This is a genomic window from Amycolatopsis sp. NBC_00348, from assembly GCF_036114655.1.
Classification (GTDB): domain Bacteria; phylum Actinomycetota; class Actinomycetes; order Mycobacteriales; family Pseudonocardiaceae; genus Amycolatopsis.
Genome location: NZ_CP107994.1, coordinates 932,501 through 1,855,246, shown reverse-complemented (window position 1 = coordinate 1,855,246; position 922,746 = coordinate 932,501). Strand labels below are relative to the sequence as shown.

Genomic DNA, 922,746 nt, shown 5'->3' with positions numbered 1-922,746 from the left:
GCTTTCCCGGTCCTTGCGGCGGTCCTTCGTGCCGTACTCGATGAACGTGCCGATCGCGGCGTCGACCACGGCGTGGTTGTTCCACCACGCGTACCGCAGGTCGCGCTCGAGCAGCTGGTGGTTGTTCTCGTCCGACAACGCCATCAGCAGCGTCGCGTACCCGTTGCTGATGTGCCGGGACTCGTCCGACTGCACCGAGTGGAACACCGTCGGCAGCAGGTAGTCCCCGTTGGCGGCGGCCTCGGCCGGCATCGCGACGAACAGCGTGTTGGTGAACGCCGTCTCCGCCACGATGGTGAGGTAGATGCTGGCCGCGGTGATCGCGTCACCGGTGATGAAGCCTTCGGCGAACTGACGGCCGATGGTGCCGCAGTAGTCGTTCTGGAAGTTGCGCAGGCTCGAGTTGAAGCCCGCCGGGTCGATGTAGTTCTGCATGTACAGGCGCTTGAGGTTCTGCTGGATCGTCGAGTGCCGGACCTCGTCGATCATCTGGATCGCCTGGCCGTTGTGCAGTTCCGGGTTCGGAACCGTGCGGAACAGCAGCGGCATCGCCCGCGCCGCGGAGATCTCCGGCAGCGGGATGATGCTCAGGAACAGCTTCTGCCATTCCAGCCAGCGTTCCTGCACCTGGCGGAACATGTTGCCGCGGATCGCGCCGTCTTCGGCACCGTAGACCCGGTGGTCCTTTTCTTCCTGCATCGGGAAGTACGAACGGAGGACCTGCTTCAGCGGGTCCTTCTTCTTGGCCTTCTGGAAGGTGTAGTCGGTCCCGTAGTGCGAAACCGGGGTGTGGTACGCCGGTTCCCACGACAGTTCCTGGATCTTTTGGTGGGCTTTCGCCACACTCTGGCGGCTCATAGATCACTCCTTATCCGTGGCTCCTGCCTACGGCGGCCGAGCGGCTCCCTTCCCGGCCGGGTGTCGGGGCGCACGTCCTGCGTTCACCATTCAAGGGGCGCCCCGTCGTGACGCGGGTCTCAATCTGAGACAGAACCGCTGCTCAGGGCGCTTCACGCTCGCTGAACATCCGGGCGCGCAGTTCGGCGAGCTCGGTCTGGACACCGTTCCGCACGCGCGCGTCTCCCTCGACGGTCGGCGTGATGCCGAGCGCGCGCAGCAGGGCCGCCGCCGGATCGCCGGGGTGGCCCTCACCGCCGAACACGGGGTGCAGGCCCTGTTCGGCCAGATGCGTGAAAACCAGGTTCACGATCGTCCACGGGTTGTAGGTCTCCCCGGAATCGGCGGCCACTGGCACACCTCCTGGTGGATGGGCGGACACGAAGTCCCCGGCCCCCTCATCGCACCGCCGCCGGGGAGACCGGAGCGTCTCAATTTGAGACACCGTGAAAGGCCTAACGCGCTTAGGCTGGACGGGCGGCACATGGGTGTGCCCGCACCCACGGGGCCGCGGGATTCAGGAGGTCACGTGGACGACAAGGTGCCCGGCATGCTGCTCGCCGACGACGAGCTCGCCCGGACGCGGGTGCGGTTCCTCACCGCCGAACAGGTCCCGGCCGGCACCGTCCGGCAGACGATCCTCGCGTCCTGGCGCCGGTCACGGGAGTTCCAGGTCGAAGCCGACCGGATCGACCCCCTCTACCTCGGGGACCAGAACCTCGACATCCCCCTGATGCGCGGCGCCGAGCCCGTCCTGGGCAAGCTCACCGAGCAGTTCGACGGGCAGCCCATCAGCCTGATCCTCACCGACGCCAGCGGCGTCGTCCTCACGCAGCGGACCGGCGACGCCGACCTGCGCCGGCACCTGGAGCGCGTCGAGCTGGTGCCCGGGTTCAGCTACGGCGAGCAGTCCGTCGGCACCAACGGCATCGGCACCGCCTTGGAGGACGGCCGCGCGACCACCGTGTTCGGCCACGAGCACTACGCCGAGCACCTCGAGAACCTCGCCTGCGCCGGCGTCCCGATCCACCACCCGATCTCCGGCAAGAAGATCGGCGCCGTCGACCTGACCTGCTGGTACAAGGACGCGGGCGGCCTGCTCATCGCGCTGGCCCGCTCGACCGCCGAGCAGATCCGCCAGGCCCTGCTGCGCCACAGCGACCTGCGCGAGATGATCCTCTTCCAGGCCTACCTGCAGACGTGCCGCCGCTGGACCGGCATCGTGCTGGCGTTCAACGAGGACATCGTGATGATGAACGACCGGGCGCGCCAGCTGCTCGACCCGGCCGACCAGTCGCTGCTGCTGGGCTACGCCACCGAGGCGCTCGCCGACGGCCAGCGGACGTCGGCGATGCTCGCGCTGTCGAGCGGCCTGCGCGTGCGCGTGTACTGCCGCCGCGTGCCGGGCCAGCGCGAGACCGACACCGCGGGCGGCGTGCTGTCGGTGAAGCTGATCGAGGCCGAGGAGACGCTCGCCGCGTCGATCCCGATGCTGCCGATGTACCTGCCGGGCGTCGTCGGCTCGGCGCCGTTGTGGCTGCGCTGCGGCCACGAACTCGACGCGGGCCACGAGCGCGGCGAGTGGGTCGCCCTGGAGGGCGAGCCCGGCACGGGCAAGCTGACGCTGGCCAAGGGCCTGCACCAGCGCCACCACCCGGCGGCCCGGCTGCTCACGGTGGACGCGGCGGTCGCGACCGGCCCGGACTGGACGGCCGCGTTGCTGAGCGAGCACGCCCAGACGCCGATCCGCACGCTGGTGATCTGCCACGCCGACCGCCTGTCGGTCTCCGCCGCGACGGCGTTGGCGGGCACCCTGCGCGAACTGCGCGAACGCGACGACGCCCCGTGGGTGGTGGCGACGCTCGCACCGGGTGCCGAGACCAAGCCGGCGCTCGCGGAGCTGCTGAAGTTCTTCCCGCGCACGGTGCGCGTGCCCCCGCTGCGCCACCACGTCGAGGACCTGGCGGAGCTGGTCCCGCTGGTCCTGAGCAAACTGGGTTACGGCGGCCGCCTCACCTGCTCAGCGGCGGCACTCCATCTGCTGATGCGGGCGGAGTGGCCGGGCAACACGGGCCAGCTGTACCAGGTGCTGCGCACGGTGGCCCAGCGCCGCCGAGCGGGCACCATCCGCCCGGGCGACCTCCCGGCCGAGTTCCACGCGGTGACGCGCAGGCCGTTGAACCGCTTCGAGTCGATAGAGCGCGACGCGATCGTCCGCTGCCTGGAGGACGCGGACGGCAACAAGGTCCGCGCGGCCAAGCTCCTCGGAATTTCGAGGGCGACGATTTACCGGAAGATCCACGAGTACGGGATCGTTCCCCCGACCCGCTGAGCCGGATCGCGCGTGACTCGGGACGAACCTCGCGAGACTGAAGCCGACACTCGCGTGATTCCCGGCGGATCCCACGTGACCGGCGGGGCATCGCGTGACTTGGGACGGGTCTCGCGTGATTGAAGCCGGAACTCGCGTGACTCCCGGCGGAACTCGCGTGTCTGGCGAAGCATCTCGCGTGATTGCCTGGGCATCGGGGGCCGGGAAGGTCAGCGGGCGGCCAGCTCTGCCAGCTGGTACGCCATCTTCGTGCGGACCGGTGGGAGGCCGAAGGCCAGCTTGAGCACCGTGTTGCGCAGCAGGCGCGCCGGGCGGGGGCGGAGCGTGGCCATGCGGGTCATGCGGTCCGTGAACGCGACCACTCCGGTGGCGACCGGGCGGCGGGTCCGCTCGTAGGTGTCCAGGAGCGCGTCCGGCTCGCCGGCGAGCACCCGGGCCAGCAGACCGCCCAGCGCCACGGCGTCCTGGATGCCCGTGTTCATGCCCTGGCCGCCGGCGGGGCTGTGCACGTGGGCCGCGTCGCCGGCCAGCAGGATGCGGCCCGCGCGGTAGTGGTCGGCCACCCGGTGGTGCACCCGGAACCGCGAGCTCCACAGCACCTCGGTCACCCGCGACCGCGCCCCCTCCGGGCCGCGCTTGTCCACAATGGACTGGATGTCCTCGATGCCCGGCTTCTCGACAGCGGAGGCGACGGTCGCGACCACCCGGTAGTGGTCGGCGGCGCCGGGCAGCGGGGCGACCACCGTCACCCCTTCCGGTGACAGGTGCAGGCTGACCTCCTCACGGGCCAGGGGCCAGCTCATCCGGACGTCGGCGAGCACGAACGACTCGGGGTAGCTGGCGCCGCTGAACCCGATCCCGGCCTGCTCGCGCACCACGCTGTGCATGCCGTCGGCGCCGATGACGTACCGCGCCCGGATCGTGTGGGTCCCGGCCGTGACCGCGACGCCGGTGTCGTCGCCCGCGACCGCGGTGACCTCGTACGGCCGATGGACGTCGCCGCCGGCCTCGCGCAGCCGCGCCAGCAGCACCGCTTCGGTCACGTCCTGCGGCACCATCAGCGTGTACGGGTACGCCGTCGGCAGCCCGCCGAACGGCACCCGCGCGAGCACCGCGGCGCCGTCGCGGACCGTGAACGTCGGGACCACGACGCCCAGCTCCTTCAGCCGTTCGGTGACACCCAGTTCGGCGAGCACTTCCAGCGTCCGCGCGTGGATCACGCAGGCCCGGGACGTGTTCGCGCCCTCGGCCTGGCGATCCAGCAGCACGTGGTCGACGCCGGCCTCGGCCAGCGCGATCGCGGCGGCGAGGCCGGCGGGGCCGGCTCCGGCGATGACCACATCGGTACGGCTCGGCAGGTTCACGGCGATCTCCTCAAAGTTTGCCAACAACTGTTGGCATCCACGTAAGCACCGCCGGGCTAGCTTGTCAACAAGTGTTGGCCTACACTTGTTGGCATGGTTGACGAGCCCTCTCCCCGCCGGTCGGACGCCACCCGCGCGGCCATCCTCGACGCCGCGCGCCGCCGGTTCGCCGCCGACGGCTTCCGCCGCGCGACCATCCGCTCGATCGCCGCCGACGCGGACATCGACCCGTCGATGGTGATGCGCTACTACGGCAGCAAGGACGGCCTGTTCGCGGCGGCGGTGGACGTCGAGCTGGACCTGCCGGACCTCGCCGAAGCCGACCCGGACACCGTCGGCGAGCTGCTGACGCGGCAGTTCCTCGCACTCTGGGAGCAGCCGCCGACCGACGAGATCCTGCTGACGCTGCTGCGGTCGGCGGTGGCCGACGACGCCGTGGTCGAGAAGATCCGGGAGGTGTTCGCCGGCCAGGTGACCCCGGCGGTGCTGCGCTTCGGCGACCCGGCCGACGCGCCCCGCCGCGCCGGTCTGGTCGTCACCCAGCTGTTCGGCCTGGCGCTGACCCGGTACGTCCTGCGCCTGCCGCCGGTGGTCGCGCTGACCCAGGAAGACCTCGTCGAAGAGATCGCGCCGACGGTCCAGCGGTACCTGGCCGGCGGGTCAGCGCACCAGCGCAACGCGTCATGAACTCGTCCCGGCGCGCGGTGAGTGCCATCCTGGACGGCGTGCCGACCCGCTGGACGTGCCCGCAGTGCGACCGCGAGTTCGCGCGCGCCGGTCAGGGGCACACGTGCGTGCCGGGCTGCACGGTCGACGAGACGTTCGCCGCGCGTTCCCCGGCGCAGCGCGCGGTGTACGACGCGATCGCCGCCCACCTGCGCACCCTCGGCGGCTTCCACGAGGACGCCGTCAAGATCGGTGTGTTCCTCAAGCGGGAGCGCAAGCTCGCCGAGGTGCGGCCGCGCTCGCGCGACGTCCTGCTGTACCTGTTCCTGCCGAGCCCGGTCGAGACGGCCCGGATCCGCCCGGCTTGGGGCACCGCCGGGCCGCGGGTCGGGCACCGGGTGAGCCTGCGAGAAGTGTCCGATGTGGACGACGAGGTCCGCGGCTGGCTGACCGCGGCCTACGACTTCTCATGACGGGCTGATCCCCCGCACCGCCAACCCCAGCAACCGCACCGCTTCCCCCGCCGGGTCACGGCCGTGCTCGGTCGCCAGCACGATGCCCGTGACCACCGCGACCAGGTCCGCCGACGTCACCCCGGCCGGCACCGCACCCGCCTCGATCGCGCGGCGCAGCACCGGTTCGCCGGCGTCGGTGAGGCGGCCGCAGACGTGGTCGCCGCCGGAATCCTCGTCCGGGATCAGCGCCGCGGCCATGCCCCGCGCGGAGGCGGCGTACTCCGTCAACGCCGTGAGCCAGTCGAGCAGCGCGGCCCGCGGGTCCGCGGCGTCGGCGAGGGCGCGGGCCCGGCCGTCCAGCGCGTCGACGCGTTCGCGGAACACGGCGTCCAGCAGGGCGCGCCGGCTCGGGAAGTGCCGGCGCACGGTGGCCGAGCCGACGCCGGCCGTGCGGGCGATCTGCTCGAGGGACGCCTCCGCGCCGTGCTCGGCGACCTCTCGCTCGGCGACGGCGAGGATCAGCGCGTAGTTGCGCTGAGCGTCGGACCGCCGCACGAAGACCTCCGGAAGTTTAAGTGGCGGGGGCCGCCACTTGATGGCTATCGTAGCGGAGACGAAGTGGCGGGCCCCGCCACTTAGCCGTCCGAAGGAGCTCCCATGTCCCCCGTCCTCGTCACCGGCGCCACCGGCAAGCAGGGTGGCGCCACCGCCCGCGCGCTGCTCGCCGCGGGCACCGACGTCCGCGCGCTCGTCCGCGATCCCGGTACCGAACGGGCCGGAGCGATCCAGGCGCTCGGCGCCGAGCTCGTCACCGGCGACCTCTACGACCCCGCTTCACTCGGCCCGGCGCTCAAGGGCGTGCGGGGCGTGTTCTCCGTGCAGCTGCCCGACCTGACCGACCTCGACGGCGACTCCGAGTGGGTCCAGGCCCGCAACCTGATCGACGCCGCCCGGGACGCGGGCGTGGCGCAGTTCGTGCACGCGTCGGTCTCCGGGGCCGGGCAGCACCGCTCGGCGCCGGGCTGGGCCGAGGGCCGCTGGAAGTCGATGGAGCACTACCTGGAGACGAAGACCGCGATCCAGGACCGCGTCCGCGAAGCCGGTTTCGCGCACTGGACGTTGCTCAAGCCCGGGTTCTTCATGGAGAACTTCCTGCCGCCGTCGTTCCTGCTCCCCCACGGCGTCGGCGGCGGGCTGGTGACGACCATCAAGCCGGACACCGAACTTTCGCTCGTCGCCGTCGCCGACATCGGTGCCGCGGCCGCGGCGGCGTTCGCCGACCCGCCGCGCTTCGACGGCGTCGAGCTGGAACTCGCCAGTGAGCGCCGGACGATGGCGGGCGTCGCGGAGGTGCTTTCCCGCGTCCACGGCGTGGAGATCACGGCGCCCGACATGACCTCGGCGGAAGCCGTGGCGGCCGGCGCGCCCGCGTTCACCGTGCGGCACGAGTGGACGAACGAGATCGGCCACCCCGCGCGCCCGGAGTTCGCGCGGGCCCTCGGCATCCCGCTGACGTCCTTCGCGGACTGGGCGGACGCGCACCTGACAGCGGGCTGATCTTCCCGCTACGGTCGGCGGCATGGCCAAGCCTCCCCACCTCCCCGCGACCACGCCCGGCGGCAAGTGCATCTTCTGCGCGATCGCCACCGGGCAAGCCCCGGCGACCCTCGTGCACGAGGACGACGAGTTCATCGCCGTCGTCGACCTGCGCCCGGTGTCGACGGGCCACCTGCTGGTGCTCCCCCGGGCCCACCACGAAGGCCTGGCCGACCTCCCCGCGGCGGCGGGGGCCCGGATGTTCACGATCGCGCAGACGCTCGCGGCCGCGTTGCGCCGCACGGAGATCCGGACCGAGGGGATCAACCTGTTCCTGGCCGACGGCACCGCCGCGGGCCAGGAGATCCCCCACGTCCACCTGCACGTCATCCCCCGCCACGCGGACGACGGCTTCGTGCTGAGCGCGGACTGGCGGGTGCGGGAACGGGCGGAGCTGGAGGAGGTCGGCGAGCAGGTCCGCGCGGCACTCTGAAGTCAGGCCGCGACCGCGTAGTCCTTCAGCGCCAGAGTGTTCGCGGCGACCCCACACCAGGTACTGCGGTTGCTCGGGCGAAGCCCTCGCGTCTCGCTTGCCAGCGTAAGTATCGTCGGTGATCTTCACCCGACGGAACTCTCGTTGCTCGCGTCCCAGCACACCCGGTCGCCTTTGCCGAACTCCATGGCGGCCGGGTACCGGTCCCATCGTGGTCTTCGCGTGTGCGCACCGCAGATGCGGCCCGGCACTCATCCGGCCGCACGGCCGGCTGTCTCGTAGTCCTTCAGCACAAGTGCGTTCGCGGCCTGGCGGATGGGGCCGGCGATCTGCTCCAGGATGCGGTTGCGGCCCGGCATGTAGGGCATCAGCTTGATCATCCGGGTGTTGAACCACGCGAACGCGCGGGACTGCGGGATGATGCCGCGCAGCGCGGACTTCGCCAGGGCCTGGTTCTTCTCGATGTACGGCCGCATCTGCGTTTCGTACCGCTCGAACGCCACCTCGTGGTCGCCCGCGGCCGCCGCCAGTTCGCCCGCCAGGACGTACGCGCCCGCCAGGGCCAGGCTCGTTCCCTGGCCCGAAGCCGGGGACGGGCAGTAGCCCGCGTCGCCGACGAGGGTCACGCGCCCGGCCGACACCCGGTCCATCAGGATCTGGCACACCGGGTCGAAGTAGAAGTCGTCGGCCGCGCGCATCGACTCCAGCAGCTCCGGGACCTGCCAGCCGAGGCCGGCGAACTGGTCCGCGACGAGGTTCTTCTGGCCGCCGACGTCGCGCCGGTCGTAGGGCAGGTCCGTGCCGCTGAACCAGAACGCGGCCTTCGCGTCGGCGGCGCGGGCCGTGCTGTAGACGTTGACCATTTTGCCCGGCGCCGCCGAGTGCAGCAGTTCCCAGCGGTCCAGGTCGAAGCTGTTGGGCACGGTCGAGATCGAGATGTAGGCGTCGAACCGCTTCAGGAACCGCTCCTCCGGGCCGAACGCCAGCGCGCGGACGCCGGAGTGCAGGCCGTCGGCGCCGACGACCAGGTCGAAGCGGCGGGGCGCGCCGTGGGCGAAGGTGACGTGGACGCCGTCCGCGCGCTCGTCGAGCCCGGTGACCCAGTCGCCGAAGACGTACTCGACGTCGTCGCGGGTGTGCTCGTAGAGGATCTTCGCCAGGTCGCCGCGCAGGATCTCGGTGTCGTCGCCGTCGCGGAAGCCGAACGTGTCGGCGTCCAGCTTCGCGACCTGCTTGCCGCGCTTGTTCACGAACCCCGCGCCCCGCATGTCGGTGGCGACCGCGTGCACCTGCTCCAGCAGGCCCATCCGGCGGACGACGTCGACGGCGGTGCCGCGGATGTCGACCTTGTAGCCGCCTTCACGCAGGCTCGGGGCGCGCTCGACGATCGTCGGGCGGAAGCCGTGGTGGTGCAGCCACCAGGCGAGGGCGGGGCCGGCGACGCTGGCGCCGGAGATCAGGATTTCTCGGTTGTCCGTCATGCTCAGCAGCGTGGGCGCGGCCGCTGACCGCTCACGAACCGAGCGCGAACCGCGGCTGACCGAAGTCCTGAAGTGCCTGGTCAGGCGGCATTTCCCGGCCTTGCTCGAAGGCCTTGACGTAGGCGTCGCCGCCGATGCGGGTCCGCACAGCCCCGGCCACTGCGGCGACGTCGGCGTCTCCGGTCACCTCCGTGCCGCGCAGCCCGACGGCGACGCCGAGCAGGAACGCCGCCCGCTCGTCCTCGGCCCGCGCGGCGAGCACGCCGGCCAGGCCTTCGACGGCCTGCGCCGCGCCCGGCAGGTTCGCGTGCTCCAACGCCGTCGCCAAGGCTTCCTGGTGCAGCTCGGTCGCCTCGTCGAGGTGCCCTTCGGCCGCGGCGGTCCAGCCGAAGCCGGTGTACAGCCCGATCCGCGTCTCGCCGCCGGTCACCGGGTCGACGGCCAGGCCGACGGCCGAGGCGTACCAGCGCCGGGCCGCGGCGAGGTCGCCCGCGTGCCGCGCGATCTCGCCGAGCCCGCCGCGGGCCCGGGCGAGCGTCAACGTCGTGCCGACCGCCCGCGCCTGCTCGGCGGCGGCTTCGTAGTCGGCCCGCGCGGCCGCGGTGTCCCCGGCCCGCAGCATCCCGTCCGCGCGGCGGCACAGCAGGTCGGCGGCGTCCTCGCCCGCCCCCAGTTCGCCGGCCAGCCGGACGGACTCGTCCATCAGCTCGCGGAACCGCGCGTGGTCGCCGCGCCAGTCGGCGAACTCCGCGAGCTTCTCCAGCGCGCTCGCCTGCCCCCAGCGGTCGCCGAGGTCGCGGAACCCTTGCAGGGACGCCGAAAAGTGCGCTTCGGCCTCGTCGATCCGGCCGCGGTACTGCGCGCCGAGGCCGTCGCCGATCCGCGCGAACGCCCGTGACCAGGTGTCCGGGCCGATCAGCGCGGCGAGGCGTTCGCCGTCGGATGCCTTGGTGCGCGGGGAAAACGCCCACAGCAGGAACAGGTACGGGTACCGCAGCGATCCCGTGAGCCGGCGCAGGATCGGCTCGATCCCGACGTCGGTGGCCGACGCGTGGATCAGGCAGACGACGTACTCCTCGTCGAGCCCGGGCGGCGGTTCGGGGCCGACGGCGGCGAGCACGGCGTCCGCGAACGGCCGGGCCTCACCGCGCAGCCCGCGCAGCCACCAGTACCACGTCAGGGCCGCGACCAGCCGCAACGCGACGTCCGGCGCCTCGGCGACGCTCCAGCGCAGCGCCGCGTGCAGGTCGGCGTGCTCGGCGGTCAGCTCCGCCAGGACCGTGAGCTGGTCCGCGCCGCGCAGTTTCGGCTCGGCCGCGCAGGCGAGGTCGAGGAAGTACTTCGCGTGCGCCGCGTGGTCGCCGGTGCCCTGCTCCGCGCAGAACGCCCGGATCGTCTCCAGCATCCGGTAGCGGCCGTCGCTGTACTCGACGAGGGACTTCTCGACGAGCCCGGTGAGCAGGCCGTCGGCGTCCGGGACGGCGCAGACGCGCTCGACGGCGTCGAGGCGCGCGCCGCCGGCGAACACCGCGAACCGCCCGGCGAGCCGCTGCTCGTCGGGTTTCAGGAGGTCCCAGCTCCACTCGACGACGCCGCGCAGCGTGCGGTGCCGCGGTTCGGCGGTGCGCTCGCCGCGGGACAGCAGCCGGAAGCGGTCGTCGAGGCGGGCGGCGACGTCTTCGGCGGTCAGCGACCGCAGCCGCGCGGCGGCGAGTTCGATCGCCAGGGGCAGACCGTCGAGCGCGGCACAGATCCGGGCCACGGTGGCGGGATCGAGGACCACGCCGGGGACCACGGCCGCCGCCCGGTCACCGAAGAGCCGCTCGGCGGCGCCGGCGGCCAGCGCCCCGACCGGCACCAGCGTCTCGCCGGTCAGGCCGAGGGCCTCCCGGCTGGTGGCCAGCACCCGCAGGCCGGGGCACGCGCCGAGCAGCCGCCGGACCAGCCGCGCGGCCTCGGCGACGACGTGCTCGCAGTTGTCGAGGACCAGCAGCAGCGGCCGGTCGGCGAGGCCGGCGGCCAGCCGGTCCGCCGGGCCGGCCGCCGCGGCCGAGGACAGCACGCCCTGTTCGCGCAGGCCCAACGCGGCGAGCACGGCCTGCGGGACTTCGGTCGTCGTCGCCAGTTCGACGAAACACACCTCGCCGGGTTCGCGTGACGCGGCTTCGACGGCGAGCCGGGTCTTGCCCGCGCCGCCCGGCCCGGTGAGCGTGACGAGCCGGGCGGAACGCAGGGTCGTGCGCAGCCGGTCGAGTTCGGCGCGCTCGACGAACCCGCTGAGCGGCACCGGAACCCGGCGCGCCGGGGCGGGCGCGGCGGCCCGCAGGACCGCGACGTGCGCGTCCGCCAGCTCCGGCGACGGGTCCGCGCCCAGCTCGTCGGCCAGCCGGTCCCGGGTCTCGGCGAACACGGCGAGGGCCTCGGCCGACCGCCCGCCGCCGTGCAGCGCGCGCATCAGCTGGGCCGCGAGCCGTTCCCGCAGCGGGTGTTCGCGGGTGAGCTCCCGCAGCTCCGCGACGAGCCGTTCGTGGTGGCCGAGGGCCAGCCCGGCCTCGATCCGGTCCTCGGTCGCGGCCGCGCGCAGCTCCGCCAGCCGGGCCGCGCGCGGCGGGTCCGCGAGCCCGTCGAACGCCGGGCCACGCCACAGCGCGAGCGCGTCGCCGAACAGCGCCAGCTTGGCCGCCGGATCCGCCGTCTCCCGGGCCTGCGCGGTGAGCCGTTCGAAGCGGTGGACGTCGACGTCCTGCGGGTCGACGGCCAGCCGGTAGCCGGCGGGGGTGAACTCGACCAGGCCGTCGGGCGCACCGCCGTCCCGCAACCGCCGTCGCAGCCGGGAGACCTGGGATTGCAGGGCTTCGGCGGCGCCCTCCGGCGGGTGCTCGCCGTGCAGGCCGTCGATGAGCCGCTCGGCGCTGATGACGCGCCCGGCGTCGAGGGCCAGCAACGCGAGCAGCCCGCGCAGCTGCGGACCGCCGAGGGCGACCGGCGTCCCGTCGGGACCGTGGGCTTCGACCGGCCCGAGGATGGCGAACTGCACGCCGCCGAGTATGGCCACTCACGGGCGCAGCTCGCGGAAGAACGCGCGGATGTCGGCCACGAGCAGCTCACCCGCCTCCATCGCCGCGAAGTGGCCGCCCTCGGCGAAGTCCGACCAGTGCTCGATCTTCCCCTCGGGGTCCATGATCCGCCGGACCACGGGTGAGCTGTCGAACACGGCCCAGCCCGCCGGGACGTCGGCCGGCGCCAGCCAGCCGTGGCCGGAGTGGGCGGCCTCGTAGAGGAACCGGGCCGCCGTCGCGCCGCTGCGGGTGAACCAGTACAGGCCGACCGTCGTCAGCAGCCGGTCGCGGCCGATCCCGCCGGCGGAGTTCGTCCACGCCTCGAACTTCTCGGCGATCCACGCCAGCTGCCCGACCGGCGAGTCGGTGAGCCCGGCGGCGATCGTCTCGGGCGTGTGGGACTGCAGGTCCAGGTAGCCCCGCCGGGCCTTCCAGGCTTCCCGGGCCGCGTCCAGCTCGGCCTGCTCGGCCTCGGTCAGGTTCTCGGGCATCGGGAGCTGCTCGCCGGCGAGGGCGATGGTCCCGCGGTCGCTGTTCACGTGGGTACCGAGGACGCGCTCCGGGTAGAGCGACGCGAGCCGGCCGGTGACGCCCGCGCCGATGTCACCACCCTGCGCGGCGAAGCGGTCGTACCCGAGGCGTGTCATCAGCACGGCGAAGGCGTCGGTCGTGCGCGCCAGCTCCCACCCGGGTCCGCTCAACGGCGTCGAGAACCCGAAACCCGGCAGCGACGGGACGACGACGTGGAAGGCGTCCGGGCCGGGCTCGGTCAGCGGGCCGAGCACGTCGAGGAACTCGGCGAAGGAACTGGGATAACCGTGGGTGAGCAGCAGCGGCATCGCGTCGGCGCGGGGCGAGCGGAGGTGCAGGAAGTGGATGGTCTGGCCGTCGATCTCGGTCGTGAACTGCGGGAAGGCGTTGAGCGCGGCCTCCTGTGCCCGCCAGTCGTAGCCGGTCCGCCAGTACTCGGCCAGCTCGCGGACGCGCTCGGGCGGGATGCCGCGGGACCAGTCCGGCTCGTCGCCGGGGACCGGCTCGGGGTACCGGGCGGCGTCCAGGCGCCGGTGCAGCTCGTCCAGCTCGGCCTGCGGGATCTCGACGCGGAAGGGGCGGATGTCGTTCGTCATGAGCCGGACGCTAGGGACGATTGCGGAAGGGTTCCTTCCGCGATTCCTGGCATCCTCGAAGGATGTTGCAGACCTCCGCACGGCTCCTGCGGTTGCTGTCGCTGCTCGAAACGCGACGCGACTGGACCGGCGCCGACCTGGCCGGCCGGCTCGGTGTCACCACGCGCACCGTCCGCGCCGACGTCGGCAAGCTGCGCGACCTCGGCTACCCGGTGGAGGCCTCCCCCGGTGTCCAGGGCGGCTACCGGCTCGGCGCGGGCGCACAGCTGCCGCCGTTGCTGCTGGACGACGACGAGGCCGTGGCGGTCGCGGTCGGCCTGCGGACCGCCGCAGGGGTCGCCGGGATCGAGGAGACGTCGGTGCGCGCGCTCGCGAAGCTCGAGCAGGTGCTGCCGTCCCGGCTGCGGCACCGGGTGCACGCCCTGCAGGCCGCGACGGTCGCGGTGCCCGGCACCGGCCCGGCCGTCGACGCCGACGTGCTGAGCGTGATCGCGTCGGCGATCCGGGCCGGCGAGCGGCTGCGGTTCGGCTACACCAGCCACGAGGGCACGGACAGCCGCCGCGACGTCGAGCCGCACCGCCTGGTCAGCTGGGGCCGGCGCTGGTACCTGGTCGCGTGGGACACCGGCCGCGGCGACTGGCGCACGTTCCGCGTCGACCGGCTGACCCCGCGGACGCCGAACGGGCCGCGGTTCGCCCCGCGCGAGCCGCCGGAAGGTGACGTCGTGCGGTTCGTGCAGCGCAGCGCGGGCGCGGCGACCTGGCGCTACCACGCGAAAGTCCGGCTGCACGCTTCGGCCGAGCACGTTCGAGCCCGGCTGCCGCTGGCCGTCGACGTCACGGCCGAAGGGCCGGACCGGTGCGTCGCGGAGGTCGGGTCCGACCACGCACCGATGCTCGCGCTGTACCTGGGCCTGCTCGAGGTGGACTTCGAGGTGCTGGACGCGCCGGAGCTCGCCCGGGAGCTGGCGAAGGCGGGTGAGCGGTTCCTACGGGCTAGCGCAGCGAGTTCGCCAGCTCCTCGATGAGGTTCATCTGCTCCTGCATGCCGGCTTCCATGCCGGACTCGAGGATCATGTCCCGCAACGCCTTGCTCGTCGTCTGGGTCAGCAGGTGCACCACCGTGCGGTCGTCTTCGAGGGCGGAGAAGGTGACGGTGTCGACGGGCACGTCGGCGTCCGGCAGCGGATCCGCGCCCTCGAACATCTCGGTGAAGACGAGCTTCTCGTCCGGCACGATTTCGCGGTACTCGCCGTGGAAGGCGACCTCGAAGCCCGCGTTCGCCTTGATCACGTACCGCCAGCGGCCGCCGGGGCGCAGGTCCATCTCGACCTCGGTGGTCGTCCCGCGGTGCCCGGCCCACCAGCGGCTCACCAGCTCGGGCGTGGTCCACGCGCGGTAGACGAGGTGCTTCGGCGCGTTGAACTCCCGCGTAATGAGGATCTGTTCGTCGCTCGGCAGGGTGATCTTCGCGCTCCTCGCCGTTTCCACCATGTCACCGCTCCTGTTCCTTGAGTTCTTCCAGGACGTCGTCCAGCAGCTCGAAGCGTTCCGACCACGTCCGTTCGTAGCGCTTGACCCAGTCGTGGATGGGTTTGAGCGCGGCGCCGTTGAGCCGGTAGACGCGCTGCCGGCCCTCTTCGCGGACGTCCACCGCCCCGACCTCGCGCAGGACCCGCAGGTGCTTGGACACCTGCGGCTGGGCCAGGCCGAGCGCGCCGACGAGGTCGCCGACCGACCGTTCACCGGCCATGAGCTCGTCGAGGATCTGCCGCCGCCGGGGTTCGGCGACCGCGTTGAAGGTGTCCGCCGTCGTCGCTGCTCGTGCCACGCGGCCATCATATTCCCATATGGGCATGTGTCAAGTCCTGCATCCTGGGCACGCTGGGCGCGCGCCGCGGCGTCTGCCACGATCAGGCCATGACGGCGGGGGCCGACGGTCCACAGAGGACGGACGCGCGCGGCGCCCGGCGCAGTGCCAGCGCGAGCGCGGTCCTGCGGGCGGTCCTCGACGACGGGCCGATCGCGCGCAGCACCATCGCGCGGCGGACGGGGCTGTCCGCGGCCGCCGTCACCGGGCACACGGCCGACCTCACCCGGCTCGGGCTGCTGCGTGAGCTGCCCGAGGCCGAACTACGCCGGTCCGTCGGCCGGCCGCACGTGCCGGTCGGGCTCGACACCGGGCGCCACGTCGTCGGCGCGCTGCACCTGGCCGTGCACCACGCGACCGTCGCGCTGCTCGACGTCCGCGGGAATGTCCTGGTACAGCACGAAGAACCGCACGACGGCCTGCCCGCCAAAGACCTGCTCGCGCGGGCCGCGGAGATCCTCGACGACCTGCTGCTCGGCCACGCGCCGGACCGCGAACCGCTCGGCCTGGGGTTCGCCACCGGCGGCTGGGTCGACCGCGACTCGGGCACCGTCGTCGACCACCCGCTGCTGGGCTGGCGCGACGTCCCGGTGCGCGACCTGCTGACGGCGTCGACCGGGCTCACCGTGGCGATCGACGGCCACGCGCGCTCTCTCGTGCACGCCGAACAGCTCTTCGGGCACCCGCGGGCGCGGGACAGCGTCGTGCAGTTGTTCACCGGCAACGTCGTCGACGCGGCGTTCGCCACCGGCACCGTCGTGCACCACGGCCCGCGGTCGGCGGCGGGCGCGGTCGCGCACCTGCCGGTCGACGACAGCAGCGAACCGTGCCGCTGCGGGCGCACGGGTTGTCTGGAGGCGACCGTTTCGGAAGCGACACTGGCGCGCAAAGCCGGCGTTTCCTTTCCGGAACTGCTCGCGCTCGCGACGGCCGGGGAAACCGCGGCGGTGCGGTTGTTCCAGGACCGCGCGCGGCTGATCGGCCAAGCCGTGGCGCTGTTGCTCGACGTGCTGAACCCGGCCGTGCTCGTGCTGGTCGACCGGAGTGTAGCCCAGGTACCCGGCTGCCTTCCCGCCATCCGGGACGAGGTCCGCACGCGCTCCCGGACCTGCGCCGATCCGGCGGAAACCGTTGTGGCGACGAGCTTCCCGGGCGCGGAACTGGCCACGGCCGGCGGCGCGGTGCTGCTCGACATCCTCTACGACGACCCGCTCGGTCCGCTCCTCACGCACCTTTCGCATGCCTCGTGAACCGCGGTAGTTAATTCAGAAACTCGCAAAGTTGACCGTGCTCGCGGCGGCTGCGAACAATTGGGGCATCCCCACCGGCGAACCCGCCGGCCGCATCGGCCGGTGGTCGCGTCGTGCCGACTCCCGAGCCGAAAGAGCCCACCGTGAAGAAAACTCTGCCCGCCCTCCTCGCCGCCGGCCTGGTCGCGGCGCTGCTGTCCGGGTGCGCGTCGGCGACGGCCACCGGCGCGCCCGGGCAACCCGAAAAGCTCGAACTCCGCTACCAGGGCAGCGCGAACTCCGTGACCCTGCCCGAACTCGCCGAGGACCTGGGCTACCTCGGCCCGGTCAAGCTCAAGTGGGTCGGCAACACCATCAGCGGCCCGCAGGACATCCAGTCCGCGGCCACCGACCAGACCGACTTCGGCGGCGCCTTCACCGGCGCGGTCGTCAAGCTCGTCGAGGCCGGGGCGCCGGTCAAGGCGGTCGTCAACTACTACGGCTCCGACGAAAAGTCCTTCCTCGGCTTCTACGCCAAGGCCGGCAGTCCGATCCGGACCGCTCGCGACCTGATCGGCAAGAAGGTCGGCGTCAACACCGCGGGCGCCAACCTCGAAGCCGTCCTCGACCTCTGGCTGCAGCGCCAAGGCCTCTCCGACGACGAGGTCAAGCAGGTGCAGCTGGTCGTCATCCCGCCGGTCAACGCCGAGCAGGCACTGCGCAACGGCCAGCTCGACGTCGCCGCGCTGCAGGGCATCCTGCAGGACCACGCCGTCGCGGCCGGCGGGGTGCGCCCGCTGTTCAGCGACGTCCAGGCGTTCGGGGCCTACAACGGCGGCCCGTACGTGCTGCGCACCGACTTCATCAAGAAGTACCCGGAGACGACGAAGGTCTTCGTCTCCGCCGTGGCCCGCGCGATCGAGTGGGAACGGACCACACCGCGGGACCAGGTGATCGCCCGGTTCACCAAGATCATCCAGGGGCGCGGCCGCAACGAGAACACGAACACGTTGCGGTACTGGAAGAGCGTCGGCGTCACCCGCGGCGGCCTGATCTCCGACCAGGACTACACGCTCTGGTCGCCGTGGCTGAAGCAGCAGGGCCTCATCAAGGGCGACGCGCTGGACACCGGGAAGCTCTACACCAACGAGTTCAACCCCTACCGCGACGGCGCCCCGGCGGTGTCCAAGTGATCGCGATCCGCGCGGTGACCAAGACGTTCGACGCGCTGACCGCGCTCGACGACGTCTCCCTCGACATCGCCGACGGCACGTTCCTGTCCCTGGTCGGGCCGAGCGGCTCGGGCAAGTCGACGCTGCTCGACCTGCTCGGCGGCCTCACCACGCCGACGTCCGGCGAGATCCGCATCGACGGCGAGCCGGTGCGCGGGCCCGGCCTCGACCGCGGTGTCGTCTTCCAGCAGTACGCGCTGTTCCCGTGGCGCACCGCCCGCGCCAACGTCGAGTTCGGCCTCGAAGGCGGCGCGCTCGGCAAGCGGCAGCGGGCCGAACGGGCGCGCGAATACCTCGCCCTGGTCGGGCTTTCCGGCTTCGAGGACCGCTACCCGCACGAGCTGTCCGGCGGGATGAAGCAGCGTGTCGCGATCGCGCGCAGCCTGGCCTACGACCCGGCGGTGCTGCTGATGGACGAGCCGTTCGCGGCCCTCGACGCCCAGACGCGCGAGCAGCTGCAGGACGAGCTGCTGCGGATCTGGCGCCGCACCGGCAAGACGATCGTGTTCATCACCCACGGCATCGACGAGGCCGTCTACCTCGGCCAGCGGGTCGCGGTGCTGACTTCCCGGCCCGGGCGGCTCAAGGCCGTCGTCGACGTCGACCTCGGGGACCGCGGCGGCGACGTCCGGTCGTCGCCCGAGTTCGGGCGGCAGCGCCACCGGCTGTGGGAGCTGCTGCACGACGAGGTCCGCAAGGCCGCCGAGACCGAACGGAGTGCCGTCGGATGACGACCACCCTCGACGCGCCCACTGTCCACACCGGACCGCTGGCCGCACCGGCCCGGCCGCGGCGGTTCACGAAGAGGCTGACCCGGGCGGTGCACGGCTCGGCGGCCGTGGTCCTGTTCGTGGCGCTCTGGGAGCTGCTGCCCCGGTTCGTCCTCGACGAGAGCACCCGGACGTTCCTGCCGCCGCTGTCGGAGGACCTGCGGGCGCTGTGGGAACTGACCCTCGACGGCCAGCTCGCCGACCACCTGGTGGCCAGCATCGGCCGGTCCGCCGCCGGGTTCGCGATCGCCGTCGCCGTCGCGGTCCCGCTCGGGCTGCTGATCGGCTGGTACCGGCCGGTGGCGCGGTTCCTGCAGCCGTTGCTGGAGCTGGCCCGCAACACCGCCGCGCTCGCGCTGCTGCCGGTGTTCACGCTGCTGCTCGGCATCGGCGAGCTGTCGAAGGTCACGCTCGTGGTCTACGCCTGCGTCTGGCCGGTGCTGCTCAACACGATCGCCGGCGTCAACACCGTGGACCCGTTGCTGGTCAAGGCGGCCCGGTCGCTCGGGCTGTCCAGCCCGCGGCTGTTCCGGAAGGTGATCCTGCCCTCGGCGGTGCCGACGGTGTTCACCGGCATCCGGATGGCGGCGTCGTACTCGATCCTGGTGCTGGTGGCCGCGGAGATGGTCGGCGCGAAGGCCGGGCTCGGCTACCTGATCAACACCAGCCAGGTCAACTTCCAGATTCCCCAGATGTACGCCGGGATCATCGCGGTCTCGGTGCTCGGAGTGCTCGTGAACCAGGGTTTCGTCGTCCTCGAACGGCGGTTCTCGACCTGGCGTCCCAAGGAGAAACCATGACCGGGCAACTGCACCTGAACGCTTTCGTGATGCCCAACGGCCACCACGAAGCCGCCTGGCGGCACCCCACGACCGACCCGCGCCGGGCCCGGACGCTGCAGCACTACGTCGACATCGCCCGGACGGCCGAGCGCGGCAAGCTCGACTCGCTGTTCCTCGCCGACGGCGTCGCGTTGTGGGGCAACGTGAAGCACAACTCGCACAGCCACTTCGAGCCGCTCACGCTGCTGTCGGCGCTCGCCGCGTCCACGGTCCACATCGGACTGATCGCGACGGCGTCGACCACCTACAACGAGCCCTACCACCTGGCCCGGAAGTTCGCCTCGCTCGACCACCTCTCCGGCGGCCGCGCGGGCTGGAACATCGTGACGTCGGCGGGTATCGACGAGGCCCGCAACTTCAACCTGGCCAAGCGACCGTCGCACGCCTCCCGCTACGAGCGTGCGGAGGAGTTCATCGAGGTCGTCAAGAAGCTGTGGGACAGCTGGGAGGACGACGCCGCGCTGGTCGACCGCGAGACCGGCGTCTACGCCGACACCGACCGGATCCGGCCGATCGCGCACGACGGCCCGCACTTCCAGGTCCGCGGGCCGCTGAACATCGAACGGCCGCCGCAGGGCCACCCGCTGCTCGTGCAGGCCGGGTCGTCCGAGACGGGCAAGGAGTACGCGGCGCGGCACGCCGAGGCCGTGTTCACCGCGCAACAGACGTTCGCCGAAGGGAAGGCGTTCTACGACGACGTCAAGGGCCGGCTGGCCAAGTACGGCCGGACGCCGGACGAGATCAAGATCCTGCCGGGCATCTCGCCGATCCTCGGCCGCACCGAAGCCGAGGCGCGCCGGCGCGAAGCCGAGCTGAACGCGCTGATCACGCCGGAGTACGGGCTGCGGCAGCTGTCGAAGATGCTCGACCACGACCTCACCGGCTACCCGCTCGACGGCCCGCTGCCCGAGGTCGGCAGCTTCACCGAAGGCGGCCAGAGCCGGTTCGAGCTGGTCGTCGGCCTGGCCCGGCGCGAGGACCTGACCATCCGGCAGCTGCTGGAACGGCTGGCGGGCGGGCGCGGGCACCGCGTCTTCGCCGGGACGCCGGTCCAGGTCGCCGACGAGCTGGAGGCCTGGTTCACCGGCGGCGCGGCCGACGGCTTCAACATCATGCCGCCGACCCTGCCCGGCGGGCTCGACGACTTCGTCGACCTCGTCGTCCCGGAACTGCAGCGGCGCGGGCTGTTCCGCACCGCCTACACCGGATCCACCCTGCGCGAGCACTACGGCCTCGCGCGACCCGTCAACCGCAACCGAGTGAAGGAGCCCGCATGACCACCATCGGCACCGACGTCCGCAAGCTCACCGGGAGGATCGGCGCCGAGATCATCGGCTTCGACATCGCCGGCGAACTCGACGCGTCCCAGATCGCGTTCCTGACCGACGCCCTGCACGAGCACAAGGCGCTGGTGTTCCGCAACGTCGAGCTCGACGACGAGGGCCAGCAGCGCTTCGCCGCCCGCTTCGGCGAGCTGACCAAGGCCCACCCGACCGTGCCCGCCGTCGACGGCGCCCCGACGATCCTGCCGGTCGACAGCGAGCAGGGCCGCGCCAACCACTGGCACACCGACGTCACCTTCGTGCTCAACCCGCCGAAGGCCAGCACCCTGCGCAGTCTCGTGGTGCCGCCCTACGGCGGGGAGACGCTGATCGCGAACGCCGGCGCGGCCTACCGCGACCTGCCGGAACCGCTGCGAGCGTTCGCGGACACGCTGCGCGCGGAGCACACCAACGACTACGACTACGTCCGGCCGCCGGAGACGCTCGACGAGAAGGAGCAGGCCCGGCGCGCGCAGTTCGTCTCGCGCAAGTACCGGACCCTGCACCCGGTGGTGCGGGTCCACCCGGCGACCGGCGAGCGCGGCCTGTTCATCGGCGGGTTCGCGCAACGGATCGCGGGCCTGTCGATCGGCGAGTCCCGGGATCTGCTGCGGCTGCTGCAGTCCTACGTCACGCGGCCGGAGAACATCGTGCGCGTGGCGTGGGAACCCAACCAGCTGGTGCTGTTCGACAACCGGATCACGCAGCACTACGCGATCGACAACTACGACGGCCTCCCCCGCCGCCTCAACCGCGTCACCGTGGCGGGCGACATCCCGGCGGGCATCGACGGCACGCCGAGCGAGTCCCTCGAAGGCGACGCTTCGCACTACACGTCGGTGGCGTAGGTCCGTGAAGGACTCCTTCCCGGCCATAAGAGCCGGGAAGGAGTCCTTCACGGCTTTCAGGACCCGTTCCGCTCCTGGGCCCGGAAGTAGTCCCACGCCCGGCTGACGAGCGACGGGTGCGTCCGCAGGTCGATCGCCGTGCGGGCCAGCGCGGCCGCCGACGCCAGCATCGCCGAACGGCCGCGCGGGCTCGCCGCCGCTTCCGCGAACTCGCGGGTGTGGTCCGGGTACTCCGCGGCCGCGATCGCCACGAACGGGTGGATCGCCGGGACGCGGAGGCTGACGTCGCCGATGTCCGACGACCCGAGGTACACCCCCGGTTCGGGCGGCCCGGCGTGGATGCCGCACGCGGCGAGGTGCTCGGTGAACCGCTCGGACAGCACCGGGTTGTCGCGGAAGTGGGCGTAGCCGCGGCCGAGGCGTTCGACGTCCACCTTCGCCCCGGTCGCCAGGGCCGCGCCCTGCGCGCACGTCGAGACGTCCTCGGCCAGCTGGTCGAGGGCCGCCGCGGTGAGCGCGCGGAGGCCGAAGCGGCCTTCGGCGCGGTCGGGCACGACGGTGGTCGCTTCGCCGCCGTCGGTGATGATGCCCTGGACGTGCGAGCCCGCGGGCAGCCGCTGGCGCAGGGCCGCCAGCGCGCCGAACGCCTGGATCAGCGCGGCCAGCGCGTCGACGCCGTGTTCCGGGTCGGCGGTCGGGTGCGCGGCGCGGCCGTGGAAGGTCAGCTTCAGCTCGACCCGCGCGGTCAGCGGCGCCCACGACCACGAGTGCACTCCGGGGTGGACCATCAGGACGGCGTCGACGTCGTCGAAGATCCCGGCCTCGGCGAGCGCCTGCTTGCCGCCGCCGCTCTCCTCGGCCGGCGCGCCGACCGCGAGCAGTGAGCCGCGGCTGTCGCCGAGCACGTCCTTCGCGGCCAGCGCGGCGCCGAGCCCGGCCGCGGCGACCAGGTTGTGCCCGGAGGCGTGCCCGAGGCCGGGCACCGCGTCGTACTCCAGCAGCAGCGCCACACACGGGCGCCCGGTGCCGGCGCGCGCGACGAACGCCGTGGGCATCCCGGCGGTGCCGGTCTCGACCTCGAAGCCGTCCGCGGCCAGCTCGCCGGTCAGCAGCTCGGCCGCGGCATGCTCCTCGAAGGACGGTTCGGGTCGTGCGTGCAGCGCGGTCGCCACCCGCCACAACCGTTCGTCCAGACGCTCGACCCGTTCGTCCGCCTGCTCGTGAAGCTCTTCGTGCCACTCCATGCCACCGGAATACCCCGAGTGCGCGCGGTCACACAAGCGTAGTCGCGCCGTCACCCGGTTTGCCGCATACCGCGTCCGGGTATCCCGCTGGTTCCCCAACCCCCCAGGAGAACCCCGGTGACAGACCAGGTACTGACCTTCGGCGTCGAAGAGGAGTTCTTCGTCGTCGACCGCCGAGGAATGCTTTCGCACGCCGGCGACGACGTCGTCGACGCGGCGGAAGCGGCCGGCGGCGACCAGGGCGAGCTGCAGCACGAGCTCACCCGGACCCAGGCCGAGGCCGCCACCGACATCTGCCGCACGCATTCCGGTGCCCTGAGCCAGCTGCGCGGGCTGCGGGCCGATCTCGCCGGCGCGGCGGCCAAGCGCGGGCTGCGGGTGCTGCCCAGCGGCTGCGCGCCACTGTCCGAAGTGGAAGCACCGATCATCACGCCCACCCCGCGCTACGAGCAGATGGCCGAACACTTCGGCGCCACCGCGCGGACCGCGCTCACCTGCGGCTGCCACGTGCACGTCGCGATCCCGGACAAGGAGACCGGGATCCAGGTGCTGAACCGGGTGCGGCCGTGGCTGCCGGCGCTGCTCACCCTGACCGCCAACTCGCCGATCACCGACGGCTACGACACCGGTTACCACAGCTGGCGCTACCAGCAGTGGAGCCGCTGGCCCTCGGCCGGCCCGCCGCCGAAGTTCGCCTCGCTCGACGAGTACGAGAGCGTCGTCGACGCGTGGCTGCGCGCGGGCTCGATCCTCGACCGCGGGATGGTCTACTGGGACGTCCGACTCTCGGAAAACCAGCCGACGCTGGAGTTCCGCATCGCCGACGTCGCCGCGACGCCCGAAGAGGCAGTGCTGCTGGCCGTGCTGGCGCGCGGCCTGGTCGCCACCGCGCTGGACGACAGCGCGCCCCCGCCGGACCTGCCCAACGAGGTGCTGCGCGGCCAGCTCTGGCGGGCCTCGCGCGACGGCGTCACCGGCCGCTGCCCGCACCCGCGCACCGGCGACCTCGTGCCCGCCTCGGTGGTGCTCGACGACCTGATCACGCTGACGGGTCCCGCGCTCGAAGCGGCGGGCGACCGCGAGTTCGCCTGGGAGGGAACGGCACGCCTGATCGCCGGCGAAGGCGGCGCCGATCGGCAGCGCGAGTCCTTCGCGAAGCGGCAACGCGCCGCGGACGTCGTCGACCTCATGTCGGTGACGCCGTAGGGCCGACCCGAAAACCGGGTGCGGACCGCCGCGTGCTGGTGTGTGATCACGGGTATGGCGATCGTCGTGGAGACCCCGGGAACCGAAGGCCTGACCGAGGCCGTGGCGGCGCTGCGGCAGTGGCAGAGCGACGACGCGCCGCTGCAGCTGCACCCGGGAGACCTGGGCTGGAACTACCGGTTCGGTGCGGCGGCGACGGCCGCGGTGGTCCGGACCTGGACCCGCGACGGCCGGATCGTCGCCGTCGGGCTGCTCGACGGCCCCGGGCTCGTGCGGCTGACGATCGCGCCGGACGTGCGGCAGGACGCGGAACTGGCGCGGCAGCTGGCCGAAGACGTGTCCACCCCGGAACGCGGTGTCCTGCCCGCGGGGCCGGTGTCGGTCGAGGCACCGGACGGCGTGCTGCTCCGGGACGTGCTGGCCGGGGACGGCTGGCGGGCCGACGAGCCGTGGACGCCGCTGCACCGCGATCTCGCGGAGCCGGTGCCGGAGGTGGACCTGCGGATCGAGGTGGCCGGGCCGGCGCAGGCGGCGGTCTGGACCGAGGTCCTGCGGGCGTCGTTCGACCGGTCGACGGCCACCGAGGACCGCTGGCACACGATGGCGGCCGGGTCGCCGTACGCCGACGCCCGGAGCCTGATCGGGTACGACGGCGAAGACAACGCCGTGGCGATCGTGACGGTGTGGTCGGCGGGTCCCGGCCGGCCCGGGCTGATCGAGCCGATGGGCGTGCACCGCGACCACCGGGGTCACGGCCACGGCCGGGCGATCACCGTCGCCGCGGCGGCCGCGCTCCGGGAGCTGGGTTCGTCGAGCGCGATCGTCTGCACCGCGAGCGCCAACGCCGCCGCCGTCGCCACCTACGCCTCGGCCGGCTTCCGGCCGCACCCCGAGCGGCTGGACCTGCGCCGGGACAACTAGGAACCAAATGGCCGAACCGGACGTCTGACCGCGGCGTGGGTGTTACGTTTTCCGCGCGAAACGTCACGCGGGAGGATGTTCGGTGGGGTTCGAGGTCGATGTCGCGGACATCAGCAAGGCGGCGGCCAAGCTCGGCGCGGGGACGCCGCCGTCGCTCGCCGCCGGGGGCTCGCCGAACGTCGGCGGCACGGACCGGGCCGCCGGCTACGCGGGTGACTACGACGTCTGGCTGCTGACCCGGCAGGAAGACCTGCAGGCCGCGCAGCAGCAGGTCGAGAGCCTCGTCGAAAGCATCAAGAGCGCCGCGAAGAGCTACGACAGCACCGACGCCGACGCCCGTGACGCCTTCCTGAAGACCCTCGACAGCGGCTTCGAACGGATCGACCGATGACGTCGGTGTTCGACCGGATCCGCGGGCTCGCCGACCAGGTCGAGAAGGGCAGCACGACCGAACTGGACGACCGGGCCCGCGCCTGCCGGACCACCAAGGAAGCCGTCAAGGACGCCAAGGCCCTGGTCGAGAGCGTCCGCGTGGAGCTGAGCCAGGGCTGGCACGGCGGCGCCGGCGAGGCGGCGCTCTCCTCGCTCGAAGACTTCAAGAAGAACCGCGACGAACAGGCCGAAGATCTCGAGGAGTCGGCGAAGTCGTTCGAGGTGGTCCGCGACGCGCTGGCGAAGGCGCAGCTGGAAGCGCGGAGCAAACGCGCGGACGCCGACGCGTTGCAGACGAAGCTCGACAACGTGTGGCACGGCCTCGGCAGCGGCACGGGCACCGTCGTGCTCGCCTGGGCGGAGGACAAGATCATCAAGGGGCGGGCCCTCGTCCTGCTGGCCGACATGCAGCGGGTGGTGACCACCTACGACGCGGTGCTGCTCGTCGAAGGCCTGAAGATCCGCAACAAAACGGGCCGGGTGTGGGAACTCGCGGGCTCGGAGAAGCGGAACCCGGCCGAGATCGCCGCGATCATCCTCGCCGAGATCCCCGGCCTCGCCGCACTGGTGGCGAAGAACCCGAAGCTCGACCTCGCCCTGCTGAGGGGCGACTGGGACACGATCATGCAGGACCCCGCGGTCGCCCGGAAGATCTACGACTACTTCGGCTTCGAGTACGTCGAGGACGGCGACTTCTACACCACCGGCGAGCATTCCGTGCAGAGCTACCTGGGCTGGCACGACATCTACGACAAGATGGAACAACTCATCGGCGCGGACCTCGACCGCACCAGCGCCCAGGGCGACAACATGGAGTTCACCGATCCCGAGACCGGGAAGCAGTACCGCCTGGAACTGTGGAAGGGCGGCTACGGCTTCGGCAGCGCGTTCGGCGGCGAAGTCGGCTTCTACACCAGCGACGCCGGGGACGACTCCGGCTACTTCTCCGCCGCGCAGGGCGACGACCAGATCAAGGTGACCCAGCAGATCTACGACAAGGAAAGCGGCGAGGTCTACTTCACCAACGACGGCCAGGGCGCCGACGGCACCGACAAACGGCACTTCTGGAACCTGGCGATCCGCACCGACCCGGACGTGGACCCCGGCCGGCTGGGCCAGCGCGCCACGATCGAGGTGCAGGACGTCGGGATGCGCGACCGGATGTACGACGAGATGACGCGGTACGCCACCGCGCACCCCGAAGAGCACCTGACCGTCACGAAGGGGTCCGACGACCCGCCGGTCCTCAGCTACGACTGGCGGAAGTGACCCGCGCCGCTCACACCGCGGAGACCGGCTTGAACTCCCAGGGCCCGTCATCCCGGTTGTCCCGGTCGCGCCGGTCGGCCCGGCCGCGCGGCCGGACGTCGTGGTCGGCGAGCCCGGCGTACACCTCGGCGACGTCGATCAGGCCGGCGACCTCGTCGGCGACGTGCTGCCCGTGCCGCTCCTCGATGTCTTCGAGCCCCGCCCGCACCGCCGCGGTCGCGGCGCTGCGGGCCGTGGCCAGCAGCGTGCGGGCCAGCTCTTCCGAACCACCGGCGCGTCGCGACTCGTTCATGGCCCCAGCCTAGGCGGAGCCGCCGGCGCCCGTGCGGGTTTCCTCCATCATCAGCAACGCGCCGTGGCTGCGCCCGTCGGCCCCGCGCAGGGAGCTGCACATCAGCCGGACGACGACCGCGCGACCGCGGCGGTTGATCGCGTCCAGGGTCAGCTCGGCCTGCGATTCGGCGTCGGCCAGCGCGTCGCGGACCACCGGGCGCAGCTCGGCGAGCGGCAGGCCGATGTCGAGGTTGAGCAGGTGCGTGCCCTCGGCTTCTTCCCGGCGGACGCCCCAGAGCTCCTCGGCGCCGCGGTTCCAGGCCTTGATCCGCATCTCGGTGTCGATCACGACGATGCCGGCCTGGATCGAGGTCAGCACCGACTCCAGGAAGTCGTTGAGGTCGTCGAGCTCGACGCCGCGGTCACGCAGGGCGTCGTTGATCGTCTGCAGCTCGTCGTTGGTGGAGTGCAGTTCCTCGTTCATGGTTTCGAGCTCTTCGTTGGTGGACTGGAGCTCCTCGTTGGTCGTCTCCAGTTCCTCCACTGTGGACTGGAGCTCCTCGTTCGTGGTCTCCAGCTCCTCGTTGGTCGACTGCAGCTCCTCGTAGGCCGACTCGAGCTGCCGGTTCGAGTGCTCGAGCTCGGTGAGCAGCAACCGCGCCCAGCTGACGTCGTGGAACACCACCGACACGCCGAGCAGGCTCTTCTCCTTGCCCAGCAACGGGTTGACGTGCACCTCGTACCACACGACGTCGCCGGCGCGGCGCCATTCGACGTCCTTGATGCGCAGCGACCGGCGCTCCAGGCGGGCCTGCTCGACGTACGGGCGCAGCGCGACCGGGCGGTAGGAGACGTCGAGGTCCCACAGCTTGCGGCCGATGTCGCGTTCGGACAGTCCGAACGCCAGCTCCGCCTGCTGGTTGATCAGCGCCGTCACCTCGTCGCCGGTCACCACGATCTGGGCGACGGGGCTGGCCGAGAAAGCGTGTTCGCGCAGCTGGTCCAGGCCCGAGACGTCGGCCGGGCGCCGCGCCGGGTAGCCGTAGGTGACGAAGCGGTTGTAGCCGACGGGTGAGTTGGCCACCTTGCGGAACACCCGCCGCTTGAGGTCGAGCGGCTCGAAGATGCGGCCGTGGCTGAGCAGCATCTCGGCCTTGCCCAGGAACATCATGCCGCGCGGGGCGAGTGCGAAGTGGAACCGCTCGAGGATCTTCGTCTGGGTGTCCGCGTTGAAGTACATCAGGGTGTTGCGGCACACGAGCAGGTCGATCCGCGAGATCGGGGCGTCCTGCACGAGGTCGTTGCGGCCGAAGATGACCGAGCGGCGCAGGTCCTTGCGGAAGCTGTACCGGCTGCCGTACTGCTCGAAGTACTCCTCGACCTTGTCCTCGGGCACCCCGTCGAGCTCGGCCGGGGTGTAGGTCGCCTGCCGCGCCTGGGCGAGCGCCTCTTCGTCGACGTCGGTGGCGTAGATCTTGACGCGTTGGCGGAAGGCGTCGACCCCGATCGCCTCGGCGAACGCGATCGCCAGGCTGTAGGCCTCCTGACCGGCCGCGCAGCCGGCGCTCCAGACGCGGATCGGCTCTTCCGGGGTGCGTTCGGCCAGCAGCGCGGGGATCACCTGCTCGCGCAGGTAGTCCCAGGCGTCCGGGTCGCGGAAGAACCCGGTGACGTTGATGAGGATCGTGTTGAACAGCGCGACGAACTCGTCCGCGTTCACCTGCAGCTGGTCGATGTAGTCGGCGAAGCTCCCGGCCCCGACCTGGCTCATCCGCCGCTGGACGCGCCGCATCAGGCTGGTGCGCTTGTAGCCGGTGAAGTCGAACCCGCGGGACTCCTTCAGGTAGGTGAGCACCGACTCGAATTGGCGGTCGGCCTCCGGCCCGGGATCCGTCACCGGGGATACGCTACCCGGCCCGGTTTCCCGGGCGGCCGCGCCTGGTCAGCACCGCCCAGACCACCTTGCCGCCCGACCAGGACCGGCTGCAGCCCCACACCCGGGCGACCTGCGCCACCAGCTGCAGCCCGAGGCCGGCTTCCCCGGGACCGAGCCGCTCGTGGCGCACGGCCGGGCGCGGGTCGTCGTCGCCGACCGCGACGGTGAAGATGCCGCGCCGCAGCTCCAGGCGCAGCCGCGGCGCGTAGATCGTGTGCCGGATCGTGTTCTCGACGAACTCGGTCGCGATGAGCTGCGCGTCCTCCTCGTGCTCCGGCACGCCCCACTCCGCGCAGACGCGGGCGACGAACTGCCTGGCCAGCGCCGACGCGCCGGTCATGGGCGCGAGCAGCTGCACCGCGCGGCGGCGCGGCGGGTTGTCCCGTTCCCGCTCGGCCGTGCCGACGTCGGCGTGGACCGCGACGAACCGGTCGATCGACCGGTTCGCCAGCAGGGCCAGGTGCTCCGGCCGCGTGGAGACGAGCGCGAACGGGACGCCGGGCCAGTCGCCGATCCGCATGGCGACGACGGAGAAGACGCTCGCCAGGCTGTCGTCGTCGACGCGAAGGCCCTGGATGTCGGCGACGACGCTGTCGGGGGCGTCCGTGGCGATCTTGAGCAGACCGTCGCGCAGGTCGGGATAGGTGTCGAGGCTGAGCACCCCGGTCACCGTCACGACGGTCGAGCCCGCGCGGACGTCCGGCACCAGGGTCACGGCCGCGCGGTCGGCGGTCACGGCGTGGGCCCGGTCTCCGGGTGACGGGCGATGAGGAACCTCCGCAGGGTTTCGGCGGCCGTCGTGCACTCGTGCACGGTGGTGTCGTAGCGGCCGGTCAGGCCGGCGAGGCCGCGGTGGCTGGTGTCGCGCTGCATGCGCCGGGCCAGCGCGGCCTTTTCGTCGAGGGAACGCAACGCCGTCCACAACGCCCGCTCGAACTCGGCGTCGTGGGCGCTGAGCAGGGCTTCGGCCGACCACGCGTGCCCGATGCGGCAGCGGTACTGCCCGTGCGGCTGGCTGATTTCCAGCAACGTGCCCTGGCAGTCCGGGCAACTGTAGCCCGAGGCCGGGGTCCCTTCGCCGGGCTCGACCGCGTCCAGCCGGACGCCGTCGCGCGCGATCCGGTCCTCCAGCAGCAGCGCCGGCGACGGCGGGTCCACCGTGACCGCGTCCACCGGGACGCGCACCAGCTTGTCCAGCACCTTGCCGAGCACGCCGGCCGGGTAGACGTGCTCGGTCGGCGTCCGGGCCAGCGCGTTCGTGGGCATGTCCGGGTAGAGCGCCTCTTCGGGGTCCTGGACCATCGCCAGGCCGCCGCGCTCCACCACCGAACAGAGCCCGACGGAGCCGTCGTCGAGCGCGCCGGAGAGCACGACGCCGATCGCCGCGGGGCCGGCGGCGACCGCCGCGGACCGGAGCGTGGCGTTGATGGCGGGCCGGTGGCCGTTCTCGGTCGGGCCGCGGCTGAGCATCAGGGCGTCGTCGGCGATGAGCAGGTGCCGGTCGGGCGGGGCGACGTGGATGACACCCTTGGTCAGCGGCCCGCCGTGCCGCGCGGGCACGGCGGACAGGGCGCCGGCGCGGCTCAGGATCTGGGGCAGGGCACTCGACGCGCCGGGCGACAGGTGCATGACGGCCAGGATCGCCGCGGGGAAGTCCGCCGGCAGGGCCTGGACCAGGGTTCGGAGGGCCTCGACGCCGCCCGCGGAGGCGCCGATCACCACGACGTCACGCTGGAAGGGCACGGCGACCACCTCCTCACCCCCGTCACGGTAGCCGTATCGTCCGCTTCGGGTAACCGAGACCGGCTGGTTGGTGACCGGGCCCCGAGCCGAGGCCCGGCCGTTCGCGTCCACTGTGGACGGCGCCGCACGGTCGCTCGCGATGGTCGGCCCCGGAGGTTCCCCGGCGCGGGCCGTGATTAAACATCACTCGGGCGGGGAAGATCTTGAGGGACCGAGGTCCCGGAAACGCCAGGGGGCACCGTGAGTGAACGCCGATCCATCCGAAAGTGTAGTGGTCCCCGTACCCGTTCTTCCGGGAGCCTGGATGGGATGTCAGACGGATCAGGACCCGACCGGCGGAGCACCGCCCCCACCGTGCGCTGGCGCGCGTCGATAGGCTTGGCCGTCGGCGCCGACGGCCCGGTGTCGAGCATCGTCGAGTCCGACCACGGCAGCGAAGGCTCCGCCCGCGAGTGGATCGAACGAAAGCTCCCCCGCACCCGCTTCCCCGCGTGGATCCCGGCAGCCCGCCGAGCGGACGGCGTAGAGCTGTTCGGCCGGGTGGCCCGCGGCCAGGTGGTGACGGGCCGCCTGCTGCCGACGTGGGAATCGGACACGGCCACCGAAATCTGGCACGCAGACCGCACGGGCGACCAGGTCCAGTGGCGCCGCTGCGCGATCCCGGCGGCGGAGGAGAACTAGCGCTTCGCGGTGCCGTGTCGGGCACTCGGGTCGCCGTGGTGGCCGCTCCGGTCACCGCGGCTAACCGCTCCCGACACCGCGTTGGCCTGCTTCAAGCGCCATGTTGGCCACTCGGGTCACCGTGTTGGCCACTCCGGGTGCCATGTCGGCCGTTCCCGTTAGCGGGTTGGCCGTTGGTGGGCAGCTGGCCGCCCGCCAAAGGCCACCACGATCTCCCGAGTGGCCAACACGGCGGCCGGAAGGGCCAACAAGCCGCCCAGCCCGCCGACCAGTGCTGGCCTCAGCCGTAGATTGCTCGGTGGGCCGCTCGGATCAGCGCCGCGTAGCCGCCGCCCAGCTTGCCCGCTCGGGTCAGGGCCGCGCGGGCCGCGTTGGCTCCCGGGCCGCCGTGGACTGCTCCGCCCGGGTGGGCCGATGCGCCCGCCAGGTACAGGTGGTCCACCGGGGTGTCCGCGCGGCCCGTGCCCGGGACCGGGCGGAAGAACAGCTGCTGGTGGATCGCCGTCGTGCCGCCGTTGATCGCTCCGCCCACCAGGCCCGGGTTGTGCTCCGCCAGCTCTGCCGGGCCCTGGACGTAGCGGTTCTTGATCAGGCCCGCGAACCCCGGCGCGTGGGCCTCGACCGTCTCCTCGATCCGCTTGACCCGTCGTTCCAGCGCGCCTCGACCGGCCATCGAGCCGCGCGGGACGTGCGTGTACGCCCACGCCGCCTCGGTGCCCGCCGGCGAGCGGTCCGGGTCGGTCGTCGTCATCTGGCCGAACAGCAGGAACGGCCGGCGCGGCGTCCGGCCGCGCGCCAGCTCGTTGCCGAACGCCGAGAGGCCGTCGAGGTCCGTGCCGAGGTGGACGGTGCCCGCGCCGCGCGCGCCCTCGGCCGTCCACGGCACCGGGCCCGACAACGCCCAGTTCACCTTCACCGTCGCGCTGTCCCACTCGAACCGGCGCAGGTCGTCGACCAGCCGCGACGGCAGCCACTCCGCGCCGACCAGCTCGCCGTACAAGATCGGTGCCGGGACGTCGGCGAGCACCGCGCGGTGCGCCCGGACCGGGTCGCCCGCGGCGTCGCGGACGCCCAGCGCCCGCCCGCCGGCGACGATGACCTCGCGCACCGGACGTCCACAGTGGACTTTCCCACCTCGGGACTCCAGGCGGCGCACCAAAGCCGCCGTCAGCTCCCCCGCGCCGCCCGCGGGGGCCGGGAACCCGGTGTCCTGCCCGATCATCGCCAGCAGCCAGCCGAACACGGCGCTGCCCGCGTTGTCCACGGAAACGTCGCTGTGCGCGGCGTTTCCGGCCAGCAGCAGCCGCGCGCCCTCCCCCGCGAACACCTCCTCGCCGAACCGGCGCGCCGGCAGCGTCAGCATCCGCGCCAGGCGCAGCGCGTCGGCGGTTCCAGTGCGCCGCAACAGCTTCAGCGCCGGACGGACCGGCGGGAACGGCGCGAACAGCGCCGCCAGCAACGGTTCCTGAAGTTCTTGCCACTGCGCGGCCAACGCCCGCCACGCGTCACCGTCGCCCGGCGCGAACTCGTCGGCCGACGCCGCGGTGCGGTCGAGGTCGCGCGAGAGCACCGCGCACCGGTCGTCCGGCAGCACGTGCGCGAGCACGTCCGGGGCGTGCCGCCACCGCAGGCCGTGCTCTTCGAGCCCGAGGCCCCGGATCGCCGGCGACACCGCGCCCAGCGGGTAGAACGAGCTGAACAGGTCGACGTGGAAGCCGGGTTCGGTGACCTCGGCGGTCTGGACCGCGCCGCCCGGCCGGTCCGTCGCCTCCAGGACCAGCACCGACCAGCCGGCGTCGGCCAGCATGTTGGCCGCGACCAGGCCGTTGTGCCCGGCGCCGATCACCACCGCGTCGGCGGCTTCCGTGCTCACTGGGCCTCCCGCTGGTCACTCCTGGTCGTCCCAGGGTAGTGCGATCAGGTCCGGCCGTCACCCGGCGGGGCGCACTGTGTCCGATGTGGACGGACGAACGGGTGGCCCTCAGGCCTGGCCTTCCGGCAGGCAGACGCTCTTCCCGGCGTAGGCGGCGAGACGCTCGTCGAAGCCGTCCGCCGCACCGGGTCTGCGGAAGTCCGGCGGGTCCGGCCGGCCCGGGTAGCCGTCCCCGTAGAGGTCGCGGACGAACTCCTCGACGGCGCACGGCGCGGGCAGCAGGTCCTCGCCGAGGTAGGCCAGCACGACCACGTCCTCGCCGGTCGCCGACTCGACGGCCGCGGCCCAGCCGTCCTGCTCGTCCCACAGCAGCGCCGTCTCGTGGTCCGGGAACCGCTCGAGACGCAGTTCGAGCGCCAGGTAGGCGGTGGCGGGCACCTCGACCTCGCAGAACCACGCGGGCGCGTCGAGCTTGCTCGCGACGGCCAGCAGGTACTGCCGCAGTCCGAGCGCCGGCGCGCCGAGTCCGTCCCGTTCCGCCATGACACCTGCCCCATCAGTCGGTACCCCCGCCCGGTGATACCCCGCCACCCAGCCGCTCAATCGGGTGTTCCCCGGGTGGAGCAGCACGTCACGGTGCGTCCTCTGTGGAACCGCCGACGGTCACCGGGCGAGCAGCGCGAGCACCTCTTCGTCACGCGTCTGGCGGAAATCGGCGTACCACTGGCCGACGGCGCGAAACTCCGGCGGCTCGACGACGCTGACGACGTCGTCGGCCTCGGGCAGCAGCGTGACGGCGTCCGGAGCGCACACGGGAGCGGCGAAGACCAAGGTCAGCGGCTCGCCGGCGCGCAGGTCACGCAGCACCGCCCGGGCGGTGACGCCGGTGGCGAGCCCGTCGTCGACGAGGATGACGTCCCGGCCGGCGCAACCCACCGGCGGCCGATCCCCGCGGTAGCGCGCGAGCCGGCGGCGCGCTTCGGCCCGTTCGCGGTGTTCCGTCCGCGCCAGCTCACCGGCGGTGAGGTGCAGCGCCCGGAGGCTCGTGTCGGAGTAGAGGGCCGGGCCGTGGGGCGTGACCGCGCCGACGCCGTACTCCCGCCGCCCGGGCGCGCCGATCTTCCGCGCGACCGCGACGTCCAGTTCGGCACCGAGCCACCGCGCGACGACGGCCGCCACGGGCATCCCACCCCGCGCGAGCCCGAGCACGAGCGGATCGGCCCAGGTCCGCCGCGCAAGCACCCGCGCCAGCCGGCGGCCGCCGTCCTCGCGGTTGGCGAAAACCTGCGACGAGGACACGAGAGCTCCTCTCACCCGACGAGAGCCTCCCGGGTGAGTGTCCTCCTCGGGCGGGTCTGGGGAGGAGTCCCGGCCCACGCGGGTAACGCCGGGACGTGGAGCCACCGGCAGGCCGGACGGGTCTACGCCGACGCCGGCCCGGCCAGGACCCGCCAGCGGGCCCGGACGGGGAAAGTTCCAGCCAGGTGCCGACGGATCGCGTCGCCGCGGGCGGGTCCGGCGGACAGGACACGTGCATGCCGCCGCGGGTAAGAGCCGCTGCCCGCAGGTCCAGGCGCGAGTGCCGCTGAACCAGCGAGCAGGACATGCGTATGCCCGCCGCGGGTGAGAGCCACTGCCCACGGGCCCGGACGGGAGTGCCGCTGAGCTGCCGGACCGAGCACGCAAGTGCCGCCCCGGGCGAAGAGCGGGCCCGGGCGGGAAGTCCCGCCCGGGCCGCTGTCTCAGAGCGTCTTCTCCAGGCGGTTCGCCAGCAGCTTGATGAAGCGGGCCGGGTCGCCCAGTTCGCCGCCTTCGGCCAAGAGCGCCATTCCGTAGAGCAGCTCCGCCGTCTCGGCCAGGCCGGCGTCTTCCGGGCGTGCGGCGTGCGCCTCGCGCAGGCCGGTGACCAGGGCGTGTTCCGGGTTGAGCTCCAGGATCCGCTTGATCGGCGGCAGCTCCTGCCCCATCGCGCGGTACATCTTCTCGAGCGTCGGGGTCAGGTCGTGGGTGTCGCCGACGATGCAGGCGGGTGACGTCGTCAGCCGCGACGAGAGCCGGACCTCCTTGACGTCCTCGCCCAGCGATGTCCCCATCCACGACAGCAGGCCCTCGAAGTCCTTCTGCTGCTGTTCGCGCGCGACCTCGGTGGCCTTCTTGTCCTCGTCCGAGTCCAGGTCGACCTGGCCCTTGGCGATGGACTGGAACTGCTTGCCGTCGAAGCCCGGCACCGCGTCGACCCACATCTCGTCGATCGGGTCGGTGAGCACGAGCACCTCGTAGCCCTTGGCCGCGAACGCCTCCATGTGCGGCGAGTTCTCGACGGCCGACCGGGAGTCGCCGGTCATGTAGTAGACGTGCTCCTGGCCCTCCTTCATCCGCTCGACGTACTCGCGCAGCGAGGTCGGCTTCTCGGCGTCGTGCGTCGAGGGGAACGACGAGATCTCGAGGATCGCCTCGCGGTTCTCGAAGTCGTCGAGCAGGCCTTCCTTGACCGCGCGGCCGAACTCGCGCCAGAACGTGGCGTACTTCTCGGCGTCGGAAGACATCATCGACTTGACCGTCGAGAGGACCTTCTTGACCAGGCGACGGCGGATCAGCTGGATCTGGCGGTCCTGCTGCAGGATCTCCCGCGACACGTTGAGCGAGAGGTCCTGCGCGTCGACGACGCCCTTGACGAACCGCAGGTACTCGGGGACGAGCGACTCGCAGTCGTCCATGATGAACACGCGCTTGACGTAGAGCTGCACGCCGCGCTTGCGCTCCCGCAGGAACAGGTCCATCGGCGCGTGCGAGGGCAGGAACAGCAGCGCCTGGTACTCGAACGTGCCCTCGGCCTGCAGCCGGATCGTTTCGAGCGGGTCCTGCCAGTCGTGGCTGACGTGCTTGTAGAACTCGCCGTACTCGGTCTCGGAGACCTCGCTCGACGACCGCGCCCACAGCGCCTTCATCGAGTTGACCGTCTCGACCGCCGGCTCGGCGGGCTCTTCGCCCTCGGCGGCCGGCGCGGCGTCGGCGGTCATCCGGATCGGCCAGGTGATGAAGTCGGAGTACTTCTTCACGATCTCCCGGATCTTCGCCGGGGACGTGTAGTCGTACAGCGCGTCTTCGGCGTCCTCCGGCTTGAGGTGCAGGGTGACCGCGGTGCCCTGCGGCGCGTCCTCGACCGGCTCGATCGTGTAGGTGCCTTCGCCCTCGGACTCCCAGCGGACGCCCTCGGCGCTGCCCGCGTGGCGCGTCACGAGAGTGACCTTGTCGGCGACCATGAAGCTCGCGTAGAAGCCGACGCCGAACTGGCCGATCAGGTCCTGCGACGCCGCCGCGTCCTGCGCTTCCTTGAGCTTGGCGAGGAAGTCGGCGGTGCCGGACTTCGCGATCGTGCCGATGAGGCCGACGACGTCGTCACGGGTCATGCCGATGCCGTTGTCCCGCACCGTCAGCGTGCGCTCGGCCGGGTCCGACTCGATCGTGATGTGCAGGTCGGCGGTGTCGGCGACGAGGTCCTTGTCGCGGTACGACTCCAGCCGCAGCTTGTCGAGGGCGTCCGAAGCGTTCGACACCAGTTCCCGCAGGAACGTGTCCTTGTTCGAATAGATCGAATGGATCATCAGCTGGAGCAGCTGACGCGCCTCGGACTGGAACTCGAGCGTCTCGATCGGGGTGGTCACGGGCTTCCTTCCGGGTGTCACGGCGAACGGGTGCGATCGTACCGAGGGGGTCCGACAGTCCGGGCCGTCACCCGGCCGCGCACTTTATGAACGCAATGTAGGCGGGCCGCGACAGCCGGTGTGATGCTGGCCACGCCCTGCTGCCGATCAAGGAGGATCGAGTGCCCGGACGCTTCCCCCGGCCCCGGTGGGCGGCCGCGTTCGCCGCGGCCTGCGCGCTGACCACCGGCTTCGCCGCACCCGCCGCGGCTGTGACACCGTCGCACGTCGTCGACCACCCCGTCCGCACCACCGGCTGCGGCCGCCCGGCGCCCGTCCCGGCCGGCGTGACGACGACGCAGCACCTCACCTCGGGCGGCCTCGACCGCACCTACACCGTGCACCTGCCCGCGCACTACGACCCGCGCCGGTCCTACCCGGTGCTCCTGTCGTTCCACGGGCACAAGCGCACGTCCCAGTACCAGGAGGAGCTGTCCGGCTTCTCCGCGCTGGACGCGATCTCGGTCTACCCGCAGGGCCTCGTCGGGACCGACGGCGAGACCGCCTGGACCGGCGCGCCCTACTCGGCCGCCGCGGACGACGTCCTGCTCACCAGCGACCTGATCACGAAGCTGCAGCGGACGCTGTGCGTCGACGCGAACCGCGTCTTCGCCGCCGGGAAGTCCAACGGCGGCGGGTTCGTCGGCGTGCTGGCCTGCCGCCTGGCGAGCCGGATCGCGGCGTTCGCCCCGGTGTCCGGCGCCTTCTACCCGCAGGGCGGCGCCTGCCACCCGAGCCGGCCGGTGCCGATCCTCGACTTCCACGGCACCGCCGACACGACCATCCCCTACACCGGCGTTCCGGAGAAGGGCCTGCCGCCGATCCCCGATTGGCTCGCCGCGTGGTCCACAAGGGACGGTTGCCGGTTCGGGCCGCTGTCGTGGACGCCGGTGAAGGGCGTCGTCGCGCAGAAGTGGCTCGCCTGCGACCGGCGCGGCACGGTCGAGCACTACCGCGTCGAAGGCGCGGGGCACGTCTGGCCGAGCACAAAACCGAACCTCGACTCGGCCACGCCGACCGTCATCGACGCGACCCCGGTGATCTGGCGGTTCTTCCGGAATCACCCGTTGCACTGACCGGCGCTGAAACACGATTGACGCCTCTCGCGAAGCTCGGCGACCATGAACGGGTCGCTTCGCGGAAAGCCGCCCGGATCACCGCGATCCGGGCGGCTTTCGTATCCATCCAACATAAAGAGGTTGCGCCATGGGGGTTCTCGTCCTCAACGCCGGCTACGAGCCGCTGCACACCGTGTCCGTCCCGCACGCCATCCGGATGCTCGTGCGCGACGTCGCCGTGGTCCACGAGGCCGAAGACGGTCTCGCCTACGGGCTGTTCCCGCGCCCGAAGATCGTGCGGTTGCTGCGGTACGTCGTCATGAAGTGGCGATATACGCAGCCGCCACGCTGGTCCCGGCGTGGTGTGCTGGCACGTGACGGGCACCGCTGCGCCTACTGCGGGCAGCGCGCGACGACGATCGACCACGTGGTGCCGCTGAGCCGCGGCGGCGCGCGGACCGACTGGCTCAACACGGTCGCCGCGTGCGGCGGGACGGCGCGCAGCTGCAACGCCCGCAAGGCGGACAAGCTGCCCGCCGAGGCCGGGATGAGGCTGCGGATCACCCCGCGCGTCCCGTCGTGGGACCAGCTGCACCCGTTCGGCGCGTGAGCGTGGGGGCGGCCTGCTCGTCGGCGGGGCGACGAGCAGGCCGTTAAGCTCGAACCGTTCGGTCCCCGGATCCGTGTCACCGGGGAAGGCCTGGGCGAGCACCGGTACCGGAGGGTCGTCGTGACCGAGGCAGGACAGCTGATCGCCGAGCGCTACCGGTTGGTCGACCGGATCGGCCAGGGAGCGATGGGCGTCGTCTGGCGTGCCCGCGACGAGCGGCTCGACCGGGTCGTCGCGGTGAAGCAGCTGGGCTTCGACCCGTCCGGCGGCGGCCAGGGCGGCCCGCGGGCGCTGCGCGAGGCGCGGCTCACCGCGCGGCTGCGGCACCCGCACGCCATCACCGTGCACGACGTCGTCGAGCACGCCGGCGACCCGTACCTGGTGATGGAGTACCTGCCGTCGCAGAGCCTGGCCGAAGTCCTGCTGGAGCGGGAAACCCTGCCGGCCGACCAGGTCGCGCGCGTCGGCGAGCAGGTCGCGTCGGCGCTCGCCGCCGCGCACGCCGAAGGCATCGTGCACCGGGACGTCACGCCCGGCAACGTCCTGATGGCGCCCGACGGCGTCACGAAGATCGCCGACTTCGGCATCTCCCGCGCGACCGGCGAAGGGACCGTGACCGGCGGCGGGTTCATCGCCGGCACACCCGCCTACCTGGCGCCGGAAGTCGCCGGGGGCGCCGAAGCCGGGTTCCCGGCGGACGTCTTCTCCCTCGGCGCGACGCTCTACCGCGCGCTGGAGGGCATGCCGCCGTTCGGCAACGAGGACAACACCATCGTCCTGCTGCGGCGGATCGCCCAGGACGACGTCATCCCGCCGCAGCACAGCGGCCCGCTGGCCGAGGTGCTCGGGCGGCTCCTGCAGCGCGATCCCGCGCAGCGGCCGGCCATGGCCGAGGTGCAGGAGCTGTTCGAGGCGGTCACCGGCGGCCGTCCGCTGCCGCCGCCGCGGGTGGTCCCCCAGGTCGGGACGCGCCTGCTGCAGGTCCGCCGGCCCCGCCGGAAGCTCGTCCTCGCCTGTGCGGGCGGCGCGTTGCTGCTGGCCCTGGGCGTGCTCATCGGCACGGCGCTGGTGCCCGACAGCGGCACGACGGTGGCCGCGCCCGCACCCGTGCCGTTCTCCACCACTCCCCCGCCGTCGACGCCCGTCACCAGCTCCCCGGCCCCCGCGGACCTGGGCTGCGCGGCCGACTACCGGGTGACGAACTCGTGGCCCGGCGGCTACCAGGTGGAGGTGACCGTGCACAACGACCGCGCCGTCAAGCTGCTCGGCTGGCGCGTCTACTGGACCCTGCCCGACGGCCACCACATCACCGGCCTGTGGAACGGCACCTTCACCGTCGACGGCTCGACCGTCACGGTCGACAACGCGGACTGGAACGCGAAGCTCGACGCGAACGGCTCGACGTCGTTCGGCCTGACCGCGTTGACGGGTCAGGGCAACGGCACCGCGCGCCCGGCCTTGACCTGCAAAACGCTCTGAGCACCCGGAAGCACCTGTCCCGAGGGGCGCGCGCTCTGCCATAGTCGGACGCGTGCATCTGAGGGCCAGGCGCAGGTCGATCCGTTTCGACGGGCACACCGTCACGCTCAGCATCGCGACGAAGAGCTGGTTCATCCTCCCGGGCGACACCAAGAACACGTTCCCGGTCGAGAAGATCAGCAAGATCCAGCACACGCCGCCGACGGCCTGGAAACCGGGCAAGATCGTCTTCGTGGTCCCGGATGCGGCGGCGGACGTCGTCGCGAACGTACCCCTGTTCGCCGACAAGCTGGCCGGGAACACGTTCCTGTACCCGTACGGGATGCGGGCGAAGGTCGCGAAGTTCCTGGAGGCCGTCGAAAAGGCGCGGCCTCAGCAGTAGCGGTCCGCCCAGTCGCGAGCCGACCGCTCCAGTCCGTCGAGCACGACCCGGATGTCCGGGCGCCGCGCGGTGCCCGTCCGGGTCAGCGCGAACACCTTGCGCGTCAACGGTTCTTCGAGCGGGTGGAGGCTGACCCCTGGCGGCCCGGCCGGCAACGCCATGGCGGGCACCAACGCCACGCCCGCGCCGGACGCGGCCAGCGCGACGAGGACCGCGAAGTCGCTCGCCTCCGCCACCACCGGCGGCACGAACCCCGCCGCGCCGCACGCCCGGTGGATCATCTCGCGGCACGAGAGGTCGGCGGCGGGGACGAGCCACGGGTGGCCGGCGAACCGTTCCAGCCGCACGGGTTCGCCCGGCGCCAGGCCGGCCGACGCGGCCAGCGCCGGGGCGAGCGCGAGCAGCACCGGGTCCGCCAGCAGCCGCCGGTCCTCGCAGCGCGGCGGGATGCTGCGCGGCAGCAGCGAATAGCTGTGCACCAGCGCGATGTCGACGTCCTGGCGGCGCAACGACTCCAGCGCGTCGTCCGGCTCCTCCTGGACCAGGCGCAGCGAGACCGTGCCGGCCTCCCGGAGCCCGGCCCACGCCGCCGGCAGCAGCTGCCGCGCCGCCGAGGCGAACGCGGCCAGCCGGACCGTGCCGGTGCCGCCGTTCTCGGACACGGCCGCCATCGCCGACTCCGCGGCGGCGAGGTCGTCGAGGATCACCTCGGCGTGCGAGACCAGCAGCCGCCCGGCGGAGGTGAAGGCCAGGGTGCGGCCCTGCTTCTCGAGCAGCGGCGTGCCCGCTTCGCGTTCGAGGGCGGCCAGGTGCTGCGAGACGGCCGGGCCGGTCAGGTGCAACGCCGCCGCGGTCGCGGCCACGGTCCGGTGCTGGGCGAGACCGTGCAGGATGCGCAGGCGGCGCAGCTCCAACATGAAGTCAGACTTTCTCTTCAGCGAAGAAACCGTAACTGGTACTTCTGCATCTTCCGGCCGACGATAGCCGTCGTGAAGCCCACTCTCAAGGCAACCCTCGCCCTGGCCGTCACCGTCGTCCTGTGGGCGTCGGCGTTCCCGGCGATCAAGGTGGGGCTCGGCGGCTACGGCGTCGCCGGGTTGTCGTTCGCCCGGCTCGCGGTGGCGTCGGCCGGGTTGCTGCTGGTGGCGCCGGTGCTGGGGGTGCGGCGGCCGCGCGCGGCCGACCTGCCGCTGATCGCGGGGTGCGGGCTGGCCGGGATGAGCGCGTACCAGCTGCTGCTCAACTGGGGTGAGGTGCGCGTGCCGGCGGGCACGGCGAGCCTGCTCGTCTCGGTGGCGCCGGTGTTCAGCGTGCTGCTCGCGACGGCGTTCCTGGGCGAGCGCCTGACGACGGCGAAGGTGCTGGGCAGCGCGGTGGCGTTCGGCGGCAGCGCGCTCATCGCGCTCGGCGGCGGCCTGGGCTACTCGGGGGCCGCGTGGGTCGTGCTGGCCGCCGCCGCGGTCCAGGCCGTCTACCACTTCGGCAGCAAGCCCCTGCTGAAGCGCTACACCGGGCTCGAGGTCGCCTGCTACGCGATGTGGGCCGGGACGCTGTTCCTGCTGCCGCTCGCGCCCGCGGCCCTTCGCGGCGTCGAAACGGCGCCGCTGAGCGCGACGCTGTCCGTGGTGTTCCTGGGCGTGCTGCCTTCGGCGGCCGGGTTCGTCGCCTGGGGGTACGCGGTGGCCCGCCACACGATCGCCGTCGCGACCGGCGCGCTCTACCTCGTCCCGGCCGTCGCGCTGGCGGTGGCGTTCGTCTGGCTGGGCGAGACGCCGACCTGGGTGGACGTCGCCGGCGGCGCGCTCAGCATCGCCGGCGTCGTCCTCATCTCCCTCGGCCGGGTGGGCGGGACCGTCAGAGCAAGCCCGCTTCGACGAGTTTCTCCTTGATGCGCAGCAGTTCCTCGTCGTCCAGGGGCAGCTGCGGCGGGGCCATGACGGCGTTGTCGATGAAACCGCGCATCTTCATCGCGGCCTTGAACGCGCCGAGGCCGGCCGAGCCGCGGCCCATCCGGCTCGGCGGGGCCACCGAGGTGATCGAGAACAGCTTCAGCAGACGCTCTTGTTCACGCCGGGCCGCGGCGAGGTTGCCGGCCTTGAAGTGGTCGTGGATGAGGACGTAACCGACCGGGTCGACGTTGCCGAGGCCCGGGACGGCGCCGTCCGCGCCCATCGCCAGCGCCGCGTCGACGACGAGTTCGGAGCCGGTGAACACGGCGAAGGCGTCGAGGCCGCGTTCGCGTTTGCCCAGCAGCACCGCGCGGAACGCCGCTTCGTCGCCGCTGGAGTCCTTCAGGCCGGCGAGGACGCCGTCGGCGGCGAGGTCGAGCACCAGGGCGCCGTCCAGCTTCGTGTGGACCGCCACCGGGATGTCGTAGGCGACGATCGGCAGCGACGTGCGCTCGTGCAGCAGCCGGAAGTGCCGGTCGATCTCGGCGACGTGCGTGCGCGTGTAGTACGGCGCGGTGACGACGACGGCGTCGGCCCCGGCGGCTTCGGCGGCCCGGATGTGCTCGGCGACCCGCAACGTCGTCATGTCGATACAGCCGGCCAGCACCGGGACGCGCCCGGCGACCTGCTCGACCGTCGTCTCGACGACGACCCGGCGCTGGGCGTCGGGGAGGAAGGCGACCTCGCTCGACGAGCCGAGGACGAAGATGCCGTGCACGCCGGCGTCGAGCTGGAACTCGACGTGGCGCCGCAGCGAGTCGGTGTCCACGCCGAAGTCGTCGGTCAACGGCGTGCACAGCGGGGGGACGATTCCGGCGAACTTCGGCATCAGGCGCTCACTCCGGCAGGGGTCTCGGGATGGATACAGCGGTAGGTGTGGCCTCCGTCGGCCGCGGCGAGCGGCGGCAGCTCGGCCGCGCACCCGCCGGTGGCCTTCGGACAGCGGGTGCGGAACGGGCAGCCGCTCGGCGGGTGCGTCGCCGACGGCACCGGGCCGGTGAGCACGATCGGCTCGACCTGGTGCAGCAGGCTGGGCGTCGCCGAGAACAGGGCCCGCGTGTACGGGTGCCGGGCGGCCTCGGGCAGGTCCGCAGCCGGGGCTTCTTCGACGACGCGGCCGAGGTACATCGTGACGATCCGGTCGCTCATCTTCTTGACCGTCTGGATGTCGTGGGAGACGAACACCATCGCCAGCCCGAGCTGTTCGCGCAGGTCGAGCAGCAGGTTCAGGATCTGCGCGCGCACCGAGACGTCGAGGGCGGACGTCGGCTCGTCGGCGACCAGCAGCGCCGGTCCCAACGCCAGGGCCCGGGCGATGGCGACGCGCTGGCGCTGCCCGCCCGACAGCTGGCCCGGCACCGCGTCGGCGACGCTGTCGGGCAGGCCGACCAGCGTCATCAGCTCGCGGACGCGGTCGTCCCGCTCGTCCGGCGTGCCCACGCGGTGGACGTCGAGGGGGTCACGGATGATCTTGGCGACGGCCAGCCGGCGGTTGAGCGCGGTCGACGGGTCCTGGAAGACCATGCCGACCGCGCGGCCGAAGCCGCGGTCCAGGGGCTTGCCGCGGAACCGCACGGTGCCCGCGGTGGGGCGCTGCAGGCCGACGATCGCCTTGGCCAGCGTCGACTTGCCGCAGCCGGACTCGCCGACGACGCCGACGGTCTCGCCCGGGTTCACGACGAGGTGGGCGTCCGTCAGCGCGTAGACGCTGTCGTGGCCGAACAGGTTCGCACCGCGGATCCGGTGGACGACGTGGACGCCGTCGAGCTCCAGCAGGTTCACGCCGTCGCCTCCTTCTCCCGAGCGAGGTCGACCGCCGGGAAGTGGCAGGCGACCAGGTGGTCGACCGGCTCGCCGAAGCGGACCGGCGGTTCGTCGTGGCACTTGTCGCGGGCCGCCGGGCAGCGGCCGGCGAACCGGCAGCCCGCCGGGAACTCGGCCGGGGCCGGGACGACGCCCTTGATCTGGGTCAGCCGGGCCTCGTTCTCCTCCAGCGACAGCACCGCGCTGAGCAGGCCGCGTGTGTAGTGGTGCCGCGGCGAGCCGATGACCTGCGCGGTGGCACCCAGCTCGGCGACCTGGCCGCCGTACATGACGACGACGCGGTCGGCGATCTCGGAGACCAGCGCGAGGTCGTGCGACACCAGGATCAGCGCGAAGCCGAGTTCTTCCTGCAGCCGCAGCAGCAGCGCCATGATCTGGGCCTGCACGGTGACGTCGAGCGCGGTGGTCGGCTCGTCGGCGACGATCAGTTTCGGGTCGCGGGAGAGCGCCATCGCGATCAGCACGCGTTGCCGCTGCCCGCCGGACAGCTCGTGCGGGTAGGCGCGCAGCGTCCGCCCCGGGTCCAGGTTGACCAGGTCGAGCAGCTCGGCCGGCGTGCGGGTACCGCCGCGGCGGGTGAACTGCTTGAGCTGGGCGCGGATGGTCATCGCCGGGTTGAGCGAGCTGAGCGCGTCCTGGTAGATCATCGCGATGTCGTGGCCCAGGTGCCGGCGGCGCTCGCCGGGGCGCAGCGCGAGCAGGTCACGCTGGGCGAACCGGATCTGCCCGGTCACCGTCGCCGTCGGCGGCTGGAGGCCGAGGATCGACAGCGACGTCAGCGACTTGCCGCAGCCGGACTCGCCGATCAGGCCGAGCACCTCGCCCGCGCGGACGCCGAACGAGACGCCGTCGACGACGTTGACGCCGTCGTGGCGGCCGGGGAACGCGATCGCCAGCCGGTCCACCTCGAGGACCGTCTCGCGGTGGTCCAGCGAGCGGGCGGTGCGGGCGAGCCGCTCCCCCGCTTCCCGCAGCCCGGCGATCGGCAGGACGGGCGCGGTGCCGGCGTCTTCGCGGGCGGCAACGGCCTTGGCCACGGCACCGGCCCGGGCCGCGCGGGCCGACGGCGCGGCCCACGCGTCCGAGACGCGCTCGGACAGGACGTTCAGCGCCAGCACGGTGATCAGGATCAGCAGACCGGGGAACAACGTCGCCCACCAGCCGCCGGTCAGCACCAGGTCCTTGCCGTCGGCGAGGACCGAGCCCCACGACGGGTCCGGCGGCTGGATGCCGGCGCCGATGAACGACAGGGACGCCTCGAAGACGATCGCGTCGGCCACCGTCACCGTGCAGAACACCAGGACCGGCGCCGCGCAGTTTACCGCGACGTGCCGGGTCAGCACGTAGAACCGGCGCGCCCCGATGACGCTTTCCGCCGCGACGTAGTCCTCGCCGTACTGCGCGAGCACATTCGCCCGGACGACCCGCGCCACTGGTGGCATGTTGAGGAACCCGATGGCCAGGATCAGCACCAGGATCCCGTGGCCGAACACGGCCACCAGGACCGCGGCCAAGGCGATGCCGGGGAACGCCATGATGATGTCGAGCACGCGCATCACCACGGCGTCCACCCGGGCGCCCGACGTCGCGGCGAACGCCCCGATCGTCGCGCCGGACACGAGTGCGAGCGCCACAGCCCCCAGGCCGATGGCGAGCGACCAGCGTGTCCCCGCGACCAGCCGGGAGAAGATGTCCCGGCCCGACTGGTCGGTCCCGAACCAGTGCGCGGCGCTCGGGCCGCCGGTGTCGGTGCTCAGCGCGTCCGGGTTGTGCGTCGCGACGAGCGTGCCGACGACCGCGACGAGCAGCAGGACGCCGAGCACCGCGAGCGCGGGCCAGGACCGGCGCGTCACGAGTTGCTCCGCAGCCGCGGGTTCGCCATCAGGTAGAGGACGTCGACGATCAGGTTGACCAGCACGAACCCGATCGCGATGGTGATCACGAAGCCCTGCACCTTGGCGGTGTCGCCGTCCTTGACGGCCTGGATCATGTTCTGCCCCATTCCCGGCAGCGCGAACATCGTCTCGATGACGACCGCGCCGCCCAGCAGGTAGCCGACCCGCAGGCCGAGCACGGTCAGCGGGGTGACCAGCGCGTTGCGCAGCACGTTGCGGCCGACCACGACGACCGGTGGCAGCCCGCCGCCGCGCGCGGTGCGGACGTAGTCCTTGTCCAGCTCCTCGACCATCGACGTCCGGATCACGCGCGTGAGCTGCGCCGCGACCGGCAGCGCGAGGGAGACCGCGGGCAGCGTCAGCGAGGTCAGCCAGCCGCCGAGGGAGTCGGCCGGGCTGACGTACCCGCTGGTCGGGAAGAGGCCGCGGTCGACGGCCAGCCACTGCACCAGCAGCAGCGCCACCCAGAACGCCGGCGCCGCGACGCCGGCCAGCGTGACCACCCGGATCACCTTGTCCGGCCAGCGGTCGCGGTACAGCGCCGACGTCACCCCGAGCACGAGCGAGATGACCAGGGCGATGACCAGGCCGAGCAGGGTCAGCTGCACGGTCAGCGGCAGCGCGGTGGCGATGGTCTCGCCGACCGGCTGCTTGGTGATCACGCTGGTGCCGAAGTCACCCTGGATCAGGTGCCAGACGAAGTGCGCGTACTGCAGCGGCAGCGGGTCGAGCAGGCCGTTGTCCAGCCGGAACCGCTGCAGCTGCTCGGCGGTGGCGTTCGCGCCGTCGAAGGCGGCGAGCGCCGGGTCGGTCGGCGCGAACCGCATCACGACGAAGACGAACAGGATCACGCCCAGCAGCAGCGGGATCAGGGCGAGGACGCGGCTCAGCAGCATCCGCACGACGACGACCACGGGGGCTCTCCTCGCTCAGGCCGGCTTGGCCTGGTTCAGGTAGATGCCCGGGTAGCCCTGGGCGTGCACGCCGGTGATCGCCTTCGGGTCCCACGCGGTCCCGAGCTGGGTGAACACCACCGGGTAGATGACGGCCTGCTCCGAGATCTCGTCGAGCAGCTGCTTGTTCAGGCTCGTGCGTTTCGCCTCGTCCGGCTCCGCCGCGGCCTGGTCCTGCAGGCCCAGCAGCGCCTGGGCGTCGGCGCCGGTCCAGCGCGCGTACTTCGACGTCAGGATGGACTTCGCGTCGTAGTAGTAGCGGATCATCAGGTCGGGGTCGTTGCCGAACTGCATCGGGTTGTTGGTCGAGGCGACGACCTGGAAGTCGGTGCCCGCGTCCAGTTTCGAGAAGAGTGCCTTGGTGTCCTGGGCGTCCAAAGTGGTCTGGACGCCGATCGCGTCCCAGCCCTCCTTGATCACCTTGACGCAGTCGGCGACCAGCGAGGTGTTCGTCGTGGACAGCGTGATCTTCAGCCCGGTCGCGCCCGCCTGCTGCAGCAGCGACTTCGCCTTGCCGGGGTTGTAGGCGAAGTCCTGCGCCGCGGGCTGCGAGGACGGGAGCTTCGGGTTGATGAACGACGTCCCGGGCGAGCCGGCGCCCTTCAGGCCGATCTCGACCATCTTCTTCTTGTCGATCGCGTAGTGCAGCGCCTGCCGCACGAGCTTGTCGTCGAACGGCGCGTGCGCGGTGTTGAACAGCAGGAAGAGGTTGTTGCCGCCGTCGGCGAACTCGACGGTCCGGCCGGCCTTGCGCAGCTGGTCGGCGTTGGCGGGCGGGATGTTCTCGGCGATCTGCGCGTCCGGCGCCGCCCCGGAGATCGCGGCGACGCGCGGCGCGGAGTCCACGATGGACTTCCACAGCATCTTGTCGTAGGCGCCCGGGCGCGGGCCGTTGTAGCCGGCGAACTTCTCGAAGCTCGTGTGCGACAGCGGGGCCTGCTCGACGATCTTGTAGGGCCCGGAGCCGACGACCTTGCCCGCCGCGGCGTCGGCCCACTTGCCGTCGTAGACGTGCTTGGGGACGATCTTGCAGCACTGGATCCGCTGCAGCGCGTACGGGAACGGGAACTTGAGGACGAACTCGACCGCGTGGTCACCGGTCTTGCGCACTTCCTGCAGCCAGGTGGCGAAGAAGCTGTGGATCAGCACGTTCTCCTGGTCGTCGAGCGCCCGCGCGTAGGTGAAGACGACGTCGTCAGCGGTCACGGGCTGCCCGTCGTGCCACTTCGCGCCGTCACGGAGCTCGAACTTCAGGCTCGTGCCGCTCGCGTCGGCGGGCAGGGCCTTCGCCAGGCCGGGGAACGGCGCGCGGGTGATCGGGTCACCCTCCACCAGGGACTCGTAGCAGTGCAGGATCGCGGCCATCGAGAAGGCGGACGCCGTCTGCAGCGGGTCCCACGTCTGGTTGTTGCCGTAGCCGATCACGGCGGTCAGCGACCCGGTCGAGCTGCCGGTCTTGTTGGTGGACGCCGGACCGCCGCACGCGGCGAGCACGGTGGGGAACGCCAGGGCCGCGCCGGCGAAGGTGGTGTAGCGCAGCACCTGGCGGCGGCTGAGCGACGGGCTCTGGGACATCGCTGTCTCCTGCGGGCCTCGAACGGTAGGACATGGGACGTCCTATGACCGGCGTGAGCCTAGGACTGAGGCGCGTGGCGGTCAAGAGTCTTGGACGTATGACGTAGGATGTCCTCTCACGACGCATCCGGGGAGGACAAGCAGTGGCCCGTCCGCAGCGCAGCGAAGAGATCACCAAGCGCATCATCGACCTGATCGTCGAACGGGAGCTCCCGCCGGGCGCGCCGATGCCGACCGAACTGAGCCTCATGGAGGACATCGGCGTCAGCCGCAACTCGATCCGCGAGGCGATCAAGGCCCTGCAGGCCCTGGGCATCGTCGAGATCCGCCACGGCTACGGCACGTTCGTCGGGTCGGCGGGCTCGGAGTCGCTGCAGACGTGGCTGCTGTTCCGCACGCGCGCCCGCGGCGCCACCGACGTCGGCCGCCTGCGGGACCTGCTCGAGGTGCGCGAGATGCTGGAGACGGAGCTGACCCGCCGCGTCGCCGTCGAGCACCGGCCGGAGCTGATCGACGACCTGCAGGCGTGCGTGGCCCGGATGCGCCGCAAGGGCCCGGACGCGGCGGAGGCCGACCGCGAGTTCCACGACCTGATCTGCGCGGAAGCCGGCTTCGACCTGGCGCGCGAGCTGACGGGGTTGTTCTGGGACGTCTACCGGATCGCGGAGGGCGAGCTGGGCGGCCCGGCCGCCTCGCCGACGGCCACCGCGAAACGGCACCAGGTGATCGTCGACGCCCTCCTGCTGCGCGACCCGGACGCTGCGGCGGAGGCGGTGCACCGGCACTTCGACGAGGTCCGCAAGCGCGCGAAAGCCGGACCGTACGGCGGTTTCGGCGTCGCCCGGCCGGTGCCGGCGGTCCACTCTTCCTGACTCTGGGTGGTTGAGCCGTTCGAGGTAACTTCCGGCAGGTTCGGCAACGGGGCTCAACGGTCCCGGCGACTGGCTCGTCGTAGTGGTGATCAACCACCACACGGAGGCGCCAGTGCGAAGAACTCTTTCGGTGTTCGCGGTCCTGCTCGCCGGCCAGGCGGGGCTGACCGGGCTCGCCCCGCCACCCGCGAGCGCGACGACCGCGGCGGCCACCGCCACGCTCATCACCGGTGACCGGGTCACCGTCCGGACCGCTCCGGACGGCCGGGACACCTTCGACGTCCAGCCCGCCGCGGCCAAGGGGATGGCCCGCGCGCTCGTCCACCTGCGCCTCGGCGGGCGGGACTACGAGGTTCCCGGCACCGCGCTCCCCTACCTCGGGCGCGGGCTCGACCTGAGCCTGTTCGACGTCAAGGCGCTGCTGGCCGGCGGCCAGGTCGCCGAGAACGTGCCCGATTTCGGTGCTGCGCTGACGAAGCAGTTCAAGGAGGACAACGCCCGCGGCCACTTCGGCGGGCAAGGGCTCTTCGCCGGCGGCGCGAGCTTCGCGCTCAAGGGCGCGAAGCAGCCGAAAGCGCAGCCACGGTCGGTGATGCGTACGGTTTCGGTGGACGCCAAGGACATCGGCGGGAAGCCCGCCGACACCGGGATCGCGTTCCTCTACAACACCGACGACGGCAACACCCTGGATCCGAACGAGAACTACAACTACTTCGCCGGGGGAACCGCGAAGTTCAGCGCGCCCGACGGGAACTACAGCGCGCTCGGCGTCTTCTGGACCGCCGACGCCGACGGCAACCCGACCGAACTGCGTTTCAGCGCGCAGCCCGAGTTCGCGGTGAAGTCCGACACCACCGTCCGGGTCGACGCGAAACGCGCCACCAGCAAGCTGACCTGGGTGACCCCGCGGCCCGCGCTGCTCGACGACACCGGGTTCCTGTTCCGCCGGGCCGCGAAGACCGGGCCCGCGCTGCTCGTCGACTTCGACGCCGGTCCCGGTGTGCCGATCTCGGTGTCGCCGACGGCGAAACCCGTCACCACCGGGGCGCTGCAGACGTACCCGTACAGCCGGCTCGTGTCCCCGCCCGGACCCGGCACGCCGTACGAATATGTGCTGCAGAAGGCGAGTGCCGGCACGATCCCGCAGCAGCGGTACGTGATCACGGCGAAGGACGTCGCCACGGTCGACGCCACCTACTACAGCGAGTACGCCTCGGCCGGCCTGCGGCAGCGCAGCGGCATGTTCGCCTTCGAGGACACCAGCGGGCGCCCGTCGCACCCGATCGACCTGCCGCGGCGGCAGACCGAGTACGTCTCGGCCGCGCCGGACCTCGTCTGGTTCGGCGGGTTCTCGAAGTACGTCCTGCCCGGGCCGTTCCCCGGCTGGGCCGGCGGCCAGTACGAGGCGTTCCACGGCTACCGGGGCGGCACCGCCGTCACCGAAGGCTGGAACCGGTTCCCGTTGCACCCGGCCGGTGCCGTCGCCCTCGAGCCGCTGGACGACGCCACCGTCTACACCCAGCCGGCCGCGACGCGGACCGGTGACCTGCTGCGGTTCGCCATCACGCCGTTCAGCGACAACGAGCCCGGCCACACCGGCTTCGGCTACTACGGCGAGTCCCGCGACACGATCACGGGGCACTACACGCTGACCCAGGACGGCACGGCGGTCGCCGAGGGCGACCCGGTCGGCGGCTTCGCGCTCAACCTGGAACAGGAGGTCGGCGCCGAGCCGTCGACACTGGGGCTGACGCTCGACGCGGGCCGCACCGGCCCGATGTACCACCAGAGCACGGCCACCCGCACCGAGTGGACGTGGAAGTCGCAGCACGTCGACGGCGTCACCCTGCCGCAGGCGCTGTACTGCGCGCGCGGAGCCGACGGGCCGGACCGGTCCTGCGCGGTCGAGCCGTTGCTGACGCTGGGGTACGCAGTCGGCGGGCTCCGGCCGGACGGCTCCACCGCGTCCGGGCCGCAGGGTCTCGACCTCACCGCCGGGCACCTGCAGTCGGCCGCCGCGAGCGCGATCACCGGGGCGACCGTGCAGTACTCGACCGACGGCACCACCTGGCAGGACGCGGCCGTCACGGCCCGCGGGAACGGCGTCTACCACGCGGATTTCGCCGCGACGACGGACACCTTCCGCGGCACGGACGTCTCGCTGCGGGTCACCGCGTCCGACGCCACCGGGGCGACCATCGCGGAGACGATCACCGCCGCCTACCACGTCTACGCGTCCTGAAGGGAGTGTCCACTGTGTCCATTCGAAAGCTGGGCGTACTGACCGCCGTGTGCGCGGCGGCGATCGCGCTGGCTCCGGCCGCGGCCGCCGCACCCGGGCCGCGCGCGGCCTGTCCCGAGGCGGGGCCGGACGTCCTGCGCTGCCTCACCACGTTCACGCCGGGGGCCACGCGCGCCCTGGCCGACGGCCCGATCGGCTGGGGTGCCGACGACCTGGCCTCGGCCTACCGACTGCCTGCGAGCACCGGGCCCGACACCGTCGTCGGCATCTCGATCGCCTACGACGCGCCCAACCTGGAGGCCGACCTGGCCACCTACCGGGCGCAGTACGGCCTGCCGCCGTGCACCACGGCGAACGGCTGCTTCCGGAAGGTGAACCAGCAGGGCGTCGCGACGCCGTTGCCGGCGGCCGACTTCGGCTGGGCCATCGAGTCCACTTTGGACGTCTCGATGGTGTCCGCGGCGTGCCCGTCGTGCCGGATCGTCGTCGTGGAAGGCACCACCCCCGGGTTCGCCGACCTCGCCGAGACCGAGGACACCGCCGTCCGGCTGGGCGCGAAGGTGGTGTCGAACAGCTACGGCTCGCGGGAAGGCGGCGCGCAGCTGGCGTTCGCGAGCCACTACCGGCACCCGGGCGTGACGGTGGTGGCCTCCTCGGGCGACTCCGGCTTCACCGCGGCGAGCTATCCCGCGGCGCTGGCGACGACGGTCGCGGTCGGCGGGACGTCGCTGGCGAGGGACCCGGACTCCGCGCGCGGCTGGGCGGAGCAGGCGTGGGCCTACGGCGGCAGCGGCTGCTCGGCCTACATCGCGAAACCGAAGTGGCAGAAGGACACCCACTGCGGCAAGCGGACGGTCGCGGACGTCGCGGCGGTCGCCGACGACCTGGCGATCTACAACACCGACGTGGGGGGCTGGCTCCCGGTGAACGGCACCAGCGCGTCGGCGCCGTTCGTCGCCGGGCTGTACGGCCGGTCCGGCCGCGCGGGGGTCGCGCAGCCGGCCGACCTCTACGCGCGGGCGTCGCGGTTCGTCGACATCACGGCCGGGAACAACGATCCCGTCGGCGGCGGCACGAAGTGCGGCGGCGACTACCTGTGCGTGGCCGCCCCGGGTTACGACGCTCCCACGGGCGTCGGCGTCCCTAACGGCCTCGGCGGGTTCTGACGAAGGTCGTGAGGGGCACCCTCAGGGCGTTTGTGTCCCTGAGGGTGCCCCTCACGGCAGGGCCGTCAGCGGCAGAGGCCGCGTTCGATGGCCAGCAGCCCGGCTTCCGTCCGGTGCGCGCACCCGAGCTTCTTCACGACCTGCGTGACGAGGGTCCGCACCACCGGCTCCGGCAGGTAGAGCCGCGTCGCGATCTCGGCGTTCGTCAGGGCCGAGCCGATGCCGACCAGCACCTCCCGCTCGCGCTCCGACAGCAGGTCCACCCGCGCCAGCCGCTCGTCGCGGGGGCCGGACAGCCGCGTCGCCGCGGAGACCAGGCGGCGGGAGGCGTCCGGCGAGAGGACCACGTGCCCGTCGGCCGCCAGCCGGACCACCTTGATCAGCTCGTTGCGCCGGGCGGACCGCAGCAGAAACCCCGCCGCGCCGTCCCGCAGCGCGCGCAGGATCCCCGCCTCGGAGTCGAACGTGGCCAGCACGACCACCGCGGGACGCCGGGAAACCGGACCCAGCGGCGCCAGGCGCGGGTCCAGCAGCACCACGTCGGGCAGCCGCCGCCTGAGGGTGGCCCGGGCCGTCGTCGCGTCGCCGACCGAGCCGACGACCTCGATGCCGTCCGCCTCGCCGAGGATCCCGCTCAGGCGGTCCCGCACGCCGGTGTCGCGCTCGGCCACCATGACCCGGACCGGTGGCGGTGGGAGCACCGCTCAGTCCTCGGGCTTGTCTTTGGCCCGCAGGCGGATCAGCGGCAGGTCGGTCCGCGACGCGCCGACCAGGTCACGCCCGCCCGGACCGCGCAGCCGCAGCTCCCGGAACCGCACCGACGACAGCTGCGCGGCTTCGATCGGGTAGACGTCGCCGTAGCGCTTGATCTTGTCGACCAGCTCCTTGCCGAGCAGCTCGACGAGCCCGGCGTGCCGGCTCGCGCCACCGCCGAACGGCACGTCCAGCTGCCGGCGCACCTCGGGAAACCGCTGGTCGAGCTCGACGGCCAGCTGGTGGATCGTGACGAAGGCGGGGCCGAAGTCCTCGGCCTCCGGGCCCGGTGGGATCTCCTTCAGCACCTTGACGAGCTTGTCGTCCATTCCGAGCTTGTCCCACAGGGCCATGCTGTCCTGACTTTCCGGTGATAACGGCGTCGAAGCCGCTTCGGTCTACCAGAGGACCGGCACGCGGTCCACTCCCCCGGTGACACGATTCGTCCGGACCTCCAGTTCATCCACGCCAACGGCCAGCCGCAGCCCCGGGAACCGGCGGAACAGCGAGCCGAACACCACCCGCAGCTCGGTGCGGGCGAGGCTGGCGCCGATGCAGAACCAGCCGCCGTGGGCGAAGGCGACGTGCCCGTTCGGCTTGCGCTCCGGGTCGAACGTCGCGGCGCCGGGGAACACGGACTCGTCGCGGTTGGCGGCACTGATCGACAGGACCACGGCGTCGCCGCGGGCGATCGCGACGCCGCCGAGGTCGACGTCGTCGTGCGCGTACCGCAGGAGGCCGAGGCCACCCGGTGCCGACATCCGGAGGATCTCTTCGACGACGCCGTGGACGCGGCCCTCGGGGTCGGCGACGAGCGCGTCACGCTGGGCGAGGTCGGTGAGCAGGAACAACACGCCGAGGTCGATCCGGTTGGACGTCGTCTCGTGGCCGGCGAACAGCAGGCCGGCGGCGAGCCGGGCGAGGTCGTCGTCGCTGAAGGTGGGGTCGTCGGCCTGGGCGCGGACCATGTCGGAGACGACGTCCTGGGTGGGGTGGCGCCGCTTCGCCGCGGCGAGGCGGCCCATGTACTCGGCGAACTCGTCGAGCGCGGCGTCGGCGCCGGTCCCGATGTCGGTGCGGCCCATCCGCTCCGAGAGCACCCGGAACGTGTCGCGGTCCTCGTACGGGACGCCGAGCAGCTCGCAGATCACCAGCACGGGCAGCGGGAACGACAACAGCTCGTGCAGGTCGACCGGCTCCCCGGGGTGCTCGGCGCGGGCCCGGTCCATCGCGTCGAAGCAGCCGTCGGCCAGCTCCTGGACGTGGCCGGCCAGCCGCCGCATCCGGTTGGCGGAGAACGACGGGACCAGCATCTTCCGCATCCGCGCGTGCTCGGCGTGCTCGGTGTCGTGGTCACCCTGCGGCCGGCTGAGGATCGCCGCGTCCGACAGCGACGACGCCTCTTCCGGCGCGGGGTGCGAGCGGCCGAACCGCGGGTCCGACAGCACGGTCCGCACCTGGTCGAAGCCGGTGACGAGCCACGCCGGGTCACCCACCGGCGTCGTCACGCGCACCACCGGCCCCTCGCGCCGCAGCACGTCGTAGAGCGGAGCGATCTCCAGGACGTTCGGCCGCGCGAACGGCAGGCGCGGGGTGTCCGTGGTCGCGGTCATCGAGAGTCCTCCCGGGTGCGCGGCCGATGGCAACGACAGTCAGGCCGGCGACGGCCGCTCCCCCGGTCCCAAGATCCACGGTACCCAGCCGGGCGGGCGCCCCGCAGATTCGTTGCCCGTCCGGGCTAACCGACCCGCACGAACACGACTTTCCCGGCAGGCGCCCGGCTACTGGACCCACGTGGCGGCCGGAGTCGCGCGTCGAGAGTTGTTCGACGTTGGAACGGGCCCACCAGTCGAAGCCGCTGTCAACGAACTTCGGCCCACGAGGTCAGAGCAGCTTCCAGGCCTGGGTCAGGGTGTCGCGCAGGATCTGCTCCATCTCGTCGAACTGGTGCTGGTCGCAGATCAGCGGGGGCGACAGCTGCACGACCGGCTCGGCGCGGTCGTCGGCGCGGCAGTACAACCCGGCCTCGAACAGCGCGTCCGACAGGAAACCGCGCAGCACGCGCTCGGATTCCGCCGCGCTGAAGGTCTCCTTGGTCGCCTTGTCCTTGACCAGCTCGATGCCGTAGAAGAACCCCGCGCCGCGGACGTCGCCGACGATCGGCAGGTCGGTCAGCTTGTCCAAAGTGGACCGGAACGCGGACTCGTTGGCCAGCACGTGGCCGTAGAGGTCCTCGCGCTCCATCAGGTCGAGGTTGGCCAGCGCCACCGCGCAGGACACCGGGTGCCCGCCGTAGGTCGAGCCGTGCATGAACGTCGTGGCCCCGCGGGTGAACGGGTCCATCAGCCGCTCGCTCGCGAGCACCGCGCCCAGCGGCGCGTACCCGGACGTCAGGCCCTTCGCCGTCGTGATGATGTCCGGCTGGTAGCCGTAGCGCTTGGCGGCGAAGTCGTACCCGACCCGGCCGAACGCGCAGATCACCTCGTCCGACACCAGCAGGACGTCGTGCTTGTCGCAGATTTCGCGGACGCGCTCGAAGTAGCCGGGCGGCGGGACGAAGCAGCCGCCGGTGTTCTGCACCGGCTCGAGGAAGACGGCGGCGACGGTGTCCGCGCCCTCGAACTCGATGGCCTGCTCGATCTGGTCGGCGGCCCAGCGGCCGTAGGCGGCGTAGTCGTCGGCGTGCTCGGTGGCGCGGTAGAAGTTCGTGTTGGGCACGCGCATCGTGCTCGGCACCAGCGGCTCGAAGTCGGCCTTGGCGCCGGGGATGCCGGTGATCGACAGCGCGCCCTGCGAGGTGCCGTGGTAGGCCAGCGCGCGGCTGATCACCTTGTGCTTGGTGGGTTTCCCGACGAGCTTGAAGTACTGCTTGGCCAGCTTCCACGCCGTCTCGACCGACTCGCCGCCGCTCACGGTGAAGAACACGCGGTTGAGATCGCCGGGCGACGCGGCGGCCAGCCGCTCGGCCAGCTCGATCGCCGACGGGTGCGCGTGACCCCAGAGCGGGAAGTACGCGAGCTGCTTCGTCTGACGCGCGGCGGCTTCGGCGAGTTCCTCGCGGCCGTGGCCGACCTGGACCGCGAACAGCCCGGCGAGCCCGTCCAGGTACCGCTTCCCGCGGGCGTCCCAGATGTAGGCGCCTTCGCCGCGCACGATCACCGGGACGTCGGTGGTGTCGTAGGCGGAGTGGCGGGTGAAGTGCATCCAGAGGTTGCTGCGGGCGGACTGGGCGAGGGCCGCGGCGTCGACGGTGGCGGCCGGGTCGGCGGTTATGGTCATGGCTCGGTTATCGCACGCGCCATCGACGTTATGCAAGCGATCCGGTCGTGGTCACCATCATCAACAACTAATTATCGACCGAAGGAGCGATCTTGCCTTCGGATTCAGTCGTCACGGTCAGCGAGTGCCCCACTGGTAGGTCTGTTTCCGCAGCTTGAGGTAGACCATCGCCTCCGCGTGCCGGACGCCCGGCAGTGCGCGGATGCGCGTCGAGATCAGCTTGAGCAGGGCTTCGTCGTCGGCGCAGACGGCCTCGCAGAGCACGTCGTAGCGCCCGGCGCAGAGGATCACGTACGCGATTTCGTCCATCTCGGCCAGCGCGTCGCCGACCGGTTCGAGCGGACCGTCGACGGTGATCGCGATCATCGCCTGCCGGAACAGCCCGACCTGCAACGGATCCGAGACGGCGACGATCTGGATGACGCCGGAGTCCGACAGCCGCTGCACCCGCTGGCGCACCGCGGCCTCGGACAGGCCGACGGCCTTGCCGATGGTCGCGTACGCGCGCCGGCCGTCCTCCTGCAGTTGCGCGATGATCTGCCGCGAGATGTCGTCGAGCACCGGCGGCGCCGGCCGGCTGGGGGTGTCCTGGCTGCTCACGCCCGGGATCATCCCTGACGCGGGCGACGCGAGGCAAACCCGGCGATTCGATCACGGATGGTCACTAAATGCGAAGGCCGCCGACCGCCTGAACGACGAAATCAGTCGAATTCATGGCGTTGACAACACCGAATCAGTGCTGTTCCATCCGTCGCACCTTGCCCCGGCCGGAGGGAACGCCGATGCCCCGCACCCCTGTCCCGCCCAGCACCGCGACGGCCACCACCCCCGCCGGACCCCGCACGCTCACCCGCTCCATCGGCGTCGGCGGCGGCACGCTGCTCACGCTCAGCTGCGTGACGCCGGCGTCGTCCCTGTTCGTCCTGGTGCCCCCGCTGTTCGGCGACCTCGGCACCGGCACCGCGCTCACCATCACCCTCGCCGTGCTGCTCTGCGTCGGCGTCGCCTTTTGCTACTCCGAGCTGGGCACCCTGGTCCCGAGCGCGGGCGGTGAATACGCCATGGTGACCACCGTCGCGAACCGGTTCGCCGGCTGGCTGACGTTCATGCTGTCGGTGATCGTCATCCTCGTCGTGCCGCCGATCATCGCCATCGGCGTCGCGGACTACCTCGCCGCGGCCGTCGCCATCGACCCGTCGGTGGCCGGCGCGATCGTGATGCTGGCGGCGACCGTGATGGGTCTGCTCAACCTGCGTTCCAACGCCTGGATCACCGGGATCTTCCTGGTCATCGAACTGGTCGCCATCTTCGTCGTAGCGCTGCTCGGCTTCACGCACACCTCACAGAGCCCGGCCGTACTGGTCAAGCCGAGCCTCGGCACCGGCGGGATCGGGCCGATCGCGGTGATCGCCGGGCTCGCCGTCGCGTTGTTCGTCGTGCAGGGTTTCAGCACGGCCGTCTACCTCGCCGAGGAGATGCGGGAGCCGCGCCGGACCGTCGTCCGGACGGTGTTCTGGACGCTCGGCGTCAGCGCGCTGGTCATCCTGGTGCCGGTCGTCGCGATCACCCTCGCCGTGCCGGACGCCGCGTCGCTCGCCGGGCTCGACCTGACCGCGCTCGTCACGAGCTGGAGCAACTCGGGCGTCGGCGTCGCGATCAGCCTGTGCATCGCGGCGGCGATCGTGAACGCCGTGATCGTCATGGTCATCCAGAACTCGCGGGTGCTGTTCGCCTCGGCCCGCGACCGGGCGTGGCCGGAGCCGGTGAACCGCGTGATGAGCGTGGTCGGGCGCCGGTACGGCTCGCCGTGGGTGGCGACGCTGGTGACCGGGCTGTCCGAGGCCGTCCTGTGCTTCGTGCCGGTGGACACGCTCAACGGCGTCACCGGGGTCGCCGTCGTGGCGCTCTACCTCAGTGTCGCGGCCGCCGCGCTCGGCGCCCGCCGGGCGGCGCACCGGAAACCGCACGTCTGGCGGATGCCGGCGTGGCCGGTCGTGCCGGTGCTCGCCGCCGCCGCGCTGGTCTACATCCTGGTCGAGCAGAGCGCCCTCGACCTGGGCATCACGGCCGGGGTGCTGCTGGTGGCGGCGCTGTACTGGTGGGGTTACCTGCGCCGGCGTCCGGAACGGTGGGTCGTGACGGTGCCGCAGGACTAGGCCTTCGGGCCGCCGCCGCGCAGGAAGCGCAGCCCGACGACGATCACGGCGAGCAGGCCGACGACGGCGACCACGATCCAGACCCAGCCGGGGAAGCTGCTGGTGTCCACACCGACGACGGGGGCCTGCGAGGTGGGCGCGGCCTCGGTGATCGCCGCGCGTGTCGCCGGCGCCGCGGTAGCCGCGGCCGTGAGGGTGAAGTGGAGAGTGCCGGTGACGTTGTCGCCGTCCTTCGCGATGACCTTCCAGGTCAGCGTGTAGGCCTGGGCGGGCCCTGCGGGCGTCACCGGCGCGGTCACGACGTTCCCGGCCGCCACCGGGGTGCTGACCGGCCAGGCGGTGCCGTCGCGGCCGGTGATCTTCACGGCGTCCGGCGGCAGCGTGACCGGCTCCTCGAACGTGAGCTGGACCTGCGACGGCGCCTCGGCCAGCGACGCGCCTTCCGCGGGCGAGCTCGACGTCAGCTCGGTGTGGGCCGACGCCGGCGGCGTGCACAGCAGGAGTACGGCGGCGGAGGCGAACACAGCGGTCAGGGCGCGGCGGATCATTCGGACATCCTGCCCTATCCGGTTCGTGCACTGTTCGTGTCCACCTGTGCAGCGGTGGGGGTGTCGCTGGTCTCCGGGCCGCCCATTGGTCAAAATGGACGCCTGGGTGGCGTAGGGAAGGACCTCCATGGCGACAGTGCGCGACGAGGCCGACGCGCGGCGGCAGCTGCGCGCGCAGCAGCGGCAGGAGAAGCAGGACCAGCACGAACCGCGGGAGAAGGCCTCGACCGTCGCGAAGCCGGAAGGCGTCGGCTCGGCCACGCTCGTCGCCGACGGCGGTGACGTGCTCGCGCTGGACTACGCCGAGATCGCCGCCGCGCAGAAGGCCCTCGACGAGCGGTACCAGGAGGTCGCCCGCTACCTCGGCAACGCCCAGGACCTGGGCACCCCGCTCGCCGACGGCAAGGGGCCGGTCTCGCACTGGATGCGCGCGTCGTTCGGGCTGCGCGGAGGCGCCGAGGCCGGTGGCGTGCAGACGGCGTTGCTGTCCTACCTGACCGAACTGGCTTCGCTGCGGCAGGCGCTCGACACCGTCGCCGCTTCGCACCGCCGCAACGACGAAGAAGCCGCAGCCACGCTGGCGGCGAGCGCGGGGGCGCAGGATGCCTGACTACCACTCCACGAACCACGAGCCGACGAAGCGCGAAAAGGCGAAGGCGCGGCGCGTCCGCCGGGAGAAGATCGCGAACCGGCAAGAGGGCACCTTCGGGCGGATCAACTGGGACAGCTACGACCACCGCGAGATGTGGGACATGGTCCAGTCGGCCGACCCGCCGAAGCTCGGTGAGCAGGCGCACCGGTGGGCCGAGCTCGCCAAGGGCGTCGACACCGCCACCGGCGACGTCCACGCGACGGTGCAGAAGCTGCTGTTGTCGTGGCGGGGACCGTCGGCGGCGCAGGCCGCGGACTCGATCCAGAAGCTGACCGGCTGGGCCGCGACGGCGGGCGAGAACGCCCGGAGCATCGGCGACGGCCTCGACACCTACACCTCGGCGATCGGCGAGGCCCGGCGGAAGATGCCGGAGCCGGTGCACTACTGGGCCGAGCGGTGGTTCCAGGAGGGCTACGCGGTCAAGCGGCTGGACGGCCCCGAGGGCACGTACATGCTGAACGACCTGCTGGACGACAAGCTCCCCACGAAGAAGCAGGCCGACGACGCGAAGGCCGAAGCCGTCCGCGTGATGGAGCAGTACGAAGGGGCGAGCCACGAGGTCCGGCACCGCCTGCCGCCGGCGTTCGACGCGGCACCGCAGGTGAGCGCGAACGGTGAGAACCCGGTGGTGCCCCGCGTGCCTCCCGCGCCCACGCCTTCGCCTTTGCCTTCACCCACGCCGTCGCCGTCGCCGTCTCCTACGCCTTCGCCCGGCCCGGACCGCGGCTCCGGCGGCCTGCCGGACGACTCGACGACGACCGCGGGCGTGCTGCCGGGCACGCTCACCGGATCCGTGCCCGGCGGGATCGGCGGGCTGCCCGGGCTTTCCGGTCTCGACGGCGTGATCGGCGCGGGTGGCTCCGGTTCCGGCTCGGTCCCCGGCTTCGCGGGCATGCCGGGCATGACGGGCAGCGGCGCCGGTGCCGGTGCGGGCGCCGGTGGGCTCGGCGAGGGTGAACGGGCGGGAACGGGCCGGTTCGGCGCCGGAACGTCCGGCTTCGGCCCCGGCACGACCGGCGGCCGCGGCTCGGCGGGCGGCTACGGCATGTACCCGCCCGGCCAGAGCGGCGCGCGGGGCGAGGACGATACGGAACACCGCGACAAGTACGCCGACGGCTACGACCTGCTGGACGACCTGCCCCCGGCCTATCCCCCGGTGTTCGGCGAATGACCGGGTTCCACGCCGACCCGGCCGCCCTGGACGCCTTGGCGGTGCGCTTGGAGGACACGGCCGACGAGTTCGCGGCAGCCGCGGCCGACGTCGAGGCGACGGCAAGCGGCGACCTCGGCCCGCAGGCGGTCGCGGCCGCACTCACCGCGCTGACCGGCGAGTGGTCCGGAAGGATACGAGCCGTGCGAACGGACTACGCGACAGCGGCGGACAGCGTCCACGCGGCGGCGAAGGCCTTCCGCGGCGCGGACGCGAGCGCGGCGGAAGCACTGGGCCGCATCGCCGCACAGCCGGGCTCGGACGACCCCGGCCAGACCACAGCGCACCCCCTCCGGCCCACCGACGCCGATCAGGCCACCGCCACCGCCTCAGGCCAGACCACGGCGCAACCTCTCCGGCCCGCTGAACCCGACCAGGCCCTCTCCGCCGACACCGGCCAGACCACAACGCAGCCCCACCAGTCCACCGACGCCGGCCAGCCCCTCGGCATCGCCCCCGGCCAGACCGCGGCGCAACCCCTCCGGCCCGCCGACGCCGACCAGACCCCCGCCACCGCCCCAGGCCAAGCCACCACACAACCCCACTGGCCCGCTCAACTCGACCAGGCGCCCGCCACCGACCCAGGCCAGACCACGACACAACCCCACCAGCCGGCCGAAGCCGGCCAGACCCTCGGCGACAACCTCGGCCAAACCCCCACCCGGCGCACCGACCCCGGCAGCGCCCACCGGTTCGGCCCGGCCGTTTTCGGCGACTCCGGCCGTGCCGATGGCTGAGTTCCGGGGTCTCGGCTTCGACCCCGTCCCCGGCAGCGCGGACGCCGTCGCCGAAGCGGCCCGCCGCTGCGTCGCGGCCGCCGCGAAGCTCGGCGACGCTCCCACCCCCGGCGAGATCCCCGAGTGGGCCGGCCGGTCCGCGCAGGCCCTCGCCGACCGCGCCGGGCGCACCCGCGCCGGCCTCGACGCCGTGCCCGAAGCACTCCGCAAGGCCGCCGCCGTCCTCGACGACTGGGCCGGCGTCCTCGCGGCCCACCGACGTCAGGCCGAAGACCTCGACCACCGGGCCGGCACCGCCCGGCGGGCGGTCGTCGACGCCCAGGACAACGTCGAACGCGCCGAGACGACCGTCCAGTTCTCCCCCGGCGCCGAAGGCGAGCTGACCGCGGCGCGCAGCCGGCTCACGGCCGCGCAACGGGACCTCGACCGCCTGCTGGACCAGGCCCGCGACCTCGAACGCGTCCACAGCACCGAAGCGGCCCGCGTCGCCGAACGGCTGCGGTCCCTCGGCGACGGCGCCCCGCTGCCCAGCGCACCGGATTTCCGTGGCCTGGCAACACAACTCGACACGTTCTCCCAAGCCGGCCGCGATCTGGGCGTCACCGTCGCGCGGACGCCCGTCGCGCCGGTCACGCCGCCCGCCGGCGCCGTCGGCGCGTTCACCGCGGCACTGGGTGGCCGGTGAAACTGCCCGCCGTGCCGGGGATCAGCCCGGTGAGCCTGGCCTCGGTCGAGCGCACGACCGCCGAGCTGCACGCGCTGATGGTGCGGCTGCGCGGCCCCGACGCCGCCCGCGACCTGGGCCTGGAAGCCGCGGCCGTGCAGTCCGCCGAGATCGCCCACGAACAGCGGGCGGGCCTGCTGGCGCTGGTCGAGCACCGCGACGCCGACCCCGCGTTGCTCATCGCCGGCGTCGTCTCGGTCGACGGTCCGCTCGACGAGACCGCCGCCGCGGACCTCGGCCACTTCGTCGCCGACAGGACGCCGGGCATCCGCGAGGTCAGCAGCGCCCGCACCGGCCGCGGCTACCCGGTGGTGATCGTCGAGCGGATCGGCCTGGCGGGTGCGCAGCTGCAGGCCGTCGTGCTCGACCCGGACCGCCCGCGCGCGGCCGTGTTCACCCTGCACTCCCCCGGCGGCCGCGGCTGGCTGGAGGTCGCGGGCCTGGCCGGGACGCTGGTCGCGGGCGTCGACCTGACCCCGGCCGAACCCCGCGCGGGTGCCGCCAGAAGTGCGAGACGCTGATGCGTCAGCCCCGCAGCGCCTGCTCCCGGAACTCGCGCGGCGTCCGCCCGGTGGCGCGGCGGAACGTCCGCGAGAAGTGCGGGGCGCTGATGAATCCGCAGTCCCGCGCGATCTCCGCGATTCCGCGGCCCGCCTTCGCCGGGTCGGCCAGCAGCACCTTGGCCCGCTCGATCCGCAGCCCCTTCAACCGTTCCGAGACGCCTTGGCCGTCGTCGAACAGCTGGTACAGCCGCCGTCGCGAGATGTACAGCGCTTCGGCGATCCGGTCCGCGCTCAGCGACTGTTCGCCCAGGTGGGCGCGCATGTACTCCACCGCTTCGCGCCTTCGCGCCGCGAGCGCGTCGACGCGGTCCAGCTCGACGCGAAGCGCGCTTCGCAGCACCAGCTCGGCGAGGCCGAGCAGGTGGTGGGCCAGGCCGTGCGGGTCCAGCCGCGGGCCCGCCGCCAGGACGTGCGCGACCGCGCCGGCGAACAGCGACCGCAGCGGCGCGGCCACCTCGACGGGCCGGAACATCAGCGGCCGCAGCTCGGCGAACGAGATGGACAGCTTCGCCGCCGCGACCGTCAGCATCACGACGCCGGACGGCTGCAGGTGCAGCGTCGCGTCGGCGAACGTCAGCTTCGCGCCGGACTCGGCGACGGCGCGCGGGACCGGGCAGCGCAGCAGCAGCTGGACGCTCTCGGGCGCGGCCGGGCCGCCGAGGATGGCCGCGCGGGCGGCCGCGGCGCCCGAAGCGCGGACGACGAGGTACCCGGTCGCGGGTACGTCGACTGAGTGCGGCTCGGCCATCGGCACCATCGTGCCCGACGGCGGCCGCATCCCACGGGAAGGGGGACCATGGCGCGGCGCACCGCGACGGCGGCGGGAGTGATCCTGTCGCATCTGGAGTTCGATCTCCTCTGGGAGGACCTGGGGCCGGGCGGGCCGCCGCCGTACCCGTTCGACGTGCCGGCGCACGGCGCCACCCACGCCGAGCGCGACGACCTGGGTGTGCGTGTCTTCGCCGGGCTCACCGAGGCCGGTCTCACCGACGGTGACGCCGTCGACCCGGGGCTGGCGGACCTGTTCGTGCTGCTCGGGGCGCCCGCGCTGAGCGTGGACGCGCTGGTGCTCGGTGAGGCGCCGTGGCGGCTGCTGGCCGCCGTCCGGGGCCCGGCCGGGGTGCTGGCCGTGCTGGACGAGCGGGACCTGGTGCTGGAGCCGATGCGCGCCGCCGACCTGGTGCCGGCGGTGACGCGCATGCTCGGTGCGCTGCCCCCGGGCCCCGGCGAGCAGCTCCGGTTGCCGCGCGCGGCGTACGCGGCGGCGATGGACGCGTACGCGCAGGCCGGGTACGACGCGTTCGAGCGGGCCTTGGGCGCGGCCGGGATCACCGGCCGGGCGATCCGTCCACTCGCGACACTCGTGACGGCGGAGCGCTACGCCGCGGGCCAGCTCGCCGCGACCGGCCCGGCCGGCCGCACCCCGGTGCTGGCCTGGTTCGACACGGCGGCGGGCCGCTACGCCGTGACGCCGGAGAGCGTCGGCGGCGAGCCGTGGGTGATGGTGACCCCCGCGGACGACGCCTGGTTCGCCGACCGCGTCACCCGCCTGACCGACGACGCCCGCTAGCGTCCTGCCGCGGCTCGTCGTGAGTGGTAATGAGGGTTCTAACCCGAATTACCACTCACGACCGTCAGGTGGCCCAGGTCGCCGGGGCGAACGCGTCGTCCTCCCGGTCCAGCCGCGCCAGCCGGACGGGATGCGTTTCCGGCCCCCACACGCGCTCGGCAGGCGAGGACTCCGGCAGCAGCTCGCCCAGCACCTCGCGCCCCTGCCGCAGCGCGTCGGCGGCGGCCTCGGCCGCCAGGCGCTTCACCACGGCCGCCAGCTCCCCCGGCGAGCGGTTCAGCGCCCACCGGTCGAACCGCAGGTCCACCAGGGATCCGTGCAGGTCCACCGCCAGCGAGACGCCGTCGGCGGCCGCGGCGGCGCGGATCAGGGCCAGCCGGGCGCCGTAGCCCGGGTCGGGCGTCGCGAAGGCGTCGTCGGCCAGTTCCACGGCCGTGCGCTCGGCGCTCACTGGGCTCGCCAGCTCTCGGGCGTCGTCTCTTCCGCCTGCTCCCCGGGCACGCTCAGGCCGAGCGCGTCCAGGTCGCCTTCCGGCAGGGTGTGCCACAGCGACGCCGTCGCGCGGGCCGACGCCGCCGCGGTGAGCAGCAGGATGCGGCGGGCCAGTTCGTCCGGCTCGAGGCGGAGCGCCGACGCCTCCAGCGTCAGCTCCTGCAGCGCGCCGCCGGGCGCGACCTCGACGGCGACCGTCCGATCGGCGGCTTTTCCGGTGATCACGGGTGGACCCCTCCGTAGAACGTCGACGACGAGAGCGTGTGCGTGTTGCGGCGGACCGCGTCCCCGGAGTTGCCTTCGATCATCGTGACCTTGTCGCCCTCGACCTTCTCGACGATGCCGATGTGCGTGCTCGTCGACGTGTTCTGCGGGCCGGTGCCGAAGATCAGCACGTCACCAGGACGCGCGTCGTGCAGCGAGTTCTTGCCGTACGCGTGCCCGTTCTCCTGGCCCCAGTGGTAGACGTCGCCGCTGAAGGGCAGGATCGGGATCTTCACCCCGGCCTTGCGCCACATCGCCGTCGCGAACGACGAGCACCACGCGGCGGTCGGCCCGTACGGGTTCTTGTTGCTGCCCGGCGGGTTCTCGCGGACGCCCATCTGCATGCGCGCCGCGTGCACGACGTCCTTGCCCTTGGCGGACGCCTTGCTCGTGCCGCTACCGTGGGGCTTCTTGGCGTGCGTGGCCTCGGTTTTCGCCACGGCTTTGTCCATGACGCCGTCGTGCGTCAGGTCCTTCTGCAACGCGCGCAGCTTCTTCGCCGCTGCCTTGAGTTCGGCGTCGACGTGCCGCAGGGTCGACGCCGACTGCCGCGTGTAGTGCGGCGCGAGGTCGGCGGCGTGCCCGACGGCCCGCATCAGCGCGGCCTGCGTCCCGGCGGTGGTGCCGGCGTCGAGGACCTGCTTGGCCTTGGTGGTGTACTCGTCGACGAGCCGTTGCACGGCCGTGTGCCCGCTGTCCACTGTGGACGCGATGTGCGCGACGATCTTCTCGGCCGCCGCCCCCGCGGTGCCGGTCACCTTCAGCTCCTTCGTCAGCTTCGCGCTGTTGTGCTTGAAGCCGTCGGAGCCGTGGCCGTCCCAGTGGCCCAGGACGGTGGTGCTTTCCTTGTGGTAGGCGGCGTGCTGGTCGTCCAGCGACGAGGCCACCCGGTTGAGCGCGTACTCGGCGCGGACGGCGTCCTCCGCCTTCCCGGCGAGCTTGTTGCGGTGCGCGATGAGGTCTTTCGCGAACGAGTGCGCGAGCGCGGTCGTGTCCATGTCAGCTCCGTCGGGCGTGTTCGTCGAGGGCGGCGGCGGTGGCCGTCTCGTGGTCGCGGTAGGACTTGGCGGCCTTCTGCGCGGCGGTCGCCAGCCCAGTGGCGTGCGTGCCGACGCCCTTGACCTGCTTCTGCAGCGCCAGCCCGAAGCCGGCGAGCGCGTCGGCGAACCCGGACTCCTTGCCGATCTTGCCGAAGCTGTCCCCGGCGATGTCCCGGACGTCGCCCAGGTGCCCCGCCGCGCCGCCGAGGGCGTCGGAGACGCCGTGGGTGCGCTTGACGTAGGCGTGCAGCACGGTGTCGTCGACCCGGAGCGCACCGCCCGGCGTGCTCCCGGACTGCGCGTGGGACGGCTTGCCGTGGTGCTTCGTGACGTCCTGGGCGGCCTTGCGCGCCGCGGTCAGGTGGTCCTTGTAGGCGCCGTTCGTGTACGTCGACCAGGGCGTGAAGTCCTTGCCGTCGCTGGAGATGTCCTTCGCGACCCGCGCGTTGGTGTCCGGGTCGAACAGCGCGTCGTTCGACTTCAGGTGGTACTGGTGGCGCCGGTCCGGGCCGAGCGCGCCCAGCATGTTGATCTGCCAGAGGCCGTAGGAGTTGTCCGGCGGGGTCCCGTTGTGCGCGGTCGTGCGGCCGCCGGACTCGGCCAGCGCGACGGCGACCGCGGTGGTCAGGCCCTGGCCGCGGAACCCGGCGTCGTAGGCGTGCCGGGCGATCTGCTCGGCGCTCAGCTTCGTCATGGTTCGACCTTGACCGTCCGGGTACCCGCCGCGGTAGCCGCGCTGCACGCAGGGACACGCCCGTTGCACGCCCGGCTCAACCTTTCGGCCCGCTCGGACGTACTGAACTGCGGACGCACGACACGAGGAGACGACGGATGCGCAGCACGCGGGCGGTGGCCCTCTTGGGGTTCCTGCTGGTCACGGCGGCTTGTGCCGCGCCGCGGGAGACGACGCCCAGCCTGATCGCGGAGCCGTCGACGCTCCCGCCGACCACGTCGGCGACGCCGACCCCCACACCCACCCCGGCACCGCCGCCCGTGCCGCCGTGCGATGTCAAGACCGGCGCGTGCGTGAGCCTGTCGCAGCACCTGGCGTGGCTGCTGCACGACGGTCAGGTGGTGCGCGGCCCGGTCCCGGCCGGGTTCGGGCCGCCGGACCAGGCGACGCCGGCCGGGTCGTTCCACGTCGTCTGGAAGGATCGGGACCACCACAGCAGCATCTACGGGACGAACATGCCCAACTCGGTGTTCTTCGCCGCCGGCGGCATCGCGTTCCACGCCGGGCCGCTGGACGCGCCGTCGCACGGCTGCGTGCACCTGTCCGACGCCGACTCGGCGGAGTTCTTCGACGGCCTCGGCGTCGGCGACGCGGTGCAGGTCCGGGCCTGATCCCCGGGTACGGTGATCCGTGCCCGACACCTCCCACGCTTCCCACGCCGACGTCGTCTCGAAGCTGCGCGCCGCCGGGTGCGTGTTCGCCGAGGACGAAGCGGACCTGCTCCTGGCCGCCGCGAAGACGTCTGCCGAGCTCGAGTCGCTGGTCGAGCGCCGGGTCGCCGGCCTCCCGCTGGAACACCTGCTCGGCTGGGCGGAGTTCCACGGCCTGCGGATCACGGTGGCGCCCGGGGTGTTCGTGCCGCGACACCGCACGGAGTTCCTGGTCGACGTCGCCGTCTCGCTGGCCCCGCCGGACCCGGTCGTGCTCGACCTGTGCTGCGGGTCCGGCGCGCTCGGGACCGCGTTCGCCTCGCTGGTCACCCCCGGCGAGCTGCACGCGGCCGACGTCGAACCGGCGGCCGTCGAGTGCGCCCGCGTCAACGTGCCCGGCGCGGTCTACCTGGGCGATCTCTACGACGCCCTGCCGGATTCCCTGCGCGGCCGCGTCGACGTGCTCCTGGCGAACGTGCCGTACGTACCGTCGGACGCCGTCGCGACCATGCCGCCGGAGGCGCGGCTGCACGAACCGCTCACCGCGCTCGACGGCGGCGCGGACGGGCTCGACCTCGCCCGCCGGGTCGCCGCGGGGGCTCCGGGCTGGCTCGCTCCGGGCGGCCTGCTGCTGATCGAATCGAGCGAGCGGCAGGCTCCGGTCGCCGGGGAAATCTTCGCCGCGGCCGGGCTGTCACCGCGGGTACACAATTCCGCGGAACTCGGTGCCACCGTCGTGAGCGGAACCGCCTCGATCGTGTGAGTGGTTGATGAGGCAACACTTTCCGTTCACTCCTTCGTCGGAGTGACCCCGCTGATCGGGCCGCGCTAGCGTGACAGCCCGGATCCGCGGAATGGGGAGTAATGCCTTTCAGAACACGGCTCTTCGGTTCATTGGGAATTGCCACCATCCTTTTCTCGAGCATTTCGGCGACCGCCGCCGCGGCACCCGATCGGGCGGTCGGCGTCTTCCGCGCGATCCCGGTGGCCGCCGCGGAAGCACCCCGGCAGCTGTCCGGTCTCGACCAGAACACCCCGGCGCCCGTGACGTTCGACGAGTGCCGCAAGGACGTCAAGAACGGCTACTGGACGAAGAACCGGTTCGCCAGCTGCACCATCACGGACATGGCCTACCAGCGTTACGCCTGCCCGGAAGCGGGCTGCGCGGTCATCGGCGCGGCATGGGCCCGGGTCATCTCGACCAGCAACCTGCTGCACGCGCAACGGCGTCTCGAAGTCGCGACGCGGATGGTCGGCTGGTCGCTGTCCGGCGTGGTCACCGACGCGATGAAGTTCGGCGTCTCGATGAGCTGCGGCCCGCGCTACACCACCGGCACCGCGCACTGCGACACCGCGAGCACGCAGGTGCTCAAGAGCGTCGCCGACTGGCGCGCGCAGTCCGACGAGACGCGTGTGTTCACCATGGAGGGCACCGATCCCGCGTCCCCCGCCGACTCGCCTTCCGTGCGGGCGGAGCAGCGCACCTGGTACGTCGGCGAGCGGCACCTGGTCGCCGAGGACACCGGCGGCCGCACCACGCTGGTGACCGGCGCGCACAGCGCGTACCTGCGCTGCGACGTCGCCCGTCTGCTGGACCCGGCGTACGCGGCCGGCAGCGACTGCGCGTTCGGCTTCCAGCCGCTCTACGTCCTGGACAACGCGGCGACGTCCGGCTTCCCGGCGTCGGCCGCGCTGGTCCGGACCGCGATGACCGGCTTCCCGACCACCTACCCCGGCCTCCGGCAGGGCCACTTCGTCCCGGGCAACCCCGGCTACCAGGGCACCGGCGCGAGCCGGACGTACCCGATCACGCGGCTGCACCACGACACCGCGGCGCAGGCCGCCCACCGCGCGATCGCCGAGCTGGCCTGCGCCCGGCGCTGGGGCCCGGGTTACGCGAACCGGCCGGACGGGCTGGTCAACACGTGTGCCGTCTACCCGTTCGACACCACCTACGACGGCGCGACGCTGCCGGCGCCGGGCGTCGAGCGGGGCGCGTCCTACGCGGTCCAGCCGGTGCTGGACACGGACTACCAGGCGCTGCTGGCGAGCGTCCGGCAGTTCGTCGTCGCGAACCACCTCCTCGACGGGGACGGGTACTGGGTGTACCCGTACGCGTGACAAGATCGGGGCTCACGTTTCCCGCGTCCGGCGCGTCTACTAGGTGTGATCGTGAAACCGTTCGAGCAAGTCGTGGCCGAGCACGGGCCGATGGTCCTCCGGGTCTGCCGGGCCGTGCTCGGGCCGGCGGACGCCGAAGACGCCTGGTCGGAAACCTTCCTCTCGGCGCTCAAGGCGTACCCGGACCTGCCGCCTGACGCCAACGTCCAGGCGTGGCTCGTCACGATCGCGCACCGCAAGGCCGTCGACGTCACCCGCGCCCAGGCGCGCAGCCCGGTCCCGGTCGGCGACGTCCCGGATCGGCCCGGCCGGGCCGCGGAGTGGGACGGCGACCTGTGGAACGCGCTGGCGAAGCTGCCGGACAAGCAGCGTGCCGCCGTCGCCTACCACTACCTGGCCGGGCTGCCCTACCGCGACATCGCGGAGATCATCGGGGGCAGCACGGACGCCGCCCGGCGGGCGGCCGCCGACGGCGTCAAGGCCCTGCGGGTCACCTATCCGGCGAGCTTGGAAGGAGCGCACTCATGAGTGACATCTTCATGACGTACCCCGGGACGGGCTACGAAGTCGTGCCACACCACATGCACGAGCGGCTGTCCGCCGCCGCCGAGCGCGAGGGCCTGCTGGACCTCGCCTACCGCACCCTCGACTCCCCGGTCGGCCCGCTGCTGCTGGCCGCGACCGAGCGGGGTCTGGTCAAGGTGGCCTTCGACCGCCAGGACCACGACGCCGTGCTGGCCGAGCTGGCCGACATCATCAGCCCCCGGATCCTCCGCGCCCCCGCCCGCCTCGACGCCGTCACCCGCCAGCTCGACGAGTACTTCACCGGTGGCCGGCAAACCTTCGACGTGGCCCTGGACTTCCGGCTGGCCCACGGGTTCCGGCTCTCGGTCCTGGAGCACCTGCCCGAGATCGGCTACGGCCACACCGAGAGCTACGCCCAGGTCGCCACGGCCGCGGGCAGCCCGAAGGCGGTCCGCGCGGTGGGCACGGCGTGCGCCCGCAACCCGCTGCCGGTGGTGGTCCCCTGCCACCGCGTCGTCCGCTCCGACGGCTCGTACGGCCAGTACGCCGGCGGCGAAGAGGCCAAGCGGGTCCTGCTCGACCTGGAAGCCGCGGCCTGAGCTGCCGATTCCGATCTCACGTTTCACCCGGCCCGCGCGTCTACAGGGTATGAGCACATTCGAGAAGCGCGTCGCCTCGGCCGACTGGGCCTCGGTGGCCACCGAGGTCGACGACTACGGCTGTGCGTTGCTGCCGCAGCTGCTCACGCCCGCGGAATGCGCGAAGCTCGTCGCGCTCTGGGGCGAGCCGGAGCACTTCCGGGCGACGGTGAACCTGCGGCGGTACCGCTTCGGGGACCACGGCGACTACCACTACTTCGCCGAGCCGTTCCCGGAACCGATCCGGGCGCTGCGTCAGGCGTTGTACCCGCGGCTGCTGCCGATCGCGCGTGACTGGGCCGCCCGGCTCGGCCGGGAAGCCGAGTGGCCGGACACCCTCGAGGAGTGGCTGGCGATCTGCCACGACGCGGGCCAGGCCCGGCCGACGCCGATCCTGTTGCGCTACCAGGAGGGCGGCTGGAACGCGTTGCACCGGGACCTCTACGGGGACAAGGTGTTCCCGCTGCAGGTCGTGATCAACCTGAACGATCCGGGCACCGACCACACCGGCGGCGAGTTCCTGCTGGTCGAGCAACGTCCGCGAGCGCAGTCCCGCGGCACGGCGACACTCATCCCGCAGGGCCACGGCCTGGTGTTCACCACGCGCGACCGGCCGGTCCGCTCGGCCCGCGGCTGGTCGGCGGCACCGGTGCGCCACGGCGTGTCGGCGGTCCGTTCGGGGCAGCGGCACACGCTCGGTCTCGTGTTCCACGACGCGACATGACCGACGCGGAACTCGACGCCGTGCTGCGTCTCGTGGGGCAGGCGCGGCACATCGTGCTCGGCACAGCGGCCGACGCGGGGTCACGGGCCGACGGCGCACGAATCGCCGCGGCGTGGGGCGGCCTGGTCCTGGCGACGGTGACCTGGCCGGAGACAGCGGCATCGTGGCTGCGGCAAGCCCGGCGGTTCGCGGCCCCCGATCCGGACGTCTGGGTCGTCAGCGCGACCCCGGCCGGCTGGGCCGGAATGGCCCGGCGGCTCGCGGCGTCGACATCGTGGAGTCCACATCGGACGGTGGTCACGGCCGCCGTCGGAGAGAGTCCGCTGCCCGGCCTGCGTGGCGCGCGGGCGGACGGCAGCAGTTGGGAGAACTGATGAAACACACGATCATCGACTCGCCGATCGGCGAGCTGACCCTGGTCGGCGACGACGACGGCACCGTCGTCACCGGCCTGTACTTCCCGCACCACTGGACCCGCCCGGACCGCACGGCGTTCGGCGAGCGCGACGACACGGCGTTCCCGGAGGCCGCCCGGCAGCTGAAGGAGTACTTCGCCGGGCAGCGCACGGAGTTCGACGTCCCGACGCGCGCCGAGGGCGACCAGTTCCAGCGGAACGTCTGGGCCGCGATCGACCAGATCCCGTACGGCGGGACAGCCACCTACGGCGACCTCGCGAAGGCCGTCGGCGGACTGCCGCACGAGGTCGGCGCGGCGGTCGGACGCAACCCGCTGAGCATCCTGGTGGCGTGCCACCGCGTCGTCGGCAAGAACGGCAAGCTCACCGGGTACGCGGGCGGCCTGAAGCGCAAGGCGTTCCTGCTGGAGCTGGAACGCCCACCGGCCGAAGACCGCGGCCAGCTGTGGTGATCGGACGCGGGTGATCACACGCGGCTCAGCACCATCGACACACCGAGGCCGGCCATCGTCACCGCGATGAGCACGTCCATCACCCGCCACGCCGCCGGCCGGGCGAACACCCCGGCCAGGCGGCGGGCGCCGAACCCCAGCGCGCTGAACCAGACGGCGCTCGCGACGCAGGCGCCGAGGCCGAACAGCCAGCGGCCGTCGCCGTGGGCGACCGCGACCGAGCCGAGCAGCAGCACGGTGTCGAGGTACACGTGCGGGTTGAGCCAGGTGAAGCCGAGGCACGCGAGGACCGCCTTGCGCAGCGGCGTGCGTCCGTCACCGACACTGAGCACCGACGGCCGGAACGCCCGCCGCGCGGCGAGGGCGCCGTACCCGAGCAGGAACAGACCGCCGCCGACGGCGATCACGCCGATCGCCGTCGGCCACCGGCCGAGGACGACGCCGATCCCGCTGACACCGAGGGCGATCAGGACCAGGTCGGACACCGCGCAGATGGCGACCAGCGGCGCGACGGTGCCGCCGCGCAGCCCTTGCTGCAGCAGGAAGGCGTTCTGGGAGCCGATCGCGACGATGAGGGACAGGCCGGTGCCGAACCCGGCCAGGAGGAGAGCGAGCACGTCACCGACGTTAAGGTCGAGGGCCGCATTACTCCAGCTAAAGATTCTTACGTAACATTAGCGCTCGTGATGTCGGATCTGCCGCTCGACCAGGTCAGGACACTGCTCGCCGTCGTCGACGAGCAGAGTTTCGACGCCGCCGCGGCGGTGCTGCACGTGACGCCGTCCGCGGTGAGCCAGCGGGTGAAGGCCCTGGAGCAGCGCACCGGCCGCGTCCTGCTGCTGCGGACGAAACCGGTGCGGCTCACCGAGTCGGGCCAGGTGGTGGTCCGGTTCGCGCGGTCGCTGGCCCAGCTGGAGCAGGACGCGCTCGGCGAGCTGGGATTCGGCGAGGAGGGCACGCGGACGCTGACGATCGCGGTGAACGCCGACTCCCTCGCGACGTGGTTCCTGCCCGCGCTCGCCGCCGTGCCCGAGGACCTCGGGATCTGCTTCGACCTCCAGCGCGAGGACCAGGACCACACGGCGGCGCTGCTGCGCGAGGGCTTGGTGATGGCCGCGGTCACGGCGGCGCCACAGCCGGTGCAGGGCTGCACATCCCGCCGGCTGGGCCGGATGCGCTACCGCGCGATGGCATCCCCGGAGTTCATCGACCGCCGCCTGACCGGCGGCCCGCTCCCCCAGCTCCTCCCGACGGCCCCGGTGATCGTGTTCGACCGCAAGGACGACCTGCAGGACCGCTTCCTCCGCGGGTTGACCCGCCGCCGGAACTTCACGCTGGTACGCCACCACATCCCGGCATCGGAGTCCTTTGTGGACGCGGTAGCGGCGGGCCTGGGCTGGGGCATGGTGCCGGAGATCCAGGCGGCCCCACGCGGCGAGGCCCTGGTGGACCTGGCACCGGACCGTCCACTCGACGTCCCGCTGCACTGGCAGCAGTGGAAGCTCGACTCACCCGGCCTGGCCACGGTGGCGGACGCGGTCGCGAAGGGCGCGAAGGGCGCGAAGGCCGCATTGCGCTGAATTCCGGTTGCCACGTTGGCCCTACCGGTCGCCGTGTCGGCAACTCCCGTCGCCGTGTTGGCCCTTCCGGTCGCCATGTTGGCCACTCCCGGCGCCGTGTCGGCCGCCCCGGTCACCTCACCGTGCCCGCCCTTCCGGTCGCCACGTCGACCACTCCCGTCGCCACGTCGACCACTCCCGGCGCCGTGTCGGCGGCCCCGGTCACCTCACCGTGCCTGCCCTTCCGGTCGCCGTGTCGACCACTCCCGTCGCCACGTTGGCACTTCGGTCGCCGTGTTGGCTGTTCGCGAATGGCCGAGTTGCCCGCTGACGGCCCCACGCCGACCGCAACTGCCACCATGCTGACCGGAGCAGCCGACACGATTGCCGGGAGAGCCGCTACAGCAACCGGAGGGCGGCAACCGGGGTCAGGGCCCGGTCGGCCGCCGATCGCACCCACCGCCATCGAACCCGCGGCTCGATCGCTTGGTCCGGGCAGCCGGGTGAACCGCGCCGCCGCAGCTTGAGTGCTCGATCCCGTGCGCTCGCCAACCGTCGCCTGCTCGGTGGCGGCGGCGCGGGCCGCGGGGCGCGGGGCGCGGGGCGCGGGCCGCGGGTCGCGGGCCGCATGGCGGGCGAAGGCTCCAGCGCGGCAGAGAAACTCAGCCCGGGTAGTCGCCCACTCCGTGTTCCACCAGGTCGAAAGCCTGGTCGATCACCGTCACCTGGTCGCGGCGGACCTGGGCTTCCTTGTCGCCCGCTACCAGGCGGCTTACCGCGTTGGCGAAGATCGTGCTGATCGCCGTTGTCAGCAGCGCTGCCACCGTACGGGCTCGCAGGGGCTCGCCCGTCTCCTCCGACAGCACCTCCGCCAGCGCCTCCGCGATCTCGCGCTCCTGCTCGTGGAACCTCGTCATCAGTGCCGGGCTCGAGCGCAGGACCCACCAGAAGCCCGAGGCGCCCTGGATCGCGCCCGACAGAGGGTGGCCGGCCGCGAGCAGTTCGTGCTGGTGACTTCTCAAAGCGGCAGCCGCCGATGTGCCCGACGGCCGGGCGCGCACCGCTGCGACCAGGTCGGCCATGCGGTCGGCGTGGCGGTCGAGGAACAGGTCCTCCTTGCGCGGGAAGTAGTTGAAGACCGTCATCTTCGAGACGCCCGCCGCCTCGGCGATCTCGGCGACCGTCACCTCTTCGAAGCCGCGCTGGATGAACAGGCCGCTCGCGATGTCCGCGATGAGCTGCCGGGTCGCCCGCTTCTTGCGCTCGCGCAGTCCGTGATCCGCCATGGACCGAGAGTATAGACCGAGCACAAAGTTTGACTCAGTACAAGTTTGTCGGCATCATCGAAAGCATGAACAGGGATGTGGTGATCTCCGGGGGCGGACCGGTGGGCTTGATGCTCGCCTGCGAACTGCGGTTGGCGGGCGTCGACGTGCTCGTCGCCGAACGGCTGCCCGAACCGGACCAGACGATCAAGGCGGGGTCGATCAACCTGCCGACGGCCGAGGCGTTCTACCGCCGCGGCATGCTGCCCGCGCTCCAGGCGCTGGTGCAGGAGGACATCGCGCGGATGCAGGAGTTCCTGAAGAGCCGCGGCGCCGGCGGCGCGAGGCCGGTGCCGCCCGTCGGGCACTTCGCCGGGGTCATGGTGAGCTCGGCGGGCGTCCACTTCGACGATCCGGCGTTCCGCGACGTCGGCCCGGCGGCCGGGGTGGTCGTCGTGCGGCAGCAGGCGGTCGAGGCGCTGCTCGCCGAGCGCGCCGCCGACCTGGGCGTCGAGGTGCGCCGCGGGGTCGCGGTGACCGGGTTCGAGGCGGACGACGACGGCGTGACCGTCCACCTCGGGGACGACGAGATCCGCGCGGGCTGGCTGGTCGGCTGCGACGGCGGCCGCAGCCTGGTGCGCAAGGGGGCCGGGTTCGACTTCCCCGGCACCGACCCCGCCGTCACCGGGCGGCAGGCGCTGGTCGAGCTGACCGGCGCCGACGCGCTCCGCACCGGCTGGAACCACACCGACCACGGCGTCTACGTCCACGGGCCGGTGCCGGGCCGGATCCTGACCGTCGAGTTCGACGGGCCGCCCGAGGACCGCGACGCGCCGATCACCGCGCAGGAGCTGGAAGACAGCCTGCGGCGGGTGTCCGGTGTGGACGTTCGCGTCACGAAGGTGCACACGGCGACGCGCTTCACCGACAACGCGCGCCAGGCGAGCACCTACCGCCGCGGCCGGGTCCTGCTGGCCGGCGACGCGGCCCACGTGCACTCGCCGTTCGGCGGGCAGGGGCTCAACCTCGGCGTCGGCGACGCGGTCAATCTCGGCTGGAAGCTGGCCGCGACGATCCGCGGGTCGGCACCCGACGGGCTGCTCGACAGCTACACCACCGAGCGACACCCGATCGGTGAGTGGGTGCTCGAGTGGACGCGGGCGCAGATCGCGCTGATGCGCACCGACCCGCGGGCGCAGGCGCTGCGCCACGTCGTCACCGACCTGCTGAACACCGGCGACGGCGCGACCTACCTGGCCAAGAAGCTCTCCGGCGTGCTGCACCGCTACCCGATCGAGGGCGAGCACGACCTCACCGGCCGCGCCGCCCCCGACTTCGCGTTCGCCGACGGCACCCGTCTCGGCGAGCACCTCCAGGACGGCCGGGGGCTGCTGCTGGACCTCGCCGAGTCCGCCGAACTGCGCGCGACGGCGAGCGGCTGGGCCGATCGGGTCGGGGTGCTCACCGCGAAGACCGAACCCGCACTGACCGGCGTCCTGATCCGGCCGGACGGGCACATCGCCTGGGCCCGGGAAGACGGCGGCACCACGGGCCTGGACGCCGCGCTGCGCCGGTGGTTCGGCGAACCCGCCTGACCTCGCACGGGGCGCGCCGGGAAGCCGGCGCGCCCCGCCGCATCGGTAAGCGAAGCGTGGCTCATCGCGGCGAGGTGCTCGACCGGAGAGGTGCAGCAGACCCGATGCCCGCTGCACCTCTCCGGTCGCGCCCGGACGAGCCGCAGGCCGGGAAATCCCCTCGTGTGGACGGCGACGATCCGGAATGATCACGGGTCGGATCCGGACAGTGACCGCAAGAGGACACGGGGCGCGTTGATGACCGAGCTGTACCCGCCGATCGAGCCGTACGACCACGGGCTGCTCGACGTCGGCAACGGGCACCAGGTGTACTGGGAGACCTGCGGCAACCCCGACGGCAAACCGGCGGTCATGCTGCACGGCGGGCCCGGCCAGGGGTGCGCGCCGGGGATGCGGCGGGTGTTCGACCCGGCCCGCTACCGCGCGGTGCTGGTCGATCAGCGCGGCTGCGGCCGCAGCCTGCCCCACGCCGCCGATCCGGCGACGTCGCTGGCGCACAACACGACCGAGCACCTGGTCGCCGACCTGGAACGGCTGCGCGAGCACCTCGGCATCGAGCGTTGGCTGCTGACGGGCGGGTCGTGGGGCACGACGCTCGCGCTGGTGTACGCGCAGCGGTACCCGCACCGGGTGTCGGAGATCGTGCTCAGCGCGATCAGCACGACGCGGCGGTCGGAGATCGACTGGCTCTACCGCGGCGTCGGCCGGTTCTTCCCGGAAGCGTGGCAGCGGTTCAGCGGCGGGTCCGCCGACGTCGTCGCCGACTACGTCCGGCTGCTGGAAGACCCCGCCCAGCGGGATCGCGCAGCCCTCGCCTGGCGGGAGTGGGAGGACACGGTGCTGTCCCTCGAACCGGGCGCGACGCCGCGTGTCCACAGTGGACCGCCGGACGCCGCGATGATGGCGTTCGTCCGGCTGACGGCCCACTACTACGCGAACGCGGGCTGGCTCGAGGAGGGCGCGGTGATCCGCGACGCCGGGCGGCTGGCGGGCATCCCCGGCGTGCTGGTCCACGGCCGCCTCGACCTGAGCTGCCCGGTGACGACGGCGTGGGAGCTGGCGCGGGCGTGGCCGGGCGCGGAACTGCTGATCGACGACCACTCCGGGCACCGCGGCAGCCCGGTGAAACGCGCCTGGACGCTCGGCGCCCTGGACCGGTTCGCTAGCCCCCGGTGAGCACCGTCAGGAGCGAGAACAACGACGCGAACAACCACAGCACGGCGAGCTGCAGCAGGGTCGGCGTCCGGCCGGTCTCGGTTTCGACCCAGCGGACCCGGGCAATGCCTCCGCCGATGGTGACGCCCCACCACCGGCGCAGCAGGACCCGGTGCACGAACGACGCCACGACGTAAGCCGTCACCAGAGTGACGAAGAACGACCAGGATTCTGCGCCCGTCAAACCCGCCACGATCAGCCCGGCCAGCAAGTGCAGCAGCATGTCGATCACCACCGCGGGGGCCTGCCGCCAACCCGAAGCTTCCTTGTACGGCGGGCCTTCCCGCAGGGCACGGAAGGTCACGATCTCCAGTTCGGCCGACTTGCGGTCCTGAGTCGTCGCGGTGTCCATGCCTCCACCACGCGCGAACCCCGGATCCGGTTGCTACCCCTCCGCGGCCAATTGCACCGCGACGTCGATGATCATGTCCTCCTGGCCGCCCACCAGCGTGAGTTCCCCGCACCGCCGCAGGATCGCCTGGGCCGGCACCCCGTACCGCTCCGCCGCGCGCTCGGCGTGCAGCAGGAAGCTCGAGTACACCCCGGCCCAGCCCTGGACGATCGCGTTGCGGTCCATCTTCGGCCAGCGCTGCAGGTACGGCCGGACGACCTCCTCGGCCGCGTCCAGCAGGCCGCCGACGTCCAGGCCGGTGTCGACCTCCAGGCGGTCGAACACCGCCGCGAGGACCTCCGTCGGCGAGTTGCCCGCCCCGGCGCCGAGGGCGCAGAGCGACCCGTCGATGTAGCGGACCCCGGCTTCGTAGGCCAGCACGGAGTTCGCGACGCCGAGCGAGATGTTCTGGTGGCCGTGGTAGCCGACCCAGGCCTCGTCGCCCACCTCGGCGACCAGGGCCTCGAAGCGGGCGCGGGCTTCGTGCATCAGCAGCGCGCCGGCCGAGTCGGTGACGTAGGCCGCCTGGCAGCCCGCGTCCACCATGATCCGGGCCTGCTTCGCCAGGTCCTCGGGCGGCGTGCGGTGCGCCATCATCAGGAACCCCGCCGTCTCCATGCCCAGTTCGCGCGCCAGGCCGAAGTGCTGCGGCGAGACGTCCGCCTCGGTGCAGTGCGTCGCGACGCGGACCATCTCGGCACCCGCGTCGAACGCCTGCTGCAGGTCTTCGGCCGTGCCGATGCCGGGCACCAGCAGCACCGCGATCTTCGCCTGCTTCGCCTCTTCCCGCGCCGCGGCGATCAGCTTCAGTTCGTCGACGGCGGAGAACCCGTACGTGAACGACGATCCGCCGAGGCCGTCGCCGTGGGTCACCTCGATCACCTCGACGCCGGCGCGGTCCAGCGCGCGCACCGTCTCACGCACCTGCTGCTCGGTGAAGCGGTGTGCCATGGCGTGACTGCCGTCGCGCAGCGTGGTGTCGACGATCCGGACGTCGTGCTTCAACTCGGGCCTGCTCACGCGGGCACCTCCTGCTTCGCGCGGGCCATCAGCTCGCCCACCCGGGCGGCCGCGGCGGTCATGATGTCGAGGTTGCCGGCGTACTCCGGCAGGTAGTCGCCGTTGCCGCGGACCTCCAGGAAGATCCCGACGCGCGCGTTGCCGTCCCACTCCTCACGCGCGTCGTCGAACTGCGGGTCGGCGCGCAGCGCGTAACCCGGGACGTACTTGCGGACCTCGTCGGCCATCTCGTGGATCGACGCGGTGATCGCGTCGCGGTCGGCGTCGATCCCGATCGCGCAGAACACCGTGTCCCGCATGATCATCGGCGGTTCGACCGGGTTGAGGATGATGATGGCCTTGCCGCGCCCGGCGCCGCCGATCTCGGCCACCGCGCCGGACGTCGTGCGGGTGAATTCGTCGATGTTGGCCCGTGTCCCCGGCCCCGCGCCGCGCGAGGCGACCGACGCGACGATCTCCGCGTACGGCACCGGCGTCACCCGGGAAACCGCGTGCACCATGGGGATCGTGGCCTGACCGCCGCAGGTGATCATCGAGACGTTCGGGGCGTCGAGGTGCGCGCCGAGGTTCACCGGCGGGCACACCATCGGGCCGAGGTGCGCCGGGGTCAGGTCGATCGCCTGGATGCCGGCGGCCTCGTAGCGCGGCGCGTTGGCGGCGTGCGCCTTCGCCGACGTCGCCTCGAACACCAGCTGCGGCAACGGGTCCTGGCGCAACAGCCAGTCGACGCCCTCGGCGGACGCCGCGATCCCTTGCGCGCGAGCGCGTTCGAGCCCGTCGGACTCGACCACGCCGACGACGTAACCGACTTCGATCACTTCACTGCGTCGCAGCTTCGCCAGCAAATCGGTGCCGATGTTGCCGGGGCCGACGATCGCCGCCATCACGGGAGCCATGCCCCGACCGTCGCACCGGGCCCGGCCCGCGCGACAGCCCGGTGTTCCGACCAGTGGAACGCCGTCAGCTCCAGATCGTCACGTAGACCGGCGGCCGGAAGCGGGACGGCGGCACCCCGCTGCCCGGCGCCCGCATCACGTGCATCGCGCCCGGCGTGCCCAGGAAGTGCCGCAGCGAGTTGGCCGCACCCGTGCGGCGGTCCGTCGGCAACGTCGTCACGAACCAGCAGGCCGACACCGGAGTCGCGCGGGTCGGGACCACCGTCAGCTCCTTGCGCCGCAGCTGCGGCGCAACCAGGTGTTCCAGCGCCACCGACACGCCCCCGCCGCTCGCCGCGGCCGACCAGGCCGCCGTCTGGTTGGGGAACACCTGGATCGCGTCGTCCGCGACACCGAGCGCGCGCAGCAGGCGGCCGGTGTCGCTGCCCGGGTCGGCGCCCGCCGGGTCGAGCAGCCACCGCCAGTGCGCCGGGCCGCCCTGGTGCCGCCCGTGCGGCGACCCCACCACCACCAGCGAGCCGCGGAAGATCGGCACGCTGTCGAGGCCCTGCCCGCCTTCGGCGCCCGGCTGCGGGCCGAGCGCGACGTCGGCGAGCCGGTTGGCGACCAGGACCGGCAGCTCGGCCGTGCGCGCCACGCCGGCGTTCGCGTCGATCGTGTTGCCCGCCCGTCTGCGGAACGCCTCCAGCAGCGGGTTCGCGACGAACTCGGCGATCTCGCTGGTCACCGCGAGCCGCAGCCGCGCGGCGACGCCGTTGGCCTGCCGGACGGCGGCGTCGGCCTCCGCGCCGAGCGCGACCATCTGCGACGCGATCGGCAGCAGCCTGCTGCCGCCCGCGGTCAGCGTCATCCCGCCGGAGCGCTTGATCAGCAGCTTGTCGCCGTGGTGCTGGCGCAGCGCGGCCAGCGCCTGGGACACCGCGGGCTCGCTCACCCCGAGCGCCTTCGCCGCGTCGGTGACCGACCCCAGCCTGGCCACCAGCACGAACGCGTTCAGCTGGCCCAACGTCATGCGCAGATGCTCTCCGTGACCCCGGTTCCGCCACAACCGCGGATAAGCGAACCATTAATCCGCGCCCCGGCCCAGCGTCCGACCGAGTTATCGTCCGCCCATGGACGAGCCCGGCGACGCGCTGAAGGTGTTCCGCGCGGTCTGGCGTGCCACCGGCCAGGCCGGCGACGACCTCGACCGCGGGCCCCAGAAATCCTGCAAGAGCATGGCGAACGTCGGTTTCGACCGGTTCGCCGAAGACGACGACCCGGCCGCCGCGTGGCGCGCCCGGCTCGCCCGCGAGGGCAAGCTCGGCGGCTCGACGGTCCGCGACCTCGTGCTCGGCCCGGACCGGTAGATGGACTACCCGGACACCGTCGCGGAGCTCACCGGGGCGTTGCGCGGCGGCGGTTACCTCGCCGACCGCGGCCTCGCCACCGCGCTGCTGGTGGCGGTGTCGCTGCACCGGCCGCTGCTGCTGGAGGGTGAGGTCGGCGTCGGCAAGACCGAGCTGGCGCGCACCCTCGCCGCGGTCTTCGGAAAGCGCCTGATCCGGTTGCAGTGCTACGAAGGCATCGACACCGCGCAGGCGCTCTACGAATGGGACTACGCGCGCCAGCTCCTGCAGATCCGGGCCCTGCCGGAGCGCGAGGCCGCCGGCGAGACGGCCGTCGACCAGCTCTTCGGGCCGAAGTTCCTGGTGGAGCGCCCGCTGCTGGCCGCCGTCCGCGCCGGTGCTGGGGCGGTGCTGCTGATCGACGAAATCGATCGCGCCGACGACGAGTTCGAGGCGTTCCTGCTGGAGCTGCTGGCCGACTTCCAGGTGACGATCCCGGAGATCGGCACGATCACCGCGGCCACGCCCCCGGTCGTGCTGCTGACGTCCAACCGCACCCGCGAGCTGCACGACGCGCTGAAACGGCGCTGCCTGTACCACTGGATCGGCTACCCGGACGCCGAGCGCGAGGCCGAGATCGTGCGGATCCGCGAGCCCGGCGTCGGGGAAGCGTTGACGCGCAAGGTGGTCACGGCCGTGCACCGGCTCCGGAAGCTCGACCTGGCGAAGCCGCCGGGTGTCGCGGAGACCGTCGACTGGGCGCGGATGCTCACCTTCCTCGGCGCGGCGGACCTCGACCACGCGTCGGCCACCGACACCCTCGGCGCCGTCGTCAAGGACCGCGACGACCTCGACGTCGTGCGCGAGCACCTGGCGGAACTCACCTCCGGTGCCTGACCTGGCGCGGGTCCTCGTGGGGTTCGGGCGCGCGCTGCGGGCCGAGGGCCTCGCGGTCGGCACCGGCGACATGCTCACCTTCTGCCGGGCGGCGGCCCGGCTCGACCCGGCCGACCTGGTCGACGTCTACTGGGCGGGCCGGCTGACGCTGGTGCGCCGCCGCGAGGACATCGCGCGCTACGACGTCGTCTTCCGCCGCTGCTTCCTCGACGCCGACGACGCGCCGCCCGAGTTCGCCACCCTCACCGCCACCCTGGAGTCCGGCGCCGTGCTCTCCCTGCCGGAGTCGGGGAACCCCGGGGAAGAACAGGAGACCCCGCATGCCGCCGGACTCGCCGCGTCCACTGTGGACAGCCTGCGGTACAAGGCGTTCGGCGCCTGCACACCCGACGAGCTGGCGGCGATCCGCCGCATGACCGTCCGCCTGGGCTTGACTCCCCCGCGCCGGCGGACCCGCCGGAGCCGCCCCGCCCGCACCGGGCCGATCGCCGACCTGCGCGCCACCGTGCGCGAATCGCTGCGGCTGTCCGGCGAACCGGCCCGGCTGCACCGGCGCCGCCGCCGCGTCCGGCCCCGGCCGCTGACGCTCGTCCTCGACGTCTCCGGGTCGATGGCCGACTACTCGCGCGCCCTGCTGCAGTTCGCGTACTCGGCGGGCCGGGCCACCACGCACGTCGAGGTGTTCTGCTTCGGCACCCGGCTCTCGCGGATCACCGACGAGCTGCGCACCCGTGACGTCGACGAGGCCCTCGACCGCGCCGCGAAAGCCGTCTTCGACTGGGACGGCGGCACGCGGATCGGCGCGTCGCTGGCCGAGTTCGTCCGCACCTGGGGCCGGCGGGGCCGGTGCCGCGGCGGCATCGTCGTCGTCTGCTCCGACGGCCTCGACCGCGGCGACCCCGACGTCCTGGCCCGCGCGGTGGAGCGGCTGGCCCGGCTGTGCCACCGTCTCGTGTGGACGAACCCGCACCCCGGCGGCGACTCGCTCGGCCTGAGCGTGGTGCGCCCGCACGTCGACGTCCTCGTGTCCGGCCAGGACCTGCGCGGCCTCGAGGAGCTGGCCGCGCTGCTGCCGGCGCTGGAGCGCTCGTGATCCGCCTCGGGACCGCGGCGGGCTACCCGTTCGACGGCCCCCGGCTGCTCGGCGGCTGGACCCCGCCCGTGGCCCCGGCCGTCTACGCGATCCTCTGCCGCCCCGACGCCGAGGCGCGCCCCGGCCGCTACGCCGTGATCTACGCCGGGCAGGCCGACGACCTCGCCGCCGCGGGCCTGCCGTTCCGGCACCCGCGGGCGCCGTGCTGGATCGCCCGGGCGGGTTCGCGGTGGAAAGTGCACATCTGCACGTACGATCCGCCGGGCGGGCTGCGGTCGCACCGCGAGCAGATCGTGCGCGAGCTGGCGGCGGTGTACCGGCCGCGCTGCAACCGCGAACGGTACGAACACGCCTGGGAGGACGAATGGATCGGGCACAGCCGGTGACACCGGCGTTCGAGGTCGTGGCCGGGGCGGGTTCGCTGCGCAGCGTCAGCGGGGTGACGTTCCCGCACCGGTGGACGCCCGCGGGGGTGAGCGTCGAGACGGACTTCACCGGCGGTCACCTGCTCAACCTCGCCGCCGCGGGGTGCGTCCTCAACGATCTGTACCGCGAGGCGGAACCCCTGGGCGTCGAGCTGACCGGCGTCCGCGTGACGGCCGGCGGCGGCTTCGACACCGAGACCTGGGCGTCCACCGGGATCAGCTACCGGGTCGAGCTGGACTCCCCCGCGTCGGCCGAGGAGCTGGACCGGCTGCTGGCGGCGGTCGACGCCGTCGCCGAGATCCCCCGCGCGCTGCGGGCCGGGGCGACGGTGCGCCGCGTGCCCTGAACCGTCACGGCCGCGACCACCGCGACCAAGGCGCCGCCCACCATCACGGCCGGGACCGACAGCGCGTCCACCACGAACCCGCCGGCCAGCGCGCCCGCCGAGAGCGTCGCCTGGAAGGACGCCGTGAACACCACGGTCGCCGCCTCCGGGGCGTCCGGCGCCGCGCGGGCGAACCACGTCTGCGAGCAGACCGGCACCGCGCCGTAGCCGAGGCCCCACACGACGAGCAGCGGGAACGCGCCGATCGGGCCGGCGAACGGCAGCGCCGCGGCGGACACGGCGATGAGGAGCGCCGCCGCGGTGAAGGTGACCGGGAGGCGGCGGGTGCCGGCGAGGAACGTCCCGGCGATCCCGGCCGCGCCGTAGACCAGCAGGTACGCGCTGGTCAGGCCGGGACTGAGCAGGGCCGTCACGTAGGTGTAGGTGCCGAAGTGCGCCAGGACGACGAGGAACGTCACCGCGAGTCCACTTCGGACACCCGACCGGCGGAGCAGGTTCTTGAGGACGGCGGCCCGGGTCACCGTGCCGGGTGGCAGCGGCGGCACGAACGCCAGCAGCGCGGCGAAGGCGGCCAGGCTCAGCAGGGCGAGCAGGAGGAACGCTGTCCGCCAGCCGGCGAGCTGCCCCACGAGCGTGCCGAGCGGCACGCCGAGCACCGAGCCGAGCGGGACGGCGGCGAAGATCACGGACGTCGCGCGGGCGGCGTTCGCGGGGGCGAGCCGCGGCGCGAGGCCGGCGCCGATCGACCAGAACCCGCCGATGACCAGGCCGACGAGGAACCGCGCGAAGAGCAGCACCCAGAACGCGGGCGCGGCGGCGGTGAGGAAGCCGGAGAGGGCGAGCAGGAGCATCAGCGCGGCGAGCATCGGCCGCCGGTCGAGCCGTTTTGTCGCGACGGTGACGACGGGTGCCGCGACGGCCGCGACGAACCCGGGCATGGTCATCGTCCAGCCGGCGACCCCGGGTGAGACGCCGAAGCCGTCCGCGATCGGCGTCAGCAGCCCGATCGGGAGGATCTCGGTGGTGACGATGGCGAAGATCCCGAGCGTCACGGCGGCGACGGCGCGGGGCTGGCGTGCGGTCATGATCGCCAGTAGACGGGCCCGGGGTCCGCGGGCGCTGGCGGTTTCGCGACAACTCGGGTGACGTCGGATTCCCGCCGGTTTGATCACCGGGGGTTCGGGGCAGTTCAGCGGGCAGACCCGACCGAGGAGGTTCGATGGCCACACGCTGGCACGTCATCCCGCGGACCACGCCGCTCTGCTGGCTCAGCATGGCGGCCGGCGTCCTGTTGCTGGTGTCGAGCATCGTCACGCTGTCGACGTCCGCCGCGCGGATGCCGGCCCTGGAGATCATCGTGGCGGTGCTGGCGGTGGTCCTGATCGTCTGCGCCGCGCTGGGGCTGGCGAAACCGCAGCTCAGGGGCCGTTGAGTAGTGTTGTCGATCGAGGAGTCGCCGTGACCGATCAGCCCGCAGGCGAAGCACAGCTCGCCGAGGTCCGCGAAAGCATCAAGGAAGCCAAGGAGGCCGCCGAGCAGGCGGAACACACCGGCATCGCCGACGCCACGCCGGACAAGGTGGAAGCCGTCGAGGACGGCGGCGAAGGGGACGCCGAAGAGGCAGCGGACACGGACTGAGAACCGCCCCGAGTGTGCCCGGTCGCGACCGGGCACACTCGACGAGCGCTAGCCCGGCCGCCGGCGGGTGGTTGTTCGGCGGTGTGTGGTCGTCTTCCTCGGGGTCACCGTTGTCGTGTGGGCTCGGGTTGTCCGGTCGTCCGGGGCCGTCGTCGTGGTCACCGGAGGCGTTGTCGTCGAGACCGGCGCAGTCACCGTCGATTCCGTTGTGGACGGAACCGATGTTGTCGACTGTTGCACCACCTGACCGCTCCCGGACCGGCCCCCGCTGCACGCGGCGAGGACCACTCCCGCCGTCAGCACCAGGCCGCACCACCACACTCGCATCGCCGGGACGCTACCAGCGCGTCCCGCGCGAAAGGGGCGAAACGGCTCAACGCGGTGCGAAGCCGACGGCGTCGTGCAGGCGGGAGCGGCGGGTGCCCGATGCCGGGCGGGCCACAGTGGCGGCCGGTGCCGGGGCGGCCCGGACGATGTCCTCCGCCATTCCGTACAGCAGCGGCAGCGCGCCCGCCACCACGGCCCCGGTCCGGTTGATGTGCGTGACGCCCGGGACGATCAGTGCCGCGTGGCCGTTGATCGTGCGCACCGTCTCCGCGCACTCCTCCAGGTTCGTCGCGATCCGGGCCAGCAAGGACCCCACCCAGAACAGGTAGCACGCCAGGCCCGCGATCAGCAGCACGATGTCCAGCACCGTCAAGACGACCAGCAGCGTCATGTCCGGGCCCTCCCCAGGAACAGGTGGTGCTCCAGGCCCTCCGCGAGCACCGCGTCCACTCGCGACGCCGTCTCCGGGATCAGCGACGTCGACGCCGTGTTCGCCGCGGCCGCGGCCAGGGTGTCCCGCACCGCCACCACCCGGCGGTCGATCACCCGGACCAGCACGATCAGCACGCTCAGTAGCGCCGCCACCGCGAGCACCACCACGAACCCGGCGATCACCGCCACCCACCACGACGTCATGTCAGCCTCCCAGCCTGGTCCGGCCGCGCCGCAGCCCGGCGACGATCACTTCGGCGTGCTCGATGGTCGTGCTCAGCTCCGCGAGCGGCGCCGTGTGACGGACGGCGTCGCGCAGCGCGCCGTCGATCAGCGGGGCCTCGCGCCCGATCGACCTCGCCAGCAGCAGGATCGGCACCACCAGCGCGACGACGACCAGCACGACCACGATCCCGATCGCGAACCCCACCACCCAGCCGGTGCTCACACCGACTCGCAGAAGTCGCGGACGGGCTTGAGGTTCGCGTTGACCGAGGCGAGCGCGCCCGGCACCGGCGCGGTCCGGTCGGCGACCACCCGCACGCCGCCGGTGACGGCGCGGAGCGTGTCGCGGATGTGTCGCAAGTGGAGGATCACCCGCAGCAGCCCGACCGCGGCGAACAGGATGATCAGCGCGGCGATGGCCAACGTGCACCAGGCGACGACCGGCATCACGGAACTCCTAATCAGTCTGGGAGCGAGCCATACGGCAAACTCCTGGTCGGTAGCCGACCGGCAGGTGAGCACTCAGGATTCCTGGACGACCGAGTCCTGCTGAAAGATCGTGCCCCTGCCGGTTGGACGGGAGAATTGATCGCTGCTGGGATGTCGTGCCCCGCGCGCTGGTCGCGCGTGAGCACTGCTTGATTAGGTCGCTGATAGTTCTCCCGCCGGCTGCTCACGGTGACCGAGATCGGGAGGACAATTGAGGCTGTTCGCAGGAGACGACTGGGCTGAAGACCACCACGACGTGGAGGTGATGGACGGCTCCGGTCGCAGGCTGGCCAAGGCCCGGCTGCCCGAAGGCGTCGCCGGGATGGCCAGGCTGCACGCAATGATCGGCGAGCTGACCGGGGACGAGACCGACGAGGCCGAGGTGCTGGTCGGGATCGAGACCGACCGAGGCCCCTGGGTCGCGGCGCTGGTCGCGGCCGGATACACGGTGCTGGCGGTCAACCCGTTGCAGTCCGCGAGGTTCCGTGACCGGCTGGGGGTCTCGGGCGCCAAAAGCGACCCCGGCGACGCCCACGTGCTGGCTGACATGGTCCGCACCCACAGCCACGAGCTGCGGCCGGTCGCCGGGGATTCCGCGCGGGCCGAGGCGGTCAAGGTCGTGACCCGCACCCATAAAACCCTGATCTGGGAACGAACCCGTCACACCCAGCGGTTGCGGCACGCGCTGCGGGACTACTTCCCCGCCGCGCTGGTCGCGTTCGACGACCTCGACGCCGCCGACACCCTGGAGTTGCTGGCCAAGGCCCCCACCCCGGCCCAGGCCGCCCGGTTGACCCTCGCCCAGATCAACGGCGCGCTGAAGCGGGCGCGCCGCAAGAACATCGCCGGGAAGGCGACGGTGATCCAGGCCGCGCTGCGCGCCGAGCATCTCGGCCAACCGGATGTCGTGGCTGCCGCCTACGCCGCCTCGGTCCAGGCGCTGATCGCTGTCCTGACCGTCTTGGACGCGCAGGTCAAAACTTTGCAGGGGCAGGTGGAGGCCTATTTTGGCCAGCACCCGGCCGCTGAGATCGTCCTGTCCCAGCCTGGTCTGGGGCCGGTTCTCGGCGCCCGGGTGCTCGCAGAGTTCGGTGACGACCCCGACCGCTACGCCACCGCCAAGGCCCGCAAGAACTACGCCGGGACCTCGCCGATCACCCGAGCCTCCGGCCGGAAAAGGGTCGCCCTGGCCCGGTTCGTGCACAACGACCGGCTCATCGACGCGCTTCTGACCCAGGCGTTCAGCGCGCTCAGTCGCTCGCCTGGCACCCGCGCCTGCTACGACCGGCAACGCGCTCGCGGCGTCAGCCACAACGCCGCGCTTCGCCAGGTCGCCAACCGACTCGTCGGCATCCTCCACGGCTGCCTCAAAACCGGCACCCTCTACGACGAGACGACCGCCTGGTCGCATCACGCCGAGAACGTTGCTGCTTGACATCTACGCTCCTGGGATGTCTTTCAGCCCAGCAGTTTCGCGACGCTGCCCGCGTACCGGGTGGCGCCGACGGCGACTTCGCCGATGGTCCGGCCGGTCTGGGCGAGCGCCGCCGGCACCGGCTCCAGCTGCCCGGCCAGCTCGACGCCGCCCACGAGGATCGCGTCGGTGGCCGCGCGGATCCGTTCGCACGCGGCCAGGACGCGATTCAGCAGCGCGATCACCACCGGCAGCACGACGAGCAGCAGCACGGCGTTGCCGATCCACCACAGGACCATGTCTCCTCCTCAGACCGGCGAGCTCGGATAGGGCAGGAAGAACCGGCGGAACACGCGTCTCAACGCCATGAGCGTCGCCTGCAGGCCGATGCTGAACCCGCGCGCCGGGGCCGCGCCGGCGACCTCCTCGCCGCGTTCGGCGCGGTCGATGCCGCGCTGCAGGTTGGCCGCGAAGTCGCGCATCAGCACGGAGGTGACGTCGGCGATCATGCCGCGGCCGTACTGCGCCGCCGCGCCGGAGACCTGCAGGTCCTGGGTGACGTGCACGCGTGTCACGCCGCCGGCCGATGTCAGCCGGGCGGTGACGATCATGCTCGCCTGGCCGCGGCCCTTCTCGTCGGCGCCTGCCGCGTCGACGACGATGCGCTTCGCGGCGTCATCCCGGGAAGCGATCTTCGCCGTGCCGCCGAACTTCAGCGCCACCGGTCCCATGCGGACACTCACGCGGCCCTCGTACGCCTCGTCGCCCAGGTCCTCGGTCAGCTCGGCGCCGGGCAGGCACGCGGCCACCTTCGGGACGTCGTCGAAGAACCGCCAGACCTTGTCGATCGGCTGCCCGACCGCGAACTCGTTCTCGATCAGCATCGGCTCTCCTTCTTCGCGTACGCGGCCGGGTCCCGGCGGAACGCGTCGCGGCACCCGGCGCAGCAGAAGTAGTACGCGACACCGTCGCACTCGACCGGGTCGCGCCGGGCCACGGTCATCCCGCACACCGGATCCACGGCCTCCTCGGCTACGCGCTCGACGACCCGCACCGGACGTCCCGCCGCGCGCAGCCGGACCAGTTCGGCGAGCACGGCGACCGCGATCTCCCGGTGCTCGACCGCGCCGAGGTCGACGCCGGCGGGCACCTGGACGCGGGCGAGCCGGTCGGCGGGCACCCCGCGGTCGGCGAGGTAGCCGAGCACCGCCTCACCCCGCTTGCGCGAACCCACCAGCCCGACGTACGCCGGGTTCCGCGTCAGCGCGCGTTCCAGCGTCTCCTCGTCGTTGTGGCCCTGGGTCGCGACGACCACGTAGGACCGTTCGGTCACCGAAGCCAAGTCTTCGCTCAGCTCCGCCCGCCAGCCCAGCGCCGTCGCCAGCGCGACCAGCGTGTGCGCCAGCGGCGAGCGGCCGGCCACCACGAGGTGCGGGGCCGGGACGACGGGCTCGACGTAGATCTCCAGCGCGCCCTCGCTCTGGCACGAGATCGGCACGACGGTCATCCCGTCGGGTACCGACCCGAACCGGTCCGGCGTGCCGAGCAGCAGCAACCGCGGCGTGCCCTCGGCCAGCGCCTGCCGGGCTTCGCGCAGCACGACGGGTTCCGCGCAGGCGCCGCCGATCCAGCCGTGCAGCTCGCCGTCCTCGGTGACGATCGCGCGGCAGCCTTCCTTGCCCGACGACGGGCCTTCGCGCCACACGACCGTGGCGAGCGCGAACGCCTCGCCGCGGCGGGCCCGGTCGCCCGCTTCCGCCAGGACGTCCCAGCCGTCCATCAGTCGTCCGTCCGGACCGGCGGCACGCCCGAGACGTCCCGGCCGGTCCGCAGCGCCTGCCACACGCGGTCCGGCAGCAGGGGCATGTCGATGTTGCGGACGCCGGTGCCGTCGAGCGCGTCCATCACGGCGTTGACGAACGCCGCCGGCCCGCCGACCGCCGCGCACTCGCCGATGCCCTTGGCGCCGATCGGGTGGTGCGGTGACGGCGTGACGACCTCGCTGTGCAGCTCGAACCCCGGTGTCTCCCACGCGGTCGGGAGCAGGTAGTCCATGTAGTTCGAGCCGACGCAGTTGCCTTCCTCGTCGAAGGTGATGAACTGCATGTTCGACATCGCGTACGCCTCGGTGAGACCCCCCATGATCTGCCCCTCGACGATCATCGGGTTGATGCGGACCCCGCAGTCGTCGACCGCGACGAGGTTCAGCACGTCCCACACGCCGCTCTCCGGGTCGACCTCGACGGTCGCGATGTAGACGGCGAACGGCCAGGTCAGGTTGGGCGGGTCGTAGTAGGCGTGGTTCTCCAGCCCCGGTTCCATCCCGTCGGGCATGTTCGAGTACGCGGCCATCGCGCACTCCTGGATGGTGACGCCGCGGTCGGGCACGCCGCGGACGTAGAACCGGCCCAGCTCCCACTCGACGTCCTCTTCGGACACTTCGAGCAGGTGCGCCGCGAGTTTCCGCGCCTTGGCGCGGATCTTGCGCGACACCATCGAGATCGCCGCGCCGCCGACCGGCGTGCTGCGGGAGGCGTAGGTGCCCATCCCGAACGGCGCGGTGTCGGTGTCGCCCTCCTCCACCGTGACGTCCTCGGCCGGGATGCCCAGCTCGTGGCTGACGATCTGCGCCCACGTCGTCTCGTGGCCCTGGCCCTGGCTCTTCGTCCCGACGCGCAGCAGCGCCTTGCCGGTGAGGTGCACCCGCAGCTCGGCGGAGTCGAACATCTTGATGCCGAGGATGTCGTACTCGCGGCTGTTGCCGGCGCCGAGCGGCTCGGTCATCGTCGAGATGCCGATGCCCAGCAGGCGGCCGCGTTTGCGCGCTTCTTCCTTCCGCTTCAGGAAGTCCTCGTAGCCGATCGCCTTCAGGCCGACGTCGAGGCACTTCTCCGGCTGGCCGGAGTCGACGAGGAAGCCGAACGGCGTCCGGTACGGGAACTGGTCCGCGCGCACGAAGTTGCGGCGCCGGAACTCCGCCGGGTCGATGCCGAGGTCCTTCGCGGCCTGGTGCACCATGCGTTCCTGGAAGAACATCGCCTCCGTGACGCGGAACGAGCACCGGTAGGCGACGCCGCCGGGCGCCTTGTTCGTGTAGACACCGCGCGCGGTGAGGTGCGCGGCCGGGATGTCGTAACAGGCGAACGCCGAGTGCAGCAGGCCGATCTTGAACTTGCTCGGCTGGGCGTCGGCGAAGAACGCGCCGTGGTCGGCGTCGGCGTGGATGCGGACGCCGAGGATCTTGCCGTCCTCGCGCAGCGCCAGCTCGCTGTCGAGGTACATGTCGCGGGCGAACCCGGTGGAGATGAGGTTGCCGGACTTGTCCTCGATCCACTTGACGGGGCGTTCCAGCAGGATCGAGCACAGGATCGAGCAGACGTACCCGGGGTACACCGGCACCTTGTTGCCGAAGCCGCCGCCGATGTCCGGCGACACGATCCGGATCATGTGCTCGGGCAGCTCCGCGATCATCGCGACGGCGGCGCGGACGATGTGCGGCGCCTGCGTGGTCATGTAGACGGTCAGCTTCTGCGTCGCGCGGTCGTAGTCGGCGACCGACGCGCAGCACTCGATCGGCGACGGGTGCGAACGCGGGTAGTGCAGGCGCAGCTTGGAGATCCGGTCGGCGTTCGCGAACGCGCGGTCGGTGCCGGTCTTGTCGCCGACTTCCCAGTGGTAGACGACGTTGCCGTCCTGGCCGGCCTTGTCGTCGCGGATCACCGGCGCGTCCTCGGCGAGCGCCTGTTCCGGGTTGACGACCACCGGCAGCGGCTCGTACTCGACGTCGATCGCGTCGCAGGCGTCCTTGGCGATGTACGGGTCGTCGGCGACGACGCAGGCGACCTCCTGGCCCTGGAACCGGACCTTGTCGGTGGCCAGCACGGCCTGGGTGTCGTACGACAGCGTCGGCATCCACGCGAGGTTGCGCGTCGCGGCCATGTCGCCGGTGAGCACGAGGTGGACGCCGGGGATCTCCCACGCCTTGCCGGTGTCGATCGACTTGATCCGCGCGTGCGCCATCGGGCTGCGCAGGATCTCCATGTGCAGCATGCCGGGCAGCACGATGTCGTCGGTGTAGCGGCCTTGACCGCGGATGAACCGGCTGTCCTCGACGCGCTTGCGGCTCGCGCCGATGCCGCCGATCCCGACCTCGTCGAGTGCCTTCGTCACTGGTCTTCCTTCCGCAGTTTCGCGGCGGCCCAGAGCACCGACTTGACGATGTTCTGGTACCCGGTGCACCGGCAGAGGTTGCCCGACAGGGCCCAGCGGACGTCCTCTTCGGACGGATCGGGTTCGCGGTCCAGCAACGCTTTCGCGGCGAGCATCATGCCGGGCGTGCAGAACCCGCACTGCAGGCCGTGCTCCTCGCGGAAGCCCTCCTGCACCGGGTGCAGCTCGCTGGCCGACGCCAGGCCTTCGACGGTGGTCACCTCGTGACCGTCGGCCTGCACGGCGAGCATCGTGCAGGACTTCACCGGCGTGCCGTCGACGAGCACGGTGCAGGCGCCGCAGCTGGTCGTGTCGCAGCCCATGTGCGTGCCGGTGAGGCGCAGCCCCTGCCGCAGCAGGTGCGACAGCAGCAGCCGCGGCTCGCACTCGATGACCCTGCGGCGGCCGTTCACGGTCACCGTGATCCGGCGTTCGGGCACGCCCGCGGCCGGTTCGTCGCGAACTTCGTGCACGAGGCTCATCGGGTGGTCCCTTCCAGTGCGCGCACCACGAAGGTGTGCACCATGTGCCGCTTGTACGCGGCGCTGCCGCGGTGGTCGGACTTCGGCCGGGCGGCCGCCGCGGCGAGCGTCGCCGCCTCTTCGATCGTCTCGGCGGTCAGCGGTCCGCCGACGAGCGCCGCGGCCGCGTCGGCGCACTCGATGGTGGCGCCGCCGACGCCGGTGAGCGCGATCCCAGCCCGGCCGACCCGGCCGTCGGGGGTGGTGTCGACGGCGACCGCGACGCCGACCGTCGCGAAGTCGCCGACCCGGCGTTCCAGCTTGAGGTAGCCGCCTGACGGCGTCCCGCGTGGCGCGGGGATGACGGCCTCGACGGCGATCTCGTCCGGGGCGAGGGCGTTCTGGAACGGGCCGAGCACGAACTCGCGCGCCGGGATGCTCCGCCGTCCGCCCGGCCCGGCCGCGACGATCGAGCCGTCGAGAGCCAGCACCACCGACGCCCAGTCGCCCTGCGGGTCGGCGTGGCACAGCGACCCGACGAGCGTGCCGCGGTTGCGGACGATCGGGTCGGCGATGAGCGGCGCCGCGGCGGCCATGGTCGGCTGGGTGTCGCGCAGCAGGTCCGACCGTTCCAGCGTCACGTGCCGGCAGAGCGCGCCGACGTGCAGGTTCCCGGCGTCGTCGACCTCGTGGTGGTCGAGCCCCGGGAGGTTGTTGATGTCGACGAGCAGCGCGGGCGCGGCGAAGCGGAGCTTCATCAGCGGCACCAGGCTCTGCCCGCCGGCGAGGACCTTCGCCTCGTCGCCGTGGTCGCGCAGCAGGCCGAGCGCCTCGTCGAGCTCGCGCGGGGCCTCGTAGGAGAACCGGGTCGGGTACATGGGCGTCAGTCCTCCGTCCTCAGTCCTCGTCCGGGACGGCGACCGGCAGGGTGTCCTCCTCGGGCTCCGGCCGCGGCCGCTGGTGCGGCGGCCACGGCCCCGCGACGGGCTGCCCGGCCACCTTGAGGAACCCGATCAGCTGGGGCCACGCCCAGACGGTCGGGCCGGGGCCTTCCTTCGGCGCGTTCTCGACGAGTTCGTAGAGCCGCGGATTGCCGCGGCTGTGCCCGTCGGACTCGATCCGCATGACGCGTACCCGCTTCCGCCGTCGATCAGGTGATCGGATGGTCCCCCCGGAGGACACGCAGGGCAACGAGCGAATAACCCTTCGCTTAACCGTCGAGGCCGGCCGTGGCGTACCACACGTGGGTGATCTTCGCGGTGGCGTGGGTGATCAGCGCGGATACCGGGTAACCGCCGCTTGGTGGCCGGTTCGCGGCCCGAAAATCGAGGGGATGTGGTCCCGGTGTCCGAAGTGTCCCGGCTTCCGGTGGTCGTCAGCGAGAACTGGGATTGGCAGATGCGCGGGGCGTGCCGGGGGATGGACGCCGGTGTGTTCTTCCACAGCGACAACGAACGCGGGATGGCGCGCAAGCGCCGCGAAGACCTCGCCAAGCAGATCTGCGCGAGCTGCCCGGTGCGCCTGCAGTGCCTCGACCACGCCGTCGCGGTGCGGGAGACGCACGGCATCTGGGGCGGGCTCGGCGAGGGCGAGCTGCGTCAGCTGATCGCCACCCGCATCTAGCCCAGCTGCTGGAGACCGACCACCGCGAGCAGCCGCAGGGCGTCGTGAGCAGGGGTGCCGGCGTCGGCGGTGAACAGCACGACGTGCTGGTCGCGTTCCGGGACGACGAGGATGTCGCAGGTCAAGGTGATCGGCCCGATCTGCGGGTGGTCGACGGTCTTCGTCAGGTGCCGCTCGTCGGAGACCTCGGGGCTGGGCCACAGCGCGGCGAACTCGGGACTCTCGCGCAGCAGTTCGCGGATGAGCCCCTGGGTGGCGGGGTCGTTCGGGTAGCGCGCGGCGGCCGCGCGCAGGTGACCGGCCGCGAAGACGCCGAAGTCGCCGCCGCCGCTGAGGCCGTAGTGCCGGCGGCTCGCGTCCGGGTGCAGGAAGTAGCGGCGGATCATGTTCCGCTCGCGGCGCGGCCGGCCCGAGAAGTCCTCCAGGAGCGCCGCCGCGAGGGGGTTCCAGGCCAGGACGTCGTACTTCGCGTCGAGCACGATCGCCGCCGTGTCCGGCAGCCGCTCGATCAGGTCCATGATCCGGTCCGGGACGTCGGCCGACGGACCCGGCGGCTCCGCGAGCTGCCCGCCGAGCGTGTAGAGGTGGTCCCGTTCGGCGTCGTTGAGCCGCAACGCCCGGCCGAGCGCGGCGAGCACGTGCCGCGACGGGTGCGGGCCGCGGGCCTGCTCCAGCCGCGTGTAGTACTGCGTGGAGATGTGCGCCAGCTGCGCGACTTCCTCCCGGCGCAGGCCCGGCGTGCGACGCGGCCCGGCCGCGGGCAGGCCGGCGTCAGCCGCTCGCGGTGCAGCCGCAGGAACCGGCCGAGTGCGTGCTTGTCCATGCTTCGAGCATCTCCCGGACGCGCCGGCTCTGCCAGGTACAGCCAGGGCCTGCCAGAGCCGGCGACGGCGTCGCACGGTGGAGGCATGACCCAGAACGGAATGTTGTCCGGCAAGATCGCCCTCGTCACCGGAGCCAGCCGCGGCATCGGCGCGGCGGCCGCCCGCCTGTTCACCGCGGAGGGCGCGACCGTCGTCCTCGCCGCCCGCACCGAGAGCGACCTGAAGACCATCGCCGAAGACCTGCCCGGCGCGTCCTACGTCGTCGCCGACCTGGGCGACGTCGCGAGCATCGACCACGCCGTGGACACCGTCGTCGAGCGGCACGGACGGCTCGACATCGCCTTCAACAACGGCGCCGTCGGCGTCCCGCCGCACCCGATCGCCGACTTCCCCGAAGCCGACTTCGACCTCGTCGTGAACGTCAACCTCAAGGGCGTGTTCTACGCCGTGTCGGCCGAGGTCAAGGCCATGCAACGCACCGGCGGCGGAGCGATCGTCAACACCAGCAGCGTCGGCAGCCTGATCGGCAACCCGGCGCTGCCCGCCTACGGCGCGGCCAAGCGCGCGGTCAACAGCATCACCGAGTCGGCCGCCGTCACGTACGGCCCGGCCGGGATCCGCGTCAACGCGATCGCCCCGGGCCTGACGCTCACCGAGATGGTCGACGAGTGGAACCGCCACGACCCCGGCATCGTGGACCGGATCGTCGCGGGCACCCCGCTCGGGCGGGCGGCCACACCGGCGGAGATCGCGGAGGCCGCCGCCTGGCTGCTGAGCGACCGCGCGTCCTTCGTGACGGGCGTGGTGCTGCCGGTCACCGGAGGGACAGCGGTCTGACGACCGTGTCAGGACGGCGTCAGGGCCGTGTCAGGCGAGCCGCAGACAGTCGCCTCATGACAACGAACAGCACGACCTGGTCCGGCATGGTGGCGATCGACGACACGGCCCTGGCGGTCACCGACACCGGCGGTCCCGGCATCCCCGTGATCTACCTCAACGGCCAGTTCGCCACCCAGGGCTACTGGCGCCGGGTCGTCGCCGAGCTCGGTGCCGGCTTCCGGCACATCACCTACGACGAGCGGGCGCGCGGCAAGTCGAAGCGCTCGGGCGACTACTCCTTCGAGGTCGCCGTCCGGGACGTCGACGCCGTGCTCGCCGCCCGGGGCGTGGACCGGGCGCTGGTGGTCGGCTGGTCCTACGGCGCGCTCGTCGGCGCGCACTGGGCCGCCCGGAACCCGGCGCGGACGATCGGCGCGGTCCTGGTCGACGGCGCCTTCCCGTACGACTGGCTCGACGACGCCATGGAGCAGCGGATCCGCAAGCTGTTCAAGCGGATGAGCTGGTTCCTGCCGCTGCTGCGCCCCACCGGCCTGGCCCCGCGGATGAGCGCCGAGCAGCAGGCCGAGAGCAACATCGAGGTCGGCGTGCTCTCCCGCGAACGCGAGCTGGGCCCGGTGCTCGACGCGATCACGGTCCCGACGCGGTTCGTGGTCGCGTCGGGGACGTCGCTGGGCAGCCGCGGCGACGAGCAGGAGCGGATCCGGGCCGGCCTCGACGCCGCGGTCGCCCGCAACCCGCACATCGAGGTGAGCGCGAAGGTCGCGAGCAACCACGGCGCGATCCTGCGCAAGGACTTCGGCGCGGTCGCCGGGGCCGTCCGCGAGGTCGCGGGCACGCGGACCGGCCTTACGGCACCAGGTAGCGCGTCAGGAGACTCGACCCGTCGGTGAGCACGGTGCCGAGGTCCAGCTTCAGCGGGTCGAAGGCACCGCCGACGGCGGCCCGGTCCGCCGTTCCGGCCACCAGGAACGGCGCGACCGTCAGCCGGAACTCGTCGACCAGGCCCGCCTCGGCCAGCGACGCGAACAGCCGGGGCCCGCCTTCGCAGTCGATCCGGCGGAGACCACGCTCGGTCAGGGCGGCGACGGCGCGGTCGAGCGCGACGTGCTCCTCCCCCGCGACGATCACGTCGGCCCCCGCCGCGACCCAGGCGTCGCGCTGGTCCTCCGGCGTCCGCTCGCTGGTGATGACGATGGTCGGCACGGCGGCGCCGGTGATCACGGGCGCGTCGGGCGGCAGGCCGCGGCCGGTGGTGACGACGGCGATCGGCGGGACCGGCTCGAGGCCGTGGCGCCGGCGGCGGTCCGCGGTCTCCTCGTCCGGGTGGACGCCGTCGAACTCCTCGACCACCGCGGTCCCGGCGCCGAGCAGGACGACGTCGGCGAGGTCGCTGCCCAGCTTGAACACGACCCGGTCGGGCTCGGTCGACAGCGGGCGCGAGCGGCCGGCGACGGTGATCGCGCCGTCCGTGCTCGACACGAAGTTGACGACCAGCCACTTCGCGACGTCGGGGAAGCGGTAGAGGGCTTCGAGGTCGTCCCGCCCGATTTCGCGGACGCTCTCCGGCGGCCAGATCTGCTGGAGTTTCACAGCCACCGCACCGCGTTCTTCGGCGGCCGGGTGCCGACGATGCTCGCGATCATCTCGACCACGTGCCGCGTCTCGCGGACCTGGTGCGCCCGGAACATCGCGGCGCCGTGCGCGGCCGCGAGCGCGGTGGCGGCCAGCGTCCCGGTGACCCGGTCGTCCATGCCGACGTCGAGCGTCTCGCCGACGACGCCCTTGTTGGACAGCGCCATCAGCACCGGCCACCCGGTGGCCACGAGCTTGTCGACGTTGCGCAGCACGGCCAGCGACTGGTGGGTGTTCTTCGAGAAGTCGATGCAGGGGTCGATCATGATGCCCTCGCGCGGGACGCCGCGCTCGACCGCCCGCTCGGCGAGTGCGGTCGTGTCGGCGATCACCGACGCGACGACGTCGTCGTAGACCGGCTTCACCGGGTCGGTGCGCGGGTCGAGACCGTCGGTGTGGGCGCAGATGTAGCCCGCGCCGTGCTCCGCGGCGACGTCCAGGATCTCGGCGTCGTAGGCGGCCCAGTTGTCGTTGATCAGGTCCGCGCCGGCGCGGCAGACGGCGTCGGCGACCTCGGCGCGGTAGGTGTCGACGCTGATCACGACGTCCGGGAAGTGCTCGCGGGCCCACGCCACGGTCGGCACGACCCGGGCGATCTCCTCCTTGACGGTGACCTCGGGGCCCGGGCTGGCCGGCACGCCGCCGATGTCGATCACGGCGGCGCCGTCGTCGAGCACCCGGCCGATCGCCGCCTGCGCCCGCTCCTCCTCGAACGTCACCCCGTTGTCGTAGAACGAGTCCGGGGTCCGGTTGACGATCGCCATCACCAGCGCGTTGTCGCTGGTCAGGCGCCGTCCCCGGAAGACGAGGTCGTGGATCGGCATGCGGTTCTCTCCTGTGCGGGACCGGCAACGTGGTCGTCCCCGAGCATAGGCGATCATCGTTCTCCCGCCGTGCTCTCTCACGCTCAGCCGACGCTGGTGGAGAACTTCAGCGACCGGCCCGGCTCCGCGCGGAACGTCGCGCCGTGGTCGTTGCTGTAGGCCTCGCCGCCGCCCGGGTAGGGGCTGGAGTCGTTGTACTCCAGGCCGTAGCAGCCGGTGGTGGTCGCCGAGCGGACCAGCAGCCCGTAGCGTTTCCCGGCCGTCACGGCGATGCCCGGCGTCACCGTGACCGCGCGCGGGGACCACCCGATCGACGTCGCCGGCACGACGGTCGTGCTCAGCGCGGCGCCGGTCGGCTGGAACCCCTCGGTCGCGGCGTAGACGCCGATTTCGAGGCCCGCGCCGGGGTTTCCGGCCTGGAAGCTCGTGTACGAGACGGCGGACAGCGTGCCGCCGCGGCTCGGGACGAACGTCTGGAACCGGGCTACGCCGGCGCCGACGTCGCAGTAGGTCCGGAAGCCGGTGACGCCGTCGGCCTGGTCCACGCCGGGCGGCGGGTCCTGGTGCCCGGCCGAGCCGGTGGCGAGGTCCAGCGAGAAGGAGTTCCGGCAGGTCATCGGCGCGATCGCGCCCGTGGCCGTGAACTCGAGCGGCGCCCAGTAGTAGTTGGCGAGGGCTTCGTTGCGCTGCCCGTTGTTCCAGAGGTCACTGGCGTAGACGTAGGCGGTGCCCGACGTCGTCGGGAGCGCCGAGACGAACGCCGGCTGCCCGCCGCACGAGTCCTGGCTGATCTTCACCGGCGCCGACCACGGCCCCAGCGGGTTCGCCGCCGTCCGGTACGACGTGCCGGTGCCCGCGCAGTAGCCGCAGTTCGGGTCGGAGTAGGTCAGGTAGTAGACGCCGTTCCGCTTGAACAGGGCGGGTGCTTCGGTCTGGCTCTGGCCGAGCCGCGCGTAGGCGCCGGTGCCGGTCAGGTAGTTCGCGGCGAGGCGCTCCACGACGATGTCGCCGCCTGCCCGCCAGTCGGTGTAGGCGAGGTAGGCGGTGCCGTCGGTGTCGACGAAGACGTCGTGGTCGCCGTTGTTGACCCCGCCCGCCGGCGCGTTGTTGTTCACCGCGAGCGTCGGCACCGGGGCTTCGGTGAACGGGCCGGCCGGGTTCGCGCTGGTGAGGACCCGGAAGCCGACGCTGTTGTCGTAGACGTTGACCCAGAGCACGTACTTGCGGGTGGCCGCGTCGTAGCCGACGTGCGGCCGGAAGCAGCCGTAGGTGGCGCCGTTGCAGCGGGTCTGCCAGACGCCGGTGGCGTCGAAGAGCCGGCCCCGGTCGGTCCAGTGCACGAGGTCGGGCGAGGTGTAGACCTTGAACCCGCAGAACGGCGAACTCGTCGCCTGCCAGGCGAAACCGCAGTCGTAGCTGGTGCCGTAGAGGTAGTACGTGCCGCCGAAGAGGGCGATCTCGCCGTCGTGCGCGTCGACCGCGTCACCTCGCGTGTCGAACCGGACGACCTGGTTTCCCTGCGCGTCGAAGTTGGTGACGGTCGTGGTGAACGCGCGTGCTTCGGCGGGGGCGGACAGCGTCACCGCCAGTACCGCCGCCAGCACGAGGGTGATCGCGGACCGGAGCCTGCGGGTGCCTGTCATCGTGCCGGCCTCCTTGCCGAACATGAAACGTTTCAAGCTTCTCGCGCGTCCACGTTAACCCATAGATTGCGCCCATGGCCGACTTCACCGACTTCAACCTCAAGCTGATCGTCGTCGAGCAGCTGATGTACACGGACAAGACGCTGACGCCCGCGTTCCGCATCGCCGACGTCCTGGGCGTGACCGACACCTGGGAGCACACCTACCAGCGGGGCCTCGCCCACCAAGTGGTCCCGGAGGCGCGCGACTACTTCGAAGCGCTGGAGATCGGCGACGACCTCCTGGCCACCGTGGAAGAGCTGGTCATGGACGGCGGGCTGCGGGTGTACCAGGAGTGCGCGCCGATCTGGGACGGCGAGGACGAGCTGTTCGACGTCAGCTCGCTCGACGATCTCGCCCTGCTGCCGAACTTGCGGCGTGTCGTGGGCTCGGAGTTCCTCGGCCCGCGGTTGCGGGAGGTCCTTCGCTCCCGCGGTGTCGCGGCGGACTGACCGACCGGTCCGCGTCGCCGTAGTAGCCCGCGGGCAGCTGCCGGAAGCGGCGGCGGAAGCGCAGCCAGCCGACCAGCTGCGTGCCGCCCGCGAGCACGAGGTAGGACAAGGCGAACCACCCCTGCGCGCCGAGGTGGTCCAGGTCCATCCCGGCCGGCCACACCGCGACGAAGAACAGGGCGGACGGGGCGAAGCGGTGGGCGTCCTGGGCACGCAGCACGCCGTCGACGGCGCGGGACGCGGCGTCCTCGGCGATGATCGGCGCGCGCAGCACCCGGCCGAGGACCAGCGCGATCGCCCCGGCCCCGGCGGCGAGCCCGAGCGTGCGGGCCCCGGCGTCCAGGGGCGCGGCCGGTTCGGTGAGGAACTGCAGGGCGCACAGGACGGCTCCCCCACCGAACGTGATCGCCGTCGCGGCCAGGTGCCACCAGCCGACCTGCCGCGCCGCCGCACGCCACGGCGGCGGGGTGCCGGTGCCGGTCAGGCTCTCGGCGAGCTCTTCGCGCGTCTGCACCTGGCGCCACCGCATCACGAGCAACGCGGCCAGCACCACGCCGACCAGCAACGGCCGGAGCAGCTCCAGCTCCCGCGGCGCGCGGAAACCGGGCCAGAAGACGAGACAGACGACCAGCACGGCGAACACGGTCGGCCGCCGCAGCCATTCCCGGGTGCCGACACGCAACGCGAGCAGCCGGGTCGGCAACCCGACCTCGACCCCGTGCCGCGCAAGCCACATCCGCGTGGCGGTCACCTCGGCGAACGACGGTTCGCCGGGCAGCCTCGGATCGACCGGCAACGCCGGTTCACGCACGACCAACCGAAAGCCTCCCAGCCCTCACCACCCGCGGGAAGTCTACGACAGGGCCCGGGCCGGGTTCACCGCGCGGGTTTGCCGGTGCAGACCGGTGACGCCCGCCGGATCCACTCCAGCCGACCGGCGCACTTCGACCGGCCACGACCCGGACGACCTCGCCGTCGCCGGTGCACACCACTGCTTCTTCACCAAAGCACGGCCCCGGCTCACCACCGGTTCACCACGAGAACCTGTGGCGGCTCACCACCCCGACCGACCTACGAAAGCGCGGCGGCCTCGGCAGGCTCGAACCGGCCGCGGATCCAGACAATCGCCGCGCCGCCGCCCGAAAGACTCACCACACCAGCGCCCCGGCTCACCGCGGCGGTTTGGCCGCGAAGACCCAGCGGTTGCTCGCCAAGGCATCACGCCGTTCCGGCACCAGGCCCGCGCCGTGCTCCACCGCGAGGTCGAACGGGGTGCGGACCGATGTCTCCCAGGCGCCGGCCCGCAGTGCGGCCGCCGAGTCCGGGCGGGGTTCGGCGTCGAACAACGCCGTCAGGTCCACGCCGATCTGTTCCTTCGTGCTGCGGTAGATCGCGCTGGTGCGGTACTCCACGCCGAGCTTCACCTCGTACGCCAGGCAGCTTCCGGGCGCCGCCAGGCGGTCCACCGTCGTGATGAGCCTGCGCTCGGCGTCCGCGGGCAGGTAGAGCAGCAGGCCCTCGGCCAGCCACGCCGTCGGGACGCGTGGGTCGAACCCCGCCTCGCGCAACGGCCGGACCCAGTCCTCGCACAGGTCCACCGCGACCGTCGTGCGGGCCGCGCTCGCCGTCGCGCCCAGGTCGTCCAGGACTTCCTGCTTGAACGCCAGCACGTCCGGCCGGTCCAGCTCGAAGACCGGGCAGCCGGCCGGCCAAGCGAGCCGGAAGGCCCGCGAGTCCAGCCCGGCGCCCAGCAGCACGACCTGCCCGGCGCCGGCGCGCACCGCGCCGAGCAGGAAGTCGTCCAGGACCCGCGTGCGCAGGCCGAAGTAGCGCCCGAGCCGGCCCCACAGCGGGTTCGCCGCCCCGCCGGGGACGTCGTGCCAGTGCACCGGCCACTCCCCCGACGCCCGCGCCGCCCGGACGAAGTGCCGCGCGAACCCGTCGTGCGCCAGGGAATCCGGCCGGGTCGCCTCGATCGCCCTGGCCGCGGCGACCATCAGCGCGGTCCGGCCGACGCCGCCTTCGACGCCTCGGGTGGTGACCACTCGTCCTCCTCCGCGAATCGGGTCCATGACGCGGGCCGGTCGTGCGTGGTCGTCCGCGCCCCGTAGACGGTTTCCATGAACCGCAGGGTTTCCTCGTCGGACCGATGCAGGGCGGTCGTGCAGTCGGTCAGGACCGTGAGGTGGAATCCCTTCTGGAACGCCGTTCTCGCCGTCGAGTCCACGCAGACGTCGGCGTAGACCCCGGCGAGGACGAGGTGCCCGATCCGGCGCCGGCGCAGGTACTGCCCGAAGCCGTGCGCCAGGAACGCGTCGAAGCAGGCGTACTTGGTGAAGACGCGCTCGCCGGCCGCGGGCGCGACCTTGTGGAACTCCGCGCCCCACGAACCGGTCCGGCACTTCGGCTGCTTGCCCAGCACCCGGTCGCGCCGCCGCCAGCTCGGCCGCTGGTGCTCGACGTCGCCGAGGAACCGCACGAAGACGACCTCCGTGCCGGCCCGCCGGGCGAGGTCGACGGCGCGCGCGGCGTTCGTCGTGGCCCGCTGCAGCGTCCCCGGTGCGCCGCGGTACCGGGCCGCGACGACGGGCCCGGCGCAGAAGTCGTTCTGCAGGTCCACGACGACCAGGGCCGTCTTCACGCGCCCGCCACCGGCACCCGGCCGGCCGCCGGGTCGAGCGCGGCCAGGACTTCGGCCACGAATTCGGCGGTCGACTGCCGGCCGCCGACGTCCGGGGTGCCGACGCCCCGGTCGCGCGCGGCGTCCAGCGCTTGTTCGATCGCCGCGATGGCGCCCGGGCAGCCCGCGTGCCGCTCGGCGATGGCCGCGGCGGCCCGGATGGTGGCCGTCGGGTTGACCCGGCCGGTCCCCGCGAGGTCGTCGGCCGAGCCGTGCACGGTCTGGTACTCGACGAGCCCGGCGACGTCCGGGTGCAGGAGGACGTTCTCGGTGTAGCGGCGCTCCTGGCGTTCGCCGCCGAACGCGTCGAGCAGGACGACGTGCATGATGTCGGCCCATTCGTTGCCGGCGACGACCAGCGTGCGCGGGGTGAGGCCGTGCTCGATCAGGTTGCGGTTCACCGTGTCCGGCTGGCTGAGCTCGACGGTCACCCCGAGCCGGCCGGCGATCTCGGCGACCCACTCGCCGAGCGCGCCGTCGAGCAGGTGGAACTTGTACGCCAGGACGATCCGCGCGGGTCCGTCGTCGGGCCACTGCGCCCAGGCCCGGCGCAGCGCGAACACGATCACCTTCTCGGTGATCTCCTTGCTGAACACCGTCGTGCGGGTCAGCACGCCCGGCGTGTGCCGGTTTTCGCCGGTGTAGAAGCCCTGGGCCTGGTCCCGGACCAGCAGCAGGCCCGGCGTGATCGGGTCGACCTTGACCGCCTGCAGCCGCTCCCGGACCAGGTAGAGCGACTGCGCGTTGATCGCCGTGCGGAAGATCGCCGGGACGTCGGCCCGCGCCTGCTCCCGGCAGAACCGCTCGTAGTGCTCGGCGTCCTCCTGGGTCAGCCGGCGGATCCGCTCGGTTTCCCCTTCACCCTTCAGTGAGAAATAGGAATGGTACAACCGGGGCGAGCGCACGATTTCGATTTCGGTCGAGTGCCGGAGGCCGATTCGGGTCAGCACGTTTTCGAAGACGTCCGCCAGTTCCGGACCCGTACCCCGGCCGACCGCCAGCCCGACGACCGGCCGCGCGCGGTGCGCGCCCACTCAGCCGGCCACGTTCGCGACCAGGTGGTCGCCGGCGATGCCGACCTTGTCCGGGCTGTAGTAGTCCTTGATCGCCGCGGTCCAGACCGGCACGCGGACGCGGTCGCCCGCCGACGGCCCGAAGGCCTCGAAGAGGGCGTCGATGTTGTCGCGGTCGAACCCGATCGCCGTCATCAGGGCGACGAACAGCGGGCGTTCGATCATTCCGTCGCCGTCCGGATCCCCCAGTGCCGCAAGGGATTCCGCGAACTCGGTCACCGTGGCGTCGAACCGTTCCGGCGACAGCACGCAGGCCGCGTACTCGTCGTAGCTCACCTTGCCGTCGTGGTTCGCGTCGAGCTCCCGTTCCAGGGTGGTCCAGTACCGGTGGAAGGCCGCCTCCATCGCCTGCTTCGCGGCGGCGCCGGAGCCCTGGGCCGCCCGCAGCACGCGGTCCGCCATCGTCGAGAAGTCCCGTTCTTCGAGATAGCCGTTCCGGTCGACGTCGAAGAGGGTGAAAACGAGCTTGATCCGGTCGACCGCGGTGGCACCCATCGATTTTTGACCTTTCGCGTCGGGGTTGTTCCCCGAGCAGTTTGCGCCCGGCGGGCCGGGCCGTGAATCCGTTTCACCCCAAGGTGTGGAATCACCGTTTTGCCGCGTTTTCACCGGAGCGCACCACCGGTTCACCCCGGCCGGGGCACGCCCCGGCACACACGGTGATGCTCAGCGGCGGGCGGCCTCCAGCGCGGCGACCAGAGCGTCGACGCCGAACGCGAACTCGGCGTCGTGGTCGCAGACCGCCAGGTGCGGGGCGGCCGCCACGACGTGCGGCAGGCCGGACGCCGCCAGCTCGGTTTCGCGCCGCCCGGCGCCTTCGACGTCGGCGCCGCTGAACGCCGGCCCCGCGGACACCTCCCGCAGCAGCGAGCCGACCAGGAAGGCGAGCGACGTCCGCAGCGCGTGCACGGCGCGCTCCGGCGGGAACCCGGCCCGGTCGAGGACGGCCAGCACCGCCTCGGTCGGCCCGAGCGCGGCGGGCGCGTCGAGCTGGCGGGTCAGCACCAGCGGCACGCAGCGCGGGTGCCGGAGCGCGGAGCGCCGGAAGGCGTGGGCGACCGCGCGGACGTCGGCGGCGAGGTCGCCGCTCGGCGCCGGCAGGCGCAGGCCGGCCAGCACCGCCTCGGTGATCGCGTCGAGCAGCGCGTCCCGGCTCGCGACGTGGTTGTAGAGGCTCATCGCGTCGACGCCCAGCCGCTTGGCGACGCCGCGCATGGTCAGCCGTTCGACGCCCTCGGCTTCGGCGAGCGCCATCGCGGCGTCGACGATCCGCTTGCGCGACAAGGGTTCCTGCCCACGCCGGGGCCTGCCGCGCCGCGGCGGGTCAGTCTCGGTGTCCATCCCGTACCTCCTGGACAAAACCTACAGCGTAGGTCTACGGTCGGCCCATACCTACGGCGTAGGTTTTATCCCACCAAGACTGAGGACCCCGGATGACGACCGCCTACACCCTGCCGCCGGAAGACGTGCTGCGCGCTCGCGAGAAGCTCGTCCTCGACCACTTCCACGACGAGGTGCGCCAGGCCTGGGACGACGTGCTGGAGACGTTCCCGCACCCGCACTACGAGCTGATCGCGTCGATGACGGTCCACGACGGCACCAGCGAGGTCCGCGGTTACTACCACGACACCCGCGTCGCGTTCCCCGACCAGGACCACGAGATCATCGCCCTGCGCCACACGGCCGACGCCGTGGTCGTCGAGTTCTGGTTGAAGGGCACCCACCTCGGCCCGCTGGGCAAGATCCCGCCGACGGGCAGCACGCACCGCACCCGGATGACGGCGTACTTCGTCTTCGACGAGCAGGAGAACCTGGTCACCGAGCGCGTCTACTTCGACCAGCTGACCGTGCTGAAGCAGCTGCTGGGCGGGCTGGACAAGAAGAACCCGAAGGACCTGGCCACGTTGGTGCGCGCGGTCTTCGGCGCGTTGAGCGAGGCCGGCGGCGAACCGGATCCCCGGCTGCTCGGCTGAAAAGGCGGGGGCGGCCGGATGCACCGGCCGCCCCCGCTCACTTCACCTGGTCAGCGCCGGCAGGGGTTGCCGGCGGGGTGGGCGTTGGTTCCGTGCACGTCGGCCTGGGACTCCGCGAGCACGATCTTGGCGAGCGCCGTGTCCAGCGCGACCGCCTGCTGCTTCACGACGCCGTTCACCACGGTCTGGCCGTTCAGCTTCAGCGATCCGATGACCAGCGGGATGGTCAGCGGGGCCGAGCCGACCGTGACCGCGAGGCCGTTGATCTTCAGCGAGGCGATGTTCGAACTGCCCGCGAGCACCGGGGCGAGACCGCCCGTGGCCGGCTGGCAGGTCGCCGACGCCTGCGACTGGATCACGCCCAGCTCGATGGTCAGCCCGAGCGTGCTGATCACCGTCTTGTCGATCTTGGCGGTGGCCTGCGCGTGGTCACCGGCGGCCGGGGCCGCCGACTGGTTGTCCGGCGTGACGTCCGTCGACGCGGTCAGCGCCTTGGTCTCCACCTTGATCAGGCCGGCGTTGAGCGTCGCGCCCAGCACCGTCTGGCTGTCGTCGGCGCAGGGCAGGTTCGCCGGGTTGGCGACGCCGGCCGTGATGCCGATGACGTTGGCGGCCGTGCCGGTGCAGGAGAACGCGCCGTCCCGGTCGTCGTCGGTGATCGTGCCGATCCCGGTCGGGTCGACCAGGCCCGCGCCGACCGGCGCCGACAGCGTCACCGTGAACGTCTCGTCCGGCTCGTCGACCGTGTCCGGGTTGACCAGCACGGTCACCGGCTTGGTGGTCTCACCGGGCGCGAAGGTGACGTCGCCGCTCGCCGCCGCGTAGTCCGCCGGCGCGGTCGCCGTGCCGTTCGCGGTGGCGTAGTGGACCGTCACCGGGTTCGGGCTGGCCCCGCCGAGCAGCGACACCGTGAAGGTCGCCGGCACCGGGGCACCGCCGGATCCTTCGGCCACCGTGACGTCGTTGATGCTCAAGCCGAGCACCCGCACGGTCGTCGTCTCGACGTAGCCGCGCGAGACACCGTCGACCAGGTAGTCGACGGTGCAGTGGTACGTCCCCGGCGCGGCGTTCGCCGCGGCGGCCACCGTCTCGGTGAAGGTGGCGACGTCACCGCTGGGCACCTTCACGCTGGCCGGCGCGTTGGTGACCGTGAGCTGCGGGTCGCACGTCGTGACGTGCGGGGCCACCGTGACCTCGATGGACTGGATGCCGTCGAGGATGGCCTGCGAGACCGCGCTCGAGGGCACGTTGTTGAGCAGCACGCCGCCCGTGGCCGACGTGATCGCGCTGGCCTGCCCGTCGAGGTCGAGCGCGCCCACGTTGACCGCGACGACGCGGATGTTCGCCGCCTTCAGCGCGGCGATGGTCTGGGCCAGGTCGTGCCCGCCGCTCGGGTCGTGCGACGGCGCGTCGCCGAACCAGGCGACGATGCGCGTGCCGTCCGGGCGGAAGGTGACCGCGCCGGTGGCCAGCTCGTACAGGGCGTTGAGGTCGGCTTCCGGGCCGTCGCCGCCACCGGAGGCGACCCACTGGTTCGTGCCGGCCTGGACCGCCGCCTGGTCACCGGTGATGCCCGTGTTGACGCGGAACGCGAAGGGGTCGCCGAAGTCCTTGTACTCGGCCACCCCGAACTGCGCGGTCGGCTGCGCGGCGAGCACGTCACCGGTGATGGTGTCGGCGTTCGCGCGCACGTTGCCGATCGCGGCGCCCATGCTGCCCGTGGTGTCGGCGAGCAGCACGAGGTCGGGGTTCGGCGGCACGGCCGACGTCGTGACGTGCTTGGTCACGGTGGTGCTCTGGCCCGCGTTGAGGGTGAGGTCGACGGTGGCCGGATCGACCCCGGGCGTCGCCGCGGCGGCGACGGCCGTCGGTGCGAGCAACGCCGTGACGGCCGTCAAGGCGACGAACACTGATCTTCGGGACATGACTTCCCTTTCGAGAATTTCCGGTGGCTGGCCTGAGGAAGACGGAAAATGGCCTGCTTCGTTAGCACTTCGCCCGCGGTTCACCCGGAGTGCCCTGTGTCAAGGCGCTCAATGGGCGATCACCGGGAAATCGGGCTACTCAACCAGGTACTGACCGGGCCGAGCCGTCGAAAACCGATCGGGAAACGTCACGCTTCAGAGCGACGCCGGACCGGGGTATTTGCACAATGCGTGCTCGACGGGAAGCGGGAACCCTCGATCTTTCTCACCGGAAACGCAAAGAATGACCCGAATGCCGCAGTGCCCGGGCTACGAAAGGTCGGCCAGGTCGAGCACGAAGCGGTACCGGACGTCGTTGCGGCCGAGCCGCTCGAGGGCTTCGTTCACCTGCTTCGACGGGAGCACTTCGACGTCGGCGGTGACGTCGTGTTCGGCGCAGAACTCCAGCATCTCCGCCGTCGCCGGGCGGCCACCGCTGCCCGCGGAGCCCAGCTTCTTGCGGCCGACGAGCAAGTCCATCATCGACACCGTGACCGGACCCAGGTGGCCCACGACGCTGAGGGTGCCGTCCAGCGCGACCAGCTTCAGGTACGGGGCGAGGTCGTGGGGCACCGCGATGGTGTCGACGACGACGTCGAACCGGTCCCGCGCCGCGGCCAGCTGCCGCTCGTCGGTGGACACGACCAGGTCGTGGGCGCCGAGGCGGCGGGCGTCCTCGGCCTTGCCGGCGGTCCGGCTGAGGACCGTCGTCTCGGCCCCGAGTGCGACGGCGAGCTTGACCGCGAGGTGCCCGAGGCCGCCGAGCCCGGCCACGGCGACACGCGTGCCGGGGCCGACGTCCAGCGCCCGCAGCGGCTCCCAGACGGTGATCCCCGCGCACAGCAACGGCGCCGCGGCCGCCGGGTCGAGTCCCGCGGGCAGCGGGTAGGCGAAGGCCTCGCGGACGACGTACTCGCGGGAGTAGCCGCCCAGCGTGGGGGTGCCGTCGTGGCGGTCGGTGCCGCCGTAGGTCAGGGTCGGGAACGCGTAGCAGAAGTTCTCCTGCCCCCGCCGGCACATCGGGCACTCCCCGCACGAGTCCACGATGTTGCCCACGGCGACGGCGTCCCCGGCGGCGAACCGCGTGACACCGCTCCCCACCTCGGTCACCACGCCGGTGAACTCGTGGCCGGGCACCAGCGGCGTGTCCCGGCCGGGCCGGCCCAGCGCGTGGAGGTCGCTGTGGCAGACCCCGCAGTAGTCCACGCGCACGGCGACGTCGTCCGCCCGCAGGTCACGGCGTTCGAGCGGCACCTGCCGCAACGCGTCCCCGGTGTGGTCGGCCTGCCAGCCCACGGTCGTCCTCATGGCTCACTCCTCAAACAAACAGACTGTTCGGTCTATTTGACCGTAGCCGAGCATCGGCGATCCGGCAAACAGACTGGTCTGTTGTTATCGTGGGCCGCATGGCCGACAAGCCCCTGACCTCGCGGGGCGCCGCGACGAAGCAGCGCATCATCGACGTGGCGACCCAGGAGTTCGCGCGGTACGGCCTGGCCGGGGCACGCGTCGAGCGGATCGTGGCCGCGGCCCGCACCAACAAAGCGCAGCTCTACGGCTACTTCGGCAGCAAGGAAGAGCTGTTCGACACGATCTTCCTGGACTCGATGGGCTCGATCCGCGACGGCGTCCCGATCGACGCCGCCGACCTCGCGGACTGGGCCGTCCGCCTGTACGACGAGTACCTCCGCCGGCCCGACCTGATCCGGCTGGCCACCTGGGTTCGGCTGGAGCGGCGCCCCGCCGGGCACCTCGTCGCCGACGCCGACCGCCTCGACGCCGCCAAGCTCGGCGCCATCGCCGACGCGCAGGCCGCGGGGCTCGTCCGGGCCGAGGACCCGTTCGACCTGATGGCCATGGTGATCGCGATGTCGATGGCGTGGTCGCCGGTCAGCAACGTCTACGCCGCCACCGGCGAGGAGCCGCCGGAGCTGCACGAGCAACGCCGGACGCTCCTGCGGGAGAGCGTCCGGCGCGCTGTCGCACCCGGGTAGGACTCAGTAGCGGAAGGACCGGGTCCCGGTCAGCGACCAGGCGCGGGCGACCCGGCCGTCGCGCACGGACAGCAGGTCGGCGCCGCTCGCCGCGGGTCCGGTCCACAGGAACGCGACGGTGCCCCGGACCGGATCGACGATCGGCGCGCGATGCGGCGTCAGGACCGCGGGATCCGGGCGCGTGAGCGGGCCCGCCGCGCCGGAGAAGAACCCGAAGTCCCCGGTGATGACGTCCGCCGGCTCGCCGGCGCGCCACCGGAGCCAGCCGTCGAGGACTTTGTCCAGGTCGTCGCCGGCGGTGTACGCCGGGTCGGGCGTGGTGTCGCGCCGCTCCCCCACGAACGTCCAGTTCTCCGCGATCCCGCCGCCGTGCAGGATGTTGACGTCGAAGCCGGTCAGCTTCCGGCCGTCCGCCTTGTCGACGTCCCACAGGTAGGCGAAGTGGTCACCGCCGTCGGCGAGCACCCGCGGGCGGAAGATGTTGATGTGCTTGCCGCGGTACCCCTCGAGGAACCGCACCTGCTCCGCCGGCCCGACCACGCTGTCGAGCCCCGGGGTCTGCCCGGACCACTGCACGCAGGTCGGGCTCATCAGCTCGTGCGCCAGCGCGGGGTCCTCGTTCCACATGCGGCACCACTGCCGCATCCGTTCTTCGTTGTTTTCCATGTCCGCCACGGTTCCAGCGGTCCGCGACACCGTCCTGTCGGTGTTCGGCGTCACATTTCCCGGCATTTCACCGCAGGGCTTCGGCGTCCAGGCGGTCGAGTTCCGCGGCCCACTCGGCCTCGCGCGGGCGGAACCGCTCTCCGGTCGGCGCGGTGGCGGTGATGCGGTGCAGCTGGAACCCGCGGACGCCGTCGCGCAGGCGGCACCACGCGACGAGGTACCAGCCGTGCGGCCCCCAGAGCAGGCCCAGCGGCTCGACGTCGCGCTCGGAGGCCGCGCCCGCCCGGTCGGTGTAGGTCACGTGCAGCACCCGGCTCGACACGACGGCGTCCTCGACCGCATCGGCGACCGCACCGCGGATCACCGGCAGATCGGGATGCGGGCCGACGCGGTGCACGCGCGCGGCCAGCGCGTCCTCCCTTCGCCGCACGTCGGGCGGCAAAACGGCCAGCACCTTCTGCGCCGCCCGCCGCGCGGCGTCCGCGAAGGGCGTGGCCGACGCGGCCCGCAGCGCGACGCTGATCGCCAGTGCCTCGCGCGCGGTCAGCGTCACGGGCGGGAGGGTGCGCTCGCGGTCCAGGCTGTACCCGCCGTTGCGCCCGGTGTCGCTCCGGATGGCCACACCGGACTCCCGCAGCGCGTCGAGGTCCCGTTCGACGGTGCGGACGCTGACCTCGAACCGCCGCGCCAGCCACGTCGCACTGCGCGGCCGCGGCGAGACGGCGCGAAGTTCTTCCACGAGGGCGTACAGCCGTTCGGTGCGATTCACGAGAGCTAATTTATCTGCCGTCCACCGGCCGTTTCCGGCCGCTTACCGCAGTCCACCCGCCCAGGCTGTTACAGATCCGCACTCATTCGCGACAGCACTGTCGAGAATGAAGGGGAGGGTGGTCGGGTGACGGGCGAACGACAGGTGCGGCTGCGGCTGGGCACCCGAGAGGTCTCGGCCCCGGCCGAATTCGGCCGGGAGGTGGTGAAGTACACCGGAATCACGGTCCAGCGCGTCGAAGACGGCGACCTGGTAGGCCAGTCGTGGGTCCCGGTGGGAACGACACCGACGTTCGCGGACGACGAAGCCCTGATCGCGGAGTGGCACGAGGCACTCCAATGGACCCACGCCCCCGCCGACGTCTGACCCTCGCCTCGGGGCGCTGGTCGGCACGCCCGGATTCAGAGTTCCCTTAATCCACTGTTGCGGACCGCGGACCCGGCGGGGACGATCGGCGGTCATGCAGGTGCCGGCGCAGTTCGAGTACGAGCGGGCCACCAGTGTCGGGCACGCCCTCGAACTGCTGGCCAAGTACGGCCCCGAGGGCCGGGTGATCGCCGGCGGGCACAGTCTCATCCCGATGATGAAACTGCGGCTGGCGCGGCCCGAAGCGCTGGTCGACATCAACGAGCTCGGCGAGCTGTCCCGGATCGAGGTCGTCGGCGGGGAGCTGCGGATCGGGGCCCTCGTGCGGCACGCCGAACTGCTCGATTCGCCCGAGGCCGGGCGGTTGTTCCCGATCCTGCACGACGCCGAACGCGTGGTCGCGGACCCGATCGTGCGCAACCGCGGGACCGTCGGCGGCTCGCTGTGCCAGGCCGATCCGTCGGAGGACCTGGCGGCCGCGTTCACCGCCGTCCGGGCCGACGCCGTCGTCGAAAGCGGCACCGGGACGCGGGTCGTGCCCGTGCGGGAGTTCTTCACCGGGCCGTACGAGACCGCCGTCGGGCCGGGTGAGCTGCTGGTGCAGCTGCGGCTGCCGATCCGCGACGGCACCGGGAGCGCGTACGCCAAGGTCGGCCGGCGGGCCGGGGACTGGGCCATCGCCGCGGCGGGCGCGTCCCTGCGGCTGGACGGCGACGTCATCGTCGAAGCCGGGCTCGGCCTCACCGCCGTCGGCGCCCCGCACTTCGTCGCCGCCGAGGCGGAGGACTTCCTGCGCGGCGGCCCGGCGACGCCGGAGCGGTTCACCGAGGCCGGGATGATCGCCGCCGCGCGCTGCTCCCCCGCCGCCGACCAGCGCGGGCCCGCCGACTACAAGCGCCACCTCGTCGCGCAGCTGACCGCCAGGGCGCTGCACCAGGCGCACGCGCGGCGGGCGGGGTGACGTGGAGATCACCGTGACCGTCAACGACGAGGCGTACCGGCGCAGCGTCGAGCCCCGGCTCCTGCTGGTCCACTTCCTGCGCGACGACCTCGGCCTCACCGGCACGCACTGGGGCTGCGACACGTCCAACTGCGGCACCTGCGTGGTCTGGCTCGACGGCCTGCCGGTCAAGTCGTGCACGGTGCTCGCGGCGATGGCCGACGGCAAGCGCGTCCGGACCGTCGAGGACCTCGCCGACGGCCCGCGGCTCGACCCCGTGCAGCAGGGGTTCGTCGCCTGCCACGGCGTCCAGTGCGGGTTCTGCACCCCGGCGATGCTGATGACCGCGCGCTGGCTGCTCGACCGCGACCCCGACCCGGACGAGGACACCATCCGCGAGGCCATTTCCGGGCAGCTGTGCCGCTGCACCGGCTACGAGAACATCGTCCGCGCGGTCCGCTGGGCCGCCGAGCACCCGGACGGTGAAGCGTGACCGCGAACGGCCACGGTTCCGTGCCCCGCAAGGAAGACGGCCGGTTCGTCCGCGGCCGCGGCACGTTCCTCGACGACGTGACCCGGCCCGGCATGCTGCACGGCGCGATCCTGCGCAGCCCGCACGCGCACGCCCGCGTCGTCGCGACCGACACCAGCGCCGCCGAGGCGCACCCGAAGGTCCGGGCCGTCATCACCGGCGCGATGCTGGCCGAGCGCGGCATGGCGTGGATGCCGACGCTGTCCCACGACGTCCAGGCCGTGCTGGCCACCGACAAGGTCCGGTTCCAGGGCCAGGAGGTCGCGTTCGTCGTCGCCGAAGACCGCTACGCCGCGCGAGACGCGCTCGAGCTGATCGACGTCGAATACGAGCCGCTGCCGGTGATCGCCGACGCGCGGACCGCCCTCGACGCCGACGCCGCGTTGATCCGCGACGACGTCGAAGGCCGTACGGACAACCGGATCTTCGACTGGGAGTCCGGTGACGCCGAAGCGACCGCCGACGCCTTCGCGCGCGCGGACGTCGTCGCGACGCAGGACATGCTCTACCCGCGGGTGCACCCGGCGCCGATGGAGACCTGCGGCGCGGTCGCCGAGCTGGACCCGGTCACCGGCAAGCTGACCGTCTGGGCCACCGCGCAGGCACCGCACGCGCACCGGCTGCTCTACTCGATGATCACCGGGCTGCCCGAGCACAAGATCCGGATCGTCGCGCAGGACATCGGCGGCGGCTTCGGCAACAAGGTCGGGATGTACCCGGGTTACCTGTGCGCGGTCGCGGCCACGATGCTCACCGGGCGGCCGGTCAAGTGGGTCGAGGACCGCTCGGAAAACCTGATGAGCACGTCGTTCGCCCGCGATTACCACATGCACGGCGAGATCGCGGCGACGCGCGACGGGAAGCTGCTCGGCCTGCGCGTGCGGGTGCTGGCCGACCACGGCGCGTTCAACGGCACCGCGCAGCCCTCGAAGTTCCCGGCCGGGTTCTTCCAGGTCTTCACCGGTTCCTACGACCTGCCCGCGGCGCACTGCGCGGTCACCGGCGTCCACACGAACAAGGCGCCCGGCGGCGTGGCGTACGCGTGTTCCTTCCGCATCACCGAAGCCGTGTACCTGGTCGAGCGGATGATGGACGTGCTCGCCTACGACCTCGGCGTCGACCCGGCGGAGCTGCGGGAGCGGAACCTGTTGCGGCCCGGGCAGTTCCCGTACACCTGCGCGACCGGCTGGGAGTACGACTCCGGCGACTACCCCAGGGCGCTGGCGCTGGCCAAGGAGATGGCGGGCTACGACGACCTCCGCCGCGAGCAGAAGGACAAGCGCGAACGCGGGGAGCTGATGGGCATCGGCCTGAGCTTCTTCACCGAAGCCGTCGGCGCCGGCCCGCGCGAGCACATGGACATCATGGGCCTCGGCATGGCCGACGGCGCCGAGCTGCGCGTGCACCCGAGCGGTTCGGCCGTGCTGCGCCTGTCGTGCATGTCCCAGGGCCAGGGGCACGAGACGACGTTCGCCCAGATCGTCGCGCACGAGCTGGGCATCCCGACGGACGAGGTCGAGGTGGTGCAGGGCGACACCGACGCCACGCCGTTCGGCCTCGGCACCTACGGCTCGCGCTCGACGCCGGTGTCCGGCGCGGCGACCGTGCTGGTCGCGCGGAAGGTGCGCGCGCGGGCGCGGCTCGTCGCCTCGGCGATGCTCGAGGTCAGCCCGGACGACCTGGAGTGGGAGCCGGGCCGCTGGTTCGTCCGCGGGGTGCCGGACCAGGGCCGGTCGATGCGTGAGATCGCCCGCGCCGCGCACTCCGACCTGGCGCTGCCCGAAGGCGTCGAGGGTCACCTGGACGCGTCCTGCGTGTACAACCCGCCGAGCCTGACCTACCCGTTCGGCGCCTACATCTGTGTCGTGGACGTCGATCCCGGCACCGGTCAGGTGCGCGTGCGCCGGTTCGTCGCGGTCGACGACTGCGGCGTCCGGATCAACCCGGCGATCGTGGCCGGGCAGGTGCACCGCGGCCTCGCCGACGGGATCGGAATGGCGCTGATGGAGCTGATCGCGTTCGACGACGACGGCAACCACCTCGGCGGGTCCTTCATGGACTACCTGCTGCCGACGGCTTTGGAGTGCCCGTCGTGGGAGCTGGGCGAGACGTGCACGCCGTCCCCGCGCCACCCGATCGGCGCCAAGGGCATCGGCGAGTCCGCGACGGTCGGCTCCCCCGCCGCGGTGGTCAACGCCGTCGTCGACGCACTGCGCCCGTACGGCGTGCGGCACGCGGACATGCCGCTGACACCGGCGGCGGTCTGGTGCGCGATGCAGGGCCGTCCACTTCGGACGGACCTGGCGATCACCTGAGACCCGGCGAGCGCGGGCGCACCACGAGCGCGGCGACGTGGTACCCGCACGGCTCGGCACCGTGCTGATGCAACGAGAACTCAGCTGACGGCGGACGTAGCTTGGGTGACCCGGTGATGGTGGGCGAAACACCTCGGCCGTCTCGGCGAGCGGGTGGGTGTCTCCGGCAAGGTCCGCAAGCGGCCCCTTGCACCGCGTCCGCTGGACGTTCCCAGCGCGGAAGACCAGCTCAGAGCAGGATGACCCGGCGGCCTCGCGTGTGCCCGGCGTGGCTGTCGATGTGCGCGTCCGCGGCCTCCGCGAGGCTGTACGACTTCTCGACCGGGATGCGGAGCTTCCCGCGCGCGATGAGGCCGGCCGCCTCGACGAGTGCGTCCGGCACGCTCCCGGCCGTGTCCGAGAACCGGACCCCGAGCGCGGGCGCACCGAGATCGGCGATCGAGACCACCTTGCCCGGATCGCCGGTCAGCGCGACGAGCTCGCGGATCACGCCCGAGCCGGCCAGGTCGAGCGCGGCGTCGACCCGGCCGAGCTGCCGCACCCGCTCGACCCAGCCCTCGCCGTAGGTCGTGGCGACGGCGCCCAAGCCGCGCACGTAGTCCTGGCTCGCGGCCCCGGCCGTGCCGATCACCGTGATGCCGCGGTCACGGGCGATCTGCAGCACCGCGGACCCGACTCCGCCGGAGGCGCCGCTGACCAGCAGCGTCTGGCCGGGCCGCACGCCGACCTGGCGGATGACGCGCAACGCCGTCTCGACGACCGAGGGGTAACCGGCGGCCTCCGCGAACGTCAGGCCCTCGGGCATCCGGGCCCAGGCCGACAGCACCGCGAACTCGGCGTAGGTGTCCGAACCTTCCCCGAACACGCGGTCGCCCACCTCGACGCCGTCGACGCCGTCACCGACTTCGTCCACCACTCCCGAAGCGTCGATCCCGACTCCGGCGGGCAGCCGCAGCGGATGGGCCTTCAGGAACTGGCCTTCCCGGACCCGCCAGTCGACGGGGTTCACCCCCGCGGCCCGCACGGCGACGCGGACCTGACCGGCGCCCGCGTGGGGCTCCTCGGCGTCTTCGAGGCGCAGGACGTCCGGACCGCCGAACTCGGCGAAGCTGACTCTCTTCATGCCGCCGACGTTAGCACTAACGGTTAGCGTTTTGCACTGACTACGCTTTCGTAGCTGATAGCATCAGCACATGACCGAGCCGGGACGCCGTGAGCGCAAAAAGGCCGCGACCCGCCAGAAGATCGCCGACACCGCCCTGCGGCTCTTCCTGGAGCGCGGGTACGACGCGGTGGGCATCCGCGACGTCGCCGCCGAGGCCGACGTCGCCGTGACCACGCTCTTCTCCCACTTCGCCGCGAAAGAGGCCCTGGTGTTCGAGCGGGACGACGACTTCGAGCAACGTCTCACCCAGGCGGTCACCGGCCGGGCGCCGCACGAGCCGCTCGTGCCCGCGCTGCGCCGCGAGGTCCACGCCCTGGTGCGCCACTGCACGGCGGAGGGCGCCGCCCCGATCCGGCGCATGATCGACGGGTCACCCGCGCTGCGGGAGTACGAGGAGTCGATGCGGCTGCGCCACGCGGAATCCCTGGCCGCGGCCATCGCCGCCGACCCCGGCCTGGCACGGACCCCCACGGCCTGCCGCACGATCGCCAGGTTCGTGATCGACGCCTACTCCCTGTCCCGCGAGGCGGCCGATCCCCCGGCGGCCGTCGACGAGATCTTCGGGATGATCGAGGCCGCTTGGGAGGTCACCCGGCCTGTTGCCGCAAGTCGCTGACCCACCCGGCGCGGCATCGATCACGGCTGATCCGGCGCCACCTGGATGATCGTCTTGCCGGGGGTGCGCCGGTGGCGGGCGAACGCCTCGGCCGTTTCGGCCAGCGGGCGGACGTCGCCGACGCGGGGGCGCAGGCGGCCGTCGCGGACACGCTGCGCCAGGTCCGCCAGCCGGGCGCGGTCGGGCTCGACCACGAAGAAGACGGCTCGCCCGTCCTTCGGCCGCACCGTGGGTGGCGCCGCGATCGTCACGAGCGTGCCGCCCGGGCGGACCAGCGCGGCCGACCGCTCGAGGACGTCGCCGCCGATGACGTCGAAGACCACGTCGACGTCGCCGGGCAACGGATCCGCGGCCAGGTCCAGGAACGCGTGCGCGCCGAGGTCCCGGACGACGTCGCGGTCGGCGGCCCGGCCGGTGCCGATCACCCGGGCACCGACCTCGCGGGCGAGCTGGACGGCGATCGACCCGACGCCGCCCGCCGCGCCGTGGATCAGGACGGTCTGGCCGGTGGTGAGGCCGGCGTGGTCGAACAGTCCCTGCCACGCCGTCAGTCCGGAGACCGGCAGCGCCGCGGCGACCGCGTAGTCGATGTCGGCGGCGAGCGGCGCGAGGTTGCGCGCCTCCACCGCCGTGTACTCGGCGAGGGACCCGTCGCGCGTCCAGTCCGTGAGGCCGAAGACCCGCTGGCCGACGGTGAGGCCGGTGGTGCCGTAACCCAGCTCGGCGACGACCCCGGCCACCTCGTGCCCGGGGACGCTCGGCGTGCGGTCACCGCCGGCGCGGTCGGTCCAGGTGCCGGGCCAGTCCAGCTCGCCGGGGGTGAAGCCGGCGGCGTGGACGCGCACGATGACGTCGTTCTCCGCGGCGTGCGGGTGGGGCAGGTCGGTCAGGGTGAGTCCGCCGACGCCGGCGTCGCGGTCTCGTACGGTGATGGCTCGCATGGCGGTTCCTTTCGCGTCAGCTCGGCCAGCCCGAGCCCATGATCCGCTCGACGGTCGTCGTCCGCCGGAATCCGGGGACGAAGTGCGCCAGGACGTCGGAGTTCACGGTTCCGTTGGTCGTCTCCGGGCGGTTCTTCAGGCCGTCGAGGTAGGTGCTCAGGAACTCTTCCTTGAACTCGCCCCGCGGGTGCGCGGCGACGACTTCCGCCACCTGATCGGGGTTCAGCCCGGCCAGGCCGAACCCGACGACGTCGGTCAGCACGCCGAAGTGGGTGGCGGCGATCTCCGGGCCCATGCGGCCGGGAATCCCCGGCGTCGTGTGCAACGCGATCGCCGTCCACACGGTTTCCGCGGCCGCCGCGGAGAACCCGTGCGCCAGCAGGAACTCGCGCCCGTGGTCGGCCCCGTCGACCTCGAACCGCTGCTCGACGCCGGAGAAGGGCGTCAGGAGACCGGCGTCGTGGAACAGGGCGGCCAGGTAGAGCAGTTCGGGATCCGGTTCGACGCCGAGCCGGGCGGCGTGGATCCGGCCGAAGAAATAGACGCGGCGGGAGTGGTGGTAGAGGAGCGGGCTGGTCGTCTCCCGGGCGAGCCGGGTCGCTTCGGCGACCGCGGCCGTTTCGGGAACCGCCACCCCCGCGATGATCTCTGACATGGCTTCAGCGCTTTCGCTCGTGGTCGCCGGACGGGATGTCCGGCTTCCATGGTGCCGACTGAAGCCGACGTGGCACGGCCTTCGTCCGGCCAGGAACCCCTCGGATCAGGACACAGCCGGAGTCACGAACAACCGTCCGCGGTGTCGATGCGGTACGACCTCAGAACAGCGCGACGGGGTTGACCGGGATGCCGGTCAGGCCGTGGACACGTGGCGGGGCAACGGAAAGCAGGAAGCTGTAGCGCTCCAGCTCCGCGCACAGCGCCGCGAGGTCGTCGAGCGCGACCGCGTCGATCAGGGGCATCGCCAGCCGGCCCAGGCCGATGCCGTGCAGCGGGGACGGGCCGCCCGGGTCCAGTGGCGGGAAGGCGTCGCCCCGGTCGGGTGCGCAGAGTGCGACGCCGCGGCGGTCCATCCAGCGCACGGCGTCGACGCTGATGCCCGGGGTCGGCGTGCCGGGGACCGGGGTGGCCGGCCAGCCGAGCCGGACCACCAGTGCGTCACCCGGGCGCACCTCGACGCCGAGGCGCCGCTCGGCTTCCTCGAAGTCGTGTGACGTCACCGCGTATCCCGAGGGAAGCGGTCCGTCGACGGCCAGGTCGAGCAGGATCCCGCGCGTCACGATCCCGGCGGCGAAGGCCGACGTCGACGCGTGCGTGACCCCGCCGGCGGTCACGACCTCGGCCCGCGGGCGGCCCGGGTAGACCTGGTCGCCGGTCGACCAGTGCGCCAGCGCGTCGAGGTGCGTCGACTTCGCGTGGTGGTTGGTGACCAGCATCAAGTCGGCCGACACGCCCACCCCGGTGTACGACATCAGCTGCTGCACCGGCGAAACGTCCACCGTCGTGGGCGCGAACGGGCTGCTGATCATCGGGTTCGGCGTGATCGGCTGCGCCAGCGACACCCACCGGCCCGTGCGCACCTCGGCGGCGGCCTGCGCGCGCACGTCGTCGGTGATCAGGTTGAGCGTGCCCAGTTCGTCGTCGGCGCCCCAGCGGCCCCAGTTGTCCGGCAGGTCGGGGTCGGCCATGAGCGGGGCCCTTCTCGTCGCGATCGCCGGAAGGCGGTCGCCGACCGCCGCGTCGTGATCCACCGTACTCGATCGATCACGACCGGCGGCGGGTCGCGTCAGGCGTCCTTTGTGGACAGCCGGTCGGCTTCGTCCCGCGTCGCCGGGGTCTCCGGGGCGCGCCGGGTCAGCACCAGCGGGGCGTCGTCGGTGACGGCCACTGTGTGCTCGGAGTGGGCCGTGCGCGAGCCGTCCGCCGAGCGGATGGTCCAGCCGTCGGGGTCGTAGACGATCTTGTCGGTCGTCCGGGCGAACCACGGTTCGAGCGCGAGGGTCAGGCCCGGCCGGAGCTTCATCCCGCGGCCCGCCTGGCCCTTGTTGGAGACGTGCAGGTCCTCGTGCATGGTGCGGCCGATGCCGTGGCCGCCGAACTCGGTGTTGACCGGGTAGCCGTAGTCGCACGCCACCGCGTAGATCGCCGCCGAGATGTCGCCGAGGCGGTTGCCCGGGCGCGCCACCTCGATCGCCGCTTCCAGTGCTTCCTCGGTGGCGCGGATGATCCGCAGGTCCTCCTCGGCCGGGGTGCCGACGATGACCGTGCGCGCCGAGTCCGCCACCCAGCCGTCGATGCCGACCGCGATGTCGGCGCTGAGCACGTCGCCGTCCCGCAGGACGTAGTCGTGGGGCAGGCCGTGCAGGACGGCGTCGTTGACCGAGAGGCAGATGACGTTGCGGAACGGGCCCTTGCCGAAGGACGGCGCGTAGTCCCAGTAGCACGACTCCGCGCCGCGGCGCTCGATCATGCCGCGCACGTGGTGCTCCAGGTCCATGAGGTTGACGCCGACGTCGGCGAGCCGGCCCACCTCGGTCAGCACCTCGGCGACAAAACGCCCGGCCACGTGCATGCGCTCGATCTCGGCGGGCGTCTTCAGTTCGATCACGAAAACCTCACGTCACAGGGTTGGTATAGTTATACCGGGACCGTAGCACTTGCCGGTATAGTAATACCAGTCCTACCCTCGGAGCATGGTCCGTCAACCGCTCACGCCCGCCCAGGTCGAAGCCGGCCGGCGGCTCGGCGTCCTGCTGCGCCGCGCGCGGGCGGGCCGCGACCTCGCGGAAGTCGCACAGGCGGCCGGCATCTCGCCGGAGACCCTCCGCAAGATCGAGACCGGCCGCCTGCCCTCCCCCGGCTTCGGCACGGTCGTCCGCCTCGGCGAGGTGCTGGACACCCCGCTGCACGAGCTGGCCGCCACCTGGCGCGGCCCCGACGTCCCCCTGCACACCGCCCCGGCCTACGGACGGCTTTAGGCCGACGCCCGCCGCGGCGGCCTGGTTCGTCCGGATGCGCCGTGTCGTCCCGGCAATCACGAGTGTCGACCCTAGGATCACGGGAGTCGACCTCCCGATCACGCGAGCCGACCTCTCCGGCCCACGCGCCGGCGGTGCCGGCCCACGACTTCGCTCGCGGCCCGTGTGATCCGGAAGCCGACTCCCGTGATCAGAGGGTCGACACGTGTGTTCGGAGGGTCGACACGCGGGTGTCGGGGCTCAGGACTTCTGCTGGTCTCCGCTGAACATCTCCCGCAGGCTCTCCGGGAGTTCGCCGTCGAAGAGGCTTTCCATCAGGGCGGCGTCGTCGAGGGGGGTGGCGGTGCGGGTGAACATGGCCTCCTCGTAGTCGGCGAGCGCGGCTTCGACGTCGCCCGGGTGGGCCGCCAGGGCCTGGCCGAGTTCGGCGCCGTCCAGCATGGCCAGGTTGGCGCCCTCGCCGTTCGGAGCCGTCACGTGGGCGGCGTCGCCGACGAGGGTGACGCCCGGCAGGCGGTCCCAGCGGTGCCCGATCGGCAGGGCGTAGTGCGGGCGGAAGACTGGCGCGGTGTCGGCGTCGGTGATCAGCGCGGTGAGCTCCGGGGCCCAGCCGTCGAACTCCCGCGCGATCCGCGCCGTGACCGCGGCCGGATCGGCGAAGTCGAGGGCCTCGAACCAGTCCAGGGACTCCGTGAGCGCCACGTAGGCGTGCAGGGTGTCACCGCTTTCCCGGTGGGCGCTGATCGCCCGGTCCGGGGTGGGCCCGTTCGACGCCATCGAGCCACCGCCGACCGCTTTCGCCGTGGCGGGGTGCCGGGTGTCGGCGTCGTAGAGGTAGGTCTCGATGAACGCCGTGCCGTCGTACTCGGGGACAGCGCCGGTGACCAGCGACCGCACCCGCGACCAGGTGCCGTCCGCGCCGACCAGCAGGTTCGTGACGACGGTGGCGCCGTCGGCGAAGGTCACCTCGTAGCCGCCTTCGGCGCGGACGCGGGTGGCGCTGACCTTGTGGCCCCACCGGACGGTCCCGTCCGGGAGCCCGTCGAGCAGCAGCCGGCGCAGCTCGCCGCGCTGCACCTCGGGGCGGCCGCCGGTGCCGTCGTCGACCTTCTCGAACAGGAGTTTCCCCTGGTGGTCGAGGATCCGCATCGCCTGCCGGCCCTCCAGCACCAGGCCCTGGAACGCCTCGGTCAGGCCGGCCGCCTCGACGGCGAGCAGGCCGTTGTAGTCGTGGATGTCGAGCATCCCGCCCTGCATGCGGGCCATCGGGGACGGCTCGGCCTCGTACACCGCGGACGGGATGCCGTGGACGTGCAGGACGCGGGCGAGGGTGAGGCCGCCGAGTCCGGCACCGATGATCGTGACTGGGGTGTTCATGGTGGCTCCTTCGCCGATCGCGGCCGCCTGGTGAGCCCAGGCGCGGCCGCCGTTGGAATTACATTCCAAGATTGACGCGGGCCGCTGGCACGGGCCGCACACGGCGCTGGCAGCGACCTGACTCCCGGTATCGCGCGCTACCAGTACGGCTTTCACCTGCACAAACCCAGCGAAGCTAGGCCGAACGGGTTACGGTCGGAGCACCGAGCGGGAACGGAGGCCGGCATGGCAGCGCGTGACACCGCCCGCGTCCCCGCCTGGGTCGAGCCGATGCTGGCCAAGGCCGACGGCGGGCGCCTGCGCAGCGGCCCCGAGTGGGCCTACGAGTACAAGCTGGACGGCTACCGCGCCGCCATGCGCATCGCCCCCGACGGCACCACGGTGCTCACCAGCCGCAACAACATCGACTTCACCGCCGAGTTCCGCGGCGTCACCGGCGTCCTCGACCTCGACGGCCAAGCCGCGCTGCTCGACGGCGAAGTCGTCGTCTACAACGAGGACGGCCGGATCGACTTCGAGCTGATGCAGGAACGCCGCGGTCGCTACGTCAAGCACCAGAGCTCCCTGCGCCGCGACGAACCCTTCGACGACCTCCCCGTCCGGTTCCTCGCCTTCGACCTCCTGCAGCTGGGCGAGCGCAGCCTGCTCGCCTCGCCCTACGACGAACGTCGTCGCCTGCTCACCACGCTGCCGATGCCCGACCTCCACAAGGTTTCCGTCGTCCGCGCGGTCACCTTCGCCGAACTCGACGCCGACCACCGCTCCCCCGCCGACTTCCTGGCCCACGCCGCCGACGCCGGCTACGAGGGCGTCGTGGCCAAGCTCCGCAGCTCGACCTACCAGCCCGGCCACCGGCCCGACTCCTGGCTCAAGCACCCGTTCATCCAGACGGCGGAGGTCATCGTCTGCGGCTGGCGCCCCGGTCAGCGCAGCTTCACCGGCACCCTCGGCGGCCTGCTGCTCGGCGCCCACGACCCCGCCACCGGCGACCTCGTCTACATCGGCGACGTCGGCACCGGCTTCTCCCAGGCAGCCCGCGCGGACCTCGTCACCATGCTGACGCCGCTCGAGCGCCGGACCCACCCCTTCGCCACGACGCCGCCGCGCGAGGACACCACCCGCGCCCGCTGGGTCGAACCGCACCTCGTCGGCGAGGTCGTCTACCGGCAGTTCACCCGCGGCGGCCGCGTCCGCCACACCGCCTGGCGGGGCCTGCGGGCCGACAAGAGCCCCGACGACGTCCGCGCGCCCCGCTCGACCGGCCAGGCCGCGCCGGAGCCCGCGCCCTCGGAGCCGGCGCCGCCGCTGGGGCCGAAGATCACCGTGCAGGCCGGAAACCGGCGGCTGACACTGTCCAATCTGGACAAACCGCTGTTCCCCGACGGCTTCACCAAGGGCGAGGTCATCAACTACTACTCCCGCGTCGCGCCCGTGCTGCTGCCGCACCTCGCGGGCCGGCCGGTGACGTTCATCCGCTTCCCCGACGGCGTCGGCGGCCAGCAGTTCTTCGAGAAGAACGCCCCGCGCGGCGCCCCGGACTGGCTGCCGACCGTCACGCTGCCCAGCACCGGGTCCCGGTCCGGCCGCGGCGAAGGCACCATCGACTACGCCCTGCTCGACGAGCTGCCCGCGCTGGTGTGGGCCGCGAACCTGGCCGCGCTGGAGCTGCACGTTCCCCAGTGGACGGTCGGCCCCGGCGCGACCCGCCGACCGCCGGACCGGCTGGTGTTCGACCTCGACCCCGGCCCGGGCACGTCGATCGTCGACTGCTGCCGGGTCGCCGAACGCCTGCACGACGTCCTGCTCGCCGACGGGCTGACGCCGTTCGCGAAGACGTCCGGTTCGAAGGGAATGCAGCTCTACTGCGGCATCCGCACGGCCGACCCGGCCGCGCCGTCGGCCTACGCCAAGCGGCTGGCGCAACGGCTCGCGCGCGAGACCCCGGCGACGGTCACCGCCGTCATGGTCAAGGCCCAGCGCGCCGGCCGGGTGTTCGTCGACTGGAGCCAGAACAACCCGGCCAAGACGACGGTCGCGCCGTACAGCCTGCGCGGCCGCGAGCACCCCACGGTCTCGACGCCGCTCACGTGGGCCGAGGTCCGCGCGTGCCGGCACGTCAGCCACCTGACCTTCACCGCCGACGACGTCCTGGACCGCGTCGAGACGCACGGGGACCTGCTCGCGCCGCTCCTGGAGACTCAGGCCCCGCTGCCGGCCCGATGAGCCGTCAGCGGGACTTCGCGCGCAGGTGGAGCCGCTCCCCCTGCTTGCCGAACAGGCTCAGGATCTCCGCCGGCCGCCCGTCGACCGCGCCGAACCAGTGCGGCAGGCGCGTGTCGAACTCCGCCGCCTCGCCCGGACCCAGCGTCATGTCGCGGTCCGCCAGGACCAGCCGTAGCCGTCCCGACAGCACGTACAACCACTCGTAGCCCTCGTGGACCTGCGGGTCCGGCTCGCCCGTCTCCGGCTCGAGGATCATCTTGAACGCCTGGGGCGCGCCCGGCTGGCGGGTCAGCGGGAGCACCGTCATCGTCGCGCCGTTGTGGCGCGGGATGCGCCGCGCCGTCAGGCGGACGCGCGGGTCGCCGACCTCCGGCGCGCCGACCAGCTCGTCCAGCGGGACCTGGTGGGCCTGCGCGATCGGCAGCAGCAGCTCCAGGCTCGGCTTGCGCTGGCCGGCCTCCAGGCGCGACAGCGTGCTCTTCGAGATGCCCGTCGCCTCCGAGAGGTCGGCGAGGGTGACCCGCCGCTGCGTGCGGACCCGCTTGAGCCGCGGGCCCACCTCGGCCAGTGCCTGGTTGATCGCGTCCATCATGCCCCCAGGAAACTCCTTCGTCCCGGAAACGGCAACAGAAGTTGTCGGATTCGTGACGCCGGGGTCATGGTGGCCGCATGACCGAGAACAGCAGTTACGACGTAGTGGTGGTGGGTGGCGGGGCCGCGGGCCTCAACGCCGCCCTGATGCTCGGCCGGGCGCGGCGGCGCGTCGCGGTCGTCGACGGCGGCGCGCCGCGCAACGCCCCCGCCGCCCACATGCACGGCTTCCTCTCCCGCGACGGGCTGCCGCCGGACGAGCTCCTCAAGATCGGCCGCGAAGAGCTCGCGGGGTACGGCGTCGACCTCGTCGACGACGACGTCACCAGCCTCGAGCCCGGCTTCACGCTGCGCCTGGCCGGCGGCCGCGTGCTGACCGCGCGGCGCGTCCTGTACGCCACCGGCGTCCACGACGACCTCCCGGACCTCCCCGGCCTGCGCGAAAGCTGGGGCACCGACGCGGTGACCTGCCCCTACTGCCACGGCTACGAGGTCCGCGACCGGCCGCTCGGCGTGCTCGGCACCGAAGCCGCGAGCGTCGAGCACGCCCTGCTCGTGCGCCAGTGGTCACCGGACGTCGTCTACTTCGCCCACACCGCGCCGCCGTCCGAAGAGGACCGGACGCGGCTCGACGCGCGGGGCATCCGGGTCGTCGAGGGCACCGTGACCGCGGTGCGGCGCGAGGACGGCGAGCTCGCCGGCGTCGAGCTGGGCAGCCGGTTCGTGCCGCGGGCGGCGCTGTTCATCCGCACCCGGACCGTCCCGCACGACGCGCACCTGCGCGAGCTCGGCTGCGCGGTGGAGAACGACGTCGTCAAGGTCGACGCGAGCGGGCAGACCAGCGTGCCGGGTGTGTGGGCCGCCGGCAACGTCGTCGACGCGCGGGCCACCGTGATCATCGCCGCGGCCCAGGGCGCGGCCGCCGCCGGAGCGCTCAACCACGACCTCGTCGCCGAGGACGTCCGCATGGCAATCGACTCCTACCGCGGCTTCACGCCCGCGGCGGAACGTGCGGCGATGCGCTGACGCGCTGGTGTTGCCGGGCCGCGCGTGCCAGGCTCGGCCCGTGCGCCCGACGCTGTACGACTTCGCCGGCGGCGACCCCGCGTTCCTCGCGCTGGCCGCCGCCCACCACGAACGCTGCCTGGCCGATCCCGAGCTGAACCACCCGTTCTCCCACCCGGGTCAGCACCCGAAGCACGTGGAGCGGCTGGCCTGGTACTGGGCGGAGGTGATGGGCGGCCCGCCGCGGTTCTCCACCGGGTGCGCGGACCACTCGGCGATGCTCAGGATGCACGCGGGCAACGGCGACATGAGCGACCTCGGCCGCCGGTTCGTGGACTGCTTCGTGCTCGCCGCCGACGACGCGGGACTGCCCGCCGATCCCGGGTTCCGGGCCGCGCTGCGGTCCTACATGGAGTGGGCGGTGGCCGAGGTGCTCACCTACCCGGGGCCTGCCGAAGAAGTGCCCGCCGGCCTGGCCGTGCCGCACTGGTCGTGGAACGGGTTGCAGCCGGTGTAACGCCCGGGGCGGCCGCGACGTCTTGTGGGCAACGACTGGCTGTGGAGGTCCGTCGCAGAGCCGTCCCGGGCGCGTTTCCCCCCAACCCGCCCGGGCCGGTTCGTCCACCGGACGCCGTGACCGATTTCCGCCGGTCCGGGCTTCGCGCGGCGGGCAGACTCGGCGGCATGGCCGACACCTTCGACGACGTCCTCGACCGGTTCCGCCGCGCGACCAAGGGTTTCGAACACCACCTGCGCGCGGTGCCACCCGGCGGCTGGGGCGCGCCGACGCCGTGCCCCGAGTGGGACGTCCGGCAGCTGGCCAACCACATGACGCGTGGCAACCTCAACTACGTCGGCCTCGTCCGCGGTGCCACCGGTGCGGAGTTCCTGGCCCAGCGGGACGCCGACGCGCTCGGCGACGACCCGGTCACGGCGTTCACCGCGTCGGCCGAGGCCTGTGCGGACGCGTTCGCCGGGAGCGGCGCGCTCGACCGCGTCGTCGACTACCCGATGGGCAAACTGACCGGGCGGCGGGCCCTGGCCGTGCGGACCGCCGACAGCGTCGTGCACACCTGGGACCTGGCGCGCGCTCGGGGCCGGCGACACGCTCGACGCGGACCTCGTCGCCTGGGTCGACGACGGTTACGACGACATCTTCGCCGGGCTCGCGGTCGACCGGTTCTTCGCGGACCCGCCGGCCGGCGCGCCCCCGGCGTCACGCCAGGACCGGCTGCTCACGCGGTTCGGCCGCGACCCCCGCTGACCGGGCAGCCCAGCCGGTCGGCCAGCTCGGTCAGGGCCTGACCCAGCGGCCGGTCCACCCGGACCGTCGCGTAGCGGTCGCCGCGGGTCTCGCCCTGGTTGACGATCACCACCGGCTTGCCCGCGTTCGCCGCGTGCCGGACGAACCGCAGGCCGGACATCACCGTCAGGGACGAGCCGAGGACCACCAGCGCGTCGGCGTCGTCGACCAGCCGGAAGCACTGCTCGACACGCGGCCGGGGCACGTTCTCGCCGAAGAACACCACGTCGGGCTTGAGCACGCCGGACACGCAGTCCGCGCACGGCACCAGGCCGAACCGGCGCACGACGTCCTCGGGCAGCTCGGCGTCGCCGTCCGGGTTGATCCGGGTCGCCGTGCCCTCGAAGTCCGGGTTGGCCGCGCGCAGCCGCCGGTCCAGCTCGGCGCGCGGGCTGGTGCGCCGGCAGTCCAGGCAGATCACGCGGTCGAGGCTGCCGTGCAGCTCGACGGCGTCCGCGGTGCCCGCCGCCTGGTGCAGGCCGTCGACGTTCTGGGTGATCACGCCGGCGACGTACCCGCCGTCGCGCAGGGCGGTCACCGCGCGGTGACCGTCGTTGGGGTCGGCGCGGGCGATCGTGCGCCAGCCGAGGTGGCTGCGCGCCCAGTACCGCTGCCGGCCGGCGTCGCTGGTGACGAACTCGTCGTAGGTCATCGGCGTGTGCCGGCGCAGGCTGCCGCTCTCGCCGCGGTAGTCGGGGATCCCGGACTCCGTGGACAGGCCGGCGCCGCTCAGCACCGCGACCCGCCGACGCGCGACGACGGCGGTCAGCTCGTCGAGGCCGGCCGTCCGCGGCAGCGGCGCGTCCGTCGAGGTCCAGGTCAGGGTGGGCCGTGTCCGCACCGGACCAGCCTACGTGGACTTCCCGGACCGGCGCGCGCCGTCGGACGCCGGATTCCGCTCCGTTCGCCGACGGTGGTCAAGGATTCCGCCGCACGTGAGCCTGCACGTGCCGCGACTGTTCGTCGGGGAGGTCCTCCGGAGATCCACCCAGCCGGTGCCGCCGGTCTCCGGTCCGGTGAAAATCCGCCTTCCGCGGGCACGGCCCGTACCGGCGGGAACCGTCCCAACGGGCGGGTTTGGTCACCCGGTCCCCCGGCGCAGTCCTCTGGTGTCGGCAAAAACCGTCCATCGAGGAGGTTGTGATGTTCCGGAAAATGGTGGCCTGCGGCGCGACCGCGGTGGTGGCGGCGCTCGCCCCGGGGTGGTCCGCGCCCGCGTCCGCCGCGGACCTCTACCCCGCCCAGGTCCTCCAGCTGACCAACAGCAACCGGGTCCAGAACGGGTGCAAGCCGCTGACCAGCGACCCGCAGCTGGCCGTGGCCGCCCAGGCGCACAACGACGAAATGGCGAAGTACCGCTACTTCAGCCATACCGGCCGCAAGGGCGAGGGACCCGCGGTGCGGATCACCGACGCCGGGTACCGCTGGGCACAGTGGGCCGAGAACATCGCGGCCGGGCGGCGCACCCCCACCGCGGTCGTCGACGCGTGGATGCACAGCCCGGTGCACCGGGCCAACATCCTCGACTGCTCGCTGCGCGAGATCGGCATCGGCTACAGCGTCGACTCGGCGAAGAAGGCGTACTGGACGCAGGACTTCGGGACGCCCCGGACGTAGGCCGGCCGGACCGGGCGCCATGATCCACTGTGGACTCCGGCGCCCGGTCCCCCGGTCGCGCTCGGTCGCCGTCCGGATCGCGTAGTCTCCTCACGCCTGGCGAGTGGTGGAGGAAGACGCGTGAGCTGGCAGTTCGGGCCGTACCGGGTGGAGTCGCTGATCGCCCGCGGCGGGATGGGCGAGGTGCTGCGCGCCTACGACACGCGCCACGACCGCGTCGTGGCGCTGAAGCTGCTCGCCCCGGAGTTCGCCGCCGACCACGACTTCCAGGAGCGGTTCCGGCGCGAGGCGCACGCCGTCGCGCGGCTGCGGGAGCCGCACGTCATCCCGATCCACGCCTACGGCGAGATCGACGGGCGCCTCTACCTCGACATGCGCCTGGTCGAGGGCGACGACCTCGGCTCCCGGCTCACCGCCGGTGGGCCGCTCGCCCCCGCCGACGCCGTCGACGTCGTCGGCCAGGTCGCGCAGGCCCTGGCCGCCGCGCACGCCGAAGGCCTGGTGCACCGGGACGTCAAGCCGTCGAACGTGCTCGTCGGCCCGACCGGCTTCGCCTACCTCGTGGACTTCGGCATCGCCCGCGCGGCCGGGCCCGCGACCGGGCTCACCGCGACCGGCGGCGCGGTCGGCACGCTCGACTACATGGCGCCGGAGCGGTTCGCCGACGCGCCCGCCGACCACCGCGTCGACGTCTACGCCCTGGCCTGCGTGCTGCACCAGTGCCTGACCGGCAGCAAGCCCTTCGCGGCGACCACGGCCGCGGCGCTGATCGGCGCCCACCTGCACCAGCCGCCGCCCCGGCCCAGTTCGCTGCGGCCCGGCCTGCCCGCGGCGTTCGACGACGTCGTCGCGCGCGGCATGGCGAAGGACCCGGCCGAGCGCTTCGCGAGCGTCACGGAGCTGGCCGCCGCCGCGCGGGCCGCGCTCGGCGGCCCGCGCCCGGTCCCCGCTGCCGCGCCCCCGACCCGGCAGGCGACCCGGACGACGTCGCCCGCGGTCCCGCGGAGTTCGAAAGCGCCGTGGCTGGTCGCCGGGGTGGCGCTGGTGGCCCTGGTGGCCGTGGCCGCGTGGTTCCTGGTCGACCGGGCGTCGTCGCGGGCCGGGGCGGCACCCACCTCCTCGACGACGGCACCGCCGCCGACGACGTCCTCGCCGGCGAGCGTGCCACCGGTGACGACCACGCAGGTGACCGTGCAGACGTCGGTCGTCCCCGCCGCCGACCTCGGGCTGACGACGCCGCTGAGCACACCCGCGTGCGACGGCTCGTACGTCGTCGTGCTCGGCTCCGCCGTCACGCCGGCCCGCTACCGCACCGATGTCCAGCAGCTGCTGAACGCCCACCCGGGCGCGCGCTACCTGCACACGCCGAGCACCGGCTGCGGTTCGCTGCGGCAGCAGGTGGACGGCGCCGACGTGTACGCCGTCTTCGACGGTCCGTTCACCGGCAAGGAAAGCGCGTGCGCGCGGCGTACCGGAGCCGCCTACGTCAAGCGGCTCGACACGACGTCGTCGCCGGTCGCGGTCGTCACCTGCTGACGAACGGGCCGGCCCAGACCGAGTCCGCGTCCACAAAGGACTGGAGGAGCGCGGTCAAGGTGGCGTCACCGCGGGCGTTCAGCTCTTCGGAGGCGATCCGCCGGGCAACGCCTGCGAGGAAGTCGGCGATCTGGACACGGGCGTCGGACCGCGAGTCGACGAACCGCACGCCGGCCAGCCGGGACCCGAGCGTGGCCTTGAGCTGCAGCACGCGCTCGGCGGTCAGGGCGAGCTGCTCGTCGTGGACCAGGGCGACCGGGGTGCCGTCGGCGCTCCAGTGCCGGATGGTGTGGAGCACCGCGGGCACCAGCGGATCCAGCACCGGCACGACGCTCGCGTCGGTGGCCAGCCGGGCTCGGTAGGCGGCCACGCGGTCGCCGCCGCCCGCGAACCGGCCCATGATCTCGCCGGCTTCGCCCGGCGTCTCGGCGAGCTTCGTGACCAGCGCGAAGAACTCGGCGGGCGACGTCGGCACGCCCCGGCGTGGCCGGAGCCGCAGCACGCTGGTGAAGGCCGCGAGGAAGAAGTCCCAGTCGGCGCCGAAGGCGGCCGGGCCCTCGCGGTGGAGGGTGCGCGCCATGGCGGCGGTGCCGTGCTCGGCCAGCAGCGTGACCGCGGCCCGCACGGCGAAGAAGGTCTTGTCGGTCAGGTGCACGTGCCCGCGGCCGGCCAGCGGGCCCGCCGGGTCGAGCAGCCATTCGAGCACCGGCCGGTGCTTGGCGCGCAGCAGGTGGTTCGCCTTGTACTCCTCGGCGGGCGACCCGATGCGGCGGCGGATCTCCCGCACGCAGGCCTCGGCCGCCGCCGGGGACATCCGGATCCCGGCGTGCACGAAGACGTCCGTCTCGCCGCCGACGAGGTTCTCCCCCTCCGAACCCGACTCGTCGCAGGCGATCTCGACCGGGTTCACCCGCCCGATGGTGCCAGACGAACCGGGCGGCGGCGAGTTCTTACCTGCGGTGATCCCGGCCGAAGCCTCGCGTGCGCGCCACCCGGGGGCCCATAATGCGACGCGGTCACGGTTGGGCGACGACGGCTGACGACCGCGCCGTCCGGAGACTGGACGAGCAGGTGCTGGGAGGTGCGGATGAGCACGGACCACGGGCCGGCCCGGCTCGCCCTGGCGGCGGCCGTGGTCGTGCTGCTGCTGGGGGCCGCCGGGGTGCTGGTGCAGCAACGGCTGGCCGGCGCCGGGGACGCGGCCGCGGTGTCCGGAGCGGCCGGCGCGACGCTGACCGTCGGCGACGTCGAGGTCGTCGTGCCCCCGGACGCCGTCCTGGCCGGCACCCGGCTGGCCGCGCACGCCGCGCCGGAGCCGGGCGCCCTGACGCCGGTGGCCCGCCGGACCGGCGGGGGCGCCGAGCTGACCTTCGACGCCGGCGCGCCGCCGCGGCTCCCGGTCCAGGTGCGGATCGCGGTGCCCGCCGCGCCGCCGTCCGGGTTCGCGCCGGTCGTCGTCACCGCGAACGGGACGCGCCTCGCGCTCGCCTCCTACGACGCGTCGACCCGCCGGATCGTCGCCGACCTGGCCCCCGAGGGCGCGTTCTGGGGCGGCCTGCTCGACTTCGCCGCGCTGGGCCGCGACGTCGCCCAGGCGGCGGCCGATCCGCCGCCGACGTGCCTCGGGCGCGCGGCGAGCACGGCCGGCGTCACGGTGGAACTGGGCGGGCCGGCCGACGCGCGGGCACCGGTCGGGGCGTGCGTGACCGAGGACGGCAGCGGCGCGAGCGTCACCCTGACGTCGAACGCGCGGGTGCCCTACCGGATCGTCCTGCCGCCGGGCTGGCCGGCACCGAGCGCCCGCACCGCCGCGCCGAGCACCGCGACCGTCCAGCTGTTCCCGCAGCCCCGGCTGCGCGACCTGCTCTGGCCCGGCGCCGGCGTCACCTACGACGTCCCGGTCGAGCGGCTGCCCGCGAGCATCCGCGGCCAGGCCGACCCCGGCCCGTACCTCGGGCTTGCCCTGGCGTGGACGGCCCACCGCGCGGCGGCGCTGTTCGGCATGGCGCTCGCCCGGCCGGGCGAGCTCGAGCAGGACCCCGGCGTGCTGGCCTGCGCGGCGGACGCCGGCGCCGCGCACTACGCCGCCGACCGGCCGTTCGCCCAGGTCGCGGCCGAGGTCTGGGCCGCGTTGACGCCGTGCGGCACGGCGGACGCGGGCGCGTTGCACAGCTTCCTGGCCGCCGGGATCGGCCCGGTGACCGGCTGGCTCGCCGACGCCGCGAAAGGCCCCGCCTTCGCGGTGCCGCTGACCGTGGGCAGCGGCACCGAGCGGTTCACCCAGACCGTCGCGTACCGGCCGTGGACCGGCACGCGCGTCACCGCGGGCATCCGCACGACGGCCGCGACCGGCACCTGCTCGGCGGCGTCGACGGTGTCCGGCCGGCACGACGCCTACCGCTGCGCGGTCAAGGACAAGGTGTACGACCCGTGTTTCGCCGCCACGGCGCCGAACGCGCGACACCAGGTCGTCTGCCCGTCCACGGCGACGAAGGCCGTGCTGCTGACCTACACCGGGACCCTGCCGTCGCCGCCCCAGGGCGACGGCACGGCGAACCCGTTCCTCCTCGCCCTGGACGGCGGCCTGCAGTGCCTCGGCGTCACCGGCGGCGCGCCCCCGGTGGCCGGCCTGAACGCCCGGTTCGCCTGCAGCGCCAAGACGTTCCTCTACGGCGACCCGGACCCGGCGAATCCCTTGTGGACGGTCCAGGCCGCGGACCAGGCCCCGCCGCTGCGGCAGATGACGATCGCGAAGGCCTACGCCTAGGGTCCGCAGCAAGGCGGCGGCATGGACAACTCCAGTCCACGCAGGAGTAACACAGTGGACGCCGTTTTCGACCTTATCGACAACACCGTCGCCACCACCGCCGGTCGCTCCGGACCACCGCCAGATGGCCGGGCGGCGCCGTGAAGCATCGCTGATCTTCCGCCACCCGCTGCGCCTGCACCGCCCGGGGGACGACAACTCGGAAAGAGCGAACCACCATGAAGAAGATCGTTATCGGCGTCGGCATCGGCATCGCCCTGCTCGTCATCGCCACGGCGTGCAACAGCCCGACGACTCGCGCGTCCGCGCCGACCGAACAGCCCGCCGCGGCCACCGACCAGCCGACCACCAGCCAGCCTGCCACTACCCAGCCGGCCACCTACCCGCCCAGCACGCCGTCGCCGACCAGCGCGCCGTCGCCGACCAGCTCGAGCCGCAACGACGAAACGAGCACAGTGGAGGCGGCCGCACAGTTCTCGCCGCAGGTGGAGATGGCTCGCGACAAGGCGCAGAGTTACCTCGGTTTCAGCGCGTTCTCACGCAACGGCCTGATCCGGCAGCTGTCGTCGGACGCTGGTGAAGGGTTTCCGAAAGCCGTGGCCACCGAAGCCGTGGACAGCCTGTCGGTCGACTGGAACGCGCAGGCCGTCAAGTCGGCCGAGAGCTACCTGAGCTTCACGTCGTTCTCCTGCTCAGGCCTGAAGCAGCAGCTCTCGTCGTCTGCCGGTGAGGGCTACACCAAGGCGCAGGCCGCCTACGGAGCCGGCCGGACCGACGCGTGCAAGTGAAGCCGAGCGCCTGATCCCCATCGTGGCCGGTCCGCAGAAGCCTGCCTGGCGAGATCAGGCCAGCGTGATCTTGCCGCCGGTGACCGTCACCGTCTTCTTCTCCAGTGGCTGATTCGCCGGGCCCGCCGCCACCGAGCCGTCGGCGATCTTGAACTTGCTGCCGTGGCAGGGGCAGTTGATGGTGCCGTCCGCGACGGCGTCGACCGCGCAGCCCTGGTGGGTGCAGATCGCCGAGAACGCGGCGAACGTCCCCGCCGCGGGCTGCGTCACCACTACCTGCTTGTCCGCGAACACCTTTCCGCCGCCGACCGGGACGTCGGCCGCCGCGCCCAGCTCGGTGCCGCTGCCCGCGGCGGGTGGCGGTGCGGACGTCCCGTTCGTGCCGCCGCCGTAGGTGCTGCAGCCGGCCACCAAGCCGGCGCCCAGCACCGCGAGCGCCGTCCGGCGGGCCAGCGTTTCCTCTTCGCGCACGATCGTCCCCCTAGAAGGTCAAGCCGGATTGGGTGAAGAACCACAGCGACGCGCTCAGCCAGAGGCCGACCAGCGCGGTGAAGACCAGCCCGCCGACGACCGGGAGCGACCAGCCGGGCGCGCCGTCCTTGTGCAGCAGCAACATCTTCACGACGAAGATGCCGTAGAAGAAGCAGCCCAGCAGGGAGTGCAGCAGCACGCGGGTGTCGAACGACTGGAACCCGAGCGCGTACAGGCAGTGCAGCGCCACCGGGATCGACACGAGGAACGCCAGGCGCCCCGACCAGCGGTGCACCGGCCCAATCCACGCGGGCGCGCCGCTCCCGAGCTTGCCGTACAGCACCAGCGCCGTGACCAGCTGCACGATGGCCAGCACGACGACGACCGTGGCGAGCCACGCCTTCACCGCCTGCGGGCTCGAGAAGCCCGCGACGTTGATGGCCACGCCGGTGGGTGTGTGCAGGTTGCCATAGACGCCGAGCGCCACCGCGACGACGGCGCCGATCGCCAGCGGCACGAGGAGCGCGGCCCCGGCGCGGTTGTTCCTCGCGGGCGCGGTCATCAGAACCCACCCGCGATCCCGCTGATCGCCTCGGCGGTCACCGGCGCGCCGTCGACCGTCGCGGTCCCGGCCGCCGGGTCGAGGGCCGGTGCGGCGATCGACTGCTGGTCGTCGTCCGTGGTGAGGATGCCGACCTGGCTGCCGTCGGCCTGGACGATCCAGCCGACCTTCGCGCCCTTGCCCTTCACCTTCGGCGTCGCGCGGTAGAGCCCGGCGGGTTTCTTCGCCGGACCCGCGGTGAACTTCCACGTCTTGCCGCCCGCCGTGACCGAGCCGGTCACCGCCGCGGCGTCGTAGCTGCCGGCGAGGTTCGCGCCCTTGGTGCCCTTGAGGTCCAGCTTCCCGCCGACGGTCACGCCCTGCAGCCAGGCCTCGACCTTCTTGCCGTCGCAGACGTAGGCGATCGCGTGGCCGTCGCGGACCGACACCGCGACCGACGCGCCGCCGCCGTCGACGTGCCCGGCGTAGTCGGCCCGCGCGGGCGCGTCGACCGTCTTGGCCGGCTGGGTCGTTGATGTCGTTGGTGTCGGCTGTGCCGTGGGCGGCGCGCCCGCGGCGTTAGCGGCGCCGGCGACCGGCGGCGCGCCGGTCCCCGTCGCCAAGTTGGCTACCCCGATCCCGCCGGCGAGCGCGACGCCCGCGAGCAGGGTGAACAACGGTCCCGGATGTTTCATGATCGTCCCCGCATTCCCTCTCCACCACCGTGCCCTTGACACGGACGTCGGAGCCGAGCGGCTCAACGCTACGCGAGGAAAAGAGCTATCGCTTAGCCCCTGCAAGTGGTCGGCGCGCGTGGTTGACTGGCGCCATGCTGCCCTGGGACGGCGACCTCGCCGGCCGGCTCGACCGGCACACCGTGAACTCCGCGCTGCTGCGCGGCAATCCGCTCGGCGACCCGCACGAGCGGCCGCTGTGGGTGTACGTCCCACCGGGCTACGACGACTCCGCCGAACGCTATCCCGCGGTGTACGTGATCCAGGGCTACACCGGGCACCTGGCGATGTGGGCCAACCGCACAGCGTTCCGGCAGCCGTTCCCCGAGACGGCCGACGCGGTCTTCGCCGCCGGGGCGCCGGGCTGCGTCGTGGTGTACGTCGACGCGTGGACCGCTTACGGGGGCTCGCAGTTCGTCGACTCGCCCGGCACCGGGCGGTACCACTCGTACCTGTGCGACGAGATCGTGCCGTGGGTCGACGAGCACTACCGCACCATCCCGGACCGCGAATCCCGCGCGATCACGGGCAAGTCGTCGGGCGGCTTCGGCGCGATGATCACGCCGATGCTGCGCCCGGACCTGTTCGGCGCGCTGGCCACCCACGCGGGCGACACGCTGTACGAACTCTGCTACGTCCCCGACTTCGGCGACGCCGTCCGCGCCCTGCGCGGCTACGACCAGGACATCCAGCGGTGGTGGGCGGACTTCCGCGCCCGTCCGGCGTTCACCAAGCCGGAGGACGCGAACCTGCTGCAGCTGATCGGCGTCTCCGCCTGTTTCTCGCCGGGCGCGGACGGCCGCCCGGAGCTGCCGTTCGACCCCGCGACTGGCGTGCTGCGCCCGGAGACGTGGCAGCGCTGGCTGGACTGGGACCCGGTCCGGATGGCGCCCGGCCACGCCGAGGCACTCCGGTCCCTGCGCGCGGTCTGGATCGACGCGGGCACGCGCGACGAGTACTACCTCGATGTCGGCGCGCAGGCGTTCCGGGACCAGCTCGCGAAGGCGGGCGTCCCGGACGAGCGGGTGCACTTCGAGCTGTTCGACGCCGGCCACGCCGCGATCGACTACCGCTACCCGCTTTCGCTGGCCTGGCTGGCGGAACGGCTGGCCCGCTGACGGAGGTTCAGCCGCCCGCCTGCTCGATCACCTGGTCACGCAGAGGCAAGTCACGCGGGTGCAATGCGACTGCGTCTGGGGCGGGCTTGCCGTGCTCCCGCAGGTATCGAGCGAGGCGGTTGAACGTGGCCGGGTTGTAGTCAGCTGAACGCGGGTTGGCATTGAATTTCACCCGGAAACCCGGCCTAGCCCCGTCCTCGTCAGTCAGACCAGGGTCATTGCAGGTCAGATGCATGGTCTGCGAAGGTTCGTGGAACCAGATCTTGACGGGATACTGGGCGTCGCCCAGGATCGCGTAGTTCCCGTCGCTCATGTCGGCTCCTCTCGTGGTGGTGTCGTGGTCCTCCGACGGCCGGCGCCGGGGTTTCGTTACAGCGGGACGGCCGCCGCTAGGCTCGGGGGATGGTGACCGAGACCGATCTGGTGCTGCCCGATGGGCGGACCCTGCACGTCTACGACACCGGGACGCCCGCGCGGCTCACCGTGGTCTGGCACCACGGGACGCCCAACGTCGGTACGCCGCCCCCGCCGCTCGTCCGGGCGCGGCACGACGTCCGGTGGGTGTCCTACGACCGGCCCGGTTACGGCGGCTCCACGCCCCTTCCCGGGCGGGACGTCGCCAACGCCGCCGCGTGCACCGCCGCCGTCGTCGACGCGCTCGGTATCGACGAATTCGCCGTCGCAGGGCACTCCGGTGGCGGGGCGCACGCCCTCGCCTGCGGGGCCCTGCTGCCGGCGAGGGTCCTCGCCGTCGTGAGCATTTCCGCGATGGCGCCCTTCGACGCCGCGGGGCTCGACTGGTTCGGCGGCATGGCCTCGGCCAGCGCGGCTTCCCTGCGCGCCGCTGCCGAAGGTCGTGTGGCCAAGGAGAAGTACGAGGCCGCCGCCGAGTTCGATCCCGGCGTCTTCACCGACGCGGACTTGGCCGCGCTCAACGGTTCGCAGGCGTGGCTGAACGACGTCGTCGGGCCGGCGCTGGCGGCCGGGCCGGGCGCCCTGATCGACGACGATCTCGCCTACGTCACCCCGTGGGGCTGCGATCCGGCGCTGATCACCGCTCCCCTGCTGCTGGTGCACGGCGGCCGCGACCGGCTGATCCCCGCGTCGCACGGCAAGTGGCTCGCCGCGCACTGCCCCACCGCGCAGTTCCGGCCGCACCCGGCCGACGGGCACCTCTCGGTGCTCGACCACGCCGCCGACGCCCTCGCGTGGCTCGCGCGCCACTGATCAGGACGCCAGCGCCAGCGAAGCGACGACGGGCGCCACGTACACCAGCGGGAAAGCCAGGTGCGCGCACGACTTCGCCCGCGCGACCGTGATGAGGGCGCCGGTGAAGTAGAGCACCAGGCCGATCCCGGCGGCGACGCCGATCGCCGGGACGACCAGGCCCGCGATCAACCCGGCCGCGCCGGCGGCCTTGGCCGTGCCGAGCCACGGCCACCACGAGCGGGGCACGCCGTACTCGGCGAGCGGCTCCACGACCCACTTCGCGTGGGTGAAGACCGAGAAGGCCGAGAACCCGGCCATGGCGGCACCGGCGATGCTGACGATCAGGTGAGCGGTGGACATCGGGGCTCCTCAAGGGTTTCCGGCCCCGCGGTTCGGGTCCGTCACCTGCTCGACCCCCGCCGCCGCGTCCGTGTGACAGCGATCGACGTGACCGTAATCACCCCTTGAGGGCCGTTGTCCCCTCCCCCCGGACGCCGTGCGCGAGCACGCTTGGGCGATGCTCGTGCTGCGCCTGTTCGGCACCCTCTTCTGGTTCGGTCTCCCGGCCGGTTTCCTGACCTACGCCGTGCACGACCTCGACGTGCGAGACGCGCCGACCTACAGCATCGAGGGCACGGTCGTCGGGCACCGGGACGTGTACCACCAGTCGTCCCAGGACTCGACCGGGTACACGACCTACTTCATCACCGTCCGCAGCGCGACCGGGGACTTCGAGTTCGGCGACGAACAGCAGGCCCTCGACACCGAACCGGGCACGCTGGTCGTGGTGCAGGTGTCGCGGACGACGAACGACATCGTGTCCGTGCGCAAGAACGGCACCGTCGTGGACCTGCGCAACACCGTCGGCAACGACGTCGGCATCATCGTGTTCGCCTCGATCGGCCTCCTCGTCGCGCTCGTGCGCGAATTCCTGCTGGAGGACTACGACATCCCGCGGTGGGTGGGTTTCCTCATCGGCCTGGCCGCCGCCGGCGGCGGGGTGTACGTGGCCTTCCTGCTGATGTGATTCAGCTTTTGAGTGTCACAGTGCGAGCCGCAGGACCACCTCCCCGTCGTCGATCTCGCCGGTCGGCCGGAAGCCGAACTTCCGGTAGAACGGCCCGGGTCCGTCCTCGTCCGGCTGGTGACTGGTGAGCAGCTCGGTGCCGCCGTCCGCGCGCACGAGGCCGGCGACGAGCGTGAGCACCGCACGGCCGTAACCGTGCCCCTGGTGCCGCGCGTCGATCAGCAGCCGCCACAGGAAGTACGGCCCGAGGACACCCGGGCGCCCGGGCGGCACGTCCCAGCTGAGCATGACGAACCCGACCGGCTCATCGCCCGCGTAGACGGCCCGGTACCAGGGCTCGCCCTCCGGCGTCGTCGCCGCGTCCTCCAGGGACCGCGCCACCGACGCGACGAACCGCTGCTGACCGGGGTGCACGTGCAGCGCGCACACGGCATCCCGGTTGGCGTCGGTGATCTCGACCAGCCGCACCGGCGAGCTCATGCCGGGAACACCGGGACCCACAGCTCGATGGCGTCGTACCGGCGGTAGAACTCGACCAGCGGGCGGCTGTCGTCGATCGGCCCGGCGCCCTCGAGCTCCGCCATCCCGGCGCCGATCTTCTCGAAGATGCCCGGCGGCTCACCGGTCAGGTTCCCGCGCAGGTACCAGCCACCGGGCAGGATCCCGGTCGCCAGCCCGAGTTCCGCCGGCCGGTCTTCCTCCTTGATCGGCGTGCACGCCGTGTAGGTGCCCGCCTTGACGTCGGCCCGCCCGTACATCTTGCGGCCGCGCAGCCCGACGAGCCGCTCGAACACCGGCCAGAGTTCCTGGATGCTCGGCAGTTCGTCGGCGGTGGTCTGCTCCATGACCGGGACCTCCGGGCGGTGGATGCGCGTGGGTGGGGCGTGCAGGACCGAGGTCGTCATGGTGTCCATGCAACCACGCGGCACCGACAGTTTCCGCTACTTCACAACGGGGGCAGCCCGATCTCGGCCGGTGTGCGGTCCGGGCGCAGGCCGCGCCACGACGTGTGCCGCAGCCGCCGGTCCGGGGTGAACCGCCGGTAGACGACCTCGCCGACCAGCGACGGCTCGACCCACCGGGCGCCGCGGGCGCGGTCGCGCGGGACCTCGGTGTCGAACGGGCTCGCCGGGCGGGCCAGCGACGCGAGCACGCCGCTGAGGTGCTCGAGCGCGTCGTCGGAGAAGCCGGTGCCGACGTCGCCGAGGTAGACCAGCGCGCCTTCGTCGTCGTAGGCGCCCAGCAGGAGCGCGCCCAGGGTGCCCGCGCGGCGGCCGGCACCGGGCCGCCAGCCGCCGACGACCACCTCGGCCGTGTGGGTCAGCGCGCGCTTGGTCCACACCGGCGACCGCGCGCCGGGCAGGTACGGCGCGTCCAGGCGCTTCGCGACGACGCCCTCGATGCCGTGCTCGGCCGCGGTCGCCAGCAGCTGCGCCGGCGCGATGTCGGCGCGGGTGTACCAGGGCGGCACGACGATCCGGCCGTCCGCCGGCTGGAGCAGTCCGGCGAGCAGCTCGCGCCGCTGCGCGTACGGCAGGTTCAGCAGCGACTCGCCGTCGAGCCACAGCAGGTCGAAGGCGAAGTAGACGACCGGGACCTCCGCGCGCAGCTTCGGCGTCGGCTCGTACATGGCGCGCCGCTGCATCAGCTCGAACTCCGGCCGCCCGGCCGGGTTCAGCGCGACGACCTCGCCGTCCAGCACGGCGGCCCGGCCGCCGAGCGCGGGTCCGAAGACGTCGCCCAGCTCCGGGTACCGGGCCGTGTGGTCGCTGCCGCTGCGGCTGGTGATCCGGGTTTCGCCGGTGCCCGCGACGCGCACGCACCCGCGGAACCCGTCCCACTTCCACTCGTAGCCGTGCTGGTCGTCGTCCGGGAGCGGCCCGTCGACGGCCAGCATCGGCGCCACCGCGTCCGGCACCGTGCTCGTCCCCACCATGCCGTCCAGTGTGGAGGATGGGGGCCCGCGTGCCTAGGCGCTGTCCTGCGAGTCAAGCTCGCGGTCTTCGCGCCCAGGCGGCCCCTGACGGCACGGGCGGCTCACCCGAGTACAACCCCCGGTACGAGGGCGACCCGCCCGCACCGCCAGGAACCACCTGGATCACGAAGCCCATCGAGCAGACTCACAGGACAGCGCCTAGCCGGTCGGCAGCAGCGGCAGCAGGTCCTGGTGGCTCCCGGCGCGGCGCAACACCGGGGAACCCAGCCCGTCCGGGGCCAGGTCACCGGCGCGCAGCGCGGCCAGGAACCGGACGATCACCCGGGGGTCCGGCAGGATGTCGGCCCCGCCCAGGTAGGCCAGCACGATCATCTCCTCCCCGCACGCCGCCTCGACCGCGACCGCCCAGCCGTGCACCTCGTCCCACAGCAGGGCGACGTCGCGCTCGGGGAAGCGCCGCAGCCGCCAGTCGACGGCGAGGTAGGCCGACACCGGGACGTCGACGTCCACGGTGCACGACTCGAGGCCGAAGCCCAGTGCCCGGGCCACCTCGCCGAGGTAGGCGCGCAAGCCGCGCTGGAACCAGAACTCGAGATCGGCGTCGATCAGGCCGGACACCCGTTTCCTTTCCCTCCTCCGAAGCCGGCCGGGCGCCCTGCCCGGCCGGTCGTGCCGGGATCAGCCGACGGCGGCGAGCGCGTCGGCGCGGTCCCGGTAGCAGGAGAAGCCGGTGGCACCGGCTCCTCGCAGCAACCGCCACAGCCGCGGGGTCCGCACCACCCAGGCGACCGGGACGGCCGCTTCCTCGGCCGCGCCCTGCAGCCGGTGCAGCGCGCGGAGGCCGACCCCGGAGCAGAACCGCACCTGGCCGAGGTCGAGCACGAGCACGCCACCCGCGCGAATCGCGGTTTCCCCACATTCGACAAGAATTCCGACGGTGGCGAGATCAATGTCACCGGCCACGGTGACGACCGTGCTCCTGGCCCCTTCGAGCACCGTGGTGACCGCGAACGGCTCGCACAACGCGCCCGGCGAACTGCGGCCGAATGCCCGCGAAAGCCGCGGTGGTTTCTGGATTCTCATGACCGGCTCCGGCGGCTCATGCTGACGGTTTACGCGTAGACCGTACCGAGTCCGTCCACCTTGGCGCACAACGGGAACCGCCCGGCCGATGGGTCGTGCACCGACACGCCCGTCTGCACGTGCACGGGTCCGTTGTGGACGATCAAATAGCGCTGGTCAGGCTGGTGTCCGGCAATTCTTCGCGGCATCCCGGCGGCCACCGCGAGAACCGGAGGCGAATCGGCGGAGAATTGCGTTTTCCGAAATTCAGCCGAATGCCGGAATCGGCACGCGCGTCCGCTCGACGTCCGCGAAGAGGTCGCCGAGTTCGTCGACGCGCTCCAGGACCTCGTCCGCGGTGAACCGCAGGTGCGTGACGTGCCGGCAGGCGCGGACCTCGTCCCAAGTGACCGGAGTGGACACCGTCGGCTCGTCGCGCCCGCGCAGCGAGTACGGCGCCACCGTGGTCTTGAACGGGTTGTTCTGGCTCCAGTCGATGAAGATCTTGCCCGGGCGCAGGGTCTTCGTCATCCGCGCGACGACCAGATCCGGGGTCTCGCCGGCCAGCCGCTCGGCCAGCGCCTTCGCGTACTGCGACGTCTCCCCGGCGTCGGCGGTCACCACGCCCGCGTAGAGCTGCATGCCCTTGGAGCCACTGGTCTTCGCGACCGGGCTGAAGCCGTCGTCGGCCAGCACGTCGTAGAGCCGCTCGGCGACCCGGCAGCAGTCGACGACGGTCGCGCCGGGGCCCGGGTCGAGGTCGAACACCAGCCGGTCCGGCAGGCTCCGCTCGTCACCGTCCACGACGGTCCACTGGTGGACGTGCAGTTCGAGCGCGGCGAGGTTGGCCGCCCAGACGAGCTCGGGCAGGTCGTTGATCAGCGGGTAGTTGACGATCTCGGGTTCCTTGCCGCGGCCGGCGACGGTGAGGCTCGCGGTGCGGACCCACTCCGGGGCGTGCCGGGAGACGTCCTTCTCGAAGAACGAGCCGCCGGTGACGCCGTCGGGGAAGCGCACGAAGGTCATCGCCCGGTCGTGGATGTGCGGCAGCAGCACGGGAGCGATCCGCGTGTAGTAGTCGAGCACCTCGCCCTTGGTGAACCCGGTCTTCGGGTAGAGCACCTTTTCGAGGTTCGAGAGCGTCAGCTGCCGCTCGCCCACCCGCACCGTGATCCGGCTCCCCGCCACGCCGGACACGCTACCGCGCTCCCGGGGGTTGAGCGCGCTGGTCACTCCTGGTTATGATGCAGTCGTATCAACAACGGGAGGGGGACAGCATGAAGTTCGGGGTGCTGCAGGTGCTGGGGATGGTGCTGCTGGTGGCCGGCGCGCAGGGCGCGATCCGGCTGCTGATCGACCACGGGAACCTCGGCCTGCTCGCCTGGCTCGACGCGGGGTTCGCGGGGACGCTGGTCTGCTACCTGGTCGTGACGGCGATCGGCGTCGCCCTGACGGGCTGGGCCCACGACCGCGCCAAAGCGGCCGGCGACCGGGACTAGCGGCCGCGCGGACCGCCGCCCGATCGCGACGCCGGCCGGCTCGGCGACGCCCGGCGCGACCTGCCGCGGCCGGTCACGCCGGGCGATCACCGAAGACTCGGCCGGGTGTGGCGTCAGGCGGCCCGGAAGCGGGTGCGCAGCTCCCCGATCCCCTCGATCCGGCTGACGAGCACGTCGTCCGGCCCGAGGTAGCGCGGCGGGCTCATCCGGTTGCCCACGCCCGCCGGCGTGCCGGTGAAGACGAGGTCGCCCGGCAGCAGCGGGCAGATCGCCGACAGCCGCGCGATCAGCTCCGGCACGTCGAAGATCATCTCGCCGGTCCGCGCCTTCTGGACGACCGTGCCGTTCAGCTCGGTGACCAGCCGGAGGTCGCCGGGGTCGGCGAACTCGTCCGGCGTCACCAGGGCCGGGCCGGTCGGGCCGAAGCCCGGGAACGACTTGCCGAGCGAGAACTGCGGCGGCGTGCCGAGCAGCTGGATGCCGCGCTCGGACAGGTCCTGCCCGACGGTCAGCCCGGCGACGTGGTGCCACGCGTCCCCGGCGGGGATCCGGTGCCCGCCGACGCCGATCACCGCGACCAGCTCGACCTCCCAGTCGACGCGGTCGCCGGGCAGCTCCACCGTGGTGTCCGGGCCCGTGATGCAGCTCGGGAACTTGGTGAACACCAGCGGATCGGCGGGCGGCTGGTAGCCCGCTTCGGCGGCGTGCGGCGGGTAGTTGAGGGCGACCGCGAAGACCTGGCGCGGCCGCGGCACGGGCGCGTCGAGCGCGCGGCCGGCCAGGGGCTCCGCCGCGGGCAGCGCCGCGTTCGCCGCCCACACCCGGAACGCCGTCCACTCCTCGAGGACGGCCATCGGATCGGGGCCGAACCGGCCGTCGCTGGCGCCGGCGACGTCGATGACGCCGTCGCCGGCGACCAGGACCGCGCGGTCGTCCACTGTGGACAGGCGCATCAGACCCACTGGTCCGCGGCCGGCGGCGGCGTGCCGTGGGCGTCCTGCCAGGACACGACCGGGTTGCGCAGCACGCCGATGCCCTCGATCTCGGCCTCGACGACGTCGCCGGGCTTGAGGTAGTTCGCGAACGGGTCTTCGGTGCTGGCCGCGACGCCGGCGACCGTGCCGGTGGTGATGAGGTCGCCCGCGCTGTAGGTCTGCGGCGAGTGGTACGCGATGAGCTGCGGGATCGACACGGACATCCGCCCGGTGTTGGACTTCTGCCGGACCTGGCCGTTGACGCGCAGCTCCATGTCCAGGTTGTGCGGGTCCTCGATCTCGTCGGCCGTCACGATGTACGGGCCGATCGGGCAGAACGTCTCGATGGCCTTGGAGAAGGAGAAGACGCCCGACTCCATCTCGCGGCGCTGGATGTCGCGCGCGGTGATGTCGTTGAAGACCAGGTAGCCGCCGATGTGCTCGGCCGCCTGCTCGGCGGTGAAGAACTTGCCCGGCTTGCCGAGCACGATCGCCAGTTCCAGCTCGTAGTCCAGCTCGGACGTCAGGTGCGACGGGTAGACGATCGGCTCCTCCGGGCCGATGATCGCGTCGACGTTCTGGAAGAAGACGATGCCCTTGTTGACCGGGTGCGACCAGTTCACCCGGACGAGGTCCTCATGGTGCTCGCGGAAGTTCCCGGCGGTGTGGAAGAACTTCTTCGGCACGATCGGCGCGCACAGGCGCACGTCGGCCAGCGGGTAGCGGCGGCCGGTCTCGGGCACGTCCCGGTCGCGTTCGAAGAACTCGCGCGTCGAGGCGGTGTCGAGTTCCAGCACCTGGTCGTCGGCGATGCGCCCGACCTGGTTGTCGTTGAAGGTGACGAGCTTCATCGGAGTCCACTTCCTGCGGGGTCGGCCACGCGGAACACACGCAGCTGGAGGGCCAGCGTCGCGTAGTAGCCCACCAAAGTCGTCAGCTCGACGGCCATCCGGTTGCCAATGATTGGCACGACCTCGGCGTAGGTCACGTCGTCGACGTCCTCCTCGCGCAGGAGCGCGGACACGAACCGCAGCGCGGCCCGCTCGGTCTCATCGGCCAGGTCCGGGATCGCACCCGCGCGGACGGCCTCGACCTGCGCCCCGGTGAGCCCGGCGGCGAGCGCGTGCGGCTCGTGGGCGTGCTGCTCGAACGCGCTGGCCCAGCGGGCCGCGACGGCGAGGATCGCCAGCTCCCGGACGCGGTCGCTCAACGTCGTTTCGTACCGGATCGCGGCGCCGAGCGCCTGCAGCGCCTGCCCGGCCGGGGGCGCGACGAGCATCGCGTTGAACGGGCCGGCGAGCCGTCCTTCGTCGTCCTTCAGGGAGAACCGCTGCGGCCCGGCCGCGCGGGGTCCGCCGGTGATCTCGTCGTACAGCGCCCGCTGCTCGGGGTCCAGGTCGTCGGGGGTGAGGTGCGGCAGCCTGCTCATGCCGCCATCCCACCAGCGCCTCTGGCCCGCGCGCCCGGATCTGCCAACCAATGGCACGGCCGTTTCCCGGCCCGGGCTCCGGACCTAGCGTCGGGCGGACCACGAACGGTGAAGGAGCGTGCGGGTGGACTGGCTCGGGCTGGGCGGGCGGAAGGCCCTGGTGGCGGGCGCCGGCGGGATCGGGGGCGGGGTCGCCGCCGCGCTCGCCGAGGCGGGCGCCGACGTCGTGGTCGCCGACGTCGACGAGGAGCGGCTGGCCGCCGTCGGGACCAAGACGCTGCGGGCGGACCTGACCACGGCCGAGGGCAGCCGCGACTGCGTCGCCCGCGCCACCGAGCTGCTGGGCGGCCTCGACGTCTTCGTGCACGCCGTCGGCGTCAACGACCGGCGCCCGGTGCTCGAGACCCCGGACGAGGTCTGGGACGACATCGTCACGCTCAACCTGGGCAGCGCGTTCTGGACCGGCAAGGCCGCGGGCGAGGTGATGGTGGCGGCCGGGCACGGCCGGATCGTCTACCTCTCGTCGGTGTCCGGGCTGCTCGCGCACCCGCACCACGCGCCGTACGCCGCCACGAAGGGCGGCGTCAACCAGCTCGCCCGGGTGATGGCCCGGGAGTGGGCGGCCAGCGGCGTCACGGTGAACGCCGTCGCGCCCGGCTACACCGAGACCGGGCTGACCCGCCACCACCTCGAGAAGCCCGGCGTCCGCGACGGCCTGACGTCGCTGGTCCCGGCCGGGCGTCTCGGCACCGTCGACGACCTCGTCGGCCCCGTCCTGTTCCTCTGCTCCGACCGCTCGGCGTTCGTCACGGGACACATCCTGTACGCCGACGGCGGCCGCACCCTCGTCTAAGGAGACATTTCGTGACCTTCCCCCAGCGGTTCACCGGCAAGACCGTCCTGGTCACCGGCGCGGGCACCGGTTTCGGCGCGGAGATCGCCGTCCGCGCCGCGCAGGAGGGCGCCGACGTCGCCGTGCACTACCGCGGCTCCCGCGCCGGGGCCGAGCGCACCGCCCAGCGCGTCGAAGAGGCCGGGCGCAAGGCGTTCATCGTGCAGGCCGACATCGCCGAGCGCGCGCAGATCGTCCGGCTGGCCGACGAGGTCTGGAGCCACTTCGGCCGGCTCGACGTCGCGATCAACAACGTCGGCGACGTCGCGCGCGAGCAGATGTCGTGGCGGGACATCACCGAGGAGTCGATCGACCACGTCCTGGCCGTCGACATCAAGGGCACGCTGCTGTGCACCCACGAGTTCGGCGACCGGATGCTCACCCAGGGCGGCGGCGCGATCGTCAACATCGGCTCCACGGTCGTCGCGCGCGGCAGCGCCCGCGCCCCGCAGTACGCGGCGGCCAAGTACGGGATCATCGGCCTGACCAAGTCGTACGCGCGCGCCTTCGCGCCCACCGTGCGGGTGAACGTGTTCGCGCCGGGCTTCATCGAGACCGAGGCGACGCTGGGCCGCGAGGACTGGAAGTCCGGGCGCGGCGAGCAGCTGCGGGGCGACACCCCGCTCGGCCGCATCCCGCGGCCGGAAGAACTCGCGGGGACCGCGCTGTTCCTGGCCACCGCGGACGCGAGCCACATGACCGGCAGCTTCATGGTCGCCGACGGCGGTTACAACATGATCGGTGCATGACTTTCGTCAGTGAGGACGAGCAGATGAGCGAACCCAGAGTGGTGTTCACCGGTGGCCGGGTGTTCGACGGGACCGGCGCTCCGGCGGTACCGGGTGACGTCGTGGTGCGCGGCGACAAGATCGAGTCCGTGCGCGCCGGCGTCGAACCCGAGCCGGGTGACCGGGTCGTCGACTGCCGGGGCGCGACGGTCATGCCGGGCCTGGTGGAGTCGCACGCGCACCTGACGTTCCCGTCCGCCGTCGGGCACGTCGACCCGTCGTTCAACCCGCCGCTGGACGTGTCGTTCTTCCGCCACATGCCGACGCCCGACGAGCACCTCGCGCTCGCCGAGCGCAACGCGCGGATCCTCCTGGACCACGGCTTCACCAGCGCGTACTCCGCCGGCTCGCTGACGCCGGTGCCGACCGAGGTCCGGCTGCGTGACCGGATCGCCGCGGGCCTGACCCCCGGGCCCCGGATGCGGGCGGCGTCGTTCGAACGGGACAACAACCCCGTGCAGCTGGGGCCGAACGGCCCGACGCCCAAGGAGATCGGCCCCGAGGCGGTCCGCGCGTTCATCCGCGAGCAGGCCGCGCTCGGCTTCGACAGCGTCAAGCTGCTGATGAGCAACGACGACGTCTTCTTCGAAGGCGGCTCGATGGTCACCCAGTACAGCGAGGAAGAGGCCGCCGCGGCGGGCGAGCAGGCGCGCGAGTCCGGCGTCTGGCTCAACTGCCACGCGCAGTCACCGGAGTCGATCAAGCTGGCGGTGCGCAGCGGGTTCCGCTCGGTGTACCACTGCTCGTACGCCGACCAGGAGGCGATCGACCTCCTGGAGGAGCACAAGGACGAGATCTTCCTGTCCCCCGCCGTCGGCATCATGTGGGCGAACGTCCACGAGGGCGCCGAGTTCGGCATCGACGCAGGCCTGGCGGAGAAGATGGGCTCGGTGAAGTCGCTCGCCGCGATGGAGCAGCTCTACCCGGAGCTGCGCAAACGCGGCCTGCGCGTGCTGCCCGGCGGCGACTACGGCTTCCCGAACAACCCGATCGGGCGCAACGCGCGGGACCTGGAGCTGTTCGTGCGCCTGTTCGGCTACTCCCCCGCCGAGGCCCTGCGCGCCACGACTCAGTTCGGCGGCCAGGTGCTGGACATGCCGGTCGGCGTGTTGACGGAGGACTACTTCGCCGACATCCTGGTGGTGCGCGGCGACCCGACGTCGGACGTGACTGTGCTGCAGGACAAGGACAATCTCTTGGCGATCATGCAAGGCGGCCGGTTCCACAAGGCACCCGCCGCGTGACGGTCTACCGCGAAGTCCTCGGCTTCCGGCCGCTGGAGCTGGACCTGCACCTGCCTTCCGGCCCCGGCCCGCACCCGGCGATCGTGTACCTGCACGGCGGCGGCTGGCGGCGCGGCTCGCGGCGGACGACGATCCCCGCGTCGCTGTGCCCGACCTTGGCGGAGCGCGGTTTCGCGGTCGCCGCGGTGGACTACCGGCTCAGCGGGGAGGCGCGCTTTCCCGCGCAGCTGGAAGACGTCCGCGCGGCGATCACCTGGCTGCGGTCCGAAGTGGACTGTGCCGCGACGTTCCTGTGGGGCGAGTCGGCGGGCGCCCACCTCGCCCTGCTGGCCGCCCTGGACGGCGGTGATGTCGACGGCGTCGTCGCCTGGTACCCGCCGACCGACCTGCTGGGCCTGCCCGGCGACGTCGACGGCGCGGCCGACGTCTCCCGGGAGGCCGAACTGCTCGGTGTGGACCCGGCGGCGGATCCCGAGCGGGCGCGGGCGGCGAGCCCGCTCACCTTCGCACACCGGAACGCCCCGCCGATCCTGCTGATGCACGGCGACGCCGACGACCTCGTCCCGCCGGCCCAGAGCGAGCGGCTGGCGTCGGCGCTGCGGGCGGTGGGTGCCCCGGTGGAGCTGGACCTGGTCCCGGGCGCGCGGCACATGTGGACGGACGCCCGGGACGTCGGCGCGATCGTGGACCGCTCGGTGCAGTTCCTCCGCGCACTCGGCTGAGCGCCCGCCCGTGGTTCGTCCGTGAAGGCCTCCTTACCGGCTCTTATGGCCGGTAAGGAGGCCTTCACGGCTTTCGGGATGCGGGGGGGGGCGGCGCGCTCGCGGGTCGCGGATCGCGCAGCGGGTGGGCTATGCGAGCGTTCCCGCGATGAGCGTCAGCGCGCGGTCCACCGGCTCGATTGCCGAGGGCAGGCCCAGGAAGCCGTGCAGCATCGAGCGGATCTGGACGTGGTGCACGTCCACCCCGGCGGCCGCCAGCGCGCCCGCGAAGCGCTCCCCTGAAGGTCGCAGGTCGTCGTACTCCGCGGTCAGCAGCAGGGTCGGGCTGAGGTCCGCCAGCACCGCCAGGCCCGGCATCGCGTAGCCGTCCGCGCTGCTCACCGGGCCGCCGAGGTAGGCCTCCGTGATCGAGCGGACCTCGGCCGGCGGGAAGTGCAGGAGCGGCGGCACTTCGGTCATCAGCTGGGTGAGGGACGCCGCCGGCGGCGGGAGTTCCGGGTGCAGCACCGGGTACACCAGCGCGAGCGCCGCGGGCTGCCAGGCGTCGGCGTCGCGCAGGCGCAGGGCCGCGCCCGCCGCGAGGTTGCCGCCCGCGCTGGCGCCGCCCAGCACGATCCGCTCCGGCGCGAGCGTGTCGCGGGCCCAGCGGACCGCGGCCACGACGTCGTCGTGCGGGACGGGGTACGGGACGGCGAGCCGGTAGTCGACGCTGACCACCGTCGCGCCCGCGCGGGTGGCGATCTCGCGCGCCACCCAGTCGGCCTCCGGCATGTCGAGGTCGCCCATCTTGAACGCGCCGCCGTGCAGCCAGACCAGGCACGGCCGCCCCTCGCCGGGCGCGTAGACGCGGACCGGGATCGGCCCGTGCGGTCCGGGTACCTTCTCGTCGCGGGTCTCGACGACCGGCTGCGGGCCGCCTGCCGACGGTGTCATGAACTGGATCATCCGGTCGCGGAACGCGGGATCGGTCACCAGCGCCTCGAACGACGGGACACCGTCGAGCAGCGGGAGCTTCTCGGCGACGGCGGGGTGGATCGGCATGCGGCTCAGCCTTTCTGGGGGTGTCCGAGTGCGAAGAGCGGGTCGGCCGTCCCGCCCGGCAGGTCTTCGGGGTGAACCTCGACCGCGGCCATCGAGCGGGGCAGCTCGAACGGCAACCGGCCTTCGGCCCGCGCCCGGCCGAACACGACGTCCAGCACGGCCTCGTCGGAGGCACCGAAGTCGGCGAGCAGCGCGGCCGCGGCCGCCGCGACCTCCGGCAGGACGGCCGGGCGCTCGAGGAAGACGTCCACGACGGTCGGCACCGTCGCGGCGAGCGCGGTCAGCTGCTCACGCCGGTCGTCGGGCAGGTCGAGACGTCCCTGGTGGAAGAACGCCTCGGGCAGCCGCCGTGCGGGTTCGTACGGGGCGTCGATGCGGACCAGCGCCACCTCGGCGGCGGCCGGTGTGTCCACAAGGGACGCATAGCGCGCCGCGACCGCCGGGTCGACGCCTTCGACGTAAAGCCGGACGTCCTCGGTGAGCGGCAGGATTCCCTCGTCGAGCAGGACCATCGACCGCCGCTGGGCCGCCGCACCGGCCGCGGTGAAGTCCGCGCGGCCGACGGTTTCGACCGCGATTTCTTCGGACACATAAGGGTTCTCGAACAGTCCCAAGTGGACCATCAGCGTCAGCACCCGGGCCGCGGACTTGTCGAGCCGCGCTTCGCTCACCCGGCCCGTCGCGACCAGGCCGGTGATCACTTCGGGGCACCACTCGCCGCCGAACTGGTCGACACCGGCGTCGAGCAGCAGCAGGGCGCGCTCGGTCCGGTCGAGGTGCTCGACGCCCCAGGCGCGGGCCGGCCACACGGTCCCGTCGGCCAGGACGCTGTCGGTCAGCAGGCCGAAGTCCGTGCACACCAGGCCGTCGAAGCCCTCGTCGCGGCGCAGCTGGCCGGCCACCACCTCGGGGTCGAACGCGAACCCGACTTCACGCAGCCCCGGCACGCCGACCGGACGGCCGTAGTACGGCATCACCGCGGCGGCGCCGGCCCGCAGCGCCGGGCGGAACCGGTCGCGGTGCAGGTCGTACCGCCCGGCCGGGTAGACCTGGTCCGGCCCGGACGCGAAGTGCGCGTCGAGCCCGCCCGCCTGCGGTCCCGCGCCGGGCCAGTGCTTGACCATCGCGGCCACCGAGCCCGGGCCGAGCGCCGGGCCCTGCAGGCCTTCGACGTAGGCCGCGGCCAGGCGCGCGACCACGTCCGGGTCGGCGCCGAAGGTGCCGGAGGTCCGGGCCCAGCGCGGCTCGCTGGCCAGGTCGGCCATCGGGTGCAGGGCCAGCCGGATCCCGACCGCGGCGTACTCGGCCCGCACGATCCCGGCGAACTCGCGCACCAGGTCCTCGTCGTCCAGCGCGCCGAACCCGAGCGGCTCCGGCCAGCGCGAACAGCCACCGGAGGGCACCGACGTCAGCGGGTTCTCGTTCGCCGAATGCCGCGGGTCGGACGACAGCAGCACCGGGATCCCGAGCCTGCTGTGCGCCGCGAGGTCCTGGACGCGGTTGTGCCAGCGGGCGAGCGGCCCGGCGGCGACCGGGGCCATCAGGCTCAGGCAGCGCACGTGCCCGTCACGAAGCACCGACGTCGTGGGCGCGGTCGGCAACAGCCCGGCGGGCGCGTCGATCAGGCCCCCGTCCGGCGCCACGGACACCGGCGCGTGGCACAGCAGCCCGGCTTTCTCCGCGACCGTCATCCGGGACAGGAGGTCCCGCACGCGCTCCTCCGCCGGCCGGCGCGGGTCTTCGTACGGGGCCATCACCCCGTCGCCGTCGAGATCGCGGAAGGCGACACCGTTGCCGTCGTGGAGAAGGAGCATGGCGCCGAGGATGACCGCGCACGGTCCGGCCCACCTACGGCGCTGCCATTCAATGGCAGCCTTCAGAGGCGCAGCCGGGCCGCACCCAGTTCGCGGGAAATGCCTCGCGCCGTCGTCTGCACCGCGAGGCCCAGGCGCCGCGGCTGCGCGACGCGTTTCGGGACCAGCACGCCCACCACGCCCACCACGGCGTCTTCCCGGTCGAACACCGGCGCCGCCACCGAGACGATCGACTCGTGCTCGTCCTCCCGCCGGAAGATGGCCAGGCGCTCGCGGCGGACGTCGGCCAGGGTGCGGCGTAGGACGTCCGGGAGGATCAGGCGGTTGTCGGGCTCGCTGTAGACCGGCTTCGACAGCAGCTCCTCTTGGACCTCCTTCGGTGCGAACGCCAGCAGCGCTAGGCCAACACCGGTGGAGTGCAAGGGAAGCCGGCCGCCGATGCGGTAGTCCACCGGGGTCGCCTGGTGGGCCGACAGGCGTTCGACGAGCATCGCCTGCATTCCGTCGCGCACCGCCAGCTGGACGTGCTGGTGCGTCACCTCGGCGAGGTCGTTCATGAACGGCAGCGCCACCTGCCGCAGGCCATGGCCGCGCGGGGCGAGCGTCGCGACCTCCAGCAACCGCAGCCCGACGCAGAACCTCCCGGCGTCGTCCCGCTCCAGCGCGCCCCAGTCCACCAAGCGGTTCGCGAGCCGCAACGCCGAGCTCGGCGGGATCTCGGCCCGCCGGCTCAGCTCGGCGAGCGTGAGGGTGCGGTGCTCGGCGTCGAACGACGCGAGCAGGGAAAGCGCGCGGTCGACGACCGGTTCGCCGTGGGCCGGACGGCGGCCCCGCACCCGCGCGGACTCGGTCATGTCGACCTCGGCGTTCCATTGATTGGCATCCCCCTCACGGTACACCGCACCGGGCGCTCATCCTTCCCCGCAGGTCAGCCGACCGAGACGCGAAAGGTGCCCAACGATGAGTACTTCTTTCCGCCAAGAGTCCACCGCCGGCACGACGTTTCCCGGGCCACGGCGCGGGTTCCTCTTCTTCTTCGCCTTCGCCGCGGTCGGCGCGGGGATGGCGGTCCTGGTCCCGGCCGTGCTGACGCTGTCGGTCAAGGCGACGCTGCTCGACCCCGCGGGCGCCACGACGATGGTCTCCATCGTGACCAGCATCAGCGCGCTGTGCTCGCTCATCGCGTTCCCGGTCTTCGGCCGGCTCAGCGACCGGACGACGGGCCGGTTCGGCCGGCGCCGGCCGTTCCTCCTGCTCGGCGCCATTCTGTTCACGTTCGGCGCGATCGGCCTGCAGCTGGGCTCGACGACCTTCGCGCTGACGCTGGCGGCGAGCTGCACGACGGTCGGCGCGAGCGCGGCCACCGTCGCGTTCACCTCGGTCATCCCGGACCAGCTGCCCCCGGATCGCCGCGGCCCGGCGTCGGCCGTGGTCGGGCTGAGCCTCCCGGTCGGCGCGGTCATCGGCCTGTTCATCGCGCAGCTGGTCGCGCCGAACCTGCCCGCGATGATCCTGCTGCCGGCCGGGCTCGCGGTCCTCGGGACGCTGCTGCTCACCTTCACGATGCGCGACCGGCGGCTCTCCCCGGAGGAGCGGCCCGCGTTCGCGTGGCGCGACCTGCCCCGCACGTTCTGGGTGAACCCCGTGCGCCACCCCAACTTCGGCTTCACCTGGCTGAGCCGGCTGCTGATCTTCTTCGGCGTCGCCGCGATCCAGGCGTACCAGGCCTTCTACCTGATGAACGTCTTCCACATCCCGCCGGCCGGCATCGCGAACGCGGTCTTCCTGTCCACGCTCGTGCTCACCGGCGCGGCGCTGCTGTTCGCCCCCTTGGCCGGCAAGATCTCCGACCGCGTCGGGCGCCGCAAGCCGTTCGTCGTCACCGCGGCCGTGATCTTCGGGATCGGGCTGCTGCTCGCGACGTTCACCAGCACCTATCCCCTGTTCCTGGTCGCGATGGGCGTGATCGGCCTGGGCCAGGGCGTCTACTTCGCCGTCGACATCGCCCTCATCACGCAGGTGCTCCCCAACCCCGACGACACGGCCAAGGACCTCGGGCTGATGAACCTGGCCGGCAACCTGCCGACGTCGGTCGTGCCGGCGCTGGCGCCCGCTATCCTCGCCATCGGCGCGACAGCCGCCGTGCCGCAGAACTTCCCCGCCCTGTTCATCGCGGGCGCGATCGCCGGCCTCCTGGGTGCGGTGCTGATCCTGCCGATCCGGAAGGTGCGCTGAGTGCCGCTGTTCGAACCACCCGCTCTCGAGTACGTCAGCAGCGCGGTCGTCGAACTCGGCGAGGTCCTCGACGTCGGCGAGACCCTGGAAGGGCACCGCCGGGTCGTCCCGATCACGGGCGGGAGCTTCACCGGTCCCGGGCTCACCGGCCGCATCCAGGCGGTCGGCGCGGACTGGCAGCGGCTCCTGCCCGACGGCACCACGCTGGTCGAGGCGCGCTACCTCGTCGAGACCACCGACGGGCTCGTTTCGATCACTTCGACCGGGGTGCGGAGCGGGCCGCCCGAGGTGCTGGCCGCGCTCGCCCGCGGCGAGCACGTCGAGCGGTCCCGGTACGAATTCCGGCTCACCGTAACGCTTTCCGGCGCGGTCGAACGACGGCTGTCCGCCGGGATCCTGGTGGCGTCGGCGGAACGCACGCCCGGCACCGTCCGCTACGACCTCTACCGGCTGACGTGAGCACCGCCCCCACCCGGCTGCGGCTCGACCACCTCACGCCGGGCCGGCCGTCAGGACCGCGACCGCGGCTGTCGTGGTGGCTGCCCGCCGGCGCGGCCGTCCAGCACGCGTACGAGGTCCGGCTGACCGGCCCGGACTGGACGTCGGGCCGGTGCGAAGGCGACCGGTCGGTGCTCGTCGAGCTGCCGGAGCGTGAGGCGACGGCGTGGCAGGTCCGCGTCTGGACCGACCTCGGGGAGAGCGACTGGTCGGAGCCCGCGCCGTGGACCGCCGTCACGCTGCCCACGACGTCGGCGACGTGGGTCGAGCCGCACGAGCCGGTCGTCGCGCCACCCGGCCAGCGCCCGGCCTACCAGCTGCGTCACGAGTTCACGCTCGCCGGGCCGGTCGGCACCGCGACGGCCTGGGCGACCGCGCACGGGATCTACGAGCTGTTCGTCAACGGCACCCGCGTCGGCGACCTCGAACTGACACCGGGCTTCACCGCCTACCGCAAGCGGCTCCAGGTGGAGCCGTTCGACGTCGGCGCCCTGTTGCGGCCGGGGGTGAACTCCGTCGAACTCCTGGTGTCCGACGGCTGGTTCCGCGGCCGCCACGGCTTCGAGCGCGCGGCCGACGGCTTCGGTGACCGCGTCGCCGCGTGGCTGACCTTGGCGATCGACGGCACCACCGCGGTCACCACCGGCCCGGGCTGGTGGTCACGGCCGAGCCGGATCACCGCGGACCTGATGGACGGCCAGACGACCGACTTCCGTCTCCCCGCACCGGGTTCGGTGAGCTTGGACGCGCCCGGCTGGGACCCGGCGCGGGTGCGCGAGGGTGGCCTCGAACAGCTGGTGCTCACGGAAGCGCCGCCGGTCCGCCGGATCGAGGAGATCCCGCCGGTATCGGTCACCCGGTTCCCCGGCGGTGTGGTCGTGGACTTCGGGCAGAACCTCAACGGCCGGGTCCGGCTCGCCGACCTCGGCCCGGCGGGCACCCGGCTGCGGCTGACCCACGGCGAGCACCTGGGCCCGGACGGCCGCGTCACCACCGACCACCTGCGGGCGTTCGACTTCGCGAGCGGGGAACTCCTGCCCGCCGGGCAGGTCGACACGGTCGTGTCCGCGGGCCACGACGTCTTCGAGCCGCGGCACACCACCCACGGCTTCCGGTACGTCCAGGTCGACGGGCTCCCCGGCGGGCTCGCCGCGTCCGACGTGACCGCCGTGGTCGTCCACACGGACCTGCCCGTGGCCGGGACGTTCACCTGCGGCGACGCGCGGCTCGAAGCCCTGCACCGAGCGGCCGTGTGGAGCTTGCGCGGCAACGCCTGCGACGTCCCGACCGACTGCCCGCAGCGGGAACGCTCCGGCTTCACCGGCGACTGGCAGGTCTACGTCGCCACCGCCGCGCTCATCCACGACGTCGCCGGGTTCTCCCGGAAATGGCTGCGGGACCTGGCCGCCGACCAGTGGCCCGACGGCCGCGTCCCGACGATCACGCCCGACCCCGCGGGCGACGGCCCGTCCGGCAACGCCTTCCCGGACGCGATGGCCGGGTCCGCGGGCTGGGGCGACGCGGCCGTGCTCGTGCCGTGGGAGCTCTGGCGGGCGTACGGCGACCGCGAAGTCCTTGCCGGGCAATACGAATCGATGGTCCGCTGGGTCGAGTACGCGGCCACGGCCGCCCGCGAACGCCGTCACCCGGACCGTGTGCGCTCGGCCCCGCACGACGAGTTCCTGTGGGACACCGGCGGGCACTTCGGCGAATGGCTCGAGCCCGGCGTCCCGCCCCACCCCGACCCGACGGCCGACCACGGCATCGTCGCCACGGCCTACTTCGCGCGTTCCGCCCGGGTGCTCGCTCGCATCGCCGCGCTGCTCGAGCACGCGGCGGACGCCGTCCGGTTCGGGCGGCTCGCGGACGGCGCCCGGGACGCGTGGCAGCGCGAGTACCTCGGCACGCTCGGCGAGTCCACGCAAGGCAACCACGTCCGGGCGCTCGCGTTCGGCTTGGTGCCTTCGCGGCTGCGCGACGCCGTGGCCGGCCGGCTCGCCTCGCTGGTCGCCGAGGCCGGTGACCAAGTCGGCACAGGGTTCCTCACCACGGGCCTGCTGCTGCCCACCCTCGCCGACCACGGCTACCTCGACGTCGCGTACCGGGTGCTCCGGTCGACGGAAATCCCGTCGTGGCTGGAGATGCTCGACCGCGGCGCGACGACGTTCTGGGAGCGCTGGGACGCCGTCGACGGCGGTGAAGTGCGGGGTTCGCTGAACCACTACAGCAAGGGCGCGGCGATGTCGTTCCTCTACACCCACATCGCGGGCATCCGGCTCCCGGCGGACCCCGGCCCGGACGAGGCCGGGTACCGCCGGTTCGTCATCCAGCCGAGCCCGGGCGGCGGCCTGCGCCGGGCCGAGGCGGAGCACCTCAGCCCGTACGGCCCGATCCGCAGCTCGTGGCGCCTGGACGGCGACGAACTGCGGCTCACGGTCGACGTCCCACCCGGCACCCGCGCCGAGATCCGGCTCCCCGGCGGCACCACGACCGAAGGCCCGGGACGGCACACGTTCACCGCCCGGGTGTGTCCACAGTAGACGCCCGCCACGCCCACGCGGCGAGCACCGAAGAGAGCACGACCACGCCGACACCGAGCGGCACGTGCACCGCCCGGTTGCCCATCCCGCCGAGCATCGCCTGCACGAAGACCAGCACGACCAGGACCCCGCTCGCCCACACCGGCCACGCGGGACCCCGCCCCCGCCGCCACACCACCGCGGCGACGACCAGCTCGGCCACCGCGAACACGGCCACCGGGATCGCCCCGGCCCCGTGCAACGTCCGCGCCGACGCCACCCCTTCGAGCAGCTGCCCCGCGGTGGCCGCCTGCACCAGGAGGAGAAGCACCTCCGCCGTCGCGACGACCCGCATCGCCCGCGCCCAGCCCGCCGCCGTCCGCTGTTCGCCGAGCTGTGTTCCGGTCATGAGCGCCACCTCTGATCCACTGCGGATGTGTTGACCCGCACAGTGTCCCGGGGTGAGCGCACGGCCGTCGCCGGTCGAGAGGCGGCTTCGCGGCTACGTCCGCCGCCGTACGCGTAAAGCCGCCCTACGCACGCTGCGGTACGGATAGGCCGGCCCGGAACCGGGGAGGGCGGGTGCTTCGTGGTCCTCGCGCTGCTGGCACTGCTCGCCTTTTCCCAGATCCGCTCGCGACGGCTGACCGAGCAGATCCGGCGATCGCACCAGGCCGACCCGACGGCCCTGACATGCGCGCCATCCTCGAAAACGGTGGCCGCATCCGCGTGCTCGTCCTCGACCCGACCGACGACGTGCTCATCGAAACGGCCGACCGGCGCATCTCGCAAACCCTCGCGAACGGCAGGCTGCGGCAGCGGACCATGACCACGCTGGACGACCTGACGACCTTGCGGAGCAGGACGACCGGCCGGCTGGAGGTGCGCGTCTCCTCCCGGATCTCGTCCGCGGGCTTCAATTGCCTCGACGTGCCCGGCCCACGCGGGTTGATCAGCGTCCAGCAGCTCGCCCGCACCCGCCGGCCGGTCTTCAGCGACAGTTTCGGCCCCGAACTGGACTTGGCGATCGAGAACGCCGCCGACCTGTTCGTCACGGGCATGGCCGCAACGCCTTCGTCAACAACCATTACGCCAAGCTGGAAAGGCTGTTGAAGGCCGGGACCGTGATCAGGTTCGTGCTCATCGATCCCGAGTCGACCGCGATCGACGCGGCCGCGTCGCGCTACTACACGGAACGCTCGCCCGCCAGCGCCCGGGAACGAGTTCGCCACACGCTGAGGCTGCTGGCGGAGCTGAAGTCCGCGACCGAGGGCGACTTGACGGTCCGGCTCGTGGCGCACCCGATCGCGGTCGGCGTCATCGCCATCGACAGCCGCCCGGACCACGCCGGGCCGTTGTCCGCGGTCTTCGCGGAGTACTTCCCGGCGAGCCGAAGTTCGTCCTCCAGCCCGGCACTGCCCTCGGGTACCGGACGTTCGTCGACGAAGCCGAAGCGTTGTGGAACAACGCCACACCCCATGACCTGACCGGAAGCGCGCTCCCGGACCGCGACGTACAATCGCAGTGAGGGCGAAGCGCCAGGCCGAGATTCCGGCACCGGCGTGAGGGAGGGGTCAGGATGTTCGGTCGGAAGAAGAAGCGCAACGATCTGAACGATCTGATGGCGCAGCTCAGGCCCGACCTGAGCCGGGAAGCGCTCGGCGTCGGGCCCGGCTTCCCGGGCGTCGCCCCGAACCCGCTCCTGAGCGGTGATGCGGGCAAGCGCAATGCGGAACTGCGTACGGGGGCGCTTGCGCTCGGCGTTCTCATCGACTGGCGGGAGGTCAACAGCAATCCACGCGTGGTCCTGATGTTCGACGTGGAGACCGCCGGCGGCCTCTCGTTCCGCGGTATCGCGGACGAAGACCTCACGATCACCGAGCTCACCCGGCTCGCCCCGGGACAGACGTTGCCTGTGCGCTACCGGCCGGCCGTCATGGACCACTACGTCGCCCTGGCCCGGGACGCGGACCCCGCCCACGTGCGGCAGCTCTCCGACGAGATCGCGAGCCGCAAGCGGACCTGACCCGGAGCCGGGCCGGAAGTCCTCGGATGCCCAGTGGTCGTTGATCGAGGGGATCAGCCGCGCCGGGACCGGCGGACGCAAGCGATCGTCACCGCCACGATGAGCGCGAACACCGGGCCCGTCGCGATGTGGACCGCGCCCAGGACCAGGGGCTGGTTGCCCCGGTAGTAGATCACCTGCAGCGCGCCGTTGACGACGTTGACCGCCGCGCAGGTGAGCGTCGAGACCGTGTAGATGCGGCGTAGCCGGGGCACCGAGCACCAGTCCGCGGGGCCGCCGGCGACGCGGTTGAGGATGAGGCCGGTCAGCGGGCGTCCGATGAGGACGGTCGTCACGCAGACGGCGATGACCGCGAACGGGATCAGTGCGGGGATGAGGAAGAACCCGCGTGCCTCGCCGGTGACGGCGGCCACCGCCGCGCACGCCGCGACCAGCAGCAGGCCCAGTACGGCCTGGCGCAGCGGCTGACGTCGGTAGAGGCGCCAGGCGAACGCGGCGATCGCGGTGACCGCGGCGGTCACGAGGCCGGCGGTGAGGTCGCCGACGGCGTTGGCGGCCACGAAAGCCACCGTCGGCGCGGCGGTCACCACGATTCCTTCCCAGCGGTTCTTGCGCGGCGGGGCGGCGGGTTCGGACGGGACGCGGACTTCCTGGTTCGTGTTCACACCAGAGAACGTCTCACATGAAACCTTCTTGCACAAGGTCGTATCGACTGATACGTTCTCGGTCATGACGATGCAGCTGGACACGGCGTGGGCGACGGACGGACCGGGTGACGAGTCGCCGTTCGCCCTCGGCCTGCTGCTGCGGCGCGCCCACGACCGCGTCGCCGCGGAGCTGCTCGGTGTCCTGCGGCCGCTGGGGCTGGAGTTCCGGCACTTCATCGTGCTCGTCGCGCTCCACCACCGCGGGCCGATGAGCCAGCGGGCGCTCGTCGGCGCCGTCGGCAGCGACAAGGCCACGATGGTCCGTGTCGTCGACGACCTCGAACGCGCCGGGCTCGTCACCCGCGATCCGCGCCCCGGCGACCGCCGCGTGCACACGATCACCCCGACCCCCGCCGGGACGGCCGTGTTCGGCACCGCCCACCGCCACGCCGAGCCCGTCGCCGCGCACCTGCAGGGCGGCCTCGGCGACGTCCGGCTCCTGCTGGACCTGCTCACCCGGCTCGCCTTTCCCGGCGAAGCCTGACCCACCGACCCTGACCCACCGACCCTGACCCACCGATCCTGATCCACCGACGAGGGAGAACCTTCATGCGAGTCGTCATCGCCGGCGCCGGGCTCGGCGGCCTGTGCCTGGCCCACGGACTGCGCCGCGGCGGCATGGACGTCGTCGTGCTCGAACGCCACCCGACCCCGGACGCCCGGCCCGCCAGTTACGGCATCCACCTCAACGCCGACGGCCTGCGCGCCCTGCACGCGTGCCTGCCCGCGGAGAACTGGGCTCGATTGGTCACGACGTCGACCCCGGCGCCGGACGTCGTCCGCTTCCACGACCAGGACCTGCGGGTGCTCGCCGAACGCGACCACACCGGCACCCCGGCCAACGCCGATCCCGTCACGCGCCGGCGCGCGGTGAACCGCGATGCCCTGCGGGACGCCCTGCTCCTCGGCTGCAACGGCCTCATCCGCTGGGGCACCGCGTTCGACCGCTTCGAGTACACCGGCGACGGCGTCCGCGTGCACACCGCCGACGGCCAAGCGATCGACGCGGACCTGCTCGTCGGGGCCGACGGCGCGAACTCCCGCGTCCGCGAGCAGCGGCTGCCCGACCTGCGGCGCCAAGACCTCGGCATCGTCAACATCGCCGGCCGCGTCCGGCTCACGCCCGGCCTCGCGAGCGCCCTGCCGGCGACGCTCGTCGACGGCGCCGTCAACAACGTCGTGCCCGCGCGGCCCGGCTGGTTGTTCCTGTCCACTTGGGACGCCGGCGCCGACGCGCGGTACGTGGTGTGGGCGTGGGCCGCGGACCGCTCGACCTACCCGGGCGACCTCGGCACCGCCGAGCCCGCCCGCCTGCGCGAGCTGGTCCGGGACCGGACCACGACCTGGGCGCCCCCGCTCCGGCGGATGATCGCCGAGACCGATCCCGCGACCATCGCGGCGATCCCGCTCAAGACGATGCCGGAACTGCCGCACTGGGCGCCCACGGCCGTCACCCTGCTGGGCGACGCGATCCACAACATGACCCCGATGGCCGGGATCGGCGCCAACACGGCGTTGCGCGACGCCGACACGCTGCGCCGGCACCTGGCCGGCGACGGCGACGTCCGGGGTTACGAAGCCGACATGCGCGCCTACGCCAACGCGGCACTCGCGCTGTCCACCCGCAACGCCCGCGGCGCGGCGACGACGTCCCGGCTACCGCGGCACGCTTTCCGGACCGTGCTACGCCTCGCCGAAGCGCTGCCGCCGGTCAAGCAGCGTATGTTCCCGGTGCGCTGAGCCGTGCTCGTGGTGATCTCGACCTTTGCGGTCGCGCCCGAACGGCAGCGAGAGCTCCTGGACCTGTTGCGCGCCAACGCCGACGAGGTGCTGCGCCACCAGCCCGGCTTCGTGACGGCGGACCTGCTGGCCGCACCCGACGGCACCACGGTCGTCAACCACGCCCGCTGGACCGACGCGGCCGCGATCCGCGCGATGATGGACGACCCTGTCGTGCGGGCGCGGATGGCGCCCGCGTGGGCGATCGCCCGGCCGGTGGTGCGGCAGTTCACGGTGGCGTCGAGCCACGTAGCAGCGGAGTGAGCGGTGCCGGGGCGGGTTCCCCCGGCACCGCCCGCTCAGCGCGGCAGCACCGCGACCGCGTCCACCTCGAACAGCAGTCCTGGCATGGCAAAGGCCTTCACCGCGTGCAGGGTGCTCGCCGGGCGGTGGGCCAGGTACTTCGCCGCGATCGGGAGGTACTTGCGGACGTCGGCCGTCTCGGCGACCAGGACGGTCACCTTCACCACGTCGGCCAGCCCGGCGCCGCACGCGCCGAGCACCACCTCCAGGTTCTCGAACGCCTGCTTCGCCTGGCCCTCGAAGCCGTCCAGCAGCAAGCCGTCCGGGCTCACGCCGACCTGGCCCGAGGTGTGCACCAGGCCGCCGGCGACGACCGCGTGCGAAAACGCGTTGCCCGGCGGCGGGTGCACGCCGTCGGGGTGGGTGACGAACTTCGGTGCGCTCATGGTCACCTTTCCTGTCCGAGGAAGACGGCTCGGCCCAGCCACGCACGCGCCGTGCCACCGGCCGCCGGGTCGTAGGCCGGGTGGATCCGCCGCCCGTACTTCGCGGCGACGTCGGCGAGTTCGCCCACGTCCGGCTCCCAGCCGTGCCGGGTCAGCCACCGCGCCGGATCGACCGGCCCCGACCGCCACAACCGGGCCAGGTCGGGGCCGATCGCCGCGCGCAGGGCGGCACTGGTCTCGACGTGGTCGAACGCGAGGGTGCTGCCCGCCGCGCTGAGCCCGGTGATCGTCGCCAGCAGCCCGTCCGCGGCGGCTTCGTCCAGCGCGTAGAGCAGCCCTTCGGTCAGCCACGCCGTGGGCCGGTCGGGCCGGAAACCGGCCTCCCGCAACGGCACCGCCCAGTCGTCACGCAGGTCGGCGACAACAGGACGCCGGACGCACCGGGCCGCCAGGGACGCCGCGGCGGCGTCCTTGAACCGCAGCACGGGAGCTTGGTCGATCTCGAAGACCTCGGTGCCGGCGGGCCAGTCGAGGCGCCACGGGCGACCGTCCATTCCGGACGCGACGAGCACGACCTGCCGCCCCCCGGCGGCCAGCAGCGCGTCGTCCAGGAACCGCGTCCGCACGGCGACCTGCGGTCCCATCAGTGCGGCGAAGTCGGGCTTCTCCTCGGTGATCCCGGCGGCCTCCAGGAACAGCCGCGCGCACGGGTCGGCGGCCAGCCGGTCCGGGCGGCGGTCCTCGGCCGCGCGCAGCAGCGCCACCTCGAACGCGGTCCGCCCGATCGCGTCGATCCCGTCCAGGTCCATACGCCTCCTCTCGACGCAGTCATTTGGTTGCACTCGCGACGGTATCATGTGATACGTTCAGCCGTGAAGGATTCACCGAGTGATGAATCAACGAGGAGAGCGGTCATGTCCGAGCCGACCTGTCACGTCGCCGTCGTCTACTACTCCGCGACCGGCACGATCTTCACCCTCGCCGACGCCGTGCGCGCCGGCGCCGCCGACGCCGGGGCGGAGGTGCGGCTACGGCGCGTCGAGGAGATCGCGCCCGTCCAGGCGGTCGCCCGCAACGGCGCCTGGGTCGAGCACCTGGCCGCCACCGGGCACATCCCGGTGGCCACCCACGACGACCTGCTCTGGGCCGACGCGGTCGTGTTCGGCACCCCGGCGCGGTTCGGGAACGTCGCGAGCCAGCTCAAGCAGTTCCTGGACACCTTGTCCGGGCTGTGGATGCGCGATCTGCTCTCGGACAAGGTCTACAGTGGATTCACCTCGACGGCGTCCGCGCACGGCGGCCAGGAGTCGACGCTGCTGGCGCTCTACAACTCCGTCTACCACTTCGGCGGCGTCATCGTCCCGCCCGGGCACAAGGACCACCGGAACGACTCCGCCGGAAACCCTTACGGCGCCAGTCATGTCACCGGCGACGACGGCTCGATCGCCGTCGGCGAAACGGCGTTGACGGCGGCCCGCTCGCAAGGCCGCCGGGTCGCGACGATGGCCGCGGCCCTGCGGTACGGGCTCGCCGCGGTGTGAGGCCTACGCCTCGTCCCCGGGCGGATAGGTGAACCGGGTCAGCAGGTCCATCAGCTTCGCCGGCTCGCCGGGACGCAGGTGCGAGAGCAGCGCTTCGGCCGGGGCGAGCGCGTCCTCGTGCGCGGCGTCGAAGGCCTTGACGCCGTCCGGGGTGATCTCGACCTCGCGCACCCGCCGGTCCCCCGGCACGGCGTTGCGGACCGCGAACCCCTTCGCCTCCAGGTCGTCGACGACCCGCATGATCCCGGCCTTGTCCGACCCGGTCGCCTCGACCAGGTCCCGCTGCGTCGTCGGCCCGCGGTCCACCAGGATGATCAACACGGCGAAGTGCCGCAGCTCCAACCCGTGCGGGCGCATCGCGGTGGCCATCGCCCCCGCCGCGCGGGCGTGCGCCCGGCGCAGCAGCAACCCCAACGCGAACGGGGAGACGTCCCCCGGGCGGTCGGTGGCGCGGGTCCTGGGCTTGGCGGTCATGCGAGCACCCTACCCCAACGGGCGTCGGGTGATACGGTTTCATTCGATACGGAACGGCGGTGGTCAAGGTGATCGGCTTCGGAGTGGCACCCCGCGCGGACGAAGTCGCCGCGCCCGCACCCGGCGACGACCTCGTCCCCCACCCGGACGTCGTGATGGACCGCGGGTTCACCCTGGACGCGCCGCCCGAGCGGGTCTGGCCCTGGTTCGCCCAGCTCGGCAAGAACCGCGCCGGCTGGTACCTGCCCACCGGGATCGAGGCGCTCCTCCCCCGGCGCCGCCGCGCCCTGCGCCACCTCGACCCCGCGCTGCAGCACCTGCGCCCGGGTGACGTCATCGACGACTGGGGCGGCCGCGACGCGACCTTCGAGATCGTCACGCACGACCCGCCGCACACCCTGGTCCACCGCTCCACCCGCGGCCGCCTGGAGATCAGCTGGGCGATCCGCCTCACCGGCGACGGCCCCGGCACCACCCGAGTCCACCTCCGGTTCCGGCTCAGCGGCGCGCGCCGCCCGCGGCTGGTGGAGTACGGCGGCGGGCTCGTCGACCTGCTGACCGTCGCCGGTCTCGCCGCCGGACTGCGCGACCGGCTGCGCTGACCCGCGAGCCCGTCACGGACGTCCGGCGGCCACCTCAGTGTTCCGGGCCGGAGACGTCGCGCGACCGCGACGCACGAGCACCAGAGCCACGACGGCCAGGAGCACGACCGCCAGGCCCGCGAGGCCGACCCACCACCACCCCGACGTCGCGGGCGCGGCGGTTTCGGGGTGCTGGGCGAAGCCGAGCCCGCCGTCACGCTGGTACTGGGAGCCGGGCTGCTTGTCCGCGTACCGGTCGTGGACCTGGCGCTGGTAGTCGGCCAGCGGGACGAACGCGCCGACCGGCGTCTGCGGCAGGCTGGCCTGCAGCAGCCGGACGCCGCCGGCACCCAGCGCGTACCAGCCGTTGATCTGGGGCTCGTCGAGCAGGACGGCACCGGCCGGCAGCCGGGTGGCGAGGCGGGTCTCGTCGTCCCCGGACAAGACGCTGCCGACCCGCCAGCCCGCCGCGTCGGGGGCGGCCTGGATGGTGGCGGCGCGGCCGTCCTGGGCGTGCGCGACGACCGCGACGTACTCGAGGACCGCGACCCGGCCGGCGCCGTCACCCCGCACGAACGCCGGGTCGAGCGTGTAGGCCGGAACACCCGTGTCCGCCACGGTGATGACGCCCGGGTCGGGCTGACCAGGTCTGCGGAAGTTGGTCCTGGCGAAGCTGATCGCCTCGGCCGAGTGGGCCGCGGTCACCGCCGCGGCGACCTGCGCCGCCGGCAGCGGCGCCCACGCGGGTGGCGCGGCCGAGGCCGCCGCGCCGAACCCGGCCGTACTCGCGAGCGCCAGCAGCACCGCCGTCAGGACCTTCACCGCAGACCTGGTCATGGCCTAGCTCACCGCCCGCCCGTGATGCCGACGACGGTGTCGCCCCAGGTGAACTCGCTGTTGCGCAGGTAGTCGTTGTAGGACTGCGTGCGGTAGCGCTGGTAGGTCGGCCACGGGTCGCCGACGTTCATCGACTGGTTGCCCGCGTCGTAGCCGTAGATCACCTCGGCGTGGCCGCCGCCGGAGGTCCAGTAGATCCCGGTGAGGGCCGGGTTCCCGGCGTCGATCTGCTGGGTGATCGTCGAGAACGACACCGCGCCGCCGGCGCTGCTCGCGGAGAACCCGGTGCCGCGGAACCCGTTGACGATCTCGCCGATCTGCGCGGCCTGGTTCGGGCAGTTGCCCGCGCTGGTGCCCTTGCCGGCGGCGCAGAACTGGTTCTGCGACGTCGAAGCGCCGTGGAACTGCTCGATGCTCGCGCCGTCCGCGGCCCAGCACCATTCGTCGTTCTGCTGCACCTGCTGGCTGTAGTTCAGGCTGCGCGCGGCCTTGGCGTCCCGGGCCGCGTTCGCGGCGGCCGGGAGCCGCAGCGCACTGTTGTCGCCGAGCGGGTGGGTGAGCGTCACGCCGTTCGGCGCCGGCGGCGCGACCGGCTGGGCCCCGGCGGCCGGGGTGAGCGCGAGCGTGGCCGTGACCACGACCGCACCACACGTGAGAACCAGGCCCATCATTCGTTTGTCCAGCGCGATGACCACGAGCTTCTCCTTGTGCAAAAGGGAAAGGGGGACGACGGGGAACGGTTCCGGACCCATTCCGCGGTAACTTCGCCCCATCACTGTGCGGCAGGAGAAAATCTCCAACAACCGACGCAAGTCGGTAAACGATGAGTAAACGACCGGCTCGCCGCACGGTGGCCCGCGTCACATATCCGCTGGTCAGCACGCGGTGTTCGCGACGAGCGGCCGACGTCGCCGCCTCGGTGTTATCCCAGGTGTTATGGGTGCGGCCAGGCCTCGCCGCGGGCGGTTTTACCGGCCTTTCGGATCCCGGCGGCGGGCGGGCTGACAGACTCGACCGGTGATCCTCGGTTACGTCCTCGCCCTGCTGGCCGCCGTCGCGTCGGGCAGCGGCTCGATCCTGGAGTCCGCCGGCGTCCGGCGGGCCGGTGCCTACGGCGGCGCGCCCCAGGACCTCGTCGCCCTGCGCGGCCAGCCGCTGTACTTCCTCGGCGTGGGCGTGGACCTGCTGGGCTTCATCTTCGCCGCCGCCGCGCTGCACCGGCTGCCGCTGTTCCTCGTCCAGTCGGTGCTGGCGTTCAGCGTCGGCGTCACCGCGACGATCTCCGCGTTCCTCGGCATCCGGCTGGCCTCCGCCGGCTGGGCCGCCTTGGGCGTCGGCGCGACCGGCCTCGTCCTGCTGGGCCTGTCCGCGGACCCGGGTCCCGCGCACCTGCTGCCCACCGCCGCCAGGTACCTGCTGCTGGCCGCGGCGGTGCCGATCGCGGCGATCGGCTTCTACGTCCAGCGCCACGACCACCGCTGGTCAGCACCCGTGCTGGGCTTCTGCGGCGGCCTCGGCTTCAGCGTCGTCGGCATCTCGGCCCGCACGCTCGACACGTCGGGCCCGGCCTGGCGGGTGGCACTGGACCCGGCGATCTGGGCGATGATCGCCAACGGCCTGGTCGCCGCGGTGGTCTTCGCGATGGCCCTGCAACGCGGCCGCGCGACCGCCGTCACGGCGACGATGTTCACCACCAACACCGCCGTCTCGTCGCTGATCGGCGTGACCATCCTGGACGACCGCGTCCGCGACGGCTTCACGGTCGCGGCCATCGCGGGTTTCGTGCTCGCCGTCGCCGGCGCGATCGGCACCGCGCACTACGCCGCCGCCCACAAGGCGCCGGCCGAGGAGAGCGCGGAACCGGTCTAGCCGGACACCTCCGGGATCACGGGGTGAGGCGCTCGACCAGGGCGTCGACGAGGTCGCCGCGTTCCTGCGGCGTCAGCAGGTCCGGCAGGGTCAGGCGCTCGATGATCAGCCAGTTCAGCGCCAGCCACAGCAGCTTGACCGTCGTCGCGTCGCCGGGCAGGCCCGTCTTCAGGTGGTTCGCCACGTTGAAGTCGAGGTCCGCGCGGATCCGCTGGGTCAGCACCTCCCGCAGCTCCGGGCGGCGGGCCGCCTCCAGGCGCAGTTCCAGCAGGGCCAGGAAGCCCGTCGGGAAGGCCGCCACCCGCTCGACCAGGGCGTGCATCAGCTCGGCGAGGCGGGCGCGGTCGCGCGGGCCGTCGAACGGGGCGGCCAGGGTCGCCTCGTCCGGCACCAGCCGTTCGTAGACGCGCTCGCCCGCGCCGGTGAGGATCTCCTCGCGGCCGGCGAAGTAGTTGGAGGCGGTGCCGGTGGGCACCGCGGCCCGCTGGTCCACCGCGCGGAACGTCAGCCCGCGCGCGCCGTCCGCCGCCAGGACCTCGATCGCCGCGTCGAGCAGGGCCGCCCGTCGTTCCGGATTGCGTCGCGCCATCGCTTGTAACCACTCCGCTTGTAGTGTTATGGTCAAACCACTACAAGCAAAGTACTACACATCGAGTTGTTCCGGGGGTCGCATGCGCAAGCTCGTCTACTACGTCGCCGTCTCGATCGACGGGTTCATCGCCGGGCCGGGCGGCGAGTTCGACTTCTACCCGGAGGCGCCGGACATGGTCGAGTACCTCCGGGCGGAGTTCCCGGAGACCATGCCGAGCCACGTCCGGCCGCACATCGGGCTCGACGGCGTGCCGAACAAGCGGTTCGACACGGTGGTCATGGGCCGCGGCGCCTACCAGCCGGGGCTCGACGCCGGTGTCACCAGCCCGTACGCCCACCTCCGGCAGTACGTGGCTTCGACGACGCTCGGCGCGAGCGCCGACCCCGCCGTCGAGCTGACCGGCGACCCGGTGGCCACCGTCCGCCGGCTCAAGGACGAGCCCGGCGCGGACATCTGGCTCTGCGGCGGCGCGCGGCTGGCGGGCGAGCTGCTGCCGGAGATCGACGAGCTGGTGTTCAAGCGCTACCCGGTCGTCGCGGGCCACGGCCTCCCGGCGTTCACCGGCCCGTTCCGGCCGCGGCCGTTCACGCCGGTGGAGACCCGGACGTTCAGCCACGGCGGCACCATGACCACCTACCGCCCGGCTTAAGGCCGCTGGTTCTGGAACTGGAACTGGACCCGCACCGAGCCGTCCAGCGGGACGATGATCGTCGAGTCGCTCGCCGACCACCGGTCCGGCACGAGGAACATCCGGTCCTTGCCGTGGATCAGCAGGCGGAGGTGCCGGTAGCGGTAGTGGAACGTCTGGCCCTCGGACGGCGGCAGTTTCGTTTCCTCGAGGCCGGGACTGCGCAGGTACAGGCTCTCCTTGGTGTCGAGGATGACGCTGGGCAGCTTGTCGAGGCGGTTCGCGTCGGCCATCGCGAGCCCGCGGCCGGACCACTGCGCGGTCGTGGCCGTCATCCAGAACACGCTGACGGCGAGCACCAGGTACCCGAGGACGACCGAGCTCCGCCGGAACGGCGGCGCGCCGTCCGGTGGCCGCCGGACGGTCGCGCCGTACCGCACGAGCGTGGCGCCCACGGCGATCAGCAACGGGGTCACCAGGCCGAACAACCACCAGTCCCGCAGGAAGGTGTAGCCCGACACCAGCACGAGACCGGCGATCAGCGTGGTGAGCCCGATCCCCTGCGCGACCCGGCCCAGCCGGCGCACCGCCGTCGCCGTCCGGATCCGCTTCCGGACGGCGGCGCGCACCGCGACCGAGCCGAGCCCGGCCGCGGCGACCACGAGCAACGGCGTCAGCAAGGGCTGCGGGCTGCGCATGATGTACTCCTGCGTGCCGAGCCCGATCGTGTCGACGTCGACGCCGAAGTACTCGTACCGCGCCCGCGCGGAGACGTAGCCGAAGTAGAACAGCACCGCGGTCAGCAGCGTCAGCGGCGGGATCGCGGTCTTGCCCGCGTCGAGGAAACGCTCGAGCGCCCCGGCGGCCGCCGGGCTCACCCGGTGGGGGTCGCCGTGGTCTCGGTCGACGGCGAATCCGGCTGGGTCAGCGGGACCGTGCCGGGGTTCACCCGGGTCGGGAGATCCCGGCATGAGGCGTCCTTTCCGGCGGCGCACACCACCTGGCCCTTGAACGTCAGCGTTGCGTGGCCACCGTTCCCGCGCGCGGTCACCGCGACGGAACAGGTGTCGGCGCCCGACGTGAACCTGAACGAGGCGCACCCGGGCGACTCCCCGCACCGGCCGCCCAGGGTGAAGGCCCCCGGCCGGTCCAAGTCGACATCGGTGACTCTGACATCGTTGTCCCGCAACAGGTCCGGCTGCAGCCAGCTGACGTTCACGCATTGCTCCTCGACGCTCGTGTCTTCGGCACCCCCGCCCACCGGCAGCTGCGGGATCGTGATCGCGCCCCCGGTGTCGTCGGCGGTCCTCGGGCTCTCCGGACCGGACGCCTCGGTGCTCGGGGCGCCGGTGGGCAGGGGTGCCTCCGTGGTGGCGTCCTGCGCACCGGAGCCGGAGTCGGACCCGGAATCGGCGGAGTCGGAGCAGCCGGCCGCCGCGAAGACGAGCACCGCGGCCGCGGCCAGGGTGGTACGGAACAGGTTCATCGTGGTTCCTCCTCCGCTTGCGGAGCCGCGAGCATGGGCGGTGATACCGCCGATTCGGCGCATCACGCCGTCACCCGCGCGCTCTGAGGGGTGTGTCCAGGGACGTCGAGCGGATCGCCGCCGAGCAGCGCCGCCACCGCCGGTGCGCGCCGGGCCCGGGCGAGGCAGCGCGCCCGCGACGGGCCGATCGAGCCGACCGGGATGCCCAGCGTCGCGCTGATCTCCCGGTAGGACCGCGGCGGATCGCACATCAGCATCGAGAGCAACCGCCGGTCCCGCGGGGGCAGCGCGGCCAGTGCGTGGCGGGCCGCGGCCCGGCGTTCCTCGCCGATCAGCGCGGCGGCGAAGTCCGGCTCGGCCGGGTCGTCGATCAGCACGGCGTCGGTCGGGATCTGCCGGGTGCGGTGGCGCAGCACCCGCAGGCACTCGTGCCGGGTCGTGGTGCGCAGCCAGCCCGGCAGCGCCTCGGCGTCGCGGATCTGCGCCCGGTGCGTGACCAGGTTCAGCCACACCGCGCCGCGGACGTCCTCGGCGTCCGCGCCGCTGATCCGGTAGTGGCGGCACACGGCGGAAACCAGCGCGGAATAACGCTCGACGATATCCCGCCAAGCCCATTCCGCACCCCGGGCGGCGTTTTCCAGCAATGGTGCCGGCGAATCGTGGTACATGGCCCCTCCTCGAACTCTTCCGTTCCCGGGTTCACGATTCCGCCACGACCTGCTCGGCGACCTTGCGGGAATCTTGCGGACGGAGCAGTATCGGTTCCGCCATTCGCGACGCGTCGGAAACGGGAAGGCCGCCGCATGGAGTTCGTGCTGTTCGGGGAGGTGCAGCTCCGGGTGGCGGGGCGGTCCCTGGACATCGGAACGCCCCGGCAGCAGGCGGTGCTCGCGGCGCTGGCGGCCGACGCCGGGCGTCCCGTTTCGCTCGAAACGATCATCGGCCGGGTCTGGGGTGACGATCCACCGGCCGAAGCGCGCAATGTGTTGTATTCCCACCTGAGTCGAATTCGTCGACTGTTCAAAGATCTCGCCGATTCCACCGACGAGGCCGTGAGTGTCGCGCGCCGGACGGCCGGTTACGTGCTGGAAATCGACCCGGACGACGTCGATCTACTGCGTTTCGACCGCCTGGTCGAGCGCGGAAACGACCGGAGCCGCACCGACGCCGAGCGGGCGGCGGCGCTCGCCGAAGCGGTGTTCGGACCGCGCGGCACCCCGCTGGCCGCCATCCCGGGCGGCTGGGCCGAGCAGGTGCGCGCGACCTGGCAGCGGCACCGGTTCGACGCCGCCGTGCGCTGGGGCGAGCTGGAGCTGCGCCTCGGCCACCCGGACGCCGTGTTCGGCGCGCTGTCCGACCTGGCCGGGGACTACCCGCTCGCGGAACCGCTGGAAGCGCTCCTCATGCGCGCCCTGCACAACGCCGGGCGCCAGGCCGAGGCCCTCGACCGGTACGCCGCGGTCCGGCAGCGGCTCGCCGACGCGCTCGGTGCCGATCCCGGCCCCGAACTGCGCGCGCTGCACCGCGCGATCCTGCGGGACGAACTGCCGGCCGCGCCGCGGGCCACGCCGGCGACCACCCCGGCCCAGCTACCCCCGGACACCCCCGGGTTCGCGGGCCGCGAGAGCGCGCTGCGCCGGCTCGACGACGTGTGCGACGAGCAGGTGCCGGCCACCCGGATCGTCGTCCTGTCGGGCACCGCCGGGGTGGGCAAGACGGTGCTGGCCGTCCACTGGGCCCACACGGTCGCGCCGCGGTTCCCCGACGGCCAGCTGTACGTGAACCTGCGCGGCTTCGACCCGACCGGCGCACCGGTCGACCCGGCCGGTGCGCTGCGCGGGTTCCTCGAAGCGCTCGACGTGCCGGGCGGCCGGATCCCCACGACCGTCGAGGCCCAGGTCGGCCTGTACCGGAGCCTGCTGGCGAACCGGCGCGTCCTGGTCGTGCTGGACAACGCCCGCGACGCCGAGCAGGTCCGGCTGCTGCTGCCCGGCGCGCCGGGCTGCGTGGTGGTCGTGACCAGCCGGGACCGCCTCGCCGGCCTGGTCGTCGCGGGCGCGCACCCCGTCACCGTCGACCTGCTCGACGACACCGAGGCCCGGGCGCTGCTGAGCGGCCGGCTCGGCGCCGGCCGGATCACCGCCGAACCCGCGGCCGTCGAGGAGATCATCGGCCTGTGCGCACGGCTCCCGCTGGCCCTGGCGGTGGCCGCGGCCCGCGCAGCGACGCACCCCGGCTTCAGCCTGGCCGCGCTGGCCGGGCAGCTGCGGGACGCGCGCGGGTTCCTCGACGAGTTCTCCGGCACCGACCCGGCGACCGACGCCCGAGCCGTGTTCTCCTGGTCGTACCTGCGCCTCGATCCGGCCGCCGCCCGGCTGTTCCGGCTCTTCGGGCTGCACCCCGGGCCGGACGTCGGCCTCCGCGCGGCGGCGAGCCTGGCCGGTGTCCCGGCCGGCAAGGCGCGCCCGATCCTGTCCGAGCTCACGCACGCGCACCTGATCACCGAGCACGCCCCCGGCCGCTACACCGTGCACGACCTGCTGCGCGCCTACGCCACCGAGCTCGTGCACGAGGTGGAGTCCCCCGCCGAGCGCGAGACGGCCGTCCACCGCGTGCTGGGCCACTACGCCCACACGGCCTTCCACGCCGACGGTTTCCTCGACCCGCGGCTCGAAGTGCCGCCGGCCCTGACCCCGCTCCCGGCCGGGGCCGAGTCCGACCGGATCACCGACCACCGGCAGGCCCTCGCGTGGTTCGAGGCCGAGCACCGCGTGCTGCTGCTGGCCGTCCACGCGGGCGCCGCGTTCGACACCCGCGTCTGGGACCTCGCCCGGTCGCTGCAGCGTTTCCTTTCCATGCAAGGGCATTGGCACGACGAACGCGACGTGCTCACGGTGGCGGCGGCCGCCGCGCACCGGCTCGGCGACGAGCGCAAGCAGGCCTTCGGCCACCTGCACCTGGCGGGCACGCACGTCCGGTTCGGCCGGCACACCGAGGCCCACGACGATCTCGAAGCCGCGCTGACCTTGTCCCGCGCCGCCGGCGACGTCGTCGGGCAGGCGTACGCGCACCGCCAGTTCGCCTGGCTGCTCGACCGGCAGGGCGCCGTCGCCGACGCGCTCGCGCACGCCGAGCAGGCCCTGGACCTGTTCCGCGCGGCCGAGCACCGGGCCGGGCAGGCGACGGCGCTCAACGCGGTCGGCTGGTTCCACACCCTGCTCGGCGACCACGCAGTGGCCATCGACTACTGCCGCCAAGCGGTCGACCTGCAGACGCAACTCGCCGACCACATGGGCGCGGCGCAGAGCTGGCACAGCCTCGGTTACGCCCACAAGCAGCTCGGCGACCACGCCCGCGCGCTCACCTGCTACGAGACGGCCCTGGACCTCGTGCACCGCAACGGAAGCCTCATGGTCGAGGCGCGGTTGCACATCGACATCGCGAGCCTCCACCGCGAACTCGGCGACACCGAGTCCGCCCGAGCCGGTTGGCAGCGAGCCCACGACATCCTCACGCACCTCGCCCATCCCGACGCGGACGAAGTGCGCATACGACTGTCCGAAGTACACAGTGGATGATTCACTCAGGAGGAATTCATGTCCGAAACCAGCGCCGAGGACTCCAAAGAATTCGAAAATGAAGTGAAGGATCTCTTTGTCAGACTCGAAGTATTCAAGCAGGAACTGTCTGACCAGCAGCAGAAGTTGCTGGACAGCATCTTGTGGCTCGCCTGGAACTCGACCAAAGACGAGAAGCCGCTCATCTCCGGGTTCGCAGAGTCTTTCAGCGCGCACCAGGCCTCGGTGGTCATCGACTTCGCGTCCGGCGCCATTGCGCTCGGTGACATGCTCCCTCTGATGATCAGAAGCATCATCAGACCCTGAATTCATCGACCACAGCCATTCGCAGGGGGAGCCAGACCATGACCGCAGTGCCGGCCGTTCTCGTGTCTATGCCGTTCCTGGAGGTGGAGCGGCCGTCCATCCAGCTCGGGCTGCTCAAGGCGATCGCGGACCAGCACGGGCTCCCGGTGCGGACCCTGCACCTGAACCTCGACTTCGCCGTGCGGATCGGCCTGGACTACTACCGATCCCTGGCCGAGCACCGGGGCCGGCAGCTCGGCGACTGGCTGTTCTCGGTCGAGGCGTTCGGCGACGCCGCGCCGGATCCGGACGGGAAGCTGCTCGCCGAGCTCGGCACCGAACTGTCCTACTTGGACGGACCGGCGGAGTCCGCGGCGGCCCGGCTGCTGAGCACGCGCGAGCACGACGTGCCCGCGTACCTCGACGCCGTCGCCGGGGAGTTCGCCGGGGTCCGGGTGGTCTGCTTCAGCTCGACGTTCCAGCAGAACACGGCGTCGTTCGCGCTCGCACGGCGGCTGAAGGAGCGGCACCCCGGCATCGTCACCGTGTTCGGCGGCGCCAACTTCGAGGGCGACATGGGCCGGGAGCTGGTGCGGTCGGTGGACTGCGTCGACTTCGCCGTCCTCGGCGAGGGCGACGTCGCGTTCCCGCGGCTGCTGGCCGCGCTCGCGGACGGCACCGACCCCGGCGCGGTTCCCGGCGTCGCCCGGCGCGCCGGGAACGACGTCGTCGCGACCCCGCCCGAGGCGCCGCACAGCCGGCTCGACGACCTGCCGGTGCCGGACTACGGCGAGTACTTCGCCCGGGCGGCACGGCTCGGGTTGCCCACCGAGCACGTCACGATCCCGTTCGAATCCGCCCGGGGCTGCTGGTGGGGCGCCAAGCACCACTGCACGTTCTGCGGGCTCAACGGGACCACCATGCGGTTCCGCGCCAAGTCGCCGTCCCGGGTGCTCGCCGAGCTCGACCGGCAGGCCCGGCGGTACCGCACCTTCCGGTTCGACGCGGTCGACAACATCCTCGAGCCCGGCTACCTCAAGGAGCTGTTCCCGGCGATGACCGAGGGGGCCCGGGACTACGAGATCTTCTACGAGGTCAAGGCGAACCTGACCCGGGCGCAGCTGAAGGTCCTCGCCGCGGCGGGCGTCACCCGGCTGCAGCCGGGCCTGGAGTCGCTGAGCTCGGAAGTGCTGCGGCTGATGGACAAGGGCGTCCGGGCCGCGCAGAACGTCAACCTGCTGCGCTGGGCCGGCTACTACGGGATCACCGTCGGCTGGAACATCCTCTGGGGGTTCCCGGGCGAGACGGCCGAGGCGTACGCCGCACAGGCGGCGGTCGTCCCGGACCTGGTCCACCTCCAGCCGCCGGCCGGCGCGGACCGGGTCTGGCTGGAGCGGTTCAGCCCGCTGTTCACCCAGCCGGCCCGGTTCCCGCTGCGGCGGCGCGAGCCCGAGCCCAGCTACCGGCACGTCTACCCGGCCACAGTGGACCTCGACCGGGTCGCCTACTTCTTCGACTACGAAACGGAAGCCGCGCTCGACGCGGACGTCTACGCCCCGCTGGGGAACGCGGTGTCGGCGTGGACGGCGGCGTGGCAGGCGGACCGGCGGCCGGTCCTCGTCTACCGCACCTCCCCCGGCTTCCTGCAGATCTACGACGGCCGGCCGGACCGCGCCGGCACCCACACCTTCCACGACGCGCTCGCCGGCATCTACCTCGCCTGCGTCGACCGCCCGCGCACCGCCGCGGCCGTGCACCGCGAGCTCGGTCTCACCGCGCCGGTCGCCGAGGTCGAGGCCGTGTTCCGCGAGTTCGCGGCGCGCGGGCTGATGTTCCTCGACGAGAACCTGGCCCTGGCCCTGGCGGTGCCCGCCACGCGGGGCCGGTGACGCGTATCAAGGTCGTGTTCCGCGCCTCTGTCCAGCGGCAGCAGTGAATCGAGCGGAAGGCAGTGTCATGGATCCCTCGACCATCGTGGAGGCGGCGAACGCCGCCGCGGAACGGCTTACCGGCTGGACACCGTGGGAGTTCACCTGGGGGTTGATCAAGAAGGGCGACTGCACGATGTTCGACGGGGCCAAGTGGACCCTGTTCCCCAACGGCACCGCCACCTTCGACGGCACCGTCACGAGCGGGGACGACGACGACGCGTGGGTGATCTGGCACGTCGACCTGCTGGACGCCGACTGGGCCGTTCTGGGCTCGCTGGCCACCGAGCACCCGATCGGCGGCGACTGGCGCAAGTTCGTGCAGAACATGCCGAGCAGCGCGGAACGCTACCGGTTCCGCGCCTGGGCGAGCTTCGAAACCGAGCTGTGGAAAGACATCGCCCACCTGAAGATGTATTCGAGCTGTTGAAGCAGTGGCCGGTTCCCGGGTGCGGGAACCGGCCACTGTGGACTTCAGGCCTGCAGCGCGGTCCGCGGCAGCTCGGCCGGCACCGGCGTCACCGCGAACGCGTGCACCGCGAAGCGGGCCGCTGGTGCGACGGTCACGGGTAGCTCGTAGCCGTCGGCCGCGTCGACGTCGACCTGGTAGCCGAGGTCGCCGAGGGCGGCGACGGTGACCCGGCTCAGCGGGTTCGGCGCCGGGTTGACGAAGCCGGTCATCAGCTCGTCGCCGAAGGTCTCGTCCCGCCAGTGGACGTCCGCGGTGCCGGGCCCGCCGGTGTTCTCCACCGGCACCCGTACCGGGTCGCCCGAGCCGCCGCGCAGCTTGTGGTACTCGGCCATCGCACCGGGCCCGGAGAACGTGGGGTCGGTGGTGCCCTTGCCGACCAGCAGGCCCTTGGCCGCCCAGAGCGAGCCGACGCCGATGACGTGGCCCATCTCGTGGGTGATCACGTCGCCGAGGATGCCCTCGGCCTCCATCTTGGCCAGGTCGACCTTGTCGAAGGTCATCTCGCCGCGGGCCGGCAGCAACGCCGAGGGCTCCGGACCGGCCGGCCGCACGTGGGTGATGTGCGCCTGACCGAGGATGTGGCCGGCGCCGTCGATGTCGGCGCCCTTGGCGATGATCAGCACGTCGTCGATCGCCTCGCCGTCGACCACCACCGGCGGCAGGTCGCCGACGATCACCTTGGCCCACCGGTCCGCGGCCGCGGCGAAGGCGTCCACCTGCGACGGCGTCAGCCCACCGGCGAACCGGACGGTGACGGTGAACGGCGACGTGGTCCCGGCCAGCAGCAACGCGCGCTCGGCGTCGGCCCTGGCGTGGTAGATCCCGTGTTCCGGCATGATCGTTCCTTCCCCATCGGCTGTGGTACCGATCGGATGCCGGAAGGGCCGGGGAAAATACACCGCCCCGCGAACGGCGGGGCCGCGCCGTTACGGCATCCGGAGTAATTCCCGCGAAGTCGGTCACGTCGGACGGGGTGCCGTCGATACGTCCGGCAGGGGATCTTCGTCATGGGGGCGGGGGCGTTTCACGAGGGGGAGCACTTCGTGCTGTATTCATTGCGATCACGCGGCCGTGTCGCCGTGGTCGGGGTGCTGATCGCGGCGGTGGCCGTGGTGGCCCCGGGCGTCGCGCACGCGGCGGCACCGCCGGCCAACGACGACTTCGACGCCGCGGTGGCCGTCACCTCCCTGCCGTTCACCACGCAGGAGGACACCAGCGCGGCCACCAAGACGAGCGACGACCCGGGCTGGTGCTCGGGGTACGCCGCGGCCGGGTCGGTCTGGTTCAGCTACACCGCGACCCAGGACGGGCTGCTGCGCGCCACGACGGCCGGCAGCGACCACCGGACGATCCTGTCCGCGAACACCGGCCCGCGCGGCCGGCTGCAGAGCGTGGCCGACGCCTGCGACTACGGGACCGATCCGGCCATCACGCTCCAGGTGACGGCCGGGACGACCTACTCCTTCCTGGTCGGCGGCCTCGACGCGCCCGGTGGCGCGCTGTCGTTCGCGCTCGACGCGGTCGCGCCGGCGGCCAACGACGCGTTCGCGGCCGCCGAGCCGGTCACCGCCCTGCCGTTCACCCGGCAGGCGGACCTCTCGACCGCTACGGCCCAGGCCGGCGAGCCGGACTCGAGCTGCGTGGAGGACGAGGGCATCCCGTCGGTCTGGTACTCCTACCCGGCCTCGGACACGGCGCGCTCGGTCACCGCGCGGGTCGAAGGGTCCGAAGCCGCCGTCACCGTGTACGCCGGGAATTCGCTGCCGGACCTGACGCAGGTCACCTGCCGGCGGAGTGGCAGCGGCACGGCCGTGTTCCGCACGAGTCCCGGCACCGGCTACTTCCTGCGCGTCACCGGGGCGCACCGCGGCTACGGGCCGGTCCAGCTGGTCGTCGACGAGGCGCCGCCGCTCCAGCCGGACGTGTCCGTGTACCCGTCGACCCCGACGGTGTTCGACAACGCCGGCTTCTCCGCGTCGTCGTGGAACTCGATCGACCTGCCGCTGAGCGGGACGTGGGACTTCGGCGACGGCGCGACGGCCCCGCTCGGCACGGAGACGGTGTACCACCGCTATGCGGCCGACGGCGTCTACTCCGTCACGCTCCACGCGACGTCCCCGGACGGGCGCACCGCGACGGTGACCCAGCCGGTCACGGTGACCACGCACGACGTCGGGATCGCGAAGTTCACCACCCCGGCGTCGGCGCGGCAGGGCGTCAGCAAGCCGATCTCGGTGGACGTGAGCAACACGCGGTACGCCGAGTCGGTGACCGTCGTGCTGTCCAAGCGGACCACGGACTACTGGGCCGAGGTCGGCCGGCTGACGCTGCAGGTGCCCGCGCGGGCCACCGGCAAGGTCCGGTTCCCGTTCGCCTACACCTTCACCCCCGACGACACGCTCGCCGGGAAGGTCGCGTTCCGCGCCGAGGTCCAGCTGCAGTACCCGGTGACCGACGCCGTCCCGGCGGACAACGAGGCGATCTCCATCGCCACGACCGTCAAGCCGCCCGCCTCGCGCATCGTCGCCGTCTGACCACTTCCAGGGGGAACAAGATGAAGCTGTCCGCCCGTCCACTGCTCGCCGGTGTCGCGGCCCTCACGGCCGTGCTGCTGGCGCCCGGGGTCGCCCACGCGGCCCCGCCGTCCAACGACGACTTCGGCTCCGCCACCGCCGTCACCGCCCTGCCGTTCACGGCGAGCCAGGACGTCACCGAATCGACCAAGGCGGCCGACGACCCGACGCCGTGCGGCACCTACACGACGTGGACCGTCTGGTACGACTACACCGCGGCCGCGGACGCGTTGGTCCGCGTGACGCCGTCCAGCACCGGCTCCGCCCGGCCGTTCGTCGCGGTCTACACCGGTGACCGCGGCGCACTGACGCAGGTGCCGGGCGCCTGCGCGACGTGGAGCTACCCGGGGACCGCGACGTTCCACGCGACCGCCGGCACGACCTACCACGTCATGCTGGCCCAGCAGTACAACCAGAGCGACCTGACGGTGGGCTTCACCACCGTGCCGCCGGCGCAGAACGACGACTTCGCGGCGGCCGCGACGGCCGCCGTGCCCGGGGAGTACTCCGGCGACCTGACCGTGGCCTCGGCCGAGCCCGGCGAGGTCGCGCCGAGCTGCGACCCGGACGCGGACCGGTCCGTGTGGTTCCGGTTCACCCCGGACCGGACGCGGTCGGTCAGCGCGCTGGCGATGTTCGACTGGGGCCCGGGCATCACGGTGTACCGGGGCACGTCGGCGGACTCACTGTCCGAAGTGGACTGCGTGGCCTCCGGTGACCGCCGGGCCGCCGTGTTCACCGCGGTCGCCGGGGAGACGTACCAGATCCGCGTCGCCGACGACGTCGATGCCGCGTCCCTGTTCGACATCCGGCTCGAGACGGCGCCGCCGCTGGCGCCGTTCCTGAACTTCTACCCCAACAACCCGTCGGTGTACACGGATGTCACGCTGGCGCCGTACTCGGGTGACAGCCTCGGCCGGCCCTTCGTCAGCGGCGAGGTGCGCTTCGGCGACGGCGGCTCGGCCCCCATCACCGGCGCCGACATCCGGCACCGGTACGCCGCGGACGGCGACTACCGGGTCGAGGTGACCGGCACGACCGCCGACGGCCGGACCGGGACCGGCTTCGACACGCTGACGGTCGACACGCACGACGTGGCGCTGTCGGACTTCACCGTGCCGGCGACCGCGCGGGTGGACCAGACCAAGCCGATCAAGGTGTCGGTCGCGAACACCCGCCACGACGAGACGGTGACGGTCACCCTGTACCGGCTGGACGAGCAGGGCTACAACCAGGAGATCGGCCACCTCAAGCAGTGGGTACCGGCGGCCGCGGGCCGCAAGGTGGTCTTCCCCTTCGCCTACACGTACACGGCGGCGGACGTGGCGGCGGGCCGGACGTCGTTCAAGGTGGTGGCGACCATCGAGAACGTCTACTCCGGCGACGCCCGCCCGGAGGACAACCAGCTGCTGGCGTCGACGACGGTCCGCGCGAAGAACGCGGTCGCCATGAGCTGACGTGACCCGGGAGTGGTGTTCCCCGCACCGGTGGCGGGGAACACCACTCACGGCCGGCACCCCTGGTCCACGACGGCCAGCGGCGACGGCCCGCGTTTCCCGAGACCCGCACGCAGTTCACCGAACCCGGCACCGATGAGCGTCGTTTCGATGAAGGACTTGCCGCCCTTCTCTTCGACATCGACGCTCAGCAGCGAATCCACCTCGGGGTCGAACGCGATGAACCCGTCGGTCATCCACTCCCCCACGGCGCGCGCGAGGTCGCCCGCCACGAGGTCGGCCCGGACCCGGATCCAGCCCGCGTCCGGGGCATCCATGACGACCACGTGGACATCGACCGAGGGAAACGCCGCGGATCCGCATGCTTGCAGGGCGGCGACGAACTGCCGTTTCGCCGGCCACCGCTGGATGATCCGGCCGGGCGAGGGACCAAGCCGTTCCACTCCCTCGCCGAGCCTCGTCGACTCCTCGAACCCGCACCACTCGCCGGCCAGGTGCTGATCCCGGCTCTCGAAGGCGGCGGTGATGGCGGTCCGAGCCCTTTCGGCTTTCCGCTTCCAGCGGGCCGACGCCGCGCGACCCGCCACACCGCACACGGCTGTCACAACCCGGCCACAACCGGGGTGCGGTACGCCATATCCCGGCGGCGCGCTGCTCCCGTGCGCCCGGACCCAAGGGGTGGCTCGCATGAGATCAGCGGTGCTCGCGGCGGTCGTGCTCCTGCTCGGCCTGATGCCCGTGCCGGCCGTGGACGCCGCCCAGGGGTGTGGTCCCGCGGCGGTGTCGGTGGCCGACCGGACGCTCTACGAGGGCACTCCCGACCTGAATCCCGGCTACACCACCTTCAGCTTCACCGTGTCCGTCTCCTCGGCCGCGGGCTGCGCGCCCACCGGCACGGTCTCCTACAAGACCGAGGACGGCTCCCCCGGCGCGACCAGCCCCGCCGACTACGTCCCGGTGAACGGGCGGCTGACCTGGACCGGCGAGGCCAGCTCGCGGACCGTCTCCGTCCAGGTGGTCAAGGACGCCGTCCCGGAGCCGAACGAGCCCTTCCTGCTGCGCCTCTACGACCCCGTGGGCGTGACCCTGGCCGACGACCTCGCCGCGGGTGGGGTGCTCGACGACGACGGCGCCGGCGGGCCGCTCGTGGTCGTCTCGACCGACGGCGGGAAGATCTGCTGGAAGGTCTGCGCGATCGGCGTGCACGTCAGCACCCCGGTGCGGGCGCCGGTGACCGTGCACTACCGCACCCTGCCGGTCGGCGACGGCGTCCCGGCGTACGTGCCGGTGAAGGACGCGACCCTCACCATCCCGGTCGGTGCGAGCGGGGGCGACGCCGTCGTCAAGTTGCTGGACACCCAGAGCGAGTCCCGCTTCGTGCTGGAGCTGTTCTCCCCCTCGGCCGGCACGCTCGGCAACGCGCGGACGGAGGTGACGATCAAGCCCGGCGGTTAGCCACCTCACGGGCTTCGGCCGTCGCGTTGGCCTGGGTGTACAACGCGGCGGCCGTGGCCCACTGCCGGGCCGCGTCGGCCGGGCGGCCGAGCCGGGCCTCCAGTTCGCCGAGGTCGCGGTGCAGGTGCGCCTGTTCGTAACCGTCGGGCACCGTGGCCCGCAGCGCCAGCCCGCGTTCCAGGTGCTCCCGCGCGGCGGCCAGGTCGCCCGCGCCCAGCCGGGCACGGGCCAGGTGTTCGAGCGCCGACGCCTCCCCGTGGCGGTCGCCGACGTCGCGGCTGAGGTCCAGCGCCTGCCCGAAGTGCGCCAGCGCGACGGCGAAGTCGCCCTGGCCGAGGTGGGCGCGGCCGGCGTCGAGCAGCGACTCCCATTCGAGCCAGCGGTCGCCGATCGCCCGGCTCACCGCGATCGCCTCGCCGAGGTGGGCGAGCGCCGCCGCGTGGTCGCCACGCTGCAGGTGCGCCTCGCCCAGCGTGTCGAGCGTGGCGGCCTCCAGACGCGCGTTGCCGAGGTCGCGGAACGTCGCCAGCGCCTCCGTCAGCGGGTCGAGGCTCTCCCGCGCGCGGCCCATCCGGACGTAGGTGTGGCCGAGGTTGCGCTGGGACAGCGCGTGGCCGAGGTCGTTGCCCGCCTCGGCGTTGCGCGCGACCGCGAGCCGGTGCGAGGCGATGGCCTCCTCGAAGCGGCGCAGTTCCGCGTAGGCGTTGGCGGTGTTGTTGTGGATGTGCCCCTCACCCTGGACGTCGCCGGCGGCCCGGGCCGTCCGCAGCGCGGCCGCGTTGGTGTCGAGCGCCTCCTGCAGCCGCCGGGTCATGAAGTACGCGACGCCCAGTGCCCGCAGCATCTCGGCTTCGGCCAGCGGGTCGCCGATCTCGGTCGCGGCGGCCGCGCCCTGGCGGCACAGCTCGACGCGGGTGTGCCAGTGGCCGGCGGTGTCGTAGAAGCTGGTCAGCAGGTACGTGAGCTGCCAGGCGGCTTCCGGGCGGCCGTGCTCGCGGGCGAACCGCACCACGGGCAGCAGGTTGTCGCGCTCGGCGGTGAGGAAGGCCAGCGCGGCGTGCCGGTCGGCGCCGACGGCGGCCGCGGGCGCGGCGTAGCGCGGCACCGGCGTCACGAGGTCGCGGTTCGGGTCGAGCGCCCGGTTCGCGGCGGCCGCGGCCAGCAGGTACCAGTCGACGAGCCGGTCGCCGGTTTCCGCCCGGGCGGACGCGGGTTCGTCGGCCCGCGCGCACTGCCGGGCGAACTCGCGGATCAGGTCGTGGAAGCGGAAGCGGTCCTCCCCCGCGGCCGTGACGAGGTGCGCGGTCGCGAGCCCGGCGGTCGCGCGGTCGCCGTCGCCGGCCGTCATCCCGCACAACGCCGCCCCGAGCGCGGTGGTGAACGTGGCGCCCGGGCTCAGCGCGACCCGGCGGAACAGCCGGGCCTGCGCGTCGCCGAGCGGGAGGTACGCGGTGGCGAGCACGGCGCGGACCGTGCGTGAATCCCCTTCCACCGCAAGGGTGTCGAGGCGGCCGGCCCCGGCCAGCTCGGCGGCGAGCTCGGCCAGCGGCCGCTTCGGCGTGCCCACCAGCCGGGCGGCCGCGATGCGCAGCGCCAGCGGCATCCCGCCGCACAGCCGCGCGACCCGGGCGGCCGGCCCCGGCTCGCGCTTCACCCGGTCGGAACCGAGGACGCGGTTCAGCAACGCGAGGGATTCGGCGTGCGCGAAGGCGTCCAAGGCGACCGGGTGCACCGCGTGGCGGGTGCTCAGCGCGGCGAGGGTCTGCCGACTGGTGATCACCAGCAGGGCCGGGCCGGTGCCGGGGATCAGCGGGAGGACGTCGTCGAGGCCGCGGGCGTTGTCCACCACGACCAGGCACCGGCGCCCGTGCAGCAGCGAGCGGTACAGCGCGGCGCGCTCGGCCGGGTCGCCGGGGATGTTCTCCTCCGGCACGTCCAGGCCGCGCAGCAGGTGCGCGAGCGCCCGGGACCCCGGCATCGCCTCGGCCGCGTCCTGGCCGCGCAGGTCGAGGAACAGCTGCCCGTCCGGGAAGCGGGCCGCGACGCGGTGCGCCCAGTGCAGCGCCAGGGCGGTCTTCCCCATGCCCGCGGCGCCCGAGATCACCACGACCGGGCGATCGCCGTCCTCGATGGCCGCGTCCAGCGACGCGAGTTCGTCACCACGGCCGGTGAAGTGGCCGACGCCCGCGGGCAGCTGCGACGGCCCGGCCGCGGCGGCCCGCGGCTCCAGCTCGTGGTCCCGGCGCAGGATCGCCGTGTGCAGGGTGAGCAGCTCGGGACCGGGGTCGACGCCGAACTCGTCGGCGAGCCGCCGCCGCAGCCGCTGGAAGGCGTCGAGCGCGTCCGTGTGCCGCCCGCAGCGGTACAGCGCGAGCATGTGCAGCCCGGTCAGCCGTTCCCGCGTCGGGGCCGCGGCGAGCAGCCGCGGCAGCTCGCGGACCGCGTCCTCGTGGTGGCCCAGCCGCAGCTCGGCGTCCCAGAGGTCCTCCACCGCCGAGAGCCGCAGCTCGTGCAGGCGGTCCACTTCGCGCAGGCCCCAGCCGGACAGCGCCGCGTCGGCGAAGGCGTCCCCGCGCCAGAGCGTCACGGCGGCCCGCAGAGTCGTCGCCGCCCGCTCGACGGCGCCCGCCGCGAGGTCCGCCGCGGCCGCGCGCACCTGCTGCTCGAACCGGTGCGCGTCGACCGTCGCGGGCGGGACGGTGAGCAGGTAGCCCGGCCCGCGGGTGACCAGGACGGCCGGGAAGCCGCAGACGTCCAGGGCCTGGCGCAGGCGCGCGACGTGGCTGTGCAGCGTCTTGACGGCCGTGCGCGGCGGGTCCTCGCCCCACAGGACGTCGACGAGCCGCGGGATCGGCAGCACCGTGCCCGCGTGCAGCGCCAGCACCCCGAGCACGACCCGCTGCCGGGTTCCGTGCAGCGTCGCGAGCCCGGCCGGGCCCACGGCTTCGACCGGGCCCAGCACGCGCAGTTCCCCGGGTTGGGACACCCCCCAGCTCCTTCCCGCGCCGAAACGGCTCAGCGAGCGTAACCACGCGGATGCGGTGCGAAAACAGCCAACCAGCTGATCTGCGCGCGAGCGACAACCGGTTCACAACCACGCGGGGCGACGCTCGGTGGCAGTCCAGCCCCCACTCCCGTGAGGAAACCCCGATGAGCACCACTCTGCGCCACCGGCGCCGCAGACCGTTCGCCGCCGCGCTCGCGGTCGCCGTCGCGGCCACGTTCCTGCCCGTGTTCACCGCCGCCGCCACCCCGGCCGTGGCCCCGGCCCCCACTTCGCCGTGCGGGCCGCTCGACGTCACCTTCGTCATCGACGACACCGGCAGCATGGGCCCGGCCCTGACCAACATCAAGAACGAGCTGGGCAACATCGCCACCGCGGTGCAGACCAACTCCGGCAACGACTACAAGCTGGGCCTGGTGACGTTCAAGGACAACATCACCGTGCACAGCGACCTCACCGCGCTCAACCTGGCCACGGTCACCCCGCAGATCAACGCCCTGACCGCGACCGGCGGGAACAACGAACCCGAAGCCTCCGACGAGGCGGTCAACACGGCCGTCAACAACCTGCCCGCCACCGGGCGGCCGCAGGTCGGCAACTTCGCCGGCGTCTGGCGCAGCAACGCGACGAAGATGGTCATCCTGGTGACCGACGCCCGCCCCGGCGGCTTCGACGACGCCTTCGCGGCGGCCGACCAGGCGAACGCCCACCTCCGGGCGGTCCAGGCGGCGACCAAGGGCATCAAGATCTCGTCGGTCTACGTGCAGACGAGCACGGCCTACCCGGTCATCCCGACGATCATGCAGGACTACGCCACCACGACCGGCGGCACCTACGCCGCGACGCCCGCCAGCGGCGCGGGCGCGGGGACCGCGATCCTCGACGCGCTGAAGAACTGCCGCAAGACCGACGTGTTCATCAAGGACGCCGCCGCGGACACGGGCGTCGCGCCGCACGCGCTGAACCCGATCTGGACGAGCCCGGACATCAAGGTGTGCGCGTCGCTGCCGCCGTGCGCCTCGATCAACCCGGTCGTCGGCGCGACGAACTACGTCGTGGTCACGCTCAACAACCCGGGCCCGTACGGCTCCGGCGCGTCGACCGGCCACGTGGAGGTCTCCTACACCGCGCAGGGCGGCGCGGCCCTGTGGCCGACGGACTGGGTCCCGGTCGGCTCCTCGGCGACGGTGACCGTGGCCCCGGGGTCCGTGCAGGTCCCGGTCCTGTGGGCCGGCGTCCCCGGTCCCGGCCACTTCTGCCTGCTGGCCCGGTGGATCTCCGCGACCGACCCGATGACCTCCCCCGAGCTGCCCGGGTCGAACACGCTCACCAACACGCGGAACAACAACAACATCGCGTGGCACAACGTCGACACGATCAAGCTCAAGCCCGGCGTGGGCACCACCCACCCGTTCACCCTGGGCAACCCGGTCGCCGACCGGCTGACCACGGACCTGGTCTTCACCCAGCCCGGCAAGCCGTTCGCGGGCGGGCCCGGCACGGTCGTCGTCGACCTCGGCAAGGTGCTCGCCGAGCGCTGGCGCCAGAGCGGCCAGAAGGGCGTCGGTGTCCGGCCGGTCGGGGACACGCAGGTCGAGATCGTCGACCCGCGGCAGGCGACGCTGCAGGGCCTGGTGATCGAGCCGAAGGAACGCCTCGAAACCGCGGTGACGTTCACCGCGACCGACGCGGCGGCCGGCGGTGAGTTCGTGTTCCGGATGTCGCAGTCCGACGGCAAGGACGACCTCGGCGGCGTCGAGTTCCAGCTCTCCACCGAGCAGTAGGAGATGATTCAGAAGGCCACCTCGGGCGCGTCCCGAGGTGGCCTTCGTTTCCGTTGCCGGAAAGCACTTCACGGCCGGCGAGACCGAGGGCCGGCCGCCGGCCCTGCCCTGGAGTGAACCGGCAGAGCCGGCGACCGGCGGAACGCCGCCGCTTCGGCGTCCCCCGGCGGCGGATCTCCTGCAACCCGCCGCCAGGCCGGAGACCACGAGGGCGCGTCACCTCGTGGATGCGACGCGACCGCCGCGGCTCCGAGTTGGCGGAGCCGCGGCGGCCTGCTGTCACCGGACCACCCGCGCGGGAGGGGTGAGGTGGCCCGGGAGATCCGGTGTTACTTGTTGGTGCCCGGGGTCAGCACCTTGTCGATCACGAAGACGGTGGCGTTCTTGGTGGGGATGTTGCCGCACAGGATCTTCGCGCCGTTGACGGTCATGTTGTCCCCGGTGCCCTCGATCTTCAGCGGCCCACCCGCGGCGTTCAGCGAGTCGAGCGTGCCGGCGGACGCAAGGCCCTTGGCGTCGTAACGCTTGCCGACGACGTGGTACTGCAGGATCGGCGACAGCTCGGCCGGCTTCCCGGCGAGTTCGTTGAACTTCGCGTCACCCAACGCGGCGAAGGCCGGGTCGGCCGGCGCGAACACCGTGATGGCGGGGGCGCTGTTGAGGGTGTCGACCAGGTTGGTGGCCTTGACGGCCGCAACGAGCTTGGTCAGCAGCGGGTTCGTCGACGCGGCCGAGGCGACGGGCTGCGGGCCCATCGAGTCCAGCGAACCGGGCGAAGAGCCCTGGGGCAGCTGCGAGCAGGCGGGGCCGAAGACGTCGGCGTTGGTGGTCACGCCGTCGGTGGCACCACCGGCCGGCGCGGCGGCCGAGGAGGACATCGGGGCCGGCGCGGACGCGCTGCTGCTCGCCGAGCCCGAAGAGGCGGTGTCGTTGCTGCTGCACGCGGTCAGGGCCAGCGCGGCGACCGCGGTCAGGCCGATACCGGCGATACGAAGCTTGCTCATGCGAAATCACTCCACGGATTGCGGCGGCGGAGACAGTCCACTGTGGATCTGCCCAGGGTACTGGCGGTGGTTCGGCGCTCCCGCCGGATCGGATTGGCCGATCGGCGGAGAACTTCACCCGGCTCGTTCCCGGGTATGCCCCTTGTTCGCAGCCGTCGCGCCGCCGGACAGGTCGCTTTTGTCATCTCCCTCGATCGAGTGACGGAAGGCGTCGCCGCGCGGCCGTGCACTTGGGCGAGTACACGACGATGACCAGCGGTCGGTCACCACCGGGCGCAGCGGGAGCAGATCGTGCCGGCCACGATGGAGCTGATCGCCGAGCAGGGCGCCCGTGGTGGCTCCACGCTCGGCACCTACCGGCTGGATCGCCGCATTCGCGCCCGGCTCAGTGCGCGAGGTCCAGCGGCAGCCGTTCCAGCCCGCGGAAACTGACGTTGGGCCGCCAGCACAGCTCCTCGCCGGTCAGCTCGATCACGCGGTAGCGGTCCAGCAGCGCCCGGAACACGGTCGCGGCCTCCATCTTCCCGAGCGCCGCGCCGAGGCAGTAGTGCGGGCCGCCGCTGAACGCCAGGTTCTTGATCCCGGTCCGGGTGACGTCGAGGCGTTCCGGGTCCGCGTAGCGCTCCGGGTCACGGCAGGCCGCGCCGAACAGCAGCATGACCTTCGAGCCGACGGGCAGGGCGACGTCGTCGAGCACGACCTGGTCGTCGAGCAGCCGCGAGGCGATCTGCACGGGCGCGTCGAAGCGGGTGATCTCGTCGATGGCGCCGGGGATCAGCTCGGGGTGCTCGCGCAGCAGCTTCAGCTGCCCGGGGTGGCGCAGCAGCGCGAGCAGGCCGTTGCCGATCAGGTTCACCGTGGTCTCGTGGCCGGCGACGAACAGGAACAGCACGTTGGCGATGATCTCGTGGTCGGTCAGGCGGACGCCGTCCACCTCGGTGTGGGCGAGCAGCGACAGGATGTCGTCACGCGGGGTGGCGCGGCGGCGGTCGAGCTCTCCGGTGACGTACGCGCGGAACTCGGTTTCCGCCCGGTTCAGCTCGGCGACGTCCGCGGCCGTGATCGCCGGGTCGATCACCCGGCTGATCTGCTCGGTCCAGCGCCGGAACCGGTCGCGGTCGTCCGTCGGGAGGCCGAGCAGGTCGCAGGTCACGGTGACCGGCAGGGGCAGCGCGAGGCTCGCGATCAGGTCGGTGCGGCCCTCGCCGGCGGCGTCGAGCAGCCGGTTCGTCTCGGCGGCGACGCGCGGGCGCAGCCGGTCCACGGCGGCGCGGGTGAAGACCTTGCCGATGACGCCGCGGATCCGCCGGTGCGCGGGCCCGTCGAGCATCAGCAGCCAGCTCCGCACGCTGCGCACCAGCGGGCTGTCCAGGCCGCCGCGGCGCTGGGCCCAGCTCGGGTTCCGGTAGAACTCGCTGGACACCCCGGGCGCGCGCAGCACGGCGTCGACGTCGGCGTAGCGGGAGAGCACCCAGAAGCCGAAGTCCGACCGGTGGACCGGGTCCGTCTCGCGCAGGCGCCGGTACACCGGGTACGGGTCGGTGCGCACCGCGGGATCGCGGGGGTCGAACAGCGTGGTCATCTGGTTCCCGTCCCTCAGATCGCGCGGATGCGGTGCACGAACCCGGTCAGGTCCGCCGCCGACGCCCGGCCGCTCTCACCCGCGAAGCCGGTCACCAGCCGGACCAGCGCGTCGTAGGCCTCGGTGTGGTCGTACGACGTGGCGTCGGTGATCTTCACCGACCACCGCCAGTACCCCTTGAGCGTGTCGGCCAGCGGCATCCGGAACGTCGCGAGCACGTCCTTGAGGTCGGGCACCGTCGCGGCGAGGCCGTGCCGGCGGATGTAGGCGGTGACGAGCTCGCTGTAGAACGCGAAGTGCCGGGCCTCGTCGCGGGCCAGCCGGTGCAGCAGGGAGCGCAGCACGGGCTCGGTCGCGACCGCCTTGAACCGCTGGTAGAACAGCTGCGTCGCCTTTTCCTGCACCAGCGTGTAGGTGAAGGCCTGCACCGGGGTCTCGTAGGGCAGGGCGAACTTCTTGCTGCCTTCCCGCGCCAGCTCCCACATCAGGGTGTCGGGGTCGCTGATGCCCGCCTCGATCTGGTAGCGCGTCAGCACCGACGCGTGCCGCTCCTCGTCGTTGGCCCAGGAGATCAGGAACCGGAAGTACTCGCGGTTGAAGCAGAACTCCTCGATGGCCTGGTCGCCGCCGGACACCGGGAACGCCTGGAGGAAGTAGGTGAGGTAGCCGGGGATGTGGTCCTCGATGAAGGTGATGAACCGGACCACCGAGCAGTCGGTCTCGGTGAGTTCCTCCGGCCGCAGGGACTCCCAGGGCAGGTCGTCGACCGACCACTGGCGGGTGCCCGCGCGGCTGACGGCGGCCCCGGCCAGCCGGCGCATCTCGGCCGGGTCCAGGTCCGCCGGGCCGTCGGACGCGTCGGGCTGGTTCATGGCGCCTCCGTGGGGCCCATCCGGGACTTCACCGCGGTCAGGGCGTAGTGCTTGGTGGTGTACCCCCAGCCGGCGTTGGCCGTCTGCAGGTACCGGATCAGCGGTTCGCTCATGCCGGGCGCCACCTGCTCGACGCGGTCGCGCGCGGCGTGCACGCGCTCTTCCCACTGCTCGATGGTGCGGTGGTAGTGCGCCGTCAGGTCGGTGAGGCCGGTGAGGCTGAACCCCGCCGATTCGAGCGCTTCCAGCAGCACCGAGGCGGGCACCATGTCGGCGAACCCGAAGATGTCCTCGGTGACGTGCACGGTGCCCGGGCGCCGGGAGAACTCGCGGTACGTCTCGTGGTCGCGGAAGCAGCTCTCCGAGACGTACAGCGATCCGTTGCGCCGCAACAGGCCGCGGACCTTGCGCAGCACCTCGGTCCGGTCCGGCATGTGCACGATCGAGCCCAGCATGGTCACGGCGTCGAAGCGCCCGGCCGGCTCGACGTCGGTGAACGAGCCGGGCACCAGGGTGATCAGCTCGGCGACGCCGGCCTCGGCCGCGCGCGCCCGGATGTACTCGGCCTGCGGGCCGGACGGCGTCACGCCGGTGGTGCGGCAGCCGTACTCCTGGGCCATGAACAGGATCAGGCTGCCCCAGCCGCAGCCGACGTCGAGCAGCCGTTCCCCGCCCTTCAGGCCCAGCTGCCGCGCGACGAAGTGCAGCTTGTTCGTCTGCGCCGTGTCGAGGTCGGTGTGCTCGTCGGGGTACAGCCCGGCGCTGTACTTCAGGCGGCGGTCCAGGTAGAGCGCGAACAGCTCGGGCGGCAGCTCGTAGTGCTTGTTCGTCGCCTCACGGGCCTGCTGCGGGGTCGTCGCCGTCATGACTCCGCCAGGTCGCCGCCGATGCCCTTCCGCACCAGCGTGACGAGCTCGTCGACGGTCTTCACCGCGAAGATCTCCTCGTCCTCGAACTCGACGTCCCAGCGGCGCTCCAGCTTGGCCACCACGCGCAGCATCTTCATCGAGTCGGCGCCGGGGAGGTCCCGGAGCACGTCGGTGGCGGCGATCTCGCCCGTCGGGATCTTCAGCTCGCCGGCGAGGTACTCGGCGGTGACGGACGCGATGTCTTCGCGGGTGGCGGATTCGGCGGTCATGACTCTCCTGTTCCGTGGTCGAAGTAGTGCCGGACGCGGCCGAAGGCGGCCTCGTCCAGGTCCATCAGGGTCCGGGCCTGCTCGGAGCGGATCGGCTGGAAGGTGCCGCCCGCCATGACGTGCGTCTCGGCGTCCGGCCCGGTGATCTCGGCCTCGGTGTGCAGCACCCCGTGGCCGCGGCCGGTGATCCGCGCGGTCGTCGTGTACGGGACGCCGACGCGCAGCGGCAGCAGCATCCGGCTGCGCAGGGTCACCGAGAACGCGAGCATGCCGTGCACCAGCGCGAGGGTGTCGCCCATGACCTCGTCCAGCAGCACTTGGACGATGCCACCGTGCACGATCCCCGGGTAGGAGGCGTAGTCCTCGGAGAACACCGTCTCGGCGGCGTAGTCCCCATTGGACAGTCTGCGCATGCGCAGCTTGAGCCCGATCGGGTTGTGCGGTGAGCAGCCGAAGCAGTTGAAGGAAGGCTCGGTGTGCCAGGGGAATTCGATCTCCTCCCCCGGCTGGTGCGCGGCGACGGTCATCCGACCGCCGCCTCGGCCTTGAGCGACTCGTCGACGATCGCGCGGCGGACGTCCGCCATCTTCGTCAGCGGGTAGCCGGTGATCGTGGAGAAGTACTTGAACAGCTGCTCGCAGCACTTGGCCCACTCGGTGCCGTCCTCGTCGACCTCGGCGAAGTAGGCGAACATCTCGTCGATCGTCTCGTGGCCGGCCAGCTCGGGCAGGTCACCCTTGAAGCGGCTGACGGGGTGGCGGTAGAGGTCGCGGGTGGTGCCCATGTAGATGTAGAGGGTCTCGAAGACCGAGACGAGCTCCTCGGGCCGGTCGGCCAGCTGCTGCGCGGTGTAGTGCACGAACTCGCGGGCGTGGCGGGCTTCGTCGCCGCTCGCCTTGCGCAGGATCTCGGCCAGCACCGGTTCTTCCATGCTGCGGGCGACGCACTTGTAGGCGTGGGTGGCGAGCACCTCGCAGATGACGTTGGTGGCGAGCGTCGCCGCCCGGGTGACCCCCGGCGGGTAGGCCTCCCGCATCGACGCGATCGTGCGGTGCTCGATGCTGTGCCCGGCCAGCTGCAGCCAGGTCTGGAAGGCCAGGTGGTGCTGGATCTCCTGGTAGCCCCAGATGCAGGTGAACTGGGAGAAGTCGTAGTCCATGCCGAACTCGTTGAGCAGCCCGTGGGTCGCCGCGACCACGTTGGACTCGCCGATGATGGCGCCCTTGGCGAAGATGATGTGCTCGGGCTTCACCAGATCGGCTTGAAAGGAGTCCCACGGGATGTGGTGCAGCTCCCACGTCGCGTGCTGGTAGTCGGCGAAGATCCTGGCGCTGTGCATTTCCTCGTCGGCCAGCAGGGGTACGCCGGCCCGCGATGTCGTCCTGTTGTTCACACCCGTTCTCCTCGGCCGTCGTGTGCGCTTTCCGGGAACATGCCGTCGGCTTCGCCGGCGGTGACGCGGCGAGCGGCGAGCACCCGCTGCCACTTGCCGCTGGTGGTGCGCGGGATCCAGCGGGGTTTCACCGGGTAGATCGCCACCCGCGCGAGGTCGACTTCGGCGGCGACGCGGCGGCGCACTTCCTCGCACACGCCGGCCGGGTCCGACCCGGTCTCGACGATCACCCCGATCCGTTCGCCGCCTTCGTCGTCGGTGTCGGAGAAGGCGACGCACCGGCCGCGGTAGACCCCCGGCACGGTCCGGGCGACGCGCTCGACGTCGTCGGGGAAGAAGTTCTGGCCGTGCACGACGACCATCTCCTTGCGCCGCCCGGTCACGTACAGCTCGCCGTCGAGCCGGAAGCCGAGGTCCCCGGTGCGCAGCCAGCGGCCGTCGAACGCGGCGGCGGTCGCTCCGGGGTCGCGGAAGTAGCCGGTGGTCACCGGGTCCCCGGCGATCTGGATCTCGCCGAACTCGCCGTCGGTGGCGACCGCGCCGCTGTCGCGGACCACCCGCAGGTCGATGCCGTGCACCGCGCGGCCCACCGAGACGACCGGCTTGGCCGTCGGCGCCGTCTCGGCGACCGGCCGCGCGACACCGGTGGCGCCCAGCTCCTGGCGGTCCACGGCGCGGACGCGCGCGGTGCTGCCGGGGTCCGGGTAGCTGATCGACAGGGTGGCCTCGGCCATGCCGTACACCGGGTACATCACGGATTCGGCCACCCCGCTGGGTTTCAGGGCCTCGGTGAACCGGCGCACGGTCGCCGCGCTGACCGGTTCCGCGCCGTTGAACGCCAGCCGCCAGCGGGACAGGTCCAACGTGGCCAGTTCCTCCGCCGGGACGCGGTCGACGAGGTAGTCGTAGGAGAAGTTGGGGCCGGTCATCACGGTGCCGCCGTGCGCGGCGAAGTGCGCCAGCACCGCGCCCGGCCGCCGCAGGAAGGTCGTCGGGGCGAAGACGTGCACGTCGGCGCCGTTGAGCCAGTGCGACTGCAGCCCGATCAGGCCCATGTCGTGGAAGGTCGGCACCCACTGCAGGAACACGTCGCCGGCGGTGAACTCCCCCGCGATCACGCAGGACCGGAGCCCGGCCATGGTCGTCTCGTGCGGCAGCATCACGCCCTTGGGCCGGCTGGTGCTGCCCGAGGTGAACTGCACGATGGCCAGCGACGCGGGATCGACGGTGGGCAGGGCACGCGCGTCACCGGTGCCGCTGGGCGCGGACGGCGGCACCAGCGTGACGCCGGTGCCGAGGCCGCGGAGCGCGTCGCCGAGGTCGGCGTGGGCGGGGTCGAGCACGAGGTGGCGCATGCCCGCGGCGGTCACGATGCGGGCGAGCCGGCGCGCGGTGTTGGCGACGTCGGCGAAGCCGGCCTGGATCGGCAGCACGCTGACCGCGGCGCCGGCGCGCCAGAGCCCGTAGATCGTGGTGAGGAACCGGGCCGCGGTGGGCACCAGCACGCCGACGACGTCGCCGGGGCGGACGCCGGCGCGGAGGAACCCGTGGGCGGCCGCGGTGGCGGCCAGGTCCAGCTCAGTGGCGGTGATCTCGTCGCCGGCGGTGGGGAATCTCGCACGGGCGTCCGGGGTGGAGCCGGCCAGCAGGGCCAGGCTTTCGCCCAGGGTCCGCCCGGCCAGTCGGGCGTTGCGCTCGGGTCGCTGCACGCGGATTCCCCTCGAGTCGGCTGCGTTCTCGATTTTGGCTTTTCCCGGCGTTCAGGCAAAGCCGGCGATGGCGTTTCTGGTAGAACCACTCGTCTTCGAAAGCGCTTACCCGTGGTCATTCCAGGGATTTGCGCATCCAGCCGTCGATCAGTCCCGCGGTGTCCGCGGCGTGGGCTTCCAGCATGGTGAAATGGTTGCCGGGCGCCACGGCGAGGGTGTGCTCGAAGGGCCATTCGGGTTCCCAATCAGCGGGCCAGCCTTCCAGCGGTTCGGCCGCGCGCACGAACAGCACGGGAATCGGCAGTTCCTCCGGTGTCCAGTCGAATTCCTGGTAGTGCAGCATCGCGGTGATCCAGCCGTCGTCACCGGGCACCGCGTGGTTCGGGTTGTCCATCCGGGCCTGGGCTTCCTCGCCGAGCCCGGGCAGCAGGCGGACCAGCCGCTGGTGCTCGCTGGGGACGTAGCTGTCCAGCACCACCACCCCGGCGGGCGGGCTGCCCTGTTCCCGCAGCCGCCGGGCGATCTGGTAGGCGACCAGGCCGCCGGCGGACAGCCCGGCCAGCACGAACGGCTCGTCCCCCAGTTCGGCGCGCAGCCCAGCGGCGTGCAGGTCCAGCAGCAGGTCCCGGCTCTTCGGCAACGGCTCGGCGCGGCGGTAGCCGGGGTGGCGCACCGCCCAGACGTCCCGGTCGCCCTGGAAGGACTTGGCCAGCCGCGCGAACTGCACCGGGTCGGACATGCCGACGATGCCCGGCACACACACCAGCGCCGGGTGCCGGGAGCCGGTGGCCAGCCGGACCGGTTGGGGCGGTTGCGACACCTCCTGCAGTGACGTGACGAACCGGCGCGTCTCCTGCCAGTCGGTGTCGCGAGTGCTCAGCACCGACTCGCGCATCCGCGCGCCTTCCTCGTCGATGACGTCCTCCGCGCCGGTGGCCAGCAGCTCGGCCAGGTGCCGGGCCAGCACCACCGGGCTCGGGTGGTCGAAGGTCACCGTCGCGCGCAGCCGCAGCCGCAGCACCCCGGCCAGCCGGTTGCGGATCCGGACCGCCGCCAGCGAGTCGACGCCCACCTCGAGGAAACCGGCGTTCGGGCGGAGGTCGCCGGTGCCGTCGTGGCCGAGGGTGCCCGCGACCGTCGTCAGCACGAGGTCGACCAGCGCCCGCTCCCGGTCCGGCCCGCCGAGGCGGTCCAGCCGGTGGCGCAGGTCGTCGTCCGGGGTGTCGGGCCGCTCGACCAGCTCCCGCAGCAGCGGCCGGTCGACGGCGCCGTCCAGGGTGAACCGGGCGGGCACCAGCACCGGGTCGCCGAGCGACACGGCGGCGTCGAACAGGGCGAGCGCTTCCTTGGTGGACAAGGCATCCGGCGTCGGCGCGAGGTGGCGGGTCAGGTCGCTGCGCTCCGCCCACAGGCCCCACGCCAGGGAGATCGCGGGCAGGCCGAGCGCGCGGCGCCGATGGGCCAGCGCGTCGAGGACGGCGTTCGCGGCGGCGTAGTTCGCCTGGCCGGCGCTGCCCGCGGTCGCGGCGGCCGAGGAGAACAGCACGAACGCCTTGAGCGGCCGGTCTTTTGTCAGTTCGTGGAGCAGCAGGGCCGCGTCGGCCTTCGGCCGCAGGACCGCGTCGAGGCGCGCCGGGGTCATGGCCGGCAGCACGCCGTCGTCCAGCGTTCCGGCCGCGTGCACGATGATCGTCGGCCGGTGCTCGTCGAGCAGCCGTTGCAGCTGCCCGGGGTCGGCGACGTCGCAGGCGGCGACGGCGGCCGTCGCGCCCAGCTCGGCGAGGTCGTCGACCAATTCGGGCGCGCGGCCGCGCCGGCCGGCCAGCACCAGCCGCCGCACGCCGTGCCCGGTGACCAGGTGCCGGGCGAGGAGCCCGCCGAGGGTGCCGGTGCCGCCGGTGATCAGCACGACGTCGTCGGCGTCGGCGAACGGCGTGGGCGCGGGGGCGAAAGCGCGCACCAGCCGGCGCGCGAGCAGCACTCCCCCGCGCAACGCGAGTTCGGGCTCGCCGGTGCCCAGCGCGGCGGCCACCGTCAACGGCGTGACGTCGGCGGCGTCCAGCAGCACGAACCGGCCGGGTTCTTCCGTCTGGGCCGAGCGGACCAGGCCGGTCACGGCCGCGCCGGCCAGGTCCGCAACGTCGTCGCCGCTCCGGGCCGCGACCGCGCCCGAGGTCAGGAACACCAGTTTCGAGGCCGCGAACTCCGGGAAGACCTGCCACCACTGCACAAGAGCCAGCGCGCGGTGGGTGGCGTCCCGCACCGAGTCGCCGGACGCGCTGACGAGGACCGCGCTCGGTACGGGCTGCCCGGCCGTGACGGCGGCCCGCAGGGCGTTCAGGTCGGTGAACGCGGGGAACCGGCCGGTGTCCAGGCCGACGGCGACGATGCCACCCGGTGCGGTGTTGCCCGTGGCGGGCACCTCGACCCACTTGGTCCGGAACAGCGCGTCGCGGGGGACGTCGCCGCGCGCGGTGGCCGGGCGCAGCACCAGGGAGCCCACCGAGAGCACCGGCACGCCTTCGCCGTCGGCGACGTCGAGGCGCACCGAGCCGCCCACCGCGCCGCGCAGGCGGACCCGCAGCGCCGCCGGGCGCGTGGCGTGCGCGGTCACCTCGGTCCAGCTGAACGGCAGCATCGGCCCGTCGGCCACCGGGCCGCCGGCGCCGAACCCGAGCGCGTGCAGGGCGGCGTCGAGCAGGGCCGGGTGGACGGCGAACCCGCGCGTGTCGACCGGGCAGGCCACCTCGGCGAACACGTCGTCGCCGCACCGCCAGACCGCGCGCAGGCCTTGGAACGCGGGCCCGTACCGCAGGCCGCGCTCGACGAGCGTCGCGTAATGACCGCTGTGCGAAACGAGTTCCGCGCCTTCGGGCGGCCACGCGCCGATCGGCTCGGGGTCCGCCGGCTGCCGGCCGAGGAGCCCTTCGCCGTGGCGCTCCCACTTCGTGCCGTCGGCCTTCGCGTACAGGCGCAGGTCGCGGTGCCCGGCCGCGTCCGGCGCGCCGACGCGCAGCTGGACGGCGACGGTGGTGTCGTTCGGCAGCACCAGCGGCCGTTCGAGGGTGAGCTCCTTGACGACCGGGCACTGCGCGGCCGCCCCGGCGTGCAGGGCGAGTTCGAGCCAGGCGGTGCCGGGCAGGATGACCGCGTCCAGGACCTGGTGGTCGGCCAGCCACGGCGTCTCCGCCGACGACAGCCGGCCGGTCAGGACGAGTTCACCGGTGTCGGCCAGCTCGACCGGCGCGTCGAGGACCGGGTGCGCGCTGCTCCGGGTTTCCTTCGGCGCCAGCCAGAAGCGCTTGCGTTCGAACGGGTAGGTCGGCAGCTCGGCGAACGCGGGGCGGCCGGGCTCGGCCAGTTCCGTCCACTTCGGACGGAGGCCGCGCACGTACACCCGGGCGAGCGCGGCGAAGAACGCGTCCCGGCCGCTTTCGCCGCGGCGCAGCGTCCCGGTGACGACGGCGTCGTCGCCGACCGCCGCCAGTACCGCGGGGACGAGCACGGGGTGCGGGCTGATCTCGGCGAAGAACGTGTGCTCCGGCGCCGGGAGCCCGGCGAGGGCGTCGGCGAACCGCACCGGTTTGCGCAGGTTGTCGTACCAGTACTCGGCGTCGAGCTCCGTGCCGGTGAGCACGGTCGCGGTCACCGCGGAGTGGAACGGGATCTCCGCGGCCCGCGGCGAGATCGGGGCGAGGTCGGCGAGCACGCGGTCGCGGACGCGTTCGACCGCGGGCGAGTGGGAGGCGTAGTCGACGCCGAGCCGTCGCGCCTTGACCCCGGCCGCGGTCAGCTCGGCGACCAGGTCGTCGAGGGCGGCGGTGTCCCCGGCGACCACCACGGACTCCGGCCCGTTGACCGCGGCGATCGCCAGCCGGTCGTCCAGGCGCAGGCTTTCGGCGGGCCGCTCGACCGAGGCCATGCCGCCGAGGCCGGACAGTGCGGTCAGTGCTTTCGCGCGGCGGCTGACGACGAGCGCGGCGTCCTCCAGCGACAGCGCGCCCGCGACGTGGGCGGCGGCGATCTCGCCCTGGCTGTGCCCCACGACGGCGTCCGGTTCGATCCCCGAGGCGCGCCAGAGGGCGGCCAGGGAGACCATCACCGCGAACAACGCGGGCTGCACGACGTCGACGCGATCCAGCGACGGCGCGTCCGGGGCCTGGCGCAGGACGTCGAGCAGGGCCCAGTCCGTGTGCGGGGCGAGGGCGACGGCGCAGCGTTCGAGCTGCTCCCGGAACACCGGCGCACTCTCCAGGAGGTCCGCGGCCATGCCCGCCCACTGGCCGCCCTGGCCGGGGAAGACGAACACGACCTTGCCGGCCAGGTCCGCGGTGCCGCGGACGAGACCGGGCACGGTGGCGTCGTGGCTCACCGCGTCGAGCGCGGTCGCGGGGTCGTCGTCGAGCAGGACGGCGCGGTGCTCGAACGTGCTGCGCGTCGTGATCAGCGCGTGGGTCATGGCGACCGGATCCCGGCCGTCCACTTGGGACGCCAGCTGCCCGGCCCGGGCCCGCAGCGCGGACTCGGAGCGCGCGGAGAGCACCCACGGCAGCTGCGCCGCGTTCGCGGGGACAGTCTCGGTGCGAGCCGGTGCTTCTTCGACGACGACGTGCGCGTTGGTGCCGCTGATGCCGAACGCGGACACACCGGCCCGGCGCGGCCGCTCGCCGTCCGCCGGCCAGGGCCGGTTCTCGGTGAGCACCTCGACACCACCGCCGGTCCAGTCCACTTGGGACGACGGCGGGTCCGCGTGCAGCGTCGCGGGCAGGGTCCGGTGGCGCAGCGCGAGCACGACCTTGAGCAGCCCGGCGGCGCCGGCCGCGGCCTGGCTGTGCCCGATGTTGGACTTGATCGAGCCGATGGCCAGCGGCCGGTCTCGGTCGCGGCCGTAGACGGCCTGCAGGGCCGCGACCTCGACGGGGTCGCCGAGTTTCGTGCCCGTGCCGTGCGCCTCGACGACGTCCACATCGGACGGTCGCAGCCCCGCGTCGGCCAGCGCGGCGCGCAGGACCCGCTGCTGGGCCAGCCCGTTGGGCGCGGTCAGGCCGTTGGACGCGCCGTCGGAGTTGACCGCGGTGCCGCGGACGACGGCGAGGACCGGGTGGTCGTGCTCGAGAGCGTCGGAAAGCCGTTCCACCACGACGACGCCGGCGCCTTCACCCCAGCCGACGCCGTCCGCGGTGTCGGCGAACGCCTTGCAGCGGCCGTCGGCGGCGAGCGCGCTCTGGTGCTCGAAGGCGCGGTAGATGCCGGGGGTGGCCATCACCAGCGCGCCGCCGGCCAGCGCGAGATCGCACTCCCCCGCGCGCAGCGCGCGCACGGCCAGGTGCAGGGCCACCAGCGAAGACGAGCACGCGGTGTCGACCGAAACCGCGGGTCCCTCCAGCCCGAGCAGGTAGGCGATCCGCCCGGACAGCACGCTCGCCGAGGTGCCGGTCGCGAGGTGGTCGGGGTGGTCGTCGAGGTGGGCCATCAGCAGCTGGCGGTAGTCCTGGTCGCTGGTCCCGGCGAAGACGCCGGTGCGGGAGCCGCGCAGCGAGGCCGGGTCGATCCCGGCGCGCTCCAGCGCCTCCCAGGAGATCTCCAGGAGCAGCCGCTGCTGCGGGTCCATACCCTGGGCCTCGCGCGGGCCGATGCCGAAGAACGCGGCGTCGAACCACGCCGGGTCGGAGAGGAAACCGCCCGCGCCGGTGAGGTCGGCCGGCCAGCCGCGGTCGGCGGGGAACGCCGTGACGGCGTCGTGGCCGCCCTCGACCAGCCGCCACAGCGCCTCGGGGTCGGCGACCCCGCCCGGGAACCGGCAGCCCAGCCCGACGACGGCGATCGGTTCGCGTGCTCGCGCCTGCGTCACGCGCAGCCGTTCCCGGGTGTCCCGCAGGGCGGTGGTCACCCGGTTCAGCGTGGCGAGCACCGCGTTGTCGTCAGCCATCGATGAGATCCTCCTGTGCCAGCAAGACTTCCCGTTCGGCCCGGCTGAGCACGTCCGCTGCGGACTCGGCGGACTCGGTGGGCTCGGTGGGCTCGGTGGGCTCGGTGGGCTCGCCGGCCGCCGGTGCCGGATCGTCGGCGAGGCCCGCTTCCAGGTAGCCGGCCAGCGCGAGCGGCGTGGGGTGGTCGAAAAACGCGTTCGCGGGCACCCGCAGCCCGGTCCGCGCGCCGAGCTGGTTGCGCAGCTCCACGACGCCCAGGGAGCTGAGGCCCTGCTCGTGAAAGGGGCGCCCGGGCTGGATCCGCGCGGCGGAGTCGTGCCCGAGGATCAGCGCGGTGTGCCGGCAGACCAGGTCGCGCAGCTCGCGGCGCCGTTGCGCTGCCGAGAGCCCGGCCAGCCGCAGCGTGGGGGCCTCTTCCGGCGGTTCGGCGGCACTCCGGTGAGCTTCCGGCAGCTCCGCCAGCAGCGGACTGGGCCGGGTCGTGGCGAAGACCGTGCCGAAGCGCGCCCAGTCGACGTCGGCGAGCACCAGGCCGGACTCGTCGCGGGCGTAGGCCGTGGCCAGCGCGGCGACGGCCACACCCGGGTCGAGCACGGTCATGCCGCCGCGGCGCAACCGGCTGCCGACGGCCGCCGCGTCCGCCATGCCACCGTCGCCCCACGGGCCCCAGGCCAGCGCGGTGGCCGCGAGGCCGTCGGCACGGCGCTGCTCGGCCAGCGCGTCGAGGTAGGTGTTGGCCGCGGCGTAGTTGGCCTGCCCGGCGTTGCCGACGGCGCCGGTCGCGGAGGAGAACAGCAGGAAGGCGTCGAGGCCGTCGGTGAGTTCGTGCAGGTGACGCGCGCCGTCGGCCTTGGCGCGCAGGACCCGGGCGAGCCGGTCCGGGTCCAGGGCGTCGATGACGCCGTCGTCGAGCACGCCGGCCGCGTGGGCGACCGCCGTCAGCGGCCGGTCGGCCGGGATCGCGGCCAGCAAATCCGCGACGGCCTGGCGGTCGGCGACGTCGCAGGCGACCGCGTCGACCTCGGCGCCGAGCGCGGTCAGCTCCGCGACGAACTCGGGGTCGTCGGCGTGCCGTCCGGTCAGCAGCAGCCGCTGCACGCCTTCGGCGGCCAGCCGGCGGGCCAGGTGCCGGCCCAGTGCGCCGAACGCGCCGGTGATCAGGGTGGTGCCGTGCCGCGGCCAGGCGCGTCCTGGCGAGGCGCCGACGGCGGGGGCGCGCAGAAGCCGCCGCGCGAACACGCCGGAGGCACGCACGGCGACCTGGTCCTCGGTGCCGGACAGCACTCCGGCCAGCCGCTCGGCGGCGGCGTGGTCCACTGTGGACGGCAGGTCCACGAGACCGCCCCAGCGCCGCGGGTGTTCCAGGGCCGCGACCCGGCCGAGGCCCCACACCATGGCCTGCACGGGCGCGCCGAGCCGGTCGCCGGCGCCGGTGGACACCGCTGCCTGCGTCACGCACCACAACGGGACGTCGAGGTCGACGTCTCCGGCGGCTTGGACGAGCGCGGTGGTCAGCGCGAGCCCGGCGGGCACCCCGGCCGGGTGCGGCCGTTCGTCGAGCGCCAGCAGGGAAACCAGGCCGTCTCCGGGCTCGACGTCCCGGAGGAGCCCAGCGAGTTCCGCACGGCCGGCTCCGGCGTCGACGGCCAGCGCCGTGCCGCCGAGCGCCGCGAGGATCGGCTCGGGCACGGGCCGATCCGCGGGGTGGACGACGACCCAGTCGCGCTTCGCGGCGTCGTGGCCGGTGATCGGCTGCCAGCCGATCCGGTACCGCAGCCGGTCCGCTTCGGTGTCCTGGTCGTGCCCGCGCCGCCAGCGCGCCAGCGCGGGCAGCAGGCCGGCGACGTCCAGGTCGGTGCCCAGCAGGTCGCCGAACCGGCGCGGGTCTTCGCTCGCGACGGCGGCCCAGAACTCCGCGTCGGCCCGGTTCTGCTCCGGCGCCCATTCGGGCAGGAGCCAGAACCGTTTGCGCTGGAAGGCGTACGTGGGCAACGGCACCGGGCGCGCCCCGCTCCCGGCGTACCACTTTGCCCAGTCCGGCCCGTGGCCGCGCACGTGCAGCGCCGCGACCGCGGCGAGGACGTCGTCGTCGGCCAGCGCGGGCAGCACGGCCGTGTCCATGGCGTCGTCCAGGCACTCCGCGACCATTTCCGTCAGCGTCGTTGTCGGGCCGATCTCCAGGAACGTGGTGACGCCCTGGTCGGCGAGCGTGCGGACGCCGTCGGCGAAGCGGACCGTGCCGCGCACGTGGTCGACCCAGTAGTCCGGTGAGCAGAGCTGCTCGTCGGTGGCCACGCGGCCGGTCAGGTCCGACACGACCGGGATCCGGGGCGGCCGGTAGTCCAGGCTCTTCGCGACGGCCCGGAAGTCGTCGAGCATCGGCTCCATCAGCGCGGAGTGGAACGCGTGGCTGACGCGCAGCCGCTTGGTGCGGCGGCCCCGCGCGCGGAACCTCTCGGCCACCGCGGTGACGGCGTCGGTGCTGCCGGACAGCACCACCGAGCGGGGGCCGTTGACCGCGGCCAGCGACACTCCCGCGGGCAGCTCGGCGACCTCGTCCGCCGTGGCGGCCACCGCGTACATGGCGCCCTGCGCGGGCAACGCCTGCATCAGCGTCCCCCGCGCCGCGACCAGCCGGCCCGCGTCGGGCAGGGACAGCACGCCGGCGACGTGCGCGGCCGCCAGCTCGCCGACCGAGTGCCCGAGCAGCAGATCCGGCCGGATGCCCCAGTGCTCCAGCAGCCGGAACAACGCGACCTCGACCGCGAACAGCGCGGGCTGCGCGAACTCCGTCCGGTCCAGGGTGTCCTGGTCCACGCCGAACACGACGTCCCGCAGTGGGAGGTCCAGCTCGGCGCACACCTCATCGAAGGTTCGCGCGAAAGCCGGGTACCGCTCGTGCAGGTGACGGCCCATCCCGGCGCGCTGGCTGCCCTGTCCGGCGAACAGGAAGGCCAGGCCGCCCTCGCCGACGACGCCGGTGGTGAGCCCGGGATCGGTCTTCCCGGCCGCCAGCGCCGTCAGTGCTTCCCGGCAGGTCAGCACCGCCCGGTGGGTCAGCGCGGCGCGAGTCGTCGCGAGGGAGAACCCGAGGTCGTGGTCGGCCAGTTCGGGGTGGGCCGCGCAGTGCGCGGCCAGCCGGGCGGCCTGCGCGCGCAGGGCGTCCGGCGACCCGGCCGAGATCGTCCACAGTGGAGGTACGCCGGTGTCGGCCGGGCGCGGAACCTCTTGCTGCGACGGCGGTTGCTGCAGGATCACGTGGGCGTTGGTGCCGCCGATGCCGAACGACGAGACGCCCGCCCGCCGGATCGCTCCCTCGGGCCACGGGGTCGCCTCGGTGACCAGGTGCAGGCCGCCCGTCCAGTCGACGTGCTCGCTGGGCCGGTCGACGTTGAGCGTCGCCGGGACCGTGCCGTGGCGCATCGACTGCACCATCTTGATCACGCCGGCCGCCCCGGCCGCGGCCTGGGTGTGGCCCAGGTTGGACTTGAGCGAGCCGACCAGCAGCGGCCGGTCCGGGGCGCGGTGCGCGCCGTAGGCCGCCAGCAGCGCCCCGGCCTCGATCGGATCGCCGAGCTTCGTGCCCGTGCCGTGCGCCTCGACGACGTCCACATCGGACGGTCGCAGCCCGGCGTCGGCGAGCGCGGTGGCCAGCAGCCGCTCCTGGGCGGTGCCGCTCGGCGCGGTGAGGCCGTTGCTCGCGCCGTCGGAGTTGACGGCGGAGCCGGCGATCAGCGCGAGGACCGGATGACCGTGGCGGCGGGCGTCGGAATACCGCTCCAGCACGAACAAGCCGCCGCCTTCGGCCCACGCGGTGCCGTCGGCGCCGTCGGCGAACGGCTTCACCCGCGCGTCCGGCGCCAGCCCGCCCTGCCGGCTGAACTCGACGAAGACGGTGGGCGAGGACAGCACGGCCACACCGCCGGCCAGCGCGAGCGAACACTCGCCGCGGCGCAGCGCGGTGGCGGCCAGGTGCACGCCGACGAGCGAGGACGAACACGCCGTGTCGACGGAGAGGTTGGGGCCCTGCAGGCCGAAGGTGAACGAGATCCGGCCGGAGGCGACACTGCACACGGTCCCGATCGCCAGGTTCTCGCGCGTGCCGATACCGCCGTGCCCGGGGCCGGTGCCGTAGTCGTCGTGGGCCACGCCCGCGTAGACACCGGTGTCGCTGCCACGCAGCGTCGCCGGGTCGATGCCCGCCCGCTCGAACGCCTCCCAGGCCAGCTCGAGCAGCAGCCGTTGCTGCGGGTCCATTTCGAGGGCCTCGTGGCCGCCGATGCCGAAGAACGCGTTGTCGAACCCGGCGGCGTCGTGCAGGAAGCCGCCTTCGCGCACGTAACTGGTGCCCGGCCGCCGCCGCTCCGGGTCGTACAGCGCGGCGACGTCCCACCCGCGGTCCTCCGGCATCGGCCCGAGGACCGTCCGGCCGTCGGCGACCACCTGCCACAGGTCGTCCGGGTGCTGGATCCCGCCGGGGAACCGGCAGCTCATCCCGACGATGGCGATCGGCTCGTCGGAGGCGGTGCGCCGGGGCGCGACGACCGCTCGCCGGGGCCTGCCGCCGTCCAGGTGCGCGGCCAGCCGCTCCGGGGTCGGGTGGTCGAACAGCGCGGTCGTGGCGATCGGCAGCCCGGTGCGCCGGCGCAGCCTGCGGACCAGCTCCACGGCCGCGACGGAGTCCATGCCCAGCTCCAGAAAGGTCCGGTCCGCCCGGAAGTCCGCGCCGATCAGCGATTCCGCCTCGGCCCGGATCAGCCGGGGCAGGTCCGCGGTCCGGGTCGCCGCGGGTTCGGCGACGTCGGTGGGCAGGTGCACGCGCCGCCCGCCGAGCACCTCGCCCCACGTGATCGGCACGCCGTGGCTGTGCAGCTCCGCCGCGGTGCCCAGCACCGCGTGCAGCTCGGACCGGCCGTCGCGCAGGGCCGACGTCACGAGCACGTCGCCGCTCGCGGCCGCGGGCAGCGTCTCCTCGACCAGCGCGGCGAGCACGCCGTTGGCGCTCATGTCCAGGTAGGTGTCCACGCCCGCCGCGGCCAGCGTCCGCACGCAGCCGACGAAGTGCCCGGTGCCGCGCACCTGGGCGCCCCAGTATTCGGGGCGGCACACGACGTCGGGCTCGGTGCCGAGCCCGGGGTGCACCGGGACGATCGGGATGCGCGGCGGCCGCGTGGGCAGGCCGCGGAGGAACCGCTCGAAGTCGCCGGCCATCGGCGCCATGTGCGGGGAGTGGAAGGCCCGGTCGACGGCCAGCTGCTTGACCTTGCGGCCGCGGCGTTCCCAGTCGCCGGCGATCCGCAGCACGACGTCCCGGTCGCCGGAGATGACCACCGACCGCGGCGCGTTGACCGCCGAAATCGCGGCCTGGTCCGCCAGCCCGGCCAGGGATGCGCGGGCCTCGTCCTCAGTGACGCGCAGCGCGACCATCGCGCCGCCGACCGTGGTCTTCGCCCGGAAGAGGCGGATCCGCTCGGCGAGCACCGCGCAGACGTCCGGCAGCGCGAACACCCCGGCGGCCGTCGCCGCGGCCAGCTCCCCCACCGAGTGACCCACCACGAAGTCGGGGCGCACGCCCCAGTGCTCGAACTGCCGGAACAACGCCACCTGCAGCGCGAACAGGGCGTCCTGGCTGTACAGGGCCTCGTCTTCGGGCGCGACCGCGGTGCCGGCGTCGCCCAGCAGCAGGTCGCGCACCGACCAGGCCGACACGGCGTCCAGGTGCTCGCACACCTCGTCGAGGGCCGCGGCGAACACCGGGAGCCGCGGGTACAGCTCACGGCCCATGCCCGGGCGCTGCCCGCCTTCGCCGGGGAACAGCAATGCCACCTTGCGCCCGGTCCCGGCCCGCGTCACCGCGCTCCGGCCGGCGGCCAGGTCCGCCAGTCCGGTGGTCAGCTCCGCCCGGTCGGCGCCGAGGACGACCGCGCGGTGCGTCAGGTGCGGCCGTGCGAGGGCCAGCGTGTGCGCGACGTCGAGCGGGTCCGGCGCCTCCGGCCGGTCGAGGTGGGAACGCAGGGTTTCGGCTTGGCCGCGCAGGCTTTCCGGGCTGTCGGCCGACAGCAGCAACGGCACGACCGGGAACGGGTCGCGCACCGGCACGGGACGCACCGGCGGTTCGGCCAGCACCAAGACGGCGTGGTTCCCGGCGTGGTCGAGGGAACTCAGTACGGCGGTGGCCTCTCCCCCACTGAACCGGCCCGTCAGTTCCAGCAGGGCCGTCACCGCGTCGTCGGCGTCGACCGGCTCCTCGAGATCGGCCAGCGACGTCTGGCCGGAGCGGAATTCACCGTGCCACGCGAACCGGATGTCGTCGACGTCCACGCCGGCGCGTTCGCACGCGCGCTGCACGACCGCCACCCGGCCTAGCGCACTTCCGGCGAGAACACAATGGATCGGATCACTATCCACGACAGCCCGCGCCGTCGATTTCAGGACGATATACGCACTGCCCGCCGAAGAAATGGAACCGGCGATCGCCAATGCGGATTCACCCGAATGAATGCTCTGCGCGGCCAAGTGGACCACCGCGGCGAAGGGGACGTCCGCCGTCACGACGGGACCCGTGACGCCCAGTCCGGCCGCGACCGAATCCGCCTGTGCCGTCGCGAAAACCCCGGCAGACAAGCCTTCCCAGGCTCCGGGCACGATCGCGGCGTTCGCCAGCGCGCGCCGGGCGTCGTCCACCGGCGGCACCGGCCGGCTACCGCGCGAAATGCCGATCACGGCGATCGAGGACGGAGCAGCGCTGTCGCCGAACTGCATGGAACCACCTGTCCAGTGCTCGTCGATCGCCGGGTGAATTTCACCCTAACCACGCCGGGCAAGCGTTTTCAAGATCGTCTCAGGTCACCGGGACGAGACTAAGGGATTCATTAGTGTCCCCACCTCGTATTTGACTTCACGCGCACGCACGATAGGAAGGAAGGTATCCAGCAGGACTCGGTGCGCGCGATTTCCGGGGAAACGCGGTTTCGCCATCGTCCGAAGGAGAGCTTTTCGCATGCCGACACCTTCACCGCCGCTCCGCACGGTGCCCGGCACCGCGGACGACGTCGTCCTGCTCGACGAGCGGTTCGCCGCCGATCCGCACGCCGTCTACGCGCTCCTGCGCGAGCAGCGCCCGGTGACCCGGGCCCAGGCGCCGGGGGCACCGCCGTTCTGGCTGGTCACCCGGTACGAGGACGTGCGCGCCGCGCTCGCGGACCCGCGGCTGGTCAAGGACGCCGCCACGCTGTTCGGGGCGGCCGCCGCGGCCGGTCTCGGCGGCCTCGACGTCCACGACCACATGCTCAACTCCGACCCGCCCAAGCACACGAGGCTGCGGAAGCTGGTCACCAAGGCGTTCACCGCCAAGGCCATCGCGAGACTGCGCCCCCGGATCGAGGCGCTGGCCGTCGAGCTGGTCGACGCCGTCGCGGCCCGGCTGGCCGCCGGCGAGCCGTCCGTCGACCTGATCGACGCGCTGGCCTTTCCGCTGCCGATGACCGTGATCTGCGAGATCCTGGGGGTGCCGGACGACCGGCGCGGCGACTTCCGGACCTGGTCGCACGCGATCCTGTCGCCCGCCACGCCCCAGCAGTTCGTGACGGCGTCGGCCGAGATGCGCGAGTACCTCGTCCGGCTCGTGGCGGACAAGCGCGCCCACCCCGACGACGCCATGCTGTCGGCGATCATCGCCCCGGACGACCACGGCGACGAGCTGTCCGACGCGGAAGCCACCGGGATGGCCTCACTGCTGCTCGTGGCCGGCCACGAAACGACGGTGAACCTGATCGGCAACGGCGCACTGGCGTCCCTGCGCGGCCCGGGCCAGTGGGCGCGGCTGCGCGCCGACCCGGCGTCACTGCCCGGCGCGGTGGAGGAGTTCCTGAGGCTGGACAGCCCGGTCAACACGGCCACCGTCCGCTTCGCCGCCGAGCCGGTGACCATAGGCGGAACGACGATCCCCACCGGCCAGACGGTGCTGCTGGCGATCGGTTCCGCCAACCGCGACCCGGCGGCGTTCGACCACCCGGACGAGCTGGACCTGCACCGCCCCCGGGGCGGCAGCCTGGCCTTCGGCCACGGAATCCACTACTGCCTCGGTGCGGCACTGGCTCGGCTGGAGGGCGAAATCGCGTTCCGCGTCCTGCTGGACCGCCTGCCGGACTTGGAGCTGGCGACAGACCCCGCCGAGGTCGGCTGGCAGCCGAGCCTCCTGATCCGGGGCCTCACCCACCTCCCGGTCCGTCTGCATCAAGTGCCCGCTCCTGCACCGAAGCGTGGCTAGAGCGCCTGCACGTATGCATCGATGTCGCCGAGTTCCTCTTCGTTGCCGTTGTCGACGACGACGTACCAATAGCCCTCGTGCGGCGCTTGGAGGACTACAGGGGTCACGTCGTAGTAGCGGCCGAACGCGTAGCACTCGAGGCCGTCGCAGTAGGCGGTGAAGTTGGGACCGTCCATGAGCAGCACGTTCATCGGCCCGCTGCGAAGTTCGATCTCGAACCGAGTACCGGCCTCGCATTCGAATTCCCAGTGGCAGCAGGCCATCATCGCCTCCTCAAGATCCAGCCGGCGGAACTGTCCCTCGCTGCGTGCGCTACGTTACCGCGCTCGCCCGGCCCGCAGATCACTTCCGCGGTGGTCGCCGGCGCAGTGGCTCCGCCGACGACGGATGCCGAATGTGCGTTTGCAGTCGCGACTGAACCCTTCGAGGCGATTCCCGGTGCGTTACCCGGCGACCGGGGTGAGCAGCACGATCGGGATCACGCGCTCGGTCTTCTGCGCGTACTCGTCGTACAGCGGGAAGATGCGCGTCATCAGCGGCCAGAGGGACTCGCGCTCGGACGGCGTCGCGACGCGGGCGTGGGCGGTGAACCGGCGGGGGCCGACCTGGACGCCGACGCTCGGGTTCGCCTGGAGGTTCTTCAACCACGCCGGGTCCTCGTCGGCGCCGCCCTTCGAGGCGACGACGACGAAGTCGTCCCCCGCGGTGCCGTAGATCAGGCAGGTGCGGCGGGCCTCGCCCGTCCGGCGGCCGGTCGTGGCGAGCAGGAGCGTGAACACGCCGTCCGACTCGTGCCCCTCCGCTCCGTCCGAGGCGAGGTACGCCCGGGTCTGCTCGGCGACCCAGTCCCACGCCGAGTCGGTGGCGCGGTCGAGATCAGCGGCGACGGCCATGGCAAACGTCCTTTCCGGTCAGGGGATCTACGTCAGGCGAGTTCTTCGACCAGCCCGATGATGATGCCCTCGGGCCCGCGAACGTAGCAGTACCGGCAGTAGTCCTCGTACCGCACCACTTCGCCGATCAGCTCGGCGCCGTGGCCGCGCAGGCGGTCGACGACGTCGTCGACGGCGTCCACGACGAACGTGAGCCGGGGGATGCCCGGGACGTCCACCGACGGCCGCGGCGCGGTGGCCGTGGTCACCGGCGAGCGGAAAGTCGACAACTCGACCCGGCCGTGGCCGTCCGGCGTCCGCACGACGGCGATGTCCGTGCGGACACCGTCCAGCCCGATGAGCCGGTCCGCCCAGTCGCCCTCGACGGACGCCTCGCCCTCCAGCTCCAGGCCCAGTTCGACGAAGAACGCGATGGCGGCCGCGAGGTCCCCGACCACGACGCCGACGTGGTCCATCCGGTGGATCGTCATGCTGTCCTCCCGTGTCGCGCGGCCCTCGTGGCCGCTCTTGCCCCGGGGACGGAGCCGGCACGACGTTCTCGACACCCGCCCCGTGTGACCGCGGTCACCGTCACAGACGGATGATGCTCGACAACGCGGGGAGGTGCCCGTTGAGTTCGTAACCGCCGATGTAGACGTTCTTCGCGTCCGTGGGGTCGTGCGAGGCGAAGGTGCGGGCGTTGCGCCAGTAGCGGTCGTACCGGAAGGCGTTGGACGTGCTGCGCGCGCCGGTGATCTCGTGGATCCCGGCGGCGGCTTCGAGGGCCGCGTCGACGGCGGCGACCTTGGCCCGGAAGCAGTCGACGGTGCCGTCGTCTTCGCCGTCCCGGCCGGTTTCCAGCTGGTCGGCGGCGGTGTGGAGCAGGGCGCGGGACGCGGCGAGCCTGCTGGAGAGGGCGCCGAGACGGCGCAGGATCAGCGGATCCTCGGCCGGGGTGGCGAACTGGGGCAGCGAGCCGCGTTCCATGGTGCGCGTGTGCTGGACGAGGGCGTCCAGGGCGCCTTCGCCGATGCCCTGCAGCAGGCCGGCGTGCAGCAGCATCGCCGCGCCCAGGAAGACCGGGGAGAACGGCCCGGCGAGGGGCTGGTGCCGGCCGTCGGGGACGAAGACGTCCTGGTAGGTGACCGTCTGGCTGCGGGTGCCGCGCTGGCCCATGGTGTCCCAGTCGTCGTGCAGCCGCACCTGCGGGTGGGTCAGGTCCACCAGGACCTGGTGCGGCGTGGGCGGTTCACCCGCCAGCACGCAGCGGACGGCGGCCACGCCCAAGCCGCCGCTGTTGGTGTTGAACGACTTCGTGCCGCTCAGCACCACCCCGCCGGCCACCGGCCGCGCGGTCGTCCTGCCCGAGACGCCCGTTTCGGCGGCGGAAGAGACGAGCCGCAGGCCGTCGTCGAGCAGGCGGCGCGCCAGCTCGGCGCGGGTCGGTTCCGGCAGGCCGCTGTCCGGGCCGAACAGCTCGCGGGCCACCAGCGCGGTGGTGAGCCAGTTCTGCCCGGTGGGGCCGTCGCCCGCGCTGATCTCCCGCACCGCCCGGATGACCGCGCCCCACCCGCCGCGTTCCGTGCCGTCCCACAGCCCGCCGTACGCGGCGGGCACGGCCAGCCGGGCCACCCCGAGCCCCGCCAGCAAAGCCAGGTTCGCGGTGGGGTCCGCGTTGTCGCGATCGGCGGCGAAACCACCCTCGGCCAGTTCCCCACGGCGGTCCCGGACCGCGGCGATCAGGGCGCGGGCCTCCCCCTGCGTCGACATGACAGCTCCCTTACCCGGAGTGATACGAGAATGCGAACTCGCATTCGCTACTGTAGCGTCGGCCGCGTGCCGCTTGTCAAGATCGCCGACCGGAGCCGCCGTTACCATGCCCGATATGACCGAGCAGCCGAGCCGCGAACCGCACTACCGGGAACCCCGGCAGGCGCGCAGTGCCGCGACCCTGGCCCGGGTCCTGCAGGCGGCCGGGGAGCTCGCGGCCTCGCTCGGCCTCGAGGAGCTGACGATCAACGGCGTCGCCGAACGCGCCGGCGTCTCGGTCGGCTCGATCTACCGCCGCTTCGAGGGCAAGCAGCAGCTGATCACCGCGTTGACGGAACGGATGCTGGACGAGCGCGAGGAGTTCGTGGCCGAGCGGCTGCGCGCGGCCGGGCCGTCACTGGCCGGCGTCGTGACCGCCTACGCGCACGCGTTGCTGCAGTCGTTCACCGACAGCAGCAACCTCTTCCCCGAACTGCTGCGCGCGCGGGAAACCGACGCGCTGGCGCTGGGCGCCCGCACCATCACCGAGATCCACCGCCTCCTGCTCGACGCGGCCCTCCCCCACGCCGGGCAGATCCGGCGCGCCGACCCGGGGACGGCGCTGGACACCGTGGCCCGCGCCATCCTCGGCGCCTGCTTCCACAACTCCGTGCGGCCGGACAGTTTCACCGACGAGGCGGCCCAGCGCCGGTACGCGGACGAGCTGGCCGAGATGGCGATGGCCTACCTGCTCAGTCCCGGCCACCCAGGTTGACGTCGATCACCGGCGCGAGCTTCCGGAGCAGGGCGACGAGCTGTTCGCGCTCCGCGGGCGTGAAGACGGCGAACGCCTCCGCCTGACGTTCCCGGCGGCGGGCGACCAGCCGCGTCAGCCGTTCGCTGCCCTCCGCCGTCAACGCCACCAGCACCTTGCGCTCGTCCTCGGCCGAGCGCCGGCGCACCACCACCCCGGCGGCTTCCAGCTGCTGGAGCATCCGGGTGGCCGTCGGGATGGAGACGTCCGCGGCCGCGGCGAGCCGGCCGACCGGCAGCTCCGGCTCGGCGGCCAGGGGTTCGAGCATCGTGAGCTGCGGCAGCGACAGCCCGCCGTCCCGGTCCGCCCCCGCCGACCGGGCCTTCCGCATCGCGAAGAACACCGTGTCGGCCGCGTGCACGAGCTCGTCGACCTCCGCGACGGTGGGCGGGTGGTTGCCGGTCGTCGTCATGCGAGCTAGCCTAGCAAAGCAATAGTTAGCAACCTAGCTATTAGGAGGCTAGACATCATGACCGGCCGGATCGACGTACACCAGCACCTGCTCCCGCCCCGCTACCTGAAGGCCCTTGAGGACAACGGCGAGACCGCGGGCGGGTGGCCGATGCCCTCGTGGAGCCCCGGCGCCGCGACCGCGATGATGGACGGCGCGGGCATCGCCACCGGGCTGCTGTCGATCAGCGCACCGGGCGTCCACTTCGGCGACGACGCCGCGGCCCGCGACCTGGCCCGCGAGGTCAACGACTTCCAGGCGGAACTGGTCAAGGACGCCCCCGACCGCTTCGGGCACTTCGCCGTGCTGCCGCTGCCGGACTTCGACGGCGCCGTCGCCGAAGCCGTGCGCGCGCTGGACGAACTGCACGCCGACGGCGTCGTCCTGCTGTCCAACGCCCGCGGCCACTACCTGGGCGACCCGGCGTACGGTCCACTGTGGACAGAACTGGCCGCGCGCCGCGCCGTGGTGTTCGTGCACCCGGCCGAGCCGCCGATCGCGCGGCTCGACGGCCTGCCGAGCCCGCTGCTGGACTTCCCGTTCGACACCACGCGCGCCGCACTCGACCTGGTGGCCCACGGCGTGTTCGACCGGCACCCGGAACTGCGCGTCATCCTTTCGCACGCGGGCGGTTTCCTGCCGTTCGCCGCACACCGCTTCACCGGCGCGGCGATGTTCAACCCGGGCACCACCCCGGACGGCATCCTGGCCGGACTGCGAAAGTTCTACTTCGACACGGCGCTGTCGGCCACCCCGACGGCGTTGCCGTCCCTGTACGCCTTCGCCGAGCCGGGCCACGTCCTCTACGGCAGCGACTTCCCCTTCGCCCCCAAGGAATGGCGCGAAGGGTTCGACCGGAACCTGACCACGTATGAGGGCCCGGGCGCCGAGCATTTCCCGGACGTCGACCGCACGGCCGCGGAGGTTCTGTTCCCTCGGCTCGCCAACGGTTCCTGACGCACCAAGCTGCCTAGGCACGGCGAGCCCGGTCGCGGCCGACGACCAGGCGCTCGGCGAGCAGCGCTCTCTCCGCGCTCGCCGCGCACCAGCCGCGTCAAGCCGCCTGGGGCTCGGCCACCGCTCTGCGGGCTCGGTCGCGCTCCGCCCAGCGGACCACCGGCGGGACCGCGAGGCCTGTCACCACGAAGATGCCTCCCACCACCCACCAGCCCGGGGTGCCCCACGTGATGCACAGTGCGATCAGCACCGCCGGGCCGAGGGTCACGCCCAGGCCCAAGCCCATGCCGAACAGGCCCTGGTACTGGCCGACCGCGTGGGGTGGCGCCAGCGTGAACGACAGCTCGAACCCGCCCGCCGCTTGCCAGATCTCGCCGATCGTGTGCACCACCACCGCCGCCAGCAGGAACACCAGGGCCAGCCAGGTGGGCGCGCCCGCCATGGCGGCGATCGCGACGCAGGCGGCGAAGAACGCGAAACCGGCGCGGCGGAACGCCACCGCGCCCGCGTGGGTCGTGTCGATCCGGCGGCTGGCGCGGACCTGGAAGAACACGACTATCGCGGTGTTCACGATCATCACGCCGGAGATCGTCCAGTTCGGCGCCGTCGTCCGGCTGACCAGCCAGAGCGGGACCGCCGCCGTCAGCACTCGGTATTGAATCGCCATTACGCCGTCCAGCACCGTGAGCACGAGGTACGGCCGGTCGCGCAGGGCCACCCAGCGCGGGCCGGTGCCCGCCGGTTTCGGTGGCACGGACGGGAGGAACAGCACGACGACCACGCTGGCGGTGTAGGACACCGCGCTGGCCGCGATGAGCAGCAGGTAGGCGTTGCGGGTGTCCGCGGCGACGCCCCAGCCGGCCAGCAGCGCGCCGAACGCGATGCCCAGGTTGGTCACCGACCGCAGGTAACCGCGGAACTCGGCGGGCCGCTCGCCGCCGTACTCCTGGACGAGTGGGCTGCGGGCGGCCGGCCCGGCCGTCTGGGCCGCGGCGCCGAGGCTCGCGAACACGACGAACGACCAGAAGCCGCCGGCGAAGCACAACCCCGCCATCGAGATCGCGCCGAGCACCAGCGTCAGCGCGTAGACCGTGCGGGCGCCGTGGCGGTCGGCGAGGTGCCCGAACGGGATCCCGGCCGAGAGCGACACGGCGCCGGCGATCGTCAGCCCGGCCCCGACCTGACCGGCGGGCAGGTGGACGGCCCGGGTGAAGTACAGGACACCGGCGGTCAGGTAGACGCCGTAGCCGGTCATCGTGATCAGCGTCGCCACCGCGAGCAGCCGGGGCGGTCCGCTGCGGGGAAGGAGCGCGGGCATGACAGACCTTTCTCAGCCGTGGGACAGGGCGCTGGTGTGGTTCCGGACGGCGGTGTCGCGCCGCGGCGGCGTGGCCGTCCAGCGGCAGAGGCCGACGCCGAGGTTCATCCCGCCGCCGAACCCGGCCAGCAGCACGAGGTCGCCGACGTCGAGCGCGCCGGCGCGGTGGGCGGCGTCGAGCGTGATGGGCACCGACGCCGCGCCGGTGTTGGCGAACCGGTCGACGGTCAGGTGCAGGGTCGCGTTCGGCAGGTCGAGCGCCTCCCCCAGTTCGCGCAGCAGCACCCCGTTGGCCTGGTGCGGCACGAGGTGGTCGACGGCGGTGGCGGGCAGCCCGCTCTCCCGCAGGGTCCCGGCGATGGCCGCCGGGACGTGCCCGCTGACGAACTCGCGCACGCCACGCCCGTCCATCCGGAAGTAGTGCTCGCCGTCCAGCACCGAGCGGACCGACGCGGGCACGCGGCTGCCACCCGCGCGCACGCCGATGAGCCGGTGGTCGGCACCGTGTCCGCGCAGCCGCGTGCCGATGACGCCCCCTCCCGCCGGTACCGCTCCGAGCACGACCGCCCCCGCACCGTCACCGAACAGGATCGCGGTCTTGCGGTCACGCACGTCCAGGATGCGGGAGTAGACGTCGGCGCCGATCACCAGCGCGTGCCCGCCGTCGCGCACGAGCCCCCGGGCCATCGCCAGTGCGTAGACGAACCCGCTGCACACGGCGTTGACGTCGACGGCGCTCGCCGAGCGGGCGCCGATCAGGTGCTGGACGAGGCTGGCCGTCGCCGGCTGCGGGTGGTCCGGGGTGGAGGTGGCGACGACGACGTGGTCGACGTCGTCCGGGCTCAGCCCGGCCGCGAGCAGGGCCCGGTCGGCCGCGATCGCCGCGAGGTTCGACGTGGCCTGGCCTGGGGCGGCGTGCCGGCGTTCGCGGATGCCGGTCTTGCGTTCGATCCACGCGGCGTCGACGCCGGCCGCCGGGGCGATCTCGGCGTTGGTGACGACGCGGTCGGGCAGGTAGGAGCCGGTGGCGATGATGCCGATGTCGCTGGTCATGTCGTCCTTCGGTCGTCAGCGCAGGGCCCAGAGACCGGGCAGCCGGCCGGGCTCGGGTTCGGGGTCGATCTCGGGCTCGATCTCGGGTTCGAAGAGGAACTTCACGGAACCGGTGAGGTCGGCGGCCAGCGCGCTCGCCGCCTCCGGCGTGTCGGCGCCGACGACCACGAACCCGACGCGGTCGCCGGAGCGCTGCAGGGGCTTGACCTCGTCGCCGGGCCCGACGCCCAGCTCGGCGTGCAGCACGGCGGGGTGCGTGCGCACCTGCTCCCAGCCCTCGACGGCGGCGAGGCGTCCCGGCGGCGGCGTGAAGTACCGGACGGCCGCGCCGCGGCTCGGCTCCAGCGGGACGCCGGTGCCCGGCCGGCCGAGCATGTCGTCGAAGACCAGCCCGTAGAGCTCCAGGCCGGGGATGGCGTGGGCGAGCATGCGGTGGATCCAGTCGCCGCCGAAGCGGCCGTGCACCTCGCCGAGCACGACGCCGGCGGGGGTGAGCCAGAGTTCGACGTGGAAACCGCCGGTCCGCAGGCCGAGCGTGGTGAGCGCGGCCGCCACGGTGGCTTCGATCTCGCGGCGCCGCGCGTCAGGCAGCGGGGCCGGCAGCACGTGCCCGGTCTCGACGAAGAACGGCGGCGGGACCTTCTCCTTGGCGGTGACGGCGAGGATCTTCGGGACCCCGCCGAGGAAGACGCCTTCCACGCTGAACTCCGGCCCGTCGACGAACTGCTCGACGAGGAACGGCTTCGCGTCCGGCAGCAGGGCGAGCGCCGCGGGCAGCTCGGCGGCGTCGGTGACCAGGCTGACGCCCACGCTGCCCATGGCGTCGCGCGGCTTCACGATCCACGGCCCGTCGTGCTCCTTCAGGAACACCGCCGCCTCGGCTTCGCCGGTACAGAGCCCGACGACCGGCTGGGGGAACCCGGCCGCGGCGAGCGCCTCGCGGCAGGCGTCCTTGGTCCGGACGCGGTGCACCGCGGCCGGCGGGTTGCCGGGCGCGCCGACGGCTTCGGCCGTCTCGGCCACGGCGACCTGCGCCAGCTCCTGCAGCGCGTAGACGGCGTCGAATCGCTCGCCGGCCGCGACCCGGGCCGCGGCCCACGCGGCGGAGGCGCCGGGCGCCAGGACGTCCACAGTGGACTGGACGGTGGCCGCCGCGACGACCGGCGCGGTGGCGGCGAGGATCTCGGCGGTGTTGGTGACGTGCACGCGCAGGCCGCGCACGGCGGCCTGGGCGAGCGCCTCGGTCGCCATGTCGAGGCTGAAGCTCAGCGGGCGCGCGCCGCCGACGAACAGCAGGTTCGGTGCGTCAGGCATGGGTGTCTCCTTCGGGTGTGAGCGTGACCAGGACCTGGTCGGCGGTGACGGTTTCGTTCTGCGCGCAGGAAAGCCGCTCGATCGTCCCGGCGAACGGCGCGACGATGCGGTTCTCCATCTTCATCGCCTCGACGACCACCAGCAGCTCCCCCGCTTCGACCCGGGCACCGGGTGCGCAGGCCACCCCGACGACGACCCCCGGCATCGGCGTGCGCACGGCGCCGTCGGAGGTGTCACCGCCGCCTTCGTCGAAACTCCGGCGGCCCAGCGCGACGCGGTGGCCGCCGATGACGATCTCGTAGCCGGCCGCGGTGGCCAACCCGGTCCACTGGGTGGTCCCGACGGTGCCGCGGACCAGCCCGCCCGGCGCGGGTTCGGCGAGCACGGTGAAGCGGCCGCCGTCGGTGTCGACGCGCAGCCCGGCGCGGTCGCGCGACAGCAGCCGGGCCTCGTGGTCCCGGCCCTCGTGGCGGAGCCCGATCCGCCCGAGCGGCGCGTCGGGGTCGAGGGCGGCGCGGTCGAACGCCCCGACGGTGCCCGACCACGGCGAGGCCCCGGCGGTCCGGTCCGGCACCGCCATGGCCGCCGCGCAGGCGAGGGCCCGCGCCGCCCGGTCCGGCGGCGCGGACCGGGCGGTGAAGGCGTCGACCAGGTGGGTGTCGACGCGGCCGTCGAGCACACGGGGTTCGGCCAGCAGCTCGCCGAGGAAGCCGAGGTTGGTGGTCAGCCCGACGAGCGTGGTCTCCCCGATCGCGATGCGGAGGCGGGCGAGCGCCGTTTCCCGGTCCGGCCCGACGGCCACCAGCTTCGCGACCATCGGGTCGTAGAAGCCCGGCACCGCGCCGGGACCGTCGAAGGCGGCTTCGACGCGGACCTCGGGCGGCCACTCGACGACCTCGGCGCGGCCGGGCGCGGGCCGGAACCCGTGGGCCGGATCCTCGGCGTACACCCGGCACTCGATCGCGTGGCCGGTGGCCCGGATCCGGTGCTGCGGCAGCGGGAGCGGCTCGCCGTCGGCGACGCGCAGCTGCCACTCGACCAGGTCGAGCCCGGTGATCTCCTCGGTGACCGGGTGCTCCACCTGCAGCCGGGTGTTGACCTCGAGGAAGAAGAACCGGCCGTCGCCGTCGAGGATGAACTCGAACGTGCCGGCGCCGACGTAACCCAGCGCGGTGGCGCCCCGCACGGCCGCGTCGAGCAGGGCCTTGCGGGTGACCGGCGGCAGGTGCGGGGCCGGGGCCTCCTCGACGATCTTCTGGTGCCGGCGCTGCAGCGAGCACTCGCGTTCGAGCAGGTGCACCACGTTCCCGTGCCGGTCGCCGAACACCTGGACCTCGATGTGCCGGGGCGCGGCGACGTACCGCTCGGCCAGCAGCCGGCCGTCGCCGAAGCCGGCCCGGCCGAGGCGGACGGCCTCGGCCACCGCGTCGGGCAGCTCGGCGTCGCCGTGGACGACGCGCATGCCCTTGCCGCCGCCCCCGGCGACGGGCTTGAGGATCACCGGGTACCCGATCCGCGCGGCGTCGGCGCGCAACTGCTCCGCCGACTCCGTCGCGTGCTCCGAACCGGGCAGCACCGGCACGCCGGCGGCGGCCATCAGCTCCCGGGCCCGGGCCTTGTCCCCCATCGCCGCGATCGTGGCGGCGTCCGGTCCGATGTAGACCAGCCCGGCCTCGGTCACCCGCGCCGCGAACTCCGGGTTCTCCGACAGGAAGCCGTAACCGGGGTGGACGGCGTCGCAGTCGGTCCGCAGCGCCGCGCCGACGACCGCGTCGATGTCGAGGTAGCTCTCCCGGGCCGCCGACGGTCCGATGTGGACGGTCTCGAAGGCGCCGTCGAGGTGGGCGGCGCCCGCGTCGGCGTCGGAGTGCACGGCGACGTGGTCGACGCCGAGCCGGCGGCAGGTGCGCGCGATCCGGCGGGCGATCTCGCCGCGGTTGGCGATCAGCACACGTTTCGGCATCTTCCCTCACATCCTGAAGACCCCGAAGCGGGTCTCCCGCTTCGGCGCGTCGGCGGCCATGGCCAGGCACAGCGCCAGCCAGTCCCGGGTGTCGACCGGGTCGACGACGGCGTCGACCCACAGCCGGGCCGCGTAGTACAACGGCTGCGCCTGCCGCTCGTAGGAGGCGAGGATCGGCTCGCGGATGGCCGCTTCCTCCTCGGGCGTGAGCTCGCGGCCCTCCTTGGCGAGCTGGTCGCCGCGGATGAGGGTCATCACCTTCGCCGTCTGCTCCGCGCCGACGACCGTGGACCGCGCGCTCGGCCACATCGCCATCAGCTGCGAGCCCATCGACCGCCCGCACATCGCGAAGTTGCCGGCGCCGTAACTGCCGCCGATCACCAGGCTGAACTTCGGCACCTTGGCGCACGAGACGGCGTTGACCAGCTTCGCGCCGTGCTTGGTGATCCCGCCGGCCTCGTACTCGGCGCCGACCATGAACCCGTTGATGTTGTGCAGGAACAGCAGCGGGATGTCGCGCTGCGCGCACACCTCGATGAAGTTCGCGGCCTTCTGCGCGCTCTCGGAGAACAGGACGCCGTCGTTGATCAGCACCCCGACCGGGTAGCCGCCGACGTGCCCGGTCCCGCAGACGATCGTCGGGCCGAACCGGGCTCGGTACTCGGTCAGCTCGCTGTCGTCGAGCAGCCGCGCCAGGATCTCGCGCGCCGGGATGTGCTCCTTGAGCCCGGCGCTGACGACGCCCGGCAGCTCGGCCGGGTCGTACTTCGGCGGCCGCGGTGCCTGAGGTGGTTCCGCCAGCCGCGGCCGGGTGCTGCGCGCGGCGAGGTCACGCAGGATCGCGAGGGCGTGGTCGTCGTTCTCGGCGAGGTGGTCGGCCACGCCGGTGACGCGGGTGTGCAGATCGGCCCCGCCGAGCGTCTCGGCGTCGACGACCTCCCCGGTCGCCGCGCGCACCAGCTGCGGGCCGCCGAGGAACACGGTGCCGGTGCCGCGGACCATCACCGTCTCGTCGCACATCGCCGGGATGTAGGCGCCGCCGGCGGTGCACGACCCCATCACGGCCGCCAGCTGGGGCAGCCCCTCGGCCGACATCTCCGCGATGTTGCGGAAGATCCGGCCGAGGTGGTCCTCGTCGGGGAAGAGGTCCTCCTGCAGCGGCAGGAACACCCCACCGGAGTCGACCAGGTAGAGGCAGCCCAGGCCGTTCTCGCGGGCGATCTTCTGCCCGCGCAGGTGCTTGCGGACGCCGAGCGGGAAGTACGTGCCGCCCTTCACCGTGGCGTCGTTGGCGAAGATCATGAACGGCCGGCCGGCCACGATCCCGATCCCGGTGACGAGCGCGGCCGAGGGGACCGGCTCGTCGTAGACGTCGTGCGCGGCGAGCTGCCCGACCTCCAGCAGCGGCGTGCCGGGGTCGAGCAGCCGCGAGATCCGTTGCCGCGCGGTCAGTTTGCCGCGGCCGGCGTGCTTGCGGTGGGCCTTCTCGCTGCCGCCGGCGAGCGCCGCGGCCTTGGCCAGGGCGATCACCGCGCGGTTGACCTCGAAGTCCTCGGCGTTGCGGCGGAAGCCGGCCGAGGCGACGTCGACGTGCGAACGCAGGGCCGTCACGCCTCCCCCAACGTGCCCAGCAACGCGGCGAACCGCTCGATCTCCGCGGTGGTCATGCTGGCGCGCAGCATGATCCGCAGCCCCGCCTTGCCGCGGCCGATGATCGGGAAGAAGATCGGCGAGACGTAGAAGCCGTTGCGGAACAGGCCCTGCGCGAGCCGGACGGTCGCGTCCTCCGACCCCACCCGGACGAACCGGATCGGCAGGCCGTCGCCGCGTTCGCCGGTCTCCACCAGGCGGTCGAACAGGGCGATGTTGTCCTGCAGCCGCTGCTGCAACGCGGTCAGCTCGGGGGTGCGGTGCAGTTCCGCGGACGCGAGCAGCCCGCCCAGGCCCGCGGTGTTGATCCGCTGCGACCACATCAGCGGGCCGCCGTTGCGCTGCGCGGTGTCCAGCCGCCACTGGGACCCGCGGCGGCCGAGGAAGATCGCGCCGCCGGACGCGCCGAAGCCCTTGTTCAGCGAGGTGATGATGATCGTGCGGTCGTTGATCTGGCCGAGCTCTTCGAGCACGACGCCGCGGCCGCGGTGGCCGACCGTGGAGATGCCGTGGGCCTCGTCGAAGACCAGGAACAGGCCGTACTTCTCCTGCAGGCGCAGCAGTTCCTTCACCGGCGCCTGGCCCCCGGTGCTGTAGACGCCGTCGGCGACGTAGGCGACCCGCTTGTGCTGCTTGCACAGTTCTTCCAGCGCTTCGACGTCGTTGTGCGGCACCACGGCGACTTCGGTTTCGTCGGCGACGCTCGGCTTCATGGCGTTGAGGCAGAAGTGCGCGTTCTTGTCGAACACCATCAGCGGCGGCTCGCCCTCGGTGAAGATGCCGGACGCGACGAGCGGCAGGGCCGCCCACGCGGCGGCGGCGCACGAGTTGAGCGTGACGGCCTCGACGTCGAACAGCTCCGAGAGCGCCGCTTCGGCGTCCCTGAGCGCCCCGAAGCGCACGCGCATCCGGGACGTCGAGGTGTTCAGCGCGCCTTCGGCGAGCACGGCGTCGGCCGCGGCCCGCACCAGCTTCGGGTGCGTGTCGAGGCCGAGGTAGGAGTAGGAGGACATGTTCACGAACTCGTGGCCGTCGGCGAGCGCGCGGTGGCGGCCGTCGCCGAGCCCGGCCACGACGACGTCGAACAGCCCGGCCTTGTTGGTGACGTCCCAGAAGTCGTCGCTGATCCGGGCCGACTTCTTGATGTTCAGGAACGAGTGCATCGGTTTCTCCTCAGGGGTTTCAGTAGGTGTGGAAGCCGCGGCCGGTCTTGCGGCCGAGGTGCCCGGCTTCGACCAGCCGCGCGAGCGACGGCGGCGTGGCGTACAGCGGCTCCTTGAACTCCGCGTGCAGCGCGGCCGCGATGGCGACGACGACGTCCAGGCCGATCAGGTCGGCCAGCCGCAGCGGGCCCATCGGGTGCGCGCAGCCCAGTTCCATCGCGAGGTCGACCCGCTCGGCCGGGCAGTAGCCGGCCTCGACCATCCGGATCGCCGCGAGCAGGTACGGGATCAGCAGCGCGTTGACCACAAAGCCGCTGCGGTCGGCGACGGTGACCGCCCGCCGGTCCAGCGTGTCCTCGGCGAAGGCCGTCACCAGGTCGGTCACCGCGTCGGCCGTCGGCAGCGCCGGGACGACCTCGACGAGCCGCAGCGCCGTGACCGGGTTGAAGAAGTGCAGGCCGATCACCCGCTCCGGGCGGCTGGTCACCGCGGCGAGCCGGGTGATCGCGATCGCCGACGTCGTCGTGGCCAGCACCGCGTCGTCGGCGGCGACCTTGTCGAGCGTGGCGAACAGGCCGAGCTTGAGCTGCTCGTCCTCCGGGATCGCCTCGATCACCAGCTGCCGGTCGGCGAGGTCGGCGAGGTCCGTGCCGACCGAGAGGCGGGCCAGCGCGGCGTCGCGCTCGGCCGGGGCCAGCTTCCCCTTCTCGACGCGGCGGGCGAGCGACGCCGCGATCCGCCGTGGCGCCGAGACCAGCGACGACTCCCGCGACACCGCCAGCCGGACGTCGACGCCCTTCGTCACGCAGAGCTCGGCGATCCCCGCGCCCATCGTGCCCGAGCCGACCACGCCGACCCGGGTGATTCCGTTCGCAAGCACTTGTTTTCCCCGCATTCTGCCGGTCCGCGACTTCCGCGTCGCCGCGTCAAGGAGTTGTCCTGTTCGAGATGATTGCCCGGGAGCACGACGAAAGGCGCGCCGAATCCGGCGACCCTGCCGAATACGAGTTCGCGCCGATGTGCGGCGCGGATCGCTCCGCGTCGCATTCCCGCCGTGTCACCCCAGTGCCCCGGTCCACCGCACCCCAGCCGTGGCGATCGCCAGTCTGCCCATGCCGGGCGGCGCGGCGCCATGGGGGCCGCTCCCCCACCTTTCCCACGGAGTGCCCCCGCCGGCCCGCGGAATCGCCGTCAGCAGCGCGAATCCGGCCCGACCGGCGCGTCGGCGCCGCCGGCCCGGACCACCGGTGCGGCGTGGCTCACGGCGCCGGAGCGGGACGCGGACGCGCCCGGCGCGTGTCAACCTCCGATCGGGCGAGCCCCGGATTCCGGGGTCCCGCGATCCGGCCGGGAAAACCTGGGGGACTCGCCCGCCCCGTTACCAGAAGACCTCCGCGCAACGCTCCCGCTTATTCCAGTATTCGGTCCCGCTTGGCGTGATCACGCCCGTCGTGTATCCAAGAAGTGCCTATCCGGAGTGACCGGAGAGCTGGGGGAACAATTCGATGAGCGAATACGATTATTCCGATGATCATGTCCCGTTACCCGGTACCCACCGGGCATGCTGATCCGGTCGCCGGACCTGATCGGCCGGGACGGCGAGCTGCGGGAGCTCGCCACGGCCTTCGACGACGCGCTGGCCGGGCACGGCCGCGCCGTCGTCCTCGTCGGGGAAAGCGGGATCGGCAAGTCCCGGCTCGCGCGGGAGGTGGCCGCCCGGGCGGCCGGGCGCGGCGCCCGGGTGCTGCGCGGCCAGGGCAGCTCGATCGGCCCGCTGGTGCCGTTCCGCCCGCTGGCCGAGGCCCTGCTCTCGCTGACCCGGGACACCGAACCCCTCGACGTCGCCGAGCTCGGCCCGTACCTGCCGGCGCTCGGCGTCCTCGTCCCGGACTGGCGCACCGGCCCGGACGACGACCCGGCGCCGCCGCTGCTGGTCGTCGCCGAGGCGGTGCTGCGGCTGCTCGCGGTGGTGGGCCGGGCCGGCGGCTGCGTGCTGGTGCTCGACGACCTCCACGACACCGACGCGGAGACCCTGTTCGTGCTGGAGTACCTGGTCAACAACCTGGAATCGGCCCGGGTGCTGCTGATCGGCACGATCCGCGACCACACCTCCACCGCCCGCGACATCGCCCGCTCGGCGGCCCGGCACGGCGTCTGCGCGGTCCGGACCCTGCACCGGCTGGGCCGCGACGACGTGCACGGCGTGATCGCGGCGTGCCTCGGCACGGACCGCGAGCGGGTGCCGGGCGCGACGGCCGGGCACCTGTGGCAGCTCAGCACCGGGATCCCGTTCCTCGTCGAAGAACTCCTGCACGAGCTGATCCACGACGGGCTGCTGCTCGAACGGGCCGACGGCTGGCACCTCGCGGACAAACCGGCCGGGACCGTGCCCGTCGCGCTGGTCACCAGCATCGAGGCCCGGATGACCCAGCTGGGATCCGACGGCGCCGAGCTGCTGGCCGCCGCGGCCGTGATGGGTGCCCGGTTCGCCGCGCCGGTGGTCCAGCGGGCCGCCGGGGCCGACGACCGGACGGTGGCCGGCTTCCTCGACGCCGTGATCGACGCGCGGCTCGTCGAGCCGGACCCGGCGGCGCTCGGCTGGTACGCCTTCCGGCACCCGCTCACCGTCGAAGCCGTGCTCACCCGGCTGGGTCCCACCCGGCGGGCCGAGCTCGCCTGCCTCGCCGCGGACGCCGCCGAGCGGCTGCACCCCGGGCTCCCCGGCGACTGGTGCGCCCGGGTCGCGGAGCTGCGGCGGCTCGCGGGCGACCGGGCCGTCGCGGGACGGCTGTTCGCGGACGCCGGGCAGCGCGCGCTCGCCGTCGGGGCGGCCGGGGCCGCGGTCGGGCTGTTCGGCCGCGCCGACGCGCTGCTGACCGACAGCCCCGATCTCCCGCTGCGCGGCGGTGTCCTCGAATCGCTGGCCTACGTGCTCGGCGAGACCGGGCAGGTCGAGCGGGCCTTCGAGCTGTCGGGCCGGCTCGACGAGGTCGGCCTGTTCCACCGGGCCGCCGCGCTGCACGCGCGGCTGGCCTGGGCCGCCTGCCTGGCGGGCCGGTACGACGCCGGGCTCGCCCAGGTGGCCGCCGCCCGGGCGTGTCACGGGTCCGCCGGCCCGGACCGGCAGGGCGCGGCGATCGACGCCGTCCACGCGCTCCTGCTGCTGGAGGCCCCGGGCGGAGCCGACCCCGGCGAGGCCGGGCGGCTGGCCGCAGCCGCCTTGGCGCAGGCCGAGCGGCACGACGACGCGGTCGTCGCCTGCCAGGCGCTGCTCGCGCTCGGCGCCCTCACCTGGGAGCGGGATCCGGACGCGGCCCGGGACCACCTCGAGCGGGCCCGGCTGCTGACCGACACGCACCGGCTGCCGCTGTGGCGCACGCACGTCCTGCTCCGGCTGGGCGAGCACCTCGCGCAGGCGGACGGGGACGTCGGCGGCCTGGTGCTGGCCCGGGACCAGGCGGACCGCGGTGGCGCGGTGGCGGTGAGCCACGCGGCGGACGCCCGGATCGTCCGGTACGGCCAGGTGCTCGGGGGCGAGTACCGGCCCGGCGAGCCGGCCCGGCTGGCGGCGGCCGCCGAGCGTCACCACCTCGACGCCGTCGTCCGCCACGTCCGCGTCACCCGCGCCGTCTGCGCCGCCCACCAAGCGGACCGGGCGGGCATGACCGAGGCGCTGGCCGGAATCCGCGCCGCCGACGGTGACCCCGGCCTGGGGCTGGCCCAGGCGTTCTGCGCCCTGCTCGAGGAGGACCGGGACCGCGCCCGGCGCGACCTGGGGCTCGCCGGCGGCGCGCCCTTGTCCGGCCGGCACGGGCTCGGGCCGCTGCTGGACGTCCTGGCCGGCGACCTGGGCCCGGCCGAGCTGGCCGCCGCGGCCGCGGCCCCGGCGGGCCGGTTGCGCTGGAACCGGCAGTTCACCGCGCTGGCGGAGGCGGTCCTGCACGGCCGCCACGGCGACAGCGCCCGCGCGGAAGCCGCGGCGAAGGAGGCTCGGGACGCGGCCCGCCCGTACCGGATGGCGATCCACCTCGGGGCCCGGCTCGTGGCCGAGGCCGCCCTCGCCGACGGCTGGGGTGACCCGGTGCCGTGGCTGCGCGCCGCGGAGGAGTACTTCCACGACGCCGCGGTCCCGGCGGTCGCCGGCGCGTGCCGGGTCCTGCTGCGCCGCGCGGGCGAGCCGGTCCGCCAGCGACGCCCCGGCCTGCACCGGCTCCCCCGGGAGCTGCTCGACGCCGGCGTCACCGTCCGCGAGTACGACGTGTTCCGGCTCCTGGCGCACCGGCTCGGCAACACCGAGATCGCCCGGCGGCTGCTGATCTCCCCGAAGACGGTGGAAAAGCACGTGTCCAGCCTGATGACGAAGACGAAGCTGCCCGACCGCGTCACCCTCTTCGCCTACGCCTCGGACATCGGCCCGTGAGTCCTCGTGGACCGCACGAGGAACGGGGCAAGATCGACGGGGCGAAGAGGCATTCAGCCGGGGTTCACGTGGTTCACCCGGATGGTTCTTGTTAACTTCACTTGTTGCAGCTCGGCCGGTGGAGGGGAAGTCGCACGTGAGCAATCCGCTGGTCGCGGAGACCAAGGACTCGACGAAGGCGTATTCGGGCGTCTCGCTGCTGGAGTCGGCGGCCGACCTCAAGTCCGCGATCGAGTCGGGCGACTGGGCTTCGGTCGCGATGGGTGCCGTCGGCACGGCGCTGGACGCGTTGTCGATGGCGATGGACCCGTTCGGGGCGGTCCTCGCCGCGGGTGTCGGGTGGCTGATGGAGCACGTCGGCCCGTTGAAGGAAGCGCTCAACGGGCTCACGGGCAACGCGGATGAGATCGCGGCGCAGTCGGAGACGTGGAAGAACATCGCGACCGAGCTGGGCAGTATCGGTGAGGACTTGACCGGGATGGTCAAGGCGGACACGGCGTCGTGGACCGGGCCCGCGGGTGACAGCTACCGGCAGCGCGCTGATGACACGGTGACGTTGCTGAACACGGCGCAGAAGGGTTGTGAAGGCGCTTCCGGTGGTGTGAAGACCGCTGGTGAGGTCGTTGCCGCGGTGCGGGCGTTGGTGCGGGACATCATCGCGGAGCTGATCGGGCACTTGATCAGCTGGGCGTTGCAGGTCGTGTTCACGCTCGGTATCGGGCTTACCTGGGTGGTGCCGCAGGTGATCGGTGCGGTGGCGAAGACGGCGTCGAAGATCGCGGATCTGGTGAAGCGGCTCGTTACGGCGCTCAAGGCGCTGGTTCCGTTGCTGAAGCGGGCCGGGGATCTGTTCTCGGATGCGGCGAAGGCGTTGCGGAAGATCAAGCCGGGTAAGGCGTCTCCGCCGCCGAACAAGATCGACATCAAGGGGAACCCGAAGGATCTGGGTGGTCCGAAGGGCAAGGGTGGGCCGGATGCGCCGCCGGCGAAGACGGATCCGCCGCCGAAGGGTGATGGGAACACGTCGCCGTCCGGTGCGAAGGGTGACGGCGACGGTACGCATTCCTCGGGTGCGGACGCGCCGCCGGCCAAGACCGATCCGCCGCCCGCGTCCAAGGGCCCGGACGACACGCCCAAGAGCCCCGACCCCACGCCGCCCCCGGCGTCGAAAGGCCCCGACGGCGGCGACACGAAGCCGTCGTCGACGCCGAAGGGCAAGCCCGATGACGGGCCGCGGATCAAGGACAACAACGCCAAGCCGGACGAACACACCACGCCGACCAAGGACAAGACGGACTGCGGCGACCCGATCGACGTCGCGACCGGGGCGGTGATGCTGGAGCAGGAGGACGTATCGCTGCCCGGCGCGCTGCCGCTCGTGGTCGCGCGCACGCACCTGTCGACCTACCGCGCGGGCCGGCTGTTCGGCCCCACCTGGACCTCGACGCTGGACGAACGGCTCGAGGTCGAGCCGGACGGGCTGCACCTCGCCCTGGCCGACGGCACGCTGCTGCGCTACCCGGTCCCGCGCGGGGTGGAGGCCGTGGTCCCGGAGAGCGGCCCGTACCTGGCGCTGCGCCGGGTCCGGCACGGGTTCATCGTCGGCGACCCGCAGTCCGACCGGATGCGCTACTTCGCGGCCGGCCGCGGCGCCACCACCCTGCCGCTGCGCGCGGTCGTCGACGGCGCGGGCAACCGGATCGTGCTGCGCTACCGCGACGGCGTGCCGGTGGCCATCGAGCACTCCGGCGGCTACCGCGTCGAGATCGACAGCGCCGACGGCCTGGTCACGGCGTTGCGCACCGCGGGCTCCCCGATCCCGCTGGCGGAGTACGGCTACGACGCCGCGCGCCGGCTGGTCGAGGTCGTCGACGCGGTCGGCACCCCGCAGAAGTTCACCTACGACGCCGACGGCCGGCTGGTGCGCTGGGACGACGTCAACGGCCGCTGGTACCGCTACGGCTACGACGCCCAGGGGCGCTGCGTGCGCGCGCAGGGCACCGGCGGCTACCTGAACACCGAACTGGCCTACGAGCCCGGCGTCACGACCGTCACGAACTCGCTCGGCGCCGTCACCCGCTACCGGCTCGACGAGCGGCTGCGGGTGATCGGGCAGACCGACCCGCTGGGCCACACCACCAGCGCCGAGCGGGACCGCTTCGGGCGCGTGGTCGCCGAGACCGACGAGCTCGGCCACGTCACGCGCTGGGACTACGACGAGATCGGCAACCTCACGGCGGTGACGCGGCCCGACGGCGGCCGCATGGTCGTCGGCTACGACGAACGGCGCCGGCCCGCCGCGGTGACCGGACCGGACGGCGCCGTGTGGCGCTACGAGTACGACGCGCGCGGCAGCCTCGCCCGCACCGTCGACCCGACCGGCGCCGCGACCGCCTACACCTACGACCCCTTCACCGGCACCGTGGACTCCGCGACCGACGCCCTCGGCGGCGTCACCCGGATCCAGGCCAACGCCGCCGGGCTCCCCGTGCTCGTCACCGAGCCGGACGGCGCCGTGTGGCGCTACGGCTACGACGCGCTCGGCAACACCACCAGCACCACCGATCCGCTGGGCCACACCACCACCCTGGTCAGCGACGCCGCCGGCAACCTCGTGCAGGCGCGGGACGCCGACGGCGCGGTCGAGCGGTTCGCCTCGACGGCGCGGGGCAGCTTCGAGGAGCGGACGGACGCGCGCGGGGGCGTCAGCCGCATCGAGTACGCCCAGTTCGACGTGCCGGTCAGCGAGCGGAGCCCCGGCGGCGGCACGCTGAAGTACGGCTACGACACCGAACTGCGGCTCACCTCGGTCACCAACGAACGCGGCCTGGTGTGGCGCTACGAGTACGACGCCGCGGGCCGGAAGGTCGGCGAGACCGACTACAACGGGCGTGTCCTGCGCTACTGCTACGACGCCGCGGGCCGGCTCGTGCACCGCACCAACGGCGCCGGGCAGGTCATCACCCTCGAACGGGACAGCGTGGGCCGGGTCGTGCGGCGCAGCAGCGCCGACGAGGTCGCCGTGTTCACCTACGACGCGGCCGACCGGATGCTGTCGGCGGCCAACGCGCACAGCGAGGTCCGGTTCACCTACGACGCGCTCGGCCGCGTGCTGTCCGAGTCGATCAACGGCCGGGTCGTGTACTCCCGCTACGACCCGCTCGGCCGCCGCGTGGGCCGCCGGACGCCGTCGGGCGCGGAGTCGGTGATCGGCTACGACGCCGCCGACCGGCCGACCGCGCTGGCCACCGCCGGGCGCACCCTGCGGTTCGGCTACGACGCCGCGGGCCGCGAAACGGTGCGCCGGCTGCACAAGGGCGCCGGGCCGGTGGCGGAGCTGCGCCAGGACTGGACCCCCACCGGGCAGCTCTCGGCGCAGACGGTGCTCCGCGGCGCGGAAACCGTGCAGCGGCGGGAGTACGGCTACCTGATCGACGGCTACCTCACCGGCGTCGACGACCTGATCTCCGGGCCGCGCACGCTCGACGTCGACGCCGCCGGGCGGGTCCGCGCGGTGCGTGGCCCGCGCTGGCAGGAGAACTACGACTACGACGTGACCGGCGCCGTCACCGGAGCCGGCTGGTCCGGCGCGCCGGAGGCCACCGGTCCGCGCGCCTACACCGGCACCCTGCTCACCACCGCCGGCCCCACCGGCTACACCCACGACGGCGAAGGGCGCGTCACCGCCCGCGAGCGCGGCGGGAAGCGCTGGACCTACGAGTGGAGCACGGAGAACCGGCTGCTCGGCGTCCGCACGCCGGAGGGTGTCGGGTGGCGCTACCGCTACGACCCGCTCGGCCGGCGCGTCGCCAAGCAGCGCCTCGACGCCACCGGCGGCGTCGCCGAGCAGGTCGAATTCGCCTGGGACGGCCAGCTCCCCGCCGAACAGGTCCACAGTGGACCGGGACGGCCGCCGGTCGCCACGGTGTGGGAGTACGCGCCGGGCGCGCGGCTGCCGCTCACCCAGACCGAACGCGTCCTCGGCGCGGCCGGCGGCGACCGGTTCCACGCGATCGTCTCGGACCTGGTCGGGGCGCCCGCGGAGCTGGTCGACGACACCGGCGCGCTGGCCGGGCACGTGCACACCGCGCTGTGGGGCCCGGTCGTCTCGGCCGGCGGCACCGCCGGGACGCCGTTGCGGTTCCCGGGCCAGTACCACGACCCCGAGACCGGCCTGCACTACAACCGGCACCGCTACTACGACCCGGAGACCGGCCGGTACCTCTCCCACGACCCGCTGGGCCTGACCCCGGCGCCGGACTCCCTGGCCTACGTCGGCAACCCGACCGCGATGATCGACCCGCTCGGCCTGGCCCCGACGCGGACCACGCCCTGCGCGGCCGCGGCCGCCAAGGCCCAGGCGCACCCCTACGCCCGCGGGAACTCCGGGCCGTCGACGAGCAAGCGCAAGTACCCGGAAGGCACCTACGGCGACCGGAACGCCGAGCGCAAGCGCCTCGACGAGAAGCACGACTTCAAGATCGACGGGGACAAGACGCACCAGTCCGAGCACGCCGCCGGCTACGACATCCTGACCGACAACGGCGCCGCGAAGGGCTCCCGGGCGGACAAGAGCAGCAAGCCGCTGGAGAACAACGCCAACGCGTACTACGAGGACTACGCCAACCACCGGTACCACCCGGGCACGGGCAAGGGCGGCAGCAACCACGAGTCCGGGTTCACCAAGGGCGACGTCCGGGACTCGCCCAACACGACGAAGGACGACAAGCTCGGTTACGACGACCGCCTCGGGTCGTACCGCAACGCGCAGCGCAACGCCATCGAGGCCAACGACCCGAGCAGCGCGGTGCAGCTCAACCAGCTCGGTTACGGGCACCAGCAGGGCTTCCAGAACTCGCAGACCATCGGCGCGGGTTACGACAAGCCGCACAGCTTCTCGGATCAGGTCTACCACGGGGACGATCCCAACCACGTCCACAACAAGGACCACCCGCTCCACGACAAGGAAACGGCGGACGCGGCGAAGGCCGAGCAGGACCGCCGGGACGCCGTCAAGGCCGACCCGAACCACCCGGACCGGGCCTCCTACGACGCCGAGCAGAAGCGGATGGACATCGCCGACGACTCCTACCACAAGATGGTCGACGACATGCACTCCGGCGGCGAGGGCATGCGGTACAACCCGCAGGCCGGTCAGGCGACCCCGGCGGGCGGCCACACGGTGGACGGCACCGGCCACGTGACGACCAAGCCGATCGACAAGTGGGACGCGGCCGAGATGCACGGCGCCCGCGACGCGGCCCGCACCGGCGAATGGCCGGGCTACGGCGGCTTCTACAAGAACCCGACGGCCGACGACTGGGCCGCGCTGGAGCGCGGCGACCTCGACCCGAAGGAGCTCAAGTCGATCACGGACAAGGACATCGCGGACTTCAACGCGACCTACAAGCCGCCGAAGGACCCGAACGCGATGGACGTCGACGGCTGATCGCCGCCCGGCGGGCCTTCGCCGAGCTTGGTGCCCATGCGGTAGCCGCCGAAGATCATTCCCAGCACCAGGACGACGAGGAAGATCAGCAGGATCCACAGCCACAGGGACTTGCGCACGATGTTTCCCGTCGTCGGAGGGCCGGCCACGCGAGCGGGCAACACCGTACCGCCGCCGGCCGCTTGACCGGGCGGCGACGTGGGTATTCCTGCCGGTATGAGTAAATGGGGCAAGCGGCTCATCGCCATGGCCGTGGCCGTAGTGGTCGTCGTCGCGGCGGTGCTCGTCGGATCGGCCGTACACCTGTTACCCCAGTTGCGGAACCCGTTCGCCGAACACACCGAAGAGCACTCGGGTCCGGTGCTGCTGCAGTCGATCGTCGAGCTCTCCCGCTACGAGGCGGCCAGCGGCTCGTTCCAGGTGGTCGTCGACATCACGACCGGTTCGGTGCTGCCGAGTTTCCTCGTGGGCAGCGACACGCTGTTCATCGGCGTCGGCACGGACAACGCCTTCGTCGACTTCTCGCACTTGAAGGGCGACGCGATCAAGGTCTCCGACGACCGCCTGTCCGCCACGATCACCCTGGGCCACGCCCAGCTGGAGCCGGCGACCCTGGACGTGCACGAGTCCCACGTCTACGCGCAGCAGCAGGGCCTGTTCACCCGGATCAACGAGTTCCTCAGCGGCAACCCGAACTCGCAGCAGGCGCTGTACGAACTCGCGCAGAAGCAGATCCAGGCCGCGGCCGAGAAGAGCCCGCTGGTGGCCGACGCGGAGAAGAACACCCGGACGATGCTGGTCGGCCTGCTGCAGTCACTGGGCTTCAAGAACATCACGGTGAACTACGCCGACAACGCCGTCGGCTGACCGGGCCCGCCGTCGCCGGGAGTCCACTGAGGACAGTGGGCGACCGGAAAGAGATCAGCTCGTGCGGCGGCGGTAGGCGCGGGTCTTGGTGCGGTTGCCGCACGCCTCCATCGTGCACCAGCGGCCGCCGCCGTTGCGGGAGGTGTCGTGGAACGCCCAGCGGCAGTCCTCCGCCGCGCACAGCTTCAGGCGGTGCCAGCCACCGCTCGCCACGTTCACCGCCACCGTCTCGAGGATGGGGTCGAGGCCGGGTACGCCGCTGTCGGCGGTGACGCGCAGCCCGCCGGCCGGGTCCGGCGCCAGGCGCAGGGGAAATTCGGCGAGGGCCCGCGCGGCGCCGTCGGTGAGCGCTTCCCGCAGCGCGGTCCGCAAGGCGACGGCGGCGGCCAGGTCGGCCGGGCGCAGCCGCTGCCCCTCGGCGACCAGATCGTGCTCCTCGAGCCACTCGGAGAGCGCTTCGACCGAGGTCAGCCGGTCGGCGGCAACGCGCTTCTCGCCGTGCCAGCGGAAGGTCCGCTGGTCGAGCGTGTTGAGGAACTGCTCGACCAGGGTCAGATCCGCCACCGCGATGTTCACGACACCACTGTAACCCCATACCGGTGTTGACGGTCACCGACACCGGCTATAGCCTTTGCCGGTGTCGACAACCGAGAAGACCTCCACGGCGACCGCCGACCCATTCACCCCCCGGACGACGCCGGCGGCCATCGAGGACCTGCGTGCGCGGATCCGGGCGACCCGCTGGCCCGACGCCCCCGAAGACGCCGGGTGGGCACTCGGCACCAACGTCGCCTACCTTCGCGAGCTGGCCGCGTACTGGGCCGACGAGTTCGACTGGCCGGCGCAGGAGGCCGCACTCGGCGGGCTCCCCCGCTTCCACGCGCCGGTGGGCGACCTCGGGATCCACTACGTGCACGCGAAAGCCGCGGCCGGGACCGCGTTTCCGCTGGTCCTCAGCCACGGCTGGCCGGACTCGTTCTGGCGCTACTCGAAGGTCGTCCCGCTGCTGACCGATCCCGGCGCGCACGGCGCCGACCCCGCCGACGCGTTCGACGTCGTGGTGCCGGACATGCCGGGCTACGGCTATTCGGACCGGCCGGCCGCACCCCTCGACTCGGTCGCCGTCGCCGGGCTGTGGGCCGAGCTGATGGGCGATCTCGGGTACGCGCGGTTCGGCGCGGCGGGCGGCGACGTCGGCAGCCAGGTGAGCCGCTTCCTCGCGCTCGACCACCCCGAGCGGGTGGTGGCGGTCCACCGGACCGACCCGGGCCTGCCGGTCTTCACCGGCGACCCGGCGGACCTCACGCCGGCGGAACGGACCTGGCTGGCCGCCTGGCCGGCCTGGAGCGGCACCGAGGGCGCCTTCGCGGCGATGCACCGCACGAAGCCGCAGACCGCGGCCTTCGGGCTGACCGACTCGCCGGTCGGGCTGGCCGCGTGGATCGTCGAGAAGATGCGGGCGTGGAGCGACTGCGGCGGCGACGTCGAACGTAGCTTCACGAAGGACGAGATCCTCACCAACGTGACGCTCTACTGGTTCACCGCGACGATCGGCTCGTCGATGCGGATGTACCGCGCGAACTCCGCGATCCCACCCGAGCGGCTCGCCCGGCGCGTCGAGGTGCCGTCCGGCTTTTCCTTGTTCCCCGGGGATTTCCTGACACCGCCGCGGGCGTGGCTCGAGCGCACGGCGAACGTCACACGCGTCACCGAGCCCGCGCGCGGTGGCCACTTCGCGCCGTTCGAGGAACCCGAGCTGTACGCGGCGGAACTGCGCGAGTTCTTCCGGCCCTTCCGGGCGACGCCGGTGCGCTGAGCCGCGCGGTGGGACGCCGGTGCCCGTAGACTTCGGGACGACTCTGCGGGGAAGGGGTGGCCCGGACGGTGCCGAAATCACGCGTGCGGGCGGCCGATCTGCTGCAGTCGCCACTGATCCCGCCGGGCAGGCCCGTGCGGCGCGGGAGCCAGCTGCTCTTCGGGCTGGTGCTCTACGGGATCAGCGACGCGATGGTCGTGGCGGCCGGGCTCGGCGTCGAGCCGTGGGACGCGCTCGCCCAGGGGCTGACCCGCACGGTCGGGCTCAGCATCGGCGTCTGGACCAACCTGATCGGCGCCGCCGTGCTGCTGCTGTGGATCCCGCTGCGGCAGAAACCGGGGCTGGGCACGCTGTGCAACGTCCTGCTCGTCGGCACCTCGATGGACGTCACCCTCGCGCTGCTGCCGTCGTTCGACCACCTGTGGCTGCGCTGGGTCGTGCTGATCGCGGGCATCGCGCTCAACGGCTTCGCCACCGGCTGCTACATCGGCGCGCAGGCCGGCCCGGGGCCGCGCGACGGCCTGATGACCGGGCTCGCCCAGCGCGGGCACCCGATCTGGGCGGTGCGCTGGGGCATCGAGATCGCGGTGCTGGTGATCGGGTTCGCCCTCGGCGCCACCGTGGGCATCGGGACCGTGCTGTACGCCTGCACGATCGGGCCGCTGGCCCAGCTGTTCATGCCGCTGCTGGACATGGGGCGTGGCAAGGGAAAGCCGGGCTGAGCGGCTCAGCCGGCCGCGGCCAGGTGCGATCGGCGGTCGGCCGCCAGCCGGGCCGCGACGCCGAACTCGCGGAAGAGCGCGGCGGAGACCGGATCCGTGCCGGCGTACCACTCCGGGTGCCACTGCACGGCGAGGCAGAACGAGCCCGTCGTGGCCGAGACGGCCTCGATCACGCCGTCGGCCGACACCGCTTCCACCCGCAGGTCCGGGGCGACCCGGTCGATGGCCTGGTGGTGCAGCGAGTTGACCGAGACGGCCGACGTGCCCAGCAGCCGCCGCAGCACCCCGCCTTCGCGCAGGCGGACCTCGTGGGCGGGCAGGTACTGCCGGTCCCGGGGCTGCGAGAGGTCCTCGCGGTGCCCGTCGTGGGGCAGGTCGCGCAGGGTGCCGCCCAAGGCGACGTTGAGCTCCTGCAGCCCGCGGCAGACCCCCAGCACCGGCAGCCGCGCCCGCAACGCGGCGGGCAGCACCCGCAACGCGAGCTCGTCGCGGGCCGGGTCCGCCGGGGCGAGCCGGGGGGCGCCGCCGTAGCGGGCGGGCTGGACGTCGGTCTGGTGGCCGCCGAACACGACGCCGTCGAACCGGCCGAGCAGCTCCGCCAGGTACGGCGCGGGGCCGCCGACGACGGCCACCGCGCAGCCGGAAACCCGTTCCAGGGCCCGGACGTAGACCTCGCGCACCGCGATGTGCGACACGTCGTCGACCGGTTCGGCCGACGCGGCGAGCGCGATCAGCGGGCGGCTCACCGGGCCTGCTCCAGCGCCTGGGTGAGGTCTTCGAGCAGGTCGTCGGGGTGCTCCAGGCCCAGGGACAGCCGGACCGAGCCCGGGGTCACGCCCGCAGCGAGCTGGTCGGCCACCGGCAGCTGGGCGTGGGTGGTGGACGCCGGGTGTGTGGCCAGGGACCGGACGTCGCCGATGTTGGTCACGTGCGCGAAGAGGCGGAGGGCTTCGATGAACCGGCTGCCCGCCTCCTGCCCGCCGGTGAGCTCGAACTGCACCAGCGGGCCGCCGTTGCCGCCGAGGTACCGCTTGAGCAGGTCCGCCTGCTCGCCGCCGGCCAGGCTCGGGTGGCGGACCGAGGCCACCGCCGGGTGCGCGGCGAGGAACCGGGCCACCGCGGCCGCGTTGTCCCCGTGCGCCCGCATCCGCAGCGGCAGCGTCTCGATGCCCTGGATGAGCAGGAAAGCGTTGAACGGGCTCAGGCACGGCCCGAGGTCGCGCAGCAGCGTTTCCCGCGCCTTGAGCAGGTACGGGCTGCGGCCCAGCGCGCCTTCGAGCCCAGCGCCCGCCTCGGTCCACACCTCACCACCGTGGGCGGCGTCGGGCTCGGTGAGCAGCGGGTGCCGCGCGGCGTGGCGGGTCCAGTCGAAGGTGCCGCCGTCCACGATGAGCCCGCCCAGGGCGCTGCCGTGCCCGCCGATGTACTTCGTCGCCGAGTACACCAGGATGTTCGCGCCGAACTTCAGCGGGTTGCAGACCATCGGGAGCAGGGTGTTGTCCAGCATCAGCGGCACCCCGGCCTGGTCCGCGAGCCCGGCGACGTCCTCGATGGGGAAGATGCGCAGCTTGGGGTTGGGCAGGGTTTCGCCGAAGTAGCACCGGGTGCGCTCGTCGGTGGCGGCGGCGAAGTTCTTCGGGTCCTCCGGGCTGACGAACCGGGTCTCGATGCCGAACCGGGCGAAGGTGTTGGCCAGCAGGTTCCACGTGCCGCCGTAGAGCTCGTCGGAGCTGACGATGTTGTCGCCGGCCTGGCACAGATTGAGCAGCGCGACGGTGGTCGCGGCCTGGCCGGAGGAGACGGCCAGCGCCGCCGGGGCGCCGTCGACCGCGGCGATCCGCGCCTCGAGGACGTCGCAGGTGGGGTTGTTGAGGCGGGTGTAGGCGTGGCCGTCCTCGCTGAGGTCGAAGATGCCCGCGGCGGCCCCGGTGCCGGGCAGCTCGTAGGCCGCGGTCTGGAAGATGGGCGTGACCACCGGCGCGGTCGGGCCGGTGCGCAGCTCGGCGCCGGCGTGCAGCACCGCGGACTCGGGCCGCCGGTACTGCTTCGGCGTGCTGGCGGCTCTGTCACCGACCGGCATGGGCGTGCTCCCTCGGCTGCTCGGACATGGACGTGACGATCGCGGTGACGGCGCTGGGCTGGCCCTGCGGTCCACGGGTGAACAGACCGCCCAGCACGGCGTCGACCGCGGCGTACTCCGGATCGGCCAGCCGCACCCGCCGCGCCTTGCCGAGGTTCCAGAACGGCGTGCGCGGGTCGAGGTGGTGTTCCAGGTGGTAGTTGTCGTTGTGGATGCCGGTGAGGAACTTCTCCCAGCCGCGGCTCTTGCGGTTGCGGGTCATGTGCAGGTCGACCCGGCTGTCCCGGACGAGCGGGGTGTGCTCGGACAGCTCGATGTACCAGCCCAGGATCTGGAAGCTCGTCAGGTAGGGCACGAACCAGAACAGCAGCAGCTCCATCGTCCAGCCCTGTGACCAGCAGACGCCGGCGACGACGGCCCAGAACGCCCAGAACCCGACGCGGTCGAGCGCCCGCTTGCGGGGCTGGACCGGCGACGCCTCTTGGGAGCGGCCCGCCCGCAGCACCCGGTACCGGTTGCGCACCAGGTACCGCAGGTAGGCCCAGGTCTGCGTGCCGAACAACGGCATCAGCACCACCCGGCGGACGTAGGCCCGCGGCGACGCGGCCCGGTAGGCCCCCTGCTCGATGAAGAACCGCAGGTCCGGGTCCTGGTCCGGATCACCCAGCCGCGGGTGGTGGGTGAACACGTGCGAAACCTTGTAGGCGTAGTGCTGCTGGAAGATCGGGTACGCCGTGAGCACGGTGCCGAGCAGCATCCGCACCCGGTGGTCGGCCGCGCCGACGCCGTGGGCGCAGTCGTGCAGGATCGTGGACAGCCCCCGCTGGCGGGCGCCGATGACCAGCGCCGCCAGCGGGTAGCACCACCACGACACCGCGACGCACAGCCACACGCACGCCGCGATCCAGCAGGCGTCCTCCAGCCACGCCAGTCCGGCGTGCCAGTTGTCGCTGCGGTTGAGGGGTTTCAGCTCCGCCCGGACTTCACCGGGGAAGCGGTGCGACCGATAGCGCTTTCCGTCGTAGGCCCATTCGGTGTCCGACACGCGTTTCTCCCTGGAGTCGTGATCAGACGAGGGCCGTCAGCGGCACGCCGATGAACGTCGGGTCGAAGCGGCTGACGCCGTCGAGCACCTCGTCGATCTTGGCCATCACGGCGTCCTCGAGCACGACGTCGACGGCCTTGAGGTTGTCCGTGAGCTGCTCGGGGCGCGAGGCACCGGTGATCGCGGAGGTGACGTTGGGGTTCTGCAGCACCCAGGCGAGGGCCAGCTGGGCCATCGTCAGGCCGAGCTCCTCGGCGACCGGGCGCAGCTCCTGCACCTTGCGGAGCACGTCGTCCTGCAGCCAGCGGACCATGTAGCCGCTGCCCTCGCCGTCGGTGGCGCGGGAGCCCTCGGGCGGGCGCTGACCGGGCAGGTACTTGCCGGTGAGCACGCCCTGGGCCATCGGCGACCAGACGAGCTGGCCCATGCCTTCGCGCTCGCAGGCCGGGATGACCTGGGCCTCGATGACGCGCCACAGCATCGAGTACTGCGTCTGGCTGCCGATCAGCGGGACCCGCAGCTCGCGGGCCAGCGCGGCGGCGCGGGTGATCTGGTCGGCGGTCCACTCCGAGACCCCGACGTAGAGGACCTTGCCTTGGCGCACCAGGTCGGCGAAGGCCAGCATCGTCTCCTCCAGTTCGACCGTGGTGTCGAACTGGTGGGCCTGGTAGAGGTCGAGGTAGTCGGTCCCGAGCCGGCGCAGGGAGCCGGTCGCGGACTCCATGATGTGCTTGCGGCCCAGGCCCTGGTCGTTGGGGCCGCCGGGGCCGGTCGGCCAGTACACCTTGGTGCAGATCTCCAGGCTTTCCCGGCGACGGCCCGCCAGCGCGCGGCCCAGCACCTCTTCGGCGCGGGTGTTCGCGTACATGTCGGCGGTGTCGAAAGTGGTGATACCGGCGTCGAGCGCCGCTTCGACGCATTTCTTCGCTTGTTCTTCCGCCACCTGCGATCCGTGGGTGATCCAATTGCCGTAGGCGATCCTGCTCAGTGAGAGGCCGCTGCGGCCCAGTCGTCGATGTTCCATGCCTGAAGACACTCCAAGGAAATTTCCACGTAGTCAACGTTTAGAACCGCTGAACAGGGTGCGGTTGATGGGGTCATAGAAACTATTGATGAGCCCATCAGCGGGGCCATGATCACATTTGCCCCGACCATTTCCCGGTGGGAGCGTGAGTCATCTACCGGGGGAAATCATCGGAATCGCCGCGGAGTCGCCGCGGCTGGAATCCGGTTCGAGGTCGGGAGAACAATGGTAGACAAGATCGTGACCGCCGCACGTGCGGCGACCGTGGCGGCCCCGCCGCTGGGCACCGAAGCGTACGACCGTTTCTGCACCGGGCTGGCCGCCCGGCTCACCTCGGCGTGGCCGCAGATCCGCGCGGAGAACGACGCCGACGTCGGCCGGGCTCAAGAGCAGGGCCTACCCGACGTGCTCGTCGACCGGCTCCGGCTGACCGAGGAGCACCTGGCGGACCTGGTGACCCTGACGTCGACGGTCGCCGGCGAGATGCGCGAGCTGACCCACCGCCCGCCGGGCACCCCGATCGGCGACTGGGGCACACGTCGCCGCGTGCCGCGGCCGCTGGGCGTGGTGCTGATGATCTTCGAGGCCCGCCCGACCGTCACCGTCGAGGGCGCGCTGCTCAACGTCGCGGCCGGCAACGCGGTGATCCTGCGCGGTGGCAAGGAGATCACGCGGACCAACGCCGCGCTCGGCGCCGCCGTCACCGCCGCACTGGAAGACGCCGAGCTGCCGACGGGCCTGGTCACCGTGCTGGACGACCCCAGCCGCGCGCTGATGAAGGAACTGCTGCGCCGGCCCGACGAGATCGACGTGCTCATCCCCCGCGGCAGCCCCTCGCTCGTCGACTACTGCCACAACGCGGGCACCATCCCGGTGCTGGCCAGCGGCGGCGGGGTCAACCACCTCTACGTGCACTCGAGCGCCGAGCTGGACCAGGCGGTCGCGATCGCGCTGGACAGCAAGCTGCCCGCGCCGGCCGGGTGCACCTCCCTGGAGATCGCCCTGGTCGACCGGCCGGTGGCCGACGAGTTCGTGGCGGCGCTGCTCGACGGCGCCCGCCGCGACGGCCGGCCGCTGACCCTGCGGGTCGGCGAAGGGATCCGGCAGCCGGAGACGACCGGGCCGTGGCGGGCGGAAGCCCTCGGCGAGCACGACCTGGGCCGGGAGTTCCTCGACAGCACGATCGGCGTGGTGGCGGTGGACTCCCCGGACGAAGCCGTGGAGTTCATCCAGCGGTACGGCTCCGGGCACAGCGAGGCGATCGCCGCCACCGACCCGGAGGTCACCGGCGAGTTCACCGACCGGGTGGACGCGGCCACCATCGTCGTCAACGGGTCCCTGCGGCTCAACGACGGTCCCACGCTGGAACTGGGCTCGGAGATCGCGATCAGCACCAGCAGGCTGCACGCCCGCGGGCCGATCACCTTGGCCGCGCTGGTGAACTACAGCTGGGTGGTCGAGGCCAACGGCCGGCTGCGCGAGGCGAACTGATGACCGCCCCCGCGAAGCCGCCCCTGCTGCTCCCGCTGAGCCGGCGGCCGCAGGCCTCGCAGGCGGTGCTCGTGCACCCCGGCGGTGGCGGCCTGAGCCCGTACACCCCGCTGGCCGTGCGGCTGGCCCGCCGCGGCGGGGTGAGCGGGATCCGCGCCAGCGGCCTGTTCGAAGGCGAGCAGCCCGACGAGGACGTCGACGCGATGGCGCGGCGGTACCTGCGGCTGCTGGACACCCTGCCGCGGCGCCCGGAACTGCTGGTGGGCTGGTCCATGGGCGGCGTCCTCGCCTGGGAGCTGGGCGCACGGCTCGCCGAGACCGGCCCGGCCCCCGCCGTGGTGATGATCGACAGCTTCACCCGCCGGGACGAGTTCGGCACCGCGACCCAGCGCGACGACGTCGTCGAGCGGATCATGCGCTCGGTCCACGCCAAGGTCGCACCCCGCGACCAGCCGTCGGCCGAAACCACCGCCCACGCCCACGTCACCGCGTCGGGCCGGCACCGGGTGACCAGCGCCCACCCCGGCCCCGCGCTGCTGATGGCGTGCGACGGGCCGAACCGCCGCACCCAGATCGAGAACTGGACCCGGCTGTCCGGGCGGCTGCGCGTGCGCGAACTGCACTGCGGTCACTTCGACGTGTTCGGCCGGAAAGCCCTGCCCGCCGTGCTCGGCCACCTCGACGAGTTCCTCGCCCGGAACGACGCCGACCTGGCCCGCACGGCCTGAACTTCCCCGCGCAAGAAGAACGACGAACCGATCCCCGAATGCCTGGGAGGGCAAAGATGACAACCGGACCAGACCACACGACGGTCTCCGACTCCGTCAAGCGCGTGGTGATCGCCGAATCCCGGCTTTCACTGGCGCCGGAGGAGATCCAGGACAACGAGCCGCTCAGCGGCGACCTGCTGCGCATCAACTCGATGGGTTTCGTCGGCATGCTGGTGCAGCTGGAGGACACCCTCGACGTGACACTGCCCGACGACCTGTTCGTCGGCCGCACCTTCAAGACGGTCAACGACCTCGTCGAGGTCGTCGCCGAAGGCGCCCGCGAGACGGAGGTGCAGCGATGAGCACCGTCGCGATGCCGACCAGCTGGCGCAGCGTGCTGCCGCACCTGGACGAGCCGCTGCCGCCCGACCGCAGCCCGGAGGCGACCGCCGGCAGCTCGGACGCCGGGGTCTCGGTGAACCTGCCGTTCGCGCTGGTGCGCCAGTCCGCACCGGGCCGCGAGTTCTGGGACATCCCCGCCGAGGTGCTCGACGCCTACCGCACCTTCCGGCCCACCCAGCTGTGGCGGGCCCGCCGGTTCGAGGAGGCCGTCGGCGCGCGGGTGCCGATCTACGTCAAGTACGAGGGCGGCAACATCTCCGGCAGCCACAAGCTGAACACCGCGCTCGCGCAGGCCTACTACTACGCCAAGGCCGGCGTGAAGGAACTGGTCACCGGGACCGGGGCCGGGCAGTGGGGCACCGCGCTCGCCGCCGCCTGCTCGATCTTCGGGTTGCGCTGCCGGGTGTTCATGGTGGGCACGAGCCTGCAGAAGAAGCCGTACCGGGGCACGCTGATGCGGACCCTCGGCGCCACCGTGCACGCCAGCCCGAGCGACCTGACCGAGGTCGCCGCCCGCGCCGGCGGCGGGTTCAACAGCCTCGCGCTGGCCATCGGCGAAGCCGTCGAATACGCCGGGCGCACCGAAGGGGCCGCGTTCTGCATCGGCAGCGGCGAGACCTACAGCATCCTGCACCAGTCCGTGATCGGGCTGGAGGCCATCGAGCAGCTCGCCGAGCTGGAGGCCGAAGTGGACAGTGTCGTCGGCTGCGTCGGCGCCGGCTCGAACTTCGGCGGGCTCGCCCTGCCGTTCTTCGCCGAGGCCGCCGCGACCGGGGCGGAGTGCCCGCGGCTGGTCGCCGCGGAGTCCAGCACCACCCCGAAGCTCACCCGCGGCGTCTACGCCTACGACAAGACCGACGCCACCGGGGTCAGCCCGATGGAGGCGATGTACACGATCGGCAGCTCCTACCCGATCCCGGACTCGCACTCGGCCGGCCTGCGCTTCCACGGCGCGGCGAAGGTCCTGTCCGCCATGCGGCACCAGGACCAGATCACCGCCCGGGCCGTCGGCCAGGTCGAAGCGCTGGAGGCCGGTCAGGTCTTCACCCGCACGGAGATGGTGCTCCCCGCACCGGAGTCCGGACACGCGCTGGCCGTCGCCGCGCGCCTGGCCTCGGGCCGCGACGACGAGGACCGGCCCACCCGCGGCGTGGTCGCCTGCGTGAGCGGGCACGGCTACCTCGACCTGTCCGCCTACCAGCAGCTGATGGACGGCGAACTCAGCAACGAGCCGCCCGTGGAGCAGTCGCTCCTGGCGGCGATGGACCAGCTGCAGCCGGTCCAGGGACTCGCGATCGCCGGGAGTGGTCATGCCGTCTGAGCCGCTGGACCACCGCCTCTTCGACTGCGTCCAGGTGAACCTGGCCGAGCTCGCCGACCGCCTCCACGGCGACGGCACGCACCTCGCGCTGGGCCGGGTCCTGCGCTTCTGGCCCCGGCCGGGCGCGGACGGCCTGCCCACCGTCGAGCCGCGGGTCGACGCGCACGTGACCGAATCCGCCACCCTGCTGGGAATGCGCGTCACCCGGCGCGAGCGGGTCGACGGCGCGGACGGCCTCGCGCCGGGCCCCGGCTGTTACGTCGTGGCCGACGCCTACCACCTGCCCTGGGTGCCCTACTTCCACGAGCAGCACCTGGAGCACAGCTTCCTGGTCGAGCCGGCCGAGGACGGCGTCACCGTCGTGGACGGCTACCACAACGACACCCAGTGGGGCGCGGCCCGGCCGGGCCGCTGGACGCTCGGCCACGCGGAGTTCGCCGAAGCGCTCCCCGAGGGCGCGCTGACCTTCGACCTCGTCGCCGACGGCTCCGCCACCGAGCGCACGCCGCTGGTGGAACTGGCCGACGCCGGTTCGTTCGTGGCGACCTACGCCGATCACCCCGACCGGGTCCGGGCGCTGCGGGGCCTGACGTTGCAGACGTGGCTGCTCACCCGCAGCCGCCGCCTGCACGCCGCGGCCATGGAGCTGGACACCGACGCGGTGCGGGCGCACCTGGCGGAGTGGGACGCGCTGGCCAAGCAGGTCTACCTGGCGAGCCGCCGGGTGTCCGCGGGCCGGGAAGAGCCGCGTGCGCTGTTCCCCCGCCTCGCCGAGTGCCTCGCCGCGGACCACACCGCGTTCGGCGGCATCGTCGAGATCACCGCGACGTCCACAGTGGACACCGCCGAGGTCCCGGTGCAGGTCCGCGAGTCCGTCACCTCGGTGATCGGGACCGTGCTGGGCACCGAACCCCCCGCCGGCGCCGGCGCGCTCGGCGAGATCCCCGGCTTCAGCTCGTTCCGGATGATGGAGATCGTCGAGCGGATCGAAAGCGACCTCGGCGTCGAGTTCGCCGCCGAGGACCTGGTCCCGGAAAAGCTCACCCACGTCGACGGCCTCTGCCGCGCCGTCCTGGCCGCAGGAGGAACACGATGACCTACTCCCCGCGAGTGCTCCACGAACTGCTCGACCACGCCGCCCGGCAGTGGCCGAACCGGACCGCGCTGACCTGCCGGGGCGAGTCGACGACCTACGCCGAGCTCGCCGCCGCCGCACAGCGCGTCGCCGCGTCGCTGGCCGACCGGGGCGCCCGCCGCGGCGACCGGCTGCTGATCAACGCCCCGGCGAGCACCCTGCTGCCCGCTGTGGTCTTCGGCGCCGCCCGTGCCGGGGTCGCGTTTTCCCTGTTGCACGAACAGGTCCGCGGCAGCAGCCTCGACCACGTGCTCGCGGACTCCGAGCCGGTGCTGATGGTGACCGGCGACGACGAGGTGCGGCGCTCGGCCGACGCGGCCGGTGTCCCCGCCGTCTCGGTGGCGGACCTCGCCGCCGGCCCCGGTCACGACGTCGAGCTGCCCGTTCCCCCGCTGCCGGTGGACGTCGTGTGCCTGATCTACACCTCGGGCACGACCTCGCTGCCCAAGGCCGTCGTCAGCACCCACCAGCAGCTGCTCTTCGCCGTCGGGGCGATCACCTCGGTGCTGGAGTACCGCAGCGACGACGTCGTCTACAGCCCGCTGCCGCTGTCCTTCGACTACGGGCTGTACCAGGTGTTCCTGTCCGTCACGGCGGGCTCGAACCTGACGCTGGGCGCGCCCACCGAGGTGGGGCCGTCGCTGGTCGGGAACCTGGTGCGCGCCGGCGCGACCGTGCTGCCCGCCGTCCCGGCCGTCGCCGAGGCGCTCAGCGCGCTGCTGCGGCGCCGCCCGACGCCCGCCCCCGCCCTGCGGCTGCTCACCAACACCGGTGCGGCGATGCCCACCGGCACGCTGGAAGGCCTGCGCGAAGCCATTCCCGGCCTGCGCGTGCAGCTGATGTTCGGGCTGACCGAGTGCAAGCGCGCCACCATCATGCCGGTGGACGGCGACCTGGACCGGCCCGGTTCCAGCGGCCGGGCCCTGCCCGGCACGGAGGTCTTCGTCATCGACGACGCCGGCGAGCGGCTGCCCGCCGGCGAGGTCGGCGAGATCGTGGTGCGCGGCCCGAACGTGATGGCCGGGTACTGGCGCCGTCCGGAGCTCACCGAGCAGAAGTTCCCGCGCGTGGACGGGCTGTTCCCGGAACTGCGCACCGGCGACTACGGCCGGCTCGACGACGAGGGTTACCTCTACTTCGACGGCCGCCGCGACGACATCTACAAGGAGCGCGGGTTCCGCGTCAGCGCGACCGAGGTCGAGGCCGCCGCCCGCCGCGTGCCCGGCGTCCGCGAAGCCGCGGTGCTGGTCCCGAAGGACACCCGCCCGGCCTGGCTGTTCGTCACCGGCGACCTGGCCGCCGACGGCGTGCTCGACGCGATGCGCACCCGGATCGAGGAGTTCAAGATCCCGGCGACCTGCCGCCTGGTCGAGAAGCTTCCCTTGACCGGCAACGGAAAGGTCGACCGCAAGGCGCTGGCGTCGATCGCGGAGGAGGTGTCCGGTGGAGCTGCTCGCTGAGCACCCTTCCCCGCTCGCGGACCTGCCCGGCGAGCTCGCCGGGCTGCCGACCCCCGCCTACGTCTACGACCTGGCCGAGGTCCGCCGCAACCACCGGCGGCTCGACGAGGCCCTGCCCGAAGGCACCGGGCTGCTGTACTCGCTGAAGGCCAACCCGCACCCGGACGTCCTGGCCGAGCTGCGCGAGGCCGGCGCCCGCCCGGAGGTCTGCTCCTCCGGCGAGCTGCGGGCCGCGCTCGAGGCCGGCTGGGCGGGCGAGCAGGTGCTCTACACCGGCCCGGCCAAGCGGGACGCCGAGATCACGGCCGCGCTTCAGGCCGGGGTGCGGGAGTTCTCCGTGGACTCGCCGTACGCCATCACCCAGCTCGACCGGCTCGCCGGCGAGGCCGGCGTCCACGCCCGTTACCTGCTGCGCGTCAACGACGACCAGCCGGTGCCGGGCCAGGGCCTGGCGATGACCGGTGTGCCGTCGCAGTTCGGCGCCGACACCGGCTGGATCCTCGCCGAGCCCGCCCGCTTCGCCGGGGGCGCGCACGCCGAGGCGGCCGGGTTGCACCTCTACATGGGCACCAACCTCACCCAGGTCGACGACCTGCTCGGGCAGTTCGGCCGCGCGCTGGACACCGCCGTGCGGCTGCAGGAAGCCTTGGCATCACACGGGGTCCGCTTCCGGACCCTCGACCTCGGCGGCGGTTTCGGCGCCCCGTTCGCGAAAGAAGGCACCGCGGGTGAACTGCCCGGCCTGCGCGAAGGGCTCGAAGCGCTGCTCGGCGAGAAGGTGCCGGGCTGGCGCGAGCAGGGCCCGGAGGTCGTGTTCGAGTCCGGCCGGTACCTGGTCGGCACCGCGGGCACCCTCGTCACGGCCGTGCTGGACGTCAAACGCTCGCAGGGCAAGGACATCGTCGTGCTGGAGTCCGGCATCAACCACCTCGGCGGCATGTCGGGGATGCGGCGGCTGCCGCCGCTCAACCCCCACCTGCTCGGCCCGGCCGGCCCGCCCGCACTGGACGCGCTCGTCGCCGGCCCGCTGTGCACGCCGCTGGACACCTGGACCCGCAACGGGAAGCTGCCCGAACTGAGCCCCGGCGACCTGGTGGCGGTGCCGAACGTCGGCGCCTACGGGCTGTACGCCAGCCTGATCGCCTTCCTGGGCCACCCCCTGCCGGCGGAGGTCGTCGTCGACGGCGACCGCCCCGGAACCCCCGCGCGGACCTCGCGTGTGGAACTGGTCAGGACCACCACGGTCACTGACCCCGCTACGGCGGACCCGAAATGAGGAGCGAACCGATGGACCCCCGCATGACCGAACTGCTGACCCCGTTCCTGAAGTTCCTCAACGGCCGCGAGCTCGGCCCGGACGACTCGCTGCGCGAGTGCGGGCTGGACTCGATGCAGTCGATCAACGTGCTGTTCGAGATCGAGGACGTGTTCGGCATCTCGCTGCCGGACGAGGACATCACCGACGCCACCTTCGCCACCCCGGCCACGCTGTGGACCGCGGTCAGCGCTCAGCTGGAGCACCAGGGGGTCTCGTCATGACCACCGCTCCCCTCGCCGAGCTCGTGGGGCGCGTGACCAAGGTCGCCGCCGAACACGTCCGCGAGACCGACGACGACGCCGCGTTCCCGGTGCAGGCGCTCGACGAGCTGCGTGCCACCGGCCTGCTGGGCCTGCTCGTGCCCGCCGAGGAAGGCGGGCTCGGCGGATCGCTGGCCGACATGCTCGAGACCAGCGTCGAGCTGGGCCGGGTGGACATGTCCCTGGCGATGATCTTCGCCATGCACTGCCAGCAGGTCGCCGCCGTGCTCGCACACGCCGACGGCAAGCTGCGTGCGGAGCTGGTGCCCGAGATCGCCGCGGGCCGGCTCTACATCGCCTCGGTCACCACCGAGGCGGGCAAGGGCGGGCACCTGCTGACCGCCGAGTCCGCCGCGGCCTGGCGCGACGGCGAGCTGCTCGTCGACCGCTTCGCCCCGATCGTCACCGGGGGCCGGCACGCCGACGGGTTCCTGATCACCATGCGGTCGCCGGACTCCGAGGCGGACAACCAGGTTTCGCTGGTCTACGCCGCCCGCTCGCAGGTGGAGATCGAGCCGGCGGGCGGCTGGAACCCGCTGGGCATGCGGGCCAGCGACAGCGGCGCCCTGAAGCTGCGCGGGCGGCTGCCCGCCCACCAGGTCGTCGGCCGGCACGGCGACTTCCACACGATCGTCACCACCGTGTTCGGTCCGCTGGCCCACCTCGGCTGGGCGTCGTGCTGGCTGGGCACGGCGGCCGGGGCGCTGTCCCGGGTGATCGGCTCGCTGCGCGGCAGCCGCGGGAAGACCGACTTGAGCTCGGAGCTGCTGATGACGCGGCTGTCGCGGTCGCGCCAGCGGCTGGACACCGTGCACGCGCTGATCGACCACGCTCGCGAGGTCGTCGAGACCACCGCGGACCTCAGCGTGCCGAAGGTGCAGCTGCTGATCAACGCCGTGAAGATCACCGCCGCCGAGGAGTGCTACCGCGCCGTCGACGAGCTGGTCGACGCCGTCGGGATGCGCCACGGTTACCTGCGCGACTCCCCGACGCGGCTGGAGCAGTCGCTGCGGGACCTGCGCTCGGCGGTGCTGAACTACAGCAACGACCGGCTGCACCTCGCCGACGGCCGGCTCACCCTCCTCGACCAGGAGGTGCGTTTTGCCTGAGTCAGCGCTGCTGGACTCGCGCGTGCGCGCCGGTCCCGCCCCGGACGCGGCGGAATCACTGTCCACTGTGGAATCCGACGCCCCCGCCGCCGAGGTGTGGCGGGCGCTCGGGTCCGCCGGCGTGCTGCGGGCGCAGTACCGCCGGCGCACCCCGACCGGCCTGGTCGCCGACCCGGACCGGCTCGGCGCCACCCTGCGCGCGGTCGACGCCCGCGGGGACAACGGCATCACACTGAGCGTGCTGGTGCAGTCGGCGAGCGCGTTGCCGATCCTGGCCGCCGGGACCGGGCCGGCCGAGGCCGCGTTCGACCGGGTCGCCGACGGCGGCTGCGAGGTCGCGCTGGCCGCCACGGACGCCGCGGCGGCCGGGTCCGACCTCACCGGGCTGGGCACGGAGATCGAGGTCGACGGCGACACCGTCCGGCTCGAAGGCGCGAAGCGGTGGGTGACCACGGCGACGCGCGCCGCGTACTTCCTGGTACTGGCCCGGCACCGGCCCGGCCGGCACTTCACGTCCTTCACCTGGGTCCTGGTCCCGGCCGACACGGCCGGGGTGCGGGTCACGCCCGCGACGACGACCCTGCTCCCGGGCTCGGGCACCGGGCACGTCGAGTTCTCCGGGGTCCGCCTGCCCGCCTCGGCCGTGCTCGGCCGGACCGGCCGCGGGCTGGCCCTGTTCGCCCGGCACATGGGCACCGAGCGCCTCGCCGGCGCCCAGTGGGCCACCGCGCTCACCAGCCGCGTGCTGGCCGACACCCGGACCGCGCTGACCGAGCGGGAGATCGACGGCCGCGCGCTGTGGGACCACGACTCGGTCCGCCAGGAGTTCGCGCGCTGCCTGGTGCGGGTGCGCGAACTGCGCGCCCTGTACGAAGCCCTGGGCGAACGGGTCGTGGAGGAACACGACACGACGAGCGCGGCGATGCTGAAGGCCGCGATCGGGATCACCCCCGACGAGGTGCTCTCGCGCTGCGCGCGCTGGCGCGGCGCCGACGGGTTCGCCGACGACGGCCTGCAGCTCGTGCGGGCCGAGGCCGCGGTGTTCGGCATCGGCGGCGGGGTGACCGAGCTGATGCTCGGCGCGGTCGCCGACGGCGCCGGGACCCTGCTCGAGGAGCTGCGCGCGTGACCGCCGGAACGCGGGCCGACGCCGGCGATGGCCTGGACGTCACCGCCGACGGCGCCGAGATCTCGCCCGGGGTGTGGGTCGCCTCGGCCGCCCGTGCCGACCTCGGCGACGCGCTCGCCCACCCGGGCGACCTCGCCGACGCCGGCACCCGGCCGCGCTGGCGCCGCACGGAGTTCCTCGCCGGCCGGCACCTGCTGCGGCGCCTGCTGCGGCGGGTGCGGCCCGACCTGGCCGCGCTGCCGCTGCGCGCCGACCCGGCGGGCAAGCCCCGGCTGGACGCCGGCGGCGCGCCGGACCTCGCGCTGCCCGGCATCACGATCTCCCACGACGGGGACCGGATCGCGGCGGCGGTGTGCGCGCACGGAGACGTGGGCGTGGACGTCCAGCTGCCCCCGGACCGGCTGACCGACTCGACCGTGCGCCGGTGCCTCGGCTCGCACGCACCGAAGGTCACCGCCCTGCCCCGCGCGTGGCGGGCCCGGGAGTTCGCCTGGGTGTGGACCGTGCAGGAAGCGTGCGTCAAGGCCGCGGGCACCGGCATGGCCGGGCGGCCCTGGTCGATCGACGTCCCGCCCGGCGCGGTGTCCGGGCACTGGGGCGGGTTCGCCTGGCTGAGCCTGCGCACCCGATCGCCGGTGCCGCTCAGCTGCGCCTTCCACACCGCTCCGCACTGGTGATCCGGTGCGGAACCCGACCACGACGACGGAGGTCGACGTGCACCTCATCAACGCCCCGGACGTAGTGCCGGAACTCAGTTGCTACACCACCAACCTGGTCGCCTACCTCGAAGCCGACGACCCCGGCGTGAAGACCCGCCTGGCCCACGCCGTGCGGCTCGCGGTCCGGCTCGACGGCGGCAGCGGGGACCTCGTGTTCTCCCAGCACGCCCGCGTCGACGACAGCGCCACGCACGATCCGCTCGGTTACCGCGGGGCCCCGGACTGGGCGCTGGCCGCCGGCGACCTCGACGCGGAGCTCACCCGCTCGGGGCGGGTGCTGACCGTCGCCGACACCTTCCACCTGCCCTGGTCCCCCGCGCACGAGACCGCGCACTCGCCGCACTGGCTGCTGCTGCTCGGCCGGCGCGACGGGCACTGGCTGGTGGGTGACCACTTCTGCGCGTTGACCCCGCTCGGCGCCCAGGAACCGTTCCTCGGCTGGCTGGACGACGCCGCGCTGGAGCGCGCGTTGACGCCGCACGCCCCGTGGCCGGCGGAGATCGACAACCGCGACCGCCACGCGCTGGGCGCCGCCGTGGAGCCGGTGCTCGCGGACCGGTTCCGCTGGCTGGCCCGCTCCGCCGGCGAGGCGCCCGCCGCCCCGGCGGCGGCACCGGACGGCTGGACCTGCGTCCTGCCCGAGGTGCTCGGCCGCATCAGCGGGGTCCTCACCGAGGACGAGACCGCCGCCGCCCGCTACGGCGACGACCTGTGGGCGGCGAGCAGGCACTACACCTACCGGCTCGAAGTGCTCGCCGCGAACGGCGAGATCTGCGCGGAGGACGCCGCCGCGGCCGCGATGAGCTGGGGCGAGCTGCCCAAGGTCGTCCGGTTCGCCGCGGAGTCGGCCGCCAGGGGCCGGCCCCGCGCCGGTCTGCTGGAGCGGACGTTCGACGACCTGGTGCGCACCAATACGAAAACGACCGCCGGCCCGGCATCGGAGGCATGAGAACGATGAACACCCTTTACCACTGGTTCGAAAACTCGGCCGGGAAGCACGCCGACGCGCCCGCACTCGAAGTCGGTGCGCGCACCCTGACCTACAGCGAGCTGGAAGAGCTCGCCGGGCACGTCGCGGCCGAGGCCGTCGCCGCGCTGGGGTCGGTGCCCGCCCGGATCGGCGTGCTGGCCGAGCGCAGCGTGCTCACCTACGCCGGCTACCTCGCCGCGCACCGGCTCGGCAGCACCGTCGTGCCGCTCAACCCCGCCTTTCCCGCCCAGCGCAACCGGATGATCGCCGAGGCCGCCGGTCTCGACCTGGTCCTCACCGAGGACCCCGCCGACCTCGGCGTGCCGGAGCTGGCCATGGCCGAGCCCACCGGCGGCGCCGCGGGCACCCCGCCGGCGTCCGCCACCGGGGACCTGGCCTACATCCTGTTCACCTCGGGCTCGACCGGGCGGCCGAAAGGCGTCCCGATCCGGCACCGCAACGTCTGCGCCTACCTCGAGCACGTCGTGCCGCGCTACGGCATGGAGCCGGGCAGCCGCGTCTCGCAGACCTTCGACCTGACCTTCGACCTGTCGGTGTTCGACATGTTCACCGCGTGGGGCGGCGGTGCGACGCTCGTCGTCCCCAGCCGCGAGGACCTGCTGGCGCCGGTGCGGTTCGTCGCGGAGAAGCGGCTCACCCACTGGTTCTCGGTGCCCTCGATGGTGTCCTACGCCCAGCGGCTGCGCAGCCTGCGGCCCGGGAGCATGCCGACGTTGCGCTGGAGCCTGTTCTGCGGGGAACCGCTGACCACGCACCAGGCCACGGCCTGGCAGCGCGCCGCTCCCGACGGCGTCGTGGAGAACCTCTACGGCCCCACGGAACTGACCATCAGCTGCGCGGAGTACCGGCTGCCGGCCGATCCGGCGGACTGGCCGGAGACCGCCAACGGGACCGTGCCGATCGGGCGCCTCTACCCCAGCGTCAGCCACGTCGTGCTCGACGACCAGGGACGCCCGGCGGTGGAAGGGGAACTCTGCGCGCGCGGGCCCCAGCGGTTCCCCGGCTACCTCGACCCGGCCGCCAACGAAGGCCGTTTCTACCACTTCGGCCCGGGCGACGAGACCGCGCGGCCGCACGCCGCGGGTGACGAGCTCGACGACACCGCGTGGTACCGCACCGGTGACCGGGTGTCCTGGCAGGACGGTGCTCTCGTCCACTTGGGACGGTCGGACCAGCAGGTGAAGGTGCAGGGCTACCGGGTCGAGCTCGGCGAGATCGAGGCCGTGCTGCGGGACCAGGAGGCGGTGCGCGACGCGATCGTGCTCGCCCTGCCCGGCAGCGGCGGCACGACGGAGCTCGAAGCGGTGTGCACCGGCTCGGACCTGGACTCCGACCGGCTGCTCACCGCCGTCGCCGGCCGGCTGCCCGCGTACATGGTGCCCCGGCGGCTCACCGTGCTGGACACCCTGCCGCTCAACGTCAACGGCAAGATCGACCGCTCGGCCCTCACCAAGGAAGCGATCGGGCAGCGCGGATGACCACCACACCCCGGGAAGGGAAGACCATGCGCACCGCACACGTCACCCAGTCGCCGCTCCGCACCACCCGCCGGCCCACCGAAACCCGGCCGGTACCGGGCATGCCGGCCCAGGAGGCCGCGCCGCCTGGCGTTTCGGCTTCGGTGCCGGGAGTTTCGGCACACGAGGTTTCGGCGCCGGGAGTTTCGACGCCGGGGATTCCGGCGCCGGAGTCCGCGACGCACGGCCCGTCGGCGCAGGGCCCGCCCGCGCCGGACCTGGTGCCCGCGGAGGGATTCCGCCAGGCGATCGCGAAGCTGCCGACCGGGGTCACCGTGCTCACCACCGTCACCGGTGACTCTCCCGTCGGCTGCACGGCCAACGCCGTGATGTCGCTCTCGGCCGACACCCCGAGCGTCCTGGTGTCGCTGGGCAGCCACAGCCGGACCCTCGCGGCCATCCTCGACACGGGCTCGTTCGCCGTCAACACGCTGTCCTGGTCGCAACGGGCGCTGACCCGCAAGTTCGCCTCCGGCAGCCCGGCCGAGCGGTTCGACGGCGTGCCGTGGCAGCCCGAGCGCCGGATCCCCGTGCTGTCCGCGGCGGGGGTGGCGCTGGTCTGCGAGGTGGGCGACACCGCGGCGCTGCTGGACCACACCGTGGTCGTCGGCAAGGTCGTCTGGCTGCGGCACACGAACGAAGCCCCGACGGTCCTCTACGGCCGCGAGCAATACCCGCTGGGAGCCTGAGGAAAAGAACAATCGCCCGGCTCGGCGGGCCGCCCCGCTGGGGGCGGCCCGCCGAGCCGGGCGAACCCTTGCCCCGGTTCCCGACCCTGCCGCGGCTCATCGTGAGTGTTTAGTCGGGTTAGAACCCTACTTACCACTCACGACCCCACCCCGGCCCCGACCGCCGTGCTCTACAACCCAGCCTTGCCGTAAGCCGTGAATGCCACATTGAGGGACCTAGTGTCCCTCAATGTGGCATTCACGGACTTCGGTTGAGCGGGGCGGTCAGCGCACCGTCGCGGAGGAGCGGAAGGAACGCACCCGGGCACCTGGGCGGTAGGTGCGGTGCCGGGTCTGCCGTGGCTTGTCGTGAGTGGTAAGTCGGGTTCTAACCCTACTTATCACTCACGACCCCGGCCCCCGCCAGTCGCAGGGTGGCGAGACGAAGGCCCCGACGGGGCGCTGCGAAAGCGCCAACCGTTCGGGGCCTGAAGACGGAAGGACCGGCTCGCCGGTCCGCCCTCAGAGGGCGGACCGGTGGGCCGGACGCGTTCCCGCGTCCGCGACCTGCTCGGCGGTCGCACGGGCCGCCGCGTCGAGCAGGACCGAGAACCGGGGGTCGGTGCGGATTTCGCGGTGCCAGGCCACCTGCGTGAAGACCTGGAACGGCGCGGTCCACGGCACCTCGACCAGCCGGCCGTCGGCCAGCTCGGTGGCGACGCTGAGCCGGGGCAGCAGCGCGATGCCCAGCCCCGCGGTCAGCGCGTGCTTCACCGCGTCGATCGAGCCGAAGGACAGCGCCCGGATCCGGCTGTCGGCGGCACCGCTCAGCGTCCGCTCGAACAGGCGCTGGTAGCCACTGTCCCGGTGCGCGCACAACAGCGGGTACTTCGCCAGCCGCGAGGTCGGCACCGGCTCCCGGCCGAGCGGGCCGTCCGGGCCGGTGACCACCACGAGCGGCTCCGGGCACAGCAGGGTCGAATCGGCCTTCGGCGAGGACTTGCAGACGTCGATGAAGAACGCGCAGTCGACGTCGGAGTCGCCGATCCGGCTCCACGGGTCCTCCTCCATCGGCCGGATCTCCAGCGCCAGCTCGGGGTGCCGCCGGTACAGGTACTCGATGATCGGCACCAGCCGGTAGGAGGCGAGCCCGCTGTCGGCGCCGACGCTCAGCGCGTCCCCGGAAGCGGCGCCCTCGAGCACCGTCTCCTCCGCCATCTGGCTCAGCTTCACGATCTTGTGGGCGTAACGCCGGAACCGCTGGCCGGCGGTGGTGAGCCGGATGAGCGCGCCGGTGCGGTGGAACAGATCGCAGGCGAGGTCGCGCTCCAGCTTCTTGATCCGGGCGGTGACCGTCGGCTGCGCCAGGCTCAGATCGCTGGCGGCCTTGGTGAAGCTCGACTGCTCGGCCACGTTGAGGAAAGTGGTGAGGGACGCGGTGTCCACAGGTCACCACCGATCCTGGCGAGCGGCGCGGGGGTCGATGCCCACGCCGCGGCGGATGGTCCCTTCGTCGATCGAGGCGGATTTTCGCGGCACGGCCTCTTCCCGCTCGTCGTGGTTCTGGTGAGAAGTGCTCGCCGTCAGATGCCGACGGCCTCTCCGGCCGGCCGTGGTGGCCGCCCTCCCGCAGTGGTGGAACTCGGTCCCGAACACGAAACCTCCTAGGTGCCGCCTACTCGCTGCCGGCACGAAACCCTTCACGACGAACGTCCCCCGATCGACACCCTCGGCCCTTTCCGGCTCCGGGTGACCATTCGATTATTTCGTTCATGCCCTTGCCGAAAGTCCTTGCCAGGCGGCGGGGAACGGCCTTGGCCGACGCTCACCCGCTGGTTGACCCACTTCGGATACCACCCGTAAGTGGCTGGCAAACTGCCACTATCCGGCAAGGAAAACTGCTCGTTCTCACCCAACGTGGCCGGCTGAGAAATTGTCCTTCACCCCAAGAGAGCAACGTCGCTCCAGCTCCCGATTCGACCGCAGGCGGCCGGAGCAGTCCCTTTCCGACCAGCGGGTTTACGGACGCCCGGGTCGGGCTTGCACTTTTAGGAATTGTTCGCACGCACGCGCCCGGCGACGACGGATCAGCCGAGCACCAGGCGCAGCAGAGCGCTCACGACGGCAGCGCCGATCATCGCGGTCAGGATGGACCGCTTGGCGGCCAGCAGAGCCACTCCGACGCCGACGCCCGCCAGCGCGGTCAGCGTCCGCATCGAGGACACGTCACCCGAGGCCGGCCACAGCAAGGTGACCACCAGCCCGGCCATGAGAGCCGGAGTCGCGCAGGTCAGCGCGTTGCGCAGCCAGGCGGGCAGTTCCCGCCCACCGGCGGCCAGCGGCACCACGACCCGCAACGTCAGCGCGGTGACGCCGAGCGCCAGCACGATCACCCATTGGTACGTCATCGCCGCACCCCCAGAGCCGCCCCCGCCACGGCACCCGCCGCCCCGGCCACCAGCACCGGGATACCCGGCGGGGCCCAGGAGACCAGCGCGGCCGCGACGAGGACGCCGAGGACGGCCAGGACCCACGCGCGCGTGGTCTTCAGGTGCGAACGCAGCAGGCCGAGGAAGAACACCGGGTACGCGGCGTCCAGCCCCAGCCGTCCCGGATCGCCGATGGCGTCACCGAGGACGGCGCCCAGCGCGGTCCCGGCGGTCCAGCCGCACAGGCACAACGAGCCGGCCACCCGCAGCGTGCGCAGGTCGTAGCGCCCCTCACCGCGGTGGGCGATGGCCCAGGAGCCGTCGGTGATCAGCAGCGCCGTCCCGGCCCGCGACCACGCGGACCCGGTCAGCGCCGGGGCGATCGTGGTGCCCATCAGCAGGTAACGCGCGTTGAGCGCGGCCGCCGCGCCGACCACGGCCCAGACCGAGCCGTGCTGGCCGATGACGGCGACGGCGCCGTACTGGGCGCTGCCGGAGAACACGAGCAGCGACATGGCCACCGGGGCCAGCACGCCCATCCCGACCGAGGCCGCGAGCGCGCCGAACGCCATGCCGTCCGCCAGATCGGCCGCGGCCACCGGCAGCACCGGGCGCACGACCCGGGCCGGGGAGCGGGGTTCAGTGGTGGTTTCGGTCACGACAGCTCATCTCCTCGGACTCGTCACGAGTCGACGTTACCAGCAAAGCCGAGTGTTGGTAACCCGAGCGGGTGACCGTACCGCTCTGCAAGACATCTCCGCCCTCACCTGTAACTCACACGGCGAAAATGCTGGTAACGTGCCTGCCATGGTTCCCCGTCCCGCCGCACCACCTCCGCTCGGCGTCGTCCAGCGCCTGGTCAACACCCGCGAGCTGCTGGAGGACCGGGACGACCTGAGCACCCCGGCCGGCCTGGTGGCGTGGGCGGATTCCGAAGGCCTGCCGTGCCCCGCCCGGCCGACGGAGGCGGACCTGACCCGCGTGCGCCGCCTCCGGGAAGCCCTGCGGCAGCTGCTGGGCGCCCCTGAAGGCGCACCGGCCGCGGTGAGCGCGTTGAACGGCGAACTGGCCCGCACCGGCACCCGCCCCCTCCTGCGGGTTGACCCACCCGGTGCGGAGTTCGTCGGCGACGACGCCACCGCCCTGGACACGGCGATCACCCGGGTGCTCGCCACCGTGGTGACCACCCGCTTGGACGGTTCCCTGCACCGGCTGAAGACCTGCGCCGCGGAGGACTGCCTGTGGGCCTTCTACGACCGCTCCCCCAACGCGGTCAGCCGCTGGTGCGAGACGTCGGTCTGCGGCGCCCGGCACAAGATGCGCGCCTACCGGGCCCGCCAGGCCGCGAGCACCTCGGGCTGAGCCCGCCCGATGTCGTGAGGGCGGACAAGACGCTCCGCAGATACCGCTTACGCCACCGGCAAACCGCTCCGCGACCGGAGACCCGGCGTTCACCGCAACCGGGATCCGCGACGCGCTGACGGCCTTTCCCGGACCCGGTCCAGGAAAGGCCGTCAGCGGGGCCGGAAGTGCGACCGGCGAGAATTTTCGCGCATTGTTCCCCTCCATCGAGGGCCCCTCTTGCGGGCACCGGCCCGGCTCGTCCGTTTTCGGCGATTCCCCTGACACGCCCACGGCCGCAGAACACATATCGGCCCGTCAGAAAATTTCCGTCAGCCACTCGAAAGAGTTACCGTGGACGTCACCTGGAGGGAGCGGACCCATGACCCGTGTGACGCGCAGGAGGACTTTGCCGGCCCTGGTCGCCGTGGTGGCGCTGGCGGGCGCCATGGGCGCCGCTCCCGGGGCCACCGGCCTGACGCCCCGGCAGCTCGCCGGCCAGCGGGTGATCTACTCCTACCCCGGTCTCACGCCACCGGACGCGCTCCTGCAGCGCATCCGGGCCGGCGAAGCGGGCGGCGTCATCTTCTTCGGCGAGAACGTCCAGAGCAGCCAGCAGATCGCCGGGGTCGTGCGGCAGCTGCGCGCCGCGTCGGCGCAGAGCCCGGTGTCCTGGCCGCTGCTGCTGCTGACCGACCAGGAGGGCGGCCAGGTGCGCCGGCTGCCCGGCGAGCCCGCCCTGTCGGAGAAGCAGGTCGGGCAGGCGGCCGATCCGGTGGCCGCCGCGACCGCCGCCGGCACCGGCGCGGGCCGCACCCTGACCGCGGCCGGGATGAACGTCAACCTGGCCCCGGTGCTCGACGTCTACCGCCAGGCCGGCGACTTCATCGACCGCTACGGCCGCTCCTACAGCAACGACCCGGCGGTCGCCGGGCGCCTCGGCGCCGCGGCCGTCACCGCGCAGCAGGCCACCGGCGTCGCGGCGACGGCCAAGCACTTCCCCGGCCTGGGTTCGGCCCCGGCGAGCGCGAACACCGACGTGGCGCCGGTGACGTTGAACGTGCCGTTGCCCGAGCTGCGCGCGAAGGACGAAGCGCCGTACCCGACGGCGATCCGGGCCGCGGTCGACCTCGTGATGTTGTCCTGGGCCGTCTACCCGGCACTCGACGCCGGGCGCCCGGCCGGGCTCTCCCCGGTCGTCGTCCGGCAGGAACTGCGGCAGCGCACCGGTTTCTCCGGCGTCACCATCACCGACGCGCTGGAAGCCGGGGCCCTGAACGGTTACGGGACCACCGGCAACCGCGCGGTGCTGGCGGCCGGTGCGGGAACGGACCTGATCCTCGCCTCGGCCCGCGACGTCGCCCAGGGCGACAGCGCCGCCGACGCGCTGGCCGCCGCGCTGGGCAACGGCACCCTGCCGAGCGCGGACTTCACGGCCTCGGTCGACCGGATCTCCGCCCTGCGGAGCCGGTTGCCCTGACGCCGGCCATCACCGGACCGAGCGATCCCGGGCGGCCGGTCCGCGTGGCACCATGATCGTCATGGATGAGTTCGAGGTGGGCGAGACCGTCCGGATCACCGGCCGGACGATGACCGGGAACGTCGGCACGGTCGTCCACTTCGACGGCAAGCGCGACAAGTACCTGGTGCGTGTCGGCGCGATCACCCAGAACTACTTCCCGGCGGCGGAGCTGGAGCGATTCTCCGGCTAGCGTTTCCCGCTCGTCACACGCGGACAGCGCGTGACAACGGCCGATCTGCAATTTGCTGAATGCATATCGCCGCGATAAGCCTCGCCCGCACTCCGCTTCCGCGCGGAAAACGAATGCCGGACCAGGTCATCGGACAGGCGAACAAGTCACAAAGCCGCGCCGCCCTGACTCCCGGAAGAATTAATCAGATTGCTCCGAACGGGCGTACTCATCACCGCCGCGGACACATAACGTCACCTGCCTACGCAACGGACTGCCACTACGCGAAGCGAGCCTTCGCGCCCGGGCACGTCGATTGCCGCACTCGAACGTGATCGCCCGACAGGAGAACCCCTTTTCATGACGATCGACCTGGCGTTGAAAGAAGCGATGAGCATTCCCGGCGCCGTCGGCGCGACACTCGTCGACTACGAGAGCGGGATGTCGCTCGGTTCGGCGGGCGGTGGTGACTGGCTCGACCTGGACGTCGCCGCGGCCGGCAACACCGAGGTCGTCCGGGCGAAGCTGCGCGTGATGGCCTCCCTCGGGCTGGACGACGCCATCGAGGACATCCTCATCACGCTCCACCGCCAGTACCACGTGATCCGGCCGCTGTCGGCCCGCGGCAACTCGACGCTGTTCCTCTACCTCGTGCTGGACCGCGAACGCGCGAACCTCGCGCTCGCCCGGCACAGCCTCAAGCGCATCGAGATCAGCCTGTCCGTATGAGCGGTACCGACATCCACAGCCAGCACTTCAGAGCGCCGCTGCCGATCCGCAAACCGTCCACCGCGACCACGAGCCCGCCGGAACGGGCGGTCACGAGCCCACCGCCCGACTCGGGCCGCACCCTCGAGGTGCTGCGCACGATCCGGGGCCAGGTCGACCAGGTCGCCGGGCTGCTCATGGCCACCCACGACGGCCTGGTCCTCGCCGACGACACCGACAGCGTCGAGCCCGACAGCGTAGCCGCCATGTCGGCGGCGGCCATCGGGCTCGCCGCGCAGTTCACCGCCCAGGCCGGCATCGGCGAGTCACGCTCCGCGATGTTCGAAGGCAGCTCCGGCTACGTCTGCGTCTTCCCGGTCGAAACGTCGCTCCTGCTGGTCGTGTTCGGCCAGCCGGACATCACCATGGGGCTGTTCACCCTGGCCGCCAAGCAGGCGCTGACCCTGTTGCGGCACACCTCCCTGGCGCCGGCCGGGTCGCGCCCCGCCGGGCCGGCACCGGAGTAGGACCGGTTCAGGACCAGGCGATCTCGCCGCTCCGGGCGACGAACCGCCCGGAGCCGGCGCCGGGCTCCTCGGTGGCCAGGCCGACGATGGCGTCGGTGCCCTCGGTGACGGTCTGCGGGCCGCTGTGGCCGTTGAGGTCGGTCGCCGTGTAGCCGGGATCGGCGGCGTTGACGCGGATGCCGGGAAACGCTTTCGCGTACTGCGTGGTCAGCATCGTGAGCGCCGCCTTCGAGGCGGTGTAGAGCGGGGCGACGACGCGGGACTCGGCGCGGGCCGGGTCGTGGGTGAGCGCGAGGGAGCCCATCCCGCTGCTGACGTTGATGATCACCGGGTCCGCCGACCGGCGCAGCAGCGGCAGGAACGCGCTGGTCGTGCGGACCACGCCGGCAAGGTTGACGTCGAAGACGCCGAGGGCGTCGGCGCCGGTCAGGCCGGTGGGGTCGCCGGCCGGGCCGTGCACGCCGGCGTTGTTGATCAGCACGTCGATCGCGCCCTCGTGCGCGGCGACGTCGGCGGCCGCGGCGGCGACCGACGCGTCGTCGGTCACGTCGATGAGCACGAACCGGGCGCCGACCGCGGCGGCGGCGAGCGCGCCCGCCTCCGGGTCGCGGGCGCCGGCCAGCACGGTGTGGCCGGCCTCGACGAGGCGGCGGGCGGTCTCGCGGCCGAGACCCTTGTTCGCTCCGGTGATGAAGGTGATCGTCATGCGGTCGATCCTCGGCCCGCTGCGTGCGGCCGGCCAGGGACGCCTCGACGGTAGGAACAGCCGTACCACCCTCGACGCCGGGTCCGGCGGCCGTGCCCGGGGAAGATGGGGGCATGACCACGACACCCGGGACCGGGCTGGGCGCGATGATCCGCACCTGGCGGGATCGGCTGCCCCCGTCGGCCGCGGCGCTGCCGGTGGGCCGGGCCCGCCGCGCGGCCGGGCTGCGGCGCGAGGAGCTCGCCGACCTCGCCGGCCTGTCGGTCGACTACGTCGTGCGCCTGGAGCAGGGCCGGGCCACCACGCCGTCGGTGCAGGTGGTCGCCTCCCTCGCGCGGGCCCTGCAGCTCTCGACGCCCGAACGGGACCACCTGTACCGGCTCGCCGGTCTCACCCCGCCGGCCGGCGGCACGATCTCCGACCACATCCCGCCCGGCGTCCACCGCGTGCTCTCCCGGCTCGGCGACGTCGCGGTCGCGGTGTTCGCGGCCGACTGGCAGCTGGTCTGGTGGAACCGCGGCTGGGCCGCGCTGCTGGGCGACCCGTCCGCTGCGGAGCCCCGCCTGCGCAACTTCGCCCGCGACCGGTTCCCGCTCGGCGCGGGCCCCGCCTGCCTCGCCCAGTGGCCGGTGACCGAGCTCGACAGCGACACGACCGACCTCGCCGTCGTCGCCGACCTGCGGCGCGCCACCGGACGCTTCCCGCACGACGCCCGCCTCGCCGGCCTGATCCGCGAGCTGACCGCGGGCAACCGGCGGTTCGCGCGGCTGTGGGCCACCGGCGCCGTGGCCGCCCACCGCGAGGACGACAAGACGATCGACCACCCCTCGGTGGGACCGATCGAGGTGAACTGCGACGTGCTGGGCGACGGCGACACCGAGCTCAAGATCGTCATCATGACCGCCGTCCCCGGCAGCCCCGCCGAGACCAAGCTGCGCCTCGCCGCGGCCACCGGGCCACCGGTTCGGGAGCGGGCCGCACCGGCCGGGCGGTGAACCCGGCCGGTGCGCACCTCACCGGCGGGAGACGACCGCCGCGGACGTGCCGCCGTCACGGCGGGCCGGTTCGCCCGCCGCGAGGACCCGGCCGTGGGGCAGGAACTCCAGCCCGGCCGCGACGCCGATGTCGCCGACGTCGGTGAAGCTCTGGCCGAGTGCCTCGAGCCCCGCCGTGGTCGGCTGCGCGATGAACGCCGCCTCGGCGTCCGTCGTCGCCGCGTTGCGCTGGGACGCGCGGGGGGCGGCGATCGCCTGCGGCAGGCTCATGCCCAGGTCGATGCGGTTGACGAGGATCTGCAGGACGGTCGTGATGATCGTCGCGCCGCCCGGGGAGCCGACGGCGAGGAACGGCTTGCCGTCGCGCAGCACGATGCTCGGGGACATGCTCGAGCGCGGCCGCTTGCCGGCCGCCGGGAGGTTCGGGTCGGGGGCGGTGCCCTGGGTGGGCGCGAAGTTGAAGTCGGTCAGCTCGTTGTTGAGCACGAACCCGCGGCCGGGCACGGTGATGCCGCTGCCGGCCTGCTGCTCGATCGTGTTCGTGTAGGACACGACGTTGCCCTGCTTGTCGGTGACGACGAAGTGGTTGGTGTGGTTCTCGTTGCCGTCGGCGGACGCCGCCGGGACGGTCTTGCAGCCCTGCGGGTGGTACGGATCGCCCGGCGCGACGGGGCTCTGCCCGGCCCGGGCCGGATCGATCTTGCAGGCCCGGGTCGCCGCGAACGACCGCGACAGCAGCTGCTGCTGGGGAACGTCGACGTAACGCGCGTCGCCGATGTAGCGGTTGCGGTCGGCGAAAGCGAGCCGGCTGGCCTCCAGGTAGTGGTGCAGGGCCTGGACGGTGGACATCTTGCCGAGGTCGAAGTTCTGCAGGATGTTCAGCGATTCGCCGACGGTGATGCCGCCGCTGGAGGACGGGGCCATGCTGTAGACGTCGTAACCCCGGTAGTTCACGTGCGTCGGCGCGGCGTCGAGCGCCCGGTAGGCGCGCAGGTCCGACAGCTGCATCGGGCCGGGGATCGGCGTGATGGTGGCGTTCTTCGCCAGCGGCAGGTGCTGGACGGTGTTCACCAGGTCCCGGCCGACCGCACCGCCGTAGAACGCGCCGATGCCTTCGCGGCCGATCTGCCGGTAGGTGGCGGCGAGGTCGGGGTTGCGGAAGACCGAGCCGGCGGCCGGTGCCTTGCCGCCCGGGAGGAACAGCTTCGCGCTCGAGCTGAACTGGCCCAGCTTGGCCGCTTCCTCGGTGGTCTGGTTCGAGAAGGCCGGGTCGACGACGAACCCGCGGTCCGCCACCTGTTCCGCGGGGCGCAGGTTGTCCGCCAGGCTGAACCGGCCCCACTTGTCCAGCGCCCGCTGCCACGTCGCGAGCATGCCGGGCACCCCGACGGACCGGCCGCTCTCGACTGCGGTTTCGAACGGGTAGGGCTGGCCGGTGGCCGGGTCGATGAACATCTTCGGGCCGTCGGCCGCGGGGGTGGCCTCGCGGCCGTCGATCGTGGAGATCTTCTTCGTGTGGGCGTCGTAGTAGACGAAGTAGCCCCCGCCGCCGAGCCCGGCGACGTAGGGGTCGGTGACCCCGAGGGTGGCGGCCACGGCGACGGCGGCGTCGGCCGCGGTACCGCCCCGGCGCAGGACGTCGATCCCGGCCTGGGTGGACTCGGGGGTGTTGGAGACGACCGCCCCGCCGGACCCCACGGCCACGGCCTGTTTCGGTGGTTGGGGCTGGGCCTGACCGGGCGCCGCGGCCCCGGTCAGCACCAGGGTGGTGACGACGCCGACCGTGAGGACTGATCGGACTGTGCGCATGAGCGTCCCTTCTCCGGGACGAGTGACCACCGCCCTGGTGACCACGCTGTCCGGAAGCACCACCGCAGGTCTAACACCGGTGCGGGGGAAAGAAAATGGGCTTGAGGAAGACTTAGTGATTCCCGGAGTACCCGGCGGCGGTGGACCCCGCACCGGTCACCGTGGTAGAAGTAGAACCTGTTTCACTTTGATCACCGGTGCCTGGAGGTGCGCGGATGGGCGTCCCGACCGTGACCGAACTGCTGCTGGCCCGCGCCGACGACGAGCGTCCGGGCCTGCGGTTCGAGGACGAGACGTACACCTGGGCCGAGCACGTCCGGGCTTCCGCCTGCCGCGCCACCGACCTCCGGGCGACGCTGGACCGGGACAAACCGCCCCATATCGGCATTCTGGCCGACAACGTACCGGCGTTCTCCGTCCTCCTGGGCGCGTGCGCGTTCGCCGGGGCGGTGCTGGTCGGGCTCAACCCCACCCGCCGCGGCGAGGCCCTCGCGCGCGACATCCGGCTCGCCGACTGCCAGTTCGTGGTCACCGAGCGCAAGTACCGGCCCCTGCTGGCGGGCCTGGACCTCGGCGGGATCAGTGTGCGGGACCTGGAGTCGTGGCCGTCGGCGGACACGCCGCTCGATCCCGTCCCCGCGTCGGCGGACGACCTGCTCATGCTGATCTTCACCTCCGGCACCAGCGGCGACCCGAAAGCCGTGCGCTGCACCCACGGCAAGATCGCGTTTCCCGGCGCGATGCTCGCCCAGCGCTTCGGACTGTCCACAACGGACACGGTCTACGTCACGATGCCGATGTTCCACTCCAACGCCATCATGGCCGGCTGGGCGGTCGGGCTCGCGGCGGGCGCGGGCATCGCGCTGCGCCGCCGGTTCTCCGCGTCCGGCTTCCTGCCCGACGTGCGGAAGTTCGGCGCCACCTACGCCAGCTACGTGGGCAAGCCCCTGTCCTACGTGGTCGCCACCCCGCCACGGCCGGACGACGCGGACAACCCCCTGCGTCTCGTCTACGGCAACGAAGGCGCGAGCGCCGACCTGGCCGCGTTCGAGAACCGCTTCGGCTGCAAGGTCGTCGACGCGTTCGGCTCCACCGAGGGCGGCGTGGGCTTCGCCCGCACCGACGACACCCCGGCCGGCTCCCTCGGCCGGCCCGCCGAGGACGTCGCCATCGTGCACCTGCACACCGGCCGGCCGTGCCCACCGGCCGCGTTCGACGCCGACGGCCGGCTGACCAACGCCGGGGACGCCGTCGGCGAGCTGGTCAACACCACCGGTGCCGGCTGGTTCGCCGGGTACTACCGCGACCCCGGAGCCGACGCGGAGCGGCTGCGCGGCGGCCGGTTCCACACCGGCGACCTCGCCTACGCCGACGCCGCCGGGTTCTGCTTCTTCGCCGGGCGGCTCGGCGACTGGCTCCGCGTCGACGGGGAGAACCTCGGCACCGCGCCGATCGAGCGCATCCTGCTGCGGCACCCCGCGATCACCGACGCCGCCGTCTACGCGGTGCCCGACCCGGTGACCGGGGACCAGGTGATGGCCGCCATCGTCCTCGGCGACACGCCCCTGGACCCCGCCGGGTTCGGCCGTTTCCTCGCCGGCCAGCCCGATCTCGGGCCCAAGCAGGTGCCCCGGTACGTGCGCACGGTCCGGGAGCTGCCGCGGACGTCGACGTTCAAGGTCGTCAAGCGCCAGCTGTCCGCCGAGGGCCTGACCGGCCCCGACGTCATCTGGGAGCGCGCCGGGCGGGACATCGCCTACACCACGATGTCCACTGTGGACAATTCCGTGTGAGGTCAGCCGACGTGCAGGGTGGCCGGGTCACTTGTCGTGCTGCCGGCCAGGTTGGTGAACACGGCTCGATACCGCGTGCCGTCGGCCGCGCCGCTCACCGTGATTGTCGGTGACGTCGCCGCCGGGACGTCGGCCCACTCGCCGCCGGGCGGCCGCTGCTGCCAGCGCACCAGCGGGGCCGGGTCGCCGAGGGCGTAGGCCGTGAACGTGGCGTCCGGTGCGGCGGTCGCGTCCCGGGGCTGCTGGGACACCGCCGGAGCGGTCGGCTCTGCCGACGTCAGCTGGATCGGGACGACGTCGCCGCCGGTGACGGCCACCGCGATCCGGCCGATCGCCAAGCCGCCCGTCCCGATGTTCAGCCGCAGGTCCGAGTGGTTGTTCTCGCGGTTCGCGAACGCGGCGTCGGGCAGCGGGACCACCGCGGTCCGCCAGGTTCCGGTGTCCTCCCCGGTCACGGCCGCCGACTCGCGGTAGGCGTTGTTCGGCACGTCGGCGCCCGAGTCGTACTGGATGTTCCAGCTGCCGGTCCCGCGGTCGAAGTAGCTGACGTACGCGGTGGCCTGGTAGCTACCGCCCGGGACGACGCCGTCGTCGAGGTCCAGGTAGACGAACGGCGACGCGGCACCCGTCGTCGTGCGAGCGGGCAGCCCGCCCGCGGTCACCGGGATCGTCCGGCCGTCGTCGCCGTCCCGGACGCTCGCGCCGTGCGCGCTGTCCGGGTCGCCGAACGAGTCGCCGACGATCGCGGCCCCGCCGGCCGGCTGCCCGACGCCGACGGCGAAGACGTGCGTGGCCGGGCTGCCCGCCGCCTGGCCCGGCGCGCTGTCGGGCAGGACCACGTACCGGACCGTCTTCGCCGGGTCCAGCGTCGTCCAGGCCAGGTAGACGTGCACGTTCTGGTTCTGGCGCGCGCTGTCCGGCCCGACGTTGATGTACGGCGTCGTGGCCGCGATCGACGTCCCCGGCGACGCGCTGCCCGACCACCAGTCGGCGAAGGACAGCGTGTAGCTCTGCGTGCTGCCGTCGGTGTAGACGACGGTGCCCGGCGCGGACGTGCTGCCGAAGGCGCTGGCGCCGAGGAACCCGAGCAGCCGGCCCGAACCGCTGACCGGCAGCACCTGACCGGCCGCGATGACGTTGTCGGGGACGTTCGGCCGCGGCCACGCGAAGGTGATCCCGCCCGCGGTGACGGGCTGTCCCGGCGCGAAGCCGGCGGCGGCCAGCGCCTGGGCCGAGTAGTTCAGGCCGCTGCCGTCGAACGCGCCGGCGGCGGGCAGGCCGTCGTCGCTGATCCCGGAGTTGTTGTAAGCGGCCGCCACCGAGCCGTACGGCACCTTGACGTCGCCGCTGGAGGTGAACGTCCCGGCGCTGGACGTCGCGGTGAAGCCGATCGGGTAGGTGCCGGGCTGGGCGTCTGCCCCGGCCGTGACGGTCCACTTCACCGTGACCGACGCGCCCGCCGGGACGCGGCCGGAGCCGGCCGGGGTCGACGGCGTGGCCGTCCAGCCCGCCGGGAGAGCGATCGCCACGGCGAGCCCGCGGACGTCCTTGGTGCTGCCGTTGACGAACGTCGCCGTCGCCGTGCCCTGCTCCCCCGCCGCCAGGAACGCCGGCACCGTGCTCGTCAGCGTGCCGGTGACGACGATCGGCGCCGACCCGGAGACGCCGTTCACGGTCGCGGTGATCGTCGCGACGCCGTCCTTGATCGTGTGCACGATCCCCTTGCCGTCGACGCTCGCGACGTCCGGATTGCTGCTCTGGTACGCGACACGAGCACGGGTGAGGTCCACAAAGGACTGGTCGTCGTTCACCGCTTCGACGACGTCGTCCGCGACGATGCCCAGGTCGCGGTCCGGCTGCTCGGCCGGGTTCGTGTCGTCGGCCAGCCACCGGTTCGCGCCCGTCAGGTCGAGGCTCTGCCCGGGGTGGTACACGACGGCCTCGGGCTGCACGGTCACCGTCTTCACGCGCGGCTTCGGCGTCCCGGTCACCCGGACGTCCTTGCGGGCCAAGATCGTCGCCGCGTCGGTGCCCACCCGGAACTGGTAGGTGCCGTCCGCGACGGTCTCCCGCGAGTGGGCGGTGTCCCACAGCGCGAGGTCGCGGATCCGCACCGGCAGCACGAGGTGCTGCGTCTGGCCTGGAGCGAGCGACCCGGTCTTGCGGAACCCGGCGAGGCGCTGCAGCGGCTCGTCACCGGTGCCCGCGCCGGGCGTGGCCACGTACAGCTGCGCGACGGTGGTTCCCGGGCGCTGTCCCGTGTTCGTCACATCAAGACTGACGTTCACCGTGCCGTCGGCAGACACCGCTTGGTGGTCGAGCGCCACGTGCGAGTACCGGAAGGTGCTGTAGCTCAGCCCGTAGCCGAACGGGCGGGTCGGCGCGCCGGTGAAGTACTGGTAGGTCCGCCCCAGCCCGCCGGTCGCGGCGGCGCTCAGCCCGTAGTCGTGCACGTCCGGCAGCTGCGCGTCGCCTTGGTACCACGTGAAGTCCAGGTGCCCGTCCGGGTTCTGGGCGCCGAACAGGACGTCGGCGAGCGCGGTGCCCTGGCTCTGCCCGTTGTAACCGCTGAACAGGATCGCCGGCACCTTCGCCTCGACGTCGCCCAGCGCGACCGGCCCGAGGGTCTGCAGCGCGAGCGCGGTCCGCGGGTTGCCCAGCGCGCTGACCTGGTCGATCAGCGACGTGTAGTTGCCCGGCAGCGCGAGCGACGCGCGGTCGTGGCCCTCCCCCGCCGTTGCGCGGTCCGTGCCGGCGGCGATCACGACCAGGTCGGCCGCCCGGACGGCCGCCTTGGTCGCCTCGCTCAGCACCGCGGGCGTCGTCGCCGTGGTCGACGTCCCCGCCGCGTCGAAGACGACGGACGCGTTCGGCAGGGCGGCCCGGATGCCCTGCACGGCGTTGACGGTGTGGGTCGGCTGGCCGCTGTAACCGCCGAGCGTCACCGTGTTCGCCAGGTCGCCGAGGACGACGACCTTCGCGGTCTTCACCGGGTCGGCCGGCAGCAGCGGAGCACCACCCGGCAGCGGCGCGTTCTTCAGCAGCACCAGGGAGTTGTCGGCGACCTTCGTCGCGAGGGCCTGGTGCGCCGGGCTTTCGATGACGGACTTGCCGATCTTCGTGTAGCCGACCCGGTCGGCCGGGTCGAACTCGCCGGTGGCCATGCGCGTGGTGAACAGCCGGACGAGACCGGCGTCGAGCACGCCTTCGGACAGGATGCCCGCGTCGATGGCGGTCCGGATGTTCGTGAGCGTCGCCTGGTCGCCCGTGCAGTTGAGCTGCGTCCCGGCACGCAGGCCGTACGCCTCGGCGCCGGCGGCCGCCGGGATCGTCGCGCCGGTCGTGGTGTTCGTCCAGATCACCTGCGCGCCCGCGAGGGACGCGCGCCAGCCCGGCGCGGCCCACAGGTGCCCGCCCGGCGGCGGCTGCCACGCCGTGGCGATCGCGTCGCAGTCCGACGTCGTGTAGCCGTCGAAGCCGAAGGTGCGCTGGGCCAGCTGGTTCACCAGGTAGGTGTTGACCGCGCCGGGCGTGCCGTCGATGGCGTTGTACGACGTCATCAGCCCGCTGACGTGGTCGTCCTCGACGAGCTTCTGGAACTGCTTGAGGTAGTACTGGTGCAGGTCGGCCTCGGTGGTCGGCGAGTCGCCGGAGAGCCGGTCGTCCTCGACGTTGTTGAGCGCGTAGTGCTTGGCCGTGGCGGCCACCTTGAGGTACGGCGTCATCGGCGTGCCATCGAGCGTGTATCCCTGGTAGCCGTCGACGAACGCGCCGGCCATCTGCGCGACGAGGTACGGGTCCTCCCCGAACGCCTCGTCGGTGCGGCCCCAGCGCGGGTCGCGGTCGAGGTTGACCGTGGGCGCCCAATAGGTGAGGTCGCCGTACTCGCCGACGTCCGGGCCGATGTTGTTCTGCCCGGTCCCGAACAGCGACTTGTCCAGGAAGCCGCGGGCCTCGTCGGAGATCGCCGTCGTCTCGGCGTAGGTCAGCGCCGGGTCCCACGACATCGTCGCGGCGAAGTTCACCGGGAAACTCGTCGCGTGCACGTCGTCCACGTCGCCCTGGCCGCCCGCGCCGGCGTCGCCGCCGAGCCGGTTCAGGCCGTGCTGCCCTTCGCTCCAGTAGGTGTACTGCTGCACGCCGAGCCGCGGAATCGCGGGCGCGTTGTTCGTGTGCAGCTGCTGAACCTTTTCCGGCAGCGTCATGCGCGAAACCAGATCGGCGGCGCGTTCGGCGAAGCTGTAATGGGTGTCCCGGTAAATCGGCGTGCCGGGCGCGGGAGCCGCGACGGCCGCATCGGTGACCACGGCAGTGGTGACGGCGATTCCGCTCAGCGCGGCGACGGCGAAAGCCGTGTACCGGTGGGCGGGACGCGTGTGGGCCATGGGAAAACCTCCAGGGGCGGACCGACGCGAGAAGCCACACTTCCGCCGTTCAGCACGGAAAGTCAAGGGCGGAACGCGATCTTGTCCCCTTTGTTCGACGCAAAACCGGAACAGGACAAGACGTAAAATTTCAGCAAGCTCCCTACGGCGTGAGCGGTATTGACAGATATGGGAGAAATGCCGACACTTCGAGGCGCCGCCTGACCGCGATGCCGACGATTCCGGAGGCTTGCCGTGCGCCGATCCCCGTCCCGGAAAACGTCGTGGAAAGCGCTCCCCGCCGCGATCCTGCTCGCGCTCGGCGTCGCCACGCCGGCCACCGCGGCCCCCGTGGCGGTGCCGCTCGTGACGCATCCCGCGCAGTACGTCGACCCGATGATCGGGACGGGCACCGGCGGCGCGGAAGTCGGGCAGATCAACAACTTCCCCGGCCCGGCGGTGCCGTTCGGCATGCTCCAGTGGAGCCCGGACACCCCCGGCGCGTACGCCGGTTATTCCTACGACAGCACGCAGATCAGCGGCTTCAGCCTGACGCACGCCTCCGTCGGCTGCCGGCAGTTCGGCGACGTGCCGATCCTGCCGGTGGTGGGTGACGTCGGCGCCGCGCCGTGGAACCGCTCCGAGACGTTCTCCCACACCACCGAAACGGCCCGAGCCGGGGCCTACAGCGTGACGCTGGCCGACTCGGACGTGCGCGTCGACCTGAGCTCCGCGACCCGCACGGGCCTCGCCGCGTTCACCTTCCCGGCCAGTGACCGGGCGCAGGTGCTCGTCAAAGCGGGCGCCAGCCTCAACGGCAACCAGGCCGCCGGCCTGCGGACGGTCGGCGACCGCGAGGTGACCGGCTCGGCCACCACCGGGGACTTCTGCGGCAAGCAGAACAAGTACACGATCTTCTTCTCGGTGCGGTTCGACCGCCCGTTCACGACGGCGGGTGGCTGGGACGGCACGACGGTCGGCGCGCCCGGCTCGTCGATCGACGTCTCCGGCCCGCACTCCGGCGGCTACCTGACGTTCGACACGCGGACGAACCGGACGGTCCACGCGAAAGTCGCGATCTCCTTCGTCGACAACGCCGGCGCCCAGCGGAACATGGCCGAGATCCCCGGCTGGGACCCCGGCCCGGTCCAGGCCGCCGCGCGCACCCAGTGGGACGACGTCCTCGCGCGCATCCAGGTCGGCGGCGGCACGGACGCCCGGCTGCGGACGTTCTACACCGCGCTCTACCACTCGCTGCTGTACCCGACGACGTTCAGCGACGTCGACGGCCGCTACCTCGGCTTCGATGCGAAGGTCCACGCGGTGAGCGGCCACCAGCGCGTCCAGTACGCCAACTTCTCGCTGTGGGACACCTATCGCTGCCTCGCCGCGCTGCAGGCGTTGCTGCTGCCGGACGTCGGCAGCGACCTCGCCCAGTCGCTGGTGAACGACGCCGTGCAGTTCGGCTGGCTGCCGAAGTGGCCTGTCATGAACGGGGAGTCCGGGGTGATGAACGGCGACAACGTCGTCCCGTTCCTCGCGTCGCTGCACGCCTTCGGCGCCCGGGACTTCGACACCGGCACCGCGCTGACGTACCTGCTGAAGGGCGCGACGACACCCGCCCCGGCCGGGTTCCCCTACCTCGAACGCCAAGGCGTCGCCGACTACCAGGCCTACGGCTACGTGCCCAACGACCGGGCCGAACTGGGGCACGTACGCGAAGGCGCGTCGCAGACCCTCGAGTACGCGATCGACGACTTCGCGATCTCGCGGTTCGCCGGCGCGCTCGGCCGGGGCGACACGGCCGGCGCGTTCGCGGCGCGCGGGCAGAACTGGCAGAACGTCTTCGACGGCGGCACCGGCTACCTGCGGCCCAAGGACAGCACCGGCGCCTTCCCCGCCGGGCCCGGGTTCGTGGCGCCACCACCCGGCCAGTTCGGCCAGGACGGCTTCGACGAGGGCAACGCCGCGCAGTACAACTACCTCGTCCCGCAGAACATGGCCGGGCTGATCACGGCCATGGGCGGCCGCGACGCCGTCAACCAGCGGGCCGACGCGTTCTTCCGGCTGCTCAACACCGGGCCGAACCTGCCGAACCAGTGGTCCGGCAACGAGATCGACTTCGCCACGCCCTGGCTCTACGACTACACCGGGCAGCCCTGGAAGACCCAGGAAGTCGTCCGCCGCATCGAAACCCAGCTGTTCTCCGCGACCCCGGACGGCGAGCCCGGCAACGACGACCTGGGCGCGCAGTCGTCCTGGTACGTGTGGGCCGCGCTCGGGCTCTACCCGGTGACGCCGGGCACGACCGACCTCGCGTTCGCCAGCCCGCTGTTCCCGAAGGCCGTGATCCACCTGGCGAACGGCCGCGCGATCACGATCGACGCCCCCGCCGCGGCCGACGATCACCCCTACGTAACGGGTCTGACCCTCGACGGCAAGCGGTGGGACAAGACGGTCCTGCCGGACACGGCGCTGCGGTCCGGCGCGAAGCTGACCTTCGCGCTTTCGGCGCAGCCCAACACCTCCTGGGCGACGGCGGCCGGGGCCGCCCCACCGTCCTATCAGGACCGTCAGGCGCCCGCCATCGGCTACACCAGCCCGAGCGGCGGGGTGGTCACGGGCCAGGGCACGTCGTTCCCGGCGACCGTCGGCGTGGTCGACGCCGGTGGCCGCGCCGGTCCCGTGCGCTGGACGGCGAACCCCCCGGCGGGCATCACCGTGACGCCGTCGTCGGGCGTGCTGCGCCCCGGGACGAGCCAGACGGTCACCGTCGCGGTCACCGCCGACGCGGCGCAGGGCAGCCACCCCGTGCCGGTGAGCTTCGCCGATTCCACCGGAAAGGCGCTGCCGGGGAGCACGATCGGCGTGACGGTGCCCGCGGCCGACGGCGCGGCGACCGTGTGCGACACCCTCGGCGCCACCGACACCGAGTGCGGCCTGCAGCGGCTCGACAACGACGACGGCCGCTCCGAAGCGGGCACCGTCGCGGGCCGCCCGGCCCGCACCACGGTGAACGGCTACCTGTACTTCGGCGTCACCAACGACCTCGTGCCGGGCGGCTCCGCCTACACGGCCACGATCGACGTCGACTACTTCGACCAGGGCACCGGGACCTGGAACGTCCAGTACGACTCGACCGGGGAGCCGTACCAGGGCAGTGCCTCGGTGACGAACACGAACACCGGCACCTGGAAGACGGCGACCTTCACCCTCCCCGACGCGGGGTTCGGCAACCGGGAGAACGCCGGCGCCGACTTCCGCATCGCCACCGGTCCCGGGTTCGGCATCGCCCGGGTCCACGTCCGGGTGTCCGGCGGGAACGTCCTGGCGCTGCACCTCTGCCCTGGAGACTGAGCCCCGGGCGGTGACCACCACATGGCCGGACCGTGAGCCGCCGAGTGGCCCAATCCGTGAATTTCCGCCCGGCTTCCGGCGGGACGGTGCTAGCTTCCGTCCGTCATTCGCCCGAGCGAGGTGTACCAGTGACCGTGACCCTGCACGTGGACAAGTTCGCTGCCTACCTGCGCATGTTGAAGGACCGCAGCGGGCAGGGATACGAACGTCTCGGCCGGCGGGCCGGGGCCAGCGGCTCCAGCCTGCACCGGTACTGCTCGGGCCAGAGCGTGCCCGCCGACTACCGCGTGGTCCACTCGTTCGCCAAGGTCTGCGGCGCGTCCGCGGAGGAACTGCGCGAACTGCACCAGCTGTGGGCCCTGGCCGACGCCGGCCGGGTCGAGGAGGGGCACGCCGAGGCGCCGGTCGTCCCCGCGACCGCGCCGCCGGCCCCCGCTGCGGACGTCACACCGCGACGCAGACGCGGGTACGCGGCCCTGGCCATCGCGATCATGATCCTGCTGGCGGGCGGCCTGGTCTGGGTCACCGCCGACGGGTCCGAGCCGCCCCCCGGCCGGTACGCCGACCGGGTGCTCTTCTCCCCGGCCTGTCAGCCGCCGGTGAGCATGGGCCAGCACGACGAGTGCGTCACCGAGGTGCAGAGCCTGCTGGTCGCGGCCCAAGGGCGGCTCTCGGTCGACGGCTCGTTCGGCCCGGAGACGCTGCGCCGGGTCACCGCGTTCCAGGTCATGGCCGGCCTGCCCGCGCGCGGCGTCGTCGACGAGGCCACGAAGAACGCGCTGTACGACCGCCGGACCAGCCTGGCGGCCTGGCCGGGGCCGGTGGTGGAGCAGCGGATCCGGGCCGTGTTCACCGAGGCGCCGGACACCGCGGTCGCGATCGCCCGCTGCGCCTCGTTCCTCGATCCGCTGTGGGTGCTGCCGAACACGAACGGCAGCCGCAACTGGGGGATCTTCCAGATCTCCGACGCCCGCCTGCTGGACCTGGGCGGCACGCCGCGGCAGGCGTTCGACCCGGTCTGGAACATCGACGCGGCGCACCGCCTGTGGAGCGCCCACCACGACTTCCGCGACTGGCCCTCCTGCTCGGCGGCCCTCCAGGACCCCCGGTCGCACTGAGCGCGGGCGCCGGTGCTCGTTCTCGCCGAGCCGCCCGGGGCACGGCCCGGCCTCGATCTCCCCGAAGGGCGGCCGGACGAGGTCGACGCGCGGCACGCCGAAACTCCCGCCGAGCCGCCCGGGGCACGGCTCGGCGGGCTGCCCGAGCACAAGATCCTGACGCCGGAAACCCCCGGGGAGAGGGGTTTCCGGCGTCAGACCCCCAGCGCCGGTCAGACCGTCCCGTTCTCCCACCACCACGCGCGACCGAGGTCGGCCCGGCTGTCCACGTGCTGGTGGTCGGTGTTGTAGGTCTCCAGGCCGGAGAACCCGCTGGTCTCGGCCTTCTGGTAGACGGTCTTGTTGGCCACGCCCGGCACGTCCAGGTCGGCCGCGGTGCCGTACATGTGCATGCTGTCGCTGGCGCCGCCGATCTCGGCGTTGTGCGCGATGCTGCGGAAGCCGGAGTTCACCGTGATCGGCTTGTTCCCGAGCTTCTTGCGCACCGCCTCCAGCTTGTACATGCAGCGGCGGGCGTTCTCCTTGGCGGTGGCCGCGCTGACCTTGCCGCCGTTGAAGGTGCCGCTCACCCGGTCGGTGAACTCGCTGAAGTTGAAGTGCGCGGTGGACCCGTCGCTCTGCTCCAGCGCGTTGAGCGCGCTCTGGGTGGCCGGGCCGGCCTCGCCGTCCGCGCCCAGGCCGTAGGCCGCCTGGAACCGGCGGACCGCCGCGGCCGTGCCGGGGCCGAACTCGCCGTCGATCGAGACCCGGCTGTGGCTCGCCGAGTCGGCCGCCCAGCCCGCCACCCGGATCTGCAGTTCGGTGACGTCGGCGCCGGTGCTGCCCTCGGCCAGGGTGCGGGACCACGGGTACGCCTGGGCGATGCCCGGCAGCAGGAGCGGGCTGACCGCGACGGCGGTGCCGATCACCGCCGCGCTGCGCAGCAGCGTGCGACGGCTCATGGGGAGACTCATTCTCGTCCTTTCCTAGCGGGATTCTCGGGCGGGATTCAGCGGTTGGCGAGCTGGTCGAGATCGGCCTGGGTGCCGTTGAAGACGTCCCCGGTCGCCGGCGCGGGGATGCCGTCGGGGATGGCCGCGTCGGTGTACTGCCACATCAGCCAGGTGCTCGACCCGGCGGGCAGCGACGGCTGCGTGACCGACTGGCGGTAGTCGGCGAGCTGCATCGGATAGGCCGCGAACGCCGTGGTGCCGCCCAGGCAGGCGTCCAGGAACGACTTCTGGGTGTAGATGATCGGGGTCCGGCCGAACGCCGCCTGGACCTTGTCCAGCCACGCCTTGGCGTCGGCGACGGTGACGTACGGCGGGCAGCCGCCGGAGCCGTCGTCCTTCCACTCCAGGTCGAACACGGGCGGCAGGTCACCGGCGCGCTTGCCGGTGTACCCGGTGGCCCGCACCGCGGCGATGAACCGGTCCGCCTGCGCGCCGCCGGTGCCGGCCGTGGTGCCCGTGTAGAAGTGGTACGGCCCGACGGCCAGGCCGGCGGTGCGGGCGGCGGGCAGGTCCGTGGCCAGGTACTCGTCGGTGGTGTTCAGGCCGCGGGTCGCCTTGACGGTCGCGAACTCGACACCGGACGCCTTCACCGCGGCCCAGTTGATCGGCGCGCCGCCGGGGTGCTGGTACTTCGCCGTGTCGACGCCGTCGATCGGGCGCCCGGCGGGCTTCGGCGGCACGCAGTAGGCGTTGCGGCTGGACCAGTCGGCCACCTTCGCCCACGTGGTGGGCCCGGCGACGCCGTCGGCACTGGCGTTGACGCAGTGCTGGAACTGGATCACCCGGTTGCGGGTGCCGTCACCGAAGTTGCCGTCCACCGTCAGCGGCGGGTAGTGCCCCGGCTCCATGGCGAGGTTCAGCCGGCACTGGAGCTCCTTGACGTCCGTGCCGGTGGAACCGCTCTGCAGGGTCGGGCGGGCCGTGGAGAGGCCGCACACCACGCTCTGCGCGGCGTCCGCCGTGCCCTGGGTGGCGCACTTCTTCGGCCGCGCGGCCCACGAGTTCAGCGCGGTCCAGGTGTTCGGCCCGATCTGGCCGTCCACGCTCAGCGCGGCGCACCGCTGGAACACGCGCACCCGGGCGTCGGTGGCCGCGCCGAAGGAGCCGTCCGCGCCGATGGGCGTGTACTTGCTCGCCTTGGTCGCCAGGTTCAGTTCGCACTGCGCCTCGGCGACCTCGGTGCCGGTCGACCCTTGCTGCAGGGTCGGCTGGGCGGTGGTGTGCCCGCACACCGCAACGGGTTCGGCCGCGACTGTGGCAGCGGCCGCGGCGGGGAACACCAGCAGCACCGCGACGACCAGAGCGAGTCTTTGCATGGCGAGCAGGCTGGCAGTGCCCGCCCCCGCCGGTCGCGGTCAGCGACCGACTCGGGACGCCGGGACAGTCCCACCCCACCGGACCAGCGGGAACGCCACCCCCGTGGGACACCGCTGGGACGCCGTCCCGGCCCCGGCGACCCGGGTCGGTCCGGATCACGGTGCCGGGCGGGCAGCGGATCGGCGTCAGCGCGGCGGGCCGACGATGACGTTCCCGAACTTCTCGGCCGCCTCCGCCATCCGGTCCGAGGAGATCTCGAAACCGTCCGGCCGGGGCTCGGCCCGGTCGCGGCCGGCGTGGCGGAACATGCCCTCGATGCCCGCCGGGGTGTTGATCACCAGCAGGTCGGCCTTCGCGGACGTGATGCGGTAGGCGTGCGGGATGTTCTTGGGCAGGAAGACGATGCCGCCCTCCGCCAGCTCCATCTCCTCCTCCCCCACCCACACCAGCGCGGTGCCCTTGATGAGCATGAACACCTCGTCTTCCCGGGTATGCAGGTGGAACGGCGGCGCTTCGCCCTTCTCGACGTCGAACCGGCCGACCATCAGCTGGCCGTCGGTGGCCGCGCTGTCGAGCAGGATCGACAGCGTGCCGCCGTCGAGCCACTCCAGTTTCTGCTGCTGATCGGGCTGGGCGAGGTAGGCCATGCTCATCGGGTGGCTCCGTTCGAAGGGACGGTCAGAGGGAACCGAGGACACGCAGGCGATCGGCGACCGCGCGGCGGGCGACGTCGGCGTCCCAGGCGAAGGTCTCGAACTCGTGCGGCACCCCGGGGTGCAGGTGGAACTCCACGTCGACCCCGGCCGCGCCGAGCCGCCGGGCGTAGTCGAGGTCCTCGTCGCGGAAGATGTCGAGCTGGCCGACCTCGATGTACGTCGGCGGCAGGCCCGCGAGGTCGGCGGCCCGCGCCGCGGCGGCGTACGGCGAGACGTCGGGGCCGCCGGCCCGGGCACCGAGCAGCGCTGTCCACCCGGTGGCGTTGTCCTCGTAATTCCACGTCGCGAACGGGACCAGCTCCGGGTCCGGCGTCGTCGTGCGGTCGTCGAGCATCGGGAAGACGAGGATCTGGCGCGCCACCGCCGGTCCGCCGCGGTCGCGGGCCAGCAGCGTCACCCCGGCGGCCAGGCCGCCACCGGCGCTGTCGCCCATCACGGCGATCCGGGCCGGGTCGACGCCGAGCTCGGCGTCGTGCTCGTGCAGCCACCGCAGCCCGGCGTAAACGTCCTCGACCGGGGTGGGGTCGGGGTGTTCCGGGGCGAGCCGGTAGTCGACGGCCAGCATCGGCACCCCGCTCGCGGATACGTACCGGGCGATCGGCGCGTCGTAGAGCGCGACGCTGCCCAGGATCATCCCGCCGCCGTGCAGGTACAACGCGGCCGGGCCGGGGGCGGCGCCGTCCTTGGCGTACCAGCGCAGCAGCACCTTCGCGCCGTCCGCGGCGACCGCGTGGAAGTCGGTGGCCGTCACGTCGGCCGGAGTGGGTTGCAGCGCCGCGGTCTGCGCCATCATCGCTTCCAGCGCGACCCGCCGGGTGGCGACGTCACCCACGGCGGGGTGCGGTGCGTCGGCCATGGCTTCGGCCATCGGCGCCAGGATCGCGGCGACCTGAGGGTCGACGGTGAACGTCACGGAGGTCCTTCTTCCCGGCACTCGTGCGCCTTAAGCGGACGATATCGTCCGTCTAACGGCCTGTCAACGGCGCCCCCGGACCGTCGAGCTGCGATGATCGGTGCCGTGACCGAAGAACAGGACAAGGTCGTCCGGCGCCGGGGGCCACGACGGGACGCGGCCGACAACCGCGACCGGGTCCTGGCGGCCGCCGCCGTCGCGGTCCGCCGGGAAGGGACCGCGGTCCCGATGGCCACCATCGCGGCGGACGCCGGGGTCGGCGTCGGGACGGTGTACCGCCACTACCCCTCGCGGGAAGCGCTGCTCGGCGCGTTGACGCACCGGTCCTTCCAGCTCGTGCTGGACACCGCCCGCCGGGCCGCGGCCCTCGACGGACCGGCGCTCGAGGGGATCCGCTTCTTCCTGGAGCGGACCATCGAGCACGGGCGGGACCTCGTGCTGCCGATGCACGGCGGCCCGGCCCCCGGCGACCAGGCCACCGTCGCGCTCCGCAACGATGCCCACCGGACGCTGGGCTCGATCCTCGAACGAGGGCAGGACGACGGCACGATCCGGCCCGACGTGACCAGAGCCGACATCGTCGGTTTCGGCGCGCTGCTGGCGCAAGGCCTGCCCGACGTCCCGGACTGGAAACCCACGGCTCGCCGCCAAGCCGAAATCTACGTCGCCGGGCTCCGGAACCTCTGACCGTCGGAAGATCACGCCGTTGACGTCTTCGGCGACGGAAACTTACGATGCGTCCACAGCCGCATACACAGGGGGAACCGGTGACGGTCAAGCGCGGGTTGACAGTGGCGACGATCCTGAGTGCCGTGGCGGTGCTCGCCGGCGGCGGCGCCGCGATCGCGGCGCCGGGCGGCCCGGCCGCGGCGTCCTGCACCTATCCGGCCGACGTCCTGGACCTGCACAACTGGTACGAGGGCCTGCCGATCGGCGAGGCCGAGAACCCGAAGAACGTGAAGCAGCCCGAACTGGCGACCTACCGCGCCGACCCCTGGTTCACCACGACGGCCGACTGCACCGGCGTGCGGTTCCGGGCCGCGGTGAACGGCGTCACCACGAGCGGCTCGGGCTACCCGCGTTCGGAACTGCGCGAGACCGACGGGTCGAAGAACGCGAGCTGGTCCTCGACCTCGGGCACCCACACGATGGTGGTCAAGGAAGCGATCACCCACCTGCCCGAGGACAAGAACCAGGTGGTCGCCGGCCAGATCCACGGCTCCGACGACGACCTGACGGTGTTCCGCCTCGAAGGCGGCAACCTCTACGTCACCAAAGGCGACGACACCCACTACAAGCTCGTCACCAGCACCTACCAGCTCGGCACGGAGTTCGAGGCCAAGTACGTCGTCTCGGGCGGGAAGGTCAAGGCGTACTACAACGGCACGCTGCAGACCACGATCTCCCAGAAGTTCAGCGGCGCCTACTTCAAGGCCGGCGCGTACACGCAAGCCAACTGCGACAAGTCCGCGCCGTGTTCGGACGCCAACTACGGCGAAGTTGTCATCCACGCCTTGACCGTCACCCACACGAACTGACGGCGCACCACGGTCCGAAGTGGACACTCGTGGCCGGGCGGCGAGGTCGGTTCAGCGCTCCGGCAGCTGACGGCGTTCGCGCAGGCGGGCCAGGTCCTCGCGCATGTCCGTGGGCAGGAGCTCGGCCATCTGCTCGGGACGCAGCGGCAGGTCGAGAAGGCTGAGCTTGACCCGGCTGCGCCGGGCGTGGCGGCCGGGGTCCAGGCGCACGACCTGGGCCGCGTCCGGGCGCAGGGTCGCCGTCAGCGGGGTGGCGGGCTCGAGCGGCCGCCAGGCGTTCCCGTCGACGCGCAGCATCGGCGGCGCACTGCGGGTCGTGCCACGCAGCGTGACGACGTCGCGGGCGGGCAGCACGATCGAGCGGCTGACGCCCGACATCGACGCGACCGGGGTCACCGCGAGTACTTCCGCCGCCGGGGAGATCACCGGCCCGCCGGCGGCGTAGTTGTAGGCGGTGGAGCCGGTCGGGGTGCTCAGGATCAGGGCGTCACAGCGGTAGTACCCGAACTGCGCCCCGTCGACCAGCAGGTCGACCTCCACCGTCGCGCCGGGCTCGGCCCCGCCGACGACGACGTCGTTGAACGCGACCGCGGCCGCGTCGCCCTCTTCCAGCGCGATGCAGCTGTGCGGCTCGATTTCGAAGTCCCCGGCGTGCACCCGCTCGATCGCGCCGGCCAGCTCGGCCGGCGCGATCTCGACCAGGAACCCGACGTTGCCGTAGTTCACCCCGAGCACCGGCACCGGCCGCTCGACGGCCAGCCGCATCGCTCCTAGCATCGTCCCGTCCCCGCCGAGGCTGACGACGGCGTCCACCCCGGCCGCGAACCCGGCGTCGGACACCACCGCCACCCCGGCCCCGACCTGCGCGGCGTCGGTCTCCCGCACCACCAGTTCGACCCCGTGCCGCTCGGCGAACGAGACCAGCACGTCGACCGAGTCGCGCACCGGCTTCCGCGGGTGCGCCACCACGCCGACGCGGGTGATCCCGAAATCTGCCATGAGGATCATTCTGGCCGCTCGGTGCCGGGAACGCTCGGGCGACGGACGTCAGCGGGTAGGCGTCGCCGTCCCGATGATCAGCGGGTGCACCACCGAAGGCATCCCGCGCCAGCTCGCCGTGCTCAGGTCCTCGATGTCGAACCGCTGCTTGACGAGCGCGACGGTGTCGTGGTCGCACCGGCAGCCCTGCGCGAACGCCGCCCACGGCCCCGCCAGGCGCGTCTGCCGCCGCGCCAGCTTCGGGTCCTCCGCACGCACGTGCTCCAGGAACAGCAGTCGCCCACCCGGCCGCAGCACCCGCACGAGCTCGGCCAGCACCCGATCGACGTCGGGCACCGTGCAGAGGACCAGTGTCGACACGACCGTGTCGACACTGGCGTCCGCCATCGGCAGCGCGTCGGCACCGGCCCGCACCGGCCGCATCCCGGCGTGGCCCCGCACACGCTTCTCGAGCCGCCGGTACATCGCCGGGACGGGCTCGCTCAGCACGACCTCCGCCGTCGGCGGGTAGTGCCGGACGTTGAGCCCGGTCCCCGCCCCGATCTCGACCACCCGTCCGTGTACCTGTCGCAGCAGCTCCGCGCGCCGGCCGGCCAGGCCCAGCCGCTCCCCCCGGCGCAGGAACGGGTCGTACAGCGCCGCCCCGAACCGCTCCCCGAACCCGTCCCGTGCCCCCACGTCGTCCCCTCCGGCCATCGTTCCTCCTCCGCACCACTTGATACGACGCAGCACACCAGCCGACGCCCGCCCACCGCATCACCCGCTCGTGCCATTCCGGGTGCTGGCCGGAACGGGCCACGGCGGCGCGTGGACCGGCCTAAGCTGGGGAAATGCCGGAGCAAGACCAAGCCGTGCGATTCACCGCCACGGGCGATCGCCCGGTCGCCTGGGCCACCACCGGCACGGGCCCGCCCCTCGTCGTCGGCAGCTGGTGGTGCGGGCACCTCGAGCTGGACTGGCGGAACCCGCTGTTCCGGCGATTCAGCGGGCTGCTCGGCGACCAGTTCACGCTCGTGCGCTACGACCGGCCCGGCGTCGGCATGTCCGACCCCGCCGGACCGCTGGTCACCTCGCTCGCCGACGAGGTGGCCGCGCTGAGCGCCGTCGTCGACGCGGCCGGGGAGAAGGTGACCCTGTTCGGCGGTTCGTCCGGGGGCTGCGCCGCGATGGCGTACACGGCGGCCCACCCGGACCGCGTGGAGCGGCTCGTCCTGTACGGCAGCTACGCCCGCGGCACCGAGATCGCCGCGGCGGACGCGCGGGACTCCCTGGTGGCGCTCGTCGGGCGGCACTGGGGCGTGGGCTCCCGGGTGTTCGCCGACCTGTTCCTGCCGACCGCGACCCCGGCGGAACGCGACGAGTTCGTCCGTTTCCAGCGCGCCGGCCTGACGGCGGAGAAGGCGGAGCGCTCGCTCGCGGCGGTGTACGCGTTCGACGTCCGAGAGCAGCTGGCCACGATCACGGTGCCGACCCTCGTCCTGCACCGTCGCGACGACCGCGCGATCCCGTTCGCGCTGGGCCAGGACGTCGCCGCCCGCATCCCGGGCGCCACGTTCGTCCCGCTCGACGGCACCGACCACCTGCCCTGGCGCGGGGACGTGGAAGCGCTGGTCCGCCCCGTGCGGGAGTTCCTCGGCGCCGGCCGGCGCGCCCGCCGGGCCGGCTCGCCGCGCCACGAGCTCTCCGACCGCGAACTCGACGTGCTGCGCCTGGTCGCGCAGGGGTTGAGCGACCAGGAGATCGCCCGCCGGCTCGGGATCAGCGCCCACACGGCGCACCGCCACGTGTCGAACATCCGCGGCAAGCTGGGCGTGACGTCCCGGGCGGCGGCCGCCGCGCACGCCGCCACCGCCGGACTGCTCTGACCTGCACCGGACGTCACCGGGTTTGAGCAGGCCGTCCTCGTGGTACTGCCACGAGATCATCGATGTCCCGCTTTGGAGGGTGCTCGTGCAGATCCAGGTCAACACCGACCACAACGTCCACGGTGGCGAAGGACTGGCCACCTTCGTGACCACCGACCTGGAGACCAGCCTCTCCCGGTTCGACGGCTGGTTGACCCGGGTGGAGGTGCACCTCAGCGAGGACGGCGGCGGCAAGCCGGAAGACAAGAAGTGCGTGATCGAGGCCCGCCCCGGCGGCAAGCAGCCGGTCGCGGTCACCCACCACGCCACCACCGTGGACGACGCGTACGCCGGCGCGGCGCACAAGCTGGGCAAGGTGCTGGACTCCCGGTACACCAAGGCGCACGACCACAAGGGCGCCGAAAGCATCCGGCACATGCCCGCACCGGACGACCTCGAGCAGGTCGGCACGATCGAAGACGCGCCGCGGGACTGAACACCTTCTCAAGCAATAAGTGAAACGAGTCCGGATCGCCGTCGGCCACGCGCCGGCGGCGATCACGGTGTCACCCTTCGCGCCGCGCCGTGATTTCCACCGCGTCGGCGCCCCCTCGAGCTGAGCGCCCACGTCGAGCCGGCCCGGCTTCTCCCATGGCCCGGTCGCCGGTACCGGTACGCCCGGAGGGCCCAATCTCCGTGGCGTTTCTCCGGCAAATCCGGCGCCTCTCCCAGATGCTGAACGGCCGCTTCCCTCTCTTGGCAGCGGTGACAGCGCCGTGCGAGTATCGATCCGTCGCACCCGCCGGCCGCCCGGCCCAGACGCATTTGTTGCTGTCACACCCTTTCCCTGAATGATCGGTGACGTCCTCGTCGCCTTCGACAAGGACGTCCACCATGATCGAAAGCGCTTTCTCACGCCGGACGCTGCTGCGTGGCACCGGCGGGATCGGCCTCGCCGCCCTGCTCGCCGCGTGCGGCGTGGACGCCGAGAACACCGCCGGGCCCGCCGGCGGGCCGCCGAAATCCGGTGGCACGCTGCGGGTCGGCACTCCGGTGCCGCCGACCGCCGTCGATCCCGTGACGATGTACGACGGCTCGGCGATCGCGATCGTGCAGCTCGTCGCGGACTACCTGATCTGGCTGGAGAACGACTTCAGCCTGACGCCGCGGCTGGCCGAGAAGTGGGCCGCGGAGGACGGCAACAAGCGGTGGGTCTTCACCCTGCGCGCGGGCGTCACCTTCTCCGACGGCACGCCGCTGGACGCCACCGCGGTGAAGGCGTCGTTCGACCGGCTGCTCGACCCGGCCCAGGACTCCGCCGCACTGGCCGCGTTCAAGTCCGTGCTCAGCGCGGGCGGAGTGTCCACAAGGGACGCTTCGACGGTCGTGTTCACGCTGGACCGGGCGTTCTCCGACTTCCCGTTCCTGGTGTCGGCGGGCAACTACAACGCCGTCATCCTCAAGGCGGACTACGCGGGCGCGTTCACCGACCACGCGATCGGCACCGGCCCGTTCCTGCTCGGCGGCTACGACCCGTCCACCGGCGCCACCTTCACCCGGAACCCGAAGTACTGGCAGCCCGGGAAACCGTACCTCGACGGCGTCGAGATCAAGTTCTACGCCGACGCCCAGGCCGAGCAGCTCGCGCTGGGCAGCGGCGAGATCGACGCGCTGGTGATCACCGACCCGTCGATCATCCAGGAGACCGGCGACGTCGTGCTCGACAAGGTCCCCGGCACCGCGATGACCGCGCTGACCCTGCGGGTGGACCAAGCGCCGTTCGACCGCAAGGAAGTCCGCCAGGCGATCGCCTACGCCCTCGACCGGCCCGCGCTCAACGAGGTGGTCGACGCGGGCATCGCCCAGCTGGGCAACGACCACCTCTACGCCCCGCTGTTCGCGGCCGGCCCGAAGGACATCCCGCAGCGGGCCAAGGACCCCGCGAAGGTCAAGGAGCTGCTCGCCGCGGCCGGCGTCGGGAAGCTCAGCTTCCCGCTGTCGTTCGACCCGCCGAGCAAGAACTTCGCGCTGGCGGTGCAGGACCAGCTCCGCCAGGCCGGCATCGACGTCACCCTCGACCAGCAGACGTCGAAGGCGTTCTACGGCGGCGACCAGGCCAAGGACACGCCGTGGCTGTTCACGCCGGCCAACCTCGTCGGCTGGGCCGGGCGCCCGGCGCCGAGCCAGTTCGTGCGGCCCATGGTCACCTCCGACGGCGTGTGGAACGGCGCCAAGTACCGCAATCCCCGGCTCGACGCGGCGCTCGTCGCCTACGACGGTGCCACGTCCGACGACGAGCGCAAGCGGCAGGCGAAGATCATCGCCGACGTCCTGCACGAGGACGTCCCGGTGGTGCTCGCCCTGTGGAACGGCGCCGTCCGGGCCTACAACAAGACCCGCTTCACCGGGATCAAGGCGCACCCGTCGTCCTTTGTGGACTTCAGCGCGGTGTCCCGAGCGTGACGGGGCTGCTGCTGCGCCGCGCCGTCGCCATCCCGGTGACGCTGTTCGTGGTGTCCCTGCTGGTGTTCCTCGCCACCGAGATCCTGCCCGGCGACGTGGCGCGGACGGTGCTGGGCCGCGAGGCGAGCGAGGCTTCGGTGGCCCGGCTGCGCGGGTCGCTCGGGCTCGACCAGCCGTTGACCGACCGGTTCCTGCGGTGGGCGGGCAACTTCGTCCGCGGCGACTGGGGCACGTCGCTCACGCTGCACGTCCCGGTGCGCGAGCTGGTGTTCGACCGGCTCGGCAGCTCCCTGCTGCTGGCGGGGTTCGCGTTCGTGCTGCTCGTGCCGGTCGCGCTGGCCGCCGGGGTGCTCAGCGGCCTGCACCACGACCGGCCGCTGGACCGGGTGCTGAGCGGGCTGGGCCTGGTGTTCGGCGCGATCCCGGAGTTCGTCACCGGCGTGGTGCTGCTCGTCGTGTTCGCGGTGAACGTCCGCTGGTTCCCCGCGTCCGCGCAGACGCCGCCCGGCGCGAGCCTGGTGCTGCAGTTGGAGCACCTGGTGCTGCCCGCGCTGTCGCTGGTGCTGCTGTGCACCGGCTACGTCGCCCGGCACGTCCGCGCCGGCACCGTGTCCGTGGTGGACAGCACCTACGTGCGGGCCGCTGAGCTGCGCGGATCGACGCGGTGGCAGGTCGTCCGGCGGCACGTGCTGCGCAACGCGACCGTGCCCGCGGTCAGCGCGCTCGGCGTGCAGGCCCAGTTCCTGCTCGGTGGCCTCGTCGCGGTGGAACTGCTGTTCAACTACCCGGGGGCGGGCGCGCTGCTGCTGACGTCGGCGCTGGACAAGGACCTGCCCACCCTGCAGGCCACCGCGGTGGTGCTGGGCCTGTGCTACGTGCTCGTCATGACCGCGGTCGACCTCGCCTACCGGCTGCTCGACCCCCGGATCCGCCGCGGGGCGACCGCGTGAGCGCCCTCCGGCAGGCGACGGCCCCGGTCGCGCTCGTCACCGCCGTCGCGCTTCCGCCGGGCCGGCGTCGCAAGCGGGTCCCGATCGTGCTCGCGCTCGGGCTCCTGCTCGTGCTCGGCTGGGTCGTCGTCGCCGTGTTCTGGCCGCAGCTGGCGCCGCAGGACCCGCAGCTGCAGCACCCGGCGCACCGGCTGGCCGCCCCGGGCGGGGCGAACCTGCTCGGCACCGACCAGTTCGGCCGCGACACCTTCTCCCGGGTGCTGGCCGGCGCCCGGCCGGTGCTGCGGATCGCCCCGGTCGCGACGCTGCTCGCCGTCGTCGCCGGGACCGCGATCGGCCTGCTCGCCGGCACCTACGGCCGCTGGGTGGACGGCGTCATCATGCGCGTGCTGGACGCCGTGCTGGTGTTCCCGTCGATCATCGCGAGCGTCCTGTTCGTCGCCCTGCTCGGGCATTCCGCCGCGGTGCTGGTGCTCGTCATCGGCATCTCGTTCGTCCCGATCGTCGCCCGGAGCGTGCGCGCGGCCACGCTGGTGGAGCGGGCCAAGCCCTACGTCGACGCGGCCCGGCTGCGCGGTGAGCCGGGCTGGTCGCTGATGCTGCGCGAGATCCTGCCCAACGTCGCCCGGACCGTGCTGGTCGAGGCGACGTCCCGGCTCGGCGACGCGGTGTTCGCCGTGGCCACCCTCGCGTTCCTCGGCCTGGGCCAGGAACCCGGTTCGCCGGACTGGGGCACCTCGGTCTCCGACAACCGCGCGTGGCTGCCGACCGCCCCGTGGACCGTGCTGGCCCCGGCGCTGGCCATCGCCTCCCTCGTCGTCGGCGTGGCGCTCGTCGCCGACGACCTGCGCGCCCGGTTCGAGGCGGCATGAGCGCCGGCCTGGTCGTCGAGAACCTCGGGGTCGCCTACCGGACGGCGGCGGGCGAGGTCCGCGCGGTGGACGACGTGTCCCTGACCGTCGCGAAAGGACGGATGCTGGGCATCGTCGGGGAGTCCGGGTCCGGCAAGACCACCATCGCCCGCGCGCTCGGCGGGCACCTCCCGGCCGGCGGCCGGATCGTGTCGGGGCGGATCACGGCGGGCGGGGTCGACGTGCTCAGGCTGTCCCGCCGCGACCTGCGGACCTGGCGCCGCCGGGACCTGGCGTTCGTGCACCAGGAGGCCGGCGGCGCGCTGGACCCGACCATGCGGGTGGGTGCCCAGCTGGCCGAAGCGCTGGCGCTGCAGGACGTTCCCCGCCCCGGCCGGCGGGAGCGGGCAGCCGGGCTGCTGGAGCGCGTGCGGCTGCCCGCGTCGGTGGCGCGGCGCTACCCGCACGAGCTGTCCGGCGGGCAGCAGCAGCGGGTGGTCATCGCCGCCGCCCTCGCGAAACAACCGAAACTGCTGGTGCTGGACGAGCCGACGACGGGGCTGGACGCGTCCGTCGAATGGGAGATCCTCACCCTGCTCGACCGGCTGCGCCGCGAGCTGTCCGTGACGGTCGTCCTGATCAGCCACGACCTCGACCTGGTCGGCCGGCTCTGCGACGACATCGCCGTGCTCTACGCCGGCCGCGGCAGCGAGTTCGGCCCCGCCGACGCCGTCCTGCGCGGGCCTGCGCACCCGTACACCGCCGCGTTGCTGGCGTGCGCGCCCGAGGTGGGTGTCCCCCGCTCGGTCCGGCGGCTCGCCGCGATCCCCGGCGCGCCGGCCACGGCCGCCGACAGCTTCTCGGGCTGCCGCTTCGCCACGCGCTGCGCGTTCGCCGACGACCTGTGCCGCACCACCGAACCCGGCGTCACGGAGTTCGCGCCGGGCCGGACGGTGCGCTGCCACCACGCCGAGCGGCTCGCCCCGCTCCCGGTCCGCCCGGACGCGGCTTTCCCCGGGAACGTGCCGCCCCTGGACGCATCTTTCCCGGCGAAAGTGACGTCCTCGGGCGCGCCGGACGGCAGCCGGCTCGGCATGGACGGCCTCACCGCCGGCTACGGCGGCCGGCCCGTGGTCCGCGACGTGACGTTCGAGATCCGCCCGGCCGAGGTCTTCGGCCTGGTCGGCGAGTCCGGCAGCGGGAAGACCACGCTGGCTCGGACGATCGCCGGGCTGGGCCCGGGCGGGGGCGCCGGCACGATGACGTTGTCCGGCGCGGACCTGCCCGCGTCGCTCGGCCGGCGCCGCTCCGGGCTCCGGCGGCGGGTCCAGATGGTGTTCCAGCAGCCGGAAGCCACCCTGAACCCGGCCCAGCGCGTCGGCACCGTCCTGCGCCGCGCGATCCGGACGCTCGGGGGCACCGGCACCGCGCGGGAGCTCGCCGAGCGCGTCCAGCTCGGCCCGGACCTGCTCACCGCCCGGACGACCGCGCTGTCGGGCGGGCAGCAGCAGCGGGTGGCCATCGCCCGCGCCTTCGCCGGCCGGCCGGACCTGGTGATCTGCGACGAGCCGGTGTCCGCGCTCGACGTCAGCGTGCAGGCCGGGGTGCTGGAACTGCTGGCGCGGCAACGGGAAACCACCGACACGTCGGTCCTGTTCATCTCGCACGACCTCGCCGTGGTCGGCTACCTCGCCGACCGCGTCGGCGTGCTCTACCGCGGCCGCCTGGTGGAGACCGGCCGCACCGCCGACGTCCTCGCCGGGCCGCACCACCCCTACACGGACCTGCTCGTCACCGCCGCCCACCGCGCCGAGGTCACCGAAGCGCCGCGGCGCGCGGACACCGGCGCCGGGTGCGTCTTCGCCGCGGGCTGCCCGCACCACCTGGGGCCGCTCTGCGACGACGAGCCGCCGCCGGCCCGCGACCTCGGGGACGGCCACGACGTCCGCTGCCACCTGCCCGCCGACCGCCTGCCCCCGTCCCGTCCGCTCGCCGCCGAGAAGGAGCCTCGATGACCGACACCCGGATCCAGCCCGAAAACGAGTTCGCCGAGGTGACCGCCGAGGCACCCACGCAGGTGGTGCACCGGCGCTGGGTCACCGTGACGGCCGGGATCAACGTCAGCGGGGTGCTCTGGGGCGCCGGGCCGGCGGCGCTGGTGCTCCTGCCCGCCCCGGGCGCCGACGCCCGGTCCCTCGACCGCGTCGCCCTGGCGCTCGGCGAGCCGGTGGTGGTCATCGACCCGCCGGGCACCGGCCGCTCCGGCGGCAGCGCGGGCACCCCCAAACGGGCCGCCAGGGACATCGTCGAGGCCGTGGCGTCGTTCGCGCCCCGCGCCCGGGTGATCGCCGGCATCGGCGCCGGCGGCGTCATCGCGCTCGCGGTGGCGCTCCGGCGCGCGGAGCTGGGCACCGTCGTGCTCGCCGGCACCGAGCCCGGCGACGACGTCACCGCGCTGCGCGAGCAGCTGCCCGGCACCACGATCACCGAACTCGCCGCCCCCGGGGATCCCGGCGCCTTCGCCGCCGCCCTCACCACCGTCCGGAAGGGAAACTGAGATGAGCGCACCGGAAATCACCCTGATCGACGTCGCCGCGGCCGAAGCGGGCGACACCGCCGAACTGGCCCGGCTGCGCACCGCCGGGACCGAGCTGGGCATCATCCAGGTCGTCAACCACGGCGTCCCGCAGGACCTCGTGGACGACTTCCACAACCGGGTCGCCGCGCTGCTCGCGCTGCCCCGCGCCGAGAAGATCGGGCTGGCCAGCCCGACCGGGCACCCGTACCGCGGCTGGCGGCAGTGGCCGGACGACTTCGGCCGCCTCGAGCTCGAGCGCTTCAGCATCGGCCGGTACGACAGCCCCGCCGACGCCGAGGCGGCCGGGCTGCCCGCCGAGTACACCGGCGAGTTCGCCCACCCGAACGTGTGGCCCGAGCAGGACCCCGGCTTCCGCGACGTCACCCTCGCCTACCACGACGCCGCCACCGGCCTCGCCGGCCGCGTGCTCCGGCTCTACGCCCGCGCGCTCGAGGTCGACCCGGACGTCTTCCCGGTGGCCGCGACCCCGCACCACACCACCTTCACCGTCAACAACTACCCGACCTGGACCCACGACGATTCGTCCACAGAGGACGGTGAGAAGCTGCTGCTGCTGGAGCACGCGGACGGGTCCGCGCTGACCGTGCTGCACCAGCGCGGCGACTACGAAGGCCTGCAGGGCCAGCAGGTCGACGGGACCTGGCTGCCCGTCCCGATCGTGCCCGGCGCGCTGCAGGTGTTCACCGGGTCGCTGCTGTCGCGGTGGACCAACGGCGTGCTGCGCGCGGGCCGCCACCGCGTCGTCGCCGGCGGCACGGTGACCCGGCTGTCCAGCGGCGTGTTCTGGCACCCGCGGGTGGACACGGTCGTCGAGCCGCTGGCGCCGTTCGTCGTCGGCGACGAGGAGCCGGAGTACGACCCGTTCCTGCTCTGGGACTCGGTCAAGTCCGGCGTCGAGGAGTACCTCTCGGTGTTCGGGCGGCCCGAGCAGGTCGCCGCCTGGCGCGAAGGCCGGCCCTACGTGGCGGCCGTGACCGAATGAGCGACCTCGCGGCATCCCGGCGCCACCCGGTTCCGGCGGGCGAACTGACCTACGAACCGGGCGAGCGCCGGGTGCGCGGGGTGATCGGCGAGACCACGGTCGTCGACAGCACGCACCCGGTGCTGGTCTGGGAGCCGGGCCGGCCGGTACCGCTGTACGCGTTCCCGGCCGGCGACGTCCGGACCGACCTGCTCACCCCGGGTGCGGCCGGGCGCGACCGGCCGGGCGTGCGCACCTGGTACGACCTGACCCTCGACGGGCGGCGGTTCCCGGCGCTCGCCTGGGACTACGACGTTTCCGGGGAGGTGCCCGAGCTGGCCGGGCACCTCGCGCTCGACTGGTTCGGCCGCACCTCGCCGGGCGTCGAGCACTGGTACGAAGAAGAAGAGGAGATCTTCGTCCACCCCCGCGACCCGTACAAGCGCGTCGACGCCCTGCCCGGCTCGCGGTGGGTGCGCGTCTCGATCGGCGGCGTGCTCGTCGCCGAGACCCGGCGGCCGGTCCTGCTGTTCGAGACCCGCCTGCCGATCCGCTACTACATCCCGCCCGAGGACGTCCACTTCGACCGCTTGACGCCGGTTCCGCTGCAGACGTCGTGCCCGTACAAGGGAACCGCCCGCTATTGGTCCACTCCGGACGCGCCGAACGCGGCGTGGGCCTACCCGGCCCCGATCCCGGCCGCCGGGCCGATCAAGGACCACGTCGCGTTCTACAACGAGATCGTCGACATCGAGGTGGACGGCGAGCTGCTCGAACGGCCGGTGACGCCGTTCACCAGCCGCCTCGCAGCCGGGTGAGCCCGGGGGCGCTCAGCAGGTCTTCCGGACGTACCCGGACTCACCCGCCGGGACGACGTCCTCGTCCCGGCGGACGATGCTGATCTTGCCCTTCCACGACGCGCACGCCTTGCTCAGGCCCGAACTCGTGTACTCGACGTCGACCACGCGGTTCCCGAACGCGTTCGCGTAGACGTCGCACTCCGTGTACTGCCCGCACTCTTCGGCGACCGCGAAGTCCAGCCCGTTGGCGACCCGGTTCGCGGCCAGGTCCACCGTGTTCTTCTGCGCGATCGCCAGCCCCTTCGCGTGCGCGTGGCTCGACAGCAGCTTGATGTAGTCCTGCGCGTTCGCCGTCGAGATCAGGTTCTTCGACCGTTCGTAGCTGTCGTAGTTGTCCGGCTCGATCGCCTGGAAACCCTTGCCCGCGCAGGAGTCGACGATCCCGTTGATCTGCGCGGCCACCCGGGAGCGCTTGTCGGCCGTGCGGAGGTCGAGCAACGCCTCGTGCCAGTCCGGGTCGACGACCTTGTTGCCGTTCGCGTCCCGCAGCAGCAGGTCACTCGCCCACTCGCCGTCGTCACCCTCGTTGACCTGGAAAGCGTTGATGTAACAGATGTTGTACAGCCCGCTCGCCGCCGGGTCGGAATGGTCCCGGCTCACGATCTTGACCCCGGACGGCGGCGTGTAGGCCCCGCCGATCTGGTAGTCCCACGCCGACGGCGTCGGCGGCAGCGTCACCGCCGCCGCCGACGCACCCGCCGTCGCCAGCAGGCAGGCCGACGTCAGGGCCGGCACGGCGAGGGCGGCCAGGAACCAGGATTTCACCGCGGAAGGGTTGCGCGTCACATCGACTCCATTGGGATGCGGGGGATGGTCCAGCCCAATCATGAAAGCGCTTTCTCAGCGCTTCGTCAATCATTCACGGACGAATGAAGGAAATGATCGATTGACCGCATAGCACATCCGGTCCACCCGATATCGACGGCCCAGCCGGTGCCGCGATCGGCGGCCTCGGCCCACCCCCGAGGACGGCTTTGTAGCGGACAGCCCTCCTCCGGCGACTTGCTGTGCGTGACCCTGAACCCCGCGATCGAGAACCACGCCGCCGTCATCACCGTCCGCCCGGACCGGGAACCCGGCTCCCTCTGGCGCTGGCTGGGCGACGACCCGGACGCCCACGCGCTGCTGACCGGCTTCGGCGGCCCCGCCGACGACGAACAGCAGGGCACCTTCGAGGTGATCAACACGGTCGTCGCCAACGGGTTGGCGCTGTCCAGCCTCGTCGTCGCGGTCGCCGGCTGGCGGGACCGGCGCCGAGCGGTGCCGCCCACCGTGACGCTGGAACGAGACGGAGTCGTCGTCGACGTCACCGGCGCCTCGGCCGCGGAGATCGCCGCCATCGCCCGCGCGCTCGGGATTCCCGAGGACGACGAACCCGCCTGAGGCCATGGACTCCCTCGCCGACACCGGGCGCTCCCGGGCCGTCATCGTCGGCACCGGGCGCTACAGCGCCCTGCCGCACCTGCCGTCCGTCACCCGCGGCGCGGCCCAGCTCGCCACCGCCCTGACCGACCCGCGGTTGTGGGGGCTGCCGGCCGCGCACTGCCGCGTGCTGACCGATCCGCCCTCCGCCACGACCGTGCTCGACGCCGTCCGCGCGGCCGCCGCCGAAGCCACCGACCTGTTCGTCCTCCACCTCGCCGGCCACGGCTTCGTCGACCCCGACTCCGACGAGCTCCACCTCGCCCTGACCGGCACCGACCCCGACCGGCCCTGGACCGCGCTCCCCTACCGCTGGCTGCGCCACGCCATGCAGCACCCCACCATCCGTTCCCGCCGCAAGGTCGTCCTCCTCGACTGCTGCTACAGCGGCATCGCCCTCGGCGGCTCGCTCGCCGGCCCCGCGGCCCTGGGCGACCGGGTCGCCATCAGCGGCACCTGCGTGCTCACGGCCACGGCCGAAACCAGGACCGCCCTGGCGCCGCGCGGCGAGCCGTTCACCGCCTTCACCGGCGCCCTGCTCCGCACCTTGGGCACCGGCGTGCCGGACGGCCCCGCCCTGCTGGACGTCGAGACGATCTACCACCACCTGCGCGCGGAACTCGACGCCCGCAACCGGCCGATCCCCCAGCTGCGCAGCCGCAACGCCGGCCACCGCATCGTCCTCGTCCGCAACACGGCGACCACCGCGGCGCGGCCACCGGCCGGCACCCCGGCCGGGCCGCGGCGACGCTGGCCCGCCGCGGTGGCGGCCGCGGCGGTGCTGCTCACCGGCGCCGATACGCTGCCGCCGCCGACGCCGGATCTGCCGGTCAACGCCGTGCTGGCCTGCGCCAACCCCGCACCACCACCGTCACCGGCCGCCGTCGACGCCGAAACCACACCCGCCATCACCCAGGCGCGCGCGAACCGGAAGACCCACGATCGGATCGTCATCGGGATCGTGTCCGGCCGGCCGGGTCACACCGAGCGCTGCGCCGACGGGAGCCTGCGCGGCTTCGACGTCGCCGTCGGCGAAATCATCGCCGCCGACCTCGGTTACCCACCCGGCCGGATCTCCTGGACCGAACTCCCGGTCGCGGCCAGGGTCTCGGCCCTGCAACAACACCAGGTCGACTTCGTGGCCGGGAGCATGGCGATCTCCACCGAGCGGAAACGCCACATCGCCTTCGCGGGCCCCTACGAGATCAGCGCGCAGACCCTGCTCGTCCTCGCCGGGGACACGGCGATCAACGATCCCGAAGACCTCCGCACGGGCGGCAAAACCCTGTGCGGGGTGGCCGGCAGCACCGGGCCGGAGGGGGTGAAACCCTACCTCGGCGACGCCGGGCAGATCGTCACCCGGACCTCGGTCGACGAGTGCCTCAGGCTGCTGCTGCGCCACCAGGTCGAGGCCGTGACCGGCGACCGGTCACTGCTGGTTGCCTACGACAAGGCGCTGGCCGGGCGCACCCGTCTGCTCAACACCAGCTTCGGCGACACGGCCTACGGGATCGCCGTCGCCATCGGCGATCCGACGCTCAGGCAGGCGATCCACGACATCCTCGCGCACAGCTACCGCGACGGCCGCTACGCCCGAGCCTGGAAGGACTCCCTCGGCCGCCTGATCCCCGAAATCAACACCGGTCCGCAGCTCACGGAGTGACACCGGACGCGACAGTCCACATCGGACTCATGGGGGACGCCCGTGTCGTCAGCCGAGCATCTGCATCCCCGCGAAGAACACGACCAGCAGGGCGCCGACGCCGAAACCGACGAGCAGTGCGCCGCCGATGGCCGGGCGGAGCCGCACGCCCGCGTAGGCCAGTCCCAACGCGAGCATCAACCACGCGCCCACCAACGGGAGACCCGTCATCATGCCCGCGGTGAGCAGTGAAACGCCCTTGGCGCCGCTGGCGACCACCAGCGCGTAACCGGCGATCACCAGCCAGTGCAGCGAGCGGATTCCGGCCGGCTTGGCGACCATCGTGCGCCAGGAATGCTGGTGGGTCATGACATACCCTCCTGATTCGGTGATACGTCGAGTGTCCCACGTCACGTCGCCGATGATCCTTACCTGAACGTTACGGCCTCGCCGACTGTCCACTGTGCACAACGGTCAGCGCGGGTCGATCAGCTCGAGAACGCCGTCGGCCGTGCCGGTGACGAACAGCCGCCCCGTCGACGAATCCACGCCGACCGTGTTCGGCTGCCGGACCGTCGGCAGCCGCACGACCTCCGTCGGCGTACCGGAGGAGAGGTCGATGCCGACCACCTCGTTGCGCGCGGTCAGCGTCACCCACATCCGGTCGCGCACGGCGTCGTAGGCGATCCCGTACGGCGTTCCCGGCAGCGCCAGCTTCCCGATCTGCTCGAGCCGCGGGGTGAGCCGGTAGAGCAGGACGGCGTTGCCGCGGGTGTCGGCGACGGCGAGGTGGCCGCGCTTGTCGGCGAGGACGTGCGTGGGCCCCGCCCCGGCGGGCACGCGCCCGACCTGCCGCAACGCCCCCGCGTCGTAGACGGTGAGGTCGTTCTGCCGGACGTCGACCAGCCCGACGAGGTCGCCGACCGCGGCGAGCCCGGCGGGCTGGGTGACGTCGGAAAAGGTATGCACGACGTGCCCGTCGCGGACGACGACGACGCTCTTGCCCAGCTCATTGGCCACGAAGTACGAGCCGTTGGCGGCCCGGGTGGCGTCGTGCGGGACCACCCCGGTCACCACCGTCGTGGTCACCTCACCACCGGGCAGGGCGATGGTCAGCAGCGAGTTCGACGTCTCGTCGGGCACCAGCACCGGCCCACCGGGCGCGGCCAGCTGCAGGTGCCGCAGCCAGCCGGGCAGCGGCACCCGCTTCACCACCTGCCCGGTCCGCGCGTCGACGAGGGCGAGCGCGTTCGGCTCGCGGACGCCGACCGCGACCAGGTGGGTCAGCGCGTCGGCCACGACACCTTCGGGGGACGCGCCGATCGGCAGCACCTGGCCGGCCGGGGGCCGGGCCACCCCGGGAGCGGCGGCGGGCTCGGCGGCCGGCGGCAGCTCGGCGGGCTTGTCCGCGACCGGACTCGAGCAGCCGGCGAGGAGGACGGCGGCCAGGCACCACGGAGCGAAACGCACCGGTAACCCCTTTCGACGAAGGCCGCCCACGTTAGGCACCCCACGCAGGTCAGGTGGGCCGGCGACGCGTTCGGTAAGGAGGCCGTAAGGTCGCCGATCCGGCCCGCCGACTGTGGCTCGCCAGCAGTAGCTCGACGACCATGGCTCGCCGGCGGCAGCCCGACGACCGTGACTCACCGGCGGTGCGGGCGAGCTGGGCGAGGGCGGCCGTGGCTCGCCAGCGGTAGCCCGACGAGCCATGGCTCACCGGCGGTGCGGACGAGCCGCGCGAGGGCGGCCGTGATTCACCGGCCGTGGCTCACCCGGCCGAGCGAGAGCCGGCAGTGACCACGATGGACTCCCCGGCCCGGTACCGGCGGGAGCGGCCGGTGTCCGCAGCACCTCGAGGCCGGGCACGAACCCCGCCTCCGAGCGATCTGTCGCGATCGGACAACGCGCGCCCGGTCCGGTGACTGTCCGTTCCGGAACGTCCTGTTTCGACCGAGTCGTCCACGTGGGATCCGCCGCACAGTTGCGCACGCCGTCCACACCGGACGGGACCGTCCGGGCCACACCCGCCCTGGTCCAGGCCCACTCCGGCGCGCTCGGCCACCGGGAGTTCCTGACGTTTCAGATTCACGATCTTCGTCCTACACTGGGTGAACAGCTCCTACGAACGGACCAGTGAGTCTAGACCGAAGGCCAAAAAAGTGACGTGTGTCATCCTCCCGAGTATTGACCCCACCCGTTGTGAGCAAGCTGTCACCGCCTCTACAGTGGCCCGCGTGACTCCCCGAGAATGAGTCACGCACTCCCATCGGATTCGGTCCCCGAACCGTCATATTTCTTCAAGGAGCAAGCCTTGCTTGGAAACGCCATGAGCGGTGGCCGGGTTCGCACTCGCCGCGCCGCGCTCGGGCTCGCCCTCATCGCCGTCGCCGCCACCGCCCTCTCCGGGTGCAGCTCGCTCGGCTCGGACAGCTCGAACGCCTCGTCGACTGGGGGCGGCGGTCTGGAGAAGACCAAGATCAAGGTCGCGATCTTGCCCACCGTCGACACCGCTCCGCTGTGGCTCGCCCAGGACAACGGCTACTTCAAGGCCGAGGGCCTCGAGGTCGAAGCCGTTGTGGCCGCGAGTGGCCAGGCGGCCATGACGAAGGCGATTTCCGGCGAAACCGACATCGCGATCTCGAGCTACTTCCCGTTCTTCGTCGCGAAGAGCACGGGTGCGGCCGACCTGCAGTTCGTCTCGGACGCGACGTCGATCAGCCCGAAGTCCGTCTCGATCGTCACGGTCCCGAACTCGCCGGTGAAGTCGATCAACGACCTCGAGGGCAAGAAGATCGCGATGACCGCCAAGAACACGGCGAGCGACCTGCTGGCCAAGTCCCAGATGAAGGACCACGGCGTCGACATCACCAAGGTGAACTGGGTCCAGATGCCGTTCCCGAACGTCGCGGCGGCCCTGCAGCAGGGTCAGGTCGACGCGGCCTTGCTGCCCGAGCCGTTCCTCTCGCAGGCCGCCAAGTCCGCGGGCGCGATCCCGGTGGTCGACGTCAACACCGGTGCCACCCAGGACTTCCCGCTGTCGGGCTACGCCTCGACCAGGAAGTGGGTGCAGGCGAACCCGAAGACCCTGGCCGCCTTCCAGCGCGCGATGGCGAAGGCCACCAGTGACACGACCAACGACCGGTCCAAGGTCGAGCCGATCCTGGTCAAGTACGCCAAGATCGACGAAGGCACGGCGAAGCTGCTCAACCTGCCCGCCTTCGTCGCCAAGCTGGACGCCCGGCGCCTGCAGCGCGTGCCCGACCTGATGCTCCAGATGGGCGCGATCACGACCGCCGTGGACGCCGCCTCGATGATCGCCCCGCAGGTGACCAGCTGAGGTAGCAACCGCTTCCGCGGACTCACCGGCCTGGCCGGCTTCCCCCTGCTCCGGGAGGAAGCCGGCCAGGCCGCTTTGCGTAGCAGGAGCCACGCTCCACACAGGAACGCCCGCCTTCCGCAGCCGGTACGTGCTGCGGAAGACGGGCGTTCTGGCGGAACCGAGGGACTCAGCGGCGACGCCGGTGCGTCAGTACGGCGACTTCTCCGCCGAGGTGACGCGGATGTGCACCAGCGTCGGGCGCGAGTCGGCGAACGCCGCCGTCAGGCCGGGAACCAGGCCGGACGGCTCCGAGATCGTCACGCCCTGGCAGCCCATGCTCGACGCCAGTGCGGCGAAGTCGATGCCGCCCAGCACGGTGCCCGGCAGCTTCCCGCCACCGATCGAGTCGCCGAAGATGCGGACCGCCGCGTACTCGGTGTTGTCCAGGATCAGGATCGTCACCGGCAGCTCCTGACGCGCGGCCGTCCAGAGCGCCTGGATGCCGTACATGCTGGAGCCGTCACCGACCACACCGATCACCTTGCGGTCCGGCCGGGCGAGCGCCGCGCCGACCACACCCGGGACGCCGTAACCGAGCGTGCCGCTGGCGACCGTCAGGAAACCCGTGTCGGTCGCGGTGATCGGCAGGTGGTCGTGCATCACCCCGCGGTGGCTGGGTGCCTCCTCGACGACGATCGCGTTGTCCGGCAACAGGTCCGTGAGCGTCGAGTAGACGAACTCGCCGGTCAGCTTCTCGCTGCTCGGCTTCGCGGGCCGCGCCAGCGGCGCGGGCGCGGGCCGGCTCGTCTCACCGACGGCGTCGACGAGCGCGCGGATGCCGAGCTTCGGCGTGGCCCGGATGCCGGTGCCTTCGAAGGCCCGCGCCAGGATCTGCTCGTCGTCGCTGACGATGAACAGCGGCGGCAGCGGAGCCTCCCCGCGACCGCGGTCGACGTGGTAGGTGAACGCGGGTGCGCCGAGCACGACGACGAGGTCGTGCGCGGCCAGCTTGTCCGAGATCGCGCCGCGCTCGGGGTCCAGGAACCCTTGGAACAGCGGGTGGTTCTCGGGGAACGAGCACCGGGACGACATCGGCGCGACCCACACGCCGGCCCGGACGCGCTCGGCGAGGGCGACGGTCTCCTCGACGGCACCGTCCTGGTCGACGGCCCCGCCGACGACGATGGCGGGCCGTTCGGCGGCCTCCAGCGCGGCGGCGAGTTCGGCGACGGCTTCGGGATCCGGTGCGAAGCCGCGGATCCGCGGCCGGCTGATCATCGGGCGTTCGGTGGTGGCGGTCCAGTCGTCGGCCGGGACGGACACGAAGACCGGACCGGACGGCGCCTGCGTCGCGACGTGGTAGGCCCGTGCGAGCGCAGCCGGGACGTCCTCCGCGGTCGCGGGTTCGATGGACCACTTCACGTACGGCTTGGGGAATTCGGGGGCGTCCGTCGCGCCGAGGAAGGGATCGTGCGGCAGCAGCGAGCGGCTCTGCTGCCCCGCGACGATGATCAGCGGCGTCCGGTTCTTGTAGGCGGTGTAAAGGCTGCCGAGGCCGTGCCCGACGCCGCCGGCGGAGTGCAGGTTGACGAGCACGGCTTTGCGCGCCGCTTGGGAGTAGGCCTCGGCCATCGCCACGACGGCGGACTCCTGTAGCCCGAGGATGTAGTCGAAGTCGTCCGGCCAGTCGGTCAGGAACGGGACCTCGGTGGTGCCGGGGTTCCCGAACACCGTGGTGAGGCCGAGTTCGCGGAGGAGTTCACGGGTGGCGTCGAGGACCGTGCGCTTGATCATGCCCACAGACTAACGCTTAGCTTCGCGAAGGAAACCCCCAAAGGGCCGCCCGGTGCCGCGCTGGGCCGCGTGTTTGCGTTGTCACTGACGGCAATCGGAGACGTGCTCTTCGTGCACGCCGGTCGGGGCGGGGTCGTGGTCGAGACCACTCCCCCGCCACCGAGGGGTGGGCTCGCTCAGCCCCGGCGGCCGCGCGCGCCGACGGTCATCCAGCTGTAGTCCACAAAGGACGGATCCTCGTACACCGCGTACGCCTCGTCGAGCACCTCCCGGGTGACCAGGCCGGTGGCGAGCGCGTGCTCCTCGACGAGCTTCGTCGTGCCCTTGAGCCAGCCCGCCAGCGGCTGCCCGCCCCGCGCCGGCAGGACCACGCCCTCCGCGGCGCACTCGAGCAGGCCGGCCGCCTCCAGCGCGACCGGCAGGGTGCGGCCCCACTCCGGGGCGGTACCGACCCGGTCCGCCATGACCCGCGCGAGCGCCGCCATGGTCTGGCGTGTCGCCGGGTGCGAGGACAGCTCGGGCAGCGTGACACCGATCTCGATGAGCAGCCACCCGCCGGGCTTGAGCCACGACGACAACCGCTTGATCACGGCGTCGCGCGCGGGCAGGTGCTCCAGCACGAACCGGGTGTGGATGACGTCGAACTCCCCGGGCGCGTCGTCCGTGGTGACGTCGTGGTGCAGCACGGTCACCCCGAGGTCGGCGAGCGGGCCGAGGAACGCGAGGCTGAGGTCCGTCGCGACCACGTTCTCCGGGCCGGCCAGCTCGGCCATCCTGGCCGCCACCGAACCCGCTCCGGCGCCGACCTCCAGGCACCGCCACCCCGGCCGCACACCGAGGCTTTCGAGCTGCCGGAAGCTGAACGGGTCGAAGCTCTTCTCCAGCAGGCCGAGCCGGTGGCGCTCGGCCTCCGCCTGGGTGTCGACGAAGTTGTTCCAGCCGATGGTCTGTGACATCCGGTGTTTCCTCATTCGATCAGATCGGGCGACGCCGCATCGTACGGCTCGCCGCGTCGCGTCCGACAGGCCCGGACTCCCCTTTTTTCGCCGCCCTCGAACAAAGCCGGCCCGCCGAACGCGCCGTCGATCGCAAAAGCCGTCGTCGCGGTCCGCCGCCGACGCTCCGAATTGGACCGACTGGCGTAATCACCGCCGCCGGACGTGACGGGCATCACTGCCCGGGCGGCTACCGCACTATCCACGTCGGACCGGCGACCGGGAAAGCGCCGCGGCGATCCAAGGCGCGGGAGCCGGTTCCGGAACTTGGGACCAGCCGTCGCCGATCACTGTCACAGGCAGTCACAAACCCGCGCGGCGCGCGATGTGGATAGTCACTTTTCGCAATACTGTCAAATCATTGGTGAATCCGACCGGTCCTACGCTAATCGGGTTATCCACCCTGCCACGAACGGTCGCATACCATGGTCGGCGGCGCATTCGGAGCAGTTGCGCTGCGTACAGTCCGACTAGGCGAAGAGGGTCGAACACCTTCGAGTGGTATTGCTTCGGACGCGATCTCACCGTAACTTCTCCAGCGATCAGTCGCCCTTCCCCGGTCCTGACGATCACCCCCCGTCGACGAACGCGCCGGGTCACCCTTTGTCGGTTTCATTGTCGCGTCCGAAAGAATGGATTCCAGCACGATGACGGATCTCGCGTTGCCGGTGAACGCCGCCCGAAGCAGGAGCATCGGGTTGCTGGAGGCCGCGGTCGAGCGGTGGGCGGCCGAGCGGCCCACCGCCACGGCGTGCTCCGCGCCGGACGGCGTGCTCGACTTCGCCGGCCTGGCCGAGCGGACGACGGCGATCGCCGGGGCGCTGGCGGCCGCCGGTGCGGGACCGGGCACCACCGTCGCGCTGACCACCGGACGGTCCCGGCTGGCCGTGGCGAGCCTGCTCGCCGTGTGGCGCCTCGGCGCGACGGCGGTGCCGCTGGACGAGCGGCACCCGGCCGCCCGGACCGCCGAGGTGCTCGCCGACGCCGGCGTGTCGCTGATCCTCGGCCGGCGGCCGCCGGGCGCCCCGGCCGACCTGCTCGTGCTCGACCCGGAGAGCGCCCGGGGCGGCGCGTTCGCCGCGGCCGGGGGCGAGATCGCCTACCTCATCCACACTTCGGGCAGCGCGGGACGGCCGAAGGGCGTCGAGGTCACCTACGCGGGCCTGGAAACCGCGCTGGGCGCCATGAGCACCCTCCACATCGGACCGGGCGGCCTCGGGATCAACCCGCTTTCGCCCGCGTTCGACGGCTGGCTCTGGTGCGTGCTGCTGCACCTGCTGAACGGGATCGGCACGGCGATCCTCGACCTCGCCGACGACGGCGAGCACGTCGACCTCGCCGGCCGGATCGCCGCGATCGCGCCGCGCACGGCGAGCCTCACCCCGTCGCTGCTGGCCTCCTGCGCCGACGCGCTCGCCGGGGCCGAGGTCGTGGTGGTCGCCGGGGAACGCTGCCCGCGCGGGCTGCTCGAGGTGCTGCTGGCCCGGCACCGGGTGCTGAACGTCTACGGGCCCACCGAGGCCACGATCGCCGCGACCTGCGCCGACAGCGCCCGCGGCGACGACGTCACGACCATCGGGCGCCCGCTGCCCGGCTACCTGGCCCGGGTGCTCGACGACGACCTGCGGCCGGTGCCCGCGGGCACCCGCGGCGAGCTGTGCCTCGGCGGGCCCGCGCTCGCCCGGGGCTACCGCGGCGACCCGGACCTCACCGCGCGCCGGTTCGTCACCGTGGACGGCGAACGGCTGTTCCGCACCGGTGACGAGGTCCTCGCCCGCCCGGACGGCCAGCTCGAGTTCCTCGGCCGGCTCGACACCCAGGTCAAGGTGCGCGGGTTCCGGATCGAGCTCGGCGAGCTCGAGCAGGTCGTCGAGCAGCTGCCGGCCGTGCTCGCGGCCACGGCGTTCGTGCGGACCGACGGCGGCACCCTCGGCGTCGCCGCCGTGCTCGGCGAGGGGCACGACCCGGTCGCCGGCGCCCTGCTCGTGCGCGAGCACTGCCGCACGTTCCTGCCCGAGCACCTGCTGCCGTCCACAGTGGACTTCGTACCCGCACTGCCCTACACCGACCGCGGCAAGGTCGACCGGGACGCGCTCGCGGTGGCCGCCGACGCGGCGCGCCCCGCCGGCCGGGCGCCGGCCACCGCTCGCGAACACGAGGTCTGCGCCGTCTTCGCCGAGGTGCTCGACCAGCCGGTGGCCGACGTGGCCGCCGACTTCTTCGAGCTCGGCGGCCACTCGCTGCTCGCCGCCCGGATGGTGGCCACGCTGCGCAAGCGGACCGGGCTGCGGGCGTCGATCCCGTTGCTGCTGGGCAACCCCAACCCGGCCGCGCTGGCCCGGGAGCTGGACCTGCTCGCGGCGGTGTCCGCGTGAGCGCCTGGGTGGTGCCGTGGCACCCGTCCCCCGCCGGCCGCCCGACCCTGGTCTGCGCGCCGCCCGGCGGCTCCGGCTGCAACCGCTTCCGCGGCTGGCAGGCCCGGCTTGGGCTGGCCGTCTCGGTGGTCGGCGTGCAGCTTCCCGGGCGGGAGAACCGGTTCGCCGAGGAGCATCCGGCGACCTTCGCCGACGCCGTCGCCGCCGTCGCAGCGGACCTCGCCGAGCTCCGGGCGGGCGCGCCGCTCGTCATCGTCGGCGAGAGCTTCGGCGGCCTGCTCGCCTACGAGCTCGCGCGGGCGGTGGGGCCGGACGCGCTCGTGCTCGCCGCGACCGAGCCACCGGGCAACCGGTCGGCCGCCGAGCACCTGGTCATCGACGAGCAGATCCTGCGCGACCTGTTCGTCTCCGGCCCGCCGGAACTCCGCGACCTCGACGAGGACAGCCAGGAGTTCCTGCTCGACGTGCTGCGCCGGGACGACAAGCTCGCCGACACCCACGTGCTCGCCGAGAAGTTCCGGGTGGACTGCCCGATCCACGCCTGGTCCGGCGACCTGGACGAGGTCGTGCCGGGGCACCTGCTCGACGGCTGGGCCGGCTACAGCACCGCCGGCACCACCCGGCGCGCCTTCGCCGGGAGCCACACCTTCCTGACCGATCTCGCCGACGAAACCGTGCCCGCGCTGGGGAGCCTGCTGTGCTGATGGACCTGACCGACGACCTGAGCTTCGCCGGCACCGAATTCTGGCCGCACTTCGCGTGGCTGCGCGAGCACGACCCGGTGAGCCGCCACCCCGACGCCCACGGCGGGTTCTGGGTAGTCAGCCGGTACGCCGACGTGCTGTCGGTCTACCGCGACGCGGCCGGGTTCAGCTCCCGGCACGGGATGCGGCTGGGCACCAACCAGACCGCGGTGGACGCCGTGACCGGGCAGATGCTGATCGTCTCCGACCAGCCGGACCACGCGCAGCTGAAGACCGTGCTGGCCAAGGGTTTCTCGCCCGCCGCGATCCCGCACGCGGAGGACCTGGTGCGCACCGTCGTGCGCGGCCTGCTCGACGACGCCCTCGCCGCGGGCGAGGTGGACGTCGTGGAGACCGCGCGCCGGCTGCCGACCCGCGTGGTGTGCGCGCTGATGGGCGTGCCGCGCGAGGAGTGGGACTGGCTCGGCGGCACGATGAACGACGCCTTCGAGGGCGAGGACGAGCAGAGCAGGCTCGCCGCGCACGCCGAGATCTTCCTGTACTTCTCGGAACTGGTGCTCGACCGCCGGGAGCACCCGGGCGACGACTTCGTCAGCCGCATCGCCGCCGACCGGCGGTCCACGGCGGACGGCACGAAGCGGCCGCTGACCGACACCGAGATCGTGGTGAACTGCAACGGTGTCCTCGCGGGTGGCAACGAAACCACCCGCTACTCCGCGGCCGGCGCCGTCCTCGCCCTGATCGAGCACCCGGACCAGTGGGCGGCGCTGCGGGCCGACCCCGGGCTGCTGCCGAGCGCGGTCGAGGAGGTCCTGCGCTGGACCACCCCCGGCGTGCACGTGCTGCGCACTGCGACCGCGCCCACCACGATCGGCGGCGTCGACATCGCCGCGGGCGACCGGGTGACCCTGTGGAACGTCTCGGCCAACCGCGACGACGCCGAGTTCGGCGACGCCGGCCGCTTCCGGGTGGACCGCACACCCAACCGCCACCTCGCCTTCGGCGGCGGCCGCCACCAGTGCCTGGGGGCGCGCCTGGCCCGCCTGGAACTGACCGTGTTCCTGGAGGAGCTGCTGAACCGGGTGACGGCCGTGGACATCGTGGGCGAGCCGCGCTACACGGCGTCGAACTTCACCTGGGGCGTGCGCGAACTGCCGGTGCGGCTGCACTCGGCCTGATCGTCCAGGCGCTGTCCTGCGAGTCTGCTCGACGGGCTTCGTGATCCAGGTGGTTCCTGGCGGTGCGGGCGGATCGCTCTCGTACCGGGTCGTACGCGGGTGAGCCGCCCGTGCCGTCAGGGGCCGCCTGGGCGCGAAGACGACTCTGTCGGCGACCTCGAGTGGGTCGTCTCGGTGGATTCGAGTGTGGTTGCCCGCCGCGCAGCCAAAGGTTCCCGCGGCGGCCGGCCACCCGCCTTCGATGCCGAGACCTACAAGCAGCCCAACGTCGTGCAGCGGTGCTTCAACCGGCTCAAACAGATCCGTGACCTGGCCACCCGCTACGCCAAACACGCTGCCTGCTACCAGGCAGAACTCACCATCGCCGCGATCGTCCGCTGGCTCCGATGACTTGCAGGACAGCGCCTAGCCGGCGGCGCGGGCGGCTCGGCGGGACAGTTCCGCGAACGCCGCACGCAGCTGCGGCGGGGCGATCACCTCGATCTCGGTGTCGAAGCGGGCCAGCGCCCCGGCGAGGGCGGCCCAGGACCAGGAGCCCGACGTCAGCCTGGTCCGGGTCGCGCCGAGCGCCTCGACGACGCCGTCGCGGGCGAACGGGGCCACCTCCGCCACCGGCAGGTCGAGGATCACCTCGCCGCGGCAGGGCCAGGCGTCCGCGCTCTCGGATCCCTTGAACCGGGCCGACAGGAACGCGGCCACGTCGCCGCCCGGCACTTCGCGGGGCGCGAACCGCGGCCCGTTCGGGACCCGCGGTGTCATCCGGTCGGCGCGGTAGGTCCGCCAGTCGTCGCGGTCGGGATCCCAGCCGACGACGTACCAGCGCCCGGCCCGCACCACCAGGTGGTGGGGCTGCACCCGCCGTGGCGGGCCCGGCTCGGCGTCCGCGGGGCGCCCCGGCGAGCGGTAGTCGAACCGCAGCTCCTCCCCCGCGCGGACCGCGGCGCTCAGCGTGAGCAGCACCCCGGTGTCGACCTGGGGCCCGCCGGGGCCGGCCGCGCTGATCTCGAGGGCGTCGACACGCTGCCGCAGCCGCGACGGCAGCACCTGCCGCACCGTGGTCAGGGCCCGCGCGGCCGCCTCCTCGATGCCCGCGCCGGTGCCGACGGCGATCCGCAGCGCCACCGTGAGCGCGACCGCCTGCTCCTCGTCGAACAGCAAAGGCGGCAGCTGACTGCCGGCTTCGAGCCGGTAGCCGCCGTCGGGGCCCTTGACCGCGTGGACGGGATAACCCAGCTCGCGCAGCCGGTCGACGTCGCGGCGCACGGTCCGCTCGCTGACGCCCAGCCGCTCCGCGAGCAGGCCGCCGGGCCAGTCACGGCGGGCCTGCAGCATGGACAGCAGCGACAGCAGCCGGCTGGAGGTGGTCGTCGAGGAGGCGATCGGCATGGTCTCACCATGCCACAAGTAGCGGACGTTCCCTGTCCGCTACTGCTGACATCGTCGTTCCTGTCGCCGGAAACCTCCGGCGCCAGGAACCACTCGTGAAGGACCGGAACACCATGACGCTCAGCGCTGTCACCCACCTGAACTTCCACGGCCAGGCCCGCGAAGCCCTGGAGTTCTACCAGTCGGTGTTCGGCGGGCAGCTCACCGTCGCCACCTACGCCGACTTCGGGATGCCCGCCGAGGTGCCGGGCGCCGACCGCGTCGTGTTCGGCCAGGTCGTCGCCGAAAACGGCTTCCAGGTCATGGCCTACGACGTGCCCGGCTCGCAGACGCCGGCCGCCCCGGGCGCGCCCACCACGCGTCGCGAAAACGGCACCACGATCACCACGGAGCCGTTCTTCCTCTCCGTCCGCGGCGAGAGCGTCGACGAGGTCACCCCCGTCTGGGAGGGCCTCGCCAAGGGCGGGGCCGTGATCGAGGCGTTCGGCCCCGCCCCCTGGGCGCCCGGCTTCGGGATGCTCGCCGACCGCTTCGGCGTCACCTGGATCGTCGACGTCGCGGCCGAGTACGCCCAGGCCTGACCGACCCGCGGGGAGTGCGGCCGGTCCCGGCCGCACTTCCCGCACCCCCACAGGAGAAACCCATGCAGACCCGCCCGCTCGGCCGGACCGGCATCCAGGTCAGCGCCTACGCCCTGGGCACGATGATGTTCGGGCCCTACGGCAATCCCGACCCCGACGACTGCGTGCGCATCGTCCACCGCGCCCTCGACGGCGGCATCACCCTCATCGACACCGCCGACGTCTACGGCGGCGACGGCGAGTCCGAGAAGATCGTCGGGAAAGCCTTGCGTGGCCGCCGCGACGACGTCGTCCTGGCCACGAAGTTCAACGGCCCGATGGGGTCCGGCCCCAACGAACGCGGCAGCTCCCGCCGGTGGATCGTGTCCGCCGTCGAAGGATCGCTGCGGCGGCTGGGTGTCGACCACATCGACCTCTACCAAGCCCACCACCCCGAGCCCGGCACCGACGTCGAGGAAACCCTCGGCGCGCTGACCGACCTGCTGCGGGCGGGCAAGGTCCGCGCGATCGGTCACTCCAACCTGCCCGCGTCGGACATCGTCGAGGCCCAGTGGGTGGCGCAGCGCCGCGGGCTGGCCCGTTTCCGGTCCGAACAGCCGCACTACTCGATCCTCAACCGCGGGATCGAACGCGAGATCCTGCCGGTCTGCGAGCGCTACGGGCTGGGTGTCCTGGTGTGGAGCCCGCTGGCGATGGGCCTGCTCGCCGGGCGCCTTCGCAAGGGCAGCGCGGAAACGGCGTCGGCCGGCCGGCTGCACTGGGCGGGGCGGCACATGACCGACGAACGCAAGCTCGACGCCGTCGAAGCCCTCGCCGGCGTCGCCGATCAGGCCGGGCTGTCGCTGCCCCACCTCGCGCTGGCGTTCGCGACCGCCCACCCCGCGGTCACGTCGGCGATCATCGGCCCACGGACGCCCGAGCAGCTCGACGACCTGCTCGCGGGAGCGGGCACACTCCTCGACGACGACGTGCTCGACCGCATCGACGAGATCGTCGCGCCGGGAACGGACGTCGGACCGATCGACGTCGCCTACGTCCCACCGGCACTCGCACACCCGGAACTCCGCCGCCGCCCGGCGGCGCACCGATCTTGACGTCGGCTCGGCCGGTCAGCGCGCGCCATGGTGTTCCCCGCCGGTGTCGAAGTGCCGGTCCAGGTACGCCGCCGGCGGCAAGGAGCTGTTGCGCAGCAAGGAGAACACCTCGCTGCCCTCGGTGAGGTCCTTCTCCCCGGTTTCGTACCCCTGGGCGAGCCCGAGGTAGGTGACACCGGTGTTCCCGGCGTACTCCCGGGCTTCCGCCTCGGCGCGCGCGATGGCCGCGTCGAGGCCGGCCGCGCGCCACAGCGTGATCCGCTCTTCGTACGGCCGGTCGTCGGGCTCGGTCCACCGAAAGACGCAGCGCACCGCGTACCACTCGTCCGCTTCGTCGGTCATGCCCCCGTTTCCCCCTCTCGCCAAGGGAAACACCGTAGCGTCGCGCGGCCCGCTGCCGCCACGACGGCCAGCCCAGGGCCGCCGCCGATCCGGCCGGCGGCGGTCCTGGGCGTGGTCCGTTCCTTCGGCTTTCCTTACGGGGTCAGGGCTTCTCGAAGTGCTGGTAGTCGATCGGGGTGTCCCAGGAGCCGCCCCAGGTCCAGCCGCGGGTGCTGAACGCGCGCTCGGTGGTGTCGCCCGCGTGGATCATGCCCGGCGCGTTGAGCGTGCGGTCGGCGTAGGGCGCGCCGTTGGGCGGGTAGATCGCGCCGCTGCCGGAGATGTAGGGGTTCTGCACGGTGTTGACGTCGATGGCGCGCCCGTAGGAGTGGTTGGACCACGCGGTGCCGCCGGTGATCGCCCGGCAGTTGAACGCCGAGGTGTTGTTCGCCGCCATCGACGCGTCGTCGTCCGAGCCGTACTTCTCCACGGTCTCCATCCGCTCGATCGGGAACCGGGCGGCGTACAGGTCGCCGAAGGCGTAGGCGACTTCGACGGCGCGATCGGCGTTGACGACCAGTTCACCCTGGTGCACCGCACCGTCGAAGCCGAAGAACCGCAAGCTCATCAGCCGCAGCTGATCGGGACCGACGGGGCAGCCCTCGTGCCAGCTGGAAGCGAGCCGCTGCGCGGTGACGGGCCTGATGAAGGCGACGTAGGGCGGGAGGCCACTGGCCACCGGCGCGGCGACTTCGACGGTCTGCACCGTGGCGGCCGACGCCGGCGTGGCACCGGTGAAGACCACGGACAGTAGGAAGGTGATGACAGCGAAGACTTTTGTTCTCGGTTTCATGAAGCCACCACGCCCGGCCCCGCGGTTCGGCTTAGTCCGAGTCGGATTCGCCACAGCCGGGCCGGTTCTCCGGCCCTGGCCCGGGTTTCCCCCGCCGGGTCAGCGCGCCCGGACGTCGTGGCCACAAAGGCCGGTGCCCGACTCCGCCTTGGTGCCGAACCAGCGGTGCGCGGCCGCCGACAGGCCTTCGGTGTCGCGCACCCCGCTCGGCGCCGACCAGGCCAGGTAGCCGTCCGGGCGGATCAGCGCGGACGCCCAGGGCAGCGGATGGGTCGCCGTCGCGTGCACCACCTCGACGCCGGGCAGGTCCGGCGGGCGCGCGCCGTCGTCGAGGACGACGAGCAGCGGGCGGCCCGGCCACAGCAGCTCGGCGATCGTTGTGGTGCGCCCGTTCACCCGCAGCGAGGCGTTGGGGAGGAAGCCGTCGATCTCCTGGTCGCTGATCATGTCGCCGAGGTGGCGGCGGACCGGCTCCAGGCCGAGCAGTTCCGTCACCAGGTCGCGCAGCGGGTCCACCGCGGGGTCCGGGTTCATCAGCGCCAGCTGGGCGCGGGTGTTGTGGACGACCCGCGCGGCCACCGGGTGGCGCTCGGCGTGGTAGGTGTCGAGCAGGCTCTCGTCGGCGCCGCGCAGCACCGCCGCGAGCTTCCAGCCCAGGTTGACCGCGTCCTGCACGCCCAGGTTGAGCCCCTGCCCGCCGACCGGGAAGTGCACGTGGGCGGCGTCGCCCGCCAGCAGGACGCGGCCCCGGCGGTACTCGGTGACCAGCCGGCTGTAGTCGCTGAACCGCGACAGGAACACCGCGTCGGTCATCGGCACCGGCCGGCCGACGATCCGGTCGGCGGTCGCGGACAGCTCGTCCAGGGTCAGCGGCGCCCGCCGGTCCGGGTGCGGTCCGGTGAAGTCGAACGTGATGACGCGGGAGTGGCCGTACGGGTTCGGGTTGCCGACGAACCAGCCGCGTTCGGTGCGGTGCCAGCCCGCCGGCGCGTGGGCGGGATCGAGCAGCCGCACGGCCCCGAGCAGCGCGGCGATCGTGGGGCCCTGGGTCTCGGCGGTGAAGCCCGCGGCCTCCCGGGTGACGCCGCGGGCGCCGTCCGCGCCCACGAGGTAGCGGGCCGAGATCCGGTACTCGCCGCCGGGGCCGAGCACGGTCGCGTGCGCGCCGTCCGCGTCCTGGCCGGCGGCGGTGAGCCGGTGTCCTCTGTGGATGGTCGCACCCAGCCGCCGGGCGCGGGCCTCGGCGTGCCGTTCGAGGTCGGCCTGGCTCAGCCCGACGATCGGCGTCCCCTCGGTCGCCGGGCCGCTGATGTCCAGGCCGGACAGCCCGGCGAAGTGGAACCGGGAGGTGACGCGCGCGCCCGGCGGGTGACCGGCGTCCGCGCGCAGGTAGCCGCGGCGCGCCAGCGACTGCACCGTGCGCGCGTGCAGCGTGCCGGCCTTCGGTACGTCCACAGTGGACAAGTTCGGTTCCAGGACCGTCGTGCCGACGCCGAGCAGGGCGAGCTCGGCGGCCAGGACCATGCCGACCGGACCGCCGCCGGCGATCAGCACCTCGGTCACGCCACGACCTGGGCGGGCTTGCGCAGCAGGGCCACGATCACCAGCGACAGCACCAGGCAGATCCCGGTCAGCACCCACAGGATGGTGTGGAACGCGTCGTCGTAGCTGCGCACCAGGAAGTCCGTGACCCCGGCACCGCCACCCGCCGTACGGGCCGCGGCGGCGAGGTTGCCGGTGGCCAGGTCGCCCGCGACGCGGGCCGGGTCACCCGCGCCGGACGCGGGCAGGCCGGTCGTCAGCGTGCTCCGCAGGATCGCCGCCAGCAGCGCGCCGTAGACGGCGACCGCGATCGCCTCGCTGCCCAGCCGCATCGTGTTCACCACACCCGCGGCCATCCCGGCCTTCTCGGCGGGGACGGCGTCGAGCGCCTGCCCGTCGACCAGGCCGGTCGAGATGCCCATGCCCGCGCCGATCACCAGCAGCGGCAACGCCACGACGCCGACGGAGAACGACGGCCCGAACACCGTCGCCGCCGCGTCGCCGGCGACCAGGCAGGCGAGGCTCACGTAGATCAGCGTCAGCGGCGAAACCCCCCGGGAGACCAGCTTTCCCGCCGCCAGCGGGCAGACGAGCACGCCGGCGGTCAGCAGCACCATCAGCACCCCGGCGAGCGCGGTGGACGTGCCGCCGACCGTGGTGAGGTAGCTCGGCAGGTAAGTCAGCATCGTGACGAACCCGAACGACGCGACGACCGTGACCAGGCTGACGCCGACGAACCGGCGGTCGCGCAGCACCGACAGGTCCAGCATCGGGTGCGCCACGCGGCGCTGCACGGCCGTGAACACCGCCAGCAGCACCACGAACGCGGCGAACGAGCCGAGCACCGCCGTGCTCGTCCAGCCCCACTCCCCGCCCTGCACGATGCCGATCATCAGCGCGAGCATGGCCAGGATGAACAGGCCGGCGCCGGCGAAGTCGACACTCGCCTGCCGCCGCACGCCACCGACCGCGCGGAACACCGCGGGCGAACCGAGCAGCGCGACGGCCAGCACGATCACGTGCAGGCCGAAGATCCACCGCCAGCCCAGGCCCTCGACGATCACGCCGGACAGCGACGGGCCCAGCGCCACCCCGATCCCGGCGACCGCGCCGAACAACCCGAACGCCCGGGCGCGCTGCGTGCCGGTGAAGATCGTGGACAGGATCGCCCCGCCGGCGGCGAAGATCGCCGCCCCGCCGATGCCGGCGAGCGCGCGCCCGGCGTCGATCAGGTAGATGTTCCCGGCGACGGCGCTGATCACCGAGGCCACCAGGTACAGCGCGGCACCGGCGGCGAACGCCCGCGCCCGGCCGATGATGTCCGCGATCGAGCCCCATGCCAGCGTGAAGCAGGCGAAGGCCAGGTTGAAGGCGTTGACCACCCACTGCAGTCCGGCGACGCCGGAGTCGAGGTCGGCGCCGATCGCGGGCAGGGCGACGGCGGTACCGGAGATCGAGCTCGGTACGACGAACACGGCGAGCAGCACGACGGCGAGCGTGAGCCCGGAACCGCGCACCGCGGGTGGGGTCGCCACGCGGTCCGTGGCGGCGAGGTCGTCGGGTGCACTCATGGGAACGGTCTCCGCGAAGGTAGGATGAGGATGAAAGGTACGTCCGATGCCGTACCTATCGTGACACGTCTCGCTCGCACGGGGCAAGAGGGTAGGTACGATGGTCGTAGTACGACGGCACGAGGAGGTGCGATGCCCGACGCCGAAGGCCACCCCGAGCTCGCCGAGATGGAACTGCGGGCGGTGCTCACCGCGCTGGCCGACGACCACCGCCGCTCGGTGGTCGTCACCCTGCTGGGCCAGCCCGAGGACACCGAGCGGACCTGTCAGTCGTTCGGCCTGCCGGTCGGCAAGTCCACGCTGACCCACCACTTCCGCATCCTGCGGGAGGCCGGCCTGATCCGGCAGGTCGACCGCGGCAACAGCCGCAAGGTGCGGCTGCGCCGGGCCGACCTGAAGCACCGCTTCCCCGGCCTGCTGGACCTGCTCGCCACCGAAGGCGCCTGACCGCAGGTCACAACGGGATGTTGCCGTGCTCGCCGCGGCGCCCGTGCGCCCCGGCGAGCAGCCGGGCGACCCGGTGGCGGGTGTGGTCCGGATCGAGCACCTCGTCGACGACGCCGAGGTCCAGCGCCGCGGCCAGCCCGCCCGCGTCCGCCGCGTGCCGCCGGGCCAGGCCCGCCTCCACCGCGGCCCGCTCCGGCTCCGGCACCGCGGCCAGCTCACGGCGGTTGAGCAACCGGACCGCGGCCACCGGGGCCATCACCGCCACCTCCGCGGCCGGCCACGCGAGCACGTGGCTCGCCCCGAGACCGCGGCTGTTCATCGCGACGTACGCGCCGCCGTACGCCTTGCCGATGATGACCGTGATCCGCGGGACCGACGCCTCGGCGAAGGCGAACAGCAGCTTCGCCCCGCGCCGCACCGCGCCGTCGCGCTCCTGATCGGTTCCGGGCAGGTACCCGGGCACGTCGACGAGCACGACCAACGGCACTCCGGCGCCGTCGCACATCCGCACGAACCGCGCGGCCTTCTCGGCGGCGGCCGAGTCCAGGAACCCGCCCCCGGCCGCGGGATTGCTGGCCAGGACCCCGACCGTGCCGCCACCGAGCCGCCCGAGCGCCGTGACGACGTTGCCGGCGTACCCGCCGTGCAGCTCCAGCGGCGGGCCGTCCAGCAACCGCGCCACGACCGGGCGCACGTCGTACGCCGTGTCCGGCACCGGCAGGAGGTCCGCGAACCCGCGGTCAGCGGCGAGCGCGGGATCGACCGTGCGGCGATCGGCCAGCAGCCCGGCGAGCAGGCCGGCCTGCCGGTACGCGTCCGCCTCGGACCCGGCCGCGAGGTGGGCGACCCCGCTGCGGCCGGCGTGCTGCGCCGGGCCGCCGAGGCTTTCGGCGTCGATCACCTCACCGGTGACCGACCGGATGACGTCCGGCCCGGTGACGAACAGCCGCGCCCGCGGCGCCATGACGATCACGTCGGTCAGCGCGGGTCCGTACGCGGCGCCGCCGGCGGCGGGCCCCAGCACGACCGAGATCTGCGGCACCCGTCCCGACGCCCGCGTCATGATCGCGAACACCCGGGCCGCGGCGTGCAGGCTCACCACGCCGTCCTGCAGCTTCGCCCCGCTGGAGTGCCACAGCCCGACGATCGGCAGCCCGCGCTCCAGCGCGTGTTCGTAGGCCTCGACGATGATCTCGCAGTTCGCCGCGCCCATCGCCCCGCCCCGGTCGCGCGGGTCGAGGGCGAACACGACCGCCGTGACCTCGCACACCGGCGCGGTGCCCCACAGCCCGCCGCCGTCGGCGCGGCGCTCGGCGAACGCCCCGGCGAACCGCGTCACCCGGACCCGCGGATCGCGCTCGTCGGCCTCGGCCGGGGAAACGGTCGCCGTCATCGCAGTCCCCACCGGATCAGGCTGTGCCCCATGGACATGCCGCCGCCGAACGCGCTGAAGAGCACCAGCTCGCCGGGCCGGATCGCGCCGGCGCGGTACCCGGCGTCGAGCGCGACCGGGACGCACGCGCTGCCGACGTTGCCGTACCGCTCGAGGGTGCGGTGGGTGACCGCGTGCCCGAGCCCCGCGTGCTCGACCAGCTCGGCCAGCAGCACGCCGTTGGGCTGGTGCGGGACCACGTGGTCCACTTCGGACGGTCGGACGCCGGCCCGGGCGAGCAGTCCGGTGATCGCCGGGGGCACGTGCGCCAGCACGAAGTCACGCACCGCGCGGCCCTCCATCTTGAAGAAGTGCCCCGTCCCCGCCACGGTTTCGGTGCTGGCGGGCAGCCGCGTGCCGCCGGCCTCCACCCGGATCAGGTGCTGGTCCTCGCCCCGCGTGGCGAGGTCCGTGGCGAGCAGTCCGCCCTCGGCCGTCTCGCCGAGGACGACGGCACCCGCGCCGTCGCCCAGCAGGACCGCGGTGCGGCGGTCGCCGAAGTCGAGGCAGCGCGAATACAGGTCCGCGCCGATCACCAGCACGCGGCCGCCCGGGCGCCCCCGCAGCAGGCCGCGCGCGATCTCCAGGGCGTAGACGAACCCGGCGCACACGACGTTGAGGTCGAAGCACGCGGCGTTGCGGGCCCCGATGAGGTTCTGCACGACCGCCGACGTCGGCGGCTGGGGCGAGTCCGGAGTGGACGTCGAGACGATGAGGAAGTCGAGGTCCGCCGCCGCGACACCGGACTGCTCGAGGGCCGCGACCGCCGCGGCCGCGGCCAGGTCGGACGTCGCTTCGTGCGGTGCGGCGTAGCGCCGGTTGAGGATCCGGGTCTTGCGTTCGATCCACTCGGGGTCGACACCGACGCGTTCGGCGACCTCGGCGTTGGAGACCTCTTGCTTGGGCAGGTACGAGCCGGTGCCCAGGATACCGATGGACATCGCGTTCCTTTCGGGTCGGTTACCAGCGCACGGGCAGGGCGGCCGGGCGGCGCAGCACGGTGCCGGTGTCCCACGGCAGCGTGTGCGGGTCGGCGTCGAGCGTCATGCCGGGGAACTCGGCGACGAGCCGCCCGACCAGCGTCGTGATCTCCAGGCGGGCCAGCGCGGCACCCATGCAGTGGTGCATCCCGTAGCCGAACTGCAGGTGCCGCGGACCGCGGCGGCCCGGGTCGATCGTGAGCGGGTCGGGGAACGCCTCGGGGTCGCGGTTGGCGGCGAACGCGTCCGCGTAGACCACGCTCCCTTCCGGCACGATCCCTTCGCTCGTCTCGACGTCACGCGTGAGGACGCGGGGGAACGCCGAGATCGTGCCGAGCGGGATCAGCCGGATCAGCTCCTCGCAGACCGGGGTGACGAGCGTGGGCTCGTCGTGCAGCCGGCCCCACAGCCCCGGCGACACCAGCAGCACGTACACCGCCTTCGTCAGCACCGAAAGGATGTTCTGGTCGGCCCCGAGCACCGACCCCAGCAGCAGCGCGACCAGTTCCTCGTCGGTCAGCGGCGGGGTGCTCGCCGACCGCCCGGCCAGCAGGCGGGCGATCAGGCCGCCCTCACGCACCGGCCGGGCTCCACGCACGAGGTCGGTGACGTACTCGTACAGCCGCCAGAAGTCGGCCAGCAGGCCTTCGACGTCGTCGGCGGGCGCCCGCTGCACGGTGTGCCCGAGCGGGCGGTAGTACTCGCGGTCCGCCAGCGGCAGCCCCAGGAAGACGCTGTTGACGCGGATCGGCACCTCGTCGAGGACCGTCCGGAACAGGTCGGGCCGCTCCTCGGCGCGCAGCGCGGCGAACCGCTCGTCCACCACGGTGCCGAGCACGGGCGTCAGGGCCGCCACGGCCCGGGCGCTGTACTCGGCGTTGGCGACGGTCTTCATCCGCGCGTGGTCGGGCACGTCCAGGTTGAGCAGCATCTCCTTCGGCATGATCGTCGGCAGGAAACTGGGGCCGTCCTCGACGTTGGTGACGCTGCGGGAACAGGTCGGGTCCGCGAGGACGGCGAAGACGTCGCGGTACCGGGTCAGGTGCGCCGCCACGTGCCCGCTGGGCAGGACGATCCGCGGCACACCACCCGGTGACGGGTCCGTCTTCGTGTAGTGCGGGGGCGCGTCCAGGTGCGGTACCGCACCGACGGACGCGCGGAAAGCGCTGTCAACCGACATGGTTTTCCCCCAAGTGTGAGAAGAACGACGGGGTTCAGAGGATTCCGGGCACCCCGGTGTGCCGGAAGAGTTCCCGGCAGACCTGGACGTTGTCGCGGAAATGAATCGCGAGCCAGCCCGCGTTCCGCGCGGCCGCGCAGTTTTCCGCGACGTCGTCGACCAGCAGGAACGGGCCGGTGGCCGCCGACGTCTTTTCGGCGATCGCGAAGATCTCCGGCTGCGGTTTGCGCGCGCCGATCTCGCACGAATCGACGAGCGCGTCGACCTCGCCGGCGCACCCGACCATCCGTTTCCAGTGCGGTCCCCATTCGAGGACGTTGTTGGTGAGGATGCCCACGGGAACGCCGTTGTCCCGGAGGTGGCGCAGGGTGGCGATCATCAGGTGGTTGGGCTCGATCCCGGCGAACCACTGGGCCCCGAACTCCTCCAGCCGCGCGCGGGAGAGGTCGAGGCCGGGATCGGCCGCCGCGAGGTGGTGGCGCAGCCGCGCGCCCCACTCGGCTTCGGTCCGGACAGCGAGTTCGACGCTCGCCAGCGGCGGCAGGCCGAGCTCGGCGTCGGCCGCGGTCATCGCGGCCCACAGCCGCTCGCGGGAGACGCCGGTGCGGTCGCGGAAGGTGTCGAACAGGACCTGCAGGGGCGGCGAGAGCACGCCGCCGAAGTCGAACCAGACGAACATCGCCGCGCCTACCGTTCGCGCCAGGCGAGCGCAGCGAACTCGACCTCGCCGCGGGCGATGGTCGCGTCGTCCTGCCGGACGTCGAGCGCGAAGGCGGTCCGCCCCGGCCCCGGCGCGGGCAGCAGCGTGGTGTGCGCGGCGGTCGGCAGCTCGAACTCGCCGAACCGGGTGAACTCCGCGCGGCAGCCGACCAGGGTGAGCCGGGACGGCGCCGACCCGTTCAGCTCGTAGGCGGCCAGCGCACCGGCCTGGCGCAGGGCCTCGAACAGCAGCATCCCCGGAATGTGGTCCAGCGGGTGGTCGAACAGCGCCGGGTGCGAGCGGTCGACCAGCACGTTCGCCGTCAGCGTGTCGCCGGTCGCGGCGAACCGGCCGAGGACCACGTTGGGGTCGAGCAGCCGGCCGACCCGGTGCGCGCGCAGCCGGGTGTCCAGGGAGTGGGCGCGGTCGTGGGCCGGGTCCAGGCCGGCGCGGGCCCGATCACGCAGGCCGTCCCACACCGCGGGCGGCATCCATTGGATGGTGATGTCCATCGACCCCGCGACGACGCCGTCGACGCGCAGGGCCACCGCGAGCGCGAGCCCGACGACCACGTCACCGCGGCGCTTGGTGGCGGTCAGCGTGGCGTCCAGCAGCAGGTGCCCGGGCAGCTCGGTGACGGCCAGCGCGTCCGGGTCGCAGATGCGCAGGTCGCTCGTGTTGTAGACGAACTTGTCGGCCGGCGGTGCGCCCAGGTAGCGGTGCGCGACGAAGATGGCGGCCTGCCGGACGGCCTCGGTGAGCAGCAGCGGGTCGTAAACCGGCCGCGACGCGACCTGGTCACTGTAATAACTGTGCACCCGCGGCAACTGCGCGGCCAGCACGAAACGTTCGTCGGTTGTTTTCACGGAATCGGTCAGAAACACTTCACAAATTGCGGCACGATGCACCAGGTTCCGCGGAACCGTGGACACAAAAGACAGTTCGACATCCTGATCGACGACAGTCAAGACTCCCCCGGAGCGTTGAACGGGACTCATCCGATGTGGTTTCACGACGATGTGAAGAGAAGCGGCGGGCTCAGTTTCTGCACCCTGGCCTAGGTATGAAAGTTACCGTACCTCAAGCTAGATGGCGACCTCCTGACCTGTCAAGGTCCTTTCCCTGGTGTGGCCCAGGCCACGAAAGCCGTCCCAGTGATCGATCCCGCGTGCACCGGTCACCGATTCGGAGTAACCGATCACCGATACCGTTCCGGCCGGGCCGGAATCGGTGTCCACATCGGACAAATCAAGAACGGTGGCATTTCGTTTGGGACCAACGATTGCCGACGGCGGTGTCCACGATTCCACGCACTGCGCGCCACCACCAGCGACCACGCAGGGTCAGCTACGGGCCCGGCGTTTCACACGTCCGGTCGCCAAAGCCGCTCAAGCCGGCGGATCGTGGGCTACCGTGCGGCTCATGGGTACAGACGACTGGCTGGGCGACGTCCGGACCTCCTACGACACCATCGCCGTCAGCTACGCCGACCAGGTGCGCAATCTCTTGATCGAGCAGCCGTACCTGCGGACGGCTCTCGCGCTGTTCGCCGGCAACGTGCGCGCCGCCGGCGGCGGGCCGGTGGCGGATGTCGGCTGTGGGCCCGGGTATGTCACCGCGCACCTGCACGGACTCGGCGTCGACGCGTTCGGCATCGACCTCTCCCCCGGGATGATCGACGTGGCCCGGCGCGACCATCCCGGCCTGCGGTTCGAAGTGGGGTCGATGACGGACCTGGCCCTGCCCGACGCCTCGGTGGCCGGCCTGATCGCCTGGTGGTCGTTGATCCACATTCCCGACGACGAGGTGCCGGTCGTGTTCGGGCACTTCCACCGGGTGCTGCGGCCCGGCGGGCCGCTGCAACTCGGATTTCACGTCGGCGACGGGTCACCGTCGGAAACCGAGCACCTTCGGCGGCCGGAGCAGGTGGCGGCCTGGCTGCGTGAGGCCGGTTTCGGGATCGAGGCGCAGTTTCTGCTGCACCCGGACGAGAAGCCGGGCGCGGTTCTCTTCGCTCGCCGCGAGTCTTAGCATCCCCGCCGAAGCGAGACTTACAAGCCCAGGTCGCGGCCGACGATCTCCTTCATGATCTCCGTGGTGCCGCCGTAGATGGTGGAGACGCGTGAGTCGAGGTAGTCGTGCGCGATGCGGTATTCGAGCATGTAACCGTATCCGCCGTGCAGCTGCAGGCACCGCCCGACGATGTCGACGTACTGTTCCGTGGTCCAGAACTTCGCCGCCGCGGCGTCCACTGAGGACAGTTCGCCGCGGGAGTGCCTGGCGAGCAGGTCGTCGATGTAGCCGCGGCTCACCCGCACGGCGGTGACCATTTCCGCCAGCTCGAAGCGCGTGTTCTGGAACGAGCCGATCGGCTTGCCGAACGCCGTGCGCTGCTTGACGTAGTCCAGGGTGCGCTCCAGCACGCCCTCCGACGACGCCACGGCGTTGGCGGCGATCGAGATCCGCTCCTGGGGCAGGTTGCGCATCAGGCCGGCGAAGCCCGACCCCTCCGCGCCGAGCAGGTTGGCGGCCGGCACCCGGACGCCCTGGAAGAACAGCTCGCTGGTGTCCTGGGCGTGCAGGCCGATCTTCTCCAGGTTGCGGCCGCGGGAGAAGCCCGCCCGATCGGCCTCGACGACCAGCAGGCTGAGCCCGCCGTGGCGGTCCGGGCCGGTCCGGACGGCGGTGACGACGAGGTCGGCGTTCTGGCCGTTGGAGATGAAGACCTTGCTGCCGTCGACCACGTAGTCGTCGCCGTCACGAACGGCGGTGGTGCTGATCCCGGCCAGGTCGCTGCCGGTGCCGGGCTCGGTCATCGCGACCGCGACGACCAGCTCGCCGGCGGCGATGCCGGGCAGCCAGCGGGCTTTCTGCTCGTCGTTCGTCAGGTCGGTGAAGTAGGGCACGACGATGTCGTTGGACAGCGCCACGCAGGCGAGCCCGTCCGACACCGGGTTACGCGAGAACTCCTCGCCGATCACGGCGTTGAAGCGGTAGTCGGTGATCCCGCTCCCGCCGTACTCCTCGGGAATCGAGAAGCCGAGGATCCCGGCGCGGGCGGCCTCCCGGAAGAGCTCGCGGTCGACCTTGCCCGCCGCCCGCCACCGCTCGGCGTGGGGCGCGGCGTGCTTGTCGACGAACGCGCGGACCGTGTCCCGCAGGAGCTCGTGGTCCTGGTCGTAGAGCGACCGCTCGGCCGGGCTGACTGTGGTCACACGAACTCCTTCGACGCCTGCGAACCGGTTCCGGCCGGCGACGGCCTTGCTGACCGGCACCCCGCTTCGATATGTTAACGAGGAATCGCACCCGCACACAAGCTCGAACACGACGTCGTGGCACCAAGTCCAGGCCAGACAGCAGAGATGCACGTAACAGCCTCCAAGGAAGCAGGTATGTAAATGAGCAATCTCAGCAGAAGGAGTGTCTTGTCCCTCGGTGCGGCGCTCGGGCTCGCGGGTGTGGCGAGCACGGCCGCCCCCGCGTGGGCCTGGTCGTCGACGGGGTCGATGGCCGGCACCGGCTCGGGAGCCGACCCGTGGCAGGTCTGGGACGACCCGGTCGACGGTCTCGTGGCATCGCTGCTCGACAACGGCCAGGTCCCGGCGGTCAACGCCGCGCTGGCGTCGTGGGCGAACAACAACGACCCGGTGCCCAGCAGCCTGCCGACCGCCCTCGCCGCCCACCTCCAGCAGGCCGCGAACCTGCCCGCCTGGGCCGACCGCGCCAAGCTCCGGCTCGCCGCCGACTTCAACCGGCGCAAGGACACCTACCTGTTCATGCTGTACGGCCTCGGCAGCGGCATCATGAGCACGGTCATCCCGCGGGAGGCCGAGTCGGTCTACTGGTCAGCGGGCGGCGCCAACATGAAGGACCGCGCGGCCAAGACGTTCACGTTCGGCTACGACCTGAGCGAGCTGACCGCCTACGAGCCCACCGGCCAGTTCGTGGTCACCGCCAACAAGACGCGGCTGGTGCACGCCGCGGTGCGCCACCTACTGCCGCGGTCGGCGCACTGGCAGGCGGCCACGGACACGCCGATCCCGATCAGCAACGGCGACATCCTCGTCACCTTCCACAGCCTGGGCACCTTCGTGCACCGGAAGCTGGTCGAGTGGAAGGTACCGATGACGGCCGCGGAGGAGGACGCCTTCCTGCACATGTGGCAGGTCGCCATCCACCTGCTCGGCGTGCGCGACGAGTTCATCCCCAAGACGTGGGCCGACGCGAACGCGCAGTCGGCGTACGCGCTCACGCCGATCCTCGCCCCGACGACCGAGGGCAAGGAACTGGCCAAGGACCTCCTCGGCCTGACCGCCCAGGTCGATCTGGGTGTCACGCGCGGATTCCTGAACGAGTTCGTGCGCTACGTGCTCAACGACAAGATCGGCGACTGGCTCTCCCTGCCCCGCGACTACGCGGCGGCCACCCTGGTCCGCACCGGGTGGCCCACCTACATCGCGTTCCGGGAGGGGCTGTTGCCCGTGCTGCCCGTCGGCTTCTACATGTTCGACCAGTTCGTGCGGGCGCTGGCGATGTTGTTCCTCAACAACGGGACGTCACCGACGAGCACCACCATCGTGATCCCCACCGCGAACCGGCCCGGCGCCTGACCGGCGCGCCGGGAGTCCCAGCGCCCCGACGACCAACGCGGTGACGGCGGCGCGGTGGTCCGGGCTGTCCTGCCACCGCAGCCGCCGGCCGGCCTCGACCACCACGCCGAAGCCCGCGTGCACCAGGGCCCGGGCCTGGCGCGGATCGAGGTCCGGGCGGGCCAGCCGCAGTTGCTGCTCCCAGACGGCGATGTGCTCGCGCTGCGCGACGGCCAACGGGCGCTGCAGGGCGGCCGGCAGGCCGGCGACCTCGGCGTCGGCGACGCTGGTGAGGGCGGTGTGCTCGAAGCTGTAGGCCACGTACGTCGCCGCCAGTGCGACAACGGCGTCGTGCGGGCCGGCCACGCCGTGCAGGTTCTGTTCCACCGCTTGGGCCAGCAGCCCGGCGGCCTGCAGGCAGGCCGCGGCCAGGATGTCGGCCTTGGCGGGGAAGTGGCGGTAGATCGTCGACGGGACCAGGCCCGCGGCCTCGGCGATCCGGCCGTTCGTGACGGTGGCGAAGCCGTCCCGTTCGAACAGCGGGACGGCGGCGGCGAGGATCTCCGCACGCCGGGTGCGCGGCACGGGCAGGACGGGCAGCTCGACGGCGCGCGCGCTCCCGACGGCCGCCGCGGGGCTGGTCGCGGCGACGCGCAAAGCGGCCGCCAGCAGCAGGTCCTCGGCCCGGCGCGGGGCGATCGAGGTGCGGTGCATCGTGACCGACGCGATCGCGCCGAGGGCCGCCGCGGCCCGCAGGTGCTCGTCCGGCAGCGGGTGCTCACGCCGCACCACCCGGGTCACCCGCGCGACGACGTGCGCGAACTTCGCCCTCAGGACCCGGCGGTCGTCGCGGTCGAGGTAGCGCGCCTCCCACCGGTACAGCCCACCCGCCGCGCGATGGGCGACGGTGACCCGGGTGACGGCCGCGAGCACGTCCGCCAAGGCCGCGTCGGGCGGCACCTCGTCGACCGCGGCGACGAGCCGGTCCACCATGACGTTCGCGCACTCGGCGAACAACGCGTACTTGTTCGGGAAGTGCCGGTACAGCGCCGCCGCGGTGATGCCCACCGTGGTGGCGATCTCCTCCATGGACGCGGCGTGGTAGCCGCGCTCGCTGAACACCCGGCCCGCCGCTTCGACGATGAGCTGCTTGCGGTTGCGCGGCCGGGTGGCCGCGGGCGACTCGGCGGTCATCGGCGGACCCGGGCGAACGGACGCGGGAGCAGGGCCATGCGTGCCAGTCAATCACGAGCCGGACCGAGGGCCCGGGATCAGCACGGTCGCCCGGCCGCGGGACGGACTGTGGGTGCGCCACCGGCGAATCCGGCACCTCGGCGGGATCCGCCACTTCCCATTCGACGGTTTCCGCGGTCGTGACCGATGCGCCGGCCCTCGCCTCCGACCGATTTCGGGCTAGATTGGCGGTATGGGGAGATTCGGGGTCGCTCTCGCGGCCGTACTGGTCCTGGCCGGCCCGGCCGCGTGCTCGGCCCCGAAGACCGCCGCCGTGACGTCCGCGCCGGCGACGACCGCCACGACCGCGCGCCCGGCCACGACCCCGCCGGCCACCACGACCCCGGTGGCGCCGCCGTTCACGCCGCTGGTGTCGCCCGCGAAGGTGACCGCCGCGTGCCCGTTCCTCGGCCCCGGCGAAGTGCAGGAATTGATCGGCACCAGCGAGGACATCGTCGCGGCCGAGCAACCGCCGGACCCGACCTACGTACCCGGCACCGAGTTCCGGTGCCGCTACGAAGGCAAGTACCGGACGCCCTGGGTGCTCGACATGTGGGTCATCGCGTCGTCCCGGTCCTACACACCCGCCAGGGCGGTCGAAAACAGCAAGCGGGACTGCCGCGGCCCCGCGACCACCCTGCCCGGGATCGGCGAGGGCGCGATCCACTGCCCGCTGGCCGCCGCCGACGGCGTCGCCCTGGTCATGACCGGGAAGCGGAGCCACGGCCAGAACCGGACCGTGACCCTGTACCTGCGCGAGCACCGCACCGACGTCTACACCGCACTGGCGCGGAAGCTCGCCGACCGGCTCTAGAGCGCCGCGCCCAGCTCGGCGACGAGGTCGGCCGGCTCTTCGATGCCGACCGAGAGGCGGACCAGCCCGTCGGTGATCCCGAGAACCGCCAGGTCCTCCGGGGCCAGCGACCGGTGCGTGGTCGTGGCGGGGTGGACGAGTGTCGTCGCGACGTCGGCCAGGCTGGGCGACAGCGGGATCGCCGGCCCGAGGCGGCGGATGAGCTCGTCGACGGCGCGGCGGCCGCCGGCGAGCTCGAAGGACAGCATGCCGCCCGTTCCGCCCGGGTAGAGCCGGGCCGCGGTGGCGGCGTGCGGGTGGCCGGGGTGCGCCGGGTGGTGCACGCGCGTGACCGCCGGGTGCGTGGCGAGGAACTCCGCGACGGCCGTCGCGCCGCGGGTGTGCGCCCGCATCCGCAGCGGGAGGGTCTTCAGCCCGAGCAGGGCCAGCCACGCGTCGAACGGGCCCAGCGTGGCGCCGACGTGGACGATCGACCGGCGGATCCGCGCGACGAGGCCGGCGTCGCCGGCGACGATGCCGCCCATCGCGGCGGAGTGGCCGCCGAGGTACTTGGGGATGCTGTGCCACACCAGGTCGGCGCCGTGGTCGAGCGGCCGGATCAGGGCGGGCGTGGCGAACGTCGAGTCGACGACGAAGGTGGCACCGGCCGCGGCGGCGAGCGCGGCGAGGGCGGGCAGGTCGGGCACCCGCATGGTCGGGTTGGTCAGCGCCTCCACGAGCAGGAGCCCGGTCCGCGGGGTCAGCGCCCGTTCGACGTCGCCGGGGTCGGCGGCGTCGACGAGGGTCGTGGTGATGCCGAGCCGGGGCAGGTCGACCTCGAGCAGGCTGCGGGTGCCGCCGTAGGCGTTGCGGTCGGCGACGACGTGGCCGCCGGCCTCGACGAGGGCGAGCACCGTCCCGGTGAGCGCGGCCATGCCGGACGCGGCGGAGACCGCGTCGGCCGCGCCTTCGAGGTCCGCGACGGCCTCTTCGAGCACCTGGCCGTTGTAGTGCCCAAACCGGTAGTAGACCTGCCCGCGCTCCTCGTCGTCGAGGACCCGGTGCAGCGACGCGAGGTCCGGGTAGGCGTGCACGGTGCTCTGGTGCAGCGCCGGCACCAGGGGCGGGGCCGCGCCGGGCGGGGTGTGGGTGCCCGCTCGCGCGGCGCGGGTCGCCGGGTGCGCGCTGGGGTTCATCGTCACCGTCCACTTCGGATTGTCGCTGCGCCGGGCGGCCGCCCGGCGTCGGGAATCCCGCCGGACCTCGCCGCCGGCTCGCCGGGTGGACGGCGAGCCGGTCGATGAGGTCACGGCGTCAGAAGGTCAGGACCTGGTAGCCGGACTCGACCAGTTCCCGGATGCTCGCGACGCCGGGGGTGCCGGGGGCCTGGTTCTGGCCGATCTGCTTGATCTCCTCGGCCTCGATGCCCGCGGTCGCGCCGAAAACGGTCGTGCAGCCGGAGGAGGCCACCGTGGCCACCTGCTTCTTCACCGCCGTGTAGAGCTCGTGCGCGGGGTGGGCCGGGTCGGCCAGCACGGCCGGCCAGCGGGTGCCGGTGCCCTGGAACAGCACCAGGGCCTCCCCGCCCTGCGCGAACTCCCACGCCGTGGCGAGGGCGTCGAACACCCGGCCCAGTGCTTCGTCGGTGCCGGTCGACGGGTCGGACAGCACCACGACCGCGGTCTTACTGCTCATGGAACGTGCTCCTCGGGATCGGATGAGGTGAACTGCTTCATTTTTACCGTACGTTCGGTAATATTCAAAAGTGGCACTCGTCACGCTGCCCACAGGAGTTTTTTACCGTACGTTCGGTAACAAGTGTGCCATCATCCATGCTGGGGAGGACCATGACCGGACCACCGAACACCGGAACCGAAGCGTCCACCTCGGACTGCGCACAGTGGACACCGGCGTGTTACTCCTTGACGAGCGCGTCCAGGTAGGCGTCCATCGCCTGCAGGTTCTTCGACAGGATTGCGAGCCGTTCAGCCATGCGGCTGCGTTCCTGCCGGATCCGACTGACGAAGTCCGGTGCGGGATAACGGGAATCCGCCGCCTCGGCCAGGCAGGGCAGCACGGCCCTGATGATCTCGGTTGTCAGCCCGGCATCCAGCAGGCTACGAATCTGTCGGACCCGCTCGACCTGAGCCTCGTCGTAGTCGCGGTAACCGTTTTGCTGGCGCAGAGGATCGATAAGACCCTGCTCTTCGTAATAACGCAGCAACCGCGCGGAAACGCCGGTCCGCTCGGACAGCGCTTTGATCCTCATCACAACTCCCGGAAAGCCACTAGCCTTCACATCGATGTCAAGGTTGGAGTCTAGCCGAGTCTCCGAACACGGAGGCCCGATTCGAGCCCAGGGCAACACCTTCAACGGCTCTGACCACAAAGGACACTCGTGACCACCTCACCAACGCACGTTCCGACAACCGCGCCCGCGGAACGGCTGCCCCTGCTCCCCTTGATCGCGCTCTTCGTCGCCGGACTGATCACCACCCTCACCGAGGCGCTGCCGGCCGGCGTGTTGCCGCAGATGAGCCAGGCGCTGGAAGTCTCGGAATCCGTCGGCGGTCAGACGGTCACGATCTACGCGGTCGGCACCCTGCTGACGGCGATTCCCGTCACCCTGGCCACCGCCTCGTGGCCGAGACGTCATCTGCTCCTGGCGGCGCTGGCCGGATTCGTGGTCGCCAACCTCGTGACCGCGATTTCCCTCAGCTTCCCCGTCACCATGGGCGCGCGATTCATCGCGGGCGCTTCCTCCGGCATCGTCTGGAGCCTTCTCGGCGGGTACGCATCCCGGCTGGTCGGCCCCGGGCTCAAGGGGCGGGCGATGGCGTTCGCCATGGCCGGTACGCCCGTGGCCCTTTCCCTCGGCGTTCCCGTGGGGGCGTACCTCGGCAAGGCGGTCGGGTGGCAGCTCACGTTCGGCGTCGTCACGGCCCTGACCGGGCTGCTGATCATCTGGACCGTGTGGAGCCTTCCCAACTTCGCCGGGCAAAAGGCCGAGGATCGGGTTCCGCTGCGTCGCATCCTGCGGCTGCACGGCATTCGCACCGTCCTCGCCGTGACGGGCGCGTTCGTACTCGCGCACACCATCCTCTATACCTACATCGCGCCGATCCTCTCCGAAGCCGGACTGCAGGACCAGGTGCAGTGGGTCCTGCTCGACTTCGGCATCGCCTCGATCGTCAGCATCTGGCTCACCGGCGTGCTCATCGACCGGCACCACCGCCGGCTGGTCGTCGTCAGCACCGCACTCTTCGCCGTAGCCGCGGGCGTGCTCGCCGTGGCCGCCTCCAGCCCCGCCGTCGACTACGCCGCGGTCGCGGCGTGGGGACTCGCGTTCGGCGGAGCGGCCACCTTGCTGCAGTCGGCGCTGATGAGGGCCGCGGGCAAGCACGCCGACGCAGCCCAGTCGTCGATGGTGACCACCTGGAACCTGGGCATCGGACTGGGCGGCCTGGTCGGCGGCGCGCTGCTCGCCGGTTTCGGCCCCGAGTCGCTCATCATCGCGGCCGTCGTGCTCCTCGTACCGACCGCGCTCGCCGTGCTCCTCGCCCGGACCCACGCGTTCCCGGCGCGGAACCCCGTCTCCGGCCAGTAGCGCCGTCGCTCGCCCGAAATCATCGTCAGCAGGAGATCGTCATGTCAGTTTCGGATCTGTTCGAACCGCTCACCCTCGCCCACGGTCCGGCGATGCGCAATCGCTTCATGCTGGCACCGCTCACCAACCAGCAGAGCGAGCACGACGGTTCCGCGTCCCCCTTCGACCAGGAGTGGATCAGGCAGCTCGCCCGGAGCGACTACGCCTTGATCCAGACGTGCGCCGCCACCGTCGAGGCCGGCGGCATCGCGTTCGAGCGGCAGCTGGGTGTCCACAGCGACGCCCACCTGCCCGGCCTGACCGAGATGGCCACCTCGATCCGGCGGGGCGGTGGCCTGTCCGCGGTGCAGTTGCACCACGCCGGCCATCGCGCTCGCCCCGAGCTGGGCGGGCTCCCGGCTCCGGCCTCCGACTCCACGGTGCCGGGTGTCAAAGCGCTGACGACGGAAGAAGTCGAGCGCATCCGCGACAGCTTCGTCGCCGCCGCCGTGCGGGCGGAACGGGCCGGGTTCGACGGCGTCGCCGTCCACGGCGCGTTCGGGTGGATCCTGTCCGAGTTCATGTCCCCGCTGCTCAACGACCGCACCGACAAGTACGGCGGCAGCACCGAGAACCGGGCGCGCCTCACCATCGAGGTGATCGAGGGAATCCGCCGGGCGTGCGGCCCCGAGTTCCAGATCGGCTGGCGCTTGTCGGTCGAGCGGTACGGGCTGCGCCTGGAAGAACTGCGGGACATCACCGCCGAGGTGCTCGACCGCGAGCTGATCGACTACCTCGACCTGGCCCTGTGGGATTCCGCGCAGCTCGTCCAGGAGGGGGCGTTGCGCGGACAGTCCATGCTCGGTATCTTCACCGGTCTTCCCCGGAAGAGCGTGCGCGTGGGGACAGCGGGCAAGATCATGAGCGCCCAGCGCGCCGGGCAGCTGCTGGACGAAGGCTGCGACTTCGTGCTGATCGGCCGGGCCGGCATCCTCCAGCGGGACTTCCCCCGGCAGGTGAAAGCGAACCCGCGGTACGACAGCGCGCAGCTTCCCGTGACGGCACAGTATCTGCGCACCGGCGGGCTGAGCGAGCGCTTCATCAACTACGTCAGCGGCTGGCCGAGCTTCGTCTACTGAGCAGCCGTCCACCCGAAGACCGACCTTAGGATCGTGACCATGAATCCGGCGAAGAACGCTGACATCAACTTCTACTTCGACCCCATCTGCCCGTTCGCGTGGATGACGAGCAAGTGGATCCGGATCGTCCAGGCGCAGCGCGACTACACCGTCGACTGGCGGTTCATCTCCCTGCGCCTGATCAACTCGCACCTCGACTACGACACCCACTTCCCCCCGGAGTACGACGCCCAGCACACCGCGGGCCTGCGGCTGCTGCGCGTCGCGTCGGCGGCCCGCGAGAAGCACGGCCGTGAGGCGATCGGCCCGCTCTACGCGGCCTTCGGCGCGCGCATCCTCGAAGCCGGCCCCGACGAAGGCAAGACCCCCGGCTGGCAAGGCACCCCCGGCCTCGCCGCCGACGCGCTCGCCGAAGCCGGCCTGCCGACGTCGCTCGCCGACGCCCTCGACGACACGACCCGCGACGCCGAGATCCAAGCCGAGTCCGACGAGGCACTGTCCTTGACGGGCAAGGACGTCGGTACGCCGATCGTCCACTTCGAACCGCCCGGGGGTGTCGCCTTCTTCGGGCCGGTGATCAGCCGGCTGCCCGACGAGGACCAGGCCGCGGCGCTGTGGGACCACGTCGTCGGCCTCGCCCGGTTCCCCGGCTTCGCCGAGCTCAAGCGCAGCCTGCGCGAGCGCCCGCAGCTGCCGTCGTTCGGCGTCACGACGGAGGAGACGGGCAAGACCGAGGACTGGCACGCCGGGAGCCGCAGGCTCAAGAAGTAGCACCCTCCGGCTAGTTTACCGAAAGTTCGGTAAACTAGCCGGTATGGCCCGCCCCCCCTCCATCACCGAAGCCGACCTGATCGACCTGCTCGTCAAGGTGTTCCGCGAGAAGGGCGTCGAAGGCACGGCGATCGGCGACCTCTCGGCGGCCACCGGCCTCCAGCGGGCGAGCCTCTACCACCGCTTCCCCGACGGCAAGGAAGGGATGGCGGACGCCGTGCTCACCGAGGTGGGCAAACGGTTCCTCTGGATACTGGCGCCGATGCGCGAGGACCCGGACGTCACCGAGGGCATCACGGAGACCGCGCAACGGCTCGGCCAGTTCTACGGGGCGGGCGCGTTGTCGTGCGTCCTCGACACGATGACCTTGGCCGGCACCCCGGAGCGGCTGCGCGACCACGCCCGGGCGCTGGCCAAGACGTGGATCGACGCGATGGCCGAAGCCGCACAACGCGCGGGCCGCCGCCCGGACGACGCCATGCGTGCCGCCCGAGACGTCTTCCTGCGCATCGAAGGCTCGCTGGTGCTCGCCCGAGTCCTCGGCGACAACGACGCGTTCGCCGAGACGGTGGCCCTCATGCCTAGCCTCCTGGCACCGCCGAAGACACCGACGAAGACGACACCGCGGGACAAGCCGAAGCGGCGCAACGCCTAGGCCGAAGCGGAGCGTTCAGGCCAGCGGACGCCGACGTCGGCCAGTGCCGCGGCGATCCGCTCGTCGTCCACCTCGTCCGCGGCCCACCAGACGTGCCCGTCGGGACGCACGAGCACCGCCGCCGCAGTGGTCCACGGGAGTGGCGCCGCGACGACGTCGATTCCCCGCTTCACCGCGGCCGCGGTGGCCGCCGGGATCGGTGCGGCCGCGTCGACGAGGAACACCGGCCACGGCTGTGCGACCGGCACGCGTGTGCCGGTCAGCGGGTGGCCGCCGGCCGGGTAGGCGACGTCCAGGGCGGACAGTTTGCGGGCCAGCGCCAGCGAAAGCTCGGGCACCTCGGCGATGAGCCCGCTCAGCACCGCCCGCAGGGCCATCCCGTCCGGGGTGGTGGCGGTGATGAGCGCCGACTGGCCCTGGGTGTGCTGGACCAGCTGTTCCCCGACCGGGTGACGCTCGTCGTGGTAGGCGTCCAGCAGCGCCGGGTCCGCGTCGCCCCGGGCGACCGCCGCCAGGCGCCAGCCGAGGTTCATCGCGTCCTGGACGCCGACGTTGAGGCCCACTCCCCCGGCCGGCAGGTGCCGGTGCGCCGCGTCGCCGGCGAGCAGCACCCGGCCGTGGCGGTAGCGTTCCGCCAGCTTCGCGGCATCGCCGAACCGGGTGAGCCAGCTGGGGTCGTGCATCCCGAAATCGCTCCCGGCGACGCGGATCGTGGCCTCGCGCAGGGCTTCCAGGGTCAACGGGCCGGCTTCGTGGCCGGTCGCCTTGTCCACCCCGGAGATCCGGTAGCGGCCGTCGCGCAGGGGCACCGACAGCAGCGCGCCGTGCTCGTTGTGGGCGCTGCGCACCGGTTCCGACGTCACCCGGACCTCGCCGAGGTAGCTGTAGAACGTCGTTTCGGTCCCGGGGAAGGCGATCCCGGCCGCGGTGCGCACCACGCTGCCGACGCCGTCGGCTCCGACGACGTAGTGCGCGAGGCGCGTGTACGGACCGTCCGGTCCGGACACTTCCAGCCGGACGCCGTCCTCGTCCTGCGTCAGGTCCGTGACGCGGTGGCCGCGCAGGATCCGCGCCCCCGCCGCGAGCACGTGCTCTTCGAGCAGCTCCTCGGTGCGGCGCTGGGGCAGGGCGAGCATGAACGGGTAGGGCGTGTCGAGCACGGAGAGGTCGATCGGGGTGTCCAGCATGCCGAAGTGCCACCGCGGGATGGGTGTCCCCTCGGCCAGGAACCGCTCGGCCAGCCCGCGCGTCGCCAGCACCTCCAGGGTGCGCGGGTGCACGCCCAGCGCCTTGGAGTGCGGGCTGCGCCCGGCGGCCCGCTCCAGGACCACGGCCGGCACGCCGCCCAGGCCCAGCTCCGCCGCCGTCCACAGGCCCACCGGCCCCGCTCCGACGACCACGACGTCGTCACGCACCGGTTCAGTTGACTGGAGTCTCCCCATATTCATAGTAACGATCATACTCTCAATGTAGGGAGGTAGCATCGGCCCATGGCTGCACGTGACTACCGGTCGTCGGTGCGGGAGCGGCACGCCCAGGACACCCGCCGGACGATCCTCGACGCGGCCGCCGCGTTGTTCGCCGAGCGGGGGTACGCCCGCACGAGCGTCGCCGCCGTCGCGGAGGCCGCCGGGGTGGCGGTGAACACCGTCTACACCAGCGTGGGCGGCAAGCCGGCCCTGGTGACCGCGCTGACCGAGGACGGCGCCCGCGACGAGGAAGCCGTCGAAGCGGCGCGGGCGGTCACCGGGTGCGCCGACGTCCGCGCGGTGGTGCGGCTGGTGGCCGAGGGCACCGGCTCGGTGCAACGGCGCCGGCAGCGGATCCTCGCGATCCTGCTGGACAACCGCACGGCCGACCGGGACGTCGCCGCCGCGGCCGACCTGGCGGTGCGCGCCACCCGGGCGCGTCTCGACGTCGCCGCGGGACGTCTCGTCGAGATCGGCGGCCTGCGCGCGGGGCTGGACCGGACCCGCGTCGGGCAGATCCTGTGGTTCTACTTCGGGTTCGAGTCGTGGCGCACCATGTGGAGCTTCGGCTGGGGCCTCGAGCAGGCGGCCGGCTGGCTGGCCGGGCAAGCGGAGTCGGCGCTGCGGGACGACCGGCAAGATCACGAAGCGGTGTGACCCGTTCACCCGTTTGCGCCCGCGTTGTACGTTGTCGACAAGCCGTCAGCGCCGATGGGACACCCGCCGGCCACGTGGCCAGGAGGCATTGTGCTGGAAGCACTGGGCATGACCCCCGATGAAGAACGGGTCTACCGCGCGATCGTCGGCGGCTACCGGACCGCGCCCGACGAGATCGCGGACAAGGCCGGCGTGGGCCGCGACGACGTGGACCCGATCCTGGAGGTCCTGCTGGCGAAGGGGCTCGTCAACAGGACCGACGAGCACTACGTGTCCGCGCCGCCGGACGTCTCGCTCGGCCCGCTGCTGGTGCACGGCCAGGAGAAGCTGGAGGCCGCCAGGGCCGCGGTGTCCCAGCTCGCCGAGGAGTACCGCGGCAGCGCGCGGCGGCGTGACTCCGCGCAGCTCGTCGAGGTCGTCACCGGGGTGGACGCGATCCGGCGGCAGGCCCTCGCCATCCAGCGCGGGGCCCGCGAAGAGTCGCTGTGGTTCTGCCTGGAGGGCAACGTCGCGATGGCGGCGTCGGAGAACGTCGAGGAGGCGCTCGCGCAGGCCCGCGGCGTGCGCTACCGCGTGATCTACGAGACCGGCCTGCTCGAAGAACCCGGCCGGATCGTCAACGTCCTGGAGGGGATCGAAGGTGGCGAGATCGCCCGCTCGATCTCGAAACTCCCGGTGCGCCTGGCCATCTCCGACCGTTCGGTGGCGCTGTGCCCGCTGGTCAGCCACGACAGCACGGGCGAGCCGACCGCCGCGCTCGTCCGGGAGAGCAGCCTGCTGTCCGCGCTGGTCGCGTTGTTCGAGGTCTACTGGGAACGCGCGTCGCCGCTGCGGATCGGCGACACCGCGCCCACGAGCCACCTCGACCCCGACGAGCGGCGGCTGCTGTCCCTGCTCATCGGCGGCGTCAGCGACAAGTCGATCGCGACGCAGCTCGACGTCAGCTACCGGACCGTCCAGCGGCGCCTGCAGGACCTGATGCGCCGGGTCAACGCCCGCACCCGGATGCAGCTGGCCTGGCAGGCCAGCAAACTCGGCTGGCTGGACGAGCCGAGCCCCGGGCACCTCCTGCCGCGAACCGGCGGAAGGCACCCGGAGCCCTTGAGCGAAACCGGCTAGCGCAGCCCGTACGCCCGCGTCACCGTCTGGTCGACGGTGTCGCCCGCGGTGTCGGTGGCCTGCACCCGCAACGCGACGTACTTGTTCGTGGCCCCGAGCGACGGGTGGTCGATCGTGGCCTCGTAGGACTTCCCGGTGCGCTTGACGTCGACGGCGCGCCAGGTCCTGCCGTCGTCGTAGGACGCCCAGGCCTTCACCGCCCGCACGTCCGGCGCGGCCATCCCGTCCTGGAACCGCGCGCTCAGGCCGATCCTGGCCTTCCGACCGGCCAGGAGCCGGTTGCCGGAGTCGGCGTCCACCGCGTAGTCCAGCTGCAGCAACGGAAGCAGCGCCGGTGCCGCCGACCGGGCCGAGCGGAACGTCCACGACGTCTGGGTGCTGGTGCCGAACAGCCACTCCGGTGAGTCGCGCCGCACCGACAGGTCGAGCCGGTAGGTCGCCGGGTCCGCGCCGGCGGGGAAGGTACCGAACGCGTACGGCTGCTCCGACACGAGCTTGCCGTCACGGAACAGTTTCGCCGACGTGGTCGCCGGGGCGGCCTGGTCGTCGCCTTCGTTGAAACCGTAGTGCCCGGCCTGGCTGTCGACGAACTCCGGGATCCGGATCCGCAGGTTGTCGCCCTCGCGGGTCGAGTCCAAACCGGGCACGCCCCGCGGGATGGCGGGCCGCACGACCGGCGCGAACCAGTCCTCGGTCAGGTTCTCCTTGCCCGTGTAGGTGCGCGGCGCCGCGGTCATACCGCCGTCGAGCGGCGACATCTCGTCCCACACCAGGCCGTGCTTGACCCGGTGCTGCCACTGGACGTCCCCGGAGCTGACGTACTCCTCCCGCGTCGACGGCGTCGTCACGTACCGCTGGTACTCGTTGACGGCGAAGTCCTGCCACGGCTTCCACGCGAACCGCTGTTCCTTGGCCTCCCCGCCGCTGCCGGTCTGGCGGTAGTGGGTGGTGACGGTCGCGGTGTTCGCCGCGGTGACCCGGTGGACGAGCTTCTCCGGGATCCGGTCGCGCTCGGTCTGCACCACGTCGTAGAGGTACGGACTGACCGCGATCCCTTGCAGGCTCAGGAAAGCCGGGAGGCGTTTGATCTTGCCGAGCAGCGCCACGCCCTCGTCCCGGTCGAGTTGAACGGTCGGGATCCGCAGGAACGGCGCCGCGCTGATCGACGGCACCGCGGCGGTCCCCCAGCCGTCCGGCACGACGATGAAGACGATCGCCGCCCCGGCGTCCGCGGCAGCGCGGGAGACCTCGTCGCGGTTGTAGTCCGCCGGGTCCGGGTCGACGATCGCGGCCTTCCCGCGCACGTTCGCCTTCGTGAAGTCCGCCGGTTTGCCCGCCCCCGCGGAGACGGCCTGCAGCAGCCGCCAGCCGTCCAGCTTAGGCGATCCGGCGAGGTAGCGGGTCGTGAGCGGCGCACGGCCGCCCAGGACGTTCGCCGTCAACGGCGGCGCGATCCGCGACCAGCGGGAGCCGAACTCGAAGGCCCCGGTCGTCACCTTCGGCGTCGGCGTGACCCAGAGTTCGCGGGCGTAGTCGAACTGCATGGCGTAGTTCGCGATCTTGCGCGAGCCGAGTTCCCGGTAGGTGTAGTAGCTCCAGATCCCGGCCTGTTCCGACGGTTTCGGGGTCTCGATCTGCACCTTCACCGCCTTGCGGGCGTCCAGCACGATGGTCGTGTCGCCGGTGATCCGGATCTCCGGCTGGACGACCTGGTAGACGTAGTCACTGCTCGGAACGCCGTTGACCTGCGCGGTCAGGTAGTACACGCCGTCGCCGAGCTCGACCGTCAGGCCGTCGCCGGCCAGCCAGGTGTTCACGTCGAAGCGGTAGTCCTCGCCGTACATCAGCAGCCACGGCGCGACCGTCGGCTTGCCCTGCAGGTCGAGGGCGGTGAGCGTGACCTTGTGCTTCGGCGCGGTCTTGTCGGCGCCGAGCGAGGTGTGCACGACCACGCCGGACGCGGTCGCCGTGAGCCGCCCGCTGTAGGTGCCCGCCGCCAGTTTCGCCGGGTCGCCGGTGATCGTGACGCTCGCCTGACCACCGGCCGGAACGTCCACAGTGGACTTGCCGAGCCGGATCCCGTCGGCGGCGGGGACGCCGGCGAGGGACTTGGCGTCGAGGGCGAGCTTCAGGGACACCGGCGTGGTGCCGACGTTGGTGTAGGTGACCTGCTTGACCACCGGCGCCTGGCCGTCCTCTACGGCGCCGAGGTCGAGCGTGCCGGTGGCGAAGATCTGCTGCTTCACCGCACGGGCGACGTCGACCCGGCCACCGCCCTGCTCGAACACCGAAAGTCCGCCGGCGGTCAGGGAGGTGCTGGCCAGCGCGTCCTTGAGCTGCCGGCCCGTCCAGTCCGGGTGCTGCTGGGCGAGGATCGCCACCGCGCCCGCGACGTGCGGCGTGGCCATCGACGTGCCGGACGCGGCGGTGTAGTGGTCGTCGACGACGTCGCCCATGGCGGTCCCCGCAGCGCGCGCGGCGACGATGCCGACGCCGGGCGCGGTGATGTCGGGCTTGACGGCGTTGTCGCCCAGGCGCGGGCCGCGGCTGGAGAACGGCGCGAGGCTCTCGTCACGGCCGACCGCGCCGACGGTCAGCGCGGCCGCGGCGGTGCCCGGCGAGCCGATCGTGTACGCGCCCAGTTCGCCGTCGTTGCCGCCGGCCACCACGAAGAGCGTGCCGGTCTGCGCGCTGAGCGCCTCGAGACCGAGGCTGAGCTCGTCGGTGCCGTCGGTCGGACCGCCGCCGAGGCTCATGTTGACCGCCTTGGCCCCGGAGTGCGCCGCCCACTCCATCCCGGCGAGGACCCAGGACTCGTAGCCGAAGCCGTCGTCGTCGAGCACCTTGCCGACGAGCAGTTTCGCGCCCGGCGCGGCGCCCTTGAGCCGCCCGCCCGAGGCGGCGCCGGAGCCCGCGATCGTCGAGGCGACGTGCGTGCCGTGGCCGAAGTGGTCGGTGGTGTCGGGGCTGGTCGTGAAGTTGACCGCCTCCTTCACGCGCCCGGCCAGGTCGGGGTGGGTGGGGTCGTAGCCGGTGTCGAGCACCGCGACCGTGGTGCCGGTGCCGTCGTAGCCCGCGGCCCACGCCTCGGGGGCGCCGATCTGCGGGACGCTCCGGTCGAGGGAGGCACGGACCTTGCGGTCCAGGGAGATCCGTTCGATCGCGTTGCCCGCCGACGACGTCCAGAACGCGGTGGCGTCGGCCTTGCTGGCCCGCGCGGAACGGCCGTTGACGCTGGTCAGCGTCACGCCCAGCTCGGCGGCCGCCGGGGCCGCCTCGGCGGTGCGCAGGTCCGCGCCCTTGCGGTAGGTGAGGATCAGCGGGAGCGTCTTCGACTGCTCGTCGGCGTAACCCTCGGCGATCAGCTCGGTGACGTCGAACAGGGTCCGGTCGACCTGCTTCGAGCCGAGCCGGGGGGCGACGTCCTCGGGGAAGACGCTGAGGTGGCCGTCGACCTCCTGCTGGTGGAACCGGATCTTCTCCCGGCCCGGCGCGGGCTGGACGGTGGCGGCCTGCTTGCCGCCGGGCTGCCGTTCGACCTGGACGACGTCCCCGGTGAGCAGGGTGACCGAATGCCGTTCGACGGCCGCGGGCGCCGGCGCCGCTGTCGGGCCGGGGGCCGCGTCCGCGGCTCCGGCGGTGCCCACGGCCAGGGTGGCGACGCAGGTCAGGACCAGAACACGTGATCTCCAGTGCATCGCACCAGGCTCGCGCCGTGATCGTCATCCGTCACTAGGGCGGCCGCGTCCAAAACACGACACGTCGCATCTTCGTCAGCGGACCACGGGCCACCCGGACGCCGGCCACTGGCCCACGACAATCGCCTGGGTGATCGACCGGTTCTCGCCGAGCCGATCGGGCCGGCAGCCGGAAGAATTCGCAGACGCCTGATCCGCCTCGAACACCGACCGACGAAAGGGCATCCGCATGAGGCTTCGCCGTCTGCTCGTCCTGCTGGCGCTGGTCGCGCCGGCCACGCTGGCCACAGCCCCTGCCGCGTCGGCGGTGATCGGCGGCTCGGTCAGCACCAGCGGGCCGTGGGCGGTGCGGATGCTCGTCGACGGCAAGGGCGAGTGCACCGGAACCGCGATCACGCGCGAATGGATCATCAGCGCGTCGCACTGCTTCTTCGAACAGGCCGAGGCCATCGCGGACACCCGCATCGAGTTCCACGTCGGCCGCCTGGACCAGCGGAAAGGCACCGTGGTCCGGCCGGTGCCCGGCAGCAGGCAGGGCAGCGCGGACGCCGACATGATGCTGATCAAGGTGCCGCCGATGACCGTCACCCCGGCGAAACTGCCCATCACGGGCCCGGTGCGTCCCGGGCGGCACGTCCGGCAGTACGGCTGGGGCGCCACCTGCCAGGGCGACGAGAACTCCTGCCAGTCGGACGTGCTCAAGCAGTCGCTCCTGCGGGTCCTGGCCGCCGACGACCCGCGCTGCGACGGCTTCGCCGTCCCGGGCGGAACCGACTTCTGCACCACGAGCGTCACCGGTATCCCGGCCGGCGGCGACTCCGGCGGCCCGGTCATGGGCACCGGCGCCGCGGCGGGCACGCTCGTCGGGGTCTTCGACACCTCCGACCGCGACACCATGGCCGGTGCCGGCGACGTCTTCCGGCAGCTGAGCTGGATCCGCCGGGTCATCGGCTGACCGGCCACGCACCGTCCTAAGAGGACGCTGTCACTTCGGCGCGCGGTACGGGCGCTCGTAGTCGGTCCGGTCGTGGAACTTGGTGATGTCCCCCTTGCCGTCCTGCTTGAGCCGCGGGTACTCCGTCACGTCGAACACGTTGTCCGAGCGCCGGAACGGGTAGACGTCGTGGCCCTTGCCCGGGTAGCTGGGGAAGACGACGTGCGTCTTGCCGGCCTCGGAGTTCTTGGCGAAGGTCTCGGAGACGTAGTCCCACTTCTCCTGGACCAGCGGCCGCCGCGGGTCCTTGGGGTCCTTGATCCACCCGGGCATCTTCACGTTGTTGTCCTTGAGGGTGCCTTCGAGGGTGTTGCCGCCGTGCTGCTTCGCGATCTTGGTGGCCTTGTCCTCCATCGACCCGAGGTACTCGTCCGGCTTCTTCCGCCCGGGCACCCGCTCCAGGTGACCGCCGGACCAGAAGAAGTGCTTGTCGGCCTTCAGCATCTTGTCGAGCTCCGGCTTGAACTTCTCGAACTCCTCCTTGCTCATGTTGTCGACGCGGACGGGTGGCTTCCGCGGGCTCTTCCGCGTCGCCGGCTGGGCCGCCTGCTTCTTCTTGTTCCGGTCGCGCAGCCGCTTCGCGCGGTCCTTCACCCGCCCCTTGAAACACCGCTGGGGGGCGAGGCCGAGCGGGTCGCTGTCGAGCAGCGGCTGGTCGACGTAACCGACCGGGTTGGGCGCCGCGGCGAGGCCCAGCGGGTCCTGGCTGAGGTAGCGCGTGGTCCGCGGGTCGTAGTACCGGAAGACGTTGTAGTGCAGGCCGGTCTCCTCGTCACGGCACTGACCGGGGAACGCGAGCGGCATCGCCGCGGTGTCGGCGCCGGCCAGCGGCACACCCCAGAAGCTGCTGCGGTCCTGCCAGACCAGCGTCCCGCGCTCGTCGAGCAGTTCGGTCGGCGTCCCGGCGGGCGAGGTGATCACCACCCGGAACCGGGCCTGTTCGACGACGCCGGCGTGCTCGACCTGCACGACGGGGCGATCGTCGTCGAAGCGCTCCCACGTGAGGATCCGGTGGGACCCGTCCGCCGGGCGGTGCTCCACCTGCTCGACGAGGTTCAGCTCGCTCCACAGGAACCGGACGTCCAGGGCCAGCTCGGGCTCCCCGTCCGGGCCGCTCACCCAGCAGCGCTTGGCGAACCGCCGCCCGATCGGGTCGTAGTGGTAGGTCCAGAGCGCACCGTCGGGCGTGCGCGCGGCACGCAGCCGGTCGAGGTGGTCCCACGTGTAGCCGCACGCCCGGCCGGCGTGGCGCCAGCCGGTGACGCGGCCCTGCTCGTCACCGTCGAAGTGGATGTCCCCGATGCGGGCGAGCCGGTTGCGCTCGTAGCCGCGCGGGCCCGGCGGCGACGGCGTCGTCGCCGAGGTGATGTTGCCCGCGGCGTCGCGGGTGAACCGTTCCGCCACCACCGGCCCGTGCGCCTCGCTGACCCGGCCGGCCGCGTCGTAGGAGAACTGCCACGGCCGGATCGTGTCGTCGACGCCGGCGAGCCTGCCGTCCGGCCGGTAGCGGTAGGTGCGCCGGCCGACCCCGGCGACGTCCTCCTCGGCGAGCCGGTCCTGTTCGTCGAACCGCCGCCGGAGCACCACCGCGCCGTCGACGCTGCGGACGGCTTCCCGCCCGGCGTCGTCGTAGGCGAATTCGACGTCGTGGCCGGCGATCCGCAGCGATCGGGGCCGGCCGGACTCGGTGAAGCGCCACTCACTGTCCACACCGGACGAAGTCCGGCGGATGACGGCGTCGCCCTCGTCGCGCCAGCACACGCCGAGCCCGTTGATCGTGTCGGCGATGACCCGGTCACCGCCGTCGCGGCGGATCTCGACCCGCGACTCGGCGTTCTCGGCGACGACCAGCCGGCCGAGCGCGTCGTACACGTAGGTCGTGACGTCGTCGGGGGTCCGCCGCTCCACGACGTTGCCCTCGAGGTCGTAGTCGTACTCGACGACCTGGCCGGCGCCGGTGGTCATGCGCCGCAGCTGCCCGGCCGCGTCGTGGGCGTAGGTGGTCCGGCGGCCGTCGAAGTCGGTCTCCTCGACGAGCCTGCCGGCGGCGTCGCGGACGTAGCGCCAGATCAGGCCGGCCGGGTTGGTCACCGAGGTGAGCCGCAGCTCCCCGTCGTAGGTGAACAGCGTGCGCGCGCCCGCGGCGTCGGTCTCCTCCAGCACCAGGCCGAACGGGCCGTGCTTGCGGCGCCGAGGCGCACCCGCCGCGTCTCGGTATTCGACGACGTTGCCTTCCGCGTCGTGCACCCACGTCTCGCGGCCGCCGTGCGGGTCGAGCCGCCAGGCGCGCCGGCCGTCGGCGGTCCAGCCGAGCCGCGCGGCCCCGCCGGACGCCGTGTGCGCGAGGCGCGGTCGGCCGTACAGGTCGCGGTCGCCGGGCCGGGCCGCCGGGCCGGTCACGGGCGCGTCCTCGAACGGGTCGGGCGGCTCCAGGACGTCCACCGGTAGCCCGTTGCCGAGCAGCGTGGTGGCCGGGTCGAACTCGGCCACCAGCCGCTCGATCTCGTCGTCGCCTTCGCCGGCCTGCAGCCACACCGCGCCGTCTTCGGCCGGGGTCAGCCGCACGGCGGGCGCGCCGGGGCGGTGGAGGGACACCAGCCCGTCGTCGTCGTACTCGTAGCGGGTCTCGCGGCCCAGTTCGTCCACTTGGGACAGCAGCTCGTCCCGCCGGTTCCACTCGTAGCGCCGGGAGTTGCCCAGCGGGTCGATGCGCTCGATCAGCTGGTGGGCCGCGTTCAGGCGGTAGGTCCAGGTGTGGCCGAGGGCGTCGGTGTGCCGGCTCACGCCGGGTTCGTAGGCGAAAGCCGCGTTGTAGTAACCGTTCGCGCCCACCGCGCGGACGCAGCGCCCGACGTTGTCGTAGACGTAGCGGTACCAGGTGCCGACCCGGTCCTGCCAGCCGACGAGCCGGTGGTCGAAGTCGTGGTCGAGCGCCATCGAGCGGCCCGCGAAGTCCGTCACCGAGCTCAGCTGGGTGAGCCGGTTGTACGCGAACCGCACCACCGGCGGCTGCCCCGGCGCCCCCAGCGCGACGATCCGGCCCCGCGCGGTGCTGACCACGATCTCGACGCCGCCGGGCCGGCGCAGCCTCATGGGCGAACCGTCGGCGGCGTAGTCGATTTCGGTGCGCTCGCCGTCCTGCTCGATGGCCGTGACCGGGAGAACGCCGCCGGTACCGGAGAAATGCAGTTCGCGGCGGCCCACCGAAAGCCGGAAACCCTGTGGCACACGGCGCAGCCGGTGCCGCGGACCCTGCACCGGCAGCACGGGCTCGTCGCCCGGCACGGGGTACTCCAGCACCATGCCGTCTTCGGCGTAGAAGCGGCCCGGTTCGCGTCGAGCTCCAGCCGCTGGTCCCAAGTGGACGTCCACGATGGACCGAACCACCGGCCGGCCCGGTAGGACGACAGGTGCGTGCGGGAGAGCTCCAGGTCCGCGACCTCGCCGGGCAGGGTGGCGTCGACCTGGGTCATCACGACCTCGCCCGTCGCGACGTCGATCGGGTCACCGCAGTAGTTCTTCGACTTGTCGGCCGCCGAACGGTCGGGGTTGTCCTTCTTCCTGGTGTCGTTGCCCTTGCCACCTTTGCCGCCGCTGTTCCCGGCGCCGCTGGGGTTCGTCTGGTCGCTGTCGTTCTTGTGGCCGCCCTTGTCCGCGCCGCTGTCACCACCCTTGTGGCCGTCGCCGCCCTTGCCGTCGCCGTGGCCCGCGCTCGAGGTGGAGGTGCTGTCGTCGTCGTGCGGCTTGTCCTTCTTGGCGTCGGGGCCGCCGTCACCCTTCTTGCCGCCGGGCTTCTCCTTGATGGGCCGCGGGGCGTCCACCTTGCCGGGCTTGATCTTGCGCAGCGCCTTGGCGGCGTCGTCGAACAGCGTCCCGGCCTTCTTGAGCAGCGGCACGAGGGCCTTGAGCGCCTTGACGAGCTTCTTGACCAGGTCGGCGATCTTCGACGCGGTCTTGGCGACCGCGGCCACGACCTGCGGCACCACCCAGGTCAGGCCGATGCCGAGGGTGAACACCACCTGCAGCGCCCAGCTGATGAGGTGGCCGACGAGCTCGGCGATGATGTCGCGGACGAGCATCCGGACAGCGGCGACGACCTCACCGGCCGTCTTGACGCCGCTGGAGGCCCCTTCGCAGCCCTTCTGGGCGGCGGTGAGGATGTCGACCGTGTCGGCGGCCCGCTGGCGGTACTGGTCGGCGGCGTTCCCGCTCCAGGACTGCAGGTCGGCCTTGACCATGTCGGTCAGGTCCGTGCCGACGGCCCCGAGCTCCTCGGCGACGTTCGCCCACGTCTGGGACTGGGCCTTGATCTGGTCGGCGTCCCCGGTCAGGGCGTCGAGCGCCGCGGAGAGCGGGCCGACGTGTTCCAGCAGCCACCCGACCCCCGCGGCGAGGATCGACCCGAAGGGATCCATGGCCATGGACAACGCGTCGAGCGCGACCCCGACGGCCCCCATCGCGACCGAGGCCCAGTCGCCGCTCTCGATCCCCTGCTTGAGATCGTTCGCGGACTCCAGCAGCGGCACCCCGGAAATGGCCGTGGTGGAATCTTCGCGCTGAGCTACCAGCGGGTTCGCCATGGCGTCGGTTCCTTCTCGCGGTTCACTCGATGACCGCCGCAACCCCCGGCATCCACCGTGACGACGTCGCGCACACAGGTGCCGCTGACGACTCTCGTGACCGGGCAGCGTCGATCCCCCACCGGGTGATCGTAGCGAGTCTTCACGGCCAACCGGGGGTGAACAGCGCGGAAACTGCGCGGAAGTCCGACGGGAAGAGCCCGTTCGCACCAGCACGTTCCGTGACTTCGGATGTCGACGTCGATCGTGGCCGCACTGCTATTGCAGCGATTTCTTCTGCACGGAAATCTCGGCGCGAACACCCCCCTGCAGCGTGACCGTGAGTGATCGGGAGCGCACGGGCGAGGTAGCGGCCCGTAGCCGCAATGTGACACTTACCCTTTTCAGTGCACAGGCTGCGATGTACCATCGGATTTGATCAAGCCGACGGAATCGGGGCCCGGACGGCACAATCTCCTGGACGGTGCGCCCGTCCACTCCCATGCCGAGGTGTCGGACCCATGAGGTCGGTAGTCGGCCGCGCGCTGCGCGGATTCTTCGTCGCCGTTGTGCTGGTCGCCGGCAGTGTGAGCACGGCAGGAGCGGTGACCGCGCCCGCCGACAGCCAGAAAGAGGCGGCGCGCACCCCGCTCGCCGACGTCGCCAAGACGCCGGAACCGCAGGTCCCGGAGAAATCCTGGCAGGTCGACGGCAACGGCACGTTCACCGACGACATCGCGATCCGCGTCCCGGCCTTCCACAACATCACCCCGGAACTTTCGCTGGCCTACGATTCCTCCGCGCGCAACGGGCTGGCCGGGGTCGGCTGGACGCTCAACGGCCCGAGCGAGATCGAGCGGGCCGGCAGCGGCAAGGGCGCGCCCCGGTACGACGGCTCGGACGGCTACCTCCTAGACGGCGAGGAGCTCGTGCCCTGCGCCGCCGGCAGTGTGAGCCCGAGCTGCACCTCCGGTGGCACGCACTCGACCAAGAACGAGTCCTTCGGAAGGGTCGCGCTGACCGGCACCGGCGCCGCCAGCCGGTGGACCTTGACCGCGAAGGACGGCGTCAAGCGCGTCTACGCGCCGGTGCTGTCCGCCGCGACCGATCTCGTCTACCGGTGGGGCCTCAGCCAGGTCGTCGACACCAAGAACAACACGGTCTCCTACAACTGGGCGGTCAACCAGTTCGAGTGCTGCTGGGAGTACCTCGACTCGGTCACCTACAACCAGGCCACGATCAAGTTCCAGTACGAGAAGCGCACCGACACCGACCTCGAGGCGATGGGCAACGGCGGCCTCCGGACCGTCCAAGGGCGCATCAAAACCGTCGACGTGAGCGTGGCCGGCAGCCGGGTCCGCGCGTACAAACTGACCTACGCCACCAGTGACGCGACAGGACGGTCGCTCCTGTCGGCCGTGCAGCAGTTCGGCACCGACGCCGTGCTGGACGCCACCGGCACCGTCACCGGCGGCACCGCGATGCCGGCCGTCTCGGCGACCTACCAGGCCGGCGCGCCCGCGTTCGTCTCCGGCAACGACAACAAGGCGTTCACCGGGAACAACAACACCGCCAAGAACTTCCCGATGGACATCAACGGCGACGGCAAGACCGACATGCTCGAGCTGTGGCCGAACTTCGGTTCCTACCAACGCAAGACGTGGCTCTCCAACGGCACCGACTTCACGCTCGCGTCGACGGAGGGCGCGACGTCGCTCAACCAGAACGCGCGCTACCTGCCCGGCGACTTCACCGGTGACGGGAAGTCCGACCTGCTGGAGTTCTCCCCCTCCGGCCTCGGCATGGCGCGGCAGCTGTGGGTGTCCACCGGCACCGGCTTCACGGCGGGCTCGACCGGCGCGGCCCAGGGCCGCAACGACGCGAACTCGCGCTTCCTCCCGATGGACGTCAACGGCGACGGCAAGACCGACGTCCTCGAGCTGTACTCCTGCGGCATCTTCCCGGTGAACTTCTGCCGCGCGACCTGGCTCTCGGACGGCACCACCTTCACGCTCGCCTCCAACGACGCCGGCATCGGGATGAGCGCGGATCGGCAGTTCGAGGCCGCCGACGTGAACGGCGACGGCAAGTCCGACTTCATCGAGCTGCTGCCCGCGCTCTTCGGCGCCGGTACGCGGCACATCTGGCTGTCCACCGGCACGGGCTTCGTCTCCGGGGCGACCGACGGCGGCATCTCCTGGAGCCAGCCGGACGCCGAGGGCGCGGGCAGCCGGTTCCTGATCATGGACGTCAACGACGACGACAAGGCCGACATGGTCGAGCTCTACCCGGCGTTCGGCACGTACACCCGCCGGACCTGGCTCTCCACCGGCTACGGCTACAAGCTGGGCGCCACCGACACGAGCATGAGCTACAGCACGGCGTCCAAGCAGCTCGTGATGGACGTCAACGGCGACCACCGGATGGACATGGTCACCCTCTCCCCCGGATTCCTGGGGGCCTCGACGAAGCGCGACATCTGGCTGTCCACCGGCACCGGCTTCGCGCCCGGCGCGAGCGACCCGACGATGGGCACCTACACCTGCAGCAAAGGCAACTGCACCGCCGACTTCCTCGAGATGGACGTCAACGGCGACATGCGCACGGAGATGGTGGAGCTCTACAACACCAACTTCGGCCTCAACAAGGGGCGCCACATCTGGAACATGGGTGGTGCGGCGACCGACGTCCTGACGTCCCGCACCAACGAGTGGGGCGCCAAGACGACGGTGAGCTACAAGCCGTCCTCCGCGTGGGCGAACACGAACAACCCGCCGCTGACCCAGACGGTGGCCGCGGTGACCGACGACGCCGGCCCGGGCGGCGCCGCGACCACGAACTACAGCTACTCGGGCGGGACCTACTACCACCCGGAGCGCACGTTCCTCGGGTTCCGCACGCAGCGGGAGACCAAGCCCTGCAACGCGGGTGAGACGGCGTGCCCGTACACCGACACGACCCTTCCGCCAGGACCTCGCCGCGATCGGCCGGCCGGAGCGCGTCGAGAACCACGAAGGTGATGGCGCGCTGCTGAGCGCGACGGTCACCGAATACGCCACCAACGGCACGACCGTGCCGAGGACGGTGCTGCCGACCGGCACCTGGGAGTACGCGTACAGCGGCCGGAGCGCGGTCTGCCCCGGAGCGGACTGCAAGCGCACCCACACGAGCCTGGCGTACAACGCCTACGGCGAGGTGGTGACCCGGATCGAGCACGGCGACGAAGAGCAGCCGGGCGACGAGCGCACGACGGTGACCACGTTCGTGCCCAACACGGCCGCCTACATCGTGGACAAACCCGCCGCGGTGAAGGTCGTCGCCGGCGTCGGCGCCGGCGGGACCAGGCTCAGCGAGACCCGCACCGGCTACGACGGCGTGAAGGCCTGGGACCAGGCCCCGGCGGCCGGCTTCGAGACGACGTCCGCGCGGTGGCTCTCGACCACGGACGCGTTCGTCGAGACCGGCAAGGAGTACGACGCCTGGGGCAACCTCACCGCGGAGATCGACCCGGTCGGCGCGCGCACCACGCTCGGCTACGACCCGGCCTACCACGTGTTCCAGACCTCGGAGACCAACGCGCTGTCCCAGACGGTCGACGCGACGTGGGACGCCGGCTGCGGCACGCCGACCCGGGTGAACGACCTCAACAAGCAGCCGACCACGCTCACCTACGACCCACTGTGCCGGGTGGTCGAGACCACCCAGCCCGGCGGCAAGTTCGAACGCCACAAGTGGGTGAACGTCGGCGATCCGGCCGGGCAGTACGAGCAGGTCGAGAAGCCGGCCGCGGACGGCACGAGCGCTCCGCAGTGGAGCCGCCGCTACGTCGACGGTCTGCAGCGCCCGTACCGCACCGCGGCGAAGGGCCCGGACGCCGCGACCGGCGACATCTACGTCGACACGGCGTACAACGCCCGCGGCCAGGTCGCGTCGAAGACCGCGCCCTACTACCGCGTGGCGGGCCAGGCGCAGCCGGCGACCTACGCGACGACCACCGCCTACGACGGACTCGACCGGTCGACCAGGACCACACTGCCGGACGGCGCGACCCAGACCGAGAGCTACGGCCCGTGGTCGACCACCACCACCGACGAGAGCGGCCACACCACGACCGACCGCACGGACGCGTACGGCAAGCGCGTCGAGCGCCAGCAGGTGGTCGGCGGCCAGCCCAGTACCGCGCGGTACGTCTACGACCTGCGCGGCAACCTCGCGCAGTCGACCGACCCGGCCGGGTACGTCATCACCTACACCACCGACTCGTTCGGCCGGCAGACGAAGGTGGCGGATCCGGACAAGGGCGCCACCACCTACGAGTGGGACGCCGCCGGCCGGGCGACCGCGCAGACCGACGCGAACAACCACCGCACGACCTTCACCAACGACCTGCTGGGGCGCGAGACCGGCAAGACGTCCGACGCGGGCACCGCGGCCGCCGCGACGGTGTCCTGGACCTACGACCAGGTCCAGGACGGCTTCTACAACGTCGGCAAGGTCACCTCGAACGCCGACGCGGCCGGCACCAGGACGTTCGGCTACGACGCCCTCGGCCACGTCGTCAAGACGGTGCGCACCGTGGGCGGCACGGCCTACGAGTTCCGGTACGGCTTCGACACGGGCGACCGGAAGCTGTGGACCACCTACCCCGACGGTGACACGCAGGGCACCGCGGCGGCGCCGCTGCGCTACGACAGCGCGGGCCGGCTCGCGGCGATCCCCGGCTACGTCACCTCGGCGACCTACAACGCCGACGGCAAGGTGACCACGATCGCCAACGCCAACGGCACCGTGACCACCCGCCCGCACGACGGCGCCCGCGGCTGGCTCACCGGCATCAAGACGACGTCGGGCGCCGACGTCGTCCAGGACAACGCGTTCACCCGCGACGCGAGCGGCAAGATCACGAAGGTCACCAGCCCGTTCCCCGACGAGAGCTGGACCTACGCCTACGACGAGGCCGACCAGCTCACCAGCGCGACCGCGGACGCCGGCACGGCGAACAACCAGTCCGTGTCCTACGACGCGGCCGGCAACATCGCCGCGAACTCCCGGACCGGTGACTACACCTACGACCCGGCGCACCCGCACGCGGTGAGAACCGCCGGCTCGAACAGCTACACCTACGACGCGGCGGGCAACATGACCTCCGGGGCCGGCCGCACCCTGACCTGGAACGGTGACGGCCTGCTGGCCTCGGTCGTCAAGAACGGCGTCACCGCCACCTTCACCTACGACGCCGACGGCGCCCGCCTCCAGCAGGTCGAGGGCAGCTCCACGCGCCGCTACCTCGGTGCCGACTACGAGGTCGACGTCACCGCCGGCACGACCACCAAGTACATCTCGATCGACGGAACGCCCGTGGCCCGGGTCGACGGCGGGACGAAGTACTGGGTGCACACCGACGTCCAGGGCTCGATCCAGGCCGAGACCAACGCCGCCGGCGTCGAGGTCCACCGCAAGAAGTACCGGCCCTTCGGCGAGGTCCTGTCGACCGGCGGATCGCTGCCCTTCGAGTCGCGCGGCTTCACCGCCGAACGCCAGGACTCGACCGGGCTGGTGTACCTCAACGCCCGCTACTACGACCCGCAGCTGGGCCGGTTCATCTCGCCCGACCCCACCATCGACGGCGAGGACACCGTCGGCCTCAACCGGTACGCCTACGCCGCGAACGACCCGGTGAACCAGACCGACCACACCGGCCTCTCGTGCCAGACGTCCGCCGGCAAGAAGTGCGACGCCAAGGACGAGGTGAAGATCAGCCGGTCGGAGATCATCGACCGCGCGCAGAACTGGGTCGATCACAAGCCCGGGCCGTACTACGACCCGGAGAACCTCGCACCCGGTGACACCGGTTTCTCACCCGGACCGGGCGACGGGCGCTCGTACCGCCGCGACTGCTCCGGTTACGTCTCGATGGCGTGGCACCTCAGCTGGAGCGCGAGCACCTGGACCCTGCCGGACTACTCACACGAGATCAGCCGCGACGACCTCAGGCCCGGAGACATCCTCAACTCGGCCGAGCACCACGTGGTCCTCTTCCACCGGTGGATCGACAACAAGGGGAACTTCGAGTACTACTCGTTCGGCTCCACTCCGGTGAAGCACAGCACGGCCAACATCAACGATCGGACCCTGGACAGTCACCCGAACAGCGAGTACCGGGCGTGGCGCTACGACAACGTCATCGAGGACGACCCCACCGTCCAGGCTCCCGTCGCCCACTCGCCGTTCTCCTAGTACCGCGACGCGGTCCGGCGGCTAAGATCCGACACCACGGTCAGAGGAGACCCTTCCTGTCACTGGTCACCACCGGGAGGACGTCGTGCGGATCGGCGAACTGGCGGCACAAGCCGGGGTGAGTGTGCGGTCCCTGCGCTACTACGAACAGCAGGGGCTGCTCACCAGCACCCGCAGCAGCAGCGGGCAACGGCACTACACGGACGGCGAAATCGAGCGGGTCGCCTTCATCCAGCGCCTGTTCGACGCCGGCCTGTCCAGCCGCACGATCGCCGAGCTGCTGCCCTGCGTCGAGTCCCCCAGCGAGGGCAACTCGGACGCCGCGTTCGCGCGGATGCAGCAGGAACGCGACCGGCTGACCCAGCACATCGCCGACCTCGTCCACACCCGTGACTCGCTCGACGGGCTCCTCGCCGCGAACCGGGCCCACCGCGCGTCGTTCCGGGCGGCGGTCGGCGGCTGACGCGGTCCGCCGGCCGCGCTCAGTGCGATTCGACGAGCGCGGCCATCCGGTCGAGGGTACGGCGCATGGCCCCACGCGCCGCCCAGCGACCCAGCGTGACGACCACCCGCAGCGGCTCTTCGCTCAGGTCCCAGCTCTCCCGGACCAGCGTGCCGTCGCCGTCCGGCTCGAACTCGTAACGCCAGATCCGGCCGCCGAACACCAGGCGCCACTTGACGGAGTCCTCGTGCGGCCGGCTCTGCCAGGCGAATCGCCGGCCGGGCACGGCCTCGATCACCGTGCTCGTCATGACGTACTTGCCGCGGAGGTCCATCCTCATGCCGAAGTGGTCGCCGAGACGCAGCGGCCGCACGGGTGAGCTGATGTCGATCGGCTCGACCAAGGAGCCGGACCCGTCGATGTCCTTGTGCCGCAACGGATCCGCGACCACCGCGTACACCCGGTCCGCGGGGGCGGCGATGCGGCGTTCGACGGACACGACCCAGCGGCTCATGCCGCCACCCTATCCGCCGCCGGCACGGATCGGCGGGTGTGGAGCGCGAGGTTCGCGCCCAGCGCGGCACCGAGGATCCCGAGCGCCGGGACGACCAGCCCGGACCCGGCCAGTGACAGCAGCCACGCCCCCGCCAGCGCACTGGCGACCGCGGCCACGGCACCGGTGACCCGCCCGCGGGTTCCCGGGGTGGCGAGGTACGCGCCGAGCCCGATCAGCAGTCCGGCGCCGGGCACCACCACGAGCGGCCCGGCGATGAACCAGGAGGGCGCGAGGGTCCAGGCGAACAGGACCCCCAGGAACCAGCCACCGAGGCCCAGCGGCAGCACGATCAGCGCCCGGACCCACCGGCTCAGCGGCACCGCCGCGGCGTCGCCTGCGGGCGAGCAGGCCGAGCACGAGCAGCCCGAGCAGCACCCCGCCGGTCGTGACGCCGACCAGGAGCCCGGCGATCGTGGACATGCTCAGCGGCACCGCCGCGAAGTCGACCGGACGCCGGTCGAACTGCGAGCTGTCGACGCGGCCGGTGTCGAAGAACGTGGTCAGCAGTCAAAGCGCCGGGCGGACCAGGCTGCGGGCACGATCGCGATGAGGATCCCGGCGACGGCGATCGTCAGGGTCGCGCGCGTGCCCACCGACTCGGCGAAGATTCCCGCGGCCAGGGCGCCCAGTGGCATGGTTCCCCAGATGAGCACGCGCATGCTCGTGTGGACGCGGCCGCGCAGGGCGTCCGGGGTCAGGTGCTGGCGGCGGGTCATCACGATCACGTTGTAGGTCGTGCCGCCGGCGGCGTGGATGACGATTCCCGTTGCGGCCAAGGCCAAGCCGAGCGGGCCCGGCTGGGCGAGCGGGAGCAGCAGGTGGGGTGGCCACGTCAGCACCGGCACCAGCCAGTTGGCGCGAGCCGCCCCGAGGCGGCGGGTCCAGCGGCCGGTCGTCGCGGCGCCGATGACGCTGCCCACGCCCGACAGGGCCAGCAGCACGCCCGCGCCCGCCGCGTCCAGGTGCAGGTCGTGCGTGAAGAACAGGATCTCCATGGACATGATGCCGGCGGTGAAGAACGCGGCGACGGAACTCGCGATGGCCAGCGGGCGGAGCTGGCGGTGGCGCACGATGTAGCGGAGGCCCTCGGCGATCTCGGTGCGCAGCCGCACCTTCCGCGGCCGCCGCGGGATCGGCGGCACGGTGGCCCGGACGCGCGACAGGAGCGCGGCCGACGCCAGGTAGCCCGCCCCGGTGAGCACCAGACCGGACGCGGCCCCGATCACGCGCGTGATCAGGCCGCCGATGCCGGGCCCGGCGGCCGCGGCAACCGACAGGGTGATCTGCAGGCGCGCGTAGCCGGTTTCCAGGTTCTCCAGCCCGATCACCACCGGCAGGTACGCCTGGTAGGCGGCGTCGAAGAACACGGTCGCGACGCCGACGAGCACCGCCGTGACGAGCAGCTGCCCGAAGTCCAGCACCCCGGTCCAGCCCGCGACCGGCAGCCCGAAGAACAGCAGGGCCCGGACGACGTCGGCGCCGACGAGCACCGCGCGGCGGTGGCGGGTCCGGTCGATCCAGGCACCGGCGGGCAGGCCGATGACCAGGAACGCCACGGTCTCCGCCGCGGTGAGCAGGCCCATCTGCAGTGGCGTGGCGCCGAGGGTGGTCGCGGCGAGCAGGGGCACCAGCGCGGTCGCGGCGGCGGTACCCAGCTGGGAGGCGGCGTCCGCGGTCCACAGGAACCGGAACGCGCGGTGCCCGCGCAGCCCGGCCGTCGACGTGTCCGGCGAGGCGTCGGTCACGGGCCCGGCCGCACCGACGGGACCACCCGGCCGGGCGGCGGACGCCGATCCGCGTGGTAGGGCAGCACGACGGCGTACCCGTCGTCCAGCCGCAGGGCGAGCTGGTGCGCCGCCAGCTGGTCGACGAGGTCCGCCGCCGCCCCGCCGGCCGGCGGCCGGTCCGTGCCGGCCAGGGTCCGGAACGCGCCGACCCAGCCGGCTTCGACGTGGACGCGGTTGATCGGCCCGCCCGGGCGGGTGTCGTGGACGAGGACGAACCCCGGGCCGTACCGGTAGGTGCAGCTGCCGACGTCGTGGGCGGCCCGCCAGCGGCGCCCGGGCTCCCCACCGTCCCGTGGTGGCGGCAGGTGGCACAACGCGCGTTCGGGAACGGTGTCCGGCAACGGCTTCCGCAAGGTCCAGTCCACCGGGACGAACGCCGCCGCGGCGGTGGCGAGCAAGCGCACCATCGTCGCGTCGCGGTGCGCGGACTCGCCGAAGGCGAACGGCTCCGGCAGCCGCAGCCGTTGCGCACTCGCGGCCAGTCCGGCCACGACCCGCAGTGCGCCACCGGGATCGGCGTCGATCCGGTCGAAGCCGAGGTCGACCGCCTCGGGCCACGCCGGGTGCGGAGCGGACAGGGTACGCATGTGGCTCCTCCTCAGGCGGACGGCGTGAGCACCGACAACGGCAAGTGGGCCTTCCCCGCCACGGCGGGCGAAGTGGCCAGGGTGATCCACAAATCGCCGTCGGTGAAGACCAGGCCGGCCTCCCCGAGCCGGCGAAGCCAGTGGTCGAAGTCGTCCGGATCCCAGTCGTGGTGCTGTTCGTGGTTCAGTTCGGCGAGGACCCGGAGCGGGGCGCGGCCGGTTTCCAGCGCTCGCCAGGCCGCGATCTCCCGCGGGTGCTCGAGCACGTGGTCGACCGGCGCCCAGCCGTGGCGCCGGTCCCGGATCACCACGACGTCGCCGAGGGTGCGGGCGATCAGCGCACTCCCCGCGTAGCCCGCGGTCCACGCGGCCAGCGCGTCGACCAGCGGCCCGACCTCCGCGGCCGTGAGTCCCTGGTCCGGGGTGTCGAAGGAGTAGACGAGTTCCGCGAGCCGCGCCGGATCGTCGATGTCGTGGACGAAGCGCGCCCCCGCCGCCGGACGACGCTCGGTGAAGCCTTGGCGCGGGTCGTCGAAGTTCGGCGAAAACCGTTGCAGGGCAATCCGTGCCGCACCACTGGGCGGTTGCAGGTGTACCAGGGCGGGCAGCTGGGCCACGACCGCGGCGTAGTCCGCCGCGCGTTCGCCCGGAAAGCCGTACAACCAGTTCCAGGCGACGGTGAGCCCGGCGGAGGCGCCGTCACGCAGCATCCGCACGTTGTGTGCCCCGCGGACACCCTTGCGCATCCGGCGCAGCACGTCGTCGACCAGGCTCTCGACGCCGGGCTGGACGTCCCACACCCCGGCCGCCCGCAGCGCGGCCACGTCCTCGATCCGCGCGTTGGCCTTGATCTCGTAGTGGATGCGCAGGTCGTGGCCGGCGCCGGCCAGGTCCGGCAGCGCCGACCGGTAGAACTCGTTGGGCAGGATGTTGTCGATCGTGGTGACGTCGAGGATCCGGTGCCGGCGCACCAGCCCGAGCACTTCGTCCACAAAGGACTCGGCGGGCTTGGCCCGGTAGGTCATCGCGGTGCCGTTGAGGCCGCAGAAGACGCAGTGGTGTTTCGCGCCCCACCAGCAGCCGCGGGAGGACTCCACGACCAGCTCCGGTTCGACGCGGGCCGCGACGGAAGCGGGAACGGCGGCGAACCAGTCGTCGTAGTCCGGTGTCGTGATCGACGCCGGCGGGACCAGCCGGGACGGGGCCGGGCTGACCCGGGTGGCGCCGTCATCGGCCCGCCAGCACAGCTGGGGCACGTCGTCGAGGCCGTCACGGGTTCCGGTCGCGTCGCAGTCGGCGAGAGCCCGTAGCAGTTTCGGGAAGTTCACGTCGGCCTCGCCGCGCAGGACGTAGTCGACGAACGGGTACTCCCGGTGCAGCGCCACGCCCATCGGGCCGTCGGTCGAGTAGCCGCCGACCAGGATCCGCACGTCGGGTCGCCGGTCCTTGATCCGCCGGGCCACCGCGAGGCTGGCGATGGTCTGGCTGAAGGTCGCGCTGAAGCCGACCAGTTCCGGCTCGCACTCGAGAATGGCGTCGGTGGCCTGATCGGTGAATTCGTCCGCGAGGTCGCGAACCGCCGCGGCGACGCGGAAGGGCAGGCCGGCGCGGCGGGCCAGATCCCGCATGCCCGCATAACCGAAACCGGGTCCGTTGAGCGCGCCCGCGAAGATCCATTCGCCGAGCGAATGGTGGAACCCGGTGTCCGCCATTTCCGCGTAATCGCCCACGGTCAGACCGGCCCGCAGCATCATTTCGGCGAAGGCGAGACTGCCGTGGTAGGAAACCGGGACCGGAAGTCCCTCCCGCGCGCAGGCCGCGCGCAGTACGCCGAGTGCGAGGGAGGGACGGTGCAGCGAGTGCCACGGCATCGACACCAGGCAGGTGCGGGGCGTCGAACCGTTTGTTCGGCCGGTCAGCGCGGTTTCGCGGCGTCGGCTTTTCCGGCTTCGTTGTACATGGTCACGCCGCGGCCGGTGCCGGCGTGCTCGTCACGTTCGGCCAGGTGTGTCACGGTGAGCGCGGACGCCGGAGCGGCGGTAGGCCGAATGCCGCGGCCGGCATCGGAACGCTCATCGGTTTCCGCGAGATTCGTCATCGTGGGCGTGGATTTCATCTTTCCCCCTCGTTTCGACGCGTTTTCCGAAACTTGGTGACGCACCGGCGGGGTCGTCCGCCGGCCGCCTCGAAACTACAGGGTAAATCCCGCGAGCCTCGTCGGTAAAGCGTTTCCTCGGCTACGGATCGGGTCAGCCGCCGGAGACCAGTGCGGCGGCCTCGGGACTGTGGAGCCATTCGGTGTAGCTCGGCCCGAGGATGGTCGCGCCCGCCCGGGGCAGGAGGCCGTCCGCGGCAATGCCGGTCACGGTGTGCTCGTCGGTCCGCAGCTCCAGCCGCAGGTCGAAGTGGTCGACGAAGGCACGGGCGAGGTCGAGCACCTCGGCCGGGTCCGGGCCGGCGATGTCGGGGGTGCGGCCCCGCGCGGGCCGCTCGGCGACCTCGACGAGCGCCGCGGCCACCGCCGTCGCGGCCACGGTCTGCACGCGCAGGTCGAACACCGTGGCGTGGTCGCCGTCGCGGGTCCGGCCCACGAGCTGCCCGGGAAACTCGTGGAAGTGGGTCGCGCGCACGATCGTGGCGGGGACCGGCCCCGCACCGGCCGCGCGCTCGTGCGCCTCCTTCGCGCGGAAGTAGCCGAACCCGGTGTCGTCGATCCCCACGACCGACAGGGTCACGATGTGCCGCACCCCCCGCTCGGCGCCGACGCGCTGCAGGGTGGCCGCGGCAGTGGTGAAGAACCGCGTGGCCGGCTCTTCGTCCAGGGACGTGGCGTTGCTGACGTCGACCACGGCGTCGATGCCGTCCAGCGCGGCGCTCAGCCCGGCTCCGTCCAGGAGGTCGACGCCGGCCAGCGCCGTCACCGTGTGGCCGCGCCCGCGAGCCGCCTCGACGACGTGCGGGCCGACCAGCTCGTCCGCTCCGGCCACGGCGATGCGCACACTCTCCCCCGTCCTGTGCACGGTCCAAGGCGTGCCGGACCGACGGTAGACAGCGGCGCCGGACGGCGCAACGACGGCCGGCCGCCACGCTGCGAGCGGGCGGCCGGTCCCGCACGATGAGTGCAGGACCGTCTGGGGAGACACATGGAACGCTTGCTCGACCTCTTCGCGGCCAGGGTCGCCGAGAGCCCTGACGCGACCGCGCTCCTGTTCGCGGGCGAGCGGATGTCCTTCGCACAGCTCGACCGCGAGGCCAACCGCGTCGCCCACTACGTCGCCGGGCGGGGCCTGGGGCCCGAGGACCTGGTGGGGCTGCGGATGGACCGCGGGTTCGAGATGGCGGTCGGCGTGCTCGGCGTCCTCAAAGCCGGTGCGGCCTGCCTGCCGCTCGATCCCGTGTACCCGTCCGACCTCGTGGCCTGGATGGGCGCGGACGCGGGCGTCTCGCTCGTGCTCACCAACACCACCGAGGTCGCGGCCGACGTCCGGCTCGGCGACGCCGTGGCCGGACAGCACGACCACGCCCCCGGCGTCGAGCTCCGGCCCGAGAACCTCGCCTACGTCATGTACACCTCGGGCTCGTCGGGCAAGCCCAAGCCGGTGGGCGTCGAGCACCGCCACCTCGAGCACGTCTTCGCGGCGTGGGACGAGCTGTTCCGGCTGCGCGAGGAGCCGCTGACCTTCGTCTCCGTCATCGGGATCGGCGTCGACCTCTTCTTCGCCGACCTGCTGCGCTCGGTGTTCGCGGGCGGGACGATGGTCATCGCGACGCGCGAGGCGGTGGCCGACCCGGCCGAGCTGCTCGCCGAGTTCCGCCGCCACGGCGGCGACGCGACCGAACTGGTGCCCGCCCAGGCGAAGGCGCTCGGCCGCGCGGGTGAGCTGCCCGTCATGCGCCTGATGTCGGTCGGCTCGGAGGGGTGGCCCGCGGCCGACTTCCGCGAGCTCGCCGGGCGGCTGCACCCGGGCTCGGTGGTGCTCAACGCCTACGGCCTCACCGAGACCACCGTGGACTCCCTCCTGCTGCGCCCGGACCTCGACGTGCTCGGCGACACCGCGGTCGTGCCGCTCGGCACGCCGATCCCCCGCGTCCACACCCACGTCCTCGACGATCGGCTCGAGCCGGTCGAGCCGGGCGGGATCGGCGAGCTCTACATCGGCGGCGCGGGCGTGGCCCGCGGCTACCGCGACCGGCCCGCGCAGACCGCGTCCCTGTTCGTCGCCGACCCGTGCACCGCGGGGGCGCGGATGTACCGCACCGGCGACGTCGTGCGGACCCGCGCCGACGGCAACCTCGACTACCTCGGGCGGAGCACCGACCAGATCGCGCAGCCGGGTCCGCGGGTGGAGCTCGCCGCGATCGAGGACGCGCTGCTGCGGGAGCCGGGGGTCGTCCGCGCCGCCGCCGCCCTGCGTGACGGGCGGGTGATCGGCTACGTCGTGGGCCCCGCCGAGGCCGGGCACCTGCGGTCCGCGCTCGCCGGGCGGCTGCCCGCGCACCTGGTCCCGCACCGGGTGCTCGTCCTCGACCGGATGCCGCTGCTGCCCAACGGGAAGCTGAACCGCCGCGAGCTGCCCACGCCCGAAGGCTGACGTCGTCGTCCGTCCCGGCAGGCGACCCGTGCTCCCGGCATCGGCAGTCGGCCCTCAAGATACCGACATTCGGCGGTAGATAGACGTCCGACTTGTCTGCTTCGATTCTCCCAGATCGTTTTACAACGTTGTAAAAATGAAGGGGATCTCGCCGATGAGAAGAGCCGCTTCCGTCCTCCTCGCCTTGCTGGTGGCGCTGGGCGTGGCGTCGGGAACGCCGCCCGCAGGTGCCGCCGAGCCCGTGCACGGCCTGAAGGCCGAGTACTTCACGCCGTCGTCGCCGGACGCGCACGACTTCGCCGACCTGGCCGGCACCGCGCTCGACTCGGAGGTCGACCACCCGGACCTGACCTCGGTCTTCGGGTTGGTCACCGGGCGCACGGAGCACACGACCGCCCGGTGGACCGGGCAGATCGCCGTGCCGCAGACCGGTGATTACACCTTCTACGCCATCGGCGACAACGGGTTCCGGCTGTTCATCGACGGCGCCCCGGTGATCGACCACTGGGTCGGCGACTGGGACACCGAGCAGACCGGCGCGCCGGTCACGCTGACCGCCGGCAAGCAGTACGACTTCAAGCTGGAGATGTTCCAGGACACCGGCGGCGCCAACATGTTCCTGCGCTGGTCGAGCGCGGCCATCGCGAAGCAGATCGTGCCGCTGTCGGCGTTCACGCCGCCGGCCGGCTACCAGGTCGTGCCGCGCACGGCGGAGGTGTCCCAGGACGGCCGCACGCTCACGGCCGGCTTCGACGGCCGCGTCTCGGGCTCGAACGACTTGACGGACCACCTGCGGATCGACGTCGACGCGACGCCGATGCCGGTCTCGTCCATCACGGCGAACCGCGACCGGGTCACGATCCGGCTGGCCGAGAGGGTCCTGAAGGGCCAGCGCGTCAGCGTCTACTACGACGGCGCCGGCGCGCTCGCGGTGAACGGCACGAAGATCGGCAAGGTCATCCGCAGTGCCGCGAACACGTCGACGGAACGGCTCCGGACGACGTGGGGCGAGAACGTCGACACGCGCCACCCGCTGCCGGAGTACCCGCGGCCGCAGCTCGAGCGCGACAAGTGGGTCAACCTCAACGGCCCGTGGGAGTTCTCGGCCGCCAAGGAGGGCCAGCAGCCCACGTTCGGCAAGCGGCTGCCCGAGAAGGTCGTCGTGCCCTACCCGATCGAGTCGCAGCTCTCCGGGCTCGAACGGCACGAGGACCACATGTTCTACCGCCGCACGGTCACCGTCCCGCGCGACTGGAAGATCGGCGGCGGGCAGCGCCTCAAGCTCAACTTCGGCGCGGTCGACTACCAGGCCAAGGTCTGGGTGAACGGCAAGGTCGTCGCCGAGCACACCGGCGGTTACACGGCGTTCAGCGCCGACATCACCGACGCGCTCAAGCGCGGTGACGAGCAGGAGATCGTCGTCGCCGTCACCGACACGACCGGTCCGTACCAGCCCAAGGGCAAGCAGTCCCCCAACCCCGGCGGCATCTTCTACACCCCGTCTTCGGGCATCTGGCAGACCGTGTGGCTGGAGCCGGTGGCGGACAAGGGCATCGACGAGATCAAGACGACTCCCGACCTGACCACCAGCTCACTGGCGATCAACGTCAAGTCCGCGGGCAACGCCACCGTCACGGCGGTCGCCAAGGACGCGCGCGGCCGGCAGGTCGGCACGGTCAGCGGACCGGCGAACGCGAACCTGAAGCTGGCCGTGCCGAACCCGCACCTGTGGACGCCGGACGACCCGTACCTGTACCAGCTGGAGATCAAGCTGGGCGGCGACAAGGTCAAGAGCTACTTCGGCATGCGGTCCACCGGCGTCACGAACGTCGGCGGCGTCCCGAAGCTGACGCTCAACGGCAAGCCGTACTTCTCCCTGATGCAGCTGGACCAGGGCTTCTACCCGGACGGCCTGAACACCGCGCCGAGCGACGACGCCCTCGTCTTCGACCTGAAGGCGCAGAAGGACCTCGGCTTCAACGCCGTCCGCAAGCACATCAAGGTCGAGCCGGCCCGCTGGTACTACCACGCGGACCAGCTGGGACTGCTGGTCTGGCAGGACTTCGTGTCCCTCGACGACGGCAACAACCCCGCGGCGCAGCAGGCGTGGCTCAGCCAGGGCCTGGAAGAGATGCACCAGCTGCAGAACTACCCGTCGGTCTACGCCTGGGTCGTGTTCAACGAGGGCTGGGGCGAGTGGGACAAGACGGCCACCGGCCGGATCGCCGACCAGGTCAAGGCCGCCGACCCGAGCCGGATCGTCAACGCCCACAGCGGGGTGAACTGCTGCGCGTCCAAGGGCGACTCGGGCCGCGGTGACGTCATCGACCACCACGACTACAACAACACCGACCCGGCCGCCTCGGACGGCAGGCGCGTCGCGATGGACGGCGAGCACGGCGGCTTCACGCTGCGCACGCCGGGTCACCAGTGGCCGGGTGCGCCGATCGCGATCTACAGCGGCGTGGCGGACAAGGCGGCGCTGACGGCGAAGTACGTCGACAACACCCGCACGTTCTACCTCGGGCAGGCCAGGGCCGAGCTGTCGGCCTCGGTCTACACGCAGGTCACCGACCTGGAAGGCGAGCTCAACGGGCTCTGGACCTACGACCGCAAGCGCCTCAAGGTCGACCCCGGTCCCGTCCGCGAGATCAACCGGCGCGTGATCGAGGCGGGCGCCAACGCGGGCAAGCCGTACCCCTACGCGAGCAAGGGCGAGTGGAACCTCGACGAGCGCAAGGGAACGACCGCCAAGGACTCGAGCGGCGGCAACAACCCGCTGACGCTCACCCCGACCGGGGTGGCGTTCAAGGACGGCGCGCTGCAGTTCACCGGCGGCTCCGCCGACACCTACGGCCCGGTCGTCGACACGACCGGTGACTACACCGTGTCCGCGAAGGTACGGCTCGACGAGCTGCCCGGCAACTACGCGACCGCGGTGAGCCAGGACGGCCGGGAGCGGGAAAGCCCGTTCTACCTGCAGTACGGGCAGGGCGCGTTCGCGTTCAGCACGCCCGGCGGCAACCGGGCCCGGTACGACGTCGTGCCGGAGATCGGCCGCTGGTACGAGCTCACGGGAGTGCGGGCCGGCAACGAGATCCGGCTCTACGTGGACGGCGTGCAGGTCGCGACGGCCCCGGCCGGACCGGCCGTCGCCGGCACCGGCGCGTTCACGCTCGGACGGGCCAAGTACAACGGCGGCAACACCGACTTCTGGCGCGGCGCGGTCGACGACGTCCACGTGGTCGGCAAGGCGCTGACGGACGCGGAGGTGGGCCTGCTCTCTTGATGCCTCCGGTGTCTTGAACCGGTGACGCGGGTGCCGCGCTCTCCATCGCGGCACCCGCGTCCGCTCGACTCGCGTTGACCACCGCACTCCGCACTCCGTAGGTTCGACACCGAACGAGGAGGTCCGGAATGAGCCACCTGGTGCGATTCACCGACGGAACCGGCGACATCCGGGTCGGGCTGCTCGCCGACGAGCAACTGAGGCCGCTCGCGGTGGCGTCGATGAGCGACCTGTTGCGCCACACCGTGGCGGAGATCCGCGAACTCGCCGAGGCCGCCGGGGGGCCCGTGCCCACGGACGGGACGCGCCTGCTGCCACCACTCGACGGGCGCATGGAGGTGTGGGCCGCCGGGGTGACCTACCAGCGGTCCGAGGAGGCCCGCCGCGAGGAGAGCGCCGACGAGGACGTCTACGCGCGGGTGTACCGCGCGGAGCGGCCCGAGCTGTTCTTCAAGTCGGCCGCGTGGCGCGTGGTCACCGACGGCGAGCCGATCGCCGTCCGCGCCGATTCCGCCAACAACGTGCCGGAGCCGGAACTCGGGCTGCTGCTGACCGGTGCCGGGGAGGTCGCCGGGTACGTGGTGGTCGACGACGTCAGCTCCCGCAGCATCGAAGGCGAGAACCCGTTGTACCTCCCGCAGGCCAAGATCTACACCGGTTCGTGCGCGATATCGGCCCGGGTGCGACCGGCGTGGGAGGTGCCGGACCCGCTGTCGCTCAGCCTCCGCATGCGCATCCTGCGCGACGGCCAGGAGGTGTTCGACGGCGAGTCCAGCACCGCCCAGCTCAACCGCGCACCGGCCGGACTGGTCGAGTACCTGTGGCGGGACAACGACTTCCCCGACGGCGCCGTCCTTTCGACGGGCACGTCCGTGGTGCCGGGCCTCGATCAGGGGCTGCGGCCGGGAGACGTCGTCGAGATCGAGATCGGCGAAGTCGGATCTCTGCACTCCCCCGTGGTGCTCGGCGCGGACGAGGTGCGCCGGGCGCTCGCCGCGCGCTGAAACGCACCACTACAGCTAAAACCGGTTGGCGGTCAGTGGTGGACCTGCCACTGATCGTTGGCGTGCACCACGGTGCGAGACAGGTTCGGGCACAGGAAGTTCGCGGCCGAGGAGTTGGAGATCACCGACGTGTTGCCCGTGCCCGCGGCCTGCCAGGAGCCGTTCAGCTTGATCTTGTAGCTGCTGCTCTCGATGTTCCGGGTGCCCAGCGCGGTGCAGTAGGCCGCGGTGGTGCTGCCACTGGCGTAGACCTCGAAGATGTTCCAGCTGCGGTTGTCCCGGGACTGGTCGGTGCCCGACTGCGTGTAGAGCACGTCCCACCGGTTGGCGTGGTAGTTGAACAGCGACGAGGTCCAGGTGTTCTTGCCCGCGTCGGTCTGCTCGACCTTGCCGTGGTAGGAGTCGTGGCCGTTGACCGAAGTCACGTAGTTGGTGCGGAACGCGGCATCGATGTTCACCGACTTGGCCACGTGCACGCCGACGCACCAGTCCCAGGCCCAGACCTGCTTGGCCCCGCCGGAGTAGGCGGTCACCAGCTCCACACAGGACCCCGGGGCCTTCATCGTCGGGGCGTAGAGGGTGTCGCCGGAGACGCTGAGGTCGCTGTAGGCCGACTGGACGGCGTCCTGCCCGGTGACCGCGCTGCCACCGGTGTAGACGCCCCAGTCGTCGTGGATGCTGGTGGCCTCGGTGCGGTGGCCGGCCTGCCCGGTGCGGATCTCCCGGAACCGGTCGGCCGCGGCGACCTGGGTGGTGCCGTCGACCGCGCCGGCCACGGCGGTGCCCGGCGCCGCCATCGAGGCCGGCGCCGCGATCGCGGTGGCCGGCACGCAGAGGAAGACCGCGGCGGAGAGTGCGACGAGGGATTTTCGCATCAGAACTCCTAGTCTGAAAGCGCATCGCTCAGGCTCCGGTCCGGTGCGTGAGCGGAGGCCCGCTCACGCAGGCCGGGAACGCACCCGCCGTCGACGACGCGTGCGAAACAGGCGCACGGGGCCGTGGCCCCGCACGCGGATCAGGAGATGACCAGCTTCAGGCGGTGCTTCTGCGGAAACTCTTTCGACGCATTTCGGGGACCACCTCCGGGGACAGGGAGATATTCACCCACCAGTGTGAGAAGGGTCTTCCCCGTGGTCTAGACTTTCCCTTCAACTTGTCTGATTTCTGTCTCTGCCGCAGACCGTCCACATCGGACCGAAGCCGGCTAGCGGGTTCTGCGGGTGACGAGCCGTTGCAGGACGATGAAGACGAACAGGAGGGCGCCGGTGATGATCGAGGTCCACCACGAGTTGAGGGTGCCGTCGAAGGTGATCAGCGTCTGGATGATGCCCAGCACCATGATGCCGAGCACGGTGCCCAGCACGTAGCCGGAACCGCCGGTCAGGATGGTGCCGCCGATGACCACCGCCGCGATCGCCGTCAGCTCCAGGCCGACGCCGTTGAGCGGGTCGCCGGAAGACTTGTACAGCACCAGCAGCAGCCCGCCGAGCGCCGAGCAGAAGCCGCTGATCGTGTACACCGCGATCTTCGTGCGGCCGGTCTTGAGACCCATCAGCATCGCGGACTGCGCGTTGCCGCCGATCGAGTAGACGGTGCGCCCGAAGCGGGTGAACGCCAGCACGTACGCCGCGACGGCGACGACGACCAGGGCGGCGACCACGCTGATCGAGATGTGCAGCTCACCGCCGAGCGGGAGCTGCGTCTGGGCGAGGGTGGCGATCGTCGGGTTGTCGATCGAGTACGCCTCGGTGCTGATCGTGTAGCAGAGGCCCCGGGCGAAGAACATCCCGATCAGCGTCGCGATGAACGGCTGGATCTCGAAGAAGTGGACGAGCGCGCCCATCCCGGCGCCGAGCAGCGCCCCGATCACCAGCACCACCGCGATCGCCGCGTACGCGGGCCAGCCGTGCTTCTGCATCAGGTCGCCGGAGACCACTGTGGACAGTGCGACCACGGACCCGACGGACAGGTCGATGCCGCCGGTGAGGATCACGAACGTCATCCCGACCGCGACCACGAGCAGGAAGGCGTTGTTGATGAACAGGTCGAGCACGACCTGCCCGGAGCCGAACGCCTCGTAGCTCGACGCGCCGAAGACGTAGGCCCCGATGAGCAGCGCCATCGTGGCGAGGATCGGGAGGTGCCGTTGCTTCGGCCGGTAGCCGCGGACGCGGTCCAGGGTCGTCACGCCGTGACCTCCACCTTCTCCGGAGCGGGTGCGGGGGCCGGCTGTCCGGGCCGGGGTGTCCGGCGGCGCCGGAGCTTGCGGCGGAACGCGGGCGACTGCAGCAGGCACACCGCGAGCACGACCACGGCCTTGAACAGCATGATCGACTCGGGCGGGATGCCGAGGGCGTAGACGGTGGTGGTGAGCGTCTGGATGAGCAGGGCGCCGATCACCGCGCCACCCAGGGAGAACCGGCCACCGGTCAGCTGCGTGCCGCCGACGACGACGGCGAGGATCGCGTCGAGCTCGATGAACAGCCCGGCGTGGTTGGCGTCGGCGCTGTGCACGTTCGCACTGATCATCAGCCCGGCGATGCCCGCGCACAGCGCGCAGAAGACGTAGACGAGCCAGGTCAGCCGGGCCGAGCGGAGGCCGGCCAGCCGGCTGGCCTCGGGGTTGCCGCCGACGGCCTCGACGAGCAGGCCGAGCGCGGAGCGGCGGACCAGCAGCGAGGCGAGCACGAACACGGCCAGTGCGACGAGGATCGCGCTCGGCAGGGTCAGCACGAACCCGCTGCCGATCCATTCGTACGGGGCCGAGGTGATCGTGATGATCTGCCCGCCGGAGATCAGCTGCGCGATCCCGCGCCCGGCGACCATCAGGATGAGCGTGGCGATGATCGGCTGGATGCCCAGCACGGCGACGAGCCAGCCGTTCCACACCCCGAGCACCAGCGACAGCCCGAGCGCCAGTCCGACGGCGACGAGCGTGGCGCCCACGCCGCCGGGGTGGTCGGCGATCCACAGGCAGGCGAGCGAGCCGCTGATCGCGACGACCGCGCCCACCGAGAGGTCGATGCCGCGGGTGGCGATGACGAGCGTCATGCCGATCGCGATGAGGATCAGCGGGGCGCCGTTCTTCAGGATGTCGACGAGGTTCCCGTACAGGTGGCCGTCACGCAGTTCGATCGAGAAGAACGCCGGGCTCGCGATGAGGTCGCCGACCAGCAGCGCCAGCAACGCCACCACGGGCCAGAACAACCGGTGCTTGGTCATGAGACGGCTCCCTCGGCCATCGTGGCCATGATCTCGTCGGCGGTGAGCGCCCGGTTTTCCGGCTGTGCCACCACTTTCCGGTCGCGCAGCACCACGACGCGGTGGCTCAGCCGGAGCACCTCGTCCAGCTCGGCGGAGATGTACACGACGGCCATCCCGTCGGCCGAGAGCCGGGTGACCAGCCGCTGGATCTCGGTCTTGGCGCCGATGTCGATGCCGCGGGTCGGCTCGTCGAGGATGAGCAGCCGCGGCTCGGTGATGAGCCAGCGGGCCAGCAGCACCTTCTGCTGGTTGCCGCCGGACAGGGTGCCGACCAGGGCCTCGGGGTCGGCGGGGCGGATGTCGAGCGTCGCGATGTACTTGCGGGCGATCTCGTCCTGGCGGCGCCGGGACAGCGGCCGCGCCCAGCCGCGCGAGGCCTGGAGCGCGAGGACGATGTTCTCCCGGACGGTCAGTTCCTCGACCAGGCCTTCGGTCTTGCGGTTCTCCGAGCAGAACGCGATCCGGTGGTCGAGCCCGGCTCGCGGCGTCCGCAGCGGGGTGACGCGGCCGTCGATCTTCACGGAACCGCTGTCGGCGTGATCGGCGCCGAAGAGCAGCCGGGCGAGCTCGGTGCGCCCGGAGCCGAGCAGCCCGGCCAGCCCGACGACCTCGCCGGCGTGGATGTCCAGCGTGAACGGCTCGACGCCGCGTTTGCGGCCGAGGTCTTCGGCCGCCAGCAGCACCGGAGCGTCCGCGACCTCGGCCCGGGTCGGCCCGGAGTCCTCGAGCGTTTCGAGGACCCGCAGCTCCTTGCCGATCATCCTGGTGACCAGCTCGACCGGCGTGATGTCCGCGGTGCGGTACTCGCCGATCAGCTTTCCGTTGCGCAGCACCGTCATCCGGTCGGCGATCGCGAAGACCTGGTCGATGAAGTGCGAGACGAACAGGATCGCCAAGCCTTCGTCGCGCAGCGAGCGCACCACCGTCAGCAGCCGCTCGACCTCGCCGGCGTCCAGACTGGACGTCGGCTCGTCGAGCACCAGGATCCGCGCCTCGACGTCGAGCGCCCGGGCGATCGCGACGAGCTGCTGGACGGCGATCGAGCAGGTGCCCAGCTCGGCCGAGACGTCGACCCGGACGTCCAGCCGCGCCAGCAGTTCCTCGGCCCGCCGCCGCATCGGGCCCCACTGGATGCGGCCGAAGCGGCGGGGTTCCCGGCCGAGGCAGACGTTCTCCGCCACGGACAGGTTCGGGCAGAGGTTGACCTCCTGGTAGACCGTGCTGACGCCGGCCCGCTGGGCCTCGCCGGGGCCGCCGAAGGAGACGGCGGTCCCGGCGAGCGTGATCGAGCCCGCGTCCACCCCGTGCACGCCGGTGAGCACCTTGATCAGCGTCGACTTCCCGGCGCCGTTCTCCCCCATCAGCGCGTGGACCTCGCCCGGGAACAGGCGGAAGCCGACGTCGTCGAGGGCGACGACACCGGGGAACTCCTTGCGGATCCCGGTCATGACGAGGATTTCGGCGGGCATCGCGAACCCCTCAGTACTGGCGCTTCGGCAGGGCGGCCTTGGCCGACGCCTGGTCGAACTCGGTCTCCTGGGTCTCGATCCGCTCGGGCACCTGCTCCCCCGCGTTGACCTTCTTGACCAGGTCCATCAGCTGCGGGCCGAGCAGCGGGTTGCACTCGACGACGTGGTTGATCTTGCCGTCGGCCAGCGCCTGGAGGGCGTCCTTGACACCGTCGACCGAGACGATCTTGATGTCCTTGCCCGGCACCTTGCCTGCCGCCTGGATCGCCTCGATGGCACCGAGGGCCATGTCGTCGTTGTGCGCGTAGAGCACGTCGATCTTCGGCTGGGACTTGAGGAAGGCCTCCATGACCTCCTTGCCCTTCGCGCGGGTGAACTCCCCGGTCTGCGAGGCGACGATCTTGTACTTCGGGTCAGCCGCGATGACGTCCCCGAAGCCCTTCTTGCGGTCGTTGGCCGGGGCCGAGCCGGTGGTGCCCTGCAGCTCGACGATGTTCACCTGACCGGTGGCGCTGCCGAACTCCTTGGTCAGCCACTCCCCCGCTTTCTTGCCCTCGGCGATGAAGTCCGAGCCGAGGAAGGTCTTGTAGAGCGTCTTGTCCGGCGAGTCGATCGCCCGGTCGGTGAGGATGACCGGGATCTTCGCGGTCTTCGCCTCCTTGAGCACGGTCTCCCAGCCCGACTCGACGACCGGCGAGAAGGCGATGACCTTGACCTTCTGCTGGATGTACGAGCGGATCGCGGCGATCTGGTTCTCCTGCTTCTGCTGCGCGTCGGAGAACTTGAGCTCGATCCCGGCGGACTTGGCCGACTCCTGGATGGACTTGGTGTTCGCGGTCCGCCAGCCGCTCTCGGCGCCCACCTGGGCGAAGCCGAGCGTGACGGCCCCGCCGGTGGTTCCCGTGCCGCCGCTGCCGCCGCTACCACTGCAGGCGGTGAGCAGGACCAGTCCGGCCGCCGCGACCGCCGCGGCGGCCCATCGCTTCTTCAGCACGTTCACTCCTCGATCGACGGTGATCTTTGCTGTTAGCGTTAACAGTTCGCGAATGGGGACCGGTCGACGCGCCGGCCGCGCGTTGCCGACCGCCCTCGCGGGACCAGCCGACCCCTTCGCCACCGGGCAGTCCGACCCTGCATCAACGTGACCCCCATCACTCTTTCGGGTGGCGACGGGGAGTCAGTGTTAGCGATAACAACAATCCGGTCAAGTCCGAATGGGGTAACGGTCTCGTCACATACCACCGCGGTCGCCGCACACGGCCCGAACACGAGACGGACCGCCCGCTCGAACTGAGGTCAGCGGGGTACGCGACCGGGCCGGGCCGGCGGACACGCGGGGTGCGGCGGCCCAGGTCGGCGTGCAGGTCGAGGCCCCGCGCGCTCGTACAGCCGCCGCACCGCGTTCCGCTGGCTCGGTTCGGCCATCGTGAGCTGGAGCGCATGGTCCACTCCCGTGTTCCACGACAGGTTCTCGCCCGCCGGCTGCCCGCCCGCCCGCCCGCCCGCCCGAGGGATAGAGCAACGGACCACGCGCGAGCGCCAAGAGCATCCCTGCCCTACGCCGTAGCCGCCACGGTGACTCCGGCGCCCACGGACCGCTCCTGCCGGAGTTCGCGTTACTGCGGCGTGGCCGCGTTGAAGACCGGCTTCGGGACCGAGACCTGGTTGAGCCCCCAGCGGGACATGATCCCGACGTACGTGCCGTCGCGGAACAGCTCCTCGAACACCTGCTGCAGCACCGGGCCCAGCTTCGAGGACTTGGGGACGTACAACGCCAGGTCGTCCTTGGACGCCCCCTGCGCTTCGGTCTGGGTGACGTACTTGGTCCCGCCCTGTTTCTGCGTCACGTCGATCGCCGCGGCCTCCGTCATGCCCGCGGCGTCCGCGCGGCCCGAGAGGGTGGCCAGCAGCGTGGCGTTGGTGTCGTCGAGGCCGACCGTCTGCGTGGCCTGATGCTTGCCCTGCGTGCAGAAGTGGGACAGCTTGGTCAGCTGCTCCTCCACGACGCTCGCGGTCACCACCGCGATGCGCTTGCCGCAGAGGTCCTCGACCCGCGCGATCCCCGCCGCCGAGTCGGGGAACACGTAGGCCGTGCGGGTGGTCATCCAGGTGATCGTGTCGAACTGCTTCTCGCGCTCGGCGGTGGCCTTGACCGGGCCGTTGAACGCGTCGTACCGGTCGCTCAGCATGCCCTGCAGCGCGGCCGGCAACGCGTTGACGATCATGGTCTGCGTCCGGACGCCGAGCACCTGCCCGATCGCGGCCTGGAAGTCGGCGTCGATCCCGGTGACCGACCCGTCCGGCGCCACCGTGCGGTAGGGCGGGTGGGAGTCGCCGGCGAACCGGATCACCCCGGCGTCCTTGATCGCCTGCGGCAGCGCGTCGTGCAGGGACTGCACCACCGCGAGGTTCGTCGCGGTCGCGAGGGTCGGGGAACCGCTTCCCACCGTGCACCCGGTGGCGGCCAGCCCGAGGGCGGCGATCGCGAGGATCGTTCTTCGGCTTCGTCGGCGAAGCGGTGATCGCATTGGACGTCTTCCTGTGCTCGGCTGTCGGGCTCGAAACCGCGTCAGGCGGATGAGGCCCCAGACACAATAGGTTGCTAACGCGGCGGCGATCGTTGCATGATCTGTCGCCTTGTTCAACCCCCAGTCCCGTCCTGGCCGCACCACAGCCGGCGTGATCCGGGGCGCGGCGTCCCGCTTCGAGCGTGAAATGCCCACTACTCACCAGACGATCGTGTGGGGAACTGGATCAATCGGATCACGGACCGCGAAGCCGTCACCGAACGGCCGCTGCCCGCCCCTCGAGGTGCCTCGGCCGTCGGAAATGTAACTTTCACCGCCCGGCTGTCCTTTGTGGACCTACCGCGACCACCCTGAGGTGGCCGGTCGTCCGGCCCGGCGTCCGGGGCTTCGCGGACCCGCGTCCCCGGATTGACATCTTTTCTCCCGGCGGCCCAGGGTGAAGCAACGCTGTTAGCGATAACACTCGTCTCGCTCGCCGGGAGAAGGTCGTCATGAACAGAGGAAGTACCAGCCGCAGGATCCGCACCCTGATCGGTGTGCTCACCGCCGCGTCGACCGTGGCGCTGGCGGTGACGCTGGGGGCCGGCCCGGCCGCGGCCGACGTCACCGGCGCGCTGCGCGGTGCCGGTTCGGACCGGTGCCTCGACGTCTCGAACGCCAGTCAGGCCGACGGGGCCCTCCTGCAGATCTACGACTGCTCCGGCGGGGCGAACCAGCAGTGGACGTCGACGTCCGGCGGCCAGCTGACGGTGTACGGCGGCAAGTGCCTCGACGTGCCCGGCGGCGCGACCACCGGGACCCGGGTGCAGATCTGGACCTGCCACGGCGGGGCCAACCAGCAGTGGCGGGTGAACTCCGACGGCACGATCGCCGGGGTGCAGTCCGGGCTCTGCCTGGACGTCACCGGCGCCGCGACGGCCAACGGCACCGCGGTGGCGCTCTGGACGTGCAACGGCGGCAGCAACCAGAAGTGGACGGGCCTGTCGACGACGACCACCACGCCGACCACGACCACGACCGGCGGCGGCACCGGCTGCTCCCTGCCCTCGACCTACCGCTGGAGCTCGAGCGGGGTGCTGGCGACGCCGAAGAACGGGTGGGTCTCGCTGAAGGACTTCACCAACGTCGTCTACAACGGCAAGCACCTCGTCTACGCGTCGAACGTCTCGGGATCGTCGTACGGCTCGATGGCCTTCAGCCCCTTCACGAACTGGTCCGACATGGCCTCGGCCGGCCAGAACGGGATGAACCAGGGCACCGTGGCGCCCACGCTGTTCTACTTCGCGCCGAAGAACATCTGGGTGCTGGCCTACCAGTGGGGTGCCTGGCCCTTCATCTACCGCACGTCGAGCGACCCCACCAACCCCAACGGCTGGTCCTCGCCGCAGCCGTTGTTCACCGGCAGCATCTCCGGCTCCGGCACCGGCCCGATCGACCAGACGCTGATCGCCGACAGCTCGAACATGTACCTGTTCTTCGCCGGTGACAACGGCAAGATCTACCGGGCGAGCATGCCGATCGGGAACTTCCCGGGCAGCTTCGGCTCGACCTACACGACGATCATGAGCGACACGCAGGCCAACCTCTTCGAAGCCGTCGAGGTCTACAAGGTCCAGGGCCAGAACCAGTACCTGATGATCGTCGAGGCGATGGGCGCGAACGGACGCTACTTCCGTTCGTTCACCTCCACCAGCCTGAGCGGGTCGTGGACTCCTCAGGCCGCCAGCGAAAGCAACCCCTTCGCCGGCAAGGCCAACAGCGGCGCCTCCTGGACCAACGACATCAGCCACGGTGACCTGGTCCGCACCAACCCCGACCAGACCAAGACCATCGATCCGTGCTCCCTGCAGTTCCTCTACCAGGGCAAGAACCCCAGCGCGAGCGGCCCGTACGACCAGCTGCCGTGGCGGCCGGGAGTCCTGACGCTGCAGCGTTAGCCACGTCCGTCCCTTCCGGGGAACCCTCCCCGGAAGGGACGGCCTCAGCCCGAGGTGCGCGCGACCAGCTCGGTGTCCAGCACCGCGCGGCGCGGCCCGGCCGACCCGCCGAGCATCGCCGGCAGCTCGTCCGTCATCCGGGCGCCCATCGCTTCGATCGGCCGGCGCACGGTGGTGAGCGGCGGATCGGTGCGCCGGCCGATCGGCAGGTCGTCGAACCCGATGACGGCCACGTCACCGGGGACCCGGCGACCCGCGCGACGCAGGGCCCGCAGCGCGCCGATCGCCATCATGTCCGAGGCGGCGAAGATGGCGTCGACGTTCGGCCGGCGGTCCAGCAGGCGGGCGGTGGCGTGCTCGCCGGACGCCTGGCCGAAGTCCCCGAACACCACCAGCCCCCGGTCGCCGTGGCCGGCGCCCGACACCGCCTGCCGGTAGCCGAGCAGCCGGTCCACTCCCGCGGTCATGTCCTGGGGTCCGGCGATGGTCGCCACCGTGTGCCGGCCCGCGTCGAGGAACCGCTGGGTGGCCCGCCGGGAGCCACCGCGGTTGTCCACGTCGACGTAGGAGAAGCGCCCGGGTTCCCGCCCGCAGACCGGACGGCCGCCGAACACCACCGGGATGCCGAGCCGGCCCAGGTCGAGCGGCCGGCGGCCGTGCATCCCGATGACCAGGGCGCCGTCGACGTGCCCGCCGTCGAGGAAGCGCACCACCGGTCCCTGGTAGTCCGCGGTCGCGGGCACGGTGAGCAGCACGAGCTGCAGGCCGACGCCGGTCAGCGCCTTGCCCGCCCCGGCGGCCACGCGGGCGAAGCAGGGGTCGGCGAACAGCCGCGGGACTTCCTCGCACACCACGAGCGCGACCGAGCCCGTGGGCCCGGCCGCCGCTCGCGGGACGCGGTGGCGGTCGACACCCCCGCCGCACGCGCGATGTCGGCCAGGGTCGGCCGCGGTTCGGGTGACTCGGCGAAGGACACGTTCGCTCTCCCAAGACGTCGTTGTCTTCGTGAGCCCGGGCAGGCTGTCCACAAAGGACCGATCCCGCCGCGGCGTGGTCAGCTGCCGAAGAGGCGGCGCCGGATCTCGCGGCGGTAGTCCTCCAGGGTGTTGTCGAGGTGGACGGCGACCGCGTGGGCCGCCGCGTCCGGGTCGCCGTCGCGGATCGCCCCGAAGATGGCGGCGTGCTCGTCGACCGCGCCCGCCGCGTGCCCGCCGACCGCGCCGGACATGCCGATGACGTTCGATTGGCGTTGCAGGCGGCGGGCTTCGCGCACGGCCGCGACGAGGAACTGGTTGTGCGACGCGGTGGCGATGCCGAGGTGGAAGTCGTCGTCGCCGCGGTCGAACAGCGTGGACTGCCCGCTCAGGTGGCCCTGGCGGCAGGTCTCGGCGGCGGCCTCGATCGCGCGCAGCTCCGCCGGGGTGGCGTTGACGGCCGCGAGCCGGCCGGCGGCGGTCTCCTGGACCCGGCGGAACTCGAACAGCATGTAGACGTGGTCGAGGTCGGTGGGCAGGAAGAAGCCGCCCCAGCGGGAAGCGCCGAGCATGCCCTCGTCGTCGGACACGTACAGCCCGCGCCCCTTGTGCGCGCGCACCCGGCCGATCGCCGAGAGGATCTTGACGGCCTCCCGCACCACGGTCCGGCTGGTGCCCATCCGCGCCGCCAGCTCGGCCTCGGTCGGCATCCGGTCGCCGGGCCGAAGCTCCAGCTCGGCGATGAGCCGCAGGATCCGCTCGGCCACCACTTCGTAGCCGGGCCGGTACGGGGCCGGCGGCGCGGCTTCCTCATCACGGGTCACCCGATGAGTATGACTCAATCGACGCACGCCACCGCCCGCTCCGAAGACCGCCGCTCTTTCCCGGCCGCCCCGCGCCGGTTACAGTGAGCCGGTATGGGAGCGCTCCCAGTCGCCAACGCCGACGACGCTGTGAGGACTCATGAGAGCGACGAAACAGGTACGCGTTCCCCACGAACGCACCACCCATCCGGCCGCGCGAGACGACCGGCCGGACCGGATCCTCGAAGGACCCGGGAAGAGACGCGCCAAGTTCGCCGCCGCGGCCCTCGGCGCGACGCTCCTCGCCGGCGCGACCGCGCTGACGGTGGGTGGCAGCGCCCAGGCCGCCTCCTCGCCGTTCTACGTCGACCCGGGCACGAACGCGGCCCAGTGGGTCGCCGCCAACCCCGGCGACTCGCGGACCCCGATGATCCGCGACCGCGTCGCCGCCACGCCGCAGGCAAGGTGGTTCACCACCACCAACACCTCGACCGTGCGCGCCGACGTCGACGCCTACGTCGGCACCGCCGCGGCGGCGGGCAAGGTCCCGATCATGGTCGTCTACGACATCCCCAACCGCGACTGCGGTGGCGCCAGCGGCGGCGGGGCGCCGTCCCACGACGCCTACCGGGCGTGGATCGACCAGGTGGCCGCCGGCATCGCGGGCCGGCCCGCGGCGATCGTGCTGGAGCCCGACGTGCTCGCGCTGATGACGAACTGCCAGTCGGCCGACCAGCAGAACCAGACCAAGGCCTCGGTGGCCTACGCGGGCAAGAAGCTCAAGTCCGGTTCGACGCAGACGAAGGTGTACTACGACATCGGCCACTCCGCGTGGCTCTCGCCCGCCGAGGCCGCGTCGCGGGTGCGGGCCGCGGACATCTCGAACAGCGCGGACGGCATCGCCACCAACGTCTCCAACTACCGGTCGACCGGCGACGAGGCGGGCTTCGCCAAAGCGGTGCTGAACGCGGTGGGCGACACGCGGCTGCGCGCGGTGATCGACACGAGCCGCAACGGCAACGGGCCACAGGGCAGCGAGTGGTGCGACCCGGCGGGACGCGCCATCGGCACGCCCAGCACCGACGCCACGGGTGATACGCAGATCGCCGCGTACCTCTGGGTCAAGCCGCCGGGCGAAGCCGACGGCTGCCTCGCCGCGGCCGGGCAGTTCGTCCCGCAGCGGGCGTACGACCTGGCGGCCGCCGGGGCGCCGCCGGCCAGCACCACGCCGACGACCGCCACCACTCCCCCGACGACGACGTCGACCTCGACGACCCCGCCGGGCAACGGCTCGTGCACGGTGACGCACCGGGTCGTCAGCTCGTGGCAGAACGGGTACACCGGCGAGGTCGTCATCGAGAACCGGGGAGCACCCGTCGACGGCTGGACACTGACGTTCTCCGCGCCGGGGGTGACCGTCGGCCAGGGCTGGAACGCGACCTGGACCGACACCGGCGACACCGTGCGGGTCGTGAACGCCGCGTGGAACGGCAAACTCGGCACCGGCGGCACCGCGACCGTCGGCTACAACGCGGACTACAGCGGCGGCACCCCGCCGTTCCTGTCCCCCGCGCTGAACGGAGTCTCCTGCTCCTGAGTCCCCGGCCACCGGGCGATCACGGCCCACGCCGAGCCGTGATCGTCCGGCGGCGGACGAGGAATCATCGGTTGAGCTGAACGGAATCGAGCAAGGTCAACGCTTCCTTCGCGCGGGCGGGCGAGCTGTCGATTTCGATGGTGTAGGCCCCGAGCGTCCGGTGCTGGTGCACGGGCAGCGGGTCCTGCGGATAACTGCTGTCCGAGGCTCTGCTGGTCAGCGACACCGTCAGCGAGAAGCATCGGGGGTCGAGCGGGGTCTTCCCCACCTCGGCGGCCGGGCAGAGCACCAGGGTGTTGGTCTCGGGCTCGCTGGTGAACGTGCCGACCTGCTGCCCGTCGGGGACCTGTATCGACTTGAGCGGTGACGCGATCACCGGCGGTGTGGTGTGGATCTTCCCCAGCAGGGCCAGCATTTCCGCCGCTGTCACCGGTTTTGTGGTCGTCACCCGGATCCAGCGGTCCGGGCCGTCCTGCCACATGACCGACTGCGGGTGCGGGATCTGTTCTGCCGCCGAGGGTTTCGTGGCCAGGGCGCTGTGCGGCGCGGTGCCGCCACGGGACTCGATCGTGAACGCGTAGCCGTGGTTCTGCGCGTAGTGCAGGGTCTCGACGGGCGGCTGGACCGACCACATCGTCAAGTCCCAGGAACTGTCCTCGAGGCTGATCGCCGGCGCGGCCGGGGGCACCTTCCCGGCGGCCGCCGGCTGCGTCACCGTGGCGGACGGCGGGCTCGCGAGCGTGGCCGGCGGCACCACCGCGGTACCGCGATCCAGCAGGCCGACGGCCCCCGCGCCGAGGGCGGCCACCGTGAGCGTCACGGCGGCGACGCCGGTCGTGCGGCGCCGCCGGATCCGGCGGGTGGCGACGGCGAGCACGGCGTCGGGATCGGGCGCCAGGGACTCCTGGGCGCGCAGCGCGCGGCGCAGCTCGTCGAGGTCGGTCATCACACGGTCTCCTTGCCTTCGTTGAGCTGGACGCGCAGCGCGCTGAGGCCGCGCGAGACGTGGCTGCGCACCGTCGCGGGCGCGCAGCCGAGCACCGCGGCGATCTCGCCGTCGTCGCGGTCCTCGTAGAAGCGCAGCACGATCGCCGCCCGCTGGGCGCGGGTCAGCCGGGCGAGCGGCCCGGCGAGCTGGTCGGCGTCGGCGATCCGCCACGCCGGATCGGGCACGGCCGGCTCGCGGAAGCGAGTGGTGTCGGCGGTGGGGCGCACGGACCGCTGGTACCAGCGGCGCCGCCACGAGAGGTAGCCGTTGACGACGATCTTGCGCATGTACAGCTCGGGCCGGTCCGCCGCCGCGACCTGCCGCCAGCCCTGGTGCGCGCGCACGAGCGCGTCCTGCACCACGTCCTGGGCCAGATCACGGTCGCCGGTCAGCACGGCGGCGAACCGCACCAGGCCGGGCAGTTGCTCACGGGAGAACTCTTCGAACTGCACACCCTTCAAGACGCCGCCTCACGCGCGATCCGTTGCAGTCGCGGGCGGATCAGCCGAAGACCCGCCGCTGGATCTCGCGGCGGTAGTCCTCCAGGGTGTTGTCCAGGTGGACCGCGGCGGCGTGCGCGGCCGCTTCCGGGTCGCCGTCGCGGATCGCCTGGTAGATCGCCGCGTGCTCCTCGACCGCCTCCGCCGCGTGGCCGCCGACCGTGCCGTGCAGGCCGATCGTGCTGGACTGGTGTTGCAGCCGCCGCACCTCGCGCACGGCGGCCAGCAGGAACTGGTTGTGGGACGCGGCCGCGACACCGAGGTGGAACTCGTCGTCACCGCGGTCGAACAACGCCGCCTCGCCGGTCAGGTGGCCCTGCCGGCAGGTTTCCGCCGCCGCCTCGATCACCCGCAGCTCCCCCGGCGTGGCCCGGGTCGCCGCCAGCCGCCCGGCGGTCATCTCCTGGACCCGGCGGAACTCGAACAGCATGTAGATGTGCTCGAGATCCGTCGGCAGGAACAGGTTGCCCCAGTGCGCGGAGCCGAGCATCCCCGCGTCGTCGGCGACGTAGAGGCCCCGCCCCTTCTGCGCGCGCACCCGGCCGATCGCCGACAGGATCTTCACCGCCTCGCGCACCACGGTGCGCGAGCTGCCCAGCTGCGCCGCCAGCTCGTTCTCGGTGGGCATGCGATCGCCCGGCCGCAGCCGCAGCTCGGTGATGAGCCGGAGGATCCGCTCGGCGACGAGCTCGTAGCCGGGCCGGTACGACGTCGGCGACCGGTTCTCCGGCGGGTCGTCACGGGCCGGAGAAGGGTCGATCGATGCGGGCCCGCCGTCCACCACTCGCTCCTCCACCTCGTCGTGAGCATGAAGCATACATTCGGAGCGATGCTCCACAGATAAGTAGTACACATTTTTCCGTTCGTAACCTCTTGACTACGGACATCCGACGGACTCTCATGGACGCCACGCCCAGCAACGCGAGATGTGTCGGACACATAGCCGGACGTCGTTGCCTGATCAAGCAGACCTGCGGGCACCACGATGGAGTGGAGTAGCTCATGACAGCCCCAGCCTCCGGAGCCAGAAGACCAGCTCAGCGCCGCCGACGGTCCGCGGGACTGGTGCTCGGCGTCGCGGCCGTCCTCGCCGCGGTCACGGCGTGCGGGAACGGCGGCAGCGGCGCCGGCGCCCCGACCGAGTTCCGGCCCGCCGAGCAGACCGGCGGGCCGCTCACCGTGTGGGTCGACGCGACGCGCCTGCCCGCCGCGCAGCTGTACCAGAAGCAGCACCCGGCGGTGAAGCTGAACATCGTCACCTACGACGGCGACGCCAACGGCTCCAACTACCTGCAGACCAAGGTGAGCCTGTTCAACCGCACCCGCGGCGGCTGGCCGGACGTCGTATTCAGCACCCAGAACAACGAGACCTCCTGGGCGGTGCCGGCCGGCTTCACCGCGCCGTTGAACAAGGGGCAGATCCCCGACGCGACGCTGAGCGGCTGGGCCCCCGGCGCCAACGCCCCGTGCACCGTGGACGGCACGCTCTACTGCCTGCGCAACGACCTCGCCCAGACCGTGCTCTGGTACAACGCTTCGCTGATGCGGCAGTGGAACTACCAGGTGCCCCAGACCTGGGAGGAGTACCAGGCGCTGGGTCAGCGCGTCGCCACCGAGCACCCCGGCTACCTGGTCGGCACGGCCGGGGACAACTTCACCCCGGAGATCTACCTGTGGGCCGGCAAGTGCGGCGCCAACGAGATCACCGGCCCCAAGGCGGTGAAGGTCAACACCACCAGCCCGGCCTGCACCCGGATGGCGACGCTGCTCGACACCCTCGTCGCGAACCGCACGATGTCCACCAGCAGCGTGTTCAGCTCGGACTTCGACAAGAACTCCGGCGACAAGATCCTCATGCTGCCGGGGCCGTCCTGGTTCGGCGGATCGATCTTCCAGGAGTCGTTGAAGACGCCCAAGGGGCAGATCGGCGTCGCGCCGATGCCGCAGTGGGCCGGCGAAACCGCCCCGTCGGTCGGCAACGTCGGCGGGGGCACCTGGCTGCTGTCCGCCCACAGCGCCAACCTCAAGGACGCCACCGACTTCCTCACCTGGGTGACCACCGCCCCCGACTACCAGGGCCAGGTCGCGCCGGGCTACCCGGCGAACACGGGCGCGGCGAAGGCGTGGCTGGCGAAGCAGACGGCCAGCGGGTACTACGCCGGCGACATCACCGCGCCGCTGCAGGCGGCCGCCGCGCAGGTGTGGCCGGGCTGGGGCTACGGGCAGTTCAGCCAGGAGGCGATCTGGGCCGCGACCGTCACCACCGGCCAGACCGCCGGCAAGACGATCGTCTCCCTGCTGCCCGCCTGGCAGAAGGCGATCACCGACTACGCGAAGTCCAACGGGTACGAGGTCGCCCAGTGAGCACGGCCGCCCGGCCGGCCAGGCGGCGGACGCTCTGGCCGGGCCGGGCCGGCCACCTCTTCGTCGCCGCCTACGTCGTCCTGCTGGTCGCGTTCGGCGTCGTGCCCACGGTGTACGCGATCTACTTCGCGTTCACCGACGCGGGCGACCGCTTCGCCGGCCTGGCGAACTTCGTCGAGGCCGCCGCCGACTTCCGGTACCTCGACGCCGTCGGGCACGTGGCGCTCTACCTGCTGTTCTGGCTGGTTTCGCTGGTGGTGTTCGTCGTCGGGCTGGCCCTGCTGCTGCACCGCCTCACGTCCCGGGCGGCCGGCACCACCCTGCGTTTCCTCTACTACGTCCCCGGCGCGCTGGCCGGGGCGGCCGGGGTGCTGGTCTGGCTGTTCATGCTGGACCCGTCGGTGAGCCCGGTGAGCTTCCTGCTGCGGGCGTTCGGGTTCGGCACCTTCGGCGAGGTCGTCGCGCCCGGGCACCTGGCGGTCCTGTTCACCGTGATCGCCTTCTGGACCGGGGCGGGCGGCTGGATCGTCGTGATGCACGGCGCGCTGAACAACATCTCCGCCGACCTGCTGGAAGCGGCGCGGATCGACGGCGCGGGCGCGTGGCAGACCGCGTGGCGCATCCAGATCCCGTTGCTGCGCAAGTGGATCGTCTACATGGTGATCCTCGCCTTCGCCGGCGGGACGCAGCTGTTCGTCGAACCGCAGCTGCTCGCGCAGGCGAGCGTCGGGGTCGCCGGCCGCGACTACTCGCTCAACCAGCTCTCCTACGACTTCGCGTTCCAGAACAACAACGTGAACACGGCCGCGGCCATCTCGGTGGAGCTGCTGGTGATCGGGGTGGTCGTCGCCGGCGTGTTCGTCGCCCGATCGGGGTTCTTCGATGCCGACTAGCCCCCGCCGGAAGCTGCCCAACCCGCTTGCGGTGCTGGTGCTCGCGTTGTTCGTGGTCTTCTTCGTGCTTCCGGTGCTGTGGCTGCTGCTGGCCGCGACCAAGACCGACGACCAGCTCGTGCACGGCGGCCCGCTGTCGTTCGGCTCGTGGGGCGCGCTCGGGGACAACTGGACCGCGCTGACCACCTTCGGGGACAACGCGATCTTCCGGTGGCTGGGCAACTCCGCGCGCTACTCGTTCACCGCGCTCGCGATCACGCTGTGCGTGGCGATCCCGGCCGGCTACGCCCTCGCGATGACCGAGTTCCGCGGCCGGCGGACGCTGCTCGTCGCGACGCTGGTGGTGATGCTGATGCCGAACGCGACGCTGGTGGTCCCGTTGTTCCTCGAGGTCAACGCCGTCCACCTGATCGGGTCGATGTGGTCGATCATCCTGCCGTACTCGTTCTACCCGTTCGGCGTGTACCTGACCTACATCTACTTCTCCACCGCGCTCCCGCGCGACCTGATCGACGCCGCACGGCTCGACGGCTGCTCGCAGTTCGGCGTGTTCCGGCACATCGCCCTGCCCCTGGCCGCCCCGGTCGTCGCCCTCGTCGGGTTCTTCAGCTTCGTCGCCAACTGGACCAACTACTTCCTGCCCTACGTCCTGCTCCCGGAGAGCGACCAGTTCCCCGTCCAGGTCGGCCTGGGCACCCTGCTCGACGCCGTCCCGCAGTTCAACCCGACCGCCGGCACCGCGGCGGTCGAGCGCCCGGAACTCGCGCTGGCCACCCTGCTCGCGATCACCCCGGTGCTCGTCGTCTTCCTCTTCTCCCAACGTTTCCTGGTCGCCGGGATGCTCGCCGGCGCGACCAAGGAGTGACCACCATGGAGAACTCTGATGCCTCCCGTCATCACGGCCTCGGTACCCCTGCTCGAACCGCCGGGCTGGGCGATCGCGCAGCGCGAGCTGTTCGCCCTGCTCGACCGGGCCTGGCGGCGGTTCGCCCGTGACTTCACCGGCCCGGACGGCCGGCTGCGGTACGCGGGCGGGCTCACCACCCGCGACGGCGTGGACGACTTCTACGAGACGTTCTTCAACTGGCCCCAGCTCTACCTGCTCGGCGGCGCCGACGACCTGCTCGCCGAGTCCGAGCACCACTGGGAGGGCGTCACCCGGCAGCTGACCGAGCTGGGCATGCTGCACGACGAGTACGAACGCGGCTACGACTGGTTCCACCAAGGCGAAAGCCTGCTGCTGCTGTACTTCCTGTCCATGGCCGCGCCGGCGCGGTGGCGGGAGCGGGCGCTGCGGTTCGCGGAGCTCTACGTCGATCCCGCGCACGGCAACTACGATCCCGTTCACCGCGTCATCCGGCGTCCCCACAACGGGAGCGACCCGGCGCGCGAAGGGCTCTTCGACGGCAACGCCTACCCGTGGCTCCCGAGAGAGGCCATGACGTACGGCTTCCCGCTGGAGTGGCTGCCACCGGACGACGCCGCGCTGGGCGAGCAGATGCACCGGCGGATGGGCACGGGCGACACCGCCGTCAACCTGGCGGCGTCCGGGCTCGTCCTCAACGCCCTGCTGCTGTCAGGCGAGGAGCGCTACCGCGACTGGCTCGCCGAGTACGTCGGTGCCTGGCGGGAGCGCGCGGCCGCCAACGGTGGCATCCTGCCCGACAACGTCGCGCCCGACGGCACGGTGGGCGGGCTGCTGGACGGCCGCTGGTACGGCGGGCACTACGGCTGGTCGTGGCCGCACGGCTGGTACAGCGTCGGGCACGCCGCCGTCGTCGCCGCGCTGGCGGCCGCGCTCGCCACGGGCGACGAGACGTTCACCGACCTGGTCCGCCCGGCCCTGGACGAGATCATCGCCCACGGCAAGGTGATGGCCTTCACGGAAGCGGACTCCAGCCTCGGCTCCAAGTGGTCGGTCCAGCTGCGCGAGGACGTGCACACGCCCACGCTGCACGTTCCCTTCCGCCACGACGACCGGGGCTGGTTCGACTACAACCCGATGCTGCTGGGCGTCCCGATGGCGCTGTGGCACCACTCCGCCTCGGCGGCGGACCGGGACCGCCTCGACCGGCTGCGGGCCGCGAGCGGGTACGACTGGCGGACCGTGCGGCCCTTCCGCAGCAAGGAAGAGGCCGGTCACGAAGAGCCCTGGTTCGCCTACCTCGACGGCGACGACCCCGGCTACCCGGAGCGGATCCTGGCCGCGGCGCAGGCCCAGGTGCGCCACCGGCTGACCCGCATGGAGCGCCACCGCGACCGCGACGTCCCCGAAGCCGACATCCACCTGTGGCAGCAGTCCAACCCGGTGGTCACCGAGGCCCTGGTCCAGCTCACCTGGGGCGCCCCGCAGGTCGTCTACAACGGTGGCCTGCAGCAGGCCCGCGTGCGCTACTACGACGCGCGGGCGCGGCGCCCGGGCCTGCCGCCGTCGGTGTCGGCCCTGGTTTCGGGCATCGACCCGGACGCGACCGTGCTCGACCTGGTCAACCTCGACCCGGAAGAGCCGCGGTCGGTGATCGTGCAGGCCGGGGCGTTCGCCGAGCACCACATCGACGTCGCGCGCTACAGCGTCTGCGAGGACCCGTCGTGGATCGGCGATCTCTACGACTACGGCCACCGCGAGCCGGCGGTGACGTCCGCGTCGATCAACGTCGGCGGGCCTTGGCTGCGGGTGGAGCTGCCCCGGTCCACCCGCGTCCGGCTGACGCTGCGGCTCGCCCTGCGCGCCCGTCCGCCGTCCTACGCCACGCCGTTCGACGAGCCCGCCGCGTGACCGGGGTCCTCGACGCGCACGTGCACTTCTGGGATCCGGGACGGCTGCGCTACCCCTGGCTCGACGGCATCGCGGAGCTGGACCGGCCGTTCACCCCCGCCGACTTCCCGGGACGTCCGCGGAGCGACGTCATCGTCGTCGAGGCGGGAAGGGTGCCCGCGGACGCCGCCGGCGAGATCGTGTGGCTGCGGGAACAAGCGCGGCGGCAGCCCTGGATCCGCGGCATCGTCGCGCACGTCGACGTCGAAAGCCCGGCGGCGACGAGGCGGTTCGTCGCCGGGTACGGCGCTGACCCGTTCGTGGCCGGGGTCCGGCGCAACGTGCAGGACGAGGCGCCCGGTTTCCTTCTCTCCAGCGGGTTCCGGGCGGGCGTGCGGCTCCTCGGCGAGGCGGGGATGCCGTTCGACGCCTGCGTCCGCGCGCACCAGCTGCCGGAGCTGACCGAACTGGCGGCCGCCTGCCCCGGGACCACGATCGTCCTGGACCACCTCGGCAAGCCGTCGCCGGGCGGCCCCGGGTACGAACGGTGGCGCCGCGATCTGCGCCGGCTGGCCCGGCACGCCGGCGTCCGCTGCAAGCTGTCCGGCCTGGCCACCGAGACCACGCCGGGCACCGCGCGCCCGGTCGTGGTCGACGCGGTGCGCGAAGCCCTGGACACGTTCGGCCCCGGCCGGTGCCTCTACGGCAGCGACTGGCCCGTCATGACCCTGGCCACGGACCACGAGGCGTGGCTGGACGTGGTCCACGACGCGCTCGCCGCCCACCCCGCCACGGCCGTCGACGCCGTCTTCCACGACAACGCCGCGCGGACCTACCGGACGTCCTGACCGACCCGCCTTGTGTTTCCACATCGGAAACTCTACAGTTGCCACCATGGAAACCAACGGATCCATCAACGCGCCGGACGCGCCGGACGCGTCGGCCGCGCTGGCGGAGGTGCGGCGCAGCCGGGCGCGGGTGGCGTGGAGCGGGTATCCGGCGTGGTACTGGCTGGTGACCGGGGCCGGCCTGAGCGCGGTGACGGCGGCCGTTCTGCTGCCCGACTGGTGGGGGCTGGCGGTCGTGGCGGTGGTCGCGTCCGGGCTGGTCAAGGTGGCGCACCTCGCGGGGCGGCGACGCGGTGTCTGCGAGGGCTGGGTCCGCAGCGCGATGACCGCGCGTGAAGTGCTCGCGCTGTACGGGCCGGCGGCTGTGGTGATCCTCGCGGACGCGGTCGCGCAGCGGGCGGACTGGTGGTCACCCTGGTCGTCGATCGTGGCCGCGGTCCTGGTGTTCGGGCTGTTCGCCGGCGTCGGACTGACGTTCACCGCCCGGGCCGGTCGCCGGTGAGCTCGTCGCACCAGGACACCGAGCCGGTCACCGACGACGGGTTCGACCACCTGATCCACGCGCCGGTCCGGTTGCGGATCTGCGCGGCACTGGAGCCCGTCCGCGAGATCGAGTTCGGCGCTTTGCTGACCCTGCTGGACATCAGCAAGTCCGCCCTCAGCAAGCACATCGCGGTGCTCGCCGAAGCCGGCTACGTCACGCAGCGGCGCGCCGTGCGCGACACCCGGCAGCGGGTTTGGCTCCACCTCACCAAAACCGGGCGATCCGCCTACCGCGGGCACGTCGCCGCGTTGCACCGCATCGTCGGCGGCGACCCCCTCCCCTAGACGCCGGCTCGGATACCTCGTGTTGCACGGCTCCGGGAAAGCTCGAGCTTCCTTTCAAGGTTGCGGCGACCAGATCTCTTCGGCGCGGATGCTGGCCTCCGGCGTGAAGTAGTCACCGGTCTCGAGGTCCTCGATCAACGTCGCGTGTTTCGGCGTCCAGCCCAGGAGCGCCCGGGTGTGCTCGCTGGACACCGGCACGTCGAGGGAGAAGAACCGGGCCAGGAACGGGTTTCCCAGGTGCCCGGCAGCCTGCTCGAGGGTCAGCGACGCCGCGGGGACGTCGAGCTTCCGCGCGATCCGCTCGGCGACGCTCCTGATCGTGACAGCGCTTTCACCCGCGCCGTGCAGCACCGCGCCGGCCGGGGCTTTCTCCAGTGCCAGCCGGAACAGGACGGCCGCGTCGGCTCGGTGGATCGCCGGCCAGCGGTTGGCGCCGTCGCCGATGTAGGCCGAGAGGCCCGTCCGACGCGCGGCGGCGATGAGCGCCGGGATGAACCCGTGGTCACCCGGCCCGTGCACGGTCGGGGCGAGGCGCACGACACTGGCTCGCACCCCTCGATCCGCGAAGGCCAGGCAAGCCTGCTCGCCCGCGATGCGGAAGGCCGCGACGGACGCCGGATCCGGCGGGTCCTGCTCGGTACTGACCCGGCCCGCCACCGTCACCAGCGTGCCCGACGTGCTGACGAACGGCTTGCCGGACCCCGCCAGCGGCCGGCCGAGCGCCTCGATCGCGGCGCGGTCGCGGCGGATCAGGTCGGCCGGATCGGCGAAGTCGCCGCCGTAGCCCATGTGCAGGACGCCGTCGGCGTTCTCGGCGCCGCGACGCAGGCTGTCGAGGTCGTCCAGGTCGCCGCGATGCGGTGTGGCGCCCAGCGACGCCAGCCGGGCGGCGGCGCGGTCCGAACGGGCCAGGCCGAGCACGGTGTGACCGGCCGCGACCAGCTCGGCGACGACGGTGGGGCCGGTCTGGCCGGTACCACCGGTGACGAAGACACGCATGGAACACTCCTCGTAATGCCACTCACTGGCACTTCTTAGCGCCAGTGAGTGACTCTACGCGTAGCGCCAGCCGCTGGCGCAACGTGACGCCAGTCACTGACACAACTGCGGTAGTCTCGGGAGGTGCCACGTAGCGGAGCAGACGCGCGCCGCCGCCTTCAGCAGGCGGCTTTGGAGCTGTACCAGGAACGCGGGTTCGACGGGACCACGGCGGCGGAGATCGCCGCCAGGGCCGAAGTCAACGAGCGCACCTTCTTCCGGCACTTCCCGGACAAGCGCGAGGTGCTCTTCGACGGCGAGGCCGACCTGCGCGTGACGCTGATGCAGGCGATCGCCGACGCACCCGGGAACCTCGAACCGTTCGACGCCCTGTTGTGCGCCTTCCGGAAATCCGCGCGGAACCTGGAGAACAACCGCCCGTTCGCCGAACCGCGGTGGAAGATCATCGCGGTGACCCCGGCCCTCCGCGAGCGGGAGCTGGCCAAGCACGCGTGGCTCACGGACGCCGTCGCGGAGGCGCTGCGGCAGCGTGGTGTCGGCGACGGGCCGGCCGACCTGGCCGCGCGAACCGGCTGGGCCGCCTACCAGCACGCGGTCCAGTCCTGGGTCGACGACCCCGCGCAGAGCCTGGACAAGTGCCTCTCCCGAGCCTTCGACGACCTACGCGCCCTCTCCGCGCCCACCCCACCGGCCCGGCCCGCCTGAAGCCACCCCCTTCGCTCCAGTCACGGCCCAGCCGGTCAGGGACCTCGACCGACAGAGCCGACCAGTCCGACCGCAGCAGATCTCGGCGGACGGTGTCACCGGGTCAGGAGCCCGAGCACCAGCGCCAGCGGTGGCCACGCCTCCCGGCCGCGACGGATGCAGGCGAAGGCCCGCTGCCGCACCTCCGGCCCGGCCAGCGGGAGCAGCGCGACCCCCGGCCTCGCGGCGCGCGTCGCCGGCACCAGGCCGACCGCGGGCGCCGGGCCGGTCGCGATGAGGTCTTCGACGAGGTCCAGGTTGTCCGCCCGGTGCGTGACGTCCGGGGTGAACCGCGCGGTGGACGCCAGCCGGCGGATCACGTCTTCGTCGGCGAAGTTGCGGGAGTTGACGATCCAGCCGTGGTCGCGGAACGCCGTGAACACCGCGACCGTGCCGGCGCCGTGCACGCGGTGCGCGTCGGCCGCCGGGACGGCCAGGCTCCACCTCGTCGTCCACAGTGGACTCGCGGTGACCGCCGGGTCGGTGGCGGCCGGGGCGAGGTCGAAGTCGTAGGTGAGGGCGAGGTCGACTTCGTCGGCCAGCAGCGCGGCGACCGCCTCGTGCGGCTCGTACTCGCTGATCCGCAACCGCACCCGCGGGTGGTGCTCGGCGAGCGCGGCCGCCACCGGGAGCACCGACCGCCGGACGGCCGTGAGAAACCCGCCGACCCGCACGGTGCCGGCCGGTTCGGCCTGGGGGTCGAGGTCGGCGCGCGCGGCTTCGACCGCGGCGAGGATCGTCACCGCGTGCTCGGCCAGGCGCACCCCCGCCGGGGTGAGCCGCACGCGACGGCCGTCCGGTTCGAGCAGCGGCACGCCGGTTTCCCGCGCCAGCACGGCGATCTGCTGCGAAACCGTGGACGTCGTGGTGCCGAGCGCGTCCGCGACCGCGCGCATCGAGCCGCGGCGGGACAACTCGAAGAGGAACTGCAGCCTGCGGGTGTCCATCCCGCGATTGTCCATGATTCCCGAACGGTGAGTACGTGATCGACACGTGGACACGAACGGTGGCCGTGAGCTTTCCTGGGCGGGTGCTCTCCCCCACCCGTACCGGAGCGATCCTCGCGGTCCTCGCCATGCTGTGCGTCCAGACCGGCTTGGCCCTGTACGTCGGCCTCCTCGGCCGCATCGGCCCGGAGGCGGCCGCCTGGCTGCGCCTGGCCTGGGCCGGCGTGCTGTTCCTGGTCGTGATCCGGCCCAGGCCGTCGCGGTTCCGGCGGAGCGCCTTCGTGGCCTGCTGCGCGCTCGGCGTGGTCACCGCGGGGATGACCATGCTGTTCATGCAGGCCGTGGCCCGCCTGCCCCTCGGCACGGCGAGCGCGCTGGAGTTCCTCGGCCCGCTCGCCGTCGCGGTCGCGCGCGGCGGTGGCGGCAAGAAGCCGTGGCCCGTGCTCGCCGCGCTCGGTGTGGTGCTGCTGACCGAACCGTGGCACGGCGGCGCCGACCTCCTCGGCGTCGGCTACGCGCTCGCGGCCGCGCTGTGCTGGGCGGCGTACATCCTGCTGACGCAGCGGGTCGGCGACGAGGTGACCGGCGTGCGCGGGCTCGCCGTGTCGATGCCGGTCGCCGCGATCGTGGCGACGCTCGTCTCCGGGCCCCGGGTGGTCGAGCAGGTGACGTGGCCGTTGCTGTTCGCCGGGCTCGGGCTCGCGGTGCTGCTCCCGGTGATCCCGTTCAGCCTGGAGATGCTCGCCCTGCGGCGGCTGACCACCTCGGCGTTCGGCACGCTCATGAGCCTGGAACCGGCCATCGCCCTGGTGATCGGCCTCATCGTGCTGCACCAGGTGCCCGACGCGAGTGCCGGAGCGGGAGTGCTGTTCGTCGTCGCGGCCGGCATCGGCGCCGAGCGGACCGGGGCGCGGGAGCCGGTCGGACAGCGGGTCTAGGACGCACCGGGTCAGAGCCGCTTGGCCGCGCGGAACGCCTTCGCGTACGTCCCCGAGCCGTCGATCAGGGACACCCCGCCCGCGTCGCCGAAAGTCGGGCCGTTGGCGACCTTGCGGCTGGAGAGCACGCGGTGGTGGCCGTCGCTGTCGCGGCCCAGGTAGATGCCCGTGTGCGAGACCTGCGTGCCGAGCTGCGGCTCGAGGTTGAAGAACAGCAGGTCGCCCGGCTGCAGGGCGCTGAAGTCCGTCACCTGGCGCTTCTCGTCGCGGATGAGCGAGGTGCCCGGGCCCAGCTCGGACAGCGCCCACGCGCGCCGCGGCAGGCCTGGCCCCCGCACGTTGGTGCCGAGCAGCGGGTAGCCCGAGCGGTAGCCGTAGACCATCCGCACGAAGCCGGAACAGTCCAGCGAGCGGGCGCGGGCCGGTTCGGCTTTCTCGTGGGTGCCGTCCGGAAAGTCCCAGCCGATGCCGAGGTAGTCGTAGAAGTCCGACTTCTCCAGCCGGCCTTCGGCGCTGTCCGGGCCGAAGCCGGCGTCCCCGGCGATCCGCAGCTTCTTCGCCACCAGATCGGCCGCGCCGTCGGTGTACTGCAACGCGACGGCCAGCACGTCCGGCCCGGTGTCGCCGACGGCCTTCGGCAGCCAGTCGGTGAACCACCGCTCCTGTTCCGCCCCGGCCCGCCACGCTTGCGGGGCGAGCCGGACCCAGGCGGTCGTCGTGATGCCGGCCGTGGTGAACTTCGGCTCGGTGAAGGTCCGCAACCGGCCGGTCAGCATGACTGTGCGGGAGCCGTCGGTGAAGGACGCGAGCTGCGCGCCCGCCGCGTCGCGCACGATCGTGCGCGACGGGTGCTCTTGCCGCTCGTAGCGGTACCCGCCGGCGACCGCGGCGCCGGTCGGGGCGGCGGAGACGGCCGTGATCCCCCGCCCGTCCTGCGTCGCGACGTACACCGCGGCCGCGCCGGAGACGGCGATGACCGCAGCGAGGACACCGATCCGGACCGCCTTGCGCATGCTCACCTCACACCGTCGGGACCAGCCCGACCAGCACGCCGCTGATCAGGATCGCGTAACTGGCCAGGCTGACCCCGCCGGTGGCGAGCATCGTGGCCACCGGCTTCTGCCGCACCAGCTGGTAGGCGACCAGGCCGGGCACGACGAACCCGAGCGTCTGGTGCACGAACAGCAGCGGGAAGTCGGCCTGCAGGAAGAGCAGCAACGTCGTCTGCAGCACGACGCCGAGCAGCACGACCGCGGCGAACAGCCGCTTGCCGTAGAGGATCACCACGCGCTGCAACGCTTTCGTCCCGCCGAAGGTCAGCGCCGTCATGAGCACGATGATGGCCGCGCGCCGGTAGTCCTCGACCATGGTCAGCGCGATCCAGCCGGGCGTGATCATGCCGCCGGGCGACAGGTTGGTCGTCAGGTAGCAGACCAGCGACAGCAGCAGGCCGATGGCGAGCCCGATGGTGGCGATCTCGGGGGCGAGGGACGTGGTGAGCATCAGGCGACCGGTTCCAGTTTCGCGAGTTCTTCGATGAGCAGTTCCCCTTGGCCGTGGATGTTGCCGATGGCGATCAGCGACGCGCTCCGCTCGACGCCGGCCACGATCCCGCGCAGCAGCTCCCGCGGCGTGCGCGATCCCCCGAGGTCGACGACGCGGTCGTGCCACTCGGGCGGGATCGCGGCGCGGGCGCTGCGCGTCGGCTCGCCGATCAGCACCACGCGTTCCGGGGCGATCTTCGGGATGAGCGCGCCCATCTGGCCGTTGCGTTCGACGCGGTCCGGGCGGCAGTTGATGATCACGTGCAGCGGATCGTCGATCGCGCCCTGGCTGCGCAGCTGGGCGATGTTCATCAAGGTCGATTCGGGGTCGTTCGCGGCGAAGACGTTCGCGAAGCGCAGGTGGCGACGGCCGGCGCGGTACTGGTGGACCTGCAGCACACCCGGGTCCGGCGGCGCGTCCCACATGCCCTGCAGGGCCAGCTGCCGGTTGACCTTGAGCAGATCCGCGACGGCCAAGGCGATCGCGACGTTCTCCTTGAAGGTGATCCAGCTGAAGCCGCGCATCTCGGCGTCGGAGACGGTTTCGGGGTCGACGGCGATGAGTTCGCAGTCCCGCTTCGCGGCTTCCTCCTGGAGGATGTGCAGCCGGTCCTTCTCCGCGGTCAGGCAGATCCCGCCGACCGGCATCGACCGCGAGAGCGACCGCGCGACGTCGTCGAGGGTCGGTCCCATTTCGGCGAGATGGTCTTCGCGGACGTTGCACAGGACGCCGATGGTGGAGCGGATCAGCTTGCTCTGGTTGATCTCCTGCAGGTCCGGCATGACGGCCATGCACTCGATGACCAGCGCGTCCGGCCGGTAGGCGGCGGCGCGGCGCACGATGCCGATCTGCTCGACGACGTTGGCGATGCCGAACTTGCGGTAGACCGGCTCCTCGCTGCCGTCGGGGTGGATGAAGCGGGCCGCGGTGCCGGTGGTCTTCGCGGTCGTGACCAGGCCACCACCGCGCAGCGCGCCGGCGCAGAGCCGGGTGATGGACGACTTGCCGCGGATGCCGTTGACCAGCACCCGGGTCGGGATGCTGTGCAGGTGCCGGTAGTGCTGCCGCTGCTCGGCGATCCCGGCGGCCAGCATCGCCGCCGATGCCAGTACCAGCACGGCGTAGAGGAACGTCACGTCAGACCCCGGCCCCGTCCAGCCAGCTCAGGTAGTCGCTCTTGGCCTGCTCCTCGGCACTGCGGGCGGGCAGCCGCGGCGGAGTCTGCGGCCGGGGCCGCTCGCCGGGCTTCGGCTGCCCGGTGGGCCGTGGCGCCGGATTCCCTTGGCTTGCCGGGGGTTCCGACGGCTTCCGCTGGGCGACGGGCTGTTCCGCGGGCCGCTTCGCCGGTTCGCGGCGCTCGGCCGGGTTCTTCGGCGTCGTCGTGGACCGGTGCGCGGGCTTCTGCGCCGTGCGGCCCGCTCCGGCCGGTTCCCGGCGCTCGCCGTCGCGGTCCGCCTGCACCCGCCGCGCTGCGGGACGGTCGCGTGGTGCCTCGGGTTCCGGCTCGTCCTCGACGCGCTGGAGCAGCTCCGTCTCGTCGGTCGCCGCGCCCACCGGGCGGCGGACCTCGCCCAGGCGGTCGCGGCCGTCCGTCAAGGCCTGCCGGCAGATCTCGACGCACGAGGCGATCGTGCCGATCTCGTCCTGGCGCTGCGGGTAGACGACGGCGCCGGTGACGCCACCGGCGATCCGCTCGGCCTCCTCGCCGATCCGGCGCAGCGGGCGCAGGACGAGCAGGAAGTGCCAGGCGAACAGGATCAGCGCCACGACGGCGGTGAGCAGCGCGGCGACCCGGGCGCCCGAGCGGACGGTGTTGTCCGCGACGCCCAGCGACTCGATCGGCTGCTCGGCGACGACCACCCACTTCAGCGCGGCCGCCTGGCCCTTGTCCGCCAGCCGCTGCGCCGCGACCAGCGCCGCCGGAGTCGTCTCGCGGGCCTCCTTGCCCGCTTGGGCCGCGTCGACGTTCTCGATCAGCGCCGGGTCGGTGAGCGTGCTGAACGCGAGGTAGCCCTCGGTGTCGGCGATGGTGCGCTTGCCCTCGTCGACGACCCGGACGCGCCCGCCCGCGGTGCCGAGCAGCTCGGCCATCCGCGGCACGTCGTACTCGCCGACCAGGACGTTCTTCGAGCCCGGCAGCGGCGTGAAGGCGTAGACGACCGGGACGCGCCCGCTGGTGTTGCCCTGGCGCAGGCCCTCGCCGTCGGGCAGCTTCCCGGGGTCGCGCAGCGATTCCCGCCCGGTCTGCTGCACCGCCGCGCCCTGGGCGTCGGCGACGTAGACGCTGCGGAACCGGCTTCCGTCGCCGGTGAGCTGGTCGAGCATGCCGCGCAGCTGGTCCGGCTGCTTGCCCTGGCCGAGCCGCGCGACGGACTGCAGATCGGCCAGGCCTTCGGCGAGGCTGCGGCGCAGCGTGTCGGCCGAACGCGTGACGCGGAGACCGTGCTCGCTGAGCATCGTCGGCGAGACCTGGGCGGACTGGCGCCCGAGGGTGGCGGCGACCGCGCCCGACCAGCCGAGCAGCGCCAGGGTGACCAGCGCCAGGACGAGCTGGGCCGACAGGAACGCGCGGACCTTCGCGGCGGGCTTGCGGCGGCGCAGCTTCGCGCGGAACCGCTCGACGGCGCCGGTCACCCGGTTCACCTCGCGGATGCGCGACTGCCGGACCGGTTCGTCGAGCACGCCGGCCGCGACGGCGAGCGCGTCGGTGCGCAGCCGGCGGATCGGCGCGACGATCGTCCGCCGGAGCAGCACGAAACCCAGGACGGCCAGCGCGAACAACGCGGCCGCGGGGATCAGGCCGGGCCAGCGGGCCGGCACCGCCTCCACCGGGACCCGGCTGAACGAGACGACCGACAGGCCGAGGCTGCCGCCGATCCCGGACGGCGTGACCGGCGCGTACGAGACGACCGGCGCGACCCGCGGCCCCGGCTTGGCCGGGTCGGCCGCGGCGTCGCCGGTGAGGACACCGGTCTGCGCGGCGGCGGCCGCGGTCGCGGCACGGGCGAACAGGTCCTGGGCGGCGCGGTCGGTCGCGGGCACGTCGGTGCCGCGGGTGTAGAGGGCGGCGCCGTCGGCGGTGACCAGCCGGATCTGCTGCTGGGTGGCTTCGTTCAGCTCGCCGCGGATGCCGCGCAAGGCCGTCGAGACGACCAGGAGTTTCCCGGCACGGGCGCCGGTCAGCGGGAACGCGGTCAGCACCAGCGGTGTGTCGCCCACGCGGGCGACCGGGCGGACGGTGAGGTTCGCCACGGCGACACCGCTCAGGTTCTGCACCGGCACGGGTTCGCCGCGGGTGGCGACGACCTTCTGCGCGACCGGGTCGTAGACGGCGATGCCGCGCCAGTCCCCGTACGTCTCGCCGAGGCGGGTGAGCAGCGCGGTGTCGTCCGCGGTGTCGAACACCCCGGAGCCGTTGGCTACCTGGAGGTCGCCGGCGGCGCTCGTCACCGACGTCGCGATGCCCTGCGCGAGACCGGCGGTGGTGCGCTGCTGACCGGCGGCGACCTCGTCGGAAACGCGCCCGGAACTGTCGGTCGCGCGGATCAGGGAAAGCGGCCCGGCGGTCGAGAGGTAAAGCGCGGTGAAAGCGGTGATGAGCAGCAGAAGAACGAAAGTGGTCGCGGACGCGACACCGGCTCCGCGCGGGAAACCCGCTTCCGGAATCTGCTCGCGCAACCGCGCTGCTGGCACGTCGGACTGTTTCGGCCGGTTCAACCGCTCCCCCAAGGCCCTTTCGGATACGCGACCCGGCGGGTCGCCGGCCACTGGGGCCGGTAGCGGAACGTCAACCCGTTCGGGTTACGTGAAGGTATCAACGAAGCAGTCGGTCACGTTACAACTCCGCCCATCGGGTGACAAACGGTAGGTAAGCGGGGCCACAAAGTGGGATCAGTACACTCCGGGTGATGATCAGGCGACCGCGGATGTGGCTCAGCGTGATGGGCACGGCCCTTGCGCTGGCCTTGGTCTTGACGGTGGTGCTGATCCTCGGTGACGACGAGTCATCACCACCCGGATCACCCCCGCCCGAGCCGGCTCTCGATTCCCTGGTAACGAAGTTCACGTCCGGTCTGTCGGCGGACCAGGAGTACCGCTCACCGAAAACCGACGAACGTCGTACGGCCGCGAGCGGTTTCGCCGCGCTCGTCGACCGCCGGGGCACCGCCGATTTCGAAAAGCTGGGATTTTCCGTCCGGAACGGTGTCGATCCGGCCACCGGGCGGCCGTACACGATCGCGACGAACGAGCCCGGCACCGAACGGGCCTGGGGGATGTACGTGATCGACCGGTCCGCGCCGCCATCGCTGGTGGTCGAGGTGCCGCACCCGTCGTTCGACCTCCGGACCGAACTGTTCGGCGTCGACCTGTTCCGCCGGGTGCCCGGCGCGGTGCTGCTGATCGCGGGCGCGCACCGGAAGGCGGACGACGGCAAGGCCGACGTCGCCCACGAAGAGGACTCCGTGTTCCACGTCGTCGCGACGACGCTGGCCGCGCGCGGCCTCACGCAGGTCCAACTGCACGGCTTTCACGACCAGAACCAGCCCGGCACCGACATCGTGCTCTCCTCGGGCGCGACACCGGCAGGCGACGCGGCCCGCCGCGCGGCCGACCGCCTGACCGCGGCCGGGTTCGCCGTCTGCCGTGGCTGGGAGGACCGCTGCAAGGGCCTGGAGGGGACGACGAACGTCCAGGGCAAAGCGGCCGCCGTGGACGGCACGGTCTTCCTGCACGTCGAGATGAGCCGCACGGTCCGCGAATCACCCGAGCGCCGCGCGGACGTGGTCCGGGCCCTGGCGGAAGCCGACCTCAGCCGCCCCTGAGCGACGGCTCGGGATGCGACCGAGCGCAGGCGTGTAGGGCGTTATACGGTAGGCGGCGCCGGCCTGGGGATTTATCCGGCGCCACCTACCAGGTGCGTGCCCCGAGATCCGCTCGGGACAAAACAGACATACCCACCAGCTCGATGAGCTACACCACCGGTTGCGCGGGGACTGCAGTCACTGGCGTGAACCGGCTCTGGCGGCACCTCCCGCACCATCCCACCTCACCCTCACGGGTGGCTGCACAGGCGAGTGCGGTGACGTAGGGTGCCTTCACCATGATCGAATAACCACATCCCCAGCAGACTCCGAGCGCGGTGAGCCCTTATGCAGCAAGCCATTCTCATCGGCCCGGACACCATCAACCGCGCGGCGGTCGCCGCGCTGCTCGCCCGGGCCTACGACTTCGACCCGCACCGGGTGTTCGACTTCGAGCAGATCGATCTTGCGCGCGCCGCACTCGCCGACGAGGACTCTCTCGTCTTCGTCCTCTACCCCGCGGAAGACGATCTCCAGCACCGTTGCCGGCAGGAGGAGTCCAGGGCTTCCGAGGCGACCGAACACAACAATCTGATCTTCCTCGTGACGTCCTTGTCCAGTCACGACGCCCAGAGGATCCTCTCCCACAAACCACGGGGCGTCGTCTACCTGCACGAAGGCGTCGCTCATCTACACGATGTCATCTACACCGTCGAAGACGGCCGCCGAGCCGTCAGCAACAGCCTGACGCTGTCCGCCTGGGCGGCCAGAGAGAGTCCGCTGACCCCGCGGGAACGCGAGGTGCTGACCGCCGCCGCGGCCGGAAGCCCGCCCAAGGAGGTCGCCACCGCACTCGGGCTGGCGACCGGAACCGTCCGCAACCACCTGGCCGCGATCCAGAGCAAGCTGCGCACCCGATCCCTTGTGGACAGCATCCGCGTGGCGCAGGATTCGGGCTGGATCACCTGACCCGCTCACGAGGCCGCGATCTTCGCGGCTGGGGTCGACCCGGTTGACCCGGCCCACCACCACCGCCGACACCAGGGCGGCCAACGTCACGACTACCAGCAAAACCACCAAGGACCAGCGGTATTCGGTCGTCATCAGGTCTCACCCCCGGGACACCCGGAGTCTACGCCGTTCGCACTCGACACCACTTTCGTTCAGGTCCGCATCACCCTTCGAATGTCCAACCGCGCGATCCGGGAGTCCAGGATGCGGTGGCCGTGGCCGAATCGGCCGTCAGCCCATGGCGGTGAACGCCGGCGGCTCGTCGTGGGTGCGCGTGCGCGTCATTGGTCCAGCCAGAACGTGTTGAGATCTTCCTTGCCGTGCAACCGGTTCGTGCCATCCGGCCAGTCGACGTCGTCGCTCACGGCAGGCTCAGCAGCAGGTCACCGACCGCGGCGGGCCGGGACAGGAACGGGTGATGCCCCGCGTCGAGTTCGACGACGCGACCGGCTTTGCGGGCGAACTCCCGTTGCGACCGGGCCGGCGTGCCCGCGTCCTGGGCGCACACGAGATACGTCGTCGGCACGTCCCGCCAGGCGGCCGCCCCGACCGCTTCGCCGGTGACCCGCACACTCTGCCGGGCGAGGTGGTTCGCTGCTTCGGCCTGGACGTCGGCGTCGCAGTCCCGCAGGAACGTGTTCACCAGCAGTTCGGGGCGAACCCCGAACGTGCCCGCGTCGGGGTCGACGTCGAGGAACGGCGCGGGGGCGCCGTCACCGAAGTCCGCGAGACTCTGCCCGATTTCGGGCAGGTAGCTGGAGATCAGCACCAGGTGACGCACCGAAGCCACGCCTGCGGCCGCCTCGGCCGTCACGATCCCGCCGTAGCTGTGGGCGACGACGACGGTCGGTTCGTCGCTGTCCCGCAGCACCTGACGCACCGCGTCGACGTCCTCGGCCAACCCCGGACCACCAGTACCGCCGGGCGTACCGGTCTCCCCACAGCTCGGCAGGGCCGGGCTCACGCTCGACACGCCTCGCTCCCGCAGGAGCCCGGACATGCGGTGCCACCACCACGATCCGTCCCGGACGCACGCCCCGTGCACGAACACAACCCTCATCACTACCTCCACGTCGCTACGGAACACCGACGTTAGACGTAGCGGTTATTACGTGAAAAAGTAGCTTCGTGGGACGACGACCGGAGCCCGAGATCAAGCAGCGGCTGCTCGACGCGTGCACCGACCACGCGCTCGAACACGGCCTGCCCGACCGGCTCGACCCGCTGGTCCGTGCCACCGGCACGTCGGCGCGCATGCTGATCTACCACTTCGGCACGCGCGACGCCCTCCTCGGCGCGATCCTCGACAGTGCGCGGCAACGCCAGCTAGCCACATTCGGCGACTTGCTGCGCGTACATCCCGACCGGCCCTACACCGTCACCCTCGCGCAGGCCTGGGCGTTCATGACCGGCCCCGAGGGCCGGCCGTACCTGCGAATGTTCGGACTGTGGCGGGAAAGCGCGGCGCAGAAGCGCCAACCCGACTTCCGCCGAGCGGCGACAACGGACTGGCTCGGCCCGCTCGAAGAAGGCCTGCGCAGCATGGACCGGCCGGAACTGGCCACCCTGGTCCTGGCCGTAATCCGCGGCCTCCTCATGGATCTCGACGCAACCGAGGACCACGACCGCGCGAATGAAGCGTTCACACACTTCCTCAGCACGCTGGATGCCCGCGAGTGATTCCGGCGGCCGGCGGGTGACGGTGTGATCCCAGGCGGGGCAGCGCCTACCGGCACTACCGGGAGCTGCGCACCGGCGACGGGTACGTGCCGGGTCGCGCCGATCGTGTCGCCGCTGATCGAGCTGGACGACCGCACCGGCTACCTCGACAGCTTCACCTACGCCACCGGCAAGCAGGCCCGCAGCCCGGAGTCGAGCGGAACCTGATCTCCGGGCTGTTCAGCCACTCCACCAACCTCTGCCTGACCCGGGTGGCCGACGCCTGCGGCATCTCCACCGAGCGGGTCATCCCTCTCGAATCCAGTTCTCAGCACCGCACGATGGGCAGCGCATTCGGTACTCGCCACTCCTGCCACTGGGGCCCGGAAACCATTCCACTTCAAGAAGGTCATCGTTGTTTTCCGGGCAGCGCAATCCTTCTCGAATGCCCTCGGTAACACGTCTGGCCGTCTCGACCCACGCCGAGCGGGTCATCAGTGTCCTCCACTCGCTCCAGGTCAGCGACCTCCGCAACGAATTGGGCGACCGTCGCGCCGGTCAGAGGCTCAGCGGGGGTTCGTCTGCCAGGCCGTGATCCGGGTGCTGATCTTGATGATCAGCACCGCGGCCACGACCAGGGCCACCGCCGCGACGGTGTCGCTGTAGCGCGTGATCGTCGTGTTCTCGGTTAGGCGGGCGCCGCTCGTGGACAGCACCTGGTTCGTGAGGTAGGCGGCCCACCACCAGGTGACCAGCTCGGCGCCCGGCGTCCGGTACAGCTGCCACGTTCCGCGCGGCCGCTGGGGGTTGACGGCGTTCCAGACGTCTTGGACGACCATCTGCGGGAACCAGAAGCTGACGATCGGCACGATCCAGCCGAGCACGGCCCACATGGGCGAGTGCCGGTGCCGGGCGGGTTCGATCACCTCGGCGTTGGTGCGGGCGAGCCACAGCCACCGCATGAAGACGATCCCGGTGACGAACCGGCTCCCGAGGGAGGTCCAGACCACGACCGACCAGACGTCATCGGGGAAGGCGCCCCACTCGCCCGCGACGTCCGCGAGGCCGGCCGCGGTGGTCACGATGATCAGGATCGCGGACGCGCTTTGCCACCCGGCGAGCGGCCGAAGTGGCGCAATCGGTCTCTGCGGAACGGGCGCGTAGAAGTGCGGCTGCATGGCCCCCCCAGTCCAGTGCGTGGATCACGAGAAAAGCAAGCGCCGCGATGCGTGTCAAGTGACTTTCACCGGCGGCGTGCTCAGCGCAGGGTGGCGAAACTCGCCCGGACCTCGGCGACGAAGAGGTCCGGCTGTTCCAGCGCCAGGAAGTGCCCGCCCTGGTCGAGTTCGGCGAAGTGGACGAGATCGGTGTAGCGGCGTTCGATCCAGCGCCGGGACTTCCGGACGTGTTCGTGCGGCGCCATCGTGAAGCCCGTCGGGATCGTGATCGGGGCGGGCGGACCTGACGCCGCCGCGCGGGCGCGGGCCATCTCCCAGTACGTCTTGGCGGCGGACGACCCGGCGTTGGGGAGCCAGTAGAGCATGATGTCGTCGAGCAGTTCGTCGTGCGTGAACGACGCTTCCGCGTCACCCGGGGTGCCGCACGTGTCCTGGAACATCGCGTAGATCCACGCGGCCTGCCCGGCCGGCGAGTCGGCCAGGGAGTAGCCGATGGTCTGCGGCCGGGTGGACTGTTCCTTGGCGTAGCCGGACAACGTCTCCCAGAAGTAGTCGGCGCTGTCGAGCATGGCTTGTTCGTGCGGGGTGGCTTCGGCCCGCTCCTGCGGCGTCGGGAAGAACATGGCGAAGTTCAGGTGCAGGCCGACGCAGCCCGCGGGTGCTTTCCGGCCGATCTCGTCGGTGACGCCGGCGCCGAGGTCCCCGCCCTGGGCGCCCCAGCGGTCGTAGCCGAGCCGGTCCATCAGCGTGATCCAGGCGCCGGCGGTGCGCGCGAGCGTCCAGCCCGGTTCGGTGGTCTTGCCGGAGAAACCGAAGCCCGGCATCGTCGGGACGACGAGGTGGAACGCCGTGCGGGGATCCCCGCCGTGGGCCGCCGGGTCGGTGAGCGGGCCGATCACCTTGCGGAACTCCAGCACCGAACCGGGCCAGCCGTGGGTCATGATCAGCGGGAGCGCGTCCGGCTCGGGCGAGCGGACGTGCAGGAAGTGGATGTCGACGCCGTCGATTTCCGTGTGGAACTGGCCGAAGCCGTTGAGCAGGGCCTCGCACCGGCGCCAGTCGTAACCGCCGCTCCAGTGCTCGCACAAGGCGCGGATCTTGGCCAGCCGCGGGCCCTGGCTCGTGTCGGCCACGGTTTCGGGCTCCGGCCAGCGGGTCAGGCGCAGGCGTTCGCGCAGGTCGGCGAGCTGCGATTCGGGAACGTCGAGGGAGAAGGGCTTGATCCGCATCGCCGTACTGTACGATACCGTATCGTACAGAAGTCAAGGAGAATCGATGACGCCCGAAGCCGAGACACCCTCGCCTCGGCGAGGCAAAGCCCGTGAAGACGCGATCCTGGCCGCCGCGGTCGGCCTCATCGGCGAGATCGGCTACGACCGGCTCAGCATGGACGCCGTCGCCGCCCGCGCGAAGGCGTCCAAGATGACCATCTACCGCAGATGGCCCGGAAAAGCGGAACTGGTCGCGGAAGCACTGCGACGGCACGCCGAAGGCGAGACCCTGCACATCGCCGACACGGGCACCCTGCGCGGCGACCTGCTCGTCGCGGTCGAGGGCGTGGCACGCGCGCTCACCGGCGAGCACGGCCCATCACTGCTGGGACTCCTGGGCGCGGTGCGCGAGGATCCCGTGCTGCGCGGCCTCATCCGCGCCCAGATCGCCGGCACGAGCGACGCGGTCGCGACGGCCATCGCCCACCGGGCCGCCGCCCGCGGCGAGCCGGTGACGGCGGCGAACCCGGCCGCGGTGCTCGGCCTGGCCGTCGCTCAGCTGTTTCTGTCCACTTTGCTCGACGGCACTCCCCCGGACGCCGAAGCCCAGCACCGGCTCGTCGACGACGTCGTCCTGCCCTTGCTCACTCTCCCTGCGCCACCAACGGCTCCGCACCTCGGATCGCCCGACGGCGGTCTCGGCTGACCGGCACCATCGCCGCAGCGGGCCCAGCGGTCGACGCCCCGCTGGGCCCGTTCGCCGGTTTCAGCGGCTGCTGCGCGCGCTTTCCTGGAAGGTGACCTCGTCGGGGTTGGAACTGGGCTGTCCGGTGCCGGTGACCAGGAGGTCGCGGAGGCTGGCGCCGGCGTAGAGGTTCCACGCGCCGGAGCAGGCGTCGTAGCACTCGTCCGTGGGGCGCAGGCCTTCGTGGGTGAAGCGGACCGTGGTGCCGCTGTCGGTCGACGAGATCGCGAAGCGGATCCGGGTGCCGGTCCATTCGTCTTGATCGGCGACGAACTGGACCTTGCCGTCGACGACCTCCCAGACGACGAGCTCGCCGGGGATCAGGTCGGTGACCCGGAGCCGGGAGTAGTGGACGCCGGGGACCTCGAAGGAGAATTCGTCGCCGACCTGCCGGGTGTCACCGGCGATGTCGGTCATCCACCAGGCGCGCGGGTCGGTGATCGCGTCGGTGACCTCGGCGGCGGTGCTGGGGACGGTGAAGGTGGTGGTGTAGCTGTCGTTCACGGCTGTCTCCTCGGTGGTCGGTGCGGGTCCCGGAGGACCCTGTTGTTCCACCGACGAACGGCGAGAGCCGGCTTTGCCACCCGCCGCGAGAAATCTTCGATCAGTTTTCCGGCGCCAGTTCGTCGAGCCGTTTGGCCAGGTAGCGGCGCTCCGCATCGGAAGGAGCCAGCGCCAGTGCCTGCTCGTAGGACGCGCGGGCCTCGGCATCGCGGCCGGCACGGCGGAGCAGGTCCGCTCGGGTCGCCGGCAGCAGGTGGTAGCCCTCCAGGCTGCCCACCTCCGCCAGCGCGTCCACCAGCGCCAGGCCCGTCGTGATGCCGTCCGCCATGGCCACCGCCACCGCGCGGTTGAGTTCCACCACCGGCGACGCCGTCAGCTCGCTCAGATCGGCGTACAGGCCGGCGATCCGCACCCAGTCGGTCGCCGCCGCGCTGGGAGCCGTCGCGTGGCAGGCCGCGATCGCCGCCTGCAGCTGGTACGGGCCGGTCCGGCGCAGCGCCCGTGCCCCGGCCAGGACCCGGACGCCCTCGTCGATCAGCGCGCCGTCCCACCGCGACCGGTCCTGGTGCTCGAGGGTGACGAGCTCGCCGTCGCGCAGCCGGGTGGCGCGCCTCGACTCGTGCAGCAGCATCAACGCGAGCAGGCCGCGTGGTTCGGCCTCCGCGGGCATCAACGTCGTCAGGACCCGGGCCAGCCGGATGGCCTCGACGGTCAGCGCCCGCTGGTCCGCCTCGCCGTAGCCCTCGTTGAAGATCAGGTACAACACGGCCAGCACCGCCGCCAGGCGCTCCGGCAGCAGCTCCGCCGGCGGTACCCGGTACGGGATGCCGGCGTCCTGGATCTTGCGCTTCGCCCGGCTCAGCCGCTGGCCCGTGGTGGTTTCGGCGGACAGCAGGGCCCGGGCGATCTCGGCGGTCGTGAAGCCGGCGAGCGTGCGCAGCGTGAGCGCCACCCGCGCGGGCAGCGGCAGTGCGGGGTGGCAGCAGGTGAAGATCAGCCGCAGCCGCTCGTCCGGGATGTCGTCGGCGTCGGCGTCGGCGTCGTGAACGGGCTGCCGCACGGCCAGGTCCCGGAGCTTGGTGGCCCCGACCGCGTCACGCCGGATCCGGTCGGTCGCCCGGTTGCGGGCCGCGATGGTCAGCCACGCCCCCGGGTTGCGCGGGACGCCGTCGCGCGCCCACGTCGTGAGCGCGGACGCGAACGCCTCCTGCGCGCTGTCCTCGGCCAGGTCCCAGTCGCCGGTGAAGCCGATCAACGTCGCGACGACCTGACCCCACTCCTCCCGGTAGGCCGCCTCGACGGCCGCGCGGACCGCCGGGGACGGCGCGCTCATTCCCAGACGGGGCGGACCTCGACGCAGCCCCGGTGCGCGTACGGATGACCGGCGGCGATCGCCACCGCCTCGTCCAGGTTCGCGCAGTCGACGATGACGACGCCGCCGACGAAGTCCTTCGTCTCCGCGAACGGACCGTCCGAGATCAGGGTCTCGCCCTGCCGGACCCGGACGGTGGTCGCGCTCTCCACCGGGCGCAGGCGCGCCATGCCGCTGACCCGGCCGCGCCGGTCGAGGTCGGCCAGCCACGCCGTGTGGACGGGATCGGCCGCGAGCTGCTCGTTCGTCGGCGCGTCGACCTCGTCGTCGCAGATCAGCAAGACGTACTTCATGGCGCCATTCAAGCGCAGCCGATCCGCTCGCGCAGCGGTATCCGAAGCTCCGCTCCCGGTGGTGGATCCGCCATACTGGGTACCGAGAATCATCAGGGAGGGCGACGGTGACCGAAGCCGAAGGCGCGGACTGGGTTCCGGCGGGAGTCGACCGGGCCACGCCCAGCGTCGCGCGGATCTACGACTACCTGCTCGGCGGGGCCCACAACCTGGCCGCCGACCGTGCCGTGGCGCGGCGGCTGACGGACATCCAGCCGGAGGTCGCCCTCGTCGCCCGGCGCAACCGGGCCTTCCTCCGCCGGGCGGTGCGGTTCATGCTCGACGCGGGCATCCGCCAGTTCCTCGACCTCGGCTCCGGCATTCCGACGACCGGGAACGTCCACGAAGTGGCCCAAGCGGTCGACCCGGCCGCCCGGGTCGTCTACGTCGACTACGAGTCCGTCGCCGTCGCCCACAGCCGGCTGCTGCTCGCGGACAACCCCCACGCGGCCACAGTCCAGGCCGACATCACACGCCCCGCCGACGTGCTGAACTCCGGGCCCGTCCGGACCCTGCTCGATCTGACGCAGCCGGTCGGGCTGCTCGCGGTCGCCGTCGGGCACTACCTGCCACCGGAAGCCGACGTCCCCAGGGTGTTCGCCACCTACCGCGACGCGCTCGCCCCCGGCAGCCAGTTCGCGCTGACCCACCTGACCAACGACTTCGCCGTGCTGGCCGATCCCCGGGTCGCCGAGACGATGCGGTCCACACAGGACCACATCTTCCCCCGGCCGCGCGCGGAGGTACTGGCGTTGTTCCAGGGCTTCGAGCTGGTCGAGCCGGGGCTGACCACCAGCGGGAACTGGAATCCCGAGCGGCTGACCGCGGCCGTGCTCCCCCAGGACGACGGACTGTACGCCGGCCTGGGCGTCCGCCACCGGGACGCGCGATTCGAGACACCGGCTCGCTGAACGAGGGCTCGTTCGTCAGTCCACCCGGATCGAGACCTCCGTGCCTCCCTTGTACGGCACCCGGACCGAGACGAAGCCGTGGGCCGGGTCTCGCAACCAGGACACGTAGCCGGCGTAGTCGCCGCGCATCGCGCCGACGTTGTCGGTGATCACCACCGCTCCCGTGCGCAGCCGTGGCGCGACGAGGCGCAGCACGTCGAGCGCCGCGTCGGGAAAGCCGTCGTTGAGCATGAGGTCGACCGGGCCGTCGAGATCGCGCAAGGTCTCCAGGGCGTTGCCGGTGCGGATGTCGACGTGGTCCGCCAGACCGGCTTCCCGAACGTGGGCGCGGGCCCGTTCGGCCTTCTCCGGCACCATCTCGGTGCCGATCACCGTGCCGCCGCCGTTGTCCCGCACGGCCGCCGCCAGCCAGATCGTCGACACGCCGAACGACGTCCCGAACTCGACGACGCGGCGAGCGCGCACGGCGCGGGCCTGGGCGTAGCAGTAGGCGGCCTGCTTCCGCCCGAGCGCGAGGAACGCATCGTCGAAACGCCCGGCTGCCGCGGGCGGGCGACGCCGCGGCCGGCCGAGCACGAGCGCGGGGAGATCACCGGCGAGCCGCAGAAGGTTCCGTGGCAGCTGCCGGTCATTCGCCGAGTGCAGGCGCCGAAGCACCCCGGCGGCCCGGGTGTCAAGCAGGGCAAGAGGATCACGGCTGGTCATGTGATCATTGTGGGCGATTCTCCGCGCGTCCGAAACTCGCTTTCGCCGGCCTTGCCGGGAGGAGAAGCATTTCCGGTCATCGCCGCTTGAGCTGTGGAAACAGACCGCCGGACCTCGGCCGAGTTCGCCCGCGACCACGAACTCACCTCGGCTGCTCACTTTTCGGCTACGGTCGACCCTCCAAGCCGCCGACGGTGTCGAGCCAGTGCAGCACCACCTCTGCCGTTTCCGCGGCGTGCTCCGTGCTCATCGTGAAGTGGTCGCCCGGCACGCGGGCCGACTCGTGGGTCAATGGCCAGACCGACGTCCGCTCCGCCGAGGTCAAGGGCTCCTCCCCCGGCGGCATTGGCACGGCGTCCTCCGGCCGCAGCACCAGCGTCGGCGTCGCCAGTTCTTCCGGCCGCCACTCGCGCAGCAGTTCGGTGTACGCGGATGCCGCCGTGACCGCGTGGTCGTGGTAGGTCGCCGCGCCCGCTTGGGCCGCTCCGTGCACCAACGCTCGGGACAGCCTCGGAGCCAGGCCGCCCGGGAGGTAGCTGTCCAGCAGGACCACTCCGGACGGGGCCAGGCCTTGCCGCTCCAGCCGGACCGTGACCGCGTGCGCGAGCAAGCCGCCCGCCGAGATTCCCAGCAGTGCGAACGGTTTCCCGTCCGCGCACGCGGTGACCGCGGCCGTCAGGACGTCGGCCAGCGCGGCGAACGACGGTGCGAGCCGCTCGTCCGGCGCGTAGCCCGGCGGGAGGACGACCGACATCTGCCCGGGGAAGCACCGGGCGAGCTGCGCGAAGTTCAGCACGTGGTCGAACGCCGTCAGCGGCGGGAGACCGATCAGGTGCGGCCCGTCCGGCCCGCCGCCGAGCCGGACGACCTTGGCGGTCTCGCCGCCGGTGAACCGCTCCCGCAGTGCGGCCGCGCCGAGGCCGAACCGGTGCATCTCCTCGCCGAGGCCGCGTTCGGCCAAGTCCCGGTAGACGCCGCCGAGCGTGCCGTCCGGGGCCGCGTCTCCGTCGAGCAGCGGGGCCAGGTGCCGGGCGACGGCGGCGGGGGTGCCGTGGTCGTAGACCAGCGCCGCGGTGAGGCGCAGGCCGGTCGCCGACGCGAGGCGGTCGCGCAGGCCCACGGCGGTGAGCGAGTCGAGGCCGAGGTCGCGGAAGGGGCGGTCGGCGGCGATCGCGCCGGACCCCGCGTGACCCAGTTCGGCCGCGGCCTCGGTGCGGACCAGGTCGGTCAGCGCGTCGATCCGGGCCGCCGGGCCGAGGCTCCGCAAGCGCGGGAGGGCCGTGCCCGCCGGTTCCGGGACGACCAGGGCGTCGACCGCCGCGGGCACGCCGGCCAGCAGCGGGCTGGGCCGCGCCGCGGTGAAGATCGGCGCGAACCGGGTCCAGTCGACGTCCGCGACGACGGCGGTGACCCGCTGCTCGCGCAGCACCGCGCGCAGCCCGGACAGCGCCGGACCGGGGGCCATCGTCCGCACCGCCCGGCGGTGCAGGTGTTCGCGCGCGTCCTCCTCGGTGGTCATGCCGTCGGCCCAGGCGCCCCAGGCGACCGACACCGCGGCTGCGCCCCGGGCGCGCCGGATCTCGGCCAGCGCGTCGAGGTGGCTGTTGGCCGCCGCGTACGCCCCCTGCCCGGCGGCGCCCCAGATCGCGGCCGCCGACGAGAACAGCACGAACGCGTCCAGGTCACCCGTCAGCTCGTCCAGGTGACGAGCGCCGGAAACCTTGGCCGCCAACACGTTCTCGAGAGCCTCGGGCGTGCAGTCGGCCACGGTGACGGCGCCACCGGAGACGCCGGCGGCGTGCACGACGGCGTCCGGCGGGTACTCCGCCAGCACCCGCGCGACGGTGTCCCGGTCCGCGACGTCCCCGGCGACCAGGCTCACCCGGACACCGGCTTTCTCGACCTCCGTGGCCAGCTCCGCCGCCCCGGGCGCGGTGCCCCCACGACGGCTCAGCAGCACCAGGTGCGCCGCTCCCGCTTCGGCCAGCCAGCGGACGACGTGCCCGGCGACGCCGCCGGTGCCGCCCGTCACCAGGACCGTGCCCCGCGGTGTCCAGCCCGGTCCGGCCGGGACCGGGCGCGCCGGGACCAGCCGGCGGGCGAACACCCCCACCGCGCGGACGGCGACCTGGTCCTCCGATCCGCCGATGACCGCGAGCACCCGCTGAACGGCGGTCTCGTCGAGCGTTTCGGGCACGTCGACCAAGCCGCCCCAGCGGCCGGGGTGCTCCAGGGCGAGGGTCCGGCCGAGGCCCCACACCTGCGCGGCGGCGGCGTCGGACGGCACGTCGTCGCCCCCGGTCCCGACGGCCCCGGACGTCACCACCCAGACGCGCGGGCCGTCCTCCGCGAGCAGGGATTGCAGCACCGGCAACGCGCTCACGGCGGCTGTGGCCCGCACGAGGACGGCGTCCGGGGGTCCGTCGTCGCCCAGCGCCGTGGCGAGCGCAGGGTCACCGAGCACCCGCACTCGGGGTCGCGTCGGCGCGGGTTCCGGCAGCCGGGTCCACTCGACCTGGTAGCGCCACGGCCGGAGCACGGCCTCGCCGTGCCGCTCGCGGTGCCAGCGGGTCAGCTCGGGCAGGACGTCGCGCAGCCGCTCCGGATCGGGCAGGGCGAGGACCTCGCTCAGCGACTCGGCGTCCTCCGCCGCCACCGCCTCCCAGAACGACGTCTCGGCGTGGTCGCGGGCCGGCGCGGACTCCAGCCAGTAGTGCTGCCGCTGGAACGCCGTCGTCGGCAGCGGCACGACCGGGACGTCCGCCGGCACCACCGGTGCCCAGTCCACCGGGACGCCGTGGACGAACAGCTCGGCCAGCCCCGTCAGCAGGGTCTCGCGTTCGGGCCGGTCACGACGGGACAGGGCGACGGCGACCGCGTCACCGTCCGGCCCGCGGACCGCGGCCGCGAGACCGCCACCGGGCCCGGCCTCCACCACCGCCACGCCGCGGTCGAGCAGCACGCGGGTCACGTCGGCGAACCGGACCGGGCTGCGCACCTGACCCACCCAGTACTCCGCCGTGTCCACAGTGGACTCGACGCCGGTCACCGCGGAGATCAGCGGGATCGACGGCGGGGCGTACGTCACGGTCCCGGCGACCTCGGCGAACTCCGCGAGCACCGGCTCGACCAGCCCGGAGTGGAACGCCCGGTCGACGTCGAGGGTGGTGGTGCGGACGCCGAGTGACGCCGCGGCCGCGTGCACGGCCGCCGCTTCCCCGGAGAGCACGACGGCCTCGGGGCCGTTGACCGCGGCCAGCCAGACGCCGTCGCCGAGGACCGGCCGGACGGCCGTTTCGGAGGCCGCCACCGCGACCATCGCCCCGCCGGCGGGCAGGGCCTGCATGAGGCGGCCCCGCGTCGCGACCAGTTTCGCCGCGTCGGGCAACGAGAACACGCCCGCGACGTACGCCGCGGTCAGCTCGCCCAGCGAATGCCCGGCCACCACCGCCGGGCGGACACCGAACGACGCCAGCAGCCGCACCAGCGCGACCTCCATCGCGAACAGCGCGGCCTGGGTGTAAGCGGTCTCGTGCACCAGTTCCGACGCGATCGCCGCGCGCAGCGGCCGCTCGAGGTAGCCGTCGAACTCGGCGCAGACCTCGTCGAAGGCCTCGGCGTACACCGGGAACGCCTCGTACAGCTCGCGGCCCATGCCGGGCCGTTGCGCGCCCTGGCCGGTGAACACGAGCGCGACGTCGAGCGCGCGCGGCCCGGCGACCCCGTGCAGGCCCGCCCCGGCGGCGATCGCTTCCAGGCCGTCGGCCGCCTGCTGCGGGGTTTCGGCGAGGACGACGGCGCGGTGGTCCCACCGCGCCCGGCCGGTCAGCAGGGAGCGGGCCACGCTCGCCGCCGGCAGCCCGGCGACGGCGGCGGCGAGCTTCCCGGCCTGCTCGGCCAGCCCGGCGGCCGTGCGGGCCGACACCACCAGCGGCACCGCGCCCGCCGCGACGGGCGGCTCGGGCCGGGCGGCGGCCGGGGCCTGCTCCAGGACGACGTGGGCGTTGGTCCCGCTGACGCCGAAGGCGGACACCCCGGCGCGACGCGGCCGGCCGGCTTCCGGCCACGGCGCCGGTGCGGTGAGCAGCCGGATCGCACCGGACGTCCAGTCCACCTTCGCCGACGGCCGGTCCGCGTGCAGGGTCTTCGGCAGCACGCCGTGGCGCAGCGCCAGGACCATCTTGATCACCCCGGCGACCCCGGCCGCGGACTGCGTGTGCCCGACGTTCGACTTCAGCGACCCGAGCAGCAGCGGCCGCTCCCGGTCGCGGCCGTAGGTCGCCAGCAGCGCCTGCGCCTCGATCGGGTCACCCAGGGTCGTCCCGGTGCCGTGCGCCTCCACGGCGTCCACTTCGGACGGTGCCACCCGGGCGTCGGCGAGGGCCTGCCGGATCACCGCCTGCTGCGCCGGGCCGTTCGGCGCGGTCAGGCCGTTCGACGCGCCATCGGAGTTGACCGCCGACCCGCGCACCACGGCCAAGACCTCCCGGCCGTCGCGGACCGCGTCGGAAAGCCGTTGCAGCACCAGCACTCCGACGCCCTCACCCCAGCCCGTGCCGTCGGCATCGTCCGAAAAGGACTTGCAGCGGCCGTCGGCCGCGAGGCCGCGCTGGCGGGCGAACTCGACGAACGCGGCGGGCGTCGCCATCACCGTCGCACCGCCGGCCAGCGCCATCGAGCACTCCCCCGACCGCAGCGCCTGCGCGGCCAGGTGGATCGCCACCAGCGACGACGAGCACGCCGTGTCGAGCGTGACCGAGGGGCCGCGCAGGCCGAGCGTGTAGGACACCCGGCCGGACAGCACGCTCGCCGACGAGCCGGTCAGCGCGTAGCCGGCGAGGTCGTCCGACGCCGGGCCGGCGCCGTAGCCGAGGACCGCCGCGCCGAAGTACACGCCGACGTCCTGCCCGCGCAACGACGTCGGGGCGACCCCCGAGCGTTCCAGGGCCTCCCACGACGTCTGCAGCAGCAGCCGCTGCTGCGGGTCCATCGCCAGTGCTTCACGCGGCGAGATCCCGAAGAACTCCGGGTCGAACAGCCCGGCGTCGTGCAGGAACGCCCCGGCCAGGCTGTAGGTCTTCCCCGGGGTGCCGGGCGTGGGGTCGTAGACGGCGCCGGCGTCCCAGCCGCGGCCCGCGGGGAACTCGGTGACCGCGTCGGTGCCCGCGGACAGCAGGTCCCACAACGCTTCCGGGCCGTCGACGCCGCCGGGCAGGTGCACGCCCATGCCGACGATCACGATCGGGTCGTCGGCGGTCACCGCGGACGCCGGGGCCACCACGGTGGCGGCGCCGAACAGCTCGTCGTGCAGGTGCGCGGCGAGCGCGGCCGGATCCGGGTGGTCGAACACGACGGTAACCGGCAACGCGAGCCCGGTCGCGGTGGCCAGCCGGGTGCGCAGTTCCATCGCGGTGAGCGAGTCGAACCCGGCGTCGCGGAACGCGCGGGCCGCCGGGACCTCGTCCTGCTCGCCCAGCACCGCGGTGGCCTGGGCCTGGACCACGCCGGTGAGGTGGCCGAGCCGGGCCGGGCGATCGAGGTCGCGCAGGCGTGCCCGCAGGGTTTCGGCCGCGGTGACGTCGGGGACGTCCGGTGCGGCGGCAGCGTCGGCGGCTTCGGGGATGCCGTCGAGCAGCGGGCTCGGGCGGGCCGCGGTGAACAGCGGCGCGAACCGCGGCCAGTCCACCGCCGCGACGACGGCGGCCGGGCGGCCGTCACGCAGGGCGGCCCGCAGCGCCGAGAGGGCGAGGTCCGGGGCCATGGTGAGCACCGCGCGCCGGGCGAACCCGGCACCGGCCTCCTCGGCCATGCCGCCGGCCCAGGCCCCCCAGGCGACCGACAGCGCGGCCCGGCCCCGGGCGTGGCGGATCTCGGCCAGGGCGTCGAGGTGGCTGTTCGCGGCCGCGTAGGCGCCCTGCCCGGCGGCACCCCAGGTCGCGGCGGCCGAGGAGAACAGCACGAACGCGTCCAGGTCGCCCGTCAGCTCGTCCAGGTGACGCGCCCCGACGACCTTCGCGCGGACCTCGTCGAGGTCTTCCGGCGTGCAGTCGGCGACGGCCACCGCGCCGCCCGGGACACCGGCGGCGTGCACGACGGCGTCCGGCGGGTACTCCGCCAGCACCCGCGCCACGGTCTCGCGGTCCGCCACGTCGCCGGCCACCAGCGTCACGCGGACGTCGAGCGCGGCCAGGTCCGCCGCGCCGGGCGCGTCGGCGCCGCGGCGGCTCAGCAGCACCAGGTGCTCGGCCCCGGCTTCGGCGAGCCAGCGGACGACGTGCCGGCCGACGCCGCCGGTGCCGCCGGTCACCAGGACCGTCCCGCGCGGCGTCCAGCCCGGGCCTGCGACATTGCCGGCACGGACGAGCCGGCGGGCGTACAGGCCGGTCGCGCGCACGGCGACCTGGTCCTCGGGGCCCTGCAACGCGCTGAGCAGCCGCCGGGCCGTGGTCGCGTCGGCGTCGGCGGGCAGGTCGATCAGCCCGCCCCAGCGGCCGGGGTGCTCCAGCGCGGCGGTGCGGCCGAGGCCCCAGACCTCGGCGGCCGCGGCGTCGTCGGGGGCGCCATCAAGACCGCCGACGCCGACGGCGCCGCGGGTCACCACCCAGACGCGGCCGGTGTCCGCGGCGAGCGCGGCCTGGATGCGCGGCAACGCGGTCCGCGCGTCCGCGGCGAAGACGACGACGCCGTCGGCCGGGCCGGTCCCGGCGCCCGGCAGACCGGCGAGCACGGGGTCGTCGCCGTCCACGAGCCAGCGGCCGGTGCCGGCCGGTTCGGGGACGCGGACCCACTCGACGCGGTAGCACCACGAGGCGGCCGTGGCGGCGTCGCGGCGGGTAGCGCGCCAGCGTGTCAGGCCGGGCACCAGGGCGCGCAGGGCGTCCTGGTCGGTGCCGGAGAGGGTGTCGCCGAGGGTGGCGAGGTCGTCCTGCGCGACGGCGTCCCAGAAGTCGCCGTCGGAGCCCGCCGCGGTGGCCGGGCGCGGCGTGAGCCAGAAACGTTCCTCCTGGAAGACCGTGGTCGGCAGCGGGACGACGCCGGTGTGCCCGGCGGGGAAGGCGCCGGTCCAGTCGACGTCGACGCCGTGGACGAACAGCTCGGCCGCGGACTTGAGCAACCGCGGCCATTCGGGCCGGTCGCGGCGCAGGGTTCCGGCGACCAGCACGGTGTCGTCGTCGAGAGTCTCGCGTATAGCCGGGCCGAGCACCGGGTGCGAGCTGGTCTCGAGGAACACGCGGTGGCCTTCGCCGGCCAGTGCGCGGATCGCGTCGGCGAAGCGGACGGTGCCGCGCAGGTTGCGGAACCAGTAGTCCGGCGGCAGCGGCGCGGTGATCCACGCACTGTCCACAGTGGAGTACCACGGGACGGCCGGGACGTCGCCCGGCACGTTGCCGAGGGCGGCGCGCAGGTCGGCCTCGATGCCTTCGACCTGGGCGGTGTGCGAGGCGTAGTCCACCGGCACCCGCCGGACGCGGATGTCCTTGGCGCGGTACAGCTCTTCGAGGTCGTCGAGCGCCTCCGGGACGCCGGCGAGCACCACGGCGGACGGCGAGTTCACGGCCGCGATCTCGACGCCGTCGACGAGCGCGACCTCGTCGGTGCCGACCGCGACGGACAGCATCCCGCCGTGGCCGGCCAGCCGCCGGCCGATGATCCGGCTGCGGACGGCCACCACCCGGGCGGCGTCTTCGAGGGAGAGCGCCCCGGCGACACACGCCGCGGCGATCTCGCCCTGCGAGTGCCCGACGACGGCGTCCGGCCGCACGCCCAGCGACTCCCACACCGCGGCCAGCGACACCATGACCGCGAACGACACCGGCTGGACGACGTCCACGGCGTCGAGGGGCCGGCCTTCGCGCACCACGTCGGCCAGGGACCAGTCCACGTGCGGCGCCAGGGCGGCCGCGCACGCTTCCATCCGGGCCGCGAACACCGGGTTCGCCGCCCAGAGTTCCCGGCCCATCCCGGTCCACTGCGCGCCCTGGCCGGGGAACACCCAGGTGAGCGGGCCGCCCGGCCCGGCGACGCCGGTCACGACGTCGGCGCGGTCCTCGGTGATGCGGCGGAGGGCGTCGGCGGGCTCGTCGGAGAGGACGACGGCGCGGTGCTCCCAGGTGGCGCGGGAGCGGACCAGCGACCAGCCGATGGCAGCCGCTTCTCCGACGATCGGCGCCAGCCGTGCGGCCTGCTCGGCCAGCCCGGCCGCCGAACGGGCCGAGACCACGAGCGGCACCAGCCCGCCGGCCGGCTCCGGGCGCGCGGGCGCGGGTCCCTGCTCCAGGACGAGGTGGGCGTTGGTGCCGCTGACGCCGAACGACGAGACCCCGGCGCGGCGGGGCCGGTCGCCTTCCGGCCAGGGCCGGGCCTCGGTGAGCAGCCGGACCGCGCCGGTCGTCCAGTCCACTTCGGACGTCGGCGCGTCGGCGTGCAACGTCCGCGGCAGGACGCCGTGGCGCATGGCCAGGATCATCTTCAGCACGCCCGCGACCCCGGCCGCGGCCTGGGCGTGCCCGATGTTGGACTTCAACGAACCCAGCCACAGTGGCTCCGAGCGGTCCTGGCCGTACGTCGCGAGGAGCGCCTGCGCCTCGATCGGATCACCGAGGGACGTCCCGGTGCCGTGCGCCTCGACGGCGTCCACATCGGACGGTCGCAGGCCCGCGTTGGCCAGGGCCCGCCGGATCACGGCCTGCTGTGCGGGTCCGTTCGGTGCGGTGAGCCCGTTGGACGCGCCGTCCTGGTTGACGGCCGTCCCGCGTACGACGGCCAGGACCTCACGGCCTTCGCGCAGTGCGTCGGAAAGCCGTTGCAGCACCACGACTCCGACGCCTTCGGCCCAGCCGGTTCCGTCGGCTTCGTCCGAAAAGGACTTGCAGCGGCCGTCGGCGGCCAAGCCGCGCTGGCGCGAGAACTCGACGAAGACGCCCGGGGTCGCCATCACCGTGGCCCCGCCCGCCAGGGCCATCGAGCACTCCCCCGACCGCAGCGACTGCGCGGCCAGGTGGATGGTGACCAGCGACGACGAGCACGCGGTGTCGACCGTGACGGCGGGTCCGCGCAGGCCGAGGACGTACGAGACGCGCCCGGCCGCGACGCTGCCGGCGGCGCCGGTGCCCAGCATCCCTTCGAGGCCGCTGTCGTGCGCGCCGGTGCCGTAGTCGTGGTACATCAGGCCGGTGAACACGCCGATGTCCTGGCCCCGCACCGAATCCGGCGCGATCCCGGCGCGTTCGAGGGCCTCCCACGACGTCTGCAGCAGCAGCCGCTGCTGGGGGTCCATGGCGAGGGCCTCGCGGCGGGAGATCCCGAAGAAGCCCGGGTCGAACAGCGCCGCGTCGTGCAGGAAGCCGCCGTGGCGGGTGTAGGACTTGCCCGCGGCGTCCGGGTCGGGGTCGTAGAGCGCCTCGACGTCCCAGCCGCGGTCGGCGGGGAACGGCGTCACGGCGTCGACCCCGCCGTCGAGCAGCGCCCACAGCTCGTCCGGGGTGCGCACGCCGCCGGGCAGGCGCAGACCCATGCCGACGACGGCGATCGGGTCGTCGGTGGCCACCACGGTGGCCGGTGCCGCGGTCGTGGTCCCGCCCAGGAGGGTGTCGCGCAGGTGCCCGGCCAGTTCGGCCGGGCTCGGGAAGTCGAAGACGACGGTGGCGGGCAGCGTGACGCCGGTCGCGGCGGTGAGCCGGTTGCGCAGTTCGACGGCGGTCAGCGAGTCGAAGCCGGCGTCGCGGAAGGGCCGGGTGGCGCCGACGGTGGTGCCCGCGCCGAGCACGGCAGCGGCCTCGGTGCGGACGAGGGTGAGCAGCGCGGCCGCGTCGGCGTTCGTGACGCGCGGTGCCCGGCCGGCCCGGCGGCGCACCGGCCCGACCAGGTCGTTCAGCAGCGCCGGGACGTCGCCAGTGCGGGCGTGCTCGCGCAGTGCGGGGACATCGAACTCGGCCGGGACCAGCACGGTGGTGGCCGAGGCGAGCGCGGCGTCGAACAGCCGCATCCCGTGCCCGGGGTCGAGGGCCCGGATGCCGGCGCGGGCCAGCCGCGCGCCGTCGGCGGCCGCGCCCAAGCCGTCGCTCCACAGGCCCCACGCGAGTGACTGCGCGGGCCGCCCGGCCGCCCGGCGGCGGACGGCGAGGGCGTCGAGGAACGCGTTGGCCGCAGCGTAGTTGCCCTGGCCCGCGCCGCCGAGCACGCCGGACAGCGACGAGAAGAGCACGAACGCCCGGAGATCGGCGTCGCGGGTCAGCTCGTCGAGGTGCACAGCGGCGTCGGCCTTCGGACGGAAGACCGTCTCGACGCGGGTGGCGTCGAGGGCGGTGACGACGCCGTCGTCCAGCACGCCCGCGGCGTGGACCACGGCGGTCAGCGACGCGTCGGCGGGCACGCGGGCGAGCAGGGCGCGGACCTGCTCGCGGTCGCCGAGGTCGGCGGCGGCCACCTCGACCCGCGCGCCCAGGCCGCGCAGGTCGTCGCACAGTTCGGCGACGCCGGGCGCGGTCTCGCCGCGGCGGGAGGCGAGGAGCAGGCTGCGCACCCCGTGCTCGGCGACGACGTGCCGGGCGACGAGCGAGCCGAGGGTGCCGGTGCCGCCGGTGATCAGCACGGTGCCCGCCGGGTCGAGCGGGCTCGACCCGGTGTCGCGCCGGGCGCGGACCAGCCGGGGCACCCGGACCTGGCCGTCGCGGAGCGCGCACTGGTTCTCCGCCGGTCCGGCGGGATCGCGCCAGGACGTGCCGGGCGCGGGTGCGTCGCCGAGGTCGACGAGCGCGAACCGGCCCGGGTGCTCGGCCTGCGCCGCGCGGACCAGGCCCCAGACGGCGGCCGCGGCCGGGTCGGCGAGCGCGTCCCGGGTGAGGACGACGAGCCTTGTTTCCCTTCGACGCGGGTCGGCGAGGAAGGCCTGCAGCACGTCGAGCACGCCGGTGACGGCTTCCCGGGCACCGGTCGGCTCGACGAGCAGCAGCACCTGCGTATCGGCTGAGGCCGCGGCCAGTCCCGCCGGGTCGGTCACGACCACGGCCGGGACCGCCGGGGCGTCGGACGGGGTCACGGACCGCCAGTCCACTGTGTACAGAGCGTCGTCCTGGGCCTCGCCGAGCTGGGCGGGAGCGGGACGGGTGACCAGCGAGCCCACCGACAGCACGGGCGCGCCGGTCGGGTCGGTCAGGGCGAGCGTCAGCCCGCCGGTGCCGTCGGGCCGGAGGTGGACGCGAGCCGCCGACGCGCCGTCGGCGTGGACCACGACGTCGCGCCAGGCGAACGGCAGCGCCGCGGTGCCGGCGGCCGGCGCGGCCGGGTGCAGGGCGGCGTCGAACAACGCCGGGTGGATCGTGTACCCGGCGACGTCGGCGCCTTCGGGCAGCTCGATCTCGGCGTACAGGTCGTCGCCGCGGCGCCAGGCGGCGGTGAGGCAGCGGAAGAGCGGGCCGTACCCCAAGCCGCGATCGGCCAGGGTGTCGTAGCAGCCTTCGACGTCCACGGGTTCCGCGCCGGGCGGCGGCCACTCGGCCACATCGGCCGGCGGGGCCGGGGTGTCGGCGGCCAGCACGCCGCTCGCGTGCCGGGTCCACGGGCCGTCGCCCCGGCGGGAGTACACGCCGACGGTGCGGCGGCCGTCGTCGTCCGGTCCGGCGACCACCCGCAGCTGCGGGTCGGCGCCGTCGGTCACCGGCAGCGGCGCCTCGATGACGAGTTCCCGCAGCAGGGGCAGGCCGAGCCGGTCGCCGGCCTGGACGGCGAGTTCGACGAGCGCGGTGCCGGGGAGCAGCGCGACACCGCCGACGGTGTGGTCGGCCAGCCAGGGCAGCGCGGTGTGCGAGAGCCGGCCGGTCAGGACGAGGCCGCCGGACTCGGGGTCGTCGACGGCGGCGCGCAGCATCGGGTGCGCGAGCTTGTCCTGACCGAGCCCGGCCGGGTCGGCGGTCGCGGCGGGCCGGGCGAGCCAGAAGTGTTCGCGCCGGAACGCCGTGACCGGCAAGGGAACATTGGCCCGGTAGCCCGGCGGGAAGAGCTGCGTCCAGTCGACGTCGGCGCCGTGCGCGAAGGCCTCGGCGAGCCCGGTGAGGAACGTCGTGACCTCGCCCCGGCCACGACGGGAAAGGGCGGCCACCGCCGGTCCGGCCGCGTCGATCAGGGGCGTCAGCGCGGCGTCGGGGCCGACTTCCAGCACGGCCGCCACGGACCGGTCCAGCAGCGTCGTGACGGCGTCGGCGAAGCGCACCGGCCGTCGTACCTGGTCGACCCAGTAGCCCGCCGAGCACAGCTCCGCCCCGGCGACCGCACCGGACACAGTGGACACCAGCGGCACCACCGGCTCGTGGTACTCGACCCGGGTGGCCACCTCGGCGAACTCCGCCAGCATCGGCTCGACCAGTCCGGAGTGGAACGCCTGCGAGACGGTCAGCCGCTTCACCCGGTACGGCAGCCGCTCGGCCGCGGCCTCGATGGCTTCGGCGGTACCGGACAGCACCACGGACTGCGGGCCGTTCACCGCGGCGAGCCAGACGCCGTCGCCCAGTACGGAGCGGACGTCCACTTCGGACGCTTCGACGGCCACCATCGCGCCACCGGCGGGCAGCGCCTGCATCAGCCGTCCGCGAGCGGCGACGAGCATCGCCGCGTCCGGCAAGGAGAACACGCCCGCGACGTGGGCCGCGGTGATCTCGCCGAGCGAGTGCCCGGCGACCACCCGTGGCTTCAGCCCGAACGACGCCAGCAGTCGCACCATCGCGACCTCGACCGCGAACAACCCCGCCTGCGTGTAGCAGGTCTCGTGCACCAGGTCCGACGCGATCACTTCGCGCAGCGGCCGGTCCAAGTGCCGATCGAACTCCGCGCACACCTCGTCGAAGGCCGTCGCGAACACCGGGAACTCCGCCGCCAGCTCCGCACCCATCCCGATCCGCTGCGCACCCTGACCGGTGAACACCAGCGCGACGCCGTGACGCGCCGGGTCGGCTTCGCCGCGGACCACCGTCCCGCCGCGCAGGGCCGCGGCCACGTCGGTCCCGCGGTCGGCCAGCACGACCGCGCGGTGCTCCCACACCGCGCGCGACCGCAGCAGCGACCACGCCACCGCACCCAGGTCGGGCGCGTCTTCGAGGGTCGCGGCCAGGCGTTCGGCCTGCTCGGTGAGCCCGTCGGCCGACCGGGCCGACACGACGACCGGCACCACTCCCCCGGCCGCGGGCGGTGCGGCCGCCGCCGGGACGCCCTCTTCCAGGACGAGGTGCGCGTTGGTCCCGCTGACGCCGAACGACGACACCCCGGCCCGGCGCGGCCGGTCCCCGCGAGGCCAGTCAACAGCTTCGGTGAGCAGCCGGACGGCACCGGACGTCCAGTCCACCCGGGTCGAGGGCGTGCCCGCGTGCAGCGTCGGCGGCAGCACACCGTGCCGCATGGCGAGGACCATCTTCATCACCCCGGCCACGCCGGACGCGGCCTGGGCGTGACCGATGTTCGACTTCAGCGACCCCAGCCACAACGGCGTTCCGCGGTCCTGGCCGTACGTCGCCAGCAGCGCTTGAGCCTCGATCGGATCGCCGAGCCGCGTACCGGTGCCGTGCGCCTCGACGACGTCCACTTCGGACGGTGTCACCCCGGCGTTGGCCAGCGCCTGCCGGATCACCGCCTGCTGCGCCGGACCACTCGGCGCGGTGAGCCCGTTCGACGCACCGTCCTGGTTGACCGCCGTCCCCCGCACGACCGCCAGCACCTCACGGCCTTCGCGGACCGCGTCGGACAGCCGTTGCAGCACCACTACGCCGACGCCTTCACCCCAGCCCGTGCCGTCCGCATCGTCCGAAAAGGACTTGCAGCGGCCATCCGCGGCGAGGCCGCGCTGCCGGGAGAACTCGACGAACACACCGGGCGTCGCCATCACCGTCGCGCCGCCGGCCAGCGCCATCGTGCACTCGCCCGACCGCAGCGACTGCGCGGCCAGGTGGATCGCGACCAGCGACGACGAACACGCCGTGTCGACGGTGACGGCCGGGCCCTGCACACCGAGCACATAGGACACCCGGCCCGCGGCGACGCTACCCGCGGAGCCGGCGCCGAGCATGCCTTCCAGGCCTTCGTCGGCGGTCGCGTAGTCGTGGTACATCAGCCCGGTGAAGACGCCGACGCGTTGTCCGCGCAGGGAATCCGGGGCGACACCCGCGCGTTCCAGCGCCTCCCACGACGTCTGCAGCAGCAGCCGCTGCTGCGGGTCCATGGCCAGGGCCTCGCGGCGGGAGATCCCGAAGAAGTCGGGGTCGAACACACCCGCGTCGTGCAGGAACCCGCCCGAGCGCGTGTAGGACTTGCCCACCTTGTCCGGGTCCGGGTCGTACAGCCCGGCCACGTCCCAGCCGCGGCCGGCCGGGAACGGCGTCACGGCGTCGACCCCACCGGACACCAGGTCCCACAACGCTTCCGGGCTCTCGACGCCGCCGGGCAGGCGCACGCCCATGCCGACGATGACGACCGGGTCGTCGACGGCCGCCGCGGGCACGACCTCGGCGGGCGCGTCACCCGCCGCCTCGCCGTGCAGGTACCCGGCCAGCAGCGCCGGGGTCGGGTGGTCGAACACGACCGTCGGCGGCAGGTCCAGGCCGGTCGCGGCGGCCAGCCGGTTGCGCAGCTCGACCGCGGCCAGGGAGTCGACGCCGACGTCGCGGAACGCCCGCGCCGGGGCGACCGGGTCGCCGCCGAGGACGACCGAGGCCTCCGCGCACACCAGCTCGACCAGCTGGTCCCGCTCGAACCCGGACGCGGGTGTGACCGGGGCCGCGGCGGCCCGGGCCCGCCCGGCGAGCGACCGCAGCACCGGCGGGACCGTGCCCATTTCGCGGACGGCGGCGAGGTCGAGGGCCATCGGCACCAGCACCGGCCGGGGTGAGGCGAGCGCCGCGTCGAACAACGCCATCCCCGCCGCGGCGTCGAGCGCGCCGAACCCGAGGCGGGCCAGCCGGGCGGTGTCGGCTCCGGCGTTCAGCCCGCGTTCGCCCGCCCACAGGCCCCACGCCAGCGACACGGCCGGACGCCCCGCCACGCGGCGACGCTCGGCCAGGCCGTCGAGGAAGCCGTTAGCCGCGGCGTAGTTCGCCTGCCCGGCGCCGCCGAGCACACCGGCCACCGAGGAGAAGAGCACGAAGAAAGCCAGGTCGCCGGTCAGCTCGTCGAGGTGCGCGGCGGCGTCGGCCTTGGACCGGAACACGCGGTCTACCCGCGTCGCGTCGAGCGCCGTCACGACGCCGTCGTCGAGCACGCCGGCGGCGTGGACGACGCCGATCAGCGGGGCGTCGTCCGGCACACGGGTCAGGAGCGCGGCGACCTGGTCGCGGTCGGCGGTGTCGCAGGCGACGACGTCGACGCGCACCCCCCGGCCACGCAGCTCGCCGGCCAGCTCGCGGGCGCCGTCGGCGTCCGGGCCGCGACGGGACGCCAGCAGCAGGCTGCGGACGCCGTGCGTGCCGGTCAGGTGCCGGGCGACGAGGGCGCCGAGCATGCCCGTGCCGCCGGTGATCAGCACGGTCCCGGCGGGGTCGAAGGCGACGGCGTCGCGGACCGGTTCCCGGACGAGCCGCGGCACCTCGATCCGGCCGTCGCGCACCCGGAACTCGGACTCGCCGCGGGCGTCGGCCACCGCCAGATGTCCACTGTGGACGTCACCGGCGGCCAGCACGAACCGTCCGGGGTGCTCGGCCTGCGCGCTGCGCACGAGCCCGCCGACGGCCGACGCCACCGGCCCGTCGGCGCCGGTGACCACCACGAGGCGGCTCGGCGAGGAGACGAACCGCCGGATCGCCGCCAGCACGGTGCCCACGGCGGTCCGGGCATCGCCGGACACGACGTGCAGCGCGACCCACGGCGGCGGCTCCGCGGGCAGGTCGTCGTCCGCTCCGGTGATCGTCCACAACGGACTGCCGTCGGCGACGTCGGCCGGGAGGGTGGTCCAGTCGAGGGCGAAGAGACGGCCGTCGGCCGGGCCTCCTGGGGACACCGGACGGCTGAGCAGCGCGCCGACGGACAGCACCGGTGCTCCCGTCGCGTCGGCCAGTTCCAGGGAGATGCCGCCGGTCACCGGGCGGATCCACGCCCGGGCCGCGGTCGCGCCGGTGGCGTGGACGGCGACGTCCTGCCACGCGAACGGCAGCGCGACGCCGTCGCCGGCTTCGAGCGCCGTGACGTGCAGGGCGGCGTCGAACAGCGCGGGGTGCACGGCGAAGTCCCCTGCGCCCGCGCCCAGCGCGACCTCGGCGAACAGCTCGTCGTCCCGGCGCCACGCCGCGGTGACGCCCCGGAACGCCGGGCCGTAGGCGTAACCGCGCGCGGCCAGGACGTCGTAGAAGCCGTCGAGGTCGAGCTGGTCGGCGCCGGCCGGGGGCCAGTCCGCCAGGGCCTGCGGGGCCGGCTCACCCGTCGTGAGGAAGCCGGAGGCGTGCCGGGTCCAGGAGGTCTCGCCGGCCGGCCGGGAGTGGACGGCGACGGGCCGGCGGCCGTCCTGGCCGGGCCCGGCGACGACGTGGAGCTGGCGGACGCCGTCCAGGGGCAGCGGGGCCTCGATGACGAGTTCCCGCACCACCGGGGTCCCGGCCTGGCGGCCGGCCTGAACCGCCAGCTCGACCAGGGCGGTGCCGGGGACGACGGCGGTGCCCGCCACGGTGTGGTCGGCGAGCCACGGCTGCGCGTCGTGGGAGAGCCGCCCGGTCAGCACGACGGTGTCCGAGCCGGGGTCGTCGATCGCCGCGCCCAGCAGGGCATGTGTCAGGGGCCGCAGCCCGGCGGCCGAGACGTCGGCCGGCGCGGCCTGCTGCTCGAGCCAGAAGTGGCGGTCCTGGAAGGCCGTGGTCGGCAGCGGCACGATCCGCCGCGCGCCGGCCGGGAACAGCGGTGTCCAGTCGACGTCGACGCCGCGGGTGAACAGCTCGGCCAGCGCGGCGAGGGCGGTGCCCTTCTCGGACCGGTCCCGGCGGCTCAGCGCGACGGCGACCAGCGGCTCGCCGGCCATCGCGGTCAACGCGGCGTCCGGCCCGACCTCCAGCACTGCCGCCACGGCCTGCCCGGCGACGGTGCGCAGCGCGTCGCCGAACCGCACGGGCCGGCGCACCTGGTCCACCCAGTACCGCGGCGAGCACAGCTCCGCCCCGGCGAGTTGTCCGGACACAGTGGACACGACCGGTACGAGCGGTTCGTGGTACTCGACGCGGGCGGCGGCTTCGGCGAATTCGGCCAGCATGGGCTCGACGAGCCCGGAGTGGAACGCGTGGGCGACGGTCAGCTCGGTCGTCCGGAAACCCCGTCCGGACAACGATTCCGCCGCGGCCTGGATAGCGGCCGCCTCGCCCGAGAGCACCACGGACCGCGGGCCGTTGACGGCCGCGAGCCACACCCCGCCGCCCAGCAGCGGCTCGACGTCGGTCTCGGCCGCGGCGACGGCGACCATGCGCCCGCCGGCGGGGAGCGCCTGCATCAGGCGGCCGCGCGCGGTGACCAGCAGCGCGGCGTCGGCCAGGGAGAACACCCCGGCGACGTGGGCGGCGCTCAGCTCGCCCAGCGAGTGGCCCGCGAGCACCTTGGGCCGGACGCCGAACGACGCGAGCAGCCGCACCATCGCGACCTCGACCGCGAACAACCCCGCCTGGGTGTAGACGGTTTCGTGCACCAGTTCCGACGCGATCGCCTCGCGCAGCGGGCGGTCGAGGTGCCGGTCCAGCTCCGCGCAGACCTCGTCGAACGCCTCGGCGTACGCCGGGAAGGCGTCGTACAGCTCGTGTCCCATGCCGGCGCGCTGCGCGCCCTGCCCGGTGAACAGGAAGCCCACACCGCCGAGCGCCGGGTTCACTTCACCCCGGGTCACGCCTCGGCCGAGGTCTTCCAGAGCCGAAAGGGCTTGGTCACGGTCCTCGGCCAGGATCACGGCGCGGTGCTCCCAGACGGCCCGGGTGCCGAGCAGCGACCAGCCTGCCGCGCCGAGGTCGTCGTCGAGAGCGGCCGCCAGCCGGGCGGCCTGCGCGGTCAGGCCCGCTGCCGAACGGGCCGAGATCACCAGCGGCACCACCGGTCCGGTCTCCCCCGCGGCCGGGGCGGTCGCGCGTTCGGGGGCCTGTTCGAGGACGACGTGCGCGTTGGTGCCGGAGATGCCGAACGCCGACACCCCGGCCCGGCGCGGGTGGTCCGTCTCGGGCCACGGCCGGGCGTCGGCGAGCAGCCGGACCGCCCCGGACGTCCAGTCCACGCGCGACGACGGCGTGTCCGCGTGCAGCGTCTTCGGCAGCCGCGCGTGCCGCATGGCCAGGATCATCTTGATCACGCCGGTGACCCCGGCCGCGGCCTGGGTGTGCCCGAAGTTGGACTTGACCGAGCCGAGCCACAGCGGCCGGTCCGGTGCGCGGTCGCGACCGTAGGTGGCCAGCAAGGCCTGGGCTTCGATGGGGTCGCCCAGGACGGTGCCGGTGCCGTGTGCCTCCACGGCGTCCACTTCGGACGCTTCGAGGCCCGCCCCGGCGAGTGCCCGCCGGATCACCGCCTGCTGCGCCGGGCCGTTCGGCGCGGTGAGTCCGTTCGACGCGCCGTCGGAGTTGACGGCCGAACCGCGCACCACAGCCAAGACCTCCCGGCCGTCCCTGACGGCGTCGGAAAGCCGTTGCAATACAAGGACTCCGACGCCTTCACCCCAGCCTGTGCCGTCAGCTTCGTCCGAAAAGGACTTGCACCGGCCGTCCGCCGCGAGGCCGCGTTGCCGGGTGAACTCGACGAACGCCGCCGGGGTCGCCATGACCGTCGCGCCGCCCGCCAGGGCCATCGTGCACTCGCCCGCGCGCAGCGACTGCGCCGCGAGGTGCAGCGCGACCAGTGACGACGAGCACGCCGTGTCGACGGTGACCGAGGGGCCCTGGACGCCGAGCACGTAGGACACCCGGCCCGAGACGACGCTGGTCGACGACCCGGTCAGGCCGTAGCCGGTGACGTCGGCGGCCGCGTCCGGGCGGGTGCCGTACTCCTGGGTCATCGCGCCGAAGAACACGCCGACCTCCTGGCCGCGCACCGCGGTCGGCGCGACCCCGGCGCGTTCCAGGGCCTCCCACGACGTCTGCAGCACGAGCCGCTGCTGCGGGTCCATCGCGAGGGCTTCGCGGCTGGAGATCCCGAAGAACGCGGCGTCGAACCGGCCGGCGTCGTGCAGGAAACCGCCGACGCGGGCGGTGCCGTCGAGCCCGGTGGTGACCCAGCCGCGGTCGGCGGGGAACGCCGAGACCGCGTCGACGCCGTCGGACAGCGCCTCCCACAGCGCGTCCGGGTGGTCGATGCCGCCGGGGAGCCGGAGGCCGATGCCGACGACGGCGATCGGTTCGTCGGACGCCGCCGTGGCGGCGGGCGCGGCCTCGGCGCCGGTCCCGAGGAGCCGCGCGTGCAGGTGGGCGGCGAGCGCGGCCGGGCTGGGGTGGTCGAACACGGCCGTGGCGGGCAGGGCGAGGCCGGTGGCGGTCGCGAGCCGGTTGCGCAGCTCGACGGCGGTCAGCGAGTCGAAGCCGACGTCGCGGAACGCCCGCGTGCCGCCGATCCCGGCGCCGCCGCCGATGACCGCGGCGGCTTCGGCGCAGACCAGGTCGGTCAGGGTGGTGAGCTGCGCGGCGGCGTCCAGGCGCGCCAGCCGGGCACCGAGGGCGCCGGTGCCGGGCCGGTCGGTGCGGGCGGTCCGCCGGGCCGGGGCGGCGAGCTTCCGCAGGATCGGCGGGACGTCGCGCAGGGCGGTGAGGTCGAGGGCCATCGGGACCAGCGACGGCCGGGCCGCGTCGAGCGCGCGGTCGAACAGCGCGAGGCCGCGGGCGGGGTCGAGGGCGCCGAAGCCGGAGCGCGCGAGCCGGGTGGCGTCGGCGCTCGCGGTCATCCCGGTGTCGCCGGCCCACAGGCCCCAGGCGAGGGAGACGGCGCCCGGGCGGCGGGCGGCCAGCGCGTCGAGGAAGGCGTTGGCGGCGGCGTAGCCGGCCTGGCCCGCGGCGCCGAACACACCCGCGACGGAGGAGAACATCGCGAACAGCGCCAGGTCGGCGTCGCGGGTCAGCTCGTCCAGGTGCACGGCGGCGTCGATCTTCGGCGCGAAGACCGTGTCCAGGCGTTCGTCGTCCAAGGACGAGAACACGCCGTCGTCGAGGACCCCGGCCGCGTGCACGATGCCGGTCAGCGAGAGGCCGTCCAGGAGCGTCCGGACTTGGTCCCGGTCGCTCAGGTCACACGCCACGACGTCGACGCGCGCACCGCGTTCCCGCAGCTCACGCGCGGTCTCGGTGTCGCCGCCTCCACGCGACGCGAGCACGAGGTGACGTGCACCGTGCTCGGCGACGAGGTGCCGCGCCATGAGCGAGCCGAGCATGCCCGTGCCGCCGGTGATGAGGACCGTGCCCGCCGGGTCGAGGGTGCGCGGCAGGGTCAGGACGTTCTTGCCGATGTGCTTGCCCTGGGCCATGAACCGGAACGCGTCCGGTGCCCGCCGGATGTCCCACGGCTTCACCGGGATCGGCCGCAGTTCTCCGGCGTCGAACAGGTCCAGGACGTGCCGGAGCAGCTCGCCGATCCGTTCCGGACCGGCTTCCGGCAGGTCGAACGCCTGGTAGCGGTCGACGTCCGTGCGGATGTCGGTCTTCCCCATCTCCAGGAAGCGGCCGCCCTCGGCCAGCAGCCCCAGCGAGGCGTCAACGAACTCTCCCGCCAGCGAGTTCAGGACGACGTCGACTTCACCGAACTTCTCCGCGAACTCCAGGGTCCGCGAGTTCGCGATGTGGTCGTCCGGAATCCCCATCTCCCGCAACACATGCTGCTTGCCAGGGCTCGCCGTCGCGTAGACCTCGGCGCCCAGGTGCCACGCCAGCTGCACCGCCGCCATTCCGACGCCCCCGGCCGCGGCGTGCACCAGCACGCGCTCGCCCGGCCGCAGTCCGGCCAGGTCGACGAGGCCGTAGAACGCCGTCAGGTACACGACCGGCACCGACGCGGCGCGCTCGAACGACCAGCCTTCCGGCACCGGGGCGAGGGTGCGGGCGTCGGCGACCACGACGGGCCCGAAGCCCTGCGGCACCATGCCCATGACCCGGTCGCCGACGTCCACAGTGGACACTCCCGGGCCGGTCTCCAGCACGACACCGGCGCCTTCGCCGCCCATCCCGGCCGCGCCGACGTCGACGCCGAGGCCGGACAGGACGTCCCGGAAGTTGAGGCCCGCGGCACGCATGGCGAGGCGGACCTGGCCGGGTTCGAGGGGGGCCGCGGCGTGCGGCGCGGGGACGAACGCGAGGTCGTCGAAGGTGCCGCCGCCGGTGGCGGTGAGGACCCACGGCCCGTCGGGCGGGACGAGACCGGGGTCGGGGCGCGTCAGGCGCGGCACCCAGAAGTGCCCGTCGCGCACTGCGCACTGGTCCTCACCGGCGGCCGCGAGGGTCGCGAACATGCCGTCGGCGACGTCGCCGTCCACGAGCAGGAGCCGGCCCGGGTTCTCGGTCTGGGCGCTGCGGACCAGACCCCACACCGCCGCGCCGACCGGGTCGGGGGTGCCGCCGTCCGGGGCGACGGCGCCGGTGGTGACCACGGCGAGCCGGGTCCCGGCCTGGACCGGGTCGGCGAGGAACTCCTGGACGGACCGCAGCACGCTCCCGGCCACCTCGCGCACCCGCCGGGGCTCGTCGCCGGAGCCGTCGGTGTCGACCCGGAGCACGACGCAGTCCTGTGGGGCCGGATCTTCGTGGTGCGGGAGTTCGGTCCAGGTGAGGGTGAAGAGGGCGTCGTCGACCGGCGCGATCAGGTGGTCGCGCGGGATCGGGCGGGTGACGAGGGAGCCGACGGACGCGACCGGCGCACCCGCCGGGTCGGCGAGGTCGAGGGCCAAGCCGTCGCCGGCCGGGCGGATCCGGACGCGCAGCGACGTCGCGCCGGTGGCGTGCACGGCGACGTCGGTCCAGGCGAAGGGCAGCGTGACGCCGTCGGCGGCTTCGAGCGCCGTGACGTGCAGGGCGGCGTCGAACAACGCCGGGTGCAGTGCGAATCCGGCGACGTCCAGGCCGCCGGGCAGGGTGACCTCGGCGAACAGTTCGCCGCGCCGCCGCCAGGCCGTCGTGACGCCCTGGAACGCCGGCCCGTAGGCGTAGCCGCGTTCGGCGAGCTGCGCGTAGAAGCCGTCGATGGGCAGCACTTCGGCGCCGGGCGGTGGCCATTCGGTCAGCGCCTGGCCGGCCGGGCCGGCCGCGGCGAGGAAGCCGGCCGCGTGGCGCGTCCAGCCACCGGGTCCGGTGGCCGGGCGGGAGTGGACGGCCACCGCGCGGCGGCCGTCCGCGTCCGCACCCACCGTGACCTGCACGCGGGTGGCCGCGTCGAGCCGCAGCGGCGCCTCGATCACCAGCTCGCGCACCACGGGCGTGCCGACCCGGTCGCCGCCCTGGATCGCCAGCTCCAGCAGCGCGGTTCCGGGCAGCAGCACCGAACCCGCGACCGCGTGGTCCGCCAGCCACGCGGGCGCCTCGCGGGACACCCGGCCGGTCAGGACGACGCCGCCCGCCACCGGGTCCTCCACGACGGCGCTCAGCAGTGCGTGCCGCACCGGGAGCTGGCCCAGCCCGGCCGCGTCGGCGCGGTCCGTGCCCGGCTTGAGCCAGTAGTGCTCGTCCTGGAACGCCGTTGTCGGCACCGGCACGAGCCGCCGCGCGTCCTCGGGGAACAACGGCGTCCAGTCGACGTCGACGCCTCGCGTGTACAGCTGCGCCAGGGCGGCCAGGGCCGTCTCGGCCTCCGGCCGGTCGCGCCGGGTGAAGGCCACACCGCCTTCGGGCAGCATCGCCGTCAGGACGCCGTCCGGGCCCACCTCGAGCACGGCCGCCACGTTCTGGCCGGTCAGGGTGCGGGCCGCGTCGGCGAACCGCACCGGACGTCGCACCTGCTCGACCCAGTAGTCCGCCGCACTCAGCTCCGCCCCGGCGAGCTGACCGGACACAGTGGACACCAGCGGTACCACCGGCTCGTGGTACTCGACGCGGGCGGCCACTTCGGCGAACTCCGCCAGCATCGGCTCGACGAGTCCGGAGTGGAACGCGTGGCTCACCGGCAGGGCGGTGGTCTTGACCGGCAGCGCGGCCGCGGCCGCGTGCACCGCGTCGGCGTCGCCCGACAGCACGACCGCCTCGGGCCCGTTCACCGCGGCGAGCCAGACCCCGTTGCCCAGCAACGGTTCGACGTCCACTTCGGACGCCGCCACCGCCACCATCGCCCCACCGGGCGGCAGTTCCTGCATCAACCGGCCCCGGGCCGCGACCAGCATCGCCGCGTCCGCCAGTGAGAACACGCCCGCGACGTACGCCGCGGTGATCTCCCCCAGCGAGTGCCCCGCGACCACGCGCGGGTGCACGCCGAACGACTCCAGGAGCCGGACCATCGCGACCTCGACCGCGAACAACCCCGCCTGCGTGTAGACCGTCTCGTGCACCGCGTCCGACGCGATCGCCTCGCGCAGCGGCCGGTCCAGATGCCGATCCAGCTCCGCGCAGACCTCGTCGAACGCCGTCGCGAACACCGGGAACTCCGCCGCCAGCTCGAAGCCCATCCCGACCCGTTGCGCGCCCTGACCGGTGAACACCAGCGCGACGCCGCTGCCGGACGCGACCCGGGACGCCCGCGCCGCCCGCAGCCGCGTCGCCGCCTCGGTGACGTCCGACGCGAACACCACCGCGCGGTGCTCCCACGCGGCGCGCGCGTGCGCCTGGGTCCACGCGACGGTGCCGAGGTCCGGGCCACCGTCCAGGAAGGCCGCGAGCCGCGTCGCTTGGTCGAGAAGCGCGTCGGCGGTCCGCGCCGACACGACCACCGGCACCGGCCCGGTGAGCTGGACGTCAGCCTCGGCGACCGGCGGCCCCTGCTCCAGGACGACGTGCGCGTTGGTGCCACTGACCCCGAACGACGACACCGCCGCGCGCCGCGGCCGGTCCGCCTCGGGCCACGGCGCCGGCTCGGCGAGCAGCCGGATCCCGCCGGCCGACCAGTCCACCCGCGACGACGGTTCGCCGGCGTGCAGGGTCCGCGGCGCCGTCGCGTGCCGCATCGCGAGGATCATCTTGACGACCCCGGCGACCCCGGCCGCGGCCTGCGCGTGCCCGATGTTGGACTTCAGCGACCCCAGCAGCAACGGCCGCGCCGGATCGCGGTCCACGCCGTAGACCGCTTGCAGCGCCTGGACTTCGATGGGGTCACCGAGGGTCGTGCCGGTCCCGTGTCCTTCGAGGACGTCCACATCGGACGGTGCCAGCCCGGCGTTGGCCAACGCCTGCCGGATCACCTCCTGCTGGGCGGGCCCGTTCGGCGCGGTGAGGCCGTTGGACGCGCCGTCCTGGTTGACGGCGGTGCCCCGGACGACGGCCAGGACCTCACGACCCTCGCGCACCGCGTCGGAAAGCCGTTGCAGCACCAGCACTCCGACGCCTTCGCTCCAGCCGGTGCCGTCGGCGTGGTCGGAGAAGGACTTGCACCGGCCGTCCGCGGACAGGCCGCGCTGGCGCGAGAACTCGACGAACATCCCCGGCGTCGCCATCACGGACGCGCCGCCCGCCAGCGCGAGGGAGCACTCGCCGCTGCGCAGCGACTGCGCGGCCAGGTGCAGGGCCACGAGCGACGACGAACACGCCGTGTCCACCGTGACCGCCGGCCCGCGCACGCCGAGCACGTAGGACACCCGGCCGGACAGCACGCTCGACGACGAACCGGTGAGGACGTAGCCCTCGACGCCGGGGTTCTCCGCGCCGGCGCCGTAGTGCTGCGCCGAGGCGCCGAAGAACACCCCCGCGGCCTGCCCGCGCAGGGACGTCGGCGCGATGCCCGCGCGTTCCAGGGCCTCCCACGACGTCCGGAGCAGGAGCCGCTGCTGCGGGTCCATGGCGAGCGCCTCGCGCGGGGTGATGCCGAAGAACCCCGCGTCGAAGCGGCCGGCGTCGTGGAGGAACCCACCGGACCGCGTGGTGGACGTGCCCGACGAGTCCGGGTCGGGGTCGTACAGCGCGTCGAGGTCCCAGCCGCGGTCGGCCGGGAACCCGGTGATCGCGTCGACGCCGTCGCGCACCAGGTCCCACAGCGCGTCGGGGCTGTCGACGTCACCGGGGAGCCGCACGCCCATACCGACGACCACGACCGGGTCGTCGTCGAGCACCGCGCGCGTGGGTTCGGCGGCCGCGGGGTCGCGCTCGCCGAGCAGGTGCTCGGCCAGGGCGCGGGGGCTGGGGTGGTCGAACACGACGGTGGCGGACAGCGCGATCCCGGTCGCGGTGGTGAGCCGGTTGCGCAGCTCGACGGCGGTCAGGGAGTCGAAGCCGACGTCGCGGAACGCCTGGGCGGCCCCGATGGTCTGTTCGTCGCCGCCCAGGACGGCGGCGGCTTCGGCGCGCACCAGCTCCGTCAGCGCGGCCAGATCCCTCACCGCAGAACGGCTTTCGGCGGGCCGGGCGGTGCGGCGGGTGCGACCGGCGAGGTCCCGCAGGATCGGCGGGACGTCCCGCAGCGCGTGGACGTCGACGGCCATCGGCACCAGCGCGGGCCGCGCGGACGTCAGCGCGCGGTCGAACAAGGCCATGCCCCGGGCGGGGTCGAGGGCGCCGAACCCGGCTCGCGCCATGCGCCGGCGGTCCTGGTCGGCGAGCCCGGCGTTCATCCCGGTGTCGCCGGCCCACAGGCCCCAGGCCAGGGACACCGCGCCGGGACGGCGGACGGCCAGCGCGTCGAGGAACGCGTTGGCCGCGGCGTAGTTGGCCTGACCCGCGGCGCCGAGCACCCCCGCGACCGACGAGAACATCGCGAACAGCGCGAGGTCGGCGTCCCGGGTCAGCTCGTCCAGGTGCACGGCGGCGTCGATCTTGGGCGCGAAGACCCGGTCGAGCCGCTCGTCGTCCAGGGACGCGAGCACGCCGTCGTCGAGGACCCCGGCGGCGTGGACGACGCCGGTGAGCGGGAGGCCGTCCAGCAGGGCCCGGACCTGCTCGCGGTCACTGGTGTCGCACGCCACGACGTCGACGCGCGCACCGCGTTCCCGCAGCTCACGCGCGGTCTCGGTGTCACCGCCCCGCCGTGACGCGAGCACGAGGTGACGCACACCGTGCTCGGCCACCAGGTGCCGCGCGACGAGCGAGCCGAGCATGCCCGTCCCGCCGGTGATCAGGACGGTGCCCGCCGGATCGAGCGTGCGCGGCAGGGTCAGGACGTTCTTGCCGATGTGCTTGCCCTGCGCCATCGTCCGGAACACCTCGGGTGCGCGGCGGATGTCCCACGTCGTGAGCGGGATCGGTCGCAGGGCCCCGGTCCCGAACAGCTCCAGGACCTCGCGCAGCAGCTCGCCGATCCGCTCCGGACCCGCTTCCGGCAGGTCGAAGGCCTGGTAACGGTCGACGTCCGTGCGGATGTCCGTCTTCCCCATCTCCAGGAACCGGCCGCCCTCGGCCAGCAAGCCCAGCGACGCGTCGACGAACTCACCGGCCAGCGAATTCAGGACGACGTCGACCTGGCCGAACTTCTCCGCGAACTCCAGGGTCCGCGAATTCGCGATGTGGTCGTCCGGAATCCCCATCTCCCGCAAGACATGCTGCTTGCCGGGGCTTGCCGTCGCGTAGACCTCGGCGCCGAGGTGCCGGGCGACCTGGACAGCGGCCATCCCGACACCCCCGGCGGCGGCGTGCACCAGCACGCGCTCGCCGGGCCGGACCCCGGCGAGGTCGACGAGGCCGTACCAGGCGGTCATGAACACGACCGGGACCGACGCGGCCCGCTCGAACGACCAGCCCGCGGGCACCGGCGCCAGGGTGCGGGCGTCCGCCACGACCTGCGGGGCGAAGCTGCCCGGCACCATGCCCATGACGCGGTCGCCGACGGCCGGGCCGGTCACGTCCTGTCCGACCTCGGTGACCACGCCGGCGCACTCGCCGCCCATCCCGGCGGCGCCGACGTCGACACCGAGCCCGGACAGGACGTCGCGGAAGTTCACCCCGGCCGCGCGCACGTCGACCCGCACCTGCCCGGCGGCCAGGGGTTCCACTGTGGACGGTGCGAGCGTGAGCCCGTCGAAGGTGCCGCCCGCGGCCCGCAGCGCCCACGGGCCGTCCTCCGGCAGCACGAGGTCGTCGTCGGTGGCCCGGGCCAGCCGCGGCACCCAGCCCCGGCCGTCGCGGACCGCGCACTGGTCCTCACCCGACGCGGCCAAGGCCGTGAGCAGGCCGTCCGGGATGTCACCGTCGACCAGCAGCAGGCGGCCGGGGTTCTCGGTCTGGGCGCTGCGCACCAGTCCCCAGACGGCCGCCGCGACCGGGTCCGGCGGGCCGCCGAGGTCCACCGCGCCGGACGTCACGACGACGAGCCGCGAGCCGGTCCACTTCGGATCGCCGAGGAAGCTTTGCAGGGTGCGCAGAACCCGGCCGGTGACGTCGCGCACCCGCCGCGGTTCGTCGCTGCCCGCACCGGCGTCGGCACGCAGGACGAGCCACTCGGGACGCGTGGTCAGGTGGCCGAGATCGCCGGTCACCGTCCCCGGCGCGACGGGCGTGCCGGGTTCCGCGGTCAAGGGCGTCCACCGGAGCCGGAAGAGGGCGTCGTCGACCGGGCGGGCGAGCCGGTCGCGCGGCACCGGCCGGGTCGTCAGGGACCCGACGGACAGCACCGGATCGCCGGCCCCGTCGGCGAGGTCGACGGCCAGGCCGCCGTCGACGGGGCGCAGCCGGGCCCGGAGGCTGGTCGCGCCGGTGGCGTGCACCACGACGTCGGTCCAGGCGAACGGCAGCGACACCTCGTCGCCCGCGTCCAGGATGGTCGGGTGCAGGGCGGCGTCGAACAGCGCCGGGTGGATCGCGAACCCCGCGGTTTCCAGGCCCTCGGGCAGCGTCACCTCGGCGAAGAGTTCGTCACCGCGCCGCCAGGCCGCTGTCACCCCGCGGAACGCCGGGCCGTAGGTGTAGCCGCGGCCGGCGAGGACGTCGTAGAACCCGGACGTGCCGACGGGCTCGGCGCCGCTCGGCGGCCACTCCCCCAGGCCGGTCGCGGCCGGCTCCTCGGCGACCAGGAAGCCCGCGGCGTGCCGAGTCCATTGTGCACCGTCCACTTGGGAGTAGACGCCGACCGGGCGGCGGCCCGACTCGTCGGCGCCGACGACGACCTGCACGCGCACCGGCTCGTCGTCCAGGCGCAGCGGGGCCTCGACGACCAGCTCGCGCACCACCGGCGTGCCCACGCGGTCGCCGCCCTGCACGGCCAGCTCGACGAGCGCCGTGCCGGGGACCACGACCGTGCCGGCCACCTCGTGGTCGGTCAGCCACGGGTGCGTCTCGCGGGCGATCCGCCCGGTCAGGACGACCCCGCCGGATGCGGCGTCGGTCACCGCCGCGCCGAGCAGCGGGTGGGCGAGCGGCAGGACGCCGGTGTCGGCGGTGCCGGTCTTGAGCCAGTAGTGGCGGTTCTGGAACGCCGTGGTCGGCACCGGCACGACCGGGAGCCCGGCCGGGAACAGCGCGCTCCAGTCCACCGGGACGCCGTGGGCGAACAGCGTGGCCAACGCGGTCAGCGCCGCGCCGGCCTCGGGCCGGTCCCGCCGGGTCAGCGCGACGGCGACCGGCGCGTCGTCGATCTCACGCACGGCCGGGGTGAGGGCCGCGTCGGGCCCGACTTCCAGCACTGCCGCGACCGAGAGGTCCAGGACGGTCCGGACGGCGTCGGCGAACCGCACCGGGCGCCGCACCTGCTCGACCCAGTAGTCCGCCGAACCCAGCTCCGCCCCCGCGGTCCGTCCGGACACAGTGGACACGACGGGCAGCGTGGGCTCGCGGTAGCCGACGCGGCGCGCCACCTCGGCGTACCCGGCGAGCATCGGGTCCAGCAGTCCGGAGTGGAACGCGTGGCTGACCGTCAGCGGAGTGGTCTTGAACGCCAGGCCCGCCGCGGCCGCGTGCACGGCCTCGGCGGCGCCGGAGAGCACCACCGACCGCGGCCCGTTCACGGCCGCCAGCCACACGCCGTCGCCGAGCACCGGCTCGACGTCCACTTCGGACGCCGCCACCGCCACCATCGCCCCACCGGGCGGCAGTTCCTGCATCAACCGGCCCCGAGCGGCCACCAGCATCGCGGCATCCCGCAGCGAGAACACGCCCGCGACATACGCCGCGGTGATCTCCCCCAGTGAATGCCCCGCGACCACCCGCGGGCGCACGCCGAACGACTCCAGCAACCGGACCATCGCGACCTCGACCGCGAACAGCCCGGCCTGCGTGTAAGCGGTTTCGTGCACGAGATCCGACGCGATCGCTTCACGCAACGGCCGGTCCAGGTGCCCGTCGAACTCCGCGCACACCTCGTCGAACGCCGTCGCGAACACCGGGAACTCCGCCGCCAGCTCCGCACCCATCCCGACCCGCTGGGCGCCCTGTCCGGTGAACAGCAGAGCGACGCCGTCACGGGACGCGTCGACGACGCCCTGGACCGCGCCCTTCCGCAGCAGGTCGGCGGCCTCGTGGGCGGTCCCGGCCAGTGCCACGGTGCGGTGTTCCCACAACGCCCGTGAACGCAGGAGGGACCACGCAGGCGCGGCGAGGGCGTCCTGGCTCTCGAGGAAACCGGCCACCCGTTCGATCTGCTCGGCGAGGCCGCGGGCCGAACGCGCCGACACGACCACGGGCAGGACGCCCCGATCGGCGATCGGTACCAGCCGCGGTGCTGTCGGCGCTTCCTCCAGCACCAGGTGCGCGTTGGTCCCGCTCACCCCGAACGACGACACCCCGGCCCGGCGCGGCCGGTCCCCGCGGGGCCAGTCCTCGGCCGCGGTGAGCAGCCGGACCGCCCCGGCGCTCCAGTCGATCTGGGTGGACGGGTGCGTGGCGTGCAGTGTCGGCGGCAGGACGCCGTGGCGCAGGGCCAGCACCATCTTGACGACCCCGGCGACGCCGGCCGCGGCCTGCGCGTGCCCGATGTTGGACTTCAGCGAACCCAGCCACAGCGGCGTTTCGCGGTCCTGGCCGTAGGCCGCTTGGAGGGCGTGGACCTCGATCGGATCACCCAGTGTGGTGCCCGTGCCATGCGCCTCGACGACGTCCACTTCGGACGGTGCCACCCCGGCGTTGGCCAGCGCCTGCCGGATCACCGCCTGCTGCGCGGGTCCGTTCGGGGCGGTCAGGCCGTTCGACGCGCCGTCCTGGTTGACCGCGCTGCCCTTGACGACGGCCAGGATCTCCCGGCCGTCGCGCACGGCGTCCGAGAGGCGCTGGAGCACCAGGACCCCGACGCCCTCACCCCAGCCCGTGCCGTCGGCTCCGTCCGAAAAGGACTTGCACCGGCCGTCGGCCGCGAGCCCGCCCTGGCGGGCGAACTCGGTGAACGCCGCCGGGGTCGCCATCACCGTCGCGCCCCCGGCGAGCGCCATCGAGCACTCCCCGGACCGCAGCGACTGCGCCGCGAGGTGCATCGCGACCAGCGACGACGAACACGCGGTGTCCACGGTGACGGCCGGGCCGCGCACCCCGAGCACGTACGAGACGCGGCCGGAGATGATGCTCGCCGACGATCCGGTCATGGCAAACCCGGCGGCTTCGTCGACAAATCCCTGCCCCTGCATCCCGTAGCCGAGGGCGGAGGCGCCGAAGAACACCCCGACGTCCTGCCCGCGCAACGACGTCGGGGCGATCCCGCCGCGTTCCAGCGCTTCCCACGACGTCTGGAGCAGCAGCCGCTGCTGCGGGTCCATCGCCGCGGCTTCGCGGGGCGAGATGCCGAAGAACGCGGGATCGAAGCGGCCCGCGTCGTGCAGGAACCCGCCGAAGCGGGCGACACCGTCGAGGCCGCTCGTGTCCCAGCCCCGGTCGGCGGGGAACGGCGAGATCGTGTCGACCCCGCCGGAAACGACGTCCCACAGGGCTTCCGGACCGTCCACTCCGCCCGGCAGCCGCAGCCCGACGCCGACGATCACCACCGGGTCGTCGGTGACGACGGCGGCCACGAGAGCGACCGGCGCGAGGGTGCCGGCGAGGTACTCGGCGAGCGCTTGCGGGTCGGGGTGGTCGAAGACCACAGTGGACGGCAGGGCCGTCCCGGTGAGGTCCGCGAGCCTGTTGCGGAGCTCGAGCGCGGTGAGGGAGTCGAACCCCGCGTCGCGGAAGGCCTGGGTGGCGGTGACGCCGTCGCCACCGCCGAGGACGACGGCGGCTTCGGCGCGGACGAGGCTGGTGAGCTGCGCGATCCGGTCGGCGGGCCCGGCCGCGGCCAGGCGGCTCAGCAGGCCGCTCCCGGCGGTGGCGGCGGCCCGCCGGACCGGCCCGGTGAGTTCGCTGAGCAACGGCGGGACGCCGTGGTCGCGCGCCCGGTCCCGCAGGACCGCCACGTCGAGGACCATCGGCACGAGGGCCGGCCGGGCCGACGTCAGCGCGGTGCGGAGGAGGGCGAGACCCCGCGCGGGGTCGAGGGCGCCGAAGCCGGCGCGGGCCATCCGCTGGGCGTCGGCGGCGCTGGAGATCTGTCCGTCGCCGGCCCAGAGGCCCCAGGCCAGGGCGACGGCGGCTTGGCTGGCGGCGCGACGGCGCGCCGCGAGACCGTCGAGGAAAGCGTTTGCGGCGGCGTAGTTGCCCTGCCCGGCGCCGCCGAGCACCCCGGCGGCGGACGAGAAGAGCACGAACGCGGCGAGGCCGGCCTCGCGCGTGAGGTCGTCCAGGTGGACGGCGGAGTCGACCTTGGGGCGCAGGACGGTGTCGAGGCGCGCGGGGTCGAGCGTGCCGAGGAGGCCGTCGTCGATCACCCCGGCCGTGTGCACGACGGCGGTGAGCGGCGCCCCCGCCGGCACCCGGGCGAGCAGGTCGCGCACCTGGTCGCGGTCGGCGGTGTCGCAGGCGACGACGTCGACCCGCGCACCGGCGGCTTCGAGACGTCCGGCCAGGTCGGCCGCCCCGTCGGCGGCGGGCCCGCGGCGGGAGGCGAGCAGGAGGCTGCGCACGCCCAGCTCCCGCACGAGGAACTCCGCGACGGCGGAGCCGAGCATGCCGGTGCCGCCGGTGACGAGGACCGTGCCGGCCGGGTCGAGCTGGCGCGCGCCGGGGTCCGGGGCGCCGGTCTCACGGACGAGCCGGGGCACCCGGATCTCGCCGTCGGCGACCCGGCACTCGTCCTCGCCGGCGGACACCAGCGTCGCGGCCAGGGCGGCCAGGTCGGTGTCGCCGGGGACGTCCGCCAGCAGGACGCGGCCCGGGTGCTCGGTCCGGGCGGTGCGGACGAGACCCCCGACCGCCGTCGCGACGGGGTCGGCGGCATCGCGGGTCACGACCAGCAACCGGCTGTCCCGCCAGGCCGGGTCCGCGAGGAAGGCCTGCAGCGTCGCCAGCACTCCGGCGAGGACCTCGCGCACCCGGGCGGTCTCCTCGCCCGTCCCCGGGGCGACTCGCAGGACCACAGTGGACGGTGCCTCGACGGCCTGGGCGAGGCCGGCCGCACCGTCGATGACCAGGGCCTCGCCGGAACCACCGGAGACGACGTCGGGCAGGGGCCGCCACTCGACCGCGAACAGCGCGTCCCCGGCGCCGTCGTGTGCCAGGGGCACCGTCCCGGTCGTCACCGATTCCGCCGACAGGATCGGCGCCCCGGCCGTGTCCTGCAAGGTCAGGGCCCAGCCGCCGGGGACCGGGGTCAGCCGGGCCCGGACGGACCCGGCGTTGCCCGCGCTCAGCGTCACCCCGGCCCAGGCCGCGGGCTGCTCCCCCGTCACCGCCAGCGCCGCGGTGAGCAGCGCCGGGTGGATCGCGAACGTCGTGGGGTCCACTTCGGACGGTAGTTCGACTTCGGCGTAGATGTCCTCGCCGCGGCGCAGCAGGCCGTCGGCGGTTCGCGTCGCTCCCGGCGGCGGCCAAGCGAAAGACGGCGGCACCGGGGCCGCGGTCGTCAGGGTCCCGGTCGCGCAGCGCACCCACGCACCACCACCGGCAGGACGCGCGTGGACGTCGACCCGTCGCGCACCGGACTCCGCCGGGCCGGCCACGACCTGCACCCGCACCGGCGTCCCCGGGGAGAGCGCGAGCCGTCGTTCGGCCGTCAGTTCACGCACGACCGGTGAACCCACCCGGTCACCGGCCTGGATCGCCAGCTCCAGCCAGGCTTCGGCGCCCGCTTCCGGCAGCACGTCGGACGACAGCCGGCCGGTGAGGGTCACCGCGCCGGTCGCCGGGTCCTCCACCGCCGCGCCGAGCACCGGGTGCGCCACCGCGTCGAGGCCGAGGCCGCCCGCGTCGGCCGCCGCGCTGCCAGGCGTCAGCCAGAACCGGTCCTGGCGGAACACCGTCGTCGGCAGCGACACACGGGCGGGCGCCGCGGGCAGCAGCGGGTCCCACGCCACTTCGGCGCCGCAGGCGAACGCCGTCGCCAGCGCGGCGCGGAAGACGTCCGGCTCGGGACGTCCGCGGCGGCCCAGCGGCACCGTCGCGGGCGCGCCGTCGGGGACCATCGCCGTCAGCGCGGCGTCCGGGCCGACCTCGAGCAGCACGGCCGGCGTGGTCGCCAGCACCGTCGTCACGGCGTCCGCGAACCGCACCGGACGCCGGACCTGGTCGACCCAGTACTGCGCCGAGCGGATCTCGGCACCGGCCACCGCACCGGACACAGTGGACACCAGCGGGACGGACGGCTCGTGGTAGGTCACGCGCGCGGCCACCGCGGCGAAGGGCGCCAACACGGGCTCGACCAGTCCGGAGTGGAACGCCTGCGAGACGGTCAGCCGCTTCGTCCGGTACGGCAGCCGCTCCGCCGCGGCTTCGATCGCCTCGGCGGTCCCCGACAGCACCACGGACTCCGGCCCGTTGACCGCCGCCAGCCACACGCCGTCGCCGAGCACCGGCTCGACGTCCACTTCGGACGCCGCCACCGCCACCATCGCCCCACCCGGCGGCAGCTCCTGCATCAACCGACCGCGTGCCGCCACCAGCATCGCCGCGTCTTCGAGGGAGAACACGCCCGCCACGTACGCCGCGGTGATCTCACCGAGGGAGTGTCCCGCGACGACCTTCGACCGTACTCCGAACGACTCCAGCAGCTGGACCATCGCGACCTCGACCGCGAACAGCCCCGCCTGCGTATAGACCGTCTCGTGCACCGCGTCCGACGCGATCGCCTCGCGCAGCGGCCGGTCCAAATGCCGGTCGAACGCCGCGCAGACCTCGTCGAACGCCGTCGCGAACACCGGGAACTCCGCCGCCAGCTCCGCGCCCATCCCGGGCCGCTGCGCGCCCTGCCCGGTGAAGAGGAACGCCACACCGTCGTCGTCCGGTGCCGGTCCGCGGCTGGTCACCTCGCGCAGCCGCGCGACCGCCTGCCCGGGGTCCTCGGCCCACACGACCGCCCGGTGCTCCCACAGCGCACGCGACCGCACCAGCGCCGCCGCCACCGCACCGAGATCCACCTCCGGATCCAGGGCTTCGGCCAGCCGCGCGGCCTGGTCGGCCAGGCCCGCCGCCGACCGCGCGGACACGACCAGCGGCACGATCCCGGACGACGCACCGGGCGACGGCTCGTCCTCGGCAGCTTGCTCGACGATGACGTGCGCGTTGGTCCCGGACACCCCGAACGACGACACCCCGGCCCGGCGCGGCCGGCCGGTTTCCGGCCACGACCGCGCTTCGGTCAGCAGCCGCACCGCGCCGCCGGCCCAGTCGACGCGGGACGACGGTTCCGTCACGTGCAGGGTGCGCGGCAGCACGCCGTGCCGCATCGCGAGGATCATCTTGACGACCCCGGACACGCCGGCCGCGGCCTGCGTGTGCCCGACGTTCGACTTCAGCGAGCCGAGCCACAGCGGCGTTTCCCGGCCCTGGCCGTAGGTCGCCAGCAGCGCCTGGACCTCGATCGGATCGCCCAGGGTCGTCCCGGTGCCGTGGCCTTCGACGGCGTCCACATCGGACGGTGCCAGGCCCGCACCGGCCAGCGCCTGGCGGATGACCTCCTGCTGGGCCGGGCCGTTCGGGGCGGTGAGCCCGTTCGACGCGCCGTCGGCGTTGACCGCGCTGCCGCGCAGCACCGCCAGCACTTCACGGCCTTCGCGGCGCGCGTCGGAAAGCCGTTGCAGGGCCAGGACCCCGACGCCTTCGCCCCAGCCCGTCCCGTCGGCGGTGTCCGAATAGGACTTGCACCGGCCGTCCGCGGACAGCCCGCGCTGGCGCGAGAACTCGACGAAGATGCTCGGCGTCTCCATCACCGTGGCGCCGCCCGCCAGCGCCACCGAGCACTCGCCGGACCGCAGCGACTGCGCCGCCAGGTGCAGGGCCACCAGCGACGACGAGCACGCCGTGTCCAGCGTCACCGCGGGGCCGCGCAGGCCCAGCACGTAGGCGACCCGGCCGGAAAGAACGCTCGACGACGAGCCGGTCAGCGCGTACCCGGCCGCGTCGCCGGTCGATTCCCGCAGCTGCGCGCCGTAACCCTGGGCGGCCGCGCCGAAGAACACACCGGTCCGGCTGCCCCGCAACGACGTCGGCGCGATGCCCGCGCGTTCGAGGGCCTCCCACGACGTCTGCAGCAGCAGCCGCTGCTGCGGGTCCATGGAAAGCGCTTCACGCGGCGAGATCCCGAAGAACGCCGGGTCGAACCGGGTCGCGTCGGCCAGGAACCCGCCGGAGCGGGTGTACGACTTGCCGGGGACGTCCGGATCCGGGTCGTAGACGGCCTCGACGTCCCAGCCGCGGTCGGCCGGGAACCCCGAGACGGCGTCGACCTCGTCCGCGAGCAGGCGCCACAGCGCTTCCGGGCTCGTGACGCCGCCCGGCAGCCGGACGCCGATGCCGACCACCGCGATGGGCTCGGCCTTCGCGGCCCGCAGCTCGTCGAGCTCGGCGCGGGCCTGGCGCAGCTCGGCCACGGTCCGCTTGAAGTAGTCGAGAACCTTGTCGTCAACGTCCACGGGTCACACTCGGGTTTCCGTTTCGGGGGCCGGCCGCGGTCATGACGGGCCGAGTTCGCGGTCGAGGAAGTCGAACAGGCCGTCGGCGGTGACGGCGTCCAGGTCGTCCGCCGCCGGGGGTTGTGGGCTCGGCACCGGCACCGGCACCGGTTCCAGGAGCCGGCGCAGCTTCGCGGTGATCCGGTCGTCGAGCGCGGCCGGGTCGAGCGCGTCCAGCACCGAGTCCAGGGTGGCCAGGAGATCGCCGGCCGGGGCGGCCAGCAGCTCCTCGAGCCGCTCGGCGAGGGCCCGCGCGGTGGGGTGGTCGAACACGACGGTCGCGGGCAACGCCACACCGGTCGCCGCCGTCAGGCGGCGGCGCAGCTCGACCGCGGTCAGCGAGTCGAACCCGGCCTCGCGGAACGGCTTCGCCGGGCCCGGGTCGGTACCCAGCACCGCGGCGGCCTCGGCCCGGACCAGCTCGGTGAGCGCCGTGCGCCGGCCCGCCGGGTCCAGGGGCCGCAGCCGTTCCCGCAGCGCTTGCGACGCGGAGTCGTCCACTGTGGACTCTTCGGCTCCGGTGCCGGAGAGCCCGGCCAGCAGCGGGCTCGGCCGGGACGCGGTGAACAGCGACCCGAACCGGGCCCAGTCCATCGCGGTGACGACGGCGGTGGGCCGTCCGGTCCGCAGCGCCGCGCTCAACGCCGTCAGCGCGGCGCCAGGATCCATTGTGGACAAACCCTGGCGCTCGAGCTGCCGCCGTGTCTCGCCGGTCAGCGCCTCGGTGGCCCAGGTGCCCCAGGCGACCGACAGGGCCGGGCGGCCCTGGGCGTGGCGGCGCTCGGCGAGTGCGTCGAGGAACCCGGCCGCCGCGGCGTGGGCCCCGCGCCGGGCGGCGCCCCAGATCCCGGCGGTGGCGGAGAACAGCACGAACGCGTCCAGCGGCCGGTCGGCCAGGAGGTCGTCGAGGTGGACGGCGCCGGTCACCTTGGCGGCGAGCGCGTCGGCCAGGCTCGCCGGGGTCAGGTCGTCGATCCCGGCCGGCCCGGCCGGGACGCCGGCGGCGTGCAGCACGGCGTCGGGCGGGTACTCGGCCAGCACCCGGGCGAGCGCGGCCCGGTCGGTGACGTCGCACGCCACCGCCGTCACCCGGCACCCCGGCAGGTCCGCCGGCTCGCCGCCCCGGCGGCCGATCAGCACGACGTGGTCGGCGCCGGCGTCGGCGAGCCAGCGCGTGAGGTGCGGGGCGAGGGCACCGCCACCGCCGGTGACCAGCACCGTTCCGCGCGGGGTCCAGCCGTCCCCGGCCGTCGGGGCGGTGTCGGGCACCAGGCGCCGGCCGAAGACGCCGTCCGCGCGCACGGCGACCTGGTCCTCGGTCCCGTCCAGCACCCCCGGCAGCCGGTCGGCCGCGCCGGGGCCGGACAGGTCCACGAGGCCGCCCCAGCGGCCCGGGTGTTCCAGCGCGGCGGTCCGGCCGAGGGCCTGGACCTGGGCCGCGTCCGGGGTGGCCGTCGCTCCTTCGGTGACCACCCAGACCGGGGCCGGGACCGCCGCGGCGAGGGCCGCCTGCAGCCCGGGCAGCGCGGTGACGGCGTCGGCGGTGCCGGTGACCAGGAGCAGGCCGTCGAGCAGGCCGGCGTCGTCGACGAGCCGGGTCGTCGCCGCCCGGTCGGCGCTCCACGGGATCGTGACGACGTCCGCGCCCCGCGCCCGCAGCGCCGCGGCGACGCCGAGGTCGTCGCCGGCCGCGGCCACCAGCCAGCGGCGGCCCGCGATCCGCGTTCCGCTGTCCGGCAACGCTTCCCACTCGACGCGGTAACGCAGCGAGCCGGGCCCGCGTGTCAGTGTCGGCTCCGGCTCCAGCCAGTAGCGCTTCTCCTGGAACGCCGTCGTCGGCACGGGCACGGTCCGCCGGGTGGCGGGCGGGAACAGCGGGGTCCAGTCGACGTCGGCGCCGTGCACGAACAGTGCGGCCAGCGCGGCGAGGGCGGTGGCGGGTTCCGGCCGGTCACGCCGGGTCAGCGCGACGGCGGTGAGCGTCTCGGGCGCCATCGCGGTCAGCACGCCGTCCGGCCCGACCTCCAGCACGGCCGTCACCGCGTGGCCGGCGATCGCGTCGAGCGCGTCGGCGAACCGGACGGGACTCCGAACCTGGTCCACCCAGTACCGCGCGGACGTCACGTCGCCGGCGATCACCGGCACCGCCGGCTCGTGGTACTCGACGCGGCCCGTCACCTGCGCGAACTCGGCCAGCATCGGCTCCACCAGTCCCGAGTGGAACGCGTGGCCCACCGGCAGCGGGGTCGTCTTGACCGGCAGGGACGCCGCGGCGGCGTGCACCGCGACCGCGTCGCCGGAGAGCACGACCGAGCGCGGCCCGTTGACGGCGGCGAGCCAGACCCCGTCGCCCAGTACGGAGTGGACGTCCACTTCGGACGCTTCGACGGCGACCATCGCCCCGCCGGGCGGCAGCTCCTGCATCAGCCGGCCGCGGTGGGCGACCAGCATCACGGCGTCCGGCAGCGAGAACACACCCGCGACGTACGCCGCGGTGAGCTCCCCCAGCGAATGCCCCGCCACGACCTTCGGCCGCACCCCGAACGACTCCAGCAGCCGCACCATCGCGACCTCGACCGCGAACAACCCCGCCTGCGTGTACACCGTCTCGTGCACCGCGTCCGAGGCGATCGCCTCGCGCAACGGCTTGTCCAGGTACCGGTCGAACTCCGCGCACACCTCGTCGAACGCGTCCGCGTACGCGGGGAACGCCTGGTACAGCTCCTGCCCCATCCCGGCCCGCTGCGCGCCCTGCCCGGTGAAGACGAACGCGACGCCGTCGCGCGCCGGGTCGGCCTCACCGCGCACAGGCCCGCGCCGCAAGCCGTCGACCGCCTGGTCCCGGTCGCCGGCGAGGACGACCGCGCGGTGCTCCCACACCGCCCGGGACCGCAGCAGCGACCACGCGGGCGCCGTCAGGCTCTCCTGACCGTCCAAATAGGACGCCACGCGCTCGGCCTGCGCGGTCAGTCCGGCGGCCGAGCGGGCCGACACGACGACCGGGACCACGCCCGGGGACTCGGCCGGCGCGACCGCCTCGGTCACCGGGGGCTCTTCCAGCACGAGGTGGGCGTTGGTGCCGCTCACCCCGAACGACGACACACCCGCGCGGCGCGGGCGGCCCGGCCGCGGCCACGGTTCGGCCTCCGTCAGCACCCGCACGTTCCCCGCCGTCCAGTCCACCCGGGACGACGGCTCGCCCGCGTGCAGTGACTTCGGCAGCTCGCCGTGGCGCATCGCCATGATCATCTTGACGACCCCCGCGACGCCCGCCGCGGCCTGGGTGTGCCCGATGTTGGACTTCAGAGACCCCAGCCACAGTGGCGTATCCCGGTCCTGGCCGTACGTCGCCAGCAGCGCCTGAGCCTCGATCGGATCGCCCAGGGTCGTGCCGGTGCCGTGCGCTTCGACGGCGTCCACTTCGGACGGAGTCACTCCCGCGTTGGCCAGCGCCTGCCGGATCACCGCCTGCTGCGCGGGACCACTCGGCGCGGTGAGCCCGTTCGACGCACCGTCCTGGTTGACCGCCGTCCCCCGCACGACCGCCAGCACCTCACGGCCGTCGCGGACCGCGTCGGACAGCCGTTGTAGCACCACGACTCCCGCGCCTTCGGCCCAGGACGTCCCGTCCGCGTCGTCGGCGAAGGACTTGCACCGGCCGTCGGCGGCGAGACCGCCCTGCCGGGCGAACTCGGTGAACGCGGCCGGCGTCGCCATGACCGTGACCCCGCCGGCCAGCGCCAGCGAGCACTCCCCCGTCCGCAGCGACTGCGCGGCCAGGTGGATCGCGACCAGCGACGACGAACACGCCGTGTCGACCGTCACCGCGGGACCCCGCGCACCGAGCACATAGGACACCCGGCCCGACAGCACGCTCGACGACGAGCCGGTCAGACCGAAGCCGTCGGTGTCCGTGCCGGGACCGTACTGCTGGGCCGACGCCCCGACGAACACCCCGACGGGCTCGCCGCGCAGCGACGTCGGCGCGATGCCGGACCGTTCGAGGGCTTCCCACGACGTCCGCAGGACGAGCCGCTGCTGCGGGTCCATGGCCCGGGCTTCGCGGGGCGAGATCCCGAAGAACTCCGGGTCGAACAGGCCCGCGTCGTGCACGAACCCGCCGGCGCCACCCGGGCTCCAGCCGCGGTCGGCCGGGAAGGGCGAGATCGCGTCGACCCCACCGGAAACCAGGTCCCACAACGCTTCCGGACTGTCCACAGCGCCCGGCAGGCGCAGCCCGATGCCGACGACGACGATCTGGTCGTCGGCGGCCGCGGTGGGCTCGGTCACCGGTGCGGCCGCCGCCGCGCCGGTCAGCTCACCGTGCAGGTGGGCCGCGAGGGCCGCGGGGTCGGGGTGGTCGAAGACGGTCGTCGCGGGCAGCGCGAGGCCGGAGCGGGCGGCGAGGACGTCACGCAGCTCGACGGCGGTCAGCGAGTCGAACCCGGCGTCGCGGAACGCCTGCCGCGCCGCAATGCCGGCCCCGCCGAGCACCGCGCGTGCCTCGGTGCGGACCAGGTCGGTCAAGGTGGCCAGGTCGGTGCCGGTGAGCCGGGCGGAGCCGGTGACCGGCGCCGGCTCGGCGAAGGCGGTGAGGAGCGGGCTCGGGCGGGCCGCGGTGAAGACCGGGGCGAACCGCGGCCAGTCGACCGACGCCACGACCGCCGTCGGCGCGCCCGTCCGCAGCACCGCGCGCAACGCCGTCAGGGCCGGCGCCGGGGCCATCGGCGCCACGGCCCCGCGGGCCAGCCGGGCGCGGGCGCCGTCCTCGGTGCTCATGCCGGCGCTGTCCCAGGGACCCCAGGCGATCGAGACCGCGGTGCGGCCGCGGGCCCGGCGGGTCTCGGCGAGGGCATCCAGGGTGCTGTTGGCGGCCGCGTAGGCGGCCTGACCGGCGGCGCCCCAGGTCGCGGCGACCGAGGAGAACAGCACGAAGGCGTCCAGCGGGCGGTCGCCCAGCAGCTCGTCGAGCAGCAGCGCGCCCTCCGCCTTCGCCGCGAGGACCCGCTCGAAGCCCGCCGGGTCGGCGTCCGCGACCGCGACGGCGCCACCGGACACCCCGGCGGCGTGGACTACGGCGTCCGGCGGGTACTCGGCCAGGACGGCGGCCAGCGCGTCCCGGTCGGTGACGTCCGCCGCGACGATCTCGAACTCACCGGTGAGGGCCAGGGGGGCGTCCGGGCCCTGGCGGCTCACCAGGACGACGCGCTCGGCGCCGCGCTCCGCGAGGTCGCGGGCCAGGTGCGCGGCCAGCCCGCCGGTGCCGCCGGTGATCAGGACGGTGCCGCGCGGTGTCCACTCCGGACCGCCCGCGCTGGTCCCGGCCCGGACGAGCCGGCGGCCGAAGACCCCGGACGGCCGGATCGCGACCTGGTCCTCGTCGCCGGCGAGGACGTCGAGCACGCGGCGGACGGCGGTGTCGTCGAGGACGGCGGGCAGGTCGAGCAGGCCGCCCCAGCGGCCGGGGTGCTCCAGCGCGACGGTCCGGCCGAGCCCCCACGCCTGGGCGGCGCGCGGATCGGCGGGCGCGTCCACGCCGCCGACGCCGACCGCGCCGCGGGTGGCGACCCACAGCCGGGCGGACGTCGTGGCCAGGAGGTCCTGCACCCGCGGAAGCAGGGTGCCGGCGCGGCCGTCGGAGAGCAGGAGGACGTGGTCGGCGGGCTCGGCGAGCACGCCGCGGTCGCGCAGGGCGCCGGCGAAGGTGCCGTCGTCGCCCAGGACCGACCAGCGACCGGTGAGGGGCACCTCGGACCGCGGCAGCCGCTGCCAGGTGACCTGGTAGCGCCAGTCGTCGACGGCGGATTCTTCCTGCCGCTTGCGGCGCCACCGCGCGAGGTCCGGCAGGACGGCGGCGAGCGACTCCGGGGCCGCGGCGGGGAGCACGTCGCCGAGCGCGGTCAGGTCCTCCCGCTCGATCGCCTGCCAGAAGGCGGCGTCGCCGGGGTCGGCGATCGCCGGACCGGGCCGCAGCCAGAAGTGCTGCTCCTGGAACGCGGTGGTGGGCAGCGGAACCACGTGCCGGGTGGCGGGCGGGAAGAGCGGCGTCCAGTCGACGTCGGCGCCGCGGGTGAAGAGGGTGGCCAGCGCGGCCGTGAGGGTGGCGCGTTCCGCCCGGTCGCGGCGGGTGAGCGCGACGACGTCGGCCGGCGACGGCACGGTCAGCGACCGGATCAACGCCGTCAGGACGCCGCCCGGGCCGAGTTCCACCACGGTGCCCGGGGCGTGCGCCAGGAGCGTCCCGGCGGCAGCTGCGAAGCGCACCGGACGGCGGATCTGCTCCACCCAGTACCCGGCCGTGCCGACGTCGGCCTGCTCCCCGGTCACCGTCGAGATCAGCGGCAGCACCGGTTCGTGGAACTCCACCTCGGCGAGTTCCGCCGCGAACTCCGCGAGCACCGGCGCCATCAGCCCACTGTGGAACGCGTGGCCCACCGGCAGCACCGACGTCTCGAACCCGCGGGCCGCCAGTTCCGCGGCCGCCGCATCGAGCGCCTCCTGCGCGCCCGACAGCACGACCGACGCGGGCCCGTTGACCGCGGCCAGCCAGACGCCGTCGCCGAGCAGGGGCTCGACGTCCGCTTCGGACGACGTCACCGCGAGCATCGCCCCGCCCGGCGGCAGGGCCTGCATCAGCCGGCCGCGCGCGGCCACCAAGCGGGCCGCGTCCGGCAGCGTGAACACGCCCGCCAGGTGCGCCGCCGACAGCTCGCCCAGCGAGTGCCCCGCCACCACCCTCGGACGGACCCCGAACGACTCCAGCAGCCGGGCCATCGCGACCTCGACCGCGAACAGCCCCGCCTGCGCGTACACCGTCTCGTGCACGAGGTCCGACGCCAGCGCGTCGCGCACCGGCAGGTCGACGTGCCCGGCCAGCCACCGGTCCAGCTCCGCGCACACCGCGTCGAACGCCTCCGCGTACGCCGGGAACTGCGCGTACAGCTCGGCGCCCATGCCCGGCCGCTGGGATCCCTGGCCGGCGAACACGAACGCCACGCCGCTCGCCGGGTCGGCCGGGCCGCGGCTGTCCACGGCCCGCAACGCCGCGATCACGTCGTCGCGGCTGTCGCCCGTCACCACGGCCCGGTGTTCCCAGACCGCCCGGGACCGCACCAGTGACCAGGCCACCTCCGGCAAGCCCGCGCCGTCGGCGAGGACGTCCGCGAGGCGACCGGCCTGCGCGGTCAATCCCTCTGCCGAGCGGGCCGAGACGATCAGCGGGACGACGACGTCCGGTGCCGGCTCCCGGTCGTCGGCCGCCGGGGCCTGTTCCAGCACGAGGTGCGCGTTGGTGCCGCTGACCCCGAACGACGACACGCCGGCGCGGCGCGGGCGGTCACCGGCCGGCCAGGCGTGCGGTTCGGCCAGCAGCCGGATCGTGCCGGCCGACCAGTCCACGCGGGACGACGGCGTCCCGGCGTGCAGGGTGCGCGGCAGCTCGCCGTGCCGCAGGGCCAGGACCATCTTGATCACCCCGGCGACGCCCGCCGCGGCCTGCGCGTGCCCGATGTTGGACTTCAGCGACCCCAGCAGCAACGGCCGGTCCGGATCGCGTTCGGTCCCGTAGACGGCTTGGAGCGCCTGGACCTCGATCGGATCACCCAGGGTCGTGCCCGTGCCGTGCGCCTCGACGGCGTCCACTTCGGACGGTGCGACACCGGCGTTGGCCAGCGCCCGCCGGATCACCGCCTGCTGCGCCGGGCCGTTCGGGGCGGTCAGGCCGTTCGACGCGCCGTCCTGGTTGACCGCGGTGCCGCGCACCACGGCCAGCACTTCACGGCCGTCGCGGATCGCGTCGGAAAGCCGTTGCAGGACAAGCACACCGACGCCTTCGGCCCAGCCCGTGCCGTCCGCGTCGTCGGCGAACGACCGGCACCGGCCGTCGGTGGACAGGCCGCCCTGGCGGGCGAACTCCACGAACGCGGCCGGGGTCGCCATCACCGTGACCCCGCCGGCGAGCGCGGTCGAGCACTCGCCCGAACGCAGCGACTGCGTCGCGAGGTGGATCGCGACCAGCGACGACGAGCACGCCGTGTCGACGGTGACCGCCGGTCCGCGCGCACCGAGCACATAGGACACCCGGCCCGACAGCACGCTCGAGGACGAGCCGGTGAGCGCGAACCCCGCGGTCTCGGCCGGTGCCTCGTGCACCCGCGTGCCGTAGTCCTGCGCCATCGCGCCGAGGAACACCCCGACGTCGTCGCCCCGCACGGACGTCGGCGCGATGCCCGCCCGTTCGAGGGCCTCCCAGGCGGTCCGCAGCACGAGGCGCTGCTGCGGGTCCATGGCCAGGGCTTCGCGCGGTGAGATGCCGAAGAAGGCGGGATCGAACTGGCCGGCGTCGTGCAGGAAGCCGCCGGCGCGGGCGTAGGACGAGCCCGTGCCGACGTCCCAGCCTCGGTCGCCGGGGAACGGCGAGATGGCGTCGACGCCGTCGGACACCAGGTCCCACAACGATTCGGGACTGTCCACTCCGCCCGGGAGCCGGACGCCGATGCCGACGATGGCGATCGGCTCGTCGGTGGCCACCGCGGCCGCGGGCGCCGGGACGGCCTCGGCGCCGAGGAGAGCGTCGCGCAGGTGCGCGGCCAGCTCGGCCGGGGTCGGGTGGTCGAACACGGCCGTCGCGGGCAGGGTGACGCCGGTGGCCGCGGTGATCCGGTTGCGCAGCTCGACCGCCGTCAGCGAGTCGAAGCCGACGTCGCGGAACGCCCGTCCGCCCGCCACCGCGACCCCGCCGCCGAGCACAACGGCCGCTTCCGCGGTGACCAGGTCGGTCAGCGCGGCCAGCCGGGCCGGGCCGTCCAGCCGGCTCAGGCGGGCGGTCCACGTCCCGGCGCGAGCGGCGGTCCGCGCGGTGCGGCGGCCCCGGCCGGCCAGGTCACGCAGCAGCGGCGGCACGGTCGCGGTGCGCGCCCGGTCGCGGAGCGCGGCCTGGTCCAGGACCATCGGGACCGCGGCCGGGCGTGGGGAGGCGAGAGCCGCGTCGAGCAGGCGCAGCCCCTGGTCGGCGGTCAGCGCGCCGACGCCGGTGCGGGCCATCCGCGTGGTGTCGGCCGCGGCGAGGTGCGCGGTCAGTCCGCTCGTGTCGGCCCACAGGCCCCAGGCCAGCGACACAGCGGGCCGGCCGGCGGCTCGACGACTCACGGCGAGGCCGTCGAGGAACGCGTTGGCCGCCGAATAGCCGGCCTGACCGGCGCCGCCGAGCACACCCGCGGCCGAGGAGAACAGCACGAACGCGGCCAGGTCGTGGCCGCGGGTCAGCTCGTCGAGGTGGGCGGCGGCGTCGGCCTTGGGCCGGAACACCGTGGCCAGCCCGGCCTCGTCCTGCGTCGCGAGGACGCTGTCGGCCAGGGCGCCGGCCGCGTGGACGACCGCGGTCAGCGCAACGCCGTCGAGCAGCGCGCGCAGCTGCTCCCGGTCGCCGACGTCGCAGGCCACGATCCGCGCCCGCGCGCCGGCCGCCCGCAGCTCGCCGGCCAGTTCGGCCGCGCCGTCGGCGTCCGGGCCGCGCCGGGACACCAGCAGCACGTCGCGGACGCCGTGGCCGGCGACGAGGTGCCGCGCCACCAGCGCGCCCAGCCGGCCGGTGCCGCCGGTGATCAGCACCGTGCCCGCCGGGTCGAGCGAGCGCGGGGTGGTGAGGACGTTCTTGCCGATGTGCCTGCCCTGGGCCATGAAGCGGAACGCCGCCGGCGCCTGCCGGACGTCCCACGGCGTGACCGGGATCGGCCGCAGCACCCCGGACGCGAACAGGCCGAGGACTTCGCGGAGCAGCTCGCCGATGCGGTCCAGACCGGCTTCGTGCAGGTCGTAGGCCTGGTAGCCCGGGACACCGGTGCGGATGTCGGTCTTGCCCATCTCGAGGAACCGGCCGCCCTCGGCCAGCGAGCCCAGCGACGCGTCGACGAACTCCCCGGCCAGGGAGTTCAGCACGACGTCGACCGGGCCGAACGTCTCCGCGAACTCCAGGGTCCGCGAGTTCGCGATGTGGTCGTCCGGGATGCCCAGCTCCCGGAGTACGCCGTGCTTGCCGGGGCTCGCCGTCGCGTAGACCTCGGCGCCGAGGTGCCGCGCCAGCTGGACCGCGGCCATGCCGACGCCACCCGCGGCCGCGTGCACCAGCACCTTCTCGCCCGGGCGGAGGCCCGCGAGGTCGGCGAGACCGTAGAACGCCGTCAGGAACGCGACCGGGATCGACGCCGCCTGCTCGAACGACCAGCCGTCCGGCATCGGCGCCAGCGTGCGCGCGTCCGCCGCCACGACCTGCTGGAACGCGCGGGTGACCAGCCCGAGGACCCGGTCGCCGACCGCGAACCCGGTGACATCGGGACCGACCTCGACGACGACCCCGGCGCCCTCGCCGGCGACGCTCTGGAGGCCCAGCCGCACGCCGAGCCCGGCGAGCACGTCACGGAAGTTGATCCCGGCCGCGCGGACCGCCACCCGGACCTGACCCGGTTCCAGCGGGTCTGCTTCGGACGGTTGCAGCGTGAGGTCGTCGAACGTGTCGCCGGACCGCAGGATCCACGGCGCGGCACCGTCCGGAAGGGACAGTCCGTCTTGGGCGGGCCGGACGAGCCGCGGGACGAGGACGCGCCCGTCGCGGACGGCGCACTGGTCTTCGCCGCGGGCGGCCAGTGCCGCCGGGAGACCGCCGGGCAGCTCGCCGTCGACGAGCAGGAGCCGGTCCGGGTGTTCGGTCTGCGCGGACCGCACGAGCCCCCACACGGCGGCGGCCACCGGGTCGACGGGCTCGGGGTGGCCGGTCGACACGGCGTGGCGGGTGTGCACGACGAGCCGCGTCCCCGGCCCGGCGACGAACTCCTGCACGCGGTGCAGCACTCCGGCGACGACGGTGTGCAGGTCGCCGGTGTCCACGTGCAGGACTTCGGCGTCGCTCGGGTCGACGTCGGCGCCCGGCGGCAGCTCGGTCCACTCGACGGCGAACAGCGCTTCCCCGCCGGTTCCCACCGCGGCGAGCTGGTCCGGGCGGACGGGCCGGGTCGCCAGCGCCGCGACGGACAGGACGGGCGCGCCGGTCTCGTCGGCCAGCTCGACCGCGGTGCCGCCGGGTGCCGGGTGCAGCCGCACCCGGGCCGCGGTCGCACCCGTCGCGTGCAGCGTGACGCCGGTCCACGCGAACGGCAGCTCGACGCCGTCGCCCGCGGCCGGGATCAGCGGGTGCAGGGCGGCGTCGACCAGGGCCGGGTGGATCACGAAGCCCGTCGCGTCGACGCTGCCGGGCAGTGTGACCTCGGCGAACAGGTCCTCGTCGCGCCGCCACACGCGGGTGACGCCCCGGAACGCCGGGCCGTACTCGTACCCGCGGGCGGCCAGGAGGTCGTAGAACCCGGCGAGGTCGGTTTCCACCGCGCCCGGCGGCGGCCAGGTCGACAAGTCCACAGTGGACTTCGTCAGGTCGTCGGCGGCGAGGACGCCTTCGGCGTGCCGGACCCAGCCACCGTCCACACGGGAGTGGAGACTCACGGACCGGTCGTCGCCGTCGGGTGCCCCCACCACGACCTGCACCGGGACGGCCCCGGTCTCGGGCAGGACCAGAGGCGTCTCGACGACGAGTTCCCGCAGCACGGGCGTGCCCGCCCGGTCCCCGGCGCGGATGGCGAGCTCGACCAGCGCCGCGCCCGGCACCAGGACGGTCCCGGACACGGCGTGGTCGCTCAGCCACGGCTGCGTCTCGCGGGAGATCCGGCCGGTGAACACGATCCCGCCGGACGCGGCGTCCTCGACGGCCGCGCCCAGCACGGGGTGGGCGACGGCCTCCTGCCCGACACGGGCCGGGTCCGCGGTGGCCGGTCCGGCCCGCAGCCAGTAGTGCTCGCCCAGGAACGCTGTCGTCGGCAGCGCGACCGGCTCGGCTTCCGGCAGGAACGCCGTCCAGCCGACGTCGACGCCGCGGGTGAACAGCTCGGCCGCGGTCCGCAGCAGCCGGTCCCGTTCGGGCTGGTCGCGGCGCAGGCTGCCGCACACGAGCACCGCCGGATCGTCCACAGTGGCCTGGATACTCGTGGTGAGCACCGGGTGCGAACTCGTTTCGAGGAACACGCGGTGGCCGCCACCGGTCAGCGTGCGGATCGCGTCGGCGAACCCGACCGTCGCACGGAGGTTGCGGTACCAGTAGCCGGGGTCGAGCGTCTCCACCCAGTTCTGGTCCACTGTGGAGAACCACGGCACCGACGGCGCCGCGGCGCGCACATCGGCCAGCGCGGTGGTCAGCTCGGCCTCGATCGCCTCGACCCGCGCGGTGTGCGAGGCGTAGTCCACCGGGATCCGGCGCACCTGCACGTCCTGCTCACGGTAGAACGCCTCGGCGTCGTCGAGCGCGGCACTCTCGCCGGCGAGGACGACGGCGTGCGGGGAGTTGACGGCGGCGGTTTCGACGCCGGGCCACCGGGCGAGGTCGGCCCGGGCGCGGTCCGCGCCGACGCCGACCGAGAGCATCCCGCCCGATCCGGCCAAACCGGTGGCGATCGCGCGGCTGCGCACCGCGACCACGCGCGCGGCGTCGGCCAGGGTCAGGGCGCCCGCGACGCAGGCGGCGGCGATCTCGCCCTGCGAGTGGCCGAGCACGGCGTCGGGCCGCAGCCCCGCCGACTCCCACCACGCCGCCAGCGACACCATCACCGCGAACGACACCGGCTGCACGACGTCGACGGCGTCCAGCGCGGCGGCGCTGTGCACGACGTTGGCGAGCGACCAGTCCACCCACGGCGCGAGGGCCGCTTCGCACTCCGCCATCCGCGCCGCGAACACCGGTTCGGTGCGCCACAGCTCGCGGCCCATCCCGGCCCACTGCGCGCCCTGGCCGGGGAAAACCCAGACGAGCTTGCCCGGGCCGGCCGGGTCGGCGACGCCGGTGACCACGCCGGACGCGGAGGTCCCCGCGGCCAGCGCGGTGAGACCCGCGATCGCCGCCTCCCGGTCGCTCGCCGCGACGACGGCGCGGTGCTCCCAGATCGCCCGGGTCCGCACCAGCGCGTTCGCCGTCCCGGCGAGATCGTCAATTTCTCCGGCGAGCCGGGCCGCTTGAGCCGCGAGCCCGGCCGCCGAGCGCGCGGTCACGACCAGCGGCAGCGGACCGGTCACCGGCGCGGGCTCGGCCGGTTCGCGCGCGGGGCCCTGCTCCAGGACGAGGTGGGCGTTGGTGCCGCTGACGCCGAAGGACGACACGGCCGCGCGGCGCGGCCGGTCACCGGCGGGCCACTCGGCGGGCTCGGTGAGCAACCGGACGGCCCCGGCGTTCCAGTCCACTTTGGACGACGGCGTGCCGGCGTGCAGAGTCTTCGGCAGGACGCCGTGGCGCAGGGCCAGCACCATCTTCACCACGCCCGCGACACCGGCCGCGGCCTGCGCGTGGCCGATGTTGGACTTCAGCGAACCCAACCACAACGGCGTTTCCCGGTCCTGGCCGTAGGTCGCGAGCACCGCCTGCGCCTCGATCGGGTCACCCAGGACCGTCCCGGTGCCGTGCGCCTCGACGGCGTCCACTTCGGACGGTTCAAGGGCCGCGGCGGCGAGGGCCTGCTGGATCACCGCCTGCTGGGCCGGGCCGTTCGGGGCGGTGAGGCCGTTGGAGGCGCCGTCCTGGTTGACCGCGCTGCCCTTGACGACGGCGAGGATCTCCCGGCCGTCGCGGACGGCGTCGGACAGCCGTTGCAGCACGAGCACACCGACGCCTTCGGCCCAGCCGGTGCCGTCCGCGTCGTCCGAAAAGGACTTGCACCGGCCGTCGGCGGACAGGCCGCGCTGCCGGGAGAATTCGACGAAGACCTCGGGGCTGGAGAGCACGGTCGCGCCGCCGGCCAGCGCCATCGAGCACTCGCCGGCGCGCAGGGCCTGCGCCGCCAGGTGGATCGCGACCAGCGACGACGAGCACGCGGTGTCCACCGTGACGGCGGGGCCCTGCAGACCGAGCACGTAGGACACCCGGCCGGCGGCGACACTGCCCGCCGATCCCGTGCCCCGCAGGCCTTCCAGCTCCGGGTCGGCGGGGGCGCCGACGCCGTAGTCGTGGTACATCAGGCCGGTGAAGACGCCGACGCGCTGTCCGCGCAGGGACGTCGGGGCGATGCCCGCGCGTTCGACGGCTTCCCACGACGTCTCCAGCAGCAGCCGCTGCTGCGGGTCCATGGCGAGGGCTTCGCGGGGCGAGATGCCGAAGAACCCGGCGTCGAACACGCCCGCGTCGTGCAGGAACCCGCCGGAGCGCGTGTAAGACGTGCCCGCGGCGTCCGGGTCGGGGTCGTAGAGCGCGGCGAGGTCCCAGCCGCGGTCGGCCGGGAAGCCCGCCACCGCGTCGACGCCGTTGTGCACCAGATCCCAGAGCGCTTCGGGGCTGTCGACGCCGCCGGGGAGCCGCAGGCCCATCCCGACGATCGCGATCGGCTCGGCCGACGCGACAGCGGTCTCGGCGGCGGCCGGTGCCGACCCGAACAGCTCCCCGTGCAGGTGGGCGGCGAGCGCGGCCGGGTTCGGGTGGTCGAAGACGAGCGTCGCGGGCAGGGTGAGCCCGGTCGTGGCGGCCAGCCGGTTGCGCAGGTCGACGGCGGTGAGCGAGTCGAACCCGGCGTCGCGGAACGCCCGGCCCGGCGCGACGTCGAGGCCGCCGAGTACGGCCGAGGCCCCGGCGCAGACGAGGTCGTCGAGCGCGGCGCGGCGGGCGGCGGGAGCCAGCCGGGCGAGCCGGTCGGCGAACCCGCCGTCGCGGGCGGCGCGTGCCTGCGGGCGGACCGGCCCGGCGAGGCCGCGCAGCAGCGGCGGCACGGCCGGCAGGCGCCGGAGCGCGGGCAGGTCGAGGGCGATCGGGACGAGCACCGGCCGGTCCGAGGTCAGCGCGCGGTCGAACAGGTCCAGGCCCTGCGCGGTGCCGAGGCCTTCGCGGTTCCGGAGGCCGGCGGTCATGCCACTGGCTTCGGTCCAGAGTCCCCAGGCGAGCGAAACGGCGGGCCGGCCGGCGGCCCGGCGGCGGGTGGCGAGACCGTCGAGGAAGGCGTTGGCGGCGGCGTAGTTCGCTTGACCGGCGTTGCCCAGGACACCGGCAGCGGAGGAAAACAGCACGAAGGCGGCGAGGTCGCGGTCGCGGGTCAGTTCGTCGAGATGGACGGCGGCGTCGGTCTTGGGCCGGAAGACGGGCTCGAGGCGGCCGCCGTCGAGGGCGGTGACGACGGCGTCGTCGAGCACCCCGGCGGCGTGGACGACGGCGGTGAGATCGGGGATGCCGTCGAGCAGGGCCTGGACCTGGTCGCGGTCCCCGACGTCGCAGGCCTCGACGCGGACGTCGGCGCCGAGCTCCCGCAGTTCGGCGGCGAGGTCGCCGCCGAGACCGCGCCGGGACGCCAGGACGAGGCGGCGGACGCCGTGGCCGGTGACGAGCCGGCGCGCGACGAGCGAGCCGAGCAGTCCGGTGCCGCCGGTGACGAGCGCGGTGCCGTCGGCCGGGAAGGTGTTCGTCCCGGCGGCGGCCCGCTCGAGCCGCGGGACGAGGACACGCGGTCCGCGCAGGGCGCACTGGGTTTCGCCGCGGGCCGCGAGCGCGGCGAGCACGCCGTGGCCGGGGGCCTCGCCGGCCCGGTCGACGAGCAGGAAGCGGCCGGGGTGTTCGGCCTGGGCGGCCCGCACCAGGCCCCAGACGGCGGCGGCCACCGGATCGGCGCTCTCCCCCGGCTCGGCCGCGACGGCCCCGGAGGTGACGACGGCGAGGCGCGCGGTCTGGTCCGCGCCGGCCAGGACGGCCTGCAGCACGCGCAGCACCCGGGCGACGGTGGTCCGGACGCGCCGGGTCTCGGCTTCGGCGGGATCGGGGTCGACCGGCAGGACAACCCACTGAGCTTCCGCGTCGCCCAGGCCGAGCCACGGCTCGTCGCCCTCGAGAACCCGCACCGCACCGGGTTCCCCCGCGTCCAGGGACAGCTCCGTCCACGCGAGCGCGAACAACGCGTCGCTCGCCGACGTCGTCAGCTGGCCCGGGGTGACCGGCCGGGTCGTCAGCGCGCCCAGGGACAGCAGCGGCGTGCCCGTCGCGTCCGTCAGCTCGGCCGCCACGCCGCCTTCGGCCGGGCTCAGCGTGACGCGGGCCGCCGTCGCTCCCGTCGCGTGGATCGCCACCCGCGACCACGAGAACGGCAGCCGCACCTCGGTCGTGTCCAGCATCGCCGCGTGCAGCGCCGCGTCCATCAGGGCCGGGTGCAGCGTGTAGCCCGCCACGTCCGTGCCGTCGGGCAGCGCGACCTCCGCGAACACCACAGGACCCCGGCGCCACGCCGCGGTCAGGCCGCGGAACACCGGGCCGTAGCCGTAACCGTGCTCCGCGAGCCGGTCGTAGAACGCCGTGACGTCCACGGCTTCGGCGTCCGCGGGCGGCCACTCGGTCGCCGCGGCTGCCGAGGTCAAAGCCGCCGTCAGGACGCCCGTCGCGTGGCAGGTCCAGGTGCCGTCGCCGCCCCGGGAGTGCACGGTGACCGGCCGCGTGTCGCCGTCCGCCGCGCCGACGGTCACCCGCAGCTCGGCCGACGCCGTCTCCGGCAGCACCATCGGCGCTTCGACGACCAGTTCCCGCACCACCGGCACCCCGAGCCGGTCACCGGCCCGCACCGCCAGCTCCACGAACGTCGTCCCGGGCACCACCACGACACCCGACACAGCGTGGTCCGCCAGCCACGGGTGCGTCCGCAGCGAGACGCGGCCGGTCAGCGCGACGCCACCGGTCACCGGATCGTCCAGGGCGGCCGTCAGCAGCGGGTGCCCCACCCGCTCCAGATCCGGGCCCCGCTCGGGCGTCAGCCAGTAGCGCTGCTCCTGGAACGCCGTGGTCGGCACCGCGGCCCCCGGCCCGGGCGCCAGCAACGCCGCCGGATCCAGGGGGACGCCGTGCGCGAACAGCTCCGCCGCCGACCGCAGCAGCCGGTCCTGCTCGGGTTCGTCCCGCCGCAGCGTGCCGCACACGACGGCGTCCGCGACGGTCTCCTGCACGCTCGTCGTCAGCACCGGGTGCGAGCTCGTCTCGACGAACACGCGGTGGCCCGCGTCGGCGAGCGCGCGCGTGGCGTCGGCGAACCGGACGGTGCCACGCAGGTTGCGGTACCAGTAGTCCGGCGACAGCGGACCGGTCGTCCACGCGCTGTCCACTGTGGAGTACCACGGGATCACGGGTGCCAAGCTGTCCACATCGGACAGTTCGGCGGTCAGCTCGGCCTCGGCGCGGGCCACGTGCGCGGTGTGCGACGCGTAGTCCACCGGCACCCGCCGCACCCGGACGTCCTGCGCCCGGTAGGTCTCGACCAGCTCGTCCAGCGCCGCGGGATCCCCGCCCAGCACGACCGCGTCCGGGGAGTTCACCGCCGCGATCTCGACGCCCTCGGCAAGCCGGATCTCCTCCTCGCCCAGTGCGACGGACAGCATCCCGCCGTGGCCGGCCAGCCGCCGCGCGATGATCCGGCTGCGCACCGCGACGACCCGGGCGGCGTCGGTCAGGGACAGCGCGCCGGCGACGCAGGCCGCGGCGATCTCGCCCTGCGAGTGCCCGACGACGGCGTCCGGCCGCAGGCCCAGGGACGCCCACACCGCGGCGAGCGACACCATCACCGCGAACGACACGGGCTGCACGACGTCCACCGCGTCGAGCGCGCCGGCGCCACGGACCACTTCGGACAGCGACCAGTCCACATGGGACGCGAGGGCCGCCTCGCACTCGGCCATCCGGGCGGCGAACACCGGGTTCGACGCCCACAGCTCCCGGCCCATACCGGCCCACTGCGCGCCCTGGCCGGGGAAGACCCACACCACGGGCCCGGGGTCCGCCGTCCCGCGCAGCACGTCGGGCGACGCGGACCCGGCCGCCACCGCACGCAGTCCGGCCACGGCCTGCTCGTGATCCGCGGCCAGCACCACGGCGCGGTGCTCCCAGTGGGCCCGCGAGTACAACAGGGAACGTCCGGCCGCGCCGACATCGGCAGGCAGCGACTCGGCCAAGCGGGCGGCCTGGTCGGCCAGGCCCGCCGCGGACCGGCCGGTGACGACGAGCGGCACCAGCCCCGCGGACGGCTCCGGGCGCACCGGCGCGGGTCCCTGCTCCAGCACGACGTGCGCGTTGGTCCCGGACACCCCGAACGACGACACCCCGGCCCGCCGCGGCCGGTCGGCCACGTCCCACGGCCGGGCCTCGGTGAGCAGCCGGACCGCACCGGCCGTCCAGTCCACTTCGGACGTCGGTGTGTCGACGTGCAACGTCCGCGGCAGGACGCCGTACCGCATGGCCAGGACCATCTTCAGCACGCCCGCCACCCCGGCCGCGGCCTGGGCGTGCCCGATGTTGGACTTCAACGACCCCAGCCACAACGGCTCCGAACGATCCTGGCCGTACGTCGCGAGAAGCGCTTGTGCTTCGATCGGATCGCCCAACGTCGTCGCCGTCCCGTGCGCTTCCACGGCGTCCACATCGGACGGACGCAGGCCTGCGTTCGCCAGTGCCTGCCGGATCACCGCCTGCTGCGACGGTCCGTTCGGCGCGGTGAGCCCGTTGGACGCGCCGTCCTGGTTGACCGCCGTGCCGCGCACGACGGCCAGCACCTCACGCCCGTCGCGCAGGGCATCGGACCGGCGCTGCAGCACGAGGACGCCGACCCCTTCGGCCCAGCCGGTGCCCTGGGCGTCGTCGGAGAACGACCGGCACCGGCCGTCCGCGGCGAGGCCGCGCAGCCGGGAGAACTCGACGAAGATGTCCGGGGTCGCCAGCACGGTCGCCCCGCCCGCGAGCGCGAGCGAGCACTCCCCCGACCGCAGCGACTGCGCGGCCAGGTGGAGGGCGACCAGGGACGACGAGCACGCGGTGTCGACCGTGACGGCGGGCCCGCGCGCACCGAGCACATAGGACACCCGGCCGGACAGGACGCTGGCGGAGGACCCGGTCATGACGTAGCCCTCGGTCTCGCCGGAGGCGTCGCGCGCGCTGACCCCGTACGGCTGCGTCGAGGCCCCGAAGAACACCCCGGCGTTCTGCCCGCGCAGGGACGTCGGCGCGATGCCCGCGCGTTCCAGGGCCTCCCAGGACGTCTGCAGCAGCAGCCGCTGCTGCGGGTCCATGGCCAGGGCTTCACGCGGCGAGATCCCGAAGAACGCCGGATCGAACAACGCGGCGTCGTGCAGGAACCCGCCGTGCCGGGTGTAGGACTTGCCCGCGGCGGCGGGGTCCGGGTCGTAGAGCGCCTCGACGTCCCAGCCGCGGTCGGCCGGGAACTCCGAGATCGCGTCGACCTCGCCGGAAACGAGGTCCCACAGCGCTTCCGGCGTGGTGACCCCGCCCGGGAGCCGGACGCCCATCCCGACGATCACCACCGGATCGTCGTCGTCCGCCGGTCCTGTGGCGGCCACGGCGGGCACGGCGCGGCCCAGCAGGTCCGCGTGCAGCTGCTCGGCGAGGGCGGCCGGGCTGGGGTGGTCGAACACCACCGTGGCGGGCAAGGCCAGGCCGGTGCGGGCGGCGATGCGGTTGCGCAGTTCCACGCCCATCAGGGAGTCGAACCCCGCGTCCCGGAACGCCTGCAGCGCGCCGACGCCGGGTCCGCCACCCAGCACCGTGGCCGCTTCGGCGCGGACCAGGTCGGTCAGCAGCGCCACCCCGGCGGCGTCGTCGAGGCCGGCCAGCATGGCCGCGAGGTCGACGTCGCCGCCGCGCGACGAGGGGCCGGCGAGTTCGCGCAGCACCGGGGCGATCTGGTCGCCGAGTTTCAGCGAGACCGGGACGAGCACCGGACGCTCGTCCGCGAGCGCGGCGTCCAGCAGCGCCATGCCCAGGGCGGGGTCGAGCGGCCGGAGGCCGGCGCGGGCCAGGCGGGCCGTGTCGGCCGCGCCCAGGCGCGCGGCCATGCCGTCGTCACCGGCCCACGGGCCCCAGGCCAGCGAGACCGCGGACCGTCCGGCCGCGCGGCGGCGGACGGCGAGGGCGTCGAGGAACGCGTTCGCCGCGGCGTAGTTCGCCTGGCCGGCGCCGCCGAACACCCCCGACACCGAGGAGAACAGCACGAACGCGGTCAGGTCGTGGCCGCGGGTCAGCTCGTCGAGGTGCACGGCGGCGTCGACCTTGGGCCGGAACACCTCGGCCAGCCGCGTCCCGTCCTGCGCGGCGAGGACGCCGTCGGCCAGCACCCCGGCCGTGTGCACGACGGCGGTGAGATCGGGGATGCCGTCGAGCAGGGCCCGGACCTGGTCGCGGTCGGCGACGTCGCAGGCGACGACGTCGACGCGGGCGCCGTGGGCCCGCAGTTCGGCGGCCAGGTCCGCCGCCCCCTCGGCGTCCGGGCCGCGACGCGATGCGAGCACCACACTCCGGACGCCCCGTTCCGCCACGACGTGCCGCGCGACCAGCGAGCCGAGCACCCCGGTGCCGCCGGTGATCAGCACGGTGCCCGCGGGATCCCACCGCACCGGTTCCGGGGGCGTGACCCGGGTCAGCCGCGGTACCCGGACGCGCCCGTCGCGCACGGCGACCTCGGGCTCGTCGAGCGCGCCGACGGCTTCGAGGAGGTCCGCCGGGGCGAGGTCGCTGTGGGCGAGCACGATGCGGCCCGGGTGCTCGGCCTGCGCCGCGCGCACCAGACCACCGACGGCTGCCGCGACGGGCTCGTCGCCGACGCGGACCAGCAACCGGGTGTCCACTCGGGACGGTTCAGCGAGGAAAGCCTGCAGCAGAGCCAAGACCTGGCTGACCACGGCGTGGGCCCGGGCGGGATCGGCGCCGGTCGCGTCGATCGGCAGTACCAGCCACGACGGCCGGCCGGCGGCCGCGAGGTCATCGACGTCGTGGACGACCCGGTGCGACACCGGGCCCGGCTCGGCCGTCACTTCGCGCCACTCCAGCGCGTGGAAGCAGCTCGCGACGGTGACGGGCAGCTCGACCGGCCCGAGCGTCACCGACTCCGCGGACAGCGCCACCACGCCGTCCGCGTCCGTCACGGACAGGGAGAACTCGCCGTCGGCGGCCGGGACGAGCTGGGCTTCCAGCGGGCCGGAAGCCGCCGCGTGCCGCGTCACCCCGGTCCACGCCAGCACGTCGTCCGACGCGGAGACGGCGAGCAGCGCGGCCGCCAGCAGGTCCGGGTCGACGGCGTAACCCGCGGGTTCCGGAGCCGGAGCGGCCACCGCCAGCACCCCGCTCGCGTGGCGGGTCCAGGTGCCGTGCTGCTCGGCGTGCACCGTGATCGCGCGTTCGCCGTCCGCCTCCGCGCCGACGACGACCCGCACCGGGACGCCGCCCGTCTCGGGCAGTGTCAACGGCGTCCCGGCCGCCAGCCGGCGCACCACCGGCGCGCCGATCCGGTGTCCGGCCCACAACGCGAGTTCGAGCAGCGCCGCCGCCGGGACGACCGCCGTCCCGGCCACCCGCCGCACCGGGAGCGTCGCCGGGTACCGGCCGGTCAGCACCGCCCGGCCGGTCTCCGGGTCGGTCACCAGCGCGCCCAGCACGGGGTGGTCGACGGGCGTCTGGCCGACGGCCGCGACGTCGGCGGCCGCGGGCGGCGACTCCTGCCAGTACCGCTCACGGCGGAACGCGGTCGTCGGCAACGGCACCAGCGCCGCCCGCTCGGGCAGCACCGGCGTCCAGTCGACGTCGGCGCCGTGCACGAACAGCCGCGCGAGGGCCGTCAGGAGGGTCTCCGGCTCGGGCCGGTCCCGGCGCAGCGGCGCGACCGCGACCGGTCCGCCGTCTAGGACGGTCTGGGCCATCGCGGTCAGCACACCGTCCGGGCCGGCTTCGACCACCGCCGACACCCCACGCGCGCCCAGCTCGGCGAGAACGTCGCCGAACCGCACCGGACGGCGGATCTGCTCGACCCAGTAGTCCGCTGACGCCGGATCGCCGTCCGCGCCGGTCACGATGGGCAGCGTCGGCGTGCGGTACTCGATTTCGGCGGCGACGGCGGCAAAGTCGGCGAGCATCGGTTCCATCAGTCCACTGTGGAACGCGTGGCTGACGGTCAGGGACGTCGTCTTGTGCCCCCGCTCCGCGAGCGTCGCCGCGGCCGCGGCCACCGGCTCCGCGGCACCTGACAGCACCACCGAAGCGGGCCCGTTCACCGCCGCCAGCCAGACGCCGTCGCCGAGTACACTGTGGACGTCCATTTCGGACGCCGCCACCGCGACCATCGCCCCGCCGGACGGCAACGCCTGCATCAACCGGCCCCGCGCGGCCACCAGCCGGGCCGCGTCCGGCAGCGAGAAGACACCCGCGACGTACGCGGCGGTCAGCTCGCCGACCGAGTGCCCGGCGACCACCGACGGCCGGACGCCGAACGACGCGAGGAGCCGGACCAGCGCGACCTCGAGTGCGAACAACCCCGCCTGCGCGTACTGCGTCCCGTGCAGTTCTTCGAACCCGAACACGACCTCCGCGACGGGCGTCCCGGTGCGGTGCCGGTCCAGTTCGGCGCAGACTTCGTCGAACGCCGCCGCGTACACCGGGAAGGCCGCGTACAGCTCGCGGCCCATCCCGACGCGCTGGGCGCCCTGGCCGGTGAACACGATGGCGATGTCCCCCGACGGACCCGCGACCCCTCGCTCGACCCCAGCACCGAGCACGACAGCGCGGTGCTCCCACGTCGTGCGGGTGCGCAGCAACGACACCGCGAGCGAACCCGGGTCGGCGTCCACAACGGACTCCAGACGGGCCAGCTGCTCGCTCAACGCCTCGGGCGACCTCGCGGACACGACCAGCGGCACGGGCCGCCCCGTCGGCTCCGGCACCGGCGTCTCGACCGGCGGTGCCTGTTCGAGGACGACGTGCGCGTTGGTGCCGGAGATGCCGAACGCCGAGACAGCGGCCCGGCGCGGCCGGCCCTCCCCCGGCCACGGCGCCTCCTCGGTCAGCAGCCGCACCGCGCCGGACGTCCAGTCCACGCGGGTCGACGGGACGCTCGCGTGCAGCGTCCGCGGCAGCACACCGTGCCGCATGGCGAGAATCATCTTGATCACCCCGGCCACCCCGGCCGCGGCCTGGGTGTGCCCGAGGTTGGACTTCAGCGACCCCAGCCACACCGGCGCGCGGCCACCGCGGTCCCGGCCGTAGGTCGCCAGCACGGCCTCGGCCTCGATCGGATCGCCCAGCGGCGTGCCGGTGCCGTGCGCCTCCACCGCGTCGACGTCCGCCGGGGACAGCCCGCCGGCGGCGAGGGCCTGCCGGATCACCGCGCGCTGCGCCGCGCCGCTCGGGGCGGTCAGGCCGTTGGACGCGCCGTCGGAGTTGACCGCGCTGCCGCGCAGCACCGCCAGCACCGGACGCCCCTCGCGACGCGCGTCGGAAAGCCGTTGCAGGACCAGGACGCCGACGCCCTCGGCCCAGCCCGTGCCGTCGGCGTCGTCGGCGAACGAGCGGCACCGGCCGTCCGGGGAGAGCCCGCCGTGCCGTGCGAACTCCGCGAACACCCCCGGGTTCGCCATCACCGTCGCGCCACCCGCCACGGCCAGGGTGCACTCCCCGCTGCGCAGGGCCTGCGCCGCCAGGTGCATCGCGACCAGCGACGACGAGCACGCGGTGTCCACCGTGAGCGCCGGGCCGCGGGTGCCGAGCAGGTACGCGATCCGGCCGGACAGCACGCTCGTCGACGTCCCGGTCAGCGCGTACCCCTCGCCGCGGCCGGTGTTCTCGTGCAGCCGGACGCCGTAGTCCTGGGCCATCGCGCCGAGGAACACGCCGGTGGCGCTCTCGCGCAGCGACGTCGGGTCGATCGCCGCGCGCTCCAGGGCTTCCCACGTGGTCTCCAGCAGCAGCCGCTGCTGGGGTTCCATGGCCAGCGCTTCGCGCGGGGAGATCCGGAAGAACGCGGCGTCGAAGTCGCCCGCGTCGTGCAGGAAACCGCCGCCGCGGGCGGTGGCCAGCACGTCGGCGCTCCAGCCGCGGTCGGCGGGCATGGGCGAGATCGCGTCGGCGCCGTCGGCCAGCACCGACCAGAACGTCTCCGGCGAGTCGATGCCGCCGGGGAAGCGGCAGCCGATGCCGACGATGGCGATCGGGTCGTCACCGGGAACATCCGGCGCAGGCTCGGGTCCGGCGGGGTCAGTTTCGGCTTCGGCGGCCAGGAAATCCGCGAGCCGCGCGGGTGTCGGGTGGTCGAACACCGCCGCGGCGGTGACGGAACCGAGGCGCCCGGCCAGTTCCACCACCATCGCCGAGTCGAACCCCAGCTCGCTGAACGACGCGGACGGTTCCACCTGCGCGACGTCGTGCGCGCCCAGGACGACGGCGGTCTCTTGGCGCACCAGCGCGTGCAGGTCCACCGGCCCCGCCGCGGGCGCGGCCACCGAGCCGGTGTCGCCGAGCCAGAACCGCTCGCGCTGGAAGGCGTACGTCGGCAGGTCCACCCGGGCCGCGCCCGGGAAGTGCCGGGACCAGTCGACCGGGACGCCGCGGACGTGCAGTTCGGCCAGCGACGTCAGGGCCTGCGTCAGCCCGCCTTCGCCGCGGCGCAGCGTGCCGGTAGCGACCGCGCCGCCGCCCGAAGCGGCGATCGCCTCGCGCACGCTGCCCAGCAGCATCGGGTGCGGGCTGACCTCGACGAACGCCGTGAAGCCCGCGGCGAGCAGCGCGCTCGTCGCGCCGTGGAAGTCGACGGTCTCGCGCAGGTTGCGGTACCAGTACCCGGCGTCGAGGGCGTCGCCGTCGACCGGTCCCGCCGTCACCGTGGAGTAGAACGGGACGGCGGCCGGGACGGGGCGCAGACCGGTCAGGCCGGAGCGCAGCCCGGCCTCCATCGGCGCCACCCACGGCGAGTGCGACGCGTAGTCCGCGGCGATCCGCCGGACGCGCGCCTCTTCTTCCCAGTCCTCGACCAGCTCGCCCAGCGCTTCGTCGTCGCCAGCGACCAGGACCCACGCGGGCCCGTTGACGACCGACACCGACAGCCGGCCGTCCCAGCGGCCGAGGCGCTCCCGGACGACGTCCGCGGGCAGCCGCACCGACACCATGCCGGTGCCCGCGGGCACCTCCCGCGCCGCGACCTGGGCCCGTACGGAGATGACTCGCGCGCCCTCTTCCAACGTCAACGCGCCGGAGACGCACGCGGCGGCGATCTCACCCTGCGAGTGCCCGACGACCGCCGCCGGTTCGACGCCCAGCGAGCGCCACAACGCGGCCAGCGAGACCATCACCGCCCACAGCACCGGCTGGTTGACCTCGGTCCGCGCCATGCTGGGCGAGTCCTCACCCTCGCTCAGCACGTCCAGCAGCGAAAAGTCCACGTGCGGCGCGAGCGCGTCCGCGCAGGCGCGCAGCGACTCGGCGAACACCGGCGACGTCGCCAGCAGCTCGTCGGCCATCCCGGCCCACTGGGAACCCTGGCCGGGGAACACGAACACCGCGCCGCCGCGCGCGCCCGCCGTGATCCCGGGGTCGGCGCCGCCGCGGACCAGCCCGGGCGCGATGCCGCCGCCGGCCAGCGCTCGCGCGCCGCCGAGCAGCTCGGCCGAGGACGAGCCGACCAGCACCGCGCGCGACGGGAGCGCCGCGCGGGTCGTGGCCAGGGACCAGCCGACGTCGTGGCGGGTGCCTTCGGCGTGCTCGGCGAGCCGCCCCGCTTGCGCGGCCAGCGCGGCGTCACCCTGGCCGGACAGCACCCACGCGACCGGGCCGTCCTGCGGCGCACCGCCCGCCGGGGCCGCCGGGCCTTCGGCCAGCACGACGTGGCAGTTGGTGCCGCCCATGCCGAACGACGACACCGCCGCCCGCGCGCGCTCGGCGTCCGGCCACGGCTCGAGCCCGCGCGGCACCCGCAGCCGCCACTCGTCGAACCGGATGGCCGGGTTGGGCCGGTCGAAGTTGAGGTTCGGCGGCACGACCCGGTGCGTCACGGCCAGCACGGCCTTGAGCAGCCCGGCGACGCCCGCCGCGCCTTCGAGGTGTCCGAGGTTGGTCTTCGCGGAGCCGACCCACAGCGGCGACGTCCGCGCAGCGCCGTAGACCGCGCCCAGCGCGGCGGCCTCGATCGGGTCCCCCACCGCCGTGCCGGTGCCGTGCAGCTCGACGTACTGGACGTCGGCTGGGTCCACCGCCGCGCGGCGGCACGCCGACCGCAGCACGCGTTCCTGGGCCTCGGCGCTCGGGACGGTCAGCCCCGCGCTCGGGCCGTCGTTGTTGACCGCGCTGCCCTCGATGACGCAGTACACGCGATCGCCGTCGGCCAACGCGCGCGAGAGCGTCTTCAGCACGACGATGCCGCCGCCCTCGCCGCGGACGATGCCGTTCGCGCGTTCGTCGAAGGTGAAGCAGGCGCCGTCCGGGGACAGCGCGCCCAGCTCGGCGAGCGCGGCCGTGCTCTCCTCGGCCAGGTTCAGCTGGACCCCGCCGGCCAGCGCCAGGTCCGCCTCTCCGGAGCGCAGGGCGGCGCCGGCCAGGTGCACCGCGACCAGGCCGGACGACTGCCCGGTGTCCACCGACATGCTCGGCCCCGACAGGCCGAGGACGTAGGAGACGCGGTTGGCGAGGATGGCCCGGTTCACCCCGGTCATCGTGTGGTGCCCGATCCGCGCGCCGGACCGGCGGGCCAGCGCCGCGTAGTCGTCCGCGGTCACCCCGACGAACACACCGGTTTCGCTGCCCCGCAGGGAATCCGGCGCGGTCCGGGCGTCCTCCAGCGCGGCCCAGGCCAGCTCCAGCACCAGCCGCTGCTGCGGGTCCATCTCGCGTGCCTCGCGCGGCGACACCCCGAACAGCGCGGCGTCGAAGCGGTCGACGTCGCGCAGGTAGCCGGCCGGGCCGGTGTCCGGCCGGCCGCCGGGTGCGGGCCCGACCGCGGACACGCCGTCACGCAGCAGGTCCCAGTACTCCGCCGGGCCGTCGGCCCCGGGGAACCGGCACGCCATCCCCACCACCGCAACGGGTTCCGGGCGTGCGGCAGGGCGGTGCGTGGGCGTCATGCTGCTCCCGGCGTCGATGCGGCGATCCGACCCCGCGAGCTAACCGTGAACGAGGTGGGGGAATCCCTAGAGAATCACCAACCCACGACGTACTTGCTCACACCGCGCACGGCGACCTGAGGCTTCCAGGCGATCTCCCCCGTGACCCGCAACGCGGGCATCAGGTCCAGCAGCGCGCGCAACGCCTCCTGCAGTTCGACGCGGGCCAGCGCCGCGCCGAAGCAGTGGTGCGCGCCGTGGCTGTAACCGAGGTGCGGGTTCTGCTCGCGGCCGAGGTCGAGCGTGTCGGGCTCGTCGAACCGCGCGGGATCCCGGTCGGCCGACCCCAGGGACACCAGCACCCCTTCGCCCGCCGGGACGAGCGTGCCGCCGACCTCGATGTCCTCGGCCGCGTACCGCGGGAAGACCGAACCGGACATCAGCGGCACGAACCGGGTCAGCTCCTCGACCGCGGACGGCACCAGGTCCGGGTCGTCGAGCAGCCGCTGCCAGCCGCCGGGGGTGTGCAGCAGGACGTCGACGAAGTTGCCGACCTGCGCGGCGGTCGTCTCGTGCCCGGCCAGCAGCAGCGAGTTGCCGAGGTCGACCAGCTCGTCCGCGCTGATCCGGTCCTCGTCGTCCTGGGCGCGGATCAGGGCGGAGATCAGGTCGTCGCGCGGCTCTTCCCGGCGCGCCTCGACGAGGGACGCCATGTAGCCGCGAAAGGCCGCGTGGTTGGCCATGAACTCTTCGGGGCTGATCGGCGTCGTCGAGAACACCCAGTCGGTCCAGACGCGGAACTTCGGCCGGTCCTGCGGGGGCACGCCGAGCAGCTCGCAGATCACCTGCACGGAGAACGGCAACGCGAACTGCTCCACCAGGTCCGCGGTGCCGCCCTGCTCCTTGAGGCCGGAAAGCAGCTCGCGTGCGAGGTTCCGGACCCACGGCCGCAGCTGTTCGACGCGGGCGGCGGTGAAGGCCTTCGCCACGAGCCGCCGCAGCCGCGGGTGGTCGGGTGCGTCCAGGCCGAGGATGCCCATCTCGGCACGCATCGGGATCACGCGCGGCCAGTCGTGCTGCGTGCCGAGCTGCGTCGAGAACCGGCGGTCCCCCAGCACCTGCCGCGCGTCGGCGTAGCGGGTGACGAGCCAGCCGGGCTCGCCGAAGGGCAGCTGCACCCGGGTCAGCCCCGGCCGTTCCCGCGCTTCGGCGTAGGCGTCGTCGAGCGCCAAGCCGTCGCCGTGGTTGAACGGGTAGGACACAGTGGTATCCACCTGACCCCTTTCGCCGGTGCCCGGACGGGCGGCACGCTAACACCGGTTACACTGGGGATTTCCCGGGTATCAGACGTGGAAGTCCCGCAGCTTCGGCCACAACGCCGCCCAGCTCTCGGCCCGGCCGGTGGCCAGCCACAACGGCAGGCCCTGGCTCGTGTTCGCGATCCCGAGCCCCTCGTCGACCGTGCCGACGCGCCGGACGTTCGCGAAATGCCCTTGCAGCGCCAGCGGATCCGGGCCGGCGTAGAGCACGCTCGTCGCCGAATCCGGCGGCGTCACCAGCGAGTGGTAGCCGCGGTTCGGGCTCGCCGGCTCCGGCAGGCCCAGCGCCGGGCCGTAGTGGTCGACGGCACCGGCCTGCCAGTACATCCGCGTCACGATCGCCGTGTGGGCCGGGTCGGGCAGGGCGTGGTAGGTCTTCGCGATCGACGCCGTCACCTCCGGCCAGCCGACTTCTTCGGCGGAGAACACCGACTTCGGCAGCTGCGGGTGGTCCCGCAGCCACGACCGCGGCCAGATCGGCAACGCCGTCGGCAGCATGATCAGCACCGTGAGCAGGTACACCGGCCAGGTGGCGGCCCACCGCCACCAGCGCGCCGCCCGCCCGCGCTCGAGCTCGACCGCCGCGGCCGCCCAGCATCCGCCGTAGAGGCCCGCGACGTAGTACTGCCGCCCGGCGACGACGACGAACAGCACGGCGAGCCCGGCCGTCGTCCAGCCGAGGAACCGGTATTCCCGGAGCTCGGGTGCGCGCAGCAGCCGCCAGCCGCCGTACCCGAGGAGCAGCGCCGCGACCGGGAGCCCGGTCAGGGCGAGCATGACCGGCAGGATCATCGCCCGGCCACCCGGCATCGCCGCGACCTCCTGCGAGATCGCCGTGCTCATGGCCAGCTGGGGCCAGCCGTGCGTGGCCTGCCAGACCAGCGTCGGCGCGACCGCGGCCACCGCGATGAGCCCGCCGAGCCACAGGGCGGGCCGCCGCAGCAGCTCGCGCGGACCGCACGCCAGCACGGCGATCACGGCGACCAGCCAGAACGCGCCGATCAGCAGCTTGGTGTTCAGCGCGATGGCGGTGACGACGCCCGACCACACCAGCAGGCCGTCGGCGCGGGTGCGGACCCAGCGCACGAGCAGCCACACCAGCAGCGTCCACAGGAACGGATCGAAGGTGGACGTCGCCAGGTAGTGGCCGCTCGCCACGAACTGCGTGGACACCGCGAACGTCGCCGCGCCCAACACCTGCGCCCGGCGGCCGCCACCCATCTCCCGGGCGATCAGCGCCGTGAGCACCACGGACACGACCATCACGGCCATCGCCGGCAGCCGCAGGACGAACACGGAGCCCGGCGCGATCGCCTCCATCGCCCGGGCCAGCAGCGGCACGAGCGGCGGCTGATCGGCGTACCCCCACGCCAGATGCCGTCCGGCGGCGAGGAAGTAGAGCTCGTCCCCGAAGTAGCCGTACCGTCCCGCCACGGCGATCAGCAGGAGCCCGAGCAGCCCCGCGACGACGAACACGGGCGTCCGCGCGAAGGGCGCCGTGTCCCTGACCTTCCGGGGGGCCGCGAAAAGGGCGGTCAAGGTCACTCCCATCGAACGAACCGGGCGGCGAGCACCGAGCACGCTACCGGCGGAAGCACCGGAACTTGTCTAGATTCTGCTTGTCAGGCACCGCCCTCGGCCGGTGCCATGCGCCGTTCGAACCAGAGGTGGGCGAGCACCACCAAGGCCATGCAGGCCACCAACGTCCGGCCGCCGATACCGTGGGCGAGCAGGCCGAGCAGGAGCGGGACCACGATGCCCGTGATGATCCGCGAGATCGTCCGCTGCATGTCGGAGCTGTGGCTGGCCACACCGGTGATCACACCGAGGGCGAAGTAGGTCGCGACCGCGCCGCACAGCAACCAGCGTCCCTGCCCGGGCAACGGATCGGACCCGTGCTTCATCACCGACGAGAGCGACACCGCCACGGTGGCCACGACGCCGGTGACCAGGCAGTGCAGGCCGAGCGCCGCGCGGGCGGGGATCCGGCCGGCTCGCAGGTGCGGCAAGCCGGCGTAGCCGAAGACGACGGACAAGCCGAACATCCCGGCCAGCAACACGAACGACGCGAGTCCGGTGGCCAGCACGCCGACGTCGTAGTGCGCCTCGGCCGCGGCGCCGATGACCTGCACCACCGATTCACCGAGCACGATGATCATGAAGAGCCCGAGCCGTTCGGAGAAGTGCGCCGGATCGACCGACACCCCGTGGATCACCGGCAGCTTCCCCTCGGGGCGCGCGCCATGCCGGGTACCGGCTCGCGTGGTGAGTGCTGCCTGGGCTTGCTTGAGGAGCTTGTCGCCGGACACGGCCAGGATCAGCAGCAGATCGAGAGCGATCCCCACCGCCCAGAGCACGAGCGTCCACCGCCCGTCGACCCAGATCGACGCGATCCACGGCAGCAGCCCCGCCGAGTACTGCACGACCGGGAAGTCCAGCAGCACTTCGCCCCGGCGCCACGACCGGGACCCGTAGACGCGTGTGGCGATGTAGGCGATCGCGAAGACGATCGTCGGGTGGGTGTCGCCGTCGTGGCCGAGCACCGAATGCGCCACGCCCGGCACGGACGCGACCATCACCCCGAGGCCGAACATCCCGATCATCAGCCGGACCACGCGGGTCTTCCCGGCCGCGACGTTGCTGTACAACATGAAAGTCGTCCACGACAGCCAGAAGGCCAGGAACAGCAGCGTGTAGAGACCGAGCGCCGCGGCGTCCGGTTCGGATCCGAGGACGTGGGCCAGGGCCGCCACGCCGGCCACGACCACCAGGTCGAAGAACAGCTCGGCCCAGCTCGCGTGCCGCTCGGTCCGTACGTCTTCGGCTTCGTCGGCGGTGTTCACGGACCTGGCAACTCCTCACGAAGGATCATGGAATCAAGCCCCGTCCAGGGAGCGCAAACCGTGGTCGATGAAGTCGATCATCCACGTGAAGCTGTCGTCGACACCGACGTCGATCTGGAATCCGTTGGCCGCTTCCAACGTCGCGAACCCGTGCAGCATGGTGCGCACCATCCGCAGGACGTGGATCTCCTGACCGGAGCCGATCCCGTACCCGCGCACCATGGCCGCCCACGAGGCGAGCACCCGGTCGACCACCGCGACGAGCGGGTCGTCGGGCCCGGTCGAGCGGGCGGCGTTGCCCGCCGCGTACCGGCCGGGGTGCTGCTTCACGTACGTCCGCATCGCCTGCGCGCCGGCGGTGAAGGCGTCACTGCCCGCCCGGCCCTGGATTGCGTCGCGGATGGCGTCGGCGAGCTCGTTGCCGGCCTGGACCGCGATGCGGTGGACGAGATCGGCCTGGCCGGCGACGTGCTTGTAGAGCGAGGAAGTCCGGACTCCGAGCCGCTCGGCCAGCAGGCCCATGCTGAGCTGGGCGAACCCGACCTCGTCGGCCAGCGCGGCCCCGGCTTCGGTGACCGAGGCCGGGGTGAGCCCGGCCCTAGGCACGGGTCAGCGTCTTGTCCAGGAACGGCTGGGCCAGTGCGACGACCTGGTCGGGCGTCTGGACGTGGAGGTAGTGCCCGGCACCCTCGATGACCGCCAGTTCACCGAGACCGCGCGGCAGGTCGGCGACGATCTTCTCGCCCTCGGCGCGGGGGTCGGCCCAGTCGGGGTCGACGCTGCCCTCGATGATCAGGACCGGGCACGTGACGTTGGCCAGCTGCGCACCGGCGTCGGCCGGGCTGGTCTTGCACATGGCCTGCAGCACCTTCATCCGGCCCGGCTCACGCAGCTTCGCCGCGATACGCGCCGACTCGCTGTCCCAGTCGGCGGGCTTGACCGGCAGCGCCACGTCGAGGTACTTCAGCCAGCTCTCCAGCCTTCCGCGCACCATGACCTGCGCCATCTGGGTGTAGCCGGCCCGGAACCGCTTCACCCGCACCAGTCCGCCGAGGTCGAACGACTGCGCGCGGGTGAACGGCGCCAGCTCGATGACGCCGGCGATGAGATCGGGCGCGGTAGCGGCCGCGATGGTGGCGGCGCCACCGCTGATCGACTGGCCGATGATCACGGCCGGACCACCGAGATGACGCACGACGGCGACCAGGTCACCGGCGATGTCGGTCCGGCTGTAACCATCCCAGCCGACGCTGGAGTCCCCACAACCACGGACGTCGACGTTGGCGACCCGGTACCCCTGCGCGGCCAGGGCCGGGGCGAGGAAGCGGTAGGAGTGCCGGCTGTCGCCGATGCCGTGCGCCAGAACGACGAGAGGCCCCTGCCCGGTCACGTCGTAGGCGAGGGTGTTGCCGGCGATGTCCAGGTATTCGGTCATGACGTTCTCCGCAACGTTGGCTAACTCTGTTCGCCGCCAAGCTAATGCAATTAGCCAACGGGCGTCAAGCCCTGGCTGGGGCTGGGTCGAGGGTGGTCACCGCCCCGCCCCCGGTACGCCGAGCGTGGTGTGGACGGTTGACCAAGCGGCTCGATGCCGCGGGTCCGAAGGAGGAAGCAGTATTCGTTGAGCGACGCCGGCTTCTCGTATCGGTCAGCGTCCGCCTGGGCCAGTTCGAGCAATGCCCGTTCAGATAGCCAGGTCGTCTTCGAGCGCGCGGAGCAGCGTACTGGTGCGCGTCAGGTGGTCTGTGACCTCGCTGATCCTGTCCCGGTAAGTCGTCTGGCACGGCGCGTCGGCTTCGCCGAGAGGTGAGACGTCAACGACTACGGCGCCAACCTCCTCCCACAGGAGGCGGACAGCGGCTCACCCTCATCAACGAAGCCCGACCCGCGGCCCTCCAGCAGTCCTCGGCGCTATCCGCTCACTCAAGCCGTGGCGGCGATCACCGTCGGACGCCGGGCCTGCCGGCGGCCGACGGTGACGAGCCCCGTCGCGCCGGTCAGCAGCAACGCCGCCGCGGCGGGCCAGAACCAGAGGCGGCCGGTGCTCGAGCCGTCCAGCAGGAAGCCGGACAGCAGGCCCGCCAGTACCGCGCCGAGGCCCCAGGACATGGTCGTGTAGCCCAGGTAAACGCCGGTCGCCCCGTTCGGAGCCAGCTCGGACGCGACGACGTCGGCCGCCACGATCAAGGCGAGCTCGCCCACCGTGACCACCAGCATCCCGGCGTAGAACCAGGGTGTGCCCGCCGGCAGGCAGAGCAGGCAGCCGGCCGCCATCACCAGGGACCCGCCGCCGAGCAGGACCCACCGCCGGGACATCGCCCAGCCCTCCGTCAGCCGGCCCGCCGCGTGGCCGAGCGCGACGACCACCAGAGCGTTCATCGAGTTGATCAACCCCACGTCGACGTACTGCAGCCCGCGGTGTTCGGCCTCCAGCGGCACCGCCGAGACGAACAGGGAAACACCGAACCACATCGGGACCGTCAGCACGCAGTGCCCCACGAAAAGCTTGTGGCGCAACGGTTCGGCGAACGCCGTCCGCCAGCTTCCCTGCCGGCGGGCGGGCGGGGTTCGTTCCACTTTGCGGTATCGGAGAAGGGCTCCGGCCGCAGCGCCGAGGTAGACGACCGCGGACAACACGAGTACCAGGCGAGGTGCCCCGCCGGCGCTGACCAAAGCGCCGGCGAGAGGTCCGGCCAGCGCGCCGACCTGCGTCGCGACGTAGAAGCCGGCGAAGGACCGCGCGCTGCTGCCGTCGTCCTTGGCCACCCGCGCCAGCACGACGCGGCCGGCGGAGTTGTACGCGGCCCCGCCGGCGCCGTCGATGACCAAGGCCGCGAGCCAGATCGGGAAGGTGATCGACGACGCCAGCAGCGCGTAGCCGGCGGCCTCCGCCACCAGCCCGAGCACCAGCACGCGCTCGGCGCCACGCCGGTCGCAGAGCACGCCGACCGGCAGGGCGAGGCCGCGCCGGAAGACCGCGTGCACGGCCACCAGCGTGCCCACCTCGATCGGGCTCATCGCACCCGCCCGGAGCGCGACCACGCCCAGCAACGGGATCGTGAGGTAGTACCCCAGGCTGGTCGCGATCCTGGTGACGCCGATGAAGCGCTTCGTCGAACGCACGCGCGTGGACCGCCCTTCCGGACGCGGGCTCGGACGGCCCACGGGATCGCCGGGGCCGTCCGAGGTCAGGGGGTTATCCGATCTCGAGCCGCAAGGTCTTGACGAGCCGGTCGAACACATCGCCGAGGCCGGACACGGTGTCCGCGGTGAAGACGACGTGCCCGTGGGCCTGCCCGGCGTCCGGCGGGACTTCGACGTCGTCGCCGACGGCGCGGTACAAGGTGAGCTCTCGCACGTCCGGATCGGCGTTCACCTGCTCCACACCGTGGATGTTCTTGATCCGCCCGGCCTTCTCCGCGAAGAACAGGTAGAAGCCGGTCGGTTCCGGCTCCGGTTTCGAGGTGAGATCCGGCTGTCGGCCCAACGCCAGGTCCAGCAGGCCCGCCACCATGTCCACCCCGGTGCTCGACAACAGCGACTGGTAGACCGGGCCGCCGCCCAGCCGGGCGGCGGTCTCCAGGATCATCGGGTCCGCGCCGTCCCGGATGCGGAATTCGGTGTGCGTGGCGCCCGTGCGGATGCCCACGGCCCGGTGCGCGGCGGCGGTGATCTCCCGGATCCGGGCCTGGACCTCGGCCGGAAGCCGGCTCGGCGTGGTGTAGTAGACCTCTTCGAAGTACGGCCCGTTCATCGGAAGCGGCTTGTCGTGGATGGCCACCACGTGCGTTTCGCCGCCGACGACGAGGGATTCGACGCTCACCTCGCTGCCGGGCAGGTACGCCTCCAGCATGATCGAGCCCCGGTACCGCGCCAGCGCGGACTCGTGGAGCGGGTCGTAGCGGAAGGCGTCCCAGGCGCCCCGCCTGATCGGTTCGAAGTGTTCGGCCAGTTCCGCGAGGTCGTCGACCCGGCGCACGTACATGCTCCCGCCACCGATCAACGGCTTCATGACCAGCGGGAAGCCGATGCGCCCGGCCGTCACGACGGCTTCGTCGACGGTGCCGGCCAGACCGAACGCCGGCTGGGGCACGTCCCCGGCCGCGAACGCCTGGCGCATCGCGTACTTGTCCCGCGCGACCCGCGCGGTTCGCTCGCCGATGAACGGCAACCCGAGGTCCGCGGCCACCGCGGCCGCGGCCGGCACGCTGTGCTCCACGAACGTCACCACGCCGCGGACCGGTTCCGGTTCGTCTTCGACCAGCGCACGTGCGGCCGCGACGGTCTTCGCGATGTCCGACGTGTCGGCGGCGACCACCCGGTCGGCGAACTCCCGCTCCCACGTGGGGTTCTCCACGATCAGGATCAGCCGTTCACCGTGCCGCTTCGCGTATTCCGCCGCACGGCCGAGATGCCGGCGCCGGCTGGCGTTCGCCGTGTGCAGGATCAAGATGCTCATACGTCCCGTCTCCCCTCGATGGCCGGACCGAATCCCGTCGCCGCTCTTGAAGAGGACGCCGGGTGCCTCCGCTGATACACGGCGCCGTGTATCAGGCGCGGCGGCCGAAATCCTCTTGATGGTGATGAGTGCGTTGGACAGGCCTCGCGATGGGAGACGCAGAGTGCTCGACAACCGATTTCAGCTGGACGAGAACCAGGTCCGGGAATTCAGGGACCGGGGCTTCACCGTGTTGAGGGGGTTCTACGGCGAAGACTTCACGGATTACCTGCGGCACACCATGGGAAACATCCTGGCGCGCCCGACCGACAAGTACCAGAGCGGGTTCAACAGGCTGGCGTTCGACATGTACGACGGGGACGAGCAACTCGTCTCCCTGCTGACCGACGAAACCTTCAGGGCCGCGATGAACCGCCTGACCGGGCGCGGCATGTTCTTCGCGCAGGCGCTCTCGTTCGAGTTGCGGAAGCTGAAGGACAAGGGTTTCCCCTGGCACATCGGCACGCAGAGCTTCGGCTACCAGCACGCGGACGACTACGGCTGCACCATCTGGGCGCCGCTGGCGCCGATCGACTCGAGCGGCCAGCGGGGCGGGATGGCCTACGTCCCCAAGAACGTGATCTCCGGCGACTTCATGTACTCCGCCGTGGATCCCGCGTCGTTCCGCCTGCTGAAGGAGCACGTCGACGCCAAGGACGACATCACGCTCGAGGAGTTCGTCCAGCTCCGGGACGGCCCGCTGAACGATCCGGCGATGAAGCGGCTTCTGGACTACTTCTCGGTGGAAGACGACTTCGAGATCGGCGACGCGCTGATCTTCGACAAGGACGTCATCCACCGGAGCGTCCTGCTGGAAGACGGCCCGCTCGACACCCGGATGGCGTTCGTCATGCGCTTCTTCTGCGATGACAGCACCTACGACAAGAACCGGGCGCACGACCTGGAGGTGCCCAGAAAGCACTTCTCCTACGCCGGGCCGACGGCCTTCCACCTGGAGGTCGCCGACAAAAGCGGTGCGCGCCTTTCCGACAGCCCGATCTTCGCCGGGCAGGACTACCGGTCGTTGAAGTAGCCGCCGGCCGATCCGGTTGACCTGCCGTCGTCACCGCACCGCGGCCGTTCAGCCGGATCGGCGATCGGTGGACACGCACGCGTTCACCCACCCAGGAGCCGAACAAGCCATGAAGGCACCCGAATCCCGCCGTACTCTCGCGGCCGTCGCCGTGATCTCGACGCTGATCACCGTCGGCATGACGCACGCCGTTCCCGAGATCGGGAAACTCGGAAAGCTCGGGGACGGCGGCTGGTTCCGCGTCGTCGGTTTCCTGGTCGCGATCGCGGTGATCGTCGTGGCCGGGCGCCTGGGTGGCTGGGTCGCGGCCCGCGGCCGTCAGCCCCGTGTCATCGGCGAGATGGCGGCGGGGATCTTCCTCGGCCCCGCGCTGCTCGGCCAGATCGCACCGGAGGTGCAGCGCGCGGTGTTCCCGGCGGACTTGATACCGCACCTCGGCCTGGTCGCCCAGCTGGCGATCATCTGCTTCGTGTTCCTGCTCGGCGCCGATCTTCCCATCGGGCTGCTGCGCGGGTCGGGTCGCCGGGTGGCAACGCTGGGGATCGGCATGGTGGGCGTGCCGCTCGTCTGCGGGCTGCTGCTCGGCGCCGGGCTGGCCGGGGCGTACCGCCCGGCCGGGGTGGGCCTCCTGCCGTTCGTGTTGTTCATCGGCACTTCGCTGAGTGTCACGGCGTTCCCCGTACTGGTCCGGATCCTCGCCGAACGCGACCTGATCAAGACGAGGATCGGCACGCTCGGCCTCGCGACCGCGGGTTCGGGCGACGCCGTCTCGTGGTGCCTGCTGGTGGTCGTGGTCGCGATGGCCCGCGGTGATTCGGCGGCCACCGCCATCCCGACCGCCGGGCTGCTCATCGCCTTCGCGGCGGCGACCTTGCTCGTGGTTCGCCCGGCTCTGCGGCACTTCCTGGCGCTGGCCGGGACGAACACGGCGTTGCGCCGATGCTCGACGTCAGTCGTCCTGCTCTGCGCCGTGTCCGGCGCCTACATCACCGACTGGATCGGCGTTCACGTGATCTTCGGGGCGTTCCTGGTCGGCCTGGCCATGCCGCGCGACAACGTCACCGCACAGCACCTCGGCCGCACCGTCGAACGCGGAGTCACGTTCGTTCTTCCGCTGTTCTTCGCGGTGATCGGCTTCAGCCTGCAGTTCACGTTCCTGCGGAACCCACGGGACTTCCTGATGTGCGGGCTGCTGATCGTCGTAGCCGTCGCCAGCAAACTGGGGGCGACGACGCTGGTCGCCCGGCTGACCAGGCTGAGCTGGCGGGAGTCCGCGGGCCTCGGCGTCATGGTCAACTGCCGGGGCCTGACGGAGCTCGTGATGGTCTCCGCGGGGTTGTCACTGGGCATCATCGGCCCGGACCTGTTCGCGGCGTTCGTGGTGATGACGCTGGTGACGACGGTCATGACCGGGCCGCTGCTGCGTCGGCTCAAGCTCGAACGGGAAGCGAGCCGGCCCGCGGACGACCGCAGCATCGTCCGTTAGGAGACGGTGGCCAGGTCGAGCCCGCGTTCCTCGATCATGCACCGGAGCTGCTTGAGGGCACGCGTGCGCGTCGGGCCGATGCTGCCGATGGGGATGCCGAGGGTGTCGGTGATTTCCGAGTACGTCCGCGGGGCGTCGGTGTACAACGCGTGGAGCAAGGTCCGCCAGCGCGGCGGCAGTTCCTTCACGAGCGCGCGGATCGCCTGAGCGGTGACGGCGTCGATCACCCGCTCCTCCAGGTCGTCGGCCGGATCGGCGGAGTCGCCTGGCCCTTCGGCGCCGTGCGCCAGGTGGGTGTCCCGGCGGGAGATCCGCAGGCATTCCCGGTGTGCCGTGGTCTTCAGCCAGCCGCCCAGGCGTTCGGGGTTGTCGATGCGGACGCAGTTCTCGATCAACCGCAGCCAGGTCAGTTGCACCGCGTCGCCGGCGTCGGCGGGTTGCAGCCGGAAGGAACGCGCGGTGGCCCACAGGAGGCCGCCGTAACTGCGCACGATCTCTTCCCACGCCGCGGAATCCCCGGCACGGGCCGCGCGGAGCAGGTCGCCCGTCCCGGCCGCGGGGCCCGCTGGCGGCTCATCCCGGACGAGCAGGCGGCCGGACCGGTGCGTGTTTCGCATTCCGGCGGTGGCCGGACCATTTCTCGACGCTGCTTTCAGCTCATTCATACGTCGGCACTATCAAGCAGGCGGTCGACAGTCGGTCGACAGCTCGTCGACACAGCAGCTCACGAACGCGGGCCGTAGCAACGCTCCCCAGGCAGCGCCGAGGACGTCACGTCCTTCAGTCCGTGGGAGAGAGGGCCGCTCGAAGGATCGCCCGCGCGGAACCGGCCAGCACCTCGGCGGCGCGTGCGCGGTCGAGCCCGCCGATGTCGGTGAGCCACACCAGCGACTCGATGCCGGTCGCCGATCGGATCGCGACGGCGGTTTCGCGGATGTCGACGTGCGGATGGGTCTCGGCCAGCGGCGCCAGCGCCTCCTCGATCCACCGGATCGCCCGGCCGCCACGCAGCACCGGCTGCGTCGCCCCCGGCTCCAAGGACAACCGCAGCTGCGCCCGAAGCTGCGGCTCCCACCGCACCACGAAATCCAGGAACGACCGCATGACCAGCTCCAGGCGCGCGTCCGCGTCAGCAGGCGCGTCGACTGGCAGCAACCCGACGCCGTCCTCGATTTCCGGATAGGCGGCGAGCAGCAGGGTGCGCTGGTTCGGGAAGTAGCGGTAGGCCGTGGTCCGCGAGATGCCCGCGATCACGGCGGCGTCCTCGACGGCCGGCGACTCGCCGGCCGCGAGCAACTCGTGCGCCGCCGCCACCAACGCGGCCCGGGTCCGGCCCTTCTGCCGCCGACGGCCGGTGGACTCATATGGTACCGCCATGCCATCATGGTACTCCAGTACCACAAGGAGGCAGTCATGGCCGACGACCCCATGGAAACGAACCCCGAGCTGTACCGAGTCGCCTTCGAAAACGAACGCGTCCGGGTGCTCGAGTACCTCGACGGGCCAGGCGACCGGACCGCACCACACCGGCACCCGGACAGCGTGATGGTCACCCTCAGCCCGTTCCGGCGCCGGATCCACGCCGGCGGCCGGGAAGTCGGCGTCGATCTGCCGGCAGGGGCTGTCCGCTGGCTCGACGCACAGGAACATTCAGGCGAGAACGTGGGTGACACCCCGACGCACTCGGTGTTCATCGAACTGAAGGAGCCTCGCCCCGACGGCTTCGTCCCGACCACGGCCTTGGGACCCGCTGAACCATGAGGACGCACTGCCCGCTCCGAGATGATCCGGCGGCGCCGCGGACGGTGACGTCGGCCTGGGACTTCGGCCGCGCGGTCACGGCATCAGCCTGACGACACGGACGCTTGCGGCGGCGCGGCCGCTACCTCGGGCGCAGGACCGTCATGAAGAGGTCACGCCGGACACCGAACCCCAGCGTCTCGTACAACCTGATCGCGTTCGTGTTGGTGGCCGCCACGTGCAGGAAGGCCCGCTCTTCCCGGCCGGCGATACCGGCGATCAGCGCCCGCACGAGGCTGCTGCCCAGCCCCTGGCCCCGGTGGTCCGGAGCCGTGCACACGGCGCTGATCTCCACCCAGCCGGCGGGACGCATGCGCTCCCCCGCCATCGCGGCGAGCACGCCGTCGCGGCGGATTCCCAAGTATGTTCCCATTTCGATGGTCCGCGGCAGGAACGGACCCGGCTTCGTGCGGCCGGCGAGGTCCAGCATCTCCGGGACGTCCGCCGCGCCGAGACGGACCGCCCGGGCGTCCGGGGCGCCCGTCAACGCCGGCGGCGCGGTCAGCTGCACGACGTCGAACCGGTCGGCGACGGTCCAGGTCGCGGGCACCGGCCCGGAATGGTGGACGTACGCGGCCGAGCCGTGACCCACGAGGCGGGCGGCGTCGGCCCAGTCCCGCTCGGTCGCGTCGGCCGGGAGTCCGAGGAAGGGCGACACGTCCGTCCGGTAGCGCAGGACGCGTCCGCGCCGTTCGGCGAGCTCCGCCTGCGCCGGGCCGGACAGGGCCGAGTAGACCGGGTTGTCCAGGACGTGCTCGACGTCGGTCTTGAGCTGGTTCACCACGGAGTCTCCTCAAAGCCGGGGCGGGGCGCACTTCCAGCATCTCCACGAGCCTAAGATGAAGCAAATCGATGACGTTCATCTCTCGATCGGTGGATTCGATGAGTGTGACCCTGCGCCAGCTGGCCGTGTTCGTGGCCGTCGCCGACCACGAGGGCTTCGGCGCGGCCGCCGCCGCGCTGGGCCTGAGCCAGTCGTCGGTGTCGCACTCGCTCGCGTCGCTCGAAGCGGCGGTGCGCGGCGAGCTGATCCGGCGAGCCACCCCGGTGCGGCCCACCCCGCTGGGCGAAGTGCTGCTCCCGCACGCGCGCGCCACGCTGTCCGCGGCCCGGGCCTTCGACGCGGCCGCCGCGGCGCACACCAGCGCGGCCGCGGCCGCGTCGATCAGCCTGTCCGTGCCCCCGACCGTCGCCCGCGGGCTGCTCCCGGAGCTGCTGCGGCTGTGGCACGACCACCTGCCGCACCTCGAAGTCACCGTCTTCGAGGCCGTCGACGACGAGATCGGCCAGTGGCTGGAAAGCGGGACCGTCGACGCGGCGTTCCTCATCGACCCGGACCCGCTCCCCCGCGGCGCGCTGCACGTGGCGACCGACGCCTACGAAGCCGTGGTCCGCAGCGACCACCCGCTGGCCGGTGAGGAGGCCGTCGAGCTGGCCGAACTGCTGGAAGACCCGTTGCTGGTCACGACATCCGGGTTCGGGCCGCCGATCGAGCGCCTGCACGCACTGGCGGGCCTGCCCTACCGGCCCGCCCGGCGCATCCGCGAGCTGATGACGTTGCTGTCCATGGTGGAGGCCGGCCTCGGCGTCGCGATCCTGCCGTCCCTGGCCGCGAGTATGCTCTCCGGCACCCTCACCCACATTCCGCTCCGGCCCCACCTGGAACGCCGGCTCGTGCTCACCGGCCCGGCCACCCGGCCCTGGCACCCGAGCGTGGTCACGATCCGGGACCTCACCGCAACGCACGTCAGGTCCGGCTGATGCCGGTGTCCGGGTCAGCTCTCGGTGGGTTCCAGCAGGATCAGCGGGACCTCGCGGTTGCCGGCCTCGACGGCTCGGGTGCGATGGCCGGCGAAGAACGGGTAGAGCTCGTCGACGTAGGTCAGCCAGCTCTCCCGCTCCGCGCCTTCGGCCACCCGGGCGGTCATCAGCCGGCGGTCGGGACCGTCCTGCAGCTGGACCGTCGGGTGCGTGACGAGGTTGTGGAACCAGCTCGGGTTGCGGGCCTGGCCGCCGGCCGACGCGCCGACGGCGTAGACGCCGTCACGCTCGATGCGCATCAGCGCGACCTTGCGCAGCTTGCCCGAACGGGCGCCGCGCATGGTCACCACGACCACCGGGCCGCCTTCCATCGTCGCGCCTTCGCGCCCGTCGGTGCGCTCGTAGAGCTCGACCTGGTCGCGGGTCATCGGGTTGGCGCTGGGGACGTAGTCACCGTCGAGCAGATCCTTGGTCACGTCAGGGACTTCCTTTCATAGAGGGTGGTTTTCACGCGTCAGCCGGCGATCTGGATCACGGTCTTCCCGACGGTCCGGCCGCTTTCGGCGAGCACGTGCGCGACTTTCATGGTGTCGGCGGTCAGGCCTTCGAGCGTGGTGGTGACGATCGGACGCAGCCGGCCCGCCACGACGTCGGCCGCCGCCCGGGCGAGGATCCGGCCCTGACTGGCGACGTCGCCGTCGGTCACGATCTTGCTGAACACCATCTCGCTGTGCAGCGACAGCGACTTGCCCGTGAAGGCCCCCAGGTCGAAGGGGCCGGTCAAGTCGATGGCGGACAGGTGGCCGAAGGGCCGCAGCACCTCGACGATCGCCTCCAGGTGACCGCTGGTGCCCGAGGTCGAGAACACCAGGTCGACGTGGTCGATCCCCGCCGCGCGGAGCTGTCCGGCCAGGTCGCCGCGGTGGTTGACGACCAGGTCGGCACCCATCGCCCTCGTCCACGCCTGCGACTCGGGCCGCGAGGCCGTACCGATCACGAACGCCGGTGTGGTGGCCTTGAGCAGTTGCGTGGCCATCGACCCGACGCCGCCGGCCCCGCCGATGACGAGCACCCGGCCGACATCGCCGGGCAGCGCGTCCTGGTCGCGGAACAGCGATTCCCAGGCCGTGAGGACGCCGATGGGCAGCGACGCGGCGTCGGTGAACGCGAGCCCGTCCGGCATCCTGGCGACCACCCGGTGGTCGACCGCGACGCGCTCGGCCCAGCTGCCGTCGCGGGTGATGTCGCCGGTGCCGAGCACCCGGTCCCCGACCGCGAACCCCGCGGCCGCGGGCCCGACCGCGGCGACAACCCCGGCGAACTCCCAGCCGAGGATGACCCGGCCGCCGGGCTCGGCGCTGCGCGTCTGCCGGATCGCGGCTTCACCCGGGTTGACGCCGATCGCGTGGACCTCGACCAGCAGGTCACCGTCGCGTAACCGGGGTTCGGCGACCTCGACCAGGTTGATGGCGAACGCGTCGAGTGCGTGTGCTCTCTCGTAGGCCAGAGCCTTCACGGCTTCAGTCCTGCTTCAGGGCGTGCAGTGCCGAGAGCGGGCCGCCGATCTGCATCAGCCGGCCACCCTCGCGCAGCGATCCGGCGTCGACCGGCGCGAAGCCGAGGCCGTCGGCGACTTCGCGGAAGTCCGCTTTGGCGGCCCCGTCGTCCCCGGCGTAGAACAGCAGCTGCCGCCCTTCCGCGCGCCGGGGATCGGCGGCGATGTACGGCGCGTAGAGGGTGTTGAACGCCTTGACCACGCGCGCGCCCGGCGCCCGGTCCGCGACGAACTCACTCGCCGTCCCGACCTCGACGTCGGCGAAGGTGTTGGTGGTGTCGACCAGGATGCGGCCGTCCCACGCGGGCAGCCCGGCCAGCACGTCGCCGACCTGCGGCCACATCACCGTGAGGAAGACCATGTCGGCGGCGGCCGCCTCGGCGGCCGTGCCCGCACTCGCGAGCGGGCCCAGCCGGGTCACGACGTCGAGCAGCGTGTCCGGGCCGCGGCTGTTGCCGAGGGTCACTTTGTGGCCGGCCGCCACGAGGTGACCGGCGATGGCCTGCGCGACCGTCCCGGCCCCGATGGTGCCGAAGTTCATGACCACCCCTTCCAGACTTTGATGACGTCCGCCATCAATAACTATGATTGCCATCGTCATCATTAATTGTCAAGCCAGGCTTCGCTGTGGACGCTCGATTTGATGATGAGTATCATCGGAAGAGGCGGTGTGGCCGCCGGGGAAGGTGGTCGACGTGCCTCGCATCACGCAGGAGCAGAAGCAGCTCAACCGCGAGAAGATCGTCAACGCGGCCGGCGAGGGGTTCCGGCTGCGCGGCATCGACGGCATCGGCATCGAAGAGCTGATGAAGTCGGCCGGCATGACGCACGGCGGGTTCTACAACCACTTCGACTCGAAGGACGACCTCGCCCTCGAAGTCCTCCACCAGGGCTTCACCGACTCACTCGAAGCACTCGACGCCATCCGCGACGCCCATCCCCGCTCGGCGCGCGCGGCCCTGCACGACATGGTCGACGGGTACGTCAGCGCCGAGCACCGCGACCACCCCGAGGCCGGCTGCGCCTCGGCCGCCCTCGTCACCGACGCCGGCCGCCACGGCGCCGCCGCCCAGGCCGAGTACCGGCGCGGGCTCGACGGCTACTTCGCCGCCATCACCGAGATGCTGCTCGAACGCGCCCGCCAGTCCGGCACCGAACTCACCCCCGCCGAGGCCCGCGAGCGCGCCGTGGCGCTGTTCAGCCAGATGGTCGGCGCGCTGACCCTCTCCCGCGCCATCGCCGACGCCGCCCCCGACCTGTCGGACGAAGTCCTGGCGGCCAACCGGAAGCGGCTCAAGAAGCTGTAGACCTTCGTCGCTCCAGCCGCTCTGCTGCCGGGGACCACCACGCCCTCGGCGCCGGTCGGCTCGCCTCGCTACGAGCCCTTCCGGGCACCGTCGAAGCCGGCACGACCGACGCCTACCGCGCGGGCGTCACCAGGTGACGGGCAGGCTCCGCACGCCGTAGTTGGTGCCGTGGACGTCCATCGGCACCTCCGCCGCCGGGACCGCGAGCTTCAGGTCCGGGAAGCGCCGGAACAACTGCGGCAGGATCGTCTTCAGCTCGGCGCGGGCGATGTTCTGCCCGAGACACTGGTGCACGCCGTACCCGAACGCGAGGTGGCGTGTCATCCGGCGGTCGAAGTCCGGGCTGTCGGGGGCGTCGAACGCGCGCGGGTCGCGGTTGGCGGCCGGCATCGCGACGACGACCAGGTCACCGGCGGCGATCCGCTGACCGCCGAGTTCCAGGTCCTCCTTCGCGACGCGGCCGAGTCCGAACTGGACGATCGTCAGGTACCGCAACAGTTCCTCGACCGCCGGGCCGACCTTGGCCGGGTCGTCGACCAGCTGCGCGCGCTGCTCGGGATGGGTCAGCAGGGTCAGCGCGGACAGGCCGATCATCGCCATCGTCGTGTCGTGCCCGGCGAACAGCAGCAGCACGCCGATGCTGACGACGTCGGCGTCGGTCAGGATCGACTCGCCGGTGTCGGCGGTGCGCACCAGGTCGGCCAGCAGGCCGGTGGCCCCCGGGTCGCGGCGGATGGCGGCGACGAGGTCGGTGATGTAGCCCATCAGCCACTTCGCGCCGGCCGCGCGTTCGGCGTGGGTCTTGCTGACGTCCATCATCACCTCGGTGGCGTGGTGGAAGCCGTCGCGATCGCCGTAGGGCACGCCGAGCAGCTCGCAGATGACCAGGCACGGGATCGGCAGCGCCAGGGCCTCGATCAGGTCGGCCGGTTTCGGCCCGGCGGCGAGCGCGTCGAGGTGCTCGGTGACGATCCGGTCGATGTAGGGCTGCAGCGTGTTCTGCACGCTCTTCGGGGTGAACCGCCCGGTCAGCAGCCGCCGGTACTTGCCGTGGTCGGGCTCGTCCATCATGACGAACGTCGGGTCGAGGCCCGCGTCGCCGTGGTCGGCGTCCGAGGTGCCGGAGTCGTCGGGCGGGACGTCGTGGCGGGGCCGCCGCGCGCTCATCCGCGGGTCGGCGAACACGGCGCTGCCCTCCTCGAACCGCGTCACGAGCCAGCCGGCCTGGCCGTTGGGGAACCGGACGCGGGTGACCGGCTGCTCCTCGCGCAGCTGGTGGTACTCGGCGGGCGGGTCGAGCAGGCTGGTGCGGGTGGTGGGCATGGCGGGCAGTTCGGTGGTCACTTCGCGGGCTCCGTTCCGGTCGTGGCGAGGGCGGCTTCGACGCCGCGGTGGAACTGGGTGCCGTTGCCCCAGCCCACGTAGAAGTGCAGGTGCAGCACCGCTTCGCGCAGTTGCTCGGCGGTGAGTTCGGCGTTGGCGAGCGCGCCGCGGACCTGGATCTCGACGAGGTCGGCGCGCCCCAGTGCGGCCGTGGCGCCGAGGACGAGCAGGCGGCGGTCGCGAATGGACAGTCCGGGCCGGGCCCAGATGGCGCCGAAGAGGTGGTCGATCGTCTCGGCCAGCATCGGGGACGCGTCGTCCGGCAGCGTTTCGCTGAAGCCGGCGCCGTAAACGGCGTCCATCATCTCCAGGCCGCGGCGGCGGCGGTCGTCGTCGGTCATGACACCTCCTGATCGGGGTAGGCGAGGGTGCGCGGACCCGCCGCGCGAGCGAGGGAAACCAGCGGCACGTCGACGCCGAACGTGCCGGCGAGCTCCTGCGCCGCGGCGAGGTCCTTGTCGAGCAGCTTCACCACTTGCGGCACCACTTCGCGGTTCGCCGGGTGCTCGGCGAGCTGGTCCCGCAGCCACGACAGCAGGGTCGCTCCCCCGGGGTCGGCGGTCTCGATGACCTCCACGAGCGTGGCCGGGTCGACCCCGGCGGCGCGCGCGAGCGTCACGGCTTCGTGCACGACGGTCCAGCTGCCGTAGGTGATGACGTTGCGGGCGATCTTCGTCGCCATCCCGGCCCCGAGCGGTCCACAGTGGACGACGCGCTTGGCGACGTCGTCGAGCACCGGCCGGGCGCGTGCGACGACGTCGGCGTCGCCGCCGAGGATGGCGACCATCCCGTTCTCGGCGGCCTTGTCCCCCGGCGTGACGCCGCAGTCCAGCAGGGACGCTCCGGCGGCGGCGCAGAGCGCGGCGAGTTCGTGCACGACCGGGACGGCGACGGTCGACAGCAGCACCACGATCAGCCCCGGGCGCGCGGCGGTGAGCAGGCCGGTCAGGACGTCGCGGGCCTGGTCGGCGTCGACGACCGCGTCCAGCACGACGTCGGCCGCGGCGGCGACCTCGGCCGGGGAGGCCACCGCCCCGGGAAACGCGGCCGCGGTGTCGGCGCGGATGTCGTAGACCACCGGGACCCGGCCGCGGCGGGTGAGGCTGACGGCGACGCCGCCGCCGATCATGCCGAGCCCGACAACGCCGGCTCGCAGGTGCTGACTCATGCGGGAACTCCTTGTCCGGTCACGGTTTCCCACGGCGTCGGCGTGCTCAGGTGCGCCCGGGCGGCACGCAGGGCGCGCGGACTGTTGACGCCGACCGCGGCGCGGACCACGCCGTGGGCGCCGTAGAGCGCGACGAACTTGCGCTCGGCGAGGCTGCCGTCGACGACGGTCATCCGGTCGCAGCCCCGCGGTGTGCCGTGGATCTGGATCTTCAGGTCGTACTGGTCGGACCAGATGTAGGGCACGGGCGTGAACGGCACCGGCGTCGCGGCGAGGATGTTGCGGGCGACCGCCCGGCCCTGCTCGGCGGCGTTGGTGCGGTGCTCCAGGCGGAGCCGCTCCCCCAGCCCGGCGTGCCACCACGACGCGACGTCGCCGGCGGCCCAGACGTGCGGGGCGGCGCGGCAGAACTCGTCGCACACGACGCCGTCGCCGAGCGGGATGCCGCTGCCGGCCAGCCATTCGGTGGCCGGGACCGAGCCGATCGCGACCAGGACGGCGTCGGCGGCCACGGTCCGGCCGTCGGCCAGCCGGACGCCGCTCGCCCGGCCGTCCTCGGTCAGCACCTGCTCGACCCGCGTGCCGCGCAGCACCCGCACACCCTGGTCGATGTGCGTGCCCAGCAGGAACTCGCCGATCTCCGGGCCCAGCACGTCGCTCAGCGGGGCGGGCAGGTCGGACACGAGCGTGACGTCGGCGCCGGCCTGGCGGGCGACCGCGGCGACCTCGGCACCGAGGAACCCGGCGCCCACCACGACGAGCCGCGGTTTCCCGGCGAGCACGTCCCGCAGGGCGAGGCCGTCGGCCAGGTCGCGCAAGACGTGGACTCCAGGCACTCCGTCGCTGCCGGGCAGGCGGCGCGGCCGGACACCGGTCGCGACGACGAGTTCGTCGTAGGCCACAACGCCGTCGGTGTACCGGACTTCGCGACGGCCTGGGTCGACGGCGACCGCGCGGGTGCCGAGCCGCAGATCGATGCCCGACGCGGCGAGGGCGTCCTGCTCGCGCAGCCGGAGCCGTTCGTGCGACCAGGTGCCCGAGAGCACCTGCTTCGACAGCGGCGGCCGGTCGTACGGGAGGTGTTCCTCGTCGCCGATCAGGGTGACGGTGCCGCCGAACCCGTCCTGCCGCAAGGTTTCCGCGGTCGCCAGGCCCGCGGCGGCGGCGCCGACGATGACGACGTTCACTCCTGGACGTCGATCGCGACGGCCGGGCAGACCGCGGCGGCCTCGCGGACCGCGGCGTGCTGCTCCGGCGGCGGGGTGGCGTCGAGCAGGATGACGATCCCGTCCTCGTCGCGCTGGTCGAACACGTCCGGGGCGGCCAGCACGCACTGGCCGGCGCCGCAGCACTTCTCCTCGTCCACGGTGATGTTCATGGGTTTCCCACTCTCTGACGACAACGTCGAGCGCTAACCTAACTAAGTTCAGTTAACGCCCGACGAGGGTCGCTGCCAAGAGCGTTCGGACTGTGTTCCATGACACAGCGTGCCCGAAACAGGACGAAGAGTACGGATCAGTCGTCGACGATGGTCGCGGCCATCAGCCGCTCGATCGCGGTCTCCGGTGGGCAGACCGGCTCGGCGACCGCCTCCCGCGCGACGAGCGCGTCGACCAGGCCTTCGGCCATCCCGTCCAGGGTGCCCGGATCGGCCGAGGCGACCAGGCTGAGCTGCAGGGACACCATCCCGTGCAGCCCCGCCCAGAGCGTGTGGGCCGCCTGCCGCGGCGGCAGGGCCAGCGAGTGCCCGGCGTCCAGGCACGCGTTGACCGCCGCGCGCAGCAGCCCCGAGACGGCCCGCGCCGGGTGCCGGCCGGCCCGTCCGGGCTCGAGCGCGGGCTGCCGGACGTCGTACATCAGCCGGTAGTGGCCGGGGTTCTCCTGGGCGAACCGGCAGTAGGCGCGCACCTGGGCCAGCAGCTTGCCGCGCGGATCACCGGCGGCCACGGCGGCATCGGCGACGCGCATCGCGTGCGCGAGCTGCTCGTACTTGTCGGCCAGCGCGGCCCACACCAGCTCGGTCTTGTCCGCGAAGTGCAGGTAGATGCTCGGCGCGGCCACGCCGACCTCTTTCGCGACGGCGCGCATGGTCAGCTTCTCGTGGCTGCCCCACTCGGCCAGCAGCCGGTTCACCGCGGCGAGGACGTCAGCCTTCAGCTGGTCCCCTTCGCCACGCCGGCTCCTCGGCCGATCCACCACCGCGCACCTCCCGCTCGAATTCAGGCTAACGGCTGTCCGGTTTGACAGGACCGAGCCTCGCCCGTAGATTTTCAATACGAACCGGTACCGTATCTAAAATCAGGAGACAGGCAGCCCGATGAGCACCCCACCGGCCCGAGGCAGGCCGCGTGACGCCGGCCGTGACGTGGCGATCCTCGACGCGACGCTGCGCATGCTCACCGCCTCCGGGTACGAGCAGATGTCGATCGAAGCGGTCGCGGCCGAAGCCGGAGTCTCCAAGGCGACGATCTACCGCCGCTACCCGAACAAAGCGGTGCTGGTGGTCGCAGCCGTCGAGCACCGGGCCGGCGCCACACCACCCCAGGTCACCTCGGACAACCTTCGCGACGGCCTGGCCACGATGGTGGCCTGGCTCGCGAGCGAGATCGCCGAACAGGAAGTCGGCCTGCTCGGCGCGCTCTTCGCCGGGATGCGCAGCGATCCGGACCTGGCCGCGGGGATGCGGCGCATCCTGCACCGCGACGAGGCCGCGATGGCCGGTGAATCCTTCCGCGGCGCGCTCGAACACGGCGAAGAACTGGCCCCGCGGGCGGCGGAACTGTTCGCGGAGATCGCCCCGGCCGTCATCGTCCACCGGCTCGTCGTGGCCGGGAAACCCTGCGACGACGCCTTCCTCGACCACCTCGTCGACGACATCCTGCTGCCGCTCATCCGGCGCCGGTGAACGACACCTCCGACGTCCCGAAAGGACCGGCCATGCGCATCGTCCGTTACGATCGATTCGACGGCATCGAGCAGTTGTGGATCGACGAGGTTCCCGTCCCCGAAGCCACTCCAGGTCATGCGGTGGTGCGGATCCAAGCGTCGTGCGTCAACCCCGGCACCCTGTCCGCGCTGCGCGGAGCGACCTACGTACCGATCCGCGACCTGGCCGGCACCGTCACCGCCGTCGGCGCGGACGTGCACGACGTCAAGATCGGCGACGAGGTGCTCGGCTGGGCGCAAGACTGGGCGGCGCACGCCGAATTCGCCGCCGTCCCCGTCGAGCAGCTGGTCCCGAAACCGGCCGTGCTCTCGTGGGACGTGGCCGGTTCCCTTTACGTCACACCGATGGCCGGCCTGGCCGCCGTCCAGGCCGTCGAGCCCCGCGAGGACGACGTCGTCGTCATAGCCGGCGCGTCCGGCGGGGTCGGTCTCACGGCCGCGCAGCTTGCCCGGCGAAATGGTGCGACGGTGATCGGCATCGCGGGACCGGGCAACGCGGAGCGGCTGCGGGAACTCGGTGTACGCCCGGTGTCCTACGGCGCCGACGTGACCGAGCAGATCCGCGAGGTGGCCGAGGGTCGTCCGATCGACGCCTTCATCGACGCGTTCGGGTCGGGGTACGTCGACCTCGCTCTTGCGCTCGGGGTGTCCCCGCAGCGCGTCAACACCGTGGTCGATTACCAAGCTGCCAAAGAAAAGGGGGTCAAGGCCCTCGGCACGGTCAACGCCGGTGGCGGCCCAGGTCTGCGGAGTCTCGCCGATCTCGCCGCCTCGGGGGAACTGGCCGTGCCCATCGCCGCCGCCTACCCGCTCGCCGCGGTGCAAGCCGCTTATCACGCGCTCGCCGAGACCCGCCCCTTCGGACGGATCGTCCTGCACCCGCAGGCGTAACCGCCCAGGATCCGGTGCTCTCACTGGCCTTCAACGCCGGCCCGGCGGACGTCGAAACCGTGTCACCTCATCCGGCCGGGAGCCCCAGCTGTCGTCGTTCCAGGTTCGAGCGCGCGGCGTGGAGCGCCGCTGAAAGCGCTGTCAGCTCATCAGCGGCGACAGCGCCGCCGAGGATCTCCTGAATCGCCGCCCGCCAGACAGGCTCCGCCCGGGACACCACCGATTCGCCCGCCGGGGTCAGCGCGAGCAGGGACGAGCGGCGGTTTGCCGGATTCGGGCGACGCTCCAGCCAGCCCTGCTTCTCCAGGCGGTCGACGATCTTGCTGGTCGTCCCGACACCGATCGCGAAGGCGGCGGCGAGGTCCGCGACGCGGGCGTCCGGGTGGTCGCGGACATGACGCAGCAGCTCGAAGTACCCGCCCGCGACACCGGCCTCCGCCTTCACGCGGTCGGTGACCGCGTTGTAGAGCCGCGTCTCCACGCGAACGAGGTCGGTGAACAGCGTGTCGAGAGCCACAAGATCTGCTGCTGCACTATCTGCCATGGCATATACTGTACTGGCAGAAACTCCGGAGTGGAAGGCAGGACGATGTCCACAGATCAGCGTGAACGCCTGGACGCGCAGCTCCGCGGCACCGGCGTCGGGGCCGAGCAGTCCGTCGCCGAACTCCGCGAAAACTTCGTGAAGCTGATGGACCCGCTGCCGGTGCCGGAGGGCATCCACACGCGCGAGACGTCATTGGGCGGACGCCCCGCGCTGCACATCAGCCCGGACACCACGCCCGGCTCCGGGACCCTGCTCTACCTGCACGGCGGGTCGCACGTCGTCGGCTCGCCCCGCACGGCGCTCGGCCTCACCGCGGGCCTGGTCGTCAGAACCGGGATCCCCGCCCTCTCCCTGGACTACCGGCTGGCGCCGGAGCACCCGTTCCCGGCGGACGTCCAGGACGTGGTCACGGCCTACCGCGAACTCCTCGACCGAGGCCACGCGCCCGAATCGATCGCCTTCGCCGGCGACTCCGCCGGCGGCGGACTGACGATCACGGGCGCACTCGCCGCGCGCGACGCCGGACTCCCCATGCCGGCCGCGATCGTCGCGTTCTCACCAGGCCTCGACGCGACCCGGACCGGCGAAAGCATCGTGACCAAAGCGGCTGCGGATCCCCTGCTCGACCGCGCGAGTCTCGACCGCATGAGCAGCTTCTACGTCGCGGACCAGGACCGTCGCGACCCGCTGCTCAGCCCGGCCGTGACCGCCGACCTGACCGGCCTGCCACCCATCCTGGTACAGGTCGGCACGAACGAGATGCTCCTCGACGACGCCCGCCGGCTCGCCCTGCGCGCGTCCGACGCGGAGGTCGACGTCGTCCTCGACATCACCGCGAAGGTCCCGCACGTGTTCCAGTCGTTCACCGGCCTGCTCGACGAAGCCGGCGAAGCGCTCGACCGGGCCGCGCTCTTCCTGCGCCAGCGCGTCCGCGGCTGACACGCTCCGGGCGTTCCCGATCCGAGACGCCTGAGGTGCGTGGTCGCCCTAGCCCGTGCTGCTGCCCTGCAGCCCTAAGGCCGCTGTGTTCAGGCCGGCCCGTTGTCGATCTTCGACGGGTGCCTGGCCAGCGGGGTGACCTCGATGTCCATGTACGGGAACAGCGGCAGTCCGGACAGCAGGGTGTGCAGCTCGTCGTGGTCGGTGACGTCGAGGATCGAGAAGTTGGCGTACTCGCCCGCGATCCGCCACAGCTGTGGCCACTTCCCCGCGCGCTGCAGCCGCTGGCTGTACTCCTTTTCGCGCGCGAGCACGGCGGTGCGTTCCGCCGGGTCCAGGTCCGGTGGAAGGCGTACGTCCATGCGAACGTGATAGAGCATCGGTCTCTCCACAGTGGACGGACAGGGGACGGGTCAGGACCGCTCGGGGTCCAGGACGAAGCCGTACTCGATGGTTTCGCCGTCGGCGGCCCGGCGCGGTGACAGCATCAGTTCCGGCTTGACCGCCGAGGCGATGTCGTCGTCGTTGTGGTCGTCGCCCGGGAAGTAGAGCTGGGCGGTCAGCAGTTCGTGACCCGGCGCGGACACCTTGACGTGCAGGTGCGCCGGGCGCCACGGGTGCCAGCCCGCCGCGGAGATGAGGTTGCCGCACGCGCCGTCGGTGGGGATCTGGTACGGCGCCGGCCGGACCGTGCGGATCTCGAACTTGCCGTCGGCGTCGGCGGTGAACGCCGCGCGCAGGTTCCACTCCGGGATGCCGGGGGCGAACTGCGAGTAGAAGCCGTCCGCGTCGGCGTGCCACAGCTCGACCTTCGCTCCGGCCAGCACCGTGCCGCCGGTCGAGGTCACCTGCCCGGTCCAGGTCAGCGGCGTCCCCGGCTCGTCCGCGCGCATCGGGACGGACCCGCGGGCGCCCTGCTCGGGCGCGTCCGGGACGTAGTACGGGCCTTCGATGGTGCCCTTGTTGCCTTCGCGGTGTTCGGTGGCGACGTCTTCGACGACGTGCTCGACCCACACGTCCAGGAACAGCGGCCACTCGCCGGTCTCGCCGACGCTGATGAGCCACGACTTGAGCGCGTTGTACTCGGCGTAGGTCACCTTGTGGCGGCGGATGGTGCCGTGGACGGCTTCGAGCACCTCGCGGGCCAGCAGGCTGACGCGCTCCTTCGGTGTCCCGGCGACGCCGGCGAGCTTGTCGGACTTGAACCGTTCCGTCGCGTGGGAACCCGAACCGGCGGCCGTGGCGGTCTCGTGGATGGCGGTCATGAATCCTCCTTGATTCGTGGTGGGTCAGCAGTCCTGGCGATAACGCCGGAGCTTTCCGGGATCGACGTCGGCCCCGAGACCCGCGCCGGGACGGACGGTGAGTTCGCCGTCGGTGATGCACAGTGGCTCGGTGAGCAGGTCGTCGCTCATGTCGAGGAAGTTGGACAGCTCGCCGGGCCGCCGGGACGTCAGCGGGTAGGCGGCGCCGAACGCGACCGTGCACAGGGAGCCGAGCTGGCCGTCGATCTGGTTGCCCATCACGACTTCGAGGCCGAGGCCCTCGGCGAGGTGGTGGGTGCGCTGCGAACGGGTGAAGCCGGTGCGCGCGGTCTTGATGCTGATCGCGGTGGCCGAGCCGCCGAGGACCTCACGGGTGACGTCGGCGGGCGTGACGGCGGATTCGTCGGCGATGAACGGCACGTCGAGCTGCCGCACCAGCCACCGCCGGCCGAGGACGTCGTCGGCGGGGCAGAGCTCTTCGGCGAACAACAGCCCGAGGTCGGCCATCTCCCGCATGGCGCGGGCGGATTCGGCGGCCGACCAGCCGCGGTTGCCGTCGACGTAGAGGTCGACGCCGTCGCCGAAGGCCTCACGCAGGGCGCGCACCACGGCGGTGTCGAGGGCCACCGGGTGGCGGCCGACCTTGACCTTGAAGGTGGTGATGCCGTGGGTGTCGCGCATCCGCTGTGCCTCGGCGACCATCGCGGCGGGCTCGTCGAACCCGAGCATGTGCGACACGCGCATGCGGTCGGTGTAGCCGCCGAGCAGCTCCGTCACCGAGACGTCGAGGGTGCGCCCGAGCGCGTCCCACATCGCCATGTCGACCGCGGACTTGGCGGCCGGGTTGCCGACGGTGCGGCCGAGCCGGGCGTGGGCGACCTCGCGGTCGAGCAGGCTCAGCCCGACCAGCTGCGGCGCGAAGATCGTCTCGATCACGGCGACGACGCCGGCCTGCGTCTCGCCGTAGGTGAACGGCCGCGGCGGTGCTTCGGCGATCCCGGTGACGCCGTCGTCGGTGTGCACCCGCACGAGGACGTGCTCGGCGGCGTGCACCTCGCCGGAGGCGAACCGCAGCGGCTTGCGGTACGGGATGGCGAACGGGATCGCCTCGACCCGGGTGATCTTCATCAGGTGACCTCCGCGGGTGGTCGTGCGGACGGGAAGACGTCCTCGAGGGCCGCGAGGACGGTGCTGACGAGCGGGGAACGGGTCTCGCGGTGCCAGGCCAGGGCCAGCTCGACGGTCGCCGCGCCGGCGAGGTCGCGGAACACGACACCGGCCAGCGGGAGCGATCGCGCGGAAGCGGGCACGACCCCGACGCCGAGGCCACCGGCGACCAGGGCGAGCAGCGTCGCGGTGCCGGGGGCTTCGTGCTGCTCGCGCGGGGTGAACCCGGCGTCCCGGCAGCTGCGCCGGACGGCCTCGTGCACGACCGAGTTGCGCCCGGTGTAGGTGACGAACGGCTCGGCACGCAGGTCCGCCACCGCGACGACGGGCTCGACGGCCAGCCGGTGGTCGGCGGGCACGGCGAGGATCAGCGGTTCGACCTCGATCACCCGGAAGTCGATGTCGGCCCCGGTGACCGGCGGCCGCAGCACCCCGATGCCCAGGGTGCCGGACCGCAGGTGCTCGCACTGCTCGGCGGTGAGGAGGTCGGCGCGGACCTCCAGCTCCACCTGCGGGACGCGCTGCGTGAGCGCCCGGGCCAGGTGCGGGAGGTGGGAGAAGGCGGCCGTCCCGGTGAACCCGACCCGGACCAGGCCGAGCGTGCCCTCGCCGATGCGCCGGACCCCGCGGACGCCGTTGCCGACCGCCGCGAGCACCCGCTGGGCCTCGGCGAGGAAGAACTCGCCGGCCGGCGTCACGGTGACCTGCCGGGTCGTGCGGGCCAGCAGGGTGACGCCCAGTTCGTCCTCCAGCTGCCGGATGGTGTGCGACAGGGCCGGCTGGGCGACGTGCAGCAGTTCGGCCGCCCGGCCGAAGTGGCACGTCTCGGCGACGACGGTGAAGTAGCGCAGGTGCCGTAGTTCCATGGCGGACCTCCTCCTGTGCCTCCGTCGCCGATCACTCCACCGTAGGGAGCGCACTCATCGAAGACAAAGACTTGATATCGCGTGATTGATAAACACTATCTATTAATGACACCCTGAGTCAGCACTGGGGTTTTGCCTGGTGTGACCGGCGGCACGGCCTGTCATGGTTCGAAGTCATGCCACGGCGGCACCGGTCGCCGGAGGCCGATCCGCGCCGCTGGAGGACCCATGACCGAGCTGCTGCAGCACGCATCCGCCGTCGTCGACGACGCCGTGGTCGAGGACCCCGAGGCGGGCGTCTACCGCGCCAACCGGCGGATCTTCACCGACGAGGAGATCTTCGAACTCGAGCTGAAGCACATCTTCGAGGGCAACTGGATCTACCTCGCCCACGAGAGCCAGCTGCCCAATCCCGGCGACTACTTCACCAGCCACATCGGCCGCCAGCCGATCGTCATCACCCGGGACAAGCACGGCGAGCTGCACTGCCTGATCAACGCCTGCGCCCACCGCGGCGCGATGATCTGCCGCCGCAAGACCGACAACCGCACCACGCTCACCTGCCCGTTCCACGGCTGGACCTTCCGCAACGACGGCAAGCTGCTCAAGGTCAAGGACCCCGACGGCGCCGGCTACCCGGACTCGTTCGACACCGACGGCTCCCACGACATGACCAGGGTCGCGCGGTTCGAGTCCTACCGCGGCTTCCTGTTCGGCAGCCTCAACCCGGACGTCACGACGCTGGCCGAACACCTCGGCGACACGACCAAGGTGATCGACATGCTCGTCGACCAGTCACCGGACGGCCTGGAAGTGCTGCGCGGCGCGTCGAGCTACACCTACGACGGCAACTGGAAGGTCCAGGCGGAGAACGGCGCCGACGGCTACCACGTCACCGCCACCCACTGGAACTACGCCGCCACCACCGCCCGCCGCGCCACCGGCGAGTCCAAGAACAGCACCAAGACCCTGGACGCGGGCAGCTGGGGCAAGTCCGGCGGCGGTTACTGGTCCTACCCGAACGGGCACCTGTGCCTGTGGACGTGGGCGGGCAACCCCCAGGACCGTCCACTGTGGAGCCGGATGGCCGAGCTGAAGGAGAAGTTCGGCGACGCCAAGGGCGAGTTCATGGTCCGCGGCTCCCGCAACCTCTGCCTGTACCCGAACGTGTACCTGATGGACCAGTTCTCCACGCAGATCCGGCACTTCCGGCCGATCGCGCCGGACAAGACCGAGGTCACCATCTACTGCATCGCGCCGAAGGGCGAGAGCGCCGACGCGCGGGCGTGGCGGATCCGGCAGTACGAGGACTTCTTCAACGCCTCCGGCATGGCCACCCCGGACGACCTGGAGGAGTTCCGGTCCTGCCAGCTCACCTTCCGCGCCACCGCCGCACCCTGGAACGACATGAGCCGCGGCGCGCAGCACTGGCTGACCGGACCGGACGAAGTCGCCGAGGCCCTGGACATGAAGGGCGTCATCTCCGCCGGCAAGAAGAACGAGGACGAGGGTCTCTACCCGGTCCAGCACGGCTACTGGCGGGAAACCATGCAGGCCGCGATCGCCGCCGAGCGAGGGGAAACCCGATGACCACCGCCGAAACCACGATCACCCAGCGGGACGTCGAGCAGTTCCTCTACCGCGAGGCCCGCTACCTCGACGACCGCGAGTTCGAGAAGTGGCTGGAGTGCTACGCCGACGACGTCGTCTACTGGATGCCGTCCTGGGGCGACGACGACCTGCTCACCGAGGACCCGCAGACGTCGGTCTCGCTGATCTACTACCCGGACAAGGGCGGCCTGGAGGACCGGGTGTTCCGCATCCGCACCGAACGCTCCAGCGCGACGTCCATCCCGGAGCCGCGGACCAGCCACAACATCACCAACATCGAGCTGATCGAACGCCGCGGCGACCTCGTGGACGTCCGGTTCAACTGGCACACCATGTACTTCCGCTACAAGACGGTCGACCCGTACTACGGGACGTCGTTCTACACCCTCGACTTCTCCGGCCCGGCGCCGCTGATCCGCCGCAAGACCGTGGTGCTGAAGAACGACTACATCCACCACGTCGTCGACGTCTACCACTTCTGAGGCTCGCCATGACGCACCAAGTCGTCCTGGAGGTGCTCGACGACGGCCCCGGCATCCCGCCCGAGGACCGAGAGCGCGTCTTCGAGCGCTTCGCCCGGCTGGACGACGCCCGCGCCCGCGACGCCGGCGGCTCAGGCCTCGGCCTCACCCTCGCCCGCGACATCGCGGCCCGTCACGGAGGCTCACTGCACGCGGCGGACAGCGCGACGGGCGCCCGGCTGGTCGCGCGGCTGCCGGGACCACCTCACCGGTGAATCGCCGAACACCTGCTGTCGCAGGTGATCACGTGAAGTAGTGGCCCTGCCCGATGTCCTCGATCAGGCCGGGGTGGGTGGGCTTCCAAGCCAGCAGCTCCTGCGTGATGGCGCTGGACGCGGGCATGTCGGTACCGAGCAGGTCCTCCTCGCCGGGCCGCCGCGCGATGGTGGAGAACCGGCGCGACCCCGCCGTCATCGAGCGGCAGTTCCGCATCCTCGGCGGTGCGACGGACACCCCGGAACGGGCGGCGATCCGGGAGGAGACCATCGCCGCGATCCTGCGGACCGTCGACGTTCCCGTGCTGATCCTCGCCGGCATGCGCGACGGCGTCATCTCCCCCGAGTCCACGTTGCGGGCCGCACGCAGCGTGCCCTGGGCCAAGGCGGTGCTCTTCGAGGACGAGGGCCATTTCGTCACACGGGAACGCCCGGAGCGGCTCGCCACCGAAGTCGCCGCCTTCCTCGAAGAACTGAACTCCTGACCGCTTCGCGTCTTGTGGTCGGCACCTGCTGCGGAGTGCCGTCCAAGACGTCTGGGGCTCATCGAGGTGGGTCAAAGCGTTTTCGGGCGGGAGGCAAGGGCACCGAACACTGTCTGGACCACCACGAGCGCGACCAGAATCGCGAGTGCCGGGGTCCATGACGCGGTGGCGTCGTGGACGGCGCCGATGGCGATCGGGCCGAGTGCGGCGAGGGTGTAGCCGGCGGCCTGGGCCATGCCCGACAGCGCCCCGGCTTCGGCGTAGTGCCGTGTCCGCAGCCCGAACAGAGACAGTGCCAGGGTCAGGGTGATGCCGATGGAGAAGCCGGCGATGACGGCCCAGATCACGGCGATTCCCGGCGCGAGCAGAAGCCCGGTCAGGGCCCCCATCAGGAGCAGCGACCCCCCGATGGCGATCGGGCGCTGGTCGGGAAGCCGGTGGACGAGCGCGGAACAGAGCAGACTGCCGAGCAGCCCGGACAGGTTGAACAGGAGCTGGTGGAAGCCCGCGGCCGCCGAGCTGATGCCGACGACTCGCTCGATGGAGGGCAGCCACGTCAACAGGACGTAGAACGCCAATGACTGCAGGCCCATGAAGAGCGTGACCTGCCACGCGAGCGCACTCCTCCACGGGGAGCGCGTCCCGCTCGCGCCGGGGCCGGCCGACGGCGTGACGATTCGGGTGAACCGGCGCAGCCGAGGGGCGAAGACGCCGAGCGCCAGGACCGCGAGCCCGGCCCAGACACCGAGCGAGAGGCGCCATCCACCGGATTGCTGACCCGCGAGCGGGACCGCGATTCCGGCGGCGATCGCGGCGACGCCGGACTGGGCCGCGGTGTAGACGCCGGTGACCGGTCCGATGCGGGCCGGGAAGTCGCGTTTGACGAGTGCGGGCAACAGCACGTTCACCGTCGCGATCGCGACGCCGAGCAGCGCGGTACCGGCCCACAGCAGGGGCTGGGGCGGCGTGGAGCGCAGCACGATGCCGACGGCGAGCAGGAGCAGCGCGGCGCCGAGCGCGTGTTCCAGTCCGACCTTGGCGGCTACCTTCGGGGCGATCGGCGAGAACGTGGCGAACGCGATCAGGGGCACGCTGACCAGCACCGACGCGGCCACCGACGAGAGTCCCTGGTCGTCTTGGACAATGCCCAGAACCGGACCGAGGCTGGTGATCGCCGCCCGCAGGTTCGTGGCGATCAGGAGAACGCCGACCAAGATCAATCCAGGGCGCAGCAGCGTCGCCCGTGGCGAGAGTGCTGTCCGGGCAGGGACGGTCATGAACTCAGAGCCTCCTCGTGCTGAGACGTCCTATCGGGGTTGCCCGAAGCCGGGGTGAACGGCGAGCTCAGGCGTAGCCGGCTTCGTAGGCCGCGCTCAGCTCACGGTGGAGTTCGCTCGCGTCGGGCAGCACCTTGCCGTCGAGCGTGTGCACCCTGGTCAGCTTGCGCACCGAAGAGGCGACGAAAACGCCGTCGCCCGCGTACAGGTCGTCCACGGACAGCATCTCGATCTTGGCGGTGAACCCGGCGCGCTCGGCCCCACGGTAGACCGCGGCCTGCGTGGTCCCGGGCAGGATGCCGAGAATGGGGGGCGGGGTGTAGAGGGTCCGGCCGCGCACCATCACCACGGACACGGTCGGGCCTTCGAGCACCGAACCGTCGGTGGCGGTGAAGATCACATCCGACGCCCCGCGCCGGTCCGCCTCGCGCAACGCGGCCATGTTCACCGCGTACGACAGCGTCTTCGCGCCCAGCAGCAGCCACGGCGCGCGCACGGCCAGCCCCGGCTCGATGCCGCGCTCCAGGGTCACCGCGGCGATACCTTCGCTCCGCTCGCTCATCATCTTCGGAGTGATCTCCAGACCGAGCGCGAAGGCGGTCGGCGCCGAGCCATGCCCGGCATCCGATCCCCTCGTGTAGATCAGCTTCATCGCGAATTCGCCGTCGCCGCGCCAGTTGTCGATGACCTGCCGGACGGCGCGCTTCCAGTCCGTCTCGCTCGGTTCCGGCAGGTCGAGCATCCACGCCGACCGGACCAGCCGGTCCAGGTGGAGCCCCAGCTCCCTCGGCTCCCCGTTCTCGACCAGCACCGTCTCGAACACCCCGTCGCCGCGCAGCAGCCCCAGGTCGGTGGCCCGGACGCACGGATCGTCGGGTTCGGCCACGGTCCCGTCCAGGAAAGCAAGAACGCGCATGCGCTGCTCCTGTCCTCGACGCCTTGTCATCTGACGCCTCGCGACGAAGAGCCACCGACGCGTTCGGCCAGGACCTCGGCGAACCGCAGGGCGCTGCCCTCACCGAAGGGCAGGTTCAGCGACGGTTCGCAAATGTCCAGCTCCAGTACCACCGGCTTGCCGTTGTCATCGCGTATCAGGTCGACGCGGCCGTAGAGCAGGGGCCGGTCGAGTCCCAGGTGCGACGCGGCGGCATCGAGTGCGGCCGACGCAACCACGCGTTCGCTCTCGTCGGCGACGCGCGCCTTGCGGAATTCGAGCGTCGGCACGTTCACCGTTCCGTCCGGCATCAGCATCGCGCTCTTGCGGATGGCGTGGCTGTACCGCCTGTCGAAGTAGACGAGGTCGGTTTCTCCGTTGCTGTCGACCGAGCCGAAGTAGGGTTGCAGCAGGACCTGCCCCCCTTCCTCGCACAGCCGCGACATGTGGCCGACGGCTTTGGTCTCCATCGACCGGGTGAATCGCTGGACCTCCCTCGAGTACGCCCCGACAACGGGTTTGACCACGATCTCGGTGGCCTCCGGGTGTTCGGCCAGGAAATCGCGCACGACGGACGCGGGATCTTCGCTCGGTCCGGCGAACCTGCTCGGGACGATGGGGACGCCGAGGGCGGCGAGGTCGGCCAGGTAGGACTTGTCGAGCGCCCACCGGGCGACCGCCAGTGGATTGAGCAGGAGCGTCGAGGCGTCGACGCGTTCACACCAGGCCAGGAACTCGGAGAGCCGGTCGACGTAGTTCCACGGCGAGCGCAGCAGAACGGCGTCGAAGCGGGACCAGTCGACCTCCTCGTCCTCCCACTGGCATATCTCCGTGGTGAGCCCGATCGTGGTGCAGGCCTCCCGCAGGAGTGGCATGTCGTAGTCGATGGCGAGGTTGACGGTGTCGGTCACGAGGGCGACGGTGGTCATGACGCGAATCCCATGCTCGAGGTGCGGGACGGGGAAGCCGGGCTCGCGGCCCGCGGATAGGTCACCACGGCAGAACCTCGCCCGCGTGCACATAACTGCCCGTGGGACCGTGGTCGTCCAGCAACGCCAGGCTGACGCTGGTGGCGGCACCGGCCGGGGGTTCGAGGTCACCCGCCCCCTCGTTCATGCCGGTCCTGGTGTAGCCGGGGTGCGCCGAGTTGACCTTGATCGGTGTGTCGCGCAGCTCGTAGGCCAGGTGCACGGTCCACGAGTTCACCGCGCCCTTGGTGGCGCTGTAGGCCGGCAGCGACTTGAAGGTGGGGCTGTAGGTGTAGGAGCCGGGATCGCTGTGCAGGGTGAGGGAAGCGAGCAGGCTCGAGACGTTGACGATCCGTCCCGCCGGCGACCTGCGGATCATCGGCAAGAACGCGAGGGTCACCTCGACCAGGCCGAACACGTTGGTGTCGAACGTTTCGCGCCATTCGGGCAGCGACTGCTCCGACGGCTGCTTGCCGTACTCCTCGATCCGGATGGCCGCGTTGTTGACCAGGATGTCGAGCCGGCCGTACCGGGTGTCCAGCTCCGCGGCGGCGGTGGCGATGCTCCGCGAGTCCGTCACGTCGAGCTGGAGGCCTTCGACGTCCAGACCGGTACTGCGCAGGCCCACCGCAGCCTCCGTGACTGCCGTGCGGTCGCGACCGCTGAGCACCACCCGGACGCCCTTGCCGGCGAGCTGGCGCGTGATCTCGAGCCCGATGCCGCGGTTGGCACCGGTGACCAAGGCTATCTTCGACGGGGTTGTCAAATCGGTCTCGCTCTCTCGTCGTTCCGGCAATGTCTCGAAGGAAATGTCACGAAGGCCCAGGAACTGGACCGGTGGTCAAAGGGTGGACAGGAACTTCGCCACGGGCGGTCCGACGCGGTCGATGTCCACGAGGAACGCGTCGTGCCCCTTGTCGGACTCCAGCGACAGGAACTCCACCTCGGCCCCACCGGCGCGCAGGCCGTCGGCGATCTGCCGCTGTTGCCGCAACGGGAACAGGATGTCGGTCTGCGCGCCCATCACCAGAGCCTTCTCGACGCGCAGCCGGGACAGCGCCTCGGCGGTGTCGCCGCCGCACGGCTCGCCGAGGTCGAACCAGTCCATGCTGCGGCTGAGGTAGAGGTAGCTGTTGGGATCGAACCGGTGCACGAACCGGCGCGCGTGGTGCTCCAGGTACACCTCCACGGTGAACTCCGGGCCGAACGAGTGGTGATCCACCCCGGTGGCCGGGTCCGGCTTCGCACGGCCGAAGCGGCAGTCCCACTCCTGGGCCGATCGGTAGGTGGTCATTCCGATCTTCCGGGCGGTGATCATGCCGCGCTCGGGATAGCACCCCGCCGCATAACGACCGCGGTTCCACTGTGGATCGGACCTGATCGCCTCGCGTTGCAGGGAACGGATCGCGATCGAGAACGGCAGGGAGTGCACCGCTCCGGAGATGTTGACGTGGCTGCGAGCCAGGTCCGGGTGACGTGCCAGCAGGGCCAGTGCGCTCATCCCGCCCATCGAGGCACCGATGACGCACGCCAGCCGCTCGAAACCCAGCGCACGCGCGGTGAAAGCCGCGGCGTCGGCGATGTCCTCGATGGACAGTGCGGGGAAGTCCAGCCGATAGGGCTCGCCCGTGGCCGGGTCGGGCGAGGACGGCCCGGTGGAGCCCTTGCAACTGCCCAGCGAGTTCACGCAGATCACGTACCAGTGATCGGTGTCGATCGGTTTGCCCGGCCCCAGCATCGCCTCCCACCAGCCGGGGCCGGGATCATCCGGCTGGGACGCGGCGTGCGCGTCGGGCGAGAGACCCGTGAGGATCAGCACGGCGTTGTCCCGTTCCGCGTTGAGGCGCCCGAAGGTCTCGTAGGCGATACGCGCGCCGTGCAGCACGCCACCGCGTTTCATCCTGAAGCCGTCCGGCACGCGGACGAAGCGCGTCGCGGGCGGAATGAATTCCCTCATAGCTCAGATCCGGTCGGGTCGGTGGAACCTCAAGGGCGGATTGGTCGGGAATCAGCGATCGAGGGCGGCCAGCCATTCGTCGTCCGAACCCTCGGATATCCCTTCGAACCAGAAACCGGACAGATAGCGTTCGCCGGTGTCCGGCAGCATCGCGAGCAGCACCGAGCCCGCCGGCGCGTTCTGCGCCACACTCAGCGCCGTCGCGACGGTGGCGCCCGCGGACATGCCCGCGAAGATCCCCTCTTCGGCGGCGAGGCGCCGCGCGGTGTCCCGGGCTCGCTCGTCGTCGACGGTCACGAGTTCGTCGATCACACTGCGGTCCAGGACACCGGGTTCGAAGTTCGGGGCCAACCCCTGCAGCTGGTGCAGGTTCCACGCCTGACCGGCCAGCAGCGCCGCTTTGGCCGGTTCGAGCACCACGATGCGCACTTCGGGACGAGCGAGCTTGAGCATCTGGCCGACTCCGGTGACGGTGCCGCTGGTGCCGAAACCGGTGACGAAGTAGTCCAGCCGCTTCCCGGCGAAGTCACCGAGGATCTCCGCGGCCGTGGTCTCCCGGTGGTACGCGGGGTTCGCGGGGTTCTCGAACTGGCGGGCCCGGAACCACCCGTGTTTCCCGGCCAGCTCGTCCGCGATGCGGTTGCCGCCCAGGCTGCCGAGGTCGCCGGGGAACAAGATGACCTTGCCGCCGTAGGCGCGGATGAGCTTGCGTCGCTCCACCGAATAGGTGTCCCCCATCACCGCCACGAACCGGTAGCCACGCGCCGCAGCCACCATCGCCAGCGCGATGCCGACGTTGCCGGAAGTGCACTCCACGATCGTGTCGCCCGGCTTGAGTTGTCCTCTGGCCTCGGCGTCGAGGACCACGGCGAAGGCCAGGCGGTCCTTGACCGAGCCACCGGGGTTGAACGACTCCACCTTGACGTACACCGTGACGTGCTCGGGCGCGAGCCGGTTCAGCCGTACGATGGGCGTGCGGCCGACTACGTCAAGAATGCTGTTGTAAAGAGGCATGACGAAACTTTCCTTCGTAGACGGTTGTGGCCGGACCGGCCAGGACGATCCGCTCGCCGTCGTCCGGCCAGCTGATCTGGAGTTCGCCGCCGGGCACGGAGACCGTGACGCTGCGGTCGACGCGTCCCCGACGCATCAGCACAGCCGCCGCGGCGCACGCCCCGCTGCCGCAGGCGAGGGTCTCGCCCGCGCCGTACTCGTGGACGCGCAGCCTGATCCGGTCACGCGACACGACCTGGGTGAAACCCACGTTGACGGTGGGCGGGAAGATCGACGAGGCCCGCACGGCCGGACCGATCCGCGACACCGGCGCGGCGTCGATGTCGTCGACCTCGATCACGACGTGCGGGTTGCCGGTGGACACGGCGGCGAAGCGGACGAGTGTCCCGTCTTCCAACGCCGTCTCGTAGAGGTCTTCCTGGCTCTCGAAACCGAACAGCGGGATCTGCTCGGGGGAGAACCGCGGCACGCCCAAGCCGATGCTGAAGGCACTGTCTCCCAGTACCTCCACCGAGTGCGTGCCGCTCGGGCTGTCGAGCGCGAACCGGGGCCCTCGCGCCAGACCGGCGCGAAGCAGCCAGGCGGCGACACAGCGCGCGCCGTTGCCGCACTGCATCGAGCGCGAGCCGTCCGCGGTCCAGATCTCGAAGGACGCGACCGCCTGCGCGCTGCGTGGTGGTCTCACCCCGAGGATCAGGTCACACCCGACGCCTCGGTGGCGGTCCGCCAACGCCCGGCAGAGGTCGGGCGAAGGCGACGCCGTGTCCCGCAGATCAAGCACGACGAAGTCGTTGCCGCAACCATGCATCTTGGTGAACTGCCACAGGGGCGACGTTGTCACCCGACTCGCCTCCCGGCCGTGACGCCGCCCCGGTTTCATCGATCCGCAACGGTCTCGAAGACGGGCGCGACCATGTCCATGATGGAGTCGACCGCACCGCCGTCGGTGCCCTCGCCAGGTGTGGCGGTGAACTCGGCCAGCTCGATACCCAGGACGTCGGACGCGGGGATGGACTCGAGTATCGCCCGGATCTGGTTCGGCAGCAGCCCGTCCGGCACCTGGTAGTCGGCCGGGACGTAGCCCGGTTCGAGCACGTCCCAGTCGATGTGCACCCATACCCGTGATCCGTTGACGGCCTGCGCCACCCGTCGCGCGGTGGCTTCCGCCGGCGGGATGATCCGGACGCCGGCCTCGTCCAGCAGCACGCGCTCGGCCGGATCGATGTCACGTGCTCCGATGAGGATGACCTGACGGGGGTCGAGCCCGGCGCCGTGCCCGCTGTCCCACAAGCCGCACGCACCCGACAGCGCCATACCGCCGAGGTAACCCGACCCGGTGGTCTCCGGGGTGTTGAAGTCCCCGTGCGCGTCGATCCACAACACGAGGCAGTCCGGGTGTTCTCGCGCCACCACGGGCAAGCTGGCGAGGCTGGCCGCGCAGGTGTTGGCGACCATCACCGTGCGGTGGTCGGCCGTGATGCTCGCCGACACCGCCTGTCCCAGCGCGGTGAGGGTTTCCCCGGCGGCGGGCAGGCTGACGCTCCAGTCGTCGTCCACCGGAGCGCCGGGCCGGCCGACGTACTGCCCTTTGGCGTCGTAGCGCTGCTCCAGCGCGTGCGCGGTGCGTTCCGCGCCCTCCGTCATCCCCGGCGCACGGTCGCCTATCCGCCCCTGGGAAACAATGATCTCGATCACTGACAGATCCCCCTCTGATTTCGCGATCACATTCGCCGGACGAGCACCTCCGCCAAACTCGAAGGGGCACTTGTCCACTCTCTCGATGTTGTCTTCCACGAGACCGTACTGACACCATTCGAGTGCGCCGGCCCCATAGGAACCCAGCTGCCAGGAATGCGGGATACCGTCGTAACGGCCGATTCGGTCGCGGATGTTCGAGCGGACCTTGCGGCCGCTCGGCGTGTCACCGGCGAAGACGTCGAACCGTTCTCGCGGGTTGATGACGAGGATGAAGTGCCCGCCGAGATTGCGGCTTCGACGGACCCGGTGCGCAGGACTGCTCATGTTGCAGAAGAGCGGCATTCCGTCGAAGCACATGGACCAGGCACCGGAACGCGGATCTCGGCCGATGTCGTCCGGCCAGGGCGCGGGATCGATCTCGTGCAGTTCTTGAAGGATCTTCCAGCCGAAGGTGTGGTAGTCGTCGACGGTCCGCGCGGCGACGGCCTCGCGCGAGAACGCCACGACCAAGGGGTACGCGGTGTCCAACCTGCCGTCCCACGCCCGGGACAGTTCCACGTAGTCCCGCAGACCCTCCCCCAAGCTCCGGATTTCCCTTCTCCCGTGGTGTTCGACGAAGATGAATTTAACCAAGCGTTTTTTGAAGGCGTTCCTGGAGAACACACACGGAAACTCCGGATCGGCCAGGCGGGACTCGACATCATCGAGCACCGCGCGGTGCCAGCCATCGGCGTCCTCGCCGGCGCGTGTCTGGGAGATCAGTCTCGTTCTTTCGTTCGACTTGTTCACCTGAGTTGTCCATATCTCACTGAAGTCGGCCGTCAGGGCGTGGGCTCTGGATGGGCTGGGCACACGACGTCCGCGGCGGGCATCGCCGCGGTCAGCAGGTAGTCGGTCGCGTAGCCGTCGACGCAGGCGTTGCGAACCTGCGGACGGTTGTACAGGCCGTGCGAGCCGCCGCCGCTCTCGATGATCATCCGGGAGGACGGCACCATGTCGTGCGTACGGACGGCGCCTTCGAACGGCGTGGCACCGTCCATTGTGGCCTGCAGCATCAACACGGGTGGCAGCCCGCGGCCGTCGATGGCCATGGGCTGTCTGTTCGGCACGGGCCAGTACGCGCAGGGCAGGCCGGACCACGTGTTCGCCCAGGTCTCGAGCGGCGCTTTGGCCGCGTAAGCCGTGCTGTCGCGATCCCAGCGGGTCCAGTCCCGCGGCCACACGCCCTCGTTGCAGCTGATCGCGGTGTAGGCCGCGGTGGCGTTCTCGGCCGCAGCGGACGTCGGCTCGGCCAGCCGGGCCAGCTCCACCAGCGCGGCCGGATCGGACCTGGTCGCGTAGTCGCTCAGCGCGCGGGCGTTGCTCACCCAATTGGTGTCGAAGTAGGCGGAGTTGAGGATCACGGCGTCCAGCTCGCCCGGACCGAGCACGCCGATCGCCGCGTGGGCGAGCCGGGCGCGGGCCTTCCCGCCCGCGACCTCGACCGCCTGCCGGGTGACGCCGAGGTGGAAGACGTCGTCGTGGCGCGCGATCCAGTCGAACCACTGCTCCGCTCTGGCCTGCAACGCCACGTCCTGATCCAGGTTGCCGCGGTACCAGACGTCGGCCGGGTCGGCGTCGGCCACGCTGTCGAGGACCATGCGGCGCACCCGGCCGGGGAACAGCTGCCCGTAGACCAGGCCGAGATAGGTGCCGTAGGAGGATCCGTAGTAGGAAATCCGCTGCTCTCCCAGTGCTTTGCGGATCTCGTCGATGTCGCGGGCGGTGTCGGTCGTCGTCAGGTGCGGCAGCTCGGCCCCCGATCGCCGGGCGCAGCCGGTCGCGTACTGCCGCGCACGGGCGGCAGCACGCGCTTTGTCCGCCGGGCCGCCGGGGTCGGGATCGGAAACGGGCTGGGCGAAGAACGCCGGCCCGTCCACGCAGCTGATCGGACTGCTGCCGCCGACACCACGCGGATCGAAGCCGATGTAGTCGTAGACCCGCCGCACCGAGTCCGGGAGGATCGCCGCCCGGTACAGGCCACTGCTGCCGGGCCCGCCGGGGTTGTAGACCAGGACGCCCTGCCGTTGGGCCGCCGGCCCCGTCGCCTTCAGTTTCGACACTTTGACGGTCAGCCGGGCGCCCGACGGCCGGTCGTAGTCCATCGGCACCGAGATCGTGCCGCACTCGTAGTCCGGATGGTCTTCACAGGGGTGGTCGAACAGCACCCGCGGCGTCGCGGGTGCTACCGCCACCGCGACCGACGCCGGCGGAAGCAGCCCCGCCACGAGCATCGCGACGGCCGCCAAGACGAGCTTCATCGCATCTCCGTTCTTCTCGGCCGGGCGCTACCACCGGCAAGGCTCGAATCAGGTGCCGGCCCCGACGTCGTCGGCAAGACCCGCGGACACGGACACCACCAGCGCGCAACGGGCGACGGCCTCACGTGCCCTGCGCACGGCAGCCTCGGCATCCGGGCCGTCGGCCCGGGCCCAGAGCGGCCGGGAGGCCGAGTCACTGAGACGACGTACTTCGTCGCCGACCGCCACGGCCAGCTGGACGTGCGAACCGTTCGCCCGAGCCTCGTCGAGACCGTCCACGCGCGTCAGGGTCCCGGTGCACGGGGCGGTACCGAACCAGATGGCCTGTACCGGCCCGTGGGGCTCGCTCAGCCGCCGGCGCGCCTCCGGCAGCACCGGTTCGCCGAAGGTGTGCCGGACCGCCAGGTCGACCAGGTCCACGCCGGTCGCATCGCGCACCAGGTAAGGGATCTCATCGCCGGCGAGCCGCAGGTGGGTCTCGATGGTGCGGGGGCCCACCTCGGTGAGCACCAGTTCCGTGTGACACGGTCCGTCCCGCACCCCCAGCGCGGTGAGAACCCGGCGCGTGTGGTCGGCGGCCGCGGCGAGCACGGCCTCGGGCAGATCCGCCGGCAGCACGTGGCCGAGCTCCACCAGGGTCGCGGGATCCGAGAATTTCCGGGTCACCGCCACCACGAGGTGCTCCCCGTGCTCGGAGAAGGATTCGACGCTGATCTGGACCCCGTGGAGGAACTCCTCCACGAGCACGCTCGCGGAGCCACTCCGGCCGGTGTGCGTCGAACCGACACAGCGCCGATAGGCCGCGGCCGACCGGTCCGGATCGGTGATCACGCCGACACCGGCACTGCCGGAGCCGTCGAGCGGTTTCACCACCCACGAACCCGGGTGGTCCACGAGCCAGCCCCGCAGTTCCTCACTGCTGTTCACGACGCGGGCCAGGACGTATTCGACACCGGCCGACCTCAGCGTGCGGCGCATCCGGTCCTTGTTGTGCACGGCGGCCACGGTGGCCGGGTCGTGCCCGGGCAGTCCGAGCGCGACACCGACCGCGGCCGCCATGTCCTGGTCACGTTCCCCGAACGTCACGACTCTGGTGATCGGATCGGCTTTGTCGACCAGCTGGGCCGCTTCGACCCACTCACGGGCCGAACAGCGCGCGCCCAGAGCCAGCACCCGCTCGTGCGCACCGGGCTGCTGAAGCTTCGGCAACAGGGGCAGCTGGCACAGCACGGACGTCCTCGTGCCCGGCCGGTGCTCCCGCAGCAGCCGGGGGATTTCCAGCCCGCCGCCGACCACCAGTACGTGTTCGGAATCCGCCACGTCCTCACCTACCTCTTCACCAGGGCACGGCTTCTGCCACCGGCCACCATCAGCACGCCACCTACCGCGAACGCCACGGCCAAGCTCGCCCACCCCAACGGACCGCGTAGCACCACGGCCGTCATGAAGGGCGGCCCGAACGACAACTGCGCCGCGTTGCCGACGTTGAAAACACCCAGGTAGGCACCCATGGCACGGTCGGGCGCCAGCCGATGGGACAGTTCGAACGCCGCGGCGGAGTGCATGTTCTCCCCCACGGTCAGCACCATGACCGCGGCGACGGCCAGCCCGATCGCGCCCGCCGGGCCCGCCGGCTCGGCGGCCAGGAACAACAGGCACGAACCGGCGAGCGGGGCGAGGGCACGAACCACCGTGCGGCGAGCCGCGGCCGGGCCCGCGCACCACCGCGACAGCGGCACTTGCAGCAGCACCGTCAGCACCGTGTTCGACGCCAGCAACGGGCCGATCAGCGCGGGCGGCGCCTGCGTCCTGGTCACCAGCCAGAGGGGGATCAGCGTGAACAGCACCGAATCATGGAGTGAGAGCACGGCGTTGCCGATGGACATCAGCACGTATCGACCGTCCACCTTGGACCGTTGCGTCGGCCCGGCTGACGGCGCGGGCCGCGGGAGATCCCTCCCCAGCACCCGCACCACGACGAGCAAACCGACGTACGACAAGGCGTTCACCGCGAACCCGAGCCGGAACGACCACTCCGCGCCCATCGCGATCATCACCCCGGAGCCCAGCAGCCCGAGGCTCATCCCGGCATTGCGCACGGTCCGCAGGACCGCCATCGATCTGGTGCGTTCGTCGGCCGCCTCGACCTGCACCACGAACGCCTGCTGGACCGCCGGGGCCGCCCGATCCAGCACGCACACCGCGCAGGTCAGCACCGCGTAGGCGGAAAAGGACGACACGAACACGAACCCGCTGTAGCCGATCGCTCTCGCCAGCAGCAGCACCGACCAGACGCGGTCGGCGCCGAATCGGTCGGCCAGGGCGCCGGCGAGCACCGGGGACGCCAGCCCGAGCAGGTTCGCCGCACCCAGCACCACACCGATTCGCACCGGGTCGACGCCCAGGTACGTGACGACGAAGACCGGCGCGAGCGCCAGGAACAGCCCGCTGCCCGTCGAGTCCCCGGCGGCCGCGCAGGCCAGCAGCCGTCCGGCGCGCGTACGCGGCGCGTAGCTGTCGTACAACCGGCGGGTGATCACGGCGCACCGGGTGCGGCTTCGAGGACATCGGCCGGAGCGGTCACCCAGTCCCGGTGGGCCGGCAGCCGACCCGAGATCGCCTGGTCGAACGCGCTTCGCAGGGCACCGAACACCGGCCCGGGCCGCTCGTCGCCGACCGGCATTCCGTCCAGACGCGTCACCGCGACCACTTCCATGGCCGTACCGGCCAGCAGCACCTCCGCCGCGGTGCGCAGCTCGATGCGGGCGAGCGGCCGCTCCCTGGTGGGTATGCCGAGGTCGTCCGCCAGCGTCAGCACCGCGTCGCGCGTGATGCCGGGCAGAATGCCCTCCTCGGCGGGCGGCGTGACGAGCGTGCCGTCGACGACCGCGAACACGTTCGCCGCCGACGCCTCGGCCACCCGGCCGGCCTGGTTGAGCAGAATCGCCTCGTGGTCGCCGCCGCGCACCGCCTCGAGCCGGGCGAGCGACGGGTTCAGGTAGCCCCCCGTGGACTTCACGCTCGGTGGCAGCTGGGCCGGGCCGCTGCGAACCCAGCCGCTGACGCGCACCCGGATACCGCCGCCGGCCGCCGGCAAGTACCCGGCCCACTCCCAGCAGCCGATCGCCACCTGAACCTGGTCCAGCTGGGCCGCGACGGACATGACACCCGGTCGCAGGAAGACCAGCGGCCGCAAGTAGCCCGATGACAGTCCGGAACGCTCGACCAGCTCGGCGCAGGCGGCCACGATCTCGCGACCGGTGAACGGAATCCGCATGCCGAGGGCTTGCGCCGACGTGAACAGCCGGTTCACGTGCTCACGCAGTCGGAACACCAGCGGCCCGGAACGGCCGGGGTAGAACCTGATCCCTTCGTACGCCCCCCACCCGTAGTGCGTCGAGGGATTCATCAGGTGCACAACGGCGTCGCCGCTGTCCACGAGCCGGCCGTCCAGCCACACCGGGCCGTCGGTCACGTTCATCGGTGCCTCCCTCTCAAATTCCGCACTCGTGCGTCAACCGCGCCCGCTCGCCCCGGTCCTGCAGCGCGAGCGCGGAGCGCAACGACTCGTCGTCCGGCAGCCGGAACACGCCGTGCCGGCGCTCGAAGTGGCAGCCCCGCGTGCGCTTGGCCGGATAGCCGGCCAAGCCCAGCTCGAACCGCCGTACGCCGCGAGGGAGACCCCATTCCAGAGCGTCGTAGTAGACGACGTTGAAGTAGCAGAAGTCCTTCGGCCCGAGCCGGTCGTAGTCGAAGCCCGCCGTTCTCGCGTAGAGCGTCTCGTCGCGGCGCAGGCAGATCACGAAGCCGACCGGCTCGTCCTGCCGCAGCGACCTGATCACCACCAGCTCCGGTCCGCACCACCGGGCCAGCGCCTCGAACTCCAGGACGGTGCGCTCTCGCTCGGCGGGCAAGCCGTAACGGGTGCGCAGATTGCACCGCAGGTCCACCAGGTCGGACCCGATGGCGTCCGGCCCGGTGGCGATGTGGCTGCGGTCCGGGCCGGCGAGGTAGTCACGGCGCTCCTTCAGTACCCGGCCGCGTCGCCGGGACGACAGCGAGGCGACGTAGTCCTCCCAGCCGGTTCCTTCGCACTCCAGCACGCTTTCCGCGCCCAGCACCGCGATCTGGTGCTGCGGGGAGAGCGCCGGCCGGAGCCGGTCGAGGAACTCGTCCGTCAGGTACAGCAGGCCGTGACTGGCGCACCCCAGCTCCGCCGCGGCGTCGGCCACCGCACCGGGCAACCCGCGGCACACCTCGATCCGCTCGTCCGGACCGAGTGCCGGATCCACCACCACCCCGTGGTGGGCGCCGTACGTGCCCAGTGCGACGCTCGGGTAGGCCTTCGTACGGGCGGCTTCCAGGTCCAGCGCTCGGAAGCGATCGGCGAGATCGGCGGCCAGCCGATCGTGATCGCCGAAGGCACGTTCGTCACCGATCATCGCCGGCACGTCGTAGAACCGCAGCCCGCCCGGCTCCGGCGAGCGCAGCAACGGAGCCGAGAGCACCGGGCGGCCGGCACGGATGGCGACCAGGTTCAGCACCTCGTGCAGGGGCAGCTGCCCGGCCACCCGGCGGAACCCGGCCGACGACCACACCGGCGTGCGGCCGAACGGATCGACCCACGTCTCACTGTCCACTTCGGATGGTTCGGCAAGGATCCACTTCACCGGTCGCACGCCGCCTCGCTCTGTTCGGCCTGCCAGACTGTTCTGGCCTGCAAGAGATCGGCCGACAGCCGAAGGCGGTCGCGCAGCTTCCGTTCGTCCGGCGCCGTCACCGTCCAGCTGAGCACGAAGTCCCCGGACTTGCGGCTCTCGTAGTCCGCCTCGTCCCAGAACTGCCCCGGGCGGGCGAGCACATCCAGGTCGTGCAACCAGTCCTCGGTGCCTTCGGGCGGGCCGGACGGCAGCTCGACCAGCCGGCCACGCCGGGGTGGCAGCCCGTAGTTCGCCACCGGCAACGCGGCTTGCGCCGCCCGGCTGATCGCGTCCACGTCGACGGGCAGCCCGGCGGCCACCCGCAGCCACGTGCGGCGCAGATCGCAGTTCAAGGCTCGGTCGAGCATCGGCGGGATCGGGTGGCCGGGCAACCGCGAGGCGATCTCGCAGAGCACCGGTCGCCGGCCCTCGGCGACGAAGAACTCCGCGTGCAGAAGGAGACTTCCGGCCGACGGCAAGGCGTCGACCACCTGCCACAGCTCCTCGCACAGGGCGGCGCGCCACGGGTGGTCGCCGGCCAGCAGATGGCTTCCGCTGCCACTGTCCTGCAAGTGCGCCAGACATCCCAGTTCGGTGTAGGCGGCCGGGAGGGCGAACACCCTGCGCCCGTCCACCACCAGGCCGTCCACGTGAACGACGTCGCCGGGTACGAACTGCTCGGCCAGATGACCGGGCAGGGTCGCCGGCAACCCGGCGAGATCGGACTCGGTGTGCAGCAACCGAACCCCGACACTGCCGGAGGACCACCGCGGCTTCACCACGAGAGGAAGGGCGAATCGAGAGGCGAAGCCGCGGACCTCCGCGGCGGTCTCCACGCGCTGCCAGTGCGGCCCTGGCAGGCCGGCGTCGGCCAGGTGCTCGCGCATCAGCGCCTTGTCCCGGTACGCCGCCGCACTCGGTCCTCGTTGCCCGGGCAGGTCGAGCAGGTCACGCAGTCGCGCCGCGGCCAGCACGTCGGCCTCGGCGAAGGACACCACCCGGCTGATCGGATTCCGACGCGCGACTTCCAGTCCGGCCGCGACCACGGCCTCGGTGGTGTACTCGCCGACCACCGTGACCGATCCCGCGCCGGAAGGCACCGGCCCGCCCGTCACAACGGCGCAGCCGGCGACATCGGTGAGATCAAGACCGCGCTGACGCGGGCTGAGCAGGACGAGGATCATCGCGGGTCCCGTTCCAGTGTCTCGAGCAACGCGATGGTCGCCGCGTCGAGCTCGATGCCCTGCGCCAGCTGGCGCTCCCGGTTCCGGTGCTGCGGATCGCCGGGAACGAGCACGGGCCGCGCCGGATCGGCGGCGCGGCTGCCCTGCGTGGCGTCCAGCAACCGGGCCAGCGCCGCCGTGGCGGCTTCGGCACCGCCGAGCACCTCCGGGTCGATCGCCAGGAGCAGGTGGGCCACACCGCGGCCGTGCCGCGCCGTGCCGACGTGGGCCATTTCGAAGTCCAAGGGACCCCCGACCAGCACCGCGGTCAGCAAGGTGACGGCCATCCCCAGCCCTTGGCCTTTGTAGCCGCCCAGCGGTGCGAGTCCGCGTGCCCGCGAGGCGTCGAGGGTGCCGACGCCGTCGACGTCCACGGCCCAGCCCGGTTCCAGCGCCCGGTCCGCACGGCCGCGTTCCTTGATCTCGCCGAAGCACACCTGACTGGTCGCCATGTCCAAGCAGAACCGGTCACCGTAGGCCAGGGCGACCGGGTTGGTGCCCAGCAACGGATCGACGCCGTTGAACGGCGCGACCCGCGCCGCCGCCGAAGTGGTCACCAATCCGACCAGGCCGTGCGCGGCGATCCGGCGCGCGTAGCAGCCGGCCGCGCCGAAGTGGTTGGAACGACGGACGCCGATCAGCCCGACACCGTGCGTCTTGGCCCGCTGCACCGCGAGCCGGGCGCCGTGCAGCGCGGCGACGACGCCGAGCGCGTCGCCGGCGTCGACCTGCACCACCGGTCCGGTGTCCTTGACGATGACGATTTCGGGTGTCGCGGTGGCCACCGAACGCCGGAGTTCGTCCAAATAGGAGCCCAGCAGCCGGACGCCATGGGTGTGCACGCCCAGCAACGAGGTCTCGACGAGTACCTCGGCCACCTCGCGCGCCTCGGCGACGCCGTGCGCCGCGAGGGCAGTGGTGGCCACCTGCGTGATCTCGGCCGGATCGTGCCACCGGCGGGCGTCGATCGTGGTCAAAGCAGGCTCCCTGCCGGTTCGATGTGGGCCGGGGATTCCCAGTCCGGGACAAATCCGGTACCCGGGCCGGATGCCAGGCGGATACGGCCGGCGTCGTCCAGCAGCGCGCCATGACCGGTGTCGGTGGCCAAGAGCGCGATGGTGTCCAAGTCCACGTGGTCGGTCAGCCCGGCCAGGTGCGCGGCCGCACTGGCGCCCGCCGAGGACTCGGGCAGGCAGCCGAGCATGCTGCCGAGACCCGACTCCCGGCAGAGGCGCACCATCTCCAGGGCCGGGGTGATGCCACCGGCTTTGAGGACCTTGATGTTCACGCCGTCGAAGACCCCGACGGCCGACGCGACCTGGTCCGGGGTGGTCACCGACTCGTCGGCGAAGACGGGCAGGACGCCAGCGGCCCGCAACCGGCGGTGGGCAGCGACCTCGTTCGTGCCGAAGGGTTGTTCCAGCGCCACCACGCCCAGGTCCGGCAGGAGGTCGAGGACGTCGAACAGCTCCTCGGGCCGCCAGCACGCATTGCCGTCCACCCAGAACGGCGCATCGGTGTGCTCACGCAGTGCTCGCAACACGTCGATGTCGCCGGCCCGTGCCAGTTTCACCTTGTACAGCCGCCACCCCGGAACGCGACGGAGCTTGTCGACCATCGCCGTGACGGTGTCGAGACCGATGCTGTAGCTCGAGGATCTCCCCGTCGGGTCGGGCAACCCCAGGTGGTCGTACAGCGGCGCACCGGACAGGCGGGCGGCCAGGTCGTGCCCGGCGATGTCCAACGCCCCCAGGGCGAACGGACAGTCCGCCAGGATCGGCCGCAGCCGGTCCCAGGTCTGCGCCGGCGCCGTCGGGTCCGCGTCGCGCAACAGCGGCCGCACATCCTTCATCCGTCGAAGAAGTACCTCGGCGGTGGAGTTGTAGTCGGCCGTCATGAACACCGATGCCTCGCCCCAGCCGGAGCACCCGTCGGCGGACAGTTCCACCAGTACGGCCTGGTGCGCCGGAATCTCCTCCCGCGCACACCGCCACACGTCCTTGTCCACCATGCGCACCAAGTGCGTCCGCAGCCTCATCGGATGCCACCGGCGAAGAACTCGGCGTCCTGCGTCGCATAGGGGGTCAGTTCGTCCCACCATTGCGCACGGGGGTCGAACACCGCGTGAAAGGGACGGCCGACCAGGTCCGGGTCACGTGCCTGAAGGAATCGCAGTGCGAAGGCGGGTCCTTCGTGCAACTGCGTGATCCCGTCCACGGCGACCTTGCCCGGGGACGTCGACATCACCGGGCCGCGGGCGGTGCGGCCCAGACCGGACAGCGCCCGCACCGCACCCTGGTACGTTTCGAGGGCGCGGGCGATCGGCAACCCGAAGTACCGTCTCGCGCCGGTATCCCGCTCGACGAACATGTAGTAGGGCACCACACCGTGGCGGACCTGGCTTTGCCACAGCTGTGCCCACGTGTGCGCGTCGTCGTTGACGTGCCGGACAACCGGGGCCTGCGAGCGCAGCACCGCCCCGGTGGCGGACAACCTGCGCAGGGCATCGCGCGCCGCCTCGGTCGACAGCTCCGCCGGGTGCGACAGGTGCAGCATCAACGCCACGTGCTTCCCCGCCAGCACCATCCGTTCGAGCAGCCGCAACAGCTCATCGGCGTCCCCGCCGGCCAGCAAACGGTGCGGCCAGAACGAAACCGCCTTGGTACCGATGCGAACCGTCTGTACGTGGTCGTGTTCCGGCCGCAGCAACGGCTCCAGGTACTGACGAATCAGCTCGGTGCGCATCACCAGCGGATCTCCGCCGGTCAGCAGCACGTCGACGATCTCCGGATGCCCGCGCAGGTAGTCGGTCATCACCTCCGGCCCGGAAACCGCCTGGCGCAGGTCCGGCCGGTCGACGAACTGGGCCCATCGGAAGCAGTAGCCACAGTAGCTGTGGCACGTCTGCCCGTGGCGCGGAAAGACCAGCAGCGTCTCACGGTACTTGTGCTGGAGCCCCCAGCTCTGACCGTCTTCACCGGGCACGTTCAGGGTGATCTGATCACCAGGGTGCGGGTTGAGCCGGTCCCGGACACTGTCGGCCACGGCCCGCAGACCCGCCCGGCTCTCCGTGCGCATCGCCGACTCGACGGCTGCGAAATCCGCCGCCTCGAGCATGTCCCGGTGCGGGAAGACCAGTCGGTACATCCCGTCCGACGGTGCGCGGTCCCAGTCGATGAGCTGGTCGACGACGTACGAGCTGACCTTGAACGGCAACACCTGTGAGACGACGTCGACCTCGTGGGCGAGTCCGGCGTCACGGGTGCGATCGAGCACCAGCTCACGCAGCCGGCGCCCGGAGACCGTGCGCAGCGCCACGGCCTCGACGACCGGAGTGGCCATCACTTGTTCACTTCCGCTTTGCCCCAGTCGAAGTCGACCTGGCCGAGTACGTCCATTTCGGACATCAGCGAATGCAGGCCGGTGTAGTCGCGCACCAGCCGAGCACGGGAGGTGTCGGCCCTGGTCTCCGCTATCATTCGTTGCCGGCCGGGGACTTGCTCGATCTCTAGGATGCGTTCCCACGTGGAGTAGTCGGTAGCCACGAACGCCTCCAATCCCGCGACCAGCATGTCCAGGAAGAACCGCTTGCGATCCGGGTCGAGCACCTCGTAGATGACTTTTCCGAGTTCGTCGGAAATCGAGGCGTGGCAGTACTCGTCCCGATTGTGCAGTGTCGCCGTCGTGGAGTTGACGACCTGGATGTCCGGGTCCGCGGCCAGCAGGTCCAGGTAGGCGTTGATCGAGATCTCCGAGACCGTGGCGAAGGCCAGTGTCGTCAGACTGCGCTGCCACCGTTCTTCGGCTCGATCGCGCAACGCCTGGTGCACGACGGCGGTGTGCGAGTCCGGAAGCCAGGCGTCGGGCAGCGCGGCTTGCCGCTTTCGCCGGGTCACCGCACTGGCACCGATGTGCATCAGGGTGTGGTACTGCTCGTCCACCATCGCCTGAGCGAGCGCGATCTCCATGGTCGGACCACCGAGGCCCGGGAACTCACCCTCCATCACCAGCGCGAAAGCCGGGTTCGCCACCCGCTGCTCGGCCAGCACCGTGTGCCGGTTGTAGGCGATCCACGCCCAGCTCAGCAGACGCGAACGGACATGGTCGGGAAGCCCCAGCCAGGTCGGATGGTCGCGGAAGGGGACGAGGTGCTCCGGGTAGTCCGGGCGGCCGACGTCGAACAAGTCGTCGAGGTCCGGCTCGTCCCGCTTCACCGTCGCCCGGCGCCGCCAATTGCCGGCGAGGCGACCTATGACGGCGCTTTCGACGTTGTTTTCCGGGTCGAACGACGGCAGCCCCGGAATGTGCAGGAGGTTTTCTTCCATCACGCCACCCTCCGGTCCGAGACCCAGAACCGGGTCAGATGGCGCCGCTTGTCCTGATAACTCGACCGCGCGTGCAGCATTCGCTGGTTGTCCCAGACGAGCAAACCATCGTCCGGAATGAGAATGCGAGTCCGGAATTCCGCGAAAAGGTCACTGACCCGATGGGCCAGCGCCCGCCCGGCCGGCCCCAGCGGCAGCTCGCCCTCGACGGGAGCCGCGGCAAGAGGCGGATCGTAGTCGCCCGCGGTCAGCAGGTTGAAGCTGAACCTCAGCAGCCGCCGGCCGCCGGCCGCCGAGCCGAGCATCGTGGTGCGCAGCCGCCTCCCGTCCGCCGCCGGGAACACGAGTTCGGGCTCGACCAGCAGGGCCGCTTCCTCCTCGGTGAGCATGGGCAGCAGCGTCTCCACATCGAGCAGGTCCGTGTGGCCACCACCGCAGCGAGCCTGCCGGTGGCAGTACAGCGCCAGGTAGGCAGGACTCGGGTCCCACCCGGGCGCCTCCGTGTGCGCCAGAATGGTGTTCGCACTCTGTGAATACGAGCGCCCGTCGTTACCCGCCCGATAGGTGACTTCGTGGGTGGGCGAACCGCTGTACTGCGGAATGAGCTCGCCGATCCGCCCCAGCACCTCGGCCGCGGAATCCTGTCCGCCGACATCCCGCAGAACTACGTAGCCGTGCTCGTCCAGCACATCGCGGGCAAGCTCCGCCGGTGCCGGCAGAAATGGTCTCCCCATTGACTGCCCCCTGTTTCATCAGTAAAAGCGCCAAGACCGCTCACAGCGGTTGCCACTGACGGATCTCGCAGGCCCCGTGGCGCGGCCGATCGACGACCGCGGCCCCGCACGCCGATCCGGGTCGCGACGCGTCACCCCAATCCCCGGACGAGCCTCCCCGAATCTCTCCCAGCCCTCTTGGCTCGAACACCGTCGCATCGGCCGTCGACAATCCGTCGACAATCCGTCGACAGTCGATCAAGGCCCCGCCGCTCGCGTTCTGCCGATGGATGTCAGTCGTTCCCGGTGCCCTACCTCTGGCGGGAGCTGCCCGGCCATTCGCCGGTCGCCGCCGAGCACGCCGACGTCGACACGTGGCGGATCTATCTCAGCGACTTCGGGCCGGCCACATCGACGCATTCGACCTGATGTCTGGTTGCAGGTGGCGGGAATCGATCCGCCACGCCAGCAGCGACAGAATCGCCAGGCGACGTACGACGGCATCCGGATCTTGGCGAATCGTGCGGCAGAGCAGTGGCAACACCCGTCGGCCGACGTCCTTGCCGAGCCGTCGCCGACCGAGAGCGGCCACGGCGTGCCGGCGGATGATGAGGTGTGGCGAATTCAAGCCGGTCACCGCGGTGCCCACCTCGTGCGCTGCTATATCGCAAAAGCCGTTACCAGGCGCGAAATACTGGCCCAGCGCAGGCAGGTACGCCGGGCGCCGCTCGATGAAATCCGCCAGGGGGTGGCAATCCCGCGGCGGCGCGACGACGGCACTGACCACCACTTCCGAGGGGAGGCTTTCGGCCCGGTCGAGAACGAGGTCGAGGCGACCGAGGCGGGACAGCGACATCGCAGGCCCGGGAAGGCGGCGGGACCGAGGTCACGCAGAGCCGAATCGGCGCCTTCGGACCGGACGTCGCCCTCGGAGTTTCCCAGCAGAGGAGCCAGGTACGCGGCGCGTTCGGGGGGTGGGAGTGCGGCGACGCCGGCCAGCGCGACCGACCGCGCGTGCAGGCCGGGAAGTGACGGCGCACCTCGCCGGCGGTCAGGACGCGCCTGATCACCGTGTCGTGCTGTTCCTCGTCGAGGAGCAGCACCACGAAGTCACTGCGGGTGACGCCCTTCTCGCGAAGCGTCTCTCGCGCTCGGAGGCAGACGCGGACCAGCGCCGTCAGGTAGCGGTCGAAGGTGGCCTGCCAATGCTCGGCTGTCCCGGAGCACGCCTGAGCGGTCAGGTCCTTTCCCAGCGTGCGGCCGCGTCGTCGGGGAGCCAGTTGTCGAGGTGGAGCTCCCAGTCGCCCGTGGCAGCCGTTCATCGGCACCTCCGAAAGAACCGGCGGCCGGTTCCGAGGTGTGGAAGGTTGGCGCCATGACAGTGCCTGCGCTTCCCGAGGAGTCCTTCCACCGCGTGCTCTGCGTCGTCGCGCACCCTGACGACATGGAGTACGGCGCGTCCGCGGCCGTCGCTCGCTGGACCGCGCGCGGCATCGAGGTCGGCTATCTCCTGCTCACCCGCGGCGAGGCCGGCATGCCGAACCCTCCCGAGGAGACCGCACGCCTGCGTGTCGCCGAGCAGCAGGCCGCCTGTGCCGCCGTCGGCGTCACTCACCTGACCATCCTCGAACACCCGGACGGCGTGCTCGTCTACGGCCTCGACCTGCGCCGGGACATCTGCCGGGAGATCCGCCGGTTCAAGCCCGACGTCGTCCTCGGCACCGGCTACGAGATCGAGACACCCTTCGGCTTCGACCAGGCCGACCACCGCGCGGCCGGCCTCGCGACGCTCGACGCGGTGCGCGACGCGGGCAACCGGTGGGTCTTCCCGGAGCAGGTCGACGACGAGGATCTCGAACCGCACTCGGTGCGCTGGTTGATCCTTCCCGGGCTCGCCGGCTTCGCGACCCACGGCGTCGAGGTCACGGGTGAGCCGCTGCGCCGCGGCATCGCCTCGCTCGAAGCGCACGCCGCGTACCTGGCCGCGCTCCCGGACCACCCGGCCCCGGAGGACTTCATCCCGAAGTTCACCGCGGTGAGCGGCAAGGCCATGGGCGTCGAGCACGCCGTCCTGTTCCGCGCCCACGACCTGCAGGCACCACCGGAGTTAAGCATCGGCGAACCCCGATCAGGAGATGCATAAAGAGTTAATATAAAGCTGCTATGCTTCCGGCATGAGTCGCCGAGACGCCGCGCGCGGCGCTTCCGATGCCATCGGGTCCGCCCTCTACGGGCTGGCCACCAGGGCCGTGAGACGTCTTCCCCGTGACATGAGCCTGACGTCCGCTGCCACCTTGGCCACCCTGGACAAGACCGGCCCGCGGCGGATCACCGATCTGGCGGTGGCCGAGGGCGTCACCCAGCCCGCGATGACCGTCCTGGTCCGGGTGATGGAGGAAGCCGGGCTGGTCGAACGGAAAGGCGATCCGTCCGACAAGCGGGTCACGCTGGTGTGCCTGACCGAGGCCGGCGCGTCGTACGTCCGGACGCGACGCCAGGCGGGCGTCGACGCGTACGCGCGGTTGATCGGCGAACTCACCGGTGACGAGGTCGAGGCGCTGGCCGCAGCTCTTCCGGCGCTGCGGCACCTGGCGGAGCTCGAAAGCCACGCCCGAGAAGGGGCGGACCGGTGACCGAGGCCGAGACGATGCGTTCCGAGGCACGTCTGCTGGTCCCCGCCCTGATGTTCATCGCCCTGGTCGTGGCGGCGGTCGCCAGCCTCGGGACGCCGCTCATCACCAGCGTGGCGACCACGTTCCACGTCTCCCTCGACAGCGCGCAGTGGACGCTGACCATCGCCCTGCTCAGCGGCGCCGTCGCCACACCCGTCCTCGGCCGGCTCGGCGCCGGGCCGCACCGGCGGGCCACGATTCTCGCCACGCTGGCGATCGTCGTCGCCGGCAGCGCGCTCACCGTGCTGCCGCTGCCGTTCGCCTGGCTGCTCGTGGGCCGAGCGGCCCAAGGCGCCGGCCTCGGTCTCACGGCGTTGATGATGGGCGTGGCCCGCGACCACCTTCCCGAGGAGCGCAGCGCGCCCACGATCGCCCTGATCTCGGTGGTCTCCATCATCGGCGCCGGCGTCGGCTACCCGCTGGCCGCGCTGCTCGCCGAGTTCGGCGGACTGCGGGCCGCCTACGGCCTCGGCCTGCTCGTCACCGCCATCGCCTTCGTGACCGCGTGGCGCTCCATGCCCGCAGCTCCCGCAGGCCGCTCCGCTCGCGTGAACGTGGCCGGTGCGCTCGTCCTGGCGGGCGGGCTGTTCCTCGTCCTGTTCCTGGCCGGCGAGCGGAGCCTGTGGAGCCGGCACCTCGCCCTGGCCGTGACCCTTGCCGTCGCCGCCGTGCTCCTGCTCGGCGTCTGGGCCGTCTCCGAACTGCGAACCACGACGCCCCTGATCGACGTCCGGGCGGTGCGGCACCCGGCGGTCGCGGGGGCGAACATCGCCATGTTCGTCGGCGGCAGCGGCATGTACCTCCTGCTCACGCTCATCACCCGCTACGCGCAGACGCCGCACAGCGCCGGTTACGGCTTCGGGCTGACCACCTTCGTGGCGGGGCTGGTCCTCATCCCGTTCTCCGTGCTGGGGTTCGTCGCCGGCAAGCTCACGCCGCGGGTCCGGAAGCGGATCGACGGCCCTCTGCTCCTGGCCGTCAGCGCCGCCATCGTCGGCGGCGGGTTCGTCCTGTTCGCCACCGCCCGGTCCACCGTGGCCGAACTGCTCGCGGCCATGGGCGTGCTGGGCTTCGGCGTCGGCAGCTTCTCGGCCGCCATGCCCGGCGTCATCCTGGCCGTCACCCCCAAGAGCGAGACGTCGAGCGCCATGAGCTTCAACTACGTCGTCCGCAGCGTCGGGTACTCCCTGGGCAGCGCCATCGGCGGCCTGATCCTCGCCGCGGGCACCGCCACGGACCGCCCCTTCCCCGACGACAGCGCCTACACCACCGCGGCGCTGGTCGGCGTCGGCGCCATGATGATCACGACGCTGGCCGGCCTCGCCCTCGCCCGCCGGCGCTCGTCCGAGACAACCCCGTAAGTCAGATGCATTTCATCCCGACACTGGAGGTTCCATGCCCAAGGGCTACTGGGTCAGCGTCTACCGTTCCATTTCGGACCCCGAGAAGCTGGCTGCCTACAACAAGCTGGCCGGCCCGGCCGTCAAGGCCGCGGGCGGGCGGGTGCTCGCCCGCGACGGCCGGGTCGTCGCCCACGAAGCCGGAATCGCCCAGCGCACCATCCTGATCGAGTTCGACAGCTTCGACCAGGCCGTCGCCGCCCGCGCGAGTGCGCCCTACCAGGAGGCGCTGACCGCACTCGCCGACGGCGTCGAGCGCGACTTCCGCATCATCGAAGGCCTCGACTGACCGGCGGGGACCGGGCACGTGACCCGGTCCCCGCCCGTCGTGCTCGAGCCGCGGTGTTACTTGGGCTTGCGGCTGTCGCTGAGCCGCCACGAGTCGGCGTACTCGAGACCCGCACTGGCGTCCAGCCCACCCAGCTTCCCGAACATCGGCATGGCGCCGATGCCCACACCCACGCCACCCCACCACTTCCCGCTGTCCCCCGCGCCGAAATCTATGCTCCCGGCGCCGAGCGGAATGCTGACGGCCCAGCCCGTGCCGCCGAGATCTTCGACCGTCCCCTCGGCGATCTTCAAGCCGTAAGTGGCTCTGACGCCGACGGACGGCGACATGGCGATCTTTCCGGACGCCGAGACGCCGTCGCCGTACTTGTCGATTCCGTGGCACACCTCGACCGAGGCGACCGCGGCCGCACCGGCGGCTCCGGTGAAGCAGTCGGCGATCGTGAAGTGGTCGAAGAACTTCTCCTTCATCTCCTCCTTCCACTCGTACGCCTCGCGGATGGGGCGGAAGAACTCCTCGATCAGGTTGATGTTGGGGCCGTGCCCGGGAGGCGTCGCCGCCTTCTTGGCCTCGGCCTGCACGGCCTTGTCGGCTCCGCACGCCGCGCTGATGCCGGACGTGTCGAACAAGCCGCCCTTGCTCTTGCACGAGTCGGGTGTGAGCTGCCAGCTCGGGATCACGCCGCACGCCTTGCCCGGGGTGCAGCCGATCGTCGGCCGGGGACCCTTGTCCTTGGCGATCGGCCCGATGAACAGCTTGTTCTTGGGCAGTGTCAGGCCGGGGTTGGCCGGGGCGGCGATCGACGGCGGGATCCAGCTCACCGGCGGGTTGTAGGTGCTGGCCGGGCTCGTGTTGGGGGCCCAGCCGCCACCGGCGCACTCGCCGTCCGGGCACATGGTCCGGGTCAGCCCGCTCGGGTCGCTGTAGGTGACCGGGCTGTTGCCGCTGTAGGCGTAGCCGTTCATCTGCTGCGGGTCGGCCATGGCCAGCACCGGGTCGACCGAGGCGAAACGGCCGGTCGACGGGTCGTACTCGCGGGCGCCGAGATGGGTCAGCCCGGTACTCGCATCGGTGGTGCCACCGACGAATCCGCGATCTCCGGGCCACGCCGCCGACGTGCCGCGCGGGCCGCCGAACGGCAGCTGACGGCGGCGGGTGACGTTCTGGCCCGAGTCGATCGCGATCTGCCCGGTGCCCTGGTGGTCCGCGGCCAGCCAGGTCAGCGGGCCCGTGTCCACGCGCGTCGCGATGGTCTTGCCGCCGAACGTGTAGTACCGCGTCACGATCGGGTTGCCGCCGCTGCGGTTCACCCGCACCTCCTGGTTGCCCAGGTAGAGGGTGGTCGCGTCGGGGTCGCGCCGGATGAGCCGGCCGTCACCGGCGTCGTAGCCGAACGACGTCTGCTTGCCGTCGGCGGCGGTGGAGGCGGCCAAGTGGCCTTCCTCGTCCCACGTCATCGTCGTCTCCGCGCCGGCGGTCTTGCGGCTCTTCGTGTTCCCGACCGCGTCGTAGCCGAACTGCTCGACCCCGGCGACGCCCGGTCCGCGGGTGGCCACGGAACTGAGCGCGTGGGCGTGGCCCGGCGTCTCGTAGGTGTAGTCGCGGGTGGTGGTGCCCGACGCCGTGTGCTGGACCTCCGCACGCCGGTCGCCGGCCGCGTCGTAGCTGTAGGAGTGCCAGTACGGTGCCGGGCCGCTGAGGCCGGCGACGGACGGCTCGCCCTGACAGCCCGCGGTTTCCGACCAGGTCTGCGCAGCGGGCGTCCACGCCTCGGTGAGTCGTTGGAGCTCGTCCTGGCGGAAGCACTGGACGTCGGCCGCCGCGGACTTGTCGGCGACCGAGGTGATGGACCCCGCCGGGCTGTAGGTGTACCGGACGTCGGACTGCATCGGCGACGGCACCTCGGCGTCCACAATGGACCTGGTGAGCCTGCGGGTGTTGCTGTCGTAGTAGGACGACAGCCAGACGTGGCCGGTGCCCGAGCCCAGCTGCATCCGTTGCACCTCGCCGTACCGGGTGTAGCTGGTCGCGCTGACGTGCTCGACGGTGGCCCCGCCGGCCTCGCCCGTGCTCGTGCTCGGCAGGCCGAGGTCGTTGTAGGAGTACGTGGCGGTCTCGGAAGGCAGGTCCCGCACGGCCGGATAGGTCTCGCTGGACACACTGCCGTCCGGGTTGTAACCCACGTAGCTGTTGTAGGTGCCCGCGAGCAGTCCTTCCTCCGCCGGGATGGTCACCGAGGTGCCGGTGGGCTGGTACGACGGGTGGTAGCCGAGCACATCGTTGCGGTAGGCCCGGCCGCCGACCCATCGCGTGGCCGACGCGATCCGGCCCTTGCCCAGTTTGACGGTGTCGTACGTCATCTCGGTGAGCTTCGTCCCGCCGATCCGGTCGAGGAACGTGCCGGTCTCCCGGCCGAGGCTGTCGTACGCGTGCGCGATCGTGACACCCAGGGCGTCCCGGGTCGTGGTGAGCTGGTCGGCGTCGTCGTAGGTCTTCGTCGTGGCCCCGACGTCCGGGTCTTCGGCGCGGACCTGACGGCCGAGCAGGTCGTAGGTGTACCGCCAGACGGCACCGGCGGGACTGGTGAGGGTGGCCAGCGGCCCGGACGGGTGATAGGTGTAGCGCGTCGTCTCGTAGGAGGCGGACGGCGCGGGCGTGGTGTAGTGCCGCAGCTCGATCGTGCGGCCGCGGGCGTCGTTGATCGACGTCGTGGCGGTTCCGCCGGCCGGGGGAACCGTGTCGACCCGGTCGCCGCCGTACTTCTTCGTCGTGCGCCGGCGTTCGGTGGCTCCGCCGTAGTAGATCGACGCCACGGTGCGGCCGATGCCGTCGTACTCGGTGCGGGTCAGGCCGGGCACCGCGGCGTCGGCGGCGATCCACAGGGTCGTGTCCACCGGGCCGTCCTGGAAGTACGGCTGGGTCGTCTTCCAGACCCGGCCCTGCGAGTCGTACCGGGTGTCGGTCAGCAACCGGCCGCCGCCCTGGGCCGGCGCCTGCGCCTGCCGTGGCCGCAGCAACCCGTCGAGCAGTGCGACGCCGCTGATCTCGTTGCCCTTCGGCCCGATCTTGGTCGTGGTCACCGCGGTCAGCGCGTCGTTGCGGATCTGGTAGGTGAAGGCGTAGCTGGGCTTCGGGTTGCCGGCCCTGGCCCGCTGGGGCAACCAGACCCCGGCCTGACGGCCGAGTGGGTCGTAGGTGGTCTCGGTCTTGCGGAGGTTGGGGTCGGTGACCAGGGTCGGCAGGCCCCAGGCCGGGTGCAGTGCCTTGGTGGTCACCAGCCCGGCCGGTGCGGCGGCGATGCCGGGGCTGGTGGACGCGACCTGCGTGACCGGGCCGCCCACGGCGGGTGTGTAGGCGGTCTTCGTCTTGTCGCCCAGGCCATCCGTGGCCGCGATCACGCGGCCGTGCACGTCGTATTCGTTCGTGGTCGTGACGTAAACGGGGCCGGTGGCCGGGCGCTCCTTGGCGGTCTTGACCGACGTCGCGTTGCCGTTGCCGTCGTAGGTGGTGACGACGTCCGAGACGGCGTCCCGCGGGTACTGTGCGGTCTGTCCACAGCCGACGGTATCGACCTGCACCCGGGACGGCAGGTTCATCAGCCACTTGGCCGGCTTGCGCTCGTACTCGGTGGTGGTGCACTGGTCGTCGTCGGTCCTGGTCACGTCACCGAGGTCGGCGGACTTCAGCGGCAAGCCGTGGTCGTCGTACGTGGTCACGGTTTTCGTGGTGAGCGTGCCGCCGGAGGCGAGTGCGGTGAAGAGCCGCTGGGTGCCGGCGAAGACGATGTAGGCCTGGTACTCACCGCGGGTCGCGGTCGGGCCCTTCCAATCCGGGTCGGTGATCGTCTTGGTCAGCCTCGGCGGGTCGGGCTGGTCCGACGGCACCGCCCGCTCGAAGCTCGAGGCCTCGAAACCGAAGCCGCGCAACCAGTCCTTGTCGTCGCGCTCGACGCCCTCCGAGTCCTTCACCTTGGCCCCCCGGGTACCGCCGCCGGGTTTCCGATCGCCGTCCATGCCGCGGTAGAACCGCTGCTCGGTCATGCTCACCGGGCCGGCCGGGTCGCTCGGCGAGCCGGACCGGGTCCTGACCCGGCCGAAGCCGCGGAACTCGTTCCAGGTCTTCTTGTCCTCCTTGCCGAATTCGGAGGTGTCCCAGTGCCAGGCCGCGCCGTCGAGGTACTCGTACCGGGTGGACTGCTGGGTGCTGCTGGAGAGCCGGTCGGACTGCGTCACCTCGGTGACCACGTACTTGTGGAAGAAGTCCGTACGCTCCTCGTAGTTGCGCTTGGCCCAGCGCACCGGGAAGCAGCGCAACGTGTTCGTCTCCGGGTGGTCCTTGTCGGGCAGGGGCCCGCCCGCCGCGCATTCCGGGCTGTAGGTCACCGAGGTCACCCCGCCGGCCTCGGAGACGACCCCGGTGAGCCGGTAGCGGACCAGCGGGGAGATGCCGTCCTCGATCGTGTCGACGCGGTTGGCGAACTTGGTGCCCTCGAAGGTGACCGGGGGCAGGGTGCTCTGGCCACCGACCAGTCCGGTGTGCGTGATCGCCTTGAGCCACAGCACGGCCTTCTCGCCGTCACCCGGGTCGGGGTACTGCTGGTCGAGTGTCCAGCGGTCCACGTCGACGGGCACCGTGCCGCCGAGGACCTGGGTGGTGATCGTGGACAGGCGCTTGGTCGAGTAGAACGACGGCGCGTGCTGGTCCTTGCAGGTCGGAGTGGCGCACTCGCCGTCCCAGAACACGTCCGGCCAGTTGTTCTTGTCGTCGCGGGAACAGGTGCTGCCCGGGACGCAGCGGTCGGCCGTAGCGAACACGACCCGGCCGCTCGGCGCGACGGCGGAGTCCTCCCGCAGGCCGTAGTCGACGCGCGCCAGCGTGCCGCCGCGGATGTAGGACACCGCGGTGTCCTTGCCGTTCAGGCCGTAGGAGTTGGCCTCCGGTTCGTAGAAGTACCGCACCACGTTGCCGTTGCGGTCGACGATCTTGTCCAGGTTCCAGCGCCACGCCTGCGCGCACTGCGACGTGGCGAACGATCCGCCGTGGCAGGGCTCGCCCGCGTCGTCGCCGAACACCGGGACGGTCCAGGTGGACTTGGCGTCCGGCTGCGAACCGAAGAAGTACTGCGTGCCGTCCAGCGCGGTGATCTTCCAGAACTCGCCGTTGTCGTCGGAGTTCCCGGCGCCGTCGAGGCGTTCGACGCGGGAACCGTCGTCGCTTCTGGTGCGCCAGTCGCCGGTGTCGTCGTCGCGGATGAGCATCCCGCCGCCTCCGCTGTAGGCGGCCGTGGCGTTGTCGCTGCGCCAGCAGAGGTCACCGACCACGGGCGGCTTGACGTCGCCCTCGGTGTCGTCGGCGCAGCCGCCGTAGGAACGCTCGACGAACCCCGGGGAGAGGTCCCAGCCCTCACCGACCCAGGAGGGCTGGTTGTTGGTCGCGCTCGTCCGGCCGTCCACAGTGGACGACTGGTACGACAGCGCGAGAGAGGGCGCCAGCCCGCCCGGCGCCGGCGGCACCCGAAGCGGGTAGGACCAGCTGAAGTCCCCGGTGTGCGGGGCGACCTCCCAGGTGGCCGACGGCGCCAGCGAGGTGGCCGTCGGTGTCCCCGCGCCCTCCTGTGCGGGCTTGGCGGGCTGGTTGCCGAGCAACGCGTCCGCGGTCGCCTGGTCCGTGGGCCGGGTCCCGACGGCGTCCGCGGTCACCGGCGTGGAGGCCGTGCCGGGCAGCTCGACCGACGGGCCCCCGCCCGCGGCCGCGGCCACCCCGGGCACGCCGGCGGCCGGCGCCAGTGTCACGAACAGCACCGCCGCCAGACCGCGGGTGAGCCCGCGACGTAACCAGGTCCTGCGCACAGAGTTCCCCTTTGGGTTCGGTCGGGTGGCGGTCAGGGTGCCGACGGGCCGGGCAGCGTGGTCAGCGCGTACCCGAGCTGTCCCAGTACGGTCTGGCCTTCGCAGTTCGCGACGACGGACGTGAAGCGGATCCCGCCGGCCACCGCGCACTTGTAGAGCGGCCTGCCGGCCAGTCCCGGCGGCGGCTGGGTGAAGACGCGGCCCACCGGGACGCCGGTCCCCTTGCCCTCGCAGCCCGGGTCCTGCGTCACGAACTGGCCCGCGGTGTCCGTGCAGGACAGCAGGGGCTCGGTGCCCGGCTGGTCCGTCGTCGCCAGCAGTCCGAGGGAGCGGCCGTAGCGGAAGCCCGGCGGAGCACCGAGGCTGCTGGTGTAGTGCTGGCCCGACAGGTCGTGGAAGTACCGGGTCAGCGGCGTGTAGGCGGCGACGTGGCCGAGCACCCGGTCCGTGGCGCGCCCCTCGCAGGCGACGTCGGTGGAGTCGAACCGGGCGGCCCCGTCCAGGCAGCGCCGCAGTGGCACCGTCGCCACGTCCGCCGGCGGGGTGGCGTAGGCCCAGCCGAGGGTGCCGATCTTCGGCTGTCCTTCGCACCCCGGCTCGGCCGAGGTGAACGGCCCGGCCGGGCCCCGGCAGGTGTAGAGCGGCACGGTGTCCGCTCCGGGGCCGCCGAGCGCCACCCCGAGCGGGCGGTCGAACCGGAAGCCCGCCGGTGCGCCGGCGAACGGCGCGTCGGACCCGGTGGCGGACCTGGCGGTGTAGCGCTCACCGGCGTCGTTCACGAACCGGCCCAGCTGCCCGCCGGAGGGCGGCTGGAAGGTCCCGGCCAGCCGGATGCTGTCGGCCGGGCGAACGCCCTTGTCCGTCGTGACCTCGTCGATCAGGCCGGGGAAGTACTCCGTCGTCGCGCCCTTGTCCCGGCCGCGGCCGATGGTGAGCCCGCCGCCCGCAACCCACAGCAGCACGTTGTCCTTCGTCCCGACGAGCTGCCCGTTGACGTAGAGCCGCAGCTGGCGGGCGGCGTAGTCGTAGACGCCGCTCAGGTGCGTCCAGGCGCCGACCGTCGGCGGCTGCAGGGAGTTGGCGTAGACCAGCGGTGCGGTGTCCGTGTCGCTGGTGGCGGCGCCGAACATCCACCGGTCGACCTCGGGCCGGTACTGCAGGGCGAACCCGCTGCGGCGGACGCCGTCCTGCGCGAGCACGGTCGCCACCTTGTCGGTGCGCGTCAGCTTGGCCCAGGCCGAGACCGTGAAGCTGTCCCGCATGGGGACTCCGACGTTCGTGGACCTGGCGGCCCCGCCGACCCCGTCCAGCTCGAGCGCCTTGCCGAAGACGCCAGGGGCGAACGACGTTCCGGCGCTCGACAGCGTCGTCGGGTTCTGCCGCCACGAGTAGTCCCGCGCGGTGCCGTCGTCGAACCGCCAGAAGCCGTGGACGGCCGCGGGGGCCTCGTCGTGGACCCGGCGGACCTCGCCGTCCGTCAGGGCCCGGCCGTAGGCGCGCACGTCGTCGACGCCCCGCGGGAAGTAGTCCGCGGTGGTGCCGTTCACCCGGGCCCGGCCGACCGCGAACTTGCCGGTGGCGTCCTGGACGGTGACCCCCACCTGGACCGCGGACAGCGCCCCGTTGACGTAGAGCCGCAGCTGCGCGAGCCGGACGTCGTAGACGAGCGCCAGGTGCGCCCAGTCGTTGAGCTGCGCCTGCTCGCTGGAGACGAGCACGACGGAGCCCGCGTTCGCCTGGTCGGCGAGGGCGACGACGGCGGCCCACTTCTTCGTCGCCGCGTCGTAGCGCACCTGGAACGCGCTCACCTGGTTCGCGTCCTGCCCCAGCACGGTCGCGTTGCGGGCGCCGTCGGTGAGGAACGCCCAGCCGGCGACCGAGAAGCTGCCCTTGGTGTCCACGACCGGGCCGGCGGTCTCGGCGTACCCGCTCGTGCCGTCGAACCACCCGGTGCTGTCGATCCGGCCGGCGAACCACCCGGCGCCGCCCTTCAGCGTCGCGGTCTTGGCCCGGCCGCTGGAGTCGGCCACGGTGGTGCCGGTGTTCTCGTCGAACTTCCACGCCCCCGCGTCGGCGACCGGCAGCGTGGCCGGGCCGCCGGGCAACGGGTAGGACCGCACCAGCGCCGACACCCGGTCGGCGGTCAGCGCGCCGCTGTAGATCCGGACGTCGTCCACGCCACCACGCCACGACTTGGGCTGCTCGCCGATCGCCTTGCCGCCGCCGATCTGCAGGCCGCCGGTGCCCGGCCAGCTGGTGAGCAGGGTGCCGTCGTCCTTGCGGTTCCCGTTGACGTACACCCAGATCGCGCGGGCCCCGACGTCGTAGACGCCGGTCAGGTGCACCCACTTGCACTGCTCCCCCGGCCGGCACAGCTCCCCCGGCTCGGCCGCGACCGCCGCCTTGGTGACGGTGCCGTCGCGTTCGGGCATCTCGAACGTCCAGTTGCCGTCGTGCCCGGCGGTGTCCTCGACGTAGCCCAGCCGGAACTTGCTGAACGGCTTGCCGTCTCCGGCGTCCAGCGACACCGCGCTGGTGAAACAGCTGGTCTCGGTGGCGAAGTCGCAGGTGGTGCCTTCGAGGTTCACCCAGGCCGACACCGTGAAGCTGCCGTCGGTCCGGACGTCCACCCCGGTGGTGGTCACCACGTCGTCGACGCCGTCGAGCTTGACGGCGTTGCCGATCCGGCCCGCGGTGAACGTGGCGCCGTTGCGCAGCGTCGCCTGCCGGGGGCCGACGGCGTCCCCGGTCGTCGTGCCGCTGCCTTCGTCCATCGTCCAGTTGTGGCCGAGGCTCAGGTCCTGCCCCGCCATGGTGGCGACCTCACCGGCGAACAACGCGCGGCTGTAGACCGACACGTCGTCGACCGCGCCCGCGAAGAAGTCGGCGTTCGCCCCGGCGCGCTTGCCCCGGCCGATCTGGAACCCGCCGGTGGCGTCGAACGCGGTCGTGTGCGCCGCCGAGCCCGCGAGCACCCCGTTGACGTACAGGTCGAGCTGCTTGCGGTCCTTGCTGTAGACGCCGGCCAGGTGCGTCCACACCCCGGCTTGGACGGTGCCCCCGAGGGCCTGGTCGCCCGCGGCGGTGCCGTCCGAGGGCATCGCGGTGAACGCCCAGCGGTCGGCGGTCGCCTGCAGCGCGAAGCCGCTGACCTTCGTGCCGTCCTGCGACAGGATCGTCGCGGGCGCACCGGTCTTGTCGGCCCGGGCCCACGCCGCGACCGAGAAGCTCTGGTCGGTGTGCACGGCGGTGGGCGTGCTGATGTGCGCCCCGGTCCCGTTCAGCTGCACCGCGAGGTCGGCCGGGTCCGGCGAGTTGGTCTGTCCCGCCGACCAGTCCGGGCCGCCGTTGAGGACACCGGGAAGCTTCCCGTTCGCGTCCACGGCGGTCCCGTCCAGCCGCCAGGTGCCCGCCGTGACGTTGTCGCGGCTGACGATCCCGCGCACCTCGTCCTCGCCGATCGCCCGGTTGTACACCCGGACCTCGTCGAGGGTGCCGGGGAACGCCTGCCGCTGCTCGGCCCGGATCATCGCCCGGCCGATCCGGAACGACCGCAGCGCCTGCCACGCCGTCGTACGGGTCGACTCCCCGGCGAGGGCGCCGTCCACGTACAACCGGATCTTGCGGGTCGACGCGTCGTAGGTGCCGACGAGAGCCGTCCACTCACCGGCCTTCGGCGGCGACGCCCCGGCCACCCAGAAGTACTCGGCCGGGCTGTCCGCGTCGGACCCCGGGAAGATGAACTGCCACCGGTTTCCCTGGTACTGCAGGCAGAACCCGCAGATCCGCTCGCCGTCCTGGCTGAGCACGGTGTAGGTGCCCGCGTCCGCCCGGTCGAGCTTCACCTGCACGGCCACCGAGAAACTCTGGTCCGTGCGCACGACCGGGCCCGCGGCCGACACCGAGTCGTCGACGCCGTCGAGCTTGATCCCGCCGCCCACGGCGCCGTTCGCGACGAACGCCGCGCCGTTGTCCAGGACGCCGTCGGGCGCGCCTTCGACCGCGTTGACGGCCGTGCTGCCGCCGCGTTCCTCGAACTTCCAGTGCGCGACCTGCACTCCGCTGGCCCCCACCTGGGCCGCGATCTCGGGGGCGCTCAGCACCCGGTCGTAGAGCTGCGTTTCGTCGACCGAGCCCGGCCAGAAGTCGGCCGGGGCACCGGCCCACTTGCCGCGGCCGATCGCCAGCGGCCCGGTCGCGTTGAACCCGCTCGTCCGGGCCTGTGTCCCGGCGAGCACCCCGTTGACGTACAGGCGGATCTGCTTGGCCTGGGAGTCGTAGGTGGCGGCCACGTGGGTCCACGTGCCCACGGACGCCGCCACGTTCGCGCGGACGCTCTCCCCCGCCGGGCGTTGCGCGGTGTCCGCGGCGGGCAGTGTGAACTCCCACTTGCCGCCGCCTTCGTCGCGGTAGCCGAGCAGGAACCCGCTGAGCCGGCCGCCGTCCTGGGACACCGCGGTGAAGCCGGTGCCGGCCGCGGGGAGCTGGTCGAGCTTCAGCCAGGTGGCCACCGAGAAGCTCGTGTCGGTGCGGACCGCGTTCGGCGCCGACACCTGCGCGGCCACGCCGTCGAGGTGCACCGCCGAACCCGCGGCGCCGCCCGAGGTGTAGGTCGCGGCACCGGCCAGCGTGCCGTGGTGGTCGCCGAGGTGCGCGCTGTCCTTCGCGTTGCCTTCGAAGGACCACTGGGCCAGCGGGCCGTTGCCCGGCCGGACGTAGAAGCGGTGCACCTGGGACTTGCTGCGGTGCCCGCCGCGGTCGACGCTCTGCACGAACAGCTCGCGGGGCCCGTCGCCGGGCGGCGTCAGCCGGACACTGGCCGGGCCGCCGAGCGACTGGGCGTCCACCGGCGTGGCCGGCGGATCCTGCCAGCCGTAGAGGTAGTGGTCGACGTCGCCGACGTTGTTGGCGGTGAAGGTGAACGTGTCCGGCACCCCGGTCCCGCCGTGCCAGCGGTTGTCCGGCTGGTAGAGCACGGCGGAGACGTTCGGTACCTGCTGGTCGGTGAACCCCACGCGGTCGACGTAGAACGCCCCGGTCCCGTGCGTTTCCGGGCCGGACGCCTTGCCGTCACTGCCTCGCACCACCCAGTCGACGCCGGTGCCGTCCCGCAGTCCCTTCAGGTCGACGACCGTGTCGTGGAAGGCCCCGGAGCTCTGGAAACCGTTGCCCAGGCGGCGTTCCAGGACGCCGTCACGCCAGATGTCCCACTGCGGCTCGACCAGGTCCTGGTCGGGGTCCGACAGCCGGGCGATCAGCCGGAGGTCGTCGCCGGCCAGGTAGCGCGCGCCGCCGCACCACTTGCACGGCGCGGGCAGCGGCGGGTCGGTGGCCAGGTCGGACGGCGCGTCGGGTACCTGGTTGTACGTCACCACGACCTTGGTCGCCCCCGGGTCGTACTTGCGCCAGGCGATCTGGTCGCCGGAGTCCGCGGCCGTCAGGAAGAAGGTCGTGACGCCGCCGGTGTCGATCATGTCGGCGACGTCGACGCCCACCGTCTTGAAGTCACCGCAGCCGCCCGGGTTGTACACGCCGGGCGCGGTGAACTCCCGGTACCACCGGCTGCCCGGCCGGACGTTCCAGGTCGTCTCCGGGCTGATCTGCCCGTCGGCCAGGTGCAGCCGGTGGGTCCGGCCGGAACAGTTGGGGCTGAAGACGACCGTGGTGTCGAGGCTCGCCTGGGTGATCGTCTTGCCGGCCAGGAACCCGGTGTCGTACTGGAAGTAGGTCTGCGCCTCGCCGATCCCCTCACACCAGCCGTCTTCGTAGCACTGGCCGACCTGGGCCCACGGCGGCGACCCGCTCGTCCACCAGTAGGACTGGTTACTCTTGCCGGACAGCACGGTGGCCCACGCGTTCTTGTCGAACGTCACCATGTTCGGGTCGATCGTCACCGGGTAGGCGACGCCGGCACCGGCGAGCGCCGTCCAGTCCGGGGACAGGGTGAGCGCGCCGTCCGCTGCGGACACCGCGACCTTCGCGGTCTTGCCCTTCGCGTCCCACATGGTCGACGGCGGCGCGGCGAAGACGTCACCACCCCCCGCGGCGGCCGCGTGCACCGAGCCGGCGCCGTCGACCTTCAGGGTCAGGCCGTCGGTGCGCACCGCCAGCCGGATCGACGCGAGCGCGGGGTTCCTCGCCGCTTCGGCGGTCTTGACCACCAGCTGCTGCTGGTAGCCGTTCGGGCCGGCGATCAGCACGAGGTCCACCCCCGGCAGAACCTCGGGATAGGTCGCCGTGGCCGCCGAGAGCCGCGGCGCGGGGAGCGGGCCCGGCCAGGTCAGCTCCAGGAAGTGCCCGTCGCGCCGCAGGGTCAGCAGCGCACCCGCCGGGCCGCCACCGGACAGGGTCAGCTCGCCCACCGCGGCTTCGGGGCCGACGGTCCCGTCGGCCCGGCGCTGCATCGTCACGTCGACCGGCACCCAGGAGTCGCCCCGGCGCACCCGGGTGGGGACGGCCGTGAGCTCGGCGGTCATCCCGCCGGCGGGATTCGCGAAGACCGCCCGGGTCGGGGTCCGCTGGTCGAGCACCTCCACCCGGGTGCCCTGCCGGAACGCCGCCAGCTTCGCCGAAGCCTGGTCGGGCGCCTGGGTGACCGGTACCGGTGGCGGCGGACTCCCGCCGTCCAGGACCAGGATCGTGGCCATCGACGCCACCAGCGCGGTGATCGTCGCCGCGCACGCCAACCGACGTAGTCGCACGTTGAGCTCCCTGGAGTCGCGCCATCCGCGCGTGAGTGAGCCGAAGCCGCGAGCGTCACGGCCTCGGCTCTTGCGAGCGGAATCGTCGCAGCCGGGTCATCGTGCGGGCGAACGATTCAGCCCACGCTGAAACTCCTGGTGGCCAGGCCGGGAAACCGCTAAAGCGGCCGTCAGTACCGGCCGGGCACGCACCTCGGCCACCTTCGGGTGGGACAGCTCGTCGAAGACGACCAGTGCCGACGCCCGGCCCTCCGCGTCGCCGATGTCCTCCCGGATCAGCAGGGCCTGCTGGTCGACCCGGCCGCGTGACGACGGCCGGAAAAGAAGGGGGTGCGGCCGGCGGCCGCACCCCCTTCAGCGAGCACGCTGTTACTTCGGGTCGAGCACGAACACCGGGATCTGCCGGTCGGTCTTCGTCTGGTATTCGGCGTACGACGGGTAGGCCGCGACCGAGCGCTCCCACCACTCGGCCCGCTCGGCCCCCTCGACCTCGCGCGCCGTGTAGGTCTTCGTCACGGTCCCGTCCTGCAGCGGGAACTCCGGGTGCGCCTTGATGTTGTAGTACCAGACCGGGTGCTCCGGAGCGCCGCCCTTGGACGCCACCACCGCGTAGCTCCCGGCGTGCTCCACCCGCATCACCGGGGTGTAGCGCAGCTTGCCGGACTTCGCGCCGCGCAGCGTCAGCAGCACGACCGGCGACCCGAGCACCTCGATCCCCTCGGTGGTCCCGGTCTCCAGGATCGTCTTGGTCTGGTCCTGCACCCACTCGGTGGGACTGAGTTCTGCGGTTTCGTCGGACATGCCCATGATCAACACTTCGAGCCCGGATCTCATTCCCGCGCACGGTGCCGGAGGAGGTGGTGCCCCCTCCGGCACCGCCGATGTCACTTCAGGCGGCGGATCGAGTGCTCCTCCACATACGCCGAGAGCCCCGCGGTGCCGAATTCGCGGCCGATGCCGCTCTGCTTGATGCCGCCGAACGGCATCCGCAGGTCCAGCGAGTCGAACGAGTGGGTGTTGATGAACGTGCTGCCCGCTTCGATCCGGCGAGCCGACGTGCGATCCCGGCCGCGGAGATCCCGTGGATGCGCATCCGCGAAGTCCGGCTGCACGCCGTCGACCTCGGCGCCGACGTCGAACTTCCGCCCGGAGTCGTCGACCTGCTGCTCGACGACGTCACCGCAGCGCTGTCCCGAAAGGACGGTTGCCCCGCGGCGACGCTCGCCCCGGCCGATCGCGGCACCACGTGGCAGCTGGGCGGGGGCGGCCCGGCGATCGAGGCGCCGGCCGCCGAGCCGGCCGGCTGGCTCACCGGCCGGCTGCACCGCGACGACCGCCCCGCGCTGCCCACCTGGTTGTGAAGGACCCGAAAGAATCGAGGACCGATAACCACTGTTCGCCGAGGACTTCGGTGGCCGCCGCACCGACGGCACGACCGCGCTGAGCGCCGAAGACGGATCCGCCGTGTCGTCCCACTTCTTCGGCCAGTCCGCGTTCGGCACCTACGCGAACGTCGTCGAGAACAGCGTCATCCGCGTCGACCCGGAGGTTCCGCTCGAGGTGCTGGCTCCGCTCGGCTGCGGCATGCAGACGGGCGCCGGGTCGGTGCTCAACGAGCTGCGCCTGCCCGCCGGGTCGTCGATCGCCGTGACGGGCTCGGGCGCGGTCGGCCTGGCGGCGATCATGGCCGCCCGTGTCGCGGGCTGCACCACCACCGTCGCCGTCGACCTGCACGACAACCGCCTGGAGCTGACAAGCTGATCCGCACCTACAAGCTCGACGACATCAACACGGCGTTCGCCGACTCCGAGTCCGGCGTCGTCGTCAAGCCGGTCGTCGTCTTCTGACGATCAGGCCGGGCCGTACACGATGAGCGCGTTGCCCCACGGATCCCGCACTACGGCGCGGGTTTCGTGGGACCCGCGCTCGGCCGGGCGCACGACCACGCCACCGGCGCGCACCACGGCGTCGACGGCCACCGCGACGTCGGGCACCTTGATCGACGCCGCGGGCACGCCGCCGGTGACGTCTTCCGCCGGCCCGGCGAGGGCCAGCGTGATGCCACCGGCGTCGAGCGCCGCGTACCGGTCGCCGTCGGTGAACTTCTCGGTGAAGCCGAAGGCGGCGGCGTAGAACTCGACCGCCGCCCCGACGTCGGCGACCGGGTGCTGCACCTGCCGCAGCTGCGGCTTGTCGTTCATCGGTAAACCAGTCCTCCGTCGATCAGGGGCGCCTGCCCGGTCAGGTACTTCGCGTCCGGACCGGCGAGGTACGAGACGAACCCGGCGACGTCGTCGGGTGTCTCGGCGCGGCCGAGCGCGATCCCGTCAACGTACTGGGCGTAGGTCGCGCCCGGCTCGGCGCCGGTGTGCCGAGCCATCTCGCGATCGACCGTGATCCCCATGTCGGTGTTCACGACGCCCGGCAGTAGGCGTTCACCGTGATGCCGGGGCCGGCTCCTTCGCCGCGGCCTGGGTGAGCGCTCGGACGGCGATCGAGGAGGCGTTGAAGCAGGCCCGGACGACAGCGTCTTCATCACCGGCGCGAGCGCCTGGCTGGAGTGCTCGCTGCACGAGGAGGTCCCAGCAGGGCGACCACCTGATCGCCCTGCTGCGCATCCACCGGCTGAAGACGGTGACCACCACCCCGCCAACGGTCTTCCACGGCAGCCGCTTCCGCCGGCCGGCGAGGATCTGAACTCGTGGCCCACCATCACACCACGACCGACCACCTTCCGTTTCCCGCAGCACGATCGTCTCGGTCCCGTCGAGGAGTCCACTGTGGAATACGGCCCGGCTTGCGGGTCGGCCCGGCCGGAGGTATCGCCTCCGCAGCCGGCTGCACTGATGCCTTGTCCCGCGGTGAAGTGGTGATCATTCACGCACGCGGCGAGCTGGAGCTGGCCGCGGACCCGCTGCTCGGCGCGACCCTGGTCCCCCCGCCGCCACGGCGGACACCACTCCCGAGCCGGGCTGAAGCCCACCACACCAGCAGCAGACACGACGATGACGCCGGCTCGCTGCTGAACCGACGCCATCGACGAATCCCGCCAAGCACGGAGCGACTCAGAGCCGCGAATACCCGGCTCTCGCGATCTCTGAACACGGAGCGACACGCTCGCGGTCAGGCCGGCCGGACCGCGACGATCCGCGCCGTTCACAGACCTCCAGCGGCCCCTGCTCCGCAACAGCGTGATCACCACCGGCGCGACCACGTAGTCGCATCGCGAGGGATCACCACACCCGCTGCTGCGACGCCGTCGCCGGGTGCGGGACCGGGAGGGAACGACTCGCGCACCACCGGCCCGTGCTCGGCAGCGCGGCCAGCACCGCGGCAGTCACCGCCGGGAGCACCATCACCGGCCCGAACACGAGGAACGTGACCGCGCCCCTCGCATACCAGTCGAAACCGCCGTTGAGCATGAAGAAGATCAGCACGCTCACCGCCGCTTGGACCGCGACCAGCACCCCGCCGACCAGCACCAGCCACCGTCCCGCACCCCGGCGCGCCACCAGCAATCCGGCCCCCAGCCCCAGCACGACCAGCTCGACGGCGCAGAAGAACGCGTACACGACCAGCGCCCAATCGAACTCCCGGTCGGGAACCGCGATGAGCAGATACAGGTTCTGCCCGATCCCCCACAACGTCCACAAAGCACACACCAGCGCCAGTACCAGCGCGGCGATCGCCGTACCGCCGGCAGGCCGATCACCAGGTCGTCGAGTGTCGATCATGCCGCGACGCTATCTCACCCGGAACGCCGGCGTACCAGGTTCGCTGCGATCACGGAGACCGTCAGCCGGGCCTTGCCTTCCGCGGCACACCGCTCGACGAGAGCCGGCAGCGGAACAACGGCTTCCAGCGTCAGGAACCTCATCGCCGACAGGTCCGGCGCGACGGCGGTACCGGGAGGCACGGCCGCACCGAAGCGAAAGCCCGTTCCGCCTCGCCGGTGCCGGCCGGCTCGGGTGCGGATCGGAGCCTGAGGACGTGCGCCGCGACGCCGGGCGCGTCTTCAAGGTCACCTCGCCAGGGCTGGGGCGGCGCTGGGCCAGTTCGTGCAGGTGCCTGTGGAAGCACGGATCGGGACCGCCGGGGACGGCCACACGGAAGACTCATATCCCGCCTCAGTTCATCAGACGAGCGGGCCCTACAGGCTGTTGCCCGGCGCCTCGGCATCGGTGCTGGTGAAGTACTGCCGGGTGGCGGCCAAGATCTCGTCGCGCGAGAGGTAGCCGCTGCCGTCGGTGTCGAAAGTCGCCCACACCGGCAAGAACAGCTCCCGCCGTCAATGAGAGGTCACAGGTTCAAGCTCGCGAAGTCACAAGCGTCGACGAATAGAGCGTTATACGCCGTAGCTTCGACGACATCTCGACTGCGCTGTTCGAGCGAATATTCCCCAGCTCACCGTCATGCCTACAGAACACGTGCATCCGTCCAACGTGACCCCACCTCGACCACGCGCCATCACCGGAACTGTCGTGCGGTGCCAACGGTTCCACCCTGCTGCCGTCGGGCCGGTCGTCTCGGGGTCAGCGATCAGCCCCCTGTGCGGGATTCACGTTGATCTCCGCGAGCGCCCGGCCGACGGCCGGCGCCGGTCGAACGTCTTGGCGGCCACCGTCGGAACGTCCCGTTGTGATCTTCACCAAGCACCTTCGCGGACCCCGATCCGCGCGATCCACTCCGGACTGTCGGTGGGTCCGGCTAGCTTGGGCACACGGTCGGAGAAGTACGGCAGGGAAGAGTGGAACGTGCGGCGTCTTGAGTACATCGGCGGTGGCTCGGCGAAGTTCTGGGAGGGGGTGGTGCAGGGCACCGACGTGGTCGTGACGTGGGGGCGGATCGGGACCGGCGGGCAGTCCAAGCGCAAGGGGTTCGGCTCGGCCCCCGACGCGGCCGCGTTCCTCGCCAAACAGGTCGACGAGAAGGTCAAGAAGGGCTACACCGACACGGGCGCGGTGGCCACCGAGGCACCGTCCGTCCAGGAGCCGGCCGTCCAGAGCACGCCCGTCGCGAAGACCGACAAGACCGCCAAGACCGTGGTCGACGAAGACACCTTCGACCCACCGGCGGGCGTGGTGCGGATGGCCTACGCCCGCCGGGACCTGGGCAAGCCCCGGTACCGCCCCTCCCCCGACGCGCACGCGGCGGCCGGCAAGCTGCTGGCCGCGTACCGGCACAAGATCGACGAAGTGCTCGACGCACCGGACACCGACGAGCCGGTCGCCGCCGCCGCGCGTGCGCACCTCGGCGGTACCGCGGACCCGCTGGGCGCCGCGGCGGTGCTGACCGTCCTCGGCGCCTCCGTGACCTACTACGACCGGGACGACCTCGGCCGGTTCGGGCCGTACTGGCTCGCCGAGCACGGGCTGTTGTTCGCGGCCGAAGCGGCGATGCGGCTGGCCACCCTCACCCCTCAGGGCATCGGCGGCCGGCAGGCAGCGAACGCGGTGCGGCACCTGGCCGAGGGCGAGCACCTGCCGTGGCGCTGGGCGGGCCCCGAGGTGCTCGGGGAGGTCCGCGCGGCGGTCGCGGCGGCGGACGACGCCGAGTACGCGCGGGTCGTCGAGGTGCTCGGCGGCTTCCGGAAGAGCCCCGGCACCCGGCTGGTCGCGGCGTTCCTGGCGCCCACCGAGCGGGCGTGGGTGGACGAGCTGCCCGCCGAGGTCGACGACCACGGGCACCTCGCGGGGTGGATGTACCTGTGCGCCGTGCACAGCGTGGAGCAGCTGGAAGAGCTCGGCGACGCCTACGGCCTGCACCGTCAGTCCAGGACGCTGCCGACGATCGTGCGCACGGTCGGCCCCGCCGCCGCGCCGGTACTCGTGCGGTGGACCGCGAAAGCCGACAACGACATGCTCAAGCGCCTGCTCGCGGCGATTGTCGCGATGCCGACCGACGACGCGTTCCGCGGGCTGGCCGCCCACGCGGCGAAGGCACCGTTCCGTGCCGCGCTGCAGGAGGCCGTGCTGCGCTATCCGGTTCGCGCCACCCGGCTGCTGGCCGAGGCGGCCGCCGAGGGCGGCGAGAGCGGCGAGGCGGCCGCCGAGCTGCTGCGGGCCCACCTGATGGCGCGCCCCGAGCTGCTCACCGACGTCGTGCCGACGCTGCCGGAAGCGGCGAGGCAGGCCGCGTCGGCCACCCAGGAAGGTGTCGTCCGGCTGCCCGACGCGCCGGCCGAGCTGCTGCCGCCGGTGCTGGTCAGTCCGCCCTGGACCCGTCCGCGCGACACCGCGCCGCCGGTGGTGCTGACCGACCTGGCCGTGGCCGCGCCGACGCGTGTCGTGTGGGAAGACGGGGAACGGGCTCAGGTTCTCGCGCGGGGGACGCGCGACTCCTCCGGCCGCCACACCCGTCCCGGCACCGATTGGACAGAGGAGCTGGAGAAGCACCGCGGCAGCGACTGGATGCTGCCCTCGATACTGCTGCACGCGCCGGACGAACTGGCACTGCCCGCGCTCACGGCCTGGCAGCCGAAGCGGCTCTACAACCTCGATGTGTGGGGTCCGGCCCTGCTGGCCCGGTTCGGGACCGCCGCGGTCCCGGTGGTCGTCACCGTGGCCGCCATGAACAACGGGCAAGACGACTTCAAGGCGCTGCTGCCCGTCCTGGACACCGAGGTCGCCGCGATCATGGCCACGGCGATGGCCCGCCGCAAGCCGGCCCGGCCGGTGGTCCGGGCGTGGCTCCTGCGGCACGGCCTGGCGACCTTGCCCTACCTGGTGCCCGCCGCGCTCGGCCGCGCGGGCAAGGCGCGGGACGCGGCGGAGGCCATGCTCCGCACGCTCGCCGCGCACGAGGGCACCGGCACCGTCGTCGCCGAGGCCGGCCGGCTGGCCGGCGCCGAGGCGGGCGACGGGGTGGCGCGCGTCCTCGCCGCCGACCCGCTGGAGCTGCTGCCGAAGAAGATGCCGGTGCCCGGCGCGTGGGCCGATCCCGCCGCGCTGCCGCAGATCCGGCTGCGGGGTGCCGACGTCGCGCTGCCCAAGGCGTCGACCGCCGACCTGCTGACCATGTTCGTGCTCGGGACCCCCGACGAGCCGTACGGCGGTATCGCGCAGGTTGCCGAGGTGTGCGACCCGGGCTCGCTCGCCGAATTCGGGTGGGCGGTGTTCGAAGCGTGGCGCAAGGCGGGCCTGCCGGCCAAGGACGGCTGGGCGCTGACCGCGCTGGCCGCCGTCGGCGACGACGAGACCGTGCGGCGGCTGTCGCCCGTCATCCGTGCCTGGCCGGGCGAGGGCGGGCACGCCCGCGCCGTCACCGGGCTGGACGTGCTGGCCGAGATCGGCACCGACGTCGCGCTGATGCACCTCAACGGCATCGCGCAGAAGGTCAAGTTCTCCGGGCTCAAGCAGCGCGCCGGGGAGAAGATCGAACTGGTGGCGGCCAAGCTCGGGCTCACCGCCGAGCAGCTCGCCGACCGGCTGGTGCCCGACCTCGGGCTCGCGGAGGACGGCACGATGGTCCTCGACTACGGCCCGCGCCGGTTCGTCGTCGGCTTCGACGAGGCGCTGCGCCCGACCGTCTCCGACGAGGACGGCACCCGCCGCAAGTCGCTGCCCAAGCCCGGCGCGAAGGACGACCCGGACCTCGCAACCGCCGCCTACCAGCGGTTCTCCGCGCTGAAGAAGGACGTCCGCACCCTGGCGAGCGACCAGATCACGCGGTTGGAGCGGGCCATGGTCGCGGGACGCCGGTGGAGCCACGAGGACTTCGCGCGCTACTTCTCCGGGCACCCGCTGCTCCGGCACGTCGTGCGCAGACTCGTGTGGGGCGTCTACGACGAGCAGGACTCCTTGGCCGGCGCGTTCCGGCTGGCCGAGGACCGCACGCTCGCCGACGCCGACGACGAGACCTGCACCCCGGCCGCGGGCACCACCGTCGGCGTCGCCCATCCGCTGCACCTCGGGGACGCGCTCACCGCGTGGTCGGAGGTGTTCGCCGACTACGAGATCCTGCAACCGTTCCCGCAACTCGGCCGGCAGGTTCTCGCGCTGACCGACGAGGAACGCACCGCGCTCACCCTGGCGCGGTTCGGCAAGGTTTCGGTGAGCGTGAGCCGGGTCCTCGGTCTCACCAAGCGCGGCTGGGAACGCACCGCGCCGCAGGACGGCGGAGTGGAGGCCGGTGTGGTCAAACCGCTCGCGGGCGGCTGGTTCGGGGTGCTCGAGCTGGAGGAGGGCATCGTCGCGGGCGAGCCCACCATGCTCGGCGAGAACCAGGAGATCCGGCGCGTGTTCCTGTCGCCCGATCACGACGGCTGGTGGGGCCGGGAGGACACGCCGCTCGGCACGCTCGACGCGGTGTCGGCGAGTGAGCTGCTGGCCGACCTGACCGAACTGGTGGGCGCCCCGTGACCGCCGGGCAGGAGCTGCAGCGCCCGCCCGCGGAGGTCCGGTTCGCCGACGAGCTGGTCCGCCTGCGCGAGCACGACACCGCGCCCCGCCCGCCGGGGTGGGCCCTCAGCCTCGACGCGGCCCGCCGGTTCGTCGTCGGCGACGCGAAGCTGGGGGTGCGCAAGAAGTTCGTCGGCGACCCGTCCCTCGTGGACCGGGCCCTGGTCACCCTCGCCACCAGCCGCGGGCTGCTGCTGGTCGGCGAGCCCGGCACCGCCAAGTCGTTGCTGTCGGAGCTGATCGCGACCGCGGTGAGCGGCGTGTCGACCCTGACCATCCAGGGCGGCGCAGCCACCACCGAGGACCAGATCCGCTATTCGTGGAACTACGCGATGCTCGTCGCGGAGGGCCCGTCGACGCGGTCGCTGGTCCCCGCGCCGCTGCTGCGCGGCATGGCCGAGGGCAAGGTCGTCCGGTTCGAGGAGATCACCCGCTGCCCGCTGGAGGTGCAGGACTCGCTGCTCTCCCCGCTGTCCGACCGGGTCCTGGCGATCCCCGAGCTGACCGGGCGGGACGCGATGGTGTTCGCCACCGACGGGTTCAACGTGATCGCCACCGCCAACACCCGCGACCGCGGGGTCAACGAGATGAGCGCGGCGCTCAAGCGCCGGTTCAACTTCGAGACCGTGTTCCCGATCCCCGACCTGGACACCGAACTGGCGCTGGTGGCGACCGAGTCGGCGGAGCTGCTGCGCCGTTCCGGGGTGCCGGTGGCGCAGCGTCGCGACGTCCTCGAGGTGCTGGTCACCACGTTCCGGGAGTTGCGCGCGGGCACCGGAGGTGGTGGCGGGGAACGGCTGTCCACGGTGCTCAGCACGGCGGAGGCGGTGTCGGTCGCGCACGCCGTCGGCCTGCGCGGCTGGTACCTGCGCGGCGAGGCGGGGACCGGCGAGGACGTCGTCGAATGCCTGGCCGGGACGGCCGCGAAGGACAGCCCGGACGACCTCGCGAAGCTGCGCCGCTACCTCGAGCACGACGCCGCGCGGCGCAAGGGCTCGCCCGCGTGGGCGGAGCTGCACGGCGCCCGGCTGCGGCTGCCGGGCTGATGGCGGCACCGGTACACGGGGGCGCCGTTCACGTCATCGGGGTCCGCCACCACAGCCCGGCGTGCGCGCGGCTGGTGCGCGAGACGATCGCCGCGCACCGGCCCGCGCACGTGCTGGTCGAGGGACCGGCCGACTTCACCGGCCGCATCGGTGAGCTGCTGCTCGGGCACACCCCGCCGCTCGCGATCTTCAGTTACGTGCGCGACGCCGCCCGCACCCGGCTGTCGTGGGCCCCGTTCTGCGACTACTCCCCCGAGTGGATCGCGCTCACCGAAGGCCGGGCCGTGGGCGCGCAGGTGCGGTTCATCGACCTGCCCGGCTGGCGGGCGACCGACACGGAAAACGTCTACGCCGACGCGGAACGCCGCTACACCGACGCCACGGAACGGCTGTGCCGCGCGCTGTCGGTGGACAACGTCGACGTGCTGTGGGACCACCTGGTCGAGGCGCACCCGCACGAGGGGCTGGCGGAACGGCTCGCCGCGTACTTCGACCTCGTTCGCGGCGAGGCGGACGCGGGGGCGGAGGACACCGCACGCGAGGAGTACATGGCGCGGTGGGTCGCCGCGGCGGCCGCGCGGGACGAGGGGCCGGTCGTGGTGGTGGTCGGCGGGTTCCACTGCCCGGCGCTGGTGGCCAGGCTCGCGGACGCCGGCGGCACCACCACCGCGAACCCGGACTGGCCGCCGGTCCCGGACGTGCCGGCGGGCACGGAGGTCGGCAGCTACCTGGTGCCGTACTCGAACCGCAGGCTCGACGCGTTCACCGGCTACGCCTCCGGCATGCCCTCCCCCGGCTACTACCAGCGGCTCTGGGAGGCCGGGCCGCAGGAGGCCGCGACCGGGCTGGTGGCCGACGTGGTGACGCGGCTGCGGGCCCGCAGGCAACCGGTGTCCACCGCCGACCTGATCTCGGCGAAGGCGCTGGGCGAGGGGCTCGCGGCGCTGCGCGGGCACCCGCACCCGGCTCGCACCGACGTGCTGGACGGCCTGGTGAGCGCGCTCGTGTCGGACGCGCTGGACCAGCCGCTGCCGTGGTCGGCCCGCGGCCCGCTGTCGCCCGGCGCGCACCCGGTGGTCGTGGAGATGGTCGCCGCGCTCACCGGCGACCGCACCGGCCGCCTGCACCCGGACACCCCGGCACCGCCGCTGGTCGGCGCGGTCGCCGCGGAGCTGGCCGCGCTCGGGCTCGACGGCACCCGGGACGTCCGGCTGGACCTCACCGACGCGACCGACCTGCGGCGCAGCCGCGTCCTGCACCGGCTGCGCGTGCTCGGGGTCCCCGGTGTGGAACGGAAGTCGGGCCCGTCGGCGGGCCGGGACGCGACGGCCGCCGAACGCTGGCAGCTCACCGCCTCCGACCGGCGCGAGTCCGCGCTGATCGAGGCGGCGGCCCGGGGCGGCACCCCGGCCGACGCCGCCACCGCCACGCTCGCCGGCCGAGCCGACCGGCGCAACGAGGTGGGTTCGCTCGCGGGGCTGCTGTACGACGCCGCCCTGTGCGGGCTCGCCGACCTCGCCGGCGACCTGACCACCCGGGTCGCGGCCGGGGTGGCAGCGGCGCGGGAACTGGGGCCGCTCGGTGCCGCGCTGCGGGTGGCGCTCGGGCTGTGGCGCCACGACCGGCTGCTCGGCACCGCGGGCAGCGCGTTGCTGGGCACGGTCGTCACCACCGCGGCCACGCAGGCGCTGTGGCTGGCCGAGGGCATCCGCGGCGGGGACGTCCCCGCCGAGCCGGCACGGTTGCGGGCGCTCGCGGCGGTCCGGGACGCGGTCCGCGACGGCGGCGCCGCGCTCGGCCTCGACGCGGACATCGCGATCGGCGTCGGCGGCCGGCTCGTCGCGAGCCGGGACGTGCCGCCGGACCTGCGCGGCGCCGGGCTCGGCCTGTGCTGGGCGCTGGGCGCGGCGGTGGTGCCGAGCGACGCCGTGCCCCGGGCACCCGCGGTGCTCGGCGACTGGCTCGCCGGCCTGTTCGCGGTGGCGCGGGAGGAGGTGCTCGACGACGGCGGGCTCACCGCGGTGCTCGACGAAGTCGTGAGCACGTTGACCGCCCACGACTTCCTGATCGCGCTGCCCGCGCTGCGGCAGGCGTTCGAGTTCTTCCCGCCAGCCGAACGGGAGCGGTTCGCGACCGCGCTCGTCGCGCGGCACGGCGGCGAGGGGTCGGGGCGCGGGCTGTTGCGGGTGCGGGCCGACCCGGTACTGGTGGCCGAGGGCGCGGCCATCGAGGAGGCGATCGACGAGATGCTCACACGGGCGGGATTGGCGGACCTGTGAACGACGGACCGAGCAGCGACCTGGAGCGCTGGCGGCTGGTGCTCGGCGCACCGGCGGCGGGCATGACCGGGCTCGACGGCGAGACCGCGGCCATGGACGCCGCGCTGTCGTGGCTGTACGGCCGCGATCCGGACCTCGCCGAGCGCGGGGTGCGCGACGGCGGGAGCGGGGACTCGAACCTCACGGCGGTCGACTGGCTCGACGACGTGCACCGCCTGTTCCCCCAGGAGACCGTCGAGCGGCTGGAGCGCGACGCGGTCGAGCGCTACGACATCCACGAGATCGTCACCGACCCGGATGTGCTGGCCCGGGTCGAGCCGAACCCGGCGCTGCTGCGGGCCGTGCTGCGCACCAAGCACCTGATGAACCCGGAGGTGCTCGCGCTGGCGCGGCGCATCGTCGCGGAGGTGGTCCGCGAGCTGATGGCGCGGCTCGCGACCGAGGTGAAGCACGGCCTGACCGGCACGCGGCTGCGCCGGCCGAGCAACTTCCGGCAGGCCCGCGACTTCGACTTCCGGGGCACCGTGCGGGCCAACCTCGCGCACTACCAGCCCGATTCGAAGCGCCTGCTGATCGAGAAGCCGCGGTTCACCTCGCGCGGGCGGCGGCACACCCAGCCGTGGCAGCTGGTGCTGCTGGTGGACCAGTCCGGCTCGATGGTGGGCTCGGTGATCCACTCCGCGGTGACCGCCGCCTGCCTGTGGGGCGTGCCCGGCCTGCGCACCCACCTCGTCGCGTTCGACACGAACGTCGTCGACCTGACCTCGGAGGTGACCGACCCGGTGGAGCTGCTGATGAAGGTGCAGCTCGGCGGCGGCACGGATATCGCGCGCGCGGTCCGCTACGGCGCCGGCCTGGTGGACGCGCCGAGGCGGGCGATAGTCGCGATCGTGTCCGACTTCTACGAAGGCGGGGACGAGGGGTCGCTGGTGCGCACCGTGCACGGACTGGTCGGGCAGGGCACGCACGTGCTGTGCCTCGCCGCCCTCGACGAGACCGCGAACCCCGACTACGACCGGGCACTCGGCCGGCGGCTCGCCGACGTGGGGGCGCACGTGGGCGCGATGACCCCGGGCCACCTCGCCGAGTTCGTGGCGGACAGGATCGGCCGGTGAGGGCGGACCTGCTCGCGCTGAGCACCGACGCGCTCGCCGCCCTCGCGAACCGGGGCCTGGTCAAACGCGCGACCCGGGACCTCGACGGCGTACCGCCGGTCACGGCGGCCGGGGACGGCACGGTCGAGGCGGTGTTCGCCGACGGCACGCGGGTGGTGCTGCCGCCCGGCCGGGGGCTGGACGCGGCGAGCTGCACGTGCGGCGCGCCGGGGATGTGCCGGCACCGCCTCGGCGCCGTGCTCGCCTACCAGCGCGATCACGCCGCCCCGGCGGCGGCACCGGCCGGAGAGGTCCCGGCGGGGTGGCCGGGGGCGGTGACCGACGAGGAGCTGACCGCCCGCTTCGGGGCCCGCACCCTCACCGCGGCCCGGCGCGCGGTGGGCGGCGGGCTCACCGCGCGGGTGCGCAGGCCGGCCATGACGGTGGAGACCCCGGCGGCCACGGTGCGCTTCCTGGTACCCGGCGAGCTGGGTTTTGTCGACTGTGACGCCCGCGCGGAAGCCAGGGACGTCCTCGTCGTGGTCGCCGTCTGGGCGTTCCGGCAGGCGGACGTGCTGGCACCCGCGGATCCCGACGTGACCGTCGAGCTCGCCGGCCGGGTGGACCGGCCCGCGACCGGCGCGATGGCCGCGGTCGCGGCGGCCGCCGGTGAGCTGCTGCGCACCGGGGTCGTGCCGGCCGACGAGGTTCTGGTCGCCGCGCTGCGCCGCGAGCAAGCCGAGTGCGAGCGGGCGAACCTGCGCTGGCCCGCCGCGGCACTGGCGGAGCTGGTCGAGCAGCTGACCGCCTACGGCACACGATCCGCCCGGCACGAACCGGTGCGGGTCGCGGAACTGATCGCGGAACTGCACGCCCGCCACCACTCCGGTGTGCGAGCACCCGCGCGGGTGCTGGGCACCGACGAGCCCGCGGAGACCCCGCTGCGGCAGGTCCGCCTGGTGGCGCTGGGCTGCCGCGTGGACCACGAAGACGACGCCGACACCGCTGAGGTGTTCCTCGCCCATCCCGGCACGGAGACGGTGCTGGTGGTGCGGCACCGCTGGCCGGCGGGCACGGGGCCGATGCGGTCCCGCCGGCTCGCGGGCACGACGCTGGCGGCGCTCGCCGCGGGCAACGTGGTCAGCGAGGCGGCGGTGCGCAGCGCGGGCCGGGTGGTGCGGTTCGGGGCGGGCCGGCTGGCCCGCACCACGGTCAGCCCGGTGGGCGAGTCGTGGGCCGGGCTGCCGCCCGCGCTGCGTCCGCCGGTCACCGAGGCGCTGACCCAGCTGACCGGCCTGCCACCGAGGGTGGTCCGGCCGCGGGTCGCGGCCGAGCTGGTCCGGGTGGTGCCGATAGCCCGGGTGCGGCAGGTCCGCTACCTCGCGGGCGCCCAGCGCCTGGACGCGGTCGTCGTGGACCCCGGCGGCGCGGAGGCCACGGTCAGCCTCACCCACCGCGCGACCGCACCCGGCGCCCTCGACGCACTGGCCGAGGCATTGGCAGGCGACCCGCTCGAGGTGTCCGGCGCCATCCGGCGAGCGGGCGGCGGGCTGGTCGTCGAGCCGTTCGCCGTGCGCACCGCGGCCGGGGTGGTGGTGCCCGACCTGGCGCCCGCGACCGGCACCGTCCCTCCGGCCGCGGGTCCCGTCCGGCCACCCTCACCGGCCGCCGCGATCGAGGGCGCGCTGGCCCTGCTCGCCGAAGCCGCGCACCGCGGCCTGAACCGCCTGCCGCCCACGTTCCCGGCCAGGGCCACCCCGATCGCCGCCGCCCTGACACGCACGGGCCTGACCCGCTGCGCCGAGGCGGTCCGGGCGTGGAGCACCGCGCCGGCCGACCCCGCCACCTGGCTACGCGCCGAGATCCGCCTCCTCACGGCGAACGAGCTGCACTGACGCGCCCGGATCGCGCGCACTCGACCACGCGACGGCGTACGTCAAGGAGCGCAAGCAGTCCGGCAAGCGCATCGCCGAGTACCGGAGCATCCGAGATCGCGTCGACGACCTTCCACACCCGGGTCGTGAGGTCGAGCATCGCCTCGCTGTTCACGTCCCCGGTGGCCCGCGCCTGATCGGTCAGGGCCAGCCAGACCAGGCGACCGCCGACACGGAAGGACCGCAGCACGTCGCCGAGCGGCAGCTGCGGCTAGACGCGACGTCGTCCCGTCCCGCGGGCCGCGTCGTAGAAGTCCTCGGCGTCGCCGGCATGGGCGGTGAGCTGGAGAACACGCCGGAGGTTGTAGCCGGGGTTCTGGTCGCCGATCACGGAGACCAGAACGTCGGTCAGCTACGAGGCCGACGGACGAGATCAGCTCTGATGCCGGCTGCCCGCCGGCGGTCGATCCGGACGAGTGGGCGCCGGGCGCCGGCAAGGAATCGATCACCGGGAACCATCGCGAGGTCCGTCGCCCGCCGCGCGGCGCAACCTCGTCGCGAGGCGATCGAACGCCACCGCGAGCTCGTCCCCGTCGATCACCTCGATGTCGACGTCGAGCTGTGTCATCCACAACGCGAGCCGGTCCGGGTCGTCGGAACCCACCTCGACCTGGCACGTGGACTCGTCGACCACCTCGATGTCGACCGGGATGTGGATCTTCGCGGCGATCTTGGCGGCGGGAGCACGCATCAGTACGCGGGCGCGGTACTTCCAAGCTCCCTTGCTGATGCGTCCGACGACGAACTCGACGACATTGTCCTGCGGGATCACGCGCGGCCGGAACCGCGCACCCGTCGGTGCGTGCGGAACCATGCGGTCGACCCGGAAGACCCGCCAGTCGTCACGGTCGAGATCCCACGCGAGCAGGTACCAGAGCGTTTCCCAGTTCACCAGCCGTTGCGGTTCGGCGTGGCGCGCCTCTTCCTCGCCCCCGCGCTTCGTGTACCCGAACCGGAGCCGTTCGTGGCCGCGGATCGCGGCGGCGACCGCGCCGAGAACCGAGAGATCAAGCGGCGGCCCAGCCCCGGGAACAACGCTCGTCGCCTCGCGTACCGCCTCCACCCGCCGTCGCAGACGCGAGGGCAGCACCTGCTCCAGCTTCGCGAGCGCGGTGAGCGATGTCTCTTCGACCCCCAGCCTCTGGGCCGCGACCGCACCCAGCCCGACCGCGACGGCGACGGCCTCGTCGTCGTCGAGCAGCAGCGGGGGCATCGCCGTACCGGCGGCCAGCCGGTGGTACCCGCCCGCGACGCCGCGGCGCGCGTCCACGGGATACCCGAGCGACCGCAGCTTGCCGATGTCGGCGCGCACGGTCCGGGTGCTCACGTCGAGCCGGCCGGCGAGCTCGGTGCTCGTCCAGTCACGCTTGAGCTGGAGCAACGACAGCAGTTCGAGCAGACGCGCCGAGGTCTCCAACATGTTCTCGATCATGTCAGCAATAGCGGAAGCCAACCTGCCGCATTGTCTGCGAACGTCGATGTCATGACCGAGAACAACACGCTCACGCCGTTCCGCATCGACATCCCGCAGACGGACGTCGACGACCTGCGCACCCGGCTGGCACACACCCGCTGGCCGATCCCCACGCCGGGCCGGGACGATCGCACCGACTTCAGCCGTGGCATCCCGCTGGTGTACCTGAAGGAGCTCGCCGAGTACTGGTGCGACGGATTCGATTGGCGTGCGCAGGAGGAGAGGCTCAACGAGCTCGAACAGTTCACGACGGTCGTCGACGGCCAGACGTTCCACGTCGTCCACGTTCGATCGGCGAACCCACGGGCCACCCCGCTGGTCCTGAACCACGGCTGGCCGGGATCGTTCGTCGACTACCTGCGACTCATCCCGCTGCTGACCGGCGAGTTCCATGTCGTCATCCCGTCGCTGCCCGGCTTCGGGTTTTCCACCCCGCTGGCCGGGACCGGCTGGGAGCTGGCGCGCACGACGGACGCCTACGCCGAGATCATGACGCGTCTCGGCTACGAGAGGTTCGCGGCCCACGGCACCGACGTCGGTGCGGGCACCACCGGTCGCCTCGCGGCGATCCACCCGGAGCGTGTCATCGGCACGCACATCGGCTGCGACCCCCGGCTGCTCGGGTTGCTAGGCGTCAAGTTCCCCTTCCCCGAGGGCCTGTCCGATGACGAAATCGCCCAGATCGAGGCAGTGCGCACCGAGGACGCGGCCGATCACGGGTACCTCCTGATGCAGGACCACCGTCCCGACACGATCGGCGCGGCGCTCACCGACTCGCCGGTCGCCCAGCTCGCGTGGATCGCCGAGAAGTTCAAAACCAGGACCGGCGGCGCCTACCGGACGCCGGACGAGTCGGTCGACCGCGACCAGCTCCTCACGAACATCAGCCTGTACTGGTTCACCCGCAGCGGCGCGTCGAGCGCGCAGTTCTACTACGAGTCCGAGCACTCCGGACTCGACTTGGTCATGGCCTCCGGTGTGCCGTCCGGATGGGCCGTGTTCGACACCCACCCTCTCGTGCGCCGCGCGATGGACCCGGGGAAAGCGATCGGCCACTGGAGCGAGTTCACCGAGGGAGGTCACTTCCCCGCGATGGAGGAGCCGGAGCTGCTCGCGGACGACATCCGCACCTTCTTCCGCGGCATTTCCTGAGTCTCACGGCTCCACCACGAATCCCCATTCGCGCGTGGACGGTCGGCAGTGGACCATCGGCCTGACGCCGGCCGCGCTCATCCTCTGGTCCGGCAACGTCGTCGGAGCCCACCGCCGCGGACTCGAAGCGGACGTGGTCCGCACGCACTCCACTGGGCTGCGAACCTGCTCAACGGCCGCGCCACCGCCGCATGGGATTCACTTTGGACGAAGGTCATCGATGTCTTGCACCTGCACGGGCCGGCTCGCCGGCAACACTTCCCCCGTCGTCCCTGTCATCCTGCCTGGCGCAGACCCGGCCACCGGCGTACCGGTCGCACTGCGCGGTCGGCAATGGCTCGACCTGCGAGCCGGAGTCACCGACCACAGCGTCTCCAGCCTCGTCTCATCCCTGCGCAGGCAACGAGATTGATCGCATTCATCACAGCTCTGGCTGTGAAAGCGCATGACTCTGCGGCCCCACCGTGGACCTGGCGCAACCGGCCTCGCGGTTTCTCACCTGCGTCGAGCACGTGTGCAGCAAAGTGTTCTCGGACCGCGGGGACATTCGCCGGCGCTACTGCAGCCCTCGCTGCGCGACCCGCGCACGTGTTCGTTCCCACCGGGTCAAACGCACCACGGAGGACGGTTGACCGGCAGCCGCCCAGGTCGCGAGGGCCTTTTTCGACCGTCCACAAAGGATGAGATCACCGCCTCGGCTCGGGCGACGGCGTCCGCGACAAGCACTGATTCCTCGAAAGCCGGCGCGCGCGCATCACCCCCGGCCAGGCAGGCCTGCCCGCATACGGCGGCAACCGGCGGGTGAAGGGGCTGCGTCGCGAAGAGGTCGCGATGCTCTCCGGCATTTCGATCGCCTACTACGTCCGGCCGGAACGCGGCAACCTTTCCGGCACCTCGGACAGCGTGCTCGACGCGCTGGCCCGCGCGTTGCAGTTCGACGAGGTCGAGCGCGAGCACCTGGTCACTCTCGCGCGGTCCGCCGGGCCGGTGCCACGCCGGCGCACCACGTCACCGCCCGTGCGCCCGGCGGTGCACCAGGTGCTCGACGCCATTGTCGGCTCGCCCGCGTTGATCCGCAATGGACGCCACAACGTCGTCGCGATGAACCGCCTGACCCGCATCCTGTTCGCTCCGGCGCTCGCGGACCCGCGCAGGCCGGTCAATCTGACCCGCTTCGTTTCTCCACCCGGACTCCGGCGACGTATTCCTCGACTGGGAGAGCGCCGCGCGGGAAACCGCCGCAACGCTGCGCCGCGAGGCCGGCCGCAATCCGCACGACAAGGCATTGAGCGACCTGATCGGCAAGCTCAGCACACAGAGTGAATTCTTTCGGCAACGCTGGGCGGCGCACGACGTGCGGGTGCACCGCAGCGGCCGCAAGCGCCTGTACTTCGCGCAACCGGCGGGTCTGCCCGCGCTGCCAGGGCTCAGTCACGCCGTTGCGTTCTCCGGACGTCAGGTCATCGTGTCCGGACAGGTGCCGCTGAACGCCGCCGGTGAGTTCGTGGGCGAGGACGTCGAGGCGCAGTTGCGGCAGGTGTTCACCAATGTCTCCAACGCGCTCGTTGCCGCGGGCGCGGAAATGAAGGACGTGGTCAAGCTGACCGTGTTCCTCACCGACATCGCCGACGCTGCCGTCTACCGCACCGTTCGCGACCAGTTCGTCGATACGGACAACCCGCCTGCCTCCTCGCTGTTCCAGGTGGGCGCGCTGATCAACCCGAAGTTCCGTGCGGAGATCGAGGCACTGGCCGTCATCTGAGCGACCAGGCCGGCGTTCACCCGCGAACGCCTTCCCCTGCGGGCGGCGTAGGAGGCGAAGCTCTGCCTGCTGCCCGCGTCGAGGAGTACCGGCCACGTAGAGGGGCGCGGGACCTGGAACTACCATCCGGTCATGCGTGACGAGGACGGTGCCGGAGACCAGCCTGGGCGAGCACGGTCCTATCGCAAAGCCGAAGAACGGCGCGAGCAGGTCCTGGCGAAGGCGATCGAGCTGTTCGCCCAGCACGGCGTGGACACCTCTCTGCGCTCGATCGGGGAGTCGATCGGGGTTTCCCACGCCGCGCTGCGGTACTACTTCCCGTCGCGGGATGACCTGCTGATCGCCGTCTACCAGGCACACGAGGCCGCCGACGACGAGGAAGACGGCAAAGCACTGCCGAGCCAGGACGGCGACTCGGCGACCGCGGTGATGAAACGCAGCGCGTTGCGCAACCGCGAGGTCCCGGGCCTGGTCGAGCTGTACGCGACGCTTACCACCGACGCCCTGCAACCCGACCGCCACCCCGCTGTGCGGGACTTCGTGTGGCAACGATTCCGGCGCGTGCGCGCGCAGCTGGCCGAGATGGTGCGCGAGGGACAGAGCACCGGCTCCGATGTGGACGCCGACGACGCGGCGGCCCTGCTGGTGGCCGCGTCCGACGGCCTGCAGGTGCAATGGCTGCTCGACCCGGAAGCGGTCGACGTGCACCGCGTGCTGAGCCTGCTGGAACGGCTGGTACTGGGGTCAACGCGCCCGCGTCATGACGGCGAGACCGAGCACGGCGGCCAGCCCGAATCCGGCGGGGACCAGGAACACCAGCGGTAGCCCGATCCAGGCCGCACCCAGCCCGCCGGCCAGACCGCCCAGCGCGGAGCTGAGCGCGGTGGAACTCAGGAAGATCGCCGAGGCGGTGGCCACCGCCTGCGGCAGGAGTCGCTGCGCGACGATGATGCCCAACGTCGCGAACACCCCCCAGACCCCGCCCATCAGGATCTGCCCGGCGAACAACCCGGCCGCGGTGCCGGTCAGCGCGAAGCAGAGGTTCGCGCTCACCCCGAACCCGGCGGCCAGCACCATCAGGCGGACCTCGCCCGTCCGGCGTGCGACGACCACCGCGATCGGCATGAGGACCAGCTCCACCAAGGGCTGAATGCCGATGATCGCGCCGCTGAGCGCCGGGCTGAACCCCAGCCGGTCGTTCATGTAGATCGGCAGGAAGGCGTACTTGACCGACTCGCCGGCGTAGACGCAGATGTAGAGCGCCGTGAACGCGAGCAGCGGCAGCATCACGCGGACGCCGGGCCGGTGCGCCCGGGACGACGCCGAGGCGGGGCCGGCCGGACCCGGATCGCGCAGCGCGCCCAACGGCACCAGCTGGGCCAGGGTCGCGACGGCGGTCGCTAACAGCATCACGCGGGAGCCGGCGACGGCCGCCAGGAACGACCCCGCCACCGGCCCCACGACCCAGCCCGCCGTGAGCGCCATCCGCACGATCGCCACGACCCCGTCGTTGGCCGGTCTCGGGCGCAGCGTCGCTTGATCGTGGATGGCGGCGAACAGCTGCGACGTCGCGGCACCGGCGAAGCCGAGCACGACCGCGCTCACCACGAACGGGACCCACAGCCGAGGCGCGAGGGCGATCGCGGTCCAGCCGGCGAACCCGACGACCGCGCACAGCCTGAACAGCCCCAGCCGTGAACCGGTGCGGTCGGAGCGGGCGCCGACCAGGTAGCCCGCCACCGGCGCGGTGAGGTTGGTCAGGTAGTACAACCCCGCCACCGTCAGCGACGCGTGCAACTCGCCGACCAGGAACGACGCGATCTGCGGGGCCGCGGCGGAAAACCCCAGCCCGGACAGGAACAACGCCACCGTCGACCGGAGGTACAGCGGGGTGGACCACACCAGCCGCAACGCCGTCTGCCCGGGCTGTCCGGTCCCGGCATCGAGACCCGCTCCGCCCCGCGCACCGGGAGGTTGTCCGCTCATTCCGCGAACTTACCCTCAAGATTCTTCCAATGGAAGAATCTTGAGTGCAGCCGAGCCCGATCGTCGAATCCCGCGGCTTCGGGATGTCGCCGAGCGCACCCAGCGGGCCGGCCGCGCCGAAGGCGCCGGGCTCTCGAACGCGTCGCCGCAGAACAACCACCGTGCCGACGGCGAAACACGAGCAGGTTTCCGGGCGTGCTGCCCAGCAGCTCATGTCACACGCACTGGTGTCGCACCGCCACCACCCCCGGACGGCTCCGGCTGCTGTCACGCATGACCCCACGTAGCACCAGACTGGCTCAGCACCTGCTTCGCCCACACCGGATCGACGAGACCATCGACGCGCTCCACCAGGCCCAGCCGGACCTCGACGTCGATCCTGGCGCCGCGGCGGCGCTGGCCACCGACTCGATGGACGCATCGATGACGTCTTCGGCGGTCTCGATTTCGGCGATCGCCAGCTCGTCGATATCAATGGAAATGAACTCGGACAACAATTCTCCTTCCAGGAACCGTCTTGCTTCTGTCCGGCGGCGCGGAAGAGGAATGGTTGCGGACGGAAGTGCCGCTTGCGCCACCCGAAGTGGATCGGCCCGGCATACGGCACGAAGCTGCCCCGCCGGCGCGGACGATGGCCTCCTTCACGCTCACCGAGGGCTTCACGGTGCGAGCGCGAGTCAGCCGGAGCGGTACGGGGCCGCGCGGCTCGCGGGCTGGGCCACCACGTCGGCGGCGTCCCGGCGCCCACCGGAGGGGCCGGGGCCGCCGGGGGCGGCTCGGCGCAGACGCGCTTCAGCGCGTCTGTGGTGCCCGGGCCGAGAATCCGGAACGGCGGTTCCATCGTCGCGATTCGTCGATGGACGATTTCACGACGGATTGCAGTGCTGCCACACCTCGGGGTCGCGGTGGTCCACCGTTTCCCCGAGCTCGCCATGGAATTCCTCGAAGCCATCGCACAGTCGTGGCTGAACGACTCAGGAAACGTCCTGCGCCTGGTCGATCAGCTCAAGCAAGGCCGTAGGCCGTGAAGAACACCTCCGCCGCCCCGTCGGCGATCCTCGTCAACTCACCGTCGTCCGGGCGGGCCTCGGTGCCGGCGAACATCAGCTGGTTCATCGGCTTGTACATGACAAGGCCGGCGAAGTGGTACGCGGCGAGGGTCGGGTCGGCGAGCTCGCGCAGCAGACCGCGGTCGGCCATCCGGGACAGCGCCTCACCGAGCAGCACCAGCGAGCGCTGGAAGCCGTGCTCGAACCACTTGCCGGAGATGGCGGGGAACCGGTCGGCCTCGGCCAGAACGAGCCGGCGGAGCTGGATCACCTGGGGTTCGCAGATGTCGGCGGCGAACCGGCGCGCGAGATCGCGCAGCGCCGTCGCGGCATCCGTCGCCTCGTCCAGCGCTCCGTAGAGCGTGGCGAGGCGGGCGCCGAGCTGCGCGTTGCTGCCGAGGATGACTTCTGCGAACAGGTGCTCCTTGTCGGCGAACTGCCTGTAGACCGTCTGCTTGGAGACCCGTGCCCGCGCGGCCACCTCGTCCATGCTCGCGCCCAGGTAGCCATGCTGCAGGAACACCCCCGCCGCTTCGGCGAGGATCGCGCGTCGCTTACGGGCCGTGCGGCCCTCCTCCAGGCTCGTCTCGAGTTCACTGTCGATCCCGGCGCCCGGTGCCAGTTGATCCATGGTCCTCCTCCCGGCTGCCCACAGTGTACTAGACAGTCTCGTTCCTGTTTGGGTACTGTACGGTCTTGTTCCGGTCGAACCTGCGAACACGGAGAAGAGCCATGGGAACAGTGCAAAGCAAGGACGGCACGACAATCCACTTCGAGGTCCGGGGCAGTGGCCGGCCGGTGATCCTCGTGGACGGCGCTACGGCCTACCCGGCGGTCAGCCCGGATACCGTCTCGCTTGCCGAGGCGCTGAGCGAGACCTTCCGCGTGTACACCTACGATCGGCGCGGCCGGGGACGTAGCACCGACACGCTGCCCTACGCCGTCGAGCGCGAGATCGACGACCTCGCCGCGATCATCGCGGAGGCCGGCGGAACCGCAGTGCTCTTCGGCTGGTCGTCCGGCTCGATCCTGTGCATGGACGCTGTCGCGGCCGGGCTGCCGGTCACCCACCTCGTCGCGTTCGAGCCGCCGTTCGTGGTCGACGACGCCCGCTCGCCCCTGCCAACCGACTACGTCGAGCAGCTGGAGGCGGCCTGCGCCGCCGGGCGGCCAGGCGACGCGGTCGAGTTGTTCATGACGGCAGCGGTCGGCATGCCTCCCGAGTTCGTCGCCGACATGCGCCAGAGCGAGTACTGGCCCGTCCTGGAGGCGGTCGCGCCGACCATCGCCTACGACGGGCGGGTCGTGTGCGATGTGATGCAGGGCCGGCCACTGCCGACCGACCGGTGGGTGGGGATCGCCGTGCCCACCATGGTCGTGCACGGCAATGGCACGTTCCCGTTCCTGATCACGGGTGCGCGGGCGGCCGCGGAGGTGCTGCCGAAGGCGACGCTACAGGTCGTGCCGGGAGAGAACCACACGGCTGCTGCCGACGTGCTCGCCCCGGCGATCCGGCAGTTCGTCCAGGACCACTGAACATTAGCGGCGTGGGAGGGAGTCGGGATGGGGAAGATCGTCGTCACGGAGTTCGTCTCGCTGGACGGGGTCGTCGAGGCCCCGGCCGGTGAGGGCTTCGTGCACAAGGACTGGACGTTCGCCTTCGACCGGGGGGACGACGGTGAGCGCTTCAAGGTCGAGGAGGCGCTGGGCGCCGACGCGCTGCTGATCGGGCGTCGCACCTACGAGTCGTTCGCCGGGGCTTGGCCGCACGTCGACGACGAGCTGGGCGACAAGTACAACAGCATGCCCAAGTACGTCGTGTCGAGCACGCTCACGGATCCGGCGTGGAACAACACCACGGTGCTGGCGGGTGACGTGATCGCCGAGGTCACGACGCTCAAGGAGCGGTTCGACGGCGAGATCCAGGTGCCGGGCAGCATCCAGCTCGTCCAGGACCTGGTGGAGCACGACCTCGTCGATGAGCTGCACCTCATGATGTTCCCCGTCGTCCTCGGCACCGGGCGGCGGCTGATCGAACGGACCAGCGACATGTCGCGCTGGCGGCTCATCGACGCGCTCACGGTGGGCGAGGGGATCATGGTCACGACGTTCGAGCGAGCCCGCTCGATGTGATGTCCGGGGAGGTCGGGAACGTGGAAGGGGTGGGTCGCCGATCGCGGTGTGTCCGGGGCGACGGTCGTGGTGGCGGAGCCGGCCGGGCAACGCGGCTCGCCGTTGGGCCTTGCTGAGGTAGGGGCGGGTGAAGGCCCATTCGTCGAACAGGGTGCGGTTGAACCGTTCGACCCTGCCATTGGTTCGGGTGGTCGGTCTGTGACGAGTGGAGAATGCACAGATGCTTGCTGTCGCTGAACGAGTTCCAGAAGACAACACCGTCGTGATGGTCTGGCACCGTTACCCTCTGAACAGTGCGACGGAGACTGCGATTTCACCCCATCGCGTGCTCCGATGACGAGGGCATCGACCCAGTGCCCGATTCCGGCGGCGCCGAGGGTAACGAGCACTGACGCCGGCCTGCGTTCCGCGGACGGCTCCCTCCGGAGGAAATGCCGGACGTCGCTCAGTACTCGATGAGCGGAACGCCGCGGTCAGCGCGGCAGCGGGTTCGGCCGGCCGAACCCGCCGGTAACAGTCCACTGTGGACCGTCACCGGCGGGTCGGGCTCAGGCGGTGACGCGTGGCGTCTTCGGCAGCGCCCGGACGAACGCGCAGACCAGCACCGCGCTCGCCACGAGCAGCACCGCGCTGACCGCGAACGCCACGTGGTAACCGTGCATCGTGGCCTCCACCGCGTCGCCCGGTGTGGTGGCGAGGTAGGACGCGACCGACGTCGTGAAGATCGTGTTGAGCAGCGCCGTGCCCAGCGAACCGCCGATCTGCTGCGACGTGTTCACCAGCGCGCTCGCGACACCCGCGTCGGCGTAGTCGATCCCGCTCAGCGCGACGTTGTTCATCGGCGTGTACACCAGCCCCATGCCGACGCTCATCACGACCAGCACCGGCAGGATCAGGCCGAAGTACGACGAGTCCGGCTCCAGCAGGGTCAGCGCCAGCACGGCCACCGCGGCCAGCGCCGCGCCCAGCGTCATCAACGCCCGCGCCCCGAACCGGGGCAGGAGTTTCGCGGTGTAGGTCGCGGTCAGGACCACGCAGATCGGGAACGGCAGGAAGACGATCCCGGCCTGCAGCGCCGAATACCCCAGCGTCTGCTGGACGTAGTACATCATGAACAGGAACATGCCCATGCTGCCGACGCCGAGCAGGACCGACGTCAGGTAGGCGGTGCCGCGGTCGCGGTCGAGCACGACCCGCAGTGGCAGCAGCGGGGCGCGCACCTTCGCCTCGACGACGACGAACGCGGCCAGCAGCACCAGCGCGAACGCGATCAGGCCGAGCGTCAGGCCGGAGCCCCAGCCTTCACCGGCCGCCGTGGTGAAGCCGTAGACCAGCGCGATCAGGCCGACCGTGCCCAGCAGCGCGCCCGCGACGTCGTACCGCGCGCGGCCCTCGATCTTGCTCTCCCGCATGTTCGGCACCGCGAAGGCGAAGGCGATGGCCACCACCGGGATGTTGAAGAACAGGCACCAGCGCCAGCTGGCGTACTCGGTGAGCACGCCGCCGACGAGCGCGCCGACCGCGGCACCGGCGCCGCTGACCGCGCCGAAGATGCCGAACGCCTTGGCCCGCTCCCCCATTTCGGTGAAGGTGACCGTGATGAGGGACAGTGCGGCGGGGGCCAGCAGCGCGCCGAACACGCCCTGCAGCCCGCGGCCGACGAACAGCATCCAGCCGGTCGTGGCCGCGCCGCTCAGCGCGGACGCGACGGCGAAGCCCGCCAGGCCGATCAGGAACACGCGCTTGCGGCCCGCGTAGTCCGCGACGCGCCCGCCGAGCAGCAGCAGCCCGCCGAAGGTGAGCGTGTACGCGGTGATGACCCACTGCCGGTCCGCGTCGGAGATGTGCAGCGCGTTCTGCGCGGACGGCAGCGCGATGTTGATCACCGTGGCGTCCAGCACCACCAGCAGCTGCGCGGTGACCACCACGGCCAGCAGCACCCAGCGCCGGGGGTCCGGGGCCGGCGGCGCGGACACCTCCTGGGTGTCGGCGACAGCGCGGGCGGCGCGGTCTTCGGACATGTGCCTTCCTTTCTGTGGTCTGGCCGCGGGACCGGCTGGAGGCCGGAAACCGGCCTCCAGCCGGACAACGTCCTAGGCGGGGTTGCGCAGGACGATCAGGAGCACGCCGACCGAGGGGGCGCCGTCGCTCATCGCCTTCAGCTCTTCCGGGCTGGGCGCGATCTCCAGCACCTGCGTGATCTCCGGCGGCACGTCGTTGTTCTCGGCGTACTCGCGCAGCGGCCCGTAGAACCGCTCCTCGGTGTACTTGGTGTTGAGGGTGATGTCGGTGACCTCGACGACCTCCAGGCCGGCCGCGGCGGCGAACGTCTCGTAGTCCGCCTCGGTGACCAGCGGCGCGGTGTGCCACGACTCGCCGACCTCTTCCAGGTCCTTCTTCTTCTGCGCGTTGGCCGCGGCGTCCCGGTCGCTGAAGTCGGTGAGCGCGACGAACCCGCCCGGCTTGATCACCCGCGCGATCTGCTTGAGCGCCTGGACGCGGTCCGGCACGCAGACGATCGACTCGAGCGCGAAGACGTGGTCGAAGGAATCGTCCTCGAAGGGCAGCTCCATGGCGTCGGCACGCTGGAAGCGCACCCGGTCGGCGACGCCCTCACGCGCGGCGCGGGCGTTCGACACCTCGACGTCCCGGGCGCTGATCGAGATGCCGGTCAGGTCCGCGCCGGTGCGGATCGCCGTGCGCACGCCCGGGTTGCCCTGGCCGCAGCCGACGTCGAGGATGCGGTCCCCCGCCGTCGCGCCGAGCTTGCCGGTCAGGATGTCGGTCAGCCGGTCCGCCGCCTGCTCGAACGTGCTGGTGTCGTCCGGGCCGGTCCAGTAGCCGTAGTGCGTGCTGCCACCCAGGAACTGGGTCATCAGGTCGTTGGTCGCGTCGTAGAAGGTGCCGACTTCTTCGGGCTTGGGCAGCGACTCGGTGGTCATGAAGCTCTCCTTGACGTGGGGTGCGGTCGGATACACGAGCAGTGACTGGAAGTTCTCGGAAGTTGCGTGACTCCTCCCGTCGAAGGGGCCGCTCAGGTCGAGACGGCGAGCGGCAGCGTGTGCGCGTTGAACATCTGGTCGGTGCGGATGAACCGCGGCGGCTCATCGGGAATCGTGGCCAGGTGCGGGAAGCGGTCCAGCAGGGTGTTCAGCGCGACGCGCCCCTCCAGCCGGCCCAGCCCGGCGCCCACGCAGAAGTGGATGCCGCGCGAGAACGTCAGGTGCGGGTTGGGGTGGCGCTCCGGGCGGAACTCCGCCGGCGCGTCGAACACACGGGGGTCGCGGTTGGCCGTGGCCATCCACACCATCACCAGCTGGTCGGCCGGGATCGTCTCGCCGCCGAGCTCCGTCTCGGCCGCGGTCACCCGGGAGGTCACCGAGAACGGCGGCAGGTAGCGCAGCGACTCCTCGACCACGCCCGGCAGCCGGGAGCGGTCCTCGCGGGTGCGCCGGAACTCCTCCGGGTGCGCGTCCAGGCACAGGATGGTGTTGCTGAGCATCATCGTGGTGTTGAGGTGCCCGGCGAGCAGCAGCGTGTCGACGAGGCTCGCGACTTCCTTGCCGGTCAGGCGTTCCCCGTCGACCTCGGCGTGCACGAGCCCGCTCAGCAGGTCTTCGCGGGGCTTCTTCCGCCGGTCGTCGATGAACTGCTGCAGGTACTCGGCGAACTCCCGGTGCCGCTGGATGACTGTCTTCGTGACCTCTTCCTGGCCTTCGAAGCGGCCGACCAGCTGGACGTCGTCCGAAGTGGACGGCATCAGCGACTCGGCCTGCTTGCGGAACAGGTCGCGGTCGCCGGCCGGGATGCCGAGCAGCTCGCAGATCACGGTGACCGGCAGCGGGTAGGCCAGCTCGCCGACCAGCTCGAGCCGGTCCGACGACTTCACCTCGTCGAGCAGTTCGTTCGTCAGGGCCGCGATCTTCGGCTCCAGGTCGGCGACGACCTTGGCCGTGAACGCGTGGCTGACGAGCTTGCGCAGCCGGGTGTGGTCCGGCGGGTCCATGTACAGCAGCTCGTCGTAGGTCTCTTCCGGGTTGTCGCCGCCGATCTCGGCGCCCATCACCCGCTGCAGGTTCGAGGAGAACACCTTCGGCTTGCTCAGCAGCTGCACGTTCTCGGGGTGGCCGTAGACGTGCCACATCCGCGTCTCGGCGTCGTAGGCGACGGCCTTTTCGGGTTCGATGCCGCGCAGCCAGTACTGGCGCTCGTCGACCCCCCACTCGTCGAATTCGGTGAGCACGTCAGGCTTCCTTTCCGTAGAGGGTGTCGCACAGCCGCAGCACCTTCTCCAGCGACTCGGGTGCCGTCATCACGTCGGTGTGGTTGGTGGTGGCGACCTCGGTGACGAAGAAGTCGTCGATCCGCTCCTCCCACTCGCGCCAGTACTCGACGCCGTCCAGGCCGGGCAGGTCCGGGTTGGCGAAGAGCACCATGTACTCCTCGAAGTCGCCGAAGAACCGGCCACCGCGGTTGCGGACGTAGTAGCAGCGCACCGCGTCCCGCCGCGGGAGCGGGTCGACGACGTGGTCGCCGGTGTGCAGCACCTCGAAGAAGCGCGCCAGCTGGGTGACCTGGGTGCGCAGCTGCGCCTCGGTCTTGGTGATCCCGGCGGCCAGCGCGGCCTTGAGCAGCGAGCCGAGGAACTCCGGGTAGTCCAGGCCGGGATCCACCTCGTCCCGGTGCAGGATCGGCGTGCTGCCGTCGTTCGCGTCCAGGCGGTTGTTGCCGAGCACGAGGTTGACCGCGCGGAACGCGCAGACCTTGGCGATCACGTCCGGCTCGGCCCGGCCGCCCTGCATGATCGCGTTGACGCGATTGGTCGCAGCGGCGTCCAGGGTGTCGAGCATGACGAGGGTGTTCACTTCGGCGCCCTGCAGCTGGAGCTGGCGGACGACCTCGTAGGCCAGCAGGCCGCCCAGGGAGAACCCGCCGACGTCGTAGGGCCCGTCCGGTTGCACCGCGCGGATGAGGGCCGCGTAGTGCTCGGCCATCGGCACCTGACCGCTGAGGATCTCGCCGTCGCCGAGCCAGCCCTTCGGCTGGATGCCGTAGAACGGCCGGCGGCTGTGCTCGGCCAGGGGCCGGTAGGACTCCACTCCCCCGTTGCCGTGGTGGATCCAGAAGACCGGCCGGCCTTCGCCGCCGCGGTTCATCCGGATCAGCTCGGGGGCGTCCGCCGTCTCGGCGGGCTTCGCCGACGTGCCGACACGGGCGATGATGTCGTTGAGCGTTTCGCACTCGGCGATGACGTCCAGGGTCATCGTGTCGTCGAGGTGCTTCTTCACCGAGGACAGGAACTGGGCCATGAAGATCGAGTCGAAGCCGTAGCGCCGCAGGGGCACGTCCGGGTCGAGCTGTCCGGCGTCGATCTCCAGCACTTCGGCCATCAGCTCGGCGACGCGGCCGGCCCCGTTCTCCCCGGCTTTGTCCACAGTGGACTTGGCCGCGGGCGGGGTAGCCTGCCGCGGTTGACGGACGGCGCCGTCGCTCTCGGCGACGATCACCTGCTGGCCGAGGTCGTCGGCCCCGTCGGCGGCGGGGAACGCGCCGCGGAAGCCCGTTTCGGTCAGCAGCCGCTGCCAGGTGGCGGGGGCTAGCGTGGGTGTGCCGGGCACGCGCGGCGCGGGGTCGTCGTAGCGCCACCAGCCGTCGAGGAGGCCGAAGGTGAGGTGGCTGAACAGGCTGCCGCCGCTCAGCTCGTTGAGCAGCAGGATCCCGTGGGCGCGCAAGGTCGCCTTGGTGTTCCGCAGCGTGGTCCGGATGTCGCGGGTGGCGTGCAGGACGTTGGTGGCGATGGCGACGTCGAAGCCGCCGGCCGGGATCGGCTGTCCCGCCAGGGGCGCCTCGACGTCGAACAGCTGCGTGTCGAGGAAGGGCGCGGCGAACTCACGCCGGGCGTGCAGCAGGAAGGCCTTGGAGATGTCGGTGTAGCAGTAGGTCTCGATGTGGTCGGCCCACGGCTTCAGGTGCCGGAAGACGGTTTCGGTGGTGCCCCCGGTCCCCGCGCCGACCTCCAGGACGCGCAGCTTCGTCCCGGGATCGTCGGCGACACGGCGGCGCACGTACCCGGCGAGCGTCTCGGCCAGGACCTCGTTGAAGTAGTCGGCGACCGGGTTGGCCTTGTAGACGCCTTCGACGAGGTCCATCGACGACGCCGGGAACAGCACGTCGGTGGCCGGGCGGCGGCCGGTGAGGATGTCGGCCAGCGCGCCCAGTGCGGTGTCGACGAGCGTCGTCTGGGCCCGGGTGGACGCCTCGGCCAGCCAGCCGTCGCGGTGCCGGTCCCACTCGGCGATATCGGTCTGCGCGGCCGGATCGGCCGAGTAGCGGCCGTCATCGTGGCGCAGGTGGCCGGTGCCGGTCAGGACGTCGAGGGTGTGCCGGAACCAGCGGTCGTACTCGTCGGCGATCCCACCGCGGGACCGCCATTCCCCGGAGGTGGCCGCGCGGCCGTCCTCGAACAGGCCGAGGGAGCGCAGCACGGTCCACAGGACCGGCACCAGGGCGGCGTCCAGTTTCTCGTTGTGGCCGTCGATCTTCTCGCGGAGCCGGGCGACCTCGTCGGTGCGGTCCGGACGGCCGTCACGCAGGGACGCGATCAGGGCCGGGGTCCGGGGTTCGAGCTGCTCGACCACGTCGTCTTCGAGCGCGTAGGTCGCCTTCAGCAACGCCAGCTGCGAGTGCCGGGAACCCATGAGCGTGTCGTAGGTGGCCATGCCTTCGGCCGGTTCGATCGACGCCACGCCGGATCGGGCCATCCGCTCGCGGTGGGCGTCGTCGGCGACCACGCCGACCCCGCCCCAGTAACCCCAGTTGACGACCTTCACCGGGCAGTCGAGCCGGGTGCCGAGGTGCTCGGCGTAGGCGTCGGCGAAGGTGCAGCCGGCGGCGTAGTTGGCCTGACCGGGCGAGGTGAGGAAGGACTGCAGCGACGAGAAGAACACTACGAAGTCGAGGGGCTCGCCGGCGAAGACGTCGGCGATGGTGACGGCGACGTCGGCCTTGGCCGCGTAGGTGGCGGCGAAGCGCTCTTCGTCCATCCGGGCCAGGCTCTGGTCGCCGAGCACGATGGCGGAGTGCAGCACGCCGCGGACCGGGCCGTGGCGGCGGACGATCTCGTCGCGGGCCCGGCGCAACGCCGCCGGGTCGGTGGCGTCGGCCTGGATGTAGTCCGGTTTGGGACCGTGGGCCGCGAGTGCGCTGCGGCGGGCTTCGATGCCGGCGTCCAAGGGGCGCCGGCCGATCCACACGACGCGCACCTTGTGGCGGCGCAGCAGGTGCTCGGTCCAGACGGTGCCGATGCCGCCGGCGCCGCCGATGGCCACGACGACGTCGTCGGGCTGCAGGTTCGCGTGCGCGGGCCCGGCCGGGACGGGCGCCGCCAGCTCCAGCAGGCGCTGCCGGTACCACTCGCCGTCGCGCCGTGCCAGCAGCGCGCCCTGCGGCTCCGGCGGCAGGGTCAGGACGTCGTCCCAGGGCACGGGGGCGCCGGCGGGGACGTCCACGACGCGGACGGGCCAGTGCGGGTACTCCTGGGCCAGCGACCCGAAGAGGCCGTGCAGGCCGGCGGCGTCCGGGTCGACGCGGGTGTCGCCGGGCAGCAGGCGGGCCTGCCGGGTGACGATGGTCCAGCCGACGTCGCCGGTGGCCGCCTTGAGCAGCCGGAACGCCGTCCGGACCTCGGGCGCCAGCAGCACGACGTGGTCGAAGCCCGCGGGTGACTCGCCGGCGTCCAGCACGGTGGTGTCCGGGTAGCGGCGGCGGAACTCGGCCTGGTCGTCCGGGGTTCCGCCGACAAGGGCGACGCGGGCATCGGCGGCGGGCCAGAGCGGGGCCGGGTCGACGGCGACCGCGTCCCACACCGGCGTCATCAGGCGGGTTTCCGTGTTCGTGGCCGGCGGCAGGGTTCGCGTGCTGAAGCCCAGCAAGCGGACACAGACGCGGCCGTCGGCGTCGCACACGTCGACGTCCAGCCGGCGGACGTCGCCGCCGCGGTCGTCGGGGTGACTGCGGATGACGACCCAGCCGTCCGCGGGGGTCGGGGCGTGCACCTGGACCTCCCGCACGGCGAACGGCAGCGCGAGCTGGGCCGCCGTGCCATCGTCCTCGCCCAGCCAGACGCCCAGGACGGCTTGGAGCGCGCCATCGAGCAGGCTGGGGTTGAGCACGAGCGGCGACTCGGCCTCGCGCGGCAGGCTCAGTCGGGCCACGGCGATGCCGTCGTCGTAGTGCAGGGAACGGACGGCGCGCAGCGCGGGGCCGTAGTCCATCCCGATGCGCTCGTAGGTCCGGTAGAACCCGGCCGCGTCCAGACTGTGCGTGCAGCCGTCACGGAGTTGTTCCACCGCAAGGGTTTCCGGGGTCAGGGCGGCGATCTCGCCGGTGCCTTGGGCGTAGACCGCCGCGTCGCCGTCGACGTGCACCTCGAACGCGCGGCGCCCGGCGTGATCCGCCGGGTCGAGCCGGACCTCGACGCGGCGCGGCTCGGTGACCTCGATCGGCCGCAGCCAGCGGACGTCGCTGATCCGGACGCCGGTCTCGGCGTCGAGCGCGTCGCGCGCCAGTTCCAGGTAGGCGACGGCGGGCAGCACCGGGACGCCGCGCAGGCAGTGGTCACGCAGGTAGTACTCGCTGCCGTCCAGGACACGCTCGCGTGGCGGGGCGGGGTTGCGGGCGTCTCGGGGGGCGCGGACGGCTCGGTCGGCTCGGTCGGCGATCCAGAAGCGGCGCAGGTTGAACGGGTACGTCGGCAGCGGGAGGCGACGCGGCGGGGTGTCGCCGTGCAGGCGCCGCCAGTCGAAGTCGAACCCGGCGGCCCACAGTTCCAGCAGGCGCGGCAGCTTGCCCTTGGCGACCCAGGTGTCCATCGCGGCGGCGATGTCCTCGTCGCCGGCGAGCACGCGCCACGCGGCGTTCGGCTGCGGCCGGCCGCGATGCAGGTCGCCGCGCGATTCCCCGGCGACGAACGCCCGCAGCGCGTCGCGCAGGTCGTCGAGCGTCTCGACGGTGAACGCCAGCCGCTCCGGCATCGCGACCCGGCCGACCTGCAGCGTGTAGGCCACGCTCGCCAGGTCGTCGTCGCCGCGGCCGTCGGTCCAGGCGAGCAGCTGCCGCGCGCGGGTCACCAGCGTCTCGGGCTCGCGGGCCGACAGCACGATGGCGAACGGTCCCGCCGCCGCACCGGCCGGCGCGGGCGGGCGGTACTCCTCCAGCACGACGTGCGCGTTCGCGCCGCCGAAGCCGAACGAGCTGACGCCGGCCCGGCGCGGCAGCTCGGCGCCGTCGGCGTCGACCGGCGCGGCCCAGGGCTGCCGTTCGCGCACCAGGAAGAACGGGCTGCCGGCCAGCTCGACGTACGGGTTCACCGTGTCGCAGTGCAGGCTCTCGACCAGCGTGCGGTGACGCAGCTGCAGCAGCACCTTGAGCACGCCGGCGACCCCGGCGGACAGCTCGGTGTGCCCGATGTTGGTCTTGACCGAGCCGATCCCGCAGTGGGCGCCGGTGACGTCGGCGCCGTCGTAGAGCTCACGGAAGGCGTCCTTGAGGCCGTTGACCTCGACGGGGTCGCCGAGTTTCGTGCCCGTGCCGTGCGCCTCGATGTAGCCGATGGTGCGCGGGTCGACGCCGGCGCGGCGGTGGGCGTCGCGGATCACCGACGCCTGGGCCCTGGGGTTCGGCGCGGTGAGCGAGTTGGCGCGGCCGCCGTGGTTGACGGCCGTCGCGCGGATGACGCCGTGGATGTGGTCGCCGTCGCGCTCGGCCGCCGAGAGCTTCTTCAGCACCAGCATGCCGACGCCCTCGCCGCGGGCGTAGCCGTCGGCGTCGGCGGAGAACGTCTTGCTCCGGCCGTCCTCGCTGAGCATGCCGGCGCGGCCGAAGCTGATGTGGCCGTCCGGGACGAGCACGGTGTTGACGCCGCCGGCGACGGCGAGCGAGCACTCCTCCCGGTCCAGGGCGGACACCGCGCGGTGCAGCGCGACCAGGGAGCTGGAGCAGGCCGTCTCGACCGGCTCGCTCGGGCCGTGGACGTCGAGGAAGAAGCTCATCCGGTTCGGGCCGATGGACGGCACCGTGGCGGTGGCCGCGACGCCGTCGCCGCCACGGGCGTGCGCGTCGATCAGGCGGTGGTACCCGGTGGTCGCGGTGCCCACGATGATGCCGAGATCGGTGCCGGCCAGGGCGTCCGCCGCGTACCCGGCGTCCTCCAGGGCCTTCCACGTGTGCAGCATCAGCAGCCGGTGCTGGGGGTCCATCAGCGCCGCTTCGCGGGGTGCGATGCCGAAGAACTCGGGGTCGAAGTCGGCGACGCCGTCGATGAACCCGCCCCACTTGACGGTGGTGCGGCCGGCCTCGTCGAACGGGTCGCCGTACAGCTCGCGCCAGTCCCAGCGGTCGGCCGGCACTTCGCTGACGCAGTCGCGCCCCTCGGAGAGGTTGCGCCAGAACGCGTCGAGGTCGTCGGCCTGCGGGAAGCGGCCGCTCATCCCGATGATCGCGACCGGGTCCCCGGTGCGCGGCCGTTCGACCGGGACCGGACGGGGTCGGGCGACCGCCTTGGGCGCCTGCACGCCAGCCGCGGGACGCACTCCGAGGCGGTCCGCGAGACCCGTCTCGTGGTCGACGGCGATGTGGCCGGCCAGCGCGCGCAGGGTGGGGTGCTCGAACACCACCGTGGGCTTGAGGTCGAGGCCCAGCGCGTCGTTGACCATGCTCACGAGGTGGCTGATGACGACCGAGTCGAGGCCGTACTCGCTCAGCTCGACGTCGACGTCCAGGTCGTCGGCGCTCACCTTCAGCAGCTGCCGGACCTTGTCCGCGAGCACGTCGCAGACCCGGTCCCGCAGCACGTCCCGGTCGACCCCGGCCGGCTGCCCGGCGGCCTCGGCGGGCTCGGCGCGCTTGGCCGTCTTCAGCTGCTTGGCCAGGCGCATCGCCTCGGCCTTGTCGATCTCTCCCCGGCTGACCAGCTCGTACAGCTCGGTCACCGAACCGACGCGGTGGCTCATGTCAGGCTCCGTTCGCGTTCGTCGCGCTATCGATGGTCACGAATGCCGTTCCCGCTCCGGTCCCGCGGACGTGCCCCTGGCGGTAATCCGGACAAATCGCCGGTCACGACGAGACGGCGAGGGGCAGCGTGAAGGCGTTGAGCATCTGCGAGCTGCGGATGAACCGCGGCGGCTCGTCGGGGATCGTGGTGATCTTCGGGAACCGGTCGAACAGGATGTCCAGCGCGATCCGGCCCTCGAGCCGGGCCAGGCCGGCTCCGATGCAGTAGTGGATGCCCCGCGAGAACGTCAGGTGCGGGTTGGGGTCGCGGCCCGGGCGGAACTCCGTGGGGTCGTCGAAGACCAGCGGGTCGCGGTTGGCGGCGCCGAGCCAGACCATCACGAGCTGGTCGGCCGGGATCGTCACGCCGCCGACCTCGGCCTCGGCCGTGGTCGCCCGGGACGTCACGGCGAACGGCGGGAGGTAGCGCAGCGACTCCTCCATCACGTCGGGCAGGCGCGAGCGGTCCGCGCGGACGCGGGCGAACTCGTCCGGGTGCGCGTCCAGGCAGAGGATCGTGTTGCCGAGCAGCATCGTCGTGGTCACGTGCCCGGCCAGCAGCAGGACGTCGGCCAGCGTCGCGATCTCCTTGTCGCTGAGCTGCTCCCCCTCGACCTCGGCGTGCACCAGCCCGCTGAGCAGGTCCTCGCGCGGGTGCTTGCGGCGGTCCTCGATGTGCTCGGCCAGGTACTCGCCGAACTCCTTGCGCTGCTGCAGGGTCGTCTCGGTGACCTCTTCCTGGCCCTCGAACCGGCCGACGATCGAGACGTCCTCGGTGGACGTCGACGGGATCAGCGACTCGGCCCAGCGGCGGAACAGGTCACGGTCGCTCGCCGGGATGCCGAGCAGCTCGGCGATCACGATGACCGGCAGCGGGTAGGCCAGCGCGCTGACCAGCTCCAGCCGGTCGGTCACCTTCGCCTCGTCGAGCAGGTCGTGGGTCAGGCCGGCGATCCGCGGTTCGAGGTCGGCGAGGACCTTGGGGGTGAAGGCGTGGTTGACGAGCCGGCGCAGCCGGGTGTGGCGCGGCGGGTCGAGGTAGAGCAGCTCCCCGGCCGACGCCTCCTCGATGTCGGCGCCGATCTCTGCGGCCATCAGCCGCATCATGTTGGAGGAGAACAGCTTCGGGTTGCTCAGCACCTTCGACGCCTCGGCGTGGCCGTAGACGTTCCACATGCCGCTTTCGGCGTCGAAGGCGACCGGCTGGTCCGCGGTGGTGCCGCGCAGCCAGAACTGCTGTTCGTGGACGCCCCAGGTGTCGAACTCCGTGATCATGTCGTCTGTCCTTTCGCTACTCGTGAGAACGCCGCGAGGTGCTGGGCGGCGCCGTCCAGCAGCAGCAGGCCGATCTCGTCGACGTGCCGGTTCCGCCAGGACTCGTGCGGGGTGCCCTTCACCCACTGGTTGAAGGAACCCAGGGCCGGTCCGGTGTGGACCTGGTAGTTGACCTTGTCTTCGCGGCTGCCTTCCAGCGCGATCCGCGCGCTGTAACCGAAGTAGCGCCGGAAGATCAGCGCCATCTTCTGCTTCGGCTGCTTTTCGGCGCGCTCCACCAGCTCCGCGCGGCCGCTCGCGCGCAGGTGCGCCACGACGTCGGCCCAGACGTCGTCCAGGGGCTTGCGGAAGTAGGTGCGCTCCAGCTGCGCCCGGGTCTTCGCGGGCAGGTCGTCGATGCCGTCGTGGTGGCTGTAGAGCGCGTGGAGCTTGTTGCCCCGCGACGGGAAGAACACGCCCTTGCGCAGCACCTGGACCCGGCTGCCGAGCTCGAACATGTCACCGGCCGGCGCGTAGTCGGTGTCCTGCACGTCGATGTCCTGCAGCATGTCCTTGACGACGTCGCTGGTCGCGGCCTCGGCGGTGCACTGGTTGACCGAGCCGGTGAGGACGTAGTCGGCGCCGAGCACGAACGCGGCCGCGACGGCGGCGGGCGTGCCGATCCCGCCGGCCAGGCCCATGCAGACCGGCTCGGCGTAGCCGTGCTCGGCCTGCGCGCGGCGGCGCAGTTCGAGCAGCGAGGGCAGCAGCACCGTCGGGATGCCGCCGTCGGTGTGCCCGCCGGAGTCGGCCTCGACGGTGACGTCGTGGCTCATCGGTACGCGCCGGGCCAGCTCGGCCTGCTCGGCGGTGATCACGCCGTCCTTGCGAAGCCGGTCCAGGACCGCGGCCGGCGGCGGCGCCAAGAAAGCGGCCGCGACCTCGGGACGGGACACCTTCGCCAGCACGCGGTGCTCGCACACCGGCTCGCCGCCGGGCCCGCGGCGCAGGCCCGTGACGCGGTAACGCACGAGCGCGGGCGTCATCTGGATGAACGCCGACGCCTCGACCAGCCGGACGCCGTGCCGCAGCAGGACGTCGACCACGCCCTCCTCGGCGGCGGGATCGTCGTGGTTCGCGATGAAGTTGACGCCGTAGGGCTGGTCCTCGGCCAGGGCGGCCTGGATCTCCTTGATCCCACGCTCGATCTCGGCCGGCTCACTGCCGCCGGTGCCGAGGAAGCCGAGCATCCCCGCGCGGCCCAGCCGGATGACCAGTTCCGGTGACGCGATCCCGCGGTACATCCCGCCGGCGACGTAGGCGAAGCGAAGGCCGTGTCGCTCACGGAAAGCGGCGCTGCCGAGGTCCTGGGGCCGGAGCACCGGCGCCCGGGACGCGGCCCGCGTCTGCTCGACGAGCTTGGTCAGCACCGTGCCGCCCAGCTCGACGAAGTCCGTGACGCCCGCGTCGAGCAGGTGCCGCACGGTTTCGGTCCAGCGCACCGGCTGCACGATCTGGTCGGTGAGCACCCCGGCGGTGGTGCCGGCCGAGTAGGGCCGCGCCGTGGCGTTGGCGATCACCGGCACGTCCGGCGTGCCGAGGTCGAAGGCGTCGAGGAAGCGTCGGAACTCCTGCTGGGCCGGCCGCATCAGCGCGGAGTGGAAGCCGCCGGACACGCGCAGCCGGACCCAGCGGACGCCCCGGTCCTGAAGGAACGCGCCCAGCTCGTCGATCGACTCGGCGTCCCCCGAGACGACGCACTGCTGGGGCGAGTTGTCGTTCGCCACCGACAGGGTGCAGAACTCGCCTTCGCGCACCAGCGCCGTGACCTGGTCGCGGTCGAGGCCGGTGACGGCGATCATGCCGCCGCCCTCGGCCCGGGCCATCAGCTCGCCCCGGCGCCGGACGAGCCGCAGGCCCGTCGCGAAGTCGAACGCGCCGGCGGCGTGCAGCGCGCAGTACTCGCCGAGGCTGTGCCCGGCGTAGAACGCGGGCACTTCGGGATGCTGCTCGCGCCACTGCCGGTGGGCCAGCGCGCCGACCACGAACAGCGCGGGCTGGGTGAACTCCGTGCGGTTCAGCTCGCGCCGGGGATCGTCGAGGCACAGCTCGCGGATCGAGTAGCCGAGCAGGTCCGAGGCCTGGTCGGCCTGCTCCGGGTAGGCGTCGAACAGCTCGCGGCCCATGCCCTTCACCTGGGCGCCCTGGCCGGGGAAGATCACCGCTTTCACGTCAGGCTCCGTTCGAAGTCGGCCAGGCTGATCGCGCCGTCACCGGCCGCCTCGATCAGCTGGGCCAGGAACTCGTCGCCGGGATCGACCGGCTCGGGATCGAGGGACCGGACGCGGAACCCGCGCAGGCGGGCGCAGATCTCGCCGTCGTCGTCGCACAGGTCGACGTCGAGGACGTATTCGCCGGGCACCGCCCCGCCCTCGCTGAACCGGACGACCGCCCACGCCGAGGCGGGCAGCGGCCGCAGCACGCGGACCGCGTCGACCGACCGCGGCAGCGTGGCGGGTACGGCTTCGGCGCCGTCGGCGGCGAACAGGCCCAGGGTGGCCTGGAACGCCGCGTCGAGCAGGCTCGGGTGCAGCACGAACGTCTCCGCGCCGGCCTCGGCGGGCAGCCGGAGCCGCGCCACCGCGAGCCGCGAGCCGCTGTGCAGCCGCTCGATCGTCCGCAGCGCGGGACCGTACCCGAGGTCGAGCCGCTCGAACCGCGCGTAGCACTCTTCCGCGTCGAGCACCCGGCCGCCGGTTTCTTCGAGCAGCGCCGGGATGTCGTGCCGCTCCGGCGTTTCGCCGTCCGCCGCGGTCAGCTCCCCGTGGCCGTGGACGACGGGCTCGCCGTCCGGGCCGGTGGTGAAGACGCGGTAGGACAGGGCACCGCCGTCGGCCGACAGTCCGATGTGGACGTCCGTGGCGCGCTCGACCGGCAGCGGCCGGTCCCAGGTCGCGCTGACGACCGGCCGGTCACCGCCCGCCAGGTCCGCCGCGGCCCGGGCCATCTCCAGGTAGGCCGCGCCCGGCAGCACCGGGACACTGCGGACCTTGTGGTCGGCGAGGAAGAACTCACGACCGGTCAGGCGGGTGGTGTAGCGCGGGCCGGTCAGGTCCGAGGTGTTGGTGTGCACGAGCGGGTGCAGCTTCGGGGTGCCCGCCCCCACCGGGGTGCTCGTGTCGAGCCAGTAGCGCTTCAGCCGGAACGGGTAGGTCGGCAGCGGGATCCGCCGCGGCGTGTCCGGGTGCCACCGGCTCCAGTCGACGTCGGCGCCGCGCACCCAGGCCCTGATCGCGGCCGTCGCGTCGGTGCCCTCGGGCGTCGCGGGGACGCCGTCGCGGGTGACGCGGCCGGTGACGATCGAGCCGTCCGGCTCGCCGCGCAGCCAGGACTCCAGCCCGATCGCGAGGTCCTCGACGGTGGCCGCGACGCAGCCGAGCCGCTCGGCGTGCGGCGTGCGCCCGATCTGGGAGGTGTAGGCGATCGAGGTGAGGTCGGCGTCGGTGTAGGTGCCGTCCCTCAACGCCTTGACCCAGTTCTCGGCCAGGGTGCGCAACACCTCGGGGTGGGTCGCCGACAGCACGATCGGCAGCGGCTCCGCGGGCGTCTGGTCCACGGGCGCCGGGACGTACTCCTCGAGCACGATGTGCGCGTTGGCACCGCCGAAGGCGAAGGAGCTGACCCCGGCGCGTCGCGGCAGCTCGGCCCCGGCGTCGTCGACCGGCGCCGGCCACGGCTGCTGCTCGCGGACCAGGTAGAACGGCGTCCCGTCGAGCTTGACGTACGGGTTGACCGTGTCGCAGTGCAGGCTCCGCACCAGGGTCCGGTGCTTCATCTGCAGCAGCACCTTGATCATGCCCGCGACACCGGCGGCGACCTCGAGGTGCCCGATGTTGGTCTTCACCGAGCCGATGCCGCAGTGCGCGCCCGCGACGTCCGCGCCGTCGTACAGGTCGCGGAAGGCCTCCTTGAGGCCGTTGATCTCGACGGGGTCGCCGAGCTTCGTGCCGGTGCCGTGCGCCTCGATGTAGCCGACGGTGCGCGGGTCGACGCCGGCCTTGCGGTGGGCCGTGCGGATGACCGCGGCCTGCGCCTTCGGGTTCGGCGCGGTCAGCGAGTTCGCGCGGCCGCCGTGGTTTTCGGCGGTGCCGCGGATCAGGCCGTAGACGTGGTCACCGTCCCGCTCGGCCGCCGAAAGCCGCTTCAGGACCAGCATCCCGACGCCCTCGCCGCGGGCGTACCCGTTGGCGTCGGCGGAGAACGTCTTGCTCCGGCCGTCCTCGGCGAGCATGCCGGCCTTGCTCATGCTGATGTGCAGGTCCTTGCTGAGGACCGTGTTGACGCCGCCGACGATGGCCATGTCGGACGTGCCGTCCTGCAGCGCGCCGACCGCGCGGTGGGTGGCGATGAGCGCGCTGGAGCAGGCGGTGTCGACGGGCTCGCTCGGGCCGTGGACGCCGAGGAAGTAGCTCATCCGGTTCGGCCCGAGGCAGGGCGCGGCGCCGGTGGCGTCGTACGGTTCGACGACCGGCGAGTACTTCGCGACCATCGTCGGGTAACCGGTGCTGGCGGTGCCGACGACGATGGCCATGTCACTGCCTTCGACGGATTCGGCCGCGTACCCGGCGTCTTCGAGGGCCTTCCAGGCGTAGAGCAGCATCAGCCGCTGCTGCGGGTCCATCAGCTCGGCCTCGCGCGGCGAGATGTCGAAGAACAGCGGGTCGAAGTCGCCGACGCCGTCCATGAACCCGCCGAACTTGACGTTGCTGGTGTTGGGTTCGGTGATCGGGTCGCCGAAGCACTCCCGCCAGTCCCAGCGGTCGGCGGGGATTTCGCCGATGCAGTCCCGGCCCTCGGCGAGGTTGCGCCAGAACTCGGCGATGTCGCCGGCCTTCGGAAACCGGCCGCTCATGCCGATCACGGCGATCGGTTCGGGGCCTTCCCGCGGCTCGGTCTTCGGGGCTGCGGGTGCCTCGACGACCGGCTCGGACATCGGTTCGGGCTTGGGCGCGACCCGGTCCGCGTGATGCTCCCGGAGGTAGCCGACCAGGCCGTTGAGCGTCGGGTACTCGAACAGCAGCGTCGGGTCGAGCGCCAGGCCGTACCGCGCGTTGATCTCCGAGATCAGCTCGGTGAGCGACAGGGAGTCGACGCCGTACTTGCTCAGCTCGCGGCCGCCCTCGATCCGTCCCACCGGCAGGCGCAGGACGTTCGCCGTCAGTTCCGTCAGCTCGGCGAGCAGGTCCGGCCGCTCTTCCGGCGCGGGCACGGGCTCCGGTTCGGGCGCAGGTTCGGGCGCCGGTTCCGGCGCCGGGGTCGCGCCGAAGACGTCGCCGTGGTTCTCCGTCAGATACCCGGCCAGGCCGTCGAGGGTCGGGTACTCGATGAGCAGCGTCGGGACGAGGGTCAGGCCGAACTCGTCGTTGAGCAGACCGACGTAGTCGACGAGGGAGATCGAGTCGAAGCCGTACTCGCTCAGGTCGACCCCGCCCTCGATCTCGTCGGCGGGGACGTCGAGCAGGCGCGACACGCGGTCGGCCAGCAGCGTCACCAGGCTGTCGGGCATGGTGGTCACCTCCGTTTCGGGGCGCAGCAGGGTTTCCCCGATCCGCGCCCGGTCGCCGTACGTCACGAGGACGTGGGGTTCGCCGCTGCCGTAGGCCCGGTGCAGGGCTTCGACGCCGGCCGCGGCGGGCATCGGCAGGATGCCGACGGTGTCCCGCATGGACCGCTCGGTCGCGGCGTCGACGCGCATCCCGCCGTCGGCCCACAGCGGCCAGCCGACGCTGAGCGTCCGCCCGTGCCGCTCCCCCGCGGCGACGCGCTTCTCGCGAAGAGCCGCGTATTCGTCGAGGAAGGCGTTGGCCGCGGCGTAGTCGGCCTGGCCCGGGTTCCCCGACGCCGACAGTGACGAGAAGCCGATGAAGAAGTCGAGGTCCAGCCCGGCGGTGGCCTCGTCGAGGTTGACGAACCCCGCGACCTTCGCGGCGAGGACGGCCCGCAGGTCGGCGACGTCCTTCTTGACGAGGTAGCCGTCCCGCAGCACGCCGGCGCTGTGCAGGACACCGTCGAGGCGTCCGTGTTCGGCGACGACGTCCTGGACACACCGCTCAACGGCGGCCCGGTCCGTGACGTCCAGCTGCCGGTAGTTCCCGGGCCCGTGCGCCGAGCGTCCACAAAGGACGATCGTGGGGTCGGCCACACCGGCGGCGATCTCCTGGGCGAACACTCGCCCGAGCCCACCGGCGCCGCCCGTGATCAGGTAGACGCCGCCGTCGCGCCAGGGCCGCACCGCGGGGGCGTCGGCGAGCGGTGTCCACTGCGGGACCTCACGACGTCCGGCCACCTCGCGGATGACGACGTCGTCGGCCCGGGCTTCCCGGCGCAGGCGGTCGGCGAGCCCCGTCGGCCCGGCGACCACGAGCTGGGTGACCAGCTTCGGGTGCTCGTAGCGGGCGGTCCGCAGCAGCCCGGCCAGTGCGAGATCGGGCGACCCCGCCGGCACGACGACCTGCAGCAGCACCCGTCCCTCCCGGCTCGCGACGACGGCGTCCTGGAGGTGCGTGAGCAGCTGCTCGGCCCGCCGGGTGAAGGCGGTGGCGAGGTCGGGGCCGCCGGGCAGGACGGTGCAGGTGGCGTCGAGGTCGGTGAGGTCGACCGGGCCGAGCCCGGCGAGCAGCACCTCGTGCCGGACGAACCGCGGCGCGCCGGCGACGGGCGCGGCCGGGTGCCAGGTGGGGCGGGCCAGCACCAGCTCGCCCGTCTCGGCGGTGGGTCCGGCCGGGGTCACCTGGTCATCGACGGGTGCGGGCTCCTGCTTCTCCGGCGCGGGCAGCTCGCGGAACGTGAAGCCGAGCAGCCGTACGCAGACCTCGCCCGTCTCGTCGCACAGGTCGATGTCCAGCCGCCGGACGGTGCCCGGGCGGTCGTTGGCCGACGGGCGGATCACCGCCCAGCCCGCCATCGGCGTCGCGGCGTGCACGCGAACCTCCGTCAGCGCGAACGGCAGCGCGGCCGACACCTCGTCCGCGCCCTCCGCCAGGGCGAGGCCGAGCGTCGACTGCAACGCGGAGTCGAGCATCGCCGGGTGGACGGTGAAGCCGTCGCCGGCCGCGGCGGGACGGCGGAGGCGGGCGACGATCAGGCCGTCGCCGATCTCCAGCTGCTCGATGCCGCGCATCGCCGGGCCGAGGCCCATCTCCGTGCCCTCGTACAGGGCGTAGCAGGCGGCGCGGTCGAGCGTGCGGCGCGTGCACTTCGCCCGCAGCGCGGCGATGTCCACCTTCGGCGGCGGCGCCGCGACGGTCGGCTCGACGCGCCCCTGGCCGTGCGTCTGCGTCTCGCCACCGGTGGTCGTCGTGATCCGGTAGGCGAGACCGCCGTCCTGCTCGTCCAGCGCGACCACGGCGGTCGTCGGACCCGTGATCCGCGCCGGGCGCGTCCAGACGACGTTGCGCACCGTCACCCCGGTCCGGCCGAACCCTTCGGCCTCCGCGGCGGCCCGCGCCAGCTCCAGGTACGCGACGCCCGGCAGCACCGGCGTCCCGGACACCCGGTGGTGGTCCAGGAAGAACTCACGCCCGGTCAGCTCGACGACGTAGCCTTCGGATCCCTTGTGGACAGTCGTGGCCGGCGGCGCGCCGATCCAGTACCGCTCCCCGCCGAACGGGTAGCCGGGCAGCGGCACCACCCGGAACCCGTCACCGAACAACCCGCCCAGCGACGGGATCTCGCCCCGTACATACCGCGCGGCCACCTCGGTCGGCGTCAGACCGTCCACTGAGGACATTTCGGGCAGCTCGTCGGGCACCGAACCGGTGACGACCGAGTCCGCCCGGCCGTCGCGCAGCCAGGCCCGCATGGCGTCGAGCCACGCGGCCCGGTCCGGCGCGACGCAGGCCCACCGCAGGTTCTCCGGACGGCGGCCGACGGCGAGGGTGTAAGCGGCGTCGCCGAGGTCGACGTCGTGCGATTCGGCGTGGGCGAGCACGCGCTCGACGTGACTGCGCAACGCCGTCTCGTCCTGAGCGGACAGCACGACCAGCCATTCGTCCCGCGCCGTGTGCGTCACGTCGGCCCCCGACGCCTCCTCGACGACGAGGTGCGCGTTGGTCCCGCTGGCGCCGAACGAGCTCACGCCCGCACGGCGCGGCCCGGACTCCGGCGACGGCCACTCGCGCACCGCGGTCGGCACGTAGAAGGCGCTGTCCGCCAGGGGAATCGCCGGGTTGGCCCGGTCGAAGTGCAGTGACGGCGGCACCTGCCGGTGGTGCAGCGCGAGCAGTGCCTTGATCGTGCCGGCGACGCCCGCGGTGAACTGCGTGTGCCCGACGTTCGTCTTGATCGACCCGAGCGCGCACCCACCCGCGGGCGCGCCGGTGAACGCCTCGGCGAGGGCGCCGAACTCGATCGGGTCGCCGAGCGGGGTGCCGGTGCCGTGGGCCTCGATCAGCTGGACGCCGCCCGGGCGCACGCCCGCGTCGCGGTGGACCTGGCGGACCAGGTCCTCCTGCGCCTGGGCGCTCGGCGCGGTGATGCCGTTGGTGGCGCCGTCCTGGTTGACGCCGGAGGCGCTGATGACGCCGTAGACGTGGTCGCCGTCGCGGACCGCGTCGGACAGCCGCTTGAGCACCAGGACCCCGGCGCCCTCGCCGGGCACCATGCCGTCGGCGGCCGCGTCGAAGGTGCGGCACCGCCCGGTCGGCGACAGCATCTTCGCGGTGGACGAGTACTCGTAGAGCCGCGGCGTCGCCTGAACGAACACGCCGCCGGCCAGGGCCATCGACACCGTGCCGAGCCGCAGGCTGTCGCACGCCAGGTGGATGGCGACGAGCGAGCTGGAGCACGCCGAGTCGACGGCGATCGCGGGCCCGGACAGGTCGAGCAGGTAGGAGATCCGCGACGCGATGACCGAGGCCATGTTGCCCCACATGGTCTGCGGGGGCTTCTCGCCGCCGATCAGCTGGTGGTAGTCGCCCGGGTAGGCGCCGACGTAGACGCCGCACGCGCGGTCGGTGAGCCGTTCCCCCGCGTACCCGGCGTCTTCCAGGGCGTGCCAGCACTCTTCGAGGAAGACGCGCTGCTGCGGGTCGGTGTGCACCGCCTCGGTGCCGGAGACGCTGAAGAACAGCGCGTCGAACCGGGCCGGGTCGTCGAGGAAGCTGCCGTACTGGCGCCCGGCCTTCGGGCCCAGCTTCCCGGCGAGGTCCCAGCGGGCGACGTCGCCGACCAGGTCGTCGCCGGCGGCGAGGTGGGCCCACAGGCTTTCGGCATCCGGGCTGTCGGCGAACCGCGCCGCCAGCCCGACGACGGCGATCGGCTCGTGGGCCTTCGGTCCGGCGGGCAAGGCGCTCTCCGGGGTCACCCCGCCGGCCCAGGCCGCGCGGCGCTGGAACGGGTAGGTCGGCAACGGCGTCCGGCGGCCCGTGAACTCGGCGTCGAGCTTCCCGCCTTCGCTCCACCGCACCCGGACCTGCTCCAGTTCGGTGGCCGCGGGGACGGTCCCGTCGGCCAGCCAGTTCTCCAGCTGCCGCAGCAAAGTCTCACGATCGGAAGCCGCGAAGGCGACGCGCTGGGCGAAGTGGGCCCGGCCGTGCGCGAGGGTGTAGCCGACGTCGGCGAGCACCGCGTCCGGGTGCGCGGTCAGGTGCCCGGCCAGGTCTTCGACCAGTTGCCGAAGCGCTTCGGGGCGGGGCGCGGACAGCAGGAACAGCCGCTCGCGGCCGTCGTCGTCGCGCGGCGCGATCGCGGGCGGCTCTTCGACGACGAGGTGCGCGTTGGTGCCGCTGAAGCCGAACGAACTCGTCGCGGCGACCAGCTTGCCCCGGCCGTTCGGCTCCCACGGCGTCAGCTCGGTGGTGACGTGGAACGGGCTGCCGCCGAGGCGGATCGCCGGGTTGGTCTCGGCGTGGTGCAGCGACGGCGGGAGCGTCCGGTGCCGCATGGCGAGGACGATCTTGAGCAGTCCCGCGACGCCCGCCGCGGACATGGTGTGGCCGATGTTCGTCTTCACCGTGCCGAGGGCGCAGCCACGCGAACCTTCGGCGGTGCCGAACGCGCGGACCAGCGCCGCGGTCTCGATCGGGTCACCCAGTTTGGTGCCGGTGCCGTGTGCCTCGACCAGGCCGATCTCGGCCGGGTCAACGCCGAAGCGCTCGTGGACCTCGCGGATGAGCCGTTCCTGCGACGTCGCGCTGGGGGCGGTGATCCCGTTGGTCGCGCCGTCCTGGTTGATGCCGGAGCCGCGGATGACGGCGTGGACGTGGTCGCCGTCGGCGAGCGCGTCGGAGAGCCGCCGGAGCACGACGACGCCGACGCCCTCACCGGGGACGAACCCGTCGGCGGCCGCGTCGAAGGTGTGGCAGCGGCCCGTCGGGGACAGCATCCCCGCGCGGCCGGCCGTCAGGTAGGTCTTCGGTGTGGTCTGCACGGCGACACCGCCGGCGACGGCGAGGTCCGTCTCGCCGCTCCACAGCCCCTGGCACGCGAGGTGGATCGCGACCATCGAGCTGGAGCAGGCCGTGTCGACGGCGATCGCGGGCCCGCGCAGGTTCAGGTGGTAGGCGACCCGGGCGGGCACGATCGAGGGCGCGTTGCCCCAGGCCGCCTGTGCGGGCGGCCGCTCGTCGAACCAGGCGGTGTAGTCGCCGCCGGTGCAGCCGACGTAGACGCCCGCGCGCTTGTCGTCGAGCGCGGTGCCGACGTACCCGGCGTTCTCCAGAGCCGTCCACGCCTCTTCGAGGAACAGCCGCTGCTGGGGATCGGTGTAGGCGGCCTCACGCCCGGACATCTTGAAGAAGCGGGCGTCGAACTCGTCGATGCCGTCGAGGAAGCTGCCTTCCCGGCAGGCGACGTCCGTCCACTCGGGACCGGAGACGTCCCAGCGCTCGATCGGGCCGACCAGGTCGTCGCCGTCGGCGAGGTGCTGCCAGAGCGCGTCGAGGTCGGGTGACTGCGCGAACCGGCCGCTGATGCCGACGATGGCGATCGGGTCTGTCTCCGGCGCTTCCGGTGCCGGTGCCGCGGCGGGCACGGTCGGCTGGTGGGTTTCGGCGATGTGCGCGGCGAGCAGTTCGACGCTGCGGTGGTCGAAGATCACCGTGGTGAGCAGGTCGAGGCCGAGGGACTCGTTGAGCTGCTGGACGAACCCCGCGCCGACGATCGAGTCGAGGCCGTAGTCGGCGAACGCCCGGGCCGGGTCGATCGCGCTCTCGGCCATCCGCAGCGCGTCGGCGAGCTTCTCGAGGACCACGGCGGCGATCGACGTGGTTTCCCCTACGGGCGCCGGTTCTTCCGTCGGCGCAGGTGCCTCGACCACGCGCGGCCCGCGGGCGACGCCGTCGCTGTGGGCGACGACGATCTGCTGCCCGAGCGGCTCGGCGTCGGACGCCGGGTTCGTGACGCCGGTGAAGCCCTCCTGCGCCAGCACCGCGGCCCAGCCGGCCGGGGACAACGCCGGGCTGCCGGGCACGCGCAGCTCGGCGTCGGTGTGCGTCCACCAGCCGTCGAGCAGGCCGAACGTCAAGTGGTTGACGAGGTAGAACCCGCTGATCTCGTTGAGCGCCAGCAGCCCGTTGCCGCGCAGCAGGGCCTTCACGCTGCGCAGCGTCGCGCGGACGTCGGCGGTGGTGTGCAGGACGTTGGCCGCGATGACGACGTCGAACGCGCCGGTGTCGAGGCCCTGCCCGTGCGGCGGCTCGGCGACGTCGAAGACCTGGTAGGTCAGGAAGTCGTGGTCGAAGGCGTCTTCGGCGCGGTGCAGGAAGGCGCGCGAGACGTCGGTGAAGCAGTACTCGGCGAGCGGCAGCCCGGCGCGGGTGAGCCGGTCGAGGACCACCCGCGTGGTGCCGCCGGTGCCCGCGCCGACCTCGAGGACGCGCAGCCGCGCACCGGGCTCGGCGGCGAGGCGCGCCCGCAGGAAGCCGGCGACGTGTTCGGCCAGCACGGCGTTGAAGTGATCGGCGACGCGGTTGTCCCGGTAGACGCCCTCGACCAGCGCGAAGGAGCCGTTGGGGAAGAGGACGTCGGTGGCGAGGACGTCACCGCGCAGCACGGCGGGCAGGGCGGGGACGGTCCGGCCGAGCAGGTCGAGGGGCGTGCGCAGGTCGGGGTTGGCCGCGGCCCAGCGTTCCGCGTCGCGCTGCCACCCGGCACGGCAGGTCGCGGCGTCCGGTCCCGGGATCCACTGGCCGGCGTCGATCAGGCCGTGGCCGGTGAGCACCCGCAGCATCGGCGGCAGCCAGGCGGCGAACCGCTCGCCGGCGCCGGTGAGCCCGGCCTCCCGCAGTTCGGCGGCGACCCAGCGGGCCAGGGCGGCGTCGAGCTCGGCGGGCACCGGGCCGGCCTGGTAGGTGGCGAGCGCGGCGGGCAGCTCCGGCGTGACCGGTTCGGCCGGTGTCGCTGCCGCCGGGAGCCGCACCACGGCGGTCTCGCCGGTGAGCACCCCTTCGACCGGCAGCGGCCGGCCGAGCCGCAGGAACCCGATCTGGTCGAGCGGCCCGGCGAGCAGCCCCTCGACGGCGGCCATCGCGGCGGCGGGCTCGATCGGGGCGAGGCCGAGGGCCGCCATGCCGTCGAGGAGGTCGTCGGTGACGTTGCCCCAGTAGCCCCAGTTGACGGTCTTCACGCGGCAGCCGAGGGCGTCGCGGAGGCCGTCGGCGGCCGCGTCCACGTAGGCGCAGGCCGCGGCGTAGTGCGCCTGCTCGGCGTTGCGGATGAAGCTGACCAGCGACGACACCAGCAGCACGAAGTCGAGGTCGTCCCCGGCGAAGACGTCGGCGAAGTGCACGCACGGGTCCACTTTGGACTTGAGCGTCGCTTCGAGAGCCGGCTCGCTCAGCTGCGCCAGCGGGGTGTGGCTGAACGTCATGGCCAGGTGGACGACGCCGTCGATCCGGCCGTGGCGACGGAGGACTTCGGCACGGACGTCCCGCAGCTCGGCCGGATCGGCGACGTCGGCCCGCAGGTACTCCGCGTTGCTCCCCTGGCGCCGAGCGCGGATCCCGTCGTCCTCGGGACGGCGGCCGACCCAGACGAGCCGGGCGTCGTAGGTGCGGGCCAGGTACTCGCTGAGCACGACGCCGAGGTCCCCGGCGCCACCGGTGAGGACGTACACCCCGCCGCGGCGGAACGCGGCGGTCGTGGCGGCCTGCTCGACCGGCACGAGCCGGCGACGCAGCCACTGGCCACCGGTGCGCCGGAAGGGATGGGCGCGGCGGTCGGCGGGCAGCCCGAACACCTCCGCCGCCGGGAACGGCTCGTCCGCCGCGAGGTCGACGGCCCTGACGCGCCACCGCGGCTGCTCCTTGGCGAGCCCGCCGACGAGCCCGTGCAGGCCGGCCTGGACCGGGTCCCGGGTGAAGGCGTCGCGGGTGACGAGGGTCAGCTCGAAGTCACGGTCGCCGTGGCGGGCCTGCAGCTGGTTGAGGACGCGGAACAGCTGCCGGGTCGCCGTACGGTGTTCTTCGACGCGCTCGGCCGCGGTGGTGCGGGTTCGGGTCGAGACCTCCACGACGACCCGGCCGATCACGCCGTCGTCCTCGGTGACCACTTCGGTCCCGGCGGCCCGGATCGCCTCGACGTCGGCGGCGGACAGCCCGAGCGCGAGCACGGCGCCACCGGAGGAGACCTCGTCGGGCCGGTGCGGCTCCCAGACCGGGCAGACGGTGAGGTCCCCGGCGGGAAGGTCGGCACCCGCGGCGGCACCGGAGACCTGCGCCGTGGCGGGCGGTGCCGGAGCGGCAGGCACGGGTGCGGTAGCTTCGCGCACCGCGGGAACCGAGGTCACCGCAGGCGCGGTCGGCCTTGCCGGCGCCGTGGCCGCAGGCAGAACCGGCACCTCAGCTGCGACAGGCGAGGGAAACGCGGCTTGGGTCGCAACCGCCGCGGGGGCACCGGGCTCAGTCTGCTTCGCGGAACTCGCGGGCCCGGCCGATGCCGCAACCGTCGTCGAGCTACCGGGCGCGGCGCCGGCGCGCTTCTGGCTCCCCGGCACCACATCCGTGTACCAGTACCGCTCCCGGGCGAACGGGTACGCCGGCAAGCCCACCCGGCGCGGGCGCGGGCCGTCGGAGTGCAGGCGGGACCAGTCCACCTCGACGCCGCTTGCCCAGGCCTCGGCGAGCGGGGCCAGCTTGCCGCGCGCGCCCCAGCGGACCAGGGTCTCCTGGAAGTCGTCGTCCGCGGCCAGTGCCGCCAGCGTGCCCGACAGCCCGGTGCCCGCGAACGTGTCCGGGGGCAGGTCCGCACCGCGGACGTAGGCGTCCAGTGCGGCCGCCAGGGCCTCGGTCGAGCCGGCCACCGTGGCGAAGCGGGCCGGCATCGGCTCGCGGCCGACCTGGAGGGTGTAGGCGATGCCGGCCAGGTCGGCGTCGGTCCGCGTGCTCAGGTCGTCGCGCAGGCGGGCCGCGGACTCGCGCAGCCGGTCCTCGTCCAGCGCCGACAGCACCACGGCCTGCGCCGCGGCCGGTTCTTGCGCGCGTTCGGGCACGATGTACTCCTCCACGAGCAGGTGGGCGTTGGCGCCGCCGGCGCCGAACGCCGAGACCACCCCGGCACGCGGCACACCGCCGTCGCGGGGCCACGGCGCGGCGTCGCGCTGCAGCACGAACGGCGTGGCGCCGAAGTCGATCTCCGGGTTGACCTGCCCGGCGTGCAGCGACGGCGCGAACGTGCCGTGCCGCATCTGCAGCAGCACCTTGCTCAGCCCGGCGATCCCGGCCGCCGCTTCCAGGTGGCCGATGTTCGACTTGACCGAGCCGAGCGCGCAGAACTGCCGGGCGTCGGTGAACTCGCCGAACGCCGACGTCAGGCCGGCGATCTCGATCGGGTCGCCGAGCGGGGTGCCGGTGCCGTGCGCCTCGACGTAGCCGACGCGCCGCGGGTCCACCCCGGACTTCCGGTAGACCTGCCGGATCACCGCGCCCTGCGCCCGCGGGTTCGGCACGGTGAAGCCGTGGGTGTGGCCGCCGTGGTTGACGGCACTTCCCCGGATGACGCCGAGGACGCGGTCGCCGTCGGCCTCCGCGTCGGCGAGCGGGCGCAGCAGCACGGTGCCGACGCCCTCGCCGGGCACATAGCCGTCGCCGCCTTCGCCGAAGCTGCGGCACCGGCCGTCGCTCGCGGCGAACTGGGTCTGCCCGATCATCAGGTACTTGCTCGGGTGCAGCGACAGGTTGACGCCGCCGGCCAGCGCCGCACCGCACTCCCCGCGCCGCAGCGCGGCGCAGGCGAGGTGGATCGCGGACAGCGCGGACGCGCACATGGTGTCGACGGCGATGCTCGGGCCGCTCGCGTCGAAGAAGTACGAGACGCGGTTCGCGATCGACGCGAGACTCCCCGGCACCACGACCGGTTCCCCGCGCACCGCTTGTTCGGCGCCGTAGAGCTGGTACTCGGTGTACATCGCCCCGGCGAACACCCCGACGTCACCGGCGTCTTCGCCGACACGCGCCCGAGCGGCGGCCCGCAGCGAGTCACGCGTGTGCCCGGCGTCCTGCAGCGTTTCGTAGGCGGACTCGAGGAACAGCCGTTCCTGAGGGTCCATTGTGGACGCGGCGCCCGGCGAGATGCCGAAGAACAGGGGGTCGAACTCGTCGACGCCGTCGAGGAAGCCACCCCACTTGGCGTAGGTCTTGCCGGGGGCGCCGCGGCGCGAGTCGTAGTAGCGGTCGTGGTCCCAGCGGTCGCCGGGGATCTCGGTGACGGAGTCGGTGCCGGCGAGCAGGTTGGCCCAGAACTCGGTGAGGTCCCGTGCGCCCGGGTAGCGCCCGGCCATCCCGATGATGGCGATGGGGATCTCTTCGTCCGCACGGGCCGGGGGCACGGATTCGACGACCGGAGCGGGCGCGGATTCCACGACCCGCGTGACGGCGGCTTCCGGCACCTCGGGCTCCTTCGCCGCGGCGAAGCCGACCAGCGCGGCGAGCGCGTCCGGCTGGGTCTCGGCGAAGTGGCGAGCGAGCCCGTCGATCGTGCGGACCTCGAAGAACAGCGTGCTGCCGACGTTGTCGAGGTCCTTGCGCACCGCTTCGGTCAGCTGGACCACGAGGATCGAGTCGATGCCGTACCGGTCGAACGTCACGTCGGCGCGCACCGAAGCGACCGGCAGTTGCAGCACGTCCGCGACGAGCGCACGGAAGTGGTCACGCGCCCGCTCCAGCAGGTCGCTCTCCCGATCCGGGCTCGCCGTGACAGGAGCGGGAGCGGGAGCAGGCGTGACGGCGACCGGGACGGGTTCGTCGGCGACCTGCGAGAAGGCAGGCCCACCGGCCCGGACCGGCTGCCGCACCAGGCCGTCGCTCTCGGCCACGAACACCTGCTGGCCCAGGTCGTCGGCACCTTCCGCGGCGATGAACGCCGGCCGGAAGCCCGTCTCCGCCAGGGCTCGCACCCAGTCGCGCGGGGTCAGGCCGGGCGAGCCGGAGATGCGCAGCGCCGGGTCGTCGTAGCGCCACCAGCCGTCCAGCAGGCCGAACGTGAGGTGGCTGAAGAACACGTTGTCGCTCAGCTCGTTCAGCAGCAGGACGCCGTTCGCGCGCAAGGCGGCCTTCGTGTTGGTCAGCGTGGCGCGGATGTTGCGCGTCGCGTGCAGCACGTTCGTCGCGACCGCGACGTCGAAGCCGCCGAACCCCTCGTCCAAGGGCTTCTCGATGTCGACGATCCGCGGGTCCAGGTAAGGCGCGATGTCGCCGTAAGCCCGGCGCGCGTGCAGCAGGAACGCCTTGGAAAGGTCGGTGTAGCAATACGTTTCGATGTTGTCCCGCCACGGCGCCAGCCGCCGGAACAGGACCGCGCTCGTGCCGCCGGTACCCGCGCCGATCTCCAGGATCCGCAGCCGCGCCGCGGGATCCGCCGCCACCCGGGCGCGGACGTGCTCGACCAGCGTGTCCGCGAGGACGTCGTTGAAGTAGTCCGCCACCGGGTTGTTCCGGTAGACGGCCTCGACCAGTTCGAGGGAGGACTTCGGGAACATGACGTCGGTCGCGGGACGGCGGCCGGTCAGGATGTCGGGCAGCGTGCGCACGGTCGTGTCGACCAGCACCGCCTGCGGACGCTTGCCCTCGCTCGCCAGCCACGGCGCCCGGTCGGCGTCCCAGCGGCGCCACGCCTCGGCGAGGTCCACCGGCGACGGGGAAACGGCTTCGTAGCGGCCGTCGGCCGAGCGCAGCAGGCCGGTGCGGACGAAGACGTCGAGGGTGTGCGTCAGCCAGCGTTCGTACCGCGGCTCGATCCCGCCGGCCGCGAGCAGCTCGGCGGCCGTGCCCGGACGGCTGAACAGGCCCAGGTCACGCAGCAGCGCCCAGGTGATCCGGACGAGCGCGGCTTCCATCGACCGCCCGTGCCCGTCGGCGGCGACGCGCACGCGCTCGATGTCGGCGCTCCGGTCGGGCCGCGCCGCGAGCAGGTCGGCGACCGGGGAGGACGACCCGGCGGGCAACGCCGTCAGGGCGCTGTCCTCGTAGAACGCGGCGATGCTGCGGGCGTCGGCCGCCTTCAGCAGCGCCAGCCGGTCGAACGGCGAGGTCAGCAGGCGGTCGAACGCGGCCATGCCCTCCGCCGGCTCGATCGAGCCGAGGCCGAGGCGCGCCATCCGCTGCCGGTAGCCGTCTTCGGCGACGATGCCGACGCCACCCCAGTATCCCCAGTTCATCACCTTCACCGGGCAGCCGAGCCGCTCGCCGAGCTGGTCGGCGTACGCGTCGGCGAACGTGCAGCCCGCCGCGTAGTTGGCCTGGCCGGGCGCGGTGAAAAACGCCTGCATCGACGAGAAGAAGGCGACGAACTCCAGGGGCTGGTCCGCGAAGACCTCGGCCAGGTTGACGGCGATGTCCGCCTTGGCCGCGTAGGTCGTGCGGAAGCGCTCCTCGGTCATCCGCGCCACGCTCTGGTCGCCCAGCACGATCGCGGTGTGCAGCACCGCGTGCACCGGCCCGTGCCGCTCGACGATCGTCGCGCGGGCCCGGCGCAGATCGTCCACATCGGACGCGTCGGCGCGGACGTAGTCCGGCTTCGGCCCGAACGCGGCGAGCCGTTCCTGGTTCGCGGCGATCTCCGCGTCGAGCGGACGGCGGCCGACCCAGACGACCTGGGTGCCGTGGCGGCGCAGCAGGTGCTCGGTCCACACGGTGCCGATGCCGCCCGCGCCGCCGATCGCGACGACGACCCCACCGGGCGCCGACGGCGTGTCGGACGGCGTGTCGGCGACCTCCAGGAGCCGCGGCCGGAACCACTCGCCGTGCCGCCGGGCGGCGACGACGCCGTACGGGCCGGCTGGCGGGTTCGCCACCGCGTCCCACGGCACCGGTTCGTCCGCGGCGACGTCGACGATCCGCACCTGCCAGTGCGGGTACTCCTTCGCGACGGAGCCGAGCAGGCCGTGCACGCCGGCGTGCGTGGCGTCGAGGGTCCGGTCGCCGGGCACCCGGCACGCCTGCCGGGTGACGGCGGTGAAGCCGATCTCACGACCGTCCGCACCGCCGTCGAGGAGGGCCTTGACCAGCCGGAAGACGCTCAGGACGCCGTCGCCGGACGGCAGCCAGAAGACGTGGTCGACGTCGGCGGGGAGTTCTCCGTCGAGCAGGGTGGCGCCGGGGAACGCGGCCAGGAACGCCGCCCGCTCGGCCGCGTCGCCGCCGGCGAGGACCGGGCGGGAGCCGACCGCGGGCTCCTCGGCACCGGACACCGCGTCCCACACCGGGGCGAGCAGCGCCGTGCGCGGCGACGATGTCTCGGCGACGCGGCGGAAGGCCAGCCCGCGCAGGCGGACCGCGACGCGGCCGGCGTCGTCGCAGACGTCGATGTCCACTGTGGTCACTTCGGTGCTGTCGGTGGCGCGGCGGACGTGCGCCCACATCGTCTCGGCGGTGGGCGTCAGGATGTCGACGGCGTCGACCGCGAACGGCAGCGCGGGCCGGCCGTCGCGTTCGGCCAGCGCACCGGCCGGGTCGCCGAACAAGCCGACGACCGCCTGCACGGCGCTGTCGAGCAGCGCCGGGTGCACGGCGAGGTCCGCGCCGCGGGCGGCGGCGGGCACGACGAGCTTGGCCAGTACCTCGCCGTCGCCGATGGCGAGCCGGTCCAGGGCCCGCAGCCGGGCGCCGTGGCGGATGCCGACGGCGTCGAGCGCCGCGCGGCACTGCGCCGCGGTGAGCGACCGGGCGGTGCACCGCTCGCGCACCGCGTCGAGCGGCACGGTGTCAGCGGCTTCCGGCTCGGTGTACCGGCCCCGGGCGTGGACGTCGGCCGCGTCACGCCGGATGCGGAAGGCGGCGCCCTCGCGCTCGACGGTCAGGTCGGCGCCGGTGGCGTCCACCGGGAAGGGCGCGCTCCAGACGAGATCACGCAGGCCGGCCGGGGCGAACGCGGTGCCCGGGGTCACGGCGCGCCGCGCGAACTCCAGGGAGAGGACGGCGGGCAGGACGGCCTGGCCGTTGACGTGGTGGTCGGCGAGGAAGAACTCCTCCCCGGTGAGCCGGACCCGGTACGCGGAAGGCGTGAGGTCCGCTGGGGGTCGTGAGTGGTAATGAGGGTTAGAACCCGCATTACCACTCACGACAAGCCGCGGCAGACCCTCGGACGGGACGGCCGCCGGCCAGTAGCTCTGGCGCTCGTACGGGTACGTCGGCGCCGGGACCACGCGGCGCGCGGCTGCCGGGAAGGCCTCGGCGACCTGGGCGATCGCCCCGCGGACGAAGGCTCCCGCCAGGTCGCGGGCCGTCGACGGGCTCACCGCGTCCGGCTGGGCGTCGGCGGGGACCTCGCCGGTGAGCACGTCGGCGGCCGTGCCGGACAGCCAGGCGCGCAGGCGGTCCGCGAGCGCCGCGGTCCCGTCGGCGACGACCGCGAGCCGGTGCGGCAGAGCGGCGCGCCCGGCGGCGAGGCTGTACGCCAGCTCCGCCGCGGCCAGGCCCGTCTCACGCTCCAGGTGCGCGACGAGCCGCTCGGCCACCGAGCGGAGAGCCTCCGGCGAGCGCGCGGACAGCAGGAACGCCTGCTCCCCCGGCACGTCGGCGGACGGCGTCCGCGGGTACTCCTCGATCACGACGTGGGCGTTGGTGCCGCTCGCGCCGAAGGAACTGACGGCCGCCCGCCGCGGGCCGTGCGGGGGCTCAAGCCACGCGGTCGTGGACGTAGGTACCGTGAAAGCGCTGCCCGCCAAGGGAATCCGCGCGTTGGCCGCGTCGAAGTGCAGGGACGCCGGGATCGTCCGGTGGCGCAGGGACAGCACCGCTTTCACCACACCCGCGACGCCCGCGGCGAACTGGGTGTGCCCGATGTTCGTCTTGATCGAGCCGAGCGCGATGCTGCCCGGAGACGCGTCGGCGAACACGCGGGACAGCGCGCGGAACTCGATCGGGTCGCCCAGCTGGGTGCCGGTGCCGTGCGCCTCGACGAGCTGGACGCCGTCGAGACCCGCGTGGACCTCACGCAGCAGCCGTTCCTGGGACGCCGCGCTCGGAGCGGTGATGCCGTTGGTCGTGCCGTCCTGGTTGACGCCCGACGCGCGGACGATCGCGTGGATGTGGTCGCCGTCGCGTTCGGCGTCGGCCAGCCGCTTGAGCACGAGCGCGCCCGCGCCTTCGCCCGGGACGAACCCGTCGGCGCCGGCGTCGAAGCTGCGGCAGCGGCCCGACGGCGAGAGCATGCCGGCGCGCGTCGCCGACGCGTACAGCCGCGGTGTCGTCTGCACGAACACGCCGCCGGCGATCGCGACGTCGGCCGTGCCCGCCTTCAGGTCGCGGCAGGCCAGGTCCAGCGCGACGAGCGAGCTGGAGCACGACGTGTCGACGGTGAGCGCCGGGCCGGTGAAGTCGAGCAGGTACGCGATCCGCGACGCGACGACCGAGCCCATCGTGCCCCACAGCGCCTGTGCCGGGGCCGTCCGGTCGAGGTGCTCGCCGTAGTCCCCGGCGTAGCACCCGACGTACACGCCGGTGCGGCCGCCGAGCCGGCGCTCCCCCGTGTAGCCGGCGTCTTCCAGGGCGTTCCAGCACTGTTCGAGGAAGATCCGCTGCTGCGGGTCCATCGCCGTCGCCTCGACGCCGGAGATGCCGAAGAACGCCGGGTCGAAGTGGTCGATGTCGCTCAGGAAGCTGCCGGTGCGGCAGGCGACGTCGCCGGCGAGGGGCCAGCGCGTGACGGGCTCGACGAGGTCGGTGCCCGCGGTGAGGTGCGCCCACAGCGCCTCGGGGGTCTCCGCGTCGCCGTAGCGCGCGGCCAGGCCGACGATGGCGATCGCGTCGTCCTCCCGCGGGGACGCGGCGGCGGGTTTCGCGACGGGCCGGGCGCCGGCCAGGAACGCGCCGAGACGGTCGGCCGTGCCGTGGTCGAACAGGTCCGTGGTGTCGAGGTCGGTGCCGAGGGTCTCGTTGAGCCGGTGCACGAGGCTGACGCCGAGGATCGAGTCGAGGCCGTAGTCGGCGAACGGCCGGTGCCGCTCGATGTCGGCGGCCGGCATCTGCAGGATGTCCGCGAGTTCGGCCAGCAGGACGTCCTGCGCGTCGGCGTGCTCCTCGCGCGGAGGCTCGATCCCGGTGGGCTCGAACCAGAACTCCGGCCCGGCGAAGGGGTAGCCGGGCAGGTGCACCCGGGTCGACGCACTGTTCACTTCGGACCAGTCGAGGGGCGTGCCCTTGGTCCAGAACGCGGCCAGCTCGCCCCAGGCGCCGTCGGCGACCCACTTCCCGACGAGCGCGCGCACCTCGGGCTTGCGGGTCAGCGCGGCCAGGGTTTCCTTGCTCGCCTGGACCTTTCCGCGCCACCACGGTCCGTCGGCGACCTCGGACAGGTACGCGCCCAGCTGCTCGCGCCATTCTCCCGCTGTACTCGCCACGAAGCAGAGACGCTCGTCCATGGCCTCGCGGCCGGTCTGGAGCGTCGCCGCGATGGCGGCGAGATCCGGCGTCTCCCGCGTGTCGAGCCAGGCCGCCAGGGCGGCGGCCCGGGCGCGCAGGTCGGCGTCGGTCCGCGCGGACAGCGGGAGCAGCACCGGGTGGCGCGGCGGCGGCGGCGTCGCGGCGCGCTGGTACTCGGCGACGAGCACGTGCGCGTTCGCGCCACCCGCGCCGAACGAGGAGATCCCGGCGACGCGGCGGCCGGTCGAGGGCCAGGCGCCGCCTTCGCGGGTCAGCGTGAACGGCGTCGCGGCGAAGTCGATGTCCGGGTTGGTCCGCTCGGCGTGCAGGGTGGGCGCCAGCTCGCCGTGTTCCAGCTGCAGCACCACCTTCGTCAGCCCGGCGATGCCGGCCGCCGCCTCCAGGTGGCCGATGTTGGACTTGACCGAGCCGAGCGCGCAGTCCGCCGGGGTGTCCGCGAAGGCCTGGGTCAGGCCGTCGACCTCGACGGGGTCGCCGAGGCGGGTGCCGGTGCCGTGGGCCTCGACGTAGCCGACGTCGGCCGACGTCAGCCCGGCGTTGTCGAGGGCCTCGCGGACGACGGCGGCCTGCGCGCGGGGGTTCGGGACGGTGTAGCCGTTGGTACGGCCGCCGTGGTTGACGGCCGAGCCGACGATGACGGCGTGGATCGGGTCGCCGTCGGCTTCGGCCGCGGCCAGGGGCTTGAGCAGGACCGCGCCGACACCTTCGCCGGGGACGAAGCCCTCGCCGCCGTCGCCGAAGCTGCGGCAGCGGCCGTCGGCGGCGAGCATCCGCGCGCGGGACAGCTCGACGTAGGTCGACGGGTGCAGGTACAGGTTCACGCCGCCGGCGATGGCGAGCTCGCACGCGCCGTGGCGCAGCTGCTCGCAGGCCTGGTGGATCGCGGTGAGCGAGGCCGAGCACATCGTGTCGACGGGCAGGCTCGGGCCGCGCAGGTCCAGCAGGTAGGAGACGCGGTTGGCGAGGGAGGCGAACGACGTCCGCGGTGCGCGGCGGGGCCCGCTCACCGCGGGCGGGTGGTTGCGGTCGAAGCCGGTCTTGGTGACGCCGGCGAAGACGCCGACGCGGCCCTGGTGCTGGTCGGCGAGCCGTTCCCGGGTGTAGGCGGCGTCTTCGAGCGCGGACCAGACGGTTTCGAGGAAGAGCCGTTCCTGGGGGTCGATGTCGGCGGCGTCGCGCGGGGCGATGCCGAAGAAGGCCGCGTCGAAGCGGGCGAAGCCGTCGAGGAAGCCGCCCCACTTGCTGTAGCTGGCGCCCTCTTCGACGGCGCGCTGCTGGTCGGGCTGGAAGAAGCCGTCGAGGGGCCAGCGCTCGATCTCGCGCACGCTGTCGCGGCCCGCGCGGAGGTTCTGCCAGAAGGCGTCGAGCGTGGGGGCGTCCGGATAACGGCCGCTGATCCCGATGACGGCGATGGGTTCGCCGGTGGCCGGTCGTGAGTGGTAATGCGGGTTAGAACCCGCATTACCACTCACGACAAGCCGCGGCAGAGCACCCGCCGGAACCCGCTCGCCGGTCTCGCTCGCCGGGGCGGTGGGCGCGGCGGCGGTGGGCGCGGGGGCGGGGGCGGCGGGCGCGGGGGCGGCGCTCGCGGGGGCGTCGTCGAGCCAGCGGGTGCAGCCCTCCGGGTGGCGCTCCGCCAGGTGGCCGGCCAGCGCCGCGAGGGTCGGGTACTGGTACAGCAGCGTCTTCGGCAGCGCGCCGAACCACTCGGTGAAGCGCCGGTTCAGGCGGGTCACCGTGAGGGAGTCGATGCCGTAGCCGTCCAGTGGCGCTTCGGCGTCCAGGCGGGTCGCGTCGAGGCGCATCGTCTCGGCGATCAGGTCCTTCAGCCGCGTGAGGACGCGGGCTCGGAGGTCGTCCTGGCCGGTCATGTGGTTCCCTTCCCCGGTGATCACGACGTGGGCGGCACCGAGCGCGAGCGCTCCGTGCAGGGCGGTGAGCGCGGCCCCGGTCTCCAGCGGCGGGCCGAAGCGTTCGGCCAGCTCGGGCAGTTCTTCCTGCGGCACGCGCATTCCGCCGTCGCGCCACAGCGGCCAGCCCAGCGAGACGCCGACGCCGGGCCCGCTGCGCTGCGCGAGGTAGGCGTCGAGGAAGCCGTTGGCCGCCGCGTAGCCGGCCTGGCCGGCGTTGCCGAGCGTCCCGGCCACCGCGGAGAACGCCGCGAAGAAGTCCAGCGGCAGGTCGCGTGTGGCCTCGTCCAGGGCGACCAGGCCCGCGACCTTCGGCGCCAGCACCGCCTGGAAGTCCTGGTAGGAGCCCTGGATCAGGTAGCCGTCACGCAGCACGCCCGCCGCGTGGACGACGCCGTCGAGCCGCCCGTACGTCCGCACGACCTCCTCGACCAGCGCGCGCACCGCGGCCGCGTCCGTGACGTCCACCTCGCGGTACTCCCCCGGCCCGGCCGGCGACCGTCCACATCGGACCAGCGTGGCGTCCGGCGGGAGGTCCGCGGCGAGCAGCCGGCCGATGCCGCCCGCGCCGCCGGTCATCAGGTAGACCCCACCGGGCTTCCAGGCGCGTCCGGTACCCGGCGCGGCGGACTCCCAGTCCGCGACGAAGCGGCCCTCGGCGGTGAACCGCACGTGCTCCCCCGAGCCGGAAAGCGCGGCATCGAGGTCCGCCGGCTCGCAGGTGAACTCGACCAGCTGCACCCGCAGCGCCGGCTCCTCCTGGGCGGCCGTGCGCAGCAGCCCGATCAGGCCCGGGAAAACCGACCCCGCACGGCAGGCGACCTGGACGACGCACGGTCGTCCGTCCCCTGTGGACAGCAGCCGCTTCAGCTCGCCGAACAGCCGGATCGACGCCCGCTCGTACGCGGTCGCGGCGTCGTCACCGCCGGTCTCCACGGCGGCGATCGACACACCCGGCAGCCGACCGGGCAGGTCGCACGTCATGACGAGCCGTCGCGCGCCGGCGGGCAGCGTGGTCGGGCCGGCCGGTTCGCGGCGCCAGGTGGGCACGCGGAGGGTCATGAGGTCGCTCCCGTCACGAGACGCGGGGTATCGAGCACATCGGGGCTCTCCTGGTCGGCCAGCACGGCTTCCAGCAACGCGGCCCGCGCGTCGACGTCGAAAGCGGCGGGCGGCGCGGCCGCCTCGGGCACCCAGTAGCGCTCACGCGCGAACGGGTAGGTCGGCAGCCGCAGGATCCGGCGTCCGGCCGGGTGCAGGTCCTCCCAGACGACCGTCCGGCCTTCGCACCACAACGCGGTGACGCGGTCGAGGCCGGCGCCCGTGACCTCCGGGTCCGCCGTGCGGTCCCGGCGCACCGCGGCCCCACGCGCCCGGCGCAGGGTGCCGGTGTGCGGCCCGGGCCGTCCGGCGAGGAACGCGTCGAACCCGGCGACGACCTCTTCGACGCTCGAGGCGGCGAAGCCCAGCCGGTGTTCCATCTCCTCCCGGCCCACCTGCAGCGTGAAGGCCAGGTCCGCCAGGGAGAGGTCGTGGCTGACCACGAAATCGCGCAGGGCACTCACGCGTTCCCGCAACCGGTCGGCGTCCCGGGCGGACACCACGATCGCCTGGGGACCGGACTCGGGAGCCGGCTGCGGGCGCGAAGGCGGTTCCTCCACGACGACGTGCGCGTTGACGCCGCCGAAGCCGAAGCTGCTGACCCCGGCGCGCAGCGGCAGTTCCTGCCCGGCGCCGTCGGTCACCGGTTCCCAGCGGCGCAGCTCGCGCACCACCTCGAAGCCCTCGGGCGCGAGGTGCGGGTTCAGCTCGGCGCAGTGCAGCACGGGCAGCAGCTCGCGGTGCCGCATCTGCTGAAGCACCTTCAGCAGGCCCGCCAGGCCGGCCGCCGCCTCCGCGTGGCCCATGTTCGCCTTCACCGAGCCCAGGGCGCGGGTCCGGCCGGGCGAGGCCCCGAGGTTCCGGTAGGCCCGGGTGAGGGCGTCGACCTCGACGGGGTCGCCCAGCGCGGTGCCGGTGCCGTGCGCCTCGACGTAACCGACGCTGTCGGGGTCGACGCCCCGCATCGCCGCCTGGACGACCGCGGCCTGCGCGGCGGCGTTCGGCGCCGTGAGCGACGCGGCACGGCCGCCGTGGTTCTCCGCGCTGCCGAGGAGCACGCCGTGGACGACGTCGCCGTCGCGCAGTGCGGCGGACAGCGGCTTTAGCAGGACCGCCGCGGCGCCTTCCGAACGGACGTAACCGTCGGCGCCGGCCGAGAAGGTCTTGCAGCGGCCGTCGGGGCTGAGCATCCCGGCGGTCTGCGTCGCGGCGAACGTGTCCACGCTCAGCAGGAGGTTCACGCCACCGGCGATGGCCATCTCGCAGCGTCCGGACCGCAGGCTCTCCACCGCGCGGTGCACGGCGACGAGCGAGCTGGAGCAGGCGGTGTCGATCGGCTCGCTCGGGCCGTGGACGTCGAGCAGGAACGAGACGCGGTTGGCGAGCACGGCGTGCGAGTTGCCGGTGGCGGTGTAACCCTCGGGCGCGACGCCGCCGGCGTTGAGCAGGTGGTGGTAGTCGTGGCCGGAGACGCCGAGGAAGACGCCGGTGTCGCCGGGCAGCCGGACCGGCGGGTAGCCGCCGTCTTCGAGAGCGGTCCAGACGGTTTCCAAGGCGAGACGCTGCTGCGGGTCCATCAGCTCGGCTTCCAGCCGTGAGACGGCGAAGAAGTCCGCGTCGAACCGGTCGACGCCGTCGAGGAGGCCGGCGAACTTCGGGAAGTCCGCGTTGGCGACGACTTCGGCGTAGCGGTCGTCGAAGCGGTCGCCCGGGTAGTGCGAGACCAGGTCGGTACCGGCGCGCAGCCGCTCCCAGAAGGTGTCGGGGTCGTCGGCGCCGGGGAAACGGCCGGCGATCCCGATGATCGCCACGCCGTCGCCGGGCTCGGGTGCGATCGGCGAGGCGGGCGGGGCCGGGGCGGGCGTCGTCGTGGCGGGCGCGGCGGCCGTGAACACCGCCGGTTCCGCGACCTGCTCGGCCAGCGCCTCGACGAGACTGCGGACGTTGGGGAACTCGAAGAACACCGACGGGCGCAGGTCGATCCCGAGCCGGCCGCCCAGCTCGGTGGCCAGGGCGGCGAGCGTGATCGACTCGAAGCCGAACGCCGGGAAGTGCGTGTCGAGGTCGATCTCGGCCGGGTCCGCCTTGAGCAGCTCGGCGACGGTCTGCCGGACCGTGCCGGTCAGGCCCGGCCGGCCGGCGGCCGGGGCGTCCGCGCCGGTGCCGAAGTCGGCGCCGCTGAGGCGGCCCAGTACGCGGCCGTCCTCGTCGAGCAGGCGGACGTCGAAGACGGCGTCCCCAGTGCGCTCCACCAGCACCGCGCGGGTGCGGTCGAGGTTCCGGCCGGTCAGCGAGCCGAGGCGCCGGATGGTGACGTCGGCGTCGGCGGACAGGTGCTGCACGCCCTGGACGAGCCCGGCGAACACCCAGGCCGGGACGCGGACCCGCCGCTTCCCCGGGTCCTGGCAGGTCGCGGGCTCGGCGACGCGCACCAGCAGCCGGCCGTCGATCTCGGCGACCCCCTCGACCGCCTTCGCGTACGGCCGGGGATCGACACCGAGTTCGGCGAGCCGCGCGTAGAAGGCGTCCTGGTCAAGCGAAAGAGGCGCGGTCACCGGGGCCTCGTCCTCGGGTTCCGGGGCGGGGACGAGGTCGGCGCCGAACACCGGCGCCCCGGCCGAAGTGCGGAGTTCCACGCGGTGTCCGGTGCCCAGCCGCCAGTCGAGCTGCTCCTCGGCCGACGGCGCGGGCAGCTCGCCCCAGCGTGCGTCACGGACGGCCCACTCGCCGTCGAGACCGGCCACCTCGGCGAAGGCGAGCACGCCGTCCAGCAGCGCGACGGTGGCGAACCGGCGGTCGCGCCGGACCGAGTACGTGTAGTCGAGGAGTTCGTCGCCGCGCAGCGCGAGCCGGTAGCGGATGCCGCTCAGGTCTGACCGGTTCACCCCGACCCACGGGTGTTCCCGCCGCGCGAAGGCGAGCGGGTTCAGGACGCTCGGCGCGTCGTCGAAGGCCGGGTACCAGCAGCGCACCTTGTCGAACGGGTACGCGGGCAGCGACAGCTTGGCCGGACGCGCGGGCCAGAGGACGTCCCAGTCGACGTCCGCGCCGGCGGCCCAGGCCTCGGCCAGCACCGGCAGGTCGGCGTCGGCGAGCGCGCGCGTCACGACGTCCGGGTCCGGGGTCGCGGACACGCCCATCGTGCTGGGGGTGAACCGGACGCCCGCCGGCGCGGTGCCGGTCCAGTCCACTTCGGACAGTTCGGCGAGGCGGGTCTCCGCGTCCTCGGCGACGAACGCGAGGCGGCACGGCAGCTCGTTCTTGCCCGTCTGCAGGGTGAACGCGAGCGCGTCCAGGCCGGGACGCTCGGCGCGGACGTAGGCGTGCGCGTCGCGGAGCACCCGCCCCAAGGCCTGCGGAGTGGTCGCGGAGAACACCAGCAGCCGCGGCCGGCCCGTGTCCGGCACCGTGGCCACGCCGTCGTGCTCCTCGACGACGAGGTGCACGTTCGCGCCGCCGGCGCCGATCGACGTGACGCCCGCGCGGCGCGGAACCGGCTGTCCGTTCAGGACCGGACGCGGCCACTCCGCGCGCTCACGCTGGACGACGAACGGCGTGTCGGCGAAGTCGATCGCCGGGCTGAGCGTCTCCGAGTGCAGCGACTCGACGATCGTGCGGTGCTTCAGCTGCAGCAGCACCTTCGTCAGACCGGCGATCCCCGAGCCGGACAGCAGGTGCGCGACGTTCGACTTGACCGAGCCCAGCGCGCAGAACCCGCGATCGGCGGTGTCGCGGCGGAACGCGCTCGTCGCGCCGCGGATCTCGATCGGGTCGCCCAGCGACGTCGCCGAGCCGTGGCCTTCGAGGTAGCTGATCGTGCGCGCGTCGACGCCCGCGTCGTCCAGGGCCTTCTCGATCGCGCGACCCTGCTGGGCCGGGCTCGGCACGGTGAAGCCGTTGCGGACGCCCGCGTTGGTCATGCCGCTGCCGCGGATGACGCCGTAGACGTGGTCGCCGTCGGTGACGGCGGCCGAGAGCGGCTTGAGGACGACCATCCCGACGCCTTCGCCGAGGACGGTGCCGTCGGTGCCGATGCCGTAGCTGCGCAGGAGGTCGGCGGACTTGCTGGTGAAGTGCGCCTGCGACGTCGCGATCAGGTCGTAGGGGTGCAGCATCAGGTTGACGCCGCCGACGACGGCCATCCGGCAGTCGCCCGCGCGCAGCATCCGCACGGCCTGGTGCACGCAGGTCGACGACGACGCGCACATCGTGTCGAGGAACATCGACGGGCCGGTGAAGCCGTAGAAGTAGGAGAGCATGTTGGCGAAGACGCCGAGCTCGCTGCCGCTGGTGGTGGTGCCGCGGGTGAGCAGGTTTTCGAAGCCGTAGAGCGAGTAGCTGTTGTTCATCGAGCCGACGAGCACGCCGACGTCACCCTCGTAGCGGCGCTGGATCGTCTCGCGGGAGTAGCCGGCGTCCTCCAGTGCGGTGACGCCCGACTGCAGCAGCAGCCGGACTTCCGGGGACAGCAGTTCGGCTTGCCGCTGGGAGATCGAGAAGTAGCGGGGGTCGAAGGCGTCGATGTCCCGCAGGAACGTCCCGGCCTTCACGACGGTCTTGCCGGGGACGTCGCGCTCGTCGAAGTAGAGGTCGCTGTGGCGCCAGCGGTCGGCCGGGACGGGTTCGAAGCTGTGCCGTCCTTCGCTGAGCAGGTCCCAGAACTCGGCCAGGGTGTCGGCGCCCGGGTAACGGCCGGCCATGCCGATCACGGCGATGTCGTGGGTGTCTTCGCGGGGTCGTTCGATGATGCGCGCGGGCACCGGTGCCTCGGACGTTTCGACGACCACCGGGGGCTCCGTCTCCGAGGTCTCCGGGCTGCCGAACATCTCCTGGAGGCGGTCGCGGTGCTCGCTGATCAGGTAGCCGGCGACGCCGCGGAGGTCGACGTACTCGAAGAAGAGCGTCTTGGGCAGCGAGCCGAAGTCGTCTTCGAGGCGGCTGGTGACGTCGACGACGATGAGCGAGTCGATGCCGTAGCGCTCCAGCTTCTGATCGGCCCGGATGTGGTCCGGTTCTCGGCCGGTCAGCTCGGCGAAGAGCCGGCGGAGGTGGTCCTCGGTCTTCGCGGTCAGGGTGCGGTCGTCCACCTTCGACGTCGTCGCCGGCTTGGTGACGGGCTTTTCGCGGGTCAGGCCCGCGTACCGGCGGAGCTTGCCGGCTTCGCCGTGGAGGACGGCGCGCTGCGGCGGGGCGTCGACCTGCAGTGCGCGGTCCAGCGCGGCCAGCCCGGCGGCGGTCGGCAGCGGGACGGTGCCGGTCGTCTTCCGCAGGTACGCCTCGGTCGCTTTGTCGACGCTCATGCCGCCCTCGGCCCACAGCGGCCAGTCGACGACGCGGACCGCGTAGCCGTCGGCTCGGGCGGCGAAGGCGTCGAGAAAGGCGTTCGCCGCGCCGTAGGCCGTCTGGGCCGCGCTGCCGAAGGCGCCGGCGACCGAGCCGAAGAGGGCCAGGAAGCCGGCACCGTGCTCGCGGCAGACGGCGTCGAGGTGCGCGGTCCCGGCGAGCTTGGGCGCGAGCACCGGCGCGGTGGCTTCGAGCGGCGTGGCGACGAGGTAGCCGTCGGCGAGGACGCCGGCGGCGTGGAAGACGCCGTCGATCCGGCCGTGCCGGTCGTTGATCGCCGCGGCGGCCCGGCGCACGTCGGCGGCGTCGGTGACGTCGACCTGGTGGTAGCCGGGCAGTTCGGGCCGCGCGCGGCGGCCGCTGAGCACGACGGTCGCGTTGTAGCGTTCGCGCAGGTGATCGGCGAGCAGTGTCCCGACGCCGCCCGCGCCGCCGGTGATCCAGTAGACGCCTTGCTCGCGCAGCAGCGATTCGCCGTCGGTGGCGGCCAGTTCGACGGTTTCCCGCACCAGCCGCCGGCCGGCGCGGTCGTAAGCGACCTCGATGTCGGGAGTCGCGGCCTCGGTGCGGACGATCGTTTCCAACCGCGCGTCATCGGTCGGCCCGTCGACGAGCACGAGCTTGCCGCGAACGGCGGGGTTCTCCTTGTGCAGCGACTTCAGGACCGCGCCGAGCGGGGCGTACACGGGATCATCGGGCGAGCCGGGCGCGACGACGAGCACGGTCCGGGTGGCGCTGCCGGGCCGGTCCAAGAGGTCGCGGAGGTGCTGGTAGCAGGAGTCGAACGCGGCTTGCGCGGCCTCGGCGGCGGTTTGCGCGCCGGTGCGGGACGACGTGGCGCCGGGTAGCGGGAGGATCTCCGCGTCCAGGCGCTGCGCCGTTTCGGGGCTGTCGGTGAGCAGTGCGCTGAGCACTACGAGCGGCCCTGTCCGGCCGGTCTCGACCGCCTGCGCGGGGTGCCACGCCTGGCGCACCTCGATGAGGTCGCCTTCGGCGGCCGGAGCGGCCGAATGAGCCGGAGCGGCGGGGGCCGTCGAGGCGGCCAGGGAGCGGGGCGTGTAGCCGCGGAGGCGGGCGCACAACACGCCGTCCTCGCCGTACAGATCCACGTCCACTTTGGACTCCGTGCCGCGCAGGACCGCTTGCGTGACGCGGCCGACCGGACCGAGCAGCGTCAGCTCCGTCAGCGCGAACGGCACGCTGGCCGCCGCCGGGGTGCGCCAGTCCGAAGACCCCAGCGCCAGGACCGCCTGCAGGGCGCTGTCCAGCACCACGGGGTGCAGCAGCCAGCCCGGCGCCGCCTGGGCCGGTACCCGGATCCGGGCCAGAACGCCATCGGCACCACGGGACACCGACTCGAGGCCGCGCAGTGCCGGGCCGTGCTCGACGCCGCTCGCGCGCAACGCCGAGTAACCGCCGTCGACGGCCAGGTCCGCGGGGAACCGGGCGGCCAGGTCACCGGCAGCAGAGCCGCCGGGGGTCCCCGGGACGAGGCGGCCGGAGACGTACCGCTCCCCCGCCTCATCGAGCACCGCGAAGTCGAAGCCGTCGCCGGCGGGCACCAGCCGCAGCCGGACGTCCAGGCGAGGACCCGGCGCCGTCAGCGGACGGATCCAGCCCACGTTGCGCACGCTGGGGACCTCGACCGGCGAGGCGGCCAGGACCAGCCCGAGGACGGCCACGCCCGGCACCACCGGAACCCCGTTGACCACGTGGTCGCGGATGACGTCCTGCCCGGCGTGGAACGTCAGCGGGTACGTCCACCCGCCGTCCTCCTCGACGCCTTCGCCCAGCGACGGGTGACCCGCTTCCAGCGGGCGGAACCAGAACGGCGTGCGCGCGAAGGCGTAACCCGGCAGGTGCACCCGGCGGCCGGTCGCGGGCCACGCCGACCAGTCGACCGGCAGGCCGTGCGCCCAGGCGCGGGCGAACTTCTCCAGCCGGCCCTGCGCGAGCCAGGCGGCCGCCAGCTCGGTCACGTCGGCCTCGTCGAGGCCGCCGGTCAGCTCGGCGGCGGAACCACCGGCCACGCAGTCGTCCGGCGCAGAACCCGCCGCGACGCTCTCCAGCTGCCCCGCCCAGGTATCGAGGTCGCGGGCGCGGAACACCACACGCGCGGGCATCGGCACCCGGCCGTGCCGGAGGGTGTGGGCGATGTCGGCGACCGCTATGACGTCACCCGACGCCAGCCGGGTCCGGGCCCACGCCGCGAGTCCGGCGCACGTCTCGCGCAGCCGCTCGTCGTCCATCGCCGACACCGGCAGCCATTCGTCCTCTTCGGACGGTCCGGACGGCTCGACCGGGGACGGCGACTCCAGCAGCGCGTGGGCGTTCGTCCCGGCGAAGCCGAACGAACTGACCCCGGCCCGCAACGGCGAGCCGTCGGGCGCCGTCCACTCCGACAGCTCGTCGACGACGCGGAACGGGCTGCCCGTCAGCGTGATCAGCGGGTTCAGCCGCTCGAAGCCGACCGTCGCGGGCAGGGCCCGGTGCCGCATCGCGGCGATCACCTTGAGGATCCCGGCGACGCCCGCGGCGCCTTCGAGGTGCCCGATGTTCGTCTTGACCGAGCCGATGCCGCAGTGCTGGCCGGAACTCGTGTCGCCCAGTTCCGCAAACGCTTTCTTCAGGCCGCGTACCTCGATCGGGTCACCGACGGGCGTGCCCGTGCCGTGCGCCTCGACGTAGCTCACCGACGCCGGCTCGATCCCGGCACGGCGGTAGGTGTCGGCGATCAGCCGCGCCTGCGCGTCCGGGTTGGTCACCGTCAGCGAGCTGGTCCGGCCGCCGTGGTTGGTGCCGACGCCCTTGATGATCGCGTGCACGGCGTCGCCGTCGCGAAGCGCGTCCTCGGCGCGCTTCAGCAGCAGGACGCCACCGCCCTCGCCGCGCACGTAGCCGTTCGCGCCGGCGTCGAACGCCTTGGCGCGACCGGCCGGGGAGAGCATGCCCGCCTTGCTGAACGCGATGAAGTGCCGCGGCGACCAGATCAGGTTGACGCCGCCGGCGAGCGCCTGGTCGCAGTCGCCCGACGTCAGCGCCTGCACCGCCTGCTGCACCGACACCAGGGAGCTCGCGCAGGCGGTGTCGTTGACGACGCTCGGGCCGCGGAAGTCGAAGTGGTGCGAGACGCGGTTGGCGATCACCGCGTACGCCGCGCCGGTCGGGTAGTACGCGTCGATCGTGTCGAGCTCCTGCTCGATCAGCTCGGCGTAGTCCCAGTGGCACACGCCCATGAAGACGCCGGTGCGCGAGCCGGCGAGCCGGTCGGCGCGGTAGCCGGCGTCCTCGACGGCGTGCCAGCTCAGCTCCAGCGCCATCCGCTGCTGGGGGTCCATCAGCCGGGCCTCGCGCGGGGACACCTGGAAGAAGTCGGCGTCGAAGCACTCGGCGTCGGTGATGAACCCGCCCCAGACGCTGCTGGTCTTGTCGCCGTCGCGGCGCGGGTCGCCCGCGTGGTCGGCGGCGCGCCAGCGCTGCTCGGGCACCTCGCTGATCAGCGAGCGCCCTTCCGCGAGGTTCGCCCAGAACTCGTCGCTCGTGCGGGCGCCCGGCAGCCGCAACGCCTGGCCGACGACGGCGATGTCGTGGGAACCAACGGAACTGTGTGCCATGGGAATCCTCGTCTTCCGTGCCGGTCAGGCCGGCAGAACGCTGGTACGGCGGTCGACCACGCGCAGTCCGGCGCGCAGCGGCCCGCGATCCAGGGCCTGCCCGCGGACGAACCAGTGGTGCAGCCAGAACAGCGACGCCAGCAGGGTGAACGCCTGGTTCTCCTTGGTGCCGATGCGTTCGGCGGGGCCGTCGAAGACCCGGTCGACGAGCGCGCGGGCGAACCGCGTGTCGAGGACGCCGATCGCGTCGAGCGTGGCCTGGTCGGTCAGGGTGTCGCGGTAGTCCGGCCACGCGCGCACGAAAGCGGCGCTGTCCGTGGCGCGGTAGGGGAACTTGCCCTTGGCGACGACCCGCTCCGGCAGCACGTCGGCGTAGGCGCGCTTGAGGAGGTACTTCTCGTCGAACGGGTCGCCGAAGCGGTGGTTGACCGACGCGGCCAGCCGCACGACCGCCGGGTCGAGGAACGGGCAGCGGTTCTCGACGCCGTGCCCGAGCGTCATCCGGTCGCCCTGGGTGGAGAGCAGGTAACCGGCCAGCAGCGTGCGGAACTCCAGCCACTGCGCCTTCTGCACCGCGCCGAGATCCGCGTAGCCCGGCTCGTCGGCGACCAGCCGCTGGGCCGCGTCGAACGGCGCGCCCGCGTCACGCAGCAGACGGGCGGCGAAGCGGCCGTTCTGGAAGCGCATCTGGTGGGAGAACAGCCCGGGCAGGTGCTCCTCGGTGAACTGCCGGTACAGGCCCAGCATCCGCTTCGGCGCGCCCTCGCCGGAAAAGTGCGGCAGGTACGGGTAGATCCGCGCGATCCGGTCGAGCCGGGTCCGCTCGTCGAGGTCGTGCCACGCGTCCAGCAGCAGCGCGTCCTTGAAGATGCCGTAGCCGAGGAACGCCTCGTCCGCGCCCTCGCCGCTGAGCACCACCTTGATCCCGGCCGCCTTCACCTGCTCGGCGAGCAGGTACATCGGGACGAACGCGGTGCGGAACGCGGGCACCTCGGCGTGCTTCACCGCGGCCGGGAACGCCTGGACGACGTCCTGGTCGCGGACGCGCACGGCGTGGTGGCGGGTGCCCAGCTCGCCGGTGACCGCGGCCTGCTCGGCGGACTCGTCGACGACGGCGTCCTCGAACTCCAGGGAGAACGTGCGCAGCGGCGCGGCCTGCCGGCCCGCGGCGAGGTGCGCGATGATCGAGGAGTCGAGCCCGCCCGAGACGTAGACGCCGACCTCGACGTCGCTGCGCAGCCGGACGTCGACGGCGGCCGCCAGCTCGGCGCGGACCCGCTCGATCGCGTCGTCTTCCGACTCCGGCGCCGGGCCGGGCTCCAGATCGAGGGTGGCCCAGCGGCCGCGTTCGACGTCGTCGCCGCGCAGGCACAGGTACTCCCCCATCGGCACCTGCTCGATGTCGCGGTAGCCGCTCTGCGCGGGCAGCGGCGTCCAGGTGGCGAAGATCGACGCCAGGTGCTCGGGGTCGAAGGAGAACCGGAAGCCGGGGTAGGCCAGGAAGGCCTTCATCTCGGAGGCGAACAGCCACGCGCCGTCGTGACGCGCCACGAACAGCGGGCGCTTGCCGTACCGGTCGCGGACCAGCGTGAGCTCGTCGGCCAGGGAGTCGTAGACGGCGAACGCGAAGGCGCCGTTGAAGCGCGACAGGCAGTCGCGGCCCCACGTGAGCCAGGCCTGCAGCACGACCTCGGTGTCGGAGTCGGTGCGGAACCGCGCGCCGAGCCGCTGCAGCTCGCGGCGGAGCTCGCGGTAGTTGTAGAGCTCGCCGTTGTAGCAGAGCCACCAGCGGCCGTCGGCGCTGCCGACGGGCTGGGAGCCGCTCGCGAGGTCGATGATGCTGAGCCGGACCGTGCCCATCACGAGCTTGTCGTCGAGGTAGCAGCCGGCCTCGTCCGGGCCGCGGTGCTCGATCTGACGCAGCAGGCCCGCGATCAGGTCACGGTCGTCCCCGGGCGGACGCCCACTGCCGTAGACGCCGGCGATTCCGCACATGCCGGTTACCGGCCGTCCGCGCTCGGGACGGCGCTCGCCTCGACGAACTCGACGATCGCGCGCAGCGACACGAGCACCGAGTCGAGCATGTCCTCGCCCAGTTCGACGCCGTAGCGCTCGTGGACGTGGTTCATCAGCGAGATGTAGCCGAACGAGTCGAGCACCCCGGCCTTGAAGAGATCGGTGTCCCCGGTGATCTCGTCGCCGAACCGGAACAGCGCCTCGTCCTCCAGGTAGCTCTGCAGCTCGGCGGTCAACGTCGCGTCAGGCATGGGGTGCTCCCTCGATCAGTCCGGCCAGTCCGGCCCAGTGCTCGCGGATGAAGAAGTGGTCGCCGGGCAGCCGGTGGCGCTCCAGCGGCTCGGTGGTTTCGCGCTGCCACGCGCTGATCTCGGCGTCGCTGAACGGCTCGCGGTCGCCGGTGACGACGGTGATCGGCACGTCCAGCGGCGGCTCGTCGTCGTGGACGTACCGGCCGAGGACGGTGAAGTCCGCGCGCAGCACGCGCTCGTAGTGCGCCATCAGGTCCTCGAACTGCCGCAGCTGCGCCGGAACGCCGCCCAGCTGGTCGAGGTGCGCCCAGAACGCGTCCCCGGTGAGGCGCCAGGTGTCCCGCTCGCGGCTCGGCACGGCCGGCCCGCATTCGCCGGAGACGACGAGGCGCACCGGCGCGGGCAGGCCTTCGGCCCGCAGCCGGCGGCAGAGCCGGAACGCCAGCCGCGCGCCGAGGCTGTGGCCGTAGATCGCGTACGGCTCGCCGACGTGGTCCCGCAGCTGGTCCATCAGGTCGGCGACGACGGCGTCGGCGTCGGCCAGCAGCGGCTGCGCCACCCGCCGGCCGCGGCCCGGCCGTTCGAGCGCCACGACGTCCAGGTCGCGGGTGTGCTCGGCCAGGGCGCGGTAGGCGTTTTCGTCGCCCCCGGCGTAGGCCACGGTGAACACGCGGCGCGGTTTCTCCGGCGCCGCCACGGGTGTGTCGATCTGCCGGACCATCCGGGTCAGCACTCCTTCCCCGCCGATTTCGCGGAAGTTCTCCGCCGGGCGCCGGCGCAGCACCGCGCGGACGCTGTCGGCCCAGCGCACGGTCCCGGCGATCTGGTCGCCGAGCGTCCGGGCGATGTCGCCGTCGCGGTACGGGCGCGCGGTCACGTTGGCGATCACGGTCCCGGCCAGCGGCGCGAACCGGAACCCGCGCAGGAAGGCGGCGAACTCGTCCCGCGCGGCGCGCATGTACCGCGAGTGGAAGGCGGCCGAGACGCGCAGCGCGGCGACCCGGATGCCCCTCTCCGACAGCGTTTCGCGCGCCCGGTCGATGTCCGCCGCCGGTCCGGACAGGACGTTCTGCGCCGGGGTGTTGCGGTTCGCCACATCCAAAGTGGACAGCTCTTGCTCAGCGAGCACCTCGGCGAGTTCCGCTTCGGACGGCCCGACGACGGCCAGCATCGCGCCGTCGCGTTCGGTGGCCATCAGCGCCGCCCGCTGGGCGACGAGCTTCAGGCCCGTCTCGAAGTCGAACGCGCCCGCGGCGAGCAGCGCGTTGTACTCGCCGAGGCTGTGCCCGAGCAGGACGTCGGCCGCCGGCTCGCCGCGGTCGAGACCGTCCCAATAGGACAGAGCGTTGACGACGTAGAGCGCGGGCTGGGTGTAGCGGGTGTCGTCGAGGCGGCCGTCGGGGTCTTCGAGGCACAGCCGGGTGATGTCGTAACCGAGGACGTCGCCGGCGAGGGCGACGTGCTCGGGGTAGCGGTCGAACAGGCCCGCTCCCATCCCCTTGGCCTGGGTTCCCTGGCCGGGGAAGAGCGCGACGCTCGTGCGGTGGGCGACCGGCATGACTCCTCCGGATCTCTTCAGGACAGCGGGTTTCCCCAGGTGTCGAGGAAGGCGACCGACTCCAGGGGCTGACGGGCCGGGCGCCGGAAGTCCGTCGTGGTCGTGTACGCGACGGGCAGCAGGCCGACCTGGGCGACGTCCGCCGGCAGGCCGAGGATCTCCGCGGCTTCGGCTTCGCGCCGCAGGTGCAACGTCGTCAGCACGGTGCCGAGGCCGCGTGATCGCAGCGCGAGCTGGAAGCTCCACACCGCGGGGTAGATGCCGCCGTAGAACGACGTCGCCTCGACGTGCCCCGACGGCCGCGGCCCCTGCACGCACGGCACGACGAACACCGGGACGCGGTCGATCACGTCGATCAGGTGCTGCACCGAGCCGACCATCCGGCGCACGGCCGGCACCGCGGCCGCCGCGCCGAGCTGGGCGCGGACCCCGGCCAGGTAGTCGCGGCCGACGTCGCGGAACAGCCCGCCCAGCCGCGCGCGCCGGCCGGCGTCCCGGACGACCAGCCAGCGCCAGGACTGCTGGTTGCCCGGCGACGGCGCGTAGGTGCTCAGCCGCAGGCAGGTCGCCAGCACGTGCGGCTCGACCGGGCGGTCGAGGTCGAGCTTGCGGCGGACCGCGCGGGTGGTGCTCAGGACGTGGTCGACGCTCGCGGTGTCGACGGTCGCGGTGGTCATCGGCCCTCCAGCGCGGGGGTGCGGGTCTGGCCGGTCAGCACGATCTGGTGCAGCCGGCGCAGCTCGTCCGACGGGTCGAGGCCGAGCTCCTCGTTCAGCACGCGGCAGGTGTGCCGGTACGCGCTGAGCGCGTCGGCGCGGCGGCCGGCCCGGTTGAGCGCGGAGACGAGCTGGTGGTGGAAGCGCTCGCGCAGCGGGTAGCGGCGGATCAGGGCCTGCAGCTCCGGGATCACCTCGGGCAGGTGCTCCTGCTCGAGGTCGGCCTGGACGCGCAGCTCCAGCGCGGCTTCGCGCAGGCCCTCCAGCCGGACGGCCTCGGCGTCCAGCGACGGACCCTGCCGCACGTCGGCGAGCGCGGCCCCGTGCCACATGGCGAGGGCCTCCTCCATCTTGCGGGAGGCTTCGGCGGCGTGGCCGGCGTCCAGCACCACACGGCCCTCCCGCACGACCTGTTCGAAGCGGCGGGCGTCGATGGCGTCCGGGTCGACCGACAGCAGGTAGCCGTTGGTGACCGTGGCGAGGACCTTGGTGCCGCAGCCGACGTGCTCGGCCAGCTGCTTGCGCAGGTGGTAGACGTAGGTCTGGATGGTCCCCACGGCCGACTTCGGCGGCCGCTGCGGCCAGAGCTCGTGGATGATGCGGTCGATGCCGACGGCGCTCGGGCTCTCGAGCGCCAGCAGGGCGAGGACCTGCCTGATCTTGGTGGACGTCGTGCGGACCTCCCCGCGCGGGCTTTCCACGCGCAGGGGTCCGAGCAAGCTGAGTTCCAGCATGGGAATCTCCTCGGTCTCCTCGGCCGGGCTACCGGCGCTGAACGGGGCGGCGGGGTGCTCGTCCCGAGCTCCACATGCCCGGCGGCCGGTAGACGCGGTCGTCGGGTCCCCAGGCCGCGGCGGCCCGTGCCGGGAACGGGGGCGGTTCCCGGCGCAGTGACGTGATCACCGCGAGCAGCGCCGCCAGTTCCGCGTCGTCGGGCGCGCCCCGCGTGATCACCACCGGCGGGGTCATGTCGGCGGGTTCCCGTGCTTGCGCTGCGGCAGCTGCGCGTGTTTCGAGCGCAGCGTCCCCAGCGCGTCGATCAGGATCCGCCGGGTGTCGGCCGGGTCGATCACGTCGTCGACGAGCCCGCGCTCGGCCGCGTAGTAGCCGTGCATCAGGTTCGTCCGGTACTCCTCGATCAGCTTCGCCCGCACCGCGTCCGGGTCCAGCGCCGCGTTGATCTCCTTGCGGAACACCACGTTCGCCGCGCCCTCGGCGCCCATCACCGCGATTTCGTTGGTGGGCCAAGCGAAGGACAGGTCACAGCCGATCGAACGGGAGTCCATCACGATGTAGGCCCCGCCGTACGCCTTGCGCAGGACGACCTGGACGCGGGGCACCGAGGCGTTGCAGTAGGCGTAGAGCAGCTTCGCGCCGTGCCGGATGATGCCGCCGTGCTCCTGGTCACTGCCGGGCAGGAACCCCGGGACGTCGACCAGCGTGACGAGCGGGATGCTGAAGGCATCGCACATCTGCACGAACCGCGCGGCCTTCTCCGACGCCGGGATGTCCAGCACGCCGGCCAGCACGGCGGGCTGGTTGGCGACGACGCCGACCACGTGCCCGTCCAGCCGGGCCAGCCCGCAGATGACGTTGCGCGCCCAGGACGCGTGCACCTCGAACAGCTCGCCGTCGTCCACGACCTCTTCGACGACCGCGCGCATGTCATAGGCCTGCGCGACGTCGGCGGGCACGAGGTCCAGCAGCCGTTCGCAGCGCCGGTCCGGCGCGTCGGACGGCTCGACCGACGGGGCCAGCTCGCGGTTGTTGGCCGGCAGCAGCGAGATCAGGTACCGGACGTCTTCGAGGCACTCTTCTTCGGTGTCGTGGACGAACCCGCTCGCGCCGGACACGGTCGCGTGCACCGCGGCCCCGCCGAGCTGCTCGTGGGTGATCTCCTCGCCGGTCACCGAGCGGACGACGTCCGGGCCGGTGATGTACATCTGCGCGATGCCGCGCACCATGAACACGAAGTCCGTCAACGCCGGCGAGTAGGTCGCGCCGCCGGCGCACGGGCCGAGCATCACGCTGATCTGCGGGATCACCCCGGAGAACCGGACGTTGCGCTCGAAGATCCCGCCGTACCCGGCCAGCGCCGTGACGCCTTCCTGGATGCGGGCGCCGGCGCCGTCGGACAACGAGACCAGCGGGGCGCCCGCCGCACCGGCCATGTCCATCAGCTTCTGGATCTTCGCCGCGTGCGCCTCCCCCAGCGAGCCGCCGAAGATCCGGAAGTCGTGGGCGTAGGCGAAGACCGTGCGGCCGAAGACCGTCCCCCAGCCGGTGACGACGCCATCGGTCGCGGGACGGCGGTGCTCGAGCCCGAACCCGGACGAGCGGTGGTGCCGGAAGCGCTCGATCTCGTGGAACGAACCGGCGTCGAACAGCAGCGCCAGCCGGTCCCGCACGGTCAGCTTGCCCTTGGCGCGCTGGATGCGGGTCGCGTCCGGGGACGGGCCGTCCTCGGCGCGCCGCCGGACGGTGTTCAGCTCGCCGACGAGGGCGCGCAGGTCGCGAACGGCGGCCGGGGGTGTCGTGGGTTCGTCGATCGTCGTCATCGGCGGGCCCCCCGGAAAACGCTTTCCCGACCCCTCGGGACTGCACCCGTTCGCGAGCACCGAATCGCGGTCACTTGGTCGTCCACCGTCGTTCTCCTCGGCCGGAAGAAACACCCGCACCGGACACAGCTCACCTGCACCGGTAATTAGGAAATTGGGAAATTCGGAATTGTTTCGCGCTCGACCGGTTCTCCGCCGTGCGCGCGGCCACCGGGATTTAGTGGTTCGGGCCCTCGCCGGAACCGCTACCGGCCGGCGCGTGGGCCCCGGAGTGCACACCAGGGTGTGCACCGGCCGCGACGGACGCACCTCCCGGAACCGCCTGGCTCACGCCGAAACCCGCCGCGACGACGGCGAGCACCACGAAAGCCGTTCGCGCCCCCCGCGCCTTGATGTCCCCCGATGTCGCGTCATCCGATCCGTTCCGCATGGTCACCACTCCCTCTTGTCATCCACAAGCCGTTCACGAGCCATCGACAAGAATGACGATCACAGCTCCGGTTCCCGATTCCGTCCGTCCTCGATACCGCTCACCTCCCCCGCCCCGGTATTCCGGACATAGCGGGCGGGGACCGCGGTATCGCCGCAGGTCAGTGCCCGGCGGCGGGCAGCGTCGAGACGCTCTTCGACGATCTCGGGCGTCGCCCCCTCGGCGAGCACGCGCACTCCGGTGCTCGGCGGGCGGGGGAACTCCGCGCCCGCGAACCACCTCGGCGCCGGTGGGCGGACCGGCACCCCGGCCAGCGCGCGGCACAGCTCGGTCTGCACGTCGAACCCGGTCGTCACCTCGATCAGCCGGGCGATCCCGCGGGACCCGAAGCCCGGGCGCGCGCGCACGATCCGCGGGCCGCGCCCGGACAGCACGACCGACGTCTCGGCGGGCCCGAACTCGTAGCCCACCAGGTCCAGCATCGCCGTGACGGTGGCCCGGACCTCCCTCGCCTCGGCTTCGCCGACCGTCGCCGGGAAGAGGTACCGCACGCCGTGCGCCACGGCCCGCTGCGCGGTGACGCCCACGACGCGGTGCATCCCGTCGTGCGTCAACGTCGTCACCACGACCTCGGGGCCAGGCACGAACTCCCCCGCGGCGAACGGCCCAGGGCGGTGCTCGTGGCGACGCGCCCACTCGGCCAGCGCCGCCCCGGACCGCACGACGGTCTCGTCGTCGCCCGAGCGGAGCACCGCGGGCAGGCCGATCTCCGCGACCACCCCGGGCACGGCGCCCGCGGTGGCGACCACCCGGGTCCGCACCATCGGGTGCCGGCTCGGCGCGAGCACCTCTTCCAGCCGCCGGTCGTCGGCCAGGACGTGCGGGGCCTCGGCGAACTCGGGGCACACGCGGGTGGCCGGGAACCCCTCGCCGTCCAGCACGTGGGTGATGCCGCACCGCAGGACGACCCGGGCGACGGCGCCGGCCACGGCGGTCTCGTCCCGCGCGTCCACCAGCGTCAGCCGGTCGGCGGCGAAGGGAGCGAACAGGGCGCGCTGACCGGCGTCGACGACGAGCCGGAGGTCGAGACCGCTGCGCACGGCCTTCCGCGCGAACGCGAGCGACGGGAAGCACAGCAGCAACCGCGCGGCCGGGCTCATGGGCCCACGTCCTCGTCAGGGCCCGCAGCACCGGCCCGGCCGTCCACCCACCGCCGTCTCATCGCGACTCCCCGCACTTCGGTGACCTGCGGTCCGCCGACGTCGTCCCGCGGCCACGACACCTCGTGACATGGATGTAGCTCCTGCCACACTGCCCGCGCCGGTTACCGATTCGTTCCCGCCGGCGCGCGCCGGCCTCAGGAGCGGGCTCTGGGCGGGACCCCGGCGGTCCGGAAGATCTCGGCGGCCCGCTCGAGACAGTCCCGGGCCTGGTCCGCGGCGCCTCGCGCGGCGTGGACGTCGGAGAGGCCGACCAGCGCGCGGGCCTCTTCGATCCGGTAGCCGATGCCGGCGGCCAGCGCGTGGGCACGCTCGTGCAGCACGAGCGCCTCGGCGTAGTCGCCTTCGAGCCGGCGCAGGCGGCCGATCAGGTTGTCGATGACGACCCGCCGGATCGGCGTCCAGTGCGCTTTGTGGTGCGCCAGCCCGAGGTCGACGAACCGCCGGGCCTCCTCGATCCGGCCGAGCCGGTGCCCGGTCAGCGCCGACAGCGCGTACACCAGCGCGACGTCGCCGGGCGCGCCGAAGTCCTCCCCCAGCTCGCGAGCGACCCGCAGCTGCTCGTCGGCCTCCTCGACCGCGCCCGTCCCGAGGTGGGCCAGTGACAGGTCGATGAGCGCGACGAGCTCGTTCTCCCGGGCGCCGAGCTCGCGGTTCAGCGCCAGGGCCCGCTTCGCCGTGTCGACCGCTTCGGCGTAACGGCCCCACTGTTCGTAGAGGGAACTGAGGTTGACCAGCGACTCCGCCTCGGCCCGGCCGGCGCCGAGCTCCCGCTTGATCCGGATGGACTCCTCCAGCAGCGGGAGCGCCTCGTCGTACCGGCCGCAGGTGCACAGCAGCAGGCCGAGCATGCCGGTGTCCTTCGCGACGCCACGCCGGTCGCCCAGGTCCGTCGCGATGGCCAGCGCCTCCGACGCCGCGTCGATCCCTTCGGCGAACTTGCCGAGCTTCCAGTGCGCCACCGCGGAGTTCGACAGGCTCAGGCGCAGCAGTTCGGCGTCGCCGAGCCGGCGCGACGAGACCACCGAAACCTGCGCCATCTCGACGAACTCCGCGAACAGCCCGTCCGCGTCCAGCTGGAAGACGACGTTGCGGGCGAGCCGGGCGACGTGCCGGTCGAACCCGTGGGCGTGCGCGAGCGCGACGGCCTCCTGCAGGGTCGACTGCTCCCGGTCGAGCCACTTGCGCGCCGCCTCGCGGGTCGGCAGGTGGGGCAGCGCGGGATCGCTTTCCCCTGGCCCGGCCGGCAACCGCGCGCGGCCGGGGAACAGCAGGTCGCAGACATGATCGGTGACGTCGACGAAGTAGTCGAGCAGCCGCTCGTAGCCGGCCGCGACGTGACCGGCGTCGTCTCCCGCGCACTCGGTCTGGTTGAGCTGGTTGACGAAGCTGCGCACCAGGTCGTGGAACGTGTAGTAGCCGATCTCGTGCTGCTGCAGCATGTGCGCGTCCAGCAGCACTTCCAGCACGGCCTCCGCCGTGTGCGGGGACAGGCCCAGCAGCGCCGCCGAGGAAAAGACATCGATGTCACGCCCAGGGTGCACCCCCAGCATGCGGAACGCGGTGCGGTGGCGCGGCCCGAGCCCTTCGTAGGAGATCCGCAGTGTCAGGTCGACCCCGCGTTCACCGGACTTGAGCTCGTCCAGGCGGCGCGACTCGTCGCTCATCCGGTCCACGAGGTAGCCGATCGGCCACCGCGGGCGGTTGCCGAGGCGGCTCAGCGCGATCCGCATCGCCAGCGGCAGGTGCCCGCACAGGGCGACGAGCTCGGCCGCCGCTTCGGCCTCGGCCTCCACACGCCGGGTGCCCAGCACCCTGGCGGCCATCGCGACGCCGTCCTCGGTGGTCATCGTCCCGAGCGAGAGCCAGTGCGCGCCGTCCAGGTCGATCAGCCGCGTCCGGCTCGTGACGAGCACCAGCGAGTCGGGGCCGAGCGGCAGCAGCGGCCAGACCTGGGCGACGTCGAAAGCGTTGTCCAGCAGGACGATCAGCCGGCTCTCGGCGGTCATCGTGCGCCAGAGCATGGCCCGGGCGTCGGCGTCCTCGGGCAGCTGGTCGGCCTCCACGCCGAGCATGCCCAGCAGCGCCTCCGCGGCGGCGCGGGGCGACAGCGGCTGGCCGCCGGAGGTGTACCCGCGGAGGTTGACGTACAGCTGCCCGTCCGGATAACGCTCGGCGAGCAGGTGCGCGGCGCGCACGGCCAGTGACGTCTTCCCGACGCCGCCCATCCCGTCGATCGCGAGGATCCGAGGCCCGCGGTCGGCGGGCACGTCGAGCCGGCTCAGCAGGCCGTCCAGCTCGGGCTTGCGGCCGGTGAAGTCCGCGAGGTCGTACGGCAGTGTCCGGGCGACGGTGGCGGCCGGCGGCTCCGCGGCCCGCGCGGGCTCGGGCGCTTCCCGGGGTGGTACGAGGGCGGGATCGTTGCGCAGCAGGCGTTCGTACAGGTCCGACAGGTCGCTGCCCGGGTAGATCCCCAGCTCTTCCGACAGCAGCGCGCCGACCTTCCGGTACTCCTCCAGCGCGTCCGCCTGCCGGCCCGAGCGGTACAGGGCGAGCATCAGCTGGGCCCGCAGCTTCTCCCGCAGCGGGTGGGCCGCGACGTGCTCCCGCAGCTCGCTGACCAGCTCCCGGGACTCACCGCGCGAGAGGCGCAGGTCGGTCAGCTGCTCGACGGCGTCCAGGTACCGTTCCTGCAGCGCGACGTCCGCGGCCTTGATCGCGGGCCCGCCGCTGCCGGCGAGCACGGACCCGCGCCGCAGCGCGAGCGCGCCCTGCAGGTGCGTGGCGGCTTCGTCCCAATTGCGGTCCGACGACGCCCGCCGGGCCTTCTCCAGCAGGTTCAGGAAGACGTTCAGGTCGACCTGCTCCGCGGGCAGGACGGCGCGGTAGCCCGGGCCCTCGGTCACGATGACCTCGCCGCCGGCCGGGATGACCTGGCGCAGCCGGGCGACGGCCTTGCGCACCTGGTGCGTCGCGGTGGCGGGCGGGTCGTCGTCCCAGACGGAGTCGACCAGCTGGGAGATGCTGAGGACCTGCCCGGACTCGAGCAGCAGGGCGACCATCACGCGCTCCTGGACGGCCCCGCCGAGGTGGATCCGGCGCGTGCCGGACCAGCACTCCAGCGAGCCCAGGACGTTGATGCGCAGATCCGGCTCCTGGCGCGAAGGCGAGCCGCCCATCAGAAGTCGACACCTGTCGCCACGCAGCCACCTTCTCCCATCCGGTCACCCGAGCGACCGCGGACGGGCATGTGGTGCGCCCGCTCGCGAATCCCATCGCCGCGACACCGGCTCCGGTGTGAGGAAGAGGTCGCTCCCCTCAGCCCGCACTCCTCGTACCCGGCCGAACGTACCCGGATTCTCGCACGCCGGTTCTGCGCAAAACCCGAGACTTCGACTCCCCTGTGGATCATCTTCTCACAGGGAATCGCGAAAAGAGGGCAGTGAAGACGAGACTGACGGGCAACCCGCGCGAGCACGCCCGCCGGTCGGCCGCACGGTCAGAACGCCGTTCGCAGGCATCGCTTCCCCAGCCTGGCAGCGCCTTCACGCCCACCACACGGGCGGTGGGTTTCGCAACCGTCACGAGTGGCGCACGCTGCTGATCCAAAGGACGTCGCCAGTGCACGAAAACTTGAGGTCGTCCGGCTATGCCGCGAGGTGCCGGGCGACAGCCACACCTCGCTGGGCTTCACACAATCGCGAAAGCATCCCTGCCCGGCGCCGAAGGACAGGTCTGTTCGGTCGCGAGTCGTACTGGCATGGATCTCGCAAGGTGCGTAGGTCACGGGTAGTACTCGTCGGGCTCGAAGCTGGGCGCCGGCCGGGTACGGGCTCAAGTCTGGATGGCAAGGGCGAGGAGGGTATCGATCGCAGTTTCGAAGGGGCGACTGTTCCCGAGTACCTGGGCGAGCAGAAGTCCGCCTTCGAGCGTGGCGAGCAGAGTGACGGCGAGGTCGTCCGGGTCGATGTCGGACTGCAGCTCCCCATCGGCATGAAGGGATCTGAGTCCTTCGGCGATCGTGGCCGACCACTGATCGAACCCTGCCGCGATGAGCGCCCGGGCCTCGGGGTCGGATCACCATCGATGTCACGGTCAACCACAACTCGGGTATAGGCGAAACATGCCAGGGAGAATTGCGGTGGGACGACATCAGCCTGGACGACGCAACTTGACGACGCGCCAGTGATCCCCAGCCGTTCGCACACCGGATTCGCCGGCTTTGCCATCCGCTGACGTGCAGCTCACCATCCGAAACCCATCAGGACGCGATCGGCGGACGCAGGCATGATGGCGCCATGCCGCACCGTGTCCTGCTCGCCGACGACGACCGCGCCATCCGGGAGTCCCTCGTGCGCGCCCTCGACCTCGAGGGCTACCACGTCACCGAGGTCACCGACGGCGTCAGCGCGCTGGCCACCGCGCGGAAAGACGACTTCGACGTGCTGATCCTCGACGTCATGATGCCCGGCGTCGACGGCCTCGGCGTCTGCCGCGTCCTGCGCGCCGAAGGCGACCGGACACCGATCCTCATGCTCACCGCCCGCGTCGAAACCGCCGACCGGGTCGCCGGGCTCGACGCCGGCGCCGACGACTACCTGCCCAAACCCTTCGAACTCGACGAACTCCTCGCCCGCCTGCGCGCCCTGCTGCGCCGCACCACCGCCGACACCGGCGCCGCACCCCTGCGGACGCTGCGCCTCGGCGAACTCGCCGTCGACCCCGCCGCCCGGCGCGTCTGGTGGCGCGGCACCGAGATCACCCTGTCCAAGACCGAGTTCGACCTGCTGGAACTGCTCGTCCGCAACGCCGGGATCGTGCTCGACCGCACCACGATCTACCAGCGGATCTGGGGCTACGAATTCGGCTCGGAATCCAAGAACCTCGCCGTCTACATCGGCTACCTGCGCCGCAAGCTCGACCAGGCGGGTGCGACCGAGCTGATCCACACCGTCCGCGGCGTCGGCTATTCGGTGCGCCCGGCATGAACCTGCGCAGCAAGCTCGCGATCGCCTTCGCCGGCGTCGGTGCCGCGGCGGCGATCCTGGTCGGCGTCTTCAGCTACCAGGCCGCGTCGCAGCGGATCAGCGCCGAACTCGACCGCTCCCTGCTGACGACGTCGGCCGAAGTCGCGGCCGGAGCGACGCAGGTGCTCGCGCCCAGCCCGGTCACCCGCGGGCCCGATGACGACGACCACGACGAGGCCCAGCCCATGGTCGCCCAGGCGATCGCCCCGGACGGCACAGTCCGGCCCGTCGGCGGCCGCCCCGTCCGCCTCGCCGTCGGCGACGAAGACCGGGCGCTCGCCGCGACCGGCTCCTTCGGCGACCGCCGCTACCAGGACTTCACCGTCCCGCCGGACGACTACCGGGTCATCACCGTGGCCCTCGGCGGCGGCCGCGGGGCGCTCCAGCTCGGCATCGACGTCGACGAATCCCGCAACGTGCTCCACGGCCTGGCCGCGCGCATCACCGCCGTCAGCGCCCTCGTCCTCGCCGCGGCGGCACTGGCCGGCTGGCTGCTCGCCCGCCAGATCACCCGCCGCCTGGTCCGGCTCACCCAGGCCACCGAGCAGGTCAGCGACGGCCGCCTCGCCGACGTCGCCGTCCCGGCCGGCGGACGCGACGAGGTCGGGCGGCTCGCGACGTCGTTCGACCGGATGCTCGGCCGTCTCGCCGACGCCCGCGCCGACCAGGAACGCCTCGTCCAAGACGCCGCGCACGAGCTACGCACGCCGCTGACCAGCCTGCGCACCAACGCCAGCGTCCTGCGGCGCTTCGCCGAGCTCGCCCCCGGCGACCGGGCCCGGCTGCTCGACGACGTCGACGGCGAAGCGCGCGAGCTGACCCACCTGATCGACGAGCTGGTCGAACTGGCGACCCGGCGCTACGAGACCGAGGAGCCCGCGCCGGTCGAGCTGGGCGAGATCGTCGAGCGCGCCGCCGGGCGTGTCCGGCACCGCTCGGGCCGCGCCATCACCGTCGAGACCGACGCCACCGCGCTCAACGGGCAAGCGAAGGCACTCGAACGCGCCGTGTCGAACCTGCTGGAGAACGCCGTGAAGTTCGCACCCGAAGGAGCGATCGACGTCGTGGTGGGCGACGGCCGGGTGCAGGTCCTCGACCGCGGCCCGGGCATCGGTGACGAGGACGCGGCGCGGGTTTTCGACCGGTTCCACCGCGCCGACGGCGCCCGCGGCCTGCCCGGCTCCGGTCTGGGGCTGGCGATCGTCCGCGAAATCGCGCTGGCCCACGACGGCGGCGTGTTCGCCGAGCCGCGGCCCGGCGGCGGGGCCGTGGTCGGGTTCACCGTCGGCGCCGAGCTTCTCTTACCGGATTCTCACCCTCGTCACGTCGACGGCTAACCGCGCGCCGGAAAGGTGGTCCCCGAGGATCACCACATCCAGGAGCGCCCGATGACCACCCTCGCACCACCCGGCAGCACGCTCCGGCGTCCGGTCCGCGCGTGGTGGCGGGACGCCGCGGGCCTGGCCACCTGGTCGAGCGTCCTGTTCGTGGTCGCACTCTGGGTGTCCGGCCGCGGGCTGCAGGACCTCGGCTCGGACTTCTTCACCTCGGCCGGACGTCTGACCGGGTTGGTGTCGGCGGATCTCCTGCTGCTGCAACTGCTGCTGATGGCGCGGATCCCCTGGGTGGAACGCAGCTACGGCCAGGACGAGCTGGCCCGCCGCCACCGGCTGACCGGGTTCACCTCGATCACGCTGCTGGCCGCGCACATCGTGCTGATCAGCCTCGGCTACGCCGCCACCGACCGCTCCGGCCTGCTCGGCGAGGTTTGGACGCTCGTGACCACCTACGCCGGCATGCTCCTGGCCACCGCGGGGACACTCGCGCTGGTCATGGTCGCGGTGACGTCGGTGCGCGCGGCCCGGCGGCGGCTGCGGTACGAGTCCTGGCACCTGCTGCACCTCTACGCCTACCTCGGCGCCGGCCTCGCGCTGCCGCACCAGCTGTGGACCGGCGCCGACTTCACCGCCTCCCCCGTCGCGACGGCGTTCTGGTGGACCGCCTACGCGGCCGCCGCGGGCGCGGTGCTGGTGTTCCGGCTCGGGCTGCCGGTGTGGCTCAACGCGCGGCACCGCCTGGTCGTCGAGCAGGTCGTGCGGGAGGCTCCCGGCGTCGTGTCGGTGTACCTGCGCGGACGCCGGCTCGACCGGCTTCCCGTGGAAGCGGGGCAGTTCTTCGTCTGGCGGTTCCGGTCCGGCCCGGGCTGGACGCGCGGCAAGCCGTTCTCCCTCTCCGCCTCGCCCGACACCCACGGCAACCGGCTCCGGATCACGGCCAAGGACCTCGGCCCGGGCAGCCGCAGGCTGGCCCGGCTGCGGCCGGGCACCCGCGCCCTGTTCGAAGGGCCTTACGGCCGGCTCACCGGGACCGTCCGAAAAGGACCCAAGGTGGCGATGTTCGCTTCCGGTATCGGGATCACACCACTGCGCGCGCTGCTCGCGGACCTGCCTTACCTCCCCGGGGAAGCCGTGCTGTTCCACCGGGCCGGGCGGCACGCCGACCTGCTGTTCCGCCGCGAACTGGACGAGCTCGCCACGCGCCGCGGCCTCCGGATCCACTACCTGCTCGGCCGCCGCTCCCGCGACCGCGCGTCGTGGCTCCCTGAGAATTACGCCCCCGTCCCCGACGAGCAGGTGCTGCGGCACCTGGTCCCCGACATCGCCGAGCACGACGTCTACGTCTGCGGCCCGGACGCCTGGACCGAAGCGGTGATCGAGACGGCACGCCGCGCGGGCGTCCCCGCCGACCACGTCCACTCCGAACGATTCGGCTGGTAGGAAAGGACTTCCGATGCGCAGGATCGCCATCACCTTCGCCGCGACCGTCTCGGTCGTGGTGCTGCTGTTCAGCTACCGCACCAGCACCGATTCGACCCCGGTCGCCGCCGGCCGCCCCCTCGGCACCCAGCCGGCCCGCACCACGAGCCCCGCCACACCAGGTTCGACCGGCGGCGGCACGTTCACCGGCGGCGCCGCGGACACCCGCTACGGGCCGGTCCAGGTGCAGATCACCGTGGCCGGCGGCAAGATCACCGAGGCCCAGGCCGTCGAATACCCCCAGGAAAGCGGCCGCGACGTCCGGATCAACGCCGCCGCCGTCCCGGAACTGAACCAGGAGACACTCCAGGCCCAGAGCGCGCAGATCGACACCGTCAGCGGCGCCACCTACACCTCCGAGGGCTACCAGCAGTCCCTGCAGTCCGCGATCGACGCGGCCCACGGGTGAGCACCGCGCCCCGGCCACGCCGGTCCTGGACCCGGGCCGTCATGGGCACCCAGGTCAGCCTCCACCTGCGCGGCCACCGCGTCGACACCGACCCCGCGATCGAACCGGCCGTCGCCGCGGTGTTCGGGCACCTGCGCACGGCCGACGAACTGTTCAGCACCTACCGGCCCGACAGCCAGGTCACCGCGATCCGCCGCGACGAACTGCCCCGCGACCAGTGGCACCCGTGGGTCACCGAAGTCTTTGCGCTGTGCGAAGAAGCTCGCGAACGCACCGACGGCTACTTCGACCCGTGGCGGCTGCCCGGCGGCTTCGACCCCTCCGGGCTCGTGAAAGGCTGGGCCGTCGAGAACGCCGCCGCCCACCTGGACCGGCTGCGCGGCTACGACCACTACCTCAACGCCGGCGGCGACATCACCGCCCGCGTCCACACCACCCGCGCCCCGGCCTGGCGGGTCGGCGTCGAAGATCCCGGCGACCCGGCCGCCTTTCTCGCCGTCCTCGACCTGCGCACCGGCGGCCTCGCGACGTCCGGTACGGCCGCCCGCGGCGACCACATCGTCGACCCGCACACCGGCCGTCACACCAGCAACCTGTTGTCGGTGACGGTCACCGGCCCGACCCTGCTGTGGGCTGACGTCTTCGCCACCGCGGCGTTCGCCCGCGGCGGCAACGTCGCCCGCTGGGTCACCGCGCTCGCGCCCGGCTACGAAGTCGCGGCCCTCGCCCGCGCCCCGTGAGCCCGTCCCGCCCGAGCTTCCGCCACTCGCACTCCACAAAGGACACCATGACCACCGTCAACGGCCTGCCCGCCCACGTTCTGCTCGTGCACGCCATCGTCGTCCTGCTCCCGCTGGCCGCGCTGCTGCTGGTGCTCAGCGCGCTCTGGCCCGCCGCCCGCGCCAAACTGGCCGGCCCGAACGCGATCCTGGCCGCCCTCGTCGTGGTTCTCGTGCCGATCACCACCGACGCCGGCGAATGGCTCGAACGTCGAGTCACCTCGACCCCGGCCGTGCGCACCCACACCGAACTCGGCGACACCGCCCTCTGGGTCGCGATCCCCGTCGCCGTCCTCGCCCTGCTGGTGTGGTGGCGACGCCGCGAAAGCCTCGCGTCGCAGGCGGCCGACACGAGTTCGACTGCGTCCGGCACCGGCTCGACCGCGGTCGCCACACGTCGCCGCACGTTCCTGGCTCCGGCGTCGACCGCGGTAACCGTGGCGCTCTCGGTCCTGGCGGTCGTGGCCGCGGGAGCGGCGTTCTACGACGTCTACCGCATCGGCGATTCCGGCGCGCAGGCCAGCTGGCAGGGCCAGTTCAGCGCCACGCCGACCCCGCGCGGCCCCGGACATTGACAGGCGCGGGCCCCGACGTCCCCCAGCTTTCGTTGACTGCAGCCGAGCGAACCCGCTTCGCCAGACCCACGAGGTCGGGGCAACTGACAGCCGGGACCACGGACGATCACACCGTCGCGGCCTGCCCGCAGCCGAGGCTCGGATCGCCGCGGGTTTCGAGCCCGGCGGCGGCCGCCTGATCGAAGTGCGACAGGTGTGGCCGCGGGTGAGGTGGACCAGCTCGGGCGGCTGCCGACTCGCACGGTCGTGGCAGCTCCCGTAGTACGAAACCACCGAACCCGATGAGCCTGGCACCCGTCGGTCTCGCCGCCCAGGGCCGCGGCCGCCGAAGCCACCGGGGACTGTCCGACCGGCGCCCATCTCACCCTGGCGATCGGCTGCGGCGGCCGGCCGGCACGCCAACCCGTAGCAGAGGTCGAGGACGCGACGGTGGGTTCGTGGTCGACAGTGAGGTCGGCCCGGTCGAAATCGACGTGTGCTCGTCCCCTGCGGTGCGAGCACTTTCGTTCTCGTCGGCGAGGGTGTCGAGCATCAGCCGGCACCAGGTGAAGGCGGCGTTCACCGCGAGGTACGCGTGCCGGGTGCTCAGCCCCGTACGGGGCTGAGCCACACCGTGCCCTGTCTCGACGCCGCCGTGGACAAGGCCGCCAACGCCCGTGCGCTGGCCCTGCAGTCCACCGAACACGCGGCGCGTCAACATCGGGCGTAGTGCGCACGCCTGGCTGGCGGGGAGTCCGGTCCTCGGTCAGCCAGCGGTGTACCTGCACCATGCGGCGGTCGCCGGCGTACTCAGCCGGACGATGGTCGCGATGGTGGTCCTCATTCCGGCGCCTACCGAGCAGGTGCCGTCGGCTGGCCTCAGTGGTGCGCATACGCGCTGCGGGCACGCCTCCCACTGCTGTCGTGGCTGTTCCCGCTGCTCCGACGGCGGACGTGCTCACCGCGGGCACCACTACCCCTTGGGCATCGTGGGCAGCACCGCGCTGCCGGCCGTCGCCGCGGAGTCCGCGAAGCGCGGGTTCGGCAGTCGGATACCTGCCTCTGCGCAACCCACTGGCTCGATCGACACCGCCGCTCCGAACTCTGTCGCCTACGTCGTCATGGGGCCTCCGGCGATCGAGTCGCGGCACAGCAGGCAGTCGCCCTCGGCGCAACGGGTGATGCTCTGGTCCGCCCTGATGGCCGCCGCGGCGGCTGCGATGGTTTGCCGCGCGGGAAAGGCCTGCCACCGCGATCCGCCGACGACCGCGGTACGGACGTGGGGGCGCAAGATCGGCCCCAGGCGCGGGAACCCTTCGGAGCAGGATCCGACCTCGACCATGGACACCTGATGGTGGAGGTTTCGAGCCCAGCGCAGGAACAGGCGACGCCCCGCCTGGTGTTCGGCCAGGTGAATCGCTGTCATCCGGTTGATTCCCACCCCGGCCAGGATGATCACCCCCTCGTGAGCGGCCAGTTCGCGCAGGGGGCCGTACACGTCGGAGGGGCTCTGCGCCGAGATCAGCTCGCCGGCCAGGGGGCCGAGAGCGGCGAACGAGTTGAGCGGATGCGTGCCGCGCACAGCGCCGGTGCGGCTGATCACGGCCGCTGGGAGCACACCCAATCCCGGGTTGATGAGCCCGCAGTCGGTGGTGTACGGAGCGCCCTCCGGAATCGTGGGCACCGCGGGGAGTTCGGAGTAGTCGATGCCGTTGCGCACCGGCCGCAGGCCGGCCGGAGGGGCTACACCGAACTGCGGTTCGGTGAAGGTCGGCACCAGTACAGTGCGGTTGCCGGCCAGAAACGCGTCCAGCAGGGCGTCCACGCCACCCTCGATGGGCGCTCCGAAGGAGCGCAACGAGGCGTGCAGCATGATCGGGCGATTTCGCGGCGCCAGTTCGTCAATCGCCTTGCCGAGGTGTTCGGTCGGAATCATCGCGGATCTCCTCGATTGGGGGCCGGTAGTGGTCGGTGCTCAGACGGAGTGGCGGGCGTCGACGATCCGGCCGTGCCGGAGCTCCTCCAGCGCCACCACGGTCGCTCGTGTCTCGGGGTGGTCCTCGCCCAGCACCCGGCGACGGCGGTCCAGGACGTCCCGGTAACCGGCCTCCGCTTCCGCTGTCCGGCCGCGGTGGGCCGCGATCCAGGCGAGTTCGTGCCGGATGACGAGCGTCTCGGGGTGGTCTGCACCGAGGAGCTGCGCACGCAGGTCGAGAAGATCGCGGTAGCCGGTCTCGGCTTGCGCCCACCTGCCTTCCCTGGCGAGGATCCAGGCGAGTTCGTGCCGGGTTCCCAGGGTTCGCTGGTGCGAGGGGCCGAGCACTCGCAGACGGTCTTCGAGGACTGCGCGGAGGACTGCGCGGGCCTCGTCGAGCCGCCCCTGGTTCGCGATCGCCCAGCCGAGCTCATGGCGAGTTATCAGGATGTCGGGGTCGTCGATGTCCAGAACGCCGGCGCTGTCGCGGAGGACCGCCCGATAGCCCTTCTCGGCCTTGGCCCATTCCTTGCCGCAACCGGCGATCCAGGCGAGTTCATGCCGGCACCTGAGGACGTCCGGGTGCTTGGGGCCGAGCTGCCGCAGCCGGTTCCGGAGGACGTCCCGGTACAAGTTTTCCGCTTCGGCCAGATAGCCCTGGTCCGCGACCGCCCACGCCAACATGTGGCGCAGGCGAAGCACCGTGAGATGCCCGTCCCCCAGCTCAGCGGTGTGTGCCAGGGCGCGCTCGCACAGAGCTCTCCCCGCTCGGCCGGCTCCGCTGAGGTTGAACGCCCAGGCCATGCGAGCGGCGGTTTCCAGAAGCTGGACGAGATGGTCCCGGTCCACCTGCTGCGCGGTGGTCTCCAGAAGGCTCAGCAGATGGGGTCCCAGCAATGCATACTCCGGCCAGGCCGCCGGCTGGTCCGGGGGCAGGCCGGCGACATCGGCGGCGAGGAGGGCGACCGCGGTGTGCCGGATCCCGCCCGGGCGCGGTTCCGGTCCGTCCAGGCTGGCTCGGCCGGCCGCTCCGACGACGGGGTGCACGACGATGCCGCCCGGGGAGCCGTCGTGGATCAGGCCGACCTCCCGCAGGCCCCGCAACGCTTCGTCCAGGTGCCGGATTGGTGGAGTGGTGCCACGCGAGTCCGGCGGACCGGACAGGAAGCCGGCGTCGAGGAGGCCCTCGGGGATCGCGGTGGAGGCGTAGCAGCTGACCAGCTGCAGCACTGGTCGAGCCTGCGGGACTCCGCGCTGTGCCAGCTCGTCCAGGGAGAGTTCCACGGCACGGCCCGTCAGTGCCCCCATGGCTGCTGCGGCGGGACGTTCCAGCCGGTCGGATTCGACGGTCCTACCGACCGCCAGTTCGTATGCGGCGAAGGTGGCTCGCCGGGTGGCTTGCGAACGCAGGTGGCTGCCCGCCAGATGCAGGCTCAGCGGGTGGCCGTCCAGGCGGCGCGCCAGCGCCCTGGCCTGGTCTTCATCGCCCGCCGCCGGCGCCAGTTCGCGCAGTATCCGGGCGGCGTCGCTCTCGTCCAGTGCGCCGATGGTCAGGATCCTTGCCGCTCCCCACATTCGCGGATCGGTCTCCCGGCTGGTCACCAGCGCCAGGCCGTGCGCAGACGAGCGCACCCAGCCCGTCAGATCCTGGATTCCGGCCGGCGAAGTTCCGGTCGCCAGCGCCCGGGGATCATCAGCCTCGTCGAACACCAGCAGCCACCCGGGAGATACGCGGTCGAGCAGCCTCCAGAAGCGGTCGGCGGCGTCGACCGTGCCCCGGGCGATCGCCTCGACGTCGTGCGGGGCCGCGCCCATCTGCCGCGCCACCGTCGTCAGGCCCTGCGACAGGGCGACCGGATCGAGAGCCGAAACCCACCACACCCGGCCGCCCCGGGCCCGGACGTGCTCGGCCAAGGCCGCGGCCACCGTCGTCTTGCCCGCGCCCCCCGGGCCGGTGAGCACCGCGGGCTCTTGCCGTGATCCGCGCGTCAGCGCCAGCAGGTCATCCAGCAGCGCACGGCGGCCGATCAACCGGGCAGGTCCCCCGGAGACGTGGTCTCCGGACCTGTCCTTGAGCGCTCGTAGCCTGACCTCCAAGCCGTCGTCGGTGATGTACTCCTCGACGATCTCACTGATGAGGATCAGCCGTTCCCGCAGGGTCTCAGCCGCAGTGCGGTCATCATCGCTGGCCACTACCGCTCCTCTTCTGTCTGGGGCGAGCCGATCACCGGGGGTTCCAACTGCCGGCGCAGCCGCTTCTTGACCAGGTGGATGATCTGGCGGACGTTGTTGGGTTTCTTGTGCAGAACCTCGGAAATCTCCGTCGGCGTGTAACCTTCGGTGATCAAATACATCACCTGCTGCTGCGCCGGCGGCAGGCACTCGAGTGTGTTGGCGACGAACTGACGATCTTCCAGGGCCGTCAGCGCCGACCCGTCGGCCGGCAGCACTGACCCGTCCTCGTCGAGCGCGACGGGCTGCAGGCGGTGCCGCTCGTTCTTGAGTCGGCGCCGTGCTGTTTTCATCGCGTAAGCCCGGGGATGGCGTACCCGGCCGGGGTCGGAAACGGGGAGGTGCCAACGCTCGAAGAGCTTCTCCATCGCGTGAGCGACACAGTCGTCGGCGTCGGCTGGGGAAGCCCCTTCCATGACCATCAACGCCTTCACCAGCTTCCGGTATTCGGTACGGAAGAAGTCGTCAAAGCCGCCTGGATAAAACACTTTCCTGTCCGTGGCGGAGTTGCCGGTGGTGGATTGCTCCTCATCGTGCACCGGAACCCTCCCAGGGTGACCAGCCACCCTGGCCGCACGCGTGGACGAAACCCTTCGGCGGTGGCTCGCGCGTCCCGACGGACACCAGCCTCACCTTCAGGCGGTAACCCGCGGCACGCAACGCCGCGGCCGCCATCACCCCGCTCACGACGCACGTGCCGCAGAACGCGGCCACGTTGTCGAGCTGGGCGAGTGCCTCCACCAGCGCCACCCATCCGACCAGCCGTGCCGGCTCTGCAACGCCGACCATGGGAACAATGCCGTAGTCATCCATATCCGCGTGGCCGTCCTTCGCCTCGTCGATCCATCGATGACTTATAAGAGCGCCTAGCCACCCGATACGTTAAAAGCCCTGGTCACGCCACCGTTCACGATGTCCCCAGCTCGGCGGCTCGACCCGGTCGGCTGACGTCCGCTTATGCCGCGAGGCGAGGGTTCGGTTGACTGTCCGCACATGCCGACGAGTGGACGTTAGAGTCGATAGGTGGACGATGCGTCAGTGCGGACAGCGCTTCTGGTGGCGAGGACGGCCGAATCCCGCGGTTGCCTGCGGCCGGGCGACTGGCCGGATGTCGCGGTCAGCCTGCTGCTGGAAGGCGCTGAAGATCCCGCGATCGCCGAACTCGCCGGCCTGAGCCGACAGGCGAACGGGTGGGACACCGAACCACTGGTGGCCGCAGCGTGCGAGCGGCACGAGATCCTGGTTCCCAACTGCGACGAGTCAACGATTCTCCTTGCCCGACTGATGGCCGACGACATCCGTGCCCGGCCGACCGTGGTCACCGCGCCGATGACCCGCCTCCTTGCCGGACTCGCGCCCCCGGACTTCGAGTCGGACCTAGCCAGCCGATGCTTCACCGCGGAGGAGTACCTGGATTGCGGCTGCACCGAGGTCGACCTCAGTTTCGAGGCGGAACTGCAATCGATGCCGACGCTGGGGCTGTCCGCACCTGTCACCCAGGCACTCGCACGACCACTGCGTTCAACGCTTCCCACGACTCAGCCCGCATACGGACACCACGAACACTGATCGCGCGAGGTCCGACACCGACAACGGGGACGCAGCCTGCTGCCGCCGACGCACTGACATGCCGACGAGCGCGCAGTGAGTCGTCGCAGACGGTGGAGCCGCCCGCGGGCCGGAGGCGCGGAACGCGGACGATCAGGCGATAACAGGAGGTAGGCTGCTCGCGACTGAGAGAGAACCGTATTGACGAGGGGTAGCCGTGTATGAGCCTGGCGGTCGGAAGTGTCGGCGCCTGGCTGGTCCAAGCCTTTCCCGACATCTCCAGCAATCTGATCGCGGCGGCCATCGGCGGCGTGCTGGTCTGGTCGGCGACGAATGCGAGACGACGCCTCAAGCTGGTTCGTGCGCGCAGGTTCTGGCGGGCGCTGGGCGGCCGTCGCCCACTCATCGTGTTGGGAGCGCATGACTTCGGATCGCATCGGCGGTGGGCTAACGCCGGTGTGGTGGGCATGGGCGACATCGGAGCCCTCGTGGAGGTCGAAGCGCAGCTACGCAGGCTGGGTTTCGCCGGGAAGATCGTCGAGTCTAAGCAGCTGTCGCCGCGTGAGCTGAGTTCGGATCTCGTCCTGATCGGCGGCCCGGTGGCGAATGCCGTGACGCGAACGATGATGGCGAAGCTGCGCGGAACGATCTCCTACGACTTCGCCGAAGATCCAGAGCACGAGGCAGCCGTGGTCCACGACCTGAGGTCCGGTCGGTCACTGAGGCCGCAGTACGACGAGTCAGGCTACCCGGTCAGCGACCACGCCTTGATCATCCGGACGCCGAATCCCCTCGCCCCGGACACGTCGGAACTGGTCATCATCGCCGGCTGCTTCGAACACGGCACCGAGGCCGCGGCGGAGAAGCTCGGCGAACGGAAGTTCCTCCGCAGACTCAGGAGAATGAAGCACTTCGAGGCACTGATCGAGACCACCGTCGTGAACGGTGCCCACTACAACACCGAGCTCGTCGAAACCCGGCCCATCCCGGCCGGCTGACATCCGGACCTTCCGAAAGCTACGGCGTCGAACCGGCCGGCAGTACCGGGTTGTGGCGACGGGTAGGTCGACCTTTGTGGCGTGGCAATGAGTTGCGGCCCCTCTACCCGCCATCATGCCGATGACAGCGCCTACCAGTCTGACCGGAGGCCGCGAGGACGGTGAGGGTCCTGCCGAGAACATCAGCCGATCCGACACACGTTCCCTGCTGTAGCGCGAATCGTCGGCGAGCGCCGATTGCGTGCCGGTAATTCGATAGTTGACCGGGACGCACTTGCCGCCTTCGTCTTCCCTCTCTAGGTTCAGGGCCTTGCGGGATATCAAGCCGCAAACCAGGCCCTGCCCATGGCCTGGTAGAACGATCAGCGGAACCGAAAGGCATCGAGTGAAGCAGTCGAGCGTGAAGATCGATGGACAACGGATCACGTGCCTGGAGAGCTCGCCCGATCGCAGTGGCCAAGGCGAACCCGCGGTGATCTTCGTCCACGGCAACTCGTCTTCGGCCAGGACTTGGCTCCCGGTGATACGGGGCGACTTCGGCAGGCGGTTCCGTTGCGTCGCACTGGACCTGCCCGGACACGGTCAGTCCGAGCCAGCGAGGGACCAGGCCGACTACTCGCTACCGGGCTACGCCGCCGTGCTCACCGCCTTCGTGCAGGAGCTCGGCGTATCGGACGCGATCGTCGTCGGCTGGAGCCTGGGCGGGCAGATCGCGATGGAGGCCGCGCCCGAACTGCCGGACGTCGGCGGCTTCGCCATCTTCGGCGCGCCCCCGGTCGCATCACCCGCGCAGATGGCGGAGGCTTTCCTACCGCACCCGGCGATGGCCGCCCTCTTCAGCGCGCAGGTCAGCGAATCAGAAGCGAGGCTGGCCGCCGAGAGTTTCACCGCGCCCGGTTCGCCGCTCGACATCAGTGAATTCGTCTCCGACATCCTGGCCACCGACGGTGCAGCTCGCGCCGGGCTGGGGGCCAGCGCCGGTGCGGGCCGGTTCGCAGATGAGATCGCGATCGTCTCGGCGCTCCGTCAGCCGCTGGCCATCCTGCAAGGCGCTGACGAGCAGCTGGTGAGCCTGGACTACTTGCAAAAGCTGATCATCCCCGGACTGTGGCGTGACGAGGTTCAGCTGATCCCCGGAGCCGGCCACGCTCCGCACCAGGAGGCACCGCGGCAGTTCGCCGCTCTGCTGACGGAGTTCATCAGCGATCGTGGCTGCGAGCAGTGACGGCCCGGAATCGTTGGCACCTGACAACAACCCACAAGTCGCGAACCCCGGGTGCTCGGTGACCTGAGTGGACCGCGGGAGAAATCGCCGCTGGGAAACCTGCCCGAACCGGCTCGCGGTCAGGTCATGCACCGCCGTGGAGCCGACGCCACCGGATCCCGGCCGACTCATCGCTTGACTACCCGCGCGGCCACGCTGGTACTACACCGAACGATGACAGCAGCGGCAGCCGGCGCTTCGGGTTGTACAGCCAGGACACTCGCAGCATCGTCGTCGAGTTTCGACATCCGCTCATGCCGAGGAGCGGGTGTCTTTGTCCAGGCCGAGAGCCTGGTCGAGTTCTTGCGGAAAGCGCTTGCTGTCCAACCCGCCGAACACCGTGGCCGATCTGCGACGATCGGTCAAAGGTGATCAACAACGGCCTGGGAGGACCGTCGTGAGCATCCAGATTCAACGCGTGCACCGCGCCCGGCGAATCGCCGGCCTGCGCCGTCGGCTGCGGTCCGAGCTGCGCGCCGCAGGCGTCGAAGGCCCGACGCCGATGGCCGAGATCTGCGCCCGGTTCGGCGAGCGCCGCGGCAAGCCCATCCGATTGCTGGCCGTCCCGATGGAGGTGCCGGGTCCGTTCGGCCTGTGGATCAAGACGACCGCAGCCGACATCATCTTGTACCAGGGCACCGGAACCACGCGGTTTCACCAGGAGCACATCATCGCCCACGAGCTCGGCCACCTCCTCGCCGATCATCCGTCGGACGAGGGCGACGACTCGATGTGGCGCCAACTGCTGCCCGACATCCCGGCCGAGGTCATCCGGAAGGCTCTGCGCCGCCGCACCTCCTACGAGAACGAGTACGAACAGGAAGCCGAGGCGCTCGCGACCGTCCTGCTGGAGGCCACGGTCAAAGCCCAGGAGATCAGCCTGCCCGGCCGGTCACCGCGAGCGCGCCGCGCGCAGACGTCCCTCGGCGACCCGGTCGACATCCTGTGAACCTCACGAACTTCCTGCTGCTCGTGCTGGCCTGGTTCCTCTACCGGCTGGCCCGTTCGCCACGCGATCCGGCGCTGTGGGCCGTCGTGGTGTGCGTGGCGTGTCAGCTGCTCGGCGCTTCCACTTTCGTCGCGTTCACCCGGACGGTGTTCGGCGAGCTGCCGTCATCGAGCACGGTGAAGCTGCTGACGAACCTCGCGCTGAACACCTCGCGCTATGCCCTGCTGCTCTTCTTCCTGATCTCGGCGGGCGGTTCATGGCGACGGGTCCGCACCGAGACCGCGATCCTCGTCGGCGTCTGCCTGGCGATGACCGCCGCGGTTCTCGTGCTCCCGCCCGGAGTTCGCGACAGCGCGTACCCCCTGACCGGGGTCCTGCCGAACGACATGAGCCATCCCGGCGTGGCGCCGTTCTACATCATCGGCGGCAGCTACATGTTCTACGCGGCGGTGCAGGCGGCGCGCTGGGCACTCCGGTACGCCGGCGAGTCCAGCCGCCGCGCCAGGTTCGGACTTCACGTCCTCACCGTCGCGCTCGTCGCCACCGCCGTCACGACCGGCGCCCGCACGGTCGTCACGATCATCCGCTGGGCCGGCCACCCGGGATACGGCGCCCCGATCATGCAGCTGACCACCCGGCTGGTCCCGATCTGCACCTTCGTGTTCCTCTTCGGCGTGTTCTCGGTCGGCCTCGCGGCTCGGTTCGCCGCGCTGAGGACGTGGCTACGCCGACGTCGCGCCTACGCCGAGCTGTGGCCGCTCTGGCGGGCACTGCACACGGTGTTCCCCGCCGACACCCTCGACCACGCGCCCACCCAGAGCTGGCTCGACACGCTGCTCCCCCGCCAGGTCGGCCACCGATACTGGCGACGCGTGATCGAAATCCGAGACGGCCTCCTCCAGCTCAGCCCGCAGCTCGTCGACGCCGGCTTCGATGCCGAGCGTCCCGCCGACCAGCAGCTCGGCACGTTTCGTCACGCGCTTCGGCTCCAGGCCAGCGGCCGCACACCGACCAGCCGGACGGGCGTGCTCGTCGCGGCACCGGAAGACGCGGGCATCAACTCCGATGTCCGGCAGCTCATCCACCTCTCACGGGCCCTCGCCCGGGAAGGAGCCACGTGACCACGGTTTCGAACGCCGAGATCCGCGAACGGAACCAGCAGATGCTCGAACGCATCCGCTCACAAGATCCGCAGCCACACCGCGAGGACCACTACGCACTGCGAGTGTTGACCGTCGCCGGCCGCACGACCGGCGAGCCACGAGCAGTTCCGATCGCGCTCATGCAGCTCGACGGCGTCCAGTACGTCTGCTCACCCAGCCGACACCGCGACTGGGTCCGCAACCTCCTCGCAGCCGGCGAATGCACCGTCGAGCCCGACGAGCACGAGTCCCGCAACGCTCTCCTCGTGGAAGACGAAGGCGGCGCGACAGCGGTCGCCGCTACCTCGCCCGCCTCCCCCGCGTCTCCGAAGAATGGCCCTTCCCCGGTGACGCACCCCCGGAGCAGATGCTGCCCTTCATGGGGCAGATCGCCGTGTTCCAGCTGTGCGTCCCCGCCTGAAAGACATCCCAGGAGCGTAGATGTCAAGCAGCAACGTTCTCGGCGTGATGCGACCAGGCGGTCGTCTCGTCGTAGAGGGTGCCGGTTTTGAGGCAGCCGTGGAGGATGCCGACGAGTCGGTTGGCGACCTGGCGAAGCGCGGCGTTGTGGCTGACGCCGCGAGCGCGTTGCCGGTCGTAGCAGGCGCGGGTGCCAGGCGAGCGACTGAGCGCGCTGAACGCCTGGGTCAGAAGCGCGTCGATGAGCCGGTCGTTGTGCACGAACCGGGCCAGGGCGACCCTTTTCCGGCCGGAGGCTCGGGTGATCGGCGAGGTCCCGGCGTAGTTCTTGCGGGCCTTGGCGGTGGCGTAGCGGTCGGGGTCGTCACCGAACTCTGCGAGCACCCGGGCGCCGAGAACCGGCCCCAGACCAGGCTGGGACAGGACGATCTCAGCGGCCGGGTGCTGGCCAAAATAGGCCTCCACCTGCCCCTGCAAAGTTTTGACCTGCGCGTCCAAGACGGTCAGGACAGCGATCAGCGCCTGGACCGAGGCGGCGTAGGCGGCAGCCACGACATCCGGTTGGCCGAGATGCTCGGCGCGCAGCGCGGCCTGGATCACCGTCGCCTTCCCGGCGATGTTCTTGCGGCGCGCCCGCTTCAGCGCGCCGTTGATCTGGGCGAGGGTCAACCGGGCGGCCTGGGCCGGGGTGGGGGCCTTGGCCAGCAACTCCAGGGTGTCGGCGGCGTCGAGGTCGTCGAACGCGACCAGCGCGGCGGGGAAGTAGTCCCGCAGCGCGTGCCGCAACCGCTGGGTGTGACGGGTTCGTTCCCAGATCAGGGTTTTATGGGTGCGGGTCACGACCTTGACCGCCTCGGCCCGCGCGGAATCCCCGGCGACCGGCCGCAGCTCGTGGCTGTGGGTGCGGACCATGTCAGCCAGCACGTGGGCGTCGCCGGGGTCGCTTTTGGCGCCCGAGACCCCCAGCCGGTCACGGAACCTCGCGGACTGCAACGGGTTGACCGCCAGCACCGTGTATCCGGCCGCGACCAGCGCCGCGACCCAGGGGCCTCGGTCGGTCTCGATCCCGACCAGCACCTCGGCCTCGTCGGTCTCGTCCCCGGTCAGCTCGCCGATCATTGCGTGCAGCCTGGCCATCCCGGCGACGCCTTCGGGCAGCCGGGCCTTGGCCAGCCTGCGACCGGAGCCGTCCATCACCTCCACGTCGTGGTGGTCTTCAGCCCAGTCGTCTCCTGCGAACAGCCTCAATTGTCCTCCCGATCTCGGTCACCGTGAGCAGCCGGCGGGAGAACTATCAGCGACCTAATCAAGCAGTGCTCACGCGCGACCAGCGCGCGGGGCACGACATCCCAGCAGCGATCAATTCTCCCGTCCAACCGGCAGGGGCACGATCTTTCAGCAGGACTCGGTCGTCCAGGAATCCTGAGTGCTCACCTGCCGGTCGGCTACCGACCAGGAGTTTGCCGTATGGCTCGCTCCCAGACTGATTAGGTCCCCACTCGTGCGTCAGCAGCTCATCACCGCCGACCAGGTCCTTCCCGGCCCAGCGGGCCACCGGATCGCCGACGGAGCCGTGCTCATCCAGGACGGCATCATCCTCGCCGTCGGGCCGCGCGCGGCCGTCGAAGGACTGACCTCGCCGACCGCCGAACGTCAACACTTCCCCGACGGAACCATCCTGCCCGGTCTGATCAACTGCCACGTCCACCTCGTGTTCGACGCCTGCGGCGACCCGGCGCGAGCCGCCGCCGAGGCGACCCACACGGAGCTGGCCGAACGCGCGGACCAGCTTCTGCGCTCCGGCGTGACCACCGTCCGCGATCTCGGCGACCGTGACGGGGCGGCCATCGAGTTCCGGGACCAGCACTCACGGGGACCGCGGATCGTCGCCTCCGGACCGCCGATCACCGTCCCTGACGGGCATTGCTGGTTCCTCGGCGGCGCCGCTGACGGCGAAGCCGAGCTCCGCGCGCGGGTGAGGCAGAACGCGGAACTCGGGGCCGACGTCATCAAGGTCATGGCGTCCGGCGGCCAGATCACCCCGAACTCGCCGTCGATGTGGGAGAGCCAGTTCACCACCGCCGAGCTGGCCGCCATCGTCGACGAAGCCTCGAAGGCCGGGCTGCCCGTCGCGGCGCACGCCCATGGCACGGACGCGATCGCCGCGGCCGCCGACGCCGGCGTCGCCACCATCGAGCACTGCACCTGGCTGCGCGAGGGTGGAGGCGGCTACGACCTGCGCGACGACGTCGCCGCGAAGATCGCCGAGCGCGGGATCTTCGCGTGCGTCGCCTGGCCCTCGGACTGGCGAGGCTTCATGAACCGCCTGGGGTCAGCCCGCGCTGACCAGGTCGCGAGCCGGTTCGAGTGGATGACCGAGCACGGCATCCGGATGATCCCCGGCACCGACGCCGGCGCGGGAAGCTCGGGGTTCGACAACTACGCCGGGGCCCTCCAGCTCTACGAGCACCTGGGCTTCGACCGCGAACACATCATCGAGATGGCCACGACGACGAGCGCGGAAGCGCTGGGTATCGGCGACACCACCGGCCAACTGGCACCAGGCCTCTCCGCGGACCTGCTGGTCACCGCAGGCGACCCGCTCGCCGACCTGGCCAACCTCGGTCGGCTAGAGCTGGTGACGGTCAAGGGGCGTCCCGCCGCGCTGCAGACGAGATGAAAGACTCTGGCGCCGTACGTCCCCGACGGGAAGGAAGCGCCATGCCGGTGAGGGCGGTCGTCCTCGACATCGGTGAGACCGTGCTCGACGACACGCGCGAGTGGCACGCTTGGGCCGACTGGATCGGAGTCCGCCGGCACACGTTCTCGACCGTGCTCGGCGCGGTCACCGCAACCGGGCGGGACAACGCCGAGACGTTCCGGTACTTCAAGCCGGACTTCGACGTCGCCGCCGAGCGGCAACGTCGCGAGGAGACTGGCAACGGAGAGCAAATCGGCGAATCCGACCTTTACCCCGACGTTCGGCCAGCGCTCGCGGAACTCCGGCAGAAGGGGCTCTGGGTCGGCCTTGCCGGCAACCAGACGACGAAGGCCGGGCGTCTACTCCGCGACCTCGACCTCCCGGTCGACGCCATCGCGACCTCCGCGGAATGGGGAGTGGCCAAGCCCGACCCGGTCTTCTTCCAGCGCGTCGTCGAGCTTGCGGATGTCGCCGCCAGCGACCTGCTCTACGTCGGCGATCACCGCGACAACGACGTGGTCGCCGGTCACCGCGCGGGTCTGTGGACCGCACTGATCCGCCGCGGCCCCTGGGGACACCTGTGGGCCGACGATCCGGCCGTCCAGGCGAGCGCCGACTGGGTCATCGACTCGCTGGCTGAACTGCCCAAACTGGTTGCGAGGACCTGATCAATTCACGTCGACCCAGGCTGCGAAGGTTGCCAGCTCGTCACTGACCGTCCGCTGACCACGAAGCAGAGATTTGAGCGCCGTCTTGACCCGCGGATGTTCCCGCGTGTGCAGCGGCGCGACACGTTTGGCCATCTGGAGTGAAACGAAGGCGTCTTCAAGTCGGCCGACTTCGACCTGCGCCGGAGCCAGGTCAATGTAGAAGTGGGACCGACGCTCAGCGGGGAGTTCACGCGGCGGGTGCCAGCCGGTGCCGCGCTGGACGGCCGTCGGGCTGTCGCCCAACTCCTGGGCGACAGCGACCTCGTGGATTCGGACCGATGCCGGACCGAAGGCGGTTCCGAGGTAGATGCCCTCAGGCGTGTGCTCGGCGGCTCGATACGCGTCTGCGATGTGGTCGCCGGCCTCATCGGCCTTACCTGCACGCGCGGAGACCACCGCAGCCCGCATCGCCAATGCGCCACGCGCGACAGCAGCGTCCCTTGTGGACGCGGAGGTCGGGATCCCATCGATAGCCCGGATAAAGGAACGGTGTGCGGAGGGCAAGTCCTTGGCCGCAAAGAACGTCTCAGTGCGCACGTATGCGACGGCGGCGTCTAGCAGCGGCCGGTCGATCTCCGTTGCGGCAAGGCGCATGGCTGTGATGATCTGCCCGGAAAGATCGGAGTAGCCGTACTTGAAGGCCACCCCATCAGCTGCGCGGTAAGCCAGGATCAGCAATTCCGTCGCGTTACCGCGTTCCAGTTCGTCGGTCGCCATGTGGCGCGCCCGCCCGAGTTCCATCAGGAGATCGGGCAAGTCGGCGACCAGTTGCGCATAGCGCGCCTGCACACGCTGCTCCGTCGCGTTGGCGACGGCCGCTTCCAGGACATGCGATGGCCGAACCGGGCCGTCATCCGGCTCGTCGCACGCCAGCAGCGCTCGCCGCAGCGCCGGGATACCGGCACGGACGACATCGTCTCTCAACTGAGGCGCACGCTGCGACTGGTTCTCGCGCCGCAGTGTCGCCTGTTCTTGCTTCGCCGCCTCCCAAAGGCGTCGTAAGTCACCCGCCGTGTGCAGTCCACGGTCCAGCGCGTCTACAAGTTCACGGGAAGGCAGGTTTCGTCCCAACCGCTCGGCCATGGATACGTAGTTGCGCGTGTAGCCAATCCTCCGCGCCAACTCGGATTGGCTCAGATCCGCAGCCAGACGGATGCGCCGAATCTCCCCGGCGAGATGGTCCGCAGCCGGCCGCGTCTCGCTCAGTTCGTCAGTCACGTCGTTCTCCGGATCTGTCCGAGGGGGTAAATCGCAGTTTCGGCGTTTACCCCCTTCCCGCATCATAGCTGGTCAGGGTCCCATGGTGATCGTTCCGACGTCACGATGCAGGAAGGAACCCCGTGACCACAACCACCAAGCCGGTATCCGGCACAGCAATACCTGATCTGAGGAACCCGGAAGGCCGGGCGCAGTGATGCCCACAGCGTCCGAGCGGCCGTTGGCCATCGGAATCATGGGTCCGCACCTGACAGGAAAGAGCACGTTCGTCTCCCGCCTGTCCCTGGAACTCCGGAAGAGCGGCTATCAGGTCGCCACCATTCCAGCTCTCGTGGAGCGGGCCCAGCGGCTGGGCATACCGATCCTCCACAACCACACCTGGGCATCCACGATGTGGTTCATCACCCGCGGCATCAGCGACGAACTGGAGGCGTGGGCGCACGCTGACATCATCCTGGTGAACGGTGCCGTCCCAGACGCGCTGGCGTACTACCAGGCCGCACTTGAGTATCGCGGCGACGAAGCGAGCGACGCGGAGATCGAGCACCTTGAAGACCTGGTTCGGCACCACAGCTCGAACTACAACCTGCTGTTCCGAACCGCGGTGGCGGGCGATGCCCACGCCGAAGACGGAAACCGCGATGACGACGAACGTGAGTTCCGCCGTCTCGCAGACCGCTGGGTACGTCGAGTCTCGGAAAGTCTCGATCTCGCAAGCCTTCCCTTGCCTCCGACGAACCGCGACTCGGCCCTGGATCTCGCGATCAGCTACGTGACCGAGCACGCCTAACCAACTCGACCAGTGGCGGAGTCGTGCACCCCGAAACGTAACTCGGCCACCCGGTTCCGCACTGGGGCGAACCACGATGCCAGCAAACGAAAAAGAAGAATGGCCTTCCGAAGTCGACCTACGACACGCCGAAGAAGCCGAGTTCGTCCTTCTCTGCCGCGTCCTCGCAGGGTTGCGCCGACTGTCCACTTCGGAGACACCGCAACTTTCGACCGGAGTTTCCATGTTCCGTGACACTGCCAAGCTCATCGACGCGATCCAAGCCACACAGACCCGAACCGGCCTGCTCGCACTTCAGTTGCGGGACGGCACCGCAACCGCCGATGAACAGCGCCAAGTCGCCGACAAGGTCGAAGAGTTGCTCGATCTACTCCAGTCCCACGCCGCCGACACCGACTCGGGCATCGCACCGACTCCGCGGCGCCTCCACCTCACAGAACGGCGTCCGGCATGACCGACGGACCTTCCCACCTCCCTGGCCTCTACGTAATCGGGAGCAGGCTGAGAGAGTTTCGCGACAACCGGGGAATCAGCCTCCGTCAGCTGGCCGTCAAACTGGGGTTCAATCCATCCACCGTCTCGGGCTGGGAAACGGGGGCGCGACCGCTCGATGTCGGACAGCTCGGCTGGTATCTCGGTTATCTCCAGGTGACACCTGCCGAGTACCAGCTGATGATGCGGCTTCACGGGCAGGCGGAGCGCGCCAGCCATATCGAGAACCTCGCGCCTGGCGAAGCCAGTCTCCAAGACGTGTACCTGCGATACGCCGTTCACACCTACGAGTGGGCGCCGCGCGTTGTGCCTGACTTTCTGCAGACATCCGAGTACGCGCACGCGGTTCTGGGCCGGACCAGTCAGCCCGACGACGTCGACCTGGAGATCCTGACCCGCCAAGTCCGGCAGGTCGACCGGAATCCTCATCACCGGCACACCGTCTTGCTGGGCGCGGCCGCACTGAACCACGAATTCCTTTCCGCGGAGATCCGGGACGCACAGCTGCAGCACCTCACCACCTCGGCAACGGGTCGCATAAGCACTCAGCTCGTCCCGGACAGCCTGAGCGTCACCGGAACGACCGAACTGGGTCTGCAGCTGCTTGGTGTGGGTCGAGAGGACGACCTGCCGGCCCGGCGCACCGGCGAGCCAGTCGAGACCGGTGGCGAGGACGGCGAGGCTCTTGCCGGTCCCGGTGGGAGCTTCGCACAGAGCATCCCGGCCGGCGGTCACCTGGGCGGCCAGCTGGGCGGACATCTCCTGCTGCGCCGGTCGACGCTCCACTCGCCCCGAGGCTGCCGCCTGGGCAAGGCGGTGCGGATCGACCCGCCCCGAGTCGTCGCGCAGCTCGTCCGGCACGACCAGCGGGTTGTTCCGGTGGCTCGGTGACGGCGCCGGGATGAGGTCGGATAGTACCTGTTCAACCTCCGCATCGTCGTGCTCGCGGGTGGCCAAATCGGACGGAAGCAGTGAAGCCAGCAGGTCCCAGGCCGCGCTACCGGTGCCCGCGCTCAACGCCAGGACACGCTCTGCTTCAGGCCACGCAGCCACGGCCAACGCCGCGAGCTGAACCACGCGGGCCGTCAGTATTGCGTCTGCCTCGGCGTCATGCCAGCGCAGCCCCGTGCGGTCGACCCCGACCTCAGTGGCCAGCTCGGCCAGTCGGTGGGAGGAAGCTGTCGGCCAGATAGCGTGAGCGAGGTAGAGCGCATCGACCCGGCGGTGGCCGCCGAAACCCTGGATGCCCGCGTTGCCGCTAGCTTCGTCGAGCAGAGGGAAGTCGGCCTGTATGCCGTTGTAGGCAATCAGGGTGTCGGCGTCGGCGCAGAATTGCCGCAGCGCTTCGAACGCTTCCACCGGACTGACTGCATGGCTTTCGTATGACGCGCGAACGCGCTCCGATCTGATCTCCGCTTCCCAGTCTTCGTCCGACAGCCTTACCCAGGCTATGAACCGCTCACCCTTGCCAACCCAATCTGAGTCACCGGACAGGCGAGCGGCACCAATCTGATACACCTGGCGATCGCCGTCCGGTTTCTCCGAGCTGGGACGAACCACGGATTCGAAATCCACGATGACAGCCCGCGAGAGATCGCACCGGCCGTCGTCAGGTTGCGCCACTTCTGCAACAGCAGAGAGTATTTCACCGTCAGCCAGCACCAAGCCGGCCTGGATCGCCGACATGACGATCGTACGCAGACGTCGCAATGTCAGTGACGGCCAACGACGCTGCGCTTCGCTCAACAGCGCGCTTCCGTCGACCGGACCGATACGAGCAAGAATCTCAGCGACTTCCTCGGCCTGGCTCACTCCTGCGGCTATGGGAACCTCCGACGAAGTCGTCTCAACCACAGGATCGTGGCTCCTTTTCACGCTTGCCGAACGAGAGGTGCAACGTCAACACCAAGTCACTGGGACGGCCGAGTAAATCCCGCTCCGCCCAGCAAGATCGACGATCACCGCTACGTACGGTTGATGGGTCGGCGGTCGGCCATCCGCTGTTACAACCCCCTCGAAGGAAATCGATAACGTTTCGCCAGTCGAGCGCCATGCTGCCCGACAGACAGCGGGGCTACTGCAGATCGTCGCCGCATAGGGCGTTATACAGTCCTCACTGACGCATCGCGACTGCGCTGATCGGATGAACCGCTCGGCACCCGCCGTCATGACCCAACGGCCGCGACATCCGTCCAGCGTGATCCCCCCGCACCTGCCCTCGCCTCAGATGGCCGCACCACCTGCTGGCGCGGCCGACCTGCTGGCGCAGTGGATGAACGGCAAGAAGCCGACAACCACCACTACCCGCCCCGACCACAGGAGTGGCTTGCGGTTCGCCTTCTACGGCCGCACGTCGACCACCCGCCATCAAGACCGGGTGTCGTCACAAGGCTGGCAACGCAACATGGCCGATGAGCTGGTCGCGGGCCACGGCCAGGTCGTCGCCACCTACTTCGACGCCGGCACCTCACGCCGCATTCCATGGCGACAACGACCCCAGGCTGCCCAGCTCATGACCACGGCCTCGAGCTCAGAATCCGTGATCGACGCGATCGTGATCGGCGAGTACGAGCGCGCCTTCACCGGCACCCAGTTCGCCACCCTCTACGCCTGGTGCACCCGTCACGGCATCCAGCTCTGGCTACCCGAAACAGGAGGTCCAGTCGACCTCGTCAACCGCGATCACCGAGCGCTGTTGTCACTTCTCGCCACCCAGTCGCAGCGCGAAGTCCTCCGCGCCCGCCACCGGGTACTGGCAGCGATGCACAACCAGGCCACCCAACAAGGACGCTACCTCGGCGGCCGCCCACCCTACGGCTACCAACTCGTCGACGCCGGACCCCACCCCAACCCCGCCGACGCCCGCTGGGGCCGACGCCTCCAACGCCTCGCACCCGACCCCCGAACCGCACCCCACGTCACCTGGATGTTCCGCCAGCGTCTCGCCGGGCACAGCGTCGCCAGCATCGCCCGACACCTCAACGAGCGCCATATCCCCTGCCCCTCCAGTGCCGATCCGGACCGCAATCGGCATCGAACCCGCAGTGCCTGGACCCTACGCACCGTCGCCGTCATCCTGGCGAATCCGCGTTACACCGGCCGCCAGACCTGGAACCGCCGCGCCACCGGCACCGAAGGCCCAGCCTCAACGCCCGCGCTGTCGACGAAGGCCGCCCATCCGGCGCTGATCACGGAGCAGGACTTCGTCACCGCGCAGCAAGTCCGGGCGGCGCGCCCCGCCGGCGACGGCCAGACTCGCCGATTCGCCCTCGCCGGGCTCATCCACTGCGGCGTTTGCAACCGGCGGCTGGACTCGCACTGGAACCACGGGCGACCGACGTACCGCTGCCGCCATGGCCACACCAGCACCCAACGCGCGGGCCAGCCCCGGCCGAAGACGCTCTACATCCGCGAAGACCATCTCATCGACGACATTTATATCCGACTCGGCGTTCAAGACAGTGACGGCCACGCCACGCTGGAGTCAGTTCGGACACGAAGCAGCCGCGTCGCGACAGCGCTACGAGGCTCGGGACAGTTCATCGTCTGCGACAACGCCGGATGGCGGCTGCAGGAGATCGATTCGGACTGAGCTACGATCGGCCCAGCTTCAAGATCGCGTTTCGCGATCCGTGGGGTAATACTGTGTCCGAGAACCCCTCCACGTGGGATATCTCCCGTGTTTGGGGAGATCATGCGGTCATCGTAGCGCACAGTCACTATCACCGCCGCACCTACCATCTGCACTGAAGTCCCGACACACCGACATCCAGCCGCAGGGACAGTGGCCGCCTTGCCCAACTGCATCGCGCCGACGGAATGACGCTCGCGAGTACAAGCGCCGACCCCCGGTGCCCGACTACGACCTGAAAGACCGCAAGATCTCGTCGACCAACCCGGACACGGCAAGACGACCTTCACCTATGACGCAGCCAGCCGGCTACTCACCACCACGGACGCCCGGAACCGGGTAGTCGGCTACATCTACGACAGATGCGCGGTCAATGACCGTCCTCACGCCGCCGCCAGTCCCGGAACCGCCTCACCTGGTTGACAACAGTCGCACCGAATACTTCCTCCACGGCAACACAACACCCTACGGGACGATACCGAAGCGCTCCACCCACCGTCGTGCCATTTCGAAACCTATCGGCTCATTAATCTCGGGCGTGGAAAGTTCGAAGAGAACCTGCTTCAACAGATTCCCATACCCCTCCAGCAGTCCGACGTCATCCCGCCCAGCAAGCGCCTCTGCCCATACTTCGACGTCATTCTCCGTAAGCGCGCCGGATAGGTATCCCCGAAGAAATGCAGTCACATGCGCGGGCGTCAACGTGACGAGATCTTCTTCACCGTCAAAATCGAAACGCGATAATTCACGAACAGCATCAGGCACTGATCTATGCAGTTCAAGGATATCCAGAAGAGCCGCAGCCCGATCTTGAGCGTTCACGGACAGCCTCCTGTCATCTTGCCCTTGACGTGGGCGACAGATCCATCAGGAACAACCTTTGTCTTCAAGTATCCGATGGTGCCACCTGAAGCATCAATCGTCTTGGCGTAGTTGGCATGCGAACCTGACACTCGCCCAGACACCTTCGCCTCGAACTGAACTGCACCATTGGCACCACGGGTGATCACCGTTGACTCAGCATCGGCCGGCAATTTCTTCTCGAAGCGTTTCAAGTTCCTCAGCTGCTCCAGACTCAGATCGTCACGACTCAGGGTTTCGCCATCGTCGTGAACGAAGACCGGGGTGTCGCCGACGAGTACATAGGATGCGTGAACGCCTTCGATGGTCAGGTTGCAAGTCCGGTCGGCGCCAGTGCGACGCACAGCCTTCAAGACATATCGGGCCCTCACCTGGTGACCGGCTTCCAGCTCCGTGACATCCTTCCAGTCATGGGATGTCACATCCATAAGGGATGATGCGCCGTCGTGACAACGGTCCGCAGGCCATCCGGTATTGAAGCGTGACGCCGACGAAGATCAGAGCGATAAAGTAGTCCTACTACTACTACTACTACTTTTCTGAAGCTGGCCATAGGCTTTGGTGCCGAGCAGCTTGGACGGCTTGTGCCGCCTCGAACCGCGACGGTCAGAAATCCTTCTTTTCTCATACACGGGCACCGTCCACAATCGCGCAGCTCCAGTCGATGAAGCCTTGGTCGCCGAGTTCGTCAGACAACACAGGTGTCCGTGCCAGACATCACAACGCGTCGGCCACGGAGATGGCCACACACGCAGGACAGCTCGCCGAGCTGTGTCCAACCCTTCTTCCACTCCATACCCACGACCTGCCCGGGGAAACACTTTCTCGCACGAGCCTCGCGTGGCCGGCGACTCCGAGGTCGCCTTCTCGGCCTTCCCGCTTGAAACGCGCCGACAGCTTCCGCGGGGCAACATTACCGCACCCGTCGCGTCAGAATAGCTCATTTTGACAAGGAGACAATCAACCTTTCCCACTCTGATCGATACTGATGAATTGGCACCTTCAACAGGTTTTCATACCAGTTCTCCGTATCTCCACCTTGAGCAATGAGTATAGACCCCTCGACCCGCCAGATGTAAATATGCCACCCCTGATCCGCATCCCAGTAGGGCGCCTCTACCGAGCCCTCCGGAATATTCGACATCGACCAGCTGCGAATGTCCGAAGCAGGATCCTCCCACCACGGAAAGGCCACCTCCTTCCCCAGGGAAGAATCAATGAATCTAAGAGAGGAATTACCTTCACCTTGATACACTAAGACAATTCTAAAATTCAAAGACTCAGAAAACGAATCTAGGTCGACAATTCGAACATCATCCTCGCGAGAGATGCGAACACCAGTCACCATTAGGATCAAACTCCTCATTGCATATATCAGGGATCGACATAGGACGTGTGAATACGGAACCCGTCAGCCATACCACCGTCCCTGCGCAGGATTGTAACCACGGTACGGCCAGAAATCTCACCACCCGTCGACTGACTCAGAACACGGGCGCTCGCCGGATTGCCAATCGGATTTCGAAGAGTCAACTGCGTACCGCTTCCGGACAGCCAAGCCGTAATCGCCGACTCGTTTGCAGTGAGATTTGCTTGCGTTTCCGTCGTAGCAGCATTCAAGTCCACATACGAGGATGCATTAGGTATGCCGCGTCCCCACAGGAATGAATCGTCCTTTCCAACATGACGGGCAATTGCGTGGCCACCAGCCGCCTCCGAGGCCGGGAGATCACAAATGAATCCGGCCGTGTTGTGCACCAGAACCGGAGCGTTACCGGCCATCACATAGTACGTATGAATATTGTCGATCGTGAGATTGTAGGTACGGTTAGCGGCAGTATAGCGATGCACCGCTCGAACAGCGACCCGACCTTCGCCCGGAGTAGCCAGTTGGTCGCCGACCTTGAGGTCGCTGGCGTCGGTCCATGCGTGGGTTGTCGCGTCCCAGAGACGGTGGTGGGCGGTTGCGACGATGGTCCGCAATCCAGCCGACGTCAGTACCGCGATGTCAACGAAATCGTGGTCGTCGTCGGTGACATGCAGGGCGGTTACGACATGGCGCTCGATGAAACTGTCATCGGGTCGAGCGTTTATGACTTCGTCGCCGACTTTGACCTCGGCGATTGGCTTGCTGGTATCGTCAGCCATGAGCACCGGGGTGTCACCGGTAAAGCTGTTCTTACCCACACAGGAAGACGCCGCTCCCTCGCCACCAGCAGCTTCTGCGGCAATCTTCGCTGCCACGAGAGATGCGCCGTAGTCCCCCAGCGCACCCGCGCCGACGCCGCCCGCGATAGCGCCGCCGGCCCCGACCGAACCCTCAATTGCGGCGATCGACCCGAGCACGACCTCGCCACCGAGCTTAGCCAGGAGACCGACCGCACCCCCCGAGGCTAGCAATCCCAGCACTTCGATGGTTTCCTCGACAGTGGGTGGAGAGGGGTCACAGGAGCGGACATCGGGAAACTCGTCGCAGAACGCGGCAGCGAACTGGTCGTATTCCGGCGGCCGATGGTCCGGTGCCTGCAGCGACCAGTTGGCGAATTGGGTCTCCCACTTCGCCCGCCGTTGCTTCGGAGACATGAGATGATTCTCTCTGCCGACGAACGCGGGATACGTAGGCCGAGTTTTGTGCGTCACAGCATAGCCCCAGTTGAGGGCGACGCCGAAGTTGTACTGATACGCGCGATCCTTACCGGCCGGACTCATGGAACTGATCGCTGCAGAACCGATGTACGCTGGCCGGCCGTCAATCTGCAGGACCATTCCCGTAGGGTCGCTGAACGACATCGGGCTGTTGTTGCCGTAGCTGTAGGCGTTCAATGCCTGCGGATTGCTCGCATCCAGCACCGGGTCCGCCGTCATGAAACGACCGGCCAGCGGGTCGTAGTCGCGGGCACCGATGTGCGTCACGCCGGTCGTGTTCTGATAGCCGCCGAGGAAGCCGTGCTTGTCCGGCCAGGTCGACGGCGGGGTGCCGCGGGTGGTGCCGTACGGGTCCTGCCAGCGCCTGGTCACCGTCATAGAAGAACCGGAGTCGACCGTGGCGTAGGTCGTGCCGTGGTGATCAGCCAGCTTCCAGCTGAGGGTGCCCGTGCTGGTGCGGGTCGCGATGACCTGGCCGTTGTAACTGTAGAACCGGGTGCCGGAGGCGAAGCTCCCGCCGGTGGGGACGAACAGCTCCGTGTCACCGATCGACAGCGTCATGCCGCCCGGGTCCTTGGTGATGAGAAGGTTGCCGTCCGCGTCGTAGAGGTAACTACTGTCCCCGCCGCTCGCCTCCTTCGCCGTCGCGACCCGGCCCTCGGCGTCGTAGGTGAACGTCTGCGCCGAACCCGTCGGGCCGCGGGTCTTGGTGCTCCCGGCGTCCGTGTAGTCGTAGTTCGTCTGCGTCGTCCCGCTCGGACCGTCGGTGGTGACGGCCTGGACGGCGTGCGGTCTGGACTGGCCGGCGTCCGGGTAGGTCGAGGTGCTCGTGATGTCGCCGGTGGTGGTGTGCTGGACCTGCGTCTTGCGGTTACCGGTGTCGTCGAGGGTCCAGGACGTCCAATACGGCGCCGCCCCGCCGATCCCGGCCGTGGTGGGCTGGGCCGCGCAGTCCCCGGACGTCGGGGTCCAGGCTTCGGTCAGCCGCTGCAGGTAGTCCTGGCGGAAGCACTGGGTGTCCGCCGGCAGTCCTGGCGGGGTGTCGGCGATCTTCGTGATGTTGCCGACCTGGTTGTAGGTGTAGACGCGGTTGGCGATCCAGAAGTCGGAGGTCGTCGAGCGCTGGGCCTGCATCGTGGCGAGCCGGTGGGTGCCGTTCTCGTAGGTGTTGCTAACCGCGACCTGGTACGGACTCGTCGGGTTGTTGAACTCTGTCCGCAGGACCTGGCCGAACTCGTTGTAGGCGGTTTTGGCCACCAGCTGGGTACCCGTGCTGGAGGTCAGGGTCTTCGGTGCTCCTTGGGGGAAGTACCCCAGCGACTGCTGCTCGCTGGGTAATCCCCCTGCTCGCGGGCTGCTGACCATGCTGACCGCGCCCGTGTTGGGGTCGTAGGTGGTGCCGAAACTGTAGCTTCCGGAGAGCCCCTGGATACCGGCGGGAATGGTGACCTTGCTGCCCGTAGGACGCCCGGCGCTGTCGTAGCCGGTGGTCTCCTTCTTGTAGGCCTTAGCGTCAACGTAGCGGGTGGAGCTCGTGGGCTGCCCGGCGAGCAGGGTGTCGTACGTCCAGTCGGCGAGCTTGGTGCCAGTGACGGCGGCCCCGTCGTACTCGGCGGTCTTGCGGCCGAGGTTGTCGTAGGTGTAGCTGATGAGCCGCTTGCGGGCGTCGGTGGTGGTCAGCAGGCGGTCGCCGACGTCGTAGGTGAACGTCGTCGTGCCGGTGTCCGGGTCCTTCGCCGAGATCTTCCGGCCCTTCAGGTCGTACTCGAAGGACCAGACGTTCTTGCCGGTGGTGTCGGTGACCGTGGCCTGCTGGCCGCTGCGGGTGTAGGTGTAGGTCGTGGTGTCGGCCGGAGATCCAGTGGTGTACTTCGCCGGATCCTTGTACTGCAGGAGCTGAGTGGCCTGACCGAGACCGTTCGTGATCGTGGTCGTCGCGGTGCCGCCGCCCGGCGGGACGGTGGTGGTGCGGTCGCCGTCCGGGATCGTCGTGGTGCGCCACTGCTCGACGTCGTTCTGACGGTACGCGCTCGCTCGCGCGGCGCCGGCGCTGTCGAAGGTGGTCAGGGTGGTGTTGGGGACCGAGGCGTCGTTGGTGACGTAGAGCGTCGCCGAGGGTCCTGAGGTGCTGTTCCAGTAGGGGTTGTGAGTTTTGTACGCCCGGCCTTGAGAGTCGAAGTAGGTGTCGGTGATGATCCGGCCGGCCCCGTCGTCGGTGCGAGGTGCCTGGGTCTGGATGGTACGGCCGAGACCGTCGTAGAGCGTGTAGGAGGTGGCGTACTGGCCGCTGGCGAGCAGCGTCTGCGCTGCGACGTTGCTGACCCCGCCACTGTTTCTCACGCTGTAGGTGAAAATGGCGTCCGCCGGCGCGTTCTGTGCCTTGCTGTGGCCGGGTTTCCAGACGGAGATGATCCGGCCGAGCGCGTCCTGGGTCGCGTCGGTACGCAGGCCGCTGCCGTCCTTGCCGGCGATCGAGATGCCGGAGACCGGGTCGAGGTACTTGGTGGAGGTGAACTTGGGCGCGTTGGGAGCCGCGGTGACCGGCGGGGAGGTGGTGTCGACCTGGGTGAGCGGGCCACCTGACGACGGCGTGTAGGCGGTCGTGGTGGTCAGGCCCAGTGCGTCGGTCGAGCTCGTCGCGCGGCCGTACTTGTCGTACACCGTGGTCGTGGCCGGCTTGGTCAGCTTCTCGGCACCACCGGCGGGCCAGTCTTCGAGGGTGTCGACCTGGGTGACGTTGCCGCTCGTGGGCGCGACGCCAAACGCCTGCGTGTCGTAGTAGCTGCGGTTGTCGCTGATGATGTTGCCCGGCCCGGGCGGGTTCGTCGTGTTGTCACAGATACCCGAGACCTTCTGTACCTGGCTCGGGAAGCTCACCAGCCACGCAGTGGTGTTCTCCAGGTACTGCGTCAGAGTGCAGCTGGTCTGCTTCGGGTCGCTGATGTCCCCTTCGGTCTGGACGCTGGTGGCGAGACCGTACTTCCCGTAGACGGTGTGGGTGCGGGAGGTCCGCCAGGACTTGCTGGTGTCGAGCCAGGTACGGGTGCGGCTGGTGTCGGTGTCGACGTAGGCCGACGTCCGGCCGTAGGCGTCGGTGCCGGTGGCGCCGGACACCCACGGCTCGTTCAGCGTCCCGCCGATGACGGCACCGTCGCGGTAGGTGACGGTCTCTCGCACGAAGCCGGCGACCTCCTTGCGGTCGACGATCGACTCGTGCCAGTTGTCACTGGTCACCGTCGCGCCCTCCATGCCGCGGAGGTAGTACGTCTCGGTGACCACCGGAGGACCGGACGGGTCACCTGCCGCCGGTCCGAGACCGACGGTGGTCTTCACGTCGCCGTAGCCGCGCCACTGCGACCAGGTGCGGTACTTCGGGTCGGTGAACGGGTCGTCGTCGTAGTGCCAGGCCGCACCGCCGAGATAGCCGTAACTGGTGACCGTGTGCTGTTCCTGGCCCGTGGTCTTCGCGTCTTCCTCGACCAGTTTGACCTGGAACTTGTTGAAGTAGTCCAGGACAGGGTCGTTGGCGCCCGGTGGAGTCCAGTAGACCGGGTAGCAGGAGAGCTTGTTGTCCTTCAGGTTGTTCGGATCGGGCATCTTGACGCCCGTCACGCACTCGGGATCAGCGTAGGTGACGGAGGTGAGTCCGCCCTGGGGGTTGGTGATGGCGTCGATGCGTTCCCGGGTCAGCGCTGTGTACTGGATGTTGGCGTTGACCCGGTTGGCCATCGCCTTCGCGTGAAACGTCGTCGGCGGCAACGTCACCGAACTGCCGACAGTGTTCGGACTCGCGATCTTCCCGGTCTCGGTGACCGAGTCCAGCCACAGTGCCGTCTTTTCCCCGTCTTTGGTGGGCGGGAAGGACTGGCCGAACGCCCACTCCCGGACCGGCTTCCAGCCAGTGCCACCGTCGCTCACCTGAGTGGTGATCTTGGTGTAGCGCTTGCGGGAGAAGAAACTCGGTGAACTGTAGGTGCAGACGGCGCCCTGGGCACAGATCGTCTCCGACGGCACGTCCGGCCAGGACGACGCGGTTCCGGAGTTCAGCTGTCCCGGGTCGCAGGTGATCGTTCCACTCGGGAAGCACCGCTCGGCGGTGTCGAACAGGATCTGAGCCGGCGCGTGGCTGAACGTGTCGGAGACCTTGGTGTTGAAGCCGTACTCGACCTTCTGCAGGTAGCCGCCCCGGGTATAGGAGGTGCCGGGGTTGTTGGCCGTGGAGGCGTTGCGGTTGAGGCCGTAGTAGTTGGTTTCGGGCTGGTAGTAGTAGGAGATGGCGTTGCCGCGGGGGTCGACGACGTAGTCGAGGTTCCACCGCCAGGCGCGATTGCACCAGGACGCGGCGTAGGTCGTGGCGTTGCACGGCTCGTCGGTGTTGTTGCCGAACACCGGAACGGTCCAGGTCGACTGGGTTTCCGCCTTGCCGGATGCCCAGCCGGGCAGGTGGTTCAGGCCGAAGAAGTACTGGACACCGTCGGGCGTGGTGACCTTCCAGTACTCGCCGAACTTGTCGCCGTTGGCGCCGTCGGTGAGGCGTTCGACGCGGGTGCCGTCGTCGTCCTTCGGGTGCCACTTACCGGTGGCCTTGTCGAGGATGAGGTCGCCGTTGGCGCCGGAGAAGGAGATGGTGGCGTTGTCGTTGTACCAGCACAGGTCGCCGGTCTTGGTCTGGTTGTTGTTGCCGCCCAGGTCCTGGCCGCAGCCCTTGTAGCGGCGTTCGATGAAGCCGCTGCCCGAGAGGTTCCAGCCGTCACCGATGCCCGAGGCCTGGTTGTTGGTGGCCGAGGTGAGGCCGTCGACCGCGCTCGAGGAGTAGTTCAGGCTCACTGCCGGGCCGGTGCCGCCGACGGCGGAGGGTGTGCTGATCGGGTACGAGTAGGAGAAGTCCGCTGAGGAGGTGCCTGCGGTCCAGGCGCCGGCGGGCTTGAGGTCGGTGGCGGTGAAGTCGCCGCCACCGCTCTTGGTGTCGGATTGCGCGGCGACCAGCATCGAGGTCGTCGCCGGCGTGGCAGCGTTCTGCCGGTCGGCGGCTGGTGCTCCCGGCAGGGTGACGTCGGCGGTGACGTGCTGGGTCTTGGTGTTGTTGTCGGACTTCAGCGGGGTGCCGACGTGGCACTCGGGCTTGTCCGGCGTGGTCAGCAGGCAGGACGGGTACTGCACCAGGTGCAGGCGGCCGCCGAAGTCGCCACCGTAGGCGTCACCGAACGAGCGGTAGTCGACGTCGATCGTCACCGGGCCGCTGGTGTCGCCGCGAACAGGCTCGGCCTTGACGAGCACGCCCTTGATCCCGGCTTTGGCTGCCGTGGCCTGGTCCAGGGTGCTGATACGAACCTTGCCCGCGGCGTGACGGGCGTCGGTCTTCGCCTGGGAGCGTGACAGCGCCACCGACCGTCCGGCAGGCACTTTCGCCGCACCTTCGGTCGGCAGGTCGACTTCGGCGGTCGCCGCGGCCGGCCAGGTCACCGGGGCCGGGGTGTAGGTGCCTGCCGACGGAGCGGGCGGTGTCCGGAGGCCACCGTCGGCACCGTTGACCGACTGTGCTTGTTGCAAGGGTGGGAGGTCCCAGCCAAGCCCATGCCAGCCGCCGGTCGCCGCCTCCGCGGCCGACTGGCCGGAGCCGAACAGCACCAGCGTGATACCGAACGCGACGAACCGTCTGCTGCGGTCCATCCGGAAGTGCCCACGTCTGCCCGTCATAGCTACCTATCCCCTGGTGAAACGGCGCCGCGCGCCGGAAGCCGAACTGAGCTAGTGAGTGACGTCGAAGAGATTGCCGGGGTCGTCGAGAGCCCGGTCCTGCTGGACGCCGGCCATGTCCCGTAGACCCGCGTAGACCCGGACTCCGGCCAGGCCGCCGTACCAGGTGTCGCTGCGCTGTCCCGTCCACACGCCGTGGCCGAGGACGAGACCGCCGCTGGAGTCCCGAGCCACGACCCCGCCGCCGTCGGGTGTGTTGACGTAGAAGTTCTGCTTCGTCCCGTTGACGTAGAGCGCCATGAAGCCGGTGGCGACGTCGTAGGTGGCGACCAGGTGCGTCCAGGTGTTGTCCGCGGCGTCGGCATCACTCAGCACGATCCGGCTGTCGTTGCCGGTCGCGGACGGCGACAGCAGGAAGCTCCACTTGGCGTGCTGCTTGCCCGATGTGTCGGCCCACGGCCGGTAGCCGAGCAGCAGTGGCGAGAACTGGGTGTCGGTGGTGCTGACTACGGCGCGAGGCGACGGATCGACCGGACCGTTGACGGACGCGTCCGACGTGGTCCAGGTGTGTTTGACCCAGGCCTCGACCGTGAACGACTTGTCGGTCCGCAAGGTGGCGGGCTTGGTCGTCGTGACCTCGCCGCCGTTGACGGTGAACTGTGCCGCGCACGCCAGCGGACTACTCCCGGTGTCGGTCTCCATACCCAGTGAGACGCCACCTGAGGGCGTGCCTTCGCTCTGCCCGATCGAGTCGTAGTAGCCGGACGGCTGCATCGCGGCGATCTGGTCGTCGGTGAGGACGCTGTCCCACACCCGGGCCTGGTCGAGGATCCCCTTGAAGAAGTTCTGGCCGCCCCGCTCGGCCCCGAGGAACAGACCGCCGTTCGCTGTCCATGTCTGCGACACCGGAGAGTCGGCTTGGTGCCGTCCGTTGACGAACAGGCTCAGCCGCATCGCCGACTGGTCGAACGTACCGGTGAGCAACGTCCAGGTACTCGTTTGCGGGGTGGTCGTACCGACTGCCCAACTGGTCGTGGCCCCGGCGCTGTCGGACGGGGTCATGCCGAAGGCCCACCGGTTCAGTGCCTTGTCGTAGCGCAGCACGAACGCTGAGGTGTTCGCGCCGGCCTGGGCGAGCACGCTGTAGTTCGCGTTCAGGTCAGCGGGATTGACCCACAGGGATACGGTGAACGAGTAGGCGGTGTCGATCACGGGCCTAGTGGTGGTGCCGTAGCCGGTGGTCCCGTCCAGTTGAAGGCCGCCGCCGCTGCGTCCGGGCACCCAGGTGTGGCCACCGGTCAGGGTGAAGTCGTTGCCGTGCTGGGTGCCGTCCTTGGCCAGGTTGCCGCTGGTCTCGCCCAGCGACCAGGCGGACTGCAACGACGGCACTCGCGACGTCGCCGAAGTGATCTCGGGTCCACAGCCCTCGGCCAAGCCGTACGCGGCCAGCGGCGCCGCCGTGTTCGCCAGGTCGTGTGCTTCCGTCGCGGACAGCGTCCGTTGCCAGGCTTGGACGTCGTCGATCGAGCCACGGAGGTAGTCGGCGCGGGCGCCGGCGTTCTTCCCGGCTCCAATGACGAGCGACCCTGTCGCGGCCCACGGGTGCACTACGGCCGTTTGCTGTTTCGCGCCGTCGACGTACAAGGTGGCCACGTTGGTGGACGCGTCATAGGTCGCGACGAGGTGTGTCCAGGCACCCGCCTTGGGCGGGCTGCTCGAGAGCACTTTGACTTCATTGGGTGCTGCCTGATCAGCCGCGGTCACGCGAAGAGCCCAGGCATTGCTGTCCTTGTTGTATTGCAGCACGAATGGACTTGCCTGGGTGCCGTCCTGCGCGATGACGGTCTGCGAACGGGTCGTGTCGGTCAGCTTCGCCCACGCGGCCACTGTGAAGGATTTCGACGGGTCGAGGACACGATCCGCGGTCTGGGCGTAGCCGCTGGTGCCGTCGAGACTGATCGCTCCCTTGACGCCTTCGCTGTAGCCGCTGGTGTCGGGGTGGGTCCAGCTGTTGCCGTGGTTGTAGCCCGGCTGCCGGGTCGCGCCACCGGACAGCGTCGCCGCGTGTGCGGCGAGTCCCGTGTTGCCCGGCGTGCCGGCGGCGGTGTCGGCGAGAGATGTCCCCGACGGCTCGTCCGCGCTCCACGCGGCGACCAGGTTCTTGCTCGGGGTGAGCGGCTGGACGTGGTAGGAGCAGGACGGGCCGTCCAGCGCGGGGTTGGAGTTCGGGATGACCAGGCAGATCGCGTTCGGGCTGGGCATCCCGGCCTTGTTTACCGACTTCACCTTGACCAGGTTCTGATTGCCGTTGACCGCGATCGTCTTCAAGCTCGCGGTGGCGACCATCTTGCCGTTGGCGTCAGTACTCTGCACCGCCGGCGTGACCGGTGAACCCTGAGGTTGCGGCTCGGAACCGTCGGTGGTGTAGATGAAGTGGTCGATGTCGTAGAGGCCGTCGGTGGCCATGTAGGTCCACACGCTGAAGTCGGCCGCGTCACCCTGCACCTTCGGGTCCGTCGACGACGCCATCGCGACGTTCGGCGGCAACGGGACCTTGCTGTCCACTGTGAACTCGCAGTTGCCGACCCAGTTCGACCAGAGCTCACCGTCGTAGGCCTGCATCGACCAGTTGTAGATCCCGTCCTCGTTGATCCACCCGGTCGGGACCGCGGCCAGCTGCGCCGTCGCCTGCTGGTTCGGGCCCGCCGTCCCCACCGGAACGAGGTTCGCTCCGTTGTCGTGGGTGTAGACGTTGTGGCCGAGCGCACCGTACGCGACCGCGAACTTGCCGTAGACGGTGCCGCCGTCCGGATCGGAAACCCGGCCCGCGATCTGCGGGGTCTTCGTGTAAACCCACGGCCGGTTCGGACCCGAGGTGCACGGCAACTGGCCGTTCTGCATCGACAAGCTCGCCGGCGGGTTCGGGTAGGAGTCGTAGTTCACCTGGAAGTACGGGTTCAGGTCGAACCGCCGCCAGGCCGCTATCCCGTCGCCTTCGTTGGCGGCCGCGAGCGCGAACCACGTGTTCTGCCAGTAGTTCGCGGCCGCGTCCCTCGCCGCCCGAGTGGCGTCGAACTGCCCCGCCACACCCGCGGCGTCATGACAGTTCGCGACGTTCATCGTCGACACCTGATACACCCAGCCTGGCTGCGCACCCCACGTCGTGTTGGGGTCCGCCGGGTTGGACAGCCACAACCCGGTCGCCTTCGGCGAACAGCTGTAGCTGTGCTGGATCGTGGTGTTCAGGCTTGCGCTGTGCACGAAGGTGCCGCCGAGTCGCGCACTGTTCATCTGGATGTAGGACCGCGACGTCCCCGCACTGTCGTAGTTCTCGTACCCGGCCTTGAGGTTCGACAAGTCCCCGGTCGACGCGTTCCAGTTGTGCGCACCCGGAAAGCCGGACTGGACCACCACATGTGACTGGATCCCGCACGAGTCGCACCAGCTGTCCGGGTCCAGCGACACCGGGTACCGGGTCGCCGGGTCACTCAGGAACGCCTGGTCCGGGGTGATCGTCACCGTGCTCGGCGTGAGAGCGACGTCCATCATCGCCTCACGCCGGCCGCCACCCTCACCGAGCTGCTGCTCGGCCTGCGAACCGTCACCGGTGGAGTCCCACATCCGCGACGCGTCACCGGAGAAGACCACCTGCCCGGACGTGTCCTTGACCTCAAGCCCGTCGGTCGGGCCGGCCTGGGCCGGAGTGCCACGGCCTCCGCCTTCCGCGACCGAGACGGTGGTGTTGCGGGTGTGGAGCCCGAACGGGATCTGCTGCAGCTTCGGGTTCTTCGCCGCCTCCGGCGTCTTGATGACCAGATTCTCCGTGAACCCCTCGGCGACCGCCTTCACGGTCAGATCGACACCGGGCAGCACTTCGGAGTAGACGGCCGTGTCACCGTTCAGCGCCGGTGCCGGCAGGTCGGCGGTCCACTTCAGACCGACTTCCTTGTCGTCCTGACCCGCTTGCACGATGGGCTGCGACGCCGAACCGGCGCCGCCGGGGTTGAGCTTGACGTCGACGGTGATCGCCTTCGGCCCGACCGAGCCGTCCGCCCGCCGCACCAGGGTCGTGTCGACCGGTGCCCACGTCGCGCCCTGCTTCACCCGGACCGGGTGGACGTACTGCGTCATCGTCCACGAGCCATCCGGATTGGCCAGCGTCTGCGACGTCTCGGTGGTCTCCGACGCCACCTCGACCTGCTTGTCACCCTCACGCGCATAAGACGCGGCCGTGACCTCGTCCGGAGCCACATTCGGGACTACCACAGGTGTTTCAGCGTGAGCGGGTGTGACCGTCACCACGGTTCCGACACCGACTGCAGCGCAGAGCAAAAGAGCGCGCCAACGCGCACCAGAAAAACGCACGAGATCCCCCTCGTCAAAAGCAACCAGCACAGAGCTGGGCCCCCGACGAACCCGCGACCACGATGCCAAACCTGGCGAAAATCCGAAATAGGCCGTTCAGGGCAGTCGCAACCGGAAGGCGAATCGACGAGTTACGGAACGATCTCAGCAAGAAGGTGCAAATAAGACATACGTGATCAACTTGCCAAGGCGTGTCGCTGTCAATGGCACGCGAGAGGACCGTCTTGACCCCCTCAATCCACGCGCGATCATCTGCGCCGTCGCCACCGAAAGATCCAGCCCACGGTCGCGATCCCCACCGGACAGCCGTCCGATCAGCCAGCATATCCATGCAGGTCACCACGTGAGTCGAAGGTCTACACCACACGATCCAAATCCCAGCGCAGCTGCCACGACAGCTCACGACATGACCACACGCACGAAACCCGCTCGGCAGCATAGACGTGAAGTTCACAGTCACGACGCCATGTATGCAAATGTCTGACAACGAATCGGCGAGAGACTTGTCAACCCGCCGGAAGATCACCCTCTCGGGTGATCAAGACGACGCTCATACTCAACGGATCGCCTCGACCATCGCGGAATGCCCGCGTAGTCCTGAGCCGATCAGGCGAACGCCCCACAGCTGCAGACATACAGTGACCCGGGGTTCCGTAACACCACACGTCGTCACGGCGACGCCCGCCAGGACCGAAGGAGCCACTTGCCATGACGAAGAACGACGCCCAGCGGCCGCAGACCGCGGCGGCGCCCCAGCGAAACCGCGCCCTGCGATACGCAGCTATCGCAGCGGCCGTCCTCGTCGTCGCCGTCGGCACCATCCTGCTCGTCACCCATCCCAATGACCCGCCACCGGTTGATTACCATGTCGCCGTCACCGGCAACGTCAGCGCAACCTGGGTCTCCGACGACAGCGACGGCACGCTCGACCTCACTAACGGCGGCAACTCCGAGAAGATCCGAGCCGGCTCGCTCACACTCACCGTCCAGTCGACCCTGCCGAGCGGCGCCAGCTGCACCATCGTCGACTCGAACGCCAACGTCATCGACACGAAGGACGCACTACCGACCCGCGGCACCAGCGGCAAAGACGCCTTGACCACGGTCACCTGCAGCACCACGAAGCCCTGATCGGCAACCTCGCCCTCCAGCGAACTCTGGCCAAACGACGATCGTCCGCGCTTCACAGCAGGTTCATCGTCCACCCACCCGTCGAACAACGTTGAGAAATGGTCGACTCAAACCGATCAAAAACTAACCGGATCCCGAGATCACATTTCGCGACCCGTTGATTAATGCCGCGTCCGACTACACCGAGGTATAACTGTTCACCCATCGCTCTTTGCATATTCGACAAGACAGCGACGACGGACCGGTTGCGGAAATACCACAACGACGCGGAGTGTCGCTGCATAGGACGTTATACAGAAGTCGGCAGGTCCTGACTGCGCTGATCGGATGAACGACTCGAAGGCCGCCGTCATGACCGGGCGGCCGCGACATCCGTCCATCGTGACCCCACCCCACTCACCCCCGCCTCAAGCGGCCGACCCCGCCGCCGGCACGACCGACCTGCTCGCACAGTGGATGACCACGGGCAAATCCACTCGCACCTCTCCCCCAACGCAAGTCAGCAACGGGTTGCGGTTCGTCTTCTACGGCCGCACCTCGACCGTCCGTCATCAAGACCGCGTGTCGTCACAGGGCTGGCAGCGCGACATGGCCGACAACCTCATCACCGGTCACGGCCAGATCGTCGCCACCTACTTCGACGCCGGCACCTCACGCCGCGTCCCATGGGCACAGCGACCTCAGGCCGCCCGGCTTATGACTGAGACCGCGAGTCCGGAGTCCGCGATCGATGCGATCGTGGTCGGCGAGTACGAACGCGCCTTCACCGGCGCCCAGTTCTCCACCCTGCACACCTGGTGCACCCGGCACGGCATCCAGCTCTGGCTCCCCGAAACGGGAGGCCCGGTCGACCTCGGCAACCGCGATCATCGGACGCTGCTGTCGCTGCTGGCCACCCAGTCACAACGCGAGGTCCTCCGCTCCCGCCACCGCGTCCTGGCCGCGATGCACAACCAGGCCACCCAGCAAGGCCGCTACCTCGGCGGACGCCCGCCCTACGGCTACCAACTCGTCGACGCCGGCCCGCACCCCAACCCCGCCGACGCCCGCTGGGGCCGACGCCTCCAACGCCTCGCACCCGACCCACGAACCGCGCCACACGTCACCTCCCCGTCGACCAGAGCGCACTGAACCAGGTGACCGAGACGATCAAAGGCGCGCTCGCCGCGCTCGCCCAACCGCCGGCCACGAGGGTCGTGACCATCACAGGAGTAAGCAAGGCCGGCGATCCGGCCCCGGGGTTCACGGTCGATGCCAGCGACAACCCGGTGGAGATGTGCAGCGCGTCGCCGGCCAGTACGAGCAGGAGCATGGTGTCCTGTTCGCCGAGCGCGGCGGGAGCCGACGTCTGCTGGATCAAGCCCGACCGCAGAAACCTTCTGTGTGGAACGAATCCCTGGGACAAGCAGCTCTTGCCCGCGACGTCGGATGTAGCCATCGGGCAGGTCGCCCCGCTCCAAGGGGATCCGGAGCCGTGGGGTCTTGTCCTCGCTGACGGCGCCCGTTGCCGGCTGCGAAACGGCGGCGCTTGGAGCGGGCGGGCCGACGACTACGTCGGCGCCTACTACTGCGATCATGGCGAGTCCGAGTACGTCCTGATCCACCAACAGTCGACGGGATCCGCGGTGAACAGGTCGAGCCCCACGTGGACGGTGCAGGTCGGACCGATGAGTGCGGACAATGCCGCGTTTCCGCCACCGAAGACGATGCGAGTCGCCACCGCCTACTTCCCCGGAGTTCCGTGATCAGTTCGAACGCCATCCACCGCACCGAACTCCGCCACCGCCCGCAGCCACCACAGCGGCGGCAGCCACCACAGCGGCGGCAGCGGGATCGAGAGCGTCGGCGACGATGTCGAGACGGGCACTCCCGCCGCCCGGACGTCGGCCGCCACGATCGCGAGCTCCGCCGGATGCCGGGTCATTCTTGCCGGGGATATTAGTCGACGAATCGGTGGCTGTTTTTGAGCCAACCGATCGCAGCAAGATCTTCAGCCAGCCATCTATATGCCAGGCTCGTTGCCGGAGAAGTAACGTGCAGTGGCAGCTGAACGTCTTGAAGGGGATGCTGGCCGAACGTGGTTCGAGGAGAGCGCCGGTAGTTTTGGCCGAAATCCCAGAAGGTTCGGTCATGGTCGTCGGTGACGATGCGCAAGTCGACGGCGGGAGTGTCGGGGTCATGTTGCTTCGGGTCGGGATGGAGCATGAGAAGCATCTCGACGCTGATGGCGCTGTCGTCGGCGAACCTGCCGACGAGTCCTTCGACGCGCAGGGGCAGCATGCTGTAGAGGCCCATCGCGTTGCCGAAGGCGGGAAAGTTGAGCTCAACGAGCTGGCGGTAACCGACCAGGGCTTCGCGCACGATGGCCGTGGCCATGGTCAGGGTCAGCTCAGGTGAGTATTCCTGCCATGCCCACCTGCCGGTGTGGGGTTGATCGCCGGCGGGCCACGGCGGCTGAAGGGTGTCGCCGTCTTCCAGGGTGAGTTGGGCGGATAGCCAGCGGATGTCGTCGGAGTCGAGGGGGCCGCCAGGTCCCTGCCATGTCGCCCGCACGGATGTGTTCACTGTTTCCATCCGGTCGGCGACAGTGTCGCGGAGCTCGGCGAGGTGGATGGGGCGACGAGGTCGCAAGGAGACTGAGTCCTGAACAAAGGACGCCAGAAAGTAGGTGCGTTCACGCGCCAGCCATGACGTGCGCGGTACCGGCAGGGTCCGTCGCCGGATCGCGGCCTGCAACTGCTCTTGCAGCTCTTCTTGAGCAAGGAGCCAGCGCCCGAAGTCCGTGGTGGGAAGCTGAATCTCCTTCCAGCGGTGCCAATGTGCGAGGCTCGGGTGGATCTCGGCCAGCTTGACGACGGCCGGCGGCGGGACGGCGTCTCGTGCGCGAGCAAGGGTGAGGTAGCCGCTCTGCAGCCAGACGCCCCACTGGACCAGCTTCCCATCGCGGTGGCGAACCAACGACTCGGCGAGTGGCCCGAGCCCGGTCAGCAGCGCCTGTTCCGCCTCCCGGAGCCACACGCCCGCGCGGATCGCCAGGTCGGGGTCGGTCGCGGCGCCGCTGGCGTCGCGGCGCCGGATCAACGCTGCGATCACCTCGTCGGAGGGACCATCCAGTGTCTCGGGTGCTTCGGTCTCGGCGATCTCGTCGAGGACCCAGAACGCCGCGGCGGGGTTGATCCGCGCCAGTTTGATCAGTAGTGCCTCTTGTTCCGGGGCGGCGGCGCTCGAGATGGCAAAGGCGAGCGCATACCGCCAACGCGGGAAGGACCCAGCCGCGGCTACCGCCTCGAGACTCACCAGTTCTGACCTGATTGCCTCGGCTCCGAAGTACTGCTCGAGGACGGGAAGGGCGAACGCGAGCGTGCGGTTGTCCATGACGACAAGATCGGTGGCGACGAGGCGACGCAGGCGCGGCAGCGGTTCGAACAAGGCAGCGGTCGCCGTCTGCGGCTGTTCGAGGAGCGCGACGGCGAGCCGCGCCAAGTCTTGCCAGGTTTCGTCGGACACATCAAGGTGATGTGACTGGATCACCATCGGGGCGAGGCCAGACAGCAGCTGAGCGCGTGACACGTTCGTGTCACGGCCAGTATCAATGCGAGCTGCGAGGGCCAGCGCGGTGAGCGGACTCGTCAGCAGGTCCGCGGTCTCGGTGGTCCACAGATGCGGGGGAATGTGATCGCCGATCGCCACTTCCGCGAGATCCGCTCCACGCCCGACCGGCCAGGGAGCGATGTCGATCTTCTCCTCCGCCGGTACGGCGATCCCCGGGCGGGCGGTGGCCAGCACGCTGACGTTAGGCCACACCTGGACGAGTTCGCGCGCCTCGGCCAGCAGGTGATCCGCTTCGTGGGCTGGCAGGCTGTCGAGGTCGTCGAGAACCACCCGGCAGTTGGTCGGCTCTCCCCCGAGTTCGGCGACGACGGCCTGTTCCAGGCTTGTCGCGATGTGGCGAGGCTCGAAGTACAGCGGAATGTCAATGTCCGGGTCGTTGGCGGCGGCCTGCAGACCTTGCTCCCACCACCGAGCGGCCTGTTCGGACTTTCCGGCGCCGAGGCGAGCGACCAGAACCCGAACCGTGCCGGCCGGGACATCGACGATCGGGTCGTCCAGCGCAGTCATCCAGGCCAGCACCGCGTCCCGGCGCGCTGGGTTCACAAGCGGCGTCAAGCGGGCCACCCGCCGGCCGCGGCCCTTGCGCACGGCGTGCTGCCACGCGTCCACGGCGCGGCTCTTGCCCGCATCGGCCGGCACGCCAAGTGCAGCCGCAAGTGCTTGCCGCTGCCGCCACGAACGCTCCCGAGCGACCTCGAGACCGATCCCGACCAGGTGCGAGAACGACCTAGCGGCCTGAGCACGCTCGAGCAGGCTCTGACCGCGCACACGGTGCACGCCGGCGTCCGCGTCGAAGTCCAGGCGCTGGACCACCAGGACCCGAAGTAGCTGCCGGAGTTCGTTCTCCGTCGGCGCTGACCCGGTCGTCGCAGCCCAGGCTGACTCGATCACATGCCGGAAGGTCGTGAATGCCTGGCGCTCCTCGACAGTCTTCGCAGCGTCATCCAGCGGCAATGGCTGTGGATGATCTCGAAGCCGCGCGCACACCGTCCCGAGCGCGCCGAACGCTCCGCTGCCGCGCTGGTTGGTTGCGATCATCAGGCGGTCGCGCGAAGGGTCGACGGGTCGGACACCACTAGGGGTGCGCAGTCCGGAGGTCATCGCCTTGACCAGCTGGTCAAGGGCGTTACGAAGGTCTTCGGCTCGGGAGTCGAGCCGGCGCAGGCCTCCCTTGGCCTGTACCAGGATGAATCCGCCACCGGAGACGGCTATCCCGACATCGTCGACCGGGAACCCCGTCTCACAGCCAACGGCTTCGATCCGCGTCGACGAATCCAGCCCCAACCCCGGCTCGTAATTCGCCACCGCGTGAGCCGCCCACCAGGCGAACACCTCCGCCTGAAACGTCAGCCCACCCGCCGCACGGGCACCTCCAGCCGACGCAACCGCCCCGCTACGGTCAACGCCGCCCATCGACTGGTCACGCTCCTTCCCGCCTCGGCCCTCAACAGCCGTTGACGGGCGCCACGCACACTCGAAACACTACGACAAACGGAGACGGGGTCCTGCTCAGCCCGGCCAGCAGGTCCAGTCGCCGGCCCCACCATTCCGCCCTCATTTGCGAACGCGGAGGGAGCGGAACCGTGCCTTGACCGCGGCCTCGACCAAGCTCGCCGGTGCACCCGGGACCGCCTGGCGTCACCCACCCGGGCGACCGACGGCGAAATCCGGATGAACCGGGAGTGTGCCGAGGCCTAGGCTCGGCCAGCAGCAGCTTTCGTGCACGACCAACCGAAGGATGAGATGAGCGGGAACCAGGGCGGAACCCGGGTGGCCTCGGCCGACTCCGCCACGACGCCTTTGGTGGCCGGCCTGCGGCAGTTCGGCATCGCGGCGGATGTGGTCCGGCTGGCGGTCCGCCACTGTGCCGAGACCGACCAGTACCCGCGGCTCGGCGCCGGGGCGGCCGACCGGCTCAAGGTCTTCCTCGACCTGAAGGACTGGGTTTCCCTGGCCAAGGCGAGACTAGGCCGGCCGCAGCGCCCCGAGGACGCCCGTGTGTACGACGCCCTGCGTTCGGCCACTGCGTCCGGCGAGGTGCTCGTGCCGCTCACCGTCGCGACCTACCTCGAGGTGGGCCGGATCTCCTCGCTGCGGCAGCGCACCGACCTGGCCGATGTCATCGCCGAGATCTCCGGCTTCGTGTCCATCGCCGCACAGTCGGTCCTGATCGATCACCAGCTCCGGACCGCACTCGCCGACCGGCTCGGTGGCCCACCGCCCACGCCGGTCCAGGTGTTCGGCCTTGGCAACCCATTCGGCGTTGCCAGGCAGAAGGCCTTGGTGCTTCGGCGGAAGGGCGGCGGGGCACTGGGGCTGCCGGCCGGAGTGGTGCGCGAGATCGAGACCGCCGGTCGGGTGATCGGCGAGTACCTGGTGCTGCGAGGCCCCGCGCCGGAAGATTGTTCTGATCTGGACGCGGTCGGCCACCGGCCGGAAGATCTCGCCAAGGTTGACGCTGCCCGGGCCGGTCGAGAGGTCGAGTTCGCGGCGATGCTGGCGGACGGGCGGGCGGATCGCGACCGGTTGGGCGACATCGTGCACGCACGCTACCTCTACTGGGAGCTGGGGGATCAGCTCCCCGCCGCCATCCGGCCGTACGGCCTAGATGCCGAGGGCTTCTTCGCCAAGGGAAAGGACTGGGTGTGCGCGCTGCTGGATGACATCCCGAGCGCCGCGGTCACCATCACGCTTTCCGACAAGGGCTTCCGTAACTCGTATAAGAAGTGGACTGGCAACGACATACGCGACGCCGACGCCGTATCGGCCGCGATCCCGTACTGCGACGTGGTGATGACGGACAAGTACGTCGCCGCCCAACTGGCGAAGTCGCCCGCAGTCACCCGGAGCGGGACGCTCGTGCTGAGCCGCCTGAGCGATCTCGAAGACGCGCTAGCCGGTCTGCTTTCCTCGCGCGCCGCTCGCTGATGGCCTCGTCAACGGTGCTTGCCGCGCTCGACATTGCTCGTGATGACTGAACGGACAGTCGTCGCCGGACGTACCTGCTGGCGCACCATCTCCGTCGACACGGGAATGTTGCCTCTGACACTGCCGTGGTGCTTGGCCAATGTCTTCGCGTGCTTTAGCGCCTTGCGCGCGCCACGGTCTCCCAGCATCACGCGCAACTGCTCCGCAATGTGCGCACACCGAGCCGTCACCGCTTCCTCTGGCGTACCCGGTGGTGGCGCCTCATTGTATGCAGCTAGTAGCCGCCGTACGGCGTCGTTGTCGACTCCTTGCGGCGGCCGCCATCTCGGCTTCTTCACCATCTCGACGTCCCCAATCCGATGCCTCGTAGGTGGTCGCGTCACCTGCCGGCAGTGTTACTCGATGCCGTGAGCCGCTGTCGATTCGCGGCCTCCGGTATGGCCGGGCCCGGGCTCAACTCCGATCCTCCAGCGAGCGGACCCTCGCATCGAGGCCGGCAATAGCAGCCTGCGCCGTCACGAGCGCCGCCTCCAGAGCGGCGATCCGGTCGACTTCGCCCGGCGCCCCCTTGTGTTGCTCCCCCGGGGCGTGTCCCCACGCGAGGTTTCCGTCCGGCTGCGTACCGGCCTCTCGGCATACGAAGCCGAGCTTGGTGAGTACTCGCTGGGCCTCCATGGTCGTGAAGGTCTGCCGGTCCCAGCCGGTCACGTGGGCGAGGACCTGTTTCGGCGGGTAGACCGTGCCGTTCACCTCGACGAGGTGCTTCCTGATCTGCTCCGGCTCTTCACCGCTCATAGCCTGCTCGACGTCCCGCTTGCTCTGACCGAAGTCCCTGCCGCCCACCTTCATGGCTACTCCTAAAGGTAACTTACTAGTAGTACCTGTAAGGACAGGTTGTGCCTGTAACTACCTATTGGTCAAGGGGAACTTTCGCCACGACCTTCCGGAGACGGCCTCGGAAAGCGCGTCAGGTCGCCCAGCAGCGTGCGCCGTCGGCGTCCGGTGGTCGTGAGACATCTCGAAGATCGAACAATTCGGCATGGGGGCATCGGGATCAGCCAGCCCGAGACCGGCGCCGGGCCAGGCCGCTCCCCCGCCCCGGCGGCCCAGTCGTTCAGCCGGGCGGCGGTGTTGGTCGTCGCCGCAACCCGTGACCATCATTCGCGCTTGTGTAATCCCCCACGCCCGTGACGTGGCGCGGAGGTTTGGCGAGGAACACCTGGTCGGTCGGGCCGGGCCAGAGACCGCGGGCGGCGTACGTCGCGGAGCGCCTGGGCCGCGGCGGTGAGGTCGCCGCGGCCACCGTGTTTGTAGACCTTCCAGAGGAACACGAGGACTGCCAGCAAGCTGAGGAAGCTGAACAGGCTCGTCGCCACGACGATGATGGTCGTCATCCCGGTCATCACCGCCTCCCTTCGCCGGGCCGCAGACTCCCCGGCCGGACATGCCACGTGATACTGGTCGACAGCCTTCTCTATGACCGGGCATCAGCCTGCGCACGCCTCCGGGTCGAGATGTTCTCGCACTTCGCCGGACCAGACATGGCTTCTGACCTGGCCGGATCCCTCGAGTGACCTGCGGCGGCGGCCCGGCCGAGAAACCTCTCCGTGACGCGTGCGCTCACCTCGACAGAGTCATATACAAGCGGGAGTCGTTGCTCGTCACCGATCCGGGAAGGGTGCGGTTCGTGTCCGAGCACCGCGGGACCACTGCTGGTATCGACCGGCGAGTACCTCGAGGTGCAACGCGACAACGGTAACCGCGACTACAACGCATATGTCTGCCATGCCGCCGCCTCCACCGCCACCCGGGCCCGGGGACCTCGGGTTGCGTGCCGACGCGCGTGACGAGGCCGAGCGGCGGGCGGCCAACTCAGCCGAACGACGCCGACGCGACCTGGATCTGCGCAACGAGCTCGCGAAGGCGGACTTCGAGGGCGTCGGCTGGGACCTGTTCGCCAACGAACTGGCGAAGTACGGGATTGCGGTGATGGTGGTCTGGATGCGTACCCATCGGATCTTCGGCGAATGTGCCCGCATCTTCGGCGCACGACGTGGGAAAAATTCGGGCTCCCGGAGCCTCCGCACGACTGGACCAACCAGGACCGGGCCGACCTCTCGGCGCTCGTGGTGACCAAGGCGCTGGCCACGTTCAGGCGGCGGGCTCTAAAAGGCGGTGGCTGGTCGGCATCGCGTGGTGCGAGCTTGAGCACCTACTTCATCGGAACATGCATATACGAGTTTCCCAACCTCTACACCCAGTGGCACTCCCAGCGCATCGCCGCACTGAAGCAAGGCCGCGCCGAGCAGGAGGTCGGCCCCCTCGGAGCGCCGCCGACCGATCCCGCCGCTACGGTCGTGCAGGCCGATCAGGCCCGCCGGGCGCTGGCACGCCTGCCAGATCGCAGAAGACGGATCATTGCGAAACTGGTCGCCGATGGCTACACCCAGGACGAAATCGCCGAGGCACTCCGCGCGAGCGGGTTTCCCACGGAGACCACGAACGCCGTGCGCGGAGCGTGGCAACGCCGGCTGAATCGATCGCGTCAGGAACGGGAGCTCGACGATGACTGAGCCCACCGAGATCATGCGGGCCACTGAGCGGCGGGTTGCGGCGCTGATCGAGGCCTCGTCGCTCGGCACCGCGGGCGCGCGACGATTGCGCCAGCGAGTGTCCCCCGAGACCTCGAGCCAGGTCGTCGCCGAAGCTGCGCTCATGCCGGCAGATGGGCCGTTGCCCTTCTCGGGTGGCTTCTTCGATATCGAACCTCTGATCCCTCTCGCCATCGCTGGAGACCGCGCGGCCCTCGACAGGGTCGTTCACGTCGTGGAGGTTTTCGGCACACGGTACTGCCGCGCCAAGCTCGGCACCGGCTCATCCGAGCACGATGCGGCTGATACCGCCGCACGCGACGTGGTGCGTCAAACACTGAAGGCCCTCCCCATGTATACCGATCAGGGACGCCCATTCCTGGCCTTCCTCTACGGCATCGCCCAGCACCGGGTCCGCTGGCCCAAGCGCCGCGGCCGCAACGATCCGCGACCCACCAGGAAGGACCGCGACGCCACCAGCGTCGACGGCCTCCTCGATCAGGACCTGGTCGTCATGCTGCGGTCACTCGGCGACGCAGGCGAGACTCGTGATCAAGAACTGTACGGTCGGCTGCTCGCCTTGCTGGACACGCTGACGGACAAACAGCGGGAAATCCTCACCCTCCGGGTCCCCGTCGGCCTCACGACCGAGCAGACGGCTGATGCAGTCGGGTCCAGTCCTGGTGCGGTGCGCGTAGCGCAGCACCGCGCACTCGCGCGGATGACCCGGCAGCTGTCGGCCTGGTCCAGAGGCGAGTAGCACCGCTGTTCGAACCCAAGTGTTGCATCACTAGCCAGACGAGCGTTTCCCATCCAGACGAGGTGGTGATTGGTGGCAGGTGAACGACGCGTCGTAGTGCGCGCGCAGGATCGCGAGATATACGGCGACCCGACGCTAACAAGCACCCAGACCTGCCGGAGCCAGCGGGGTGACATTCACCGGAGCAGCTTCCGCTCCCAGCTACGTAGGCACGCGTGATCGATCGCCACGGCGAGGCCAGCCGCCAAGTCCGACCCAGACCACCGTGGCGCCGCACGAGGCCTCCACCTGCTAGAACTCGCGCACCTGCTTGATGCTGCCGGCTTCAGTGGTGGGTGGCGTTTCGCGCGAGCCCGGAGTTCCGGCTGCCGAAGCGGCCTCAAGCTGTGCCGGTACAAACGGCTCGCCGTCGAGTGTTACGTCCCCGAACCTGGCCTTGCCGGTAAAGGTCGCGTACTCGAACTGGACGTCCCCGATGAAGCTCGCACCCGTGAACGTCGCACTGCCTTTGAAGGTCGCACCGCCGAACCGCACCTTGCCAGAAAAGATCGCGTTCTCGAACCTGGCGCTTCCGGCGAAGGTTGTGCCTGCGAACCTCGCGTTCCCCATAAAGGTCGCACGGGTGAACCCGGCGCCGCCAGTGAAGGTGGCATCGCCGAATCGGGCGCTCCCAGCGAAGGTCGCATCAATGAACCAGGCGTCGCCAGTGAAGGTCGCGCCGACGAACCCGGCGACGTGTGCGCGGCACTCGGTCAGGTCGAAGTTGATCAGGTGTGCGCCGGTCAGATCCAGGTCGATCCGCTCCCAGAACACTTCGGTGAGTTCAGGGTGCAGGTGGTCAGCGAGGATCCGTTGAGCGGCGAGCCGGACTTCGCGTTCTTGCACTCGATCTCGCTGTTCGGCGCGGATCATGTCAGGGGCGTCGTCGGACATCTCGGCGTCGGGTAGTTGGTAAGGCATCCGCAGGTAGGAGCAGATGACATTGACGATGCTTTGCCGCTGGCGGGGGTTTCCCTGGGCGAGCCGTTCCAGCGCATACAGCCCCGCCAGACGGACTGGGGCCTTGTCGGAGCCAAGCTGGTCGGCGGCCTTCGTGTAGAGCTCAGTGGTGTTCTTCTCGGCCGCGTCGACCTCGCCGTGCCACTGCCGCCGCACGGCCAGGAGCAACGCGAAGATCCCAGTCGTGCCAGCCCCAATTCCCAGCCCTGTCTTGATCGCCTCGACGCGCGCGGCACCTTTGTCCTTCGCAGTGCCAGCCTCGGTGAGCAGCCAACTGGTCGCACCCCACGCGGTCAGCCCCACAACGACGGCGGCCGCCACGACCACCCACCAACTCAACGGCGGTGTCCCGGCAGTACGTGGCCGCAGGCGGCGGCGCAGCAAGATCCCGGCGGTCCCGACCATCGCGGCGACAGTGAAAAACACCAGTGGTACCGCGTGCGGCTTCGCCCACCTTCCGACGGTGGGCCAGTCGATCGCTGTGACCAACCCGACCATCATCAGCGTTCCACTTGCGGCCAACATCGCGGTCGTCAGCCGTTTCTGCGGCGGGCCTTTTCCTAAGTCCATGTGTGGTCAGTCGCATGCGCGCGTCTTTCTGCTACTCCGATGGATGCCGACCGGCACCTCTCCGTCGTTTCGGATAGGGGCGGTGGTGACGAAGGCATCCGGCGTGCCGATGGCCGAGGCGCTCGCGTCGTTCCTGCGGCACCTCGCCGGGCGGCGCGACCGGTCTCGGCCGGATCACCTCGCCGGAGACCGTCCGCTTCTACACCTCCGCCTTGCCGGGATCGCGCACCTCGGCGAGCTCACCGGCTGCGGCGGCGAACGGCTGCACACGAACATCCGCACCGCCGGGCCCGCACGCGGACGAATTCGACCAGGAAGGCCAGATGGGCCAGCCCCGAAGCCGCTCCCGCCAGCCAGCCTCGACCGCCTCGATCCGGGCCCGCAGGACGTGAAGGTCGTCGAGCGCCGGCGGTCTCCTGGTCACTCCCGTAACAGGCCACCCGCGGGAAACGCCGGTCGCGCACGGAAATACGCCCAAAGCCGCCCCGGTGTGACGGAGGGGAACGTTAACCCGGCTCGGGGCGAGCGTCACTGGAGACACGGCCGGTGCTGTGTCCTCTTTTGTCCGAATATTGACGATGGCCCTCGTGATTGGCTGTACGCCATGACCGTGGGTGCCGACGAAGCCGACCGCCGTATCGATCAGGCCCTCGCTGAAGGCTCCGGCGGCCCGTCCGGCGTGCGAGCGAGCAAGCCCTGAAACAGCATCACCATGACCGCGCGCACTTGCTGGTCGATGTTCTCGGTCCTGCGCGTGAAGCAACGGAGGAACAGACTGTTGACCACCATGGCGGCGGCGTCCTCTGCGCTCATGAGCGCAGCCAGCTCACCCGACTCCTGTCCAGCGCGCAAAGTTGGAACCAAGATCGCCGGAATGTTGACGTCGGCCTTCACCCTTGCCGCCACGTCGGACGCCGTGGCAGTTTCGTGAGCGACGATCGCCAGCAGCGCGTCGATGTACTCCTGGTTCGCCGCGGTGATGGCAGCCAGACGACGGAGGAACCTCGTCACGGCTATCGTCGTCGAGTAGCCCAAGGTGCGATCGTCCGCGGTGTCACGCCGAAGCCGTTCGACATCAGGACGCAAGGCCTCCACAACGATCAGCGCCTTACTGGGGAAGAGCTGTTTCAGTGCACGCAGCGGCATCTTCGCCGCCATCGAGATGTGCGTGAGTGTAGTGGAGAAGTAGCCGCGACTCCCGAATTCCGAACGCGCGGCGTCGAGGACTGCTTCTCGTGGGTTGTCGGGAAGCGCGTCCACTTGCGCTGCCTCGTACATCACCTTGACGTCTCGTGCCAGCGGGGCGATGACGTCGTCGATTCGCTCGTGTCCTTGGCCGGTGTCGACAATCGACCCCACCATAGCAAGCACGGCATCGCCGAACAGTTCGCCCGACACCGCGTCCGGATCGGCGAGGTGGCGCAGCACCAGACCTTCGACGAGTGCCGACAAGACGACCGCCAGACTCTCCGGCGTGAACGGCGAGCGCATCGACGCACCCCAGCGGGCAAGAATCGCCTCGTAAGCATTCTTTCCGGCTTCATCGTAGCTGGCATACGCTTGCCGAAGCTTCTTCATCGCACCGTCGTGGTCACGACCGAGAACGATGATCGCCAGTTGAAGAAGGGTCGAAGGGTCGCCACGCACCTGCTCGAAATCCCACGCACAGACATTGCGGATCGTCTCGCGTGGATCGCCTCCTGATTCGACCAGCTGCTGTTGAACCAGCTCTCCCAGTTCGCGGGTGACGCGCAAGGGTGCGACGGTCAACGATGACAATAAGCTCTCGACAAACTGGGTCTTTTGCCCGAAAGTCTTGTAGAACGTCTTCTGGCTCACGCCTGAGCGACGCACGACTTCGTCGACGTTGACCCCACGCACAACGATGTCAAGGCCGTCCTCCAGCAAGTGTTGAACACCGGCTCTCAGAAGCTTCTCTTCGGACAAGGACGTTTCACTGGTCATGGCCTGCCTCGGGGTCGAGATCGGTTGCTGCGCACCTGTATCGCCACAATCGCGCCCAGTGTTAGAAGATACTCACCTCTCCCGTCCGCATTCACCCACCCTGGTGAATCTCAGTGCTGTTATGTCTCAGTGCGATCTCACCGAATTCGTCGGCACACTGAAGACACCCGGCTTTATCCGCCGGTTTTTCCCTCACGAGACAAGGAACCACCGTGAAAAGAACCTTCCTTGCCCTTGGCTCCACCGTCGTATTCAGCACACTCACCGTCGGGTGCGGACCCGAGCCCATCCCCCCGCACACAACGTTCCTGATCGGAGCCACCGCGACCGCCAACGAGCCGGCCGTCGACATGCACGACGACAACCTCAAGGTCGTGCGCGACGCCGTCGGTCGTGGCACCGCTGATGTACTCGGCTTCGTCGGCTCGGCCACCGACCAGCCGGTCGTGCGCAAGGACGTATCCGTCTACTACGACGAAAGCACCAAGGAACTCGAGACGGACCAAGGACGCCTCGATACCGGCTATCAAGACCACATGGCGCCGGTGCGGGAGAAGATGGCCGCCTCGGCCAGCACCCAGTCGCAGTTGGACCTGCTCGCGTTGCTCGGCGACATGGCGCACACCACCGGCCCGGCGACGATGCTGGTCTACAGCAGCGGCTTGCAGACGACGGGACTACTCGACTTGAGAGGGTGGGGCTCGGATCTCAACGTCGACGCCACCGTCGAGGGGCTCCCACAGAACAAGCTGCCCGACCTCACCGGCAAACACGTCATCTTCATCGGCCTCGGCCAGGTGGCCGGTCCACAACAGCAGCTCCCGCCGGAGATGTACTCAGCCGTACAGGACCTGTGGATCAAGGTCTGTCGCAAGGCCCACGGCGACTGCGAACCCCTCGTCCAGCGCAGCAGTGGCGGACCGCCGCTGTCGAAAGTGCAGGTGCCGGTGATCCCGGTGCCTTCGCACCCGACGGTAACCGTGTTCGGTGACCCGGCCGCCGGGCAGACGGTGCGGATCCTGCTCCCCAACGGCGTCTTTTTCCACAAGGAGTCCGCGGACTTCCTCCCCGGCGCGGACCAAGCGCTGCGAAGCATGACTCAGTACTTCCGGTCCGACGCGACGACCGTCGCCCGCTCAGCGACAGCGGTGGGGCACACCGCGAAGTCCGGACCACATGACGGTGCAATCGACCTCTCGAAGAAGCGAGCATGCCGCGTGGTCGATGCACTGGCAGCCGAGGGAGTCGACCGATCGCTGTTCAAGGTCGACGGTGTCGGGTTCGACCGTCCACTAAGCCCGGACCTCGATTCCGCTGGGCACCTCATCCCGGAAGCCGCCGAGAAAAACCGCACGGTCGAGGTGCTCGTCACTCGAATCAGGAGCAACCGATGACGCTGCACGACTATCCGACTTCGCCGTCGGTCCCCGAGCCCGACGGCACCGGCCTGCCACCCCTGGTCCTGCGACCGGGTAAACGCCCGCGCGTGGCCTGGTGGTACTGGCTACGCCACCCGTGGCGCGCCGCATGGATCACCTCGTTGATTCGCGAAGCGTTCAAGTGGCGCGTCGTCCCAAACCCGGAGCCAGCCCGTCTCACGTGGACCGAAGAACTCCTGCTGCGCCGCGGACAGAGAGCGCAGCAGAAAGCGGTCAACGCCGTGGCGGCTCGAGTGGATCGTCTGGCCGGCGAGTTCCAGGCGTTGCGCGCCCGCGCGGCGCGGGAACGCGGGCTCGCCCAGCAGGCCCGGGCCCGACAGGTGCTGGCCAGCTCCGATACCTACGTTTACACAGCCGGACCGATCACAGCCTCCGAAGCCGGTCGGGTCATCGAACAATGCCGCCAACGGATCACCGAAGACACCAAACGCGGTGATACCCGTCACCAGCAGCGACCGTCGAAGGCGTGGACCAGGGCGGCCACGGCTCCGCTCGCCGTCGACATCGTGTCGCTGCTGACCGTGATCGCGAAGTTCTTCAACATCACCACGCCGGAGAGCGCGCTGCGCAAGCCAGCCGAAGCCGCCACGGCTGCCGGATTCGCCGTGATCGCGTCGCTCGTGCTAGCCCTGCTGGCTCATTCAACGGGCCACACGGCCGGACACCTTCAGGCGGTCGGCGGCCACGCCGGGCAGGAAAACGAAGCGAAGCACCAGCCGTCGAAGCTGGTGCTGTACGGCAAGCTGATCGGTCTGTTCGCCGTGAGCGCGATGGTCGCGGTATCGATCACGACGCGGATCATCCACCCCGCCGGAACCGTCAACGTGGGAACTCTCGGCGTGGTGATCGGGATCCTCGTCGGGCTCACCGCGTTCATCGCACCGTGGCTGCTGGTACTGAACCAGATGCGGGCGGTGGGCTCGCTGGAAGTCCGGACGATCGACGAGCTGACCGAGATGATGCGCGGCGTCGAGGACGCGGCCGCCAAGCATGAAGCAGCCGCGTCGAAGGCGGACGAGCAGGCCGCTGGCAAGCGACGGTCGGCGGAACAAGCAAGGACCGCGGAACTTGCCAAGTCGATGCAGGTCACCGCGGTGATGGAGGAAGTCGTGCGGCTCGCCCGAAGCTTGCACACGGAAGCCGGCCGCTTCGCACTCTCCGACAACGCCTCAGTGGACAACCCGTTCCTCTCGATGCGCTCCGTGCTCGCGACCGACGACTCGAGCATCGACCGAGCGATGGACCGATTCAACCAGCCCGGCGAGCAGGAGGAGGACGACGAAACCGACAGGTCGGGATGAGCATGTGCGCGGTCGCCCTCGGACAACAAGATCATGTCTTGGCGCCGAGGGCGGCCGACACGCCCTGATCAAGGGCTATGTCACGGACGCCCGACGGTCTTCCAGTTCTGCTCTCGTCGGCGTACTGCCGCAAGCCGCTCGCCGAACTGCACTTCGACATCCGCTACTCAGCCGTCCGCTCAAGAGTCCTCCCCGCTCGATCGTGAGACCATGACCGGCTGGATCGGCACCAAGGTCTCGCCGTCGGCCTCCGTCTCGAGAACCTGACCCGTACGTTTCGCTCCGAGAGTACCGGTGCTCTCGGAGCCAGTCTCGCGACGCCGCTGCTTCGACGCGCAGTTCAACAACTCGACCGCTAGCAGGAGGACCAGCGGTGGCCATGCCGCTACCGTCACCTGCAACACGCTCAATGCCGGCGCCGAGTCGGTGTTCGCCACCAACGACAGGCAGCTCCCGAACACAAACGCTGGCCACGCCACTCACCGACCCGACCGATGGCCGACACGATGAGTTTTGAACAGTCGACCATCGCGATCGTCAACAGACCGTCGACCAGCAGTGGCCAGATCGAAGCCGCCACCACATCCGCGCCGAAACGGAGTACGAACTCACGTCCGTGGCGTTTCGAGGTGCACGCCGCACCAAGCGCCGACCAGACCGGTACATGTGCACTGGATCGAGAGAGCAAGGTCTTGAGCAAGCCCTTCCTGAGTCGAGTCACGGCCGCGTCGCCTTAGTTGCGGGACTCAGCGACCTTCCCAACGCGTCCGGCCAACCATCAAGGACCGCTGACGAGGGGCCCGGAGCAGGCGACATGAACCGATACTTGCGAGCCCGAGGGGAGGTCGAGAGCGCACGGACGCGACGACAGACCGCGGCACCTGGCGACATCGCCACTGTATGACCACCAAGGGAAAACGGCCTTGTCCGGCATCACTCGATACCATCCGACATAGGCGGGTGAGACTCCTAACCAGCGGGTTGCAGCACCTCTGCTCGTTCCTTCTCCACGGTCTCCTCTGTCAGGACGGACCGGCGCTGTCCAGCCGTGGGCCGCGACGCTGGGCGGCCGTCGGGGCCGTGACCACTAGCACGCCACCGCCGCAGGACCCGCCGCCCGTAGTTGTTCGTGCCAGCGACTCGATCAAGATCCGCGCCAGTAGGGGTTCGACCCGCCGCTTGCTCCTCGACGTAGTACGCCCACATCAGCGCCTCAGCAGAACTCTCACACGGCACGGTTAGCTCCGGATGCGGATCGACGGAGCAAGCTGCCGGCTGGGGGCGGTCGACGAGCTCACGCTCACCTCGCTCCTGCAGGCCTTCATCTGGCTGCTGGCTGCTACCGCGATGCCGCTTCAGCAACTCCACCGCCAAGAGCAGGGCAAGCGGCGGACACGCTGCCACCACGATCGAGAACACTGTCAACCGCGGAGCCGAGCCGATGTTCGCGCACAACGAGAGGGAGATGCCGAATCCGAACGCCGTCCACGCAGCCCACCGCTCGGCTTCCACAGCTCCACTGTCGCCGTCGTCAGCAAGCCGTCCACGATCAACGGCCAGATCGCGGCCGTCGCCGCATCAGCACCGAAACGCAGAGCGAAGTCGCGACCATGCCGATACGACGCATACGCCGCGCCCAACGCCACCAGGGTCGTACACGCACTTTGAACCCAGAGTGACAGCTTCTCACTGTCCGGCTTCAACCCCATCACGAGGAACCACCTCGCCGACGCCGCTCAACATCGACTACGCCGGAAAAGTGCAGCTCCCAGGCTTTTTCGAGCCGTTGGGTTCTGGAACGAGCCGCGCCGGGGGCACTACCTCTAAGCTGCGAAAACAGGTCTCCGCAGGGGCATTTTTGGAGCGGCGTTCCAGTCCGGTATGTCCGGTTATGTACGGCTGAAACCTGATGTGCAGCCAGTCGCGGTCTATTCGCGGTCTACTTTTGGCGGATCCGAGGCCTCGGACGAGCTGGGGAGCTCGGCGGCCTGTTCCCTGATCTTGGGACCGGAGACAACGGTAGCGGGCGGCGGCGCCTGTGCCGGCACGTAGGTCGAGTCAGGCCCGCTGATGCCGCAGCGGCGGTGGGCCAGCGGGCGCCGGGCGATCGGGGTTTGCGAGGTTATGACGTACCTCTTCGGCATGAGCGTTGTGGCGCCTGCACAGTCGCGGCAGGCGAGCACGTTTAGGCACAGTGATCGAGGACGTCGTCCTAGTCTCTTGAGCCGTGACTTCACGTCGTTCACGTGCTAATTAGTACGGTTGCCGTGTACTGATCCCGCCTGGAGTGTGGCTTGACTACAAGACGGAGCCAGGTCGCGGTTGCGGCGTCCGCCACCCTGCTGAACATCGCGGTAGCGGTCGCGGTCAATCTGCTGACCTCAAGCTGGAGCTGGCTGATCTTCATGATCTTGGCGCTGCTCTCCGGCGCGTGGATCGGCGTGGAAGGCTGGCGGGCCGCTCCGAAGCGGCCCGGCGGGCAGCGCCGCGAGCACGCCACGGCTCCCGAGGTCGAGGGCAGTTTTGTCCCTCGCCCAGAACTAACTACACCCCTAGTTCGAGCGTTGCTCGGGGGAAGGTCTCGCAAGGTCGGCATCACGACCATGTTGACCGGGGCAGGTGGCTTCGGAAAGACGACGCTCGCATTAGCCGTGTGTGCGCTCGATGAGGTGCAGGCGGCTTTTCCCTGGATCTACTGGGTGCCGGTAGGTCAGGAAATGACCGGAGCTGCGCTCGCCGCAGCGATCAACGACATCAGCGAGCGCGCGGACGGGCAACGGCCGGGGTTGACCAGCCCGGAGCAGGCGGGGATCCGGTTAGGCGGGATCCTCAAGGACAAGGGCCGTTGCTTGCTTGTGGTTGACGACGTCTGGACTCCCGAACAGCTGCGGCCGTTCCTGGCCGCAGGCCGCGGATGCACGCTGCTGGTCACCACCCGTTTTTCTGAGCTCTTACCCGCCGGAACGGACCCGGTCAAAGTCGACCAGATGAGCAGCCCGCAGGCCCGCAACCTAGTCGCAGGCGGGATTCCTCTCCCTACCGAGCTGAGCGACCAGTTGCTCGATCTCACCGGGCGATGGCCGCTCGCCCTCGGCCTGGCCAACGGCGTCTTGCGCCGGGCGGCTCGCGATGGTGCCGACGTGGCGGAGTCGGCGAAGCGGCTGGTCGAACAGCTGAGCCGGCTGGGGCCCGTGGCTCTCGACGTGACGGACGCCGCCCGCCGCACCCGCACTGTGGCAGCCACGCTCGAATCTTCGTTTGGCCTGCTCGGTGCCAGACGGGAACGCGTCGTAGAGCTCGGTATCTTCCCAGAGGATACCGAGATCCCGCTCGAGCTGATTGAGCTCTATTGGCAGGCAACCGCGAAGCTGACGCCCGACGAAAGTGTCGAACTGTGCCGGGAACTGGCCGATCTGTCCCTGGTGAGCCAGCGTCCCGGAAGCCGTGGGCTGCAGCTGCACGATGTCATCCGGTCGTACCTGCGGCACGAATGCGGTGCCGGTCGAATGGCTTGGCTGAACACCGTTTTACTTGAAGCGGTCGCAGCTAGGTTACCCGGTCCAGACACCCGGCCAATCTCGTGGTGGCGGCTCCCGGACTCTCCAGAGTACCTCTGGCGCCACCTGTCATATCACCTGGCCGGCGCCGGCCGACAGGACGAAGTCACTGCGTTGGTGACGGAACCACAGTGGGTCATCGGGAAGCTCCGCAAGCTGGGGCCGGTCGCGGTGGCGGAGGACCTCGCACTCGTCGGCACGGCGGACGCGACCGAGCTGAGCCGGTTCCTCGACCAGCTGGGCCATCTGCTGACTCCCACACTGCCTAGGAACGCCGTCGTCAACGCGCTCGCACATCGCCTGCCGGAGAAGCCGGCCTTTGCCGAGCTGCGGAAGGCGGCTGTCGCAGAAGCCGCGCGGTTCCCCCGCCTGGTCTCGGCCCAACCGCTAAGAGATCTGCCCGATCCGGCACTGAACCGAGTCCTCGTCGGACACGACGGTGGCGTAGTCGGATGCTCGTACAGCCAGGCCGGGGATTGGCTGGTGTCCGGAGCCTATGATGGGCTGCGCGTCTGGGACGCCGAACGGGGTCAGCTGCTCCACCTAATCGCGGACACTGATCACGGGTTCTTCAGTGGGTTGACGCTTTCCGCGAACGGTCGGCTCCTCGCCGTTGAAGGAAGCGACGACAAGACCCTGCAGGTGTTCGAGACCGCTGGATGGCATCCGGTAAAGACGCTGACCGGCCATCGCAGTTGGCTGACTTCCTGTTGCTTTTCGGCCGATGAACGCACGGTGATCACCGGAAGTGACGACAAAACCTTGCGGATCTGGGACGCGGAGTCGGGACGGCCGGTCCGCACGTTCAAGACGGAGGATTCGGTCGAAGCATGCGTCGCCCTCTCCGACGGTCGGATTCTCGGTGTTGAAGGCTGGCGTGCGAAGATCTGGGATCCAAGTTCGGGAGACGTCACCACGCTGCCCTCAACGCGCTCGTTTGACCCCAATGGACTCGCCGTGAGCCCCGGAAACCGGTGGGCAGCCATTCCCGGCGATCAGGGAGTGGCGGTCTACGACCTCGAATGGCTTACCCGGCCGCCGCGCGTGCTCCATCACCACCCCGAACTCACTTGTGCCGTGTTCTCGCCTGACGGCGGCACGCTCGCGACGGGAAGCAGGAATGGATTGATCGTGCTGTGGAGCACGGCATCGTGGCGTCCCACAGGCAAGATCCTTGCCGCCTCGGAGATCAACGAGCTCGCTTTCTCACCTGATGGATCCGTGCTCGCCTCCGCGGGGGACGATGCGACCGTACGACTGTGGAATCCCGCGCTGGCCCAGCTCGACCGTCCTGCAACCAGCGTGAACACCACCATCCAAATCTGCCGGGCCGACCGTGCTGGGACGTGGTTTGCAGTCGCCACGGATTCCGCTATCGCGATCTACGATCCGAAGTCGATGCGAGTCCAGGAAAGACTCGAATTCACCGATTCGGTGTCCATGCTCGAACCGGTCGGGACTAGTTACCTCGCCGCGCAGCTGATCGACCAGGTTGTGATCTGCGAAGCGGATAACCTACAGGCGTCCCGCACGTTGGAACACCCGTCCGAGCTCATGATCAGCGGCCTCTCGACCGGCGGTGATCTGGTCGCGGTCACGGATGGCAGGCAAGTGGTCGTGTGGAACATCGAGACCTGGGAACCACCGGTCTTCCTGCGAATCGGGCCGTCCGGCCTGCACAAGGCCGAAAAGCCGTCGCGAAGTTCGCGTCGCATCCGCATTCTGCGCGGGTTGAACAGGCTGGCTCGCCGGACGAACATCCGTCGGCTTCGGCTCTGGTTCGCGCGTCGCTTGCGGGTGGCCATCCAACGATCGGGCTTCCCGTCGGTGGGGCTCGCCCGAGACGGCAAGTGGATCGCGGTCGCTGCCCATGACGAGGTACTCGTGACGTCGACCAGTACGTGGGAGCCGGTGGCGAAGCTTCGGACGGCCGGCACAGTCAACGGGCTAGGTGTTCTTCTCGAGGGCTCCAGACTGGTGGCGCCCACCGACGAGCGCGTCTACTACTGGAACACTACGACTTGGCAGGCAGCGGAAGCGCACATTGACGACTCGGTGCTTACCACGGCGAACGATGTGGATGTGTCGCTCGACGGGTCGTTCGTTGCCACGGTGTGCGATGAGCACACCGTCCGCGTTTACGGCTGGGACACGGGCGACCGATTGACCGAACTCCGGCTCGACGACGACCTCACGGGAGTCGACTGGCTGCCGAAGAATCGGTTGGCCGTGGTCGGAAAAAATGGTGTGTACTGGTTCGATTTTCTGAGCGGCAGTGAGGATTCTCCGGCAAGGTGAGGACACAGACAACGTCGTATGTCAGCGCGACCACGACCGCCGCCGGTCGGGTTCGGCCATAAGCCCGAACAGGATGATGAGGCCGCGAGCGGTGCCCGCCGACCAGCAATGTTACCCACAGCATCGGACGAATGTTGGTCAGCATGACGTGCGCGCGTCCGCCTATCGGTCGGTCCCGATCGGCTTGGGCTGTTCACGGACTATTCGTCGTCCTCGTCGTCGGCGGGCAGGCTCAGAATCCGCGCGATCTTGCCCAGCGATTCTTCTTCCAGGCCAGCCAGGACCTTGGCGTACACCTCGTGCAGCACCGCCACCGAGTGCCCCGCCCACAGCGCCACCTGGGCTGAAATCACGCCACCCGCCAGCCACGTCGACGCGCAGGCGTGCTGCAGGTCGTAGGGCCGGCGGGCGAGCGGCGATCGGTACTCCTCCGGAGTCAGCGCTGCCTTGCGGCCTTGTCCCACACCCGGGCCGGGGTCGACTTGGCGACGGACCTGGTCGCGCCGCTGATCCGAGTGCAGCGGGTCGGCGGATCGGACGATGGGAATCACCGACTACCCGCGCATGGAGATCGCCTGCTGCGGCAAGGATCGTGCCCTTTCATCTACCGTCTGCGTCGTCCTCGTCATCGAGGGGCAGGCCGAGGATGCGGGCGATCTTGCCCAGCGACTCTTCTTCCAGCCCGGCCAGCACCTTCGCGTACACCTCGTGCAGCACCGCCACCGAGTGCCCGGCCCACGGCGCCACCTGGGCTGAATCACACTCGCCAACGCCTGTTCAGTCGCGAAGTCCGCGGCGAGCAGTGCCATGCCCTTCTGCAGCAGCTGCGCGGACTCTGCCGGCCGGTCTGGCGTCGACATGCGCGGAGGATACCGACCACGACCGACAGCTTCGCCGCATGGAGATGGTCCTGAACCACCCTGTTGGGTTTGCCCAAGTGGTTTTGAGGCGTATTCGCCAAACCGAGCACTCCGCGGGGCGCAGCGCCCATCGCGTTGCGCACGCGCGACACCGGCCGCGGTGGTCGGGTTCGTGCGCTGCCAGCAGCTCTCGCTACGCGGCAGTCAGCCAGGCGGTCACCGTGTCGGCGAGGACGGTCTTGGATGGCTCGTCGGCGTCGCGGGCGAGGGAGTCGAGGTCGTCGAGACGGGTGAGCACCGCCGTCCGCAACGTCGCGTTCAACACCTCATCCACGATCGTCCTCCTCGCAGGGTGACCGGTTCGAGTGCGTGGGGGTGGTGACGATCGCGTGGGCTGGGCTGCGTGGGTGCGGCGACGGGGTGGGGCAGAGCATCGCCAGGGTGTCGACGGCGCATTCAGGACAGATCCGCAGATCTACGGGGAGGTGCGTCGTGAGGGACTCGAGGATGAGTCGTCCCTGGCGCAAGTGCCGGGTGCAGACTGAGACGTCGGTTCCTGGCAGTGCGGTGTGGGCTCGTTCGCGGTGATGGGGGCTGACGCCTCACTGCAGGGAGGTCGTCATGACGGGGCTCCTTCTACGCCGGCAGCAACTACGCCCTGCGCATCGAACACTCCTCCGCTGGCGGCGCGCGCCTGCACAGCCTCGACGGCACCACCACACTCACCTACACGGTCGACGAATGGACCACCTTCACCGCCGGATCGGCCGCCGGCGAGTTTGCCGCCCCAGCAGCGGCGTGACCCCGGAGGCGGAAGCCGGACGACGCAACGAGGCGGCGGGCCGGCGCGGTCACGCGTCAGCGCCTGAATAGTCTCCGGTCCGCTGCCGAGGCGCTCGGGGTTCCAGTCAGCACATCCTGACCAGCCGCATTTCGACGGACCGGCAGGGTCGGCTGTCTGAGCGAATGACCGAGCCCACCGGCGCGGCCTTAGGGGTCAGTTCAGAATGAGTTTGCGGAGGCAGTCAGGGAGCAGGCCAGCGGATTTTGCCTAGACCGGAGCCGTGCTTGACACCGCGGCGAGCGATGACTGGGGTGATGCCACGGACTCGGACCAGGTGCCTCGCCCACCGCATGCACACATGATCAGCTCAACGGGAGCTTACGGGCGCAGTCATCCAACCTCAGCTCCTGTATTCGCATGTCGGAAGCCGTCGATGCGGTCACGCTGGCGAGAAGTTCGAACCACTGCTCGACCTGCGCCTCCGCCCATTGCGGAGCCGGTGCTCCGACTGGATGGAGCATAAGTGCCATCTGCCGAATATACAGCCCAGCACAGTAACGGGTAATCGCGCCGTTGGTCACATGGGATTCATGCATGCGCAGCTTGCGCATCGCATCAACTTGCTCCGTAATCGTGCCCTTGTGCGCGCCCTCCAGAACGGCGCCACGCAAATTCCATAAAAGCGTCTCCGCCTCGGGCTGAGACGTGGAACCGAGCAACCCCTCAATCAACTGGAGGAGGTCGGCCTGAATGAGTTGGGTGATCAACTCCGCTGAGCGGAGAGGCTCCTTGGCTGCTCCTTGAATTTCCACACACCGGCGTGCCGCGCGCAGCAGGTCCCGAGGCAGACCGCCCGACCAAGCGTGGCAATAGTACGCCAGGTGAGGATGGAAGCCGTTTGCTCTGGACGTAACGACATCCTCCGATTCCTTCACCGTCAACCACCCAACATCGATCACAGTGTCAAAGGACGAGTCGAAGGCATCACGATCGGGCAAGCCACGCTGTTCAAAAGACCTGAGAGCGTCGATTGAGACACTCACAACAAAATGCACTCCGTCGATATGAAACAGGTCCTTGAGATTGTTGATCGTCACAACAAGTGCTTCTGCCGTGGGCAATTTGTCCAACTCGTCCACACACACAATAAATCGAGGTCGCCCAGGCTGCCTGCAATATTCCGTTAACAAGTCGCGGAGGCAGGATGCCGAGTCAACCCTTGTCATCGCTCGATGCTTGCGCTTCGTCGAGCTCTCATCGCTGAGTTCACCAAAAGTAGCCAGCTTCACAACATTCTTCGCCACAGTACCATCTTCGATCTCGTAGCTGAGCTCGTCTAGAATCCTAGATGCCTTGACCACCACCGCTGACTGATAGCGATACAAGCGCCTGCGCGGTCGCACCAGCGCCGTGTAAAAGAACCCTGCGGCCGCATACCCCAACACCGTCAGGCCAATGATGCTGGCGGTGCCAAATTTCGGCCAAGCAGCACTGAGAGCATCGGCCACAAGCAAGATGCCACCGAGTATGCCAGCAACGGCAAAACCGTAGAAGCGTGTGAGAAATACGCGGTTAACCAGCGCACCGCGCCGAATCGGTTCCTGCTCGACAATCTTCTCGGCAACCTTCTGCAAGATGTGTCGACAGAAGTCAGCTGGGTCGTGTGAGACCGGAGCCGATACCAGAGTCGACCTGCTGGGAAGCTGCTGCTTTTCCGCAATTGAACGCATGATCGTCGACTTGCCCGCCCCACGGAAGCCCGCAAGTCCGATCGCCGACGAATCGTGGTCCTCAATAAACCGACTCACCTTATCTAATGCCACAGAAGATCGGATCTCAGCAGTGCTCAGCTCAACGAGCCGCGGCGCAATAGGTGAAAGCTTCAAGATCCCCTGCTTAGTGAGCACCTCATTGAGGGCGCGACGCAGAGCATCAGCCACATTAATTTCTAGCGCTCTACAATAATTCGACCATGCCTCAGTAATTTGGTCGCAAACTAGTCGCAAGCCATCCCGAATGCGCTTAGTGAGCACCAACGTCGAAACGAACCACGTCGCCAACGTTGCAATAGCCAGCACTGTACACCAGAAAGAAATCGTTGGATTGATTGTGATTCCAATCCTCCTGGTCAAGAAGTCGCGAATTACGCCACCGTCGACAACACTAAGTATGCAAAAAATGAGTGAATATGCAGGCACCCTTGCGCCAATTACCTGCCGAAGGCTGCGAACGGTATCTCGATGGAACAATTTGAAGCTTGACTGCTTCCCGATCGCTAATTCTCGCAGGGGGGACGTCTCACTCCGAATCCTCTTTTCTTCCCAGATGAACCGCCCCAACGTCGCCCTGCGATAAGGACCATAATCCTTGAACTCACGGGTTTCCAAAACGTCGTTGACATTTTCTTCCAGCCTAACATCTTCGCAGTCAACATGGTTAGGAGATCGCAATATGCGACCAACACTAAAACCAACAATAGCAACGGCGAGCACGTATGCAGACCCTGGCACACCTACAGCCAGCAGACTGCCACCATTGGTGTAATCAATGACAAAGATGACAATAGGCAGCGCGAAGCTGAACACCACCGAGGCGGCGAACAAGATGACAGGCGATACGTTCCTCGACTCAACCATTCCCGCCACCTCTCTTGATACGACGCAGTCGGCCACTGGGCCGACAGCGTTTCAGTCGATCCAGCAGTCCACCCATACGGCCGAACGTCTCATGGCCGATCGAACTCAGCGTGAACACGTGACCCTCACAGGTAACCACTGCGCTGGGGCCGCACGTGATCTCACCTGCAGGCCGGTAAGCGGGAGTCGCAGGTCCTCAACTGTTGGCTCGCGCGCGCCAGTACGTCAGGGATTCATGAACGTGCCTAAGAGCGTGTCTCAGTTGGGTTTTGACTGAGATGTGGGCAAGATCATGGCGTGATGGATCAGTTGTCGCGGCGGCTGGTGCCCGACGAGTTGTGGGCACTAGTCGAGCCGCTCATTCCGCCGGGCAAACGCGTCCACCAGGTGGCGGAATAGCGCGAGTGGGCGATCGGGCGGTGTTCACCGCGATCGTTTTTGTGCTGACCAGCGGATGCGCCTGGCGGCATCTGCCACCCAGCTTCGGGGTCAGCGTACCGACGGCGCATCGCCGTTTCACCGAGTGGACCCAGGCCGGGCTATGCCGACAGTTGCACCAGGCAGTGCTGGACGAACTGGGCAGCCGCGGCATGATCGACTGGTCGCTTGCAGTCCTGGACGGAGCCTCCGTCAGGGCCAAAAGGGGGGCGGACTGACCGGCCCGAACCCGGTCGACCGCGGCAAACCCGGCTCGAAAATCCACGCGCTGTCCGACCGCGCCGGCCTGCCCCTGACCGTCGGGATCTCCGCGGCCAACACCCACGACAGCCACGCCCTGCGGCCATTGGTCAACGCGCTGCCGGCGATCCGGTCCCGCCGTGGACCACGGCGCCGGAAACCGGCCAAGCTGCACGCGGACAAGGCCTACGACATCCCCGCACTGCGCACCTGGCTCCGCCAGCGCGGGATCATCCCGCGCATCGCCCGCAAAGGCATCGAATCCGGCCAGAAACTCGGCAAACACCGATGGGTCATCGAACGGACCATCGCCTGGCTGACCGGCTACCGACGCCTGACCATCCGCTACGAACGCAAACCCAGCCACTACCTCGCCTTCCTCACCCTCGGCGCCGCCATCACCTGCTACAAGAACCTCGCCAACTGAGACACGCTCTAAGTATCCATTCGTCGTTGGCCGCGTCGATGGTCAATTTCTCCAGCTCGCGCCCCGCCGCCGCGGCGTCGCCGGACTCGCCGCCCCAGTGCGCCCGGCGGCGTCGCAGGCCGAGTGTCCACCCATCGTCCGGGCCGCGGTGCCGGACCGCCGTGGCCACGAGATCGTCGAACTTCCGCACCGCTTCCGCCGGGTCGCCGGCCTCGCTGACCCACTTGGCCAGGCGGCGGCCGATGGGACTGTAAAACGAGCGGTGTAACTCCCGATCATGGAAGTGCACCTGATGACCGACATGATGTCCGGCGTGGAGAACGCTGAGGATTCGAAGCCCGAGACCGGGTTGGATGGCCTGGACGAGCAGCTCGTGGCGCAGCTGGTGAGCCGCGCGAAGGATGGCGGGCTGGCGCTGACCGGCGAGGGCGGGGTGCTGGCGCAGCTGACCAAACGGCTGCTGGAGTCCGCGCTCGAGGGCGAGATCACCGACCATCTCGGCTACGACAAACACGACCCGGCCGGCCGTGGGACCGGCAACTCCCGCAACGGCACCCGGTCCAAGACTGTGCTCACCGACGTGGGCCCGGTTGAGATTGACGTGCCGCGGGACCGGGATGCCAGCTTCGAGCCCAGGATCGTGGCCAAGCGACAGAAACGCTTGGGCGGGGTGGACGAGATGGTGATCTCGCTGGCCGCGAAGGGCCTCACGACCGGGGAGATTTCCGCACATCTGGCCGAGGTCTATGGGGCCGAGGTGTCCCGGCAGACGATCTCCACGATCACCGACAAGGTGGTGGAGGGCATGGTCGAGTGGCAGAACCGGCCACTCGATCCGGTGTATCCGGTGATCTTCATCGACGCGATCCACGTCAAGATCCGGGACGGGAAGGTCGCCAACCGGCCGATCTACGTCGCCCTGGCGGTGACCTGCGAGGGCCGCCGCGACATCCTCGGGTTGTGGGCCGGCGACGGCGGAGAAGGCGCCAAGTACTGGCTGCACGTGCTCACCGAGTTGAAGAACCGGGGCGTGGCCGACGTGCTCATGGTGGTCTGCGACGGGCTGACCGGCTTGCCGGACGCGATCACGACCGTCTGGCCGGCCACGATCACTCAGACGTGCGTGGTTCACCTGCTGCGCAACAGTTTCCGTTACGCGGGCCGTCAGCATTGGGATGCGATCGCCAAGGCGCTCAAGCCGGTCTACACCGCGCCCACCGAGGCCGCTGCGCGCGAGCGGTTCGCCGAGTTTCGCGCAGGAGTGGGGTGCTCGGTATCCGGCGATCGTGCGGTTGTGGGACAACGTCTGGGCGGAGTTCGTGCCGTTCCTGGCGTTCGATCCGGAGATCCGGCGGGTGATCTGCTCGACCAACGCGATCGAAAGCGTCAACGCCCGCATCCGCCGCGCGGTCAAGGCCCGCGGGCACTTCCCGAACGAGCAGGCCGCGCTCAAGTGCGTCTACATGGCGATCATGAGCCTCGATCCCACCGGCGGCGGCCGCAAACGCTGGACGATGCGGTGGAAACCCGCGCTGAACGCGTTCGAGATCGCCTTCGACGGCCGCCTGGCCGCCGGACGCAAGTAGTTCCCTTCAACCCGAGTTACACCGCTCGTTTGACAGACCCCGGCCGATTCCCAGAACGTTGGTGCTGGGCGGATCCTCCAGTCGGGTCGCGTCGGTCAAAAGCCGGACTGCCTCGGTCGGATCTCCCCTCCGGCCAAGGCAGTCAGCGGCCTCGGTCCGATATCCGAGGGTCTCCAGGTGCAGTCGGCCGTTGATGGTGATGCTCTCTTCGAGAAGCTCACGCCATAGCGGCAGGGCTGCGGCGTGTTGGCCGGCTTCCGTCATCAGGTAGGCGAGCTGGGACCGGACGGAACTCAGGTCGTAGGGGTGTTGCTGCTCGGCTTCCAGGTCGTGGACCAGTTCGCGCATCGTGCGGATGGCCAGGTCCCAATCGCCGACCCGCCCGTTCTAGCGAGCGGTCGCCTCACGAGCCGAGACGGTCATCCGGTGCGTGCTGCCGAGGGCGCGCGAGCAGTCGTCGGCGACGCGGGACATCAGGTCGAGGGCCGCCCTGTGGTCTCCGCGCATACCGGTCCAGCAGGCGATGCCGAACTTGATGCCTAACGTCGTTTCGTGATCGCCACCGAGGACCTCCTCGGCTCGGAGGCGAAGCCGCTCCAGCTGGAGCAGGGCCCATCGATGTCACCATCGTGTCCGGTTTCCCACGCCACGAGGTTGGCGACCTTGTCCCGCCGAGACCGTCCGGATCCACGGTCTGCGAGCCGACGGAGCTCTTGTCGTGCGAACCGCAGCCCGGCGGCACTGCCGTCCCGCTCCCGGATGAGGTGGCAACGGCGGCTGATACCCAGGACATGCCCGGCCTCCTGGGCCCGGCGGCGATGGTCAACACTTCTCGCGGCAAACGGGGCTCGCCTACTCATGCAGGCTCGGCTGACCTCAGTCCGCGAGCGCGGCGGCAGCGGCAGCGACCTTGGCTGCAACAACGTCGAGCGACGACTCCGCAGTGCTCAGCCCAGCGTGCGAGGCCAACATCGGGCTCACATCGTTGAGGTCGTTAAAGCTCACCCCGTGTAAGACGGGAATGACGCGCCGAGTGGACAGCAGCACGGCGAGTTCCTTCTCCGCTACGCCCTCGTCGTTGATGCTTTTTAGAAGCGCGGGTGTGACCAGCACGATGCCAACGCGGGAGTTCCGTAGTCCCTTGTCGATTTCGCGGATCATGAGCGAGCCGAGGGGCAGGTCCTCCTCGCTGAACCACACCGACGCACCGTTCGACTTCAGGTGGGCGTTCAGCTCCTTCGCGCTGCCTTCTCGGTCTGGCCAAGCGTGGCACAAGAAGAGGTCGCGGCGTTCCGGGTGCGCCTGAGCCTGCTCGCCGGCCTTCTCGGTGAAAGGCTTGACGGTGCGCCACTCTGTCGGCGTGTACGACACCGACCTGCCGGTCCTGGTCCGACGGGAGCCTCCGCTACCGCCCGACGAGCTGCCGTAGCTCGACCCGCCGCCACCGCCGTAGGACGGCCGGGGCGACGAGTAGGAGTAGGACGAGCGGTAGGGCGACCTTCCGCGGCTGCTGCACGCTGGGCAGTTCTCGGCCCCGCTCGCAGTGCGGTGACCTCGGGACGGTGCTGTGCATTGGGCCATACGTCCATAGTAGAGGCGCCCTCCGACATACCTCCATCACTGCGCAGCCTTGCCGCCTGACATTTTCCGTGATCAAATTCGACGCCAAATGGTCGAGACAATCACCGATGACCACGCACCAGCCATCGCCGCTCGCACTGAATCAGCTGGTCACGGTCCATGTCGATCACGCTCGTTCGTCGACGAAAGACATGATCCACAGAAGCGGGTGCCGCAGGTTCGATTCCCACCGGGTGCAGCCCCTGGCACTGGTCAGTGGGTCGCGCTGACGCCCACTCACATCGCTCCGAGGCTCAGATTCGGCGTTGGGGAAATCACAACTAGGCTCGAATATGATCAATTCCGCGCAATGACGCCGTCGGACGCTGCTTCGCCTGCCCTCCCACGCGAGAGTTCTGGGAACTTCGAGCCGGCGAAGGCTCCATGCCGATCACCGCCCACGTGGCCAGGGCGGTTCCGTGCTCGACATCGGAAGGAGCAGGCCATCCGCTGTTACAACCCCCTCGAAGGAAATCGATAACGTTTCGCCAGTCGAGCGCCATGCTGCCCGACAGACAGCGGGGCTACTGCAGATCGTCGCCGCGTAGGGCGTTATACAGTCCTCACTGACGCATCGCGACTGCGCTGATCGGATGAACCGCTCGGAGCGCGCCGTCATGACCCAACGGCCGCGACATCCGTCCAGCGTGATCCCCCCGCACCTGCCCTCGCCTCAGATGGCCGCACCACCTGCTGGCGCGGCCGACCTGCTGGCGCAGTGGATGAACGGCAAGAAGCCGACAACCACCACTACCCGCCCCGACCACAGGAGTGGCTTGCGGTTCGCCTTCTACGGCCGCACGTCGACCACCCGCCATCAAGACCGGGTGTCGTCACAAGGCTGGCAACGCAACATGGCCGATGAGCTGGTCGCGGGCCACGGCCAGGTCGTCGCCACCTACTTCGACGCCGGCACCTCACGCCGCATTCCATGGCGACAACGACCCCAGGCTGCCCAGCTCATGACCACGGCCTCGAGCTCAGAATCCGTGATCGACGCGATCGTGATCGGCGAGTACGAGCGCGCCTTCACCGGCACCCAGTTCGCCACCCTCTACGCCTGGTGCACCCGTCACGGCATCCAGCTCTGGCTACCCGAAACAGGAGGTCCAGTCGACCTCGTCAACCGCGATCACCGAGCGCTGTTGTCACTTCTCGCCACCCAGTCGCAGCGCGAAGTCCTCCGCGCCCGCCACCGGGTACTGGCAGCGATGCACAACCAGGCCACCCAACAAGGACGCTACCTCGGCGGCCGCCCACCCTACGGCTACCAACTCGTCGACGCCGGACCCCACCCCAACCCCGCCGACGCCCGCTGGGGCCGACGCCTCCAACGCCTCGCACCCGACCCCCGAACCGCACCCCACGTCACCTGGATGTTCCGCCAGCGCCTGGCCGGGCACAGCGTCGCCAGCATCGCCCGACACCTCAATGAGCGTGGTGTTCCCTGTCCGTCGAGCGCCGATCCGGCCCGCAACCGCCACCGGACCCGCGGAGCTTGGACCCTGCGCACGGTCGCCGTGATCCTGGCGAACCCGCGCTACACCGGACGGCAGATCTGGAACCGCCGAGCCACGTGCAACGAAGGCCCAGCCGCAACGCCCGCGCTGTCGGCGAAGACGGCGCATCCGGCCCTTGTCGCCGAGCACGACTTTGTCGCCGCGCAACAGATCCGGGCGGCACGACCCGCCAGCGACGGCAGGAGTCGCCGGTTCGCTTTAGCCGGTTTGATCCACTGCGGTGTCTGCGACCGGCGGCTGGACTCGCACTGGAACCACGGGCGTCCGACCTACCGCTGCCGCCACGGCCATACCAGCACCCAACGCACAGGCCAGCTGCGGCCGAAGACGCTCTACGTCCGCGAGGACCACCTCGTCGACGAGATCCATATCCGGCTCGGAGGCGAGGGCAACGACGGCCACACCGAGCTGGAGTCTGCTCGGACACGAAGCAGTCACGTCGCGGTGGCGCTGCGCAATTCAGGACGGTTCGTCGTCTACAACATCTCCGGATGGCGACTGGAGGAGACCGACTCGAGCTGAGCTACCATCGCCTCAGCTTCAAGATCGCGTTTCGCGATCCGTGGGGTAATACTGTGTCCGAGGGGGGACTTGAACCCCCACGCCCGTTAAGGGCACTAGCACCTCAAGCTAGCGCGTCTGCCATTCCGCCACTCGGACCTGCTGGAGAAAGAGTACCCGGCCGCCTCGTGGGGGCGTTCAGGGGGGTCCGGATCTGCTCGGTATCGAGGGTTGGGATGATCATGCGTTTTGGCTCACCGCTGTATCGATCCAGTCCTCTTGGCCTGCTCGGCTTCGGGCGAACTCGCGTAGGGGCTCCTGGTAGCGGTAGGCGTCTGGGCCGGCTGGGTCCAGTAGGTGGGCGTCCACCAGGGACTCCAGGATCGCCGCTGCCGCTGGTAGCTCGAGGTTCAGGGTTTCAGCGGCTGCGGAGAGTGGGACTACCGGCATTGCCAGGTGGGAAAGCGCTCGGAACGCTCGGGACTGGGCCGGGGTCAGCTGGGCCATTGCCGACTCGTATGGCTTCTCTATCGCTCCGCACTCCGGGGGTGTCACCGGGGAGTCTGGCGCCGGGCGGCCCAGGCGGCTGAGTGCCTGGAGCATCGTCCACTCCGGGCGGGATGACACTCGGGCTCCCACCGCCTGCAGGACCTGGGGTAGGCCCGCTGTGCGGGCGACCAGTTCCTCGGTCGCTGCAGGGTCGTGGTCGGTTCGGGGGCCTATCAAGCGGCTCAGCAACTGCAGCGATGCCGTGGGGTCCAGGCCTCGTAGTTTCTGCCAGTGGGCGTGAGGTAGGCCGTAGAGGCGCTGGCGGGCCGTGATCATCACCGCCGGGCCCTCTGGTGCCTGGGAGCAGCGGGCGGATCTGCTCCGCTGCCTGGGCGTCGTCCAAGACGATGAGTACGCGGCGGCCTGTGGTGCGGGTGCGCCACAATGCCGCTCGCTCGCTTGACGACGGTGGCAGGTCCGTGACGCCGATGCCGCGCAGCAGCTCGGACAGCGGGTCCGGCGAGACCGATAGGTCCGTGAACAGCTGGCCGTCCGGGAAGGACGTTGCGATCTTGTGGCCCAGCTGGATCGCCAGGGTGGTCTTGCCGATCCCGGCCAGGCCTTCGACGCCCACTACCGGGACGCCTGGGTCGGTTGTCCGCAGGGTGTCGGCCAGCGCGGTCAGCATGTCCTCTCGGCCTACGAACTCCGGGAGCTGCGGAGGTAGTTGCGTGGGGCGGGTGATGGTGGCGGCCAAAGTGGGGTCTGAGGACAGGATTTTTGCGCTGCATTTCGCGTAGTTCCGGGCCTGGGTAGAGGCCCAGCTCGTCCTCCAGCCGGCGCTGGATTTGGGCGAAGACGTCCAAGGCCTCGGCTTGCCGGCCGGAGCGGTAGAGGGCCAGCATCTGCAGCTCGTGGGGGCGTTCTCGCATGGGCTGCTCGGTGATCAGCTCGGTCAGGGCGCTGATGGCGCCTGCGTGGTGGCCCGCCTCGATATCTGCTGCTGCCAGGTCTTCGATTGCCTTCAGGCGCAGCTGCTCCAGGCGGACGCGCTCGGCTTCGAAGCCGTTGACGCCCGACAGCGGAGTGCCGTGCCAGAGGTCTAGTGCGGCTCGGAGGGAGGCGGCGTCGCCGGTTGTCAGCAGGTGCTGGAACTCCGTCAGATCCAACGTCGGCGCGATGATCGCGTAGCCGCCGCCGATCGACTTGATCGGGGTGTCCGGCTCCAGGGCGTGGCGCAGGCGGGAGATGTACGAGCGGACCATGCCGGTCGCCGCCCTCGGTTCCGCGCCGCCCCAGAGCGCCTCGACCAGCTGGGCGGGTGAGAGCGACGTGCCGCCCTGCAGGAGCAGGACCGCCAGCGCCGCCCGTTGCTGGGGCGGGCCCAGCTCCAGCTCGACGTCGCCACGCCACGCCCGTACCGGGCCCAGCACCTCGAACCGCACAGATTCGGTCACGCTCAGCGCAACCGCGGGCGGCGGGTCGCTATTCCACCGCGGCGAGCGACCGGTGCGTCGGCGCGTCCGGGACGTGCGCCGGTCGTCCTCGCGCGAACTCCTTGCGCAGCACCGGGACGACCTCGGCGCCCAGCAGGTCGATCTGCTCCAGCGCCGTCTCGTGCGGGAGGCCCATGCCGTCGACGTTGAACAGCTGGCGCTGGTAGTCGCCGAAGTCCTCGCGGAAGCGCATGGTCCGGTCGATCACCTGCTCCGGGCTGCCCACGACCAGGGGTGTCTGGTCCATCGTCTCCTCGAGCGAGGGGCCGTGGCCGTAGATCGGCGAGTGGTCGAAGTACGGGCGGAACTCGGCGATCGCGTCCTGGGAGCGGCGTCGGATGAACGTCTGGCCGCCGAGGCCGACGATCGCCGTGTCCGCGGGGCCGTGGCCGTGGTGCTCGAAACGCTCGCGGTAGAGCGCGATCATCCGCCGGGTGTGCTCGACCGGCCAGAAGATGTTGTTGGCGAAGAACCCGTCGCCGTAGAAGGCCGCCTGCTCCGCGATCTGGGGGCTGCGGATCGACCCGTGCCAGACGAACGGCGGGACGCCGTCCAGCGGACGTGGGGTCGAGGTGAAGCCCTGCAGCGGAGACCGGAACTTGCCGGACCAGTCCACGGCTTCTTCGCGCCACAGCCGCCGCAGCAGCGCGTAGTTCTCCACGGCCAGTGCGATGCCGTCGCGGATGTCCTTGCCGAACCACGGGTACACCGGGCCGGTGTTGCCGCGCCCGAGCATGAGGTCGAGCCGGCCGTCCGCGAGGTGCTACAGCATCGCGTAGTCCTCGGCGATCTTCACCGGGTCGTTCGTGGTGATCAGCGTCGTGGACGTCGACAGCACGATCCGGCTGGTGCGCGCCGCGACGAACCCCAGCAGCGTGGTCGGCGACGACGGCACGAACGGCGGGTTGTGGTGCTCCCCCGTCGCGTAGACGTCGAGGCCGGCCTCTTCGGCGCGGACGGCCGTCTCGACCATCCGCTTGATCCGCTCGTGCTCGGTCGGGGCGCGGCCGGTTGCGGGGTCGGCGGCGATGTCGCCGACCCCGAAGATGCCGAAGTGCATCCCGAAAGGCATTACAGCCCCTTGAACGCGTCGTGGTGGGCGGCGAGCCAGGTGCCGAAGTCCTGCAGCCGCGGGTTCAGCTCGCGCACGGCGCCGGGGTCGCGCGCGCCGGCGAAGACGCTCTCGTACTCGGCGTAGTAGAAGAACATGTTGGCCAGGTCGTCGGCGCCCGGGAACCCCTGGGCGCGCACGGCTTCGACGCTGACCGGGCGGTAGGCGACGTCCTCGCCGAGCTCCTTGGCGAACGCCGCCGCGTACTGCTCGCCGGTCAGGTTCTCGCCGGAGATGCTGATCGTGCGGCCGACGAGCTCGGGGCCGCGTTCGAAGACGCCGAACGCCGTCCGGCCGATGTCCTCGGCCGCGATCGCGGGCAGCTTGCGGTCGCCCATCGGCAGGTGCAGGGCGAGGACGCCGTCGTCGTCCCGGACCGGGCGGAAGAAGTCGAGGAAGGACTCGAAGTAGAACGTCGTGGACAGGAACGTCGTCGGCACGCCCGCTTCGACGAAGAACGCGTCGGCCTCGGCCTTGCCGTCGAAGTGCGGGACCTTGTAGCGCTCGTTCAGCGTCGGGACGCGGTCGTCGTCGAGACGCAGGTGCAGCCGGGTGTCGGGCAGCGTCGACCAGATGACGTGCTGCAGGCCCGCGGTCTTGGCGGCCGCGGCCATCGCGCGGGCCTGCTTCTGCTCGCGCTCGACGTCGTTGTACTCCCAGAACGCGCTGACGAAGTAGGCGCCGTACGTGCCCCGCAGCGCCGTCGTCAGGCTCGCTTCGTCGTCGAGGTCCGCGACCACGACCTCGGCGCCACGCGCGGCGAGCGCCTGCGCGGCGTCGGAGCCGGGGCGGCGGGTGATCGCGCGGAGGGCGAAGCGGCCGGCGGGGTCGTCGAGGATGGCGCGGGCGACGCCGCCGCCCTGCTGGCCGGTGGCGCCGACGACGGCGATGATCTTCTGCTCGGTCATGGTTCTCCCCGGATTCGGTGACCGGGACATCCGGTCGTGAACCCAGGTAACCGCGGCGATGTTGGCGGCTTGTGCACGCGGCATGCACGCGGTTTACAAGACCTGCGCGGATTCCTAGGATTCGCCGGGCACGAGACGGGAGGTGCTGGATGGCGCGCCGCGCCGAGCGGGACGACGACGAGATCTCCGTCGCCGAGCTCTTGAAGGAGACCGGCGCCACGGCGCGGCCCTTGACCGGCGGTTCCCTGCCGCCGCGGGCGCCGCTGCCCGACGGGTTGTCGCCCGCGGAGCACGTGGACCGGATCGAGCAGCGGGCCCGGGAAGCCGCCGCCGCGCAGCAGCGGGCCGGGGCGCGGATCCGGTGGGTCAGCGCGATCTGCGGGCTGGTCGCCGTCGTCGGCAGTCTCGTCGTGATCGCCGTGACCACCAGCTCGCCCGGCCGGGAGGCGTCGCCCCCGCAGGTGCCGCTGCTGCCCGCGACCACCCCGAAGCCGGCCACGAGCACGCCACCACCGCCGAGCCCGACCGTCATGGTGGGCCGGCAGACCGCGCCGTCGAGCTCGGCATCGGCCCCGCCGCCACCGCCGTCGTCGAGCGCGGCCGCTCCCCAGGCGTCCTGCTCGGTGCGGTTCACCGTGCAGGACCAGTGGGACGACGGCTTCACCGCGGCCGTCGCGATCACCAACAAGGGCGCGAAAACGCTCTCGCCGTGGACGCTGAGCTGGACCTTCGCCGACGGGCAGCGGGTCACGCACGGCTGGGACGGCGACTACGACCAGCGCGGCGGCCGCGTCACGGTGAACGCCGCCGACTGGAACACCACCCTCGCGCCCGGCGCGACCGTGACCACGGGCTTCAACGGCTCGATCCGCGGCGGCAACCCGGCGCCCGGCGCGTTCACGCTCAACGGCGCGGCCTGCGACGCGGGCTGATCACGGGATTGATCCGCTTCCCGTCCGGGTAGCCGCCGAAGATCGGCCACCCGGACGAGGAGATGCGATGACTCAACCCCACCACGAGACGAACGAAGACGACTCCAGCGGCAACCCGATGGACGACCGGACCGAGGACGAGCGGGAAAGCCGCGACTCGGACGGGGACTGATCGCTCAGATCGTCTCCTCCGGACGCCGGGTCATCGTCGGCTCGGGGTCCGCGCTCCGGCGGTCGGAGTCGCGCAGCACTTCGCGGGCCTGGGCTTCGGGATCGGCGGTCTCGACGGCCTTTTCCTCGGGCAGCAGCTCGGCCCGGCCCGCGGTGCGCTCGTCGGGGTTCTGTTCCGCTTCTTGTGCCATACCCGCCTGGTACCCACGCGGACGGCGGCTCAGTCCCGGGAGCGGCGGTTGCCGGCCGCGGCACGGCGCAACCGGGCCGCTTCGGCGGAGATTTCACCCACCCGGGTACCCAGGTCGCCGGTCAGGTGCGGCCGGGCCGCGGCCAGCGGTGGCAGGAGGTTCGCCGGGTCGTCGTCGCCCAGTGCGGCGCCGAGACGATCGGCGCTCGCCTGCGCAGCCGGGGCCAGGCCGTCGAGCGCGCTCACGCGGCCGGCGAGCTGGCGCAGCACGGCGGCGTTGCGCCGCGCCCAGTCCGCGACGGCCCGGTCTCCCGCCCGCCGGTCGCGCTCGGCGTCGACGCGGGCCTCGCCGGTCCGCTCCCCCGTGCTCGACGGCTGCAGCCGCAGGTAACGCCGTTCCGCGGCCTGTCTGCTGGCGACGCCCAGCGCGGGCGCGAGGGTCACCCAGCTGGCGCCGGCCGCTCGCGCCGCCGTGATCAGCTCCGGCTCCCAGCCGGCCAGTTCATCCCGCAGCAGCCGGAGGCCGCTCAGCGCGGTGACCAGCTGGTCCTGGTCCGCGGTGCCCGCCCGCGCGGCGGCGACCGCTTCGTGGATCCGGCCCAGAACGCCGGCGGTCTCGTCCATGGTCGTCCTTTCGACGACGGGTATCTTGTCGTCTTAACGACGACATGCTAAAACCGCCGTGCGTGTCGACGCCAGAGTTTCGAGCAAGACGTCGAGAAAGGTTTCGAGGTGACCGGAAGACCCGCGGCCGACGACCAGGCGCCGCTGACCGCACTGCTGCAGGAGCTGCTCGACCGCATCGCGGCCGAGGTGCCGGGCGCGCTCGGCGCGGCCGTGACCGTCCAGCACGGCGACGGCCCGTTGCGCGTGGCCGCCGCCCGGGGGCTCTCGGCCGCGTGCGTCCGGGCCCAGCTGGAGCGGTTCGGCGGCCCGGTGCCGCTCGCTTGCCGCACGGGCGTGCCGGTGGTCGCCGCCGACGTCTTCGCCGACGAGCGGTGGCCCGCGCTCACCGTCAGCGGCATGACCGAGTACTTCCCCGAGTTCGCGGCGGACTGGCTGCGCACCCGCGGGGGCGCCGCGCTGCCCGCCGCCTGGGACGCCGACGGCGGCCTGGTGCTGTCGGCCACACTCGACCGCCCCGCCACCGAAGAGACCGTGACGGTGTTGCGGCGCTACGAAAAGCTCACGGCGATGGCGCTCGTCCTCGCCGAGTCGGCCTGGCCTGACCAGACCGAGCAGATGCTGGACCTGCTGCAGTCGCGGGCCGCGCTGGAGGAGGCGAAGGGCATCGTCATCGCGCTGCGCCGCTGCAGCCCCGACGAGGCCTGGGCGACGCTGCGGCGGGCGAGCCAGGAGTTCAACGTCAAGGTCCGCGAACTCGCCGTCGCGCTGGTGGAGCTGATGTCCGGGGCGCCGGCGCCGCAGCCGGACGGCGAGCGCACGATCCGCCCGGGCAACGCGGCCCGCACCGCAGCCGAACAGCTGCTGCTGGTGTTCGACGGCGCGGCTACGGCGTTGTAACACTTCCGGGCGCTGAGGCGACCTGCGAGCACCGGGACATCCCGGAAGGACACCCGGGAGGCCCCTATGGCGGACGCCAGTTCCTGGCCGGAGATCCACCGGGAACGCGCCGCGCTCGCCGACGATCTCGCGAACCTGCCCACCGCGGCGTGGTCGACGCCGTCGCTGTGTCGCGGGTGGACAGTCCACGAGGTACTCGGCCACGTCGTCGCGACCGCGAAGCTGACGCCCGTCACGTTCTTCGCGCGGCTGGCCGGTTCCGGGTTCCGGTTCGAGGCGATGGCCGCGAAGAACCTCGCCCGCGAGACGGGGGCCGGCCCGGAAGCCACGCTCGCACAGCTGCGCGAGCACGCGAACGACACCACCGGGCCGCCGGGACCGGCGGACTCGTGGCTCGGCGAGATCGTGGTGCACGGCACCGACATCCGCCGCCCGCTGGGGCTCGAGCGCGCGTTCCCGATCGCGACGCTCGTGCAGGTCGCCGAGTTCTACCGGCGGTCCAACCTGCTGATCGGCGCGAAGAAGCGGGTCACCGGGCTGACGCTGCGGGCTACCGACGCGGGCTGGTCGACCGGGAGCGGGCCCGAGGTGACCGGGCCGCTGCTCACGTTGGTGCTGGCCATGACCGGGCGAAGTGCGGTGCTCGAGGAGCTTTCCGGGCCCGGCCTCGACCAGCTGGCGGCCCGCTGCGCAACGGATTCCTGAGCGATCCGGCTCGAGCGGCCGGCTGCGCACGGCGATCTTCCCGCGCTCGGCGCCAGCAACCCACGCCTCGCGGCGAGGCGGGTGCCCAGGCGATCCCGCTCCGGCTCGGGTCTTCGGCGGACCGACGGGCCGCGCACGACGATCTCTCCGCACCGGCCGAGTACCACGGCACGCTGTCTTCGCCAGGCCGCCGGCAGCGCGCGGCGGAAGCGGCTCCTAAACGGGTTCGACACGGAACACCGCGATCCGGCCCGCCGCGTCGGCGACCGCGTCCGGGTTGGACGCTTCGGCCAGACCCGTTGTCACGTAACGGTTGCCGACGCTCGGCGGGCTGGTCTCCACCAGCTTGCGCAGGATCGGCCGCCGCTCCTCCACCGGCACCTCGACCAGCCGGGCGGTGGCCGAACGGCGGCCGCGCGTCAGCGTGACGCTGGCCGCGGCGCGCACGTTCGCCACCCAGGCGGCCTTCGGGTACGCCTGGATGATGTAGCGCTCGCCGTCCTGCGGGATGACGGCGATCGGGAAGGTGCGCGGGACACCACTGCGGCGCCCCGCGACCGTGAGCAGCTGCATCGGGCCGAAGGCGATGCCGAGCCGCTGGAGCCCGACGACGAGCTTGTTCCCGGCGTTGACCATCCGCCGGTAGTTCTGTGCTGTTGCCATGTCCCGAGCGTACACCAACTCGTACGAGACTCATATCATCCGAAAGCCGTAACTCAGGTCGGGTCGGGACCCGGTGCCGGCTCGGGCGGGACGGGATCCGGCACGGGCACGCTGCCGGGCTCGGGCGTCGGCAGCTCCGGGCCGGGGCTCGGTGCCACCGGATCCGGGCCCGGCGGTGCGGGGTCGGGGCTCGGCCCGACCGGGTCCGCCGGGATCGGCTCGGGTGGTGCCGGGGGTGCGGTCAGGCGCTCCGCTGCGATCGGCATCGATCTCCCTCCGCCGTCCGTGGGTCGGGCGGCTGTGACTCTTGGTTACCCAAGACGCGCATCCGGGAACCGCGCTTGACCCTGACACCGTGTCAGGCCGTACTCCTCGGCCATGACCTTCCGGACCGCCACCGACGCCGCCGCCGGTATCCGCCGCGGCGCGCTCTCGGCTCGTGACCTGACCGAAGAACTCCTCGATCGCATCGAGGATTCCCAGCTCAACGCCGTCGTCGAAACCCACCGTGACGCCGCGCTCGAAACCGCCGAGGACGCGGACCGGGCCGTCGCGCGCGGTGCCGATCCCGGGCCACTGCACGGCGTTCCGATGACCGTCAAGGACGCCTTCGCCGTCGAAGGCATGCACACGACCTGGGGTGAGCCGGCGTTCGCGGAGCACGTCGCGGACCACGACGCGGCCGTCGTCGAACGGCTGCGGGCCGCGGGCGCGATCGTCGTCGGCAAGTCCAATGTGCACCACATGCTCGCCGACTTCGGGCGGACGGTGAACCCGGTGTACGGCCGCACGCTCAACCCCCGCGACCCGGCGCGCACGCCGGGCGGCTCGTCCGGGGGCGCCGCGGCCGCGGTCGCCGCGGGAATGTCCTATCTGGAGTACGGCTCCGACCTGGCGGGCTCGATCCGGATCCCGGCGGCCTACTGCGGCGTCTACGGCCTCAAGCCGACCGCCGGAACCGTGCCGCTGCGCGGGTTCCAGCCACCCGGCCCGCCCGCGGAGCCCGGCCGGGACTTCCCGTCGGCGGCCGGGCCGCTCGCCCGCTCGGCCGCCGACCTGCGGCTCGCCCTCGGCGTCACCGGCGGGCCGGACGGCGCCGAGGCGCACGCGTACTCGTGGCGGCTCGCGCCACCGCGCCGCAGCCGGCTGGCGGACTTCCGCGCCGGCGTCGTCCTCGACGACCCGCGCTGCCCGGTGACCGCCGAGGTCGGAGACGCGCTTTCGGACGTCGTCGACGCGCTCGCCCGCGCCGGCGTCCGGGTCACCGAAGGCTGGCCGGACGGCGTCGACCCGGCCGCCCAGGCGGAGTCGTTCGGGTTCCAGGTGGAGCTGTTCTTCGCGATGCGCGAAGGCGACGTCGCGGGCGTCGTCGAGCAGGAACGGCGGCGGCACGCTTCGGCGGCGGCGTGGGGCCGGTACTTCCGGGACGTCGACGTCTTCCTGTGCCCCACGGTCTTCACGACGGCCTTTCCCCACGACGGCGAGCAGGACCGCTACGACGACCAGGTGTTCTGGATCGCGCAGGCGTCGCTGCCCGGCCTGCCCGCGGTGTCCGCCCCGGCCGGGGGCACACTCCCGGCCGGGCTGCAGGTGGTCGGCCCGGCGCACGAGGACGACACGGCGATCACGTTCGCCGAGCTCGCCGCGGCCGTCGCGGGCGGGTTCGTCCCGCCTGGGGAATGATCGGCGGATGTTCTCGATCGGGGACTTCGCCCGCCACGGCCGGGTGTCGGTCCGGATGCTGCGCCACTACGACGCGCTCGGGCTGCTGCGCCCGGCCCGCGTCGACCCGGCGACCGGCTACCGCAGCTACACCGCGGGGCAGCTGGCCCGGCTCAACCGGATCGTCGCGCTGAAGGACCTCGGGTTCACCCTCGAGCAGGTGCGGACGCTGCTGGCCGAGGAGGTGCCGGTCGAGCGGGTGCGCGGGATGCTGGACCTGCGGCGCGCGGAGCTGGCGACGGCGGTGGCGGAGAGCGCGGCGAAGCTGGCGCAGGTCGAGGCCCGGCTGCGGACGATCGAGGACGAGGGCCGCGCGCCGGCGTACGACGTCGTGGTCAAGGACCTGCCGGCCGTGCGGGTGGTGGAGCTGACCGGCGTCGCGGCGGGGTTCGCGCCGGAGGCGATCGGCCCGGTGGTCCGCCCGCTGTGCGCGGAGCTGGGCCGGCGGCTGCCGACCGCCGACGTGACGCCGGCCGGGCGGCTGACGTGCTACTACGAGCAGCGCGCGGAGGACGAAGTCGTGGTCCACGCGGCGATCCCGGCGTCCGTCGGCGCGGGTGACCTGGCCGGCTTGAGCGTCGCGGACCTCCCGCCGGCGCGCGCGGCGACGCTGGTCCACCGCGGCGCGATCGAAGGCGTGCTGCCGAGCTGGCAGGCGGTCGTGCGGTGGATCGAGGCGCACGGCCACCGCTCGGCGGGCGCGCAGCGGGAGCTGTACCTCGACTGTCCGGAGGATCCGGCGGGCTGGGTGACCGAACTGCAGGAGCCGATCGCCTGAGATCGTTGCTATCGTTCCGCGGCGTGACCGGACAATCGCTTTCCCTCGAAGAACTCCCGGTCGTCTGGCGATCGGCGATCCTCCCGCGGCAGTACCGGCCGCGCGGTCCGCTCGTCGAAGTCCACCTGGTCCCGGCCGCTCCGGGGACGCACCACGCGACGCCGGACCTCGAGCGGACCCGCGGCGAACTCGCGGAGTCGGGCTTCGTCGGAGAGCAGCCCGTGCACGCCGGCTCGTCCGAGGACGGCGCGTGGGCGTTTTCGACGGCCGGGGAGTCCGGGCTCGCGGTGCTGAGCAGCGGCCAGCGGACGTGCTGGTTCCCCTTGCCGGAAGAGAGCTTCGACCGGGAGGCGCTGGCGCTGCGGGTCGCCGCCCGGCTGACCGCGTTGCTGGCCATCGACCTTCCGCTGCCGGACGCCCTCGCGCCGGCGATCGGGCTGGATCCCGTCGCCGCGACGACCACCGTCGCCACCCGCAGCGTGCGCAGCCCCGGCCGGATCCGGATGGGGACCGTGGCGGCGTTCCCGGCCGACGAGCTGCGCCGGACGGCGCGGGAGATCGCCGAGGACCTGGTGGCCCGGCTGGCCGCGCCGCTGAGCTAGGCGCCGCCGGAGTCCGCTCGCGGGTGGTGCGGCTGGGCGTGCGCGCCCGGGGGCAGGTCGCGGTCCAGGTGGTCGGCGTGGTGCAACGCCTGGGCCAGCAGGCCGCGGACGTGGTTGTCGGCCGCCGAGTAGTAGACGAACGTGCCTTCGCGGCGGCCCTTCACCAGGCCCGCCAGCCGCAGTTTCGCCAGGTGCTGGCTGACCGCCGTCGGCGCCGCGCCGGCCAGCTCGGCCAGGCCGGCCACCGACGACTCGCCCTGCAGCAGCGCCCACAGGACCTTGATGCGGGTCGGGTCGGCCAGCAGGCGGAACGACTCCGCGGCTAGGTGGACCTGCTCGTCGGTGGGCATGTCGAAGTCGGGCACTTCGTTACCCTACTACTTGCGTATATGCGTGCCTGCGCAGGTAGAGTCACATCCATGACGGGACACGGGCACCGCCACTCGCGGTGGCGACCGCACAGCCACGACAGCGCCGACCGCGTCGACCAGGCCCTCGAGACCAGCCGGCGCGGGATGCGGGCGCTCGTCCGCTCGTTCGCCGCGCTGTTCGTCACCGCCGTCGCGCAGCTGGTGCTCGTGGTCGTCACCGGGTCGGTGGCGCTGCTGGGCGACACCATCCACAACTTCGCCGACGCGCTGACCGCAGTCCCGCTCGGCATCGCGTTCCTGCTGGGCCGGCGGGCGGCGACGCGCCGCTACACCTACGGCCTCGGCCGCGCGGAGGACCTCGCCGGGGTGGTCGTGGTGCTGGTCGTCGCGGCGTCGGCGGTGATCGCCGGGTACGAGTCCGTGCTGCGGCTGCTCGACCCGCGCCCGGTCGGCCACCTGTGGGTGGTCGCGGCCGCCGGGGTGGTCGGGTTCGCCGGGAACGAGCTGGTGGCGCGGTACCGGATCACCGTCGGGCGCGAGATCGGCTCGGCCGCCCTGGTCGCCGACGGCCTGCACGCCCGCACCGACGGCTTCACGTCCCTGGCCGTCGTGCTCGGCGCGGCCGGCGTCGCGCTGGGGTTCCCGGCGGCGGACCCGATCGTCGGGCTCGGCATCACGGTCGCCATTCTGTTCGTCCTGCGCGACGCGGCGAAGGAGGTCTTCCGGCGTCTGCTCGACGCGGTCGACCCGGCGACGGTCGAGCTGGCCGAGGCCACCGCCCGCGACGTCCCGGGGGTGCTCGGCGCCGGCCCGCTGCGGATGCGCTGGATCGGGCACCACCTGCGCGCCGAGCTCGCGGTCACGGTCGCGACGACGCTGACGGTCGCGCAGGCCCACCGCATCGCCCACGACGTCGAGCACCGGCTGCTGCACGCGGTCGCCCGCCTGACGGCGGTCGTCGTCCACACCGAACCGGCGACCGGCGCCGAGCAGGCTCACGAGGGACTGGCCCACCACCACTGACCGAGGTCACGCCACGGGCTGCTCCACGGGTTCCGGCTTCGGGGTCAGCACGCCCGCGAACAGCGCCGCCAGGACGCACAGCACCACCGGGACCGCGAACGTGACGTTCAGCGGCATCCACCGCGTCAGGCCGCCGATCAACGCCGGGCCGGCCAGCAGGCCCACGTAACCCAAGCCGACCACCCGGGCCATCAACGCGCCCGAGTTGCGCGTGTCCAGGTTGCCCGCCGCCGAGAACAGCTGCGGTACGCCGCCCGAGAGGCCCAGGCCGAACACCGCCCATCCCACCAGGGACAGCGGGACCCACGGGGCCGCGGCGGCCACCGAGAGCCCCACGGCCGCCATCGCCGCGCCGTAGCGGACGATCGCCGCCGGGCCCGCCCAGGCCGCGACGCGGTCGGTCAGGAAGCGGCCCGTCGTCATGGCCACCGCGAACGCGCCGTACGCCAGCGCCGCCGTCGAAGCCGAGGTGCCCAGCACCTTCTCCATGTGCAGCGCGGCCCAGTCGTTCGCCACGCCCTCCGAGAGCATCAGCGCCAGGGCCAGCGCGCCCAGCAGCCAGATCAGGCGGCCCGGGGTCCGGCGGGCGGACGTCGGCGCCGGAGACGCCTGGGCGACGTCGGCGGGCGCGTCGGCCGGCTCGATCAGGAACCGGGCCGCCACCAGGGAAAGCACGATGCACACCAGGCCGGTGCCGGTGAGCGTGACGCCGGTCGGGACGCCCGCACCGAGCGTCGCGGCGCCGATCACCGCGGCCAGCGCGCCGCCGATGGACCACATCGCGTGGAACGACGCCATGATCGGACGCGGGTACGCGCGCTCCACGACGACCGCGTGCGAGTTCATCCCGACGTCGATCGCGCCGTTGCCGAAGCCGAACAGGATCAGCGAGAGCCCCAGCGTCCACCACGAGTTCGCGAAGCCCGGCGCGCACAGCGCGAGGCCGAGGAACACCCCGGCCGCCGGGACCAGCTTGCGGTGCCCGAGGCGGTCGACCAGCGGCCCGGAGACCTGCATGCCGGCGAACGCCGCGCCGCCGAGCACCAGCAGCAACGCGCCCAGCGTGCTGTGCGAGATGCCGGTGGCGCGCTCGACGTTCGGGATGTGCACCACCCACATCCCCATGCCGAACCCGTTGAGGGCGAAGAACATCCACGTCGCGACACGGGCGGCGCGCGGACGGGCGGAAACGGTCGTCATCGGTTCTCCAGCGAGTCTGGCAAGGGGACAGCGACGTGCACGAGCACACCCCGCTCGGCCAGCGCCGCACGCTGGTCCGCGGGGGCACCCGGGTCGGTGATCAGGACGTCCGCCCGGTCGGCGGGACACACGTGGGCGAGCGCGGCGCGATCCCACTTCGCGCTGTCGGCCAGCACGATCGAGCGCGCCGACACCGCCAGGGCCTGCTGCTTGACCTCGGCGTCGGCGAGGTCGAACGCGGTCAGCCCGGCTTCGAGGTCGAACGCGCACGGGCTCAGCACGGCGACGTCGAACCGCAGCGCCCGCAGCGAAGCGAGCGTCAGCGGCCCGACCAGCGCCTGCTCCCCCGGCCGCGGCTCGCCGCCAGGCAGCAGCAGCCGCACCTGCGGGGCGTCGGCGAGTTCACGAACGGCGTGCAGCGACAGCGGCATCACGGTGACCGACCGGTCGCGCAGCAGGCGCGCCAGCTCCAGCGCCGTCGTGCCGCTGTCGAGGACGACGGTCTCGCCGTCGACGATCAGCTCCGCCGCCGCGGCCGCGATGGCCCGCTTCGCCTCGGTGGACGCCGTGGCGCGGGCCGCGAACGGCGGCTCCATACCGGACGGTGACGCCGGGACAGCCCCGCCGTGCACCCGCCGCAGCACGCCCCGGGCGGCAAGGTGGTCCAGGTCCCGGCGCACGGTCATCTCCGACGCGCCGGTCACCTCGGCCAGCTCGCCGACGCCGACCTGCTCGGTGCCGCGCAGCCGCTCGACGATGACCCGTTGCCGCTCCGCGCTCTTCACTCCGCGATGCTCGCAAGAACCGCGCATTCGCACAACTGATTTGTTCGACCGATCACGCAGCTTGTGCGAAATCCCGCTGCGGCATGATGGGGACGTGCACGTCGCCGAGACCACCGCAGCCCCGTGACCGGGGGCTACCTGAAGGGCCGGATCCGCCGCGAGGACATCATCACGGCGGCGGCCGCGGCGTACGGCGAGCTCGGTTACCACAGCTCGTCGCTGCGGGAGATCGCCAAACGCGTCGGTATCACCCACGCCGGCCTCCTGTACTACTTCCCGACCAAGGAAGCGCTGCTCGCCGCCGTCCTCGAACGGCGTGACGCCGACGACTCCGACCGCGAGCAGCTGCGCGTCCCGCCCGGGCTCGACGTCCTGCGCCACTTCGTCGCGCTGGCCGAGCACAACGTCCGCCACCCCGGCATCGTCGACCTCTACTCGCGGCTCGCCGCCGAAGCCGTGGCCCCGGACCACCCGGCGCACGACTACTTCGTGGAGCACTACCGGGCCGCGCGCGCGGGCGTGCGCGAGTCGTTCGAGGTCCTCGCCGCGCGCGGCCAGCTGCGCGACGGCGTCGACCCCCGGGTGGCGGCGCTGACCTTCATCGCCCTGATGGACGGCCTGCAGGTGCAGTGGCTGACCGTGCCCGGTGACGTGGACCTGGTCGGCTCACTGCGGTTCGCTCTGCAGAACCTGCTCTCCGTCCCGCTTTAGAGCGTCTTCTCGTACGGGTCCCACGCCGCCGGCAACGCGGGCGGCACAGCGACCACGCTGTCCACCTCCACGGGCTGCCCGCGAGTCAGCGACTCGTCGATGGCCAGCATCGCGTCGAGCACGTGGTAGGCCAGCTCGCCGGACGCGCGTTCGGGCACCCCGGCGCGGATCGCCCGCGCCAGCTCCAGCGTGCCGGTGCCGCGCGAAGCCTGGTGCCCCTTCGGTTCCAGCTCTTCGGGCTCGTCCTGACCGAACAGGTGCAACGCGGTCGCGCCGTCGAACCGGTTGGGGTCCGGGAGCACGGCGGTGCCGAGCGTGCCGGTCAGCTCGACGAAGCCGGTGCGCTTCAACGCCGAGTCGAAGCTCAGCACGAGCTGGGCGGACCCGCCCGAGGCGAACTCGACCAGGGCCGTGACCGTGGTCGGCACCGTCACCGGGAACTCCGTCCCGGCGCGCGGCCCGGACCCGATGACACGGGTGTCGCGCGCCCGGCCGCCGGCGCCGGTGACCCGGCGGATCGGGCCGAGCAGGTGCACCAGCGTCGTCAGGTAGTACGGGCCCATGTCCAGCAGCGGCCCGCCGCCGGCCTGGAACAGGAACTCCGGCGCGGGGTGCCAGCTCTCCGGCCCGGGCACCTGGAACAGCGCGAGCGCGGTGTTCGGCTGCCCGATCCGGCCTTCGTCGATCGCGCGCCGCGCGGTCTGCAGCCCGGCGCCGAGCACGGTGTCGGGTGCGCTGGCCACGCGAAGGCCCTTCTCCCGCGCGCGGTCCAGCAGCTTGCGGCCGGTCTGGCGGTCGAGCGCGAGCGGCTTCTCCGCCCAGACGTGCTTGCCCGCCTCGAGCGCGGCGAGCCCGACGTCGACGTGCGAAGCCGGAGTGGTCAGGTTGACCACCAGCTCGACGTCGGGGTCGTCGAGCAGCTCGGCCACGGTGCCCGACCGCGGGACGCCGTGCTCGGCCGCCCGCGCCGCCGCGCGCTCGGTGTCGAGGTCGGCGACGCGCAGGACGCGGACGTCCGGGAAGCTCGTCAGGTTCTCGAGGTAGGTGCCGCTGATGACGCCGGCGCCGACGAACCCGACGCCGACCGGCCCGCCGGTCACTGCCCGGCGCCGGTCAGGAAGGCGTGGCTGGCGGCGATGGCTTCGAAGAGGTCGCCGTCGAAGGCGTCGAACTCGACCACGCGAAGGGCGGTCGGCGCGGCGGCGAGCACCTCGGCGATCGGGACCTGGCCCTGGCCGGCGGGGAGCTGGCCGGAGGCGTCGGTGGCGAGGCCGCCGTCCTTGACGTGGATCGCCTTGACGCGGTCGCCGAGCCGGCCCAGCAGGGCGGCCGCGTTCTCGCCGCCCGCGGTGGCCCAGTAGGTGTCGACCTCGAGCGCGACGGCCGGGTCGAGCTGGTCGGCGAACACCTCGAACGCGGCGCGGCCGTCGATCCGGGACTCCAGCTCCCACCAGTGGTTGTGGTAGCCGACTCCGACGCCGTGCTCGGCCGCCACCTTCGCGGCGGCGTTGAGCGCGTCGGCGGTCGCGGCGATGTCGGCCGGGTCCTGCCACTGCTCGGGCTTGACCAGCGGGTCGATCACCAGGCCGATGCCCAGCTCGGCCGCCGCGGCGAACACGGCGGCCTGGTCGGCGCCGATCAGCCGGGCGTGGGCGGTCGGCGCGGTCAGGCCGTTGGCCGGCAGCCCGGCCCGCAGCGCCTCGACGTTCTCGACGACGCCGTACGGCTCCACCTGCGTGAAGCCGATCGCGGCGAGACGCCGCAGGGTGTCGGCGGGATCGGCCGCGAACGCGTCGCGGACCGAATACAGCTGCACGGAAAGCAGGCTCATCCCCAGCTCCTGAGATCACGGTGGCGGACGCCCGCCACGGCTCCACAAGATTTCTACCACCTGGTCAAAATTCGCACCAGGGCTTTCCCGGTGACTCGACCGGACAGATCCGCGGTTTTCCCGGACGTCTTCGTGCGTGCCCCGGCTCACCGGCCGCGGGGGTTTTGGGGTGCTCCGGATGGGGCAGTAACGCAGCACGGGAAGGGGCCGGACCGACGCTGGAGGTGCCGTCAGTGGACAGGACAGGGGACGAAGTGGACACGGGGGCGCTCGGCCACCCGGGGTCCCGTCGCGACCTGACGGAACTGTCCGAGGCCGCGCGCGATCTCGACCGGCGGATCGAGCAGCACCTGGCGCGGTTGCGCCGGGACCGCGCCGGACGCCGGGACGACCACCGGGACGACATTCCGGACCAGCGGCTTCGCCCGAGCGGCTGACCTCGCGTTTACCGCGGGGACGCGACCTACTACGCTGGGTGGCCCACGCCGCCCGCCGATGTCCTGCGAGGTCGCCATGTCCGATGTCCCGTCCGTGAGTTCCCCCAGCCAGAAGCCGGTGGGGGTGGATCCCGAGCGGCCGAGCATCGCGCGGATCTACGACGGGTTCCTCGGTGGTCACAACTTCTACGAAGTCGACCGCGTGGTGATGGAGAAGATCCGGCAGGCGGTCCCGGAAGCGGTGGACATCGCCCGCGGCAACCGCGGCTTCCACAACCGCGCGCTGCGGATGCTGGCGAGCCAGACCAAGATCCGGCAGTTCGTCGACTGCGGGTCCGGGCTGCCGACCGCGGAGAACACGCACCAGATCGTCCAGCGCATCGACAAGGACACGAACGTCGTCTACATCGACAACGACCCGGTGGTCCTGGCGCACGGCCGCGCGCTGCTCGCCGAGAACGACTTCACGCACATGGTCGAGGCGGACATCTTCAAGCCGGAAGCGGTGCTGGGCAACGACGAGGTGCTGCGGCACATCGACTTCACCGAGCCGGTCGCGCTGCTGCACGTCGGCACGATGCACCACTTCGAGGGCGACGGCGCCGCCGACGTCATGGGCGAGTACATCGACGCACTCGCGCCGGGTTCGTACGTGGTGCTGTCGCACTTCTTCGACCCCGAGGTGCCGGAGCTGACCGCGATCGCCAAACGCATCGAGGACATCCTGACCCAGGGCCCCCTCGGCGCCGGCCGGTTCCGCACCCGCACCGAGATCGAGGCGATGCTGCCGGGTCTGGAGTTCCTGCAGCCCAACGCGACGTCGGAGCCGGGCCTGGCGGTCTGCGACGAGTGGTGGCCCGACGGCCCCCGGCTCACGCCGCTCAGCGGCTCCGCGAAGTGCGTGGCCGGGATCGTCGGGGTCAAGCGCTAGCCGTGGTCGTGAGTGGTAATGCGGGTTAGAACCCGCATTACCACTCACGACAGACTCTTTAACGCAGCTGCCAGAGGTGGTCCGCTGTCCCGTTGTCGGCGAACTGGACCACCTGGGCGCTGTCCGCCGTCGACATCAGGTCGACGCCGAGGACCTTGCCGGAGTTGCGGTTCTTCACCCGCCACCAGCCGTCGCCGTTGTCGACCAGCTGCCAGAGGTGGTCCGCGGTGCCGTTGTCGGTGAACTGGACCACCTTCGCACTGTCCACGGTGGACATCTGGTCGACGCCCAGCACCTTGCCCGAGTGGTGGTTGCGGATCCGGTACCAGCCGTCGCCGTTCGCGACGAGGTGCCAGAGGTGGTCGTCGGTGCCGTTGTCGGCGAACTGCACCACCCGCGCACTGTCCGCTGTGGACATCTGATCGACGCCCAAGACCTTGCCCGAGTTGCGGTTCACGATCCGGATGGCCGCTCCCCCGCCGCCGGGCAGCCACGGGTGCCCGTCCGGCGCCGTCGTCGGGAACGACGTGACGCGCAGCCGCGCCGCGCCCATCGGGATCAGCGTGATCGTCTCGACCGGCGCGTCGCTCTTCGCCGGTGACGCCTGCAACGGCGTGACGACGTGCTGGTCGTCAACGGTCCATTCGGCGATCTTCCGCGCCGACGCGGTGATCTTCACCGGGACGGCGTCCGGGGTGAACGGGTTCGCGGGCAACGCTCCCCCGGCCGCGGAGAAGGTCAGCGCCGCGTCGACGGCCAGGCCGTAGTTCCACGGCGTCGTCGCGTGCACGGCGTACTGCGGGAACTGCGCGGACCCGCCGAGCGACTGGTAGCTCTCGCCGATCTTCAGCGAGTACGTCAGCGGGCCGTGGTCGACCGACCGCGAGTCGTGGTTCGCGCTCCAGGTCCGCACGGTCGTGCGCTGCGGCAGCGTCAGCGTGACGACGTCGCCGTCCGCCCAGGTGCGCGAGACCTTCGCGAACGACGGCCCGGCCGTCACCGCGACCGACGCGCCCGCGACGACCAGCCGTGGCGCCGCACACCACGCGGGAATCCGGAAGTACAGCGGGAAAGCCAGGTTCCGCGGCGTCCGGACGGTGAAGGTGACCTGCTCGGAGAACGGGTACGTGGTGTCCTCGGTGATGGTCACCGCCGTGCCGTCGGCGACCTTCGCCGTGACGCTGCTGGCGGAGTACATCGCGGCCGCGAGCCCGTTGTCCGGGGTGGCCAGCCAGAGTTCCTCGGTGAAGTACGGCCAGCCCATGCCGTAGTTGTGCGGGCAGCAGCGGTACTGGTCGACGCCGGGCAGGTAGGCCTGCATCGCGAAGCCGTTCTGGAACTGGCCTTCGCTCTTGGGGACGTTGTCGAGGTCGACGCCGTTCGCGCTGGTGATGTAGTGCACCGCGCGCCCGGCCGGGTCGAGCGCGGCGGGCAGGGAGTTGAACGCGAGGTCCTCGCAGCGGTCGGCCCACACCGGGTCGCCGGTCAGCCGGGTGAGCAACTGGTGACTGGCCATGAACTCGACGATCCCGCAGGTCTCGAAGCCCTGCCGCGGGTCGCCGAAGCCGGGACGCGCGTTCTCGTCGCCCGCGAACCCGCCGCCGGCGAACTGGCCGTACGCGGCCATGACCGTGGTGTAGTCCTGGTAGGTGGCCTGGGTGAGCGACGCCGAGCCGGTGCGCAGCGCGTACTGCGCGGGCTCTCGGAACCCCTGGGCGACGTTGACGTTGTGCAGGCTCGGCAGGTTGCCGACCCAGTTGGCGCCGTAGGTGTGGATCTTGTCGGCGAGGTCGAGCAGGAAGGTGTCGCCGGTGCGGTTGAACAGCCAGAACACGCTGTCGAGCCCGTCGCCCCAGCGGACGGACACCCAGCTGGAGTTGAACGCGCCCGGCCCCTGCGCGTTCATGTAGCGCAGGAAGCGCGTCAGGAACGGGACGACGCGCGTGTCGCCGGTGTACTCCTGCCACGAGCGCAGGGCCTGCAGCAGCGGCAGGTACGGCCAGAAGTCGGGGCCGTTGTTGAGCGCGGTGCGCAGCGCCGTCGGGCCGAAGAAGCCGTCGGACTGCTGGGTGGCGAGGATCGCGTCGATCCACTTGCCGGCGGTGGCTTTCGCGGTGGCGTCGCCGGTGACCGCGGCGAGGTCGACGTAGCCGCGCAGCCAGTACGGCACCTCCTCCCAGCCGGTGCGCTCCGGGTGGACCCAGCCGCTGGTGGCGAAGTCGAGGAAGTGCGACGTCTCGGCGTAGTGCCCGCACAGGCCGTCGAGCTGCAGGCGCAGCTGCCCGGCGAGCCAGCCGCGCGCGGTGACCGCGCCGGGCGGGAGCTTGAGGAAAGCGGTGGGCTTGAGCGGAGCCGCGTTCGGCGTGTACAGCCCGCCGGCCGCGGGGGCGACGGTGCGGCTACCGGGAACGGCGGCCCCGGCGTCCCGCGTACTCGCGAACAGACCGGCGGCGACGGCTCCGGCGACGAACTGCCTGCGGCTCAGCGACACGGGTATCAGCCTCCGCGGTCGTTACAACGTTGTAAAAACAGTCTTACCCGCTGTATACAACGTTGTAAATCCGCCGTTCGTCGGAGGCGCCGGCGTACGGCCCGGATTCGGTCGTGTACCCGCGGTCAGATCCCGGTTAAGATCCGACCGGAGGGTCCGGAACGCACCGGGTCGCGACGACTGTGTGCGTGGCTCGGCGCAAGCCGGGCGGGTACCACGGTGGCCGATGGCGACCGGGCAGACCCGGACTGCCCTCCGCAGCACCGAACACCCCAGCTGAACCGACTTCGACGAGCACCGCCGGTACCGGGACGGGCGGTGTGATGGGCGAGGTCAAGGTGAGTGTCAGCTCGTGGGTGGCGGCGCCTCTCTACGTCGTGCTCTGCCTCGCGGTGTGCTTCGTCGCGGCGCTGCCGGTGTGCGTGTACATCGCGAAGAAACGCGGCCCGGAGGGGCTGCGCGCCTTCGCCGAAGTGGTCCGCGCGTTCTGGGGCCGGAAATCCTGAGCCGGGCGCGGGTCAGGCGAGCACGCGGACCCGGCGGATCGCGAAGTACACCAGCGCCGCCGTCAGCACCGCGAAGATGCCCGTCTCGATGCCTTGGAACGTCCAGAACCGGTCCCCCGGTTGGTATTCCATCCAGTTGTAGGCACCAGGGCCGCCGGCACCGCCGGTGCCGCAGCCTTCGGGGCCGCACGGGCCGATCTGCGAGTTGGGCAGCACCATGTCGCCCGCCGCGTTGCGCACACCCTGGTCCATCACCCAGTCGCCGGCCGCGGTGTTCGGGGTCTGCCCGCTGTCCGGGGCGAACGTGAGGGTCTGCGCCGGCAGGTACCGCGGGCGGGCGAAGACCTCGATCGCGACGCGGACCACCGCGTAGCCGACGAGCGAGATGCCCATGGCGGGCAGCACTTTCGTCCAGTACGTCCCGGCGAAGATCCCGAGCGCGAGGGCGAACAGCGTGTACACGACCGGGACGACGCCCTGGACGTCGAAGGCGAAGTAGCCCAGCCGGCCGGTCGCGCTCACCAGCGGCTCGAACCACCACGACACGCCCAGCGCGTACCCGACAGCCAGCACCGCCGTGATCGAGCCGACCAGCCCGAACTTGACCAGCGCCCAGTGCAGCCGGCTCACGCCCTGCGTCCACACCAGACGGTGCGTGCCCTGCTCGACCTCACGCGCGATGAGCGGCGCGCCGAAGAACACGCCGACCAGCACCGGCAGGATCACGAACAGGACGGCGACGAACACCATGCCGCCGAACTGCTGCTGGAACTGGTGGGCGAGGCTTTCGCAGTTCGCCACCGACGCCGTCTGCGTGATCATCGACGCCTGGCCCAATGCGGCCCGGCAGGCGGCCAGGCCTGAATCCTCGTACTTCGCGTGCATCGCCAGGCCGGTGGGGATGACGATCGCGGCGAGCGCCCCGAGGACGGCGAGGGTGAACCACGCCTGCCTGCGGTACTGGCGCCAGGTCAGCCAGATCATGCCGGCACCCCCCACGCTTCCGGGGCGACGCGGGGCTCGGCCGCGGCGAGGTGGCCGAGCACCAGGTCCTCCAGGGTCACTTCGTGTTCCGTCCACAGTGGATCGATCGAACCGGCACCCCGGCGGACGAGCAGTGTCGACTGGCGGTCCGTGTGGCTCGCGCGGACGACTTCCGCGACCCCGGCGATGGACTCGCTGCCGGCGCGCGGGCCGGTGAGCGTGCGGTGCGCGTCGAGCAGCTCGTCGACCGCGCCGGTCAGCTGGACGCGGGAGGACTGCAGGACGACCAGGTAGTCGCAGCTGCGTTCGAGGTCGGCCAGCAGGTGCGAGGACAGCAGCACCGTGGTCTCGCTCTCGGCCACTGCACCCATCAGCGTCTGCATGAACTCGCGGCGCGCCAACGGATCGAGGCTCGCGATGGGCTCGTCGAGCAGCAGCAGCCGCGGCCGCTTGGCCAGGGCGAGCGCCAGCGCGACCTGCGCCCGCTGCCCGCCCGAAAGCTTGCCGACGGCTTTGCCCGGCGGGATGCCGAGCGCGGCGAGCCGCTCGCGGGCCAGCGCGGCGTCCCACCGGCGGCGGTTCAGCTTGCCGCCCATGGTGATCAGCTCCGCCGCGGTGAAGTCCCGGTACACCGGGGTGTCCTGCGCGACGAACCCGATGTCGGCGAGCACCGCGGGCCCGTCACGCGGGTCACGGCCGAAGACGCGCACCTCCCCCGCGTCGGGCTTCAGCAGCCCGACGGCCAGGTGCAGCAGCGTGGACTTGCCCGCGCCGTTCGGGCCGACCAGCGCGGCGATCCGCCCAGCGGGCAGCGTCAGCGCGCAGTCCTGCAGCGCCCAGCTGCGCCCGTAGCGCTTGCCCAGCGCCCTGGCCTCCACCGCCAGCTCCATCGTCGGACTCCCCTCGGGTCACTACAGCTTCCATTGGTCGAACGGCGGCGTGGTGCCGCGCATCGTCGTGTCGATCAGCGCGCTGATGTCGTCACCCGACATCCCCGCCTCCCCCGCGCGCTCCAGCCAGGCCACCAGCTCCTCGCGCAGCCGTGCCTGGTAGCCGAGCGACGGCCCAGCGAGGGTGCCGGTGACGAACGTGCCCACGCCCGGCTTGCCCTCCGCGAGCCCCTCCAGCACCAGCTCGCGGTAGGCCTTGAGCACCGTGTTCGGGTTGATCGCCAGCGCCTGGGCCACTTCACGCACCTTCGGCAGCTGGTCGCCGTCACGCAGCAGGCCGACGCGTAGCGCCTGTTTCACCTGCAGGACGAGCTGCATGTACGTGGCGACCCGCGAGCGGCCGTCCAGGACGAACTCGATCACCCCACACCCTCCTACTGTCCTACGACATTAAGACAACACCCGGAATCGAGCCCTGTCAAGGACCGGGCTCCCGGCATAGGGTCTCGGACGAGACGTTCACCCGCACCCGGGAGGCAGGCATGTCGTTGTTGGACGGACTGGGCCAGGCGATCACCTCGGGGGCGGTCGACATCGTCGACCTCACCGCGCCGCTGAGCCCGAGCACGCCGATCCTCCGGCTGCCCGAACCCTTCGCCAACACCATCCCGTTCCGCCTCGAGGAGATCAGCCGCTACGACGAGCGCGGCCCGCGGTGGTACTGGAACGACATCCACACCGGCGAGCACACCGGCACCCACCTCGACGCGCCGGTGCACTGGGTGTCCGGAAAGGACGGCCACGACGTCTCGCAGGTGCCGCTGAAGACGCTCGTCGCGCCCGCGGTCGTGCTCGACTTCTCGGCACGGGCGGCCGCGGACCCGGACTTCCTCCTTTCGGTGGACGACGTGACGGCGTGGACGGCCGAGCACGGGCCGCTGCCGGCTGGCGGCTGGCTGCTCTACCGCACCGGCTGGGACGCGCGCGGCGGCGACCAGGACGAGTTCCTCAACGCCGACGAGACCGGTTCGCACACCCCCGGCGTCTCCGCGGAGTGCGCGCGGTGGCTCGCCGAGGAAGCCCCGATCACCGGGTTCGGGGTGGAGACCGTCGGCACCGACGCGGGCCAGGCACCCGGCCTCGATCCGATGTTCCCGTGCCACGAGCTGCTGCTCGGCGCCGGGAAGCACGGCCTGACGCAGCTGCAGAACCTCGCGTCCCTGCCGCCGACCGGCGTGCTGCTGATCGTTTCGCCGCTGCCGATCGTCGGCGGGTCCGGCAGCCCGGCGCGCGTGCTGGCCCTGGTGGAGCGGTGAACGTCGCCGAGCTCGTCGGCCGCACCCTGGCCGGCCTCGGCGCCGGCACCGCGTTCGGCGTGGTGGGCAGCGGCAACTTCGAGGTCACCAACGCGTTGCGCGCGGGCGGCGTCCGGTTCGTCGCAGCCCGCCACGAAGGCGGCGCGGCGAGCATGGCCGACGCCTACGCGCGGATCAGCGGAAAGGTCTCGGTGCTGTCGCTGCACCAGGGCTGCGGGCTGACCAACGCCGTCACGGGGATCACCGAGGCGGCCAAGAGCCGGACGCCGATGCTCGTGGTGACCGCCGACTCCGCGGGCTCGTCGGTGCTGTCGAACTTCCGCATCGACCAGGACGGGCTGGCCACCGCGGCCGGCGCGGTGCCCGAGCGGGTGCACTCCGCCGCGAGCGCGGTCGCGGACACCGTCCGGGCCTTCCGGACCGCCCGGCAGGAGCGCCGGACGGTCGTGCTGAACCTGCCGCTCGACGTCCAGGCGCAGCTCGCGCCGGACCTGCCGGACGTGCTTCCACTCGTCCCCGGACCGGCCCCGATGCGCCCCGACATCGGCGCGGCGGCCGATCTGGCGGACCTCCTGATCGCCGCCGAACGGCCGGTGTTCATCGCCGGGCGCGGCGCCCGCGGGAGCCGGGAACCGTTGCGGGAACTGGCTTCGCGCGCCGGAGCACTGCTGGCGACGTCGGCCGTCGCGCACGGGCTCTTCCACGACGACGAGTTCGCGCTGGGCATCTCGGGCGGGTTCGCCTCGCCGGTGGCCGCGGAGCTGATCGCCGGCGCCGACCTCGTCGTCGGGTGGGGCTGCGCGCTGAACACGTGGACCACCCGCGACGGGAAGCTGCTCAGCCCGTACGCGACGCTGGCCCAGGTCGACCTCGAACAGGGCGCGCTCGGCGCGCACCGGCCGATCGACCTCGGCGTCGTCGGCGACGCCGGCTGCACCGCCGAAGACGTCCTGAGCGAGCTCGGTGACCACAAGGCGGTGGGCTACCGGACCGAAGACGTCGCCGGCCGGATCGCGGCGGCCGGGCGCTGGAACGACGTCGAGCACGACGACCTGTCCCGCGGCGGCCGGATCGACCCGCGGACGCTCAGCAGGCTCCTGGACGACCTGCTGCCCGCCGAGCGGATCGTCTCGATCGATTCCGGCAACTTCATGGGCTACCCGAGCGCGTACCTCTCGGTCCCCGACGAGCTGGGGTTCTGCTTCACCCAGGCGTTCCAGAGCGTCGGCCTGGGTCTCGGCACGGCGATCGGCGCCGCACTCGCCCGGCCGGACCGGCTGCCGGTGCTGGGCACCGGCGACGGCGGGTTCCACATGGCACTGTCCGAGCTGGACACCGCGGTCCGGCTGCGCCTGCCGCTGGTCGTGATCGTGTACAACGACGCCGCGTACGGCGCGGAGATCCACCACTTCGGCGATGCCGACATGACCACGGTCCGGTTCCCCGACTCCGACATCGCCGCCATCGGCCGTGGCTTCGGCTGCGCCGGCGTCACCGTGCGGTCGGCCGAGGACCTCTTCGCGGTGAAGGACTGGCTCGCCGGACCGCGCGACGCGCCCCTGGTCATCGACGCGAAGATCGCCGACGACGGCGGTTCGTGGTGGCTCGCGGAGGCCTTCCGGCACTGACACGATCGTGGGACGCCCTTGACAACGGCTCGGGCGCGGCTGGATGCTGACCGAGTTGTCTTACAGACGTAAGACAGTGGGGGAACTTCGTCGCTCCGAGGAGCCGTTCATGCGTATCTTCCTGGCCGTGCTCGCGGCCATGGGCCTGGTGGTCACGCCGGCCGCACCGGCCACGGCCGATCACTCGCGGTCGTCGCCGGACGCCGCGGGCGCGTTGCTGGCCGCGTTCGACGACCACGCGCTCGTCGCCAAGTCCAGCCCGGACGTCGGGAGCTTCCTGCTCGACCTGGTCCGCGACCCACGTTTGCCCGGCAAGGTGAACGACATCGCCGTGGAGTGCGGGAACTCGCTGTACCAACCGGTTCTCGACGCCTACATCGCCGGCGCCGACGTCCCGATCGCCGACGTCCGGCCGGTGTGGCGCAACACCACCCAGCCCAGCTGCGGGTTCTCGACGTTCTACGAACAACTGTTCCCGCTGGTCCGGCAGGTCAACACGACACTGCCGGCGAGCCGCCGGATCCGGGTGCTGGCCTGCGATCCACCGGTCGACTGGAGCAGGATCCACCACCCGGCGGACTTCACGCCGTTCGAGGAGCGCGACCCGGCGATCGTGTCCGTACTGAAGACGCAGGTGCTGCAGAAACACCGGAAAGCGTTGCTGCTGTTCGGACTCGGGCACCTGACGCACAACACGGGCAGCGCGGTCGGCCGCCTGGAGCAGGAGTACCCGGGCAGCGCGTTCGTCGTCGCGGACCACCGCGGCTTCCTGAAGGACAACGCGCGGCTCGAACCACGCCTGGGCTCGTGGCCGTCGCTGACCACGCTGAAGAACTCGTGGCTGGGACAGCTGGACGCGTCGTACTTCCCGCTGGACCGCGACTTCCCGCCGGGCACGAAGGGCTTTCCCGGCGTCGACGCCTACCTGTACGAAGGCCCGGCCGGCACGCTGCTGCGCGAACCGATCTCGGCCCGGACGGTGCTGGACACGGACTTCCTGACCGAGATGCGCCGCCGGGCGACCGCGCTGGAGGCACCGCCGGGCGCGCTCGAATGGCCGGAGTTCTTCCTGCAACGGGAGCGCGACTCGGGCGTGCTGCTGGGCGATTAGGTGTCTGCCCGGGTGCGAGCGCTCCGGGGCCGGCACCGAGCCGTCGCGATCGAACGGCAGGCCGGTACAGCGCCACTAGGCGGCGAGGGTTGCCTGGACGGTCGCCGAGCGACCAGGTCTCGCGACCCGCGAGGTTGCGGACCAGGCGGCTCGCCTTCCGTCTACCGCGGCGAAACCGGCGGGTTAGGTCGCCGCGGCTAGTCCGGGCGCCGGGAGAGCGTGACGCTAGTGCCCACGCGACCAGGACTCCAGGGCGATCAGCGTCTTGGTGCCGGTGATCTGGTGGTGGCGGCGGATCTCGTCGATCGTCTTCTGGAGGTGAGCCATGTCACGGACGCGCAGCCACACGAGGGCGTCCGGGTCGCCCGCGATCGTGAACACCGCCTGGGCCTCCGGCATCCGCGTGGTCGTGCGGAGGATCTCGGCGACCTTCGTGTTGCCGACGAACCGCAGCTCGGTGAACGCCTCGATGCCCCAGCCCAGCTTCGCGTGGTCGACCTGGACGGTGAAGCCCGTGATCACGCCTGTCTCGCGGAGGCGGTCGATCCGCCGCTTGACCGCCGCCGTCGACAAAGTGACCCGGCCGGCGATGTCCGACAGCGTGCGCCGGGCGTCCTCGCGCAGCAGGCCGAGGATCTCGTGGTCGGTGGCGTCGAGTAGCTCTTCGGTCATGCGGGCGAGCGTAACTCCGCGCAAAAAACCGGGCCAATCGTCGATCATGACCGCCGAAGTTTGCGTGAGAGGCGGTGATCCCGCGTCGGCTGTTGCGTCCGGGGCCGATACCGTGTGCCGTGGCCCGCATCGCACTGTGCGCCCGAGCACAGCCGCGCGAGGGCGAAGGGAGCCGCGCCGTGGAGTCGTTCACGCTGGAGGACCGCTACCTGCGGGAGGCGGGAACCGTGCACCTCACCGGGGTGCAGGCCCTGGTGCGGCTGCTGTTCGACCGCGTCCGCCACGACCGCGCCCACGGTGGCGACCCCGCGGTGTTCGTCTCCGGTTACGAAGGCTCACCGCTGGCCGGGTACGACCTCGAGCTGGGCCGCCGCGCGACGCTGCTGGAGAAGCACGCCGTCGTGCACCGGCCCGGGCTCAACGAAGAGCTGGCCGCGACGTCGGTGATGGGCAGCCAGCTCGTCGCGGGCGCCGGCGGGCAGCGCGGCGTCACCGGGTACTGGTACGGCAAGGCACCGGGTCTCGACCGCGCGTCCGATGCCCTGCGCCACGCCAACCTGGCCGGCACCGACCCCCGCGGCGGCGCGGTCGCGCTGGTCGGCGACGACCCGAACGCCAAGTCCTCGACGATCCCCTGCGCGTCCGAGCTCACGCTGGCCGACCTGGCCATCCCGATCCTGTACCCGGCCGACTCGCAGGACGTCCTCGACTTCGGGATGCACGCGGTCGAGCTGTCCCGGGCCAGCGGGCTGTGGTCGTCGCTGAAGGTCGTCACGAACGTCGCCGACGCGTCCGGCACCGCCCAGGTCGGTCCACAGTGGACGGGCCCGGACCTGGGACCCACGGCGTACCGGCACGCGCCGACGTCGAAGCTGCTCGGCGCGAGCCTCGCCGCGCTGGAACGCAGCCTCTTCACCGTGCGGCTGCCGCTGGCGATGGAGTACCTGCGCCTGAGCGGTCTCAACCGGATCACCACGCGCGGCCCGGCCGACCGGATCGGCATCGTCTCGGCCGGGAAGTCCTACCTGGACGTCCAGCAGGCCCTGCGCATCCTCGGCCTGGACGAGGAAGCCTTGCACCGGCACGGCATCCGCGTCCTGAAGCTGGGCGCGATCCACCCGCTGGAGCCGTCGATCGTCCGGGAGTTCGCCGACGGGCTCGACGAGATCGTCGTCATCGAGGAGAAGCGGTCGTTCATCGAAGCCGCGCTCAAGGAAGTCCTCTACGGCACGTCCGGCGCGCCCGCCGTGCACGGCAAGAAGGACGCCGACGGCCGCACGTTGTTCACCGAGCTGGGCGAGCTGGACCCGGACGTCGTCGCGACCGGCTTGGCCCGGCGGCTCGCCGCTCACCACGAGATCCCGTCGGTCGAGGCCTGGCGCGGCCGCCGGCGGCGCGAGCGCATCTCCGTGCCGCTGCTGGCGCGGACGCCGTACTTCTGCTCCGGCTGCCCGCACAACTCGTCCACGAAGGTCCCGGAGGGCACGCTCGTCGGCGGCGGCATCGGCTGCCACACGATGGCCCTGTTCATGGAGCCCGACCAGGTCGGCACCGTCCTCGGCGTGACGCAGATGGGCGGCGAAGGCACCCAGTGGATCGGCATGGCGCCGTTCGTCGAGGCCGACCACTTCGTGCAGAACATCGGCGACGGCACGTTCACCCACTCCGGCAGCCTCGCCGTGCGCGCGGCGGTCGCGGCCGGCGTCAACATCACCTACAAGCTGCTCTACAACTCGGCCGTCGCGATGACCGGCGGGCAGGACGCCGTCGGCGCGCTGCCGGTGGAGAAGGTCGCCGAGCTGCTGCTCGTCGAGGGCGCGAAGCAGGTCGTGATCACCAGTGACGCGCCCGGGGCCCTGCGCCGCCGCAAGCTGCCCGCCGGTGTCGAGGTCCGCGACCGCACCGAAATCCTGCGCACACAAGAGGAACTGGCCGCCGTCCGCGGCGTCACCGTGCTGATCCACGAGCAGGAGTGCGCGGCCGAGAAGCGGCGGAAACGCCGTCGGGGCAAGCAGGAGACGCCCGCGACCCGCGTCGTGATCAACGAGCGCGTCTGCGAAGGCTGCGGCGACTGCGGCACCAAGTCGAACTGCCTGTCGGTACAGCCGGTGGCCACCGAGTTCGGCCGCAAGACCACGATCCACCAGTCGTCGTGCAACGTCGACTACTCCTGCCTGGCCGGGGACTGCCCGTCGTTCGTCACCGTCGTGCCGACCGGCCGCAAGCAGCACCGCAAGCTGGGCGAGCTGGCCGCCGACGCCGTCCCCGCGCCCGCCTCGCCGGGGTCGCCGGACTTCACCGTGCGGATCACCGGCATCGGCGGCACCGGCGTCGTGACCGTGACGCAGATCCTCGCGACGGCCGCGGTGCTCGACGGCCGGCACGTCCGCACGCTGGACCAGACCGGGCTGGCGCAGAAGGGCGGCGCCGTGGTGTCCGACCTGAAGGTGACGGCCGAGCCGGTCGCCCAGGCCGCGAAGCTCGCGACCGCGGAGTGCGACCTCTACCTGGCGTGCGACGCGCTCGTCGGCGCGGACGCGACGAACCTGGGCGTGGCCGATCCGGGCCGGACGACGGCGGTCGTGTCGACCACCGAGGTGCCGACCGGCCGGATGGTCGTCGACACGACGGTGGCGTTCCCCAGCCCCGGCAGCGTCCTCGCCCCGCTGGAAGCCGCGGCGGCGCGCACCGTGTCACTCGACGCGCGCGGTCTGGCCGAGACGTTGTTCGACGACGACCAGTTCGCGAACGTCCTGCAGCTCGGCGCGGCCTTCCAGACCGGCGTGATCGGGCTGCCCGCCGCGGCGCTCGAGCGCGCGATCGAGCTGAACGGCACCGCGGTCGCCGCGAACCTGCAGGCCTTCCGCCGCGGCCGGCAGCTCGTCGCCGACCCGGACGCCCTGGCCGCCGCGGTCGCCCCCGCGCCCGCCGCGACGCCGAAGCCCGCCGCGCCGGCCGTGCGTTCGCTGGTGCACGCCGAGCCCGGGTCGGAACTGGCCCGGCTGCTCGACATCCGGATCCCCGACCTGGTCGCCTACCAGGACGCGGCGTACGCCCGGACGTACGCGGAGTACGTCGAGCAGGTGCGGGTCCTGGAAGACGGGCCGACGGCGGTCACCGAGGCCGTGGCGAAGCACCTGTACAAGCTGATGGCCTACAAGGACGAATACGAGGTCGCGCGGCTCTCGCTCGACCCGGCGTTCACGGCGGACCTCGAAGCCCAGTTCGGCGCGGGCACGCGATACGCGTACCGGCTGCACCCGCCGGTCCTGCGCGCGCTCGGCATGAAGCGCAAGATCAGCCTCGGCCCGTGGTTCCGCCCGGCGTTCCGGCTGCTGCACGCGCTGCGGCGGCTGCGCGGGACGAAGTTCGACCCGTTCGGCCGCGCCGAGGTCCGCCGGGTCGAGCGCGAGCTGGTCGAGGAGTACCGCGGCGTCGTGCTGCGCGCGTTCCGGGCCGAGGACGTCGACCTCGCGCAGGTCCTGGCGCTGGCCGAGCTACCGGACCTGGTGCGCGGCTACGAGGACGTCAAGCTGGCGAATGTGGTGCGGTACCGGGAGAAGCAGGCCGAGGTGCTGGCGCTCACGCACGCAGGTAGCTGAGCATCGCCTGGGCCTCGTCGGGGACGCGCAGCTTCGTGCTGACGTCTCCGGCGTGGCGGCGCGCGGCGTCCGTGCCGATGCCGAGCAGGCGGCCGATCGCCGGGACCGAATGGCCTTCGGCGAGCAGCGCGACGACCTCGCGTTCGCGCGCCGTGAGCGTGGTGACCGGGTCGCCGGGGCGGCGCCGGTCCAGTTGCAGGGCGACGACGTCGCGGTCCAGCACCGTCCCGCCGGCCGCCACCCGGCGGAGGGCGTCCAGGAACTCGTCGGCCTTCCCGACGCGCTCCTTGAGCAGGTAGCCGGCCCCGCCGCCGCCCGCGGCGAGCAGGTCGCCCGCGTAGCCGTCCTCGACGAACGCCGACAGCGCGAGGATCGCCAGCCCCGGCGCCCGGCGCCGCGCTTCCAACGCGGCACGCAGGCCTTCGTCGGTGAAGGTGGGCGGCAGCCGGACGTCGACGACGGCCAGGTCGGGTGCCACGTCCCCCACGGCGGTGAGCAGGTCGTCGGGGTGGTCGACGGCCGCGGCGACGACGAACCCGGCGCTGCGCAACAGCAGCACGAGTCCTTCCCGCAGCAGTGCGTCGTCCTCGGCGATCACGATCCGCACGACGGCCGGCCTCCTCACGTCGATGCCCCCTACCGGAAAGCACGGACACGACGGCCGGAACGTTCAGGAAATGCCCGTGGTCCGGAACCGGGACCGGTAGTCGCTCGGCGTCACGCCCAGGCCACGCGCGAAGGCCCGCCGCAACGTCTCCACCGAGCCGAAGCCCGACCGGCGGGCCACCACCTCCAGCGGGTCCACGGTGCTCTCCAGCTGCTGCTGGGCGAACTCCAGGCGGATCTGCTCGACGAACCGGGCCGGTGTCCGCCCCAGCTCCTCGCGGAACAGCCGGGTCAGGTGCCGGACGCTGACGCCCGCGTGGGCCGCCATGTCGCCGAGCGTGTGCGGGGCCGACGGGTCCGCCGCGACGGCGTCCAGCAGGCCCCGCAGCACCTCCTTGCGCGGGCGGCCCGTCTCCAGCCGGACGCTGAACTGCGACTGCCCGCCCGGCCGCTGCAGGAACACCACGAGGTGCTTGGCCACCAGCCGGGCGATCTCCGGGCCGAGGTCCTCCTCGACCAGCGCCAGCGTCAGGTCGATGCCCGAGGTGACGCCGGCCGAGGTGATCACCGGGCCGTCCTTGACGAAGATCGCGTCCGCGTCGACACGGACCAGCGGGAAGCGGCGGGCCAGCTGGCCGGTCAGGTCCCAGTGCGTCGTCGCGCGCCGGCCGTCCAGGACGCCCGCCGCGGCCAGCGCGAACGCGCCCGCGCACACCGACGCCGTCCGGCTCGCGCCGTAGGCGAGGCGGCGGATCTGGGCCACCAGCTCGGTGTCGGCGATCGTGCGGACCCACTCGGGGCCGCCGGGCACCAGGACCGTCGCCCCGCGCGGGTCGGCCGCCGCCAAGTCGAGATCGGCGCCGAGGCGCGTCCCGGTGTTGGCGCGGACGTCGGCGCCGCCGGGTGACGCCGTCCGCAGCTCGTACCGCCCGCCGTGCTCGTTGGCCTCGGCGAACACCTCCAGCGGACCGGAGACGTCGAGGAGGCGGACGCCGTCGTAGAGCACAACGAGGACGGGACGGGCTTTCACCGGTCCAGTATCACCAGTTCCGCCGCCGACCGTCCCGGCGGGAACGCCGGTGCTCAGCCCTCGCCGGACCAGCCGCTCAATCGGCTGAGCAGCCGTTCGAGGACCTGCGGGTCCGCCGTCACCGGGTCACCGGAGACCGGCTCGTCGACCAGCGTCCGGCGATCGCCCCGGCGCGGCAGGCGCACCTGCTTCGCGGTCATCCCGCCGGGCAGCGGCAGCTCGCACCAGGTGGTGCGGCCGCCGCCGGGTGCCGGGTCGACGCCGACGCGCTCGCCGGGTGCGGCCTGGGGTGGCGGCAGGTGGGGCAGGTTGTCGTCCACCTCCACCAGCAGGACCTCGGCGGTCAGCCGCAGCCGCAGGGTGACGAAGGCGGGTGCCTTGGGGTCGCCGGCGTCGATGACCGCCTCGACCAGGCGTCTCGCCGTGGCCGTGACCTGCTCCAACATCGGCTTCAAGGACCAGTCGCTGAGAATCAGGCGGACGAACAGCTCGCTGACCGGCAGCGCGCTGGGCTGCGCGACCAGCCGGAGGTCGTCCATCTGGGAGGTGTGCGCGCTCAAACCTGACCTTCCTCGGCCCGGGTGCCACTGTTCGAGTCACGCATCATGCCACCCGTCCGGGAACCACCCGTAAGGAGGACGTCACTCGACGCCGAGCATGACCTCCGTGGACTTCACGAGCACGGTCACCGGCTTGCCCGGCGCCAGCTCCAGCTCCTCGGTGGCGTCCTTCGTGATGGACGCGACGACCTGCTGGCCGCCGTCGAGCTCGACGGTCACGACGGACATCACGGCGCCGGGCTTGATGGCCGAAACGGTACCGGTGAGCTGGTTGCGGGTGGAGAGACGCATGGCCGTCCTAACGGGTTACAGGGGTGGTGAACGGCGTCAGGCTACGACCTTTCCGCAGGTCACGCCGCCGGAAGCGGCCCGGCACGATCGGGTGGTGCGGCAGCGTGGCGGGCCGGGTCACCGCAGCTGCGTCACGGCGGGACGCGCTGGGGAGCACCCGCGAATCCGGTGTGACTTGCTACCGTCGGCCCATGGGTGACGTGGTCGAGGACGAAGCGCTGCGGGCCGAGCGGCTGCTGGACGCGCAGGCGAAGGCGGTCGAGCTGTTCGCCGCGGTCGAGGAACGCGGGATCCTCGCGCCGGGCGTGCGCGAGACCGAGGCAAGCGACGCGATCCGCGACCTGGCCGGGGACCTGCTCGGCATCCGCCGCTACTGGCACAAGCGGATCGTCCGCGCCGGCGTCAACACGCTGCGGCCCTACCGCGAGAACCCGCCGGACCGCGTGCTCGGCGAGGACGACATCGCCTTCGCCGACTTCGGCCCGATCTTCGAGGACTGGGAAGCCGACTTCGGCCGCACGTTCGTGCTGGGCGACGACCCGGTCAAGCACGCGCTGCGTGACGCGCTGCCGAAGGTGTTCGACGCCGGGCGGGCGTACTTCGACGCGCTGCCGGACATCACCGGCGAGCAGCTGTACGCGCACATGGTCCAGCTCGCGCACGAAGCGGGCTGGGAGTTCGGCGGCGAGATCGCCGGGCACCTCGTCGGCCAGTTCCCGCACGAGACGATCGACGGCGCCAGGATCGCGTCCTACATCGCGCCCGGCAGCGACCAGCCGATGCGCCGGACGGACCGCGGCGGCCAGGCGTCGCACTGGATCCTGGAGGTCCACCTCGTCGACCGCGACCGCGAGATCGGCGGCTTCTTCGAGCAGCTCCTCGACCTGGGTCCCGCCGCCGCGCAGTCCTGACGTCCTCCTCACCGGCCCCCGACGCCGGTGAGGAGGACCGGTCACGTCAGACGCGCGCGGTCGCCCACAGCTCGTCGATGGTGCGCTCGGCCGTCGCGAGGCTGGCGTCGGCCAGCGGGATGAGCTCCGCCATCGCCGGCTTAACGTACGACAGCGTCAGTTCGGCGGTGATGAACCGCGGCTCCAGGCCGGTCGGCGCGAGGCCGTGCGGCAGCCACGCCTCGGCGTGGTCCCAGCCCGCGCGGGGCGTGCCCGCGCCGTAACCGCCGCCGCGGCTGGCCAGCACGATGAACTCCCGGCCGCCGAGCAGGCCGGCCATCGTCACGGCGTCGGTCGAGAGCCCGGGGGCGATGAGGTGGTCGACCCACGCCTTGACGCTGCTCGGCGGGCCGAAGTTGTACAGCGGCAGGCCCAGCAGCACGGTGTCGGCCGCCTGCACCTCGCCGACGATCTCCCGCGTCAGCGCCCACGCCGCCGCCTGCGCGGGCGTGTGGTGCTCCGGCGGCACCCGGCCGGCCGTCCCGCCCGCCGCGTCGATGTGCGGCACCGGGTTTTCCCCCAGGTCGCGGTAGGTCACCGTGCCGTCGGGGTGGGCGGCCCGCCACGCGGCCGCGGCCCGCGCGCTGAGCCTGCGGCTCACCGAAGCCTCGCCGGTGATGCTCGAGTCGATGTGCAGGAGATGCGCCATGTCGTTCGCCGTCCATAGATCGTTGGTGTTAGACAAACCATTAATAGCACACCGATCATCAGGCCGGCCATATACTGGGCAGATGACTTCGCTGCCGGTCGTCAACCAGCCGCCCCACCGCTGCGGCGCGCTGCTCGACCACCTCGCGCGCCGGCTGCGGCTGCGCAGCGAGTCGGTGCTGGCCCCGCTCGGGCTGCGCCCGCGGCACCTGATCGCCCTGACGGTGCTGCGCGACCAAGGCGGCAGCTCGCAGCAGGACCTGGCGAAGATCCTCGAGATGGACGGCACGAACGTCGTCGGGCTGCTCAACGACCTCGAGACGGAGAACCTGATCGAGCGCCGCCGCTCCCCCGTCGACCGCCGCCGGCACATCGTCGAGCTGACCGACGTCGGCGCGAAACTGTTGGCCCGCGCGGAGTTCGCGCTCGCCGCGGTCGAGGACGAGGTGTTCAGCGGCCTCGACGAAGAGCAGCGCGAGACGCTCTACACGCTGCTGCAGCAGGTCACGAACACGACGAACATGGAAGCCTGCACGGAAGCCGCGACCCGCCCCTGCTAACCGCCCGCGATGTCGCGGGCCAGCTGCCGCGCCTCGGGCAGGGTGAACTCCCCGGAGATCTGCGTTTCGCCGCCGGTGATGGCGGACTGGACGGCCGGCGCGGTGAGCACGCGGCTCCGCAGCACCATCGCGACCTGCTTGCCGACGTTCCCGCCGGTCCACTCCGCCCAGGTCCGGGTGCCGGCCGCGGTGAACCGGAGGCCGATGACCGGGTGACCCGACTGCGGGTCGAGGCGGGCGGCCACCCAGCCGACGTCGGCGCCGCTCAGGAACGCCGGGCCGAGCACGTACTTCGTGCCCTTCGCGCGGTCGCAGCTGACCAGCGGCCGCGCCGGGTCGTCCCGGCCGGCCAACGGGTCCGGGCTGCCCGGGGCGCAGTCGAGCGCGGCCGCGGCGGCCTGTTGCGCGGCGGGGTCGGCACTCTGCCGGTCCGGCGCCGAGCCCGTCGGTGCGGGCGTCGGTGACGGCGGCAGCTCGGTCAGGACCGGCCGGAAGTGCAGCAGCGTGCCGTCCTTGACGATGAAGCCGTCGCCCGAAGGCGCCGCGCTTCCGGACACCTGAGCCGAGCACCCGGCGACAGTGACGAGGACGGCCAGCGCCGCGAGGGAGATCCGCACGGGAGTCATTGTGGCGTCCCGGCCCCGGATCGGGAACTTACCACTGGTAACTCCTTGACTTTACCAATGGTAAGACGCACTCTACTGAGGCTAATTCGTCTAGACCAATCTGTCCGCTCTTCGAGGTACCTCCCCGAGAGGAGAGACACCACCATGTCCCCCCGGAAACCGGCCAAGGCCGCCGCCGCGCTCGCCGCCGCGACGGCCACAGCGGCCGCGCTCGTGCTCGCCCACGGCGCGGACGCCAGCCCGGCCGCCGCCCCAGCCACAGCCACAACCACAGCCGCCTGCGGCGTCCTGTTCGACGACTTCCACTACGCCTCCCCCACCGACTCCGCGTTCGGCGCGGCCGGCTGGACCACCCGCAACGACGTCGGCAGCCCGGGCGTGCCCGGCGCGCGCTGGCTGACGAGCAACATCAGTTTCCCCACGGTGAACGGGGAAAAGGTGGCGCAGCTCAACGCGTCCACCGACGGCAGCGCGAACGGCACGACCCACGCCGAGCTGTACCAGAACCAGCTGCGGTTCCTGGACGGCACCTACGCCAGCCGCGTGAAGTTCACCGACGCGCCGACCAGCGGCACGGACGGCGACCACGTCAACGAAACGTACTTCACGATTTCGCCGCTGCGGTACGACCGCGACCCGCTCTACAGCGAGCTCGACTTCTCCGAGTACCTGCCCAACGGCGGCTGGGGCGGCTCGACCGCGAACTACCAGACGTCCTGGTACACCTACTGGAACAACCCGTCCTGGGACGGCCTGCGCACCTCCACCGCGCAGAACCGCAGCTTCGACGGCTGGCACGACATCGTCACGCAGGTCTCCGGCGGGCACGTGAAGTACTACCTCGACGGCGTCCTCACCGCGGACCACACCACCGACGCCCAGGGCGATCCGGTCTACCCGCGCACGCCGATGTCGATCAACTACAACATGTGGTTCATCGACACGGCCGGCCACACGAGCGGCACCAGCACCTACACCGAGCAGGTGGACTGGACCTACTACGCGGGCAACCAGGTCGTCACGCCCGCCGCCGCGGTCGCGCAGGCCTCGACCTACCGCGGCGCGGGCACCGCGCACGTCGACACGGTCGGCTCCGGCAACTGCACCACGCCGACCAGCCCGCCGCCGACGACCACCCCGACAACACCCACCACACCGACGACCCCGACCACGCCGACCCAGCCCGCGAACTGCTCCAGCGCGGCGGAGTGGGACTGGGGCACCGTCTACCTCGGCGGGCAGCGGGTCAAGCACAACAGCCACCTCTGGCAGGCGAACTGGTGGACGCAGGGCTCCGAGCCCGGCCTCACCGCGCAGTGGGCCGACCTCGGCCACTGCTGAGCCGGGCCGGGCCGCTGCGTGGCTTCCCACCCGCCGCGTCCGGCCCGGCCTACCCCGCCGCAAGCACCGCTTCGAGCCCGGACGCCTGGGTCCGCCAGTCGGTCGCGTTCGGCGTGGCCCCGCTCCAGCGCTCGCCGATCCGGTCGAGCGAGTCTCGATCGCTCGCCCACAGCGTGTCGGCCTGCTTCTGCGCGAAGGCCCGGTAGGTCGCCGAGCCCGTGACCTTCACCAGGTCGCCGAAGTAGCGCATGAAGATGCCCTTGAACTGCTTTTGGTTGTCGTCACAGGAGTTCGCGGCGTCGCAGAACTCGACGAGCACGCCGCCCGAGGTGAGCCGGGACATCGCCGCGTCCGCCAGCCTCTTCGCGGCGTCCAGATAGGACGTGACGCCGGTGGCGCGCCAGAGCTCGACCAGCCCGCCGATGCCGAGGCCCTGGTTGTACGTCCAGACGGTCTGGCCGTTGTTCGCGCACGACGACGTCAGGCCGTCGTTCACCAGGCCGGAAGCGTTGATCAGGCCGCTGTTCAGGTACCAGTCGCCCGCGGTCCGGGCGCGCTGACCCCACACCGTGTCGCCGGCGAGCCGCGTGTGCAGCGACGCGGTCAGCCGCAGGTACAACCCGCTTGTGACGGCGTTCTTGTACGTCCGCTCGCGGTTCCACCACACCCCGCCACCGCAGCTTCCGGTGTCCCAGAAGCCGTTGACGTAGTTGGCGATCGTTGTCGCCTCGGTCAGGTAACGCGTGTCGTGGGTGCGGTCGTAGACGGCGATCCAGGCCAGGCCCCACCACGCGCTGTCGTCGATCGCGCGGCTGACGAAGTCGCCCTCGATCGGGTCGGAACTGCGGCCCCCGGCGGGGAAAGCGGCCTTGTTGACGTCGAAGGTGCGCGCCATGGCGGCGTCGAAGCCGCCCGCGTCCGCGACGGCCGTCACCGCGACCGCGGAATTCCACCAGCTCGACGGCCACCACGCGGTGTAGGGCTCGTAGGACCACATCAGCGCGTCCACCGCGCCGGCGGCCCGGGTCGTCGCCGGGCGCGCCCAGGCCGTGCAGCTGCCCGAGGCGTGCGTGGCTTCCCGGCCGCACGCGCGCACGGCGCCGCCGTACAGCCGGCCGCGCGGGTCCCGCGTGGCGAACGCCGTGGTGCGGGTGCCGGTCGCGCCCGCGGCGACGCTGGTGCGGCCCAGCGACGAGCCGTCCGGCCAGCTCGCGCCCGCGTCCCAGGACCGGTCGAGCCAGACCTCGTCGCCGGCGCCGCCCGCTTCGATGCCGGCCCACGCCATGCCGCGGCCGTCGAAGTGGAGCCGGATCGTGCGGCCGTAAAGGGTCGTGGGAGCGACCGGCTGGGCGTCCCCGGTGCCCGGGGCGGCCCGGTCGCACGCGGCGTCGCAGACGTCCGGGTAGATCCATGCGGTGCAGGCGACGCCCTGCGCGTCCCCGCAGGCCCGGACGAGGCCACGGCGGTGGTGCGCCGGGTCGGTGAGGTTGTACATCAGCGTGCGGGTGCCGGTCCACCCGCTGGGGACGCTCGCCTTGCCCAGCAGGCCTTCCCAGGTCGCGCCGCCGTCCCAGGAGCGGTCGAGCCAGACGGCGTCGTTCGCGACGCCGTTGTCGATGCTCGCCCAGGCCATGCCGTCGGGGTCGGACGCGTGCAGCCGCACGATACGGCCGTTGATCACCTTGTCGGGCAAGGGAAAGCTCTCTCGCGCGGCGCGCGATGGATCGAGCGTGTCGCAGGAGGTCACGCACACCGCCGTCGCCGCCGCGGCGGGCCGGGTGGACAGGGGTGACAGGGAACCGAGGACGAGCAGGAGCACGAGCAATGTCCGCATCGACATCCCTCTCCACGCGCCGGAGTTCTTTCCAGGATAGGAAATCCGGCGCCCGGTCAGAAGGGTTCAGACAACTTCTGGCTCGTTCCGGACATTCTCCGACGGGGAGCCGAACAGCCGCGGCATGACCGCGAGCATCAGCGCGGACCAGACCACGTGCGTCAGCACCGGCGCCTGGACGCCGTCGCCGCGGTGGCGCTGCCACGCGAACAGCGACCCCATCACCGCGGACGCCAGCACGAGCGCGGGGTTGCGGGTCGCGCAGGTGGACAGCACGTAGATCGCGGTGGAGCGGCGCGCGCCCGCGGCGTCGTAGAGGGCGCCGCGGAAGAAGACCTCTTCGGCCGCGCCGGTCAGGAGCGTTGTCGCCACCACCGACGTCGTCGAACCGCGGTGGGCGTAGTCGAGTACGCCGGCGATCGCGCGGCGCAGCGGCGGGATGTGCCGCGACACCAGCGCGCAGCCGTAGAACACGCCGAACGCGCCCGCGCCGGCCAGCACCGGTTGCACGACGTCGCGGCGGCCCCGGCGCACCGGCCCGGCCGCACGCGCGCCCGCCAGCCAGGTCGTGGCGACGCCCGCGGTGAGGCCGTAGAAGCGGAGTGACCCGGGCGGGCTGGACAGGGACGCGCCGAGCAGCCCGGTCCCGGCGGCGGTCACGGCGGTCAGGAACCGTCGTTTCATCCGGCCCGCCGGCTCTTCGCGCGCTCGCCGAGGGCCTGGAGCACGGCGTCGTCGTAGCCCATCGGCTCGAACTCGACGATCTTGCGGATGCTGTCGTCGCGGACGACGACCTCGTTGGTCATCGAGTCGATCAGCGAGCGCCCGGTCTGCACGTCGATGTCGGTGACCAGGGAGAGCCAGTACGACGAGAGCCGCGGCGAGAGCAGCGGTACGGGCACGATCACCAGCGGCCGGCCTTCGATCGCGGCGACGCGCTGCAGCATTTCCCGGTAGGCCAGGACGTCCGGACCGCCGATGTCGAACGCGCGGCCCGCGGCGTCGGCGTGGTCGAGCACGCCGACGAGGTAGCGGACGACGTCGTCGATCGCGATCGGCTGGGTGCGGGTGCCGACCCAGCGCGGGGTGACCATCGCCGGCAGGTGCTCGACGAGCTGGCGGGTCAGCTCCCACGACGTGCCGCCGTGCCCGATCACGATCCCGGCGCGCAGCACGGTGACCGGCACGCCGGTCTCGCCCAGCAGCTCTTCGACCTCGCGGCGGCTGGCGAGGTGCTCCGAGAGCGTGCCGTCGTCGTCCCCGAGGCCGCCGAGGTAGACGATCCGGCCGATCCCGGCGTCCGCCGCGGCCCGGGCGAAGGCGCGCGCCGCCTCGGAGTCGCGGCGCTTGAAGTCCGAGCTGTCGAGCGAGTGGACCAGGTAGTACGCGGCGTCGGCGCCCTTGAGCGCGTCGCGCAGGGAACCGACGTCGGCGACGTCGCCGCGGACGGGTTCGCCGGTGCCGCGGTAGTCCTCGGGCCTGCGGGTCATCGCGAGCACGGTGTGCCCGGCTTCGTCGAGTGCCGGGCACAACCGGCTGCCGACGAACCCCGACGCTCCCGCTACCAGCACTCGCATGCCGGTGACGCTAGTCGCGACGGCGCCGCCCCGCAGGTCGCGCGGTGCCCGCGAAGCAGACGGCGCCGAGCACGGCCGCGCAGCCGACCAGCTGGAGCACGCCGGGCGACTCGCCGAGCAGCCCGATGCTCAGCAGCACCGCGCCGACCGGCTGGAGCAGCATGAGCGTCGCCCCGGAGGTGGCCGACATCCGCGGCAGCGCGGCCGAGATCAGCAGCCAGCCCGTCAGCTGGCCGACGAGCGCGAGCGCGATCAGCCACCCGAACGAGGGCCAGCCCGGCGCGAAGTCGAGCGTGCCGGACGGGAGCCCGAGGACCAGCGCGACGGCGCAGGCGGAGAGCGTCGCCAGGAGCAGCGAGTGCGACTGCGTCCCCTTGGCGCCGCTGAGCCGGATCAGGAACAGGTAGGCGGCGTACCCGGCGCCGGCGATCAGCGCCGCGACGGCGCCGGTGACCGGGTCGGGGCCGAACGCGCCGGTCCCGGCGAAGCCGCCGGCCAGCACGACCCCGCCGAGCAGGACCGGCGCGGCCACCAGGAACCGCTTCGACGGCCGTTCGGCGAGGAACGCGAACGCCAGCACGGGCACGATCACGACCTGCACCGCGAGCAGGACCGTCGCGATACCGGCGCCGACGCGCGGGATCGCCTCGCCCCAGAGCACGAAGTCCAGGCCGAGCCCGGCCCCGGCCAGCAGCGGGAAGAGCACCCGGCGGCGGGTCTCGGGGCCCGCCTTGCGCCGCTCCCACCAGGCCAGCGCGAACAGGACCGGCAGCGAGAGCAGGCACCGCCAGAACGCGCTGGTGGCGCCGCTGGTGTGCGAGACCTTGATGAAGACCGACGACAGCGCGATGCAGAAGCTGCCGAGCGCCGCGAGCAGGCGGGGGTCGACGCGCTGGGTGAAGGTCGTCTTGACGGGGCGGGGCGCGGTCGTGGTCACCCCTCCAGCGTGGGCGTCTCGACTGTCAAGAACAAGCGAATGTTTCTGCGCGGAATCCGGTAGCATCACTACCGTGTTCGGACTCGAGCGGATGCGGGCGCTGCACGCCCTCGCCACCCAGGGCTCGGTCGCCGCGGCGGCCGCGTCCCTGCACGTCACCCCATCGGGCGTCTCCCAGCAGCTGGCGAAGCTGGAACGGGAGGCCGGGCAGCCGCTGCTGGAGTCCCGCGGCCGCGGCGTCCGGCTGACGAAGGCGGGCCAGGTGCTGGCCGGGCACGCCGAGCGGATCCTCGCGCAGGTCGCCGAGGCGAAAACCGACCTGGAGCTGCTGCGCGAGGACGTCATCGGGCCGCTGCGGGTCGGCGCGATCCCGACGACCGTGCACGCGCTGCTGCCGCCCGCGCTGGCGACGCTGGCCGTGCAGCACCCGCGGCTGGAGGTGACGCTGCACGAGGGCGAGGCCGAGCAGACGATGCCCCGCGTCCTGGCCGGCGACCTCGACGTCGCGGTGCTGGAGAGCTGGGCGGACCGCCCGACGGTCCTCCCGCCGGAGACGACGAGGATCGCCTTGTTCTCCGACGTCGCGGACCTCGCTTTGCCGGCCGGCCACCGCCTGGCGCACCGCAAGGCCGTCGATCTGTCCGAAGTGGACGACCTGCCGTGGATCGGCTGGAGCGCCGGCTCCGGCTGCCACGACTGGCTGGTCCAGGTCCTGCGCAAGCAGGGGCTGGACCCGCGGATCAGCTGCACGGTGGGCAGCTACCCGACCCAGCTGGCCCTGGTGGCGGGCAACCTCGGCGCGGCCCTGGTCCCCCGCCTGGCCCGCGAGCGGCTCCCGGAAGGCGTCCGCATCCTGACGACCCGCCCGGCCCTGACCCGCACGATCTACGCGATCTGCCGAGCGGGCGAGGAGGACCATGGCGCGGTCCGGGCCTGCCTGGACGCCCTGAGCGAGGCCTCGGCCCGCTTCACCACCGCCCTACGCCCGGTCGGCTGACGCTCAAGGCGCCCTGCCGAAACAGTGCCGCCGCGGCGAGCGACCTCATGCACATGTCGAACCTCGCACTGTCCGGCAAACCGAAAGCGATCACGGTCGACCCCTCCCGATGGGCTGCCCGGCTCCCGTCCGGTGCTTGGCCTGACGAGTTCGCCCTCAGCGGGCAGGTGGGGCGCGCCGACGTGTTCGCCCTCGCCCGGCGCTGGCGATCGGGGGAGGTGACGAGCGTGCAGTTCGCGGCCGGCGTGCTGGCTTGGGGCTACGGGATTCGCGGCTATGGCCCGCATCGAACGAACAAGATCCTTCGCCACGAGCAGGCCGCCGATCACCTCGACGTCGCCCTGGCCGGCCTGCGCGCCGACCTCGTCCCTCTCGCGACCTTGCTCGAGTGCTACGAGCAGTTGCGGACCACGGCGAAACTCAAGGGTCTCGGCCCGGCGTTCTTCACCAAGATCCTGTACTTCGCGGGCTATCGCCGCGGCCACGGCGGTCCCCAGCCGCTGATCCTCGACAGTGTCGTGGCGGCACGGCTGCCGCCCGAGGCGGGTGCCGCCCGGCGGTTCAGGAGCGGGTGGTCGACTGGCACCTGGCGTGACTACCTGCTCTGGGCCGCCGAGCAAGCCGGCCGTGCCGAATACGGCGGCGAACCGGACCGCGTCGAAATGGCGTTGTTCACCGGGTGCTGGCGCCCGGTCAGCTGACGTTCAAGGCGTCGCCGGTTCCGCCGTCCAGCTGGCCAGCAGCCTCAGCGTCGCCTCCGAAGGGGAGCCCGGCTCCACCGTGTGGACTCCCAGCACCTGGTCCTGGTCGCCCGTCGGGGTCAGCGCCTCGTAGCCCAGGATCAGCTCCCCCACCACCGGGTGCCGGTAGTGCTTCGTGCCGTGGGTGCGCTGGTAGACGTCGTGGTCCGCCCACCAGACGCGGAAATCCTGGTCTCGCACCGACAGCTCGCCGATCAGCTCGGCCAGGGCCGGGTCGTGGGGGTTGCGGCCCGCGTACAGGTGCAGCGTCGCCACCACGCTGCGCGCCGACGACTCCCAATCCGCGTACAGCTCGCGGGCCAGCGGGTCGAGGAAGACGAACCGCGCCATGTTGCGCTCGCGCGGCGGCAGCGCGTCGAAGTCGCGGTAGAGCGCCTTCGCCAGGCGGTTGGCGGCCAGCACGTCCAGGCGCCGGCCGGTGACCATCGCCGGGACGTCGGTCAGGGTCTCCAGGATCCGCAGCAGCCCGGGGCGGACGCGCTGGGGTGCCGGGGTCCGCGGCCGGCGGCGGCTCGGCTTGGCCAGCGCGACCAGGTGCCGCCGCTCGGTTTCGTCCAGCTGCAGGGCCCGCGCGATCGCGTCCAGCACCGACTCCGAGACGTTCAGGTTCCGGCCGCGTTCGAGCCGGACGTAGTAGTCGACGCTCACCCCGGCCAGCCGCGCGACCTCTTCCCGCCGCAGCCCGGGGACGCGCCGCACGCCGGGTTCCGGCGGGAGCCCGGCGTCGCCGGGCGTCACCCGGGCCCGGCGGGCGCGCAGGAAGTCCCGCAGTTCCGGGTTGTCCTCGCTCATCCCGCCAGCCTAGATCGGGCGTCGCGCGCGTGCGGGGGTCTGCTGGACCCCCGGTCGAGCCATGCCCCTCTCGCGACGTCGAACGGCCGGAGCCGGCGGTTAGCTGGAAGGAGAACCAGCTCCCGAGAAGGAAGACCCGAGATGGAACGCGAAATCCTGGGCGGCACGGGCATCTCCGTCAGCCGCTTCGCCTTCGGCGCGATGATGCTGGGCGCGATGGGCAACACCGACCGCGCCGAATCGGTGCGGATGATCCACGCGGCGCTCGACGCGGGAATCAACTTCATCGACACCGCCGACGTCTACTCCCACGGCGAGTCGGAGGTGATCGTCGGCGAGGCGCTCAAGGGCCGCCGTGACGACGTCGTGCTCGCGACGAAGTTCTCGATGCCGATGGGTCCCGACGCCAACCAGGCCGGTGCCTCGCCGCGGTGGATCAAGCGGGCCGTCGAAGCCAGCCTGACGCGGCTCGGCACCGACCACATCGACCTCTACCAGCAGCACCGCCCCGACCACCTGACCGACATCGACGAGACGCTGGGCGCGCTGTCCGATCTCGTCCGCGCGGGCAAGGTGCGCGTGATCGGGTCCTCGACGTTCCCGGCCGAGATGATGGTCGAGGCGCAGTGGGCCGCGCGGCGCGGCGGGCACCACCGGTTCCGCACCGAGCAGCCGCGGTACTCGATGCTCACCCGGATCATCGAGAACGACGTCCTGCCGACGGCCCAGCGCCACGGCATGGGCGTCCTGACCTACGGGCCGCTGTCGAGCGGCTGGCTGACCGACCGTGACCCGGCACGCAGCCACCGCGCCGGCATGGCTCCCGAGGTGTTCGACCCGGCCGTCCCCGAGAACCGCGCGCGGGCCGAAACCGTCGAGCGGCTGCGGAAGCTCGCCGGCGACGCGGGTCTGCCGCTGGCGCACCTCGCGGTGCGGTTCGTGCTGAGCCACCCGGCCGTGACGTCGGTGCTGATCGGCCCGCGCACGCCGGAGCAGCTCGACGACCTGCTGGCCGCGCAGGGCCCGCTGCCCGGTGACGTGCTCGACCGGATCGACGAGATCGTCCCGCCCGGCACCGAGGTCAACCGGCACGACAACTACCAGGCGGCGGCACCGGCGATCGAGAACCCGAGGCTTCGACGCCGCTGAGTCACGCCCGCAACCGGTCCGCCATCTCCGTCACCAGCCGGCCCGGGCGCTTGTGGTGCACCAGGAAGACGTCGCGGGCCGGGCGGGCGTCGGCCGCGTCCCGGACCTCGATCCGGGCGCCGCCGGCGCGTTCCAGCACGCTCTCCGGGACGAACGCGATCCCCAGCCCGGCCTCGACCAGCGCCAGGATCACCTGGTAGTCGCGGCTTTCGTGAGCGACGCGCAGCCGCACCCCCGCGGCGTCGGCGAGCTGTTCGAGGCACACCCGGTTGGGCACGCCGGGGCTGCCCGAGATCCAGTCCTCCCCCGCGAGCCCGCGCAGGGTGAGGCGGCGGACGGCCGCTTTCGCGTGGCCCACCGGGAGGATCAGGCGGAACCGTTCCGAGCGCAGCAACGAGCGTTCCAGCCCACGCGGGTCGGGCAGGACCGCGCCGGGATAGTGGTGGGTGATCAGGAGATCCAGCTCGCGCGAGCTGACCAGGCCGTAGCCGTCGGGCGGCTCCAGGTCCAGCAGCCGCAGCGCGACCGCCGGGTGGGCCTCGCGGAAGCCCGCGAGCGCGGCCGGGACGAGCGTCGCGCCCGCGCTGGCGAACGTGCCGACGGTCAGCTGCGCCGGCTCCTCGCCGAGCAGCGCCCGCACGGTCCGCTCGGCGGTCCGCAGCTCCCCGACGATCGTTTCGGCGTGGGTGAGCAGAGCTTCGCCGACGGCGGTGAGCGTGACGCCGCGCGGGTTGCGGTGTACCAAAGGTGCGCCGACGTCGCGTTCGAGCTTGGCCAGCTGCTGCGAGACGGCGGACGGCGTGAACGAAAGCCGTTGTGCCGCACCGGCGATGGACCCGGCGTGCGCGACCTCGGCGAGCAGGGCCAGGCGGTGGGCGTCGAGCACGGGAGCCTCCAGCCGTAAGCGTTGCTAACGCCAGCATAGGAGACGTCGCTGGTGCTTACGGCCGGGCGCGCGCATGCTGAGGTCATGATCAGCACTTCGGACGTCGAACGCGCCGCCACCCGGATCCACGGCCGGGTCCGCCGGACGCCGGTCTTCGCGGCCGACGGAATGTGGTTCAAGCTGGAACACCTGCAGCACACCGGGTCGTTCAAGGCCCGCGGCGCGTTCAACCGGATCTTGGCGGCCGGTGACATCGCGGCGGCCGGGGTGGTCGCCGCGTCGGGCGGCAACGCGGGCCTCGCCGTCGCCCACGCGGCCCGCGAATTCGGTGTCCCCGCAAGGGTTTTCGTCCCCACCACCGCGCCCGCGGTCAAGGTGGCGAAGCTGCACGCGCTCGGCGCGGCCGTCGAGCTCGTCGGCGACAAGTACGCCGACGCCTACGACGCGGCGGTGAAGCACGCGGCCGACAGCGGCGCGTTGTTCTGCCACGCCTACGACCAGCCGGAGATCTGCGCCGGCCAGGGCACGGCCGGGCTGGAACTGCTGGAGCAGGTGGACGGGCTCGACACGATCCTGGTCGCGGTCGGCGGCGGCGGGCTCCTGGCCGGCATCGCCGCGGCGGTCGAGGGCCGGGCGCGCGTGGTCGGCGTCGAGCCGCGCACGATCCCGACGCTCCACGCGGCTCTCGAAGCCGGTGAACCGGTCCAGGTCGAGGTGTCCGGCCTGACCGCCGACTCCCTCGGCGCGTCCCGGCTCGGGGACATCGCCTTCGCGGTCGCCACTCGCACGGGCGCGGGGTCGGTGCTGGTCGAGGACGCCGCGATCGCCGAAGCCCGGACGACGCTGTGGGACCGCTACCGCCTCGCCGTCGAAGCGGGCGGGGCCACGGCCTACGCCGCGTTGCTCAGCGGCGCCTACGTGCCCACGCCCGGCGAGCGCGTCGCCGTCCTGCTCTGCGGCGCCAACACCGATCCCGCGACGCTCACTTCCCCGTCAGCAGCGCCACCAGCGGCGCGAACTCCTCGATGAAGGCGCTGTTGACGCTGACGTAGGAGACGCCGAGCTCGTCGCGACGGCGTTCCAGCTCACCCGCCATGTCGTCGACGCTGCCGCGCAGCATGGTCAGCGAGTCGTGCTCGATGAGCGTCGCGGCGTCGACGCCGATGAACCCACGGATCCACGGCGGGACGACCTCGCCGACGACGAAGATGTTCATGGCCAGCTCGATGTCCCGGCCGTCGGCGGCGGTCCGGATCTCCTCGACGTGCGACGCGAACTCGTCGCGGGTGGTCAGCACGCCCCCGGCGAGGGTGACGATGTCGGCCTTCGCCGCGGCGAGCCGGCGGGCCTTGGGACCGCCCGCGGCGAGCATCACCGGCGTGTGCGCGTCACCGTCGAGGCGGCGGACGTGGTCGATCGTCTCGGAGATCGAGTCGAGCCGCTCCTGGCCGGTGCCGTAGGGCAGGCCCAGTTCCTCGGCCTGCTGGCGCATCGACGCCAGGCCGGTGCCCAGGCCCAGCTCGAACCGGCCGTCGGTCATCGCCGTCAGGCTGTGCGCTTCCCAGGCGGCCGCGCGTGCCGTGCGCAGCGGGCTGGCCAGCACGAACGAGCCCACCCGCAGGGTCGTCGTGACCGCGGCGGCCGTCGCGAGCGACGCCGTCGGGGTCGGCAGGTTCAGGTTGTCCGGCGAGAGCAGGGTCGAGTACCCCAGCTCTTCGGCCCGGCGTGCGGTCTCCCGCCACTTCGCGCCGCCCTCCTGGGCCGCCGCGACCACACCGAACCGGAACGCCTTCTCAACCATCGGATCAACCCCCGCTTGTGTCGTTGACCCGATCAAACCACCGCCGCGCCCGGCCGTGCCACCACGAACGCCGTGAAGGCCCCCTTACCGGCTCTTATGGCCGGTAAGGGGGCCTTCACGGACTTCAAGCAGCGTCAGCCGCGCTGGTACTCCTCCCAGGTGACCTTCGTGACCGAGGGGCCGTCGTCGGCGCCGCGGCCGGCCAGGCCGTTCTTGCCCAGGTAGTAGTCGCCCGTCTGGTGCTGCGCGCCCGACGAGAGGTCCGGGTCGGAGATCGCCATCGCGTGGATGTGGTAGGCGAAACCCTGGTCCGGCGTGCGGTACCAGGCCGCGAACCCGACGTTGCGCAGCGCCTTCAGCAGGGTCGTGCGGGTTGCCGCCGACATGCCGGACACCGAGATGTCCATCGCGCCGCCGCCGTCGTGCGTCCCGGCCGAAGCGTCGACGCCGCCCGGGTTGTAGGACCCCTGGGTCAGGCTGACGGTGAAGCCGGCGATCTTCTCCGCCGCCAGCAGCATCGCCTTGGTGCGGGTGTTGATCGTGACCCCGCGGTAGGCCACGCGGCTGCCCGCGGACACCGCGCTCGTCACGGTGTAGCGGCTCGCGCCCAGCTTCTCCAGCGACGCCTTGCCGGGCAGGCCCGAAGCGTCGATCCCGGTGTAGCCCAACGACTTCTGGTACTGCGAGTACGCCGTGATCGTGGTGGTGCCGAAGTAGCCGTCGACGTACTTGCTGTCCAGCAGCCCCTTCGCCTGCAACGCCTGCTCGACCAGCAGGACACTGGCGTGCGCGCCCGGCGTCTGGGTGTCGTCGGCGCGGCGCGGGTCGATCTGGGCCGCCTTGAGCACGGCCTCCATGTTCGCCGTGGGCAGTGCGGCTGCGACCGCGGGCGCGGGCGCGGCCTGGGCCGGCGCCGCCACAGCGAGCGTCGCGGCGGTGAGTGCCGTCAACACGGCGGCCTTCGTGAACATCCCTGTCCTCCACTCGTCGGAATCCCTGCCGCCATCAGGATCACGCGAACGGATACAAGGGACGTACAAACGGGCTCCAATCACCCGTCCGTGCTGGTTCGGCCGTGCTTATGCAAAACGGCGCAGACGCAGGCTGTTCGTGACGACGAAGACCGAGCTGACGGCCATCGCCGCGCCGGCGATCATCGGGTTGAGCAGGCCCGCGGCGGCGAGCGGCAGCGCGGCGACGTTGTAGGCGAACGCCCAGAACAGGTTGCCCTTGATCGTCCGCAGCGTCCGGCGCGCCAGCCGGATCGCGTCGGCCGCCGCGCGCAGGTCACCGCGCACGAGCGTCAGGTCGGCCGCCTCGATCGCGACGTCGGTGCCGGTGCCCATGGCCAGCCCCAGGTCGGCCTGGGCGAGCGCGGCCGCGTCGTTGACGCCGTCGCCGGCCATGGCGACCACGTGCCCTTCCGCCTGGAGCCGCTCGACGACGGCGGCCTTGTCGTGCGGCAGCACCTCGGCGATCACGCGCTCGATCCCGACCTCCGCGGCCACCGCGCGGGCGACGACGGCGCTGTCGCCGGTCAGCAGGATCGGCGTCAGCCCGAGCCCGCGCAGCCGCCGGACCGCCTCGGCCGACGTCGGCTTGACGGTGTCGGCCACGGCCAGCGTGCCGCGGACCTCGCCGTCCCAGGTCACGGCGACCGTGGTCAGCTCGGCCCCGGCGGCGTCCGCCCGCCCGACGCGCACCGTGCGGCCCTCGACCACGCCGGTCACGCCCAGCCCGGGCGTGCTCCGGAACTCCGACACCGCGGGCAGCACGCCGAAGCGCTCCCGGGCGGCGGCCGCGATCGCGCGGGCCACCGGGTGCTCGGACGCGGCCTCGACGGCCCCCGCGAGCCGCAGCACCTCGCCGTCCCCCTCGACCAGCGCCATCCGGCCGGTCGTCACCGTGCCGGTCTTGTCCAGCACGACGGTGTCGACGCGCCGGGTCGACTCCAGCACCTCCGGGCCCTTGATCAGGATCCCGAGCTGAGCGCCGCGGCCGGTGCCGACCAGCAGCGCCGTCGGCGTGGCCAGGCCCAGCGCGCACGGGCAGGCGATGATCAGCACGGCGACCGCCGCGGTGAACGCGGCCGACGGCGTCCCGCCCGCGCCGAGCCAGAAGGCGAGCGTCGCTACGGCCAGCGCGATGACGATCGGGACGAACACCGCCGAGACGCGGTCCGCGAGCCGCTGGACCTGCGCTTTCCCGGTCTGCGCCGCCTCCACGAGCCGCGCGGTCCGCGCCAGCTGCGTGTCGGCGCCGACCTTCGTGGCCCGGACGACGAGCCGGCCGCCGACGTTGACCGTCGCGCCCGCCACGGCGTCGCCCGGCCCGACCTCGACCGGCACGCTCTCGCCGGTCAGCAGGCTCGCGTCGATCGCGGACCCGCCGTCCTCGACGACGCCGTCGGTGGCCACCTTCTCCCCCGGCCGCACCACGAACCGGTCGCCGACGGCCAGCTCGCCGACCGGGATCCGCAGCTCACGGCCGTCGCGCAGGACCGCGACGTCCTTGGCGCCGAGGTCGAGCAGCGCCCGCAGCGCGGCACCGGCGCGTCGCTTGGCGCGGGCCTCGAAGTAGCGCCCGGCCAGGAGGAACGTCGTGACGCCGGCGGCGACCTCCAGGTAGATCGCGCCGTCGCCGGACATCCGCTCGACGGTGAACTCGAACGGGTGCCGCAGGCCGGGGGTGCCCGCGGTGCCGAACAGCAGCGCGTACAGCGACCAGCCGAAGGCGGCGAGGGTGCCGAGCGAGATGAGCGTGTCCATCGTGGCGGCGCCGTGGCGCAGGTTGGCGAACGCGGCGCGGTGGAACGGCCACGCGCCCCACACCAGCACGGGCGCGGCGAGGGTGAGCGAAATCCACTGCCAGTAGGTGAACTGCCACGCGGGCACCATCGCCAGCAGGATCACCGGCACGGCGAGCCCGGCCGAGACGACGAGCCGTTGCCGCAAGGTCCGCGTGCCGTCGTCTTCGTCGGCTGCCGGTGGCTCGTCGGCGGGCAGTTTCGCGCGGTAGCCCGCCGCTTCGACTTGCGCCACCAGTTCTTTCGGCTCGATGTCGCCGGAGTAGGCGACTTTCGCCTTCGCCGTGGCGTAGTTGACGGTCGCGGTGACGCCGTCCAGCTTGTTGAGCTTGCGCTCGATCCGCATCGCGCAGGACGCGCAGGTCATGCCGGTGATCGCGAGGTCGACGGTCATCGCGGTGCCCCCGTTCCGGTGGTGACGGTGAACGCGGCGGTGCGGACGACGTCGCCGTGGCGGAAGTCCAGGAACAGCCGGTAGGTGCCGGCCGACGGCACCTCGGCCACGAAGGTGAGCCCGGGCCCGGCCGGGTGGACGTGCAGGTACGCCAGGTCGCCGCCGCGCAGCGCGACGAGGTGGCCGGCCGCGCCCAGGTAGGGCTGCAGGTCGGTGACCGCGCGGCCGTCCTCGGTGACGGTCGCCGTCAGCCGGGACGCCCGCCCGGCGACGAGGTCGCCGTCGAGCCGGACGTGGTAGCCGTCGACGTCCGCGACGCGCGTCTCCGGGGGCTCGACCGGCTGGAACACCCCCGGCGCGACGAGGTCTACGCCGAGCGTCAGCGGCTTCGCACCCGAAGGCGTGAAGTCGGCGAAGGCGCGGTAGCTGCCCGCATCGGCGACGGTGAGCGGCACGGTCCACGTTCCGTCGGCGCCCAGGTCGGGGTGCAGGTGCTGGTAACCGGCGGTGTCCCGGCGGACGACGATGAAGTGGAGCCGTTTCTCGTGCTCGACGTCGAACGCGGTCACGGGCGCGCCGTCAGGGCCGGTGATCCGGAACGTGAAGCGGGCGGCCACGCCCGGCGTGAGCGTCGTGGTCGTGGGCGTCAGGGTGTAGCCGTCCTGGGCCGAGGCCAGGCCGCCGGGCAGGTCGACGACGGCTTCGCCGTGGGTGTCCTCGTGGGTGTCGTCGTGGGTGTCGTCGTGGGTGTCGCTGTGGGCCTCGGCCTGAGGGAAGGGACCGGCGGCGGTCCCGAGCGCCCAGGCTCCCCCGGCGACCAGGACGAGCGCCGCGCCGTAGGCGGAAAGCTTCGCTGAGGTGGTGCTCATGCCTCAGATATACCCTAGGGGGGTAGGGTAAGCAATGCCGTCACGGCCTGTCAGACCGGACACAAGTTTTCGCAGCGCACCTGGTCCAGCGATGATTCCGGCCGTCACGGAGAGTTCCGACGCGAACCCCCTGGACTCCCCCGTGTTCTTTTCGTAACCTGTTCGAGATCTCGCGGCCCCGCGCCGCCGACAGGTGGCTACGCGAGATCGCCGCCGATACCCCCCTGCCGGGTACCGGACCCCCACACCGCGTGGCTCACCTGTTGCGGGAGAGCGCGCACCGTGACGGGGCAGTGCGGACGAGGCCCCCGACTCGCCGCCCCGGTCCCGACCGGCGGCCGAACAGCAAAGGAGACCCGCGCGACCGTGCATTCGCATCCCGTCAAGCGCGTGGTGTCAGGTGCCCTCGCGGCCGCCGCGGTGATCGCAGTGATCACCGTCGCGGACCCCGCGGCCACCGCCGCCCCGATCCCCGCCCTTCAGGCTCCGCCCACCGGGTCGGAGGCCCTGGCCAAGTACCGCGACCTCGCGGCGCAGGCCGAGAAGCTCAACGAAGACCTGCTCAAGGCCCAGGCCGACCTCACCACCAAGCAGGGTGAGCTCGACAAGGCCACCACCGACGTCGACGCGGCCAAGACCGCGGGCGCCGAGGCCGCCGACGCGAAGCAGAAGTACCAGTCCCAGGTGGACAAGTTCGCCAACGCGTCGTTCACCAGCGGCGTCCAGCTCAACAAGCTGTCCGCGCTGCTGGCCGGCACGTCGACGCAGGACTTCCTGGACCGCTCGTCGGCCCTCGAGGTCATCGCGACCGACAAGAACTCCGCGATGGACAACCTCAGCGGCGCGGCCGAGAAGGCCAAGACCGCCGAGAAGACGGCGACGGACGCCGCGAAGAAGGCGACCGACGCGCGCGACGCGGCGGCCAAGCTGACCTCGGACATCGAGGGCAAGAAGAAGAACCTGCAGACCCAGATCGACCAGATCGAGGCGCAGAGCAAGACCCTCAGCACGGCCGACAAGGCCGCACAGAAGGACACGGGCGGCAAGGCCCCCACCGTCAAGGCGGCGACCGGGGCCGCCCAGACCGCGGTCAACGCGGCGCTGAGCAAGCTCGGCAGCGCCTACGTCTGGGGCGCGACCGGACCGAGCACGTTCGACTGCTCGGGCCTGATGCAGTGGGCCTACAAGCAGGCCGGCATCACCCTGCCGCGCAACTCGGCGGCACAGGCGGGCTTCGGCACGTCGGTCTCGCGCGACCAGCTGCAGCCGGGCGACCTGGTCGCCTACTACTCCCCGGTGTCGCACATCGGGATGTACATCGGCGACGGAAAGATGGTCCACGCCCCCACCAGTGGTGACGTGGTCAAGATCTCCCCGCTGATGAGCGAGTACGCCGGAGCGACCCGCCCGACGGCCTGACGTTTCGCGAATCCGTCCACAGTGGTCTTCACACCGCGGTGGACGGATTTCGCGTTTCCGGGAAGGGTTCGCGGGGAAACTCCTCCGCGGGGACGTGCACGGAAATTGTCGGGGCTCTGGGTTACAGTCGGACCCAGGCGAACAGACGTTCGAATGGAGTGGTGATGACCGAACAGCCGGAACCCAACCCGGAGAAGGACCCGAGCGACTGGACCACCGGCGACGAGCCGATGACCGGGCCGCAGAAGTCCTACCTGCAGACGCTCGCCCAGGAGGCGGGGCAGGAGGTGCCCGAAGACCTGACGAAGGCCGAGGCATCGAGGCGCATCGACGAGCTGCAGCAGACCACCGGCCGCGGCGCTTGAGCGTGTCCGGGGCGGCGGCGTGGACCGGCGGCGGCTACGGGGCTTGAGCGTGTCCGCGGCGGTTGCGCAGACAGGCATCGGCTGAGGTGCGACGGCGGCCGAAGCGGCACCTGGCTGCGGCGGCTGACCGGTACCCGGCGGCTGGCGGCTGGCGGACGAGCGCTTGGGCTGGCCGGAGCTGGGTCGGCTGGCGCCTTGGGTCGGCCGACACTCGGCGGCGGACCGAACTGGCCCGATCGGGCGGCGCGAGCGCTTGAGCCGGCCAGCGATTGGGTCGGTCGGCACTCGGCAGCGGGTTCAACGACCGGCCGGATATCTGGCCGGGCTGGCTATAGCGGCACGAACCGAACTGGCCCGGCTGAGCAGGGCGCGCAGCAGCTGCGCGGGCACTGCAACCGAACGGCACTGTGGCCGAGTGGGCTCAGGCGGCCTGGGGCAGTGCAGCCGCGCCGGTTACGCGTAGCAGGAACTCGGCGTTCGAGCCTGTCTTGCGTAGCTGGTCCAGCAGTTGCTCCACCGCGTGCGGGCCCTGCAGTGCTCGGCGGACGTCGCGCATTGCGGCCAGTTCCTCCGGTGTCACCAGCAGTTCCTCGCGGCGGGTGCCGGAAGCGGCCAGGTCTACCGCCGGGAAGACTCGGCGTTCCGCGGTGCGGCGGTCCAGTTTCAGCTCGGCGTTGCCCGTGCTCTTCAGCTCCTCGAAGAACACCGTGTCGGCGAGTGAACCGGTTTCCACCAGCGCGGTCGCGATGATCGTGAGGGAACCGCCGCCCTCGACGTTCCTTGCGGCGCCCAGGATGCGCTTCATCGGCTGCAGGGCCGCCGCGTCGACGCCTCCGGAGAGGGTGCGGCCCGAAGGGCGGGCCGACAAGTTGTACGCGCGGCCCAGGCGGGTCAGGGAGTCCAGCAGGAGCACGACGTCTTCGCCGCGCTCCACCAAGCGCTTGGCGCGCTCGACCGCCAGTTCCGCGATCGCTACGTGCTCGGCCGGCGGCCGGTCGAATGTGGACGCGATCACCTCCCCGCGCACGGTGCGGCGCAGTTCGGTGACCTCCTCCGGACGCTCGTCGGCGAGCAGCACCATGAGCTTGCACTCCGGGTGGTTGGTGGCGATGCCGTGCGCGATTTCGCTCAGCACCGTGGTTTTCCCCGCCTTCGGTGGCGAGACGACCAGCGCGCGCTGGCCCTTGCCGATCGGGGTGACGAGGTCGATGACGCGGGTCAGCACCCGTGCCGGGGTGGTTTCGAGCAGCAGGCGCTCGTCGGGGTGCACCGGGACGAGGTCGTCGAAGTGCGGGCGGCGCGTGGCCGGGTTGACGCCGTCGACGCTGATGATTTCCTCGGCGGTGCCGGTGATTTCGTCGCCCGTGCGCAGCTTGTGCTTGCGGACGACGGAAAGCGGGATGGTGACGTCGCCGTCGGCGCTCCGGTAGCCGGCGCGGACGAAGGCGGATTTTCCTTGTACGTCAAGGATTCCGTGGAAAGGCATAGTTTTCTCCTGAATGCGGGGAACGGCCGGCGCGCGGACGGCGGCGGACCGTGAAAGGAAAGGAAAGAGGCCGAGCTGGCCTGGATCCGGGAGCTTCCTCCGGGCGGCCTGGAGGCCGACGTCCGCGAGGAGCACCTTCACTGTAGCCCGACTTTCCCCGAAGCACAATGCGTGAGAACCGGTGGCGGTGGGTAGGACTCCAGGGAAGCCCGCCGAACCGTGGCCGACGGATGGGAGCACACCGTGCACCGACACACCCCGGAACCGGACGTCGACACCGGCGAAACCGCCGACGACGGCCCACCCGGGTCCACGTCCTCCGACCGCCTCCCCGCGGGGTCCGGGACCGTGGTCAGCTCGACCTTCGAAGAACTCGCGCCGGCGCTGCCCAACGACGTCGCCGACCTGCGCCGCAAGCTCATCCGCTGGCTGGCCGCCCTCCCCCTGGACCCGGAGAGCACGCACGACATCACGCTGGCCACCTACGAGGCGCTGGCGAACGTCGCGGCCCACGCCTACCCGGTCAAGCACGGCTGGGCGCGCCTGCAGGCCGCGCGAGTGGGCGACGCCGTGACCGTGACGGTCACCGACACCGGCTGCGGCATCCCGGCGACCCGCGCGAGCCGACCCCGCACCGCGGGCCTGCGCACCTCGGGCGGCCGGGGCTTGCTGCTGATCGACAAGGTGACCGACCAGTACGACATCGACACCGGCGAGCAGGGCACGACGGTCCGGATGACCTGGCGCCCGGCCGCCTTGCGGCACGCGGGTGCGGCCTGACCCGCGTGGGTCGAATGAGGCCGCGAAGGCGACCGATTCGGGAAATCGAGCAAGATGAAAGAACGTCACGGCTGACGAAGCAACGGGCGACCACCAGCCGAATACCGTCAGTCACTCCGGCATCGCTCATCGAATGCGAATGAGCGGGCTCGAAAGCCGAGAAACGCGGTGAGCCGGAGCAGGCCCACCGCGTTTCAGGGAACCTCAGGCCGCGCTGGCCAGCCGCACGAGGCGGTTGCGCGGGTACGACACCAGTTCGCGCTCCTCGTCCGTGGTGAAGATCTCGACGGAATCCTCCAGGATGTCCGCCGAAGTCACCTGTAGCTGCCACGCGGGCAGCCCCGGGGCGGGCTCGTGCCAGAACCACTGGCCCTTGGTGAGCTGGTCCGCCGGGACCGTCGCGTCGTCCGTGTTCATGCCATGAGGCTAACCGCCACCACCGACAGTTTTTGAACGGGCTCAGCCATGGGTCGCCCCGACCGTGATCGTCAGCACGTCCGGGTCGCCGGCGAACACCGCGCCGCTGAAGTCCGGGCCCGGGCTGACGTCGTCGTACGGGAACGCGTAGCCCCGGTTGTCGGGCAGTTTCGAGTGGACGATGCGGGCGTAGTGGTTGGTGACGTCGCCCAGGTAGAACTTCGCCGGGTCCTCCGCCGTCGGCTGGTTCGCGTTGTCCAGCAACGTCGTCCGGTTCAGGGCCGCCGCCAGGCGCGGGATGATGCTCTTGCGCGCGTCACTCGCGCCGGCCGCGATGGCGAACGGGCCGCTGTCGCAGCTCCAGACGTCCGCCGTGGCCGGCTTCGCGAAGGACTCGCCCCCGAGCACCAGCTGGCCGCCGGTGACGCGGCCGGTGAACGTGCCCAGGCCCGGGTTCTGCGAGTCCACCACGAGGTCGGTGCCCTCGTACTTCTGCCAGACCTGGTCGATGTAGCCGTCGAGGTACCCGCCGAACTGGTCGGCGTGGTGGTGCGGCGACAGCGCACGCAGGTTCCCGCCGCCGCCGGTCTGCACCAGCCCCGGCCAGTTGCCGCCCAGCGCCGTCAGCTCCGACGAGATCGCGTCCAGCGACCCCGACGGCAGGCCGTTGACGGTTTTCGTGCCCGAGCCGGACGTCGTGAGCGACAGGCCCATCGGCATCCCGACGAAGTCGACGTAGCTGATGTTGGCGAACAGCTGCTCGTCGTTGAACGTGAACTCGCTGAACGACCAGTTCTTCTCGAAGTTGGGATCAGCGGTGTTCAGGAAGCTCGGGTGCACCAGGGCCGGCCCCGGGTCGAGGAAGAAGTCCAGCTTCGCGTCCGTGACGACGTAGATCCGCGCGCCGCCCATCTTGGGCACGGAGACCTGGGCCCCGGATCCGACCGGGATGGCGCAGTCCTCGGGCAACGGCGTGTGCGCGGCGCCGGGCGAGTCCGGGTAGTACGGCGAGCCGTCGGCGCGCAGCAGGACCAGCCGGCCGTCCGGGGTCGTGCCGGTGACGTAGGCGTACACGGTGCCGGAGCCGGAGTTGTTCACCAGCTTGAGACCGAAGGTCGACGGCGTCGCGGCGTAGGCGGTGCGGGCCAGGGGCAGCACGGTGGCGGTGGCGAGCGTGGCCGCCGAAAGGCTCAGGAACGAGCGGCGCGAGATCATGATTCCTCCACTTTGAGGATTACCAGAACACGCGGCGTGCTCCACAATGGAGACACAGGCCGCGCTCGCAGATTCGTTGTGGACGCCAACAAACTATGAACGCCGCCTGCCGGGCCTGACAACCCCTCCAAGGTAGGTCTAGACCACCGTTCGCACCCGGCGCGCGATGCCCCGCGCGGAGAATTTTCAAACAATCCCGGCCGGGCACTGCCCCCGGGTACCGGGTCGCGGGTAATTCCGGGCAGGGGCCTTGACTTCCCCGCGAACGGTCGGTGACAGTGGACGGCCTCGCAGGTGGACGCACCCCCTTTCCGGCTTCATCACAGAGAAAGCGGACCCCATGCAGCCCAGCAAGCGTTTCCTGCGACTGACCGCCGTGATGGCAACGTTGTCACTGCCCTTCCTCGCCCCCGCGACGACGTCCGCCGCGGAGACCTGGACCACCGTGTTCCAGGACGACTTCGACGGCGCGGCCGGTACTGGCCTGAACACCCAGGACTGGCTCTACGACAGGGGAACCGGCTACCCGGGCGGCGCGGCGGCCTGGGGCACCGGCGAGCTCGAGACGGCGACGGACTCGACCGACAACGTCTACCACGACGGCGCCGGCCACCTCGCCATCAAGCCGCTGCGTGACGCCGCGGGCAACTGGACCTCCGGCCGGATCGAGACGCAGCGGACCGACTTCGCCGCCCCGGCCGGTGGACAGCTGGAGATCAGCGCGTCGCTCAAGCAGCCGTCCCCCGCCGGCGGGCTCGGTTACTGGCCGGCGTTCTGGGCGATGGGCGGCGACGCGCGGCCGGTCGGCGCGACGAACTGGCCGAGCATCGGCGAGCTCGACATCATGGAGGACGTCAACGCGCTCAGCAAGCACTCCACCACCTTCCACTGTGGACAGTGGCAGGGCGAGTGCCACGACCCGGACGGCATCACGAGCGACCTGCAGGACTGCCCGGGCTGCCAGGACGGCTACCACTCCTACTCGGTCGTGGTGGACCGCCGCGACGCCGCCGCGGAAGAGCTGCGGTTCTACCTCGACGGCAACCAGACCTACTCGGTGAAGCAGAACCAGGTGTCGGACGCGACTTGGAAGGCCGCGGTCGACCACGGGTTCTTCGTCATCTTCGACGTCGCGATCGGCGGCTCCTACCCGAACAAGGTCTGCGGCTGCACCTCCCCGAGTGCGGACATCACGCCGGGCGCCGAGATGAGCGTCGACTCGCTGTCGGTCAAGGTCAGCGATTCCTGAGCCGATAAGCTGGCGCCATGAGCGTCCGGCACACCGTCATCGACTCCCCCATCGGGCCACTGACCCTCGTCGGTGACGCGGCCGGTGCGCTGCTCGGCCTCTACTTCGACGGCCACCTGCGCACGCCCCGGATGACCGACCTCGGGGAGCGCACCGAGACCGGCTTCGAGGTCGTGGAAGCACAGCTGGGCGAGTACTTCGCGGGCACGCGGCGCGAGTTCGACCTCGAGCTCGCGCCGCGTGGTTCCGCGTTCGAGAAGCAGGTCTGGGACCTGCTGACGAAGATCCCGTTCGGCGAGACCCGCACCTACGGGCAGCTGGCCGCCGCACTGGGCGACCCGGGTGCCGCGCAGGCCGTCGGCAACGCCAACGGCTGGAACCCGATCAGCGTCATCGTGCCGTGCCACCGGGTGGTCGGCACGAGCGGGAGCCTGACCGGGTACGCCGGCGGCCTGGCCCGCAAGCGGTTCCTCCTGAGCCTGGAGGAGCCGCCCGCGGACGAGGTCGGCCGGTTGTTCTGACCCGTCAGGACGTCCCGCAGGTCACGGTGGGCGCCGTCAGGTTCCCGCCGTGCTCGACGGTGAACCCGATGACGTTGCCGCTGCCGTTGGGTTTCGCGGTCAGCACGTAGCCGGTGCTGTCCCAGGTGCCGGTGTAGTTCCAGCTGCCGATGACCTTCTGGGGTGCGTGGAAGGTGATCGTGAGCACCCAGTTGTTCGAGCCCGTCACCGAGATCTGGCCGTTGAAGCCGACGTTCCACTCCGCCGTCTTCGCGTAGGTCCCGGTGCACCCGCCCGACGGCGGCGGGGTCGTGGTCGTCGGCGGCGGGGTGGTCGTGGTGGGCGGCGGCGTGGTCGTGGTGCCGCCGTTCAGCGCGTCGAGGACCGCGGTGTAGGCGGCCTTCTTGTTCCCGCTGCCGTCGAACAGCAGCGGGGTGGCCGACGCGCGCCAGGAGTCGGTGTCCCGGATGCCCCACACGGTCAGGCCGTTGCAGCGCGCCACCGCGAGGCAGGCGTTCGTGACCGTGCGGAAGCTGTTCGCCTGCGTGGTGCCCGACCCCTCGATGTCCAGCTCGGTGATCTGGACGTCCACGCCGAGGTCGGCGAAGTTCTGCAGCGTGGTCTGGTAGTTCGACGGCACCGGGCTGGCGCTGTTGAAGTGCGACTGGAAGCCGACGCAGTCGATCGGCACGCCGCGGGACTTGAAGTCCTGCACCATGCGGTACACGGCCTGGGTCTTCGCCTGGCTCCAGTCGTCGGTGTTGTAGTCGTTGTAGCAGAGCTTCGCGCCGGGGTCGGCCGCCCGGGCGGCGCGGAACGCCGCCTCGATCCAGTCGTTGCCGGTGCGCTGCAGGTTGGAGTCGCGGCGGGCGCCGGAACTGCCGTCGGCGAACGCCTCGTTCACCACGTCCCACGAGTAGAGCTGGCCGCGGTAGTGCGTCGCGACCTGGGTGACGTGGTTGAGCATCGCCGAGCGCAGCGACGAGCCTTCCATGCCCTGCATCCAGCCGGGCTGCTGCCCGTACCAGGCCAGCGTGTGCCCGCGGACCTGGGCGCCCTGGGACCTGGCCTGGGCCACGATCCGGTCGGCGTTGCCGTAGGAGAACTGGCCCTGGTTCGGCTCGGTCGCGTCGATCTTCATCTCGTTCTCGGGCGTGATCATGCTGAATTCACGGCTCAGGATGCCGGTGTAGACGCTGTCCGAGAGCCTGCTCGCCGAGACGGCCGTGCCGAAGTACCGGCCGGTCCGCGCCGCCGCGCCGCCGAGCGTGGTGCCCGTCGCCGGCGGGGGTGACGTCGTCGTGGTGGGAGTGGTCGGGGTGGTCGGCGTGGTCGTGGTAGTGCCGCCGCTGTTCAGGCCGAGGTACGCGATCGCGTAGCCCACCATGCCGCTCTGCGGCAGCACGTGCCCGGCGCCCTGGACGCTGATCGCCTCGACCGGCGCCTGGACGCCGGTGCCGCCGTAGCGGGCACGGGTCCAGCCGGACTGCGGCTGGTCGGTGCCCGACGCCGTCTGGCTCACCCCGGCGAGGTTGGTCCACTGCTTGACCTCTTCGCCGAAGTTCGGGTAACGCAGGGTGTCGTCGGCGGTGCCGTGCCACAGCTGCATCCGCGGGTACGGGCCGCTGCGCCCGCCGCTCATCTGCCGGGCCTGGTCACCCCACTGCTGCGCGGTCTTCGTCAGCTGGCCGTTCGCGCACTGGGAGTTCCAGCTCGACCCGTCGGTGGTGCCGAAGCAGCCGGCGGGCACGCCCATGAACGCCGACCCGGCGGCGAACACGTCCGGGTACTCCGCGGCGAGCACGTTCGTCATCATCGCGCCCGAGGAGAACCCGGTGACGTAGACCCGGGAAGGGTCGACGTTGTAGTGCTGCTTCGCGTAGTCGACCATCGAGAGGATGCCGACCGGGTCGCTGCCGCCGCCGCGGGTCAGCGCCTGCGGTGAGGAGACGTCGAAGCAGGCGCCGCTGCGGGTGGCCTCCGGGAACACGATGACGTACCCGTACTGGTCGGCCGCGGTGACGTAGTCGCGGGCGTAGCCGTTGAAGACCGCCGAAGCCGAGCCGGTGCAGTAGTGGATCGCGACCAGCAGCGCCGGCTTGGCCGCCACCCGGTCCGGGACGTAGGTGTACATGTTCAGGTTGCTGGGGTTGGTGCCGAAGCCGGTCACGCGGGTCAGCGACGCCGCGGACGCGGGCTGCGCGACGAGCAGCACGACCGCGGCGACCACCGGCACGACGGCGGCCAGCAGCACAGTGAGCAGTCTTCTCACTCGGGATTCCTTTCCGGGGCAGGGCGCGCAGCGGTCTCGATCGTTCGTCGCGCCCCGGAACCGGTCAACGACTATCGGTATGTTTCGGGGGCTTTCGCACCGCCCACTGCGTGCCGGACGGCCGGGACGACGCGGTTCTGGGAGGATCGCCGGATGACCGCGCTGCTGCTGGGCCCGCTCCTCCGGCACGTCGACGCCACGTCGGCGACGATCTGGGTCGAGACGGACGGCCCGTGCGAGGTCGGCGCCGGCGACGCGACCGCCCGGACCTTCGAGGTCTCCGGCCACCACTACGCGCTGGTCGTGCTCACCGGCCTCGAACCGGCGAAGAGCACGCCGTACGAGGTCCGGCTCGACGGCGACGTCGTCTGGCCCGAACCCGGCGGTGACCTGCCGCCGAGCCGGATCCGCACGCTCTCCCCCGAGGACTCCCGGTTCCGGCTGGTGTTCGGCTCCTGCCGCAAGCCGCGCGAGCAGGACGCCCTCGGGCAGGACGCGCTCGCCGCGTACGCCCGCCGGATGGCCAAGCTCGCCGAGGAGGAGTGGCCGGAGTCGCTGGTGCTGCTCGGCGACCAGGTCTACGCCGACGAAACCACCGACGACACGCAGAAGTGGCTCGCGAGCCGTCGCGACACCTCGCAGCCACCCGGCTCCGAGGTGGCCGACTTCGAGGAGTACTGCCACCTCTACTCCGAGGCCTGGTCCGACCCGGCCGTGCGCTGGCTGCTCTCCACGCTGCCGACGTCGATGATCTTCGACGACCACGACGTCCGCGACGACTGGAACACCTCGCAGGCCTGGCGGGCGGAGATGGCCGCCACGTCGTGGTGGCCCGAGCGCATCCGCGGCGCGCTGGTGTCGTACTGGATCTACCAGCACCTGGGCAACCTCGGTCCGGAGGAGCTCGCCGGCGACAAGCTCTTCCAGCAGGTCGGCACGTCCGGGACGGACAACGCGGAGCTGCTGCGCGAGTTCGCCGACCGCGCCGACCGGGAGGCCGACGGCGCCAAGGGCACGCGCTGGTCCTACCGGCGCGACTTCGGCCCGGTCCGGCTGCTCGTGATCGACTCGCGGGCCGGGCGCATCCTCGAAGGGGGTGTGCGGTCGATGATCGGCGAGGACGAGTTCCACTGGATCGAGGAGCAGGCCGGCGGCGACGTCGACCACCTGCTGATCGGCACGTCGCTGCCGTGGCTGCTGCCGACCGCGCTGTCCTTCGCGCAGTCGATCAACGAACGCGCGTGCACCCGGCCGGGTGTGCGCGGCAAGGCCGCCGAGTGGTTCCGGCAGTTCGCCGACCTCGAGCACTGGCCGGCGTTCCGCGAGTCGTTCGACCGGCTGGCGAAGCTCATCGCCCGGGTCGCCGACGACGGCGCGGCCTCGGTCAACGTGCTCTCCGGCGACGTCCACCACGCCTACGTCGCGCGGGCCCGGTTCCCGCGTGAACCGGCCGCGCCGGTGCACCAGCTCACCTGCTCGCCGATGCACAACACCGTGCCGTGGTACATGAACCGGGTGTTCCGGCTCGGCTGGTCCCGGCGGCTGACCGGGCTGATGGGGTGGCTCGCGCGCCGCTCCGGCGTCCGGCCGACGGACCTGACGTGGGACTGCGTTTCGGGGCCGCACTTCGGCAACGCCGTGATGACGCTGGACGTCGACGGGCGCACCGCGTGGGCGACGATGCAGCGGACGACGGACGACGGCCTCGTCGACGAGACGTCGATCCGCCTCACCTGAGGGTGGGTGCGGCGCGGCCAGTCACCCCCGCCTGATCCGGGTTAGCCTCGATTCGTGGCTGAAGAGAAGCCAGCGGAGCGAAGCTCCTCCGTTGAGGGTGGCGGCGGGGGCATGGATGGAAACGTACTCGGGGAGTTCCTCCGGGCCCGCCGTGCGCAGGTCAGTCCGGAGGAGCTGGGCATGCCCGGCGGCCGCGGGCGGCGCGTCGCGGGCCTGCGCCGGGAAGAGGTCGCGCTGCTGGCCGGCGTCAGCACCGACTACTACGTCCGGCTGGAGCAGGGCCGGGAGCGGCACCCGTCGGAGCAGGTGCTCGACGCGCTGGCGCGGGCCCTGATGCTCGACGACGACGCCACCGCCCACCTGCACCGGCTGGCCCGCCCGGCGGCCCGCCGGCGCGTCCGGCGGCGGGAGCAGGTCAGCCCGAACCTGGTCCGGCTGATGGCGGGCTGGCCGGCCACCCCCGCGGTGGTCCTCGGCCGGTGCCTCACCGTGCTGGCGCACAACGCGCTGGGCCGGGCGCTGTTCGACGGCCACACCCACAGCGGCGACCTGGTCCGGCTGGTGTTCCTCGACCCGGACGCCCGCGCGTTCTACCCGGACTGGGACCGCGTCGCGGCCAACACGGTCGGTGGCCTGCGCGCGGCCGCCGGGATCGACCCCGACGACCCGCGGCTGATCGAGACGGTCGGCGAGCTGTCGGTCAAAAGCGAGGCGTTCCGCAAGCTGTGGGCGCGCCACGACATCCGGCAGAAGACCCACGAGACCAAGCGGTTCCACCACCGGCTGGTCGGCGACCTGACGCTGAGCTACGAGGCGCTGACGGTGAACAGCGCGCCCGGGCAGCAGCTGGTCGTCTACCAAGCGGAGCCGGGCAGCCCGTCGGAGGCGGCGTTGTCGTTGCTGGGCAGCCTGACCGCCGAAAGCACGCCGGAGAACGTCAACCGCTAAGCGTATTCCACATTGGACAGCCTCTTTGTGCTGCCCGAAAACCCTGGAAAGGAACGTCAGTGAAGATCGTCCTCATCACCGGGGCCAGCAGCGGCATCGGCCACGCCACCGCCGTGCGGCTGGCCGCCGAAGGCCACCACGTCGTGCTCGGGGCCCGGCGGAAGGACCGCCTCGACGCCCTCGCCGCGGAGATCCGGGCGGCGGGCGGGCGCGCCGACGTGCACGGCCTGGACGTCACCGACCGCGCCGACGTCGCCGCGTTCGCCGACGCGGCCGTGCGCGACCACGGCCGGATCGACGTGTTCGTCGCCAACGCCGGCGTGATGCCGTTGTCCCGCTTGGATTCCCGGCACGTCGAGGAGTGGGACCGGATGCTCGACGTCAACGTCCGCGGCCTGCTCAACGGGATCGCCGCGACGCTGCCCCACTTCGAGCGGCAAGGCGGCGGCCACTTCGTGACGATCGCCTCGACGGGCGCGTACGAGGTGGTGCCGACGGCGGCGGTCTACTGCGCCACGAAGTACGCGGCGCGCGCGATCACCGAAGGCCTGCGCCTGGAGTGCGACCCGAGCCTGCGCGTCACGACGATCTCGCCGGGCGTCGTGGAGTCCGAGCTGGCCGACACGATCACCGAGCCGGGCGCGAAGGAGGCGATGGTCGCCTACCGCGCGCACGCGATGCCGCCGGACGCCATCGCCGGCGCGATCTCGTACGCCATCGGGCAGCCGGACGGCGTCGACGTCAACGAGCTCGTCGTCCGGCCCACCGCCCAGCGCTAAGTCCGCTGCGCCAGCACCATCGTGAAGCCGCCGTCGCGGTCGCGTTCCCAGGTCGTCAGCGAGCCGTTGGGGACCGCCGTGGCGGCGGCCGCGCGCATGAGGTCCGGTTCCGGCAGGCCCTCCAGCAGGTACCGGAGGGCGAACACCGTCATCTCGTGTGCGCTCAGCAGGACCCGCGCGCCCGGCCGCTCGGCGCTCAGCTCGGCGAGCAGGGAGCGCACCCGCAGCACGACGTCCGCCCAGGACTCGCCGCCCGGAGGCCGGTAGTAGAACCGGCCGAGCCGCCGCTTGCGCCGGGCCTCGTCGGGCCGGCGCTCGCGGACGCCGTGTGAGGTCAGCAGATCCAGGACGCCGAGCTCGCGATCGCGCAGCCGCTCGTCGGGCACGATCGCCACCCCGGCCGGCGCGGCCAGCTTGGCGGTGTCCCAGGCGCGGCGGTAGGTCGAGGTGACCACGACGTCCGGCCGGTGCCCGGCGAGCAGCTCCCCCGCCGCCGCGGCCTGGTCCCGTCCCGGCCCGGTCAGGGGCACGTCGGCGTCGCGCTCGGCGAGGTCGATCACGTCCGCGCCCGCCGTCTCCGCCACCTCCCGGGCGACGTTCCCGGTGCTCTCGCCGTGCCGCAGCACACCCACCCATTCCAGGTCGACTTTCACGCGCGGCTGGTACCCGTCGCGACCCACCCGCGAAACCCGGGATGGTTAGGCGCGCCAACAACGTCCGGCTAGGGTCGGTCCATGTCGCGGAGCCTCGACGCCCAGGACCGGCTGCAGCTGCTGGAGACGATCATCGGTGCCCCCGCCGGCCACCTCGGCCTGACCGAGCTGCTCACCGCGACCCTGGACCGCGTCCGCGAGGTGCTGAAGGTCGACACCGCGACCGTGCTGCGCTACCAGCCGGGCGGGCAGCAGCTCGTGGCGATCGCGGCCGCGGGCATCGAGGAAGAGGTCCACCAGGGCGTGCGTGTGCCGGTCGGCACCGGGTTCGCCGGGCGGGTGGCCCAGGACCGCACGCCCGTCGCCCTCGACCACGTCGACGAGACCACCGTCGTGAACTCCCTGCTGTGGGAACGCGGCCTGCACGCCATGCTCGGCGTGCCGATGATCACCGGCAGCGAGCTGGTCGGCGTCCTGCACGTCGGATCCGTGCGGCCGCGCGGGTTCTCCGAGGCCGAGGTCGGCACCCTGCAGCTGCTCGCCGACCGCCTCGCCATGGCGATCCAGGTGGAGGCGCTCGAGGAGAACCGCACCGCCACCATGGCCCTGCAGCGCAGCCTGCTGCCGGACCGGCTGCCCGAACTGCCCGGTCTCGGCTTCGCCGCCCGGTACGTGCCCGGCGCGGACGCCGGGCTCGGCGGCGACTGGTACGACCTGTTCCCGCTGCCGGGCGACCGGGTCGGCGTCGTGATGGGCGACGTCTCCGGGCACGGGCTCGAGGCGGCCGTGATCATGGGCCGGCTGCGCAGCGCCCTGCGCGCCTACGCCCTCGACTGCGACGACCCGGCCGAGACGCTCGGCAAGCTCGACCGCAAGGCCAACCACTTCGAGCACGGCGCGATGGCCACCGTCGCCTACGGGATCATCGATCCGCCGCGGGAGACGCTGACGCTGTCGCTGGCCGGGCACCTGCCGCCGGTGCTGGCGCGCCCGGGCGAGCCGGGCGCGCTCGTCGCGGCGCCGCCGGACCCGCCGATCGGCCTGACCATCGGACACCCCGACCGGCGGACGACGGTCGTCGCCCTGCCGCCGGGCGGGGTGCTGGTGTTCTACACCGACGGGCTCGTCGAGCGCCGGGACCGGGCGGTGGACGCCGGCATGACCGACCTCGCGGCCACCGTGCGGGCCGGGGAGCCCGAACGCGTGTGCGCACAGCTGATGGCGGCGATGATCGGCTCCCGGCCGGCGCAGGACGACGTCGCCCTGCTCGTGGTCCACCGCCACGCCTGAGGCGGCTCAGGAAGCCGTCAGCGCCGCCTCCCGGGTCGGGAACAGCGAAAGGCTGTCCTCGATGCCGGTCAGCTGGATCGGGCGCAGGGTGGCGCGGCCGGTCGCGACGATCCGCACGGTGGTGCCCGCCGCGGAGTTGCGGTGGATCATCAGCAGCGCGGTCAGCCCCGGCGAGGCCAGGAACTCGACGCGGCTCAGGTCCACCACGAGCAGTCTCGGCACCGCGGCGAGCGCTTCGTCCGCGGCTTGGACCAGCGCGGGCGCCGTCGTCGTGTCGACGTCCCCGGCGACCTCGAGCACCACCGCGCCGTCCTGCTCCATTCGGGCGATCCTGAACTCGCCGAATGGCACAGCAGCCGGGGAGCCTTCAGTGTGGGTGTTCTCGGTCATGTGTCTCTCCCGCCCTCGGCGGCGCCGCCGGGACGTCCGGCGGGCGCGCTTGATCACGAAGGCTGTCTGCTCAACCGTGACCAATCATGCCCGCCGCACCGCGGCTGTGCCGTTTCAGCACCCTCGGGTTTGCCTCGCGCGCGCGAACGGGCAGGATGGTGACCATGGCCGAACCGGACGTGGGTGCCGCGGGCACCGTCGTCCTGGAGCACCGCGACGGCGCGGCGGTGCTCCGGGTGAGCGGCGCCCTCGACCTCGCTCTCGCGCCGAAGCTGCGGCAGTTCGCCGACCGCGCTTCCCGGCAGCAACCGGCGGTGCTGGTCATCGACCTGACCGACGTCACCTTCCTGGCCTCGGCCGGGATGGCCGAGCTCGTGCGGGCGCACCGCGGCGACTCCGGCTCCGCCCCGCTGCGCGTGGTGGCGAACGGCCGGATCACGCTGCGCCCGCTGCAGCTGACGCGGCTGACCGACGAGCTCGCCATCTTCCCGTCGCTCACCGACGCACTGAGTCCCTGATGTCCCCGCCCCCCATCGACGCAGTCCTCGACGCCGTGCGCCGGGCCTTCGTCGACGGGGCGGACGAACCGGCCGTGACCGAGGCCGTCGCCGCCGCCGTGCGGGCCGCCACCGCAGACCTCGCGGACACGGTGGCGCGGCTGCAGGGCGACGCCGCGGTGATCGACGCGCTGCACTCGGTCGGCCGGCGGCTGACCGCCCAGCTGGACCTCGGCCGGATCGTGCAGGACGCGACCGACGCCGCCACGAAGGCGACCGGCGCGGACTTCGGCGCGTTCTTCTACAACCTCGTCAACGATGTCGGCGAGTCGTACACGCTCTACACGCTCTCGGGCGTGCCGCGGGCGGCGTTCGAGCGGTTCCCGATGCCGCGCAACACCGCGGTGTTCGGCCCGACCTTCGACGGCACCGGCACCGTCCGCAGCCCCGACATCACCGCGGACCCGCGGTTCGGGCAGAACGCGCCCCACCACGGGATGCCCGAGGGACACCTGCCCGTGCGCAGCTACCTGGCGGTCTCGGCGATCAGCCCGACCACCGGCGAGGTGCTGGGCGGGTTCTTCTTCGGCCACCCCGGCTCCGCCCGGTTCACCGAGCGGCACGAGTACCTCGCCGAGGGCATCGCCGGCTACACGGCCATCGCGCTGGACAACGCCCGCCTCTACGAGCGCGAGCGCACCCTCGTCACCGAGCTGTCCCGCAGCATGCTGCCGGTCGTCCCGGACCTGCCCGGCCTCGACGTCCTCACCCGGTACCTGCCCGCGGCCACCGGGACGAAGATCGGCGGCGACTGGTTCGACGTGATCCGGCTCCCCTCCGGCGCGACCGCGTTCGTGATCGGCGACGTCGTCGGCCACGGCGTCACCGCCGCGACCGTGATGGGCCAGGTCCGCACGGCGATCCGCTGTTACGCGCAGCTGGAGCTGACGCCGTCGGAAGTGCTGCGCAACGTCTCCGAGCTGACCGCCGGGCTGTTCGGCGGGAGCTTCGTCACGTGCTTCTACGCGGTCCTCCACCCGGACGGCACGCTGAGCTTCGCGAACGCCGGGCACCTGCCGGCGATCCTGATCCGGCCCGGTGCCCCGGTGGAGCAGCTCGGCGAGGCGATGGCGCAGCCGCTGGGTGTCGGCTCGGCGTTCCCCGAAGACACCACCACGTTCCCGCCGGGCACCGACCTGGTGCTCTACACCGACGGCCTGGTCGAGAGCCGCACCCGCGACCTCACCCTGGGCATCGAGTGGCTGCTGGCCGGGATCCCGGGCCTGCTGGCCGCGACCGACCTCGAAGCGGCGTGGGACACCCTCGTCGGCGAGCTCACGCACGGGCGCCACGACGACGACATCGCGCTGATCCACGTGCGTCACCGCGGAGAGGACCGCCCATGACGGAACCCGTCCCCCCGGGCGCACCTCCCTCCCCGACCTTGTTCCACCGCCGCACGGTCGCGCTCGCCGACCGGCTGCCGGAACTGCGCGAAGCGCTGGCCGGCTGGGTGCGCGCGCTCGGCCTGGGCACCGAACGCGCGGAGGACGTCGTCCTCGCCGGCTACGAAGCGATGGCCAACTCCGCCGAACACGCCTACCGCGACCAGGAAGCCGGCTACGTCGACGTCCGGGCCGAGGCGTTCGCGGGCGGGCTGACCGTCACCGTCACCGACTACGGCGACTGGCGCACGCCGGTGCCCACCAACGGGTTGCGCGGCCGCGGGCTGCTGCTCATCGACAGCCTCACCGACCAGTGCGCCCAGGTCCACCGCGAGGACGGCACGACGATCACGATGACCTGGCGGACCGACCCGGCGAGCTGAGCCCGCACGGATCAGCGCGGCCCGCGGCGCCCCGGTAGGCTTCTTCCGGAGCCCAGATCCGGGAGAGAGATGACCGCCGCTGACGAGTCCGGCCCCGGTGCCGTCATCCCCGGGACCAGCCGGATGGCGACGCGGATGCGGGAGTTCGACTGGGCGTCCTCGCCGCTGGGCCCGCCGGAGGGCTGGCCGCCGAGCCTGACGACGGCGGTGCGGATCTGCCTGACCTCCCGCTTCCCGATGATCGTCTGGTGGGGACCGGATCTGCGGTTCCTCTACAACGACGCCTACCTGCCGCTGCTCGGCACCAAGCACCCGGCGCTCGACAAGCCGGGTGAACGGGTCTGGTCCGAGATCTGGCACATCATCGGGCCGATGCTGGCCGGGGTGATGGAGACCGGCGAGGCGACCTGGTCCGAGGACATGCTGCTGCCGGTCAACCGGCACGGCTACTGGGAAGAGACGTACTGGACGTACTCCTACAGCCCGCTGCACGACGACAACGGCGCGGTGCAGGCCGTGTTCACCGCCTGCACGGACAGCACCGAGCGCGTGATCGGCGAGCGCCGGCTCGCCGCGCTGCGCGAGCTGGGCGCGCGAGCCGGGATCGCCCGCACCGTCACGGAAGCCTGCGAGCTGGTGACCGACGTGCTGGGCCGCGCCGGGGCCGACGTCCCCTACGCCGCGATCCACGTCCGCCGCCCGGGCACCGATGACCTCACCCTCGCCGCCGTGACGCCCGGCGGCTCCGGGGACGCGGAGGGCTGGCCGCTGGCGGAGGTCCTCGCCGACGGCGTCCCGCGTGTCGTGACCGGGCTGACTGGGAAGTTCGGCGAGCTGCCGGCGGGCGGCTGGTCCACCGCGCCCGCCGAGGCGATGGTGCTGCCGCTGCCCGGCGCCGCGGACACCCCGGCCACCGGGGTGATCGTGCTCGCGGCGAGCGGCGGGCACGCCGTCGACGAGAACTACCGGACGTTCCTCGGCCTGGTCGCCCAGCAGACCACGGCGCTGGTCAACGGCGCCGTCGCCTACCAGGTGCAGCAGGAGCGCGCCGAGGAGCTGGCCGCCCTGGACGTCGCGAAGACGACGTTCTTCTCCAACGTCAGCCACGAGTTCCGCACGCCGCTCACCCTGATCCTGGGGCCGGCGGCCGAACTGCGGGAGACGCTCGCCGGCGCCGGCGAGGCGGTGCGCGAAGAGGTCGACGTCATCCACCGCAACGCCGTGCGCCTCGGGCGGCTGGTGAACAACCTGCTCGACTTCTCCCGGATCGAGGCGGGCCGGATGCAGGCGCGCTTCGAGCCGGTCGACCTCGCGGAGTTCACCGCGGAGCTGGCGAGTGTGTTCCGCGCCGCCGTCGAGCGGGCCGGGCTGGCGTTCGAGGTCGACTGCGAGCCCGTCGGCGAACCGGTGCACGTCGACCGCGGGATGTGGGAGAAGGTCGTCCTCAACCTGCTGTCCAACGCGGTCAAGTACACCTTCGACGGCACGGTCCGGGTGTCGGCCGGGCGCGACGGCGAGCACGCCGAGGTGCGGGTGAGCGACACGGGCATCGGCATCGCCGCCGCCGAGATGCCCCGGCTGTTCGAGCGGTTCCACCGCATCCCCTCGGCGCGGGCGCGGTCGAACGAGGGCAGCGGGATCGGCTTGGCCCTGGTGCGCGAGCTGGTGGGCATCCACGGCGGCGTCATCACCGCGGACAGCACGCCCGGCGCCGGCACGACGTTCCGCATCCGGCTGCCGCTGGGCACCGGGCACCTGCCCGCCGAGCAGGTCGCCACCGGGCCGGCGCACGGCGGGATCGCCGCGGAGGCCGTCGAGCCGTTCGTGGCGGAAACCCTGCGCTGGCTGCCGGGACCGGACGACGGCCCGGCGGCCGAGGTCGTCCCGTCCGGGCTCACCGGGGCGCGGGTGCTGGTCGCCGACGACAACACCGACATGCGCGAGTACCTCGCCCGGCTGCTGCGCGACGAGTACGCCGTGACGTCGGTGCGCGACGGCGTCGAGGCGTTCGCCGCCGCGGCCGCCGACCCGCCGGACCTGATCATCAGCGACGTGATGATGCCCCGGCTGGACGGGCTGGCCCTGCTGGCGGAACTGCGCGGCGACCCGCGCACGGCCGCCGTCCCGGTGCTCCTGCTCTCCGCGCGGGCCGGGCAGGAGGCCGCGGTCGACGGGCTGGCCGCCGGCGCCGACGACTACCTCGTGAAGCCGTTCTCCGCGCGGGAACTGCTCGCCCGGGTGCGCACCACGATCCGGCTGGCCCGGCTGCGGACGCAGCACACGCGCTGGCGCGCGGCGATGATCGACTCGCTGCAGGAGGGCTTCTTCGTCGGCGACGCGGACGGGCGGATCGTGGAGATCAACGCCGCGTTCACCGAGCTGCTGGGTTACGGCGCGGACGGGCTGCCCTATGCCCAGCCGTTCCCCTGGCTGCCCGCCGCGGACACCGATCCCGAGGGGCACCGGCTGGTGCTCGACGCCCTCGCCCGGGCCAAGGCCGAGCCCACCGGCAGTTTCGTGCTGCCGATGCGGCACCGCGACGGCCACCGGGTCTGGGCCGCGACCGCGTACAACGAGCTGAACGACGACGAAGGCCGGCGCCGCCTCGTCGGCACGATCCGCGACGTCACCGCCGAGCGCTACGCCGTGCAGCGGGAAGCCGCGCTCGCGGCGATGAACCAGCGCCTCACCGGGGAAAGCGGCGTCCCGGCCGTGCTCGGCGCCGCCGTGGACCTGCTGCGCGACCTGTGGCGGGCCGACCGCGTGCTGGCCGTCACCTGGCCGCGGATCGGCGAACCGGGGCTCACCTCCACCGACCCCGGCGACCGGCGGTGGGCCGACCTCGACTCCTCCGTGCGCGCGACGCTCGACCGCATCCGCTCGCTGCCCGCGTTGCACGCGGCGACGGCGGGCGCGGCCGCCGGCACCACCCTCGACCACCCCGACGGGCAGCTGACGCTCTGGGTGGAGCCCGCGGCCGGGCGGCCGCTCGGCACCGAGGACCAGACGCTGCTGGCGTTGCTGGCCGGCACCCTCGCGCACGCCCTGCGCCGCGCGCACCGCGACGACCGGCAGCGCGAGGTCGCCCTCGCGCTGCAACGCTCGATCCTCGGCCCCGCCCGGCTTCCCGAGGGGTTCGCGGTGCGCTACGAACCGGCGACCCCGCCCCTGGAGGTCGGCGGCGACTGGTACGACGTGATCACCCTCGACGACGACCGCATCGGCATCGTGGTCGGCGACTGCGTCGGCCGCGGTCTGCCCGCGGCGGCCGTGATGGGCCAGCTGCGCAGCGCCTGCCGGGCGTTGCTGCTCGAGGCCAGCAGCCCGTCGCACACCCTCACCGCCCTGGACCGCTTCGCCGCCCAGGTGCCGGATGCCTTGTGCACCACCGTGTTCTGCGGTGTCCTCGATCCCGCCACCGGCACCCTCACCTACAGCAGCGCCGGGCACCCGCCCGCGACCCTGATCCACCCGGACGGCACGGCCGAGTCCCTCGACGCGGGCGGCAGCGTCCCGCTCGCGGTCCGCGTCCCCGGAGCCCGGCCCGAAGCCACGGCGGTCGTCCCCATCGGCTCGCTGCTCATGCTCTACACCGACGGGCTCGTCGAACGCCGCCGCGAGTCGCTCGACGACGGCATCGACCGCGCGACCGGCGTCGCCCACCGCGCGCACGACGCCGAGCTGGCCGACCTGGCGAGCACGCTGATGACCTCGCTGCGCCCGGCCGACGGTTACGAGGACGACGTCGCCCTGCTGCTCTACCGCCGGACCGTGCCGCCGCTGACGATGGAGTTCGCGGCGCACCCGGACAGCCTCGCCGCGACCCGGCACTGGCTGCGGGCGTGGCTGGCCACCGCGGAGCTCGACCCGGACCTCGCGCAGGACGTGCTGGTCGCCGCGGGCGAGGCCTGCGCGAACGCGGTCGAACACGCCTACGTGGACGGCGACGGCGCGAACCCGCACCTGTCCGCGAGCCTCAGCGGCGCCCGGCTGGTCGTGACGATCACCGACCGCGGCCACTGGAAGCAGCCACCGCCGGACAACCACGTGCTGCGCGGGCGCGGCATGCCGATGATGAAGGCGCTGGCCGACGCGGTCACCGTCCGCCACGACCCTGAGGGCACCACCGTCATCTTGGAATGGAGAATCGGTTCGTGACGACGGCACTCACCCTGGTCCCCGGTCCCGATGACGCGGGAGACCGGACACTCACCGTGACCGGCGAGATCGACATGAGCAACGCCGCCGAGTTCGGCTCGGCGCTCGATCGCGAGCTGGCGGCGGGCGGCACCGTCACGGTGGACCTCACCGGCGTGACCTACCTCGACAGCGCCGGCGTCGCGGTGCTGTTCGACCGGGCCGGCTCCCACGACCTGCGGCTGGTGGCCCCGCGGCTGCTCGGACGGGTGCTGCGGGTGTCGGGGCTCACCAGGGTCGCCGAGGTCACGATCCGCTGAGCCCGGTTGGGATCGGGCCCGCTGGGGTACGCGTGGGGCAGTGACGGCTGGATGTGTGGGTGGCACTGCCGGCGGTCGCCAGGTGGCGTCCCGGCAGCCAACCCACGGTGTTCAGCAGCGAGCCCGGGCCGGTGCCACCGCCGTACCGGGCCCAGTGTTGCGGAGGACGCGACCGGCGCGGGTAGGGTTTCGCCGTTCCGTTGATGCAGCAGCGGTTCGAGACCTGACCGCAGCGGCCCGGACGGAGTTGAGCAGTGACCGGTGCGCCGATTCCCGCCGAAGACCTCGACGAGCTGACCGCCGCCATGGCGGATCTCACGGGTGCTTTGGAGACCGAATCCGCCGAAGAGATCCTCCAGGCCGTCTGCGCGGAGGCCATCCGGGCCATCCCGGGCGCCGACATGGCCAGCATCACCGCGATCCGTGACGGCGAGCCGACGACCGCGGCCGCCACCGACGACCGCGCCGTCGACATCGACCACGTCCAGTACGCGGCCGGTGAGGGCCCGTGCCTGCAGGCGGCGTCGTCCGGCGAGATCGTCCGGGTGCCGCTCGCCACGGCCGGGCGGGTGTGGCCGGAGTTCACCGAGTACGCCGGGAGCGTCGGCGTCGGCAGCTACCTCGCCGCGCCGCTGCGGGTCGACGAGCACCTCGGCGGCGCGCTGAACCTCTTCGGCTTCGGCGACCACGGGTTCGCCGAGACCGACTCCCAGCTGCTGAAGCTCTACACCACGATCGTCACGTTCGGCCTGCGCACCACGCGGCGCTACCACCAGGCCCGGCAGCGGGCCACCGAGCTCGAGGCCGCGATGAGATCGCGGGCGGTGATCGAGCAGGCCAAAGGCATCCTGATGGCCGTGCACCGGATCTCCGCCGACGAAGCCATGAAACGCCTCATCACGGAGTCCCAGCGCACCAACGTGAAGCTGCGGGACATCGCGGCCCGGTTCGTCGCCGAGCTGTCCGACGGCGCGACGCCGGGCTGACGGCGTCCGGTCCTCCGCCGCTCAGGCGCTGCGGCGGACCGGGAACGGCCAGGTCAGCGTCATGACCGTGCCGTCGTCGGTCGAGCGCAGGTCGAGCCCGTCGACCAGCGCCTGGATCAGCCGCAGCCCGCGGCCGCGGCCGGCCTGCTCCTCCAGGGCCTGCCAGCTGCCCCGGTCGGCGATCGTGACGATCAGGACCCGGTCGTCGATCCGCGCCCGGACGTCGATCTCGCCGGGCCGGCCCCCGTAGGCGTGGTCCAGCACGTTGGCCATCGCCTCCCAGCAGGCCAGGACGATCTCGTCGGCCTGACGGCCCACCTCGTCGCCGGCTCTTCTGCGCAGCCACGACATGAGATGGCGGCGCAGACCCGGCAACGTGCGCGGGGTGATCGTGCCGCGGTAGTTCCATCCATCCGATCCGTGCTCTTCCATATTCACCTCCTCGGGGGACTGTGGGTTTGCTACCCACCCGTGCGGGTTCTCAACCAACGGTCACCGCGACCGGGCGGCCGTTCGGCCCTGGTGCGGCGCGAACGGGCGTGATCCGATGTGCGGATGACTCGGTCGACGTCGTCCGTGGTGCTCTGCGCGGTGCTGGCCGCCGCCACCTTCCTGCCCGTGCCCGCCGCCTCGGCGGCCACCGATCCCGGTCCGGGCGCCGTCTCGCACTTCGGCCTGGCCCGCAAGGACTGCCTGGGCACCGCGCGGAACACGACCAGCAAGGCGTGGTTCACCGTCGCGAACGGCGTGCTCTCCGACGTCTACGCGCCGGTGATCGACAACACGAACGTCGAGACGCTGCAGTTCGCCGTCACCGACGGGCGCAGCTTCACCGACCTGCAGGCGCGCGACATGACCTACACGGTCCGGACCAGCGCGGGCGGGATGGCCTGCGAGGTGACTTCGACCCCGCGCAGCGGCAAGTACCGGCTGGTCACCGAGTACCTGGCCGACCCGGCGCGCACCGGCGTGCTGATCCGGACCCGCCTCGAGCCGCTGCGCGACTCCGGCCGGGACCTGAAGGTCTACGTGCGGTTCGACGCGAGCGTCAACGGCAACGGCGGTGGTGGGGAGACCAACGGCGGCGGGGACACCGCCACGGTCGACGCGGCGACGACCGCGCTGGTCAGCGCCGACACGAACACCGTGTCGAGCGCGCCGGCCCGCGACTACGGCACGCCGCTGGCCGCCGCCCTGCGCGCGGACCGCAGGTTCTTGAGCACCAGCAGTGGTTTCGCCGGCACCGCCGGTGACGGGCTGGCCCAGCTGGACCGCGCCCACCGGCTCACCGACCCGACGCCGACGGCGGTGAACGGCAACGTCGTGCAGACCGCGCAGCTGGACCTGGCCCCGCGCCGCCCGGCCGTGCTGGCGCTGGGCTTCGGCACGGACGCGCGGGCCGCCGTCGCGACGGCCGGGGCGAGCCTGCGCACGCCGTTCGACCAGAGCTACCGCGACTACGCGCGCGGCTGGCAGAACTACGACAACGGGCTGACCCCGTTGCGCGGCAAGGATTCCGACGCCTACTACCAGTCGGCCAACGTGCTGAAGGCCAGTGAGGACAAGACGTTCCCGGGCGCGGTGGTGGCGTCGCTCGGCAGCCCGTGGGGCCAAGCGGTGTCCGCGGGCGACGCGCCCGGCGGCAAGCCCGTGTACTTCGGCTCCTACCGCGAGATCTTCGCCCGCGACCTCTACGAAAGCTTCTCCGGCCTGCTCGCGGCGGGCGACCGCGACACGGCGCGGGCGAGCGTGCGCTGGCTGTTCTCCCGCCAGCAGCAGCCGGACGGCCGGTTCCCGCGCAACTCCCTGCTCAACGGCAAGAAGGCCCCCGACTCCGGCGGTGACCAGCTCGACGAAAGCGCGTACCCGATCCTGATGGCGCTGCAGGCCGGGCTCGACCGCGACCGGACGCTCTACACCGGCCACATCCGCGCGGCCGCCGACTTCGTCGTCGCGCACGGGCCGTCGTTCGGCTCCGAGCGCTGGGAAGAGCAGGGCGGCTACTCCCCCTCGACGATCGCCGCCGAGATCGCCGGGCTCGTCGCGGCCGGCGTGATCGCCGACCACAACGGCGACCCGGCGCGCGCCCGCGTCTACCGGGCCACCGCCGACCAGTTCCAGCGCAGCATCAAGGGCTGGACCGTGACGTCCACCGGCCCGTACGGCGGCCGCTACTTCCTGCGGCTGACGAAGAACGGCGACCCCAACTCGGAGTACTTCTACAACCTCGGCAACGGTTCGGTGGACGCCGACCAGCGCGCGGTCGTCGACGCCGGGTTCCTCGAGCTGACCCGCCTCGGCGTGCTGCCGGCGACCGACCCCGACGTCACCGCGTCGCTGGCCGTCGTCGACCGCGTGATCAAGCGGGACACCCCGGCCGGGCCGGGCTGGTACCGCTACGGCACGTCGGCGCCGGGCAGCGAGGACGGCTACGGCGACTGCTACGAGCCCGACCCGACGAACTGCGCCCCGACCGGCACGCCGTGGCCGACGACCAACACCGGGTCCGGGCACCTCTGGCCGGTGCTCGCGGGCGAACGCGGCGAGCAGGCCGTCCAGACCGGCGACCGCGCGGGCGCGGCCGCGTTGCTGCGCGCGATGCGCGCCCAGACCGGCGGGACCGGCCTGATCCCCGAGCAGATCTGGGAGAACCCGGCGGTCCCGGCGTCGCCGTACGGCACCGACCCGCGGACGGCGTCCATCGGGTTCACGCCGGGCCAGTCGGTCGGCTCGGTCGCCCCGCTGAGCTGGGCGCAGTCCCAGTCGGTGCGCCTGGCCCGGGCCGTCGCGGACGGCAAGCTGCCCGAGCAGCCCGCCGACGTCCGCGCCCGGTACGTCACCCACGCCCCACCCGCGGCCTTGACGGTCACCTTGGACGCACCGGCGTCGGTCTCGACCGCGACGGCCGCGGTGACCGGCACCGCGCCTGCGGGCAGCCAGGTCGACCTGGCTGTCTCGGCCACCGACGCCGGGACGACCACGGTGCTCTCGGTGCGGGCTTCGGCCACGGGAACCTTCGCCGCGACGGTGCCGACCCCGCTGGGCGCGAACGTCGTCACGGCAACGGCCACCGGTGCCGGCACGGGCTACGCGCAGCGGACGATCAGCTCGGACTTCGTGACGGGCACGGTCCTGCTGGACCAGACCGACCCGGACGGCGACGACAACGGCCCGGGCACGTACACCTACCCGACCGCGACGGACTTCCACGCGGGCGCGTTCGACCTGCAGCGGTTCCAGGTCATCGACTCGGGCACCAACCTGGTGTTCCGCGCCCAGGTCCGCGACCTCACACCGACGTTCGGATCACCGCTGGGCGCCCAGCTGCTGACGATCTACGCCCACGACCCGGCCGCGACGACCACCTCGACCGCGGCCCCGTTCCCGAGCCGGGCGTACACGATCGCACCGGCCGACGCGTGGAGCAGGCGCCTGGAAGTCCAAGGCTTCGCCGACCCGTCACTGGTCGACGCTTCGGGCGCCGCGCTGGCGACACCTTCGGTCCAGGCTTCGCAGGCGACGCGCTACATCACGGTCAGCGTGGCGAAGTCGGCGTTCGGGACGCCGGGAGCGGGCTGGACGTTCGCGGCGGTCCTCACCGGCCAGGACGGCAACTCCCCCGACCAGGCAAGGCCGTTCACCCCGACGGCGGGCCAGTACACGTTCGGCCTGTGCGCGACGGGCGGCACGGCCCCGGTGTGCACCGCCGACCCGGTGACGGCACCGAAGGCCCTGGATGTCTTGACCCCGGCAGGAGTCGACCAGGCGCCCGAACTGGACCCGACCCGAGGCCCGGTCACGGTCCGCGGCGTGCCGGTAGGCTGACCGGCCGGGTCCGGACCGGCTGTTTCGGCGATCCCCGTCCCGAAGGTGTGGACGGGGTCTGCCTGCCGTTCACACGTGCGAAGGGCCTGTCGCCGGTCGAAGCGCTCGCCAGCGCCACCGGCGGGGCTGAACCGCGCCCGCCAGCTTCATTGACAGGGCCGGACCACGCCCGCCAGCGTCGCCAACGAGACCGAGTCACGCCCGCCGAAGCCGGACCGGCTGGTGCCGAGCCGACCCGTGCCGTCGCCGTGGTGCGCGCCATCGCGGCGACCGCCGTGTCTCGCCGGGTGAGGTTCGTGGGTGTGGTCTCGCCGACGCCGGCGTCTCGCTGGGTCCCGCAGGCCGGTGCACGTGAACAGCCAGCGCCGTCGCGCACGGGATCACGTTTAGTCAGACGTTCAAGATCACCCAGGGTTGCTTTTCTGCGGGCAACCCCACTTTGGAGCTAACCCGGACGGGTCGTGGGCATCTTTCCTAGTGAGCGCGGAGTTCGGTGAACCACTCACCGGAACCGCCCGACACCGGAAGGGGTACAGCTCATGACCACTCGTCCGAGCATCCGCCGCACCGTGACCGTTCTCGCCGTGACCGGCGCCGCCGCGTCCGCTGTCGTCGCCGGGGCGGGGGCCGCCTCCGCGATGCCGACCGACTTCAACTGCGCCTCCGGCCAGGTCGACACGACGCTGGTCGCCGGCGACCCCGGCGCGGGCCAGCGCTACGCCTCGCTGGTCTTCACCGCGAAGCCCGGCGAATCGTGCACCCTCCCGGGCGCGCTCCCGGTCACCTTGACCGGCGCCGACGGCGTCACCGTGACCCCCGACCCGGCCGCCGCGGACGCCCCGGCGGTCACCGTCGCCGACGGCGCGCCCGCGTCGATGCTGCTGCACTGGACCGGCATCGAAGCCCCGGAGAACCAGGTGTCGCCCACGAGCGTCACGGTGACCGCGCCGGCGACGACCACCCCGCGCGGCGACACCTTCGACCCGGCCATCACCCTGCCCTGGAACCAGGGCGCGCTGGACGACTCCGCCGAAGCGCACAACCTGACCGTCGGCCCGGTGACCGCGGGCGCGCCCACGGCCTGACACCACGCGCACGGCTTGACCGCCGGCGGCGGCGCGGACCACGCGGCAGCACGTGTCACGAGGGGCACCTTCACGGCTCTTTGCGCCATGAAGGTGCCTCTCACGGCTTTCCAGGATCACCGGCGGCCCCCGTGATCGTCGCCCGCCTCGTGGTGACCACCGTGGTCGTCACCCGGCTCGCCACCCCGGCCGCCGTGGTCGTCACCCGGCTCCACACCGCGCCCACCGTGGTCATCACCCGGCTCCACACCCCGGCCGTGGTCGTCACCCGGCTCCACAGTGGACCGGCCGCGGTCGTCACCGGGCTCGGTCGTGCGGCCGCCGTGCCGGTCCGCCGACGGGTACGTGCTCGGAACGGACGTCGCGCCCGGCACCGAGGTCGCCGATGACTCCGGCACCGTGGCCGTCGCCGAAACCCCGCTGTGCGTGGGCGTTCCCGACGTCGTCGAGACCGTGGACGGCCGGACGCCGTCGTCCGTGCCCGGGTGCGACGACGACGCCAGTGCCGCCGTCGTCCCGCCGATCGTGAGGGCCGCTCCCGCTACCGCGAACACCAGTACCTTGCGCATCGCTGCTCCTTTTTCGTTCTCCGACAACGAAACCGAGCATCCCGCGATCAGTGATAGCAGCGCGCTTCCGGCAGCTTAAGGAACTCCTAAGGACTTCGGAGATCGAGGACGATCCGCGCGCCGTGCGGCATGGCCCGGTGCACGTGGAACTCCCCGCCGGACGAGCGGGCCGTCTGGCGGGCGATGTCCAGCCCCAGCCCGGTGGACCCGGCGCCGCTCCGGCCGCGCAGGGGAACCTCGTCGAACCCCGGGCCCAGGTCCTCGACCTCCAGCCGCGCGCCGTCCGGCTTCGGATAGAGGCTGATCGTGTACGTCGTTCCTTCGGGCGTGTGCGCGAAGACGTTGCCCAGCAACGCGTCCAGGCACGCGGCGAGCTCCGTCGCGCCGACCGCGACCGGCAGCGGTCCCGGGTCGAGGTACAAGTGCACCTCGCGGTCCTGGTCCTGGGCCAGCACCGACCAGAACGCCGCCCGCTCGACGACGACCTCCGCCGCATCGCACGAAACCGGCGCCGAATCGCGGTGGCGTGCCTGCTCGATGAGGGCGGTGACCTGGCGCTCCAGGCTCTCCGCGTGGCCGGTGATCCGCTCGGCCTCTTCGGGGTCGCGCAGGGACTCGGCGTCCAGCCGCAGCACGGTCAGCGGGGTCCGCAGGCGGTGCGAAATATCGGCCACGGCCTCCCGTTCCTGCCGGACCAGCTCCCGGATCCGGGCGGCGAGCGAGTTCAAGGCCAAAGTCACCGACCGCACCTCCGCGGGCCCGCCGGAGCGCGCCCGCGCGTCGAGGTCGCCGTCGGCGAGCCGGCGGGACACCTCGGCGAGCTCGTGGACCGGCCGCACGACCGCGCGGGCCAGCCGGTCGGCGACGAACACCCCGAGCGCCAGCAGCAACACCCCCAGGCCCGCCAGCACCAGCCACGCCGACCCCAGCCCGCGGGTCAGCTCCGCCCGGTCGACGTAGGCCCGCACCACCGCCGTCCCCCGCGGCAGGCCCTGGACGGCGACCAGGATCTCCCGCCCGTCCGCGTCCTCGACCGTCAGGCTGCCCTGCACTGCCGCGAGCTGGACGCCGGGCGTGCGCGCGGCGGGCGCGCCGAGCACCGTGCCGTCGGGCAGGAACACCGTCACCGGGTGGCCCGCGGTCGTGTTGAGCTGGTCGATCGCCGGCTGCAGCGTGCGCGCGTCGGCCGTCGCCACCAGCGAGGTGAGCGACTGCGCCTTCGCCGTGGCCGCGGTGACCGCGCGGTCGGCGGTGACCGACTGCAGCAGGATCGCCAGCGGCACCAGGAAAGCGACGAGCACCAGGCTCATCGTGACGGCCACCAGCAGCGCGAGCCGTTTCCTCACGACCCGGCCCCCGGTTCGGCGAGCCGGACGCCGACCCGGCGCACGGTGTGCAGGTACCGCGGCTCCTGCGCGGTTTCGCCGAGCTTGCGCCGCAGCCACGAAAGGTGGACGTCGACGGTCTTGTCCGCGCCCGCGTAGGGCAGTTTCCAGACGTCGGCCAGCAGTTCGCGCTTGCTCACCACCGTTCCGGCCCGGGCGGCGAGGTAGTGCAGCAGGTCGAACTCGCGCGGCGTGAGGTCGAGCGGGACGCCGTCGAGTGACGCCTCCCGCGTCCGCGCGTCGACCGAGATCCCGCCGACGACGACCGGGGCCGTCGTCTCCTCCGGCTCGCTGCGCCGCAGCACCGCGCGGATCCGGGCGTCGAGTTGCGCGCCACCGAACGGTTTCACGACGTAATCGTCGGCGCCGGCGTCGAGCAGCCGGACGATCTCGTCCTCCGCGCCGCGCGCGGTGACGACGATGATCGGCACCGCGCTGACCGCCCGCACCATGCGCAGCACCTCGCGGCCGTCGAGGTCGGGCAGCCCGAGGTCGAGCAGGACGACGTCGGGGCGGTCGGTCACCGCCGCCTGCAGCCCGGTCATCGCGTTCGCGGCGGACGTCACCGTGTGCCCGCGGTCGGTCAACGCGCGGAGCACCGCTGTGCGGATGGTCGGGTCGTCCTCGACGATCAACACCGTGGCCATGCGCAGGACGGTATACCGGCGAGGCCGTGTCGACCGGATCGTGGCGAACCGTAGGACCGCGTTAGGAGTGCCTTAACCCTTCGGGGTGGCACAGTGGACCACATGGGACGACGTGGGGTGCTGATCGCGGTGGGGTGGCTGCTGGCCGCCGGGGCCACGGCCGCGGTCGCCACGTTCGCCCTGGACGTCGTCGGCGCGGGCATCCTCGGCCCGCAGAACCAGCCCCTGTCCCAGGACGACGTCACCCGCGCGCTCGCGGCCGCGCCGGCCACCTCTTCGGTGGTGGTGCCCACGACCACCGCCGCCGCTCCTTCGTCTTCGAGCGCCCCGGCACCGCGTGGCCTGACTGTCCCGGGTGGCAGCCTCGTCGCCGAGTGCGCGGGCGGTCAGGTGACACTGCGGTCGTGGAGCCCGGACCCGGGCTTCCGCACCGACGACGTCTCCCGCGGCCCGGCCGCCTCGGCGTCGATCAAGTTCAAGAACGGCGGCACGGAGAACGTGACGATCGTGACCTGCGTCGGCGGCGAACCCCGCGCGGAGTCGGTCGCCGACGACCACCACGGAGGCCACGGCGGCGACGGTTAGCGCGGCAGGCCCGCGTTGAGCTGCCCTCGCGTCGCGTGTTGGCCGACCCGGGCGCCATGGTGGCCGGGTCCCGTCGCCGTGTTGTCCGGGCCCGGGCGCCGTGTTGACCGTTCCGCACGCCATGTTGGCCGACCTGGGCGCCATGTGGGCCGGTCCCGGCGCCGCGTTGCCCAGCCCGGGCATCGTGTTGGCCCATACCGCGCGCCGTGTCGGTCATTCCCGTCGCTGTGCGGCCTTCGTGCGTGGCCCGCAATCCGGCCACCACAGCGACGAGAAGCGCGACCGGCCGGACGACGGTTAGCGCGGCAGGCCCGCGTTGAGCTGCGCCAGGATGCCGTGCGGGAACGGCAATGGCGTCGCACTCACCTCCGTCAGCCGGTCCACCTGGGTGTCGGTCAGGTCGAGGGTCAGCGCACCCAGGCTCTCGGTCAGCTGCTCCGGCGACCTGGCGCCGATCAGGGGTGCCGGCATCGCGGGCCGGCGCGTCACCCAGTGCAGGGCGACCTGCGCCGGGGTCGCGTCCAGCTCGGTGGCGATCTCGCGGACGGCGTCGAGGATCGCCCACCGCGGCTCGGGGACGTCGGCGCCTTCGAGGCGGCCGGTGCCCTCGCCGTCGCGGGTGTACTTGCCGCTGAGGAAGCCGCCGCCGATCGCGCCCCACGGCTGGATCGCGATGCCGAACTCCTGGGCCAGCGGCACGTATTCGGCCTCGATCGCGCGCTCGATCAAGGAGTAGGCCAGCTGCAGCGCCGTCACCGGCGGGCCGCCGAGCATCGCTGCCTTCGTCGCGTACCACGCCGGGACGTCGCTGAGCCCGACGGCGCGGATCTTCCCGGCCCGCACCAGATCGTCGAACGCGGCCATCACCTCTTCCGCCGGGGTGGAGCCGTCCCAGACGTGCAGCCAGTACAGATCGACGTGGTCGACGCCGAGCCGGCGCAGCGACGCCTCGAGCGAAGCGACCATGTTCTTGCGCCCGTTGCTGCGGTGCCGGGGGTCCGACACCGGGCCGCCGTCGGCGAACTTGGGCCCGGAGTACTTGGTGGCGAGCACGATGTCGTCGCGTGCGGTGTCGCGCAGGAACTCGCCGACGAGCACCTCGCTGCGGCCGTCGCCGTAGTTGTCCGCCGTGTCGACGAAGTTCCCGCCGCCGTCGACGTAGGTGCGGAAGATCTTGCGGGCGGTGTCGTCGTCGGCGCAGAGGGCGCCGGTGCCGAAGGTCATCGCGCCCAGGGCGAGCGGCGAGACCCGCAGCCCGGAGCGGCCCAGGGGCCGGTAGTGGTCGAGTTCGGTCATGCCCTCGATCGTGCAACCCGGACCGCGCTCCGGGTCAACCCGACCGGGTGAGGCACAACCGGGCAAGAACGAGGAGAAAAGCAGGCACACCCCCGACTACCAGTGAGTGAACGTCCGGTGTGCGCTAATCTGCCCGAATTCAGGTCGTCGCTGGTAGACGGCCTCCCCGGATGGCGAGGAGTCGAATTCGTGCAACCGAACCTGGGGCCAGGTGAAGACTTCCAACTCCTGCTGGACCGGCAGGTCCGGGACATGCAGGCGAAGGCGGCGGCGCTGAGTGAAGCGCTTTCGTCTGCCGGGGCCACCGTGCGCACCCGCGACGGGGCCGTCACCGTGACCCTCGCCCCCAACGGCGCCCTGACGAACCTCGAGCTCGGCTTCCGGGCCTGCGAGATGGGGCCGGCCCGGCTGACCGCGGCGATCATGGGCGCGGTCCGCGACGCGCAGCGCCAGACCGCTCGCAGCGTCGCCGACTCCTTCGCGACCATCAACGGCGACAGCGAGTCCACCGACATGGTCCGGTCCTTCCTGCCGCCGGACCCACCGCCGGACGGCGACTTCGCGGCGCCGGACAACGCCGAGCCCGAACGGACCCCGCCGCCGGCCGCGACCCCGCCACCACCACCGCGGCCGACCGGCCCACCGCCGGCCGCCGGGCCTGCTCCGCGTCGCCGTCCCGCGGGCGACGACACCTTCGACGACGAATCGAACCCCTGGTGAGCGGCGGCGGGTTCCGGGTCGACTCCGAGCCGCTGGCGAAGTTCGCCCAGCACCTCGACGAACTCGAGAGCAACCTCAAGAGCACCGGGGACCTGGTCGGCGGCATGACCTGCGACCCCGGCATGTTCGGCATCAACCCGGCGTGCCAGCTGATGGCCGCGGGCGCGAGCACGTGGACCGACAAAGCGCACCACCAGTTCGGGGACTACGCGAAGACCATCGGCGAGTTCGCGGACAAGGTCACCGAGGCCGCGAAGCGGTACAAGTCCGGTGAACAGGACGCCGTCGACTCGATCGTGAGGTTCGAATAGTGGCCGACGACTACAAGAGCAAGGACGTCAGCCTCCACGGCGGCGAGCTCTTCAACAGTGACAACGCGTCGGCCGGGGCCGGGTTCTTCGAGGCGGCGGTGGGCCTGGACAAGGCCGTCAAGGACAACGACAAGGTCGCGATCGGCATCGGCTCGGCGGGCATGGCGCTGGAGACCATCGGTCTCGTGCTGGACCCGATCGGCAGCCTGCTGACCGCCGGGATCGGCTGGCTCATCGAGCACATCACGATCCTGCGGTGGCCGCTGGACATCCTGATGGGCGACCCGATCGGCATCGCGGCGGCCAGCGAGGCGCTCACGGCCGAGAAGAAGAAGCTGGAGCAGTGGTCGCAGGACCACCAGACGGCGATCGAAACGCTGATGAAGGACTGGTCCGGCAAGGCGGCCGACGCGTTCAAGAAGGACATGGACGCGGTCACCGAGCAGCTCGGCTCCCTGGGCTGGTACCTGGACCAGGCCGGCAAGAACATGAAGATCGCCGGCGGCATCGTCGGCGCGTTCCGCGGCATCTTCCGCGACCTGATCGCAATGCTCCTGGCGACGATCATCAAGGGCGCCCTGATCGCGGCGGCGCTGGCCCCGGTGACGTTCGGCGCGTCGATCGCGCTGTTCGTCGGCACGACGATCGGCACGGTGGCCACGGCACTGGGCAAGATCGGCACGAAGCTCATCGAGCTGGCCAAGAAGCTGGGCGACCTGGTGGCGTCGCTGGCGAAGATGGGCAAGGCGGGTGACGAGCTGGCCGGCGCGAAGCCCCCGACGAGCAGCCTGACGCCGACACCCACCCCGAAGCCGCCCGCGACGCCGTTGCCGAAGCCGGACGCGACCCCGGAACCGAAGCCGTCTTCGGCCACGCCGGAACCCAAGCCCGAGCCGAAACCCGACCCCAAGCCGGAACCGAAGCCCGAGCCCAAGCCGGAGCCCGCACCGTCGTCCTCGGCGACTCCCGAGCCCAAGCCGTCGTCGGCGACTCCCGAGCCTGAGCCCAAGCCGTCGTCCGCTACTCCCGAACCGGAACCCAAACCGTCGTCGGCCACACCGGAACCCAAGCCGGAACCCACGCCCGAGCCGAAGCCCGAGCCCGTACCGGAGCCGAAGCCCGAGCCCGCGCCGTCCTCCTCGGCGACCCCGGAGCCGAAGCCGGAACCCAAGCCGGAGCCGAAGCCCGAACCGGAACCCAAGCCGTCCTCGGCCACGCCCGAACCCCAGCCGGAACCGAAACCCGAGCCGAAGCCCGAACCCACGCCCGAGCCGAAGCCGGAGCCCGCGCCGTCGTCCTCGGCGACCCCGGAACCGGCGCCGCCCAAGCCGGAACCCAAGCCCGAGCCCGACCCCAAGCCGTCTTCGGCCACTCCGGAACCGAAGCCCGAACCGGCGCCGCCCAAGCCGGAGCCCGCGCCGCCGAAGCCGGACGACGCCGGCAACCCGCCGGCCACTCCGGCGCCGGAGCCCAAGCCGCACAAGCCGTTCACCGACCAGATGACCGACGTCATCAAGGACAAGCTGTCCAAGGTGGACGGTGTGACGCCGGAGATCATGCAGAAGTTCGACAAGATCAGCAACCTCTCCGTGCACGAGCTGGGCAAGCTCTTCAACAGCCCGGCCGCCGCCGAGAAGTTCGAGTCGGCGATCAAGGTCATGACCGACCCGTGGTTCGGCAAGTCGGGCCTGGCCGGCAAGACCGTCGTCGACATGATCAAGGGCGTGCCCGCCAGCATCGGGAACGTCACCGGCGGCGGAGACGACGACTAGTCCCCACCCGTGACCGGCGCACCCCGCCGGTCACGGGTCGGACAGGATCACCGCTCGCGACGCCAGGTGCAGCGCCAGCCGTTCGTCGGGCCGGGACAGGTCGACGCCCAGCAGCTGCTCGATCCGCGCGATCCGCGCCGCCACCGTGTTGCGGTGCACGCCGAGCACGGTCGCCGTCTCCGCGATCGACGACTCCGCGTCCAAATAGGACGCCAGCGTCCGCACCAGGTCCCCGGGCACCTCGCGCAGGGGCGCGACCAGTGCGCGGGCCGCGGGTTCGAACGTGTCCGTGCGGGTCCATTCGAGCAGCAGCTGGGCCATGCCGAGCTGGTCGACGTGCAGGAAGTGGCCCGTCTCGGGCCGGGTCGCGGCCAGGCGGGCGGCGTCGCTCGCCTCGGCGACCGTCGCGGCCAGGCCGTCCGGACGCGGGTGCGGCCGCCCGACGCCCATGTGCGCGCCCAGCCGCAACGCCCGGTGCGCGGCCTGCAGGCGGCTCGCCAGGGAGCGCACCCGCTCGGCCGTCGGCTCCTGGTCGAAGGTGACCCAGCCGGTCCAGCCGTCGCCGTGCTCGACCACCACCGCGTCGACGTCCTCCGCGCGCAGCGCCCGCACGACCTCCTGCGTGCGCGCGACGGTGTCGACCGACGCGGGGACGCCGATGTGCAGCCCGACGTGCCAGCCGCCGAGCCGCCAGCCCGCGTCGGCGACGCGGCGGCGCAGGTCCGCGCCCGGTTCGGTGTCGAGGCGCAGCAGGTCACCGAGCAACGCCGTGCGCGAGCGCGCGTCGCGTTCCAGTTCGAGGCGGTTGGCGAGCAGCCAGCGCTGCACCGCCCCGGCCGCGACGGCGAGGGCGGGCGGGACGACGTCCGCGCGGGCGGCCTCGGTGCCCCGCAGCTCGACGGCCAGCCACACGGCCAGCGCGGGGTGCGCGAGCAGCACGCCGTCGTCGAGGGCGATCCGCTGCGGCACGGGTTCGCCGAGCCGGACACGCCCGGCTTCGCTGAGTTCGCCGGCGAGGGGCACGCCGCGATCGTCGAGCACCGCGACCGGCGACCGCAGCAGCCGCCGCAACACCGCGACGACCTCCTCGGGCGCCCGCGGCCGGTCCCCGAGGGCGCGATGCGTGGCCAGGACGAGGTCGGCCCGCGCCAGCTCCGGCGCCGCGAGCAGCAACCGCGCCTCGACGACCAGATCCAGCGGCGACGCACGGGTGTTCAGCAGCGGCACGGCCAGCCGATCGGCCAGCAACCGCGACGCGGCGAGCGGTTCGACGCCCGGCAGCAGCACCCCGGTGGCCCCGGCATCGGCACACCGCCGCAGCAGGGCATCGATCTGCCAATCGGTCCCGGCGACCGGCCGCACGACGACGACCAGCTCATCGGGCACCGGATCGTGGGAAGCGTCCAAAGTGGCCTGAACCGTCGCGAGTGGACGGTCGAGCCCGGCGGCCCCGGCGACCAGCCGGACGTGCTCCGCCCAGCCGGGCGAGGCGAGCACCCGCCGCAGACTCATCGGCTCGCCTGCGCTTGGCACCCACACGGCTGCCACTGCTGCTGGCCGGTCCGGCTCGGCGACACCGTCACCCGCCGCAGGCTCACCGCACCACAATCAATCCCGCACCCGCCCGACCGCACCAACCGCCGCAGGTCGGCACAGCCCGGCGACGCCGGCACCCGCGGGCTCATCCGACGCCCACCGGGTCGCAGTCGATGCCGTATGCCCTTGGTTGCAGTACCGGCAGCCTTCGTGGGTCGGTCCAGAAGGGGGCTGCCGCCAGCCTCACCACGTCTACCTCCACTCCGGTTCGGATGGCGTCGCACGTCACCGGGATGCCCGTTCGGTGGTCCAGTACCGACAGGACGTCCGGGGTGGACGCCGCCGGGGCGCCGTCGCGCAGGGCCAGCAGGTACTCGTTCTCCATCTCCAGCCTCAGCAGCGAGCCGTCGTCGTGGTCGGCCAGTGTGACGCTGCCGCGGCCGAACCCGGGACTGCTCCGGCCGACGTGCCGCGCTACCTCCAGGACCCGGCCGCGGGCCAGGACCGAGCCGCGTAGGGCGGCGGCCAAGGCGGCGCGGGGCGGGCTCTCCCCCAGCGCCAGCACCCGGCGGCCCAGCGCCAGTGCGGCGCTCGTCGTGCCCGGTACCGAGCACGCGGCCAGCTCGCCGGCCGGGACGGGGGCCAGTGCGAACGCCGCCCAGCCGCCCGAACTGGCGACGAACGCCCGGGCGCCGCGCTCGACCATCGCGTCCGAGCCGGCCGCCAGCAGCATGACCTGGCCGCCCGGTTCGGCCAGTGCGGCGGGGGCGATGCCGCGGCCGGTCGCGGCGACCGCCAGCTGGTCCAGCCGGGGCAGGCCGCGGCCGGACAGGTCGGCGTCCACGTAGGACAACCCCAGCTCGCCGGCCACCACCAGCGGCATCAGGCCGTTGAGGCCGCCGATCTCGATGGACATCACCGCGTCGGCGCGCTCGCCGGTCCAGCGTTCGACCGCCGCCACCGCGGCCGCGAACTCGTCGCCGCCCGGCAGTTTCTCGGTGAACGCCGCCGTCGCGCCGACCACGCCGACCGGGACCACGCGGGCCGCCGGCGGCAGGTCGGCGACCGGCCGCACGAGCGGCTCGTGCCCGCGTTCGAGCTGCCGCCGCAGCAGCACGGCGGCGGTGGCGGTGTCGCCGCCACCGCCGGACCCGAGCAGGGCGGCGCCGCGTTCGAGAGCGGGCACGTCACCGGCCGTGATGCGCATGGACGACCACATTAGCCGAGGTCAACGCAGCGCGTAGCCACCGTCGGGATACAGCGTCGACCCGGTCGTGTAGCTGTTGCCGAACAGGTACAGCACCGCGTCGGCCACTTCGGACTCGCGGCCGACGCGGTGCAGCAGCGTGTCGCGCGAGTACTGCGCGAAGCTCGCCTCCCGCACCGCCGCCGGCCGTCCGGCCCAGAGGTTGCCGTCGATCGTGCCCGGGGCGACGACGTTCACCCGGACCGGTGCCAGCTCCACCGCGAGCCCGCGCCCGAGGCCTTCGATCGCCGCGTTGCAGGCGACGTACGCGGGCGCCGCGCCCGGCGGCCGGACGCTCGCCGCGCCGGACATCAGCACGATCGACCCGTCGGGGGCCAGCCGAGACGCCGCGTGCTTGACGGCGTGGTACTGGCCCCAGAACTTCGTCTCGAACGGGCTCGCCGCGTCCTCGTCGCTCAGCTCGCGCAGCGGTCCGACCACATAGGACGCGCCGGGCGTGAACAGGTGGTCCACGCGGTCGAGTGCGCCGAAGAACGCGGCCAGCGAGTCCTGGTCGGTGCTGTCGACGGCCTGCCAGGTGGCCCCGATCGCCGACGCCGCGTCGGCCAGTTTCCCCGGCGTGCGCCCGCCGAGGTGCACCTTGGCCCCGTCGAGAGCCGCTCGCCGGGCGACCTCCAAGCCGATGCCCGAACCGCCGCCGATGATGACGACGGTCCGGTCTTCCAGCGTGCTCACGCGATCTCCTCGACGGGGGTGAAGGGGTGGGGCAGCCCGAACGCGCCCGGGCCGAACGTGTCCAGGGCTTCGGGCGTGCGCATCAGCGGCGGCGTCGAGATGCCGACCACCGTGACGCGCTGGCCGTACCGCAGGGTCTCGGTGGTGATCGGCTCGGCCGTCGACGCCTCCAGCACGCAGATCAGGTCCGGCACCACGCACCGCACCTCACCGTCCACGGTGGCCAGGAGGTTCTCGTTCTGGAACAGGATCTCCAGCTTGTGCGCGCCGTCGAACGACACCGCTGCCGCGCGTCCCCGCGCGAAGCCTTCCTCGGTCCGACGCTCCACATCGGACACCTTGCCGCGGAACAGCACACGCAGGTGCCGGTACGGCGTCTCGACCAGCGCGGTGGCCAGCCGCGACACCGGGTCTTCGTTGCGGTCACGCGCTTCCCGGATCGTCCGGCCCACGGTCAACGCCAGCGACAACGTCCGGGGTACGACCGTCCGCTTGACGTCGGCGCCGCTCATCGCGTACTCGGCGATGTGCGCGACACCGCCGAGCCGGACGGTCACACCGCGCGCCAGCCACTCCATCCGCCGGTTGTCGGGGCCGGTGTCGATCACCGCCGTCTCGCCGCGCTCGCCGCCGATGGCCATCGGCGATCCCGGGACGCCGTAGACGCCGAACGTCTCCATCTGCAGCTCGGGGAACGCGCGGCCCATGCCGTCGGCGTCGACCACGGGCAGCCCGAGCCGTGCGCCGACGAGCAGCGGGATCATCGAGTTGATCCCGCCGCACTCGATCGGCATGGTCGCGTCGGCGCGCCGGCCGAGGTGCTTCTCCAGCGTCCGCAACGCCAGCACGGGCTCGCCGCCGCTCGGCAGCTTCTCGTGCACCACGGTCGGCGCGCCCATCTGCGCGGTCGGGATGACCAGGGCGTCGTCGTCCACTTCGGACGGGTCGAGGACGGTGACCGGCCCGTGCGCGCGGATCGCCTCACGTACCAGCAGCCGCCCGACGTACGGGTCGCCGCCCCCGCCGGTGCCGAGCACGGCGGCGCCGCGGGCGAGGTCGGGCAGGTCCTCCTCGGTCAGGGTCCAGCTCACCCGGCCACCCCGATCGGGTCGATGTCGTAGCCGAAGTACCGCGGCCCGGCCAGCGCGAGGCCTTCCGGGGTGTGCCAGCGCGGGTCGGCGGGCGCGGCGATGACCGTGACGCGCTGGCCGTACCGCAGGCCTTCGGTCGTCACGGCCTCGCCGGACTCGCGTTCCAGCGTGCAGATCAGGTCGGGCACCGAGGCCTCGACGACGCCGTCGCGCTCGGCGACCAGGTGCTCGTTCTGGAACCGCAGCACCAGTTCCGCGCCGGTGTCGCCGTCCATTCCGGACAGCCGGGCCTCGCCGCGGGCGAAGCCGGTGACCGTCCGGCGGGCGACGTCGACGACCTTGCCGCTGAACAGCCGCCGGCCACCGAGCCGGTCGACGACCCGGGATACAGGATCCACGTGCGCCTCCCGAGCCGCGCGCACCAGCGCCCCCAGTTCGGCGCACAGGCTGAGCGTGCCCGGCACCAGCGCCTCCCGGGCCTGCGCGCCGGACATGGCGTAGTTGCTGATCATCGCCGAGCAGCCCATGTCGATGGTCGCCGACCGGGCCAGCCGCTCGGCCCAGTGATTGTCGACGGTATCCAATACTCCGCGGTTGCCCTTTTCGTCGGCAATGGACATCGGCGTCGCACGGATTCCATACAGTGTGGGAAGTACCATCTGCAGCTCCGGGAACGCGCGGCCCATGCCGTCGGCGTCGACCAGCGGCAGGCCCAGCTGCGCGGCCGCGACGACCGGGATCAGCGAGTTGACACCGCCCGCCTCGGCGCACGCGATGTGCGTCAGCTCCTTGCCGAGGTACCCGGCGAGCGTCCGCGCGGCGAGGCCGACCTGCTCGGCCGACGGCAGTTTCTCGACCATGACCGTCGGCGCGCCCATCATCGCCACGGGCAGCACGACGGCGTCGTCGTCCAACTCGGCCAGGGGAACCAGCGGCACCGGGCCGTCCGCCCGGATCGCCGCGGTGACCAGCAGCCGGCCGATGTACGGGTCGCCCCCGCCACCGGTGCCGAGGATCGCCGCGCCACGCGCGATGTCGGCCAGATCGGTGAGAGTGATCTCGCGCATCACGCCCCCAGCTGCAGGTCGCCGACGGCCTTGACGCGGATGCGCGTGGCGTTGCCGGGCAAGTACGGGATGGGCACTTCGTCGAAGTCGACGATGCCGACCGACGCCGGCGACGCGCCCGCGGCGACCGCCCGGTCGATCGCCTCCTGCTTTGCTTCGTCCACAACGGACTCCCGACGGCCGGGCTCGATCACGTAGACGCGGTCGACCTCGCCGCCGATCTGCGCGATGGCCGCGCCGATGGCGTTGGCCACGGCGTAGTTCTCCGGCCGGTGCACCTCGCCGCACCCGGCCAGCTCGGCCGGCAGCAGCACCGAGCCGCCGCCGACCGCGACCACCGGCAACGGCTCGGCGGACGTCCGCATCCGTTCGACCACATCGGACACCTCGGCGGCGATCTTCTCCAGCGCGGAACGCACCAGCGATCGGTCCAGGTGCGCGACCAGCGACGCGTCCCCGATGTCCGCGCGGCCCGCGGCGACCGCGATGTCGGTCGCGGTGAGCGTGTCCCCGCCGAAGACCAGGGCCTTCGACGTCAGCTCGTAGCCGACCGAGTCCGGGCCGACCGTGACGTTCCCGCGCACCCGGCTGCCGCCGCCGAGCCCGATCGACAGGACGTCCGGCATCCGGAAGTTGGTCCGGATCCCGGCGACGCTGACGTCCGTCGTCGCCTCCCGCGGAAAGCCTTGCCGCAGGACACCGACGTCCGACGTCGTGCCGCCGACGTCGACCACCGCGCAGGTGTCCAAACCGGACAGCACGGCGGCGCCGCGCATCGAGTTCGTCGGCCCCGACGCGAACGTCGCCACCGGGTAGCGGCGGGCGAAGTCGACGTCCATCAGCGTGCCGTCGTTCTGGCTCAGGTACAGCGGCGCGGTGATGCCCGCGCCGGTGACCGACGCGGCCAAGCCGTCGACGATGTGGGCGGCCAGCTCGCGCAGCGCCGCGTTGATCACCGTCGCGTTTTCCCGTTCCAGCAAACCGATCCGGCCGATCTCGTGGGACAGCGAGATCGCGACGTCCGGCAGCTGCGCGCTGATGATCTCCGCCGCGCGCGTCTCGAACTCGGCGTTGACCGGGGAGAAGACCGAGGTGATCGCGACGCTGCGCACCCCGGCCGCCCCCATGTCGTCGGCGGCCTTGCGCAGCTCGCTCTCGTCGAGCTCCGCGATGTGGCGGCCGTCGAACTCGTGTCCGCCGTGGACCAGGTAGCTGCGCCCCGACACGGCGTCGACGAGCCGCTGCGGCCAGTCGACCATCGGCGGCAGCGACGCGCCGGCCGGCAGGCTGAGCCGCACGGCCGCGGTCGGCGCGAGCCGGTGCGCCTCCACCAGGGCGTTGATGAAGTGCGTGGTACCGATCATCACCGCCCGCACCGCCGCCGGGTCGAACGCGCGTTGCCGCTGCAGGCCGTCGATCGCGGCGACGATGCCCGAGGTGACGTCCGCGGTCGTGCTGGTCTTGACCGAGGCGAGCACCTGCCGGCCGTCGAGCAGGACGGCGTCCGTGTTGGTGCCGCCGACGTCGATGCCGATGCGCACAGGGATTCTCCTTAGGCTGTCTGGACGGCGGGAGCGGCCTCGGCGGTCCGGCTGCTGCCGAACCCCCTTACCAGGCCGAGCTTCCCCGCGACGACGTACAGGACGAAGGCCACGACGAGCGAGTTGATGCTCGGCAGGCCCCATTCGACGAACTCGCCGAAGAGCGCCGCGGCGACCCAGACGACGAGCGTCGCGGGCACCCACAGCGGCGCGTCGTCGGGCACGGTGCCGCGGGCGCGGGCGCTTTCCAGGTCCCCGCGCCACTTCTTGACCACGAAGTACTCGGCGACCATGATCCCGGCGATCGGCGGGAACGCTACGCCCAGCACGGTGAGGAAGTCGGTGAACTTCGCCAGGATCCCGGCCGCGGCGAGCACGCTGCCGGCCAGGCCGAGCACCGCCGTGACGAGCCCGCGGTGGGCCTTGCGGCCGGACACCGTGCCGATGAAGTTCACGACACCGAGGCCGGAGGAGTACAGGTTCCAGTCGTTGATCTTCATCGTGCCCGCGATGACGATCAGCAGCCCGACCCAGCCGACCGACGACGTCACGATCGTGGTGATCCCGGCCGTGCCGATGGCGTGCGCGAGCAGCACACCGGACAGGCCGATCACGTACTCGCCGAGGGTGATCCCGACGAGCGTCTGCTTGACGACGTCCGAAGTGGACCGGTTGAAGCGGGTCATGTCCGGGGTGATGACGGCGCCGACGATGAAGCCGCCCGCCACCAGGGTGGTGCCCTGCAACAGGCTCAGCGACGGCCCGGGCGGGGCCGAGGAGACGAGCGAGCCGAGGTCGTGGCGGGTCAGCTCCGAGACGACCGACCAGCCGACCAGGATCAGGAACGCCGGGACGGTCACGTACGCCGTCCAGGCCATGGAGTGGAAGCCGCGCACCACGATCGCGGTGACGAGCAGGCCGAACACGAGCGCCCAGCCCCACTCCGGCAGGCCGCCGATGAGCGCGACGAGCCCCTGCGCGGAGACCGCGGACTGGATGCCGAACCAGCCGATGAGGCTGATCCCGATGGCGAGCCCGATGAGCGCCGAGCCGCCGCGGCCGAAACCGGTCCAGCGGGCGATCATGGATGTCGTCAGGCCCTCGCGGACGCCGATGACGCCGACGAGGATGGTGATGAGCTCGAGGATGACCGACCCGAGGGTGAAGGCCAGGACCGCCTGCCAGAAGCCCATCCCGAAGCCGACGGTGGCTCCGAGCAGGAACTGGGACAGGGCGGACACCTGGCCGAACCGCTGGACCGCGACCGACCACCACGAGTACCGGGCGTGGTCCGGCACTCTGGTCAGGGCATAGTCGTCGACACCGACTGTTGAGGCCACGCCGACCTCCTTCTCCGGGCTGGGGAACGGTTCCTCGCACCGTAAGCAGCCCTCCCGGAGACGTCACCGTGCGATGTGCACAGCCGGGCCGTCAGCGCTGTGCAGGTCGCACGGTCACCCCAGCGGTTCCAGCCCGGTCAGCGTGACGCTTTCCGCCCACAACCGCGCCGCTGAAGGATCTTCGGTCAGGTTCGCCCAGCGGGGTTCGAGCCGGGGACGGCCGCGCAGGCCGAACGTCCGCGGGCCCCACAGCTGCCCGCCCGCGACGTCCGGGCCGAGCACCGCGCGGACGGCGGGGCGCGCGCCGGCGTCCTTGCCCTGCAGCAGCGCGCGGGCCGGCAGCCCGCGCAGCCACTGCCCGGCGGTGCGGACGTGCACCGGCGGCCGCGACGGCGTCAGCGAGTCGAGCGCGCCACCCGGGTGCGCGACGACGCTGAGCCGCTTCGAACCCGCGGCCCGCAGCCGCCGGTCGAGCTCCAGCGCGAACAGCATCTGGGCCAGCTTGGACCGCTCGTACGCGTGCTTCGGGTGGTAGTCGCGTTCGCTTTGGAGGTCGGCGAAGTCGAGGCTCGACGACTTCGCCGCGAAGCTGCCGGTGGTGACGATCCGGCCGTCCGGGGCCAGGTTCGGCAGCAGCCGCGCCACGAGGGCGAAGTGGCCGAGGTGGTTGGTGCCGAACATCATTTCGTGGCCGTCGGCCGTCTCGCGCCGCGGCGGCTCGTCGAGCATCACCCCGGCGTTGCAGACGAGGGCGTCGAGCGCGCCGACGGCGTTCACGACCGGTTCGAGCGACGCGAGGTCGGCCAGGTCGAGCCGGACGTGGCGGATCTTCGCGCCCGAGACGTGCGAGCGGATCGAGGCGGCCGCCGCGTCGGCCTTCGCCGCGTCGCGGCTGCCGATGGTCACCTCCGCGCCCGCCGAGGCGAGCTGCTCGGCGGCGAAGTACCCGATGCCGGCATTGCCCCCGGTCACCAGCACGTGCATCGCGAATCCCCTCCGGGGCAGCATGCCAAGCTGTCTCCCGTGGACAACGCTACCGGGGACGAACCGGCCCGGGCGGGCTACCGCCGGTCGGCCGGCTCGCCGCGCGGGGAGGCCCGGCGCCGGGAACTGCTCGACAAGGTGACCGACGACGTCGCCGAGAACGGCCTCGTGGACTTCTCGCTCCGGCGTGCCGCGCGGGCGGCCGGGACGACGCACAAGGTGTTGCTCTACCACTTCGACGGCACCGAAGACCTGCTCCGCCAGGCGGTCGTCACCCTGCGGGACCGCCGGATCGGCAACGCGCTGGCGGCGATCACCGTCGAGCCGGCCACGCTCAGCGCCCGTGTCCGGGCCGCGTGGCACAGCCTCCGCGACGAGGAGTCGCGGCTGCGGCGGGTGCTCGACCAGGCGATGGGCCTGGCGATGTACGACCCGGGCCGCTACGCCGCCCTCGGCCGGGGCGCGTCGCAGCAGTACCTGCCGGCGCTGGTGTCGTTCTGCCCGTCGCACTGGCCCGACCAGCGGAAACTCGAGGTCGCGGAGATGATCCTGGCGACTCTGCGCGGGTTCCTGGTGGACCTGCTGACCAGCGACGACGGCTCGGGCGCCGAAGCCGGGTTCCAGGCGCTGCTGCGTGCGGTGGAGCGGGAGGAAGCGGCTTCCTGAGTTCCTCGACAGTTTGCGAACCACGTGGTTCACTTCTGCGCAGGGGGACGTCACCGGGAGGCCGTCATGCAGGTCGAACTGTCCGCGGGAACCGTCGAGTACACCGACAGCGGCGGGCCGGGCCCGGTCGTCGTCCTGGTCCACGGCCTGCTGATGGACGGCTCGCTGTGGGACGGCCCGGTCGCGGACCTCGCCGCCGACCACCGGTGCGTCGTCCCGACGTTGCCGCTCGGCGCGCACCGGCACCCGATGCGCGCGGACGCGGACCTGTCGCTGCCCGGGATCGCCCGCCTGCTGGGCGAATTCCTCGCGCGGCTGGACCTGCGGGACGTCACGCTGGTCGGCGTCGACACCGGCGGCGCGCTGGTCCAGCTGCTGATGGCGGACGGCGTGGCGCGCGTGAGCCGCGTGGTGCTCGGCTCGTGCGAAGCGTTCGACAACTTCCCGCCGGGCCTCACCGGCAAGACGGTCGTGACGTCCGGCAAGCTCTCGCCGCGGTTGTTCGGGCTGTTCATGCAGCAGATGCGCCTGCGCGCGGTGCGACGGCTGCCGATCGCGTTCGGGTGGCTGACCAAACGCGGTGACGCGACCACGGCGGGTTGGGTCCGGCCGATCCTGACGGACGCGGGAATCCGCCGTGACGCCGTCCGCATGCTGCGCGCCGCGGGCGCGGACCCGGGCTTCCTGCGGGAGCCCACCGAGCGGCTGCCGGCGTTCGACCGGCCGGTGCTCGTCGTCTGGGCGAGCGAGGACCGCGTGATGCCGCCGGAGCACGGGAAACGGCTGGCGGCGTTGCTGCCCAAGGGAAAGCTCGTCGAAGTGGCCGACAGCTACACGCTGCTGCCCTTGGACCAGCCGGCCGAGTTCGCCCGGCTGATCCGGGAGTTCACAACGCGCTGAGGCCCTGGAGGATGCGGTGCATCAGGTCCAGGCTCGGCCGGTTGCCCGCGGTCATCCGGACGGTGTGCACGGCCACCAGGCCGCGATCGGCGAGATCCGACAGCAGGACCCGCGCCACCCCCAGCGGAATCCGGCGCAGCGCCGCGACTTCGGCGACCGACTGGGACGTCCGGAGCAGCGCGCAGATCTCCGACTCCTCCCGCGAGCTCCCCCGCACCACGGCCCGCCCCCGCGGGGTGGTCGAGACCAGTGTCTCGACGGGAAGATCCCGTGTCGGCCGCGTCCGGCCATGGGTGCGGAAGTACGGACGGACCATGCCCGCCCCGCCATCTTCGAGCACGGACCCCCACTGCACAGCCAGCTCCTCACTGCGATTAATCCTTGTCGGCGATTATTTGACCCGCTGATCGCCTCGGCCGCAATCGACCGAACAGAGCAACGCCGGAAAAAGCGCAGGTCAACGAGTCGTCGGCGGGGCGGTACTGCCCCGAAGGACTAGTCTTGTCCGCAAGATCGCCGGAGATGTCAGAATTTTTCCATCGGACAATCGCGCCAGGATCCGCTCGCCGGCACGCGCACCGAGCTCGGCCACCGGCTGGGCGACGGTGCTCAGGTCGAGCAGCTCGGCCAGGTCGTGGTCGTCGAACCCGAGCACCGAGACGTCGTCCGGCACCCGCAGCCCGGTCCGGCGCAGCGCCCGCAGCGCGCCGAAGGCCATCTCGTCCGACGCGGCGAACACCGCGGTCGGCCGGCGGGGCAGGCCCAGCAGGGCGCCCATCGCCCGTTCCCCGCCGGCGACGGTGAACCCGCCGCCGGTCTCGAACGCGGCGTCCGGCGCACGGCCGTCTTCGCGGCACACCGCGTGGGAGATCTCGCGGTACGCCGCCAGCCGGCGCAGCGGCGTCGTGAACCCGAGCGGCACCGGCGCGTCCTCGCCGATGAACGCGATTTCGCGGTGGCCCAGCTGGACGAGGTGGCGCATCGCGGTCACCGCAGCGCCGTGGTCGTCGATCCCGACGGAGTCCGCGCCGGGCTCTTCGGTGCCGATCGTGACGAGCGGGACGTCGAGGCCCAGCAGCAGCTCGCGTTCGATCGCCGAGAGCGGGAGCGACAGCACGAGCACCGCGTCGACGCGCCGGCGCAGCGGGAGGCCGGCGAAGAACCGGGCGCGGCCCGTGTCGTCACCCAGGTTGTAGAGCAGCAAGCTGATCCCGGCCTCGCGCAGCACGCGTTCGACGCCGGCGATGAGGCGCGCGAAGTACCAGCGGTCGACGTAGGGCACGATCACGCCGACCGTGCCGGTGCGGCCGGTGGCCAGGCTCGACGCGGCGGGCGAGATCGCGTAACCGAGCTCCGCGGCGGCGGCCAGCACCCGCGTCCGCGTGCGCTCGGCGACCCCCGGCACGCCGCGCAAGGCCCGCGAGACGGTCGCCGCCGACACCCCGGCGAGCCGGGCGACGTCGTCGAGCTTGTCCGGCATTCCCCACCCCGGGTCTTGCAAGCGCTTGCGGTCCTTCACGGTTGGCGGATTGACACCCACCTCGATCGAGGATAATCATCGCTGCAAGCGCTTGCAATCAGCGTGGCCTGTCCGGCAAGGAGGCCGTCATGCGCCAGATCCTTCCCGTCGTGGGCGCCGCGCTCCTGGCGAGCAGCGCGCTCGCCGCGTGCTCCGGGGCCGCGGGACTCACGATCAACCTCTACATATCGCCGGAAGACCACCTCCAGACGGTGGTCGACAAGTGCACGCAGGAAGCCGGCGGCCGGTACAAGATCGTCTACAACAAGCTGCCGCGCGGCGCGGACGGCCAGCGCGAGCAGATGGTCCGCCGGCTCGCCGCGGGCGACACCTCGCTGGACGTGCTCGGCCTCGACGTCACCTGGGTGCCCGAGTTCGCCGAGGCGGGCTGGGCGCAGGAGTGGACCGGCGCCGACGCCGCGGCCGCCACCCGGGACGTGCTGCCCGGCCCGCTGGCGACGGCCAAGTGGAACGGAAAGCTCTACGGCGCCACGAAGAACACCAACGTGCAGCTGCTCTGGTACGACGACCGGATCACGCCGTCGCCGCCCAAGACGTTCGACCAGCTGATGGACCAGGCCCAGCAGCTGAAGGCGGCCGGGAAGCCGTACCAGGTCGTGTTCACCGGCGCGCAGTACGAAGGCCTGGTCGTCTTCTACAACACGCTGGTGGCGTCGGCGGGCGGGCACATCCTGTCCGACGACGGCAAGTCCGTGGTGATGGACGACGGCGCGGTGAAGGCCCTCGAGCTGCTCAAGAAGCTGACCACCGCGGGGATCACCGACCCGTCGCTGACGAACCAGAAGGAAGACGAGATCCGCCAGGCGTTCCAGCGCGGCCAAGCGGCGACCGAGCTGAACTGGCCGTTCGTGTACGCCTCCTACGCCAAGGAGAAGCCGCAGGAGCTGAGCCACTTCAAGTGGACGCGCTACCCGTCGGTCGTCGCCGGACAACCCAGCCGGGTCACCATCGGCGGCTTCAACCTGGCCGTGAGCACGTACTCGCAGCACAAGCCGGAAGCGTTCGAAGCGGCGCTGTGCCTGCGCAACGCGTCGAGCCAGAAGTACCAGGCCCTCGTCGACGGCATCCCGCCGAGCCTGGCGTCGATCTACCGCGACACGGCCCCGCTCGACCCGGCGAAACCGGGTGACCCGAAGGAAAACCCGACGATGGCCGACCAGTACCCGATGAAGGGCGACATCCAGGCGGCGCTGACGGACGCGGCGGTCCGCCCCCTGACCCCGGCGTACCAGAACCTGTCGACGGTGATCTCGAAGGTGCTCTCACCCCCGGCGGAGATCGACGTCCAGGCCACGGCGCAGGAACTGCGCGAGCGCCTGGCGGACGCGCTGGCGTCGCGAGGCATCATCCCGTAAAACCCGGATGGGGCGGGGAACGGTGAGACTTGGCCCCGTTCCCCGCCCTCTACCGCGATCACCAGGCGACGAGGCAGAACGGGTGCCCGGCCGGGTCGGCGAAGACCCGGAACCGCTCACCGCCCTTCAGCGGCGTCGCCCCGAGCGCCAGCACCTGCTCCTGGGCGACGTCGAGGTCCTCGACGCGCACGTCGAAGTGCATCTGCTGCGGCGGATCCCCGTCGGGCCAAGCGGGAGCGCGCGACCCGGGCACCCGCGCGAAGGCGACCCCGGGCCGATCCGGCGCGTCACCGATGACGACGAAGTCCGCGCCGTCCTGCACGCGAACCATGCCGAGCAGCTCCTGGTAGAAGGCCGCGAGGGCGGCCGGGTCGGGACAGTCGAGGACGAGGCCGTGCCAGGTTCCGATCACGCGGGCCATCATGCCCGCGGGGTCCGACAAAACCGGCACAGCTAGTGTATACAGTATTCAGTAGGCTATACTCAGCTTCGACCGCGTTGCCGTCGAAGCTGGAGGCCGTCGCTCTCATGTACTCAGTCACTGATCCCGCGACGGGTGAGCTGGTCGAAGAGATCCCGAACGCGACCGACGACGAGGTCCGCGCCGCGATCGGCCGGGTGCACGGCGGCTACCGGGCCTGGCGGCGCCGGCCGGTCGCCGAGCGGGCCGCGATCGTGCTGCGGGCCGCGGACCTGTTCGCCGAACGCGCCGGCGAGCTGGCCGCGATCATGACCCTCGAAATGGGGAAGCGGATCAACGAAGGCCGCGGGGAGATCGGCATCGTCGTCGACATCTTCCGGTACTACGGCGAACGCGGCCCGGACCTGCTCGCCGATGAGCCGCTCCCGATCCGCGGCGGCGAGGCCGTGCTCACCAAGGAGCCGATCGGCGCGCTGCTCGGCGTCATGCCGTGGAACTTCCCGTGTTACCAGGTCGCCCGGTTCGTCGCGCCGAACCTGGTGCTGGGCAACACGATCCTGCTCAAGCACGCGTCGATCTGCCCGCGCTCGGCCGCCGCGATCGAGCGGGTGCTGCAGGACGCCGGCGTGCCCGAAGACGCGTACGTGAACGTCTTCGCGTCCAGCCGTCAGGTCCCGTGGATGCTCGCGGACCCGCGCATCCAGGGCGTCTCGCTGACGGGCAGCGAGCAGGCCGGGATCTCCGTCGCGGCCGAGGCCGGGCGGAACCTCAAGAAGTGCGTCCTCGAGCTCGGCGGGTCCGACCCGCTGATCGTGCTGGACACCGACGACTTGGACGAGACGGTGAAGGTCACCGCGACCGCCCGGATGCGCAACTGCGGCCAGTCGTGCAACGCGCCCAAGCGGATGATCGTGCTGGGCGAGCTCTACGACGAGTTCGTCGACCGGCTGGCCAAGCGCGTCGCGGAGTACTACGTCCCGGGCGACCCGGCGGACCCGGCGACGACACTGCCCCCGCTGGCCTCGACAGCGGCGGCGGACGAGGTCGCCGCCCAGGTCCAGACGGCGATCCGCGAAGGCGCGACCCTACGCGCGGGCGGCCACCGCGTCCCCGGCCCGGGCGCCTACCTGGAGGCCACGGTCCTCACCGACGTGACCCCGGAGATGGCCGCCTACCACGAAGAGATCTTCGGCCCGGTCGTCCTGGTGTTCCGCGCGGAAACCGAGGAGGAAGCGATCGCCCTGGCGAACGACACGCCGTTCGGCCTGGGCGCGAGCGTCTTCGGCACCGACCGCACCCGGGCCACGCGGGTAGCCCGCGGCATCGAGGCGGGCATGGTCTACCTGAACAAGTCGGGCGGCTCGGAGGCGGACCTCCCGTTCGGCGGCATCAAGCGCTCGGGCATCGGCCGGGAGCTGGGACCGCTGGGCATCGAGGAGTTCATGAACAAGAAGCCCATCCGGCTCTGAATGGGTGTCACTAGACCGGGCGGCGCAGCCGGCTCGACCCTCACGGCGGTGTCGATCACGGGTTGATCGACTATCGTTCCCTCATGACGCTGGAGATCGTCGGCGGGCGGCGTGGGGTTTCCGCTGGGGCAGCGGAATCCGCTCGCTGGACGCGGCTGTGCGTGGGCGGCTCGGTCACCTTCGGCCACCTTGTGGGTGACGACTACCGCACGCCCCGGGTGTGGAGCGGGCGGGGGCTCGGGCTGCCGGAAGCCGATCTCGGTGGGTTCGCCGTTCAGCTGGCCAAGGTGATGAAGCTCGGCGCTTACTGGGCCGCGCGGGCCGAGTGCCCGGATCGACGGGCCGGGGATGCGACGCGCTGGTCTCCCGGGCGCTACGACGACGAAGATGCCTTCGTCTACTTCGCCGGGCCTTGTACGCACGGTGACCGGCTGTCCGGGTACCACCCCGCGGCCGCGTTCACGATCGCGCTTCCCTACGTTCGCGGGCTGCGGATTAGGCTGGCCGGTTACCTGGCCACATGATTCGCGCTGGGGTGATCGCCGCTGTGGTGAGCGGGGTTCCGTCCACCGCTCATGCCTTGCTGACGCGTGGTGACGTCCTCGCCGCGACGCGTGCGGCCGGGACTTTGCTGCCCGGACGGCGCGACCGGCCCGGCGTCGCCGCCGGGCTGGTCGCGCACATCGGGATCTCTTCCCTCTGGACCGTCGTGCTGAGCTTCGCCTTCCGTCGCCATGAGCTCGGCGTCACCCGCGGTGCCGTGGCCGGGCTGGCCATCGCGGCGCTCGATCTCGGGATCGTCGCGAGGGCCTACCCGGCGGTGCGCACGCTTCCCCGCGTTCCGCAGGTGCTGGACCACTTGGTCTTCGGCGCCGTCCTCGGTGGACTGCTCCACAAAGGACAGATAACTCAGGCCACGACCTGGACCACGTCACCCGGGTGCAGCGAGTTGTAGAAGGTCACCGCGTCCGCGTGCGAAAGGTGCACGCAGCCGTGGGACTTCACCTTCAGGCTGCCCTGGTGGAACGCGACCCCGGTGTTCGTGAAGAACACCGAATACGGCATCGGCCCGTTGAACTGCTTGCTGTAGTGGTCGATGTCCTTGTACTGCACGTGGAACGTCCCGAGCGGAGTCGGGTACTTCGCGAGCCCGACCGTGATCGGGACCCCGCCGTGCGTGACGTTCCCGGCGCCGTCCGTCAACCACGCCGTGTTCGTACTGCGTTGGACGCAGGCTTTCGCTTCGACACTGCACGGCGTTGAAGCCGCCTCCGCCGTCCCGGCGAGCGTCACCACGCCCGCCATGGCGGCGATCCCGCCCAGTACCGCGGTCATCCTCCGGATCATCGTGTGCCTCCCGCTGTCGTTCGGCTACAGGAGGTGAAGTGCCCCGTTTCCCGATCTTCGAATCACCCCGAAGATCATTGGAACGGTTCAGTTCTGCGGCTGGGACAACCCGAGGAACTCGTTCTGCTCGCGGTCGTAGCGCTGGGTCAGCCCGTTTCCGTAGCGGTCCCACCAGTTCGCCGTGTGCCCGCCCTGGTGGGTGGTCGTGCCGCCGTAGATCTGGCGGTCGTACTCGATGCGCGCGTCGTGGAACTCCTGCTGGAAGTCCTGCGCCGAGAGGCCCTGGACGTGCTGGACCGCCGCGTCGCTGATCGTGTTCGAGCTGCGCACGATGTCGTCGCCGCCCATGTGGTTGATGATCGCGCGGACGCCGCCGGCGCCGCGCATGTGAGCGCCGGACATGATCGCGGCCTGCGTGCCGGCGTCGGTGAAGTTGAGCGCACCGGCCGCGCGGGCGTTCGCGCTCATCAGGTCGCTGACGACGGCGCGTTCCTCGGCGCTGCCCTGGCCGTACTGCTCACGCGCCGCGATGATCTGGTCGTAGCCGTTGTGCATGTTCTGCCGGAAGCCGTAGGCCTCGGGCACGCCGCCCTGCTCCCCCGTGGCGCCCTCGGACGCCATGATCGAGTCGACGACACGCGGGTCGAGCTGCGGTATCGGCGCGGCCGCCGCCGCGGCGCCACCGCCGGCCGCGGCCTGCTGCGTGCCGCCGCCGTAGCCCTGGGCGACGTCGGCGTCCGCGGCGTTGTAGCCGTTCGCGGCCGTCTGGACGTTCTGGTTGACGTTCCCGATCAGGCTGAGGAACTTCTGCAACGCGCTGCCGAGCTGCGAGTGCAGCGCCGAGTTCGCGGCGGCGACACCGCTGCCGATCCCGGCGAACGACAGGGCGTTCAGCACGAGACCTTCGAGGTCCCGCGTGGTCGACAGGAACGACGACCCGACGTCTTCGACCGCCTTGACGACCGTCCCCATCTCCGTCGTCTCGGCGTGGTACGCCCCGGCACTCATGGTCTGCTCCCTCCGGCAAGCGACTTACCGCGTCGAGAATTCACCACCCGGCCGCGACCGCACACGGCCGAATTACCCACTGCCGGACGCGCCCCTGTCGTTCATCTTCAGTTCACCCCGTGGTCGTCTCGCCGGGTACTTCCCCCCTTACGCGACGCAGGGAGGCCCTTCATGAGCACACCCACGCTGGACACCATCGCTTCCGAGCAGCTGGACCTGCAGCTGTCGGTGGTCGAGGACCGGCTGGCCCGCGACTACGGCCGGGAGTCCGTCCACGACCTGGTCGAGCGCGAACGCGCGCGGTTCGGCGACGCTCGCATCCACGTCTTCGTGCCGATCCTCGTCGAGCGGGCGGTCCGCGCGACGCTGGCGGCGCCACCGGCGAAGCACCGGCGGGACTGACCGCTCCGGCGCTAAGGTCGGTGGCAGACCGGCAGTGGCGAGGAGCGACGATGAACGACAAGCCCGTGGACGACCCGAACGTGGTGGACGGCGAGATCGTCGACGAAACCCCGACCGCCGCCCTCGCGGTGCCGTCGCCGGCGCCACCACTGCCGGACCCGGACTACAGCGAGGGCGGCGTCCCGAGCTTCGACTTCGTGCGGGACAAGATCGAGGGCCGGTACACGACTTCGCTCGGCGCGGAGGAGGTGGCCGGGCTGGGGACCGAGAACACGACCGAGGCCCTGGACAAGCAGATCGCCGACCGCGACCAGGCGGCCAAGGACAGGCTGGCCGCCATCCGCCGCTCGATGCGCGGCGAGTAGCCCGGCTCAGCCGAAGATCGCGGCGGGATCGCCGGTGTACCAAGCGTTTTCGATGACGACGCGGCGCAGCACCCAGCGGTCGCCGTCCCGGACGAGGTCGGCGTCGTAGCGGTTCTTCAGCAGCGCGTGGACGTCGTGGTCGGGGCTCAGCAGGTGCTGCGCCTCGACGAGCGCGGTCAGGTGCGCGGTGCCGCCGTCGATCGTGACGCGCGGGTTGGTGACCTGGTGGGTCGTGTCGACGCGGCCGGCGAACAGCGCGAGGATCGTGTCGACGATGGCGTCCCGGCCGGTCATCACCGGCGGCGCCGCACCCCACCGCGCGGCCGCCGGCCGGAAGTCGAGCTCGGCGTCGGCGGCGAACGACGACGCGAACAGCGCCCGGTCCTTGAGGTCCTGGCCGAGGCCGAAGCGGTACAGCGCGTCGATGATCTCGACGCTGTCGTGGAGTTCCTGGAACGAAGTGGTCACGCGCTCCAGGCTCGTCCTGCTCGCGAGGGTGATCAACGCGCTTTTGTGCCACGATCGTGAAGTGGTGGTTAACGGTGCGCCGGAGCGGCGTGAGGTGGAGTCGTTCCTGACGCTCGCCGAGGAGCTGCACTTCGGTCGCACGGCCGAGCGGCTGCACGTGTCGACCGCGCAGGTCAGCCAGACGATCCGGAAGCTCGAACGGCACGTCGGCGTGCCGTTGTTCGCGCGGACCAGCCGCCGGGTCGAGCTGACGCCCGCCGGGCGACGGCTGCTGGCCGACCTCGGGCCCGCGTGGTCGGCGGTCGAGGCGGCGTTCGGGAAGGCGATCGAGGCCGGGCGCGGGGTGACGGGCACGCTGCGCGTCGCGTTCGGCGACGCGGCGGGCGGGCAGCTGCTGGCCGGGGTGGCCGAGCTGTTCCGGCGGCGGCAGCCGGGCTGCCGGGTCGAGTTCCGGGAGGTCCGGCCCGCCGAGGTGCTGCCGTGGCTGCGGGACGGCGAAGTCGACGTCGTGCTGGCCGGCCTCCCGCTCGACGGCCCGGGCCTGGTCACCGGCCCGGTGCTGGTGCGGGAGCTGCGCTTCCTCGCGGTGGCCGCGGGCCACCCGTTCGCCCGGCGGGAGTCGGTGCCGGCCGCGGACCTGGCGCGGGTGACGGTGCTGCGCTGCGCGCTGCCGGACCCGTGGCTCGACGAGCACGCGCCGGCCGCCGTGACCCGGCCGGCCGCGGGCCTGCAGGAGCTGCTGACGTCGGCGGGCGCGGGCGAGGGCGTCCTGCCGGTGGGCGCCCACATCCGGCGGTACTACCCGCGGCCCGACCTCGCGTACGTCCCGTTCGGCGACGCGCCGCGGCTGGAGTGGGGCCTGGTCTGGCGAGCCGACGCGACGACGGCCCGGGTGCGGGCGTTCACCGAGGCGGCGGCCGAGCTGGTGCGCGAGCCGGCCTGACGTCGCGCGGGCCCAGGTCCGTGAATGCCACATTCACGGACGTGATGTCCCTCGATGCGACATTCACGGACTTCGCGACAGCGCGAGCGGCGGCCGAGCGACAGCGCGGGGCACGGACGGTGGTCAGCGTGCGTGGGCGTGCAGCCAGCGCATCTCCACCGGCTGGGACGCCGCGATCGCGGCCAGGCGGTCCGGGTACACCGGGACCCGGCGGTCGAGCCCGGACAACCGCACCACCCGGCTGACCGCCGTGCCCGGGGGGACGATCAGGCAGCCGTCGATGCCCCGGTCGCGGCAGAGGTCGAACGCCTCCAGCAGGCCGGCCGCGCCGCGGGCGGACAGGAAGCCCAGCTCGGCGAGGTCGACGACCAGCAGGTGGGGGCCCGGCAGCTCGCAGATCGCGGCCTCGATCACCGTCGTCCAGCGGACGACCGTCGCGATGTCGAGCTCCCCGCGCACTTCGACGACCAGGACGCCGCTGGTGCGTTCCGGGGCGATGTCCGGCATCGCGCCTCCTCCCCAGGCAGGTCCGGAGACCGGCCCCGGGGCCATGGTCGCATCGCCGTGCGCGGCGTCGCCGCGTCAAACCCGGAACGCGGCGAAGACAACCCGGATGGCGCATCACCTGCCGCCAGGCGGCCGGGTGTCCGCTCGAATGTCCAGCCGAGTGTCCATTGTGGATCACTCGGCCAGGCGGTCCAGCCACTCCTGCAGCAGCGTCACCTCGGCCGCGGACAGGGCCGCCGGGGCGTCCTTGCGCAGCTGGGCGCCGAGCGTGGTCGCCGTGGCGGCCACTCCCCCGGCCGGTTCCGCCGGTTCGCCGGCCAGGATGCCCGCGAGCACGCTCTCCCGGACCCGCACCGAAAACCCGGTGTCCGGGTACAGGGCCGGCCGGGTGATCATCGAGAGCGCGACGCCGGCGTTGGCCGCCATCACCATCTGCGCGGCGACCGCCGGCGCCACCGCGAGCCGCCCGGCGGCCGCGCAGCGTTCGAGCACCTCGAGCAGGAGGCCGTGCGCCTCGGCCGCGGCGTTGGGCGGCGTCGAGAGGCCGGAGTACATCAGCCGGTAGTAGTTCGGGTTACCGACGGCGAACGCGACGTGGTTCTCCCAGCCGTCGCGCAGGTCGCGCACCGGGTCGTCGGACGGCCGCGCGGCCCGCTTGCCGGCGAGGTACTTCTCGAACCCGTGGTCGACGACGGCGGCCATCAGGCCCTCTTTGTCGCCGAACTGCCGGTACAGCGCCGGCGCGCCGACCCCGGCGGCCTCGCAGACCGCGCGCGTCGAGAAGTCGGCCTCGGCCGACCGCGACAGCAGGTCGGCGGCCGCCTCCAGAATCCGCGTTCGCAAGTCCACAGCAGCGACGCTACCAGCTAGTATCGTCGTTATCAAGCAGATGGTAGCGCCGATCCAGCCGAGGTGTTAACGTCGGTTACGTCATCACGTAAGCGACGATAACGAAGGACACCGACATGCCGTTCGCCAACTTCAAGGTCCCCGCCGGCACACTCACCCCCGCACAAAAGGAGCAGATCGTCACCCGCACCACCGAGCTCTACGCCGAGATCTACGGCGACCGCGCCCGGGCGACCACGATGGTGCTGGTCGAGGAGGTCGCCGACGGCGGCTGGGGCATCGGCGGCGACGTGCTCACCCTCGCGAAGCTCCAGGCCGGGTGACGTCAGGCTTCCGTAATCCCCGCGTGGAATCATCGGCTGACCACAGAAGTTGTACCGGTGGTAGCACCGCACGAGGAGAAGGAGTGACGCCGTGACCACGTCAACCGAGAAGGCCATCCTGGCCGGTGGCTGCTTCTGGGGAATGCAGGAGCTGTTCCGCCGGCTGCCCGGGGTGCTGTCGACCCGGGTCGGCTACAGCGGCGGTGAGGTCCAGCACGCCACCTACCGCAACCACGGCACGCACGCCGAGGCCATCGAGGTGGTCTACGACCCCGCGCAGACCACGTTCCGCGACCTGCTCGAGTTCTTCTTCCAGGTGCACGACCCGACCACGAAGAACCGCCAGGGCAACGACATCGGCGTGAGCTACCGCTCGGCGATCTACTTCGAGAACGACGAGCAGAAGCGGGTCGCCGAGGACACGATCGCCGACGTCGACGCGTCCGGGCTGTGGCCCGGCAAGGTCGTCACCGAACTCGCCCCGGTGGGCAATTTCTGGGAGGCCGAGCCGGAGCACCAGGACTACCTCCAGCGCATCCCCAACGGGTACACGTGCCACTTCGTGCGCCCGGGCTGGAAGCTCCCGAAGCGCGCGACGACCGCCTGACACACTCGTACCAAGAAGGGCCCCTTCGCCGTCCGCGGCGAGGGGGCCCTTCTATTTTCCGCCGCGGCAAAGATCACCCGAACGGCGGTGAGCAACCGGAAGTCCTCAGTGGACGATCACCCGACAGAATCCCAAAGGTGTTGAATGTCGGTTTTGGGAAGTATTGCCATATGTCAATAAGACCGTACGTTAGTCGCTTGTTCACGAGGCCTCAGCACCGGATTCTGATTTCCGTTCCACAGCACCACCTCTCGTTCCCCTGATCTGGGCCCGCCTCGAACCCGGGCCTGGTTCACCCTGCCCGGAGGAGATTCCTCGATGGAACTGAGACGTCCTGTCGTCTTGGCAGCAACCGGCGTGCTCATCGGCGCCCTCTGCATCACCGGTACCGCACAGGCGCAACCCGCCCCGAACGCGACCCCGAACGCCGCCCCGAGCGCCCAGGCCCAAGCCGCCACCGCGGCCGCCGGCCTCGTGGCGAGCAGGCCCACCGCGCTGCACGCCAGCTCGGACGACGTTTTCCTGGCCCAGAAAGCGATCTCCTCCACCAACGGGCTGCAGTACATCCCCTACGAGCGCAGCTACAAGGGTCTGCCGGTCGTCGGCGGCGACTTCGTCGTCACGACCAACTCGACGGGCCAGGTGCTCGGCACCTCCGTCGCGCAGGACCAGACCATCAACCTCGCCACGACCTCGGGCAAGGTGACCAAGGCCGCGGCCGAGGCCACTGCCCGGCAGCAGCTGGCCTCCGTGGACAGCGTGAGCCCCGCGCAGCAGGTCGTCTTCGCGCTCGGTTCGCCGGCGCTGGCGTGGCAGAGCACGGTCGTCGGCCGCAACGCCGAAGGGCCGAGCCGGCTCGACGTCGTCGTCGACGCCGCCACCGGCAAGGTGCTGCACACGCAGGAACACGTCATGAACGGTGACGGCACCAGCGCGTACAACAAGCCGAACCCGGTGCACCTCGACACCACGCACTCGGGCAGCACGTACTCCCTGAAGGACCCGGCCATCACCAACACGTCCTGCCAGGACGCGGCCAACAACACCACCTTCAGCGGTCCGGACGACGCCTGGGGCAACGGCAACGCCACCAGCCGCGAGACCGGCTGCGTCGACGCGCTCTTCGCCGCCCAGACCGAGAACAAGATGCTCTCGCAGTGGCTGGGCCGCAACGGCTTCGACGGCAGCGGCGGCGGCTGGCCGATCCGCGTCGGCCTGAACGACGAGAACGCCTACTACGACGGCACCCAGGTCCAGATCGGCCACAACACGAACAACCAGTGGATCGGTTCGATCGACGTCGTCGCGCACGAGCACGGCCACGGCGTCGACGACCACACCCCGGGCGGCATTTCCGGTTCGGGCACCCAGGAGTTCGTCGCGGACGTCTTCGGCGCTTCGACCGAGTGGTTCGCCAACGAGCCCGCGGGTGGCGACGTGCCGGACTTCCTCGTCGGCGAGTCGGTCAACCTGGTCGGCTCCGGCCCGATCCGCAACATGTACAACCCGTCGGCGCTGGGCGACAAGAACTGCTACGACAGCTCCGTCCCCAACGGTGAGGTCCACGCGTCCGCCGGCCCCGGCAACCACTGGTTCTACCTGCTGGCCGAAGGCACCAACCCGACCAACGGGCAGCCGACCAGCACCACGTGCAACAGCACCAGCATCACCGGCATCGGTGTGCAGAACGCGGTGAAGATCTTCTACAACGCGATGCTGCTGAAGACCACGGGCAGCTCGTACCTGAAGTACCGCACCTGGACGCTGACCGCGGCGAAGAACCTCTTCCCGGGCAGCTGCACCGAGTTCAACACCGTCAAGGCGGCGTGGGACGCGATCTCCGTGCCGGCGCAGTCGGGTGACCCGACGTGCTCCGCGACCGGCACCGTGACCGTCTCGAACCCGGGCAACCAGTCCACCACGACCGGTGGTTCGGTCAACCTGCCGCTGTCCGCCAGCGGCGGCACCTCGCCGTACACCTGGACCGCCACCGGCCTCCCGGCCGGCCTGTCGATCAACGCCTCCACCGGCACGATCTCGGGCACCGCGACCACCGCGGGCACCTCGAACGTCACGGTGACGGCGAAGGACGCGGCCAACAAGACCGGCACGGCGTCGTTCTCCTGGACCGTCGGCACCACGACGGGCTGCTCCGGCCAGAAGCTGGCCAACGGCGGCTTCGAGTCCGGCGCCACCAGCTGGACGCAGACCAGCGGTGTCATCGGGCAGAACGGCTCGCAGCAGCCCACCCACGGTGGCACGTACAACGCCTGGCTGAACGGGTACGGCACCACGCACACCGACACGCTCGCGCAGTCGGTGAGCATCCCGGCCGGGTGCCACGCCAGCCTGACGTTCTACCTGCACATCGACTCGGCGGAAACGACCACCACCACCGCCTACGACAAGCTGACCGTCACCAACGGCAGCACCACCCTGGGCAGCTACTCCAACCTGAACAAGGCCTCCGGGTACGTTCTCAAGACGGTCGACGTCTCGTCGGCCGCCGGCGGGACCCTCGCGCTGAAGTTCACGGGTACCGAGGACAGCTCGCTGCAGACGTCGTTCGTGATCGACGACGCCGCGGTGACGCTGAGCTGAACCAGCTGAATCCGCACTGAAAAGGCGGGGAGACCGGGAAATCCGGGCTCCCCGCCTTTTCGCTTTTCCTTGGCGAGCGGGCACAATCGGGCCCATGGACACCGAAGAGCTGCGCGCTACCCAGGCCCCGCTGAAGGACAAGTACCGCGACGCGCCGGAAAGCGCGCTCGTCACCCTGCACGCCGACGCCGAACTCGACGGCCTCGGCATCTCCTGCAAGGTCGAAACCGGCCGCGCGGTCGTGGAAGCCGGCCTGCACCCGGCGACCGGCGGCGACGGCACCCTCGCCTGCTCCGGCGACATGCTCCTCGAAGCGCTCGTCGCGTGCGCCGGGGTGACGCTGCGGGCGGTGGCGACGTCGCTGGGCCTCGACGTCCGGGGCGGGCGCGTCCGCGCCGAAGGCGACCTCGACTTCCGCGGCACCCTCGCCGTCGCGAAGGACGCGCCGGTCGGCTTCCGCGCGATCCGGCTGTCGTTCGCCCTGGACACCGACGCCGACGCCGGCCAGCTCACGACGCTCAAGAAGCTCACCGAGCGGTACTGCGTGGTGTTCCAGTCGCTGCGGACGCCGCCGGAGTTCGCCGTGACGCTCTCGGCGAACTGACGCGTCTCCGGGAGAATCCCGGAGGAAAACCGGGGCAACGTGCCCTAGCTTGGCGGTGTGTCGTCGGAAGGAGAGCCGCCATGCCGGCCCTGTCACCGCCGGAGCCGGACATCGCCGTCCGGGTACGCGGGCTCGTGAAGACCTACGGTTCGACCCGCGCGCTCGACGGCGTCGACCTCGAGATCCCGGCCGGGCGGGTGCTCGGCCTGCTCGGGCCGAACGGCGCCGGCAAGACCACCACCGTGCGGATCCTGACCACGCTGCTGCGGCCCGACTCGGGCGAGGCGTGGGTGGCCGGGCACGACGTCCTGGCCGAACCGGACGCCGTGCGGCAGCGGATCGGGCTGTCCGGGCAGTACGCGGCCGTCGACGAGAACCTCACCGGCTTCGAGAACCTCTACATGGTCGGGCGGCTCTACGGCCGTCGCAAACCCGCGGCCCGGGCCCGCGCTCGCGAGCTGCTGGCGCGGTTCCAGCTCGCCGAGGCCGCCGACCGGCCGGCGAAGGGGTACTCCGGCGGCATGCGCCGGCGGCTCGACCTGGCCGGCGCGCTGGTCGCCGAGCCGGCGGTCGTCGTCCTCGACGAGCCCACCACCGGCCTCGACCCCGGCGGGCGCCTCGACACCTGGGCGGTGATCAAGGAGCTCGTCGCCGACGGCACGACCGTGCTGCTGACCACCCAGTACCTCGAAGAGGCCGACCAGCTGGCCGACTCGATCGTCGTCATCGACCACGGCAGGGTGATCGCCCGCGGCACCGCCGACGAGCTCAAGGCGCAGATCGGCGGCGAACGCCTGGAGCTGGTCGTCGCCGCGGCCGCGGACCTGCCGGCCACCCTCGACGTCCTGCGCGCGGTCGGCACCGGCGAGCCGTCGGGGGACGAGCACACGCGCCGCGCCGAGATCCTCGTCGACACCGGGCCCAAGGCGCTCATCGAGGCGCTGCGGCAGCTCGACGGCCTCGGCGTCACGGTCCAGGACGTCGGCCTGCACCGGCCGACGCTTGACGACGTCTTCCTGTCCCTGACCGGGCACGGCGCCGAAGAGGAGGCCGCGAAGTGAACGCGTTCACGAAAGGCATCTCCGACGGCGGCGTCATCACCTGGCGCAACCTGATGAACGTCCGGCGCAACCCGGACTGGCTGATGGCCGCGACGCTGCAGCCGATCATGTTCGTGCTGCTGTTCGCCTACGTCTTCGGCAACGCGATCGGCGGCGACGCGGGCGGCGGGGCCTACCGCGAGTTCCTCATCGCCGGGATCTTCGCCCAGACGGTGGCGTTCAACTCGGCGTTCACGGTCATCGGCTTCGCCAACGACCTGCAGAAGGGCATCATCGACCGGTTCCGCTCGCTGCCGATGTCCCGGATCGCGGTGGTCCTCGGCCGCACGACGTCGGACCTCGTCGTCAGCGTGGTGGCGCTGGTCGTGATGTCGTTGTGCGGGCTGATCGTCGGCTGGCGGATCCGCGGCAGCTTCCTCGACGCCGTGCTCGGCTACCTGGTGATGCTGATGTTCGCGTGGGCGCTGTCGTGGGTCGGCGCGCTGATCGGCCTCACCGCGCGCAGCGTCGAGGTGGCGCAGAGCGCGGGGCTGATCTGGATGTTCCCGCTGAGCTTCGTGTCGTCGGCGTTCGTGCCGACGGACAAGATGCCGCCGTTCCTGCGGGCGATCGCCGACTGGAACCCGTTCACCGCGGTGATCAACGCGACGCGCGCCCTGTTCGGCAACCGCTTCGGCGTCCCGCCGACGGGCTGGCCGGCGGAGCACGCGGCGCTGTACTCGATCCTGTGCTGCGTGGCGATCATCGCGGTGTTCGCGCCCCTGGCGACGGCGCGGTACCGCAAGGTGGCGAGCAAGTAGTCCTCAAGGGACGGACGCGGCGAGGCCGAAGGCCGCGAACGCCCGCGGGTCCTGGAACACGACGTTGTGCGTGATCCCGGCCGGCGTCACCGTCAGCACCTGCAGGGTGTGCAGGCGGTGGCCGCCGGCGTCGTCCGGGCAGTACGCGGCGAGCGCGGGCTGCCCGTTCGCCGTGAGCGGGACCGCCCGCCAGCCGCCGGGGCGCATCGCGAACACGCGCGCCATGAACCGGCCGTAGTCCGCGCGCCCGGCGTACCAGAGCGGGACCGGCGGCATCTCGAGCACGGCGTCCTCGGCCAACAGCGTGACCAGGGCCGGGACGTCGGCGGCCTCGAACGCGCGGACGTAGCGCTCGACCGTCTCCCGGACCTCCCGGTCACCGGGCTCGCGCACCTCGTGGTCCCGGGGCGTGGCCGCGGCGAGGGCGGCCCGCGCCCGCTGCAGCGAGCTGTTGACCGCGGCCGCCGACGTGTCCAGCTGGGTGGCCACCTCGGCGGCGCTGAACTGCAGGACGTCCCGCAGCACGAGAACCGCCCGCTGGCGGGGCGGGAGCAGCTGCGTGGCGGCGACGAACGCGAGCCGCACCCCGGCGCGGGCCTGCGGGTCCTCCGTGTAGCGGCCCGGTAGCGGCTGCAGCCAGGGCACCTCGAAGTCCGGCGTCAGCGGGGCGCCCGGATCGGTGCTCGCGGCGCCGAGCCCGGACGGCAGCGGCCGGCGGGCCCGGCCCTCGAGCGCGGTCAGGCAGACGTTCGTCGCGATGCGGTAGAGCCAGGTGCGCACGGACGCGCGGCGTTCGTCGTAGCGCTCCCGGGCCTTCCACGCGCGCAGGAGCGTCTCCTGGGCCAGGTCCTCGGCGTCGTGCAGCGAGCCGAGCAGCCGGTAGCAGTGCACCACCAGCTCACGCCGGAACGGCTCGAAGTCCTCGCTCGCGTCCACGCCGGAGATTGTGCCCCCGATCGCGATGAGTTCCGCCGCCGGCGCCGGTATGTACCCACGACCGCACCGCTCGCGAAGGGACCACCATGAACGACGTCATCGTCATCCAGTTCACCACCCTCGACGGGGTCGTCGAGGACCCGGACGGCTCCGGCGGCACCGCCGGCGGCGGCTGGGCGTTCCGGCACGGCCCGGAAGCCGTCGCCGGGGACAAGTTCAAGCTCGGCCCGCTGCTCGACACCGGCACGCTGCTGCTGGGCCGCGGCACGTGGGAACTGTTCTCGAAGCTGTGGCCCGCCCGGACCGACGACTTCTCGACGCGGATGAACGAGATCCCCAAGCGGGTCGTCTCGCGCACGCTCACCGACGTCGGCGCCTGGGCCAACTCCGCGTTGCTCACCGGGGACCTCCTCGACGAGGTCCGGCGGCTGCGCGAAGAGCGCGACGTCATCGTCATCGGCAGCACGAGTGTCGTGCACACCCTGGCCGGGCACGGGCTCGTCGACGAGTACCGCCTGCTCGTGTTCCCGCTCGTGCTCGGCTCCGGCCGCACGTGGTTCACCGCACCGGGTGACCTCCGGCTGGCCTCGGCCGAGCAGAACGGGGCCGCCGCGCTGCTGCGCTACCGGACGGCCTAGCGCGTCAGTCCTCTTCGGACAGTTCCACGATCGGGATCGACCGCTTCGCCTTCTCCCGGTGGTCGGCCAGGAAAGGGTAGTGCTTCTCCAGTTCCGTCCACGTGCGCACGTAGTCCGCGCCCAGCAACGGCAGGGCTTCGGCCTCGAACGCGCGGCCGTCGACCTCCACCTTCACCCGGGAGTCGGCCGTCAGGTTCTGGTACCAGTCGGGGTCCTTCGCGGCGCCCACGTTCGACGCCACCACGAGCAGCCGGTCACCGTCCCGGTGGAACATCATCGGGACGGTGCGCGGCTTGCCCGAGTTGCGGCCCGTCGTCGTCAGGAGCACGAGTCGTTCGCGGTGCATGCCGTCCACCTCCTCGCCCGCGCGGAACTGCTCGATCACGCGGCGGTTCGTCTTGCGCTGCCCCATGCTCAGCGGTCGTAGTAGCGGGTCGTCGGCGGCTCCTGCTGCTGCTGGTTCCACTGCCGGGTCGGCGGCGGCTGCTGCGCCGCCGGCGGCGCGGCCTGGGCCGGCGGGGCCGTCGAGCGGCGCCGGTGCAGGGTGCGCGCGCTCGCTGCCATGCTGCTCACGATCGCCGCGATCACCAGGCCGATCACCAGGTTGATCGCCGCCGTCGCGATCTTCGCGCTCGGGGCGACGCTCAGCGTCAGCGGCAGCACCACCGCGATCAACGTGACCAGCACCATGATCCAGCCGAAGAACTGGGACGGCGCCGGCGTCGCCACGCTCAGCAGGTGCATCAGCCCGGTCGCCAGCAACGCCACCGCGGCGGCCACCACTGCGTACGTCGTGGTGCTGGCGTTGCCCCAGACGCCTTCCCCTTTTGGGGCCAGCACTTCGACCTCGAAGATGCCGCGGGCGATCAGCAGCCCGACCACCGCGACCAGGGCCGCGACCACCGCTGTCGCCACGCCACCGGCCCACAGCCGGCGTGCGTCGATCCCCGGGCGGACGTCCTGGGGTGTGTTCCCGTAGTAGTCGGACATCACGGCCTTCCTCGCGTCGCTGGGCCTCTCGCGGTCGATTGTCCCCTCTTTCGGCCCGGGACGCGCGACTTGCGCTGGAGTGCGCTCCAGGTCTTAGCGTCGAGGCCATGACCACCGCACAGCACAAGCTCGGCTCGGGCTTCGGCGCCGGCACCACCGCCGCGGAAGCCGTCGCGGGCATCGACCTCACCGGGAAGCTCGCCGTCGTCACCGGCGGTTACTCCGGCATCGGCCTGGAGGCGACCCGCGCGCTCACCGGCGCCGGCGCCCACGTCGTCGTCCCGGCCCGCCGCCGCGAGACCGCCGAGCAGGCCCTCGAAGGACTGACCGGCGTCGAGGTCGACGAGCTGGACCTGGGTGACCTCGACAGCGTCCGCGCGTTCGCCGACCGCTTCCTCGCCTCCGGGCGCCGGATCGACCTGCTCATCACCAACGCCGGCATCATGGCGTGCCCCGAGACCCGCGTCGGGCCGGGCTGGGAGGCCCAGTTCGCCACCAACCACCTCGGCCACTTCGCCCTGGTCAACCGGCTGTGGCCGGCCGTCGCCGACGGCGCCCGCGTGGTCGCGCTGTCCTCCCGCGGCCACCACAACTCGCCGATGCGCTGGGACGACGTCATGTTCACCGAGGGCTACGAGAAGTGGGCCGCCTACGGCCAGGCGAAGACGGCCAACGTGCTCTTCGCCGTCCAGCTCGACAAGCTCGCCGCGGCGAAGGACGTCCACGCCTTCGCGCTGCACCCGGGCGGCATCATGACGCCGCTGCAGCGGCACCTGTCGCGCGCCGAGATGGTCGAGCGCGGCTGGATGGACGAGGCGGGCACCATGCTCGTCGAGTTCAAGACGCCGGAGCAGGGCGCGGCGACGACCGTCTGGGCCGCGACGTCACCGCAGCTGGCCGGGCTCGGCGGGCTGTACCTCGAGGACTGTGACGTCGCCGAACTGTCCCCAGAGGACGCCGAAGGACTCGCCGCCTCGGGTGTGCGCCGCTACGCCGTCGACCCCGCGCAGGCCGAGCGGCTGTGGACGCTGTCGGCGCAGCTCACCGGCGTGGACGCCTTCGACGGCCGCTGAGCGCGCGTACCCCGCCCGCGATCTTCGCAGGTTTCCGGATCACGGGATCGGGGTACATCGCGGGGGTGGCCGACCAAGCGGCAGGACGGGGTGCCCGGGCGATGAGCGAGGCGGACGAACCCACGTGTGCGCACTACGCACTCGGTGAGTTTTCCGTCATGCCACGACCGGCACTGGGGGACGAACCGCCGCCCACCACGCTCGGCGGTCGCTACGAGATCGGCCGGCTGATCGGCAGCGGCGGCACGGCCCGCGTCTACCGCGGCTACGACCTGCACCTCGACCGCCCGGTCGCCGTCAAGATCTACGACCGCGGCGCGGTGGCGCAGGACCAGCGCCGCCGGCTGCGCGAGATGAGCATCCAGGGCAGCATCGCCCACCCCGGCGTGGTGGCGCTGCACGACAGCGGCACCGAGCACGGCCGGACCTTCCTGGTGATGCAGCTCGTCGAGGGCGAGAACCTGGCCGAACGGCTGCTCGGCGGCGCGATGACCGTGGCCGAGGTGACGGCGCTGGCCGCCGGGCTCGCCGAAGGCCTGGCCCACGTGCACGGGCTGCGGGTCGTCCACCGCGATCTCAAGCCGGCCAACGTGTTCCTGAGCGCGGACGGCCCGCTGATCGGCGACTTCGGCATCGCGCACGCGCTCGACACCACCCACATCACCGGCACCGGTGTCATCCCGGGGACCGCCGCCTACCTCGCGCCCGAGCAGGTCGCCGGCCAGCCCGCCGGACCGCCCGCCGACGTCTACGCGCTCGGCCTGATCCTGCTCGAGTGCGTCACCGGGGAACGCGAGTACCAGGGCACGATGGTCGAAGCGGCGATGGCGCGGCTGACGCGGGCGCCCCGGATCCCGGCGGACCTGCCGCCGTCGCTGGCGCACACCCTCCGGCGGATGACCCAGCGCGAGCCCGCGGACCGGCCCACCGCCGCCGAGGTGCTGGGATCGCTGAGCACCCCGCCGGCGACGCTGCCCACCGCCGCGCCGGCCGGACGTCCGGCGCGGCACTTCCGGGCCGTCTTCGCCGCCGCCCTGACCACCGCGGCCGCCGCCACGGTCGCCGCGGTGCTGCTGGCCGCGCCCGAAGGCGCCGGCTCGTCCACCCAGTCACCGGCGCCGGGTGTCACCGAGGCGGTGCACCCGCCGGCCGCGCCGTCGACGTCGCCGCAGCAGGTGGCCGCGCCGGCCGTGACCGAGTCGGCGGACCTGGAGCCGGCCGCCGTGACGCACCAGAGCCCGGTCCAGCCGCAGAAGGCCGGGAAGCAGCAGGGCAAGTCCGGGAAGAGCGCGAAGCCGCCCGGCGGCAACAAGGGGAAGGGCAAGGGCCCGGGTCCGGGCACCGATTCGTGAACCGGGGCCTCCGGCGAGTGAAGCAGGGCCCAACGGCCCTACCGCCGGGAATGGCCGTGGAATAGTCATGGAGAACGTCGGAATTCTCTTTTCCGAATTCGGACTCGAAGCAATAACGACCGGTAACCCGGGCGCCCCGCGGCACGACTGATCGAGCGTGCCGGCCGCACCCGGTCCCCGCGTTTCGAGCCGGCACGACCACCGGGAATTCCCCGTCCCGGCCGGTTTCACGACTTTCCGGAGGTTCGGATGAGTGTCCACGCTGCCCTTGCGCGCCCCGTTCTCGGAGCACCGCGCGGACGGCACGCCAAGCCCCGCGCCACGTGGCCGCGGGTTGTCGCCCGGTCGGCTTTCCTGGCCCTGGCCTTGATCTCCGCCGGCGTGGTCGTCGGCGCCGGCCGGCCGCCGGTCCTGCTCGTGGTGCCGATCGCGGTCCTGCTGCTGCTCGTCGCGAGCGTCACGAAACTGCGCACCGCGAGCCGGAAGATCGATGCGATCTTCGCCGAGGAATTGACCACACCGGCGTCTCCTGAAACCGGGATCGAAAACGTCGAAACCGCGGCCGCTTGATCGTTTCCCGGCGCTTCGGGAAACGATCTTCGGATTCGCTAGCCCGCGTCCTGCCAGGGTTCGAAACCGTTCAGGAGCGGTTTGATCTGCGCCGGGTCGGTGACCTCGGCTTCGACACCGGCGGGCATCGCGAGCACGAGGTGGGTGCCGCGGGACGCGCAGGCGGCCACCGTCTCCGTCAGGGCCGCCGCGGCGACGGCGTCGACCGCCGTCGTCAGCGCGAGGTCGACGACCATGCGGCGGGCTTCGGCGGCGAAGGCCGCTTCGACCGCGCGGAGGTACCCGGGAGCGAGGACGACGTCGAACGCGCCGTCGATCGAGAGGATGACTTCGTCGTCCAGCAACACGCTGTGAAGTGCCATCTTGGCCTCCTGCCGACCGGGTCTGCCCACCTGGTACGGGTTTCCTCCCCCAAGGTTACGTCAGGCACCTCGCCGGGTGCAGGCTGGAAGCGCACGCCACGACGTCGACGAGGACGGGGCCCATGAGCGCACAGTTACCGACCTTCTCCCTGGTGATCGACGGCAAGGCCGTCGGCGCCCGCTCCGGGCGCACCTTCGAGTCGCAGAACCCCTACACCGGGCGGCCGTGGGCGGTCGTGCCGGACGGCGGGCCCGAGGACGTCGACGACGCCGTCGCCGCGGCCCGCGCGGCGCTCGACGGCGAGTGGGGCGCGATGACGGGGTTCGCGCGGGCCGCGTTGCTGCACCGGCTCGGCGACCTCATCGGCGAGCACGCCGAGCGGCTCGCCCGGCTCGAGGTGAACGACTCCGGCAAGCTCCACCGCGAGATGCTCGGCCAGCTGACCGCCTTGGGCGGCTGGTACCACTACTACGCGGGCCTGGCCGACAAGATCGAAGGCCGTCAGATCCCGGCGCCGAACCCGGACTACCTCGTCTACACCCGCCGCGAGCCGGTCGGGGTGGTCGCGGCCATCACGCCGTGGAACTCGCCGTTGCTGCTGCTCACCTGGAAGCTCGCGCCCGCGCTGGCCGCCGGCTGCACGGTGGTCGTGAAGCCGTCCGAGCACGCCCCCGTCTCGACGCTCGGGCTGGCCGAGCTGATCACCGAGGCCGGGTTCCCGCCCGGCGTCGTCAACGTCGTCACCGGCCTGTCCCGCGAGACGGGCGCGGCGCTCGCCGGGCACCCGGGCGTCGACAAGGTCGCGTTCACCGGCTCGACCGCCACCGGCCGGGCCGTCGCGGTGGCGGCCGCGGCGAACCTGAACCAGGTGACGCTGGAGCTGGGCGGCAAGTCGCCGCAGGTGGTGTTCCCCGACGCCGACCTGGCCGCGGCCGCGAACGGCGTCATCGCCGGCGTGTTCGCCGCCACCGGCCAGACGTGCATGGCCGGCTCGCGGCTGATCGTGCACGCCGACGTCCACGACGAGCTGATCCGGCTGATCGCCGAGCGCGCGTCGGCCATCAAGCTGGGCGACCCGGCCGCGCCCGCCACCGAGATGGGCCCGGTCGCGAACGCGCCGCAGTACGCGAAGGTGCTGCACTACCTGGAAACCGCGCAGGCCGAGGGCGCGACCGTCGCCTGCGGCGGTGTGCCCGACCCCGGGCTGGGCGGGCTGTTCGTCCAGCCGACCGTGCTCACCGGCGTCACGCCGGAGTCGACGATCTTCCGCGAGGAAGTGTTCGGGCCGGTGCTGGCCGCGTGTGCGTTCACCGACGAGGCCGAGGCGATCCGCCTGGCCAACGACACGCCCTACGGCCTCGCCGGCGCGGTGTGGACGAAGGACGTGCACCGCGCCCACCGCGTCGCCGCGAAGCTCAAGGCAGGCACCGTGTGGGTGAACGCCTACCGCGTCGTGGCGCCGTCCGTGCCGTTCGGCGGGGTCAAGGATTCGGGGCTGGGGCGGGAGAACGGCGTCCACGCGATCGACGAGTACCTGACCGACAAGGCGGTGTGGATCGAGCTGTCCGGCGGCACCCGCGACCCCTTCACGCTGGGGTGACGATCGTTCTGTCCACTGTGGACGAGCGCGCGGCGGGGATCCCCGCTTCCCCTTCCAAGGTATAGCCGAGAGGGGGACTTGCGGCAAGGCCCCGGTGCGGGTCCACACTTCGGGCTCACTTCCACCCGAGGGGATTTCCACATGCGTGTCTTGCTGTCCACGATCGGTTCGCGGGGCGAGGTACAGCCGGTCCTGGCGCTGGCGTCGGAGCTGCGGGCGCTCGGCCAGGACGTCCGCCTGTGCGTGCCGCCCGACTTCCGCGACTGGCTTTCCGGGCTCGGGTTCGCCGTCACCCCGATCGGGCCCGAGCTGCGCGGGAGGGGCCGTCCCGCGGCCGGTGACCTGCGGAAACTGGCCGAAGAGACGGTCGCCGCCCAGTTCGTCACGGTCGCGAAGGCGGCCGAGGGCTGCGACGTGATCGTGGCCGCCGGCGCCCTGCAGCTCGCCGCCCGCTCGATCGCCGAGCGGCTGGGTCTCGCGTACGTCTACGCGAGCTTCTGCCCCATCACGCTGCCGTCGGAGTTGCATTCGCCGCCGCCGATGCCGTGGCGGTCGGCGGACACCCCGCGCGCCCAGTGGGCCGAGGACGCCCGGCACCTGAACGCGACGTTCGGGCCGACGCTGAACGCACACCGCGTGGCGTCCGGGCTCGAGCCGGTCGACGAGCTGCAGAGCCACGTCTTCACCGACCGGCCGTGGCTCGCCGCCGACGCCGCACTGGCTCCCTGGCCCGGCCCGGCGGGCGTCGTCCAGACGGGTGCCTGGATCCACCCCGACTCGCGGCCGTTGCCGGAGGAAGTGCGGGAGTTCCTGGACGCGGGCGAGCCACCGGTGTACTTCGGCTTCGGCAGCATGAGCGCGGAAGCGGGCCTCGCGGAGGCGATGCTGGCCGCGGCCCGCGCGCACGGCCGCCGGGCGATCATCGCCCGCGGCTGGGCCGACCTGGCGGTGGCGGACGCGGCGCCGGACTGCCTGGGCATCGGCGAGATCAACCAGCAGGCGTTGTTCCCGCGCGTCGCGGCCGCCGTCCACCACGGCGGCGCGGGCACCACGACGACGGCGGCCCGCGCGGGGGCGGCGCAGGTCGTCGCGCCGCGGATGTACGACCAGTTCTCCTTCGCCGACCGGGTCCGCGACCTGGGTATCGGCGCGGCGCACGCACCGGGCGCGCTGACGGCGGAATCGCTGGCCGCGGCCCTCGGCACGGCGCTGGCACCGGAGGTGGCGGCCCGGGCGCGGGAGTTCGCGGGCCGGGTCCGGGTGGACGGCGCGAGCGTCGCGGCCCAGCGCCTGCTGACGACGGCTCCCGTCGCGTCGGCCTGAGGTGTCTGTCCTGCGGGCGGCCGTTCGTCGGGGCAGTATCCACCACAGGAAAGGACTTCACCATGACTGTGATCGTCGCCGGCCCGGTGTTCGTCGAGCCCGCCGACCGGGACCGGGTCGTCGCCGGGCTCCGGGTCGTCGTCGAGGCGGCGCGGCGGTACCCGGGCTGCCTCGACGTCTCGATCTCCCCCGACCCGCTCGACCCGGCCCGGGTGAACATCTTCGAGCACTGGGAGACGCCGGAGATCCTGGACGCCTGGCGCGCGATCGCCCCGCCGCCGACGTTCCCGGCGGAGATCAAGGAGGACCGGGTGCGCAAGCACGTCGTCACCCGGTCCGGCCCGGCTTTCGACTAGCGGGTTCCGGAAAACCCGGGGGTCCGGACGCCTGCTGGCCTCATGGATCGCGGCTCCGGCCCTCGTTAGCGTCGCTTTCGTGAGGAAGAGACGAACAGTCCTGGTCGCGGCCGTGATCGTGACAGCCGGCCTGACGACCGCGACCCAAGCCGCCGCGAGCACTCCGCTCGAACAGCTCGCCCGGAACCTGGTGGCCGCCGGTGCGCCGGGGGTGATCGTGCGGGTGGACGACGGGCGCGGGCGGCCCGTCGAGATCGCCGAACACGCGCCCTGGGCGCACCGGCTCGAGGCCGGGGACGAGTTCCGGATGGGGTCGAACACCAAGACCGTCATGGCCACCATCACCCTGCAGCTCGTGGCCGAACATAGGCTCGCGCTGAGTGATCCCGCCGGGAAGTGGTTGCCGGGCACGGCATCCGGCGTCACGCTGCGCATGCTGCTGAACCACACCAGCGGCCTGTCCGACTACGCCGAAGACCCCGCCCTGCGGAACGCGATCCTCGGCAAGGACCCCCATCGGTGGACCGCCGCCGAGCTGTTCGCCGTCGGGGCCGGGCACCCGCCGCTGTTCGCGCCGGGCACGGACTGGTCCTACAGCAACACGAACTACGCCGCCGTCGGCGTGATCCTGGAACGCGTCACCGGCGCGAGCCTCGCCGACCTCGTGCGGGACCGGATCGCCCGGCCGTTGCACCTGGCGCACACCTACCTGCCCGCCGACGGCTCCTGGCGCGGCCGGCACGCGCACGGCTACGAACCGGACGCCGCCCACATGCCGCCGTCGGTGCCCGCGGAGTTCACCGACGTCGCCGGGACGCACCGGGCCGGGCACGTGGACGTCTCCGGCAACAACCCGGGCTGGGGCGCCTCGGCCGGGGCGATCGTGAGCAGCGCGCCGGACTGGGCGCGCTTCTACACCGCGTTGATGTCCGGAAAGCTGCTGCCCGCGGCACAATTGGCCGAAATGCGCACGGTCGCCGGCCCCGGCTACGGGCTGGGGATCCTGACCGCCACCACCCCGTGCGGCACCTTCTGGGGTCACGACGGCGGGATCACCGGCTACTCCAGCAGCACCATCACCGACAGCACCGGCCGCCGCACCGCGACGATCCTCGTCCCGACGGAGTTCCGCTACGAGTTCGACGCCGACCCGAAGCTGGCCGAAGCCCAGCGGGCGCTGCAGAACGCCGTGACCTGCGCGATGTTCGGCAAGCCGGTCAGCGCAGATCCAGCCACATGACGCGCAGGCCGACGTCGCCCCGCTCCGGGTGGCGGAACGCGCCGGGTGCTGTGCCGAGGGTGACGAACCCGAGACTCTCGTAGAGCCGGACCGCGGCGGTGTTCACGTCGACGACGGCGTTGAACTGGATCGCCGCGAACCCGGTGCGCCGGGCCCAGCCGATCAGGTCCGTGGCGAGGGCCCGGCCCACCCCGGTGCCCCGCGCCCCCGCGGCGACCATCAGGCTGCCGGACGCGATGTGGCTGCCGGGCCCGGGCCGGTTGGCGTACATGTTCGCGGTCCCGGTCACCCGGTCCCCCGCGGTCGCGACGACCACCCGGCCGGGCACGGCCACCAGCCACATCCGCTGCGCGTCGGCCTCGCTCATGGCCGGGTCGTAGGGGAACGTCTCCTGCTCGGTGCAGATGTCGTGGACGATCGGCCAGATCGCCGGCCAGTCTTGCGCGCGGGCCTCGCGGATCACCCGCGCCGCCCCGGGCCGTAGCACCACCGCGCACGGGGACTGCCCCACCGGTGGCGCACCGCCGGTGGCCAGGAGGAACCCCCGCGCCGCGACGACGTCCCGCGCGTCGCGTGTCTGTCCGAAAAGGACGAACACCGCGCCGTGCTGCGGAACCGCCGGGGCGCCGGTGCCCGCGAGGCACGCCAGGACGCCCGGCACAGCGCGGTGTCGGGCGGGGCCCACACGCCGTCCAGGCCGCGATCGACGAGTTCCTCGTTCATGGTTCCCGAGGTTAACGAGCGGCAGGCCGCCTCACGAGCGATTTACCGCGTCACTTCCGCAGCCGCATGGCCAGCACCGGACACGCCGCGGCGGCGCGGCGGGCGTCCGCCACCAGCGCCGGCGGGACCGGGCCCGCGGCCAGCACCGGGTAACCCCATTCGTCGAGCCGGATCCGTTCCGGGAGCAGGTCCGCGCACAGCCCGTGGGCGCGGCAGCCGATCGGATCCACCGAGAGCTTCACGCCACACCCGCCGGGACCCGGCAGCGGCCGCCGGCCAGGTGCGCCGTGACGTCGGCCTCGAACGTCCGCAACGCCGATGCGGCGAGGCGGGCCGCGCCGTCCGGGTGGGCGCACGCGCCGCGGCCGGTCAGCAACGGGATGCGCCGCGCCAGGCGTCCGGTCGCGTCGCCGCCGCGGACCAGCTCGGCGAAGTCCGCCGCGATCGCCGGGAGGCCGAACATGCACGGCCCGCACTGCCGCGCCGACTCCGCCGCGAGGAACGCCAGGACCTTCGCCGTGTAGCCGAGACCGCAGGCCGACGCCGGCAGGACGTGCACCGCCGCGATCCCGGACAAGGCGCCGCGCAGATCGGCCGTCCAGGTCCCGCCGTACCCGCCGACGAGCACCGCCTGGACCGGCTCGGTCTCGCCGCCGGCCGCCGCGAGCACCTCCGACAAGGCAGCACCCGCCCGGACCGGGATGACACCGGGGCCGCGGACCGCGCCGGTCACCGTGACCAGGTCCGTCCGCGCCGCGCGGTAGTGGTGCGGGCCGAGCAGGACGACGAGCGCGAGCTGCGCCAGGGTGTCGACGTTGTCCACCAGCGTCGGCCGGCCGCGCACCCCGCGCTCGGCGGGCCGCGGGTGTTTGCCGAGCGGCCGCGCGTCGCCGGAGGTCAGGTAGTGGACCAGCGCCGACTCCTCGCTGGCGACGTACCGGCGCGGGATCTCCGCGACGCGCACCGGCACGCGGTCGTCGCGCTCGGCCAGCGCCGTGGCGATGCTCCCGAGCACCGGGCTGCCGGCGTGCACGCACAAGACGGCTTCGGTCGCGCCGATCGCGTGCGCGGCGAGCTGCAGGCCGTCCAGCACGAGGTGCGGGGACAGCGCGAGCAGCGCGGCGTCCTTCCGGCTCAACGGGTCGCCTTCGCAGCCGTTCGCGACGACGATCGAGCGCCGGGCCCGGGCCGCGCGCAGCTTGACCGCCGTCGGGAAGCCGCCACCACCGCGGCCGCGCAGGTCCGCCGCCGCGACGGCGTCGATCAGCCGGTCGCGGCCGTCGTCGCCGTGGTAGGCGACCCACGGCACGACGCCGTGGTGACGCCGGTGGCCGGCCAGGTCCAGCCGGTGCGAAGTGAGGGTGGTCATCGGGTGCCTCCGAGCGGGGAGAGCCTGCGGGTTTCGGTATCGGCGTGCCGGGTGCCGGCGCGGAAGGCGATCCCGCCGAGCACGGCGAGCACGCACAGGACGTCGAGCGCGATCAGCCAGCCGTGCGCGGCGTCGCTCTCGGCCATGCCGATGCCGTGCGTCAGCGCGACCGGCCAGCACAGGTAGGCCAGCCAGTGCACGGCCTTCCACGCCTTCGCCGGGATGCGGGTGCGCACCAGGCTGGTGACGACGATCGCGAGCAGCAGGTCGATCGCGACGGCGCCGAGGCCGACCCAGAACGGCTGGTAGGCCGAGCCGAACGGGAGCACGACGTCGAGCCAGCTCAGCGAGACGTAACCGTCGAGAATGGCCGACGCGATGTGCGCGACGAGGAACACGAGGCTGGTCAAGGCAAGGTTCCGGTGGACTGCGGCGACGGTGAACCGCGGCCACTCCCGCGTCGCGAACCGGCCGGCGCCGAGCGCGCCGAGGACGACGACAGCGGTGAAGAGCACCAGCGACACGAGCCCGGTCGCGCGGCTGAAGTACCAGACGGCGGAGCTCACGACGCCTCCCGCAGCTCGGTCTCGCGGGGCCAGCCCGGGGTCGTGACGACGTCGCCGCCGACGCCGACGAGCCGCGCGGGCAGGCCGCGTTCGGCGAGCCACGACGGGGCCGCGTCGCCGAGGACGACCGCCGCGGTGCTCGCGGTGTTGGCGTCCACAGTGGACTTCGCCACGACGGAAACCGTGCGCCAGCGCGGTTTCGGCACGTCGCCGGTGCGCGGGTCGACGATGTGGTGGACCGTGCGGCCGCCACGCCGCCAGCGCCGCCGGGTGGTCCCGGACGTCGCGAGCCCGCCGTCGGACAGCGCGACGGTCGTTTCGGGCCGGGTGACGGCGCCGGCGTGGTCGTCGCCGATCGCGACCTGCCAGCCGCCCGCGGGCGCCGGGCCCGCGACGCGGAGGTCGCCGCCGAGGTTCACCAGCGTCCCGCAGCCGGTCGCGGTGTGGATCCGGCGGGCCGCGCGGTCGGCGGCCAGGGCCTTCGCCGTCGCGCCGAGGTCGAGGCGGACGCCCCGGGGCAGCACGACCAGCGCGCACACCGGGTCGAACAGCACCCGGTGCCAGCCGGGCGCGGGCACCGCCGCACCGAGCGGCCCGTCGGTGACGGCGGCGAAGTCGCGGTCGTAGCCCAGCGCCCGCACGGCCGTGCCGACGGTCGGGTCGACCAGCCCGCCGGTGAGCCGGGCCGCGCGCAGGGCGGCGGCGAGGGCCTCGGTGAGCAGCGGGCCGACCCGGACCTGCCGGCCGGCGACGTCGTGCAGCCGGGAGATCTCGGAGTCGGCACGGAACCGGCTGCAGGCCTCGTCGACCGCGTCGAGTTCGTCACGCAGGAGTTCGACGGCCGTTTCGAGCTGCGCCGGGTCGGTGACGAGCACCTCCGCGGTGGTGCCGAGCGCGCGGAACGCCGTGGCGGCCGGGGTCACGACGCACCCGATCCGGTGTGCGCGCTGCTGCCCGAACCGGAGCCGACGCCGCTGTCGGAGGACTGCAGCTGGTCCTGCGAGGTCGTGTTGTCGGTGCTGGTCGTGGTCTGCGTGGTGGCGTCGTCGGCGGCGTTCGCCGACGACAGGCCGAAGCCGATCGCGCCGACGGCGGCCGCGCCGAGCACGGCGGCGGCCGCGGTGGCCAGCGCGACCTTGCGGCGGCCGTGCCCGCGGCGGGCGGTCCTGGCTGACGTTTCGGGGTCCATGGGAACGAGTTTCGGCGCCGCTCCTGTGAGCCTCCTGGGTACAACCTGTCAGATCCCTACTCCCTGATCCGCACTACCAAAGGAGGTTGACGCCGGACAGGCATTCACCCACTCTTTCTCTTGTCCGACGGTGGTTTCCCGGTGTTCACGCGCTGGACCGCAGCACGGCACGCACCGGCTCCCTGCTCTCGGCACCATGAGGCGCTCCCACCACGAAGCCCGCGGCCGGGCCGGCCGCTCCAGCGCTGGAGGACCCATGATCCGCAGGCGGATCTTCGCCGTGTTCGCCGCGGCCGCCCTCGTCACGACCGGCGCCGTCACGGCGGCCGTCGTCACCCGGGCGGCCGACCCCACCGTCGAGCCGACGGCCGCGAGCGTGCCCGCGTTCGACCACGTCGTCCTGGTGATGTTCGAGAACAAGAAGTACTCGTCGATCAACGGCAGTTCCAGCGCGCCCTACTTCAACACCCTCGCGTCGCAGAGCGCGAAGTTCACGAACTCGTTCGCGATCACGCACCCGAGCCAGCCCAACTACGTCGCGCTGTTCTCCGGCGCGACGCAGGGCGTCACCAGCGACAGCTGCCCGGCCAACCTGGGGGCCAAGGACAACCTGGGCCAGCAGCTGATCGGCGCCGGTAAGACGTTCAAGGGCTACTCCGAGTCGATGCCCTCGGACGGCTACACCGGCTGCTCCAGCGGCACCTACATGCGCAAGCACAACAGCTGGGTGGACTTCAGCAACGTCCCGGCGGCGAGCAACGTGCGCTACACGAGCTTTCCCACCGACTTCACCCAGCTGCCGACGGTCGCCTTCGTGACGCCGAACATGTGCTCCGACATGCACGACTGCGCCGTCGGCACCGGCGACACCTGGCTGAAGAACAACCTCGACGCGTACGCGCAGTGGGCCAAGACGCACAACAGCCTGCTGATCACCACCTTCGACGAGGACAGCGGCACGTCGGTCAACCAGATCTTCACGTCGTTCACCGGCGCGCACGTCAAGGTCGGCAGCTACAGCGAATCGATCAACCACTACACGGTGCTGCGCACGATCGAGGCGTCCTACGGCCTGCCCGGCATCGGCGGCGCCGCGAGCAAGTCGCCGATCCTCGACGTCTGGCAGTAACCGCGTGTACCTCTCCACCATCGGCCGCCGCGAGCACGCCGCGACGGGGTCGCGGCGCACGCTCTCGGCGGTCGGCGCGAACGTCTTCGCGCTCGGCGCCGTCAGCCTCGTCACCGACGTCTCCTCGGAGATGGTCACCGCGATCCTGCCGGTCTACCTGGTGCTCGGCCTGCACCTGAGCCCGGCGGCGTACGGCCTGTTCGACGGCCTCTACACCGGCGCGACGGCGTTGCTGCGGCTGGTCGGCGGCTACGTCGCGGACCGGGTGCGGCGGCGCAAGGCCGTGGCCGGGGTGGGTTACGCGCTGTCCGCGGTGATGAAGCTCGGCCTGCTCGCGGCCGGGGCGTCGGCGACGGCGATCGGCGCCGTGATCACCCTCGACCGCACCGGCAAGGGCCTGCGGACGGCGCCCCGCGACGCGCTGATCACGTTGTCGGCGCCCGAACCGCTGCTCGGCCGGGCGTTCGGCGTGCACCGCGCGATGGACAGCGTGGGCGCGTTCGCCGGGCCGCTGGTCGCGCTCGGCGTCCTCGCGGCGGTCGGGGCCACGAACCCCGAGGCGTTCGACGCGGTGTTCGTCGTGAGCTTCTGCATCGCCGCGATCGGCGTGCTGCTGCTGGTGTTGTTCGTGCGCGATCGCCGGACCCCGCGAACGGCCGCCGCGGTGTCACCTCGCGCGGCGCTGGCGCTACTGCGCGGTCGCGGCGTCCGGCGGCTGCTGGTCGCGGCGTGCGTGCTCGGGCTGGCGACCGTCGGCGACGGCTTCGTCTACCTGCTGCTGCAGCACAAGGAGGACGTCGCGACCGGCTGGTTCCCGCTGCTCGCCGTCGGCACGAACCTCAGCTACCTGCTGCTCGCGGCGCCGCTGGGCGCGCTGGCCGACCGGATCGGGCGGCTGCCGGTGGTGCTCGGCGGGTACGGCGCGCTCGCCGTCGTCTACCTGCTGCTGGCCGGGCCGGTGTCCGGCTGGCCGCTGTTCGCGCTGGCCCTGGCGTTGTACGGCGCGTTCTACGCGGCGACCGACGGCGTGCTCATGGCGCTGGCCGGGCCGCTGCTGCCGGAAGCGTTGCGCACGACCGGGATTTCGCTGGTGCAGACGGCGCAAGCGCTTGCGTACTTCGCCTCGTCCGTCCTTTTCGGACTGGCCTGGCAGTTCTGGGGCGCCGAGCTCGCGATCGGCGTCGCGGCCGGCGCGGCGGTGGTCGCGATCGGCGTCACGTTCGTGGTCCTGTCCCCGCGGAGGCCTGCGTGAAGGCGCGGATCCTGATCGCCCTCGCCGGGGTGCTCGTGCTGGCCGGGGTGGCCGTCGCGTACGTCGGGTTCGCGAGCGCGCGCAACCACGACGTCACCGCGACCGGTGCGGTCAGCCTCACGCCCGGGCCGCGGCTGCTGTTCCGGAGCACCGCGGACGCCGACCGCGGGCACGTCGCCACCGTGGCGGCCACCGACCCCGGCGGCGCGCGGACGGTGTCGCCGCTGTCGTGCGCCCGGGTGTACGCGGCCGGCGGCACCGGGCTCTGCCTGCGCCCGGACGGCGACCTGACCACCTACCAGCTGGTGGTCCTCGACGCGCGGCTCGCGTCCCAGCGGGAGATCCCGCTGGTCGGGCTGCCGAACCGGGCGCGGGTGTCGGCGAGCGGCCGGATGCTGGCGTGGACGGTGTTCGTCACGGGCGACTCGTACAACGGCGGGATGTTCTCGACGCGCGCCGGCATCCTCGACACGGCGACCGGCGACCTGGCGGGCACGCTGGAGGACTACGCGGTGACGCTCGACGGCCGGCCGTACCAGGCCGCCGACCTCAACTTCTGGGGCGTGACGTTCACCCGCGACGACCGCCACTTCTACGCGACGATGTCCACGGCCGGCCACCGCTACCTGGTCACGGGCGACTTCGCGGCCCACACGATCCGCACGCTGCGCGAGAACGTCGAGTGCCCGTCACTCTCCCCGGACGGCACGCGGGTGGCGTTCAAGTCCGCGATCGACGCCGACCCCGCGAAGGGCTGGCGCCTGTCGGTCCTGGACCTGACCCGTTCGGCGGTGACGCCGCTGGCGGAGACCCGCAGCGTGGACGACCAGCCGGCCTGGCTGGACAACCACACGATCGGGTACGGCATCCCCCGCGGCCCGGGCCACTCGGACGTGTGGTCGGTCCCGGCGGACGGCACGGGCACGGCCCGGCTGCTGATCCCGGACGCGGACTCCCCCGCCGCCCTCAGCCCGTGACGACCAGCCATTCGACCCCGATGACGACCGCGTAGAGCACCACACCGGCGGCGAGACCGAGCCAAGGCGTCCGGTCGAGTTTCACGACCGTCCCCCAGGCGACCACGATCGAGACGAGCCACCCGGCGAGGGGAAGCCAGAAGAGGACACCCTGCCCGGAAGGACTGCAGACGAAGGTCACCTCGTCCGGGCGGCACGAGTCACTGCTCATGGCCCCGGCGGCGCCGAACAGGAGCGCGAACAGCAACCCGGCGAGGACCAGCACCCAGCAGGCCGCCACGAACCCCACCCCGCGCGACGGCGGCTCGGGTCCGTTCAGGAAGCTGCCGCCGGTGACCACCCGGTCACCCTACGGCGGTGGTGGTGACGCAGCGCGGCGTCGCCTTCCGGGCCCGCCGCGGCGCTCGGCTGGGGTTCGAATGTCCTGAAGGGCACCCTCAGGGACGTGCAGTCCCTGAGGGTGCCCTTCAGGGCATCGAGCCGGGTCAGTCCATCTTGCGGAGGCCGTCCAGGATGCGGCGCATCAGGTCGTTGTCCGGGGGTGCGAACGCGAACCGCGAGACTGGGATGGCGGCCGAGGCCGAGAAGGCTCCCGACGACGGGCGGGGTGGCGGGATCGTGCGGGGCAGCCGCCACGGGAGGCGGTCGGGTGAGGAGTCGCGGCCGAGCTGCTCGGGGATCGGCAGGGTCGGGAGCGCGATCGTGCCCGCCTCGGCGAACCGGCGGGCGGCCTGCTCGAACCGGAGGCGGGCCTGGATGCCGGCCACGGTCCAGTCGGGTTCGGGTTCCGGCTCGGCCGGGCCGGGACGCGGACGGCGTTCGAGCACGATCGCCCAAGCCGCGGCGGCGAGCACCGGCAGCAGCAGCCCGGCGACGATCGCGAGGCCGGGCAGATCCGCGGCCATCAGGCGGCCCCGGCGACGGGTAGCAGCATGAGGTTCACTTCCGGACGGACGGTTCTTCCGAAGCATGCGCGGCACCTGGATATTCGACGTAATCGATTGTTCGCGGACCCCGATGCCTATCATGAACGACGTACAACGGTCCCGCAAGCGGCCGAACGGGGTCGCCCGTCCGGGCGGTGAAACGGCTGGTCAGAGCGATTTTGCGATGGCTGGACCAAGCCCCTCACCAGGTAGTACGCGCACGAGTCCGATCCGGTTCACTTTTCTTTCCCATGGCAGGCGCACGGCGTCGCGGCAGGCTACCCGGAATGCGAATTCCGCACCGCCGCCGGCCGGCGGCACCGCAGCCGCCGGAGTTCGAGATCACCCGGCGGAGGGACAGGCCGGGCTCTCGTTCACGTCCGTGAATGCCACATCGAGGGACACTATGTCCCTCGATGTGGCATTCACGGACTGTGGGGCTGTCGGCGATCGTCAGCCGAGCGAGCAGGCGCGGGCCAGCTCGGCCGGGGTCGCTCCGGCGGACCGGGCGATCGTCGCCGACGCCGGCGGGCGCACCCCGCGCAGCCAGCCGGCCAGCGCGTCGAACGCCGTCCGGAAGCACGGGCCCAGCGGCCGCAGCAACGCGGGGAACTGGTCGACCAGGCCGTCGACGTGGTTGCCGCCGTCGATCCGGTAGTAGCGGTGGAGCGCGCCGCGGCCCGCGTCGGTGATCAGCCGGTCATAGGCGTCCGAGTCGCGGGTGATCGGCAGCAGCGTGTCCAGGGTGCCGTGCAGGGTGAGCAGCGGTTTGCCGATCCGGCCGGTCAGCGAGATCCGCTCCACCGCACGGGCCACCGGCGCGGGCCGGGACGCGTACGCGTAGTCCGCGTCGCACGACGGCGTCCCGCTCGCGCAGAACGGGACGCCCGCCGCGAGCGCGCCGTCGAACGACGGGTCGATCTCTTCCCGGTAGATCCGCTGGGTCAGGTCCCAGTAGACGCGGTAGTGGTAGTCCCACAGGAACTCCGACCCCGGCGCGAACCCGGCGTCCAGAATGGACTGGTGGGCGGCCGCGGAACCCGCCGCGTAGGCGGGATAAGCCCGCATCGCGGGCGGCAGGAACGTGAACAGGTTCGGCCCGTCGGCGCGCCAGAGCGTCCCCTCCCAGTCGACGCCGCCGTCGTAGAGCCACGCCCGGTTCTCCAGCTGCCACCGCACCAGGTAGCCGCCGTTCGACAGCCCGGCGGCCAGCGTCCGAGCCGGCGGCCGGCCGTAGTGCAGCAGCGCGGCCGCCTTCGCGGCCAGGGTCAGCTGGGTGACGCGCGTGTTCCACTCGGCCGGCGCATCCCCCGGCCGGACGCCGTCGTCGTAGAACGCGGCGCCAGTGTTGCCCTTGTCGGTCGCGGCGAACGCGTAGCCCTCGGCCAGCACCTGGTCGCCGATCGCGCGGTCGTTCGCGTACTGCCGCCGCGTCCCGGGCGAGCCGGACACCACCAGGCCGCCGTTCCAGTGGTCCGGCAGGCGCAGCACGAACTGCGCGTCGTGGTTCCAGCCGTGGTTGGTGTTCGTCGCCGACGTGTCCGGGAAGTAGCCGTCGACCTGGACGCCGGGCACCCGGCCGGGCACCGGCAGGCCCGCCGACGTCAGCCCGGCCCAGTCCGCCTCGACGGTGTGACCGGACGCGAGCGTGCCGGTCGTCGTCAGGTCGTCCAGGCGGACGGCGACCTGCTTTTCGGCGCCGGGCACGAAGACCCGCGCACTCGCGGCGGACGCCGGTGCGGGCACCGCCGTCGCCAGAACGGAAACCAGCACCACAGCAAGCCAACCGCGCACGGTCCACCTCCGGTCTCGGGTGAACCGAACCCAAGCGTGCCCGGACGCCGGGAACCACCCGGGCCGCCACCATGAATCCCCGCGCCGATGTGGTGCGCGGCCACATGGTCAGGCCGTCGCGGCCGACCTAACGTCGTCGGAAACCCTCTCAACGCCGAGAAGGAATCCCCATGCGCAAACTCGCTTTCGCCGGGCTCGCCGCGATCACCGCCGCCGTGCTCACCACCGTCGGGGTGGCGGCCGCCGACCCACCCACCGCGTCCCTCGTCCAGATCTCGTCGTTCGGCGCCAACCCGGGCGCGCTGGCGATGTACACCTACACCCCCAGCGGCCTCGAAACCGGGCGCCCGGTCGTCGTGGCGCTGCACGGCTGCACGCAGAGCGCGTCGGACTACTACGCCCACTCCGGCTGGCCCGCGCTGGCCGACCGGTGGCGCTTCGAGGTGGTGTTCCCGCAGCAGTCCACCGCGAACAACTCGCTGAAGTGCTTCAACTGGTTCGGCACCGCGGACGACACCCGGGGCAACGGCGAGGCCGCGTCCGTCAAGTCCATGGTGGACAAGGCGATCGGCGACCACGGCTCGGACCGCTCCCGCGTGTTCGTCACGGGCCTGTCGGCGGGCGGCGGCATGACGGCCGACCTCCTGGCCGCCTACCCGGACGTCTTCGCCGGCGGCGGCATCAACGCCGGGCTGCCCGCGCAGTGCGCCACCAGCGTCACTCAGGCCACGAACTGCCAGCAGAACAACCAGAACCTGACGCCGGCGCAGTGGGCCTCGCGCGTCACGGCGCAGTTCCCGGGCTACGGCGGGCCGTGGCCGCGCGTCGCGATCTGGCAGGGCACCGGCGACTACACCGTCTACCCGGTCAACGGCACCGAGCTGCGCGACCAGTGGACCGCGGTGCACGGCCTCTCCCAGACGCCGACGAGCACCCAGTCCCTGCCGGGCGGCACGACGTTGACGGCCTACGGCGACAAGGTCCAGCTGTACTCGATCGCGGGCATGGGCCACGGCACCGCGGTCGACCCCGGCACCGGCACGACGCAGTGCGGCAGCACCGGCGCGTACTTCCTCGCCGGGATCTGCTCCAGCTACTACACGGGCGTGTTCTTCGGGCTGGACAAGGGATCCGGCGGCACCACACCACCCCCGACCACGACTCCGACGACGACCACCACCCCGCCGCCGTCAGGTGCCTGCGTGTCGGCCAGCAACTACGCCCACACCCAGGCGGGCCGCGCGCACCAGAGCAGCGGCCAGACCTACGCGAACGGCTCCAACCAGGCGATGGGCCTGTGGAACACCTTCACGGTCCACGCGCTGCGCGAGACGTCGTCGGGCTACTGGGTCCTCGCCGACGGGCAGTGTTAAAGGAAGATAGGCATCGGGTTGAGGTCGTCGTACGCCGTGGGCTCGGTCACCCGGCCGAGCCGCACGGGGACGTCGTAGAGCCGGCCGGGCGCGAACCGCGGCCGGAAGCCCCGCATGCCGGGCACGATCACCTTCACCACGGGCAGGCCGATGTCCGGGCGCGTCTGGTCGAGCAGGAACACCTCCAGCCCGGCGCGTTCCAGCCGGTCCTGCAGTGATCGCACGTCCGCCAGCAGGTCGGACGTGTAGGTGTAGCCGTAGTCGCCGGGGCCGAGCGCGGCGCTCGCCGGATCGGGCACCAGGTACGGCTGGTTCGCCACCGTGGCCTCCCGCGACCAGCGCGAGCCGTCGGGGATCGCGGGCAGCAGCTGGTTCAGCTCGGTGAGCGCGCGCCGCAGCGCGACGGCCGGATCGAGGTGCGCACCGAAGCCGAACGCGATCTCCTCGAGTAGCCCGCCGGTGCGCCGGGAGACCGCGGCCATCACCGGCACGCCCAGGTCGGACGTCACGTCGAGCACCCACAGCTCGCGCCCCAGGCCGGCGTAGGCCGCCCGCAGCTCGGCGAGCCAGGGATCGCCGAACGCGGCCAGGTCGACCCCGGGCTGCCGCGTGCGGTTGTACCACCACAGCGCGACGGCGTCGCGTTCCACGACCTCCAGCATCCCCTGCAGCGTCGCGTCCTCCAGGCTACTGCCGGCGGCGTTGCCGTTGGAGTCGGCGAACACCGGGCCGGCGGGCCCGCCGAAGTACAGCAGCGCGGCCGGGAACAACCGGTGCTCGCCGCGGGTCGGCGACCACACCGGCGTCCAGTCGAGGACGGCGTCCTCGTCGAACGGGTCGCCGTCGATCTGGCGTTCGTGGAACAGCAGGCAGGTGCCGGGGTGCACGGCCGCGGCGCCGAGCGCGCGGAAGCTGCCCCGCACCCGTTCCTCGTCACCGTCGTGGTGGCCGCTGTGGCGTTCGAGGGCCTCGCACAGCGCGCCCACCTCGGCCTCGATCGGGGTGACGCCCTTGCCGCCGTTCTCACTCCGCAGCGCCGTGCGCAGCCCCTCGGCGCCGCGGCGGCCCAGCGCGACGTTGGGGCCGGCGAGGTACGAGGCGAACAGGGCCGGGCCCCGCGTGTCACGGCGAAGCTCCTTGACGACGCCGGTCACCGGGCTGATCAGGTGCCGGTAGGCGGCGAGGACCTCTTCCGGCGGCCGGGACCGGTGCCCGCCCCCAGCGAGGTGGGCCTTGGGCCGGGACTCCAGCCGCACGGGCCGGCGCGTCCGCTCCCGCACCAGGTCGGGCCGGCCGCAGGAGCGGCACTGCGGCCGGGCGCGCACGGCGTGCCGTTCGCCGGTCAGATCGCGGCTGTCGAACGTCCACAGCGTCCGCTGGCCCGGGTACCGCAGCCCGGCGAGCCACTTGGCCGCCTCCAGCGCCACCAGGTTGAGCGCGACCGCGGTGAGCGGGGCGAACGCCACCGCCGGCCGCGGCAGCGGACCGGCCAGCCCCAGCGTGTCGCGCACGTGCGCCTCGGCGGGACGGTTGCCCCACAACCGCGTGGCGAGGCAGTGCCAGCACGGACCGTCCCCCGGCGTGAAGAACGGGCCGATCCACAGCCGCGCGCCGACGGTCTTGGCCGGCAGCCACGGCCGGCCCAGCGCGCGGTGCTCGGCGTCCACATCGGACAGATGAGCGGCGAGGTAGTCGTCGCACAGCACCACGGACAGGTCCGCGGCCCCGTCGATCTCGAGCCCGGCTGCCCGCAAGGCGGCCGCGGCCGCGGAGTCGGGGTCCGCTCCCCGCAACGCGATCCGGCCGCCCTGGCCACCGGCGGCGCCCGCCGCGTCCCAGTAGGCCGGGTCCGTGCCGGGCTGCCGCAGGGCGATCAGCCCCGCTTCGGCGAGGTCATCGAGGACCCCGGCGGCCTCGTCGGAGGGGACGTCGGCGGGCAGCGCGCGGCGCAGCGCCGCGAAGTCCCGGGTGCCGTCGAGCAACGGGACCAGCGACTCCAGGTGCGGCCCGCGCAAGGCCGTGGCGTCGTCCTCGGACACCACGTACACCGCGTCGCCGGGCACCACGGTGACGCTCAGGTGACGCTTGAACCCGACCAGCGGACCGGGCGGATCGGTCACCGTGAGATCGGCGGCAGCTCATCCTTGCAGGGACTGACCGAGGTGTCTCCGAAGCACGCGACGCACATCCTCACCGCCCCCGGCTCGGCTGTGCGCCGGCCGTCGAGCCGGTCGACCGTCAGGCCGGGAACAGCGGCCGGTCCGGTGCCGAACGCCGATGTGAGCGCGTGTCTGAACTCGTTCACGAATCCCCCTCGGATCGCTGATCGCGGACGGCCATCGTCGCCCGGGTCACCGGGGACGCGCCAGGGCCGGCCGGGGGAACGGGGTGGCCGAAACCGGACACCACGAAGACCACCGTCGTCACCTCGATCCGCCGGATACACCCCTGCGGCGTGGGACGGCAGGGCGCGCCGATCCGGCGGACCGCGACCGGCTGCCAGGTCAGCGACGGCCCGCACGGGGGCGTCGGGGGAACCGGCGTCACGGGAAGCAGCGCGAGCACCGGCCAGAGGATTCGCCACACCCCCATCACCCAACCCGGCGGGAGCGCGGAACCGGAAAGCATTCGAGCCGGTTCAAATCCGCCGCGCCCGCTGCTACCGTCGATCCGGTGTTCACGCTGCGGGTCGACGCCGAGACGGTGTCCCGGACCCGCCTGTCGCCGTCACCGGCGTCGGAGTCCGTGGCGTGGCTGAAGCTCGTCGCCGGCTCGGGGCGGCACGCGGTCTTCGGGGATCCCGGGCCGCTCGCCCGCGCGTCGCTCGCCCACCCGGACGTCGCCCTGCTCGCGGAGCTGCTGCCGCGGGGCGGTGACGGCTACACCCCCGACCTGCTCACGCCGCAGCCGGGCGCGGGCACCGGGCCGCGTGAGCTGCTCGACGAGCAGCTCGCCCGGATCGAGGCGACGGCGCAGGACGACCTCGAGTTCCAGATCCTCGACGGCACCCGGGCCCACTGGAGCCGACCGCTCCCCACCGCGATCCGCCGGATCGCGGAGTCGGGCCGGATGCAGCACCGCCTCGCCGCGGGGCTGGCCCGGTTCTGGCGCGACGCCCTGTCCGACGGCTGGCCCGAGCTGCGCTCGATCATCGACCAGGACATCGCCCACCGCGCGCAGACCCTCGTCGGCCACGGCGTCGGCCGGGTGCTCGCCACCCTGCACCCCGACATCGGCTGGACGGGCGACGCGATCACCTTCGACGCGCGGTGGGAGGGCGAAATCGACGTCGCGGGCCGGGATCTGGTCCTCGCACCCAGCGTTCTCGGCTGGCCCGGCGCCGTCATCCAGGTCGACGTGCCCGGCCAGGTCGTGCTCTACTACCCGGCCCACCGGGTCGGCGCCGGCCGCGACCGCAAGCCGGCCACGATCGCGCGGGTGGTGGGCGTCGCCCGCGCGGCGCTGCTGGCGGACCTCGAGACCGCCCGGTCGACCGCGGAGCTGGCCACCCGGATCGGCTACACCCCGGGCACGGTGTCCTACCACCTCAGCGCCCTGCACCGCGCGGGTCTCGTCAGCAAGGTCCGCGACGGGCGTTTCGTTCTGTACCAACGGACTTCCGAAGCGGGCGTCCTCACCGAGGGCTAGGCCGACGCACCGGCTTTCCGGAACCACCGGACTGAGCAGCCCCCGTTTTCCACGCTACCGAAGGGCACCGACAGTTCCCCGGGAGCTAGCCGGCGAGCAGGCCCGTCAGCAACACCCCCGTCAACTGCCGCGCCACCGACGTCGTCCGCGCCGACGTGATCGCCATCAGCGCGACGCGCGCGTCGTCGACCGAGACGCGGGGGCGCAGCACGCCTTCGTCGCGGGCCCGCTCGACCAGCCGGCCGAACGCCTCGGCGTGCTCGCGGCGGCGGTCGGCGAACGCCGGGCCGCCCAGGGCCTCGACGAGGCCGCGCTCCTGGACCTGCCATTCGCCGAAGCGGTGGAACGTCCGGGTCAGCGCGCGGCGGCTGTCCGGGTCGGCCAGCGCGGCCCGCAGCTGCTGCGCGCACCGCTCGACCTGGCCGGCGAGCACGGCGGCGAGGAGGTCGTCGCGGGACGGGAAGTGCCGGTGGACCGTCGCCGGGGCCAGCCCCGCGCGCCGGGCGATCTCGCGCACCGGCAGGTCCGCGCCGTCCCGCGCGAACGCCGCGTGCGCGACCGTCACCAGGTGACGCCGGTTGTGTTCGGCGTCCACCCGGCGCATCCGAGTCGATTCGTCCCGCACGGCTCTCACTTCCCGCTCGTCACCCCTGCTCACTCCTACCGTAGGCGCAGACGTCCCGAGACGAGGAGTGATCGTGTTCGCAGCCTTCTTCGAGCGGTTCGGCCCGCCCGGGGTCCTGTCCGTCGGTGCGCTGCCGGAGCCGCACGCCGGCCCGGGCGAGGTCCGGATCCGCGTGCGGACGGCCGGAGTCTCGCCCGTCGACCTGGCGATCCGCGCCGGGAAGTCGCGCTCGCCCATCGCCTTGCCGCACATCCCCGGCGTGGACGCGGCGGGCGTCGTCGACGAAGGTCCCGGGATCGGCGACGAGGTGTTCGGCGCGGTCGACGTCACCCGCCTCGGCGGGGCGAGCGCCGAGTTCGCGGTCCTCGCGTTCTGGGCGCCGAAACCGCCGTCGATGCCGTGGGAGCAGGCCGGTGGCGCCGCGTCCGGCGTCGAGACGGCGACCCGCGCGCTCGACCTTCTGGCCGTCGGCCCGGGTTCGACCCTGCTGATCGACGGCGCGACCGGCGGGGTCGGCAGCCTCGCCGTCGGCCTGGCCCTGGCCCGCGGCGCGCGGGTGCTCGGCACCGGCGCCCCGGAGAACCGCGACTTCCTCGCCGAGCTGGGCGCGGAGCCCGTCGACTACGGCCCCGGCCTGCGCGAACGCGTCACCGGGCCGGTCGACGCGGCTCTCGACGTCGCTGGAAAGGGATCACTGCCGGAGCTGATCGAGCTGACCGGAACGCCGTCGAAGGTGGTCACGCTCGCCGACTTCAGCGGCCCCGAGCACGGCGTCCGCGTTTCGGTCGGCGCGCTCGGCGGTCAGCCGGACGGGCGGCACGGTCTCGCGCGGGCTGCCGCGCTGTTCGGGGAAGGCCGCTTCCACGTGCCGGTGCAGGCGGTGTTCCCGCTGGCCGAAGCGGCCGCGGCGCACGCGGTGGCCGGGCCGCGGCGGGGCAAGATCGTGCTCGCCGTGCCCTAGCCCGCTGGTGGCCGACGATCAGCGCGACGATCGCGGCGACCGAGAGCACCGCCAGGAACGCGGCGGGGGTGACCGGCAGGCCGAAGTCGTCGACGAGCCAGTACCCGAGGTCCGAGCCGTTGATGTCACCCCCGAAGGTCATGACCGTGCCGAAGCCGACCGTCACGGGCAGCAGCCACGAGCGGGTGAGGATCTCCACCCGCGACGGCCACGCCGGTCCCGGCAGGAGCACGCCGGCCAGGGCCGTCAGGGGCAGGACCGCGAACGGCCACACCAAGGCACCCAGCAGCACGGCCGCCGAGCCGAGCAGGGTCAGCAGCACGATCGACGTGTGGATGCCGAAGTCCTCGTCGAGAGAGGGCGTCGACGCCGGAGTGGCCACCAGCATCACCACGAGCCCGGCCGCCACCGGGCCGAACCACGCGAGTGCCGCCTGCCGGCCGGTGGGCCCGCCGTCCCGCGACGACCAGGAGTCGATGTCGCACACCAGTTTCCCGCGCGGTGAAAGGTCCGCGCGGACGTACACGGCCAGCAACACCTGGAGCAGGCCGTTGACGGCGTAGGCACCCAGCAGGATCGCCACACCGGTGCCCTGGCTGTCGACGTCGCCGTCGAGGAAGAACGCGAAGTAGCCCCACAGGCCCGCGACCGTCGCCGCGGCGGCGACGGCGAGTTCGGGCAGGGCGCGGATTTTCATGGGAGGAGAAGGGTATCCGCCGGGAACGCGGCCCGGTGTGGGTCGTTCAACCGAGGCGGTGCAGGCGCAGCGCCAGCTGGATCTCCAGGGCCCGGTCCGGCGCCTGCCAGTCCTCCCCCAGCAGCGACGCGATCCGTTCCAGCCGCTGCACGACGGTGTTGACGTGGACGTGCAGCACGTCCTTCGTCCGCGCCAGCTGCGAACCACTCGCGAAGTACGCGCGCAGCGTCGCGACCAGCTCGGTGCCCCGGCGTTCGTCGTAGCCGAGGACCGGGCCGAGCGTCGCGCGGACGAACGCGCCGAGGTCGGCCTGGTCGCCGAGCAGCTGGCCGAGGAAACCGAGGCCGGCCATGTCCGCGCCCTCGCCGGCGCGGCCGAGCGCGAGCAGCGCCCGCACGCACCGCGCCGCTTCGGCGTGGGCCGCGGCCAGGGCTTCGGGCCCCGCGCCGGGACCGGCCGCGCCGACGGTGACCGGTCGCCCGGTCACCGCGCCGAGGTCGGCGGCGACGCGGCGGGCCAGCTCGCCCGGGTCGCCGGTGCCCAGCAGGACGACCTCCTCCGCGTGCACCCCGACCAGCGTCGCGTGCCGGACGGCGGCGCTCGCGAGCCGTCGCCGGGAGACGTCGTCGGCGTGCACGACCAGCACCGCGTGCGGCGCGGCGAGGTCGATGCCGAGCCGTCGGCCGCGGGCGAGCAGCGCGCGCGGGTTGCGGCCGGGCGCGGTGAGCAGGTCGGTCAGCAGCTCGCCGCGGACCTCGTCCTCGGCCCGCACCACCGACCGCCGCAGCATGAGCAGCAACGCCGTCACGACGCCGGCGCGTTCGAACAGCCGCCGGTCCGGATCGGCGAGGTCCGCCCGGCCGGTCAGCACCAGGCTGCCGAGCAGTTCCGGACCGGCCTGCACCGAGCAGACCCAGGAGTCCGCGTCGGACACCGTGGGCACGGCCCGGCCCGCCGCCCGGGACGCGGCGAGCGCGGCCGGGTCGTGGCGCGCCGGGTCCGCCGAGTGCGCCAGGACGGCGCCTTCGGTGTCGAACACCGTGAGGGCGCCGCGCAGCACGCCGGCGACCGCCGCGGCGACGTCCGGCAGGTCGCCGCCGCGCAGCACCAGGTCGGTGAGGCGGTCGTGCGCGTCTTCGGCGCGTTCCATCGCCTCGTTGTGCGCGCGGATCGTCGCGTTGGCCTCGTTGAGTTCCGCGACGGCGCGGCGCGTCTGGTCGAGGAGGTTCGCGCTGTCCAGGGCGATCGCCGCGTGGTCGGCCAGCGACGACAGCAGCGCCACTTCGTCCGCGGAGAACTCGCGCGCACTGCGGTCGGACGCGAAGAGCACGCCGAGCACCTTCGAGCCGATCGCCAGCGGGACGCCGAGGATCGCGGTCAGGCCTTCGTCCTTGACACCGGAGTCGATGTGGCGGGTGTGCCGGAAGCGTTCGTCGGTGAAGTAGTCCGCCGTCGAGTACGGCCGCGCGGTCTGCGCGACGAGCCCGCCGAGGCCCTCGCCCATGCCGAGCACGATCTGCTGGAACTCCGCCGACACCGAGCCGTCGCTGACCCGGATGTAGGTCTTGCCCTCGGCCTCGTTGTTGAGGCTGAGATACGAGACGTCGACGCCGAGCAGCGCCCGCGCGCGGCGGACGATCGAGCGCAGCACGGTGTCCGGTTCGGACAGTCCGGCCAGCTCGCTCGCGGTGTCGAACAACGCGACCAGCTGCGCCTCGCGCCGCCGGTGCTCGGCCAGCGTCTCGCGGATGCGCAGGGCCAGCTCGCCCGCGTTGGCCAGCGCGGTCAGGTCGGCGGCGCCGAGGGCGCCCTCGGCGCGCGCGGCCACGACGACGTGCGCCAGCTGCTCGGTGCTCGCCCCGGAGGCGAGCAGGTCGAGCAGCCGGCGCAGCGCGTCCGAGGGTGCGGTCACGGCGGTCATGCTAGGGCGAAACGGTCGCCGTCTCCGCTTGGACGTCGTCGTCGTGCAGGGATTCGCCACGCGTTTCGCGGGAGGCGAGCAGCGCGACGACCGTGATCAGGCACATCGCGGCGACGTACAGCGACACCGGAATCGTGCTGCCCCAGCTCTGGAACAGCGCCACGGCGATCAGCGGCGCGACGGCCCCGGCCGCGATCGACGACAGCTGCCCGCCGACGGAAAGGCCGGTGTAGCGGACGCGGGTCGGGAACTGCTCGGCGAAGAAGGCGGCCTGCGGCCCGTACATCGCGCCGTGCAGCACCAGCCCGACGGTCGTCGCCAGCACGATCACCGCGGCCGACTTCGTGTCCAGCAGCGCGAAGAACGCGAAGCCCCACAAGGCCATGCCGATCGCGCCGAACAAGTACACCGGACGCCGGCCGACGCGGTCCGACAGCGCGCCCCACAACGGGATCGTCACGAAGTGCACGGCCGAGCCGATCAGCACCGCGCTCAGGCCGAGGCCCTTCGCCAGGTGCAGCCCGGTCGTGACGTACACCAGGATGAACGCCGTCAGCACGTAGTAGGAGACGTTCTCGGCCATCCGCGCGCCGATCGTGACGAGCACCTGGCGCCAGCTGTCGCGGAAGACCTCGACGACAGGAACGTGCTTCCCGGGCCGCTCCTCGGCGCGGCGCTGGGCGGCCAGGAACACCGGCGACTCCGAGACGGCCAGCCGGATCCACAGACCGATCACCAGCAGCACGCCGGAGAGCAGGAACGGGACCCGCCAGCCCCAGGCCAGGAACGTCGCGTCGGACTGCGTGGCGGACAGGATCGCCAGCACACCGGTGGCGAGCAGGTTGCCGCCGGGCGCGCCGCACTGCGGCCACGACGCCCAGAACCCGCGCCGCTTCGCGTCCCCGTGTTCGGAGACGATCAGCACCGCGCCACCCCATTCACCGCCGAGCGCGAAGCCCTGGACCAGGCGCAGCAGCGTGAGCAGGACCGGCGCGGCGACGCCCGCGGTGGCGTACGTCGGCAGCACGCCCATCAGGCAGGTCGAGCCGCCCATCAGGACCAGGCTGAAGATCAGGAGCTTCTTCCGGCCGAGCCGGTCGCCGTAGTGGCCGAAGACGAGCCCGCCGATCGGCCGCGCGAGGAACCCGACGGCGTAGGTGAGGAACGCCAGCAGCGTGCCGGTGAGCGGGTTCGCCGTCGGGAAGAACACCTTGTTGAACACCAGCGCGGCGGCGGAGGTGTAGAGGAAGAAGTCGTACCACTCGATGGTGGTGCCGATCAGGCTCGCGCCGACGATCTTGGCGATCGCCGACCGCGGGGGCTGGCTCACTGCGGCGTGCGATTCGGCGTCCAAAACGGGCTCCACTTCCTTGTGGCGGACGGGTTCTAGGCGGCGGTCCAGCCGCCGTCGAGCGGGATGGAGGCCCCGGTGACGTGGCCGGCGTGCGGCGAGCACAGCCACGTCACCAGGGAAGCGACGTCCCGGGGTTCGATGAGCTTCTTGATCGCGGCGCGCTTGAGGAGGACCTCCGCGACGACGTCCTCACGCGGGATGTCGTGCTCGGCGGCCTGCGCGTCGATCTGCCCGTCGACGAGCGGGGTGCGGACGTAGCCGGGGTTGACGCAGTTGCTGGTGACGCCGTGTTCGGCGCCCTCCAGCGCGGCGACCTTGGAGAGCCCTTCGAGCCCGTGCTTCGCGGTGACGTACGCGGCTTTGTAGGCGGAGGCGCGAAGCCCGTGGACGCTCGACATGTTGACGATCCGTCCCCACCCCCGCGCGTACATCGACGGGAGGCTCCGCCGGATGAGCAGGAAGGGCGCGGTGACCATCAGCGCCTGGATGCGCGCGAACTGCGCGGGCGGGAAGTCCTCGAGCGACGCGACGTGCTGGATCCCGGCGTTGTTGACAAGGATGTCGACCTCGGCCGGGAGCGCGTCGATGGCGCCGGCGTCGGTGAGGTCGACGGCGTGCGCCCACCCCCCGACCTCGGTGGCCGCGGCCTCGGCGTTCTCCGCGTCGACGTCGACGACGTGCACCTTGGCCCCGGCCGCGGCGAGGGCGCGGACGCAGGCCAGGCCGATACCGCCGGCCCCGCCGGTGACGAGGGCGGTGCGCCCGTCCAGATCGCTGGTCATGGACGGGAACGGTAAGCGCGCCACCGGTGACGAGCCATGTGCGCGGAACCCACAACCCGGGAAGATCCAGTGGTCGCCGCAGCTATGAACGTTCCGTCAGCACGGACAGGTAGTGCACGTTGGTCATGACGCCGAGGACGTTGCCGAACGGGTCGACGACCGAGGCCGTCACGAAGCCCGGGCCGCGCTCGGTGATCGGCTCGTACTCCTTCGCGCCCAGCTCGTGGAGCCGGGCGACCGTCGCCTCGAGGTCGTCGACGTGCCAGTAGACGATCTCGCCGCCCGGTGTGTCCGCGCCCGCCGGGGCGTACTTGCGGTCGATGAGGCCGAGTTCGTGCTGGTAGTCGCCGATGCGGAACTCGGCGTAGCCGGGGCGGTGGAAGTAGGGCTCGATGCCCAGGAACTCCGTGTACCAGGCCTGCGCGGCCGCGTGGTCGTCGGCGAAGTACGAGACGGTGGCCATTCCTCGCAGCATGTCTGCTCCTTCTTCCTTCGGTGTGGAGACAGCATGCGGGATGAAAGTGCGCACCGAGTGAGCACTTTGTTTGCGAGACTGCTCCCATGCGCGCCGACCGCCTCGTGGCCACCCTCCTGCTGATGCAGACCCGCGGCCGCGTCACCGCGGGCGAGCTGGCCGCGGAGCTGGAGGTCTCCGTCGCGACCGCCCGCCGCGACCTCGAAGCGCTCTCGGCCGCCGGCGTGCCCGTCTACCCGCAGCCCGGCCGGGGCGGGGGCTGGCAGCTCGTCGGCGGCGCGCGGACCGACCTGTCCGGCCTCACCTCCCGTGAGGCGCAGGCCCTGTTCCTCCTGGCCGGCCCCGCGGCGGCGATCGCGCCGGAGGTGAAGTCGGCGCTGCGCAAGCTGATGGGCGCGCTGCCCGGCACGTTCCGCGCGGACGCCGAGGCCGCGGCGGACGCGGTGGTCGTCGACCAGGCGGGCTGGGGCGAGCGGCCGAAGGCCCGGCCGCCGATGGTCGAGGCGCTGCGGGACGCCGTCATCGCGCGTCGCAAGGTCCGCCTGACGTACGCGGGGCGCGAGACGTCGGAGCGGCTCGTCGACCCGTGGGGCCTGGTCGACAAGGACGACGTCTGGTACCTCGTCGCCGGTACCGAGAAGGGCCGGCGCACGTTCCGCGTCGACCGGATCATCGCGGCCGAGCCGATCGACGCCGTCGCGGACCGGCCGTCGGACCTCGAACTGGCGCGGGTGTGGGAAGAAGTCGTCGAAGAAGTCGAAAAACGCCGCTCCCCGCTCACTGCGGACGTCGTGCTCGACCGGCGGTACCTGAGGGTGCTGCGCGACCGGTTCGGCCGGCACTGCGAGCTGATCGGCGAGCTGCCGGGCGACCGCGTGCGCGTCCGGGTCGCCGCGCCGGCGCCGATCATGATCGCCCAGGAGCTGGCCGGCTGGGGTGCGCTGATCGAGGTCGAAGGTCCGGAATCCGTACGTGCGGAGCTGGCTCGCCTCGGATCCGAACTGGTCGCTCGGTACCGCCACTGACCGGGTGAAGATCTTTTAGCGCTTCTACTGAGCGTGCGCTTTGTCCTGCCAGACTCGGTAAACACCGTTCATCGGTACACTGTGGACAGTGCAAACACCCACCAAGAGTGTCCGTTACTCTCCGGTATCATGCCGTTCGGAGTATCCGTGCTCACCCGTTTGCTGCTACCGTAACGCCTCCGTGACCTGAACGTGTGTTCGGTGACTTCGGTGAGGGCAGACGATGCGTGACGATGTGATCGAGGCGAGTGCCGTGGTCGGGCATCCGCCGGAGGTGGTGTGGCAGATCGTCGGATCGCCGGAGTGGTATTCCCGGTTCGTTCCGGAGATCAGCTGGTGCGAGGTCCAGGAACCGGCCTCGCGCGGCCGGGGTCCCAAGGGCCTGATCCGGATCGTCCCCGAGCGCCGCCCGATGCTGGAGACGCAGATCCAGGCCGTCGTGTACCGGCCGGGCGAGCACGTCGTGTGGTGCGGAGTCCCCGACGACGGCACGTGGGTGTCCCTGGAGCTGAGACCCCTGGCCGGCGGGAAGACCGAGCTGTTCGTCCGGATGATGCTGCAGCCGGCGCACATGGAGCTGGTGTCGTCCATCAAGAAGGACATCCGCGTCGTCGCGCGGCGCCTCGACCTGCACCTGTCCGGTCGGGCCGACCCGGACGCCGACCGCGAAGGCGTCAAGGCCACCAAGATCCGCACCACCGGCATCCTGGTGCGCGCCGGGGTGCTCAGCCCCGGCCGGCCGGACAAGCTGGCGCGCCAGCTCAACTCCGTGGCGCAGTGGGGCGCGACCGTCGCGGGCGGCTACCAGGCCGCCGCGGCGCGCGCCGTCGACCAACCCGCGCTGCACGACGAGCGCAACGTCCGCACCTTCGGCCAGGTCCAGGAACGCAGCGACCGGCTCACCAACGCGCTCTCCGAGCTCGGCGTCAACGAGCGTGACCGGATCGCGCTCATGTGCCGCAACCACTCCGCGATGGTCGAGTCGTTCGTCGCGGCCAGCAAGCTCGGCGCCGACGTCATCCTGCTGAACACCGGCCTCTCCGCCTCGTCGGTCAAGGACGTGCTGGCCGAGCACCGCCCGGCCGCCGTGCTGGCCGACGACGAGTTCGCCCAGACCATCGCGAACGTCCCCGGCGACTTCGCGCGCATCAGCACCTGGCCGGACTCCGAGACCGGCTACCCGACCGTCGACGAGCTGATCCAGGCCGCCCCGGCCGACCGGCCCAAGCCCGTGGAGCGCCCGGGCCGGCTGATCGTGCTCACCTCCGGCACCACCGGGACGCCGAAGGGCGCGCGCCGCCCGACCCCGAAGGGCATGGGCGCGGCCGCGTCGATCCTCGACCGGATCCCGCTGCGCTCGGGCGACCGGATCCTCGTGGCGGCGCCGCTGTTCCACAGCTGGGGCCTGGCCGCGATGCAGATCGGGATGGCCCTGCGGTCACCGCTGGCGCTGGTCCGCAAGTTCGACGCCGAAGAGACCCTGCGGACGATCGCCGAGCAGCGGTGCGACGCGCTGTTCGTCGTGCCGATCATGCTGCAGCGGATCATGGACCTGCCCGAACGCGTCCGCGCGCGCTACGACCTGTCGTCGCTGCGGATCGTCGCGAGCAGCGGGTCGGCGATGTCCGGGGCGTTCGTGACGTCCTTCATGGACACCTTCGGCGACGTCCTCTACAACTTCTACGGCTCGACCGAGGTCTCCTGGGCGAGCATCGCCGACCCCGCCGACCTGCGCGCCGCCCCGACCACCGCGGGCCGCTGCCCGCTCGGCACGAGCGTCGCGATCCTCGACGAGGACCGCAAGCCGGTGCCCCCGGGCGGCGAGGGCCAGATCTTCGTCGGCAACGACATGCTGTTCGACGGCTACACCTCCGGCACGGACCCGGCGCGGGCGGCGGACCTGATGGCCACCGGCGACGTCGGCTACCTCGACGCGGCGGGCCGGCTGTTCGTCACCGGCCGGGCCGACGAGATGATCGTGTCCGGCGGCGAGAACGTCTTCCCGCGCCCGGTCGAAGAAGCCCTGGTCGCGCTGCCCGGCGTGCACGACGCGGCGGTGGTCGGCGTGGCCGACGCGGAGTGGGGCCAGCGGCTGGCCGCCTACGTCGTCCCTCGGCGCGGCGCTTCCCTGCACGCGGAGGACATCCGGCAGTACATCCACCACCGCCTGGCCCGCTTCGCCGTGCCGCGTGACGTCTACTTCGTGCCGGACCTGCCGCGCAACGCGACGGGCAAGATCCTCAAGCGCCTGCTGCACGACGACACCTGGCCGGCCACCACGGACTACTGAGACACCGGCTGCCGCAGCACGGTCCTGAGCTTCCCGGGTGCCGCGCGTCGACGGCTTCCGCGCGCCTGGCCAGCGCGACGGCGAGCCGTTCGGGCGGGACGACGGGGCTGTTCGCGAGGCCGGCCAGCACCGGCGGGTGCACCGGGCGCAGTTCGGCGATCGCCGCCTCAGTTCCAGTGCTGGAATACCGCGTGGAGTCAACCGAAGAAGTCCGCCAGTTCGGCCGCGACCTCGGCCGGGGCCTCCTCGGGCAGGTAGTGATCCGAAGGCAGGGCCCGGCCGGTGACGTCTTCGGCGTACCCGCGCCAGACGTCGAGGACTTCGTAGCTGCGGCCGACGAAGCTGCGTTCGCCCCACAGCGCCCGGACGGGGACCTGGAGGCGACGGCCGGCGACGGCCTCGTCGTGCTCCAGGTCGACGGTCGCGGCGGCCCGGTAGTCCGCGCAGGACGCGGCGATCGACGCCTCGTCGAAACACCGCACGTACTCGGCCATCGCGGCCGGGTCGAACGGCGTGCCGCCCGCGTGCCGCGACGTCATCCGGGCGCGGATCCAGAACTCCGGGTCGGCGCCGATCATCCGCTCCGGGATGCCGTGGCCCGCGGTGAGGAAGAACCAGTGCCAGTAGCCGGTCGCGAAGTCCCGGTCGGCGCAGGCGAACGCGTGCCGCGTCGGCACGATGTCGAGCACGGCCAGCGCGCGCACGGCGTCCGGCCGGTCGAGGGCCAGCCGGTGCGCGACGCGGCCGCCGCGGTCGTGCCCGGCGACGGCGAAGCGGTCGAAGCCGAGTTCGGCCATCACGGCGACCTGGTCTCTTGCCATGGCCCGCTTCGAGTACTCCGCGTCTCCGTTGGTGGGAGCGGGTTTGCCGCTGTCGCCGTAACCGCGCAGGTCGGTCGCCACGACCGTGAAACGCTCCGCGAGCAGCGGCGCGACGGCGTGCCAGATCACGTGCGTCTGCGGGTAGCCGTGCAGCAGCAGGACCGGCGGGCCCTCGCCGCCGACGGCGCAGCGGATCGGGACACCCGCGTCGACCGTGCGGTACCGGAACGGCAACGGGACGCTCATCGGGCTCCTCCCAGCTCGTCGAGCACCGCGCGGGTGAAGCTCACCGTCGTCGCGGTGCCGCCCAGGTCGGGCGTGCGCAGCCGAGTCTTCGCCAGCACCGCGGCGAGCGCACGTTCGACGTCGGCGGCGGCTTCGGCGTGGCCGAGGTGCGCCAGCAGCAGCGCGGCCGTCCAGATCGCGCCGATCGGGTTCGCGATCCCGCGCCCGGCGATGTCCGGCGCGGAGCCGTGCACCGGCTCGAACATCGACGGATAGTCGCGTTCGGGGTTGAGGTTGGCGGCCGGCGCGAGGCCGATCCCGCCCGCGACGGCCGCCGCGAGATCGCTGAGGATGTCGCCGAAGAGGTTGGACGCGACGACGACGTCGAAGCGGCCCGGGTCGAGCACGAACTTCGCGGCGAGGGCGTCGATGTGCTCGGACTCGACGTCGACCTCGGGCCGCGTGGCGGCGCGCTCGGCGACGATCTCGTCCCAGAACGGCATGGTGTGCACGATGCCGTTGGACTTCGTCGCCGACGTCAGCTTCCCGCGACGACGTTGCGCGAGGTCGAGGGCGTAGTCGACGACGCGCGTGACGCCGGCACGGGTAAAGACGGCCTCCTGCACGGCGAGCTCGTCGGGCCGGCCGCGGTTGAGGCGGCCGCCGATCTCGCTGTACTCGCCCTCGACGTTCTCCCGGACCACGACGAAGTCGACGTCGCGAGCGCCACGGACCGGGCTGTCGAGGCCGTCGAACACCCGGATCGGACGGAGGTTGACGTACTGCCGGAAGCCGCGGCGCAGCGGGATGAGCAGGCCCCACAGGGAAACGTGGTCGGGCACGCCGGGCGCGCCGACGGCGCCGAGGAAGAGCGCGTCGTGGTGGCGGACGCGGTCGAGGCCGTCGGCGGGCCTCATCGCGCCCTCGGCGAGGTAGCGCTCGCAGGACCAGTCGAACTCGTCGTAGCGGAAGGCGACGCCGTGCCGTGCGCCGGCGGCGTCGAGCACGGCGCAGGCCGCCGGGGTCACTTCGCGGCCGATGCCGTCGCCGGGGATGAGGGCGATGCGGTGGGAGGTCATGCCCTCGATGTCAGCAGGCGGCGGTGGCCCGCGTCCAAGACCGGATCACGGCCCGTCCGATAGGCTCTGCCTATCGATCGTGGCCACGAACGCGGCCGCCGTCGGCGTCAGCGCCGCCCGGCCGACCAGCGCGACGTGCAGGTGGGCGGGCGGATCCAGCGCGAACACCCGCGCCCCGGCCCGCTCCGCGAGCGACGTCCACGAGTCGGCCAGCACGGCCATCCCGACCCCGCCCAGCACCAGCGGCAGGATGGCCTCGCGGTGCTCGGTCTCGACGACCGGCACGACGTCGACGCCGCTCGCCCGGATGTCGTCGACCAGCCGCCGCATGCCGGTGCCCGGCTGGCCCACGATGAGCCGCCGGCCGTCGAGCTGCTCGCGCCGCACCGGCTCGCCCTCCGGGAAGGGCGCGTCCGGCCCGGTGACCAGCACGAACCGCTGCCGGCCGCACGGGATGACCGTGAGCCCGGCGGCTTCGAGCGGCTCGGGACCGGCGGCGAGGCCGAGTTCGGTGACGCCGCCGCGGACCATGCCGAGGACGTCGTCCGGGGTGAACGCCGAGCGCACGGCCACCGTCAGCCCGGGGTGGCGCGCGGTGAACCGCCGGATCATCCCGCTGAGCGGCTCGACCGCCTGCGACGGCATGGCGGCGATCTCGACCCGCCCCGCCTCGAGCCCGCCGACCGAGTCGACGGCGGCCCGCGCGGCGTCGAGCCCGCGGACGATCTGCCGGGCGGGTTCGACCAGGGCGTGCCCGGCCTGGGTCAGCACGAGCCGCCGGCCGACGCGGTCGAACAGGCGGATGCCGAGGTCGCGTTCGAGGACCCGGACGGCTTGGGAGAGCGAGGGTTGCGCGATGTAGAGGGCGTGCGCGGCCCGGCTCATCCCGCCGTGGTCGACCACGGCGAGGAAGTACTCGAGCTGCCGCGCGTCCACACTCACCTCCGGGGCGGCCCAGCATAGATCGCGACCCCGCCGAACCCGGACTGACCTGCGCTCACGGAAATTGTCGGTGGGTACTGGCATGCTTCGTCGGGTAAGCCACCCCGGGCCTCCCGCCCGGGGAAACCGACCGGACAGCAAAGGAAACCAGTGGGGGGACAGGTGGTGACGGCGGTGCCGTGGACCGCGGAACGCGTGGCCGGGCTCGCCCCGGATCCCGCTTCGGAGAAGGCCGGGCGGGCGCTCGCGACACCGGCGAAGTGGTCCGGCGCGGGCGTGAACGAGGACGCGGTCTGGGGCTTCTGCCAAGGCAGCGGCAAGAAGCCGTACCAGACGTGCGTCGAGCTGGCCGAGCCCGCGTTCCGGTGTTCCTGCCCCAGCCGCAAGTTCCCGTGCAAGCACGCGGTCGGGCTGCTGCTGATGTGGGCCGCCGGGCAGGTCGCCGCGGAGGCGCCGCCGGAGTGGGTGAGCACGTGGCTCGCCGAGCGGGCGGACCGGGCGCGGAAGGCGGAGCAACGCGCGGAAGCCGCGGGCCCCAAGGACGAAGAGGCCGCGGCGAAGCGGGCCGAAGGCCGCGCGGCGCGCGTCGAAGGCGGCGTCGCGGAGCTGAAGGTGTGGCTGACCGACCGGGTCGGCGCGGGGTTCGCGGGCTTCGACCGCAACGGTGCCGAGGAGCTGCGCACGGTCGCGGCCCGGATGGTCGACGCGCAGGCGTCGGGCCTGGCCGGCGGCCTGCGGCGGGCGGCCGGGATCGTCGGCCGCCGCGACTGGCCGGACGCGCTGCTGGCCGAGCTGTCACTGTTGTTCCTGCTCGCGGACGCCGCGGGCCGGCTGAGCGGACTGCCGCCGGAGCTGGCGGAAACCGTGCGGACGCGGCTCGGGTTCTCGGTCGAGACGGCGCGGGTCCTGGAGAGCGGCGAGCGCGTCTCGGACGAGTGGCTGATCACCGGCGCGGCCGACGAGGAGAACGACCGGCTGCTGACCCGGCGCACCTGGCTGCGCGGCCGGCTCACCGGGCGGGACGCGCTGGTGCTCTCGTTCGCGCCGCCGGGCCGCCCGCTCGACGCGTCGCTGCCGCCCGGGCACCTGCTGGCGGCGGAGCTGGCGTTCTACCCGGGCGCCGCGCCGCTGCGCGCCTTGGTGGCGGAGAAGGGAATTCCGCTGCCGGCCCCGTCGGCCGAGGGCGGCTCGATCGACGGCGCGCTGGCGGCGTACGCCCGGGCGATGGCGGCGGACCCGTGGCTGGAACGCTGGCCGGTCCTGCTCTCGGAGGTGACCCCGGCCGAACACGCCGGCGGCTGGTGTCTGTCCGAAAAGGACGGAACGGCGCTCCCCCTGGTGCCGTACGCGTTCCCGTGGTCACTGCTGGCGCTGTCGGCGGGCGGCCCGCTGACGGTGGCGGCGGAATGGAGCCAAGCGGGCCTGCGCCCGCTGACGTGCTGGCACGAGAACCGAGCGGTGCGGCTATGACCCAAACCAGCCCCGCGCCGCCCCTCCAGACACGCGTGTCGACCCACCAAACACACGAGTCGACCGCCCAAGCACACGAACCGACCCTCTGGGTACGCGAGCCGACTCTCCAGGCACGCGAGTCGACCCCCTGGGTACGCGAACCGACCCTCCAGACACACGTGTCGACCCTCCAATCACGCGTGTCGACTCCCCCATCACGCGAGTCGACCTTCCGATCACGCGTGTCGACCCTTCAAACACACGTGTCGTCCCCCCAGACACCCGAGTCGACCCAATGCGCACGAGTGCCGGGATCGCTCGCCGGTCCACCGAACCCCCACCCGCAGACCAAGGAGGTGCGCTCGTGAAAGCCTGGGACGACCTCGTCGGCACCGCGCTCCTCGGCACCCGCCGGCGCCCGCTCGACCTGAGCACCCAGCCCGCCGCGGCCCGGGAGCTCGCCACCGAACGCGACGAGCCCGCGGAACAGCTGCTGGCCGCCGCCGCGGTGCTGACCACCTACCGGCGGGCCGGGCGGCGGGCGCTCGGGGACGTCAAGCCGCTGCCCGCCGCGGCGCCCGACGAGCGGCCGTTCGTGCCCGCTCTCGCGCGGGAACGGCTCGCCCGGCTGCTGGCCGCGAGCCACCCCGACCTGCTCCAGGAGTGGCTCGGCATCCTGGCCGGGACGCCCTACCGCGTCCCGCCGGAGTTCCTGCCCCTGCTGGCCGAAGCCGCGCGGACCAAGACCGGGCTGCGGGGGCCGCTCGTCGCCGTCGCCGGGTCCCTCGGCGCGTGGCTCGGGCAGCGCAACCCCGACTGGGCCTTCCTCGCCGCGCCCGCCGAGGAGTCCGGTGACGTCTGGCAGTACGGCAGCCTCGCCCAGCGCCGCCGCTGGCTGGCCGCGCGGCTGACCGACGATCCGGACACGGCCCGCGAGGCGCTGACGACGTCGTGGAAGAGCGAGCCCGGCGACGTCCGCGCCGACTTCCTCGGGGTGCTCGCCGGGCACGTCCGGGACGCCGACGAGGACTTCCTCGAAGCTGCCCTCACCGACCGGGCGGCGGCCGTCCGCGAGAAGGCCGCGGACCTGCTCGGCCGGTTGCCGGACACGCGCCACGGGCACCGGATGGCCGAACGGCTGCGGCCGCTCGTCCGCCGCCGGGGCCGGATCCTCGAAATCTCCCTGCCCCGGACCGAACGCGGCCGGGAAGAGGGCACCGTCCGGCTGCGCACGCTGATCGCCGCCGCGCCGCTGTCGTTCTGGACGGAGTTCGGGCCGCCCGCCGAGGTGGTGCGGATGACCGTCGAGGGCTGCCCGCCCGGCGTCCTGCGTGACGCCTGGGCGTCCGCGGCCTTGCGCCAGGGCGACGAAACCTGGGCGCACGCCCTGATCGGCGCCGACCCCGGCGGGCGCACCACCCCGCCGCTGCTCGGCGTGCTGAGCCCGGCGAGCCAGGCCACCACCATCGCGCACCTGGTCGGGCGGCTGCCCACCGAGTCGTTCGCCCGGCTGGTGCACGAGCTGCCCCGGCCGTGGACGGCCGAGCTCGGCACCGCGCTGCTCGACTGGATCGCCCGCCAGGACGACCACCGCCTGGTCTCGCACGCCGCCGTCGTGATCGCCCGCGCGGTCCCGCCCGGCTGCCTGCGCCACCCGCTGGCCACCACCCGGCTGACCATGGACGCCGGGCCGTGGCGCCGGGCGCTCACCGAAACGTTGAACTTCCGCCGCGAAATGTACGAGGAGCTCGCATGACCGCCCCCGCCACCGTCCTCCGGCCGCACGCCGAACAGGACCACGCCGCCGAACTGGCCGCCCTGGCCGCCGCCGACGAGCGGGCCAAGCCGCCGAACTGGCTGCTGTCCCCGTGGGCCGTCGTCGAGTACCTGCTCGGCGGGACCCTGCCGGACGGCACCGTGATCACGCCCAAGTACGTCGGCCCGCGGCGGCTGATCGAGGTCGCCGTCGCCACCCTGGCCACCGACCGCGCGCTGCTGCTGCTCGGCGTGCCCGGCACGGCGAAGACGTGGGTGTCCGAGCACCTGTGCGCCGCGATCAGCGGCGACTCGACGCTGCTGGTGCAGGGCACGGCGGGCACGTCCGAAGAGTCGATCCGCTACGGCTGGAACTACGCCCGGCTGATCGCCGAGGGCCCGAGCGCGGCCGCCCTCGTCGAAAGCCCGGTGGTGCGTGCGATGCGCGACGGCAAGCTGGCCCGGCTCGAGGAGCTGACGCGCATCCCGGCCGACGTCCAGGACACGCTGATCACCATCCTGTCCGAGAAGACGCTCCCGATCCCGGAGCTGGGTGACGAGGTGCAGGCGCGGCCCGGGTTCAACATGATCGCGACGGCGAACAACCGCGACAAGGGCGTCAACGAGCTGTCGAGCGCGCTGCGGCGGCGGTTCAACACCGTGGTCCTGCCGCTGCCGGACAGCGCGGAGGCGGAGGTCGAGATCGTCAGCCGCCGGGTCCGGGAGCTGGGCACGTCGCTGCAGCTGCCCGCGGAGGCCGCCGAGCTGGCCGAGATCCGCCGGGTCGTCACGGTGTTCCGCGAGCTGCGCTCGGGCCGCACCGAAGACGGCCGCACGGCGGTGAAGTCGCCGTCCGGCACGCTGTCCACCGCCGAGGCGATCAGCGTGCTCACCGGCGGCCTGGCCCTGGCGGCCCACTTCGGCGACGGCGTCCTGCGCCCGCACGACGTCGCGGCCGGCATCCACGGCGCGGTGGTCAAGGACCCGGTCGCCGACCGCGCGATCTGGCTGGAGTACCTGGAGACGGTCGTCCGCGAGCGCGACGGCTGGGCCGACTTCTACCGGGCCGGCCAGGAGATTTCGTGACCACTACGCACCTGCTGGGCATCCGCCACCACGGTCCGGGTTCGGCCCGGGCCGTGGCGGCGCGGCTGGCGGAGCTCGCACCGGACGTCGTCCTGATCGAGGGGCCGCCGGAGGCCGACGCGCTCGTCGAACTGACCGAGGACCCGGCGATGGCGCCCCCGGTGGCGCTGCTGGCGTACGCGACCGACGACGTCTCGCGCGCGGCGTTCTGGCCGTTCGCCGTCTTCAGTCCCGAGTGGCAAGCGCTTGTGTACGCCCGCGAGGCCGGCGTCCCGGTGCGGTTCTGCGACCTGCCGGCCGCGAACACGTTCGCCGCCGGGCCGGACGACCTCGGCGCGCCCCACGGTGATCCGCTCGCCGGGCTGGCGGCCGCGGGTGGCTACGACGACCCCGAACGCTGGTGGGACGACGTCGTCGAGTCGCGGCGGGACGACGCGTCGCCGTTCGAGGTGATCGCCGAGGCGATGACCGCGTTGCGCGAAGACGAAGAGCCGCCGCAGGGCAACGAAGCGCGCCGCGAGGCCTACATGCGCTCGGTGCTGCGCCGCACGCGCAAGGACGGCTTCGAGAACATCGCCGTCGTGTGCGGGGCGTGGCACGTGCCCGCGCTGGCCGACCCGCTGCCGCCGGCGTCGCACGACGCGGCCGTCCTCAAAGGACTCCCGAAGCGGAAGGTCGCGTGCACCTGGGTGCCGTGGACGCACGGGCGCCTCGCCACGGCCAGCGGCTACGGCGCAGGAGTCCTGTCACCGGGCTGGTACCACCACCTCTTCACCACGGCCGAGGACGTGACGACGCGCTGGCTGACGGGCGTCGCGGCGGTGCTGCGCGAAGAGGACCTGCCGGTCTCGACCGCGCACGTCATCGAGGCGGTCCGGCTGGCCGAGGCGCTGGCCGCGCTGCGCGGCCGGTCGTCGGCGGGGCTGGCGGAGGTCACCGAAGCCACCCGGTCGGTGCTGTGCGGCGGGGACGACGTGCAGGTCGGGCTGGTCACCCGGCGCCTCGTCGTCGGCGAACGCCTCGGCGAGGTGCCGGACCGCGTGCCGCAGCCGCCGCTGGCCGCGGACCTGACCGCGACCGCGAAACGCCTGCGGCTGAAGAAGGACCCGATCGTCAAGGAGCTCGACCTCGACCTGCGGACCCCGGGCGGGCTGGACCGCTCGCGGCTGCTGCACCGGCTGCGCGTGCTCGGCATCGAGTGGGGCAGCCGGGAGGCGTCGGCACGGCGGAACCGCGGCACGTTCCGGGAGACCTGGGCGCTGTGCTGGGAGCCGTCGTTCGAGGTCGACCTCGTCGCGGCGGCCGTGCACGGCACCACCGTGCCGTCGGCGGCGGCGTCTGCCGTCCGCGACACCGTCGAAGGCACCCCGCCGCTCGACGAGGTCACCACCGCCGTCGAGAACTGCCTGCTCGCCGACCTGGCCGACGCGCTGCCCGACGCGCTCGCGGCGCTCGACGCAAGGGCCGCGGCCGACTCGGACGTCGCGCGGCTGATGTCCGCGCTGCCGGCGCTGGCCCGGGCGACCCGCTACGGCGACGTCCGCGGCACCGACACCGGCGCGTTGCGCGCGGTCGCCCTGCGGATGCTGGAGCGGGTCTGCGCCGGCCTCCCGCCGGCGACCCACGGCATTGACGACGACGCCGCGGCCCGGTTCTGCAAGCTGATCGACGGCGTCCACGACGCGACCGCGTTGCTGGGCGACGAGGCGAAGGACCGCTGGCTGGCCGCGCTGGCCCGGCTCGCCGAACGCCCGGCGCTGCCACCGCTGCTGTCCGGGCGGCTGTCCCGGATCCTGCACGACGCCGGGCTGCTCGGCGCGCTCGACATCGAGCTGCGGCTCGGCCGGGCGCTCACGCCGGGCGTCACGCCGTCGGCGGGCGCGGCCTACGTCGAAGGCTTCTTCGACGGCGGGGCGCTGCTGCTGGTGCACGACGAGGGCCTGCTGCGGGTGATCGACGCCTGGCTCGCGGCGATCCCGGCCGACGTCTTCACCGAGGTGCTTCCGTTGCTGCGGCGGACTTTCGGGGCGTTCAGCAGCCCCGAGAAGCGCGCGATCGGACAGCGGGCGGCCGGGCTCACCGGCGCCGCGCGGGTCGTCGTGCCGACAGCTGACGAACTGGACGAGGAACGGGCCGAGCGGGTGCTGCCCGTCATGGCGACATTGCTGGGGGTGGGGGCATGAGCGTGGACACGGACCGGTTGCGCCGCTGGCGGCTGGTGCTGGGCGGCGAAGGCGCCGAGGGCTCGGGCCTGGCCGACGCCCAGCTGTCCGAAGAGGACAGTGGCGTGGACAAGGCCCTGGCGGCCCTTTACGACAAGCCGGACGAGGACGCCGCCGGCGGGCCGCGGAGCGCGAACCTCGGCGCGTCGGCGCCGCGGGTCGCGCGCTGGCTCGGCGACGTCCGGCGGTACTTCCCCAGCACCGTCGTGCAGGTGATGCAGCGCGACGCCGTCGACCGGCTCGGGCTGACCCGGATGCTGCTGGAGAAGGAGCTGCTCTCGGCGGTCGAGCCGGACGTCCACCTGGTCGGCACCCTGCTTTCGCTCAACAGCGTGCTGCCCGAGGAGACCAAGGAGACCGCGCGCGAGGTCGTCCGCAAGGTCGTCGAGGAGCTGGAGCGGCGGCTCGCCGACCGCACCCGCGCGGCGATCAAGGGCGCGCTCGACAAGGCGTCGCGCACGCACCGGCCGCGTCCGGGCGACATCAACTGGGCGCGCACGATCCACGCGAACCTCAAGCACTACTCCCCCGAGCTGCGCACGATCGTGCCGGAGAAGCTGATCGGCTTCGGCCGGCGGCAGCAGGCGGTGCAGCGCGACGTGATCCTGGCCGTCGACCAGTCGGGCTCGATGGCGGAGTCGGTGGTGTACTCCGGGCTGTTCGGCGCGGTGCTGGCGTCGATGCGCGCGCTGAAGACGTCGTTCGTCGCGTTCGACACCGAGGTCGCGGACCTCACCGAGCACCTCGCCGACCCGGTCGACGTGCTGTTCGGCACCCAGCTGGGCGGCGGCACCGACATCAACCGCGCGATCGCCTACTGCCAGGGCCTGGTCGGGCGCCCCGAGCAGACGCTGCTGGTGCTGATCAGCGACCTCTACGAGGGCGGCGACGAGGACGAGCTGCTGCAGCGCGTCGCCGAGCTGGTCGGCTCGGGGGTCCAGGTGGTGACCTTGCTGGCCCTGTCGGACTCGGGCGCGCCGTCGTACGACCACGAGAACGCGGCGGCCCTGGCCGAGCTGGGCGTCCCGGCGTTCGCCTGCACCCCGGACCAGTTCCCGGAACTGATGGCCGCGGCTGTCCGAGGCGACGACCTGCAGGCCTGGGCGGCCCGAGAGAACAGCTGAGTTGCGGGATTAAACCCACCCCGGCCACTGTTGAAGCCACCGTGGGACGCATTCGGGGCCCGCACCGCCGACCAGGAAGGGACGGCTCACCATGAAGGTCCGCAGTTCGCTTCGTTCGCTCGCCCGCCAGCCGGGCGCCCAGGTGATCCGCCGCGGCACGCGCGTGTTCGTGATCAACAAGGACAACCCGCGCGCCAAGGGCCGCCAGGGCTGACCCGCGGGTTACGCAACGCATCGACCGGGCCCCGGAACCACACGGTTCCGGGGCCCGATCCGTTGCCGTCACTTCGGCAGTAGCGCCCCGGGCTGGATCGCCGAGGTGAGCACGAAACTGTCCGCCGGAGTGCCTCCGCTGCCCGAAACGCGAGGCCTCAGCGGGAAGCCGACGCCGGGGAGTCCGCGCGGCCGAAGCGCATCACGCCGTCGTCCAGGCGGTTGAAGCGCATGTCCGTGAAGTCCAGCAGGTAGTTCTGGCGCATCATCCAGGGCCGTCGGCCGCCCTGCTTCGGCAGGTCGGCGGCGGCCCTTTTGACGTACCCGGACGCCAGGTCGACGATCGGGCGCGGGCGGCCCGCGCCCGAGGCCGCCGCCGCGTCCGGGGTGCATGACACGAACCCGCGGCGGTCCAGGTGTTCCAGCAGGCGGCAGACGTACTGGGACGTCAGGTCCGCGCGCAGCGTCCACGAGTTGTTCGTGTAACCCACGCACCACGCCAGGTTCGGGATGCCGCCGAACATCATGCCCTTGTACGCCCGCTGCTCGCCCGGCTCGATCTCGCGGCCGTCGACGCTCAGCGTGATCCCGCCGAACGCCATCAGCCGGAGCCCGGTCGCCGTCACGATGACGTCCGCGGGCAACTCGCGGCCGGATTCCAAGAGCACGCCGCCGGGAGTGAACCGCGCGATCCGGTCGGTCACGATGTCCGCCTTGCCCGAACGCAGCGCCTGGAACAGGTCCGCGTCCGGCACCAGGCACAGCCGCTGGTCCCACGGCGCGTAACCGGGCACGAAGTGCGGGTCCACCGGGATCGACGCCGGCAGCTGCGCCGCCACCCTGTCACGCAGCGTCCGCGACGCCCAGTCCGGCAGCCGCCGCATCAGCTGGAAGAAGAACGTGCCCATCACGACGTTCTTGCCGCGCACCACCCGGTGCGCGAGGTTCTCCGGCAGCAGCGCGCGGATCCGGTCGGCGAGCGCGTCCCGCCCCGGGCGCGCCACGATGTACGACGGCGACCGCTGCAGCATGGTGACGCGCGCCGCGCGCGGGGCCATCGCCGGGACGAGCGTCACCGCCGTCGCGCCGCTGCCGATCACCACGACCTGCTTGCCGTCGTAGTCCAGCTCGGCCGGCCACTGCTGCGGGTGCACGATCTCGCCCGCGAACTCGGCACGCCCCGGGAAGTCGACGACGTGCCCGCCCGCGTAGTCGTAGTAACCGCTGCACAAGTACAGGAACCGGCAGGTGAACGTGGCGCCGTGCGCGGTCGACACGGTCCACCGGGCTTCGGCGGAAGACCACGAAGCGCCCACCACCCGGTGGCCGAACCGGATGTGCCGTTCGATGTCGTAGGCAGCAGCCGTCTCGCGGACGTAGCTCAGGATCGACGGCCCGTCGGCGATCGCCTTCGCGTCCTTCCACGGCCGGAACGGGTAACCGAGGGTGAACATATCCGAATCGGAGCGGATGCCCGGGTACCGGAACAGGTCCCAGGTTCCGCCGATCGTGTCACGCGCTTCGAGCACGGCGTAACTCTTGCCCGGCAACCGTTCCTGGAGCCGGCAAGCCGCGCCGACGCCGGACAGGCCGGCGCCCACGATCAGGACGTCCACGTGCTCCGCGCTGGTCATGAATTCCAGCGTAACCGAGGTGCGGGCCCCGCCGGGCCAGGTCGGGACACCGGCCCGGCGGGGAGACCTACATCAGCAAGGCCTACGGCAGCGGCACGACCTTCGTCGCGCCGAAGCTGCCCTTCAGCGGCACCACCACGGACTTCCCGCGCACCGTCACCGTGACGCTGTCCTGCGTCTGCGTCGGGTCCGACACCGCGAGCTGCCTGCCCCAGCCGCACCGCCCGATCGCCACGGACGCCGGCCCGGAGACGCGGACGTCGCCGACCGAACCCGCCGCGAAGAAGTTCGCCAGCAGGGTGTCGCCGACCTGGACCGCCTGGACCGTCGCGGTGTTGGCCCGCACCTGCCACGCCGAAAACCCCCCGGCCGCGGCGACCGTGCCGAGGACCGACGCGCCGGGCAGCACCGCGTACGCGTACGTCGCGTTCACCGGCTTGATCCCGTGCTCCAGCACCAGTTTCTGGTACCGGCGCGTGTTCGGCGTCGTCGTGCCCTTGGTGTTGGCGCCGGTGTCGATGTCGCGCCACGCGCCCGTGCGGTCCTCCCGCAACGCCGTCACGGAAGCGTCGTCGAGCAGCACGTACCCGCTGACGTTCTCCAGGTGCAGCCACTTCGGCCGCCGCAGCGCGGAGGCCTTCCCGAGGTCGGTCGCGACGCGCCGGAAGTCCGCGGTCAACGTCCCGCGCCCGCCCTCGCCGAGGTTGCGGTTCTCGATCGTCGTGCGCACCGCGGCCGCCGACGTGCTGGTGATCCCGGCACCCAGGCAGACGATCCCGGACGGTGTGAAGAACCAGGACTTCTTGCCGGTCAGGGAACCGTCCCAGGACTTGAAGTCGAACGCGTAGGCGCCGTGCTTGTCGTCCCAGCGGACGCCGCCGGTGTGCGGGTTCGGGCCCACCGGCACGTTGCCGAACGCCGGGTCGACCGGGCCGGCGTTCTCGGTCGTGCCCGGCAGCAGCAGCGGGTCGACCGTCGGCCAGTACGCGTCGGTGTAGTGCCCCTTCGCGTTCGGCACGAACGTGTAGAGCACGCCGTCGCCGACGTGGTAGCCCTTGAGGTTCTGGCCGTTGATGGACTCGTAGCGGGAGATCCGCGTCGAGCTGACGCCCAGGGACGCCGTCCAGGCCTCGGTGACGTGCACCATCCGGTCCTGCTGGCCGAAGGTCCGGTGCGTGGCCGTCGTCCGCGCCGGGCGGGTGTGGGCCGCCAGCATGTCCTGGGCGAACTCGATGCCCGGCGTCGCCACGAGGTCGGGTCCCGGCGCGAACCGCTCGGGGTCCGGGATCTTGAGGAACGGCGCGTACGTGCCCTCGGTGATCCACTTCGCCGCGAGCGCGTTGAGGTCGGTCTTGGTCTTGCCCGACGCGGTGCGGGCCAGCACCAGCGTCGCCACGGTCAGCTGGTGGCCGATGTCGTGCCCGGTCTCGCCCTGGCGCGACAGCATCCGTCCGCGCACCGGCTCCACCAGCGCGCCGGCGTAGACGAACGGCGCGAACGCGTCCGCGACCAGCCCGTAGATCTTGTCCTTCAACGGCTGCGGGAGCGCGAACTCGGTGCCCTGCGTGACGTGGATGGCGCCGGCCAGCGCGGTGAGCAGCACGATGCCGTAGTGCCCGGGGTACGGGATGGTGTCGTGCTGGATGAACGAGCCGTCGACGTGGAAGCCGTCGCCCGCCGCGCGGTCCAGCCGCGCGACGACGCTCGCCGCGCCGCCGCCCGCGACGTCGGTGAGCGCGTCGATGCCGGTCTTGATCCACGCCGTGTCACCGATCAGCGCGCCGGCGACGATCGAGATCAGGCCCTTGTCCGCGCGGTTGGCGCCGGTCTCGACGAGCGCCGTGTTGTTCGCGCGGACGTTCGGGTTGCCCACGAACCGCTTGATCGGGCTGACGTAGCGGGCCAGCTCGTCGGCGGTCAGCTGGTCGGCGACCACCGACAGCGTGTGCAGGACGTAGTACGGGACGCCGATCTCGTAGGTGTACCAGTTGCCGATCTCGCCGACGTCCGGGTTGTACTGGCTCGCGTAGATCAGCTCCAGCGCCGCCTTGATCCGGGCGAGCACGGCCGGGTCGCCGGACAGCGCGCCGCCCGGGGTGCCCCAGTCGACGGCGATGGCGCGCAGCCGCGCGTACATCGACGTCGTGTAGTCGCTGCCGGGGCCGAGCGGCAGGTCCGTCCACAGTGGAGCGCCACCGCCCGCCACGGACAGGCTGTCGTTGTACGCCTTCGCGACGCGGCTCAGGTTGGCCAGCGCCGCGGTGCGTTCGGGCGAGGGCCGGTTGATGCCGCTCTGCAGCTGCCGGTAGGCCGCGACGATCGGCGCGGTCGCGGCGGGAACGCCACTCGCCGCGGCCACCGGGGTGGCAGCCGACGCGGCGAACGCCGGACGGGTGAGGAACACGGTGGAAGCGGCCGCCAGGGCGCCGCCGCGCAGGGCGTTTCTCCGGTTCACGGGCATGACAATGCCTCCCAGGATCAAGACATCCTTGGCTTGCGGGGATGGGGAACGGAAATGCGGTCGTGCGGCGGCGTGGGTGGAGCGCCCCCGGCACTTTCACGTGAAAGTGCCGGGGCCAGGTGGGCACTTTCACGTGAAAGTGCCGCGTTACGGGGTCAGCGGGTTCCGTCGGTGCGTCGGGGCAGCTGCCAGGGGTTGGCCTCCTGCAGGGGTTCGGGCAGTAGCGCGTCCGGGAAGCCCTGCCACGCGATCGGGCGCAGGAAGCGCTCGATCGCGGCGGTGCCGACGGACGTCGTGGTCGGGGCGGTCGTGGCCGGGTACGGGCCGCCGTGCTGCTGGGCCCAGCTCACCGTGACGCCGGTGGGCCAGTCGTTCCACAGCAGCCGGCCGGCGATGCGGGCCAGAGCCGGCAGCACCGGCCGGATCCAGTCCGCGTCGGACTCCTCGCCGTGGATCGTGGCGGTGAGCCCCGGTTCGATGACGTCGAGCAGGCGCAGCAGCTCGGCCTGGTCGGCGTAGGTGACGATCAGCGACGCCGGCCCGAAGCACTCCTGGTGCACGGCCTCGCCGCCCTCGAGGAACTGCTTGCCGGTGGTGGCGAGCAGCGTCGGGGTGAACGCGGGCGCCTCGGACGGCGACGCCGACACGACGTCGACCCCCGGGACCTCGCGAAGCTTCGCGAGCGTCGAGGCGTACCCGCTCGCGATGCGGTCGTTGAGCATCGGCTGGGGCGCCGCGCCTTCCAACGCCGAGCGCAGCGTCTCGGTCAGGCCGTGCTCCTCCGGCAGGAACAGCAGGCCCGGCTTGGTGCAGAACTGGCCGGCGCCGAGGGTGAACGACCCGGCGTAGCCCTTCGCGACGGCCTCGCCGCGGGCGGCGATCGCGCCCTCGGTGACGACGACCGGGTTCACGCTGCCCAGCTCGCCGTAGAACGGGATCGGCCGCGGCCGCGCGTTCGCGATGTCGAACAGCGCCCGCCCGCCCGGGATCGACCCGGTGAACGACGCCGCCGCGATCCGCGGGTCCTTCAGCGCGGTGACGCCCTCGTCCTGGCCGAAGATCACGTTGAACAGGCCCGCCGGGGCACCCGCCTCGAGCAGCGCTTCGCGCACGATCAGGCCGGTCTGCGCGGACAGCTCCGGGTGACCCGGGTGCGCCTTGAGGATCACCGGGCAGCCCGCGGCCAGCGCGGACGCGGTGTCACCGCCGGCGACGCTGAACGCGAACGGGAAGTTGCTGGCCGCGAACACCAGCACCGGGCCGATCGCGGTCTTGACGCGCCGGATGTCCGGGCGCGGGCCCATCGGCCAGCCGGCGTCGGCGTGGTCGACGGTGGCACCGAGGTACGCGCCGTCGGTGAGGGACTCGGCGAACAGCCGCAGCTGGAACGTCGTGCGCTTCAGCTCGCCGGCCAGCCGCGGGGTGGCGGGCAGGTGCGTCTCGGCGTGGGCCAGCGGGACCAGCTCGCCGGCCGCGGCGTCGAGCGCGTCGGCGACCGCGGTCAGCCAGCGGCCGCGCTCGGCCGGGGTGGCCTCGGCGGCCGGACGGGCGGCTTCGGCGGCGGCCGCCAGGATCTTCTCGAGCGTGGCGGCGTCGGTGGCCTGGCTCATTTCGGGAACAGCTCCTCAGTTCTCGTGGGCGGCGGCGGTGGCGGTGTCCAGGTCGCGCCAGCGGCCCGGACCGGCCAGTCCGAGGTGGTACAGGTGCAGCTCGGCCGCGCCCGCCTTGGCGAGCTCGCCGACGTAGGCGGCGATGTCGGGCACGGGGGCGGCCGCCACGGCGGTGATGTAGCTGCCGATCGCCACCCGCTCCGGCAGGGCCTCCCTGGCCGCGGCGACGGCGTCGGCCCCCGTCGCGGGCGCCCAGCCGAAGAGTACGACGGAATCGGCGTCGTCGATCGCGCCCGGCGTGAGGCCGGGCAGCGCGCCGGTGACCCAGGGGTCGAGCGCGCCGTGCAGCACGATCCGGGTGCCCGCCGGGAGCGTGGCCAGCACGGCGGCCCGCAGCAGGTCGGTGGCCTTCTGTCTTGTAAACAGAAGATCCTGACGAAGCGAATCAGGCAAAGCGTCGGCCGTGACACCGAGGTCCCCGGTGGCGACGAGCCGCCGCACCTCCTCGACGAGCTGGGCCCGGACGGTGTCCGCATCGACGTCCCACGAAGAAGCGCACGCGTCGCAGCAGCAGATCGACAGCAGCCGGGCCACCGCGGGCGCCCAGACGCCGTCGGTCTTCTCGTGCTGGTGCTGGTGCACCGCGCCGAGCGGGCCGCACGCCTCGAGGACCACCGACGACAGCTCGAGCCCGGCGACGGCTTCCGCGGTCATCGCCGCGGCGTACTCGCGCACCGCGGGCTGTGACGGGCACAGCGCCCACGGGTAGACCTCGCCGAAGCAGTTGCGCACGGCGACGTCCGGGTGCGCGTACCCGAGCTGCGAGTTGTGCGTCAGCACGATCCACGCGGCGGCCGGGATCCCGGCTTCGTTGAGCAGCCGGACGGCGTCGCCGCCGGAGTCCGGAGCCGTGCTCCAGTCCGGAGTGGACGGACGCAGCGAGCCCCACGCGTCCGGGCGCACCGGCCGGTGGAACGCGGCGTGCCGCGCCACGACGGCCGTGCGTGACGCCGACCAGGGCGTCGCCGCGCGGGTGCTGTGGTACGACAGCGCCACGGCCACCTCGTCGACGCCGAGGCCGCGCGCGCGGTCGACGAACCCGTCCTCCAGGACGTCCCACGGGTAGGCGTATCCGGTCACCTTCACCGGGTCACCACCTCGCCGTGTTCGGCTCGAAACCCTCGACGTACTTGCGCATGTAGGTCACATCGTCCCGTTTGGTCTGTCCACATCGGACGTAGTTCTCGTGCAGCTTCGCCAGCGCGTCCTCGTCGAGCGTGACGCCCAGCCCTGGCGTCGCCGGCACCGCGACGGCGCCCTCGCGGAACTCCAGCACGCCCGGCTCGATGACGTCCTCGACCTTCCACGGCCAGTGCGTGTCGCAGGCGTAGGTCAGGTGCGGGGTCGCCGCGGCGACGTGCACCATCGCGGCCAGGCTGATCCCGAGGTGGCTGTTGGAGTGCATCGACAGGCCGACGCCGAAGCTCTCGCACGTCACCGACAACGACTGGGTGGCGCGCAGGCCGCCCCAGAAGTGGTGGTCCGACAGGAGAACACCGATGGCGCGCGCCCGGAAGCCGGGCTCGACGTCGCCGAAGTTCACCACGCACATGTTGGTGGCCAAGGGCATCGAAGCTTCCGAAGCGACCCGCGCCATGCCCTCGATGCCCGGCGTCGGGTCTTCGAGGTACTCCAGGACGCCGTCCAGCTCGGCGGCGACGCGGATGCCGGTCTCCGGCGTCCACGCGGCGTTCGGGTCGATCCGCAGCGGGTGGCCGGGGAACGCCTCGGCCAGCGCGCGGATCCCGTCGACCTCCTGGGCGGGCTCGTAGACGCCGCCCTTGAGCTTGATCGAGCGGAAGCCGTACTCGTCGATCATCCGCTTCGCCGAGCCGACCAGGGTTTCCGGCGTGGTGATCTCGCCCCAGGTGTCCTCGCGGCCGTCGACGTGCCGGCCGTACTTGTAGAACAGGTACGCGGAGAACTCGACGGCGTCGCGCGCCTTGCCGCCGAGCAGGTCGCTCACCGGGCGGCCGAGCAGCTGCCCCTGCGCGTCCAGGCAGGCGACCTCGAACAGCGAGTACACGCTGGCGACGGTCTTGCGGATGGAGAACCCGCCGATCAGCCCGTGCGCGTCGGTCAGCACGGTGCCCGACAGCGCCTGCGCGACGAGCCGCTGCAGGCCGGGCAGGTCGAAGACGTCGTGGCCGCGCAGCCGCGGCAGCACCTTGCGCACCTCGCCGAGGAACGCTTCGTCCCCGTAGGACTCCCCGAGCCCGACGATCCCGTCCTCGCACCTGACCTGGACGATGCCGCGCAGCGCGAACGGCTCGTGCACGCCCATGACGTTGAGCAGCGGCGGGTCGGCGAACGCGACCGGGGTCAGCACCACATCGAGGATCTTCATCAGCTCAGCGCCTTCAACGTCGTGAAGCCGTCCTCCACGACCTTCTGCAGCCGGTCGATCTGCTCGGGCGTCGGCTCGACCAGCGGCGGCCGGACCGAGCCGACCTTGTCGCCGCGCAGCCGGGCGGCGGCCTTGACCAGCGACACGGCGAAGCCGGGCGACTCGTCGCGCAGCGCTACCAGCGGCAGGTAGAACCCGGCCAGCAGGGTGTCCATCGTCGCGTTGTCGCCCTCGGCGAGCGCGCGGTGGAAGCGGTGGGCGATCTCCGGCGCGAAGCAGTGCACGGCCGAGGAGTAGCGGGCGACACCGATCGCGGCGTACGCCTTGGCGGACATCTCCGCGGTCGGCAACCCGTTGAAGAACAGGAAGTCCCGCGCGCGGTCGGTGTCGAGCGAGCGGATCGTGGTGACGATCCGGGTCATCACCTCGACGTCGCCGTAGCCGTCCTTGAGGCCCACGACCGAGGGGATGTCGAGCAGCGACGCCGCGGCCGGCGCGGTGAACACGCCGGTGCCGCGGTGGTAGACGATCACCGGCACGGACGTGTCGCCGACGGCGTAGCGGACGAAGTCGACCAACCCCGCCTGCGGCCCGGAAACCAGGTACGGCGGCAGCAGCAGGACACCGTCCGCGCCGCCGGCCTCGGCCGCCGCGACGCCGGCCCGCGCCGCCGCGGCGCCACCACCGGCCCCGACCCAGACCGGCACGCGGCCGGCGGCCACCTCACGGGACTTGGCGAGCACCGCGGCGTGCTCGGCGGGCGAGAGCGAGCTGAACTCGCCGGTGCCGCACGCGACGAACAGCGCACCGGCGCCGGCCGCGATGTGGCTCTCCACGTTCTCCGCGAGCGCGTCGAGGTTGACCTCGAGGTCCTCGGTGAACGGGGTGAGGGGGAACGCCAGCAGGCCGTCCAGCGCGATCTCGGTCTGTGCCATCAGTTTCTGCTCTCTCGTCCTTTTGTCGGTTTCGGCCGGATGGTGGCCGGGTCAGGTGGGCACGGTCGTACCCGGCGCTGCTTTGCGGTGCCGCACCGGGCTTCCCCTGCCTCCGTTGTACTCGAGCGTCTCCGCCGGCACATGAACGAGCATATTCACATCCATGAACGGGATCTGTTATAGTGATTATGTTCATCCATAAGAACGCTGTTCGGGACGCTAATATGGCCGGAGTCACAAGTCAACGGCCGGACGGAGGCGCGAAAATGCCGCAAAAGGTGGCCAACCCGGCGGCGACCGACGGTGCGCCCGCCGAGTCGTCAGGGGTGAAATCCGCGCGCCGGGCGGTCGATCTGATCGAAACCTTCGCGGCGAACGACGTCTGGCTCTCGCTCTCCGATCTGCACGCGCGCACGGGGTTCCCGCGCTCGTCGCTGCACGGCCTGCTGCGCACGCTCCTGGAAGCCGGCTGGCTGGAGGCGGACGCCAACACCGCCCGCTACCGGCTCGGCGTCCGCGCGCTGATCTGCGGCACGGCCTACCTCGACCGCGACGCCGTCGTCCCGTTCGCCACCGAGGCCCTGGAGCGGATCCGGGAGAAGACCGGCTTCACCGCGCACTTCGCGCGCCGCAACGCCACCGAGGTCGTCTACCTGGAGACGCGGGAGTCGCAGCGCTCCACGCACCTCGTCTCGCGCGTCGGGCGCACGCTGCCCACGCACGCGACCGCGCTGGGCAAGGCCCTGCTGGCCGAGCTGACGCACGAAGAGATCGAGGCGCTGCTGCCGTCGACGCTGATCCCGCTGACCCCGAACACCATCACCTCGCTCGAAGCGCTGCACGCCGAGTGCGCCGCGACCCGCGAACGCGGGTACGCCGCCGAGATCGAGGAGGGCACGCTGGGCGTCCGGTGCGTCGCCGCGGTGATCCCCTACCGGATCCCGGGCACGGACGCGATCAGCTGCTCGATGCCCATCTCCCAGGTGACCGACGCCGACGCCCAGCGCGTCGGCGAGTTGCTGGCGGAGACCACCGCCGAGCTCGGGCAGCAGCTGCGCCGGGCCGGAATCCGCTGACCGCCGCCCTTACGGAAGGAAGTCCATTGACGGACCAGCGTGTGCTCATCACCGGGTCGGCGGGTGTCGTCGGCACCCTGATGCGCCCCCGCCTGCGGCGCCCCGGCCGGGTGCTGCGCCTGCTCGACGTGGCCCCGCAGACGGCGTCGGACGCCGCCGAGGAGGTCGTGACGGCATCGGTCACCGACGCGGCGGCGATGGCTGCGGCGTGCGAAGGCGTCGACGCGTTGATCCACCTCGGTGGCCACAGCCGCGAGAACTCGTGGGCCGCCACCCTCGACGTCAACATCGACGGCACCCACACGGTGCTGGAGGCCGCTCGCGAAGCCGGGGTCAAGCGCGTGCTCCTGGCGTCGAGCAACCACGCCGTCGGCTTCCGGCGCAACGACGACGACCTGCCCGCGGACTCCTCGCCGCGCCCGGACACCTACTACGGCGTCAGCAAGGCCGTGATCGAGGCGCTCGGCAGCCTGTACCACTCGCGGTTCGGGATGGACGTCATCGTGATCCGCATCGGCTCGTGCTTCGAGACGCCGTTGCCGCTGGGCCCGCGCGGCCTCACGACGTGGCTGTCCCCCGACGACGGCGCGCGGCTGTTCGAGGCCTGCCTCGCCGCACCGTCGCCGGGTTACCGGCTGATCTGGGGCGTCTCGGACAACACGCGCCGGATCTACTCGCTGGCCGAAGCCGAGGCGCTGGGCTACAAGTCCCTGGACGACGCCGAGGTCTACGCGGAGCAGCTGGCGTCCCGCCCCGCCCCCACGGGCGCGGCGGCCGAGTTCGTCGGCGGCCCCTTCTGCACCGCCCCGCTGGGCGAGTTCAACCCGCTCTGAGCCGTTGTCCGTGAAGGCCTCCTTCCCGGCTCTTACGGCCGGAAAGGAGGCCTTCACGGCTTTGGCGTCGCACGCGCGGGCCCCGGAAGCCGCGCTCCGCGGGCACCCCGGACGCCGCGACCATCCGCGACACCACGCTCGCCCAGGTGCGGCCCGGCTCGATCGTGCTGCTGCACGCGATGTACGCGTCCCGCGAGCCGACGCGCCAGGCGCTCGGGCCGATCCTCGACGGGCTCAAGCAGCGCGGCTTCCGGTTCGTGACCGTGTCGCAGCTGCCGGCAGCACGACGCTGACGACCCATTCGCCCTCGTGCGGCCCGTGGCTCAGCTCGCCGCCGGCCGCCGCGGCCTGTTCCGCCAGCCCGGCCAGGCCGTAACCGCCGCCCGCGCGGCGGCCGCGGCGGCGCTGACCGCGGGCGGCACGCTGACCCCGCGCGAGCGCGACGTGCTGGAGCTGCTGGGCGAAGGACTGTCCAATCGCGACATCGCGGCCCGGCTGCGGCTGGCCGAGCGCACGGTGAAAGCGCACGTCGGCAACATCCTGGCCAAGCTCGGCGTCACCAGCCGGACCCAAGCCGCCCTCGCCGCCCGCGACAGCTAGGCGCTGCCGGAGCAAGTCAAGCTCGCGGTCTTCGCGCCCAGGCGGCCCATCGAGCAGACTCACTCCGGCAGCGCCTGGGCGGTGCCGGGCCCGCCCCTGCGCGGGCCCGGCACCACTCCCCGTCCGCCCTCAGGCCCCCCGGCCTTGCTGAGGACGTGCACGCACTCCCCGCGTGCACCTGTGAAACTTCCGGCCACCGGCGAGCATTACGTCAGGCCGCGTGCCCTCCCCCGCGCGGAGGAGGACGAAAGTCTTGGACGCTGTTCAGGAGCTAGCCCCTGAGGTAGCGGGTGAGCATGCCGACCAGCTCGTTCTCCAGCCGGTCGATGTCCACCGGCTCCCGCGACGCGACGAGCTGGTGCACGACCAGCTCCAACGTCGTCACGACCAGCTTCGCGGCCGTCGCGGTGTCGGTGACCCCGACTTCCGGGTGCCGGTCGAACAGGTCGCGGGCGAAAGCGATCCGGGCCTGCTCGTACCGGCCCACCTTCTCCAGCAGCTCCTGCGAACGGGGCGCCTGCTCCAGCAGCAGGCGCAGCAGCTGCGGGTCGTCGAGGTGGTGCTCGATCACCAGGTGCACCAGGGCGCGGACGATCTCGTCGAGCGAGCCGGTCAGCTCGTGGCGCTGCTGCCAGCCGGTCGACTCCTCCCCGGAATCCAGGTGCCGGATCAGCAGTTCGGCCAGGATCGCGTCCTTGTTCGGGAAGTACTGGTAGAGCGAGCCGATGGAGATCCGGGCCCGCTCGGCGATGCGGTTGGTGGTGCCCGCGGCGTAGCCGTGCTCGGCGAAAACGTGAGCAGCCGCGGTGAGGATCCGCTCCCGGGTGAGCTCGGCGCGGACCTGGCGGGGCTGTTTACGTGGCTGGATGCGGCGCGGGTCCGACGGCACGGCTCCTCCTGTCGCGCTCCCCAAAAGCGAGTAGCGCCAGATCCGAATGATTGCTCATAATTGTGTCATGACCAGCACAAACATGCTGCGCCGAGTCTCCATGGCCGAGGTGCGGGCGCGGCTTGGCGAACCCGAGGCGATGATCGAGGCCAAGATCCTCGGCCACGTCGACCGGCACGTCCGCCGCTTCATCGCCCACTCCCCCTTCCTCACCCTCGCCACCGCCGACGCCGCGGGCCGGGCCGACTGCTCGCCCCGCGGCGACTACCCCGGCTTCGTGAAGGTCCTCGACGAGCGCACGCTCGCCATGCCCGACCGCGCCGGCAACAAGATCGCCGACTCCTTCCGCAACATCGCCGAGAACGACGGCGTCGGCCTGCTGTTCTTCGTCCCCGGCGTGCGGGAAACCGTGCGCGTCAACGGCCGCGCGTACGTCACCGACGACCCCGACGTGCTCGCCCGGATGCGGACCGAGGCGAAGGAGCCGGACCTGGCGATCGTCGTCGAGGTCGAGCAGGTGTTCTTCCACTGCGGCCGCGCGCTGATCCGCTCCCGCCTCTGGGACCCCGCGAGCCAGGCCCTGGCCGAAGAACTGCCGTCGGCCGGCGAGATCGTGTCCGACCAGCTCGGCGTGGACGTCGACCCGGCGCAGTTCGAGGCCATGCTCGAAGCCGGCTACCGGAAGCTGTACTGACCCATGCAGAAGACCATCCTCGACCGCGTCGAGCGGCTCGCCGACGACGTCGTTTCCCTTGTCCTGCACGGAGACGAAGGACCGCTGACGCCGTGGGAGCCGGGCGCGCACGTCGACCTCGCGCTGCCCAACTGGCTGACCCGGCAGTACTCGCTGTGCGGCGACCCGGGCGACCTCACGAGCTACCGGATCGCGGTCCGCCACGACCCGCTCAGCCGCGGCGGCTCGGAGTACGCCCACCGGTACCTGCGTCCGGGCCGGACGCTCGAAGTCTCGGTGCCGCGCAACCACTTCCCGCTGGAACCGGCACCGGAGTACCTGTTCCTGGCCGGCGGGATCGGGATCACGCCGATGGTGCCGATGCTGCGGGCGGCCGTCGCTTCCGGCGCCGCGGCGACGCTGGTCTACGCGGGCCGGTCGCTCGCGACCATGCCCTTCGCTTCGGAACTCCTTGCCGAGTACGGCGACCGCGTCCGGCTGTTCCCCACGGCCGAGCGCGGCCGGCCGGACTTCGCGGCGTTCAGCCCGCGCGCGGAGGTCTACTGCTGCGGCCCGGCGTCGATGCTCGCCGCGGCCGAGGCCGTGTTCCCGCGCGTGCACGCCGAACGCTTCCAGCCCACGCGCCGCGTGTTCGGGCCCGACACGGCGTTCGAGGTCGTCTGCGCCCGCTCCGGCGGGACGATCCAGGTCCCGCCGGACGAGTCCCTGCTCGACGCGCTGACCCACGCCGGGCGCCCGGTGCCGTCCGGCTGCCGCGAAGGCGTCTGCGGCAGCTGCGAACTGAAGGTTGTCGACGGCGAGCCCGAGCACCGCGACGACATCGGCGCGCCGCCTGGTCGGATGTACGCGTGCGTCTCCCGCGCGCTCTCGCCCCGGCTCGTGCTGGACGTCTGATGATCCCGAAGGTCCGCCGCGCGAAGACGCGGAAGATGATCACCCTCGAAGTCCTGGCGAACACGGCGCCGAGCCCGGCGTTCCGGACCGTCACCCTCGGCGGCCCGGAGCTGGCGGAGTTCGAGCCGGCGGGCGACGACCAGGCCGTCCGGCTGTTCTTCCCGCGCGCCGGGCAGGACGGGCTGCGGATGCCGACCCGGGACAACGAAGGCTGGATGGCCGAGGTGCTGCTGATGCCGAAGAGCCGCCGTCCGTGGGTCCGCAACTACACGATCCGGCGGTCCCGCCCCGGCGAGATCGACATCGAGTTCGCGCTGCACGACGGCGACGCCCCGGCCGCCGAGTGGGCCCGCCGCGCCCGCCCGGGCGACCCGGCCGGGGTCTTCGACCTCGGCGTCAGCTACCTGCCGCCGGCCGGGGTGGCCTGGCAGCTGCTCGCCGCGGACGAGAGCGCGCTGCCCGCGGTCCTGGCGATCCTCGAGGGCGCGCCCGCCGACCTGGTCGCGGAGGTCTTCCTGGAGGTGCCGGCGCAGTCGGACATCCGGGAGGTAGAGGCCCCGGCCGGGGTCCGGGTGCACTGGCTGCCCCGGCTCCGGCCCGCCCGTCCGGGCGCGCTCGCGCTGCAGGCGGTCCGCGACGCCGACCTGCCGCCCGGCCGCGCCTACGCCTGGGTCGCCGGGGAGGCCGCGCTCGCCACCGGGGTGCGCCGCCACCTGGTGCGCGACCGCGGCTGGCCGAAGTCCGGCATCGCGTTCCTCGGCTACTGGCGCCACGGCCGCGCCAGCCCAGGCTGACCCAGACGGTCGGCTCGCGTACCTGCAGAGTCGGGCCACGTACCTGCAGAGTCGGCTCGCGTACCTGGAGGGTCGGTTCGTGAGCCGACCCTCTGAGTACGCGAGGCGACTGTTTGAGGACGTGAGCCGGTCCTTCGCGCGGGTACGATTGGAGTCGGCCTCGACGTCGAGGAGGCAGGCGTGGGCGAACTCGGGCTGACCGACACCAACGGCATCCTCGCGCTGCCCTGGGTCCGCCCCGAACGCACCAGCGCCGGTCTCGGCTGGGACCGCGTCTACCTCTCCAAGCAGCGGGAACGCCCGTACCGCGCCGCGTTCGGGCCCGCGCGCAGCCACCAGCTGATCCTCCACCTCGGCGGGCCCGTGACGGTCCGGCGCGGCGTCGGGACGCCCCACGAGCAGAGCCGGCGGATGCCCGCCGGCGGGCTGTTCCTGCAGCCGTCGCACGTCGACCTGTCCGTCGAGCTGGGCGGGGAGCTCGACACCGTGCACGTCTACGTCGCCGACGACGCCGTCCAGGAAGCGGCCGGCGGGGACGCGCCCGTGCGGCTCGCCGAGGAGTTCGGCAGCGATCCGCTGCTCGAACAGCTCGTGCTGAGCCTCGACGGCGTCGTCCGCGACTGGGAGCCGAGCGCGCGGACCTACGCCGACCAGCTCGGCGCGCTCGTCGCCGCGCAGCTCGTCCGCCACCACCACGCCGGGCGCGTCCTGCTCCCCGAGCCGGCCCGCGGCCTGTCCGACCGGCAGTTCGCGCGGGTGCGCGACCGGATGGCGGACCAGCTGGCCGAGCCGGCGCCGCTGGCCGACCTGGCCGCGCTCGCCGGGCTGAGCGTCAGCCAGTTCTCGCGGCAGTTCAAGGCCCGCACCGGCCTGCCGCCGCACCGGTTCCTGCTGCGGCTGCGCGTCGAGCAGGCCGGGCTGCTGCTGCGCACCGGCACCGAACCGATCGCCGAGATCGCCGTCCGCTGCGGCTTCTCGCACCAGGAGCACCTCACGCGCGTGCTGCGCGCCCAGCTCGGCACCACGCCGGCCGCCCTGCGCCGGGCAAGCTGAGACGCTGAGACGCGCGTTTCGTGCCTCGACGCAGCACGAACGTGCAGGACCGGGCCCCGGCCAGGCCGGATACTCCCTCGCATGACCTCGTTCAGCTACGCCGCGAACCCCGTGCGGGTGGTCTTCGGCTCCCTCGACGACGTCGGCGCGGAAGCCGGCCGCCTGGGACTCGGGCGCGTCCTGCTCGTCGCCGGCCCGCGCTACGGCGACCGCGCCGCCGCCGCGCTCGGCCCCCTGCTGGCCGCGCGCTTCGAGGACGCGGCGATGCACACCCCGGTCGACGTCACCGAGCGCGCGCTGAAGGTCGTCGCCGACCACGGCGTCGACGGCGTCGTGGCGGTCGGCGGCGGCTCGGCCACCGGGCTGGCCAAGGCGATCGCCCTGCGCACCGACCTGCCGCAGCTGATCGTGCCCACGACGTACGCGGGCTCGGAGCTGACGAGCGTCCTCGGCGAAACCGCCGACGGCCACAAGACCACCCAACGGTCCCCGAAGGTGCGGCCGGAGGTCGTGCTCTACGACGTCGGCCTGACGCTCTCCCTGCCGGTGGCCACCTCGGCCGCCAGCGGGATCAACGCGCTCGCCCACGCCGTCGAGGCGCGCTACGCCCCGGACGCCAACCCGATGACGGACCTGCTGGCCGGCGAGGCCATCCGGCTGCTCACGGACGCCCTGCCGCGGATCGTGGCCGATCCGTCCGATGTGGACGCGCGGACCGCCGCCCTGCGCGGCGCGTGGCTGGCGGGTTCGTGCCTGGACAGCGTGTCGATGGGCCTGCACCACAAGCTGTGCCACCACCTCGGCGGCAAGTTCGGGCTGCCGCACGCCGAAACCCACGCCGTCCTGCTCCCGCACGTCATGGCGCACCTGGGCCTCGACGACGCGATCGACGTCTTCGAGCTGACCGCGTCCCTGCCGATCCCGCACTCGCTGGCCGAACTCGGGCTCACCGAAGCCGACATCGCCGACGAGCCCGAGGCGGACCTGCTGCGCCAGGCCCTGAAGGGCGCCCGCACGACGGCTCCCCCGGTGCTCGCGGCGCTCACGAAGCAGGTCGTCGAGAGCTTCGCGGGCGCGCCGGACCGCGTCCGCGAGCTGCTCACCGACCTCGTCGAAACGCTGCACGGCTACGCGATCCGCACCGACCTCACGCAGGAGGAGTGGGAGTACGCGATCGGGTTCCTGACCCGCACCGGGCAGATCTCCAGCGACACGCGCCAGGAGTTCATCCTGCTGTCGGACACGCTCGGCGTGTCCAGCGTCGTCGACGTCCTGACCAACTCGCGCACGCCGGACACCACGCCGTCGGCCGTGCTGGGCCCGTTCTACGTCGAGGGCCCGCCGGAGACACCGCAGGGCGCCGACCTCGCGGCGGGACTGCCCGGAACTCCACTGTGGACGGACGTCCGGATCACCGACACCCACGGCGCCCCGGTTCCCGAGGCGGTCGTCGACGTCTGGCAGTCCGATGAGGACGGTTTCTACGACGTCCAGCTGCCCGATCTCGACGGACCCGTGCTGCGCGCCCGCTTCCGCACCGACGCCGACGGCCGGCTGCGGTTCTGGACCATCGTGCCGAGCGCGTACCCCATCCCCGCCGACGGGCCGGTCGGGCAGATGCTCGACGTCGTCGGCCGCCACCCCTACCGGGCGCCGCACGTGCACTTCATGATCGCCAAGCCCGGCTTCCGGACGCTGATCACGCAGCTGTTCGTCCGCGGCGGCGAGTACCTGGACTCCGACACCGTGTTCGGCGTCAAGGACGGCCTGATCGTCGACTTCACCGAGCAGTCCGGGCCCGCCCCGGACGGCCGCGAGCCCGGGCTCTGGCGCCGGCTCGACTTCACTTTCCGCATCCAGCCCGGGAGCACGAGATGAGCTACGACACCGACGTCATAGTGATCGGCAGCGGCCCCGCCGGGGGTTCGGCGGCCCTGCTGCTCGCCACCTACGGCGTCCCCACGGTGCTCGCCACCAAGTACGGCTGGATGGCCAACACGCCCCGGGCGCACATCACCAACCAGCGGACCATGGAGGTCTTCCGCGACCTCGGCGTCGAGGACAAGGCGCTCGCCGTCGGGACGCCGCCGGACCTGATGGGCGACACCGTGCTCTGCACGTCGCTGACCGGGCCGGAGATCGGCCGGATCGCCAGCTGGGGCACCGGCGCCGGGTCGGCCGCCGAGTACGGCGCCGCGAGCCCGTGCCACATGATCGACCTGCCGCAGACCTACCTCGAGCCGATCCTGGCGAGCGAAGCCGCCGCGCGCGGCGCGAAACTGCGGCTGGACACCGAGTTCCTCGACTTCACGCAGGACGCGGACGGCGTCACGGTCCGCTTCCGCGACCGCGTGCGCGGCGACGAGTTCTCGTTGCGCGCCAAGTACTTGATCGGCGCGGACGGCGCGCGCAGCCGCGTCGCCGAGCTGGCCGGCCTGCCGATCGCCGGGCAGACCGGCAAGGCGGGCAGCATGAACATCACGTTCACCGCGGACCTCGCGCCGTACGTGGCCCACCGGCCGAGCGTGCTGTACTGGGTGATGCGGCCGGGCGCGCACCTCGGCGGGATCGGGATGGGCCTGGTCCGGATGGTGCGGCCGTGGAACGAGTGGCTGCTCACCTGGGGTTACGACATCGAGCAGGCGCCGCCGGAGGTCGACGTCGAAGAGGCGACGCGGCTGGTGCGCGACCTCGTCGGCGACCCGGACCTCGACGTCGAGATCACCTCGACGTCACTGTGGACGGTCAACCACAACTACGCGACGGAGTACCGCAACGGCCGGGTGTTCTGCGCCGGGGACGCGGTGCACCGGCACCCGCCGTCCAACGGGCTCGGGTCGAACACGTCCATCCAGGACGCGTACAACCTGGCGTGGAAGCTCGCGATGGTCGTGCGCGGCGAAGCGGGCGAAGGCCTGCTGGACAGCTACACCGCCGAGCGCGCGCCGGTCGGCAAGCAGATCGTCGACCGGGCGAACCTCAGCCGCGACCAGTTCGGGCCGATCTTCGCCGCGCTCGGCATCGCCGGCGACACCGACTCCGACGGCATCACCGCGGGCCTCGAAACCTGCCTCGCGCCGACGCCCGAGGGCGCGTCGAAACGGCGTGAGCTGGAGAAGGCGATCGAGCTGAAGCACTACGAGTTCAACGCCCACGGCGTCGAGATGGACCAGCGTTACGTCTCCGGCGCGGTGCTGCCCGACGGCGTCGCTCCGGTGGCGTCCGAGCGTGATCCCGAGCTGTTCCACCGGCCCAGCACCGAACCGGGCGCGAAGCTGCCGCACGCGTGGCTGGTCGGCCCGCACGGCCGCCGGGTGTCCACTTTGGACGTCGTCGGCGGCGGCCGCTGGACGGTGCTGACCGGCCTGACCGGCACCGCGTGGGGCGACGCCGCGGCCAAGGTGGGCGCGGAGCTGGGCCTCGACCTGCGGACGGTGCGCGTCGGCGACCCGGAAGTCCGCGACGCGTACGGCGACTGGTCCCGCCTCAGCGGCATCGCCGAGGACGGCTGCCTGCTGGTCCGCCCGGACGGCTACATCGCCTGGCGCAGCCACACGTCGTCCCCCACGGCCGTCCCCACCCTCCTGGCCGCCCTCCGAGACCTGCTCGACCGCCCGTGATCAGAAGGTCAACTCGCGTGATTGCCGGGTCAACTCACGTGATTGAAGAGTCGACACGCGCAGCATCCGGCTTCACACGCCGTGTCGACCCTTCAATCACGCGTGTCGGCTCCTCGATCACGCGTGTCGGCTCCTCGATCACGCGTGTCGGCGCTTCCTTCACGGGGTGGTGATGGCGGTGAAGGTGACCGGGGTCTTCGGGGGGCCACTGCCGTCGCCGATGCCGGGCTTGGACGTGTCGACGCCGGCGGCGGCCACCTTGTCGAGGACCGCCAGGCCGGCGTCGTCGATGCTGCCGAACACCGTGTACTCCGGCGGGATCTGCGTGTCGCCGAAGACCAGGAAGATCTGGGAGCCGCCCGAGTCGGGTTCGGACGTCTTGGCCATCGCGAGGATGCCGCGGCCGTAGGTCAGCTCGGGGAACGTCTCGTCCTTGATCGTGTAACCCGGGCCGCCGGTGCCGTCGCCGGCCGGGTCGCCGCACTGGAGCATCTGCAGCCCGTCCACCACCGAGAGCCGGTGGCACGAAGTGCCGTCGTAGAACCCCTGCTTCGCCAGGCTCAGGAAGTTCACCACGGTGCACGGCGCCAGCGCGCGGTCCAGCGTCAGCCCGATGGCGCCCGCGCTGGTCGCGAGCCGCACCGCGACGGTGCCCGACGACGGCGCCGGACCGTCCGGCGGCGGCGTGGCCGGCTTCGGCGCGGGCGAGCCGGGCGCGGGGGTGAACGCGCAGGTGATCGGGTCGACGAGCGGCCGCGGCCGTTTCGGCAGCGGAGCACGGCCGCCGGGCAGCGGCGCCGAGGCACTCGGCGAAGCGAGCGTGGCCGGCGGCTGCGACGACGACGGCGACGTCGGGAACCACACGCCGTCGGCGTTGCCCTCCGGCTTCCGCAGGAACCCGGGATACCCCCAGGCCAGGAACGCGAGCACCATCACGACGACCACGACGACCGAGCCGGTGATCAGCACGACGGCCGCCGGCGACGTCTTCTTCGGCGGCGCCGGCGGTTGCCACTGCGGATACCCGTAGGGCGGCCCCGGCTCGCTCATCAGCGCTCCCCTCGTCGAAGGCCCATTCTGCCGGGAAGACCACCCGTCCGGGTGAGAACGGCCAAGGGAACTCCCCCGGCCGGAAGCGTTCGACCGCATCGACGGCTAGGGCAGCGGCGGCAGCGCCGGGGTGTCGAGCCAGCGCGTGAAGAACGTCCCCAGCGAGCGGCCCGCGTACTCCTCCGCCGTCGCGATGAACGCGGCGGTCGTGACGAGCCCGTGGCGGTGTTCGGTCGTCCACGCCTTCAGCACCGCGAAGAACGCCGGGTCGCCGATCTCCGCCCGCAGCGCGTGCAGTGTCAGCGCGCCGCGCTTGTAGACGCGCTCGTCGAACATCCGCGCCACGCCGGGGTCGGCGACCCGGACGTCGGCCGGCTTGGCCTTCATCCGGGTGTGCCACGTGCGGGCCAGCGACTGCGCCGACTCGCCGCCGGACTCCTCCGACCACAGCCACTCGGCGTAGGTCGCGAAGCCCTCGTTCAGCCAGATGTGGCGCCAATCGGCCACGGTCAGGCTGTTGCCGAACCACTGGTGCGCCAGCTCGTGCACGACGAGCCGCTCGTACGTGCGGCGGCCGTCGACGTGGTTGGCGCCGAAGATCGACATGCCCTGCGCCTCGATCGGGTCGTCGAGATCGTCGTCGGTGACGACGATCTGGTACTCGCCGAACGGGTACGGGCCGAACAGCCGCTGCAGGACCTCCATCATCCGGCCCTGCCGGCCGAAGTCGTGCTCGAACGGCCGGCGCAGCCGCGGCGGCACGGCGGCGCGCTGCGGCACGGTCTCGTGGACCGCCTCCACCTGCCCGCTCGCGCGTCCGATGTCGACGCTCAGCCGGCGCGCGGCCGCCCCCACGCGCGCGAACCAGCCGCCGCCGCTCAGGTCGACGTCGTCGTAGCGGCCGATCTGCACGCTCATCAGGTAGGTCGCGGTCGGCTCGTGGCGTTCGAAGACCCACTTCGTCGTGCTGGCCGAGGTGTAGCGGTCGACCAGCTCGCCGGTGACCGCGACCAGGTACGGCGACGACGTCGTCACGCTCACCCGGTAGGTCGCCTTGTCGGACGGGTGGTCGTTGCAGGGGAACCACGACGGCGCGCCGACCGGCTGGCTCGCCACGAGCGCGCCGTCGGTCAGCTCGTCCCAGCCGACGTCACCCCAGCGGCTCCCCACCGGACGCGGGTTGCCGACGTAGAACACCTCGACGGTGAACTCGCTGCCCGCGGCGATCGCCTTCTGCGGCTTGACGTGCAGCTTCCGCACGCGCTTGAGGTACTTCGCGGGCTTGCCGTCGACCAGCACGCGGGTGATCCGGAACTCGCCGAAGTCGAGGCTGACGCGGGAAAGCGCCTGCGTCGCCTCCGCGGTGATCACCGCCGACGCCGACAGCCGGTTCGGCGCGACCTTGTAGTCGAGGGTCAGGTCGTAGTGCCGGACCCGGTAACCGCCGTTGCCGTGCGCGGGGAGGTAGGAGTCGCCGGAGGTGTCCGCGCCGGGTGCGGGAGCGGAAGCCTTCGAGATCACCCGTGCCGGACCTTTCCTCGTGCGTACTTCGAACCAGGCTCGCACGGAGGGGTGATTCCGTGCGAGCCGGGTGGTGACTTCGTGACCTACTTGCCCGTCCAGGCGGAGATCGGGTTGCCGAGCCAGCGGGAGTCGGGCGGCACCTCGTCGCCGCGGGTCACCAGGGACCCGGGGCCGACCGTGGTGCGCGCGCCGATGCTCGCGCCCGGCAGCACGATGCCGTGCGGGCCGAGCGTCGCGCCCTCGTCGAGGGTCACCCGCGACATGCTCATGATCCGGTCGTGGAACAGGTGCGTCTGCACGACGCAGCCGCGGTTGATGGTCGCGCCGTCGCCGAGTTCGACGAGGTCGGCCTCGGGCAGCCAGTACGTCTCCAGCCACACGCCGCGGCCGATCTTGACGCCCATCGTGCGCAGCCAGGCCGCCAGCAGCGGGGTGCCGCCGAGGGACCCGATCAGCCACGGCACGGCCAGCGTCTCGACGAAGGTGTCGGCGAGCTCGTTGCGCCAGACGAAGGAGCTCCACAGCGGGTGGTCGACTTCGCGGAACTTCCCGACCAGCAGCCACTTCATGACGGTCGCGGTCAGCGCCGCGACGATCCCGGCGGCCAGCAGGGCGGGCCCGGCGAGCAGCACGGCGACGCCGAACCCGAACACCGACGCGGCCTGCAGCAGCCCGAACGCGACGGTGACGCTCAGCGCGACCCCGCACATGACCGGGATGATCCGGCACAGCTCGACCAGCGCCCGGGCCGCCTTGAGGTGCAGCGCCGGGGTGTAGGTGCGGCTCGTGTCGGCGTCGCCGATCGCGCGGCGCACCGGCAGCGGCGGCATGCCGAGGTACGACGAGCCCTTCTTCGCCCGCAACGGCGTCGAGGACAGCACACCCACGAGCCCGCGCTTCGGCACCGAACGGCCGGGCGCGGTCATCCCCGAGTTGCCGAGGAAGGCCTGCTTGCCGATCCGGGCCGGGGCGACGTGCAGCCAGCCGTGGCCGAGCTCGTAGGTGGCGACCATGGTGTCGTCGGCCAGGAACGCGCCGCTGTCGACCTGGGTCATCTTCGGCAGCGCGAGCACCGTCGACGCCTCGACGTTGCGGCCGACCTTGGCGCCGAGCAGCCGCAGCCACACCGGCGTGAACAGGCTGGCGTACAACGGGAACAGGCCTTCGCGGGCCATGCTCATCAGCCGCTCGGTGGCCCAGACCTGCCACGCGACGCGGCCGTGGACCGGGTGGTAGCCCTCGACCATGCCGATGCTCAGCGACCGGACGCCGGCGAGCACGAACAGCATGTACGTCAGGAAGTACGCGGCGGTCGCGACCGGCACGAAGATCAGCGCCTGGGTGAACGCGGCCAGGAGCGTCGGCGCGCCGACGATCGCGTAACCCAGCACCGCCACGCCCGCGAGCGCGGCCAGGCCCGGCAGGAAGCCGAGCAGCACCGAGGTCACGCCGTAGACCGCGGCCCAGAAGTGCGACCGCGGCGGGCGGCTCGACGGCCACTTCAGCGCGTCCTTCGCGTCCTTGCCGTCCTTGCCGACGGGCGCGGCGGGCGAGCCGGCCCAGTGCTGGCCGGCCTTCACCGCGCCGCGGACGGTCGACCCGGCCGCGATCTCCGCGCCCTTGCCGATGCGGACGCCGGGGAACAGCGTGCTGCGCGCGCCGATCCGGGCCTCCGCGCCGATGCGCACCTTGCCGATGTGCACGCGGTCGCCGTCGACCCAGTGGCCGGACAGGTCGACCTCGGGCTCGACGGCGGCACCGCGGCCCAGCTTGAGGAACCCGGTGACCGGCGGCGGCGAGTGCAGGTCGACGTCCTTGGCGATGCGCGCGCCGAGGGCCTTGGCGTAGGTCGTCATCCAGGACGCGCCGGCGACGCTGTCCGCGCCGCTGAACTCGGCGAGCTTCTCGGCCGTCCACAGGCGCAGGTGGACGCTGCCCCCGCGCGGGTAGGTGCCGGGCCGCACGCCGGAGAGCAGCACACGCGCGCCGCCCGCGGCGATCGCGATGCGCCCGGCCGGGCTGAACAGCACGGCCCAGGCCAGCACGAGCCACGCCCAGTTCAGCGTCGGCGCCCAGGCGAACCCGAGCAGCGACAGCACGTTCGACAGCGCGGCGGCGAGCGTCGCCCAGCGCAGGCCGGCGAGCCCCATCAGCGGGACCATCAGCAGCGTCTGGATCACCCCGGCACGGCGCTTCGTCGGCGCGATGTCCCGGCGTTCGGTGGCCTGGCCGCTCAGCGCGTCCAGCATCGCGGCCAGCGCGCCCAGCTTCGGGTAGGAGTAGATGTCGGCGACCGACACCTGCGGGTGCCGGGTGCGGATCCGCGCGACGACCTGGGCGGCGGTCAGGCTGCCGCCGCCGTGGGTGAAGAAGTCGGCCTTGGGGTCGTCGACCGACACGCCGAGGATCTCGGCCCAGCCTTCGGCGAGCCACGCCTGCGTCGGGGACAGCCCGGCGGCGTCCACTGTGGACAGCGGCCACGGGAGGGCGTTGCGGTCGACCTTGCCGGAGGTGCGGGTGGGCAGGTCTTCGACGACGGCGAGCAGCGGCACCAGCGCGGCGGGCAGGTGCTCGCGCAGCCGGGTCGCGGCTTCGTCGTGCCGGAAAGGCACGCCGGGCGCCGGGACGACGTACCCCACGAGGACCTGGTTGCCGGCCTTGGTGCGGCGGATCGCGGCGGCCGCGCCCTGCACACCCGGCAGGGCCTGCAGCGCGGCGTCGACCTCGCCCAGCTCGATGCGGCGGCCGCCGAGCTTGACCTGCTCGTCGAGCCGGCCGAGGAACAGCAGGCCTTCGGCTTCGGCGCGGACCATGTCGCCCGAGCGGTAGGCGCGCTGCCAGCCCAGCGACGGCAGGGCCGCGAACTTCTCGGCGTCCTTCTCGGCGTCGAGGTAACGGGCCAGGCCGACGCCGCCGATGACGAGCTCACCGGTCTCGCCCATGGCGACCGGCTGCCCGTCGTCGTTGACCACGGCCAGCTGCCAGCCCGACAGCGGCAGGCCGATCCGGACCGGGGCCTCGCCGGTCAGCTGCGCGGCGCAGGCGACGACGGTGGCTTCGGTGGGGCCGTAGGTGTTCCAGACTTCACGGCCTTCGACGGCGACCCGCTCGGCCAGCTCCGGCGGGCACGCTTCGCCGCCGAAGATGAGCAGGCGGACGTCTTCGAGCGCGTCGGCGGGCCACAGCGCGGCCAGCGTCGGCACGGTGGAGACGACGGTGATGCTCTGCGCGACCAGCCACGGGCCGAGGTCGACGCCGGTGCGGACCAGCGCGCGCGGCGCCGGCACCAGGCAGGCGCCGTGGCGCCAGGCCAGCCACATCTCTTCGCAGGAGGCGTCGAAGGCGACGCTCAGCCCGGCCAGCACGCGGTCGCCCGGGCCGATCGGCTCCTCGGTGAGGAACAGCTCGGCCTCGGCGTCGACGAACGCGGCGGCGGCGGCGTGCGAGACCGCGACGCCCTTGGGCTTGCCGGTGGAGCCGGAGGTGAAGATGATCCAGGCGTCGTCGGCCGGGCCGGGGACGCCCTCGCGGCCGCCGGGCGTGCTGTGGACGTTGATCTTGCCGTCGGTGGCGACCGCCGCGACCTGGGCCTCCTCGAAGACCAGCTCGGCGCGCTCGTCCGGGTCGTCCGCGTCGACCGGCACGTAGGCGGCGCCGACGGACAGGGTCGCGAGGATCGCGACGTACAGCTCGGCGGTGCCGGAGGAGATCCGGACGCCGACGCGGTCCCCGACACCGACGCCGTACCCGCGCAGGCGGCGGCCGTAGGCGTCGATCTCTTCGAGGAGCCGGCGGTAGGTCAGGGTGGTGGTGCCGTCGTCGATCGCGGCGGCGTTGGGGTGGCGCTCGGCCGTGGCGGCGAGGACGTCGAGCAGCGTGCGCTCGCTCGCGCCGAGCCCGGACCAGAAGAGGGCGCGGTCGGCGACCGGGGCGGTCGACGGCGCGTGCGTCACCTCGGCGACGCACGGCAGCGGCGCGGTGATTTCCGCGGCGGATTCGGCCGGTGCACCAGGTTCTGCGGTAACGGTCATCGCCCGGACACCCCGGCCATGACGAAGACGTGCAGCAACGAACTATGGGCGCGCAAGCCCATCACTCACCTTCCGCGAGCCTCTATCGGGCTTGCACTCCGGAATGAGGCGCCCGCAACGACCCTCAACCATACCCGCGGATCAAGGAAAGATATCTCCTGGGTCACGGCGGAGTGTCGGACCTCACGCCCCGGACGAACCCGGGTGCGAAGCAGGTCACACGCGTGATCGGCCGGTCGACCCGGCGCCCGGCCGAAGATTCGTCCGGGCGCCGTGTCGTCCATCAGGCACGCGCCTCGTCCGCCGAGGCACGCGAGTCGTCCGTCCGGGCCCGCGGGTTCGCCGGAACGGGTCAGGAAATCACCGGGATTTGGCGGGCCTGGCCGCTTTTCCGCCGGCCTTCGGCCGGGCCTTCTTTTCACGGATGCGCACATTCACCCGGACAGGGCTGCCTTCGAAGCCGAACTGCTCGCGGAACCGCCGCTCGATGAACCGGCGGTAGCCCGCCTCGAGGAAGCCGGTGGTGAACAGCACCAGCGTCGGCGGCCGGATGCCGGCCTGCGTCGCGAACAGCACCTTCGGCTGCTTGCCGGACCGGACCGGCGGCGGGGTCGCCGCGATCAGGTCGGACAGCCACGCGTTGAGCTGGCCGGTCGGCACCCGCTGGTCCCACGACTTCAGCGCGGTCCGCAGCGCCGGCGCGATCTTGCGCACCGACCGCCCGGTCAGCGCCGAGACGTTGACCTTCTCGGCCCACGGGACGCGGACCAGGCCGCGCTCCAGCTCGCGGATCATGGCGTGGCGGCGGTCCTCGTCGACCAGGTCCCACTTGTTGAACACCAGCACGCACGCGCGCCCGGCCTCGACGACCATGGTCAGCACCCGTAGGTCCTGCTCCGAGATCGGCTCGGCCGCGTCCAGCAGCACGACCGCGACCTCGGCCGCGTCGATCGCGGTCTTCGTGCGCAGCGAGGCGTAGTACTCGGCGCCCGCGGCGAAGTTGACGCGCTTGCGCAGGCCCGCGGTGTCGATGAACCGCCAGGTCTCGCCGTCCAGCTCGACCAGCGAGTCGACCGGGTCGACCGTGGTGCCGGCCACCGAGTCGACGACCGAGCGCTCCTCGCCGGAGATCTTGTTCAGCAGGCTCGACTTGCCGACGTTCGGCTTCCCGACCAGCGCGACGCGCCGCGGGCCCGACGTCGCCGCGACACCTTCGCGCGGCGCTTCGGGCAGGGTCTTGAGGATGGCGTCGAGCAGGTCGCCGGAGCTGCGGCCGTGCAGCGCGCTGACCGGGTGCGGCTCGCCGAGGCCGAGCGACCACAGCGACGCGGTGTCCGCGAGCAGCCGGTCGTCGTCGACCTTGTTCGCCACCAGCAGCACCGGCTTCTTCGAGCGGCGCAGCACCTTGGAGGCGGCTTCGTCGGTGGCCGTGGCCCCGACCGAGGCGTCGATCACCAGCAGGATCGCGTCGGCCGTCTGCATGGCCAGCTCGGCCTGCGCGGCGACGGAGGCCTGCAGCCCGGTCGCGTCCGGCTCCCAGCCGCCCGTGTCGACCAGGGTGAACTTGCGCCCGCCCCAGTAGGCGTCGTAGGCGACGCGGTCGCGGGTGACGCCCGGCACGTCCTGCACCACGGCTTCGCGGCGGCCGATGATGCGGTTGACCAGCGTGGACTTGCCCACGTTCGGCCGCCCGACCACGGCGAGCACCGGTTGCGCGAGCGCGGCCTCCTCGGCCGCTTCCGCCGCCTCGATCTGCGCGTCGAGCCTGGCGAACTCGGTCTCGTCGGACCAGGTGCCGTCGATCTCGCCGACGCCGTCGATCGCCGCCGACGTACTCTCTCCCGCGGAGGCGGAATCAAACTCAGCCATCACTACCCAATTTCCCTTATGGCGTAACGAAACCGTTTTCGGTACGCCAATCGTCCAAAGTCTTCACGAGCGCCGCGAGCTCGCCGCGCAGCTCCTCGGTGCCCTGGTCGAGCCCGGTCTTCCCGGGTCCGACCTTCGGCGTGAACGGCTCCCCCACGAGGATGTCCACGCGCGGGCGCCAGCGCCGCTTGCCGTCCGCCGGCTTGAGCGTCCCGCGCGTCGCCACCGGCAGCACGACCGCGTCCGACGCCCGGACCAGCCACGCCGCGCCGCGTTCGGCCGCACCGACGTCCCCGGCACCGCGGGTGCCCTCCGGGAAGATCCCGACGACCCCGCCGTCCTTGAGCACGCCCACCGCGGTCAGCAGCGGTTTCCGGTCGATCGCGCCGCGCTTGACCGGGATCTGCCCGATGGCCACGAGGAACCGCCCGGCCACGCCCTTGAACAGCTCGGCCTTGACCAGGAACGCCGAACGCCGCGGCAGCATTCCGAAGATCAGCTGCGGCTCGATCATCGAACTGTGGTTGGCGATCACCAGCACCGGCCCGCGGGCGGGCATGCGGTCACGGCCGTGCACACGGATGCGGAAGGCCGATCGCAAATGGTACCGGCCGAAGATCCGGCCGGCCTCGTGGAGCCAGCCGACGGAGCCCTCGGGCAGTCCGGCCGCCGATCTTTTCGGGGGGTCCAGGGGGGCTTGCCCCCCGGCCGGGGCCTGGGGCTCGGCCCCAGAGGACCCAGCTTTCATCGCGCGACCTCGGCGTTGCACCCCACCAGCAGGCCGCGGTGGCTGGCGAGTTCGCTGAGCGCGACGATCACCTGGTCGATGGACAGCTCGGACGTGTCGACCGGGACGGCGTCCTCGGCCGCGCGCAGCGGCGACGTCACGCGGGTCGAGTCGAGGTGGTCGCGGCGCTCGACGCTCGCCAGGGCGTCGGCGACCGACGACTTGCGCCCGGCCGCGGAGTCCTGGGTGCTGCGCCGCGACGCGCGGACGTCGGCCGAGGCGGTCAGGTAGACCTTGAGCGGCGAGTCCGGCGCGACGACGGTGCCGATGTCGCGGCCTTCGACGACGATCCCGCCGACGGTGTCCAGCACCTCGCCGATGATCCGCCGCTGCCGCGCCACGAGCAGCTCGCGCACGTGCGGCACGGCCGAGACGGGCGAGACGGCCTTGGTGACCTCGGGGCCGCGGATGTCGGCGGCGACGTCGCTGCCGGCCAGCCGGATCTCGGGCCGGTCGGGGCTGGTGCCGATGGCGAAGTCGGCGCGGCCGGCCAGGTCGGCGACGGCGTCGGCGTCGGCCGGGTCCACCCCGGCGCGCAGCACGGCGAGGGTGACCATCCGGTACATCGCGCCGGTGTCGAGGTAGCCCGCGCCGAGGCGCTGGGCGAGCTTGCGCGCGACGGTGGTCTTCCCGGTCCCCGACGGGCCGTCCAGCGCGACCACACCACGTAGGGCTCCCGTCACCGGCACTCTCCTCGCGTTCTCGTCTCGTTCGGGCCGTACCCCATTCTGCCGGGCGCGGTGCGAACGGGATCAGTCGGGACGCCTAGGCCTCCGACCGCAACGCCGTGAGGGGCACCTTCACGGCATCAGCGGCAAGACGGACCCGCCCCCGAAGCGGACGCCTCGACCGTGTCGACCCTCCAGACACACGAGCCGACCCTCCAAGCACGCGAGCCGACCGTCTGGGCACGCAAGCCGACCCTCCAAGCACGCGAGCCGACCGTCCGGGCACGCAAGCCGACCCTCCAGGTACGCGAACCGACCGTCCGGGCACGCAAGCCGACCCTCCAGGTACGCGAACCGACCGTCCGGGCACGCAAGCCGACCCTCCAGGTACGCGAACCGACCGTCCGGGCACGCAAGCCGACCCTCCAGGTACGCGAACCGACCGTCCGGGCACGCAAGCCGACCCTCCAGGTACGCGAACCGACCGTCTGGGCACGCGAGCCGACCGTCCAGGTACGCGGGCGCCCCGGCCCGGCCGCCCCGCGCCGCCGCCGAGCGCGAAGCCGTGAAAGCCGTGAGGGGCACCCTCATGGCTTATAAGTCCCTGAAGGTGCCCTTCACGGCATTACGGCGTCAGGTGCCGGGCGCGCCGAAGCGGGCGACCACCACGGCCAGCCGCTCCGCGTGGTTCTCCGGGGAGAGCCGGTGGCCGCGGTCCAGCGTGATGAGCCCGTGGAGCGCGCCCCAGAACACCTCGGTCAGCGTGCCCGGCTGCTGGCTGCCGGCCACCGGCTCGACCACCGCGTACAGGCCCGCGAAGGCCTCCTGGAGCACGGGCGGCGTGTCGTCCCGCGCGAAGGGCAGGTCCGAGGCCAGCGTGAACATCGCGTCGTAGAGCGCGGGCTTGGCGTCGGCGAAGGCGACGTACGCGCCCGCGACCCCGGCGACACCGCCTTCGCGGGCGGCAGCCAGCACCGCGGCCAGCTCGGCGAAGCCCTCCAGCGCGGCCGCCGCCATGATCGCGTCCTTGCCGCCCGGGAAGTGGCTGTAGAGCACCGGCTGGCTGTACTCGATCAGCGCCGCGAGCCGCCGGGTGGTGACGGCGTCCCAGCCCTCCGCCTCGGCCAGCTCCCGGGCCGCGGAGACGATCCGCTGCCCGCGCTCGGACCGGTCGCGCACTCGCCGTTGTCGCTGGGTCATGACGCCGATACTAGCACTGCTAGACAATCTAGCGTCGCTAAGTTAGCGTTGCTAGTATTACTAGCGCCGCTAGTTCACTGGAGGGAAACACCATGCTCATCACCGGTTACGTCCTCGTCGCGATCGTCTCGCTCGGCATCATCTACGTCGGCCTGAACTACCTCTTCGCGCCGGCCAAGATCGCCGCGGGCTTCGGGTTCACCGAGGTCCCCGAGAACGCCGAAAGCTTCCTCAACGTCAAGGGCGGCCGTGACATCGGCGCCGGGCTGATCCCGCTGGCCCTGATGATCTACGGCGACCCGCACGCACTGGGCTGGGTCATCCTCGTCGCGGCCGTCTGGCCCGTCTTCGACATGCTGATCGTGCTGCGCCACGGCGGGAAGAAGGCCATCGCGTACAGCGTCCACGGCCTGACCGCCCTCGTCATGCTCATCGCGGCGGGCCTGCTCCTTCTCGGCTGAAAGTCGCGAATCGGACACGTGGGTTACGGTGGTTGGGTGAACGTCGAAGTAACCCCCCTGCCCGGCATCGGGGTCCGCAAGGACTTCGCCACCCGTACCGGCCGCCGCATCGGCGTCGTCACCCAGCGGGACGGACACCTCGAGCTGATCGTCTCCAAGACCGACGATCCCGACACCTGCGTCGCCTCGATCCCGCTGAGCGCCGACGAAGCGGGCGCGCTGGCCAACCTGCTCGGCGCGCCCCAGCTCGTCGCGCAGCTGACCGAGGAGCACCGGGACCTGCCCGGGATCAGCACCCGGCAGCTGCCGATCAAGCCGTCCGGCCCGTTCGACGGCCGCACGCTCGGCGACACGGCGATGCGCACCCGCACCGGGGTTTCGGTGGTCGCGGTGGCCCGCGCCGGCCAGGTGCACCCGTCGCCGACGCCGGACTTCACCCTCACCGGCGGCGACCTGCTGGTGACGGTGGGCACGAGCGAGGGCCTCGAGGCCGCCGTCAAGATCCTGAAGTACGGCTGAGCGCACGATGGACCACACCGCGCTGTCCCTGATCGAACTGGGGGCGGTCTTCTTCGGGCTGGGTGCGCTCGGGCGCCTGGCCGGGAAGATCGGCCTCTCCCCCATCCCGCTCTACCTGCTCGGCGGCCTCTGCTTCGGCTCCGGCGGGCTGATCCCGCTGACCGACATCGGCGGCTTCACGCACCTGGCCAGCGAAATCGGCGTCGTGCTGCTGCTCCTGCTGCTCGGCCTGGAGTACTCCGCGGCCGAGCTGTTCACCGGGCTGCGCCGCTCGTGGACGGCCGGGCTGGTCGACATCGTCCTCAACGCCGCCCCCGGCGCGGCCGTGGCGCTGCTGCTGGGCTGGGGCCCGGTCGGCGCGATGGTGATGGCGGGCGTCACGTACATCTCGTCGTCCGGGATCATCGCCAAGGTCCTCGGTGACCTCGGCAGGCTCGGCAACCGCGAGACGCCGGTGGTGCTGTCGATCCTCGTGTTCGAGGACCTGGTGATGGCGCTCTACCTGCCGATCCTCACCGCGGTGCTGGGCGGCGTCTCGCTGCTCGGCGGCATGGAGGCCGTCGGGATCTCGCTGCTGGTGATCACCGTGGTCCTGGTGATCGCGCTCAAGTTCGGCCGGTACGTCTCGGCGGCGGTCGACAGCCCGGACCGCGAGGTGTTCCTGCTCAAGGTGCTCGGCGCGGCGCTGCTGGTCGCGGGCATCGCGTCGGCCATGCAGGTGTCGGCCGCGGTCGGCGCGTTCCTGCTCGGCATCGCGATCTCCGGCTCGACGGCCGAGAACGCGACGCACATGCTCGAGCCGCTGCGGGACCTGTTCGCCGCGGTGTTCTTCGTGGTGTTCGGCCTCAACACGAACCCGGCGTCGATCCCGCCGGTGCTCGGCTGGGCCGTGGTGCTCGCGGTGGTCACGACGCTGACGAAGGTCGCCACCGGCTGGTGGGCCGCGCGCCGCCAGGGCATCGGGAAGATGGGCCGCGCCAGAGCCGGGGCGTCGCTGGTGGCCCGGGGCGAGTTCTCGATCGTCATCGCGGGCCTGGCGGTGACGGCGGGCGCGGTGGACGGCGAGCTGGCCGCACTGGCGACGGCGTACGTCCTGCTGATGGCCATCCTGGGCCCGACGGCCGCCCGCGTCGTCGAACCGATAGCCCGGGCGCTGCAACGAAAGTCGGCCACACGCACCGCTCCCGCCGAAGCGAGCTAGCGTCGGCGCAAAGCCGTGAAGGCCTCCTTACCGGCTCTTATGGCCGGGAAGGAGGCCTTCACGGCTTTCAGCCCAGTTCCGCCCGGCCTGCCGACGGTACGAACGCGCCGCTGACGGGGGTCGGGTGGGTTGATGCTGCCGGGAGGACTCCGGCCAGCGGGACCGAGATCGACGTCTTCGCCAGGTCCAGGGTGAGCCGGCCGGGCTGGGCCGGGCCGCGGATGAAGCTGCCGTCCGTGCCGCCGATGATCAGGGCCAGCGCGTGGCCCTTCGGCACGATGTGGTCCGTCGAGGCCAGGCGGAACGTCATCGTGTACGCCGTCCCCGGGGTCAGGACCCGTTCCTGCGTCAGGGAAGCGTAGTTCGCGAGGTCCGCCCAGCCGCGGCTGAGGATCGTGTAGTTCACCTTCTTCACGTCCGCGGAGGTCACGCGGTAACAACCGTCGTCACCTGCCGTCGACGAGCCCCAGCAGTTCTCCGTCGTCGCCGTCTTGATGCCCTCGCCGCTGCCCGCGAAGTTGCGGATGGTCGCCGCGCCGAGGTCCACGAGCACCGCCGAAACCCGCGCCGACGACGTGCTCGGCGTCGCCGTGACCGTCAGCGAAGACGTCCCGGACACCTGCAGGGCCGACGTCAGCGTCCCGGTCGAGTACGTCAGCGCCGCGCTGCCCGGGTTCGTCACCCAGGTGTCCTCGCCCACGTTCGGGTTGTCGGTGAACGACGCCGTACCCGGCGCCGCCGCGGTGCCGAGCTTGCCGCCCGCCTGCGGGCGCAACGCCGTCGCCACGGCGTTCGCGGCGGGGTACGCCGTCTGGTCCACCCACTGGTCCGGCTGCCGCTCGACGCTGGCCATCGGGCCGTTCTGGACGCCGTTGTCGATCCCGAGCAGGTAGTGGTCGAACCAGCGGTGCAGCAGGTCGACCCAGTCGGCACGGCGGTAGTCGAACGGGTCGACGTGCCCCGTCTGCGCGAGCCAGATCTTGCGCTCGACGTGGTTGCCGGCCAGCGCGTCCCACCACTGCCCGAAGTTGATCGTCTTGACGTTGAGGTCGTTGACGCCGTGCGAAAGCAGCACGCTGGCGTGGACGTTGCGCGCCTGCGTGACGTAGTCGCGCGCGGCCCAGAGCGGCCCGTAGTCGCCGTTGACGGTCGCGCCCGTGCTCAGGGCCTGGTTCTGCGCCGAGCAGTTCTGCCCGCTGTTGGCCGACTCGACGGTCTGCGCCAGCCCGGCCGGGTTCGAGCCGAACGACGCGCCGTCGGAGCGGTAGTAGTCGTACCAGGAGCTGATCGCCGAGATCGGCACGATCGTCTTCAGCCCGGCGACCCCGGTCGCGGCGACGCCGTTGGCGATCGTGCCGTCGTAGGACTTGCCGATCATGCCGACGTTCCCGGTGCTCCAGCCCGCCGTCACGGCGCTGCCGCCGGTCTTCGCGCTGTACCCGGTGACGCGGCCGTTCAGCCAGTCGACCACCTTGCGCGCCGAGTCGACGTCGGACGGGCCGCCGACGTCCGCGCAGCCGGCCGACCGGTTCGTCCCGGCCAGGTCGACGAGCACCGCCGCGTAGCCGCGCGGCACGAAGTAGTTGTCGTAGAACAGCGGGAACTTCACCGGCTTCCCGGCGCTGTCGTAGCTCTTCAGCTCGCTCTCGTTGCCGCGCCCGCAGCACGAGTAGTACGGGCTGGCGTCCATGATCACCGGCACCTTGGTGCCCTGCGCCGCGGGCTCGGCCGGGCGCACGATGTCGGCGGCGACCCGGTCGGGCTTGCCGTCACCGTCGCCGTCGCGGCCGATGTCGACCCAGACGGTCTCCCGGATCGCCTTCGTGTAGTCGTAGGTGGGTTCGCTCGCCCGGGGCGCCGCGGCCACGGCCGGGGCGAGCGCGCCGAACAGGACCACCGCGAGGATTCCGCACACCAGACCGGATCGCATGCGCGTCACGCTACGAGCCGGAGATCGTTCCCGCCACGGCGGAAAGTCGGGCGTAGCTTGGCGTCATGACGGAGTCCCTGCCCGCGGTCGGCCGCACCGCCGTCGGCGTCGCCGCGTTACGCGCCCTGGAAAGCCGCCGCCCGGACCGGCTGTTCGACGACCCGTACGCCACCGCGTTCTACGAGGCGGGCCGCTCGGTGCTGCCCGAGCCCGGCGACGGGACGCGGGACGGCCTCGGCCCGCTCTTCGCCGCCCAGGTGGCGATCCGCACGCGGTTCTACGACGACTACCTGCTCGACGCCGGGTGTGCCCAGGTGGTGCTGCTCGCGGCCGGGCTGGACGCACGCGCGTTCCGGCTGGCGTGGCCGCCGGGGGTCCGGCTCTTCGAGCTGGACCTGCCGGAAGTGCTGGCCTTCAAGGACCAGGTGCTGACCGGGCAGGGCGCGCAACCGTCGTGCGAGCGGGTCGTCGTCCCGGCGGACCTGCGCGAAGACTGGGCGAGCGCGCTGCGGGACGCCGGGTTCGACCCCGGCGTCCCGACCGCGTGGCTGGCCGAGGGCCTGCTCGTCTACCTGTCCGCCGAAGACGCCGGCAAGCTGCTCACCACGGTGAGCGAGCTGTCGGCGCCGGGCAGCCGGGTGTCGTTCGAGCACCGGCCCACCGACACCGCGGACGGGCTGCTGGCCCGGGCGCGGGCGACCCCGACCGGCGAGCGCGTCACGCGCCTGTGGCTCGGCGGGCTGGGCGGCCGCGCGCCGGAGTGGCTGCGCGACCACGGCTGGCGGCCGACCACGCACACCCGCGCCGAGCTGGCCGAGGGCTACGGCCGCCCGGCCCGGGAAGACCAGACCGCCGGCGGGTTCGTCACCGCCGTGCGGTGACAGCCAGGGCCTCGGTAAAGCCGGGTCAGAGCTCGACGTTGCGGTAGAGCGCGCCGACCTCGCCCTTCGTCAGCCGCCGGATCGAGCCGACGCGCTGGTTGCCGAGCTGGACGTCGCCGATCGCGGTGCGGACCAGCTTGAGCACCGGGTGCCCGGCGTCCTTGAGCAGCCGCCGCACGATGTGCTTGCGGCCCTCGTGGATCACCAGCTCGACCAGGGACTTGCCGGAGTGCATGTCCTTGACGCGGAACTGGTCGACCTTCACCAGGCCGTCCGGCAGCTCCCAGCCGTTGCGCAGCTCCTTGCCGAGCCCGCGCGGCACCAGGCCGTCGACCTCGGCCAGGTAGGTCTTGAGCACCTGGTAGGACGGGTGCATCAGCCGGTGGCCGAGGTCACCGTCGTTGGTCAGCAGCAGCAGGCCCTCGGTGTTCTCGTCGAGCCGGCCGACGTGCACGACGCCGGGCGTCTCCTCGTACCGGCCCATCAGGTACTCGCCGACGCAGGGGCGGCCGCGGTCGTCCGACATCGTCGAGTGGACGCCCTTGGGCTTGTTCAGCGCCAGGTAGATCAGGTCGTCGCGGAGGTTCACGCGGGTGCCGTCGACGTGGATGACCGCTACGTCCGGGTCGACGCGACGGCCCTGCTCGGTGACGACCTCGCCGTTCACCTCGACCCGGCCGGCGGCGATCAGGTCCTCCGCCGCGCGCCGGGAGGCGACCCCGGCTTGCGACAGCACCTTCTGCAGCCGGATGCCGTCGGGGTGTTCACTGGAAGTCATCGATGGTGTCCACTTCGGGTAGCAACGGAGCGATGGCCGGCAGGTCGTTCAGTGACGACAGCCCCAGTCGCTCCAGGAACAGCTCGGTCGTCACGTACAGCGTCCCGGTCGTCTCGGGGTCGGTCCCCATCTCGCCGATGAGGCCGCGCGCGAGCAACGTCCGGATGACACCGTCCACGTTCACGCCGCGCACCGCGGCGACCCTGGAACGGGTCACCGGTTGCCGGTACGCGATCACGGCGAGGCTCTCCAGCGCGGCCCGGGTCAGCTTCGACCGCTGGCCGTCCAGCAGGAGCTTCTCCACGAACGGGGCATAGACGTCTCTAGTGTAGAACCGCCACCCTTCGCCGACGCGCCGCAGGTCGATCCCGCTGGTCCGGTCGGTGAACTTCTGGGCCATGGTGCGCAGCGCGACGATGATCCGGGCCTTGGGTTGCTGCAGCGTGTCGGCCAGGGATTCCTCGCTCGCGGGCGAGTCGACGACCAGCAGCAGCGCCTCGAGCGCGGCTTCGAGCGCCTCGTCGGAAGTGATGTCGGGCAGCGAGTCGGCATCCCCGGCGGCGACGAGATCCGACGCGGGATCGTCGACGGCCGCGGGTTCAGCAGACTCGGCGGGTTCGGCGGCGGCTTCCTGAGGCGCGACGGCGTCGGCCGCTTCGGGCGCGGCCTCCGGCTCGTCGGCAGCGGCCGCTTCAGCCACGGCCTCGACCGGGACCGGCTCCACCGGATCGCCGTCCTCGGTCACCGGCTCGCCGGACAGGGCCTCGTCCAGGGCCAGCTCCGCCGCGGCCTCGGCCGGTTCTTCGCTCGCCGGCGGTTCCGGCGCCGCGACCTCGGCCGCCACGTCGTCGTCGCGGACCCGGTCGTTGTCTTCGGGGCTCACCCGTACTCCTCCTCGTCTCCGGCGGCGTCGGCAGCGAGATCCTGCTCGGCCGCCACGGAGGCTTCTTCCTGCGATCCGCCGGTCCAGCGCACGTGCAGCTCGGCCAGTGCCTCCGACTGCTCGAACTGCACCGTCGCCTCGCGGTAGAGCTCCAGCAGGGCCAGGAACCGCGCCACGATCTCGACCGTGTGCTCGCAGTCGTCGACCAGCTCACCGAACGTCGCCTGGCCGCGTTCGGCCAGCATCACCCGCAGCAGCGCCGCGTGCTCGCGCACCGACACGCGGCCCATGTGGATGTGGGCGATCGACACCGTCGGCGGCGGTTTCGGCTTGAACACCGTGACGGCGATGTCGGCGAACTTCGCCGGCGTCACGCCCAGCATCACCTCGGGCAGCAGCCCGACGAACCGCTCCTCCAGCGCCACCGACCGCGGGTACCGCCGCAGCGCACCCTGCTCCAGCTCGCCGAACAGCGCCGCCACCTGCTTGTACGCGCGGTACTGCAGGATCCGGGCGAACAGCAGGTCACGGGCCTCGAGCAGGGCGAGGTCGTCCTCGTTCTCCACCTCGGCCGACGGCAGCAGCCGCGCGGCCTTGAGGTCGAGCAGGGTCGCCGCGATGACCAGGAACTCGGTCGTCTCGTCGAGGTTCCAGTCCGTGCCCAGCGCCCGGGTGTAGGCGATGAAGTCGTCAGTGACCCGGTGCAGCGCCACCTCGGTGACGTCGAGCTGGTGCTGCGAGATCAGCTGCAGCAGCAGGTCGAACGGCCCCTCGAAGTTGGCCAGCCGCACCTTGAACTTCGACGTGCTCAGTTCCTCGTTGGCCAGGCCTTCGGGGACCATGCCGCCGTGCACCGTCTGGTGCTCGTGCGGCTGATCACCGGGTTGCTCGTCCGGGGCCGGGTCGTCGGGGGTCGGTTCCTCAGGGGCCTCTCCGACCGGCTCCGGCGGCGTTTCGGCCGATGCCGGGGTGTCCATCAGCCCTCGGTTTCGCCGCCGTCTGAGCCGACCACCCGCAACCGCTGCACCAGCACCGAGTCCTCGCCGTTCGCGTCGAAGTCGGCCAGCAGCACCGCGACGGCCTCGCGGACCAGCCGGCCGCGGTCGACGACCAGCTCGTGCTTGGCCCGCAGCGTCAGCCGGGCCTGCTCCATCGCGACCAGCTCGTCACCGGAGACGTAGACGGTGATCTTCGCGTCGTGCTTGGTCCGGCCGGAGCCGTGCGGGGCGTCGCCGCTGCGGGCGAGCTGCTCCGTGCGGCCGTGGCCCGCCTTGCCGTTGCCGTTCTCGACGGGTTCGGCGGGCGCGGGCGACGTCTGGGGCGGCAGGTCGAGAGCGGGGCTGGAGGTGATGCGGAAGAGTTCCGACGCTCCGGGCAGGGAAGCGCGCCTGCTCACCGACCGATCACCTCGCGAGCCAGCTGGCGGTACGCCGCCGCGCCGGCCGACTTGGGGGCCCAGGTCGTGATCGGCTCACCCGCGACCGTCGTCTCGGGGAACCGCACCGTGCGGTTGATGACCGTGTCGAACACGATCTCGCCGAATGCCTCCACCACGCGAGCCATGACCTCCTTCGAGTGCAGGGTTCTCGGGTCGTACATGGTGGCGAGAATCCCGACTATGTCCAGTTTGGGGTTGAGGCGTTCCTGCACCTTCTCGATCGTGTCGATCAGGAGCGCTACACCTCGCAGACTGAAGAACTCGCACTCCAACGGGATGATCACGCCGTCCGCGGCGGTCAGCGCGTTCACCGTGAGCAGGCCGAGCGAGGGCTGGCAGTCGACAAGAACATAGTCGTAGTCGTTCATGACCGGACGAAGGACCCGTAACAACGTGTGTTCGCGCCCTACCTCAGCGACGAGCTGGACCTCCGCCGCGGACAGGTCGATGTTGCTCGGCAGCAGGTCAACGCCGTCGACGCGGGTTTTCAGCAGCACGTCGGTGGCGCTGACGGCCCGCTCCATGATGGCGTTGTAGACCGTGTGGTCCAGTTCGTGCGGCTGGATGCCGAGACCGACGGCGAGCGCGCCCTGCGGGTCGAAGTCGACGAGCAGCACCTTGCGGCCGTACTCGGCGAGCGCGGCACCCAGGTTGATGGTCGACGTCGTCTTGCCGACGCCGCCCTTCTGGTTGCACATCGCCATGATCTTCGCCGGGCCGTGGCGCTCCAGCGGCGGCGGCTCGGGGATCTCGCGGATCGGGCGGCCGGTCGGCCCGATGCCCTCGAGCTTCACCTTCCGCCCGTTGCGCTCTCTCGACTCGTCACCGTCGTGGTGGGCGGGGGTGGCGATGGTGACGTGCTGGAGGTTCGCCGCGGCCGACCCGGCGGACGCGGCCGGTACGGCCGGCTGGTTCGGTGTCGACATGGCGAGAAGGCTCCTTGTCCGTGGCGTCCGGGGCAGCCTATGCGCGGACTCGGAGCCCCGGCAAAGCAACGCGCCGGACCCGAGGGGGCAATGTCAGTCGGCCGTCGGTCCAGGTTAGGAGGGCTGTGGCGCCGCCGTTGGGCCGGCTAGCCCAACGCCCGGGGGTGCGCCGTCGCGTAGACCTCGCGCAGCGTGTTGACCGTGACCAGCGTGTACACCTGCGTCGTGGTCACCGACGCGTGGCCGAGCAGTTCCTGCACGACGCGGACGTCCGCGCCGCCTTCGAGCAGATGCGTGGCGAAGGAGTGGCGCAGCGTGTGCGGCGAGACGGCGGCGGCGATCCCGGCGCGCTCGGCGGTGTCCTTGAGGACCTGCCACGCGCTCTGCCGCGAAAGCCTGCTGCCGCGGACGTTGAGGAACATCGCCGCGGTGCCGCGGCCGTGCGCGGCGAGCACGGGCCGCGCGCGGACGGTGTAGGCGTGCAGCGCGGCGATCGCGGGCCGGCCGACCGGCACCAGCCGCTGCTTGCCGCCCTTGCCGTCGAGCAGGACGGTGCGCTCGTCGTCGTCGACGTCGTCCAGGTCGAGGCCGACGGCCTCGGAGATCCGGGCGCCGGTGGAGTAGAGCAGCTCCAGCAGCGCCCGGTCGCGCAGCGCGCGTTCGCCGTCCGGCGCCGGGGTCTCCAGCAGCCGCAGCACGTCGTCGACCGGCAGGGCCTTGGGCAGCCGTTTCGCCGGGGTCGGCGGCCGGACCTCGCGGGCCGGGTTGTGCTCGGTGACGCCCTCGGCGTGCGCGAACTTGTGCAGGCCCCGCACGGCGACCAGCGCCCGGGCGGCCGACGACGCGGCCAGCGGCTGGTGCTCGGCGTCGCCCTCGCGCAGCGCGGCGCCGAACGAGGTGACGTGGGCGGCCGTGATGTCGGCGATCTCCGCGACGCCGGAGCCGTCGAGGTGCGCGGCGTAGCGGCGCAGGTCACGGGCGTAGCTGTCGAGGGTGTTGCGCGCGGTCCCGCGTTCGACGACCAGGTGGTCGAGGTAGGCGGCGATCACGTCGGCCGTGCGGTGCGGGCTGGAGGCCACGCCGGTCACCTTAGGCCGTGCGGGCACCGTGACCCGGGAGAAACCCCGTTCTCAGCTTCGCGCGGTTACCTTGGATTCATGGAGTCCGACGAGCTCCGCATCGGCACGGCCGAGCGGGAAGAGGCGGCGAGACTGCTCGCCGACCACTTCGGCATGGGCCGCATCACCCCCGACGAGTACGAGGCGCGGGTGACCGACGCCTACGCCGCCGTGACCCTGGGCGCGTTGCGGCCGCTGTTCCGCGACCTGCCGCAGCCGCACCCGGGGTTCCTCGCGCCGCCGCAGGTGCCGATGTACACGCAGCCGACGATGCAGCTGCCGATGTACGGGCCGCCCCCGATGCCGTCTTCCATGCCCGTCCCGATGCCGTACGCGCCGCCGATGCCGATGCCGACGTCCTACCGGTCCAAGACCGTGGCCGGGGTGCTCCAGATCGTGCTGCCGTTCGGCGTCGGCCGGTTCTACACCGGGCAGATCGGGCTGGGTCTGCTCCAGCTCCTCGTGGTGCTGCTGACCGGGATCGGCGTGCTCTGGCCGATCGTCGACGGCGTCATGCTGCTGGCCAACGGCGGCCTGGACGCCGAAGGCCGCCCGCTGCGCCCCTGAGGCGGGGGCGCAGCGGACAGCTCAGGCTTCGCGGCGCTTGGCGAACGCCGTCGGGCGGTCGCGCCACGGGGCGTCGGCCGGGCGCGGTTGCGCACCGCCGGTGACCACCGCCTGCGCGGCCAGCACCCCCGACACCGTGGCGCCGTTCACCAGCTCGCCCGCCAGGGCCATCCGGACGGCCTCGGCCAGCGGGAACTTGCGGACGACCAGGTCGGCCTCCTCGTCCCCGAGCACGTCACGCTCCACATCGGACAGTCCGCGGGCCAGGAAGATCCGCACCACCTCGTCGGTGAAGCCGGGTGACGCCGCGACGTCGACCAGGGTCGCCCAGTCGGCGGCGGCCAGCCCGACCTCCTCGACGAGCTCCCGCTTCGCCGTGCCGACCGGGTCCTCGCCGAGGTGGTCGATCAGGCCGGCGGGCAGCTCCCACAGCCGGTGCCCCATCGGGTGCCGGTACTGGTGCACGAACGTGACCTGCTGGTCCTCGTCCAGCGCGACGATCGCGACCGCGCCCAGGTGCTCGATGACCTCGCGGGCCGCGGTGTTGCCACCCGGCATCACCACCTGGTCGATCCGCAGGCCGACGACGCGTCCGATGTGGACGTCGCGGCTGGCGGCGACGGTGAACTCGTGCTCTCCCGGCGCGGTCACCGGGCGGCCACGGGGGCTTCGGGCAGCTCGACCGGCAGCCGCTCGGCGACCTTGCGGTCCACCACGGCCTTGACGAACGCGCTGAACAGCGGGTGCGGCCGGGTCGGGCGGCTCTTCAGCTCGGGGTGCGCCTGGGTGCCGACGAAGAACGGGTGCTTGTCGGCGGGCAGCTCGACGAACTCGACCAGGCGGTCGTCCGGCGACGTGCCGGAGAACACCAGGCCGGCGTCGGTGAGCTGCTTGCGGTAGGCGTTGTTCACCTCGTAGCGGTGCCGGTGCCGCTCGGACACCTCGGTGGTGCCGTACGCCTTCGCGACCTGCGAGCCCGGCTTGAGCTTCGCCGGGTACGCGCCGAGCCGCATGGTGCCGCCCATGTCGCGTTCGCCCGCGACGACGTCGCGCTGGTCGGCCATCGTCGAGATCACCGGGTGCTCGGTGTTCTCGTCGAACTCCGACGACCCGGCGTCGGTGATGCCGGCCAGGTGCCGGGCGCCCTCGATGACCATGCACTGCAGGCCGAGGCACAGGCCGAGCAGCGGCACGCCGCGGGTGCGGGCGTACTCGATCGCGCCGACCTTGCCCTCGATGCCGCGGATGCCGAACCCGCCCGGGATCAGCACACCGTCCACATCGGACAGCACGGACGCCGCACCGGACGCGGTCTGCGCGTCGTCGGAGGCGACCCAGACGATCTCGACCTTGGCCCGGTGCGCGAACCCGCCCGCACGCAGCGCCTCGGTGACCGAGAGGTAGGCGTCCGGCAGGTCGATGTACTTGCCGACGACCGCGATCTTCACCGTCTCGCTCGGGTTGTGCACCCGGTCGAGCAGGTCGCCCCACACCGTCCAGTCGACGTCGCGGAACGGCAGGCCGAGGCGGCGCACCACGTAGGCGTCGAGCGCCTCGCGGTGCAGCACCTTCGGGATGTCGTAGATCGACCGCGCGTCCGGGCAGGCGACGACGGCCTCGTTGTCGACGTCGCACATCAGGCCGATCTTGCGCTTGAGGTCCTCGGGGATCTCCCGGTCGGCCCGGCAGACCAGCGCGTCGGGCTGGATGCCGATGTTGCGCAGCGCGGCGACCGAGTGCTGGGTCGGCTTCGTCTTGAGCTCGCCCGACGGCGCCAGGTACGGCACCAGCGAGACGTGCAGGAAGAAGCACTGGTCGCGGCCGACGTCGTGGCGGACCTGGCGGCACGCCTCCAGGAACGGCAGCGACTCGATGTCGCCGACCGTGCCGCCGACCTCGGTGATGACGACGTCCGGGGCGTTCCCGGCCTCGTCGGGCTCGGCGGCCGCGGTGATCCGGGACTTGATCTCGTCGGTGATGTGCGGAATGACCTGCACCGTGTCGCCGAGGTACTCGCCGCGGCGTTCCTTGGCGATCACCTCGGAGTAGACCTGGCCGGTCGTGACGTTGGCCTTGCCGTCGAGGGAGCGGTCGAGGAAGCGCTCGTAGTGCCCGATGTCGAGGTCGGTCTCGGCGCCGTCGTCGGTGACGAACACCTCACCGTGCTGGAACGGGTTCATCGTCCCGGGGTCGACGTTGAGGTACGGATCGAGCTTCTGCATCGTGACGCGAAGCCCGCGCGCGGTAAGGAGTTGCCCCAGGCTCGAGGCCGTGAGTCCCTTACCCAGAGAGGAGGCGACGCCTCCGGTGACAAATACGTACTTGGTAGCCCGCGACTGAAGTCCCACGGGCCGCCAGCATATCCGAAGGCCGCGGATCCGCATGCTGCGACATGCCCGAACGGCGTTTTGTGCCCCTGACCACGCGTCAGGCGGCGACCTTCGCCAAGCGCAGCCGGGGGCGCCCGGTCAGCGCGCGGCTGCCCGGCAGCCGGCGCAGCACCTCGACGATGACGATCGTCAGCGCGATCGTGGCGACGTAGATGACCGCGCTGAGCCACGGCGCGCCGAAGCGCTCCGCCACGTGCGGGATGACCGGGCCGAGCAGGGCCAGCGCGAGCGGGTGGACCAGGAAGATGCTGAACGACCGGTTCGCCGCCCAGGAGACCAGCCGGGCACCCTTGCCGCCCTCCCGGCGGCGCGCGGCCCACCACGTGGTGAACGCGTAGATCGCCGCGATGACCGTGAGGAACCACGGGATCAGGTACGGCTGGAACGGGTCGCTGGCCACCTGCGGGAACGTTCCACTGTGGACGGTCCGGAGGTAGTACCACTCGGTGCCGGCCAGCACCGCCACCAGCGCGCCGCCGAGCAGCAGCCGGTGCCGGCCGACCCAGGCGTGCACCGTCTCGAAGTGCATCGCGATCACGGCGCCGAAGAGCGTGTAGAACTGGTACGGCAGGATCGTGGCGTACAGGTGCGTGATCGTCTCGTAGCTCACGCCCAGCGGCTGGTAGGTCATGAACGCGACCACGCCGACCTGCACCAGCCCGCTGCCCAGCAGCAGCCACCGGTGCTTGCCCGCAGTGGCCCGCAGGAGCTTCATCAGGAACGGGAACAGCAGGTAGACCTGCATCGTCACGAGCAGGAAGTACAGGTGGTACCAGGCGCCGCCGGTGACGAGGTCGGTCAGCAGCAGCCGCATCGACGCCTCGAGCGAGCCGGGCTGCTGCCCGCCGGTGACCAGCGAATACGCCCAGAAGAACATGGTCCACGCGAGGTAGGGCGTCGCGACCAGCGGCAGCCGGCGGCGCCAGAAATCACCCGCCGTCAGCTCGCGGCCGCGGTTCTGGAACACCAGCACGAACCCGGTCAGCGCGAAGAACGCCTCACGCGTGAAGTGCAGCGGGGTCTCGACGGCATTCGCCCCGACGTCCTGCGCGAAGTTCGTCGCGCCGACCACGTGGATCAGGATCACGCAGGCGAAGGTGATCAACCGGAACAGGTCGATCTGGTGGAGGTAGGGCGCTTTGCCGCCCGGTCTCGTGCCGCGGGCGGGGGCCTCGAGCGTGGCCTGGGCGGTCGTCATCGTGCCACCTTCACGGCACCAGATTCGGCGTTGATCACGGTGTCAGGTTTGCCGCCCATTCTGTGAATTTCCCATGTACCCACTGGGAGCCGCCTGTTGGACCAGCTCCCGCGCGCTGTCGGATATGCCACGTCGGCTCAGGGAGCGGGGAGCCGACGATCATGTTAATGGGTGAGCTTTCCGGCACTTTGAGTGACCTCCGGAGTCACCCGGCCGGCCGCTCACCCGGCTCGTCGTCCCCGAAAAGGGACCTCAGCGTCACTGTCCGGTTGACGCGCACGTGCTCGGCCGCTTCGGCGTGCGCGCGGTCCGCGTCGCCCGAGGCGATGGCGTCGTGGAGACGCCGGTGCTCGTCGAGCAGGTCGGCCCAGTGCTCGTTCTGGCTCGTGAGCCAGCGCAGCCGGCCCTCCAGGGGCTGCAGCATCGTGGTCAGCAGCGCGTTGCCCGCGATGGCGACGATCTCGTCGTGGAAGCGCGAGTTGAGGACGGTGATCCGGGCCGCGTCGCCGCGGGCCGTCGCGCGGGCGGCGTCGGCCAGGACGCGCTCGAGCCGCTTCAGCTCGGCCGCGCCCGCCCGGGACGCGGCGAGCCCGGCGGCGAGGCCCTCCAGGGCCTCCCGGACGTCGAACAGCTCCTCGACGTCGACCCGGGCCAGCTGCCGGACGACGACCCGGCGCGGTGACTGGACGACGAGGAACCCCTCGGCCTCCAGGCTGCGGATGGCCTCCCGGACCGGCACCCGGGACACGCCCAGGTCCTCGGCCAGCTCGCGCTCGACCAGCCGGTCACCCGGGCGCAGCCGCCCGGTGAGGATCCGCTCCCGCAGCTCCTCGCGCACCCGCTGCCGGGTGGCCGCGAGGGGCTGCCGTTCACTCGCCGACGTCACCGAGCCCCTCCCTCAACATCTCCGTAACCGGACGTAACACGAGTTTATCGACGGGAGGGTTGACTGCCGAAGACCCCGGGGTGATATTTGGGATACCAATTTTTGGTATCCCAAATCTCCGTCCCCGCACGTCGACCGGAGGCACACGCATGACGGCCGCCCCGCTCACCGAATCCGGACAAGAGACGCCCGCCCCGCCGGACCCCCGGCTCTGGAACGAAGACCTCGCCCCCGCCCAAGAGCGCCGGTGGAAGGTCTACGACATCTTCGCGCTGTGGATGTCCGACGTGCACAACCTGGGCAACTACACCTTCGCGGCCGGGCTGTTCGTGCTCGGCCTGTCGGCCTGGCAGGTGTTCACCGCCCTGCTGTTCGGGTTCGTGATCATCTACGTCGGGATGAACCTGATGGGCCGGATCGGGCAGCGCACCGGCGTGCCGTTCCCGGTCGTCGCGCGGCTGAGCTTCGGCACGTTCGGGGCCAACCTGCCCGCACTGATCCGCGCGATCATCGCGATCTTCTGGTACGGCATCCAGACCTACCTCGCCAGCGTGGCCATCACACTGCTCGTGCTCGCCATCGACCCGGGCCTGAAACCGTTGACCGAACACGGTTTCCTCGGCCTGCACGCGCTCGGCTGGATCTGCTTCGTCGCGCTCTGGGCGGCCCAGGCGCTGATCCTGACCCGCGGCATGGAGTCGATCCGCAAGTTCCAGGACTGGTGCGGCCCGGCGATCTGGGTCGTGATGATCGCCCTGGCCGTGTGGATCCTCGCCGCCGCCCACTGGAACATCTCGTTCACCAGCAGCCCGAAGCAGCTGTCCACCGGCGAGCAGATCCGGCAGTGGTTCGGCGCGGCCGGGCTGATCCTGGCCACCTACGGCACGCTGATGCTCAACTTCTGCGACTTCTCCCGCAACGCGCCGGACCAGAAGACTGTGCGGCGCGGCAACTTCTGGGGCCTGCCGATCAACTCGACGGCGTTCGCGCTGCTGTCGGTCGTCGTCACCGCGGGCAGCATGCAGGTGTTCGGCGAGGCCATCACCGACCCGGCCGAGCTGCTGTCCAAGGTGCACAACACGCCGGTGCTGATCATCGGCGCGCTGACCTTCGCGATCGCCACCATGGGCGTCAACATCGTCGCGAACTTCGTCTCCCCCGCCTACGACCTGGCCAACATCTGGCCGAAGCGGATCACGTTCACCATCGGCGGGATGATCAGCGCGGTCGCCGCGCTGTGCGTGCTGCCGTGGAAGCTGTACTCCTCGCCCGCGGTGGTCAACTACTTCCTCGGCGGGCTCGGCGCGTTCCTCGGGCCGCTGTTCGGGATCATGATCGTCGACTACTACCTGATCCGCCGCGGCAAGGTCGACGTCGCGCAGCTGTTCGTCGACGGCGGCATCTACCCGCGGGTGAACCCGCGTGCCCTGGTGGCGTTCTTCCCGACCGCCGCACTCGCCGCGGTGATCGCGCTGGTGCCCTACTTCGCCCCGGCCGCACCGTACTCGTGGTTCATCGGCACGGCGTCGTCCGCGCTGCTGTACTTCGCGGTCTCGCGGAACCAGCGATGAGGATCGTCGTCACCAACTGCAACACCACCGAGGCGATGACGAAGGAGATCGGTGCCGGTGCCCGCGCCGCGGCGAGCCCGGGCACCGAGATCCTCGCCCGGACGCCGCGCTGGGGTCCGGAGTCGGCCGAGGGGTGGCTGGACAGCTTCCTCTCGGCGGCCGCCGTGCTCGATCTGTTGCGGGGCCTGGAAGAACCGTTCGACGCGGTCGTGCTCGCCGGGTTCGGCGAGCACGGCCGCGAGGGGGCCCGCGAGCTGCTGGACGTCCCGGTCGTCGACATCACCGAGGCCGCGGCGCACCTGGCCTGCCTGCTGGGCCGCCGCTACGGCGTCGTGACCACTTTGGACCGGACGTGCGGGCTGATCGAGGACAGCCTGCACTCCGCCGGCGTCGCCCAGAACTGCGTGACGGTCACCGGCGCCGGCCTCGGTGTGCTGGAGCTGACGGACGAACGCCGCACGGAGTCGGCGCTGCTGACCGCCGGGCGCCGGGCGCGCGACGCCGGGGCGGAGGTCCTGGTGCTCGGTTGCGCCGGGATGACAGGGCTGGACCGGCGGATCGCGACGATGCTGGACATCCCGGTCATCGACGGCGTCGCCGCCGCCGTCCGGCTCGCCGAGTCGCTCGTCGCGCTGGGCCTCAAGACCAGCCGGGCCGGGTCCTACGCCCGGCCGCTGGACAAGAAGCGCACCTGGCCGGCAGTTTGACAGCCGCCGCCACGGGGAGCCAGAATCGCCGTCGCCACTGCCGTACCGCCGCCCGGTGACGAGTGGGGATCCTGGCGTCCCCGAAGGGCGGTCCAAGGTGCGAAGGCAGCTACACGTTCTCGGGGCGACGGTGCTGGCCGCGTGCCTGGCCCTGGTCCCGCTCAGCGGGACGGCGACGGCCGGGCAGGCGCCGCACACCGTCGTCACCGACGGCAAGAAGCTCGCGGACATCCAGTCGGCGCTGAAGCACGGCCACGCCACGCGGGCGCAGCGCGACGCGCTGAAGGTGGTGCTGGGCAAGGCGAACACGGCGTTGAGCGCCGGCCCGTGGTCGGTCGTGGACAAGCCGGCCGCGCCGCCGAGCGGCGACAAGCACGACTACCTGAGCCAGGCGCCCTACTGGTGGGCGAGTGAGAAGACGCCGGAGAACCCGCAGGGTTGCCCCTACGTCAACAAGGACGGCCAGCGCAACCCGGAGGCCGACGCGATCACCGACCACACCTACCGGATGGTGGCGTGGGACGCGATGTACTACCTCTCGCTCGCCTGGTACTACACCGGCGACACGAAGTACGCGAAGCGGGCGGCGCTGGACATCCGGACGTGGTTCCTCGACCCGGCCACCAGGATGAACCCGAACATGACGTACTCGCAGATCATCCCGTGCAAGAACACGATCAGCGGGACCGGGATCATCGACTCCACGCAGTCGTTCAGCCAGGTCCTCGACGTGTTCGCGCTGCTCGACACCGGCGCGCCGGGCTGGACCGGCCAGGACCACTCCGGCGTCAAGGCGTGGCTCACGCAGTACCTGAACTGGATGGAGACCAGTCCGCAGGCGAAGCTGGAACTGGCCGCCACGAACAACCACGGCACGTTCCTCGACATGCAGAACGCGACGATCGCCGCGTACCTGGGCCAGCGGGACACGGCGAAGAAGATCGTGCTGGACGCGGAGAAGAACCGGTTCCCCGTGCAGTTCGCGGCCGACGGCAGCCAGCCGCTCGAGCTGTCGCGGACGATGTCGTGGCACTACGTCAACTTCAACCTCACGGCGTGGGGCCGGATGGCCGAGCTCGGCAAGAACCTCGGCGTCGACGTCTGGAAGTACACCGCGCCCAACGGGGCGACCCTGCGCAAGGTCGTCGACCAGCTGATCCCCGGCGCGCTGCAGGGCGCGGCGGGCTGGCCGCACCAGCAGATCGGCGTGTTCGACCAGTCGATCGCGGCGGACATCTTCCACGCCGCGGCCGAGGAAGCGCACGACGGCCAGGCGGCCGCGGCGCTGAAGAAGATGCCGCTGCCCGCCGGCGGTGACACGTGGTCCGTGCGCGTGTCGTGCTTCCCGCTCGACCCGCCGCTCAAGTAACCCCTGCCGACAACCCCTACCAACGCTGGGAAATCCGGACACCAGACCCCATAGCGCACGGCTGCCGAGATTGGTCTAGTCCAAAGTATTGACACTCGGTGTGCGCACGCGCACATTCATGAACGGGCCGGCACCTGTTCGTGAAAACCATCGCGTACCGCCCCCTCTCGCGCCGACGCGGCCCGGGAGGGGGCCGTCCGCCTGCGCGAGGAGACAGCATGCAGAGGGTTTCCCGAAGATTGGCGATGTTCGCCGCCGCCGCGGCCGCCCTGGTCGTGGGCGCGCTCACGGTCGCCGGCCCGGCCGCGCCACCCGCGGCCGCCGCCACTTCCGGCGGGGTCCGGATCGCCTACTTCGACCAGTGGAGCATCTACCAGAACGCCTACTACCTGAAGAACGTCGACGCGATCGCCGGCAACCTCGACTACCTGCTCTACGACTTCGAGAACATCGATCCCACGAACCACACCTGCTTCGAGGCGTCGAAGGCGACCACACCCGACCCGGGCGGCGAGACCGACCCGAACGCCGGTGACGGCGGCGAAGACCAGTTCGCCGACTACCAGAAGTCCTTCGGCTCCGACATCAGCGTCGACGGCACCGCCGACACCTTCAACCAGCCGATCGTCGGCAACTTCCACCAGCTGCAGGAGCTCAAGGCCCGGCACCCGAACCTCAAGGTGCTGCTGTCGATCGGCGGCTGGACGTACTCGAAGTACTTCTCCGACGCCGCCGCGACCGACGCGTCGCGCAAGAAGTTCGTCAGCTCGTGCCTGGACATGTTCATCAAGGGCAACATCCCGGCCTCCGGCGGTTACGGCGGCCCGGGCACCGCGGCGGGCATCTTCGACGGCATAGACATCGACTGGGAGTACCCGGGTTCCCCGACCGGGCACGTCGGCAACCACTACAGCGCCGCCGACACCGCGAACTACACCGCGCTGCTGGCGGAGTTCCGCACCGAGCTGGACGCCTTGGGCGGCAAGCACTACGCGCTCTCGGCCGCGCTGCCGGGCGGGCAGGACAAGATCGCGAAGATCCAGACCGACAAGATCGGGCAGTACCTGGACTTCGGCAACGCGATGACCTACGACATGCACGGCGCGTGGGACGCCACCGGGCCGACGAACTTCCAGGACCCGCTGTACTCCTCGCCGAGCGACCCATCGGGCACCATCCCACCGGGCACGGAGAAGTACACGACCGACTCGGTGATCAAGGACTACCTGCACGGCAACAGCGCGTACGGCATCGCGGGCGGGTTCCCCGCGAGCAAGCTGACGCTGGGCATCCCGTTCTACTACCGCGGCTGGACCGGCGTGCCGGCCGGCTCGAACCACGGTTTGTACCAGTCGGCGTCGGGGCCGTCGGCGGGCCACACGCTGAGCGGCAACGTGCCGGGTGTGGCGATGTACAAGGAACTCTCCGGCATCGTCGACAACCCGGCTGACACCTTCTGGGACCCGGTCACGCAGTCGGCCTGGTTCTACGACGGGACGAACTTCTTCGGCGGCTCGTCCGCGCAGTCGATCAAGGCCCGCACCGACTACATCCACTGCACCGGCCTCGGCGGCGCGATGATGTTCTCGCTCTACGACCTCGACCCGGGTTCGACGCTCTTCCACGCCGTGGTCAACGGCCTGGCCGCGTCGACGCCGAACTGCTCGACGCCGCCGCCGACCACCACGCCGACGACCCCGACCACACCCACCACCCCGACGACCCCCACCACCCCGACCACGCCCACGACACCCACCACTCCGCCGACGACCACGCCCACCACGCCGCCGTCGGTCCCCGCGTGGGCGCCGAACACGGCGTACGCCACGGGCGCGAAGGTGACCTACAACGGCGTCACGTACACGTGCCGCCAGGCCCACACCTCGTTGGTGGGCTGGGAACCGCCGAACGTCCCGGCACTCTGGCTGGCCAGCTGAGCAGTCTGCCGCGGCTTGTCGTGAGTGGTAATGAGGGTTCTAACCCTCATTACCACTCACGACGTCAGTTGCCGGTGGGGCTGGTGACGCCCGGTGCGGGAGCCTGGGCGTTGCCCGCGATGCCGTAACGGCCGGCCGCGCCGTCGAGCTGTTCCTTCAGCGCCAGCACGGTGCTCACCCGGCCGGCGGAGGTGTCCACGTTGTCCACAGTGGACAGGATCGACGTCGCCGAGGTGTCCGCGCGGACGACGCCGAGCGCGCCGGTGCCTTCGGCCGACCCGGCGTCCCCCGCGAGCACGGTGCCCGCGCCGGTGCGGTCGAGCTGGGTGGTGAACCGCGCGATGGTGGCCGCCCGGTCGCCCGCGCCGTCGCCGGTCGCCTGCGCGCCGGTGAGCACCACGGCCAGCTGCGCCGGCTTGACGTCCTGACCCGCCTTGACGAACCCGCCGTCGGTGAGCCCGCCCAGGGCGGCGGCCAGCTCCTCACCCGAGGACTGCGGCTTGGCGGACGCCTTGTCCAGCAACAACACCGAGCCGAGCAGCGCGCCGGCGAGCGTGCCGGAGTCACCCGCGGTCGGGAACTTCGACCCGGCCGGCTGCAGCCGCGTGACGACGTCGCGGAGCTGGTCGGCCTTCTCGGGATCGGCGAACGCGGCCGTCAGCTGCACCTCGCCGGTCACGGTCGCGCCGGACTGGCCGATCAGCTGCTTGAGCGCGTCCCGGTCGGCCGGGCGCGCGTCCTCGGTGGTCACGAGGACCACCGTGCGCTTGTCCAGCACCCCGGCGACGACCTTCGGCCCCATGGCGCCGGCGAACGCGTCCGCGTCGGCGAGCCGGGCGGTGAGCGCGTTGCGCTGGGCTTCGAGGTCGGAGACCTGGCTGCCCAGGTCCTTCTTCTCCCCCGCCAGCCCCGAAAGCAGCGAGCCGTTCAGCGCCGTCGAACCGAGCACGACGCCGACGGCGAGGGCCAGGAAGCAGGCGGCGATGGAAACTACGTGGTAGCGAAGCGAAATCACGTGAACAATCCCTTGACCCAGGCAGCGAGCGAATTCCAGGTGTGCCGGAGCCAGTCCAGGTAGACCGAGCCCACGTCGGACACCAGCAGGGCCGCGGCGACGACCACGACCGCGGCGAGCACGAGCAGGACGACCGCGCCGATCGAGACCCGGCTGCGGTGCAGCGTCGCCACCGCTTTCCCGTCGACGAGCTTCGTGCCGAGCTTCAGGCGCGTGAGGAACGTCGACGGGTTGGAGCCGGACCGGCCGTGGTCGAGGAACTCGCGCAGGGTGGCCTGGAAACCGACCGTGACCACGAGGGTCGCGCCGTGCGCGTCGGCCAGCAGCAGCGCGAGGTCTTCGGCGTTACCGGACGCGGGGAACGTCACCGCGCCGATGCCGAGGTCCTGGATCCGCTCGACGCCGGGGGCGTGCCCGTCCGGCTGGGCGGGCACCACGACCTCGCCGCCGCTGCGCAGCGTGGCGGTGCCGATCCCGGTCGGGTCGCCGACCATGACGTCCGGCAGGTGGCCCTGCGCCCGCAGGGTGTCGGCGCCGGCGTCGACGCCGATCAGCACCGGCCGGTGCTCGGCGATGTACTTCTTGAGCTTCTTGAGGTCCTCGGCGTGCCCGTTGCCGCCCGCGACGACCAGCACGTGCCGGTCCCGCAGCTGCACCTTCAGCTCCGGCACGCCGACGCCGTCGAGGATCAGGGTGCGCTCGCGGCGCAGGAACTCGATGGTGTTGGCCGAGAACGCCTCCAGCTGCGTCGACATCCCGGCCTTGGCCTCGATCATCTGGTCCGCGACGCTGTCGGCGGTCTGCTCGATGCCGGAGGCGACCTGGCGCTCGCCGACGTACACGACGCCGTCGAGCAGCCGCAGCTTCGTGCCGTCCTTGATCGAGCGCAGCAGCTCACCGCCCACCGAGTCGACCAGCGGGACGCCGGCGGCGATGAGGATCTCGGGGCCCAGGTTGGGGAACCGGCCGGAGATCGAGGGCGACGCGTTGACCACGCCGGCGACCTCGGCGTCGACGAGCGCGTCGGCCGTCGCGCGGTCGAGGTCCAGCTGGTCGAGCACGACGATGTCACCCGGACTGATCCGGCGCAGCAGCTCCCGGGTGCGGCGGTCGACCCTGGCGACCCCGGTGATGCCCGGCAGGGGTTCGGAGTTCCGCGTGAGCAGCCCGGTGAGCTTCATGTGGCCGATGGTGACAAATTTGCTCGTGGGACTGCGCACGCCACGCCGTAGCAGAGGTGACTCGTTGTGGTGAGCCACGCCGCGCCCAAGTTCTCGATCAGGCGTCGGACTCCTCCGAAAGAGACCCGAAATCGAGGTTCACCCAGGGGCTGCCCGGGTCCTGAAGGAGCTGGTGGTGGACCCGCACGGCGGCGGGGTACCACTCGCCGAACTCGTCGTCCCGGCTGTGCAGCACCCGGCCCATGAGGTAGCCCGCCGACAGGTCGGCCCATGACTGGTGGTAGCGACGCGCGAGCGAGCCGGCCTCCAGGACCATCAGCTCGGCGGTGAGCGCGTCGCAGTACCCGGCGGCCAGCCCCCAGCGCGCGATGTTGACCGCGCGCCCGACGTCCCAGGACAACGCCGTCGTGACGAAACCCCCGGCGTCGAGCAGGCCGTCGGCGCGGAAGCGCTGCTCGTAGCGCGACACCCGGCGCACGGTGTCGCGCAGCTCGTCGGCCTGGTCCTCGGCGTCGTTCTCCGCGCACCACCGGCCCACCAGCTGCGCCCAGGTCAGCGGGTCGAACTCGCCGTCGCGCAGCCCGGACTCGGCGGCGAACCGCAGGCGCAGCATCAGCACCAGGTTGCCGGGCGTGAGCGCGTAGCCGTCGCCGATGAGGTCGCCGATCGTGGCGCGCCAGGCCGGCGGGTCGGCCACGCCCCACCAGTCGCGCAGGCCGCGGACCTCGGCCACGTAGTCGTGGTAGCGCGCGTCGAGCAGGTTCCACGGCGCCGCGTTCAGCACGGCCAGGTGCGCCCCGCAGGCGAGCGCGTGCGCGATCGGCCCTTCGAGGTGCCCGTACGGCGCGGTGATCAGCCGTTCGACCTGCTCTTCCAGCGGCGTGACGTCGTCGAGGTGCGCGTCCAGCCACGGCTGCAGCGTCGCGCCCGGCAGCCGCCACTCGCCCCGGGTGCCGCGGTTGAACACGACCCGCTCGTGACGCCCGACGCCGTCGACCGCCCAATCGAGCGCCCCGCTCATCACGACGACGTCCGGCCCGAGGTCGGGCAGCGCGCCGCGGGTGAAGACCTGCAGGAACTCGTCACCGCCGGTCTCGTGGTAGACGTTCGGGAAGGTCTCGGCGCGGTCCTCGAGGATGCTCTCGGCGTCGGCCCGCCGGATGGGGACGAACAGTTCCTCCCCGGCGAGCAGGCCGAGGTAGGTGTCGAGGTCGCCCTCCCGGCGGGCGGCGGCCAGCTGCGCTTCGACGTCGGCGGGTGGCGGCAGGATCAAGGGGCGGCTCCCTCCACTTAGCCGGTCAGCACGACGAGCTTGCCCGCCGTCCGGTTGTGCTCCAGGTCGTCGTGCGCCTGCCGGATCGACTCCATCGGGTAGACCCGGGCCGGGCCGAGGCTGACGCCGCCGGCGGCGATCCGGTCGAGGTACCGCTGGAGAACCGATGCGGGCAGATCGTCCGCCTCACCACCATAAGCGGTCAAGCGCACACCGGCGGGAAGGTATCCGATCGGATAGAAATTCTTGATTGTCCACTGGTTCGAGAGCATGCCCGTGAAGCACACCGTGCCGTGCACGCGGACGGCCGCGAGGGTGTCCGGCAGGGTCGGCGTCCCGACGAGTTCGAGAGCGGCGTCGACGCCGTCCGGGACGATCGCCCGGACCTGCGCGGCGACGTCGCCGTCGTCCAGGAGCGGGTGCTCGACACCGTGCGCGGCCAGGGTGTCCAGGCGGTCCCGCTGCCGGGTCGTGGCGAAGACGGTGGCACCGAGGTCGCGGGCGAGCGTCGCGGTGGCGAAGCCGAGCGCGGACGTCCCGCCGCGGATCAGCAGCGTCTGGCCTTCCCGCAGGTCGAGGCCGGTGGTGAGGGAGCCGTACGCGGTCTGCAGCGTCTCCGGGACCTGACCGAGCACCTCCCACGGCAGGTCCGAGCGGAACGGCACGACCTGCTCGCGCGGGACGAGCGTGTACTCGGCATAACCGCCGTCGAAGGTGCGGCCCATCCCGCCCATCATCGTGGCGACCTGCTGCCCGACCTCGAAACCGCCGTCCGGCGCGGCGTCGACGACGCCGACGGCCTCGATGCCGGGCACCCGCGGGAACGTGACGCCGTCGGCCATGCCGAGGCGGGTGTGCAGCTCGGAACGGTTGAGCCCGAACGCCTTGACGGCGATCCGGACCCAGCCCGGTTTCGCCTCGGGCAGCGGGATGTCCTTCAGTTCGAGGTTCTCGACCGGGCCGGGTTCCCGGAGTACCACTGCGCGCATCGGGCGTCCTTTCTTCGCAAGCGAACAGTCCGCACAACAACTGTTCGCACGAGTACTATTCCCGGGGTGAGCCTGTCCCGAGAACACGACGCGGCGTGGCGCGGCTTCCTGCGCTCGTCGGCCCTGCTGCTGCGGGTGCTGGACGCGGACCTGCGCGCCGCGCACGGGATGTCGCACCGCACCTACGACGCGCTGGTCCAGCTCTCGGAGGCGCCGGAACAGCGGCTCCACATGAAGGACCTGGCCGACGCCCTGGTACACAGCGCGAGCGGGCTGACCCGCTTGGTCGACGGCCTCGAGCGCGACGGTCACGCGCGGCGCGAGGTGGACGCGGGCAACCGCCGGGCCACCCTGGTGGTCCTGACACCGGCGGGCTTGGCGGCGCTGGAGCAGGCGTGGCCCACGCACGTCCGGGGCGTCGAACGCCACTTCGCCGAGCACGTGAGCCGCGAGCAGGCCCGCGTGCTCGCGGAGGTGTTCCGCGGCATCAACGCGGACCTGGACGGCTGACGCGTACTACTTCTTCTTGGCCCGCTTGCGTTTCGGCTCGAACTCGGTCTTGTCCTTCTCGGCCGTCGCCAGGAGTTCCTCGGCGTGCGCGCGGCCCGTCTCGTTGTCCATGCCGGCGAGCATCCGGGCCAGCTCGCTGACGCGGTCGCCCTGGCTCAGGTTCTTGATCCCGCTGCGGGTCACCCCGCCGGTGTGCCCCTTGTCCACCACCAGGTGCTGGTCGGCGAACGCGGCCACCTGCGGCAGGTGCGTGACCACCAGGACCTGGTGGGTCCGCGCGAGCCGCGCCAGCCGGCGGCCGATCTCGATCGCCGCGCGGCCGCCGACACCGGCGTCGACCTCGTCGAACACCAGCGTCTGCACCGTGTCGGCGTGCGCGAGGACGACCTCGATCGCCAGCATCACCCGGGACAGCTCACCGCCCGAGGCGGCCTTGTGCACCGGCAGCGGCGGCGCGCCGTCGTGCGCCCGCAGCAGCAGCTCGACGTCGTCGATGCCATCGGCGCCCGCGTGCACCGCGTGGCCGTCGATGGCCAGCGCGTGGGTGTCGCCGTGCTCGGCCGGGCGCTGCTCGACCGTCACCTCGATCGCGGCCTGGCCCATCGCCAGGCCGGACAGCTCCCGGGTGATCTCCGCCGCCAGCTCGGCGGCGGACTTCTCCCGGGCGACCGAAACCTCGACGGCGTGGGTGGCCAGCTGCACCGCGAGCTGATCGCGCCGCATCGCCAGCTCGGCCAGCGCCTCTTCCGAGGTGTCCATGGTCTCCAGGCGGCGCCGGGCGTCCTCGGCCCAGGCGAGCACGCCGTCGACGTCCGCCGCGTACTTGCGGGTCAGCCGCTTGAGGTCGCCTTGGCGGGCCAGCACCTTTTCCAGCAGCGCCGGGTCGGCGTCGAGCGTCTCGACGTACCCGCCGAGCTCGGCCCCGACGTCGGCCAGCAGCACCGACGCCTCTTCCAGCCGCGGCGCCAGCTCGCGCAGCACGCCATCTTCCGACGTCGACAACCGCCGCAGCGCCTCGGAGACCAGACCCATGGCGCCGGGAGCGTCCGGGTCGCCTTCGGCCGAGCCGGAGACGGCGATGTGCGCCTCGGTCGCGGTCGCCCGCAGCTCGTCGACCGCCGCGAGCCGCTTGATCTGCGCGGTGAGGTCGACGTCCTCGCCCGGGGTCGGCTCGACCGCGTCGATCTCGGTGAGCCCGTGCTTGAGCAGGTCCGCCTGCTGGGCCATCTCGCGGGAGCGGGTGGAGCGCTCGGTCAGCTCGGCGATCACCGCCAGCCACTCGGAGCGGATCTCCTGGTAGGCGCGCAGCGGCTTGGTGACGGCGTCGCCGGCGAACCGGTCGATCACCGCGCGCTGCTCGGCCGGGCGCAGCAGCCGCAGCTGGTCGTTCTGCCCGTGCACCGCGATCAGCTGTTCGGACAGCTCCGCGAGCACGCCGACCGGCACCGACCGGCCGCCCAGGTGGGCCCGGGACCGGCCGTCGACGGCGATGGCGCGCAGCGCGATGACGCTGCCGTCCTCGTCCACGTCGGCACCGGAGTCGGTGACGATCCGTTCGGCGCCTTCGACGCCCGAATAGGTGAACCGTCCTTCCACGAACGCCTTGAGCATCCCCGTTCGTACCTTCGAGACCTCGGCCCGGCCCCCGGAGAGCAGGTGGAGCCCGGTGACGACCATGGTCTTCCCGGCACCCGTCTCACCGGTGACGACGGTGAAGCCCGCGTGCAGTTCCAGCAGGGCGTCCTCGATGACTCCGAGGCCCTGGATGCGCATCTCGGCCAGCACGCCGCCTACCGTAGCGGCCCCCACCGACACTCCGCGCACCCGGCGGCCCGGCGAGTCGCCGATATGTTCGAATAAAGCGCCGAACGGACCGTTCGCGCCCTTACTCGTTCGGGCGGGCGTGCCGCTCGCGCCAGCTCTTCACCGGCAAGGCGAACTTCTGCACCAGGCGATCGGTGAACGGGCCGTCCCACAACCGGACCAGCCGCACCGGCGTCCCGCCGCACGTGACCCGCACGCGGGCGCCCGGCGGCAGGTCGTGGCTGCGGGTGCCGTCGCAGGTCAGGACCGCGGACGAGCCGTCCGGGTCGATCCCGACGGTGATCACCGAGTCGCGTGAGACGACCAGCGGCCGCGAGAACATCGCGTGCGCGTTGCTCGGCACCACCAGCAGCGCCTGCACGTCCGGCCAGATGATCGGCCCGCCGGCCGAAAACGCGTACGCCGTCGAACCGGTCGGTGTGGCGCACAGCACACCATCGCAGCCGAACGCCGAAACCGGCCGCCCGTCGACCTCGATCAGCGCGTCGAGCACCCGCTCACGCGTGCTCTTCTCGACGCTGGCCTCGTTCAACGCCCAGGTCCGGCTCAGCTCGGTGCCGCCGTGGGTGACCGTGACGTCGATCGTCATCCGCTCTTCGACCTGGTAGTCGCCGTCGACGACGCGCTGCACGGTGTCGGCCAGCGCGTCCGAGTCGGCCTCGGCGAGGAACCCGACACGGCCCAGGTTCACGCCCAGCACCGGCACCCCGGCCGGGCGGGCGATCTCGGCCGCGCGCAGCAGCGTGCCGTCACCGCCGAGCACGAACACCAGCTCGACCCCCGCGGCGGGGTTGTCGTCCGGGTCGACGACGGTGCAGGACGCGCCGACGCCGTGCTCATCCGGGTTGATCAGCGCGCAGACGTCGTCCTCGATCACCCGGATCCGGATCCCGGCCTTGGCGAAGCGCGCGGAAACCTCGCGCGCCGCCTCGCCGGTGGCTTCCCGGTCGGGGTGCACCATGAGGAGAACTTCACGTTCGGTGGTCATGCGGGCCCTTCCTCGACGGCGGTTCGGACGAGCCGCTCGGCCTCAGACCTGTCTACCGCGTCCACAGTGGACTCGGCCACGTGTTCTTTCCTGAGCCACACGAAATACTCGACGTTCCCGGACGGCCCCGGCAGCGGGCTGGCGGTCACCCCGCGCAGCGAGAGGCCCAGTTTCGCGGCTTCGTCGAGCACGTTCAGCACCGATTCGGCACGCAGCTCGGGGTCGCGCACGACACCACCGCTACCCAGCCGGTCCTTGCCCACTTCGAACTGGGGCTTCACCATCGGCACCAGATCGGCGCCCTCGCGCACGCACTCGACGAGCGCGGGCAGCACGAGCTTGAGCGAGATGAACGAGAGATCGCCGACCACGAGATCGACCGGGCCGCCGAGGGTGTCAGGCGTGAGGTTGCGGACGTTGGTGCGGTCCAGCACCACGACCCGCTCGTCGGTGCGGATCCGCCAGTCGAGCAGACCGCGGCCGACGTCGGCGGCGATCACGGTCGCGGCGCCGCCGCGCAGCAGCACGTCGGTGAACCCGCCGGTGGACGCGCCGGCGTCGAGGCAGCGCTTGCCTTCGACGTCCAGGCCGAGCGGGCCGAACGCCTCGAGCGCGCCGAGCAGCTTGTGCGCACCGCGCGAAGCCCAGCCGGGGTCGTCTTCGTCCTTCACGACGATGGGCGCGTCGGTCTCCACGCCGGTGGCGGGCTTCGACGCGACCATCCCGCGCACGGTGACCTTGCCGCCGGTGATCAGGGCCGAGGCCTGCTCGCGTGAGCGGGCGAGGCCGCGCCGAACCAGTTCCGCGTCGAGGCGGGCCCGCTTGGGCACCTGGTCAGACCTTGTCGATGCTGGACAGGGCCACGGTCAGCTCGGTGTGCACGGCGTCGAAGCGCTCGACGTGCTCGGTGAGCGGAAGCGCGTCCAGGTCGTCCAGACCGGCGACGGCCTCGGCGATGCCGGCCCGCGGGTCGGTCTGCTCGGAGAACGCGCCGGGCGGCGGTCCCGGGACGGGGTACGGGTGATCCTGCACGTCAAGAACGGTATCAGTCAGGCCAGTCCGAGCCGCGCCAGCGCGGCCTTCGCGGCGTCGCCGTCGGCCTGGACCGTCGTCTTGCCGGACTCCCACGCCGCGTGGCAGAGGGCCCGGAGCAGGTCCAGGTCGTCACCCTCGCCGTCGATCGTGAGGACGTCCCCGGCGTCGACCGACCAGCCGGGCCGGGGCCCGATCTTCAGTTCTTCGAGAGTGGACGTGAGCGCGGTGAGATCCGCCGCGAGGTAGGTGCCGCGCTCGGCCGGGACGGCCTCGACCAGCTGCTTCGGCGTCGCGACCCCGGAGAGCACGACGAGCGAGTCGACACCCGCGGCGACCGCACCGGCGATGTCGGTGTCGAGCCGGTCACCGACGACGAGCGGATGCTCCGCCCCGGCCGACTTCGCCGCGGTCTCGAACAGCAGCGGCTCCGGCTTCCCGGCGACCACCGGTTCGACGTCGGTGGCCGTGCGCAGCGCGGCGACCATCGAGCCGTTGCCCGGCAGCAGGCCCCGCTCGCTGGGCAGCGTCGCGTCGACGTTGCAGGCCACCCACAGCGCACCCGCCCGGATGGCCAGGCACGCCTCGGCGAGCGCGGCCCAGGTGTTGTCGGGCGAGTGCCCCTGCACGACGGCCTGGACGCTCTCGGCGTTCTCCCGGACGGGCTCCAACCCGGCCTGGGCGACCTCGGCCGCGAGCGCTTCGGTGCCCACGACGAGCACCTCAGCGCCCGGCGCGAGCCGTTCACGAAGCAACACGGCGCCGGCTTGGGCGCTGGTGTGCACCTCACCGACCTCGGCGGGCATGCCGAGGCCGACGAGGTGCGCGACGACCTCGGCCGGAGCCTTGGACGCGTTGTTCGTGACGAACCGCACCGGCGTCCCGTGATCCCGGGCGGCCTTGACCGTCTCCGGCGCACCCGGGATCACCTGGGTGCCGTGGTAGACGGTGCCGTCAAGATCGAACAGGACGGCGTCATAGGCCGCCAGCAGGGAGTCAGTCATCCGACTCGACGGTGGCGCCAGGCTCGTCGCCTTCGGCCGGGGCCGGCTTGTCGGCTTCAGCCTTGGCCGGCTTGTCGGCCAAGGCCTCGGCCTTGGCCGGGTCAGCGGCTTCAACCTTGGCCGGGTCGGTTGCATCGGCGGTCTTGGCCGAACCGGTCGCCTCGGCTGACTCGTCCGCCTTGGCCGATTCGGTTGTCTCGGCCACCTCGGGCACCTTCGCTGACTCGTTCGCCTGAGCTGCCTTGGCCGCCTCAGTTGCCTTCGCGGGCTCGTCCGCCTGGGTGGCCTTGGCCGGCTCGGCCGCGTCGACCGATTCGGTTACCTCAGCGGTCTTAGCCGCCTCAGTCACCTTCGTCGACTCGGCCGCCTTCGTCGCCTTGGTGGCCTCGTCGGTCCCGGCCGCTTCAGCGGTCTTCGCCAGCTCGGTCACCTTGGCCGCCTTGGCCGACTCGGGCGCCTTGGCCGGCTCGAGCCCTTCGTTCGAGAGGTCCGCGGCGCGCTCGGCCGCGTCGGTCTCGTCGTCCGCGTCGGCTTCCGCCGCGTTGAGGAACCAGCGGATGGCCTCGTCCTTGCGCTCCGCCGCGACCAGGTTGTCGGCGTAGGCGTAGAAGAGCCGCGCGCTCCACGGGTCGCGCTTCTCGGCCTTGAGGTCCGCGCCCTGCAGGGAAACGACCGCGGCGTTGATCTGCCCGAGGTCCCGGCGCGCCCCGGCCGCGACGATCGCCAGCTCGATCTGCGTGGCCTTCGCCAGCTTCGTCGTGTCGGCCTCCTTCGCGAGGTCCAAAGCCCGCTCGGGCCGGCCCAGCGCGCGCTCGGCGTCGGCGATGATGGCGATGTGGTCGTCGCTGCGGGTCATCCGCCGGACGGCGCGCAGTTCCGACAGCGCCTCCGCCCAGTTGCCGGAGTTGTAGGCGACCAGGCCGAGCGCCTCCCGCACGATCGGCACGCGCGAGGCCTTGGCCTTGGCGTACTTGGCGTGCTCGAGCGCGGCCTCGGGGTCGCTGTCCATCAGGCCGCCGGCCGCGACGAGGTGCTTCCCGACGGTCTCGGCCAGCGCCTTCGGCAGCGTCCGCAGCTCGCGGCGGGCTTCCTCGTCGAGGTCGGAGAACTCGACGCCTTCGGGCAGCTCCGGTGCTTCCAGGAACTCCTTCGCCAAGGCCTCGTCGTCGAGCGGGGTGTGAACGCCGGGCCGCGGGTTGCGGTGGACGCTGTCCTTGCGCTCGAACTCCCGCCGCACGGGACGTTCCTTGCGGTCGCCGTGGTCGCGAGCCGGACGCTTGTCGTCGCGGGTGTTGTCGAACGGCTTCCCGGTGTCGCGGGAACCCCCGCCGGAGCGGTCGTCCCGGCCGCCGGAGTCACGCGGACCACGGCTGTCGTCACGCCCCTGGTAACCACCGGTGCGGCGATTCTCGTCGCGCCCCTGGTAGCCGCCGGGCTTGCGGTCGTCGTCCCGGCGCTGGTAGCTGCCGGACTCCCGGGAGGTCCCGGGCTTGCGGTCGTCATCGCGACGCGGGTAGCTGCCACGATCACCGCGCGAGTCGTCGCGACGCTCGTAGCTGCTCTTGCCGCTGTCGTCCGAGCGAGGGGCCCCACGGTCGTCATCGCGACGCGGGTAGCTGCTCTTGCGGTCGTCCGAGCGGAACCCGCCGGTACGCGCCGAGCCGCGGTCATCGGAACGGGGACCGCTGGAGCGAGCACCCTTGTCGTAGCCACCACGGCCACGATCGTCGTCACGACGCGGGGAGCTGCTCTTGCTCCGGTCGAAGCTGCCGGAACGGTCACCACGCGAGTCGTCGCGACGCTCGTAGCTGCCCTTGCCGCGATCGTCCGATCGCGGAGCACCGGTGCGGGGCCCACGGTCGTCATCCCGCCGGGGGTAACTGCTCTTGCCGCGATCGTCAGACCGGAATCCACCGGTACGCGAACCACGGTCGTCATCACGACGACTCGAGCTGCTGCGGTCGTCCGAACGGAAACCACCGGAACGGGAACCACGGTCATCGTCACGACGAGCCGAACTGCCGCGGTCGTCCGAACGGAAACCACCCGTGCGCGGTCCGCGATCGTCATCACGACGACTCGAATTGCCGCGGTCATCCGAACGGAAACCACCGGAACGGGGACCACGGTCGTCATCACGGCGAGCCGAACTGCCGCGGTCGTCCGAACGGTACCCACCAGTACGGGGGCCACGGTCGTCGTCGCGACGGCTCGAGCTGCCGCGGTCGTCCGACTTGAAGCCGCCGGTGCGGGGACCGCGGTCGGAGCCGCTGCTGCGGTCTTCCCAGCGCGGCTTGCGGTCGCCGAAGGACGACTTGCCCTGCGGACGGCCGCCACTCGGCCGGCCGCCGCGGTCGTCGGAGCCGCCGCCCGACCGGTTGCCCGAGCCTTCGTAGCGCCCGCCGGAGCGGTTGCCGCCACGGTCCTCGTAGCGGCCGCCACCGCCACCCGAGCGAGCGGGCCCGCCGGAGAACCGGGTGCCGCCGCCGCTGGGCCGGCTTCCCCGGTCACGCGAGTCGCCGGAGTCGCGGTAACCACCGCGGTCACTGGAGCTGGAACTGGACGCGCGGCCGCTGTCACGGCTCTGACCTGCGTATCCGCCGCGCTGATCGCGGTCGCGGGGACCGTCGGCGCCGCGGGACGGCTTGCCGCCGCCCCGGACGCCCTGGTCGTCACGGCGAGGCCGGCCCTGGTAACCACCGTCGCGGCCGCCTCGGTCCTGCCGGGCACCGCGCTGGGGGTTCCCCCGGGGTGCGTCCGACCGGCTCCGGGAGCCTTCGTCCCGGCGAGCCGACCGGCCGGACCCATCATCGCTTGAGTCTCGTCGACCGAACTCGGACACCTGGCCTCCTGCCGTGGAAAATCTTGGTCTGGACATACACGTACGGCCCGCTAGGGCAGCCAACTGGCTATCCTAACGGGCCGTACGGAAGGTAAGTTCGGCGGTGTCCTACTCTCCCACAACCCTTCGGTTGCAGTACCATCGGCGCTGTCAAGCTTAGCTTCCGGGTTCGGAATGGGACCGGGCGTTTCCCTGACGCTAAAACCACCGAAACACTATCAAACACCCACACCCCCCAAACGGAGGGCCGTGTGGTGTTTCAGAACCGTAGAGTGGATGCGTAACACCTTCGTAGACAAGTCCTCGGCCTATTAGTACCAGTCAACTCGACAACACATTACTGTGCTTCCATATCTGGCCTATCAACCCAATGGTCTATTGGGGGCCTTAACCCACAAAGGGTGGGATACCTCATCTTGGAACAGGCTTCCCGCTTAGATGCCTTCAGCGGTTATCCCTTCCGAACGTGGCCAACCAGCCATGCCCCTGGCGGGACAACTGGCACACCAGAGGTTCGTCCGTCCCGGTCCTCTCGTACTAGGGACAGCCTTCCTCAAGTATCCTACGCGCGCGGCGGATAGGGACCGAACTGTCTCACGACGTTCTAAACCCAGCTCGCGTGCCGCTTTAATGGGCGAACAGCCCAACCCTTGGGACCTACTCCGGCCCCAGGATGCGACGAGCCGACATCGAGGTGCCAAACCATGCCGTCGATATGGACTCTTGGGCAAGATCAGCCTGTTATCCCCGGGGTACCTTTTATCCGTTGAGCGACACCCCTTCCACCAGGTGGTGCCGGATCACTAGTCCCGACTTTCGTCCCTGCTCGACATGTCTGTCTCACAGTCAAGCTCCCTTGTGCACTTGCACTCAACACCTGATTGCCAACCAGGCTGAGGGAACCTTTGGGCGCCTCCGTTACTCTTTAGGAGGCAACCGCCCCAGTTAAACTACCCATCAGGCACTGTCCCTGAACCAGATCATGGCCCGAGGTTCAGATTCCCAATTCGACCAGAGTGGTATTTCAACAATGACTCCACAGTAACTAGCGTCACCGCTTCACAGTCTCCCACCTATCCTACACAAGCCGAACCGAAAACCAATACCAAACTATAGTAAAGGTCCCGGGGTCTTTCCGTCCTGCCGCGCGTAACGAGCATCTTTACTCGTAGTGCAATTTCGCCGGGCCTGTGGTTGAGACAGCCGGAAAGTCGTTACGCCATTCGTGCAGGTCGGAACTTACCCGACAAGGAATTTCGCTACCTTAGGATGGTTATAGTTACCACCGCCGTTTACTGGCGCTTAAATTCTCAGCTTCACCCCCGAAGGGATTAACCGGTCCTCTTAACGTTCCAGCACCGGGCAGGCGTCAGTCCATATACATCGTCTTGCGACTTCGCATGGACCTGTGTTTTTAGTAAACAGTCGCTTTCCGCTGGTCTCTGCGGCCACCCACCCCTAGTCCGTAAAGGACTTCAGGATGTTTGGCCCCCCTTCTCCCGAAGTTACGGGGGCATTTTGCCGAGTTCCTTAACCACAGTTCACCCGATCGCCTTAGTATTCTCTACCTGACCACCTGTGTTGGTTTGGGGTACGGGCCGTGCATGCACTCACTAGAGGCTTTTCTCGGCAGCATAGGATCACTCTACTTCACCTCAAACGGCTACGCATCACGTCTCAGAGTATATAAAGCACGGATTTGCCTATGCTTTCTCCTACACGCTTACACCAGGACAACCATCGCCTGGCGGAGCTACCTTCCTGCGTCACCCCATCGCTTGACTACTACGAAATCAGGTCCCACGCTCCACACACACCCCTCCATCCGAAGACTTTGGGACATGGCTTTGGGTGGTTAGTATCAAACGCCTCGTCATGGGCGCACATGCTCGGGTACGGGAATATCAACCCGTTGTCCATCGACTACGCCTGTCGGCCTCGCCTTAGGTCCCGACTTACCCTGGGCGGATTAGCCTGGCCCAGGAACCCTTGGTCATCCGGCGGCAGAGTTTCTCACTCTGCATTCGCTACTCATGCCTGCATTCTCACTCCCACACCCTCCACCGCTAGCTTCCGCCA

The 922,746-nt window shown here is 72.1% G+C and carries 757 protein-coding genes, 1 tRNA gene, 2 rRNA genes and 15 pseudogenes (2 of these 775 only partly in view); 346 read left to right on the top strand and 429 right to left on the bottom strand.

Annotation, left to right across the window (positions count from 1 at the left end; translation table 11 throughout):
* Both OHS58_RS08385 and OHS58_RS08380 read right to left on the bottom strand, forming a co-directional pair.
* Positions 1-858 carry the 5' portion of a methane monooxygenase gene (locus OHS58_RS08385; protein ID WP_328647788.1) on the bottom strand. It extends 795 nt beyond the left edge of the window, so only the first 858 of its 1,653 coding nucleotides appear in the window; the start codon lies at positions 856-858; its stop codon lies off the left edge, out of view.
* A 142-nt stretch (positions 859-1,000) separates the two neighbouring features.
* Positions 1,001-1,249, bottom strand: a complete 249-nt coding sequence (locus OHS58_RS08380) for a hypothetical protein (protein ID WP_247052568.1) — start codon at positions 1,247-1,249, stop codon at positions 1,001-1,003.
* Between the two features lie 198 nt (positions 1,250-1,447).
* Here OHS58_RS08380 and OHS58_RS08375 point away from each other — a divergent pair, with 198 nt between their 5' ends.
* Entirely contained in the window at positions 1,448-3,229 is a 1,782-nt protein-coding gene (locus tag OHS58_RS08375) for a sigma-54-dependent Fis family transcriptional regulator (protein ID WP_328649781.1), read from the top strand.
* Between the two features lie 209 nt (positions 3,230-3,438).
* Here the strand turns inward: OHS58_RS08375 and OHS58_RS08370 are convergent, their stop codons facing one another.
* Positions 3,439-4,593, bottom strand: coding sequence for an FAD-dependent oxidoreductase (locus OHS58_RS08370; protein ID WP_328647787.1), 1,155 nt, complete (start codon positions 4,591-4,593; stop codon positions 3,439-3,441).
* 93 nt (positions 4,594-4,686) lie between these two features.
* On the opposite strand from OHS58_RS08370, the gene OHS58_RS08365 reads away from it, so the two are divergent.
* Entirely contained in the window at positions 4,687-5,280 is a 594-nt protein-coding gene (locus OHS58_RS08365) for a TetR/AcrR family transcriptional regulator (RefSeq protein WP_328647786.1), read from the top strand.
* On the top strand, positions 5,277-5,732 hold the full coding sequence (locus tag OHS58_RS08360) for a DUF5655 domain-containing protein (RefSeq protein WP_328647785.1): 456 nt from the start codon (positions 5,277-5,279) through the stop codon (positions 5,730-5,732). The genes OHS58_RS08365 and OHS58_RS08360 overlap by 4 nt, the downstream gene beginning before the upstream one ends.
* Here OHS58_RS08360 and OHS58_RS08355 read toward each other — a convergent pair.
* On the bottom strand, positions 5,727-6,269 hold the full coding sequence (locus OHS58_RS08355) for a TetR/AcrR family transcriptional regulator (protein ID WP_328647784.1): 543 nt from the start codon (positions 6,267-6,269) through the stop codon (positions 5,727-5,729). The genes OHS58_RS08360 and OHS58_RS08355 overlap by 6 nt on opposite strands.
* Before the next feature lie 102 nt (positions 6,270-6,371).
* Between OHS58_RS08355 and OHS58_RS08350 the strand changes: the two genes are divergently transcribed.
* Both OHS58_RS08350 and OHS58_RS08345 read left to right on the top strand, forming a co-directional pair.
* On the top strand, positions 6,372-7,271 hold the full coding sequence (locus OHS58_RS08350; RefSeq protein ID WP_328647783.1) for an NmrA family NAD(P)-binding protein: 900 nt from the start codon (positions 6,372-6,374) through the stop codon (positions 7,269-7,271).
* 22 nt (positions 7,272-7,293) lie between these two features.
* Positions 7,294-7,743 (top strand): HIT family protein, encoded by a 450-nt coding sequence (locus tag OHS58_RS08345; RefSeq protein WP_328647782.1) that lies wholly within the window; start codon positions 7,294-7,296, stop codon positions 7,741-7,743.
* A 251-nt stretch (positions 7,744-7,994) separates the two neighbouring features.
* Here the strand turns inward: OHS58_RS08345 and OHS58_RS08340 are convergent, their stop codons facing one another.
* Genes OHS58_RS08340 through OHS58_RS08330 form a run of 3 tightly spaced genes read right to left on the bottom strand, consistent with a single transcriptional unit; the run spans position 7,995 to position 13,410 of the window.
* A complete protein-coding gene (locus tag OHS58_RS08340; RefSeq protein ID WP_328647781.1) occupies positions 7,995-9,224 on the bottom strand; it encodes an FAD-dependent monooxygenase in 1,230 nt (409 codons plus the stop codon).
* 31 nt (positions 9,225-9,255) lie between these two features.
* The gene (locus OHS58_RS08335) at positions 9,256-12,261 is read right to left on the bottom strand and encodes an ATP-binding protein (protein ID WP_328647780.1); all 3,006 of its coding nucleotides are present in this window, start codon (positions 12,259-12,261) and stop codon (positions 9,256-9,258) included.
* Positions 12,262-12,279: 18 nt separating this feature from the next.
* A complete protein-coding gene (locus OHS58_RS08330; protein WP_328647779.1) occupies positions 12,280-13,410 on the bottom strand; it encodes an epoxide hydrolase family protein in 1,131 nt (376 codons plus the stop codon).
* A 62-nt stretch (positions 13,411-13,472) separates the two neighbouring features.
* Between OHS58_RS08330 and OHS58_RS08325 the strand changes: the two genes are divergently transcribed.
* Positions 13,473-14,438 (top strand): helix-turn-helix transcriptional regulator, encoded by a 966-nt coding sequence (locus tag OHS58_RS08325; protein ID WP_328647778.1) that lies wholly within the window; start codon positions 13,473-13,475, stop codon positions 14,436-14,438.
* Here the strand turns inward: OHS58_RS08325 and OHS58_RS08320 are convergent.
* Together OHS58_RS08320 and OHS58_RS08315 are read right to left on the bottom strand one after the other, a co-directional pair.
* Entirely contained in the window at positions 14,407-14,904 is a 498-nt protein-coding gene (locus OHS58_RS08320) for an SRPBCC family protein (protein ID WP_328647777.1), read from the bottom strand. The two genes, OHS58_RS08325 and OHS58_RS08320, sit on opposite strands and share 32 nt — an antisense overlap.
* A gap of 1 nt (position 14,905) precedes the next feature.
* Positions 14,906-15,241, bottom strand: a complete 336-nt coding sequence (locus OHS58_RS08315) for an ArsR/SmtB family transcription factor (RefSeq protein ID WP_326950427.1) — start codon at positions 15,239-15,241, stop codon at positions 14,906-14,908.
* An 89-nt stretch (positions 15,242-15,330) separates the two neighbouring features.
* Here OHS58_RS08315 and OHS58_RS08310 point away from each other — a divergent pair, with 89 nt between their 5' ends.
* The 6 genes from OHS58_RS08310 to OHS58_RS08285 all read left to right on the top strand — a co-directional run bounded on the left by OHS58_RS08310 (position 15,331) and on the right by OHS58_RS08285 (position 21,523).
* Complete coding sequence (locus tag OHS58_RS08310; RefSeq protein ID WP_328647776.1) at positions 15,331-16,530, top strand: ROK family transcriptional regulator; 1,200 nt, start codon at positions 15,331-15,333, stop codon at positions 16,528-16,530.
* Between the two features lie 143 nt (positions 16,531-16,673).
* Complete coding sequence (locus tag OHS58_RS08305) at positions 16,674-17,702, top strand: ABC transporter substrate-binding protein (protein WP_328647775.1); 1,029 nt, start codon at positions 16,674-16,676, stop codon at positions 17,700-17,702.
* Entirely contained in the window at positions 17,699-18,472 is a 774-nt protein-coding gene (locus OHS58_RS08300) for an ABC transporter ATP-binding protein (protein WP_328647774.1), read from the top strand. The genes OHS58_RS08305 and OHS58_RS08300 overlap by 4 nt, the downstream gene beginning before the upstream one ends.
* Positions 18,469-19,311: an ABC transporter permease gene (locus OHS58_RS08295; RefSeq protein WP_328647773.1), complete on the top strand. Its 843-nt coding sequence runs from the start codon at positions 18,469-18,471 to the stop codon at positions 19,309-19,311. The genes OHS58_RS08300 and OHS58_RS08295 overlap by 4 nt, the downstream gene beginning before the upstream one ends.
* On the top strand, positions 19,308-20,630 hold the full coding sequence (locus OHS58_RS08290; RefSeq protein WP_328647772.1) for an LLM class flavin-dependent oxidoreductase: 1,323 nt from the start codon (positions 19,308-19,310) through the stop codon (positions 20,628-20,630). The genes OHS58_RS08295 and OHS58_RS08290 overlap by 4 nt, the downstream gene beginning before the upstream one ends.
* Positions 20,627-21,523, top strand: coding sequence for a TauD/TfdA dioxygenase family protein (locus tag OHS58_RS08285; protein ID WP_328647771.1), 897 nt, complete (start codon positions 20,627-20,629; stop codon positions 21,521-21,523). Before OHS58_RS08290 ends, OHS58_RS08285 begins: the two co-directional genes overlap by 4 nt.
* A gap of 56 nt (positions 21,524-21,579) precedes the next feature.
* Here the strand turns inward: OHS58_RS08285 and OHS58_RS08280 are convergent, their stop codons facing one another.
* A complete protein-coding gene (locus OHS58_RS08280) occupies positions 21,580-22,767 on the bottom strand; it encodes an amidohydrolase (RefSeq protein WP_326952661.1) in 1,188 nt (395 codons plus the stop codon).
* 117 nt (positions 22,768-22,884) lie between these two features.
* Between OHS58_RS08280 and OHS58_RS08275 the strand changes: the two genes are divergently transcribed.
* The 4 genes from OHS58_RS08275 (at position 22,885) to OHS58_RS08260 (ending at position 26,595) form a co-directional block, all read left to right on the top strand.
* The gene (locus tag OHS58_RS08275) at positions 22,885-23,973 is read left to right on the top strand and encodes a carboxylate-amine ligase (RefSeq protein ID WP_247052582.1); all 1,089 of its coding nucleotides are present in this window, start codon (positions 22,885-22,887) and stop codon (positions 23,971-23,973) included.
* A gap of 54 nt (positions 23,974-24,027) precedes the next feature.
* Complete coding sequence (locus tag OHS58_RS08270; RefSeq protein ID WP_328647770.1) at positions 24,028-24,894, top strand: GNAT family N-acetyltransferase; 867 nt, start codon at positions 24,028-24,030, stop codon at positions 24,892-24,894.
* 82 nt (positions 24,895-24,976) lie between these two features.
* Positions 24,977-25,285, top strand: coding sequence for a hypothetical protein (locus OHS58_RS08265; RefSeq protein WP_328647769.1), 309 nt, complete (start codon positions 24,977-24,979; stop codon positions 25,283-25,285).
* Positions 25,282-26,595, top strand: coding sequence for a DUF4474 domain-containing protein (locus OHS58_RS08260; protein ID WP_326952657.1), 1,314 nt, complete (start codon positions 25,282-25,284; stop codon positions 26,593-26,595). The genes OHS58_RS08265 and OHS58_RS08260 overlap by 4 nt, the downstream gene beginning before the upstream one ends.
* Before the next feature lie 10 nt (positions 26,596-26,605).
* Here the strand turns inward: OHS58_RS08260 and OHS58_RS08255 are convergent, their stop codons facing one another.
* From OHS58_RS08255 to OHS58_RS08240, 4 genes are read right to left on the bottom strand one after another with little or no spacing between them, the layout of a single operon-like run.
* Entirely contained in the window at positions 26,606-26,887 is a 282-nt protein-coding gene (locus OHS58_RS08255; protein ID WP_328647768.1) for a hypothetical protein, read from the bottom strand.
* A gap of 9 nt (positions 26,888-26,896) precedes the next feature.
* Complete coding sequence (locus tag OHS58_RS08250) at positions 26,897-28,765, bottom strand: CheR family methyltransferase (RefSeq protein WP_328647767.1); 1,869 nt, start codon at positions 28,763-28,765, stop codon at positions 26,897-26,899.
* Positions 28,766-28,775: 10 nt separating this feature from the next.
* Positions 28,776-29,540 (bottom strand): ATP-binding protein, encoded by a 765-nt coding sequence (locus OHS58_RS08245; protein ID WP_326952655.1) that lies wholly within the window; start codon positions 29,538-29,540, stop codon positions 28,776-28,778.
* A complete protein-coding gene (locus tag OHS58_RS08240; protein WP_328647766.1) occupies positions 29,537-30,547 on the bottom strand; it encodes a chemotaxis protein CheB in 1,011 nt (336 codons plus the stop codon). The genes OHS58_RS08245 and OHS58_RS08240 overlap by 4 nt, the downstream gene beginning before the upstream one ends.
* Before the next feature lie 309 nt (positions 30,548-30,856).
* Between OHS58_RS08240 and OHS58_RS08235 the strand changes: the two genes are divergently transcribed.
* On the top strand, positions 30,857-31,228 hold the full coding sequence (locus OHS58_RS08235) for a hypothetical protein (protein WP_328647765.1): 372 nt from the start codon (positions 30,857-30,859) through the stop codon (positions 31,226-31,228).
* A gap of 280 nt (positions 31,229-31,508) precedes the next feature.
* Here OHS58_RS08235 and OHS58_RS08230 read toward each other — a convergent pair whose 3' ends face one another.
* The 4 genes from OHS58_RS08230 to htpG form a co-directional block, all read right to left on the bottom strand.
* Entirely contained in the window at positions 31,509-33,101 is a 1,593-nt protein-coding gene (locus OHS58_RS08230; protein ID WP_328647764.1) for a phytoene desaturase family protein, read from the bottom strand.
* A gap of 108 nt (positions 33,102-33,209) precedes the next feature.
* A complete protein-coding gene (locus OHS58_RS08225; protein WP_247052592.1) occupies positions 33,210-33,644 on the bottom strand; it encodes a DUF6292 family protein in 435 nt (144 codons plus the stop codon).
* A gap of 120 nt (positions 33,645-33,764) precedes the next feature.
* Positions 33,765-34,400, bottom strand: a complete 636-nt coding sequence (locus OHS58_RS08220) for a phosphoribosyltransferase (protein ID WP_328647763.1) — start codon at positions 34,398-34,400, stop codon at positions 33,765-33,767.
* A gap of 443 nt (positions 34,401-34,843) precedes the next feature.
* Positions 34,844-36,766 (bottom strand): molecular chaperone HtpG, encoded by a 1,923-nt coding sequence (htpG, locus tag OHS58_RS08215; protein WP_328647762.1) that lies wholly within the window; start codon positions 36,764-36,766, stop codon positions 34,844-34,846.
* Positions 36,767-36,927: 161 nt separating this feature from the next.
* On the opposite strand from htpG, the gene OHS58_RS08210 reads away from it, so the two are divergent.
* The 4 genes from OHS58_RS08210 (at position 36,928) to OHS58_RS08195 (ending at position 40,334) form a co-directional block, all read left to right on the top strand.
* The gene (locus tag OHS58_RS08210) at positions 36,928-37,881 is read left to right on the top strand and encodes an alpha/beta hydrolase family esterase (protein ID WP_326952648.1); all 954 of its coding nucleotides are present in this window, start codon (positions 36,928-36,930) and stop codon (positions 37,879-37,881) included.
* 130 nt (positions 37,882-38,011) lie between these two features.
* Positions 38,012-38,473: an HNH endonuclease gene (locus tag OHS58_RS08205; protein WP_326950447.1), complete on the top strand. Its 462-nt coding sequence runs from the start codon at positions 38,012-38,014 to the stop codon at positions 38,471-38,473.
* A 120-nt stretch (positions 38,474-38,593) separates the two neighbouring features.
* Positions 38,594-39,952: a protein kinase domain-containing protein gene (locus OHS58_RS08200; RefSeq protein WP_328647761.1), complete on the top strand. Its 1,359-nt coding sequence runs from the start codon at positions 38,594-38,596 to the stop codon at positions 39,950-39,952.
* A 52-nt stretch (positions 39,953-40,004) separates the two neighbouring features.
* Entirely contained in the window at positions 40,005-40,334 is a 330-nt protein-coding gene (locus OHS58_RS08195; RefSeq protein ID WP_328647760.1) for a hypothetical protein, read from the top strand.
* On the opposite strand, the gene OHS58_RS08190 is transcribed toward OHS58_RS08195, so the two are convergent.
* Complete coding sequence (locus OHS58_RS08190) at positions 40,325-41,251, bottom strand: LysR family transcriptional regulator (protein WP_328647759.1); 927 nt, start codon at positions 41,249-41,251, stop codon at positions 40,325-40,327. The genes OHS58_RS08195 and OHS58_RS08190 overlap by 10 nt on opposite strands.
* A 72-nt stretch (positions 41,252-41,323) precedes the next feature.
* Here OHS58_RS08190 and OHS58_RS08185 point away from each other — a divergent pair, with 72 nt between their 5' ends.
* Positions 41,324-42,223, top strand: coding sequence for a DMT family transporter (locus OHS58_RS08185; protein WP_326950451.1), 900 nt, complete (start codon positions 41,324-41,326; stop codon positions 42,221-42,223).
* Here OHS58_RS08185 and OHS58_RS08180 read toward each other — a convergent pair.
* From OHS58_RS08180 to OHS58_RS08160, 5 genes are read right to left on the bottom strand one after another with little or no spacing between them, the layout of a single operon-like run.
* Positions 42,189-43,112 carry a dihydrodipicolinate synthase family protein gene (locus OHS58_RS08180; protein WP_328647758.1) on the bottom strand — a complete coding sequence of 308 codons (924 nt, stop codon included), beginning with the start codon at positions 43,110-43,112 and terminating at the stop codon, positions 42,189-42,191. The two genes, OHS58_RS08185 and OHS58_RS08180, sit on opposite strands and share 35 nt — an antisense overlap.
* Positions 43,112-44,065 carry an ABC transporter ATP-binding protein gene (locus OHS58_RS08175; RefSeq protein WP_328647757.1) on the bottom strand — a complete coding sequence of 318 codons (954 nt, stop codon included), beginning with the start codon at positions 44,063-44,065 and terminating at the stop codon, positions 43,112-43,114. The genes OHS58_RS08180 and OHS58_RS08175 overlap by 1 nt, the downstream gene beginning before the upstream one ends.
* Entirely contained in the window at positions 44,062-45,960 is a 1,899-nt protein-coding gene (locus OHS58_RS08170; RefSeq protein ID WP_328647756.1) for a dipeptide/oligopeptide/nickel ABC transporter permease/ATP-binding protein, read from the bottom strand. The genes OHS58_RS08175 and OHS58_RS08170 overlap by 4 nt, the downstream gene beginning before the upstream one ends.
* On the bottom strand, positions 45,957-46,916 hold the full coding sequence (locus tag OHS58_RS08165; RefSeq protein ID WP_328647755.1) for an ABC transporter permease: 960 nt from the start codon (positions 46,914-46,916) through the stop codon (positions 45,957-45,959). Before OHS58_RS08165 ends, OHS58_RS08170 begins: the two co-directional genes overlap by 4 nt.
* Positions 46,917-46,931: 15 nt before the next feature.
* Entirely contained in the window at positions 46,932-48,530 is a 1,599-nt protein-coding gene (locus tag OHS58_RS08160; protein WP_328647754.1) for an ABC transporter substrate-binding protein, read from the bottom strand.
* Between the two features lie 143 nt (positions 48,531-48,673).
* Here OHS58_RS08160 and OHS58_RS08155 point away from each other — a divergent pair, with 143 nt between their 5' ends.
* The 3 genes from OHS58_RS08155 (at position 48,674) to OHS58_RS08145 (ending at position 52,810) form a co-directional block, all read left to right on the top strand.
* A complete protein-coding gene (locus OHS58_RS08155) occupies positions 48,674-49,402 on the top strand; it encodes a FadR/GntR family transcriptional regulator (RefSeq protein ID WP_326950457.1) in 729 nt (242 codons plus the stop codon).
* 112 nt (positions 49,403-49,514) lie between these two features.
* A complete protein-coding gene (locus OHS58_RS08150) occupies positions 49,515-51,644 on the top strand; it encodes a hypothetical protein (protein ID WP_328647753.1) in 2,130 nt (709 codons plus the stop codon).
* A 14-nt stretch (positions 51,645-51,658) separates the two neighbouring features.
* Positions 51,659-52,810 carry a S53 family peptidase gene (locus OHS58_RS08145; protein WP_328647752.1) on the top strand — a complete coding sequence of 384 codons (1,152 nt, stop codon included), beginning with the start codon at positions 51,659-51,661 and terminating at the stop codon, positions 52,808-52,810.
* Positions 52,811-52,875: 65 nt separating this feature from the next.
* Here the strand turns inward: OHS58_RS08145 and OHS58_RS08140 are convergent, their stop codons facing one another.
* The 5 genes from OHS58_RS08140 to OHS58_RS08120 form a co-directional block, all read right to left on the bottom strand.
* Complete coding sequence (locus OHS58_RS08140) at positions 52,876-53,511, bottom strand: response regulator transcription factor (RefSeq protein WP_328647751.1); 636 nt, start codon at positions 53,509-53,511, stop codon at positions 52,876-52,878.
* Between the two features lie 3 nt (positions 53,512-53,514).
* Positions 53,515-53,916, bottom strand: a complete 402-nt coding sequence (locus tag OHS58_RS08135) for a hypothetical protein (RefSeq protein WP_247052611.1) — start codon at positions 53,914-53,916, stop codon at positions 53,515-53,517.
* 45 nt (positions 53,917-53,961) lie between these two features.
* On the bottom strand, positions 53,962-55,176 hold the full coding sequence (locus tag OHS58_RS08130; RefSeq protein ID WP_328647750.1) for a cytochrome P450: 1,215 nt from the start codon (positions 55,174-55,176) through the stop codon (positions 53,962-53,964).
* Between the two features lie 271 nt (positions 55,177-55,447).
* Positions 55,448-56,842: an aspartate aminotransferase family protein gene (locus OHS58_RS08125; RefSeq protein ID WP_328647749.1), complete on the bottom strand. Its 1,395-nt coding sequence runs from the start codon at positions 56,840-56,842 to the stop codon at positions 55,448-55,450.
* A gap of 117 nt (positions 56,843-56,959) precedes the next feature.
* The gene (locus OHS58_RS08120) at positions 56,960-57,454 is read right to left on the bottom strand and encodes an Lrp/AsnC family transcriptional regulator (protein WP_328647748.1); all 495 of its coding nucleotides are present in this window, start codon (positions 57,452-57,454) and stop codon (positions 56,960-56,962) included.
* A gap of 170 nt (positions 57,455-57,624) precedes the next feature.
* Between OHS58_RS08120 and OHS58_RS08115 the strand changes: the two genes are divergently transcribed.
* Positions 57,625-58,998 carry an APC family permease gene (locus tag OHS58_RS08115; RefSeq protein WP_328647747.1) on the top strand — a complete coding sequence of 458 codons (1,374 nt, stop codon included), beginning with the start codon at positions 57,625-57,627 and terminating at the stop codon, positions 58,996-58,998.
* On the opposite strand, the gene OHS58_RS08110 is transcribed toward OHS58_RS08115, so the two are convergent.
* Entirely contained in the window at positions 58,995-59,546 is a 552-nt protein-coding gene (locus tag OHS58_RS08110) for a copper resistance CopC family protein (protein WP_326952632.1), read from the bottom strand. The genes OHS58_RS08115 and OHS58_RS08110 overlap by 4 nt on opposite strands.
* A 127-nt stretch (positions 59,547-59,673) precedes the next feature.
* On the opposite strand from OHS58_RS08110, the gene OHS58_RS08105 reads away from it, so the two are divergent.
* Genes OHS58_RS08105 through OHS58_RS08085 form a run of 5 tightly spaced genes read left to right on the top strand, consistent with a single transcriptional unit; the run spans position 59,674 to position 63,390 of the window.
* Positions 59,674-60,156, top strand: a complete 483-nt coding sequence (locus OHS58_RS08105; protein WP_326950467.1) for a hypothetical protein — start codon at positions 59,674-59,676, stop codon at positions 60,154-60,156.
* Positions 60,149-61,369, top strand: a complete 1,221-nt coding sequence (locus tag OHS58_RS08100; protein ID WP_328647746.1) for a WXG100 family type VII secretion target — start codon at positions 60,149-60,151, stop codon at positions 61,367-61,369. Before OHS58_RS08105 ends, OHS58_RS08100 begins: the two co-directional genes overlap by 8 nt.
* Positions 61,366-62,145: a hypothetical protein gene (locus OHS58_RS08095; protein ID WP_328647745.1), complete on the top strand. Its 780-nt coding sequence runs from the start codon at positions 61,366-61,368 to the stop codon at positions 62,143-62,145. Before OHS58_RS08100 ends, OHS58_RS08095 begins: the two co-directional genes overlap by 4 nt.
* Entirely contained in the window at positions 62,138-62,830 is a 693-nt protein-coding gene (locus tag OHS58_RS08090) for a hypothetical protein (protein ID WP_328647744.1), read from the top strand. Before OHS58_RS08095 ends, OHS58_RS08090 begins: the two co-directional genes overlap by 8 nt.
* Positions 62,827-63,390: a hypothetical protein gene (locus OHS58_RS08085; RefSeq protein WP_328647743.1), complete on the top strand. Its 564-nt coding sequence runs from the start codon at positions 62,827-62,829 to the stop codon at positions 63,388-63,390. Before OHS58_RS08090 ends, OHS58_RS08085 begins: the two co-directional genes overlap by 4 nt.
* Positions 63,391-63,394: 4 nt before the next feature.
* Here the strand turns inward: OHS58_RS08085 and OHS58_RS08080 are convergent, their stop codons facing one another.
* On the bottom strand, positions 63,395-64,180 hold the full coding sequence (locus tag OHS58_RS08080; RefSeq protein WP_326950472.1) for a helix-turn-helix transcriptional regulator: 786 nt from the start codon (positions 64,178-64,180) through the stop codon (positions 63,395-63,397).
* A 48-nt stretch (positions 64,181-64,228) separates the two neighbouring features.
* Here OHS58_RS08080 and OHS58_RS08075 point away from each other — a divergent pair, with 48 nt between their 5' ends.
* Complete coding sequence (locus tag OHS58_RS08075) at positions 64,229-65,002, top strand: ESX secretion-associated protein EspG (RefSeq protein ID WP_326952625.1); 774 nt, start codon at positions 64,229-64,231, stop codon at positions 65,000-65,002.
* A 64-nt stretch (positions 65,003-65,066) separates the two neighbouring features.
* On the opposite strand, the gene OHS58_RS08070 is transcribed toward OHS58_RS08075, so the two are convergent.
* From OHS58_RS08070 to OHS58_RS08055, 4 genes are read right to left on the bottom strand one after another with little or no spacing between them, the layout of a single operon-like run.
* Positions 65,067-65,453 (bottom strand): hypothetical protein, encoded by a 387-nt coding sequence (locus OHS58_RS08070; protein WP_326952624.1) that lies wholly within the window; start codon positions 65,451-65,453, stop codon positions 65,067-65,069.
* Entirely contained in the window at positions 65,450-65,719 is a 270-nt protein-coding gene (locus tag OHS58_RS08065) for a YbaB/EbfC family DNA-binding protein (RefSeq protein ID WP_326952623.1), read from the bottom strand. Before OHS58_RS08065 ends, OHS58_RS08070 begins: the two co-directional genes overlap by 4 nt.
* Positions 65,716-66,756 (bottom strand): CHAP domain-containing protein, encoded by a 1,041-nt coding sequence (locus tag OHS58_RS08060; protein ID WP_328647742.1) that lies wholly within the window; start codon positions 66,754-66,756, stop codon positions 65,716-65,718. Before OHS58_RS08060 ends, OHS58_RS08065 begins: the two co-directional genes overlap by 4 nt.
* A 1-nt stretch (position 66,757) precedes the next feature.
* Positions 66,758-67,492, bottom strand: a complete 735-nt coding sequence (locus tag OHS58_RS08055; RefSeq protein WP_328647741.1) for a transglycosylase SLT domain-containing protein — start codon at positions 67,490-67,492, stop codon at positions 66,758-66,760.
* Positions 67,493-67,629: 137 nt separating this feature from the next.
* Between OHS58_RS08055 and OHS58_RS08050 the strand changes: the two genes are divergently transcribed.
* The 8 genes from OHS58_RS08050 to OHS58_RS08015 all read left to right on the top strand — a co-directional run bounded on the left by OHS58_RS08050 (position 67,630) and on the right by OHS58_RS08015 (position 73,057).
* Positions 67,630-68,142: a L,D-transpeptidase gene (locus OHS58_RS08050; RefSeq protein WP_328647740.1), complete on the top strand. Its 513-nt coding sequence runs from the start codon at positions 67,630-67,632 to the stop codon at positions 68,140-68,142.
* A gap of 19 nt (positions 68,143-68,161) precedes the next feature.
* Positions 68,162-68,944 (top strand): putative protein N(5)-glutamine methyltransferase, encoded by a 783-nt coding sequence (locus tag OHS58_RS08045; RefSeq protein ID WP_328647739.1) that lies wholly within the window; start codon positions 68,162-68,164, stop codon positions 68,942-68,944.
* Positions 68,945-69,045: 101 nt separating this feature from the next.
* Positions 69,046-70,302: a transporter gene (locus OHS58_RS08040; RefSeq protein ID WP_328647738.1), complete on the top strand. Its 1,257-nt coding sequence runs from the start codon at positions 69,046-69,048 to the stop codon at positions 70,300-70,302.
* A gap of 45 nt (positions 70,303-70,347) precedes the next feature.
* Positions 70,348-70,830, top strand: coding sequence for an RNA polymerase sigma factor (locus OHS58_RS08035; protein WP_326950481.1), 483 nt, complete (start codon positions 70,348-70,350; stop codon positions 70,828-70,830).
* Positions 70,827-71,426, top strand: a complete 600-nt coding sequence (locus OHS58_RS08030; protein ID WP_326950482.1) for a methylated-DNA--[protein]-cysteine S-methyltransferase — start codon at positions 70,827-70,829, stop codon at positions 71,424-71,426. Before OHS58_RS08035 ends, OHS58_RS08030 begins: the two co-directional genes overlap by 4 nt.
* Before the next feature lie 49 nt (positions 71,427-71,475).
* The gene (locus OHS58_RS08025) at positions 71,476-72,189 is read left to right on the top strand and encodes a 2OG-Fe(II) oxygenase (protein WP_328647737.1); all 714 of its coding nucleotides are present in this window, start codon (positions 71,476-71,478) and stop codon (positions 72,187-72,189) included.
* Complete coding sequence (locus OHS58_RS08020; RefSeq protein ID WP_328647736.1) at positions 72,186-72,563, top strand: hypothetical protein; 378 nt, start codon at positions 72,186-72,188, stop codon at positions 72,561-72,563. The genes OHS58_RS08025 and OHS58_RS08020 overlap by 4 nt, the downstream gene beginning before the upstream one ends.
* Entirely contained in the window at positions 72,563-73,057 is a 495-nt protein-coding gene (locus OHS58_RS08015; protein ID WP_328647735.1) for a methylated-DNA--[protein]-cysteine S-methyltransferase, read from the top strand. The genes OHS58_RS08020 and OHS58_RS08015 overlap by 1 nt, the downstream gene beginning before the upstream one ends.
* Positions 73,058-73,071: 14 nt before the next feature.
* On the opposite strand, the gene OHS58_RS08010 is transcribed toward OHS58_RS08015, so the two are convergent.
* Positions 73,072-73,674: a LysE/ArgO family amino acid transporter gene (locus OHS58_RS08010; RefSeq protein ID WP_328647734.1), complete on the bottom strand. Its 603-nt coding sequence runs from the start codon at positions 73,672-73,674 to the stop codon at positions 73,072-73,074.
* A 69-nt stretch (positions 73,675-73,743) separates the two neighbouring features.
* On the opposite strand from OHS58_RS08010, the gene OHS58_RS08005 reads away from it, so the two are divergent.
* The gene (locus OHS58_RS08005) at positions 73,744-74,637 is read left to right on the top strand and encodes a LysR family transcriptional regulator ArgP (protein WP_442875556.1); all 894 of its coding nucleotides are present in this window, start codon (positions 73,744-73,746) and stop codon (positions 74,635-74,637) included.
* A 641-nt stretch (positions 74,638-75,278) separates the two neighbouring features.
* On the opposite strand, the gene OHS58_RS08000 is transcribed toward OHS58_RS08005, so the two are convergent.
* On the bottom strand, positions 75,279-75,902 hold the full coding sequence (locus tag OHS58_RS08000; protein ID WP_328647732.1) for a TetR/AcrR family transcriptional regulator: 624 nt from the start codon (positions 75,900-75,902) through the stop codon (positions 75,279-75,281).
* Positions 75,903-75,967: 65 nt separating this feature from the next.
* On the opposite strand from OHS58_RS08000, the gene OHS58_RS07995 reads away from it, so the two are divergent.
* Together OHS58_RS07995 and pip are read left to right on the top strand one after the other, a co-directional pair.
* Positions 75,968-77,476, top strand: coding sequence for an FAD-dependent oxidoreductase (locus tag OHS58_RS07995; RefSeq protein ID WP_328647731.1), 1,509 nt, complete (start codon positions 75,968-75,970; stop codon positions 77,474-77,476).
* A gap of 237 nt (positions 77,477-77,713) precedes the next feature.
* A complete protein-coding gene (pip, locus tag OHS58_RS07990) occupies positions 77,714-78,652 on the top strand; it encodes a prolyl aminopeptidase (protein ID WP_328647730.1) in 939 nt (312 codons plus the stop codon).
* Here pip and OHS58_RS07985 read toward each other — a convergent pair.
* From OHS58_RS07985 to OHS58_RS07970, 4 genes are all read right to left on the bottom strand, one after another.
* The gene (locus OHS58_RS07985; protein WP_328647729.1) at positions 78,639-79,043 is read right to left on the bottom strand and encodes an RDD family protein; all 405 of its coding nucleotides are present in this window, start codon (positions 79,041-79,043) and stop codon (positions 78,639-78,641) included. The genes pip and OHS58_RS07985 overlap by 14 nt on opposite strands.
* A gap of 33 nt (positions 79,044-79,076) precedes the next feature.
* A complete protein-coding gene (gene dmpG, locus OHS58_RS07980; RefSeq protein WP_328647728.1) occupies positions 79,077-80,102 on the bottom strand; it encodes a 4-hydroxy-2-oxovalerate aldolase in 1,026 nt (341 codons plus the stop codon).
* The gene (locus OHS58_RS07975; protein WP_326952609.1) at positions 80,099-80,998 is read right to left on the bottom strand and encodes an acetaldehyde dehydrogenase (acetylating); all 900 of its coding nucleotides are present in this window, start codon (positions 80,996-80,998) and stop codon (positions 80,099-80,101) included. The genes dmpG and OHS58_RS07975 overlap by 4 nt, the downstream gene beginning before the upstream one ends.
* Before the next feature lie 64 nt (positions 80,999-81,062).
* Positions 81,063-82,010: a LysR family transcriptional regulator gene (locus OHS58_RS07970; protein WP_247052656.1), complete on the bottom strand. Its 948-nt coding sequence runs from the start codon at positions 82,008-82,010 to the stop codon at positions 81,063-81,065.
* A gap of 100 nt (positions 82,011-82,110) precedes the next feature.
* On the opposite strand from OHS58_RS07970, the gene OHS58_RS07965 reads away from it, so the two are divergent.
* The 5 genes and pseudogenes from OHS58_RS07965 to OHS58_RS07945 form a co-directional block, all read left to right on the top strand.
* On the top strand, positions 82,111-82,347 hold the full coding sequence (locus OHS58_RS07965; protein ID WP_326950494.1) for a hypothetical protein: 237 nt from the start codon (positions 82,111-82,113) through the stop codon (positions 82,345-82,347).
* Positions 82,348-83,223: an AAA family ATPase gene (locus tag OHS58_RS07960; protein WP_328647727.1), complete on the top strand. Its 876-nt coding sequence runs from the start codon at positions 82,348-82,350 to the stop codon at positions 83,221-83,223.
* Positions 83,216-84,316 carry a vWA domain-containing protein gene (locus OHS58_RS07955; RefSeq protein WP_328647726.1) on the top strand — a complete coding sequence of 367 codons (1,101 nt, stop codon included), beginning with the start codon at positions 83,216-83,218 and terminating at the stop codon, positions 84,314-84,316. The genes OHS58_RS07960 and OHS58_RS07955 overlap by 8 nt, the downstream gene beginning before the upstream one ends.
* Positions 84,313-84,702 (top strand): hypothetical protein, encoded by a 390-nt coding sequence (locus OHS58_RS07950; protein ID WP_328647725.1) that lies wholly within the window; start codon positions 84,313-84,315, stop codon positions 84,700-84,702. Before OHS58_RS07955 ends, OHS58_RS07950 begins: the two co-directional genes overlap by 4 nt.
* A pseudogene (locus OHS58_RS07945) lies at positions 84,681-85,013 on the top strand (OsmC family protein); the annotation flags it as partial. The gene OHS58_RS07950 and the pseudogene OHS58_RS07945, both read left to right, overlap by 22 nt.
* Here OHS58_RS07945 and OHS58_RS07940 read toward each other — a convergent pair.
* Entirely contained in the window at positions 84,962-86,173 is a 1,212-nt protein-coding gene (locus OHS58_RS07940; protein ID WP_328647724.1) for an MFS transporter, read from the bottom strand. The pseudogene OHS58_RS07945 and the gene OHS58_RS07940 overlap by 52 nt on opposite strands.
* 134 nt (positions 86,174-86,307) lie before the next feature.
* On the opposite strand from OHS58_RS07940, the gene OHS58_RS07935 reads away from it, so the two are divergent.
* Both OHS58_RS07935 and OHS58_RS07930 read left to right on the top strand, forming a co-directional pair.
* Positions 86,308-86,520, top strand: coding sequence for a hypothetical protein (locus OHS58_RS07935; protein ID WP_247052668.1), 213 nt, complete (start codon positions 86,308-86,310; stop codon positions 86,518-86,520).
* A gap of 26 nt (positions 86,521-86,546) precedes the next feature.
* Entirely contained in the window at positions 86,547-86,726 is a 180-nt protein-coding gene (locus OHS58_RS07930; protein WP_247052670.1) for a hypothetical protein, read from the top strand.
* Between the two features lie 373 nt (positions 86,727-87,099).
* Here the strand turns inward: OHS58_RS07930 and OHS58_RS07925 are convergent, their stop codons facing one another.
* From OHS58_RS07925 to OHS58_RS07910, 4 genes are read right to left on the bottom strand one after another with little or no spacing between them, the layout of a single operon-like run.
* Positions 87,100-87,444, bottom strand: a complete 345-nt coding sequence (locus tag OHS58_RS07925; RefSeq protein ID WP_328647723.1) for a hypothetical protein — start codon at positions 87,442-87,444, stop codon at positions 87,100-87,102.
* Positions 87,441-87,689 carry a hypothetical protein gene (locus OHS58_RS07920; RefSeq protein ID WP_328647722.1) on the bottom strand — a complete coding sequence of 83 codons (249 nt, stop codon included), beginning with the start codon at positions 87,687-87,689 and terminating at the stop codon, positions 87,441-87,443. Before OHS58_RS07920 ends, OHS58_RS07925 begins: the two co-directional genes overlap by 4 nt.
* A gap of 1 nt (position 87,690) precedes the next feature.
* The gene (locus OHS58_RS07915; RefSeq protein ID WP_328647721.1) at positions 87,691-87,933 is read right to left on the bottom strand and encodes a hypothetical protein; all 243 of its coding nucleotides are present in this window, start codon (positions 87,931-87,933) and stop codon (positions 87,691-87,693) included.
* Positions 87,930-88,157 (bottom strand): hypothetical protein, encoded by a 228-nt coding sequence (locus OHS58_RS07910; protein ID WP_328647720.1) that lies wholly within the window; start codon positions 88,155-88,157, stop codon positions 87,930-87,932. The genes OHS58_RS07915 and OHS58_RS07910 overlap by 4 nt, the downstream gene beginning before the upstream one ends.
* A gap of 253 nt (positions 88,158-88,410) precedes the next feature.
* Between OHS58_RS07910 and OHS58_RS07905 the strand changes: the two genes are divergently transcribed.
* The gene (locus tag OHS58_RS07905; RefSeq protein WP_442875495.1) at positions 88,411-89,634 is read left to right on the top strand and encodes an IS110 family transposase; all 1,224 of its coding nucleotides are present in this window, start codon (positions 88,411-88,413) and stop codon (positions 89,632-89,634) included.
* A gap of 23 nt (positions 89,635-89,657) precedes the next feature.
* Here the strand turns inward: OHS58_RS07905 and OHS58_RS07900 are convergent, their stop codons facing one another.
* The 7 genes from OHS58_RS07900 to OHS58_RS07870 are packed head-to-tail and all read right to left on the bottom strand — an operon-like array spanning position 89,658 to position 95,408.
* Complete coding sequence (locus OHS58_RS07900; protein WP_326952598.1) at positions 89,658-89,912, bottom strand: hypothetical protein; 255 nt, start codon at positions 89,910-89,912, stop codon at positions 89,658-89,660.
* Between the two features lie 9 nt (positions 89,913-89,921).
* Entirely contained in the window at positions 89,922-90,497 is a 576-nt protein-coding gene (locus tag OHS58_RS07895) for an SRPBCC family protein (protein WP_328647719.1), read from the bottom strand.
* Positions 90,491-91,393, bottom strand: a complete 903-nt coding sequence (locus tag OHS58_RS07890; protein WP_328647718.1) for an XdhC family protein — start codon at positions 91,391-91,393, stop codon at positions 90,491-90,493. Before OHS58_RS07890 ends, OHS58_RS07895 begins: the two co-directional genes overlap by 7 nt.
* Positions 91,393-93,783, bottom strand: coding sequence for an aerobic carbon-monoxide dehydrogenase large subunit (locus OHS58_RS07885; protein ID WP_328647717.1), 2,391 nt, complete (start codon positions 93,781-93,783; stop codon positions 91,393-91,395). The genes OHS58_RS07890 and OHS58_RS07885 overlap by 1 nt, the downstream gene beginning before the upstream one ends.
* Positions 93,780-94,304 carry a (2Fe-2S)-binding protein gene (locus OHS58_RS07880; RefSeq protein WP_326952595.1) on the bottom strand — a complete coding sequence of 175 codons (525 nt, stop codon included), beginning with the start codon at positions 94,302-94,304 and terminating at the stop codon, positions 93,780-93,782. The genes OHS58_RS07885 and OHS58_RS07880 overlap by 4 nt, the downstream gene beginning before the upstream one ends.
* Positions 94,301-95,161: an FAD binding domain-containing protein gene (locus tag OHS58_RS07875; protein ID WP_328647716.1), complete on the bottom strand. Its 861-nt coding sequence runs from the start codon at positions 95,159-95,161 to the stop codon at positions 94,301-94,303. The genes OHS58_RS07880 and OHS58_RS07875 overlap by 4 nt, the downstream gene beginning before the upstream one ends.
* A gap of 19 nt (positions 95,162-95,180) precedes the next feature.
* Positions 95,181-95,408 carry a hypothetical protein gene (locus tag OHS58_RS07870; protein WP_326950509.1) on the bottom strand — a complete coding sequence of 76 codons (228 nt, stop codon included), beginning with the start codon at positions 95,406-95,408 and terminating at the stop codon, positions 95,181-95,183.
* A gap of 219 nt (positions 95,409-95,627) precedes the next feature.
* On the opposite strand from OHS58_RS07870, the gene OHS58_RS07865 reads away from it, so the two are divergent.
* Positions 95,628-95,906: a WhiB family transcriptional regulator gene (locus tag OHS58_RS07865; protein ID WP_247052696.1), complete on the top strand. Its 279-nt coding sequence runs from the start codon at positions 95,628-95,630 to the stop codon at positions 95,904-95,906.
* Here OHS58_RS07865 and OHS58_RS07860 read toward each other — a convergent pair.
* The gene (locus tag OHS58_RS07860) at positions 95,903-96,805 is read right to left on the bottom strand and encodes a helix-turn-helix transcriptional regulator (protein WP_328647715.1); all 903 of its coding nucleotides are present in this window, start codon (positions 96,803-96,805) and stop codon (positions 95,903-95,905) included. The two genes, OHS58_RS07865 and OHS58_RS07860, sit on opposite strands and share 4 nt — an antisense overlap.
* A gap of 9 nt (positions 96,806-96,814) precedes the next feature.
* On the opposite strand from OHS58_RS07860, the gene OHS58_RS07855 reads away from it, so the two are divergent.
* Together OHS58_RS07855 and OHS58_RS07850 are read left to right on the top strand one after the other, a co-directional pair.
* Entirely contained in the window at positions 96,815-97,567 is a 753-nt protein-coding gene (locus OHS58_RS07855; RefSeq protein ID WP_328647714.1) for an SDR family NAD(P)-dependent oxidoreductase, read from the top strand.
* Positions 97,568-97,623: 56 nt separating this feature from the next.
* A complete protein-coding gene (locus OHS58_RS07850) occupies positions 97,624-98,460 on the top strand; it encodes an alpha/beta fold hydrolase (RefSeq protein WP_328647713.1) in 837 nt (278 codons plus the stop codon).
* Here the strand turns inward: OHS58_RS07850 and OHS58_RS07845 are convergent.
* The 3 genes from OHS58_RS07845 to OHS58_RS07835 form a co-directional block, all read right to left on the bottom strand.
* Positions 98,417-99,160: a pyrimidine reductase family protein gene (locus OHS58_RS07845; RefSeq protein WP_328649780.1), complete on the bottom strand. Its 744-nt coding sequence runs from the start codon at positions 99,158-99,160 to the stop codon at positions 98,417-98,419. The genes OHS58_RS07850 and OHS58_RS07845 overlap by 44 nt on opposite strands.
* Positions 99,157-100,026, bottom strand: a complete 870-nt coding sequence (folP, locus tag OHS58_RS07840; RefSeq protein WP_326950511.1) for a dihydropteroate synthase — start codon at positions 100,024-100,026, stop codon at positions 99,157-99,159. Before folP ends, OHS58_RS07845 begins: the two co-directional genes overlap by 4 nt.
* An 83-nt stretch (positions 100,027-100,109) precedes the next feature.
* Positions 100,110-101,669 carry a family 43 glycosylhydrolase gene (locus OHS58_RS07835; protein ID WP_328647712.1) on the bottom strand — a complete coding sequence of 520 codons (1,560 nt, stop codon included), beginning with the start codon at positions 101,667-101,669 and terminating at the stop codon, positions 100,110-100,112.
* 74 nt (positions 101,670-101,743) lie between these two features.
* On the opposite strand from OHS58_RS07835, the gene OHS58_RS07830 reads away from it, so the two are divergent.
* Positions 101,744-102,160, top strand: coding sequence for a DUF6892 domain-containing protein (locus tag OHS58_RS07830; RefSeq protein ID WP_326950513.1), 417 nt, complete (start codon positions 101,744-101,746; stop codon positions 102,158-102,160).
* Here OHS58_RS07830 and OHS58_RS07825 read toward each other — a convergent pair.
* The 6 genes from OHS58_RS07825 to OHS58_RS07800 form a co-directional block, all read right to left on the bottom strand.
* Entirely contained in the window at positions 102,045-102,977 is a 933-nt protein-coding gene (locus OHS58_RS07825; RefSeq protein WP_328647711.1) for a hypothetical protein, read from the bottom strand. The genes OHS58_RS07830 and OHS58_RS07825 overlap by 116 nt on opposite strands.
* Before the next feature lie 352 nt (positions 102,978-103,329).
* Positions 103,330-104,205, bottom strand: a complete 876-nt coding sequence (locus OHS58_RS07820; RefSeq protein WP_328647710.1) for an SAM-dependent methyltransferase — start codon at positions 104,203-104,205, stop codon at positions 103,330-103,332.
* Positions 104,157-104,801 carry a cysteine hydrolase gene (locus tag OHS58_RS07815; protein ID WP_326950516.1) on the bottom strand — a complete coding sequence of 215 codons (645 nt, stop codon included), beginning with the start codon at positions 104,799-104,801 and terminating at the stop codon, positions 104,157-104,159. Before OHS58_RS07815 ends, OHS58_RS07820 begins: the two co-directional genes overlap by 49 nt.
* Positions 104,798-105,874 carry an isocitrate/isopropylmalate family dehydrogenase gene (locus tag OHS58_RS07810; RefSeq protein WP_328647709.1) on the bottom strand — a complete coding sequence of 359 codons (1,077 nt, stop codon included), beginning with the start codon at positions 105,872-105,874 and terminating at the stop codon, positions 104,798-104,800. Before OHS58_RS07810 ends, OHS58_RS07815 begins: the two co-directional genes overlap by 4 nt.
* On the bottom strand, positions 105,875-106,408 hold the full coding sequence (locus OHS58_RS07805; protein WP_247052713.1) for an EF-hand domain-containing protein: 534 nt from the start codon (positions 106,406-106,408) through the stop codon (positions 105,875-105,877). It lies immediately after the preceding gene.
* 171 nt (positions 106,409-106,579) lie between these two features.
* Entirely contained in the window at positions 106,580-107,254 is a 675-nt protein-coding gene (locus tag OHS58_RS07800; protein ID WP_328647708.1) for a TetR/AcrR family transcriptional regulator C-terminal domain-containing protein, read from the bottom strand.
* A 92-nt stretch (positions 107,255-107,346) separates the two neighbouring features.
* Here OHS58_RS07800 and OHS58_RS07795 point away from each other — a divergent pair, with 92 nt between their 5' ends.
* Complete coding sequence (locus OHS58_RS07795; protein WP_326952586.1) at positions 107,347-107,886, top strand: ester cyclase; 540 nt, start codon at positions 107,347-107,349, stop codon at positions 107,884-107,886.
* Positions 107,887-107,936: 50 nt separating this feature from the next.
* Here the strand turns inward: OHS58_RS07795 and OHS58_RS07790 are convergent, their stop codons facing one another.
* Positions 107,937-109,811 carry a Calx-beta domain-containing protein gene (locus OHS58_RS07790; protein WP_328647707.1) on the bottom strand — a complete coding sequence of 625 codons (1,875 nt, stop codon included), beginning with the start codon at positions 109,809-109,811 and terminating at the stop codon, positions 107,937-107,939.
* 309 nt (positions 109,812-110,120) lie between these two features.
* Entirely contained in the window at positions 110,121-111,158 is a 1,038-nt protein-coding gene (locus OHS58_RS07785; protein WP_328647706.1) for an NAD(P)-dependent alcohol dehydrogenase, read from the bottom strand.
* Between the two features lie 98 nt (positions 111,159-111,256).
* Between OHS58_RS07785 and OHS58_RS07780 the strand changes: the two genes are divergently transcribed.
* Positions 111,257-111,844: a TetR family transcriptional regulator gene (locus tag OHS58_RS07780; protein WP_328647705.1), complete on the top strand. Its 588-nt coding sequence runs from the start codon at positions 111,257-111,259 to the stop codon at positions 111,842-111,844.
* Between the two features lie 3 nt (positions 111,845-111,847).
* Here the strand turns inward: OHS58_RS07780 and OHS58_RS07775 are convergent, their stop codons facing one another.
* Positions 111,848-112,510 carry a hypothetical protein gene (locus OHS58_RS07775; protein ID WP_328647704.1) on the bottom strand — a complete coding sequence of 221 codons (663 nt, stop codon included), beginning with the start codon at positions 112,508-112,510 and terminating at the stop codon, positions 111,848-111,850.
* Between the two features lie 67 nt (positions 112,511-112,577).
* A complete protein-coding gene (locus tag OHS58_RS07770; protein ID WP_328647703.1) occupies positions 112,578-113,279 on the bottom strand; it encodes a helix-turn-helix transcriptional regulator in 702 nt (233 codons plus the stop codon).
* 126 nt (positions 113,280-113,405) lie between these two features.
* On the opposite strand from OHS58_RS07770, the gene OHS58_RS07765 reads away from it, so the two are divergent.
* The 4 genes from OHS58_RS07765 to OHS58_RS07750 all read left to right on the top strand — a co-directional run bounded on the left by OHS58_RS07765 (position 113,406) and on the right by OHS58_RS07750 (position 117,432).
* A complete protein-coding gene (locus OHS58_RS07765) occupies positions 113,406-113,645 on the top strand; it encodes a hypothetical protein (RefSeq protein WP_326952581.1) in 240 nt (79 codons plus the stop codon).
* Positions 113,646-113,739: 94 nt separating this feature from the next.
* Complete coding sequence (locus tag OHS58_RS07760) at positions 113,740-114,606, top strand: FAD binding domain-containing protein (protein WP_328647702.1); 867 nt, start codon at positions 113,740-113,742, stop codon at positions 114,604-114,606.
* A 1-nt stretch (position 114,607) separates the two neighbouring features.
* A complete protein-coding gene (locus OHS58_RS07755; protein WP_326952579.1) occupies positions 114,608-115,078 on the top strand; it encodes a (2Fe-2S)-binding protein in 471 nt (156 codons plus the stop codon).
* On the top strand, positions 115,075-117,432 hold the full coding sequence (locus OHS58_RS07750; RefSeq protein WP_328647701.1) for an aerobic carbon-monoxide dehydrogenase large subunit: 2,358 nt from the start codon (positions 115,075-115,077) through the stop codon (positions 117,430-117,432). The genes OHS58_RS07755 and OHS58_RS07750 overlap by 4 nt, the downstream gene beginning before the upstream one ends.
* 229 nt (positions 117,433-117,661) lie before the next feature.
* Here OHS58_RS07750 and OHS58_RS07745 read toward each other — a convergent pair whose 3' ends face one another.
* Complete coding sequence (locus tag OHS58_RS07745; RefSeq protein ID WP_328647700.1) at positions 117,662-118,555, bottom strand: NADP-dependent oxidoreductase; 894 nt, start codon at positions 118,553-118,555, stop codon at positions 117,662-117,664.
* Positions 118,556-118,625: 70 nt separating this feature from the next.
* Between OHS58_RS07745 and OHS58_RS07740 the strand changes: the two genes are divergently transcribed.
* On the top strand, positions 118,626-119,213 hold the full coding sequence (locus OHS58_RS07740) for a TetR/AcrR family transcriptional regulator (protein WP_328647699.1): 588 nt from the start codon (positions 118,626-118,628) through the stop codon (positions 119,211-119,213).
* Positions 119,214-119,233: 20 nt separating this feature from the next.
* On the opposite strand, the gene OHS58_RS07735 is transcribed toward OHS58_RS07740, so the two are convergent.
* The 4 genes from OHS58_RS07735 to map all read right to left on the bottom strand — a co-directional run bounded on the left by OHS58_RS07735 (position 119,234) and on the right by map (position 122,759).
* Positions 119,234-120,154, bottom strand: coding sequence for an NADP-dependent oxidoreductase (locus tag OHS58_RS07735; protein ID WP_328647698.1), 921 nt, complete (start codon positions 120,152-120,154; stop codon positions 119,234-119,236).
* Positions 120,155-120,170: 16 nt separating this feature from the next.
* Positions 120,171-120,788, bottom strand: a complete 618-nt coding sequence (locus OHS58_RS07730) for an HD domain-containing protein (protein ID WP_328647697.1) — start codon at positions 120,786-120,788, stop codon at positions 120,171-120,173.
* 181 nt (positions 120,789-120,969) lie between these two features.
* Positions 120,970-121,839, bottom strand: a complete 870-nt coding sequence (locus OHS58_RS07725; RefSeq protein ID WP_328647696.1) for a cyclase family protein — start codon at positions 121,837-121,839, stop codon at positions 120,970-120,972.
* Positions 121,840-121,937: 98 nt separating this feature from the next.
* A complete protein-coding gene (map, locus tag OHS58_RS07720) occupies positions 121,938-122,759 on the bottom strand; it encodes a type I methionyl aminopeptidase (protein ID WP_328647695.1) in 822 nt (273 codons plus the stop codon).
* A gap of 85 nt (positions 122,760-122,844) precedes the next feature.
* On the opposite strand from map, the gene OHS58_RS07715 reads away from it, so the two are divergent.
* A complete protein-coding gene (locus tag OHS58_RS07715; RefSeq protein ID WP_328647694.1) occupies positions 122,845-123,129 on the top strand; it encodes a helix-turn-helix transcriptional regulator in 285 nt (94 codons plus the stop codon).
* Positions 123,130-123,369: 240 nt separating this feature from the next.
* Here the strand turns inward: OHS58_RS07715 and OHS58_RS07710 are convergent, their stop codons facing one another.
* Positions 123,370-124,506: an FAD-dependent oxidoreductase gene (locus OHS58_RS07710; RefSeq protein WP_328647693.1), complete on the bottom strand. Its 1,137-nt coding sequence runs from the start codon at positions 124,504-124,506 to the stop codon at positions 123,370-123,372.
* 225 nt (positions 124,507-124,731) lie between these two features.
* Here OHS58_RS07710 and ligD (OHS58_RS07705) point away from each other — a divergent pair, with 225 nt between their 5' ends.
* Positions 124,732-126,729, top strand: coding sequence for a DNA ligase D (ligD, locus tag OHS58_RS07705; protein ID WP_328647692.1), 1,998 nt, complete (start codon positions 124,732-124,734; stop codon positions 126,727-126,729).
* 4 nt (positions 126,730-126,733) lie between these two features.
* On the opposite strand, the gene OHS58_RS07700 is transcribed toward ligD (OHS58_RS07705), so the two are convergent.
* Positions 126,734-127,321, bottom strand: coding sequence for a helix-turn-helix domain-containing protein (locus OHS58_RS07700; RefSeq protein WP_328647691.1), 588 nt, complete (start codon positions 127,319-127,321; stop codon positions 126,734-126,736).
* Positions 127,322-127,398: 77 nt separating this feature from the next.
* Between OHS58_RS07700 and OHS58_RS07695 the strand changes: the two genes are divergently transcribed.
* The 3 genes from OHS58_RS07695 (at position 127,399) to OHS58_RS07685 (ending at position 129,630) form a co-directional block, all read left to right on the top strand.
* Entirely contained in the window at positions 127,399-128,346 is a 948-nt protein-coding gene (locus OHS58_RS07695) for an NAD(P)/FAD-dependent oxidoreductase (protein ID WP_328647690.1), read from the top strand.
* A gap of 40 nt (positions 128,347-128,386) precedes the next feature.
* Positions 128,387-128,842, top strand: coding sequence for a group II truncated hemoglobin (locus OHS58_RS07690; protein ID WP_328647689.1), 456 nt, complete (start codon positions 128,387-128,389; stop codon positions 128,840-128,842).
* A 167-nt stretch (positions 128,843-129,009) separates the two neighbouring features.
* Complete coding sequence (locus OHS58_RS07685) at positions 129,010-129,630, top strand: TIGR03086 family metal-binding protein (RefSeq protein ID WP_328647688.1); 621 nt, start codon at positions 129,010-129,012, stop codon at positions 129,628-129,630.
* On the opposite strand, the gene OHS58_RS07680 is transcribed toward OHS58_RS07685, so the two are convergent.
* Positions 129,561-130,469 (bottom strand): NAD-dependent protein deacetylase, encoded by a 909-nt coding sequence (locus OHS58_RS07680; protein WP_328647687.1) that lies wholly within the window; start codon positions 130,467-130,469, stop codon positions 129,561-129,563. The two genes, OHS58_RS07685 and OHS58_RS07680, sit on opposite strands and share 70 nt — an antisense overlap.
* 302 nt (positions 130,470-130,771) lie before the next feature.
* On the opposite strand from OHS58_RS07680, the gene OHS58_RS07675 reads away from it, so the two are divergent.
* Positions 130,772-131,245, top strand: coding sequence for a CAP domain-containing protein (locus OHS58_RS07675; protein ID WP_328647686.1), 474 nt, complete (start codon positions 130,772-130,774; stop codon positions 131,243-131,245).
* A 120-nt stretch (positions 131,246-131,365) separates the two neighbouring features.
* Positions 131,366-132,781 carry a serine/threonine-protein kinase gene (locus OHS58_RS07670; RefSeq protein ID WP_328647685.1) on the top strand — a complete coding sequence of 472 codons (1,416 nt, stop codon included), beginning with the start codon at positions 131,366-131,368 and terminating at the stop codon, positions 132,779-132,781.
* Here OHS58_RS07670 and OHS58_RS07665 read toward each other — a convergent pair.
* Positions 132,771-133,691, bottom strand: a complete 921-nt coding sequence (locus tag OHS58_RS07665; protein WP_328647684.1) for a DUF3800 domain-containing protein — start codon at positions 133,689-133,691, stop codon at positions 132,771-132,773. The two genes, OHS58_RS07670 and OHS58_RS07665, sit on opposite strands and share 11 nt — an antisense overlap.
* 177 nt (positions 133,692-133,868) lie before the next feature.
* Here OHS58_RS07665 and OHS58_RS07660 point away from each other — a divergent pair, with 177 nt between their 5' ends.
* Together OHS58_RS07660 and OHS58_RS07655 are read left to right on the top strand one after the other, a co-directional pair.
* Positions 133,869-135,548, top strand: coding sequence for a hypothetical protein (locus OHS58_RS07660; RefSeq protein ID WP_328647683.1), 1,680 nt, complete (start codon positions 133,869-133,871; stop codon positions 135,546-135,548).
* 218 nt (positions 135,549-135,766) lie between these two features.
* Complete coding sequence (locus OHS58_RS07655) at positions 135,767-136,336, top strand: Ltp family lipoprotein (RefSeq protein WP_328647682.1); 570 nt, start codon at positions 135,767-135,769, stop codon at positions 136,334-136,336.
* Between the two features lie 54 nt (positions 136,337-136,390).
* Here the strand turns inward: OHS58_RS07655 and OHS58_RS07650 are convergent, their stop codons facing one another.
* Genes OHS58_RS07650 through OHS58_RS07640 form a run of 3 tightly spaced genes read right to left on the bottom strand, consistent with a single transcriptional unit; the run spans position 136,391 to position 138,043 of the window.
* Positions 136,391-136,807, bottom strand: a complete 417-nt coding sequence (locus OHS58_RS07650) for a Rieske (2Fe-2S) protein (RefSeq protein WP_328647681.1) — start codon at positions 136,805-136,807, stop codon at positions 136,391-136,393.
* A 10-nt stretch (positions 136,808-136,817) separates the two neighbouring features.
* On the bottom strand, positions 136,818-137,369 hold the full coding sequence (locus OHS58_RS07645) for a DUF6529 family protein (protein ID WP_328647680.1): 552 nt from the start codon (positions 137,367-137,369) through the stop codon (positions 136,818-136,820).
* On the bottom strand, positions 137,369-138,043 hold the full coding sequence (locus tag OHS58_RS07640) for a hypothetical protein (RefSeq protein ID WP_328647679.1): 675 nt from the start codon (positions 138,041-138,043) through the stop codon (positions 137,369-137,371). The genes OHS58_RS07645 and OHS58_RS07640 overlap by 1 nt, the downstream gene beginning before the upstream one ends.
* A 134-nt stretch (positions 138,044-138,177) precedes the next feature.
* On the opposite strand from OHS58_RS07640, the gene OHS58_RS07635 reads away from it, so the two are divergent.
* Positions 138,178-139,200, top strand: a complete 1,023-nt coding sequence (locus tag OHS58_RS07635) for an alpha/beta hydrolase (RefSeq protein WP_328647678.1) — start codon at positions 138,178-138,180, stop codon at positions 139,198-139,200.
* Positions 139,201-139,207: 7 nt separating this feature from the next.
* On the opposite strand, the gene OHS58_RS07630 is transcribed toward OHS58_RS07635, so the two are convergent.
* Complete coding sequence (locus OHS58_RS07630) at positions 139,208-139,513, bottom strand: hypothetical protein (protein WP_328647677.1); 306 nt, start codon at positions 139,511-139,513, stop codon at positions 139,208-139,210.
* A gap of 89 nt (positions 139,514-139,602) precedes the next feature.
* Between OHS58_RS07630 and OHS58_RS07625 the strand changes: the two genes are divergently transcribed.
* Positions 139,603-140,427 carry an alpha/beta fold hydrolase gene (locus tag OHS58_RS07625; RefSeq protein ID WP_328647676.1) on the top strand — a complete coding sequence of 275 codons (825 nt, stop codon included), beginning with the start codon at positions 139,603-139,605 and terminating at the stop codon, positions 140,425-140,427.
* Here OHS58_RS07625 and OHS58_RS07620 read toward each other — a convergent pair whose 3' ends face one another.
* Positions 140,428-140,769 carry a DoxX family protein gene (locus OHS58_RS07620; protein ID WP_328647675.1) on the bottom strand — a complete coding sequence of 114 codons (342 nt, stop codon included), beginning with the start codon at positions 140,767-140,769 and terminating at the stop codon, positions 140,428-140,430.
* Between the two features lie 157 nt (positions 140,770-140,926).
* Here OHS58_RS07620 and OHS58_RS07615 point away from each other — a divergent pair, with 157 nt between their 5' ends.
* Entirely contained in the window at positions 140,927-141,436 is a 510-nt protein-coding gene (locus tag OHS58_RS07615; RefSeq protein ID WP_328647674.1) for a hypothetical protein, read from the top strand.
* Between the two features lie 15 nt (positions 141,437-141,451).
* On the opposite strand, the gene OHS58_RS07610 is transcribed toward OHS58_RS07615, so the two are convergent.
* The 6 genes from OHS58_RS07610 to ligD (OHS58_RS07585) all read right to left on the bottom strand — a co-directional run bounded on the left by OHS58_RS07610 (position 141,452) and on the right by ligD (OHS58_RS07585) (position 145,622).
* A complete protein-coding gene (locus OHS58_RS07610) occupies positions 141,452-141,916 on the bottom strand; it encodes a GNAT family N-acetyltransferase (RefSeq protein WP_328647673.1) in 465 nt (154 codons plus the stop codon).
* Positions 141,913-142,341 carry a GyrI-like domain-containing protein gene (locus tag OHS58_RS07605; RefSeq protein WP_328647672.1) on the bottom strand — a complete coding sequence of 143 codons (429 nt, stop codon included), beginning with the start codon at positions 142,339-142,341 and terminating at the stop codon, positions 141,913-141,915. The genes OHS58_RS07610 and OHS58_RS07605 overlap by 4 nt, the downstream gene beginning before the upstream one ends.
* A 41-nt stretch (positions 142,342-142,382) precedes the next feature.
* Positions 142,383-143,372, bottom strand: a complete 990-nt coding sequence (gene ligD / locus OHS58_RS07600) for a non-homologous end-joining DNA ligase (RefSeq protein ID WP_326950551.1) — start codon at positions 143,370-143,372, stop codon at positions 142,383-142,385.
* Between the two features lie 198 nt (positions 143,373-143,570).
* Positions 143,571-143,990 carry a DUF6292 family protein gene (locus tag OHS58_RS07595; protein WP_247052783.1) on the bottom strand — a complete coding sequence of 140 codons (420 nt, stop codon included), beginning with the start codon at positions 143,988-143,990 and terminating at the stop codon, positions 143,571-143,573.
* A 60-nt stretch (positions 143,991-144,050) separates the two neighbouring features.
* A complete protein-coding gene (locus tag OHS58_RS07590; RefSeq protein ID WP_247052785.1) occupies positions 144,051-144,455 on the bottom strand; it encodes an STAS domain-containing protein in 405 nt (134 codons plus the stop codon).
* A 246-nt stretch (positions 144,456-144,701) separates the two neighbouring features.
* Positions 144,702-145,622, bottom strand: a complete 921-nt coding sequence (ligD, locus tag OHS58_RS07585; RefSeq protein WP_328647671.1) for a non-homologous end-joining DNA ligase — start codon at positions 145,620-145,622, stop codon at positions 144,702-144,704.
* Positions 145,623-145,711: 89 nt separating this feature from the next.
* Between ligD (OHS58_RS07585) and OHS58_RS07580 the strand changes: the two genes are divergently transcribed.
* Positions 145,712-145,933, top strand: a complete 222-nt coding sequence (locus tag OHS58_RS07580) for a hypothetical protein (RefSeq protein ID WP_328647670.1) — start codon at positions 145,712-145,714, stop codon at positions 145,931-145,933.
* Positions 145,934-146,046: 113 nt separating this feature from the next.
* On the opposite strand, the gene OHS58_RS07575 is transcribed toward OHS58_RS07580, so the two are convergent.
* From OHS58_RS07575 to OHS58_RS07565, 3 genes are read right to left on the bottom strand one after another with little or no spacing between them, the layout of a single operon-like run.
* Positions 146,047-146,886 (bottom strand): fumarylacetoacetate hydrolase family protein, encoded by an 840-nt coding sequence (locus tag OHS58_RS07575; RefSeq protein ID WP_328649779.1) that lies wholly within the window; start codon positions 146,884-146,886, stop codon positions 146,047-146,049.
* The gene (locus OHS58_RS07570; RefSeq protein WP_328647669.1) at positions 146,886-147,758 is read right to left on the bottom strand and encodes a fumarylacetoacetate hydrolase family protein; all 873 of its coding nucleotides are present in this window, start codon (positions 147,756-147,758) and stop codon (positions 146,886-146,888) included. The genes OHS58_RS07575 and OHS58_RS07570 overlap by 1 nt, the downstream gene beginning before the upstream one ends.
* Positions 147,755-148,336 carry a carboxymuconolactone decarboxylase family protein gene (locus OHS58_RS07565; protein WP_326950557.1) on the bottom strand — a complete coding sequence of 194 codons (582 nt, stop codon included), beginning with the start codon at positions 148,334-148,336 and terminating at the stop codon, positions 147,755-147,757. The genes OHS58_RS07570 and OHS58_RS07565 overlap by 4 nt, the downstream gene beginning before the upstream one ends.
* A 124-nt stretch (positions 148,337-148,460) precedes the next feature.
* Between OHS58_RS07565 and OHS58_RS07560 the strand changes: the two genes are divergently transcribed.
* The 4 genes from OHS58_RS07560 to OHS58_RS07545 are packed head-to-tail and all read left to right on the top strand — an operon-like array spanning position 148,461 to position 151,982.
* Positions 148,461-149,189 carry an SDR family NAD(P)-dependent oxidoreductase gene (locus tag OHS58_RS07560; RefSeq protein ID WP_328647668.1) on the top strand — a complete coding sequence of 243 codons (729 nt, stop codon included), beginning with the start codon at positions 148,461-148,463 and terminating at the stop codon, positions 149,187-149,189.
* 11 nt (positions 149,190-149,200) lie between these two features.
* On the top strand, positions 149,201-149,977 hold the full coding sequence (locus OHS58_RS07555; protein ID WP_326952551.1) for an SDR family NAD(P)-dependent oxidoreductase: 777 nt from the start codon (positions 149,201-149,203) through the stop codon (positions 149,975-149,977).
* A complete protein-coding gene (locus OHS58_RS07550; RefSeq protein ID WP_328647667.1) occupies positions 149,974-151,260 on the top strand; it encodes an amidohydrolase family protein in 1,287 nt (428 codons plus the stop codon). The genes OHS58_RS07555 and OHS58_RS07550 overlap by 4 nt, the downstream gene beginning before the upstream one ends.
* Positions 151,257-151,982, top strand: a complete 726-nt coding sequence (locus OHS58_RS07545; protein ID WP_328647666.1) for an alpha/beta hydrolase fold domain-containing protein — start codon at positions 151,257-151,259, stop codon at positions 151,980-151,982. Before OHS58_RS07550 ends, OHS58_RS07545 begins: the two co-directional genes overlap by 4 nt.
* 129 nt (positions 151,983-152,111) lie before the next feature.
* Here OHS58_RS07545 and OHS58_RS07540 read toward each other — a convergent pair whose 3' ends face one another.
* The 3 genes from OHS58_RS07540 to OHS58_RS07530 form a co-directional block, all read right to left on the bottom strand.
* Positions 152,112-153,023, bottom strand: coding sequence for an alpha/beta hydrolase fold domain-containing protein (locus OHS58_RS07540; RefSeq protein ID WP_328647665.1), 912 nt, complete (start codon positions 153,021-153,023; stop codon positions 152,112-152,114).
* A 5-nt stretch (positions 153,024-153,028) separates the two neighbouring features.
* Positions 153,029-154,837 (bottom strand): glycoside hydrolase family 3 protein, encoded by a 1,809-nt coding sequence (locus tag OHS58_RS07535; protein WP_328647664.1) that lies wholly within the window; start codon positions 154,835-154,837, stop codon positions 153,029-153,031.
* A gap of 62 nt (positions 154,838-154,899) precedes the next feature.
* Positions 154,900-155,691, bottom strand: coding sequence for an IclR family transcriptional regulator (locus tag OHS58_RS07530; protein ID WP_328647663.1), 792 nt, complete (start codon positions 155,689-155,691; stop codon positions 154,900-154,902).
* A gap of 106 nt (positions 155,692-155,797) precedes the next feature.
* On the opposite strand from OHS58_RS07530, the gene OHS58_RS07525 reads away from it, so the two are divergent.
* From OHS58_RS07525 to OHS58_RS07515, 3 genes are read left to right on the top strand one after another with little or no spacing between them, the layout of a single operon-like run.
* Positions 155,798-157,072 (top strand): MFS transporter, encoded by a 1,275-nt coding sequence (locus OHS58_RS07525; protein WP_328647662.1) that lies wholly within the window; start codon positions 155,798-155,800, stop codon positions 157,070-157,072.
* Positions 157,073-157,531, top strand: a complete 459-nt coding sequence (locus OHS58_RS07520; protein WP_328647661.1) for a DUF3237 family protein — start codon at positions 157,073-157,075, stop codon at positions 157,529-157,531. It abuts the gene before it with no gap.
* Positions 157,528-160,110, top strand: a complete 2,583-nt coding sequence (locus OHS58_RS07515; RefSeq protein ID WP_328647660.1) for a family 78 glycoside hydrolase catalytic domain — start codon at positions 157,528-157,530, stop codon at positions 160,108-160,110. The genes OHS58_RS07520 and OHS58_RS07515 overlap by 4 nt, the downstream gene beginning before the upstream one ends.
* On the opposite strand, the gene OHS58_RS07510 is transcribed toward OHS58_RS07515, so the two are convergent.
* Positions 160,085-160,498, bottom strand: coding sequence for a hypothetical protein (locus OHS58_RS07510; protein WP_328647659.1), 414 nt, complete (start codon positions 160,496-160,498; stop codon positions 160,085-160,087). The two genes, OHS58_RS07515 and OHS58_RS07510, sit on opposite strands and share 26 nt — an antisense overlap.
* 284 nt (positions 160,499-160,782) lie before the next feature.
* Here OHS58_RS07510 and OHS58_RS07505 point away from each other — a divergent pair, with 284 nt between their 5' ends.
* The 3 genes from OHS58_RS07505 (at position 160,783) to OHS58_RS07495 (ending at position 162,115) form a co-directional block, all read left to right on the top strand.
* Entirely contained in the window at positions 160,783-161,202 is a 420-nt protein-coding gene (locus OHS58_RS07505; protein WP_328647658.1) for a hypothetical protein, read from the top strand.
* 11 nt (positions 161,203-161,213) lie between these two features.
* On the top strand, positions 161,214-161,576 hold the full coding sequence (locus tag OHS58_RS07500) for a hypothetical protein (RefSeq protein WP_328647657.1): 363 nt from the start codon (positions 161,214-161,216) through the stop codon (positions 161,574-161,576).
* A 92-nt stretch (positions 161,577-161,668) separates the two neighbouring features.
* Positions 161,669-162,115, top strand: a complete 447-nt coding sequence (locus tag OHS58_RS07495; RefSeq protein ID WP_328647656.1) for a hypothetical protein — start codon at positions 161,669-161,671, stop codon at positions 162,113-162,115.
* Positions 162,116-162,168: 53 nt separating this feature from the next.
* Here the strand turns inward: OHS58_RS07495 and OHS58_RS07490 are convergent, their stop codons facing one another.
* Positions 162,169-162,780 carry a DUF3159 domain-containing protein gene (locus OHS58_RS07490; RefSeq protein WP_328647655.1) on the bottom strand — a complete coding sequence of 204 codons (612 nt, stop codon included), beginning with the start codon at positions 162,778-162,780 and terminating at the stop codon, positions 162,169-162,171.
* Between the two features lie 64 nt (positions 162,781-162,844).
* Between OHS58_RS07490 and OHS58_RS07485 the strand changes: the two genes are divergently transcribed.
* The 3 genes from OHS58_RS07485 (at position 162,845) to OHS58_RS07475 (ending at position 164,865) form a co-directional block, all read left to right on the top strand.
* Positions 162,845-163,306 carry a MarR family winged helix-turn-helix transcriptional regulator gene (locus OHS58_RS07485; RefSeq protein ID WP_326952540.1) on the top strand — a complete coding sequence of 154 codons (462 nt, stop codon included), beginning with the start codon at positions 162,845-162,847 and terminating at the stop codon, positions 163,304-163,306.
* A 65-nt stretch (positions 163,307-163,371) separates the two neighbouring features.
* A complete protein-coding gene (locus tag OHS58_RS07480) occupies positions 163,372-164,562 on the top strand; it encodes an FAD-dependent oxidoreductase (RefSeq protein WP_328647654.1) in 1,191 nt (396 codons plus the stop codon).
* Positions 164,563-164,565: 3 nt separating this feature from the next.
* Complete coding sequence (locus OHS58_RS07475; RefSeq protein WP_328647653.1) at positions 164,566-164,865, top strand: antibiotic biosynthesis monooxygenase family protein; 300 nt, start codon at positions 164,566-164,568, stop codon at positions 164,863-164,865.
* A 35-nt stretch (positions 164,866-164,900) separates the two neighbouring features.
* On the opposite strand, the gene OHS58_RS07470 is transcribed toward OHS58_RS07475, so the two are convergent.
* Entirely contained in the window at positions 164,901-165,290 is a 390-nt protein-coding gene (locus tag OHS58_RS07470; RefSeq protein WP_326950574.1) for a RidA family protein, read from the bottom strand.
* 2 nt (positions 165,291-165,292) lie between these two features.
* Positions 165,293-166,099 (bottom strand): SAM-dependent methyltransferase, encoded by an 807-nt coding sequence (locus tag OHS58_RS07465; protein ID WP_328647652.1) that lies wholly within the window; start codon positions 166,097-166,099, stop codon positions 165,293-165,295.
* 105 nt (positions 166,100-166,204) lie between these two features.
* Between OHS58_RS07465 and wrbA the strand changes: the two genes are divergently transcribed.
* Complete coding sequence (gene wrbA, locus OHS58_RS07460) at positions 166,205-166,831, top strand: NAD(P)H:quinone oxidoreductase (protein WP_328647651.1); 627 nt, start codon at positions 166,205-166,207, stop codon at positions 166,829-166,831.
* Positions 166,832-166,834: 3 nt separating this feature from the next.
* Here the strand turns inward: wrbA and OHS58_RS07455 are convergent, their stop codons facing one another.
* A complete protein-coding gene (locus OHS58_RS07455; protein ID WP_328647650.1) occupies positions 166,835-167,305 on the bottom strand; it encodes a MarR family winged helix-turn-helix transcriptional regulator in 471 nt (156 codons plus the stop codon).
* A 59-nt stretch (positions 167,306-167,364) separates the two neighbouring features.
* Here OHS58_RS07455 and OHS58_RS07450 point away from each other — a divergent pair, with 59 nt between their 5' ends.
* Entirely contained in the window at positions 167,365-167,907 is a 543-nt protein-coding gene (locus OHS58_RS07450) for a hypothetical protein (protein ID WP_326952534.1), read from the top strand.
* 12 nt (positions 167,908-167,919) lie between these two features.
* Here OHS58_RS07450 and OHS58_RS07445 read toward each other — a convergent pair whose 3' ends face one another.
* Both OHS58_RS07445 and OHS58_RS07440 read right to left on the bottom strand, forming a co-directional pair.
* The gene (locus OHS58_RS07445) at positions 167,920-168,723 is read right to left on the bottom strand and encodes a hypothetical protein (protein ID WP_328647649.1); all 804 of its coding nucleotides are present in this window, start codon (positions 168,721-168,723) and stop codon (positions 167,920-167,922) included.
* An 8-nt stretch (positions 168,724-168,731) separates the two neighbouring features.
* Positions 168,732-169,418, bottom strand: a complete 687-nt coding sequence (locus OHS58_RS07440) for a papain-like cysteine protease family protein (protein WP_326950580.1) — start codon at positions 169,416-169,418, stop codon at positions 168,732-168,734.
* A gap of 322 nt (positions 169,419-169,740) precedes the next feature.
* Here OHS58_RS07440 and OHS58_RS07435 point away from each other — a divergent pair, with 322 nt between their 5' ends.
* Entirely contained in the window at positions 169,741-170,592 is an 852-nt protein-coding gene (locus tag OHS58_RS07435; RefSeq protein WP_328647648.1) for a hypothetical protein, read from the top strand.
* 16 nt (positions 170,593-170,608) lie between these two features.
* On the opposite strand, the gene OHS58_RS07430 is transcribed toward OHS58_RS07435, so the two are convergent.
* Entirely contained in the window at positions 170,609-171,181 is a 573-nt protein-coding gene (locus OHS58_RS07430) for a TetR/AcrR family transcriptional regulator (protein ID WP_328647647.1), read from the bottom strand.
* 82 nt (positions 171,182-171,263) lie between these two features.
* On the opposite strand from OHS58_RS07430, the gene OHS58_RS07425 reads away from it, so the two are divergent.
* On the top strand, positions 171,264-171,833 hold the full coding sequence (locus OHS58_RS07425; RefSeq protein ID WP_328647646.1) for a dihydrofolate reductase family protein: 570 nt from the start codon (positions 171,264-171,266) through the stop codon (positions 171,831-171,833).
* On the opposite strand, the gene OHS58_RS07420 is transcribed toward OHS58_RS07425, so the two are convergent.
* The 3 genes from OHS58_RS07420 to OHS58_RS07410 all read right to left on the bottom strand — a co-directional run bounded on the left by OHS58_RS07420 (position 171,830) and on the right by OHS58_RS07410 (position 173,966).
* Complete coding sequence (locus OHS58_RS07420) at positions 171,830-172,690, bottom strand: hypothetical protein (RefSeq protein WP_328647645.1); 861 nt, start codon at positions 172,688-172,690, stop codon at positions 171,830-171,832. The two genes, OHS58_RS07425 and OHS58_RS07420, sit on opposite strands and share 4 nt — an antisense overlap.
* Positions 172,687-173,298, bottom strand: a complete 612-nt coding sequence (locus OHS58_RS07415; RefSeq protein WP_328647644.1) for a hypothetical protein — start codon at positions 173,296-173,298, stop codon at positions 172,687-172,689. Before OHS58_RS07415 ends, OHS58_RS07420 begins: the two co-directional genes overlap by 4 nt.
* A 62-nt stretch (positions 173,299-173,360) precedes the next feature.
* Positions 173,361-173,966: an RNA polymerase sigma factor gene (locus OHS58_RS07410; RefSeq protein WP_326950586.1), complete on the bottom strand. Its 606-nt coding sequence runs from the start codon at positions 173,964-173,966 to the stop codon at positions 173,361-173,363.
* Positions 173,967-174,101: 135 nt separating this feature from the next.
* Here OHS58_RS07410 and OHS58_RS07405 point away from each other — a divergent pair, with 135 nt between their 5' ends.
* The 4 genes from OHS58_RS07405 to OHS58_RS07390 all read left to right on the top strand — a co-directional run bounded on the left by OHS58_RS07405 (position 174,102) and on the right by OHS58_RS07390 (position 179,519).
* Positions 174,102-176,876, top strand: coding sequence for an AfsR/SARP family transcriptional regulator (locus tag OHS58_RS07405; RefSeq protein ID WP_328647643.1), 2,775 nt, complete (start codon positions 174,102-174,104; stop codon positions 176,874-176,876).
* 18 nt (positions 176,877-176,894) lie between these two features.
* On the top strand, positions 176,895-177,182 hold the full coding sequence (locus OHS58_RS07400) for a hypothetical protein (protein ID WP_326950588.1): 288 nt from the start codon (positions 176,895-176,897) through the stop codon (positions 177,180-177,182).
* A 38-nt stretch (positions 177,183-177,220) separates the two neighbouring features.
* The gene (locus OHS58_RS07395; protein ID WP_328647642.1) at positions 177,221-179,050 is read left to right on the top strand and encodes a RiPP maturation radical SAM C-methyltransferase; all 1,830 of its coding nucleotides are present in this window, start codon (positions 177,221-177,223) and stop codon (positions 179,048-179,050) included.
* Between the two features lie 67 nt (positions 179,051-179,117).
* Positions 179,118-179,519 carry a DUF6294 family protein gene (locus tag OHS58_RS07390; RefSeq protein ID WP_328647641.1) on the top strand — a complete coding sequence of 134 codons (402 nt, stop codon included), beginning with the start codon at positions 179,118-179,120 and terminating at the stop codon, positions 179,517-179,519.
* A 44-nt stretch (positions 179,520-179,563) separates the two neighbouring features.
* On the opposite strand, the gene OHS58_RS07385 is transcribed toward OHS58_RS07390, so the two are convergent.
* The gene (locus OHS58_RS07385; protein WP_326952522.1) at positions 179,564-180,397 is read right to left on the bottom strand and encodes a leishmanolysin-related zinc metalloendopeptidase; all 834 of its coding nucleotides are present in this window, start codon (positions 180,395-180,397) and stop codon (positions 179,564-179,566) included.
* Positions 180,398-180,604: 207 nt separating this feature from the next.
* Between OHS58_RS07385 and OHS58_RS07380 the strand changes: the two genes are divergently transcribed.
* A complete protein-coding gene (locus OHS58_RS07380; protein WP_328647640.1) occupies positions 180,605-182,095 on the top strand; it encodes a PKD domain-containing protein in 1,491 nt (496 codons plus the stop codon).
* A 20-nt stretch (positions 182,096-182,115) separates the two neighbouring features.
* Complete coding sequence (locus tag OHS58_RS07375; protein WP_328647639.1) at positions 182,116-183,591, top strand: hypothetical protein; 1,476 nt, start codon at positions 182,116-182,118, stop codon at positions 183,589-183,591.
* A 47-nt stretch (positions 183,592-183,638) separates the two neighbouring features.
* On the opposite strand, the gene OHS58_RS07370 is transcribed toward OHS58_RS07375, so the two are convergent.
* Positions 183,639-184,280, bottom strand: coding sequence for a hypothetical protein (locus tag OHS58_RS07370; protein WP_328647638.1), 642 nt, complete (start codon positions 184,278-184,280; stop codon positions 183,639-183,641).
* On the opposite strand from OHS58_RS07370, the gene OHS58_RS07365 reads away from it, so the two are divergent.
* Complete coding sequence (locus OHS58_RS07365; protein WP_328647637.1) at positions 184,279-185,046, top strand: Calx-beta domain-containing protein; 768 nt, start codon at positions 184,279-184,281, stop codon at positions 185,044-185,046. The two genes, OHS58_RS07370 and OHS58_RS07365, sit on opposite strands and share 2 nt — an antisense overlap.
* Here the strand turns inward: OHS58_RS07365 and OHS58_RS07360 are convergent.
* The gene (locus OHS58_RS07360; protein WP_328647636.1) at positions 185,030-188,032 is read right to left on the bottom strand and encodes an AfsR/SARP family transcriptional regulator; all 3,003 of its coding nucleotides are present in this window, start codon (positions 188,030-188,032) and stop codon (positions 185,030-185,032) included. The genes OHS58_RS07365 and OHS58_RS07360 overlap by 17 nt on opposite strands.
* Positions 188,033-188,196: 164 nt before the next feature.
* Here OHS58_RS07360 and OHS58_RS07355 point away from each other — a divergent pair, with 164 nt between their 5' ends.
* Complete coding sequence (locus OHS58_RS07355) at positions 188,197-189,834, top strand: vWA domain-containing protein (RefSeq protein ID WP_328647635.1); 1,638 nt, start codon at positions 188,197-188,199, stop codon at positions 189,832-189,834.
* A gap of 329 nt (positions 189,835-190,163) precedes the next feature.
* Here OHS58_RS07355 and OHS58_RS07350 read toward each other — a convergent pair whose 3' ends face one another.
* The 10 genes and pseudogenes from OHS58_RS07350 to OHS58_RS07305 all read right to left on the bottom strand — a co-directional run bounded on the left by OHS58_RS07350 (position 190,164) and on the right by OHS58_RS07305 (position 209,819).
* A complete protein-coding gene (locus tag OHS58_RS07350; RefSeq protein WP_247052859.1) occupies positions 190,164-190,838 on the bottom strand; it encodes a fasciclin domain-containing protein in 675 nt (224 codons plus the stop codon).
* A gap of 385 nt (positions 190,839-191,223) precedes the next feature.
* Positions 191,224-192,420 carry a cytochrome P450 gene (locus tag OHS58_RS07345; protein ID WP_328647634.1) on the bottom strand — a complete coding sequence of 399 codons (1,197 nt, stop codon included), beginning with the start codon at positions 192,418-192,420 and terminating at the stop codon, positions 191,224-191,226.
* A 14-nt stretch (positions 192,421-192,434) separates the two neighbouring features.
* Positions 192,435-193,292 (bottom strand): acyl-ACP desaturase, encoded by an 858-nt coding sequence (locus OHS58_RS07340; RefSeq protein WP_328647633.1) that lies wholly within the window; start codon positions 193,290-193,292, stop codon positions 192,435-192,437.
* On the bottom strand, positions 193,289-194,158 hold the full coding sequence (locus tag OHS58_RS07335; protein WP_328647632.1) for an SAM-dependent methyltransferase: 870 nt from the start codon (positions 194,156-194,158) through the stop codon (positions 193,289-193,291). Before OHS58_RS07335 ends, OHS58_RS07340 begins: the two co-directional genes overlap by 4 nt.
* The gene (locus OHS58_RS07330) at positions 194,155-194,430 is read right to left on the bottom strand and encodes an acyl carrier protein (protein WP_326950601.1); all 276 of its coding nucleotides are present in this window, start codon (positions 194,428-194,430) and stop codon (positions 194,155-194,157) included. The genes OHS58_RS07335 and OHS58_RS07330 overlap by 4 nt, the downstream gene beginning before the upstream one ends.
* Positions 194,427-194,957, bottom strand: coding sequence for a PaaI family thioesterase (locus tag OHS58_RS07325; protein WP_328647631.1), 531 nt, complete (start codon positions 194,955-194,957; stop codon positions 194,427-194,429). Before OHS58_RS07325 ends, OHS58_RS07330 begins: the two co-directional genes overlap by 4 nt.
* A complete protein-coding gene (locus OHS58_RS07320) occupies positions 194,954-195,823 on the bottom strand; it encodes a ferritin-like domain-containing protein (RefSeq protein WP_328647630.1) in 870 nt (289 codons plus the stop codon). Before OHS58_RS07320 ends, OHS58_RS07325 begins: the two co-directional genes overlap by 4 nt.
* Positions 195,820-197,532, bottom strand: coding sequence for an AMP-binding protein (locus OHS58_RS07315; protein WP_328647629.1), 1,713 nt, complete (start codon positions 197,530-197,532; stop codon positions 195,820-195,822). Before OHS58_RS07315 ends, OHS58_RS07320 begins: the two co-directional genes overlap by 4 nt.
* A gap of 115 nt (positions 197,533-197,647) precedes the next feature.
* Positions 197,648-203,386, bottom strand: a pseudogene (locus tag OHS58_RS07310) (SDR family NAD(P)-dependent oxidoreductase); the annotation flags it as partial.
* 67 nt (positions 203,387-203,453) lie between these two features.
* Positions 203,454-209,819, bottom strand: coding sequence for a type I polyketide synthase (locus OHS58_RS07305; protein ID WP_328647627.1), 6,366 nt, complete (start codon positions 209,817-209,819; stop codon positions 203,454-203,456).
* A gap of 205 nt (positions 209,820-210,024) precedes the next feature.
* On the opposite strand from OHS58_RS07305, the gene OHS58_RS07300 reads away from it, so the two are divergent.
* Together OHS58_RS07300 and OHS58_RS07295 are read left to right on the top strand one after the other, a co-directional pair.
* A complete protein-coding gene (locus OHS58_RS07300) occupies positions 210,025-210,261 on the top strand; it encodes a hypothetical protein (protein WP_328647626.1) in 237 nt (78 codons plus the stop codon).
* A gap of 201 nt (positions 210,262-210,462) precedes the next feature.
* On the top strand, positions 210,463-211,731 hold the full coding sequence (locus OHS58_RS07295; protein WP_328647625.1) for a cytochrome P450 family protein: 1,269 nt from the start codon (positions 210,463-210,465) through the stop codon (positions 211,729-211,731).
* Here OHS58_RS07295 and OHS58_RS07290 read toward each other — a convergent pair.
* The 4 genes from OHS58_RS07290 to OHS58_RS07275 all read right to left on the bottom strand — a co-directional run bounded on the left by OHS58_RS07290 (position 211,728) and on the right by OHS58_RS07275 (position 214,373).
* Entirely contained in the window at positions 211,728-211,994 is a 267-nt protein-coding gene (locus tag OHS58_RS07290; RefSeq protein ID WP_328647624.1) for a DUF1883 domain-containing protein, read from the bottom strand. The two genes, OHS58_RS07295 and OHS58_RS07290, sit on opposite strands and share 4 nt — an antisense overlap.
* Before the next feature lie 180 nt (positions 211,995-212,174).
* On the bottom strand, positions 212,175-212,624 hold the full coding sequence (locus tag OHS58_RS07285; RefSeq protein ID WP_326952508.1) for a nitroreductase family deazaflavin-dependent oxidoreductase: 450 nt from the start codon (positions 212,622-212,624) through the stop codon (positions 212,175-212,177).
* Positions 212,625-212,656: 32 nt separating this feature from the next.
* Positions 212,657-213,094 (bottom strand): VOC family protein, encoded by a 438-nt coding sequence (locus tag OHS58_RS07280; RefSeq protein WP_247052875.1) that lies wholly within the window; start codon positions 213,092-213,094, stop codon positions 212,657-212,659.
* A gap of 100 nt (positions 213,095-213,194) precedes the next feature.
* Complete coding sequence (locus tag OHS58_RS07275; protein WP_328647623.1) at positions 213,195-214,373, bottom strand: acyl-CoA dehydrogenase family protein; 1,179 nt, start codon at positions 214,371-214,373, stop codon at positions 213,195-213,197.
* Positions 214,374-214,488: 115 nt separating this feature from the next.
* Here OHS58_RS07275 and OHS58_RS07270 point away from each other — a divergent pair, with 115 nt between their 5' ends.
* Positions 214,489-215,127, top strand: a complete 639-nt coding sequence (locus tag OHS58_RS07270; RefSeq protein WP_326952505.1) for a TetR/AcrR family transcriptional regulator — start codon at positions 214,489-214,491, stop codon at positions 215,125-215,127.
* Here the strand turns inward: OHS58_RS07270 and OHS58_RS07265 are convergent.
* Positions 215,105-215,578, bottom strand: a complete 474-nt coding sequence (locus tag OHS58_RS07265; protein WP_328647622.1) for a MarR family winged helix-turn-helix transcriptional regulator — start codon at positions 215,576-215,578, stop codon at positions 215,105-215,107. The genes OHS58_RS07270 and OHS58_RS07265 overlap by 23 nt on opposite strands.
* Positions 215,579-215,635: 57 nt before the next feature.
* On the opposite strand from OHS58_RS07265, the gene OHS58_RS07260 reads away from it, so the two are divergent.
* Positions 215,636-216,574: an amidohydrolase family protein gene (locus tag OHS58_RS07260; RefSeq protein ID WP_328647621.1), complete on the top strand. Its 939-nt coding sequence runs from the start codon at positions 215,636-215,638 to the stop codon at positions 216,572-216,574.
* A gap of 97 nt (positions 216,575-216,671) precedes the next feature.
* Here OHS58_RS07260 and OHS58_RS07255 read toward each other — a convergent pair whose 3' ends face one another.
* From OHS58_RS07255 to OHS58_RS07225, 7 genes are read right to left on the bottom strand one after another with little or no spacing between them, the layout of a single operon-like run.
* Entirely contained in the window at positions 216,672-217,892 is a 1,221-nt protein-coding gene (locus tag OHS58_RS07255; RefSeq protein WP_328647620.1) for an MFS transporter, read from the bottom strand.
* A 12-nt stretch (positions 217,893-217,904) separates the two neighbouring features.
* Positions 217,905-218,945, bottom strand: coding sequence for a 3-oxoacyl-ACP synthase III family protein (locus OHS58_RS07250; protein WP_328647619.1), 1,041 nt, complete (start codon positions 218,943-218,945; stop codon positions 217,905-217,907).
* A 15-nt stretch (positions 218,946-218,960) separates the two neighbouring features.
* A complete protein-coding gene (locus OHS58_RS07245; protein WP_326950616.1) occupies positions 218,961-220,259 on the bottom strand; it encodes an ATP-grasp domain-containing protein in 1,299 nt (432 codons plus the stop codon).
* Positions 220,252-222,222: an acetyl/propionyl/methylcrotonyl-CoA carboxylase subunit alpha gene (locus OHS58_RS07240; protein ID WP_328647618.1), complete on the bottom strand. Its 1,971-nt coding sequence runs from the start codon at positions 222,220-222,222 to the stop codon at positions 220,252-220,254. Before OHS58_RS07240 ends, OHS58_RS07245 begins: the two co-directional genes overlap by 8 nt.
* Positions 222,223-222,228: 6 nt before the next feature.
* Positions 222,229-223,833 (bottom strand): carboxyl transferase domain-containing protein, encoded by a 1,605-nt coding sequence (locus OHS58_RS07235; RefSeq protein WP_328647617.1) that lies wholly within the window; start codon positions 223,831-223,833, stop codon positions 222,229-222,231.
* A complete protein-coding gene (locus OHS58_RS07230) occupies positions 223,830-225,035 on the bottom strand; it encodes an 8-amino-7-oxononanoate synthase family protein (RefSeq protein WP_326952498.1) in 1,206 nt (401 codons plus the stop codon). Before OHS58_RS07230 ends, OHS58_RS07235 begins: the two co-directional genes overlap by 4 nt.
* Positions 225,036-225,054: 19 nt before the next feature.
* Complete coding sequence (locus tag OHS58_RS07225) at positions 225,055-225,915, bottom strand: 3-hydroxybutyryl-CoA dehydrogenase (RefSeq protein WP_328647616.1); 861 nt, start codon at positions 225,913-225,915, stop codon at positions 225,055-225,057.
* A gap of 681 nt (positions 225,916-226,596) precedes the next feature.
* Between OHS58_RS07225 and OHS58_RS07220 the strand changes: the two genes are divergently transcribed.
* Both OHS58_RS07220 and OHS58_RS07215 read left to right on the top strand, forming a co-directional pair.
* Positions 226,597-229,455 carry a helix-turn-helix transcriptional regulator gene (locus tag OHS58_RS07220; protein ID WP_328647615.1) on the top strand — a complete coding sequence of 953 codons (2,859 nt, stop codon included), beginning with the start codon at positions 226,597-226,599 and terminating at the stop codon, positions 229,453-229,455.
* Between the two features lie 136 nt (positions 229,456-229,591).
* Entirely contained in the window at positions 229,592-234,904 is a 5,313-nt protein-coding gene (locus tag OHS58_RS07215) for an RHS repeat-associated core domain-containing protein (RefSeq protein ID WP_328647614.1), read from the top strand.
* Here OHS58_RS07215 and OHS58_RS07210 read toward each other — a convergent pair.
* Positions 234,859-235,023 (bottom strand): hypothetical protein, encoded by a 165-nt coding sequence (locus OHS58_RS07210; RefSeq protein WP_328647613.1) that lies wholly within the window; start codon positions 235,021-235,023, stop codon positions 234,859-234,861. The two genes, OHS58_RS07215 and OHS58_RS07210, sit on opposite strands and share 46 nt — an antisense overlap.
* Positions 235,024-235,120: 97 nt before the next feature.
* On the opposite strand from OHS58_RS07210, the gene OHS58_RS07205 reads away from it, so the two are divergent.
* On the top strand, positions 235,121-235,771 hold the full coding sequence (locus OHS58_RS07205; RefSeq protein WP_326952493.1) for a DUF4230 domain-containing protein: 651 nt from the start codon (positions 235,121-235,123) through the stop codon (positions 235,769-235,771).
* 54 nt (positions 235,772-235,825) lie between these two features.
* Here OHS58_RS07205 and OHS58_RS07200 read toward each other — a convergent pair whose 3' ends face one another.
* The gene (locus tag OHS58_RS07200) at positions 235,826-236,347 is read right to left on the bottom strand and encodes a CGNR zinc finger domain-containing protein (RefSeq protein ID WP_326952492.1); all 522 of its coding nucleotides are present in this window, start codon (positions 236,345-236,347) and stop codon (positions 235,826-235,828) included.
* A 61-nt stretch (positions 236,348-236,408) separates the two neighbouring features.
* Here OHS58_RS07200 and OHS58_RS07195 point away from each other — a divergent pair, with 61 nt between their 5' ends.
* A complete protein-coding gene (locus OHS58_RS07195; RefSeq protein WP_328647612.1) occupies positions 236,409-237,587 on the top strand; it encodes an epoxide hydrolase family protein in 1,179 nt (392 codons plus the stop codon).
* A 101-nt stretch (positions 237,588-237,688) separates the two neighbouring features.
* On the top strand, positions 237,689-238,309 hold the full coding sequence (gene yczE, locus OHS58_RS07190; protein WP_328649778.1) for a membrane protein YczE: 621 nt from the start codon (positions 237,689-237,691) through the stop codon (positions 238,307-238,309).
* A 5-nt stretch (positions 238,310-238,314) separates the two neighbouring features.
* Here yczE and OHS58_RS07185 read toward each other — a convergent pair whose 3' ends face one another.
* From OHS58_RS07185 to OHS58_RS07170, 4 genes are read right to left on the bottom strand one after another with little or no spacing between them, the layout of a single operon-like run.
* Complete coding sequence (locus OHS58_RS07185; RefSeq protein WP_328647611.1) at positions 238,315-239,055, bottom strand: gamma-glutamyl-gamma-aminobutyrate hydrolase family protein; 741 nt, start codon at positions 239,053-239,055, stop codon at positions 238,315-238,317.
* Positions 239,052-240,389, bottom strand: coding sequence for an O-acetylhomoserine aminocarboxypropyltransferase/cysteine synthase family protein (locus OHS58_RS07180; protein WP_328647610.1), 1,338 nt, complete (start codon positions 240,387-240,389; stop codon positions 239,052-239,054). The genes OHS58_RS07185 and OHS58_RS07180 overlap by 4 nt, the downstream gene beginning before the upstream one ends.
* On the bottom strand, positions 240,376-241,434 hold the full coding sequence (locus OHS58_RS07175; protein ID WP_326950630.1) for a fatty acid desaturase family protein: 1,059 nt from the start codon (positions 241,432-241,434) through the stop codon (positions 240,376-240,378). The genes OHS58_RS07180 and OHS58_RS07175 overlap by 14 nt, the downstream gene beginning before the upstream one ends.
* A 22-nt stretch (positions 241,435-241,456) precedes the next feature.
* Complete coding sequence (locus OHS58_RS07170; RefSeq protein ID WP_328647609.1) at positions 241,457-242,458, bottom strand: aldo/keto reductase family protein; 1,002 nt, start codon at positions 242,456-242,458, stop codon at positions 241,457-241,459.
* 225 nt (positions 242,459-242,683) lie between these two features.
* Here OHS58_RS07170 and OHS58_RS07165 point away from each other — a divergent pair, with 225 nt between their 5' ends.
* Genes OHS58_RS07165 through OHS58_RS07100 form a run of 14 tightly spaced genes read left to right on the top strand, consistent with a single transcriptional unit; the run spans position 242,684 to position 256,709 of the window.
* Positions 242,684-243,949, top strand: coding sequence for a glutamate-5-semialdehyde dehydrogenase (locus OHS58_RS07165; RefSeq protein WP_328647608.1), 1,266 nt, complete (start codon positions 242,684-242,686; stop codon positions 243,947-243,949).
* On the top strand, positions 243,949-244,677 hold the full coding sequence (locus OHS58_RS07160; RefSeq protein WP_326952486.1) for an alpha/beta fold hydrolase: 729 nt from the start codon (positions 243,949-243,951) through the stop codon (positions 244,675-244,677). Before OHS58_RS07165 ends, OHS58_RS07160 begins: the two co-directional genes overlap by 1 nt.
* A gap of 56 nt (positions 244,678-244,733) precedes the next feature.
* Positions 244,734-245,021 (top strand): acyl carrier protein, encoded by a 288-nt coding sequence (locus OHS58_RS07155; RefSeq protein WP_247052908.1) that lies wholly within the window; start codon positions 244,734-244,736, stop codon positions 245,019-245,021.
* Positions 245,018-246,382, top strand: a complete 1,365-nt coding sequence (locus OHS58_RS07150) for a TrpB-like pyridoxal phosphate-dependent enzyme (protein WP_326950634.1) — start codon at positions 245,018-245,020, stop codon at positions 246,380-246,382. The genes OHS58_RS07155 and OHS58_RS07150 overlap by 4 nt, the downstream gene beginning before the upstream one ends.
* The gene (locus OHS58_RS07145) at positions 246,372-247,478 is read left to right on the top strand and encodes an acyl carrier protein (protein ID WP_328647607.1); all 1,107 of its coding nucleotides are present in this window, start codon (positions 246,372-246,374) and stop codon (positions 247,476-247,478) included. Before OHS58_RS07150 ends, OHS58_RS07145 begins: the two co-directional genes overlap by 11 nt.
* Positions 247,475-248,977 (top strand): class I adenylate-forming enzyme family protein, encoded by a 1,503-nt coding sequence (locus OHS58_RS07140; RefSeq protein ID WP_328647606.1) that lies wholly within the window; start codon positions 247,475-247,477, stop codon positions 248,975-248,977. The genes OHS58_RS07145 and OHS58_RS07140 overlap by 4 nt, the downstream gene beginning before the upstream one ends.
* On the top strand, positions 248,961-250,253 hold the full coding sequence (locus tag OHS58_RS07135; RefSeq protein WP_328647605.1) for a type III PLP-dependent enzyme: 1,293 nt from the start codon (positions 248,961-248,963) through the stop codon (positions 250,251-250,253). Before OHS58_RS07140 ends, OHS58_RS07135 begins: the two co-directional genes overlap by 17 nt.
* A gap of 11 nt (positions 250,254-250,264) precedes the next feature.
* Positions 250,265-250,516, top strand: a complete 252-nt coding sequence (locus tag OHS58_RS07130; RefSeq protein WP_328647604.1) for an acyl carrier protein — start codon at positions 250,265-250,267, stop codon at positions 250,514-250,516.
* Entirely contained in the window at positions 250,513-251,664 is a 1,152-nt protein-coding gene (locus OHS58_RS07125; protein WP_326950638.1) for an acyl-CoA dehydrogenase family protein, read from the top strand. The genes OHS58_RS07130 and OHS58_RS07125 overlap by 4 nt, the downstream gene beginning before the upstream one ends.
* Complete coding sequence (locus tag OHS58_RS07120; RefSeq protein ID WP_328647603.1) at positions 251,657-252,793, top strand: acyl-CoA dehydrogenase family protein; 1,137 nt, start codon at positions 251,657-251,659, stop codon at positions 252,791-252,793. Before OHS58_RS07125 ends, OHS58_RS07120 begins: the two co-directional genes overlap by 8 nt.
* Positions 252,790-253,470, top strand: a complete 681-nt coding sequence (locus OHS58_RS07115) for a 4'-phosphopantetheinyl transferase family protein (RefSeq protein WP_328647602.1) — start codon at positions 252,790-252,792, stop codon at positions 253,468-253,470. Before OHS58_RS07120 ends, OHS58_RS07115 begins: the two co-directional genes overlap by 4 nt.
* A gap of 4 nt (positions 253,471-253,474) precedes the next feature.
* Positions 253,475-254,461 (top strand): hypothetical protein, encoded by a 987-nt coding sequence (locus OHS58_RS07110; protein ID WP_328647601.1) that lies wholly within the window; start codon positions 253,475-253,477, stop codon positions 254,459-254,461.
* A 5-nt stretch (positions 254,462-254,466) separates the two neighbouring features.
* Entirely contained in the window at positions 254,467-255,981 is a 1,515-nt protein-coding gene (locus OHS58_RS07105; RefSeq protein WP_328647600.1) for an amino acid adenylation domain-containing protein, read from the top strand.
* Positions 255,978-256,709, top strand: a complete 732-nt coding sequence (locus OHS58_RS07100) for a flavin reductase family protein (protein WP_328647599.1) — start codon at positions 255,978-255,980, stop codon at positions 256,707-256,709. Before OHS58_RS07105 ends, OHS58_RS07100 begins: the two co-directional genes overlap by 4 nt.
* A gap of 501 nt (positions 256,710-257,210) precedes the next feature.
* Here the strand turns inward: OHS58_RS07100 and OHS58_RS07095 are convergent.
* The 3 genes from OHS58_RS07095 to OHS58_RS07085 form a co-directional block, all read right to left on the bottom strand.
* Positions 257,211-258,134, bottom strand: a complete 924-nt coding sequence (locus OHS58_RS07095; protein WP_326950644.1) for a LysR family transcriptional regulator — start codon at positions 258,132-258,134, stop codon at positions 257,211-257,213.
* 641 nt (positions 258,135-258,775) lie between these two features.
* A complete protein-coding gene (locus tag OHS58_RS07090) occupies positions 258,776-259,096 on the bottom strand; it encodes an AzlD domain-containing protein (protein ID WP_326950645.1) in 321 nt (106 codons plus the stop codon).
* Positions 259,093-259,776, bottom strand: a complete 684-nt coding sequence (locus OHS58_RS07085) for an AzlC family ABC transporter permease (RefSeq protein WP_326952478.1) — start codon at positions 259,774-259,776, stop codon at positions 259,093-259,095. Before OHS58_RS07085 ends, OHS58_RS07090 begins: the two co-directional genes overlap by 4 nt.
* A gap of 148 nt (positions 259,777-259,924) precedes the next feature.
* On the opposite strand from OHS58_RS07085, the gene OHS58_RS07080 reads away from it, so the two are divergent.
* The 5 genes from OHS58_RS07080 (at position 259,925) to OHS58_RS07060 (ending at position 263,384) form a co-directional block, all read left to right on the top strand.
* Complete coding sequence (locus OHS58_RS07080) at positions 259,925-260,479, top strand: CGNR zinc finger domain-containing protein (RefSeq protein WP_328647598.1); 555 nt, start codon at positions 259,925-259,927, stop codon at positions 260,477-260,479.
* Positions 260,480-260,840: 361 nt separating this feature from the next.
* Positions 260,841-261,938 (top strand): glycoside hydrolase family 3 N-terminal domain-containing protein, encoded by a 1,098-nt coding sequence (locus tag OHS58_RS07075; protein WP_328647597.1) that lies wholly within the window; start codon positions 260,841-260,843, stop codon positions 261,936-261,938.
* Between the two features lie 61 nt (positions 261,939-261,999).
* Entirely contained in the window at positions 262,000-262,170 is a 171-nt protein-coding gene (locus OHS58_RS07070; RefSeq protein WP_328647596.1) for a hypothetical protein, read from the top strand.
* 339 nt (positions 262,171-262,509) lie between these two features.
* A complete protein-coding gene (locus OHS58_RS07065; protein WP_247052939.1) occupies positions 262,510-262,878 on the top strand; it encodes a hypothetical protein in 369 nt (122 codons plus the stop codon).
* Entirely contained in the window at positions 262,875-263,384 is a 510-nt protein-coding gene (locus tag OHS58_RS07060; protein WP_326950649.1) for a roadblock/LC7 domain-containing protein, read from the top strand. Before OHS58_RS07065 ends, OHS58_RS07060 begins: the two co-directional genes overlap by 4 nt.
* A 7-nt stretch (positions 263,385-263,391) precedes the next feature.
* Here the strand turns inward: OHS58_RS07060 and OHS58_RS07055 are convergent, their stop codons facing one another.
* Positions 263,392-264,090, bottom strand: a complete 699-nt coding sequence (locus tag OHS58_RS07055) for an SDR family NAD(P)-dependent oxidoreductase (protein ID WP_328647595.1) — start codon at positions 264,088-264,090, stop codon at positions 263,392-263,394.
* A 113-nt stretch (positions 264,091-264,203) separates the two neighbouring features.
* On the opposite strand from OHS58_RS07055, the gene OHS58_RS07050 reads away from it, so the two are divergent.
* On the top strand, positions 264,204-265,085 hold the full coding sequence (locus OHS58_RS07050) for a helix-turn-helix transcriptional regulator (RefSeq protein WP_328647594.1): 882 nt from the start codon (positions 264,204-264,206) through the stop codon (positions 265,083-265,085).
* A gap of 18 nt (positions 265,086-265,103) precedes the next feature.
* Here OHS58_RS07050 and ggt read toward each other — a convergent pair whose 3' ends face one another.
* Positions 265,104-266,894, bottom strand: a complete 1,791-nt coding sequence (ggt, locus tag OHS58_RS07045) for a gamma-glutamyltransferase (protein WP_328647593.1) — start codon at positions 266,892-266,894, stop codon at positions 265,104-265,106.
* Between the two features lie 215 nt (positions 266,895-267,109).
* Between ggt and OHS58_RS07040 the strand changes: the two genes are divergently transcribed.
* Positions 267,110-268,687 carry a long-chain-fatty-acid--CoA ligase gene (locus OHS58_RS07040; protein ID WP_328647592.1) on the top strand — a complete coding sequence of 526 codons (1,578 nt, stop codon included), beginning with the start codon at positions 267,110-267,112 and terminating at the stop codon, positions 268,685-268,687.
* Between the two features lie 2 nt (positions 268,688-268,689).
* Here OHS58_RS07040 and OHS58_RS07035 read toward each other — a convergent pair whose 3' ends face one another.
* Positions 268,690-273,072, bottom strand: a complete 4,383-nt coding sequence (locus OHS58_RS07035; protein ID WP_328647591.1) for a glycoside hydrolase family 3 C-terminal domain-containing protein — start codon at positions 273,070-273,072, stop codon at positions 268,690-268,692.
* 234 nt (positions 273,073-273,306) lie between these two features.
* Between OHS58_RS07035 and OHS58_RS07030 the strand changes: the two genes are divergently transcribed.
* Positions 273,307-276,408: a GH92 family glycosyl hydrolase gene (locus tag OHS58_RS07030; protein ID WP_328647590.1), complete on the top strand. Its 3,102-nt coding sequence runs from the start codon at positions 273,307-273,309 to the stop codon at positions 276,406-276,408.
* Positions 276,409-276,536: 128 nt separating this feature from the next.
* Positions 276,537-277,526, top strand: a complete 990-nt coding sequence (locus OHS58_RS07025; RefSeq protein ID WP_328647589.1) for a helix-turn-helix domain-containing protein — start codon at positions 276,537-276,539, stop codon at positions 277,524-277,526.
* Positions 277,527-277,738: 212 nt separating this feature from the next.
* Here OHS58_RS07025 and OHS58_RS07020 read toward each other — a convergent pair whose 3' ends face one another.
* The 4 genes from OHS58_RS07020 to OHS58_RS07005 all read right to left on the bottom strand — a co-directional run bounded on the left by OHS58_RS07020 (position 277,739) and on the right by OHS58_RS07005 (position 281,464).
* Complete coding sequence (locus tag OHS58_RS07020; protein ID WP_247052953.1) at positions 277,739-278,467, bottom strand: D-Ala-D-Ala carboxypeptidase family metallohydrolase; 729 nt, start codon at positions 278,465-278,467, stop codon at positions 277,739-277,741.
* 47 nt (positions 278,468-278,514) lie between these two features.
* Positions 278,515-279,834, bottom strand: a complete 1,320-nt coding sequence (locus OHS58_RS07015) for a GH25 family lysozyme (protein ID WP_326952468.1) — start codon at positions 279,832-279,834, stop codon at positions 278,515-278,517.
* Between the two features lie 186 nt (positions 279,835-280,020).
* The gene (locus OHS58_RS07010) at positions 280,021-280,488 is read right to left on the bottom strand and encodes a cupin domain-containing protein (protein ID WP_328647588.1); all 468 of its coding nucleotides are present in this window, start codon (positions 280,486-280,488) and stop codon (positions 280,021-280,023) included.
* Between the two features lie 25 nt (positions 280,489-280,513).
* A complete protein-coding gene (locus OHS58_RS07005) occupies positions 280,514-281,464 on the bottom strand; it encodes an alpha/beta hydrolase (RefSeq protein ID WP_328647587.1) in 951 nt (316 codons plus the stop codon).
* A gap of 105 nt (positions 281,465-281,569) precedes the next feature.
* Here OHS58_RS07005 and OHS58_RS07000 point away from each other — a divergent pair, with 105 nt between their 5' ends.
* The gene (locus OHS58_RS07000; RefSeq protein WP_328647586.1) at positions 281,570-282,151 is read left to right on the top strand and encodes a TetR/AcrR family transcriptional regulator; all 582 of its coding nucleotides are present in this window, start codon (positions 281,570-281,572) and stop codon (positions 282,149-282,151) included.
* 80 nt (positions 282,152-282,231) lie between these two features.
* Positions 282,232-283,002 carry a polysaccharide lyase family 7 protein gene (locus OHS58_RS06995; RefSeq protein WP_328647585.1) on the top strand — a complete coding sequence of 257 codons (771 nt, stop codon included), beginning with the start codon at positions 282,232-282,234 and terminating at the stop codon, positions 283,000-283,002.
* A gap of 51 nt (positions 283,003-283,053) precedes the next feature.
* Here the strand turns inward: OHS58_RS06995 and OHS58_RS06990 are convergent, their stop codons facing one another.
* Positions 283,054-284,001, bottom strand: a complete 948-nt coding sequence (locus OHS58_RS06990; protein ID WP_326952463.1) for an NAD(+)/NADH kinase — start codon at positions 283,999-284,001, stop codon at positions 283,054-283,056.
* Between the two features lie 48 nt (positions 284,002-284,049).
* The gene (locus tag OHS58_RS06985) at positions 284,050-284,697 is read right to left on the bottom strand and encodes a class I SAM-dependent methyltransferase (RefSeq protein ID WP_328647584.1); all 648 of its coding nucleotides are present in this window, start codon (positions 284,695-284,697) and stop codon (positions 284,050-284,052) included.
* Between the two features lie 134 nt (positions 284,698-284,831).
* Here OHS58_RS06985 and OHS58_RS06980 point away from each other — a divergent pair, with 134 nt between their 5' ends.
* The 9 genes from OHS58_RS06980 to OHS58_RS06940 all read left to right on the top strand — a co-directional run bounded on the left by OHS58_RS06980 (position 284,832) and on the right by OHS58_RS06940 (position 294,487).
* Positions 284,832-285,866: an alpha/beta fold hydrolase gene (locus OHS58_RS06980; RefSeq protein ID WP_328647583.1), complete on the top strand. Its 1,035-nt coding sequence runs from the start codon at positions 284,832-284,834 to the stop codon at positions 285,864-285,866.
* A gap of 79 nt (positions 285,867-285,945) precedes the next feature.
* The gene (locus OHS58_RS06975) at positions 285,946-286,341 is read left to right on the top strand and encodes an HPF/RaiA family ribosome-associated protein (RefSeq protein ID WP_328647582.1); all 396 of its coding nucleotides are present in this window, start codon (positions 285,946-285,948) and stop codon (positions 286,339-286,341) included.
* Between the two features lie 398 nt (positions 286,342-286,739).
* Positions 286,740-288,308, top strand: a complete 1,569-nt coding sequence (locus OHS58_RS06970; RefSeq protein WP_328647581.1) for an ABC transporter substrate-binding protein — start codon at positions 286,740-286,742, stop codon at positions 288,306-288,308.
* On the top strand, positions 288,305-289,258 hold the full coding sequence (locus OHS58_RS06965; RefSeq protein WP_328647580.1) for an ABC transporter permease: 954 nt from the start codon (positions 288,305-288,307) through the stop codon (positions 289,256-289,258). The genes OHS58_RS06970 and OHS58_RS06965 overlap by 4 nt, the downstream gene beginning before the upstream one ends.
* Positions 289,255-290,130, top strand: a complete 876-nt coding sequence (locus tag OHS58_RS06960; RefSeq protein WP_328647579.1) for an ABC transporter permease — start codon at positions 289,255-289,257, stop codon at positions 290,128-290,130. The genes OHS58_RS06965 and OHS58_RS06960 overlap by 4 nt, the downstream gene beginning before the upstream one ends.
* Positions 290,127-292,124, top strand: coding sequence for an ABC transporter ATP-binding protein (locus tag OHS58_RS06955; protein ID WP_328647578.1), 1,998 nt, complete (start codon positions 290,127-290,129; stop codon positions 292,122-292,124). The genes OHS58_RS06960 and OHS58_RS06955 overlap by 4 nt, the downstream gene beginning before the upstream one ends.
* Positions 292,121-292,666, top strand: a complete 546-nt coding sequence (locus OHS58_RS06950) for an alpha/beta fold hydrolase (RefSeq protein ID WP_328647577.1) — start codon at positions 292,121-292,123, stop codon at positions 292,664-292,666. Before OHS58_RS06955 ends, OHS58_RS06950 begins: the two co-directional genes overlap by 4 nt.
* 1 nt (position 292,667) lies before the next feature.
* On the top strand, positions 292,668-293,690 hold the full coding sequence (locus OHS58_RS06945) for a 2OG-Fe(II) oxygenase family protein (RefSeq protein ID WP_328647576.1): 1,023 nt from the start codon (positions 292,668-292,670) through the stop codon (positions 293,688-293,690).
* On the top strand, positions 293,687-294,487 hold the full coding sequence (locus OHS58_RS06940; RefSeq protein WP_328647575.1) for a DUF427 domain-containing protein: 801 nt from the start codon (positions 293,687-293,689) through the stop codon (positions 294,485-294,487). Before OHS58_RS06945 ends, OHS58_RS06940 begins: the two co-directional genes overlap by 4 nt.
* 12 nt (positions 294,488-294,499) lie before the next feature.
* Here OHS58_RS06940 and OHS58_RS06935 read toward each other — a convergent pair whose 3' ends face one another.
* Positions 294,500-295,315, bottom strand: coding sequence for an endo alpha-1,4 polygalactosaminidase (locus OHS58_RS06935; protein ID WP_326950674.1), 816 nt, complete (start codon positions 295,313-295,315; stop codon positions 294,500-294,502).
* 225 nt (positions 295,316-295,540) lie between these two features.
* Here OHS58_RS06935 and OHS58_RS06930 point away from each other — a divergent pair, with 225 nt between their 5' ends.
* Complete coding sequence (locus tag OHS58_RS06930) at positions 295,541-295,912, top strand: effector-associated constant component EACC1 (protein WP_328647574.1); 372 nt, start codon at positions 295,541-295,543, stop codon at positions 295,910-295,912.
* Positions 295,913-295,916: 4 nt separating this feature from the next.
* Entirely contained in the window at positions 295,917-297,614 is a 1,698-nt protein-coding gene (locus OHS58_RS06925) for a caspase, EACC1-associated type (RefSeq protein ID WP_328647573.1), read from the top strand.
* A gap of 48 nt (positions 297,615-297,662) precedes the next feature.
* Here the strand turns inward: OHS58_RS06925 and OHS58_RS06920 are convergent, their stop codons facing one another.
* The gene (locus OHS58_RS06920) at positions 297,663-297,962 is read right to left on the bottom strand and encodes a hypothetical protein (protein WP_328647572.1); all 300 of its coding nucleotides are present in this window, start codon (positions 297,960-297,962) and stop codon (positions 297,663-297,665) included.
* A gap of 105 nt (positions 297,963-298,067) precedes the next feature.
* The gene (locus OHS58_RS06915) at positions 298,068-299,063 is read right to left on the bottom strand and encodes a YncE family protein (protein WP_328647571.1); all 996 of its coding nucleotides are present in this window, start codon (positions 299,061-299,063) and stop codon (positions 298,068-298,070) included.
* 856 nt (positions 299,064-299,919) lie between these two features.
* On the opposite strand from OHS58_RS06915, the gene OHS58_RS06910 reads away from it, so the two are divergent.
* Positions 299,920-300,930, top strand: a complete 1,011-nt coding sequence (locus OHS58_RS06910; protein ID WP_326951569.1) for an ABC transporter substrate-binding protein — start codon at positions 299,920-299,922, stop codon at positions 300,928-300,930.
* A gap of 189 nt (positions 300,931-301,119) precedes the next feature.
* Here OHS58_RS06910 and mdlC read toward each other — a convergent pair whose 3' ends face one another.
* Together mdlC and OHS58_RS06900 are read right to left on the bottom strand one after the other, a co-directional pair.
* Positions 301,120-302,706 (bottom strand): benzoylformate decarboxylase, encoded by a 1,587-nt coding sequence (gene mdlC, locus OHS58_RS06905; protein ID WP_328647570.1) that lies wholly within the window; start codon positions 302,704-302,706, stop codon positions 301,120-301,122.
* Positions 302,707-302,882: 176 nt separating this feature from the next.
* Positions 302,883-303,662 carry a class I SAM-dependent methyltransferase gene (locus OHS58_RS06900; protein WP_328647569.1) on the bottom strand — a complete coding sequence of 260 codons (780 nt, stop codon included), beginning with the start codon at positions 303,660-303,662 and terminating at the stop codon, positions 302,883-302,885.
* A 671-nt stretch (positions 303,663-304,333) separates the two neighbouring features.
* Between OHS58_RS06900 and OHS58_RS06895 the strand changes: the two genes are divergently transcribed.
* The 4 genes from OHS58_RS06895 (at position 304,334) to OHS58_RS06880 (ending at position 308,348) form a co-directional block, all read left to right on the top strand.
* Entirely contained in the window at positions 304,334-306,076 is a 1,743-nt protein-coding gene (locus tag OHS58_RS06895; RefSeq protein ID WP_328647568.1) for a non-ribosomal peptide synthetase, read from the top strand.
* Positions 306,073-306,780 carry a thioesterase II family protein gene (locus OHS58_RS06890; RefSeq protein WP_326950682.1) on the top strand — a complete coding sequence of 236 codons (708 nt, stop codon included), beginning with the start codon at positions 306,073-306,075 and terminating at the stop codon, positions 306,778-306,780. The genes OHS58_RS06895 and OHS58_RS06890 overlap by 4 nt, the downstream gene beginning before the upstream one ends.
* A complete protein-coding gene (locus OHS58_RS06885; RefSeq protein ID WP_326951570.1) occupies positions 306,780-307,958 on the top strand; it encodes a cytochrome P450 in 1,179 nt (392 codons plus the stop codon). The genes OHS58_RS06890 and OHS58_RS06885 overlap by 1 nt, the downstream gene beginning before the upstream one ends.
* 174 nt (positions 307,959-308,132) lie before the next feature.
* Positions 308,133-308,348: a hypothetical protein gene (locus OHS58_RS06880; RefSeq protein ID WP_442875524.1), complete on the top strand. Its 216-nt coding sequence runs from the start codon at positions 308,133-308,135 to the stop codon at positions 308,346-308,348.
* A 15-nt stretch (positions 308,349-308,363) separates the two neighbouring features.
* Here the strand turns inward: OHS58_RS06880 and OHS58_RS06875 are convergent, their stop codons facing one another.
* The gene (locus OHS58_RS06875) at positions 308,364-309,344 is read right to left on the bottom strand and encodes a helix-turn-helix transcriptional regulator (RefSeq protein WP_328647567.1); all 981 of its coding nucleotides are present in this window, start codon (positions 309,342-309,344) and stop codon (positions 308,364-308,366) included.
* 113 nt (positions 309,345-309,457) lie between these two features.
* On the opposite strand from OHS58_RS06875, the gene OHS58_RS06870 reads away from it, so the two are divergent.
* Both OHS58_RS06870 and OHS58_RS06865 read left to right on the top strand, forming a co-directional pair.
* A complete protein-coding gene (locus OHS58_RS06870; RefSeq protein WP_328647566.1) occupies positions 309,458-309,925 on the top strand; it encodes a VOC family protein in 468 nt (155 codons plus the stop codon).
* A 62-nt stretch (positions 309,926-309,987) separates the two neighbouring features.
* Positions 309,988-311,019 (top strand): aldo/keto reductase, encoded by a 1,032-nt coding sequence (locus OHS58_RS06865; RefSeq protein ID WP_328647565.1) that lies wholly within the window; start codon positions 309,988-309,990, stop codon positions 311,017-311,019.
* Between the two features lie 15 nt (positions 311,020-311,034).
* Here OHS58_RS06865 and OHS58_RS06860 read toward each other — a convergent pair whose 3' ends face one another.
* The 4 genes from OHS58_RS06860 to OHS58_RS06845 all read right to left on the bottom strand — a co-directional run bounded on the left by OHS58_RS06860 (position 311,035) and on the right by OHS58_RS06845 (position 315,306).
* On the bottom strand, positions 311,035-311,361 hold the full coding sequence (locus OHS58_RS06860) for a hypothetical protein (RefSeq protein ID WP_328647564.1): 327 nt from the start codon (positions 311,359-311,361) through the stop codon (positions 311,035-311,037).
* 142 nt (positions 311,362-311,503) lie between these two features.
* Positions 311,504-312,193 (bottom strand): M15 family metallopeptidase, encoded by a 690-nt coding sequence (locus OHS58_RS06855; RefSeq protein ID WP_326952445.1) that lies wholly within the window; start codon positions 312,191-312,193, stop codon positions 311,504-311,506.
* Between the two features lie 99 nt (positions 312,194-312,292).
* Positions 312,293-313,756, bottom strand: coding sequence for an FAD-dependent monooxygenase (locus OHS58_RS06850; protein ID WP_328647563.1), 1,464 nt, complete (start codon positions 313,754-313,756; stop codon positions 312,293-312,295).
* Positions 313,753-315,306 (bottom strand): MFS transporter, encoded by a 1,554-nt coding sequence (locus OHS58_RS06845; protein WP_328647562.1) that lies wholly within the window; start codon positions 315,304-315,306, stop codon positions 313,753-313,755. The genes OHS58_RS06850 and OHS58_RS06845 overlap by 4 nt, the downstream gene beginning before the upstream one ends.
* 132 nt (positions 315,307-315,438) lie before the next feature.
* Between OHS58_RS06845 and OHS58_RS06840 the strand changes: the two genes are divergently transcribed.
* A complete protein-coding gene (locus OHS58_RS06840) occupies positions 315,439-315,753 on the top strand; it encodes an ArsR/SmtB family transcription factor (RefSeq protein WP_326950689.1) in 315 nt (104 codons plus the stop codon).
* A gap of 7 nt (positions 315,754-315,760) precedes the next feature.
* Here the strand turns inward: OHS58_RS06840 and OHS58_RS06835 are convergent, their stop codons facing one another.
* From OHS58_RS06835 to OHS58_RS06815, 5 genes are read right to left on the bottom strand one after another with little or no spacing between them, the layout of a single operon-like run.
* Positions 315,761-317,158: a carboxyl transferase domain-containing protein gene (locus OHS58_RS06835; RefSeq protein ID WP_328647561.1), complete on the bottom strand. Its 1,398-nt coding sequence runs from the start codon at positions 317,156-317,158 to the stop codon at positions 315,761-315,763.
* Positions 317,143-318,126, bottom strand: coding sequence for a 3-oxoacyl-ACP synthase III family protein (locus OHS58_RS06830; protein ID WP_328647560.1), 984 nt, complete (start codon positions 318,124-318,126; stop codon positions 317,143-317,145). Before OHS58_RS06830 ends, OHS58_RS06835 begins: the two co-directional genes overlap by 16 nt.
* Before the next feature lie 19 nt (positions 318,127-318,145).
* On the bottom strand, positions 318,146-319,345 hold the full coding sequence (locus OHS58_RS06825; protein ID WP_328647559.1) for a cytochrome P450: 1,200 nt from the start codon (positions 319,343-319,345) through the stop codon (positions 318,146-318,148).
* Positions 319,346-319,379: 34 nt separating this feature from the next.
* Positions 319,380-320,024: an HAD-IA family hydrolase gene (locus OHS58_RS06820; protein ID WP_328647558.1), complete on the bottom strand. Its 645-nt coding sequence runs from the start codon at positions 320,022-320,024 to the stop codon at positions 319,380-319,382.
* A gap of 8 nt (positions 320,025-320,032) precedes the next feature.
* A complete protein-coding gene (locus OHS58_RS06815; protein ID WP_328647557.1) occupies positions 320,033-321,043 on the bottom strand; it encodes a ScbA/BarX family gamma-butyrolactone biosynthesis protein in 1,011 nt (336 codons plus the stop codon).
* A gap of 424 nt (positions 321,044-321,467) precedes the next feature.
* Here OHS58_RS06815 and OHS58_RS06810 point away from each other — a divergent pair, with 424 nt between their 5' ends.
* A complete protein-coding gene (locus OHS58_RS06810) occupies positions 321,468-322,076 on the top strand; it encodes a class I SAM-dependent DNA methyltransferase (protein ID WP_328647556.1) in 609 nt (202 codons plus the stop codon).
* A gap of 20 nt (positions 322,077-322,096) precedes the next feature.
* Here OHS58_RS06810 and OHS58_RS06805 read toward each other — a convergent pair whose 3' ends face one another.
* Entirely contained in the window at positions 322,097-323,260 is a 1,164-nt protein-coding gene (locus tag OHS58_RS06805; RefSeq protein ID WP_328647555.1) for an acyl-CoA dehydrogenase family protein, read from the bottom strand.
* A 183-nt stretch (positions 323,261-323,443) separates the two neighbouring features.
* On the opposite strand from OHS58_RS06805, the gene OHS58_RS06800 reads away from it, so the two are divergent.
* The gene (locus OHS58_RS06800) at positions 323,444-324,655 is read left to right on the top strand and encodes an oxygenase MpaB family protein (RefSeq protein WP_328647554.1); all 1,212 of its coding nucleotides are present in this window, start codon (positions 323,444-323,446) and stop codon (positions 324,653-324,655) included.
* On the opposite strand, the gene OHS58_RS06795 is transcribed toward OHS58_RS06800, so the two are convergent.
* Positions 324,602-325,828, bottom strand: a complete 1,227-nt coding sequence (locus tag OHS58_RS06795) for a TetR/AcrR family transcriptional regulator (protein ID WP_328647553.1) — start codon at positions 325,826-325,828, stop codon at positions 324,602-324,604. The genes OHS58_RS06800 and OHS58_RS06795 overlap by 54 nt on opposite strands.
* 232 nt (positions 325,829-326,060) lie before the next feature.
* On the opposite strand from OHS58_RS06795, the gene OHS58_RS06790 reads away from it, so the two are divergent.
* Positions 326,061-326,681 carry a hypothetical protein gene (locus tag OHS58_RS06790; protein ID WP_328647552.1) on the top strand — a complete coding sequence of 207 codons (621 nt, stop codon included), beginning with the start codon at positions 326,061-326,063 and terminating at the stop codon, positions 326,679-326,681.
* Here OHS58_RS06790 and OHS58_RS06785 read toward each other — a convergent pair.
* The 3 genes from OHS58_RS06785 to OHS58_RS06775 all read right to left on the bottom strand — a co-directional run bounded on the left by OHS58_RS06785 (position 326,678) and on the right by OHS58_RS06775 (position 328,929).
* On the bottom strand, positions 326,678-327,970 hold the full coding sequence (locus OHS58_RS06785; protein WP_326952439.1) for a trans-sulfuration enzyme family protein: 1,293 nt from the start codon (positions 327,968-327,970) through the stop codon (positions 326,678-326,680). The two genes, OHS58_RS06790 and OHS58_RS06785, sit on opposite strands and share 4 nt — an antisense overlap.
* Positions 327,971-327,974: 4 nt before the next feature.
* Positions 327,975-328,355, bottom strand: a complete 381-nt coding sequence (locus tag OHS58_RS06780) for a hypothetical protein (protein ID WP_247053000.1) — start codon at positions 328,353-328,355, stop codon at positions 327,975-327,977.
* Positions 328,356-328,575: 220 nt separating this feature from the next.
* Entirely contained in the window at positions 328,576-328,929 is a 354-nt protein-coding gene (locus OHS58_RS06775) for a MerR family transcriptional regulator (protein WP_326950701.1), read from the bottom strand.
* Between the two features lie 129 nt (positions 328,930-329,058).
* On the opposite strand from OHS58_RS06775, the gene OHS58_RS06770 reads away from it, so the two are divergent.
* Genes OHS58_RS06770 through OHS58_RS06755 form a run of 4 tightly spaced genes read left to right on the top strand, consistent with a single transcriptional unit; the run spans position 329,059 to position 332,811 of the window.
* On the top strand, positions 329,059-330,267 hold the full coding sequence (locus OHS58_RS06770; protein WP_328647551.1) for an MFS transporter: 1,209 nt from the start codon (positions 329,059-329,061) through the stop codon (positions 330,265-330,267).
* A 41-nt stretch (positions 330,268-330,308) separates the two neighbouring features.
* Positions 330,309-331,385 carry an NADH:flavin oxidoreductase gene (locus OHS58_RS06765; protein WP_328647550.1) on the top strand — a complete coding sequence of 359 codons (1,077 nt, stop codon included), beginning with the start codon at positions 330,309-330,311 and terminating at the stop codon, positions 331,383-331,385.
* A 39-nt stretch (positions 331,386-331,424) separates the two neighbouring features.
* The gene (locus tag OHS58_RS06760; protein WP_326950704.1) at positions 331,425-332,156 is read left to right on the top strand and encodes a mycothiol-dependent nitroreductase Rv2466c family protein; all 732 of its coding nucleotides are present in this window, start codon (positions 331,425-331,427) and stop codon (positions 332,154-332,156) included.
* Between the two features lie 43 nt (positions 332,157-332,199).
* On the top strand, positions 332,200-332,811 hold the full coding sequence (locus OHS58_RS06755) for a TetR/AcrR family transcriptional regulator (RefSeq protein ID WP_326950705.1): 612 nt from the start codon (positions 332,200-332,202) through the stop codon (positions 332,809-332,811).
* Here the strand turns inward: OHS58_RS06755 and OHS58_RS06750 are convergent.
* A complete protein-coding gene (locus OHS58_RS06750; RefSeq protein WP_328647549.1) occupies positions 332,808-334,226 on the bottom strand; it encodes an FAD-dependent monooxygenase in 1,419 nt (472 codons plus the stop codon). The two genes, OHS58_RS06755 and OHS58_RS06750, sit on opposite strands and share 4 nt — an antisense overlap.
* Before the next feature lie 75 nt (positions 334,227-334,301).
* On the opposite strand from OHS58_RS06750, the gene OHS58_RS06745 reads away from it, so the two are divergent.
* Both OHS58_RS06745 and OHS58_RS06740 read left to right on the top strand, forming a co-directional pair.
* Complete coding sequence (locus OHS58_RS06745; RefSeq protein ID WP_326950707.1) at positions 334,302-334,937, top strand: TetR/AcrR family transcriptional regulator; 636 nt, start codon at positions 334,302-334,304, stop codon at positions 334,935-334,937.
* A gap of 54 nt (positions 334,938-334,991) precedes the next feature.
* Entirely contained in the window at positions 334,992-336,056 is a 1,065-nt protein-coding gene (locus OHS58_RS06740; RefSeq protein WP_328647548.1) for a helix-turn-helix domain-containing protein, read from the top strand.
* Here the strand turns inward: OHS58_RS06740 and OHS58_RS06735 are convergent.
* Positions 336,053-339,754, bottom strand: coding sequence for a S8 family serine peptidase (locus OHS58_RS06735; protein ID WP_328647547.1), 3,702 nt, complete (start codon positions 339,752-339,754; stop codon positions 336,053-336,055). The two genes, OHS58_RS06740 and OHS58_RS06735, sit on opposite strands and share 4 nt — an antisense overlap.
* Positions 339,755-339,983: 229 nt before the next feature.
* Here OHS58_RS06735 and OHS58_RS06730 point away from each other — a divergent pair, with 229 nt between their 5' ends.
* Positions 339,984-340,709 (top strand): S1 family peptidase, encoded by a 726-nt coding sequence (locus OHS58_RS06730; protein WP_328647546.1) that lies wholly within the window; start codon positions 339,984-339,986, stop codon positions 340,707-340,709.
* A 30-nt stretch (positions 340,710-340,739) separates the two neighbouring features.
* Here OHS58_RS06730 and OHS58_RS06725 read toward each other — a convergent pair whose 3' ends face one another.
* Complete coding sequence (locus OHS58_RS06725) at positions 340,740-344,051, bottom strand: RHS repeat domain-containing protein (protein ID WP_442875523.1); 3,312 nt, start codon at positions 344,049-344,051, stop codon at positions 340,740-340,742.
* Positions 344,052-344,083: 32 nt separating this feature from the next.
* A pseudogene (locus tag OHS58_RS06720) lies at positions 344,084-345,328 on the bottom strand (DUF6531 domain-containing protein); the annotation flags it as partial.
* A gap of 500 nt (positions 345,329-345,828) precedes the next feature.
* Here OHS58_RS06720 and OHS58_RS06715 point away from each other — a divergent pair.
* The 3 genes from OHS58_RS06715 to OHS58_RS06705 all read left to right on the top strand — a co-directional run bounded on the left by OHS58_RS06715 (position 345,829) and on the right by OHS58_RS06705 (position 352,007).
* Entirely contained in the window at positions 345,829-348,327 is a 2,499-nt protein-coding gene (locus OHS58_RS06715; protein WP_328647544.1) for a toxin TcdB middle/N-terminal domain-containing protein, read from the top strand.
* Positions 348,236-351,544 (top strand): RHS repeat domain-containing protein, encoded by a 3,309-nt coding sequence (locus tag OHS58_RS06710; protein WP_328647543.1) that lies wholly within the window; start codon positions 348,236-348,238, stop codon positions 351,542-351,544. Before OHS58_RS06715 ends, OHS58_RS06710 begins: the two co-directional genes overlap by 92 nt.
* A gap of 85 nt (positions 351,545-351,629) precedes the next feature.
* Positions 351,630-352,007, top strand: a complete 378-nt coding sequence (locus OHS58_RS06705) for a MerR family transcriptional regulator (protein WP_326950713.1) — start codon at positions 351,630-351,632, stop codon at positions 352,005-352,007.
* Positions 352,008-352,026: 19 nt separating this feature from the next.
* Here OHS58_RS06705 and OHS58_RS06700 read toward each other — a convergent pair whose 3' ends face one another.
* From OHS58_RS06700 to OHS58_RS06670, 7 genes are all read right to left on the bottom strand, one after another.
* Positions 352,027-352,500 (bottom strand): SRPBCC family protein, encoded by a 474-nt coding sequence (locus tag OHS58_RS06700; protein ID WP_328647542.1) that lies wholly within the window; start codon positions 352,498-352,500, stop codon positions 352,027-352,029.
* Positions 352,497-352,862, bottom strand: a complete 366-nt coding sequence (locus tag OHS58_RS06695) for a hypothetical protein (protein ID WP_328647541.1) — start codon at positions 352,860-352,862, stop codon at positions 352,497-352,499. Before OHS58_RS06695 ends, OHS58_RS06700 begins: the two co-directional genes overlap by 4 nt.
* 180 nt (positions 352,863-353,042) lie before the next feature.
* A complete protein-coding gene (locus OHS58_RS06690) occupies positions 353,043-354,287 on the bottom strand; it encodes an MFS transporter (protein ID WP_328647540.1) in 1,245 nt (414 codons plus the stop codon).
* Positions 354,284-354,916, bottom strand: coding sequence for a DUF5825 family protein (locus tag OHS58_RS06685; RefSeq protein ID WP_328647539.1), 633 nt, complete (start codon positions 354,914-354,916; stop codon positions 354,284-354,286). The genes OHS58_RS06690 and OHS58_RS06685 overlap by 4 nt, the downstream gene beginning before the upstream one ends.
* Before the next feature lie 11 nt (positions 354,917-354,927).
* Positions 354,928-356,787, bottom strand: a complete 1,860-nt coding sequence (locus tag OHS58_RS06680; protein WP_328647538.1) for a RiPP maturation radical SAM C-methyltransferase — start codon at positions 356,785-356,787, stop codon at positions 354,928-354,930.
* A 44-nt stretch (positions 356,788-356,831) separates the two neighbouring features.
* Complete coding sequence (locus OHS58_RS06675) at positions 356,832-357,032, bottom strand: hypothetical protein (RefSeq protein WP_326950719.1); 201 nt, start codon at positions 357,030-357,032, stop codon at positions 356,832-356,834.
* Positions 357,033-357,165: 133 nt separating this feature from the next.
* A complete protein-coding gene (locus OHS58_RS06670; RefSeq protein ID WP_328647537.1) occupies positions 357,166-357,915 on the bottom strand; it encodes an SDR family oxidoreductase in 750 nt (249 codons plus the stop codon).
* A 144-nt stretch (positions 357,916-358,059) separates the two neighbouring features.
* On the opposite strand from OHS58_RS06670, the gene OHS58_RS06665 reads away from it, so the two are divergent.
* The 3 genes from OHS58_RS06665 to OHS58_RS06655 all read left to right on the top strand — a co-directional run bounded on the left by OHS58_RS06665 (position 358,060) and on the right by OHS58_RS06655 (position 363,801).
* Positions 358,060-359,508, top strand: coding sequence for an amino acid adenylation domain-containing protein (locus tag OHS58_RS06665; protein WP_328647536.1), 1,449 nt, complete (start codon positions 358,060-358,062; stop codon positions 359,506-359,508).
* Between the two features lie 154 nt (positions 359,509-359,662).
* Entirely contained in the window at positions 359,663-362,797 is a 3,135-nt protein-coding gene (locus OHS58_RS06660; RefSeq protein WP_328647535.1) for a LamG-like jellyroll fold domain-containing protein, read from the top strand.
* A 128-nt stretch (positions 362,798-362,925) separates the two neighbouring features.
* A complete protein-coding gene (locus OHS58_RS06655; RefSeq protein WP_328647534.1) occupies positions 362,926-363,801 on the top strand; it encodes a fumarylacetoacetate hydrolase family protein in 876 nt (291 codons plus the stop codon).
* A 32-nt stretch (positions 363,802-363,833) separates the two neighbouring features.
* Here the strand turns inward: OHS58_RS06655 and OHS58_RS06650 are convergent, their stop codons facing one another.
* The 6 genes from OHS58_RS06650 to OHS58_RS06625 all read right to left on the bottom strand — a co-directional run bounded on the left by OHS58_RS06650 (position 363,834) and on the right by OHS58_RS06625 (position 370,981).
* A complete protein-coding gene (locus OHS58_RS06650) occupies positions 363,834-364,676 on the bottom strand; it encodes a carbohydrate-binding protein (RefSeq protein WP_328647533.1) in 843 nt (280 codons plus the stop codon).
* Between the two features lie 329 nt (positions 364,677-365,005).
* Positions 365,006-365,989: a galactofuranose ABC transporter, permease protein YjfF gene (gene yjfF, locus OHS58_RS06645; RefSeq protein WP_326950726.1), complete on the bottom strand. Its 984-nt coding sequence runs from the start codon at positions 365,987-365,989 to the stop codon at positions 365,006-365,008.
* Entirely contained in the window at positions 365,986-367,023 is a 1,038-nt protein-coding gene (locus OHS58_RS06640; RefSeq protein ID WP_326952418.1) for an ABC transporter permease, read from the bottom strand. The genes yjfF and OHS58_RS06640 overlap by 4 nt, the downstream gene beginning before the upstream one ends.
* Positions 367,020-368,534: a sugar ABC transporter ATP-binding protein gene (locus OHS58_RS06635; protein ID WP_328647532.1), complete on the bottom strand. Its 1,515-nt coding sequence runs from the start codon at positions 368,532-368,534 to the stop codon at positions 367,020-367,022. The genes OHS58_RS06640 and OHS58_RS06635 overlap by 4 nt, the downstream gene beginning before the upstream one ends.
* A 10-nt stretch (positions 368,535-368,544) precedes the next feature.
* Positions 368,545-369,534, bottom strand: coding sequence for an ABC transporter substrate-binding protein (locus OHS58_RS06630; RefSeq protein WP_326950730.1), 990 nt, complete (start codon positions 369,532-369,534; stop codon positions 368,545-368,547).
* Positions 369,535-370,150: 616 nt separating this feature from the next.
* Complete coding sequence (locus OHS58_RS06625) at positions 370,151-370,981, bottom strand: transporter substrate-binding domain-containing protein (RefSeq protein ID WP_326952415.1); 831 nt, start codon at positions 370,979-370,981, stop codon at positions 370,151-370,153.
* A 572-nt stretch (positions 370,982-371,553) separates the two neighbouring features.
* Between OHS58_RS06625 and OHS58_RS06620 the strand changes: the two genes are divergently transcribed.
* On the top strand, positions 371,554-372,999 hold the full coding sequence (locus OHS58_RS06620) for a non-reducing end alpha-L-arabinofuranosidase family hydrolase (RefSeq protein WP_328647531.1): 1,446 nt from the start codon (positions 371,554-371,556) through the stop codon (positions 372,997-372,999).
* A gap of 44 nt (positions 373,000-373,043) precedes the next feature.
* Here OHS58_RS06620 and OHS58_RS06615 read toward each other — a convergent pair whose 3' ends face one another.
* Complete coding sequence (locus OHS58_RS06615) at positions 373,044-373,853, bottom strand: LacI family DNA-binding transcriptional regulator (RefSeq protein ID WP_328647530.1); 810 nt, start codon at positions 373,851-373,853, stop codon at positions 373,044-373,046.
* A gap of 200 nt (positions 373,854-374,053) precedes the next feature.
* Positions 374,054-374,797 (bottom strand): FadR/GntR family transcriptional regulator, encoded by a 744-nt coding sequence (locus tag OHS58_RS06610; protein ID WP_328647529.1) that lies wholly within the window; start codon positions 374,795-374,797, stop codon positions 374,054-374,056.
* Positions 374,798-374,936: 139 nt separating this feature from the next.
* Here OHS58_RS06610 and OHS58_RS06605 point away from each other — a divergent pair, with 139 nt between their 5' ends.
* Positions 374,937-376,373 carry a glycoside hydrolase family 6 protein gene (locus OHS58_RS06605; RefSeq protein WP_328647528.1) on the top strand — a complete coding sequence of 479 codons (1,437 nt, stop codon included), beginning with the start codon at positions 374,937-374,939 and terminating at the stop codon, positions 376,371-376,373.
* 64 nt (positions 376,374-376,437) lie between these two features.
* Here the strand turns inward: OHS58_RS06605 and OHS58_RS06600 are convergent, their stop codons facing one another.
* Genes OHS58_RS06600 through OHS58_RS06590 form a run of 3 tightly spaced genes read right to left on the bottom strand, consistent with a single transcriptional unit; the run spans position 376,438 to position 378,642 of the window.
* Entirely contained in the window at positions 376,438-377,319 is an 882-nt protein-coding gene (locus tag OHS58_RS06600; RefSeq protein ID WP_328647527.1) for a hypothetical protein, read from the bottom strand.
* Positions 377,319-377,813 carry a SigE family RNA polymerase sigma factor gene (locus tag OHS58_RS06595; RefSeq protein WP_326951571.1) on the bottom strand — a complete coding sequence of 165 codons (495 nt, stop codon included), beginning with the start codon at positions 377,811-377,813 and terminating at the stop codon, positions 377,319-377,321. Before OHS58_RS06595 ends, OHS58_RS06600 begins: the two co-directional genes overlap by 1 nt.
* A gap of 49 nt (positions 377,814-377,862) precedes the next feature.
* Positions 377,863-378,642 carry a FadR/GntR family transcriptional regulator gene (locus OHS58_RS06590; protein ID WP_328647526.1) on the bottom strand — a complete coding sequence of 260 codons (780 nt, stop codon included), beginning with the start codon at positions 378,640-378,642 and terminating at the stop codon, positions 377,863-377,865.
* 221 nt (positions 378,643-378,863) lie between these two features.
* On the opposite strand from OHS58_RS06590, the gene OHS58_RS06585 reads away from it, so the two are divergent.
* The 7 genes from OHS58_RS06585 to OHS58_RS06555 are packed head-to-tail and all read left to right on the top strand — an operon-like array spanning position 378,864 to position 385,549.
* Positions 378,864-380,225, top strand: coding sequence for an ABC transporter substrate-binding protein (locus OHS58_RS06585; protein WP_328647525.1), 1,362 nt, complete (start codon positions 378,864-378,866; stop codon positions 380,223-380,225).
* On the top strand, positions 380,222-381,118 hold the full coding sequence (locus OHS58_RS06580) for a carbohydrate ABC transporter permease (protein ID WP_328647524.1): 897 nt from the start codon (positions 380,222-380,224) through the stop codon (positions 381,116-381,118). The genes OHS58_RS06585 and OHS58_RS06580 overlap by 4 nt, the downstream gene beginning before the upstream one ends.
* Positions 381,108-381,983, top strand: a complete 876-nt coding sequence (locus tag OHS58_RS06575; RefSeq protein ID WP_326952406.1) for a carbohydrate ABC transporter permease — start codon at positions 381,108-381,110, stop codon at positions 381,981-381,983. Before OHS58_RS06580 ends, OHS58_RS06575 begins: the two co-directional genes overlap by 11 nt.
* Before the next feature lie 18 nt (positions 381,984-382,001).
* A complete protein-coding gene (locus OHS58_RS06570) occupies positions 382,002-383,894 on the top strand; it encodes a hypothetical protein (RefSeq protein ID WP_328647523.1) in 1,893 nt (630 codons plus the stop codon).
* Entirely contained in the window at positions 383,891-384,721 is an 831-nt protein-coding gene (locus OHS58_RS06565) for an amidohydrolase family protein (RefSeq protein WP_328647522.1), read from the top strand. The genes OHS58_RS06570 and OHS58_RS06565 overlap by 4 nt, the downstream gene beginning before the upstream one ends.
* 46 nt (positions 384,722-384,767) lie before the next feature.
* Positions 384,768-385,223, top strand: coding sequence for a hypothetical protein (locus tag OHS58_RS06560; protein WP_328647521.1), 456 nt, complete (start codon positions 384,768-384,770; stop codon positions 385,221-385,223).
* Complete coding sequence (locus OHS58_RS06555; RefSeq protein ID WP_326950744.1) at positions 385,220-385,549, top strand: transcriptional regulator; 330 nt, start codon at positions 385,220-385,222, stop codon at positions 385,547-385,549. Before OHS58_RS06560 ends, OHS58_RS06555 begins: the two co-directional genes overlap by 4 nt.
* Positions 385,550-385,603: 54 nt before the next feature.
* Here OHS58_RS06555 and OHS58_RS06550 read toward each other — a convergent pair whose 3' ends face one another.
* The gene (locus OHS58_RS06550) at positions 385,604-386,548 is read right to left on the bottom strand and encodes an SDR family oxidoreductase (RefSeq protein ID WP_328647520.1); all 945 of its coding nucleotides are present in this window, start codon (positions 386,546-386,548) and stop codon (positions 385,604-385,606) included.
* A gap of 123 nt (positions 386,549-386,671) precedes the next feature.
* On the opposite strand from OHS58_RS06550, the gene OHS58_RS06545 reads away from it, so the two are divergent.
* A complete protein-coding gene (locus OHS58_RS06545; protein WP_328647519.1) occupies positions 386,672-387,253 on the top strand; it encodes a TetR/AcrR family transcriptional regulator in 582 nt (193 codons plus the stop codon).
* A gap of 95 nt (positions 387,254-387,348) precedes the next feature.
* On the opposite strand, the gene OHS58_RS06540 is transcribed toward OHS58_RS06545, so the two are convergent.
* Positions 387,349-388,239, bottom strand: a complete 891-nt coding sequence (locus tag OHS58_RS06540) for a LysR family transcriptional regulator (protein ID WP_328647518.1) — start codon at positions 388,237-388,239, stop codon at positions 387,349-387,351.
* An 83-nt stretch (positions 388,240-388,322) separates the two neighbouring features.
* Between OHS58_RS06540 and OHS58_RS06535 the strand changes: the two genes are divergently transcribed.
* Positions 388,323-389,177, top strand: coding sequence for an EamA family transporter (locus OHS58_RS06535; protein ID WP_328647517.1), 855 nt, complete (start codon positions 388,323-388,325; stop codon positions 389,175-389,177).
* 11 nt (positions 389,178-389,188) lie between these two features.
* Here the strand turns inward: OHS58_RS06535 and OHS58_RS06530 are convergent, their stop codons facing one another.
* From OHS58_RS06530 to OHS58_RS06515, 4 genes are read right to left on the bottom strand one after another with little or no spacing between them, the layout of a single operon-like run.
* Positions 389,189-390,190 carry an NlpC/P60 family protein gene (locus tag OHS58_RS06530; protein ID WP_328649776.1) on the bottom strand — a complete coding sequence of 334 codons (1,002 nt, stop codon included), beginning with the start codon at positions 390,188-390,190 and terminating at the stop codon, positions 389,189-389,191.
* A 7-nt stretch (positions 390,191-390,197) separates the two neighbouring features.
* The gene (locus tag OHS58_RS06525; protein WP_326950749.1) at positions 390,198-390,680 is read right to left on the bottom strand and encodes a poly-gamma-glutamate biosynthesis protein PgsC/CapC; all 483 of its coding nucleotides are present in this window, start codon (positions 390,678-390,680) and stop codon (positions 390,198-390,200) included.
* On the bottom strand, positions 390,680-391,858 hold the full coding sequence (pgsB, locus tag OHS58_RS06520; protein WP_326950750.1) for a poly-gamma-glutamate synthase PgsB: 1,179 nt from the start codon (positions 391,856-391,858) through the stop codon (positions 390,680-390,682). Before pgsB ends, OHS58_RS06525 begins: the two co-directional genes overlap by 1 nt.
* 1 nt (position 391,859) lies before the next feature.
* Complete coding sequence (locus tag OHS58_RS06515; protein ID WP_328647516.1) at positions 391,860-394,400, bottom strand: HAMP domain-containing protein; 2,541 nt, start codon at positions 394,398-394,400, stop codon at positions 391,860-391,862.
* A gap of 230 nt (positions 394,401-394,630) precedes the next feature.
* Here OHS58_RS06515 and OHS58_RS06510 point away from each other — a divergent pair, with 230 nt between their 5' ends.
* Both OHS58_RS06510 and OHS58_RS06505 read left to right on the top strand, forming a co-directional pair.
* Positions 394,631-395,545, top strand: coding sequence for a hypothetical protein (locus OHS58_RS06510; RefSeq protein ID WP_328647515.1), 915 nt, complete (start codon positions 394,631-394,633; stop codon positions 395,543-395,545).
* A 327-nt stretch (positions 395,546-395,872) separates the two neighbouring features.
* Complete coding sequence (locus tag OHS58_RS06505) at positions 395,873-396,493, top strand: helix-turn-helix transcriptional regulator (protein ID WP_328647514.1); 621 nt, start codon at positions 395,873-395,875, stop codon at positions 396,491-396,493.
* A 403-nt stretch (positions 396,494-396,896) separates the two neighbouring features.
* Here OHS58_RS06505 and OHS58_RS06500 read toward each other — a convergent pair whose 3' ends face one another.
* A complete protein-coding gene (locus tag OHS58_RS06500) occupies positions 396,897-397,595 on the bottom strand; it encodes an alpha/beta fold hydrolase (protein WP_328647513.1) in 699 nt (232 codons plus the stop codon).
* A 68-nt stretch (positions 397,596-397,663) separates the two neighbouring features.
* Here OHS58_RS06500 and OHS58_RS06495 point away from each other — a divergent pair, with 68 nt between their 5' ends.
* Positions 397,664-398,215, top strand: coding sequence for a TetR/AcrR family transcriptional regulator (locus tag OHS58_RS06495; RefSeq protein ID WP_328647512.1), 552 nt, complete (start codon positions 397,664-397,666; stop codon positions 398,213-398,215).
* A gap of 545 nt (positions 398,216-398,760) precedes the next feature.
* On the opposite strand, the gene OHS58_RS06490 is transcribed toward OHS58_RS06495, so the two are convergent.
* Entirely contained in the window at positions 398,761-399,276 is a 516-nt protein-coding gene (locus OHS58_RS06490; RefSeq protein WP_328647511.1) for a DUF4328 domain-containing protein, read from the bottom strand.
* Between the two features lie 176 nt (positions 399,277-399,452).
* Positions 399,453-400,601: an epoxide hydrolase family protein gene (locus OHS58_RS06485; RefSeq protein ID WP_328647510.1), complete on the bottom strand. Its 1,149-nt coding sequence runs from the start codon at positions 400,599-400,601 to the stop codon at positions 399,453-399,455.
* A 46-nt stretch (positions 400,602-400,647) separates the two neighbouring features.
* Between OHS58_RS06485 and OHS58_RS06480 the strand changes: the two genes are divergently transcribed.
* On the top strand, positions 400,648-401,289 hold the full coding sequence (locus tag OHS58_RS06480; protein ID WP_328647509.1) for a TetR/AcrR family transcriptional regulator: 642 nt from the start codon (positions 400,648-400,650) through the stop codon (positions 401,287-401,289).
* Positions 401,290-401,349: 60 nt separating this feature from the next.
* Here the strand turns inward: OHS58_RS06480 and OHS58_RS06475 are convergent, their stop codons facing one another.
* The 3 genes from OHS58_RS06475 to OHS58_RS06465 all read right to left on the bottom strand — a co-directional run bounded on the left by OHS58_RS06475 (position 401,350) and on the right by OHS58_RS06465 (position 403,497).
* Entirely contained in the window at positions 401,350-401,832 is a 483-nt protein-coding gene (locus OHS58_RS06475; RefSeq protein ID WP_328647508.1) for an SRPBCC family protein, read from the bottom strand.
* Positions 401,833-401,932: 100 nt separating this feature from the next.
* Positions 401,933-403,165 carry an RNA polymerase sigma factor gene (locus OHS58_RS06470; RefSeq protein ID WP_328647507.1) on the bottom strand — a complete coding sequence of 411 codons (1,233 nt, stop codon included), beginning with the start codon at positions 403,163-403,165 and terminating at the stop codon, positions 401,933-401,935.
* Complete coding sequence (locus OHS58_RS06465; protein WP_326950761.1) at positions 403,162-403,497, bottom strand: YciI family protein; 336 nt, start codon at positions 403,495-403,497, stop codon at positions 403,162-403,164. Before OHS58_RS06465 ends, OHS58_RS06470 begins: the two co-directional genes overlap by 4 nt.
* Before the next feature lie 107 nt (positions 403,498-403,604).
* On the opposite strand from OHS58_RS06465, the gene OHS58_RS06460 reads away from it, so the two are divergent.
* Positions 403,605-404,447: an SAM-dependent methyltransferase gene (locus OHS58_RS06460; RefSeq protein ID WP_328647506.1), complete on the top strand. Its 843-nt coding sequence runs from the start codon at positions 403,605-403,607 to the stop codon at positions 404,445-404,447.
* A gap of 15 nt (positions 404,448-404,462) precedes the next feature.
* Here the strand turns inward: OHS58_RS06460 and OHS58_RS06455 are convergent, their stop codons facing one another.
* The 10 genes and pseudogenes from OHS58_RS06455 to OHS58_RS06410 form a co-directional block, all read right to left on the bottom strand.
* On the bottom strand, positions 404,463-405,152 hold the full coding sequence (locus OHS58_RS06455; RefSeq protein ID WP_328647505.1) for an O-methyltransferase: 690 nt from the start codon (positions 405,150-405,152) through the stop codon (positions 404,463-404,465).
* Positions 405,153-405,318: 166 nt separating this feature from the next.
* A complete protein-coding gene (locus OHS58_RS06450; RefSeq protein ID WP_328647504.1) occupies positions 405,319-441,036 on the bottom strand; it encodes an SDR family NAD(P)-dependent oxidoreductase in 35,718 nt (11,905 codons plus the stop codon).
* 330 nt (positions 441,037-441,366) lie between these two features.
* Positions 441,367-467,940 (bottom strand): annotated as a pseudogene (locus tag OHS58_RS06445) (SDR family NAD(P)-dependent oxidoreductase); the annotation flags it as partial.
* 128 nt (positions 467,941-468,068) lie between these two features.
* Positions 468,069-469,247, bottom strand: a complete 1,179-nt coding sequence (locus OHS58_RS06440; RefSeq protein WP_328647502.1) for a cytochrome P450 — start codon at positions 469,245-469,247, stop codon at positions 468,069-468,071.
* Between the two features lie 69 nt (positions 469,248-469,316).
* Complete coding sequence (locus OHS58_RS06435; protein ID WP_328647501.1) at positions 469,317-470,831, bottom strand: ArnT family glycosyltransferase; 1,515 nt, start codon at positions 470,829-470,831, stop codon at positions 469,317-469,319.
* 83 nt (positions 470,832-470,914) lie between these two features.
* Positions 470,915-472,135: a low temperature requirement protein A gene (locus OHS58_RS06430; RefSeq protein ID WP_328647500.1), complete on the bottom strand. Its 1,221-nt coding sequence runs from the start codon at positions 472,133-472,135 to the stop codon at positions 470,915-470,917.
* A gap of 33 nt (positions 472,136-472,168) precedes the next feature.
* Positions 472,169-472,741: a TetR/AcrR family transcriptional regulator gene (locus OHS58_RS06425; protein WP_326950769.1), complete on the bottom strand. Its 573-nt coding sequence runs from the start codon at positions 472,739-472,741 to the stop codon at positions 472,169-472,171.
* Entirely contained in the window at positions 472,734-473,570 is an 837-nt protein-coding gene (locus tag OHS58_RS06420) for an alpha/beta fold hydrolase (protein WP_328647499.1), read from the bottom strand. The genes OHS58_RS06425 and OHS58_RS06420 overlap by 8 nt, the downstream gene beginning before the upstream one ends.
* A 488-nt stretch (positions 473,571-474,058) precedes the next feature.
* Positions 474,059-475,258, bottom strand: a complete 1,200-nt coding sequence (locus OHS58_RS06415) for an MFS transporter (RefSeq protein ID WP_328647498.1) — start codon at positions 475,256-475,258, stop codon at positions 474,059-474,061.
* Between the two features lie 73 nt (positions 475,259-475,331).
* Positions 475,332-476,594 (bottom strand): ATP-grasp domain-containing protein, encoded by a 1,263-nt coding sequence (locus OHS58_RS06410; protein ID WP_328647497.1) that lies wholly within the window; start codon positions 476,592-476,594, stop codon positions 475,332-475,334.
* 118 nt (positions 476,595-476,712) lie between these two features.
* Between OHS58_RS06410 and OHS58_RS06405 the strand changes: the two genes are divergently transcribed.
* Together OHS58_RS06405 and OHS58_RS06400 are read left to right on the top strand one after the other, a co-directional pair.
* Positions 476,713-477,666 (top strand): hypothetical protein, encoded by a 954-nt coding sequence (locus tag OHS58_RS06405; RefSeq protein WP_328647496.1) that lies wholly within the window; start codon positions 476,713-476,715, stop codon positions 477,664-477,666.
* Positions 477,667-477,775: 109 nt separating this feature from the next.
* Complete coding sequence (locus tag OHS58_RS06400; protein WP_328647495.1) at positions 477,776-479,152, top strand: cation:proton antiporter; 1,377 nt, start codon at positions 477,776-477,778, stop codon at positions 479,150-479,152.
* On the opposite strand, the gene OHS58_RS06395 is transcribed toward OHS58_RS06400, so the two are convergent.
* Both OHS58_RS06395 and OHS58_RS06390 read right to left on the bottom strand, forming a co-directional pair.
* Positions 479,149-479,769, bottom strand: a complete 621-nt coding sequence (locus OHS58_RS06395; RefSeq protein ID WP_328647494.1) for an RNA polymerase sigma factor — start codon at positions 479,767-479,769, stop codon at positions 479,149-479,151. The two genes, OHS58_RS06400 and OHS58_RS06395, sit on opposite strands and share 4 nt — an antisense overlap.
* A 163-nt stretch (positions 479,770-479,932) precedes the next feature.
* Complete coding sequence (locus tag OHS58_RS06390) at positions 479,933-480,529, bottom strand: TetR/AcrR family transcriptional regulator (RefSeq protein ID WP_328647493.1); 597 nt, start codon at positions 480,527-480,529, stop codon at positions 479,933-479,935.
* Positions 480,530-480,565: 36 nt separating this feature from the next.
* On the opposite strand from OHS58_RS06390, the gene OHS58_RS06385 reads away from it, so the two are divergent.
* Positions 480,566-480,913 carry a cytoplasmic protein gene (locus OHS58_RS06385; protein WP_328647492.1) on the top strand — a complete coding sequence of 116 codons (348 nt, stop codon included), beginning with the start codon at positions 480,566-480,568 and terminating at the stop codon, positions 480,911-480,913.
* A 121-nt stretch (positions 480,914-481,034) separates the two neighbouring features.
* On the opposite strand, the gene OHS58_RS06380 is transcribed toward OHS58_RS06385, so the two are convergent.
* Positions 481,035-481,736 (bottom strand): GNAT family N-acetyltransferase, encoded by a 702-nt coding sequence (locus tag OHS58_RS06380; protein ID WP_328647491.1) that lies wholly within the window; start codon positions 481,734-481,736, stop codon positions 481,035-481,037.
* Between the two features lie 98 nt (positions 481,737-481,834).
* Between OHS58_RS06380 and OHS58_RS06375 the strand changes: the two genes are divergently transcribed.
* Entirely contained in the window at positions 481,835-482,713 is an 879-nt protein-coding gene (locus tag OHS58_RS06375; protein ID WP_328647490.1) for a LysR family transcriptional regulator, read from the top strand.
* 14 nt (positions 482,714-482,727) lie between these two features.
* On the opposite strand, the gene OHS58_RS06370 is transcribed toward OHS58_RS06375, so the two are convergent.
* The 3 genes from OHS58_RS06370 to OHS58_RS06360 are packed head-to-tail and all read right to left on the bottom strand — an operon-like array spanning position 482,728 to position 484,809.
* Positions 482,728-483,189 carry a nitroreductase/quinone reductase family protein gene (locus OHS58_RS06370; protein WP_328647489.1) on the bottom strand — a complete coding sequence of 154 codons (462 nt, stop codon included), beginning with the start codon at positions 483,187-483,189 and terminating at the stop codon, positions 482,728-482,730.
* Between the two features lie 38 nt (positions 483,190-483,227).
* Complete coding sequence (locus OHS58_RS06365) at positions 483,228-484,229, bottom strand: zinc-binding alcohol dehydrogenase family protein (RefSeq protein WP_328647488.1); 1,002 nt, start codon at positions 484,227-484,229, stop codon at positions 483,228-483,230.
* A gap of 4 nt (positions 484,230-484,233) precedes the next feature.
* Positions 484,234-484,809, bottom strand: a complete 576-nt coding sequence (locus OHS58_RS06360) for an NADPH-dependent F420 reductase (protein ID WP_328647487.1) — start codon at positions 484,807-484,809, stop codon at positions 484,234-484,236.
* Between the two features lie 154 nt (positions 484,810-484,963).
* On the opposite strand from OHS58_RS06360, the gene OHS58_RS06355 reads away from it, so the two are divergent.
* Positions 484,964-485,575, top strand: coding sequence for a TetR/AcrR family transcriptional regulator (locus OHS58_RS06355; protein ID WP_328647486.1), 612 nt, complete (start codon positions 484,964-484,966; stop codon positions 485,573-485,575).
* A gap of 126 nt (positions 485,576-485,701) precedes the next feature.
* On the opposite strand, the gene OHS58_RS06350 is transcribed toward OHS58_RS06355, so the two are convergent.
* From OHS58_RS06350 to OHS58_RS06325, 6 genes are all read right to left on the bottom strand, one after another.
* Complete coding sequence (locus OHS58_RS06350; protein ID WP_328647485.1) at positions 485,702-486,919, bottom strand: cytochrome P450; 1,218 nt, start codon at positions 486,917-486,919, stop codon at positions 485,702-485,704.
* Positions 486,916-487,299 carry a carboxymuconolactone decarboxylase family protein gene (locus OHS58_RS06345; protein ID WP_328647484.1) on the bottom strand — a complete coding sequence of 128 codons (384 nt, stop codon included), beginning with the start codon at positions 487,297-487,299 and terminating at the stop codon, positions 486,916-486,918. Before OHS58_RS06345 ends, OHS58_RS06350 begins: the two co-directional genes overlap by 4 nt.
* A complete protein-coding gene (locus OHS58_RS06340; RefSeq protein WP_328647483.1) occupies positions 487,296-488,126 on the bottom strand; it encodes an NAD(P)-dependent oxidoreductase in 831 nt (276 codons plus the stop codon). The genes OHS58_RS06345 and OHS58_RS06340 overlap by 4 nt, the downstream gene beginning before the upstream one ends.
* The gene (locus OHS58_RS06335; RefSeq protein WP_328647482.1) at positions 488,123-489,313 is read right to left on the bottom strand and encodes an NAD(P)/FAD-dependent oxidoreductase; all 1,191 of its coding nucleotides are present in this window, start codon (positions 489,311-489,313) and stop codon (positions 488,123-488,125) included. The genes OHS58_RS06340 and OHS58_RS06335 overlap by 4 nt, the downstream gene beginning before the upstream one ends.
* Positions 489,310-489,504 carry a ferredoxin gene (locus OHS58_RS06330; protein ID WP_326950787.1) on the bottom strand — a complete coding sequence of 65 codons (195 nt, stop codon included), beginning with the start codon at positions 489,502-489,504 and terminating at the stop codon, positions 489,310-489,312. The genes OHS58_RS06335 and OHS58_RS06330 overlap by 4 nt, the downstream gene beginning before the upstream one ends.
* A gap of 137 nt (positions 489,505-489,641) precedes the next feature.
* Entirely contained in the window at positions 489,642-490,322 is a 681-nt protein-coding gene (locus tag OHS58_RS06325) for a TetR/AcrR family transcriptional regulator (RefSeq protein ID WP_328647481.1), read from the bottom strand.
* Positions 490,323-490,443: 121 nt separating this feature from the next.
* Here OHS58_RS06325 and OHS58_RS06320 point away from each other — a divergent pair, with 121 nt between their 5' ends.
* Both OHS58_RS06320 and OHS58_RS06315 read left to right on the top strand, forming a co-directional pair.
* Complete coding sequence (locus OHS58_RS06320) at positions 490,444-491,031, top strand: TetR/AcrR family transcriptional regulator (RefSeq protein ID WP_328647480.1); 588 nt, start codon at positions 490,444-490,446, stop codon at positions 491,029-491,031.
* A 32-nt stretch (positions 491,032-491,063) separates the two neighbouring features.
* On the top strand, positions 491,064-491,963 hold the full coding sequence (locus OHS58_RS06315; RefSeq protein ID WP_328647479.1) for an NADP-dependent oxidoreductase: 900 nt from the start codon (positions 491,064-491,066) through the stop codon (positions 491,961-491,963).
* A gap of 67 nt (positions 491,964-492,030) precedes the next feature.
* Here the strand turns inward: OHS58_RS06315 and OHS58_RS06310 are convergent, their stop codons facing one another.
* The gene (locus tag OHS58_RS06310; protein WP_328647478.1) at positions 492,031-492,480 is read right to left on the bottom strand and encodes a MarR family winged helix-turn-helix transcriptional regulator; all 450 of its coding nucleotides are present in this window, start codon (positions 492,478-492,480) and stop codon (positions 492,031-492,033) included.
* A 72-nt stretch (positions 492,481-492,552) separates the two neighbouring features.
* Between OHS58_RS06310 and OHS58_RS06305 the strand changes: the two genes are divergently transcribed.
* On the top strand, positions 492,553-493,449 hold the full coding sequence (locus OHS58_RS06305; protein ID WP_328647477.1) for an alpha/beta hydrolase: 897 nt from the start codon (positions 492,553-492,555) through the stop codon (positions 493,447-493,449).
* Positions 493,450-493,538: 89 nt separating this feature from the next.
* On the opposite strand, the gene catC is transcribed toward OHS58_RS06305, so the two are convergent.
* Genes catC through OHS58_RS06285 form a run of 4 tightly spaced genes read right to left on the bottom strand, consistent with a single transcriptional unit; the run spans position 493,539 to position 496,747 of the window.
* A complete protein-coding gene (catC, locus tag OHS58_RS06300) occupies positions 493,539-493,829 on the bottom strand; it encodes a muconolactone Delta-isomerase (RefSeq protein WP_326950793.1) in 291 nt (96 codons plus the stop codon).
* Between the two features lie 33 nt (positions 493,830-493,862).
* The gene (gene catA, locus OHS58_RS06295; RefSeq protein ID WP_328647476.1) at positions 493,863-494,714 is read right to left on the bottom strand and encodes a catechol 1,2-dioxygenase; all 852 of its coding nucleotides are present in this window, start codon (positions 494,712-494,714) and stop codon (positions 493,863-493,865) included.
* 24 nt (positions 494,715-494,738) lie between these two features.
* Positions 494,739-495,842: a mandelate racemase/muconate lactonizing enzyme family protein gene (locus OHS58_RS06290; RefSeq protein WP_328647475.1), complete on the bottom strand. Its 1,104-nt coding sequence runs from the start codon at positions 495,840-495,842 to the stop codon at positions 494,739-494,741.
* Positions 495,842-496,747 carry a LysR substrate-binding domain-containing protein gene (locus OHS58_RS06285; protein WP_328647474.1) on the bottom strand — a complete coding sequence of 302 codons (906 nt, stop codon included), beginning with the start codon at positions 496,745-496,747 and terminating at the stop codon, positions 495,842-495,844. Before OHS58_RS06285 ends, OHS58_RS06290 begins: the two co-directional genes overlap by 1 nt.
* A gap of 228 nt (positions 496,748-496,975) precedes the next feature.
* Between OHS58_RS06285 and benA the strand changes: the two genes are divergently transcribed.
* From benA to OHS58_RS06265, 4 genes and pseudogenes are all read left to right on the top strand, one after another.
* Complete coding sequence (gene benA, locus OHS58_RS06280) at positions 496,976-498,337, top strand: benzoate 1,2-dioxygenase large subunit (protein WP_328647473.1); 1,362 nt, start codon at positions 496,976-496,978, stop codon at positions 498,335-498,337.
* A complete protein-coding gene (benB, locus tag OHS58_RS06275; RefSeq protein ID WP_328647472.1) occupies positions 498,334-498,840 on the top strand; it encodes a benzoate 1,2-dioxygenase small subunit in 507 nt (168 codons plus the stop codon). The genes benA and benB overlap by 4 nt, the downstream gene beginning before the upstream one ends.
* A 17-nt stretch (positions 498,841-498,857) precedes the next feature.
* A pseudogene (locus OHS58_RS06270) lies at positions 498,858-499,094 on the top strand (ATP-binding protein); the annotation flags it as partial.
* A gap of 125 nt (positions 499,095-499,219) precedes the next feature.
* Positions 499,220-499,579, top strand: coding sequence for an alpha/beta fold hydrolase (locus tag OHS58_RS06265; RefSeq protein ID WP_326950799.1), 360 nt, complete (start codon positions 499,220-499,222; stop codon positions 499,577-499,579).
* 71 nt (positions 499,580-499,650) lie between these two features.
* On the opposite strand, the gene OHS58_RS06260 is transcribed toward OHS58_RS06265, so the two are convergent.
* The 20 genes from OHS58_RS06260 to OHS58_RS06165 all read right to left on the bottom strand — a co-directional run bounded on the left by OHS58_RS06260 (position 499,651) and on the right by OHS58_RS06165 (position 521,544).
* The gene (locus OHS58_RS06260) at positions 499,651-500,856 is read right to left on the bottom strand and encodes an MFS transporter (RefSeq protein ID WP_328647471.1); all 1,206 of its coding nucleotides are present in this window, start codon (positions 500,854-500,856) and stop codon (positions 499,651-499,653) included.
* 67 nt (positions 500,857-500,923) lie between these two features.
* Positions 500,924-501,772: an aminodeoxychorismate lyase gene (locus tag OHS58_RS06255; protein WP_326950801.1), complete on the bottom strand. Its 849-nt coding sequence runs from the start codon at positions 501,770-501,772 to the stop codon at positions 500,924-500,926.
* A 26-nt stretch (positions 501,773-501,798) separates the two neighbouring features.
* Complete coding sequence (locus OHS58_RS06250) at positions 501,799-502,719, bottom strand: ATP-grasp domain-containing protein (RefSeq protein WP_328647470.1); 921 nt, start codon at positions 502,717-502,719, stop codon at positions 501,799-501,801.
* Between the two features lie 61 nt (positions 502,720-502,780).
* A complete protein-coding gene (locus OHS58_RS06245; protein ID WP_328647469.1) occupies positions 502,781-503,500 on the bottom strand; it encodes an SDR family oxidoreductase in 720 nt (239 codons plus the stop codon).
* A gap of 99 nt (positions 503,501-503,599) precedes the next feature.
* The gene (gene metX / locus OHS58_RS06240; RefSeq protein ID WP_328647468.1) at positions 503,600-504,715 is read right to left on the bottom strand and encodes a homoserine O-acetyltransferase MetX; all 1,116 of its coding nucleotides are present in this window, start codon (positions 504,713-504,715) and stop codon (positions 503,600-503,602) included.
* A 51-nt stretch (positions 504,716-504,766) separates the two neighbouring features.
* Positions 504,767-505,729, bottom strand: a complete 963-nt coding sequence (cysK, locus tag OHS58_RS06235) for a cysteine synthase A (protein WP_328647467.1) — start codon at positions 505,727-505,729, stop codon at positions 504,767-504,769.
* Complete coding sequence (gene dapF / locus OHS58_RS06230) at positions 505,704-506,570, bottom strand: diaminopimelate epimerase (RefSeq protein ID WP_326950806.1); 867 nt, start codon at positions 506,568-506,570, stop codon at positions 505,704-505,706. The genes cysK and dapF overlap by 26 nt, the downstream gene beginning before the upstream one ends.
* Positions 506,571-506,605: 35 nt before the next feature.
* Entirely contained in the window at positions 506,606-508,216 is a 1,611-nt protein-coding gene (locus OHS58_RS06225; RefSeq protein ID WP_328647466.1) for a YqcI/YcgG family protein, read from the bottom strand.
* Between the two features lie 32 nt (positions 508,217-508,248).
* The gene (locus OHS58_RS06220) at positions 508,249-509,727 is read right to left on the bottom strand and encodes an alpha/beta hydrolase (RefSeq protein ID WP_328647465.1); all 1,479 of its coding nucleotides are present in this window, start codon (positions 509,725-509,727) and stop codon (positions 508,249-508,251) included.
* Between the two features lie 48 nt (positions 509,728-509,775).
* Entirely contained in the window at positions 509,776-511,140 is a 1,365-nt protein-coding gene (locus OHS58_RS06215; RefSeq protein ID WP_328647464.1) for an ATP-grasp domain-containing protein, read from the bottom strand.
* Positions 511,056-512,267: an MFS transporter gene (locus OHS58_RS06210; RefSeq protein WP_328647463.1), complete on the bottom strand. Its 1,212-nt coding sequence runs from the start codon at positions 512,265-512,267 to the stop codon at positions 511,056-511,058. The genes OHS58_RS06215 and OHS58_RS06210 overlap by 85 nt, the downstream gene beginning before the upstream one ends.
* Positions 512,264-513,208 carry a branched-chain amino acid transaminase gene (locus OHS58_RS06205; protein WP_328647462.1) on the bottom strand — a complete coding sequence of 315 codons (945 nt, stop codon included), beginning with the start codon at positions 513,206-513,208 and terminating at the stop codon, positions 512,264-512,266. The genes OHS58_RS06210 and OHS58_RS06205 overlap by 4 nt, the downstream gene beginning before the upstream one ends.
* 13 nt (positions 513,209-513,221) lie before the next feature.
* Positions 513,222-514,367 carry a GNAT family N-acetyltransferase gene (locus tag OHS58_RS06200; RefSeq protein ID WP_326950812.1) on the bottom strand — a complete coding sequence of 382 codons (1,146 nt, stop codon included), beginning with the start codon at positions 514,365-514,367 and terminating at the stop codon, positions 513,222-513,224.
* 26 nt (positions 514,368-514,393) lie between these two features.
* A complete protein-coding gene (locus tag OHS58_RS06195) occupies positions 514,394-515,611 on the bottom strand; it encodes an ATP-grasp domain-containing protein (RefSeq protein WP_328647461.1) in 1,218 nt (405 codons plus the stop codon).
* Positions 515,608-516,627: an Ldh family oxidoreductase gene (locus tag OHS58_RS06190; protein WP_328647460.1), complete on the bottom strand. Its 1,020-nt coding sequence runs from the start codon at positions 516,625-516,627 to the stop codon at positions 515,608-515,610. The genes OHS58_RS06195 and OHS58_RS06190 overlap by 4 nt, the downstream gene beginning before the upstream one ends.
* The gene (locus OHS58_RS06185; RefSeq protein ID WP_328649775.1) at positions 516,624-517,661 is read right to left on the bottom strand and encodes an enolase C-terminal domain-like protein; all 1,038 of its coding nucleotides are present in this window, start codon (positions 517,659-517,661) and stop codon (positions 516,624-516,626) included. The genes OHS58_RS06190 and OHS58_RS06185 overlap by 4 nt, the downstream gene beginning before the upstream one ends.
* A gap of 23 nt (positions 517,662-517,684) precedes the next feature.
* Complete coding sequence (locus OHS58_RS06180; protein ID WP_326950816.1) at positions 517,685-518,992, bottom strand: KamA family radical SAM protein; 1,308 nt, start codon at positions 518,990-518,992, stop codon at positions 517,685-517,687.
* A complete protein-coding gene (locus OHS58_RS06175) occupies positions 518,992-519,975 on the bottom strand; it encodes an AurF N-oxygenase family protein (RefSeq protein WP_326950817.1) in 984 nt (327 codons plus the stop codon). The genes OHS58_RS06180 and OHS58_RS06175 overlap by 1 nt, the downstream gene beginning before the upstream one ends.
* Positions 519,975-520,709, bottom strand: a complete 735-nt coding sequence (locus tag OHS58_RS06170; RefSeq protein ID WP_328647459.1) for a TauD/TfdA family dioxygenase — start codon at positions 520,707-520,709, stop codon at positions 519,975-519,977. Before OHS58_RS06170 ends, OHS58_RS06175 begins: the two co-directional genes overlap by 1 nt.
* A 367-nt stretch (positions 520,710-521,076) precedes the next feature.
* Entirely contained in the window at positions 521,077-521,544 is a 468-nt protein-coding gene (locus tag OHS58_RS06165; RefSeq protein WP_328647458.1) for a HEAT repeat domain-containing protein, read from the bottom strand.
* Positions 521,545-522,063: 519 nt separating this feature from the next.
* Here OHS58_RS06165 and OHS58_RS06160 point away from each other — a divergent pair.
* The 4 genes from OHS58_RS06160 to OHS58_RS06145 are packed head-to-tail and all read left to right on the top strand — an operon-like array spanning position 522,064 to position 525,049.
* Positions 522,064-522,831 carry a PIG-L deacetylase family protein gene (locus OHS58_RS06160; protein ID WP_328647457.1) on the top strand — a complete coding sequence of 256 codons (768 nt, stop codon included), beginning with the start codon at positions 522,064-522,066 and terminating at the stop codon, positions 522,829-522,831.
* A gap of 31 nt (positions 522,832-522,862) precedes the next feature.
* A complete protein-coding gene (locus tag OHS58_RS06155; protein ID WP_326952341.1) occupies positions 522,863-523,321 on the top strand; it encodes a MarR family winged helix-turn-helix transcriptional regulator in 459 nt (152 codons plus the stop codon).
* Positions 523,318-524,721: an MFS transporter gene (locus OHS58_RS06150; RefSeq protein ID WP_328647456.1), complete on the top strand. Its 1,404-nt coding sequence runs from the start codon at positions 523,318-523,320 to the stop codon at positions 524,719-524,721. The genes OHS58_RS06155 and OHS58_RS06150 overlap by 4 nt, the downstream gene beginning before the upstream one ends.
* 34 nt (positions 524,722-524,755) lie before the next feature.
* Positions 524,756-525,049, top strand: coding sequence for a DUF1330 domain-containing protein (locus tag OHS58_RS06145; RefSeq protein ID WP_328647455.1), 294 nt, complete (start codon positions 524,756-524,758; stop codon positions 525,047-525,049).
* A 56-nt stretch (positions 525,050-525,105) separates the two neighbouring features.
* Here OHS58_RS06145 and OHS58_RS06140 read toward each other — a convergent pair whose 3' ends face one another.
* The 4 genes from OHS58_RS06140 to OHS58_RS06125 all read right to left on the bottom strand — a co-directional run bounded on the left by OHS58_RS06140 (position 525,106) and on the right by OHS58_RS06125 (position 538,711).
* Positions 525,106-530,898 carry an RHS repeat-associated core domain-containing protein gene (locus OHS58_RS06140; RefSeq protein WP_328647454.1) on the bottom strand — a complete coding sequence of 1,931 codons (5,793 nt, stop codon included), beginning with the start codon at positions 530,896-530,898 and terminating at the stop codon, positions 525,106-525,108.
* A 32-nt stretch (positions 530,899-530,930) separates the two neighbouring features.
* Positions 530,931-537,599, bottom strand: coding sequence for a LamG domain-containing protein (locus tag OHS58_RS06135; RefSeq protein WP_328647453.1), 6,669 nt, complete (start codon positions 537,597-537,599; stop codon positions 530,931-530,933).
* Between the two features lie 369 nt (positions 537,600-537,968).
* The gene (locus OHS58_RS06130; protein ID WP_326950827.1) at positions 537,969-538,400 is read right to left on the bottom strand and encodes a nitroreductase family deazaflavin-dependent oxidoreductase; all 432 of its coding nucleotides are present in this window, start codon (positions 538,398-538,400) and stop codon (positions 537,969-537,971) included.
* An 83-nt stretch (positions 538,401-538,483) separates the two neighbouring features.
* Positions 538,484-538,711, bottom strand: coding sequence for an aldehyde dehydrogenase family protein (locus tag OHS58_RS06125; protein WP_326950828.1), 228 nt, complete (start codon positions 538,709-538,711; stop codon positions 538,484-538,486).
* On the opposite strand from OHS58_RS06125, the gene OHS58_RS06120 reads away from it, so the two are divergent.
* Both OHS58_RS06120 and OHS58_RS06115 read left to right on the top strand, forming a co-directional pair.
* Positions 538,685-538,960 (top strand): hypothetical protein, encoded by a 276-nt coding sequence (locus tag OHS58_RS06120; protein ID WP_328647452.1) that lies wholly within the window; start codon positions 538,685-538,687, stop codon positions 538,958-538,960. The genes OHS58_RS06125 and OHS58_RS06120 overlap by 27 nt on opposite strands.
* A 103-nt stretch (positions 538,961-539,063) precedes the next feature.
* Positions 539,064-539,360 (top strand): hypothetical protein, encoded by a 297-nt coding sequence (locus OHS58_RS06115; protein WP_328647451.1) that lies wholly within the window; start codon positions 539,064-539,066, stop codon positions 539,358-539,360.
* Between the two features lie 89 nt (positions 539,361-539,449).
* Here the strand turns inward: OHS58_RS06115 and OHS58_RS06110 are convergent, their stop codons facing one another.
* The 5 genes from OHS58_RS06110 to OHS58_RS06090 all read right to left on the bottom strand — a co-directional run bounded on the left by OHS58_RS06110 (position 539,450) and on the right by OHS58_RS06090 (position 541,872).
* Positions 539,450-539,800 (bottom strand): VOC family protein, encoded by a 351-nt coding sequence (locus tag OHS58_RS06110; RefSeq protein ID WP_328647450.1) that lies wholly within the window; start codon positions 539,798-539,800, stop codon positions 539,450-539,452.
* The gene (locus OHS58_RS06105; protein ID WP_328647449.1) at positions 539,797-540,015 is read right to left on the bottom strand and encodes an SDR family oxidoreductase; all 219 of its coding nucleotides are present in this window, start codon (positions 540,013-540,015) and stop codon (positions 539,797-539,799) included. Before OHS58_RS06105 ends, OHS58_RS06110 begins: the two co-directional genes overlap by 4 nt.
* A gap of 817 nt (positions 540,016-540,832) precedes the next feature.
* The gene (locus tag OHS58_RS06100) at positions 540,833-541,333 is read right to left on the bottom strand and encodes a hypothetical protein (RefSeq protein WP_328647448.1); all 501 of its coding nucleotides are present in this window, start codon (positions 541,331-541,333) and stop codon (positions 540,833-540,835) included.
* A gap of 14 nt (positions 541,334-541,347) precedes the next feature.
* Entirely contained in the window at positions 541,348-541,515 is a 168-nt protein-coding gene (locus OHS58_RS06095) for a hypothetical protein (protein WP_328647447.1), read from the bottom strand.
* A 234-nt stretch (positions 541,516-541,749) separates the two neighbouring features.
* Entirely contained in the window at positions 541,750-541,872 is a 123-nt protein-coding gene (locus OHS58_RS06090) for a hypothetical protein (RefSeq protein WP_328647446.1), read from the bottom strand.
* A gap of 481 nt (positions 541,873-542,353) precedes the next feature.
* On the opposite strand from OHS58_RS06090, the gene OHS58_RS06085 reads away from it, so the two are divergent.
* Genes OHS58_RS06085 through OHS58_RS06065 form a run of 5 tightly spaced genes read left to right on the top strand, consistent with a single transcriptional unit; the run spans position 542,354 to position 552,312 of the window.
* Positions 542,354-545,959: a DUF4132 domain-containing protein gene (locus OHS58_RS06085; protein WP_328647445.1), complete on the top strand. Its 3,606-nt coding sequence runs from the start codon at positions 542,354-542,356 to the stop codon at positions 545,957-545,959.
* The gene (locus tag OHS58_RS06080; protein WP_328647444.1) at positions 545,956-547,044 is read left to right on the top strand and encodes an ATP-binding protein; all 1,089 of its coding nucleotides are present in this window, start codon (positions 545,956-545,958) and stop codon (positions 547,042-547,044) included. Before OHS58_RS06085 ends, OHS58_RS06080 begins: the two co-directional genes overlap by 4 nt.
* A complete protein-coding gene (locus tag OHS58_RS06075; protein ID WP_328647443.1) occupies positions 547,044-549,323 on the top strand; it encodes a DUF5682 family protein in 2,280 nt (759 codons plus the stop codon). Before OHS58_RS06080 ends, OHS58_RS06075 begins: the two co-directional genes overlap by 1 nt.
* Positions 549,320-550,438 (top strand): VWA domain-containing protein, encoded by a 1,119-nt coding sequence (locus tag OHS58_RS06070; protein ID WP_328647442.1) that lies wholly within the window; start codon positions 549,320-549,322, stop codon positions 550,436-550,438. The genes OHS58_RS06075 and OHS58_RS06070 overlap by 4 nt, the downstream gene beginning before the upstream one ends.
* Positions 550,435-552,312 carry a hypothetical protein gene (locus OHS58_RS06065; RefSeq protein WP_328647441.1) on the top strand — a complete coding sequence of 626 codons (1,878 nt, stop codon included), beginning with the start codon at positions 550,435-550,437 and terminating at the stop codon, positions 552,310-552,312. The genes OHS58_RS06070 and OHS58_RS06065 overlap by 4 nt, the downstream gene beginning before the upstream one ends.
* Here OHS58_RS06065 and OHS58_RS06060 read toward each other — a convergent pair.
* Together OHS58_RS06060 and OHS58_RS06055 are read right to left on the bottom strand one after the other, a co-directional pair.
* Positions 552,290-552,541, bottom strand: a complete 252-nt coding sequence (locus OHS58_RS06060; RefSeq protein WP_328647440.1) for a hypothetical protein — start codon at positions 552,539-552,541, stop codon at positions 552,290-552,292. The two genes, OHS58_RS06065 and OHS58_RS06060, sit on opposite strands and share 23 nt — an antisense overlap.
* Before the next feature lie 255 nt (positions 552,542-552,796).
* Positions 552,797-553,771: a helix-turn-helix transcriptional regulator gene (locus tag OHS58_RS06055; RefSeq protein WP_328647439.1), complete on the bottom strand. Its 975-nt coding sequence runs from the start codon at positions 553,769-553,771 to the stop codon at positions 552,797-552,799.
* Between the two features lie 63 nt (positions 553,772-553,834).
* Between OHS58_RS06055 and OHS58_RS06050 the strand changes: the two genes are divergently transcribed.
* From OHS58_RS06050 to OHS58_RS06035, 5 genes and pseudogenes are all read left to right on the top strand, one after another.
* Positions 553,835-554,977, top strand: coding sequence for an epoxide hydrolase family protein (locus OHS58_RS06050; protein WP_328647438.1), 1,143 nt, complete (start codon positions 553,835-553,837; stop codon positions 554,975-554,977).
* Positions 554,978-555,441: 464 nt separating this feature from the next.
* A complete protein-coding gene (locus tag OHS58_RS48710; protein ID WP_442875522.1) occupies positions 555,442-555,609 on the top strand; it encodes a CGNR zinc finger domain-containing protein in 168 nt (55 codons plus the stop codon).
* Between the two features lie 121 nt (positions 555,610-555,730).
* A pseudogene (locus tag OHS58_RS06045) lies at positions 555,731-556,406 on the top strand (helix-turn-helix transcriptional regulator); the annotation flags it as partial.
* A 36-nt stretch (positions 556,407-556,442) separates the two neighbouring features.
* On the top strand, positions 556,443-556,739 hold the full coding sequence (locus tag OHS58_RS06040; protein WP_328649774.1) for a RidA family protein: 297 nt from the start codon (positions 556,443-556,445) through the stop codon (positions 556,737-556,739).
* Between the two features lie 132 nt (positions 556,740-556,871).
* On the top strand, positions 556,872-557,564 hold the full coding sequence (locus OHS58_RS06035) for a TetR/AcrR family transcriptional regulator (protein ID WP_328647437.1): 693 nt from the start codon (positions 556,872-556,874) through the stop codon (positions 557,562-557,564).
* Here the strand turns inward: OHS58_RS06035 and OHS58_RS06030 are convergent.
* The 3 genes from OHS58_RS06030 to OHS58_RS06020 form a co-directional block, all read right to left on the bottom strand.
* Positions 557,484-558,725, bottom strand: a complete 1,242-nt coding sequence (locus tag OHS58_RS06030; RefSeq protein ID WP_328647436.1) for an MFS transporter — start codon at positions 558,723-558,725, stop codon at positions 557,484-557,486. The two genes, OHS58_RS06035 and OHS58_RS06030, sit on opposite strands and share 81 nt — an antisense overlap.
* A gap of 299 nt (positions 558,726-559,024) precedes the next feature.
* Entirely contained in the window at positions 559,025-559,219 is a 195-nt protein-coding gene (locus OHS58_RS06025; protein WP_326952304.1) for a hypothetical protein, read from the bottom strand.
* Positions 559,220-559,730: 511 nt separating this feature from the next.
* Positions 559,731-560,405 (bottom strand): TetR/AcrR family transcriptional regulator, encoded by a 675-nt coding sequence (locus OHS58_RS06020; protein ID WP_328647435.1) that lies wholly within the window; start codon positions 560,403-560,405, stop codon positions 559,731-559,733.
* A gap of 101 nt (positions 560,406-560,506) precedes the next feature.
* Between OHS58_RS06020 and OHS58_RS06015 the strand changes: the two genes are divergently transcribed.
* Both OHS58_RS06015 and OHS58_RS06010 read left to right on the top strand, forming a co-directional pair.
* Complete coding sequence (locus tag OHS58_RS06015) at positions 560,507-561,310, top strand: alpha/beta fold hydrolase (RefSeq protein ID WP_328647434.1); 804 nt, start codon at positions 560,507-560,509, stop codon at positions 561,308-561,310.
* A gap of 27 nt (positions 561,311-561,337) precedes the next feature.
* Entirely contained in the window at positions 561,338-561,907 is a 570-nt protein-coding gene (locus tag OHS58_RS06010) for a dihydrofolate reductase family protein (RefSeq protein ID WP_326950850.1), read from the top strand.
* A gap of 548 nt (positions 561,908-562,455) precedes the next feature.
* Here OHS58_RS06010 and OHS58_RS06000 read toward each other — a convergent pair.
* The 18 genes and pseudogenes from OHS58_RS06000 to OHS58_RS48705 all read right to left on the bottom strand — a co-directional run.
* Complete coding sequence (locus OHS58_RS06000; RefSeq protein WP_328647433.1) at positions 562,456-563,928, bottom strand: MFS transporter; 1,473 nt, start codon at positions 563,926-563,928, stop codon at positions 562,456-562,458.
* A 72-nt stretch (positions 563,929-564,000) separates the two neighbouring features.
* The gene (locus OHS58_RS05995) at positions 564,001-564,849 is read right to left on the bottom strand and encodes an SAM-dependent methyltransferase (RefSeq protein ID WP_326950852.1); all 849 of its coding nucleotides are present in this window, start codon (positions 564,847-564,849) and stop codon (positions 564,001-564,003) included.
* Between the two features lie 92 nt (positions 564,850-564,941).
* Positions 564,942-566,150 (bottom strand): cytochrome P450, encoded by a 1,209-nt coding sequence (locus tag OHS58_RS05990; protein ID WP_328647432.1) that lies wholly within the window; start codon positions 566,148-566,150, stop codon positions 564,942-564,944.
* Between the two features lies 1 nt (position 566,151).
* Positions 566,152-572,916, bottom strand: coding sequence for an SDR family NAD(P)-dependent oxidoreductase (locus OHS58_RS05985; RefSeq protein ID WP_328647431.1), 6,765 nt, complete (start codon positions 572,914-572,916; stop codon positions 566,152-566,154).
* A 103-nt stretch (positions 572,917-573,019) separates the two neighbouring features.
* Entirely contained in the window at positions 573,020-574,231 is a 1,212-nt protein-coding gene (locus tag OHS58_RS05980; protein ID WP_247051091.1) for a cytochrome P450, read from the bottom strand.
* Positions 574,228-576,441, bottom strand: coding sequence for an ACP S-malonyltransferase (gene fabD / locus OHS58_RS05975; protein ID WP_328647430.1), 2,214 nt, complete (start codon positions 576,439-576,441; stop codon positions 574,228-574,230). The genes OHS58_RS05980 and fabD (OHS58_RS05975) overlap by 4 nt, the downstream gene beginning before the upstream one ends.
* Positions 576,438-599,057: an SDR family NAD(P)-dependent oxidoreductase gene (locus tag OHS58_RS05970; RefSeq protein ID WP_328647429.1), complete on the bottom strand. Its 22,620-nt coding sequence runs from the start codon at positions 599,055-599,057 to the stop codon at positions 576,438-576,440. Before OHS58_RS05970 ends, fabD (OHS58_RS05975) begins: the two co-directional genes overlap by 4 nt.
* A complete protein-coding gene (locus OHS58_RS05965; protein ID WP_328647428.1) occupies positions 599,054-608,053 on the bottom strand; it encodes an SDR family NAD(P)-dependent oxidoreductase in 9,000 nt (2,999 codons plus the stop codon). Before OHS58_RS05965 ends, OHS58_RS05970 begins: the two co-directional genes overlap by 4 nt.
* Positions 608,054-608,077: 24 nt before the next feature.
* Entirely contained in the window at positions 608,078-610,048 is a 1,971-nt protein-coding gene (gene asnB, locus OHS58_RS05960; protein ID WP_326950858.1) for an asparagine synthase (glutamine-hydrolyzing), read from the bottom strand.
* 5 nt (positions 610,049-610,053) lie between these two features.
* Positions 610,054-610,320, bottom strand: a complete 267-nt coding sequence (locus OHS58_RS05955; protein ID WP_247051087.1) for an acyl carrier protein — start codon at positions 610,318-610,320, stop codon at positions 610,054-610,056.
* Positions 610,313-611,878 (bottom strand): ACP S-malonyltransferase, encoded by a 1,566-nt coding sequence (fabD, locus tag OHS58_RS05950; RefSeq protein WP_328647427.1) that lies wholly within the window; start codon positions 611,876-611,878, stop codon positions 610,313-610,315. Before fabD (OHS58_RS05950) ends, OHS58_RS05955 begins: the two co-directional genes overlap by 8 nt.
* 17 nt (positions 611,879-611,895) lie before the next feature.
* Entirely contained in the window at positions 611,896-612,555 is a 660-nt protein-coding gene (locus tag OHS58_RS05945) for a nitroreductase family protein (RefSeq protein ID WP_328647426.1), read from the bottom strand.
* Positions 612,552-613,328 carry an AfsR/SARP family transcriptional regulator gene (locus OHS58_RS05940; protein WP_326950861.1) on the bottom strand — a complete coding sequence of 259 codons (777 nt, stop codon included), beginning with the start codon at positions 613,326-613,328 and terminating at the stop codon, positions 612,552-612,554. Before OHS58_RS05940 ends, OHS58_RS05945 begins: the two co-directional genes overlap by 4 nt.
* 28 nt (positions 613,329-613,356) lie before the next feature.
* The gene (locus tag OHS58_RS05935) at positions 613,357-613,563 is read right to left on the bottom strand and encodes an acyl-CoA carboxylase epsilon subunit (RefSeq protein ID WP_326950862.1); all 207 of its coding nucleotides are present in this window, start codon (positions 613,561-613,563) and stop codon (positions 613,357-613,359) included.
* Complete coding sequence (locus OHS58_RS05930; RefSeq protein WP_328647425.1) at positions 613,560-615,152, bottom strand: acyl-CoA carboxylase subunit beta; 1,593 nt, start codon at positions 615,150-615,152, stop codon at positions 613,560-613,562. Before OHS58_RS05930 ends, OHS58_RS05935 begins: the two co-directional genes overlap by 4 nt.
* A gap of 489 nt (positions 615,153-615,641) precedes the next feature.
* Positions 615,642-616,742 (bottom strand): hypothetical protein, encoded by a 1,101-nt coding sequence (locus OHS58_RS05925; RefSeq protein WP_328647424.1) that lies wholly within the window; start codon positions 616,740-616,742, stop codon positions 615,642-615,644.
* A gap of 197 nt (positions 616,743-616,939) precedes the next feature.
* Positions 616,940-619,981, bottom strand: coding sequence for an AfsR/SARP family transcriptional regulator (locus tag OHS58_RS05920; protein WP_328647423.1), 3,042 nt, complete (start codon positions 619,979-619,981; stop codon positions 616,940-616,942).
* Positions 619,982-620,636: 655 nt separating this feature from the next.
* Positions 620,637-620,864 (bottom strand): annotated as a pseudogene (locus tag OHS58_RS48705) (TetR family transcriptional regulator C-terminal domain-containing protein); the annotation flags it as partial.
* Between the two features lie 236 nt (positions 620,865-621,100).
* On the opposite strand from OHS58_RS48705, the gene OHS58_RS05915 reads away from it, so the two are divergent.
* Genes OHS58_RS05915 through OHS58_RS05890 form a run of 6 tightly spaced genes read left to right on the top strand, consistent with a single transcriptional unit; the run spans position 621,101 to position 626,408 of the window.
* Positions 621,101-621,790 (top strand): response regulator transcription factor, encoded by a 690-nt coding sequence (locus tag OHS58_RS05915; RefSeq protein WP_328647422.1) that lies wholly within the window; start codon positions 621,101-621,103, stop codon positions 621,788-621,790.
* Positions 621,787-623,166, top strand: coding sequence for a HAMP domain-containing sensor histidine kinase (locus OHS58_RS05910; RefSeq protein ID WP_328647421.1), 1,380 nt, complete (start codon positions 621,787-621,789; stop codon positions 623,164-623,166). The genes OHS58_RS05915 and OHS58_RS05910 overlap by 4 nt, the downstream gene beginning before the upstream one ends.
* 51 nt (positions 623,167-623,217) lie before the next feature.
* Positions 623,218-624,606 (top strand): ferredoxin reductase family protein, encoded by a 1,389-nt coding sequence (locus OHS58_RS05905; protein WP_328647420.1) that lies wholly within the window; start codon positions 623,218-623,220, stop codon positions 624,604-624,606.
* A gap of 13 nt (positions 624,607-624,619) precedes the next feature.
* The gene (locus tag OHS58_RS05900; protein ID WP_328647419.1) at positions 624,620-625,054 is read left to right on the top strand and encodes an FMN-binding protein; all 435 of its coding nucleotides are present in this window, start codon (positions 624,620-624,622) and stop codon (positions 625,052-625,054) included.
* Positions 625,055-625,095: 41 nt separating this feature from the next.
* Positions 625,096-625,794: an FAD:protein FMN transferase gene (locus OHS58_RS05895; protein ID WP_326952286.1), complete on the top strand. Its 699-nt coding sequence runs from the start codon at positions 625,096-625,098 to the stop codon at positions 625,792-625,794.
* Between the two features lie 47 nt (positions 625,795-625,841).
* The gene (locus tag OHS58_RS05890) at positions 625,842-626,408 is read left to right on the top strand and encodes a hypothetical protein (protein ID WP_326950872.1); all 567 of its coding nucleotides are present in this window, start codon (positions 625,842-625,844) and stop codon (positions 626,406-626,408) included.
* A 361-nt stretch (positions 626,409-626,769) separates the two neighbouring features.
* Here the strand turns inward: OHS58_RS05890 and OHS58_RS05885 are convergent, their stop codons facing one another.
* The 5 genes from OHS58_RS05885 to OHS58_RS05865 form a co-directional block, all read right to left on the bottom strand.
* Positions 626,770-627,108 carry an abortive infection family protein gene (locus tag OHS58_RS05885; protein ID WP_328647418.1) on the bottom strand — a complete coding sequence of 113 codons (339 nt, stop codon included), beginning with the start codon at positions 627,106-627,108 and terminating at the stop codon, positions 626,770-626,772.
* A 390-nt stretch (positions 627,109-627,498) separates the two neighbouring features.
* A complete protein-coding gene (locus OHS58_RS05880; RefSeq protein ID WP_328647417.1) occupies positions 627,499-628,323 on the bottom strand; it encodes an AAC(3) family N-acetyltransferase in 825 nt (274 codons plus the stop codon).
* A gap of 39 nt (positions 628,324-628,362) precedes the next feature.
* Positions 628,363-630,555, bottom strand: a complete 2,193-nt coding sequence (locus tag OHS58_RS05875) for a tetratricopeptide repeat protein (protein WP_328647416.1) — start codon at positions 630,553-630,555, stop codon at positions 628,363-628,365.
* Entirely contained in the window at positions 630,555-631,133 is a 579-nt protein-coding gene (locus OHS58_RS05870; protein ID WP_326950885.1) for an RNA polymerase sigma factor, read from the bottom strand. Before OHS58_RS05870 ends, OHS58_RS05875 begins: the two co-directional genes overlap by 1 nt.
* On the bottom strand, positions 631,123-631,407 hold the full coding sequence (locus tag OHS58_RS05865; protein ID WP_326950886.1) for a hypothetical protein: 285 nt from the start codon (positions 631,405-631,407) through the stop codon (positions 631,123-631,125). The genes OHS58_RS05870 and OHS58_RS05865 overlap by 11 nt, the downstream gene beginning before the upstream one ends.
* A 210-nt stretch (positions 631,408-631,617) precedes the next feature.
* Here OHS58_RS05865 and OHS58_RS05860 point away from each other — a divergent pair, with 210 nt between their 5' ends.
* The 5 genes from OHS58_RS05860 to OHS58_RS05840 all read left to right on the top strand — a co-directional run bounded on the left by OHS58_RS05860 (position 631,618) and on the right by OHS58_RS05840 (position 636,474).
* Positions 631,618-632,163, top strand: coding sequence for a hypothetical protein (locus tag OHS58_RS05860; protein WP_328647415.1), 546 nt, complete (start codon positions 631,618-631,620; stop codon positions 632,161-632,163).
* Between the two features lie 200 nt (positions 632,164-632,363).
* A complete protein-coding gene (locus tag OHS58_RS05855; protein WP_328647414.1) occupies positions 632,364-633,140 on the top strand; it encodes a hypothetical protein in 777 nt (258 codons plus the stop codon).
* 400 nt (positions 633,141-633,540) lie between these two features.
* The gene (locus OHS58_RS05850) at positions 633,541-634,365 is read left to right on the top strand and encodes an alpha/beta fold hydrolase (protein WP_328647413.1); all 825 of its coding nucleotides are present in this window, start codon (positions 633,541-633,543) and stop codon (positions 634,363-634,365) included.
* Positions 634,366-634,720: 355 nt separating this feature from the next.
* On the top strand, positions 634,721-635,353 hold the full coding sequence (locus OHS58_RS05845; RefSeq protein ID WP_328647412.1) for a hypothetical protein: 633 nt from the start codon (positions 634,721-634,723) through the stop codon (positions 635,351-635,353).
* Entirely contained in the window at positions 635,350-636,474 is a 1,125-nt protein-coding gene (locus tag OHS58_RS05840) for an MAB_1171c family putative transporter (protein ID WP_328647411.1), read from the top strand. The genes OHS58_RS05845 and OHS58_RS05840 overlap by 4 nt, the downstream gene beginning before the upstream one ends.
* Before the next feature lie 465 nt (positions 636,475-636,939).
* Here the strand turns inward: OHS58_RS05840 and OHS58_RS05835 are convergent, their stop codons facing one another.
* Entirely contained in the window at positions 636,940-638,163 is a 1,224-nt protein-coding gene (locus tag OHS58_RS05835; RefSeq protein ID WP_442875495.1) for an IS110 family transposase, read from the bottom strand.
* 253 nt (positions 638,164-638,416) lie between these two features.
* On the opposite strand from OHS58_RS05835, the gene OHS58_RS05830 reads away from it, so the two are divergent.
* Together OHS58_RS05830 and OHS58_RS05825 are read left to right on the top strand one after the other, a co-directional pair.
* On the top strand, positions 638,417-639,595 hold the full coding sequence (locus tag OHS58_RS05830; protein WP_328647410.1) for an amidohydrolase family protein: 1,179 nt from the start codon (positions 638,417-638,419) through the stop codon (positions 639,593-639,595).
* 41 nt (positions 639,596-639,636) lie between these two features.
* On the top strand, positions 639,637-640,284 hold the full coding sequence (locus tag OHS58_RS05825) for an HAD family hydrolase (protein ID WP_328647409.1): 648 nt from the start codon (positions 639,637-639,639) through the stop codon (positions 640,282-640,284).
* Here the strand turns inward: OHS58_RS05825 and OHS58_RS05820 are convergent, their stop codons facing one another.
* Positions 640,285-641,544, bottom strand: coding sequence for a helix-turn-helix transcriptional regulator (locus tag OHS58_RS05820; RefSeq protein WP_328647408.1), 1,260 nt, complete (start codon positions 641,542-641,544; stop codon positions 640,285-640,287).
* Positions 641,545-641,779: 235 nt separating this feature from the next.
* Between OHS58_RS05820 and OHS58_RS05815 the strand changes: the two genes are divergently transcribed.
* A complete protein-coding gene (locus OHS58_RS05815; RefSeq protein ID WP_328647407.1) occupies positions 641,780-642,334 on the top strand; it encodes a hypothetical protein in 555 nt (184 codons plus the stop codon).
* 450 nt (positions 642,335-642,784) lie between these two features.
* Positions 642,785-643,384, top strand: a pseudogene (locus tag OHS58_RS48700) (Scr1 family TA system antitoxin-like transcriptional regulator); the annotation flags it as partial.
* Between the two features lie 36 nt (positions 643,385-643,420).
* On the opposite strand, the pseudogene OHS58_RS48695 reads toward OHS58_RS48700, so the two are convergent.
* A pseudogene (locus OHS58_RS48695) lies at positions 643,421-643,585 on the bottom strand (DEAD/DEAH box helicase); the annotation flags it as partial.
* 1,468 nt (positions 643,586-645,053) lie between these two features.
* Here OHS58_RS48695 and OHS58_RS05805 point away from each other — a divergent pair.
* Positions 645,054-646,418, top strand: coding sequence for a recombinase family protein (locus OHS58_RS05805; RefSeq protein WP_328647405.1), 1,365 nt, complete (start codon positions 645,054-645,056; stop codon positions 646,416-646,418).
* A gap of 504 nt (positions 646,419-646,922) precedes the next feature.
* Here OHS58_RS05805 and OHS58_RS05800 read toward each other — a convergent pair.
* From OHS58_RS05800 to OHS58_RS05780, 5 genes are all read right to left on the bottom strand, one after another.
* The gene (locus OHS58_RS05800) at positions 646,923-647,279 is read right to left on the bottom strand and encodes a hypothetical protein (RefSeq protein ID WP_328647404.1); all 357 of its coding nucleotides are present in this window, start codon (positions 647,277-647,279) and stop codon (positions 646,923-646,925) included.
* Entirely contained in the window at positions 647,276-647,746 is a 471-nt protein-coding gene (locus OHS58_RS05795; protein ID WP_328647403.1) for a hypothetical protein, read from the bottom strand. Before OHS58_RS05795 ends, OHS58_RS05800 begins: the two co-directional genes overlap by 4 nt.
* A gap of 512 nt (positions 647,747-648,258) precedes the next feature.
* Positions 648,259-648,666, bottom strand: coding sequence for a hypothetical protein (locus OHS58_RS05790; protein ID WP_328647402.1), 408 nt, complete (start codon positions 648,664-648,666; stop codon positions 648,259-648,261).
* Positions 648,667-648,692: 26 nt separating this feature from the next.
* A complete protein-coding gene (locus OHS58_RS05785; protein ID WP_328647401.1) occupies positions 648,693-655,634 on the bottom strand; it encodes an RHS repeat-associated core domain-containing protein in 6,942 nt (2,313 codons plus the stop codon).
* Between the two features lie 78 nt (positions 655,635-655,712).
* Positions 655,713-659,912: a LamG domain-containing protein gene (locus OHS58_RS05780; protein ID WP_328647400.1), complete on the bottom strand. Its 4,200-nt coding sequence runs from the start codon at positions 659,910-659,912 to the stop codon at positions 655,713-655,715.
* A gap of 822 nt (positions 659,913-660,734) precedes the next feature.
* On the opposite strand from OHS58_RS05780, the gene OHS58_RS05775 reads away from it, so the two are divergent.
* The 3 genes from OHS58_RS05775 to OHS58_RS05765 all read left to right on the top strand — a co-directional run bounded on the left by OHS58_RS05775 (position 660,735) and on the right by OHS58_RS05765 (position 662,902).
* A complete protein-coding gene (locus tag OHS58_RS05775; RefSeq protein ID WP_328647399.1) occupies positions 660,735-661,157 on the top strand; it encodes a hypothetical protein in 423 nt (140 codons plus the stop codon).
* Between the two features lie 327 nt (positions 661,158-661,484).
* The gene (locus tag OHS58_RS05770) at positions 661,485-662,288 is read left to right on the top strand and encodes a recombinase family protein (protein ID WP_328647398.1); all 804 of its coding nucleotides are present in this window, start codon (positions 661,485-661,487) and stop codon (positions 662,286-662,288) included.
* Between the two features lie 5 nt (positions 662,289-662,293).
* Positions 662,294-662,902, top strand: a complete 609-nt coding sequence (locus OHS58_RS05765) for a hypothetical protein (RefSeq protein ID WP_328647397.1) — start codon at positions 662,294-662,296, stop codon at positions 662,900-662,902.
* Here OHS58_RS05765 and OHS58_RS05760 read toward each other — a convergent pair.
* Positions 662,881-663,081 carry a hypothetical protein gene (locus OHS58_RS05760; RefSeq protein ID WP_328647396.1) on the bottom strand — a complete coding sequence of 67 codons (201 nt, stop codon included), beginning with the start codon at positions 663,079-663,081 and terminating at the stop codon, positions 662,881-662,883. The genes OHS58_RS05765 and OHS58_RS05760 overlap by 22 nt on opposite strands.
* Positions 663,082-663,095: 14 nt before the next feature.
* Positions 663,096-666,182 (bottom strand): hypothetical protein, encoded by a 3,087-nt coding sequence (locus OHS58_RS05755; RefSeq protein WP_328647395.1) that lies wholly within the window; start codon positions 666,180-666,182, stop codon positions 663,096-663,098.
* A gap of 306 nt (positions 666,183-666,488) precedes the next feature.
* On the opposite strand from OHS58_RS05755, the gene OHS58_RS05750 reads away from it, so the two are divergent.
* Entirely contained in the window at positions 666,489-667,697 is a 1,209-nt protein-coding gene (locus OHS58_RS05750) for a hypothetical protein (RefSeq protein WP_328647394.1), read from the top strand.
* Between the two features lie 8 nt (positions 667,698-667,705).
* Here OHS58_RS05750 and OHS58_RS05745 read toward each other — a convergent pair whose 3' ends face one another.
* From OHS58_RS05745 to OHS58_RS05735, 3 genes are all read right to left on the bottom strand, one after another.
* The gene (locus tag OHS58_RS05745) at positions 667,706-668,038 is read right to left on the bottom strand and encodes a hypothetical protein (RefSeq protein WP_328647393.1); all 333 of its coding nucleotides are present in this window, start codon (positions 668,036-668,038) and stop codon (positions 667,706-667,708) included.
* 112 nt (positions 668,039-668,150) lie between these two features.
* Positions 668,151-668,546 carry a hypothetical protein gene (locus OHS58_RS05740; RefSeq protein WP_328647392.1) on the bottom strand — a complete coding sequence of 132 codons (396 nt, stop codon included), beginning with the start codon at positions 668,544-668,546 and terminating at the stop codon, positions 668,151-668,153.
* Positions 668,547-668,854: 308 nt separating this feature from the next.
* A complete protein-coding gene (locus tag OHS58_RS05735) occupies positions 668,855-669,100 on the bottom strand; it encodes a hypothetical protein (protein WP_328647391.1) in 246 nt (81 codons plus the stop codon).
* Between the two features lie 424 nt (positions 669,101-669,524).
* Here OHS58_RS05735 and OHS58_RS05730 point away from each other — a divergent pair, with 424 nt between their 5' ends.
* The 3 genes from OHS58_RS05730 (at position 669,525) to OHS58_RS05720 (ending at position 671,048) form a co-directional block, all read left to right on the top strand.
* A complete protein-coding gene (locus tag OHS58_RS05730) occupies positions 669,525-669,830 on the top strand; it encodes a hypothetical protein (protein ID WP_328647390.1) in 306 nt (101 codons plus the stop codon).
* 71 nt (positions 669,831-669,901) lie between these two features.
* Positions 669,902-670,270, top strand: a complete 369-nt coding sequence (locus tag OHS58_RS05725; RefSeq protein ID WP_328647389.1) for an RNA polymerase sigma factor — start codon at positions 669,902-669,904, stop codon at positions 670,268-670,270.
* Complete coding sequence (locus OHS58_RS05720; protein WP_328647388.1) at positions 670,263-671,048, top strand: sigma factor-like helix-turn-helix DNA-binding protein; 786 nt, start codon at positions 670,263-670,265, stop codon at positions 671,046-671,048. Before OHS58_RS05725 ends, OHS58_RS05720 begins: the two co-directional genes overlap by 8 nt.
* 291 nt (positions 671,049-671,339) lie before the next feature.
* Here OHS58_RS05720 and OHS58_RS05715 read toward each other — a convergent pair whose 3' ends face one another.
* Both OHS58_RS05715 and OHS58_RS05710 read right to left on the bottom strand, forming a co-directional pair.
* Positions 671,340-672,617: a pentapeptide repeat-containing protein gene (locus OHS58_RS05715; RefSeq protein WP_328647387.1), complete on the bottom strand. Its 1,278-nt coding sequence runs from the start codon at positions 672,615-672,617 to the stop codon at positions 671,340-671,342.
* A gap of 642 nt (positions 672,618-673,259) precedes the next feature.
* Entirely contained in the window at positions 673,260-674,582 is a 1,323-nt protein-coding gene (locus OHS58_RS05710) for a TetR/AcrR family transcriptional regulator (RefSeq protein WP_328647386.1), read from the bottom strand.
* 212 nt (positions 674,583-674,794) lie between these two features.
* On the opposite strand from OHS58_RS05710, the gene OHS58_RS05705 reads away from it, so the two are divergent.
* Complete coding sequence (locus tag OHS58_RS05705; RefSeq protein ID WP_328647385.1) at positions 674,795-675,976, top strand: OmpA family protein; 1,182 nt, start codon at positions 674,795-674,797, stop codon at positions 675,974-675,976.
* Positions 675,973-677,322, top strand: a complete 1,350-nt coding sequence (locus OHS58_RS05700) for a hypothetical protein (protein WP_328647384.1) — start codon at positions 675,973-675,975, stop codon at positions 677,320-677,322. Before OHS58_RS05705 ends, OHS58_RS05700 begins: the two co-directional genes overlap by 4 nt.
* A gap of 969 nt (positions 677,323-678,291) precedes the next feature.
* Here the strand turns inward: OHS58_RS05700 and OHS58_RS48690 are convergent.
* Positions 678,292-679,031: pseudogene (locus OHS58_RS48690) on the bottom strand (DUF2637 domain-containing protein).
* A gap of 585 nt (positions 679,032-679,616) precedes the next feature.
* Between OHS58_RS48690 and OHS58_RS05690 the strand changes: the two are divergent.
* Positions 679,617-683,177 (top strand): NB-ARC domain-containing protein, encoded by a 3,561-nt coding sequence (locus OHS58_RS05690; RefSeq protein WP_328647383.1) that lies wholly within the window; start codon positions 679,617-679,619, stop codon positions 683,175-683,177.
* Between the two features lie 200 nt (positions 683,178-683,377).
* On the opposite strand, the gene OHS58_RS05685 is transcribed toward OHS58_RS05690, so the two are convergent.
* The 5 genes and pseudogenes from OHS58_RS05685 to OHS58_RS05665 form a co-directional block, all read right to left on the bottom strand.
* On the bottom strand, positions 683,378-683,728 hold the full coding sequence (locus OHS58_RS05685; RefSeq protein ID WP_442875521.1) for a hypothetical protein: 351 nt from the start codon (positions 683,726-683,728) through the stop codon (positions 683,378-683,380).
* A gap of 49 nt (positions 683,729-683,777) precedes the next feature.
* Positions 683,778-683,900, bottom strand: coding sequence for a hypothetical protein (locus tag OHS58_RS05680; protein ID WP_328647382.1), 123 nt, complete (start codon positions 683,898-683,900; stop codon positions 683,778-683,780).
* A gap of 330 nt (positions 683,901-684,230) precedes the next feature.
* Entirely contained in the window at positions 684,231-684,371 is a 141-nt protein-coding gene (locus OHS58_RS05675) for a hypothetical protein (RefSeq protein ID WP_328647381.1), read from the bottom strand.
* A 703-nt stretch (positions 684,372-685,074) separates the two neighbouring features.
* A pseudogene (locus tag OHS58_RS05670) lies at positions 685,075-685,161 on the bottom strand (IS5/IS1182 family transposase); the annotation flags it as partial.
* A 22-nt stretch (positions 685,162-685,183) separates the two neighbouring features.
* Entirely contained in the window at positions 685,184-687,457 is a 2,274-nt protein-coding gene (locus tag OHS58_RS05665) for a P-loop NTPase fold protein (protein WP_328647380.1), read from the bottom strand.
* Between the two features lie 300 nt (positions 687,458-687,757).
* Here OHS58_RS05665 and OHS58_RS05660 point away from each other — a divergent pair.
* Both OHS58_RS05660 and OHS58_RS05655 read left to right on the top strand, forming a co-directional pair.
* Positions 687,758-688,562: pseudogene (locus tag OHS58_RS05660) on the top strand (IS5 family transposase).
* Between the two features lie 304 nt (positions 688,563-688,866).
* Positions 688,867-690,148: pseudogene (locus OHS58_RS05655) on the top strand (IS256 family transposase).
* 6 nt (positions 690,149-690,154) lie between these two features.
* Here OHS58_RS05655 and OHS58_RS05650 read toward each other — a convergent pair.
* Both OHS58_RS05650 and OHS58_RS05645 read right to left on the bottom strand, forming a co-directional pair.
* Complete coding sequence (locus tag OHS58_RS05650) at positions 690,155-690,412, bottom strand: tetratricopeptide repeat protein (RefSeq protein WP_442875555.1); 258 nt, start codon at positions 690,410-690,412, stop codon at positions 690,155-690,157.
* A 612-nt stretch (positions 690,413-691,024) separates the two neighbouring features.
* Positions 691,025-691,729 carry a toll/interleukin-1 receptor domain-containing protein gene (locus OHS58_RS05645; RefSeq protein ID WP_442875520.1) on the bottom strand — a complete coding sequence of 235 codons (705 nt, stop codon included), beginning with the start codon at positions 691,727-691,729 and terminating at the stop codon, positions 691,025-691,027.
* A 632-nt stretch (positions 691,730-692,361) separates the two neighbouring features.
* On the opposite strand from OHS58_RS05645, the gene OHS58_RS05640 reads away from it, so the two are divergent.
* Positions 692,362-693,810 carry a recombinase family protein gene (locus OHS58_RS05640; RefSeq protein ID WP_328647377.1) on the top strand — a complete coding sequence of 483 codons (1,449 nt, stop codon included), beginning with the start codon at positions 692,362-692,364 and terminating at the stop codon, positions 693,808-693,810.
* Between the two features lie 54 nt (positions 693,811-693,864).
* On the opposite strand, the gene OHS58_RS05635 is transcribed toward OHS58_RS05640, so the two are convergent.
* The 4 genes and pseudogenes from OHS58_RS05635 to OHS58_RS05620 all read right to left on the bottom strand — a co-directional run bounded on the left by OHS58_RS05635 (position 693,865) and on the right by OHS58_RS05620 (position 697,793).
* Positions 693,865-693,948, bottom strand: a tRNA-Leu gene (locus OHS58_RS05635).
* Positions 693,949-694,613: 665 nt separating this feature from the next.
* Complete coding sequence (locus OHS58_RS48685; protein ID WP_442875554.1) at positions 694,614-695,711, bottom strand: AfsR/SARP family transcriptional regulator; 1,098 nt, start codon at positions 695,709-695,711, stop codon at positions 694,614-694,616.
* A gap of 52 nt (positions 695,712-695,763) precedes the next feature.
* Positions 695,764-696,834, bottom strand: a pseudogene (locus OHS58_RS05625) (LLM class flavin-dependent oxidoreductase).
* A gap of 11 nt (positions 696,835-696,845) precedes the next feature.
* Positions 696,846-697,793: an NmrA/HSCARG family protein gene (locus OHS58_RS05620; RefSeq protein WP_328647375.1), complete on the bottom strand. Its 948-nt coding sequence runs from the start codon at positions 697,791-697,793 to the stop codon at positions 696,846-696,848.
* A 149-nt stretch (positions 697,794-697,942) separates the two neighbouring features.
* On the opposite strand from OHS58_RS05620, the gene OHS58_RS05615 reads away from it, so the two are divergent.
* Positions 697,943-698,725: a cellulose-binding domain-containing protein gene (locus OHS58_RS05615; RefSeq protein ID WP_328647374.1), complete on the top strand. Its 783-nt coding sequence runs from the start codon at positions 697,943-697,945 to the stop codon at positions 698,723-698,725.
* 176 nt (positions 698,726-698,901) lie between these two features.
* Here OHS58_RS05615 and OHS58_RS05610 read toward each other — a convergent pair whose 3' ends face one another.
* Both OHS58_RS05610 and OHS58_RS05605 read right to left on the bottom strand, forming a co-directional pair.
* Positions 698,902-699,087: a hypothetical protein gene (locus OHS58_RS05610; protein WP_328647373.1), complete on the bottom strand. Its 186-nt coding sequence runs from the start codon at positions 699,085-699,087 to the stop codon at positions 698,902-698,904.
* 29 nt (positions 699,088-699,116) lie between these two features.
* Positions 699,117-699,710, bottom strand: a complete 594-nt coding sequence (locus OHS58_RS05605) for an HSP18 transcriptional regulator (protein ID WP_326952230.1) — start codon at positions 699,708-699,710, stop codon at positions 699,117-699,119.
* 108 nt (positions 699,711-699,818) lie between these two features.
* On the opposite strand from OHS58_RS05605, the gene OHS58_RS05600 reads away from it, so the two are divergent.
* Positions 699,819-700,610 (top strand): ANTAR domain-containing protein, encoded by a 792-nt coding sequence (locus OHS58_RS05600; RefSeq protein WP_328647372.1) that lies wholly within the window; start codon positions 699,819-699,821, stop codon positions 700,608-700,610.
* A gap of 66 nt (positions 700,611-700,676) precedes the next feature.
* Positions 700,677-701,315 carry a maleylpyruvate isomerase family mycothiol-dependent enzyme gene (locus OHS58_RS05595; RefSeq protein ID WP_328647371.1) on the top strand — a complete coding sequence of 213 codons (639 nt, stop codon included), beginning with the start codon at positions 700,677-700,679 and terminating at the stop codon, positions 701,313-701,315.
* A gap of 216 nt (positions 701,316-701,531) precedes the next feature.
* On the opposite strand, the gene OHS58_RS05590 is transcribed toward OHS58_RS05595, so the two are convergent.
* On the bottom strand, positions 701,532-701,978 hold the full coding sequence (locus OHS58_RS05590) for a nitroreductase family deazaflavin-dependent oxidoreductase (RefSeq protein ID WP_247053579.1): 447 nt from the start codon (positions 701,976-701,978) through the stop codon (positions 701,532-701,534).
* 53 nt (positions 701,979-702,031) lie between these two features.
* The gene (locus tag OHS58_RS05585) at positions 702,032-702,244 is read right to left on the bottom strand and encodes a hypothetical protein (protein ID WP_326952227.1); all 213 of its coding nucleotides are present in this window, start codon (positions 702,242-702,244) and stop codon (positions 702,032-702,034) included.
* Positions 702,245-702,356: 112 nt separating this feature from the next.
* Between OHS58_RS05585 and OHS58_RS05580 the strand changes: the two genes are divergently transcribed.
* The 3 genes from OHS58_RS05580 to OHS58_RS05570 are packed head-to-tail and all read left to right on the top strand — an operon-like array spanning position 702,357 to position 705,080.
* Positions 702,357-703,661 carry an amidase family protein gene (locus OHS58_RS05580; protein ID WP_328647370.1) on the top strand — a complete coding sequence of 435 codons (1,305 nt, stop codon included), beginning with the start codon at positions 702,357-702,359 and terminating at the stop codon, positions 703,659-703,661.
* Between the two features lie 7 nt (positions 703,662-703,668).
* Positions 703,669-704,478 (top strand): MerR family transcriptional regulator, encoded by an 810-nt coding sequence (locus tag OHS58_RS05575; protein WP_328647369.1) that lies wholly within the window; start codon positions 703,669-703,671, stop codon positions 704,476-704,478.
* A gap of 23 nt (positions 704,479-704,501) precedes the next feature.
* A complete protein-coding gene (locus OHS58_RS05570; RefSeq protein ID WP_328647368.1) occupies positions 704,502-705,080 on the top strand; it encodes a hypothetical protein in 579 nt (192 codons plus the stop codon).
* Here the strand turns inward: OHS58_RS05570 and OHS58_RS05565 are convergent.
* The gene (locus tag OHS58_RS05565) at positions 705,077-705,430 is read right to left on the bottom strand and encodes an ArsR/SmtB family transcription factor (RefSeq protein WP_326951579.1); all 354 of its coding nucleotides are present in this window, start codon (positions 705,428-705,430) and stop codon (positions 705,077-705,079) included. The genes OHS58_RS05570 and OHS58_RS05565 overlap by 4 nt on opposite strands.
* Positions 705,431-705,499: 69 nt before the next feature.
* Between OHS58_RS05565 and OHS58_RS05560 the strand changes: the two genes are divergently transcribed.
* Positions 705,500-706,474 carry a cation diffusion facilitator family transporter gene (locus tag OHS58_RS05560; protein WP_326950993.1) on the top strand — a complete coding sequence of 325 codons (975 nt, stop codon included), beginning with the start codon at positions 705,500-705,502 and terminating at the stop codon, positions 706,472-706,474.
* 6 nt (positions 706,475-706,480) lie between these two features.
* Here OHS58_RS05560 and OHS58_RS05555 read toward each other — a convergent pair whose 3' ends face one another.
* Both OHS58_RS05555 and OHS58_RS05550 read right to left on the bottom strand, forming a co-directional pair.
* On the bottom strand, positions 706,481-707,674 hold the full coding sequence (locus tag OHS58_RS05555) for an MFS transporter (protein WP_326952222.1): 1,194 nt from the start codon (positions 707,672-707,674) through the stop codon (positions 706,481-706,483).
* Entirely contained in the window at positions 707,671-708,459 is a 789-nt protein-coding gene (locus OHS58_RS05550; protein WP_328647367.1) for a DeoR/GlpR family DNA-binding transcription regulator, read from the bottom strand. The genes OHS58_RS05555 and OHS58_RS05550 overlap by 4 nt, the downstream gene beginning before the upstream one ends.
* A gap of 123 nt (positions 708,460-708,582) precedes the next feature.
* Here OHS58_RS05550 and OHS58_RS05545 point away from each other — a divergent pair, with 123 nt between their 5' ends.
* Positions 708,583-709,170, top strand: a complete 588-nt coding sequence (locus OHS58_RS05545) for a TetR/AcrR family transcriptional regulator (RefSeq protein ID WP_328647366.1) — start codon at positions 708,583-708,585, stop codon at positions 709,168-709,170.
* On the opposite strand, the gene OHS58_RS05540 is transcribed toward OHS58_RS05545, so the two are convergent.
* On the bottom strand, positions 709,167-710,270 hold the full coding sequence (locus tag OHS58_RS05540; RefSeq protein ID WP_326950997.1) for a Gfo/Idh/MocA family protein: 1,104 nt from the start codon (positions 710,268-710,270) through the stop codon (positions 709,167-709,169). The two genes, OHS58_RS05545 and OHS58_RS05540, sit on opposite strands and share 4 nt — an antisense overlap.
* Complete coding sequence (locus tag OHS58_RS05535) at positions 710,267-711,001, bottom strand: sugar phosphate isomerase/epimerase family protein (protein WP_326950998.1); 735 nt, start codon at positions 710,999-711,001, stop codon at positions 710,267-710,269. Before OHS58_RS05535 ends, OHS58_RS05540 begins: the two co-directional genes overlap by 4 nt.
* 233 nt (positions 711,002-711,234) lie before the next feature.
* On the opposite strand from OHS58_RS05535, the gene OHS58_RS05530 reads away from it, so the two are divergent.
* Together OHS58_RS05530 and OHS58_RS05525 are read left to right on the top strand one after the other, a co-directional pair.
* Positions 711,235-711,438, top strand: a complete 204-nt coding sequence (locus OHS58_RS05530; RefSeq protein ID WP_326952220.1) for a hypothetical protein — start codon at positions 711,235-711,237, stop codon at positions 711,436-711,438.
* 76 nt (positions 711,439-711,514) lie between these two features.
* Positions 711,515-712,369, top strand: coding sequence for an SAM-dependent methyltransferase (locus OHS58_RS05525; RefSeq protein ID WP_326952219.1), 855 nt, complete (start codon positions 711,515-711,517; stop codon positions 712,367-712,369).
* Positions 712,370-712,427: 58 nt separating this feature from the next.
* Here OHS58_RS05525 and OHS58_RS05520 read toward each other — a convergent pair whose 3' ends face one another.
* Positions 712,428-714,860, bottom strand: a complete 2,433-nt coding sequence (locus OHS58_RS05520; protein ID WP_328647365.1) for an RICIN domain-containing protein — start codon at positions 714,858-714,860, stop codon at positions 712,428-712,430.
* Between the two features lie 323 nt (positions 714,861-715,183).
* Between OHS58_RS05520 and OHS58_RS05515 the strand changes: the two genes are divergently transcribed.
* Entirely contained in the window at positions 715,184-715,366 is a 183-nt protein-coding gene (locus OHS58_RS05515; RefSeq protein WP_328647364.1) for a hypothetical protein, read from the top strand.
* 12 nt (positions 715,367-715,378) lie between these two features.
* On the opposite strand, the gene OHS58_RS05510 is transcribed toward OHS58_RS05515, so the two are convergent.
* Genes OHS58_RS05510 through OHS58_RS05500 form a run of 3 tightly spaced genes read right to left on the bottom strand, consistent with a single transcriptional unit; the run spans position 715,379 to position 717,663 of the window.
* Positions 715,379-716,350, bottom strand: coding sequence for an ABC transporter permease (locus OHS58_RS05510; protein WP_328647363.1), 972 nt, complete (start codon positions 716,348-716,350; stop codon positions 715,379-715,381).
* Positions 716,347-717,240 (bottom strand): ABC transporter ATP-binding protein, encoded by an 894-nt coding sequence (locus OHS58_RS05505; RefSeq protein ID WP_326951004.1) that lies wholly within the window; start codon positions 717,238-717,240, stop codon positions 716,347-716,349. Before OHS58_RS05505 ends, OHS58_RS05510 begins: the two co-directional genes overlap by 4 nt.
* A gap of 21 nt (positions 717,241-717,261) precedes the next feature.
* Positions 717,262-717,663, bottom strand: a complete 402-nt coding sequence (locus tag OHS58_RS05500; RefSeq protein ID WP_247053609.1) for a GntR family transcriptional regulator — start codon at positions 717,661-717,663, stop codon at positions 717,262-717,264.
* Positions 717,664-717,782: 119 nt separating this feature from the next.
* On the opposite strand from OHS58_RS05500, the gene OHS58_RS05495 reads away from it, so the two are divergent.
* From OHS58_RS05495 to OHS58_RS05485, 3 genes are all read left to right on the top strand, one after another.
* On the top strand, positions 717,783-718,556 hold the full coding sequence (locus OHS58_RS05495) for a cyclase family protein (protein WP_328647362.1): 774 nt from the start codon (positions 717,783-717,785) through the stop codon (positions 718,554-718,556).
* On the top strand, positions 718,553-720,184 hold the full coding sequence (locus OHS58_RS05490; protein ID WP_328647361.1) for a thiamine pyrophosphate-binding protein: 1,632 nt from the start codon (positions 718,553-718,555) through the stop codon (positions 720,182-720,184). Before OHS58_RS05495 ends, OHS58_RS05490 begins: the two co-directional genes overlap by 4 nt.
* A 109-nt stretch (positions 720,185-720,293) precedes the next feature.
* On the top strand, positions 720,294-721,295 hold the full coding sequence (locus OHS58_RS05485) for a hypothetical protein (protein ID WP_328647360.1): 1,002 nt from the start codon (positions 720,294-720,296) through the stop codon (positions 721,293-721,295).
* 225 nt (positions 721,296-721,520) lie between these two features.
* Here the strand turns inward: OHS58_RS05485 and OHS58_RS05480 are convergent, their stop codons facing one another.
* Positions 721,521-721,967 (bottom strand): Lrp/AsnC family transcriptional regulator, encoded by a 447-nt coding sequence (locus OHS58_RS05480; protein ID WP_247053617.1) that lies wholly within the window; start codon positions 721,965-721,967, stop codon positions 721,521-721,523.
* 179 nt (positions 721,968-722,146) lie between these two features.
* On the opposite strand from OHS58_RS05480, the gene OHS58_RS05475 reads away from it, so the two are divergent.
* Positions 722,147-725,569 carry an indolepyruvate ferredoxin oxidoreductase family protein gene (locus OHS58_RS05475; RefSeq protein WP_442875519.1) on the top strand — a complete coding sequence of 1,141 codons (3,423 nt, stop codon included), beginning with the start codon at positions 722,147-722,149 and terminating at the stop codon, positions 725,567-725,569.
* Here the strand turns inward: OHS58_RS05475 and OHS58_RS05470 are convergent.
* The 4 genes from OHS58_RS05470 to OHS58_RS05455 all read right to left on the bottom strand — a co-directional run bounded on the left by OHS58_RS05470 (position 725,550) and on the right by OHS58_RS05455 (position 728,056).
* Positions 725,550-726,176, bottom strand: a complete 627-nt coding sequence (locus tag OHS58_RS05470) for a helix-turn-helix transcriptional regulator (RefSeq protein ID WP_326951009.1) — start codon at positions 726,174-726,176, stop codon at positions 725,550-725,552. The genes OHS58_RS05475 and OHS58_RS05470 overlap by 20 nt on opposite strands.
* Positions 726,177-726,239: 63 nt before the next feature.
* Positions 726,240-727,205, bottom strand: coding sequence for a GlxA family transcriptional regulator (locus OHS58_RS05465; protein ID WP_328647358.1), 966 nt, complete (start codon positions 727,203-727,205; stop codon positions 726,240-726,242).
* Between the two features lie 53 nt (positions 727,206-727,258).
* Complete coding sequence (locus tag OHS58_RS05460) at positions 727,259-727,765, bottom strand: ATP-binding protein (RefSeq protein WP_328647357.1); 507 nt, start codon at positions 727,763-727,765, stop codon at positions 727,259-727,261.
* Between the two features lie 81 nt (positions 727,766-727,846).
* Positions 727,847-728,056 carry a TOBE domain-containing protein gene (locus OHS58_RS05455; protein ID WP_326951012.1) on the bottom strand — a complete coding sequence of 70 codons (210 nt, stop codon included), beginning with the start codon at positions 728,054-728,056 and terminating at the stop codon, positions 727,847-727,849.
* Positions 728,057-728,247: 191 nt separating this feature from the next.
* On the opposite strand from OHS58_RS05455, the gene OHS58_RS05450 reads away from it, so the two are divergent.
* On the top strand, positions 728,248-728,967 hold the full coding sequence (locus OHS58_RS05450; protein WP_328647356.1) for a M24 family metallopeptidase: 720 nt from the start codon (positions 728,248-728,250) through the stop codon (positions 728,965-728,967).
* Positions 728,968-729,013: 46 nt separating this feature from the next.
* Here OHS58_RS05450 and OHS58_RS05445 read toward each other — a convergent pair whose 3' ends face one another.
* The gene (locus tag OHS58_RS05445) at positions 729,014-729,655 is read right to left on the bottom strand and encodes an FMN-dependent NADH-azoreductase (RefSeq protein ID WP_328647355.1); all 642 of its coding nucleotides are present in this window, start codon (positions 729,653-729,655) and stop codon (positions 729,014-729,016) included.
* An 82-nt stretch (positions 729,656-729,737) separates the two neighbouring features.
* On the opposite strand from OHS58_RS05445, the gene OHS58_RS05440 reads away from it, so the two are divergent.
* The gene (locus OHS58_RS05440; RefSeq protein ID WP_326951015.1) at positions 729,738-730,214 is read left to right on the top strand and encodes a MarR family winged helix-turn-helix transcriptional regulator; all 477 of its coding nucleotides are present in this window, start codon (positions 729,738-729,740) and stop codon (positions 730,212-730,214) included.
* Here the strand turns inward: OHS58_RS05440 and OHS58_RS05435 are convergent.
* Positions 730,211-730,840, bottom strand: coding sequence for a SecDF P1 head subdomain-containing protein (locus OHS58_RS05435; protein ID WP_328647354.1), 630 nt, complete (start codon positions 730,838-730,840; stop codon positions 730,211-730,213). The genes OHS58_RS05440 and OHS58_RS05435 overlap by 4 nt on opposite strands.
* A 144-nt stretch (positions 730,841-730,984) precedes the next feature.
* Between OHS58_RS05435 and OHS58_RS05430 the strand changes: the two genes are divergently transcribed.
* On the top strand, positions 730,985-732,181 hold the full coding sequence (locus tag OHS58_RS05430) for a carbohydrate-binding protein (protein WP_328647353.1): 1,197 nt from the start codon (positions 730,985-730,987) through the stop codon (positions 732,179-732,181).
* A 49-nt stretch (positions 732,182-732,230) separates the two neighbouring features.
* On the opposite strand, the gene OHS58_RS05425 is transcribed toward OHS58_RS05430, so the two are convergent.
* The 4 genes from OHS58_RS05425 to OHS58_RS05410 all read right to left on the bottom strand — a co-directional run bounded on the left by OHS58_RS05425 (position 732,231) and on the right by OHS58_RS05410 (position 736,529).
* Entirely contained in the window at positions 732,231-734,015 is a 1,785-nt protein-coding gene (locus OHS58_RS05425) for a glycoside hydrolase family 76 protein (protein WP_328647352.1), read from the bottom strand.
* Positions 734,016-734,081: 66 nt separating this feature from the next.
* Complete coding sequence (locus OHS58_RS05420; protein ID WP_328647351.1) at positions 734,082-734,699, bottom strand: CPBP family intramembrane glutamic endopeptidase; 618 nt, start codon at positions 734,697-734,699, stop codon at positions 734,082-734,084.
* A complete protein-coding gene (locus tag OHS58_RS05415) occupies positions 734,696-735,592 on the bottom strand; it encodes an NAD(P)H-binding protein (protein ID WP_326951020.1) in 897 nt (298 codons plus the stop codon). The genes OHS58_RS05420 and OHS58_RS05415 overlap by 4 nt, the downstream gene beginning before the upstream one ends.
* 10 nt (positions 735,593-735,602) lie before the next feature.
* Positions 735,603-736,529, bottom strand: coding sequence for a DMT family transporter (locus tag OHS58_RS05410; RefSeq protein ID WP_247053646.1), 927 nt, complete (start codon positions 736,527-736,529; stop codon positions 735,603-735,605).
* 73 nt (positions 736,530-736,602) lie between these two features.
* Between OHS58_RS05410 and OHS58_RS05405 the strand changes: the two genes are divergently transcribed.
* Positions 736,603-737,526: a LysR family transcriptional regulator gene (locus OHS58_RS05405; RefSeq protein WP_247053648.1), complete on the top strand. Its 924-nt coding sequence runs from the start codon at positions 736,603-736,605 to the stop codon at positions 737,524-737,526.
* A 53-nt stretch (positions 737,527-737,579) separates the two neighbouring features.
* Positions 737,580-738,227, top strand: a complete 648-nt coding sequence (locus tag OHS58_RS05400) for an 8-oxoguanine DNA glycosylase OGG fold protein (protein WP_328647350.1) — start codon at positions 737,580-737,582, stop codon at positions 738,225-738,227.
* Positions 738,228-738,230: 3 nt separating this feature from the next.
* Here the strand turns inward: OHS58_RS05400 and OHS58_RS05395 are convergent, their stop codons facing one another.
* Positions 738,231-739,079 carry a helix-turn-helix transcriptional regulator gene (locus tag OHS58_RS05395; protein ID WP_328647349.1) on the bottom strand — a complete coding sequence of 283 codons (849 nt, stop codon included), beginning with the start codon at positions 739,077-739,079 and terminating at the stop codon, positions 738,231-738,233.
* Between the two features lie 141 nt (positions 739,080-739,220).
* Between OHS58_RS05395 and OHS58_RS05390 the strand changes: the two genes are divergently transcribed.
* Positions 739,221-740,228 (top strand): aldo/keto reductase, encoded by a 1,008-nt coding sequence (locus tag OHS58_RS05390; RefSeq protein ID WP_328647348.1) that lies wholly within the window; start codon positions 739,221-739,223, stop codon positions 740,226-740,228.
* Position 740,229: 1 nt separating this feature from the next.
* Here the strand turns inward: OHS58_RS05390 and OHS58_RS05385 are convergent, their stop codons facing one another.
* Positions 740,230-741,114 carry a LysR family transcriptional regulator gene (locus OHS58_RS05385; protein ID WP_326951023.1) on the bottom strand — a complete coding sequence of 295 codons (885 nt, stop codon included), beginning with the start codon at positions 741,112-741,114 and terminating at the stop codon, positions 740,230-740,232.
* An 84-nt stretch (positions 741,115-741,198) separates the two neighbouring features.
* On the opposite strand from OHS58_RS05385, the gene OHS58_RS05380 reads away from it, so the two are divergent.
* On the top strand, positions 741,199-742,143 hold the full coding sequence (locus OHS58_RS05380) for a threonine/serine dehydratase (protein ID WP_328647347.1): 945 nt from the start codon (positions 741,199-741,201) through the stop codon (positions 742,141-742,143).
* Here OHS58_RS05380 and OHS58_RS05375 read toward each other — a convergent pair.
* The 4 genes from OHS58_RS05375 to OHS58_RS05360 form a co-directional block, all read right to left on the bottom strand.
* Positions 742,097-742,915 carry an LLM class flavin-dependent oxidoreductase gene (locus tag OHS58_RS05375; protein ID WP_328647346.1) on the bottom strand — a complete coding sequence of 273 codons (819 nt, stop codon included), beginning with the start codon at positions 742,913-742,915 and terminating at the stop codon, positions 742,097-742,099. The two genes, OHS58_RS05380 and OHS58_RS05375, sit on opposite strands and share 47 nt — an antisense overlap.
* Positions 742,916-743,049: 134 nt before the next feature.
* Positions 743,050-743,886, bottom strand: a complete 837-nt coding sequence (locus OHS58_RS05370; RefSeq protein WP_328647345.1) for a peptidoglycan-binding domain-containing protein — start codon at positions 743,884-743,886, stop codon at positions 743,050-743,052.
* A 108-nt stretch (positions 743,887-743,994) separates the two neighbouring features.
* Positions 743,995-746,115 (bottom strand): heavy metal translocating P-type ATPase, encoded by a 2,121-nt coding sequence (locus OHS58_RS05365; protein WP_328647344.1) that lies wholly within the window; start codon positions 746,113-746,115, stop codon positions 743,995-743,997.
* Positions 746,112-746,984 (bottom strand): hypothetical protein, encoded by an 873-nt coding sequence (locus OHS58_RS05360; protein WP_328647343.1) that lies wholly within the window; start codon positions 746,982-746,984, stop codon positions 746,112-746,114. The genes OHS58_RS05365 and OHS58_RS05360 overlap by 4 nt, the downstream gene beginning before the upstream one ends.
* A 366-nt stretch (positions 746,985-747,350) precedes the next feature.
* On the opposite strand from OHS58_RS05360, the gene OHS58_RS05355 reads away from it, so the two are divergent.
* The gene (locus OHS58_RS05355) at positions 747,351-748,403 is read left to right on the top strand and encodes a C40 family peptidase (protein WP_326951029.1); all 1,053 of its coding nucleotides are present in this window, start codon (positions 747,351-747,353) and stop codon (positions 748,401-748,403) included.
* Between the two features lie 164 nt (positions 748,404-748,567).
* Positions 748,568-748,768, top strand: a complete 201-nt coding sequence (locus OHS58_RS05350; RefSeq protein WP_326952194.1) for a DUF3072 domain-containing protein — start codon at positions 748,568-748,570, stop codon at positions 748,766-748,768.
* Positions 748,769-749,189: 421 nt separating this feature from the next.
* Here the strand turns inward: OHS58_RS05350 and rho are convergent, their stop codons facing one another.
* Positions 749,190-750,254, bottom strand: a complete 1,065-nt coding sequence (gene rho, locus OHS58_RS05345) for a transcription termination factor Rho (RefSeq protein ID WP_326951580.1) — start codon at positions 750,252-750,254, stop codon at positions 749,190-749,192.
* Positions 750,255-750,497: 243 nt separating this feature from the next.
* Between rho and OHS58_RS05340 the strand changes: the two genes are divergently transcribed.
* Entirely contained in the window at positions 750,498-751,034 is a 537-nt protein-coding gene (locus OHS58_RS05340; protein WP_328647342.1) for an ATP-binding protein, read from the top strand.
* 204 nt (positions 751,035-751,238) lie between these two features.
* On the opposite strand, the gene OHS58_RS05335 is transcribed toward OHS58_RS05340, so the two are convergent.
* Entirely contained in the window at positions 751,239-751,451 is a 213-nt protein-coding gene (locus OHS58_RS05335) for a hypothetical protein (protein WP_247053679.1), read from the bottom strand.
* Between the two features lie 42 nt (positions 751,452-751,493).
* Positions 751,494-752,666: a glycoside hydrolase family 64 protein gene (locus OHS58_RS05330; RefSeq protein WP_328647341.1), complete on the bottom strand. Its 1,173-nt coding sequence runs from the start codon at positions 752,664-752,666 to the stop codon at positions 751,494-751,496.
* Positions 752,667-753,006: 340 nt separating this feature from the next.
* Between OHS58_RS05330 and OHS58_RS05325 the strand changes: the two genes are divergently transcribed.
* Together OHS58_RS05325 and OHS58_RS05320 are read left to right on the top strand one after the other, a co-directional pair.
* Positions 753,007-753,915: a glycoside hydrolase family 16 protein gene (locus OHS58_RS05325; protein ID WP_328647340.1), complete on the top strand. Its 909-nt coding sequence runs from the start codon at positions 753,007-753,009 to the stop codon at positions 753,913-753,915.
* A gap of 17 nt (positions 753,916-753,932) precedes the next feature.
* On the top strand, positions 753,933-754,436 hold the full coding sequence (locus tag OHS58_RS05320; RefSeq protein WP_247053685.1) for a methylated-DNA--[protein]-cysteine S-methyltransferase: 504 nt from the start codon (positions 753,933-753,935) through the stop codon (positions 754,434-754,436).
* A gap of 4 nt (positions 754,437-754,440) precedes the next feature.
* On the opposite strand, the gene OHS58_RS05315 is transcribed toward OHS58_RS05320, so the two are convergent.
* The gene (locus OHS58_RS05315) at positions 754,441-756,687 is read right to left on the bottom strand and encodes an extracellular catalytic domain type 1 short-chain-length polyhydroxyalkanoate depolymerase (RefSeq protein WP_328647339.1); all 2,247 of its coding nucleotides are present in this window, start codon (positions 756,685-756,687) and stop codon (positions 754,441-754,443) included.
* A 153-nt stretch (positions 756,688-756,840) separates the two neighbouring features.
* On the opposite strand from OHS58_RS05315, the gene OHS58_RS05310 reads away from it, so the two are divergent.
* From OHS58_RS05310 to OHS58_RS05300, 3 genes are all read left to right on the top strand, one after another.
* Positions 756,841-758,424, top strand: a complete 1,584-nt coding sequence (locus OHS58_RS05310) for an alkaline phosphatase D family protein (RefSeq protein ID WP_328647338.1) — start codon at positions 756,841-756,843, stop codon at positions 758,422-758,424.
* A 111-nt stretch (positions 758,425-758,535) separates the two neighbouring features.
* On the top strand, positions 758,536-759,372 hold the full coding sequence (locus OHS58_RS05305; RefSeq protein ID WP_328647337.1) for a helix-turn-helix transcriptional regulator: 837 nt from the start codon (positions 758,536-758,538) through the stop codon (positions 759,370-759,372).
* Positions 759,373-759,431: 59 nt separating this feature from the next.
* Positions 759,432-760,151, top strand: coding sequence for an SDR family oxidoreductase (locus OHS58_RS05300; protein WP_328647336.1), 720 nt, complete (start codon positions 759,432-759,434; stop codon positions 760,149-760,151).
* Here the strand turns inward: OHS58_RS05300 and OHS58_RS05295 are convergent.
* Positions 760,148-760,804: a histidine phosphatase family protein gene (locus OHS58_RS05295; RefSeq protein WP_328647335.1), complete on the bottom strand. Its 657-nt coding sequence runs from the start codon at positions 760,802-760,804 to the stop codon at positions 760,148-760,150. The genes OHS58_RS05300 and OHS58_RS05295 overlap by 4 nt on opposite strands.
* Positions 760,805-760,885: 81 nt before the next feature.
* Between OHS58_RS05295 and OHS58_RS05290 the strand changes: the two genes are divergently transcribed.
* On the top strand, positions 760,886-762,094 hold the full coding sequence (locus OHS58_RS05290) for a PP2C family protein-serine/threonine phosphatase (RefSeq protein WP_328647334.1): 1,209 nt from the start codon (positions 760,886-760,888) through the stop codon (positions 762,092-762,094).
* A 6-nt stretch (positions 762,095-762,100) separates the two neighbouring features.
* Here the strand turns inward: OHS58_RS05290 and OHS58_RS05285 are convergent, their stop codons facing one another.
* Positions 762,101-762,415, bottom strand: a complete 315-nt coding sequence (locus OHS58_RS05285) for an STAS domain-containing protein (protein ID WP_328647333.1) — start codon at positions 762,413-762,415, stop codon at positions 762,101-762,103.
* A gap of 233 nt (positions 762,416-762,648) precedes the next feature.
* Between OHS58_RS05285 and OHS58_RS05280 the strand changes: the two genes are divergently transcribed.
* From OHS58_RS05280 to OHS58_RS05255, 6 genes are all read left to right on the top strand, one after another.
* Positions 762,649-763,002: an STAS domain-containing protein gene (locus OHS58_RS05280; protein ID WP_326951040.1), complete on the top strand. Its 354-nt coding sequence runs from the start codon at positions 762,649-762,651 to the stop codon at positions 763,000-763,002.
* Positions 763,002-764,387: a PP2C family protein-serine/threonine phosphatase gene (locus OHS58_RS05275; RefSeq protein ID WP_328647332.1), complete on the top strand. Its 1,386-nt coding sequence runs from the start codon at positions 763,002-763,004 to the stop codon at positions 764,385-764,387. Before OHS58_RS05280 ends, OHS58_RS05275 begins: the two co-directional genes overlap by 1 nt.
* On the top strand, positions 764,384-764,809 hold the full coding sequence (locus tag OHS58_RS05270) for an ATP-binding protein (RefSeq protein ID WP_328647331.1): 426 nt from the start codon (positions 764,384-764,386) through the stop codon (positions 764,807-764,809). Before OHS58_RS05275 ends, OHS58_RS05270 begins: the two co-directional genes overlap by 4 nt.
* A 69-nt stretch (positions 764,810-764,878) precedes the next feature.
* Entirely contained in the window at positions 764,879-768,967 is a 4,089-nt protein-coding gene (locus OHS58_RS05265; protein WP_328647330.1) for a SpoIIE family protein phosphatase, read from the top strand.
* Positions 768,964-769,266, top strand: a complete 303-nt coding sequence (locus tag OHS58_RS05260) for an STAS domain-containing protein (RefSeq protein ID WP_247053708.1) — start codon at positions 768,964-768,966, stop codon at positions 769,264-769,266. The genes OHS58_RS05265 and OHS58_RS05260 overlap by 4 nt, the downstream gene beginning before the upstream one ends.
* A gap of 254 nt (positions 769,267-769,520) precedes the next feature.
* Positions 769,521-770,252 carry a GAF and ANTAR domain-containing protein gene (locus OHS58_RS05255; RefSeq protein ID WP_326951044.1) on the top strand — a complete coding sequence of 244 codons (732 nt, stop codon included), beginning with the start codon at positions 769,521-769,523 and terminating at the stop codon, positions 770,250-770,252.
* Positions 770,253-770,273: 21 nt separating this feature from the next.
* Here the strand turns inward: OHS58_RS05255 and OHS58_RS05250 are convergent, their stop codons facing one another.
* Complete coding sequence (locus OHS58_RS05250) at positions 770,274-770,684, bottom strand: ATP-binding protein (protein WP_326951045.1); 411 nt, start codon at positions 770,682-770,684, stop codon at positions 770,274-770,276.
* 123 nt (positions 770,685-770,807) lie between these two features.
* On the opposite strand from OHS58_RS05250, the gene OHS58_RS05245 reads away from it, so the two are divergent.
* Together OHS58_RS05245 and OHS58_RS05240 are read left to right on the top strand one after the other, a co-directional pair.
* Positions 770,808-774,077 (top strand): glucodextranase DOMON-like domain-containing protein, encoded by a 3,270-nt coding sequence (locus OHS58_RS05245; RefSeq protein ID WP_328647329.1) that lies wholly within the window; start codon positions 770,808-770,810, stop codon positions 774,075-774,077.
* A gap of 539 nt (positions 774,078-774,616) precedes the next feature.
* On the top strand, positions 774,617-775,162 hold the full coding sequence (locus OHS58_RS05240) for a DUF4232 domain-containing protein (RefSeq protein ID WP_326951047.1): 546 nt from the start codon (positions 774,617-774,619) through the stop codon (positions 775,160-775,162).
* 116 nt (positions 775,163-775,278) lie between these two features.
* Here OHS58_RS05240 and OHS58_RS05235 read toward each other — a convergent pair whose 3' ends face one another.
* The 3 genes from OHS58_RS05235 to OHS58_RS05225 all read right to left on the bottom strand — a co-directional run bounded on the left by OHS58_RS05235 (position 775,279) and on the right by OHS58_RS05225 (position 777,763).
* Positions 775,279-775,731, bottom strand: coding sequence for a hypothetical protein (locus OHS58_RS05235; RefSeq protein WP_328647328.1), 453 nt, complete (start codon positions 775,729-775,731; stop codon positions 775,279-775,281).
* A gap of 86 nt (positions 775,732-775,817) precedes the next feature.
* Positions 775,818-777,077: a sensor histidine kinase gene (locus OHS58_RS05230; RefSeq protein WP_328647327.1), complete on the bottom strand. Its 1,260-nt coding sequence runs from the start codon at positions 777,075-777,077 to the stop codon at positions 775,818-775,820.
* Entirely contained in the window at positions 777,074-777,763 is a 690-nt protein-coding gene (locus OHS58_RS05225) for a response regulator transcription factor (RefSeq protein WP_247053722.1), read from the bottom strand. Before OHS58_RS05225 ends, OHS58_RS05230 begins: the two co-directional genes overlap by 4 nt.
* Positions 777,764-777,865: 102 nt before the next feature.
* Between OHS58_RS05225 and OHS58_RS05220 the strand changes: the two genes are divergently transcribed.
* Positions 777,866-778,348 carry a hypothetical protein gene (locus OHS58_RS05220; RefSeq protein WP_328647326.1) on the top strand — a complete coding sequence of 161 codons (483 nt, stop codon included), beginning with the start codon at positions 777,866-777,868 and terminating at the stop codon, positions 778,346-778,348.
* 297 nt (positions 778,349-778,645) lie between these two features.
* Here the strand turns inward: OHS58_RS05220 and OHS58_RS05215 are convergent, their stop codons facing one another.
* Positions 778,646-779,644: an aldo/keto reductase gene (locus OHS58_RS05215; protein WP_328647325.1), complete on the bottom strand. Its 999-nt coding sequence runs from the start codon at positions 779,642-779,644 to the stop codon at positions 778,646-778,648.
* A 189-nt stretch (positions 779,645-779,833) separates the two neighbouring features.
* Here OHS58_RS05215 and OHS58_RS05210 point away from each other — a divergent pair, with 189 nt between their 5' ends.
* Genes OHS58_RS05210 through OHS58_RS05200 form a run of 3 tightly spaced genes read left to right on the top strand, consistent with a single transcriptional unit; the run spans position 779,834 to position 782,447 of the window.
* Positions 779,834-780,364: a YbaB/EbfC family nucleoid-associated protein gene (locus OHS58_RS05210; protein WP_328647324.1), complete on the top strand. Its 531-nt coding sequence runs from the start codon at positions 779,834-779,836 to the stop codon at positions 780,362-780,364.
* The gene (locus tag OHS58_RS05205) at positions 780,361-780,675 is read left to right on the top strand and encodes a hypothetical protein (RefSeq protein ID WP_247053731.1); all 315 of its coding nucleotides are present in this window, start codon (positions 780,361-780,363) and stop codon (positions 780,673-780,675) included. Before OHS58_RS05210 ends, OHS58_RS05205 begins: the two co-directional genes overlap by 4 nt.
* The gene (locus OHS58_RS05200; protein ID WP_328647323.1) at positions 780,675-782,447 is read left to right on the top strand and encodes a WXG100 family type VII secretion target; all 1,773 of its coding nucleotides are present in this window, start codon (positions 780,675-780,677) and stop codon (positions 782,445-782,447) included. The genes OHS58_RS05205 and OHS58_RS05200 overlap by 1 nt, the downstream gene beginning before the upstream one ends.
* 30 nt (positions 782,448-782,477) lie before the next feature.
* On the opposite strand, the gene OHS58_RS05195 is transcribed toward OHS58_RS05200, so the two are convergent.
* The 8 genes from OHS58_RS05195 to OHS58_RS05160 form a co-directional block, all read right to left on the bottom strand.
* Positions 782,478-783,959: a helix-turn-helix domain-containing protein gene (locus OHS58_RS05195; protein ID WP_328647322.1), complete on the bottom strand. Its 1,482-nt coding sequence runs from the start codon at positions 783,957-783,959 to the stop codon at positions 782,478-782,480.
* Between the two features lie 169 nt (positions 783,960-784,128).
* Complete coding sequence (locus tag OHS58_RS05190; protein ID WP_328647321.1) at positions 784,129-785,190, bottom strand: DUF917 domain-containing protein; 1,062 nt, start codon at positions 785,188-785,190, stop codon at positions 784,129-784,131.
* 21 nt (positions 785,191-785,211) lie between these two features.
* Positions 785,212-785,925, bottom strand: a complete 714-nt coding sequence (locus OHS58_RS05185; protein ID WP_328647320.1) for an SDR family oxidoreductase — start codon at positions 785,923-785,925, stop codon at positions 785,212-785,214.
* Complete coding sequence (locus tag OHS58_RS05180) at positions 785,922-787,016, bottom strand: DUF917 domain-containing protein (protein WP_328647319.1); 1,095 nt, start codon at positions 787,014-787,016, stop codon at positions 785,922-785,924. Before OHS58_RS05180 ends, OHS58_RS05185 begins: the two co-directional genes overlap by 4 nt.
* Positions 787,013-788,083 carry a DUF917 domain-containing protein gene (locus OHS58_RS05175; protein WP_328649771.1) on the bottom strand — a complete coding sequence of 357 codons (1,071 nt, stop codon included), beginning with the start codon at positions 788,081-788,083 and terminating at the stop codon, positions 787,013-787,015. The genes OHS58_RS05180 and OHS58_RS05175 overlap by 4 nt, the downstream gene beginning before the upstream one ends.
* Entirely contained in the window at positions 788,083-789,624 is a 1,542-nt protein-coding gene (locus OHS58_RS05170; RefSeq protein ID WP_328647318.1) for a hydantoinase/oxoprolinase family protein, read from the bottom strand. The genes OHS58_RS05175 and OHS58_RS05170 overlap by 1 nt, the downstream gene beginning before the upstream one ends.
* A gap of 11 nt (positions 789,625-789,635) precedes the next feature.
* Positions 789,636-790,964: a purine-cytosine permease family protein gene (locus OHS58_RS05165; RefSeq protein ID WP_328647317.1), complete on the bottom strand. Its 1,329-nt coding sequence runs from the start codon at positions 790,962-790,964 to the stop codon at positions 789,636-789,638.
* A 114-nt stretch (positions 790,965-791,078) separates the two neighbouring features.
* The gene (locus OHS58_RS05160) at positions 791,079-791,948 is read right to left on the bottom strand and encodes an SDR family NAD(P)-dependent oxidoreductase (RefSeq protein ID WP_328647316.1); all 870 of its coding nucleotides are present in this window, start codon (positions 791,946-791,948) and stop codon (positions 791,079-791,081) included.
* A gap of 39 nt (positions 791,949-791,987) precedes the next feature.
* Between OHS58_RS05160 and OHS58_RS05155 the strand changes: the two genes are divergently transcribed.
* Positions 791,988-792,614, top strand: a complete 627-nt coding sequence (locus tag OHS58_RS05155) for a TetR/AcrR family transcriptional regulator (RefSeq protein ID WP_328647315.1) — start codon at positions 791,988-791,990, stop codon at positions 792,612-792,614.
* Between the two features lie 66 nt (positions 792,615-792,680).
* Positions 792,681-793,514 carry an alpha/beta fold hydrolase gene (locus OHS58_RS05150; RefSeq protein ID WP_328647314.1) on the top strand — a complete coding sequence of 278 codons (834 nt, stop codon included), beginning with the start codon at positions 792,681-792,683 and terminating at the stop codon, positions 793,512-793,514.
* On the opposite strand, the gene OHS58_RS05145 is transcribed toward OHS58_RS05150, so the two are convergent.
* A complete protein-coding gene (locus tag OHS58_RS05145) occupies positions 793,501-793,869 on the bottom strand; it encodes a DUF742 domain-containing protein (protein WP_247053754.1) in 369 nt (122 codons plus the stop codon). The two genes, OHS58_RS05150 and OHS58_RS05145, sit on opposite strands and share 14 nt — an antisense overlap.
* A 102-nt stretch (positions 793,870-793,971) precedes the next feature.
* A complete protein-coding gene (locus tag OHS58_RS05140; protein ID WP_328647313.1) occupies positions 793,972-794,994 on the bottom strand; it encodes a LacI family DNA-binding transcriptional regulator in 1,023 nt (340 codons plus the stop codon).
* A 128-nt stretch (positions 794,995-795,122) separates the two neighbouring features.
* On the opposite strand from OHS58_RS05140, the gene OHS58_RS05135 reads away from it, so the two are divergent.
* The gene (locus tag OHS58_RS05135; protein ID WP_328647312.1) at positions 795,123-796,409 is read left to right on the top strand and encodes an ABC transporter substrate-binding protein; all 1,287 of its coding nucleotides are present in this window, start codon (positions 795,123-795,125) and stop codon (positions 796,407-796,409) included.
* A gap of 58 nt (positions 796,410-796,467) precedes the next feature.
* Here OHS58_RS05135 and OHS58_RS05130 read toward each other — a convergent pair whose 3' ends face one another.
* Complete coding sequence (locus tag OHS58_RS05130; RefSeq protein ID WP_326952161.1) at positions 796,468-796,821, bottom strand: VOC family protein; 354 nt, start codon at positions 796,819-796,821, stop codon at positions 796,468-796,470.
* A gap of 116 nt (positions 796,822-796,937) precedes the next feature.
* Here OHS58_RS05130 and OHS58_RS05125 point away from each other — a divergent pair, with 116 nt between their 5' ends.
* The 3 genes from OHS58_RS05125 (at position 796,938) to OHS58_RS05115 (ending at position 799,254) form a co-directional block, all read left to right on the top strand.
* Positions 796,938-798,299: an NAD-dependent succinate-semialdehyde dehydrogenase gene (locus OHS58_RS05125; protein ID WP_328647311.1), complete on the top strand. Its 1,362-nt coding sequence runs from the start codon at positions 796,938-796,940 to the stop codon at positions 798,297-798,299.
* Positions 798,300-798,382: 83 nt separating this feature from the next.
* Complete coding sequence (locus OHS58_RS05120; protein WP_328647310.1) at positions 798,383-798,823, top strand: hypothetical protein; 441 nt, start codon at positions 798,383-798,385, stop codon at positions 798,821-798,823.
* Positions 798,820-799,254 (top strand): hypothetical protein, encoded by a 435-nt coding sequence (locus tag OHS58_RS05115; RefSeq protein WP_328647309.1) that lies wholly within the window; start codon positions 798,820-798,822, stop codon positions 799,252-799,254. The genes OHS58_RS05120 and OHS58_RS05115 overlap by 4 nt, the downstream gene beginning before the upstream one ends.
* On the opposite strand, the gene OHS58_RS05110 is transcribed toward OHS58_RS05115, so the two are convergent.
* Entirely contained in the window at positions 799,209-799,646 is a 438-nt protein-coding gene (locus tag OHS58_RS05110) for a L,D-transpeptidase (RefSeq protein ID WP_442875518.1), read from the bottom strand. The genes OHS58_RS05115 and OHS58_RS05110 overlap by 46 nt on opposite strands.
* Positions 799,647-799,733: 87 nt before the next feature.
* Positions 799,734-800,654 (bottom strand): hypothetical protein, encoded by a 921-nt coding sequence (locus OHS58_RS05105; RefSeq protein WP_328647307.1) that lies wholly within the window; start codon positions 800,652-800,654, stop codon positions 799,734-799,736.
* Between the two features lie 171 nt (positions 800,655-800,825).
* Here OHS58_RS05105 and OHS58_RS05100 point away from each other — a divergent pair, with 171 nt between their 5' ends.
* The gene (locus OHS58_RS05100; protein WP_247053773.1) at positions 800,826-801,056 is read left to right on the top strand and encodes a three-helix bundle dimerization domain-containing protein; all 231 of its coding nucleotides are present in this window, start codon (positions 800,826-800,828) and stop codon (positions 801,054-801,056) included.
* Positions 801,057-801,106: 50 nt separating this feature from the next.
* Entirely contained in the window at positions 801,107-801,421 is a 315-nt protein-coding gene (locus OHS58_RS05095; RefSeq protein WP_328647306.1) for a hypothetical protein, read from the top strand.
* A gap of 6 nt (positions 801,422-801,427) precedes the next feature.
* On the opposite strand, the gene OHS58_RS05090 is transcribed toward OHS58_RS05095, so the two are convergent.
* A complete protein-coding gene (locus OHS58_RS05090; RefSeq protein WP_328647305.1) occupies positions 801,428-801,889 on the bottom strand; it encodes a nuclear transport factor 2 family protein in 462 nt (153 codons plus the stop codon).
* 61 nt (positions 801,890-801,950) lie between these two features.
* Between OHS58_RS05090 and OHS58_RS05085 the strand changes: the two genes are divergently transcribed.
* The gene (locus OHS58_RS05085) at positions 801,951-802,832 is read left to right on the top strand and encodes a LysR family transcriptional regulator (RefSeq protein ID WP_328647304.1); all 882 of its coding nucleotides are present in this window, start codon (positions 801,951-801,953) and stop codon (positions 802,830-802,832) included.
* Between the two features lie 123 nt (positions 802,833-802,955).
* On the opposite strand, the gene OHS58_RS05080 is transcribed toward OHS58_RS05085, so the two are convergent.
* Both OHS58_RS05080 and OHS58_RS05075 read right to left on the bottom strand, forming a co-directional pair.
* The gene (locus tag OHS58_RS05080) at positions 802,956-803,339 is read right to left on the bottom strand and encodes an STAS domain-containing protein (protein ID WP_326951070.1); all 384 of its coding nucleotides are present in this window, start codon (positions 803,337-803,339) and stop codon (positions 802,956-802,958) included.
* A 174-nt stretch (positions 803,340-803,513) separates the two neighbouring features.
* Positions 803,514-804,188, bottom strand: a complete 675-nt coding sequence (locus OHS58_RS05075) for a TetR/AcrR family transcriptional regulator (protein WP_326952151.1) — start codon at positions 804,186-804,188, stop codon at positions 803,514-803,516.
* 116 nt (positions 804,189-804,304) lie between these two features.
* Here OHS58_RS05075 and OHS58_RS05070 point away from each other — a divergent pair, with 116 nt between their 5' ends.
* From OHS58_RS05070 to OHS58_RS05045, 6 genes are all read left to right on the top strand, one after another.
* Entirely contained in the window at positions 804,305-804,511 is a 207-nt protein-coding gene (locus tag OHS58_RS05070) for a tautomerase family protein (RefSeq protein ID WP_247053784.1), read from the top strand.
* Positions 804,512-804,602: 91 nt separating this feature from the next.
* Positions 804,603-805,118, top strand: a complete 516-nt coding sequence (msrA, locus tag OHS58_RS05065; RefSeq protein ID WP_328647303.1) for a peptide-methionine (S)-S-oxide reductase MsrA — start codon at positions 804,603-804,605, stop codon at positions 805,116-805,118.
* 318 nt (positions 805,119-805,436) lie between these two features.
* Positions 805,437-807,719, top strand: a complete 2,283-nt coding sequence (locus OHS58_RS05060) for a M4 family metallopeptidase (RefSeq protein ID WP_328647302.1) — start codon at positions 805,437-805,439, stop codon at positions 807,717-807,719.
* A 94-nt stretch (positions 807,720-807,813) separates the two neighbouring features.
* Positions 807,814-808,323, top strand: a complete 510-nt coding sequence (locus OHS58_RS05055; protein WP_328647301.1) for an OsmC family protein — start codon at positions 807,814-807,816, stop codon at positions 808,321-808,323.
* Positions 808,324-808,403: 80 nt separating this feature from the next.
* Positions 808,404-809,384, top strand: a complete 981-nt coding sequence (locus tag OHS58_RS05050) for an ATP-binding cassette domain-containing protein (protein ID WP_326952148.1) — start codon at positions 808,404-808,406, stop codon at positions 809,382-809,384.
* Complete coding sequence (locus tag OHS58_RS05045; protein ID WP_247053794.1) at positions 809,381-810,184, top strand: ABC transporter permease; 804 nt, start codon at positions 809,381-809,383, stop codon at positions 810,182-810,184. Before OHS58_RS05050 ends, OHS58_RS05045 begins: the two co-directional genes overlap by 4 nt.
* A gap of 3 nt (positions 810,185-810,187) precedes the next feature.
* Here OHS58_RS05045 and OHS58_RS05040 read toward each other — a convergent pair whose 3' ends face one another.
* Positions 810,188-811,120, bottom strand: a complete 933-nt coding sequence (locus tag OHS58_RS05040; RefSeq protein WP_328647300.1) for a sigma-70 family RNA polymerase sigma factor — start codon at positions 811,118-811,120, stop codon at positions 810,188-810,190.
* Positions 811,121-811,206: 86 nt separating this feature from the next.
* On the opposite strand from OHS58_RS05040, the gene OHS58_RS05035 reads away from it, so the two are divergent.
* Complete coding sequence (locus OHS58_RS05035; RefSeq protein WP_326951079.1) at positions 811,207-811,758, top strand: dihydrofolate reductase family protein; 552 nt, start codon at positions 811,207-811,209, stop codon at positions 811,756-811,758.
* 4 nt (positions 811,759-811,762) lie between these two features.
* Here OHS58_RS05035 and OHS58_RS05030 read toward each other — a convergent pair whose 3' ends face one another.
* Positions 811,763-812,170, bottom strand: a complete 408-nt coding sequence (locus OHS58_RS05030) for a nitroreductase/quinone reductase family protein (protein ID WP_326951080.1) — start codon at positions 812,168-812,170, stop codon at positions 811,763-811,765.
* Between the two features lie 2 nt (positions 812,171-812,172).
* Positions 812,173-812,748: a DUF6069 family protein gene (locus tag OHS58_RS05025; protein ID WP_328647299.1), complete on the bottom strand. Its 576-nt coding sequence runs from the start codon at positions 812,746-812,748 to the stop codon at positions 812,173-812,175.
* Between the two features lie 107 nt (positions 812,749-812,855).
* Here OHS58_RS05025 and OHS58_RS05020 point away from each other — a divergent pair, with 107 nt between their 5' ends.
* From OHS58_RS05020 to OHS58_RS05010, 3 genes are all read left to right on the top strand, one after another.
* Positions 812,856-813,821, top strand: a complete 966-nt coding sequence (locus OHS58_RS05020) for an SDR family NAD(P)-dependent oxidoreductase (RefSeq protein WP_328647298.1) — start codon at positions 812,856-812,858, stop codon at positions 813,819-813,821.
* A gap of 158 nt (positions 813,822-813,979) precedes the next feature.
* Positions 813,980-815,173: a serine/threonine protein kinase gene (locus OHS58_RS05015; RefSeq protein WP_328647297.1), complete on the top strand. Its 1,194-nt coding sequence runs from the start codon at positions 813,980-813,982 to the stop codon at positions 815,171-815,173.
* A gap of 381 nt (positions 815,174-815,554) precedes the next feature.
* Entirely contained in the window at positions 815,555-815,743 is a 189-nt protein-coding gene (locus OHS58_RS05010) for a hypothetical protein (protein WP_328647296.1), read from the top strand.
* Between the two features lie 38 nt (positions 815,744-815,781).
* Here OHS58_RS05010 and OHS58_RS05005 read toward each other — a convergent pair whose 3' ends face one another.
* Positions 815,782-816,105: an STAS domain-containing protein gene (locus OHS58_RS05005; RefSeq protein ID WP_328647295.1), complete on the bottom strand. Its 324-nt coding sequence runs from the start codon at positions 816,103-816,105 to the stop codon at positions 815,782-815,784.
* A 122-nt stretch (positions 816,106-816,227) separates the two neighbouring features.
* Between OHS58_RS05005 and OHS58_RS05000 the strand changes: the two genes are divergently transcribed.
* From OHS58_RS05000 to OHS58_RS04985, 4 genes are all read left to right on the top strand, one after another.
* On the top strand, positions 816,228-817,706 hold the full coding sequence (locus tag OHS58_RS05000) for an aldehyde dehydrogenase (protein ID WP_328647294.1): 1,479 nt from the start codon (positions 816,228-816,230) through the stop codon (positions 817,704-817,706).
* A 141-nt stretch (positions 817,707-817,847) separates the two neighbouring features.
* Positions 817,848-819,029 carry a nucleotide disphospho-sugar-binding domain-containing protein gene (locus OHS58_RS04995; RefSeq protein ID WP_328647293.1) on the top strand — a complete coding sequence of 394 codons (1,182 nt, stop codon included), beginning with the start codon at positions 817,848-817,850 and terminating at the stop codon, positions 819,027-819,029.
* A 62-nt stretch (positions 819,030-819,091) separates the two neighbouring features.
* On the top strand, positions 819,092-819,385 hold the full coding sequence (locus OHS58_RS04990) for a putative quinol monooxygenase (protein WP_328647292.1): 294 nt from the start codon (positions 819,092-819,094) through the stop codon (positions 819,383-819,385).
* A 79-nt stretch (positions 819,386-819,464) separates the two neighbouring features.
* On the top strand, positions 819,465-820,625 hold the full coding sequence (locus tag OHS58_RS04985; RefSeq protein ID WP_328647291.1) for a serine hydrolase domain-containing protein: 1,161 nt from the start codon (positions 819,465-819,467) through the stop codon (positions 820,623-820,625).
* Here the strand turns inward: OHS58_RS04985 and OHS58_RS04980 are convergent.
* From OHS58_RS04980 to OHS58_RS04955, 6 genes are all read right to left on the bottom strand, one after another.
* Positions 820,603-821,286 (bottom strand): GNAT family N-acetyltransferase, encoded by a 684-nt coding sequence (locus OHS58_RS04980; protein ID WP_328647290.1) that lies wholly within the window; start codon positions 821,284-821,286, stop codon positions 820,603-820,605. The genes OHS58_RS04985 and OHS58_RS04980 overlap by 23 nt on opposite strands.
* A 112-nt stretch (positions 821,287-821,398) precedes the next feature.
* Complete coding sequence (locus tag OHS58_RS04975) at positions 821,399-821,590, bottom strand: ferredoxin (RefSeq protein ID WP_247053821.1); 192 nt, start codon at positions 821,588-821,590, stop codon at positions 821,399-821,401.
* Positions 821,587-822,717: an NADH-ubiquinone oxidoreductase-F iron-sulfur binding region domain-containing protein gene (locus OHS58_RS04970; RefSeq protein WP_328647289.1), complete on the bottom strand. Its 1,131-nt coding sequence runs from the start codon at positions 822,715-822,717 to the stop codon at positions 821,587-821,589. Before OHS58_RS04970 ends, OHS58_RS04975 begins: the two co-directional genes overlap by 4 nt.
* The gene (locus OHS58_RS04965; protein ID WP_328647288.1) at positions 822,714-823,283 is read right to left on the bottom strand and encodes a ferric reductase-like transmembrane domain-containing protein; all 570 of its coding nucleotides are present in this window, start codon (positions 823,281-823,283) and stop codon (positions 822,714-822,716) included. Before OHS58_RS04965 ends, OHS58_RS04970 begins: the two co-directional genes overlap by 4 nt.
* Positions 823,280-824,206 carry an FAD:protein FMN transferase gene (locus OHS58_RS04960; RefSeq protein WP_328647287.1) on the bottom strand — a complete coding sequence of 309 codons (927 nt, stop codon included), beginning with the start codon at positions 824,204-824,206 and terminating at the stop codon, positions 823,280-823,282. Before OHS58_RS04960 ends, OHS58_RS04965 begins: the two co-directional genes overlap by 4 nt.
* The gene (locus tag OHS58_RS04955) at positions 824,203-824,472 is read right to left on the bottom strand and encodes a hypothetical protein (RefSeq protein ID WP_328647286.1); all 270 of its coding nucleotides are present in this window, start codon (positions 824,470-824,472) and stop codon (positions 824,203-824,205) included. Before OHS58_RS04955 ends, OHS58_RS04960 begins: the two co-directional genes overlap by 4 nt.
* A gap of 256 nt (positions 824,473-824,728) precedes the next feature.
* Here OHS58_RS04955 and OHS58_RS04950 point away from each other — a divergent pair, with 256 nt between their 5' ends.
* From OHS58_RS04950 to OHS58_RS04940, 3 genes are read left to right on the top strand one after another with little or no spacing between them, the layout of a single operon-like run.
* Complete coding sequence (locus OHS58_RS04950; RefSeq protein WP_328647285.1) at positions 824,729-825,601, top strand: alkaline phosphatase family protein; 873 nt, start codon at positions 824,729-824,731, stop codon at positions 825,599-825,601.
* Between the two features lie 4 nt (positions 825,602-825,605).
* Positions 825,606-826,853, top strand: a complete 1,248-nt coding sequence (locus tag OHS58_RS04945) for an MFS transporter (protein ID WP_328647284.1) — start codon at positions 825,606-825,608, stop codon at positions 826,851-826,853.
* Positions 826,850-827,830, top strand: coding sequence for a TolB family protein (locus OHS58_RS04940; protein ID WP_328647283.1), 981 nt, complete (start codon positions 826,850-826,852; stop codon positions 827,828-827,830). Before OHS58_RS04945 ends, OHS58_RS04940 begins: the two co-directional genes overlap by 4 nt.
* On the opposite strand, the gene OHS58_RS04935 is transcribed toward OHS58_RS04940, so the two are convergent.
* The 3 genes from OHS58_RS04935 to OHS58_RS04925 all read right to left on the bottom strand — a co-directional run bounded on the left by OHS58_RS04935 (position 827,820) and on the right by OHS58_RS04925 (position 830,532).
* Positions 827,820-828,170 (bottom strand): hypothetical protein, encoded by a 351-nt coding sequence (locus OHS58_RS04935; RefSeq protein ID WP_328647282.1) that lies wholly within the window; start codon positions 828,168-828,170, stop codon positions 827,820-827,822. The two genes, OHS58_RS04940 and OHS58_RS04935, sit on opposite strands and share 11 nt — an antisense overlap.
* Before the next feature lie 145 nt (positions 828,171-828,315).
* Positions 828,316-828,735, bottom strand: coding sequence for a hypothetical protein (locus OHS58_RS04930; protein ID WP_326951096.1), 420 nt, complete (start codon positions 828,733-828,735; stop codon positions 828,316-828,318).
* Positions 828,736-829,209: 474 nt separating this feature from the next.
* A complete protein-coding gene (locus OHS58_RS04925; protein WP_328649770.1) occupies positions 829,210-830,532 on the bottom strand; it encodes a tannase/feruloyl esterase family alpha/beta hydrolase in 1,323 nt (440 codons plus the stop codon).
* 188 nt (positions 830,533-830,720) lie between these two features.
* On the opposite strand from OHS58_RS04925, the gene OHS58_RS04920 reads away from it, so the two are divergent.
* Positions 830,721-831,923 (top strand): extracellular catalytic domain type 1 short-chain-length polyhydroxyalkanoate depolymerase, encoded by a 1,203-nt coding sequence (locus OHS58_RS04920; protein WP_328647281.1) that lies wholly within the window; start codon positions 830,721-830,723, stop codon positions 831,921-831,923.
* On the opposite strand, the gene OHS58_RS04915 is transcribed toward OHS58_RS04920, so the two are convergent.
* Complete coding sequence (locus OHS58_RS04915) at positions 831,920-834,043, bottom strand: TOMM precursor leader peptide-binding protein (protein ID WP_328647280.1); 2,124 nt, start codon at positions 834,041-834,043, stop codon at positions 831,920-831,922. The genes OHS58_RS04920 and OHS58_RS04915 overlap by 4 nt on opposite strands.
* Before the next feature lie 181 nt (positions 834,044-834,224).
* On the bottom strand, positions 834,225-834,515 hold the full coding sequence (locus OHS58_RS04910; protein ID WP_326952125.1) for a hypothetical protein: 291 nt from the start codon (positions 834,513-834,515) through the stop codon (positions 834,225-834,227).
* 81 nt (positions 834,516-834,596) lie between these two features.
* On the opposite strand from OHS58_RS04910, the gene OHS58_RS04905 reads away from it, so the two are divergent.
* A complete protein-coding gene (locus tag OHS58_RS04905) occupies positions 834,597-835,571 on the top strand; it encodes a DUF5937 family protein (RefSeq protein WP_328647279.1) in 975 nt (324 codons plus the stop codon).
* 85 nt (positions 835,572-835,656) lie between these two features.
* Here OHS58_RS04905 and OHS58_RS04900 read toward each other — a convergent pair whose 3' ends face one another.
* Complete coding sequence (locus tag OHS58_RS04900; RefSeq protein ID WP_442792342.1) at positions 835,657-836,175, bottom strand: TetR/AcrR family transcriptional regulator; 519 nt, start codon at positions 836,173-836,175, stop codon at positions 835,657-835,659.
* A 94-nt stretch (positions 836,176-836,269) separates the two neighbouring features.
* Between OHS58_RS04900 and OHS58_RS04895 the strand changes: the two genes are divergently transcribed.
* Complete coding sequence (locus tag OHS58_RS04895; protein WP_328647278.1) at positions 836,270-837,157, top strand: NADP-dependent oxidoreductase; 888 nt, start codon at positions 836,270-836,272, stop codon at positions 837,155-837,157.
* Positions 837,158-837,900: 743 nt separating this feature from the next.
* Here OHS58_RS04895 and OHS58_RS04890 read toward each other — a convergent pair.
* The 4 genes from OHS58_RS04890 to OHS58_RS04875 all read right to left on the bottom strand — a co-directional run bounded on the left by OHS58_RS04890 (position 837,901) and on the right by OHS58_RS04875 (position 842,386).
* The gene (locus OHS58_RS04890) at positions 837,901-839,775 is read right to left on the bottom strand and encodes a helix-turn-helix domain-containing protein (RefSeq protein WP_328647277.1); all 1,875 of its coding nucleotides are present in this window, start codon (positions 839,773-839,775) and stop codon (positions 837,901-837,903) included.
* A 1-nt stretch (position 839,776) separates the two neighbouring features.
* Positions 839,777-841,105: an MFS transporter gene (locus tag OHS58_RS04885; RefSeq protein WP_326951585.1), complete on the bottom strand. Its 1,329-nt coding sequence runs from the start codon at positions 841,103-841,105 to the stop codon at positions 839,777-839,779.
* A 56-nt stretch (positions 841,106-841,161) separates the two neighbouring features.
* Positions 841,162-841,911, bottom strand: a complete 750-nt coding sequence (locus tag OHS58_RS04880; RefSeq protein ID WP_328647276.1) for a 3-hydroxybutyrate dehydrogenase — start codon at positions 841,909-841,911, stop codon at positions 841,162-841,164.
* Between the two features lie 82 nt (positions 841,912-841,993).
* Positions 841,994-842,386, bottom strand: a complete 393-nt coding sequence (locus OHS58_RS04875) for a VOC family protein (protein WP_328647275.1) — start codon at positions 842,384-842,386, stop codon at positions 841,994-841,996.
* A gap of 86 nt (positions 842,387-842,472) precedes the next feature.
* On the opposite strand from OHS58_RS04875, the gene OHS58_RS04870 reads away from it, so the two are divergent.
* Positions 842,473-843,411 (top strand): helix-turn-helix transcriptional regulator, encoded by a 939-nt coding sequence (locus tag OHS58_RS04870; RefSeq protein WP_328647274.1) that lies wholly within the window; start codon positions 842,473-842,475, stop codon positions 843,409-843,411.
* Between the two features lie 223 nt (positions 843,412-843,634).
* Positions 843,635-845,701, top strand: coding sequence for an AMP-binding protein (locus OHS58_RS04865; protein ID WP_326951110.1), 2,067 nt, complete (start codon positions 843,635-843,637; stop codon positions 845,699-845,701).
* A 197-nt stretch (positions 845,702-845,898) separates the two neighbouring features.
* Here OHS58_RS04865 and OHS58_RS04860 read toward each other — a convergent pair whose 3' ends face one another.
* Genes OHS58_RS04860 through OHS58_RS04850 form a run of 3 tightly spaced genes read right to left on the bottom strand, consistent with a single transcriptional unit; the run spans position 845,899 to position 848,762 of the window.
* Entirely contained in the window at positions 845,899-846,768 is an 870-nt protein-coding gene (locus OHS58_RS04860) for an alpha/beta hydrolase (RefSeq protein WP_328647273.1), read from the bottom strand.
* Positions 846,765-847,826: a tartrate dehydrogenase gene (locus OHS58_RS04855; RefSeq protein WP_328647272.1), complete on the bottom strand. Its 1,062-nt coding sequence runs from the start codon at positions 847,824-847,826 to the stop codon at positions 846,765-846,767. The genes OHS58_RS04860 and OHS58_RS04855 overlap by 4 nt, the downstream gene beginning before the upstream one ends.
* 45 nt (positions 847,827-847,871) lie before the next feature.
* On the bottom strand, positions 847,872-848,762 hold the full coding sequence (locus OHS58_RS04850; RefSeq protein ID WP_328647271.1) for a LysR family transcriptional regulator: 891 nt from the start codon (positions 848,760-848,762) through the stop codon (positions 847,872-847,874).
* A gap of 156 nt (positions 848,763-848,918) precedes the next feature.
* Here OHS58_RS04850 and OHS58_RS04845 point away from each other — a divergent pair, with 156 nt between their 5' ends.
* The 6 genes from OHS58_RS04845 to OHS58_RS04820 all read left to right on the top strand — a co-directional run bounded on the left by OHS58_RS04845 (position 848,919) and on the right by OHS58_RS04820 (position 856,621).
* The gene (locus tag OHS58_RS04845) at positions 848,919-850,238 is read left to right on the top strand and encodes an SWIM zinc finger family protein (protein WP_328647270.1); all 1,320 of its coding nucleotides are present in this window, start codon (positions 848,919-848,921) and stop codon (positions 850,236-850,238) included.
* 346 nt (positions 850,239-850,584) lie between these two features.
* The gene (locus OHS58_RS04840) at positions 850,585-851,976 is read left to right on the top strand and encodes a DUF5691 domain-containing protein (protein WP_328647269.1); all 1,392 of its coding nucleotides are present in this window, start codon (positions 850,585-850,587) and stop codon (positions 851,974-851,976) included.
* Positions 851,973-853,061 carry an ATP-binding protein gene (locus tag OHS58_RS04835; protein WP_247053881.1) on the top strand — a complete coding sequence of 363 codons (1,089 nt, stop codon included), beginning with the start codon at positions 851,973-851,975 and terminating at the stop codon, positions 853,059-853,061. Before OHS58_RS04840 ends, OHS58_RS04835 begins: the two co-directional genes overlap by 4 nt.
* Complete coding sequence (locus OHS58_RS04830; RefSeq protein ID WP_328647268.1) at positions 853,058-855,244, top strand: DUF5682 family protein; 2,187 nt, start codon at positions 853,058-853,060, stop codon at positions 855,242-855,244. The genes OHS58_RS04835 and OHS58_RS04830 overlap by 4 nt, the downstream gene beginning before the upstream one ends.
* Entirely contained in the window at positions 855,241-856,407 is a 1,167-nt protein-coding gene (locus tag OHS58_RS04825; protein WP_326951119.1) for a VWA domain-containing protein, read from the top strand. The genes OHS58_RS04830 and OHS58_RS04825 overlap by 4 nt, the downstream gene beginning before the upstream one ends.
* A 91-nt stretch (positions 856,408-856,498) precedes the next feature.
* The gene (locus tag OHS58_RS04820) at positions 856,499-856,621 is read left to right on the top strand and encodes a ribosomal protein bL36 (protein WP_247053887.1); all 123 of its coding nucleotides are present in this window, start codon (positions 856,499-856,501) and stop codon (positions 856,619-856,621) included.
* Between the two features lie 157 nt (positions 856,622-856,778).
* Here the strand turns inward: OHS58_RS04820 and OHS58_RS04815 are convergent, their stop codons facing one another.
* From OHS58_RS04815 to OHS58_RS04790, 6 genes are all read right to left on the bottom strand, one after another.
* Positions 856,779-858,254: a flavin-containing monooxygenase gene (locus OHS58_RS04815; RefSeq protein ID WP_328647267.1), complete on the bottom strand. Its 1,476-nt coding sequence runs from the start codon at positions 858,252-858,254 to the stop codon at positions 856,779-856,781.
* Positions 858,255-858,336: 82 nt separating this feature from the next.
* A complete protein-coding gene (locus OHS58_RS04810; protein WP_328647266.1) occupies positions 858,337-860,715 on the bottom strand; it encodes a polysaccharide lyase 8 family protein in 2,379 nt (792 codons plus the stop codon).
* Positions 860,716-860,870: 155 nt separating this feature from the next.
* Entirely contained in the window at positions 860,871-862,325 is a 1,455-nt protein-coding gene (locus OHS58_RS04805; protein ID WP_328647265.1) for an aldehyde dehydrogenase (NADP(+)), read from the bottom strand.
* A gap of 15 nt (positions 862,326-862,340) precedes the next feature.
* A complete protein-coding gene (locus OHS58_RS04800; RefSeq protein ID WP_328647264.1) occupies positions 862,341-863,471 on the bottom strand; it encodes a hypothetical protein in 1,131 nt (376 codons plus the stop codon).
* Between the two features lie 4 nt (positions 863,472-863,475).
* Positions 863,476-864,732: a glucarate dehydratase family protein gene (locus OHS58_RS04795; RefSeq protein ID WP_328647263.1), complete on the bottom strand. Its 1,257-nt coding sequence runs from the start codon at positions 864,730-864,732 to the stop codon at positions 863,476-863,478.
* Positions 864,732-865,667 (bottom strand): 5-dehydro-4-deoxyglucarate dehydratase, encoded by a 936-nt coding sequence (locus OHS58_RS04790; RefSeq protein ID WP_326952101.1) that lies wholly within the window; start codon positions 865,665-865,667, stop codon positions 864,732-864,734. The genes OHS58_RS04795 and OHS58_RS04790 overlap by 1 nt, the downstream gene beginning before the upstream one ends.
* Before the next feature lie 266 nt (positions 865,668-865,933).
* On the opposite strand from OHS58_RS04790, the gene OHS58_RS04785 reads away from it, so the two are divergent.
* From OHS58_RS04785 to OHS58_RS48680, 4 genes are all read left to right on the top strand, one after another.
* Positions 865,934-866,743 carry an IclR family transcriptional regulator gene (locus tag OHS58_RS04785; RefSeq protein WP_326951126.1) on the top strand — a complete coding sequence of 270 codons (810 nt, stop codon included), beginning with the start codon at positions 865,934-865,936 and terminating at the stop codon, positions 866,741-866,743.
* A 26-nt stretch (positions 866,744-866,769) separates the two neighbouring features.
* Positions 866,770-867,576: an NAD-dependent epimerase/dehydratase family protein gene (locus tag OHS58_RS04780; RefSeq protein ID WP_326952100.1), complete on the top strand. Its 807-nt coding sequence runs from the start codon at positions 866,770-866,772 to the stop codon at positions 867,574-867,576.
* A gap of 146 nt (positions 867,577-867,722) precedes the next feature.
* Complete coding sequence (locus OHS58_RS04775; protein ID WP_326952099.1) at positions 867,723-867,869, top strand: hypothetical protein; 147 nt, start codon at positions 867,723-867,725, stop codon at positions 867,867-867,869.
* Positions 867,870-867,894: 25 nt separating this feature from the next.
* The gene (locus tag OHS58_RS48680) at positions 867,895-868,176 is read left to right on the top strand and encodes a response regulator transcription factor (protein WP_442875517.1); all 282 of its coding nucleotides are present in this window, start codon (positions 867,895-867,897) and stop codon (positions 868,174-868,176) included.
* A 271-nt stretch (positions 868,177-868,447) separates the two neighbouring features.
* On the opposite strand, the gene OHS58_RS04765 is transcribed toward OHS58_RS48680, so the two are convergent.
* Positions 868,448-869,065, bottom strand: a complete 618-nt coding sequence (locus OHS58_RS04765; protein WP_328647262.1) for a TetR/AcrR family transcriptional regulator — start codon at positions 869,063-869,065, stop codon at positions 868,448-868,450.
* A 67-nt stretch (positions 869,066-869,132) separates the two neighbouring features.
* Between OHS58_RS04765 and OHS58_RS04760 the strand changes: the two genes are divergently transcribed.
* The 6 genes from OHS58_RS04760 (at position 869,133) to OHS58_RS04735 (ending at position 876,120) form a co-directional block, all read left to right on the top strand.
* The gene (locus OHS58_RS04760) at positions 869,133-869,759 is read left to right on the top strand and encodes an MSMEG_1061 family FMN-dependent PPOX-type flavoprotein (RefSeq protein WP_326952097.1); all 627 of its coding nucleotides are present in this window, start codon (positions 869,133-869,135) and stop codon (positions 869,757-869,759) included.
* 3 nt (positions 869,760-869,762) lie between these two features.
* Positions 869,763-870,653, top strand: a complete 891-nt coding sequence (locus OHS58_RS04755) for a PDR/VanB family oxidoreductase (protein ID WP_328647261.1) — start codon at positions 869,763-869,765, stop codon at positions 870,651-870,653.
* The gene (locus OHS58_RS04750; protein ID WP_328647260.1) at positions 870,653-871,447 is read left to right on the top strand and encodes a siderophore-interacting protein; all 795 of its coding nucleotides are present in this window, start codon (positions 870,653-870,655) and stop codon (positions 871,445-871,447) included. Before OHS58_RS04755 ends, OHS58_RS04750 begins: the two co-directional genes overlap by 1 nt.
* Before the next feature lie 180 nt (positions 871,448-871,627).
* Positions 871,628-872,500: an AraC family transcriptional regulator gene (locus tag OHS58_RS04745; RefSeq protein ID WP_326951132.1), complete on the top strand. Its 873-nt coding sequence runs from the start codon at positions 871,628-871,630 to the stop codon at positions 872,498-872,500.
* An 81-nt stretch (positions 872,501-872,581) separates the two neighbouring features.
* A complete protein-coding gene (locus OHS58_RS04740; protein ID WP_328647259.1) occupies positions 872,582-874,378 on the top strand; it encodes a maleylacetate reductase and hydroxyquinol 1,2-dioxygenase domain-containing protein in 1,797 nt (598 codons plus the stop codon).
* Positions 874,375-876,120 (top strand): FAD-dependent monooxygenase, encoded by a 1,746-nt coding sequence (locus tag OHS58_RS04735; protein WP_328647258.1) that lies wholly within the window; start codon positions 874,375-874,377, stop codon positions 876,118-876,120. Before OHS58_RS04740 ends, OHS58_RS04735 begins: the two co-directional genes overlap by 4 nt.
* A 159-nt stretch (positions 876,121-876,279) precedes the next feature.
* Here the strand turns inward: OHS58_RS04735 and OHS58_RS04730 are convergent, their stop codons facing one another.
* The 6 genes from OHS58_RS04730 to cmk all read right to left on the bottom strand — a co-directional run bounded on the left by OHS58_RS04730 (position 876,280) and on the right by cmk (position 886,043).
* Positions 876,280-877,170 carry a peptidylprolyl isomerase gene (locus tag OHS58_RS04730; RefSeq protein WP_328647257.1) on the bottom strand — a complete coding sequence of 297 codons (891 nt, stop codon included), beginning with the start codon at positions 877,168-877,170 and terminating at the stop codon, positions 876,280-876,282.
* A gap of 105 nt (positions 877,171-877,275) precedes the next feature.
* A complete protein-coding gene (locus tag OHS58_RS04725; RefSeq protein ID WP_328647256.1) occupies positions 877,276-878,691 on the bottom strand; it encodes a M1 family metallopeptidase in 1,416 nt (471 codons plus the stop codon).
* An 86-nt stretch (positions 878,692-878,777) separates the two neighbouring features.
* Positions 878,778-882,725 (bottom strand): Pls/PosA family non-ribosomal peptide synthetase, encoded by a 3,948-nt coding sequence (locus OHS58_RS04720; protein ID WP_328647255.1) that lies wholly within the window; start codon positions 882,723-882,725, stop codon positions 878,778-878,780.
* A 360-nt stretch (positions 882,726-883,085) separates the two neighbouring features.
* A complete protein-coding gene (der, locus tag OHS58_RS04715) occupies positions 883,086-884,594 on the bottom strand; it encodes a ribosome biogenesis GTPase Der (protein ID WP_247053933.1) in 1,509 nt (502 codons plus the stop codon).
* A gap of 16 nt (positions 884,595-884,610) precedes the next feature.
* Positions 884,611-885,213, bottom strand: a complete 603-nt coding sequence (locus tag OHS58_RS04710; RefSeq protein WP_256476009.1) for a lysophospholipid acyltransferase family protein — start codon at positions 885,211-885,213, stop codon at positions 884,611-884,613.
* 125 nt (positions 885,214-885,338) lie between these two features.
* Positions 885,339-886,043, bottom strand: coding sequence for a (d)CMP kinase (cmk, locus tag OHS58_RS04705; RefSeq protein WP_326951586.1), 705 nt, complete (start codon positions 886,041-886,043; stop codon positions 885,339-885,341).
* 147 nt (positions 886,044-886,190) lie between these two features.
* Between cmk and OHS58_RS48675 the strand changes: the two are divergent.
* Positions 886,191-886,649: pseudogene (locus tag OHS58_RS48675) on the top strand (hypothetical protein); the annotation flags it as partial.
* 33 nt (positions 886,650-886,682) lie between these two features.
* Here OHS58_RS48675 and OHS58_RS04700 read toward each other — a convergent pair.
* Positions 886,683-887,249 carry a TetR/AcrR family transcriptional regulator gene (locus OHS58_RS04700; protein WP_326951138.1) on the bottom strand — a complete coding sequence of 189 codons (567 nt, stop codon included), beginning with the start codon at positions 887,247-887,249 and terminating at the stop codon, positions 886,683-886,685.
* Positions 887,250-887,341: 92 nt separating this feature from the next.
* Here OHS58_RS04700 and OHS58_RS04695 point away from each other — a divergent pair, with 92 nt between their 5' ends.
* From OHS58_RS04695 to OHS58_RS04685, 3 genes are read left to right on the top strand one after another with little or no spacing between them, the layout of a single operon-like run.
* The gene (locus tag OHS58_RS04695) at positions 887,342-887,710 is read left to right on the top strand and encodes a DUF4267 domain-containing protein (RefSeq protein ID WP_328647254.1); all 369 of its coding nucleotides are present in this window, start codon (positions 887,342-887,344) and stop codon (positions 887,708-887,710) included.
* A gap of 36 nt (positions 887,711-887,746) precedes the next feature.
* Entirely contained in the window at positions 887,747-888,229 is a 483-nt protein-coding gene (locus OHS58_RS04690) for a cation:proton antiporter regulatory subunit (RefSeq protein ID WP_247053941.1), read from the top strand.
* Positions 888,230-888,236: 7 nt separating this feature from the next.
* Complete coding sequence (locus OHS58_RS04685; protein ID WP_328647253.1) at positions 888,237-889,430, top strand: cation:proton antiporter; 1,194 nt, start codon at positions 888,237-888,239, stop codon at positions 889,428-889,430.
* Positions 889,431-889,497: 67 nt separating this feature from the next.
* Here OHS58_RS04685 and OHS58_RS04680 read toward each other — a convergent pair whose 3' ends face one another.
* Entirely contained in the window at positions 889,498-891,360 is a 1,863-nt protein-coding gene (locus OHS58_RS04680; protein ID WP_328647252.1) for a Xaa-Pro dipeptidyl-peptidase, read from the bottom strand.
* Positions 891,361-891,425: 65 nt separating this feature from the next.
* On the opposite strand from OHS58_RS04680, the gene OHS58_RS04675 reads away from it, so the two are divergent.
* Entirely contained in the window at positions 891,426-892,241 is an 816-nt protein-coding gene (locus OHS58_RS04675) for a class I SAM-dependent methyltransferase (protein WP_328647251.1), read from the top strand.
* A 25-nt stretch (positions 892,242-892,266) separates the two neighbouring features.
* Here OHS58_RS04675 and OHS58_RS04670 read toward each other — a convergent pair whose 3' ends face one another.
* The 6 genes from OHS58_RS04670 to xerD all read right to left on the bottom strand — a co-directional run bounded on the left by OHS58_RS04670 (position 892,267) and on the right by xerD (position 897,315).
* The gene (locus OHS58_RS04670; protein WP_247053949.1) at positions 892,267-893,019 is read right to left on the bottom strand and encodes a pseudouridine synthase; all 753 of its coding nucleotides are present in this window, start codon (positions 893,017-893,019) and stop codon (positions 892,267-892,269) included.
* Complete coding sequence (gene scpB / locus OHS58_RS04665; RefSeq protein WP_328647250.1) at positions 893,006-893,902, bottom strand: SMC-Scp complex subunit ScpB; 897 nt, start codon at positions 893,900-893,902, stop codon at positions 893,006-893,008. The genes OHS58_RS04670 and scpB overlap by 14 nt, the downstream gene beginning before the upstream one ends.
* Positions 893,899-894,879 (bottom strand): segregation and condensation protein A, encoded by a 981-nt coding sequence (locus tag OHS58_RS04660; RefSeq protein WP_442875516.1) that lies wholly within the window; start codon positions 894,877-894,879, stop codon positions 893,899-893,901. The genes scpB and OHS58_RS04660 overlap by 4 nt, the downstream gene beginning before the upstream one ends.
* A complete protein-coding gene (locus tag OHS58_RS04655) occupies positions 894,879-895,298 on the bottom strand; it encodes a cobyrinic acid a,c-diamide synthase (RefSeq protein WP_247053953.1) in 420 nt (139 codons plus the stop codon). Before OHS58_RS04655 ends, OHS58_RS04660 begins: the two co-directional genes overlap by 1 nt.
* On the bottom strand, positions 895,295-896,266 hold the full coding sequence (locus OHS58_RS04650; RefSeq protein WP_247053955.1) for a ParA family protein: 972 nt from the start codon (positions 896,264-896,266) through the stop codon (positions 895,295-895,297). The genes OHS58_RS04655 and OHS58_RS04650 overlap by 4 nt, the downstream gene beginning before the upstream one ends.
* Before the next feature lie 146 nt (positions 896,267-896,412).
* Positions 896,413-897,315 (bottom strand): site-specific tyrosine recombinase XerD, encoded by a 903-nt coding sequence (gene xerD / locus OHS58_RS04645; protein WP_326951588.1) that lies wholly within the window; start codon positions 897,313-897,315, stop codon positions 896,413-896,415.
* 108 nt (positions 897,316-897,423) lie between these two features.
* On the opposite strand from xerD, the gene OHS58_RS04640 reads away from it, so the two are divergent.
* Positions 897,424-897,951 (top strand): DUF1707 domain-containing protein, encoded by a 528-nt coding sequence (locus tag OHS58_RS04640; RefSeq protein WP_328647249.1) that lies wholly within the window; start codon positions 897,424-897,426, stop codon positions 897,949-897,951.
* A gap of 21 nt (positions 897,952-897,972) precedes the next feature.
* Here the strand turns inward: OHS58_RS04640 and OHS58_RS04635 are convergent, their stop codons facing one another.
* From OHS58_RS04635 to OHS58_RS04620, 4 genes are all read right to left on the bottom strand, one after another.
* On the bottom strand, positions 897,973-898,602 hold the full coding sequence (locus OHS58_RS04635) for an NUDIX hydrolase (protein WP_326951145.1): 630 nt from the start codon (positions 898,600-898,602) through the stop codon (positions 897,973-897,975).
* The gene (locus OHS58_RS04630; protein WP_247053961.1) at positions 898,599-900,299 is read right to left on the bottom strand and encodes a CTP synthase; all 1,701 of its coding nucleotides are present in this window, start codon (positions 900,297-900,299) and stop codon (positions 898,599-898,601) included. Before OHS58_RS04630 ends, OHS58_RS04635 begins: the two co-directional genes overlap by 4 nt.
* Positions 900,300-900,378: 79 nt before the next feature.
* Positions 900,379-901,539: an acyltransferase gene (locus tag OHS58_RS04625; protein WP_326952080.1), complete on the bottom strand. Its 1,161-nt coding sequence runs from the start codon at positions 901,537-901,539 to the stop codon at positions 900,379-900,381.
* A 205-nt stretch (positions 901,540-901,744) separates the two neighbouring features.
* Positions 901,745-902,425, bottom strand: a complete 681-nt coding sequence (locus OHS58_RS04620) for a GntR family transcriptional regulator (RefSeq protein WP_247053965.1) — start codon at positions 902,423-902,425, stop codon at positions 901,745-901,747.
* A gap of 149 nt (positions 902,426-902,574) precedes the next feature.
* Between OHS58_RS04620 and OHS58_RS04615 the strand changes: the two genes are divergently transcribed.
* From OHS58_RS04615 to OHS58_RS04600, 4 genes are all read left to right on the top strand, one after another.
* Positions 902,575-903,996, top strand: a complete 1,422-nt coding sequence (locus OHS58_RS04615) for an NCS1 family nucleobase:cation symporter-1 (protein ID WP_326951148.1) — start codon at positions 902,575-902,577, stop codon at positions 903,994-903,996.
* Positions 903,993-904,703 (top strand): aspartate/glutamate racemase family protein, encoded by a 711-nt coding sequence (locus tag OHS58_RS04610; protein ID WP_328647248.1) that lies wholly within the window; start codon positions 903,993-903,995, stop codon positions 904,701-904,703. Before OHS58_RS04615 ends, OHS58_RS04610 begins: the two co-directional genes overlap by 4 nt.
* Positions 904,704-904,800: 97 nt before the next feature.
* Positions 904,801-906,072: an alginate lyase family protein gene (locus tag OHS58_RS04605; RefSeq protein ID WP_328647247.1), complete on the top strand. Its 1,272-nt coding sequence runs from the start codon at positions 904,801-904,803 to the stop codon at positions 906,070-906,072.
* Between the two features lie 218 nt (positions 906,073-906,290).
* Positions 906,291-908,009, top strand: a complete 1,719-nt coding sequence (locus OHS58_RS04600) for a glycosyl hydrolase family 18 protein (protein ID WP_328647246.1) — start codon at positions 906,291-906,293, stop codon at positions 908,007-908,009.
* Between the two features lie 64 nt (positions 908,010-908,073).
* Here the strand turns inward: OHS58_RS04600 and OHS58_RS04595 are convergent, their stop codons facing one another.
* From OHS58_RS04595 to OHS58_RS04580, 4 genes are all read right to left on the bottom strand, one after another.
* On the bottom strand, positions 908,074-909,024 hold the full coding sequence (locus tag OHS58_RS04595) for a copper transporter (protein ID WP_326952075.1): 951 nt from the start codon (positions 909,022-909,024) through the stop codon (positions 908,074-908,076).
* Positions 909,021-910,205 (bottom strand): putative cytokinetic ring protein SteA, encoded by a 1,185-nt coding sequence (gene steA / locus OHS58_RS04590; RefSeq protein ID WP_247053978.1) that lies wholly within the window; start codon positions 910,203-910,205, stop codon positions 909,021-909,023. The genes OHS58_RS04595 and steA overlap by 4 nt, the downstream gene beginning before the upstream one ends.
* Before the next feature lie 97 nt (positions 910,206-910,302).
* Complete coding sequence (locus OHS58_RS04585; protein WP_247053980.1) at positions 910,303-911,478, bottom strand: DUF1266 domain-containing protein; 1,176 nt, start codon at positions 911,476-911,478, stop codon at positions 910,303-910,305.
* 17 nt (positions 911,479-911,495) lie between these two features.
* Complete coding sequence (locus tag OHS58_RS04580; RefSeq protein ID WP_328647245.1) at positions 911,496-912,467, bottom strand: zinc-binding alcohol dehydrogenase family protein; 972 nt, start codon at positions 912,465-912,467, stop codon at positions 911,496-911,498.
* A 66-nt stretch (positions 912,468-912,533) separates the two neighbouring features.
* On the opposite strand from OHS58_RS04580, the gene OHS58_RS04575 reads away from it, so the two are divergent.
* A complete protein-coding gene (locus OHS58_RS04575; RefSeq protein WP_328647244.1) occupies positions 912,534-912,977 on the top strand; it encodes a MarR family winged helix-turn-helix transcriptional regulator in 444 nt (147 codons plus the stop codon).
* 6 nt (positions 912,978-912,983) lie between these two features.
* Here the strand turns inward: OHS58_RS04575 and recN are convergent, their stop codons facing one another.
* From recN to OHS58_RS04545, 6 genes are all read right to left on the bottom strand, one after another.
* A complete protein-coding gene (recN, locus tag OHS58_RS04570) occupies positions 912,984-914,762 on the bottom strand; it encodes a DNA repair protein RecN (protein WP_328647243.1) in 1,779 nt (592 codons plus the stop codon).
* A 100-nt stretch (positions 914,763-914,862) separates the two neighbouring features.
* Positions 914,863-915,789 carry an NAD kinase gene (locus tag OHS58_RS04565; protein ID WP_326952071.1) on the bottom strand — a complete coding sequence of 309 codons (927 nt, stop codon included), beginning with the start codon at positions 915,787-915,789 and terminating at the stop codon, positions 914,863-914,865.
* Positions 915,786-916,619, bottom strand: coding sequence for a TlyA family RNA methyltransferase (locus OHS58_RS04560; RefSeq protein WP_328647242.1), 834 nt, complete (start codon positions 916,617-916,619; stop codon positions 915,786-915,788). Before OHS58_RS04560 ends, OHS58_RS04565 begins: the two co-directional genes overlap by 4 nt.
* A gap of 4 nt (positions 916,620-916,623) precedes the next feature.
* Entirely contained in the window at positions 916,624-916,821 is a 198-nt protein-coding gene (locus tag OHS58_RS04555; RefSeq protein ID WP_247053991.1) for a hypothetical protein, read from the bottom strand.
* A 17-nt stretch (positions 916,822-916,838) separates the two neighbouring features.
* On the bottom strand, positions 916,839-917,825 hold the full coding sequence (locus OHS58_RS04550) for an HAD-IIA family hydrolase (protein WP_326951159.1): 987 nt from the start codon (positions 917,823-917,825) through the stop codon (positions 916,839-916,841).
* The gene (locus OHS58_RS04545; RefSeq protein WP_328647241.1) at positions 917,818-919,062 is read right to left on the bottom strand and encodes a hypothetical protein; all 1,245 of its coding nucleotides are present in this window, start codon (positions 919,060-919,062) and stop codon (positions 917,818-917,820) included. The genes OHS58_RS04550 and OHS58_RS04545 overlap by 8 nt, the downstream gene beginning before the upstream one ends.
* Here OHS58_RS04545 and OHS58_RS04540 point away from each other — a divergent pair.
* Positions 919,027-920,643 carry a hypothetical protein gene (locus tag OHS58_RS04540; protein WP_328647240.1) on the top strand — a complete coding sequence of 539 codons (1,617 nt, stop codon included), beginning with the start codon at positions 919,027-919,029 and terminating at the stop codon, positions 920,641-920,643. The two genes, OHS58_RS04545 and OHS58_RS04540, sit on opposite strands and share 36 nt — an antisense overlap.
* Positions 920,644-920,762: 119 nt before the next feature.
* On the opposite strand, the gene rrf is transcribed toward OHS58_RS04540, so the two are convergent.
* Both rrf and OHS58_RS04530 read right to left on the bottom strand, forming a co-directional pair.
* Positions 920,763-920,879, bottom strand: a 5S ribosomal RNA gene (rrf, locus tag OHS58_RS04535).
* Between the two features lie 79 nt (positions 920,880-920,958).
* Positions 920,959-922,746 (bottom strand): 23S ribosomal RNA (locus tag OHS58_RS04530) (it continues 1,334 nt past the right edge of the window).

Bases quoted from the DNA above. Each gene is read 5' to 3' on its own strand.
- OHS58_RS05495 (WP_328647362.1), top strand. From the start codon at position 717,783: ATGTCGTTGTTGGACGGACTGGGCCAGGCGATCACCTCGGGGGCGGTC.
- OHS58_RS06940 (WP_328647575.1), top strand. From the start codon at position 293,687: ATGAGCGACCTCGCGGCATCCCGGCGCCACCCGGTTCCGGCGGGCGAA.
- OHS58_RS06870 (WP_328647566.1), top strand. From the start codon at position 309,458: ATGACGCTCAGCGCTGTCACCCACCTGAACTTCCACGGCCAGGCCCGC.
- OHS58_RS07835 (WP_328647712.1), bottom strand. From the start codon at position 101,669: ATGACAGGCACCCGCAGGCTCCGGTCCGCGATCACCCTCGTGCTGGCG.
- OHS58_RS08125 (WP_328647749.1), bottom strand. From the start codon at position 56,842: ATGACCATAACCGCCGACCCGGCCGCCACCGTCGACGCCGCGGCCCTC.
- OHS58_RS07230 (WP_326952498.1), bottom strand. From the start codon at position 225,035: ATGCACTCGTTCCTGAACATCAAGAAGTCGGCCCGGATCAGCGACGAC.
- OHS58_RS06130 (WP_326950827.1), bottom strand. From the start codon at position 538,400: ATGTCCGACGAAACCGCAGAACTCAGTCCCACCGAGTGGGTGCAGGAC.
- OHS58_RS07080 (WP_328647598.1), top strand. From the start codon at position 259,925: ATGGTTCCCCGTCCCGCCGCACCACCTCCGCTCGGCGTCGTCCAGCGC.
- OHS58_RS08135 (WP_247052611.1), bottom strand. From the start codon at position 53,916: ATGGCCCTGTGGGACAAGCTCGGAATGGACGACAAGCTCGTCAAGGTG.
- OHS58_RS06735 (WP_328647547.1), bottom strand. From the start codon at position 339,754: ATGCACTGGAGATCACGTGTTCTGGTCCTGACCTGCGTCGCCACCCTG.
- OHS58_RS04790 (WP_326952101.1), bottom strand. From the start codon at position 865,667: ATGGCACAGACCGAGATCGCGCTGGACGGCCTGCTGGCGTTCCCCCTC.
- OHS58_RS05640 (WP_328647377.1), top strand. From the start codon at position 692,362: ATGAACCGCTCGGAGCGCGCCGTCATGACCCAACGGCCGCGACATCCG.
- OHS58_RS04855 (WP_328647272.1), bottom strand. From the start codon at position 847,826: ATGACCTCCCACCGCATCGCCCTCATCCCCGGCGACGGCATCGGCCGC.
- OHS58_RS05310 (WP_328647338.1), top strand. From the start codon at position 756,841: ATGACCGCGCTGCTGCTGGGCCCGCTCCTCCGGCACGTCGACGCCACG.
- OHS58_RS08325 (WP_328647778.1), top strand. From the start codon at position 13,473: ATGTTGCAGACCTCCGCACGGCTCCTGCGGTTGCTGTCGCTGCTCGAA.
- OHS58_RS07410 (WP_326950586.1), bottom strand. From the start codon at position 173,966: ATGTACCACGATTCGCCGGCACCATTGCTGGAAAACGCCGCCCGGGGT.
- OHS58_RS07550 (WP_328647667.1), top strand. From the start codon at position 149,974: ATGACTTTCGTCAGTGAGGACGAGCAGATGAGCGAACCCAGAGTGGTG.
- OHS58_RS07130 (WP_328647604.1), top strand. From the start codon at position 250,265: ATGGACCCCCGCATGACCGAACTGCTGACCCCGTTCCTGAAGTTCCTC.
- OHS58_RS06620 (WP_328647531.1), top strand. From the start codon at position 371,554: ATGAACAGAGGAAGTACCAGCCGCAGGATCCGCACCCTGATCGGTGTG.
- OHS58_RS04615 (WP_326951148.1), top strand. From the start codon at position 902,575: ATGACGGCCGCCCCGCTCACCGAATCCGGACAAGAGACGCCCGCCCCG.
- OHS58_RS06265 (WP_326950799.1), top strand. From the start codon at position 499,220: ATGTCGGTACCGAGCAGGTCCTCCTCGCCGGGCCGCCGCGCGATGGTG.
- OHS58_RS07325 (WP_328647631.1), bottom strand. From the start codon at position 194,957: ATGACCGTCGCCGCGCACCAGCCGGGGGAGGAGATCGAATTCCCCTGG.
- OHS58_RS04990 (WP_328647292.1), top strand. From the start codon at position 819,092: ATGACTGTGATCGTCGCCGGCCCGGTGTTCGTCGAGCCCGCCGACCGG.
- OHS58_RS08115 (WP_328647747.1), top strand. From the start codon at position 57,625: ATGCCCCGCACCCCTGTCCCGCCCAGCACCGCGACGGCCACCACCCCC.
- OHS58_RS05370 (WP_328647345.1), bottom strand. From the start codon at position 743,886: ATGTTCACGAAGGCCGCCGTGTTGACGGCACTCACCGCCGCGACGCTC.
- OHS58_RS07445 (WP_328647649.1), bottom strand. From the start codon at position 168,723: ATGACCAGGTCTGCGGTGAAGGTCCTGACGGCGGTGCTGCTGGCGCTC.
- OHS58_RS05055 (WP_328647301.1), top strand. From the start codon at position 807,814: ATGGACACCGAAGAGCTGCGCGCTACCCAGGCCCCGCTGAAGGACAAG.
- OHS58_RS08110 (WP_326952632.1), bottom strand. From the start codon at position 59,546: ATGATCCGCCGCGCCCTGACCGCTGTGTTCGCCTCCGCCGCCGTACTC.
- OHS58_RS04820 (WP_247053887.1), top strand. From the start codon at position 856,499: ATGAAGGTCCGCAGTTCGCTTCGTTCGCTCGCCCGCCAGCCGGGCGCC.
- OHS58_RS07275 (WP_328647623.1), bottom strand. From the start codon at position 214,373: ATGTCGACGCAGGGGGAGGCCCGCGCCCTGATCGCCGCGGTCCGGGAC.
- OHS58_RS06875 (WP_328647567.1), bottom strand. From the start codon at position 309,344: ATGCCGATCGCCTCCTCGACGACCACCTCCAGCCGGCTGCTGTCGCTG.
- OHS58_RS07140 (WP_328647606.1), top strand. From the start codon at position 247,475: ATGACCTACTCCCCGCGAGTGCTCCACGAACTGCTCGACCACGCCGCC.
- OHS58_RS08350 (WP_328647783.1), top strand. From the start codon at position 6,372: ATGTCCCCCGTCCTCGTCACCGGCGCCACCGGCAAGCAGGGTGGCGCC.
- OHS58_RS07260 (WP_328647621.1), top strand. From the start codon at position 215,636: ATGACCGGCCGGATCGACGTACACCAGCACCTGCTCCCGCCCCGCTAC.
- OHS58_RS06015 (WP_328647434.1), top strand. From the start codon at position 560,507: ATGGGAACAGTGCAAAGCAAGGACGGCACGACAATCCACTTCGAGGTC.
- OHS58_RS05395 (WP_328647349.1), bottom strand. From the start codon at position 739,079: ATGAGCGAGGACAACCCGGAACTGCGGGACTTCCTGCGCGCCCGCCGG.
- OHS58_RS04795 (WP_328647263.1), bottom strand. From the start codon at position 864,732: ATGAAGATCCTCGATGTGGTGCTGACCCCGGTCGCGTTCGCCGACCCG.
- OHS58_RS07100 (WP_328647599.1), top strand. From the start codon at position 255,978: ATGACCACCACACCCCGGGAAGGGAAGACCATGCGCACCGCACACGTC.
- OHS58_RS04565 (WP_326952071.1), bottom strand. From the start codon at position 915,789: ATGACCACCGAACGTGAAGTTCTCCTCATGGTGCACCCCGACCGGGAA.
- OHS58_RS08005 (WP_442875556.1), top strand. From the start codon at position 73,744: ATGTCGGATCTGCCGCTCGACCAGGTCAGGACACTGCTCGCCGTCGTC.
- OHS58_RS06050 (WP_328647438.1), top strand. From the start codon at position 553,835: ATGACCGAGAACAACACGCTCACGCCGTTCCGCATCGACATCCCGCAG.
- OHS58_RS04890 (WP_328647277.1), bottom strand. From the start codon at position 839,775: ATGACCGCCGTGACCGCACCCTCGGACGCGCTGCGCCGGCTGCTCGAC.
- OHS58_RS04740 (WP_328647259.1), top strand. From the start codon at position 872,582: ATGACCTCGTTCAGCTACGCCGCGAACCCCGTGCGGGTGGTCTTCGGC.
- OHS58_RS05265 (WP_328647330.1), top strand. From the start codon at position 764,879: ATGACCGCCGCTGACGAGTCCGGCCCCGGTGCCGTCATCCCCGGGACC.
- OHS58_RS06165 (WP_328647458.1), bottom strand. From the start codon at position 521,544: ATGTCGCTGTCCCGCCTCGGTCGCCTCGACCTCGTTCTCGACCGGGCC.
- OHS58_RS07855 (WP_328647714.1), top strand. From the start codon at position 96,815: ATGACCCAGAACGGAATGTTGTCCGGCAAGATCGCCCTCGTCACCGGA.
- OHS58_RS06830 (WP_328647560.1), bottom strand. From the start codon at position 318,126: ATGTCCATCGGTATCCTGGGCACCGGCTCGTACCTGCCCAAGCAAGAG.
- OHS58_RS05710 (WP_328647386.1), bottom strand. From the start codon at position 674,582: ATGACCAGTGAAACGTCCTTGTCCGAAGAGAAGCTTCTGAGAGCCGGT.
- OHS58_RS06400 (WP_328647495.1), top strand. From the start codon at position 477,776: ATGAAGGCACCCGAATCCCGCCGTACTCTCGCGGCCGTCGCCGTGATC.
- OHS58_RS05885 (WP_328647418.1), bottom strand. From the start codon at position 627,108: ATGTTGACGCGCCGCGTGTTCGGTGGACTGCAGGGCCAGCGCACGGGC.
- OHS58_RS06525 (WP_326950749.1), bottom strand. From the start codon at position 390,680: ATGCTCACCACGTCCCTCGCCCCCGAGATCGCCACCATCGGGCTCGCC.
- OHS58_RS04900 (WP_442792342.1), bottom strand. From the start codon at position 836,175: ATGCGCCGGGTGGACGCCGAACACAACCGGCGTCACCTGGTGACGGTC.
- OHS58_RS08375 (WP_328649781.1), top strand. From the start codon at position 1,448: ATGCTGCTCGCCGACGACGAGCTCGCCCGGACGCGGGTGCGGTTCCTC.
- OHS58_RS05420 (WP_328647351.1), bottom strand. From the start codon at position 734,699: ATGAAACGACGGTTCCTGACCGCCGTGACCGCCGCCGGGACCGGGCTG.
- OHS58_RS07785 (WP_328647706.1), bottom strand. From the start codon at position 111,158: ATGAGGACGACCGTGGGCTGGCAGGCCGACCACACCGGGGACGCGTTG.
- OHS58_RS05880 (WP_328647417.1), bottom strand. From the start codon at position 628,323: ATGATTCCGACCGAACACCTCGGCAAGGCGATTGACGAACTGGCGCCG.
- OHS58_RS06655 (WP_328647534.1), top strand. From the start codon at position 362,926: ATGAGCCACCTGGTGCGATTCACCGACGGAACCGGCGACATCCGGGTC.
- OHS58_RS06185 (WP_328649775.1), bottom strand. From the start codon at position 517,661: ATGGTGGACAAGGACGTGTGGCGGTGTGCGCGGGAGGAGATTCCGGCG.
- OHS58_RS07035 (WP_328647591.1), bottom strand. From the start codon at position 273,072: ATGGCCCACACGCGTCCCGCCCACCGGTACACGGCTTTCGCCGTCGCC.
- OHS58_RS06820 (WP_328647558.1), bottom strand. From the start codon at position 320,024: ATGTTCGTCTGGTTCGACTTCGGCGGCGTGCTCTCGCCGCCCCTGCAG.
- OHS58_RS06180 (WP_326950816.1), bottom strand. From the start codon at position 518,992: ATGGCCACTCCGGTCGTCGAGGCCGTGGCGCTGCGCACGGTCTCCGGG.
- OHS58_RS07050 (WP_328647594.1), top strand. From the start codon at position 264,204: ATGACCACGACACCCGGGACCGGGCTGGGCGCGATGATCCGCACCTGG.
- OHS58_RS07675 (WP_328647686.1), top strand. From the start codon at position 130,772: ATGTTCCGGAAAATGGTGGCCTGCGGCGCGACCGCGGTGGTGGCGGCG.
- OHS58_RS07570 (WP_328647669.1), bottom strand. From the start codon at position 147,758: ATGAAGCTCGTCACCTTCAACGACAACCAGGTCGGGCGCATCGCCGAC.
- OHS58_RS08080 (WP_326950472.1), bottom strand. From the start codon at position 64,180: ATGGCCGAGCCGCACTCAGTCGACGTACCCGCGACCGGGTACCTCGTC.
- OHS58_RS07625 (WP_328647676.1), top strand. From the start codon at position 139,603: ATGGTGACCGAGACCGATCTGGTGCTGCCCGATGGGCGGACCCTGCAC.
- OHS58_RS04785 (WP_326951126.1), top strand. From the start codon at position 865,934: ATGCCGCAAAAGGTGGCCAACCCGGCGGCGACCGACGGTGCGCCCGCC.
- OHS58_RS04950 (WP_328647285.1), top strand. From the start codon at position 824,729: ATGATCCGCAGGCGGATCTTCGCCGTGTTCGCCGCGGCCGCCCTCGTC.
- OHS58_RS06585 (WP_328647525.1), top strand. From the start codon at position 378,864: ATGACAGCCCCAGCCTCCGGAGCCAGAAGACCAGCTCAGCGCCGCCGA.
- OHS58_RS06485 (WP_328647510.1), bottom strand. From the start codon at position 400,601: ATGCGGATCAAGCCCTTCTCCCTCGACGTTCCCGAATCGCAGCTCGCC.
- OHS58_RS06810 (WP_328647556.1), top strand. From the start codon at position 321,468: ATGGGTACAGACGACTGGCTGGGCGACGTCCGGACCTCCTACGACACC.
- wrbA (WP_328647651.1), top strand. From the start codon at position 166,205: ATGTCCGAGCCGACCTGTCACGTCGCCGTCGTCTACTACTCCGCGACC.
- OHS58_RS08290 (WP_328647772.1), top strand. From the start codon at position 19,308: ATGACCGGGCAACTGCACCTGAACGCTTTCGTGATGCCCAACGGCCAC.
- OHS58_RS07470 (WP_326950574.1), bottom strand. From the start codon at position 165,290: ATGAGCGCACCGAAGTTCGTCACCCACCCCGACGGCGTGCACCCGCCG.
- catC (WP_326950793.1), bottom strand. From the start codon at position 493,829: ATGCTCTATCACGTTCGCATGGACGTACGCCTTCCACCGGACCTGGAC.
- OHS58_RS07220 (WP_328647615.1), top strand. From the start codon at position 226,597: ATGCTGATCCGGTCGCCGGACCTGATCGGCCGGGACGGCGAGCTGCGG.
- OHS58_RS07590 (WP_247052785.1), bottom strand. From the start codon at position 144,455: ATGAGAATCCAGAAACCACCGCGGCTTTCGCGGGCATTCGGCCGCAGT.
- OHS58_RS07985 (WP_328647729.1), bottom strand. From the start codon at position 79,043: ATGGACACCGCGACGACTCAGGACCGCAAGTCGGCCGAACTGGAGATC.
- OHS58_RS07065 (WP_247052939.1), top strand. From the start codon at position 262,510: ATGACGATCGACCTGGCGTTGAAAGAAGCGATGAGCATTCCCGGCGCC.
- OHS58_RS06560 (WP_328647521.1), top strand. From the start codon at position 384,768: ATGGAAACCAACGGATCCATCAACGCGCCGGACGCGCCGGACGCGTCG.
- OHS58_RS05735 (WP_328647391.1), bottom strand. From the start codon at position 669,100: ATGACCGGGATGACGACCATCATCGTCGTGGCGACGAGCCTGTTCAGC.
- OHS58_RS07280 (WP_247052875.1), bottom strand. From the start codon at position 213,094: ATGACGATCCACCGGATGGACCACGTCGGCGTCGTGGTCGGGGACCTC.
- OHS58_RS06570 (WP_328647523.1), top strand. From the start codon at position 382,002: ATGCCTCCCGTCATCACGGCCTCGGTACCCCTGCTCGAACCGCCGGGC.
- OHS58_RS07620 (WP_328647675.1), bottom strand. From the start codon at position 140,769: ATGTCCACCGCTCACCTGATCGTCAGCATCGCCGGTGCCGCCATGGCC.
- OHS58_RS05175 (WP_328649771.1), bottom strand. From the start codon at position 788,083: ATGCGCGAGATCACTCTCACCGATCTGGCCGACATCGCGCGTGGCGCG.
- OHS58_RS05890 (WP_326950872.1), top strand. From the start codon at position 625,842: ATGACCACCGTCAACGGCCTGCCCGCCCACGTTCTGCTCGTGCACGCC.
- OHS58_RS06795 (WP_328647553.1), bottom strand. From the start codon at position 325,828: ATGACCGCCGAGTCGCCCGCGGCCACCCGGCCGCGCAACCGCAAGCAG.
- OHS58_RS05585 (WP_326952227.1), bottom strand. From the start codon at position 702,244: ATGCCGATCGCAGCGGAGCGCCTGACCGCACCCCCGGCACCACCCGAG.
- OHS58_RS05755 (WP_328647395.1), bottom strand. From the start codon at position 666,182: ATGGGCGGCGTTGACCGTAGCGGGGCGGTTGCGTCGGCTGGAGGTGCC.
- OHS58_RS05280 (WP_326951040.1), top strand. From the start codon at position 762,649: ATGGCCGAACCGGACGTGGGTGCCGCGGGCACCGTCGTCCTGGAGCAC.
- OHS58_RS05745 (WP_328647393.1), bottom strand. From the start codon at position 668,038: ATGGTGAAGAAGCCGAGATGGCGGCCGCCGCAAGGAGTCGACAACGAC.
- OHS58_RS07635 (WP_328647678.1), top strand. From the start codon at position 138,178: ATGCTGCCCTGGGACGGCGACCTCGCCGGCCGGCTCGACCGGCACACC.
- OHS58_RS06055 (WP_328647439.1), bottom strand. From the start codon at position 553,771: ATGTTGGAGACCTCGGCGCGTCTGCTCGAACTGCTGTCGTTGCTCCAG.
- OHS58_RS06970 (WP_328647581.1), top strand. From the start codon at position 286,740: ATGATCGAAAGCGCTTTCTCACGCCGGACGCTGCTGCGTGGCACCGGC.
- OHS58_RS05795 (WP_328647403.1), bottom strand. From the start codon at position 647,746: ATGGATGTGACATCCCATGACTGGAAGGATGTCACGGAGCTGGAAGCC.
- ligD (WP_326950551.1), bottom strand. From the start codon at position 143,372: ATGGTGGGGACGAGCACGGTGCCGGACGCGGTGGCGCCGATGCTGGCC.
- steA (WP_247053978.1), bottom strand. From the start codon at position 910,205: ATGAAGCTCACCGGGCTGCTCACGCGGAACTCCGAACCCCTGCCGGGC.
- OHS58_RS05360 (WP_328647343.1), bottom strand. From the start codon at position 746,984: ATGAGCACCACCTCAGCGAAGCTTTCCGCCTACGGCGCGGCGCTCGTC.
- OHS58_RS08025 (WP_328647737.1), top strand. From the start codon at position 71,476: ATGAGCACATTCGAGAAGCGCGTCGCCTCGGCCGACTGGGCCTCGGTG.
- OHS58_RS07965 (WP_326950494.1), top strand. From the start codon at position 82,111: ATGGACGAGCCCGGCGACGCGCTGAAGGTGTTCCGCGCGGTCTGGCGT.
- OHS58_RS07430 (WP_328647647.1), bottom strand. From the start codon at position 171,181: ATGGCGCGACGCAATCCGGAACGACGGGCGGCCCTGCTCGACGCGGCG.
- OHS58_RS08330 (WP_328647779.1), bottom strand. From the start codon at position 13,410: ATGACGAACGACATCCGCCCCTTCCGCGTCGAGATCCCGCAGGCCGAG.
- OHS58_RS06680 (WP_328647538.1), bottom strand. From the start codon at position 356,787: ATGCCGTGGCACTCGCTGCACCGTCCCTCCCTCGCACTCGGCGTACTG.
- OHS58_RS05555 (WP_326952222.1), bottom strand. From the start codon at position 707,674: ATGACGACCGTTTCCGCCCGTCCGCGCGCCGCCCGTGTCGCGACGTGG.
- OHS58_RS04910 (WP_326952125.1), bottom strand. From the start codon at position 834,515: ATGGGGGTGTGGCGAATCCTCTGGCCGGTGCTCGCGCTGCTTCCCGTG.
- OHS58_RS04720 (WP_328647255.1), bottom strand. From the start codon at position 882,725: ATGACCGTTACCGCAGAACCTGGTGCACCGGCCGAATCCGCCGCGGAA.
- OHS58_RS05115 (WP_328647309.1), top strand. From the start codon at position 798,820: ATGATTCGCGCTGGGGTGATCGCCGCTGTGGTGAGCGGGGTTCCGTCC.
- OHS58_RS07165 (WP_328647608.1), top strand. From the start codon at position 242,684: ATGGTAGACAAGATCGTGACCGCCGCACGTGCGGCGACCGTGGCGGCC.
- OHS58_RS05320 (WP_247053685.1), top strand. From the start codon at position 753,933: ATGAGCGTCCGGCACACCGTCATCGACTCCCCCATCGGGCCACTGACC.
- OHS58_RS06925 (WP_328647573.1), top strand. From the start codon at position 295,917: ATGGACTCCCTCGCCGACACCGGGCGCTCCCGGGCCGTCATCGTCGGC.
- OHS58_RS05140 (WP_328647313.1), bottom strand. From the start codon at position 794,994: ATGCCGGACAAGCTCGACGACGTCGCCCGGCTCGCCGGGGTGTCGGCG.
- OHS58_RS07485 (WP_326952540.1), top strand. From the start codon at position 162,845: ATGACGATGCAGCTGGACACGGCGTGGGCGACGGACGGACCGGGTGAC.
- OHS58_RS05275 (WP_328647332.1), top strand. From the start codon at position 763,002: ATGTCCCCGCCCCCCATCGACGCAGTCCTCGACGCCGTGCGCCGGGCC.
- OHS58_RS04750 (WP_328647260.1), top strand. From the start codon at position 870,653: ATGATCCCGAAGGTCCGCCGCGCGAAGACGCGGAAGATGATCACCCTC.
- OHS58_RS06220 (WP_328647465.1), bottom strand. From the start codon at position 509,727: ATGAAGCTCGTCTTGGCGGCCGTCGCGATGCTCGTGGCGGGGCTGCTT.
- OHS58_RS07495 (WP_328647656.1), top strand. From the start codon at position 161,669: ATGTTCGGTCGGAAGAAGAAGCGCAACGATCTGAACGATCTGATGGCG.
- OHS58_RS06825 (WP_328647559.1), bottom strand. From the start codon at position 319,345: ATGTCGGTTGACAGCGCTTTCCGCGCGTCCGTCGGTGCGGTACCGCAC.
- OHS58_RS06390 (WP_328647493.1), bottom strand. From the start codon at position 480,529: ATGGCGGTACCATATGAGTCCACCGGCCGTCGGCGGCAGAAGGGCCGG.
- OHS58_RS07040 (WP_328647592.1), top strand. From the start codon at position 267,110: ATGGGCGTCCCGACCGTGACCGAACTGCTGCTGGCCCGCGCCGACGAC.
- OHS58_RS06635 (WP_328647532.1), bottom strand. From the start codon at position 368,534: ATGCCCGCCGAAATCCTCGTCATGACCGGGATCCGCAAGGAGTTCCCC.
- OHS58_RS05770 (WP_328647398.1), top strand. From the start codon at position 661,485: ATGAACGACTCGAAGGCCGCCGTCATGACCGGGCGGCCGCGACATCCG.
- OHS58_RS08000 (WP_328647732.1), bottom strand. From the start codon at position 75,902: ATGGCGGATCACGGACTGCGCGAGCGCAAGAAGCGGGCGACCCGGCAG.
- OHS58_RS07505 (WP_328647658.1), top strand. From the start codon at position 160,783: ATGCGCGCCATCCTCGAAAACGGTGGCCGCATCCGCGTGCTCGTCCTC.
- OHS58_RS06120 (WP_328647452.1), top strand. From the start codon at position 538,685: ATGCGCATCCGCGAAGTCCGGCTGCACGCCGTCGACCTCGGCGCCGAC.
- OHS58_RS06305 (WP_328647477.1), top strand. From the start codon at position 492,553: ATGTCCACAGATCAGCGTGAACGCCTGGACGCGCAGCTCCGCGGCACC.
- metX (WP_328647468.1), bottom strand. From the start codon at position 504,715: ATGAGGGAATTCATTCCGCCCGCGACGCGCTTCGTCCGCGTGCCGGAC.
- OHS58_RS07580 (WP_328647670.1), top strand. From the start codon at position 145,712: ATGAAGTTCGGGGTGCTGCAGGTGCTGGGGATGGTGCTGCTGGTGGCC.
- OHS58_RS08105 (WP_326950467.1), top strand. From the start codon at position 59,674: ATGGCGACAGTGCGCGACGAGGCCGACGCGCGGCGGCAGCTGCGCGCG.
- OHS58_RS08160 (WP_328647754.1), bottom strand. From the start codon at position 48,530: ATGTCCCAGAGCCCGTCGCTCAGCCGCCGCCAGGTGCTGCGCTACACC.
- OHS58_RS05285 (WP_328647333.1), bottom strand. From the start codon at position 762,415: ATGGAGCAGGACGGCGCGGTGGTGCTCGAGGTCGCCGGGGACGTCGAC.
- OHS58_RS05560 (WP_326950993.1), top strand. From the start codon at position 705,500: ATGACGGGACACGGGCACCGCCACTCGCGGTGGCGACCGCACAGCCAC.
- OHS58_RS06410 (WP_328647497.1), bottom strand. From the start codon at position 476,594: ATGAGCATCTTGATCCTGCACACGGCGAACGCCAGCCGGCGCCGGCAT.
- OHS58_RS06885 (WP_326951570.1), top strand. From the start codon at position 306,780: ATGGACCTGACCGACGACCTGAGCTTCGCCGGCACCGAATTCTGGCCG.
- OHS58_RS07740 (WP_328647699.1), top strand. From the start codon at position 118,626: ATGACCGAGCCGGGACGCCGTGAGCGCAAAAAGGCCGCGACCCGCCAG.
- OHS58_RS08365 (WP_328647786.1), top strand. From the start codon at position 4,687: ATGGTTGACGAGCCCTCTCCCCGCCGGTCGGACGCCACCCGCGCGGCC.
- OHS58_RS08050 (WP_328647740.1), top strand. From the start codon at position 67,630: ATGCGCAGCACGCGGGCGGTGGCCCTCTTGGGGTTCCTGCTGGTCACG.
- OHS58_RS07920 (WP_328647722.1), bottom strand. From the start codon at position 87,689: ATGACGTCGTGGTGGGTGGCGGTGATCGCCGGGTTCGTGGTGGTGCTC.
- OHS58_RS05050 (WP_326952148.1), top strand. From the start codon at position 808,404: ATGCCGGCCCTGTCACCGCCGGAGCCGGACATCGCCGTCCGGGTACGC.
- OHS58_RS06375 (WP_328647490.1), top strand. From the start codon at position 481,835: ATGAGTGTGACCCTGCGCCAGCTGGCCGTGTTCGTGGCCGTCGCCGAC.
- OHS58_RS05905 (WP_328647420.1), top strand. From the start codon at position 623,218: ATGACCACCCTCGCACCACCCGGCAGCACGCTCCGGCGTCCGGTCCGC.
- benB (WP_328647472.1), top strand. From the start codon at position 498,334: ATGACCACCGCCGAAACCACGATCACCCAGCGGGACGTCGAGCAGTTC.
- OHS58_RS07830 (WP_326950513.1), top strand. From the start codon at position 101,744: ATGGCCGACTTCACCGACTTCAACCTCAAGCTGATCGTCGTCGAGCAG.
- catA (WP_328647476.1), bottom strand. From the start codon at position 494,714: ATGACCGCCATCCACGAGACCGCCACGGCCGCCGGTTCGGGTTCCCAC.
- OHS58_RS07655 (WP_328647682.1), top strand. From the start codon at position 135,767: ATGAAGAAGATCGTTATCGGCGTCGGCATCGGCATCGCCCTGCTCGTC.
- OHS58_RS07145 (WP_328647607.1), top strand. From the start codon at position 246,372: ATGCCGTCTGAGCCGCTGGACCACCGCCTCTTCGACTGCGTCCAGGTG.
- OHS58_RS04600 (WP_328647246.1), top strand. From the start codon at position 906,291: ATGCAGAGGGTTTCCCGAAGATTGGCGATGTTCGCCGCCGCCGCGGCC.
- OHS58_RS08180 (WP_328647758.1), bottom strand. From the start codon at position 43,112: ATGCCGAAGTTCGCCGGAATCGTCCCCCCGCTGTGCACGCCGTTGACC.
- OHS58_RS06900 (WP_328647569.1), bottom strand. From the start codon at position 303,662: ATGTCACAGACCATCGGCTGGAACAACTTCGTCGACACCCAGGCGGAG.
- OHS58_RS05590 (WP_247053579.1), bottom strand. From the start codon at position 701,978: ATGGCAACAGCACAGAACTACCGGCGGATGGTCAACGCCGGGAACAAG.
- OHS58_RS07060 (WP_326950649.1), top strand. From the start codon at position 262,875: ATGAGCGGTACCGACATCCACAGCCAGCACTTCAGAGCGCCGCTGCCG.
- OHS58_RS05855 (WP_328647414.1), top strand. From the start codon at position 632,364: ATGAGCCTGGCGGTCGGAAGTGTCGGCGCCTGGCTGGTCCAAGCCTTT.
- OHS58_RS06455 (WP_328647505.1), bottom strand. From the start codon at position 405,152: ATGACCAGCCGTGATCCTCTTGCCCTGCTTGACACCCGGGCCGCCGGG.
- OHS58_RS04955 (WP_328647286.1), bottom strand. From the start codon at position 824,472: ATGGACCCCGAAACGTCAGCCAGGACCGCCCGCCGCGGGCACGGCCGC.
- OHS58_RS06155 (WP_326952341.1), top strand. From the start codon at position 522,863: ATGAGTCGCCGAGACGCCGCGCGCGGCGCTTCCGATGCCATCGGGTCC.
- OHS58_RS05225 (WP_247053722.1), bottom strand. From the start codon at position 777,763: ATGGCCACGGTGTTGATCGTCGAGGACGACCCGACCATCCGCACAGCG.
- OHS58_RS05150 (WP_328647314.1), top strand. From the start codon at position 792,681: ATGCAGGTCGAACTGTCCGCGGGAACCGTCGAGTACACCGACAGCGGC.
- OHS58_RS07790 (WP_328647707.1), bottom strand. From the start codon at position 109,811: ATGTCCCGAAGATCAGTGTTCGTCGCCTTGACGGCCGTCACGGCGTTG.
- OHS58_RS05215 (WP_328647325.1), bottom strand. From the start codon at position 779,644: ATGACCGAACTCGACCACTACCGGCCCCTGGGCCGCTCCGGGCTGCGG.
- OHS58_RS06205 (WP_328647462.1), bottom strand. From the start codon at position 513,208: ATGAACGTGACCGACGGCCCGGTGTGGCTGGACGGCCGGCTCGTGGAC.
- OHS58_RS07370 (WP_328647638.1), bottom strand. From the start codon at position 184,280: ATGCGAGCCACCCCTTGGGTCCGGGCGCACGGGAGCAGCGCGCCGCCG.
- OHS58_RS06100 (WP_328647448.1), bottom strand. From the start codon at position 541,333: ATGATCGACACTCGACGACCTGGTGATCGGCCTGCCGGCGGTACGGCG.
- OHS58_RS05015 (WP_328647297.1), top strand. From the start codon at position 813,980: ATGCCACGACCGGCACTGGGGGACGAACCGCCGCCCACCACGCTCGGC.
- OHS58_RS07615 (WP_328647674.1), top strand. From the start codon at position 140,927: ATGCTCGTGCTGCGCCTGTTCGGCACCCTCTTCTGGTTCGGTCTCCCG.
- OHS58_RS06395 (WP_328647494.1), bottom strand. From the start codon at position 479,769: ATGCGAAACACGCACCGGTCCGGCCGCCTGCTCGTCCGGGATGAGCCG.
- OHS58_RS06815 (WP_328647557.1), bottom strand. From the start codon at position 321,043: ATGAGTCCCGTTCAACGCTCCGGGGGAGTCTTGACTGTCGTCGATCAG.
- OHS58_RS05895 (WP_326952286.1), top strand. From the start codon at position 625,096: ATGGGCACCCAGGTCAGCCTCCACCTGCGCGGCCACCGCGTCGACACC.
- OHS58_RS07345 (WP_328647634.1), bottom strand. From the start codon at position 192,420: ATGACCACGCTGTTCGACCCCCGCGATCCCGCGGTGCGCACCGACCCG.
- OHS58_RS07160 (WP_326952486.1), top strand. From the start codon at position 243,949: ATGACCGCCCCCGCGAAGCCGCCCCTGCTGCTCCCGCTGAGCCGGCGG.
- OHS58_RS05940 (WP_326950861.1), bottom strand. From the start codon at position 613,328: ATGCTGGAACTCAGCTTGCTCGGACCCCTGCGCGTGGAAAGCCCGCGC.
- OHS58_RS07155 (WP_247052908.1), top strand. From the start codon at position 244,734: ATGACAACCGGACCAGACCACACGACGGTCTCCGACTCCGTCAAGCGC.
- OHS58_RS07125 (WP_326950638.1), top strand. From the start codon at position 250,513: ATGACCACCGCTCCCCTCGCCGAGCTCGTGGGGCGCGTGACCAAGGTC.
- OHS58_RS07240 (WP_328647618.1), bottom strand. From the start codon at position 222,222: ATGCCGAAACGTGTGCTGATCGCCAACCGCGGCGAGATCGCCCGCCGG.
- cysK (WP_328647467.1), bottom strand. From the start codon at position 505,729: ATGCCTCTTTACAACAGCATTCTTGACGTAGTCGGCCGCACGCCCATC.
- OHS58_RS06715 (WP_328647544.1), top strand. From the start codon at position 345,829: ATGAGGTCGGTAGTCGGCCGCGCGCTGCGCGGATTCTTCGTCGCCGTT.
- OHS58_RS07575 (WP_328649779.1), bottom strand. From the start codon at position 146,886: ATGCGCCTGTCCACAGTGGACGACCGCGCGGTCCTGGTCGCCGGCGAC.
- OHS58_RS05400 (WP_328647350.1), top strand. From the start codon at position 737,580: ATGTCGAACCTCGCACTGTCCGGCAAACCGAAAGCGATCACGGTCGAC.
- OHS58_RS08340 (WP_328647781.1), bottom strand. From the start codon at position 9,224: ATGACGGACAACCGAGAAATCCTGATCTCCGGCGCCAGCGTCGCCGGC.
- OHS58_RS07395 (WP_328647642.1), top strand. From the start codon at position 177,221: ATGACCGCAGTGCCGGCCGTTCTCGTGTCTATGCCGTTCCTGGAGGTG.
- OHS58_RS06895 (WP_328647568.1), top strand. From the start codon at position 304,334: ATGGATTCCAGCACGATGACGGATCTCGCGTTGCCGGTGAACGCCGCC.
- OHS58_RS06730 (WP_328647546.1), top strand. From the start codon at position 339,984: ATGAGGCTTCGCCGTCTGCTCGTCCTGCTGGCGCTGGTCGCGCCGGCC.
- OHS58_RS08280 (WP_326952661.1), bottom strand. From the start codon at position 22,767: ATGGAGTGGCACGAAGAGCTTCACGAGCAGGCGGACGAACGGGTCGAG.
- OHS58_RS08190 (WP_328647759.1), bottom strand. From the start codon at position 41,251: ATGTTGGAGCTGCGCCGCCTGCGCATCCTGCACGGTCTCGCCCAGCAC.
- OHS58_RS04995 (WP_328647293.1), top strand. From the start codon at position 817,848: ATGCGTGTCTTGCTGTCCACGATCGGTTCGCGGGGCGAGGTACAGCCG.
- OHS58_RS04730 (WP_328647257.1), bottom strand. From the start codon at position 877,170: ATGAGCGAGCCGGGGCCGCCCTACGGGTATCCGCAGTGGCAACCGCCG.
- OHS58_RS05270 (WP_328647331.1), top strand. From the start codon at position 764,384: ATGACGGAACCCGTCCCCCCGGGCGCACCTCCCTCCCCGACCTTGTTC.
- der (WP_247053933.1), bottom strand. From the start codon at position 884,594: ATGGCTGAGTTTGATTCCGCCTCCGCGGGAGAGAGTACGTCGGCGGCG.
- OHS58_RS06530 (WP_328649776.1), bottom strand. From the start codon at position 390,190: ATGCGCAAGGCGGTCCGGATCGGTGTCCTCGCTGCGGTCATCGCCGTC.
- OHS58_RS04815 (WP_328647267.1), bottom strand. From the start codon at position 858,254: ATGACCAGCGCGGAGCACGTGGACGTCCTGATCGTGGGCGCCGGCCTG.
- OHS58_RS08205 (WP_326950447.1), top strand. From the start codon at position 38,012: ATGGGGGTTCTCGTCCTCAACGCCGGCTACGAGCCGCTGCACACCGTG.
- OHS58_RS04550 (WP_326951159.1), bottom strand. From the start codon at position 917,825: ATGACTGACTCCCTGCTGGCGGCCTATGACGCCGTCCTGTTCGATCTT.
- OHS58_RS04875 (WP_328647275.1), bottom strand. From the start codon at position 842,386: ATGCTGCGAGGAATGGCCACCGTCTCGTACTTCGCCGACGACCACGCG.
- OHS58_RS06575 (WP_326952406.1), top strand. From the start codon at position 381,108: ATGCCGACTAGCCCCCGCCGGAAGCTGCCCAACCCGCTTGCGGTGCTG.
- OHS58_RS08040 (WP_328647738.1), top strand. From the start codon at position 69,046: ATGCCTTTCAGAACACGGCTCTTCGGTTCATTGGGAATTGCCACCATC.
- OHS58_RS08090 (WP_328647744.1), top strand. From the start codon at position 62,138: ATGGCTGAGTTCCGGGGTCTCGGCTTCGACCCCGTCCCCGGCAGCGCG.
- OHS58_RS05250 (WP_326951045.1), bottom strand. From the start codon at position 770,684: ATGGAAGAGCACGGATCGGATGGATGGAACTACCGCGGCACGATCACC.
- OHS58_RS07780 (WP_328647705.1), top strand. From the start codon at position 111,257: ATGGCCGACAAGCCCCTGACCTCGCGGGGCGCCGCGACGAAGCAGCGC.
- OHS58_RS05740 (WP_328647392.1), bottom strand. From the start codon at position 668,546: ATGAAGGTGGGCGGCAGGGACTTCGGTCAGAGCAAGCGGGACGTCGAG.
- OHS58_RS06605 (WP_328647528.1), top strand. From the start codon at position 374,937: ATGAGAGCGACGAAACAGGTACGCGTTCCCCACGAACGCACCACCCAT.
- OHS58_RS05005 (WP_328647295.1), bottom strand. From the start codon at position 816,105: ATGGCACTTCACAGCGTGTTGCTGGACGACGAAGTCATCCTCTCGATC.
- OHS58_RS05195 (WP_328647322.1), bottom strand. From the start codon at position 783,959: ATGAGTCTGCGGCGGGTGCTCGCCTCGCCCGGCTGGGCGGAGCACGTC.
- OHS58_RS06160 (WP_328647457.1), top strand. From the start codon at position 522,064: ATGACAGTGCCTGCGCTTCCCGAGGAGTCCTTCCACCGCGTGCTCTGC.
- OHS58_RS05620 (WP_328647375.1), bottom strand. From the start codon at position 697,793: ATGACCGAGCAGAAGATCATCGCCGTCGTCGGCGCCACCGGCCAGCAG.
- OHS58_RS07385 (WP_326952522.1), bottom strand. From the start codon at position 180,397: ATGCCGGAACACGGGATCTACCACGCCAGGGCCGACGCCGAGCGCGCG.
- OHS58_RS05485 (WP_328647360.1), top strand. From the start codon at position 720,294: ATGCGTATCTTCCTGGCCGTGCTCGCGGCCATGGGCCTGGTGGTCACG.
- OHS58_RS08055 (WP_328647741.1), bottom strand. From the start codon at position 67,492: ATGACGAAGCTGAGCGCCGAGCAGATCGCCCGGCACGCCTACGACGCC.
- OHS58_RS04920 (WP_328647281.1), top strand. From the start codon at position 830,721: ATGCGCAAACTCGCTTTCGCCGGGCTCGCCGCGATCACCGCCGCCGTG.
- OHS58_RS08345 (WP_328647782.1), top strand. From the start codon at position 7,294: ATGGCCAAGCCTCCCCACCTCCCCGCGACCACGCCCGGCGGCAAGTGC.
- OHS58_RS06500 (WP_328647513.1), bottom strand. From the start codon at position 397,595: ATGAGGGTTGTGTTCGTGCACGGGGCGTGCGTCCGGGACGGATCGTGG.
- OHS58_RS04805 (WP_328647265.1), bottom strand. From the start codon at position 862,325: ATGAGCCAGGCCACCGACGCCGCCACGCTCGAGAAGATCCTGGCGGCC.
- OHS58_RS07010 (WP_328647588.1), bottom strand. From the start codon at position 280,488: ATGAGCATGGCCTACCTCGCCCAGCCCGATCAGCAGCAGAAACTGGAG.
- OHS58_RS06170 (WP_328647459.1), bottom strand. From the start codon at position 520,709: ATGGGGAGACCATTTCTGCCGGCACCGGCGGAGCTTGCCCGCGATGTG.
- OHS58_RS05910 (WP_328647421.1), top strand. From the start codon at position 621,787: ATGAACCTGCGCAGCAAGCTCGCGATCGCCTTCGCCGGCGTCGGTGCC.
- OHS58_RS06360 (WP_328647487.1), bottom strand. From the start codon at position 484,809: ATGAACTTCGGCACCATCGGGGCCGGGACGGTCGCGCAGGCCATCGCC.
- OHS58_RS05785 (WP_328647401.1), bottom strand. From the start codon at position 655,634: ATGGACCGCAGCAGACGGTTCGTCGCGTTCGGTATCACGCTGGTGCTG.
- OHS58_RS06650 (WP_328647533.1), bottom strand. From the start codon at position 364,676: ATGCGAAAATCCCTCGTCGCACTCTCCGCCGCGGTCTTCCTCTGCGTG.
- OHS58_RS05160 (WP_328647316.1), bottom strand. From the start codon at position 791,948: ATGCACGTGCTGGTGACCGGGGGCAATGCCGGCATCGGGTACTTCGCC.
- OHS58_RS05650 (WP_442875555.1), bottom strand. From the start codon at position 690,412: ATGACGGAAGCCGGCCAACACGCCGCAGCCCTGCCGCTATGGCGTGAG.
- OHS58_RS05330 (WP_328647341.1), bottom strand. From the start codon at position 752,666: ATGATCTCGCGCCGCTCGTTCCTGAGCCTTTCGGCGGCCACGCTCGCC.
- OHS58_RS06175 (WP_326950817.1), bottom strand. From the start codon at position 519,975: ATGGAAGAAAACCTCCTGCACATTCCGGGGCTGCCGTCGTTCGACCCG.
- OHS58_RS05030 (WP_326951080.1), bottom strand. From the start codon at position 812,170: ATGGGGCAGCGCAAGACGAACCGCCGCGTGATCGAGCAGTTCCGCGCG.
- OHS58_RS07960 (WP_328647727.1), top strand. From the start codon at position 82,348: ATGGACTACCCGGACACCGTCGCGGAGCTCACCGGGGCGTTGCGCGGC.
- OHS58_RS06740 (WP_328647548.1), top strand. From the start codon at position 334,992: ATGGGACACCCGCCGGCCACGTGGCCAGGAGGCATTGTGCTGGAAGCA.
- OHS58_RS08255 (WP_328647768.1), bottom strand. From the start codon at position 26,887: ATGAACGAGTCGCGACGCGCCGGTGGTTCGGAAGAGCTGGCCCGCACG.
- OHS58_RS05020 (WP_328647298.1), top strand. From the start codon at position 812,856: ATGACCACCGCACAGCACAAGCTCGGCTCGGGCTTCGGCGCCGGCACC.
- folP (WP_326950511.1), bottom strand. From the start codon at position 100,026: ATGCCGATCCACGACCTCGTCTTCCGGGGACGGCGCCTGACCAGCGAC.
- OHS58_RS05965 (WP_328647428.1), bottom strand. From the start codon at position 608,053: ATGGCACACAGTTCCGTTGGTTCCCACGACATCGCCGTCGTCGGCCAG.
- OHS58_RS07400 (WP_326950588.1), top strand. From the start codon at position 176,895: ATGTCCGAAACCAGCGCCGAGGACTCCAAAGAATTCGAAAATGAAGTG.
- OHS58_RS07365 (WP_328647637.1), top strand. From the start codon at position 184,279: ATGAGATCAGCGGTGCTCGCGGCGGTCGTGCTCCTGCTCGGCCTGATG.
- OHS58_RS08260 (WP_326952657.1), top strand. From the start codon at position 25,282: ATGACGTCGGTGTTCGACCGGATCCGCGGGCTCGCCGACCAGGTCGAG.
- OHS58_RS05805 (WP_328647405.1), top strand. From the start codon at position 645,054: ATGGCCGCACCACCTGCTGGCGCGGCCGACCTGCTGGCGCAGTGGATG.
- OHS58_RS06760 (WP_326950704.1), top strand. From the start codon at position 331,425: ATGAATCCGGCGAAGAACGCTGACATCAACTTCTACTTCGACCCCATC.
- OHS58_RS05700 (WP_328647384.1), top strand. From the start codon at position 675,973: ATGACGCTGCACGACTATCCGACTTCGCCGTCGGTCCCCGAGCCCGAC.
- OHS58_RS07640 (WP_328647679.1), bottom strand. From the start codon at position 138,043: ATGAAACATCCGGGACCGTTGTTCACCCTGCTCGCGGGCGTCGCGCTC.
- OHS58_RS07660 (WP_328647683.1), top strand. From the start codon at position 133,869: ATGAGCACGGACCACGGGCCGGCCCGGCTCGCCCTGGCGGCGGCCGTG.
- OHS58_RS05235 (WP_328647328.1), bottom strand. From the start codon at position 775,731: ATGCGCAAGGTACTGGTGTTCGCGGTAGCGGGAGCGGCCCTCACGATC.
- OHS58_RS08015 (WP_328647735.1), top strand. From the start codon at position 72,563: ATGAAACACACGATCATCGACTCGCCGATCGGCGAGCTGACCCTGGTC.
- OHS58_RS07290 (WP_328647624.1), bottom strand. From the start codon at position 211,994: ATGGCCTGCTGCCACTGGGAATTCGAATGCGAGGCCGGTACTCGGTTC.
- OHS58_RS07530 (WP_328647663.1), bottom strand. From the start codon at position 155,691: ATGACCGAGTCCGCGCGGGTGCGGGGCCGCCGTCCGGCCCACGGCGAA.
- OHS58_RS05580 (WP_328647370.1), top strand. From the start codon at position 702,357: ATGACCTTCCGGACCGCCACCGACGCCGCCGCCGGTATCCGCCGCGGC.
- OHS58_RS06420 (WP_328647499.1), bottom strand. From the start codon at position 473,570: ATGACCGAATACCTGGACATCGCCGGCAACACCCTCGCCTACGACGTG.
- OHS58_RS05825 (WP_328647409.1), top strand. From the start codon at position 639,637: ATGCCGGTGAGGGCGGTCGTCCTCGACATCGGTGAGACCGTGCTCGAC.
- OHS58_RS08120 (WP_328647748.1), bottom strand. From the start codon at position 57,454: ATGATCCCGGGCGTGAGCAGCCAGGACACCCCCAGCCGGCCGGCGCCG.
- OHS58_RS06035 (WP_328647437.1), top strand. From the start codon at position 556,872: ATGCGTGACGAGGACGGTGCCGGAGACCAGCCTGGGCGAGCACGGTCC.
- OHS58_RS06920 (WP_328647572.1), bottom strand. From the start codon at position 297,962: ATGACCCACCAGCATTCCTGGCGCACGATGGTCGCCAAGCCGGCCGGA.
- mdlC (WP_328647570.1), bottom strand. From the start codon at position 302,706: ATGATCAAGCGCACGGTCCTCGACGCCACCCGTGAACTCCTCCGCGAA.
- OHS58_RS05135 (WP_328647312.1), top strand. From the start codon at position 795,123: ATGCGCCAGATCCTTCCCGTCGTGGGCGCCGCGCTCCTGGCGAGCAGC.
- OHS58_RS07255 (WP_328647620.1), bottom strand. From the start codon at position 217,892: ATGCCCGCGCTCCTTCCCCGCAGCGGACCGCCCCGGCTGCTCGCGGTG.
- OHS58_RS05720 (WP_328647388.1), top strand. From the start codon at position 670,263: ATGACTGAGCCCACCGAGATCATGCGGGCCACTGAGCGGCGGGTTGCG.
- OHS58_RS06340 (WP_328647483.1), bottom strand. From the start codon at position 488,126: ATGAGTCAGCACCTGCGAGCCGGCGTTGTCGGGCTCGGCATGATCGGC.
- OHS58_RS07415 (WP_328647644.1), bottom strand. From the start codon at position 173,298: ATGAACCTGTTCCGTACCACCCTGGCCGCGGCCGCGGTGCTCGTCTTC.
- OHS58_RS07775 (WP_328647704.1), bottom strand. From the start codon at position 112,510: ATGGAAAACAACGAAGAACGGATGCGGCAGTGGTGCCGCATGTGGAAC.
- OHS58_RS04580 (WP_328647245.1), bottom strand. From the start codon at position 912,467: ATGCGCGCAGTGGTACTCCGGGAACCCGGCCCGGTCGAGAACCTCGAA.
- OHS58_RS07940 (WP_328647724.1), bottom strand. From the start codon at position 86,173: ATGACCGCACGCCAGCCCCGCGCCGTCGCCGCCGTGACGCTCGGGATC.
- OHS58_RS07805 (WP_247052713.1), bottom strand. From the start codon at position 106,408: ATGGGTGCCACCGCGGTCGACCGGATCAAGCTCGTTTTCACCCTCTTC.
- OHS58_RS07685 (WP_328647688.1), top strand. From the start codon at position 129,010: ATGGCCGACACCTTCGACGACGTCCTCGACCGGTTCCGCCGCGCGACC.
- OHS58_RS04675 (WP_328647251.1), top strand. From the start codon at position 891,426: ATGACGGAGTCCCTGCCCGCGGTCGGCCGCACCGCCGTCGGCGTCGCC.
- OHS58_RS07540 (WP_328647665.1), bottom strand. From the start codon at position 153,023: ATGCCGATCCACCCCGCCGTCGCCGAGAAGCTCCCGCTGCTCGACGGT.
- OHS58_RS07425 (WP_328647646.1), top strand. From the start codon at position 171,264: ATGCGCAAGCTCGTCTACTACGTCGCCGTCTCGATCGACGGGTTCATC.
- OHS58_RS07795 (WP_326952586.1), top strand. From the start codon at position 107,347: ATGACGACCGCCTACACCCTGCCGCCGGAAGACGTGCTGCGCGCTCGC.
- OHS58_RS05605 (WP_326952230.1), bottom strand. From the start codon at position 699,710: ATGGACGAGACCGCCGGCGTTCTGGGCCGGATCCACGAAGCGGTCGCC.
- OHS58_RS06790 (WP_328647552.1), top strand. From the start codon at position 326,061: ATGGGGAGATTCGGGGTCGCTCTCGCGGCCGTACTGGTCCTGGCCGGC.
- OHS58_RS05760 (WP_328647396.1), bottom strand. From the start codon at position 663,081: ATGACCCGGCATCCGGCGGAGCTCGCGATCGTGGCGGCCGACGTCCGG.
- OHS58_RS05435 (WP_328647354.1), bottom strand. From the start codon at position 730,840: ATGACTCCCGTGCGGATCTCCCTCGCGGCGCTGGCCGTCCTCGTCACT.
- OHS58_RS06660 (WP_328647535.1), top strand. From the start codon at position 359,663: ATGAGAAGAGCCGCTTCCGTCCTCCTCGCCTTGCTGGTGGCGCTGGGC.
- OHS58_RS05060 (WP_328647302.1), top strand. From the start codon at position 805,437: ATGGAACTGAGACGTCCTGTCGTCTTGGCAGCAACCGGCGTGCTCATC.
- OHS58_RS05035 (WP_326951079.1), top strand. From the start codon at position 811,207: ATGAACGACGTCATCGTCATCCAGTTCACCACCCTCGACGGGGTCGTC.
- pip (WP_328647730.1), top strand. From the start codon at position 77,714: ATGACCGAGCTGTACCCGCCGATCGAGCCGTACGACCACGGGCTGCTC.
- OHS58_RS05925 (WP_328647424.1), bottom strand. From the start codon at position 616,742: ATGAGCCCGGCCGCGCGGTTGCTGCTGTGCTTCCCGTCGCTCGCGTTC.
- OHS58_RS06465 (WP_326950761.1), bottom strand. From the start codon at position 403,497: ATGAAGTACGTCTTGCTGATCTGCGACGACGAGGTCGACGCGCCGACG.
- OHS58_RS06745 (WP_326950707.1), top strand. From the start codon at position 334,302: ATGGCTGCACGTGACTACCGGTCGTCGGTGCGGGAGCGGCACGCCCAG.
- OHS58_RS04610 (WP_328647248.1), top strand. From the start codon at position 903,993: ATGAGGATCGTCGTCACCAACTGCAACACCACCGAGGCGATGACGAAG.
- OHS58_RS06540 (WP_328647518.1), bottom strand. From the start codon at position 388,239: ATGGACACCCGCAGGCTGCAGTTCCTCTTCGAGTTGTCCCGCCGCGGC.
- OHS58_RS05610 (WP_328647373.1), bottom strand. From the start codon at position 699,087: ATGGCACAAGAAGCGGAACAGAACCCCGACGAGCGCACCGCGGGCCGG.
- OHS58_RS07480 (WP_328647654.1), top strand. From the start codon at position 163,372: ATGCGAGTCGTCATCGCCGGCGCCGGGCTCGGCGGCCTGTGCCTGGCC.
- OHS58_RS05350 (WP_326952194.1), top strand. From the start codon at position 748,568: ATGACCGAACAGCCGGAACCCAACCCGGAGAAGGACCCGAGCGACTGG.
- OHS58_RS07245 (WP_326950616.1), bottom strand. From the start codon at position 220,259: ATGCCTGACGCACCGAACCTGCTGTTCGTCGGCGGCGCGCGCCCGCTG.
- OHS58_RS06510 (WP_328647515.1), top strand. From the start codon at position 394,631: ATGATCAGGCGACCGCGGATGTGGCTCAGCGTGATGGGCACGGCCCTT.
- OHS58_RS06700 (WP_328647542.1), bottom strand. From the start codon at position 352,500: ATGAGCCGCTGGGTCGTGTCCGTCGAACGCCGCATCGCCGCCCCCGCG.
- OHS58_RS07070 (WP_328647596.1), top strand. From the start codon at position 262,000: ATGGATGAGTTCGAGGTGGGCGAGACCGTCCGGATCACCGGCCGGACG.
- OHS58_RS06980 (WP_328647583.1), top strand. From the start codon at position 284,832: ATGCCGGAGCAAGACCAAGCCGTGCGATTCACCGCCACGGGCGATCGC.
- OHS58_RS08075 (WP_326952625.1), top strand. From the start codon at position 64,229: ATGGCGCGGCGCACCGCGACGGCGGCGGGAGTGATCCTGTCGCATCTG.
- fabD (WP_328647427.1), bottom strand. From the start codon at position 611,878: ATGCCGGTCGCCCACCGCACGAGCGTCGCGCTCTTCCCCGGCCAGGGA.
- OHS58_RS05930 (WP_328647425.1), bottom strand. From the start codon at position 615,152: ATGACGACGATCGACGAACCCACGACACCCCCGGCCGCCGTTCGCGAC.
- ggt (WP_328647593.1), bottom strand. From the start codon at position 266,894: ATGCGCACAGTCCGATCAGTCCTCACGGTCGGCGTCGTCACCACCCTG.
- OHS58_RS07105 (WP_328647600.1), top strand. From the start codon at position 254,467: ATGAACACCCTTTACCACTGGTTCGAAAACTCGGCCGGGAAGCACGCC.
- OHS58_RS07020 (WP_247052953.1), bottom strand. From the start codon at position 278,467: ATGAGCCGTCGCACGCTGCTGCGCAGCGCGGCGGTGATCGGCACCGCC.
- OHS58_RS06030 (WP_328647436.1), bottom strand. From the start codon at position 558,725: ATGAGCGGACAACCTCCCGGTGCGCGGGGCGGAGCGGGTCTCGATGCC.
- OHS58_RS06855 (WP_326952445.1), bottom strand. From the start codon at position 312,193: ATGAAACCGAGAACAAAAGTCTTCGCTGTCATCACCTTCCTACTGTCC.
- OHS58_RS07900 (WP_326952598.1), bottom strand. From the start codon at position 89,912: ATGGTCCTGTGGTGGATCGGCAACGCCGTGCTGCTGCTCGTCGTGCTG.
- OHS58_RS08320 (WP_328647777.1), bottom strand. From the start codon at position 14,904: ATGGTGGAAACGGCGAGGAGCGCGAAGATCACCCTGCCGAGCGACGAA.
- OHS58_RS06145 (WP_328647455.1), top strand. From the start codon at position 524,756: ATGCCCAAGGGCTACTGGGTCAGCGTCTACCGTTCCATTTCGGACCCC.
- OHS58_RS06010 (WP_326950850.1), top strand. From the start codon at position 561,338: ATGGGGAAGATCGTCGTCACGGAGTTCGTCTCGCTGGACGGGGTCGTC.
- OHS58_RS05985 (WP_328647431.1), bottom strand. From the start codon at position 572,916: ATGAGCCACCGCGTCGGTTCGGTGACCGAGCTGTACGAGCTGGTCAGC.
- OHS58_RS04880 (WP_328647276.1), bottom strand. From the start codon at position 841,911: ATGACCAGCGATCTGGACGGGCGCACCGCCCTCGTCACCGGCGGGGCC.
- OHS58_RS05970 (WP_328647429.1), bottom strand. From the start codon at position 599,057: ATGACCCTCCGCGTGCCCACCTGGCGCCGCGAACCGGCCGGCCCGACC.
- OHS58_RS06470 (WP_328647507.1), bottom strand. From the start codon at position 403,165: ATGAGCGCGCCGTCCCCGGCGGTCCGCGCGGCCGTCGAGGCGGCCTAC.
- OHS58_RS06725 (WP_442875523.1), bottom strand. From the start codon at position 344,051: ATGGTGCTGGAGTACCCCGTGCCGGGCGACGAGCCCGTGCTGCCGGTG.
- OHS58_RS04640 (WP_328647249.1), top strand. From the start codon at position 897,424: ATGGAGTCCGACGAGCTCCGCATCGGCACGGCCGAGCGGGAAGAGGCG.
- OHS58_RS07250 (WP_328647619.1), bottom strand. From the start codon at position 218,945: ATGACCAGCGACATCGGCATCATCGCCACCGGCTCCTACCTGCCCGAC.
- OHS58_RS05095 (WP_328647306.1), top strand. From the start codon at position 801,107: ATGAACGACAAGCCCGTGGACGACCCGAACGTGGTGGACGGCGAGATC.
- OHS58_RS08235 (WP_328647765.1), top strand. From the start codon at position 30,857: ATGTCAGACGGATCAGGACCCGACCGGCGGAGCACCGCCCCCACCGTG.
- ligD (WP_328647692.1), top strand. From the start codon at position 124,732: ATGGCAGCGCGTGACACCGCCCGCGTCCCCGCCTGGGTCGAGCCGATG.
- OHS58_RS06075 (WP_328647443.1), top strand. From the start codon at position 547,044: ATGGCGGCACCGGTACACGGGGGCGCCGTTCACGTCATCGGGGTCCGC.
- OHS58_RS06195 (WP_328647461.1), bottom strand. From the start codon at position 515,611: ATGATCCTCGTCCTGCTCAGCCCGCGTCAGCGCGGTCTTGATCTCACC.
- OHS58_RS07285 (WP_326952508.1), bottom strand. From the start codon at position 212,624: ATGGCCGTCGCCGCTGATCTCGACCGCGCCACCGACTCGGCGTGGGAC.
- OHS58_RS06640 (WP_326952418.1), bottom strand. From the start codon at position 367,023: ATGACCAAGCACCGGTTGTTCTGGCCCGTGGTGGCGTTGCTGGCGCTG.
- OHS58_RS05935 (WP_326950862.1), bottom strand. From the start codon at position 613,563: ATGACCCCGCCGGTGGTGATCACGCGGGGCGCGCCCGACGACGCGGAA.
- OHS58_RS08270 (WP_328647770.1), top strand. From the start codon at position 24,028: ATGGCGATCGTCGTGGAGACCCCGGGAACCGAAGGCCTGACCGAGGCC.
- OHS58_RS07970 (WP_247052656.1), bottom strand. From the start codon at position 82,010: ATGACGTTGGGCCAGCTGAACGCGTTCGTGCTGGTGGCCAGGCTGGGG.
- OHS58_RS05390 (WP_328647348.1), top strand. From the start codon at position 739,221: ATGGAACGCGAAATCCTGGGCGGCACGGGCATCTCCGTCAGCCGCTTC.
- OHS58_RS05425 (WP_328647352.1), bottom strand. From the start codon at position 734,015: ATGCGGACATTGCTCGTGCTCCTGCTCGTCCTCGGTTCCCTGTCACCC.
- OHS58_RS05955 (WP_247051087.1), bottom strand. From the start codon at position 610,320: ATGCCTGACGCGACGTTGACCGCCGAGCTGCAGAGCTACCTGGAGGAC.
- OHS58_RS05790 (WP_328647402.1), bottom strand. From the start codon at position 648,666: ATGGTGACTGGTGTTCGCATCTCTCGCGAGGATGATGTTCGAATTGTC.
- OHS58_RS06780 (WP_247053000.1), bottom strand. From the start codon at position 328,355: ATGAGCAGTAAGACCGCGGTCGTGGTGCTGTCCGACCCGTCGACCGGC.
- OHS58_RS05240 (WP_326951047.1), top strand. From the start codon at position 774,617: ATGACCACTCGTCCGAGCATCCGCCGCACCGTGACCGTTCTCGCCGTG.
- OHS58_RS06110 (WP_328647450.1), bottom strand. From the start codon at position 539,800: ATGAACGACAAGCCGCAGCTGCGGCAGGTGCAGCACCCGGTCGCCGAC.
- OHS58_RS07055 (WP_328647595.1), bottom strand. From the start codon at position 264,090: ATGACGATCACCTTCATCACCGGAGCGAACAAGGGTCTCGGCCGCGAG.
- OHS58_RS05515 (WP_328647364.1), top strand. From the start codon at position 715,184: ATGGGCGAGGTCAAGGTGAGTGTCAGCTCGTGGGTGGCGGCGCCTCTC.
- benA (WP_328647473.1), top strand. From the start codon at position 496,976: ATGACCGAGCTGCTGCAGCACGCATCCGCCGTCGTCGACGACGCCGTG.
- asnB (WP_326950858.1), bottom strand. From the start codon at position 610,048: ATGTGCGGAATCGCCGGCGTCTACGGCAGTGGGCGTCCGCCCGGGGAC.
- OHS58_RS05220 (WP_328647326.1), top strand. From the start codon at position 777,866: ATGGGACGACGTGGGGTGCTGATCGCGGTGGGGTGGCTGCTGGCCGCC.
- OHS58_RS08130 (WP_328647750.1), bottom strand. From the start codon at position 55,176: ATGACCGCGACCACGGACACCCCGCGCCTGCCGTTCGCGCGGCCGAAC.
- OHS58_RS06945 (WP_328647576.1), top strand. From the start codon at position 292,668: ATGAGCGCACCGGAAATCACCCTGATCGACGTCGCCGCGGCCGAAGCG.
- OHS58_RS06285 (WP_328647474.1), bottom strand. From the start codon at position 496,747: ATGGAACTACGGCACCTGCGCTACTTCACCGTCGTCGCCGAGACGTGC.
- OHS58_RS05615 (WP_328647374.1), top strand. From the start codon at position 697,943: ATGGCGCGCCGCGCCGAGCGGGACGACGACGAGATCTCCGTCGCCGAG.
- OHS58_RS07800 (WP_328647708.1), bottom strand. From the start codon at position 107,254: ATGGACACCGAGACTGACCCGCCGCGGCGCGGCAGGCCCCGGCGTGGG.
- OHS58_RS07875 (WP_328647716.1), bottom strand. From the start codon at position 95,161: ATGTACCCGACCCGGTTCTCCTACGAGGCCCCGCGCGAGCTCGACGAG.
- OHS58_RS07735 (WP_328647698.1), bottom strand. From the start codon at position 120,154: ATGCGAGCCATCACCGTACGAGACCGCGACGCCGGCGTCGGCGGACTC.
- OHS58_RS07935 (WP_247052668.1), top strand. From the start codon at position 86,308: ATGGCCACACGCTGGCACGTCATCCCGCGGACCACGCCGCTCTGCTGG.
- OHS58_RS07390 (WP_328647641.1), top strand. From the start codon at position 179,118: ATGGATCCCTCGACCATCGTGGAGGCGGCGAACGCCGCCGCGGAACGG.
- OHS58_RS07890 (WP_328647718.1), bottom strand. From the start codon at position 91,393: ATGGACGGCTGGGACGTCCTGGCGGAAGCGGGCGACCGGGCCCGCCGC.
- OHS58_RS07295 (WP_328647625.1), top strand. From the start codon at position 210,463: ATGCCGACACCTTCACCGCCGCTCCGCACGGTGCCCGGCACCGCGGAC.
- OHS58_RS06845 (WP_328647562.1), bottom strand. From the start codon at position 315,306: ATGAGTGCACCCGACGACCTCGCCGCCACGGACCGCGTGGCGACCCCA.
- OHS58_RS04825 (WP_326951119.1), top strand. From the start codon at position 855,241: ATGAGCGTGGACACGGACCGGTTGCGCCGCTGGCGGCTGGTGCTGGGC.
- OHS58_RS04685 (WP_328647253.1), top strand. From the start codon at position 888,237: ATGGACCACACCGCGCTGTCCCTGATCGAACTGGGGGCGGTCTTCTTC.
- OHS58_RS07375 (WP_328647639.1), top strand. From the start codon at position 182,116: ATGAAGCTGTCCGCCCGTCCACTGCTCGCCGGTGTCGCGGCCCTCACG.
- OHS58_RS06345 (WP_328647484.1), bottom strand. From the start codon at position 487,299: ATGACCGACGACGACCGCCGCCGCCGCGGCCTGGAGATGATGGACGCC.
- OHS58_RS06840 (WP_326950689.1), top strand. From the start codon at position 315,439: ATGCCCGACGCCGAAGGCCACCCCGAGCTCGCCGAGATGGAACTGCGG.
- OHS58_RS05815 (WP_328647407.1), top strand. From the start codon at position 641,780: ATGGGTCCGCACCTGACAGGAAAGAGCACGTTCGTCTCCCGCCTGTCC.
- OHS58_RS04930 (WP_326951096.1), bottom strand. From the start codon at position 828,735: ATGGCCGCGGATCTGCCCGGCCTCGCGATCGTCGCCGGGCTGCTGCTG.
- OHS58_RS06665 (WP_328647536.1), top strand. From the start codon at position 358,060: ATGGAACGCTTGCTCGACCTCTTCGCGGCCAGGGTCGCCGAGAGCCCT.
- OHS58_RS05190 (WP_328647321.1), bottom strand. From the start codon at position 785,190: ATGCGCATCACGGCCGGTGACGTGCCCGCTCTCGAACGCGGCGCCGCC.
- OHS58_RS05305 (WP_328647337.1), top strand. From the start codon at position 758,536: ATGGATGGAAACGTACTCGGGGAGTTCCTCCGGGCCCGCCGTGCGCAG.
- OHS58_RS04670 (WP_247053949.1), bottom strand. From the start codon at position 893,019: ATGACTTCCAGTGAACACCCCGACGGCATCCGGCTGCAGAAGGTGCTG.
- OHS58_RS07205 (WP_326952493.1), top strand. From the start codon at position 235,121: ATGAGTAAATGGGGCAAGCGGCTCATCGCCATGGCCGTGGCCGTAGTG.
- OHS58_RS06910 (WP_326951569.1), top strand. From the start codon at position 299,920: ATGAGCGGTGGCCGGGTTCGCACTCGCCGCGCCGCGCTCGGGCTCGCC.
- OHS58_RS07850 (WP_328647713.1), top strand. From the start codon at position 97,624: ATGACAACGAACAGCACGACCTGGTCCGGCATGGTGGCGATCGACGAC.
- OHS58_RS06990 (WP_326952463.1), bottom strand. From the start codon at position 284,001: ATGGCAGATTTCGGGATCACCCGCGTCGGCGTGGTGGCGCACCCGCGG.
- OHS58_RS05505 (WP_326951004.1), bottom strand. From the start codon at position 717,240: ATGGAGCTGGCGGTGGAGGCCAGGGCGCTGGGCAAGCGCTACGGGCGC.
- OHS58_RS05995 (WP_326950852.1), bottom strand. From the start codon at position 564,849: ATGACCACCGAGTCGCTGCCCAAGCCCGAAGAAGTCGGCACCTTCTAC.
- OHS58_RS06260 (WP_328647471.1), bottom strand. From the start codon at position 500,856: ATGACCGTCCCTGCCCGGACAGCACTCTCGCCACGGGCGACGCTGCTG.
- OHS58_RS07610 (WP_328647673.1), bottom strand. From the start codon at position 141,916: ATGAGCTCGCCGGTGCGGCTGGTCGAGATCACCGACGCCAACCGGGAT.
- OHS58_RS05415 (WP_326951020.1), bottom strand. From the start codon at position 735,592: ATGCGAGTGCTGGTAGCGGGAGCGTCGGGGTTCGTCGGCAGCCGGTTG.
- OHS58_RS05375 (WP_328647346.1), bottom strand. From the start codon at position 742,915: ATGGTTGAGAAGGCGTTCCGGTTCGGTGTGGTCGCGGCGGCCCAGGAG.
- OHS58_RS07015 (WP_326952468.1), bottom strand. From the start codon at position 279,834: ATGCAAAGACTCGCTCTGGTCGTCGCGGTGCTGCTGGTGTTCCCCGCC.
- OHS58_RS07995 (WP_328647731.1), top strand. From the start codon at position 75,968: ATGAACAGGGATGTGGTGATCTCCGGGGGCGGACCGGTGGGCTTGATG.
- OHS58_RS08295 (WP_328647773.1), top strand. From the start codon at position 18,469: ATGACGACCACCCTCGACGCGCCCACTGTCCACACCGGACCGCTGGCC.
- OHS58_RS08285 (WP_328647771.1), top strand. From the start codon at position 20,627: ATGACCACCATCGGCACCGACGTCCGCAAGCTCACCGGGAGGATCGGC.
- OHS58_RS07895 (WP_328647719.1), bottom strand. From the start codon at position 90,497: ATGCTGATCGAGAACGAGTTCGCGGTCGGGCAGCCGATCGACAAGGTC.
- OHS58_RS05900 (WP_328647419.1), top strand. From the start codon at position 624,620: ATGCGCAGGATCGCCATCACCTTCGCCGCGACCGTCTCGGTCGTGGTG.
- OHS58_RS05025 (WP_328647299.1), bottom strand. From the start codon at position 812,748: ATGTCCGACTACTACGGGAACACACCCCAGGACGTCCGCCCGGGGATC.
- OHS58_RS06950 (WP_328647577.1), top strand. From the start codon at position 292,121: ATGACCGACACCCGGATCCAGCCCGAAAACGAGTTCGCCGAGGTGACC.
- OHS58_RS04755 (WP_328647261.1), top strand. From the start codon at position 869,763: ATGCAGAAGACCATCCTCGACCGCGTCGAGCGGCTCGCCGACGACGTC.
- OHS58_RS07910 (WP_328647720.1), bottom strand. From the start codon at position 88,157: ATGCCGGTCGTCGCCTGGTGCACGTTGGCCATCGCCGCGCTGATCATC.
- OHS58_RS07405 (WP_328647643.1), top strand. From the start codon at position 174,102: ATGGAGTTCGTGCTGTTCGGGGAGGTGCAGCTCCGGGTGGCGGGGCGG.
- OHS58_RS06685 (WP_328647539.1), bottom strand. From the start codon at position 354,916: ATGCGTACCCTGTCCGCTCCGCACCCGGCGTGGCCCGAGGCGGTCGAC.
- OHS58_RS07700 (WP_328647691.1), bottom strand. From the start codon at position 127,321: ATGATGGACGCGATCAACCAGGCACTGGCCGAGGTGGGCCCGCGGCTC.
- OHS58_RS07355 (WP_328647635.1), top strand. From the start codon at position 188,197: ATGAGCACCACTCTGCGCCACCGGCGCCGCAGACCGTTCGCCGCCGCG.
- OHS58_RS05070 (WP_247053784.1), top strand. From the start codon at position 804,305: ATGCCGTTCGCCAACTTCAAGGTCCCCGCCGGCACACTCACCCCCGCA.
- OHS58_RS06955 (WP_328647578.1), top strand. From the start codon at position 290,127: ATGAGCGCCGGCCTGGTCGTCGAGAACCTCGGGGTCGCCTACCGGACG.
- OHS58_RS07565 (WP_326950557.1), bottom strand. From the start codon at position 148,336: ATGAGCAGGCTGCCGCACCTCACCCCCGACGACCTGGACCCCGAGCAG.
- OHS58_RS05100 (WP_247053773.1), top strand. From the start codon at position 800,826: ATGAGCACACCCACGCTGGACACCATCGCTTCCGAGCAGCTGGACCTG.
- OHS58_RS06505 (WP_328647514.1), top strand. From the start codon at position 395,873: ATGCAGCAAGCCATTCTCATCGGCCCGGACACCATCAACCGCGCGGCG.
- OHS58_RS07465 (WP_328647652.1), bottom strand. From the start codon at position 166,099: ATGGACCTGGACGGGATCGACGCGATCGGGCGGACCGCGTTCGAGGTG.
- rho (WP_326951580.1), bottom strand. From the start codon at position 750,254: ATGCCTTTCCACGGAATCCTTGACGTACAAGGAAAATCCGCCTTCGTC.
- OHS58_RS06600 (WP_328647527.1), bottom strand. From the start codon at position 377,319: ATGACCGACCTCGACGAGCTGCGCCGCGCGCTGCGCGCCCAGGAGTCC.
- OHS58_RS05665 (WP_328647380.1), bottom strand. From the start codon at position 687,457: ATGGTTGAGTCGAGGAACGTATCGCCTGTCATCTTGTTCGCCGCCTCG.
- OHS58_RS04700 (WP_326951138.1), bottom strand. From the start codon at position 887,249: ATGACCCAGCGACAACGGCGAGTGCGCGACCGGTCCGAGCGCGGGCAG.
- OHS58_RS06255 (WP_326950801.1), bottom strand. From the start codon at position 501,772: ATGCGCGTTCTTGCTTTCCTGGACGGGACCGTGGCCGAACCCGACGAT.
- OHS58_RS07350 (WP_247052859.1), bottom strand. From the start codon at position 190,838: ATGAGCAAGCTTCGTATCGCCGGTATCGGCCTGACCGCGGTCGCCGCG.
- OHS58_RS05535 (WP_326950998.1), bottom strand. From the start codon at position 711,001: ATGAGCCTGCTTTCCGTGCAGCTGTATTCGGTCCGCGACGCGTTCGCG.
- OHS58_RS05595 (WP_328647371.1), top strand. From the start codon at position 700,677: ATGGCGGACGCCAGTTCCTGGCCGGAGATCCACCGGGAACGCGCCGCG.
- OHS58_RS05450 (WP_328647356.1), top strand. From the start codon at position 728,248: ATGGGTGACGTGGTCGAGGACGAAGCGCTGCGGGCCGAGCGGCTGCTG.
- OHS58_RS04865 (WP_326951110.1), top strand. From the start codon at position 843,635: ATGCGTGACGATGTGATCGAGGCGAGTGCCGTGGTCGGGCATCCGCCG.
- OHS58_RS05575 (WP_328647369.1), top strand. From the start codon at position 703,669: ATGTTCTCGATCGGGGACTTCGCCCGCCACGGCCGGGTGTCGGTCCGG.
- OHS58_RS06675 (WP_326950719.1), bottom strand. From the start codon at position 357,032: ATGAAATCCACGCCCACGATGACGAATCTCGCGGAAACCGATGAGCGT.
- OHS58_RS07605 (WP_328647672.1), bottom strand. From the start codon at position 142,341: ATGACGACCTCGGTCCTGCACGCCCCACCCACGCGCATCCACCGCCCG.
- OHS58_RS05455 (WP_326951012.1), bottom strand. From the start codon at position 728,056: ATGCGTCTCTCCACCCGCAACCAGCTCACCGGTACCGTTTCGGCCATC.
- OHS58_RS06860 (WP_328647564.1), bottom strand. From the start codon at position 311,361: ATGACCGACGAAGCGGACGAGTGGTACGCGGTGCGCTGCGTCTTTCGG.
- OHS58_RS06985 (WP_328647584.1), bottom strand. From the start codon at position 284,697: ATGGCCGGAGGGGACGACGTGGGGGCACGGGACGGGTTCGGGGAGCGG.
- OHS58_RS05110 (WP_442875518.1), bottom strand. From the start codon at position 799,646: ATGATCCGGAGGATGACCGCGGTACTGGGCGGGATCGCCGCCATGGCG.
- OHS58_RS07725 (WP_328647696.1), bottom strand. From the start codon at position 121,839: ATGGCCGACCCCGACCTGCCGGACAACTGGGGCCGCTGGGGCGCCGAC.
- OHS58_RS07525 (WP_328647662.1), top strand. From the start codon at position 155,798: ATGAGTACTTCTTTCCGCCAAGAGTCCACCGCCGGCACGACGTTTCCC.
- OHS58_RS05245 (WP_328647329.1), top strand. From the start codon at position 770,808: ATGACTCGGTCGACGTCGTCCGTGGTGCTCTGCGCGGTGCTGGCCGCC.
- OHS58_RS08020 (WP_328647736.1), top strand. From the start codon at position 72,186: ATGACCGACGCGGAACTCGACGCCGTGCTGCGTCTCGTGGGGCAGGCG.
- OHS58_RS05980 (WP_247051091.1), bottom strand. From the start codon at position 574,231: ATGATCACGGAGTTCGACACCTGGGGCGTCCACGAACAGCAGTTCTGG.
- OHS58_RS07265 (WP_328647622.1), bottom strand. From the start codon at position 215,578: ATGACGACGACCGGCAACCACCCGCCCACCGTCGCGGAGGTCGACGAG.
- OHS58_RS05120 (WP_328647310.1), top strand. From the start codon at position 798,383: ATGACGCTGGAGATCGTCGGCGGGCGGCGTGGGGTTTCCGCTGGGGCA.
- OHS58_RS07510 (WP_328647659.1), bottom strand. From the start codon at position 160,498: ATGACCGGAACACAGCTCGGCGAACAGCGGACGGCGGCGGGCTGGGCG.
- OHS58_RS04760 (WP_326952097.1), top strand. From the start codon at position 869,133: ATGACCAGCACAAACATGCTGCGCCGAGTCTCCATGGCCGAGGTGCGG.
- OHS58_RS07710 (WP_328647693.1), bottom strand. From the start codon at position 124,506: ATGAACACCCCAGTCACGATCATCGGTGCCGGACTCGGCGGCCTCACC.
- OHS58_RS06020 (WP_328647435.1), bottom strand. From the start codon at position 560,405: ATGGATCAACTGGCACCGGGCGCCGGGATCGACAGTGAACTCGAGACG.
- OHS58_RS05525 (WP_326952219.1), top strand. From the start codon at position 711,515: ATGTCCGATGTCCCGTCCGTGAGTTCCCCCAGCCAGAAGCCGGTGGGG.
- OHS58_RS05565 (WP_326951579.1), bottom strand. From the start codon at position 705,430: ATGCCCACCGACGAGCAGGTCCACCTAGCCGCGGAGTCGTTCCGCCTG.
- OHS58_RS06755 (WP_326950705.1), top strand. From the start codon at position 332,200: ATGGCCCGCCCCCCCTCCATCACCGAAGCCGACCTGATCGACCTGCTC.
- OHS58_RS04860 (WP_328647273.1), bottom strand. From the start codon at position 846,768: ATGAGCGTCCCGTTGCCGTTCCGGTACCGCACGGTCGACGCGGGTGTC.
- OHS58_RS05715 (WP_328647387.1), bottom strand. From the start codon at position 672,617: ATGGACTTAGGAAAAGGCCCGCCGCAGAAACGGCTGACGACCGCGATG.
- OHS58_RS07715 (WP_328647694.1), top strand. From the start codon at position 122,845: ATGGTCCGTCAACCGCTCACGCCCGCCCAGGTCGAAGCCGGCCGGCGG.
- OHS58_RS07975 (WP_326952609.1), bottom strand. From the start codon at position 80,998: ATGGCTCCCGTGATGGCGGCGATCGTCGGCCCCGGCAACATCGGCACC.
- OHS58_RS07745 (WP_328647700.1), bottom strand. From the start codon at position 118,555: ATGAAGAGAGTCAGCTTCGCCGAGTTCGGCGGTCCGGACGTCCTGCGC.
- OHS58_RS05445 (WP_328647355.1), bottom strand. From the start codon at position 729,655: ATGGCGCATCTCCTGCACATCGACTCGAGCATCACCGGCGAGGCTTCG.
- OHS58_RS04695 (WP_328647254.1), top strand. From the start codon at position 887,342: ATGCTCATCACCGGTTACGTCCTCGTCGCGATCGTCTCGCTCGGCATC.
- OHS58_RS07760 (WP_328647702.1), top strand. From the start codon at position 113,740: ATGCAGGTGCCGGCGCAGTTCGAGTACGAGCGGGCCACCAGTGTCGGG.
- OHS58_RS07170 (WP_328647609.1), bottom strand. From the start codon at position 242,458: ATGGAACATCGACGACTGGGCCGCAGCGGCCTCTCACTGAGCAGGATC.
- OHS58_RS06775 (WP_326950701.1), bottom strand. From the start codon at position 328,929: ATGAGGATCAAAGCGCTGTCCGAGCGGACCGGCGTTTCCGCGCGGTTG.
- OHS58_RS07335 (WP_328647632.1), bottom strand. From the start codon at position 194,158: ATGACGGCGACGACCCCGCAGCAGGCCCGTGAGGCGACGAACAAGCAC.
- OHS58_RS06290 (WP_328647475.1), bottom strand. From the start codon at position 495,842: ATGAAGATCACCCGGGTCGAGGCGATCCCGTTCGCCATCCCGTACCGC.
- OHS58_RS08310 (WP_328647776.1), top strand. From the start codon at position 15,331: ATGACGGCGGGGGCCGACGGTCCACAGAGGACGGACGCGCGCGGCGCC.
- OHS58_RS04970 (WP_328647289.1), bottom strand. From the start codon at position 822,717: ATGACCACCCTCACTTCGCACCGGCTGGACCTGGCCGGCCACCGGCGT.
- OHS58_RS06330 (WP_326950787.1), bottom strand. From the start codon at position 489,504: ATGAACATCACCGTGGACGAGGAGAAGTGCTGCGGCGCCGGCCAGTGC.
- OHS58_RS05080 (WP_326951070.1), bottom strand. From the start codon at position 803,339: ATGCCGGACATCGCCCCGGAACGCACCAGCGGCGTCCTGGTCGTCGAA.
- OHS58_RS04810 (WP_328647266.1), bottom strand. From the start codon at position 860,715: ATGCCCGTGAACCGGAGAAACGCCCTGCGCGGCGGCGCCCTGGCGGCC.
- OHS58_RS05480 (WP_247053617.1), bottom strand. From the start codon at position 721,967: ATGACCGAAGAGCTACTCGACGCCACCGACCACGAGATCCTCGGCCTG.
- OHS58_RS05915 (WP_328647422.1), top strand. From the start codon at position 621,101: ATGCCGCACCGTGTCCTGCTCGCCGACGACGACCGCGCCATCCGGGAG.
- OHS58_RS06550 (WP_328647520.1), bottom strand. From the start codon at position 386,548: ATGCGTGTCTTCGTCACCGGTGGTACCGGCCAGACCGGCCCCACCGTC.
- OHS58_RS08100 (WP_328647746.1), top strand. From the start codon at position 60,149: ATGCCTGACTACCACTCCACGAACCACGAGCCGACGAAGCGCGAAAAG.
- OHS58_RS05125 (WP_328647311.1), top strand. From the start codon at position 796,938: ATGTACTCAGTCACTGATCCCGCGACGGGTGAGCTGGTCGAAGAGATC.
- OHS58_RS08360 (WP_328647785.1), top strand. From the start codon at position 5,277: ATGAACTCGTCCCGGCGCGCGGTGAGTGCCATCCTGGACGGCGTGCCG.
- OHS58_RS07340 (WP_328647633.1), bottom strand. From the start codon at position 193,292: ATGAACCAGCCCGACGCGTCCGACGGCCCGGCGGACCTGGACCCGGCC.
- OHS58_RS08060 (WP_328647742.1), bottom strand. From the start codon at position 66,756: ATGGACACGACCGCGCTCGCGCACTCGTTCGCGAAAGACCTCATCGCG.
- OHS58_RS06320 (WP_328647480.1), top strand. From the start codon at position 490,444: ATGAGCACCCCACCGGCCCGAGGCAGGCCGCGTGACGCCGGCCGTGAC.
- OHS58_RS06405 (WP_328647496.1), top strand. From the start codon at position 476,713: ATGGTGATGAGTGCGTTGGACAGGCCTCGCGATGGGAGACGCAGAGTG.
- OHS58_RS05380 (WP_328647347.1), top strand. From the start codon at position 741,199: ATGATCAGCACTTCGGACGTCGAACGCGCCGCCACCCGGATCCACGGC.
- OHS58_RS04660 (WP_442875516.1), bottom strand. From the start codon at position 894,879: ATGGACACCCCGGCATCGGCCGAAACGCCGCCGGAGCCGGTCGGAGAG.
- OHS58_RS05430 (WP_328647353.1), top strand. From the start codon at position 730,985: ATGTCCCCCCGGAAACCGGCCAAGGCCGCCGCCGCGCTCGCCGCCGCG.
- OHS58_RS07270 (WP_326952505.1), top strand. From the start codon at position 214,489: ATGACCGAGCAGCCGAGCCGCGAACCGCACTACCGGGAACCCCGGCAG.
- OHS58_RS04735 (WP_328647258.1), top strand. From the start codon at position 874,375: ATGAGCTACGACACCGACGTCATAGTGATCGGCAGCGGCCCCGCCGGG.
- OHS58_RS05335 (WP_247053679.1), bottom strand. From the start codon at position 751,451: ATGAACACGGACGACGCGACGGTCCCGGCGGACCAGCTCACCAAGGGC.
- OHS58_RS05290 (WP_328647334.1), top strand. From the start codon at position 760,886: ATGTCGCGGAGCCTCGACGCCCAGGACCGGCTGCAGCTGCTGGAGACG.
- OHS58_RS04650 (WP_247053955.1), bottom strand. From the start codon at position 896,266: ATGTCGACACCGAACCAGCCGGCCGTACCGGCCGCGTCCGCCGGGTCG.
- OHS58_RS06865 (WP_328647565.1), top strand. From the start codon at position 309,988: ATGCAGACCCGCCCGCTCGGCCGGACCGGCATCCAGGTCAGCGCCTAC.
- OHS58_RS07180 (WP_328647610.1), bottom strand. From the start codon at position 240,389: ATGCCGGTCGGTGACAGAGCCGCCAGCACGCCGAAGCAGTACCGGCGG.
- OHS58_RS06765 (WP_328647550.1), top strand. From the start codon at position 330,309: ATGTCAGTTTCGGATCTGTTCGAACCGCTCACCCTCGCCCACGGTCCG.
- OHS58_RS07075 (WP_328647597.1), top strand. From the start codon at position 260,841: ATGACCCGTGTGACGCGCAGGAGGACTTTGCCGGCCCTGGTCGCCGTG.
- OHS58_RS04870 (WP_328647274.1), top strand. From the start codon at position 842,473: ATGCGCGCCGACCGCCTCGTGGCCACCCTCCTGCTGATGCAGACCCGC.
- OHS58_RS04625 (WP_326952080.1), bottom strand. From the start codon at position 901,539: ATGACGACCGCCCAGGCCACGCTCGAGGCCCCCGCCCGCGGCACGAGA.
- OHS58_RS05775 (WP_328647399.1), top strand. From the start codon at position 660,735: ATGACGAAGAACGACGCCCAGCGGCCGCAGACCGCGGCGGCGCCCCAG.
- OHS58_RS05945 (WP_328647426.1), bottom strand. From the start codon at position 612,555: ATGACCACCGCGACCGTCGACACCGCGAGCGTCGACCACGTCCTGAGC.
- OHS58_RS05865 (WP_326950886.1), bottom strand. From the start codon at position 631,407: ATGGATGACTACGGCATTGTTCCCATGGTCGGCGTTGCAGAGCCGGCA.
- OHS58_RS07150 (WP_326950634.1), top strand. From the start codon at position 245,018: ATGAGCACCGTCGCGATGCCGACCAGCTGGCGCAGCGTGCTGCCGCAC.
- OHS58_RS05510 (WP_328647363.1), bottom strand. From the start codon at position 716,350: ATGATCTGGCTGACCTGGCGCCAGTACCGCAGGCAGGCGTGGTTCACC.
- OHS58_RS07870 (WP_326950509.1), bottom strand. From the start codon at position 95,408: ATGCGGATCGAGTCCGACGGGCACAGCCGCGGCAATCCGCGGCTCTAC.
- OHS58_RS06000 (WP_328647433.1), bottom strand. From the start codon at position 563,928: ATGTCCGAAGACCGCGCCGCCCGCGCTGTCGCCGACACCCAGGAGGTG.
- OHS58_RS06315 (WP_328647479.1), top strand. From the start codon at position 491,064: ATGCGCATCGTCCGTTACGATCGATTCGACGGCATCGAGCAGTTGTGG.
- OHS58_RS05920 (WP_328647423.1), bottom strand. From the start codon at position 619,981: ATGGGCGGCTCGCCTTCGCGCCAGGAGCCGGATCTGCGCATCAACGTC.
- OHS58_RS07880 (WP_326952595.1), bottom strand. From the start codon at position 94,304: ATGAGCCTCGTGCACGAAGTTCGCGACGAACCGGCCGCGGGCGTGCCC.
- OHS58_RS06385 (WP_328647492.1), top strand. From the start codon at position 480,566: ATGGCCGACGACCCCATGGAAACGAACCCCGAGCTGTACCGAGTCGCC.
- OHS58_RS04680 (WP_328647252.1), bottom strand. From the start codon at position 891,360: ATGCGATCCGGTCTGGTGTGCGGAATCCTCGCGGTGGTCCTGTTCGGC.
- OHS58_RS05365 (WP_328647344.1), bottom strand. From the start codon at position 746,115: ATGACCGTCGACCTCGCGATCACCGGCATGACCTGCGCGTCCTGCGCG.
- OHS58_RS07695 (WP_328647690.1), top strand. From the start codon at position 127,399: ATGACCGAGAACAGCAGTTACGACGTAGTGGTGGTGGGTGGCGGGGCC.
- OHS58_RS08030 (WP_326950482.1), top strand. From the start codon at position 70,827: ATGAGTGACATCTTCATGACGTACCCCGGGACGGGCTACGAAGTCGTG.
- OHS58_RS04835 (WP_247053881.1), top strand. From the start codon at position 851,973: ATGACCGCCCCCGCCACCGTCCTCCGGCCGCACGCCGAACAGGACCAC.
- OHS58_RS05645 (WP_442875520.1), bottom strand. From the start codon at position 691,729: ATGGCCCAATGCACAGCACCGTCCCGAGGTCACCGCACTGCGAGCGGG.
- OHS58_RS05325 (WP_328647340.1), top strand. From the start codon at position 753,007: ATGCAGCCCAGCAAGCGTTTCCTGCGACTGACCGCCGTGATGGCAACG.
- OHS58_RS05440 (WP_326951015.1), top strand. From the start codon at position 729,738: ATGACTTCGCTGCCGGTCGTCAACCAGCCGCCCCACCGCTGCGGCGCG.
- OHS58_RS08225 (WP_247052592.1), bottom strand. From the start codon at position 33,644: ATGGCGGAACGGGACGGACTCGGCGCGCCGGCGCTCGGACTGCGGCAG.
- OHS58_RS07925 (WP_328647723.1), bottom strand. From the start codon at position 87,444: ATGACGCTGCTGGTCGTCTTGACGGTGCTGGACATCGTGCTGCTGATC.
- OHS58_RS07455 (WP_328647650.1), bottom strand. From the start codon at position 167,305: ATGACCGCCAAGCCCAGGACCCGCGCCACCGACCGCCCGGGGGACGTC.
- OHS58_RS06800 (WP_328647554.1), top strand. From the start codon at position 323,444: ATGAGCAATCTCAGCAGAAGGAGTGTCTTGTCCCTCGGTGCGGCGCTC.
- OHS58_RS07330 (WP_326950601.1), bottom strand. From the start codon at position 194,430: ATGACCGCCGAATCCGCCACCCGCGAAGACATCGCGTCCGTCACCGCC.
- OHS58_RS05000 (WP_328647294.1), top strand. From the start codon at position 816,228: ATGAGCGCACAGTTACCGACCTTCTCCCTGGTGATCGACGGCAAGGCC.
- OHS58_RS08095 (WP_328647745.1), top strand. From the start codon at position 61,366: ATGACCGGGTTCCACGCCGACCCGGCCGCCCTGGACGCCTTGGCGGTG.
- OHS58_RS07090 (WP_326950645.1), bottom strand. From the start codon at position 259,096: ATGACGTACCAATGGGTGATCGTGCTGGCGCTCGGCGTCACCGCGCTG.
- OHS58_RS06250 (WP_328647470.1), bottom strand. From the start codon at position 502,719: ATGACCACCGTCGCCCTCGTGACCGACACCGTCAACCTCGCCATCGAC.
- OHS58_RS07630 (WP_328647677.1), bottom strand. From the start codon at position 139,513: ATGAGCGACGGGAACTACGCGATCCTGGGCGACGCCCAGTATCCCGTC.
- OHS58_RS06480 (WP_328647509.1), top strand. From the start codon at position 400,648: ATGACGCCCGAAGCCGAGACACCCTCGCCTCGGCGAGGCAAAGCCCGT.
- OHS58_RS07535 (WP_328647664.1), bottom strand. From the start codon at position 154,837: ATGCTCCTTCTCCACGACGGCAACGGTGTCGCCTTCCGCGATCTCGAC.
- OHS58_RS05105 (WP_328647307.1), bottom strand. From the start codon at position 800,654: ATGAGTGCCGGGGCGTACCACGCCGAGACGACGGAGATGGGGACGGTC.
- OHS58_RS07645 (WP_328647680.1), bottom strand. From the start codon at position 137,369: ATGACCGCGCCCGCGAGGAACAACCGCGCCGGGGCCGCGCTCCTCGTG.